This window comes from Gymnodinialimonas sp. 202GB13-11, assembly GCF_040932485.1.
GTDB lineage: Bacteria > Pseudomonadota > Alphaproteobacteria > Rhodobacterales > Rhodobacteraceae > Gymnodinialimonas > Gymnodinialimonas hymeniacidonis.
The window spans coordinates 57041-952152 of the sequence record NZ_JBFRBH010000001.1; the positions used below are offsets into that span (position 1 = coordinate 57041).

Below are 895112 nucleotides of genomic sequence, written 5' to 3' on the forward strand. Positions count from 1 at the left end.
AGATCCGCGATGTCATTGATTGCATGCAGAAAGATACAGGGATCGAGCTTGCTGACCTGAAAGTGGATGGCGGCGCGGCGATGAATGATTTCGTGCTGCAATTCCAGGCCGACCAGTTGAATGTCAGCGTTCTGCGCCCGACGATTGTAGACTCCACGGCGCGCGGCGCGGCGTTCCTGGCTGGATTGGCTGTTGGGTTTTGGCAAGACAAAAGTGCGCTGCGCGAGACGTTTACGCTCGACGAGCAATTCGACCCCAAAGTCGATCGTGCAACAGCGGACAAGCTCTATGCCGGGTGGTTGAAGGCCACTGATCGCGCCCGTGATTGGGAGGAGCATGCGTGATGGATCTGCAACCCGCGACGCAACCGACGATGTATTTCTTCGGGGTAACGACGACCAAATCTTCGATCATGAAGGTTTTCCCTGCCTGGGCGGAGCACCTTGGCCTCGACGCTGTCCTGCAGGGAATAGACTTCCCCCTGAACGATGCACACGCCAATTACCGCGCGGCCGTCGAATTTGTGAAGTCCGATCCGCATTCGCTTGGGGGATTGGTGACGTCGCACAAGGTCAATTTGCTCAAGGCGTCGAAGACTCTTTTCGACGAGTTGGACCCTTACGCGAAAACCCTCCACGAGATCAGTTCGATCTCTAAGCGCGGCTCACGGTTGGTTGGCCACGCGAAGGACCCGATTAGCGTCGGTGTCGCATTGGAAGCAATCGTGGCCGATGGCTATTGGACTGAAAGCGGCGGTACACTGTGCATTCTGGGCTCTGGCGGGTCGTCTCTGGCCCTGACACTCTATCTGCACAACAAGAAGGCCGCCGGGGATGATGTGCCGTCGCGGATCGTCGTGACCGCGCGACGGGACTCAAGCCTTGAAGAGATGCGCAACGTCCACGCCCAGATCGGGTTCTCGATCCCTATCGACTACGTGCTGACGGCAACGCCGGAGCGCGCTGACGCGGTTGTCGCGGCCCTTCCTCCAAAATCCATGGTCGCCAATGCGACAGGGCTGGGCAAGGACCGCCCCGGTTCGCCACTGACCAATTCCGTTGTCTATCCCGAAGGCGCAATCGTCTGGGAATTCAACTACCGCGGCGACCTGATCTTTCTTGATCAGGCCAATGCTCAAAAAGAGGCCCGTGGCCTCACCGTCCAAGATGGCTGGGTGTATTTCATCCACGGCTGGACCCGCGTCATCGCTGAAGTCTTCGACATCGACATTCCAATGTCCGGTCCCGAATTCGATAAATTGAGCCGGATCGCGAAAAACGCCACTTCCTGACAGGAGAAACCAGATATGTCAGATATGAGCCCTACCACAATTGACTTTGACACAGTGACCGGCGCTTCGGAGGCAGCGGATCCGTTGACCCGAACCCTGAAATCGCTGGATGGATACTTTTACGACGCAGACGCGTTCAGCGCTGCAATGGCCGAAGATGACGCACTGATCTACGAGTATTTCGACATGGGTGTGCCCGAGACCAGCGGCAACGTCGCTTACGGCACAACGTCGATCAAACCTGGCAAGGTTGGTGATGAGTACTTCATGACCAAAGGCCATTTTCACACGGTTCTGGACACGGCAGAGGTCTACTACTGCCTCTCCGGCCATGGCGGCATGATGATGGAAACGCCGGAGGGTAAAGTTGAATGGCGTGAAATGAAGAAAGGCGATGTCGTCTACGTCCCCGGACGTTGGGCGCACCGTTCGATCAACATTTCTGCCACTGAGCCTTTCGTTATGTTCTTCGCTTTCCCCGGCCATGCCGGCCACGACTACGGCACCATCGCCACCAAGGGCTTCCGCAAGCTGATGGTCGAGCGGGATGGAAAACCCACGATGGTCGACAATCCGCGCTGGAATGGATGATCCTCTAATTAGCTGAGGTTATTATGAAAATTGCGATCACGCCGCGTTCGTTATCGAGCGCGGGGCATCCCGCTTTGTCTGCACTGACGGACCGGGGGTATGAACTTGTGTATCCCGCGCCGGGTCGAACGCCGTCCGAGGCTGAGCTGTTGGCCAGTGTACCGGGCTGTGTCGGATGGTTGGCGGGTGTCGAACCTGTTGGAAAATCCGTGCTTGAAGCTGCGCGGGACCTCAAGGTCATCAGTCGCAATGGGGTCGGTGTGGACAACATTGATCTTGGCGTTGCGGATGCCCGTGGCATCCGGATTGAGCGGGCGGTCGGTGCAAACGCACGTGGCGTGGCGGAGCTCGCCATCACCCTGATGATGTCAGCATTTCGCCATGTGTCCTGGTCCGACGCACGGCTGCACAATGGGGAATGGGCAAGACGGCGCGGGGTGGAAGCTGAGGGGCGCACGCTCGGTGTCATCGGTTGCGGGGCCATTGGCCGTACAGTGACGGAAATTGCGCTTGGGCTTGGCATGCATGTGATCGGCAATGATCCCAATCCGCCACAGGGTTTTGCGCCAAAGGGATTTCGGCTCGGCAATTTGGAGGAGTTGTTTGCGGAATCCGACGTGGTCACCTTGCATTGCCCGCCGTCCGAGGCACCCTTAATTGACGCAGCTGCCTTGGCCCGGATGAGACCCGGCGGCGTGATTGTGAATACCGCTCGGGCAGACCTGATTGATGATATTGCGGTGCTTGACGCATTGGAGGCGGATCATCTGGCGGTATTGGCCACCGATGTCTTCCATACCGAACCGCCCGAGCCATCTGCCCTGCTATCCCATGATCGCGTTATTCTGACCCCCCATGCTGGCGGTTTCACCGAGGAAAGCGTGCGCCGGGCGACAGAAGTGGCAGTTGCCAACATACTGAAAGTTTTGGCACCGTGAGGCCGAGCCTTGAAAAGCGCCCACTTACATCACCCAATGATTTGGCCGTGCCGCAAGGCTGCGTTGCCTTGATCTGGCTCGGGCAAGCGGGTTTTTTGATTGAGGGAGCGGGTCAGCGCATCATAATTGATCCCTATCTGTCGAATTCCTTGGCCGAAAAGTACTTCGGGAAGAAGTTCCCCCACATCAGAATGACGCCAGCGCCCTTTGTGCCTGCGGAGTTGACGGACATCGACTGGCTCCTCTGCACCCACGCGCACACGGATCACATGGATCCTGGAACAATCCCGGATCTGGTCGCCACGAACCCAGACATGCGAGTTCTTGTCCCAAGAGCGACCCGCACAACGGCGTTGGAGCGAGGCGTGCCGCCAGATCGACTGTTTATGATCGACGCTGGAGAAAGCATGGACATGGGCGATGTGGCTGTCACAGCAACGCCTGCGGCCCATGAGACTCTTTCCCTGACAACCGACGGGTTGCACCCATTTCTGGGGTTCGTTCTTACCATTGGACGCCTAACCATTTGGCATTCAGGTGACACGATTCCCTTCGATGGGCTCGTTCCTGCCGTGCGGAACCTCGGTGTCGACCTTGCGCTACTGCCCATCAACGGGCGCGACGCACTGCGGGCATCAAATGGAATTCCAGGCAACCTGACTGTGGAAGAGGCGGTGCATCTGACCAACGCAATCGGCGCGTCTCATATGCTCGGGCACCATTTTAATCTGTTTGAGTTCAATACAGTAGACCCGTCGGACGCACGGATGCGAATATCGAACATCGACACCGACGTAGACGTTTCCATCGCTGAACGTGGGCAGCTATTCACGCTAAGAAAATAATTCTCTCCCTGCCAAATAAAAAGAAATTCCTTTACATACAGCGAGTGTCGAATTTATTGTTTTTTGGAGGGCGGGGATTTTTTGACTTGCCCGCGATATCCAATGGGTAAGGAGGAGACCCCAATGAAACGACCAGCAGGGTTACTTACAAGCGTTGCACTGATCGTCTTGGCGAGCGCTGCGGGTGCGCAAGAGTGCACATACGCGGAGCCGGCAGCGCTGAACGAAGGCGCGCAGGCTGAGCTATCGACGATCGTAAACGACGTCGATGGGATCACGATCGCCTATTTGCCGATGGGCACCGAATTTAACTACCACATCGCCTTGGGTGAAGGGATTGCCGACATCGCTGAGACGCGTGATGACGTCGATTGGTTCACCTTGTCGCCCTATTCTGGATCCGACCTGGCGGGTCAGATGGGGATGCTACAAGATGTGACGTCGCGCCCTGACGTGGATGCCATTATCTTGATTTCCTTCGATGAAAGTGCCTTGGCGCCTTTGGTTGAAGAAGCAGTTAATGCTGGCAAAGCGGTCATCATCATCAATTCCGACATTCCCGATTTCCCGACCCCAGTCCATGGCGTTGTAGGTGTGAACCAGCGCGCCGTGAACCATGCGCTGGCGGATTGGGCCATCGAACAGGCCGGTGGCGATGCGCGCAATGTCGGCATCCTCGACGGTGAGCCAGGCTATCTCGCGACTGAGCGGGCAGGCGGTTTTGTTGACGGCATCGAAGGCACCAATTGGGAAATTGTCAGCCGGATCAATGGCGGTTGGAGTGTCGAGCGTGGCAACACCGCCGCGATGGATTTGATGCAAGCCCATCCTGACGTCGATGTGATCTATGCCTCCAACGATTACATGGCACTAGGCGCCGTGTTGGCCGCAAGGGCGCTGGGGCGTAATGATCTCACGATCTTGGGCTATGACGGCGACACGGGCGCGCTGGAAGACATCGCGGCCGGTGGCATGACTGCAACATCCGATACGGCACCGGTCATCATGGGCCGTACGGCGGCATGCTTTGTCCTTTCGCTACTCGATGGTGATACAGAAGGTGGCTACGTCAACACACAGACCCGCATCGTTCACGCGGGTAACGCGGTCGAGGTGCTGCAAGCGCCGGAGGATCTGTTCCCAGCCCCGTCCCGGGAATACTAATCTCTCACTCTCGGCCAGCGGGGCGGTTCGCTCCCGTCCCGCTTCTTTCCTTGGAGACGTGATATGGACAGTCGATCCCCCATCTGGGAGCTCGACGGGATCACCAAAGTGTTTCCCGGAGTGCGCGCCAATGACGAAATTTCGATCCGGCTCTTTTCCGGCGAAATCCACGGCCTTCTGGGCGAAAACGGATGCGGGAAATCGACCCTCATCAAGATATTGTCAGGGGTTCATCAACCCGATGCGGGATCCCTGAAACTGCGCGGTGAAGCCGTTTACTTGAACACTCCTATTCATGCTCGTTCCATGGGTGTGGCAACCGTGTTTCAGGAGTTTTCATTGGCCCAGACGTTGACCGTCGCCGAAAACATCTTTCTTGGCCGGTATTTGCACCGCGGTCCGTTTGTTGATTGGGCAGGTATGAGGCGCGAAGCGGCGCGGGTTCTGCATTCTCTAGACATCGAGATCGATCCAACGCGCCTAGTTTCAAACCTCTCGGTTGCGGAACAGCAATTGGTCGAAATCGCCAAGGCCATTTCGATGGACGCGACTCTTCTTATTCTCGACGAGCCGTCAACAGCGCTGGGCGAACAGGAAATCATTGCCCTCCACGGCCTTCTGCGGCGAATGAAAGAGCGTGGCGTTGCCATCCTCTATATCTCTCATCGTTTGGACGAAGTGGTTGATCTCGTGGATACGGCGACCATTTTGAAGGACGGCAAGGTTGTGTCAACGGCGGGGGGGACCGCGTTGAACGTCCACGAGATTGTCTCAAAGATGGTCGGCGAGGACATCGACGAGCATTACCCAAAAGACCGGAATGCGACAGGCGAGACGTTGCTGGATGTTCGGAACCTACGGTCCGAAAAGGGCGCAAACGGGGCCAGCTTCCAGGTCCGGAAGGGCGAGGTTTTTGGCCTCGGCGGTGTCATCGGCTCCGGGCGCACAGAGATCGCGCGCGCTATCTTTGGCGCGGACCCGGCTAGCGCAGGTGAGATTGAGGTCGATGGAAAGTCGTTCCGGCCAAGGCATACGCGTGATGCCATCGCAGCCGGGTTGGCCCTAGTGCCAGAGAACCGCAAATTTGACGGCCTGTTTTTCAATTTTAATGGCGGCCCCAACATGACCTCCGCGGCATTGGACAAGATCCGAAGCAAATTTCTGTTGAGCCATCGTCACGAAGCCACGGTCGCACAGGACTTCATTCGTGATCTGGAGATTTCGCCCGCCGCAGCCCAGAAATTCGTCAACTTGTTGTCCGGCGGCAATCAGCAAAAGATCGTCATCGCGCGGTGGCTGTTTGCCCAGTCTCGCGTGCTCTTGTTGGATGAGCCGACGCAAGGCATCGATATCGGGGCCAAAGTTGCCGTCTACAAATTGATCAATGAGCTCACTGCGCGCGGTTGCGCCGTGGTTCTGATCAGCTCTGACCATAATGAACTGATCGCGATGAGCGATCGGATCGGCATCGTTCGTGATGGTGCCGTCGTTGAAACGCTGCCCGCCGGAGAGGTCACACCGGCCCATCTGGTGCAGGCGTCGGCCCATGTCGATGCCGCAGCCTACGCCGCCGCTTGAGGAGGAAAGACCATGCCGCAATCCAGTTTCGTTCGGCGCATTGCAGCACAGGAGTATTTTGGACCGTTGGTCGCGCTCCTTATCATTGTGGCGTTTGTCGCCCTAACCACCCCCAATTTCCTTGAGCCGCAAAACTTCCGCAATATTGCACTCCAGGTTTCGATCCTCTCAATCGTCGCCATTGGGTCGACGATTGTGATCATCACGGGCGGCATCGATCTGTCCCCCGGATCGATGATTGCGTTCCTATCGATGTGTTTGGCCGTGTTTATCAAAAATCAGGGCCTTGATCTTTGGTTGGCGATCCCGCTGACGTTGCTGATCGGTTGCGGCCTCGGCGTCGTGAACGGCATCTTGGTGGCCTATGTCGGCATCCCAGCCTTCATTGTAACGCTCGCGGGCTTATCAGCTTTCAAAGGTCTTGCGCTAACCCTCAATGGGGGCACCCCGGCCTTTTCCTTGTCTCCTCAATTGGGCGAGATCTTCTACGGCACATTCTTGGGGCTGCCGTTGCCATTCTTCTATGTGATTGGCGCCTATTTCTTGTTCACCATCATAATGGAGCACACGCGATTGGGGCGCGAGATCTACGCGGTGGGCGGCAATGAATCTGCGGCACGCCTCTCGGGGATTAATGTCGCCAAAGTGCGTCTGATTGCATTCCTGTTTGCGGGCCTCTGCGCGGCGATTGGCGCGGTTCTTCTTTCCGCTCGCCTGAATTCCGGCTCTCCCAACTACGGTTCGCTGATTGAGTTACAGGCTATTGCCGCAGCCGTTGTCGGTGGGGCGAGCCTCGCCGGGGGGAGAGGGCGCGTGATCTCTACTTTGATCGGGGCTCTTATCATCGTCGTCGTGCAAAACGGTCTGAATCTGAATGCAGTGACAACGTCGATGCAAAGCCTCACCATCGGACTGATTATCCTGATTGCTGTTGGCCTCGATGTATGGCGTGCGCGCATCGGATCCGCCTTGGGCGGTTTCTTCACCAAACAACCAGCAGGGAGCTGACCATTGGATTTCGGAATCAAGGGAAAAGTCGCCATTGTGACAGGCGGAGGCAGCGGGATTGGCAAAGCCATCGCGCAGGCTTTTCACGATGAAGGGGCTATCGTTATCATCAACGGGCGCACCCAATCGAAACTGGACACTGCGTGCCAGGACATTGGGCCCAATGCGCACGGGATCGTGGCGGATCTTCAGACGCCAGAGGGGGCAAAAGCGCTAGCGGATTTTGCCGCAGAGCGGGCGCCGGTCTCTTACTTAGTCAACAATATCGGGGTCTTCGATGTAAACGATTTCTTCGAAGTCACCGATGAACGCTGGCTTGAATACTTCGATGCGAACCTGATGACCGGCATTCGGATCACCCGACTGGTGATGAAAGACATGCTCGAACGTGGGGAGGGCAGTATCGTCTTTATCGCAAGCGAAGCCGCCGTGCGTTCCATCGGGAATATGGTGCCTTATTCCACCACCAAATCGGCGATGCTTGGCCTGTCGCGGGCTCTATCCGAAAACACGCGGGGAACCGGCGTACGTGTTACCACTTACATGCCAGGCACAACGGCCACTGAATCGGTTCAGGGATATTTTGAGGGGCTGGCAAAAGATCAGGGCAAGACCGTTGATGAGGCTCTGACGGATTTCTATCGTTACGTGCAGCCCGGAAATCTTTCACAGCAGTTGATCGATCCGGCCATGCATGGCCGCGGAGTTGTACAGCTTGCAACAAACACAGCGATGAATGGCGTCTGCCATCGAGCCGACGGTGGCACGATAAGGAGCATATTGTGATGGCAGATTTCGGTATTCATGCTCTGGTGTGGGAAACAGTCTGGACCCCCGACGCGATCAAACGGGCGATGGCTCAAACGGCTGAGACCGGGTTCGGTATGATCGAGGTTGTGATTTTTGATCCTAGCGAAGCCCGCGCCGATCTGACCGCGAAGGCGTTAGCGGATAATGGCCTTTCCGGAGTTGTTGGTATGGCTCTGAACGCCAACGCTGACATCTCTAGCGCCGATCCTGCCATTGCCGATGCTGGCGAAACACTGATCTCGGACGCATTGGCCGCAACACGCGACATGGGCCTGACCAAACTGGGCGGCGTAACCCATTCTGCCATGCAGCGCTATCTAAGCGCGTGCGATTCGGATGCTCCAAAACGAATCCGAGATACCTATGGGCGTTTGGCCGAACGGGCGCGTCAACTTGGCGTCCAGCTTGGGGTCGAAGCCGTGAACCGCTACGAGAGCAACGTTGTGAACACAGTTGAAGACGCAGCAAGCATCGTGCGCGAGGTCGATCCCGCGGCCCTTTTTGCTCATATCGATACCTATCATATGAATATCGAAGAGCATGACGTCTCGGACGCGATCCGTCGCAACATCGATGTCATCGGCCATGTCCATATCGGCGAAAGCCATCGTGGCTATCTTGGCTCAGGTTCCGTCGATTTTGCTCAAACTTTCCGGGCGCTTGCAGCAGCGAACTACGACGGCCCAATTGTGTTTGAGGCCTTTTCACCCGGAATCTTGAATGCTGACGTTTCCGACGCCCTTGCAGCCTGGACAACCCATTGGAGCGATAGTTCCAGTCTCGCGAAGAACGCGCTTGTCTTCATGCAAGGCCAGCACGCAGCGGCAGAGAAATCCCTGGTCAATCGATCCGTATTGGCGCGACGCACAGCGATCTGAAGGAGATACACATGAAAGACGCGAAACTTGGCGTTCATAATCTGGTCTTCGGTGACGCTTGGACGGCTGACATCGCAGCATCGGCCACTCGCGCCGCCGCGGATATCGGGTTTGACCTGCTTGAAGTCTTGATTTTCGATCCGTCCGAGATTGATGTCGCAATGACGAGGCAGGCGATGGCCGGAACGGGCCTGGAATTGCGATTGGGCATGGCTTTGGGTCCTGAAACGGATATTTCCAGTAGCAACCCCGACATCGCTGCTGCCGGCGAAGTGACGGTCGAGCGATGCCTTGAGATTTCGTCAGACCTTGGCGCGCCTTCGGTCAGCGGGATTACCTATGCTGCTTTCAACAACTATGATGTCGGCCCCACCACCGCTCAACGTGATCAAGTGCTCGCATCATTCAGCAGGCTAGATGACCGCGCGGGTGCGTTGGGGCTCCGTTTGGGTATAGAGCCGGTTAATCGGTATGAGTCCCACCTGATCAACACCATTGACCAGGCCACCGACGCGATCCGCGAAATCGGTGGCAAGAACCTGTTCGTGCATATGGACACGTTCCACATGAATATCGAAGAAGCGGATTTCACCGCTTCCATTGCGCGCGCGGGTTCCTTGCTTGGATACGCACATTTGGCAGACAATCATCGCGGATTGCTGGGCGCAGGTACATTTGACTTCAAGACGTATTTCCGTGCACTGGCGGCCGCCGGATATACTGGAGACTTCACGGTCGAGAGCTTTTCACCGGCTGTACTTGGTCCCGATCTCTCCGCGGCAGTCTCAATATGGCGCGAGCCTTGGAGCGATCCCACAAAAGCCGCGCGCCAAGCCTTGGCGTTCATGCGGTCGGGAATTGAGGCTGCCACAGCCGCGAACACCGCACGGTAAGGTCAATCAAAGAAAAAAATTCCTTCCACGCTTCATGCCGGGTACAACTGTTTCGAACCAATGCGACTTCTTCGAGTTATGGGCACATCGCAATGAATTTAGAAACACAGCAGGGTATACTCAGTCGCATCCGTTGGATGTCAGCGTACATGAACCCCGCACTGCGGCGGATCGCTGACCGCGTTCTAGAGGCACCAGAGGACGTTAAGTCAATCTCGATCAAGGACTTGGCCGCCCAGTGTAAGGTCTCTGAATCGACGGTGACGCGCTTTGTACGTGAGGTGAAAATTTCAAGCTTTCAGCAGCTCAAGATCCAAATCGCCGAGGAATTGTCGAAGTCGACCGCATCTGAAGGCGCCGCCTCATCAGATCGTCTGGTCTACGAAGACATCGCAGAAGGTGACAATTCGGTTGATGTTGTCTCGAAGATTGCTGGTCGCTACTCCCTTACTGTCGAAGACACCCGGGCCCGATTGAACATACTACAGGTAGAAGCCGCCGTGGAAGCAATCGAGGCATCAAATATGCTGGCCTTTTTTGCGATGGGTTCATCGTTAATCTGTGTGGAAAACGCGCTGATGCGTTTCATGCGTGTTGGCAAGACGTGTCAGTTTTTTCGTGACGTTGGCGTTCGACAGATTTCCACCGCGACGCTGGGTCCCGGGACACTCGCCATCGGCATAAGCAATTCCGGCCGGACAATCCCTACCGTCGACGCCTTGAAGGCCGCCAAGGAACAAGGGGCCATGACGCTAGGCATCACGTCATTTTCCGACAGCCCGATCGTTCGCCATTCTGACATCAAACTGTTTACGCCAACCGTGACGGGCGTGACCGGGGATGCTGATTATCACGAGTCGATGGTGTCAAAGATCGCACAGCTTCAAGTCGTGGATGTCCTTTATTCTCTGTACGCGCTCCGCAACTTCGGAAACGCGGTTGAGCAACTTGAAAGGACGGCAGCCGTCACTTCGCTTACAAGGTATTAGAGTAACCGGATGGCGTCATCACCAACGGGGCAGGCTAAGTCGGTTTGAAAGGCGAGAGTTTCTGGTACATCGTAACTACCAAGGAGTGGAGATGAGACAGTAACCCCGAACGGGAAAAGGCCACTGTGAGAGAGTCGCTAACGACATTCGCTGCGCGACGCAAACAGTATTCAGCCGATGAGAAGATCAGGATCGTCGTTTGCTAACCGGTTCGTCGTCAGAGTTTGTGGGTTCAGGATAGCAGAATTTGTCAAGAGTGTTCTTAGCTCATCGTAGTTTCCGAAAAGTAGGACCTGAGACAGACAACTGGGACGTAAAAGAGCATAGGCGAGAAGATCGTCAAGGAAATCAAGCGGACCTCTTTGTTTTCATTGGCATTGAGCTGCTGGAGCTAAGTCCGAAGCCGCTGCCAATCACGAGCGAGGCGTGCGTAGGTCGCTCCGTGCTTTCGAAAACCCACGATCCGTGGCCATGAAACGTGCGATCATGGGGGCGATCAGTCGCGAGGGTTCAAGTTTTTGGTCGGTTTGGTTGCCAAGGACTCGTGCGTAGTCGATCAGATCCCGATGAACGCCTGCGGGCAATTCCACAGTAAGCTTGACGGGTTTGTCGTCAGGAATGGCACTCAACTTCAGTTTCGTCATCGCACTTCTCCCAACGGTTCAAGGATCAGGTCTCTGGTGGTCATCACGCGTACCGGGAAACCGGGGCGGATCGTGAGGGCTGGCGGGACGGAGATTTGTTGGCGGACGATCTCTTCGCCAGTGCGCCCGATTGTACCCTGAGCAGCCTCGCGGATAGCCGTTGCGACGTCGTCCTCGCTTGCTGCTCCGCTTTCCAGACCGACGTTGAGGATCGTGGCGAGACCTGCGGCGAGGAGGACTCTACCCCAATGGTTGTTGACCCGATCCTGCAGGCCTGCGGTGCCTGCTCGGTCGGTGCCGGGTTCGCGATTGAGGTTCATGGACCGGCCATCGGGAAGGATGAGACGGGTCCAAACCAGAAGGAGGCGGTTCTGACCCATGACGATATCGCTGTCGTATTCGCCAAGAAGCCGCGCGCCTTGAGGGATGAGCAGGTAGCGTCCGGAGGGGGTGTCATAGACGTTGGAGGTGACTTGCGCGGCGATCTGGCCTGGCAGATCCGAGCGGAGCGCGGTGATGAGCGCGGCGGGAATTACTGTGCCGGCCTGAAGGATGTAGGGACTTGGTGGAGACACCAGCCGTTCTGAGCTAACGGGATCAGTAGCTGTTCCGCGTGTTAGGACGGTGTCCCGGCCTGCTGTAGTGTCTTGAGGCGCAGAAGAGCCCTGCGGCATGGGGAACATATTCGAACCCATGGGGGCAGGCCCAGGATCTGCACCGCTGCCTTGGAACCCGGTTTGCGTCTCTGCAAAAAGGGCGCTCAATCTGGCGGCCTCGATCTCTTGCAGTCGAAGCTGTTCCGCTGGATCAACCCCGGGCGCTGAAAGCCCTGTGATGGGAGGAATGGGAACCGGATCACCCCGTTCCTGCGCACTGAGGATGGGCCGACCAAGCTCGCCTGGCAGTGGTGGCCCAAGACGGGGAACATCGCCATAGTTCGTTGGCAATCGGGAGAGACCTTCGGCCGCCTGAATGGCTTCGATCGAATACAACTCGGAAGGTGTGTCTCTGGCCTGGCGGCCCTGCAAAGCAACAATAAGGATGGCACCAAGACCGAGACCGCCGATTGCCAAGAGCGCCGCGATGGCTTTTCGGGAAAGGCGCATGACGCGCGGTGGGTCGGGGCGGAGCCGGAGGTCCTGAGCGATGTCCTGCTCAATTCGCGGGCCTTTGGGATCGCTGGTTGGAGTTGTCATCTCAACTGACCCTCCGCAACGCCAGGGTGTGCGCGACGGTGCTCGATGCCGTCCATCCGCACGATCCGGACCACTTCCTGCCGGGTCTCACCCAATCTCAGTTCTGCGGCCCCAAAGAGCCGGTCAACGATCAGGACATTGCCCGTAACGCGGGTGTTGACGATCTGGCCCTGGCCGTCCGGTCCGAGCACGAACAGAGGCGGCATTTCCCCTTGGGCGATGCCGATCGGGAAAACGACAAATACCCGGCGACCATCGTCGAAGACCGCAACCGGACGCCAGGGTGGGCTGTCACCCTGCAGACCGTAGCGATAGTCCCGATCTGCCTCATGTGGGATGGTCGGGCGCAGCAAGGTTGGTAGTCGCGGGCGTGTCGGCTCTTCGGGATAGGCCCAGGCGACGGCGGGCATCCAGATCTCTTCGCTGGCGCGCAGCTCGATCAGGTAATTCCGCCGGTCGGTGCTAATGACGAGATTTGTGGTGATGTCCGGACGCGTCGGTTTGACGAGGACATGGACGCGGGCAGTGCGGCCTGCGCCGCTCACAGTGTCGCCGATGATCCAGCGCGCTGTATCGCCTGCCGCGATGGGCCCCGGGCCGGTCAGCTGTTCGCCCGCCTCCAGCGTGATCGTCGTGATCTGGCCGGGGGCGGCATAGACTTGGTAAAGCGCGCCTTCGCTCCAAGGGAAGACCTGCAGGGCGTTGTAAAAGCCCTCGGGGCGCGGCTCGATGCGTGCGGCTGCATTGGCGGCTGCGATCCGGGCCTCTGGCGTTTCGGCCTCGGGGTCGCCCCCTCGGGAAGGGGTCCATGACGGCGGGATGTGGACCGGGCGCAGAGGATCTTCCGCCGGTGGCGGTGACGGAGGAGGTGCGAGGGTCGGCACTATGTCGTCATAGGTGATCTGTGGCGGGGGCTCGTTGGCGCACGCCGTCAAGACGGCTGTTGCGAGAAGAAGGCAGGATAGGGTTCTGAGATGGGTCATTGGGCACTCTCCCTCGACCAGTTGATGGCATGGACATAGACACCGAGCGGGTTCTGACGCAGGCGCTCGGCATCGCGGGGCGGTTGGATCACGATGGTGAGGATGGCGGTCCAGCGTTCGGTGGCGGACAGCTGGCCGTTTTCGTAGCGCCGCTCCACCCAGGCGACGCGGAAGCTGGTGTCGGAAGCGCGAATGACGCTGGAAATCTCGATGGCGATCTGAGTCTCGCCGACGGCCGCGAACGGGTCGTTCACTCGTGCATGATCGTTGAGCGCAACAGCGCCGCGATTCGTGGTGAAATCGTAGGCGCGCAGCCAGCTTTGGCGCAGCACGATGGGGTCCGCGGGCACCTGCCGGACATTCTCGATGAAACGCGCCAGATGCCAAGCGATCTGCGGATCGGTGGGTTCGTAATCTGCGAGGGCGGGCGCAACTGCCTGAGCCGCGCCGAGATTGTCGACCTCGACCACATACGGAACGACCGAACTTTGCGTCGATTGCCAGACAAGCGTGACGCTCAGACCGGCGACCAGCGTTAGGCAACCGAAAGCCATGAGGCGCCAGTTGCGGGCCTGAACGCGGGCGGAACCGATGCGGTGATCCCAGGCTTGCGCCGCCCTCTGATAGGGCGTGACGGGTTCAGGAGTGGTGGAGTAGCGGACTGTTGGACGGCGGAACATGGTCAGGATCTCTCTGATAGGCTGACGGCTGATCCGCCACCGCCGTGATCGCCGGAGCGGATCACATGGGCAGCGGTACTTACGCCGTGATGGATGGATTGCTGCTGTTTCATGCGACGGGCCCAAGCGGGCGGGCCAGCGGTCGCGGTGGATGCGCGGGTATGCGCGGCATGGCTGCCGCCGGTGGCAGCGTAGGCGGGGCGCGCGCCAGATTGGGCGTTCTCTGCAATCGAGCGTTGCAGGGGGCTCGTGGCGGCCGCAACTCCGGCTTTGCCGATTGCGGCAATGCCTCCCGCAGCCTTTCCGGCCATTGTGGATCGCGATGCTGACCCGAGCTGGTAGGCCGTTGACACTCCACCGGCCATCGCGCTTGCGCCACGGACGCTAGCACCGGCCGCTCCCAGAGCCATGCGTCCGGCGGCGGCACCACCGAGGGCCAGACCGCCCGCGGCCACAGCGGTCCCGACGGCGGTGCCAGCGCCAAGTTGCGGTCCGCCCGAGACGATCCCGTTGGCGATGCCCGGTCCGAAGATGCCTAACGCCAAAAGCGCCAAGGCACCCAGAACGACCGACATGGCGTCTTCGATAGTAGGCTCCCCGGCAAAGCCGGAGGTGAAGTGCGCAAAGATGGTTGAGCCGATACCAACGATAACGGCGAGGACGAGAACCTTCACGCCTGACGAGATGACGAGGCCGAGGACGCGTTCCGCCATGAAGGCCGTCTTGTTAAACAAGCCGAAGGGGACGAGGATGAAACCTGCGAGGGTAGCGAGTTTGAATTCGATCAGCGTGACGAAGAGCTGGATCGCGAGAATGAAGAAAGACAGCAAGACCACGAGCCAGGCAAAAAACAGGATCGTGATCTGCAGGAAGTTCTCGAAAAACGACACGTAGCCCATGAGGTCGGAGATCGATGCGAGGATCGGACGACCAGCGTCCATACCGACCTGCGCGATGCGTCCCGGTTGCAGCAACTCGTCGGCGCTAATCGTCCCGCCGGTGGCCACCAGCCCGAGGCCTGCGAAGCTGTCGAAGACGGTCCGCGCGAGCGTGTTCCAGTTGCCGATCAGGTAGGCGAAGACGCCTACGAACAAGGTCTTCTTCACTAGTCGGGCGATGATGTCATCGTCGGCACCCCACGCCCAGAACAGCGCCGCGAGTGTTATGTCGATGACGATAAGGGTGGTCGCCAGAAAAGCGACATCGCCGCCCAAAAGGCCGAAGCCGGAATCGATGTAGGAAGCGAAGACCTCGAGAAATTGATCAATGACACCGACGCCGCCCATAGCCTCACTCCGTCCCGGCCGGATCGGACGGCAGACCGAAGAACCGGCGGCGCGACTGATCCCACGCAGTACGGCAATCCTCGTCGGTCGCGTAGTCTTCCGGCGAGAGGGCTCGGCATTGCTCGAGCGTCGACCAGCGCGGGCTTTCCGGCGCGACTTGCTCTACGCTTTCAGGGCGCACGGAGTGGCTCAACTCAAAGCCCGCAGTAAAGGCGGCCAAAACGCCCAAGCCAATGGCAATCCCGCGCAGGACGTGATGTGTGGCGAGCGGCATCTGCTCAATCCCGGAACAAACGGGTCGCACTCGGTGCATAGCCCGACCCGTAGTCCAGAAAGCGGGTAAGGTTCTCGCGGCCCTGCGCTTCGGCGGAGGCGACGCGCGCCGCCTCAAGTGACACCGCGCTGTTCTGGGCAGCAATGGCGGCGGTCAGATCCGCGAGTTGTGCCGCTTGTAGGGCCATGAGTTGGTTGCCGGCCTGAGCAACCTGCAATGCTCCCACCGCACCCTGACTTTCGCGCACAAGCGCGTCCATCTGGGTGCGAGCACCGTCGATGTTGCCGACGACGCCGGCCTGGATGCGCAGCGCATCCTCGAAACCGGTGACCGAGGCCTGCCACCGGTCGCGCGCGCCGCCGATCATCGCATCGAATTCACCTTGCGCTGCGGCTATGCCGTATTCCTCCGCGAAGGCTGCCTCGATAGCGGCGACGTCGAAGGCGAGGCTTTCGGCTTCGGACAGCAGACGCTGGGTCTCACCAATGGCGCTTTGCAACTGCCCAAGGGAGGAGTGCGGCAGGGTGGCGAGATTCAGCGCCTCGTTCATCAGCATCTGAGCTTGATTTTGGAGCTGGGTGATCTGGTTGTTGATCTGCTCCAGTGACCGCGCAGCCGAAAGGATGTTTTCGGCATGGTTTTGTGGATCGTAGACGATCCGCCCTCCGGCCCCGAACAGAAAGGCCTGGGCTTGTGTGGTGAGAATGGGTGTCACGGCCAAAGTAGTGGCGAACAATGCAGCCGCGAGCTTGCGGGCTTTCGCCTGAGGATTAGGTTTGGAGGTCATCATCCGTCTCCTTTGGGGTTGGGTTTGGTTCATGTTCGGCGGAAGAGGCGGCTGGGGAATCGAGCAGGTCAATGGCCCAGTCCAGACCGCGATGGTGCAGCCAGGCTTTTGCGAACCCGTGTCGTCCATGTTTCGCGAGAAGGTCGCTGATCGCGGCCTGATCGGTTTTCGAAGAGGCTGCCGTGAAGGCCAGTGCGACGTCGCCGAGACCAAGCGAGAAGAGCCGGTTCCCGCGTCGGGACTGGCAATAGTAATCACGTTTCGGGAAAGCCCGCGCGACGATCTCGATCTGGCGATCGTTCAGCCCAAAACGGCGATAGGTGTCGGCGATCTGTGGTTCGAAGGCGCGTCCGTTGGGCAGGAAGATGCGGGTGGGGCAGCTTTCGATGATTGCGGGGGCAATCGGTGATGCATCGATGTCGGCCAGGGATTGGGTTGCGAAAACGACAGACGCATTCTTCTTGCGAAGGGTCTTGAGCCATTCTCGCAGTTGGCCGCCAAAACTGGCATCGTCCAGCGCGAGCCAGCCTTCGTCGATGATGAGCAGTGTGGGCCGCCCGTCGAGGCGGTCGCCAATGCGATGGAAGAGATAGGAGAGGACAGTGGGCGCCGCTGCAGCTCCGACCAGCCCCTCGATCTCGAAGGCCTGAATAGGTGCCGCGCCTAGGTCCTCAATCTCGGCGTCGAGCAGCCGCCCATGGGGCCCGCCGAGGCAATAGGGCCTCAGGGCCTGTTTCAGATCGTTTGATTGCAGCAGGACAGCGAGGCCAGTGAAGGTGCGCTCCCCGATCGGGGCTGAAGCGAGCGAGGTCAGCGCGGCCCAGAGATGCTCCTTTACTTCCGGCGTGATTGCGATGCCTTCGCGAGCGAGGATCGCGCCGATCCAGTCCGCGGCCCAGGCCCTCTCTGCGGTCTCATCGACGCGCGAGAGTGGCTGGAGATTGACGGCCCCGTCATCGCTGTCAGAGAACACTGCGCCCAGATCATGCCAATCCCCGCCCATCGCGATTGTGGCGCAGCGAATGGAGCCGCCGAAATCGAAGGCGAAGACCTGTGCATCCGGATAGCGGCGGAACTGCAGCGCCATGAGAGCAAGCAGCACCGATTTGCCTGCGCCGGTCGGCCCGACAATCAGTGTGTGCCCGACATCGCCCACATGGGTTGAGAAGCGGAACGGCGTCGATCCGTCCGTGTCGGCGTAGAAGAGCGGTGGGCCGTCGAGATGGTCGGTGCGCTCGGGTCCCGCCCAGACCGCCGAGACCGGGATCACGTGTGCGAGGTTCAGCGTGGAGACAGGCGGTTGGCGGACGTTGGCATAGAGGTGACCCGGCAGGGATCCAAGCCATGCCTCAAGCGCGTTGAGCGTTTCCGGAATGCAGGTAAAATCGCGACCCTGCACGATTTTCTCGACGGCCTTGAGTTTCGCCTCTGCGGTGCGCGGATCCTCATCCCAAACCGTGATCGTGGCCGTAACATAGGCGGCGCCCGAGATATCGGCACCTAATTCCTGCAGCGCCTCGTCGGCGTCCGCAGCCTTGTTGGCTGCATCGCTGTCCAGCAGCGTCGAGGCCTCGTTGGTCATGACCTCCTTCAGGATCGCGGCGATGGATTTGCGTTTGGCGAACCATTGGCGGCGGATGCGGGTGAAGATTTTCGTGGCGTCGGGTTTGTCGAGGCAGATCGCCCGTGTGCACCAGCGATACTCCAGTGGCTGGCTGTTCAACTCGTCGAGCAGGCCAGGCCATGTCGCACTTGGGAGGCCAATGATGGTGAGCGTTCTCAGGTATTGGGAGCCGAGGCGCGGGGTCAGACCGCCGACAAGGGGTTCGTCCGCGAGCAAAGCGTCCAGATGCATCGGGGTGTCCGGGACACGCACCCGCTGCCTCCGGGTCGAAATCGTCGAGTGGAAGTAAGTCAGCGTTTCCTCGTCCGAGAGCCATGCGACCTCCGGCATGAAGCCATCAAGAAGATCGAGTAGACGATCTGTTCGGAGGACGAAGGCTTTAACCTGCTCGAGGAGATCGGCACCTCTGTCAGGCGCGTTCTCGAAAAGCCAACCGCCAACACGGCTGGCCTCTTCGGAAGGCGGCATCCAAACAAACGTCAGGAAATAAGCGTTTTCAAAATGCGTTCCCGCCTCTTCGAATTGCGCGCGACGTTCCGCGTCCACGAGGGCCGAGACGGGGTCGGGAAAGGTCGAGGCAGGGTAGTCTCGCGCCGGAATCCGTTGCGCTTCGACAAAGAGGGCCCACCCTGAGCCAAGCCGACGCAGCGTGCTGTTGAGCCGGGCCGATATGGCGACCAGCTCGGCCGGTGTGGCGGAATCGAGATCGGGGCCCCGAAACCGGGCGCTGCGTTGGAGGCTGCCATCCTTGTTGAGCACGACCCCTTGGGCGACGAGCGCGGCCCACGGCAGGAAATCAGCCAGAAGGGATGATTTGGAGCGATATTCGGCGAGGCGCATCATCAGATCACACCCCGAACCAGGAGGGATAGCGCAGGTGCCGCCGCGCGACCTCGGCGATTTGAGCGTCCCGCTTTGCAAGCCAGACCGCGAGGAGGTGTCCCACGAGCCAGAACAGCAGGCCGACGATCCAAAGGCGAAGCCCAAGGCCAACGGCTGCCGCGAGCGTGCCGTTTGCAATGGCGACAGCACGGGGCGCTCCTGCTAGCAAGATCGGCTCGGACAGAGCGCGATGCACGGGTGCGTAGAAGCCAAGAATGTCAGTGGAGGGGTCCTGCATCAGATCAACGCCCCGCCGCCAAAGGAGAAGAACGACAGAAAGAAGCTTGAAGCGGCGAAGGCGATGGTGAGCCCAAAGACGATCTGTATCAGTCGCCGAAACCCGCCGCCTGCATCGCCGAAGGCCAGAGTCAGTCCCGTTACGATAATGATGATCACGGCCACGATCTTGGCGACGGGCCCCTCGATCGACTCGAGGATCGATTGGAGCGGGGCCTCCCACGGCATGCCGGATCCGGCAGCCATAGCGGGGTCGGAGAGTGTAAGGGCGACGGTCGCCGTGAGAGCAATCAAGAGTTGGCGGGACACTGGCGAGATGGTCATGGACGATCTCCATGAGGTTGGGCAAGAAGCTGTTCGACGGAGTAGTCCCCTGCGGCGGTCAAGCCGGTGACACGGGCGAGTTCAGACAAGCGCCGATCTACACCTCGACCTGTGAGCACCGCGATGAGATCAATGGTTTCCGCAATGAGTGCGCGGGGGACGGTAACGACCGCTTCTTGGATCAGCTGTTCGAGACGGCGGATTGCGCCCAAGGCAGATCCAGCGTGGATCGTTCCGATGCCCCCGGGATGCCCGGTGCCCCACGCCTTGAGAAGATCAAGGGCTTCAGCGCCGCGCACCTCCCCGATGGGAATGCGGTCGGGGCGAAGGCGAAGGGACGAACGCACGAGGTCGGACAGGGATGCGACGCCGTCCTTGGTGCGGAGGGCGACCAGATTGGGGGTGAGGCACTGAAGTTCTCGGGTGTCTTCGATCAAGACCACGCGATCTGTACTTTTGGCGACCTCGGCCAGCAACGCATTGGTCAGAGTTGTTTTTCCGGTCGACGTTCCACCGGCGACAAGAATGTTGGCGCGACCAACCACACCGTCTCGCAGCGATTGTGCTGCGTGCGATGTCATGATCCTGCTGACGACGTAGTCCTCAAGCGTGAACACCACAACGGCAGGCTTTCGGATCGCGAATGTCGGGGCCGCGACGACGGGTGCCAGGAGTCCTTCGAACCGTTCTCCCGTCCCGGGCAGTTCAGCGGATATCCGGGGGGACGCGCCGTGGATCTCGGCGCCTACATGATGCGCAACGAGCCGAATAATCCGTTCGCCATCGGTCGGAGAAATTTGGGTGCCTGAGTCAGTCAGCCCATCCGAAAGGCGATCGAGCCAAATTCGACCGTCCGGGTTCAGCATCACCTCGACGACGGACGGGTCCTCAAGCCAAGTCGCGATATCCACGCCGAGCGCGGTTCGCAGCATCCGGGCACCACGAGTAGAGAATTCGGGTTTGATGGGTGTCACAGTCATCGGCGTTCCCGTGTTGGATTACGGGATCGATCAAGAAGACTGTTCTTTGCTTACGGGCAACAGTCGAGAGGGCGTAGTAGTAGTGCGGCGTACAGCGGCAGGCGAGAGTGTGAGTGCGCTGCCTTCACTTTAGTGTCGATGAGGTAGCGTGAACGGCCCATAGCGGACATTAGCCGCAGGAACTAATTGCTGTGCTGCAACCCTTCAAAGCCGACATTGAGCAAAGTCCGGCAGTCTTGCGATCATAGCCTGCGACCTCGTCGTTCGCTCCACGCGCAACCCGAGACGTTTTGTTTCTAAAGAATTAGGCCTAGTATCGGAAAGAACCTGAGGTGCTCACGGGTCGACCTCAGGAGAAGAAATTTCTTCGAAGAACTTGAACATGCTTTGGCTCTCGACACGCTGCGTCTGTGCCTTAGCTTCCGGATTAATGATAAAGGATGACCGGTGCCGCGCCGTTACGAAGAGATCTATCCGTCTCTGCCGCTGCTCAACAGCGATGGGTTGGAGCATACGTCGGCGGCGAGTTTGTTGTCGGTTCGCTATTTCCAGGCAGAGCCCGACAGCATGCCGACGGAAGCTTTTGCGGAACACCATGTCCTTCTGAACCTGAAGGACGAACCCCACCGCGTGCAAAACACGCGCGATGGCGAGCTGCGCGATTTTACCTTCTCCAAGCACGACATCATCGTGACCACTGCAGGCATGCGTTCTGGCTGGCGGTGGTTCGCACAATCTGACGTGATCGTTGTGACGCTTGATCCCGCGCGGGTGCAGCGCTTTGCTGAAACGGAACTGGGCCTGCTTCTGGATTCGCGACAATTCAAGGACCTGCCTCTATTCTCCGACGCAGATCTCTGTGCTGCAGGGGTGATGTTGCGGGATGCGTTGGAAGCCGACGACATGACGTCGGCCGTGATGTTTGAGGCGCTCAGCCGGGTGTTTCTAGTCAAATTGCTACAACGCTATGGCAAACGCCGTCCTGAACAGGTGGCGCTTTCCGCGCGCTTTACATCCGCCCATTACAATCGCGTTCTTGCTTTCATCCGTGCCAATCTGGACCAGACCATCACTCTTGATGAACTGGCAAGTGAAGCTGGGATGAGCCCGTCGCATTTCAGCCGTCTGTTCAAGGAAACGGTTGGCACCCCGCCGATGCAATATGTCATGGCCTACCGGATTGAGCAGTCGCTTGAGATGATGACAGAGCAGGGTCGGGCGCTTGGCGACATCGCCCTGGCCTGTGGCTTCGCCGATCAGGCGCATTTCAGCCGCAGCTTCAAGCAACTGATGGGTACCACTCCGCGGCAGTACCGGGCCAGCCTGAGCTAGTCGTTCAAAAAGCAAGATCATACAAAAGCAGATCAAGCCGCTTCAATTAATTCGGGCCGGGGCGACGTATCTCCAATGTCATCAGGCAAACAGCCCACGACATTACAAACCGGAGTTACCAAGATGAAACGCGCAACCCTGTCCACTGCCGCCACCTTTCTGACTACCTCGGCCATGGCCGATATCACGACCCGCACCGTGACCTTTGAAAACGAAGGTGCCACGCTGAGCGGTACGCTTTACCTGCCAGCGGACCACGATGGGTCTGCGCTGCCGATCGTTGTCGTGACCGGTGCCTGGACCACCGTCCAGCAGCAGATGCCCGCCACTTATGCCGCCCAGATGGTGGAACGCGGCTTCGCCGCCTTCACCTTCGATTTCCGCGGCTGGGGCGCGTCGGGCGATCTTCCGCAGAATGTTCGCTTCGTGGAAAGCCCGGAGGCCAAAACCTCGGACATCCGCGCTGCCTTTGAGTTTGTTGCCACGCTGCCAGAGGTCGACGCAGGCCAGATCTACGGCCTCGGGATCTGTGCATCGGCGGGCTACATGGTAGATGCCGCTTCCGGGAACGATCTGGTGCATCGCGTGGGCCTTGTCGCCCCTTGGCTGCAAAACGAAGAGCTCGTGAACGCCGTCTACGGCGGTGAAGAGGGCGTAAGCGGCCTGATCGAGATGGGCCGCGCCGCGCACGCTGCTGGCGGCCAGATCATTTCAGCGGCCGGTCCTGAAGGGGCCGAAGGTGTGCTGATGCCCATCGGCGGCTATTACTTCGAGGCCGACCGTGGCGCGATCCCTGAGTACGACAACCAGTGGAACAACGCGTCGTGGGAAGGCTGGCTGACCTATCACCCGGCCGATAATCCGCAGCGTCTGACACAGCCCTTGGCCATCGTCCATTCAGAGGCCGCCGCGATCCCGGATGGCGTGCGCGCCTTCCTCGATGGCTTCACCGGCGACGCGACGCAGCAATGGCTCGAAGATGTCACGCAGTTCGACTTCTACGACAATCCCGCCGACGTGACCCGCGCCGCCGATACCGTGGCCGATCATTTCCGCACAGGCGCTGACGCCTGATCCAACAAACTTCGCGCGGCGAGACGCATATCGCTGCGCATCCCTGCACCTCTCAATCACCCACAACATCAGACCAAAGGAATACACCATGATCCGCTCAACCCTGACCGCAGCCAGCCTTCTCGCAACTCCTGCTTCGGCTGACATCGCAGGCGACCCTGTCACTGCAGAAACCTTACTGGACCGGGCCGAAATGATCCGCATTGCGGACGCCATCGACGCCGCTGTCGATGCACAGGACTGGCTCGCCGCCCGCGCTCTGTTCACTGACGAAATCTACGTCGACTTCACGTCGTTGGTGGGCGGGGAGCCCGCGACAATCCCTGCCGATGGCTTGATCGCCGGCTGGTCAGCAAATCTGACGGGTGAGAAGTCGAGCTTCCACCTGCGCGGCAACCATCGCATTACGTTTGACGGCCCCGACGCAGCTCTGATGCAAAGCCACGGCTATGCCTGGAACCAGATGCCGTCAGGCGCGCTGGAGGAGAACGGCAGCAATCCGATTTGGGAAGTCTGGGGCACCTATACCCACAGTTTCACGCGCACGTCAGAGGGCTGGCTTGTCTCCGGCATGAGCTTCACCGCCACGGCTGAGCGCGGAAATGACTACGTCCGCAACACGCCAGGCAGCTGATCGGCACAGGACGCGGGCGCGCCAGCCGCGCCCGCCTCTTTCCAACTAAATTCAAGATGAAGGAACAGACACATGGCACACACATGGTTCATAACTGGCGCGTCCTCCGGCTTCGGAGCCGCCTTCGCCCACCACGCGCTGTCCCAAGGCCACAACGTCGTGGTCACGGCTCGCCGCCTCGGCAAGCTTCAGCAGATCGCGGCCCTCGCGCCTGACAGGGTCTTGGCGCACACAATGGACGTCACGGACACCGCGCAGATCATTAAAGCGATCAAGGCTGCGGAAGACAGGTTTGGCGGTATCGATGTGCTGGTCAACAATGCGGGCTACGGCATTGTCGGCGCAGTCGAGGAAACGCCGAAGGCCGAGCTGCGCGCGATGATGGAGACAAACTTCTTCGGCGCGGTCGCAGTCACACAAGCCGCATTACCAATGATGCGAAAGCGGCGCAAAGGCGCCATTGTGATGATGTCGTCGCTTGGTGGGCAATTGTCCTTCGGTGGCTTCGGGCCTAACTCTGCAACCAAGTTTGCGCTGGAAGGCATGACTGAGGCTCTGTCCCAGGAAATCGCGCCCTTCGGTCTGAAGGCGATGATCGTTGAGCCGGGCGCGTTCCGGACCGAATTCGCCGATACCGCTCTGCGCCACATGCCCAAGATCGACGCCTATGACGAGATCGTCGGCGGCACGCGGGACTTCGCCCGCGGCATGCACGGCACCCAGGCCGGTGATCCCGCGAAAGCCGCCGCCGCGATTGAGACGGCACTCAACAGCCAGACCACGCCGATGCGCCTGGCCCTGGGCGACGATGCGGTGGACGCAATCCGCGACCATGGTGAAGCCCTGCTGGCTGAGTTGACCCAGTGGGAGCCGTCGCCCGTGCGGTCAACCACGCCGATGCCGTGCAAAGCGCCGCGTAAACTGTCCGGGTGGCCCCATTTTGGGGGCCACCCATCACTCGATACTCAAAGGAGATGACCATGACCCGTCCCCGTCTCGCCCTGATCACCGGCGCAAATCGTGGCATTGGCCGCGAAGTGGCTCGGCAATTGTCTCAGGATCACGGCCTGCACGTTCTGCTCGGCTCGCGTGACCTCAACAAAGGAACGAAGGCTGCGCGCGGGCTTTCCAACGCCAGCGCCATCGAATTGGACGTGGCCGACCCCACATCCGTGGCGCGTGCATTCGAGCAGATCCGACAAGATTTCGGGCATCTCGATGTGTTGGTGAACAACGCAGGCGTCGACTACGACACCAATCAACGCGCCAGCACCGCCGATCTTGCCCGCGTTCGGCGCGCCTTCGACACTAACCTCTTCGGCGCGTGGGAGGTGGCGATTGCCGCCGCACCTCTGCTGAAAAAGGGCACGTCTCCCCGTATTGTCAATGTGTCCTCCGGCGCAGGGGCGCTGACCGGCATGGGTGGGGGAATGCCTGGCTACGGCATCTCAAAGGCGGCGCTCAACGCGCTGACGATCAAGCTGGCCGCAGAGTTGCAAAGCGACGGCGTCCTTGTGAACGCCGTCTGCCCCGGTTGGGTCGCCACAGACATGGGCGGCGGAGGAAGACCGATCCCGGAAGGCGCGGCTGGCGTGACATGGGCGGCAACCCTGCCTGATAACGGCCCGACGGGTGGATTTTTCCGAGACGCGCGTCCAATCGACTGGTGAGAAAACGGCAGAGTATTGGATCGCCGAATGTGTGAATATTCGAGGCCGGACAAAAACTTTTACCAGCAGGTCAGCCTAAAGCGACGGTTCGGGAGATCACGGTTAAGCCGCCGCTTAAGCTCGCAAAAAAGTATCTTTGCTGTGAATACTCAACAGCAGATTTCTTTCAGAACACTCTACCAATGATGAGCCCTAATCAAGGTAGCGCTGCGCTAAACTACCTTGCCAATTTTTCACACTCTTTTGGCTTTTTCTTTTCGAGAAGATATTATTGACTCTTGGGTCAATAAAGAGTTAGGAGTTCGTATTACTGTTCCATGGAGCACCCATGCCAACTGTCAGAAAACGCAGAAAAGACCACAGGCCGGCTGAGATTACGCGTGCTGCGATAGAAGCCTTCGCCGACAAGGGATACATCGGCACCAAAGTGACGGATGTGGCCCATCGCGCTAACGTTTCAAAAGGGACAGTCTATCATTACTTCGGCGACAAAAATGCCCTATTCCGAGCGGCATTTCACACCTGTTTCGTCGACAGCCTCCAACCTGTCACGCTGCCTCCCATTGACGGTAGTGCCAACATGACATCCTTGCTGGAATACCTTCTGCGGGAGGCCTTTCTTGGCCTGCAAGGGTCTGAAGCTTCTAGCCTGCTCAAGGTAATCCTGATTGAGGGTGATCGGTTTCCTGACCTTGTCTTGCAATGTCAGAGCGATCTTCTCAACAAGATCGAAGCCCCTCTCATGCAACTGATAGATGCGGGCATTTTGTCGGGCGAGTTTGGACCAGGTGCCTATCGTGACATGCCGTCGATCATGCTGCTGCCGGGGGTTATGTTGTCCTTGCTCGGTCATTTCTTCTCGGACGACCGAGACATCGATGTCTTCGACGCGTTCCTGGATTTGATCATAAACGGCCTCTTAAAACGACCCTAGTAGCTGGGTCCCGAAAACGGAGCACTTGAAATGACTGTTTTGAAACACCGCCCCAGGGCGCTGGTCCTTTGCTGCCTCATGGCTACGACGACCGCGATCGCCGAAAGCCCTGCTAGTCAGCTTGTCACTGGTGAATTCTGGAGCGCAACGCTCAATCGAGGTCAGCAGGTCCGGTTAAAGTTCAATGCGGACGGCACAATTGATGTTCGCGCGTTGTTTGCGCCGCGCCTGACTTGGACTGCGACCGATGATGGACTTTGCCTGACGGGCGGGCCGGGTGGGACAATGTGTGCAACGCTCTTTCCAACCGAGACCGGTTTTATTGGTCTGGATGGCGAAACCCTGATCTTACGACTCGATAGATAGGAGCCCAACATGTTGGACGTCCTCGCGCTTTTCGCGCAAAGTTACATAACCGCCATCATGACGACGGGGCTTGCATGTGTCCTTGCGTACTTACTGTTTTGGAAGGCCCTGTCTCAAAGGCTGGTTCATTGGCGCATCCAATTGAACCGGCGAGCCGACAGCAAGCAAATCAAACGAGAGCTGAAGAATTCGCTCTTTGTCTTCGCGGTTTCAGCATGCTTCAGCGTTTTTGTAATATCATTGGGCAGCCTTGGTCTAACCAACATATATTTCAATTTGAACGACTATCCGATTTGGGTCGGCTTGCTCGGGTTCCCGCTGCTGCTTATCATAGATGATACATGGTTTTACTGGGTTCATCGCGCTTTGCACCATCCCAAAATCTACCGCCATGTTCACCATGAGCATCACCGCAGCCTCGATGTAAATCCGATCACATCAATCTCGTTTCACTGGATTGAGCCGCTTTTGTTGACGGCTTGGGTCCTGCCAGCCGCGATGTTTCTTCCGCTTTGGGCACCCGCACTTCTTCTTCTTCAGTTGTACGGGTTGTTAGACAATATCAAATCACATCTGGGGTATGAGATATTCCCGGCGTGGTGGAACAAATCGCCATTGGGGCTTCTCACGTCAAGCACATACCACAATCTTCACCATACGAAGTTCAAAGGCAACTACGGTGTCCACTTCCGCTTCTGGGACAGGCTGATGGGCACAGAGCTCAAGGTTTACGATGAAGTTTTCGATGAAATCCAGAGCCGCAAGGCAGCGGGCGGCATGACCCAAGCAAAAAAGGATCAAATCACGTAAAGCCGTTGAGCCGTCGAGCGATTGCTTTCTCCTTCCCGCAGCTCTTGCGCTCCCCCCGCACTAATGACATTAATGTCATTAGTGCGGGGGGAGCGCCAATTGATTGGCTGGAACTGGAGACATGAACTGTGAACTACAAACCGATCAATCTGGTCCTACTAGCAGGTTTTCTTGTGTCCGGATGTGCTGTTGTTGGCCCCAACTATGAACCTCCCACAATAGATCTTGCGGCGGAATTCGTCGAAGGATCGTCCGCCTCCGCTGATCAAACTGCCCACCTTGAATGGTGGTTGCAATTCAACGACCCGTTGCTTACCGAGCTTGTTGAGCGAGGCTTGCAGCAAAACCTCGACATTCAGGCTGCGATCGAACGCATAAACGCGGCCGCGGCACAGCTTGGTTCGACAGGATTAGCCTCTCAGGCATCCGGCTCACTCACCTCTCAAACGCAACGCACCGGAGTCGAAGGATTTGAAGCCGACACGGCGTCCTCAACATCGGTCAATTCCAGCTTTGTAATTGATCTATTTGGAGGTATTGCGCGTGAGCAGGAACAGGCGCTGGCCAATGCAGATGCTGCGCACCTTGATGTGGGGGCGGCGCAACTTGCGTATTTGTCCAGCATGGTCGATCACTATATTTCGGCGCGCTACTATCAGGAAGCGTTGGAACTAACGCGTCAGAATGTCGCCAGCCAAGCACGCACCCTGTCTATTGTGGAAAGCCAACGAGAACTTGGTGTTACAACTGATCTGAACGTGGCCCAAGCGCGTGCGCAACTAGACCAGGCCCGCGCGTCGATCCCGGGTCTAGAGATTGGGTTCCATACTTCGGTTTACCGAATCGCTACCCTTCTCGCAGAGCCGGCTGCGCCCCTTCTCGGCTCCATGCAATCCGGTGCGCCGCAACCCCACAGCCGGTCAAATACGGGCGCTGGAATTCCCGCAAATCTTCTGCGCAACCGACCGGATTTGTGGGCCGCTGAGCGGCGGTATGCCTCTGCATTGGCCGCTGTTGGAGTGGCGGAAGCCGCGCTCTACCCTTCGCTTACACTTTCAGGTTCGGTGACTATTGCGTCGCCAGACAGTTGGTCCTTTGGGCCGTCTATTCAATTGCCCATACTGGGACGTGGGGCTCTGGCGTCTCAACGTGACGTCCAGATTTCGAACGCGCAACAGGCCGAGATTGAATGGCGAACCCTCGTTCTCGAAGCTGTCGAGGACGTTCAAATCGCTCAAGCAAGCTATCTGCGCCGCCAGCGCGAGGTGAGCAGCCTTCGCAACGCTGTCGCGTCCAATCGAGTCGTTCTAGACTTGACGCGATCCAGCTTTGAAAGTGGCGATCAGGACGTTCTCGATTTGCTCGACACGGAGCGAAACTACGCTGATAGCCGTTTATCACTCGCTGCTGCGGTGCGTGACCTGAGCTCAGCCTGGGTGACGTTGCAGATCGCGTCCGGTAGGGGCTGGAATACACGTAGACCTGTTTCGGCCGAACCTTCCAATTGACTGGCCTATATCTGCCACAGTGCCTCACTGACCGCTCTGTCATACCCATGCCTGAACAAAGCCTGCATATAGCTTTGAGAGAACCGCTCGGTTGGATCAAAAATTATGCCGGAGTCCGGATCGACGGCAGTGTAGGACAACGTCAGCCGACTTGTCCTTGCAAAGAGTTGCGCAGTTGCAAGGCCGTTTGCAGCACTTGATCTGACCATCGTGGTCAGCGCCTGTTGTGAGATGCCAAGCACAGTGCGTGGGACAGCTTGCGGCCGTGGATCAATAGTGTTGTTGATTACGATATACAAATGACCATTGCCGTCGGTAATCGTAGACCGGTCAAATGCAGCCTCTGGAACCGCCAGAAACTGCATATGCAGTCCGCCATCCACATGGGTTTCCGAAACCGTTTGACCGCCATGCTGATACCGGAGCGTAACCGGGGGAAAGAGACCTGGCAATGCGGACGATGCCGCCATGATTGCGCGAAACAACGTGGTATTTCCTGCCACAGCGATCCGGCCCATATTCCAGACAATCGCTCTGCCCTGATCCAGATTTGATGTAACAATGAAAAGCCGGGCGCCAGAGCGATGGCGTTCGGCAATAGCTGAAAGAAGCTGGGGTGTCACGTAGATGTCGAGCAACGCCAGAAATCCATCGGTGTTGAATAGTGAATTGCCAAGCAATCCACGTAGCCCGCGCAGAGTAAGCACGTCGTCGCCGTCGAATTGAGTGAATACCTCCTCCAGATCACGGTCATATGCAGAACCAGCGAAGGCAAATGGCGCGATCAACGCCCCGGCCGATATCCCGGTAACAAGGTCAAATTCGGGCCGTGAGCCGAATTGTGTCCAACCCACCAGTGCGCCCGCGCCGAAAGCGCCATCCTCGCCACCGCTCGACAACGCCAGAATTTTCGGACGGGCCGACATGTGCGCGACGGATAGATGATGTCGCCAAACGTCCGCCTCGGCATCCGCACGAAATCTGATCTGTCCAAGCGCAGTGCTGTTCGGAGGATCAATTAGCAGAAGATCGTCCGGCACAGCTCCGGAGCATCCGGTTACGCAAAGGCATGCGGTAACTCCCGTCAAGAACCGTCGACGGTTCGAGCTGTCGGCGGCAGAATATACCACGGCGACTTACCTCACCAAAGTCAGCACGCCCCCGTCGGAAGTCCGATATCTTCCACCTCCGATGCTCTCGATCGTAAGACATTCGCGTCCTGCTCGTGGGCCGGATAGCATAGTGACGCACAAGGCATCGCCCTCGGTTTCCCAGCTACCTTCTCCATTCATCAAGGCTGACTCGAAGCGAACAAGTCCGGACGCCATGTACGTCACTCGGACATTCATTCCCATCCTGCGGATTTGAAACGTTTCATTGCTGAAGGCAGCGTGAATTTCGTCACCCGAAAGGGTGCCTGCTTGTGCAGACAGATTGCAGCCCAATACAATACAGACCGCCAATGTGGTTGATTTGATGGCATCTTTCATCTCAAGTCTCCTGTTGTTTGACAACACGCAGCGGCTCGGGGGTTGGTGTGACGTCTTTGATCACCCGCCCTTCTTCGAGAGTGATGATCCGATCTGCGAGTTCAAGAATACGGTTGTCGTGGGTTACCATTACGGTCGTCGTGCCCCGACTCGTTCCAAGCGCTTTCAGCATCTCGACGACAGTCTTCCCGGAGTCCTTGTCGAGGGCAGCTGTTGGCTCATCCGCAAAGATAACCTCCGGGTTGGAAACGAGCGCTCTCGCGACCGCTACACGTTGCTTCTGGCCGCCTGATAGGGATCCCGGCAAATAATCCAGACGATCCGCAAGGCCAAGTGTTCCTAAAAGGTGATGGGCCGCTGCCTTTTGCTTTTTCGGATCGCCCTTGCCGTGGACTTGCAACCCCATCAGAACATTCTGTGTCGCTGTTAGACTTTCGTGCAAGTTGTGCGCCTGAAAAATGAAGCCCAACCTGCGCCGTGCAGCGACCTGTTGAGCATTGCTCGCTCCGTTCAATTCGGTGTCCAACAAGCGAACACTGCCTTCTTGGACGTCCCTGAGACACCCCATCAGTGTCAGCACGGTTGTCTTTCCAGATCCTGACGGCCCCATCAGGATCGTTAGCTTGCCGCGCTCGATCTCAAGACTCACATCCCAGATCGCCTGTTTGCGCGCCTCACCTGTTCCAAAAAAGTGATTGAGGCCTTGAACGCTGATCGCAATACTCTCGGCCATTAGAACAAATCCGCTGGATCAGCGCTGGTTAAGCGCCGCGTCGCGATTGCGCCCGAAACAGAACAGGCAAACAGCGTTCCGACGAAAACGAGAATGATACGCTCTGCGTTCATTTCGACCGGGAGACCAGTCGCGGCACTCATACCTAGATACAATCCAAGCGAAACAACTAGGCCAGGTATGAACCCACAGACCGCAAGGATCGTCGACTCTTCAAAGACGATACCAAGGAAGAACCGCGGTCCGTAGCCCATAGCTTTGAAGGTTGCATATTCACGCAGATGGTTTGCCACATCGGTTGAAAGGACCTGATAGACGATCACGATGCCGACGATCACACCGATCACAACCCCAAACCCAAAGATTACGCCGGTTGGGCGCTCCGTTGTCTGATAAGCCAAGTCGGCCGCGGCTGCGGCAGCAAGTGTCTGGACCTTCACAGCATCTTCGGGAAGCAGCGCTTGCAATCGCATAACGACGGTAGTCACGTCAGCCCCCTCGACAACATGGATCAGAATATGGTTAGGCGCCCCGCTGCTCCGGCTGCCGAAAAAGCGAAGAAAGGTTTGGTCGGACACAAACATTGTTCCGTCTGCTGTGAAGCCGCCCCCGGCTTGAATAGTGCCGACAGCGTTCAAAGTTCGCCCGTTGACTTCGAATGAGAATGAAGTGCCACCTGCCAACTGCTCAAATACTTCGGGCGAAATACCGCGCGTTGCCGTGTCAATAAGAGCGGCGTTTTCCTCGCGCAATAAGTCCAGTTGGCTTGCAACCGATGCTGTCACAAACTGCGCATCTTCGACATTCACGCCAAAGGTCTGCAGAGTAGCGGTATCACCGTTTGCCAGTTGCAACGACATATTACCAATGTAGAGCGGCGTTGCCTCGGCCACGTCTGGATCGCCTAACGCCTGAAACATCCGTACTCTAGCCACATTGCTGCCATCGGCGAGAGTGTGGGCATCTTGGGCCGATATGATGATATCCGCTTCGAAGAAGTCATAAGGCGCAACCGTCGATGCGTTCAGGGCGCCCAGAATGCCAAGTTGAAGAAAAACGAGAAGATTCGCGAAAGATACACCAGCCAGCGCGGCAAAAAACCGCCCTCTGCTGTGCGTGAGTTGCAACCATCCTATCGGCAGGCGCCCCAACACCCGGGTCAGAAAAGGCGTCATTGATAATCCTCGCCTTCAATGCGGACGATAACTTCCAGGTTGGTGAAACCGGATGCTAATGCAGCCGATTCAGGATCTAGTTCGATGACGACGTTCACGACACGAGCGTCGGTATTGGCGGCAGGGTCGTCCGACGTAATAGACTGTCTATTGATTTCCAGGCCGATAGAGACAACGGTTCCATTTAATGTCTGTTCTATTGCTTGTGTGGTAATCGTCACGGGATCGCCCAAAGCGACGCGTCGAACCATCGTTTGGTAGACTTCAGCCTCGACCTTCATTTGGCTCGTATCGCCCATATCGAGGATACCTTCAGATCCTGGTTGCTCGCCTTCGCGACTATGAATTTCAAAAATTGTTCCTGAGGTCGGTGCCGCAACGATGGACTGCTCAAGGTTGCGTTCCGCCCGTTCTACAGAGATACGCGCTGCTTCTAGGTTTGCTTGCGCGACCGCAATATCAGCTTGCACCTCGCCTTCTGACACGCGGTAGCGGGAAAGCGTTGCGAGATCGCGCTGTACGTCGAGCGCGGCCTCTTCGGCGCGCGCGACCGCACTGTCAAAATCTGCACGCGCTGCGATCCCGCGGTCGAGCAATGATTGTGAACGGACGCGCTCTGAAGTCGCCTCAATTAAAGTGGCTTGCGATCGTTCATACGCTGCTTCCGCTTCCGCCCGACTGGCATTTATCGTGATGATTGTCTGTTCAAGCGTCGCTTCAGAAATCGCAAGATCAGCTAGCGATGACGCAAGGGCGCTTTCAAGATCGGTCCGATTGTCCAAGACTGCCAATATGTCGCCCGCCTCAACCTGATCTCCGACGTTGACTCTTAACTCTGCGATCCTTGCGTCACCGGCGCCGTAGGGGGTCGCGATGCTGATAACGTCGTCCATTGGGAGAATACGTCCTAACGCGACAACATCACCTTCGCTGACAACGGCGACCTGTTGCTGCGACATGACTTGTTCAGTTGCGACGGCGATAGGGGTATCCGTGCCCGCGCCGGGTTCAAGTCCAGTCACTCCGAAAAAGGCTTGCAGGCCAGGAGGCTGGAAATAGAGCCCTGCGACCGCTCCAGTGAACGAAGAGACCAGAATGATGAGCGGAAGCCGTAGGCGCGACGACCGAGCCGCGAAACTCGACTTCACAGTATCGCCTGACGACGACGACGCGCCGTTGTCTTCCAATGGCAAAGCAGGGGCTTGGGCTTGAGCACTCTCGGGCATAAACTCTCCATAGATCACTACTAATGACATAGATGTCATTAACGTCGAAACAATCAAGTGGGAATCGCTGATGGCACCTCGAAAAAGGCAACGACGAAAGGACGCCCGACCAGAGGAGATTGTCAGCGCCGCATTGGAACTATTTGGAAATAAAGGATATTCGAACACTACACTGAGCACCATCGCCGATGCGGCCGATATATCCCGCACAACCATTTATCTCTACTTCGAAGACAAGGAGGCAATCCTTCGCCAAGCATTTGAGGATCGCGTTGCCCCGATTTTTCAGGATGGACATGCGCAAGTCGCACAAGTTGAAATGCCGTTCGAGCAGCTCTTTAGGATGGTCATTGGCAGGATGTATGACCGGTTGACCGACAAGACGACGCTGATCCTACTCAAGATTATCATCGCGGAAGGGCACCAAATACCAGATCTCGTGCGGTTCCATCATGAGAACATATTGAGCATCGCCGAGCGTCTCGTCGAAGGCCTTCTCAAAACCGGCATTGCTGAAGGAGCCGTGCGCCCTTCGATTGCTGACATGGATCCAAAGCTCTTGATTGCACCGATCATTGTCGCCGCAATGTGGCGTCTGACCTTTGAACACCTTTCCCCGATCGACATCGACGAATACATCGCGGGGCATCTAGACATCCTGATGAAGGGTATTCTGGTGAAAAACTAGGAGTAAGACTTGGTCGCGATGTTGGCGCAAAGGGACGCCGCTGATGCTTTCCAAAACTATCTTGACGTCCCATGAGATCATAGCCCACAGGCACTTTTCGACCTGTGCTGTACGCCGTGTACCATGCGCGCTGGCGTTCAATTTTGGTGAACTTCTTTGGAGCGGCTATGTCTAGTTATACAGTTCATTCGGCCAAAAATGCCTGAGCCATTGCGTCAAAGACGACTCTTACGCGGCTAATCTTTGATAGGTCTTCATGCATCGCAACCCAGATAGGCGCGGCGAACCGCCAATCAGGGGCCAATCTTCGCAAGCCTAGCTTGTTTGCAATCTTAATTTGACAAAACCCTGCACCGACACCGGCCTGGATGCAGGCGATTTGTGCCGTCTGATCGTCGGTTCTCATGGCTATGTTTGTTGGCACAGAAAGTTTGGATTGGCGTGCGCCTCGACCCAGCATGTCGTCGCGGTCTTCCCAGACAAAAGGCGTTGCGTTTAGATGGTCTGTAATCGGTGCGTCATCCGACACAGGGCTTTTAAGGCCAGTGGCCGCAAAAAGCCCTAACTGCCGAGGCAAGAGTTTCTTCACGACAAGCGCGTTCTGATCAGGTGCACTGAATCGAATGCCGATGTCCGCTTCCCGCTGCAGCAAGTTGACCACACGATCTTCTGGCGCAAGCTCCACGCAAAGGTCTGGATAAGCTACAACAAGAGTTTTTATGACGTCCGGCATCAAAAAATTTGCGAATACCCTACTACATGACAGGCGCACCCGTCCTGTAAGAGCTTTCGCCTCAGTTATTGCCGTGCGGTTGAAAACATGCACGCCAGAGACGATGCTTTGGGCCTGCGGTAGCAGCGATGCGGCAAGTTCAGTTGGGTCAAGACGATTGCCACTGCGCGTAAACAACACAACGCCCAGCTCGGCCTCGAGAGACTCAATCTGGCGGCGTACGGTCGGTTGTGACCGTGTGAGCTGGCGCGCAGCTGCAGACAGACTACCAGTGACCATAACCGACTCGAATGCAGCAATAAGGTCAATTGAAGAAATCGCTTTACTCATAAAATATGTATAGGTGAGTTGGCAAGGTTAGACAATTTTTTTTCAGGTCTGACGAAGATATGAGGGTGCTACGAATGGATGGAGACTACAATGCACGCACTATCTTCGACCCCCACCGACCCTGTGATTTTCCTTTTGCGGCTAGAAGGTCTGGCAGTAGGCCTTGCAGCAATCGGAATTTTTAAAATCTCGGGCGCAAGTTGGCTGCTTTTTGCTCTTTTGATCCTGGTGCCTGATCTTGCGATGGTGGGTTATCTGTGGGGCAGCCGGATCGGTGCCATCTGTTACAACTTCACGCACACCTACATAACACCAATTGTCTTGGCAGGTGCGGGGTGGTCGTTTGGAGCACCGTTGCTCGTTCACATTGCTGTTATTTGGGTGATCCACATTGGACTAGATCGCGCTATTGGATACGGCCTCAAGAGGAAATCGGGTTTCATGTCGACGCATCTAGCAAGCAAAGAAGTTGCTTAATCTGCGCATGGCGCTTCAGAAGCGTGTGCATGTACTCCTCACAGGCTGAATTGTCACAGATGTGGTTGCTCAATTAATACTTAGCCCTGCTCAAAAATAATTTTAGTGAAGAAGAAGCGAATTAGAACTTGAACTAGTGTATTGGTACAATCAAGGGCATCGTCAACATTTCGTCCTAGGGACCGTTTTTGTAAGAAGGTGGAAACGGTTCAGCGCAAATAGTCTTGCTGGACTTAGCATACCCTCAAAGAAGGTTTTCAAAGACATTCTCCCAATTTTGCCATCCCCGAAATCCACGTCAGCTTTGCTGACATTTTCATTAACTCGGAGTTGTGGACGCTGATGCAATCTATTTCTACGTCTGATGATCCGCGAAGCGAAGTAGATCAGATAGGGTGTAACTGAGCGACCACATGCCACTAAATGGCCCAAATTGCGCTTGAGGCATTCAAGGACGAGTGCAGGGTTCCGGGCATGCCGAGTTGGTTTTGCGTTCATCCGACAATAGTTCACAAATGGCAGAGAGACTTACTGGAAGGCTCAACCGGATTGTTCAAACTCGGCGGAAAGAGAGCCTCTAGAGTTCGCGAAGTCCAGATCACGGAGCCTCTTGCCAAGACGGGAGTGCTTGATCGTCGCTAATTTCTTTGGTCACCGAGGCCAACGCCTCTGATAGGCACTTGATGCGAATCATGGTGAAATGTCTGGCCCGACCAGTGCAAATCGGCCAGTTGGCGTTCTGTGCATGGCTCCATCGATCTGTAGGTCACCGCACTGCTATCGACTTAAGGGTCAAATCGCGCCGAACTTGATATCGATGCGCAAGATTGACAGGCAGCTTTCAAAGCCCCGCTATTCGGTGTCCTGCAGATGAACATACATGCGCGCAAGGAAGGACGTCTCCCGGACGGAATCGTATCCGTCGGTTGGTGCGCGCGATGGTTCTCATGCCAACCGTGACGTAAATAAAAGCGGCTGCTTCGCTCAGGCGCTTCACATTTTGGAATAATGTGCTGTTTGGCCATAAGGCAACATGAGCTACGCCGTTTGGCAATGCAAAACAGTTGATCACGATGATCCAACCTAGGACACATTGATCATTAACACGCGACTTCCCGCGCGTCTTCGAACCGCAGATCATGCTCGCACTTAGAAATTGAGTGGACGTGTAGCACAGGGTGCTTGGCCTCTTGAATTGTTCCGGCCCTATACTTAGCGATAAATGTGTAGATCTCACTTTACATCTGCTCACATAGCCCGGACGTTGTGCTGTGTGTAAACAAGAAGCTGTAGGTGCTTGGCGATTTTGGAACGGCGAAGACATGACGGGTAAGTCATTTTTGACCCAAATGGCCTCTAAGGATTGACGGGGCTTTCGTGACTAGCCAAATTCCGAAAGAGGCCGGTACGAGGAGGAGGACAAACATTGGACATGATTGAACATAGGGTCGCCCAGTACTTAGAAGAGGAAAAAATCCGTGGCCTCGCATCTTTGTTTGCCGATGCAGCCAATCGGGTTGACGCAGATCAATTTGCATCTTTGTGGTTAGAGGACTCTGTTTGGCAGATCGGGCCTCCTATAGACAAGACTTTTGAAGGTCGCTCGGAAATTGTCCAGGCATTTAAGGGCCTCTTATTGAAGCAGTGGGAATTTTTCGTACAGATGCCAAATGCCCACGTCATCAATATTGAGGCAAACCAAGCGACGGCGCGTAGCTACGTAAACGAGATCGCACGGGCGAAAGATGGTACGACAAATTTCAATCTGGCAGTGTATTTTGACGAACTTGTTCGAGATGAAGAGAAATGGAAATTCAAGCGAAGAGACTACAGGGTTCTCTACCAAGACAGCTCCCCGATAAAGGGTATCGCGTATCAGCGTGACGTTCTTCCCCCTCTATCATCCTTAACAGAATAGTACCCCTAATGTGATAGTCGCCGTTGATCAAGTTCGGCGCAGATTAGTTCGCCGTAATTTGTCTTAGTCGGTTTCCCTGATCCATCCGGTGTTTAGAGTTGGCATTTTGACCCAAAAAGAGACAGAGGATTTGGGGCAGCTCGTCGAGTAATAGCAATTAAATAGGATGCGGAAAGAAACTCAACTAGATCTATTCTGAAGAATTTGGCCGTCAGAGCTGACTCAAGGACGCTATTTTTTGCTTCTATGGATTTCTCTTCAGTTGCAATCATCCATGGTTAGGGCTCGTTCTTATTGATTGCCCGAATATGACGTTCGTAGCTACGCGATGGCTGAGAGAAATGCCTTCGGACAACGGTTCTCTCGCGTTTTATCGCGGGGCCAATCCTTAGGCCCGCCGAACATGGTTTTGATGTGACTGCGAACTATTTTTTACCTACCGTGCGTAGCGCACAGCTGCCTTGTGTTGCTTGGGACCGGGGACGCATACCCCTATCATTTGTTCTTTCAACGCTCCCCGGAACCAAACGGCATCAAAACCACGACCCTCAAGGAGCCACTCCACTTTTGGTAAGCTGCTTAGGGCCAACCGCGCTCCGCTGTAGTTACTGACTTGTACAGCGGTCGCGAAGAGATCGCGCAGTTGTCCTTGGAAATGGCAGTTAGCGTTCGACTTAGTAGTCGTTCCGCCCTTCGCTTGGCCCAGCAGGTGTACAGGCCGCTGTCTGTCCCCAAAACCTGAAAGCCTTGCGGTTTATCTTGATATAGCCTGCGTCGATCACTACAGATTGCTCCTCACCGTGCTAGGTGGCGAGCGCCGCTTTCATCTCTCGAACACACTCCTGTCGCTCCAGCGCTGCCAGCGATTGTAGTTCGTTTTGTTCGAAACAATTCCTTTGGGTGCATCGATCAACCGCAGGCCGTCACGATCAATGAAGACAATGCACCCAAAAAACGCCGATCATGGACGCGGTGATTTCAGTGGGCATTCGCAAATAGGACTCAAGCCGCGTTACCTGCGCAACGATCAATCTGAAAAATATCACAAAAGTCACCCTTTAGTTTTTTTAGCGCCACCGATCACACCCTAACCGTAAATCAATGGGTCTTGAATCCAGAGCCCGGTAATACGACCCATTGAGCACGCAGACCAACGTTGCGCATAACAGAAATACTGCGACAGATCCGACAGGGTCTCCGGCGTATTTCCACATCGCAAAGCTTGCAGCGTAAGGCGCGAAAGCGCACAGAAGAATTTTGTATAGCATCATGTTGCCTTTCATGAAATGAATTTTCATTATCTTTCTCTTCCTATATAGATCAATTTAAATTTTTCTATTTCAGAAAAACATGAATCCGTTTTCAGTTTCGCGGAAAATGGAGCTCAATCGGCAATGTTGAAACGCAGAACTGAATGCCGATGCTGACGACATGTGCTGACCGAGTGTGTAGTCCCTCATTTTCTAGAATAACATCCACCAATTTCAAAATACGCGAGCGTAGCTGTCTGTCACTCAGTGCTCAGCAAAGCAAGCTGCGCAGCATATAGAAACACGTGCCGCAAAGCCCGGACTGAGAGAGACAGATGTATATTGACTCACTGAACACATGGACAGACAGCACGCGGCCCGTCGATCGGCGAGCGATTTCCGAGGCCGGGGATTGCATCGAGTTCTTGTCGATGAACCATCGTTACTCGACGTTTCTGACTGTGCTGCTTACCGGCGGCTTCGAGTCTGATTTGTCAGGTTTTCGTGACGTGACCGTGTTCGCTTTGGACAATGACGCATGCATCCAAGCGTTGGAAGCGTGTGGCTTCAATGAAGCACGGGAACTGACTGCAGAGGCCGCTTCGAAGTTTGCGGCACCATTTGTCGTGCCGGGGCGCTGGTTTCCACGCGAATTGGCAAGGCAAGACATCATCCTGACGGATGCGAGCGGAGAGCTTCAGATCCTCGAAGCAGGACCTGACTGTCGGTACCTCGGCTGGTCGATCACTAAAAATGGAACCAGCGTCAAGAATTCGGTCGTGCACTTGCTTTGAGAGCAAGCGACGTACCCCACCTTCAAGTCCAGAAAAAGAAGAAATCTCATGGCTGACATCAACGGAACCAATGGCAACGACAGCATCAATGGCACTGTCGATGACGACATCATCAACGGGAATGGCGGGGATGATATGATCATCGCCAGCTCCGGCAATGACGTCATTGACGGCGGCGCTTCACGCAATGACGTGTTGGATTATTCTGGTTCAACCACTGGAGTGACGGTAACGATACCAAGCAGTGGTCAGACGGGTTACGTAGTTGGCGGCGACACAGGCTCAGACAGTTTCACAAACGTGGAAATCCTCGAGTTATCGGATCAAGATGACGTATTCAAGTCTCTTTCGGGCGTCACGGTTTACCGTCCTTACGTCAACCTAGGTGCCGGTGATGACGAGGTAATTCTGAATAACAATGCCGGGGACTACGACGGTGGGGACGGTATAGATACGCTGATCAGCCAAGCTGAACTGAACCAGGTCATTGATCTTGAGTCTGGCACAATAGCCAGTTATTTCGGCGCAGGATCGATCTCGAACATCGAAAATGTTGTGGCATCAAATGGTGATGTCGAGATCATCGGTTCCTCTGTGGACAATGTTCTCCAAGGTGTCGGCCCAAATAACTTCACTATAGGTGGCGGCGACGGCAACGACACGCTCGAAACTCAGACCGGGCGCGATCATTTGGATGGCGGAGACGGGGATGATGTTCTGTCAGCCAACAGTGGAGATGACACCCTGATTGGTGGCAGTGGAAATGACTGGCTGCAAGGCGGTGCTGGTCAAGATACCATGTCAGGAGGTCTTGGAGATGATACGTTTTATTTCGTCGGAGGATCTGGGAACGATGTCATCCAAGATTTCGATCTGGGCGATCATGATGGCGACGGATTTACCAACGATCAACTGGATGTGTCCGGTCTGCTGGACGATCAAGGAGATCCCGTCGACGTCTGGGATGTGTCCGTTTCCGGCGCAAGCTCAGATCCTGATGCCGACGCGATCCTCACCTTCACCAATGGCGAGAGCATTCGTCTCGTCGGTGTCCACGTTGACGATGTGGACACAGTTCAAGAGCTGAACTCAATCGGCATCCCTTGCTATCTCCGCGGCACCTTCATTCTTACGGAGAGGGGAGAGGTTGCTGTTGAAGACCTGAAAATCGGTGACCGAGTTGTCGTCGAGAACGGCAACAGTGCTCCAATTCTCTGGCTGGAGTCCACGAAGCTGACGGACGATCAATTGGCAGAAAACTCCGATCTCAGGCCCATCAGGATCAAACCGATGGCATTGGGAAACACCAGACCTCTTTTGGTGTCCTCGCAGCATTGCATCGTTTTGGACTGCAACGGAGAACGTCACTTCGCACGCGCGAAGCATATCGCGCAGCAAAGCTCAATGGCGCATGTTGCATTTGGGAGGTCAGAAGTTGAGTACTTCCACCTGCTTCTTCCTGAGCACTCGATGATTTGGGCAAATGGGGTCTTGTCCGAGAGCTTTTACCCGGGCCCTTGCGCTCTGCAGATGATATCGGCCCAATCGAAACTGAGCTTGCTGGCAGCAACTGGCGCTCAATCGGAACGCGCATTGCAGGAGAGCTACGGTGAACGAGCTTTGCCAGTCATGAAGCGCGCGCAGATCGGCGCTCATGTGGGCGATAGTTATCAAGCCCACCAACCCCACCAGAGAGTCGCTTGAAGACCGTACATGCGGGGCTTCGAACTAGCACATATGGTGCGAAGCATACAAATTTCTGAAAGTTGTTCCAGATTTTTCACATTTGTGCCTTAAAGTTGAGCAATAGGCTCGTCCCAAATTAAGGGGCAGGCTTGTGGGTTACGTCATTAAAGGTAAGCAATTTGGACCACCACCACTGGAGCTTTCTGTTTCTAGTGGCGGCGCCACCTTGTTTTATTTGCCGCCGGGCAACATCGATGCTCAAATTGCGGTTGATGATGCGGTTGTGGATTTCAACCAGGCGCGTTGCGAAGCCGTCCGCGCCTGCAACTCCGATCGACCTTCGCGTATTGTCATGCCGACAGACTCGATGTCCTTTTATCCGGCGGGCACACAGCTATATCTAAATCTCAAAAACCCGCTTCCCGGTCTTATCATGTCGGTAAATGCAGAGACGCTAGCTAACTGGATTGAACCGCTCAACGTTGATGCGACCTGCGAAACATTTCATGAGTATCGACAAGACTTCGCGGCGGGGCGATTTGCTCAAGCGGCGATTGAGGAGATCTCGAACTGTTATCATTTCTCTTCAGCGGTAGACACCTTAACGCTGGAAGCTCTTTTGCTAGGGTTCTCTGCGCGGCTATTCTGTCATTTCAAGACTATAGCTACGACGAACACCAACGGTCGGGGCAGTATCACTGATCGAAAACGCGACCTGACAGACGAAAAGTTAAAGAAAGCCTGCGACTTCATTCGCGACAACGTTTCTGATCAAGAATTGAAGGTTGCCCGAGTTGCGGATGCTATTGGGTGGTCCCCGCCTCACTTTGCCGACGTTTTTCGCTCCAGGCTAGGAAAGTCTCCTTATAAGTTTATCCTGAGCGAGCGCGTAAACTATGCAAAGCAACTTTTGACGTCCACCAATTCATCGCTCAGCGAGGTGGCATATATGAGTGGCTTTTCAAATCAAGCGCATATGACGACGACGTTCTCGAAGGTTTTATCCTGTACCCCAGCGAAGATCAGAGCAGATTGCTAGCATCTTTTGTCTGGCCCAGTGGTGCGCGGCATAGAGGTCGTGACAAGTCCTTCTTGTGTGCCCTTTCTCATAGATGTCATTGACGTCGGCTTCACAGCTTTTTCATTTTTTCGAACCTATGTTGTCAAAATACAGTGGGATTGTGAGGCAACGGCGGATTTCAGCTGCCGGTTCGCGAGGCAAAGAATGACCAATCTGATCGTAAACGGGTCCTTTGAGGATACCACCGGACTCACGGAGACTGCCTACGGCTTCACAGGGCAACCGAATGGTTGGACTGACGCAAACGGCAGTGATTTCGAGATCGTGCGGTCCGGTCATGTCGGGCAAAACGCATCAGATGGTCAGTTCTGGCTGGATTCCGATCAGGTCGGTATGAACATGGACATCTCTCAGGTTGTTGCCGGTGTCCAAGATGGTCAAAGTTATGATCTCTCATATGATCTTTCTGAGTGGCGGGACAACGGGTCCAATCAGCTGAATGTTTACTGGAATAACACGCTTATTCACACGTATTCCGGAGGATCGGGCGATCAGAATTCCTTTGATAGCTTCGAATTCGTCGTTGTCGGCGAGCCCGGTGACAACGTGATCAGGTTCGAGGAGGTAGGCCCCGTAGACAGTGCTGGTATCGTAATAGACAACGTATCTCTGGTTGCGTCATCCGTTCCTTGCTTCTTGAAAGGTACATTGATCAACACGCCAAGCGGTCAGCGTTTAGTCGAAGATTTAAGGCCGGGTGATATGGTTTGTACGGCCGACAATGGGTTTCAGTCGATCCAATGGGTCGGTGCGAAGGTACTGAGCAGCCAGGTTTTGAGGGTTGCAAGCCACTTATTGCCAATAAGAGTCCGAAAAGGTGCAGTAGGAAATGAAGCTGACTTGTTCGTGTCACCTCAACACCGATTGCTAATGCCAACTTCGAGTTATGATGGCTCAGGAAGGGAGGTCTTGGTAAGCGCTAAGAACCTCTACAAGCAGTTCGGCGGACCGTTCCGCGTAGCGAGAGGGCGGCGAGAAGTGTCTTACCACCATATTCTTCTCGATAATCACGAAATTATTTGGGCTAATGGTGCAAGAGTTGAAACGATGCTTTTGGGGGAGTGGACAATGCGTAGTCTTTTTCACTTTGATATACGGCTAAACGGTCTCCTTAAACTACAAAAAAAACCGATGCATCCTTGTCGGCAGATAGTAAAGCGCCTCCCAATCTCATCATTTAGCGTAGCTGCCTAAAATCAGCGGCTACCAACTCGCGCGGTAGCGCATTGGTGCAGACTTGTATGGACGCGCAGGGCACCTACTGTAAATTTCAGAATTTGGGACAGCGGTAGAGTAGATGTCGAAAGATTGGCGCAAGATCCTACGCAAACAAAATGACCCTCAAAAGACACGATGGCTGGCGATGTACAAAAGGCATGTCGATGCTTTGGGTTTGGCAAATCCAATTTCCATCGCCGGCTCAGAGGTTTTCGAGAACATGGCGACGTCAGGCTAATCAATGCCAATACGGTTCCAAAAAAACCGGCAAATCAAATACCGGCTGAGTTCGTTGAGATGGTCCCATACCCTTCGCCGCAATTTCGCAAATGGGTTGATCAAGGTCGTTATATACCTGCTACGTTACCACAACCAAAATTTTGGAAATTGGATAATGCATTCTTACGCGCAATGGCTTCAACCGGCTCCCGAGGACCTGCGGATGCTCAAGCTTCAAACCAACCAGTCTCAGAAGCGGCTGCCAAGACACCACATTCCGGTCGACGTTAAGCAGCTGACATTGAAAGGCAGAGTTGGCCATCACGTGCGTTAGTTTAAGTGCACTGTGATTAACGACGCAACCAGAGTTCGCGCTCTTTAGGTTTGCAAAGCGATGCACTCACGCCAGCACGATTGACTTCATTAACCATTCATCCAAACATTCGTGAGATCCGAACCCATTGGACCGTGAGTTTCGGACGAAGTCCCATTTTCATGTCGAGGTTAAGGTCGTCAGGCATGCCCAAATGAGGCCCGGCAAGCCATAATTGAAGGGCGGGGTAGAGCGATCTGACCTGCTCCCCTCAGGGTCCGCGTTTATAAGTTGGCTCTGTTTAGGGTCTGGTCCTCTTCTGACCGATTAACATATTCGAATGGCGTCAGACCAGCGAGGCTGGAGTGAGGCCGGTGGCGCACAAATGGGAACAGGTGTTCGTTTAGGCATTCTTCGCGCATCCTGCCGTTGAAGCTTTCGACGAGGCCATTCTGCATGGGCTTTCCGGGCGCGAGATAATGCGAGCCGACTTTACGGTCTTCCTGCCATTTCAGCATCGCGTTGCTTGTCAGTTCGGTGCCCTTGTCCGAGACCACCAGGCAGGGATAGCCACGCAGTTTGCGATCCGATCTAGTTCGCGGGCGACACGCGCGCCACCAATGGATGTATCGACCACAGCGGCCAGACATTCTCGACTGAAGTCGTTGATGACGTTCAGCACACGGAACCGCCTTCCGTCTTCCAGCGCATCAGACATGAAGTCGAGCGACCATCGCTGGTTCGGTCCCTGCAGGATCGCCATAGGCGTCCTGGTGCCCACTGCGCACTTGCGTCCGCCTCGTTTACGAACGGTTAACCCTTCTTCGCGGTAGAGCTGGTACAGATTATTCCAGTTCACCTCCTAGCCTTCACGCTTCAGCAGCATGTGCAGGCGGCGATAACCGAACCGACGCCGCTCGGACGCTAGTTCCTTCATCCTGGCGCGCAGCTCCGTGTTCGCTGGACGCTTCGACCTGCGCCGGTAGACCCGCGGATCGATCCCGGCCAACGCACAGGCGCGGCGTTGATTGTAACCTTTGGTCTTCATGGCCCAGTTCACAGCATTCCTCCTTGAACCAGGTCTCAGAAGTTTTTCCGAGCATGTCTTTCAGTGTCGCCACATCCATCATCTGCTCGGCCAGCATTCTCTTCAGCTTGGCGTTCTCGCTTTCCAGCGTCTTCAACCGACGCGCGTCGGACACTTCCATGCCGCCATACTTCGACCGCCGCTTGTAGAAAGTCGCATTGCTGATCCCGCGCTTACGGCACAGCTCTTTCGCACCAAGCCCAGCCTGATACTCCTTCAGAATGCCAATGATCTGTTCTTCGCTGAAACGGCTTCTCTTCAATGTCTGTCTCCTTCGTTGGAGAACAGGCTAACTCTAAATGCCGGACTTTTCAGGGGAGCAGGTCACGATCACACCGCGCAGATAAACAGGAGTTCTACCGGCTGCCTGCATACAAAGACGACGTCGGTCTCGAAGCAAAACTGGAACAAGCAAGGGGAAGGCCTTTACCAATTCGACTGGCCAGAACGTTCACAACAGACTTACGCCTTACGAGGCCCTACGACAATGGACATCGTAATACCAAAGGTATCCTGCCGGTTTGTCTAAGGTGCATTTGAATAGTGTATTCGCGCCGAATGGATTATTAGCCTCGATCCATAGAGAAAAAAATTGTCACCGCGCTTAGGCAAGCCAATGCCACACCGACCCAAGCTGACAGTGCAAAACCCACGGCAAGATTATCGGCATATGCGATGAGGACCAGTCCAAGTAACGCAGTAGCGATCAGCCCCGCAATTCGTGAAATAGCATTGTTGATGCCAGACGCTACCCCCGAGTACCTATCACCAGCGCTTTCGAGGACGGCTGTTGTAAGTGGGGCAACCGATGCCGCCATCCCAAGTGCCAAGATGACGAGCGCGGGTAGAATGTCCCTCCAATAGCTGACAGTGTCGGCTGGAACCTGCGCGAACAGCAAGAAACCTGCTCCGACGAGCAGGGATCCTAAAACCAGAAGCGCTTTAGTGCCAAATCTCTCAGTCATTACACCGCCAACGCTGCGAGAGAGTAGCCCTAGGATCAGCGGAAATGGGAGGATCGCGGCACCCGCCGCCGTGGCGCTATACCCCAAGTCTTCGATCAGCACGTAGGGTAGCAAAACCATCAGCCCGCCCAAGGCAGCGTACAGGCAGAACGTCAAGACTGAGAGGCCTGAAAAGGTCGCATTGGCGAATAGCGCAAGTGGTGTCATGGCACGATCACCCTTGTCCGCTTCGACCTTTAAAAAGGTTAGAAGCGCTGTGATGCCGAAGCCAAGGGCCGCAATAACGCCAGTGGTCATGCCTCTTTCGGGAGCCGCGATCAGACCCCAGATCAGGGCAAACAGCCCTGCGCACGACAAGGCTGCCCCGAGCCAATCGAGGGGTGCGGTCTGGTTCTTGCTGGCCAAACTTTCCCTCACAGAACGGTGGGCGACAAGCATGGCATAGAGCGAGATCGGGAATACCGCGACAAATGCCCATCGCCAACCTGCGAGATCGACGATAACGCCGCCTGCCAAGGGGGCGACTGCTCCTGCTGCAGCCCCGGCAGCGGCCCAGGTTCCGACTGCCTGCCCGCGCTCTTTGCCTGAAAAGCCGTCCGCGATGATGGCCAGTGATGTGGGAGCTATCATCGCCGCCCCGATCCCTTCGAGTACGCGACCGGCAAGCAAAACCGGAAAAGACCACGCTACTGCGCAGAGCATACAAGCGATTGCAAAAACGCCCAGACCGAGCTGAAACACACGTTTTCGACCGTAGTGATCACCCAGAGCACCACCGATCAGAACGAATGCGCCGAGCGGCAGAAGATAGGCGTTTACGATCCACTGGGCTCCTGTCGGACCAACTTCGAAGTCTGCTTGCATCTGTGGCAAGGCGACGTTGATGATAGAGCCGACGATAAAGGCGAGACTGGAACCCAAAATTGTGGCGACTAGCGTGCCACGCTTGTCGATATTGTCGCTTACGTTTTCCGTGGCAATGCCCAGACCCGTGCAGGGTAAGGGAAGTGAACTGCTCATGTGCCTATTGCTTTCATCTCGTACGTCATCAGCGTGTCACGGTTCCTGCATTACCATCAAGACCATTCGGTAATTTCGCCAAAAGTCTTGTCAGCTCAAGTTGTTTATCTTTTGTGACGTCGGCCAGACGCCTCGCAAAGTTTTCGCTATGCGTCTCGCTATCAATTCGGTAAGGGCGAAGCCGTTGCGCGTCAGAGACCATTGTCTCGCGACGGTCTTTGGCGTCAAGCTCACGCAAAACAGCCCCGGAAATTTTGAGGCGATCAAGATGTGTTTTCATCCTGCGCGACACAATCTCTGTAACCAAATAGAAGACTGTGGGGTTCATTGTGCGGGGACCTTCGTAGCGACTCGGCGTTACCAGCGCGGCAGAGTGACCCCAAAAGTCCGTGACGTGCGCCGTTTTCTGGAGGTAGCCCAAATAAGACAGAGGCTGGGAGAACTTGCGGGTTGCCTCCGCTGGAGTTGCTGGCGCATCCAATTTTCCGTGTCGGAATTGTATTGTGGTAGATAGCGTCGGTACGGGGTGGGATATGGCCGATGATAGACCCGACGGTTCGCTATTCTTTTGTAGGGGTATTTATCACTGCGGCGGCTTCCAAGCTGATCGTTCTCTACACCGCCTAACGATTTGGTGCGTGCTTTCTCGTGCTGACAATCGCATTTCGTCCGTTTTCTGCCTAAGTGGAAGAGCTTCTCTTGGGAGTTAACGTTACGATGCCTTGTGGGCGAGTGAGGTAGCATCGACTTTGACTCGGACAGTTTTCTTAGCCGTGTTTCAGCTTTCTCTGCTGGACGTGTCGGAGTTCCAGATTCTTTTGTTGCACTGCGAGCCGGTATTATTGGCAATCGGCAACCTGTCTGAACCCTACACAGGTCTGAAGATCTCAGCCCTGACGCCCTTAAGCCTGGAGTATTCACGGCAGCGGCCATCGGCATGCTGGCCAGGATCTTATTTCCACAATTCTCACCTACAGTTCCATCGGGATCTGGCTCTTTCGCTCTGATCGTTGTTCGAAGTTCCGTCTGTGCGGGCCAACGGCTATTTTGTTCTTCTTGCAAGAGCAGCGCGGTCCTTTACTATCCAGTTTTCTCGGGTCTATTGGGCTTTTTCAGACGTACCGGTGGCGACTCTTCCGCTTGACGAAGGTGTGCACTTGGTAGGAAAATCGTGGTCGCATTCTTTATTACTAGGATCGCCCCTGCGGCCTGGAACGGTCTGCAGAGTGAGCACTGATCGCTGCACCCTTCACTATACCATTTAGTACGCGCCGGCCTGATGCATTAGCGTTACCTTTGAGGGAAATCCGGATGACAATGAGCACCTCGATACCCGATTCGAAACTGGAACTTCCTCGTTCGGATTGGCGACGCGGTAAAACGGCGCGGCGAAATTGAATTTCGCACGCGCTGCGCGAACGCTGCTACCTGGCAAATCTGTGGAACTCACGCCTTGCATGTCTACTGTGCAAGAAACCATGTTGGAGACTTAGCAGAATAAAACAGATAACACCAAGTGGCTCGCTTTTGGCAGTTTTGTCAGTGTCGTTTAGACTGACAGCGATGCCACAACAGAGTGCGGTCTTTGCATTGAGACCGAGACCATGGCGGACGAGACAGGTTACGACAACTGGCCGAATATGAAGACAGCAAAGTATGCTAGGATGGAAGATGGGTTTTTTGGCACCGGCTCATTCACTAACTCTGGCTGTCCGACGACGAAATTCGCGGTGACGCCATCCACTATGGGGCGGAATTGAAGGCCGATGACCACCAAAGATAGACATCTTCCAAAGCCCAAACAAAAGGAAAAAACGATGCCAACACTCTATACGATGCCGGGAACCTGTTCGCTTGCCCCGAACATCGCGGTGGCGTGGGAAGGGGCAGATATCAAAATCCATAATCTGAAGCGTGGAGAGCATAAAGAGGCTGACTACCTCGCCATTAATCCGCGCGGTCAGGTCCCGGCCGTCAAATTCAATGACGGTGATGTGCTGACCGAAGCGGTGGCCATCCTCCATTGGATCGGCGGTTTGAATGCCGACGATGGATTCGAGGCTGACTCGGCGTTGGCTCGAAAGGAACTGGAGGCGCTGTCTTACATGTCCAGCGAAGTGCATGCCACTTATGGCCCACATTTCGCACCGCAAGGATTTGCGGAAAGCGATCCTGCGCAGGATGAGGTGAAGGAAAAAACCTACGCGAAACTTGCCGATCATTACACCAGGATGGATGAGACATTGGCCGCCAGCGATGGTGACTGGTATCTGGGACACCGTAGTTTTGCGGATGCCTATCTCTATGTTCTGACCCGTTGGATCGACATGACGCCATTGTCGATCAGCAATTTTCCGTCGCTGGAAGCGCATCGCGACATGATGGACAGGGACGAAGGCGTTCAGACGGCGTTGAGCCGCCAGAACATGAAGCCGATCAACCCATAGGCTGATTTCACGCGAAGGCCGCCATCCTCATGTGTTGAAGATGGCGCGCAAGGCCGCGATTTCCTCCGCGACGATGCCATGGCCCTGACCGGGATAGATTTGAGTCGTGACATTCGCTCCGAGGCTGGCAAAAACTTTGTCAGTGGTTTTGACCCGCGCCAAAGGGATGTGGGGATCCTGTTCATGACATCCGAGCAGCACCGGCGTGCCGTTCATCGCCCCGTCATAGTCGAACGTTTTTTCGATCTGGTGATAAAGGTCCAGCTCCGGCTTCCCATTCCCATCGCCGGTTCCCATCAGTCCGCCAGACAATCCCGCGACGCAGGCGAAGGGTGTGCCCGCTCGGGCCGCATATTCCAGTGCGAGGCAGGCTCCCTGGCTGAACCCGAGGATGACAGTCTTTTCCGGTCCAAATCCTTCACTCTCTAGTTCGTTTGAAATTTTCTCGATCACATTTAGACCAGACGAGAGGCCCGGCTCATTGTAGGAAAGTGGCGCCAGAAAACTGTCTGGCCACCAGGAGTTTCCAGCCGCCGCGGGCGCGCGCACGGCAATATCGGGCAAGCTAAGGTGTTCGGCCAGCCCCAGCATGTCGCTTGGGCCAGCACCGCGACCGTGCAGCATGATCATCGCCAGACGCGCCCGGGTCAAAGGAGCGCCAGCGCTCAGCACCTGTCCACCGCCATGGGGATCATTGTTCATTGGGCCGCACCCTTCGGAATAGTGATCGGCGGCAGGACGCGCTCGATCTGGTCGCGCAGACGCTCGTGTTGGTCGGGGAGCTTCAACTCTTCACCCAGCTTGTCCATCGGTTCATCTGTGGCAAATCCTGGCGGATCGGTCGCAATCTCAAACAGAACGCCGCCGGGTTCGCGGAAGTAGATTGCGTTGAAGTATTGGCGATCAATCTGAGGTGTTACGTCGAAGCCCTTGCTGCGCAGTGTTTCCCGCCAGGCCATTTGCACGTCGTCGTTCTTTGCGCGAAACGCAACGTGATGGATTGATCCGGCGCCCTGTCTGCCTATGGATGCGACATTTGAAGTTATCAGATCCACGGCTGATCCACGACCATGGCCTTCGGCCAAAAAACGGTAACGGCTCTCGTCTCCACTTTTTTCCTCACCCGAAGCGCTGTAACCAAAAACATCCGTCAAGAGCGCTGCGGTTCGGTCGGGATTGTCCAGCCACAGCGTGACAGAATGGAACCCACTGTCGACGGGGCCGTCTTCGGGTATCTTGGTCTCGGCTGTCCCGCGTTCAGTTTCAATCAATTCGATCCGCAACCCGTCTGGGTCGGTCAGGGCGATCATTTGCTCACCGAACCGTTCTGCGGGTCCATCAAAGTCTATTGCGGCTTCGGCAAACGCCATCATCCAGGCGTTCAGGCCGCCCTTAGGGATGCTATAGGCGACGGCACTTGCCATGCCCGGACCGGCGCGTCCTGGACCGGCGTCTGCAAAGGGAAAGAACGTCAAGATACTTCCAGGTTCCGCCCGCTGATTTCCGTAGTAGAGGTGATAAGTGTCGGGCGCGTCGAAATTGACGGTTTTTTTGACCAGCCTCTGCAACAGCGTTCCGACATAGAAATCGACATTTGTCTGAGGTGGGCCAGAGATGGCAGTGACGTGGTGCAGTCCGGGGATGGTCTGTGTCATGGAAATGACCTTTCAAAGTCAGGGATAGACGACGCCGCCCGTGGCGCGGCGAGGGCGTTCGTTCTTGCTTTCTGGCAAGGGGATGAAGTCTTCTTCATCGCCTGGAACCGTATCAAATTGACCTTTGGCCCATTCTTCTTTGGCGGCCTCTATGCGTTCGGCACGTGAAGAGACGAAATTCCACCAGATATAACGGGGGCCGTCCATCGGTGCACCGCCAAAGAGCATGAACCGCGCTGTCGTATTTGCTTTCACCGTAATCGCATCGCTGGGTCGAAGGACGAGAAGCTGACCTTTCTCGAACGTATCACCTGCAATCTCGATTTCGCCGGAAATCGTATAAAGCGCCCGTTCCTCATAAGACGGATCAATAGGTATCTGGCTTCCGGCCTGAAGCTCCACATCGCCATAGAGCGTTTCGGATGCGGTTTTGAGTGCCGATGTCTCCCCGAACGCGGTGCCCGCGATGATGCGGGCCTTGATGCCGTCCCCGTCGAAAATTGGTAAATCGTTTTTGCTGTGATGTATGAACGCGGGGTCGGACTCTTCCTGATCTTCGGGCAAGGCCATCCAGGTCTGCAAACCAAACAACCGCTGGCCGTTGCGCTTCTTTTCTTCCGAGGTACGCTCGGAATGCACAATGCCCTTGCCAGCCTGCATCCAGTTGACCGCACCGGGCTTGATCGTCTTCTCGGTGCCCAGCGAATCCCGATGGAGGATTTCACCTTCGAAGAGATAGGTCAGGGTGGCGAGGTTGATATGTGGATGTGGACGCACGTCGATGCCCTGATCGGTCAGGAACTCCGCCGGCCCCATTTGGTCAAAAAAAATGAAAGGACCGATCATCTGACGTTTGGTCGAGGGGAGCGCGCGGCGGACCGTCATCTCTCCTAGATCGACGGCGCGCGGCACGATCAGCGTTTCGACAGCGTTCACGCTCTCGCGGTCGCCAAGTGTCGGGTCGGGGCAGGGGCTCCAACTCATATTGCCAGCATCCTTCTCTCGTCTCGCTTTTAATCCTAATGTAGCTCTTATTACTGAATTGGTAAGTCGTTACCTTTTGGATAGTGACTTACCAGATTTTTTCCGCCGTGGGGAAATCCATGACACCAGATGAATTAGCCAAGGCATGTCCAGCAGACCCCGTCCTAAGGGCAATCGCAGGACGTTGGAAAACCCATGTTCTCTACTTCCTAGGTGAAAACGGCCCTGCGCGCTTTACAATGCTTCAGCGCCGTCTCGCCCCAGTATCTCCCAAGGTTCTGTCGAGCCGACTCAAAGAGTTAGCGGAGGACGGCATGATCTGGCGCAAACAGGAAGCGACGATCCCGCCTAAGGTCACCTACGGCTTAACCGATCTTGGAGGTGAGGTTCATACCGTCCTGAAGTCATTTGACCCATTGGGAAAAAAGATTGAATCAGAGGCTGCAAAAGACCCATCATAGTCAACTCCTTTCAATTGCACGGGGAAAGCCTGGCTTTCCCAAATCACATTCCAACGCAGCGCGATCCCATTTGCCCGAGTTGGCGGCCGCCTCGTATGTAGTTTTCAGAAATTCCAACAAGGTCGCGTCCGGGTCGTCGCTGTCACTTACGGCTGCATAAGGAAGCAAAAATTCACCGAGCCTTCTGTCGAACCAAGCTTCTGCAGGCTTGATCTTTTGATCGGCGAAGCGGTCCGGCGTAGGATAGGCGTAGGAATAGAACATCGCTTCATTAACCCCGCCACCGCCCGGCCAGAATCCGGCGGAAGAGACTTCGTGGCTATAGGCCTCCCGGGCGACTTCATCTGGCAGATTAGGTATCCCTGCAGGATGCAGAGGGGCAGATCGCCCGGAAAACCGTGTCGTGGCGAGATCGAACGACCCCCAGAACAGATGGGAGGGCGAGACCTTGCCAAGAAATCCGGTACGGAAATGTGAAAATACCCGGTCGATTTGACACAAGGCACCATGGAAGCGTGCCGCCGCATCGGCATCATAAGGACGGGTCGTTGTATCCACAGCAAAAGGTGTCGCGTCGTCTAATTCGTTAGGCGCGCCGTGAATGTCGAATTCTCCACCCATACTTTCGATCAAGTCTTTGGTTTGCCTGTAGAAATCTGCAACGCTCATGTCTTTCAAAGCGAACTGCTTGCGCGCTCCATCATCCGAAAGCGCTTCCATCTTATGGTCGCAGAAATCGAAGGATAGCGTGTGGCAGCGGGTTCCGTCAGGGATCGGCCCCGTTGAGAGACCGCGTGGCGTCACATAGAGGGTCGCGTGCCAAGCGTGGTTGATCCAAGGAGCATGTGCTAGGCGGTACTTGCCGACGATCTGACAGCATCGATGCAACAGGTCCGAAGTGTCCCTCCAACTGTCATAGGGTATGTCGGGCCAGTTATTGTTCGTTGTACGCATCACGTCTTCTTTTCAATGTGTGCCACTCAGGAAGATCTTGCCACGCCCGGTTCGCGGTCATCGCCAGCCTGGGCGGCTTTACGTCGCAATCTCAGTTGCTCCATGACAAGAGGAGCCAGCATGCCGTGTATCAGGATAGATATAAGGACGGTCAGGATCGCTACGCGCCAGACCGATTCGATTTGCGGAAATTCGCCGTGGCCCTGCGCAAAGGCGATATAGAAAAAGCTGCCCATGCCGCGGATGCCGAACATGGCGATTGCACCTTTTTCGAGCAAGCTGCCGCGCGTGGGCCACAGGGTGATGATACCAATCAGCGGGCGAATGACAAAAATCAAGAGCACGGCAAGCATAACTTCTGCCCAAGTTGTCTCGTCCAGAATGCCGGAGACGGCATATATGCCCAGCCAGAGAAGCAGGATGGCTAATAGAATTTTCTCGATTTGATCCGAGAACCGGTGCGGTTGAGTCACATACTCGTCAGAGTCGTCGCCGCGCGACAGGCCTCGTGCCGTTCGCGCCGCGACAAAGACCGCCAGAAACCCGTAGCCCTCGAAGGCTTCGGTGAGACCATAGGCCATGAATGTGCTGGCGATCATGACCAGACCGGCATTCTCCCCACCGGTCGCTGAATCGCCCCAACGGCTCAGGACGATCTTTCCGAATGCCCAGCCTGCGGCCCACCCAACGGCCGCGCCCACAGTGAGCCTGTAGAAGACATCGAGCGTAAGCCAGCCTACGAACCAATCGCTCGTGATCCAGCGATCGGTCGTGACAGTAACCCCTGCTAGAACGACAGCGAGCCAGATCACCGGAAACGCCAATCCGTCATTGATGCCTGCCTCGGTGGTAAGCGACACGCGTACGTCGTCTTCTTCGCCTTCGTTGGGACCATCGACCTGCACAGACCGTGCGAGCACCGGATCGGTTGGTGCCAGACATCCGCCCAACAGTACGGCAGCTGCTAAAGACAGGCCGAGAAAGCTCATAGCGATCCAGGCAACGATGACGACAGTGATCGGCATTACAACGCCCAGCAAAACCCATGTATGCTGCCACTCGCTGCGTCCCGCCACCCGATCCACGGCCAACCCGGCTCCTGCGAGGGCCACGATCACGATCAGTTCGGTCATATGCTCCAGCAAAACCCGCGGACCTTCCCCTGCCATCGGATCAATGAAGTCCATGGCAGGGGCAAGCAGTCCGATCACCATCCCAACCGCCACATACAGAGTGGGTACGCTGATCAATCTGATCCCGCACATCATCGGCAGCACAGTAAGGCCGAAGAATGCCATGCCGGCAATGAGATAGAAGATGTCCTTAGGATCGAAAATCAGCATCACGTTCCCCTTGGCACGATCTGACGTGGCGCTTCATTTTCATTCTGTGCGGAAAAATTTCGTGGTTTGCACCAAAATTGACTATAAGAACACTGTCGGCGTGGCGCTCTACAACATTGAAAATCAAAACAACGAAACGGAATTATGGTATGAAACTGGAAGAAATACAGCGCGAATGGCAGGTCTTTGGTAAGGAAGGGGCAGTTGGCATCGGCGCCGTTCGAGAAACAGCCTCGGATCATATTACGATTTACATTGAGGGTTTCGGTGAACAGCGCATTACCGCGGAGCAGATAAAATCCGTTCATGACGGTAAAGTAGTGTTGAATTTGGCAGAAATTCCAAAAGATGTACAATCAGCGATTGCCCATGCACATGATGCGGAAGATCGGATTCCGCGAGACCACCCGCCGCTGCCATGATCGGGATTCTGCTCCATCAAAGCAGTTTCCTATAGCAATCCCTGCCTATCGCAGGGCTAGCTTTGCAGTCGGTATTTTCGAACTTTTGCGCGGACCTCTGGTTCTCCATCTGCTAGGTTTCCGACTTTCGCGGCGGAACAATCCCAAATGCTTCGATCTCAACCAGCATCTTTGGATCAGTGCCAAGCTGCTGGAGAGGCACGATGGTGCATGCAGGTGCCAGCCGATTTTTGAATACGGCTTTCACGGCTTTGATCAGAACGCGGTGTTTTTCCCTGTTGTGATCTACGATATACACGGTGATCTTCGCGACCCCATTGATGTCACCTCCTGCGGCCTGCATCGCTGTAGCTATGCTCGAGAGTGCCACGCGTGTCTGATCTGCAAAGTCACCTTTGTCGGCTCCACCACTTTGCCCTGCCACCCAGACTGCTTGTGCACCAGGAGGCGCGACGGCAAGGTGCGAGAAAGCCAGCGGTGCAGGATCGAACATGTCGCTGGGGTTATGGATGACGAGACCAGTTTTCGGATCGACACTCTTGCTCATTGCGTTGCCTTTTTGAGATCAGGAGTTTTCTTCTGGCTGGTGGCGACAAAGACGATGCCAAGGCCGATGAGGACAGAACCGATGATTAGACCGTCTGGTGGCTTCTCGCCCAGAAGTAGGATGGCAACTGGAACACCCACTACCGCACCGACGGCGCCTAGCAGGCTCAAAAGCACCGGCCCGCCGGCTTTTTGAAGAATAAACATCAGTTGAAATTGCGCGGCGAAGATGATGGCTTGGACCATGATCAAGAAAATCGGCCAAGCGGCAACAAGAGGAACCTTCGCTGAAAATCCCGGCAATAACGCTACGGCGAAAAGCATAGCCGCAGCGGCCAGTAACATGCCTGGGGCTAGCGCATCCGCACGTTCGCCATCCGGCCAACGTATAGTTCTATAGATGTTGCCGATCGCCAACAGGACAGGACCAAGGAGCGTAAGCATAACCCAGAAGACAGGTGCATTTGGGGTATTGAGTTGCTTTATGGCAAGGAAGCCGGCCCCTATTAGTGCTGCCACGACGCCGGCCGCTCGTCGCCAATCAAATGCTTCCATTCGCAAAAGCAAAGCACCAACGTAGGTCAGCAGCGGTGGTAGAGTGATTACTAGTGTCACGAAGCTAACACCGACCAGTGGAACCGCTGAGAAAAAGATCATGTTGGAACCTGCAACTGTGACGAACGCCGCAACGGTGAAATACTCTAAGGTCCTGAGATTAATCGCCGGCAAATGACCCTTCGCGGCGCCAACAGCGAAAAGAACTACAGCGGCACCAGATATCGACCATGTAAGAAACGCCAGTGGCGTTAGATCAGCTTCACCCGCCAATTTGGCCATGTTGGTGGACAGGCCAAGCAGTGCACCAGCGGCAAGAAGGCTTGCTATCGCAACAACCCAGTCGCGTTGTGCTCGTGAAGCTTTTGTCGCGATCATTGCCTTGCTCCAGATATCGATGGTAAGCGGCGCATTGTGTCAACACGTCAAATATTTCCATATCGAAATATAAAATATCGAGGTACAAATGAAAAAGCAAGGGGCGGACTTGAGTCAGATCCTGGGCCAGTGGAAGCGCGAGCGCCCGGACATTGATCCGAGTTGCATGGTTGTTTGCGGGGCTGTTTGGCGGGCTGGAAAACGGCTAAATGCAGGGGTCAGCGAAAACTTGAAGCAGTACGATCTTGATTTTGCGGCCATGGATGTGCTGCTGACCCTGCGGCGCAATGGTTGCAATAACCCCATGAAGCCGTCCCAAATGGCGCAGGACATGATGCTTTCAACAGCTGCAATGACGGCTAGACTAGACCGTTTGGAAGCGCGCGGATTGCTCATTAGAGAAAATCTAAAGACAGATCGGCGATCCGTTGCAATTTCGTTGTCAGATGAAGGACGGCATCTTGCTGATAAGATGGTTGTAACACATGTGGCGACCGAACAGAAAATGCTTGAGAAGTTAAACGAGGCGGATCAGAAGACACTTCTTTTACTGTTGGAGAAGTTAGCTGTCGATTAAGTCAGGGTAACTTTTATTGAAACTTCACAATCCGCGGCTTGAGTCGGTAGCTTGGCATTGCGAACTACGAGCTAGATCACTCGAAGCCGCCTACCGCCTGACCTGCCCTCCAAGACTCCCTCTTTCATAACGAGAGGCTTCGGGTTTTGTCGTCCTGTTCGCCGTCGTCGGTTTGGGCAAGCGTGTCGGGCTCGGCGCGCTCGAATTGCTCAAGCATACGGCGCGCTTGTGTCAGCGTTTGGAAGCCGAGCGCTGAATGCGGTCCGACCTTGTTGTAGTCGTATCGCCAAATTGCCAGCCTTCGCCGGGAGTCATCCAGACTGTCGAACAGCTGTTCGTTCACCAGCTTGTCCCGTAGGCTACCGTTGAATGACTCGATTAAGGCGTTCTGCTGTGGCTTGCCCGGATCAACGTGATGCCACTCAACGTCATACTCACTGGTCCATTTTAGGATTGCCCGGCTAGTGAACTCGGTGCCGTTGTCAGAGGCAATGCTAGCGGGCTCTCCATAGACCCGAACCAATGCGTTTAGCTCCCGCGCCACACGGGCACCCGAGATGCCGGTGTCAGCCATCAGGCAGAGGTTCTCTCGGCAGCAATCATCGTTCACCGCCAAAATGCGGAACTTGCGAGACGCGCCAAAGGTGTCAGACAGAAAGTCCAAAGACCAACGTTCACCCGGTTTTGGGGCCTCGGGCATTGGCGTCCGCGAAACTCGGGCTCGCTTGCGATCTCGTTGTTGCACGACGCTCAGCCTTTCGTCGGCGCACAGCCGATATAGCTACTTGTGGTTCAAGACGTACCCTTCGCGCTCCAAAACCACGCCGATCCGGTGGTAGTCAAACAGACGCTGCTTTGCAGCGATCTTCCTCATCTCCTTGCGTATGTCAGTGCTGTCCGGTGGACGATCATACCGTACAGTCTTCGGATCGACACTAACGAGCCCGCACGCCTCACGCTGTGAGATATCATGATCCCGCATCCTTCAGAGCGCTGCATTCCGTCGGTCTGTTGATGTCGACTGCTCTTTCCCAGCAAATCTTTCATACCATGTTATTTGGCGCTGATCAGCAAGCAGACGTTTGAGCTTATGCTGAATCATCGGATGAGCTAAGGGAGAAGTTGATGCCGCTGCTAGAGGTATTCGTATGCAAAAGGTTTAGAACCGAGGCAGGGCAGCCAATTGAAGACATCTTAGAAAGAAAGGAACGTGAGCGCCGTGCGAACGGCGGGCTGTTTCTTTCGGAGATAGGTAACAACATCGCTCCTTCGCTACCTACGCTCAGGGCGGACCCCAATGGTAGCGTTTAGCTTAATCGCATCGATGCCACGTGCAGTCGATCAAAGCCCTGAACCAGTCGCCGTTTCGCGTTGAGTGACCACTTCAACCGGAGATACTTTCGATCGGCCATCGGCGTCGGTGGTGACTAGCAGATATGCACGCGGAAAATCGTGGCACGTCGCCTTGGTTTGCAGGTTGGATCAACCTCTAACGCTTAGTTCTAAATTCGAAGCGTTTAACTTCGAAAGCTTGGTCAATGTGAAATCTGGGTCTAGCTTACGCTTCTCGCAAGTTACAGCAGTGATGAGGTTGGGCAGCAATTCAACCTAAAAACAACGCGGTTACGATGTTGCAATAAGGTGTGAACTTACCGCGCCTTTCGTTGCAACACTCCATGATCCGATCATCATTGCTAACCCTGAGCAAAAGAGGATTCACGACGCCCTTCAGTCCAGATAGTGCAATGAGGAGCCACACAGCCACACGGGTCAGCTTTCACTTCAACTAGGCTGAAAATTCTCGTCCAGACATTATAGGTTTGTGAGTGCAGCGAGCGGTTGCTTCGAGCCAATTCTTTGGAAAGACAACGTGTTGCGAGCGCAGAAAGCAGCGGCTTGAACTGAGCGCAAACAACTTTCTGATCAAGCTTTGCGCATTTGCTGCGATGCAGAAACGATCTTTGCTAGTTTGCGGAGGTTTTGGGCGGCGGCGGCGAGGAGGAATTCGTCGTTTACGCAACATCGTCCGCGTAATCGGAGGCGACCCAGTCCCAGAATGCGATTGAGGTGGGCGAAGATCATCTTGACCTTCTTGCGCAGCCCTGATGAGATCTTGTACGGGCGCGTTTATATGATGGCGCGGGCGACATCGCGAGCATCTTCATGCTCGTCGCGCGTCAACTTGCAGACATCTGCTTTGGAAGAGCACTTCATCTTTGATGGGCACGCTCGACAGGTGTGTTTGAAGGCCTCGTACTTGGCCACACCTTTGCCAGCAGGACTACGGTTGGGACCGGAGTAATGCCAGCGGAACTGCTTAAGGGCTCGACCTTGATGGTAGATATGCTGGCTTTCTCGGCATCCGATTCAAAGTCGGCGCAGGACCATGTTCCATCCGCTTGCGCTGCTTTGTCGACCACCGGGATGCGGGGCGCGATCTTACGATACAACGGCTAATCGTATGTCGGGCAAGATCCATAGGCAATATCGGCGGTCAGACGCCCGGGATCCAGATCAAGCTTGTCTTTGGCGCGCGTCTGCATGGTCTTGGTCTAGCCGAGTTCAGCCTGCCGCATCGATCTAGTCGCTTCGATGGCAACGATGACGCCGTAATCCGTATTGATCAGATAGCGGTCGGAACAGCTAAAGAATGCGGGCGCCTTACGCGCTGCCGTCCATTCACTGGCGGGGTCAGAAAAGTACATGAACTTACGCTTTACTTCACTCGTGATACCAAAGGCCGCTTCATCCAACGCGTCGAGATACACCCTAGTGGCACGCTTTGCAGCGTCGACATCAACCCATGCCGGATCCCATTCTTCTCAGGGAGCAGAATACTGGCTGTTTGCATCAGCCTCAATTAAGCAGGCATCAATTGCTATGCGTTGACGACTAACGAAGCCTTCCGTGTTGCAGCGCGCAACAGTTGTTTCGAGCAGATAGCGCAGCGGTTTGCTATTCTGGAGACGACCATGCCGGTTCCTTTGGACGTGAAATGGTCAGGCATACGGTCGCTTAAATCGAGCCGGCAAAACCAGCGGTGTGACTGATTCAGATGCGCTTTTTCGCAAATCCGCCGTTCGGATGTAATACTAAATCAATGGCCCACCAGAAGCCTTAGGAGCAGCAACTCCAGATCAATAGATGGGCGGCCTGTGTGCCTATAGAGATCGGCCGGATGACCACGAATGCTGCTCAGATCGAAAAACCCGATCAATGGATCGCTGAGGGTAATCTTGGCGATCGCGATCATCCAACGAGAACTCGCAAACCAAAGCCGCTTGCGCTTCTTATCTCGGCCCCAACATCACCAAACCCCGCACTCATAGGTCAAATTGAATCAGCAGTTCATACACTGATCAACAAAGACTTTTCCACAGTATACGATCTCGATTGACGCTCGTCGTCAGAGACCGCCCCCTGTAGTAGTCTTATTCCGTCTCACGTCGCGGCTCAGCTCCTTTGCCAGCGATGACCCCTTCGCCAACCTCCGCGCCAGTGTCTCTACAAATCCTGCATAGCGCTCCTTTCCTTGGGCCATTGCAGCCTCTCGAAGGTCGTCCTGGACGGGAGGTATGGCGGACAGCCAAAAGCGGATGAAGAGCGCCAGCGCCTCGCCTGCGATTTCCTGATCGCGCTCGAACCGTTCGATTGCCCTCGTCATTCGATCTAGGCGGCGGACGAGGGCCGCCTCGCGCTGATCTGCCTCATCGGGCGTCAGAAAGGAGGCCAGCGCCGTCTCGACAATGTGGGTCATTGGGACACGTCGGCTGGTCGCTGTGGCCTCAAGCTGGTCGAAGAGGTCGGGATCAAAGTAAACGTTAAGGCGGATTTTTGCCATCGGTTCTAATCCGACATGCCCAGGTCGTCACTCGGGTCCATCGCTGCCATCCGTGCTACAGAGCGATCACGTTCGAGAACTGTTTGGGCGGAAGCCGTTTTGTCTTGTGTGTCATCATCCAAGCCTTCGAATTCCGTCTCATGCGCAGGACGAACCGGCGCGTTTTTCTCCTTGCCAGACAGCTCGTGCGCTCGACCGATGCCGCCTTCCTCATCTTCGGCACTTGCGGCATCAGAGTCTTTCTCTGGGGAGGCTATCGGTGCCATCCCGCTCCATTCGTCCATCGGTGATTTGAGTGGGGACCGCGCAATGTCAATCGGCGGTGCAATCACGCGCGTCTTGAGTTGAGCATCAGCAAAGTATCTAACCTTTCGGGCGCGAACTGGCGGGGCGCCGGAGACCAAAACAATCTCATCGTCGGATGGCAGTTGCATGATCTCGCCGGGGGTCAGCAACGCACGCGCCGTTTCCTGCCGTGAAACCATCAGATGCCCGAGCCAAGGCGAAAGCCGATGACCTGCGTAGTTCTTCATGGCGCGCAATTCGGTCGTGGTTCCTAGAGCATCGGACAGACGTTTCGCGGTCCGTTCATCATTCGTCGCGAAGGCGACGCGGACGTGGCAATTGTCGAGGATGGCGTTGTTCTGTCCGTAAGCCTTCTCGATCTGGTTCAGGGATTGTGCGATCAGAAACGCCTTCAGACCATAGCCTGCCATGAACGCAAGTTGCGTCTCAAAAAAGTCGAGGCGGCCCAAGGCCGGGAATTCGTCGAGCATGATCAGGAGCCGGTGTTGCTGCCTGGTTGCTGCCAGCTGTTCGGTCAGTCGTCGGCCGATCTGGTTCAGGATCAGCCGGACCAGTGGTTTGGTGCGCGAGATATCGGAGGGCGGCACCACGATGTAGAGCGTCACCGGCCGCTCACTGGTGACCAGATCGGCAATCCGCCAATCGCAGCGCGACGTCACGGTTGCAACCACAGGGTCACGGTAGAGGCCGAGGAAGGACATCGCGGTTGAGAGAACACCCGAACACTCGTTCGGGGACTTGTTCAAAAGCTCGCGGGCTGCCTGGGCCACGACCGGATGCGACCGGTCTCCCAGATGCGGCGTATTAAGCATTGCGTTGAGCGTCGCCTTGATGCCGCGGGTTGGATCGGAGAGGAAGGTGGCAACCCCGGCCAGTGTCTTGTCTTCGCCGGCATAGAGGACATGCAGGATTGCGCCGACCAGTAGGGAGTGGCTGGTCTTCTCCCAATGACTGCGACGGTCGAGGTGCCCATCGGGATCGACGAGGATGTCGGCGATGTTCTGCACATCCCGCACCTCCCGGACGCCGCGTCGGACCTCGAGGAGGGGATTGTAGGCGGCACTGGCCTCGTTTGTCGGATCGAAACGTAGCACGGGTCCGATTCGTGCGCGCCATCCAGCGGTCAGCTGCCAGTTCTCACCCTTGATGTCGTGGACGATGGCAGACCCGGACCAGGTCAGCAGGCTGGGGATGACAAGGCCCACGCCCTTGCCGGACCGGGTCGGTGCGAAACACAGCACATGCTCGGGGCCGTCATGGCGGAGGTAGCGCCGGTCAAGCCTTCCGAGGACCACCCCATCCTCACCGAGCAGCCCGGCTGCAGCGGCATCCGCAGCAGTCGCCCATTTGGCCGAGCCGTAGGTGCTGACATCGCTCGCTTCGCGGGCGCGCAGCACCGACAGGAGGATAGCGACCAGGATCGCTGCGATCCCACCGGCGCCCGCAATCGCCGCGCCTTCGATGAAGACGCGGGGTGTGTAGGCGTCGTACCAATACCACCAGAGGAAGAAGTCCCACGGTCGGTAGATGGGCCAGCCAAAGAGATCGGTCAGGGGCGGACCGAGTGCCGCTTGATGTCCGAGGCGGAAGGCAACCCATTGCGTGGAGGCCCAAAGAAATGCGAGGACAACGAGGCTGACAATCACGACTTGTCCCCAGAGGATGGCGGTGGCAGGCGAAGTATCAGTGCGGCGCATGGGCGTTCCTTTCAATCAACGGCTGAGGCCTCGATTGCGACCGAGGGTCCAGTCGATGCCACCACCAGAGCAGACCATTCCAGAAACGGAGCGCCCGAGTTGCCGGTCCAGTTGCGGTGTCCAAGGCACGAGGGAGAACCCAAGTCCGTCATCGATCATGGCGAAGCGGCCTGAGGCGAGACAAAGGCGTTGGCGGTAGGTCCCTTCGACAGCGTCACCCTCGTGGGGCCGATAGCGGATCAGACCGGTCCCCGCTACGAGCTTGGCTGATTGCGCGTCCAGTTCGCGAGCGCGCAGCGTGGAGAGGAGATCGCGGGAGAATACCACCCGTTGGCCTTGCTTTTGGGCCAGCCCGATATCGACGAGGTGGTCTGCGCGCCGATCAAGGGCCGCCCGCACTTCCGCCCCGAAACCTGATCCACCGAGCGGCACGCGGTCACGGGCCAGCTGCAATCGGTCGAGCCAGGTCGCGCCCTCGGCCCCGATCTGAGCGGACAGGTCCAGATCGGACCTGCCAACCAGTGCCAGCCGCGCTCGACCGCCCGCTTTCGGGGTCCACAGCCGCGTCTCGGCGATGCCGCCATGGGCCGTGTCGCCGGTGGCCGCGATGTCTTGAAACCGCAGGTGATGAACGCGTCCGTCGACTCCGTCGATGATCGCATAGGCCGTGCCGTGATGCTCGTCTTGCAGGCCCCGCTCGACGAGACGACCGAGAATCGGGGCCGTGGGCGTGCCTTCGATAGCGATTTCGAAATCCGCGCGGTCGGGGCCATTGGCCAGCGCCCGATGCATGGTCTTGATGATGTCGCCGCGCAAGCCAAGTTCGCTAAGTGTTTTCTCCACACCCGGCTTCAACTCCCAGACAGCCGGCAGGATAGGCGTCGCCAATCCCAATCGTTCCAGTTTTTGCGTGCGCCCGATCATTAGGCGGCGCAGCTCCGGGTCGCGTGGTTCTGGAGTGCCCCGGCGCAGATCGACAATGCCTGCATGGTCGTCGGCTAAGGCGCGCAGGCCGCGGTCAAGGTCGGTCCAGCGCTCAGTGGTGACTTGGCGCTCCAAGTCGCTGGTGATCTCGCGCGCGCTTCGAGGACCGAGTTCGAGCTGCACTAGATCTTCGGCGCGCGCGCGTAGACCTTGGGAGATGTAGTCCCGCGAGATGACCAAATCGCGGCCGTCGTCTGCCTTGCCGCGCAGGAGGATGTGGACATGCGGGTTGTCGGTGTTCCAGTGATCGACCGCCACCCAGTCGAGTTTCGTGCCGAGGTCGCGCTCGGCGCAGGCCATCAGGTCACGGGAGAAGGCGCGCAGGTCTTCGAGTTGATGGGCATCCTCGGGCGATACGATGAAGCGGAAGTGGTGGCGATCTTCCTCCCAAGTCGCCGAGAGTGTACGACCTTCAAGCGTGTCGTTGTCTTGGCCAAAAAGATCGGCGCGTTGCCCGTCCTTGCCGACCCCGTCGCGCTGCAAATACCCGATGTGTTGGGTGAGCGGAGCCGAGCGGCGGCGCGCCCCAACGTGCCGAACCACGCGGGCATTGACGACGACGCGGCGCGAGGCACTGGTGAACTTTGCGGTGGTACGAGCAAAACGTCCTCGCCCTCCCGTGGCGCCGCTTCTATGTGACCGGTTGAAGGTTTGACCTGAGTGTCCTGCTTTGCGGGCGGCGCGCATGACTTCGCCGACGAAACGGGTCGCTCTGCGAGACGAGGGGTCGCTGCTACGGATGCGGCCAAGGCGCGGTCGGAAGTTGTCGTCCCGGCTCATAGTGCTGATCCTCGCCAAAAGGCGCAGGCACCACAAAAATGATTTTTGATCAGTTGCTTGTCGAAAAAGCCGGCACGGTTGGTGCTGAGCCGGCACGGTAAATTGGTCCAAGAAACAACCGCATGCCTGGCCCGTGTGCCAGGCCTTTTATCTTGCAATACTTTTGTTGTGATCCCGTGCTTCGGTCCATTCAGGCACAACTGCCCGACGGAGCAAGCGAGGCTACGCCACAATGCGAACTCTGTGCTCATGGCATTTCTTGCTCGGTAGGAGACACGAATATACCACGCGGACCCTCTTGGTCACTAGATTGGAGGTTGCTTTCACCTGCGTCCATTCTCCCAATCGGAGTTGCGGCAAACAGCGGTGCCTCTCGCCAGTCCTGCGATCGCAGCGGCAGTTCGTCAGCAAGGGAACCATCCTCCTGCGCACCAATGATCGGCTCTAGAACAGAAAGGTAATTGCGCGTTTCGGCGGGTAGGGGGCGTTCTGAAGTGAGGAAATCTTCGTATCGCGCAGGTCCTGCATTGTAAGCTGCAAGGAAGCCCGGCGACCCGAAGCGGTCGTACATAGCGCGCAGATAAGCCGTTCCGGCGAGGATATTTTCGCGCGGATCAAAAGGGTCATCTCCTAAGCCGTGGGCTCGGCGCAACCCGGCCCAGGTGGCGGGCATGATCTGCATCAGGCCCATGGCGCCTGCACTACTGATCGCGCGCGGATCGCCCGCACTTTCCACCTCGATAACGGCGCTGATCCAGGTGTCTGGAATGCCAAACCTGTTGGAGGCTTCTGCTATCTGGGCGTCAAACGACGGTCCTCCGTTCGCGCCAAGGAAGTGATCTTGGGCCACCACTATCGTCGGTGCCAATGCAAACGGAGCGCACATAGTTAGCACGAGCGCGACGGTACAAGCAGAGCGATTGATGTCGGATGAAGACGCAAAACGGGTCATGGGCTCACCCTCCTCGCGTCCAAATGGGGAGCGCTTGGCCAACAATCCGGCTTGCATTGATCGTGCCGAAATATCGCCCGTCTAGGCTGTCATCGACATCCGCATTGAGGAGGAAAAACTCGTCCGGGCCGAGTGTGACGCACCCCGCCCAACTGGGAAGAGCGCGTCCGTTCCGATCAGTCTCAGCAGCCGTTGTTACAATGGTGTTGTTGATCGACACGGAAAGGCCGTCTCGACAGACCGACATTTCGGCGGTCGCCGCAACACGTTTAATAAGCAGGGTTTCCGCGCCCAGGTAGCCACGCTCTATCGCCCATCCAGACAAGTCTGATGGCAGTTGGACGGCTGCAAGATTGCCAAGCGTTGGCGTGATCGACGGACGCAGGACGTAGAGGCCAACAGGCACGCTTTCGGACTGATTCCACACAAAAAGCGGTGTTTGGTCCATCTCCGAGGCTGCAATCAGACCGATAGAAAGACAGACCGCGATGAAAGGAAAAGCGGCGATGGTCATTGAAACACCTCGCGTCGCTTGACCCAGGCGGCGTGCCGAGCTGGTGTGTACGGTCGGGGCTCAAATCCTGCAGTCAGACGGTTATGAACGTGCCGCCAGTGGTCGGGGCACACTTCCTCCGGCGCGATGCCGTAGCTCTCCACGATGTCGACCGCGATCAATGCCGCCTCGACCTTCGGCCAGCCGGAGAGACGCAAGAGGACGTCTCCACCTGGCAAGACGTAGGGAATGGTTGAACAGCATTGGCCCGCATTGACGGCGCGCAGAATGTCGAACCGGCTTTCTACGGTGCCGTACTCATTCGACGACCAGCGCACCATTGCGAAGATTGCCCCCGGTTCGAAGGCTACCCGCTTGTCCGTGGCCGTCAGATTGCTTTTCTCGGCAATACGCCCAAAGCGGATCCACCGCTCAACGCGCCCTTCAATCCAGGTCAGATCGACGGTCGTCCGCATTGTCTCAGCGGTCCCGACGCAGATAGGCGGGCGAAATCGCGGCGTGGCGTTTGGCAGGAAGCACGCAGTCGCCAGTCTCATCGGAGGTCGAGGTTTTTTCGCCGCGGGTGACCCAGGCTTGCAGGTCATCGACCGCATAGACGACGCGCCCACCGATCTTGGAGTAGCGTGGCCCTGTCCCGTAAGTGCGGTGTTTTTCCAGAGTCCGTCCAGAGAGGCCGAGCAAGCGCGCGGCTTCCGGGGTTCTGAGGTAACGAGGAGGTATTCCTGGATCGGGATCGGGCATTTGGGCATCTCCGGTTGGTGCGCGCCGCAGTGGCGCGCCGCGAACTGTCGGAGGTCATCAAAGCGAAGAAGGGACCTTGAAGGGGATGACGAAGATGGCGCGAGAATTTCGTCACCCCGTCATTTGTCGTGAGGTAAGACTGCAAGGACGATCCTCATTGCTGTGATTTGGGATTTTGCAGGGCTCAAGACCGCCCGACAGTCGGGCTTTGACCGAGAAGAAGGGAGCGGTATCCGCTGTCGATCAAATGCGTTCCATGGGCGGAAAGGCGGGCAATTCGCGCCTTGATCGAACTGGTTTTCCAAGATTCTTGGTCGACGTGGGATTGCCCGAAGACATGTTGGGCAATTGTTCGGTAGCTGGCCTTTGACGCCCGCGCATCCAGCAATCGGCATGCCGATAGAATGCGCGCCCTTTGCTGTCGGGTCAGTGGGTTTTCCATTGGACGACGCCCGAGAAGGTGCTCCCGGACACGATGCGCGGCGGCGACGCGTGTCCGCCAATGCTCATCGAGAGGCAGCAGAATGCCGACGGCACGGTCCAGGATCTTCGCATCAAAGGTAAGTGAGGGGCCTGAATTGAGCCGGAGAACGACGACATTCTCATCGACGCGCAAAGCGCCCGAAGCAACGTGTTCAGGGTCGAGGCTGGGGGCAGTTTCTCCGGGCACTTCAGCAAGATAGCAGACTGCCGCTGGCGCAACATGGGGCAGCCAAAACACCGATGCCTCGGGCGCTTCAATATCTGGATCAACCGGGAAATCGCAACCCCCAGGATGCGGGAGACGAAAGGCCGTCTCGCATCAGAGGGTATTGCGCGCAGTATTCTGGGTTTCGGCGCAGGCATTCCCAAGCCAAGCCAGAGACATCGAGCGTTTCGATGTAGGCGTAGTCGGCTTCGTTCCGCCAGTTCCTGACCATCGACCTTCCCCCCGCAAGAAATCACATCTGGCGTTGGTTGTGGGGTGTCCGACTGCCGATGCCGAGTGTCAGATATGACACCTGACAAGGCGTTTTGACGTCAGGTTGAGGTCGAACGAACGAGACCAAAATAGCCATGATCCCGCAGCCAGTGCGCTTGTTTGAGTAATTTTTCAAATACTGCACGGGACCCTTGCGGGTCCCTATCGACGTCGAGGTCTAAGATGATTGCCGCAGCCTCTCGCCAATCGGCCTGGTCCCGGTCGGCGTCCAGAAGTCGGAGGTAGGTCTTCATCATATCGCAGTCCAGCGGGCCTGAACGCACTGTATGGGTGACGGCTTCGCCATTTTTCGTCAAGATGACACCCTTCAAGAAAACCGTAGTGCGGTGCCAAAGCATCACGCGATGACGAGTATACTCCGTGGTTAAATACTCTGCAACGCGGATGAAGTTGCCGCATGGAAAGCAGACGTATTCTTGCTCAAAACCTGAAGAAGTATCGGCTTGCGGGAGGGTTTTCTCAGGAGGATCTGGCGCATCGCGCCGAGTTGGACCGAACTTATATCAGCGCCCTCGAACGGTCGCGTTATTCAGCGAGTTTGGACGTCTTGGACAAACTGGCCAACGTGTTTGGGGTCACATCTAGCGATTTGCTGCGCATCGATGCACAGGTGCCTCGTGCGCAAGCCAAGGATCAGGACGGCTAGAAATACCCGTAATAGTCCGGATCGACATAAAACTGTTCCGGTTCGGGTTTTGAGAAATCCACCTCAGTCGTTGTTGGCGGAGATTTGTGCTCCACTGGCGAGGGTAGATCCCATTCCTCGCTTGGGTCGGGCTTGGGGTCGTAGCTGTCAAATGGCGCGAATTCGAAGTGATCTTCCTTCATGAAATACTCGAACGGGTCGTCTTTTGCCTCTGTTTGCAGCGACGAATTCTGCTGATCGTTATCGGTCTCCTCTTTATCCAACTTGGAGCCGGTGCGGTTCAGAATTGCAGGAGTGGCGTCGATTTCAGAACCTTTCGGCGACGGTGCTACATCAAATGCTTTCACGTCCGAGGTATCCAGTACAGGAGTTCCAAAATCCGCATCCTCAAGACCAACCCATTCCTGCTCAAACAATGGGTAGTCGCCGTTCGTCGGCGTCAGACCAAAGTCCGAGAATTCGACCATGGCAAGCTTGTCGACATAGACAACATCAGATGGGACATAGAACGGCTCGGTTGCAGGCTGAGTTTCGAGTTGCGCACTCGCGGTCGTTGGGACCCGCATCCAAACAAGAGACCCGTGCCGGTCTTCTGTGGCAAAGAGATCTCCAAACTCACCCGGATGCCCAGTTTGCGCGTAGAATTCGGCAACCAGATCCACGCAGGCTTCGGTCAAAAGGCTGTAGTTGTAAGTCTGATTTTCGAGCGCCCGCGCTTCGCTCAACAAGCGGTCATAGGTGACTTCGGGCAGCGGGACCGACGCCCAGGTGACCGTTTCCGCCACCAGTTCCGCAAGGTGGTAGGCACTTTCGTCCCGATAAATGCCGTCATCGGGGAGGAACGGCAAAGTCTGCGGAAACGCGAGTTTGGGTGTTTCATGGAGAATGTTTGCGCCGACCGTATACTGATGCTCCCCGTTTTCATAGAATGACACATTGGCGTGTCCGGGCAGGCTGTTGTTGTAGACGTTGACGCGCATCTCCCAAGTGGTCATGGCCGCTCTCCCGATATCGAATAGAACGAAAAACCGTCACAGACAGTCGGCTCGACGGTGACGGTGAGGCTTTCTAACAGGTCTTCAATGTCGCCCGCGATCGAAGCGTAACCATCGGCTTCTTCGGCTAGCCAAGCAGGATAAGGGGGGGTCATCTGTGACGACGTGAGAGCGGCGTCGCCGGTGTAGAAGGCGAATGCCTGAAAGCCGGACCCGTCCGCCGGAATACGGTCGCGCGGTACAAGCACAAGGCCCTGCAGATTCCGCGCAGGATCTGACGGTTCTGCAGCGACCGCCAAGCCGCAGGATGGTGTCCATCCGTCATGCAAGTCAGGAGCTGAGAGAGAGATAGTGGGGCTTGCGAATTCGGGCCGGACAACTTCGCCCAGAAGTGCATGACTGTGAGCACGATGTACAATCTCGGACAGAAGCCGGGTAAGGTCACGGTGACGCTGATCGGCGGCCTGGTCAGCCCGCAAGACCGATGACACACCCAAGGTGCCTACGGCGATGATGGCAGCCAAAACAACGGCCGTAGTTCTGGTGATTTCTCTGGTCATCGGTAAATCTGCCCCTGCAAAGTGGCGCGCATGACGGCCTGAAGGGTGTTCGTCACCCTCAGACGCTCGCGGGCTTCTCTCATATGTTTGACGATTGTGCTGCGATGCAGTCCCATGATTTCCGCGATGTCGTCGATGGTCTTGCCATCACCGACCCAGGCCAGGACTTCACGCTGCCGTGCAGTCAGTTCTTCTCCGTCTGGAACCTGCGGCAGCATCCTCGTGGATAGATCAAAGGCACTCAGAACACAAAGCAACAGCTTCCGGTGTTCCGTCCACACGTCGTCGACCTCTTTCTGATGCACGATATCATCCGCGCTCAACCCGAAGCCGGTAATCAGGCCAGAGCCGTAATTCCTTAGACTGATCGTGTATCCGTTGATTAGCCCCAGATCGAGGCAGCGTTCGTGAATTGCGATTTGATGTGCCGAAAGCTGTCCATCTGCTTTCAGGCGCCGGGTCAAATCCCAACTGACAGCACCTTGGCTGTCGATGGCCCATTGGGTGTTCACATCCGCCGTGAAGGCGGCGCCATCGACAAAGAAGCTGTCGAATTCCGCGCCGTAGCTGGACTTCACAATGGTATCGCGGGGGGACCGCGCGCTGTTCGCTTGCCGACGTTGCGACGCTGCATAGAAGACGCGCTTGAACCCTGCATTGCTGAGATCGCGATGAAGTCGATCCCACAGCGCGGTAGCATCCTGCGTCGTCAGATAGGGTTCAATATGATCAATGGGCGTAAAAAGCTGCATTGGGTAACCTCACGAGGTCACCCTTCCCAATCCTACGATATTCAGCGCGATCGTATTTTCAAGAACGCCGTCAGGGATGGCCTCTTTTCGGCAGAATTTCACTGGCGACGCCCAAGGGCGTTACCGGTGAAACTGCCCTGCCCACGAGGATCGGGGCAGGGAGTGTCGGTCTCAGTCGCCGTTGCGGCGGCTGCTGGGGCGCGACCAGATTAGGCTGTAGGTCTCTTCCCCGCCCTCGATGACCGTGTCATCGAAGAGGTTGGCGTAGATCGGCGCGGTGAAGCTCGGGTCGTCGAGCTTGAGGCTCAGGTAGCCACGGCCCTCGGTGGAGCGTTTGGACCAGGCGGCACCGATCTCCGCCCGACCGACGAAGACGCGGTGGGAGGGGGCGTTGCCGTTCGCCGTGCTGTCTTCGGGTACGACACGGACGCCTTTCGCCTGCACGCTGAGAGTGACGATTTCTCCGACGAATTCCACGCCGGTCTTCTTGAAGGTTCCGATGGTAGCCATGTCAGGTCTCCTTTTGGGTTGTCCGAGCCCGCGCCAATCGCGGCCTCGATGGCGATCGTCGGGACCGGGGCGATCCGCCGACGCAGCCTTTTGGCCCGCAGCGGCAGCGGAGGACGGCGAAAGCGGTCTTTCTTGTCCCGCGAGGAATGGCGGACATCCGCCAGGGGAAGAAAGACCACGTCAGCCGTTGCGTCCAAGGCGGTCGAGGCGTCAGCCGATCCCGGTCAGATCAGCCGTTTGAGAGGTCCGGGAGGGACGCGCGGCACAATCCATGGTAGAGACGGTGACTGGTTTCGGAAGACCTCGGCAAGACCCCGGCAGCGCGTGTCGCAGAAAGGCAGGCCGTGGCGTGCAGTCGGAAAGAGCGCGCGTCTGGTACTGACAGAAAAGGCGACCGGTGAGACGACATCGGCAGTCTCCTTCGGGCCCCGCTATCGGTGCAGTGCTCCAAACACCAATTCCCGCCAGCAGTGACATGCCTCAGGCGCAGCATCCCGTTTGGATAACCGCGATCACGGTAACTCGACCCACACATGATCGGGGTGGCGACCGTCAGTCGGCCCAGTCATCGGCGGCTCGCAGCTGAGTCGGTGCGTGACGGTCGAAGGGGCCTACCTCAGATCGACAGGACATACGAGCCCATGCCGTTCCGCCAATAATGAGTGCGCCTAGCCATGAAAGTAGCGTGATCGTGAGATCGCCAGTACCGCCAAAGCTTGAAAGGCCCTTCGCCGCGTGAAACCCGGTGATCCCGGCTGGAACTGCGTAAATGAGGCCAATCACTATGCGAAGGAATGGGAACCGGACGCGCTCAAAGGCGGCATCGCCGAGTACAACGGCGATGCCGCCGAACAGGACCCCTACGAGAATGGAAAGGAACACGCCATTGCCAGTCTCGTAGACGTAAAAGCCTGATGTCAGGCCAATGGCGAAAGGAAGGGCGTAGACTGCGAGATTGAAAGCAATCCAACCGAGAACACTAAGACCGAGCAGGGCAAGAAAGGTGGAAGCGAGCATGAGGCTCTCCTTTTGGAAGAAGGATTGCGCCACCACCACCACCATTGGCACGCAGGGATCATAGCAGATTGGTGCCCGCCCCGGGAGGTCCCAAGACGGGCGTCGGCGGAAATCCGATTAGGCCGTTGGAGCGGCTTTCGGGCGAAAGTCGAAGAGGGGGATGCCCATCGCACGGGCCTTGTCTGCGAGGTTCTCGGTGATCCCGGAGCCGGGAAACACAACAAGACCAATGGGCAGGAGTTCGATCAGCCGATCATTGCGTTTGAACGGCGCGGAATTACCGTGTCGAGTCCAGTCGGGCTTGAAGACGATCTGCGTTACGTCCCGATTGTCGGCCCAAGCGCTGGCGATCCGTTCCGCTCCACGCGGCGCGCCGCCGTGCAGAAGCACCATGTCGGCATGTTTGGCATGGACGCGATCGAGCGCTACCCAGATCGCGGGGTGATCATTGCAGTCGAGCCCACCGGTGAAGGCGATTTTCGTGCCCTGGGGCAAAAGTGGCTCCAGGTCGGCCCGGCGTTTCGCGGTGATGTGATCGCGGCTGTCGATCAGCGACGCTGTCAGGGCCTGGTGGGAGATATGGCTGCCCGTGCGCGGATGCCAAGTCGCGCCAAGATGGGTCTCGAAGAGATCGGCAGCGAGATCGCGCAGGGCCTCATAGGCGTTGCGTTGCTCCAGAAGGGTGAGACCTTCGACGATCAGCGCCTCCAGCTCCACAGAGCGGACTTCAGACCCATCCTGTTCGCGCTGGGACCGCTTCTGCGCCTGCTCATTGGCGTCCAGATCCCTCTCGACACGGACTGCCTTGCGATGGAAGAGGTTGGTGACGGACCAGAGGAGATCGTCGAGATCAGGCTCCAGCCGTGTGTCGGACAGCATGGCGACGAAGGCGTCGACGATGTCCGTGACAGCGGTGCGCAGTGCGTCGGGCTCTGGCAGGGGTCGCGGATCGGGCTCGTCGTTGAAAGGGCGCCAGCCGTAGAGTTGCAACTCGTCGAGAACTATTGCGGTTGAGGATCGGGTCTGAGGATTGGTGTCGGCCATGGAAATGTCTCCGGATATCGAGGTCCGCGCCTGTCGCGGCCTTCCCGGGCAACGGAAAAGCGGGGGCCGGGCGGGCTTGCATTCTCAGGGGTCCTCGTCGCGCCCGCGCGATGGGGTGGAACCGGAGCGCAGCGGAGGACGCCTTGCCGTTGCGGGCTTGCCCGGCCTCTGCTCCGTCTCGCCCGCTCTCAGAAGGCTTGCAGGCGCGGCTCTCTTGCCGGAAACGGAGCTGGCCGCGGCGTTGGACCTGATCAATCGGGGATCGGGTCGAGGAGGTTTGCAGCATCTTCAGGCGTCAGTTGCGGGCGGAGATGGGCGCGCAGATCGTTCAGCCCGAAGGCGCGCAGATCGTCGTTGAAATCACTGAGTCGCGGGGAGAGCTGAATGACCTCGATGCCTTGGTCGGTGGCCCGGGCTGCGAGGGACGTCGCTGCACTACGTCCTGCCGGGTCATTGTCGACGGCAATATAGAGGCGGCGCAGGGTTTTCGGTAGGTTGAGTGCCGAGAGGTGGTTTGCCGAGAGGGCGGCAACGACAGCCAGGTCAGGCAATGCCAGACGCAGCGAGAGCATCGTCTCCAGCCCTTCGCCTGCTGCCATGATACCGTCGGCATCACCCATATGGACCCCATTGCCGAGAAGGTTCCCCATAGCTTTGCGAGGCGGGACGACAGGGGCTTTCAGGGCCGTGGCTGGGTCCAGCCAAGTCCGGTGCAGACCGGTCAGGCGGCCGTCCGGACTGGTGACTTTCGCCAGAAGGGCGGGCCAGGTCTCCGGTGGCTCTAAAGGCGTATGGCCCTTGCGCCAGTAGAAACAGCTCGTATGGAACCGCAGAGAATTGGTTTGCGCCATACCGCCCAGTCCACGCTTCTGCAGATATCGGTCGGCCAAGGTGCCTTCGACCGGTTGCCCCATACCCCAGAGCCGCCGGGCGGCCGTCGCCGATCCGCGCTTGGCGGGAGCTTTTTGCGTTGCCTGAGTTAGGGGTCTTGGAAGCCCCAAAAACCGTCGCGCTTCTTTGAGTGTATCCTTCAACGTGACGATCTGCATGGTCGCCCCGATCAGATCGAGAAGGTCGCCATGCTCGCCCGTGGCGGCATCCGACCACTTGCCGGCCGCACCTGCGCCGGATGTCGGGCCGGTCAGCCGGACATAGAGGCTGCGACCCGGCGCGTTCTCCACATTGCCGACGACCCAGTATTGTCCCTGCCTGCGGCCGTTCGACAGGTAGTGGCGACAGACGGCCTCAGCATCTACGGCCAATCTGCAGGCGATCACTCTTGCAGGGCTTTCCATCGGTGGGTCCTCTCGTCAGTGCAGATGGAAAAAGGGCCCACCGTTTCCGATGGGCCCAAGGTGTCCGGTGGGCCGGGCCGCCTGGGGGACGGTTCAGGCCCGAACCACCGGATGTGTCACTCAGCAGCAGTCTTGGCGAAGGCGTCTATGGTGACGGGAACATCCTCGCCCGACACATCGGATTCTCCGATAGCCGGTTCGCCGCCGTCTTCCGCCGTTTGCCCTTCACCTGCGTCGGTATCGTCGTCCGAAGCTCGTTCATCGACCTTATCGATGAGCTCAAACGCATGAACATCGTTCTCGGGCAGAGGCGGCGTGCGCAGCGGTTCTGGCAGCCAGCCGGTGCCTACAAGCAGGTCCTCTGCGGCAGTGACCATCTCCGGCTTCTTGAGACCTGAGATTCGGTTGGCAGCGTCCTCGCCTTTCGCTTCATGAACAGCCTCAAGAATGCGCGCCTTGGTCACGCGACCGAGATAGCTGTCGCCAGTGACAACCCAGTCCGTCTTGGCCATGTCGAGCCCGACAGTTCCGGCCAGCACATCCGCATGCGCGATCGCGCGGGGGCGGCGCTGGTAGGGATCGTGCACAGCATTGACGCTCATCGCCACGCAATGGGCGAACAAGGTCTCCCGGCTGCAGCTGTCGAACTCGGTCAGCGCTTCCCATAGGTCTTCCGACCTCTTGGGGAGGTTGCTTGCCCAGGTCTCGTGCCGCTGATCGATGGCCTGTGCATAGGCCGTGTCGCCAAGGCCCGGCACCTGCGACCCGAAGGCCGCAGTGCTCGGTTCGATCTCGACGCAGCTGTCGAGGCCATAGCGATAGAACAGCCGAAGCGTCATCGCATGCAACGCCGCGAGGAAAGCGACCTGCGGGTTCTGCGCGAGTGCATTGCGCAGCGCCAGCGTGCGATGCGCCGTCAGTTCCATGACAAGGCGGTCGGAGAGCGGTTTGAGACCGTCGTCTTCCTCCTCGCCTTCGGTGGCGGGCACGACGATGTCGTCCGGATCGTCGACGGTTGTATCTTCGGGCGCAACGTCGCCCTCGTCATCCGCCTCTTCGACCGGTTCGTCCTCAGACCTTACATAGCCACGCTCAACGCGAAGCCGCCCGGAGCTGTCGATGCTGACAAAGGCACCTGCCAAGGCCAAGTCTTCCGCCTCGAACCGGATCGGGCGGTCCTGCAGTGCCTCCATCGCCGTTTCGATGTCGCCGAGACGCGCATCGACCTCTTCGGGCAACTCATCCGCTTCGGCATGTTCACCCTCCAGCGCGTCGTATTCGGCCTTCAGCGCCTGATAGTCTGCGGCCTCAACGTCACTCATCGGTTCCACTTCCTCATGAATCCGGCGCATGCCGAAGGTGTGGCCATAGGGAAAGTCGGTGTCGACCTCGACCCATTTCCAGCCCTCCACCTGGACCACTGCGGCCTCATTTGCCAGTTTCTCGCTCACCATGACGTCTAGCAAGCTGGCGTCCTGCAGCCAGCCGCCATCGTCCTGCTGGAACAGATCGCGCAGGATCTCGCCCCCGGCCTCGACATAGTTGTCGAGCCCAACGAACTGCGCCCGCTTGTCCGAAGCCCGCACCGCGCCCTCGGTCAGCATCCGGCGGATCTCATAGGGTTGCTTGGAGTAGTGCCGTTGCAACGCCTCCCAGACCTGCTCCTGCCGCTCATGATCGGGATTGACCGCGAACGCCATCAACTGGTCGAGGGTCAGGTCTTCCTCAGCATAAGCATCATGCAGCGCGGGCGCGACCGCGGCGAGCTTCAGCCGCTGCTTGACCACGCTGGCCGAGACGAAGAAGGCTGCTGCGATCTCCTCCTCCGTCCGGCCCTTGTCCCGCATCGCCTGAAAGGCGCGGAATTGGTCCAGCGGATGCAGTGGTGCGCGCTGGATATTCTCGGCAAGACTGTCTTCTTCCGCGAGGCCTTCCATGCGCACGACGCAGGGCACCAGCGCGGTCTTGTTCAGGCGCTTCTGCTTCACGAGCAACTCCAGCGCCCGGAACCGCCGCCCACCGGCCGGGATCGTGAACATGCCGGTCTCGGCACCGTTGTCGTCCAACACCGGACGCACGGTGATCGAGGCCAGCAAAGTCCGCCGAGCGATATCCTCGGCCAGCTCCTCGATCGACACGCCTGCCTTGACGTGGCGCACGTTGGACTGGCTGAGCATCAGCTTGTTGAAAGGAATATCGCGCGAGGCACTGAGGGTGATTTTCTGTTGCTTGGTCATCGGGATTACTCCGCGACGGGCCAGCCGGGAGCCACTCTCTCGACCTCCAAACCCGTCACGGAAAACCCGGCCCACCTCTCCCTCTAAGGAGCGACGGACCGAAAAGTCTCGCACCGGCAGTTGGCGGCTAGGACACTTTCTCCAACAACACCTTCGCCTTGCCTTCCATCACTAGCCGCGCATCCTGCTGCGGCTTCGACCGGGCTACGGCCGTTATCCCCTGCACGAAGTCGAAGACACTTTCGGGCGGGCGAGCTTCCTCAGCCAGCACCGTCTCCACGATCCGCCCCGTCTCCGCTTTTGAGAACCCGCGCTTGCGCAAAAATTCCTCCCGGTCCTCGTACGAGCGTGCCACGATCTTCTCGCGGGAGGCCCGGATGCCGTCGATGAAGGGTGCGGGCGAGGAGTTGGCAAAGCGGGTGAGCGCTGGGGCCGCCTCATGCGCAAAGCGAGACGCGGCATATTTCGAGTGGCGGATTTTAATCTCCTGAAAATCCTCGACGCCCCAGAGATTGCGGTTCTGGCAGACCGCGCGCAGGTAGAAGCTGGCGATGCCGAGCGTCTTCGCGCCGACTTCTGAGTTCCAGCAATAGAAGCCACGAAAGTAGAGGTCTGGCGAGCCGTCAGGCAGGAGCCCAGCCTCGATCGGATTCAGATCGTCGACCAGGAAGAGGAAGACGTCCCGGTCTGACGCGTAAAGCGTTGTGGTGCCCTTGGTAATATCGACCCGCGGATTGTAGATACCGGTCGACCAATCGAGCACCCCTGGGACCTTCCAGCGCGTATCGCCAGTGCCGTTGCCCGCGATGCGCTGGACGGCAGAGACCAACTCGTGATCGTAGATGCGGCCATAGTCAGGCCCGGTCACGGCACGTAGCTCCGTCCGCCCGTCGCCAGTTTCCAGTGTCTTGATCTGCTCGGCACGGTGGTTGGTCAGTCCATATTGCAGGTTGATCCCCGCCAATGGCGCGGGCAGCTGACGCAAATAGGCGGCAGGCGCGCCGCCGAGGCTCGAAAGCTGGCCAAAGCTCCAATGTGTCGGCGCAATCGGCTCATCAGCTCCGGGCAAGATCAACCCCAACTTCTCAGGGTTGTTGCGATGGGCCTCGACGCGGATCGCAGCGCTTTCCACGATGCGCGTCCGGCTCCGCTCCGCGCGACCCTTGACCGAGGCAAACAGATCGTCGAGCGACAGATACCGCTCGTCATCAGGTCGCGAGAACCATTCGGACGACACGCGATCCACATTCTCGCCGCGCGACACATCCACTCTGTAGCCGCCGCCGGCGTCACGCCCGGCATCGATAATTTCGGTAATCATGAGGAAACCTCCGCGACGGGCGGCCGAAAGCCACTCTCTCGATCTCCAAACCCGTCACAGGAACAGGCGGCACGCCTCTCACTTTTGACTCTCGATCCGGAGAGCCACAATACTTCCTCGAAATACGACCATCCGAATTGTACGCCGTCGGCACCCTTTGTGCGATCATGTGTCTGCAGTTCTTTACGCGGTCATTCTCCAAGCTCAGCTTGCCTCCATGGACGATCGCAGGTTCGCACCATCGAAAGGGATTCCCAAGTCAGACAGCTCGCCTAAGGCGGGATCGCTCGGCGGCGGACCGCCTACTTTTGACGAAGCTTCTGTAGAAATTATTCGTGCGCTTGCCAGGGCGGCTGCTCGAGAAGATCATCGAAAAAATATGCTGTCAGAGGAAAAGTCTCGGGGAGGAAGCGATGAAACGCACGGCGATCTACGCAAGGTTCTCTACAGAACTTCAAAATGATCGCTCAATTGAAGATCAGCTTCATCTTTGTACCACGCACGCAGTGCGTCGCGGGTTGGATGTAGTCGCGACGTACTTTGATCGTGCCCGATCTGGCGCTTCGGTTCACGGCCGGGATGGTTTGTTGGAGATGTTGCAGGAGGTTAAGTCCGGTGCTTTCGAAGTGATCTTAGTGGAGTCGCTTGATCGATTGTCGCGGGACCAAGAGGATCTTGCCGGCATTTGGAAACGGCTGACCTTCGCTGGTGTCGAATTGCGTGCCGTGCACGAGGGCAAGGCGGATCAAGTGCAGATCGGGGTTCGCGGGCTGTTGGGATCGCTTTACTTGACGGACCTTGCAAATAAGGTCCGCCGCGGCATGGACGGTGTCGTCAGGGATGGCCGGCATGCCGGAGGTCGCGCCTATGGATATCGACCCGTCGCCGGACGGCCCGGCGAGCTTCAAATCGTGGATCAAGAAGCAGCAATCATTCGGCGGATATTCGAGGAATATGTCGCGGGGCGGACGCCGCGGGAAATTTCACATGGTTTGAATGCTGACCAAATTGCTTCTCCAAGGGGACAGCGTTGGTCTGCTTCGACGATCAACGGCAACAAATCTAGGAACTACGGCATCCTTCTAAACGAGCTCTATGCCGGACGTTTGGTCTGGAACCGAGTACGTATGCTGAAGGATCCGGATACGGGCAAGCGCATTTCGCGGGTAAATTCCGTAGAGGAATGGAAGCGGGCGGAAGTCCCGCATCTCGCAATCGTAGACGCAGAAGTTTTTGACGCTGTGCAGGCTAGAAAGGCGGATCGAAGCCACAGTGCACCGCATCACTATCGAAAAGCGAAATATTTGCTTTCTGGGTTACTGAAATGTGGTCTCTGCGGCGGTGGCATGTCTGTTAAGGATCGGGATCACGGGCGCATTCGGGTGCAATGCAGTGTCAGGCGGGAATCTGGCACATGCGAAAACAGAAGGGTTCTGTATCTGGATGAGATCGAAGCTTCTGTGCTGTCGGGATTGAAGAGTCACCTTAAAGCGCCGCACCTCTTGAAGGAGTTTGCGCGGTCCTACCAAGAAGAGCGAGAGCGTCTTGTAGCAGACAAACGAAAATCGCGTGCCGGATTGGAGGCCAAGCGTTCAAAAATAAGGCGGCTTTTGGAACGGGCGTGGTCCGACTACGACGCCGAGCGCCTTCCAACGGAGCTAATTGGTGCCCGGATGAAGGAACTGCTTGCCGAACAAAAACAGATAGAGGCCGAACTTGAAGCAGCACCTCAGGATGAAAAGGTAATTGGCCTACATCCCGCGGCCCTTAGCCAGTTCGAAACGTACGTCCAGGATCTGGAGTCACTTTTCGGTAACGGCATAAGCCTTGAGACCGAGGACGCAGCAGAGCAAATTCGCAGATTGATCTCGCGCGTCGTTGCAACACCGAAAGATAAAGGGTTCGATCTACGAGTTGAGGGTAGACTGGCGGAGCTCATGGCAGCTCCTAGCGTCTATCCTAACATGCGAATATCCAAGTCGGGGGGATTGATGGTAGCGGAGGAGGGACTTGAACCCCCGACACGCGGATTATGATTCCGCTGCTCTAACCAACTGAGCTACTCCGCCACGATGGCGCGGTGGGTAAGTCACAGGGCGCGATGCGTCAACACGAAAATCGCGCTGATCGCGTCACAGATAGACGAGGCGCGCGTCTTCAACAGCCACCCGCAGGATTTGGCGCGCAATCACACGATCAGATGCGTCGAAGGCGGCGGTTCGCACCACAAGCAGGGCTGTGTGCCGGTCTGACGACAAGGCCACCGATTGCGACATATCTGTCACTTCGGCCCGCGCGTCCGCCCGCACCGCGGCGCAGGTGATACCGTGATGGTCCAGCAGGTCTGCAAGATTGGCTGGGGCGTCTTCATCGAGCTTTGGAATCAGGTCTACTGGAACGGCCACAGCCTCCAACGCCGCCCTTGCCCCCCGATACTTCAACGTTCGCTCAAGCACCGCGACACGCTCACAGCCCATGGACGTGGCCTCTGATGCAGTGGCTGCGCGTGTGGCAGTGCGTCCGCGGAAAGGCTCCAAAGCCAACGGTGCGCCATCGGCACCACACAAGACAGGCGTTTGCGCGGATACTTTCGTCGTGTCCTGCGCGGGGGCTTTTGCAGCCACCAATGTTCCACGCCCGGGTTTGCGGCTGAGATACCCTCGGCCCTCCAAGGTAATCAATGCGCGGCGCATCGTGCCCTGACTGACCCCGAATTCGTCGGCCAGAATGAACTCGTTCGGCAAACGCCGCCCAACTTCCCAATCACCCTTTTCGATCCGCGCAATCATCTCAGATTCGGCGGCTTTATATAGCGGCGTGCGGGCCATTCCCGAACCCTCCTTTGCGTGCGCAGCAATTATGCCGCATTGCAGCATCGCATACAACGGGCGTCTCGTCGCGGCTGCCATGCATGCAGATCATGGGCACGAAAAAGGCCGCCGGAACGCAATCAAACGGCCTCTTTCTACAAGTGGGGCTATCTGTTGGCGCGGTTCTCGATCAGGTCATCAACCACAGACGGGTCCGCCAAGGTCGACGTGTCGCCGAGCGAGCCGAAATCATCTTCCGCAATCTTGCGCAGGATGCGGCGCATGATCTTGCCCGAACGGGTCTTCGGCAGGCCGGGCGCCCATTGGATAACGTCGGGTTTGGCAATCGGCCCGATTTCGGACCGAACCCAGGTCTCCAATTCCTTGCGCAGATCATCGCTCGGCTCTTCGCCGGCCATCAGCGTCACGTAACAATAAATCCCCTGACCTTTGACGGGATGCGGATAGCCCACCACAGCCGCCTCGCTGACAGTCTTGTGGGCGACGAGCGCGCTTTCCACTTCAGCCGTGCCCATCCGGTGGCCCGACACGTTGATCACGTCATCGACGCGGCCGGTGATCCAGTAGTGCCCATCCTCATCCCGGCGACAGCCATCGCCCGTGAAGTAGTAACCTTTGTAGTCGCTGAAATAGGTTTTCACGAACCGCTCGTGATCACCCCAAACCGTCCGCATCTGCCCCGGCCAGCTATCGGCGATCACCAACACGCCTTCGACCCCATCCCCTTCGATGATCTCACCACTTGTCGGCTCAAGAACCAACGGCTGAATGCCAAAGAACGGATATTGCGCGGCCCCGGGCTTCAATTCATGGGCGCCGGGCAGGGCGGTCATCAAATGGCCACCGGTCTCGGTCTGCCACCACGTATCGACGATCGGGCAGCGGCCTTTGCCGATATTGTCGTTATACCAGGTCCAGGCCTCGGGGTTGATCGGCTCGCCAACTGTGCCAAGCACCTTCAGGTCGCTCAGGTCGTAGGGCTCCACGAACGACGTCCCTTGCCCCATCAACGCGCGGATCGCAGTAGGCGCGGTGTAGAACTGGTTCACCTTGTGCTTTTCGCACACGGCCCAGAACCGCCCGGCATCGGGGTAGGTCGGCACGCCTTCGAACATCAGAGTCGTCGCCCCGTTCGCCAGCGGGCCGTAGACGATGTAGCTGTGCCCTGTGACCCAACCGACATCCGCCGTACACCAGAAGATGTCACCATCCTGATAATCGAACGTGTATTGATGCGTCATGGAGGCATAGACGATGTAGCCGCCTGTCGTATGAACGACGCCCTTAGGCATGCCGGTCGAGCCGGAGGTGTAAAGGATGAACAGCGGGTCCTCCGCCCCCATCTCCTCTGGCGCGCAATCGGGCGAGGCGGCCTCGGCTAGTGGCTCATAGCGGTGGTCGCGGCCCTCGGTCATCGGAACACCACCGCCCGTCCGCGTCACAACCAGCGCCTGTGTGCCAATCGTGTTGCCCTCCAATGCCTTGTCGACATTGGTTTTCAGCGGCGTCGCGCGCCCCCCACGCGGGGCTTCGTCGGCAGTGATGACCAGCTTGGCTTCTGACCCCATGACGCGCGCGGCCAAGGCCTCGGGCGAAAAGCCCGCGAAGACGATAGAATGGATTGCGCCGATCCGTGTGCAGGCCAGCATGGCATAGGCCGCTTCCGGGATCATCGGCATATAGAGGACGACGCGGTCCCCTTTGCCCACACCAAGCCCTTTGAGAACGTTGGACATCCGCCCAACCCGATCAGACAGCTCGCTATAAGTGATGTGCAGCGTTTGATCGTCGGGGCTGTCAGGCTCCCAGATGATCGCGGTCTGGTCGCCCCGTGTCGCGAGATGCCGGTCGATGCAGTTCGCTGACACGTTCAGCGTTCCATCCTCGTACCAGCGGATATGCACATCCTCGTGCGCATATGAGACGTCCTTGACCTTGGTGTAAGGCTTGATCCAGTCGATCCGTTTGCCCTGTTCGCCCCAGAATGCCTCCGGATCCGCGATAGACGCCGCGTACATTTTCTCATACCCCGCCCCATCAATATGGGCGTTGTGCAATAGGGGCGGCATGGTGTCTTTGGGCATGGGCGCTGTCTCCTCCGTCAGGTCCATTTCGCGGGGCCTTTGATGCGCCCCGTTCTGATATGAATCGCGCGGAGTGTGCCGCCGGAGACCTGTCAGCACAATGGGGCAGACCGCCCCGCAATACCGGAGTATGTTGGCCCGCCTAAAGCCGAGCTGCGTCCGCGATCACATCCACCCCCATCTGCGACAGCAGGTTGATGTAATCCAACAGAACCCAGTTCTCTGCGATCAGCCCATCTTCGCACCGGTAGAAATCCATGACGCGCAAGGTCAGCGCCCTCTCTGTCGGCGGCACACCCAGATAGGTGCCATTATGGGTCATCGTCATCGACGGCCAGCCCGAGACGGCCGCGTAATTTCCGTCCCCGATGCGGCAATAATGATTTCCCCCTTTCCGGTCGGGGAAGGCTTGCAGAAACTGCGCGCGGTGATGGTCCACAAATCCCGGCCAAGTGGCAGTGGAGCCTATCCCACCCGGCCCATACCACGCGAAATCCGGGGCCCAGGTGCCGCCTGCGCCGACTTGCCCGTCCGAGCCGAAGCTTTCCGGATCATAAACATGCAGCGCCCCCAGCATCGCCTCCACCACATCAAGCGACGCGCCTCCTGCATCGCGGTTTGCAGGGCACAACCCGTCCTGCGTTGCCGGGGCGGGAAAGGTGATTGGCGCGCCGTAATGCGCCTCGGCCAACGGCCAGCGCCCGCATTGGTGCAACAGGTCGAGCAAGTCCACGATCACGCGCCCTTCGACGATCTTGTCGCCCTCAACCCGCCAGAACTCTCCAATGCGCAGATAGATCAGCTTTCCGCTGGGCTGGATGCCCCAAAGCGGCGCTGTGAAGAGGCCGGTAATGTGCGTCACACCCGCGACCCACTCGCCCCCATAGTCACGGCGATTCTGTCCGCCGAACACCATCAGGTCGCGCCGTCGCGGGGTCGAAAAGGCGCGGCGCAGCGGGTCAATGAAACGCTCAACGATGTGCGCGCACCCCTTAAGCGTTCCAACGGGATCGGAGAATTGGATCTCGGCGTCATCCGCGAAGATCGCGGCGGCTTGCGCCTCAAGCTCTTTGTTTTCAACGGTAAACAGCCCGGCCAACTGGCTTTGGACATGGTGGCGAATGTCAGTCATGGAAGGTCTCTTGTGCTTGCCTGCGCGACAGGATTGCCAGAACGCCGGGACTGGCACTAGCCAATTCTTGCAAACCTATGCAAATTCGGCAGAGTGAACCTCAATCGGGCCTTTTCATGGGCGCGAATTGGATGAAGACTGTCACGGTCACCGGAAAACCGGGGCCAGCTAGAACACAGGGAGAAACACATGTTCTTCAAACGCCTTGCCCTTGCGGGTGCGGTCAGCGTTGCAGCCACCGCCGCTTATGCGGACGGCCACGCAACCTGCGACTTCGAAAACACCACTGAAATCACCATGCTCTCGGCCGCGTTCGAAGCCTGGGTCGCCGTCACCGACGGCATGGCAGCTTGCGGCAACTTCTCGCCTGAGCTCGATCAGGAATTCCGCACCAAGCAGCCCGAAGGCTTCGCGGCCGATCCCTCGCTCTACCAGCTTGGCGGTGTGTCCAACGGCACCATCACGCCTTTGCTGAACCAGGGCACCATCCGCCCGCTGGATGATCTGATCGCTGCCCATGGCGACCAACTGACGCCAAACCAGCTGATCCAGATCGACGGTCAGACCATGGCCGTGGCCATGATGGTCAACGTCCAGCACTTGATGTTCCGCGAAGACATCCTCTCAGACCTCGGCATCGAGACACCGACGACGTGGGAGGAGGTTCTGACCGCCGCTGAAACCATCCAGGAAGCAGGCGTTGTCGACTATCCGCTCGGCGCCACCATGAAGGCCGGTTGGAACATCGCACAGGAATTCGTGAACATGTTTGGCGGCTTCGGCGGCACCATGGTCAACGATGACAACACGCCTGGCGTGAATTCCGAGGAAGGTCTGGCCGCCCTCGACATGATGATGCGCCTGACCGAGTACATGGACCCCGAATACCTCGTGTCCGACTCGACCTACGTGCAGCAGCAGTTCCAGCAGGGCTCCATCGCCATGGCGAACCTCTGGGCCTCGCGCGCCGGTGCGATGAACGATGAAGCCGAAAGCCAGGTCGTGGGCCTCGTGGCAACCGCCGCGGCCCCGCTCGCCATGGAAGGCGGCGCACCGGCAACCACACTGTGGTGGGACGGCATTGTGGTCGCTGCCAACATCTCGGATGAAGAAGCCGAAATGGCGTTCCGCACAGCAATGGCCGGGATCGACAGCGAAACCGTCGCCGCCGCCCCCGATGCCGCCATCTGGCTGATCGAAGGGTATGAGCCCAACGATATGTCCGCAGGTGCCATCGCTTCGGCCACCGCCAACCCGGCGCCTCCGGCTTACCCGTCGACCACGCAGATGGGCTTGATGCACACGGCTCTGGGCAACGAACTGCCTGCCTTCTTCACCGGCGACGTCACTGCCGAAGAAGCGCTGGCCGCCGTTGAGGCCGCCTACACGGTCGCCGCGCAGGAAGCGGGCCTGCTGGAGTAATCCCATAAGGCAAAACCAATCGGTCGGGGCGTCCGCGCCCCGGCCCACAAAATCGGCGGGGTCAGGCACGGGGGCCGGAGACCATGAAATTCAAGACCTTCATCTGGTTTGTCGGGCCATCTTTGTTCCTGATGCTCCTGTTCATCGCTTTACCGTTGTACGCGGTGCTGATGGGCTCTTTCCAGGTCACCCAACCCGTCATGCAAACGGTCGAGGTTGAAAGCTGCTCCGCTGGATTCCTCACGCAAAGCTGCACCACAGAAATTCGCACGATCCCTGTTCTCGACGAAGAAACAGGGGAAATGCTGACCACCACCGAATGGGTCGGCTGGCTATCCTACGAACGTGTGCTGGAACCCCAGCGCGCTTGGGATGCCATCACCTCGCTCAACTACGGCGCGCTGATGCAGATCGACTTCTGGGCCGCGCTACGCTTCACGCTGATGTTCACCTTCATCACGCTGCCGCTTGTGATCGGCGTGGGCCTCGCCATCGCGCTGGCCGTCAATAACGCCGCGAAAAGCATCCGCGGCCCGATCATCTTTATCTCGCTGCTGCCCTTCATCATCACACCGGTCATCGGCTCCCTTTCGATCTATTGGCTCTTCGTCGGTGACGGCATCTTGACCCGAGGGATCGAGAACCTGCTCGACCGCGACATCGCCATGTTCGCGCAGGCCTGGACGATCGAGCTCTTGATGCTGTTCTACCGCGTCTGGCACGTCGCACCCTTCGCCTTCGTGATCTTCTACGCGGGCCTTCAAACCGTGAACCAGGACACGCTGGAATCGGCCATCATCGACGGGGCCACCCGCTGGGATCGGCTCAAGTACGTGATCATCCCGCACCTGATGCCGTTGATCATCTTCATCGCCCTGATCCACCTGATGGACAGCTACCGCGTGTTCGACGAAATCGTCGGCTTCCGGGCCGAGGCGCACGTGATTTCGCTCCAGTACCTGACCTTCGATTTCCTCCAACCCGACGATGCCGGCAACCGTGCGTTCAGCCGTGCCTCTGCTTCGTCCATGCTGACGATGGTGGGGATCGTGATCCTGCTGATACCGCTGCTCCGCCGCACTTGGCGCGACCATAAAGGGAGCTCGCACTAACATGTCCGATACCCCCCGCGCCATGCGCCAGCCTTTCAGTCTGCGGTTCGGCTCCGCAGCCTTCCTCGCCTTCTGGTGCCTGTTGGCAGCCTTCCCGATCGTCTGGATCACCTTGATGAGCTTCAAGTCACCGGTGGATGCCTTCGCGGCCAATCCGTTTGACGTGATTTTCGGGCCCGTGACCCGCGACAGGGGCAATGGACTTTCGGTCCTCGACATCGTCCTCGGGCTGGTCGTCCTGTTCTTCGCAATCAAGCTCGCGTTCAGTTGGTTGCCCCGCAAGGTGAATGAGTGGAGCCCAAATGGCCATGTCTGGGCCGGTTGGATCATCGGGGCTATGGCCTACGGCGTGGCCTTCATCTTCGCCTTCTTCCTGATCCTGCCCGCCATTCTGGGCGTACTGAACCCGATCCTTGGCCCGCTCGGTAATCCTATCATTGGCCTCACGACCGAGCATTACCAGACCATCTGGGTTGAACGCGGCTTCTACAACAACTTCATCAACTCGCTCATCGTTGTCGGCGGCACGGTGACGATTTCGCTGACCATCGGCACGCTGGCAGGCTACGGCCTTGCGCGCTCCGGCTCCAACATCGCCTTCTGGATCCTGATCGTCGCACTGATCTTCCGGGCCCTGCCGCATTCGGTCCTGCTGGCGGGTTATCTGCCGGTTTTCGTGAATTCGGCTGAGATCCTGCGCCCATGGCTGGGGGACAACGCGCCAACGCTCTACGGACAGCCTTTGGCAGTGATCGCCGTGCTGGTGTCGATCAACCAGCCCTTCACCATCTGGATGCTGCGCAGCTTCTTCCAGAACATCCCCAACGAGTTGGACGAGGCCGCCCGCGTCGATGGATGCACCCATTTCCAGGCGTTCCGCTGGGTCATCATGCCGGTCATGTGGCCGGGTGTGATCACCACGGGCCTGTTCAGCTTCCTGCTTGCCTATAACGATTACCTGATCACCGCGCTGCTGCTCGACGGCACGAACCAGACAATGGTTCCGGCGATTGCCGGTTTCTTCAACCGCGAGACGACGACCACTGACCAGGTTGTGGCTGTGGCGGCGGCGGTGTCGATCATCGCGCCGCTGTTCCTGCTGGTGATGATTTTCCAACGGCAGATCGTCAGCGGCCTGACGGCAGGGGCGGTCAAGGGCTGAGGTAACGCACCGTGCACCCGAAGACTTTGGTTTTCGGGTGCAGCTTACGCCAGTATCCGAAAGCTCTCGCCCAGCCACGGCATCTGTTCCAGCCCCGGCTCCCAGAAATGCTGGCCAATCAGCTCCCGCGCCAGATCCGCAATCTGCTCCGGGATCCCGCCAGACCAATCGGAGGTCGCGTACAGCACGATTTGTCGCGCCATGGCGGTGCCGGGTAAGGGATGGGCATCGATCCCGCCCGCAAAACGCCCGGCCCGCAATAGCGACAGGGGCGTGGTAATCGTCCAGCCTTGCCCAGCTGCCACCAAGGCGCTGATGGACTGGTTGGAATCCATCTCGAACCGCTTCACCGGCGCCGCGCCCGTCCGTGACAGCCAGCCTTCGATCTGCTGACCCATGATCTGCTCCATATCGCGGCGTAAAAGGGGCAGGTCTTCCAGTGCGGACAATCCGCCGCTGGCGCTCCGGCCCTTCGGCACGGCAAGGATGTAGGGATCGTCCAGCAACGGCAGCGCAATCGTATCCGCAGGCTTGGCGGGCCCTGCCGCGGCAATCACGATATCCAGCTCGCGCGTCGCCACGCGCGCCTGCAACACGTGGCTTGGCCCGGTTTGCAGTGTGAACGCGCACTGGCTCATCGCGTCCGCCAGTTTCGTGGCCAGCAGAGGCGTCACTTCGTTTTCGAAATCCTCGATGACCCCAAGTGACAGCGTGGACAATTCGCTCAAGTCCAGCGCCGTCAGATCCCGCTGCCCTGCGCGTAACGCCTTCAGGGCCGCCTTGACCTGCCCTAGGAACAAACGCCCCGCCGGTGTCAGGACCATCGGCCTGCGCGAGGCATCTACCAGGTCCGCCCCCAAGGCGGCACTCAGGTTCTTCATTTGTTGGCTGACCGCAGGCGCACTCATACCCAGCTCGGACGCTGTCGCCGCGACTGACCCGGTGCGCGCCAGCGCTTCGAACACTTCCAGTCCGCGAAGCGTCAGTCCTTTGAGGAGCGGTGAGGCCATTGAGTTACGCGTTCACGATCTGCGCCAGGAGGTCAGGCGCCAGCGCTACGCCCGCCCGTGTGGGCGAGGCCTTTACGGTCGGAAGGCTGTTCAGCAAATCATGGCCCGCTGTCACATCCGGGTTCAGCGCTGCAATCCATCCAGAATGCGCAACCGGACCATCAAGAGGGGAGTCCGTCGGGGCCGGGGCCATCGACAAAAGCGAAGACAACATCGTGTCCGTGCGCGGTTCAAACGGGGTGACCGCCTGTGCGCCGGGCCGCACCGCAAAAGCAGCCCCGCTCGGGCGCAACGAAATCCCGACCAACCCGGCTGAGGCTAAACCAGTCATAGCGCCCGCCATGGCACCAGGATCACTGGAATTCGTAAGATGCAGCAGGGCCAGCCCCTCGCGCAACGCCATATCAATCAGATTTGGTAGGGCTGTCGACAGCGCAGACGCGGCAAATCCGTGCCGGGCGTCCACGGCCAAGACCGCCCCGGCCGGCATCGTCACCTCAGCAACAGCATCCAGATGCACTCGGCCGTACCGCAGCAACCTGATGTCTCGCAGCAGTGCTTCGAACCCGCTGTCCCGATCGCCGGATACCTCGGCCAAGGCAACGTCCCGTGCGACGGTCTGTGCATCACCTTCGGAAACACCCGCCCGCGTCAGACAATCCTTTGCCAGCATCTCAAGGTCGGACAGGTCGTATAACTCAGCCATGGGGGCAGTTTTTCCGCCCATCGCGCCGAACGTCAATGCCCGTTAATCAGTTGGCACAACTCCGGCGACCAAGCGCCTGACCGCCTAACCCTCAAGAACCAGCTCCGGGAAGCGGCCGGCCGTATCGCGTATGGCCTTCGCCAGCCGCTCAAACGCCGCCGTGGCGCCCGAGCTGGAGCGCCAGACCAACCCGATTGACCGTGAGAACTTACGCCCTCGGAATGGGCGGACGACGACATCCTGCGCCCGCCCCTCAATCTCGGACCGGACGTAAAGTGCTGGCAGAAAAGTCAGCCCCATATCCATTGCCACCATCTGCCTGAGCGCGTCGAGCGAGGTTCCCTCGTAATCGCGGCTCATCTGCGCGCCGGTCTCCTGACACAGGGCCGAGATCTGATCGTGCAGCGCATAGGCCGGCGACAGCGACAGGATCGTCTGATCGGCCAATTCAGGCCCTTCGATGTTCGACGCAGATTCAAGCTGATGGTCGATTGGCATGGCCACGCCCAACGGTTCCCGAAACAGCCGGGCCGAGGTCAGCCGCGCCCCGTGAACAGGCAGTTGCGTCAGGATCAGGTCGTGCACACCGTCGTTCAATTCCCGAAGCAGCGATTGCGGCGGACCTTCGCGGATATAAAGGCGCAAGTCCGGATGCGTGCGGTGCAGATCGCCCACCACATGGGGCATCAAGTAAGGCCCCAGCGTGGCTGACGTACCTAGACGCAGCGTTCCACCCATCCCCGATTGCAGGGTGGCCGACAGATCCACAATGCCCTGGCCGGCATCGAGTATGTCGCGCGCACGGGCGGTGATTTCGCGGCCAGCCTGCGTCAGGCGCACCGGCCCGCGCCCGCGTTCGACCAGCGTCAATTCCAGCGCGTCTTCCAGCGCCTTGATCTGCACCGAAAGGGAGGGCTGTGAAATGCCACACGCCTCCGCTGCCTCGCGGAAGTGGCGCGTATCTTCCAGCGCCGTGAGGTATCGCAGCTGGCGAAGGGTGAAGGGGAGGTTTTGTTTCTGCACGACGGTATAGTTTTTTCCAATTAAAATATCATGCCGGATAGGCTTTTACCTATGGCGCCTCTGGAATAGGTTAGGGCTGTTGGAATTGAAATCAATTGCGGTGGGGCACGCTGCCGCATTTGAGGGTGGTCTTGCTGTTCTGGTTGTTGTCCCTTCCAGTGTGCACGCACCAGCGGACCATCGCCACCGGGTGGCGCACGAAGACATCAGCCGTCAGTTTTTGTGCGTCACCCGATGGCCATTATCCTTGAGGCGAGCGCTTGTCCAACGCCTCAACTTGAACGTGAAAATAGCAAAAAACTATCAGAAAAAGAAAATCAGTAGTCTTGACCTATGTAAGGCGTAGACCTATCTGCCTCCGCGAACCCGGCCATTGCGCATAAAAATGCAACTTCGTCTGGACGTAGGCGTGCATTGCACCACCTTTCAGGCGTAGACCGGCCAAGGAATGACGACGCTGCCCCTGCGGCAGCCATCGGAAGGACGAGACGACGTGGCAAAAGGCGGCGCGGAGGTGCCACGGCTGGCGGGCGGTCCTGCGGGGTGGGTATCGGTATTGATCCCTGCCGCACTATTTGCGTGGTTCGCGCAATTCCTGCCAGCGGTTGCCGCAGGCCAAACGCCCCTCATCGGCTTCGATTGGGTTCCCTCGATGGGCATCCGGCTGGAAATGCTGATCGACGGCCTGTCGTTGACCTTCGCGCTCCTGATCACCGGCATCGGCACGTTGGTCACGCTCTACACCACTTCCTATCTCGGCAAGCACCCGGAATACCCGCGCTTTGTGCTTTACCTGATGACCTTCATGGTCGGCATGTTGGGCCTTGTCCTCGCCGATAACCTGATCGCGCTGTTCGTCTTCTGGGAAGTGACCACCATCTCCTCCTACCTGCTGATCGGCTTCACCTCCGACAGCGCTAAATCCCGCCGCTCGGCCCTTCAGGCGTTGCTTGTCACAGGCACCGGCGGCCTCGCGCTTCTGGCGGGCATGATCCTTCTGGGGCAGGCGGCAGGCACCTATTCGCTGGCTGAGATCCGCACGATGGGCGACGCGATCCGCAACCACGAACACTACGTGCCAATCCTGATCCTGTTCCTCGCAGGCGCCTTCACCAAATCGGCGCAATTCCCGTTCCATTTCTGGCTGCCCAACGCCATGGCAGCGCCCACGCCGGTCTCCGCCTATCTGCATTCCGCCACGATGGTGAAAGGCGGCGTCTACCTCATGGCGCGTATGAACCCGACGTTGGGAGGGACGGAGCCTTGGTTCTGGGCCCTTGTCATTGCGGGCGGCTTCACCACGGTCTTCGCGAGCCTGCTGGCCATCCGCCAAACCGACATCAAGCAGGTGCTGGCCTACACCACCCTCATGGCGCTCGGCGCGCTTACGCTTTTCATCGGCGCAGGCTCGTCGGACGCGATCAAGGCCGCGATGATCTTCCTTGTCGTACATTCGCTCTACAAAGCAGCACTCTTCCTGATGATCGGCATCGTCGACCACGAAACCGGCACCCGGGAGGTCGCCGACCTGCGCGGCCTCGCCCGCAAGATGCCCGTCACCTTCCTCGCCGGTGCGCTTGCCGCCATCTCCATGGCCGGCATCCCGCCCTTCTTCGGCTTCATCGGGAAAGAGTTCCTCTACAAGGCGGGGCTTGAGGCTGAAACAGCCCAACTCTGGATCACCGGCACCATCTTCGCCGCCTCCGTCCTGATGTTCGTCGCCGCAGGCATCGCCGTCGCGCGCCCCTTCCTCGGCAAGCTGCCCGAGCGGTTCAAGGACGTCCACGAAGGCCCCTTCCCGATGTGGATCGGCCCGTTCCTTTTGGGCGCACTGTCGCTGTTCATGGGTATCTATTCCGACATTCCCGAAATCTGGCTCGTCGGCCCCGCCACCGATGCGGTCTATGGCTCTGACGTGTCCGTTGACCTCTACCTGTTTGAAGAGGTCAACGCCGCCTTCATTCTCTCGATGATCACCTTCGCTGTCGGCTTCATCCTCTACCTCATGCACGCTCGCCTGCGCAGCGCGCTGGCTGCAATTATCCAGGCGAACCCCCTCAAGTTCGATCCCGGCTGGGACCGCACGCTGGACGGTGTGAAGGCGCTGGCCGAATTCCAGACCCGCTACCTGCAATCCGGCGTGCTGACCCGCTACGTTTTCATCATCTTCGCCACCTTTGCGGCCGCCACCGGCTTCACGCTTTGGGCGCAGGATGCGCTGAACTTCCAGCTTGATATCGCCGCCGAACTCGACGGTCTCCTCTTCAAGCACTGGGCCGTGCTGGTCTTCATCACTGCGGGCGCGATCCTGACGGCGCTGACCCGGTCGCGCATGACCGCCATCGCCGCGCTTGGCGTTGTCGGCATCGGTGTCGCGCTTTTGTTCATCATGTTCTCTGCCCCCGACGTCGCCATCACCCAGCTTCTGGTCGAAACCCTCGTTGTCGTCCTCGTCGCCGTCGCGATGCTGAAACTGCCCCACCTCGGCGTGCGCACGAATGAGCCCAACCGCCCCGTCCATGCGATGCTCGCCATTGCCGTGGGCACCGTCACCACGCTGGTCCTTGTCGCCGTCCTTCAATCCGACCTCGACCTGCGCCTGACCGAGTATTTCAACGCGACCTCCTACTACGAGGCCTTCGGATCCAACATCGTGAACGTCATCCTCGTCGACTTCCGCGCGCTCGATACCTTCGGTGAGATTGCCGTCGTCGTCATCGCCGCCCTTTCGGCCTACGCACTGCTGCGCGGCACGCGCTACGGCTCCATTCAGGAGGATGACAAATGATGAACTCGATCATCCTCAACGCGGCCACGCGCCTGCTTGTGGCACTGCTGCTGCTCTTCTCCGTCTACATGCTCCTGCGGGGTCACAACCTGCCCGGCGGCGGGTTTATCGGCGGGCTGATCGGCTCCACCGGTTTCATCCTCTACGCCATCGCCCAAGGTCCCACGGCTTGCCGCAAGGCCCTTCATTTTGAGCCTCAGAACATCGCCATGATCGGCCTCGGCACCGCACTGGCCGCGGGCGTCTACCCGGTCTTTTTCAACGACGCCTTCTTCACCGGCCAATGGTGGTTCATCGGGGATCGCGACAGCGGCGATTACATTCCGATCTCCTCGGTGCTTGTCTTCGACATCGGCGTCTACCTCGTCGTATTCGGCGCGATCCTCACGCTTGTCCTCGCGCTGGAGGACGAAGTCTGATGGAACTCCTCGTCGCCCTCATGGTCGGTGTCCTCGTCGCCGCCTCAGTCCACCTGATGCTGGCCCGCAATGTGCTGCGGTTCATCTTCGGCCTTGTGCTGATCTCGAACGCCGCCAACCTGACGATCTTCGTCTCCGGCCGCCTCACACCCGAAAGCCCGCCCCTGATCCCCGAAGGCGCCACCACCCCCGTGGCTGACGCCGCCAACGCCCTGCCGCAGGCCCTTGTGCTGACCGCCATCGTCATCGGATTCGGCCTCTTCGCCTTCGCCCTCACGCTGGTCTACCGAACCTACCAGAACCTGGGCACGCTCAACTCCGATGAGATGCGCCTGGCCGAACCGGTTGAAGGCAGGCCAAGCACCGCGAAACAGGTGGCCGAAAAGCAATACATCGCGCGGGATACCCAATCATGAGCTGGATCCTCGCCACCCCCATCATCATCCCCTTCGCTACGGCGGTGCTGGCCTTCCTTTTCCGCCACGGGCCGGAAGGGCGCTGGATTTCTGTCCTCGGCTCGGCGGGTCTGCTGATCGCCTCGGTCTTTCTGATGATCGAAGTCCTCGATCAGGGCGTTGTCGCCGCACAGATGGGCCAATGGGCCGCCCCCTTCGGCATCACGCTGGTCGCAGATCTGCTCAGCGCCGTGATGGTCGTCATCACCGGCATCACCGGGCTGGCCGTCGCGATCTACGCGCTAGCCGATGTCGATGACCGCAAGGAAAGTCTGGGCTACCACGCCCTCTACCAAGTGCTGCTCGCTGGCGTCTGCGGAGCGTTCCTGACCGGCGATCTCTTCAACCTCTACGTCTGGTTCGAGGTCATGCTGATCTCGTCCTTCGGCCTTTTGATCCTCGGTGGCACGCGCCAGCAGCTCGACGGCGGCATCAAGTATGTCACCCTCAACCTGATCTCCACGATCCTGTTCCTGTCGGGCGTGGGCCTCCTCTACGGCATGACCGGCACCCTCAACATGGCCGACCTCCATGGCGCGGTGCAGGAGGTTGAAAACCCAGGCCTGCTCGTCGTCGTGGCTGTCATGTTCATGATCGCGTTCGGCGTGAAGGCCGCCGTCTTCCCGCTCTTCTTCTGGCTGCCCGCCAGCTACCACACGCCCGCCATCTCGGTGTCGGCCATCTTCGCGGGCCTGCTCACCAAGGTCGGTGTCTACGCGCTGATCCGCATGTTCACGCTCGTCTTCACCACGGACGTGCCCTACACCCACACGATCCTTCTGTGGGTGGCGGGGTTCACCATGGTCACGGGCGTTCTGGGTGCTGCCGCGATGAACGATTTCCGCCGCATCCTGTCGTTCCACATCGTCAGCCAGATCGGCTACATGATCCTTGGTCTTGCGCTCTTCACACCTCTGGCCATCGTCGGTGCGGTCTTCTACCTCGTCCACCACATCATCGTGAAAGCGAACCTGTTCCTCGTGGCGGGCGTGGCGCGCCGCATCGCCGGCTCGACCGAGCTCAGCCAGATCGGCGGACTTTACAAAACCGCGCCTTTGTTGGCGCTTCTGTTCCTGATCCCGGCCTTCTCCCTTGCAGGTTTCCCGCCTTTGTCCGGGTTTTGGGCCAAGTTCGTTCTGATCAAGGCGGCGCTCGAAGATGGTGGGTATTTCATCGCTTTCGTGGCGCTGGCTGTGGGTCTTCTGACGATCTACTCGATGACGAAGATCTGGGGCAACGCCTTCTGGAAACCGCATCCCGCGGGCCTGAACCCCAGCCTGTCCAGCCTCGCTCCGAAAGATCGCGCGGCGCTCCTGACCCCCATCGCGACGCTGGCGATCCTGACCTGCATTATCGGCCTTTTCCCAGAGCCGTTCATCCAATTTGCTGAACGATCTGCCGATCAGCTCCTGAACCCCGAGGTCTATGTGCAGGCCGTCCTCGGTGCAGCGCCGGAGGTCTCCCAATGACACGCCGCCTTGCCCATCGTTGTTCAATGAAAATGCAAAGCGACATCGCCGCGCGCACGGAGAGTCGGTCATGAATATCTTCGCCCTCAACATTGCGCTGGCCGTCGCCTGGGCGGCCCTCACCGGGGAAATCACGCTCGTTAATCTGCTTGTCGGCTTCGGCCTCGGCTCTGCGGCGCTGTTCGTGACACGCCCCCTGTTCCCCGGCTGCGATCGCTATTTCAAACGCACTTTCCGATGGCTCCGTTTGGTCATAACCTTCTTGTGGGAACTCGTCGCCTCGTCGGTGCAGGTTGTTTTCGATGTTCTGACACCCCAGCACATGGCCCGCCCCGGCATCGTCTCCGTCCCGCTCGACGTGAAGGATGAAATGGCCGTTCTGGTTCTGACAAACTACATCTCGCTCACCCCCGGCACGCTCAGCCTTGACGTGACCGAGGATTGCAACACGCTCTATATCCACGCGATGTTTGCCGATGACCCCGATGAGATCCGCCGCCAGATCAAGGAAGGCGTCGAGCGTCGCGTGAAGGAGGCCATGGAATGAGCAACGTTCTGTCCACCGCAATCGACATATCCTTCATTCTCGTGATGCTGGGCGTTGTCGGGGCCTTCATCCGCCTCGCGAAAGGCCCCAGCCTTCCCGACCGCGTCGTCGCGCTCGACATGATGACGGTGCTCATCGTGTCCTTCTGCGGCCTCTACGCGATCCTCAGCGAACAAACCGCCTTCGTCGATGTCGCCATCGTCGTCGCAGTGATCGGCTTTCTGGCAACGGTCGCACTCGCCCGCTACGTCGAACGCCGCCAGCATCGCTATGACGGCGCCACCTCCGTCACAGCCCCTGGCCCAAAGAAGGAGCCTGAGACATGATCGCAGACTATATCATGGCGGGCTTCATCCTCCTCGGCGGCTTCTTCTGCTTCGTCGCGGGCCTTGGCGTGCTGCGCCTGCCCGACGTGCTGATCCGAATGCACGCCTCCACCAAGGCGGGCACGTTGGGTTCGGGTCTGATCCTGATTGCGGTCGCGATCTTCTTCGCCGACACCGGCACGATCACCCGCGCCGTGGCCACGATCCTCTTCCTGCTGATCACCGCACCGGTTGCTGCTCACATGATCGGCCGCGCCGCGTTCCGAAGCCGCGTTCCACTGTGGAACACGAAGCTCGAAGAGGGCGCGGAAGAGAAGCTTTCCCGATAGGGGGTAGACGCCCGTTCGCATCTGCGAAATCTTCTAGAAGATTTCGCGCAAACCCCTCCCGTTCGGGAGGAGTTCGCGCATCGGTCGACCCAAAAGTCCTCCCGTTTGGGAATAACTCGTCCCGTTCGGGACTATGTTTGCAGGAAATCGTGGCGCCCGTCCGTTCGGATGGCGCAGGCGGTCAGACGCCCGGTTTTCCAAGCGGCCGTATCTGTCGCAATCCGCCCTTCAACGGCCACAGGCGCGTCCATCTCCGTATGGCCATGGGCCACCCACAGCCCGTCACCCCGCGGCGCGCTGTCGAATTCCGGGTGTCCCCAAAGCAGAACACGCGCGGTTTGATCGTCCATCGCATGGCCCGGATCTGCGCCTGCGTGAACAACCCATAGATTGCCTGACGTGTAGCTGAGCGGCAGGCTTTCGATCCATTCCCGCAGCCCCTTTGGCAGCCTGCGCCGCAGCGAATGGGCGGCGGCTGGGAAGGCGTCATATTCGGGGCTGTCTTCCAGATCGGCGGTTGCCACGCCAAAGCTGCGTAGCGTTTCACCGGCCCCGGCGCGCATCCAACGTGGACCTCGCGTGGCCGGATCGTCGAGGAAATCCAATAGCATACGCTCATGGTTGCCCATCAGACAGACGACGTTCTCCGGGAACGTCTCCTGCAATTCGCGCATCCGTTGCAGCACTACGGCGCTGTCCGGTCCAAGGTCGATATAGTCACCTACGAACACGAGTTTCGGGTTTGTCGCTGAGGTCCCGCCGATATGAGCGTCGATCAGCTCCAGCATCAATTCAAGGAGGTCAGCGCGCCCGTGAATGTCACCGATCACGTAGGTCTGTTGCTCAGGGCAGGGCAAGTCGATGGCTTCGGCAATATCCGCCTGCGCCACTGGCTTTGCCTGATTTTTGCGCCCCAGGAGGGACTTTACCGACCTCAACATACCCTAACAGGTGCGACCTCGGGCCGGGTTTGGCAAGGGAAAAGCCCTCAATCCTGCGCGCGGAGGATGCGTGCGGGTCGCACACCCAGTGGACGCCATGCGAAGGCAAGGCCAGAAAGCAATGTCGCTAATGCCCCACCAACCACGATTGCCCCAGCAGAATAGGGCTCAAACACGTAACTGGTCTCCATAACGAAGGTCATCATCGCCCACCCGCCAAGCGCGCCCGCGAAGATCGCAACCAGCCCCGCCGCAGCCCCCATTAGCGCCGCCCGCAACGCGAAGGAACGCAGGATCATGCCCCGCGATGCGCCAAGCGTTTTCAGGACGGCGGCCTCGAATACGCGGCCTCGTTCCCCAACGGCCGCCGCACCGATCAGCACGATGAAGCCGGTCAGCAGTGTCGCCAAAGCAGCGTAAGACGTGGCAGAAGCGATAGACCGCAACGCCTCCGCCACCTGATCCAGCGCATCCCGCACGCGGATTGCTGTGATGTTGGGCGCGTCGCCCGCCACGTCGCGCAGGATCTGTGCCTCGGCCTCTTCCTCTGCGTAGACCGTTGCGATGTGGGTATGCGGCGCGCCCGTCAATGCCGCCTCGTTCATCGTCAGGATGAAGCCTATCCCCGCGTTTTCAAAGGAAACATCGCGCAGGGCGGCAATGGTTGCCGTGAAATCGCGGCCCAGAATGTTGACCGTGATCGTGTCGCCAATGTCGATCCCGATCTCCAGCGCTTCCTCGGCGGCGAAGGCCACAAGGGGCGGGCCGGTGTAATCCTCCGGCCACCATTCGCCCGCCACGATCTCCTCCGCAGGGGGCGGCCCGGCCATATAGGTCACGCCCCGGTCGCCCTGGATCACCCAGTGATCGCCCGCCACATCCTGCGCCCGTTCGCCGTTGATCTGAGTGATCACACCGCGCAGCATTGGTGCTGTTTCGACGCGGCTGACCTGCGGGTCGCCCTCAACGCGGGCCAGGAACGGATCAAGCTGATCCGGTTGAATATCCACGAAAAAATACGATGGCGCGACCTCGGGCAGGTCCCGCTGGATTGCACTGCGCAGGTTGGTGTCGATCTGCCCAATCGTAGCCAGAACAGACAGGCCAAGGCCGAGCGACAGCACGACCGATGTCGCCTCGGACCCCGGCCCGCCGATGGCCCCAAGCGTCGTGCGCAAGGTTGTGCGACCGCGGACGATCCGACTGCGCGCCAAGACGCGCGACAGAAGCCGGATGCCCAAAGCAGCGAGGGTCAGGATCAGCAGCGATCCAAGTATGCCGCCCGCCGTCCCAAGGGCAAGTGTCGGCACCCCGGAGAAGGCGACAGCAGCCCACACCAATGCGCCCGCGAGCGCCAAAATCACCAGTAAATAAGGGAGGCGCGGCCAGCCTTTGGTGGGCGCGGTGGCGTCGCGGAACAAGGCGGCGGCACGGACTCGTTCGGTTCGGGCGAGTGGCCAGAGTGTGAAGATCAAGGCAGTCAGGGTGCCGTAAAGCGCGGCCTCCGCCAGCGGGGCAGGGTAGACGCTGATCGCCACGGGCACGGGCAATTGCGCTTCAATAAGCGGGCCCACGGCGATGGGGGCGAGCGCGCCAAGGAAAAGGCCGATAGCGATACCCACAATTGTCAGTAGTCCGACTTGGATGAAATACGCAGCGAAGATCGTGCGGCTTTCCGCCCCCACGGTTTTCAGCGTGGCAATAGTGGCGGTCTTCCGATCCAGATAAGCGCGCACGGCGGCGGCGATGCCCACGCCGCCCACGGCCAATCCCGCAAGGCCGACCAGCACCAAAAACGCGCCGATGCGTTCGATGAATTCCGCGATCCCCGGTGCTCCGTTCCGCGCATCGCGCCAACGCGCGCCGGTCGCCTCAAATGCCTGTGCTTCAAGCTCCAACGCAGCAAGGTCCGCATCTTCCGGCAAGGCAAGCCGGTATTGGCTTTCGTAGAGCGTACCGGGTTGCAAAAGGCCCGAACCCTCCAGCCCCTCAAGCGATACAATTGTGCGGGGGCCTAGACCAAAGCCCGATGCCGCCCCGTCAGGTTCGTCCGCCAGGGCAGCGCGGAGTTCGAAATCCTGTGTCCCAAGGGTGAACGTATCGCCCACCTGCAAGGCCAAACGGTCCATCAAAAGCGGGGCCATTACCGCACCGGGCAGGTCCCGGACTGTCAGTGCGTCGGCCATGGCCATGGGCGGGTCAAGCCCGGCCTCGCCATAAAGCGGCCAAGCGTCGTCGACCCCGCGCACTTGGGTCAAGCCACGCTCCACCGGGTCACGGTCCACCACCACCATAGATCGGAAATCAACCGTCTCTGATACGTCCACCGCCACGCTTTCCATGAACGCGCGTTCTTCCGGCTCGGCGAAGCGATAGGTGAAGGACATCTCGGCATCACCACCCAGGATCACCGCGCCTTCGCGTGCCATGCCTTCTTCGATGGACACCCGGACAGAGCCCACAGCGGCAATCGCGCCTACGCCAACGGCGAGGCAGGCCAGAAACACGCGGAACCCCGAAAGCCCCCCACGCAATTCCCGTCGCGCGATGCGCCACGCGATCCTCACCGACGGATGCCCATATTCCAGGGCGGTTGGTCGATGGCGATCAGGCGTTGCGTTGTCTCGGCCGCGGCCAGTGGATCATTCTCCCACTGGTGGATGTAGACGCCTACATCAGCGCCCTCCAGCAACGCTTGCCGCGCCATGGGATGGGGGCGATCAAGCACGGCGCGCAGCCAGCCATGTTTGAGGTAGCGGATGGCCCCGGCGGCGCTGGAAAGGCGACCCTCCGCTATTCCACCGCGTTCGACAAAAGCGACGATCCCCTGCGGGTCGCCCGTTGAAGGTTGGTCGAGCGATACGCCCTGACCGTCCAGCACAAGGGTGCCAAGCCCCTGATATTTCCACCGTCTCATCATTCTGCCGCATCTTGTAACACCGGATCGAGGCGCCCGTCGCGCAGGCGCACCTCCCGGTCGCAGCGATTGGCGAGGTCTTGCGCATGGGTGACAAGGATGAGAGTGGCGCCATGGCTTTCACGGAGGCTCATAAGAAGCTCCATGATCTGCGCGCCAGTGGAGCCGTCGAGGTTGCCAGTAGGCTCATCAGCCAGAAGGATATCGGGGCGCGGGGCCACGGCACGGGCGAGGGCCACGCGCTGCTGCTCGCCGCCCGACATCTGGGCCGGGTAGTGGGTGAGGCGATGGCCGAGGCCCACGGCCTGCAATTCGGCTTCGGCCCGATCGAAGGCATCGGGATGGCCCGCCAGTTCCAGAGGTGTTGCGACGTTTTCCAACGCGGTCATGGTGGGGATCAGGTGGAAGGATTGGAAAACCACCCCCATATGGTCCCTGCGAAACCGGGCGAGTTGATCTTCGGTCATCGCGGTCAGATCATGGCCAAGTGCCGTGACGGAGCCGCCGGTGGCCCGTTCCAATCCGCCCATGAGCATGAGGAGTGAGCTTTTGCCCGACCCAGACGGCCCCGTCAGCGCCAGCGTTTCCCCCTTGGCCACGTCCAACGTTATCCCGTGCAGAATGTCGACCTTGCCGGCATTGCCATCCAGCGTCAGGCGCGCGTCGTTCAGCGAAAGGATGCGATCCATGGGGTGGGGCCTTCGGCGTTTGGGTTCAATGGCATATGGGGCCGTGGGCGCACGAAGCAAGCGGCCCCTTCTCGGGCTATCGGCCTTACTCGTAATCGCGATGCCGGTGGCGGCAGAGGAAGTGGTCATTGCAGCTTTGGGCGATAGCCTCACGCAAGGCTATGGACTGGTGCAGGAGGAGGGCTTTGTGCCCCAGTTGGAAGCTTGGTTGCAGGCGCGGGGCCATGACGTGCGGCTGATCAATGCAGGTGTTTCCGGTGATACAACGGCAGGTGGTTTAGCGCGGGCGGCCTGGACGCTGACCGATGAGGTCGACGGCATGATCGTGACGTTGGGTGGCAACGACCTTCTGCGCGCGATCCCACCAGAGGCCAGCCGCGCCAACCTGGCCGGCATTCTGGACGCCGCGCTGGACGCGAATGTTGAGGTTTTGCTGGTCGGGATGCAGGCGCCGGGCAATTACGGGCCGGATTACCAGCAGGCGTTTGATGCGATGTACCCAGACCTTGCGCGCCAATACGGCACGCTGTTTGCCGAAAGCTTCTTTGAGGGCCTGTTTGGAACGCCGGAAAGCGATCCGGGCAATGTTGTGGACCTGATGCAGGCCGATGGCATTCACCCCAACGCGAATGGTGTTGCGTTGATCGTCGATGCGCTGGGGCCGCAGGTTGAGGCGCTTATTTCGGCCGTTCAGGCAGATTGACGCGACAAACCGAACAAAAGCGAAAGCTGAACTTGACGAAGCGAACATGAAGTGAAACGACGCGTTTGATATTCGCGGAGACACGGACATGGCAGACACGTACGATCTTTTAGTCATTGGCGGCGGCATCAACGGCTGCGGTATCGCGCGCGATGCGCAGGGCCGGGGTCTAAAAGTGGCTTTGGCCGAGATGGAGGATCTTGCCGGGGCCACGTCGAGCGCGTCGACCAAGCTGTTCCATGGAGGTCTGCGTTATCTGGAGTACTTCGAATTCAAGCTGGTCCGCCACGCCCTGAAAGAACGTGAGGTCCTGCTGCAAGCGATGCCGCATATCTCTTGGCCGATGCGCTTTGTCCTTCCGCTGTCGAAGGATATGCGGTTTGACAATTCCACGCCGACCTCGCGCATCCTGACGATGGTGATGCCGTGGATGAAGGGCCGTCGCCCTAACTGGCTGATCCGGTTGGGGCTGTTCCTTTATGACAATCTTGGGGGGCGGAAGATCCTGCCTGGAACAGCGAGCGTGTCCCTGGATGGCACTACGGAAGGCGCACCGCTGCAGGATCGGTTCACGAAGGCTTATGAGTATTCGGATTGTTGGGTGGAGGACTCGCGACTTGTTGTGCTGAACGCCCGCGACGCGGAAGAGCGCGGTGCCAAGATAATGGTGCGCACCAAGGTGATCAGCGCCGAGCGTGAAGGGGACCTTTGGCGGATTGAACTCGAAGGCGAGGGAGCTGGCACTGTCTACGCCAAGGCGCTCGTGAATGCGGGCGGGCCGTGGGTGGCGGATGTCGTGCGTAACGTGGCGCGGCAGAATTCGAGTGAGGGCGTTCGTCTGGTGCGGGGATCGCACATCGTGACACGCAAGCTGTTTGACCATGAGAAATGCTATTTCTTCCAAGGTACTGACGGGCGGATCATCTTTGCCATCCCGTACGAGACGGATTTCACCCTGATCGGGACAACGGATGCTGAACATACCGACGATCCGCGAAAAGCGGAATGTACGCCTGAGGAACGGGATTACCTGCTGAACTTCGCCAACGAATACTTCAAGGAAAGCCTGACGGCCGATGATGTCGTCTGGACCTATTCCGGCGTCCGCCCGCTTTACGATGACGGAGCGAAATCGGCCACGGCCGCGACGCGGGATTATGTTCTGTCGCTCGACGACAATGGCGCGCCGATGCTGAACGTTTTTGGCGGCAAGATCACCACCTACCGCGTGCTGGCCGAAGATGCGTGGGCCAAGCTTGCGCGCTACTTCCCGCAGGCGAAGGGAAAATGGACGGCGGGCGTGCCGCTGCCCGGCGGGGATTTCCCGGTAGAAGGTGTGCAGGCGCAGATCGGTGCGCTGATGGTGGCCTATCCGTTCCTGACCGATCGCTGGGCGCGGCGTTTGGTGCGGGCCTATGGCACCGATGCCAAGGATCTGTTGGGCCTTGCCAAGACCGCGCAGGATCTGGGCCGCGACTTCGGCGCAACCCTGACCGAGGCCGAGGTCCGTTGGCTGATGACCCGCGAATATGCGCGCGAGGCGGCGGATGTTGTCTGGCGGCGGTCTAAGCTGGGGCTGTTGATGAGCGCAGATCAGATCGCGGCGCTGGATGCCTTCATGTCCGAGCAACGACTGGCGGCTTGAACGCCTTGACGTGGCCCACAAAGCCACGATCAATGCGGGCCGAACGACCTGGAAGGACAGCGCCTGATGACTGAATGGTACTATGCGGTAGGTGATGAACGGCAAGGCCCTGTCGATACGGCTGAGATTGAACGTCTGATCGAGGTTGGCACCGTCACGCCGGACACGTTGGTTTGGAAAGCGGAGCTTGCGAATTGGGAACCCGCGCGGTCTCATTTCACGTTCACGGGTGCCACACCGCCACCGCTTCAGCAGGCGGCCCCTGAGGCGGACACCAACCCGGAAATTGGACCCGATGGTCTTTATGTCGGCGCCCCATCGCGGGAGTTCATGGAGGCTGCCAAGGTCTGCATGTCGAAATATGCGACGTTTTCGGGCCGGGCCAGCCGGTCTGAGTTCTGGTTCTTCTACCTGTTCACCTACATCGTCGTTTTCGTCGCACAGATTGTGGATGTCGTTCTGATCATGGCGATCGCCGCGAGCGGCGTCCCCTTCTTCGTCCCAATCTTCTCGGTGATCGCAATATTTGGCCTTCTTCTGCCGCAACTGGCGGTGTCTTGGCGGCGCATCCACGACCTGGACCGAACGGGTTGGTGGCTGGGCGGCGGAATGCTGGTCAGCCTGGTCTTCTACATCGCGATCATTGTTGTCGCCATTGCTGGCGAGGCATCCGGTCAGTTTTCAAGCGAGCCGCCTCCAGCGTTCTTTGCCCTGATCGGCTTCTTCGTGCTGGGGATGCTGATCTACGGCATCGTGATCTTCATCTTCTACGTGACCAAGGGCACACTCGGCCCGAACCGCTTCGGATAAGGAGCTTCCATGACCCAAATCCTAGCCATCGACCAAGGCACAACCTCTTCCCGCGCGATTGTCTTTGACGGCGATCTGCGCCCCAAGGCCTCCGCCCAGAAGGAATTCACGCAGCACTTCCCGGCGTCGGGCTGGGTGGAACACGACCCCGAAGAGATTTGGGACAGCGTGGTCGAGGTCTGCAAAGGCGCGCTGGCCAAGGGTGGGGACGTTGCGGCCATCGGCATCACGAACCAGCGCGAGACGGTTGTGCTGTGGGATCGTGAGACCGGTGAGGCCGTTCATAATGCCATCGTCTGGCAGGACCGCCGCACGGCGGAGATGTGCGCGCAGCTGAAGGCCGAAGGCCATGAGGCCATGGTGCAGGAAAAGACGGGCCTGCTGCTTGATCCGTATTTCAGCGGCACCAAGCTGGCCTGGCTGCTGGATAACGTTGATGGTGTGCGGGCGCGGGCTGAAGCGGGAAAGCTCGCTTTTGGCACCATCGACAGCTTTCTGATCTGGCGTCTGACCGGCGGCGCGCGCCACGTGACCGACGCCACGAATGCCGCCCGCACGTTGCTTTACAATATCCGCGAGGGTCGGTGGGACGATGACATCCTGTCGATGCTCAACATCCCCGCCGCGATCCTGCCTGAAGTGCTCGACAGCGGGGCGGACTTTGGGGAAACGACGGAGTTTGGCGGTTCGATCCCAATCCTCGGCGTGGCGGGCGATCAGCAGGCCGCGACGGTCGGGCAGGCGTGCTTTGAACCGGGGATGCTGAAATCCACCTATGGCACAGGCTGCTTCGCGCTGCTGAACACGGGCGACACGCTGGTGACGTCGCAAAACCGGATGCTTGGCACGATTGCATATCAGTTTGATGGCAAACCGACCTATGCGCTTGAAGGCTCCATCTTCATCGCGGGCGCGGTTGTCCAATGGCTGCGCGATGGGTTGCAGATCATCAAGGATGCGCCGGAAAGCGCGCCCTTGGCCGAGCAGGCTGACCCGTCGCAAACCCTTTATATGGTGCCAGCTTTCACCGGCCTTGGAGCTCCGTATTGGGACCCGGATGCACGCGGTGCGATCTTTGGGCTGACCCGAAATTCCGGCCCCGCCGAGTTCGCGCGCGCCGCTTTGGAAAGCGTAGGTTTCCAGACCCGCGATCTGTTGGAAGCCATGGCCGCTGACTATCCCGGTGAGACAGGCACGGTCCGTGTCGATGGCGGCATGACGGCGTCCGATTGGACGATGCAGTTCCTGTCCGACATCCTTGGCGCGCCTGTGGACCGGCCCGAGGTGTTGGAGACGACTGCGCTTGGCGCTGCATGGATCGCGGGCAATCGCGCGGGCATCTACCCCGATCAAGAGGCATTCGCCGCCCGTTGGGCCGTGGACCGCACGTTCCAGCCGCAGATGGACGATGGCACCCGCAAGGCGCGCTATGCGGGGTGGAAAGACGCCATCGCACGCACGTTAAGTGATCATGGAAAATAACATCCGCATCGCCATCGCCCAGATGTGTTCGGCCGATAGCCACGCGCCGAATATCGAAACGATGCGCGCGCTGACGGTGGAGGCGAAAGGGCAGGGGGCGGATATGCTCGCCTTGCCAGAGGTCTCTGGCCTGATGAATGCCAACCGGGCGGTGTCGCAGACGCAAGTGGTCGCGGCTGAGGATGACCCGTTCATTGCCGCCTGCCGGGAAGAAGCGGCAAAGCAGGGCATCTGGATCCACTCCGGCTCAACCCCCGTGCTGGCCCCCGATGGGCGGTTCTTCAACCAATCCTCGCTGATCGACCCGAGCGGCGACATTCGCGCGACCTATAACAAGGTCCACCTCTTCGACGTTGACGTGCCGGGCGCAACGTTCAAGGAAAGCAAGGCTTTCGCGCCGGGTGACGCTGCCGTTCTGGCGGAGACGCCCTGGGGCCCGATGGGCCTGACCATCTGCTACGACATGCGCTTTCCGCATCTGCACCGCACACTGGCCGAAGGCGGTGCGCGCGTGATCTTCAGCCCTGCGGCCTTCACCGTGCCCACGGGTCGCGCCCATTGGCATGTTCTGCTGCGATCTCGCGCGATTGAAACGGGGGCCTATGTCATCGCACCGGCACAGGCGGGTCACCACGCCGACGGGCGCGAAACTTATGGCCATTCGCTCGCGGTGGATCCCTGGGGAAAGGTCATCGTCGATCTGGAACACGGTGCGCCGAAGCTGGAAGTGGTGGAGTTGGACCTAACGAGGGTTGAGAAAACCCGCGCCCAAATTCCCAATCTGGCGAACAAGCGCGACGCACCTCTGCGACGGGTCTAACCCAGCACCTCGTTCGAGATCAGCGCAGCTTCATGGGCCTTCAGGCTCAACCGGGCCGAGGTGTAGTGCGCCCGGCCTTCCTCGGTTTCGAGTTCGGGGAATTCCATCAGCAGATCGCCGAAAATCTCCCGCGCTTCCTGGTTTTGCACCATGTCGCCGGGCTGGAAACTCTCGGTCCAGGCTTTGTCGACGCAGATCACCTCATGCGCCTCGCACATCAAGTGGATGTAGGTCACGCGCTCACATGCGCTGACGACCTCAACGCCCGGCAAATGCGTCAGATGCTTCGCGCGCACGAGAACCTGATCGGCCCCGAACAATAGCTCGGCCTGCACGCCTTCGATCAGCATTCGGTGCTGGGGGGAGACCTCCATATCCCGGTTCGGCACACCATTGCCCAACGCACCCTTGCGGATTCGGATGGGGCGCAGGTGTGGGGCCTTTGACAGGTCGCTTTGGGTCAGCAATTTGCGGCCGATCCAGCGGATGGGTTGCAGGCCATTGTCGCGCGTCTCGATCAGGTCGCCAACACGCAGGTCTTCGACCTTGTATGTCCCGCGTTCGACCTTCACCCGGCTGCCCGGTGTGAAACAGGGAATAACTGTCTCGATATTGGTGAAGGTGAGCGTTGTGCCATCACTGAACGTGACCGTCCCGTTTTCCGGGTTGCCGCTGTCGTAGGTGATGACCGCGCCGTCATCACCAAGGAACAGCGTGTCGTTGTCATCGCCGCCCTCGCCGCCGTCGATCACATCGCCGGAGGAGCCGAAGATCCAGTCTGCGTCATCGCCCGAGTTGACGGTATCCGCGCCCTGACCGGTGATGATGCTGTCTTCGCCAGACCCGCCGAGGATGTTGTCCTCGCCCTCGCCGCCATCAATGGTGTCATTGCCCGCATCGCCCGAAAGCTGATCCGCGCCTTCCTCGCCCATGATGGAGTCGTTGCCATCGCCGCCTTCGATGGTGTCGTTGTTCGACGAACCGGCGGAGGTGAACGTGGTGGGATCAATCGACGTGTCGTTGGTCGAGACAATCGCGAAATTGTCGAGCGCATAGCTTTCGTCGGTGACGCTTTGGTTCAGGGTCGAGCCAAAGCCGAGCTCCAGCGTATCCGGTGCATCCTCCACTTCGATCCGCACGCGGAAGCTTTGGTCGTTGGTCCAGCTTTGCCCGTTTGTCCAATAACCATTGGCTGCTGCATCCCCGAGAGAGGTCAGCGTGACCGTGTAAGTAACACCGCCAACGGTGATGGTGTTCGATCCGCCTACGGCGGTGTTGGGGAAGAAGGCTTGGCTGAAGATCTCATCGCCATTGGCATAGATCTGGAATTCTTCGTTGTCCCAACTGTCGATGCGGTGGAAATCAAACTCGATGACCGCATCGTCGTAGCTGTCGTCCAGATCAAAGGTACGGCTGATCTCGATGTCATTTGCGTTCGCAGTGCCCTGAACCCGCCCAAGGACCGAGCCGAAGAAGGGATCGGTATTGTCAGTCGTCGCCGGGCTCCAACCCGCAGCGCCGTTGTCGAAGTCATCCTCGTAGATCAGTGTGCCGTTCGCCGCCGTTCCATCACCGCTATCGCCATAGAGCGTGTCGTTGCCCGAGCCGCCAACAAGACTGTCCGCACCACCGCCACCAATCAGCGTCTGGTCAGCCGTGGATGCGCCGGCATCAATCGTGTCGTCTTGGGCCGTACCCGTGACCTGCTCGATATTGGTAAATTCGACCGAGTCCGCGGACCCCGTGTCGTTCACATCACCTTGTTCATCGCCATCGAAAACGGCGTTGATACCCGTGGACATTGCGCTGAAATCGAGCGTGTCGAAATCATCACCGTCCTCGCCGCCATCCACGGTATCGGTGCCGAAGCCGTCGGAGAACTGGAACAGATCCTGTTCCGCGCCACCTGAAAGGCTGTCATCGCCCGCTCCACCGTCCAGCGTGTCGTTGCCAAAATCGCCCGATAGCGTGTCGTTGCCGAGCCCGCCGTCAAGGCTGTCGGCGCCGCTGCTGTCGAACACTTGCGTGGAGCTATCGGCAGGCGTCTCATAAACCTGAAGGATGTCACCGGTGGACGGATCACGCAGCACCCAGTTGGTTTGCGTGGTGGATGCTGCGGTGAAATCATTGCCCGCCGGGATTGTGATGACCGAAACGACTGCACCCGAGCTGTCGATCTGCGCCAACTCAACCGCGTAGGGGCTGTCGTTTTGGAAAGTAACCGACGTGGGCGTGCCGCCCGTGCCGGATGGGATCGTCGTGGGATCGATCGCCAGCTGATCCCCGAACAGAACGTCATCGCCCGCGCCACCTTCCAGCGTATCGCCGCCTTGGTCACCATGCAGGAGGTCGTCGTCAAATTCGCTGGCGGTGTAGTGCACATCGGTCAGGTAGACGAGTTGCCCACCGGTATCGCCGTTTTCGTAGATAACCTCGAACGACGTAATGGGCCCTGCAATCTCAACCAGAACAGACCCGTTGGCGAGGTCTGGATCATCTGCTGCTGTGCCTGCGGTCACGGTTTGGTCCGATACCGTGTCATCTCCAGCGGCAGTCAGTGTGACCGCGACCGGATTGCCATCGGCGTCGAAGGCGTTGACGGTGACGATGTCTTCCCAAGTGTTGCTGTCGACATCGTTGATACGGAAGGAAAGGTTGGTCAGCTCCACATCACTGTCGAACGTAACCGTGGCCACATCGGGGCCGCCATTCCCACCCAACGAGAGGCCGGAATTGGTGGCGAACGGTTCGGACCCACCAGCGGTGTATTGCGTAGCGCTGTTGACCTGCGACTGGTTCAGCGCACCGTCGTTCGTTATCGATACGGTTATATTGGCAAGGCCGGTGTCTTGTGTGAAACCGTCCGACAGATTGGTGCCGTTGGCACCTTCGGCAACCCAGCTTAGGTTTTCGACGCTGCCAGTGATCAATGGGTCGCTTGGACCACCGACGACCGAGTCATCGCCGTCACCGGCGTAGACGGTGTCGTCACCCATCCCGGCCTGGATCAGATCCTGATCTCCGGTCGTGCCGAGTGTCCCATCGTTATTGTCGACTTGTTCGAGGTTTTCATCGACGTAGTTCGCGTCGATGACATCGTTGCCGGCTGTGCCCGCGACGATCCCATCGGGGCCGCCATTTACGATCAGCTCTTCAATGCCGGTGAATGTCGCCGTGGAGCCATCATTGAAAACGACTGTTCCGTTTTCGCTGTTGGTTGGGTCGAAGATCACTTCGGCCACGTTGTCTACGATAAGCTGGTCCGCAGTGTCGGTCCCGCCTTCGCCGCCAATGACCACGTCACCGCCTGACGCAGTGATTGTGTCATTGCCGTTGCCGCCATCGAGTGTGTCGGCCCCTTCGCCACCGGCCAGGATGTCGAACCCGCTACCACCAAGAAGGCTGTCGTCACCGGCACCGCCTTCCAGCGTGTCGTTGCCACTGTCGCCCTCCAGCGTGTCGTCGCCGTCCCCGCCAACTAGGCTGTCGCGCCCGCTACCGCCTTCAAGGCTGTCCTGCCCGTCGCCGCCGAGCGCCGTGTCGTTGCCGGCGCCGCCAAGTAGCGTGTCATTGCCGCTGCCGCCATCGAGGCTGTCGTTGTTGTCGCCGCCGTCCAGCAAGTCATTGCCGAGCCCGCCGGAAATCGTATCGTTCCCGGCCTCGCCAAAAAGCTGATCTTCATCGGTGGGAACGGCTTCGAACTCGACATCTGTGATCCAGGCCAATTGGCCGACCGTGCCGCCGTTTGCATAAATGATCTCAAACGAGGCGACCGGACCCGCAATCTCCACAAGAACCGAGCCAAGGGGATCGTTTGCGGACGTGCTGCTGGCGCCTGCCGTGACGGTGTTGCCTGAGACAGAGTCGTCACCGGCAGGCGTCAGAACAACCGGTACCAAATTTCCGTTGGCGTCGTAGGCGTTTACCGTGAAGATGTCGGTCCAGCCGTTCGCGTCGACGTCTTGCAGGCGGAACGAGACGTTCTGGACTTCATCGGCAAATCCCGAGCCGGTGACAGACGAGAAATCGACATCGACTGTCCAGGCATCCGAGCCGCCATTGCCGCCCAATTGCAGGTTGGAATTTGCGTTGTAGGTCTCACCGCCCGCAACATAGGTCGAGGTCGTGCTGACCTGAGCCGTATTGCCCGCGCCATCGTTGGTGAAGCTGACACCGACGTTGATGCCGCCGGTATTCTGAGTGAACCCGCCGGCAAGGTTGGTTCCATTTCCGCCTTGCGACGTCCAGTTCAGATCAAGTGCTGTTGGAGTGATACTCGGCGCGCCGCCGTCAATGATATCGTCGTCGCCGCCACCGGTGATGGTGTCGTTGCCTTCGAAACCCGTAATGCTGTCGGCACTGCCTGTCCCAGTCAGATTATTGTCTGACGCGTTGCCGTTAATCGTTGCCATTTGGCCTGCTCACTTCGACCTTTTGCGGCCGTTACTGGTTATTGGGCGTCAATAAACCAGCTTTGCGTGACAGGAATTGGGCGAAACTCACGGCAAATGCGGCAAGAATGTGGCGGAGATCAGGGGCGCTCACGCCGCGGACAGGGCCGCTTTCGCATCTTCGAGGATCATGTCTGACGCTTTCTCTCCGATCATGATCGCAGGGGCATTGGTGTTGCCGGAGACGATTTCTGGCATGATCGAGCAATCAGCCACCCGTAGGCCGGAAATCCCGTGAACACGAAGCCGTTCATCAACCACCGCGTCCGCCCCCTGGCCCATTTTGCAGGTTCCTGTCGGGTGATAAATCGATGCCGTGTTCGACCGCGTCCAATCCAAAGTCGCGTCATAGTCGTCCATGTCCAGCGAAGGGTTGGGGCGGAATTCCTCCGAGATTTTCGAGGTTAGCGGCGCATGGCGGGCAATCGTGCGTGCGATGTTCACACCTGCAACCATTGTTCTGCAATCGGTCTCGGTCGACAGGTAGCGGGGGATGATCTTGGGATAATCGCGCGGCTGTGACGAATTCAGACGGATTTCGCCCTTGCTCTCGGGACGCAGCTGGCAAACCGACATCGTGAAAGCGCTGAACTTGTCCGCTCCTTTGCCAGGATTTTCGGCCGAAAGCGGCTGCACGTGAAATTGGATATCGGGTGTTTCAACGCTGTCATTTGTGCGCATGAACCCCGTGGCAAGACTTGCCGCCATTGTCATCGGGCCAGCGCGGAACATGAGATATTTCAGACCGATACGGGCCTGCCCCACAAGGCTAGAGACCTCGTCATTCAGGGTAGGCTCGTTGCACTTGTAGACCAGCCGCGCTTGTAGGTGATCTTGCAGATTTTTGCCCACGCCGGTCAGCTCTTGCACGGTATTGATCCCATGCTCCGCCAGTTGCGCGGCCTCGCCAATTCCGGACAGCATCAGAAGCTGGGGCGAATTGATGGAGCCGCCGCACAGGATCACTTCGCGGCCCGCATTGACCACCTGAACCTGTCCACTACGGTCGGTGTATTCGACACCAGTGACGCGCCTCCCGTCCAATTGCAGGCGGTCCACCTGTGCGTGGGTCACAATCTGGAGGTTCTCGCGACTGCGTGCGGGCTTCAGGTAGGCCACAGCGGAACTGCACCGCCGCCCGTTTTTGGCGGTCAGCTGGAAGTAGCCCACGCCCTCCTGTTCGGCACCGTTGTAATCGGGGTTGAACTTGTAGCCAGCCGACTGCGCCGCCGCGACCCAGGCATCTGTGATCGGGCGCTGGATGCGCATGTTTGAAACGGACAGGGGGCCTTGATCGCCGTGGAATTCGTCGGCGCCGCGTTCGTTATGCTCAGCGCGCTTGAACAGGGGCAGCACATCGTCCCATCCCCAGCCTGCATTCCCCATCTGCCGCCAACGGTCGTAGTCCTGCGGCTGCCCGCGTACGTAGAGCAATCCGTTGAGCGAAGATGACCCGCCTAGAACCTTACCGCGCGGCCATTCAATAGAGCGTCCATTAAGGCCGGGATCGGGCTCAGTTTTGTAGCACCAATCGACCGATGGATTGTGGATGGTTTTGAAATATCCAACCGGAATGTGGATCCACGGGTTCCAGTCGCGCCCTCCGGCTTCAAGCAGAATGACGCGATTCTTTGAGTCGGCCGACAAGCGATTGGCCAGCACACAGCCTGCCGAACCGGCGCCAACAATGACATAGTCCGCTGAAAGTTCCGTCATTTTCCCAGCCCCTCCGCACAGAATCGTTGCGAGAAGAAGATTTCTCTTGCCAGCACGACCATAAGTTGAGCAAGATTGAGACCACAAGTATCAATTTTGCGCATTATTGGGAGGTAATGGAAATGAAGGCTTCGAAAGTCCTCAGCCAGGTTTCGCGCAGAGACTTGATGAAACTGACAGGCACCTACGGTCTGTCGTCGGTCATGATGGGTGCTGCGACGCTGACAGGTGCGGTGACCCTACCGTCGCTGGCACGCGCTGTTGAGTCAACGTATGACCGCCGCTTGAACACGCCCGCTCGCTACGAACTCAAGATGGGCGCAGCCGGCTTCAACCAGCGCAACCTGCTCATCGAGCGGGCTGGTGTTCTGGAATTCGCCCGTGACCTGGAAGAGCGGACCGACGGCGAAATCCGCCTGGAGTTCATTGGTGACAACCAGATCTGTGGTCAGCTGAATTGCCTTGAGCGGGCACAGCTTGGCGTGGTGGACTTCTATTCCGCTTCGACACAGAACTCCGCTGGTTCCGCGCCGTATCTGAACGTGCTCGACTATGCGTACATGTTCCGCTCGCGCGCTGATCAGTACCACTTCCTGTATCACCCCGACTCGATGCGCCTTCTGCGCGAGCCGCTGGAAAGCCGTCACGGTGTGAAGTTCCTCTTCAGCCATGCGGAACTGCGCGGTATCCAGCTGGGTCAGTCCTTCGCAGACCGCGAAACCGTGACCACGCTGGAAGAGCTGTTCGGCACGCGTAACCGTGTGACGGGTACTCAACTTGGCCGGATCGCAATGGACCTGATGAACCTCAACCCGACGCCGATCGCGTGGGAAGAGACCCTCGACGGCCTGCGCCAGGGCTTGATCGACGGCGCCGAGACATGGGCATCGGCTGTGGCCTACGCCAACATGTCGCCAGTGGTCAGCCAGTCGGTCGACCTGAAGTTCTTCTGCGGCACCGAGCATACCGGTATGAACGCAGAACTCTTTGACAGCCTCGAAGGTCACCTGCAGGACGCCATCATGGAATCGGCGTACTTCACGCAGGTTCACGTGCAGGCAGCCAACGAAGCAGCGCTGGTCAACACTGTTGGCTTCACTGATCCGCCGATGCCGGGCACGATCTTTGCTGAAAACGACGTGCGCGTTGCACGCCTTGGCGAAGACCAGATCCAGATTGCACGCGAAATGTGCTCGCCTGAGTACAACCCTGAGCCCTGGGCCCAGTGGCGTGAGCGTCTCAACGGTTGGGCCGGCGGTGCCGACACCTATCAGGAGATCTTCGACATCGCGCGTGAGATCCCCGAAGACACGCTCGCCGAGAACGTCGAGCCTCGTCGTTGGTGGCGCGGCTGATCCGATAAATCGGATCACACTAGGCAAAACTAACGGCGGTCCCCAGCCAAAACCGGGGGCCGCCGCTTTCCCCTAAAATGGGATTGACGCCACGATGGGAGCGCGTGGTTAAATACCGAAATGATCTATGCGCCTTCTGAAAGGCCCCGCCTTGGGGGTTTTCAAAAGGCATACCAAGCAGGGCCGCAGAAACCCTGCACGTGACAACTTTCATACGCCGGGAGGGGCAAATGGGAGAGATTTTCAGTGGCATAGGCGAGATCATCGCAGCCTTTGCAGGTGGAAGCTCATGGGAGATCAGCCAAGCGCTTGACCTGCCTGCGGCTTGGATCCTGGGGCTGGTGATTTTGGTCGTTGGCGGTTTCCTGATCATGGGGCTCTACCGCGTGTCACCCTTCCTCGAAAAACACTTGGAAGGCTACGTGATGGTGGTCTCGTATCTTTCCATCGGCGGCATCATCTTCTTTGGGGTGATCCAGCGCTTCGTCCCGGGGATGTTGGGTATGGATTTCTCAAACACACCGGTTTGGCTCCGCCCCTGGCCTTGGACCACGACCCTGCCGCCGTTCCTGTTCCTTGTGATGACGTGGGTGGGGTGCAGCTATAACGTGAAGCTCCGCACGCACCTGGCGTTCAGCGAATTCCGCACGAACATGCCGCGTGCCGGGCAGATGTTCATGCTGACTGTCGATGCGGTGCTGTGGATCGGGTTTTCGTGGGTAGTGATCGTCACCGGCAGCCGCGTGGTGGCGAACGCCGCGGACAACTTCCAGATTGTTCCCGGCACTGACAACCTGATGCAGTGGTGGTTCATCCTGACTGTACCGGTTGCCTTCATTTTCCTAGTCGCGCGTGTCCTCGAAAACTGGTTCGAGGATTTGCGGAACTACCGTTCCGGCGACGCCATCATCAAGCAAGCTGTGATCGGAGGTGACGCATGAGCGACGGTACCCTCATTACGCTCCTGTCACTGGGCGTCACGTTCCTGTTCATGTTGGGCGTGCCCGTATTCCTTGTGATCGGCTACTGGGTCATCGGGATGTCTTTCGTCCTTGGCCTGCCGCTCGACAATATGAGCGCGGCGCTTTCCCGCGTGTTCACTGATGGCTTCGCGCTTCTCGCCATGCCGCTCTTCATCCTGACCGGGGACCTCATCAACCGTTCAGGTATCGCAAGGCGATTAACCGACTATGCCTATGCCTGTCTTGGTTGGGTCAGGGGCGGCCTCGCCATGGCAGCGCTTGGCGCATGTGGCCTTTTCGCCGCCATCTCGGGGTCCAACTCGGCCACGACGGCCACCATCGGCTCCATGCTTCACCCGGAAATGGTGAAAGGGGGCTATGATGAGCGCTTCTCGGCCGCGACCGCCGCGGCGGGCGGCACCGTGGGCATCATCATCCCGCCGTCGATCATCTTCATCGTCTATGGCTTCCTGATGAACCTGCCGATCTCGGACCTTTTCGTTGCGGGCATCATCCCCGGCACGTTGATGGTTCTGGCAATGATGACCGCCTGTTTCCTGGTCTGCTTCAAGAACAAGTGGGGTCACATCATCAACCTCTCAATCGTCCGTGTGATGAAGACTGGCGTTGGCGCATGGCTTGGTTTCTTCGCCATCGGCCTTGTGCTGTGGGGCATCTACACCGGTAAGTTTTCGCCCACCGAAGCGGCGGGTGTGACCGTTGGCTTCTGTGTCATCGTCGGCTTCCTCTGCCTCGCGATTACGAAGATCGTGTCGCGCACGAACCCAGCCTTCGCCACCCGCGAAGACCGTCCGGTGGATGAACGTAGCTTTGGCGGAATGTTGGTCGTGAACGGCTTCGGCCCGCTGGAACTGCCGTCGATCACGATGCGTTCGGCCCAGATCACCGGGATCCTTGCACCGCTGATCGCAATCTCGGTGGTGATGCAGCAGATCCTATCGGTGCTTGGTGCACAGGCCTTCCTGACCGAATTCGTGACCGGCATGGGCGGCTACTACGCAGTTCTCTTCACTGCGATGATCATCGTCTTCATCTCGGGCATGGTGCTGGAGTCCCTGCCAGTGACCATTATCCTTGCGCCCATTCTGGCACCAATTGCCCATGATATCGGCGTGGAACCTGTGCAGTTTGCGGTGATATTCCTCGTCGGTGCGTCCATCGGCTTTATCACGCCGCCCTATGGTCTAAACCTTTACGTCGCATCTGGCGTAACCGGGGTGCCATACTTCCGGCTGCTTCGTTATACGTGGCCGTACTTGATCGCACTGATCACGATCTGGATCATTGTGGCACTGGTACCGTCCCTCTCGACGATGCTGCTGCCGGATCTCTAAGGGACGGCTAAATGGACGGCGAGCGTGCACGCGAAACCATACCAACCAACCTCCGGCTCCTGATGGTGCTGGAGGAGGTGGCGCGGGCCGGCGTGCCTGTCACGCCGACAGAGGTCAACGCGACCCTCGAATTGCCCAAGCCCACAATTCACCGGTTGTTTTCCACGCTGGAGGATGAAGGGTTCTTGCAACGCGACATGGACGGGCGGACCTATTCTCCTGGTCCACGGATGCGGTCGCTGGCTGCCTCCACAATGTCCAGCCTCCGTATTCGAACGGCGCGACAAGCGATCCTCAAGCGGTTGAGCCGTGAAATTGGTGAAACCTGCAACATCGCGCTGCCGGACCGCGATGCGATGATCTACCTGGAACGGGTGGAGACGGAGTGGCCGCTTCGTATCCAGCTTCCGCAAGGCTCGCGCGTGCCGTTTCATTGCACGGCGTCTGGCAAGATGTACCTCAGCTCGCTCGCGCCGAACCACCTGCAACGCTATTTGAACGCCACGACCCTGACAGAACAGACGGACAATACGATAACCGGCCGCGAGCAATTGTTGGCAGAGCTGGGTGAGGTCAAACGCAATGGCTACGCTCTGGACCGCGAAGAGTTCATGCAAGACATGATTGCCATGGCTGTGCCCATTCTCGATCCGAACCGGCGCCTGATGGCGACCTTGTCCTTCCACGCGCCGACCCAACGCTTCGACACGGATCGCGCCGTTACCTACCTTGATGCGCTTCGCGAAGCCTCGTCCGAATTGTCGCTTCTGATTGAGGGCGACGTCTGACGCTTTTTGCGCGCCCGCGCCCTTTTCACCATCGTCATCACGCGCCCAACAAGCTGGGTGTTTCTGCAGGAATCGTTAGGCGGTTACAAAAAGCCGTGCCAAGCTTCTGGAAAACGAAGACCAAAAGGGAGATTGGAAATGGGTTTTCATCTGAAGACGGCGGCGGCTGTCGCAGCGATTGCCATGACGGCGACCAGTGTCGCAGCACAAGACATCACGATGAACGTGGGCTTCGGCGCGCCAGAGGATTCACTTTACGGGCGCTTTGGCGCAATCTTTGAGGAACTGGCCGAGGAATATACCGGCGGCTCCGTCGATGTGCGCCTGCGCTGCTGCAACCAGATTGCGACCGAGGATGAAGGCTTCCGCGCGATGCAGCTTGGAACCGTCGATGGCTTTTTCATCACCGCCAACAATGTCTCGCCCCATTGGCCGCTGATGGATGTGACGGTTCTGCCATACATCTTCCAGGACACGTCGCACATGGCCCGTGTGATCGACGGTGAAGTGGGTGATTTCATCCGCGCGCAACTGCTGGAAGATACGGGCGTGCACCTGCTGTCCTTCGGTCCGGCGCTTTACCGCGATTTCTACAATTCCGTCCGCCCGGTTGAGACGATGGCCGATATGGAAGGTCTGCGCATCCGTACGCCAAATAACGCGGTGATGCTGGCAACGTTTGAGGCATTCGGCGCGAACCCAGTGCCGCTAGCCTGGTCGGAAACACCCACGGCGCTGCAGACTGGCACGGTGGACGGTGGCGACAATGGTACGTCATTCATCCGAGACATGAGCTTCTATGAGTTTATGCCGAACCTCGTGATCCTCGAGCATTTCGTGGCCATGGCCCCCTTGTTTGCCTCGTCTTCGTTCATGGAGCGCCTCAGCGAAGAACAGCGCGAACAGATCATGCGTGCCGCTGTCGATGCCGGGAACCGCTTCAGTGAAGAAGTTCGGACAGAGACCGAGGAAGTGCGTACATGGCTGGTCGAAGAAGGCGGCATGACCCGCACCGACCCCGACCGCGCGGACTTCATCGCCGCCGCACAAGTCGTGCAGCAGGAAGTCGCCGCCGAGCGTGGGCAGGAGTTTGTTGATCTGGTCAACATGATCAACGCCGCCGCCGAATAATTCGCAGAACACGACACGGGGCCGCCCGCACCGGTGGCCCCGTTCTTTCTGACCTCACGCCGAAAGGGACAGGCGATGGTCGTTCTCAGATGGTTAGAAAAGCACTTCGAGGAGGCGATCTGCTGCATCGCCCTTGTCGTTATTGCATGCGCGGTGTTTGCGCAGGTGCTGGCCCGCTACGTCTTTGAAATCGCGCTGCATTGGACGGAGGAAACCGCCGCCATCGCAATGGTTTGGGCCGTCTACATGGGCGCATCGCTTTGTGTGCGCGAACGGTTCCACATCCGCATTCTGGTGGCCGTTCAGGCCCTGCCGACAGGTATGGGCAAGTTCGTGATCTTCATGGCCGACATCGCATGGGCCTTCTTCTGTGTGATCATGCTGAAAGTTTCGTGGGAATATCTGACGGTCCTATGGCAATTCCCGTCGCGCTCTCCATCCCTGCGTATCAACGAATTCTACCCTCAGACCATCCTCGTGATCGGCTATGCGTTCATGTTGGCGCGTTTGCTGCAGACCTACATCCTGTGGTTCCGGGATGGGGCGGAGGGTTTGCCGGGCATGTTGGCCGAAGACGGCGATGCCCCGGATGAGGAGCATCTGTTTTGAACGAGCTTCTGATCCTCGCGCTGGTCTTCACCGTCCTGGTGGTGATGGGCGTGCCGCTGTTCGCCGCCGTGGGTCTGACGACGGCGTTGGCCCTGTTCCTGATCGAAATCCCCTACACACTGCTGGCGCAGACAGGCTATTCCAGCCTTACGCCCTTTCCGCTGCTGACCATTCCACTCTTCGTGCTGGCGGGTCGATTGATGGAAACAGGCGGCATGGCGAACCGAATGATCGGGATCGCCACCAAATTGGTCGGTGCTTATCGCGGCTCAATGGGCCTGGTGACGGTTTTCGCCTGTATGCTTTTTGGCGCACTGTCAGGGTCCGGCCCTGCGACCACCGCCGCCATCGGCTCGGCCACCGTGCCCGCGATGAAGAAGGACGGCTATGATGTTCCCTTCGCCGCCGCCATCACGGCCAGCGCGGGTGCTTTGGGCAGTCTGATTCCGCCATCGAACCTGATGATTATCTACGGCCTCGTGTCGGAAACCTCGATCCCACGTCTATTCCTTGCAGGCATCTTGCCGGGCATTCTCGTCACAGGCTTGCTGATGCTGACCACCTACCTGATCGCACGCAAACGCGGCTATGGCGGCGGTGGCGATCCGTTCGTCTGGCGCCCGTTCCTTGAGGCCGCGTGGGAGGGCAAATGGTCCATCGGCGCGCCCGTCCTGATCCTGGGCGGCATCTATGGCGGCATCTTCACACCCACTGAAGCCGCCGGTGTGGCCGTCTTCTACGCGCTTTTCGTGGGCCTTTTCATCTATCGTGAGCTGACGCCGAAAAAGGTGCTTGAGGCGCTGCGCTTCACCGCCCTCCTCACCGGCATCCTGATCCTGCTAACGCCAACTTTGGCGTTCGGTCAGCTCACGGCTTTCTACGACGTACCGGCCGCCGTTCAGGCCGGGATCACCTCCATCACCACCAACCCGTTCCTCGTGCTGATGCTGATCGGCATCTTCTACATCTTCATCGGCACGTTCATGGAAAGCCTCGCGCAGATCGTGCTGTTCACGGCCGTCTTCCTGCCGCTTGTCACATCCCTTGGCATTGATCCCGTCCTCTTCGGCATCTTCACCGTCATCACCTGCGAAATCGGCTTTCTGACACCACCCCTGGGCGCGAACCTGACGATTGCTTCGCGTATCTCGGCCATCTCGCTGGAGCGCATCTCGGTCGCCGTCCTGCCCTTCATCGCGGCCTATATCGTTGGCATGATCATCATTATCCTGATCCCTGAATTGACATTGGCCTTGCCCAACTGGGTCTACGGCCCCGCATCGGTGAGGTGACGCCCATGTTCGACACGATCCTGAAAGGCGGCGAGGTTTACGACGGCACCGGTGCCGCGCCGCAGATTACGGATGTCGGCATCAAAGACGGCATGATCACTGAGGTGGGGCCGATCAATGCGGATGCAGGCGACGTGATCGACGTCTCGGGCCTCGCCGTATCCCCCGGCTTTGTCGACATGCACACCCATTCCGATTTCACGCTCATCGCTGATGGCCGCGCCGAAAGCCAGGTGCACCAGGGCGTGACGACCGAAGTGATTGGCCAATGCGGCATTTCCTGCGCGCCGGTCTGTTCGCACAAGGCGATCCGGCAGGTCAGCCCCTGGTTCACCGAAAAAGCCAAGCACCGCAAATGGCTGGGGTTTGGCGAATACCTCGACGTGCTGGACGACACCGATTTGGGCGTGAACGTGGTGGCCTTTGTGGGCCACGGCACGATCCACCGCGCAATCCTCGGGGATGAACTGCACGCGGGCGAGCCGGATGACGTGGCTGCAATGGCCAAGCTGGTCGATCAGTGCATGGAAGAAGGGGCAGGGGGTTTTTCCAGCGGGTTGGAATACTTCCCCGGCATCCTCGCCGCCCCCGATCACCTTGTGCCGATGGTGGAGGTTGCAGCGAAATACGGTCGCCTCTACGCCACCCATGTCCGCAACCGCGACACCGAATACGACCTGGGCTTTACTGAGGCTATGGGCACCGCGCGGCAGGCGGGTGCTCGCCTTCAGATCAGTCATATCCAACCCAAGTTCGGCGCACCGGGACATGCGATGGAACACACGCTGGAGATGATCGAACTGGCCCGCCAGCATGATGGTGACATTGCCTTCGACGTAATCCCGCACGATTGGAACCATACGCTGATGGCAGCCATCCTGCCGAAATGGGCGCAGGCGGGTGGAATCGACGATGTCCTCAAACGCCTTGCCGACCCGGCGGCGCGTGAACGCATAAAGGCGAACCCCAAACCCATGTGGCTCATCGTCAAGGCGCGACAGTGGAAGGATATCGTTCTGCTGAACGCGACCGAGAACAAGGATCTAGTCGGTGCCGATTTCGAGGAGATCGGACGAATGCGCGGGGTCGATCCCTATGACGCTGTCCTCGATATTCTGCTGGAAGAGGGCGACAACCTGATGGCCACGATGTGGTCGTCCAAGAGTTTCCGCAATTCCGATGTAGAGCTCTGCCTCAGCCAGCCGGAATGCGCTGTTATCTCCGACACCGTCGCTATCGCCAATGACGGCATTCTCAGCGACCATATCGGCTCGCTCAGCGGGTACGGTTGGGCCGCCCGCTTTCTGCAATACTACGTCCGTGATCGGGGCATCCTGAGTCTTGCGGAAGGTCTTGCGAAAATTACATCCGTGCCTGCAAAACGTCTTGGGCTGAAGGCGCGCGGGCAGCTCAAACCCGGCTATCACGCCGATATATGCGTCTTTGATCCGGCTGCGATCTCCAGCAACGCCACAGCCCGGCACCCGCGCCGCTATGCCTCGGGCATCGCCCATGTGCTGGTCAATGGCACACTGTCCATGCGCAATGGGCAGCGCATGCCGTCCAACAATGGTCAGGTCCTGCGGGAGTTTCAGGGGGCCGGCTGACGCGGCTTGACCGTGGTCAGCCGAATATGGCTTTGCGTTTCAGCCACTTCGGGCAAGGCACGGATCCGGTCGAGCACCTTGTCGAGTTTCGCCAAGGATGCCGCGCGCACTTCCACAACCAGATCGAACGTGCCGCTGAGCGTGTGAATGTCGAGGATTTCGGTTACGCGCTGCAGTGACCGGATTGCAGCCCGCCCATCATCGGCGTTGAGCCGGATCAATGTGAACGCGCTGACCTGCGTGTCGTCCTCCCCGGGTGCGAGATCAACGGTGAAACGGTTGATCACTTTTTTCTGCACCATCCGGTCGATCCGGTTCTGAACCGTCCCACGAGACACGCCAAGCTCTTTCGCCAAAAGCGTGGCTGAGGCCCGCGCATCCCGTGTCAGCAATTGCAGCAGGTGTTGGTCAAGATCATCCATACAGCAACCCTCGGGTACACCTGACAATTTGTCAAAAAACTAACGATATGCGCAAAGAAATCCCGTTCTGATTGGCGCCCCTTTACGGTCAAATGACCGAAAGAAACGGCGAGCAGGGGCAAAGACATGCAAAAGATCGCAGTGCTGGGGCTTGGTAAGGTGGGCACTCTGGCGGCAGAGCTGCTGCACGCCTCCGGCTTCATGGTGACAGGCATCGATGTCGCGCCACGCGGCCATCTGCCCTTTCCCGTTCAGTCCCTCGACCTCACCCACACAGACGCTGTCGAGACGCTCTTTGCCGACCAAGATGCCGTCCTGTCCTGCCTTCCCTTTCACCTCAACACACCTCTGGCCGAAGTCGCCCACCGCACCGGCATCGCCTATTTCGACCTGACCGAGGATGTGCCGACGACCAACCGCATCATCGAGCTTAGCAAAAGCGCCAAACGCCTGATGGCCCCGCAATGTGGGCTTGCTCCAGGGTTTAGCGGGATCGTTGGCGCCTCGCTGATTGCAAAGCTGGACAACTGCCGATCCTGCAAGATGCGTGTCGGGGCCCTGCCGCAGCACCCCACCGGCCTGATGGGCTATTCGTTCAACTGGTCGCCCGAAGGGGTGGTCAACGAATACCTCAACGATTGCGAGGTGATTGAGGAGGGAGAGCGGAAGATGATCTCCCCCATGGAGTGGATCGAAGACATCTATATTGACGGCATGAAGTTGGAGGCCTTCACGACCTCAGGCGGCCTCGGCACTATGTGCGACACCTACCACGGCACCGTCGCCAATATCGACTACAAGACCATGCGTTACCCCGGCCACGCGAAGCTTATGAATTTCTTCTTTCATGAGCTTTTGATGCGCGAACGGCGGGAAGAGGCCGGGGCCATCCTCGTTAATGCCAAGCCGCCCGTCGACGATGACATCGTCTATGTCCACGCTTCGGCAGAAGGCATGTTGGAAGGCGCGCTGCGGCGGTTCGAATTCGTGCGCGGCTATCGCCCGCTGAAGGTCGCTGGCAAACAGCGAACCGCGATTTCGTGGACCACGGCGGGTTCAGTCGTTGCGGTCATCGAAATGGTGCGTGACGGCAAATTGCCCGCGACCGGGTTTCTGAAACAGGAAGACATCGCGCTGGACGCTTTTCTTGCGACGCCAACGGGCGGCCTCTACGCCGCCTAGCGCCAATCATCGAGGTGATTTGAGAAGCGCCGTGGCATCAGGCCCGCCTGGAACCACGTAATCATTGAATGGATCGAGTAGACAGGCCGCCCAACATGGGCCCGGATGTCGGCGGCGAAGGGCACCATGTTGGTGCACTCCAACAGGATCGCTCCGGTCCGCGGATGCGCCTGAACCAACGCGTCCGCCCCCTGCAAAAGGTCTGTCCGGCAGGCGTCAAAGTCGATCTCCGCCTCATCCCCAAGGATCGCGCGTGTGAACTCAGCTCCACCATCCGTGCCCATAACCGGCGTGCCTTCGGGAACCTGCGCAGCCTTCAGATGCGCATCGGTCAGGGTCTCGGCTGATATGGTCAGAACCGAGACGTGCTGTTCCTTCGGCAAGGTCGCCGCCATCATCGGCGCCTGCATCAGCGAAGACGTGGCGACCGGCACCCCGAGAGCGTCTGCCAATTCATCCTGCAACAGGGCCAGAAACCCGCAATTGGTCGCGATCCCGTCGCACCCCATCGCGACCAATTCGCGCCCGGCTTCGATGAAATCCTCCACCCGTGCCGTCGCATCGCCGCGCACCACATTGTCCGGCGTTGCGCCACGCACCACACGGAACTGCACCGGGAACGGCCAGCTCAGCGCGTTTCCGATATCGCCGGGAATGCGGGGGAATTGCGTCTCAAGCATCAGAATGCCGACGCTGGCGCCGTATACCGTTTTTCCGCCGCGCGTCTTGGGATTGTTTGACTGCGTCATCTCAACCTGCCCGTACGTAGATCTGGGAAAAGGCGTGTCGCACCGCCTCTGTTGCATCCTCTTTCCGCATTTCGATATGCGCGCGCAAGGTCGCAAGGGCGCGATCGGCATCGCCCTCGCTGAGCGCCTCAAGTATGGCGCGGTGCTCGCTCATCCGATTGGGAGAGGCACCTTCTTGGCTCATGTTGAGCCCGATCATGCGGACATAACGAATGCGTCCGTTGATGTTGGTCAGCATCCGCTCAAGCTCTGCATTGCCGGACAGGCGGACAAGCGACAGGTGAAACGCCTCGTCCATTTCCAGCCGGGTCAGGCGATCGGACGTGCCCTCGTAAAGCGGTTCGGTTGCATCCAGTTCCGCCACCAGCGCGGCAATGTCCGATGCTTCCGCCCGTTGTAGCGCCAGCCTTACCCCCTCGCATTCAACGGCCGCCCGCGCCTCATACAGGTCGAGGATTTGCTCGGGCGTCAGCGCGCGGCAAAAGAAGCCCTGTCCGGCGGTGAAGGTCATATAACCCTCTGATACCAAACGGTTCAGCGCCTCCCGCAGTGGCGTGCGGCTGACCGCCAGCCTCTTGGCCATGGCCCCTTCGATGATGCGTTCTTCCGGCCTGATCTCAAAGTCAGCCGCCATCTGGCGCAATTGAGCTGTCAACCGATCCACGATGTTGTCGGACATGGTGCGTCTGTCCCTTTGCCAAAACACAGCTTGCACAACGATATGCATTCAGGGCTGTATACAGACTTGAATGCAATCAGCCAATCCGGAGATTCGGACATGTCGAACGCACTCAATGGGGCCGACGCGCTCGTCGGAATGCTTCGGGCGCACGGGGTCCGGCATATCTTCGGCTTGTGCGGTGACACCTCGCTTCCGTTCTACGATGCGATGCGCGCGCATGGGGGTGACATCCGCCATGTCCTGACCCGCGATGAACGCTCTGCCACCTACATGGCCGACGCTTACGCACGCGTCACAGGCCGGCCCGGCGTTGCCGAGGGGCCATCAGGCGGTGGCGCGACATACATCCTTCCCGGCCTGATCGAGGCAAGTGAGTCCAGCTACGCCGTCCTCGGCATCACCACGGACATCTCCGTCGGCACTTACGGAAAGTATCCGCTGACCGAAGTGGACCAGAATGCGCTGATGGCTCCGGTCACAAAGTGGAATCAGGTGATTGTGCAAGCCGCCCACATCCCGCGCATGGTCCGAACGGCGTTCCGTGCCATGACGACTGGCCGCTCTGGTGCGGCCCATCTGGGCCTGCCCTACGACATCCAATACGATCCCGTCGATCCGTCTGACATCTGGGCCGATCCCAAACATGCGCGCTTTCCGTCCTACCGCCAGGGCCCCGAACCCGGCGCAGCAGAAGCTGCGGTCGATGCGATCCTGTCGGCAAAATCCCCGCTAATCGTCTGCGGCGGCGGCGTCGTGATTGCCGGCGCGATGGAAGAACTGGCCCGCCTCGCCAACCGCCTCGATATCCCCGTCGCCACCTCCATCTCAGGCCAGGGCGCTTTGGCTGACAGCGACCCGCAATCTGTCGGTGTTGTGGGCTCAAACGGTGGCACGGATGAGACATGGGAGATGATGGAGGCCGCCGATCTGGTCATCTTCATGGGATGCCGCGCAGGCTCCACCACCACGGCGCGGTGGGAGGCCCCCAAACCCGGCGCGCGTATCGTGCATTTTGACAATGATCCAATGGTCATCGGTGCGAATTACCCAACGGAATTGGGCGTTGTGGGAGATCTGCGTTTGTCACTTGCCGCTGTGAACGCCGTCCTTGATGCGAAGGGGCAGGGGGCCGCGACGTTCGGTGGGGCAAAAGCCGTCGCCGATGTCAAAGCCCGCAAATTCGCGCGCTTCAACGAGCTGGCCGAAAGCGAAGAGGCCCCGATCCGCCCCGAACGCATCGTCGCCACGCTGAACCGCATCCTGCCGGAAGATGCCACCATCGTCTCGGACCCCGGCACAAGCTGCCCCTATTTCTCCGCCTACTATCAACAGGCCAGACCGGGCCGTTTCTTCATCACCAACCGGGCCCACGGCGCGCTTGGCTATTCGCTGTCTGCATCGCTTGGCGCGTGGTTCGGGCGTCCGACCTCCAAAACCGTCGCGCTAATGGGCGACGGGTCCTTCGGGTTCACGTGTGGCGAGCTTGAGACAATCACGCGCGCCGGGGCAGACATTACCTTCATCGTCTTCTCCAACTCGAATTTCGGATGGATCAAGGCAAGCCAGATGGCCGATAAAGGCGCGCGCTACTACAACGTGGATTTCAACCGCGTGGATCACGCGGCGGTCGCTGCGGCCTATGGCGTGAAATCGTGGCGAGTAGAGGACCCCGCTGATCTGCAGCGCACGCTGCAAGAGGCCATCACCACCGAAGGTCCAACCCTCGTCGATATCGTCACCCAACCGCTGGAAGAGGCTGCTGCGCCGGTGCGTCGCTGGATGGGTTAACCAACTGTTTCCTGGTGTGCGATTTCCTCAAGCAGCAGCTCCAGAAAGCTTTGCCCCAGCGCAGACATCGGCCGGTCGCGTGAGGTGATCACCATCATGTCCATGGTGATCTTTGGGGCGAACGGGCATGTCACGAACCCGCCGACCTCATCATATTTCAGCAAGAGCGGGTCCAGCAGGGCAACGCCCATACCTTCTTTCACAAAGCTCAGGATGTTCTTGAACAGGTGCGAATGCACCCGGACCGACCATGGAACGCCTGCCGAATGAAAGGCCTCGCGCGTGCGGCGATGGCTCATATGGTCGGGCCCCATGGCGATGAACGGCTCACCCGCCAGCAATTCCGGCGTCAAAACGGGATGTTGCGCTAACGGATTGTCGGCGCGCATCGCAACTTCCATCTCAAGGCTGAAGGGATGCACATCCAACGCATCATAAAGTAGCGGCGTCTCACACACGCCGATCTCGAACAAGCCCGCGACCACCCATTCCTGCACCTTGGGGGAGTATTGCGACTGGAAGGAGATCGACATGTCAGGCCGATCCTCCGCAAAACGCGCGATCAGGCGCGGCATGAACCCGAACGAAAGCGCGTGCTGCGAGGCGACCTGTAGCTGCCCGCCCTGCTTGTTCTGAAGATCGGTGATCGCTTGCCCCACATGATCAAGTCCGCGCACCACCGTATCAACCTCCTGATACAGCACGCCCGCCTCCGGCGTCGGGATAAGCCGCCCGCGCACCCGTTCAAACAGCTTGAACCGTGTCTCCCTTTCGAGCTGAGCAATTAGGTTCGATGTGCCCGGCTGCGATATGCCAAGAACCTGCGCAGCCCCTGTCACGGTGCCCGTCTCGTAGATCGCGTGGAACGCCTGAAGCTGTCTGAATCGAAGAGCCATGCTGCCGGTATATCACTTTTCCTTATGACTATGCCATAATCCGGTATTTGAAATGATGCGTGATCCCCTTCAACGTGTAGTTGCTTGGGGGAGCGTATGGCCGATCACCAACAGATTATTACAGGGTTCAAGCTGTGGCACCTCGCCCTGCCCGTGAACGCGCGCCGCGACCACGGGATCGGATCGGTTGAGCATGCGGTCGACATCGTCGTTTTGCGCCTTACCGCAGAGGGTGGCGAAACGGGCTATGGGGAGGCCTCGCCTTGGGTGGTGTTCACCGGCTCGGCTGAGGCGAGCTATGCCGCGCTGGATCGCTACCTGCGCCCGCTTGTCGTCGGGCGTCCCGTGTCTGACCACGTTTCGATTATGGATCAGGCCCAATGTGCAGTGGCCCATTGTACGGAGGCCAAGGCAGCGCTGGACACCGCGCTCTTTGACCTGCGCGCGCGCCTTGAGGGCCTTCCGGTCTGGGCGCTTCTGGGCGGGCGGTGCCGTGACCGCATCCCGCTGTCCTGCTCCATTGCTGACCCCGACTTCGCCAAGGACCTGATCCTGATGGAGCGCCTGCGCGAATACGGTGTCCGCATCATCAAGCTGAAGACCGGCTTCAAGGGCCATGCCTTCGACATGATGCGGCTCGAACGGCTGCGCGCGGATTTCCCCGAATTCGACATCCGGGTGGACTATAATCAGGGCCTGCACCACGACGCCGCGCTGGCCCGCGTGAGAGATGTGGCACAATTCGCTCCGACCTTCATCGAACAACCCGTTAAGGCCCACCTGCACGATCTGATGGCCCGCATCCGCGACAGTGTTGATGTACCGCTTCTGGCCGATGAAAGCATTTTTGGGCCGGAGGATATGGCGCGCCATGGCGACATCGCCGATGGCGTGTCGATCAAGATCATGAAGACCGGTGGCCTGACCCGCGCGCAGACCGTGGCTCGGATGGCCGCCGCCAAGGGACTGTCTGCTTATGGGGGCGACATGTTTGAGGCAGGGCTCGCCCATCTTGCTGGCACCCACATGATCGCCGCCACGCCAGAGATCACGCTAGGATGTGAGTTCTACCAGGCCAGCTATTTCCTGAAAGAAGACATCCTCGCCACGCCGTTCCCGGTCGAAGACGGCCATGTCATCGTGCCTGACGGTCCGGGCTTGGGGGCAGAGATCAACGAAGAGATATTGGCCAAATACGCGGTGAGGGTCAGCGGATGAACGCCCTAATACGTCGCCGCCGCCCGCGCCGCCTGATCATATTGCCCGGCCATCAGGCGCAAGATGCGGCTCAACCGGCTGACCTGATCCCGCTCGATCCCCAACTCATCCAGCGCTTCAAGCAGCAGGGAATTACGGATGTCGCGGTATTTCTCGCAAACCTCCGCACCGGTGTCCGTCGTTTGAACCGTCTTTTCCTTGCCCTGCCGACCCTCGGCCACCAGCCCTGCCTTGCGCAGCTTTTTGACCGAGTAATTCACGGTGTGCGTGTCCTCTATATTCAGCACCAGACAAATGTCCGCCAGTGTCTTGGGCCGTCCGCGATGGTGGGTGGAATGCAGCACCAGCACGTCCAGCCCCGACAGATCCGGATGCCCCGCCAGCGCAATGGCGCGCATCATCCAGCGGTGGAACCCATGGTTGGCCAGTGTCAGACCGAATTCGAACTCCGAGACTTCGGGAAACCCGCTATCGGCAAGATGCGCGGAGGAAACAACATGCTTGAGATCGGTATCGGACATGTTTTCGATCCTGAGCAACGCGAAGAAAATGTCAACAAAATGTTGACGAAATGTGATTCACGCCCAAAGATGCGAGTCGAAACAGGGGAGGGCGCAGATATGCGGCCAAGGATGGCAATGCCCGGAGTATGCGGATGAGCGCGCATCCTACCGTCGTGATCGGGGCTGGCATCGTGGGGGTTTCCACCGCGATCTGGCTGCGCCGCGCGGGGGTTGAGGTGACGCTGGTCGACCGCGGCGCGCCGGGACAGGGCACCTCCTATGGCAATGCGGGCGTGATCGCCAACTGCTCCATGGTTCCGGTCACGACACCCGGCCTGATCCGCAAAAGCCCAAAAATGGCGCTCGACCCGAACTTCCCGCTGTTCGTGCGCTGGTCCTATTTGCCGAAGATGCTGCCTTGGCTGATTAAGTACCTCGGCAATGCGAACGACGCCGACACGCGCCGCATCTCGCGGGGGCTGACGGAAATCGTGGGCGACGGGGCAGAGCAGCACCACGCCCTGTCCGACAACACGCAGGCATCTAAATGGGTGGTCGATAGCGACTATACCTTTGGCTACGCCGACCGCGCCGCGTTTGAGGCCGACGCCTATGTATGGGGCCTGCGCCGCGAAGCCGGGTTTGACCCCGAGATCATCGAAGGCCCCGCTGTTCGGGAGTATGAGCCCAACCTTGGCGACGACGTCCAATGCCTCGCCGTCATGCGCGACCACGGTCATATCCGAAACCCCGGCGGCTACGTCGCCGCGCTGGCTGAGGAGTTTCAGGCTCTTGGTGGCACGTGGCAGCAGGCAGATGTCTGGGATTTCCGGTTCGAAGGTGACAAGGTCACTGCCGTGGAAACCACGACCGGCCCAATCCTGTGCTCGGATGTCGTGCTGGCCACGGGCGTCTGGTCCAAGCCGCTGATGAAGCGCCTCGGTCTGACCATCCCACTGGAAACGGAACGCGGCTATCACATCGTCTTCGAAGGGGCTGAGAATGGCCCGTCGATGCCGATCATGCTGGCGTCCGGCAAGTTCGTTGCCACGCCGATGGAGGCCGGCCTGCGCTGCGCCGGTGTCGTGGAATTCGGCGGGCTGGAAGCCGGGCCATCGAAAGCCCCCTTCGCCCTTCTGCGTCGCCAAGTGGCGAAAGCGTTCCCACACCTGAAAGCCGCAAATGAAGTCGAATGGCAAGGCCACCGCCCCGCGCCGTCCGACAGCCTGCCGCTGATTGGGCAGGTTGGTCAAACCGGCGTCTATGTCGGCTTTGGACACCACCATATCGGTCTGACAGGCGGCCCTAAAACTGGCCGCCTTCTGGCGCAGATGATGACGGGCCAAACCCCCAACATGGATATGAGCCCCTACGATCCAGCGCGATTTGCGGGCTGAGAGATAACAACAAGAGCAACCAACATCAGACTTCAACAAGGAGAGAAGACAATGAAAACCACCCACATCGCGGTCTGCATGGCCGCAGCCATGGTCGCCTTCCCGGCCGCTGCCGAGACCTGGGATATGCCGATGGCTTACTCGGGCTCCAACTTCCACTCCGTCACCGGCGCAGAATTCGCCCAGTGCGTGACCACCGGCACAGGCGGCGAGATCGAGATCGTGACGCACCCCGGCGGCTCGCTGTTTGCGGGCGCGGACATCAAGCGCGCGATCCAGACCGGGCAGGTCCAGATCGGTGAGCGTCTGCTGTCCGGCCACCAGAACGAAGATGCGCTTTTCGGTTTCGACTCAATCCCATTCCTCGTCGGCTCCTTCGATGAGCATGCGCTTCTTTGGGAAGCCGCCGAAGGCCCGATCCGCGAGCTTCTGGAGGGTCAGAACCTGCACCTCCTCTATTCCGTGCCATGGCCGCCGCAGGGCCTCTACTTCAATCAGGAAGTGAACTCGGTCGCCGATATGGAAGGCATCCGCTTCCGCTCGTACAACAACGCGACGAACCGTCTGGCCGAGCTGACAGGCATGCTGCCCGTCACAATCGAAGCCGCTGAAATTAGCCAGGCCTTCGCAACCGGCGTGGCCTCCTCGATGGTGTCGTCCGGTGCCACTGGCTACGACCGCCGCGTTTGGGAAAGCCTGAGCCACTTCTACGAGGTCGATGCCTGGCTGCCACGCAACTACATCATGGTGAACGGTGATGTGTGGGAAGGCACGTCTGAGGCCAACCAGAACGTCATCAACGCCTGTGCTGAATTGGCAGAGTACGCCGGCACCTGGCGTGCGCGCGAATACACCGGCTTCACGCTGGCCGGCCTCGCCGCTGGCGGCATGACTGTGCAGCCCGCCGGCGAAGAGCTGATGGAAGAGCTTCGTGCGATTGGTGAAACCATGACCCAGGAATGGCTGGAAGCCGCCGGTGAGGAAGGTCAGGCGATCATCGACGCTTACCGCGAAGCGGCTGCGGCGGCTGCGTCCGAATAAGCAAACGCTTTGAAACACAGGGCAGGCCGGGGCAACTGGCCTGCCCACCACAGCATTCCTCAGACAGGATTACCTGCCATGGGCGCTCTCCGTTCCTCCCTCGACTGGCTTTACCGCATTTCCGGCGTGATGGCGGCTCTGTGCCTCATCGGCATCCTCGGCATGATCGTGGCCCAGATGATTGCCCGCTGGATTGGCGACATCTTTCCCGGCGCACCGCAATACGCGGGCTACCTGATGGCCGCAGCAAGCTTTCTGGCCTTTGCCAACGCCCTTAACGGTGGCGCACATATCCGCGTGTCGATCCTGCTGAACGCCGTTCCGGCCAAAATCAAATGGGTGTTGGAGGTTTGGTGTTTCGGCATCGCCACCGCCGTGACCGCCTATTTCGTCTACTACGCCTATTGGTTCGTTTATTGGTCATGGCGCTTCAACGAAGTGAGCCAAGCGCAAGACGCGAGCCCCCTATGGATCCCGCAATCGGTGATGGTGGTGGGCGGGGTGATCCTGCTGATCGCCTTCGTCGACAACCTTATCTCGGTCCTTTTCAAGGGTGACCACCGCCTCGGCAGCAATGTCGTCGATCAGAGCTTTGGGGAGTGATCAGATGACCGAACTCTACGCCATCATTCTTTTCCTCTTCGTCCTCTTCCTGCTTCTCGGCACCGGCGTCTGGGTCGGCATCGCGCTGATGGGCGTGGCCTGGGTCGGGATGGAGCTTTTCACCACCCGCCCCGTTGGCGACACGATGATCACGACGATCTGGGCGACGTCTTCCAGTTGGACGATCACGGCACTGCCGCTCTTCATATGGATGGGCGAAATCCTCTACCGAACGCGATTGTCCGAAGACATGTTCAAGGGACTATCACCCTGGCTCGCGCGCCTACCGGGCGGTCTCGTCCACACCAATATTGTAGGTTGCACGGTGTTTGCTGCTGTCTCCGGCTCCTCCGCCGCAACGCTTACCACGGTCGGCAAAATGTCGATCCCAGAGCTTCGCACCCGCAATTACCCTGAGCATATCGTCATCGGCACGCTGGCGGGTGCCGCCACCCTTGGCCTTATGATCCCACCGTCACTCGCGCTGATCGTGTACGGCGTAGCGGTGAACCAGTCCATCACCGAGCTGTTCTTCGCAGGCGTCTTCCCGGGCCTCGTGCTGGCGCTGATGTTCATGGGATATGTAGCGATCTATTCCGTCCTGTCACGCGGATGGGCGCCGACAATGGAAACGGCGATGAGCTTTGGCGAGAAGCTGAAGAACTCCCGGTTCCTGATCCCCGTCATGCTCCTGATCCTCGTGGTGATCGGTTCCATGTACACCGGCACGGCCACAGCAACGGAGGCCGCCGCCATCGGCGTTATCGGCTCTCTGGTCCTGGCGGCGTCTCAAGGCTCCCTAAATTGGGGCAGTTTCCGCGAAAGCCTAATGGGCGCCACGCGGACCTCGGCCATGATCATGCTGATCCTCGCGGGCGCGGCCTTCCTGAAACTCTCCATGGGCTTCACGGGCCTGCCGCGTGCGCTTGCCGACGGCATTGCCGCGATGGAACTGACGCGCTTCCAACTGCTTATGATGCTGCTGGTCTTCTACATCATCCTCGGCATGTTCCTCGACGGCATCTCTTCCGTGGTTCTCACCATGGCGGTGGTGGAGCCGATGGTGATCGAAGCGGGCATCGACCTGATCTGGTTCGGCATCTTCGTCATCGTCGTTGTGGAAATGGCGCAGATCACGCCGCCCATCGGCTTCAACCTGTTCGTGCTGCAAGGCATGACAGGGCATGAGATGGGCTATATCGCCAAAGCCGCGCTGCCGATGTTCCTGATCATGGTGCTGATGTGCTTCATCCTGATCTGGGTGCCGGACCTCGCCATGTGGTTGCCTGAAACCATGCGCTCCGGTCCGTCATGACGCCGCTCTACCGGGCGCTGGAATTCTGCGCCCGGCATGGCCGTTGGGGCTTGGTGGTAGGGCTGGTCTGCGGGCTGGCCCTTCCCGGTCTCGCCAGCGCGATGCGACCATGGCTGCCGCAGATGGTGGCGGGACTGTTGTTCATCACCGCCTTCCGCATCGGCTACCGGGCGTCAGTTGGGCAGTTGACCGACCTTCCGCGCGTTCTGTCCGAAGTTCTGGTCCTCCAACTCTGTCTACCGCTTCTGGCCTTTGCCCTATTCTGGATGTTCGGTCTGACCGGGGCGCTTGCAGCAATGGCCATCGTCCTTATGCTCGCCGCCCCCTCCATCAGCGGAAGCCCGAATTTCGCAATCCTCATGGGCCAAGACCCAGCCCCCGCCATGCAGGTCCTCGTTGTGGGCACCGCGCTATTTCCACTTACCAGCCTTCCGGTTCTGCTGTTGCTTGGCCCGGCCTTTGGCGGCATCGGCGGAGTCGTCACGACGGGCCTGAACTTGATTGTTATCATCACATTGGCAACCGGTGCGGGGTTCGCCCTGCGCGCATTCCTCCTGCCTCAACCCAACGCCGCGCAAATGCAGCGGCTCGATGGCCTCGGCGTGCTGGCGCTTGCCGTGATCGTTATCGGCCTCATGGCCGGGATCCGCCCCATCCTTGATCAATCACCGCTGGACCTCGCCTTCTGGGTTGCACTGGTCTTTGCCGCGAACTTCGGTCTGCAAATTCTGGCCTCTCGCCTGACCCGCTCCCTTGTGCCAGCACATCGCGCAGCCCCGCTCAGCATCATCGCTGGCAACCGGAATGTGGCCTTATTCCTTTTGGCCCTGCCAGTAGATGTGACCGATGCACTTCTGGTCTTCATCGGCTGCTACCAATTGCCGATGTACCTCACGCCCCTTCTCCTTCGGCGTCTCTCACCTTCTGCCTGAAGCAATACCATTTGGTATATTTCTTGAAGGCGTACCGAATAAATGGTCATATATTGGTATTCTTTGGGATTCGACCAATGACCATCACCGATTACCTGCGCAACACTCCACCATTCGCGCCCGGCAGGGGGCCCCGCTATGTGCAGCTGCGCGACCGCCTCAGCACCGCGATGGCCCAAGGCATCCTTGCCCCGGGCAGCGTGCTGCCATCGGAGCGTGAAATCGGAAACCTCACGGACCTCTCCCGTGTCACTGTCCGCAAGGCGATCCAAGACCTGGTCGCCCGTGGCGACGTGGTGCAAAAACAAGGCTCCGGCTCGTTCGTCACGGAAAAAGCCGAACGCTTCCAACAATCTCTGTCTCGCCTGACCTCCTTCTCGGAGGAGATGGGAAAACGTGGCCTGCAAACATCCGTGCGCATGTTGGAGCAGAGCATTTGCCTGCCCTCCGCTGAAGAAATCGCGGCCCTCAACCTGCCAGACGATGCTTCTGTCTCGCGGCTTGCACGTTTGCGCCTCGCCGATGATCGCCCTCTCGCGGTTGAGCGTTCCTCGCTACCAACCGACATCCTCGCTAACCCGATGCAGGTCACAGCTTCCCTCTACGAGGTGCTGGACCGCAACGGCACGCGCCCCATCCGGGCGACGCAACGGATATCAGCCGTCAACCTGAATGCGGCGGATGCCGGACTGCTTGGCGTTCCAGATGGTGCCGCAGGCCTTCACATCGAACGCCTTTCCTACCTGGCCTCGGGCCGGGTCGCCGAACTCACCAAATCCATTTTTCGCGGCGACGCCTATGATTTCGTCGTCGAGTTGAACCAATGAATAAAGACCGATGATCCATGGCAGATGACATGACCCAGATGCGACGTGAGGTGTTGGAGATCCCCGATGCTGTTGACCGCCTGCTGACCCACGGGGCACCGGCCATTGCGGCCATTGCAAAGGCGGCCGCGGACGCGAACCCGCGCTTCATAGTGACGGTGGCGCGTGGCTCCTCCGACCATGCCTGCACCTTTCTGAAGTACGCCTTTGAATTGGCCCTTGGCTTACCCGTCGCCTCGATCGGCCCATCCGTGGCCTCAATCTACGGCGCAGACTTACGGCTTGGCGGCTCCATGACGCTGTCGGTTTCCCAATCCGGTAAAAGCCCCGACATTATCGCCATGAGCCAGGCGGCGACTGAAGCGGGCAGTTTCACCATCGCCATCACCAATGATCCCCGCTCTCCGTTAACGCAGGCCAGCACGCACACAATCGACATTCACGCCGGCCCGGAATTGAGCGTTGCGGCCACGAAAACCTTCGTCACCTCCGCCATCTCGGGCTTGATCCTTTTGGCCGAATGGACTGGCGACGGCACACTGCGCACCGCCCTGCGCGCTTTGCCTGACCGGCTCGAAAAAGCTGCCCAACAGGATTGGCCGGACTTGCGCGCGGCCATCAGCTCGGCGTCCTCTCTATTCACCCTCGGGCGGGGGCCAGCTTGGGCAATCTCCAACGAGGCGGCTTTGAAGTTTAAAGAAACCTGCCAGATTCACGCCGAAAGCTATTCGTCTGCCGAGGTTTTGCACGGCCCCGTTTCGATTGTCGGCTCTGGCTTCCCAATTCTGTGTTTTGCCAGCGCGGATGCTGCGGAGCATTCGGTTGCCGAAGTGGCCGATCAACTGGCCGACAAAGGCGCGCGGGTTTTTGTGACGTCGGATAAGCCGAGCACAGCCACGGCCTTGCCCTGCATCCGCACGGGCCATCCGCTAACCGACCCCATTGCGTTGATCACCTCGTTCTACGCCATGATCGAACGGGTTGCAGGTGAACGCGGCGTGAACCCAGACGCCCCCCGCCACCTCAACAAAGTGACGGAGACACGATGACCGCGCGCCCAACAGCCCTCGCCGGCGCCGAGATTTTCGACGGCACTTCGCGTTATACGGCCAGCACACTGATCGTCGCCTCCGGACGTGTCATCGGGATCGTACCCGAAGACATGGTGCCGCCTGAAGCCGTGATTGAACGGCTTGACGGCGGCATTCTCTGCCCCGGTTTCGTTGATCTGCAGGTCAACGGTGGCGGCGGGGTGATGTTCAATGACGACCAAAGCGTCCAGACCCTGCGCACCATGGCCGAGGCGCATGCTCGTCTTGGCGCGACCTCCATCCTGCCGACACTCATCACCGACACACCAACCCACACATCGCGCGCGATTGAGGCCGTTGCCGCCGCCATGGCCAAAGGTGTTCCGGGCATAGTCGGATTGCATCTGGAAGGCCCGCATCTGTCGCAAGCTCGCAAAGGCGCACACGACCCCAGCCTGATCCGCCCAATGGAGGATGCTGATCTCACTCTGCTTCTGGAGGCCGCGCGCAAGCTCCCTGTCCTGAAAGTCACCCTCGCGCCCGAGACTGTCTCACCCGACCAGATCGCGCGCCTGTCCGATGCAGGCATCCTCGTCTCCCTTGGGCACAGCGATGCGTCCTTTGATACATGCCAATCCTTCGCCAATGCCGGAGCGCGCTGCGTTACACACCTGTTCAACGCCATGAGCCAGTTGGGCAGCCGCGAACCCGGACTTGTCGGCGCTGCTTTGACCAACGGCGCCTTGTCCGCGGGCCTGATCGCGGACGGCATCCACGTCCATCCCCAATCCGTGCGCGCCGCGATGGCCGCCAAACAAGGCCCGGGCGAGATCTTCCTCGTCAGCGATGCGATGGCGGTGGCCGGAACAGATTTGACTGAATTCCACTTAAACGGCCGCGTGATCCGCCGCGATAACAATCGGCTGACACTGGAAGACGGCACCCTGGCCGGTGCCGATCTCGATTTGGCCACGGCCGTTCGCAACATCGTCAAATGGGGAGCGGCGAGCGTGGATCACGCTCTCGCTATGGCCACATCCATCCCGGCCAAGCTGCACCCCGGCCTCGGGCCAATCGGCACACTTACGAAAGGTGCGCCCGCTGACATGGTGCATCTCTCCGCCAAAGACTACGCCCTCAATGCAGTATGGCGCGCTGGCGTTCGCGTCGCGCGTGCCTGAGCCCTGAACGGGGCGAACATCATGTCGGTTGGATTGGCTGGGGTGGTAGGATTCGAACCTACGGTACACGGTACCAAAAACCGCTGCCTTACCGCTTGGCTACACCCCAACCGTGCCGGAGCAGATACGACGGCAAAGCGGGGGGATCAAGCCCCCCGATGCGATTTCTGCATACGGATTTCCTCTACTCCTGCGGGGCCTCGCGGCGCAGCAGATCGTCGTCGGGCAGCGCCTCGCGTTCGGCCTCGATGATCTCCTCTAACGCCGTGACCTCATCGGTTCCGACATCCTGCGCCTCAACGGCCGCAGCCGCCGCAGCGGGGCGCTTCTGCGCGGCCCCTGCCACCGGCACATCAGCACCGGCCAGCCGGTAGGTCGGCTCGGGCAAGCTAATCCCGGCCGCTTCCAGCCGGGCCTTCACAACGCGGATCGCCTCACCCTTGGCCATCCCGATCCCGGTCTCATGCTGCTTGATCCAGCCCGCCGCCGTGATGTCGATGGTCGAGGCGCCAAGCCCCTCCACCCATACCGCAGGCCCCGGCGCCTCCAGCACGAAAGGCAGCTCGTTCAGCGCGGCCAGAATGATCCGCTGCGCCTCGGCAATATCGGCCTCAGGCTCCACGCCCAGAAGGAAGGTAAACCGCCGCTCATCATTGCGCGTGTAGTTGACGATCTTCGATTTGAAGACGGTCGAGTTCGGAATGCGGATATGGTTCCCGTCCAGGCTCAACAGGATCGTCGCCCGGCTGGTCAGGCGGATGACATGGCCTGTATTTCCTTCGATCTCCACCAGGTCCTTGGGGCGGAACGGCTGCCGGATCGACAACATGATGGACGAGATGAAGTTTTCCACCGTGTCGCGCACGGCAAAACCAATGGCGAGGCCGACGATACCAGCCGCACCCAAGATCGTACCCAACAGAGCTGTCGCGTTAAGTAGGTCCAGCGCTAGAACGATCCCAAGCACCACAAAGGCCAGCCGCACGACCTGCCGGTAAATGTCGGCAATAAAGGCGTTGGGCGCGATCCGATCCCACGGCCAGGATCTCCGAGCCAACCAGAACCCGAAAAGCCATGTCAAAAGCCCCGCAGTCAATGCCACAAGGATCAGGGGCGAGAAGGCCACGAATTGCTCGAACCGGTCGCGCATCCGGTCGAGCGCCGGGTTCAACCGCTCCACTACATCGGTGCTTTCAGTGACGACATTCTCAATCGCCACCACACCCTCAACCCGCGCGACCAGGGCGTTCAACGCCTCAATCCGGTTGCCATCAACCACCGTGCCGCGCAGCGTCACGATCCCGTTCGAAACCGTCGCGCGCACATCCTCATAGCCTTCAAGCTGGCCGAGAATATCCATGATCCGGTCGCGCACCGCGAAATCCTGTGCCCGATCGCTTTCGACGGAAATCTCGCCATCGGGCTGCGTCCCATCGGTCTGGGCCAGAACGGGATCATTCAGCCCAACTGCGAGGAGGGCTGCAAGCCCGAGGAGGAGTGCAAGAACGAGCCGCATCAGATCACCACCGGTGCCGCCTTTGCGACTTTGTCCAATGCCATCAACACGTCCAGCACGCCTGCCATATCCTCCAGACGGATCATGTTCGGCCCGTCACTGGGTGCATTGTCCGGGTCCTCATGGGTCTCAAGAAACACACCCGCCACACCAACAGCCACCGCTGCGCGCGCCAGAACGGGCGCGAATTCCCGCTGTCCGCCACTGGACCCACCCAATCCGCCGGGCTGCGCCACGGCGTGGGTCGCGTCCATGATCACTGGATAGCCAGTCTTGGCCATCTCTGGCAGCGACCGCATGTCCGCCACCAGCGCATTATACCCGAAAGAGACACCCCGTTCCGTCAGCAGCATCCGCTTGTTACCAGTGCTCGCGACCTTTTCGGCAACGTTCGCCATGTCCCATGGGGCGAGGAATTGCCCCTTCTTGATGTTGATAGCCGCGCCCGTTTCGCCGGCTGCCAACAACAAGTCGGTCTGGCGGCACAGGAACGCCGGGATTTGCAGAACATCGACAGCCTCGGCCACTGGCGTGCATTGCTCAGGCGCATGAACGTCCGTCAGCACCGGGCATCCGAACTCCTCTCGCATTTTGGACAGAATCCGAAGCCCTTCGTCCATGCCAAGTCCGCGCTTGCCCTTAAGCGAGGTCCGATTGGCCTTGTCGTAACTGCCCTTGAAGATGAATTGCGCGCCCACGGTGGCGCAGATCTCGGCCATTCGGCCCGCGATCCGACGCGCGTGGTCCAGGCTTTCCAGCTGGCAAGGCCCCGCGATAACGGTCAGCGGGGCCGTGTTCGACACATTCACTGTGCCGATATCTACATTTTTCATCGTCACCCTCCAGGGCACGTTGGCCCCGGCACGGCGCTGTGGTCAGGAACTGACCTGTTCGCGCAGGATCGAGGCTGTCATCGATACCAACAGGTAGATGCCAGAAAAGACGATGAAGGCAAGCAGCGTATTCTCGAACGCCTTTGGATAGGCCGCCTCATCGGGGGCCACGGGCAAAACACCCATCGAGATATAGAGCGTTTGGCGGTTCGCCTCCATTCGCGCAGCTTCACGCGCCTGCATGGCCTCGGTCAGCATCAGACGGCGTGTTTCCAAATCGGCCTGGGCCACCACAAGCTCCGATTGCACCCGCGCGAGGGAGACTTCGCCGCCTGTCAGCGTGCTGCGCAGCTCCTGAACTTGGGCCTCCAACCGCTCAATCTGGGCTTCGGTCGCGGCAACACGGCCCGCATTGGGGCGTGTCGCTGCGTTCATTTCCGCAAGGCGCAGGCGTTCCTCGGTCAGCCGGGCTTCAAGCGTTGAGATCTGGTTGAATACAAGGTTCAACTCCGCCTCGGGGGATACGACTTCAAGCTGCTGTTGGAGGTCAAGAACCCGCTCCTGCGCTTGCGCGGCGCGTTCTTCCGCCTCGGTAAAGGCATCTTGGGCGCCCGCCATGCCATCGGCGCGCAGGCGCGATGACATCTGGTCCACACGCTCTTCCGCGTAGCCGATCAATGCTTCGGAGAATTGCTGGCTCACGACGGGGTCCGCGGCCAGCATCTCCATTCGGATAATGCCTTCGACCGGGTCGTAGCTTGTGGTCAGGCTGCGCAGGTATGTGTCGTACATCTGTTCGTCTGAGCCACCATCATCCAGTCGTAGAAGCGGATCGATTTCATCGCTTGAGAAATGTTCCCGAAAGCCCAGTTCCTCGTCCAGCCGCAACATCGCTTCGCGGCTTTCCAGATAGCTTTGAACCGTGATCGATTCCTGCACTGTTGCGAATGAGCTTCCGCCAAGCAGGCCACCAAGGCCACCTGCACCGCCGACGGAGGCTTCGGCCTTCTGGATCACGAACTCCGTGTTGGTCGCGAAAAGCGGTGTCGCCACGGCGTAGAAATAGTAGCTGACAAGGATCGTCGGCAGAAAAACAAAGCAGGCCAGGCGCGAGGCCAGCTGGATCAGCTTGCGCCGACGGCGGGCTGCGATGTCGCGCTGTACGCGCATAATTTCCGCTGCCCGCTCCTCGGCTGAGAAGGCACCACCGCCGCCCGGGGGCGGGGCAGGGGCGTCCACTTGCGTTGCGGGCACCTGCGCAGTTGCAGCGCGCACGGGCAGTGTGTTGCCTGCGGCCGCGGCGCCGGCTGCAGCCGCCGCGCCGCCACCGGTCCCGGCGTCATTGACGACAAGTTCCAGCATGCTGGATTGGTTGAACGGATCGACGCCGCGCTTGCGGAGCTGTCGCACAGCGTCGAAGTCGGAGGCCGGTTGTAGCCCGTGTTTCTGTGCCAAACGCCGCGCCATGCGCAGCTGGCGGCCTGTCAGCCCCTCCGCGCGGATCGCGGCCAATTCTTCTTCCACGCTCCCGGCGCTGCCCTGCGCCGCGCCTGCTTGCGCACGCTCATAAGCTGCCGAACCCGGCATCGGCGCATCGCCGAACCCGTCTTCGGTGGTGTTGGGCAAGCTGTTGTCGACCTGGTCCTGCGAAGCATTTGCGCCAAGGGTGGGGGCGGCGTCAGCGGCCTGCGCCGCCCGCGTTTCACCGGCGGGCGCAACTGCATCGCTGCGGCGGATGCGGAATTTTCTAGCCTTGGGTTTGGTAGTCATAAAGCTGCTTCGCCTCTTCCAGCGTATCGAAGGTGTGCAGCTTGCCGTCCATCAGGACCGCCGCACGCCGTGCGAATTTTTCAAGCGTCTGGGCCTGGTGCGACACGATGATCACTGTCGCATTCTTCAGCCGTTCCGCCAGGATATTGCCCGCGCGCCGATTGAACTCGGCATCTGTCGAAGCAGGCATCCCCTCGTCAATCAGATAGATATCAAACTCCAGCGCCAAAAGGAGCGAGAAGTTGAACCGCGCCTTCATGCCGCTGGAATAGGTCCCAAGCGGCATATCGAAATATTCCTCGATCCCGCAGACCCACCGGCAAAACGCCTCCACATAATCGGGATCCAGCCCATAAAGCTGTGCGATGTAGCGGCTGTTTTCCATGGCGGACAGTTTGCTGATCAGCCCACCCATGAACCCCAGCGGGAATGAGATCCGGGCATCGCGCGTGATGATGCCTTCATCGGGTTTTTCCAGCCCGCACATCATCTTGATCAGGGTGGTCTTACCGGTTCCGTTCGGGGCCAGAATGCCCATCGAATAGCCAATGTCTACACGGAACGACGCGCGGTCGAGGATCACCTTTCGGCGCTCACCGGTCCAGAAGGATTTAGAAACCCCTGAAAACTCCAACATGCGTCTGCCGCCCAAAAATTGCCTACAGGTGCGCGCCATCTTAGGTGCGGCGTGTCACCATTTTGGAAACATAGTCCCCCATTAGGGCAGCATTATGTCGCAAATGCCGCCTTTTTCACAGGGAATTTTCCATCAATTGGAGCAGGTTTCAGGGTGTGTCGCCCGTCACAGCTCCTGCTTTTCCACGTGGAGCAGCCAGCCCATGACAATGGCAACCAATGCCGCCCCGAATGAGAACAACGCCCCCATCTTCGCTGCATCCTGCACCAGACCCGGTTCAAACGCCACTGAGGCCACAAACAGCGACACGGTGAAGCCGATGGCGGCCACTAAGCCGATTACGACCAGATCAACCATCCGCATACCCTGCGGGAGACCCAGCCTCAGGATCACCACCGCAACCCAACCAAACAGAAAGATGCCAACCGGTTTGCCCACCAGAAGACCCGCCAAAACCAGCCAGGTCGCATCCCCGATCGCACTGAAGGCCACACCCGCATTCATTAAGCCGAACAGGCCCAAAATGATCTCGACCGGATATTTCAGCGCATGCTCCATCTGGTTCAACAAATCGTGCAAATACTGCTCTGCGGCCGAAAAGATGCCGAATGCGCGGTCTGCGTGGGGGATTGTCGGCACAATTGGCAACAGGCCCAAGGCGGGATGCAAACCCGACATCATGAAGCCATACCAGCTGGCACACGCTGCGATCAGGTAGGGCCAATACGACAACCTCGTGCGCACCCAAGTCGATCTGCGGCGCACTTGGTCGCCTCGGTCCAGGCGGCGCGGCAACCAGTTGAACAGCACGAAAACCGCTACAGCTGCGCCAAGCGACAGCAGCAACCAGATTGGGGCGAGGTCGCCTGACGGATAGAAAATCGCGAGGATCACAAGGCCCGCTGCGTCATCCGCGATGGCCAGCAAAAGCAAAAAGCGCACCGCAGGGTGGCCCGCACCAAATACCAACCGTCCCACAAGATAGGAAAACGCGATGTCCGTCGCAGTTGGAATGGCCCACCCGTTGGCCACGGCGTCGTAAGTGTCGGACCCAAGATAATAGGCGAGGCCAAGGTAAATGGCGACCGGTCCCAACATGCCACCCGCCGTCGCAAACAATGGTGTGGCCGCCTTCTTGCCGCGCAACGCCCCGTTTTCCAGGATCACGGCCTCCCACACTTCCTTTGCGGCGATGGCAAAAAACAATGCCATCAGGACGTCGTTAACGAGGTAGTGCAGCGTCAGATCGCGCACCACATGGCCTTGCCCATCGTCGTGCAGATGCCCAATCGGAGCGTCGTGCCAGATCACGAATTCAACGAAGTTATGGTACAAATCGGCCCAGTAGTGGCTATTTCCAGCGACAGGCGCAATTAGGTCCAAATTGGCCCAGATCAGAGCGATAGCCGCGCCGCAAATCAGCAGGAGCGAGTAGCCGGTGATGAAATTCCAAACGCGGTACATGCCGTCCCTCCCGCTTTTCGTTATGGGCTGATTACCCAAACACAGAAGGGGCGTCCATGTACTAGGCGAGCACAGCGCCAGCTATTCGCGGAATAGGTGCATTTGGTGGGAAAGTCTCTTGTTCTCGAACGCCATCGAGCAGAGGTTTATTGGCCCGAAAAGGGCGTCATAGCTCACGCAAGGGCGCCCCATGCCAAGCCGGCAAGAACAGCCCCAATCAATGCAAAACCAAGGTAAGCGGCAAAGACCCGCGGCTTGACCAACGCCCAGACAGCCACAGCCGCCGGAATGCTGCTGACCCCGCCCGCGATCACGAACGACATGGCCGCGCCCGGGTTCATCCCTTGCTCCACCAGGCCGCCCATCAGACCCACGGCCATATAGCCGTTCAGGTAGGCGGGCATGCCAACCAGCGCCGCAAGGATGATGGTGAAAACACTCTCCCCGCCAAGGAACTGTGCGACGTACTGCGTCGTCTCATATTCGATCATCAGCGCCTCGAAGAGGTAGGCGATCATCAGCCACTTAGCGAGGAACAGGGCATTATCGACAAAGCTTTCGCGGAACGCCACGCGCCGTTCGCCTTCCCGCCAGAAGGCCCAGACTGGCGTGCCTTGGAACGGTGCCTTTACACCGCAACATCCACCAACCTTGGGCTTTTCGCGCAACGGGTCGGCAAAGACAGGCGATTTTGCGAAGGCCAAAGTCGCGAACCCTCCCAACATGCCAAGCCCTACGGCAGCCACCGTTTTGCCAATGGCAAAGGCGAGGCCCAATTCGCCGGAGGTCACAAAGAACATCGCCGGATCCATCAGGGGCGAGGCGAGCCAGAACGCCATAACGGCGGCCAAGGGCGCGCCCACGGCCAGCAAAGCCGCGATGAATGGGATTACTTCGCACGAACAAAAGGGCGATAGCCCGCCCAGAAGGGCCGCCATCATGATCATTCGCACAGGATTTCCGGTAAACGCTTTTGCGATCAGGGTCTCTGCCCCGCTCGCTTTCACGTAGGCGACTGCCGTAATCGCAAACAGGATGATGGGGACCGTGCCGCCGAACGCTTTCGCGGCTGTTGTGACCACCGGCTGAAACATCGGCGCGTCAAAGGTCAGGACGACCAATGGGATCAGAATGACAACCGCCCACGCCTTATCGAGCCGCTTCCACAAGGCGGGCAAGGTCCAAGGGTTAAGTGACTGGTCAGCCATGGAGGCGCTCCACCGATTGATCAAGACAGCATTCGGCCAGCATGAAATCCGATAGGTCGGCGATCAGCTTGGTATCTGCATGAAGGATGATTTGGCGGCCACGGCGCTCTTCAAAGACAAGGCCCGCAACCTTCAAATGCTTCAAGTGATGGGTCAGGACCGATCCGCTTAAGCCCACCGCGTCGCCCAATTTGCCCGTGGCCATGCCGTTTGGCTCTGCGCGGACCAGACGCATCACAATCGCCAGCCGCACTTCGGATCCGAGGGCAGCGAAGGCCGTTGAGACAACCGCCAGCTCCTCTTCCGGGCTGACGTCTAGTTCGTCTATTGGGGCGTTAACTACGTTTATCATGTTTCTATTATTCTAGAAAAATAGAAATAAAGCAAGTACCTTGTTTTGTGGGCGATTAACCGTATTTCGTGCCCCATGAACGACCTGATCACGCGTGCAACCGACCTCAGATCCTGCCGACTCTGCGCTGACAGATTCGCCGCAACCGCCACCGCGCACGAACCCCGCCCCGTCGCGTGGTTCGGCCCCGGTGCACGCATTCTGGTCGCCGGTCAGGCCCCTGGCATGAAGGTCCATCACTCCGGCAAACCCTTTACCGATCCCTCCGGCGACAGGCTGCGCAATTGGATGGGCGTCGACGAAGCTACTTTCTACGACCGCTCCCGCGTCGCCATCCTCCCCATGGCCTTTTGCTTCCCCGGCTACGACGAAAAGGGCAGCGATCTATCGCCCCCGAAAATCTGCGCTGAAACCTGGCGTGCGGATATATTGGCCGAGTTCACCAACATCCGCATCACCCTGCTCATCGGCGGCTACGCGCAGAAATGGCATCTCGGCACTAAAACCGGCGTCACCGAAACCGTCGCAGCCTGGCGCGACCATGCGCCAGACGTCTTCCCCTTGCCTCACCCCTCCTGGCGCAATACCGCGTGGCTGAAGAAAAACCCGTGGTTTGAGGCTGAGCTTCTACCTGTCCTACGTACCAGAATTTCCGAGGTTCTCAGCGAATGACCCCCCTCGATACCGCCTTCGCCGCCATGGCCGCGAACCCTGACGATACTGCCGCGCGTCTGGCATGGTTCGACCGCCTCGCCGCGTCGGAACTTGTTCTGCTTTTGGAGGAAGAGGCGCAAGGCGACCGCGTGAAACCGCGCATCTTCACCGTCGAAGGCGCTGACCTTGTTCTGGCATTCGACCGCGACGAACGGCTGGCTGAATTCGCGGGCTCAGGGGCCCCCTACGCTGCGATGTCAGGCCGCGCACTGGCCGGGATGCTGACTGATGCGGGCCTTGGACTGGGCGTCAATTTGGGTGCGCCTTCTGAAACGGTGCTGGAAAACGAAGCAATGGCTTGGCTTTCTGGCGTGCTTTCCGAACAGCCCGCCGAAGTCGAAGACCAACCCGAAGAGGTCCGTCCCCCCGCCAACTTGCCCGAGGCGTTATTGACAGCCCTCGACCTGCGCCTCGCCTCCGCCATTGGTCGCGCAAACATGGCCTACCTCGTGGCGACCACGTTTGCGGGCGGCCGCCAGAGCCACCTGCTTGCGTTCATCGACCCCGCCCCGGGCGCGGAAACGGCACTGGCGCAGCTGGTGGCGGAAGCGCTGACCTTCTCGGGATTGGAGGCCGCCAGCCTCGATGTGGGCTTCTTCCGCGCCTCCGATCCGTTCTGCGCACAACTCGCCAAAGTGGGCCTTCGGTTTGATTTGCCCCAGCCCGAGGAACCGCCGAAGCGCACGGCGCCCGGCACCGATCCGGAACAGCCACCGAAACTGCGTTAATAGCCCGCCTCCCGGTCCACGAGGTGCAGGAATGGCTCACCCGCTTCCCCGCGCCGGATGTTCTCGGCAATTACCTCTGATGCGGTATCAGCCCGCGTCTCGGATGCGATGTGGGGTGTCACCGTCACATTTGGATGCGCCCAGAACGGATCATCCGCAGGCAAAGGCTCCACCCGGAACACATCCAGCGTCGCATGGCCGATTTTCCCGGTATGTAGCGCGGCCAACAAAGCTGTATCGTCAATCAAAGGCCCGCGACCCGGGTTAACAATCACAGCGCCGTGCGGCATCTGCGCCAGCGTTTCCGCGTGAAACAGGTCAGTCGTCGCGGGCGTGTCGGGCAGCAACAAAACTGCGATCTCAGCCCGCTCGAGCGCTGCGGCCAAGCCATCGTCGCCGGCGAAGCAGCTTACACCGTCGATCCGTTTCTCAGACCGCGCCCAACCGCTCACGTTGAAACCCAGCCCGACCAAAGCCTCCGCAACAGCGCGGCCCAATGCCCCCAAGCCAAACACCACGACATTGCGGTCCCGCGCCAATGGAGGAACTTCGCCGTTCCGCCATATGCCGTCCTGCCCATGGATATGCACATCCATACCCAGATGGTGGCGCAGCACATGGCCCACGCACCATTCGACCATGCCGTCGGTCAGGCCGCTGTCGACCATACGGGCGAGGGGAACGCGCAAGGTCTCGTTGCCCACGACCTGCTCCACCCCGGCCCACAGGTTCAACACGGCTTTCAGCCGCGTGTAGGGGGTGAAGTCCTGAACTTCCGAATTCGGAGCATAGACAATGTAGTCCACTGTCTCGGGCGCGGCTTGTAACACCAAACCACTGTCCGACACACCGGCTTTTGCCAATGCAGTCCGCAAGGGGGCCTCGTAGGTGGCCCACCGCTCAGGCCGGGCGGCGAACAGAATTACAGGATCTGACATGGCTTTCCTATCGGGCGCGGTGGACGTGTGCCGATTGCACCAAACCAAAGGCCACCATCAAGACCAACATGGCCGATCCGCCATAACTGACCAGTGGAAGCGGCACACCCACAACCGGGGCAAGGCCCATGACCATTGCCATGTTCAGCGCGAAGTAGAGGAAGAAGGTCACGGCCACACCCATCACCACAAGTGAGGCGTAGCGTTCGCGCGCCATCAACGCGGTGGCAATGCAGAAGACAAGGATCAGCACGTAAAGCAGCAGCAAGGAAGCCGCGCCGACGAACCCAAACTCTTCCGCCAATGTGGGGAAGATAAAGTCAGTATGGCTTTCTGGCAGGAAGTCGCCCCGGATCTGCGTGCCCTGCATGAAGCCACGCCCCGTCCACCCGCCAGACCCAAGCGCGATCTGGCTTTGCGTGATGTGATAGCCCTCCCCCAATGGATCGCGGGTTGGGTCCAGAAACGTGTCGATACGCGAATACTGATAGTCCGCCAACAAGGCCCAATCCGTGCCGCGACTTGCAAACACGGCTGTCACCGCGCCGATCCCGAGCCCGATGACAGAAGCGAAGTAGAGCCAATGCACGCCGGCCAGAAAGATCACCGCACCGCCGCCCAACAGGATCAGAAGCGAGGTGCCGAGGTCGGGTTGGATGAATGTAAGGCCAACGGGCAAACCGATGATCAGAAGCGGGATGATGACGTAAAGCGGGTTGGAGACCTTCTCCAGATCCAGCCAATCATAGTAGGCGGCCAGCATCATTACGACCGTGATCTTGGCCACCTCGGACGGTTGCAACCGCATGAACCCAAGGTCGATCCAGCGTTGCGCGCCGCCGAAGGTGGAGCCGAAGAATTCCACATACAGCAGAAGCAAGATGGATATGATATAGGCCAGCACAGACATGTTGCGCCAGAACCAGATCGGCACCAACGCCACGATGATCATAGCGCAGAAGCCAAGGGCAAAGCGCTGCATCTGCGTCTCGGCCCAGGGGCTGAAGGAACCGCCCGCGACGGAGTAGAGCATCAGGAAACCGACACACGCCACCGAGATCAGCAATAGCGCCAGCGCCCAGTTCAGGTGCAGGATCTTCTGCCAGCCGGTCGGGGCTGATTTGACGTTGTATTCGAGAAAGCTCATGCGCCTTGCTCCTCCCGGCCCGGCGTGCGGCCTGATGGTTGCGGCGGGGCCTCAAAAATCGGCAGGGTGCGGTGCATCTCTTCAATGCCGCGTCGCTGGCTGACGGGGTAAAGCTCGGACGGTGGCACATCGCCCACCTGAGCGCGTAGTAGGATGTCACGCCCAATGGGGGCTGCCGCGACTGATCCGCCGCCGCCATGTTCCACGATAACGGCGGCCGCATAGCGCGGATTGTCGTAAGGCGCGAAGCCTACGTAAAGCGCATGGTCGCGCCGTTCCCACGGCAGGTCCTCATTGCGGATCACACCCGCCGCACGTTCAGCTGCGGTGATGTTGCGGACCTGGCTGGTGCCGGTCTTGCCCGCGATCGTGTATTCCTCACCCATCGTTCGGCTGCGGTAGGCCGTGCCCCGGCTGTGGTTGTTCACCCGCCACATGCCTTGGTGGATCAGCGCCAGATGTTCTGGATCAACGCCCAGATCCTCCGGGTCAGGCCGCGCCTCCGGCACGCCATCTACCGAACGGATGAGGTTCGGGATCAGGGTCTTGCCGCTCGCCAGTCGCGCGGTCATCACCGCCAGATGTAGCGGCGACGACAGGACAAAACCTTGCCCGATGGACGCATTCAGCGTGTCACCCACCACCCAATCCTGTTCGAACCGGCGGCGCTTCCATTCCATTGTGGGTGCCAGCCCCTCGGCAATGCCGCTCATGGGCAGGTCATGGCGGATGCCGCAACCAAGTCGCCGCGCCATGGCCGAGATATTCTCGATCCCCACGCGCTGCGCGAGTTCGTAGTAGTAGACGTCGCAGGATTGGCTGAGGCTCTCGATCAGATTCATCCGGCCATGCCCGCCGCGCCGCCAGCAGTGGAAGCGACGATTGCCGATTTCCATATGGCCAGGGCAGGCAACCGTCTCATCTGGCGTGATGAAGCCACCTTCCAGTGCGGCAAGGGCGACCACCATCTTGTAGGTCGAACCAGGCGGATAAAGACCCTGCGTCGCCTTGTTGGCCAGCGGCCGGTAGGGGTCTTCGTTCAGCCCCGTCCATTGCGTGGTGGAGATGCCGCGCACGAACAGGTTTGGATCGAAGGTAGGGGCGGAGGCCACGGCGAGCACATCGCCATTGGTGCAATCCATGATGACCGCACCGGCGCTTTCGCCATGCATCCGTGCTTCAACATAGTTCTGTAGACCCGCATCGACGGTTAGCTGAACATCGCTTCCGGGGGTTGCGGGATCACGATCCAACTCGCGCATCACCCGGCCAGAGGCGTTGACCTCCACCCTGCTGGTGCCTGCACTGCCCCGTAGCATGCCCTCGGCCTTGTCCTCGACGTTGTAGCGGCCAACCTGAAAGTCGGGGATCTGAAGGACCGGGTCGGTATCGCCGGTTTGTTCCAGATACCAATCGCTAACGGGCCCAACATAGCCCACGACATGGGCGAAGTCCGCGCCGAGCGGGTAGACACGGGAAAGGCCCACTTCGGGGTTCACGCCGGGTAGGGCAGGGGCGTTGACGGCCACAGCCGAAAGCTCCTCCCAACTCAAGCGGTCGGCAATGGTCACGGGTACGAAGGAAGGGCGGCGGCGGATTTCCTCGCGCGCGCGCTCCAGCGACACGAGGTCGAGGTTCACCAGACGCGCAACCTCATCCAGCACGGCATCCACATCGCCCGCGTCTTCGCGCACAATCGTAATGCGGTAATTCTGCTCATTGCCCGCGAGCAGCACCCCGCGCCTGTCAAAAATCAGGCCACGGGCGGGCGGCAAAAGGCGCAAGTTGATGCGGTTCTCTTCGGCCAGAAGGCGGAAGTCATCGGCGCGTTCCACCTGCAAATATCGCATCCGGCCCGCCAGCACGCCACCGGTGCCAATGAACAAGCCACCCACAATCAGGCTTCGCCGCGTGATTGTGCGGACGCTTTCCTCGATTTCACGTTGGGTGCGTTTCATGGGCGGCAGACAGGTTACAAGGCTTCAAGCTCGGTCGGGCCGAGCTTACGCAAGCCGAAGACAAATTTCGAGACGGCGACGACGATTGGATAGATCACAATCGTGACGATCCCCTGAAGCAACGTAAGCCCGAGCGGATCGAGATCCACCAGCAGGATCCATAAAACCAGCCGATTGAGCAAAACCATGCCCATGATCGCACCGGCCACGACCCCCCATTCTACAAGAAACGGAAATTCAGCCATCGTCAGCCGCCGCGTCCGGATGCTCTCGGATGCCAGAATTATCAGCAACGTCCATAGCCCAGGTGGCCGCTGGAAGAGAAAATCAGCCAAAAGAAACACGACGAGCAGCATTCCCAATGGAACGACCGCCGGTTGTCGGATCATCCAGGCGAAGGTCAATGCCAAGAGCAGGTCCGGCGGCGGGAGCGATCCGAAGAATCGACTGATCGAGATGCGAATGATGTCGCCGAATGAGGGGATAGCCGGTGCTTCCGGCGGGACATAACTTTGGTCGATCGGAATCAATCGCAGGGTTATGATGGTCAGTGCCAGCACCAGAAACATCAACCGATAGCGCCAAATATGGCGGGCGGACAGCGCGCTCATATCAGTTGTCCTCAGACGGCACAGCCTCGGCCCTGGCGGACGGGTCAGGAACCAGAATGCCCTCGTCGTCGAGCATCATGCCTGCGGGTGGCCATGGCGGACCAATCAGGTCAGCCGGATCATCCAGTGTTGTTCCGGGATGGCTGCGCATGACACGCAAGAAATTCAGCCGCTGCAAATCCGCCGAAAGGCGCGCGCGTAGCAATCTGTCTGACGTAAATACAACCTGCCCAACCAACAGGCCCGGCGGGAAAAGCCCGCCATCGCCGCTTGTCACGATCCGGTCGCCGGCCGCGATATCTTCTGGGTCTTCCACGAAATCCAGCACCGGATTAGCCGAATTGTCCCCCATCAACAGCGCTTGTTGCCCACTTGGCAGGATCGTCACAGGGATGCGGCTTGCGGCATCGGTCAGCAGCATCACGCGCGCGGTCGAGTCGCCCACGCCTGAGATGCGCCCAACCACGCCTAAGCCGTCCATCGTGGCCCATCCGTCCAAAATCCCGTCCCGCGCGCCCACATTCAGCAAGACTGAACGCCGGAAGGGCGACCCACTGTCAGCCAGCACGATGCCCGTCACAAATGTCAGCTCGGGGTCCAGTTGCACGCGGTTCAAATCCAGAAGGCGCGCGTTTTCCTGCTCCAACTGCAACGCCGCCTCGCGCCAGGCGCGCATCTGCTGCAATTCGCGTCGAAGCTCTTGATTTTGCTCGAACAACCGGGCGTAACTTTGGAAGTCTTCCGCCATCCGCGCGATGCCGGTGATTGGGGCCATGGCCCATTCCATGTTGGGAACATAGCGGTCCACGATGGCCGAGCGGATACGCTCCATCCGTGGGTTGTCGATCCGCCAGATCAGAACAAGCGAGACGAGCAACAGAACCAGCACCGCCAACAGCAAGCGCCGGACGGGTCGTGTAACGGAATCGTCGTAACTTTCCCGGGCCAATAGGTGCCTCTCGGGTCTGGACGCGGTTTAGCTGTCGTAATCTATCGCATGACGCAGGAGATTCTCATACTCCAACGCCTTGCCAGTGCCGAGAGCCACGCAGTTCAGGCTTTCGTCCGCCACGCTGATGGCAAGTCCGGTTTGTTCCCGCAGCGCCAGATCAAGCTCACCCAGCAGCGCGCCGCCGCCGGTCAGCATGACACCACGGTCCACGATGTCCGCCGCCAGATCGGGCGGAGTTGCCTCAAGCGCCCCCATCACGGCCTCGCAAATCTGCTGCACCGGTTCGGCCAGCGCTTCGGCGACCTGAGCCTGACTGATCTCGGTTTCCTTGGGCACACCGTTCAACAGGTCCCGCCCGCGAATGCGCATCGACGCGCCGCGTCCATCGTCGGGCATCCTTGCGGTGCCGATGGAGGTCTTAATCCGTTCTGCCGTTGCTTCTCCGATCAACAGGTTATGCTGCCGCCGCAGGTAAGAGATGATCGCCTCATCCATCCGGTCGCCACCCACGCGGACAGACCGCGCGTAGACGATATCGGCCAGCGACAGAACGGCCACCTCGGTTGTACCACCGCCGATGTCCACAACCATCGACCCCGTCGGATCGGTAATCGGCATGCCCGCCCCAATCGCCGCCGCGATTGGTTCCGCAATCAGGCCCGCCTTCCGTGCACCGGCTCCCAGCACCGACTGCCGAATGGCGCGCTTTTCGACGGGCGTAGCACCATGGGGCACACAAACAATGATCTTGGGCTTCGAGAACGTCGTGCGCTTGTGGACCTTGCGGATGAAGTGCTTGATCATCTCTTCGGCCACATCAAAGTCGGCAATCACACCGTCGCGCATCGGCCGGATTGCCTGAATGCTTCCGGGCGTCCGTCCCAGCATCAGTTTTGCGTCTTCTCCAAAGGCCAGCGCCTTCTTCACGCCGTCCTTGACCTGATAGGCCACCACCGACGGCTCATTCAGGATCACACCGCGGCCACGCACGTAGACCAGCGTATTCGCCGTGCCGAGGTCGATCGCCATGTCGGAGGAGAAAAGGTTGCCAAGAAATCCGGCCATATGGACGCGTCCGTTCGTCAATTCAAAAAGGGGCCTCCCCTTCACGAGGACGCCCACCAGAGACTCGGCATATAGACGTTAGGGGGGCTATGCGGCAAGGGGTGGGGGGTAAGGTGATCGGCGGAGGGGTGCCGGCAGTTCGGCACGCCTCCTCACTGTTTGAATTTAGCCGACGTCCTTGTAGCTCACTTCCTTCACATCCCCGCCGGTCTTTTCCCGCCGCACGATCAACCGGTTGAGCGCGTTCACATAGGCCTTTACGCTCGCCACCACCGTGTCGGTATCTGCCGACTGGCCCGTAGCGATGCGCCCGTCTTCCTCGACTCGCACGGTCACGGTGGCCTGTGCATCCATGCCCTCGGTCACGGCGCTCACCTGATAAAGCTGCAAGGACGCCTCGTTCGGGAACAGCGCTTTGACCGCGTTGAACGCCGCGTCGACCGGTCCGTCGCCCTGCGCGGTCGCCTGCATATCCTCATCGCCGACCCTCAACGTCAGATCCGCCGATTGCGGCGCTTCCGTCCCGCAGATCACGCGCAGGAACTTGACCTCCAGATGGCCCTCACCGTCCGAGCCCGCATCCGTCACCAGCGCGATCAGATCGTCGTCAAAAACCTCTTTCTTCCGATCCGCCAGCGCCTTGAACCGCACGAACAGATCATTCAGCTGATTGTCGGCCATGTCATAGCCCAGATCCTTCAGCTTGGACCGCAACGCCGCCCGCCCCGAATGCTTGCCCATGACGATATTCGTCTCGGTAAGGCCCACATCCTCGGGTCGCATGATCTCGAATGTATCGGCGCTTTTCAGCATGCCGTCCTGGTGGATGCCGCTCTCATGCGCGAAGGCGTTTTTGCCGACGATGGCCTTGTTGGGCTGCACGTTAAAGCCCGAGACGGTGGCGACCCGGCGGCTCAGATGCATGATCTTGGTCGAGTCGATGCCCGTCGTATACGGCATGATGTCGTGGCGGACCTTCATGGCCATCACGACCTCTTCCAACGCCGTATTGCCCGCCCGTTCGCCCAACCCGTTGATCGTGCATTCAATCTGTCGCGCACCACCGGCCACGGCGGCCAAAGAGTTTGCCGTCGCCATGCCCAGATCGTTGTGGCAATGGGTGGCGAAGATGATCTCATCGGCGCCGGGGACCTCTACGATCAAGCGCCGGATCAGGTCGGCGCTTTCCACAGGCGCCGTATAGCCGCAGGTGTCGGGGATGTTGATTGTGGTCGCACCGGCCTTGATCGCGATTTCCACGACCCGGGCCAGATAATCCCACTCGGTCCGCGTCGCATCCATCGGCGACCACTGGACGTTGTCACACAGGTTCCGCGCATGCGTGACCGTCTCGTGAATACGATCCGCCATCTCGTCCATCGTCAGGTTCGGGATCGCCCGGTGCTGGGGCGAGGTGCCGATGAACGTATGGATGCGGGGGGATTTCGCGTGTTTCACAGCTTCCCAAGCGCGGTCGATATCCTTGAAGTTCGCACGCGCCAGGCCGCAGATCGTGGAGTTCACGGCATTCTTGGCGATCTCGGAAACGGCGGCAAAGTCACCCTCCGAGGCAATCGGGAACCCCGCCTCGATAATATCCACGCCCATCTCGTCGAGCAGGCCGGCAATCTCCAGCTTCTCGTCATGGCTCATGGTGGCGCCGGGCGACTGCTCGCCGTCCCGCAAGGTGGTGTCAAAAATCAATACGCGATTGTCGGTCATCTCTTCATATCCTTAGGCTTGAGTGTGTCTCTCCGGCGCTGTCCTCCCCTGAGCGGTCGCGCCGAATGGCACGCTCAGAGGCGGCTAAGGAGAAGAAGGCCAAGCAGGGCGGCACGCGGACGATCCGCGGACAAAAGGATATGAGGCTGCTTGGTCAACATGCGCCGCACGATACACCGGAAATCGCAAATGAAAAGGGCAAAGCGTGCCCGGCAGGGTCACACCCACGTCCGCGCCTCTTCCCGCTCCGGCCCTTCCAGGTGCGGTACCGCATTGAAGCTGGTCAGGAACGTCCCACCCTCGACCACACGGAACCGATGCACGGAGGAGTTGAAGATCGGCAGCAGCACCTGCGCCAGCCGGTCCATGTCCAGCCCCAGCGCAATTCTCAGCGACATCGCGATCACCCCGCCAGAGGTCACGCACAACACCCGCCGCCCCGGCGTGGCAGCCTCCGCCAGAACCGTCGCGATCCGCGCCTCGAACTCCGCAAAGGGTTCAGACCCATTGATCTCCTGCGCGTGCCACGCCTTCAGCGTCTGCGGGATGTGATCCGCGAAATCCTGCTGCGTGGCTGGAATCGGCATCCCATGGGTGATCTCCATATCGCGGGCCAGTGCGAAGTAATCCAACTCGTTCAACCGCGCATCGGCCTGCGCTGCTGCGACGCCGATCCCCTCCGCCGTCTCACGATGCCGCCGCATCGTGCCGCGATAGACCTTATCGAACTGGGCTTCCTGTTTGGAAAACCATTCGCCCAACCAACGCGCCTGGTGATGCCCAAGCGGCGAGAGCCGATCATATTCTTCTTCCGTGGTCGCCCCGGAATTCGCTTGTCCATGACGGACAAGGATCAATTCACCCATTTCGCGTCTCCTTCAGTGCCCCGTCTAACGCGACAGGCGCTTGACGCAAGACGGGTCTGCCTTACCTGCACCCGCCATGATCAATGCACTTGTTATCGGAGCGTCCGGCGGGATCGGACAGGCCATGGTGGCCGAGATGCGCGCCCGCGGCGGGAACGTCACTGGGCTCTCCCGCTCCGTCGATGGGCTCGACATCACCAAAGCGGAAACGGTCGATGCAATCCTTGGCGCGCTCAACGGCCCGTTCCAGACTGTCTTCGTGGCAACGGGCATCCTCGCCGCAGCAGGGCATGCCCCCGAAAAACAACTCTCCGCCATCGATCCTCTGGCCATGGCCGAGGTCTTTGCCGTCAACACCATCGGCACCGCCAACATCCTGCGCCATCTGCCCCGCTTGCTGCCCAAGCAAGGCCGCTCGGTCAGCGCGGTTCTCACCGCCCGGGTGGGCTCCATCGGTGACAATCGCATCGGCGGTTGGCACAGCTACCGCGCGTCCAAAGCCGCGGCGAATATGCTCGTCCACGGCGCGGCCGTCGAACTGGGCCGGACCCACAAAGATGCCATCGCGGTCGCCTTGCATCCCGGCACCGTTGCCACGCCCTTCACCGCCGACTACGCCGGAACCCACAAAACCGTGCCGGCGGATGAGACCGCAAAGCTGCTCTGCGACGTGATGGAGCGCCTTCAGCCGTTCCAAACCGGCGGCTTCTACGACTATTCCGGTGCGGAGGTGCCCTGGTGAAACCCCGTATCGTCCTGATCCTCGGCGACCAACTGTCGCCCGATATTGCCGCGCTGCGCGAAGCGGACAAAGACCGTGACATCATCCTGATGGCGGAGGTGGCGGATGAGGCGGCTTACGTCCCCCACCACCCCAAGAAAATCGCGTTCATCTTCGCCGCCATGCGCAAATTCGCAGCCTCGCTTGAGGCCGACGGCTGGCAGGTCCGCTACACCAAGCTGGACGACCGTGAGAACGCCAACTCGATCCCCGGCGAAATCCTCCGCGCCTGCGAGGAGGCTTCAGCCGAGGAGTGCCTGACAACCGAACCCGGCGAATTCCGTCTGATCGAAGCGCTCGAAGAGATGCCGATCCCCGTCCACATTTTCCCCGACGACCGCTTCCTCTGTTCCCATGCCGAATTCGAAGCATGGGCCGAGGGCCGGAAAGAACTGCGGATGGAATGGTTCTACCGTGAAATGCGCCGCAAGACGGGCCTCTTGATGGATGGCGACAAACCCGAAGGTGGCAAATGGAACTACGACCACGACAACCGCAAACCGCCCCCCGGTGGTGTGGACGCGGCCCCGATGCAATTCACGCCCGATGAGACGGTGGAAGAGGTTTTGGCGCTGGTCAAATCCCGCTTCGACAACAACTTTGGCACGCTCAAACCCTTCTGGTTCGCCACCGACACCACCCAGGCCCGCCGCGCGCTGAGCCATTTCATCAAGACGGCCCTGCCGCAATTCGGCGACTTTCAGGACGCGATGATGGTGGGGGAACGGTTCCTCTACCACTCGATCCTGTCCATGTACCTCAACGCCGGCCTCCTTACTTGGCAGGAGATATGCGACGCCGCTGAGGACGCCTACACATTCGGCCACGCCCCTCTCAACGCCGTCGAAGGCTTCATCCGCCAGATCATCGGCTGGCGCGAATACATGCGCGGCATCTACTTCCGTGAAGGCCCCGACTACACGCGCCGCAACACGCTCAATCACCAGCGCAAACTGCCCGCCTTCTACTGGGACACGGACACGAAGATGACCTGCCTCAGCGAGGCCATTACCCAAACCCGCGACGAAGCCTACGCACACCACATCCAACGCCTCATGGTCACCGGCAATTTCGCCCTTCTGGCAGGGATCGACCCCCACGAGGTCCACGAATGGTATCTCGCCGTCTACGCCGACGCCTACGAATGGGTCGAAGCGCCCAATGTCATCGGGATGAGCCAGTTTGCCGATGGCGGTATCGTCGGCTCAAAACCTTACGTCTCGGGCGGCAATTACATCAACAAGATGTCCGATTACTGCAAAACTTGCCAATACGACGTGAAGGTCAAAACGGGGGAGGGGGCCTGCCCCTTCAACTACCTCTACTGGGCCTTCCTCGACCGCCACAAGGACCGCTTCGGCAAGAACCCCCGCATGGCGCAGATGTACCGGACCTGGATGCGCATGTCGGAGGAAAAACGCGCCGACACCCTGCAATCGGCCGAGGATTTTCTGGCAAGGCTTTCCGCAGGTGACCGGGTCTGAGTGGCAGGTTAGGCAGGGGCATGACCCGCTCCCTTCCATTGCGCCGTGCAGTCTTTCTTGGTCTTTTTGGCTTCGCGGCGGCGCCCGCTTACGCTCAGAACATCCGCCCTCTCGGTGATGATCTGATCTTGAATGTCCCCCCCGGCTTCGAAGCATTCGAACAGCCCGGTCGCATCGAGTTGGAGCAAACCAGAGCACTGCGTACACCGCTTTCGATCTGGATATCCGCAAGCGAGCCCGTCGCCCTGCATTCCCGGCTGATCCATGGGCGCTATGGCGACATACGCTACACGGTTGAGGCGCAGGAAATGGACGGCTCCGGCGGAGATTTCTACGAACTCCGCGCACGGCGCATCCTGCCCGACGGTCGCGAGGTCGGGCTGCTGGCCTATCGCCAAAGCGAAAGACGCCCTGATTTTTCCGTGGCGCTGGATGTGCTAGCCTCGGTCCAACTCCGCGATCCTTCATGAGGGTGCACCATGGCCAAAGCCGACAACAAAACGACCGCCACCGAGGCCGATGTCACCGCCTTCCTTGAGGCGGTCGAGCACCGCACACGCCGCGCCGATGCGCTGGCCCTCGACGCGCTTTTCCGGGAAGTTACCGGCTTCACGCCCCGCATGTGGGGGCCGACCATCGTGGGATACGGACGCTACGACTACGTCTATGACAGCGGGCGGGAGGGGTCATTCCTCGCCACAGGGTTCAGCCCACGCAAAGCAAATCTGTCAATCTACATCATGCCTGGCTATCAGGACTATTCCGAGATCCTCTCCCGCCTTGGCAAGCACAAGATGGGAAAATCCTGTTTGTACATTAACAAACTGGCCGACGTAGACACCGGCGTTCTGGAGGAATTGGTGCGCACCGGGTTAATCGACCTAGACGCCAAATGGGCGGTTAACCCTGCCTGAGCAGCACGGCCCTACCCTGGTGCACTCTCACGTCTCACAAGGGCTCAACTCGCCTCGGCCCATATCCCGGCATCGTCTTGACCCAAAGGCGATTGCGGGTTGCCCGATAAAACACGCCCGGGCACTTCCATGCGAAACCGTGCCCCCGGTAGGCCCTCTTGTTCCAATGCAGGGCGCACCTCCAAAGTGCCCCCACGGCTTTTCAGCAATTGGTACACGGACCGCAGGCCAAAGCCATGGTTTCCGTCACGGCGTTCCCCTTCGGCGCTAAGATCCCGCAGCTGCGTTCCTTTCGGAAGGCCAGGTCCGTCGTCGGCCACTTCAAGGATCAACAGGCCGCGCACGACATCCTCACTCAACCGTACGCAAATCCGTTCACCCGCGAACCGCGCTGCATTCGCCATCAGATTGCGAAGGCCCATCTGCACCACAACGGCGTCGCACTCGATGCTCGCGTCCGGCACGTCAATCTCCAGCGTCATTTCCGGGTCGACCATCGCCGCAATGTCATTGGCAAGGCGTCCCAACTCCACCTCGGTCGGGCGGGAGACATCGCCGCTGAACTCCCGGCTACGCGCAAGCGTGCTGCCGATCTGCTCAAGTGCCTCGTCCACGGTTTTGGAGATCAGATGGAGTAATTCCACCTTCCCGTCCCCCATGTCGTCGAACCCGTCCAGAACCAGATCAACAAGGCTCGACACCGTCGCCAGCGGACTGCGGGCATCATGGGCCGCCATGGTCGAGAACAATTGCAATTCGTCGAACCGCGCCGCCATCTCCGACACTGCTTCCGCGGCGGCGAATTCGCGTTCTTTCGCCTCCGTTGTCGGAACGGCAATCCCCAGCACAACACGGCCACCAAAGCCTGTGGGTTTTGACAAGGTCGTTTGCCACCAGGTCTCGCGACCCTCAATCATCAGGCATTCTTCGTACGATACTGGTTTGTCCCCATCCAGACAGGCGCGATAATTCCCGGTCAGCTGTGCCGCCATGCGTGCGGGAAAAATCTCTTCCGCTGAGCGCCCCGCAAAGATGGAGGATGGAACCCCAGCAACGCGCCCCAGCGTTTCATTCGCGCGCACGAATTCAAGCCGAGCATCATCATGCTCCACAAGGATAAACATCGGCAGATCAACGCCATCAATCCACTGAACAAGGCGCCTGAGGGCCGCTTCATCAGGAGTTGCGTCTTTAGGGGGCATGCCGTTTTCCTCAAGCGTAGACGACCAATCTACATGGCCGCTCTCGCCCTCGTGCTAGACAATCAAAATTAATAAGTGGTTTCTTTCTGGCCTATTCCCACCAGGGATCAACGCGGGCGATGTCATCGTCGGACCAGCCGAAATGATGTGCGAATTCGTGGATCAGAACGTGCGTCACCAACTCATTCAGCGTGACGTTCCCCCGGTCCACCCATTCATCCAAGATAGCGCGTCGGAACAGCCAGATCGTGTCCGGCCCCTCGGGTTGATCCATCACCGATTTCTGGGTTAGCGGGATGCCGTCATACAGGCCCGTCAGCTCTAACGGGTCTTCCATCTCCAACTCGGACAGCATAGCCGGATCGGCAACATCCTCGACCCGGATCACAACGCTTGCGGCAGGCCCCTTCCATGGCTCTGCCAACGCATCGCGCGCGGCATAAGCCATCTCTTCCATCTGGGCGAAGCTTGGGGCGGTCTGATCGGCATAGTCCATCCCCCCGATATGGACAAAACGCCCGCCCCGTGAAAGAGGAAGGGCCGCAATCCGCATCTGAGGCCGCCCATGTCCGTCACCACCCGTTTCGCCCCGTCGCCCACCGGATATCTCCATGTCGGCAACCTGCGCACGGCTCTGTTCAACTTCCTGATCGCGAAGAAGGCGGGCGGAACATTCATCCTGCGTCTCGACGACACGGACCCGGAGCGTTCGACCCAAGAATTCGCTGACGCTATCCAGCGCGATCTGGAATGGCTCGGGATCGAATGGGATCAGCTTGAAAAGCAGTCAGACAGGTTTGACCGCTACGCCGCGGCTGCCGATGAACTGCGCGAAAAGGGCCGGTTCTATGAGGCTTGGGAAACGCCAACGGAGCTCGACCTCAAGCGCAAGAAGCAGCTGAACATGGGTCAGCCGCCCGTCTATGACCGCGCGGCGCTGAACCTGTCGGACGACGAGAAGGCCGCCCTGCGCGCGGACCGTGGCGACGGTGTCTGGCGCTTCAAGCTGGACCATGAGCGTATCGAATGGACCGACGGCATCCTTGGGGATCTGAGCATCGATGCGGCCTCTGTCTCCGACCCCGTCCTGATCCGCGCCGATGGCCAGGTGCTTTATACGATTGCCTCTGTGGTCGACGACACCGACATGGGCGTGACCCATGTTGTCCGTGGCTCCGACCACGTCACCAACACGGCCACGCAGATCCAGATCATGGACGCTCTCGGCAAAACCGCGCCTTCATTTGCCCACCATTCCCTTCTGACCGGCCCGCAGGGCGAGGCGCTCTCCAAACGTCTCGGCACGCTTGCGCTGCGCGATCTGCGCGAACAGGGGATGGAGCCTATGGCGCTCCTCTCGCACATGGCGCGCATCGGCTCGTCGCAGCCAGTTGAACTGGTCGAGAGCATCGATGAACTGGCCGAAGGTTTCGACCTCAACCATTTCGGCTCCGCGCCGACCAAGTTCGACGTCGACGATCTCTGGCCGCTGACTGCCCGCATCCTGCACGAAACGCCATATGACGCCGTCGCCGATGACATCGCCGCCCTCGGCGTGCCATCCGACCTCGCACCGACCTTTTGGGATGTCGCCCGTGCCAACATCACCCGTAAGTCCGAGATGGCCGAGTGGTGGAGCCTTTTCCGCGATGGTGCCACGCCCCTCGTCGATGACGAAGACCGCGACTTCATCGCGCAAGCCTTCGCCATGCTACCGGACGCACCCTACGACGCCGACACTTGGTCGAACTGGACCGGCGCAGTGAAGGAAGCGACCGGCCGCAAAGGCAAGGGCCTCTTCATGCCGCTGCGTAAGGCCGTCACAGGGCGCGAGCGCGGGCCGGAGATGGCCGATGTAATGCGCCTGCTGCAGACCAAGCCAAGCCTCTGAGGGCGCAGCCCTGACAAAATCGTGAAATGCAGGAGAACCGGAAGGCGACAAATCCGGATGGCTGCCGTAGGGTCATGCGCGGAACGAACCCCTTCGGAGCCCCTTCAAATGAAACACCTTTTCCCTCTTCTTACCATTGCATGCCTCGCCGTCCCGTCCCTTGCCTCCGCCCAACAGGCGATTGAGGCCGGCCCGATCTGGAACCAGCAGCACGCTAATCAGGTCTGCCCGGCCATCGCAGCGTCCCAGGGCGGCACATGGACCGGCCATTGGTGGACGACCGTGCCGAACGAAATGTCAGTCTGCCAGATCAGCATCCCGCAACCTGCCCGCGCGGTCGAGGCGGGTCCGATCTGGAACCAGCAGCACGCCAATCAGGTCTGCCCGGCCATTGCGGCCTCCCAAGGCGGCGAGTGGACCGGCCATTGGTGGACAACCATCCCCAGCGAGATGTCGGTCTGCCAGATCCGCTAAGCCCCTAGAAAACCTCTGGCGATTGGAGCGCACCCGTGCCACCAATCGCCCATGGCCCAGTCGCAAGCCGTCTTCCTCGAAGGATCCCTCTTTCGCCACATCACGGTGATGTCGCTGACATCGTCGCTGGGGCTGATGGCCGTCTTCCTCGTCGATTTCGTCGACATGATCTTCATCTCTATGCTCGGGAAGGAAGAACTTGCCGCTGCCGTGGGTTACGCTGGCGCAATCCTGTTCTTCACCTCCTCCTTCGGCATCGGTATGGCGATCGCGGGCGGGGCCCTTGTGGCCCGAGCCCTTGGGGCAGGGGATGAGGCGCTGGCCAAACGCCGCGCGGGCACGACGCTCACCTACGGCGTGATCTTCGGGGCCATCTTTGCGGCAATCGTCTGGGTCTACGTCCCCACCTTCGTGGCGCTTCTTGGCGCATCCGAGACGACGCAGCCCCTCGCTACCTCCTATCTGCGCATCATCGTCCCCTCCCTACCGCTCCTGCTGGTGGGCATGGTCGGCGGCGCGATCCTGCGCGCCCATGGCGATGCGCGCCGCGCCATGATGGTCACGATCTGGGGCGGCGTGGTGAACGCGGTCCTCGATCCCATTTTGATCTTCGGCCTCGATCTCGAACTTACGGGGGCCGCTATCGCGTCGGTCTGCGCGCGCATCGCGATTTGTGTCATGGCCATTATCCCGATCATCCGCCACCACGGCGGCTTTGACCGCCCGGCATTGCCCGACCTCCGCCTGGACCTCACCCCGATCCTCGCGCTGGCTGGCCCCGCCGTCGCCACCCAACTCGCCACACCAGTGGGCCAGGCCTATGTCACCCGTGCCATGGCCGAATTTGGCGAGGAAGCCGTCGCGGGCATGGCCATCGTGGGTCGCCTGACACCGGTAGCCTTCGGCATCCTCTTCGCGCTCTCCGGTGCCGTCGGCCCCATCGTCGGCCAGAATTTCGGCGCGGGTCAGCACGACCGCGTCAAGCGCACCTATACCGAGGCGCTACTTTTCTGCGGCATCGTCGTTGTTCTGATCTCGGCCATCCTCTTCGGCCTGCGCGGCCCGATTGCGGCGCTTTTCGAGGCGACAGGCACCGCGCGCGAACTCGTTTTTCTGTTCTGCGGCCCGCTGGCGCTTCTATTCTTCTTCAACGGCATGATCTTCGTGTCCAACGCCAGCTTCAACAATCTTGGCCATCCCTACCAATCGACCGCTGTGAATTGGGGACGTCACACGCTTGGCACGATCCCATTCGTGATACTCTTCTCCATGTGGTTCGGCGCTGCGGGCGTGCTGATCGGACAGGCCGTGGGCGGGGTTCTCTTCGGCCTTCTATCCTTCATCCTCGTCCGCCGGATCATGGCGCAGGAAGCGGCTCCGCAACCGCGCGAGCCCTTTGCCCGCGAGGGTCGTCTCCACGCGCTCTTCCACATGCGCCGCTAAAAAACTTCGGAACCATTTCCACCCCCGGTTGTTCTCTCCCCAAGACACACAAACCGGAGGGAAGACCAATGGAATATGGCATTATCGGCTTGATCGTTCTGATCGCCAACATCTACGCACTGTTCAAAACCTGGACATCCGCTGCATCGACGGGCGCAAAACTCATCTGGACGCTCGTCATCCTGATCCTGCCGGTCCTGGGCTTCATCGCCTGGCTGATCGCAGGCCCCAAAGGCGGCAGCAGCGTCAACGTGTGACGCCAGCGAAGTCTAACTCACAGGGCCACCCCATGCGGGTGGCCTTTTTGTGTCACGGGGGGGGGCTACCCATACGCTCATCGGCAAAATCAGACCCCATTGCGTGTCCATCACCGGCCCATGCGCCTGAAACCCTGCCTTCTCATAGGCCCGGATCGCGCGGGTATTGCCTGGGTGCGGGTCGGTGGCTACGACCGGCACGCCATCCGAAAACATCCGCGCGACGCTCGACATGATGAACCCGCTGCCATGGCCTTTCCCAAGCCAGTCCGTTGGGCCGATGAACTGGTCGATCCCCCGCGCACCTTCGGGGAAGTGGCCGAAATGATGTTCGAACTCCCACCCTTTGACGGAATAGGTCTGCTGAAACGCGAACGGCGTGCCGTCGCATGACACCACGTTCAACGACAGGCGCGGGTCGTCCAAATCATCCGCATCGAAAACCGGCTCATCATCCCACCATTCCGCCACATGGGGGAGGGCTTGCCACGCGGTCAACATGGGCAGGTCGTCTAATGTGGCAGGGCGGAAACTGTAGTGCGCGGCGCTCACGCGTAGACCGTGCTCCAGCGTTCCACCAAAGCCTGCTGCAGGCGTTTGGCCGCACGGTTGTATGTGCGCGTCCCTTGCGGGCGCTCGCGTTGATCCTCGGGGATTGCGTCACGCCGGTCGAGATCGGCGCAGAAGATCGTGAAGGCCAAATCACGGCCCGACGGCGCGCGGGCATATCCCGCAAGTGTCGAGACGAAGTTGAGTGTGCCCGTCTTGGCGACAACCTCAACCGGATGATCCTCGATCACGTTCCCGTCGCCGTCGCGCATCGGGATATCTTTCATCAGATCTCGCAAGCGGCTGGTCGGCCCGGCGGCGATCAGCGCGCGGGTCATGTCCTGTGGCCGGATGCGGCTTCCGACACCGAGGCCGGAATGATCCACGAAATGGACATTCCGCGCGCCCATCCGGTCCGCCATCCACTGCGCCATGGCCGTACCCGATTCGGTCAGGCCAGCTGGTTGCGTGCCCCCAGCTTGCGTGGCCATCAGCCCCATCACTTCCGCCGTCAGGTTGGTCGACCAACGCATCATCCCGCGCAGAATATCCTCCAGGGGATCGGAGGAATGCTCGACCAGAACCAGCGCCGTATCGGGCGCGCTCCGTGCGTATTCGGGGGAGGGCAGGCGGACACCCTGTTCCGCCATCAGTGTCTGGAAAACTTCGGCCATGTAAGCGGCGGGTCGGCGCACCGGAAGCCAGCGCGCACCGGCATCACCCAAGGCACCGCGCGCGACGGTCCAGGCGTCGTGACTGTCGGCATCCGAATAGGTGTAAACGGGCGTCGTCCGCTCCGCGATCTGCATCCGCGCGACCTGCACAGCCGGGCGCAAACTGGCCGAACGCGCGTCCATCGAAATTGTGTAATCCTCACCCACCCGTTCCCACTCGAAATGGACGCGGTTGAAGTTCAGGTTCAGGGCCGAGATCGCCGGGTTATACCCCACATGCGGTAGCTGTGCAGGATCGATCTGCCAAATCTCGGGCAGGGCGCCGGTGGCCACCCGGAACCGCCCCGTCACCTCACGCACGCCCATTTCGGTCAGTTGGGCACACATTCCGGCCAGCGCATCGGTGTCGAAAATCGGGTCGCCCGAGCCCACAAGCCACAAGTCCCCATCCAGCCGTCCGTCCGCCAAAACCCCGTCCGAGACGATGCGCGTGCGGAACCGGTGCGCAGGCCCCACGCGGTCTAGCGCATAGGCGCACGTCACAGCCTTTGCGACCGAGGCAGGCGGCAGGGGATAGAGCGGATTGACCACCTCCAGCATCTCGCCCGTTGCGGCATCGGCCACGGCAAATCCCACGCGCCCGCCAAGGTTCGCATCGCGGATCAGATCGGCGGCTTCGGGGATCGTGCGGATCAGGAATCCGGTCGGGCGCAGCTGCGGTCTCAAGGACCTTTCAGGTGCGGCACCCCACGCGGCGGTCGCGGTGCTTGCAAGAAGCCCGCTGGCAAAGATCCGTCTGTTAATCATGGTTTCGTGTCGTTTGGCAGTTACTCACAGGATACCGCGCGGACGCAGCGGCGCTCAAGCCCCTGAAAGGACAGGTTATCGTGAATTCTCCGTTAGGGTTCCCTGCCTTGACCTTTGCGGATACCTCCCCATGCATGGACAAAAACACCCTCCGCGCATTGCCCCTCATGTTGCTCGCCATGGCGCTGATCCCGGCGGGTGATGCAGCCGGCAAGGTACTCACACAAGCGGGGGCTGCCCCGGTCTTTGTGGCGTGGAGTCGCTTTGCCCTTGGCGCGCTGATGATCGCGCCCTTCGCGCTCAACGCCCTCGCACCTCGACTCTTTCTCGACTGGCGCGTCTGGCTGCGCGCACTCTTCATCGTGGGCGGCATCACCTCGATCCTGACGGCACTCAGGACCGAGCCCATCGCCAACGTCTTCGGCGCATTCTTCGTAGGGCCCATCATCTCATGGCTCCTGTCTGTCTGGCTTTTGCGCGAACCGTTCTCGGCCCTCCGCCTTGGCCTGGTCTGCCTCGGGTTTGTTGGCGTCATCCTCGTCGTGAAACCGGGCTTCGGCATGACGCCCGGCCTCGGATTTGCGGTGCTCGCGGGGCTTTTCTATGGCGCCTACCTGGTGATGAGCCGCTGGATCGGCGGCATTGCACGTCCCCGCGCGTTACTCCTGTCGCAACTGGCCATTGGCGCGCTTGTCCTCGCGCCCCTCGGCCTCACCGCCATTCCGCCCCTAACACCAGAAATCGCGGGGCTGACCTTCGCCTCTGCCTTCTGCTCCATGGCCGGAAATTTCTTGCTCATCCTCGCCTATCGCCGGGCCGAGGCCAGCCGCATGGCGCCCTTTGTCTACACCCAACTGATCTGGGCGACGGTCTTCGGCGCGTTTTTCTTCGGCGACTTTCCAGACTCTATCGCCCTCGGAGGTCTCGCCATCCTGCTGATCTCCGGACTTGCGGGCCTGGTCGGCAAGCGGACCTAACCCCATTCCCCGCGCGCGCGGATCGCCGATGAGGAGACATCTCGCATCGGCACATTGAGGAAACACCAGGCTGGCGCCTCCGCCCGCCCCAACAGGCGCGCGGCACTCGCCGGTAGTTTCGCATCCCGATAACGTTGTGCGGCCACGCTGGTCCGTGCCGAAATCCGCTGCCCAGGCCGCGCCAGCACGCCAATCGGCACATGCTCCATGATCCAGTCCCAGTGCTGCCAGCGATGGAATTGCGCCAGATTATCCGCGCCCATCAGCCAGACAAATCGAACACCGGGGTAAAGCGCCTGCAAGGCGCCAAGCGTCTCCGCCGTATACCGTGTCCCGATCAGCGCCTCGATATCAGTCGCCATAACGCGGGGATGCCGGATCACCCCGCGTGCCGCCGCCATCCGCCGCTCCAACGGGGCAGGGCCATGCGCTTTCAACGGATTCCCAGGCGAAACCAACCACCAAACCCGATCCAGCCCGAACCGCTTCAACGCCTCTCGGCTGACATGCACATGCCCCTCGTGCGGCGGATCAAAAGACCCGCCGAACAGGCCAATCACCTGGCCGGGCATCGCAAAGGGCATCTCATGGCGCATCACGCGCGCTCTCCCACGAAAAACGCGCGCCTTGATGGGGCGGCAGGGCGGGCCTGTCAATCAACCACGCCCCACCGCCCCAAAGCTATAACAGCCTGAAGGGATCCCGCGTGGGCGGGTCACCGGTCCGCTGCTGCACCTTTCGATGATGCGGCGGCAGGCCGACATCACGCCGCAGATAATCGGGGATATCCGTATCCTTGGGCTTGATCTGCGTTTCGTCAAAGGGCCGGATCAGCCAACCTTGGAACCGGCGCAACAGGGTCAGGGGGTTGAAACGTGCTTTCGTCTGCATGGGTCTTTCCTTTTGTAGGGAAAGCCGCCGCACGAAGGGACAGACAGATTGCGATTTGGGTAGAGATACCGAAGCAAAAAGAAAGGCCGCGTCGCGGGCGGCCTGTGGGATGGATTGTCAGAACAACCCGTCTCTTGGCCGCGCCCTAGGGGGCGAGTGCTACGCCCACCGGGCGCATTCCAAAGAGACAAGAGATAGCCATGACAGGCTCCTTCCGGGTTTCGGTAACGCTCGCATAACAAGGCCCGGCAGAGTCGGTCCACAAAAAAATCGTGTCGGCTTGTGATCGGCGGATGCTCACCATCTCACGCGCGAATAGGGCTTAAGTAAAGTTCTAAGAAGAAATTCGGATGCTGCATCAACCTGTTAACCGTTGCTTGGCGCGACTGCGCTTACGGTGCCGAACAAGGTGTTAGAGCAGGTCGGAATCCGTGCAAGCGATTGAGAATTTTTTTGGCGGTTTCAACTTTGCGGAGTCCGTGGCCACCCAATGGCTCAGTGTGTTTGTCGCAGTGGAAAGCGCCCTGGTTGTTCTTTTATTGATTACCTTTGCACTCCTGCGCACCAAGATCACGGCCGCCCGAAGAGCGCAGATTGCGTTGGAGGAAATCGAAAAAGCACTTGATGATGTTGCAGCAGACGAAGCGATCTTTCGGGCCGTTGCACAGCACGCCAATGACGGCCTGCTTTATCAGGATATGGAAGCCCGCATTATCTGGGCCAACAGTTCGTATTGCCGAACCATGGGCTATGACCTTGAAGAGATTGTGGGCCGCAAGCCCCAGGAATTCTGTTTTCCCCCGCAACAAAAACCCTCACGAAAACAGATCGAAGCCTTTCGCTTTGACCCAAATGACGACACGTTCAAAACCTTTCATCGCCATCCCAATATTCGGAAGAACGGAGAGCGCTTCTGGCACGAATTCAGTCAGGCTGTTGTTGAGCCTAGGCCGGGCGAGCAACGTGTTGTTCTTGTGTCCCGAGATGTCACCCAGCAAGTCCAACGCGAGTCCGAGTTGGAAGATGCCAAGACCTTCCTGACCCATGCCGCCGACCACGATGCGCTGACAGGCTTGCTGAACCGCGCAGCGTTTTTGCGCCGTGCGGATGAGGTGTTGGGTCGCCCAAGCGCGCGGGATCGCCAAATGGGTCTCATTTGCATCGACCTCGATCACTTCAAGGCGATCAACGACAGCAATGGCCACGCCGTTGGTGACCAAATCCTCATCCACGTCGCTGAAGCCATGAAGGCTGCCGGGAGTGGCGACGCGATCAACTGTCGTATGGGTGGCGATGAATTTGTCATGGCCATTCCCGGCATCGCCGATTTTGACACACTTCAGGTGCTGGCGGACAATTTGCTGGAACGTATCCGCACCCCAATCGACGTTTATGAAACGACTCTGACATGCAACGCCTCCATCGGCCTCGCCTTGGGGGAGGGCGCCCCGATCACCGCCGAAGACCTGATACGCTCCGCCGATTTCGCCCTCTACGAGGCCAAAGTACCCGGCGCACCGTCCATTGCGCGTTATGACGCCGACCTGCACGAGCGTCAGGTGCACGAGAATGCGATGATGGAAGAGTTCGTCGATGCGCTCGACAATGATGGGATCACCTTCCAGCATCAGCCCATCCTCGACGGCCGCACTGGCAAGATCCGTTCCTTTGAGACCCTGGCCCGATGGACCCGCACCAATGGTGAAAGAGTGCCCCCGGACCGTTTCCTTCCCTTCGCCGCCCGCATCAATCGGATGACTGATGTCGATTTCGCCGCAGTCCGCGCCACCGCCTCGCTCGTGGCTGATCTCAGGGCCCGCGGCCACAAGATACTGGGCGCCTTCAACACCTCGTCCGAGGCTTTGGCCCACCCCGACTTCCTTACTCGGCTGGAGGAGGAGGCGCGGATCGCCAACCTCTCCCCCGACCACATGATCGCCGAGGTTCTGGAGACGACCTTCTTCGGCGCCGACACCACGGACAGCGTCGCCGCCGCCCGCATCAACCAACTGCGTGAGAAGGGCTACACCGTCTATCTCGACGATTTCGGCGTCGGCTATGCCGGCCTCGCCCATCTTGGCCAACTCAATGTCAGCGGCGTCAAACTCGACCGCAGCCTGATCGCCAACGTCACGTCCGAACGCTCCGCCCGCATCATCACCACATCCATTCTGCGCCTGTGCCACACCCTCGGCGTCGGCACGCTTGCCGAAGGCATAGAAACCCGCGAACAAGCCGAATTTCTCCTCAAACACGGCTGCTACCGCCTGCAAGGCTTCGGTATTGCCCGACCCATGTCACGCGCGGCGCTAATCGACTTCGTGGAACAAGGGGCCGAAATCACGATCCTGTCCGAGCATGACCGCTTCGCCCAAAGCGCCTGACGCCTCGCACCCCACCGCATTGCCCATCCCCGCGCGCCCTACTATGCAGGGCCAAACGAATTCCACACGCGGAGCGGACCCATGGCAGCCTATCAATACGTCTATCACATGGATGGTGTCTCAAAGACCTATCCCGGCGGCAAGAAATGCTTCGAAAACATCCGCCTGTCGTTCCTGCCCGGCGTGAAAATCGGCGTCGTCGGCGTGAACGGCGCGGGCAAATCAACGCTGATGAAAATCATGGCCGGCCTCGACAAGGACTTCACCGGCGAAGCATGGGCCGCCGAGGGCGCCAAGGTCGGCTACCTTCCACAGGAGCCGCAACTCGACGAAACCCTCTCCGTCCGCGATAACGTCATGCTCGGCGTCGCTGAAAAGAAAGCCAAGCTCGACCGCTTCAACGAACTGGCCATGAACTATTCCGACGAGACCGCCGATGAAATGGCCGCCCTCCAGGATGAGATCGACTCCCACAACCTCTGGGACCTCGACAGCCAGATCGATGTCGCCATGGAAGCCCTCCGCTGCCCCCCCGATGACGCACCGGTTGAGACCCTTTCCGGTGGCGAACGCCGCCGCGTCGCGCTCTGCAAACTCCTCCTCGAAGCGCCCGACATGCTGCTGCTCGACGAGCCCACCAACCACCTCGACGCCGAAACCATCGCATGGCTTCAGCAGCACCTGATCGACTACAAGGGTACCATCCTGATCGTCACCCACGACCGCTACTTCCTCGACGACATCACCGGCTGGATCCTCGAACTCGACCGCGGCCGCGGCATCCCTTACGAGGGCAACTACTCCGCCTGGCTCGAACAGAAGGCCAAGCGGCTTGAGCAAGAAGCGCGCGAAGACAAATCCCGCCAGAAGACCCTCGAACGCGAGCTCGAATGGATCCGCCAGGGCGCCAAGGCCCGTCAGGCCAAGCAAAAGGCCCGGATCAACGCCTATGAAGATCTGGCCGCACAGTCCGAGCGCGAAAAACTCACCCGCGCCCAGATCGTCATACCCAACGGCCCCCGCCTCGGCTCCAAGGTGATCGAGGTCAACAACCTCAAGAAGGGCTACGGCGACCGCCTCCTGATCGAAGACCTTACCTTCGCGCTGCCTCCCGGCGGCATCGTCGGCGTCATCGGCCCCAATGGCGCAGGCAAATCCACGCTCTTCCGCATGCTCACCGGGCAGGAACAGCCCGACGATGGCACGCTGGAATACGGCGACACGGTTGACCTCTCCTATGTCGACCAAAGCCGCGACGCCCTGAACCCCGACGCCACCGTGTGGGAGGAGATCACTGGCGGCGCCGAGATCATCGAACTGGGCGACGCCCAAATCAACTCCCGCGCCTATTGCTCCACCTTCAACTTCAAGGGCGGCGATCAGCAGAAGAAGGTCGGCCTGCTATCCGGCGGCGAACGCAACCGCGTCCACATGGCGAAACTGCTGAAATCGGGCGGTAACGTTCTGCTGCTCGACGAGCCCACCAACGACCTCGACGTCGAAACCCTCCGCGCCCTCGAAGACGCGCTCAGCGACTTCGCCGGCTGCGCCGTCATCATCTCCCACGACCGGTTTTTCCTCGACCGCCTGTGCACGCACATCCTCGCGTTCGAAGGCGAGGCCCATGTCGAATGGTTCGAAGGCGATTTCTCGGCTTACGAGGAAGACAAGAAGCGGCGGCTTGGCCCGGACGCGCTCGAGCCGAAGCGGTTGAAGCACAAGAAGTTTGTGCGGTGACAGTCGCCAACGGCGACTGTCACAGTGCGCTAAAGCGGGTTTGATCCTCAAACCCGCGGGCGGCACCCGGTTGATTTGAAGAGAATTTGCAATCGCAGCCGCCAATGTGGAATGCGACAGCCAAAGCGTGTTCGACTGAAAGAAAGTCAACTGGGAACAGCTGCTATGCAAAGCCTATTTGCCGATACACTGAATTGGATGGATGATCGCCTCTATTGGCTCGAAAAGCTCATTCCACAACCAACCAAGATACGGATTGAGGGGGCGGTCGCCTATCGGTACCCAGAAAAGACTCCGCAAATCGCATTGGTTCTGCGGCTTGCTCGCATCGTCAGCGGCCTTCGGGCATCTACTTACCTTTGGTCAGCCGGGTTGCTGCAAGAGCAGGCGGCGATATGCCGAATGGTCAACGAATTTCAGGACGACGTCACTTTCCTAACGTTGGCGCAACTCGAAGAGGAGCAACCACCGCTCTTGCATCGTTTCTTGGAAGCGTTTTTCGCAGAAGAAAATTCCGCTAAAAATTTCCGATCAGGGGTCCGAGTGAAGGGACACGATACGCCCAACCGGAAGAATATCTTAAACTATATCTCGCAACACCCGGCCAGTGGGGGCGACCCGTTTACAGGAAGCAATGCGAGTCTTGCTCTTAGTTTTGCGATTTCCGGTTATGTACATGGCAGTGCTGAGCACATTGTTGAAATGTTTGACCCCGCAAAAAGACGCCTCGTTACAAACGTGTGGCCTGAAAATCCTTTTTGCCCAGCTCATGAAAGGGATCTACGGAATTACTTTTATCGCGGGGTACTTGCGTTTGGATTTGCCGGAGTGGCCTTAAACGATGATAGCACAAAATCGAGTGTGCTAGACTTCAGAAAACTCTATGAGGATTCTGAAGGCAATCCCGTGGGTTTGTAGTCGCTTAGCTAGGGGTTCCCGCCATCGACGGGCCTGGGCGCGGCGATCCGAACCTCAGTTCATGGCACTTTATCCCAGCCACCCCACCACTCCCCATCAACGAAGCACCAAGCCCAACCAAATCGCCGGGCCCGGGGTAGGCCCGTCGATGGCGGGGCCGCTGCGCGGCTGTTAACCGGCCTTGGCGCGGCCAAATGAACGTTGCGATTGCACACCGAACTACATCAACTACGCTGACCGGATGCGCATCCTCACCCCATTCCTCCTCGCCCTGACCCTCACCCACCCGGCCCACGCCGAAACCCCCACCCTCGCCGACGACATCAACGCCCTCAACGAGGCGCTCCAGATCCTCTTCACCGACCCCGACGCCAGCATCACGGAACAGACCGGCGAGAACCCCGACCTCAGCATCTCCCTCCGCGCCCAGTCCGGCGCATGGAGCACCGACGATGCGCCCCTCACCGACGGCCGCCTCTCCCTCCCCGTCGATACCCTCATCGCCCTGCAAATCATGGCGATGGACCTGATCTACGACATGTCCTTCCCGCAACTGGCGCTGGAATTCGAGGCCATCCCCGGCCGGATGGAGGTCGTCTACATCCGCTTCACCCAGACCGGCCAATATGCCGGGAACTGTGCCCATACCTGCGGCTCCGCGGGCGCGCCTTTGGTGTTCGATGTGCACGATTGAGGCGCAACCCACCCGAAAAACGGCTGGCAAATCCTTACCAAACTCTTAGCAAAATCCCGTAATTATAATAAAAACAGCTACTTAACCCCAGGTTGCAACCTTGAAACCCCCTCGGCTCCATTCCGCCGATCGGTCTCATTTCCCTTGCTTTCCCGCCCGATCCGCCCCATATCAGCCTCGCGACCGTTACCGCATCTCGTCCGCTGTCTCCTCTACCAAGGCCTCAGTCTCGATCTGCTACCCAACTGACGCCATACCGCCGCATGCACGCGGGCGGGTTTAAACTTGAGGAGATACACAGATGGCCAACGGCACTGTGAAATGGTTCAACACCACCAAAGGCTTCGGCTTCATCGCACCGGAAGAAGGCGGCAAGGACGTGTTTGTGCACATCTCTGCTGTTGAGCGTTCCGGCCTGACCGGCCTCGCCGACAACCAGAAGGTCACCTACGACCTGGAAGCCGGCCGTGATGGCCGCGAGAGCGCGGTTAACCTGACGCTCGTCTAAGCCACAGGCTTTGAACCAAAAGCATGGCGCGCCCGATCCCGGACGCGCCTTTTTTTGTGCCTGAGCTTCAGTCTTCCAGCACAAACGTGACTTTCAGAGTCACCCGGTATTCGTCGATCTTGCCGTCCTTCACCGTCACCTTCTGGTCCTGAACCCACGCCCCCTGCACGCCTTTCAGCGTTTTGCAGGCACGGTCGATTCCTTTTTCGGTGGCATCCTCAAAGCTCTTCTTCGACGACGCGATGATTTCGGTCACTCGGGCTACGCTCATGTCTCTCTCCCTTGGTCATTTCCCGGGGGATTCGAGCCCCCAAGTGCGACTTTAGCATGCGTGCGCCAAATCCCGCGCAATCGTGCACGCATAGGCCATTCTTCGCCAAGCACCTGAAAATAGGGGAGGAAGCCGCACCGGATATCCAATATCAGCGCGCCGATATTGTGTGGCGGAAGCGGACGGGTCGATCCTGTGGGCATTCGAAACACAACCCATTGGATCAAAGATATGAAACGCCCCGCACAGCCCCGCCGCCCCGCCAATCCAATCCCTGGACGCCCCGCACCCATCCCGTTCAAATTCACGGACTGGGCCGCCATCTGAAGCCGCGTTCACGGACCTACACATGGCTGTCAAGTCAGTGGAACACCCACAGACTCTTTAACCTTTCGGACTTATATTGAAGGATGAAAGGAGCCGTGCCATGACACCGCGTCACACAACACCGAAGCAACAGCGCAAGCCGCGTCCAACCCCGTATCGCTTCACGGATTGGGCTGCGATCTAAAGCGGCTGAACGTCTTGCGGGTTCAAACGCTGGACTTTCCCAGCGAATAGCCGCGTGGTGGGCCGCATATTCAGGTTAGCGTTCCAAAGGCACGCTCAGAACCTGACGGAGATCACCAAGGCCACTGCTGAGATCATCGCCGCCCAGAGCGTGAAAATCATCGCCATGCGTCCGAAAAGGAGCCATTCGCGCACATCCTCGTCGTCGCTGATACGCTCAATCGATGTGCCCTGGATCATCTTATCCATGCGAGACTTCATCTTTTCTTCCATGCTGGCCATGCCACGTCTCCAAAATTCACTACTGAGGCAACCGTAGGGCATGTTCCCCCGGTTTCCAGCCCAAAGCCGCGATCTTTCGCGTTGCTTGCCCCCAGTTCTCCGCTAACCTTCTTTCAAATTACCCGCATAGGAGCCCCCTGAACCATGCGTAAGCTCTTTACCGCTCTGGCCGCGTTCGCCACTGTCGTGACCCTTGGCCCCGCCGCTCAGGCACAGGATGCCCGCGAAACGGAATTCGTGATGGGTTTGATGGAGCAGATGAACAGGCTTTCCGTTACCTTCAACCGGGAAGTCTGCGGGTTCATTCTGCAAGACAATGAAGGCAATTATTCCTCGACCAAGGCGTCGTGGGGCGGGGAGGCTAGCTGCGCGTCGATGCCGCTTGAACCTGGGATGCGCGCGGTTTCTTCCTGGCACACCCATGCGGCCTGGGGCCGTGGATATGATGGGGAAGTTCCGTCGATCCAGGACGTTGAAGGCGATATGCGATTTGGCGTGAACGGTTGGGTCGGCACGCCCGGCGGGCGCCTTTGGTACGTCAACGGCACGACCGGGACGATGACGCAGGTCTGTGGCCGTAGTTGTCTGCCTGAGGATCCAAATTTCTTCCCGGAAGAGCATGGGCCGGTGGCTGAGACCTACACGCTCGATGGCCTCTATACGCGGTTCGGGCGGTCGCGTTGAACGCGGATACGATGTCTGTGCAAGGTTGCACACGAGGGTTAAATATCTGATCGAAAACGAAGAAGCCGATCTTGTTTACTTTTCAATAACCAAGATCGGCCTCTCGGTGCCTACTCCGCCGCGTCGAGATATTCCTCCACCGGTGGGCAGGTGCAAACGAGGTTTCGGTCGCCGGCCACATTGTCCACGCGGTTGACCGGCGGCCAGTATTTGTCGACCCGGAATGCACCGGGCGGGAAACAGCCCTGTTCGCGGCTATAGGCGCGGTCCCAATCGCGGATCAGGTCCTCCATCGTGTGCGGTGCGTGGTGCAGAGGGCTGGCCTCTGCCGCCATATTCCCGCCCTCGATATCCGCAATCTCGGCGCGGATGGCCTGCATCGCCGTGATGAAGCGGTCCAACTCGGCCTTCGTTTCCGACTCCGTCGGTTCCACCATCAGCGTTCCGGCAACGGGCCAGCTCATCGTCGGAGCGTGGAAGCCATGGTCCATCAGGCGCTTGGCGATATCATCGACGGTCACGCCAGCCTCGGCAAAGGGGCGGGTGTCGAGGATGCACTCATGCGCCACGCGGCCCGTCCGGCCTTTGAACAGAACGTCATAGTCCCGCTCCAGCCGCTTCGCGATGTAGTTGCCATTCAGGATCGCAACCTTTGTGGCCTGCGTGATGCCTTCGCCGCCCATCAGATGGATGTAGGCGTAGGAAATCGGCAGGATCGAAGCCGAACCGTAAGGCGCGGCGCTCACTGGCCCTTCGGAGCCGCCGCTTTCCGGGTGGCCTGGAAGATGCGGGGCCAAATGCGCCTTCACACCGATGGGGCCCATGCCCGGCCCGCCGCCCCCGTGGGGGATGCAGAAGGTCTTGTGCAGGTTGAGGTGGCTGACGTCCGATCCCAGATCGCCCGGCTTCGACAGGCCGACCATAGCGTTCAAGTTGGCCCCGTCGAGGTAGACCTGCCCGCCGAATTCATGGGTGATGTCGCAGACTTCGCGCACTGTCTCTTCGAACACGCCATGGGTGGAGGGGTAGGTGATCATGCATGCGGCAAGGTTATCGCCCGCCGCCTCCGCCTTGGCACGGAAATCCTCTAGGTCGATATCGCCGTTCTCAGCGGCCTTCACCACGACAACCTGCATCCCCGCCATCTGCGCCGAAGCAGGGTTGGTGCCGTGGGCGCTAAGCGGGATCAGGCAGATATTGCGGTGCCCATCGTCATTGGCGCGGTGGTAGGCGGCAATGGTCAGAAGACCGGCATATTCGCCCTGTGCGCCCGAGTTCGGCTGCATCGACATGGCGTCATAGCCGGTGATGTCACACAGCTTTGCCGATAGATCCTCCAGCATCTCCGCATAGCCTTCGGCCTGATCGGCAGGGGCGAAGGGGTGCAGGCCGCCGAATTCAGGCCATGTGATCGGCATCATCTCGACTGCTGCATTGAGCTTCATGGTGCAGGAGCCGAGCGGGATCATCGCGCGGTCCAGCGCCAGATCGCGGTCCGACAGGCGGCGCATGTAGCGCATCATCTCGGACTCGGCGCGGTTCATGTGAAAGATCGGATGGGTGAGGTAGTCGGACGTGCGCAAAAGCGCATCCGGGATCGCAGGTGTGCGGGTGTCGGGCGCGACGAGCACGCCGAAGGCTCGACAGACGGCCTCGATATGGGCGTCCGTGGTGGTTTCATCCACGCTGATCCCGATCCGGTCGCTGCCCACGTCACGCAGGTTGATGCCCCGGGCCACGGCGGCGGCCATGATGCGCGATTGCTTGTGGCCGACATGCACGGTGAGCGTGTCGAAGAAGTTGTCATTCTCGGGCGCATAGCCACCCGCCTTCAGCGAGGCTGCCAGCCGCGTTGTGCGCAAGTGCACCTGTTCCGCAATCGCGCGCAGTCCCTTCGGCCCGTGGAAGACGGCATAGAAGCTGGCCATGACGGCCAGCAGGGCCTGCGCCGTACAGACGTTGGACGTCGCCTTTTCGCGGCGAATGTGCTGCTCGCGGGTTTGGAGCGACAGGCGGAAGGCTTTTTGGCCGTGGCTGTCGACGCTGACGCCGACGATCCGGCCCGGCATGTTGCGCTTATAGGCGTCGCGGCAGGCCATGAAAGCGGCATGGGGTCCGCCATAGCCAAGCGGCACGCCAAAACGTTGCGCGGACCCAACGGCGATATCTGCATCCATGGCGCCAGGTTCTTGTATAAGAGTGAGCGCCAGTAGATCGGTGGCGAGGATGGCCAGTGCCTTCGCGTCGTGCAGGGCCGCAATGGTCGCGCTCGGGTCGGTCAGTTGGCCATAGGTGCCGGGATATTGCAGGACCGCGCCGAAGACGGAGGTGGGGTCGAGCGTATCGACCTGCCCCACATCGACACGAATTCCCAAAGGTGCCGCGCGCGTTTCGATCACGGCGATGGTCTGCGGATGACAATTTTCATCCACGAAGAAGCCGTCCGCTTTCGATTTCGCAACCCGCTTGGCCATCACCATCGCCTCAGCCGCCGCTGTGGCCTCGTCCAGTAGGGAAGCGTTGGCAACGGGCAGGCCGGTCAGATCGGCTACCAAGGTCTGGAAGTTCAACAGCGCCTCAAGCCGCCCCTGCGCAATCTCGGGCTGGTAGGGGGTGTAGGCGGTGTACCAAGCGGGGTTTTCAAGCACGTTGCGCTGGATCGCAGGCGGGGTGTGGGTGTTGTAGTAGCCCTGCCCGATCATCGAGGTCATCGGTTTGTTCTTCGTCGCCAGTCCGCGCATGTGCTCAAGCAGCGCGGCCTCGGACAAGGCGGGCCAATCGAGCGGGGCCTCCTGACGGATCGCGGCTGGGACCGTCTCGTCGATTAGCGCATCAAGGCTTTCCGCCCCAACGGCTTGCAACATATCCTCCATCTCGGCAGGTGAAGGCCCGATATGGCGGCGGTTTGCGAAATCGGTCGGGTTGTAGTCGATTGTCGTCCAGGGCATAGGGTGCTCCAAAAATCTTGTATAAGATTTTGATCGGCGTCATTCGCCGATGTGATCCTTGTACTCATCCTCGGTCATGAACGCGTCGAGCGCGGAAGGATCCTCGACCTTGATCTTGAAGAACCAGGCCTCGCCGGTCGGGTCCTCGTTCACGAGAGCAGGGTTATCGACGAGGGCGTCGTTGACCTCCACAATCTCACCATCCAGCGGCGCGGTGATGTCGGAGGCTGCCTTGACGGATTCGATCACCACGATCTCGTCGCCTTTGGCGACCTGCGTCTCAAGCTCAGGCAGTTCCACAAAGACGACATCGCCGAGTTGTTCGGAGGCGTGGGGGGTGATTCCCACGGTGATTGTGTCGCCATCGGCCAGCAGCCATTCATGGTCTTCGGTGAATTTCATTTGGAACTCCGTTTGTAGCCATTCGGGGTAAAGGGCAGGGTGGTTTGAGTGACAGGCAGACGCTTGCCGCGCACCTCGCCCCACAGGGGGGCGTCGGGGGGCGTTGCGGCGTCGATCAGCGCAAGGGCAATCGGCGCGCCGAGCGTCGGGCCGAAACCGCCGGATGTGACGATGCCGATGGGGGTTGTGGCGTCCGGGCTGTCGAAAATCTCGACGCCGGTGCGCATGGGCGCGCGGCCTTCGGGTAATAGGCCGGCGCGGCGGCGAACCGGGCCGTTTGCAATCTGGTTCAGGATCGTATCGGCCCCGGGAAAACCGCCCGCACGGTCGCCACCAGCGCGGCGCACCTTGGTGATGGCCCAAGCCTGCCCCGCTTCGATTGGGCTTATCTCTTCGGACATCTCCTGCCCATAGAGGGGCAGCCCTGCCTCAAGCCGCAGACTGTCTCGGGCGCCAAGGCCGATGGGCTGCACGCGTTCATCGGCCAGAAGGGTGCGGGCAAAGTCTTCTGCCACTATATCAGGCACCGAAATCTCGAACCCATCCTCGCCGGTGTAACCTGACCGGCTGATCCAAAGCTCAACCCCGTTCCAATCATGGCGCTGACTGTCCATGAACCGCATATCTGCCACAGCCGGGATCAGCACCGACAATGCGCCTTCCGCCTTGGGGCCTTGCAGGGCCAAGAGCGCGCGGCCTTCAATTTCCTCCACACCGTCGATATGCGCCCGCAGATGGGCAATATCCGCATCGCGGCAGGCCGCATTGACCACCAGAAACAGCCCGTCGGGCACCCGGGCGATCATCAGATCGTCCAGAACGCCGCCTGAGGCATTGGTGAAGTACCCGTACCGCTGGCGGCCCTCGGCCAAACCAATCACATCGACGGGCACCAGCGCCTCCAACGCGGCGTCCGCTGTTGCAGGCAGCATGACCTGCCCCATGTGCGAGACGTCGAACAGGCCCGCATTTTCGCGAGTCCAGTTATGCTCGCCCATGACGCCCAGGCCATATTGCACCGGCATCGACCAGCCCGCGAAGGGCACGAACTTTGCGCCAAGCTCCTCATGCAGAGCGGCCAGCGGCAAAGCCTTCGGATTGCAAACCCCGTCCATTTTGTCCCTTCTCCGGGACGATATGCCCGGCATCACCTGCACACCGCGAACGGTGCGAAACGATGCCCCCTCTGTCCTTTGGCCTGAGATCGTTATCCCTTCGGCGGAGGGTGTGAGCCCTCACTCTCCAGAGTATGTGCGTGCCACCACAGGTCCTTTTGCCTGAGAGATTACCGGGGCGGTTGCTCCTTCGGCCCGAGGGTGCGCCAACGGCACGCCCAAGAGTCTCCCTATGGTTGCATGCGAAAGCATACATCCGGTTTGGCAAGGATCAAGAGGGATTGATAGAAGCCCTCAATTGCCCCATTGGAAGGGCATGAGCGATCCTTATTTCTTTGGCTATGGCAGCCTCGTAAACCGTCAAACCCATGCCTATCCGGACGCGGCGCAAGCGCGAGTGAAGGGCTGGCGCCGGGCCTGGCAGGGGACGCGATTGCGCGAGGTCGCGTTCCTCACGGCGGTGCCCGATTCGGAGAGTGAGATATCAGGGCTGATCGCCGCCGTACCGGGCGCGGATTGGGCGGCTTTAGATGAACGTGAGCGCGCCTATGCACGCCATCCGGTTGTACCGTTTGGCCACGGAAAACCGGTGGAGCCTTTGGTGCAAATCTACGCAGTCGAACCCACCCATGCCGATGTGGGTGAGCACCCGATCCTGTTGAGTTACCTCGACACTGTCATTCAGGGATATTTGAGCGAATTTGGCGAGGCCGGAGCGCTTAATTTCTTCGACACGACAACGGGTTGGCACCTGCCGATCGTTGATGATCGGGATGATCCAATCTATCCGCGCGCCACCGTTTTGACGATGGATGAGCGCGCCTTTGTGGACGAGAACCTGCGCCGTATTCGCTAGGAGTCCGGCCAGAAACCGGCCTCCTGCAATAGGCGCTCTGACAGGACGCGCCTTGCGTCCCGAATGGAAACCCACGTCGCGCCATTGAGGTAGAGCGCAAAGGCCAGGGGAGCCGCGTCCGTTCTTGTCAGAAAACCCACATACCACCCTTCGGCGCCGCCGCCCTCGTACCCAAATCCACCGCCGGTTTTGCCATGTAAGGTGACGTCGCCGCGTTGCTCGGTCCGTGCGGCCTCGACCAAGGCGATGCGTGCCGCGTCTGACAGGCCCAGATCGCCCCGAAGCAATGCGCTGAGGAAACCAACCTGTTCGGCAACAGAAATCTGGAGCGCGCCCGTCAGCCAGAAATCATCGCTTCCGTCCGGGACGTTTGCGTTCCCATAGGACCAATCGGAAAGCAGGTTACGATAGGTGGCATCCCCCACCTCCAACGCGATGTCGCGGAAGTACCAGACGACCGAGTCGCGGAAGGCGGTTCGCAAACTGTGGTCACGTTGCCATGTGTCTGGCCACCATCGCAGCGCCGGTCGCCGGGATTGGTCCCAAGCCCGTGTTGAGTCCAATGAGGCCTCAACCCCTGTTTCCAATGCAATCAGAAGGTTAGGGATCTTGAAGGTGGAATAGGGCGCGCGGCGGGTGTCGATGTCGCTGTCTTCCAACACCCAGTTTTGACCCGTCGCAAGATCAGTCGCCATAAAGGCCGTGCTAGCAGGAATGTCAGCCGCACGGGGCAGAACCATGGGTGATTGAGCGCGTATCGGAAGCGCCACGGATGCCCCCAAAGCGGAGGCTCCGATCAAGGTTGCGCGTCGCGTCAGGCGCGCAGTGGTCAAAGCGTCATGTGCCGCGCGCGCGCGCCCCGTTCGATGGCGGCGGCATGAAGGCGGTCGATGTCGAGGGCATGGCGCAGCTCTTCCAGAAACCGCAGTTCCGCTTGCGCAATTGCACCATCGGCGGCAGCCACGTCGCATGCCAGGGCATATGCCGTCTCGTATAGCGGTTCAGGCAGGTCCTCTTTCACAAGCCCGAACAGCGCGTCGAGGCCATCTTCCTCTTCGAACAGGTCGAAGACGATGTTCGCAATCCGTCGCATCCGGTCGGCGTCATAGCTGCCGAAGACGGGCAGGAAGTTCACGATCTGCTCGATCGACAAAAGCTCGGACGTGCGGATCGTCGCGTCAGACACCGAGATGCCGACCATCACGGCCACAAGGGAATCTTCGGGGGTGAAGGAATGATCAGTCATTTAGCGCGCTCCGTGTCCTGCCTTTGGCAACATTTATTGACGCCACCGGCGGTAAACAATAGGTGCCTGCCATCCCGCCGATTTCAGGACAGATGATATGAGCGATTTGCGTGACGTTGCGATGAATTCTAAGGCCTGGGCCTTTGAAGAGGCACGCCGCGTGCTGGAACGCTACAAGGATGGCCCGCCCGAGAAGGGTTATGTGCTGTTCGAGACGGGCTATGGGCCGTCGGGCTTGCCCCATATCGGGACGTTCGGCGAAGTGTTGCGGACTACAATGGTGCGCCGTGCGTTTGAGGTTCTGAGTGATATTCCCACGAAACTAATTTCCTTCTCGGACGATATGGACGGGATGCGGAAGGTGCCGGGTAATGTGCCGAACCAGGAGGCTTTGGCCGAGCATTTGCAAAAGCCGCTGACGTCTGTGCCCGACCCGTTTGGGACGCACGACAGCTTTGGTGAGCACAACAACGCTATGCTCCGGCGGTTCCTGGATACGTTCGGGTTCGAGTACGAATTCATAAGCGCGACCGAGTTCTACAAAACCGGCAAGTTCGACGACACGCTGAAGCGCGCGGTTGAGCGGTATGATGACATCATGAAGGTGATGCTGAAGTCCCTGCGCGAAGAACGTCAGCAGACCTATTCGATTTTCTTGCCGATCCACCCGGAAACGGGTCGGGTGATGTATGTGCCGATGAAGGAGGTCAATGCCACCGACTACACCGTCACTTTCGATGACGAAGACGGCCGCGAATGGACGCTGCCGGTGACGGGCGGCAATGTGAAGTTGCAGTGGAAGCCAGATTTCGGCGCGCGTTGGGCGGCGCTTGGCGTCGATTTCGAGATGTATGGTAAGGATCATTCGACCAACACGCCGATCTACAGTCGCATCTGCGAAATCCTGGGTCAGCCAGCACCGGTGACGTATAACTACGAGCTGTTCCTCGATGAGAACGGCCAGAAGATTTCGAAGTCATCGGGCAACGGGATCAGTATTGATGAATGGCTGTCTTATGCCTCGACCGAGAGCCTTAGCTATTTCATGTTCGGCAAGCCGAAGACGGCGAAGCGGCTGTATTTCGATGTGATCCCGAAGGCTGTGGACGAGTACCATCAGCAGCTACGGGCCTATGCGGGGCAAGATGATGCGCAACGCCTGGCCAATCCGGTGTTCCATATCCATGGGCACAATGTGCCGGCCTCCACCATGGTGGTGCCGTTTGCGATGCTTCTGAACCTGGTCAGTGTGTCGGCAGCTGAGGAGAAGGAGAAGCTATGGGGTTTCATCAACCGTTATGCGCCGGATGCGAGCCCTGAGAAGAACCCGGATCTGGATCAGGCCGCGGGCTTTGCCATTCGCTACTACAATGATTTCGTTAAACCGACGCGCACCTTCCGCGCACCGACGGATCAGGAACGCGGCGCGATGGAAGAGCTGATCGCCTGCCTTGGCGATGCGGACAAGGCGCTGGATGTGATCGCGCGTAAGAATGCGCAGGAGGGCAAGGATGCGCCCCTGCCGGAGGTCAACTGGCAGGACGATGAATTCCTGCAAAGCATCGTATTCGCGATCGGAAAGACCCACGGATTTGACCCGCTGCGCGCGTGGTTCTCTGGCCTTTATGAAGTGCTGATGGGCGCATCGCAGGGCCCGCGCTTCGGCGGGTTCATCGCGCTCTATGGCATTGATGAGACCAAGGCGCTGATCCGGGATGGATTGGTCGGCAAACTTTTGGGCTGAAACTTTTCCGGCGCGGGCTACGTGTCTTTGGGCAATGGAACCAGCTGCCCCTTTTGGGGCAGTGGAATGACATACCCAAAGGAGAAGCCCTATGCTCCGTGCCATCGCCCTTTCTGTTTTTCTCGCGCTCAGCCTTGCCGTTGTGGCCAATGCCCTCGCCCTGCGCCCGGCTCAGGCGCAAGAGGTTTTGTCGCCAAACCCGGATATTGAGGCTGTTATCGGCGGCCAGTTCGACGCTTTCCGGGCGGAGGATGTGCTAGAAGCATGGGAATTTGCGAGCCCCAATATTCAGGGCCTTTTCGGTAGCCCGGAGCGGTTTGGGACCATGGTGCGGCAAGGCTATCCGATGGTTTGGAACCCCGGCGAGGTCAATTTCATTGACCTGCAACAGCTTGGCGGATTGATCGTTCAGCGGGTCGAGGTCATCGACCAGAACGGCACTTTGCACTACCTTGGCTACGCCATGGTCGAGACGGAAAACGGCTGGCGGATCAATGGTGTGCAGGTGTTGGATGCACCGACCTTCGGGGCGTGAGGGCCTGACAAGAGAAGTTCGGCTGATGCCGTCGCCCCTCCCGCCGTCCCGCATTGCGCCCTGTGTGAACGCTCAATTTTTTGGGCCCTGTTAACACCCGCTTAACCCTTCGGGCGTAAAGATGGCGGGGCAATCCAAGGCATGTGGCTGTCCCAGTCAGCCGGTCTTGGGCCGTTTTACAGACATTGCAAACAACCGAGGTGACCGTAACAGGCGCCTCGGTTGCCCCTGTCCGGTCGATGGATGACACGCAAGGTGGGCCATGGCATGTGCCAGCCCCCGCGCGAATGAAGGGGTACGACATGAACCAGGTGATCACGGACGGCCTTATCCTGATGCCACCGCCATTTTCCGATGGCCTTGGCGTCTGGTCGCGCCAAGATGGCACGCCGGGCAGCGACACATGGGCCACTGCCCCCAACGCCGCCCTTGTCGCAGCAGACGCGGACTTCGGCGATTGCCTGGAGATCCTGAAGGCGGAGGCGACGACGCGCATCCGCTACATGTCACAAACCCCCATCATTCCCGGTACTTACTTGCGCGTTTCGGCGCGGGTGAAGGTGCTTTCGGGCAATCTGCCGGATGTGCGCATTGGCGCGTGGCCCGGCAATGCCTCAAACACTTACGTCTCGGGGCTGGAAGAGTTTGGGCCTTCCGTCGATATCTCTGCCTATGGCTCCATCGTAACTGTGACGGCCATTCTCGGCACTGGCGACCGGGGCGGGGTGGACATGGCTTGGGGCACTGGCCCGACCTACGCACATGTCGGGCTGGACCTGACCGGGCCCAACGGCGGACAGGTGCGCATTGAGTCCATTACCGTCGAGGATGTGACCTCTGCCTTCCACCGCAAGCTGATGGATTGGGTCGACATCCGCGACTACGGTGCCGTGGGTGACGGAACCACCGACGACCGCGCCGCCATTGCTGCCGCCGATGCGGCTGCGAATGGGCGCGAAGTGCTGGTGCCCGCGGGTGACTACTACATCGGCTCGAACGTCACGTTCACCAACCCTGCCCGGTTCGAGGGGCGCATTGTGGCGCCGGATACGGTCCGCGTCGCGCTGGATCAGAACTTCGATCTTGATGGCTACGCGGAGTGTTTCGGGGATGAGGTGCTGGGCCTGAAAAAGGGCCTGCAACAGCTCTTCAATCAATCCGAATTCGAGGCGTTTGATCTGTGCGGGCGCCGTATCACGCTGGATGAGCCGCTCGATATTCAAGCCATTGTCGGCAACCGAAACACCTATGCCAACCGGCGCGTCATTCGGAACGGGCAATTCGTGGCTGCATCGTCCAGCAACTGGCAGGATGAGGTGAACACGCGCTCGGGTGCCTGGTCCTCTTCCAACCCCTTTGAGATCACGGGCGTATCGAACGCCGACTCGATCCCTGTCGGCTCTCTCGTGACCGCCCCACAGGGTGTCGGGCGTGAGGTCTACGTATCGGCAACCAATGCGGCGCAAAACAAAATCACGATCTCGTCGCCGCTTTGCGCCGCACCTTCGAACCAGACCTATACGTTCACCCGGTTCAAATACATGCTGGACTTCATCGGCTGGCTGAACCTGCAACGCTTCATCATCTCGGATGTGGAGTTTCTTGGAGGTGGCCAATGCTCGGCCATCATGCTGCCGCTTGATGGATTGGTCTTCCAGATTCAGGATTGTTTCTTCACCGGCCCAAAGGATCGCGCGATCACGTCCGCCGACGAAGGCTGTCAGGGGATGCAGATCGACCGGTGCCAGTTCCTGTCGAACGAGCAGACGCTGAACGTTCCGGACCGAAAGTCGATTTGCTTCAACATCAACTCGTCCGACTGCAAGATCCGCGACAATCGCGCCAACAAGTTCCTGCATTTCGGGGTCATTTCGGGCTCGGGCAACATCATCACCGGCAACCACTTTTTCCAAGGTGATGGGATCGTCGAAGGCGTCCGCTCGCCCGGACTGGTGATTGCGGATGCGAATGCCAAGCTGACCTTCCACGGCAATTACGTCGACAATTGCTATGTGGAATGGACGAACGAAAAGGACCCGACGCCGGATTTCACGGGCGGCCTGTCGTTCCACGGCCTGTCGATTCAGGGCAACATCTTCTTCGCCACAAACACGGCGCCATGGATGCGGTTCATCGCGATCAAGCCTTTTGGCGATGATCATTTCATTAACGGCCTGTCGATCACCGGCAACCTGTTCAAGAAAACGAACGGCGCGCAGCTGGAGCAGGTCGAGGGTGTGGATGACAGTATTGCCCCGTTGGACTTGAACCGGACGGCGGATCTGCAATTCGACAGCAACACGTTCCACGGCATCGTCAAGCGGACCGAAAACCCATGCTACATTCGCGCGACGGAGAATACGGCGACCCAGACATGGGTGGTGGATATGTCGGGCTACACGCCTTTCGGTGCGCCGGTGAAATACGGTCTGTCTGTCATGCCCGATGGCCCGGTGCGCAATGGCTCTAACGTGGCCCAGTTTGAGGCGCCGTGGACCCAAGGCTTCCAAGGCACAGGCGGCACCAGCCTGCGGATCGGATGGTCGCAGCCCTTACGCGGATCGGTCTTTGTGACGGCGCGCTGCGATAACTGACGCGGCCAACTGACTGACAACATAGGGGCGGGCAAGCCCCCGGGCCACACGCTTCGGGTCCGGGGGCTTTTCCTTGTGGGCCCGTCGCGCTAGGTGGCGGCGAAAGGGAACACCATGCTGCCTGTCGAAGATGTCCAATCCTATCCGCGCCCTCCGGCGTTGGAACCTGCAGGGCAGAGGTTGCGCGCGATTTTCGCGGGACTGCCCGTTGCCGATACCGAGGCCGGCTTTCGCGTGTTGGAAACGCACCACGCGCCCACCTACTACATTCCGCCGTCAGATGTGGTGATGTCGGCGCTGGTTCCGTCCAACCGTGAGACGTTTTGCGAATGGAAGGGTAGGGCGGTCTATTTCGATCTGGTGGTCAACGGGCGGCGATCCAACAACGCAGCCTGGGCCTACCCCGCACCCACTGCTCGGTTTGATCCAATCCGCGACCATCTTGCCTTCTACGCCACCTCCCTTGACGAGGCTTTTGTTGGACAAATCAAGGTGCAACCGCAGCCCGGGGATTTCTACGGCGGATGGGTGACGCCCAACCTGACCGGCCGCATCAAGGGCGCGGTTGGAACGCTGCACTGGTGATCGGCCTTAGCTGGCGATGGTTTCCAGATAGAGGTCTGAGTTGATGTAGCGGGTCAGTTCCGTCCAGGTCTCAGGGTCCAGCAGGCTCAGCACATCGCCGCTGACGGAATAGCCGTAGCGCGCCGTTTCCCCACCGAAGAAATCGAACTCAAGATGTGCGCCGTCCGTCGTCACCACCGCGCGCTTTTCGCAATGCCACAGGCGACGTCCCTGATCACGCAGGGCCCAGATGCCCGAGATCAGCATTTCGTCGCCCGTCAGGATCGTAACGGCCTGATCATCGGTGAAATCCCATGCGTCCCCGGTGTCCTTCTCGATCCATGTTCCTATCAGACCGACGCCATGGTCCGAGGCGCGCTCAAACCGGCGCTCGCCCCACTTCATGGTGCGGCCGCCGTCTTCGAAGCACAGGGGCTCGTCCGGCTCACCAATCAGGTAGTCGCCGGTCTCCGAAATCTCGTAGGTTTGCGGCTGTCCGGGAAGAAGCCAGATGCCGACAAGACTGGGGTCGATGAAATCCTCACTCATGAAGCGAATCATGGCACGGATTTTTCGACCTGCCTACGCCGTGATGTGCGTTCAAAGTTGACGTGAGTCCCTCAGGCCACAATGTCGCCCGGCGTCAGCTTGAACGCCTTGCCGAACCCGCCATTCAAAAGCCCGCCCATGGGGGTAAATCGGGTCAGCTGGAAGTCACCGAAATCGTAGTAAAGCTGTGCCTTGGGGTAGAGCGAAAGGTAGTGTTCCTTCAGCGAGGCTTTGTCCGCGCGTTCGGAGATTGCCTGTAGTGTCAGCCGCGGATGGGTCAGCGGATCGCCCTTTGGGCCCGGCTCTCCGATCAGCAAAGAACACGCAGCGGAGGCCGCCAGCGCGTGCGTATGCGACGACAGCGTCGAGATCAGGCTAAGTGGAATGCCGTCTGACCCCGGCACCAGTGCGATCCGCGTGACCATGGGCGTGCCCGTCTCCGGGTCGGTCACGGCCAATGCGGCATAGCGGGCCTCGGCAATCAGGCTTCGGGCCAGTGCGCGGGCCTCGTCGTCTGTGGGGCGAATGGGGTCGATTTTTTTGTCAGGCATGGGGCCAGACTAGCAGCCCAACAGCCTGCATGCGAGGCCGTCAGAACGTGTGCCAAAGCGATAGGAACAGGCCCACGTTCGTGCTGCCCTCCAACGCGCCCCGCGCGCCAAGGCGCACGGTGGTGTCCGGTAGGATGTCAAACGCGAAGGACGGCGAGACGGTGACGATCATGTCCGCCCCCGGCCATTCCTCAGCCTTCAGCGAGACGATGGCGGTGGCGCGATCACTCAGCGAGAAGCCAAGCGTGCCTTCAGCCTGCCAGATCACATCTTCCAGCTCGACGTCGTAGATCAGTGCCGTATCCAGCGCGACCCAGCCGCCTTCATGGCGGATCGGGATGGGCCAGGCCCCGTCGCTTTCGCCAAAACCCCGGCCAACAGACGCGCCAAACCGGACCAATCCGTGCACCGGACCATCATCAATCCGCCGCGCGCCAAGGCCCGCATCCACTGCCCATTGCCAAGTCGCATCAGGCGGCGTCAGCGTGTAGCGCAGGAAGGCCACGCCCATCTGGCTGACCTCACCGCCGCCAAGATCGGCCCCGATGGTGAAGCTGCGCCCAAAGCCGTATTCGGCATAGAGGCTGGTGTAGGTCTCTGGCTCCCATAACCCTTCCATCAGGTGCGCGGGTTCCTCCTCTACCGAGATTTGGAGGGAGATGAACAGATCCCCCGCCTCGCGCGCCCACGGCCCGGCCATCGCGGGCGCACCCCAGAGGGTGGCCGCGGCGCAAAGACCCCAAACCGTGACGCTTGAGCAACGCATGGGGAGTTTTGGCCCGCACAGAGTTAACAAAACCCTAACGCGGCTTGCCCGGTCCGCGAGCCAGCCGTCATGTTGTTGTCACGCCACAAGAGATTCTGGGGGGAATCGCCGAAATGGCTTTGCTGCATTTCTGCATTTCAGATCAATCGCCGCCTTCGGGTGGATCCCCCTTATGCTGTTTTGTTTTTGGACTCTGATTTTGGGTGATGAGTGACTGAGTTAACCGGGTGGATCCGCGCTGCGATGGCAGATGCGGGCACAATCCAGATGAAACCGAGAGATTACGGGCTGCCCATGCGGCCTCTGACCGGTCCCTTGTCCGGGCACATCCTCACGGCCTATCGCGGTGGTCGCGATCTGGATGTGCAGGAAGCTTTGGCCCGCCGCCATGACGCCTATGTCGATTGCCTCCGCCTTGCCGGCATCCGGGTGCCAGACACGAAATTGCGCCTGATTGAAGAGGCTGGCGTTCAACGCCCCGTTATCGTGCAAACTGCCCTTCCCGAAGATGCCATGTTGCCCCGCCTCGTTCGCCAGGCCGGAACGCAAGCCGCGATTGGCCTTCTGGATCGTGTCGCTACAGACGTGGCGGAATTCTGGCGGCGCGTGGCCCAACGCCCTGAACGCATCGGGTTCCACACCCCGTTGGACCGGTTTGCCATGGACGAAGACGGGCCGATCTTTCTGGAAACCTTCCCACCGCTGATCTCCTACAACCGCGATGAGGTTGGCCAATTGATCCAACGTTTTGCGGACTCCGGGCTGATCCGGGGCCTTGGGAAAGTGCTGCCGGGTCGCATACGCGATATTCAGAACCGATGGTATACCCCAGCCGGGTCCATCACCACGCTTATTGATGGAGCCTTCAAGCTCCGCCCACAGGATGCGGACGCCATCTCAGAATGGGCCGAACGCTTTGCGAGCACGCGGCTGGAAGCACCTTGGCGTGACGATGTTAATGCTCATCTGATGCGCGCGGCTCAGCGCGAAGGTCAGGTCGCCCGCCGCTGGCCGGGCCTCGGAGGGCGCGACCGCCCCCATGCCTGAGAGTGCCACAGGTGGGGCCGACATGAAGGTCGTGCTCGTCCACCCTGAAATCCCCGGAAATACAGGCACGATCGGGCGCACTTGCGTTGCGTTGGATCTGGAATTGATCCTAATCCACCCGCTCGGTTTCGACCTGTCCGAAAAGTCGGTGCGCCGTGCAGGTCTGGATTATTGGAAACATGTGCGGCTGACCGAATATGACAGTTGGGCCGATTTCGTGACGGATCGTGCGCCGACGGAAGACCGGCTTTTCCTGTTTGAGGATGATGGGGCAGGCGGGTCGGTCTATGCGCCTGACTATCCGCCCGACGCCTATCTCGTCTTCGGGAAGGAGACCAAGGGATTGCCGCCTGAGGTTCTTGAAGGACGCGGGGACCGCACCTTCTTCCTGCCCATGACGTCGCCCCATATCCGATCCCTTAACCTCGCCAACGCCGCGACGGCTGTTATCTATCAGGCAATGCGGCGGTATCTGGAATGACCCGCACAGAGTGCTAGGGTGTCGGTGCAACAAAGGGGCAAGACGTGAGCAATACTGAAGACGCACCAAACAGCCAGGACGACGCACCGGATCTGGCAGGCGAAGTGCGCGAACTGCGCAAGGAGCTGACCTTTCTACGCGAAAGCCGGATGTTTGTGATCCACCAATCCATCCTGCGCATCCTGCTGTTCCGCTTTGCCGTAGGCATGGCGGTGGGCCTTGGAACGGTGGTCGGCGCCACGCTCTTGCTGTCTCTCGCGGTATGGGCGCTCAGCCAAATCGAATTCATTCCGATCATCGGCGAATGGTCTGCCCAAATCGCACAGCGCATCGAAGAGGCGATCAGCAACGGAAACTGACGCACTGGCATTGCGGGCGTGGGTTTGGTGCCTACATCTTTTGTAGTCCCCAAAGTCAAAGCGTAGGAGATGCCGATGCAATGCCCCGTCGATGGAACACAACTTGTGATGTCAGATCGGCAGGGGGTCGAGATCGACTATTGCCCGACCTGCCGGGGCGTCTGGCTTGATCGTGGTGAGCTCGACAAGATCATCGAACGCTCCGTGCCTGCCGCAGCACCTCAGGCGGCTCCGCGCGAGGACCATGACCGCGACTATGATCGCGGCAGGAAGAAGAAGCGGCGCGGATCCTTCCTTGACGATATCTTCGATTTTTGAGTGTTTCGGGGTGCTTGGGCGACCCGTTCGATAAGGTCAAAATACTGTGCCCCGATTTGGGACCACGCGTAGTGGTGTTGCGCCAATGTTTTCAGGCGCGGCCCCATGGCCGCGGGGGGTGACGTTTGCAGGATTTGCGCGAGGCCTTTGGCATCCGAGAAATACTCTGCTTCGTTGAAAGTGGTGTGGCGATTGAAAACGCAATCGAAGGCATAGATCGGCTTGCCCACATGCATCATCTCGACCAAGGACGGGTTGGTGCCACCTGCTGAATGCCCGTGCAGGTACAGATACGCCCGACGCCGTAAGGTTTGTAGCGTAGCGGGGGCGTATATTGGATCGAGCAGGTACAGGTCCGGATGGTGCACATACCTGGCCCGCAGCTCACGTCCGTAGCGGCTGTTGTCCCAATTTCCGACGCAGATCAGGGGCATTCTGGACCTCACACATGCCTGCAAGATCATCTCGATATTGTTCTCGGGCTCAATCCGGCAAACGGCCAGCGCATAGTCCTGCGGCAGACCTTTCGGCAATGGCGCGTCCGCGACGTTGACCGCCTGATCCCCACCATAGGTCAAAATATCGGCCCGCCGCCCGTAGCGCTTCCACAGGTCTTCAGCGACAGCCGGGTTGTCGGCTATGATCGCGTCGGCATGGCGCACTGCCAGCCCCTCACATAGCTTTAGAAACCGCCGCACGGGGGGAGACCATTTCTGTCGCCGCCATTCCTGACCATCCACATGCACGATGATCCGCATGTTCCCTTGGCCGAGAATTGGCAAGGCCAGCGCACCGGACACGCCAAGCATCAGCGCCACATCCGCACCGGCTTGTTTCGCCTGTATCAGGCTTGCGATGTCATACGGCACGCTGGCCGCGCCATTGGCATGAAGGGGCAGGTAGGAAAGTTCGGCACCCTCAAAGTGCGACGGGTGCGCCTCAAAAGCAGGCGCGCTGCACGCAACTGACAATCGCTCAGACCGCCCGGCAGAGGCATGGTAACGCACCAACTGTTCGGCCAACGTCTCAAAGCCGCCATAGCAAGCCGGCACACCGACCGTACCAAGGATGGCAATATGCTTCTGCTGGGTGGGCACCCCGGCGCCTCCGTCTCTCCGACCAACAGCAATTAAGCCGATCTTTATGAATAAGAGGTTGAATGCGTCTGCGCCGGATCGAAGTCCGGGTTCAGTGCCTTGGGGGCAGACATGACATTGGTTCCGGACTTTGATCGCCACACGGTGGTGCGTCATCCTTCATCGCGGACGCTACGCACCGGCGGCTCACCTCTGTTCTGGCGCTGCAAGGCAGTCGCGGACATTCTGGGTGCAGTCATGATGCTGCCACTAGTAGCTGTTCTGGCCGGGCTCCTCTTGCTGCTGAACCCTGTGTTCAACCCCGGCCCGCTCCTCTTCCAACAGGCTCGGATGGGCCGAAATGGCCAAATCTTCCACGCCATCAAATTCCGAACAATGCGCGCGATCGGGCCTCAACGCGGGCCGTTAGACCCAGTGGAATATGCGCGGGTCTCACGCCTCGGCCGCCTTCTGCGCCGCACGGGGTTGGACGAACTTCCCCAAGCCATCAACATCCTGCGCGGTGAGATGAGCTTGATTGGCCCACGCCCAGATTGCGCGGTGCACGCGCAAACTTACTTGCAAGACGTCCCCGAATATCGCGCACGCCTAACCGTTAAGCCTGGTATAAGCGGTTATGCGCAAATCACCCTTGGATATGCGGTTGGGATTGAGGCCACACGCGCCAAGGTGCGCGCGGATCTCGACTATATCGCGCGTGCCAATTTCGCTCTGGATCTGTGGATCACGTGGCGCACCATTCTATCCATCCTGCTCGCACGCGGCGATTAGGCGGTAATGAATGTGACCTCGCCCTCCGGGTCGATCCGTGCGGCTGTCAAATTGCCCCCATAAACCGCGCCTGTATCGCAAGCGATGCGCCCGTCCTGCGCGAATGGGGCCTCAAATGGCTGGTGACCAAACGCGACCCATTGCCCGTCGGACCGCTCCACCTTCAGGAAATCGCCATTGCCCCACAGCAACGATTTCGATGGCTGCGCATCCATCGGAACCACCGGGTCAGCGCCAGCATGAACCACCCACAGCGTGCCCGACGACCAACTCAGCGGGAGCGCACCCATCCAATCGACAAGATCGGATCCCATCGCTTCCATCAGATCCCCTGCAGCATCAAGCAAGCCGCCGGTGTTGCGTGTATCCGTGGTCAACCCGTTGCCCACGCCAAAGCTTGCCATTGTCTGCAACCCACCATAACGCAGCCACCGTTTGGCCGGCCCGGTCGGGTCAGCCAAAAAATCCAGTGCCATGCGTTCATGGTTTCCCATCAGCCCGTAAAGCTGGTCGGGATGGGCAGACGTGATCTGCGAAACGAATGCCAAAACCTCGGCATTACCCTCCCCACGGTCGATGTAATCGCCCACAAAAACGACCTTCCCAGGCCCCGTCCGGGCCATGTCATCGTCGACCTGCTCCAACAGAGCTTCCAGTTTGTCGACGCACCCATGCACATCGCCAATCACATAAACCAAACCCTCAGGTGCCGGAGCCTGCCACCGCGCCATGATTCGTCCTTCCCCACTCGTCGACCCCCTGCCTAACCCGTGCGTGACCGCTTTGCATCTGCCCAGAGTTTTTTCGCCGAAACCGCCTGCACCCTCGGCACTCGCTTTCGGATGCGGCTAAAATGCCGGAAACACCGAGTCGTTGGTGGGCCCGCTGCGGGCTGAAGGGGGTAATATGAACGTATCGTTGCGAAGTGTCGTTGCGGGGATTGCCATGCTGTCGCTGGCGGCATGTGGATCGGCCTATATCTCGTCCGATATTTCCGCGGCTGCCGGTGCGGATGGTGTGCAGGTTGTTGAACTGTCCCCCGCTACAATCGCGCATGCGAACCGCAGCCCATACACGCCACAAAGCCTGCCGCTCGCCTTTTCGCGTATTGCCGGCGGCGGTGGCGGACCACGTGGGGCAGAACGTTTGCCTGATCCCGTGTTCGATCCGCAATCGCGCCCCGGCGCGCTTGAAGTCCGTGTTCCACCCAGCGTGAACCCCGGCCCTTATCAAATTGGCGTTGGCGACGTGTTGCTGTTTGCCACACCGCGCGGCGAGTCCACGGCCGAAGAACTGGCCGGCTTGGTGGCGGCCCAAAACCAGCGCCAAGGCTATACGGTGCAAGACAATGGCGATATCGCCATTCCGGATGTGGGGCGCATCATGGTGGCTGGCCTGACCCTGGCCCAAGCCGAAGATGCGGTGTTTGAGCGCCTGCTTGAGGCGCGTATCGACCCCTCGTTCAGCCTTGAAGTGGCCGAGTTCAACTCCCAGCGCGTTTCCGTCGGCGGCGCAGTTCGCAACCCTGGCGTTGTGCCGGTTGGCATGACGCCGGTCTACCTTGATCAGGTTCTCGCCTCGGTTGGGGGCCTATCCCTCGACGCGGACGATTTTGCCGTCATTCGTATTTATCGCGACGGCACGCTCTACCAAATCCCGACCTCTGAGCTCTATTCCGATCAAGGTCTGCAGCGTTTGCGCCTTCAGGACGGAGACAGCTTGTTTGTCGACACCGCCTACGATTTTGAGCAGGCCCAAGCATACTTCGAGGAAGTCATCGCACGCGCCGAATTCAACCGGGCTGCTCGGGCCGACGCAATCAACCAGCTTGCGACCGAGGTTTCGATCCGCCGCGGCGCGTTGGAGGAAAGCCGCCAGAACTTCCGCGACCGGCTGGAGCTTGGGGCAGAGGGTCAGGAATACGTCTATATTGCCGGCGAAGTCGGGGAACCCGGACGCTTTGCCTTGCCTTTCGAAAACCGCGCCGTCTTGGCCGATGCCCTGTTCGACGCTGGCGGGTGGAGTGAAAGCACCGGCAACCCGTCGCAGATCTATCTACTGCGGGCCCAAGACAGCTCGGCCTATGTGAGCGCTGTGACGGCTTATCGCCTCGACGGATCGAACGCCGCCAACCTTGTTATGGCGACCCGCATGGAACTGCGGCCCGGTGACGTGATTTTTGTGGCGGAGCAGCCGGTAACGCGATGGAACCGCGTTATCGAACAGATCACCCCGTCGATCATCGGCCTAGGTGCAAATGCAGTGAACTGACATGCGGGCGGGGCTTCTTTTAAGCCCTGCCTGCGCAGCTATGCAGCCAGTAGTGGATAGTGTTTCGGCGTAGAGACAGCTTTTTCTTCACGCCTCTGTCTTACTCAAGCGCCAATGAAAAACCCGCGCGGATCTCTCCGAGCGGGTTTTGTTTTGATCTCATTACTTCCCGAAGGAAGCACCGATTAGTTTGTGCCGTCGCTCTCATCGCCGGATGCGATGATGGCGATTGCAACTGCCGCTGCAGCCACACCGACGATCGCTTCACACGGGATGCCGCTGTTCACAACATCGCACGAGGATTGGGATCCGACAGTCACCTCAAGATCGGTCTCAGGTGTGACCACAGGCTCGATGCCTTGTGCGAATGCCGATGTTGACAGGCCGACGATTGCGGCGATGGAAAGCATAATATTCTTCATGGGTTCCTCCATATGCCGGCGACAGAATGCCCCCACCGGCTGAAAACTTCCCAATAACGTTACCCCCGCGTGACGTGGGGATCAACGTTTGAACTTCGTTGGCGGGCGTTTATGGCGTCAAATCGCTACTTTTCCCACCTTAAGTCGCGTTTTCGGGCAACTGAGAATGCCAGACGAATGGGGCATTGTGGGGGTTAGAGGAGGGTGCAAACCAGATGGGCCGACTCGGGTAATGCGGCGTAAGCGACACCGGTGACATCTGCGCGCCCGGTTGCGCGGCTCCTCCTTACAATTGCATCTTCGAGCGCCGCGTCGCTCAAAAAAGGGCGCAAGGCCTCCAGATCGACCATCGATCGACAGATGGAGGCAGGCTGCAACGCCATATCGCCGATCTCGGCCGGTCCGTGCGGGACGAGCCCGATATGCGTATCGGACGGATGGGCGTGCAGCATGGCCTCCGACAATTCTGAACGCGCAGCGAGCAGCCTTTGTTCAGCGGATCGCAAAGGCATAGTGCTGGACTCCGCCAAACGACGTTCCTTAGCCAGCGCCTCCTGCATTTGCGCCAGATGCTCAAGCGCGCCTCGGGCCTCATCCTGTGTCAGGTGAGGGGAAGCTGAAAGGGTCTCTGCGCGGCGGACGTACCTATCGGCGCGACCCAAGAGCGCTTCGGGAGTGGTTTTGCGGGTGGGACTGGGGGACATGTCATTCGGCATGGATCAAACTCTGGCCCGGGTCAGGTTAACAATCAGTTACGGGATTGCCTTAAACTGACGGTGTTTCACCGCAGGCTCTGAACGCCTCAACTGCAGGTGCGGCGCCTTCAAGTGACATTGCTGCGACCGCTAGTCCGGTGAACCCAGTTGCCCCTTCATTGAATTGCAGCCCGTCGAGGACATTGCCGAAACCACGGTCTGATACCGTGATCGAACGCCTATCCTCGGACAATTCATGCGCATCGGTCATGATCATGTTGGGTTGCGGGCCGTAGAAGGCCATGCCGAACCGGCTTTCCTCGGGCCAGGGCTCCGGGGTTGTGAGGGTGATGGTGTAGAGCGGGCCGGACGGGTCGAACGTAAGTCGCACGTCGATGCCGTCTTCGGCGTGGGTCAGGGTACAGAGGGTGCCCTCAACGCCAGCCTCCCATGCCAAGGACGGTGTGGCGGCAAGCAACAGGGCGGCGGTCAGGACGATTTTCATGGAGCAGAAGATAGCGAGGATTGCGCCGCCGGCCAGTGGGAAGGCTTGCGGCGTAGGGCTGCCTGCGCGAGGGTTGAGGGATGACACGCGACGAATTCAATGCCTTTTGCGGCAGCATGAAAGCCACGTCCCATGTGGTTCAGTGGGGCAATGCGGATGTGTGGAAGGTTGGCGGCAAGGTCTTTGCGCTGTGTGGTTGGAACGACGGCGAAGACGCGTTCACGTTCAAGGTGGGCGATGTGGCGTTCGAGGTGCTGCCGGAACAACCCGGCATTCGGCCCGCGCCGTATCTGGCATCGCGGGGGATGAAGTGGGTTCAGGTCTATGAGGCTGGCGCGATGTCGGAGGCCTCGCTGAGGGAGCATATCGAGGCGAGCTACGATATGGCGGTGGGCAAGCTGACCAAGAAGCTGCGGGCCGAGTTGGGAGTGTGAGGGTGTGCAAGGTTGCACAAAGGGGTCAAGCATCTGAAAAGTATACACAATGACGTTTTTCTTAAGTCTTTTTTGACGGAATCTGCGCTAACAGAGCGCCGCTGAGGGTCAGCCATTACCCCGCCACGCTGGCCCACCGGAGCATGCCCATGGAGCCCCTTTCTGACAGTACCGTTCTCACCCTTTCCGGCCTCTGCATGGTTGGGCTACTGCTTGTCTTGCTACTCCGCCGACGCAGGCCCCGGGGTCGTCCTGTGGTCATCGACGGCTCGAACGTCATGCACTGGAACGGTGAGGTCGCAAGCCTGACCACCGTGAAAGAAGTCATCGCGCGGTTGCAGGCTGAGGGCTATGCGCCCGGCATTATCTTTGACGCGAATGCGGGCTATAAGCTGGCCGATCACTATCTCGACGACCGGCACTTTGCCAAACTGCTGAACCTCCCCACAGATCGCGTGCTTGTGGTGCCGAAGGGGCAACCAGCGGACCCGACGATCTTGGCTGCCGCGCGGGATATGGGAGGACAGGTTGTTACAAATGACCGGTTCCGCGATTGGGCGGAGCAGTTCCCCGAGGTGCGGGAGACGGGGCATTTGATGCGGGGCGGCTACCGGGATGGTGTGCTTTGGCTTGAGGGGGCGTGAGCCGGCCGCGGCCCGGCTTAGCCTTCGCATAAAGCTCTACCGCCGTTATCGCACGATCCGCACTTGTTCGAAGGTGTGGCCATAGGCGCTGAGCGGGCCTGTGACTTCGATGATCTCGCCGGGGCGCAAGTCGCGGACCAATGTACCCGAGACATTGCACACACTCACGGACGCATCAGGTGCATTTGTTGGGACCAGTGTGGCGCATCCGCGTGAGCGCCTTGAAGTGGAAATGCGTTCGACCTCATAGGTCAGCGTAGCCAGCGAAGTATCGACGACATAGTGAGCCGTGGAGGGAACGCCGTACCAAACGGCACCAAAATACACCGCAATTGCCATCGGAATACCAACGGCAAAGCGCACAACCGGATGGGGCGGCCTGCTGTCCGGGCGCATGAAATTGCGGACGGGTGCCCGGAAAATGCTGCCCAGAAGCATCGGAAGGATGACCACCACAAACACAACGGCAGATCCGGCAATCCAGTTACTTTGGCCAAACGCGTTCCAATCTGGCAGGCTGGCGGTCCGGCTGAACTTCATGCCGTATAGCGTGGCGATCAAGAGCGCCATGAACGGCAGCATCAACAGGACATCCAGAAAATCAGTCTTGCGCCATGCGATTGCATTTGGACCCGGATGAGCCGGTTGTTGCATCGCAGCCTCTGACTGGACTGCATACATGCGGCGGCTTTGTTCTGCCGCTGCTTGGATCGCCCGTTGCTCCATCCTCAACGCGTGCTCACGCCGCGGCTCGCGCCAGGCCAGCCCAAAGGGCGCAACCAGAAGGAGGTAGCCAAGGCAGAGCAGACCCGCTGCAGCCGCAATGACATAGGTGGTGAGCGGCGGTGCATCGAGCATTCGGGACAGCAGATATTGGTCACGCAGCCCGAAGACGGCAACGATCACCCACGCCAGTGCAACGATGACGATCAGGAACCTGAGGAGGCCCGGGCGCGTGATCCTGACGAACTTGTCGTGGACATTGGGCAACAGGAATAGAAGCGAAAGGATCACGAGGAAAGACGAAATCCCGATTGCGAAATTGGTCTCAACCGGCAGGCCAGAGAACTTCACTTGAGTGAAGCAATAGACGATCCACGGCATCGCGGCGACAAGTCCGACAATGCCGATAATGCGCGCGAAGATATCGCTGACGAAAAGGTCCCACTTCATGGAATTGGCCCTTAATTTACCCGTTCCCCTCAGGAAACGCGTGAATTCGGGCATGGGGATGGCAGCAAAAGGTAGATTTCTTGAAACCTACCGCTTCCGCCGCTTCACATTCCCGCCCCGCTGCCCCGGCCTTCCCGCCGTGGACCGCCCGGACGCCTTCTGCGAGTCCTCCACAGCAGCTTCCACCGCCGCCTGACGCGCCAAAGGATCGTCTGCCACGGCCAATTCCACCGTTTCCAGCCGCTTCACCTCGTCCCGCAACCGGGCGGCTTCTTCGAACTCGAGGTTCTCCGCCGCCTTCCGCATCTTCTCGCGCAAGCCGTCTAGATGTGCCTGAAGGTTCGCGCCGACCAAGGGCTTCTCAACCTTCGCCGTCACGCGATTCATGTCGACGTCGCCCTGATAGGTGCCGAGCAGGATGTCCTCGACGTTCTTTTTGACCGTCTCGGGCGTGATCCCGTGTTCCTCGTTATAGGCCATCTGCTTTTCGCGGCGGCGGTCGGTTTCGCGCATGGCGCGTTCCATGGAGCCGGTGATCTTGTCGGCATACATGATGACCTTGCCCTCGGCGTTGCGCGCGGCGCGGCCGATGGTTTGGATCAGCGAGGTCTCGGAGCGCAGGAAGCCCTCCTTATCGGCGTCGAGGATGGCCACCAGCCCGCATTCGGGGATGTCGAGGCCCTCGCGCAGGAGGTTGATGCCGACCAGCACATCGAAAGCGCCGAGGCGGAGGTCGCGGAGGATTTCGATGCGTTCCAGCGTGTCGATGTCGGAGTGCATGTAGCGCACGCGGATGCCCTGTTCGTGCAGGTATTCGGTCAGGTCTTCGGCCATGCGTTTGGTGAGCACGGTGGCCAGCACGCGGAAACCGTTGGCGGCGGTCTTGCGGATTTCGTCGAGGAGGTCGTCGACCTGCATCTCCACCGGGCGGATTTCGACCTGGGGGTCGAGAAGGCCCGTAGGGCGGATGACCTGTTCGGTGAAGACACCCCCCGCGCGCTCCAGCTCCCAATCGGCGGGGGTGGCGGAGACGAAGACGGATTGCGGGCGCATGGCGTCCCATTCCTCGAACTTGAGGGGGCGGTTGTCCATGCAGGAGGGCAGGCGGAAGCCGTGTTCGGCCAGCGTGAATTTGCGCCGGTAGTCGCCCCGGTACATGCCGCCGATCTGAGGGACGGAGACGTGGGATTCGTCGGCGAAGACGATGGCATTGTCGGGGATGTATTCGAAAAGGGTGGGGGGCGGCTCACCGGGAGCGCGGCCAGTGAGGTAGCGGGAATAGTTTTCGATGCCGTTGCAGACGCCGGTGGCCTCAAGCATTTCGAGATCGAAGTTGGTGCGTTGCTCAAGGCGTTGGGCCTCCAGCAGTTTGCCCTCGCCCACCAGTTGGTCGAGGCGCATCTGAAGCTCCGCTTTGATGCCCTTCATCGCCTGCTGCATCGTCGGGCGCGGGGTCACGTAGTGGGAGTTCGCGTAGATGCGGATTTTTTCGAACGTGTCGGTTTTTTCGCCGGTGAGGGGGTCCAGTTCGGTGATGGATTCGAGTTCCTCGCCGAAGAAGGAGAGCTTCCAAGCGCGGTCTTCGAGGTGGGCGGGCCAAATCTCAAGCGAGTCGCCGCGGACGCGGAAGGCGCCGCGTTGGAAGGCTTGGTCGTTGCGGCGGTATTGTTGAGCGACGAGATCGGCGATGACCTTGCGTTGGTTGTACTCGCGGCCAGCGAAGAGGTCTTGAGTCATAGCGCCGTAGGTTTCAACGCTGCCGATACCGTAGATACAGGAGACGGAGGCGACGATGATGACGTCGTCGCGTTCCAAAAGCGCCCGGGTGGCAGAATGGCGCATCCGGTCGATCTGTTCGTTAATCTGGCTTTCTTTCTCGATGTAGGTGTCGGAGCGGGCGACATAGGCCTCGGGCTGGTAGTAATCGTAGTAGGAAACGAAATACTCGACGGCGTTGTCGGGGAAGAAGCCTTTGAATTCGCCATACAACTGCGCGGCAAGCGTCTTGTTGGGGGCCAGGATGATGGCGGGGCGCTGGGTTTCCTCGATCACCTTGGCCATGGTGAAGGTCTTGCCGGTGCCGGTCGCCCCAAGCAACACCTGATCTTGCTCGCCGTCATTCACCCCCTGGCTGAGCTCCTTGATCGCCGTGGGCTGGTCGCCTGCGGGGCTAAACTCGGACTGCATGACGAATTTCTTGCCGCCCTCCATCTTCAGGCGGGCGCGGATGTCATCAACGGATGCCCCGGTATCGGGCATGGCTTCGGGTGAATTGTTGTGCATCGCAGGCCCCTTCGGTTGCACCATAGAATGGAGCCTGAAGCGCGCGCTGCAAGAGGGCACCCTGACACGTCCTGACAACGGTGTGTCAGGAGGGGAGGTGTTGTGTTAACCTTTCTTAAGGATAGATGCCTGAAAAGGTTAACAAAATAAGGGGCATTGTGGATTCTATTCCTTTGCGAAACGGGCGCGAAAGGCGTATCGAGATTGGGCAAGCAGCAGAAGCGGTTGCCGGCCCTCGGCCGATACCCACCCACCCCTCGCTCCCTCGGCCCGGGCTGGCAACCAACTCTTCCCGGACAATTCGAATGTCCGCAGCGAAGTGGTTCTGTGGTAAATACCAGCGCATGATTGATTTGCGCCTTTTCCTCCCGACCGTTCTTCTTGCCCTTCCAGCCTTTGCAGATGCCGACCCGCCGCGCGCCTATGCGCAGGACGGACCGGTTCAGATTGCGGGCGAGATTGAGACCGTTTTCGATTGGACGACGGATCGATGCGAGGATTACCAGATCCCCGATCTGCCGGTGCGGGCCTTCCGCAATGGGGCGGGGCAGGTCAGCCTGATCCTGAGCCATGACAGCGCGCGGCGGATGACCGGGCCGGATTTCGGTAATCTGACGCTGTCCTGTGACGTCCTCATGACCTCCGCCCACAACAGCGCGCCGGATATGTTTTCCAACATCGAATGGATTGCGGCGACGTGGATCGAAGGGGAGACGGTTCACGCGTTGCTGCACAATGAGCATCAGGGCAACCGCTACACGGACTGTCGGAGCGCGGAGTATTTCCAGTGCTGGTATAACTCGATCACCTATGCGCGGTCAGACGATGCGGGCGCGACGTTTGAGCGGGTGATCCCCGCGCCCGATCATCTGGTGGCCAATATCCCCGAGGTCTACCACCCCGACGAGGGCATTTTCGGCGCGTTCAGCCCGTCGAACATCATCGAACGGGAAGGATTCTACTACGCTTTCATCAAGGTGCAGGCGTATCCGTTCGGCGACCAGCACACCTGCCTGATGCGGACGGAGACGTTGGGCGACCCGGATTCATGGCGGTACTGGAACGGCTCCGCGTTCGAAGGGCGGTTCGGCGACCCGTACCGCGATGATCTGCAGGAGATGCGTGTGACGACCTGCACGCCCATCGCGTTGCCTGAGATTGCGCAGATGTACGAAGGGATCACTTGGAACACGGAGTTGGACCGGTTCATTTTGGTGGGTACCACGTCTGATCCGTCCCGCGATCCGAACCCGTTTGGTTTTTACTACGCACTGTCCGAGGATCTGGTGAATTGGGAGCCACGCGTGCCGTTGCTAGAGGTGCGTCTGCCATGGCGGGCGGGTGGGCCGGAGACGACCTACCTGTACCCCACGCTGATCGACCATGACGCGCCGGGACAGAATTTCGATACCAGCGGGGCGGAGGCATACTTGTATTTCACGCGGCTGAACTTTGGATCTGGCCATCTGGACCGAGATTTGATGCGCGTGCGGGTCGAGATCACGCCCTAGCGCAGATGCTCCATCAATGCGTGTACCCTAGGCGCAAAATCCTTTGCTGACAAATCCGCCCGCGTTTTGGCATTCATTGGCAGGTGCTGTGCTGCGAAGGTGGCAAGGGCAGGATAGCTTTCGACCTCGGCTAGAACGAGGCGGTGATAAGCCGCGACGTTGCCAAGGGCCTCCGAAAGGCTACCGCTGTCCAGCGACTCCAGAAGAGCTGCTTTAAAGGCCTCAAGAGGGAGATCCTGCGGGGGCTTCATGTCGGGTTCAACGAACTCGGCGCGCACTTGCAACAACGGCGCCAAGTAGTCCCCCAGCGGCGGTGGCGAAGACCCGAACAGCCAGCGTTTCTTCAAAGGAATCACAGTGCCTTCGTGCAATCGCCCCTCGATCGCCGTGATCCTCGCGGTGAATTGAGACGTTAGCGTAAAGCGCGGCGGCCTGCCGGGCGCGCCGCCGCTTCCAGAGAAACGGCAAATCTGGCCGATAGCCCCGATCTCTAGCGAGGCACCGATGAAGTACGGCATCCGGAAGGCGTCGAAGGCGCGCGCCTCCGGCGTGATGGACATCAAAAGGTTGCTTTCGCCTTCTGAGGTGAAGTGGCCGCGCGGCGGAACGACATTCTTGGACAGGCCAGCCGGGATCGGGCCCGAGATATCGGGGCGGTTGTCTTTGACCGTGACTGGCGCGGGCAACGCGTCGTGGGCCGTTTCATCCCGAAGGCAAATCAGGTCTGGCGGGCGTTGGGCGATTTGGGGTGTGGGCGCATCCTCGGCTGGGGCAAAGGCCACGACGTAGTTGGCAAATTTCTTCGATGCCTCGTCCTGTGGCAGATCGGAGGCCGTCCATTCGATGGCCGTCACGGTGACCTGCCAAAGCCCCTCGGGCAGGTCGATGGTAGCGGCCTCGTCCGCCGGGCGCGGCGCATTCTGGTCCGCGGGCAAGAGGTAGTCGCCGTCGGCGATGACCCGGCCGGTTGAGCGCAGCAGGAAAGTCCAAGACGGTCCGGCCAATGACTTTTCCACGTCGGTCAGCCCACCAGTTGTGAGCCGAAGTGCAAAACCGCCATCGCTTCCGGTGCACCACGCCGCCAAATGTCCCTTGGCGCTTTGGTCCTGCCACACGGCCGGTTCGGTGTACCACGCAATTGGCCATTCGCGGGCCTGTTCCACTAGGGTGGGGTCGAAAATCATCAGATGGGCGCTGTCCGTGCCAAGCCCTAGTCGGCGGTCGAATTCCATTGGGCGCGCTCCTTCTGCTGCTCGGCTGAGGTAGGAGCCGCGACAGCTTCGACAATTGCGAAATCCGGCGATCCTGTCCATAACGCCATCAACGACCATCCATGAGGTTCGCCCATGCGCGCACGCATCTACAAACCCGCAAAATCCGCCATGTCGTCGGGTCAGGCGAAGACGAAGCAATGGGTGCTGGAATATGCCCCGGCTGAGGCGCGTTCGATTGATCCGCTGATGGGGTGGACCTCCTCCGGGGATATGGACAGCCAGGTACGCCTGCGGTTCGACAGCCTTGAGGCGGCGCAGGATTACGCCAAGGACCACGGGATCGAGGCGGTTGTCACAAAGCCCAAAGTCCGCAAGCCGAACGTGCGCCCCGGCGGGTATGGTGACAATTTCGCCACCAGCCGGCGCGGTGCCTGGACGCACTGAGCGCTGTGCGCGTTGGGCCCGCCGATCCGTCCGATCCACAGGTTGCGGTGCTGATCCAGACCCATCATGAAACCGGGCGTCTTCATTACGACGAGGCCGATTGCCATTCGCTGGACACGGACGCCGTCGCCGAGATCGGTGTCGCTATGTATGCCGCGTGGTTGGACGGGCAGGTCGTGGCGATCGGTGGGTTGAAGGCATTGGGGCAGGGTGCGGTTGAGCTGAAAGCAATGCACACCTCCGAGGCGGCGCGAGGCAAGGGGGTCGCATCGGCGCTTCTGGCGCATTTGATGGAGGCGGCGCGGACGGCCGGGCATCACACCATGTTCCTCGAAGCAGGTCGGTCGGATGATTATGCGGCCCCCGCGCGGGCGCTTTATCGGCGGCACGGTTTCACCGAATGCGCGCCGTTCGGAGATTACGTTGCGCGCGACGCCAGCATCTTCATGTCGTGCAACCTGTGATCGGCGCACGCAGATGATGGACGCCCCCTGTACCAGCCGCTAAACGAGGGCGCAGCGGGCCCATAGCTCAACTGGATAGAGCAGCCGACTTCTAATCGGCAGGTTGAGGGTTCGAGTCCTTCTGGGCCCGCCAAGTGCACGCATTCAATGCCCGAATCGGATGGAGCGAAACCGGGTTTCGACGGCATGCGAGGGTGCACTTTACCGCATCAGGGGCGAAATCCCGCTTGGAAACAGGGATTTGGCGGCTTCTGACGGGCGAATTAGACTGCTTTAGAGTATTCACCGTCGCGTGATGTGCATATAGTGTCTGACTATCGGGCATGCCCGATGTCTGACGAAGATCAATGGGGATGATCTATGATACGCTCCGAGCTGATCCAAAAGCTGTCCGAGGAAAACCCGCATTTGTACCAGCGGGACGTGGAACGGATCGTCAACGCGATCTTCGAAGAAATCATCGACGCATTGGCCGAAGGCAATCGCGTCGAATTGCGTGGCTTCGGCGCGTTTTCGGTCAAGAAACGGGACGCCCGTGTGGGTCGGAACCCGCGGACGGGCGAAAGCGTTTCGGTGGAAGAAAAGCATGTGCCTTTCTTCAAGGCCGGGAAGCTGCTACGCGATCGGTTGAACGGTCACGACGGGTGATCGACCGACCTTGGGTCGGGTTCGGCTTAGGGGTGTGAGATGGCAATCTTTCGGTATCTGAAAATCCTGTTCTTGGTGATCGTGGCGGTCGCTCTGGTTCTGTTGTTTCTGGCGAACAACGAGCCGGTCACAGTGCGCTTGATGCCGGATGCGCTTGCCAATGCCATCGGAATTCCCAACGTCTACACAACGCAGCTGATCTTTGTTGTGGTCGGTGCGCTGCTGATCGGAATCATCGTCGGCTTCATTTGGGAATGGCTGCGCGAATACCGTTTCCGCGCCGAGGCCAAGACCCAGCGACGTGAGGCGCAGCGGCTGAACCAGGAAGTCGCGAAGATGAAGGGGCAGTCCTCGGACACGCAGGACGATGTTCTTGCCATCCTCGACCAAGCCGACGCTGCCCGCTGATCTATGGCTGACATTGCGATCAAGTTCTGCGGCCTGAGCCGCCCCTCTGACGTGTCCGCCGCTGTCGACGCGGGAGCGCGTTATGTCGGGTTTGTGTTTTTCGAGAAGTCGCCGCGCAATGTCTCGTTGGAGACGGCCCTAGCTTTGGCGCTCGACGTGCCGGCGGGGATCGCCAAGGTGGCGTTGACCGTGAATGCGGATGATGCATTTCTGGATGCCCTGACGGATCAGGTGCCGCTGGACATGCTGCAACTTCACGGGACCGAGGCGCCGGAACGCGTGGAGGAAGTGCGCGCGCGCTACGGCCTTCCAGTGATGAAGGCGATTGGTATTCGTGAGGCTGCGGATTTGGAGGCCATCGACCGCTATGCAGAGGTGGCCGACCAGCTATTGATAGATGCCAAACCGCCCAAGGACGCGGACCTGCCCGGCGGCAACGGGGCAGCGTTTGATTGGGACCTTCTTAAGGGGCGCAAATACTGGACGGTGCCGTGGATGCTGGCCGGGGGTCTGACGCCTGAGAATGTGGCGGAGGCCACCGCGCAGACCGGTGCGCGGCAAGTGGATTTGAGTTCTGGCGTCGAATCCGCGCCAGGCGTGAAAGATCCGGCCCTGATGCAGGCTTTCGCGGCAGCTTTGCAAAACTGAGGGATTTCGCCGCGCTTTGCGCGCCGACCGCCCGGGGGGCCTTGCCCCCCGGACCCCCCAGAGTATTTAAGACCAATGGAAGACGAGGCGCGTTTCGAGCGCAGGGAGTGACGACATGCCGGACGATCTTTTGAACAGCTTCATGACCGGCCCCGACGAAAAGGGCCGTTTTGGTGATTTCGGCGGGCGGTTCGTGTCCGAGACGCTGATGCCGCTGATCCTTGAGCTGGAAAAGCAGTATGAGTTCGCCAAGACGGACGACAGTTTCTGGGCCGAGATGCATGATCTGTGGACGCATTACGTTGGCCGCCCGTCGCCGCTCTACTTTGCCGAACGTCTGACGGAGCGGTTGGGCGGTGCGAAGATCTACCTCAAGCGAGATGAGCTGAACCATACTGGCGCCCACAAGATCAACAATGTGTTGGGGCAGATCATCCTCGCCCGGCGCATGGGCAAGACCCGCATCATCGCCGAGACCGGCGCGGGCCAGCATGGTGTGGCGACGGCGACGGTCTGCGCCAAGTTTGGCCTGAAATGCGTGGTCTACATGGGCGCCACGGATGTAGAGCGCCAGGCGCCCAACGTGTTCCGCATGAAGCTTCTCGGCGCCGAAGTTGTGCCGGTGACAAGCGGGCGCGGCACGCTGAAGGATGCGATGAACGATGCTTTGCGCGACTGGGTGACTAATGTGCGCGACACGTTCTACTGCATCGGCACGGTCGCAGGGCCGCACCCCTATCCGGCGATGGTGCGCGATTTTCAGGCGATCATCGGCAAGGAAACCCGCGAGCAGATGATGGCGGCGGAGGGCCGTTTGCCTGACACGATCATCGCGGCCATCGGCGGCGGATCGAACGCGATGGGTCTGTTCTTCCCGTTCCTTGACGACAAGGACGTCAACATCATCGGTGTTGAGGCCGGTGGCCATGGCGTGAACGAAAAGATGGAGCATTGCGCCAGCCTGACCGGCGGGCGCCCCGGGGTGTTGCATGGCAACCGTACATATCTGTTGCAGGATGAGGATGGCCAGATTCTGGAGGGCCACTCGATCAGCGCGGGTCTCGACTATCCCGGCATCGGCCCGGAACATGCCTGGCTGCACGAGATTGGCCGCGCGCAATATGTCTCCATCACTGACAAGGAAGCGCTGGAGGCGTTCCAGTTATCCTGTGAGACGGAGGGCATCATCCCCGCGCTGGAGCCGTCCCACGCGCTGGCCCATGTCTGCAAGATCGCGCCGGAGCTTCCCAAGGACCACCTGCTGGTAATGAACATGTGTGGGCGGGGGGATAAGGATATCTTCACAGTCGCGCGCGCGCTCGGCTGGGATATGAGCGAGGCGTGAGGCCCGAGGACCTCGACCCTGATCTGCGGCGCTGGCGGCGACATCTGCACCAGCACCCGGAGTTCGGGTTCGAGGAAGTCGAGACAGCCCGTTTTGTCGAAGCACGGCTGCGCGAGGCCGGTCTGACCGAAATCGAGACCGGTGTGGGCGGCACTGGCCTTGTCGCCACTTTGCGCGCCGGATCATCGGAGCGCGCCATTGCTTTGCGTGCAGACATGGATTGCCTGCGCATTCACGAGACGACGAACCTGTCCCATGCCTCCACCCGGCCCGGGTTGATGCATGCCTGCGGCCATGATGGTCATACCACGATGCTGTTGGGCGCGGCCGCTGTTCTGGCCCGTGAGGGCGGCTTTGACGGGGTGGTGCATTTCGTCTTTCAGCCGGCCGAGGAATGGGGGCAGGGCATGAAGGCGATGATCCGCGACGGGTTGGGATCGCGCATTAAGCTCGATGAAATCTACGGGCTGCACAACATGCCGGGCCTGCCGGTGGGGCGGTTTGAGACGCGCTCGGGCGCTTATATGGGGGCCGAGGATGGCTTTGTGATCGAGGTTCAGGGGACGGGGGGCCATGCTTCGCGCCCACACGAATGCCGCGACGCCATTGTGGCGGCTTGTGCCATTGTGGGGCAGCTGCAGACGATTGTAGCGCGCAGCCTTGATCCGGCGGATCTGGCGGTCGTCTCGGTCACAGGGATCGAGGGCGACAACATCAAGAATGCGATTGCGAGCACGGCGCGGATTGAGGGGGATTGTCGGCATTTCAACGCGGCGGTGAGCGCACGGATTGAAGATGCTATGCGCCGTATCGCGGAGGGCGTCACGGCTGCTCACGGATGCACGGCAGAGCTGCGCTATGAGCGGGTGTTTGTGCCGTTGATCAACGATGCGGAGGCCACGGGCCATGCCGTTGCTGCCGCTCGGGCCGTGTTCGGCGATGAGAATGTGGACGATAAGGCCGCACAGATGGGCGCGTCGGAGGATTTCGCGCAGGCCCTGGCGCTGGCACCGGGTGCGTTTGTGATGATCGGCAATGGCGACAGCGCGCCACTGCACAATCCGGGCTATGACTTCAACGACGACGCTCTGGTGCCCGGTGTTGCGTGGTTCGTGGAACTGGTGCGCCAGAGGCTGGCTGTGCCTTCAACGTGACAAAGCGGTCTGTCAGCCCGGCTGCATGGCATGGGCTTCGAGCATCTCCATCGGAATGACATCGAGCGCGCGTTTGTGGGTGGCGGCGAGGTTCACGGGAGGGGCGGCCCCTTCCTCGGCGGCTTGTAGCCAGCGGCTTGCACAGACGCACCACCCATCGCCTGGGTTGAGGCCCGCGAAATTGTATTCGGGGCGCGGCGTCGACAGGTCGTTACCGACATATTTCGAGAAGGCGAGGAATTCCGCCGTCATCACGCAGCACACTGTGTGCGATCCGCGATCTTCGGCGCAGGTGTCACAGCCACCATCGCGGAAAAAGCCCGTCATGGGGTCCGTTGAGCACGTCTCGAGCGCCTCACCAAATACATTGAGGGACTCGGCTTTCTTGAAGCCCATGGTCTGGTACCTCCTGCGGTATACAGGCGGCCGTTCAAGTCTTGGGTAGCGGAAAGCGGGGGTAAGGGGAAGCCACATCCCGCCAGTCGATCCATGCGCCATGGAAATCCACGCGGGCGAGGTCGTGTTGGATGGGCATGCCACCGGCCCAAAGCGTGGCGACAAGGCCTGCGCCGGGCGTGTCGTCGTCAGCTTCCATCGCCAGATGCAGCAGCGGGGATAGCGCGCTTGCTGTTTGTCCTGCTGCTTGGAGCGATGTGGCGATGGCGGCGCGGGTCGCGTCCGGAAAATACTGGGCGGCGATGGTGGTATAGACGGTGTGCAGGCCGGTCCAGGGGCGCGCCAGGCGGCGGGCGAGCCAGGGGGCGGCGTCGTCTTCGTCGACTTTCGTATCGGCCAGGTCTATCGCGGCATGGGTACGGGTCAGACGTTCGGGCTGGTCCGGCCAGAGATAGGCCAGAAGGCGTAGGCGATCTTCAGGATCGTGGGGATCGAGCGGCGTCAGATCGACTCCGGCGCGATCTGTGACGGCAAAGGGGACCGGCTTGCAAAAGGGCCGCTCCCATTTCGGCATGAGCCGTACCTTGCTGTGCACCTCGCCGTGCAGGCCGCGGCCCATCGACAGGGCAAAGCGGTCGAGCGACAGGTTGAGACCGGCGCTTGCCCCAAGTTCGGACAGGGTGACGGGCATGGGGCCGGTCTGGCCAAGTGCCCACCAGATGCCCGCGATGATGGTCGTCGCGCGCCGCACCTCGTTGGTTTGCGGGGGCCGGTCGAGCCAAGCCATGATCCATGCTTCATGGGTTTGGAACGCGGCCTCGACCGCGTGCCACAGCACGTCGTCAGAGACGTCGTTCGGCGGATAGGCGGCGGTCAGGCCGGCGTCACTTCCGTCGATCACCAACCCATGCAATGCACCGGCAAGGCGCAGGGGCACGGATTGGCCGGCGGCGCTGACATCGCCTTCCCACGCCAGACAGCGGGCTCCCACGGCGGTGGCACCGGTCAGACGCGCGCCGATCAGCGGCATGAGGCGGGCCATGAAAGGGGAGCCGAGGGCGGCTGTGACCTCTCCCTGGCGGGCGAAGGCTTCGCGCAGTCGGTTGCTCACCGGAACTTGTCCACCAGCTTTTGCAAGGGACTGCGGGCGTCGGGTTTGTCTTTCGGCCCCTCCTCGACCGCTTTGTCGGTCTCCACCGGGGCGCTTTTCTTTGGTTCGGATTTCGACGAGCGTGGCGGGGCGGTGCGTAAAGCCACCGCGTTGAGGAACTTGCCACCATCGCCCTCGGCCAGACGAGGGGCGCCGTCGCTGACACCGCGCAACACGTCATCGAGCCACTCTTGATCAGCCTTGGCAAAATCACTCAGCACATAGCCCGGCACGCGATCCTTGTGGCCGGGATGGCCCACGCCAAGGCGAACGCGATCGTAGTGGGGGCCGATATGTTGGTGGATGGAGCGCAGGCCATTGTGGCCCGCATGACCGCCGCCCGCTTTTCCGCGGACCTTGGCAGGGGCAAGGTCGATCTCATCATGGAAGACGGTCACATCGGTGCTGTCGAGTTTGTAGAAGCGCATGGCTTCGCCCACCGACTGGCCGGAGAGATTCATGAAGGTTTCGGGCTTGAGCAGCATGACCTTCTCAGACCCAAACTTCCCCTCGCTTAACGAGCCCTGAAACTTCGAGCGGAAGGGCGCAAAGCTGTGATCTTCGGCAATGCGGTCCAGCGCCATCCAACCGATGTTGTGGCGGTTCTTTGCGTATTTTGCGCCGGGGTTGCCCAGACCGACCCAGAGTTGCATGGCTGCGATCCTTTTGTTTCGGCCATGGTGATATTGGGCGTGGGGCGGTTTGCCAAGGCGCGGGCGGCGTGGCACGGTCTTGTGGAACACCGAACCGGAGCAGACTCTTGAGCGATATACCCAAACAGATGCGCGCGCTGGTTCTGCATGGAGCGGGTGAGGGCCTGAAGCTGGAAGAGGTGCCGGTGCCCGAGCCGAAACGCGGCGAGGTGCTGCTGCGGGTGGCGGCTTCGCCCATCAACCCGTCCGATCTGGCGATGTTGGAAGGCGAATATGGCCTCGGCTGGCCCTATCCGCTGATCCCCGGCCTGGAAGGTGCGGGGGAGGTTGTGGCCTCGGGCGGCAGGTATTTGGCGAACCGCATCCATGGGGAGCGGGTGGCTGCGGCGGCGAACGCTCAAGGATTGTGGGCGGAATATGCCGTAGTGCCAGCGACGCAATGCGTCGCGATGCCGGACAGTTTGAGCTTCGCAGCGGGAGCGAGCAGTTTCGTCAACCCGCTGACGGCGATTGCCTTGGTCGATGAGGTGCGTCGCGCCCGGCTAAATTGCGCGATTTCGACGGCGGCGGGGGGCGCGCTTGGCGGCATGATCCGGCGGCGGGCGAAAGAGAAGGGCGTGAAGATCATCAACATCGTGCGGAAGGAGGCGCAGGTTGAAGCGTTGAAGGCCGAGGGCGCTCAGTATGTGTTGAATGAGACAACGGAGGGGTTCGACGCCGAGCTTGCGGCCCTGTGCAAGGACTTGCGCTGCAAAATGGCGTTTGATGCCGTTGGCGGCGGGCTGACGTTCCGGCTGGCCGAGGCGCTGCGCGGGCAGGGGCAGATCCTGATTTATGGGGGGCTCAGCGGGAAGGCGGCGAGCCTGCATCCCGGAACGATGATTTTCAAAGGGCTGACCGTTCGGGGTTTTTGGCTGTCGAAATGGCTGGCGCAGAAGAACCTGCTGCAAATGCTGTCGCTGACCCGCGATGTGACGAAGAACCTTGATGGGGGCTTTGCCGAGACCAAGATCGCCCGTGTGGCCTCGCTGGAAGATGGCGTAGATGCGCCGGGGCTGTATGAGGCGGATATGAGCGCGGGCAAAACGCTGATCTCGACGGAGGCGTTTGATCTTGGTCTGTGATGCGCCCAGAATTCGCCAAACTTGCCCCTTATCGCGGCGGGTATGAAAGACGTGACGGACCAAGCATCCATGGATGAGACGATCTACGAGATCAACGGTTTGCGCCTTGGGCTACCCGGCGCACTGGCGACCGATGCGATTGCCGAGAAGTTGCGTGAGGGCAGCTATGAGGGCGACGAGGCGCGCGCGGTGGATCGCTGCGTGCGGCCCGGGTTCCGGGTGCTGGAGCTTGGCGCAGGGCTTGGCTATGTCGGCACGCTGGCGGCCAAGAAGACCGAGCCTGAGAATGTGCTGTCGGTGGAGGCGAACCCCGATTTGCTGCCGGTGATCGAGGCCAACCATGCCCGCAATGGTGTGGGGGAGGTTAGCCTGATGCATGGCGCCGTGGTGGGCCATGCGGCGGAAGGGGCGACGGCGAAGTTTCATCTGGCCGCGGGCTTCACGGGCTCGCGGCTGGGGGCCAAGGGCGGGCGTCAGGTGGAGGTGCCGCTGATTGGCTTTCACGAGCTGTTGCGGGCGCACCGGCCCCATGTCGTTTTGATGGACGTGGAAGGGGCCGAGGCGCAATTTTTTGACCGCCCTTGGAAATGCCCGCTGCGGTTCTGCGTGATGGAGATCCATCCCAAGCAATACGATGCGGCGGTTATCAAGAAGATCGTGGACCGGATGAGTTCGATGGACATGACCTACGACCCGGTCACCTCGCGCGGCAAGATCCTTGGGTTTCGGAAGGTCTGGTCCGAGGGCAGCTAGGCGCGCTCGATCAGGCCGGAGTAGCAGCCGTGGCCCGCGTTGTGGGCATGGATGTAGCGGATGGCCGGGTTTTCAAACATCTCGTTGATGGTTTCGGCGGCATCGCGGCCCTCGACCACACGCCCGTCCGCGATTTTGTGCGTTTCGTCGAACCCACGCAGTGAGAGCAGGCGATGGGCCATCACGGGTGGGATTTCGTCCACGGCCTCATAGGTTTCAGTCGCGCCTTCCTTCACAAAGATCGCATGGGTGCCAAAATAGGGTGACTTCGCCGTCTGGTAGGTGTGGTTGAGCAGGATCATCGCCTCCCCCGATTCTGCGTCGCGCATCGTTATGCGGTCAGGCAGGGCGTTCGGGCGGTCGGCGATGTAGCGTTCTGCGCCGTGCTCTGCGAGGGCCTCATCCGACAGGCCGTAGAGATGAGCGAAAGGGGCGGGGTCGAGGCCGCGGATGCGAAAGGACATGGGCGTTCTCCTGTTTTGAGATGCCTTGTGATGGCATCCATAAAGGGAAGGGCGCGACCCGGATGCTGCTGGTTCAGACAGCGGGCATTTGTTGCGTGGCGCAGTGAATGCCGCCACCAATCTCGCCTAGGGCATCGACATTAAGCGCGATGATCTCGCGGTCTGGGTAGAGCGCCTGAAGCGTGTCTTCGGCGGCGCGGTCGGCGGTGCGGTCGCCGAATTGGGCGGCGATCACCGCGCTATTGCAGACATAGTAGTTCACGTAAGATGCAACGAAATCGGCGCTGGTGATGCGCGTGGCCCATGGATCGGCGATTTCGGTTAGGCGCAGGCCCGCATTGCGCAGGATGTCGCGCGCCTGGAACGAGGCGGCGCTGAACGGGTCGTCAGGATCGACCTCCTCGGGCAGCTGGATCAGCGCATGGCCGGGGGCGACGAAGCGGGCCAGCGCGTCGATGTGGTAATCGGTGATGTCGTGGTCGGCGAGGCCGGGGGCCCAGATCATCCGCTCCGCACCGAGGCTTTCGACGATGCGCGCGCCGATCTGGTCGCGGCTGAGGCCCGGGTTGCGATTGTCGATCACCCAGGAACTCTCATGCGCCATTACAAGGCCAGCGCCGTCTTGTTCCAACCCACCAGCTTCGCCCACGACACCGCTGTCGATGAGGGGCAGGCCCATGCGTTCGGCCACACGCGCCGCGATCTGACCGTCTTGCACGTGGACCTGCTTGTTGCCCCAACCGTTGAAATTGAAGCTGAGCACGGCGCGTTCGCCTGCGTCGTTGGTCAGAAAGACTGGGCCAGAATCACGCGCCCAGAGGTCTTCGGTGGGGATGTCCCAGATCTCGATATCGCCCGACAGACGCCGCCCGGCCCCGGCAATGGCTTCAGTCGGCATCAGCAGAATGACCGGCTCAAACGCGGCTATCGTGTTGGCGATGTCTGCGATCGTGTCCTGCAGAATGCCAAGGAAATAACGGTCTGGGTGCACCTCTCGGCTGACCGGCCATTGCATGAACGTGGCCTCGTGCGGAGCCTCTTCCGCGGGCATGACCCAGCCGCCTGCCTGCGCCTGCGCGCGACCGCAAAACGCCAGACCTGCTGCCATTGCACCCATGCTGGCCCGTCGTGTCATGCGCATGCCTCACCCCCCATTCGCACGGCCAACTATCAACGGCACGGGGGCGTGTGCAAAGAAAAACGCCGCCCGGCGGATGCGCGGACGGCGTTCTTGGATTGATTGTCCGAAGGGAAGAGGTTGATTACTCTTCGCTGACCTCGGTGGCCGGAACTTCGTCGGCTGCGACCTCTTCTTCGCCCTCGTCCTCATCATCGGAGCCCCCGCCAAGGCCCTTGGGCGGCGAGATGTTGGCGATGACGAAGTCGCGGTCGATGGTGGCTTTTGCACCTTCCGGCAGCGTGACGGAGGAGATGGTGATCGTATCGCCGATCTCCAGCCCTTCGATGTCGATGGTGATCTGCTCAGGAATATCGCCTGCGGTCACGCGCAGTTCGACTTCTGGGCGCACCATGGTGAGCGAGCCACCCTTTTTGATGCCGGGGCACTTCTCTTCGCCGATGACTTCGACGGGGATAAAGAGGCTCACCTTCGAGGTGCGGCGCAGGCGCATCAGGTCGACATGCGTCGGCAGATCCTTGACGACGTCGCGCTGCACGTTGCGGCAGATCACGCGGACATCTTCCTGGCCTTCGACCTTGAGGTTGAAGAGCGTCGACAGGAAGCGGCCTGCCTTAAGGTTCTTCAAAAGGACGTTAAAGGGGATCTGGATCGGCAGCGGATCAGCGCCACCACCATAAACGATACCGGGCACTTTGCCTTCACGGCGTGCTTGACGAGCGGCCCCCTTGCCTGTCCCCGTCCGTGCCTCAGCGATAAGATCAGGAATCTCACCAGCCATTGCTATTCTCCTAAGAATGTGGACCGCCTCCAAGGGTGTCGGTCCGTGAATTGAAGTCGCGCGTATAGGGCAGGTGGCGGGCTTTGAAAAGACCCCTCTTGCGAGTCATGCAAGGCCCGTGCAACGGCTGGCGGCCATGAGCATTCTGTCCGCCCTCTTCGTCTCTCGCCGTCCGGTTGTCGCCTTCATGATCGTGGGCGTCTTTTGGGGATCGTTTGCGGCGCAGGTGCCGGTGTTGAAGGCGGGCATAGGGGCGGATGACACGTTGTTCGGGCTGGTGCTTTTGGGCACGTCGATTGGCCTCGTTTCAACCATGTGGCTCGCGCCGATATTTGACCGCGCGCTGGGGCGAAATGCGATGCCTGTCGCGGGGCTGATCTTTGCGCTGCTGGTGTTGGGGCCATCACTTGCGTCTGGGCCGCTATTGTTTTTTGTGGCGATGGTGGCTGCGGGCTACGCGTCGGGCATGTTGGACGTGGTAATGAATGCGCGCGTGTCGGAGCTTGAAGCGCGCCACGGGCGCTCGTTGATGAATGCAAATCACGCCATGTTTTCCGTGGCTTACGCGATTTCAGCCGTTTGCACTGGGTTTGCGCGCGAAGCCGGATTGGGGCCGGTGCAGATTTTCGGGACTATTGCCGTGCTGATCCTGTTCATGGCGCTCTGGTTGCGGATGGAAGTGGAGCCAATCGATGAAGAGGCCCGCCGGACAAACCGCTTTCCCTGGCCAACAGTGCTGATCTGCGGGGCCATCGTATTGGTTGCCTTCTTCGTGGAGGCGACGGTCGAGGCCTGGTCGGCGCTGCATATCGAACGCACGTTGGGCGGACGCGCTGCCGAAGGGGCGTTGGGGCCTGCCGTTTTGGGGCTGACGATGGCGGTCGGTCGCTTCTCAGGCCAGGCGCTGACGGAGCGGTTCAGCGAACATGCGATCATCGTGATCGGGACAGCTATGGCGAGCTGCGGCGCGTTGATTGCAGCGGCGGCGGCCACGCCACTGATTGCCTATTTGGGTTTTGGGGCCATGGGATTGGGAATCGCGGCGGTCGGGCCGGTTGGTCTGGCCATCGTGGGCCGTATGGTGCGGCCCGAGCACCGCACCGCGGCTGTCGCGCGGGCGGCGGTGATCGGTTTCATGGGCTTTGTTTTGGCACCATCGCTAATGGGATTCATCTCAGGCGCGTTCGGGTTGCGGATGGCGTTCGTTGTCGTTGCCTTTCTGGCCCTCCTCGCTCCGCTCCTCGCATTTTACCTGCGGTCCAACGCAGCGCGCTATTCCCACATGTCGTGAAAGCCCTTCGGGATCAGCAGATTGTGGCGGCCTAGGTCGGCGACATTGCGTTCGCCACATAGGCCCATCGACGTGTCGAGTTCCTTGTGGATCACCTCAAGCGCCTTCGTCACCCCGGCCTGGCCCATGGCACCGAGACCATAGACATAGGACCGCCCGATCATCGTGCCTTTCGCGCCGAGCGCGATAGCCTTCAGTACGTCCTGACCTGAGCGGATGCCGCTATCAAGATGCACCTCCATCTTGTCGCCGACCGCATCCATGATGCGGGGCAACATGCGGATGGAACTGAGCGCGCCGTCAAGCTGTCGGCCCCCGTGGTTTGAGACGACGATGGCGTCTGCGCCGACGTTCAGGGCCTGCTTCGCATCCTCTTCATCGAGAATACCCTTCAGGATCACGGGACCGTCCCACCAGCTGCGGAATTCTTTGATCCGTTCCCAGTCAAGGCTTTGGTCAAAGGCCTGCGCGGTCCACGAACTGAGCGAAGCGGGGTCGTCGATGCCGTCGATATGGCCCACGATATTGCCGAAGAAGCGCCGTTTGGTCCCCAGCATTTCCAGGCCCCACGGCACTTTCGTCATCATGTTGGCGATGGATTTCGGCGTCAGTTTGGGCGGAGCGGAGAGGCCGTTCTTGATGTCCTTATGGCGCTGGCCGAGCATTTGCAGATCGACCGTAATCACGAGGGCCGAGCACTTCGCGTCTTTGGCACGGGCAAAGAGGCGCTTCATGAAGTCGTCGTCTTTGAGCGTGTAGACTTGGAACCAGAATGGCTTCTGGGTGTGTTCGGCCACGTCTTCGATGGAGCAGATCGACATGGTCGAAAGCGTATAAGGCACACCGAACCGCTCAGCCGCGCGGGCGGCTTTTATCTCACCATCGGCGCATTGCATCCCGGTGAGGCCGACCGGAGCCAGCGCAACGGGCATGGAGACGTCTTGCCCCAGCATCTGTGTGGCGGTGGAGCGGCCTGCCATATCCTTGGCGATCCGTTGGCGCAGGCGTATCAGACTGAAATCACTGACATTCTCGCGGAAGGTTTGCTCCGTCCAGCTGCCCGATTCTGCGTAATCGTAGAACATCTTCGGCACGCGTCGCTTGTAGATGCGCTTGAGGTCTTCGATCTCGGTGATGACGGGCATGGCGGCTACTTTCAGAATTTGGTCAACTTTTCTTACCACTGCGATGGGGTGGAGTCCATTGGGATAGGGGCCGCGCGGTGCGTATGGGGATGGGCTTTGCGGCTTCGTTAAAACGGACTTGATAATAGTACGATATCGCACTAAGTAGTGCGATATCGTTATAAATACATTGCCCCGAGACACGTCTCTTTTGGTTGATGGGGTGCGCTGAACTGAAGGAGTTTGAGATGACGATGACACGCCGCAAAACCCTTGCCTTGATCGGGGGTGGGACAATCCTCGCTGCGACTGCCGCCGCTGGATATGACATCACCCGCTTGCCCAATGCCGCGGTCGCGCCTTGGGGTCAGGCGGGGCAATACGCCGATCCGCGCTTGCGGGCGCTGAGTTGGGCGATCCTTGCGCCGAACCCGCACAATCGGCAGCCGTGGATGGTGGACGTGTCGCTGCCCGATACGGTGATCCTCTACGTCGATCCGGAACGGATGTTGCCACACACCGACCCGTTCAATCGGCAGATCACGGTCGGCCTGGGCTGTTTTCTGGAAATCATGCGTATGGCCGCGTTGGAGGACGGACTGGCCGTTGAATTCGACCTGTTCCCGGATGGCAGTGACGCGGCCGTGCTGGACAATCGACCGGTGGCGATCTGCCATTTCAGCCCCACGGACGCGGCCCCCGACCCGTTGTTCGCGCACGTCCCGCATCGGCGTTCGAACAAGGAGCCATATGACATGACGCGCGACGTGCCGACCGAGGCTTTGGAGCGGATTGCGCAAGCGCCGATGCACTTTCCGATGGAGTTCACCAACGACGCCGTACGGGTCGAGCGGATGCGGGACCAATCCTTGCGCGCGCTGCGGGTCGAATTCGCGACCGAGCGCACGTTGCGCGAGTCGGTGGAGCTGTTCCGCATCGGTCACCGGGAGGTCAACGCCAACCCCGATGGCATCGATTTCAGCGGGCCGATGTTCGAGAGCCTGCGCATGACCGGCCTGTTTTCGCGCGAGGCCTCGATGGACATGGAGGGCTTTGTTGGGCAGCAAGCCGATGCAGCCTTTGCCGAAAACATGCTGAGTGCCATGGCGCATCTGTGGCAGGTCACGCCCGACAATAGCCGTCAAACGCAGATCCGGGCAGGGCAGGATTGGGTGCGGATCAATCTGGCCGCGACCGCTGAGGGCCTTGGCCTGCAACCACTGAGCCAAGCCTTGCAGGAATTCCCCGAGATGTCCGAGCTTTACGAAGAAGTGCACGGCGATCTGGCGCCAGCGGGCGGGACCGTGCAAATGTGGGCGCGCGTGGGGTATGGGCCGGAGGTGGGCGAAAGCCCGCGCTGGCCGTTGGAGGAGAAGATTGTCGGATAGCGACGGGGCAGGCGAAGGGCCGGGGCTTTACTTCCGGCTTTTCAACGAAATCGGGATCATCGAACAACTCAGCCGGGCCGCATTTCAGGCGCGGCTTCCCGATGGCGTTCTGGTGTCACATTTCGCGGTTCTAAACCACCTGGTGCGGGTCGCGGATGGGCGCACGCCGCTGGAGTTGTCTAACGCGTTCCAGCTGCCCAAGACGACGATGAGCCATACACTGATGCTGCTGGAAAAGCGCGACTGGATCGAGATGCGCCCGAACCCCGATGACAAGCGGTCAAAGCGGGTCTGGCTGACGGATGCGGGCCGCGCGTTTCGGGAGGAGGCGATCAAGTCGCTAGGAGGTGAGATAGGCTGGTTGGCTGAGGTATTCCCGCCGGAGGAGGCGCAGGCCCTGCTGCCGGGGCTGGAACGGCTGCGGGTTCTGCTGGACGCGCGGCGGGATTAGGGGGCTGGCTGCGCCGACACCGCTTCTGACCGTTGATAGGCCATGGACAGTGCGGTCGCGGTCAGCAGCGGCGTGACAAAGCCAAGCGTCCTGATAACCGAATAAATCAGGAGTTCTATTGCGACGGGTAGTTGTTCCCAAACACCTTCCAAGGTGGGTTCCAGTACTGCGATCAACAGGCCGATGACGGCAATTTGGTAGAGTATCGGTCCAAGGAAAAGCCGCAGGACCGTGCGCCAATATCCGTTTTTTGCGCGCCGGAATGCTGCCTTGAAACGCGCATCTCCTCCGATTGCAGCGGCAGGAAGCATTGTGCCTGCAGCTGCGAGCCAGAAGGGCGAGAGCAATGTCGTGACTATGAGTGCGAGGAGGAGCGCGCCGATTGCTTGCTCTGCCCCTACCGCAGGCAGGAACAGTGCAACCAATCCGCCGAAAACGAGAATGAGCGGCAGGAAGAGAAGCGCGAAGCGCCAAGAAAATGGGAGGAATGGCCATTTCTTTTGGTCTGCGTCTGTTGATGTGGGTGTCATCCAGATGCTGAGCTGTTCGTCCAGAAGGATGGCCCGGTGAAAGATCAACGCGAGCATCACAGTCACGACCAGAATGGCGCCGGTTCCGCTGCTTCCCCCGTCAAACGCGTAGGTTAGTCCCTCAAACAGGGCAGCCAGAAGGAAAAGAGACGGTAGAAACCGAAGGAAAAGACGACCTGCAATTAGGTACATCGCTTACGCCCGATGCGCGCCGTCGGCCAGTGACTTCACGAAAGCCACCACCTCGTCCACCGGTTTGCCAGCCGCGATTTCGGACACAATCGCGGAGCCGACCACGCAGCCATCCGCGACCGAGGCGATGGCCTGGCTTGCTTCCGGGGTGCGGATGCCGAAGCCCACGATGACGGGCAGGTCGGTTTTCGCCTTGATGCGGGCGACTTCGGGGGCGACGTCTGTGGCCTCGGCCGCCGCAGCCCCCGTGATGCCGGTGATCGAGACGTAGTAGACGAAGCCGGACGTGTTGGTCAGGACGGCGGGCAGGCGTGCGTCGTCGGTCGTTGGGGTGGCGAGGCGGATGAAGTTGAGGCCGGCGGCTTGGGCGGGGATGCAGAGTTCGTCATCCTCCTCGGGCGGCAGGTCCACGACGATGAGGCCGTCGATGCCTGCTTCTTTCGCATCCGTCAGGAACTGCTCCACCCCGCGCGAGTAGATGGGGTTGTAATAGCCCATCAGCACGATTGGGGTGGTGTCGTCGCCTGCGCGGAAATCGCGGGCCATTTGCAGGGTTTTCTCCAGCGTCATACCACCTTCGAGGGCGCGTTGACCGGCCAGCTGGATGGTGGCGCCGTCGGCCATGGGGTCGGTGAAGGGCAGGCCAAGCTCGATGATGTCGACGCCGGCATTTGGCAGGCCCTTCATGACGGCAAGGGCGGTGTCGTAGTCGGGATCACCGGCCATGATGTAGGAGACAAAGGCCTTCTTTCCCGAGGCTTGCAGGCGGGCAAAGGTATCGTCGATGCGGGTCATGGGCGGCTCCGTTTCGTGGTGCGCTCCGTTTGGGGCAAGGGGAGGCGGAAATCAAGCGGAGGGGGAAAAGAGCGCGGGTTTTCTCAGACGGTCTGGAACCAAAGGGGGGGTGAACCCATTTAATGGTCATGAATTATATCCTCGCCATATTGCTGCCGCCGCTTTCGATCTTTCTGGCCGGACGCGTGATCCTGGGTATCCTGATCGCGCCGATCTGGTTGCTTGCGATCATCTTTTCGGGCGGGCTGACCCACCCGATGTTCGTGCTACTGGCATGGTTCGTGATCTTTGAGCGCCGCAATGCGGGGCTTCGGGGTTAGGGCGCGGTAAGTCGCCAGAACCGCCACGGCAGAGCGATGGCCGCGACGGCCAGCCCCAGCATGTAGCCGATCCACACCCCCACTGCGCCGTAGTCCAGCACGAAGCCGAGCAGGTAGCTGGTGGGCAGGGCGACGGGCCAGTAGGCGATGAGCGTCACAACGGACGGCCATGTGTTGTCGGACATGCCGCGCAGGGCGCCAAGTGCCACGTCTTGGATGCCGCCTGAGATCTGCAGGAGCGCGAGGATCAGGAACAAGAGTGTGGCGAGTTCCACCACCGCCGGATCGCTGGACATGGTGGTGGCCATGAGACGACCACCGAAGATGAAGACCAAAGCGGCGAGGATTTGCCACAGCGTCACGAGCGCGAAAGAGGCTTTCAGGATCGGGCGCAGGCGTTGCGTCCGGGCACTGCCCACGGCCTGGCCCACGCGGATTGAGGCTGCACCCGCCATGCCGAGCGGGATCATGTAGGCCACGCCTGCAAGCGCATTGACGATCTGGTGGGCGGCCAAAGCCTCAGCCCCGAGCCAGCCCATCATAATGCCGACAATCGCGTAAGCTCCGCCTTCGCCCGCATAGCCGAGGCAGAGGGGCAGGGCCTGCTTGAGTTGGTCGATGACATCACTCCATGCGACGGCGACGCGCTGCCGGTAGGGCGCCATGGAGGGGGCTTTCCAAAGGACCAGCGCACCCACGAGCAGGGAGCAGCTTTGCGATAGGATGGAGGCGAGACCTGCGCCCAAAAGGCCCCATTCGAAGACGTGAATGAAGGTGTAGTTCGCAGGCACGTTCACCACGACGCCGATATAGCTGAGGCCAACGGCGACCCAGGGGCGGTCTATGGCGTCCCACAGGCTTTTCAAGCCGAAGAAAACCGTAAACGGCAAGATCCAGAGCGCCATGGACGCCCAGTAGGGCAGCAGGATAGCGAGAACCTCGGGTGGTTGGCCGAGCGGCCCAAGCAAAGGGAAGACCGCGAGCATGATGAGGGTGGAGCCCCCACCACCGAGCGCGCAGAGCAACAGCCCCGAACGCAGCGCCTTGGCCACGCGGGCGGGATCCTCGGCGCCGTCGCCTTGGCTGATCTGGACGGAGATCACGGTGATCAGGCCCCAGAGTGCGGAGATCAGGATGATCAGCACGGCGGTGGTGATGCCGGCTGCGGCCAGCGGAACGGTGCCAAGGGGTGAGATCATGGCGGTGTCGACAACGCCGATCAGCAGGGCTGCGGCAAGGCCTGCCATTAGGGGTACAGACAGGCGGATCAGCGGCCCGAATTCGGCGCGCGTGGCACCTTGGGTAGGTAGGGTTTGGTCAGTCATGGGTCACCTGCCGGGTGAAACCGGCAAAAAAGAAGGTCGCAATGCGCGGATGCGCTGGGTTCAAGGGGCGTTCAGGCCCGCGACGGGTGATCCATGGATTTGGTCCTTAATGGGACGTGATGTGTAAAGCCGTTTATGCCGATTGCGCGGCTGTGTCGAGAGAGCCGCTGCGATGACAGGCACAAAGGTGCCATGCCCTGACAGGACGGCCACATTGTTAATGGCCTATGCACCAAGGGGGACCTTCCGGGTTCCGGCGGTAATCTGAATAGTCCTCGACACATTCCGTGTTCAGTCGATGCCAGATGTCGCGCCAATCGCCGCCTGCGAAAAAGAACGAAAGTCCGATTTCTTCGGCTGTGCCTGCGGTCAGAGCGGCTGGCCCGATGCGACTGATCGGAAGGTTGGGAACGACGCCATACTGGTCTCGCTGCTCGAACCATCCTTGCAAAGTGGCCTCAATGCGGGAGGGACCTGGGTCTTCGTCTGTGATGGCGCGGGTAAGAGAGGTGATCCGATAGCCCGGCCCCAAGTGCATGGAGAGCGTGTCGGGCGCCACCGGGACAGCGTGCGTTGGAAAGTCGATGTTGGGCACAAGGATCATTTCGGGATAGCCCGTGGCCGGCGTGTAATCGTATGGGCCGGACAGGGCCTGAATGGCCGCGAAATAGGCGCGGCTGTGCCTGCGTTCGGTCAGCGCGCCGGCCTCACGCGCGAGCCGTGGCACCGCAGGGTACGCGCGGCCCGGCGAAATGAAGAGGTATGTGTCGGGTGTGAGCTGGAGGGCCAGCGCTTCTCCGGTCGCGTACCATGCGATAGCAGGCGATAGGGTGTTCGGTTCGGGAGCATATCCTGCGGAGTAGGTCAGGATGGTCGTATCCTCGACGATGCCGGTCGGAGTTTGAACCGTTGCCGTGAAAATCTCGTTCCAGTCGTAGTAGATGCGGTACGGCACGAAGGCGCGATAGATCCACCAGCCGAGTACGAGCGCGGCGATCATGACAAGGCCGCCGAAGATGACGATGCCTTTGAGAAAGAAATCGGTTTTGGTCGCCATAGTCGCCTGGTTTCTCGTTCCGTTGGGAAAAAACAAATGGACGGGGCTAAATCATGACAGCTTCGCGGTCATCCGAAGACGCATGACACGACCTTGGGACCCTTTGCTTAACACTCTGTAAACGCGCTAAGACTATGTTACCGTGCACCAACGGGCTTGGGGTCTTCAGCATGACGCCGGACTATCTTGAAATCGAGGACGATCAGCTACGGCGCGCGGCGGCGGCCTTGGAGGCTGCGCGCATTGGCGTTTGGGAGTTTGAGCCCAGAACCACGCGCGCCTTCTGGGATGACAGGGTTCGGGAATTGTGGGGCGCGGCCCCGGATCAGGTGATTGACTACGATTTCGTGGTCTCCCGGGTGCATCCGGATGATCGCGAGATGCATGACCGCGAGACAGCGAACGCGCTTGATCCGGCAGGCGCGGGCGAGATGGATATGGAATACCGGCTGATCCCGCGCGGCGATCTGCCGGAGACGTGGATCAAGGCAAAGGCGCGGACGCTGTTTGAGAATGGTGAGCCAGTACGTCTTGTGGGCACGGTCGAGGATATCACCACCCGCAAGCGGGCCGAAATCCGCAATGACATCCTGTTGCGTGAACTTCAGCACCGCCTGAAGAACACGCTCGCCTTGGTTGGATCAGTGATCCATCTGTCGAAGAAGCAACATGACACAGTCGAGGATTTCGCGGACATGTTGATGGGGCGCGTGCACGCGCTGGCCCATGCGCAGGAATTGCTGCGGTCCAATGATTGGCAGGATGTCTGGCTGTCGCAGGTGTGTGAGGTCGTACTGGACAGTGTTGTGGGTGATGCGGGGCGCATCGAGGCGCAATGGGACAATGATATTCTGATCCCTGAGCAATATGTGCTGACCTCGTCCATGGCGGTGTATGAGCTTGCCACGAACTCGGTCAAATATGGCGCGTTGAGTGACGCGGCGGGCACGGTGGTGCTGTCGGGCCAGGAAGACGGGACGACGAAGCGGTTTATATGGCGCGAACGTGGTGGCCCTGTGGTTGCGGACGGGGCGTTCGCGCAGACCGGATTTGGCAGCCTGCTGTTGGGCACGATCTGGCCGCAGGAGTTGCACGGATCCGCGAGTTATCGCGGTGAGGCAGGGAGCGCAGTTTACGCATTGGTCTTGGATGGAGCCATGCCATGAGTATGGATCGGCAAGGCATTTTGATCGTGGAAGACCAGATGCTTCTGGCGATGGATCTGTCCATGTCGCTGGAGCGCGAGGGGTTCCAGGCTTTAGGCCCCTGCGCGAGTGTCGATGCCGCGCTTGAGGTCTTGGCAGAGGCCACGCCCAAGGCTGCCATCCTTGACGTCAATCTGGGCTCTGGCACGACGAGTGAGCCAATTGCAGCGGAATTGGCGCGGCGCAAGGTGCCGTTTGCGTTTCTGACGGCCTATAGCCGCGACATTCCGATCATGGACACGTTCCCCGACGCCTTGTTCGAGGACAAGCCGGTCAACGACATGAAGCTGCGCAAATTGCTGGACGGTCTGGTGCCGTCCGAGGGTTAGCGCTACTCCGCCGCGATCTGTTCAACCTTTGGGTCATATCCGTCGCGGGTTTGCGGGGTTTTGATGCCCAATGCGGCCCCGGCGACCTGCGTGCGCAGGATCTGCGCAGTGCCGCCGCCGATGGTGAACATGCGGACATCGCGGTACATGCGTTCCAGCGGTTCGGCATCGGAATAGCCGCGCGCGCCGAACATTTGCAGGGAATTATTGACCACCTGAATGGCGATCTCGGACGCGAAGAGCTTGGCGCGGGCGGCGCTGGCGATGTCGGGGAACGGGTCGCTCGATTTGGCGGCTTCGCGCAGCATGAGGCGGGCGGCGTGGACTTGGATGTCTGCGTCCGCGATCATCCATTGCAGGCCCTGGAATTCGGCGAGCGGACGGCCGAATTGCTGACGCTCAAGGAGGTATGTTTTCGCACGATCCAGCGCACCTGCGGCAACCCCCATGGCGATGGTGCCCGCGCCGACGCGCTGGGAATTGTAGGCGTTCATGAGGTCGGCAAAGCCACGACGCAGGCCGGACGGCGGCTGGAGGAGCCACTTCTCGTGCACTTCGAGGTCTTTGAAATGCAGCGTGGCCTCGGGCATGCCGCAAAGGCCCATCGTGTGTTCGCGGCCCGCGATCTCGAACCCCTTGGGCGGGTTGGCCGGGTCGATATGGACGACGAAGCCGCCGATACCTTGCTCATGGCCTTGCTCATCAAGGACGCGGGCGAAGATGAGGTGGAGTTTCGACACACCGCCGCCGGTGATCCAGTGCTTGGTGCCGTTGAGGATGTAGGTGTCGCCCTGCTTGCGGGCGGTTGTCTGCATTTCGGTTGCGGCCGATCCGGCCTCGGGCTCGGTGATGCAGATGGCGGGTTTGTCGCCAGCCAGAACGATGGGCGCGCAATGGGATTTCTGCTCGTCGGTGCCGTAGGCCATGACGGCGGAGATGCCGCCCATGTTGGCCTCCACCACGATGCGGGCGGAGAGGGTGCAGGCCTTGGCGATTTCCTCGACCACTTCGACCACGGTGAGGTAATCCGCGCCTTGGCCGCCGTATTCGGTCGGGATCGTCATGCCCATCAGGCCCGCATCCGTCATGTCCTGCACGTTTGGCCATGGGTAGCTGCGCGTCTTGTCCCAATGGGCGGCGCGGTCTGCGAATTTCGGGGCGAGCGCCTTGGCTTCGGCGACGAGCGGATGGGTCATGTTTGGCCTCACGTTTCTGTGATGACTTGACCATACGGAAGCTGTGCTTCAAATCCATGGAATAAGATTGGATGTGAAATTCAGGGAAGTTGGATTTGCAGACGCGCGCATTGAAGACGTTGGTGAAGGTCGCGCAGGTGGGCAGCTTCCTCGGCGCGGCGGAGCAATTGAGCATGACGCTGAGCGCACTGTCGATGCAGATGAAAGCGCTGGAGGCGGAGCTGGGCGTGGCGTTGTTCGACCGCTCGGTCAGGCCGCCACGGCTGACGCCGGTGGGACGGTCGGTGGTGGACGAGGCTGAGGGCGTCTTGGCGCGGGAGGAGCGGTTGTGGGAAATCGTGCGGCCCGGCGCGGATCTGGTGGGGGCCTACAAGCTGGGCTTCGTGACGACGGCGGCGGTGCGGTTGCTGCCGGGGTTTCTGAAGGCGGCGCGGGGTGGACGGGCGACGTTTTCGGTTGAGACGGGGTTGAGCGCGGTCATCACCGAGAAGGTGCTGACCGGGCAGTTGGATGCGGGCGTGGTGACGAATGCGGACGGGTTGCCGGAGGGGCTTTCGGCACGGCTATTGAGGCGAGAGCCGTTTGTGTTTGCGGTGCACCGGGACATCGCCCCCGACATGGAGCGCCAGACCTTCTTTCACTTCATGCCGGGCACGGGGATCGGGAAGTTGATTGCGGGCGCAATGGGGGAGCCTGCGGATGTGGTGGTTCTGGATAACCTTGAGGCGATCATGGAATGCGTTTGCGCAGGGCTGGGGTACACGCTGATGCCGGTGCCGGATGTGGAGCGCTATCTGACCGAGGATGTCGTCGTGCTGCCGGGGCCGGAGGGGCTTCAACGGCGGCTTGAGCTGGTGGTGCGCAAAGGCAGTGCCTTGGCGCGACGCGAGGACGCTTTGGCTGGGTTGTTCGGAGTGGTTGCGGCGGATGGCGGCGCGCCGTAGAAGGCGGCGATATCTCGGAAAAGGACGCGGCGATGGGCTTCAAGATGGGCATTGTGGGCTTGCCGAATGTGGGCAAATCCACCCTCTTCAACGCGCTGACCAAGACGGCAGCAGCGCAGGCGGCGAACTTTCCGTTCTGCACGATTGAACCCAATGTGGGCGATGTGGCCGTGCCCGATGCGCGGCTGGATACACTGGCCGAGATTGCGGCGTCAAAATCCATCGTGCCGACGCGGATGACCTTTGTGGACATTGCGGGCCTGGTGAAGGGCGCGAGCAAAGGCGAGGGCTTGGGCAACCAGTTCCTCGCCAATATCCGCGAGACCGACGCGATTGCCCATGTGTTGCGCTGTTTTGAGGATGGCGACGTGACCCATGTGGACGGCCGCGTGGACCCGGTGGCCGACGCGGAGACCATCGAGACGGAGCTGATGCTGGCCGATCTGGAGAGCATCGAGAAGCGCCTGCAGAACATCATCCGCAAGGTGCGCGGCGGCGACAAGGAAGCGGTGCAGGCGCAGCGCCTGATGGAGGTCGCCAAGGAGGCGCTGGAAAACGGCAAGCCTGCGCGGACGGTGGACGTGGATGCCGAGGATGCGAAGGCGTGGAAGATGTTGCAGCTGCTGACTGCGAAGCCGGTGCTCTATGTCTGCAATGTCGAGGAAGAGAATGCCGGGACGGGGAATTCTCAGTCTGCGCGGGTGGCCGAGATGGCGGCTGCGCAGGGGAATTCTCACGTGGTGATCTCCGCCAAGATCGAGGAGGAGATTGCCCAGCTCGACGAGGACGAGGCGCAGATGTTCCTTGAGGAGTTGGGGCTGGAAGAGGCCGGCTTGGACCGGTTGATCCGCGCGGGCTACGAGTTGCTGAACCTGCAGACCTACTTCACTGTGGGCCCGAAGGAGGCGCGCGCCTGGACGATCAAGGAGGGCACTCTGGCCCCGCAGGCCGCCGGTGTGATCCACGGTGATTTCGAAAAGGGTTTCATCCGGGCAGAGACGATTGCCTATGATGATTTCGTGTCCTTGGGTGGCGAAAACGCGGCCAAGGACGCGGGCAAGATGCGCGCCGAGGGCAAGGGATATGTGGTGAAGGACGGGGACGTTCTGCATATTCTGCACAGCGGGTAGGGGGCTAGCCCCCGTCGCCTTTGGCGACTCCCCCAAGGTTATTTGGGCAAGATGAAAGGACAACGCTGGGATGGAGCATTTGGAGGCATTCCGGCACCGGCCTGTGCATGTCTTGCCGTTGGTCGAACGCGATGGTTGGCGGCTGAAGCGTTACGGGATCGTTGCGGACGGTCGTGCGCTGGACATGGGCGTGGCCGATGCGGCCAGCGCGGCGGCGGTGCGGGGATTGCCGGAACCCGGCGCAGTTGAGGAAGGTTCCGGGAACCATGGCGCCTGGTTCCAGATCGTTCACTTCGCGCAAACAGCGGTGGTTTCGCCGATCTTCTATTGGCAGTGGGGCAGCGTGCTGTCGCACGGGCCGCAAATGCGTGCGCCCTGGGAGGCGCCGACGGCGTTCGCGGAAGGCTTTTCGGAGATTGTCGGCTGCATCTGGGAGATGGAGCTTGTCGCCTTCGAGGTCGATCTTTGGAAGCGCGTGATGCTGGGGGATGGGGGCGATCCCGAGGCCCGATTGGCCCGGTATCTGGAAGGCGCGCCGGGGTGAGCGGCGCGCCTTTGGTTCGTTTTCAGCCTTAGCGACCGAAGGCTGTGACCACTGCCTGCGAACCGGGGTTCACGATGGTCTGATACTGGAACCGGATCTGGTCGATGTTGCGGACCGGGCCGCGCAGGTTGAACCAGCCGGTGCAATTGCCGGGGCGCACGATGCGGCGCACGCCGAGGTCCTGGCTGCCGCCGAGGGCGAAGCTGACATCGACATCACCGAAATGCACGGCACGGTTGGCGACGCAGAAGCGGACCTCGCGGAACAGCGCCGGGCCGGGGACGGAGATCACGTCGACATCGGAGGTGTCAGCGGCCACGCGGGCGCCGAGGAAGGTGTTGGCCGAGGCCGGTGCCGTTGAGGCGGCGAGGCCGGCCAGCACGATGAGGGAGAGGACCTTGGGGTTCAGGGCTTTGAGGGTCAGTTTCATAGTTCAATTCCTTTGGGTTCAAGTTTGGGTTCAAAAAGTGTTGGTGTCTGAAATGCTGTAGACATGAGGTATCACGGGGGCTGGCGGGATTTCCGTCGCCCTCTGCGCGATTTTTTTGCCAGAAATCGGCTAAGCGATTGATTTTGCGCGGGAAGAAAGTGCGTTTTTTACGGGTCTGGCTGGTCGCTGACCTGTTGGTGGACCTCGATCACATTGCCTTCGGGGTCGTGGAAGAAGACCTGATGCCATTCGGCGGAGAAGGCGGTGCCGTAGTCTGAATAGGGGATGCCGCGCGCGTCGAGCAGGGCGAGGAAGGCGGGCAGATCATCAGTGCGAAAGGCGATATGGCCACGCTCGATCGGGTTGATGACCTGCCCGTTGTGGAAAGCGACGGAGAGGTTCCTTTCGGCCAGGTGCATTTGCATGCCCCCGTCCGTGGCGAAGCGGATTTTTCCAGCGAAGCCTTTGCCGTCCTTCGCCTCGGTTCGGGGGAATTGGCTGGCGGGCATATCATCGAGGCCGAGGACCTGCGTGTAGAAGTCGTGCATCCGGTCGACATCTTCGGAGACGAAGTTGATGTGGTGGAATTCGAGTTTCATAGGCGCGGTCTCCGGCAGGGGCTTGAGGCATCCTGCCGGTTCTGCACGGAATGTCACGCGGCGAGCGTTTCCGCCAGTTTGTCGAAGGCCTGGTTCCAGCCGCCTTCGCCGGGCGAGCCTGCGGGGACGCCGATATGGCGCATGACCATGCGGGTGCCGGTGCCGTCTTCGCTGAGCTCGATATGAACCTCGGTCATCTCTGGCGTGCCTTCGGGCATGCCCATCGCGGCGGGGGAGAGGACGTTGCCGTCGGCGTCGCACATCGCCTCGGAATAGACGAGGCGGGTTTTGGGGGTGACCTCGGTATAGGTGCCGGTGAAATACATCGTCATCGTGCGGTCGGGACGATTCATCTGCATGGTGACGCGGCGAGTGCCGCCGACTTGTACGTCCATGCTGGCCTCGGGCACAGACATGCCCATGGGGCCGTACCATTGCATGAACAGCTCCGCCTCGGTCCAGAAACGCCAGACCATGTCGAGGGGAGCATCGAAGTGGCGTTCAATGCGTACGAAGCCTGCGAGTTCAGTCATTGTCATGGTCCTTCATGTTGGAAAGGGCGGTGTCGAGCGCGTCGAAACGAGCGCTCCAGATATGGCGGTATTGCTCGGTCCAGTCGGCGATCTGCTGGAGCGGCTGGGCGTTGAGCGTGCAGGGGCGGAATTGAGCGGTCTGCGTGCGTTCGATGAGGCCCGCCTTTTGCAGAACGCGGATGTGCTGGGAGATGGCGGGCAAGCTCATCTCGAACGGTTTGGCCAGATCGTTGACGGTGGCGGGGCCAGTGGCCAGCCGCGCCAGGATGGCGCGGCGGGTGGGGTTGGCGAGCGCGGCAAAGGTGGCGTCGAGTTGAGCATCATGTGTCATAGGGATGTATTATTAAGTGAGTCGCTTAATTAAGCAAGTGCTTTATTATTTGCGCGTGATGAAGCGGATCATCTTTGCTGAATTGCCAAGCCACTGGAATTGCAGTCACATGCGCCTCTGCCCGGACGTGCCGGGTCGGGGAGGGCATCCGTGAGCGCGCAATCTGAGGACAGTAAGGCCGGGTTCGGTTATGCGATCAGCGCCTACGTTCTGTGGGGCGGTTTGCCGCTTTATCTGAAGGCGTTGGAGCACTTGCCAGCGGCAGAGGTGGTGGCGCATCGCGTGGTCTGGTCGCTGCCTCTGATCGGTTTGCTGATCTGGGTAACGGGGCGCACGGCAGATCTGAAGGCGGCGTTGCGCTCGCCCCGGATGTTGGCGATGGCGGCGCTGACGAGTGCATTCATCTCGGTCAACTGGGGCGTCTACGTCTGGGCGATTGCCAATGAACGGGCTTTGGATGGTGCGCTGGGCTACTACATCAACCCGCTATTCAGCGTGTTTCTGGGCGCGGTGCTGCTGGGCGAGAAGTTGGACGCGTTGAAATGGGCGGCCGTGGCCTTGGCAGCGGCAGCGGTTGTGGTTTTGACGGTTGCGCAAGGCAGCTTGCCATGGCCCGCGCTGGCGCTGATGCTGAGCTGGGGCGGCTATGCGTTTTGCAAGCGGCGGTTGCCCATAGGGCCGAACCAGGGGTTCTTTCTGGAGGTCGCGATATTGAGCGTGCCAGCATTGGCATATCTGGTCTGGCTCGGCGGCGATGGCGCGTTTTTGGGGGAGACGCGCGATACATGGCTGCTGATGTGTGCAGGCGTTGTGACGGCGGTGCCGCTGATCCTTTACGTCAATGGTGCGAAGCTATTGCGGCTCAGCACGATTGGCATCCTGCAATACATCGCGCCAACGCTAATCATGTTGGTAGCCTTGTTCGTCTTTGGTGAGCCATTCGGGACGGCGCGTGCGATGGCATTCCCGATGATTTGGGGCGCATTGGCGCTTTATTCGGTGGCTTTGGTCCGTGAGGCAAGAGCTGCCGATTGAGCCTTGTTTTCCCTGTGCGGCGCTTATAGACCCAGCGGCGGAGACGTGGCCGAGTGGTCGAAGGCGCTCCCCTGCTAAGGGAGTAGGCGGGAAACCGTCTCGAGGGTTCGAATCCCTTCGTCTCCGCCACCCTAATCTTTTTCGTTGAATCGACACGGTCGGATTTTCGATCGGTGTCGCAAGGTTGAGCCTTAGACCAGCGAACGCGCTTGCGATTGGCTGTCTGGACGAAGACCAGAGCTGAGCATCAATTGGTGCAGCAAACCCTCAGTGGGGTGCGCAATGCTTCAAGGCAGCCAACGCGCCTTGAAGCTGCAACGCATGCCTTAGAAAGGCGCAAATCCGTCGCTTCGTGCCTCAGGCATTGACCATCGTTCTTGAGGGCTCGTGGCTTGCTCCGGTGCGCCTTCCATCGGAATTTGTCCGTGATCGCCGTAGAGCCAAAGCACGAAATTGAAGCGTTCGCCTTTGGTGATCGGTTCTGACGCATGGGGGATGCGGCCGTGGTGGATGAGCGCCGTGCCGGGCTCGAACGACAGCTTTTCAACGCGGCGTGTCGCGGGATCAATGAAGCTGACCGCTGATCCGTCATACGCCCCGCCCGGCAGGTTGAAGTTGATGTTGAGTGTCACTGCCGAGGCGTCGGTGTGCGGCCGCAGAGACGTGTCCTTGTTCGCTTGCCATTGGATTGAGAAGCCGAACGTTTGCGTGTCGTATCCCATCACATCCGGGAACAGCATCCGGGAGATTGGACGCATGTAGCGGTGCATGAGATCGTGGTAGACCGCCTGGAATGCGGGTGCGGCGAGGTAGCCTTCGGATCTGGGGTCCAACATGGCGCCGCCTCGGTTCAACGAGATGCCGTAAGGTGGGCGAAGCGGGATATCGGCCTCTGCCACAGCGCCCATGTAGGCGCGCAGGGTGGCAAGTTGTTCGACATCAAAGAATTGCGTGCGGTAGACGCCTGGAAACACCTCTTCCCAGAGGTCCTGAACCGCGCCTTCGGTGCTTGGGTCAACCCAAGCTGCGTCCACCGCGTTTTGCAGCTTTGAGTCGAAAATCGAACTGTCCAGCTTGGGGAGTTTTCCGTCGAGGCTGTCTTCCCACTCCGCCCAAGCCTTTTCGAACTGCTCTTTGTTGCCGTCCCAGAATTGCTGGACCGAAGGGTGCCTTCGCAACATGGCGTCCCGCGTGGGACGTTCTACGGTGCGGGCGTGTTGAAGCGATGTTTGAGTCATTCTTTTATTTCTCCTGATCGGCCGTTTCTTTGTGCCTTGAGATCCATGTATTTTCGTCGAAACGGCCAAGAAATAGGCCGAAATCGGAAATAGTATTCGGGTTTCGCTTATAATCGGAGCCGACGTGCTATGAGTCAGGCGGCCATGCCAGAACGCGACCGCGAGGGTGGCCTCCGCAACCTGAAAACTAGACTGATCGACAAAAGTGCATCAGGCGCTCGCGATGCTGTTCAACGCAGACATCACAGCCGCCACGTGATTGGCTTGGCTCGCCGCCCCGTGCGGCGGAGCGAAGCGCCCGCTGTCATTGTCAAAATACTTGCCGGAGGCATTGGCGAAATCGCTGCCGGTCGAAGCGGCAACCAAAATATCAGCCCCTATGCTCAGATCATTGCCCGCCACGCCGAAGCCTTCCTTCACCATCTTGGACGCAAGCAGAGAGCCCGGGTTGACCGAAACAACTACCGGCCCTTGCGGGAGGTCTTTGGCCATTTCAGCGCTCCAAATCGTGATGGCCAGCTTGCTTTGTGCGTAAGCCTCCATGTCGCCCATAGGTTGGAACACGGTCATGCCATCGACATCGACTGGGGCCTGGGCAGCCGATGACAGATTCACTACGCGGCCTGCCTTTGGAATGATCGGAAGGAGTGCCCGCGTCAAAATGTACGGCGCAATGGTGTTCACGTCGAAACGGATATCTCTGCCCGCCGCTGTCTTGGCGTGGGGCGTTTTCAGGACACCGGCATTGTTGATCAGCACGTCCAGCCTTTCATGGTCGGACAGGACCGCCTCAGCCATAGCCCGCACGTCGCCCATCTTTGAAAGATCGGCTTGATAGGTTGACGGTTTGCCGTGAACTTGCGCGGCGGCCTTCGCGAGCTTGTCCGCGCTGCGTCCGTGAAGAAGCACCTTATGGCCGAGTGCTCCAAGTTTTTGGGCGGTCAAAAGGCCGATGCCGTCCGTGGCACCTGTGATCAGAATGGTCTTTGTCATGTTGTTTCCTTGTCTCGATGCAGGCCGGGGGGCGACTTGGCTAGCCGTCATAGCGAATGAGGGTACGGCTCTCGATGCTGGTTCGGATGGTGTGGATTGTTGGGTCCTCGACCATGTCCACGGCGCTGTGGCCTACCGATGGCAAGCCCTGATTGTCGTAGATGTTGAAGTAGGCGATTTCGTCAGGGGTCATCTTTGACTGATAGACCCATTGGTGAGCCTCGTTTGCAGCTAATCCGAAGATTTGGCCACGCCGATCCGGGTAGATGAGGTCGATCAAGATCCAGTCATCTGGCGCAACAGAAGCGGGTTTCAGGAAAGCCAGGGGTGCAGAGTTGATCGGATTGCGTACGGGACGCCAGATGTTGATGAAAGCATAGTGGCCGGTCGCCCATTGCCTGGCGCGCTTTTCGCCAAGAATATCGACAAGACGTTTCTTTGCACCGTCGGCACTATAGTCACTGTGGACGTTCCGCGCTGGCTTGCGGTCTGAGTTGGGATCATCTTCGCGGACGGTGTGATCGAAAATCACGACTTCTTTTGCGCCCAGATTGCTTTCCAGGAAATCTGAGAGCTCCTCGTCATAGATTGATTGCCAGCCTTTCCAGTCGAAATCGGTCACTGAGGATGGAAGGCCAGCGAACGCAATACCGTCCCGTTCAAATGAAACGGACGCTTCACCAAGCCTAGTGTCGTGCAGTGGCACCTTGGTTGTGGCAAGTTCCGGCGAGACGAGCTTGCCCACGATACCACCGGCGTCGATTTCGAATGCCTGCCGCTCAGCCTTGTGGACGTGATAGTTTACGGTTCCAACGCGCGGCATCTTTTGTCCTCCGACTGCCTTTAAGCTTCTCCCGGAGGATATCGAGCATTGAGTATGTCGAATAAACGGGCAAAAACGGAGTTGTTAATTCGGATTTGGGATATAATTGCATGGATACCGACGCGCTGCGCCTTTTCGTGCTGGCAGCCGAAAAGTTGAACATCAGTGCTGCAGGTCGTGATCTTGGCCTTGCGCCGGCGGTATCGAGCGCGCGGCTTGCGAAACTGGAGCAGACCGTCGGAGCGGACCTTTTGCACCGGTCAACACGCAAGGTTTCACTGTCGCTGGAAGGCGCAGAGTTTCTACCATTTGCTCGCGAAATCCTTGCACAGGAAGAGGCCGCGTTTGCCGCTTTGGGCAAAGGCAATGCTAAGCCGTCAGGCACGTTGCGCTTCACCGCGCCCAGTACGTTTGCCCAGGTGTATATCGCGCCGCTTCTTCCGCAATTCATGGAACTCCATCCAGAAATCGCACTTGATCTGCGCCTGTCGGACACAGAGTTCGATCTGATCGAGGGAAGTTATGATTTGGCGCTTCGAAACATGGTGCTGGACGATTCCAGCTTGAAGGGACGCAAGTTGGCCGACGACATCCGCATCCTGTGCGCAGCCCCGTCGTATCTGGATACGCATGGATGGCCTGACGAGGTATCGGATCTAAGCGCTCATAGTCTGATCGGGTTCAAAGACCTATTGCCGCGCAATTTGATTGGTCCGGGTGGGCAGAAAGGTCTGTTCGATCCACGCAAGGCGCGTATGCGGGTTGTGATGGACGACGGCACAAGCCAGCGTATTGCAACCATCAATGGCGCTGGGATCTCTCTCAATTCGTACTGGAGTGTTCACGATGATCTGCAGGCTGGAACGCTCCAGCGCGTCCTGCCGGAATGGAGGGCAGAGGCCGCAAATGCACTATGGCTCGTTTACCCAAAGTCGAACGTCTTGTCGCCAAAAGTGCGCGTATTTCTCGACTTTCTGATTGCCCGTTGTAGCGCACATGCATGGACGATCAGCTAGTGGAAGCCGTGCGTTGACAACCCCATTGCGTAACGCGTCGCAATCTTGACGCAGTCACTGTTGGAGCCTCGGCGTCATATTTCGAGTGGAGGCGCGTGGCAGAATGGACGCGTCCAGCGAGACTGGCTTTGCCGATAGCCCGGACGTGATCCAATCAACGATTGCATCACCAGCGGCATCACCCATGGCTTCGGCTGGCAGGTGGATGCTTGTAATTGACGGTTGGCTGACCTCGGACCATTCGAGATCATCGAAACCCATCAAGGATATCTCCTCGGGCACTGATATTCCCTGGCGTTGCAATTCAAACAATGCGCCCAAAGCCTGAACATCTGACAGGCATAGCAGAGCTGTCGGGCTGGTCGCGGCGCCGGTCATCTGGCGCACCGCGTCTGCGCCGCCCGCCACATCCATTGATACGGCTGAAAAGCCGACTTCGATGCCGCGTGCGTTTTGAGCAATCGCCTCAATACGCGCGGCGATCCGGTCATTTGTGTCCGTCGGGCCATGAACGACAAGAATGCGGTGGTGTCCGAGCGATTTGAGAAAGTCGATGGCTTTTACGGCGATTGCACCGTTGTCGTACCCAACGGTTGGATAGCGCGCCGAAGGGTCATAGTAGGATGTGATCAGGGTCGGGATGTGAAACCGCTCGACCAAGGCATCGAACCCTTCAGTGTGGTTCTTACCCGAAACGATCAGCCCATCGACCCCCATGTCGATCAACCCCATCGCCTTGCGTTCCTCAACCTCGGGCTGTCCGCCCGTGACGGCTACCACGAGGGCATAGCCCCGCTCGGAAAGGCGGTTTTCGAGCGTGTCGAGATAGCGTGCGAAGATGGAATGATCCAGCGTCGGGACAAGGGCGCCGACGGTGCGGGACCGACCGGAGTTAAGGGTGCGCGCCGCTGCACTTGGCAAAAATCCAAGGGTGTCGATGGCTTGCGTCACACGGTTGCGCGTATCGCTCGTCACCAACTCCGACCCGTTCAAGACCCGTGACACGGTGGCCACCGAAACGCCGGCACTTCTTGCGACATCGCGCAGCGTTGCGCGCTTTGGAGGGAAGGACGAATTCACGGTCAATCTGTCTCAGATCAGATGCGATAAAGCAAACTATTGACTCAGAGGGGTGCCAACTTTACCCAATTGTAACCGGTTACAATGCTGGAGTGGACGCAATGGATGCGCTGCCCATCCATTTGATAGACAACCGCGGAGTGACGCCTGATGGGCGGTCTTTCCCCGGCCTTGCTGCGCCGATGGCGGGGCAGGGGAGCTTGGTCCACCCGCGCCAAGCGGTTCGGTTCACCCTTCGCACTGGCGACGTTCTTTGCATTGAAGGCCTGACCGACGCGCATGCCGCTTTTGTTTGTGTGCTAGATGATCACGGCGAGGGAGCCGCCGAAGCGCTTTCCCTAAACCCCGCCACGGGATTCCTGCCATCTGGCTTTGATCGCGCCGAGATCGACGGCTGGCTCCTGACACATGGACTTGATCCGAATGGATCGTTGCCGCTGGTAGCGCTTCAAGGCGGCAGTGGCGCCTTGTTCCTGAAAACGAAGTCGCCTGTAACACTTTGGGTGCTGAACTGCCTGGATCGCACCCTTCTGACGGATGGCCTTCTTCCTGACGCCCTGCGCATTTCCGTCCGGTCGAGGCCAGCAAACAGCCCCCTTTTGCCGCCGCCGCTTGGCGAGGTGCGCGAGGAATTCACGATTCATCGCGGCACAGCACAGGCATATGAGTTGCAGGCTGGCGAATACCTGCAGGTCATCGACGTTGAAGGGCAGCAATGCTCGGACTTCATGGCCTTTTCCGCGAAAGCGCTTCAGGCGGGCCAGGAGCGATTGATCGACAGCACTGCGACGCGGTCAATGTTGCGGCGGGCCTATCCGGGCCCCGGCCTGTTCGACAAGTTCTACGACGCCGAAATGGCACCCCTTCTGAATGTCGTGCAGGATACGTGCGGTCGGCATGACACGTTCGGCATGGCGTGCACGGCGCGTGGTTATGAAGAGGCGGGTTATCCGGGGCATTTGAATTGCTCTGACAATATCTCGGACGCGCTTGACCCTTTCGGCGTCGCGCGGCGCAAAGCCTGGCCCGCGATCAACTTTTTCTGGAACACGTGGATCGATGCGGGAACGCATCAGATCCAGACAGAGGAAAGCTGGTCCCGTCCTGGCGATTACGTGACGCTGCGCGCGATCCAACCTTTGGTGTGTGTCAGCACGGCCTGCCCTGATGACATTGATCCGATCAACGGGTGGAACCCGACCGACATCCATGTCCGCATTTATCGGCCCGATGCGCCGATCCGGCGAGCCGTCGCATATCGAGAGAAAGAGAACGCGCCCGTGACCCTGAGCCAGGAATCGGCCTTTCATCCGGCGACCAGAAAGCTCACTCGTGATTTTCATTCTGCTCGAAACCTATGGGTTCCAAACTCGTTTTCGACGGTTGGACCAATTGCGGAGTACTGGGCCTGCCGAAACGCCGCCACGCTGCAGGACATGAGCGGCCTGCGGAAATACGAGGTTGTGGGCCCGGATGCGGAACGTTTGCTGCAAAAAGCCATGACACGGGATGTGGCCAAATTGGCCGTTTGGCGCGGCACCTATGCGTTAATGTGCGACGCACAGGGCGAAGTCATCGACGACGGCACCTTGTTCCGCCTTGCCGACCAGCGCTTCCGTTGGTGCTGCGGGTCCGAGGAAAGTGCCCGCCATTTGTCGGCGCTGGCAACGGAACACCGGCTTCAGGTGCGCATCAACGCCTCAGGCGACGTGCTGCCGAACCTTGCGTTGCAGGGGCCGAAATCGCGCGACATCCTCCGCGAGTTTGTGTTCACGCAACCCCATGTCCCAGCGTTGGATGAGTTGAAGTGGTTTGGGGTGACGATGGCGCGCGTGGGTGACCGGGACGGCATCCCGTTCATGTTGGCGCGTTCTGGTTATACCGGAGAGTTGGGATACGAACTGTTTTGTTCGGCCAGCGATGCCCCGAAGCTGTGGGACATTGTGATGGCGGCTGGTGAGGGGCACGGCCTCAAACCGATGGGCGGAGCCGCGCTTGAGACCATACGCATTGAAGCTGGACTTGCTGCGGCTGGTGCTGAATTTGCGCCTGGTGTTGATGCGCTGGAGGCTGGGCTTGGCTTTGCAGTGGATTTCAACAAAAGCGAATTCGTGGGCAAGGACGCGCTGGAGCGGAACGCGAGCGCCCCGCGACGTGTCTTGAGGGGCTTGCTGATCGACGGCGATGATCTTGTCCATCACGGCGCACAGGTCTTTGCCGGAGAACGCCCCGTTGGCGTTGTCACTTCGGCAACCCATTCTCCAACCCTAGAGCGCGGAATTGCCATGGCGCGCCTGGCGATTGAGCACGCGGACCCCGGTGTTGAGCTGGAAATCGGGATGCTCGACGGCCGCATGAAACGTGTCGGAGCCACCGTTACCACCGTTCCCTTTATCGACCCGAGCCGATCCAGAGCTCGGGCTTAATCTGATCCAACAGGAGGAAAAACTGATGAAAAAACTGACACTTAGCGCCGCCGCGCTTGGTATGGCCGTCACGGCCGGTGCCGCCAGCGCGCAAGAAACCGTGATGATTGGCGAGCCGTCCTGGCCCGGCGCACGTATCATGGCAAACCTGATCGGCCAAGTGATTGAAACGCGCCTTGGCGGCGAGGTGGGCTATGCGCCCGGCGCCAATGCCGTGATCTTCGCCGCCATGGACGGCGGCCGTGGCGACATCGACGTCCACCCCGACGTGTGGTTGCCCAACCAGCAAAGCTTTGTGGACGAGTACACCGAGACGGTGACCCTATCCGAAGGCTCCTACGAGGGCAGCTCTGGCATCTGCGTGCCCACCTATATGGCGGAAGAGCACAACATCCGCACCATCTATGATCTGGCCACACCGGTCGCGCAGGAGCTATTCGACAGCGACGGCGACGGTATGGGTGAGGTCTGGGTTGGCGCATCTGGCTGGGCCTCCACCAACACTTTCTCGGTCCGTGTCCGCGACTACGGCATTAGCACCTTCCTGACGCCGACCACCGAAGACGAGACCGTGTTCTACAGCCGCCTGCGTGACCTGATCGAAGCGCGCGAAGGGGCCGCGTTCTATTGCTACGCTCCGCATTACGTGCATGCGCTTTATGATGTGACGATGTTGGAAGAGCCGCCCTACGACGAGTCGATGTACACTATGGTGGCAGCAGACCAGTCGGCCAACTGGTTCGAGGAAAGCTCGATCATGACGGGTGAGCCGGTGAAGACCATCCGCGTGGCATTCTCCAACTCGCTCTTTGACCGCAACCCTGCGGCCGCTGCCTTCCTGCAGGCCATCGACATGGAAGCGTCGGAACTGTCGGAGCTGACCTACCAAGTCGTTGAGAACGGTGTCGAAACCGAAGTCGCCGTTGCCGCATGGATGGAAGAAAACAGCGACATGATCGACGGCTGGCTCGGGCTTAACTGATCTCTCCCTGACTGAGCCAGACCCCGGCGGGCGTGCCCTCGCCGGGGTTCAAAAGAAAGAAACAACGACACGGGGGGCGATGCCTTGTCCAAGGAAATCGCAATTGACGCGCGGGGCGTTTGGAAGGTCTTCGGCGACCGTTCCAAAGAAGCCCTGGCCGCCATTCATGCTGAAGGCCTCGGCAAGGCCGAAGTGCTCAGCAAGTTCGGATGCGTGGTTGGCGTGGCTGATGCCAGTTTTGAGATCGAAGAAGGTGAGCTGTTTTGCATCATGGGCCTGTCGGGTTCAGGCAAATCGACCCTCGTGCGCCATGTGAACCGTCTCCTTGAACCCACGGCGGGTGAAATCCGCATCGATGGGCGTGACGTCATGGGGCTGAACGACGCGGAACTGCGTGAGTTGCGCAACCACAAGGTCGCGATGGTCTTCCAGAATTTCGGACTGATGCCGCACCGCACTGTGCGTGACAACGTAGCCATGCCGCTGGAAATCCGCGGCGCCGGAAAGGCGCGGCGTTGGGCGGAAGCGGATCGCGTGCTGGACTTGGTCGAGTTGACCGGGTGGGAAGACAAGTACGCCCATGAGCTGTCGGGCGGCATGCAACAGCGGGTTGGTCTGGCCCGCGCCATCGCCTCCGACCCCGATATTCTGCTGATGGACGAGCCATTTTCGGCCCTCGATCCGCTGATCCGTAAACAGTTGCAGGATCAGTTCATGGCGCTCTCCAAAGAGCTGAAGAAAACCACGATGTTCATCACCCACGACCTCGACGAGGCGATCCGCATCGGCAATCGCATCGCGATCATGAAGGACGGGCGCATCGTGCAGATCGGCACACCGGAGGAGATTATCCTCAACCCCGCCGACGATTATGTCAGCGATTTCGTTGCCGGCATTTCCAAGCTGAACATGATTTTCGCGCACTCGGTCATGACGCCCGTGGATCGGTTCCAGTCGGAGCACGGCGATGTGCCGAAAGACGCGAAAGAGGCCGCGCCTGATATGGATCTCAGCGCACTGATGGATCTGTGCATGGACGGCTCGGGCATCGTGAAGGTCGTGGCCGACGATAAGACGGTCGGCGTTATCAACCGCTCGGGCCTGATCCGGGCGATCAAGGAAAACCAGGGGTAAGGCCATGAGCACAGAAAACGACATCACCCGCCTTGAGCCGCTGATCAACGAATTCGTTGGGCAGTCGCAACCCTATTACCGCCGGGTCTTCGGCAGCATCCTGCAAGCGCCCGGCTACAAATTCACTTTAAACTGGGTGGCGGCCATTCTCGGCCCGATCTGGTTTGGCGCCCGGGGGCTCTGGAACTGGTTCCTGGGCTTCCTGATCCTTGAAACAGCAGCTTACATCCAGATCGGCATGGGTCTGTTCGGCGATCTGGGCTCGGGCCAGCGCGAGCGGGCGGAAAGCATTCAGGCCACGCTCGAACTGCGTTATCAGCAGATCGAAGCGGCGGAGAGTTCCGGTAATACCTCAACCGTTGAAAGCCTCAGGAACGCGGCGGAAGCCCTGGAGGGTGCGCTTGCCGATGCACAGGCCGCGGCAACGGCCGCGGACGCAACGGGGCTGTGGTTCATTGGTGGCGGTCTGGTCGCCCTTGGCATCGTCAAGTTCATCGAGGCCGCGCTGGCCAACGCGACGCTCGAAAACCAATTTGCGCGCTGGCGTTCCGACCGCTCGCTGGCCTCTGGCTGGTCCATGCCGCGTATGGCTTTGGCCGCCGTCATGTTTGTGGCCGCCGTGATCCTGTCGACGATGCAATTTGCGCAACCCACCGCCTTTGTGATGTTGGCCGAGTTCCCGACCGACGGGAACTGGCGGCTGGCAGTCGGCGACTGGATCCAGGATGGCTTTGATTGGCTCCGCAGGGCAGGGCGCGGCGTCTTCGACACGATCACTGCGGGGATGCGCAACCTGCTCGATGCAATCGAGGTGGTGCTTGTGGACACGCCATGGCCGGTTGTGGCCTTCGTGATCCTGATGCTCGCTTACCTGAGTGCGGGTCCGCGTCTTGCCATCTTCACTGCCGTTGCGTTGGCATATCTGGGCCTGCTGGACTTCTGGGAAAAGGCGATGACCACCGTGGCCCTTCTGGGCGCGGCTGCGCTGATCTCGATCACGCTTGGTATTCCGTTTGGGATTTATTGCACAAGGCGGCCCCGGGCCTACTCAATCGTTCGGCCGATCCTCGATTTCATGCAGTCGATGCCGTCCTTCGTGTATCTGATCCCGGTCGTGGCCTTCATCGGCTCGGGCAAGCCCGCGGGCGTTGTGGCGACGATGATCTTCGGCTCTCCGCCGGTGATCCGCTTCACGGTTCTGGGCCTGCAACAGGTGCCCGAGACGGTGCGCGAGGCCGCCTTGGCCTTTGGCGCGACGCCCCGCTACCTGCTGTGGCGAGTCGAGCTGCCGCTGGCGGCCAAGACGATCATGGCTGGGGTAAACCAGACCATTCTGATGTCGCTGGCCATGGTTGTGGTCGCTTCGCTTATCGGCGCGCAGGGTCTGGGCGAAGACGTGCTAGAGGCGCTGCAATTCGCTGCGGCGGGTCAAGGTTTGCTCGCGGGGCTTGCGATCCTGTTCTGTGCCATGATCCTCGACCGGATCGTTGCGGGGCGGGGAAAGTAGACCTTGGGTTAGCTCAACCGGGCTTGAAGGCAACGGAGTGGCCTGAAGCGGAAAAGCGATCCGGTCGCGGTGCCTTGGGTTGCTTTCTGGCCAAGTAATGAGGTGCATCGGCGCTGATCTCAGTACTGAGGTCGGGCTATTGCGCCGTCGGTGGCGCCCCTCATTCCTTTAAGAACAGTGGGTCGAGATCATCTTATTGGGCTGCCGTTCGCATCCGAAATCAATTCACTTGACAAGAATTGTAAACGTATACATCGTTTATGTAAACGTATTCATTATGACAGAACGGGAGGATGTCATGCGAGTAAGAACCTTCATTTGTACGTTGTCGGTTGCGACTGCCTTAGGCATGGCCACAGCTTCGGCACAGACAGAGATCGTCGTCTGGGTCGGCGGTGAGCCGGGGCAAACCACGGTCTATGACGACCTCGCCAGTGCATTCAACGAAAGCCAGGGCGATGTGAGCGTAACGGTCGTCACCAACACCTCTGACGTATTCAATCCCGCCCTGATCCCAGCGCTTTCCGCCGGTGAAGGGCCGGACCTTTTCACATTCGGCACCGGTCCCGGCCAGCCCGCTGCTTTGATCGCTGGCGGTCTCGTCGCCGATCTGACCGGCGCATATTATGAGCATGATTGGGCCTCGACGATCCCCGAGGGGATTGTGGTGCAGACTTCAAGCGAAGGCAGCCTGTGGGCGTTCGGCAACGAAGTCGAGACGACCGGCATGTTCTACAATTCTGCGATCTTCGAGGAGAACGGCATCTCCGTCCCCACCACATGGGCTGAGATGGAAGCTGCCGTCGCGACGCTGATGGAGGCCGGTTACGACACACCCATTGGCCTTGCCGGTGCAGATCGCTGGCCTGCGTCGCATTGGATGTCGATGATGATGGGCCGCTATGCCGGACCCGAAGGCATCGAAAACGTCCTTTTCGCCGATGGGGAATGGACCGACGCGCCCTTCGTCGCGGCCATGGCGCGGTTTGAGGAAATGGCCGAGAACGGCTGGTTCGGCCCCACGCCCATCGCCATCGGCTATGGCGAATTGATGGACAGCTTCTGGGCCGGCGACGTTCCCATGACCTTCACCGGGCCGTGGGTTATCAGCGGCGGGATTGAGGCTGCTGGCGATCGGATCTCCGACTACAGTGTATTTGCGGTGCCGCCGTTCGAGGATGGCCAGCAGATCCACCCGACGAACTCCATTGGCAGTGGCTGGTACATTCGCGGCAACTCCGAGAATGTCGATGCCGCGGTCGCGTTCCTCAACTATATGTTCCTGACCCAGGAAGGCCGTGTGGCGCTTCTGAACGCAGGCACGATCCCCGTGGGCCCGCTGGACGCGGCTTTGGCCGAAGCGGATATGCCAGCACTTGCCGTCGACATCTGGAACACGTCCGATGAATACGCCTCCAACGGCTCCGTCCCGGCGTTCCTCGATACCATTACACCCGCCAGCCTGACCGACGTCACCTATGACGGCCTTCAGGCAATCCTTCTGGATGTGATGAGCCCGGAGGAGTTCACCGCTGAGATGCAGGCCGCATGGCAAGTGGCGAAAGACGCGGGGGAGATCATGCTCCCAGGTGGTTTGAACCCGCAATAAGGGCCCGCCTCTCCCGGTCCCGCTGGTTCCGCCCGTGTCGATTGGCCCGGGCGGAGCTGCTCTCCTCTTTCCCAGAAGGCGTGCCAGATGTTTGATCCTGACAACCCATGGATGAAGCGGCTGAACCCGGTCCTCTTCCTGTTTCCGGCAATGGCGATCTACCTGGTTTTCGCCATCTACCCGACAATCTCGGTGGTCGAATATTCTTTCACCGATTGGGACGGCATCCAGCCTGAGCGAAACTTCGTTGGGTTCGAGAACTACCAACGCCTGTGGGGGGATCGCATCTTCTGGCAGGCCTTCCGCAACACGATGGTCTGGTCCGGCGTCATCATCGTTCTGAACGTGGGCCTCGGCCTCGTTCTGGCCGCGATGCTCGCGCGGGTCTGGAAAGCGCGGCTTTTGATCCAGACGCTGATCGTGCTGCCTGTCGTGATCTCACCCATGGCCGTGGCCACGATCTGGCGGTGGATGTATCAGCCCACGGGCGTCATCAACCAGATGTTGGAACAGGTGGGCCTCGGTGGCCTTGCGACCCCGTGGTTGGGTGATCCGAACGTCGTCCTATACGCGCTGGCCGTCGCGCATTCCTGGTCGACAATCGGTCTGTCGGTCATCATCTTTCTTGCCGGTCTGCAGGCGGTGGACGAAGACCTCTACGAGGCCGCCAAGATCGACGGCGCGAACCCGTTGCAATCCTTCCGCTATGTCACGCTTCCGGCCTTGCGTCCGGTGACGGCGGTGGTCTTCATCCTGACCCTCACCCAATCCTTCAAGGTCTTCGACATCGTCTGGGCCACAACCCAAGGCGGGCCGATCCGGTTTTCCGAGATCCTGTCGACTTACATGTACAAGCGCGGCGCGTTGGAAAATGACTATGGCTACGGCGCCGCCATCGGCGTGTCCCTGCTGGTGATCGTCAGCCTCGCCACCGCGATCTACATGAAAATCCAGACGCGGGAGGACAGCTGATGTTGGGCCGCTACCTTCTGATCTTTGTCCTCGGCATCATTGGCATCCTGATGGCAGCGCCTCTGGTGCTAACGCTATTCACCTCGCTCAAGCCCACGACCGAGCTGGTGAATCCCGCATGGTATCCGCCGCTGGACATCACCTTTGAGCATTACATCCGCGTGTGGACCGAAGGCGGGTTCAGCCGCTATTTCCTCAACACCCTGCTGATCTCGGTCGTCGATGCAGTCATCATGATCATCGTGGCCTCGCTTTCGGCCTATGCGCTGGTGTTCATGAAATTCCCGGGCAAGGCGCTGGTGCAATTGGTCTTCCTCATCGGCCTCATGATCCCGGTCACGGCGATCATCCTGCCGCTGTTTCAAGTGGTGCGAAGTGTCGGCCTAGTGAACACGCATCTGGGCGTGATCTTCGCCGACCTTGCACTGGCCGTGTCGATCTTCGTCTTCATGTTCCAGTCCTACTTCGTCGGCATCCCCAAGGCCCTGCATGAGGCCGCACGGATAGACGGCGCGACGGAGTTTCAAATCTACCGCCGCGTGGTCATGCCCATCGCGACGCCTGCCGTGCTGACAACCGCGCTGCTGGAATTTCTGTGGAGCTGGAACGACTTGCTGCTGCGCCTTTTGCTGCTGACGGAGGAACCAATGCGCACCCTTTCCGTCGGCCTACTCAACTTCCAAGGCGTCATGACGCGTGACGTCACCGGACTGTCCAGCGGCACGATCATCATGGCGGTCCCGGTAATTATCCTCTTCCTCTCCTTCCAGCGCCATTTCGTGCGCGGCATGACGCAAGGGGCGGTGAAATGAGCAACGCCAAGCCCATTCTGGTTATGGATCAGCACTTCCGTCAGGTGGAGGAGTTGTTCCGCCCGTCCACCTTTGATGCTTTGCAGGAGACATGTGATGTCGTCGGCGCGAAGAACTGGCCCATGCCGCGTGACGCTTTCTTGGAGGCGTTGCCGGAGGCCGACTATGTGGTCGCCGCGCAGCCGCAAATGGATCGCGCCGAATTGGACCAAGCCCCGAACCTGAAGGCTGTCATCGAGGTCTCTGGCACGTTCCAGATGGGCCTTGACTATGAGGCCTGCTTTGAACGCGGGATTGAGGTTCTGTCCTGCTCCCCTGGCTTCCAATTCTCTGTCGCGGAGATGGCGCTTGGCCTGATGTTGGCGGGCGCACGTGGCATCGTGGAGGAGCATGAGAGGTTCCGAAACGGGTCCGAGCGGTGGCTGGATGATCGCATCGGCTCGGATTTCACCCTGTTCCAGCAGACTATCGGTTTTGTCGGTTACGGGGCGATTGCCCGCGAAATCACCCGTCTTCTCGCGCCCTTCTCGCCCAACATCGTCGCCTATGATCCGTGGCTTGCGGCCAGCGGCCAGACCATCCCCGGCGTGAGGTTCGCCGAATTGGATGAGGTCGTCCAGACTTGCCGCACTGTCGTCGTGGCCGCCATGCCAACGGAAGAGAATTACCACCTGATCTCCGCCAAACACATCGCCTCGATGCAGGAAGGCGCACTTTTGCTGATCGTCAGCCGCGCGCATCTGGTGGACTTCGACGCTGCCGTCGCCGCTGCCGAGGCCGGAAAAATCCGCGTCGCCAGTGACGTCTTCCCGACTGAGCCGGTCCCCAAACGCGCCGCCTTCCGCACCTCCGACAACGTGATCTGGTCGCCACACCGCGCTGCAGCCGTCGAAGGTGGCCGCCACCCCATCGGTGACATGATCGTCGACGACATTGCCGCCATCCAAGACGGTCGGCCTGAGCGGCGGCTTTTGCCCGCCTCCCCCGACACCGTCCGCAAAATCATCCGCGCGCCTTTGGCCGCAAGTTAGAAAGAGGTCGCCCACATGGCCAATCTTGAACTGATTAACCTGCGCAAAGCTTACGGCGATGTGGAGGTTCTGCATGACATCAACCTGTCCATCGCGGATGGCGAATTCATCGTCTTTGTCGGCCCCTCAGGCTGCGGTAAGTCCACGCTCTTACGGATGATCGCAGGGCTGGAAGAGATCACCGGCGGTGACCTGATGATCGGCGACACGCGCGCCAATGATCTGTCACCTAAGAAGCGTAACATCGCGATGGTGTTCCAATCCTACGCGCTTTACCCGCAGATGACAGTGGCCGAGAACATGGCGTTCTCGCTGACGCTGGAAAAACGACCCAAGGCCGAAATCGCGGAAAAGGTGAACGCCGCCGCCGAAGCGCTGAAGCTAGAGGCATTGCTGGACCGCAAGCCCGGGCAGCTTTCAGGCGGTCAACGCCAGCGCGTCGCCATCGGCCGCTCCATCGTCCGCAACCCGCAGGTCTTCCTGCTGGATGAGCCGCTTTCAAACCTCGACGCCGCCCTGCGATCCGAGACGCGGGTGGAGATCAGCGAATTGCACCAGCGCATGGCCACCACGATGATCTACGTCACCCACGATCAGGTGGAGGCGATGACCATGGCCGACCGCATCGTCGTGCTGAATGGCGGCTATATCGAACAAGTTGGCAGCCCAATGGACCTCTACAACAACCCAGCCTCGGAATTCGTCGCGGGCTTCATCGGCTCGCCCAAAATGAACTTTATCAAGGGCCCGATTGCGCAGGCTGCGGGCGCCACAACCCTTGGCGTGCGGCCTGAACACTTCGAATTGGGCGAAGGCGAAGGCGCGTTGCAGGGCACCGTGACGCTTGTAGAGCGCTTGGGCCACGACACGATCCTATATGTCCGCGTCCCCGATATCGGCGTTTTGACCATCAGCCTCAGCGGCCAGCACACGCAGCAAGTGGGCGAGCGTGTTTCCCTTCGCCCGAACCCGCAATTTATGCATAAGTTTGACGCTGAAGGACGCCCGATTTCAGGATAACGCCATGAGCGACCAACCCACCCAGAAAAAGCGCCCAACGGTCAAGGACGTCGCCCGGGAAGCGGGACTTTCCATTGCCACTGTCTCGCGTGCGCTGTCACGTCCCGAGACGGTCAAGAAGGACACGCGCGCGCATGTCTATGAGGTCGTCAAACGGATCGGTTACCGCGCCAACAAGGCCGCCTCCGATCTGCGGCGCGGGCACTCCAAGACGCTTTTGGTGCTGGTCTCCGATATCACGAACGCCTTCTTCGCCGAGTTCTTCAAGGGCATCGAAGAGGAGGCCCGGTCCCGCGGATACGTGCTGCTCATCGGGGACACCTCCGAAGATGCTGAGAGTGAACGCGTCTTCTCGGACATGCTGTTGATGAATCAGGCGGGCGGTCTGATCCTGAACACCTACGGCTTTCCAAGTGACCTTTATCCTCCGGACGGTGGGAACGTCTATTCCGGTCCGCCCATCGTGTCCTGTTCGGGCCGACGTGAGTTTGATTTGCCCACAGTGCAAATCGACGATGTCTCCGGCGGGCGCCAAGTGGGCGAGCACCTGATCAACCTCGGCCATCGCAACATGATCCAGCTTTGTGGCCCGTTGCAGATCTACGGCTTTGAACGGCGGTTTTTTGGGTTCTGCCAAGCACTGAAGGCGGCGGGCATCCCGTTGCAAAACGACCGCAACTTTGTGGGGGAGATGTCTACGGATTTCGGCATCAGAGTTGCGGCCCAAATCGCTGAAATGGAAGACCGTCCGACGGCGATTTTCGTTCACAACGACGAAACGGCAATTGGGCTTCTACACGGCCTGTCAAAGGCAGGCATCCGCGTGCCGGAGGATATCTCGGTCGTGGGCTATGACGACATGCCCTATTCCGCTGTCTTCAATCCGGGCCTGACCACCGTGCACTTGCCGCGTCGCAAATGGGGCCAGATGGCCTGTGCCAAGCTCATCGAATTGCTCGAAGGCGAAGACCCGGACGCCGACAAACGCCGAGTCATCACGCCTGAACTGATCGCCCGCGCCAGCAGCCGAGCCTTGATCTGAGGAACCTGGGAAATGATCCGAGCCGTCGTCTGGGGCGAGAACGTCCATGAACGTGAAAACCCCATCGTAGCCGGGGTCTACCCCAAGGGTCTGCATGGTTGCATCGCCGACGCATTAAACGCGGCGGACGGGATAAGCGCGACAACCGCCACCCTTCAAGAGCCTGAACATGGGCTACCACAATCGCGACTGGACGAGACAGATGTGTTGCTTTGGTGGGGCCACGCCGCCCACGGGGATGTCAGTGATGAAGTGGTGGAGCGCGTGGTTGAAGCCGTCTGGGGCGGTATGGGTCTGATCCTTTTGCATTCTTCTCATTTCGCAAAGGTTTTCAAACGGCTGATGGGCACGCCCTGCAACCTCACTTGGCGCGAAGCGGGGGAACGTGAACGCCTATGGGTTTCTGCCCGTCAGCACCCCATTGCGCGTGGCCTGCCAGATCATTTTGAGCTGGAACATGAAGAGATGTACGGAGAGCCCTTCGCCGTGCCGGAGCCGCTGGAAACTGTCTTCATCAGCTGGTTTCAGGGCGGCGAAGTCTTCCGATCCGGTTTGACCTACCGTCGTGGCGCGGGCAAAGTCTTCTATTTCCGCCCCGGACACGAGACATATCCTACCTATTTCGACCCCAACATTCGCCGCGTTTTGGTCAACGCCACCCGATGGGCGCACAATCCCGAAGCCCGTCAGTCGTCTGATTGGGACGCACCCAACATTGACGTTAGTGATGCGTTGGAACCCCTCGAACATCGCGGTGCGAAGCTTCACAAAGAGGGTGACGCTGGATTCCAATAGCCACTTCGACCGATATCATTTGGAACTTTTGTTGGCTTGGAACTTTGCGACCTGCCAAAAGGTGAAATTTCATGCCACGGCAGCGTCGGCCACTTGGAGAAACACAGCTTACAAAGCGGGCCTTTGGCCAACGCCCCTGCTTCGCGCGGTTTCTTTGCTATTCTACGACACCTGTCGTGGTTCATTTGGGGCCATTTGCTTACACGGCATGGTCCGGTCGGTCTTCTCTTGAAGAGTGATCTGTTTGTGAAGAATTCTGTAAATGCAGATGACCCTAGCGGCGTTTCAGACGCCCCCGTGACTCAGCGGTGGAGGCAGGTGTCGTGGGATAGAAGCTGCAGCCCTCGCACGGGCGCTTGAATGGATGGAAGTGATGGGCTGAGCTAGCCCGCGCGCGGCATCTCGGTCGCCCCGATCTGGGCCAGTGTGATGCTGGTCTCTGATGTTAGAACGGACCAAAGCTGCTCCAAACCCTCTTCCCCACCAGCAGCGATTGCGAACTGCAAGACGCGCCCGAAAAAGGCGAAGTCTGCGCCCTGCATGTAGGCTTTGACCACATCCTCGCCGCTGCGCAAACCGGTATCGAAGAACAACGGGTAGTCGGGGCCAACGGCCTCGCGGATCGCTGGCAGGACAGAGATCGGGGCAGGGGCACTTTCCAATTGTCGAGCGCCGTGGCTGGATACCTGAATGGCATCGACGCCCTCTGACTTGAGGCGTCCGGCATCTTCCGGATCGAGCACGCCTTTCACCACCAGATTGCCCTTCCAGGCCTCCCGCAATTGCTTAAGCGTGTCCCAATCCGCCTTTGCTCGGCTCGCCTTCCGGTCAAAGGAAAAGCCATCCATCCGAAAATTTGCCATGTCAGGTTTGCCTGCAAGAAGCGAAGTTATGGACCAGCGCGGGTGCAAGGCGAAGTCGAGGAACTGCCACGGACCTATGCGGAAGGGCATGGTGAAGCCGTGGCGGAGTTCGCGGGGGCGGCGGCCAACCTCAGGGACATCGACGGTCAGAACAAGAGTCTCATAACCCGCGGCTTTGGCCCGCTCCACGAGCTTGAAGGTCTCCGTCCCATCGCCTGAGAAATAGAGCTGGAACCATGCATGGCCCTGAGCTTCTTCTATAATATCTTCTAGTGGCGTGGATGATACGGTGGACACGCCCAAAGGCACCTCCTCCCGTGCGGCCAGGCGCGCCAGCATCAGGTCGGCGCCGGGGCCGGAAAGGTTGCACATGCCCATCGGCGAGATGCCGAAAGGGGCTTTTGTTTTCCGTCCAAAAACCGTGGAAGACAAATCCCGCTGGCTCACATCGCGCAGGATCCGGGGGCGCAAGGTCAGCGCATCGAAGGCGGAGCGGTTTCGGTCTGCGCCCGTTTCTGCCCCTGCGGCCCCGTCGATATAGTCGAATACCATCCAGGGCAGACGTCGCTTCGCGATGCGCCGCGCGTCCGCGCTGGAATGGATCGCCGGGGCCATTTTAGCTGGCCACGGCTTTCATGAAACGGTCACGGATGATGACCGGGTCCATCGTGATGACAGGGTTCTTCGCATTGCCGCTGTCGCATTTCACGATCATCACAGTGCCTTTGCCGCTGTCGAGCGCGGCTTGCAGGGCCTTGCCAGTATCGACGTCTTGAACCTCGACCACATTGTCACAGCCCGCTGCACGCGCCATGCCGGCAAGGTCCGTCTTGCGACCTGTATAGGTCGGTTGATCTCCGGTGGACCCATAGGAGCCATTGTCGATGATCATCAGGATGTAGTTGTCGGGACAGTTGTTACCGATGGTCGGCAGCGTGCCGAGGTTCGTCAGCACCGAGCCATCGCCGTCAATCACCACGACCGGCTTGGGCTGCGACAGGGCGAGGCCCAGACCGATGGAAGAGGCCAGACCCATTGTGCCGAGCATGTAGAAATTCGTCGGCTGGTCATCGATGGCGTGCAGTTCCTGGGACGGAATACCGATATTGCAGACGACAAGTTGGTCACGGAGGATGGGCGCGATCTCGCGCAGTATTTCAGAACGGATCATTGGTCGCCATAGCCTCCCCAAAAGGATGCGTCCGTCAGGATCGCGACGGGTTTGTTTGCCATAAAGGTATATTTCAGGATCTCGTCGAACTCATCCGCGTCCGATTCCTTGTGGAAATGGTAGGTCGGAATCAGCATCTGGTTCAGCAGCGCTTTCGTGTGCACGGCCATCTCCACCTGACAGGCCACCGGTTCGCGCAACTCACCCCGGTACGAGATCAGGATCGGCAGAGGCATCCGGTAATACTGTGTTAGCGTCGCCAGCGTGTTGATCGTCACGCCAATCGCGGTGTTCTGCATGATGATAGCGGGGCGTTTGCCGCCCATCCATGCACCCGCGCACAGGCCCATGCCCTCGTCTTCTTTGTTCGACGGGATATGGAATATCTCGGGGCGCGCTTCGACCTCGTCGATCACGCCGGCCAGTTGCTTGCACGGCACGGTGGTGATGAAGGACACGTCGTTGGCGACGAAATCGTCAACGAGCTTCTTGGAAATGCTCACGTTTCTCGGTGCTCCTGATGGGTTTTGCGATGCGTGTATCGCGCGTTGGAAAAGGAAAGGGGTTCAGACGGTGTCGCGTAAAACGTGCACCGCGCAGGGGGCATGGCGCACGACGCGAGCCGCCGTAGACCCAAGCAGAAAATCGGCAAGATCAGGCTTGTGCGAGCCCATGATGATCAGATCAGCACTTTCCGCTTGGGCTACATCCACGATGGTGCGCCCGCCATGGCCTTTCACGGCGACACCGCGCGCGTTGGGCACATCAGCCATGCGGTCGGCCATCTTTGCCTTGGCCGCCGCAAAGGCCCGTTCGGGCACGTCGGCATCGATGAAGGCATTCACGCTTCCAGCGGGTTCTTCGAATACATGCAAGGCGGTGATCTGCCCGCCGTTGTTCAACAAAGTCTGGGCGAGTTTCATGGCCTGCGGACCGTAGCCATGATCCAGCGCCATCGCGATAATGATGTGGTTATACATGGCGGCTCAACTCCAGTTGGGAAAAGGGGGCGTCAGTCATGAGGGTGCAATACGATCTTGGGTGCAGCAACGCGTCCCGCGCGAATATCCGCGAACGCTTGCGCCCCTTCAGATAGTGGGCGTGCTTCCGTCCAATCAAGGGGGCCAAGCAGCCCGTCGAACAGGGCCTTTGCGCAATCGCGGAAGTCTTGCGCGGTGTAAGTATAGGTGCCGATAAAGGTGATTTCCTGCAAAGTCATGCGCCGGGCGTCGAGGCCCCCGGTGTCCTCGCCAAGGCCCACATGGGCAATGACGCCGCCCGGTGCGGTGTGGGCCGAGGCCGTCGCGCGGGTTGCGGCGAAGCCCACAGCGTCAATCACGAGCGAATACAGCCCCTCAGGTTCCGATCGCGCGTTTTGCGCACACACATCCACTAGGTAGGCACGGCGTGTATCGTTGGGCTCCGTGATTGTAATGTCTTCAACGTCCATCGCGCGAAGCGCAAGCGCTGCCGCAAGGCCAATCGCACCGCCGCCGATCACAAGCGCGCGGATGGGCATTTTCGGATCAAGGACGGCAAGCGCAAGCTGCACTGCATGCCAACTAACGGCCAAAGGCTCCGCCAATGCCGCTTTTGCAAGCGGCACGTCATCAGGGACCATGATCAGATTGCTTTCCGGCATCGCCACATATTGCGCAAACGCGCCCTCACGCGGCGGCATGGAGATGATCTGACGCTCTGGGCACAGATTCTCGCGGCCAGATGCACAGGCCAGGCAGGTACCACACGTGACCAACGGATTGATCGTTACCCGCTCGCCGTCACGGGGGCCGCCTTCGATCACACCAGCGGCCTCATGGCCCAGGATCAGTGGCGCAGGGCGGCGGGCATCGTGGCCAAGGTAGGCGTGCATGTCGGACCCGCAGACGCCGACCGCTTCGACACGGATCAGATGCTCGCCCGGGCGCGGCACGGCCAAGTCGGTGTCACGGAAACCAAGGGTTTCAACGCCATCATAGATCAGGGCTTTCATTTCGCCGTGAACCCTCCGTCCACCATCAAAACCTGCCCAGTGACATAGGCGCTGGCCTCGGAACACAGGAACAGAAGCGGGCCGTCGATGTCATCCAACAGGCCGTTGCGCCCCACGCAAGTCTGCGCCGCATTGCGGGCGGCGCGCTCGGGGTCAGCGAAGACAGGACCGGTCAACTCGGTCGGGAAGAAGCCCGGCCCGATGGCGTTGGCGTTGATGCCGAACTGCGACCACGCCTCAGCCATGGCGCGGGTAAGCTGGCCGATACCCGCCTTGGACGCGCCGTAGGCGACCCCGCCCGGAAACGCGCGGGAGGTCTGGAGCGAGGCGAAATTCACCACGCGGCCCCAGCCTTTGTCTTTCATCGCGGGCACGAAAGCCTGCGTCAGAAAGAAGGGAGCTGCGAGGTTGAGGTTCAGGGTCAGATCCCACCCCTCTGGTGTGACGTCATCCGCCGCCTGCCGAGTATTCACACCCGCCGCATGGACGACGATGTCGGGCGGGCCGAACGGGGCGGTCACACGGGCCGCGACGTCCTGCAACGCGCTGCGATCCGCCAAATCAGCCGAGACAATCGCGGCGGGTGGGCCTGTGCGGTCCGCCCAATCCTGTAATTCCTCTTCCCGTCGCGCCACCGCAACAACCCGCGCCCCTGCATCGGCCAGCGCGCTGGCGGCCTGCTGCCCCAGCCCGGCGCTGGCGCCGGTCACACAAGCCACCCGGCCCGTCAGATCGAAGAGGCGCGAGGTGTCCGACATCAGCCGTCGGCGCTCAGATCGAAATTCTCACCCGGGAAGTATTTCGCCAAACGCACATCTGCGGCGCGGGCATGGCCCTCCATCCCCTCAAGGCGAGAGATGCGCGCCGTCGCCTCGGCCACCCCACGCGATCCTTCGCGCGTGGCCTGCTGCCAGGTGACGATCTTCATGTATTTGTGCACGGAAAGGCCGCCCGTGTAGGACGCAGCGCCTGAGGTCGGCAGAACGTGGTTCGTCCCCGTCGCCTTGTCGCCATAGGACACGGTCGTCTCTTCGCCAACGAAGAGTGAGCCGTAGCAGGTCAGACGATCCTTCCACCAATCCAGATCTTCGGCCTGAACGGTCAGATGCTCCGGCGCATATTCGTCGGAACAGGCGGCCATGTCTTCGCGATCTTCGCAGATGATGACCTCCGCGTAATCACGCCACGCGGCGGTCGCGTTTTCGCGGTTGGTCTCGGGCAGATCGTCGATCAGGCCTGGCACCAGCGCCATGACCTTCTCCGCCAACTCGCGATTATCCGTCACCAGCCAAACCGGAGAGTTATAGCCATGCTCGGCCTGGCTCACCAAATCGGTGGCCACGATATGCGCGTCGGCCGTTTTGTCGGCGAGGATCAGGCTGTCGGTTGGCCCCGCAATCATGTCGATGCCCACACGGCCAAAGAGGATGCGCTTGGCTTCGGCCACGAATTGGTTGCCGGGGCCGACAAGGATATTCGCTTTCGGCAGGCCAAACAGGCCAAAGCTCATCGCCGCGACGCCCTGCACACCGCCAAGCGCCATGATGGTATCCGCGCCGCAGATATGGGCGGCGTAGATGATGGCGGGCGCTACACCAACGCCGGGGCGGGGTGGGGAGGTGGCGACGATATGGTTGCAACCCGCGACTTTTGCCGTTGTCACGGTCATAATAGCGCTGGCGATGTGGCTGTAGCGGCCACCCGGCACATAGCAGCCAGCCGTATCGACCGGGATCGCCTTTTGGCCTGCGACGAAGCCCGGCACAATCTCGACTTCAACATCGCTCAACGTCGATTTTTGCGCCTCCGCAAAGCGGCGCACATTGTCGTGGGCAAAGCGAATATCCGCTTTCAGCTTCTCAGGGACCTGTGCTGCCGCGGCCTCGATCTCTTCGGCGGTCAGGATGATGTTGCCGTCGTATTTGTCGAACTTGGCTGCGTATTCTAGCGCCTTCGCGTCACCGCCCGTCTCGATATCAGCAAGGATGTTCTGCACAGTTTCGTGGACGTCCGAGGCATCCGATTTTGAGGTGAGTTGCGCTTTCTTCAAGTATTCGCGGGTCATCGGCGGCCTTGTCCTATCGGTCGGAAATCTGATGCGGTGGGGCTGTTCTATGGCTTAAAACAGCGAATCTGTCATCGACATGTAAGCCCTTGCAGTACGATCATGCAAGCGCTTACATTTTGGGCTAACGATGTTTGGCAATCGCTCGATTGCGAACGCCAATCAGGACTGAGAATTCAGGTCAGTTGGGCGCTAGAGCGTCTCGCCACGTCGAACAGCGGCCTCGACTGCTGCGATATCCTCTGCCGACATGCCGTAGTCTCGCGCCGCAGCCTCCGCGCCGATATAGCCCCGCGCGAGATCTCGAATGACCGCCTCGCGCGACCGCTCCGCCGGATCGCCGTAACCTGCACCACCGGGGAAGGCCATCTGAACGCGCCGCCCGTGTGGCACGAATTGCTTGCCTTTGCCCTGCATCGGTGTGCCGTCATCTTGCGCAATCGTAGTGCGCGCACCATCCGCGCCGCCGCGCCGTCCCCGGGCCGGATGCTCGCCCCGGTCGAACATGGCCTGAATGTCGAATTCATGCCCCTCCCGCGCGCCGACTTCCATATATTGGCCCAAGCCTCCGCGCATCTTTCCTGCACCGCCGCTATCCGGGCGCAGCTCCTTCCGCCAGATGATCACAGGTCCCGCATGTTCCGTGGCCTCAATCGGCATGGTCATAACACCCGAGGGGAAGGCGGTTGCATTCATCCCGTCGAGGTCTGGCCGCGCCCCCGACCCGCCGGAGTTAAACGTCAAAACCTCGGAGCGTCGGGCATCCGGCGGGGCAGGGGCGTCTGTGCGCGGCCGCAGCGACACCTGGAAGTTGCACAAACAGCCCGCTCCTTCCGCTGGCACCAAACCCGGCACGATCTTGTCAAAGGCGTCAAACACTGCATCCGGGACGAAATGCCCGACGATATGGCGCAAGGCAACAGGCGCCGGGTGTAGCGCATTTACGATTGTGCCTTCCGGGGCTGTGACCTCAAACGGTGCAAGCGAAGCCGCATTGTTCGGGATCTCCGGCGCGATGGCGACTTTCAGGGCGTAGCAGGCATAGGCCTTGGTGTAGACCATCGGGCAGTTGATGCCCTTCTTGTCGACGCCGCTGGTGCCTGCGAAATCCGTGAGGATCCTGTCCTGTTCGACGCTCACTTTTACCTTCAGCGCGATCGGCGTGTCGAACCCGTCCATCGTCATCGACCCCTCCGCCGAGGTGCGAGGCAGCGCGTTGATCGCCTCCAGCGTCGCGCGTCGTGAGTTGTCGAGGATAAAGGCCGCGATCCCGTCCAAATCGTCGAGCCCGAACTCTTCCATCATATCGACCAGCCGCCGGTGGCCGATCTCGTTACACGTCGCCAGCGCGTAGATGTCGCCAATCAACTGATCCGGCTCCCGCACGTTGCCGCGAATGATGCGCGTCAGTGTCTCGTCCACCTCACCACCATCTGCGAATTTCATGATCGGGATATAGAGCCCTTCCTCATAAACGCTCTGCGCATCCGCTCCAAACCCGCGCCCGCCGATGTCGACGATATGCGCAGTGCAGGCGAAGAACCCGACCAGCTTGCCTTGGTAGAAGGACGGTGTGACCATGGTGATGTCATGCAAATGGCCCGTGCCTTCCCACGGGTCGTTCGTGATGTAAACATCGCCCTCGAACATGTTCTGCCGCCCGATCCGGCGGATGAAATGCGCCACCGCATCGGCCATGGCATTTACATGGCCCGGCGTGCCGGTCACGGCCTGGGCCAGCATCTGCCCCTCGCGGTCATAGACTCCAGCCGACAGGTCCCCGGCCTCGCGGACAGAGGTCGAAAAGGCCGTACGCACCAGCGCCTGTGCCTGTTCTTCGACAACCGAGATCAGGCGGTTCCACATGATCTGATAGGCAACACTAGATTGGGTCATGCGGCACCTCCGGCATGGGCGGGTTTCGTCATCACGTCGATGCAGCCATCGCTTTTGCACATCGCATCGCGGCTGGAGGGGACAATGATGGTCGTCTCATCCTCGACAATCACAGCGGGGCCTTGCGCGATTTGGCCGGTTTGGAAGCCACCACGCCCCACAATCTGTGCATCCGTGAACGCCGCCTTGGCCGGATCAAACAGACGGCGTGTACCACTGGTAACTGCTGTGCCGATCACGTCCGTCTGTTGTATGGTATCCGGCGCAATCGGCGGCGTCGTGGCGTTCACGGCCCAAACCGTGATCTCGATATCCATGCCTTTCACGGTCCGCGCAAACAGCTTGGTATATTCCTCCTCGAACCGCCGCTGGAATGTCTCTGCGTCCGGGGCCATCGCCTGCGCCTCGGACAACGGGATCGGAATTTCCCAGCCCTGCCCAGAATAGCGCATATAAACCTTGAACTCCAAGAGGATCGGGCTCTCGGCATCGCAGCTGCGCACGAAACCAGTCGCCTCCTGCTGCAGTTCCGCCAAAAGCATCCGGATCACCTCCGCATCGAAATCCGCCAGCCGCATATAGACGGACCGATTGGCCTCAAAACTGAACGGCGCACGCAGGAAGCCAATGGCACTGCCCACCCCAGCCCCCGGCGGGACCAGGCACCGCTCAATCCCCAATTTCTCGCACAACCGCCCGGCATGCAGCGGCGCCGCGCCGCCAAAGGCGATCATTGTATATTCACTCAGGTCCTCACCGTTCTCGACGGCATGAACCCTTGCGGCATTGGCCATATTCTCATCTACCACCTCAGCCACACCAAAGGCCGCTTCCTCGGCATCCATGTCTAACACTTCCGCGAAGACGCCCGTCAGCGCGGAGGAGGAGGCGTCCGGCGACAGCCGGATCGACCCGCCCGCGAAATTCTCGGGGTCCAGCTTGCCCAGAACCAGATCGGCATCCGTCACCGCCGGGCGTTCTCCGCCCCGCCCGTAACAGGCCGGCCCCGGCTCAGACCCCGCACTTTCGGGGCCCACCCGGATCTGGCGCATCGCGTCCACATGGGCCAGTGATCCGCCGCCCGCGCCGATCTCCACCATGTCGATCACCGGGATCGAAATCGGCATGCCCGACCCCTTCTTGAAGCGATAGGTCCGCGCCACTTCAAACACGCGGCTGGTCTTCGGCGTCTGATCCTTGATCAGGCAAATCTTCGCCGTGGTCCCGCCCATGTCGAAGCTGAGCACCTTGTCCAACCCATGGCGCGCCGCGATATGTGCGGCAAACACCGCGCCTCCAGCGGGTCCGGATTCCACCAGCCGCACCGGAAACTCCGCCGCATCCGCGATCGAGATGATCCCACCGCCCGAATGCATCAGAAACACTTGGCAGGCAGCGCCCTCGTCGCGTAGCCGCCCCTCAAGCCGCCCCAGATAGGACGCCATCAGCGGCTTGATATAGGCGTTGGCGACCACGGTATTGAACCGCTCATATTCCCGCATCTGGGGCGAGACCTCGGATGAGATGGAGACGGAAACCTCCGGCAAACGCTCTGCCAGCACCTCCCGCACCAAGCGCTCATGGTTCGGGTTAAGGTAGGAATGGATCAGGCCCACCGCCACGCTCTCAAAGCCACCGTCCGCGATGCGCTCGACTACGTTTTCGACGGCCTCGCGCTCCAGACCAACCAAAACGTTCCCCGTCGCATCAACACGCCCCGGCACCGTGAACCGACGCTCCCGGGGCAGTAGCGGCTCTGGCAAAGTGAGGTTCAGGTCGTATTGCTCAAATCGCGATTCCGTCCGCATTTCGATCACATCACGGAAGCCCTCTGTCGTGATCAAGGCGGTCTTTGCGCCGCGCCGCTCGATCAGTGCATTGGTGGCAAGCGTCGTGCCATGGATGATCTGACCGATCTCATCCGGTGCAATCCCGGCCTTCGTGCAGACCTGCTTCATTCCGTCGATGATTGCGTCTTCCGGTGCGGCATATGTCGTCAGCACTTTGGTAGAATGCAGGCCGCTGGCCGTTTCCAGGACCACGTCCGTGAACGTCCCACCGATGTCAACGCCAAGCCGGTTTACGGTCTTTGCCATGAAGGCCCCCAGTGCTTTCTCGAATATCTCGGTTAAAGCGCAAATCGGGATTCGCGCAAAATTCATTTTTTGCGCTGGATTGATAAAGAAACTTTATTCTAAATCGGTCGCGGCCTGATCCGCCGCCATCCGGGCGGCTCTTTTAACGAACCTCGCCGAAGTATTGGCATCATAAAGCGCCGCGAACCGCAGGCTGTCGGGCACCCATAGACCCTCCGCTGCGCGCAAGTGCTCCAAGCCGGCAGAAAGGCGCTTGGGCAACAACGCAATCCCCATCCCGTCTGCCGCCATTTGCAGGGTCGAGGTAAGACTGCTCGAATGCGTTATGCGGGCAGGGTCAAGTCCGTTGGCCGTCAGGTGCGCGCGCAGCGCCTGGCTTGCACCGGTCGACTTGCCATGGGTCAGAATGCCAATTTCGAATAGGTCTTTCAGGTCCGGGTTTGGATCCAAACTCCCGACAAGGTCGGCATCCCCGACCCAACCATAGGCATAATCCGCCAAGTCAACGCTATCTACCGGCCCTCCTCTAAAGGGACCATTGGCGAGGATCAGGTCAAGCTGACCCTCGCTCAGCATACGTTCCAGTTCCGAGGATAGATCGACCGTCAACTCGACCCGCACAGCAGGATAGGCGGCTTTGAGCGTGCGGAGGAAGTCATGCAACCAAGTCGCCGCAATCAACTCCCCCACACCTAGACGCAGGCGATCTTCTACAAGATCATGGCGACCTGCCGTCTCCAACAGCCGCTCCCCTGCGCGTAGAACATCACGGGCCACCGACAGGACTTCGCGCCCAGGCTCCGTGAAGCGGACCGAACCGGCATCTCGGTGCATAAGCTTCACACCAAGAGCCTCTTCAAGGGTTGAGATGCGCACAGACACATTGGGTTGTGTCGTCCCAAGCATCTCCGCAGCTTTGCGAAACGTGCCGGTGTCCGCGACCTGCACGAGGGCTTCGAGCTGTTTGAATGTGATCCGGTTTTTTATCATCAGGCAGGCTTAGGATCACCAAATTGAATGATCAAGCCTGCCCAACGATCCTTACGCACCGGCGATCTGCTTCGCCTTTTCCACCAGAACTTCTGCCTGCCGAATGGAAGCATAGTCGATCAGCCGACCGTCGAGGCTGACGGCACCTTTCCCGGCGGCCTCGGCCTCGGCCATGGCTTCAAGAATGCGATGCGCCTTGGTGACTTCCGCTTCCGAGGGGCTCATCACTTCATTGGCCAGCGCAATCTGGCTGGGGTGGATCGCCCATTTGCCTTCGCAGCCCAAAACGGCGGCGCGATGGGCGGCGGCCTTGTAACCGTCCGGATCCTGAAAATCGCCAAACGGGCCATCAATGGGCCGCAATCCATTGGCGCGCGCAGCCACCACCATCCGCGCCAGGGCGTAGTGCCACATATCGCCCCAATGCGTCTCCCGCACCCCATTCATATCGTCGGTCAGGACCGAATAGGCCGGGTTCACACCCCCGATATTCGTCGTCCGCGCGCGGGTATAGGCGGCATAGTCCGCGACCCCGAAATGCAGGCTCTCGTTCCGCTTCGACGCGCCCGCGATTTCGGTGATGTTCTGCATCCCCAAAGCGGTCTCGATGATGTGCTCAAACCCGATGCGGTCCTTCAGGCCGACCGCATCTTCAATCTGCGTCACCATCATGTCGACGGCATAAACGTCCGCCGCCGTGCCGACCTTCGGGATCATGATCAGATCGAGCCGTTCGCCGGCCTGCTCCACCACGTCCACCACGTCGCGGTACATGTAATGTGTGTCCAGCCCGTTGATTCGAACCGACATCGTCTTGGTGTTCCAGTCGATCTCATTCAGAGCCTTGATGATGTTCTTGCGGGCCTGTGCTTTCTCGTCCGGGGCGACCGCATCCTCCAGGTCCAGGAAGATTACGTCCACGTCGGATTGTGCCGCTTTTTCAAACATTTGCGGCTGGCTGCCGGGCACGGCCAGTTCAGAGCGGTTGAGCCGGGCGGGGGCCTGTTCGATGGGATGGAAGGACATGGGGTGCCGCCTTTCGTTTGCGTAACAAAGTTGCGGCAGAAAGGGTAGTGGCGAACAAAAAGGTCAAGCGCTATCTGGGTCTACTTTTGTATACCGTCGCTCTTGCGCTCCAGCGCAAGCCGGGATGAGTAGTAGAACGCAATCGCCTGTGCGCGGTTTTTGACGGCCAGTTTGTCGTACAGGTTCGAGAGGTGAAATTTCACCGTATTGGTCGAGATCCCGAGTTTCGTGGATAGCTCCCGATTGGTCAGTCCCTCGGACAAGGCCTCCAGCATCGCACGCTCCTTGCGTGACAGGCTCTGGATGGGATCGGCCTGCAATTCGCGCACATCGACGAACGGGAAAACCATCTTACCCGCAGCAACGTCCACGCAGATATCCAGCAGCTTTTCGGCGGACGAAGATCGCGGCGCGTACCCCGCAGCGCCCGCTGCCATAGCAAGGCGAGGCAACTCGCTCGTGCCTTCCGCGTAAACGACGATACGCGGCGCATTCGCCTGATCCCGTAATACTTCTATAAGCTTCGCGCCCCCTAAAGCGGGAAGGGACCAATCAATCACACCGATCTGCACCGGCACGCGCATGACCGTACCCAGAAACCCCTCTGCTGTGGCCGCTGTGGCTACCAGCGAGAATCGTGGATCGCGGTCAATCAGCTCGGACAGTGCCGACAAGACCAGTGGATTGCCGTCGGCCAGCATGATGTCGATTGGAGAGTTAACCATCTGTTACTATTCCCAAAATCAGAAAAAACTACCCATATAGGTGGGCAATTTTTCGGTATACTTTGGCATATTTACCTAGATGGGTGGGTAATTCCCCACCCATATTTCTACCCAAAAGCAGGTATTCCGTCCGTTGTCCAGATGCCGCTGCGTCATATGTTGCCCCCAACGACCACGATACTGCTTGGCCGAGCGCCGCACTGGATGGAGAGACCATGACCGACGCTACCATTTTCCCGCAGCTGGAAATCCCCGAAACCATCGCCGCCGGCCCCGGGCCTGGGAACACCGACGGGCGCGTTCTGGCACGCTTTGCGGGCGCGGGCCTTGCGGACCACATGCACGGCGACGTTTTAAGAGGCATGGTCGAATGCAAGCACATGCTGCGTGCGGTCATGGGCACCGACAACGTTCATACCTACGGCGTTACGGGCACCGGCTGGTCCGGCCTCGACGTCATGTTCAGCGCGGTGCAGCCGGGCGACAAGGTGGTGATGTTCGTCAACGGCACCTTCTCGGGCATCGACGGTCTGACTGTTCGCATGCGGGCCGCCACAGCGGGAGAGCTTGCCGCCAATCCGATGGACCCGCAGCCAGCGTCCGTCACCATCGTCAACGTGCCGCACGGCCAGTCCGTGACGGGTGAGATCGTCGAAGCCGCCCTGGCCGCGCACAAGCCGAAATGGGCCGCCATGGCACATTGGGAAACCGGATCGGGCCGCGTGAATGACATCCGTGGCTTCTCCGACGCCTGCGGAAAGCATGGTGCGATGGGGCTGGTTGATGCCGTCTCGTCCCTCGGGGTCGAAGATTTCCGCATCGATGATTTCCCCGGTGTCCACGGTTGGGCCTCCTGCCCGCAGAAAGGCATTTGCTGCCTGCCGCTCACCTACGCGCCCGTCAGCTTCACGGACCACTACATCGCCGAGCTGCTGAAAACCGGCACCCGCACCTTCGCCCATCACCCGATCCTTGAGGCCCGCCATTGGGGCATCATCGACGGCAAGGATGTGGAGAAGGGCACCTACCACCGCACCCACTCCGCCTATGCGGTTTCAGCCTTCCACGAAGCACTCCGCATCCTGCTGCAAGAGGGCGTCGCGCGCCGCGCTAAGGATTACACCTTCCACGAAGGTGCCCTGAAATCCGCCGTTGCCGCGATGGGCTGCGAAGTGACCTCCAATATGACCTCGCTCGTCGTTCTGAACCTGCCGCCTGCCATGGCTGGTCGTGAGATGGAGCTGGTTCAGCATTGCCGCGCGCAGAACTTCGGCATCTGGCCGACGCTCAGCGAACCCGTGCAGGTCCGCATCGGCATCCTCAATCTTCTGCAAGAACATGTCATCCGCGACATCGTTGCCCGCTTCGGGCAGGCGGTCCGCGAACTTGGTGGAACCTTCGACTCCCAGGCCGTCGAAGCCGCACTGGCCGCCCATTATGGGCAGGCCATCGCAGCCGAATAGGCCGCACCTTTAGGGAGGAGAGACCATGGACATCCATGAATATCAGGCCAAGGAAATCCTGGCGAACTTCGGTGTCACCGTGCCGGACGGCGCGCTGGCCTATAGCCCAGAACAAGCCGCCTACCGCGCCCGCGAGCTGGGCGGGGAGCGTTGGGTCGTCAAAAGCCAGATCCACGCCGGTGGCCGTGGCAAGGCCGGAGGCGTGAAAGTCTGCGACAGCGACGTGGAAATCCACGATGCGGCTGATGCGATGTTCGGTCAGAAGCTGGTCACGCATCAGACCGGGCCCGAAGGCAAAGGCGTTTACCGCGTCTATGTGGAGGCCGCCGTGCCGATCGCACGTGAAATCTACCTCGGCTTCGTGCTCGATCGCACCAGCCAGCGTGTGATGATCGTGGCCTCGGGTGAGGGCGGGATGGAGATCGAAGACATCTCCGCCGAAAAGCCCGACTCCATCGTGCGTGCCACGGTGGAACCCGCCGTGGGCCTGCGTGAATTCCAGTGTCGTCAGATGGCGTTCAAATTGGGCATCGAAGCGGGGCAGGTGCAGCAATTCACCCGCACGCTTCAGGGCTGCTACCGCGCCTTCACCGAGCTTGACGCGACAATGGTCGAGATCAACCCGCTCGTCCTGACCTCCGACAACCGCGTCATCGCGCTCGACGCAAAAATGACCTTTGATGACAACGCCCTGTTCCGCCACCCGCACGTGGCTGAGCTGCGCGACAAAAGCCAGGAAGACCCGCGCGAAAGCCGTGCCGCCGACCGCGGCCTCAGCTATGTGGGCCTCGATGGCAATATCGGCTGCATCGTGAACGGGGCCGGTCTGGCTATGGCCACGATGGACACGATCAAACTCGCCGGAGGGGAGCCTGCGAACTTCCTCGACATCGGTGGCGGGGCCACGCCCGAACGCGTCGCCAAGGCGTTTCGCCTCGTGCTGTCCGACAAGAACGTTCAGGCGATCCTTGTAAACATCTTCGCGGGCATCAACCGCTGTGACTGGGTGGCCGAGGGCGTGGTGCAAGCCATGCAGGAAGTTGGCGTTGAAGTCCCCGTCATCGTGCGCCTCGCGGGCACAAACGTGGAAGAAGGGCAGAAAATCCTCGCCCGCTCCGGCCTGCCGATCATCCGGGCGGCCACCCTGAACGAAGCCGCCGAACGTGCAGTGGGGGCTTGGAGAAACGACCTCTCTCAAGGCGTCAACATGAGGGCCGTATCATGAGCATTCTTCTCGACGAAAAGACCCCCGTCATCGTGCAGGGCATCACCGGCAAGATGGCGCGCTTCCACACCAAGGAAATGATCGAATACGGCACCAATGTCGTGGGCGGCGTTGTGCCCGGCAAGGGCGGCGAAACCTGCGAAGGCGTGCCAGTTTTTGACACCGTGGAAGATGCGGTTGCCGCCACCGGTGCCGAGGCGTCGCTGGTCTTCGTGCCGCCCCCCTTTGCCGCCGACAGCATCATGGAAGCCGCCGATGCGGGCATCCGCTACTGTGTCTGCATCACCGATGGCATCCCGGCGCAGGACATGATCCGTGTGAAGCGCTACATGTACCGCTACCCCAAGGATCGCCGCATGGTCCTGACCGGGCCGAATTGCGCCGGCACGATCAGCCCGGGCAAAGCGATGTTGGGCATCATGCCCGGCCACATCTACCTCAAGGGCAATGTGGGCATCGTGGGCCGGTCCGGCACGCTCGGATATGAGGCTGCGGCGCAGCTGAAAGAGCTTGGGCTTGGCGTCTCAACCTCCGTGGGCATCGGCGGCGATCCGATCAACGGCTCGTCTTTCCGCGATATTCTCGAACGGTTCGAGGCCGACCCTGACACCCATGTCGTCGCCATGATCGGCGAGATCGGTGGCCCGCAAGAGGCCGAGGCGGCGGAGTATATCCAGACCCACATGACCAAGCCGGTCGTGGCATATGTCGCGGGCCTGACCGCGCCCAAGGGGCGTACCATGGGCCATGCCGGCGCGATCATCTCAGCCTTCGGCGAAAGCGCGTCGGAGAAGGTGGAAATCCTGTCCGCCGCCGGCGTGACCGTGGCTGAAAGCCCGTCGACCATCGGGGCGACCGTTGCGGGCATCCTCACGCCTGAGGCCGCCTGAGATGGGGCCGGTCGACAAGACCATCGATCTGATCCTGCGGCTCGCCCGCCGCAGGGTTTGCGCCTTGCCGGGGAGTAAGATCCCCGGCCTGACCGCGCCGGAATTGGCGGGGCAGACCATCGGCATCATCGGCTTTGGCCGTGTGGGGCAAGCCGTTGCCCGCCGCGCCCGGTTCGAGCTTGGGATGCAGGTTGTCATCCACACGCGGCGCCCGGTCCCTGTGGCCACGCTCGCCCGTCTTGGCGCGCGGCAGGTGGCCCGGATCGAGGATGTGCTTGAGGTCGCCGACGTCGTCTCTCTCCATTGCAACGCCGGGCCGGGCAACCGCCACATCATCGACGCCCCTCGCTTGGACCTGATGAAGGAAGAGGCCGTCTTGGTGAACACCGCGTGCGCGCGGCTCGTTGATCAAACCGCACTCGCACAATCGCTCATGTTCGACATGATCGGCGGTGTCGCAATGGATCACTTCGATGGTACACGCATCGACTCTGTGCTGGCCCATTGCGACGGCCTTTTGCGAGCCGACGCTCCCACACGCCCGACGCTCACGTTGGTCGCCTAGTCGTTACCCTTAGCCGCGGCGGCAGCCCCGCCTTTGCCAAGCGGCACGGTGCCGAACGGCCCGCCATGCACCATCTGCGCCAGATCGGTTGGGTCGCCCGCTCCCTCGGCGGCCAAAATCTCCTCCGCGAACTGCTCCGCATTGTCCTTCGGGCGATAGCCGAGGAAGGACGCCCTGGAATTGTCCACCGGCGCGCGGTCATTGTCCGACACGCCGTAGATCACCGCAAAGCCCGTGGTCGGCGTGTCAATCGCGCGCTCCACCAGATGCACCAGATCGCCATCGCTCAGCCACGTCCCCAAGGCGCGCGCATTCTTCACCGGCGCGCAGGACAAGATCCGCAGATGCACCGATTCCAGCCCGCGTTTTTCCCAGTACATCCGGCCCAAATCCTCGGTGAAGCATTTCGCCAGCCCATAGAACGTGTCGGGCCGGTGCTCCGCGTCTATCCCGATAAACGACGCGCGGGGATGCATCCCAACAGCATGGATCGACGACGCATACACAATCCGCCGCGCACCTGCCTTCTGGGCGCTTTCCCACACGTTGTAGGATCCCACGAAGTTCGGCCCCAGCAACTCCTCGAACGGCGCCTCATCCACAATGGCCCCGAAATGGCACACCATCTCGACCCCATCCATCAAGGCTTCAATCGCCGCATAGTCGGCCAGATCGGCCTTCACATAGGTCTCGTTCGCGGCCAGCCCGTCGATGCTGTCCACAATGTCCGAGGTCACAAGTTCCTCACATATGGCCGCCAGCGCAGGCCGCAGGATCATGCCGCAGCGCCCCGCAGCTCCCGTCAAAACGATCTTCTTCAGCATTTGCACATCCCCATCAAATCACAGCCGTCTCAAGGATCGGCTTATTCTCCACCACCCGCTCGTAGGCAAACGGGGTCATATCCAACGCGCGGTATTCCCTGTGGATCAACCATTCCGCCGTCGCCCGGCCCATCGCCGGGCTCTGCTGCAAGCCATGGCCGGAAAACCCGTTGAGGAAAATGAAATTCGGCACATCCGGGTGCGGCCCCAGGATCGCGTTGTGATCAAGCGTGTTGACCGCATAGTGCCCGGCCCATTCGGCCTGCACCTTCACCGACTCAAACGCCGGAATGCGCGTGGCCAAAACTGGCCAGACGTGGTTCTCCCACAGGCTGTGATCCATGGCGAAATCGTCGAAATCGACCGCCGGGTCCACATCGGCGTGGCCGCCAGCCTGATACGTGCCGCCACCGTTTTCACGACAATGCACTCCCGAGGGGTCGATGGTCAGTGGCAGGTCACGGTCAAGCGGTTGCTCTGCCTTGAACACCCAGGAATAGCGTTTGCGCGGTTCCACCGGCACGTCGATGCCAGCCATTTTGGCCGTCCGCGCGGCCCGTGGGCCTGACGCGTTCACCACCTGCCCGCAGGCCACCACATCGCCCGAGCCGAGCGTCACACTCTCCACCCCGCGGGCTGAACGCGCCATTTCCACCACTTCGCCGGAGATATACTCCACACCCCGCTCGCGTGCCTGCCGCTTCCACCAGTCGAACACAGCCGCGCCGTCCCAGTAGCCCTCGTTCACCGTGTTGATGGAGCCCAGAACGATGTCATCCACATTGTAGAACGGATACCGCGCAAGGATTTCGTCAGGGCTCAGCAACTCCGTCGCCGCGCCCGCCGCGTGCTGCACCTTGATGTTCTGCCGCAGGACGTCCGCAAACCCTTCGTTGTCAGAAAGATACAAATACCCAAAGGACCGAACAGACAGCTCAGGGATGCGATCATCGCCGCCCATCCGTTCACGGATGTTGTTCACGAAATCGGCGGCGAACTGGCTGATCCGCACGTTCAACTCGGTGGAGAATTGCTGTCGCATGCAGCTGTTCGTATGCGCGGTCGAGCATTTCTCGTACGACGGATCGCGCTCCACCACCAAGACGGTGCCATCGAACCCCATCTCCGTCAGCCACCACGCGGTCGACGACCCCATAATCGCGCCCCCCACGATCAACACATCATAGGACGCGCGCGACGGTTTCGTGTCGAATGTCGGACTTACCATATCTCTCCCCACCCGGTCCTTTCGCCGGTTTTCCGCACGCTGTCTCAGGCCGCGAAAAATGGCAAGCTCTGTGATCAGGACAGTCCGTTTTCGTCCTTCACCGCTTCCATCGAGACATGGGTGGAAGTCGCGGCCACATGGGGCAGGCGGCTGATCACCTCGCCCAACACGCGGCGGTAATCATTGATGTCGGTGGACCGCACCTTCAGCAGATAGTCGAACGCGCCCGCGATCATGTGGCATTGTTCGATCTCTGGCACCGCGCGGGCGGCCTCGTTGAACGCACGCAGGGCAGGCTCGCGCGTATCCTCCAGCTTCACCTCCACAAACGCCACATGGGCCAGGCCGAGACGCGCGGGGTCCAGCACCGCGCGGAATCCCTGAATATAGCCGTCTTCCTGAAGCCGCTTCATTCGCGTCTGGCACGGTGTCTTTGACAGGCCAACCCGGTTGGCGAGTTCCGTGACGGGGATTCTACCTTCGGCTGCGAGAACCGCGAGAATCCTCAAATCGGCTGCGTCTAATCGACTATCAGTATTCGGTTTCAGGCGCATTTTGATCTGTCCATCCGGGAAATTTGGCCAAATTATACATCACACTCCACACAAACAGGCAATCCGACTTCTGCGCGTATGCTAAACTGACACCGTCCCAGTCAGGAGTGCACCCCCATGTCCGACCTCTCAGCGTTCCGCCAACCCATCCGTGCCGCCTATCTTGAGCCGCAAGATGCCGCGCTCGCCCGCCTGACTGAAGCGCATCCCATCTCGCTGGCCACGCGCCAAGCTGCTTCTGCCCGCGCCGCGCGCATGGTGGCCGACATCAGGGCCGAAGATCGCAGTGGGTTGATGGAGGTCTTTCTCGCTGAATACGGCCTCTCCTCCGCCGAGGGGCTCGCCCTGATGCGTCTTGCCGAAGCTCTCCTGCGCGTGCCCGACGACGCCACCGTCGATGCCCTGATCGAAGACAAGATCGTCCCCGCCGAATGGTCGTCGCACCGGGGCCAGTCGAAGTCCGGCCTCGTCAATGTCTCCACGTTGGCACTCATGCTCACCGGCCGCGTTCTGTCTGATGAAGACGGGCAGGGGATTGCTGGCACCCTCAAAGGCGCGGTCAAGCGGTTGGGCGAACCCGTCATCCGCGCTGCAACGCGCCGCGCGATGAAGGAAATGGGCAACCAGTTCGTGCTGGGGGAGACCATTTCCGAGGCGGTCAAGCGCGGCTCCGACATGGCCGCGAAAGGCTACACCTACAGCTACGACATGCTCGGCGAAGCGGCAGTCACGGCGGGCGAGGCCGAGGCCTTCCGCAAGGCCTACGCGGACGCCATCGCCCACCTCGCCAAACATGCGCACAGCGACGACATCTGCGAAAACCCGGGTATCTCCGTCAAACTCTCCGCGCTCCATCCTCGCTACGAGACCGCCAAGCGTGACCGCGTCATGGCCGAGCTTGTCCCCACCGTCCTGACCCTCGCCCAACAGGCCAAAGCCGCCCAAATGGGCTTCAACATCGACGCGGAAGAGGCCAACCGCCTCGACATCTCGCTCGACGTGATCGAAGCGGTCCTGTCCGATCCTTCGCTGGCCGGTTGGGACGGCTTCGGCGTCGTCGTGCAGGCCTACGGCAAGCGGGCCGCCCCCATGATCGACTGGCTCCACGCGCTGGCCGAAACCAATGACCGCAAGATCATGGTCCGCCTCGTCAAAGGCGCTTACTGGGATACCGAGATCAAACGCGCTCAGGTCGCGGGCCTGCCCGGCTTCCCGGTCTTCACCGACAAGGCCGCAACCGATGTCAGCTACCTCAGCTGTGCGCGCCAACTGCTGGACAAGACCGACCGCCTCTACCCGCAATTCGCCACCCATAACGCCCACACTGTCGCCGCGGTGATGGAGATGGCCGACGACCCGTCCGTCTTCGAATTCCAACGCCTACACGGCATGGGCGAGGCGCTGCACGAACAGGTCCGGCGCGGGAACATGACCCGCTGCCGCATCTACGCCCCCGTCGGCGCGCACCGCGACCTACTGGCCTATCTCGTGCGCCGCCTGCTGGAAAACGGCGCGAATTCCTCCTTCGTGCACCAGATCATGGATGAGGATGTGCCCCCGGCAGATGTCGCCGCCGACCCGTTCGAAACCCTCTCCAACGCCAGCACAGACGTCACCAAACCGCGCGACCTCTACACACCCGAACGCCCTAATTCCCAAGGCTTCGACATCACCGACCCCGCTGCCTTGGCCGAAATCACAAACGCCCGTGAAGCGTTCGCCCGAACCCAGTGGCAGGCGGGCACGGGCACCGGCCCGACCCTCGACATCACCAACCCTGCCGACCCGTCCGATATCGTCGGCCAGGTCCGCCTCTCCACCCGCGAAGATGCCGAGCAGGCCATCGCGAAGGCAACGCCATGGGATGCGCCCAACCGTGCCGATATCCTCAACCACGCCGCTGATCTTTACGAGGCCAACGCCCCCGAACTCTTCGCCATCCTCGCCCGCGAGGCCGGAAAGACCCTCCTCGATGCCGAGGCGGAACTGCGCGAAGCCGTCGACTTCCTCCGCTACTACGCCGCCCACATCCCCGACCTGACCGACTCAGCCTTGGGCCGCGTCAGCTGCATCAGCCCGTGGAACTTCCCGCTTGCAATCTTCACCGGCCAGATCGCGGCAGCCCTCGCCGCAGGCAATGCCGTACTCGCCAAGCCCGCGGAGACCACACCGCTTGTCGCAGCCCGCGCCGTTGAACTCCTCCACGAGGCCGGCGTCCCGCAAACCGCCCTCAAACTCCTTCCCGGCGAAGGGGCGGAGGTCGGTGCCGCTCTCACCTCCCACCCCGACATTAACGGCGTGGCGTTCACCGGCTCCACCGCCACCGCGCAAACGATCAACCGCGCCATGGCCGCGAATCTCACGCCCTCCGCGCCGCTCATCGCCGAAACCGGTGGCCTGAACGCCATGATCGTCGACAGCACCGCCCTGCCCGAACAGGCCGTGAAAGACGTCGTCCAATCCGCCTTCCAGTCCGCAGGCCAACGCTGCTCCGCCCTGCGCTGCCTCTACGTGCAGGAAGAAATCGCCGACACCTTCCTGACCGCGCTGACTGGCGCGATGGACGAACTCCAACTCGGCCAGCCCTGGAACATCGCAACTGATATCGGCCCCGTCATCGACGCCACCGCCAAGGCCAAGATCGACGCCCATATCGCGCTGGCCCGCACCGAAGGCCGTCTCATCAAGCAACTCGATACGCCGGGGCAGGGCACCTTCGTCGCCCCCGCCGCAATCCGCGTCGCCTCGATCAATGATCTTGTAGAAGAAATCTTCGGCCCCGTTCTCCATGTCGCCACCTTCAAGGCCCGGGATCTGGACAAGGTGATCGACCAGATCAACGCCACGGGCTACGGCCTGACCTTCGGCATTCATTCCCGCATCGACGATCGTATCGCTGATGTGACCAGACGCATCGAGGCCGGAAATCTCTACGTCAATCGCAACCAAATCGGGGCAATCGTCGGCTCCCAACCCTTTGGCGGTCAGGGCCTGTCTGGTACCGGACCCAAGGCGGGCGGCCCCCACTACGTCGCCCGCTTCACGACACCCCAGCAGGGCACCAGCACCTCCGGCACACCCTCTGAAGCCGCCGCAGCCGCCCATGACCTCCGCGTCGCCGTTCCCGCCGACCGCACGCTTACCGAAACACTGCTCCCCGGCCCAACCGGCGAAACCAACCGCCTCACCACGCATCCTAGGGGGCGCATCCTGTGTATCGGCCCCGGGCTTGAAGCCGCGCGCGCGCAGGCCAAAGCCGCCACACAAACCGGCAACGCCCCCGTCCTTGCGCCGGACCTTCCCCCGGAGGCTCTGGCAACCCTCCCCCCATTCGATGCCGTGGTCTTCTGGGGCGACAATGCCCGCCCGTACCGGCAGGCCCTCGCGGCGCTCGATGGTCCAATCCTGCCGCTGATCACGGACGCGGATCCAACCCCGCGCCTCATCATCGAACGCCATACCTGTATCGACACAACGGCGGCTGGCGGCAACGCGGCGCTACTGGCCTCAGTCGCCTGAAAACCACGCGATGGCGGCATCGGCAGCCTCCGAATGCCCCACCGCGTCCATCACCAACGTGCCTTCCAGCACAGTCAACAGCGCCCGTGCTGTTGCTTCGCCTTCCCCCTCCGGCAGGCGCTTCATGACCCACGCCGTAAAGCCCGTGATGATTGCGCCGCCAGTCTGCCCATAGGCCAGTTCGCCCCGCGCTGACGCCGCCACGATATCAAGCCAGACCCGCGCATACCCACTCGCCATGGGCGAGCGCATGACGCCCACCACCGCGTGCAAAACCGCGCCGGGACTCTCAAACCGCGCCTCGGGAATGGCCGCATCCAATCCTTGCGTGAACCGCTCCGCCAGATACTCCAGCAATGCGCCGATCACGCCGTCCTTGTCGCTGAAATGATAAATCAGCATCCGATCCGACGTGCCGGCCGCCTTCGCCAATGGCCGTAAAGAGGCCGTCGTCAGCCCATGTTCCACCACATGGGCCGCCATCGCCGCCAACCATTTTTCTTTCTTCGCGTTGATTTCGCTCATTTCTTTTCGATTGTAGCAAGTGCTACAAAGCCATAGTGTAGCAATCGCTACAAATCTTCAACCAAGGCGAGTCCCATGACCCTGTTTCACATCCTCGCTGCCGCCGCTTTCGCCAGCGCAGCGCTCTACGTCCTGAAACGTCCCTTTCAATCTCAAACCTCCCCAGCCACAGGCCGGTGGCGCATACCTGCACTCATTTGCGCCGCGTTCACGGCTTGGACGGTCTACACCCTCAGTGTCGACCCGCCGCTGACATTTTGGACTAACCACACCACCAACGCGACAGGCAATCAGGTCTGGTTCGATCTGCTGATGTCCGTGTCGATGGCCTTTGTTGTTTTGATGCCGCGCGCGCGCGCTTTGAACATGGCGCTCCTGCCTTGGGCGATCTTCGTCGTCGTGACGGCCTCAATTGGCCTTTTCGCAATGTGGGCCCGTGTTCTGTTTCTTGAGGAAAAGCAAAGCGGATCCCAGTCCGCCTAAGTCGCTCATTGCTCCATCGCAGCATCCCAAGCTTCCAGAAAGCTCTCACGGTTCAGGCGATCGAGATACACCATCAAGGCCGGTCCCAAGCGGATCGGCCCGAAGGTTGACGCCGCCGCCTCTCCACGCGCTTGCAGCGGCGGCAGGACAGGGTCTGCACCGTCGCCCATTCCTTCGCTCAACAGCGCGTCCAGCATCAGACCCGCATCATCCACCCGCTCTGCCGTGGCCGGGATCAACGCCGTGCGTAGCATGACATTGGCGAAATCCTCCAAGGGTAAAATTGCCAGCCCTTCATCCGTGCCCAACCGCCCTTCGGCGTAGGAGCCAAGCACATTGTAAGCCAGTGCCAGGTCTCCTGAGGCAACATCGTCGATCATCTGCGACGAACAGCAGTAGAGCCGCGCCTCCAGCCGCCCCATCACCTCCGTCAGGCGCCAATAAGCATCCGTTGAGCGCGCCTCCTGCGTGGCGAACAGATAACCAAGTCCACTGGCGCGTAGGTCGTACGTTCCGACACCCCCGGCAAATCGCTCCGGATAATCGCGCAGCAGTGTAACCAGATCGGCCCGAGTGCGTGGCAGGGCAAGGCCCTCGAACCGGGCCTCGTTGATCACGATCACTGCAGGCTCTGCCGTGAAGGCGAATAGCCGGTCATTCCAACGCGCCCAATCCGGTAGGGCTTGTGTGATCGCGCTGGAATAGCTCTGTGCAAAGCCGTCATTGGCAAGCGCAAATTGCAGATCCATGGCGGAAGACAAGGCGAGATCGAACGTCGCACCTCCCCGGATTGCACGGTGCAATTCGGCAGAGGATGCGGTGACATAGTCGATGCCGAGTTCCGGGTTGGCCTCTTGGAACCGCAGCAAGAACGGCTCAAACACATCCAGATCAGCGGTCGAGATCACCCGCAGAACATCCGCGCCCGTACCCGGATAGGTCCGCCGATCCTCAATCTCGAAACCCTGCGCCCCCGCGACCGCTGCGAGGAGGGACGCAAACAGCGACCCGAGGAGGGGCGCAAAGAACCACCTCACGCGGCGGGCAAGATGAGCGACACACATGCGCCCGTTCCTTCCTCATTGCTGGTCAGGTCGAGGCGTCCGCCATGGGCACGCAGCACTTCATCAGCGATGGTCAACCCAAGGCCTGACCCGACGACACCCTCCACCTGATCGCCACGGCGGAACCGTTCGGTCAATTGCGTGGCCGACGCCTGTCCAAAGCCCGGGCCCTGATCGCGCACCATCACTTGAGTTTCGCCGGCGCCATTGCGGACAGACAGGGTCACGACCGTTTCGGCGGGCGAGTATTTGATGGCATTATCCAGCACATTACGCAGCGCGTTCTGGATTAGGATTTCATCACCCTCGGCATGGGCCGGGGACACATCCAGCGCAATATCGATATCTTTCATCTGCGCTGTGGGCCGCAGCGCCTCGGCCACATCCCCGACCAGCGCAGGCAGATCAAGCCGCTCCCGCGTCAGATCATCCGCCCGGAACGAGACCATGGCGTGATCCAGCAATTGCGAAGCGGAGCGAGAGCTTTCGTCCACCGCACGGATCACCCTGCGCAACGTCCGCTTCTGGCCTTCTTCCTCCACCGAATGGAGAGCAATTTCCGCCTGTGTGCGCACAACCGCCAGTGGTGTGCGCACCCGATGCGCGGCCTCCGCGATGAAATCCTCTGACCGCCGCAGCGAACCGCCAAGTCGTTCCATCAACCTGTTGAGCGCGTGCACCAGTGGCATCAATTCCGGCGGTCCCTGCCGCCTGAGCGGGCGCAAATCCGACGGCCCCCGCGTCGCCAGATGCTGTGCCATCGTGTTCAGCGGCCTAAGCGAAGCGCGCACAGCAAACGCCGCAATCCCTACCGCCAAGACAAAAACCATCCCCGACAGGAACGCCGCCTGCCGCGAAAGCCCCGCCGCAATCGCCTGCACCCCATCGCGCGTCTGCGCAAGAGTCACCGTCACCGGCACTGCCGCCCCGTCGCGCTGGATGATACGCTGCAAACTGACCGCCCGCACGGTCACGTCGCGGTAGGGCACGGTGGCAAACCGCGCCTCGCCTGAGGTAGCGTCCGGCCCCACCAGATCGCCGTATCCCGTAAGCACCTCATCCCCCACCGCCACGCGGTAGAACACCCGATCCTCGCTCAAAGCGCCCAACATCGAAAAGGCGGAATAAGGCAGTTCCAACCGGATCTCCCCCCCTTCGGAGCGCAGTGTCTCAGCAATGGAAGTGGCCGAGGCCGCAAGGATATTGTCCTGTGTCCGCCCCGCAGCCTCGCGCGCGAACGATGTCACCATGTACCAGCTAACAAGCGCCAGGATCGCCACCATTGCCGCCAGAAACAGCGTCAGCCGCCGTGCAATCGACCAGCGTTCGGAGAACCCGCCGCTCATGTATCCATCCGGTAGCCAAGCCCGCGCACCGTCTCGATCCGCACGCCCACCCCGTCCAGCTTCTTGCGTAATCGACCCACGTAAACCTCGATGGCATTCTCGGTCACATCGGCGTCCATGCTGAACAACCGATCCAGAAGCTGCCCTTTCGACAGGATCTGCCCCTGCGCACGCGCAAAAACCTCCAGCAACCGCAATTCCCGGTTCCGCAAATCCAGCACCTGCGCGCCATGCCGCAAGGTACCCGCCATCGGGTCGAACACTGCCTCGCCCAATGTGATCTCGTTCTTCGCAGCCCCACCGCGCCTGCGCAACACCGCCCGGCAACGTGCCTCCAACTCGCTGAAATCAAATGGTTTCGTGATGTAGTCATCCGCTCCCTGATCTAGGGCACCCACCCGGTCACTGATCTGGCTGCGCGCCGTCAAAACGATCACGGGTGTCTCCAGATGGTCGCGGTGGCGGCTCAGGAAATCGCGCCCATCGCCATCGGGCAGCATCACGTCCAGCAGGATCAGGTCATATTCGGCCACTGCCAGGCAATCCTCGGCCGCCGCCAACGTGCCGGCATGGTCCACCGCATGGCCGTCCAGCCCAAGGCGCTGCACCACCGCATCGGCCAATTCCGCATTGTCTTCGACTAATAGAAACCGCATCCGGCCCTCCCTCACGCGCGAGAGTGCCGCTGCCATTCGCCTCGTGCAACCGCTCAGATGTCAGACCAGACCGGCCAAAGAAGCGAACGGGTCGTGGTTTGGATCATCGTTCCAGATATACTCGCATTCCTCGGCCATCTTCTCGGCGGCTGCGCGCCCGAAAAGGTCTGCCGCCGCCGCCAGCGCCATGTCCATCCCCGCCGACACACCGGACGACGTGAAGAACTTCCCATCCTGCACCCAACGCGCCTGTTTCACCCACTCCACCTTCGGGGCCAGATGCACCGTGTCGTTGAAGTCGAGCTTATTGGTCGTTGCGCACTTGCCATCCAGCACGCCCGTGATGCCCAACAGGATCGTTCCCGTGCAAACCGCCATCACCCGATCCGCCTTGCCCGCAACCTCCCGCACCCAATGAACCAGGACTTCATCCTTGATCGCGTCCAAAGCCGAGTCCCCACCCGGCACAAACAGCAGCTTGTAATCGCTGCTCTCTGCCAACGTCCTATCCGGCATGATCCGCTGCCCATGTCGGCTTGGCACTGGGTCCAGCGTGCTGGCCACAGTCACAACCTCGATCTCATCGCGAAACCCGCCCAACATCTCGATCGGCCCGAAATAGTCGAGCGTTTGAAAACCAGGAAAGACAAGGGCTGCCATTTTTTGCATGAAATCACCTCCGACTGCACGGGTGGCAGTTGCCATCCCCGGCACCGACCCCAACGCGAACCTAGCCCGGCCTGCGCCCATGTCAGGCTTCTGTCAGCTTCACGTGCAACGAATCTCCGCAAGGACGGTGGAGGACCGTCCATCTATGGGAGGAAAACCAAATGAAATTTACGCGTCGCGTCATGATGACAGCGGCCGCCGCGATGGTGGCATTCTCTGGTGCAGCTCAAGCTGACGGGCACCAGGTTCTCGAAGAACTGCACTTCCTGATCCCCGGCGGGGCAGGCGGCGGCTGGGACGGCACCGCACGCGGAACCGGTGAGGCGCTGACAGGCGCTGGCATCGTCGGCACCGCATCCTACGAAAACATGTCCGGTGGCGGCGGCGGTGTGGCGATTGCCCACCTGATCGAAAACGCCGACAGCATGGGCAACACGATGATGGTGAACTCCACCCCCATCGTGATCCGCTCGCTGACGGGTGTGTTCCCGCAGAGCTTCCGTGACCTCACGCTCGTCGCCGGCACGATCGGTGACTATGCTGCGCTGGTCGTCGGCGCAGACAGCGAAATTCAGGATATGGCCGGCCTTGTCGCGGCCTATGAAGCCGATGCGAGCGCGTTCGCCATTGGCGGCGGCTCCGTGCCCGGCGGCATGGACCACCTCGTCGCAGCCATGGCCATGCAGGCCGCAGATCAGGATCCGACCGGCTTCAGCTACGTGGCCTATGATGCAGGTGGTGCCGCCATGGCCGCGCTTCTGTCGGGTGAGATCCAAGCGCTCTCTACCGGGTTCTCTGAAGCCGTGGCGCTGGCACAGCAGGGCGAGGTTCGCATCATCGGTGTGACCTCGGCTGAGCGTGTCGACACCTTCGCTGATGCTCCCACGATGATGGAGCAGGGCCTCGACGTGGAATTCGTCAACTGGCGCGGTTTCTTCGCGGCTCCGGGTCTGGACGAGGAAACGGTCGGCAACATGCGCGCCGCCATCGCTGCGATGTACGACACCCCAGAATGGGAAGAGGTCCGTGCCCGCAACGGTTGGGTGAACATCCACAACCCCGGCGACGATTTCGAGGCGTTCCTCGAAGCGCAGGAACAGCAGATCGGTGATCTGATGCGGACATTGGGCTTCCTGTAAATCCAATAGGGCGCGCGGGGCTCACTCGCGCGCCACTTCCCGGGCTGAATCCCCGTTTGCCTCACGTCGTAGGCGCGGCCTTGGCCCGGGATCACCAAAACAATTTAAATCGAAAGGGAGGCACCCCATGGCGCTCGATCGCTGGATCGCGTTGGTCTTCGTGGCACTCTGTGTGCTCTACGGCTATGCCGCGTTCTTCACCATGGACCACCTGTTGCCGCCCTTCATGCAGCGCAATCCGGTCTGGCCCTCGACCTTCCCGAAAATCCTGTCAATCTGCGGCGTCATTGTCGGCCTCGTCGTCCTGCTCGGCATCGAAAAGCAGAACACCGTGAAAGAGCCTTCGGCCACCGACATCAACTACCGCAATCTGGGCCAGTATCACATCGGCCAGGCGCTCGCCCTTCTGGGCCTCATGGTGGCCTACGCCCTGTGCCTGCGTCCTTTGGGGTTCATCGCCTCAACCATCCTGTTTCTCAGCCTTGGCGCCACGGTTTTGGGGGAGCGTAAGTTCCATTACCTCATCCCCATCGCCGCCGTAGCGACCTTCTTTGTGTGGTATCTGGTGCAAGAGGTGCTCGGCATCTTCCTGCGGCCCTGGCCCACCTTTCTGGTGAATTGAGGGAGGTCCGCCATGCTTGAAGGACTCATGATCGGCCTGTCCACGGCCATCAACCCGTTCAACCTGATGATGGTCGTCTTCGGCTGCATTATCGGCACATTCATCGGCATGTTGCCCGGCCTGGGCCCGATGTCGATCATCGCAATCATGATCCCCGTGGCGATCACGCTGGGGGATCCCACCGCCGCACTGATCCTGCTGGCAGGTGTCTATTACGGGGCCATCTTCGGCGGCTCGACCTCTTCCATCCTGCTGAACGCGCCGGGGGTCGCGGGCACAGTTGCGACCAGCTTCGACGGCTACCCGATGGCGCAAAAGGGCATGGCGGGCAAAGCGCTCACCATCGCCGCTGTCTCGTCCTTCGCGGGCGGCACGATCGGCGCGATCCTCCTGATGGTCTTCGCGCCGATGCTCAGCTCCGTGGCACTCCTCTTCCACTCCGCCGAATACTTCGCGCTTATGGTGGTGGGCCTCTCGGCCATCGCCGCCTTTGCGGGCACGGGCCAAGTCGGCAAGGCGCTGATGATGACGCTACTGGGCTTGATCATGGCCACCGTCGGCGAAGGCGCACAATTCAACATGCCGCGCTTCACCATGGGCCTGATGGACCTGCAATCGGGCTTCTCGTTCATCACGCTGGCTATGGCGATGTTCGCCCTGCCAGAGGCGATCTTCCTTGTGATGAACCCGGCCCGCTCGGCCCAAGGCTCAGACGGGGCGTCGGGCGGCAAGATCACCAACCTCCGCTTCAGCCGTGAGGAAGGCCGCAAGATGGTTCCCGTCATAGGGCGGCAATCGGTGCAGGGCTTCTTCATTGGCGTCCTGCCGGGGGCAGGGGCCACCATCGCCTCTTTCCTGGGCTACGCCGTCGAACGCAACATCGCGCCGAAGGGCGAGCAGGAGGAGTTCGGCAAAGGCTCCATCAAGGGCCTTGCGGCCCCTGAGACGGCCAACAACGCCGCCTGCACGGGCTCGTTCGTGCCCCTGCTGACGCTCGGCATTCCCGGCTCCGGCACCACGGCAATCCTTCTGGGCGCGCTCATCGCGCTCAACGTCACGCCCGGGCCTCGCCTGATGACGGACGAGCCGCAGGTGTTCTGGGCCGTGATCATCTCGATGTATATCGGCAATCTGGTTCTGCTGATCCTGAACCTGCCGCTGATCCCCTACATCGCCAAGATCCTCGCGATCCCGCGCAACTACCTGATCCCGTTCATTTTGTTCTTCACCTTGATGGGGGCCTATATCGGCCAGAACAATTCGACTGAACTTCTGATCCTCGTGGGCTTCGGTGTGATCGCCACGATCCTGCGCTTTGCCGACTACCCGCTGGCGCCGCTTCTTATCGGCTTCATCCTCGGCACGATGCTGGAGGATAACCTGTCACGCTCCATGCAGCTGGCGCAGGGCTTCGGCTTCATCTTCGACCGGCCCATGGCGCTGGGTCTGCTGATCCTCGCCGCGGTGCTGGTGCTGCTGCCGAGCTTCCGCGCTCGGCGGGCACGCAAGCGGGCCGAAGGCGTGGCGGATGGCGATTGAAGCGATTTCACCTGCACCCCTGTCTGGGGTGCGGGTGCTCGACCTGACTAACGTCCTCGCAGGTCCCTTCGCCTGCCACCAACTGGCCCATCTGGGCGCTGAGGTCATCAAAGTCGAAACGCCGGGGCGGGGGGATCTTGCCCGCAACCTAGGGGCCTCACCTGATCTCTCGGCGCATGGCATGGGCATCTCCTTCCTCGCCCAGAACGCGGGCAAACGATCCCTCACGCTCAACCTCAAACACCCCTTCGGCAAAGAGGCCCTCGAACGCCTCGTTGCCAGTGCAGATGTCCTTGTCGAGAACTTCCGCCCCGGCGTCATGAATCGCTTGGACCTGGGCTACGAAACCCTCCGCCAGACCAACCCGGTACTGATCTACTGCGCCATTTCCGGTTTCGGCCAAGACGGCCCGATGGCCAAACAACCCGCCTACGATCAGATCATCCAAGGCGCATCCGGTGTCATGTCGATCACGGGCCACGGCGCACCGACCCGCGTCGGCTACCCGCTCAGTGACACCATCGGCGGCCTGACCGCCGCCATGGCGATCACCGCCGCCCTCAACGGGCCGAAACGCGGCACCTTCATCGACGTCTCCATGCTAGAGGCCACGCTCGCCACCATGGGCTGGGTCGTCTCCAACCACCTGATCGGCGGGGCCACGCCGCAGGCCCATGGCAACGAAAACCCCACCTCCGCGCCATCGGGAACGTTCCAAGCGCAGGATGCGCCGCTCAACATTGCCGCCAACAAGGATGAACAATGGCAGGCGCTCGCATCCCTCCTCGGTCGTTCCGACCTCCTCGCAGATGCGCGGTTTGCGACGCGGGAAGACCGCAAGGCCAACCGCCATGCCCTGCGCGCTGAACTGGAGACGGTGCTTACGGGCAAACCCGCCGCCCATTGGGTCGCGGCGCTCAACGCAAACGGTATTCCGGCGGGCCCGGTCCTGAGTGTGCCGGAAATCCTTGCTCACCCGCAGGTGGCCGACCGGGGGCTCATTGCCCGGTTCGAGCCGGATGGCCTCGGACGCAGCATCGACGTCATGACCACAGGCTTTCGCATGGATGATGTGCGCCCGCAGGTCGCAACACCACCGCCCGAACTGGGAGAGCACACCCACGACATTCTGCGCGATCTGGGCTACTCCGAGGACGATGTCCAAAGGATGAGTGAGGAGGGGGCGATATGAGCGATGTGTCCGACTGGTGGCGCACCAAGATCATCGACATGGAGCCGGGTCGGATCGACTTACGCGGTACTCCTGTGCAGGAGCATATCGGCAACCGGTCCTTTGCGCAGATGATCTGGTTAATGGTCTTGGGTGAAGAGATCATGGGCCCGCGCGCGGCTTTGTTCGAGGCCGCCTTGGTCGCTGCCGTCGACCATGGCCCACAAGCACCCTCCATCGCCGCCGCGCGGATGGCCGCGACCTGTGGCGTGGGTCTGAACAACGCCATGGCGACGGGGTTGAATATGCTCGGCGACGTCCATGGCGGGGCAGGCGAGCAGGCGGTGGCGCTCTACCACCATGTCGAACGCGCAGGCCCCGAAAACATCGCTTCGACCCTCGGCACATGGCGGGCACAGAACGGCCCTTACTTGCCGGGCTTTGGCCACCGCTTTCACAAACCCACCGACCCGCGCGCCCCGCGCCTGCTGCAACTTGTCGATGAATGCGCCGAAACGGGGTCCGTTCCCGGGGCCTATGCCATGATCGGTCGCGCGATCGAGGCGCATCTGGCCGAAGAGAAGGGCAAGCCGGTGCCCATGAACATCGACGGGGCCACGGCGGTGATATTCGCCGAACTCGGCTGCCCCGCACCGCTGGCGCGCGGGTTCTTCTGCCTGTCGCGATCGGTCGGCATCCTTGCCCATGCCTGGGAGCAGGTCGAGCAGGGGGGCCGCAACAAGGGCCCCACACCGCCCGGGTATCGCTGGACGTTTGACGGGTAGGGGGGCGCTGCCCCCCGTCCTGCGGACTCCCCCCGGGATATTTCTGGCACATGGAAGACGGGGGCCGAGTTTTGCCGGGTGCCGGATAGCACCGCTAGACACCACCGCCGCGCCTGCTACCTTCCGCGCTAATCAAATTGGCGGAGGCTCCCATGGCGAAACTGGCATTTCTTGGACTTGGCGTGATGGGCTACCCCATGGCCGCGCATCTGTTGGGCGCGGGGCAATCGGTGACGGTTTATAACCGCACCGCTGAGAAAGCTGCGAAATGGGCCTCGGAGATTGGCGGGTCACACGCCGCCACCCCTCGTGAAGCGGCTGAGGGCGCGGATTTCGTGATGGCCTGCGTCGGCAACGACGATGATTTGCGCTCGGTTGTGTTGGGCGAGGATGGTGCGCTGGCGGGCATGAAAGAGGGTGCGATCTTTGTGGATCACACCACCGTTTCCGCCATCGTCACAAAGGAGCTTGCCGCAATGGCGGCTGATCGAGGCGTGGGATGGGTCGATGCGCCAGTCTCTGGCGGGCAGGCGGGGGCCGAGAACGGGCAATTGGCGATCATGTGCGGCGGGGACGCGGCGCATTTCGACGCTGCGAAGCCCGTGATCGCCGCCTATTCCAAGGCGTCCGTGCATTTCGGCCCCGTGGGTTCCGGCCAGCTCGTTAAGATGATCAACCAGGTCTGCATCGCTGGCGCGATTCAATCGGTGTCCGAGGGGCTCTATATGGCGATGAAGGCCGGGCTTGATGCTAAGCAGGTCGCCGATCTCGTGAGCCAGGGCGCGGGCGGGTCGTGGCAGCTGGCCAACCGCGCGGGCACCATGGTCGACAATGAATTCAACCATGGCTTTGCGGTCGATTGGATGCGCAAGGATCTTGGCATCGCACTGGCGCAGGGCAAGGATATGGGGCTGAGCCTGCCAGTGACGGCAATGGTCGACCAATTCTACGCCGAGGTGCAGCAATTGGGCGGCGGGCGGTGGGACACCTCCTCCCTCATCCAGCGGTTCCGCAAGATGAACGACGAGATCTGAGCCCGTGACCGACTTCACCATCGCCTGCTTCAACGTCAAGAACCTTATCGGAGCGGACCGCGAATACTACCGGTTCCAATCCTACACGCCCGAGGAATACGCTTGGAAAGTGGATTGGCTGGCCGATCAGCTTCTGACCATGAACGCCGATATCGTGGGCTTTCAGGAGATATTTGAGGAAGACGCCTTACAATCGGTCATCGCCGAAACCTCCCGCCGCGCGCATGAGCTGAACGCAGCCACCATTCCCGACCCCTCCAAGCGCTATCATCGCAAGGCGATATTCAGGAAGCTGGCGGTGGAGCCCTATGACGACGCGGCCCTCGCCTTTGCCCCCAACGCGGCCGATACGGGAGAGGCGGGCAAACGCCGCCCTGGCGTCGCTATCCTGTCACGCCTCGGCTTTGCGGAGCCGCCCCAAATCATTCAAGACCTTCCCGGCCCGCTTGACATCCCTTTCGCTCCTTTGCGCGGGTTCGAGAATGATGACGCAGGCTTTTTCCGTATACGCCGCCTATCCCGCCCAATCCTGATGGCGCGCATCCCTGTCGGCGACACCATCATCACGGTCTTCAACTGCCACCTGAAATCCAAACTGGGCGAACAGATCACCCCACCCGGTGCCGCCTTTGCCCCTGAAAACGATCTTACCAACTACGACCCCACAGGCCGCGCCCTCGGCTCCCTGCGCGCAGGGCTGCGGCGGATGGCCGAAGCCTGGGTGCTCCGCCGCGCCATCGTGGATGAGCTGAACCAGGGCCACCCCGTCATGGTGCTTGGCGATTTCAACGACAGCGAACATGCCGTCAGCTCCGAAATCATTACCGGCGAGGCACCCTTCAAGAATTACCAATGGATGCTCCGCCACGATGCACAAACCCCGCGCGACCGTTACAGCGAAGAGGAACACGAACAGATCACCGAGGATATAGAGGTCGTGCGCCTGCATTCCGCCGAAAGCCTCTTCGCGCGCAAATCCCGCCGTGACATGGTCTTCACCTCGGCCTTTGGCGGCGTCTATGAGAGCATTGACCAGATCTTCATGTCCCGCCACTTCCTGCCCGAAAACCCCGACCGCATCGGCGAGATGGAGTATTTTTCCGTCCTCAACGACCACATGACTGACGGCTCGCACCCCGAAGCGCCTTACAACAAACTCGCCTCGGACCACGGACAGATCATGGCGCATATGCGACTGCGGTCTTAGGCTTGCCCGATGCGAAGGACGGCGGTGGACCTCGGCCGCGAACTCACCTAACGCAGGGTCCATGCCTTACACGCTTACCGATCTGACCGCCCTGCAGGATACCGGTTTTGACACGATCATCGACGTTCGGTCCCCGGCTGAATACGCCGAGGATCATGTCCCCGGCGCGGTGAACATGCCCGTCCTGTCGAACGAGGAACGCGCTCAGGTCGGTACGATCTACGTGCAGGACAGCCCCTTCAAAGCGCGCAAGATCGGCGCAGCGCTTGTCGCCCGCAACGCCGCCACTGCGATTGAGCGGCACATGATGCACCATGACGGCGGCTGGCGACCGCTCGTCTATTGCTGGCGCGGCGGGCAGCGCTCCGGCAGTTTCACATCGATCCTACAACAGATCGGTTGGAGGGCCGAAGTTCTGGACGGCGGCTACCAAAGCTGGCGTCGCCATGTCGTGGCGCGGCTCTATGATGCTGTCCTGCCCTTCAACGTCATTCGACTCGACGGCCTCACCGGCACTGCAAAGACGTATGTCCTGAACGCCGCCGCAACCCACGGTGCGCAAGTCCTCGACCTCGAAGGCATCGCCAAACATCGCGGCTCCATCTTGGGCGACATCGACGGCGAACAACCGGCGCAGAAGGGCTTCGAATCCCGTATCCTCGAAGCGCTCGCGCCGCTCGACCGCAACCGTCGGCTGCTGATCGAAGCCGAAAGCGCCCGCATCGGCACGCTCCGTTTGCCGCCCGCGCTTTGGGGCGCAATGAAAGCCAGCCCCCGTATCGTGCTGGAAGCCGCGTCAGAGGTCCGCGCGCGCTACCTCGCCGCGCAATACGCAGCGCTGGTCGCGCAGCCTGCCGCCTTAACCGACCGGCTCAACGGCCTCCGCGCCATCGCTGGCCACGCCACGGTGGACCGTTGGCTGGCCCTCCTTCGGGACGGCCAGACCGAGGCGCTCGCCCACGCGCTCATCACCGACCATTACGACCCCGCCTACCGCCGCCTGCGCCGGGATGATGAGACCCCGGTTGCGGCGGTTCTCGATGCGGGCGATCTGAGTGCGGAGGCCATCGACCAGACCGCCCGCCGCCTGGTTCGCGACCTTGGTTAATTTCGGCTTGAATTGGTTAATGACTCAGATTTTCTGACTCAGTTTTCCTGACAGAGCTACTGCGGCCCGGTCGCCCCTTGGCCTTCGCGCCCGCTTCCGCTACCTCACGCTTCACACCCGTGAATTGGACGAGACGCATGGAAAAGTCATTCAACGCAGCTGAGGCCGAGGCCCGTATCTCCCAGATGTGGCAGGCCCGCAATTGCTTTGCCGCTGGCGCGAATTGGGACGGTAAATCAGACGCTTACTCGATCATGATCCCGCCGCCCAACGTGACGGGCGTCCTTCACGTCGGCCATGCCTTCAACAACACGCTGCAAGACGTCCTGATCCGCTGGCACCGCATGCGCGGCTTCGACACGCTCTGGCAACCCGGCACCGACCATGCGGGCATTGCGACGCAGATGGTTGTCGAGCGAGAGCTGGCTAAGTCCCAGATTCAAAGGCGAAATCTCAGCCGTGAGGAATTTCTCGATCACGTCTGGGCGTGGAAGAAACAGTCCGGCGGCACCATCATCGAACAGCTCAAACGCCTCGGCGCGTCCTGCGATTGGTCCCGCGAAGCCTTCACCATGTCCGGCGCCCCGAATGCGCCCGAAGGTGAAGAGGGCAATTTCCACGACGCCGTCATTCGCGTCTTCGTCGACATGTACAATAAGGGCCTGATTTACCGGGGAAAAAGGCTGGTTAACTGGGACCCGCACTTTGAGACCGCAATCTCGGATCTTGAGGTCGAAAACAACGACGTCGCGGGCCACATGTGGCATTTCAAATACCCGCTCGCCGGTGGCCAAACCTATGAATATGTTGAGAAAGATGAAGACGGCAACGTCACCCTTCGCGAGACGCGCGACTACATCTCCATCGCCACAACGCGGCCGGAAACTATGCTCGGGGACGGTGCGGTTGCGGTCCATCCCGATGACGAACGCTACGCGCCAATCGTCGGAAAACTCTGCGAAATTCCGGTTGGGCCGAAGAAACACCGCCGCCTGATCCCGATCATTACCGATGAATATCCGGACATGACTTTCGGCTCCGGTGCCGTGAAAATCACCGGCGCCCACGACTTCAACGACTACGAGGTCGCCAAGCGCGGCGGCATTCCCTGCTACCGTCTGCTCGACACGAAAGGCGCATTACGCGAAGACGGCGCGCCCTATGCCGAGGCCGCGGAAATCGCGCAAGCCGTTGCAAATGGTGAGAAAACCCTCGGTGAGATGGAGGTCGATGCCCTCAACCTCGTCCCCGATCACCTGCGCGGGCTGGACCGGTTCGAGGCCCGCGAAAAGGTCGTGGCCGAGATCACCGAAGAAGGCCTCGCCGTCATGACCACCTCCGACGATCCGCGTCTTGGGGGCAAGAAAAAGAAGGGTGAGGACGAGGAAATCACCGCTGTCCCGCTGGTCGAGGCCAAGCCCATCACACAGCCTTTCGGCGACCGCTCCAAGGTTGTGATCGAGCCGATGCTGACCGACCAATGGTTTGTAGATACTGCAAAAATCGTCGGCCCCGCCCTCGACGCCGTCCGCGACGGCCGCGTTCGCATCATGCCCGAACAGCACCGGAAGGTGTATTTCCACTGGCTGGAGAATATCGAGCCATGGACGATCTCGCGCCAGCTGTGGTGGGGGCACCAGATCCCAGTTTGGTATGGGCCTTCGTTCGTCCGCACATCAGCCGACGATGGATCGGCGAAACTTGCATATGATTTCGAAAATCCCCAATCCTTCTGCGCGCCAAACTTTGAAGCGGCGAGCGAATTGGCCCGAACATACTATGCCGGGTCAGGTTTCGAACCCGAGGATATTCGCGAGATTCCAGTCGATGCAGTTGGCGACGAACTCGTAGCGCTAATGCCCCGGACTGTTCCGCTCTATCGCGATCCGGACGTCCTCGACACCTGGTTCTCCTCCGGTCTCTGGCCCATCGGCACCCTTCGTTGGCCCGAGCAAACGCCTGAACTGAAACGCTATTTCCCGACCTCGACGCTGATCTCCGGCTTCGACATCATCTTCTTCTGGGTCGCCCGGATGATGATGATGCAGCTCGCCGTCGTCGACGACATCCCCTTCAAGGACGTCTACGTCCACGCCCTCGTCCGCGACGAGAAGGGCAAGAAGATGTCGAAGAGCACCGGCAACGTCCTCGACCCGCTGGAACTGATCGACGAGTACGGCGCAGATGCCGTCCGCTTTACGCTGACCTCCATGGCCGCCATGGGGCGCGACCTGAAGCTCAGCAAAGACCGCATCGCGGGCTACCGCAACTTCGGCACCAAGCTCTGGAACGCCGCGCGCTTTGCGGAGATGAATGAATGCAAACCGTCCGCCGATTTCGACCCGGCGAACGTCACCCAAACCGTCAATCGCTGGATCGTCGGTGAGACCGCGCGCGCACGTCTGGCCCATGACGAAGCGCTGGAAGCCTACCGCTTCAACGATGCCGCGAACGGTCTTTATCAATTCGTCTGGGGCAAGGTCTGCGACTGGTATCTGGAATTCGCCAAACCGCTTTTCGCGTCAGGCGACGAGGCCGTGATCGCGGAAACCCGTGCCACGATGGCCTGGGTCATCGACCAGTGCCTGATCCTGCTGCACCCCACCATGCCCTTCATCACCGAAGAGTTGTGGGGAGAAATCGCGGATCGCGAGAAGCCCCTCGTCCACGCCGACTGGCCCGCCTATGGCGCTGATCTGATTGACGAAAGCGCTGAGCAGGAGATGCGCTGGGTAATTTCTCTGATCGAGGAAATTCGCTCCGTTCGCGCTCAGATGCACGTACCAGCGGGCCTCAAATGCCAGCTCTTGCAGGCAGATCTGGATGAAGCCGGGCAGGGGGCCTTCGCACGCAACGCTGCGATGATCGAACGTCTTGCGCGGCTTTCCGAAGTCACCCCAACCGACAGCCTACCCAAGGGTGCCGTGACGATTGCGGTCGAGGGTGGAACCTTCGCGCTGCCGATTGCCGACCTGATCGACGTGGCCGAAGAAAAGGCGCGGCTGGAGAAGACGTTGGGCAAGCTGGCTAAAGAACTCGGCGGTCTGCGTGGACGGGTGAACAACCCGAAATTTGCCGAAAGCGCGCCGCCGGAAGTGGTAGAGGAAACGAAAGAAAACCTCGCCGCCCGGGAAGAGGAGGAGGCGCGCCTGAAAGAGGCTTTGGCGCGGTTGGCCGAAGTCGGTTGAGCAGAACAGCAAACGATGCCTGCCCCGTCTAACGCTAAGGCCACGGGGCAGGAATCCCTCCATTGAGGGCGTAACCAGAAAAAGAGGATAGTGGCGGCATAGATTTAAACACAAGGACCCCTTCCATGCGTTTTGTTAAAGCCACTGCTCTCGCCCTCGTCGCCGCATTGTCGGTCAACGCCACTGCTGCCTCAGCCACCGGTTACGGTCAGCAAACCTACCCCCAATACGGCTACGGCCAAACCCATACCGTGAATTACCACGGCCACGGCGGCGGTTACGGCCATTCCAACTGGGGCCATTACAACAACTACTCCTGGTACCACGTCTCGGGCGTCAGCTATTACGACCACCTGAACGTGCGCAGTGGCCCCGGTGTCCGCAACCATGTTGTCTACGCCCTGGCGCACAACGCTTATGGCGTTCAGTTGCAGGATTGCACCGTGATCTCGACGAGCCGCGGCCCCTCGCGCTGGTGCCTTGTAGCGCATAACGGCCATGTGCGCGGCTGGGTGAATGCCCGCTTCCTCGCGCAATCTCACTAACTCACAAAAGGATGGCCCGGCCTCAGCCGGGCCGTTTTGCCCATGCAAACGCTCGACACACTGATGATCCGCCACCTTCTGCTGCCCGCCAAGCGGCGGGGGCTTTTGGGTTTGGTGGTGATGATTGCGGCCGCCATTGCCGCCTGTGAAGTGCGGACGATGGGCATGGGCCTGCAACGCTCGGACGGCCGTAATGCCGGCATTGCCGACGCGCTGATCGTGCAACTGGCGCAGGTGCTTTTACCGGTTCTTTGAGGGGCTGAGCCGAACCAGCCATTGAGCGGCTGCGCCCATTTCCGCTAGGCTTTTCAAAGCGTCACCCCCTTCAAGGACGAAAACGATGAAAGCTCTGTTTGCCCGCCTCACTTTGGTTGCCACGCTTTTGGCTGCTTTGACCCCGATGGCAAATGCCACCGCCGATGGACCCGATGCATGGCGCGTCCACAACGTTGCATCCAACGATGTGCTAAATGTCCGCGTTGGGCCGGGCACCAACTATTTCCAAATCGACGCGCTGCCTTTCAATGCGCGGGGGGTACAAATCGAGTACTGCGTGCCAACCGTCACGCAGCAGCAATTCTTCGCGCTGACCGCGCAACAGCAGTCACAATTGAACAATTACCCGACATGGTGCCTGATTTTCTGGAATGGAACTCAGCGTGGCTGGGTCAACCGCCGGTTTTTGACGGAAGACAGCTACTAAGGGATCAGCCGGTCAACCGCCCGCAGCATGCCCAACCCTTTGTCATAAACGAGCGTCAACACGCGCCGTCCGCCGGTGCGCGTGACAATGGCTGGACCGAGCCGCGCAGCGGTGGCTGCGGCAGTTCCAAGGATGATGAATTGGCGTCTGTTTGGCGTCATGCCTTCCATATGGGGCCGCGTCCTACTTGCCGGGCGGGGAAAAATCGGCAAACGAGGACGTATGACCAAGCCGCGTTACACCCCGCTCGTCCAATCCTTGCCCTCTACCGTGCCATTCGTCGGCCCTGAAACGCAGGAGCGTGCGCGAGGTGCGTCCTTTTCCGCAAGGCTCGGCGCGAATGAGAGTGTCTTCGGCCCCAGCCCGCGCGCGCTTGCGGCCATGGCTGACGCCGCAAGCGGTGCGTGGATGTATGGCGACCCGGAGGTGCACGATCTGCGCCACGCGCTAGCCGTCCATCACGGCGTCTCCCCCGGCAATGTGCTGGTGGGGGAGGGGATCGATGGCTTGCTCGGCTATCTCGTCCGGTTGCTGATTGGACAGGGTGACGCGGTGGTGACGTCCGATGGCGCCTATCCGACGTTCAACTACCATGTCGCGGGCTTTGGCGGGACGCTCCACAAAGTGCCTTACGCCGATGATCAGGAAGACCCTGAGGCGCTAATTGCAAAGGCGCATGAGGTCGGCGCAAAACTGATCTACTTCGCTAACCCCGACAATCCGATGGGAAGCTGGCATGATACCGGCACGGTGCAACGGATGATCGACGCCTTGCCTGAGGGCTGCGTTCTGGCGTTGGATGAGGCCTATGCCGACACAGCCCCGGCGGATGCTATTCTACCGCTGGACATGACGCATCCGCGCGTGATCCGGTTTCGTACCTTCTCGAAAGCTTACGGCCTTGCTGGGATGCGCGTGGGGTACGCGCTGGGGGAGGAGGCGTTCATCACGGCCTTCGGCAAGATCCGCAATCATTTCGGCATGGGCCGCGTGGCGCAGGCTGCCGCATTGGCTGCATTGGAGGATCAAACCTATCTTGGTGAAACCGTCACCCGGATTGCCACAGCTCGTGACCGCATCGCTTCGATTGCGCGAGAAAACGGGCTGACGCCCCTGCCGTCTGCGACCAATTTCGTGACGATAGACTGCGGTGGCGATGGTGACTTCGCCCGGGCTGTGCTGGCCGCTCTCGTTGAACAGGGCATCTTTGTTCGTATGCCGTTCACCGCCCCACAAGACCGCTGCATTCGCGTCTCCTGCGCCCCGGATGACACGCTCGACGCCTTCGCTAAAGCCTTGCCTATCGCGTTGGACCGCGTCCGTTAAGCGGCTTCGGCGATCACCTTCATCGCGGCTTCCAACCCGGTCGGCCCATGCGGGATCTGTAGCGCGGACATGCCGGCCTGAAGGCCTGCGAGCACTCCCAGCACCATATGCCCGTTCACGTGGCCCATATGGCCGATCCGCAAATAGTCATCCGGCGCGTCCAGACCATCGAGCGGCACGCCAAGCGTGACGCCGTAATTTGCCTCCATCCACTCGCGCAGCCGCAGGCCGTTGCCGGGGCCGAAATTGACCAGAGTAACGGCATTGCTGCGCTTGTCACGTTCGGTGATGTTGGCGCGCACCGGGCCCGCCTGGCCCCAGATATCCAGCGCTGACCAGATGGCTTCTGCCAGCACACCATGCCGCCGCCAGACCTGTGTCAGCCCCTCCTCATGGACGATCATGTCGAGTGCCGTGCGCAGGCCATAAAGATGATGCGTCGGAGCCGTGCCGCAGAAGTAGCGATAGAAATAATCCGGGTCGATGCGCGGGCGCCAATCCCAATAGGGCGTGACCATATTGGCCCGATCGCGGGCCTTGTCCGCCTTGTCGTTGAAATAGACGAACGCCATGCCGGGTGGGGTCATCAGGCCCTTCTGGCTACCTGTGACCATTACGTCGACTCCCCAGTCATCCATGTGGAATTCGTCGCAGCCCAGACAGGCAATATTGTCCGAGAACAACAGCGCCGGGTGGACTGCCGCATCGAGCGCTCTTCGCAAGCCAAGGATGTTGTTCTTGACGGAGGTCGCGGTATCGACCTGCACCGCTAGCACGGCCTTGATTTTGTGGTCACTGTCAGCCGCCAGCGCCTGCGCCACACGCTCCATGTCGATGTCGGATTGCATCCCGAAATCCAGCACTTCGCATTCGGCGCCCAAATCCCGGGCCATCTCGCCCCAGCCGATGCCAAAGCGACCCGTTGCCAGAACCAGCACCTTGTCCCCGCGCGACAGGGTGTTGACGAGGGCGGCTTCCCACGCGCCGTGGCCATTGCTGATATACATGGCCACATGATGCGACGTGCCAGCGACGGCCTTCAGGTCGGGCACTATCGTCTCAACCATGTCAACGAGCGCACCACGGTAAATGTTGGGCGCGGCCCGGTGCATCGCCTGCAAGACCCGGTCAGGCATCACGGAGGGTCCGGGGATGGCAAGGTAATGGCGACCGTTGGACAGGGACATTGCGGGTACTCCGGGGGGATTGCGTGCGTTGCTTTGAGAGGTATAGCGGCCCCAATAGCCGGTCAATGTTGCGCGGGACCCTGCGCATGATTAGCTGTGATGCGAAAGATCACGGGGGATGAACAGATGATCGGAGAACGGGCAGAGGATCGAACGGTTTTGCGCCTGAGTGGGGCCGACGCGCATAGCTTTCTGAAAGGTCTGGTGACGCGCGATCCCGGTGACGGGTTGACCTATGCGGCGCTCCTGACACCGCAGGGGAAGTACTTGGCGGACTTCTTCTTGTTGGATCGAGGCGACGACATTCTGGTCGATGTCAAAACAGACCTCGCCCCCGGGCTGGCACAGCGGCTTTCCATGTACCGCCTGCGCGCTGATGTTGTGATTGAAGAGGCCGGTTTGCCGGTGACACGTGGGCTTGGCGATGCGCCGGTAGGAGCTTTCCCCGACCCCCGAGATGCGTCGCTTGGTTGGCGCGCCTACGGGATGGAGGGAGGCGACCCGTCTATTGATTGGGACGCACTTCGTGTTGCGGCTTGTGTGCCTGAGACCGGCGTCGAGTTGGTTCCGAATGACACCTACATTCTGGAAGCTGGCTTTGATCGCTTGTCCGGCGTGGATCACCGGAAGGGGTGTTATGTCGGGCAGGAAGTTACCGCGCGGATGAAGCATAAGACGGAGCTGAAGAAGGGTTTCGTCACCGTGTCGATCGAGGGTGAGGCCTCAGTAGGAACCGAGATTGTCGCGGACGGCAAACCCGCCGGAACGCTCTTCACGCAAGCGGGCGGGCAGGGCATTGCCTACCTTCGATTTGACCGCGCGAAGAGGCCAATGCAGGCCGGAGCGGCCAAGGTGAAGTGGCAATCCAGCCCTGAATAGGTGGTGTGGATAAATCGAGGATAGATTGGGATTGTGTGATCTTTACCTCATAGCAGTAGCCCTGCCGCTCCCTCATGTCGCAAAAGCCATACTTTCGTCTCGACACCACCGGGGGCAGAGAACCCGCCCAAGCCGCTCGCACCCAAAATGCGATGACAAGGGATCAGGATTGGAATTCGGTTCGCGCCGCAGGCTTGACCGACCGCCTGTGCGGGTAGCCCGACCTCCTGCGCAACATCTCCGTAGCTGCGCGTCTTACCCATTGGGATCGCGCGCATCGCGTCCAAGACACGGCCCGTTGCATCATCCCGCCCATGTCGGATCGGCACTGTGAAATCCGTCAGGCGACCGCTGAAATAGGCGTCCAATTCTGCCGCAGCCTCACACAGTAAATCGCTTTCCATGGGCGTATCAATCCGGCTCCAACCGGCGCGCACAATCGCGCCGTCCGCCTCCTCGACATAGACCGGGCCAACTGGCGTCTCTACGCTAATACGATTTCCGTCCATGACCTGAGCCTGTCTGGACTGCCGCGAAATCTCAACCCGGATCCTGCGCCAACCGAATTGGTCCGCGCGCTGTCAGCGGGTCGACTTCAACGCCCCGCTGCGTTGCACGTAGGCCCAGTTCAGCAGCCACACGCCGGACATCTGGCATCAGGGGCCGCCAATCCTCCGCCACTGCGCGCGCGGCCTCTGATGGGCAAAAGGTTTTTCCCGCCCGCTCTGTCGCCAGCCGCAGCAGAACCTCGGCAATCAGCGCATCATCCGCCAATCTTGTCCTGCGTCTTGGTCTCGAAGTCTTCCGCCGAATGCCGTTCCCACAATTGTTCATGGGGCTCGCCCGAGGTGCGGTTTACCATCCGCCCGCGCTGCACACCCGGCCGCATGAGGATGGCCTCGGCCCATCGCGTCAAATGGGTGTAATCATGCACCGACAGGAATTCGCTCGCGTTGTAGCCGCCTTCCGTCACCATCCGCCCGTACCACGGCCAGATGGCCATATCGGCAATGGTGTATTCGCCGCCCGCCATCCACTCATTCTCGGCCAGATGCTTGTCGAGCACATCCATCTGCCGCTTGCTTTCCATCGCATAGCGATTGATCGGGTATTCCATCGGGTAGGGGGCATAGGCGTAGAAATGGCCAAAGCCGCCGCCCAGAAACGGCGCGCTACCCATCTGCCACATTAGCCACGACAGCAATTCCGGCCGCGCCTTGTCCGGTCCCATGAAAGCTCCGAATTTCTCGGCCAGATGCATCATGATTGCGACGGATTCAAACACCCGAACGGGCTCCGGCCCGGAATGGTCCATCAGGGCCGGTATCTTGGAATTCGGGTTCACCTCTACGAAGCCCGACCCAAATTGGTCGCCATCCCCGATGCGGATCAGCCATGCATCGTATTCGGCGTCCGAAAAGCCCGCCTCCAGCAATTCCTCGAACAGCACGGTGACTTTCACGCCATTGGGCGTGCCTAGCGAATACAGCTGGAAGGGATGCTCCCCTACGGGAAGCTCTTTGTCATGGGTCGCGCCTGCGATGGGCCGGTTCAGAGACGCCCATTCGCCCCCGTTCTCCTTGTCCCACGTCCAAACCTTGGGGGGCGTATATTCTTCCTGACGTGCCATGGCGCGGCCTCCTGCGTTTCCCGTTCAACGCAACTTAGGTCGCGCCCCGCAGAAACCCAAGGCGCAGAGGGCTGTGCGGGTGCGCACTCCGCCCACCTTTGCTTCAAAAAATAGGCATAATCCGGCACCTGAAAAGCAAAGCCGCGCCCAGAGACTGAGCGCGGCTTTTCATCTAAACAGCGGGTGGGTCAGGCCGAAAGCGCCTCATCACAACGACCGCAGACGCCTTCGTGGGAATGTGTGCCTACATCAGGCAGGATCTTCCAGCATCGCATGCATTTCTCGCCCTCGGCCTTCTCGAAAACCGCCGCGACGCCTTCGACTTCTGGCAGGCGGAAAGCTTCCGCCGGGGCCGGATCTGCCGTCAGCGTGATGTCGGACGTGATCGCCATATCTTCGAACGCGACCGATTTCAGGGCCACCAGGGTGCCAGCATCGTCCACATGGACGACCGGCGCGGCCTCCAGCGACGCTCCGATGACCTTGTCACGACGCTGCACTTCCAGCGCCGCCGTCACCACCCGGCGCGCGGCCCGCACCTTGGACCATTTCGCGGCCAGTGCCTCGTCCCGCCAAGCGGCAGGCGTTTCGGGGATGTCGACCAGATGTACCGAGCTATCTTCGCCCGGGAACCGTTCCAGCCAGACTTCTTCCATCGTGAAGACGAGGATCGGCGCAAGCCAAGTGGTCAAACGGTGGAACAGGATGTCCAGCACCGTCCGGGCCGCCCGCCGACGCGCGGTGTCGCCGTCGCAGTAAAGCGCGTCCTTGCGGATGTCGAAGTAAAAGGCCGACAGGTCGGTCGTCGCAAAGGTGAAAACGGCCTGGAACACGCCCTGGAAATCGAATTTGGCATAACCCTCTCGGACCACCTGATCCAGCTCAGCTAAGCGATGCAGTACCCAACGCTCCAACTCCGGCATATCCGCAGGCTCAATCCGGTCGGCTTCGGAAAAGTCTGCCAAAGACCCCAACATGAACCGCATCGTGTTGCGTAGGCGGCGATAGCTATCCGCTGTGCCTTTCAGGATCTCCGGCCCGATGCGCTGGTCGGCGGTGTAGTCCGTCTGAGCCACCCACAGGCGCAGGATATCGGCGCCGTACTGCTTGATGACCTCCTCCGGCACGATGGTGTTGCCGATGGATTTGGACATCTTCATGCCCTTCTCATCCAGCGTGAAGCCGTGCGTTACCACGTTGCGGTAGGGCGCGTGACCTTGCGTGCCGACCGATTGCAGAAGCGAAGAATGGAACCAGCCGCGATGCTGGTCGGTGCCCTCCATGTAAACGTCGGCGATGCCGTCATCGGTGCCATCTTCCCGGTCGCGCAATACGAAAGCGTGGGTGGAGCCGCTGTCAAACCACACATCGAGAATGTCGAAGACCTGATCGTAGTCCTCGGCGTTCACGTCATTGCCAAGGAACCGTTCCTTCGCGCCGGGCTTGTACCAGGCATCCGCGCCCTCCGCCTCGAACGCCTCAAGGATGCGCGCATTCACGGCCTCATTGCGCAGCAGGTAGTCGGAGTCCGTTGGCAATGCGCCTTTCTTGGTGAAACAGGTCAGCGGCACACCCCAGGCCCGCTGGCGGCTCAACACCCAATCTGGCCGCGCTTCCATCATCGAATGCAGGCGGTTGCGCCCCGATTGCGGGGTCCATCTGACCTTGTCGATCTCTTCCAGCGCACGGCCACGGATGGTGAACGTATCGTCCCCAACCGACATGTCTTTGTCGATAGCTGCAAACCATTGCGGCGTGTTGCGGTAGATCACCGGCGCTTTCGAGCGCCACGAATGCGGATAGGAATGGTGGATCTTGCCACGCGCCAGCAGCCCGCCAACCTCGACCAGCTTGTCGATGACGGCTTTGTTTGCCGTGCCTTCCCCGCCCTTGCGGCTGAGGATGTAGTGGCCGCCGAAGAAGGGCAGATCGGGCCGGAAGGATCCGTCGTCCATCACGTTGTAAGTGATGACCTGTTCCAACATGCCGAGGTCGCGGTAGAGTTCATATTCTTCCATCCCGTGGGAGGGCGCGCAATGGACGAAGCCGGTGCCTTCCTCGTCGCTAACGAAATCGCCATGGCGGAAGTCGCGCGGGTCATCCCATTCGCCGTCAGCGCCATCGGCATTTGCGAGGGGATGCAACAAGTAAAGACTCTGTAGTTCTTCTGTAGTTACGTCGCGCACACGCGCCCACATGCCGTCTTCCAGACGGGCACGGGCCATAACGTCCGCGGCCCGTGTATCGGCGAGAAGGTATTTGTCACCGACCTTGGCCCAGGATTCGTCGGGTGTGCCGGTGACTTCATAGAGGCCGTAAGAGATGTCACGCCCGAACGCGACGGCCTTGTTCGACGGTATCGTCCAGGGCGTGGTCGTCCAGATGACGACGAAAGCGCCCTCGAGATCATTGGCTCCGCCATGGGCTTCGAACTTCACCCAGATCGTGAAGCTGTCCTTGTCGTGGTACTCCACCTCCGCCTCGGCCAAGGCTGTCTGCTCTATGGGCGACCACATCACAGGCTTGGAGCCTTGATAGAGCGTCCCGTTCATCAGGAACTTCTGGAATTCCTCCGCAATCACACGCTCGGCACGGAAATCCATCGTCAGGTATGGCTTTTCCCAGGTCCCCGTCACGCCAAGGCGTTTGAATTCCTCGCGCTGCACGCCGACCCAATGGTCCGCGAAGTCGCGGCATTCCTGCCGGAACTCGACGATATCGACGTCGTCCTTGTTCTTGCCCTTCTTGCGGTACTGCTCCTCGATCTTCCATTCGATGGGCAGGCCGTGGCAATCCCAGCCGGGGATATAGCGGCTGTCATAGCCCATCATCTGATGGGAGCGGACGATGATATCCTTGATCGTCTTGTTCAGCGCGTGGCCGATGTGCAGGTGGCCGTTGGCATAGGGCGGGCCGTCGTGCAGGGTGAAGGGCTGGCGGCCCTCCTTCTCGCGCAAGCGATCGTAGACGCCAATCTTTTCCCACCGGGCCAGCCATTCGGGCTCGCGCTTGGGCAGGCCCGCGCGCATGGGGAAGTCGGTTTTCGGCAGGTTCAACGTGTCTTTATAATCCACGGATGTGGTGTCGGCGCACATGGGGGCGCTCCTCGTCATCGGAATTTGCAATGGGGTTTAGCAGGGCGGTGCGAATGCTCAAGCACCTTCTCCCGGCGGCCTGAATGGATCAGAGCGCCGGGCTGCTAATTCGAATGACGATGGCGAAAAGCTTGGTCATGGCGCGCGGTATAAGCCCGCGCGCCGGGAAGGTCAAAGCCTCAGCACGGCCCGCCAATAAGGCCAAGACCCACCAGAGCGCTGAAAACACCCACAAGGGCCGCGATGCCGGGAACCACCATGTTCATGGTGCGGGCCGAAGACAGATCCTTGCGCGCGCTCATCACGCCCCCCAGACCGACGAGAACGGCGAGAACGCCAAAGCCCAGTTTGGCGACGTCGAAATAGCTGCAATTCACCACGCCATTGAGGTTCGAGGTGGAGCTGAAATTGATGCTGATCAGAAGGCTCAGAATGGCAAGCACGGCCGCACCTTTGGCGCTGCCTGAAAGATCGGAAAATGTCATAAGAAGGGGTCCTTAATTTGAAGGCCCCCACCGTGCGAATGCATGGCCTATGGGGCAAGTCAGGGAATCCGCCACAACCTGCCGCATGGTCGTGGGCGCAGGGGCAGCTATCGTTCGGATCATGAAACAGAATATCGCGATTGCCGGCGCCGGGATCGGCGGGCTTGCCGCCGCTGCCCTATTGGCCGGGGACGGCCACAAGGTCACTGTCTTCGATCAATTCGACATGCCCCGACCGGTCGGCTCCGGGCTGGTCATCCAGCCCGTTGGCATGGAGGTTCTGCGCGCCTGTGGTGCCGCGGATGAGGCACTAGCGCGTGGCACAAGGATTGCCACCATGTTCGGTGACGAGGTCGATCAAAACCGCACGGTTCTCTCCGTCTCTTACGGAAAATCCATCGAGCGTCAGGGGCTTGGCATTCACCGCGCGGCCTTGTTTGAGGCGCTCTACGCGGCTGCGGATTCCGCGGGTACGACCATCATCGCAGACAGTCCCGTTCGCGCGCGCGATGGGCAGTTCCTTGTGATCGAACACGAATGGGACGGTCCCTATGATCTGATCGTCGATGCGCTTGGCGCGGGCTCTCCTCTGTCGCCGCTCAAATCTCGTCCGCTGCCTTACGGCGCAGTTTGGGCGACCGTTCCCTGGCCCGACAACGCCCCGTTCCCCGAAGACCGCCTGACCCAGCGCTATCGTCGCGCCGACCGCATGTTGGGCGTTCTGCCGGTTGGTATCATGAGACCGACGGCGGACACACGCCTCGCCGCAATCTTCTATTCCCTCAAGGCCTATGCAATAGACGGGCATTTCGCGCGCCCTTTCTCCGAGTGGCGCGCCGAGGCCGAGGCGCTTTGGCCTGAATTCGCGGCGTTCCTACCCGACACGCTCGACCATTCTGACTTTACCCGCGCCACCTACACCCACGGCACCTTGCGGCGGCCCTACGATGACGGCCTCGTCCATATCGGCGATGCTGCCCATCGCGCCTCGCCGCAACTGGGGCAGGGGGCAAATATGGCACTGCTCGATGCGCGCGCTTTGCAATTGGCTTTGCGGCAGGCAACGGTGGAGGAGGCCCTGCGCCGCTACGCGATGGCACGGCGCTGGCATGTCTGGCTTTATCAGATGATGTCGGCTTCGTTCACGCCGCAATATCAAAGCGATAGCCGGGCCTTGCCGGTCCTGCGCGACCGCGTACTTGCCCCGCTTAGCCGTACATTTCCGGTGCCTGCGATCCTGACAAAGCTGGTCTGCGGCGACCTTGTGCCGCCTATGGCGTCCCTGACGCCGCGTTCCGACTGACGGCGCGTTCCCGCATCACGATGTAAAGGCCCGAGGCAATCGTCACCGCGATCCCGGCGGCGGCCAACCCGTTGGGCAGGTCGCTGAACATTACGAAGCCCACCAGGGTCGCCATCGGGATCTCAAGATATTGCATCGGGGCCAGCGTGGCCGACGGCGCGAAGCGCAGGGACCATGTCATCAGCAAATGCCCGATGGACCCGAATACTCCCAAGGCCACGAACAACCAGATCTCCGCGCCCATCGGCGGCAACCACCCGACCAACGGTGCGGTCTCGGCCATCGGCAAAAAGACCAGCGGCGTCACGAACGGCAACGCCAGCAACCCAGATGAGGCTTGGAGCGCCAGCGGGTCGATCTCCTTCGCCATCGCGCGGGTGACCAGCATGAAAAAGGCAAACACGATGGCCACGCCAATCGGCAGCAACGCCGCCCAACCGACCGCTGCAAAACTGGGTTGGACAACCATGAGCGTACCCACAAACCCCACCGCACAAGCGATCAGGCGGCGCGGTCCGACCTCTTCATCCAGGAAAAAACGCCCGAGCAAGAGCATGAGGAAGGGCATGACGAACGCAATTGCCACCGCATCCGCCAAAGGCAGGAAGCGCAAGGCAGAGAACATCATCAACAGGCCTGAGATTTGTAGCGCTGCACGAAGGGCTGTCAGGCCGGCCACCCTGGCCGAAGGGAAAAGCGCCGCCCCTGCCATCAGGGCCATCGGTGTGAACAGCAAGGCCTGCGTGACAAAGCGCACGACAATTAGCTGGAATAGCGGAAATTCCTCACCCAACAGCTTCGCCAAGGCATCCGCAAAAGGGATGACCGCACAGAAGCCGAACATCAGCAAGATGCCCAAAAGGGGGCGGTCAGTGGAGGTGTCGCGGGCCATGGTGACTGAATGGCACGGGGCGCGCCGGCCCGCTAGTCCGCGTTCAGATATTCCCAGACGCGGCTGATCACGACCGATCCTTCGCCCACTGCACTAGCGACCCGTTTCACACTCCCCGCCCGAACATCGCCCACTGCGTATATGCCAGGGCACGAGGTAGAATAGGCGCTCGACTGCCCCACATCGGCGCCGGTCTTCACAAAGCCTTGTGGGTTCAACTCAACCAAACCGGACAGCCATTCTGTATTCGGCGCCGCACCCACCATCACAAAGACGGCGCGAGTCTTGATTTGCCAATCCTGCCCGTCACCCGTGTTGCGGATGGTGATCGCGTCGAGCTCAGCTTCGCCATGGCAGCAGGTCATTTGGGTGCGATAATGAATGGTGATGCGTGGATGAGCCTCCAGCCGATCGGTCAGGTAGCGCGACATGGAAGCGGCAAGGCTGTCGCCCCGCACCAGAACGTGTACATGTTTGGCCGTACGGCTCAGGAACATCGCTGCCTGACCGGCCGAGTTCCCGCCGCCAATGACGACCACTTCCGTATTGCGGCAGAACCGCGCTTCAACATCAGTTGCGGCGTAGTAAATGCCAGCGCTCTCAAACTCTTCGAGCCGTTCAATCGGCAGTTTGCGATACTGTACGCCGGTCGCCACAACCAAGGCGCGCGCGCAGGTTTCGGCCCCGTCATCAAGCGTGACATGAAATGTACCATCATCCTTGCGCTGCAACTCGGCGGCTCGGCGCGGCACAGCGAAGCGTGTGCCGAACTTCATCGCCTGCACTTCGCCGCGCCAGCACAGGTCTGCGCCAGAGATACCGGTGGGAAAGCCCATGTAATTCTCAATCCGACTTGACGTTCCGGCCTGTCCGCCAATCGCAAGATCCTCGACCACCAGCGCCTTGAGGCCTTCCGATCCCGCATAAACCGCCGCTGCCACGCCCGCCGGGCCCCCGCCGACGATGAGCACATCATGGAGTTCATCTTCCTCGAAACTCAGGTCCAAGCCCATGCGCGCCGCGATCTTGCGCGGGGTTGGGTCTGCGATTACCTCGCCTTTGCCAAAAATCACCGCAGGTGCGTTCGGCGCGATGGAGCAGGCATGGGCGACCGCTTCGGCTTCCGCCTCATCCAGTGTCAGGGACCGTACGGGGATGCGATTGCGCCCGGCAAAGGCGGCGATCCGGCGAATGTTGCGATCCACTTCTGCGCCGATCAAAGTCAGGGCTGAGGCTTCGCGCTCCAACTGCCCCCGTCTGCGGGCTGCGAAGACCGATATGATGATGTCCGACATCTCAGGGATGCGCGACATGAGGTCGAGCATGGTATGCCGTTCAACACATAGCAGTGTTGTGTCCTGGACCGCCCGCAACGCCATGGAATAGGCCCCGCCATGCAGGAACGCGATGTCACCCGCAAACTGCGTCGGACCGAGCGTCGCGCCATCTCCGTAACGCCCGCCGGTGGCGGGATCGACCGCCTCCATTTCGCCCGCCAGAAGGTAGCAAAACTCATCCACAAGATCGCCTGCGTGGTGCAGAACTTCGCCAGCCTTAAGCGTGCGCTCAGAGCCGACCTTGCGCATCGCGGCGACATGGGCCTCCTCCAGGGGCGTGCGCACCATGGTCCGCAGATCAGCCGCAAGCGTTTCCATCGCTTATCCTTCCCGTCCGTTGAACAGGCCCGTCAGGGCGCGTTTGATCAAACCGGTCACACTTGGCCTGCGCCCGGTGCCGAAGGGCAGGGGGCGACAGACTTCCATCGCGGCCACGCCAACGCGCGCGGTCAGCGCGCCGTTGACCAAGCCTTCGCCAAAGCGGCGCGATAGCTTGGACAGGACCGAGCCGCCAACGGCAGAGCCCAACAGATCGTCCCCCACGGCAACCGCGCCTGTGGCAACAAGATGGGTCAAAACCGCCCGAGTCAAACGCCAGGCCCCCAAAGTACCCGCCCGGCCGCCATAGATTTCTGCGATCTTTCGGATCATCCGCAGGTTGGAGGTGAGCGCTGCGATGATGTCCGCGAAGGCCAGCGGCACCAGCGCCGTAACTGTCGCCACCTGCCGCGCCGCTGCCTCAACCTCCCGCTCGGCCATGGCGTCCAGAGGGGCCATCACCTCCGCCTCGGCCAAGGCAAACAGGCTGGCCGGATCGAACAATTCCTCGCGCTGGCGGTCGAGCGTCTCGCGCCCCAACCGTACCTCCGCGCGTCCAGCATAAAGCGTCGAAATGCGCCGTGCCACGTCCCGTGCGGCCTTAACATCGCCAGAGGCCAACGCCGCTTCTGCCGCGCGATGCACTTTGTCGAGGCGACCAAGGCGCGAAAATGCGGCCAGCTCTCGAAGACAGATCAGCAAAAGCGCCAACACGACTGCGCCGATCAGCGCAAACGCCACCCAGCCCAAGACAGGATTCGACGCCAGCAAGCCAGTCACGAAATTCCACGCCGTGAGGGACGCCACAAACCCGATCAACGCCACAAGAGCCGACCAGAAGAACCGCGCGAGCCAAGACGGCCTGCGTGCGCCCAACGTTGCCACAACCTGCATGGCTTTGCCTTCCGGCAGCGGCATCCCCACATCCGGCACTGGGGCAGCCAGTTCAGGCCCGGCCTCCGGCGCGTCATCCAATTCGATCAGCACGGGGCCTTTTCGCTCACTCACAGCGCGCCCCCTGCTTCCTGGTTTCAAAAATACCTCGGCGGTTTGGGGGCTGGCCCCCAAGATGCAGGCTGGAAAACGGCTTTGTCATCGCAACTTGTCCCCGATCAGAAACTCCGCTGCACGGTCCAGCCGGATATGGGGCGGCCCTTCCCCGGCCCTCAGCGAAAGCGGCGCGGGCGCAAATTTCATCACCCCATATTCCGCATCCAGCCACGCCTCTGCACCCTCGCGCGCCGGGGCCAGCAACACCTGCGGATCCGCCGGCAAATCGCCGGGATGCATGGCCGCCTGTTTGCCACCTTCCAGCAATGCGCCGCGTACCACGCCCAGATCCGCGCCATTCACGCGCCGGGTCTCTTCCACCGTAGCGCGCAGGGCCGCAATCGCCATCGCACCGGTCTCTGCACCCGAGAAATCCGCCTTACGCCGGGCGTCCGACACCAACGCCTCCATGATGCTCTGCAGCTTTCCGTGCTGGTCATGATGCAGATGGTCCGCCTTCGTCGCCGCAAACAGGATCCTGTCCACCCGCTTGCCGAGGATCGAGGTCAGGAACGTATTCCGCCCGGGCCGGAAGCTGCCCAGAATACCGCTTAGCGCCTGCCGCAAATCCTCCACCGCGCGCGGCCCATTGTGGATCGCGCCAAGGGCGTCGACCAACACGACCTGCCTGTCGATCCGCGAGAAATGCGCCCGGAAGAAGGGCTTCACGACCTGCGACTTATACGCCTCGAACCGCCGCGCGAACTCCCGCGCCAATGATCCGCGTGGCGACGCTCCCGGCGGCAGCGGCGCAAAGGTCAGCGCAGGCGAGCCTTCCAGATCACCGGGCAACAGGAAACGCCCCGGCGTGCAATCCGAATAGCCTGCCATCCGCGCCGCGTTCAGATACCCCGTCCATCCATCCGCCAAGGCCTTCGCCGCGCTCTCATCCAGCTTGGCGGTCGCATCCAGCCCTTCAAGCTGCGCCACGAACCCAGCACCCTCTGCGCGAGCCTGTGCCTTTGCCAATGCCTCGGCCGACCACCCGGCGAAACCCATGTCCAGCAGGGCCAGATCCAGCAGCCATTCGCCGGGATAGTCCACGATATCCAGATGCACCGTCCGTGGGCCGGAGAACCCCGATAACAAGCCCTTCGGCCTGACCCGCAGGGACAGGCGCAACTCACTGACCGAGCGCGTGCTTTCCGGCCAGAACGGCTCCGGCCCCGTCATCGCTGCTAGATGGCTCTCAAACTCGAACCTCGGCACAGTATCGTCGGGTTGCGGTTGCAGGAACGCGGCCTCGATCCGGCCACCTGCTGCTGCCTCAAGCCCCGCCATCCGGCCTCGGTCCATCAGGTTCGCGACAAGCGAGGTGATAAACACCGTCTTGCCCGACCGTGCGAGGCCGGTGACGCCCAAGCGGATCACCGGCTCAAACAACATCTCCGAGACACCGTCAGTCACGGTCTCGATCCCCCGGCCCAGGGTGTCTGCAATGGCTCCGATCACCAAGGGGGGCATCCTCTCGCGCTTGTGACCCCACAAGGATAGTCATTCGCTTCAAAGGTTTCGAGGGGCGATGGACGGGGAAGATCAACTGGGGTAGCCCCGTGCCATGCCCCGCTACGCCTTCCGCATAGAATATGACGGCCGCCCCTTCGCGGGCTGGCAGCGTCAGGCCAATGTGCCAAGCGTCCAGCAGACGCTGGAAGAGGCGTTGGCCAAGCTGCAATCGGTTGAGCCTCGCACAACGACCGCTGGCCGCACCGATGCCGGGGTTCACGCCACGGGGCAGGTGGCTTCGGTTGATCTGGAAAAGCCGTGGGATCCTTTCCGTCTGGCCGAGGCGCTGAACTGGCACCTCAAGCCTGCGCCGGTTGCGATCACCGCCTGCACTGAGGTGCCAGAGGATTTCAGTGCGCGTTTCTCGGCCCTGTCACGCAGCTACACGTACCGCTTAGTCTGCCGCCGCGCGCCGGTTGTCCATGACGCGGGCTTCGTTTGGCAAGTGCGCGGCGATCTGGATGTCGCGGCCATGGCCGAGGGCGCGCGCCATCTGATCGGCAAGCATGACTTCACCACCTTCCGCGCGGTTCATTGTCAGGCGCAATCCCCGGTCAAAACACTCGACACGATCGAGGTGGAAGAGGCCCCGGCCCTGGGCGGCGGGCGCGAAATCCGCTTCCACCTTAAGGCGCGCTCTTTCCTGCACAATCAGGTCCGCTCCATCGTCGGCACGCTCGAACGGGTCGGTGCCGGTTCGTGGGAGCCGGACGATGTCCGCACAGCGCTTGAAGCTGTCGACCGCGCCGCCTGCGGCCCCGTCGCCCCGCCCGATGGCCTTTACATGACCGCTGTTGGCTATACCGATGATCCGTTTCAATCCGGCTGGCGCGAAACGCAAGTGGAGGCCCCGTGATGGAGCAACAAGTTCCTATCGTGAAAGATCTGGTCTTCGTCGGCGGCGGTCACACCCATGCGCTCGTGTTGCGCAAATGGGGCATGAAACCGGTGCCGGGCGTCCGCGTCACCCTCATCAACCCTGGCGCTACCGCGCCTTATTCCGGCATGCTGCCCGGCCATATCGCAGGCCATTACACGCGCGACGAGTTGGACATTGATCTCGTCCGCCTCGCCCGTTTCGCGGGCGCGCGTCTGATTGTGGATCGCGCCGTTGCATTGGACCCCGAGGCCAAGATCGTGCGCCTCGGGTCCGGGCGAGAGGTGCGCTATGACCTCGTCTCTCTCGACGTCGGGATCACCGCCGAAATGCCTGTTCTGCCTGGCTTTGCCGAACATGGCGTTCCGGCCAAACCCCTCGGGCGCTTTGCGGACATCTGGGCCGAGCGCTGCGCAGGCAAAGGCCCGATCCGCATCGCGATCCTTGGCGGCGGTGTCGCCGGCTGCGAAGTGGCCATGGCCGCTGTCCACCGCATGAATGGCCTGAACCGAGAGGTCAGCGTTTCCGTCATCGACCGGGGCAAGGTGCTCTCGAGCGTGGTTCCCGCTGCCCGCACCCGCCTGATGGGCGCGCTCATTGAACATGGCGTAGATGTCATCGAGAACGCCGTCCCCGCCTCTGTTGAGGCTGACGCCGTGGTGCTGGAAGATGGCCGCCACATCCCCTCCGACCTGACCATCGGCACCGCCGGAGCCACGCCGCAGGCTTGGGTGGCCGAGACGGGCCTGCCGTGCCGCGATGGATTTCTGGAGGTGGACAAATACCTCCGCTCAACCGCCGACAAAACCATCTACGCCGCAGGTGATTGCGCCCATATCGTCCACGATCCGCGCCCTAAGGCGGGCGTCTACGCTGTGCGCGCCGCACCGATCCTGACGCACAACCTGCGTGCTGATCTGACCGGATCACAGCGCAAGCCGTTCCACCCTCAGAAGGATTTCCTCAAGCTCATCTCGATGGGCGACAAGGTTGCCGTGGCTGAGAAAGCGGGCCTCGCCCGTGCCGGTCGCCCCCTCTGGCGCTGGAAGAACAGCATCGACCAGAAGTTTATGGACCAGTTCCGCCATCTGCCTGAAATGCCTGCGCCTGCCGTGCCGAAGGACGCGGCCAAAGGCGTCGCGGCTGAGCTGTCAGGCCCGGCCCCCTGCGGTGGCTGCGGCGCGAAACTGGGCGCACTGGCGCTTGATGGCGTCCTTGGTGGAGCCCCCGGCGATGACGCCGCCGTCCTGACCATCGGTGGCACGCGCCAGGTCCTCAGTCACGACCACTTGCGTGCCATTGCCCTCGACCCCGTCCTCGTCGCCCGCGTCGCCGCCATCCACGCGCTTGGCGACATCTGGGCCATGGGCGCGACACCGCAAGCCGCACTCGCCCAAGTTATCCTGCCCCGCGCCACGGCCCGGCTTCAGGGTCGCGCCTTGGATGAAGTCATGGACGCCGCCCGCGCGGTGTTTGAGGAAGCTGGAGCCGAGATCATTGGCGGCCATTCCACCGAAGGCGCGGAGCTGACGGTCGGCTTCACCGTCACCGGCCTGCTCGACCGTGACCCCATCACGCTGTCCGGCGCGAAACCCGGCGATGCCCTGATCCTCACCAAACCGCTTGGAACTGGCGTGATCCTTGCTGCTGAGATGCAGGGCAAGGCGCCCGGTGAAGACGTGTTGACCTGCTGGAAGGCCATGCAACAGCCCTCCGCTGACGCCGCCAAAGCCCTCACCCCCCACTCCCATGCCATGACCGACGTCACCGGCTTCGGTCTTTCGGGCCACCTGCAAAACATCTGCACCGCCTCCAATGTCGGTGCTGAGATCGACCTCAACGCCCTGCCGCTGCTGCCTGGAGCCGAGGCCCTCGCCGCCCAAGGTATCCGCTCCTCCCTCTATCCGCAGAACTTGGCGGCGGCCCCCGTCAACGCGGCCACCGGCGCCCGCGCCGAGCTGCTGCACGACCCGCAAACCGCGGGCGGTCTGCTCGCCGCCGTGCCCGCCAAAACCGCCACCGACCTGCCCGGCACGATCATCGGCACCATCACCGAAACGCCCGGCCTCACGGCCACTGGACACGGCGCGCAACAGGCTTAGTCTCCGCCTCAACAAACCCTTCCAAAAAAGGCGCGCGCATCATGTCGAAATTCGGCTCCAGCCAATCCGTCACTCGTGTCGAAGATCAGCGCTTCCTCACCGGCGCAGGCCGCTACACTGATGATATCGCGCCGGAAAACGCGCTCCACGCCTTTGTCCTGCGCTCGCCCGTGGCCCATGCGACCTTCACGCTCGACACCGAAGACGCCCGCCAAGCCCCCGGCGTCCACGCCGTTATCACCGCTGAAGACCTCGCCACCGCCGGTCTTGAGAACAAGATGCGCGCCCATGTCATCAAGAACCGCGACGGCGAGCGCGGCGATGCCTCCCCCCGGACGATCCTTGCCGAAGGCCGGGTGCGGTTCGTGGGCGATGCCGTGGCCTTCATCGTGGCCGAAACGCTGGCCCAAGCCAAAGACGCGGCTGAGCTGATCGAGCTCGACTTCGACGACCTGCCCGTCAAACTCGACCTCGCCCCCGGCGGCCCCGTCATTCACGAAACGGCCCCCGACAACATCGTTTATGATTTTCACCTCGGGGATGAGGCCGCAACCGACGCCGCGCTTGCCCAAGCCAACCGCACCGTCACCCTCACAACCTACGATAACCGCATCATCGTCAATTCGATGGAGCCGCGCAGCGCCTTCGCCGAAACCGAAGGCGACAAGCTCCACGTCGCGGTCACCGGCCAAGGCGTCTGGGGCACCAAGAATGACCTCATCAAATGGTTTGGCCTGTCTGACACCCAAGTGCGCGTGACGAACCCCGACATCGGTGGCGGGTTCGGCATGAAGGCGATGGAGTATCCGGAATACCGCCTTGTGGCGCTCGCTGCCCGCCAAACGGGCCACCCCGTCCGCTGGATCGGCGAACGCACGGAATCCATGCTGTCGGACAATGCGGGCCGCGACCTGAACGTCACCTGCACGCTTGGCTTCGATGCGAACAACAAGATCACCGCCTACAAGGTCGACAGCCTGTCGAACATGGGCGCTTACAACTCGGAATTCGCCCAAGCCATCCAATCGAACCTCTTTGCTCGCGTCCTTTGCGGCCCCTACGACATCCAAACCATGTACTTCCGCAATCGCGGCATCTTCACCAACACCACGCAAGTCGATGCCTATCGCGGGGCAGGGCGGCCCGAGGCGATCTATGCCCTTGAACGCGTGATGGACTTCGCCGCACGGGAACTTGGCGTCGACCCACTCGACCTGCGCCGCACGAACTTCATCGCTGACGAGGCCTTCCCCTACAAGACGGCCACAGATGAGCTTTACGATGTTGGCGAATTCAACCGCGTCCTGACCCGCGCGGCGACTGAGGGCGACGTCGCAGGCTTCGCCGCCCGCCGCGCCACGTCTGAGGCAAACGGCAAATATCGCGGCCTTGGCGTCGCCTACTACATCGAAAGCATCCTCGGCGACCCCTCCGAGACCGCAAAGATCGAACTGCACGACGGCGGCGCGCGCCTTTACGTCGGCACCCAATCGAACGGGCAGGGACATGAGACCGTCTACCGCCAGATCCTGCATGACCAGACCGGCCTGCCGTTTGACCAGATCGAGGTCGTCCAAGGCGACAGCGACCTGATCGCCAAAGGCGGTGGCACCGGCGGATCACGCTCTGTCACAACGCAGGGAGTGGCGATGCGCAAGACGGCGGATGTGCTAATCTCTAACCTGACGGCGTTCTTGGATAAGAATATGGACACCACCGACATGACATTCGACGCAGAGGAGGGCGTGTTCCGCGCCCCGGGCTCGAATGTCGTCGTCACCTTGCTGGAGGCCGCTGAAAAGGCGCATCAGGCGGGCGAAGGCCACCTTGCCACGTCCGAGGAAACCACCAAGCTGCCCGGACGCTCCTTCCCCAACGGCTGCCATATCGCCGAGGTCGAGATTGACGCCGACACCGGCGAGACCCGCGTCGACCGCTACACCGTCGTCGATGATTTGGGCGTGCTGATGAACCCGATGCTTGCCGAAGGGCAGGTGCACGGCGGCGTCGTGCAAGGCATCGGACAGGCGATCACTGAACAGGTGGTCTATGACGAAGACGGCCAGCTTCTGACCGCCACCTTCATGGACTACGGCATGCCGCGAGCCGATGACGTGCCCTATGTCGCCTTCTACACCGAGGAAATCCCCTCCACCGCCAATCCGCTTGGCATGAAGGGCTGTGGCGAGGCCGGGACGGTTGGCGCGCTTGGCGCTGTCGCCAACGCTGTGCAAGACGCACTCTGGCCGCTCGGCCTGCGGCAGGTGGACATGCCGTTCACGCCATCGCGCGTGTGGCACATGTTGCAGGAGGCGAAGGGCCAAGTTGCGGCTGAGTGAGCGGATATCTGGCTGGCTGCGCGGCCTGCGCAGTGCCGCGCCCCCCGCGCCGGTAGATGCGCCGCGCAGTTGCACCCATGTCATCCTGCTCGACGGCACGATGTCATCCCTCACACCGGGCTGCGAAACCAATATCGGCCTCACCTTCTGCCTCTTGCAGGACCTTCCCACTGATAGCACCGTGCGCCTCTATTACGAGCCGGGCATCCAATGGCGTGGCGTCCTGCGTGCGCATGAGGTGATGGCGGGCATCGGCATCAACCGCCAGATCAAACGCGCCTATGCATGGCTCGCCACCGGGTACAAACCGGGCGACCGCATTTTTCTGATGGGGTATTCGCGTGGCGCCTATGCCGTCCGCTCGCTCGGCGGGCTGATCGACCGCATGGGCCTTCTGCGCCGCGAACTCGTCGCCCAAGGCATGGTTGAAGAGATCTACAGCCTCTACCGCGAAGACCCGGAGGGCGCGGCCGCGCAGGCGCTGAGTGGGCGCGTTTGTTTCCGGGAGGTGCCGATCCGCTTTCTGGGTGCTTACGACACTGTCCGCGCCCTTGGCATCCGCTATCCGCTGGTCTGGCGCTTCTTGCCCCTGCCGCACCCCTACCACAGCCACACCCTTGGCGATCATGTCGAGGTGGCGCGCCAGGCGCTCGCCCTTGATGAAACCCGCGTGGCCTATGCGCCGGTTCTTTGGGATACGACAGCGCCCAACCGCAGCGGGCGCGATGTGCGACAGGTTTGGTTCAAGGGCAACCACGGCGACATCGGCGGCCAGTTGAATGGCAGGGCGACGGCGCGTCCCCGCTCCAACATCTCACTCGTCTGGATGCTGGAAGAGGTGGCGGAAGCGGGCCTTTCCCTACCGGTCGGATGGCAGGGCCGCTTTCAAACGGATCACGACGCGCCCTCGATTGGCAATTTCGCGGGCTTCGGCAAACTCTTCTGGGCCCGCAGGCGGCGCGTTGTGGGCGTTGACCCGTCCGAGCGCCTCCACCCCAGCGCCAAGGGCCATTCCGGCGTTCCAACGCTCGACACCAATGATACAGACGGACAGCCCGCGCCCGGCTGATCGGCCCGCCTCAACCTCCCTTTCGCTTCTTTGCCCGCAACGTCGGGTCGGCCTCCCGCGGGTCCTCCGGCCAGGGATGTTTCGGGTACTTCGCCCGCATCTCCTTGCGCACCTCGGCATAAGACCCGTCCCAAAACCCCGGCAAGTCGGTCGTGACCTGAACCGGCCTCTGCGCCGGGCTCAGCAGGGTCAATTTCAGTGGCAGCCGATCCGGTCCGATCCGAGGATGCTCCCGCGTGCCGAATACCTCCTGCAGGCGCAGCGCGACCTCTGGCACGTCGCCCGAATAATCAATCGCCACCGAGCGCCCGAGCGGCGACACCCAGCTCTCCGGCGCCAGCCGCGCGACCTCCTGCATGGCGTCCCACCCGAGCCACGCCTCCAGCGCCTGCGCCGGGTCGAAACGCTTCAAATCATCAGCGCTTTTCAGGCCCGACAGAAACGGAAGCGCCCAATCCTCCAGCCCCGCCATCAAACCCGCGTCTGACACGTCCGCCACGCCGGAAAACGCGACCCGTGCCCGCAACAGCTTCGCCCGTTTCGACCATCCCAATGCGCCCAGGCCAAGATCACGCACCCCGTCCAGCAGGGCCTCGGCCACCGCTTCTGGCGCTGCGTCCTTCCAGACCCGATCCTCCAGCACCAGCGCACCCAACCGCTCCTGCCGCCGCGCCTCTACCCGCCGCGTCCGTTTGGACCATTCGCACACGTCTACCCAAGCGATCCGATCCCCATAGAGCGCCCGGACTTCAGCCTCCGACACCTCAACAGCCGCGCGGATCCGCGCCTCCCTCGGATTGCCATCCAGATCGGTCGCCACGATCAGCCGCGCTCCAGCCAACCCGTCGCCCTCCGGCATCACCGCGCCCTTACCGCCAGACAGCACGAACCGAGGCTGCTCCCCCGCGCGCCGCAGCCCGATCCGGTCCGGGTACGCCAAAGCCGCCTGCGCGCCCGGCCCCAGTGTCGGACCCGCCTCAAACCGCTTCAGCCGCTTAGCCTCCTGTCGGATGCGCGCAATGGCACCGGGATCGGCATTGAACTCTTTGGGCTTGTCCAAAGCCCGCAACCGCCGCTTCAGGTCCACGCCTTGCCCCCGCAACGGATCACGTTCAGCCAAAAGCGCCGCCAGACGGGCGGAGCCCTCGCCGCCAAGCGCCAACATATGCGCCAGCCTCGGATGCAGCGGCATCCGGGCAAGCTCCTTGCCATGGGGTGTGATCGCGTCGCCAGCGTTCAGAGCCCCCAGCTCGCGCAGCAACGCTCGCGCTTCCGCCATCGCGCCCTCCGGCGGCTCGGTCAGAAACGCCAAGCCCTCGGCCCCGCCCCACAGCGCCAGTTCCAAGGCCAAACCGGTCAAATCCGCCGCCTCGATCTCGGCAGGCGGGTAGGCGGGCAAGGCCCCCTCGGCCCCTTTCGTCCACATCCGGTAGCAGACCCCGGGCGCAACCCGACCCGCGCGGCCCCGCCTTTGATCCGCCTCCGCCCGGCTAACAGGTTCCGTCACCAGCCGTGCCATCCCGCTGCCGGGATCAAACCGCGCCCGGCGCGACCGGCCTGCGTCCACGACAATGCGCACGTCTTCGATGGTCAGGGAGGTCTCGGCAATCGACGTGGCCAGCACCAGTTTTCGACCATTGGCCTCTGGCCTGACCGCCGCCCGTTGCTCCGCCAGCTTCATCGCGCCAAACAGAGGGCGTAGCACCACATCGCGCCGCAGACTCCCCTCCAACAACGCGGCCACCCGCCGGATTTCCCCCTCACCCGGAAGGAAGACCAGACAGCCTCCTTCCGCTTCACGCATAGCCTGCAATACCAAATCGGCCACCGCCGCCTCAAACCGCAATTCCTTGCGCGGCGGCACGTCCAGCCACTTGGTCTCGACCGGAAAGGCCCGTCCTTTGGACGAGATCATCGGCGCGTCGTCTAGCATCGCCGCGACTGGCCCCGCATCCAGCGTGGCTGACATCACCACCAGCCAAAGGTCCTCGCGCAGGGCCCTGCGCACTTCCCATGTCAGCGCCAGCCCAAGGTCGGCGTTCAACGACCGCTCGTGGAACTCGTCGAAGATGACGGCGCCCACACCCGGCAGTTCTGGATCGTTCTGCAGCATCCGCGTCAGGATGCCCTCGGTCACCACTTCGATACGAGTGTCCGGTCCAACGGCATTGTCACCGCGCACGCGGTAGCCCACGGTCTGCCCAACCGCTTCGCCCAACGTGTCCGCCATCCGCTCCGCCGCCGCGCGCGCGGCCAGCCTGCGCGGCTCCAGCATAATGATCTTGCCCGTGACCTCAGGCAGCAAGGCCAGTGGTACACGCGTGGTCTTGCCCGCACCGGGTGGGGCCTGCAGAACGGCACGCCCTTCGGCCCGCAAGGCGGCAACAAGCTCGGGCAGGATGGTGTCGATGGGCAGCTCCATGGACATCGGCCTAGGCAAGCGCGCGAGGTGCGTCAACGGCTGGACTTGGCCCGCCGGATTGCGTCATGTGGCAGGGAACGGAGGCGGAGCGCATGGACGATCTGGCAGAGAGGGTGGCAGCAGGCGATAGACGGGCCTTGGCCCGTGCCGTGACGCTGGTGGAAAGCACGCGGCTCGATCATCAGGAACAGGCGCTCGCATTGCTCGATCAATTGCGCGGGCTGGATCGTCAGGCTCTGCGCATCGGCCTGTCAGGCACGCCCGGTGTAGGCAAATCCACGTTCATCGAGGCGTTTGGCATGATGCTGGTCAAAGCGGGCCTGCGTGTTGCTGTGCTGGCCGTGGACCCGTCCTCGGCCCGCTCCGGCGGCTCCATTCTTGGTGATAAGACCCGAATGGATCGCTTGAGTCGCGAGAAGGGCGCGTTCATCCGCCCCTCCCCATCCTCCGCCGCGCTCGGTGGCGTTGCCCGCCGCACGCGAGAGGCAATCAGCTTGTGTGAGGCCGCTGCCTTCGACGTCGTGCTGATCGAGACCGTCGGCGTGGGCCAGTCCGAGACGATGGTGGCACAGATGTGCGACCTATTCGTCCTGCTCCTCGCGCCAGGTGGGGGGGACGACCTGCAGGGCGTGAAGCGCGGCATCATGGAAATGGCCGACATTATCCTAGTGAACAAGGCGGATGGAGACCTCAAAACCACCGCGATCCGCACCGTCTCCGACTATGCCAGCGCCTTGATGCTGCTGCGCAAACGCCCGCAAGATCCGGACGATTTCCCGAAGGCGCTTGCCGTGTCTGCCGTGGAAGGGGGCGGGCTCGACCAAGCCTGGGCCGAGATGCAGGCACTGGCCGATTGGCGCAAGGCAGAGGGGCATTGGGACCGCACCCGCGCGGCGCAGGCCGCGCATTGGTTCGAGCAGGAAGTGCGTGAGGGACTATTGGCGCGGCTCACGCAAGATGCGGAAATCAAGGCCCAGATGCGCAACAGCGCAGAGGCCGTGGCGCGGGGCGAGGCCACAGCGACGGCAGCTGCACGGGCCATTCTCAAGCAGTTGCGTTAGCGGCCTGTAAACCGCGTCATCTCACCCTGATAGCGGATGATCAGCCCGAGGCCCTTCACCTTGGCATGAACGTCAAATGTGATTGCCCCATCCGAACCGACACCTTCCACGCCCTCACAACTGACCACCAAGCCCTTCGGCACCGGAAGGCCAAAGCCGGTGATCTTCGTGATCGGAATATGCAGCCCGCCGTCCAGCACCTTCGGCTCCATCAGGAACACGCTGGTCCCCACCTGCTCGGCCACGATGCCAGGTGCTTCCAGCCATTGTTTGGAGCGGGTCATATGACCGTCAAAATTCCGCTCCCAGATCTCCACGTCACGGTCGCGGGTCATTCGGAAGGTGAACGGCATCTCACCAGACGTGCCCGGCATGCCGCCCGCCTGCGCGACCATGCGGGCCATTGCATTGCCGTGGGTCACGGTCACGCGGCCTTTGTAGAAATCTGAGCCATCAACCGAATGAAACCGCTGCAACGCCTCGGGTAGGTCGTCAAAGGCGGCACCCATGGCCGTGGGGTAGAGCATTATGTCGCCTCGTCGTCTCGGTCGATGAACCGCGCCATCACGCCCGGCTCCGGTATCATGCACGTCTCGTAGCGGCCGAAAAGGGCATAGCGGTTCCGGGCGATGCGATTGTAGAGGAAGGTTTTCAGCGGGCGGGGCAAAAACCGGACGATGGAAAGCGCCCGCCAAGGCCAGCCGACGGCGCGCATCGCGGCGGCGAAACTGTCGAGGTGGGTGTAGGTGACACCGTTGACGAGGATCAGGTTGGTCTCGAAATCATCGGGTGGCAGACCGAGCGCGTTGTATAGGTCTGCTCCCAGATCTGACTGGGCGTGGGCGAAGCGGAAGCGTTCCGCACGGTCTACTCGGGTGATGAAGCGGAAGAAGCCGGAGCACAGCACGCATTCGCCGTCGAAAACGATCAGGTCGCGGTTGGCGAGGCGCGTTTGCAGCGCTTGGGGCAGGTCGGAGACGAGGGCGTTCAGCGGAAGATCGCCTCGCCCTGTTCGTCGATCAGGCGCTTGGCTTTGAGGGTCGACGAGGTCACTGCTTCGTCGCGCGACTGGCACATATCGGCGCGGACCATAGTGTGGGTCTTGGTGTCGCCATCGATCTCTTTCTCGATCAACGCGCAGATCCGGTGGCCGCCTGCATCGGCTTGGGGTTGGGCGATGATGCGGAAACCTTCGTAGTCCTCCGCGGGTTCGCTGGCTGACTTGCCGCCACCGCCGCCGCCGAAGAGTTTGGAGAGGAAAGACATGGGGGTCTCCCGGGTCGGTTCATGGGTCGCCCAGTAACGTAGTGCGATGGGGGGAGGAGGGGAAGGCGCGTGTTTACTCACGCGTGAGCAGCGAGGTTATGATTTTGAAAAATAATGATAAAGTGGATTTCGTTTACGCTTTGTTAACCCGAATTCTGTCGCTTTTTGCGTTTTATCCACGCAACGGGTCGATGTGGTCGAGGTAGTGGGTGACGCAATCCTGCACCCTCCGGAAACGGTCGCCGCCCAGATGCGTGCCACCGAACCAGCGGGTGACGATAATGAGGTGGTTGTGCAACTCAGCCCGCTCCAGCATGCGGACGATCACCATGCCTGCGCCGGCCTCTCCATCATCGTTCTTCAGCGGGCCGTCGGTGGTCAGAAGCGCCCAAGTGTTGTGGGTGGCTTTGGCGAATTTCTTCTGACGTTTGAGGGTTTTGAGGAGGGCGAGCGCCTCGGCCTTGGACGTCGCAGGGCCACCGGAGACGGCGTATTTCGAGCCGCGGTCTGTGAGGATGTTGTCGTGGGTGATGAGCATGGAGTGGGTTTAGGGAGCGGGGTAGGATGTGGCAACGGGGCACCCCGGGCCAAGGCCCGGTCTACGCGTGCAGATTTTCTGCGCGGCTGAGATGGTGCAACACAACCGTGCATCCGACGAGGCGGTGCAGATATGTGTTAAACGCCACGCGACGCGTTCAACCATTCCTTTGGATTGAACCTTGCCGCGCGCCCGCCAAGCGTGTCGGTTGAAAACAATGGATCGTTCGCCTGAAACAACCCGAGCATCAATCCACCGAACAGCAGTGCGTCGCGGGCTTGATATTCGAAGATGTCCAGAAAGCCCGATGTGAAGCGTTCGTTTTCCTGTTTCAAACGATCAATGCCACGGCCCACGACTGCGAGGCGTTTGGATGTGGGGAACGGCGGGGTGCGCAAACCATCGTTGATTGCGTCCAGATTCGGCCTCGAGAGCTGGTAGCCGAATTGGTTTTGCCAATCGAAACCAACCGATACTGAATACAGAAACGTGTCCATCGTTTCACAATTCACTTCGAGAATTGCGTAGTCCAAAGCCTTGAGATCCGCGATCGCCTCGTCGAGGACGGTTTCGCGGAAGAAGAGGTTGGTCGCGCCGTTTTGGGCGAGCGGCCAGTCGGGCCTTTCGCTCCAATCTTCTTCCGAGAAAGGCCCGCTCACTGATCCAGGAACGACCGCAGCTTCCGGCTCCGGCTCGGGTGCTTCAGCTTGCGCAGCGCCTTCGCCTCGATCTGGCGAATACGCTCCCGCGTCACGCTGAACTGCTGGCCAACTTCTTCCAGCGTGTGGTCGGTGTTCATGCCGATGCCGAAACGCATCCGTAAGACGCGTTCTTCGCGGGGCGTCAAAGACGCCAGAACCCGCGTCGTCGTCTCTTTCAGGTTCTCCTGAATGGCGGAGTCGAGCGGCAGGACGGCGTTCTTGTCTTCGATGAAATCGCCAAGCTGGCTGTCTTCCTCATCGCCAATCGGCGTCTCCAAGGAAATCGGCTCCTTGGCGATCTTCATCACCTTGCGGACCTTCTCCAGCGGCATTTGCAGCTTTTCGGCCAGTTCCTCGGGCGTCGGCTCGCGGCCGATTTCGTGCAGCATCTGGCGACCCGTGCGGACCAGTTTGTTGATCGTTTCGATCATATGGACCGGGATGCGGATCGTGCGGGCCTGATCCGCGATACTCCGCGTGATCGCCTGTCGGATCCACCATGTCGCGTAGGTCGAGAACTTGTAGCCGCGGCGATATTCGAACTTATCCACGGCCTTCATCAGGCCGATATTGCCTTCCTGGATCAGGTCGAGGAATTGCAGGCCGCGATTGGTGTATTTCTTGGCGATGGAAATCACGAGGCGCAGGTTGGCTTCGACCATTTCCTTCTTCGCCTGACGCGCTTCTTTCTCGCCCTTCTGCACCTGGTTCACGATTCGGCGGAATTCGGGGATGTCGAGGCCGACATATTGGCCGACCTGAGCCATGTCACCGCGCAGCTCTTCGATCTTGTCGGTGGAGCGTTCGAACAGAGCCGTCCAGCCACGGCCGGACTTGCCCTGCATCCGTTCCATCCAGGTCGGGTCAAGCTCCTGCCCGCGATATTCCTCAATGAATTCGCGGCGGTTGATACGGGCCTGGTCGGCGAGTTTCACCATGGCGCTGTCGATCGACATGATGCGGCGGTTGATGCCGTAAAGCTGATCGACGAGGGCCTCGATACGGTTGTTGTGCAGGTGCAGTTCGTTGACCAGTTCGACGATCTCGGCGCGGAGTTTCTGATACTCGGTCTCCTGCTTGGCGGAGAAGCTGCCGTCTTCGTTCAGGGTCGCGGAAATGCGGCTGTCCTGCATCTCGGAAAGCTGGATGTAATCGGCGGCGATGCGGTCGAGCGTGGCGAGGACCTGCGGCTTGAGCGTGGCCTCCATCGCGGCGAGCGACATGTTGGCTTGGTCGTCGTCGTCCTCGTCGTCATCCTTTTGGATCGGGTTGCCGTCGGCGTCGAGTTCCTGCTCAGGCTCCGGCTTCGGCTTGGGGGCCTCGGCGCCGGGCGGGGTGGAGCCCGTGGCGGTTGGGGCCACGACGGGCGCGTCATCGTCATCGCCCATGGCGGTGCCGAACGTGGCATCAAGGTCGATCACGTCGCGCAGCAGAATGTCTTCGTCGAGAAGTTCGTCGCGCCAGATTGTGATGGCCTGAAAGGTCAGCGGGCTTTCGCACAGGCCCGCGATCATCGTGTTGCGGCCGGCCTCGATCCGTTTGGCGATGGCGATTTCGCCTTCGCGGGACAGCAGCTCGACCGAGCCCATTTCACGCAGGTACATGCGGACGGGGTCATCGGTGCGGTCGAGTTTTTCGGTCTCGGTCGCAGAGACGGCCACTTCGCGGGAGCCGGAGGTTTCGACGACTTCGGTGGAGCCTTCGGACTTCTCTTCGCCTTCCTCGGCCTCTTCATCCTCGATGATGTTGATGCCCATTTCCGACAGCATCGACATCACGTCTTCAATCTGTTCGGAGGACACCTGCTCGGGCGGCAGAACGGTGTTGAGTTGGTCGTAGGTGATGTAGCCTTTGGCGCGCGCGTCCGCGATCATCTTCTTGACGGCGGTTTGGCTCATATCAAGGCCAAGTTCCTGTTCGTCGCCCTCCTGTTTGCGGTCGTCGGTGTCTTTGGCCATTGGCATCTATCCCTTGGGCTTGGGTCGATTCGGGTGAGTCGAACCCTTGCTTCTGAAAACAAACCTTAGACCGAATCACTGATTCGGAAAGGTCTATTTCCTTGTTTTCTTGCCTTGTCCTGCGGTCGAGAGCAACCGGTGGAACTCGGCCCGTGCGTCTGCCGTTTCGCCGAATTGTTCGGCATCGTCTTCGCCCTTTGGGCTGAGCGCGGCATGTTTTCCACGGACCGCCTCGTTCAGGCGGTAGGCAAGGGTGGCATCTTCATCATTCGTAATCTCGCCAAGGTCCTGCGTGGCCTCGGCCATCTCGTCCTCGATCGCGCGGGCGGCGGCTTGTTTGGCGAACTCCTCGGCCAGACATTCGGCCGTACGGGAGGGATCGCCGTCGCCGATCAGGAACGGAGTTATCGCCAGATGGGAAAGCGAGAGCAGTCTTTCAAGGGCAGGCGCGCAGGGGGAGGCGTTTATTTCATCCAGCAGCGTGGCGGGGTCGCGGGTGTTGGTGCGCAGGATGAAGGTCGCAAGCTCTGCATGGTCGGTGTCGCGGGGGTTGAGGCGGTCGAGCTGGTCTTCGAAAACGTCGATCAGATCGGGAAAGCGGATGCAGCTGGCCACGATCAGGCCGGTGCGCAGGGTTTCGCCATTGAGCGCGGTGGCCTTCACGCGGGTGGTGGCCAATGGGGCCTGCGCCTCGGCAAAACCACGACCCTTCCATTGGCCACGCCCCTTGCCGTTACTGCGCGGTTGCCAGGCGGGCCGGAACAGCGCGCGGCGCAGATCGGCGATGGCATCGCCGTAATGGCGTTTGAGGCTGGGGTCGGTGATGCGGCCAATGGCCTGACGTAGACGTCCGTCGAGGGCGGCCTTGCGTTCGGGGCTGTCGAACACTTGCCCCTCCGTCTCGCGCCGCCAGAGGAGGTTGACCATAGGCTCTGCCTTGTCGAGGAGCGCCTGCATCGCGCCCGCCCCTTGCGCCTTGATCAGATCGTCGGGGTCCATGCCTTCGGGCATCACTACGAAGCGCAGGCCCTTGCCGCCCTCCAACATCGGCAGGGCCAGATCAATCAGGCGCATCGCGGCGCGTTGACCGGCTGTGTCGCCGTCGAGCGTAATGATCGGCTCGTCCGTGATGCGCCACATGAGGCGCAGTTGGTCTTCCGTCACAGCCGTGCCCAGAGGGGCGACTGCGGCACCGAACCCGGCCTTCGCCAGCGCGATCACGTCCATATAGCCTTCGGCCACGATCAGCGGCTGGCCCTTGCCCGCCGCCTCCCGCGCGGGGCCGTGGTGGTAGAGGGAGCGGCCCTTGTCGAACAGCACCGTCTCGGGTGAATTCAGGTATTTCGCGTTGTCATTCGGGTCCATCGCCCGCCCGCCAAAGCCCACACAGCGCCCGCGCGGATCGCGGATGGGAAAGATGATGCGGCCCCGGAACGTGTCATAGGGCTTGCCGCCCTTTTGCGACGGCTTGGCGAGACCGGTTTCCAGTAGGTCCTTGTCCTTGAAGCCTTTGCCGATCAGCGCGTCCCACAGGCCCTGCCAGCTATCGGGTGCAAAGCCGATTTCGAACCGTTCCAGCGTCGCCTCGTCCATCCCGCGCCGCTGAAGATATTCGCGCGCCTCGGACGCCGCACCGGTCTTGAGTTGCAAGCGGAACCACGAGACGGCGGCTTCTGTCACTTTGGCCAGTTCCGTGTTCCGGTCGGCCTTTTCCTGTGCCTTCGGATCGCGGGCGGGCATGGTCATGCCGGCCTCTCGCGCCAGAAGCTCCACCGCTTCCATGAAGCCCACATTCTCCGTCTCCTGGACGAATTTGAACATGTCGCCTTTGGCGTGGCAGCCGAAGCAATAGTAATAGCCCTTGCGATCCTCGACATGGAACGAGGCGGTCTTTTCCTGATGGAATGGGCAGGGCGCCCACATGTCGCCCTTGGCCTGATTGGATTTGCGGTTGTCCCAGATCACCTTGCGCCCCACGACCTGCGCGATCGAGGTGCGGTTGCGAAGCTCGTCAAGGAATCCGGGGGGCAAGGACATGAGGCTAATATCGGGGCGCCGTGGGGGAGTGTCCAGATGCCGAAAGGGTCGATTGGTTAACGTGCCGTGGTGGCAGGAAACTTTGCTTAACCAGTTAGCTCGGCACGTGCTGCGACCATCTTCATGGCGCGCTCAACCTCATGGACCAGCGATGCGGCCATGGAACGGAAGACCATGACCTCATAGCGCTCCGCGCCTGTCCGCATCAGCACGCAATTCATATGGCCCAGAAGCGTACGAGCCGCAGACCCCACGCCGAACGCGCTATCGCGCAGGTCGATGGGCACGAGGCGGGCCAACACCAATGCGGCGTCTGCCCCTTCCAGCGCGCAACAGGCCCAGGCGCTGCTTTGGTCCACCATGGCCGCGCCTGCGACGGGCTTAAGCGGTTTGCCAAGCGCCAGCGCCTGATCCGGCCCGAACCAGACCAGACCTTTGGCATGCGTGTTGGGAGAGGGGAAATCCGCGCCCATCTGTTTGTCGAGCGCGCGGGAGAGTTTGGCCATCTGCCCCTTGTTCGGCGCGATCCATGTGATGCCGTCGTGCGTGATTTCGGTAAGATGTACATCGCCTGCCTCAATCGGGAGCAGGCCGTCGAACGGGGTCTTGGCGGTCAGGTTAGCCACGGGCGCGCCCTCCATCCTTGTCGAAGAAGACGGGGTCGCAGATTTCAACCTCCGCCGTAATGCCGCGCAGGGTGTCGACCATCTTGATGTGGTGGCCGATCCGCTCGCGCCCGCTTTTCAGAAAACCAAGCGCGATGAAATGGCCAAGCGTGGGGGAGAAGCCGACGGAGGTTACGTAGCCCTGATCGTTCACACGCGTCGTGTCTGCGTCACTGTCGAACAGATGCGCACCGGCGGTCAGTTCTTTCACCGCGCCGACCGGTTTGAGACCCACAAGCTGTTCGCGGTTGTCGTCCAACAGGCCGGGGCGGGTGGCGGCGGCCTTGCCGATGAAGTCCTTCTTCTTCGACATCATGCCCTGCATGCCGATATCAAACGCCGTGACGCGGCCGTGGATTTCGGAATGGGTGATGAAACCTTTCTCAAGCCGCAGGACATTGAGCGCCTCCATCCCGTAGGCCCCGCCGCCGAGCGCTTCGGCCCGGGCGACCAGATCGCGGTAGAGGGCATCGCCATAGGCGGCGGGCACAGCGACCTCGTAGGCGTGTTCGCCAGAGAAGGAGATGCGGAAGAGGCGGCCTTCGATGCCGTGGATGCGGGCGGGGCCGCATTGCATGAAGGGGAAGGTCGCGTCGTCGATCGGGTCGTCGAGGATGCCGTTGAGCAGATCGCGGGCGTGCGGCCCGGCGACGGAGAACTGTGCCCATTGCTCGGTCACGGAAGTGAAGCGCACGTCGAGATCGGGGCGCAGACCTTGGGCCACGAATTCCATATGCGTCATGACGGGGCCCGCAAAGGCGGTGGTTGTGGTCATGACGTAATGGTTCTCCGCCAGACAGGCGGTGGTGCCGTCGTCCATCACATGCCCGTCTTCACGCAGCATGAGGCCGTAGCGGACGCGCCCCGGCTTCAGGGTCGAGAAGGTGTTCGTATATAAGAAGTCGAGGAACTTGCCCGCGTCAGGCCCCATGATCTCGATCTTGCCGAGGGTGGAGACATCGACCACGCCTACGGCATTGCGGACCATGTTGACTTCGCGGTCGCAGGATTGCCGCCAATGCGTCTCCCCCGGCAGCGGCACATAGGAGGGGCGATACCAGAGGCCCGCTTCAATCATCGGCGCGCCGCGGGATGTAACGGCCTTGTGGGACGTCGTGAAGCGTTCAGGGGCAAAGCCTTTGCCCTGTGCGCCTGCGCCCATTGTGGCGAGGGCCACGGGCGTGAAGGGGGGGCGGTAGGTGGTGGTGCCGGTTTCCGGTATGCCGCGACCGGTGGCGTCGGCCAGCACGGCCAGTGCGCCGATGTTGCTGGACTTGCCCTGATCCGGGGCCATGCCCTGCGTGGTGTAGCGCTTCATGTGCTCGACCGACTGGAAACCCTCAGCCGCCGATTGCTTGACGTCCTTCGTGGTCACATCATTGGCGAAGTCGAGCCACGCGCGGCCTTTGCCTTCGACCGCCCAGAGGGTGGTTTGACCACCGGTCTGATCCTCGGCCACGGGCAGGTCGGGCTTGCGCAGGCGTTTGCCGAGCGCCTTTAGCGCACGCTCAGCGGCGGAGATGCCGTCTTGCAGACAGCCCGAGGTGTCGTAGGTGCCTTGGCAGGCACCGGCGGTGTGCAGGCCCTTGATTGCGCCATCGACCGGGACGAAAGCCGCAATCTCGGGGTTCCAGACGGGGCGCGCGCCTTGGTGGCAGGTCAGGTGGAGCGTGGGGTTCCAGCCGCCGGAGACGCCGAGGCAATCGGCCTCCACCCGGAATTCATTGTTGCCGTGGCGCACTTTTATTTCGCGCAGGCCCTGCCGCCCCTTGGAGCCGATGACCTGCGCGCCGCGATGGAGACGGTAGTCGCCGATCGCTTCTGCATCCTCGCGCGGGTCGATGACGGCGGCGACGTCGACGCCGGCCTCCAATAAGTCCAGCGCGGTGCGGTGGGCATCATCGTTGGTGGCGAAAAGCGCGACCTTCTCGCCCGGTGTGACGCCGTAGCGGTTCACGTAGGTCCGGATGGCCGACGCCATCATGATGCCGGGGCGATCGTTGTCGGGGAAGGCGATGGGCCGTTCCAACGCGCCTGCGGCCAGCACGGCTTGACCGGCGCGGATACGCCAGAAGCACTCTCGGGGCAGGGCGGGATTGTGGGGCAGGTGGCTGCTGACACGCTCGACCGCGCCGAAGGTCAGACCGTCATAGACGCCGGTTGCGGTGGTGCGGGTCATGATGCGCACGCGGCCCGTGTCGCGCAGGGCGGTTTCGGTTTCCTCGACCCAGGTGTCGGCAGGCAGGCCGTCGATCATCTCGCCATCTGACAAGAGCCGACCGCCAAGCGTGGTGGATTCCTCTACAAGAATAACCTCCGCGCCGGAGCGGGCGGCCGTGAGCGCGGCCATGAGGCCGGTCGGCCCGCCTCCGATGACCAGTACATCGCAGAAGGCAAAGGCGCGTTCGTTTTCCTCCGGGCTGGCCTCGCGCGTCATCCGGCCCAGACCGGCGGCGCGGCGGATTGTGGGCTCGTAGACCTTTTCCCAAAAGGCGCGGGGCCACATGAAGGTTTTGTAGTAGAAGCCCGCGCCGAGCCATGGCGACAGCAGATCATTGACGCTGAGCAGATCCTTGTCGAGCGGGCCGATGTGGTTCTGGCTGCGCGTCTCCAACCCGGCGTACACCTCCTGCACCGTAGCGCGGACGTTGGGCAGCATCGCATTGCCCGCACCGACCTGGATGAGGGCGTTGGGCTCTTCCGAGCCTGCGGTCATCACACCACGGGGGCGGTGATATTTGAACGAGCGGCCCATCAGCTTCACGCCATTGGCCATCAGGGCGGAGGCAACGGTGTCGCCCTTGAAGCCACTATACGGCGTGCCGTTGAAGTGGAACCGAACGGGCGTGTCGCGGTCGATCAGACCCTTGCCATCGAGCCTCATGCCTTCGCCTCCGATGCCAGCCGCGCGCCGTAGACCTCGTGGGTTGCTGTGTTGCGCTCCACCACAAGCCATGCGCCGCACCCGCCGCCATGATGCCAGAGTTCCTCCGTCCGACCAGCCGGGTTTTCGCGCAGGTGGATGAAGGCGTTCCATTCATCGGACCAAACCTCGCCCGCTGGGCGCTCTAGGCCGACAGCATGACCGCGGATGCTGAATTCGCGCTGGTCGCGATCTCCGCAAAGGGGGCAGGGGATGTGCATCAGTTGGCCTCACAGGCGGAAGGATGGGCGCGGTAGAGGAGGTAACGGGTGGCTTCACCTCGGATTTCAGCCAGCGATGTGGATTGATTGATCTCCCCCCCGCAGCCTTCGAGGGCAACGCGCACATACTCGGTTTCGATCAGGAGGCTCTCGCCGTCATAACGGACCACGTCGAAACTGCCGCCATCGCATTCCACGCCGAATTGCAGCGGTCCTGCAAAATTTCCGCCGATCTCCGTCATACGCAGGCCTGCGAACCCGCCGGTCAAAGCGCGGCCCTGACTGGCCATATCCGCGATGATCACGACTTCGGTGATCCTTGAAGTGGCGTGTGGTTCGGGGTCGAAATTCAAGGCGAGGCGTTCGACAAACTGGTTGGGATGCGCCGCCAGATGGGCCGCGTCATATTCGCGGACGAAGCAGCCTTCTGGCACTGTCTGTGCTGCCGCAGGTCCTAGGGAAAGGCCGCAAACCAACGACATAATCAAAGTGTTAGTGAAGGTTGTGCTGCGCACCGGTCGCCTCCTCATCCAGAATGCCTTGGCCGGTGTTGAAACGATCCAATCGGAACTTTTCGGCGACTTCGTGTGGTCGGTCGGTGGCCAGAAGATGCGCAAAGCAATGGCCAGAGGCGGGCACGGCCTTGAACCCGCCATAGCACCAGCCACAATTGACGTAGAGCCCCTCGATATGCGTCCTGTCGATGATCGGCGAGCCATCTGGAGACATGTCCATGATCCCGCCCCAGGACCGCAGCATCTTCGACTTCCCGATCATGGGCATAAGGGTCATTCCGGCCTCGACCACGTGTTCGGCCATGGGCAGGTTGCCCCGTGCTGCATAGCTTGAGTAGAAATCCAGATCACCGCCAAAGACCAGCCCGCCCTTGTCGGATTGGCTGATGTAGAAATGGCCCATGCCGTAGGTGATGACATGGTCAATCACCGGCTTCAGCCCCTCGGTCACGAAGGCTTGCAGGACGTGGCTTTCGATGGGCAGGCGCATCCCTGCCATGGCCGCCACCTGGCTAGAGCGGCCCGCGACGACGATGCCGACCTTTTTGGCCCGGATCGCCCCGCGTGAGGTTTGCACGCCTTTGACCACGCCATTTTCAATGTCGATGCCAGTGACTTCGCAATTCTGGATCAGATCGACGCCACGGCTATCGGCGCCGCGCGCGTAGCCCCAGGCGACCGCGTCGTGCCGGGCCGAGCCGCCGCGCGGATGATAGAGGCCGCCGTAGATTGGAAAGCGGGTTTGTTCGAAATCGAGATAGGGCAGTTTTTCTCGTACACCTTCGCGATCGAGCAGAATCGCATCGTCATCGCCCTGCGCATGCATGGCGTTGCCGCGCCGCACGAAAGCGTCACGCTGCCCGTCGGAATGGAACAGATTAATGATGCCGCGCTGGCTGTGCATCACGTTGTAATTGAGTGCGGGTTCCAAACCTTCCCACAGTTTCAGCGAATGGCTGTAGAACTGCGAGTTGCCATCGAGCATGTAATTGGCGCGCACAATCGTGGTGTTGCGCCCAACATTGCCGCCGCCCAGATGGCCCTTTTCGAGCACGGCGACATCGGTCAGCCCATGCTCGGACGCAAGGTAATGGGCAGTCGATAGGCCGTGACCACCGCCGCCAATGATAATGATATCGTAATCTGGCTTGGGATCCGGGTTACGCCAGGCGGGTTTCCAGCCCTTGTTGCCGGTCAAACCCTGCCACAGCACGTTCAGGCCGGAATAACGCATGCTCGCCCCTTAACTCATTGCGGCATTGCGCCGACATCCGAGTTCGGACCTTAGCGGGGCTATGGGACGGGCGAAAGACTTGCCTGCGACACACGCCGGTCAGGGACCGACGCAGTCTTTAGGCGCACTGATCGCCGCCATAGGGGATGCGGCCTGCATAGCGGGGGCGGGTGACCGTGAAATTCTCAAAATCGAGGTCATTGACGCCCATGTTGAAGGCCGGATCATAGTTCACGAAGCTTTCAAGGATCACGAAGCGTTCGCCGATGGCGACTTCAGGAAGGCGGTCTGCGTAGGAGTCGAGGCTGGCGCCACAAAGCTGTGCAAGGGTGCCGGTGGCGTGGCTCCAAACCGTGGTGAACGAGCCGTCATTGGCGCGGTGCACCTCGGTTGCGCGCATCTGCACCCCGTCATGATCGCGGATCATCGCGGCAAGCATGTTGGCGTAACCGTCCATCGACGATTCCGGGATCTCAAACTCCTGACGCGAGATCAGGTCGGCGATGGTGTAGGTCGCTTTGATCGAGGTATTGTAGACACGGTAGGCGTCGAAGAACGAAAACGTGCCGACCCACGCCCAAACGAGGATTGGGAAAATGATCACGCTTTCAAAGGCCACTGCGGCCTTTTCGTTCCGTAGAAAGTTGGTGAGAAGTCGGTTCATCTGATCTGCTCCTCAGCTCGGCTCGTTGACGAAGATGCTGCTTGCCATCATGTGCATGCCGCCGGATTCGTCCGTTGCAAGGTTCAGGCCAAAGCCCGAGAAAGGCAGGATGCGATCCACCACCAGGCAGGTGCGGATCAGAACAAATTCGTTGTTGCCGCCCTGATTGAATTCGTTGTCGGGCGTAATCACGATGTCATTTCCGCGCCCTGCACAGATCTGGTCATTCGACGGCATGGTGAATGTGTCGTCGATCACCTGCAGGTCGATGGTCAGAAGCGTTTCGCAGTTCGGCAGCAGGCTGGTATTGGCGCACATCGTGTCGCGCACTGCATCCGCGTCGGTCACAACGCCCTGCGCCAGACGCAGAACGCGCACGGACATATCCAGCGTACGCTCCAGCATGATCTGCCGGGTCAGGATGGCCGCCGTCTCAAACGCGGCCATGAACAGGAGCATCATCAGCGGGAACATGATGACCATCTCAAGGGTGGCCGTTCCGCCCTCATCCCGCCAGAAGCGTTTTACGTGCAGAGGCATTTTCATGGATGGCTCCGTCACTGGATCAGGCGAAGCTGGTTGATCGAGCGGGCGATGTTTTCAAACGCTTCGCTGATTTCCAGACCTTCGACGTTGTAATAGGTCGCGTCCGTCGTGGCGCAGTAGCGCATCACGGACTGACCGCCGCTTGGAGCCTCGAACGCAATGGCGTAGACGATGATCCCGGCCGCATTTGCCGCGTCACAGATGGCGCGTAGGTTGCGGTCGGCCTCGTTTCTGCCGGCATAAAGGTAGCTTGCGTTGTCATCGACGAGGTTGAAGAAATCCCACTGGCCCGAGGCGTTGGCGGGTTGCCAGAACCATTCGTGCGCGATGCTGTCGGCGGTGATCTGGCCGAACAGGGCTGACCAGGTCATCAACGCCCCATCGGCGTTGCCGTTGCCATCCGCGTCTCGGTTGGCGGTTGGGTCGTACGCATTGGCGCGGTGCGCTTGCCATTCGGGCACCACGGTGACGCCATCAGCTTGTGCCAGGCCGTAGGCGGCCCATCCGCCAAACGGCGTATCCGACCAGGTGCCCCCGCCGTTGGTGCGCGGATCGCCCGAAGGGATCCAGAAGCGCCCATCAGTGCCTTGATCTTCCCACCAGATCGAGAACCGGTCATCGCCAAAGCGCCAACGGTTGTCCTCGAAATAACCGGTCGACAAGACGCCATCGGCGCCCGCATGGCGGAAGATCGGGGCATAGCCGGTGCGGAACCCGATGTAGCGGGCCGCAGCAATGTTGGGCGCGTTGTCGAAGTAGAACGTGCCATTGTGTTCCCAGACATCACGCAAGTCATACTGGTTGGTGTTTGCCCCGTCCGTCATCATCACAACGACCTTGATCGTCTCGTCATCGAGGGTTGTGGATGGATCGTTATCTACGAAGGGCGCGGGGCGGTCGTCGAAATCGGAATGCACCTGGCCAGATGCGATTAAACCGTTCACGGCAGGGTTTGCGGTCGGGTCCAGAAGCGCCACAGCCCAGTTCACGCCGAGGTCGATGGCCGTCCAGCCGCCGGTGCCGAGGCTGTTGATGTGGTTATGCAGGATGGTCTCGTCGTGCTGCCAAGGCAGGATGGCGCCGTATTGGTCTGTCTGACAATGGGGCGTGCCCATAAGCGCCTGGTTCGCACCCTCGTTGCCACGGTCCCAGTGCCCGAGGCGCTGGATCGGGACGGTTGGGTCAATGGCAGTTGTCAGAAAGTCAGACGCACCCCACGATGCGGCGCTCCACGAGGCCCATCCGTTTGACGGGTCGAAAGAATAGCTCGAGTCAACCGGCGTGAACCGGGCGCAATTCGATGCGGTATGGAGATCGTCGAACGTAAACACGCTGTCGATCATGTCGCCGCCGTTTACCCGGCCATTGTAGGGAACGATTGATACCGACACGAGGTTGTCGGCGTTCAATGTCTCGTTCGCTGTGAGAACTTCGGTCACGAAGTCGCGCGCGGCGGGGCGCATGTTGGTCATGCGGTTGTTCGAGCCCATCGAGCCCGAAATATCGAGGACCATCGACACTTCGATGTTGCGCACACGCTCTTCCGCGGCGCCGATTGCGGGCGATGTCATCACGCGCACGCCAAACAGGCTCATGAACATCGAGCGGACTTCAAGCTCCGCGTAGGCGTGCACGCGGCGGAAGTTCAGGCCCTCGTCCACGCGGACATCGAGACGATAATCCTCGATCCCGGAAATTTCGAAATAGTTGCGAACCACGCCCTCTGGGTCATAGGGCTGGGTCAGCGAGGCGGCGGCGAGAATGGCGCGGTCGAGCGTATATTGCAGCTGCGTGCGCTGTGTTTCATAGCGCATCACGTCAATCGCAATGCCGCTGGCGCCGACCATCAAAATGAACATCAAAACGGCGAAGGCCGTAACTGTGCCCTCTTCCTTCTTTGCAAAACGCACCGGCGACAACCGTGCCGCCCAGGCGTTCGCAGACGTCGCCATCTTACTGACAAGGCCCATCATGGCCTGCCCTCCAAAATCATGTACCCAACGGCAACAGTGCGAATTACGCACGTCGCCATTGATTTGTGTCACCGCAAAGCAAGGCAAAAATGGGGCGCAGTCGTGATGGATTGTGGCCATTCGCAGAAGACACCGAACCCGGATTGCTTGAATTTTGTGCAACGCATGGTTGCAAGGCGAGGCGTGCTGTGCCCTTGTTGTGGAGGGCGCACGCGGCCCCGAGGGCGCCTGTCAGCACGCGCCGGATGAACGCCAAAACGGCGCATCCGGGCCGGGGCGAACGCGAAGGGAGACGCGCCATGACGACCAACCGGGCAGAGCCCAGTTTCCGGGAATCCGTAGATCTGATGTTCAACCGCGCAGCCGCGCTTTTGGACCTGCCGCCTGGCTTGGAAGAGAAGATCCGCGTCTGCAATTCGACCTATACGGTGCGCTTTGGTGTGAAGCTGCGCGGCAAGGTGCACACATTCACGGGCTACCGCTCGGTCCATTCCGAACATACGGAGCCGGTCAAGGGCGGGATCCGCTATGCGCTTGGCGTCAATCAGGATGAGGTTGAGGCGCTGGCGGCGTTGATGACCTACAAATGCGCGCTGGTGGAGGCGCCGTTTGGCGGTTCAAAAGGCGGGCTGTGCATCGACCCGCGCGAATATGACAGCGACGAAATCGAAAAGATCACCCGCCGCTTCGCCTATGAACTCATCAAGCGCGACCTGATTGATCCGGCGCAAAACGTCCCCGCCCCGGATATGGGAACGGGTGAGCGTGAGATGGCGATCATGGCCGACCAGTACGCGCGGATGAACACGACCGACATCAACGCACGCGCCTGCGTGACGGGCAAGCCGCCCCATGCCGGCGGCATTCAGGGCCGGGTCGAGGCGACGGGGCGCGGCGTGCAGTACGCCTTGCAGGAATTCTTCCGCCACCCTGAAGATATCGCGAAGGCGGGTCTCTCGGGCAGCCTCGATGGCAAACGAGTGATTGTGCAAGGCCTCGGCAATGTGGGCTACCACGCCGCCAAGTTCCTGTCCGAAGAAGACGGCAGCATCGTCACCCATGTGATCGAGCGCGACGGCGCAATCCATGACGCGGGCGGCATCGATATCGACGATCTGCGCCATTGGATTGCGGATCATGGCGGGGTGAAGGGCTTCCCGAACGGCGAATATGTTGAGGATGGCTCGGCCTGTTTGACCGCCGAGTGCGACATCCTGATCCCGGCGGCGCTGGAGGGCGTGATCAACCTGTCGAACGCCGTGGATGTGAAGGCCCCGCTCATCATCGAGGCCGCGAATGGCCCAATCACGGCGGGCGCCAATGACGTGCTGATGGAAAAGGGGACCGTTATCATCCCCGACCTCTACGCCAATGCGGGCGGTGTGACGGTGTCCTATTTCGAATGGGTCAAGAACCTCAGCCACATCCGCTTTGGCCGGATGCAGCGCCGCCAGGAAGAGGCGCGCCACCAGCTGATCGTGGATGAGTTGGAGCGGCTCGACCAGCATCTGGGCGGGGCCTGGTCCATGACGCCGGACTTCAAGCAGAAGTACCTGCGTGGCGCCGGAGAGTTAGAGCTTGTCCGGTCCGGCCTCGACGACACGATGCGCGGGGCCTACGCCGCGATGCGCGAGGTCTGGCATACCCGCGACGATGTGCATGATCTGCGCACAGCCGGGTTCCTGGTGTCGATCGAACGGGTCGCGTCCAGCTATCAGGCGAAAGGGATCTGAGGACGGCTCAGGTGGCGTTGCGCTTGGCCAGCATCACGCTGATCAAGTCCGCCACCTCTTTCGCCTCGGCCCGTTTCGTCACACCACCGACAGCCAAAGTGCGCCCTGCCCGCCACCACAGGCCGGGCGCGTAAACACGGCCCACGGGGGCTTTCAGCTTCACAAGAAACCCACCGGCGGGTTTGAACGCGAAAATGCCTCGGTCGACCCGCTCAATATTCTCGACTGTGGTCAGCACGCGCCCATCCACTTCGCGAAGTTCGGTGCGGGTCAATGCGATCACGCGGGACGAAGCGCGCCACATCGCAACGGCCAGCCATAGGCACAACGCGCCGAAGACAACCAGAAACGCCAGCCATCCCAGGTCGGCAGGGGGGCGCATTCCGGCGATCAACAGCAGCAGAGTCCCGAGCAACCCGGCCATACCCACCGCCGCCACACGGCGGCTGGTGTTCGGCGTGATCTCGGCCAACACCTCGTTCGGGTCTTCTTTCGTCTTCCGCGCCATCGCACACCTTCCGTGCCTCCTCGCAGAATGGACGCGAGGCCTGCGACGGCATACTTGCCCCACATCCACCCCGCAAGGAGGCTTCTCCCATGTCGATCCGTCCAATCCTCGAAACGCGCGCCGCCCAACCCACGATGGAAGGTGCAGGCGTGCACCTGCACCGCGCCTTCGGCTTTCAGGACCCGTCCGAGTTGGACCCGTTCCTGCTGTTCGACGATTTCCGCAACGATAACCCGGCCTTCTACGCGAAGGGCTTTCCGTGGCACCCGCACCGCGGGATCGAGACGATCACCTATGTGCTGGAAGGCACGGTTGAGCATTCCGACAGCTTGGGAAATACCGGCGCGCTGGGGCCAGGGTCGGTCCAATGGATGACGGCAGGATCCGGTATCCTCCATCAGGAAATGCCGCTTGGGAACGCGAACGGGCAGATGCACGGCTTCCAGCTTTGGGGCAATCTGCCGTCCGATCAGAAGATGACCGCGCCGCGCTATCAGGACATTCAGGGTGCCGATATTCCCGAAGTCGTGGACGACGATGGCACGTGCGTTCGCGTGATCACGGGCGAGTTCTGGGGGCAGCGCGGGCCGGTTGATGGCATTGCCGCCGACCCGCAATACCTGGACGTGACGGTACCGGCGGGCGTGCGCAAGACGTTTCGGATCGACACCTACAGACGTGCCTTCGCCTATGTATTCCAAGGCTCGGCCGCATTCGCCGATGCCTCCGCCCCGTCAGGCGTCTTGCTTGAGAAAGAGGTGATGGGCCAGGAGGTCAATATCCGCGACCTTTCCGGCGACCGCACGTTGATCCGGTTCGGGACCGGTGATGAAGTGACGGTTCAGGCGGGCGAAGAGGGCGTTCGCTTCCTGCTGATCTCAGGCGCGCCGATTGAAGAGCCGGTGGCTTGGCACGGCCCTATCGTGATGAATACGCAGGAAGAATTGCAGCAGGCCATGCGGGATCTGCGCAACGGGACGTTTATCCAGCCTGCGCACTAAGTGCGTTCAGACGGGCGATTGCCATTGCAGGAACATCAGACCTGCGGCGATCACAACCAGCGCCCGGAAGCCAATCTCGGCAGCCAGCAGACTGCGCCTTTGTGCGGCCCGCGCGCCGGGTCTATGCCGTGACAGCGCGTCGCTGATCGTATCTGCGGCGGCCTGAAGGCTGGCCGGGTCGGTGCGAGCCGCGAGCTTTGGATGAGTGAGGCGCGTCTCCGCGGCCACCAATTCTTGCGCCGCTGAACGGGCGGAGGGTGGCAGCAAACGCCCGGCCTTCTGCACGGCACGTGGGAAGCTGCGGGCGCGGATATTCAGACGCTCCGCCATCTGCTGACGCAGGCCCTCAGTCATTTCCGTGTAACGCGCATGATCCATAGAATCGGCCCCCTCCGCCGCAACCCGTTGAATTTACGCAGTCCCGGCGCGTCACTCAAGGATTGCTTGGCTCTGGCGTGACCCGCGAATTCGCCTTATCGAAAGAGCATGCTGGCAACGTATTCCATTGGTGAGCCCAACGGCCGCCCCCCCATCCTGATCGCACACGGCCTTTACGGCTCTGCCCGGAATTGGGGCGTGATCGCAAAACGGCTGTCGGATACGCGACAAGTTGTGACTGTGGATATGCGCAACCATGGGCAATCGGATCATGTGGCGCCTCACGATTATCCCGCGATGGCGGGGGATTTGGCAGAAGTGATTGAAGGCCTTGGTGGGCCGGTTGACGTGGTAGGGCATTCCATGGGCGGAAAAGCGGCCATGGTATTGGCGCTAGAACACGTTGATCTTGTTCGGAAATTGATCGTCGCCGATATTGCGCCGGTGACGTATTCGCATACGCAGCAGGGTATGATTGATGCGATGCGGGCGGTTGATCTGTCGGTCGTCGAGACGCGGGGCGATGCGGATCGGCAGCTTGCGAATTTCGTGGAAGATCAAGGCGTTCGGGCGTTTTTGCTGCAGTCTTTGGACGTGCGAGGAAAGGTTTGGCGGCTGAACTTGGATCAGTTGGAGGCCGATATGGACGCGATCATCGGCTTTCCGGAGGTCTCTGGCGTGTTTGACGGGCCGGTTTTCATGCTGTCCGGCGCGGAGTCGGATTACGTGACGCACGAGCATCGGCCTGAAATCAAACGACTTTTCCCTGCCGCACGCTTCGTAAAAATCCCGGGGGCGGGGCATTGGGTGCATGCGGAGAAGCCTCGGGAGTTCGAGGCGGCGTGTCGGGCGTTTTTGGATGCTTAGCGCTATGGGTTGTGTGCCAGAGCGTGGTGTTGCGGAAATGTTGCGGAGTGGCCGAGATGTTGCGGGGCGGGTTGATCGGCCCGGCGGAGCGGGGTAGCCACGCCCCACAGGTGCTTTGGACGCGGATTGCATTCCTGATGCGAGGGCTCGGGCCGTTAATGGTTCCGGGCCCTTTTTCATGTGTGAGAAATAGATGAAGGCGCCAGGTGCTCGGACGCGGTCCATGCATTGGGGTTGCCCCCACCCTGACGCCTTCGAATGGATTAAGTCCGCTTGCGCTTCCTTTCTCCCTCCGCGGGTTTCCTTGCGGTCCCCCACTTGACGCTTGGTCCCCTTGCGGTTTCCTATACGCCCCACCACTGCCCTCTGCTTCGAAAACGCCTTGCCCGTCAATGACTTGCCAGCCGCTTCCCAAGCCCTCAATCTTCCACGTGCTGGTTTGAACCGAAGCTCCACCTAGCGCGCATTCAACCTCGGAGGCCTTGGCGCCCACAGCAACGGACAGGTCCTTCGCTGCGGTGAAGCCACTGTTCCCGAATGGCGCGCAGCGGGCAATGAAATAGCAGTGCAGCATGGATATTTCTTGTGGATGAAAGTGTTGAGAACCCTGTGGGAGAGGGGTGTATCCGCTCGCCAATGGGTTGAGCGTCAACGCTTTTCTTCTGCTGTGGAGAGAGGGGCGCGGGAGGGTGCGGTTTCTGCACCTGCGAAGGCGATTTTCGAGGTGTCGACGTGAGAATCGGAGCGCACAAGATGTTGCGGTGTTTGGGCCGAAATCGGTGGGAAATGCGGCCAAACCGGCGCAGATTCGGCAAAATCGGGGAATTTGGGGCCAAATTCGCCGGGTGAGTGATCCTGTAGTGAAGCTGTAGTTATTCTGTAGTTACACCTGTCGTGTTCACGCTTCCTTAACCACCCCACAGGACAGTCAGGACCCGTTTTCGAAACTCCGAGGTCCAAACATGCCCGACCCGAAACCCCTGACCAAGACCGCCCGCGCGCATCACTTCTACATGGCGGAGGCGATGCGGCGGCTGGAATGGGACCTGCAAAACCACTTGATGAAGGAACGCCGGATCCCCGAGGCGTGGCACGAGATCGCCAGCCGCAAGACCAGTGCGAAGAAACAGCTGACGGTGCGGTTCGACGAGGACGTGGTGAAGTTCTTCAAGTCTGCCGGGCCGGGCTATCAGGGCCGAATGAACGATGTGCTGCGGTCATTCATGCATATGAAGCTGGGCGGGTTCCTGCATGGGGAGGAGACGATCGATGCGTTCCGCGACGGGGACTGGGCCGGGAAGGACCGACCGTCCTGGGGCGAAACGGAGGAGATGCGGCGCAAGCTGGAAGAGGACATGGCGGATATGAAGTGGAAGGCGGAGCAGATGTGAGGGAACCAACCGACGGGGCGGCGCGTTCTACGACCATCCAACCAACGGAGATGACCCATGTTTCGCCTATTCGCGATGATCGCCGCCCTTCTCGCCCTGACAGCTTGCGAGACCGTGGGGGGCTTCGGAGAAGACGTCCAGACCGCCGGCCAAGGCATCTCGGCCACGGCGCAGGCGGTTGAGGAAGAGATTGAGGATTGATCACTGCGACAGCGGTGACGGAGGTGCACCCCTCGGCTGATGGCCGGGGGGTGTTTTTGGTTTGGGGGGCTCAGTTGGAATGGACCATGGCGATGACAGTGGCGCGCTCGACCCAATCGGGGGGCGGGGCGGCGGAGATTTCGGCCAGGTCGCGGAGGACGGCGGGCTGGCTGGCCGGGGGGATCTGGGCGGTCTGGTAGAGGGCTGAGAGGGCGGGGCCGGGTTGGCTGAGCGCCTCGGCCATGATGGCGGGCTGGTTAGCGGCGAGGAGGTTGGAGACGCGGGCGCGGCGGGAATTGTAGGAGGCGTTCTCGACGGCGGTGGCGAGGCCGGTCACGGGCAGGAGGAGCGGGTTGCCGAGATGGCCCGCGTCGCAGGCGGGTAGGAGGAGGAGGAGCGGGAGGGCGGGGAGGGGGCGCATGGGGGGAGGATGCGCGGGTTGGAGGTGGTTGGGCAAGGTTGTGTTGAGTGCGGCGGGCAGCGACCGGACCGAGGGGTGGGCGAGAAGCGCCCGCCCCGTGGGGGCGGTTCGGGCGCTGCCCGGCCTGAGGGCCGGGTGGGAGTTCAAAAGGAAACAGTGCGATTAGGCTTTGTTTGGCATTACCGAAAGGAATTGGGCGTTTGCGGGGGGTGCTGCGAATGTAGGGACGGAGTGTTTGTTTTCGGAAAGTGCGCACGTCTAGAGTGAATTCAGACAATGCGCCCAATTTACGAGTGGAGTTAACTTAGAGGTTTTCAATTATTTGAGGAGTCTAAGTGTGATAAAAGCTCGTTTTTCCAATCCTCGAGCTTATCAATAAAATCTTGAATAAGCATTCGAACACATGTCATGAATATAAGGAAGTTGAACCATAACGGTGTTCCTAAATCATCGTACGTTGCCGGGGTTACAAGTATTAATAAGGTTGTAATCGATAACGAGAGGGATATTCCAACGCTAGATGCGTTCATAAAGGATCGAAAGCTACGAAAAGTTGATCTCCTGCCAAAAATCCAAAATAAAAATGGTGAAAGAAAAAAGAGAAAACCTAAAACTATTTGCCAGTTTGACACAAGGAATATTGGGTCAATAATAAATGATAAAGACGAAATTCCAGATACGAGTTCTGGGCTAGAAGTGATACCGACATAAATAGTAACAATGGCAGCGGTTACCAATAAAACGTCTCTCAAAAAGGATAATAGTTTTTTCATGTATGCTCCGAATCGTTCGCTTTCGCTGCCTCTCAGGGAAGAACCTCAATTGGGTTGAAAATAGTCAGGACGAGCCGGCTTGCAATAGCCTAGCGAAGCCACTCTTGGCGGCGCAATCATCAACAGTGTTTTGCAGCCAGTAGGTTGGAAGTCAAACCCTGCGGGTGGTTAATTCGGTTGCATTTACGTTCTTTGTTCTCGAGGAATCCGCTCTAGACATTGCCTGCCTCACCACCAGTGAGCCCTTCCAGGCCTTTCTCGGCATCTCTTGCTGAGTGAGGGTGCTAAAGAGCAAGTTGGCAGCGGGAGGTCTGTTGAGGCCGTGGGCTCCCATAGTTAGGTAGGCCTTCGAGGCCAACAAGAAACGCCGAAGCGGCAGCGGAGGAACACCGAAGCGAGGCCCGTCGATGGCGGAGCTTTGGCGGTATTGGATTGCCGGGCCGAGGCCCGGTCTACGGCGGGACAAGTCCCGCCCTACGGGGGCGTCCGGACTGGTGAGGGGGTGGGGCCGCAGACTTTTGCGGTGCAAAAGTCTGTGGCCCCACTGGCCGAAACTTCCTGCTGTGCGTCTAAGGCTCGAAGCGCCTAGCCATCCATCTTCAGCGCTGAAATGAACGCCGACTGCGGAATTTCGACCTTCCCAAACTGCCTCATCTTCTTCTTACCGGCCTTCTGCTTATCCAGCAGCTTCCGCTTCCGTGTGGCGTCGCCGCCGTAACATTTTGCGGTCACGTCTTTGCGCATGGCCGATAGGGTCTCGCGGGCAATCACACGCCCGCCAATCGCCGCCTGGATCGGGATCTTGAACATGTGGCGGGGGATGAGCTCTTTGAGTTTCTCGCACATGGCGCGGCCGCGGCCCTCGGCGCGGTCTCGGTGGACCATCATCGACAGGGCGTCGACGGGCTCTTCATTCACCAGCACCTGCATTTTGACGAGCGCATCCTCGCGGTAGCCGATCATCTGGTAGTCGAAGGACGCGTAGCCCTTGGTGACGGATTTCAGGCGGTCGTAGAAGTCGAAGACGACCTCGTTGAGGGGCAGGTCGTAGACGACCATGGCGCGGGAGCCAGCGTAGGTGAGGTCGAGTTGGATGCCGCGGCGGTCCTGGCAGAGTTTGAGGACGTCGCCGAGGTATTCGTCAGGCACGAGGATGGTGGCCTTGATGCGCGGCTCTTCGATGTGGTCGACGAGGGTCATGTCGGGCATGTCGGCGGGGTTGTGGAGTTCCATCATCGAGCCGTCGCGCATGTGGACGTGGTAGATGACGGAGGGCGCGGTGGTGATGAGGTCGATGTCGTATTCGCGTTCGAGCCGGTCGCGGATCACTTCGAGGTGCAGGAGGCCGAGGAAGCCGCAGCGGAAGCCGAAGCCGAGGGCGGCGGACGTCTCCATCTCGGACGTGAAGGAGGCGTCGTTGAGGGCGAGTTTCTCGATGGCGTCGCGCATGTCCTCGAAGTCGTTCGCGTCAACGGGGAAGAGGCCGCAGAAGACCACGGGTTGGGAGGGTTTGAAGCCCGGAAGCGCCTCGGTCGTGCCGCCCTTCTCATGGGTGATCGTGTCGCCGACGCGAGTGTCGCGGACCTGTTTGATGGAAGCGGTGAGGAAGCCCATCTCGCCGGGGCCGAGGACGTCGATATCCTGCATCTTGGGGCGGAAGACGCCGAGCTTGTCGATGCCGTATTTGCCGCCCGTGGCCATCATCTGGATCTTGTCACCCTTGCGGATCTTGCCGTCGATCACGCGGATCAGGACGACGACGCCGAGATAGGGGTCGTAGTAGCTGTCGACAAGCATGGCCTTGAGGGGCGCATCGGGGTCGCCCTTGGGGGCGGGGAGGCGGGTGACGATGGCCTCCAGCACGTCCGGAATGCCCACGCCGGTCTTGGCGGAGATTTCGACGGCGTCATGGGCCTCGATCCCGATGACATCTTCGATCTGTTCGCGGACGCGGTCGGGTTCCGCGGCAGGGAGGTCGACCTTGTTGAGGACCGGCACGATTTCGTGGTCGGCATCGATGGCCTGGTAGACATTGGCGAGCGTCTGCGCCTCGACGCCCTGGGAGGCGTCGACGACCAGCAGCGAGCCTTCGACGGCCTGCATGGAGCGGGAGACCTCATAGGCGAAGTCGACGTGGCCGGGGGTGTCGATGAGGTTGAGGATGTAGGTGTGGCCGTCCTTGGCGGGGTATTCAATGCGGACGGTGTTGGCCTTGATGGTGATCCCACGCTCGCGCTCGATATCCATCGAGTCGAGGAGTTGTTCCTGCATGTCGCGTTCGGCCACGGTGCCGGTCAGCTGGATCAGCCGGTCAGCGAGCGTGGATTTCCCGTGGTCGATATGGGCGACGATGGAGAAATTGCGGATGCGGTTGAGGTCGGTCATGTGCGTGTGCGTCCTATGCGTTGCAGGAGGATGTAGCTTACGGACGCGATTTGGGAAAGGGGGCGGTGATGGTTGTGGTTGTGCATAATTTTGTGTATGTAGATGTGCAATCGAAAGGGTGCGCTATGACACGTTTGCTGACCAACGAGATCGCCTCGATTACCGAATTGCGCGAGCCGCAGAAGGTTCTGGCGCGGGCGAACGGCAAGCCGGTGGCGATTTTGAAGAACTCGAAACCGGTGGCGTATCTGGTGCCGGCAGAGGCCGTGCAGGACCCGGGCGAGAACCGGATCGCGACGATAGACGAGGTGATGGCCGCTTTGGAGGCCACGCGCGCCGAGGCGCAGCCGGTGCTTGATTACCTGAAAGACAAATGAGCTGGACGCTTTTCACGGTCGAACAGGTCGTGGCCGTGCATGATGCGGTTCTGAACCCCGGCGAATTGCAGGGCTTGGCCTTGGACAAGTCGCTGGAGGGTGCGCTGGCGCGGGTGGATCACCGGTTGGCCTATGGGATGATCGGGGATGTGTTCGATCTGGCCGGAGCCTATGGCGAAGCGCTTTCGCAGGGGCATTGCTTCAACGATGCGAACAAGCGGACGGCGTTCCGGGTCATGCATCTGTGCTGTCATTTGCACGGGGTGAGGATCCCGTTGGACGAAGAGGTGATTGGTCCGAAGGTGATCGCGCTGGCGCAAGGGGCGATGAGCGCGGAGGAGATGGCGGGGTGGTTGCGGGAGGTGGCGGTGTAGGTGGCTAATTTCGCAACAAGATGTCGCGAAGCTGTATCTTCTCCCGCGCGATTTTTATTTCGGGCGGTAGCCCATCGTGCCGGACGATAAAGCTATCGACGACGTCAACCACTTGCGAAAATCGCGCTTCTGCGAGTGGCTCTGGAAAGCTGCAACCAATTCTGGCAAGTCCATCGAAGCGCTTTTTCATGAAGCGTTGATGTCCAAAGTCCCTGTCCCAACTGATAAGAATGCGGCTATCTTCCATTGCGACTTTTGCGACTACCGGGTCTTTGGCTTCTTCGCCAACGACGTCCCGTGATCGTAGCACGTCTTGACCCGCGCCCTCCAGAAACTTGCACAATGGTTCGGGCACGTTTTGATCGACAAGAAATCTCCAAGCTGAGGAAAACACTAAGCGGCACTACCCTTCGTCTTGGCTCTAATTGCGTCAATGTCTGCTTGGACGAGGTCAGGGTAGTCTTCGAGAATTCGACTGTCGGAGAGACCAAGTTCAAAGTAGGAAAGGACACTTCGCACAGGGATACGTGTGCCAGCTACCACTTCCTCGCCGTTCATAACATGCCGCTGTGCGTGGGTTTTGCCTTCCAAATTCTTCGGGCGGCTAAAGAGCGCTTGCACATCGGCCTCAACGTCCGCTGTCGCGACTTTGAGAGGTATGCGGAATACCCGCTGCCCTCCGACTACCTCCTGAAGTCTGCCGCTTTTTGGCTCTTCGAAAACAACGCGCTTATTCAGGACATAAAGCGTTGTTTTGCTCCAAGCATCTTCGCCAAGCCCGCGAAGCTCGAAGGCGACTTGCTTTAAATGCTGCGTAGACACTCCATGATCGTTTTTCAGGCCTGCAATTACTCGCAGGGAAACGATGTCACGGAAGGAATAAATACGGCTAAAAGGTAGTCGACGATTCTCGTCTGCAAAACTTGGTGAGATTAAGCCAGAGCGATCCCAAGCACGCAACTGTCCAACACTAAGGCCAGTTAGTCGCGACGCCATTTCGTCTGTAAACGCTCCGACAACGGACATTCGGGATCCTCTCGTTTCAGACATGTCATGCTTTTCCGGGAGGGATCAAGCGCGCTGAGCCAAAAAATGGCACACTCCTAGGTATCCAAGCGGGTAACAGCGGTGGAGCCGCCCCGCCATCGACGGGCCTGTCCGGGGCCCGGCGATTTGGTGAGGCTGGGTGCCCCGCTCACTAGGTGGGATGTTTGGGCCACCATAAATTGCGACGGGGGTTCTGTTGGATCGCCGAACCCAGGCCCGTCGATGGCGGGGCTTTGTGCTTTTGGGAAATTGTCTGCGCGCGGCGCGAACCCCGTGCTACGCTCCCCCTACACCCAAGGAGCGTGCCCCATGCCCAACGCCATCCCTCTGCGCATCGACGACATCTACGTGCCTGCTAAGCGGAAGAAGACGTTGGAGGCGGAGAAGGTCGACGCTCTGGCCAATGACATCCTTGAGAACGGGCAGACCACGCCGATCCGCGTACGGGAGGGGAAGGGGCGGTATGTGCTGTTAGAGGGGTATCACCGGCTGGAAGCTATGCGCGCGCTGGGTGAGGAGCGGGTGACGGTGTTCGTGACGCAGGCTCGGTTGCACTGACTACGCGTAGACCAACTGCGTGACGTGGTAGAAGATCGGGGCGGCGAAGATGACGCTGTCGAGTTGGTCGAGCAGGCCTCCCTGACCCGGGATCAGGTGGGACCAGTCTTTCACGCCTTTGTCGCGTTTGATCGCGGCGAAGACGAGGCTGCCGAACATGCCGGTGATGCTGGCCAGCGCTGCCATGGCGGCGGCGCCGACGAGGCCGAAGGGGGTGACCCAGCTGAGCACGGCGCCAATGAGGGCGGCGGCGACGACGCCTGCGATCATGCCTTCAACGGTTTTGGGGGAGATATTGGGGGCGATGCGGGTGCGGCCGAAGCGGCGGCCAGCGTAGTATTCGAAGACGTCGCCCAGTTGCACGACCATGGCGAAGAAGACGATCAGCAGGATCGAGCGGTCGGAGCCGTCGGGCATGTCGTAGGTCAGGAGCGCGGGGACGTGGGAAATGCAGAAGACGCAGATCATCAGGCCCCATTGCGTCTCGGCCACGCGGCCGACGAAGCCGGTCGGGTCGCCTCGGAGGGCGGAGACGATGGGGAGCAGCAGGAAGGCGTAGACGGGGATGAAGACGGTGAAGAGTGCTGTCCAGTCGAGGGCGACGAAGAGGTATTGGAGCGGCAGGATCACGAAGCAGGCAAGGGCGAGCGACAGGTGATCGGCGCGGCGTTTGCGGGCGAAGGTTAGGAATTCGCGGAGCGCGGCGAAGGAGGCGAAGGCGAACAGCAGGATGATGCCAATGCGGCCCAGAAGGACGGCGAGGGTCAGCAGGATGGCGAGGCCCCACCAGGTGTGCACGCGCATGTTGAAGGCTTCAACCACCGGGTCGGATTGGCCGGGGGGCAGTCGCAGGCGAAGGCTCTCGCCGATGATGGTGAAGGCAATGAGGATGCCCACGACGGCGAGGCCAAGGATGGCGACGTCGGTTGTGGTTTCGGGCGTCATTGCGGAGCCTCCGGGCGGAGATCCACCAGCGCATCGGCGGCGCGTTTGAGGAAATCGTCTTTGCTTTCGTCTTCTTCTACATGAATGGGCGCGCCGAAGGTGACGGTGCAGATCAGCGGTAGAGGGATAATCTCACCCTTGGGCATTATCTCGTTTAGATTGGCGACCCAGGTGGGGACGAGATCCACGTGGGGTCGGGCTTTTCCCATGTTGTAGAGGCCGGATTTGAACGGCAGGAGGGGATCGTCGGTCATGTTGCGATTGCCCTCGGGGAAAATGATCAGCGAGGAGCCTTCGTCGAGCGCTTCGATGATCTTGTCGAGGGGTTTGTCATCGACCTCGGGCCGGCGGTCGATGAGGACGCAGTTGAAGACCTCAGGGCCCACGAACGCGCGGATCTTGTTTTTCAGCCAATAGTCGGCGGCGGCGACGGGGCGGGTCTGGCGGCGCATGTGGCCGGGCAGGACCGTCCAGATCATCGGCATGTCGCCGTTGGAGACATGGTTGGCGAAGTAGACGCGCTGCTTGGCCACGGGCTCGATCCCCCGCCAATCGGCGCGCACGGCGGTGATGAAGCGAGCGACAAAGGCCAGGCCATGGCCCACGGCGCGGGCCGCGATGCGGCGAGGAAGTGACGCAAGGTCAGTCATTTAGCTGTTGTGGCAGAGGTTTCGTTTGAAAGGAAGGGCGATCAGGCGCGGGGTGCGGGCAGGGCAGGCGCGGTGAGCGCGCCGTAGCTGGCCCCGCCGAGGGCGCCGCAGAGGCTTGCAAGGGCGAGGCCCGCCCAGAGCGGCCATGCGGCCGCCCCCTCGACGGGTAAGAGGCATTGCCGCGTGATGATTTGCGCGCCGGCGGCGACGGAGATCAGGAGGAGGCTCCACCCCGCAACGCTAAGCGGGATCCATCGGCGTGGGTCCGTGCGAGGGTGTGACAGCACCCATTGCGCGGTGCCGCAGGCCAGCCCGAAGAAGAGGGCGCTGGGCAGGATGTGGAAAAGAGTGCGCGGCTCGGAAGAGGGGCTGTATGAGGGGAGGAGTTCGGGCAGCACAAAACCAAGCGCGATGCCGAGGGCCGTGGCCAGACCCCATCGGCGGCCCGACACTCCCAGCCTGGTCACAAGGCGGGCCTGTGTGAACGCCACGAGGGCAGCCATGACGATCAGGTAAAGCACCATCGCCTCCACCGGCGTCGCCCATCCGTAGAAGATAGCGATGCTGGCCAATCCAAAGATCAGTCCGATAACGGCGTGGCTGACGGCGGAGGTCACAATCCAGGGGCGCATGATGGCAACGCTATCAGCCGCATTTCAAAGCGCAAATCCGTGATTTGATCGGACCGGGCATTTCTGGCATAGACAGGCACAGAGCAGTGACGGGCAAAAAGACCCGCAAATTTCGTTAACGAGGCACAAATGACAATTTCAACGAAGTGGGCCAAACCGCTGGCCCTGGCCGTATTTATGGCCATCCCCACAGCCCTTTCGGCAAATCCAATTGAGCGCGCCTGCAATGCGTCGGACCGTGATGCGTCGCGGTCCTTGTGTTCGTGCATTGGGGACGTGGCCGGTGATCTGTTGACCCGTGCGCAGATGCGTGAGGGCGCGCGATGGTTCGATGATCCGCAGCGCGCACAGGACACCCGCCAATCGGATCGCGCCCGCGATGAGGAGATGTGGCAGGCTTGGCGAACCTTCTCGACCGCAGCCCAACAGCGCTGCGGCTAAGCGAATGCGGAAGACGCGCGTTCTCCGATCTACCTAGCTGAGACGTTGTGCCCAGGCTTGCGAGGCTTCCTCGATCAGATCGAGCGCACCGTCGAAATCACCGGTGAAATAGGGGTCGGGCACGGCCCCGCCGCCGACTGGCTCGCGGAAGAGCGTGATATTGTCTGCCTCCGGGGCCAGTTCGCGCAGGTCGGACAGGTTTTCGGCATCCATCGCAAGCACCAGATCGAATGCCTCAAAATCACGGGCGGTCACTTGCCGCGCGCGAAGCGTCGTGAGGTCATATCCGCGCGCCTCGGCCGCCTCAATCGCGGGCGGGTAGGGTGGCTTTCCGATATGCCAGTTCCCCGTGCCGGCGCTGTCGATCTGCACATCGGGCAAATGCGCGCGCAAGACCGCTTCGGCGGTCGGCGACCGGCAGATGTTGCCCAGACAGACGACAAGGATAGATTGAACCAAGGGGCTTCTCCCACACGGAGGTCGGAATGCGGTTTCTTCTTTGCGGGCTTTTCGCCCTGATGCCAAGCCTTGCCACGGCACAGACGGAGCAGCTTCTGGCGCCAATCCCACCGGGCTATACGCTGGTCTTTTCCACCCAATCGGAGGACGGCTCTGCGACGATGCAGGAATGGGTGCCCGATGGTGAGAGCACCGGAAACTGGTCGCAAATGCTGACGGTCCAGATCTTTCACGGCCTGACGGATGTGCCGCCGGGTGTCTTCCATGGCCGTTTGCGCACCCTGTTTCAGGAGCAATGCGCAAGCGGAGAGCATTTGCCGATCACAGACGGGGTAGAGCTTGGCACGCCGTTCGACCTGATGCTGGCGACCTGCCCCGATGCGCCCAATGCAAACGGGCGGGAGACGTTTGTTTCCAAAGCGATGGCCGGACAGGACGCGCTTTATCTGGTGCAAGGCGCGTGGCGGGGGGAGTTGTCAGAGGCGCTGATGACGGAATGGACGCAATACTTGGCCACGGTCACGGTCTGTGACTCGCGCCGGGTCGAGGCGCCATGCCCGCAATAGACCGGATCGTTGTGCTGACGGGCGCAGGTGTGTCGGCGGAGTCGGGCCTTGGCACGTTCCGTGACAAGGACGGGCTTTGGACGAAATACGATCTGGCGGAGGTCGCTACGCCGGAAGGCTTCGCGGCGGACCCGGCAAAGGTGCACGCCTTCTACAATGCACGCCGCAAGAATGCGTTGGAGGCGGAGGTGAACGCGGCACACGAAGCGCTGGCGCGGCTGGAGGCGGCTGGGGCGCTGATCGTCACGCAGAATGTCGACAACCTGCATGAGCGCGCGGGCGCCAAGGGCGTGATCCACATGCATGGCGAATTGATGCGGGTATTATGCGCGGCTTGTGGTGCGACGTGGGATGCGCCGCGCGAGATGGCCGTGGGTGAAGCCTGCCCGAACTGCGACGGAGGGCCGACCCGCCCCGACATCGTCTGGTTCGGGGAAATTCCCTATCACATGGAGCGGATCGTGGACGCGCTGGAGGCGTGCGAATTGTTCGTGGCCATTGGCACCTCGGGCGAAGTCTATCCGGCAGCCGGTTTCGTGGAAGAGGCGCGGCGCGCAGGGGCCCAGACACTTGAGATCAACCTGGAGGCCACGGGCGGGCGGTTCGACCGGCGCATCCTCGGCCCGGCCTCAGCGGTGGTGCCGCAATGGGTGGATGAGGTGTTGGGCGCTTAGGCCAGTTTGTCGGCATAGCCCATGTAGATCACGGTTTTCAGGGGCAGCGGCCCGAAAGTGAAATCGCCACGACGGTTGATGCCGTGCGGGCCAAGGCCGGTTTGCGGGCCGGGCGTGAGGCCCGCTTTTCGCAGGCCATCGGTCAGTTCGGCGGGGGTGATGAACATCGCCGGGTCGTGTGTGCCCTTGGGCAGAAGGCGCAGGATATCCTCAGCCACGGTGATCGTGGCAAGCCGCGCAACAGGGTTGCGGTTGATCGTGTCGTAGAGGAACCGACCACCGGGTTTGAGGACGCGGGCGATCTCGGACAGGACCTTTTCCAGATCCTGCACATGTTCCAACACATCGACGCAGACGACGGAGTCAAAGCTGGCTTTGGGATAGGGCAGGTTCTCCCCCACGCCGACGGCATAACGGATGTCCTTGCCAGTTTGGGCGGCGTGCTGGCGCGCGGCCTCAATGGCTTGGGCGGCGGGGTCGATGCCGGTGACCCGTGCGCCTTTGTCGTGCAGCGCCTCGGCCATGAAGCCGCCCGCGCAGCCCAGATCGAGCACGGTTTTGCCCTGCCAATCGATGTGGCGATCGAACCATTTCAGTCGACCGGGGACAAGGTTTTTGAGGGTGCGCACCCAGCGGATGTCATCGGACCACCATTGGGCGGCCACGTCATCGTAGATGTCGAGGTTATTGCGCTGTGTTTGAGGCATTGTCGTTCAGCTTTCGCGTGAGGCCGGGAAGCGCGTAGGGCACGTGGCGCTTGTAGGTTTCGAATTCGGCTCCGTAGCGGGCCTTGAAGCGGCTTTCCTTCAGGATCGGGGCCAGCAGGCAGTAGGCGGTGAGGGTCACGGCGAGCGCCAGTTGATCGGGCGTCCAGACCGGCACGGTCCAGAGGGTCAGGGCGAAGGCCACGTAGATCGGTTGCCGGATCACGCGGAAGAGGCCGGTGGTGGGCATCGGCGGGAAGATGGGTTTGCGGTTGGCGGCCAGCGACATCCAGCCAAGCGCGCCCGATTGCACCTCGGCCCCTGCATCAAAACTGGCCTTCATCAGCAGGGCCCATGAGGCGGCGTAGGCGGTACAGATCGCCGCGAAGGCCAGGCCTTCGGCCCGCCACCAGATGATGCCTGAAGGGGTCCAGAGGGCGAAGAGGGCGAGCAGCTGGATCGAGGCGATGATCGCGTAGGTGGTGGTGGACAACGTGCCCGCGTGGCGTGCGGGGGCGAGTTTGCCGAGGATCCTGCCGCCGCGCTTCGACAGCAAAAGCGAGTGCATGAGCGGGAATTGCAGGATCAGGGCTGCGTTCGCGAGGATGTGCCAAGGGGCGGAGACCTGGCCAAGGCTTTCGGACATGCCGAAGAACATCGCAGTGATCATCGCCAGCACGGCTGCGGTGAAAATCGCGTGGCAGGCAATGCCATAGGCGTAGGCGAGCGCGATGCGGCCCGCGCCTGCGGGCGGTCGCAGCGCGCCGGTGATCAGGGTGATCAGACGTTGGATATGTGAGGGCGCCTTGGCTGTCATGCAGGGCGACATAGCGCGCTCATGCAGTCGCCAAGGGAGGTGGGCGAGAGGTCGCAGGGGGCTGCCCTGCGACCCATATAATCAGTCGTGATCGTGCCCGGAATGGTCATCGCCATGCCCGGAATGATCGCCATGGCCGCCATGCGCCCCTGCCTCAGGCTGGCGTTCGTTGTCGATGGTGATCGTTTGCGTCACCGGGTCGGCGTGTTCGAAGGTGAATGTGATCTCGATCTCTTCGCCCTGGACCAAGGGTTCGGTCAGGCCAAGCAACATGACGTGCATCCCGCCACGCTCGAGCGCGATGGTTTCACCGGCGGCCATGGCGAAGCCTTCCTCCACTTCGACCATGCGCATGACGCCAGCATCATCCTGGATGTGGGTGTGAAGCTCCAACCGCTCTGCGGCCTCGGAGGTCACGCCGATCAAGCGGTCATCCATGTCGGAATGGTTGAAGATCGTCATGAACGCTGCGCCGGATTGGGCCACGGGGCTGGAGGCGCGGGCATAGGCATCTTCGATAACCATGTGGGCGGAGGCAAAGGCGGGGAGCACGGCGATGGCCGCGCCAAGAAGCGTTGTTTTGAAAGTCATGTCTCGTCTCTTTGATTTCGGTTGGAGTGGATTGGCTCAGACCGCGTGCGGGGGCGCGCGGGCGTGGCTGTCCAACCGAAGAGACAGGATAGGGGGCGGGGACGGTGCGGGCAGAGAGGCTGCCTGAAGGATCGACAGTGCCGGGTCGGTCGCGGGCGATTGTGGCCCGAGGCTCATGGCGAGGTGGCAGATCTCACACTCAACCGGCGTAATGGCGGTACCGTCAGCGTCGAGGATCGGCAGACCTGCACTATCCAGCAGGATCTGCGGCGCGCCCGTGCCGCAATAGCCGCCAGCGGCTGCCATGCGCGTTTCGGCCACAACAGCGGCGAGGCTGGTGAGCACGAGGCACAGCGCGAGAAGCGTGGAGGTGGCGAGGCGATGCAGCATTAATGTAAGAGATACATGAGCCCGTTGCAGGCGTCATGCGGCAAATTGAGCGATGGTTTCACGTTGTGGCGATCTCTGGTTTTTCAAACCCGATGGCCAGTCGGTTCCACGCATTCATCTGGGCAATGATGAGCGTGAGGTCCACGACCTCTTTTTCCGAGAAATGCGCAAGGAGGGCGTCATAAAGCACATCCGGCGCGCCGTCGGTCTCAACCCTTGTCAGGCTTTCGGCCCAAGCGAGTGCCGCCTGTTCGCGCGCCGAGAAGAGTGTGTTCCCCCGCCATTCCGGCAGAGCACCGAGGCGCGCGGGCGCCTCACCTGAGGCTTTGGCTTCCTTAGTGTGAAGGTCGATGCAGTAGGTGCAGCCGTTGATCTGCGAGACGCGTAGCTCCAGCAAGGCGCGAAATCCAACGTCAATCGAGGGCATGTGCCGTTTGGCGGCGAGCATGGATTGGATGGCGGGGCCGTTGATGGCCACATAGTCGAGGCGATGGGTCATGCGCGAAGTGTGGCAGGTGCCGTCCACGCAGAAAAGAAAAAGTCCCGCGCGGTCGGAGGACCGGCGGGACTTTGAACACGAAATGCGTTGGGCTTAGGCCTGAGCGGCTTGGGCCTTCGCGATCTCTTTCTTGATCTTGAGCGCCTTGGGCGACAGCTCGGCGTCTTTGGCCTTCGCCATGAACGCGTCGAGGCCACCACGATGATCGACCGTGCGCAGCGCGGCATTGGAGATGCGCAGCTTGAAGCGACGGTCCAGAATGTCGGAGCCGAGGGTCACTTCGGTCAGGTTCGGCAGGAAGCGACGCTTGGTCTTGTTGTTGGCGTGGCTTACGTTGTTGCCCGTCATCGGGCCTTTGCCGGTCAGTTCGCAAACGCGCGACATGGGTTCATCCTCTCGTTCATCAACGGCGCTGGCGGCGAGGGCCTGCCGGGGCCGAAACCAAAAGGGCGCGGAGAAGGCTCCACGCCCGGAAATCTGTGCGGTGCATTACGAAGGCGGGGGGGAGGTGTCAACCCGGGAATCGGGCCGCGGAGGGGGATTCACGGCGGCGATTTTGGCGCGTAGGCTGCACTGTAATGAAAGAGAGCGATCTATATCCGCCCGTGAAGGCCTTTCTGGAGGCGCAGGGCTATGAGGTGAAGGGCGAGATTGGCCCGGCGGACGTGATGGGCGTCCGCGGGGAAGACATCGTCGTTGTGGAGCTTAAGACGCGGTTTTCATTGGCTTTGTTCCATCAGGGGATTGCCCGGCTGGCCGTTTGCGACTGCGTTTATGTTTGCGTGGCGTGCGGCAAGGGGCGGCCCTGGATGAAGGCGGTGAAAGAGAACAAGCGGCTGGCGCGACGGCTGGGGTTGGGACTGTTGTCTGTGCGGATGGAGACGGGTGTGGTGGAGGTGCATTGCGACCCGGGGCCTTACGCACCGCGCAAGGTCGCGCGCAAGAAACGCGCGATGCTGAGTGAGTTCGAGCGGCGGGAGGGGGACCCGAATCTGGGTGGTCTGGCGGGCGCACGGGTGACGGCTTATCGGCAGGAGGCGACCCTGTGTGCTGAGTTTCTGGCAATGGCGGGGGAGGCGCGCGGAATGGAGGTTGCGAAATCGACCGGTGTGGCGCGGGCCACGACGATCATGCGGGACAATCATTATGGCTGGTTCGAGAAGGTCGAGACGGGTGTGTATCGGTTGAGTGACGCGGGCCGCGACGTCGCGCAGGTTGGTTGAGGGAAGCGGGACGAGATGCAGACGGAATTTGAGATCACGACTCGCGGTGCGGGCCTCTATGAATTCACTCGCGAAGTGGCGCGATGGCTGGCTGGGTCGAGTGACGGGGTTTTGACGCTGATGGTGCGGCACACCTCAGCCTCATTGGTCATACAGGAAAACGCAGACCCGGATGTGCAGGTGGATTTAAGGCGGTTCTTCGAGCGGTTCGTTCCGCGCGGCGATGACCCGAGTATGGCCTGGCTGACCCATGTGGCGGAGGGGCCGGATGATATGCCGGCGCATCTCAAGGCGTCGGTTCTGCCGGTGTCGCTGCAAATCCCTGTGGCCGATGGGCGGATGCGACTGGGTACTTGGCAGGGGATCTACCTGTTCGAGCATCGGGATGCCCCGCATTTGCGGCGGGTGGCGGCGGCTTTTCAGGCGTTTTGAGGCGCCGGGGCGTCTGTGCAACACCTAGATGCTGTGGGGCGCGATTGCCTCTACCCAAGCGACAGGGGCCTCCGTATAGTGCCTGTGGATAAGAGGGCATCAGCCCCAAGGTTCACGAGGCAGGCGCAAGGCACCCCCTTCGCGCGACAAGGACAGGAGGGCGCGGCCATGCGCTGCCCATTTTGCGGAAATGTAGACACTCAGGTGAAGGATTCACGGCCTGCGGAGGATCATGTCGCGATCCGGCGGCGGCGGTTTTGTCCGTCCTGCGCGGGGCGCTTCACGACCTATGAGCGCGTGCAACTGCGCGATCTGGTGGTGATCAAGACGAATGGCAAACGCGAGGATTTCGACCGCGACAAGCTGGAGCGTTCGATCCGCATCGCGTTGCAGAAGCGCCCGGTGGAGCCAGAGCGCGTGGATCAGATGATCTCGGGCATCGTGCGGCGGCTGGAAAGCATGGGTGAGACGGACATCAACTCCAAGATCATCGGTGAGATCGTGATGGAGCGTCTAGCGGCGATTGATACGGTCGCCTACGTGCGATTTGCCAGCGTTTACAAGAACTTCCAAGCGACGGGCGATTTCGAGGACTTCTTGTCCGAGCTGCGCCCGCCAACCTCGGTTTCCGATAACTGACATGGATGACACGCGCTGGATGCGTCTGGCGCTGTCATTGGGCGCACGGGGATTGGGCCGGGTTTGGCCCAATCCGGCAGTGGGCTGCGTTTTGGTGCGCGATGGCCGCGTCGTTGGGCGGGGTTGGACGGCGCCGGGCGGGCGACCCCATGCGGAAGTCGTGGCCTTGGCGCAGGCGGGTGACGCGGCGCAGGGGGCTACGGCGTATGTGACGTTGGAGCCGTGTAATCATCAGGGCACGACGGGCCCTTGTGCTGAGGCGTTGATTGCGTCGGGCGTCGCGCGGGTGGTGATTGCCGCGCGCGATCCCAACAGGATTGCGGCCGGCGGTGCGGCGCGGCTGCGGGCGGCTGGCGTTGAAGTGGTTGAGGGCGTGTTGGAGCGCGAGGCGGCCGACGCGCATCGTGGCTTCTTCAAGGTGCAGCGTGATCTGTTGCCGATGGTGACACTGAAACTTGCGACGTCGATTGACGGGCGGATTGCCACGGCCAGCGGCGAGAGCCAGTGGATCACCGGGCCGGAGGCGCGGCGGTGGGTACATGGAATGCGGATGCGGCATGACGCGGTGATGGTCGGTGCAGGCACAGCGCGTGCGGATGATCCGGGGCTGACGGTGCGCGGGCTGGGTGCGGTGCATCAGCCGGTGCGCGTGGTGCTGTCGCGGCGGCTGGACGTACCAGTGGACGGGCAGCTGGGCCGCACGGCGCGGGATGTTCCAGTGTGGATGGTCCATGGGCCTGATGCACCGGGTTCTGCGCAGGAAGCCTGGTCCAAGACGGGAGCGCGTTTGGTTAAAACGCAGACCGGCCCTGGTGGGCAGATTGATGTTCATGCCGCCATGATGGAACTGGCGAAGGCTGGTCTTACGCGGGTCTTTTGCGAAGGTGGGGGCACCCTTGCGGCTGCGCTGTTGAGCGTGGATGTCGTGGACGATCTGGCCCTGTTCGGGGGCGGGCTGGCGCTTGGTGCAGAGGGCGTGCCTGCCATTGGAGCGATGGGTATTGCGGCGCTGGGTGAGGCACCTCGGTTCACTTTGGAGAGTGTGTCGCCGGTGGGGCTGGACAGTTTGGTAATTTGGCGCCGCCCAGCAGCGGACGTTGACTAAGCGCACATATTCTGTGGATAAGGCTGTGTATGAAGTCAAAGTGTGTTGGCTATGTGCAATTTACCTGCGCCAGATCCAACTTTGACCCGCAAACCACCCCTGTAATTTTGCCAAGGCCCGAAGGCTCGGTTTTTGTGGCACGCCTTCGCCGGAGGCCAAGCGATCCACCGCTACTTCGACCGGGCAGGGCATGCCTGTAACCGGGTCCAGATACCGCGGATAGGTGATGAGGGCGGCGTGTACCAGCGCGGCCAGGGAGGGCCGGGCGACACGCCGATCCGGCACATTGCCGAGGTCAGAGGTCAGCCCCCAGCCCGCATAGAAGGGCGCGCCAAGCGTCGTGACCGGGATACCCCGGATCAAGGCTTCAAACCCCATGGCGGAGGTCATGGTGATGACCCGATCCGCGATGCTCAAAAGCGCCTCGGCCCCGGTATTGTCTGCGATATGGTCGGCCAGCGCGCGTGCAGCCTCGGGCAATGCTCCGGGGCGTAATCCAGCCTCCACATCCGGGTGGGGCTTGTAGATCAGGTAGGCCTGCGGGTTCAGGCGGCGGGCGGTGCGCAAAAGCTCTTCATTGGTGTTCACGTCACCCGCACCGAGCCGGATTGAGGCATCATCTTCGACCTGTCCGGGCACGAGGATGACCTGCGCGCCCTCCGGGACATTGGGGGCCTCGGCCCCGTTGAGATTGTATTTCGTGACCCCTGCCCGTCGCAGCGACGCAATCAGACGTTCAGCACGGTCGAGCCGGGCCGCAGGCAGGTCAGCGGCCTCGGCAATCCGGTGCTCAAGCGCGCTTTCGCGGGTCGGGTCGTAGTAGATGCCGAGATGGTCTTTGACCAAGGACAGCGGCGGAACCAGCTCGGCTCCCAACCCGCGCGAGCGCAGAAATCCATCCTCGACCCGGTAAATCACGCTCTCCGTGGCGCGGCATTCATCCCTTAGGTCTTGGGTTTCGCGCCCGGCCCAGACCAGAACATTGCGCCGGTCCTGCGCGGCCTTGAAGGGATCGTCCTCGAAATCGACCTTCCCGTGTTGGCCGAAAAATTGGCGTAAATGCCCCTTCTTCCAACTGCGCATTCCGACGGCGACATAGCCTCTGCGATCCTGATGCCAGGCCTGAACCTGCGCCTCCAGCGCGCCGAGGACATCTTCGACCTCGCACAGGCGATCGCGGTAAGGGTCATACCAAGTGGGGTAGAGGATCAGCGCGGCGGCAACCAACTGGGCGCGGGTCAGCGTGCGCTGGCGGCGGGCAGGGACGGGGCGGCGATCATCGGTCAGGCCCCAGCCTGAGTAGAAGGGCACGCCGAAGACGACCGGTTTATGGCCGGCCAAAATGGCCTCAAACCCTGCGCCGGACGTAACGCAGTAGACCGCACGGGCCCCTTCAAACATGCGCCAGAGCGAAACGGGGCGATCATCCAGCACGACATTGGGTGGAAGTTTTTCGGGGTCGAAATGGCCCGGGCGATGCCCGTCGCGCGTTTCAGGATGGGTCTTGATGACGATCTGCGCGTCCGGGTGATCTTCCCGCGCCCAAGTGAGCGCCTCGGCAAAGCTATCGGGCGTGGCCTGCCCCAGTTCGATCGAGGCGTCGCCCCGTGTCTGGTCGATCAGCAGCACGTAGCCCGCCTTGTCGGGCGCGGGCAGGCTGACATCCACCGCGCTGTATTTCGACAGATCGCCCGCAATCATGCGTGCCACGACGTCGCGAGCCCGGTTCAAAAGGGCCGTGTCATCAAGGGGATGCGTTGCCAGCAAGGTTTCCAGATCAGACGGGCCTGATGCGTCGAAGTACATGCCCAGACGGTCGATCACCAACCCCAACGGAGGCTCGCCCGAGCGGCCGGGAAAGAGCGAGCGCAGGAAGGCATCCTCGACCCGCACAAGTGACGCGCCTGTCGCCTCAGCCACGGCCTCACCACGTGGGGCATAGGGCGAATGGCCCCAGACGATCACATCATCCTCGGCTGTGGGCTTGCCCAGTTTCAGGTCATGGCCCGCCAGCGTCAGGATACGGCGCACGCGCCGGTTGGTCAGGAATCCGGTATTGAAGTGGAACGCCCGGCGCGAAAGGGATCGCTCAGGCGTTTCCATTTGCGTCAGTTCGTGGTGCCGTTCACGGCGTCCGTCACACCGCCGACGGAGGTCAGCGTACCGGTCAGCGCCGAGATGGCGTTGTTGAACTGCGTGATCGGGGCGGAGGTGACGTAAACCGTGTCGCCATCGCGGATCACGAAATCGCGGGCTTCGAACATGCCGGTTGGTGCCGTCAGGTCCAGGACATAGATCATGCGCTGGGTGCCCGTCAGATCGTCACGGCCCAGAACCAGTTCGGCCAGCTCCTCCGGCTCATTGCGCAGAACGAACACGCCGGTCGGGTCTGCAAGCGACGGGTTCAGACCGCCGACAGAGGCAATCGCGTCGATGGCGGAGATGACCTGCGATTCAAACGGTACGATGGTCTGTGCGCCCGTAGCGCCTAGGGCAGTGAACTGGCGGCTGTCTTCCTCGACCAGGATCCGGTCGTCACCGCGGAGCGCGATGTCGACAGACGGATCGCGGAAAATGTCTTCGTACCAGACCGTGCCGGTATGCCCGCCGCGCACAAGTGTTACGCGGGCAATCTCGGTCGAGACGGTTGCGCCACCGGCGGCGGCCAACATGCCTGACAACGTGCGCGTTGGTTGTTCGATGGGGAAGATGCCGGTGGTTCCGACATCGCCCGTGACAACGACGGTGGAGCCATTGCCCGCCTCGCGCTGGACGATGACCTGCGGATCTGGCGTTTGCTCGTCGAGGTTACGGGTGATCACCTCGCGCAATTGCTCCGGCGTATTGCCAGCGGCGCGGATGCGGCCCGCATAGGGGATGAAGATGAAGCCGGAATTGTCCACCTGAAGGGTGGTCAATTGGCTGGCATTCTGACCTTCACCGGCCAGCAGGCCGTCCGAAACATTCTCAAAGATCGTCAGGGTGATCTGGTCGCCGGGGCGGATCACGTCGGTATTCGAGACACCGGCATTGGTGAGCGACGAGGGGAAGCCAAGCGCAGGCACAAGCGAGGTGGCGGCGGTCACGCGTTGGTTGACCTCGACCACGAATGCATCGCCTTCACGTTGGACGGAGCCTGCGAAGATCTGGTTGCGGGTGGGTCCTGCGGACGGAAGAACGCGGGAAAGAACATCACATGCGCCGACTGCCACAACACAGGTGACGAGCGCGCCGATGCGCGCGATCCGGGAAGCCGAAAGGGTCACGGGGATGGCTCCTTTAGCCTGAAACTGCCTCAGTATCTTGTTATCGCACGTGCTTTTTGCCGCGCTTTGCAGAGACATTAGCGAAAAGGAGGAATCCGGGAAAGCCCCTTGATCACTTCACAAGTGACAAGTGTTGCCTTGGTGCCGGTCTGCCCGCGTCGAGCGCATCATAGGGGTCTTCCGGGGACAGCATCATGTCGACGACCTGGCGCAGCAATTGGCGACGGCCCTTGGTGGAATAGTAGCTACCGGAGATCTGGGAGGTTTCCAGCAAATAATGGCGATACGCGCGGTAGGCGCGGCTGTCGGGCCGGGTGGGGTTCTGGAAGAATGCGCCCATTGGCTGATCCGAAACGAACTCTGGCTTGAGGTAGACGGCCTGGCCGAAGGCTTTGAGCGGAAGTCCGCGCCAGAGCGCCTGTTGGGCGGCGGTGGAATTCACAGTGACGGCAGAGCGCGCATCGTTGAGAAGGCGGGCCAGTTTGCCGCCACGCACATAATGGACGCGGTCGGCGACGCCGTGCTGCGCCGCGATCCGGCGGATGTCAGCGCGGATCGGCGTGCGGCCATCTTCCAGCGGGTGGGCCTTGAAGACGAGGTGGTGATGGGACGGTGCGCCATCGGCAAAGCCAGCGATCAGGACTTCGAGGAAGTCTGCCATCGTCTCGAACGGCCCATGGTCGCGGAAGCTGGCGTCATGGGCCAGTTGCAGAAGCGCCAGGTGATAAGGGAAGCCTCCGGTCTTGATGCGGTAAGTCGCCTGCACACGGTCGAGCCAGAGAAGCGGCATGAGAGCAAGGCGGCGCAGGTAGAGGCGGAATTCATCGCGCACGGTCAGCGCGCGGTGGGGGCGAAAGTTGGCATATGCGCGGTTCGCGAGCAGGACAAAGCCGTGATAGGCCGCGCCATAGAAAACATGCTGGCGCATGTCGCCCCACTTGGACGGCGTATCGGGCAGGTCCAGATCGAGGTTCTTGAGCGCCGTGCGCATCTGCTCAACGGACGTGTCCATCAGGCGGGAATGGCCATTGGCCCCGCCGCGTTCATACGTCACCCAATAGGGGCGCAGATAGCCTTCTTCAAAGACATGCACAGTGATGCCACGGGCTTTGGCGTGAGCGATGGCCTGGGCATGAATGGGCCGCGTGTCGCCGTAGAGGACAAGATCGGTGACGCCCTTTTCATCCATCAGCGCCGCCGCGCGGGCATCCCAGCTTTCCGCAATGTCCTGAAAGGAAATGTAGGTGTCTGTGTCGGGCCAGAAGGCCTGATCGCCCCGGTTGAAGCCCACGCGCCAGACGGAAGCCCCGGCGGCCGCCAGCATTTGGGCAAGCCTGTGGAAGAAGGGCCCGTGGGGGCCCTGCAGGAACAGGAACGTCCGATGCGCGTGACTGGGCGCCATGGGGGGACTCGATCTTCTCATTACCGGCAGATAGCCGCACTTCGTTAACAAGATCAAAAGGATTGGGCGGGGAAACGGCGCAACTTGGGCGCTGATGTGACGTCACTTGCGCTGGACCAAGCGCGCGCGGCGGGCGATAGAGGGGGCAAGCGAAGGAGAACCTGTATGTTTACCGGCATCATCACTGACCTTGGCACTGTCCGAACACTTGAGAACCGCGGTGATCTGAGGGCTCGGATTGGCACGGCTTATGACATGTCGACGGTCGATCTGGGGGCCTCGATTGCGTGCAACGGCGTGTGCCTGACAGTGGTGTCGATTGGCGAGGATTGGTTTGACGTCGACATTTCGGCTGAGAGCGTCTCGAAGACCAATATCGGTGATTGGGTGGAAGGCGGTCGCCTGAACCTGGAGCGGGCCTTGAAGGTAGGGGACGAGCTGGGCGGGCATCTGGTCTCGGGTCATGTGGATGGTGTGGCTGAGATTGTCCGGATGGAGAATGAGGGTGACTCGACGCGGTTCACGTTTGAAGCGCCGGAAGTTTTGGCGAAGTTCATCGCGCCGAAGGGATCGGTGGCGCTGGATGGCACGTCGTTGACGGTGAACGAGGTGGATGGGGCGACATTTGGCGTGAACATCATTCCGCACACCAAGGCCGTGACATCGTGGGGGACGGCGAAGGTCGGGGATCGGGTGAACCTGGAGATTGATACCTTGGCCCGCTACGTAGCGCGCTTGCAGGAGTGGCAGTGAAGGCCGGTGGGAAACGCTCGTGCCAGGGCACATCGCCCCTCCCACCGTCCCGTTGGATGCTTTACCGGCGGGAGTTCGTGGGTGAGGTGTGTTGGAGTTTGAGTATTTGAAACCAGTGGAAGCCAGGCCCGCGCGAATGCCGGTTGTGACGCAATCTGTTGAAGATTGGTCCGGGCAGCGCTGCGTGGATGTGCGCAGACATCAAGATGGGCTGTTTTCCTGGGCAGAATGCAGACGGGACCCGGAAGACAGTCATGGCTGGCGCTATCTGGGGCTTGGCGCGGAGGGCTTTGTATCGGAAGGTGCGGCGCTGGGTGATGCGAAGGCCAAGGTGGACTGGATGGAGGACGGGACATGATCGGACATAATGGCGGGCCGTCGATGGACGCAGGCGCTGGGTTTCGCCGGGTCGCTTGGACAAAGGCGCGCACCGCTTTGTTGCCTAGTCTGCCGTTGGAGGTGGTCCGTCTGCGGGTGAAGCGGGCGGAGCGTTTGGGTCTGCCCTACAAGACCTACGCCACGATCCGCGCGGTCTCGGGCCGCGACATCGTGGGCTTTCTGTTTTCTGACAATGCTTTGGGTATGGGACGTGGGCCGGCGGTGCCGCAAGTGGCGCAGGCACGATTGAATGCGCTGGAGGGGAAGGCGGTGCGTCTGGCTGCGGTTCATTTGCCCAAGGATCTAACGGCAGTGTTGGCGCAAGGCGGGTTCGAGACTGTGGGCCGCGCGCCCGGTCTGTCCGCCCCGTGGCGTGCCGCACGTGAGGCCCTGCGCGGCTTGGCGCGGGAGGCAGACGTCCCGCTCGACGGTCTGGTCGTGGTGGCCGCGACGGCGTTAGAGCGCGAATGGTCGGCCACGGCCGGTTTCGCGGGCACGATCCCGCATCATTTGATCCTGCCCGAGGCGGCGTGACGCTGCGCCTCTCTGGCCATTCCGGGGGCGTTGGATTATCTGCCCTCTGACGACGCGCGAGAGGATGCATTCATGAGCCAGACCTTCGAAGAACCGGGCCCTGTTGAGCGGGATTGGTCTGACGCGATTTCGTCGGTTGATGAGATCCTTGAGGATGCCGCCAATGGAAAGATGTTCATTCTTGTGGACCATGAAGACCGCGAGAATGAAGGCGATCTGGTGATCCCCGCGCAATGGGCGACGCCCGATGTGATCAACTTCATGGCGACCCATGGGCGGGGCCTGATCTGCCTGTCGATGACGAGCGATCGGATCGACCAGTTGGGCCTTGGCCTGATGAGCACCAACAATTCTTCACGCCACGAGACGGCGTTCACGACTTCGATCGAGGCGCGAGAGGGCGTGACGACAGGTATTTCCGCAGCGGATCGCGCGCGCACCGTGCAGGTGGCGATTGATGCCTCCAAGGGGGCCGCAGACATTGCAACGCCAGGCCATGTTTTCCCGCTGCGTGCGAAAGATGGCGGTGTCCTAGTTCGGGCAGGGCATACGGAAGCCGCCGTTGATATCTCGCGCCTCGCGGGCCTGACACCGGCGGGCGTGATCTGTGAGATCATGAATGAAGATGGCTCCATGGCGCGGTTGCCCGATCTGGTTGCCTTCGCACAGCGTCACAACCTTAAGATTGGAACGATCAGCGACCTGATTGCCTATCGCCGTCGCCACGACAACCTTGTGAATGTGCGCCAGGAAGAGGTGATTACGTCCGAGTTCGGCGGCGAGTGGACGATGCGGATTTACACCGATGAGACGCAGGGCGCCGAGCATATCGTTCTGATCAAGGGTGATATCTCGGGGGATGAGCCGGTTCTGGTGCGGATGCATGCGATGGACCCGCTGCTGGATGTGATCGGTGTTGGCCCCCGGGGTCGCGCGGACGAATTCAACGACGCAATGCAGCTGATTGCCGATGAGGGACGCGGCGTGCTGGTCTTGCTGCGCGACCTGACGATGAAGCTGGTCCTGGATGACGAGGTCTCTCCCCAGACGTTGCGACAATACGGGCTTGGCGCGCAGATCCTGTCGTCGCTGGGGCTGAGCGACATGATCCTTCTGACCAATTCGCCCCAACCCAAGGTGGTCGGTCTTGATGCCTATGGACTGCAGATCGTGGGAACGCGCAAAATTTCGGAGCTTGGATAATGGCCGGACATTCCGACAATGACCTTGGGCTGCCAGAGTTCGACCGGCCTGTGAAAGTGGGCATCGTGATTGCGCCCTACTATACAGCGATTTCCGAGGCGCAGATCGAGGCGGCAACGGCAGTTCTGGACCGCGCAGGCGTTGCCCATGAAGTGATTGAAGTGCCGGGATCGCTGGAGGTGCCGACGGCGATTTCGATTGTGCACCGGATGAGCAATTTCGATGGCTTCGTGGCCCTTGGCTGCGTGATCCGTGGGGCGACCTCGCATTACGATGTGGTGGTCAACGAAAGTTCCCGCGCGCTGACTATGCTGGGCCTGCAGGGCGTGTGTATCGGTAATGGGATCATCACCGTGGAGAACCGCGAACAGGCCGAGGAACGCGCCGATGGCGCGCGGCTGAATACGGCGGGCGGCGCGGCTGAGGCGGCATTGCATCTCATCGCGCTGACCCGGAAGTATGGCCAGCCCAAAGGCAATTTGGGCTTCAAACCCCGCGGCACCATTGAGATCGCAGAAGACGGATCGGCCAAGGCATGAGCGACGACAAACCCAAAGGCCCGAGCCGGGAAGAGAAGAAGCAGATGCGATCGGCCGCGCGGCTCTATGCGGTGCAGGCGCTGTTCCAGATGGAGCATTCGGATCAGACGCTGGATGCCGTGCGGGGCGAGTTCGAGACGCACCGCTTTGGCGCGACTTATGATGGCGAGGAAATGGCCGATGGCGATGTGGATCTGTTCCGCAAGACGCTTGAGGATGCCGTGGAACGGCAGGCCAAGATCGACCAGATGACGGATCGTGCGCTGGTGGCGAAATGGCCGATTGACCGGATCGACCCGACGCTGCGGGCGCTTTTCCGCGCCGCAGGGGCAGAACTGGTAGAGGGCAAAGCCCCGCCAAAGGTCGTGATCACAGAGTTCGTGGATGTTGCGCGAGCGTTTTTTCCTGAGGGGAAGGAAGCGAAGTTCGTGAACGCGGTGCTCGACCACATGGCACGTGAGGCCAAGCCGGAGGCGTTTTGACGTCACTCACTCGTGGCGTCTTCCTCACTGGGGTCGTAGACCATCCGGTACTCAACCAATTCTTCAGGCAGCAGCACGTAGATCGCTTCCGGCGGCGTGCTAAGGGCGTGCTGCATCACGCGGACGTCCACACCCATCGCGTCCAGATGCGCCATCACGTCGGCTTGGCCGCGCTGGATGTCCTCGACGGCCAGAAAGGCAGGCAGCGCGGTGCTTTCGCCGAAATAGTGTTGATGGACGCCAACCATGGCCTCGTCGGGGACAGTGCGCATCACGCCGCCCGCCAGAATGTAGGGGCAGGCGGACAGACAGATGTCGCCATCCTCCATCACCGTATTCAGATCCGCCTCGCGCAGCGCAGCGCCGATGATCAGCGCATCCGTAACCGACCCACCGGGCGAATGCAGGCGGATCGTGGTGACGTTTTCTGCGCCGGTGAGCCATTCGGTGAACCGGTCCGCATCACCGGGGGAGATGTCGCCGGTGACCAAAGCCGTCTCACCCTCGGCGCTGAACCGCAGGCGGCTGGGCATGTCGCCTGGGTCGGGGATGGGGGTTTGCCGATCAGGGCTTAGCCGCTCGCGCCCGGGAAGGTCGCCGGGGCGGAAGCGGCGGACCTGATCGCCGGGGGCCACCGGCGCGTCCAAAGCAGGGGCGTTTGGCCCGCTCAGAAGCTGGGGAATTGCACCGATCAGGTCTGAGCCTGCCAGCACCACCGCCATGCCGACCTGAAAGCCCAGGATCGCCAATATCGCGCGGCGAACGGTGAAGCCGCGCGGGGTGTCCGGCGTATCAGTCATTGGACCGCGCAGGCGGATTGGGCAGAGGGCTGATATTCTCGCCCTGAGCCTCGCGCGGTAGCACTGGAGCGCCGGCCTGTTCGACCTGCACCTGATCGGCGCGGTCGAGCGCCTCCATCTCACGCATGGCATGCAGGGCCGAGCGTAATTCGGCCAATGTGAGCGTGTCTTCGGCTGGCAAGTCCCCGCGGCCTGCGCGGATCGCGCCCTGTGTCACCATCAGGATAAGGACCAAAACAGCGGGCAGCAGGTCGATGGCGATGGCCCCGGCCCAGGACGGCACGAAGTTGCGGGCATAAAGGATCACCGCGTCAGCGCTGGAGATCGGCGTGTAGGTCACTTCCGGCGGGGCAGGGCGGGCCAGGACCTGCTCGGCGGCTTCCTCCAGCGATTCCGCGCGCAGGGCGAGCACTTGCAACACGCTGGTAATGGTCGAGGCCTGCGCGTCCTGTCCGGCAGCACCCGATGCGTCGAGTTCGGGCAAGACGACAGATGCGGAGAGATCCTCCGCCGCACGGTCCACCAATGGGGCGACCGAAAGCTGGCGCAGGGTTGTGACCAACCCGGCCAGACGCACTGCGTCTTCGGAAAACGCCACGGACCGTGCCTCAACCGCGCCCGGCTCTACGATCAGCGCGCGCATTCGGGACAGGATCACGTTGCCCTCGTCAAAGGCGCTTTCGATCAACTCCGTCTGCGCGGCGATCTGCGCTTCCAACGCGGCCAGTTCCTCCGCCTTCTGGCGCAACACACGGAAGACCGCGCCGCGACCGGCAAGGCCGGAAAGGTCTCCTGCGGCTTCTTGTTCCGACAAATCCTCGAACGATTGCCGGACGCGGGCCACGTCGCGTTGCAAGGCTTGGGCGCTGACCGCCGTGTCGTGGGCCTGTTCGAGCGCTTCCTGATAGTCCTGAACCGTGCGCGCGAGGTGTTGTTCCACCGCCGCTGCGCCCGCCAAGGCGGCTGCGTTCAGCCAAGATGACATCGCAATGATCGCAAAGGATCCCAGCACCATCGCACCCATCAGCTTCAGTTTCGCCGCCGCGGTGCGCATCGCGGGCAGAAGCCGCATCAGGTAGGACCAGAAGACAAAAATGCCGACGGAAACCGCTATCGAATAGGCCGCCGCCGCGAAGAAGGACAAAGCGCCTGTGTCATCGAGCAGGGAGGATACGCCAAGATACGTGTAGATGCCCGAAGCCGTTGCCAGCACCGCCAGTGCCGCACCTGAGAAACTGTCGAGCCAGCTGAGATGCCCTTGCAACTCGCGGGCATGGGCAAGCCCGTGAGGGTTTGTGTTGGGGCGATGGGAATCGGGCATGGTCGGGCTTTCTGAAGCTGCAATTCGCTCAATATAGCCGGAAGCGGCGAACACCCAAGCAGCCTGCACAAAAGCACCTTATCCTCTGCACAAATCTGCGTGACCTGGCCGATCCGCGCGAGTGCTCTCGACGTAGTGGGTGTGCCGCGCTACCCTTTGTACATCCCCAAAAGGTGCCCCATGCCCAAACACATCGCTTTCCTGCTGCGCCATGCCGCGATTGGTTCGCTCGTCGCGGCTGTTTTCGTGGCGATGCTGCTGTGGATGAACGTCGCAAACCTCTGGCATCTGGTCACACACACCAGCGAAGGGCCGTTGGCGGTGCTTGTGCTGTGGGTGCTTTGCGCGATCACATTCGGCTCGGTTCAGATGGGCATCCGCATCATGATGCTGGCCGACCAGGCCGAGGATTAGGTGACGGGGACCACCACAACCGTAGAGGCGTTCATTCCCGAGGACCTGTATATACAGGTGGGCGCCAGGTAACCGGACCACGGCCCGGCCAGAGCCAGCTCCCTCGGAATTGCTTAAGGCCACCGGAATATTGCCACAGGTACGAAGAAGGGCAGACCCGTCACAACGCGATGTAGGGGGGATGACCCGGCGGGGCAAGGGCAGCGGGCGCTTGAAAATGTTCCACTAATGTTCCAATCTGGCGAAATGGATACGGCACTTGATCCGCTCGCAAATGCAAAACCCGGCCAGCTTCTGGCGCGTGGCGTCTGCCGTCATCTGCGGGCCCATGATTTCGTGACGCTTGAAGAATTCACGCCAGAGCGCGGCAAACGGCTGGACGTGATGGCTCTTGGCCCGAAAGGGGAGCTTTGGGTGATCGAATGCAAATCCTCCCGCGTGGATTTCACTTCGGACGCTAAATGGGAGGGGTATCTGGAATGGGGAGACCGTTATTTCTGGGCGGTCGACGAGAATTTCCCCACGGAGCTTTTGCCCGATGACACCGGGCTGATCATTGCAGATGGGTACGACGCTGAAATCCTGCGGTTTGGTCCAGAGACCAAGCTTGCTGGCGCGCGGCGCAAAGCCGTGACGCAGAAATTCGCCCGCCACGCGGCGCTTCGGCTGCACCTTCTGCGCGATCCGGAACAAGTTCTTTAACCAAATATAACACGCGAGCGGCCCGGTTTATTCGGTGCGAAAATGAAGGCCATTCTGCGCATCCGCGCGCAACACAAACGCCTGAAAATTATAATAAAAACCCACACGCCAAGGTGATTTCCACGTGATGATCTTTCGCCGCTAGGACGGGGACGAGATCATTCGCAATTGGGAAACACACAATGAAACTCTCTCCGCTCGTTATCGCCGCGTTCATCGCTGTCGGCACAGGCGCATCGGCGCAATCCTTGCAAGACCGGTATGGCTTTGTGTTTGGCGGCGTCACGTTTGAAGGTCAGTCGGATTTCGACGGCGTCATTACACCGCCAGGCGGGTTGCAGTCAGTCGACACAGACTATGACAGCGGTTTTAACTTCGGCATTGGCGTGGGGGCGACGATAGCACCTTCCGTCCGTGCAGAAGTTGAACTCAGCTACACCCAATCCGACGCCGACCAGATTTTCTTCTCGGGCAATGGATCGGCGGCAGAGGTCAACGTAGACGGCGGCATTCGTGCCACAACGCTGTTCGCAAATGCGCTCTACGATTTTGATACGGGTGGGCCATTCACGCCCTATCTCGGCGCAGGCCTCGGCGCAGCATTTATCGAGCAGGACCTTGTGTACGGTCCGGGTGTCGCGGTGAACGAAGACGATACCGTCTTTGCAGCACAATTGATTGCCGGGGCGTCTTACGACCTCAGTGATGCGCTCGCCCTGACAGCAGACCTGCGCTACCGGCGGTTCTTTGACGTCGAGTCGAACCGGTTCAATCCGGCGGGCGTCAGCACCGGCATTGTCAGCGGCGACTACAACGATTTGTCTTTGAATGTGGGGCTGCGGTTTCGTTTCTGACCACTAGGCAAGGTGCGAGGCGGCGGGTTCGGATCAAGGTGTCCGGACCCGTCTGCAAATTAGCGTTTCTTGCCCGCTTTGCGCGCAGCAGCGGCCGCAGCGCGCAATTCATCGGCGATCTCTTCGGCTTCTTCCGGGTCGAAATCCATCGGAAGGTCGATGCCATCGCCGACAATGTAGATGCGCACCATGCCAAGCGTGGTCGGCCCGATCTGCAAGTCAGCCGCCATTTCGTTTTCGCTGTTGATGCCCATTGCGCGCGTCTCCAAGGTTGCGAAGACGGGGTAGCGCACCGCGCCGCCCGAGCGCAAGGGAGGGGCCATGGCAGAGATTGAGTTTCGCGACCTCGCCCCCGGTGACGCCGGGTGGCTGATTGAACAACACGCGATGCTTTATGCTGCGGATGAGGGCTTCGATGCCAGTTTTGAAGCGCTGGTGGCCCGCATTCTGGCCGATTTCATCGACCATCGCCGCGTGCCGGTCGAACGGGCGTGGATTGCATGGGACGGTAACACACGGCTTGGCTCGATCTTTTGTGTCCACGGACCCGATATAAACACCGCCAAACTAAGACTGTTCCTGCTTGTGCCCGAGGCTCGGGGCAGGGGGCTTGGCCGCCAAATGTTGACCCTATGCCTCAACCACGCCCGTTCCCACGGGTTCAAACGCCTGACTCTATGGACCCACGAAAGCCACCGTGCCGCCTGCGCGCTCTATGAAAAAGCGGGCTTCACCTGCAACTCGTCCAAGCCCGTCCGTTCGTTCGGAGTGGACCTTATCGAACAGGAATGGACTAAGGATTTGACCGCCTGACACCCCTTGCAATCGACAAACCTCGGCGCTATTCCCGCGCCAGTGCATGAGTATGCCGGCGTAGCTCAGTTGGTTAGAGCGCCTGATTGTGGATCAGGAGGTCCCCCGTTCGAGCCGGGGCGCTGGTACCATCCCCACCTTCATTCATTCAGATCGAGCGTGTCGACCAATTCGCGCGTGTCAGACGCGTAGACCCGGATCACGCCGTCATCGCCCACCAACACGGTGTAGCCGTTGATGACACTGTACCCGACCGTTTCCACATCTATCGGGAACTCGAACACGTCCGGGTGCACCAGCACTGGGCCTCGATTGTCGCTCAGGCGGACCAGCATAAGCAAGATCACCGCGCCGACCCCCAGCACCATCATGATCGTCAGTCCTGTCACCAATACCTTGAGGAACCGCAGCGACGGCGGTAGGGGAGGCTCTTGTTCTTCGACAGGCTCAGTCATGTCCGCATCCACGCGCATCGTTTCGGTTACAATCGGCCCCAACCCGGAGCCGCGCCTTGATAAGGCAGTCGCGCGCGCCGTGCCAGAGGGCGAGGCGATCAGCCGCTCACGCCTTGCGAAGTTGATCCCGGCCGGGGCTGTTGCCGTGAATGGCGCAGCGGTCATTGATCCCAAGGCCAAGGTGGCCGAAGGTGATGTGGTCGAGATCACAGTGGAAGAGGCGGCAGATGTTGACACGTTGCCTGAAGACATCCCGCTCGACATCCTGTTCGAAGATGATGACCTGATCGTCGTAAACAAGCCCGCAGGCATGGTCGTGCACCCCGCGCCCGGCTCCCCGTCCGGCACGTTGGTGAACGCGCTTCTGCATCATTTTGGCGGCGACCTGTCCGGTGTGGGCGGCGAAAAGCGCCCCGGCATCGTGCATCGGATCGATAAGGATACGTCGGGTATTCTGGTGGTGGCCAAGTCCGACCGCGCCCATCACGGGTTGGCCGCGCAATTCGCCGATCACTCGATGGAGCGGGAATATTTCGCCGTGTGTCACGGTGTGCCTGACGGGTCCGACCCGCGCCTGCGTGGCGTAAAAGGGGTGAGCTTCGAGGGCGCGGTGCTCAAGATCACCACGCAGCTTGCCCGCCACAAAACCGACCGCCAGCGCCAAGCGGTGCTGTTTTCCGGCGGTCGCCATGCCGTGACGCGGGTGCGTGTGTTGGAAGCCCATGGGCCCGTCGCGCTTGTGGCCTGCCGTCTGGAAACCGGTCGCACACACCAAATCCGCGTTCATATGGCCCATGCGGGCCACGCCCTTGTGGGTGACCAGACCTATGGCGGGCGGCGCAAAGTGTCCGAGAAAACGCCAGGTTCCGCTGCAATCAATGGCTTCCCCCGTCAGGCGCTCCACGCTGCCGTCTTGGGGTTCACCCACCCGGTCACGCAGAAGACACTGCGGTTCGAGGCGCCCATCCCGGCTGATTTCAGAGTCCTTTTGGCGGAAATCGCGCCGTCCTGAAGCTATCTGTGCGCATTTGCACGATATTGTGAGTGCATGAGGCTTGTTGTTCGCATGCGCAGTGCGCTATACCTCCCTTCCGATTTTTGAATTTAACCTCTTGTAAAGAAGTTAATCGTATTTACATGCACCCTAACCGGGCCAAAGCGCCCGTCCCGTGAACAGGGGGACCAGATATGGCCAACTATGCAAATCTACCCGCACCCACTCCGGAAGGTGGTCTGAACCGCTACCTGCAGGAGATCCGTAAGTTCCCGATGCTGGAGCCGGAAGAGGAATTCATGCTCGCCAAACGCTGGGTTGAGCAGGAAGATACCGACGCCGCCCACAAGATGGTCACGTCGCACCTGCGCCTCGCCGCGAAAATCGCGATGGGCTATCGAGGCTATGGCCTGCCGCAAGCCGAAGTGATTGCTGAGGCGAATGTGGGCCTTATGCAGGCGGTCAAGAAATTCGACCCGGACAAGGGCTTCCGTCTGGCCACTTACGCTATGTGGTGGATCCGCGCCGCGATCCAGGAATATGTCCTGCGCTCGTGGTCGCTGGTGAAGCTTGGCACAACGTCCGCGCAAAAGAAGTTGTTCTTCAACCTGCGCAAAGCCAAGGCCCGTATCGGTGCGCTAGAAGAAGGCGATCTGCGTCCTGAGAACGTGGAGCGTATCGCGAATGATCTTGGCGTGACCGAGACCGAAGTGATCTCTATGAACCGGCGTCTGTCGGGCGGTGATGCCTCGCTCAACGCGACAGTCGGGTCCGACGATGAAGGCTCCGCCCAGTGGCAGGATTGGCTGGAAGATGAGGATGCTGACCAGGCCACCGACTATGCAGAACGTGATGAGTATCAGGCCCGCATGGCCCTGATGGAAGAGGCGATGGAAGTCCTGAACGATCGTGAAAAGGACATCCTGACCCAGCGCCGCCTGCAGGAAAACCCGGTGACGCTGGAAGACCTGTCGGGCGTCTACGATGTCAGCCGCGAGCGTATCCGCCAGATCGAAGTGCGCGCCTTTGAGAAGCTGCAAAAGCGCATGCGTGAAATGGCGCGCGAGCAAGGCATGCTTGCCACCGCATAACTCTCGTCCTCCAAGACGAACCAGACGGCCCGTGCGACCTCCCCGCGCGAGCCGTTTTTCGTTTCACGGCTCGTTAACCAAGTTGCCGTAGGTCTGTGTGCACTGGCATTCGAGGGGTGGGGGATACCTGACCTTTCGCCAGTCTGCCGCCGCGCCCATACTGTCTGCACCCCTTCAAAGCCGAAAGGCATGCCAGCCATGACGATCCAAACGCTTCGCCCCCTGTCCCCCACGGCCCTTGTCCGCGCAACCGCCCCGCTCCTCGACGCGATGCACGAACAGGGCGTTTTGGTCTTTGCGTCTCGCCTGGCACATTACGCCCCGGCCTTGGCGTCTTCGGACATGCTGGTTCGCACTGTTTTCGCATCGCTGACCGCCGCAGCCCCCGCAGCTGACCGCCCGGACCTTTCCCGCGAAGTCCTTGTTGGCCTCGCCCTGCATCTGCGCGACGCCGGCATGGCCCCGCGCGGCTACATTGCGATCCACGCGGCCTTTCTCGACGCGGTCGCTGACCGGCTTGGCACCGATCCCGCGTTGACCAGCGCATGGGAAACAGCCACCGGCACGATGCTCGCCACCATGATGGCCGCCGCCCACGGACCGCGCAGCCACACGACCCCTCTGGCAGCCTAAGGCGCACCGCGCTACCAAGGCCCCATGACCAACCATCTGACATGGGGCATCCTTGGCACTGCCCGTTTCGCGCTTGGCACCATGGCCCCCGCCATCCACGCCGCCGCCCGCACCCGCCTGAAATCCATCGCCACACGCTCCCCTGACCGCGCCGCGCCGTTCGTTGAGCGCTTCCCTGGCCTTCAGGTCGAACCCAGCTATGACGCGATCCTCAACGATCCCGAGATCGACGCCGTCTACATCCCCCTGCCCAACGCGCTGCACACGGAATGGAGCATCAAGGCGGCGGAGGCTGGCAAACACGTCCTCTGCGAAAAGCCCATTGGCCTTTCGACCGACGACATCGACCTCCTGATTTCCACTCGCGACGCCACCGGAAAACTGATCGCTGAGGCCTGGATGCCTGCCCATCATCCGCAATGGGCCCGCACCCGCGACCTGATCGCTAACGGCGCTATCGGCACCCTGAAAACCGTTACGGGCAGTTTCTGCTTCGGCGGCCTCGACCCTTCAAACATCCGCCTCAGCCAGGACATGGGCGGCGGCGCGCTCTATGATATCGGTGTCTACCCCATCGGCGGCTTCCGCTTTGCCACTGGTCTCGAACCCACGCCGACCCATGTCGATTGGCTGCTGGAAAGCGGAGTTGATACAACCACATGGGTCGCCATGCGCGCCGGCGACGTCCGGTTCAGCTTCCACCTCTCGATGCGCACAACCAAACATCAGCACATGGCCTTCCACGGCGACAAAGGCACGCTGACCCTGCAAACACCCTTCAATGCGTATTATTGGGGTGAGGCGCAAATTCACCTGACCAAGCCGGAAAGTGAAACGCAGGTGATCCGCTTCCCGCAGGTCGATCAATACGTGGCCCAAGTCGAAAACGTCGCGGCCCACGCCCTCGATGGCACGCCCTTCGGCAACCCGCTCGAATTCACCCGCGGCACGCAGTCCGCCCTCGATGCGATCTTTGCCATGGGGCGCGCTGCGGGTTAAACTGTGCTCGAGCCACCCAGAGGAATGCGAGAATGTCCCGGAACGACGATGAAAGCCTCGACGGTCGCATGAACGGTGAGCAACCCTTGGCCGAGAAAGACAGCCTCATCCAGCGGCTGCTCTACATGATCATCATCGCCTTCATGCTAAGCTTCGCCAGCACAATTCTGACCGCCGTGACCGTGATCCAGTTCATCGTCATGCTGGCGTCCAAGGGCGAGCCAAACGAACGGCTGGCCGATTTCGGCACCGATCTGGGCATCTGGATCGCAAAGGCCGCGCGCTACCAAGTGGCCGCGTCCGAGGTGAAGCCCTGGCCGTGGACGGATCTGGACTAATAGACATCGACTGAGCGCTGACGCACATTAACTGCGCGCCCAAGCCGGTTGACGCAACGCGGCCCACTGCTCCTTCTAACGCACCAACACCAGCAAGCACGGAGCCAGCACCCATGTCCGACGCCCCAAAGATCGCGCAACTCGCCCCCTATGCCGTCGATGTCGAAGCCGGAAAAAACTACTTCTGGTGCTCCTGCGGGGAGTCGTCGAACCAGCCGTTCTGCGATGGCTCCCATAAGGGCAGCGATTTCACACCCGTTAAGTACACGGCGGAAAAGGACGGCAAAGCCTTCTTCTGCGGCTGCAAGGCCACGGGCAACCCACCGCTTTGCGACGGATCGCACAGCAAACTCTGAAAGCTGCGAGGAGAGCCGTCAGGCTCGAGGAGGGGCGGCTTAATTCAGCCGCGCCCTCAGTACCCGCATCAGGTTCCCGCCCATCACGGCGCGCACCTCATCTTCTGTGGCCCCGGCGCGCAGAAGCGCGTCGGTCAAAGCGGCCAATTCCGACGTGTCAAAGCCCACGGTGACTGAGCCGTCGTAGTCCGACCCCAGCGACACGTGATCGACGCCAAGCACGTCAATCGCCGCCATGATCACCCGCGCCACGCCTTCGGGGCTGTCATCGCAAGTCACATCGGCCCAATAGCCGATCCCGATGACGCCGCCGCCCTGATCCATGCCGTTCTGCACGATCTGACGCATCAGGTTGTCGGGGAAATTCCGGTGCGCGTCGCAGACCGACCGCAGGCCGGTATGGCTCACCACCAGCGGAATATCGGTCAACTCGACCACTTCCCGCGCCACCGCCTCCGACGAATGGGCAAGGTCCAGCACCATGCCACGCGCGACCACTTCGGCCACGACCTCGCGGCCAAAATCCGTCAGCCCGCCGTCGCCGACGCCATGGAGTGACGTGCCGACCTCGTTGTCAAAAAAGTGGTGCAACCCGATCAGGCGAAAGCCCGCCTCCTCCAACCGGTCGAGGTTCGCCATATCCCCTTCCAGCGCGTGCGCCCCTTCGATCCCCAGCATGCCGCCGACAACCGCCTCACCTGCCGCGCGATCCGCCAGCAAAGCCTCCAGCCCCGCTTCATCCGTGATTACACGCAACGCCCCGTCCGAGGCCTCGGCAAATCCATACAACCGCTCCGCCTGATAGAGCGCGCGTTCCACAAGGCTGGTCCACGTGCGCACTGGCCACATCTGCCCCATAGCCAGCAGCGTGATGCTGTCCGTCCCATCGCCTGTATTTTCATGGTAATTCTGCCCCGCTGGGCTTTTTGTGACCGCCGTGAACACCTGAAACGCCACATTGCCTTCCAGCAGGCGCGGCACGTCCACATGCCCCCGATCTCCGCGCTCAGTCAGGTCACGGTTCCACAACAGGCTGTCGGCATGCCAATCGCCGATAATCAATGTGTCATGTAATGCGCGTGCCTCATCCGAGACGGGGTAGGGGCCTTGCCAGTTGATCCCGTTGCGCTCGGCCTCAACATAGCCCGGCGCGAAGGTCAGGAAGGCTACCAAGGCCAAAACCACCAACAGCAATCCGCGCCCCAACCATTTCCCGAAAGTCCGCATTCTTGATCCCTCCCGCGTTTGCACCCACGTTACGGAGAGGCGCGATAGGCGCAAGCACGACGTTGCGGGAGTGAAGCCATGGCAGGCGGATGGGCAAAAGACGGCGCGGTCAGCGAACAGATCGAAGCCTCGATCTCCGATGAACTGGCCCGGATGCGTGCTCGCAAAGGCCCGCAAGGCGAAAGCCTGACCCATTGTGCCGATTGCGAAGAGACGATCCCCGAGGCGCGGCGCAAAGCTATCCCGGGTGTAAAGCTCTGCATTGAATGCGCGACTGATCGTGATGCGAGGCCAGAGGCACGCGGCGGCATCAATCGGCGCGGATCAAAAGACTCTCAGCTCAAATAGGCTCTGAAAGCCCGCAATAGCGGGCCACCCCCGCAATCACCATGCGCGTGGCCTGCTGCAACCGGCCGAAGTCGAGCACATCCGGAATATCCCGGCTCGTCCCATATCGCGGGTCGTCTACGCCCCCGTCATAGAGCCCCATCGCGGGGAAGCCCGTCGCCTCAAACGGCATGTAGTCACTGGCCCAGATGTCGGTGTGCGACGTGTTCAGCGTCGTATAGTCCGCCGCAACCTCCGCCATCATCTGCCCAAACGACGCCGAGGCCGCATCGTTGCCCGCCACGGCATTGCCCATGTCGTATTCCACAATCATCGGCATCGCCGGGTTCGGTGGCCGCCACCCCAACATGTCGAGGTTGATCATCATCTCGATGGGCCACCCTTCGGCCCGCGCGAATTCCGCAATCGCGGCGGAGCCATAGAACCCCTGTTCCTCGCCTGCGAAAGCCATCGCCACGACGCTCTTGTTCAGCCCCGCACCTGACAGGATGCGATAGGCCTCCAGCATCGCGGCCATGCCCGTCGCATTGTCGTTCGCGCCCGGCGCGTTGTTCATCGAATCCTCAGAGGCACTGTCATAATGCGCCCCGATCAGGATCACGCCCCGCGTGTCACTGGCGTCGCCCAGAATGAAATTGTGCCGCGTTTTGCCCGACGGCATCTGGAAGCCAAAGCGCGTTACGTCGCCCTGCAGCGCCATCACGTCGTGCACCCATTCTTCCACCACAGGAAACTGAGGATGGTCCGTGAAGCGGGTCGGAAAGGAGGTCAGCCCGTAGACCGTATTGACCAACACCTCTTGGGAGACCTGATCGACCAAAGCCGCAATCGGATCGCCCTGCGCCCACCCGGGCCGAGCGGCCAACGCAGCCGCCCCCGCCAAAACCATCCGCCGATCCATCATCGCAAAACCATCCTCAGCAAATCCTGCGGCCCCGCGCGGCCTTCCAGCCAATCCTCGCCTGTATCGACAAAACCACCCTTCAGGTAGCACGCAATGGCCACCTTGTTCACATGGTTCACGGTCAAATCCACACAAGGCCGGTCCGGATACTCCGCTGCCAAATGCGCCTTCATCGCCCGGACCGCCGCCGTCGCAATCCCGCGCCCCTGATGCGCGGCCCCGATCATGAACGCCCGCAGGCCCAATGCGCCCTCGGCACAAACGGGAATATCGTAGTGGTACGCCCGGTCGATCTTGAACAACCCAACCGGCGCGCCATCTGCGACGACCCCATGCAGATCAAACCGCGCGGGATCCTCCGCAAAGGCCTCCGCCGGCGTGCCGGAAAACACTTCCTGCTCCGGCAAAACCCGAACGCCAGAAAACCGCGCCTGATCCTCCGGCCCAAGCCGGGCCAGAGTAACCTTCAGGCTCACTCCATCGCTTCCAATTCGTCGATAAACCCTTCGATCATGCTCAGCCCTTTGTCCCAGAACGCTGGGTCGCTGGCATCCAGCCCGAACGGCGCGAGAAGCTCCTTATGGTGCTTCGATCCACCCGCCTTGAGCATGTCGAAATACTTCTCCTCAAAGCCCTCGGCCCCCTCGGCATAGACCGCGTAGAGGGCATTCACGAGGCCATCACCAAACGCATAGGCGTAGACGTAAAAGGGCGAGTGCACGAAATGCGGGATATAGGCCCAGAAGGTCTCATACCCGTCCATGAAGTTGAACACCGGGCCGAGGCTCTCGCCCTGCACCGACATCCACAGCGCGTTGATGTCATCGACCGTCAACTCACCCGCGCGCCGTGCGTCATGCAACTTGCATTCGAAATCGTAGAACGCGATCTGGCGCACGACCGTGTTGATCATGTCCTCGACCTTGCCCGCCAGCATCACCTTGCGCGCGGCATCATCCTTGGCCTCCGACAGCATCTTGCGGAAGGTCAGCATCTCGCCAAATACCGACGCCGTCTCAGCCAGGGTCAGCGGCGTAGACGACAGCATCTCACCCTGACCCGCCGCCAAGCGCTGGTGAACGCCATGACCTAATTCATGGGCCAATGTCATCACATCGCGTGGTTTGCCGAGGTAGTTCAGCATCACATACGGATGCACATCCACAACCGTCGGATGCGCAAATGCGCCGGGCGCTTTGCCCTCCTTCACGCCCGCATCAATCCAGCCATCAGTGAAGAACGGCCGCGCTAGTTCCTCCATCCGTGGGTCAAACGCGGCATAAGCCTCTGACACGACGCGCCGCGCCTCGTCCCAGCCGACCAGCCGGTCCTCTTCCATCGGCAAGGGCGCGTTGCGGTCCCAGACCTCCAGCGTCTCCAGCCCCATCCATTTGGCCTTCAGCTTGTAATAGCGGTGGCTCAGGCGCGGATAGGCGGCCACAACTGCATTGCGGAGCGCCTCGACCACCTCCGGTTCCACATGGTTTGACAGGTGCCGCCCCATCTGAGGTGAGGGCAGCCCGCGCCACCGGTCATGGATTTCCTTCTCCTTGGCCAGCGTGTTGTGCACCCGTGCAAACAAAGGAGCGGTCTCACCAAACTTCGCCGCAAGCGCCTTCGCGCCTGCTTCCCGCCGCTGTCGATCGCTGTCGGTCAACAGGTTCAGTGTCGCCTCGATCCCCATCGCTTCGCCATCCACATCAAAGGACAGCCCCGCAATCTGCTCATCAAACAGCTTGTTCCAGGCCGAGGCCCCCACAACCGACTTGTCGTGCAGGAACTTCTCCAACTCGTCCGACAGCTGGTAAGGCTTCATCGCCCGCATCCGGTCGAACACCGGCTTGTAGCGACCCAACTCGGCACTCTCCGCCATCATCGCGTCGTAATGCGCATCCTCGATCCGGTTGAATTCCAAGGAGAAAAACACCAGCGGCGTGGTAAACGCCGTGATCTTGTCCTGCATGTCCGACATGAACTTGGCACGCTCGCCGTCAGTGGTCTTCTGGTAATAGCGCAGGCCAGCAAACGACATGATCCGCCCCGCGATCACGTCAATCTTCTCATAGCGCAACGTACACTCAAGCAAGCCTGGAGCGTCCAGATCCGCCAGCTTGCCCTCATAGTCCTCCGCAAAGGATCGGCACGCCTCTTCCAACCAATCCAGATCCCGCTTCAACTCGGCGGCATCCTGCCCGGCATAGAGATCGCTCAGATCCCATTCCGGCAAATCCCCCAACGGCATCCCCCCGGCTTCGGTTGCAGCATCAAGAACGGGTGCAGGGAAAGTCAGGCGCATCGGAAATCCTCGAGTCATTTGGTGTGACCACAGATATGCGCCCGGGGCGCGCCACTCTCAACCCGCCCTGTCTTCCATGTGCCAAAAATATCCCGGGGGAGGGCGCCAACGGCGACCGGGGGCTGCGCCCCCATCGCGGGCCTTGGCCCCGCGCCACCCGCGATTTGGTTCAAGCCAAAGCGCAAACTCTCATTCGGCTCAAAGCTCGACGTCGCCGTTTTCACCCACTTCCGGCTCAAACGGAGGCGCGTCGGGAGAGCGGCGAATGATGATATCGCCATTGGGCAACCGTTCGGGCAGTTCGTAGGACGTCACATCATCCATCAACTCGCCCATACGGTTCAGGAACGGCAATACCTCTTCTTCGAAATAGGGCCGGGCCTCTTCCAGCATCGGCCGCATTTCCTCCATCAGACCTTCCAGGATCATCTGCGCGCCTTCGCCCAAAAGGCCCAGACCCTCGCTCAGATCGCTGTCGTCCTGCGCCGCCGCAGGCGTCGCTAACGCCAACGCCCCGGCGGTCAAACTCACTGCTATTGCGTGTTTCATACCCTCAAAGATGGGGGTCACAGGGCCTCAAGATCAAGGCTGACGGGGAAATGGTCAGAAGCGGTCAGGAGGGCATCGCGCACCTCTGGCTGGCCCCAACAGGCCGGATCATCAAACGGATGCCAGATATGCCAGCCCTTTGCGCGCGTCCGCAAATCGGGTGAGACCATCACGTAATCCAAAAGCGCCTGCAGATACCGCCCCTCATGGCGTAGGAAGAACCGCGCCGTCGTGGGCGCGGCGGAAATCCTCGACTGCAAGGCCTGTGCCGCATGGGGGTCGTACATCTGCTGCGAAGCCTCCGCCTCCCGACCCAGAACAATCTCAAGGCCCGAGCGCCCGAACAGCGCCTCGTATTCATCAAGCCCGGGACCGTCATTCAGATCACCGGCCACGATCAGCGCCTCGCCGCGCTTGAGATGTGCCTCCACGCGCCGCCGTAGCCAGATACACTGCGCCAACTGCTTGCGCCTGTTGGCAATCGCCAGCCGCATGACATCGGCCTCGTTGCGCGCGCCGTGGGGCGCTTTCGATTTCACATGCGCCCCGATCAGGCGCAGAGGGCCCACAGGCGTCTCCAGCGCCACTTCCAGCGGCGGCTTGGAGAACTGCACGACATCTTCGGACGCATCAATATCCAGATCGATCCGAAACTCGGTTTCGAACCCCGGCGCGCCGAGGTCCACCGGGTCATGCCGCGCGGTGATCACGTCCGGATCGTACAACAGCATCAACTCCTGCTGGGTGTCGTTGGCAAAGCCCATGCAAACCGCGCGCGCTCTTATGCCGGCTTCTTCCGCGAAATTGCGCAGCGCGGCAACGCCGTCGCGCCCCCGCGAGCAATCCGGCGCCTCCACCACTAAAACCGCGTCGGCGTCGAGCGCGCGAAACACCGTGATTAGCGCTTCCGTCTGCTTCGCCTTGGTCACATCCCGCCGACCCGACCAGCTATCGTCGCGGATCAACCCGCCCGCGCCATCGAACAGCGTGTGGAACCATTCCACGTTATAGGTTGCGATCCGCATGGCTGTCTCGCGCGCCTCTGTCTTCCACTGGTTTCAAGTACTCAATAAAACCGACCAACCTCACGCGGCCCGGCCCGCCTGTATTTCTTCCCAGGCCCGGTTGATCGCCTGCATCCGCCGCTCGGCCAGCCGCACAGCCTCCTCCGGCACGCCGCGTGCAATCATCCGGTCGGGATGCGTCTCTCGCACCTCGGCCCGCCAGGCGTCACGAATCTCATCAAGACCGGCGTCCGGTGAGACTCCCAGCACCGTATAAGGATCAGGCCCATAATCCGGCGCATGGCGGGCGCGCAGGCGCTCGAATGCAGGCCGTTCCATCCCGAATATCTCGGCTACACGCGCCAAAAAGGCATCCTCGGCCGGGTGGTATTCGCCATCCGCCGCCGCGATGTGAAACAGCCCCTCCATCAGGTCACACAAAACGCTGTCGACGCCACAGGGCTGGCCCTCGACCCGAAACATCCGCGCAATGCGTTCGGCATAGGTCTCAAACCCCGCCACATCCTCGCGGGCCATGTTGAACACGCGAGCAGCGGCAGGCTCATCGGCGGGGGGTATGTGGAAGACCTCGCGGAACGCCGTCACCTCATCGCGCGTCACCAAACCATCGGCCTTCGCCATCTTCGCCGACAACGCGATCACGGCGATGGTGAAGGCAACCGTCCGCTCCGGTGGTGAGCGCAGGCGTGAAAAGACCTCTGACAGGCCTTCCCCCTGGCGCAGCGCTTCCAGCGCGTCTGATATGCGAGACCAAAGCGACATATCAGGACTTTAGCGCGGTCTTTTGGGAAACGTCAGGCCGAAAACGCTCACAGCATCTTCTGCATCAGCACAAGGTCCAGATATCGCCCGAACTTGTGTCCGGCTTCCGGTACACGGCCGACCTCAACAAAGCCCATCGCCGCGTGAAAGGCCAAGCCGCCCGCATTCTCACCTGAGATGCCGCCGATCAGCGATTGCGCCCCGTCCTCGCGGGCGCTGTCTTTCAGCGCTTCCAGTAGAGCACGTCCAAGCCCGCGTCCCCGCGCCGCGTCGTTCAGGTAGATCGCGTGCTCCATCGTGCGCGCATATCCGTCGCCGCCCCGGAATTGCCCATAGGTCCCAAACCCGCAGCAAACCCCGTCGATCTCCGGCACGAACACCGGCTGGTCGGCCAGGACCTTGGCGATCTGATCTTCGGTTTTCGGGGCAGAAGTGAACGTGATCGTCGTCTCACGGATCACCTCATTCCACAGCGCCAGAACGGCGGGCAAATCTTCAGAAGTTGCGCGTCGGATCACAACGTCACCACACCGCCGCTTGTACGCAAAACCGCTTCGATCCGGGGCGTTTCCGCGTAGTCAATCATGATCCACTCGTCCGTCAGGATGGGCTCCAGCGCCGCCCGCAGCGCGTCTGGCTCAGGCGTCAGCAGCCGCAGATCCGCCAATCGCACCCCTGTATCCTTCAAAACTGGCGGCGGCGTATCCCATTGGATTAACGCGGGAAACAGCCCGTCAAATGGCGTCTGCCCCGTCTCGGGCACCGCCATGCGCCACCGCAAATCGCCGCGCTCCAGCGACCACGGAACACCACAGCCCTCCGGCGCGGCGGCCAAAGCGGCCTCCAGATCATCACACCGCGCCGCCCAATGGGTCAGCCCCGTGCCCGGCCCGCGCGCATCCAGATTGTACCAGCGCGGCTGAACCGGCGAAGTCCCTTCAGGGTCCACCGCGATCACCTCGAAATAGGCATCCGACCCCAGTGAGAGCAGCCGATTATGCGTGCCCATCGCCGCGTGCTGCCCGCCGGGCAGAAGCTCTTGCCCCAGACGCGCCTCAACATCTGCCACGCCTTCAGCCAAATCGCTGGTTGTGACGACGATATGATCCAATGTCAGCATGGCCCTGTCGTAACCGATGCCCCGCAGGTCGGAAAGCCCGTTGCACGCCGATAGACCTCGTGTCCAATGCAACTCATGACCGATGATCCCAAAGCCGCCGCTCGCAAAACCGCTTTCGCCGCTCGCAAGGTCGCCCATGCCACCGTGCAGGCCACCCCGGCGACCGAGCACCTGCTGGCCACCATCGGCCCCGCCAAGGGCAGCATCATCGCGGGCTACATGCCGATCCGCACCGAAATCTCACCCCTGCCAGCGATGACCGCCCTCCACGCCGCAGGCGCGCGCCTCTGTGTGCCGGTCATCGAAGCCGCAGGCCACCCCCTCGACTTCCGCGAATGGACGCCCGATTGCGCCATGGAAAGCGGCCCGTTCGGTGCACAAGTTCCGGCAAAGGGCGACTGGCTCACCCCCGATACCCTCATTGTTCCGCTTGTGGCCTTTGACGCGCGCCTCAAACGCCTCGGCTATGGCGGCGGATTCTACGACCGCACGTTAGAGCGCCTGCGCAACGCCGCCCCCACCCGCGCCATCGGCTTCGCCTACGCCGCGCAGGAGCTGCCAGATGTCCCGCAAGAACCCACCGACCAGCCCCTCGATGCGCTGGTCACAGAAAACGGCAGGCTTGCCCCGCCGCCCACAGCGGAATAACTCCGGCAAATGCGTATTCTCTTCCTCGGCGATGTCATGGGCCGCGCGGGCCGCGCCGCCATCACCAACCGCCTCGCCCAACTCAAAACCGACTGGCGCGTCGACTTCGCCGTGGTGAATGGCGAAAACGCGACCTCGGGCTCGGGCCTTTCCGGCGCCCATGCCAAGACCTTGCTCGACGGCGGGGCCGATTGCATCACCCTCGGCGATCATGCCTTCGACCAGAAGGATATGCTCCAGTTCATCGAGACTGAGCCGCGCATCATCCGCCCGCTCAACTTCTCCGCCCAGGCCCCGGGCAAAGGCGCGCGCCTCTTCGACGTGAAAGGCCGTAAAATCCTCGTGGCCCAAGCCCTCGGCCAGGTCTTTATGAAGCGCCCCTTTGCGGACCCGTTCTCGGCCCTTGAGGCTGCGCTGAAGCAACTCGGTGGCCAAGCCGCCGCGCGCATCGTCGATTTCCATGCGGAGGCGACGTCAGAGAAGATGGCCATGGGCCACTTCCTCGATGGCCGCGCCTCGCTTGTCGTGGGCACCCACACGCATGTCCCCACCGCCGACGCGATGATCCTGCCCGGCGGCACCGGCTACCTGACCGACGCTGGCATGTGCGGCGACTACAATTCCGTCATCGGGATGGAGAAAAGGGAACCACTCCGCCGCTTCCTGACCGGCATGCCGAAGGAACGCTTCACCCCCGCCGCAGGTGATGCGACCCTTTCGGGCGCCCTGATCGAGACCGGCGCAGACGGCAAAGCCACCAGCATCACCCCGATCCGAGAGGGCGGGCGGCTGCAAACCTCCACTCCATGAGCTACAGCCGAACGACCCTGATCGCAATCCTGATCGGCATGGGCGCGGCCTGGGGCATCACGCAACCGCTGTCCAAGATCGCGGTGTCCGAAGGCTACCGCGACATCGGCATCATCTTCTGGCAATTCGCCATCGGGGCGGGGCTTCTGGGCGCGCTCCTCTTGTTCCGCCGTAAACCCCTGCCGATGCAGCCCGTCCACCTGCGTTTCTACCTGTTCATCGCCCTGATCGGCACGGTTCTCCCTAACTGGGCCAGCTTCACCGCCGCCGTGCATCTGCCCGCTGGCATCCTCTCCATCGTGATCGCTACCGTGCCGATGATGGCGCTACCCATCGCCGTGGGCCTCGGCATGGACCGGTTCTCGCCGGCGCGGATAACCGGCCTGGCCCTTGGCCTCGTCGCCATCGTGCTGATCGCGCTGCCCGACACGAGCTTGCCCGAGGCCGGCATGGCCGTCTGGCTTCCCATCGCGCTGATCGCACCGTTCCTTTACGCCTGCGAAGGCAACATCGTGGGCAAATGGGGCACCTATGGCCTCGATGCGATGCAGGTGTTGGCCGGGGCATCCATCGTGGGGATGATCATCTCCGCCCCGCTTGCGTTTCTGACGGGCGAATGGATTAACCCCCTCGGCCCGTGGGGCGCGCCGGATTGGGCGATCCTCGGCTCCTCCATCGCCCATGTGGCGGCCTACGTCACCTATGTCTGGCTGGTGGGCGCAGCAGGCGCGGTCTTCACGGCGCAAGTCGGCTATCTCGTGACAGGCTTCGGCATCCTCTGGGCGAAACTGATCCTCGGCGAAAGCTACAGCCCATGGGTCTGGGCCGCTCTGGCGCTGATGATGGTGGGCCTCTTCCTCGTCACCCCGCGCCCAGGCGCGGCGCAGCCCGCGCAATAACGCGCCTTGCCGCCGCCACCTGCCTCCGCCACACTCGCCCCAACGCTTCCAAGCTGACGGCCTGACATGCTTGACCTGCCCCTCTCTCAGACCAGCGAAGGCCTGCTCGCGCTAGCGGTCCTGCTGACCATGTTCGCCCTCTTCATGTGGGAGAAATGGCCAACCGAGGTCGTCGCCATCGGCGGCACGGCCACACTGCTGGTGCTGGGCCTTCTGCCATACGAGGACGCGATAGCCGTCCTGTCGAACCCCGCGCCGTGGACCATCGCGGCCATGTTCATCGTCATGGGCGCGCTCGTGCGCACCGGCGCGCTTGACCGCCTGACCAAGTTCGCCGAAGCCAATGCGAAGGCCAAACCCGCCGTCGCCGTGGTCAGCCTGCTGGCCTTTGTCGCCGTGGCCTCCGCCTTCATGAACAACACGCCCATCGTTGTCATCATGATCCCGGTCTTCGTCCAGATCGCCAAGATCCTCGGCCAGTCGCCCTCCAAGTTCCTGATCCCGCTCAGCTATGCGGCCATCATGGGCGGCACGCTCACGCTGATCGGCACCTCCACCAACCTTCTCGTCGACGGCGTCGCCCGCGCTGAGGGCCTAGAACCATTTACGATCTTCGAAGTCACCCCCATTGGCCTCGTCGTCGTGACCTGGGGGATGCTGTACCTAACCCTCATCGGCCGCCGTCTCCTGCCCGACCGCACCTCCATGGCGGCCCTCCTGGGCGGGGGCCGTTCCCGCCCGAAATTCTTCACCGAAGTCGCCGTCCCCGAAGGCTCCGCCTTGATCGGGCAAGCCGTGCAAGAGGTTGACCTTTTCAAACGCGAGGGCGTGCGTCTGATCGACGTCCTGCGCGGTGATGCCTCCCTCCGCCGAGATCTAAAGGGCGTGGAGCTGCAAGAAGGTGACCGCGTCGTCTTGCGCACGGAGATGTCCGAAGTCCTCAGCCTGCAAGAGTCGAAAGACCTCAAGACTGTCGACAAGCTATCCCAAGTCGCCACCGCCACCGTCGAAGTCCTCATCACCCCCGGCTGCCGCATGATCGGCCGTTCCCTCGGCGCACTGCGCCTGCGCCGCCGCTACGGCGTCTACCCGTTGGCCGTGCACCGCCGAAACCAGAACATCGGCTCGCAACTCGACGACCTGATCGTCCGCGTCGGCGACACGCTCCTACTGGAGGGCGACCCCGCCGACATCCAGCGCCTCGCCGCAGATATGGACCTGGTGGACGTGAGCCAACCGTCCGAGCGCGCCTACCGTCGGGGCAAAAGCCCCATCGCCATCGCCTGCATGATCGGCATCGTGGTGCTTGCGGCCTTCAACGTGGCCCCCATCCTCGCGCTCGCCATCACCGCCGTGGCCATCGTCCTGCTGACCGGTTGCATCGACGCGGAAGAGGCGTTTTCCTTCATCGACGGACGCCTTCTTGCTCTGATCTTCGCCATGCTAGCCGTGGGCGCCGCGCTGTCGCACACCGGCGCCGTGGACGTCATCGTGGATCAGGTTGCGCCCTTCCTCTCCACCGCGCCCACATGGGTCCTGCTGATCGCCGTCTACTACCTCACGATGGTCCTGACCGAGCTCGTCTCCAACAATGCCGTCGCCGTCATCATGGCCCCCATCGCCATAGCCCTCGCCGCCGCCGTGGGCATCGACCCGCGCCCTCTGGTCATTGCCGTGATGATCGCCGCCTCCGCCAGCTTCGCCACCCCCATCGGCTACCAGACCAATATGCTGGTCTACGGACCCGGCGGCTACGCCTTCAGCGATTTCGTGCGCGTGGGCCTGCCTTTGAACCTGAGCCTTGGCATTGTCGTCTGTTTGGCGATACCGCTGATCTGGCCCCTTTGAGAAAGTGATTTCATGACCCGCTTGCTTCTGATCCTCCCCGCCGTCCTCTTGGCCGGCTGTCTGAACACCACACCACGGCCCCAAACGGTCACGGTCTCCGCCACGGGGATTGAGGTCCAAATGTCCAACCGCCAAACCTGCATCGGCCCCGCACCTGTGCCGGGGGCCAGCTGGTCCGGCACCCTGCAAGGCTGCGACGCGCCCTATCCCTACCGCGTGACGCTGGACGACAGCGGCAACCCGCTGCGCGCGGCGCTGGAGACGGGAGCCAGCGCGATTGGGGTCACGCTTGCGCCTATCGCCGATGTGGAAATCGACGGGCCAGCTGGAAATACCTGGCGGTTCGAGTCTCCCGAACCCAGCCGTTTCGAAAACGACTAGCGGCTCTCGACTTCGCTATGCGCCTTCGGCGGTTGCGCTTTGGCTCCGCCAAATCGCCCGTCGCGCGCGCTCGCCTTCGGCTCGCGCGCGGCAACCCGGCCTCTGGCCGTGCTGCGGTACTCTACCGGTGCAGGGATTTGTAGAAAGAAAGCGAGAGAAGCCACCCGGGCTAGCCGCAGCCATTCCTCCCGGGCGCCTTCCACTGGTACGGCCATCGGCTCTCCAGCCTGTACCGCATCGTTAAAGTGCCGCGATTCTGGTTAAAGCAATGTGAATATGGGCTTCCACTGGTCCAACAATACTCCCGCCGGAGGCATCTCACGCCCGCCACCAAGTGCTACTGTTTGGGATCATCGGAAACGCTTCTACCAGCGGTTATGGGAGTCCTTTTTTGAGTATTTGAAACCAGTGGAAGACAGGGTCGCGCGCCGCCGTCAGGCCGAGCGCGCCCGGCGATTTGGCGCAGCCAAAGCGCAAACCCTTATAGCGGCCAGACCAGCAGGATTGTCGGGATCGACACAGCGATCACAAGCACCTCCAGCGGCAAGCCCATCCGCCAATAGTCGCCGAAGCGGTATCCGCCCGGCCCAAGGATCAGCGTGTTGTTTTTGTGCCCAATGGGCGTGAGAAACGCCGCCGAGGCCGCCACGGCCACGGCCATCAGGAACGGGTCAGGGGAGACGCCAAGGGACTGCGCCATCGTGATGCCGACTGGGGCCGCAACGATCGCGGTGGCCGTATTATTCAGCACATCCGACATGGTCATTGTCACGACCATCAGCACGGTCAGGATCGCCCAAGCGGGCAGGCCCTCGGTCAGGCCGACCAATGCACCCGCGATCAGCTCGGTGCCGCCGCTCGTTTCAAGCGCCGCCCCCAGCGGGATCATCGACCCAAGCAAAACCACAACGGGCCATTCGATATGATCGTAGATTTCGCTGAGCGGAAGGATCTTCAAAAGCACGTAGCTGACCGCGACAATCCCCAGGGCGATGGGCAGGTATAAAAGACCAACTGAGGCCAGCGCCACGGCCGCTGCGAACAAACCAATCGCGGCCCAGGTCTTGGTGTCATTCGTCACTGTCAGGCCACGGTCCGCCAGCGGCAGCCCACCAAGCCAGCTCACCACATCTTCGGCTCGGTCGGACGGCGTCAGCAGAAGCAGGATATCGCCCGGCTCCACCACCGTTTTGCGCAACCGTTTGGTGATCCGCGTGCCTTTGCGGGCGATCCCCATCAGCGTGGTGCCCTGCCGCCAGCTCAGGCCCACGGCTTCTGCCGTCTTGCCCGCGATCCGGCTGTCGCCTTGCACGACCATCTCGACGAAACTGACACCGTCACCCGTCACCCCTTCGGTCCCGCCACCACCTGCAGGCTCAAGGTTTTGGCCTACGCGGAATTCGTCCAGCGCTTCGGGCTCAGCTTCCAGAACCAGAATATCGCCCTCGCGCAGCTTCAGATTGCGCCCCATTCCAAAGCGGCGCTTTCCGTCCCGTAAGATCCCTAACAGCGCCACGTCCGCCTCAGCTGCAGCCCCCTCCAGATCGCGCAGACGCGTATCAGCGAGCTTCGATCCCTCCGGCAGGCGAAGCTCTGCGATGTACGGTTCCAGCTTGCTCAGTTGTTCGCCCACCCCGGAATCCCGAGCGGGGATCAGGCGCCAGCCGAAGAAGGCCACAAAGGCGAGGCCGACAATGGCGGCCACCCCGCCTACCGGCGCGAAGTCGAACATCTTGAACGGTTCGCCCAAGCTGTCTTCACGGATCGTGGCGATGATGATGTTGGGCGGTGTCCCGATCAGGGTGACCATGCCGCCGAGGATCGTGGCAAATGACAAGGGCATCAACGACACCCCAGGCGACCGCCCCGCTTTGCGCGCCGTGGCGATGTCCACCGGCATCAGAAGCGCCAGCGCCGCCACGTTGTTCATGAACGCGCTGAGCACCCCGCCGATCCCACCCATGATCGCGATATGCGCGCCCAAAGATCGGCTCGCATCGACCAGCGTCCGCGTGATCAGGAACACCGCGCCAGACCGCACCAACCCGGCAGAGACCACCAGCACCAAAGCCACAACCAGCGTGGCGGGGTGCCCGAAACCCGCAAATGCCTCGGATGGCTCTACGACACCCAGAACGGTGCCCGCCATCAGCGCGCCAAAGGCCACCATGTCATACCGGAACCGTCCCCAAAGGAGCAGGCCGAACACGATACCGAAGAGGGAGAAGAGGATGATTTGGTCTTGCGTCATGGCCAAAGCCTATCCGCCAACACGCGGAGCGGGAACCGGGAAAACAGAGCGCCGACGGATCCACGCAACCCACCCGTGTAACAGCCATCCAACCGGAATCGGAGGCCCCATGATCAAACTCACCATTATTCTCATCGCAGGGGCACTCAGCCTCTCAACCCTGCCGTTTTTCTGCTGATATTTCACCGGTGTCACATCCCTGTCAGCGATCCTCACGCGCCTGTGTTCCGAAGGTAAGGCCAGCCTCCATGCCGCGCCTCAAGCGGGTCTGCCATAACACTCCCATCGAAACACAACACACCCCGCAAGGAGACACCAATTGACCCGCAAGACCACACTCACCGCCCTGGCAACCCTCGCTCTCATCGCCATCTCTGCCGACGCCGCGCTGGCCGATTGCTACTGGCCCGTCTACCGCTCCTGGTAAGTCCTCCTCTCCCAAGTCGCGTTCCACGCTCTCTCCCTCCCTGTCCTTGTCGAACGCGCAGCAAACGCGGGCCGTCCCCCTCCGGCCCGCGTTTTCTTTTGCCGAAATCCCTCCGCCCATTGCCCCACTCTCGCCCCTTGGGTATGACACCCGCCAAACCGCAGTCCGAACGAAGGATCAACGCCATGGCCGGCCACTCAAAATGGGCGAATATCCAGCACCGCAAGGGGCGTCAGGACAAGATCCGCGCCAAGCTCTTCTCCAAGATGGCGAAGGAGATCACCGTCGCCGCCAAGATGGGCGACCCCGACCCCGAAAAGAACCCGCGCCTGCGCCTCGCCGTGAAAGAGGCCAAATCCCAATCCGTCCCCAAGGACGTGATCGAACGCGCCATCAACAAGGCCACCGGCGGGGATGCCGAGAATTATGATGAGATCCGGTATGAGGGCTACGGCCCTAACGGCGTCGCGGTGATTGTCGAGGCGATGACCGACAACAAGAACCGCACCGCATCCACGGTCCGTTCCACATTCTCCAAGAACGGCGGTAATCTGGGCGAGACCGGCTCGGTCGGCTTCATGTTCGAACGCAAAGGGCAGGTGACCTACCCGCTCTCCGCCGGCGACGCCGACACCATCATGATGGCCGCGATCGAGGCCGGCGCCGAAGATGTCGAAACCAATGAGGGCGACGGCGACGAGGATCCCGGCAACCACATCGTCTGGTGCGCCGACACGGACCTGAACGAGGTCTCAAGTGCTTTGGAGGCCGAATTAGGCGAGTCCGAGTCCACCAAACTCGTCTGGCGCCCCACCACCACGACCGAGCTTCAGCTGGAAGACGCGCAAAAGCTGATGAAACTCATCGAAGCGCTGGAAGACGACGACGACGTGCAGAACGTCACGACGAACTTCGAAGTATCCGACGAGGTCATGGCACAGCTCGGGGCGGAGTAGAGCCACCCACTTTGACAGCGAACAAGCGGGTGCACAACGGCGCACCCGCCTCGCGATCGACGGGCCCAAGTCTGTTTCTGGCTGGCAAATGATTGTGGGTGGGTAGCATGCGTGCGCTGCCAATACACAGCCTACTTCGTTACCTCGTCAAAGCTGACAATCCATTTCATACAAGCCTAAGTGGCTTAAGGACGCCAATATAGCTTCTTATTGGAGCTAAACGATGCGTGCATGCAGATTTTAGCATTTCAATCAAGAAAAGAGGGTGAAGGACGAAAATAGTCTTCTTCCTGCGCTGTCGAAGACACCGAAACAAAGGTGTCGCATACGCTGACCAAAGGCTTCTGCTCAGCGTAAGCAAAAAACAATTCTTACCTACGCCTGCCATCGCATGAACAGGCAAGGGAAATGAAGAGTTGACACTAAATTCGCAGGCGCACACCATCTCGGTCTAAATAATTGTTGATATTCAGAGAATTTGGGTTGCGCAGTGCCAGTTGAAGTTGCCCAGCTGTTTGGGGCTGTTGTTTCGAGCGTTGGGTTATTGGCAGGGCGTTTGCCGGGTCTGAAGCGTCATGTAGAGAACCGGTTAACCCTTTCGCGCGCCCTTGGGAAATATCGAACCCCTGCAAATGATCACCTACGCCGCGCGTTACGTCTCAGTTGGCTTAGGGCAGCGACCGCGTTGATGCATGACCGGCTTAGTTGGGCCCAAATCTATCCAAATGCTGAGGGTGCTCCACAGCTCGTCGAGTTTGCGCCAATTTTTGAGGCCTTGCAGTCAGAGATCGTGAACAAAAATTTACGGCTTCGTGACGGAAGCTCAATTGGACCGAGTGCAATTGATGAGCATCTGGACCTGCTGATCGACAACATCTCTGCGCCCCTCGCGGGTCACGAACTCGGCATTGATCCAGAGAGACTGTTTTCGAATACTCTGGCCGAGCTTTGCGGCATCAAAGAAAGCGAGATCCCGGTTGTTTTGCGCCGTGCCGCTAGTGAGGGGTTGCATACGCTTCACGGCGAACCACGAGACTTTTCTCATCTTTTCGCCGATGAATTCGCATTGGTTCTCCAAGACAAAACACATTATCCTGAGGCGGCAGAGTCTTTTCGGGTCATTCAGACCAACGCCATCGCTGAACTTCTGGGTGAACTAAAGGCTGACTTGGCTAACCAAGCTCGCGAACAGACTTCGCTCGACCCTGTTTTCGTCGAACAAGTGTTTCATGACACACCGCCTGACTGGTTTGCGCAGGAGCTTCAAGTCGAGTTTGAGAAACTCGACCGCTCACTTCGCGAGATCAAGACCGGCGTTAAGGGGCTCCATGGTGAAATCCAGGAGTTTCGAAGCGAAATGAAGGCGCGCCTGCCCCTGAAACAGGATTATAGCACGCTCGCTAGTCATACGCCGACTGAGACAAGATCTGTGATGTTTGCAGGGTCATTGGAGACGGATATCAGGTTCGAAGATGCGGTCACGCGCATCAAGGATAAGGTCTCACGTCGAGCGTCTCGGATCTCTGATAGCTCTAGCGTAGTGCCCGTCTCATGGGATTTCGGTCGGTCTGAACGAGAAGAGGCCCATGACGGGGATTATGCAAAGTCTGAAGCTTGGACGACGTTGAATGACGAGGTAGTCGGCGCTGTCCTGTTTCTGGGCGCGGAACTCTCGCGCGTTATCTCGCCAGATAGCCGACTCTTGGATCAGCTAGATACAGAGGGTTGGCTTGCAAGTCGCGACGCCGGCGCTGATGTTCATGGGAAATTCGATGACACGTTGGGCATGTCGGAACGGGACCGGCGCGAGTTCGTTCGCACGCGAGGCGGGATAGAATTCTCCTACGAAACCCGATTTGCCGCTGAGTGTATGCTGCGAAGTATTCCGCTGATCGTTGTCCAGCTGACCTCGTGCACGGACGAAGAAAACGCGACAGCAGGTTTCCGAAAGTTCCTCACTGAAAACGGGATCGAGATTATCGATTTCATTCGCCTCGGTCGGGACATGGACTGGGTCGGCGACTTTGTTTTGAGTTTACCTGGTATCAACGAGGCCAATCTACCAAACCCCTATCGTGGGCTTGATTACTATCAAGTCGATGATGCGGACGCGTTCACCGGGCGGGCGCGGGAAGCGGCGTTTGCCATGGCCGATATCAGCCTGGCAGTGAACGATGGAAAGCCAATGATGCTCGGCGTAACGGGCCCAAGTGGTTGCGGCAAATCCAGCTTTATGCGGGCGCGAGTGGCAGCCGAAGCGCTCGAAGTACATAACCTGTCGCCGCTCGAAATGCGCCCCACAGATTTCCAATGGGGGGAAAACGCTCGGGTGAATTGTCTTCCCGTGTTGCTGGCCAAAATTGGGTCGCTCATCGGCGTCGCGCCACCAAGGCAGTTCACAGGGCCGACTGCGCCTTCGCCGCTTTTGCTGCAGCCGGTGGCAATCAAATGGCTGGATGGACTGATGAATAGCAGCACGCCGCCACCGAAGCTGTTGATCTGTATTGATCAGTTCGAAGAGATTCTCGACGATCTCAGCGAAGGGGTGAATGAGAACGATTGGCGCGCACTTATCCGGATTTTGCGTCATCTGTCACAGAAGTTCGCATGGCCGTTAGTTTTCACGCTCGAGGATAGCCGGAAAGAACGCTTTGCAGACCTAAAGGAAGACTTGGGTTTTCAAGACTCGCACATGCTGGAGTTACCGGACACGGACGAGCGGTTTTACCGTACACTAATTGAAGAACCCTTCCGAAAGTCCGGCATCGACCTCGATTTGGAGATTGTCGATGAGTTGATCGGCGAGATCAGAGCGTTGCAAGACGATACTTCGATTTCGGCTTCGCCGCTGCCATTGCTGTCGCTTCGGCTTTATAGCCTGTTCCACGACCTTTCACCGCGCGCGCCCAAAAGTGCGCAAGACGGACGTCTTGGCGAGACCTTCAATCGATTGCGAGTGACTAAATCGGACCTCGGAGCGTCATCGCTTGCGCTTGGTGACATGATGGCAGATTTAGCAGAAACTGCTTGGATCAAAGGGGAGGGCGGCGATGACGAGGAAGACGTCGGATCATTCTTACGCCCCTTGGTGCGCATTTCGATCGTTCCAGACCAACCCGAACAGGGCAAACTCGTGCTCAGGTCAATCCTGGCGCGCGGCTACCGTAGTGAACAGAAGCTGCACGACGCTTTTCGAAGACTGCGTTTATTGGTGCCCGCTGCAGGTGGGCATAGGTTGGTACATGAGGCTGTTATCCGGCGTTGGCCCAAGGCTAGGGCGTGGTTTGACGCCGATCGCGAGGACCTTGCGCGCGAGGCGAACATGCGGCGCGCTGCACTCAACTGGGATGAAGTCGACAGACCCGGAGAAATCGACCCCGATGAAAAGCAAATCGAAGATGCAGCCAGTGTCCTTAAGCTTCATGCACGCGATTGGTCGTGGGGAGAGGTATCCCACCTAAACGAAGAACTCCGCTTGATACGCGAGTATGCGCTTGCAACGTTTCAGTACTCTAAAGCCCCGCAAAAACTGGTGCATAAGGATAAGCCAAGGGGCGCACATGTACATGTCGCCGCCAGCTACGGTTTAGATGATTTGCTGAAACGCTTCATAGAGATTGAGCCGGACTGCGTGCACAACACTCAAACGAAGACAGGCACAAGCCCTCTAGCCTCGGCTGGTTGGTCTCACGGCTCAACCGTAGAATTGCTTCTTGAGAACAACGCCAATCCAGCAAATGTCGACATCTACGGGTTCACAGACCTTGATAGCGCGGTATGGGGTGAGCAAGATGACATTCTCGATCTGCTTCTCCGGCATGTTGACCCGAGCGAATGGGATGAGAAGCGCGCTAATCCACTTGGTGGCGCCGCGCGCCGCGGGCGCACTGACATCGCAGAAAGATTGGTGCGGGCGGGCTTTTGTTTCAATCAGCGCTGCTATGGCGGCTGGGCTCCGATCCACCAAGCATCATTGTGTGATGACGTCGAAAGCTTCCGCTACTTTTGGGATAAAAGCGACCCCAGCCGCAAAACCGATGGAGGGTTCACGCCACTACACATCGCAGCGGCGAACGGGCACGTCGATCTCGTGGAAGAGATCTTGCGCCACGACATCGGGGCCGAAATGATGTACGCAAAAGATGTTTACGGACGCACACCAGTGATCTTGGCAGCATGGTTCACGGAAGCGGAAATGCTTGCTTATTTGCTTCCGTTCGTAACCAAAGACGCACTTGCTGTTGACGGACCGACCTTCGAAGGTTTCACCCCGCTTCATGCTGCGCTGTTCGAGTATTATCAAAACCCGGAATCCAAGCCGGAGCATTTCCGTCGCCGCATTTTCAGCGTAGTGAAAGCACTATTGGAAGACCCAGACCTCGACGTTTCCGCAAAGGCCAAAATTCAATCCAACGTATTGAACGATGCGGGTGAGGTTACTGCTTGGGAAATGGCGCACGGGCTTCCAGAGGTGCAGCGTGCCATCGCCTTGCATCGGAACTTCCCGATGGAACTCTTGAAGGAGCTGCGAAAGGCCGATCGGATCAAACAGCAAGAGCGGTTCTGCAAAGAATTGTTCGACGCCGCGAAAGCCAAGAACCAATCACTCTTTCAACGGCTCTTAAACCGAGAAACTATCGAAAGACAAAATCTCGATCAGAAAATCGAGGGCGACTCAGAAAACATCTCTACTGGCCAGCTGCTGCTGCGGAACGGCTGGGACAAGCTGTTCCTCCAAATGGTCGCGAAAAACCATATTGATCCTTGGGAAGCGTCTACGAAATTCCCGGGGCTTTACCTTGATGCGCTGCGAAACGGACGTCCGGACGTCATCAGGGCCATCGAAGACCTAGTCCCAGATAGCATGCCGTTTGCAGCGGCGTACTCCGTCCTCGTGGGCACGCGCCATGATACGAAGGACAGGGTGAAGGACCCTGACGATCGGGTCCTCAAATTCGTGCTCCACCATCTTGACGAAGAGACCGCGACACAACTCATTCTCAGCATGTCGCATTTCGGTGATCTAGACCTTATCGCCAAACTCAAGAGTGTCGGCGGTGACAGCGAAGGCCGTGATCATTGGGATCGCGCTTATACTGATCTCTTGCCGGATGTGGCCCGCGCCGAGTTCGGGCTCGAACCGGCAGAAACAACAGGCTCGCCCCGCGGTGATAGCCTTTTCTACCCAGATGCGGAGGGCTGGGAACCGTTAGGCAATCCCGGTATCGTTGCCAAGTTGGAAATCTTGGACAACCAAGCGCCAGCAGACCAAGTTACGTGGCATCAGCGCCAACTGCCCTTCTATCCCGGCGCAGAAAAACTGCTGCTGCGTGCCACGCATCCGGAGTGGCCAGACGGGGCCTATATTTATTACCTCAGCCACGGCCGAAATCTATACTGGCTAAATGGAACATCGCCGCCCATTCATGAATTCAACGCGAAAAGTGAAATCGCTTTGACCGTCGAGAACGCGCTCGAGTACCTCCGGTTTTTTTGCTTCTTTGTGCGAGGGGAAGAAGGCCCGTTCTACGTGTTGGATGGTCGTGAAGCGATGTATATTCCGACTTCGCTGGACCGCCAAGAAGCGGATAGCATTCACAACAGGTACAAAGCACCCCGTCTTTATGGAGTTATGGACAACGGCCACATCAAGGCCAGCTCGCTGATTTACTACTCCAACGCCGTTTTTGTCGGAGACTTCGTCATCCATCAATCTGGAATGATTGAGCTTATCGAAGATGAGCCGGTTGTGTCGGATCTGTCTCAGAAAGTGCACGCGCCACTAGCGCTACATTCCGACTAAGTCGCTAAAACCAATAGTGTTTTGTTTGGCCGTTGCTTTAACTTTCCGCCCCTCAAGACTTCAACTTGAAGTTAAAATACTGTTGAGTCCGTATGTGCAGGTATTCTTGGTTTAACGAAGACACTTTTTTGGATCGCTTTATCACGAGGTATCCGTCTTCTCGGAAATACAGCTTGGAACTCTTTGTCTCCATTGTTCCCTTGGGGCGGTCCAAAGCGGTCAAGGTCCAAGCGCAGGCGGCGCTTTTATGTTGCACAGGGTAAGGCCCGATCTTGGTTCGGTGGCAATGTCCAGAACGCAGGCTCGGACAGCAGCACTCGAAAGCCGTGCTCAAGGACCTTTGGAGGCCGTTCGCTACAGCCTTCGTTCCGGAGTGTGCGTGAAACTCAGCAAGCCTCTCAACTCATGGTTAACACTTGCCTAAAAAGAGTTTTTCATACACTTTTCAATACCTTAACCTCCTTGCTCACGCGTGAGTAGCGCGCCCATCACCCCTCGACACCATCGCCCCTTCCGGTTAGGCAAGCCCCTCCCGACCCACCCATAGACGCGCCCCCCATGCTCCCCATTTTCACCGCAGGCTTCGCGCTCTCCTTCTCGCTGATCCTCGCTATCGGCGCGCAGAATGCCTTCGTCCTGCGCCAAGGCATCCGCCGCCTCCACGTCGCGCCGGTCGTGCTGGTCTGCTGCCTTTCCGAGGCCATTCTGATCTTCGCAGGCGTCGCAGGTTTCGGCGTCATCGCCGAGGCGGCGCCGTGGGCGTTGGAGGCCATGCGCTGGGGTGGTGCGGCCTTCCTTGTCGCCTACGGCCTGCGCAGTCTCTACGGCGCCTTCACCGCCGATGATGCCCTCAAGGCCGAGGGCACTGCCGAGCAAAGCCTCACCGCAGCGCTGACCACTACGCTTTTGCTCACTTGGGCCAACCCCCATGTCTACCTCGACACCGTGGGCCTGATCGGAGCGGTCGCGGCCACTTACGGCGAGGGTCGTTGGATATTCGGCACCGGAGCCCTCACCGCCTCCTGCGTCTTCTTCCTCATCCTCGGCTACGGCGCCCGCGCGCTTGCTCCGGTTTTTGCGAAGCCCAAGGCGTGGATGTGGCTCGACGTGATCGTGGGCGTCACGATGCTGGCGCTGGCGGTGAAACTGGCGTTGAACCTCTGATCGAAGGGTGGTCTTGTGCCCCGCAATGGACACGCCCGCCACCCCTGACATTCCGGCCCAACCCATAGCCCGCCCGGGCTGGGGCCTGTTCTGGATGTTCGTGACCGGCCTGTGTTTTGTAACCGTCACCGCCTCCGTCAAGATGGTAGGGGACACTGTGCCCTCCACCCAGGCTGGGTTCCTGCGCTACGCCCTGGGCCTCATCTTCCTCGCTCCAATGATCCCCTCGGTACGGCGCGCGAGCATTGACCGGCGCACAGGTGGGATGCTGTTCGCGCGCGGCGCCTGCCACGCGCTCGCCGTTTCGATGTGGTTCTTCGCCATGACCCGCATCCCGATCGCGGATGTTACCGCGCTCAACTACCTCAACCCGGTTTATGTCATCCTTCTGGCGGTTGTGTTTCTGGGCGAGCGTTTGGGCCCATGGCGCATCGCGGCGGTTTGTGTAGCCTTTCTGGGTACGCTCATCATCATCCGCCCCGGTTTTCGCGAGATCGATACTGGCCACATCGTGATGCTGTTCGCGGCTGTCGCCATGGCGGGCAGCTACTTTCTGGCAAAGATCTTGTCACAGAAGCTCGCCCCGGAAGTTGTGGTCTTCTACTTGTCCGTCCTTGTGCCCATCCTTCTCGCTCCGGTGGCCTGGGCAGTCTGGGTTCCCATCGGGTGGGTCGATCTGGGCTGGCTGTTCGTCTGCGCGCTTTTCGCGACGCTTGGCCATTACACGATGACATTGGCTTTCCGCGCAGCGCCGCTGACCGTCACTCAGCCCATCACCTTCCTCCAACTGCTTTGGGCCACGCTTCTGGGTGTCCTTGTCTTCGGCGAGCCAGTGGACGCTTTCGTGGTTCTTGGTGGCACGATGATCATCGCTGCGGTCACGTTCATCACGTGGCGGGAAGCGATGCGGGCAAAGCGTTAACCTTTTGTGGTCGCCTTAAAATTGTGCAGGGCGCCGGTATACCGCCCATGTTTGCCCTAACTTCAATGCTGCACCGCCGCATCATCCGCCCATAGGTTGTCCGACCCCGGCCGGTTTCTTTCGTGTGAAAGAACACGGGAGAACGACATGACTTTGGAAGGCATCATTTTTGGCGGCATGGGCTCCATCGCGGAATGCGCCGAGATGGATCGCGAAGCTTGGAACGCGGCGTTTCGGGCCCATGGGCTCGACTGGGATTGGTCGTGGAGCACCTATGCGGGCCTGATGCGGGCAGGCGGTGACCGCCAGCTTGTGTCAAGTTACGCGGCGGAGCGTAGCGAACTCTGCCCGGTTCAGCCTGAGATTCTGGATGACACGCACCAGAAGCACTTCGCCTCTATGCTAACCGGAAGCCTGCCTTTGCGGCCGGGGGTTGCGCGGACGATGGGCTGGCTTGCGCGCGCTGGTGTGAGCATTGGGCTGGTGAGCCGGTCGGGGATTGGACCGGTTCGGGCACTCTTGACCGCGACGGCGCGTGCGCGGGCGGGCATTGGGTTTGACGTCGCCGTTTTGCGCGATGATGTCAGCCGCTTGGCTCCGGATCCAGAGGCCATGACGCGCGCGACACAGGCACTGGGTGTGGGCCGATCACGCGTCTTGGTCGTGGCCGACACGCCTGCGAGCGCGCAGGCGGCGCAAGATGCAGGGCTCGCCGTGCTGGCCTTTCCGGGCTCGTTGGCCGCAGAGATGCCAGAGGATTTTGGCACATTGCCGTCAGCCAAGGTGCTGAGCCCAGAAGTGCTAACGGCCGCTTGGCGCGGGGCGCTGGATACGGCGGCGGAATAATTCGCCTCAAAGGCGTTGATTTGACCCAGCGCAAAGCGGAGTGATGCGTGCGCTGGCACCATTATGGCAACCAAAACAGACGGAGGTTGCCTGACATGTCGCACACGCCCCACGAACTGGCCGACGATTTTCCGGATAAGGTCGATACTATCCATGCTCTGAAGCAGTCGGATGCGCATTTTGCCAAATTGGCCGAGGCCTATCACGACGTGAACCGGGCGGTTCACAGGGCGGAAACGGGGGTGGAGCCGGTGAGCGATGTTGCAGAACAGGACATGCGGCGCCAGCGGATGGCCCTAAAAGACGAGATCGCGGGGATGTTGGCCAAGGCCTGAGCCGCTTTGTCAAAAGGAACGGCTGCGCCGTACGATCCTTGTTTCGGTTCAGCGCTTGCGCGCTGAACCTTTTAGGTTGGGGACGCTGTCCCCGTCCGGCGGACGCCCCCTGAGGTATTTTTGACCAGTGGAAGGCGGGATGGGTTCAGGCGGTTTCCGAAGGGCCTTCGACATGGGCCTGGAAGCGTTCAAAAAACTGATCGGCCATCTTGGTGGCGAAGCTGTCGACAAGGCGGGAGCCCAGTTGCGCCAGCTTGCCGCCGACCTTTGCGTCGACATCGTAGGTGAGTTCGGTTCCGCCTTCGGGATGGTCGGCCAGAGCCACTTGTGCCGCGCCCTTGGCAAAGCCCGCAACGCCACCCTTGCCTTCGCCCGAGATAGTATAGCTGGTATTCGGGACGACATCGGAAAGCGTCACCTCGCCTTTGAAGGTCGCTTTGACCGGGCCGACCTTTTGTTTGACGACGGCAGAGAAGCCCTCCTCCGGGGAGCCGGTCAGCTCCTCACAGCCGGGGATGCACGCCTTGAGGGTTTCGGCATCATTGAGCGCGGCCCAGACCGTTTCGCGGTCGGCGGCGATGTGGCGGCTGGCGTGCATTTCCATGGGGCGGCGTCCTTTTTCGATCTGGTTTCAGGACGGTAGCGGGCGCGGGTTTATGGGGCAACCTCGTAGGGCAGAGTGCCGCGTCGGTTAGGATCGACGGTGAGTTGCCGTTCGAGCGGTGGAACCGCGCGTTGGTGGCAGCCCTGGCGCTCACAGATGCGGCAGGAAATGCCGATGGGCTGTGGGGCGGCTGTCAGATCGAGGTCGTCCGCATAGACGAGGCTTTGAGCGTGGCGCACCTCACACCCTAGCGAAATGGCGTAGCGCCGTGTGGGGCGACCCCAGGCACCGCCGGATTTGGAGACATCGCGGGCAAGGATGACGTAGCGCGCGCCGTCCGGCGTTTCGGCCAATTGGCGCAGGAAGCGACCCGGAGTCTCAAACGCCTGATGCACGTTCCAAAGCGGGCAGGCCCCTCCAAAGCGCGCGAATTGCAGGCGGGTGGCGGAGTGTCGTTTGGTGACGGTTCCGGCCTGATCGACTCGGGCGAAGAAAAAAGGAATGCCCTTCGCGCCGGGGCGCTGGAGGGTGGAGAGGCGGTGTGCGATCTGCTCGATCGAGGCGGAAAAGGTGATCGACATACGCTCAAGATCATGGCGGGTATCCTGTGCGGCCTCGGCGAAGCGGGTATAGGGCATCAGGCAGGCCCCGGCGAAGTAATTCGCCATACCGATGCGGGCGATTTCGCGGGCGGTGTCGGATTGGAAGCGGGCGAAGTCGAGCGTGGCTTCAATCAAGTCGTGTTGGCCCAGAAGCGCGTATTGGTGCAGCAGTTGGAAACGTTGAGTTTCGGGGGCGGCCTGGGGGCTGAGGGTAAGGGTTTTGGTTGCGGGGTCATAATGGCGTACGCCCTGGCCTGCTGCATGGCGGATGGTGAGGCCGCGATCTTCGAGGACCGCGGCCGTATGGGCGGCCAGATCGCCGGTGGCACGGGTCGCGAAGCGTTCGGCAGCGCGGTCGACGGCGTCGATGTAATTGTCGGTGTAATGGAAGAAGTCGCGCACCTCCTCCCACGGCGAAGCGGTCGTGGAAGGGGCTTGGCCGAGGGCTTCGTCGAGGGAGGCAAGGCGTTCATGGGTCTGGCGGTAGGCGCGGTGAAGGGCGAGGAAGGCGTGGGCCAAGGTGGGCGCGTTGGCGGCGGTCAGGCGCAGGTCGGCGAGGTTGGGCTGATCGTCTGTAAAGAGCGGATCGGCCAGCGCCTCACGCATGTCGGAGACGAGGCGGTCGGTGTCGGACGCGCTGAGTTCCGTCACGTCGACGCCGAAATCCTGTGCAAGGCCCATCAGTACGGCGGTGGAGAGGGGGCGGTTGTTGTTCTCCATCTGGTTCAGGTACGGCAGCGATATGCCAAGCTTGGCAGCGAAGTCCTTTTGGGTGAGGCCAAGGCGGGTGCGAACCGAGCGGAGCTTTGCGCCGACATAGAGCTTTTGCGTGGGCATTGGGTTGTTCCTGACTTTGCAGCGTCAGGTTTGCGGATTTGCAGGCTGTTTGGCAAGGGATGGGGTGACGCTCGCCGATGGCTTCGCCCCACCCGCCATCCCGCGCTCAAGTCTGTATGACCTGCGCCTCGCGCCGGATCGTGTAAAGGATTGCGACCACGCCAAGCACCGAGGTCGTGAGCATCATGATCAGCAGGGGATACGCGCTGTCGCCACCGGTGAGCGCGACGCCTGCAAGTGCAGACAAGCTGGCGCCACCGGCCAACATGATTGCGCCGCCAAGACCTGAGGCCGTGCCCGCCAGGTGGGGGCGGACCGACAGCATTCCCGAGGTCGCGTTGGGCAGGACCATTCCGTTGCCCAGGCCCACAAAGGTCGTGAAGCCAAAGAACACATAGGCATTATGGTAGCCCGCGAAGAACAGCAGAAGCGCGGCGCCGAGGCCAATCACTGTTATGAGGGCGCCGTAGAGGATCATGCGGTTAATGCCTAGGGCCGTTGAATAGCGCCCTGAAATGCCGTTTCCGAAAAAATAACCCAGGGCGGGCGCGCCGAAGAAAAGGCCAACTTGCGCGGCGGAAAGACCGAACACTTCGGACCCGACAAACGGTGCGCCGCCGAGGTAAGAGAAGAAGGCGCCGGAGGCAAACGCGGCGCAGGCGCAATAGCCCCAGAAACGGCGCGAGGCGAGCAGTTCAGGATATTCACGGAATTGCGCGGCGAAGCTGGAAGAGGTGGTTTGCGCAGTTTCCCCCAGATCGCGGTGGATCAGGCCAAGGACCAACACGCCAAGCACCAGCAGCAACCAGAAGTTCGCTTGCCAACCCAGGGTCTGGTCAAGGAAGCCGCCGATTGCAGGGCCTATCATGGGCACAATCGCCATACCCATGGTCACGTAGCCTATTTGAGAGGCGGCGTTTTCGGCGTCGTTCATATCGCGGACGACGGCGCGGCCGAGCACAAGGCCAACCACGACGACCGCCTGCATCATGCGAAACAGAAGAAAGGTTTCGATATTTGGTGCGAGCAGGCAGCCAAGCGTCGCCAGAAGAAAGAGGACAAAGCCGCCAAGCAGAACGGGACGGCGGCCGAAGCGGTCTGAGATGGGGCCAATCAGCACTTGCAGCACCGCGTTCACCCCGAGGTAGAGCGAGACGGACAACTGCATCACGCGATATTCAGTGTCGAAGAACGTGGTCATTGCGGGCAGCGATGGCAGGAAGATGTTCATCGACAGCGCGCCAAGGCCCGTGATCACGATCAGCGTGAAAATGTGCGGAGGGGTGGTGCGATCCAGAAACCGAACCGGTCTGTGTGTGCTCATGCAGGCAGGGGTAGGGGAGGCGTGGAGAGAGGTCCAGTGCCGAGAAAGGTGTATACCGGTTTGCGAGTTTGCAAAACATGATCATCTGGCGCAAGAAAATTTGCAAATATTCAGGATAGTGCTGGCCGATGCTGCGGCGCAGCTTTAGGTTCCGTCCCAATTCAAAGGGAGTTGGGACATGAAAGATATCGTCGAACAGCTGGAAGACCGTCGCGGCCAAGCCCGATTGGGGGGTGGCGAAAAGCGAGTTGCCGCTCAGCACGCAAAGGGCAAGCTGACGGCACGTGAACGCATCGAACTGCTGCTCGATGAGGGCTCGTTCGAAGAATACGATATGTTCGTCGCCCACCGTGCGACTGAGTTCGGGATGCAGGCCAATAGACCGCCCGGCGATGGTGTCGTCACAGGCTGGGGCACGGTGAACGGGCGCCAGGTTTACGTGTTCAGCCAGGATTTTACGGTCCTCGGTGGCTCCGTCTCCGAAACCCATGGTCAAAAAATCTGCAAAATCATGGATATGGCGATGCAGAACGGCGCGCCGGTGGTGGGGATCAACGATTCCGGCGGCGCGCGCATTCAGGAAGGCGTCGACAGCCTCGCGGCTTACGGTGAAGTGTTCCAGCGCAACATCGAGGCCTCGGGCGTGGTGCCGCAGATTTCGATGATCATGGGGCCCTGTGCGGGTGGTGCGGTTTATTCACCTGCCATGACGGACTTCATCTTTATGGTGAAGGACTCCTCTTACATGTTCGTGACAGGCCCCGATGTGGTGAAAACGGTCACGAACGAAGTTGTGACGGCTGAAGAACTTGGCGGTGCATCGACGCACACCAAGAAATCCTCCGTCGCAGATGGTGCCTTTGAGAATGACGTTGAAGCCTTGTCCGAGGTGCGCCGTCTCATCGACTTTCTGCCGCTGTCCAACCGCGAAAAGCCCCCCGTCCGCCCATTCTTCGACAGCCCGGACCGTATCGAGGAAAGCCTGGATACGCTGGTGCCCGCAAACCCAAACCAGCCTTACGACATGAAGGAATTGATCGAGAAGATCGCGGATGAGGGCGATTTCTATGAAATCCAGCGCGATTTCGCGGGCAACATCATCACCGGGTTCATCCGACTTGAGGGTCAGACCGTTGGTGTGGTGGCAAACCAGCCGATGGTGTTGGCAGGAGTTCTCGACATCGACAGCGCCAGGAAAGGCGCGCGGTTTGTGAGGTTCTGCGACTGCTTTGAAATCCCGATTCTGTCACTGGTGGATGTGCCCGGCTTCCTCCCCGGGACGGCGCAGGAATATGACGGTGTGATCAAGCACGGTGCGAAGCTGCTGTTCGCATATGGTGAGGCGACGGTGCCGAAGGTCACGGTCATCACGCGTAAAGCCTATGGCGGCGCGTATGTGGTGATGGCGTCCAAGCATCTGAAAGCAGATGTGAATTACGCTTGGCCCACCTCTGAGATTGCGGTGATGGGGGCCAAGGGTGCAGTGGAGATCCTGCATCGCGCGGATTTGGGGGATGCCGATAAAATCGCGGCCCATACGGCGGAATATGAGGATCGTTTCGCAAATCCGTTCGTCGCCGCAGAACGGGGGCATATCGATGAAGTCATCCAGCCCCATTCGACGCGCCGCCGCGTTTGCCGCGCGTTCGCCGCTCTGCGCCGCAAGAAGCAGGATCGGCCCTGGAAGAAACACGACAACATTCCGCTCTGAGGGGAGGCAAAATGGCTCGAATTCTCCTTCTGATCGCAGGTCTTGGCTTGATCGGTGCTGCCGCCTACTGGTTCCTTGCGGCGCCGAGTGCAGCGGAGATTTGTCCGCTTGATGACAGCCGCACTGCCCCGTCGGGGCGGACTTTGGACCTGTGTGACGTGGTTTACGAGATACAGCCCAACAATGATGTGTGGGCGGTGGTGCGTGTGTTAGATGCCGGATTGCAGGCCAATGCGGGCCAAGATGACCATGATTGGGTCTGCGAAACCTGGGGTCTTGCGGCGATGGAAAAAGAGCCGCGGCCGACACGGGTTGTGGTGCAGATCATGGCCGAGCCGTTTGTGCGCGGTGAGCCTGCGCCGGGGATAACTCAGGCGATCGAGGCGTACTCTGCCCCGGGTGACACTTGCCAGTGGGAGCTTTTGTGATGCGCTCTCAGTTCTTTAGTCTGCGAAGCTCAACCACCCCGTCTGGTGATGCAGTTGAGTCACAGACGCCATTCCTTTGTGGAAAGGTCTGTGGAGAACTTCGCAGTCGATGTATCGTCCCTGCTAGCTGCACACATGCAGCTGTACCTCGGATCGTGGCCGGGACATCCGGCCAACAGCCAGCTGGCCCGGTCACACCGCGAGGCAAAAAGAAGAAGAAAACGGCACGGGCGGAATTGCAGACGCCACCCATGTCGCTACGGCAGGTCGTAAGGCACTATCCCCCAGTGTGCCTGAGCAGACCGTTTCCCCTAACCGGGCGAGGCGTGAGCCTTGCCCGGTTTTTCCATGGGGGCGTTCGCCCATGTTGAAGCACCGAGGCTTTCCCGGGCGGCTTCCGGGGACGGATTACCAGTTCACGATTCGGCGCGACAACAAAGCGGGTGCGACCAAGCTGGTTGCCCGCGAACGCTTCGCGGATCGCAAACCTGCGGACCGTCGCGCGGATGCAGGGTTCATGGAAGCGCTGTGGATGTATTTTGGAGATGAGCCGTTCGAGCGCGGCAATCTGGACGCTGGCCGGTTGAGTTGGTTGTTTGGCCGTGAGGTCATTGCGGCTGAAGACCCGTTTGATCCTGAAAGCTACGACGCGCTTCTACGCATCGACGAGGGCCGCGCCCGTGCTTCGTTTCCCGAAGCCTTCGATGGCACCGGCATTTGGGAGGGGTGATCGGCATGTTTTCGCCATCGGTTAACCAATTTGAGCGGGGCGTCGCGCACACCGCAACGCGGGCGTCTGCCCCTCTTTCGCGCACTGCGAATCCTGTCATGGTCATCGTGCCGACCACTGTCCCCAGTTGTTTTTACCCGGTCGGCACCCACAAGACGTGTTACCCTTCCCCTTTAAGGCGGTCGGCTGGTTTCCCCAACCGACCGCCTTTTTTTGCCCAAAAGCGCCCGGAGGAAATCCGGACTTATCCACAGGGCAATCCGGGTGTAAAAGCGGTTACACGAGGTAATTCGACAGGAGACGCATCAAAATGCGCACCAAACTCACCATTACTGCAGTCTTCACGGCCATGCTTGCCGTTTCGGGCTGTGTCGCATCGGATCTCGAACGGGCGGGCGTTGGCGCCGTTGTCGGCGGCGTCGGAACGGCCGTTGTCGGCGGATCGGTCGCCACGGGCGTTGTTGTGGGCGCAGCCGCGGGCGCGCTGTGCGACGACGTCAACCTGTGCTGAATTAAACGCCGGGGCCACGCGCCCCACCACATCTGAATTCGAAGGCCATCAGGGTGCTGCCAGCACCCCGGTGGCCTTTTTCGTTTGCGCGGGCGGCAAGACCCGCAAGGAAGGGACGTAAGATATGTTCAAGAAGCTGCTGATCGCAAACCGGGGCGAGATTGCCTGCCGTGTTATCAAAACTGCAAAGCGAATGGGGATCCCCACCGTTGCCGTTTATTCCGACGCTGACGCGCAGGCGCTGCACGTAAAGATGGCCGACGAGGCCGTGCATATCGGCCCGCCGCCCGCCGCGGAAAGCTATATCGTGATCGACAAGATCATGCAGGCCATCCGCGACACGGGCGCCGATGCGGTGCACCCGGGCTACGGCTTCCTGTCCGAGAACAAGGTCTTTGCTGAAGCGTTGGAGGCCGAGGGCGTCGCGTTCGTTGGCCCGCCCGCCAGCGCGATTGAAAGCATGGGCGACAAGATCACCTCCAAGAAAATCGCGGCGGAGGCCGGGGTGTCCACGGTGCCGGGCCATATGGGCCTGATCGAGGACGCGGCCGAGGCCATAAAGATCTCGGGCGAGATCGGCTATCCGGTGATGCTCAAAGCATCTGCTGGCGGTGGCGGAAAGGGTATGCGGATCGCATGGAACGAAGGCGAAGTGGCCGAGGGTTTTCAGGCGTCAAAAAACGAAGCGGCGTCCAGCTTTGGCGATGACCGCATGTTCATCGAAAAGTTCGTGACCCAACCGCGCCATATCGAAATTCAGGTTCTGGCCGACAAGCATGGCAATGCGATTTATCTTGGCGAACGCGAATGCTCGATCCAGCGTCGCAACCAGAAAGTCATCGAAGAGGCCCCGTCACCGTTCCTCGATGAGGCCACCCGCAAAGCCATGGGGGAGGAGGCTGTCGCGCTCGCCAAGGCCGTTGGCTATACCAGTGCGGGCACGGTGGAATTCATCGTCGATGGCGAACGGAATTTCTACTTCCTTGAGATGAACACCCGCCTTCAGGTGGAACATCCGGTGACGGAGCTGATCACCGGCGTCGATCTTGTTGAGCAGATGATCCGCGTCGCGGCAGGGGAAACGCTCCCGATGGCCCAGGAAGATGTCACGCTGACGGGGTGGGCGATTGAAAGCCGCCTTTATGCCGAGGACCCTTATCGGAACTTCCTGCCCTCCATAGGGCGCCTGACGCGCTATCGTCCGCCGGTCGAGGTCGCCGCAGGCCCGATGCTGACCAACGGCAAATGGCTGGAAGACGGCCCCCAGGGCGAGACGGCGGTTCGTAACGATACCGGCGTTTATGAGGGCGGTGAGATCAGCATGTACTACGACCCTATGATCGCTAAGCTGTGCTCGTGGGGCAAAGACCGCGACGCGGCGCTTGAGGCGATGCGCGTGGCGCTCGATGGGTTCGAGGTGGAAGGGATCGGCCACAACCTGCCCTTCCTGAGCGCCGTGATGGACCATCCGAAATTCGCCAGCGGTGACATGACCACAGCCTTCATCGCCGAGGAGTATCCCGATGGCTTTGAGGGCGTCGACCTGCCTGATGACGCTAAGCGCCGGGTGGCGGCGGCAGCGGCTGCGATGCACCGGGTTGCTGAGATCCGCCGCACTCGCGTTTCGGGGCGCATGGACAACCATGAACGCCATGTGGGCGATGAATGGGTTGTGAAGTTTGGTGGCGAAATCCCGTGGCCGCTTGTCGTTAAGGGCGATCACGATGGAAGCACGATCACCTTTGCCGATGGCGCCCAGATGCGGGTCGAAGGCGATTGGGTGCCGGGACAAAGCCTTGCACGGATGACGGTCGACGCCGCTCCTCTGGTTTTGAAAGTCGACAAGATCCCCTCCGGCTTCCGGCTGCGGACCCGCGGCGCGGACCTGAAGGTGACGGTTCGTACCCCGCGTCAAGCTGAGTTGGCCGAGAAGATGCCTGAAAAACTGCCGCCCGATACTTCGAAGATGCTGCTCTGCCCAATGCCCGGCCTTGTCGTGAAGGTCGATGTAGAAGAGGGGCAGGAGGTGCAGGAAGGCCAAGCGCTTTGCACTGTTGAGGCCATGAAGATGGAGAACATCCTGCGCGCTGAGAAGAAGGGCGTGGTCAGCAAGATCAATGCAGGCGCGGGCGACAGCCTTGCCGTGGATGACGTGATTATGGAGTTCGAATGATCCAGTGACCGACTGGGACGCACGCATATGGCAGGCGGTCATTGCCGGCGTATTCATCGGATCAGGATGGTTCGTGAATGGCTGGCTGGATCGCCGTGCAGCGTCTGCGCTCAGGCGCGAAAAGCTGCGCGATATGCATCGTGCGATCTATGCGGAGATCGGGAACTATTTGGCGAACCTGTGGGATGAGGACCGGCTTCAGGCCTATGCCGACGCTATGCTAGACCGGATGCGGGCGGACGCGGAATTCATCCCCTTCATCCCGCGTGAGAAAAGCGACACCTTGTTTGAGGCGTTCACGACCGAAATCCATGTTCTGCCGCGATATACGATTGACCCGATCGTGGCCTATTACAGCCAAGTAAGGGCGATTTCATCGCTGATCGACGACATGCGAGGGGATGGCTTCAAGGCCATGACGCAGGATCGCCGGATGGCGATGTACGCCGATTACATTGAGATGAAAAAGCAGGCGCTTCAGTTCGGTCGCTACGCGAACGCAATGATCACTGCCTATGCCGAGGGCGGCGCAGATCGTGCGAAAGCCGAAGCCAAACGTTTCAGTAACCCGGTTGCGGACCCGTCCGACCGGTCACAGGGATAGGTGTGTAGGTGTTCTTGTCCATGACACATCCATTCGTTGCTGATGCTTTGAACATAGAGCGTCGTGGCCATTCTCACAAGGATTGCCGGATTTATCCGCCTTGCCGAAGCTCTTCCTGCCGTAGCTGGAAGTTGTCGATGGCACGGATGATCTCACGCACGTCGCGCGGGGCGGGACGGCGCAAACCGACTGTGCCGTCCTTTGAGATCACGACAATGGAAAAACCGCGCGGCCGGAGGGCCGTGCGAATGTCCGACCGTGCTGATGGGTCAGTGTCGACAATGATGACGACGTCCCGCTCCAGCAGGGCATCGCCGCGTTCGGTCAGCAATTCCATTTGCTCGACAAAGCGAGGATCGGCGGGTGTATCGGCAAAAACGACGATCGGCCGCGCGACCCACTGGAATTCCTCCAGCGTCAGGCCTGCTGCATCGCGCGGGGCCAATGGGTCGACTTCGGCCACGACACCTTCGTCCGGGGCGTCGTCGGCCATGGCGATGGTCGCATCGCTTGCTTCCTGCGCCGCCACAGGCAACGGGGAAAGGGCCAGAAGGGCCAAGAGAAACAGGCTGTTGGGTCGCATGGGTCCTCCAGTTGCAACAGATATAGGCAGGCGCGCGTGGATTTCGAAGGGATTAACGCACCAGAATGTGACGTTGACCGGATATTCATGGATTTGGCGGAATTTGGGCTGGAGCACGCCCCGGATTCAGCCAAAGGCCCATGCGATGGATGTGATCCTTCATGTCGGCGCACACCGCACCGCCACGACAACCTTCCAGCACCATCTTGCCGCAAATCGCGGGGCTTTGCGTGCTGCGCGGGCGACCTATTGGGGGCCAAAGGTTGTGCGCGGTGGCCTGTTTCGCACGATGTCTGGCGGCACCGATCCAATCCTGCCATGGCAAGCCAAACGCGCGGCGAAACGGGCGGCCTTGCGGAGCGAAGCCTTGCGGCAGGATGGCATAAAGCGCTTGATCATCAGTGATGAGAACATGTTGGGCAGCCTGCGCAACGTGTTGGAGGATACGCTGCTCTACCCCGGCGCCGGGCGGAGGATTGCTGAATTTGCGCAGGGGTTTCAGAAGCATAACCTCACGATTGGCTTAGGCGTGCGGTGTTATTCGCATTGGTGGACCTCGGCCCTGGCATTTCGCCTGATGCGGGGCGGGCCCTTGCCCCGGGCCGATTTGCGCGAACGGATGGTTACGCAACCGCGCCGCTGGCGGCACATTGTCGAAGAGATCGCGCGTGCGGTTCCGGATGCGCGGTTGGTGGTTTGGACACATGAGGCGCTGTCGTCGGCGCCGCACCTCCAACTGCACGCCTTGGCCGATATCGCGACAATCCCGGCAAGCCTGCCGATCCTGAATGCGGCCCCGCGTGGGACTGAAGTCCGACGGTTCATGACCGATTGCGGCCTGAATGCGGAAGAATTCACCTGGCCCGACAACCGTTTCATGCCGTTTGAGATGCATGAGGCCGACGCATTGCGCGCCCAATACCAAGACGACCTGACCTGGCTGGCCGAAGGGGCTGGCGGGTCGGCCGATTATATCGATGCGATGTCGGCACAGACCGACGCGCAGACAGTTGAAGGAAGAGGATCATCCGATGACGGAGAACACCGATACTTGGCGTGAGCTGGCCGAAAAGGAACTGCGTGGGCGTCCCCTCGATGACCTGACCTGGAACACGTTGGAAGGCATCGACGTGAAGCCGCTCTACACTGCGGCGGATGTCGAAGGTCTTGGCCATGTCGGCACTTTGCCCGGCTCTGCGCCGTTTACGCGGGGTGTGAAGGCCACGATGTACGCGGGTCGTCCGTGGACGATCCGGCAATATGCGGGCTTTTCGACAGCGGAGGAATCCAACGCCTTCTACCGGCAGGGTCTGGCAGCAGGCCAGCAGGGGGTCTCGGTCGCCTTCGATCTGGCAACGCACCGCGGCTATGACAGCGATCATGAGCGCGTGGTTGGCGATGTCGGCAAGGCCGGTGTGGCGATCGACAGCGTCGAGGATATGAAGATCCTGTTCGACGGTATCCCCCTCGATAAGGTCTCCGTCTCGATGACGATGAACGGCGCGGTGATCCCGGTTCTGGCGTCTTTCATCGTGGCGGGGGAAGAGCAGGGGCACGACAAGGCGCTTTTGGCCGGAACGATCCAGAACGACATCCTGAAAGAGTTCATGGTGCGGAACACCTATATCTATCCGCCCGAACCTTCGATGCGCATAATCTCGGACATCATCAGCTACACCTCTGATAACATGCCGAAATTCAACTCTATCTCGATCTCCGGCTATCACATGCAGGAGGCCGGCGCGAACCTGGTGCAGGAGCTCGCCTATACCATTGCCGATGGCCGCGAATACGTCCGAGCCGCGATGGAGGCGGGCATGGATGTTGATAAATTCGCCGGCCGACTGAGCTTCTTCTTCGCCATCGGCATGAACTTCTTCATGGAAATCGCGAAGCTGCGCGCCGCGCGAACGCTCTGGCACCGCGTCATGACTGACTTCGGGGCGAAGTCTGAACGTTCCAAGATGCTCCGCACCCATTGCCAGACCTCTGGCGTGAGCTTGCAGGAGCAAGACCCCTACAACAACGTCGTGCGCACCGCGTTCGAGGCGATGAGCGCGGTTCTGGGCGGCACACAGTCGCTGCACACGAACAGCTTTGATGAGGCCATCGCGCTCCCCACGGAATTCTCAGCCCGGATCGCCCGCAATACGCAGCTGATTTTGCAGGAAGAAACTGGTGTCACAAAGGTCGTCGACCCGCTGGCAGGCTCCTACTACATCGAAAGCCTCACCAATGAGCTGATCGAAAAGGCCACCGTTCTGATGGACGAGGTCGAAGAGATGGGCGGCATGACCAAGGCCGTCGCCTCGGGCCTGCCCAAATTGCGGATCGAGGAAAGTGCCGCCCGCCGTCAGGCCATGATCGACCGGGGCGACGAAGTGATCGTCGGCGTCAACAAGTACCGCAAGGACAGCGAGGACCCGATCGATATTCGCGAGATCGACAACAGTGCCGTCCGCGAAGCACAGGTGGCGCGCCTTGAACGGATCCGGGCAGAGCGGGACAGCGCGGCCTGCGATGCTGCATTGGCGGAACTGGAACGTGTGGCGAAGGAAGGCGGCAACCTGCTTGCTGCCGCAGTTGAGGCTGCGCGGGCACGCGCAAGCGTGGGGGAAATCAGCATGGCGATGGAAAAGGTGTTCGGACGTCACCGCGCCGAGGTGAAGACATTGGCGGGTGTCTATGGCTCGGCCTATGAGGGCGACGAGGATTTCGCGGCCATTCAGGGTGAGGTTGAAACTTTCGCCGAAGCCGAGGGCCGTCGCCCCCGGATGCTGGTCGTGAAGATGGGTCAGGATGGCCACGACCGGGGCGCGAAAGTGATCGCCACCGCCTTTGCCGATATCGGTTTCGACGTAGATGTCGGCCCATTGTTCCAGACACCGGAGGAAGCCGCGCAAGATGCCATCGACAATGATGTGCACGTGATCGGGATTTCGTCACAGGCGGCGGGCCACAAGACCCTCGCGCCGAAATTGATCGAGGCGCTGAAGGCCGAAGGGGCGGGGGACATCATCGTCATCTGCGGCGGGGTCATCCCGCAGCAAGACTACGACTTCCTGATGGAGGCAGGTGTGGCGGCGATCTTCGGGCCGGGCACGCATATTCCATCGGCGGCGCGCGATATTCTGCGGCTGATCGGAGAGACGCGAAGTTAGGATGGCGGGAGCGAGGGGCCAGCCCCTCGCACTCCCCGAGGTATTTTCAAAACAAGGAAGCAGCGGCCTCTAGCCTAGGTGCCCGGTTCCTCAATGATGTAGTCTTCCCACTCTTCTTCGGGGATCTCGAATTCCGGCACTGTTATGCCGCGTACTGAAACCCCGGCTTTGTGGACGGAGTCCGGATCGCCTGAGATCAGCGGGTGCCAGTGGTAGAGTGGCTTGCCCTCGTGCAGCAACCGGTAGGCGCAGGTCTCGGGCATGAAATAGGCGACATCGCCCATCGTCTGCGGCGTCAGTTGGATGCATTCCGGCACCAGCGTCTTGCGGATCTCGTATTGCCCGCACCGGCATGTCTCGTCATCCAGCAAGCGGCAGGCCACGCGGGTCAGTGCCACCTCTTGCGTGTCTTCGTCCTCCAGCTTGTTCAGGCAACACTTGCCGCAGCCATCGCACAGCGCCTCCCATTCCTCGGAGGTCATCTTGTCCATGGGTATGCGCGTCCAGAATTCTTTCCTCATGCGCGCAGGGCCGCACGTGCGGCGGCTGAGTCCGCGTCCATCTGGACGATCAGCGCATCAAGGCTATCAAAATTGGCCTCTCCACGCAGGTAAGAGACCAGGCCAACAGACAGATGCGTCCCGTAGAGGTCGCCCTTAAAGTCGAACAGGAAAGTCTCAAGGTTTGGCGTTTCCAATTCGAACATCGGACGGAAGCCGAGGTTGGCCACACCACCATAGGTGCCTGCATGGGGACCGTCTCGCACCTCGACGGTGACTGCATAGACGCCGGGTTTCGGCACGTGCAGCCCATCTAGATTCATGTTCGCGGTCGGATAACCCAACTCACGCCCACGCTTTTCGCCGTGCAGAACGGGGCCTTCGATCCTATGCCAATGGCCGAGCATTTCGGCGGCGTCTGCGGGGCGCCCATCGCTCAGGGCTTGTCGGATTGCGGTGGACGAAACGGCCCCCGTGTCGCCTTCCAGCAAAGTGGCGATGGTCACGTCGAAGCCATGTTGCTTGCCCAGGTCTTGCAGCATCTCCGCATCGCCGCCGCGCTCTTTTCCAAACCGGAAGTCCGCGCCGACAACGGCGTGGCTGATGCCCAGACCTTCCACCAGAACCGTCGCAACGAAATCCTCTGCCGAAAGGCTCATCAGCCTCGTGTCGAATGGCAATTCAGCCAGCAGGTCAACGCCCAGTTTTTCCAACCGATTGGCGCGGGCGGCGGCATTCATCAGGCGAAAGGGCGGGGCATCGGGCGCGAAAACCTCGCGGGGATGGGGTTCGAACGTCACCACACCCAGCGGCGCATCGAGGCGTTTGGCCAGCCCGAGCACGTGCTGATGGCCCCGGTGCACGCCGTCGAAATTGCCGATTGCGACAGAGGCACCCCGATCCCGGGCTTGGGCATATTGATAATCACGCAGGACTCGCATGGGCGGCAGTTAGGCCAGAGGCCCGCGAAAGTGCAAGGCGCGGCTTAGTCGAATTTGCCGGACGGGGCGAGGACGGTCGCTTCACCCTTCAGCACCACGGTTTCGCCAACCCGCGCTTCGGTCTGCAACTGCACGCGGCGGCGGGCATAGTCGATGGACAGGACCGTCACAATCGCTTCCACGGCGTCGCCGGGCCGGACGGGGGCCATGAATTTCAGCGTCTGGCCAAGGTAGACGGTGCCATGACCCGGAAGCTGCTCCCCAATCACGGCAGAGATCAGACCTGCCGTCAGCATCCCATGGGCAATCCGCCCCTCGAAAATCGTGTCCCGGGCGTAGCTGTCATCCAGGTGCACAGGGTTCCGGTCGGTCGAGACCTCTGCAAACATCTCGATATCCTGATCGGTCACGATCTTCGTCAGCGAGCGGGTCATCCCCACTTCAAGGTCTTCGACGACGATGGTGCCGGTGTTGATATTGTCGAGCATGTGCAGGCCCTCCTCGACCGCTACATAGGGCGATTCAGGGGTATTCTGCAATGCAGAAAGTAACAAAGTGTGAATTTTGTCGCGCCTGTCGCAACTTTGTTGCGTGTTGAATTATCGCAGGTAACCGATGGAATAGGTTGGCTCCAGCTGCGCATCGGTCAGAAAACGTGCCAGTTTCGATGGGTCAGGCTGCACGTCCGTGCCGGTTTCTTCGCGCGCTAGACCACCCGTGATAAAAAGCGTGTCTATGTTTTCGCCAATTCCGCCGGGGATATCGGTGACGATCCCATCACCAATCGCGAGGATGCGATCATCGGACGTGCCTTTGCCCATCTGTGTCAGGCGACGGCGCGCAAGGTCGTAGATCGGGGGATGGGGCTTGCCGAAGTAAAGGCTCTCGCCGCCCATCTCGGTGTAAAGCTGAGCCAAAGCCCCTGCACACCATTCGCGGCTTTCGCCCCTATCAACCACGATATCCGGGTTCGCACAGAGCAATTTCAACCTCTTCGTCTTGGCGAGCAAGAACTGCGGGCGCATGACGGACGGATCGGCATGGGGATCGAACGGACCAGTGCAGACAATCCCTTCGGCCTGATCCAATTCGACACGCTCGATGTCGACGGCATCCTCGATCAGCTCCATCTTTTCGAAGAAGGGCGCGTCGTGCGGTTCACCGATATGCCAGACCTTTTCGCCCACCGCACCGGTCAGCATCGCAGCCCGCGCGCTGTCACCGGACGTCGCAATAACATCCCAGCAATCGCGTGGCACGCCGATCCGGTCAAGCTGAGTGGCAACGGAAGCGCGGGGGCGGGGGGCGTTTGTCAGCAAAAGGACCGTGCCGCCTTGGGTTTTGAACGCCCGCAAGGCTTCCACCGCTTCGGCGAAGGGTTCGACACCATTGTGGACGCAGCCCCAAAGGTCGCAGAAGACCGCATCATACATGCCTGAGATTTCGGCGAGATTTTCAATGATACGTGTCATGTCCGTGCTCCGCTATGATGGGCGGAGACTTAGGGCATAGGTCGGGCGGCTTCTAGCGGAAGATGCAGTTGACGCCCGTCCAGATCGCTTCAACGCGCGCGCCGTCCTCGGTCAATAGCCCATAAAGACCTGCGCTGTCAAACTCCGTGCCCAGACCACTTTCGAAAAAGCTGACGCCGCCCGGCGTGGTCAGATTGCTTGTGGGCGCGCCGTGCCAAAGGCCGGAGTCGGTCGAAAGCAGGTCGCCGGTTCCCAGAAACCAGCCGGCGAAACGATCATTCTCGAACATCAGGGTGATGTCGCGCGGCCAATCTGCCGAAACCATCGGTCCGGCACCGCATTCCTGTGGGAACGTGACATCGACTTCCCACCCGAAAATGCCGATCAGCCCGTGCATCGTATCCTGAAAGCCCGTGCCGAACGGAATCTCCGCGCGCGCGGTTCCATCCTCGCTTGCCACCGACAGACCGCGTGCCGTGGGCGTGACGATATCACTTTCGCTCGGCCAATAGGTATCGGCGGCGGCGGGCAGGGTGAGGGTGGCGATCAGGGCGCCGATCAAGGGAATGCGCATAGGAACCTCCGGGGTGCTGGCAATAGCCTGCGCCCCGAAGCTGCTTTTTGGCAAGGCGGGTTTCCCCGCCTTCACCATCACACGGCGAGGTTCGGGATGATCTGTTTCTTGCGGCTGACGATTCCAGGCAGGACAACCTGATCTGCGTCGCCGACGACGGTTGCAAAGCTTTTCTCCGCCACGCCCTTCGTCAGGTCATTGGGCACCAGCATCGTGGCTTCTTCTTTGAGAATGTCGACCACGAACAGCAAAACCTGATCGGCACCGTCTTCTTCGGCTACCTTCGGCATGGTCTGCATCAGCGATGCTTTGCGGTCCAGAACGGTGCCGGGCGACGTCGTTTCTAAGACGCTCACGCGGAAGGTCTTACCGCCGACCTCGTAGGTCTTGCTGTCCATCCGCAGAAGTTCCGCGTCCGAGAATGCAGACACATCGGACTTTGCTGCGAACATCTCGGCCGCGTAGTCAGGGATGTCGATGCCCAGATCCTTGGCCAGATCCTCCGCAATCGCACGATCTTCCTGCGTCGTGGTGGGTGAGCGGAATTCGAGCGTGTCGGACAAGATGCAGCTCAGCATCGCACCTTTGATGTTTTCGGGGGCCTGCGCCATGTGCTTGCCGATCATCTTCCACATGATCGTGGCCGTGCAGGCCAGCGGTTCAATGCGGATGTCGATTGGGCCTTTGGTTTCCAGCCCGCCAACCAGCTTGTGATGGTCGATGATGCCTTGAATGTCGGCTGCGTTGATGTCTTCGGGCAATTCGCCGGGGTTATTGGTGTCCACGATCACCACAGGCGTATCGGCGGCAACGCTGTCGATGATGCGCGGCTTGTCCAGCTTCCAACGCTCCAGCACGAAGGCGGCCTCGGTGTTGGGCTCGCCCAGTAGAACAGCTTCGGCAGCGGTGTTTTTGATTTGGTTGAGGTACCAGGCCCAGATGATGGGCGATCCTGTGGAATCGGTGTCGGGGGATTTGTGGCCAAAAACCAAGGTGGTCATGATCGGAAACCTTCGCGTCAGGGGCGGAATTTTGCGCCCTTCTAGCGGCGAGCCTTGCGGATGTCACGGGGCGCGCACGGCGTCGCGGAAGACGCAATGCGCGCGGCTGGAAAAATGCAGCGAAACTATTGGTGGATGCTGTGGTGCCGGGCCTTGACTCACTTTTTTCATCTCCCTATCTCTCCGTCGTTGTCACTCTCCATAGGCGAGTGACAACACACAACAGAGAGACATTCCGATTTCGGAAAAGAGGAGAGGCCGAAAATGGCATTCAAACCGCTTCATGACCGCGTTCTGGTCCGCCGTGTTGAATCGGACGAAAAGACCGCTGGCGGTCTGATCATCCCCGATAGCGCAAAAGAAAAGCCGTCTGAGGGCGAAGTCGTCGCAACCGGCGAAGGCGCCCGCAAGGACAGCGGCGAACTGATCGCAATGGCCGTTAAAGCAGGCGACCGTATCCTGTTCGGCAAGTGGTCCGGAACCGAAGTCACCGTCGAAGGTGAAGAGCTTCTGATCATGAAGGAATCGGACATCCTCGGCGTTATGGCCTGAGCGTTCGATCCCCACGACACGAAGACAAATCCAGATTAAGGAGCCAGCATCATGGCAAAAGACGTCCGTTTTGATACCGACGCGCGCAATCGCATGCTCAAGGGTGTGAACACCCTGGCCGATGCCGTCAAAGTCACCCTCGGCCCCAAAGGCCGCAACGTTGTGATCGAGAAATCCTTCGGCGCCCCGCGCATCACGAAGGACGGTGTCTCTGTCGCTAAAGAGATCGAGCTTGAAGATAAGTTCGAAAACATGGGCGCGCAGATGGTGAAGGAAGTCGCTTCCCGCACCAACGATGAAGCCGGTGACGGCACCACCACCGCGACCGTTCTGGCTCAGGCCATCGTCCGCGAAGGCATGAAATCGGTTGCCGCCGGCATGAACCCGATGGACCTCAAGCGCGGTATCGACCTCGCCGTGTCCAAGGTGATCGAAAACATCAAAGGCGCCGCCCGCGAAGTTGCAGACAGCGATGAAGTCGCCCAGGTCGGCACCATCTCCGCCAACGGCGAAGCTGAAATCGGTCGTCAGATCGCGGACGCGATGCAGAAAGTCGGCAATGACGGCGTCATCACCGTGGAAGAGAACAAAGGTCTTGAGACCGAGACCGAAGTTGTCGAAGGCATGCAGTTCGACCGTGGCTACCTGTCGCCCTACTTCGTGACCAACCCCGACAAGATGATTGCAGAGCTCGAAGACTGCATGATCCTGCTGCACGAGAAAAAGCTCTCGTCTCTGCAACCGATGGTTCCGCTGCTGGAAACTGTCATCCAGTCGGGCAAGCCGCTTTTGATCATCGCAGAAGACGTCGAAGGCGAAGCGCTGGCGACCCTCGTGGTCAACAAGCTGCGCGGTGGCCTGAAGATCGCAGCCGTCAAGGCACCGGGCTTCGGTGATCGTCGCAAGGCGATGCTGCAGGACATCGGCATTCTGACCGGCGGTCAGGTGATTTCCGAAGACCTCGGCATGAAGCTGGAAAACGTCACGATGGACATGCTCGGCACCGCCAAGCGCATCACCATCACCAAGGACGAGACCACTGTCATCGACGGCAACGGCAACAAAGCCGAGATCGAAGCGCGCGTCGCCCAGATCCGTGGCCAGATCGAAGACACGACCTCCGACTACGACCGTGAGAAGCTGCAGGAACGTGTGGCCAAGCTCGCCGGTGGTGTGGCTGTCATCCGCGTGGGCGGCATGACCGAAGTCGAAGTGAAAGAGCGTAAGGACCGCGTCGACGACGCCCTGAACGCAACGCGTGCTGCCGTTCAGGAAGGCATCGTAGTGGGCGGTGGTGTTGCTCTGGTTCAGGGTGCCAAGGCGCTTGAAGGCGTTTCGGGTGAGAACGCTGACCAGAACGCTGGCGTCGCCATTGTGCGCCGCGCGCTGGAAGCACCGCTGCGCCAGATCGCCGAAAACTCCGGCGTCGACGGCTCGGTTGTGGCTGGAAAAATCCGTGAATCGGACGACAGCAGCTTCGGCTTCAACGCTCAGACCGAGGAATATGGCGACCTGTTCAAGTTCGGCGTCATCGACCCGGCCAAGGTGGTCCGCACCGCTCTGGAAGACGCAGCATCTGTTGCGGGCCTCCTGATCACGACGGAAGCCATGGTTGCCGACAAGCCAGCCAAAGAAGGCGCAGGCGCTGCTGGCGGCGGCATGCCCGACATGGGCGGCATGGGCGGCATGATGTAAGAAACGAATTCGCGTTCGCGAATTCGGTCGCACCCTGAGAAGGGAACGCCTCAGAAAATACGAAAGGCCCGCCTCGGCGGGCCTTTTGCTGTTCAAAAACAAACCGCTTCCCCGTCAACACCGGTTTTGCGCACTTGCTCCTATCCTCTCTGCTAAAGTGAGGTGTCATTGGATTTTACGGGAGCTCTCATGCCTATTTCATCGAAAAGCCTTTTCCTCGCGATCGCGGTTCTGGGCGTCACCGCATTCCCCGCGTTCGCCTGTCCAACCGGCAAAGCCGTGGAAATTGAATGGAACGGCAGCCAATTCGCGGGCCAGGTCCTCGATGGCCCGGACGCGCAGGGCCATTGCCTTGTCAGCTATGACGGCTGGGACGAAAGCTGGAACGAATGGGTCGCCGTCAGTCGGATCACGAACCTCGATGTCGCGCCATCTACGCCTGCCGCATGTCCCGCCGGGGCCTCACGCCAGATCGAATGGAATGGCAGCCTGTGGGATGGCACGATCCTTGAAGGGCCGAATGCAACGGGCGAATGCTATGTCACCTATGAAGGCTGGGATGACAGCTGGAACGAATGGGTCGGTCCCGACCGCATCCAGGCCGCCACCGCCCCCGCGGGTGCGTCCTGCCCAGTCGGCCAGACTCTCGAGATCGAATGGAACGACACCTGGTGGGACGGCTCTGTGCTGGAAGGTCCGGACGCCCAAGGCCACTGCCTTGTCACTTACGATGGCTGGGACGCGACGTGGAACGAATGGGTTTCCACCGACCGGTTGCGCGGGGCGGAATAGCCCTCACTACACGAGCAGTTTAACGGGGCGCAGTTATGCGCCCCTTTTCTTTTGCACGCCCCCCTGCCAGACCTCGGGCATGACACGAGCCCTTTCCCTTCGCCTGACCGGTGCACAGGTCCTTCGCCCTGACGGATTGGGCGAAGGCCCGGTTGCCATAGCAGATGGCGTGATCGTCGATGCCGGATCGCGCGAAGTGGATGCCAGTGGCTACATGATCCTGCCCGGCATCATCGACCTGCACGGCGACGGGTTCGAACATCACATGGCCCCGCGCCGTGGCGCGCAAACCAACCCGCAACTGGGCCTGCGTGCGGTGGAGGCGGAATTGGCCGCTAACGGGATCACGACTGCCGTCCTCGCACAATTCTTTTCATGGGAAGGGGGGATGCGTGGCCCTGATTTCGCAGAGGCTCTGATCGCCGCCGTCGGAGCCTACAGCGCAGCCCTTGATCTACGCATTCAGTTGCGGTTCGAACTGTCGCTTCTGGAAGAATTCGACCGCGTCAAAGCCCTGATCGAACGTGAAAAGATTGGCTATGTTGTCCTTAACGACCACCTCAACCACACAGCCCTTGCGGCGGGAAAGCGTCCGCCCCGTTTGGTCGGGCAGGCCCTCAAGTCGGGCCGGTCGCCCGAAGACCATATGGCGCTTCTGACCCGGTTACACGAACAAACCCCGGCGGCGCTTCAGGCTCTTCCAGATCTCACAGCATGGATGGCTGAACGCGGCATCAAGATCGGAAGCCACGACGATGCGACGCCTGAGGGCCGCGCAGAGTTTCGGGCCATGGGGGCAACCATTGCCGAATTTCCCGAAACCCGCGCGGCGGCAGTTGCCGCAAAGGCCGCTGGTGACGCAGTTATCATGGGCGCGCCCAACGTCGTGCGGGGCGGCTCGCATGACGGCAAAATCGCCGCAACCGAACTGATCGCAGACGGCCTCGTCGATGCGCTCGTCTCAGACTACCACTACCCAGCCCCCCACCGCGCTGCACTGGCGCTTTGGGGCAAGGGAATGGCACTGCACGACGCTTGGGCGCTGATCTCCGGCGGTCCGGCGCAAGTTATGGGCTGGACGGATCGCGGAACGATTGAAGCGGGCAAACGCGCCGATCTGATCGTGATGGAGGCCAAGACGCACCGCATTGAGGGCGTGTTCTGCGCCGGGCGTGCCGCCCACCTCAGCGGCGCATTCGCCGCCAGGCTGATCGGGGGCTGACATGCGGCTTGTGTTGCTTACTTGTGTGGTTCTGATTGCTTTCGCCTCGAACTCGATCCTCAATCGCATGGCCGTAGGCAATGGCGAGATCGACGCCATAGCCTTCGCCGTCATCCGCGCGATTGCAGGCGCGGTGATGCTGGCGGCATTGGTTCTGGTCCAACGCCGGGGCCTGCCGGTCTTCCACCGCGCGCGGTGGGTGGGCGCGGGCAGTCTGACGCTCTACCTGATCGGCTTTTCCATCGCCTATATCCAGATCGACGCGGGCCTCGGCGCGCTGCTGCTGTTCGGTGGTGTGCAAGTCACGATGTTCGCGGGCGCATTGGCGGGCGGAGAGCGCCCTCCGGTCCGCCGCTGGGTCGGGGCGGCCATGGCGCTGGGTGGGCTGGCTTGGCTCAGCTGGCCGTCTGGGGAGGCTGCGGTACCGGGCATCGCCGTGATCGCCATGCTGGCGGCAGCAGTCGGCTGGGGCATCTACAGCCTTGCCGGGCGCACAGCCACAGACCCGATGGCCGAGACCGGAGCGAATTTCATATGGTCAGTGCCACCGCTGATCCTCCTCACCCTTCTGCGCCCTGCACAAATTGACGGGGTGGAGACCACGACCAATGGCATCCTGCTCGCCATCGTCGCGGGCGCGATCACCTCGGGCCTCGGCTACGCTTTGTGGTACAGTGTTCTGCCGAAACTCGGCGGCACGGTCTCAGCGCTCTTGCAACTGGCAGTCCCTATCATCGCCATGGCGGCGGGCTTCGTGATTCTGGGTGAGGGCTTGACGTGGCGCATGGTTGGGGCGGCGGCGGTCACTCTGGGCGGCGTTGCCTACGGCCTTGGCGCGTTTCAGCGCAGGATCGGCTCCAAACGGTCGTAGAAGACCGTATCGCCCCACGCGATCTCCGGCAGACTGTCGGGCTTGTAACGCAGGCCCGCCAATTCTTCCCGCGTCACCAGATGCCGTTTGGTCACGACACCCTCAGGGTCTGTCCAAGGCTGCAACGGCTCCCCGGCTAATAGAGACACTCGGAAATAGACGTCCACCTGATGAAAGTCGCGGCCCGGATCGTGGAATTCGTTTATTAGACACGGCGCACCGACCGAAATCTCCAGCCCTGTCTCCTCATGAAATTCTCGCTTTAGATTGTCCTCGAGCGAGGCATGGGGTTCAGCCCCGCCTCCGGGTGCGCAAAGCAAATCGGATGTGCCCCCCGGCCATGCGTTCACAAGCATGAGGCGGTTTTCGATCAGCAATAGGCCGCGGACAGCAAGGCGAATGGGGCGAGACATGAGCGCCACAGTTACGTTACGGCGCGGTAAGGGCAAGGCCCCTCGGAATTTCGCGAAGATCGCTTATGTTGGAGATATGCGCAAAGCCGTCCTCGCTACGTTCCTCGCACTTGCCCCGATGCCGGCTTTGGCCGAGTGCGTGGTCTTGCTGCACGGGTTGGGGCGCAGTGAGACGTCGCTGTTTTTACTGGAAGAAAGCCTCGAGGCCGAAGGGTTTACCGTTGTGAACGCCGGCTATCCCTCTACCCGCGCGGCGATTGCGGAATTGGCGGAGCAAACTATACCCCCTGCGCTTGCCCAATGCGGTCTGCAACCGGTGCATTTCGTGACGCACTCCATGGGCGGCATCCTTGTGCGGTATTGGTTGGGTGAGCACGAGTTGGACCATCTAGGGCGCGTCGTCATGCTGGCCCCGCCCAACGGCGGATCGGAATTGGTCGATGTGTTGGGACCACTCGAGCCGTTCGAATGGTTGAACGGTCCGGCGGGGCAACAACTTGGCACGGGCGAAGGGGATCTGGTGAACCGGCTGGGCGACGTGAATTTCGAGCTTGGCGTGATTGCAGGCAATCGCAGCCTGAACCCGATCTATTCGGCGCTGATCCCTGGCCCGGATGATGGGAAGGTGGCCGTGGACAACACCGAAGTGGATGGCATGGCCGATCACATCGTTTTGCCGGTCACACACACCTTTATGATGAATAGCCCGCTAGTCTTGGCGCAGGTTGAGGCGTTCTTGGAGACCGGCAGTTTCGACCACGATCTGGGGGTGATCGAGGCGATTGGGGATCTGATCGAATAGCGGGCTCTGCCCCCGACGCGCTTTGTGCGCCTCCCCCGGAGTTTTCTGGCAAGATGAACGGGCAGATCAGGCGGCGCCCGTCACCCTGTTGATATGGCCCATCTTGCGACCGGGGCGTGTTTCCGCCTTGCCGTAGAGGTGAACCTGCACGCCGGGCTCCGCCGCCAGCGTAGCCGCACGCGCAACATCATCGCCGATCAGGTTCTCCATCACTACATTTGCATGGCGGCTTCCGTCACCGAGGGGCCAGCCGGTCACTGCGCGGATATGCTGTTCAAACTGGTCCACCGCGCAGCCCGCTTGCGTCCAATGGCCCGAATTGTGCACGCGTGGCGCGATTTCGTTCACGACAAGGCCCGCAGGGGTCACGAATAGCTCCACTCCCAGCACGCCCACATAGTCGAGCGCATTCAGGATCTGTGAGGCGATGAGGACTGCATCGGTTCGAAGGGGGGGCGCGATTTGGGCAGGCAGGGTGGTCGTCGACAGAATACCATTCTCATGCACGTTTTCGCCCGGATCATAGGCCGCGATGGCCCCATCTTGCCCACGTGCTGCGATAACGCTGATTTCTTTCGAGAAATCCACAAAACCTTCGGCAATGGCGGGCGCTCCTTCAAGGCTCGTGACGGCGGTTTCGGCCTCTTCCGCGGCCATCACGCGGGCCTGCCCCTTGCCATCATACCCAAAGCGGCGGGTCTTCAGGATTGCGGGCACGCCCGTCATTTTGAGATCGGCGTGGATGTCAGAGGTCACAGGCGCGAAAGGGGCGGTTTCCAAGCCCAGATCCCTCAGGAAACTTTTTTCGATCAGCCGGTCCTGGCTGACCTCCAGCGCACGGCGGTCGGGGAAAAGCGGCGTGGTCTCCGACAAAACGTCAAGTGCGTCGGCGGGGATGTTCTCGAACTCGAACGTGATGACGTCGCAGGCCTCGGCAAAGGTGCGCAAAGCATCGAGGTCATCATAGCCCGCTTTCGTCCAGGCATGGGCCACGTCGGCGGCGGGTGCGGCGCCGGGTTCAAAAATGTGGGTCTTGTAGCCAAGGCGGGCGGCCGCCATGGCCAGCATCCGGCCAAGCTGCCCACCGCCCAGAATACCGACCACGCTGCCGGAGGCGAGGGGTTCAGTCATCTTGCGGCTCCTCCGGGATCGACGCGCTCAGGTCGGCGCGCCATTGGTCCAGCCGGTCAGCCAGAGCCGGGTCTTCGTTGGCGAGGATTGCAGCCGCCATCAGGCCAGCGTTTGCGGCGCCGGCAGCCCCGATAGCCATGGTCGCCACCGGAAAACCGCGCGGCATCTGAAGGATGGAGTAAAGGCTGTCGACGCCCGAAAGCGCCTTGGTCTGCACAGGCACGCCGATCACCGGCACACGGGTTTTGGAGGCCACCATGCCAGGCAGATGCGCCGCCCCGCCCGCGCCCGCGATGATCGCTTTCAGGCCGCGATCGGCGGCATTCTTGCCAAAGTCCCACAGCCGGTCCGGGGTGCGGTGGGCTGAGACGATCTTTTTCTCGTAAGGCACGCCTAGCACGTCCAGCATCTCAGCCGCTTCGCGCATGGTGGGCCAATCCGATTGTGAGCCCATGATGATGGCGACCTGAACCATGGCCTATCCCTCTGACATCGTGAACTTTGGGGTATAGCGCAAAGGGGCGGCGGCGCAATTAGGCAATAATATCCGGCGTCAGTTCATCCTCGATCCGGGCAATCCGGTCTTTAAGGCGCAACTTTTGGGATTTGAGGCGCTTCAGAGTCAATTGATCAACTGTCACACGCTCACCAAGGGCATCGATGGCCTCATCAAGATCGCGGTGCTCGCGACGCAAAGCCTCAAGCTTCACGCGCAACACGTCTTCGTGGCTCATCTCAGATGGTGCAACCATAGCTGGTCCCTCGTTCCCCACAGCAAAGATAGGGGCATTCCACGTGCGCTCCAAGCCTTGATACCCTTGTTTTGCGATGGTCAGGCTCCCATATTTCAGTCATGGCCGTTGCCGAATGCGGGACGGGCTGAATTTGCAGATCGCTTGATCAAGGATGTGCGCGACATGACGAAACTGACCCTTGCCTCTCACCCCTACCTGCTGGGGTTTGATCAGTTGGAACGACTGGTCGAACGCACCGCGAAGTCGGGCAATGAAGGCTACCCCCCATACAATATCGAGCAACGCGGCGAGAATGCGTATCGCATCACGCTGGCTGTTGCGGGCTTTGCCGAAGATGATCTTTCGATCACTGTTGAAGATCGCCAGTTGGTCATCAGGGGCAAGCAAGCGCCGGTGGATGAGGAGCAGCTTTTCCTGCATCGCGGGATCGCCACGCGCCAATTCCAGCGCAGTTTCGTGCTGGCCGACGGGGTCGATGTGGCGGGCGCAGCGATGGAACACGGGCTGCTGCACGTGGATCTGACCCGGGCCGTACCCGACAGCGTGGTTCAGACAATCAAGATCGAAACCGGAGGTGCATCGTGATGACCGAAGACCAGATCAAATCAGGCGAGCGGCCCATCGTATATATCCGCGAGGTCTCGGTTTCTGACCTGCCGGACGAGGTGCAGGAGCGCGCGCAAGGCCTCGACACGCTCTACGCCATTGGCGGCGAGAATGGAGAGCAGATTGCACTGGTCAAGGACCGTGATCTCGCGTTCATCGTGGCCCGACAAAACGACATGAGCCCTGTCAGCGTGCATTAGGCCACGTAGGGCAGGGCCACCTTACCCGCCCGCTGAGCGGATATTCGCGATCCGCTCGGCCAAGGCTTCCTCCCAACCTCCGCGCATCTCATTGACCTTCGCGACATAAGCCTCGTTCTCATGAGGGGGCACGCCCGGCTCATGGACCTCCGCAATTGCAAGCATCGCTTCACGGTCATGATCGTTGAAGGCCGCGATCATCTGCTCCGCCGTCTCCCGGCTTTCGCCCATGGCCTCAAAGGCCGACCGCCCCATGCGAAGTGAGCTGTCGTAAGTCTCGCGGATAATATCCCGGCAGCCTCGGTACCAGAGGTCATAAACATGGTCGCGATCAACGGCGCGACCGATCACATGCAGGTTCGGGTAGGTGGTTGTCGCGTATTCCACGATCTGGTCGATCCCCTCGCGGTCATCAATCGCGACAATCAGAATATGCGCTTCCGCAATTCCCGCTGCGTTCAGCAGATCCGGACGGCGTGCATCGCCAAAATAAGTCTTGATCCCGAACCGTTCCATGATTTGCAGACGGCGCGAATTATAGTCGATCACGGTCGTCTTGTGCCCTGCGGCCCGCAAAATGCGGTCAATTAGTCCACCGACACGACCCGCGCCTGCGATGATGATCTTGCCGTCGCCGGGCATCTCATCCGCTTCACGTTCCTCACTCGCCACAAAGCGCGGCGCGATCACGCGATCGTAGAGGATAAACAACCCGGGTGTCAGCAGCATCGACAGGGCCACCACCAACAACAAGATGTCCGACACGGCTTGCGGCATGATCCCACCCGCCACGGTGAACGACAGCAACACAAAGCCAAATTCGCCCGCCTGCGCCAACCCCAGCGCCATCAGGTATTTGTCCGAACCTCGGATCCTGAACACGAATGCCAAGACCATCAGGATCACGGCCTTCAGCACGATCAGCCCCAACGTCATGCCCAGAACCATCCCGATATTCTCTGCCAGTAGGCTAAAGTTGATCGAGGCGCCGACGGTCATGAAAAACAGGCCCAGCAGCAGCCCCCGGAACGGGTCGATGTCCGACTCCAGTTCGTGCCGGTAGGGCGAATTCGCCAAGACCACGCCCGCAAGGAAGGTGCCAAGCGCCGGGGACAGGCCCACAAGGCTCATCAGCAGGGCAATCCCGATCACCAGCATAAGCGCAGCGGCAGTGAACAGCTCGCGCAGGTTTGCGGCAGAGATGAAGCGGAAGATCGGGCCGGTCAGGACCGAGCCAATTCCTAACACCGCAGCAATCGCCGCGAGGTTCACCAAGGCCGTCTGCCAGCCGTTCAGCCCGTCAACTAAGCTCATGCTCGGCCCATGATCATCCCCGTGATGCTCATCGCCATGGGCGTCCCCATGCCCTGCATCGCTATGCCCGGCCTCGGCTCCATGGCCTGCGGCATCTGTGCCCAGATCCATCAACTCCGGCATCGCCAGCAGCGGAAGAAAGGCCAACATCGGGATTACCGCGATGTCTTGCATCAGCAGAACTGAGAAGCTGCCTTGCCCCCCGTCTGACCGCATCAGCCCCTTTTCGTTCAACGTTTGCAACACAATCGCGGTGGATGACAAAGCCAGCACCATGCCGATCGCAAGGCTCACCTGCCATGGCTGGCCGAACACCATCGCCACACCCATCACCGCCAGAGTCGTCAGCACAACCTGCCCGCCGCCAAGCCCAAATAGCTGCCCGCGCATTTCCCATAGCGACTTTGGTTGTAGCTCCAGCCCCACAAGAAACAGCATCATCACGACACCGAATTCCGCGAAATGCTGGATCGAGATCACATCGACCCCCAGCACCGCCAGAAGCGGCGAAATCGTAATGCCCGCAATGAGATAGCCAAGTACGGAGCCAAGGCCGAGGCGGCTGGCAATCGGCACGGCAACAACGCCCGCGACAAGGAAAATCGTGGCGAGGAGGAGGAAGTCAGTCATGGGAAGGGCACTCCGGTCTGTTAATTGCATACAGACGCGGGAGACCCCAGAAGGTCAAGGTGGTGCGATTAGCAGACGATCACCGCCGGTTCTTCAAGATCTACGGTCACACCGCGCGCGCGCAATTGTGCGATGACATCTCCATGGCGCTCCGGGTCGAAGGTCAGCATCGAAAACCGGCGCAGGTTGGGCAGATCCAACAGCGGCGACAGGTCGGCTACGGTGTCATTGTCTAGATGCAGCGCGCGCAGGCCCCGGTGGCGGCCGAGCCCGCTCAGGTCCATCTCGGCGCCGACATTGGCAAGGTAAAGCTGCTCCAGCCGTGGCAAGTTGGCGACGAACGACACATCGCTCATCCCATAAAAGCCAACGGCCAGCTCGCGCAGGCCAGATACCTGCGTCAGCGGCTCCCACGATGTTGGCGCGATGCCCTGCATGTGGATCAGGCGCAGGTTGCCGAGTTGTGACAGCCCCGACAGATCACGCACCTGCGTGTCGCCCATATGCAGCTCCCGCAACTGCGCCATCGCGGCGATGTCGGACAGATTGGCAAGGTCGGTGTGCGAGACCATCAGGGCGGTAACATGGCTCAGCGCATTGAGCTGCGTGTAGTCGGCCAATGGCGCGTAATCGAGGCCGAGAGTCCCGCACGCCTCCGCCGCGCAGGTCTCAACCAGCCCTTGCCCGTATTCGTAATGCGACACGGTCGGTGTGGTTTGACACGCGGCCAAAGCGGTCACGGCTGCGGACGCCAAAAGAGCGGGGCGGACAAGGGCGGCAAGGGTCATGGGGCTCTCCGATCTGGTTGGCGGCTGATTAGCACATAAGCCCGCACAGATCAGGACAGGAAAACCTGCCCCTTGTGGCGACAGGCACCACACCGACTTTCCTTTTCATATCAGTTTTTCAGAGCCAGGAATTTCAACACCTGCATCCGCCACGTTTTCATGCAACGCGGTAAGCACCCACGCGACACTCGTTTCATGCTGCCGGACGTCGATCGGATGCACCGTGGATTTGACGCCTGCAGCTTTTGCGGTCTCGCGGTCCAACTCAATCTCGATCACACCGACATGATCGTCGCGTTTGGACTGTTGGTCTTTGACGCGGACCGCCCGGACAGCGGTCCAAGGTAGCATAATCCTGCGCCCAATTTGGAGCCCTTGGGGCCTTATCACGACGCCCGGTGACCCAAACGCTAGCAATGCTTGTCGGGCCCCGAAAAACAGACCAATTGGCAGCGCCGCGTAGAGAACGTTGACGGGATCGTCATATAGAGTGAGATTCAGTGGCGGCCCATTCACCCAAACGAATGCTCCGGCAATGGCGGCACCGAAACAAAAAGCGGCCTCGGCCAAATAGCGCCTGCGAGGTCGCAAAAGGTTGGCGAAATGCCCCAATCCTATCCTCCATCCCGCCACCGGTTGACCACTGGATAGCGCCGGTCGAGCCAGAACGCGCGTTCCGTCAGCCGCGCCCCCGGAGCACTCTGGAACCGCTTGTATTCGCTGAGGTAAATGAGCCGCTCCACCTTGCGCACCCACTCCGCGTCATAGCCTGCGGCCACGACCTCTGCGACCGATCGTTCCTGATCAATCAGCATCTCCAGCATCACGTCCAGATCAGAGTAGGGCGGCAGAGAATCCTCGTCTTTCTGATCCTCCCGCAGTTCCGCCGTGGGCGGCTTGTCGATCACCCGCGGCGGAATCACCTCGCCCTCGGGCCCCTTCATCCAGTCGCGATGCGTCTTGTTGCGCCAGCGGCACGTCTCGAACACCCGCGTTTTGTAGAGGTCTTTGATCGGGTTATACCCCCCCGCCATGTCGCCGTAGATCGTGGCATAACCCACCGCGACCTCGGATTTGTTGCCCGTGGTCAGCAGCATGGAGCCAAACTTGTTCGACAAGGCCATCAGCATGACCCCGCGCAGGCGCGACTGGATATTCTCCTCCGTCACGTCCGGCTCCAGTCCCTCAAACAAAGGCGCAAGGCTCTCCGTCACCGCCTCGCGTGCAGGCGTGATGGGGATCGTATCCAACCGACACCCGAGCCGCCCCGCCACATCGCGCGCATCCTCAAGCGAGGTCTCGGACGTGTAGCGTGAGGGCAGCATCACGCAGTGCACATTCTCCGGCCCGATCGCATCCGCCGCGATTGTCGCCACGATCGCGCTGTCGATCCCGCCCGACAGACCCAGCACCACTTTCTTGAAGCCCGTCTTCCGCAGGTAATCGCCCAGGGCCATTACCATCACCCGGTAGTCGGCCTCGTACTCATCTGGCAGGGCCACCTTTTCCCCCTCGACCGCGCGCCAACCTTCAGCGCCACGCTCGAAGTCCACGAAATGCAGCCCCGTCTCGAACTGCGGGCATTGCACCGCCAACGCCCCGCCGGGGTTCAGCACAAATGACCCGCCGTCAAACACCTGATCATCCTGCCCACCAACCATGTTCACATAAGCCATCGGTAGACCCGTCTCGACCACGCGGGAGACGATCACCTGATGACGCACCGCCATCTTCCCGCGATGATAGGGAGAGCCATTGGGAGAGATCAAAATCTCAGCCCCCGACTCCTGCAATGTCTCGCAAACATCCTCGAACCAGGCATCTTCACAGACGGGTATCCCGATCCGAATGCCGCCAATCGAAAGCGGCCCTTGGAGATCACCCGGATGGTAATACCGCACCTCGTCGAACACGGCATAATTCGGCAATTCGTGCTTCAACACTTTCGCCTTCACCGCGCCGTCTTCGCACACGTAGTAGGCGTTGTAGGGCGAACCTGCCCCCCACATCGGCCCACCCCGCGCATCGCCGTCGCCCCACCACGGCCCGCCAATGCCAAAGGCCGGACCATCCGCACAGCGCGCCGCCAGATCGCCAATGACCTTCTCCACGTCCTGCGCGAAGGCGGGCTTCATCACCAAATCCAGAAGCTGGTAACCCGTCGCAAACATCTCCGGAAACGCCACGAAATCCGCGCCTTCGGCCTTGGCCTTCTCCCACGCCGCAGACGCTTTTTCAGCATTGCCCGCAAGGTCGCCCACAGTGGCATTCAACTGTGCCATGCACAAACGGAACGTATCGGCCATCACGCCCTCCAGAGCCTTGTTGCCCCTGACATATCAACTCTGCGCCCGAGGCCAAGCGCCAACCTGCCGACCCGAATGGTTAAAGCCGTTGCCAGAAAGCCGACGCTCCCCTAGCTTTGCGGGCGAAAATGAACATCTCCGATCAAGGGAGGGTGCGGGAATGAAACAGGCAATCGCGGCGGCAGCACTCGTGGCACTGACCAGCGCAGCACATGCGCAGGACACGGGCGAAACTACGACCGACATCCAGCAATATGACAATGGCGGCATCTACGAAGGTGAATTCCGCAACGGCGTCCAGCACGGCACCGGCACCTACCGCCTACCGAACGGCTACACCTATACCGGCAATTGGGTCGATGGAGAGATCCGCGGGGCGGGCACGGCGACCTTCCCCGACCAATCCGTCTACGTTGGCAATTTCGTTGCCGGACGCCCGCAAGGCGAAGGTACGATCACCTTCGCAGATGGCTCCACCTATGAAGGTGAATGGAACGAGGGCCGCATCGAAGGCACCGGAACAGCCACCTATTCCAATGGCGTCACCTATACCGGCCAATTCCGGAATGCGTTGCACCACGGCAATGGGGTGATGACCGGCCCGAACGGCTACCGGTATGAGGGCCAATGGGCAGATGGGCTGAAACAAGGCACGGGCTCCATCACCTATCCCGACGGCGCGACCTATACTGGCCAGTTCGCAGCTGGCGTGCGTTCCGGTACAGGCCGCCTCGAAATGGCCGATGGCGTTGTCTATGAAGGCCAATGGGCTGAGGGTCAGATCAACGGCTCCGGCACGCTGACGCAGCCCAACGGCGACGTCTATGTCGGCGCGCTGGTCAACGGCCAGCGGCAGGGGCAGGGGCGTGTGACCTACGAGAATGGCGACGTCTATGAAGGCGCATTCGCGAATGATCGCCGCCATGGGCAGGGCACGTTCACCGGCGCGGATGGCTACATATACGTAGGCGCATGGGTTGAGGGCTCCATCCAAGGCGATGGGCGTGTCACCTATCCCGACGGCTCGGTCTACGAGGGCACGTTCCGCAACGACCTTGCCCATGGCACCGGCACCATCACCTATCCCAACGGCTCCAGCTATACCGGCGGCTGGGTCGACGGCGTCATTCAAGGCTCAGGCACTGCGCGCTATGCCAACGGCCTCGTCTACGAGGGCAATTTCCTCAACGCCCGCCAGCACGGCCAAGGCACGATGAGCCACCCCGACGGCTATCGCTATCAAGGCCAATGGGAAGAAGGGCTGCGCCACGGACAGGGAGTCGCCACTTATGCCGACGGCACCGTCTATGAAGGCACGTTTGAGGCCGGGCAGCGCGAAGGCCAAGGCACGCTGACCATGCCCGATGGTTTCACTTATACCGGCGCCTGGGATGATGGAGAGATCAATGGCCGTGGCACCGCCACTTATTCCAACGGCGATGTCTATACAGGCACTTTCGTCAACGGACGCCGCCAAGGGGCGGGCACGATGACCTACGCCACAGGCGAAGTGTTGGAGACGCAGTGGGAAAACGGCCTGCCAACCAACGCGGATGCCCCCGCGGTCGCTGCTGAGCCTGATACCGGCGAAGTCGGCCCGGGTGAAGCAGGCGCGGACGAGGCCGACGCCGAAACAGAATGATCTCTACGATGCTGAAGAGGCATTCCGACGCAGCGCGTGACCTTACGGCATGGAAACGACATCTGCTGTCGACGCTTGTCTTCGCGATCGGCCTTGGTTTGGGCCCCGTGAAGGCGCAGGACCGTTACCTGGCCGTCATTCTCGGCTCGGCTCATATCGGCGTCGACCTCAACGACTTTAATCCGGGCCTTCTTCTGGGCCATCGCTGGCAAGCTCCGCGCGATGGTGTTGAATACCATCTAGAGGCCGGGATCTTCTACAATAGCTATGAAGAAGTTGCGCCGCTTGTCATGGGCGGGGTGTCTTTTCGTTTGGCCGAACTTGGGTCATTCGACCTGCGTGGTGGGGTCAGTGCAGGCACGGGATATTACGGCACGCTCGCCCCGATCCTTGAACGCGACTATGGCATCCCGAATATCGAAGGGTTCATCCCACTTGTCGCGGCTTCGATCGCATTGCGCGACACGCAACGTCCGGTGGAATATCGTTTGACGGCCTTGCCGGGAGATGCTGGCGTCGGAGTGGTCAATCTGTCCGTCGCCTTCGATTTTTGACTCCGCGCAGACGACGCGGCCCACCAAACCCTGCTTGCCTAAACGGACGTTGCGCTTACTCAGCTTCGCATCCCAAAGCCCATTCAGATGAGCGGTTTTTGCGCAAAGCATCGGCGGCGCGCAGGGCCCCGCCGATGTTCGATGTCGAGAAGGATTAGGCCGCGATCAGGCCCATGCTTTCTAGCTTCAGGAGTACCTGCTGCGCGCAGTAATCGACGTCCACGGCCTCAGTGTCGACGACCAATTCCGCGGCGGTCGGGGCCTCATAGGGGTCAGAGATACCGGTGAATTCCTTAATCTTCCCCTCACGCGCCAGCTTATACAGCCCCTTGCGGTCGCGGCGTTCGCATTCCTCAATCGAGGTGGCGACATGGATCTCGACGAACGCACCAAACTGCTCGATCTCTTCACGAACCGCACGGCGCGTGGCCGTGTATGGCGCAATCGGCGCGCAGATGGCGATGCCGCCGTTCTTCGTGATCTCCGAGGCCACATAACCGATACGCCGAATATTCAGATCGCGGTGTTCTTTCGAGAAGCCCAGTTCTGACGACAGGTTTTTCCGCACCACATCCCCATCGAGCAGGGTCACTGGACGCCCGCCTTGTTCCATCAACTTGACCATGATTGCGTTCGCGATGGTCGACTTTCCCGACCCGGACAGGCCGGTGAAGAACACGGTGAAGCCCTGCTGCGACCGTGGAGGGGAGGTGCGGCGAAGCTCCTGCACCACTTCAGGGAAGCTGAACCATTCTGGAATATCCAGACCTTCCCGCAAACGGCGGCGCAATTCCGTGCCCGAGATGTTCAGGATTGTGACATCGTCCTTATCCTTGATCTCATCGGCTGGCTCGTACTGTGCCCGCTCCTGCACGTAGACCATGTGTTTGAAATCGACCATCTCGATGCCGATTTCCTCCTGATGTTCGCGGAACAAATCTTGTGCGTCGTAGGGGCCGTAAAAATCCTCACCGGCGGAGTTCTTGCCCGGCCCCGCATGGTCGCGGCCCACGATCATATGCGTACAGCCGTGATTTTTGCGGATGATTCCGTGCCAAACCGCTTCGCGCGGTCCGGCCATGCGCATCGCAAGGTTCAGCAATGACATAGTCGTTGTCGCCGCCGGATACTTGTCCAGGACCGCCTCATAACAGCGCACGCGCGTGAAATGATCGACGTCGCCGGGCTTGGTCATGCCGACAACCGGATGGATCAAGAGGTTCGCCTGCGCCTCTTTCGCGGCGCGGAAGGTTAGCTCCTGGTGCGCGCGGTGCAGCGGGTTGCGCGTCTGGAACGCCACCACGCGCCGCCAGCCGAGCTTACGGAAATAGGCGCGTAGTTCGTTCGGCGTGTCGCGACGGGCGCGGAAATCGTAGTGGACGGGTTGCTGGATGCCGGTGATGGCCCCGCCCAGATAGATCGGACCCGCGACGTTGTGCAGGTAGTTCACTGCCGGGTGCGCTATGTCGTCAGCGCCGTAGACCTTCTCCGCTTCACGCGCTTTGTCTGGGGACCACTTGTCCGAGATGGACAGGATCGCGAGGATTACACCTTCCGCATCGCGCAGAGCGATGTCCTGCCCCTCTTCAATCGTTTCAGCAAAGGCTTCAGACACATCCAGCGTGATGGGCATGGGCCACAGAGCGCCATCTGCGGTGCGCATATTCTCGACCACGCCGTCATAATCCTCGCGGCCCATAAAGCCTTTGAGCGGATTGAAGCCGCCGTTCATCAACAATTCCAGGTCGCAGACCTGCCGCGGGGTCAGGTCCCAGCTGGGAAGTTCTGCCGCCTCCAGCTTCAGTTTCTGGGCGCTGTCATAGGAGACATAGAGTTCCGGGATCGGAGCGTGGAGCGGCATGGCCATGGTTGCGGTCCTTTTTGCGGGAGAGAGTGTGGCGCCGGTGCCGGTCAATTCGGCATGGAGCGCGTTATATTCAGCGCGTTTGCGCGCGAGGAAATCATCAACAAGGCGTGCCTTTTCAGCAGCGCCCTTTTGGGTGAGGGCATAGCCAACTTTCTGACGGCGGTCCGTGCTGTTGCGGTCGACGATCTGCACCAATCCATCCTGTGTGGCCGCACGCAAAGCCGTGTTCAGACCTCCTAGGCTGATGCCAAGCGCCTGCGCCGTTGCACGCTGGGAGGCCTGCGGCGCGACATCAATCTGGCGCAACAAGCGGAACAGCAGGTCTGTGTCAGTCATGGACATCGCAAAGGGTCCGGAAGGTGGTCGACGGTTTGTTCATGGGTGAACGCATATGCGAAGCTCGTTACATTGGGAAGATGTTTGTTCAACTCTGAACGATTTGTTTTCAATTTGAGAACATCCGCAAAAATTCGTGGCGAATTTGCCTCAAGTCCGGAGGCTTTGAGGGCGTTTTCGGGTGATCTCGCACGATTTCTTAACGTCCATCGACCATTTCGGGTCATATGTTCGAAGAGCTGATCCTGCATATCGGGATGCCCAAGACGGGCACGACCTCCATACAACGCGCGTTGAATTCGGCTCGCGGTGGGGCAGATTGGACTTATCTGGACTTGAATCCACCGCACTCTGCCAACCCGGTGATCCTGCGCGCCCATGGCGGGATCTCACCTGTCGGTACCCATCCCGGGCCGCGCGGTGTGCAAACGTCGGACGCGGCGCGCGCTCATCTGGACAACATGCTTGCGTCGGTGCGAACACCCCGCGCGATCCTTTCCGCTGAAGTCATGGTGCGGCTTCCGCCGGCAGCCATCGCCAATCTGCTAGCACATCTCTCAGCACACACGCGGAAAATCACGGCTATCGCATATATACGTCCGCCCTATTCCTTCGTCACATCTTACACCCAACAGTTCTACAAGACAGGTTACGGGCCTCTGGCCGACGTCATCCGGCGCGCCCAACGCCCTATACCTGCGGACATTTCAATTTGGGATCACGCTCTGGGCCACGGCAATGTGCGCCTTTTCCCGTTCGTGCCAGACACTTTCGCGGAAGGATCGGTGGTTCAACACTTCGCGGAAGTCTTGGCACTCGGCCCGCTTGTCGAACGTTCAGGCAATGCAAATGTCAGTCTTGGGGGCGAGGGCACCCGCCTTTTGGCGCTGTTTCGACGGCACAATCCGGCCCGTCACCCGCACGATGGACGCATTCTGCATCGTCTTGCAAAGCTTGGAGGGCAGCCGTTTCGGCTGCACCCGGCTTGTTTGACGGATATGGCTGAGATGGCGGAGGCGACGCGGACATGGGCCTCGGACCGGATGGGGTGGGCGATCAGTGAAGTCCCGCCTGAAGCGGATGAGCGTTCCATCAGGCAAGATGCAGATTTTGAGGATATTTTGCTGGAAAGCCTCGACTGGCTCGCAGAGAAAGCTGGTCTTCCTGCAAATCACCTGTACACGGATTCTTTGGCCATCGCTGATGCCGTGCGCAGTTTGCGGGACCACCCAACCGGGCAAAGCAGGATTGGCCGTATCGCCAAGCGGCTCAGATTGGCGTGAGGCGCCTGGCGACTTAGCTTATCGGGGTGAGTTCGTCGCCGGTCGTCTGATCCTCGAAGAACTGCACTTCGGTCACACCGGGATGACCGGGATCGGTCCGGTCAAAGCCACCGCGATTGCGGGCAACACTTGTCGTGCCGCCAGCGATCGTACCGGCATTGCCGCCGGCAAGGCTTGGTGCGGTGAACGAGGATTGGTCAACCAGATCACCGTTCACATATAGGGCCAGACCGCCATCCGCGTTCATTGAGCCTTCGATGGTGTGCGTCCCTTCGGTGACTTGCCAAGCGGCCTCACCACGGGAGGCCGTTTCGCCAAATCCGTTGCCAGTTCCGGCCTGCAAGTAAAGCGTGCCGTCATGCTGATACATGATAAAGCCGCGACCCGTGCCGCCCGCTTCAAAGATGATGCCTTCATCTCCTGCACCGAAGGTTACCTCGGTGGAGAACGACAGCTGGTCAACATTCGCAAATTCGGTGGAGGTCTGGCCGGGCGTATCCCAAAGCGACGTCTGCGTCATCGCTGCCGTTGCTGCGACGAAACCAAAGGTAGTTGAGATTTGCAGGTTGGCTAGGGAGTTCGCGACATCGGTGGATAGATTTTCCACCCCGCTTGAGACGACCGAAGCAGTGGCGAGCCCAAGGCCCACAAGGCCGCCCGTCAGAACGACCCAATCCACGGCGACGGCGCCGTCTTCAGATGCCAGAAAACTCTGGATACCCATAACTCAACTCCACTTGGTGTTCGCGTGCTGAGTTAAGGTTATCGTTACGTAAAGCGGCGCAATTGCGGAGACAATCGGCTGATTTCTGTGAAAAGAATGTGGCAGGCGCAAAAGCGCCATTTCTTACGGCCTTATTCGGCCGCGTCCACGGGGGCGGCGTAGGCGCCCGCATCAGCGGTTTCCTCGCCCTCCATTTCGGCAAGGAATTTCTCCGCATCCAAGGCCGCCATGCATCCCATGCCGGCGCTAGTCACTGCCTGGCGATAGACATGGTCGGTCAGGTCGCCCGCTGCGAACACACCGGGAATGGATGTCTTTGTCGTGCCCGCCTGCACTTTGACATAGCCGCCATTGTGCATCTCAAGCTGATCTTTGACCAACTCGGTCGCCGGAGCGTGGCCGATGGCCACGAAGAACCCCTTGCAAGGGATTTCGGTAATCTCGCCAGTCTCCACATGTTTGGCGCGAATGCCTTCGACCCCGCGCGGCTCGTGCGCGCCCACGACCTCTTCAACCTCGTGGTTCCATAGCACTTCGACCTTGGGGTTCTTGAACAGGCGGTCCTGCATGATCTTCTCGGCCCTCAGGCTGTCGCGGCGATGGATCAGCGTGACCTTGGAGGCGAAATTCGTCAGAAAGAGCGCTTCTTCCACTGCCGTGTTGCCGCCACCCACAACGACGATCTCCTGCCCGCGATAGAAGAACCCGTCGCAGGTTGCGCAGGCGCTGACGCCGAAGCCTTTGAAATGCTCTTCACTGGGCAGACCAAGCCATTTCGCCTGAGCGCCCGTTGCCAAAACCACCGCGTCTGCAGTGTAGGTGGTGCCGCTGTCGCCCATTGCCGTGAATGGGCGGGCGCTGAGGTCGAGGGAATTGATATGGTCGCCGATAATCTCGGTCCCCATCTCCTTTGCATGGGCTTCCATGCGGACCATCAGATCGGGCCCCATGACCGAATTGTCGCCGGGCCAGTTCTCCACATCTGTGGTGATGGTCAACTGACCACCTGGCTGGATGCCTTGCACAAGGATCGGCTCCAACATGGCGCGGCTGGCATAGACACCGGCAGTGTAGCCAGCGGGCCCAGAGCCGATGATCAAAAGGCGGGTATGGCGTGTGTCGGTCATAGCAGAGGTCCCCCGGGCAGCATCCGTTCAAGTGGATATACGCGCGGCGATGAAGGGATGAAAGCCCCACCGATGCACGGTTCCGCGAGCCAATTGGAAGGCGCAGGTTTTGTAATTCGTTTCACATGTCACCTATTCCATTTCTTGCGCGCGTGTGAAATAAAGTTGCGCAACAGACGCAAAATGCGGTTCATCTGAAAATAACCGCTACGGAGCACGGCCCAATATGCAAAGCGCGAAACTCGACCCCATCGACCGCAAGATCCTTGCCGAATTGCAGGAAGACGGGCGGATGACAAATGTGGAACTCGCCAAACGCGTTGGCATCTCAGCACCTCCTTGCTTGCGCCGCGTGCGCACTTTGGAAGAGGCAGGCTTTATCAAGGGCTACCACGCGGAGGTCGACGCGCGCCAATTGGGGTTCGAGGTGCAGGTCTTCGCCATGGTCGGCCTTGTAAGCCAGGCCGAAGCCGATCTGGTCGCGTTTGAGGAACGCTGCAATGCCTGGCCGCTGGTCCGCGAATGCCACATGCTGAACGGCGAGATTGATTTCATCCTGAAATGCGTCGCGCCGGACCTCTCGTCATTCCAATCCTTCCTGACGGCTGAGCTGACATCCGCGCCGAACGTCGCCTCGGTCCGGACGTCACTGGTGATCCGGGGCGCGAAGGACACGCCCGGCGTGCCGTTTGATGTGATGGAAGATCGCCTCGCACAAACGGCTTGAACCCGTGCCCGCTGTAGATCTTACCGCGCTTTACCGGGACGGTTTGGCGCATCAGCAAGCTGGCCGCGTTGCTGAGGCTTTGGTGGTCTATGATCGTATTCTTGCGCTCAAATCTGACATTCCTGAGGTTCTCTTTCAAAAGGCGCGCTGTCTGTCTGATCAGCCTGCCGTGGCGGAGGCGCTGTTTCGCAAGGCCTTGCAATTGAAACCCAAAGAGCCTGCAATCTGGCAAGGTCTGCATTCGGTTCTGTTTGGAAAGGCGCGCACGAAGCTGGAGGCGCAGGCGCACAAAGCCGGCATTGTCGTTGGGTCCGAGAAGGATATGGCAAAGGCGCAAAAGCTCTGGCGAAATGGCGATGACACCGCCGCAGAGGTGGAGGCCGTGCGCCTTACGAAGGCAGCACCACAGGCGTTTTGGCCTGTCTATACGCTTGGACTGATCCGCGAAGGGGCCGCTGCGGTGCCGGCACTGGAAGCGGCCCACGCCCGCGATCCGTCCCATATGGGCGCGCGGATGGCCCTGGCGCGCGCGGCACTTGCGGCTGGCCAGATTGCGCGGGTGGAGATGCTTTTGTCCACCGAAGGCCTGCCACCAGAGGCCACTTTGATCCGCGCCCAAATGCTGCGTGAGACGGCGCAGCCGGATGGTGCAGCAGACCTTCTGGCTGAAGCTCCCGCGAAGGACAGGGCTTGGCAGGTGGAGTTGGCCTTGAGTTCTGCGGCAGCCTCGCGGGGTAACGAGGCGGCGCAAGCTCTGGAACGTGCCATTGCAGCGGGCGCGCCGCGCATCGCAACGACCCGGCGTGTGGCGATGTTGGCCGAAGCAGCAGGCGACATCGCGACGGCTGAGTCCATGATCGACGAAGCCGCCAATCACGCGCCCAATGCACTTATCCTCACGCATCGCGCGCAATTGCGCCAATCGGCGGGCGATATCGCTGGGGCAGAGGCCGATCTGGACGCGGCACTGCAACACGACGCAACACATGGAGAGGCTTTTCGCGCTCTCTCCAATGGACGAAAGGTCATGCCCAATGCGCCATTGGTTGGCCGTTTGGAGCAGGCTCTGGCCGCACCCCATGTTGCGGCTGGCGACCGCGCGGGCCTGTTGTTTGCGGCGGCCAAGTGCGCAGCAGACCTAGGCCAGCATGATAAGGTTATGGACCATCTCCATCGCGCCAACAGGTTGATGGCAAAGGCGTTTCCATATGGACTTGATGCAGACATCGCCGCAGCAAAGGCGCTTGTCACCGATTGGACGGCCCTTGATCCGGTGGCACAAGATGGTCCCACAGCCCCCGTGATTTTCGTGACCGGTTTGCCGCGTTCGGGCACCACGCTAGTGGAAACCATTCTCGCTTCGCATCCGCAGGTCGGCGCCGGGGGAGAGATGGCCTTTCTGGGCCAAGCCCTCACCCCCACCATGGATCTACTGCGCCGCGAGGGGCGGGCCGAGCCTGAAATGCTTCGCAACGCGGGTGAAAGATATCTGACATTGGCTGCACGCTGCTCAGGTCAGCCACCCGTCATCGTTGACAAGGCGATCTCAACCTTCTCGCGCATGGGCCATGCAGTTAGGGCGCTGCCGGGCGCTCGCATCGTTCACGTTACACGAGACCCGCGGGATGTTGGATTTTCCCTTTATCGCAATCGGTTCCCGAATGGACTGCACCGCTATGCCTACGATCTGACGGCGATGGGGCGCTACATCCGCCTACACGACGCGATTTCCGAGTATTGGCACAACGCCTTACCTGACCGTGTTCACAGGATTTCTTATGAGGCACTTACTGCTGAGCCCGAGGTGCAAATCCGCGCGCTTCTGCAGGCCGTGGATTTGCCGTGGGATCCCGCCTGCCTTGCACCGCAAAACAGCGACCGTCGTATTCAAACACTCAGTTTCGCACAGGCCCGTGAACCGATTGGTCGCGCCGCTGTTGCAGGATGGGAACGCCACGCGGATGCGCTTGGCCCGCTGATTAAGGCCCTGGAAGAGCCGGTCACCCTGGATTGAGGGCGCCCCATAACTGTTTCTCGATTGACCAGACGAACTAAAGGCGGCCGTTCTGGCCGCCTTTGCAAGCGTTCTGAAATGGGGTCCTCGGGGTCTTTTTCCGGGGTCTTCCGCTCTATTCAGCGGCCATGAGCTGACGCGGTTTCTCCGCGCGCCGGGCTGCGCGTACCTTGCGCGACCACGGCATTTCAATTTGCTCTTTTTTTGCTTCGTTCAGGACTGTTTTCATCCAGCGTTGCGTTTTCATTTGCCTCGTCCTTCGTGCCATGCCCGCGTTGATGGGGCGTTGTTCTCGATTGGCACCAAGATGCCGGGGCTTTCGGGCAGTCTTGCGGCAAAAACGCTAAGGCGCGGTAAATCTTCTGGGCCATTTTTGGGCAAGGTACCGACTGCGATGGGCTTGTTTCACAGGCTTTTGCAGAAAACTCGATATGAATTGTGCCCAAGCCGGGGCGCGTCTTGCCCCGATTGTGTCCAATTTCGCATCAATCGGAGCGCTTGCGTGCGTTCAAAGTCGAATCGCAGAGATCAGGCGCCCATAGTCGGCCTCTCCCTGATGGGTGGCGCGACGATAGGAATAGAAGCGTGCCGGGTCGGAATAAGTGCAGTGACCGGTCCATTCTGCCTCCGCCACACCTGCTGCCCGCAGGCGCGACAAGCCAAAGCCCGTCAGGTCGAACTGATATTTCCCTTCCGCACCATTCACGAAGAAACGGCTGTGGTTCGGGTCTTCGTCCATGAAGCGTTCGAGAAATTCTTGCCCCACCTCATAGGCGCGCTGGCTGATTGACGGCCCGATCACGGCATGGGTACGACCACGATCTGCTCCCAATCCCTCCATCGCGTCGATCGTCGCTTCCAGCACGCCGTCCAGCGCCCCACGCCATCCAGCATGGGCGGCCCCGACGACCCCGGCTTGTGGGTCCGCGAATAGCACGGGCTGGCAATCCGCAGTCAACACCCCAAGCGCTACACCGGGCACCGCCGTCACCACAGCATCCGCCTTGGGCCGCGCATCTGTCGGGCCTTCGACAACCACAACATCGGAGGAATGGATTTGATGCACGCCAACCAAGGCCGCTGGCGCAACCTCCATTTCAGCGGCGACACGGGCCCGGTTCATGGCCACAACTTCAGCCTGATCGCTCGACCCACCACCGCAGTTCAGGCCCGCGAAGATCCCCGTCGAGGCCCCGCCGACCCGCGTGAAGAACCCATGTTTCACTCCGTCCAGGAGTGGAGATGTCACGGGGTCCAAGCGCGTTGCGGTCATTGTCACGGGGCAGGCTCCACGGCAGGGGGCGACGGCGCGTCCTCAGGGGTCAGTGCCATAACCTTGAACAGCGTCCCCATTTCATCGGGATGCGTCAACCGCCTGTGCGCTGCGACATGTGCGTCCAGCGCGGCACCGCTGAGGCCTTCGGCCAACGCCTGCGCCCGAGCCGTGATCCCAAGGCGTTCGAGAAACACGCCCTGCGGCACAACGGGGCTTGCCCGGGTATGCGCGGCGCGAGCCAATGGCCCGAACGCCACGTGCGCTGTCAAGTCGGCTTGTCCCGGTGCATCGAGGGGATCTGCAAATGCATGCCCGGACAGCGCCTGAAACGTATCGCCGGTGCTGTTGATGTCTCCGTAGTCCACGATCAACGCAGCGCCCCCATGCGCATTGATGCGCCTCCCGACCTCTTCCGTGATGGCCTCACCCGGCGCACAGGTCTCCACGATCATGCCAGGAGCGAACCCCTCCCGAACCGACAATGGGGCAGGCGGTGCAAGGCCCCAGATCAACGCGTCGTCCGAGGTGCCGATCTGCCGTTCCTGCCAATCTCCCGCATCGTTCATCTGGAATTGCCGGATCGGCAGGGCATCGAAGAACTCGTTTGCGATTAGGAAAAGCGGGCCTTCGGGTAAATCCGCCACGCTGTCGTGAAATACGGCACCCGGCACAGCCTCAGCCTGCGCAGCGCGCAGCGCCGGCGACGCCTCAACCAGATGGACCTGAAGTGCACCGTGAAAGCCGGGCACAGCCCGTGTGGCGCGGAGAACGTCGGTCATCAAAGTCCCGCGCCCAGGCCCAAGTTCGGCCAACACGCCCCTTGGCTGCCCCTGATCCATCCAGACCTGCGCCATCCACAACCCAAGAAGCTCCCCAAACATCTGGCTGATCTCAGGCGCGGTAATGAAATCGCCGGATTGGCCGAAAGGGTCGCGCGTCGCGTAGTACCCGAATTCCGGGTCGTGCAGGCATTCGGCCATGTAGTCGGCTACCGACATCGGCCCCAGCCGCGCAATGCGGGCGATCAACCGCTTCTTAAGCGACACGCCGTGCCCGCAAGACAAAGAAGGTGCCAAGTAGCAGCATCGGGATTGTCAGGATCTGTCCCATGGTCAGGCCAACCTCGGGCGACAATGTCAGCGCGAAACCAATCGGATTGTCCGGCCCGGCAAACTGTGCGTCCGGCTGGCGAAAGAATTCCACGAAAAAGCGCGAGGCCCCGTAGATCACGAAGAACATGCCGGTCAGCGCACCGGGACGCTTCAGCCATCCGGCGCGCCACGCCAATATCAAAAGAAGCGCGCCCATGAACAGGCCTTCTAGCAGCGCCTCGTAAAGCTGCGACGGGTGCCGCGCGCAGACCGTCGCACCCAGATAGTCTGTGATGCCAACCGGCCCATCGCAGTCTTGCGCCGCAGCACCGGGAAAGATGAACGCCCAAGGCGCGTCCGAGGGGCGGCCCCAAAGCTCAGCATTCACGAAGTTCGCCAAGCGCCCCAGCAGCAGGCCAATCCCGATCACCATCGACATCGCATCGGCGATCTGAAGCGGCGGCGCACCGGTGCGCCTGCAAAAGATGTAACCCGCAATCGCGACTCCTGCGAGGCCGCCGTGGAACGACATCCCGCCCTCCCAGATACGCAGCGCGGCCAGCGGATCGCTTGCATAAATGCCCGGCTGGTAGAACAGCACATAGCCAATCCGCCCGCCGAGGATGACGCCAAGCACCACAGCCGTCAGCAAGCCCTCAACCTGATCGGGGCGAAGGGGCGGCGTATCATTTGGCCACAAAGCGGGACGTGCCATCGCTTTCCAGATCACCCACCAGCCCAGGCCAAGGCCGAAAAGGTAGGCCAGCGCATACCAGCGCAGGGCGAAGCTGAAGCTGCCGATCTCTATCGAAAACAGCTCTGGCGATAGCGGTGGAAACGGGATGGCGAACAAAGGGTGGGCCTCGATGCGCGGGATTTTCCCCGTGGTTGGGGCGCTGGTGCGACGAAGTCAACCTTGATCAAAGGCCCGCGCCTGCCCATATGCATCACAACATGAACAGGAGTGCAGCCGATGCAGACCCGTAACAAGATCATGGATGATCTCAGCCAGTTGATGACCAACGCCATGGGCGTGGCTCAAGGTGCAAAGGATGAGGCCGAAACGGCCATGAATTCCATGATGGACCGCTGGCTGGCAAACCGGAACCTTGTCACCCGGGAGGAGTTCGACGCCGTCCGCGCGATGGCACAAAAGGCCCGTGAAGAGAACGAAGCGCTCAAGGCCCGTATCGCCGCGCTGGAGGAAAAATCCGGCGACTGAAGCCCGATTTTACTGACAATGCACAAGCCGCCAAAAAAGTTTTGGCGGCTTTTTTGTGGGTAAGTGACTCTCCCTTGTGGGGCGTTTTGGCATAACCCCTATATGTTGTGGGCAACTCATGGAAATGCCCATCACCCCCATTTGCACCGCAAAAATAGTTCTTTACAGCGACTCCCCAAGACCGCACCATATTTCGTAGGAACTGAGGCCGAGCAGCCCATTCCTAGGAAAGACACCCAGCTTTTGTGGGCGTCTTGGGATTGAACCACCAAGGCCCCGCTGGCTGCCAACCAGGACTGGGACCATGTCGCACACAGAAGAATACTTCGACATCGAAGAGCTGCACCCGATCGATATTGTCGAGACGCTGGCCGCCCATCACGAGTGGGATTTCGACCGCATCGCCGACGATCAGATCGCCATGGCGATCGAGGGGCAATGGCGCACATACTCGATCACACTCGCCTGGTCGTCCTACGATGAAACCCTGCGGATGATCTGCACATTCGAGATGGAACCGCCGCAGGAAACGATGAACAAACTTTACGAGGCGCTCAACCTCGTAAACGATCGCTGTTGGGCGGGCGCGTTCACCTACTGGGCCGCGCAAAAACTCATGGTCTACCGCTACGGCCTTGTGCTGGCGGGCGATCAACTGGCCTCCCCCGATCAAATCGCGTGCATGGTGGAAACCGCCGTGCTCGCGGCCGAGCGTTACTATCCTGCATTCCAACTGGCCATGTGGTCGGACAAAACGCCCGAAGAGGCGATGGATGTGGCGATTTCCGAAGGCTACGGGCGGGCCTGAGGCGATGAACGGCCTCTCCCTTCTGGTGGCGGTCGGTGCGGTGCTGTTTCTGGGAACGCTGGTTGTTATTGTACTCAGCTACACAAGTCCCGAGACGTTGCCGGACATGCTGACCCGAACCGGGCGGGGTGTTTCGCAAACCTACACTTGGATGGCGGGCGGGGCCGCTCTTGGCCTCGCAATCGGATGGGCGATCAAACGTCTGAGATAAACCGAGGGGCAACGACCTTTCATACAGGCAAAAAGGGTCGCGCTTGGCGCGGCCCTTTCGCGTTCTTAGTAGCACAGGCATGTCACAGAGTGTTGCATCCGTGTCAGTGCCTCGGGCTTGCGGGATTCCGCGGGCTGGTCTTCCAAGCCTGTGGATGTTTTTTTGCCCGTCTAGCTGTTGCCGGGGGGAGGCAGAGATGGATCTATCTCAGATCAACGCGCGCGGGCTGGTGATGCTCGGTTGCGGCAAGATGGGCTCGGCCATGCTGCAAGGCTGGCTTGCGGGCGGTCTGCGCGCCGATGCGGTTTATGTGATCGACCCAAACCCGTCAGACTGGGTGCAGAGTTCTGGCGTGCAGATCAACGCGGACCTTCCCGAAAACCCAGCTGTTCTGATGATCGCCGTGAAGCCCCAGATGATGGAAGAAGCGTTGCCGCAAGCCGCCCGCTTTGGCGGTGGCGAAACGCTGATCCTGTCGGTTGCGGCGGGCACTCCGATCCAGACCTATGAACGCGCCTTTGGCGAGAGCACGCGCGTTGTGCGGTCGATGCCCAATACGCCTGCGGCAGTGGGCAAAGGGATCACAGCGATTGTCGGCAATGCAGATGCTACGGCAGAGGATCTGGATCTGGCCGAGAATATGCTGTCGACCATTGGTCAGGTTGTCCGTCTGACGACAGAGGCGCAGATTGACGCTGTTACCGGCATCTCTGGCTCTGGTCCCGCCTATATTTTCTACATGATCGATACACTGGCGGCCGCTGCGCGGGCCGAGGGCTTGCCGGAAGACATGGCCATGCAACTGGCGAAGGCGACCGTAGCAGGCGCAGGCGTTCTGGCGGAAGAGGCCGACGAAACGCCGGAACAACTCCGCATCAACGTCACTTCACCAAACGGCACAACGCAAGCCGGGCTTGAAGTCCTAATGGGCGAAAACGGATTAGCCCCTTTGATGCGCCGCACCGTCGCCGCCGCGACCGCGCGCAGCCGGGAGTTGCGGAAATGAGCGACCAGATCGAATTCGACCAGTTCATGGCCGTCGATATTCGTGTGGGCACAATCACGCGAGCCGAGGATTTCCCCGAGGCCCGCAAACCGGCGATCAAGCTGTGGGTCGATTTCGGAGGGGAGATCGGTGAGCGCAAATCCTCGGCCCAGATCAAAGTGCACTACACGCCCGAGGCTTTGGTCGGCAAACAGGTTATCGGTGTGGTGAATTTTCCGCCCCGGCAAATTGGCCCCGTGATGTCCGAGGTGCTTGTCCTAGGTTTGCATGATGAGGGTGGCGGCGTCGTCTTGCTGTCCCCTGACAAACCGGTCCCGAACGGAGAGCGCATGTGCTGAAACTTCTCGTATCCCGCCGCCTGCCCGAAAGTGTGATGGAGGCCGCAGAGGCGCGCTTTGACGTGACGTGCCGCACAACCACCCAGCCGATGGACCACGCGGAGTGCGTGGCGGCTTTGCGTGACTACGACCTGATCCTGCCCACCCTCGGTGATGCCTTCCGCGCACCCGCCTTTGAGGAGGCGGGTGAGATCCGTGCAAAGCTGCTGGCGAATTTCGGCGTGGGCTACAACCATATCGACGTAGACGCCGCGCGCGCTGCAGGGCTTGAGGTCTCAAACACACCGGGCGCCGTGACCGACGCAACCGCCGATACGGCTCTGACGCTGATCCTGATGACCGCACGCCGTGCAGGCGAAGGCGAACGGATGGTCCGTGCGGGCCAGTGGGAGGGATGGCACCCGACCCAGATGTTGGGCATGCATGTCTCGGGCAAGACCGTATGCGTCATCGGGATGGGCCGGATCGGCCAAGCCATCGCGCGGCGTTGCCACTTCGGGTTCGGTTGCCGGATCGTTTACGTGAATCGATCGCCCAAGCAGGTCGATTTCCCGGCGGAACAGCTTCCGATGGAAACCGCGCTCGCTGGGGCCGATATCGTTGTGCTGGCCACGCCGGGTGGGGCGGAGACGTATCACCTGATGGGTTCAGATCAGTTTGCGATGATGCAACGCCACGCGATCTTCGCGAATATCGCACGCGGCGATGTGGTGGATGAGGCCGCTTTGGTCGCTGCCCTGACCGTCAAGCGCATCGCGGGAGCGGGGTTGGACGTTTACGAGTTCGAGCCTGCGATCCCCGACGAATTGATGGCGATGGAGAACGTCACGCTGCTCCCGCACTTGGGCACCGCAGCGCTGGAAGTGCGGGAGGATATGGGGCGGATGGCGTTAGATAACGTGATCGCGTTTTCCGAGGGCAAACCGGCGCCAAACGCTGTTTGAGCGCTCTTAGCGGCGCATGCAGCACTGCACTGGTTTAGTGGTCCGGGCAGGTGCTGCCTTCGCCGCTTCCGTACTCCCAACGGGCCATGCATCCGTTTTCATCGAACGCGATAAAGGCTGCGTTTTCATCTTCGGTGGAGAAGGGCAGGGGTGGGGAAATTTCCACATGCACCCAATCCGTCAGTCCAGTCGGAGCATGGCACCAATGCAGAGGTTCATCCATGATCCGGACCGGCCAGTTGCGCGCTTCTGCTGTTGCGATGACCGCGTCTTGGCTCACACAACCTTCAAACGCGAGTTCAGCATAATAACTCGACCTGGCCGCGCTGTGGGCCGCGCTGGACGTGTCCCACCAAACCGACAAATTTCGTTCAAGCAGCAGGTAACTCAGGAACAACACCCCGAGCCATGGAAGCAGTACAAGACCGATCCTAAACGCGCGATGCATCGCCGGTTTCCTCCCGGAAATGCTTCCGACAAAGGCTGACATAGCGGTCGTTGCCGCCAACCTCGATCTGCGCGCCTTCGCGCACCGCTTTGCCGTCTTCACCCACGCGGATCACCATGGTTGCCTTCTTTCCGCAATGACAGATCGTGCGGACCTCCCGCATTTCGTCGGCCAGCGCCAGAAGGGCGGCGGAGCCGGGAAAGAGCTCCCCCCGGAAATCCACGCGCAGGCCGTAGGCCATGACGGGCACGCCCAGATCATCGACAGCGCGGGCCAGTTGCCAGACCTGCTCGCGGGTCATCCACTGCGCCTCATCCACCAGCACGCAGGCGCAGGGGCCCGCATCTAGTCGCGTCTTGATCTTGGCGAAGAGGTCATCGGCCTGCGTGTAGGTGTCGGCTTCGGCCTCGATTCCAATGCGAGAGCCGATTTTGCCCACACCCGCGCGGTCGTCGAAATTGGCGGTCAGCAGGTAGGTTTGCATGCCCCGTTCGATATAGTTGTAGGAGGCTTGCAACAGCAGGGTCGATTTGCCCGCATTCATGGTGGAATAATGGAAATAGAGCTTTGCCATGCGGCATGGTTTGGCCCATGAGGGGCGGACTGACAAGACTGAGGCTATGGGCGTTGACGAATAGGGGCGGAAGCGGCTTTGCTGGAGTGAGCAAGGGGATAGGACGATGACCGAGACGGCCAAGGGCTATTTGAAGCGCCACACGGAGCGCCTGATCAAGGATGTGGGATATGCTGCGGCCTGTGATCTGACGGGGCGATCCAAGGCGACGCTGGGGCGCTATTTCTCGGAAAGTGATGAGCATGCGGACCGGTTCATGCCGGTGGATGCAGTGGCGGCATTGGAGGCGGAGGCCTCATTCCCGCATGTGACGGCGGCTTTGGCGGAATTAAATGGCGGCTCGCTCAGCTATGGTGCCGAGAAACGCAATGCGATGCGGGGCGACAACCATGGCAATGTGAATGCCAACGTCATTGCGTTGAGCCAGCGGTTTGCGACGCTGATGGGGGAATACCAGATCTCGATCGAGGATGGCGTGATCTCGGTGAATGAAGCGCGTCGCTTGCTGGAAGAGACGTTGGAGCTGCAGAAGGTGTTGATCGAGATGAAGCTGCGGCTGGAGGCCGATAGCCGGTCTTGAGCCACTGGTGCTCACGCGTGAGCAGCAGGGTTAGGCGGCTGAAAAGAAAAGAGAAACGCGATTTTGTTTACTCTTTCTTTACCTTTTGATCGGCCCACCATTGGCGTCAATGGGAGGGCGGGCATGGCCTGAGGGCGGCTGGAAATGTCGCTAATGTCTTAGCGACGGGGCATCGCGCGCGTAGGGTCCGGGGGGAAAGGAGCCGACGAATGCGCGAAGATTTCCTCTCTCACCTCAGCGAAACGCTTGGCCAGATCCGCGACGATGGCCTTTACAAGGTTGAACGTCCGATTGGATCGGCCCAAGCGACACGGATCGATGTGGCGGGGCGAGACGTCCTGAACCTGTGTGCGAACAATTACCTGGGGCTGGCGGATCACCCGGCCTTGGCCGAGGCCGCGAAAGAGGCGCTGGACGAAGCGGGATATGGCATGGCGTCCGTGCGCTTCATCTGCGGCACCCACAGGCTGAACCGCGCGTTGGAAACGCGCCTGGCGGCCTTTCTTGGCAAGGACGATGCAATCCTGTTCGCGGCCTGCTTCGACGCGAATGGTGGCCTGTTCGAGCCACTGCTTGGCCCTGAGGATGCGATTGTCTCGGACGCGCTGAACCATGCGTCGATCATTGACGGCATCCGCCTGTGCAAGGCGCAGCGGTATCGCTACGCGAATTCCGACATGGCCGACCTGGAGGCGCAGTTGAAGGCGGCGCGTGCCGCCGGGGCGCGCCACATCATGATCGCAACCGATGGCGTGTTTTCAATGGACGGCACCTTGGCTGATCTGCCTGCGCTGACCGCGTTGGCAGACCGCTACGGGGCGGTAGTGATGGTCGATGATTGCCATGCGACGGGCTTCATGGGGCCGGGTGGGCGCGGCACCCCGCATCATTTCGGCGTGGAGGCACAGGTCGATATCCTGACCGGCACCTTGGGCAAGGCGCTTGGCGGGGCCATCGGCGGCTATATCGCCGGGCCGCAGCCGGTGATCGACATGTTGCGCCAGCGGGCGCGGCCCTACCTGTTTTCGAATGCGTTGCCGCCGTCGGTCTGTGCTGCGTCGCTGGTGGCGCTGGATCTGGTCGAGAAAGGCGTTGATCTGCGAGCGCGCTTGTTCGAGAACGCTGCCTATTGGCGCTCGGGCCTGACCGATCTGGGGTTCGATTTGTTGCCCGGATCACATCCGATCATCCCGGTCATGTTGGGCGACGCGAAACTGGCGCAGGATATGGCGGCACGGTTGTTCGAGCTTGGGGTCTACGTTTCGGGCTTTTTCTTTCCGGTTGTGCCCAAAGGCCTCGCGCGCATCCGCACGCAGATGAACGCGGCACTCACGCGCGATGATCTGGATCGAGGGCTTGAGGCGTTCGCCGAAGCCGGTCGGACGGTAGGAGCGATAAGATGAAGGCGTTGGTCAAGGCAGAGGCCGCCGAAGGCCTGAGACTTCAGGATGTTCCGGTGCCCGAGATCGGACCGGATGAGGTTCTGATCCGCATCAACAAGACCGGCATCTGTGGCACCGACATCCACATCTGGAATTGGGATGACTGGGCCAGCCGCACGGTGCCGGTGCCGATGATTGTGGGCCACGAATTTGCGGGCGAAATCGTGGAGCTTGGCGGCGCGGTGAAGGATCTGAAGATCGGTCAACGCTGTTCGGGGGAGGGGCATCTGATCGGGCAGGACTCGCGGCAGGTAAGGGCCGGGAAATTCCACCTCGATCCCGGCACGCGGGGCGTGGGTGTGAATGCGCCGGGGGCGTTTGCCGAATTCCTGGCCCTGCCTGCCTTCAATGTCGTGAAGCTACCCGATGCGATCCCCGATGATATCGGCGCGATCCTCGACCCGCTTGGGAACGCGGTTCACACGGCGCTGAGCTTTGATCTGGTGGGAGAAGATGTGTTGATCACGGGCGCGGGGCCGATCGGGATCATGGCGGCCGCGGTGGCGCGCCATGTGGGTGCGCGGCGCGTTGTGGTGACCGACATAAACCCCGACCGCTTGGCCCTTGCGGCGCAGGTCGCAGACGTTCGCACCGTGAACGTCGCGGAAGAGGATTTGCGGGATGTGATGGCCGAGATCGGCCTGAAGGAAGGCTTCGACGTGGGCCTTGAGATGTCGGGCAATGCGCGCGCGTTCGATCAGATGGTTGAAGCGCTGGTGATGGGGGGACGGATTGCGATGTTGGGAATCCCGCCCGGCCAATCGCCGGTGGATTGGAGCCGGATCGTTTTCAAAGCGATCACAATCAAGGGCGTCTACGGGCGCGAAATTTTCGAGACCTGGTACAAGATGATCGCGATGCTTGAGAACGGGTTGGACGTGTCGCGCGTGATTACCCACCGGTTTCCCGCTGCCGCCTATCAAGATGGCTTTGCCGCGATGCTGAGCGGGTCGAGCGGAAAGGTCGTGCTTGATTGGACCGCGGTTTAGCCCGCGCGTTCCACGATCACCGAGCCCACGGAATAGCCCGCGCCGAACGAGCAGATGATGCCGGTGTCGCCGGGGGCGAGGTCGTCGGAGTATTTTGCGAAGGCGATGATGGAGCCTGCGGAGGAGGTGTTGGCGTAGTCTTGCAGGATGTTGGGTTGCTCGCCGTCTTCCGGTGTGCGGCCCAAGACCTTTTTGCCGATGTAGTCGTTCATCGTTTTGTTGGCCTGATGCAGCCAGAGGCGTTTGAGGTCGAGGGCGGTGACGCCCGTGTCGGCCATGTGGTCTGCGATATGTTTGGAGACGAGCGGCAGCACCTCTTTGAAGACCTTACGGCCGTTTTGCATGAAGAGCATGTCGCGCCGGTCGTCCATGTGGCCGTCGCGGGTGCGGCGCAGGAAGCCGTTGTTGTTGCGGATGTTGTTGGAGAATTGCGTCGCGCAGCGGGTGGATTTGATCGCGAAATGCGCGCCTTTGGCGTCGTCTGCGCGCTCGATCAGGACGGCGGTTGCGACATCACCGAAGATGAAGTGGCAATCGCGGTCGCGCCATTCGAGGTGGGCAGAACAGATTTCGGGGTTCACGACCAGCGCTTTGCGGATGGAGCCAGAGCGGATCATGTCGGCGGCGGCCTGAATGCCGAAGGTGGCCGAGGAGCAGGCGACGTTCATGTCGAACCCGAAACCGCCGGTGCCGAGCGCCTGCTGGATTTCGATGGCGATGGCGGGGTAGGCGCGTTCGTGGTTGGAGGCGGCGCATAGGACCGCGTCGACGTCGCTTGCGTCCACGCCGGCCATGTCGAGCGCCTTGCGGCAGGCATCGACGCCCATTTCGGCCATGACGCTGATCTCATCCATGGCGCGTTCGGGGAGCCAGGGGTGCATCGCGTCGGGGTCGAGGATACCATCCTTGTTCAGCACGAAGCGGCTTTCGATGCCGGAGGCGGCGTGGATGAAATCGGAGGAGGAATGGGCCATGGGTTCGGCCTCACCTGCCGCGATCTCGGCGGCGTGGTCGGCGTTCCATTTATCGGCATAGGCGTTGAAGGCCACGACAAGTTCGTCGTTGGAGATGCTGAGTTCGGGGGTGAAAACGCCCGATCCGGTAATGGCTGGTTCAAACATGGCTTTCGTCCTTTGGCGGGCCTTCACTTGCGCGCGAAAGCAATGCGCCGTCAAGGCGGCTGACGTTACGTCGTGTCGGTGGGGGCGTGGCAGACGGCCTCGATGTTGTTGCCGTCGGGGTCGCGGACGAAGGCGCCGTAGTAGTTGTCGTGGTAATGCGGGCGCAGGCCGGGCGCGCCGTTGTCCGTGCCGCCCGCATTGAGGGCGGCGGCGTGGAAGGCGTCGACGTCTGCGCGGGTTTCGGCGGTGAAGGCGAAGTGAACGGGAGGGCTCTGCGCATCACCTTCGTTGATCCAGAATTGCGGGCGGTCGCGGCCGTAGCCGCCGACCTGTTCACCGCCAGTATGCTCCGGCGGCACAGTGAAGAGGTAGGTAATGGCGAGGGGCGCGAGGGCTGCGTCATAGAAGGCGCGGGCCTGCGCGAAGTCTGAGACGGACAGGCCAGAATGGTCGATCATGTATTGTCCTTGATTTTCGTCAGTCGCTTTGCTGCGCTAAGCGGGTCATCGCTTCGATCATGTGGAGCGGCAGCCTGTCAGGTTCGCCGGAATATCCGTTTCCGGCAATGCACCAAAGGCCATCGGAACAGGCCAGCGTGTTGCTGACCTGGTAGCTTTCGACGATCGTGTGGTCATCCGTGACGAGCCAGGTGATGTGATGCCCCTCGATCGTGGTGGCATCTTTGAACGTAGCAGAGGCGCAGTGTCGGGAACGCCGCGCGATATTGCGCAGGGTCATGCGGTGACGCATGTCGTCGAATCCTGCGCGCAACTGAGATCGGTCTTCAACATGGTGCGTCGTCTCGTGTGTCTGAACGCGGTAAGGTAGAATGATGCGTGCAGCGAAGGCGTCGAACGCGCCGTTCTCGATATGTGCGTCCATCGTGTCGAGCACATCTTGGTAAATCGCCTTGGCGTCTTTCTGGGGCCTTAAGGTCGTCATTCAGCGATGTTGGTCGATCAGGATGATGTTGCCGTCAGGGTCACGTGTGACGAAGCTGGCCGGACCATCGGCCTCGCCCTGTTCCTGTTCCACTGGGTAGCCCGCCTTGGCGACGACCTCCTTGATGGCGCGCACGTCATCGAAATCGTCAAGGTTTTGCGCGTTCTGATCCCAGCCAGGATTGAAGGTCAACATGTTGCCCTCGAACATCCCGTGAAAAAGGCCGATCAGCGTGTCGCCGTTTTTCATGATGAGAAAGCCATGGTCCGGATCGCCGCCCATCGCGGAAAAGCCAAGCGTCTCATAAAAGGCGCGAGAAGCGGCGAGGTCCTTGACGGACAATGACATGGAAGACGCGCCGAGCTTCATGGCCAATACTCCTGAACACCAATAATCCGGTTACGATACGCCGATCCGCTTGTATCACAAGGGTTTCGGTTGACTTGGCCACAGGAATGGCGAGGTTGCGCTTAAGACCAACAAAGGCACGAGCACATGGCATCCCCAGCCCCGTTTTCGAAATACGAGTTCCTGATTGCCTGGCGCTACCTGCGCGCCCGCAAGACCGAGGGCGGGGTCAGTGTGATGACCTGGATCAGTTTCATCGGCATTGCGCTGGCGGTGATGGCATTGATCGCGACTTTGGCGGTGCGGTCAGGGTTTCGCTACGAATTTGTCGGCATCATCCTGGGCGCGAACCCTCATGTGGCGGTCTATGACATCGTAGAGCGCGACGCGGCGGGCAATCTGGACCGTACTATGGAGGATTTCGACGCTGTGGCAGAGGCCGTGCGTGGCGTCGACGGAGTGGAACATGCCGCCGCGGTGATCCGCGGGCAGGTTCTATCGGCCTATCAGGGACGCAATGCAGGCGTGGAGGTGATTGGCATCTCGCCCGAGGATCTGGCCACAATTCCGCTGGTTGCTGATCCGGAATGGAGCCAGGGCGCGCTGTCGGAATTCGGAGAGCCGCAGGGTGAGGCCATGGGGCCGGGCATTGCCATCGGGTCAGGCGTAGCGCGTGACCTAGGGGCGAATGTGGGGGATTCCATCCGCCTGATCTCGCCCGACGGGGCGCGGACGGCGTTTGGCACCAGTCCGCGCGTGTCGACCTTTCAGATAGCGTACATCTTCCAGGTGGGGCGTTTCGACATTGACCGAACCCGCGTCTACATCCCGTTTGACGAAGCGCAAGTCTATTTTAACCGCGATGGTGTCGCGGACGAGGTGCAAGTCACCGTCGCCGAGCCGGAGCGGATCAACCAGTACGTGCTGCCCCTGCTGCAAGCGGCCGGCGATGTGCAAATCTGGACGTGGGAGGACAGTTCTGGCGCCTATCTGAGGGCGCTGCAGATGGAGGACAACATTATGTTCATCATCCTGTCGATCCTCGTGCTGATCGCGACGATGAACATCGTGTCGGGTCTGATCATGCTGGTGAAGAACAAGAGCCGCGACATTGGCATTCTGCGCACCATCGGGCTGAGCGAGGGGGCAATCCTGCGGGTCTTCTTCATCTGCGGTTCGGCCATTGGGGTCGCAGGCACGTTGATGGGTGTGATCCTAGGCTGCGCCTTTGCGATCTGGATCGACCCGATCTTCAGCTTCGTGAACTACATTGCCGGGGGCGGGGTCTGGGACCCGTCGGTGCGGCTGATCTCTGCCCTGCCGGCGCGGTTGGAGCTGGGGGATGTTGTCACGTCGATGTCGCTGGCTTTGGGACTGAGCTTCGTTGTGACGATCTTCCCGGCCCGGCGCGCGGCGCGGATGAACCCGGTGGAGGCGCTGCGGTATGAGTGAGTTGGCGCTTAAACTGGATGGGATCGAGAAAGCGTATAACCACGGGAAGCCGAACGAGATTGCGGTCTTGCGCGGCGCTTCCGTGGACATCCCGAAGGGTGAGATCGTCGGGCTGATCGCACCTTCGGGTGCTGGAAAATCCACGCTGCTTCACATCGCGGGGCTCTTGGACGTGGCAGACAGCGGCACAGTTGAGATCGGTGGTCAGGCTGTGACCGGGGCCTCTGACCGGGCGCGCACGGCGGCGCGGCGCGAGGGGGTGGGGTTTGTCTATCAATTCCACCATCTGCTGCCGGAGTTCTCGGCGGCTGAGAATATCATCCTGCCACAGCTGGCCAATGGGGTGGCGCGCGGTGCGGCGGAGCAAAGAGCGGCGGATTTGCTGGGGCGTGTGGGTCTGGGGCCACGGGCAGCCCATCGCCCGGCGGAATTGTCTGGTGGAGAACAGCAGCGGGTTGCGTTTTGCCGGGCGTTGGCGAACCAACCTGCGCTGATGCTGGCCGATGAGCCGACAGGCAATCTGGACCCGGCGACCTCGGACACCGTATTCGATGTGTTGATGGAGCTGGTGCGGGGAACGGGTCTGTCGGCGCTGATCGCGACACACAATCATGAGCTGGCCGCGCGGATGGACCGCGTGATCCGTCTGGAAGATGGCGTGCTAGTGGCGGCCTGATTTGACCTGATCTAAAGGAGCGGCGAGCGCCGCACGCTTTTCGCCTCGTTTGTCCGCTTGCAGGGCAGGGGGGGCAGACCCCTGACGCGCCTTTTCCAGGAGAAGAGACGCTGACCCCCGAGGTATTCTCGAAACAAGGAAGGGGTTAGGTTGGCGCGCCGGGATGGGCATCGAAATGCGCGAGGATCGCGTTGAGCGTCTGGCCTCGGCGTTCGGGGTTTTCCATCAGCACTTCGTGGCGACCGCCGTCGACAAGGATGAACTCCCCGTCCGGCCAGTTTTCCATGCGCTGCTCTGCATTGGTGATGGAAACGCGCGTCTCATCAGAGCCGACGATCGTGACGACGGGCAGGTCGAGGGGCGGCATGGCCATAAGCGCCTCGGCCTCTTCCTCGGCGGCGGCGACCCAGCGGAAGGAGGGGCCACCGAGTGTCAGTTCCGGATGCGCTGCCATCTGGCGGTTCATATACGCGTATTGGTCGGGGTCTGTGGTGAGGATGTTGCCTTCGAACGGTTCTTCCTTCCACGGGCCGGTGGTGGTGGCGAAGCGGTTGTCGCGGCGCAGAAGTGCGCTGCCGCCGATCAGGATCGGGGAGATGAAGCGCAGGAGCGGGGTGAGTTGGATGCCCCACATCGGGCCAGTGAAAGCTGCTGCCGTTACAGGCAAGTCATCGTAAAGCGCGCGCAGGCCGATGCAGCCACCCATGGAATGGCCGATCAGGTACCACGGTTTGGGCAGATCCAGCGCCTCCATCGCGGCCCGGAAGGCGGTGACGTCCTGGCGATATTCGTCGAAGCTGAGGACGTGGCCCACGCCCGGTTCGTGTTGTGGGCGGTCTGCCAGGCCTTGCCCGCGCCAGTCGAAGCTGACCATGCCGTAGCCCGCATCGGCGAGGTCCTGCGCGACGCGGCCGTATTTCTCGACATACTCGGTGCGGCCGCAAAACATCAGGACGGTGCCTTTTGTCCCTGAGGGCCAGACGCCGAACCTGAGCCGCGTGCCATCTTCGGCGTGCACCCACCACGCTTCCGCACCGGAAGGTCCTTCGGCGATGTCGGCGAAGAACGGTGCGGTTTCCAGACCGGTGGGTGCAGTGCCTGTCAACATCAGCTGAGAACACCGCCCAGTTTCATGGCTGTGCCCATATCGCCATCCAGCGTCAGCTTGCCCGACATGAAGGCGGCGGTGGGGTTCAGCTCACCCGACATGATTTCCTGAAAGGTTTCGGTGTCGGCGGACATGGTGACGTCGGCGGCTTCGCCGTCTTCGGCGGCACGTGCGCCAGTGCCGTCGACGATTACGGCGCCTTCGCCTTCGATTTCGAACTTGGCGGAGCCGTCGAACGTCTCGTCACCCAGCTTATCGTTAATCGCAGCCACTGCAGCGTCGATGATTGCATTGCCCATTTTTTTGGTCCCTTGATATCCCTTGGAGGCATCACCCTCTCGCAGACTTGATCTAGCATTGTGTGCGAGGAATGCTACGTTCCGGACCATGACGTTTCCATCACGCATCATCAACTTTGCCGTTACGTCCGTCATCTGCGGGTTTCCCGTAGTTGCGCAGGCGCAATCGACGGTCGACGACTTTCTGGACCGGCTGGCGAATCCGGAGCTTCGGAATTGGGAAGTGGTCGAGCAGGAAGTCTATCAGCGTTGGCAAATCTCGGGTTCAGCCTCGGCGGACTATCTGCTGCGGCGCGGGATCGAGGCAATCGAGGCGCAGGATTATGACGCGGCGTATGACCACTTGACTGCGCTGACAGACCATGCGCCGGATTTTGCCGAAGGGTGGAACGCGCGGGCGCGGCTGTTTGTGGAGCAACAGATGTATGGGCCTGCGATTGCCGATTTGCAGCGGGTTCTGGCACTTGAGCCCCGGCATTTTGGGGCCTTGGTCTCCATGGGGTTGATGCTGGAGGATATGGGTGATTTTGACCGTGCGCGTGAGGCGTATGAGCTGGCCCATGATTTGCACCCCAACCAGCCCGATATTCTGCGCTTGCTGAACAACCTGAATGTGCAGGAAGAGGGCGAGGCGTTGTAGTCTTTCGGCTTGCGGAGGACGGCAGAGACCCTCAGATAGAGCAATGATGATGGATTTGGGCGCGGGCCGCGCCCAGATTGCGACAAACGGTGGCGCATACACATGAAACGCATAGCTGCCGTTCTGGGGCCGACCAATACCGGCAAGACCCACTACGCCATCGAACGGATGCTGGCGCACCGCACTGGTGTGATCGGCCTGCCGCTGCGCCTGCTGGCGCGAGAGGTCTATGACAAGATTGTTGCTATTCGCGGGCCATCCGTTGTGGCGTTGGTCACGGGCGAAGAGCGGATCGTGCCGGAGCGGACGCAATATTGGGTCTGCACGGTGGAGGCCATGCCCACGGGCAATGGTGCGGATTTCGTCGCGATTGACGAGATCCAACTGTGCGCGGACCCGGAGCGGGGGCATGTGTTTACGGACAGGTTGCTGCACGCGCGCGGCCTGCATGAGACGCTGTTTCTGGGGGCCGAGACGATGCGGCCCGCAATCTCAGCGCTTGTGCCAGGGGCAGAATTCATCCGTCGGGACCGTTTCTCACAGCTTGTGTATGCAGGTTCGAAAAAGGTCAGCCGGATGCCGCCTCGGTCCGCGATTGTCGGGTTTTCGGTTGAGAACTTGTATGCCATGGCCGAATTGCTGCGCCGTCAGAAGGGTGGTGCGGCGGTTGTGATGGGTGCGCTTTCGCCCCGGACGCGCAACGCGCAGGTGGAGTTGTATCAGAACGGCGATGTGGATGTGCTGGTGGCGACAGATGCCATCGGGATGGGTCTGAACCTCGATATTCGGCATGTGGCCTTCTCGGGTCTGCGCAAGTTTGACGGGCGCAAGATGCGCGACCTTTGGCCGAATGAACTGGCGCAGATTGCCGGGCGGGCGGGGCGGCATACTTCGGACGGCTCTTTTGGGGTGACGGGTGAGGCGCCTACGTTGGACGATCAGGTGGCCGAGGCCATCGTCGAGCATCGCTTCGCGCCGGTGCGCAAGCTGATGTGGCGGAATTCCGCCCTTGAGTTTGGAACGGCGGAGCGGCTGATCGCCTCGCTCGAAGAACGCACGGACGATGAATGGCTGGCACGGGCACGGGAAGCGGACGACGTTCAGGCGCTCAAAGCGTTGGTGGCCCGGCCTGAGATTGCAGCGCGCCTTGGCGATGCGCGGGCCGTACGGCTGCTTTGGGATGTTTGCAATATTCCAGATTTCCGGGGGATTTCGCACGCGGAGCATGCCGATCTTTTGGGGCGCATCTTCGAATTCCTGCATGAGACGCGCCGCGTGCCTGACGACTGGCTCGCGCGGCAGGTCAAGCGCATTGATCGGGTGCAGGGCGACATCGACACGCTGTCGAAACGTCTGGCCTATATTCGGACGTGGACATACGTCGCACAGCGCAAAGGCTGGGTTGATGATGAAAGCCATTGGCGCGGCGCGACCCGTGCCGTAGAAGACCGACTGTCAGACGCACTTCACACTGCGTTGACACAAAGATTTGTCGATCGGCGGACGAGTATGCTCCTTCGCCGGTTGAAGCAGAGGGAGAGCCTTGTGGCTGAAGTGAACGACCAGGGCGAAGTGACGGTGGAGGGCCAGGTGCTTGGCCGCATCGAGGGCTTCCGCTTTCGCATGGATGAAACCGCGACCCCGGATGAGGCGAAGACGCTGCAGCAGGCAGCGATGGCGGCACTGCGCCCCGAATTCCACCTGCGCGCGGACCGGATGTACAACGCGCCCGATACGGAATTCGACCTGACCGAGCAGGGCGGGTTGATGTGGGGCGATCAGGCGGTCGGCAAGTTGGTGAAGGGCGACGACCCGATGAAGCCGGTGGCCGAGGCGTTCGTGGATGAAGAGGCGGCGGGGGGCGAGGTGGTCCAGAAGGTGCAGCGCCGCTTGCAGCATTTCATCGACCGCCGCGTGGCCGCGCAATTCGAGCCGCTTCTGGCGATGAGCCGAGACGAGGCGATCACTGGGCTGGCGCGCGGTGTGGCGTTCCAACTGCTGGAGAATTTCGGCGTCGTCCCGCGGGGCGAGATTGCCGATGATATCAAGGCGCTGGATCAGGACGCGCGCGCGCTTCTTCGCAAACATGGCGTGCGGTTCGGGCAATACACGATCTTCCTGCCGCTTCTGCTGAAGCCTGCGCCGACTCGACTGCGTCTGGTGATGTGGGGGTTGTGGCAGGGGCTCGATTCCTTCCCCGACAGCCCGCCGCCGGGTCTGGTGACGATCCCGACGGTTGAGGGCGCGCCTGCGGGCCACGCGACGATGGCGGGGTACCGCGTATCGGGGGCACGCTCGATCCGTATTGATATGCTGGAACGGCTGGCGGACCTGCTACGTGGCGAGGATAGCCGGGGTGGGTTTGAAGCCAACCCCGATATGCTGAGCATTTCGGGCCTGACACTGGAGCAATTCGCCGATCTGATGGGCGGGTTGGGCTACAAGGCTGAGCCGGGCGAGCGAGTGAAAGTGAAGGCCGCGCCTGAGGCTGCAAAGACCGAGGAGGTCGCCACGGAAGAAGCTGCTCAGGGAGAGTCCACGCCGACCGAAGTAGCTGTTGAGCCAGCCGACACCAAAGAGGCACAAAGCGCTGAAGAGGTGTCGGTACGGCCGGATTCCGAAGCCGAAGCAGCGGAGCCGGAAATGGAGGTCTTCTACACCTTCACATGGGCCCCGCGCGGCCGTGGGGCACAGCGCCCGCGCCGTGCCGATGGCCCGCCACAGGGCAAGCGCGGCAAGCCGCAGGGCGGCAAACCCAAAAGCAAGGGTGGCAAGCGCCCGCCACGGGATGACAAGCCCAAGACCTACTCCGCCAAGCCGGAGAAGTCGGGCAAGGTTGATCCGGACAATCCGTTCGCGGTTCTGGCCGCGCTCAAGGACAAGTCCTGAGCGAAGCGGTTCAAAAGGACCGGCTGGATCGCTGGCTGTGGCAGGCGCGGTTCTTCAAGACCCGCAGCCTCGCTGCGCGCGCAGTGTCCGATGGTGCCGTGCGCGTGGATGGGGACAAGGTCTCGAAGTCATCCACGCAAGTCAGCCCCGGTCATGTGCTGACCTTCCCCCAAGGCCGCCAGATTCGTGTTGTGCGGATATTGGCTTTGGCTAAGCGGCGTGGCCCCGCGGCGGAGGCGCAGGCGCTCTATGAGGACCTGACCCCGCGGGCTGAGCCTGTGCCGCCACGGGTTGGGCCGCGCCCAACCAAGAAGGACCGGCGCGATCTGGAAGCCTTTCGAGACACAGAGTAAATCCACGTCACTTGGCAAAGTGTAAACTTTGACTTACACATCCCTGACATGTGCGTGACGCGGCCATTTCGCCGTATTGCATCCCCCAGCGCCCTGCCGTAGCAGGCATCTAGATCGACCGACCAGGACCGCCTGCCCATGACCTACATCGTCAACGACGCCTGCATTGCCTGCAAGTACACCGACTGCGTGGAAGTCTGCCCCGTGGATTGCTTCTATGAGGGCGAGAACATGTTGGTGATCCACCCTGACGAATGCATTGATTGCGGTGTGTGCGAACCCGAATGCCCCGCCGATGCCATCCGCCCGGACACTGAGCCGGATATGGAGAAGTGGGTGGAGTTCAACCGCAAGTATTCTGAGCTTTGGCCCGTTATCATCACCAAGAAAGACCCGCTGCCCACGGCGGAAGAGATGGACGGTAAAGAAGGAAAGATGGAGCTCTTCTCGGAAGCGGCGGGTGAGGGCGGCTGACCACCCGATTCGGTGCTGCAGTGCCGAAGGGTGAGCAATATTGACCCAAGAATTCCCCCTATTTTTAGGGGCTTCGGTAACGCTGCGCAGCGGAAACCTAGGAATCAGGGGTGATTCGTGCTATGTATGCGGGACGAAACGCACTGTCTGTACCACTCAGGGGTCGCTTGATCGGCCCGGAAACTCTGCAGTTCTGAACCAACGCAAACGGAAAGCTCGCGCTTGCCGGGTGCGTTTTTGACGCCTGCATCCCGCGCCGCCCAAAAGGCCGCGGCGCCACAAAAAGGAAATGAAACGCATGAGTAAAGCCCGCAAGCCCCAGCTGTTCAGCCCCAATGATTTTGTTGTCTATCCCGCGCACGGCGTGGGCAAGATCGTGTCGATCGAGGAGCAGGAAGTTGCGGGCCTTGAGCTGGAATTGTTCGTTATTTCGTTCGAGAAGGACAAGATGACGTTGCGCGTTCCGACCGCTAAGGCAACTGAAGTGGGCATGCGTCCGCTGAGCGATCCGACTGTTGTGTCCAAGGCGATGGACACGCTGAAAGGCAAGGCACGGGTGAAGCGGGCTATGTGGTCGCGCCGCGCTCAAGAATATGAGCAGAAGATCAATTCGGGCGATCTGATTTCCATCGCGGAGGTCGTGCGCGATCTGCACCGCGCCGACGATCAGCGTGAGCAGAGCTATTCCGAACGGCAGCTTTACGAAGCAGCGCTTGAGCGCCTGACCCGCGAATTGGCCGCCGTCAAAGGTATGGACGAAGCCGGCGCGCAAACCCAGGTGGTTGAGGTTCTGTCCAAGCGGGCGGCTTAACGCCCAAGCGCTGAAAAGGGCGGGCAACATCCCGCGCTCACAGCTTTGTTACCGGTTTTCCTGACCTGCCGCGGCCTCGCGGCAGGTTTTTTTCTGTGCTAACAAGGAACTCAGGGAAACGTGGAACGTATTACCAAAGGGCGCACCACGCCCATCACTGAAAGGAAGACCCCTTATGAAAAAAGTTATCGCACCCGTGCTGCTGATTGCAGCTGTTGCCGTCAGCGCGTGTCAGCCGCTTTCGCCGCAAGACCGCTCGAACCTCGGCCTGCTTGGCGGTGCCGGTGCCGGCCTGCTTCTGGCTGATGCGTTCAACGCCAACCCGCAGTGGACGATCCTGGCCACCGTCGCCGGTGCAGCCGTGGGCACGCAGGTTGCGCGCAACACGCAGACCGGTCAGTGCGCCTATTCGAACGGTGACGGCACTTACTACGTGTCGGCCTGCCGCTAATCAGGCAAGGGCTGCGGCAAGCGTCAGCAACGCGGCAATTTCGCCGATGACCTGCGCCGCGCCCAACACATCCCCCGTTTGCCCGCCGATCTTCGCGCGGGCAAGCGACCCCACCAAAATGGCAGCTATGCCGACAATCACAGCGGCCAGCAAGCCGGGCCAAAAGCCCGCATAGATCATCCCCCCTACAACAGCGATTGCGACCGCCAACCCGGCTGAGGCCAAGGGCGGACGACCTACATGGTTCGCCAATCCACCTTCGCGTGCGAACGGCATTCGGGCCATCAGCAGTGCCATGGGCGCACGGCTGAGCATGGCGGCGGCAATCAGGGCCAAGGGCGCAACTGGCAAAAGGCTGGCTAGCAAGCCCCAGCGCAGGCCGACGGCGAAGACCATGGCCAGTACACCGTAGCTTCCCACGCGGCTGTCCTTCAGGATTTCCAACCGCCGGTCGCGGTCAAAGCCGCCCCAGAAGCCATCGGCGCAATCGGCCAAGCCATCCTCGTGCAGGCCACCCGTCAGAACGACACCCAAGGCCACTGCCAGACCGGCAGCCGCCCAGACCGGAACGCCAAGGGCCATCAGACCGCATCCCAGCCCGACCTGTAGCGCTGCGATGGTCGCGCCAACCAATGGCCAGGCCCAGGCTGAGGCCGCTGCACGTTCCGCATCACCTCCCGGCAGCGGCAGGCGCGACAATAGGTGGAAGGCGCGGATCACATCGCGGGGTTGCGGAAAGAAGGCGTCGGTATCAGACATCAGTTTGACCTTTTTGCCGCCCTTGGGCGGTGTGCCCTCCGCTAAACACGATTTCGAACCTGCAACGCAAGGGATGCCCTCAGATGACCGCACTGCAAAGCCTTTCCGACATCCGTTCCCGGCTGCAAGAGGCGACCTCGCCCGATACGGCCGCACGCGAAGCTGCAGAGGCGCGGAATTCGGTTTTGACCAAGCCCCCCGAGGCCTTGGGGCGGTTGGAAGAGATCGCGATCTGGTATGCCGCGTGGCGAAGGGATGCGCGGCCCCGGATTGAGGCGCCGCAAGTGCTTGTCTTTGCAGGCAATCATGGCGTTGCCGCGCGCGGTGTGTCGGCTTTCCCGCCGGAAGTGACGGTTCAGATGGTCGCCAATTTCGAGGCAGGCGGGGCGGCAATCAACCAGCTGTCGGACCTGGCGGGCGCTAAGATGTCGGTCCATGCGATTGAGTTGGACCGTCCAACGGCAGACTTCACTCAAGGACCAGCGATGAGCGAGGCCGAGGTCATGGCCGCGTTCAATACCGGCTGGAACGCTGTAGATGCGGGGGCGGACCTGTTGGTGGTTGGCGAAATGGGGATCGGGAATACGACCTCTGCTGCGGCCATTGCCCATGCGCTTTATGGTGGCGATCCGGCGGATTGGACCGGGCGCGGGACCGGTGTGGATGAAGCGGGCGTTGCCCTGAAAGCGGATGTCGTGGCGAAGGGGCTGGCGGCTAACCCCAGCGCTGCGTCTGACCCGTTGGAAGCCCTGCGTTGCCTTGGCGGGCGCGAGGTTGCGGGCATGGTTGGCGCCATGGCGCGGGCGCGCGCGGAAGGGATACCGATGATCCTGGACGGGTTCATCTGCACAGCAGCGGCGGCAGTATTGCATCGCACGGCAGAAGGCGCGCTGGATCATGCAATTGCGGGCCATGCCTCTGCCGAGCAGGCCCATATCCGCATGTTGGAGCATCTGGGCAAGTCGCCGCTTTTGTCGCTGGACCTGCGCCTCGGAGAAGGCTCGGGCGCGGCCTTGGCCATTCAGGTGCTAAAGGGCGCGCTCGCCTGCCATTCCGGCATGGCGAGCTTTGCAGAGGCCGGTGTATCTGACGGTTAACGCCGTTTGGTGCCACCGGGCCTGCGTGCCATATCAACGCCGGACAGCGCACTGACATCGCCCGAAGCCCGCACCGTTGGATCGGCGCTTTCGTCACCCATCTCGCTAAAGACCTGAGCCATCGCGCTTTCGAGATTGTCGGTCAGCTCACGTGCGCGGGTCATGTAGGCCTTGTTTTCGGTCACCGGCACGCCGGGTTTCCAAACCTCGGCCAGTTCGCGGAGATTGTGGCGGTCATGGCGGTAGAAGGCGATTTCCGTCTCGTGAGCCTCATAATCGCTTAGGCCCATATCTTCTAGGACGTAGCGGCCCGCACGCAGGGCGCTGTCGAAAATCTCACGTACGATATGGTCGGCCCCGGCCTCATAAAGCTCATAGACATGCAGCTGATCATGGGCGCGGGCCACGACGGAGATGTCGGGATTGTGCCGCTTCGCATAGCGCACAAGGCTGACGGCGGAGGCCTTGCCGTCGACCGCGACAACGAGAACCTTTGCCGTGTTGATCCCGGCGGCCTTGAGCAATTCGGGGCGGGTCGGGTCGCCAAAGAAACTCTTTAACCCAAAGCGCCGCATCAGGCGGATGGTCTCAAGGTTTGAATCGAGGACAACGGCCTTGAAGCCTGCGGCCCGGACCATACGGTTGACGACCTGGCCAAAACGCCCAATGCCCGCGATGATAATGGGCGCCTCATCATCAATTTCATCATGGCCGGGCGCATCTTCGCCGCCTTCGTTCAAGCGCGCACTGATTTTCTCGTACAGGATGAAGCTGAGCGGCGTGAACAGCATCGAGAGCGCCACGATCAGCAGCAGGATCTCCGCGATGCGGTCCGGAAAGACGGCCTGCTGAACCCCGAAAGCAACAAGAACGAAGCCGAATTCACCGGCCTGCGCAAGGCTGAGCGTGAACAGCCACCGATCCCGCCCGTGCAGGCGGCTGACCCGCGCGATGGCGTAAAGGATTAGGCCCTTCAGCGCCATGACCGCAATCGTGAGGCCAAGGATCAGGAAGGGCATGCTGAAGAACGTGCCGAAGTTGATGCCCGCGCCCACGGTTATGAAGAACAGCCCAAGGAGCAGGCCCTTGAACGGTTCGATGTCTGCCTCAAGCTCATGCTTGAACTCGGAATTCGCGAGCACGACGCCTGCCAGAAACGCACCGAGGGCGGGGGAGAGGCCGACCAGCAGCATAAGAACGGCAATACCCACAACGATAACGAGGGCGGCGACCGTGAACAGTTCGCGCAGACGGGTGGCGTGGATGATGCGAAAGATCAGGGGCGACAGGTAGCGGCCCGCAAGGATCACGCCCACGACGGCGGCAAGCGTGACAAGGGTCACACCCCAGGCGGGCAGACCTTCGACCAGTGACATGGAATGGTGATCATCCTCCGCCAGACGCGCGATAGAGCCGTCTTCATTGAAGCGCACCGCTGAGGCCGTAGCGAGGAGCGGCAGAAAAGCCAGTGCGGGGATCACGGCGATGTCCTGTGTGAGCAAAACAGAGAAGGCCCCACGGCCACCCGGCGTGCGCATGAGGTCTTTTTCGGTAAGTGTTGTCAGCACAATCGCGGTTGAGCTGAGCGCGAGTGTGATCCCGATGGCAAAGGCCAAAGGTGTTGCGAGGTTCAGAAGCGCCGCACCTCCGGCGAGCACCAGAATGGACAAGGCGATCTGGCTTCCACCCAAACCAAGCAAGCGTTTGCGCATTTCCCATAGGGCGCGAGGGTCAAGCTCAAGCCCAATTAGGAACAGCATCAGGACAACGCCAAATTCTGCGTAGTGTTGGAGGTGCTCGGTCTCCGATCCGCCAACTAGGCCAAGCACGGGCCCGATGGCGATGCCCGCCAGTAAGTAGCCAAGGACCGATCCAAGGCCGAAGCGTACGGAGATCGGCACCGCAATCAGCATTGCACCAAGGTAAATCGTCGCCTGAAGGAGGGTTTCTTCCATTACGCACCCTGTTTTGACGTGTTGGTCACCAGCCTAGCGGCTCAGGTGCTGTGCGGCGAGGACCGATTGCGCAGGTTTAGAGATGCTTCGGTTTCGGCAAGTTTCGGCGTTCTGCCCTTGTGTGCAGCGTGCGATTGTGAGGAAAAGAGAGCGCGCGACCATGGGGTGAGACAATGAAACGATCCGAGATCAACGAGATTATGGCCGAGGCTGATGCGTTCATGCGGTCCTTCGGCTTTGTCATGCCGCCATTTGCGTATTGGACACCCGGCGAGTTTGTCGACCGGAAAGACAGCGCGCGCGCGGTGATCGACGGGCGCATGGGCTGGGACATCACCGATTACGGACAGGGGAAATTCGACGAATTGGGCCTGTTCCTGTTCACCCTGCGCAACGGACGGCTGAGCGATCTGCAGAAGGGCGGCGGCATGTGTTATGCCGAGAAGCTGTTGATCTCAAAGACGGATCAGATCAGCCCGATGCACCGGCACTACCTGAAGGCTGAAGACATCATCAACCGTGGCGGGGCAACTTTGGCGATTGAGCTGTTCGGCTCGGCTGAGGATGGGTCATGTGACCCGAATGCGGGCGGCGTCGTGATGTGTGACGGGATTGAACGGACCTTTGCACCCGGCGAAGTGCTGCGGTTCGCGCCGGGTGAATCCGTGACGCTGATGCCTGGGGATTGGCACGCCTTCTGGGGCGAAGGTGGGGATGTTCTGATTGGCGAGGTCTCGACCGTTAATGATGATGAGACGGACAATTGGTTCCGTGAGCCATTGGGACGTTTTGCGGAGATCGAGGAAGATGTCGATCCGACGCACCTGCTGGTGTCGGACTATGGGAAATGGCTCGCCTAAAGCGCGCGCCAGCCGATGTCTTTCCGATAGAAGCCTTCGGGCCAGTCGATCTGCTCGGCCATCGCGTAGGCCTGATCGCGCGCCTCTTGCAGGCTTGCGCCTCGCGCCGTGACGTTCAGAACCCGTCCGCCCGTGGCAGTGATCGCACCTTTCTGCGCAGTTGTGCCAGCGTGGAAGACCATTTGCGATGAGGTCTCTGGCGAAGCCTCCAGCCCCTTTATCACGCTGCCCTTTTCGTAACTGCCCGGATAACCCTCCGCGGCCATGACGACCGTCAACGCGTGATCGTCGGCCCAGTTCACCTGCGCTTGGGAAAGCCTGCCTTCCGCACAGGCCAACATCAAATCGAGGGCCTGCCCCCCAAGTCGCATCATCAGCACTTGGCATTCGGGGTCGCCGAAACGCACATTGTATTCGACAAGACGCGGCTGGCCGTCTTTGATCATCAGACCTGCATAAAGAACGCCTGCATAAGGCGTCCCGCGCTTGGCCATCTCAGCCACGGTGGGGCGAATGATCTCAGCCAGTGCCTTTTCCTGCAGCGCTTCGGTCAGCACAGGGGCAGGGGAATATGCGCCCATGCCGCCTGTATTGGGGCCTTCGTCACCGTCATAAGCGCGCTTGTGGTCTTGGGCAGTGCCGATGGGCAGAACGTTTTCGCCATCGGAGAGGATGAAAAAAGAGGCCTCTTCACCGTCCATGAATTCTTCAATCACTACCTCCGCGCCTGCCGCGCCAAAGGTTCCGCCGAACATGTCGTCGATGGCGGACAGAGCCTCTGCCTCGTCCATAGCAACGACCACGCCTTTGCCAGCCGCCAGACCGTCAGCCTTCACGACAATGGGCGCCCCTTGCTGGTGGATATAGTCCTTTGCAGGGGCGGCTTCGCTGAAGCGGGCCCAAGCGGCTGTCGGTGCGCCGGAGGCATCGCAAATCTGCTTGGTGAAGGTTTTGGAGGCCTCAAGTTCAGCAGCCGCTTTGGATGGCCCAAATGTCAGGAATCCGGCATCCGTCAACATATCCACAACGCCCGCCGCCAATGGCGCCTCGGGCCCGACGATGATGAAATCAATGGATTCCTCGGCGCAGAACTCGCACACGGCGGCTGGGTTGTTCACATCTAGGCTTGCACAATCCGCGATTTGCGCAATTCCGGCGTTTCCCGGTGCCACGATCAGGCGGTCGCATTTCGGGTTCTGCAACACGGCCCAGGCCAAGGCATGTTCGCGGCCACCAGAGCCAAGGATCAGGATGTTCATGGTGTCTGGCCCCTTCTTGGCGCGGGTCTTTCAAGTGCAGGATTCTTGAGCCGAGGGTTTAGGCGGGGCGAGCCTGACACGCAAGGAACCGGGTAAATGGTGCGGTTTGGCGGGGCGGATGCATTGTCATGAAACCGTCATAAAGCACATTTATCTTGCAGGCATGAAAAGTGAAACCATAGGAGGCTCCGATGACCTCTCGTAAAGATCAGCTATGGGAGCTGATTTCAAACCACCCAATGCCCGCCGATGCGACGGGCCGATCCTTTGCCGAACAGCTGATGGCTGAACACCGGATCAAGCGCGAAACGGCGGGGACCGCGATCGAGGAATATCGAAAATTCCTCTACCTCTGTGCCACGCGAGACGACCGCAACGTGCCGTCGAAGGCCGTTGATCTGGTCTGGCATCAGCATATGCAGCACAGCCGGGACTATTGGGACGGCTTGTGTGCCAAGATTGGCAAGCCCATCCACCATAGCCCCGGTGGGGAAGGCACCGCACACCTGGAGGATTACAAGGCAACGGTCGAGGCTTATCGCCTGAAGTTCGGCACCCCGCCGCGCGGTATCTGGCGACAGCAAACGCGCGCTGGCAGCATCGGCGCACTGCTCTTCACCAGCCTCTTTCTGGCGTATGGGCTGAATATGCTCTCAAGCGGAGATGCTCCACCACTCTTCGCGTTGGCGTTCACTGCGATCCCGCTTCTTGCCATTGCCAAAATCCTCTACGGCATGACGCCGGGCGGCGAGTACTCGCTAACTTTCGAAGCCGGTGACCCATTCGCCGACAACGACGCAGGCGATTGCGGGTCTGGCGATGGTGGCGGCTGTGGCGACTGACGCACCTGCATTCGTCGTGGACGCGCAAGGCTGCCTATCGCTATCATCAACCCAGGCATAACGAGCAGAAAAGGGACGCAGACCATGCGGAACCCGGAGCTTTGGGCGCGGCTGAGCGCCTTTGAATTCGACAAGGGGCCGGGAAGCGCGCCTTATTCCGTCAAACTGGCACGCGCCGAAGGGTGGAGCGCGCACTTCACCGCCCGCGTGATCGAGGAATATCGCCGGTTCCTTTACCTGACCCAAGTCAGCGACCGGCAGGTGACACCTAGCCAGATTGTGGACGCGGCCTGGCATATGCACCTGACCTTCACACGCGATTACTGGGAAGACCTTTGCCCCAATGTCATCGGCAAGCCAGTGCATCACCAACCCTGCGCTGGCGAAGAAGTGATGCCGCGCTACCGCGACCAATTCGCCGCGACCAAAGCGCTCTATGAGGCTGAGTTCGGAGAAGAGCCACCCGCCGATATCTGGGCGCGCAACCATGTGCGCACGGCGCGTGGTTTCGCTGTGGAAGAAAGCGGATCGATCACGAGTTCACCGGCCTTCATCGCGTTTTGGCCCTTCGCCATTTCGCTGGTCCTGACGATTGTAGACTACAGCCACTTGATCGCCTTGATCGCGCTTGGAACGGGGATCATCTTCTTCATGGTGCTTCTCAACCCCCGACGCCGCCGCAAGCAGCGCACGCGCACTGAGCGAGACGGTGACCTGTGGATTGAGGACGATTACGACAGTTCGGATCCCAGTGACCGACGGGATGGCGGCTCCTCAAGCAGCGGAAGTGGGCGCAGTTCCAGCAGCAAACACAGCCGCGATGACAACGATAAATCGAGCAGCGGCGGCTTTTGGGCTATGTTCGGTGGTGATGGCGACAGCGATGGTGGCGGTGGCGGTGGCTGTGGTGGCTGCGGGGGTGGCGATTGAATGGATGACCTGATCGACGACGACGCACCGGGCGGCAACGCGCCGGAATTCACGGTGTCCGAGATTTCAGGGGCGGTGAAGCGCACCGTTGAAGGGGCCTTTTCGCATGTGCGGGTGCGGGGTGAGGTCGGACGGTTATCACGGCCCCGGTCTGGGCATATCTACCTTGACCTGAAAGATGACCGCTCCGTTCTGGCGAGTGTCGTCTGGAAGGGCGTTTCGGCGCGGCTTGCCCACCAACCGGAAGAAGGGATGGAAGTGATCGCCTCGGGTCGCCTCACAACCTTTCCCGGCCAATCGAAATACCAATTGGTGATCGACGATATTCGCCCGGCGGGTGCTGGTGCTTTGATGGCGATGCTGGAGAAGCGCAAACAGGCGCTCGCCGCCGAGGGGCTGTTTGACGAGGCACGCAAGAAGCCGTTGCCGTTTCTGCCGGAAGTGATCGGCGTTGTGACCTCTCCCTCAGGTGCCGTGATACGCGACATCCTGCACCGACTGCGCGATCGCTTCCCCCGCAAGGTTCTGATCTGGCCTGTGGCCGTTCAGGGTGAACGTTGCGCTCCAGAAGTGGCGCGGGCGATCCGTGGCTTCAATGCAATGACGCCCGGAGGAGCCTTGCCCCGGCCCGACCTGCTGATCGTGGCACGCGGTGGCGGCTCGCTCGAGGATCTGTGGGGCTTCAATGAAGAGGCGGTCGTGCGAGCCGCGGCGGAGTCCGTCATTCCTTTGATCTCGGCGGTTGGCCACGAAACCGATACGACGCTGATCGACTTTGCGTCTGATTACCGCGCGCCGACGCCCACGGGAGCGGCGGAAAAGGCGGTGCCGGTGCGCATGGATATGCTCAACTGGCTGCGGCAGCAGGAAGGTATCCTGACCCGCGCCATGACAGGCGGGCTGGCAGCGCGCACGCAGAGGGTGCGGGATGTGGGCCGTGCGCTTCCACGCCCCGATGCGCTGTTGGAAGCGCCGAGGCAGCGGCTTGACCTTGCAGCGCTGCGCCTTGCCCCGGCCCTCAAAGGACGCACGCAGGAAGCCCGCGCGCGGCTGGACCGTTTGGCCGCACGGCTGGACCCGGCACTGGAGCGGGCGGTCGCCTCAAAACGGTTGGAGCTTGGGCGCAGCGCAGGTCGGCTCAGCCCGGCCCGGCTGGAGGCGCTGGTGCGCGAAGGGCGGCGTACGCTGGCGCGCTGGCAGCTTGATCCGCAACGCCTGGCTGCGAGGACGTTGAGGATGGAGGAAGGGTTGCGCACGACCTCCGCCCGCTTCGCGCAGGTCGCTGAAGTGTCAGTCGCACGGCGCAGGGAAAAGATGGAAAGCCTTGAACGGCTGCGCACGACCTTGGGCTATAAGCAGACGCTCGCGCGCGGATATGCCGTGATCCGGTCGGGCGAGGCGGTGTTAACCCAAAAGGCTGAGGCTGAAGCGCACCCGGCGCTTGAGATTGAGTTCTCGGACGGTCGCTTGGGCGTGACGCCAACTGGGGCCGCCCCCAAAGCTGCGCCTCGGAAAACGCCTAAGAAGCCTGAGCCCGGGGGCGGGCAGGGCAGCCTTTTTTAGGCAGCCCCGTCCAAGTGTTCAGCGGCCACGAATGCGCGGGTCCAACGCGTCCCGCAGGCCGTCTCCGATATAGTTCACTGACAGCACGGTCAGCGAGATGAAGACGCCGGGCCAAATCACCCGTTCGGGGTAAGAGCTAAGCCAATCGGTGCCATCAAACAGGATGCGGCCCCATGTCGGGAAATCCGAAGGGAAGCCGAGGCCCAAGAAGGACAGGGCGGATTCAGTGATGATCGCGTTGGCAATGCCAAGCGTGGCCGAGACCATGATCGCCGACATAACGTTGGGCAGGATGTGCCGCCCAATCATGTTCGACGATTTGGTGCCGATGGACCGCGCGGCCAGAACGAACTCCCGCTCCTTCAGGGCAAGCACGTCCCCGCGCACCACGCGGGCCGTTTGCATCCAGGACGTCAGGCCGATCACCACGACGATCAGCACGAATATCCCGCCCTCCGGACCGAAGGCATTTCGAAGCTGATCACGGAACAGCATGATGATAACCAGCAGCAATGGCAATAGCGGGATGGCGAGGAACAGGTCGGTCAGGCGCATCAGAATCCCGTCGAGCGACCGGAAATATCCCGCCAATACGCCGATCATCGTGCCGAAGAACAGGGCCAGCAACATAGCCGTTAGCCCCACAGCGATGGAGGTCTGCCCACCGGTCATCAGGCGCGCAAGCATGTCGCGGCCCAACTGATCGGTGCCAAGCGGATGCGCCCAGGAGACTTTCAGGAACAGCCCCGGATTGGCACGGCTGAACTCCTCTGGTGCTGCAAAACAGCTCGTCATCAAGCGGAACCAATCCCCCCACGTCTCGGCCCCGGGGCGAAGGCAGACGAGAATGTGGTTCGAGTTGCGGGCGCGGATATCGGCGTATTGCGGATCGACCGTCCAGATCAGCGGGCCGATCAGGATGAAGGCCAAAGCGAAGATGAAGAAGCCCAGTCCGAAGAGCGCGCCCTTGTGGGTTTTGAATTGATCCCAGACGTCGAACCATTGGTTGCGGGGGGGGCGTTCCTGAATGGTGCGGGAGACGCCGGCATCTGCTTGGGGGGGGACAGCTTCAGTCATAGCGAATCCTCGGGTCCAGCACGCCGTAGAGTATGTCGGCGATCAGATTGAACAGAACGATCAGCACGGCGAAGATGAAGCTGACAGTCTGCACGACGGGCACATCGCCCGCCTGAATAGCAACGATCAGAAGTTGTCCGATGCCGTTCACCTTGAAGACCTGCTCGGTGATGATTGCGCCGCCAAAGACGGCGGGCACGTTCAGCGCAATTACAGTGACCACCGGGATCATCGAGTTCCGCAGCACATGGACCAGCACCACTGTTTTCTCGCCCAACCCTTTGGCGCGGGCTGTGCGCACGTAATCCTGATTGAGATTGTCGAGCATGGAGGCCCGCATGTAACGGCTGATCTGGGCGGCGTTGAACAATCCCAGAACCATCACCGGCATGATCATTTGCCGGAACTGGGTTTTGAACGTCTCCCAATCCACGACCTCAAGTGTCGTGTCGTAGACCGAGGGCAGCCAGAAGATACTGTCCTGATCGATCCAAACCGAGAAGATCACGATGAACAGAACGCCCGTGAAGAAGGTCGGAACCGAGAAGCCGAGCATCGAGATGAACGTGCCTAGCTGGTCGAAGACCGAGTATTGCTTGTAGGCCGAGATGATGCCGAGGGGCAGGGCGATGACAACGCCCACGATGTAAGACGTGCCCACGACCCACAGGGTCTGCGGCATCCGCTCTCCCACCCATTCAAAGACGGGCGCGCGGGTCTGGTACGAGATGATGCGCGGCCCATCGGGTGCCCATGCCGTGCCGAACCAGCCGTCGATGGCGTGTAACGGTTCGTCCCACACCATCAGCTTCAGCCATTTCAAGTATTGGATCAGAAGCGGGTCGTTCACGCCAAGGCTTTCGCGGATCTGTTCGCGCACCTCTGGCGGGATGGTCAGCGGCAGGCCTGCGGTTGGGTCCGACGGGCTGAGCTTCACGATGATGAAGATGATGAAGCTTATGAACAGCAACGTCGGGACAGCAAGGATCAGGCGGCGGATGGTGTAGGTTAGCATCTCAGGCGGCCTCTCGTGCAGAACATGCAGCGATGTGGCTGATGCCGTCGCTGGAATAGAGCGTCATCTCGATGCCTTGTGCGTCGAATTCGAGGATCATGCCCGCATTGTCCGTGTTGATGTAGGTCAGAGCGCCCGAAGACATATCAGCGCTCAGGTCGTTCATGGCGAGGTCGAGGCGGGTGGTTTCTCCGGCCATCTCGACGGTCGCGGATTGCGCGGTCCAGTCGAAGGTGATGCCGAGAACCATGAAGGATTGGGTGCATCCGTCTGTCCTGCAGTAATCAGACCCGACACAATCCATCGCGCCAAATGCGCTCGCGGTCTGCGCGAGGGCGGTCAGGCCAAGGGCCAACGGGAGGACGGCTAAAGTCATGGGGTTCTGGTGCAGAGATTGGCCCGCGCGAGGAACCCCGCGCGGGCCGTGATCACATCACTCGGGGATGCGGTGCCATTCGGCGATGTTCCACAGCTCCGAATCCCAGTCGGACATGCGGATGCCGCCGAGGGAGTTGGCGTGTGCGGACACGCCGCCACGGTGGATCAGCGGAATGATCGAGCCGGACTGAACGAGCATGTCGTTCATCGCCATGGCCAGTTCACCGCGACGCGCGAGGTCAGCCGTGCCGGCCATTTCGTCGATCAGGGCATCATAGTCTTCGGAGCAGAAGCGCTGGATGTTGGAACCCTGCCACTGCGTTGCAGGCGACGGGATTTCGTCACAGGCCCAGTTGGCCATATAGGCCTGCGGGTCCACACCAGCGAAGTTGTTGGTGTACATCTCAACGTCTGCATAGAACTTCTGGAACGTGTCCGGGGATGCCGGATCGCCGCCGAAGAAGACGGACGCGTCGATGTTGCGCAGCTCGGCGTCGATGCCGATTTCTGCCCACCACTGCTTAACCAGCGCCTGCGTGTCCTGACGGACGGCGTTGGTCGAAGTCTGGTAGAGAACGCGCAGCGGCGTGCCTTCGTATTCCCGAACGCCGTCGCCATCGGTGTCGAGAATGCCAGCTTCATCGAGCAGCGCGTTTGCACCGGCGATGTCCTGCACGAGGCAGCCATCATTGGCGGTCGAAGCATAAAGCTCGGGCGCCGGAAGGACGTTACAGGTGGGCTGTCCGCCTGCGCCGTAGCCGACTTCCACCAGCAGGGCACGGTCGATGGCCATCGACATGGCCTGCGTGATCACCGGGTTGGTCAGGAACGGGTGCGCGCCTGCCTCAGCGGTGGAGCGGATGTCGCCCAGGGCTGGGTCGGGGTTGAGCTGGTTCATGTGCAGACGCTCAACGGACGTACCGAATGCGGTCACAACCGTGCCGTTTCCTTGCGCTTCCATCTGCGCGAGGATCGTCGGGTCGATCTGCAGGTTCCAGGCGTAGTCAAACTCGCCCGTTTCCAGAACCGAACGTGCGGCTGCCGTCGCATCGCCGCCACCTTTGAAGGTCACGGTTGCGAAGTGCGGCTGATCCGGCACGCGGTAATTGTCGTTTGCCGCGAATTCGATCACGTCGTTCGGGCGGAAGTCCGTCACCACAAACGGGCCGGTGCCGATGGGGCCAAAGTTGGCCTCGGTGCATTCCGGTGCACGCGCGCCAAGGCAGTCAGCGAACTGAGCGGCCTGAATGATCGGGCTCTCCGAGCCGACAAGCGCGGTGTAGGGGAACGGCGTCGGTGCTGCGAAGTTGATTTCGATCGTCAGATCATCAACGGCCACGATGCTTTCTACACCATCAAAGTAGCTGGCCTGCGCGCAGCCGCCTTCGGGGTGGGTGCAGTATTCCCAGGTGAACACGGCGTCTGCCGCGGTCAGCGGTGTGCCATCCGACCAGGTCACGCCTTCCTGAAGCTGCCAAGTGATCTGCGTCAGATCCTCGGACACGCCGCCATTCTCGACGGTCGGAATGTCCGCGGCGAGCCACGGAACCATCGTGCCGGTGTCATCGAAGCGCGCGAGCGATTCCAGCACCAGCGAGGCCGACTCGACCTCTTTCGTGCCGCCCGAAAGGTACGGGTTCAGCGTCGAAGGCGCTTGCCAATAGATGATGTTTAGGTGGCCCGACCCGCCGCGGGCGAGGTGCCCGTCGGCCCAGGCGGCCATCGGAGCCATGGCCAGTGCGGCCGCTCCGAGCATAAGAATTTTGCGTGTCATTGGTGTCATTCTCTCCTTGTTGGACGCTCTTGCCTCTGATGGGCATATCGCCTTACCGGCGCATACTCGTCTTTCTGGTGGCTGGTGTTTTCCGCCGCAAGCGATGGACAACACACCCTGCCAATTCCTGCATCGTTTGCTTAACGCCGCGAAAAAGCAAGCCTTCTGCCGTGGCGTCATGCTCAATCAATGGGCAATCGTAGAATTTGACAGCATTCCGGCGCGGTCCTACCGTCACTGCATCATCCCTTCAGGAGAGAGCCGCCCCATGCTGGATCAGCCCATTGCCCAAGTGCGCAACCTGCGGGTGGAGTTCGAGACAAAGAACGGCACGGTCGTGGGGGTTGAGGATGTCTCGTTCGACGTTCAGCCCGGCGAAACTGTCTGCATTGTGGGCGAATCCGGGTCGGGCAAATCGGTCTCGTCCCTGTCGCTGATGCGTCTTGTGGAATTTGGCGGTGGTGAAATAGCAGGCGGGGAGTTGCTGTTTGACCGCGGCGGGAAAGAGCCTGTGGACCTTGCCAAGCAAGGCACAGGCGCGATGCGCACGATCCGTGGCAATGACATCGGCATGATCTTTCAGGAGCCGATGACGGCCCTGAATCCAGTCTTCACAATCGAGCGGCAACTGACCGAAGGCCTGCGCAAGCATCTGAACATGAGCGGTGAGAAGGCCCGGGCGCGTGCGCTGGAGCTGATGAATCTTGTCCGCATCCCCGAGCCTGAGCGCCGCCTGCAACAATATCCCCATGAGCTGTCCGGGGGTATGCGCCAGCGCATCGTGATTGCCATGGCACTCGCCTGCGAGCCGCGCATTCTTATAGCAGATGAGCCGACGACGGCGCTTGATGTGACCATCCAGGCTGAGATTCTGGCGCTCATTAACCGGCTCAAGAACGAGACGGGCACCAGCGTTCTGTTCATCACCCACGATATGGCCGTGGTCGCGCAAATGGCCGACCGCGTGATCGTCATGTACCGGGGGCGAAAGGTCGAAGAGGGGCCGGTTGAGCAAATCTTCAACGACCCGCAGCACGAATACACCAAGGCGCTTTTGGCGGCAGTGCCAAAGCTTGGCGAAATGCGCGGCAAGGATTTGCCTGAGCCGATGAAGCTATTGGGGCGGGAGGGGCAGCCCACGAAACCGATCGAGGGCACCGAAAAGCTGCTTTTGAAGGTCGATAACCTCGTGACCCGCTTTCCTGTACGCGGCGGCCTGTTGCGGCGCACAGTTGCGCAGGTTCACGCGGTCGAGGATGTTTCCCTTCGCCTGAATGCCGGGCGCACCCTGTCGCTTGTGGGCGAATCCGGTTGCGGAAAATCCACCTGCGGGCGCTCCATCTTGCGGCTGGTGGAACCTGAATCCGGCACGATTGAACTGGACGGCGCCGATGTGCGTGCCATGACGCCAAGCCAGCTGCGGCGCGCGCGCCAAGACATGCAGATGATCTTCCAGGATCCGTTTGCCTCGCTGAACCCGCAAATGCGCCTTGGCATTCAGGTGGCAGAGCCTTTGGTCAACTACGGCCAGTTCAGCGCGCAGGAACGCACCGACAAGGTCGCCGCCCTGTTCGACCGGGTGCAATTGCCGCGTGACTACATGCAACGCTACCCGCACGAGCTGTCGGGCGGTCAGCGCCAACGCGTGGCGATTGCCCGCGCACTGGCCCTGCAACCCAAGCTTATCATCGCGGATGAGGCCGTCTCGGCCCTCGACGTGTCAGTGCAGGCCGAAGTGCTGAACTTGATGATGGAGTTGCAGCAGGAAATGGGCCTGAGCTACCTGTTCATTTCTCACGATATGGCCGTGGTCGAACGGGTCAGCCATGATGTGGGCGTTATGTATCTGGGCCGGATCGTGGAGCTTGGGCCGCGGCAGGCGATTTTCGAAAACCCACAACATCCTTATACGCAGGCGCTTCTGAGCGCCGTTCCGGTTGCAGACCCCGCGCAGCGGAAAACCGATAAGGATTTGAATTTCAAACCGATCCCGTCGCCGGTCCACCCGCTTGATTACGTTCCGGCGCCTTCCGAATACCGCGAAGTTGGCCCGGGCCACATGATCCTGACCACCGATAGCGGGTACTGATCCGATGGCCGAAACACTCTCGCCACGCGCGCTGATGGAAAAGCTCGTCAGCTTCCCGACCGTCAGCCGGGATAGTAATCTGGGCCTTGTCGATTGGGTCGAGGGATACTTGGATGATCACGGCATTTCGGCAGCCCGCGACTATGACGAGACGGGGCAAAAGGCCTCCCTATTCGCACATATCGGGCCGGAGGAAGACGGCGGCGTGATCCTGTCGGGCCATACGGATGTAGTGCCGGTCGATGGCCAGGCTTGGGACACCGACCCGTTCACCGTGACCGAGAAGGGCGGAAAGCTCTACGGACGCGGCACCTGTGACATGAAGGGCTTTGACGCGCTCGCGATCTGGGCCGTGGTTGAGGCGAAACGGCGCGGCGTGACGCGGCCCGTACAGCTGGCACTCAGCCGCGATGAAGAGGTGGGCTGCGTCGGTGCGCCCCCGATGATCGAAGCGATGCAGGGCGTGGTGCCCAAGGCGTCGATGGCCATTATCGGTGAGCCGACCGAAATGGGCATCATCAATGGTCATAAGGGCGGCACCGGGTTCGACCTGCATTTCCACGGATTCGAGATCCATTCGTCCCTCCAACCCGACGGCGTGTCGGCCATCATGGAGGCCGCGCGCCTGATCCAATGGGCCAATGAACAGAATGAGGCGAGCGCCGCCGCCGCTGATCCCGACAGCCCCTATTATCCGAATTTCTCCACGCTCCATGTTGGCATGATCGAAGGCGGCACCGCCCACAACATAACCGCCAAGGATTGCAAGTTCATGTTCGGTCTGCGCGCTTTGCCCACGGACGATGTGGCGGAGTGGAAAGCGAAGATCCTTGGCAAGATCGCTGAAATCGAAGCTGGCATGAAAGCCGTCCGGCCCGAGACTGGGATCACCGTCACCCCGCGTTGGGATGTGCCGGGCCTGTGTGCCGAGGATGAGGGCGAGGCCGAGGCTATGGTCCGCCGCCTGACCGGGCGCAATGGCACGGGCGTCGTGAGCTTTGGCACTGAAGCCGGGCAGTTTCAGGCTGGCGGCTATTCCGCCGTCGTGTGTGGCCCCGGCAATATCGACCAGGCGCATCAGCCGAATGAATTCATCACGCTGGACCAGTTCCGGCAGGGTGAAGCGTTCATGGAAAACCTTCTAACCGAATTGGCATGACGGCCCTTTTTCGGCGTCCGCCACCCAAGCCCTTCCGTGGCGAATTGCCTGCGTCGGTAGACCTTGCCGTCATTGGCGGCGGGGTCATCGGCGTCTCAACCGCGCTTTTTGCGGCCCGCGCCGGCCTGCGCGTCGTGGTCCTCGAAAAGGGATATGTCGCAGGCGAGCAATCCAGTCGCAACTGGGGCTGGATCCGCGTGCAAGGCCGTGACATGGCCGAAATCCCGATCGCGCAAGAGGCACAAGAGCTGTGGAAGGCCCTTGATGCTGAAACAAAAGGCCGGATGGGAGTGCGGCAGGTCGGCGTCAGCTATCTTGCCCGCAGGGACGCTGAAATGGCCGGGTACGCGGCATGGCTCGATCAAGCTCGTCCGTTGGGCGTGACCAGCCATTTGATGACCCGCGCAAAAATGCGCGAGATTTTGGGGGATCCTATCGGCCCTTGGATCGGCGGATTGCACACTCCCACGGACATGAAGGCCGAACCATGGGTTGCCGTGCCGGAGTTGGCTCGGCTGGCAACAGAGAGCGGTGCGCAGGTATTCGAAGGCTGTGCCGTGCGCGCGTTAGAAAGGACGAATGGCGCCGTTTCAGGCGTGATTACCGAAGCTGGGACAATCGCTTGTGAACAGGTGGTGCTGGCGGGCGGAGCTTGGTCCTCCCTGTTTCTCAATCGTCACGGCGTCGACATCCCCCAGCTTTCCGTGCGCTCCACTGCGCTTGCGACGGGGCCGTTGCCTCAGATCATGCCATCTGCGGCAGCTGACGACCGCATGGCCATGCGCCCGCGCGAGGATGGCGGCTATACCCTTGCGCCGTCCGGCTTTTCAGAGCTGTTCCTGGGCAAAGACGTGTTTCGGCATCTGAAGCACTACCTGCCTTTGGCCATAAAGGGCGAGTTTGACGTGCATCTGCGTGGCCCCCAGCCAAAAGGGTTCCCCGACGCGCCCGGCACGCCGCGCTTATGGCGCCACGATGAGCTCAGCCCGTTCGAGCGGATGCGTGTCCTGAACCCTGAGCCGAACCGCGAAAAGGTCAGCGAGGTGAAAAGGCGGTTCGCGCAGGCCTATCCCGACATGGGCCACGTCACCCATGCGGATGTCTGGGCCGGGATGATCGACGTGCTTCCCGATGTCGTGCCCGTGGTCGATCATGTTGCAAAAATCCCTGGCTTGATCGTCGCGTCGGGCATGTGCGGCCATGGCTTTGGCATCGGCCCCGCCTTTGGCCGCATTCTGGCTGACATGGCGCGGGGGAAAGATCCGGGCCACGACCTGTCCCGTTTTTCCATGGTACGCTTCAGCGACGGCTCGCGCCTTGTGCCGGGCCCTAACATTTGAATTGCAGCCCGTGGGGTGCGGTGGCACTCTCCAGCTCTCACGCAACACCGGAGGATATCCCATGCCCGTCAAGAACCGTTTCGCCGAGCTTCTGCCCGAAATCACCGAATGGCGCCGGGATATCCACATGCACCCCGAGATCCTTTTTGAGACCCATCGAACAAGTGCGTTGGTCGAAGAAAAGCTAAAGGCGTTCGGCTGTGATGAGGTTGTGGGCGGCATCGGGCGCACGGGTGTAGTTGGGATCATCAAGGGGAAGTCAGATACAAAAGGCCGCGTGATCGGATTGCGCGCGGATATGGATGCCTTGCCGATCTTTGAGGCGACGGGCCTGGAATACGCGTCGAAGACCGAAGGCGCGATGCATGCATGTGGCCATGACGGGCATACCGCGATGCTTTTGGGCGCCGCGAAATATCTGGCCGAGACACGCAATTTCGACGGTACGGTCGCGGTGATCTTCCAGCCCGCCGAAGAAGGCGGCGGCGGCGGCAAGGAGATGTGCGACGACGGGATGATGGAACGCTTCGGCATCGACGAGGTCTACGGGATGCACAACTGGCCGGGCCGCCCGGTAGGGTCATTTGCCATCCGCTCGGGTGCATTCTTCGCGGCGACGGATACGTTTGAGGTGAAGTTCAAAGGCCTCGGTGGCCACGCCGCCAAACCGCAGGAGACGATTGATACGACCGTGATGGCGGCTCATGCAGTGACGGCGTTGCAGACGATTGCCGCGCGGAACGCTGATCCGGTGAGCCAGATTGTGGTGTCGGTCACATCGTTTGAAACGGAGTCGAAGGCGTTCAACGTGATCCCGGAAACGGTCACGATGAAAGGCACTGTGCGGACCATGTCGGCGGAGAACAGGGATCTCGCCAACAAGCGCGTTCCCGAGATCTGCGAAGGGATTGCGGCCACGTTCGGTGGACGGGCTGAGGTCGACTATGTGCGCGGCTATCCGGTGATGGTGAACTCCGAGGAACAGACGGAATTCGCAGCCGAAGTCGCGCGCGAAGTCTCGGGTGAATGCATCGACGCGCCGCTTGTGATGGGGGGTGAGGATTTTGCCTTCATGCTGGAAGAGCGCCCGGGGGCCTATATCCTGGTCGGCAACGGCGACACGGCAATGGTTCATCACCCGGAATACAACTTCAACGATGAGGCCATTCCGGCGGGCTGTTCCTGGTGGGCGGAGATCGTAGAGCGGCGGATGCCGGCGGCCTGAGAGGGGCTGCTCACGCGTGAGCAGAGGGGCTAAGTATCGGATTTAGAAATGAAAAAACGGTTTAGTTAACGAAGCGTTTACTATGAAATCTGTTCCACAGGCGCGCGCGGGCGTCGCCCACCCACCCACCCCGACGCCCCGCGCGCGTGGTTGCGCTTCATTGCTGGATGTCGGTGCTTTATAAGGGGGTTGGATTTCCGCTGAGAAGCGGTTCAGGGACAAGTCTGCCCTGAACGCGCCTTATCGAGTGTCCTGCCCACCGCTCCCGCATCAAGGACAAGCGGCCTTTGGCCGTCGGCTTTGCCGATCCTTGACCCGGGATCAGAGGGCGGTCGGCGGCTCGTGTGCCAGGCGGTTCAGAAGGCGGTCAAGGGCGAACAGAAGGGCGAGGCCTGCTACCATTAATGCGAGCGTCAGGGCCGGGTGCCAGAGCAGCTCTGTAAACGGTTCCCACCAGGCCCAGGTAGTGCCGAAATGGATGCGATAGCCCGACGCCATGCCGACCAGAGACCAGAGGTATTGCAAGCTGAACGCGACGGTGGCGACGGCGATGCGCGTGCGTCCGGAGATCCAGACCGCGCCGATGATGCCGAACAGAAACGCCGCGCCGATGGCTTTCGCGATATGGGCGACCACGATCATGCCGGTTGTTGGGCAGGCGATGTCGGGGCAGATGGAGCGGTCGGCATTGATCAGGCCATGACCGGGCGCGCCGAAGGTCAGGATTTCGTGAGCCAGCAAGACCGCCAAAAGGGATGTGGCCCCGGCCAATGCAAGCGCGAACGCGGCGCGCATGCGCCCGGGAGGTTGGTGTGGGGACATCAGATGTCTGCGTCAGAAATCGCTAAAGGTCTGAAACCGCGCACCACGGTTTTCTGCACGCGCCAAGACCCGTTCGAAGGGTTCAAGCACCTCTTTCACATGCGCGACCATGTCGGGCCACAGATCGAAGTCCTCAGGTCTGGTGTCCATGGCGCGGCGAAGATTGCGACACATGGCAAGGCCAGTGGTGGCTTCTGTCCAGGGGCTGTCAGAAGGCTGCCAGGGACGTCGCATATGCGCCGGCATCGCTTCGTTGAGTATCTCGTGCTCTTGCCGGGTTGATCCGAACAGGTCCAGCAGGGGCTTTTGCCCATGGGCCACAAACAGGGAATCGAACGGCTCACCAGTCAGCATCATCAGCTCGACATAATCGTCGCCCTTAATGGCCGCGTCTGTCTTGTCGAAGCGTATCCAAAGCTCTGGCATTCAGCCGCCTGTATGGCTCATGTGGCGGCTCATCTGGCCATCCACAGCCTGCCGGGAATAATCGAAGTCGTGGCCTTTGGGCTTGAGACTGATGGCCTTGCGAATAGCGTCTTCCAGAAGCGCATCGCCTTCGGATGCGCGTAAGGGCGCGCGGAGGTCGGCCATGTCTTCCTGGCCAAGGCACATGTAAAGCTCTCCGGTGCAGGTCAGGCGCACGCGGTTGCAGGATTCACAGAAATTGTGGGTGAGCGGCGTGATGAAGCCGATTTTCTGTCCGGTTTGTGCAAGCTCCACATATCGCGCCGGGCCACCCGTGCGCAGGGGCAGGTCGGTCAGCGTGAACTTTTCGGCCAGACGCGCGCGCAGATCCTTGAGCGACCAGTACTGGTCGAGCCGGTCTTCATTGCCGAGATCGCCCATCGGCATGACCTCGATAAAGGTCAGGTCCATGTCGCGGCTGGCACACCATTCCTGCAGGGTAAACAGTTCGTCTTCGTTGAAGTCCTTCAAAGCGACTGCATTGATCTTTACGCGTAGGCCAGCAGCTTGTGCCGCGTCGATGCCATCGAGCACCTGTTTCAGGCGGCCCCAGCGAGTGATAGCGGCGAATTTGTCGGCGTCGAGAGTGTCGAGGGACACGTTGATGCGTTTGACACCAGCTTTTGCCAGGGGCTCGGCAAAGCGCGCCAGTTGGCTGCCGTTTGTGGTAAGCGTGAGTTCATCCAGCGTACCCGCATCGAGGTGGCGTTTCATGCCCTCGAAGAAGGTCATGATATCGCGGCGCACCAGCGGTTCCCCCCCGGTGATGCGCAGTTTGCGCACGCCAAGCCGGATAAAGGTGGAGCACATGCGATCAAGCTCCTCCAACGTCAGAAGCTCTTTCTTCGGCAGGAACTGCATGTTCTCGGACATGCAATAGACGCAGCGGAAATCGCAGCGGTCCGTGACGCTAACGCGCAGGTAGGTGATGGCGCGCGCAAACGGGTCGATGAGGGGGGCAGCTTGATCCATGGGCGGAAGGTATGCGTGGGCGCGGGCCGGGGCAAGTCACGGTTGCGGGGGCGGGTGGTGGCCCTTAGCATCTGGCGCAACAGGCTTTGACGAGGTGCGAGATGAAACATTTGGTTCTGGGTGCGGCCATTTTGGGCTTGGCCGGATGCGCTGGTGGTTTGGGCGGGATGTTCGAGGGCGGCTCAGCCAGCTCCGGCCCGTTTGCGCGAGATGCGCCGGATGTGCCGGAAGCGAGTGGCGAGGTGATCACCGAGGCAGTTGTGGGTGAGGCTGCGGCAGAAGATATCGCGCCTGCGGAGTCGAGCGTGCGCGCGGCGGCGGTGGCCGAGGGTGATACGGCGGCTGGCGATGCGGTGCGCGGGTTCACGGTGGCGAGTCTCGGCGACGCGACGGTGCCGGGCTTGTGGATCGAGACGCCGCTGGTCGACCGGGAGCGGGTGGTCACGGTGGTTGCCCCAAATGGCACGACGGTTGAAGTGACGGGGCGGCCTTCGGGCGGCGAACGCGGCTCAGGCTCCCGCTTGTCGTTGGCGGCGTTCCAGGCCTTGGGGCTGGATTTGACTGGTCTGCCCACGGTGACGGTTATTGCCGAATAGGCCGCTGATCCCGGAGCTTGGCGATTGGCCCACGATGCGGGCCCGTTTCCGGTGGGATATTCCAGACGCCCTGAATCTGGCGGAGATTTGCTGTGACCGGTGGGCACGTGAGGCGCCGGATCAGGTCGCTGTGCGCCATATCGGGCCGCCCGATGAGGTCTGGACCTACGGGCAGCTAAAGCAGGCGACAGACAGTTTGGCGGCGTTTTTGGCGACGCAGGGTGTCGGGCGCGGGGACCGCGTGGCGATTGCCATGGCGCAGAACCCGCGGGTGCTGGTGGCGCATCTGGCGGCGTGGAAACTGGGCGCTGTGTCGCTGCCGCTGTTCACCTTGTTCGGGGAAGATGCGCTGCGCTACCGGCTGAGTGACAGCGGAGCGGCGGTGGTGATCGTCGATGGTGCGTTCGAGGATAAGGTGCGCGCCGTGGCAGGTGATGTGGTGGTCGTATCGACCACGGCACGCAGCGGTGAGTTGGGGTTGGACGCGGCCATGTCACAGACGGCGGTAGGGTTCCGGCCCGTTGCGACATCTGCCGAAGACCCAGCTGTTATGATCTATACGTCCGGCACCACGGGTGATCCGAAGGGCGTGTTGCACGCGCATCGGTTCCTTTATGGGCACCTGCCCTGTCTGGAACTGGCCTATGGCGGCTTTCCACAGGCCGGTGACGTGGGATGGACGCCTGCGGATTGGGCATGGATCGGAGGGCTGATGGATATGGCGATGCCGTGCTTGTTCTACGGCGTGCCGCTGATGTCGCACCGGTTTGCGAAATTTGAGCCGGAACTTGCGTTTGACCTGATGCGGCGTGAGGGGGTGACGGCGGCGTTTTTGCCGCCAACCGCTCTGCGTTTGATGCAGCAGTCGGATGCGCCGGGTGGCTTGATGCTACGGGCGATTGGCTCGGGCGGAGAGGCATTGGGCGCGGACTTGCTGGGTTGGGGGCGAGAGGCGCTGGGGAGTCCGATCAACGAGTTTTATGGGCAGACGGAGGCGAACTTGGTGGTTTCGGCCTGCGACGGCGTGATGTCGCGGGTGCCCGGTGCCATGGGGTTGCCGGTGCCAGGGCATGAGGTGGCCGTGCTGGGGGCAGGGGACGTGCCGGCCAGAGAAGGCGAAGTCGGCGAGGTTTGCGTGCGCGCACCGGATCCGGTGATGATGCTGCGCTATTGGAACAAGCCGGAGGCGACGGCAAAGAAGGTGGTGAACGGCTGGTTGCGGACGGGTGATCTGGCGACGCTACGGGGTGATGGGCAGATGGAGTTCCATGCGCGGGATGATGATGTGATCACGTCGGCGGGCTACCGGATCGGGCCGGTGGAGATCGAACAGGCGCTTTGCGCACACCCGGACGTGGCACTGGCTGCTGTCGTCGGCGAACCTGATCCGGTGCGGACCGAGATTGTCGTCGCCCATGTGGTGCTGCGCGAGGGCGCGGAGGTCACGGACGATGCGCTGAAGGCCTTGGTGCGCGACAAGGTGTCGGCCCATGTTGTGCCGCGCCGGATTGTTAGAGCCGAGAGCCTGCCGATGACGGCGACGGGAAAGATACTACGCCGCGCTTTGCGGGATCGCTAACTATTTCTCGATACTGCGCCGGATGGAGCGGACGATTAGCCAGACGACAAACACAACCGGCAGGACGGCCGCTGCGGTCAGTACCGTCTCGGTCGTGCCAAGCGGTTCGGCGAGCGGCTTCAACAGATAGACGACGAGGTTCAGCGCATAGTAGCTGATCGCGACAATCGACAGCCCCTCAACCGTCTTTTGCAGCCGCAGTTGCAGGTCTGAACGCGCGTCCATCGACTCCAGCAATTGCTGGTTCTGCGCGGAGCGGTCCACATCGACGCGCGTTCTGAGGAGATCGCCCGCCCGGATGGCGCGGTCTGTCATGCTTCCCAGCCGTGCTTCGGTGGATTTCACCGTCCGCATGGCCGGATCAAACCGGCGCATCATGAATTCGCCAAAGGTCTGGCGGCCTTCAAACCGTTCTTCCCGCAGGACCTTGATGCGCTGGTTAACCAGCGCCTCATATGCGCCGGTCGCCCCGAACCGGAAGGCGCTTTCGGATTGCAGCTTTTCCAATTCGGCTGCGGCCAGAAGTAGGTCATTCAATGTCTCGTCTGGCTTCCGAATGTCGCCGGTCAGATCGCCGACCAAAGTGGACAGGCTCGCATCAATCTCACCCATGCGGCGTGAGATTTCGTGGGCGCGCGGGAAGCCCAGCATGGACATCGATTTGTAGGTCTCGATCTCGCAAATGCGCTGCACGATACGCCCGATGCGCCGGTTGCCGGTATCGGGTTTGGTGAAGACGGCGAACCGCATATGACCGGCGCTGTCGATACGGAAATCGCCGGCGATGATCGCGCTGTCATCCAGCACGCGCGCGGCCGTCAGGCTCTCGGGGACAAACCATTCTGTCAGGTTTTCGGCAATCTCAGCTTCATCCTTCGGCGCTTCCACGTACCGAATATGGGCCGAGGTGATCCGCGCGCCTGGCGCTTCGGCCAACCAATCCTCCGGGAAGACCTCCCACGCGGCGGGGTCAAAGGGGCGGTCGGCTCCGTTTTCAAGAAACGCCGTGTAGGTCACGAACTCGGTATGGCTTTCCCATTTCAGGTGAAAGCGACCCAGTCGTGCGAAGAAGTGGGTCGCGTCCGGGCTGGGGTGCTGCGCGCCGAAGCGATCGAGCAACGCAAGCAAATGCGCCCGATCCACGGCCCTGTCGCGCTTGGCGGCCTCTTTCGGCTGCTTGATGGCGAGATAGACGGCTTGGCCGGGGCAGGTAACGGACGGGAAGGGGCGCGCATGCAGTTCATTGGCGAGCTGATAGCGCAGCGGATGGTCTTCGATGGGCATGGGCCTTTGGGCTTTCCTGCCAAGTGCGTGTGAGTGCACACATAGGCGCTTTGACAGTAGTGTAAACCGGAAAATCTAATGTTTATAACGGGTTAATTGGGTGCAATGGTATACCAAACCGGCCAAGCCCCCGAAAAGTCAGGGAAAACCGGTTCAGGTCACGTGACCGCCCGCGATCTGGATGGATTGGCCGTTCACAGAGCGCGCAGCATCTGAGCAGAGCCAGAGCGCGGTTGCCGTGATTTCCTCCGTTTCGAGAAGGCGCTTGTGGCGATTGCCGCGCGCCAGGTAGCCGCGTGCTTCTTCCTCGGAAATGCCTTGGTATTCAGCGATCTGGGCGGCGTTGCGATCCACGATGGGCGTGTCGACATAGCCGGGGCAGATCGCGTTGAAGGTGAGGTTGGAGCCCATGTATTCTTCGCTTAGCCCCCGGATCATGCCGATGACCCCGTGTTTGGACGCGGTGTAGGCGATGGCGCCTTTGAGGCCACGCAAACCGGCGATGGAGGAGATTGCGATCATGCGGCCCCAATCTTCGCGGCCAAGGGTGGCCATGGCGGCCTGAAAGGTGAAGAAGACACCATCTAGGTTGGTCGCCATGATGGCGCGCCAATGATCCGGCGTTTCCTTGGCGAAGCGGGCGGGTTCGGCAATACCGGCATTCGCTACACAGATGGCGATGGGGCCGCGTGCCTTGGCCGCGGAGGCGATGCCGTCTTGTACGCTTGCCACATCGTCGACGTTCATCTGCAGCGCGTGCAGGCGCGCATGCTGAGACGCGACGTTTTCGAGACGCTCCAGATTGCGGCCCGTAATCGTAACCTCGGCCCCGGCTTTGGCCAGCCCCATAGCGATGCCAAGCCCAATGCCCGTGCCGCCACCCGTGACCAGTGCGTGTTTTCCGCTGTGTTCCATGTTGGTGCCTCCCTTTCCGATGCAGCCTAGCGACCCCGCCGTTAGCGGCAACAGCGAAACGAATGACAAGTGTATACATCTGTGCACGCAACAAATGTGCGCTAAACTGCGTTGTGGACCGACGCAGCCCTTGCTATGGGGCCTCGGTATGCAAGGTGAATGACCACCACCAAGACGGGGGAATGCCAGTGAAAATAGGGGCTCCTAAAGAAGTTGAAGCGGGTGAAGCGCGGGTGGCAATGACGCCGGATTCTGCGCTGCAGCTTCAGAAACTTGGATATGAATGCGTGATCGAGGCCGGTGCCGGTAAGGCCGCGGGCTTTGAGGATGCGGCCTATAAAGAGGCTGGCGTCGAGGTCGTGAAGACCGGAGCCGCCCTGTGGAAGGCAGCTGACATCGTCGCGAAAGTGCGCCCGCCCACCACGGCGGAGGCGAAAAAGCTGCGCGAAGGGCAGACGCTGATCTCGTTCTTCTACCCTGGTCAAAACGAAAAGCTGATGGAAGCGGCGAAGTCCAAAGGCGCGAATGTTATCGCGATGGACATGGTGCCGCGGATTTCCCGCGCCCAGAAGATGGACGCCCTGTCGTCCATGGCCAACATTGCCGGGTATCGCGCGGTGATCGAGGCGGGCAACAACTTTGGCCGGTTCTTCACGGGTCAGGTGACGGCCGCCGGTAAAGTGCCGCCTGCGAAGGTTCTGGTTGTGGGCGCCGGTGTGGCCGGTCTGGCCGCGATTGGTACGTCCACCAGCCTCGGCGCGATCACCTATGCGTTCGACGTGCGCCCGGAAGTGGCCGAGCAGATTGAATCGATGGGGGCGGAGTTCGTCTTCCTTGAATTCAGCGACGATGAGCTGCCCGATGGCGCGGCGACGGGCGGCTATGCCCCACCGCAAAGCCCGGAATTCCAGGCCAAGCAGCTTGAGAAGTTCCGCGAAATCGCGCCGGACATGGACATCGTCATCACGACGGCCCTGATCCCGAACCGCGATGCGCCGATCCTCTGGACCAAGGACATGGTCGAGATGATGAAGCCGGGCTCGGTCGTGGTGGACCTTGCCGCCGAGAAGGGTGGCAACTGTGAGCTGACGGTGAAGGACGAAAAGATCGTCACCGACAATGGCGTGACGATCATCGGCTACACCGACTTCCCCAGCCGGATGGCGGCACAAAGTTCCACGCTTTATGCCACCAACATTCGCCACATGATGACCGACCTGACGCCTGAGAAGGACGGTCACGTCAACCATGACATGGAAGATGACGTGATCCGGGGGGCCACGGCGGTCTTCGAGAATGAGATCACCTTCCCGCCGCCACCGCCCAAGGTGGCCGCCATCGCGGCGCAGCCTAAAGCGGCCCCGCCGCCAGAGCTGACGCCCGAGGAAAAGCGGGCACAGGAAGTGGCCGCGTTCAAGGCGCAGACCAAGAACCAGGTCACGCTGATCGGCATTGGTGCCGCACTGATCCTGGCCGTGGGGCTGATCGCACCCGCCAGCTTCATGCAGCATTTCATCGTCTTCGTGCTGTCGGTCTTCATCGGCTTCCAGGTGATCTGGAACGTGGCGCATTCGCTGCACACGCCGCTGATGGCCGTCACAAACGCAATTTCGTCGATCATCATTCTGGGGGCGCTGATGCAGATCGGATCCTCAAGCGTGATCGTCACGATATTGGCCGCGCTTGGCATCTTCATGGCCGCCGTGAATATCTTCGGTGGCTTCCTCGTGACACGGCGCATGCTCGCCATGTTCCAAAAATCGTAAGCGGGGAGAGAGCACATGGACTTCGGATTTACCATTGCCGCCTATGCAGTGGCGGCTGTTCTTTTCATTCTCTCGCTGGGTGGCCTTTCGGGGCAGGAGAGCGCGAAGCGAGCCGTCTGGTACGGCATCGTGGGCATGGCCATTGCGGTTGTGGCAACGCTGATCGGGCCGGGATCCGGCCTGTGGATCATGTCGCTGATCCTGATCGCCGGGGGCGCTTCGGTGGGGTATCAACTCGCCACCAAGGTGCAGATGACGCAGATGCCCGAGCTTGTGGCGATCATGCACTCCCTTGTGGGTCTGGCGGCGGTCTTCGTCGGCTTCAACGCCCATATCGAGATCGGGCGCGTGGCGGCAGAGTTTGCCGCAAATGACTTGCCGTTCCCGCAGCCGGAAGGCCCCTTAAGTGATGCGGCCTATGCGCTTCTGGGAACGCTGTCGAACTTCGGTGAGTTGATCGGCAAGAAAACGGGCGTCGAGATTGGCATTCTGCGCGTTGAGCTCGCGCTTGGCATCTGGATCGGCGCGGTGACCTTTACCGGTTCGGTCGTGGCCTATGGCAAGCTAAGCGGTTCGTCCTCCATGCTGCCGTTTAAGATCGACACTGGCGCGATCCAGCTTCCCGGCGGCCACATGCTGAACGCGGCTGCGGCTGGTTTGTCGGTGATCCTGCTGATCATGTACCTGAGCGGGTCGGGCGGCTGGACGCTGATCCTGCTGACGCTGCTGGCGCTGTTCATCGGCTATCACCTGATCATGGGGATCGGCGGCGCGGATATGCCTGTGGTCGTCTCGATGCTGAACTCCTATTCGGGGTGGGCGGCAGCGGCCATCGGCTTCTCGCTTGGCAATGATCTTCTGATCGTTGTGGGCGCACTTGTCGGCTCTTCCGGTGCGATTCTGTCGTACATCATGTGTAAGGCGATGAACCGCAGCTTCGTGTCGGTCATCCTCGGCGGCTTCGGCGGCGCGCAGGGTGAGCAGATGGCCGTGGAAGGCGAACAGGTCGCCATCGACGCGGACGGCGTGGCAAATGCGCTCAACGAAGCCGATAGCATCGTCATCATCCCAGGCTACGGCATGGCCGTGGCACAGGCACAGCAGGGCGTGGCGGAGCTGACCCGCAAGCTGCGCGCAGCAGGCAAGGAGGTTCGCTTTGCGATCCACCCCGTTGCCGGTCGCTTGCCGGGCCACATGAACGTGCTGCTGGCTGAGGCCAAGGTGCCCTACGACATCGTGCTTGAGATGGACGAGATCAACGACGACTTCCCCGATACGGACGTTGCCATCGTGATCGGGTCGAACGACATCGTGAACCCGGCCGCACAGGACGATCCAAACAGCCCCATCGCCGGTATGCCGGTGCTGGAATGCTGGAAAGCCAAGCAGGTCTTCGTCTCGAAGCGGGGCCAAGGCACGGGCTATTCCGGCATCGAGAACCCGCTGTTCTACAAGGACAACACGCGGATGTTCTACGGGGATGCGAAGGCGTCGATTGATACGCTGCTGCCGAAAATCGACTGAGCGTCCGACCAGCAAACGCAAGAAGGCCCCGGCATTGACCGGGGCCTTTTTCGTTCGGGGGCAGCGACTAGGCCGCGAGGCGGATCACGCCGCTATCACCCACGTCCGGTGTCTTTTCGCCGAGCGTGCCGCGCAGCATCTCCATCCCGAATTGCAGCGCATTTGCTTCTACAGTCCAGACTTGCGCCTCTTCTAGCGCGAGGCTCAGCAAAAGAACCTGTGGGTCGTCGATGCCGCCGTCGAACCACATGCCAGCGGCTGGCGACCAAAGCTCTTCCAGTTTCGCGCGATCGTCGTTCGGTGCGATCTTGCCGCTCATACAGGCGTAGAAGCCGCCGTTGGAGCCCATGAGGCAAAAATGCGCTTCTGTGCCTGCGCCAATTTCTTGCGCAAGGTCGGTGTCCCGCCCGGTTATGAAATGCAGTGTACGACCATCCCGGTCAAAAAAATGGGTCATCGGCTGCATATGCGAAGGCATACCGGCAACGCCGAGCATGCCAACACGTTCGTTTTCAAGACCATCGAAAAGGGTTGTGCGCAGGGCGTCTGTTTTGGCATCGGATTGGTGGTGGCTCATCGTGTCCTCCGTTCAGAATGGGTCTGTTTGAGGAACGTGCGAAACGCCCGATCTGTTCCGCCGCGCTTGGAGAGAATCGGAAAAGCGGTTTAGCGTTGGCGCATTCAACCTGAAGCTGTTTTGCATGAGGCCCCCATGTTTCGTTCTTTTCTGACCGCTGCCGCGCTTGCGCTTTCCACAGCCTCCGCCACCCTTGCGCCCATGCCTGTTCAGGCGACAGGCCATGGCTGCCAGACCGTTCAATTCCCACGCGGCGCCTACGCCCATGCAGTGCACGGCCAGGCCAATCCCCACCAATCGCAGTGCTACTATCTGGCGGTGCGGCCCGGCCAACAGGCGCGTGTGCGCATCCTCTACGGCAACGTGTTCCTGTCCACGACCCACACGCAAGGCACGTATCAGGACGTGCGCTTTCACACGATCAATGGGCAGCTTTATGTCTACGTCCACACCGATTGGAACGGTCCGCAGCCCTACACGATCGAGTTTGTCTTTGTCTGAGAACACCGTCCGGTGAACACTCCGGCCCACTTGATCTTTGGTGCAGCCGCCTTTGGGCGGCCTGAGCAGCGCTGGACGCTGACTGCGGCGCTTGTCGGTGCGATGGTGCCCGATTTGTCGCTTTACCTGATGGTGGGCTGGCACTTGTTGGTGCTGGGAACCGAGCCGCGCATTGTGTTCGATGAGCTCTATTTTTCGGACACATGGCAAACCGTCTTCGCCATCGACAATTCGCTGATCCTGTGGGGCGCGCTTTTGGGCGTTGCCATGTGGCGGCGCTGGCCCATCGTGGTTGCCTTTGCCGGGGCCGCTTTGCTTCATATCGTGTTCGACCTTCCGCTTCATGCAGGCGATGGGCGGCCCCATTTCTGGCCTGTCAGCGACTGGGTGTTCGACAGCCGGTTCAGCTACTGGGACAGCCGTCACGGGGCAGGGTGGATCGGCCCGTTGGAACTCGCTGCCTGCATCGCCCTCGTCATCCTACTTTGGCGACGTGTGCAATCTTGGCCCTGGCGGATCGCATTTGCCCTTTTACTGTTGGCCGAAGCGGGCACCAACAACGTCTGGCGGCTGGTGTTTTGAGGCCTTGTATTTGTCGTGGGATGTGATTACCTGAGTATAACACTCAGGATATCGTGTCCCATGCAAGTTCTTGCGCAATCCAACCTTTTTGCCCGAGCCATTGAGACAGTGGACCGCCCGGCGCTTGCCTTTTTGCGCGTGATGGCGGCGCGAAACCGGTGCCTTGGGCGAAGCGATCTGTTCGAAGCCTGCGCCGCCCTGTCTATCGACCCCGCGCAGGAGGCAGAGGCTTTGGCGCAAGCTCTGTTCAGTGGGTTTTCGGGACAGGGGGATATGCCGCGCCTGCGCTTGTACCAGCCCGCAGCGGATGAGCTGAGTTTTGATGAACGTTGGCTGATGTCTGCGCTCGACGCGGCACAGCGTGGCGACACAGATAGTCTGACCTTCCTTCTGGCACGGCGCGTGCCGAACCACGCACGGCGCAACATCGCGTTTTTGCTGAACGCGCTTGGCAAATGCCTTGCACAGCAAGCGGTGCAGCAGGCGGCCTGAAATGTTTTTAGAACGAGTCTAGACAAGCGGGGTGCGCGGCTTATGTTCCTACGGGACAGCCAGCCGCCGTTGTAGGTATGCCAGCCATCTGACGCAAAACTTCAGGAGGGACATCCATGCAACCAGCCGCCGATCTCAGCCCCAATGCACAAACCGCAATTTGCGAGGCGCTGAACCAAGCCGTCGCGGAAACGGCCGTGACAACCATGCTTGCGCAAAACTTCCACTGGAATGTGAAAGGCATGGCATTTGGACCGCTGCATGCGCTGTTTCAGGAGATCTACGAAGATCACTTCGTGGCGCAGGACGATCTGGCCGAAAGGATCAAGGCGCTGGACGGTCATGCGGAAGGTATGCTGGCAGCCATGGTCGCACGGTCCAAAGTGGGCGAGCATGACGGCCACGCCGACGACAAGACCATGATTGAAGCACTAAAGGTGGCACAGGAAACGCTTGCCGCGACAGTCGGTGCCGCGGGTGCATTGGCGGCTGAGCATGGCGATACGTTGACCGAGGATCTGTGCATCGCCCGTGGTCAGACGCACGAGAAATTCGCCTGGATGCTCCGCGCCCATCTACGCTGAAATGGGTCCACTGCGAGGAGGGTTTGCGCCCAAACGGGCGCTGACCCGAGGGCGGGCCGTCAGCCCGCTTTCGCCAAATCCTCAAACGGGGGTTTGGCGCCTTTTTTCAAGCATCTCCGGGCATATTCCGGGGCCCAATGGTTGTATTTGCCCATGCTCGTCTGTTGCGTTCTGAGCATTTCAACGAAGGCCGAACGGTGTTCAGGCTTTTTCAGCTGCTTGAACAGCGATTTCTGCGCCTTTGTCATCGAACAGCCAATGCAATGGCCGGCCCTGCGAAATTTGCAGACGTCGATGCACGGACTGGGAACTTTGGCGTTGGAGCGTTTCTTGGACATGCCTGGCCCTTGGGTGGCTGGGAGTTCAAAAGTTCACTTCGTCAGGATCAACTTGCCTGCGCGCGTGATGCGAAGGGTGTAGGTCTTGTCGTCGAGCACGATCATTGCGGTCTGATCCTCCCCCACCAAACGATGCGCATCATAAAGCGGCGCGGACGGGCGGTTCTGGATCGGTGGTGTCGTGTCGGGTTCGGTCATTCTGGCCTGATAGGTCACTGGCGATCTCCCTGGTGGATCATCTCCTGCACCCATTTCTGAGTAAATCAGTCGGACTTGTCAATCCTGATAAATTCTATCGGAAATAATCTGCTGGTCGATGCGTGCCGTCAGGGTCTCCAGCCCTAGTCGAACCTGGTCGCTAATGGGTCCTGGCCGGGGTTCGTCCTGAAGGGTGGTGAACCAATGCTCCGGCGGATTGCGCCCGGCTTGCGCCTTGTCCCACCGCAAGGTGCGCAGGACGGATTCGGCGTCAGGTGTGATGCGCTCGGGGATGTCGTGTCCGTTGAGTGTCGCCCAAATGCCCGTCCAGAGCCGCCCGACCGACCAAGGGTTATAGCCGCCGCCACCCAGAACCAGCAGGCGCTCCGCTCCAAGCGCCATCAGGCCCTGCAACACGGCCCAATGCGCATTGTTCGACAGGGTCAGGCGGCTGAGCGGATCTTCTGTCACGGCATCCGCCCCGCATTGCAGCACGATCGCATCAGGCGCAAAACGCGTAACCGCAGGCAGGATCAAGCGGTCGCGGATCAGGGCCATCTCACTGTCATTGAACCCGCGTGGCACGGGGAAGTTCAGGCAATTCCCGCCGCCATCGTCGGCCAGCTTACCGGTAAAGGGCCAACGCTTGTCCTCGTGCACCGATATCAGAAGCGTATCGGCACCGCCCGCAAAGGCATGTTCGACCCCATCACAATGGTGGGCGTCGATGTCGATATAGGCGATCCGGCGGGCCCCGTTGCGGCGCAGGGACAGCATGGCAAGCACAGGATCGTTAAGGTAGCAAAACCCGCCCGCGCGGTCCGGAAAGCCGTGATGCGTGCCCCCGCCGGGATGATAGATCACGCCGCCATGGCGCAACATCTCCCCCGCCAGCAGGGAGGCCCCGGCGGCGGTGGCCGGGCGGCGAAACATCTCAGGATAGATGGGGTTTGAAACCGTTCCCAATCCATGGCGGTTGCGCACAGCATCGCTGACCGCTTGTTCAGCTTCGGCCGTTTGCAACGCGTCGATATAGTCTGGCGTGTGCCAGACATGCAGGGCCGCGGGCTTGGCCCGTGGCGAATTGCGATACTGCTCCGGCGGCAGCCATCCCATGGCGCGGGACAGGTCCATCACAGTCGAAACTCGTGGAACGCGCAGCGGGTGCCATTCCCCATAGCTGGAGCCACGATAGATTTCTGATCCCAGAAACAGCGGGCGTGATCGGGGTGGCGCGGTCATCTGGCCACAGAGCTACGCCAATATGCGCCCCGGTCAAGCGCCGGGTTCCTTGTGCGATTGCAAGCGCGCGCGGCCCATGTAAACAGGCGCTATGGCCGAGAAAACCTTCACCGCCGATCAGCCGCCCCTGCGGCTGCGCTCCGGGTCCAAACGCGACCCGCGCACCCAATTTGCGGGCTTGCCTTATCGCACCGTAAAGAAGGGCGGCGAAAAGGTGGTTGAGGTGCTTCTGGTCACCTCGCGCTATTCGCAGCGCTGGATCCTGCCAAAGGGCTGGCCAATGGACGGGATGACCCCGGCGGAGGCTGCGGCGCAGGAGGTCTGGGAAGAAGCGGGCGCACGCGGCGATGTGCACGACATTTGCTTAGGCCTTTACACCTACGACAAATGGATGAGCGAGGCTGAGACGCTGCCGATCATAGTCGCCGTCTTTCCCATCCGCGTGCGCGAACTGGCAGAAGATTATCCCGAGGTCGGCCAACGCCGTCGCAAGTGGATGAGCCTTAAAAAGGCGGCGAACAAGGTGGAAGAGCGCGACCTGAAGCAGTTGATTCGCTCCTTCTCGCTGGAACGGCTGCGCTGAACTGGCCGCTTGAAGCCGTGTTGGAAACGCATAAGTCTGATCCACGATGATACGCTACACTCTCAAATGCGCCGAGGGGCACCGGTTTGAAAGCTGGTTTCAGTCCGCCGATGCGTTCGACACCCTCCATGGCAAGGGCATGGTGTCGTGCGCTGTGTGTGGGATTGAGGATGTGCAAAAGGCGATGATGGCCCCGCCGGTGCCGAAGAAGGGCAAAGCCGAGGCGGAACCAACTGCACCTGAGCGCCCATTGTCCGAGCCCGCCCATCCGGCTGAGGCGATGCTGCGCCAGATGCGCGAGCATGTTGAAAAGAACTCTACCTATGTGGGCGGGTCTTTCGCCAAAGAGGCGCGTGCGATGCATCTGGGCGATACGCCGGAGCGTGCGATCCATGGGGAGGCCAACGCGCAAGAGGCGAAATCGCTGATCGAAGATGGCGTCCCGATCCTGCCCTTGCCCGGCCCCCCGCCTGAAAAGGCGAATTGACCGGCGGGGAGACGCTTGTGCCAAGGCACATCGCCCCTCCGGCCGTCCCGTATATCACTCAGGTCCAGTTGCCGTAATCCGGCTCGATCCCTTGTGCGTGCAGCTCGGCTGCATCGGCGGCGTCCCTTTGCGCTTCGATCTTTGAGACCGCCTGCGCCACTGTGCGAGCGATCTGGACGTCTGGCGTGCCTTGGGCTTTCAGCCGCGCCACGAGCTGTTTGCCTGCCGGTGCGAGAGGTTGTGTAAAGAGCACATCATCGAGGGCGTCGAACGGAATTTCGCTGGCTTGCTTTAGCGCAGAGAGTTGCGCCGGGTGGTCTGTTTTGTCGCGCAAAGCCGCGCGCGCGCTGCGGTGCCATGCATCCGCACGATCCTTCAGATCAGCCAGTGCAGTGTCAGCCAAATAACTCGCCACCCTTTCCTGGGTCGCTTCCGTATAACGTAGCAACCCGGTCTGATCGGTTTCATTGCGATCGAAGATGCCGAAATAGGTGGCGTCGTATTTGTTCGGCTTCGCGTTCACGTTGCCCCGCGTGGCGCGGCGCAGAAAGGCTTCCTGTGCTTGCGTGGCGAAATGGGCGATCTCTGCATGGTCATAACCGAGCGTGGCAAGCGAAGACCGCCACATGCCCTGCTTGAAGCCGTTGGTCATCGGCTTGCCGGAGCCATTGACCCAGCGCTGCTGCGAAAGAGCAGACTTGTCTTTGCCCTTCACCGTAGGTCGGTGAATGCCAAGCTTCATTTTGTCGAACGGCCGGAACAGCGTCTTCACGCCCCATCCCTTGCGGAACAGGTCCGGGGCGCCGCGCGTATAAGCCTCCGTCACTGGAATGTCCGTCCAATCGACCAGCCCGTTCGAGCCCATCATCCGCCATGTGATTGCAAAGCCATCGGCGTCGGGTGCGGTGTCGAACAGATCGTTGAGCGTGCCGGAGCCAGGTTTGATCAAAAGGTATTCATCGACGTCGAGCGTGATAATCCAATCGCTGCCCGCCACCGCATCCAGCTTGTCGGCCCGGCGCAGCGCGAGGGGCTGGGGTTTGCCACCATCTGGCACGGGGTTGGGGTGGTGTTCGACCTCTCCCAGCTCCTGCAGGCGCTCTAACATGGCGTCCGTGCCGTCGCCGCAATCGTTGGTGAAGACGATGATGCGATCAAAGCCGATCAGGCGATGATGTGCGATCCAATGCAGCAGGAAGGGCGCTTCGTCCTTCATCATGGTGACGATGGTGCGCGCGCCCATGGCCTAGACCTTCGGGCCGTTGCGCAAAAGGCCGCCTTCGGCCTCCAACCTGTCTGCGGTGTCTGGCGTCAGGCGGTGCAGTATGTCGAACAGAGCGCGGTATCCGGGTTCGGGGTCAGGCTGTTCAGCAATCTCATCCAGCCGTTCTTTCACCGGTTTGGAGAAACCATGCGCCCCGCGCCGCCATCCCACCTTGGCGCGCCACCTTTCGTAGTCGGGGGCGGCGTAGTGGATCAGGTGCGCCTTTTCCTGCGGGCCCCAGACAGGCCCCGGTGTGCGTTCCCCCGATGCATCCTCGGCCCAATGCAGTTTCATGTTCAGTCCTGTCTGCCCCGCGCGATGAAAGCTTTTGCCTTCCGGGTGGTAGACAAGCCCAAACCGGATACGCAGCAAATCGGCATCTGCGCCGTAGACGCGGTTCACGGCCTTGCGCTCAATCGGCATCCGAAAGCCATCTGACTCGTCGGGCAGGATCACCTGCTCGGCGCTGCGCACGCGCAGGCTTTGGGCATCATCCGGCAAGGTCTTTAGCGCCTCAGGGATTGTGCGACCCTGAAACCAGACAAGCTCATCCGCGTCGAGGACAAGCAGCCATCCGGCTTCCGTTTGCGCATAAGCTTGCCCCAAGACATGGCGCTGGCGGCGGGTGAACCTTGCGTCAGGCGCAAGACCTAGCGAGGACCATAAAGACGATGTGCAAGGGCGGGGGTCGATCCTTGGATCGCCCTGTAGACGGGGCAGGGAAGGGTCGTCGGGGTCATCGAGGTAGAGGGTGATCCTTTCAGCGCCTTGATCCAGATGCCAATTCAGAAACCGCTCAAGAACGGGCCAGGGTTCCTTGGCTATAGTGGCGACGGTGAAGCCCATCGCCCTAAAGTAGCCCGTGGAACCGCTCAGGGATCTGAACGGGCAGGCCCTGTTCGCGGTTGCGAGGGTCACGTGACGGACGCGGGCGTGGGGCGGGTTCGCCCGTTTTCGGCTCTATCGGGAACTCTGCCAGCCCGATTTTGCGCGCCTCAGCCCAGTCAATCGCCTCGGTCAGCCCCTCATCGCCGATGGCGTTCAGCCGGTCAGTCTGGTGGCCCACAAAACTGCGATGCTGGGTTGTGCCGCCGCGGGCGTCCATCCGCTCTTGCGCCAAGGTCTCATCGGACAAGGCTAGGTGGAACAGCACGAAGTGTTCGGACATCTTCACGTTGCGGTTCAATAGGCGGTGCGCGCCACCGGCCCAGTTTGACCAGCGGCTGATCACGAAAGGCTTGGAGTAGCGGTCCGCAATGAAGCCCGCCTGACGCTGGCCAAGGATCGGCTTGGTCCGATCAACCCGTGTTGTTTCCGAGGGCGCCTGTACCACATCGCAGCCAAGCGCAAATATATAGCCGTCTTCACCCAGCTCAAACATCGCTTCGGGCCAGTCGAGGCCGCTATCTGGGTCAATGGCGACGTATTCATCCACATCGCCACGGATCACGTGCTCATACCGTTTGCGCAGCCGGTTGGCGCGGCCCGACATCGCCTTGGCCATGAACTGATCGTTCTTGATCCGCCGGCGCGGGGCGTCGAGGATCACCTCGGTCGTGATGCCGGTCAGATCAACCTGAGGCTCCCAATCATCGCCGTCAATGACGACGTACAGATTCTCGCGGCCGCCAACGATCGGGCCGTAATAGTCGATCCATTTCTCAAGGAAATAATGCTCGTGCCGCACATGGGTCAGGGCGCAGGCGAAGTGTTTCGACATCGGCTACCCCTTTCCCGCCACGAATCTGAGCGGGGTTTCCATCCGCGCGGACATGTCTGAGACAGCCTTTTCAAGCTGTGTCTTGGTCGGTGGCTTCCAGGTGGTGCCTTTGGGCAGGAAGCCATCGGCGGCCAGCGCTTTGCCTACCGCCGGCAGGTCCAAGGTCGCATGGGTTTCGCGCTTTTTCATCCGGCGGCCTTCCGGGAACCAGACGCCTTCAACCGCTTCGATACGGGTGGGTGCGTGGCCCTGCCACCGGGTGAATTGCGCGATGTAGTCGTCAATATTGTTGGTCGGGCCGCGGTTCAGGATTGCGACTTTCGCATCAGGTGAGACGAGCATTGCCGCCAGATGCAGGGCGGAGGCATCAAGCGATACGATCCGTTTGGCCGCTTTGTAGATCGCGATTTGCGTATCGAGATCATGGTTTTGCGGATGCACGACAGTATAGCCCGCCGCCTCCATCCGTGTCTCGATCAGCGTCTCAAGCAGGACCGAGCCGCGTTTTGACGGTAATTGCGAGCGTGAGATGTAGACGTCTTCCGGCCCGTCGGGGGCGATGTCGCGCCCCAGCTTGGCTTGCATATAGGCGCGGTATTCTGGGCGTCCTTCGATCATGCCCTCGATCCCGAAGCCGGGCTCTGCAAGGGCGAGGTGTTCCACCGTCACGGGCTGCTGCGGCACGCGGATGCGGACCTTGTCTTCGGTCAGCCCCATCGCCGCGAAAAAGGGCAGTTGGTGGCGATAATGGCGGCGCTCATGGGTCATTTGGTTCTTCGGGTAGAAGATGATCCCGTCGATATCGTCGAGCTGATCCAGTGCCCAAAGGCGAGATGTCGTTTCACACAGGAAATGGCCGAAATGGCCATAGAAAAGCCCACCAAAGAGCCAGCGACCTTCCAACTGTTCAGGGGGCTCTTCCAGTTTCGGGAGATCAGGCTCAATGGTGATCGGCCCGGCGGCGTAACGCCAGCAATGGCCTTCCGGGATGAACGATCCGCCTGCGTCGAACAGCCCGGCCGCTCGCCGCGCGCCGCGGTCGCCCTCTGCGGCCCATGGGAGCAACGTCACATCTTTGCGCCAGATTGGCGCTTTGCCGATCGGGCGGTCCGGGTCGAAGTCGAGGGCCGGGTCGATTGGCGCGGCGGCGTTCATTATTCCAGCGCGTCCTCAGGCGTAATGCCAACCTCCTGGCACATGCGCCAGGCATAGGAATTCTCGAGTGGGGCGTTTTTGCGCCACCAAGGCTTGGTGCCGTTGGTGTAGAGGTGCACGGAGACCGTCTTGTCGGTGAACCAGCCTTCCACGCGCCCGTGGGGGTCATAGAAGATATCATTCAGCTGGAACGGCACGGGGTAGAGAACTTCGGACCCCATCGCCTTCTCGATATCACCGGTTTGGCGGGCGAAATGGGTGAAGGCTTGCGGGCCGAACGCCGTGCGCTCGGTTTTGTAGATGCGGACGGGATGCGGGAGTTTGTCATCCTGCCGGTCCATCCGCTTGCGCTGGCGCGGGTTCCACCAGGGCGGATAGTCGGGGAGGTTCTCGTAGTAATCGAGAAGCTGGTCCATCAGCTCGCCCTTCTGCGGGATGCCGACGACCCCACAATTCAGCGCGCCGCGCATGCCGTGGCCGGCGTAGATATGCTCCCACTCATCGGGAAAAGGAGCGTGGCAGAAGGCGTCGCAGTCGATCCAGATCGCGCCGGTCTTCTGGATCATCTTGTAGCGGAAGACGTTCGACAGGAAGCTGGCGGAGGTCTGTTCGACGATATCCATAGGGATATCCATGATCTCGGTGGCCTTGCGGACCTCAACGCCTTCGGGGGCGTTCGTGACCTCATCGGTGCAGTAGAGCGTCACCGGATGGCCGTGGCGCAGGTGCGATTTCAGGCAAAGCTGGTTGAGATACTGCAAGCGCTCGCCAATCCAGAGGGAGGCGACGGGGCGGCGGGTGAGGTCCATGTTCGCTGGCCTTTATGTCTGCTCAGGGTCGGTGGGTTGTCCCACGCTGGTTGGGTCCTGTTTTGGACTGTTTTTGGCCGTGAAGCTAGGGGGAAAGGCGCGGCAGGGTTAAGCTGTGGCGGGTCTGCATGGGGGGCGGGTTGGGGTAGGGTTGCAAGGTTGCAACCTGGGGTTAAGGTGTTGGTTTTGTTGGGGAAGGGGGATTTTCTTAGGGTTTTGTTAAGGGTATTTGTGCAAGCTGGGACCGGAGAATTGGCACTGCGGCGAATGTAGGTGTTGCATCAATCAACGCTTCTCCGAAAGACCAAATCCTCTTCGATGAACAGATCAGTCCTTGGAGCTCGACCAGCTGCGTTTCCGGCCACTAACCATTCCGGAGCACTCGTTTTTTGTGGTGTCTCGTGGCTCTCGAAGTACGGCGGGCAATAAAGCTCTTGCGATATAGAGCGGCGGTCTCGAGCACGCTGAACGACACGCTCAACAATCCGTGCTTCGCGCTGCATACCCTTGGGCAGATCAGAACCTTGCTCAGCTAGAACGTCCACACCGGACAAGCGGTTAAACATGAGGCAAAGGGTTCCGCCGTCGCAATGAGACTGCTCCACAATCCACTCAAGCGCAGCAAGTGTCTCTTCTAAATCGTAATTCGCGTCACTGACGAAATTGTGCCAAAACTCCGGGTCGTTGGACTTTCTCAGAAAATCGACGAGATCTTCCTTCGTTTCGATCACATGGGCGAGTTGGCTATTTTGCGGCACTCTTATCGGCTTGGGGCGACCGCTTCTGCGCCTTTCCAGTTCCTCTTGCTCCCCGTTCACCCAGGTTCCTAGCCACATATACTCTGTCCCGCTTCGGCCGTTCCAAAGCTCCTTGCGTGACAATCCGTGCGGGAAAAGTTCAGACGAAACTACCCTCCGTGGAACGCCAGATTGGGCGATATCAGGAAGTTGAAGAAGCGTCTCCGACATCGCGACCTTCTCCTTCTTGGCAGCACGTCGCAATGCAGCTTCCCAGGAATTCAACCCTTTTTGTTTGGAAAGCAACCTATCTGGTGCCATCCGGGCTAGAGTTCCGGCCAATGAAGTGCGCGCAATACCATCTACCTCTTCCCAAGGTAAAATCAGCAGATTGGTCTGTTCGTCTTTCCATGCAACTTCACGCGCGACCAACAATGGCAAGACGAAATAGAGCCGCGTTTTGCCTCCCCCCAAGACATCCTTGTCACTATCGAGGTCTTGCAATCCAAGACGATAAGCCGTTTTGAGAGATGCTCGTTGACGTTCGCGTCCTCCAGTTGACGTGCTCTTTTTCATTAGGCTCCGGGCCTTTTAAATGTCCTGCGCAGCGAGCTTAGCGTTGTTTTGTGGCAGGAATTTGATACCAGCCGGAAAGACTAGCCGCACGTTCTGCCGAACGCCGAAGCGCAACCGAAGTTCCCATTCCAGCGGGTTAACAGCGGCGGGGCCGCCCCGCTATCGTTGACCCGTTGCACCGGGTTGGCGATTTGGCTGCGGTTTGCGCTTCACTCGTTCTGGACGATGACTTGGTTGCCATAGAGTGCCAGAGAACCGCCGTTGGATCGCCATCCCGCCGGGTCGGCGATAGCGGGGTTTTGTGGACAATGGTGGGCGTTGGTTAGCCGGGCCAAGGCCCGGTCTACGAGCGGCGGGGTGAACCCCGCTCTACGGTTTGGTCAAATCATGCGAGTTGGCGGGTGATGTCGGTGCCCTCCGGTGCGCCGGTGATCTCGACGATGGAGAGGCCGCAGCGGAGGCGGATGGTGTCTCCGGTCTGCGTGATGGTCGGCGCGGTTGGCCATGCGCTGAGGTCGTAGGTTTGCTCGGCCGTCCAGCCGTGGATCACTGTCACGCCGCCATAGGCGGGTTTGAATACCTTGGCTCCGGCCTCGGGGGTGATGACCGATACACCTGAGCCAGTGCTGACCACGTGGTCGCCTTCGCCAAGCACCAGAGTATTGCGTCCCGGGCCTGCGTCGATGGTGGAGGCGCCTTCGCCGTCCTCGATCACGTCGTTCCCGTGGCCACCGTAGATGTGGTTGCGGCCCTTGTTGCCGTAGATGACGTCGTCGCCCGTGCCGCCGTCCAAAGTGTCGCGGCCCGGACCGCCGTGGAGCGTGTCGTTCCCGGCCTCGCCGTAGAAGGCGTGGCGGCGGTTGCCCTGTTTGGCCTTGGCGATCATCGTGTCGTTGCCCGCGCCGCCGTAGAAGGTGGCGGAGCCGTGCTTGGGGCCGATCATGATGTCGTCGCCGTCGGATCCGGTGACGTCGACCTCGACGCGCTCTGACGTTTCGAACTCGATGGGGCTGTCGGGGTGGGCGACGATGCGGATGCGCTTTCCCTCGGGCTGGGGGCCTGTGCCTGCGCCTTCCTCTTTGCGGGAGACGACGGTGGCGATGCGGATTTTCTCAATGTTTGCCGGGACATGGAGGACGTAATCGTCGGGGCCTGCCATGTACCACAGCGTATCGGTGCCGCCGTCCTTCTCTTCCACGATCTTTTCGGCATCCGCGCCATAGGCCCAGTAGTCGTTGTCGGCACGGCCACCGGCGAGGACGACGGAGCCGTCGACGGCCATCATGGCGTTGACGCCGTCGGCGGGGTTTTCGAACCCGCGCAGGTCGAGGCCGAGGTCGAGGGCGCCTTTGGTGAGCTCATCACGGAGGGCTTGCAGGGGGGCGGTATCGGCGATGTTTTCGGTCTCGCCGGGGTCGTTGACGAGGTCGTAGACGTGTTCTTCGCCGTTGGGGTAGCGAAAGTAGCGGTATTGCTCGAGCCCTTCGACGGAGGGGCGGACAGAGAGCGTGCCGAAGACGCAGGTGATGGGGGATTTGGAGCGGTCATAGTCGCCGCCTTCGATGAGGGGGAGCAGCGATTGGCCGGAGGTCCAGTCGGGGCGCGGGGGGAGACCCGCGAGGTCCATGATCGTCTTGGGGACATTATGGAGCGAAACGGGAAGGTCGATTTCCTGCGGCGCGAGGTCGGCGTGCCAGATGCCGAGGGGGACGTGGGCGGCGCTGTCCCATTGGGACATCTTGTGGAAGCTGTCGTGGTTGCCGAGGTTGAAGCCATTGTCTGATAGGAAAATGACGGTGGTGTTGTCCGCGAGCGGGGAGGCGCGGAGGGCGTCCATGAAGCGGCCGATCTCGTAATCGACATGGCTGATGCAGGCGAAATAGGCACGCACGACTTGCCGCCAGGCCTCATCACCGGCCTTTTCGGGGGTCCATTGGCCGTTGGCGATATAGGCGGCCTCGTAGACAGCGAAGCCGGGTTGGGGGCCAAAGTAATCCTCAGGGCTGGCGATGGAGGGCCAGACGATCTCGGCGGGGTCGTACTGGGCGTAGAAGCGGTCGGGGGCGACGAGGTTGTAGTGGGGATGCTTGAAGCCCAGTTGGATCAGGTGGCGTTTGGACGGGTCGGCGCGTTCGAGGTGATCGATGGCGTTCTGGGCGACCTGATGGTCGAAGAAGGTGTGGTCGTATTCGCCTTGGTCGTTGGGGTGGTTCACGCCTTTGATGCCGGGGCCACGGTCGAGGTAGGCATGAACGTTGCGGCGGCGACCTTCGTCCTTTGCCTCGGGTTCTTCATGGAAGAGGATGCGGCGGTATTCCTCGGGCATGGGCTTGTAATTGCTGTCCACTTTGCCGGTGGTGAAGTTGTAGAAGCCCGCGCGGCGGAGGTCGTATTGCCACGCTTTTTCAGGGGGATAGACGTCACGCCAGAAGCGGTTGAGGTCGACGAGGCCGGTGCGGAAGGGGGAGAGGCCGGTGGCCAGTTCGGCGCGGCAGGGGGCGCAGAGGGGCACGGTGGCATAGGCATTGGTGAAGCGCACGCCCTCCGCCATCAGGCGGTCGAGATGGGGGGTCTGAATGCGGAGGCCAAAGGTGTCGCGCCATGTGAAGACGTCGATCATGTCATCGACCCAGATGACGCAGATATTGCCGTCGCGCGGGATCATGCGGCGGCCCAGAGGTGGTGGCGTTTGAGGGCTTTGAGCTCGGGCGCTGCTTGTTCGTGCAGGAGCGCGCGGTTCGGGAAGAACCAGACGTCGAGGATCAGCGCGGAGCCGAGAGTTTTCAGGAGGCGCGGGCGCTGGTTGCGGCAGCCGATGAAGAGGGAGGCTTCGCCCTTGAGGATGCCGGTGCCTGCTTTGCCGTCGGCGCGGTTGGGGCCGAGGGAGAGGGCCAGTTGGTCGCCGAACAGCGAGACAATGGCCATGCGCGGCGCGTCCTGGGGCGGGCAGGGCAGGTCGATTGAGATGAGATCCTGATCGTCCTTGGCGGTGAGGGTTCCGGCCGTCTCGGACAAGAAGATGTAATTGTCGCCGGTGTTGAGCGTCAAAAGCGTGCGCGCGTCCTCGCCGGGGGGCGTATAGAAGCGAACGGCGAGTGTGGCAGTGGCGGCGTCTGGGGTGACGGCCTCGGCCACCATGCCGCAATGGGTTTGGGCCTTGCATTGCAAGCCGATGAGGTCGTCGACCTCACCGATCTGGCCGTTGCCTTCGTTGGGCTCTGTTGGCTCTGCCGGGGGACCCGCGCCTTGGGAGCGCCAGAGGGTAGCGGCACCTGATTTTGGGTCGACCTCCATTGCGTCCGTGCTGCCATGCCACCAGAAGGCGGATCGTAGGGCTTTGCCGGTGGCGGCAGGCGTGGCGGCACAAAGCGCGCCGGGGGGGAGGGCGTCTGGCAGTTCAAGCATTGCGGCCCCCGGTGACGGGGAGATGCGCGGGCAGGGCGTAGCGGCGCAAGGTGGCGCCGGTTGCGCTTTGCTCGGCCCAATCGTCGCGCAGATGACCGCGTGGCTGGCCAGCGCAGGCATAGGCGAGGCGGAGGTCTGGCCCGGTTGGCGATTTATCGAGGGTGAGCAGGACGGCCTGCGGATCATCATCTGCGATCGCGATGGACTTGATCTGCGCGCCGTTCTCGCAGCCGGTCAGCGCGAAGCCGTCGGTGCTGTCGAGGGTCAGCGGGCCAGCCGCACGGGCCGTGACGCGGATAGTTTTGCCCTCAAGTTCCGCCAGGTGCAGGGTGGGGCATTTCCATGTGTCGGCTTGCGAAATGGCGTGGGCGCTCATCTCGGCCTGCTGGATGCGGGCGGCCTCGGTCGGGCGGTCGTAGGCGTCCAGATCGAACATATAGGCGGGGGCGGAGTGGATCAGGCGGTGGTCGCCATGGTTCCACGAAAGCTCCCACTGGCCGTCGAGCGTGGGTTGGGGGGCGACGTCCGGCAGGCCGGATTCGAGGCGGGAGACGAAGAGGGGGCGGTCGAATCCGAGTTTCCAGAGCCCGGAGGAGATCGCCTCCATCACGTTCAGCATTCCGTCGCGGTATTCAGTTGCGGTTTTGGAATGATCCTCCAACGCGAAGTCGAGAGAAACCGACAGGATCTTCGCCTTTTTGCCCATCAATGCGGCTGCATCTTTCAGATTTGCAGCATTGATCAACAGATTTTCCACAGCCTTGCCGTCAGCCAGTTCAGCGGCGGTAGCGGAACTATCCGTCTCGACCCGGGCCATGAAAAGGGGCAGGGGGCCGTAATCCTCCATCCGCCAAGAGAGAACGGTTTGGGCGACGAGGGCCTCGTGCGTCATCTCGCGGATATGTTCGAACCGGTCTAGTTTTGCGGCTGTCTCAACCCCGGCATGGCCGACTGCGCCGATGTCATCGGCGGGCGCGACGATGTGGTGCGGAAAGGCAGCGCCCCCCGCATTTGCGAGGGCGGCGCGGGCGCCACCGATGCCGAGAATGCCGAGGACGGGGCCGTTGGTGTCGGCGATGATGTCACCACCTTCGACGTGTTTACGAAAGTCGCGGATGCCCTGCGCGCCTTTGAGACGCCCGGTAAAGCGGATCCAGTCGCCGTCGCGGCGGGCATTCCAACCGTCCACACCTTCAGGCGGGTCAGTGGCTTCGATCGTTTGGGCTTGCGCGGGGGGCGCGTGACCGCGATCGGGCAAGCGAAGTGCAAGGTCTTCCACCACGCGGTCGCTCAGCCGCATGACAAGGCCGGACGGGTCATAGCGGATCACGTCGCCATTTTTGGCGCGCAGAACGACGCCGTGCGTTGCCGTCAGCTCTTCATCTTCGGGAGTGTCTGCCACTGCCTGCCTCGCCCCTTGTCACCCGCGCCACGTTAGGCCGGGCCATGGCCCCTCGCCAAGCCCCGTTTCGCGTGCCCGTCGCTCACGCCGCGCCACTTTCTTCGCTACGGTCAAACTGCAGGGAACCGGAACTGGCGCGGTCCGGGTCCTCCTTGAACCCTTTTGCCTCCAGAACCGGGCCGTAATCGGCGCGGTACTGGTTCGCCTGATCCTCAGAAATGATCGGGATCAGGACGCGGCGCACGTTCGGCATGTCGATGTCCGCGAGGTTGTCAGCGGGCACATCCGCCGCGCGGGACAGGCGCAGGGCGGTTGGGTTGAAATCGGAGATATAGGCCTGAAGGCCCGTCGGCGCGCCGTCGATCATCAGTGGGCCATCGGTGAATTTCAGGCGGCTGGTGTCATCAAGGCCTGCGCGTTTGGCGAGATCGCGGCCATAGACAATCAGCGCGCTGCGGCCGTCCTGCACCATGTAGGTCAGGCCCTCGCTGATCTTGATCGTGCGCATCCCGATAAAGCCGATGCCCGCCCCGATATCGAGCACGCGCGGGCAATCTTCGAGATAACCCGCGATGTTGCGCGCATGGCGTCGTTCGAACCGGCCGAGGATGATGACATCAAGGCTTTCAGGCGAGAAGACGCGCGGGTCGGCGGGCAGTTCGATATCGTGGTTGGGCACCCATTCAAGACCGATTTCGCCTGAGACGTCGATATTCTCAACATAGGGGTCCCCATCGGCGGCGGCCCATCCGGCAACGGTTTCGTTGCGGCGTTCTTCCTTGGGTTTGTCGTTGGCCTGCTTTTCCACCCGGCTCATCAGGGCGGCAATCTTGGCGGGGTCGCGGGCTTGGGGCGGCTTGGCTTCGACTTGGGTGATCGGGACTTTGCCGGCCTCAATCAGACTATCGCGAAGCTGCGTATAGGCCTCCGTCTGGCGGTATTCATCGAGGCGGGCTTCGACCCGTTCGAGGGCGGCGAAGTGAAGCTCATTCAGGACGGGGTCTTTGAGAAGCTCTTCCATGATCTCGGCGCGCCTTTCGGCGTGGATCAGGGCGGTGCGGTCTTCGACCTCGTTTCGGTCCTGAAGCGACCAGTAATCGGCGTTGTACTTGTCTTTCTTGTTGTTCACGTTGCCGCGGAATTTGCGCACCGCGTAGCTGTCGACCGATTTTACCGCATAGTGGTTCATCTGGCACCAATCGTAGCCGAGCGTGCGGCGGATCGAGCGCCAGCCGCGGAACTTGAAGTAATCCTCCATCGGGCGGCCGGAGCCGTTGAGCCATTTGATGGAGTCGGGGTAGTCCGTCTCAAGCCATTTGTTTTTGATCTTGGGTCGGTGGATGCCGAGGTTCCAGTGGGTTGGCTCGAATTTGAACAGCGTCTTAACGCCCCAGCCTTTGTTCCAGAGCGGGGGGGCTGCGCGAGTGTATTGCTCCGTCACCGGATCGCGGGACCAGTCGATCACCCCGCCTGAGCCGTAGATGCGCCAGGTGATGACGATGCCGTTGGCGTTTTGGGCAACCGCGTCGTCGATCATGCCTTCGACCGTGCCGGAGGGATGGCGGATGCAGAGGAATTCATCGGCATCGAACACAAGGACCCAGTCCGCTTGGCGCACGATGGGTTCGTGTTGCGCATGTTTTAGGGCGGAAGGCTGGGGCTTGATGCCTTCGGCGATGTCGTTGATGCGGTGATGGCCAAGGCCCAATTCCTCAAGCCGCATCAGCATCGTGTCGGTGCCGTCGGAGCAGTCGTTGGTGTAGACGAGGATGTTGGTGAAGCCCACGGCGAGATGGTGGGCGAACCATTCCAGCAGGAACGGCGCTTCGTCCTTCATCATCGACACGGCGAGGACTTCACCGTGTTTGGAGTGGTTTTTCAGGTGCTGCACGTTTGCCCTTTGGTTCCCGGGTTGGCCGGTGTTTGGGCAGGGATAGCATGGGCAAAGGGGGCTTGGGAACGGACCGATTGGATTTGAGTGATACCCCCACGCAAACGCCTAGCGAGGGGGGATGAATATCAGAGCAGGCTGTCGGGCAGTTTCTGTTCTGCGGCGGTGTTGGCGCGGCGGAAAAAGAGGGTGACGCCCGTTGAGACGATCACGATGAAAAGCGAGTAGAGCGCAGGCACGGCCATGATCGCCTGTTGCTGGTCGGGCGGGAAGGTGAAGACGATGATCGCGATGGCTAGGGGGCCGTTCTGGATGCCCGTCTCAAGCGCCACAGTCCGTGCGTTGCGGGGGTGCAGGCGGATCAGGCGGGCGAAGGCGTAGCCCAATGAAATGCCGATGATGCCCAACCCGATGGCCGCAATGTAGATGGCCGCCTGCGTATCGAGCAGGAATTGCCAGTTTGCGGGCACCCAGGTGGCCGCGATCAGGATGATGAACAGAACGCCCAGGATTGAGCCGGTGAACTCCATCACGGCCCCGATATTCGCGTTGAGCTTGCGCAGGCCCATCCCCAGCAGCACCGGGACGATCAAGACGACCAACGTGGGGATGAACTCGCGCGCCGGGATTTCGATGTCGAGGGTCGATGCATAAAGCAGCAAGATCACCGGGATCAGGACGATGCCCGTCACGGTCGATGTCACCGTCATCAGCAGACTGAGGGAGAGATTGCCCTTGGAGAAATAGGTGAAGATGTTCGACGTCGTACCGCCGGGCATACAGGCCATCAGCAGGATGCCGATCACGATCGGATCGGGCACGACGAGGATCGACACAAAGAGGAACCCGAGAAACGGCATGAAGCCGAACTGGCAGAAAAGCCCGATCAGCAGGCCATAGGGACGTTTGAGGGCAAGATAGAAATCGCGCGGCGTGAGCGAAGCGCCCATGCCGAGCATGATGACTGCGACCATGATGCCGAGGAGCGCTTGGGTGGTTTCATCGACCATTGGCTCAGGCCCCCTTCATTTCTTCGGCGCGCAGATCTTTGCGGAGGATCTTGCCGACATTGGATTTTGGCAGATCGTCGCGGATTTCCACCCGTTTGGGTACCTTGTAGGCCGTGAGATGCTCCTTGCAGTAGGCGCGGATCGCGTCGGTGGTGACGCTGGTGTCCTGGAGCACGACGAAGGCCTTCACCGCTTCGCCGCTGGCCTCGTCCGGCACGCCGATCACGGCGGCCTCGGTCACGGCGGGGTGGGCGGCGAGGACGTCTTCGATCTCGTTGGGATAGACGTTGAAGCCGGACACGACGACCATGTCCTTCTTTCGGTCGACGATGCGGATATAGCCGTCCGGGTCCATGATCCCGATGTCACCGGTGAGGAAATAATCGCCGGACATGACCTTGGCGGTCTCGTCGGGTTTGTCGAGATAACCCTTCATGATCTGCGGGCCTTTGGCGGCGATCTCTCCGGTCTCGCCGATAGGCAGGCGATTGCCCTCTTCATCGAGGATCGCGATGTCGGTGGAGGGCACGGGGATGCCGATGGTGCCGGGGCGCGATTTGCCCAAAGGCTCAAAGGTGAGGACCGGTGAGGTTTCCGTCAGGCCGTAGCCTTGAAGCACGGGCTTGCCGGTGATCTTTTCCCATTTCTCGGCGACGGAGGCTTGCAGCGCCATGCCACCTGCGCCCGCAAACTTTAGGTGTTTAGGTGGACTGTCGGTGAACCAGATCTCGTTCGTGAGCCCGTTAAAGAGCGTGTTCACGCCGGTCATGAAGGTGATCTTGTAGTTCTCGAACGCGCGTTTGAGATTGCCCAAGGGGCGCGGGTTCGGGATGAGGATGTTGCGCGAGCCCATCCAGTAGAAGGCCAGCATGTTCACGGTAAACGCGAAGATGTGGTAGAGCGGCAAGGCCGTCAGGATCGTTTCCTTGCCGCGATCCAGCCCGCTAAGCAGGTCCATCGATTGCTCCATATTATGGAGCAGATTGGAATGGGTCAGCATCGCGCCTTTGGACACGCCGGTGGTGCCACCGGTATATTGAAGGACAGCGACATCATCGGCATCGACGCCCTGGTGATAGGCCTCAACCTCAATGCGTTCACTGTCACGATGCGCGCGGCCTGCGGCGAGGGCGGCAGGCAGGCGGATATGGGCGATCTCAATCGGTTTGACCGAGCGATCCCAGTATTTCTGGACTAGCCCTGCGATCCCGCGCGGCAAGACGGGGAGGAATTCGGCCACGCGAGTGACGATGATATTAGGGATCGGGTGGCCTTTGGTGGCGGCCGGGATCTTGTCGGCGAACATGTCGACGATGACCAGAGCGTGGGGCTGGGCATCTTCGAACTGTTTAGCCATCTCTTCCGCGGTGTAGAGGGGGTTCACGTTGACGAGCACGCAGCCCGCCTTGAGCACACCGAAGGCCGCGACGGGGAAGCTGAGGGAGTTTGGCATCTGCACGGCGACACGGTCGCCTGCGTTCAGGCCCGCGACTTCGCGCAGGTAGACCGCGAAGGCATCCGACATCTCATCGACTTGCGCAAAGCTGAGCGTGCCGTTCATGCCGTTGGGCAGGCAGCAAGTGAAGGCGGGGGCTTTGCCATAGGTCTCGGCCACCGAGCCGATCAGATCGCCCAGGTTGCGATAGGCCGGTGCCTCGATCTCTGTCCGTGCGCCAGGCTGGTAGAACGCGGTCCAGGGGCGGTCAGTCATGGTCAGAATCCTCCCAAATTCTCCCGCCGCGAACGATACCGGGTTTCGGGGCGGTGGGAAGCGGGAACCTACGTAAACCTGTCTGGCGCAACTTGGGCGTGTGTTTTGGTGGTTGCGCCGGCGGAGTTTCCCGCTTGGGGAGAGTGGCGCGCGCGGGGTCGGGCGGGTTTGCGCCTAATCTCGGCGATTTCGCGGGGCAAGCGGACTCTTGTCTCGCTGCGAATTTTTGAAATTATATTTCAGAAGTGGTATAAGCGTATTTAGCTACGTGAAAACAGGGCCTTGGATTTTTTCACAATGCAAAACGTGCTTTCAAATCTGTGAGTTTACCGATGAGTGATGGCGAAAGCTCCCCCGCCCGGCGCGCAAGGGGCCGTCCGAGGGGATGGAACGATAAAACCGAACAGAACACTATCAAGTCGCTCGACCGGGCGATGGAGGTGTTTGAGCATCTATCGACCCTGCCGGGCGCGACCCTGACAGAATTGTCCGAGGAATTGAGCCAATCGCCCGCCACCGTCTACCGCATCATGGTGACGTTGGAGGGGCGCGGCTTGGTCGAATTCGATCAGACCACGCAGATGTGGCATGTCGGCGCGCGGGCCTTTGTGATTGGGGCGCGGTACTTGCGGCGCACTTCGCTGGTGGAACGCGCGCGGCCCGTATTGCGGCAATTGATGGAGGATACTGGCGAGACCGCGAACCTTGGCATTGCACGGGACACACATGTGCTGTTCGTGGGGCAGGTCGAAACCCATGCGACGATCCGAGCCTTCTTTCCGCCCGGAACGCTATCGCCCATGCATGCGTCCGGTATTGGCAAGGCGCTGCTGGCGCAAATGAGTGATGACCGCCTGTCACGACTTTTCGCGACGGCGCCGTTGGACCAGTTCACCGCGAAGACATTGATTGAGCCTTCGACCCTTCGCGCTGATCTGGAGGCCACACGAGAGCGTGGGTATGCGATTGATGATGAAGAGAAAAATGAAGGGATGCGCTGCATTGCGGCGCCGATCTTTGATTTCAGTGGAGGGGCGATTGCCGGCCTGTCCGTGTCTGGCCCCGTGAGCCGGGTGAGCCTAGCCAAGACCGAGGATTTGGCCGCGTCCGTTGTGCGGGCGGCGCAGGACTTGTCGCAAGCGATGGGGGCGGAGGGCTAGCGCGTGTTGCGAAGTGGGGGCGGAATCGGTTACACTCGCAACTGAGCAGATGCTCCCCGCGGGCCGGGATCTTGTTTGTCGCGTGAAGGGCACGTCACACGCGGCGTCAAAAGCAGGAGGTGGGCCATGGGACCTTTCCCGCATGATGCCCCGAAAGCCGTTATCGACGCGACCAATGTGGCCGGAACCGATGGGTTCGAATTCGTGGAATTTGCGCACCTCGATCCCGTGGCGCTTGAGACGCTGTTCTCTGCGATGGGGTACGTCGAGGTGGCGCGGCATAAGACACGCGACATCTCGCTCTACCGGCAGGGCGACCTCAACTATGTCATCAACCGCGAACGCGACAGCCATGCGGGCCGCTTTGTCGATGCACATGGGCCTTGCGCGCCCGCGATGGCCTGGCGGGTCGTTGATGCGCAACACGCGCTGAAGTGCGCGGTCGATTACGGGGCAGAGGAATATACCGGTGCCGACAAGTCGCTGGATGTGCCTGCGGTTGTGGGGATTGGTGGCTCGCTTCTGTATTTCGTCGAAACCTATGGCGAGGCCGGGTCGCCCTATGCGGCGGAGTTCGACTGGATTGGTGAGGTTGACCCGAAGCCCGAGGGCGCGGGCTTCTATTACCTCGATCACCTGACGCACAACGTTGCGCGGGGAAATATGAGCACGTGGTATGATTTCTATGCCAAGGCGTTCAATTTCCGCGAGATCAAGTTCTTCGACATCGAGGGCAAGCAGACGGGCCTGTTCTCCCGTGCGCTCACATCGCCTTGCGGAAAGATCCGTATCCCGATCAACGAGAGCAAGGATGAGACCAGCCAGATCGAGGAATACCTGAACGAATACAAGGGCGAAGGCATTCAGCACATCGCAGTGGCGACGGAGGATATCTACGGGGCTGTGGACCGGATCGCGGCGGCCGGGATCGAGTTCATGCCCGCCCCGCCCGACACCTATTACGAGATGAGCCAAGCCCGTGTGCATGGCCATGAAGAGCCGATTGACCGGATGAAGGCCCATGGCATCCTGATTGATGGTGAGGGTGTGGTGGATGGCGGGGTCACGCGCATCCTGCTTCAGATTTTCTCGAAAACTGTGATCGGCCCGATCTTCTTCGAGTTCATTCAGCGCAAAGGGGATGACGGGTTCGGCGAGGGCAACTTCAAGGCCCTGTTCGAGTCGATTGAGGCCGACCAGATCGAGCGAGGCGTTTTGTAGGGCCGTTGGGTCAGGTTTGCGTGGGCGGAAAACTCAAGTTTTCCGGCGCGCTAGCCGAGCGCAGTGTTTACTGATTTCAGGGCAGGATAGAGGGCTCGGTAGCCCTTGAGGCGGCGGGACATAGCCTCCGCCGCTGCCGGATTAGGGGTGAACCAGCGCGAGACTTCGGGTTTTGTGGCGACCTCTTCGACAGAAGCGCCGGTCGCTATCTGCGCGAGGCGGGCTGCGCCGAGGGCCGGGCCGACCTCGGCGGCGTCCGATCGGCCAAGCTCCACCCCCATGACGTCTGCGATCATCTGCAACAAGAAGTCGCTGCGGGTGCCGCCGCCAATGGCCAACAGGCGGTCTGGCTTGGTGCCCGCGTCTGCCATGGCCGCCTGCGCATCGGCGAAGGAAAAGGCGATCGCCTCGACCACCGCGCGCATCATGGCGCCGTGGGTGGTGCCTTCGCTGAGGCCCCAGAAGCCTGCGCGAATCTCCGCATCGCCGTGCGGCGTGCGTTCGCCTGTGAGGTAAGGCAGGAAGAGGGGGCCGGGATCGGCGGCCTCGGCCTCTGCCAGAAGGTCGGGGATCGGACGACCAAGAAGATCTGCGAGCCAGGCCATGGGGCGCGCCCCGTTGAGCATGGCCGCCATCTGGAACCACAGATCCGGCAATGTGTGGGCATAAGCATGGATGCGGCTGGCCGGATTGGGGCGATAGCTGTCCGTAGTTACGAAAAGCTGGCCAGATGTGCCGAGCGAGATAAAACCATCGCCCGCCGCAACGGCCCCGATGCCGACGGCACCGGCTGCGCCATCGCCCGCTCCGGCGGCGACGGGGATGCCCTCGGGCAGACCCAACGCCTCAGCCGCCACTGGCCGCAAGGCGCCTGCAATATCTGTGCCATGCAGGACCGGCGGAAGCCATTCCGACTTGGTCGCAGACGCCGCGCACGCCTTGTCTGACCAGATTCGGGCCTGTTGGTCGAACCAGCAGGTCCCGGCGGCATCGGACGGATCGGTCGCCAGATTGCCATGGAGGAACAGGCCCACATAGTCCTTGGGTAACATGATATGGGCGATCCGGACGTGGTCCTTGGGCGCGTGTTCGGCCAGCCACATTAGCTTTGGCGCAGTAAAGCCCGGCATCGGCGGAACCCCCGCAATCTGCCCGATCTCGGGCAGCGCGGCCTCCAACGCCTCGCATTCGTGCGCGGCCCGGCTGTCATTCCACAGGATAGCAGGACGGATCGGCGCGTGCGACGCATCCAACAAGACCGCGCCGTGCATCTGGCCGGACAGGCCGATGGCCGTGACCTGCGCGCGTAGGTTTTCATCCAACCGATGTGCGGCGCTTTGCGTGGCGGCAATCCAAGCGTCAGGCTCCTGCTCACTGGCACCGGGGAACGGCGTTTGCAGGCTGAGTGGTGCATCGACTGAGGTCACAACGCCACCGCTCGCATCTGAAAGACAGAGCTTCACGGCGGAGGTGCCAATATCGATCCCAAGGAGAAGGGTCACGTTCAAATCCTGTTCATGCGCCGGTCTATTGCGATCATCTGATAGGGCGAACGCCTGCATGAGACAATCTGCGGTGCAGGTTTCGCGCAATAACGCTGGCTCTTGACCTTCCAGTTAGTGGAAGGTGCATATATGCTGCTCATCCTGCCGAAACTGGAAGTTTGAAACAGCCATGGCCTATGCGCTCCAGATCTCGGGCATGAATTGCGCGTCCTGCGTCGGGCGCGTTGAGCGGGCTTTAGCGGACTTACCTTCGATCCGCGATGTTCAGGTGAACCTTGCCACCGAACGTGCGCAGTTTGAGGCTGATGATCCAGCCGCACTGCAAGCGGCGGCTGAGACACTGGAAAAGATGGGCTATTTCGCAAAAACCACAGAGGTGCGGCTGACGCTTCAGGGTTTGTCCTGCGCGGGCTGTGTGGGTCGGGCGGAGCGCGCCTTGGCTGCTGTGCCGGGCGTGGTGAGCGCGGCGGTTAATCTGGCCACGAACACGGCAAATGTAACGCTGTTGGACGGCGTGACGCCTCCGAAGGCGCTGGCCGAAGCCGTCACAAAAGCGGGATATCCGGGCGAATTTGTGGGGGACACGGCCGCCGCAAACCCAACCGACGAAAGGGCGGCAGAGGCTATGGTTGCCCGGCGGCGTATGATCCTGGCCGCTGTCCTGACATTGCCTGTCTTCGTGATGGAGATGGGCGGGCATCTGTTCCCCGAGCTGCACCATTTCATCGGGTCAACGATCGGACATCAGACCAATTGGCTGATCCAATGGGCCCTAACCAGCCTGGTCCTGATTGGGCCGGGCCGCGTGTTCTATACCAAGGGCCTGCCTGCGTTGGTGCGCGGAGCGCCTGACATGAACAGCCTTGTCGCGGTCGGCACGTTGGCGGCCTATGGCTTTTCGGTGGTGGCGACCTTCGCGCCGGGGCTTTTGCCAGACATCGCACGGGCCGTGTATTTCGAAGCGGCCGCCGTGATTGTGACCCTGATCCTTGTGGGCCGCTTCCTTGAAGCGCGCGCCAAGGGTCGGACGGGGGCGGCGATTTCCCGGCTGGTGGGCCTACAGGTGCAAACGGCGCGAGTGATGCGAGCCGGCGCAGCGGTCGATGTGGTGCTGGATGACATCCGGGTTGGGGATATCCTGATCGTGCGGCCGGGTGAACGGATCGCGGTGGATGGTGAGGTTGTGGAGGGCACCTCCCATGTCGATGAAAGCATGATCACGGGGGAGCCGATTCCAGTGGACAAAGGGGTTGGCGATGCGGTCACAGGCGGCACGGTAAATGGCGCGGGCGGCTTCACCTTCCGCGCCACGCGCGTGGGCGCCGACACGGCCCTGTCGCAGATCATCCGCATGGTGCAGGACGCGCAGGGTGCGAAGCTGCCCATTCAAACCTTGGTGGATCGGGTGACGTATTGGTTCGTTCCAGCCGTCATGATTCTGGCGGCTCTGACCGTGTTGGCATGGCTGCTGCTCGGGCCGGATCCGGCGCTGACATTTGCGTTGGTGGCGGGGGTCTCTGTCCTGATCATCGCGTGCCCTTGTGCGATGGGTCTGGCCACGCCCACGTCGATCATGGTGGGGACGGGGCGCGCGGCGGAGATGGGTGTGCTGTTCCGAAAGGGCGAGGCGTTGCAGCGCCTGGCAGATGTGGACGTGGTGGCGTTCGACAAAACGGGGACGCTGACTCAAGGCCGACCCGAGTTGACCGACATGGTTTTGGCAGACGGATTTGATCGGGCGCAGGTGCTGACGCTGGCGGCGTCGGTCGAGGTGCGTGCAGAACATCCGGTGGCGGAGGCTATTATACGTGCCGCGCGGGCGGAAGGTTTGGCAATTGATCGGACTCTGACGGGGTTTGAGGCGATTGCGGGCCAAGGCGTCCGCGCTGAGGTGGCGGGACAGAGGGTTGCGATTGGCGCAGGTCGCTTGATGCAGTCCGAAGGGGTCGTAATCGGCGCCTTTGGCACCGAGGAAGTGACGCTTGAGGCGCAGGGGAAGACGCTGCTCTACGTTGCAGTGGACGGAAAGCTTGCGGCGCTGTTTGGGGTGGCCGATACGATCAAACCGTCCGCTTTGAGTGCGGTCGAAGCCCTGCATGAACGCGGCCTGAAGGTCGCTATGATCACGGGGGATCGCCAAGCTACGGCGCGGGCGATTGCCGACGCGCTTGGCATTGATGATGTGGCGGCAGATGTGCTGCCTGACGGCAAGGTCGCAGCCATTGACCGTCTGGCAGGCGACGGGCGCAAGGTGGCCTTCGTGGGCGACGGCATCAACGATGCGCCCGCGTTGGCCCATGCGGATATCGGGTTGGCCATCGGGACCGGGACGGATGTGGCGGTGGAGGCCGCAGATGTGGTGTTAATGTCGGGCGATCTGACCGCCGTGATCAACGCCGTCGAGATCTCGCAAAAGACGATGCGCAACATCCGCCAGAACCTCGGTTGGGCCTTTGCCTACAATGCGGCACTTATTCCGGTTGCGGCAGGCGTTCTGTATCCGGCCTTCGGTCTGTTGCTGTCGCCCATGTTCGCCGCCGGGGCCATGGCCTTGTCGTCTGTGTCGGTCCTGAGCAACGCGCTGCGACTTCGGCGTGTGAGGCCTGCACTGGCGCCAGTTACCGTCCGCCCGGAAGCGGATGTGAGTGCTGCGCGCACAATGGCGGCAGAATGAGCGTGGAGGGGCAGGGCAGATGAATATCGGTGAAGTTGCAAAAGCCGCAGGCGTGCCGGCCAAGACGATCCGCTACTATGAGGATATCGGCCTGATCCGCCCGCAAAGGGGCGAAAACGGATACCGGTCCTTCCGCCAATCCGACCTGCACAAACTGGCCTTTCTGGGTCGCGCCCGGGCGCTGGGATTCTCAATCGCCGATTGCCGCGTTTTGTTGGAGCTTTACGAGGATGAGCGGCGCAGCAGTTCTGAGGTGAAGAACATCGCGCAAAAGCATCTTGATGAGATCGATCGTAAGATCGCGGACCTGTCCGATATGCGGGCCACATTAAGTGAGTTGGTTCGAAGCTGTGCAGGCGACAACCGACCAGACTGTCCGATCCTGTCATCCCTCGCGCAAGAGGCGGAATAGGTTTTGAAGTGAAGGTGGAGGCGAGTACCGGAATCGAACCGGTGTACACGGATTTGCAATCCGCTGCGTCACCACTCCGCCAACTCGCCGTCCGTGGTGGTGCGCCTCTAGTAGGAGAACGCAGAAATCGCGGCAAGCCCTAATCGCCGGAAGCTGGCGTTGGCAAGCCGCCTTTGATCTCGACCACGCGCTGAGGGTAGGGGATTTCGATGTCGTGCTCCTTGAGCGCATTCCAGATCAGGAATAGCACGTCGGACGTGTATTTGTTTGCCCCGTCGTCGATGCCGTTGACCCAGAATTCGACGGCGAAATCAATGCCGCTGTCGCCGAAGCCGCGCAACTCGCAATCGGGCGGGAATGGGGCGTCCAGCACTTCGGCATGGGTAGCGACCGCGGCCTCAACGATGGCAGGGACCTTGTTGATGTCCGTGTCGTAGCTGACCGAGAACGGGGCCTCGTATCGGTTGGCTGAGCCACTGTCGGAATAGTTCACGACGCGGGTGATGATGAAATCTTCGTTCGGCACCACGATCCAGCGGCCGTCATAAGTCTCCAAAATCACGGCGCGGGCTGTCATACGGATGATCGTGCCTTCCTCGCCGCCATCCAGAGCCACGAAGTCGCCTACTGTGGCCTGGCCTTCCAGCAGAAGGATCACGCCAGAGATGAAGTTTGACGCGATCTTCTGCAGGCCAAAACCCAAACCCACACCAATCGCACCAGTCAGCACCGCGAGGGAGGTGAGCGGAATGCCCATGATGTTCATAAAGATAAGAAAGGCGGCGCCGAAGATCGCGATTTCCGCCGCTTTCACGGCCAGTTGCCGCGTGGCGGGGCGCATCTCGGCCTGTTTCTCGATCAGGCTGGCGGATTGATCATTCGACCAGCGCCCAAGCCAGAAGATGACCCCGCCCACCACGACGAAACGAATAAGGTCGAGGAGGTCGAACGACAGATTGCCGAGCGGGATGACCACTGCCTCCAACCGGGCCATAACCGGGTCGAGCAGGCCGATGGCGTAAAGCGCGGCCATCGGTAAGAGGATGAACTTGCCGAGGAGTTTTAGGAACCCGTCCGTCAGGATATCGCGCACAAGCGCGCGCACGGCGAGGAACAGGAAAATGCCCTTGCCCAACGCGATCACGCTGCCTGCCGCAAAGATCGACCGTGTGGCCTGTTCGCCCAATGCGGTCAGGGCGAAGGCCAGCAGCGGCATGGTCAGGGGCAGGAACTGGCGGAGAAACAGCCGCGCCTTGTCGAACAGCCGCTCCGAACCTTCCTCGGGCGAGAGCCATTGCGTGAGTTTCGGGCGCAGGCGTTTGGTCAGGTAGCGCGCCAGCAGGAAGGCGACGATCAGCAGTGCAAACTGCGACCAGGCAGCGGGGCTGAGCAGCCAGGCCTTGGCAATGGTCAGCCCTTGCTGACCGAATTCGATGGCCTGTTGTGCAAAGGGGGGCATCCCCTCTGCCCATTCCGGCAGGGGCGGGGGCGGCGGAACCTCAACGGCTTCCATTGCAGGCTCGACCGCGTCGGCGGCACCTTCGGTTTCGGTCTCGTTTTCCATCGTGGGCCCCCATGGTCCGGTACCAACGTGAAGCTGGACCCTCTTAATCGGACGGTCAGTCGAAAAGGGCAAGCCGTGGAGACGCTCGGATCGGTGCCTTTCGTCGCATCTTGAGGGGCTTGGGGACAGGGCGGTTGCCAGCCACAAGCGCTTGTGCCACAAGAAATCCGAAAACTAGACGGAGTGGTTCAGTTTCATGGCGGACTTCACGCAGCGCAGGGTCACGATGGTCGACACGCAGGTGCGGCCCTCGGACGTCACCAAGTTTCCCATTCTTGAGGCAATGCTGAGCATTCCGCGTGAGGTTTACGTGCCGGATGCCAAGCGCGATTTGGCCTATGTGGACACGCCCATTGATCTGGGCGAGGGGCGGCAGCTTCTGGATGCGCGGGCGATTGCCAAGCTGTTGGAGGCACTGACGCCTGCTCCGGCGGATCTGGTGCTCGAAATCGGAGCCTCGACCGGTTACACCACCGCGCTTTTGGCACGCATGGCCGAAGCGGTTGTCGCGGTCGAGGAAGACGAAGACCTTGCCCGCGATGCCGAGGCGAACCTTTCGGACGAAGGGGTCGATAACGCTGCAGTTGTTGCTGGATCGTTGGCCGAGGGCAGCGCGAAGCACGGACCGTTCGACATGGTGATGATCTTTGGCGGGGTACAGATGGTGCCGAATGCGATCATCGACCAGCTGAAAGAGGGCGGCCACATCGCGGCGATCTTCATGGATGGGCCGTTGGGCGAGGCCCGTGTCGGCGTAAAATCCGGCGGCCGGATGAGCTGGCGCATGGCATTTAATGCAACGGCACCGCTCTTGCCCGGCTTCACAAAAGAACCAAGTTTCGCATTCTGAATGACTTTGCATCCGTCAAAGGGTGCATCGGACAAACAAGACAAAGACGACACAGGCAAGGCAACAGGCAAAACCAGATCTAGCGGGGGATCAGATGGCAGTTCAATGGATCGGGCGGACGAAGACCGCGTTATGGGCCTTGGGCCTGTCATTAGCAGCCGCGCTGCCTGTTCAGGCGGATGGATTGCGGCAGGTCATGGCGGATGCGTATCGCCATTCGAACCTTTTGGAGCAAAATCGCTATCTGTTGCGGGTTCAGGATGAGGGCGTGGCCCAGGCCGTCGCGCAACTTCGTCCGGTTTTGACATTCGTGGCCACGATGAACCGCGACGTCATCAACAACACTTCGAACGCCTCGGCATCTTTGGTGATGGAATACCTGCTGTACGACGGCGGCGCGCGCCAGTTTGCGATTGAAGCTGCGGAGGAGACGGTTCTGGCCACGCGCGAGCAGCTGATCTCCCTCGAACAGCAGGTGCTGCTGGATGCGGTGACGGCCTATATGAACGTGTGGCGCGACATGCAGATCGTGGGCGTGCGGGAACGCAATGTGCGCGTGATCACACAACAGCTGCGCGCAGCACAGGACCGGTTTGAGGTGGGCGAGGATACGCGCACTGACGTGGCGCAGGCCGAAGCGCAGCTGGCAACGGCCCGGTCGCAACTGGCGGCTGCGCAAGGCGCGCTTGATATCAGCCGCGAATTGTTCAATCTGGCTGTGGGCCGCTACCCGAATGGCCTGTCTGGCCCCGGAAGCTTGCCAAACGTACCGCGCACGGAGGCTGCCGCGCAGGCTCTGGCGCGGCAAGAACATCCCTCCGTCCGTGCGCTTCAGCATGAGGTGACGGCGGCTGAGTTGGGCATCGAACAGGCCCGCGCCGGGGTGCGTCCTCAGCTAAGCCTTGAGGGACGGTTAAGCGAAAATTTCACCGACCCGGTTCAAATCCCCGGTGCCGATAACTGGAATTCGTCCGGCACCATCGGCCTGACCTTGACCCAACCTATCTATCGCGGCGGTCAGCTTCTGTCGCTGGAACGCCAGTCGCGTGCGCAGGCCGCAGCCGTGCGGTCGAGCTTGAACCAACAGGTACGGCTGAACCTGCAGGCGGTGGGCAATGCCTGGGCCGGTATGGAAATCGCCAACGCGCAGATTCAGGCGGCAGATCAACGAATTGAAGCGGCAGAGCTCGCCTTCCGGGGTGTGCAGGAAGAAGCCTCGCTTGGTGCGCGGACGACGTTGGATGTGCTTGATGCTGAACAGGATGTGCTGGATGCCCGCATCAGCCGCATTCAGGCGCAAACGGACCTTTATCTGTCCTGCTATCAACTGCTGGCCGCTGCCGGTTTGATGACGGTTGAGAATCTGCATCTGAACGTTCCCGAATATGATCCTGCGGCCTATGCCGATCTGTTTTCAAACGCGCCATCGCGGGTCAACAGCCCGCAGGGCGAGCAATTGGACTCGATGCTGGAGCGGATTGGTCGCGACTGACCGCAGCATTGGCCACGGGCGTCCGGGCCAGACACAACATCTGCATTTTAAGCAATTCCCGTGCAGCCAATGTGCGGGAATTGTTGTGTGAAAAGCCCATTCTGGGTATCTTGCGCGCGAGTTGAGGTTCAGAACGGCCCGCAAAAGGGCTGCAATTGGCGTACCAATCGGCCTTGAAACCGGGGTGCGCCAGAGGAGAGCAGAGATGTCCGATCCCGCGAAGACGCCGGAAGAAATCGAGGATGTATTGGCATCCATTCGCAGGCTTGTGTCCGATCACACGCCCGGCCCTGACGGATCTATGCAGCCCGCGGAAGAGGATGAGGTCGCGCCTGCCGCAGCTGCACCCGTTTCCGACGATCGCCTTGTTCTCACACCCTCTTTCCGCGTCACCGAACCGGATGATCCGTGGCTGACGGTGGCCGAAGCAGAGGCTGAGCCCGAAGATGAGGCCGCAACCGAAAGCTCGATCCTCGACGTGCTTGCTCAAGATGACGCCGCGGCGCCTGAACAGGCAACGGATGCGGATGACAGCGAATGGCAACCCGACGACCGCCTTGCGCAATACGACAGTGTTGGCCCTGACGAGGATGGGGGCAGCCCCGATCTGCACTTTGAGGCGGACGCGGTAGAAGGCAGCGTTGAAGTAGATGCGATGCTGGATGAAGACGGCACTTCTGATGCCGATGATGTTGCAGACCTGATCCGTTTGGATGGCTCCACGCCCGAGATTGCGGATTTTGAGTCTGAGACCGGCGATGACAATTGGCCGAGCGATGGGGCAGAAGCTGCCTTGCTGACCCTTGTGGCCCGCCGTGACAATGCCGCGCCCGAGGCAGAAGCCGACGTGCCGCATGACGGGGTATCAAAGGTGGAAGAGGAAGTGGAGGCCTCGTTGGAGGAGGGTGAAACCGCTGAAATGGTTGAGCCGAACTCCGAAACGACCGAGCAACCCGTCCGGAGCGACGCTGAAGTTGCGGAGCCCGAGGTTGTCGACGTCGTGGAGGCCGACGAGGCCGAGACATTGGCAGATGAAGCCGCGCCTGTCGATGAAGAGGCAGCGAGCACGCCGATCTTCTCCCGGCAGCGTCCTTTCGACGAAGTGGTTGAGCCTGAACTAGAGCCGGAGCCGGAACCGGTTGAGGCGGTTGAGGCCGAAGATCTTGGCGAAGAGCCGTCGCCCTTCACCTTCCCGGATGCCGATGAAGGCATTCTCGATGAAGAAACCCTGCGTGAGATCATCGTGGAAGTGGTGCGCGAGGAATTGCAGGGCGTTCTTGGCCAACGCATCACGCGCAATGTCCGCAAGATGGTAAGGCGTGAAATCCGGTTGGCTTTGGCGGCCGAAGACCTCGACTAAGCCTTTATTCCAGCGTTACAGCTTAGGCATGTTATCGCAAACGCGCGCACAAGGCGCGGTTGCGTGTTTGCCTGCGTGCGGGCTACACCGGGGTAACGGCGACAGAACCGTGGCCGAGGTGCGGGACAGATGACAAAAACACCCGAGACAGAAAGCCGAAAGCTGCTTTCCCGTCTGCAGGCTGTCATGGCCGAGGCCGATGCGGGACAGGAGCGTCTGGACCGGATCACACATCTGATCGCGGACTCGATGGGCACCGAGGTGTGCTCGATCTACCTGCTCCGCGACGCCGAAACGCTTGAGCTTTGCGCAACCGAGGGTCTGGCCGCCGAGGCCGTTCACGTCACGCGCATGCGTCTGGGCGAGGGCCTTGTGGGCCGTGTCGCGCGGAAAGCGCGCCCGATCAACACCCCCAACGCGCCCGATGAACGCGGCTTCCGCTACATGCCCGAGACGGGTGAAGAACGGTTTTCCTCTTTCCTCGGCGTGCCCATCCAGCGGCTGGGGGAGCGCCTTGGCGTGCTTGTCGTGCAGTCCCGCGATGCGCGTATCTTCTCGGAAGACGAGGTCTACGCCTTGGAAGTTGTTGCCATGGTGCTGGCCGAGATGACCGAATTGGGCGCATTTGTCGGAGAAGGGGCGGCGCTATCGGCGCGCCACACCAGTCAGGTCATGTTCAAAGGCTCCTGCGCACAAGAGGGTGCAGCCATGGGCCATGTTTGGCTGCATGAGCCGCGTGTTGTGGTGTCGAAACCTGTGGCCGACGACCCGGACGCAGAACGGACCCGGCTGGTAGAGGCCGTTGATCAATTACGCACAGACATTGACCAAATGCTGACCCGCGCGCCGACCGGAGACGCCGAGCAGCGCGAGGTCATGGAATCCTACCGCATGTTCGCGCGCTCGCGCGGTTGGTTGCGGCGGATGGAAGAAGACATCGCCCTGGGCCTGAGCGCCGAGGCGGCGGTCGAAAAGGAACAATCCAGCGCCCGCGCCCGGATGGAGACTGTCCCGGACGCATATCTACGGGACCGATTGCACGACCTGGATGATCTGTCGAACCGCCTGCTGCGGCTGCTGACGGGGCAGGGCAAGGATACGGGCGCCGAATTGCCGGCTGACCCGGTGCTTGTGGCCCGCAATATCGGCCCTGCGGAACTGCTGGATTACGGGCGCAGTTTGAAAGGCGTGGTGTTGGAGGAGGGCTCCGTCGGGTCGCACGCCGCGATCGTTGCGCGGGCTCTGGCCATCCCTCTGGTGATCCACGCCAAACGCATCTCGACTGAGGCACTGAACGGTGATCCGGTGCTGGTGGACGGGGATCAGGGCATTGTGCATTTGCGGCCCGAGGATACGGTCGCCAGCGCCTTCCGCGATAAGCTGGCCATGCAGGCCGAGGCGCAGGAGCGTTATGCCTCCATCCGCGACAAGCCTGCCGAAAGCAAATGCGGCACTGTGGTCAGCCTGCAGATGAATGCGGGCCTTATGGCTGATCTACCCTCCCTGCCCACATCGGGTGCGGAAGGGGTGGGCCTGTTTCGAACCGAGCTGCAATTCCTGACCCGCGCCCGCGTGCCGCGCCGGGGGGAGTTGGCCAATCTTTACGCACGGGTCATGGATGCGGCGGGCGGCAAACGGGTGGTGTTCCGCACGCTCGATATCGGGTCGGACAAGGTTTTGCCCTACATGAAGCCGCAGGATGAGCCGAACCCTGCTTTGGGTTGGCGGGCGATCCGTGTGGGCCTCGACAAGCCCGGCGTCATGCGGATGCAGTTGCAAGCGCTGATCCGTGCGGCGAATGGGCGGCCTTTGTCGGTGATGTTCCCGTTCATCGCGCAGTTCGATGAGTTTACGCAGGCGCGCGATCATCTGATGCGAGAGATCGACCGGGAAGGGAAACTGGGACATACCTTGCCCGAAAGCCTTGAGGTGGGCGCGATGCTGGAGACGCCGAGCCTTGCTTTTGCGCCGCGCCAGTTCTTCGAGATGGCAGATTTCATCTCCATCGGTGGCAATGACCTCAAGCAGTTTTTCTTCGCCGCCGATCGAGAGAATGAGCGGGTGCGGCGGCGCTATGATACGCTAAACGTGAGTTTCCTAACCTTCCTCGAACAGGTCGTGCATCGCTGCGGGGATACCGATACGCCGCTGAGTTTCTGCGGCGAGGATGCGGGTCGGCCTGTGGATGCCGTCTGCTTCGCGGCGATGGGGTTGAGGTCGCTGTCGATGCGCCCGGCCTCTATTGGGCCGGTGAAATCCCTGTTGCGGCGGGTGGACTTGCAGGAGGCGCGTGCAGTGATCACCGAGGCGCGCGCGTCCGGCGCGCAATCGGTGCGGGGCGCGGTGATGGATTGGCTGAAAAGCCAGGGATGAGCCCCAAAAGGCCATGGTTGCAAGGTTGCAACCATACACTAAGCCAATAAAAAGAAACGAAAAAGCGTTTTTCGTTTACCCTTTCTTAACCCCTTAACTGCCCCTGCGAAGCGTCGCCGTCAGCACGCCCATCGCGATGAGCGTGCCGCCACCCGCGCGTGTCAGCCAGGCGATCACGCCGGGGCGCGACAGGCGATTGCGGAGCGAGCCGGCCAAGAGCGCATAGGCCAGCGCGTTGAGTGTTGCGATGGCGACGAAGGTTCCGATCAGAATGGCGAATTGCGGCAGCAGCGCCGCCTCGGGTGCGATGAACTGCGGCACGAAGGCGATGAAGAAGGCGATGCTCTTGGGGTTCAGCGCAGTCACGGCGGCGGCATGGCCGAAGGTGCGGCGGGCGGAGATCGCCTCGGCCTCCGGCAACGCGAAGGCGGCTGAGCGTGCGCCGAGGATCATCTTAACGCCGAGATAAACCAGATAGACCGCGCCGATCCATTTGAGCGCCGTGAACAGCGTGGCCGAGGCCAGAACCAGCGCGCCGAGGCCCGCGAGGGACGCGGTCATCGCAACGAGGTCACCCACCGCCACCCCGGCGGCGGTCGATACGGCCACGCGGCGGCCTTGGCTTATGGCATAGCTGAGCACCAGCAAGACCGTGGGGCCGGGGATCAGAACCAGAAGTGTGGAGGCGGCGACAAAGGCGAGCCAGGTTTCAAATGCCATCAGGGGATTCCTTTCGCTCTAGGCAGTCAGCCCCAAAGCGGCGGCTTTGTCACCATCAACCAGTAGATGATTGTGAGAGCAAGGAATGCGGGCCAGCCGAGGGCAAACCAGATGCGGTAGAGGCGGCGGGCTTCGAGTGGCGTCGGGCCTGTGACGTCGGCGGTCAGGTCACGGATTCGGATTTGCAAATGGACAACCGGCGCCCAACAAAGAAACGCGAGGACGTAAAGCGCGTAGGTGAGGATCAACCACGGCTCGGTCCAACCGTAACCGGCCATCCAGACCAGCGCGAGCCCGGTCGCGGGCTGAACAAGCCCCGCTGGTGTGGTGAAGAGCCAATCGGCCAGCACCACGCCGCGCGCGACCCCGTGGATATGGGCCGCGTCGCTGCGATGCATCGCGAAGACCATCTGGAAGGCGGTTCCGATGCCTGTGCCGAAGAGGACCGTGCTGGACAGGATGTGGAGCCATTTGAGGGTGAGGTACGGGTCCATCAGCGCTCATCCTCCAGCATCATCCAGAGCGCGATCAGCATTAGGATAGGGATGTTCTTGAGCAATCCGCCGAGCGGAAGGAGCCAGAGTGCGGGCGCGATGAGGGTGAAGGCGAGGGTGTAGGAGCCCACGAGGCCCAGTTGCAGCCAGCCGGTCAGGCGCGGGCGCCAGTTGCGGATCAGCGCGGCGGCCAGCGCGAGGTCGGCGAGGCCGCCGAGCCGTGCCATGGCGATCCAGAGCGCGTCTGGCAGGCCGGTATGGGCGGCGATGGGCAGGAACGTGGCAGACGGCAGGAAGAGGCCAAGGAGGCCCGAGGCGAGCCAGAGGAAGGCCAGCGACAGTCGCAGCGCGGGGCGCATGAGGAACAGCCGCGCGTGCCAGAGGTCTTGGGTGCCGGCGGGGCGCGCGGCGAGGAATTGGTCGACGCCGCGCGGTTTGGTTTCGAGTTGCGCGGTCAGCGGGGCTTCATCGGTTTCGATCCCGTGTGTGATCTGGGCCACTGCGGTGCGCGAGATCGGGGCCATGGCGAGCGCGTCGCCCACACCGCCAAGCGCCATGGCAGCGCGATCCGGGATCGGCAGGGGCCGGGCCGGAGGCAGGCCGAACCAGCCGCGCAGATCGGCGGTGAGTTGGGCTTGCGTGATGCGGGTTGGACCGCCGATGTCCCAAGGCTGGCCGGGTTTGGGATTGTCGAGGCAGTCGGCGACGACGCGGGCGAGGTCTTCGGCGTGGATCGGGTTGAATACCTGTTGGCCGTCGCCCACGGTGGGGGATACAAGCGGCAGGGCGGCGAGGCCCCGGATCAGGGATGTCCCGCCGTAGGAGGTGTCGGCCATCACAAGGCCGGGGCGCAGGATGGTAAGGCCCGCGTCCTGGGCCACGGCCTCGCCTTTGCGGCGCCAGCGGGCGAAGGGGGTGTCGGCCTCAATCCCCACGGCGGAGATCAGGACGCCGCCACTTGCGCGGGCATAGGCGGCGGCGGGGGCTTTGACGTGGACGGCTTCGAACAATGTGTCGGAGGCGGTCAGGAGGCCTGCGGCGTTGACGATGTGGCGGTCCTGGGCTGCGTCCCAAAAGGCGGGGCTATGGGTTGCGGGGTTTGCCAGGTCGGCCTTGAGGGTGTCGAACCCCATGCGAGCGAGCCGCGTAGTGCGGCGGGCTGAGGCCAGGACGTCCCAGCCTTCAGCGCGCAAATGGAAGGCGATGTGGCGGCCGATGAAGCCGTCCGCCCCGAGGATCAGGACTCGTTTCAGAGCACCCGCCCCGCAATAGCGTCGAGCCGCGCGATGACATCCGGGTCGCGGGCATCGGGTGCGGTCATGATGGCGTGTTCCAGAGCGCGGTCACATTCGTCGGGGCAGGGCGGTTTGCTGGCCGACAGCGCTTTGGCCACGCCGGCCACCATGGCGCGGGCAGCGGCGGCGTTTCCGTGGAGCGTGTCGATGATCTGCGTGATGTCGACGGCGCCGTGGTCAGGGTGCCAGCTGTCGTAATCGGTGATCATGGCGACGGAGGCGTAGCAAAGCTCGGCCTCGCGGGCGAGTTTGGCCTCCGGCATGTTGGTCATGCCGATCACGTCGCAGCCCCATTGGCGGTAGAGGTGGGATTCGGCCATGGAGGAAAATTGCGGGCCTTCCATGGCGAGGTATGTGCCGCCGTCATGGGTGGTGACGCCCGCGGCTTTGGCGGCGTCGCGGGCGGTGGCGGAAAGGTGAGAGCAGGTGGGGTGGGCGACGGAGACATGGGCGACGCATCCGGTACCGAAGAAGGATTTTTCACGGGCGAAAGTGCGGTCGATGAACTGGTCGACGATGACGAAATCGCCGGGGGCCATTTCTTCGCGGAAGGACCCGCAGGCGGAGACGGAGAGCACATCCGTCACGCCAAGGCGTTTGAGCGCGTCGATATTGGCGCGGTAGGGCACGGTTGTGGGCGAGTGGACATGGCCGCGTCCGTGTCGGGGCAGGAAGGCCATGGGCAGGCCGTGGAGCTGGCCCGTCAGGATCGCGTCGGAGGGGAGGCCGAAGGGGCTTTCCACCTCGACCCATTCGGGGTTTTCCAGCCCGTCGATCTGGTAAAGGCCCGAGCCGCCGATGATGCCGAGATGTCTGTCCATATGGGCCCCCGTTCGTTCTAGGCGACGTTAGGGGGCGTGCGGGCATGGATCAATGCCGTGCGGGCCTAGTCGGTGCGCAGGGAGATAGTGGGGCCATAGCCGCCATCGCTGAATTGGATGCGGATTGTCATGTCTGCGGCTACGAAAACGGTCGTGTCCGGGTTGAGGCCGCGGCGCACGCCTGAGCGTCGCTCGAACCCCAATGGTGCGAGGGCATTGGAAACGGTGCTCAGCAAGCTGCTGGAATCACGAAGAAAAGTGGTTGGGCCGCTCAGCGAACAGGATGTGCGGACGGAGGAAAATCTAAAGCGGTCGCGCAGGCGGCGGTCGGGTGTTTCAAACGCAACGTTGTTGCGGTTCAGCGATCCTGCGGGAACAAGGCCTGCCGCGGCCAGGGCGGCTGCGTCGATTTCCTCGCCACGGAAATACCGTACGCAGACGGGCGCAATTGCGCGGATGTAGGACAGAGTTACCGCTGACCCTTCCGCGGTTCGGACGTCACGCCGTTCAGAGGACGACAGGCCATCGTCGGATGCTGTTGGTGCGCAGGCTGCAAGTACGCCACATGCAAGCACGGCTGCCTTGAGAGAGAAGTGTGTCATAGAGCGCCTCGCAAAATTGCCTCGTCCAGCATGAGTGCAAGAGTGTGTGCCAGCGGACAACCGGACCGGCACGGAAGGCGTCAACAGGTGGCTCTTATAACCTATCGATTGGCAGGTCTGACCGCCTGCTGTGCTTCTGCCGCAACGTGCCATGGCGGGTATGCGCAGGAATACCGTGACTTTCCGGACCCAAGCGCATAGGCAGCGCCTCAAACAGCCGGTGGCCGTGCCACGCCACCCGCAACAGCGCGAACAATCCTTCGAGGTTTCCCATGAGCCGCATTCTTGCGGCGGTCACGTCTGGCCGCTTCTCCCCTGATTTGTCGAATATGGGCGGGGGCATGACGCCGGGCCGCATCCGGATCGAGATCCTTGCGGGCCTCACGGTTGCGCTGGCTCTGGTGCCAGAAGCCGTCGCGTTCGCCTTTGTTGCGGGTGTCCACCCGCTCGTGGGCCTTTACGCAGCCTTCCTCGTTGGCCTCATCACAGCTGTGATCGGCGGACGGCCGGGCATGATCTCGGGCGCGACGGGAGCGTTGGCGGTTGTCATGGTCAGCCTCGTGGCGGTGCACGGCGTGGAATATCTGTTTGCCACGGTGATCTTGATGGGCCTGATCCAGATCTTCGTGGGCATCATGCGCTGGGGTAAGTTTATCCGACTTGTGCCGCATCCAGTGATGCTTGGCTTTGTCAACGGCCTCGCCATCGTGATTTTTCTGGCACAACTCACGCAATTCCAGGTCCCGGGCACGGCGGAAGTCTCGGGCCATGGCATGGCGGGCGGCGAATGGCTCAGCGGTGGACCTTTGGCGTGGATGCTGGGCCTTGTAGCGCTGACCATGGCGATCATCTGGCTGCTGCCGAAAGTAACGAGCATCGTTCCGGCCCCGCTGGCGGGAATAGGCATCACGGCTGCGATCGTGCTGATCTTCAACATCGACGTGCCGCGCGTGGGTGATATGGCGGAAATCGCGGGTGGTTTCCCGCAATTCCACATCCCCTTCAGCGCCGCGATGGACAAGGGGCCGGGCATCTATGGCGATTTGCTGGCACCGTTCACGTTGCAGACCCTTTGGATCATCCTGCCTTACGCCCTGATCCTCGCGGCCATCGGTCTGATCGAGAGCCTTCTAACCCTGAACCTTGTCGGTGAGATCACCGGCGAGAAGGGCGGCGCGTCGCAAGAATGCGTGGCCCAAGGTGTGGCCAACACCGTCACCGGCTTTTTCGGCGGCATGGGCGGCTGCGCGATGATCGGCCAGTCGATGATCAACGTGAAATCCGGCGCACGCACCCGCATTGCAGGCATCGCAGCCGCGCTTTTCCTTCTGTCGTTCATCCTGTTCGCGGCCCCGCTGATTGAGCAGATCCCGCTGGCCGCTCTGGTCGGTGTCATGTTCATGGTGGTGATCGGCACCTTTGCCTGGAACAGCCTGAAAATCCTGTTCAAGGTGCCGCGCACGGACGCTATCGTCATCATTCTCGTGACGGTTGTGACGGTCGCCACGGACCTCGCCACGGCTGTTGTGGTGGGCGTCATCGTCTCCGCACTGGCTTACAGCTGGCAGAACGCCAAACGCATCCATGCCATCACGCGGGAAAGCGCGACCGAGAAGGGCGCGAAAGTCTATGAAATCCAAGGCCCGTTGTTCTTCGGTTCGTCTGACGGCTTCATGGAACTCTTCGAGGTGGAAAACGACCCCGACACCGTGATCGTGGACTTCAACAACAGCCGTGTTGCGGACCAATCGGCCTTGCAGGCGATCGAAGCGATTGCCCTGAAATACGAGGCTGCAGGCAAGCGGATCATGCTGCGCCATCTCACGCGGGATTGCCATAAGCTGCTGTCGAAGGCCGGGCACCTTGTGGTCGATAGCGACGATGATCCGGACTATGAGATCGCCACTGATTACTCGGTGCGCACAGGGATTTTGGGCGGGCACTGATCCCGCCTCACGTCGCAGCGGACGCGGGTGCTAGTCACCAAGCGCCAGAAGCTCCGCTGGGGTGCCCTCGGAGATCGTTTTCCAATGGGTGGCGATGCGAGCGGCTGGCCAATTCCACCAGGCCAGATCAACCAGGGCCGTGGTCTCATCCGGGGTGAAGCGGGGTCGGATTGTCGCCCGGTTGCCAGTAACAAGCGAATAGGGTGGCACGGTCCCGCCAACAACGGCCCCGGCCCCGATGATGGTGCCCGGCCCAATCTGCGCACCCGGCAGGATCATGGCGCGAGTTCCGATCCAGACATCGGCCCCGATCCGCGTATCGCGCGTGTCGGGTTGATAACCGACACGAGCCTCAGCATCGAAAATCGGAAACGGAAAACTCGAAACACCTTTGGTTTCGTGGTTTGCGCCCGCCGTGATGATACGCGCGCCATCGGCGATCTGACAAAACGGGCCGATTTCGACGAGGCCTGCGCTGAACGGGAAATGGTAGGGTAGAAGCGCGGTCAGGATATCTGTGGGCTGATCGAGCGCGCTGAACGTACTCGCATAGGTGTAGGGGCCGATACGCAGATTGTCCGGCAGGTCCAGCGCACCCAGTTGCACGGTGCCGGTCAGCGGGGTGCCGTCGTCCAGCCGTACGGGGTGCACATCCTGTGGGTCCGGAAGCGGGGTCATTCGCCCGGACGCGCCAGCGAGAACTTTTCGCGAATTACAGAGTAATCCTTGTAACCTAGGCGCGTGAGCGGGTTGTAGGTAGTCACATCGAATATGCCGTCCACCAGGCAATCGTCGCGCAAATGGACCCCCACAACTTCGCCGAAGACCGCGAAGTTGGCCTCCCCTTCCAGTTTCAGGATTTGTGTCACGCGGCATTCCAGGCTGGCTGGCGCATTGGCCACGCGGGAACAGGCGATCTCTGCGCAATCGGCGCGTTCGATCCCGGCATCCGTGAATTCGTCCGTCTCCTTCGGCCACATGCCGGAGGTCTGGTTCATCACGTCGCGCGCGGCATATTCCACGATATTCACGCAGAACACGCCCGTGTCCCGGATATTGGCGACGCTGTCCTTTGTATCGCCGCGATCCTCCTTGGCGGAGGTTGAGGCGAACATCACCTGTGGCGGCACGTAAGCGACTGCGTTGAAGAACGAATAGGGCGCAAGGTTTTCCGAGCCGTCTGATCCGCGCGTTGAAATCCAGCCAATCGGGCGGGGAGAGACAACGGCATTGAACGGATTATGCGGCAGGCCGTGACCATCGGCAGGGCGGTAGTACATGCGTGTATTCCTCTTGGTTTGGCAAAGACCTAGCCCCGTGCTACGCCGCTGACCAGAGGCGGCGATGGGCAGATGTATCGGATTATTCAGGAAAGTGCCGATGATAGCGCTGAGGTAGAGGCGCTTTACGACACCTGCTTTGCGCCGGGGCGTGAGGCTTTGTCGTCTTACCGTCTGCGTGACGGCGTGCCGCCGGTCGCCAACCTTTGCCGTGTCGCGCGTGATGATCTGGATATCGTGGCCGGTGCGATCCGATTCTGGCCCGTGCGCGTGGGCCGGTTTGAGGCGCTTTTACTAGGGCCCATCGCGGTCCACCCCACGCGGCAAGGCGAAGGCTTGGGTGCGTTGTTGATCCGCGAAGGGCTCGCGGCGGCTGCGACCGATCATTGGCGGCGCACGATGCTGGTGGGGGATGCGCCGTTTTACGCACGGTTCGGATTTGCCAAGTTGGATGGGGTGATGATGCCGCTGCCGACCAACCCCGACCGTGTTCTGGGCCGCGGTGATTGGGACCGTATCACGGGTCAGGTCACACGGTGGGGCGGCTAGACTTTTGCGCGCGCGCAACAGGTTGCACGCTTTGTGAACCGCCCGCTTGATCCAAGGCGCGGCCCGCGCCATCACAGGCGTCATGTGGCGTGTTGTGACCCTCATTCTGCTGACCGTTGTGATTGGTCCACGCCCCGTGCACGCGCAGGAATTCATCGCCGTTCCTGACATCATCTCAGATGATGCGTTCTACCGGCTTGTGGCCTGTGGCGCCGCGCCGGGCGGGGACTGCGCGAAGCCGTTCATCTACTGGCCGGAAGATCGCCGCTTGGCGCTGCGCGTGGGGATTGCTGCGACGGGCGAGAGCTTTGCCGATTACCGGTATGATTTGGTCGATGCAGCGATTGATGCAGCGATTGACGAGATCAACGGCGCAGGTGCGCATCTGTTTCTGGAGCGGGTTTACGAGGGCGATATGGACATCCCGATCTTCCTCGTTGATGCCCCGCAAGGCGGCGTGATTGAAGGCACCGGGCTCAGCGAGTTGGACGGTTCCTCTATTGCCATCGGGCGCGTCGCCATCCGTTCCCGCGGCGAAGACATCGTTGCCGCCTCCATCGCGATCAGTCACGATATTCGGCGGCGTGAGATTGCCTCCGTCATTCTTGAGGAACTCGTGCAATCGCTTGGCCTTGTCACCGACATCGCCTCACCCGCCTATGAACGCTCCATTTTTGCTGAGAACGGCAATTCCATGACCCGCTTGCAGGGTCAGGATGCAGCGGCCCTCAGACGCCATTACCCGCGCCCGGGCGTTCCGGTGCGGGGGTCCGAATGAAAGGCTGAGAACATGATCGCTGACAAGCAGGTGCGGGATTACATCCGCACGATCCCCGATTTTCCCCATGAGGGCATTCTGTTCCGCGATGTGACGACGCTGTTCCAGGACCCGCGCGGGTTCCGGTTGGCGGTGGATCAGCTTTTGTCCCCCTTCGTGGGCCAGCATATCGACGCGGTCGCTGGGCTAGAGGCACGCGGGTTCATTCTGGGTGGTGCCGTGGCGCATCAGCTTTCCAAGGGCTTCGTGCCGGTCCGCAAGAAGGGTAAGCTGCCCGCCGCCACGATCGAACAGGCCTACCAGCTGGAATATGGCGAGGCGGTGGTCGAGATCCACGATGATGCCGTCTCGGCAGGGGACAAGGTCCTGATCGTGGACGACCTTCTGGCCACTGGCGGCACGGCGGAGGCCGGGATCAAACTGATCGAGCGACTGGGGGCCGAGGTTTTGGGATGCGCCTTCGTGGTCGATCTGCCCGATCTGGGCGGTCGCAAACGGTTGGAGCAGATGGGCGTGCCCGTTCACGCGATCTGCGCCTATGAGGGGCTGTAGCCGTAGCCGTGCACTTTTTTGGTAAGGTGACTGCGGCGTTAACCCTGCATTAACCAAGGGCTTTTATCCCTTTCGACATCCACAGTGTTGTTTGTGGACTTCTCTGCTTGTCGTACCCAGACGCTGCACGTTCCGACCCCAATCCGGGACGTGCAGCACTTGCAGGGCTTCCCACCGGATTGTCATTTCCGCCGCGCCCGGATACGCCTTTGTCCGAAGCGGGCGTGATGGAATTGGTAGACATATCGGACTTAAAATCCGTGGGCCTTTGTGCCGTGTGGGTTCGAGTCCCACCGCCCGCACCATTTCTCAAGATATTCCCTCAGTGCGCTATCAAAGCCTTGGAGAGTATGGACTTTTTGGGAGTTCAAGTTTCTGCAATTCGACCATAGGCGTTCACCGCGATCCGGCGCGAAAAGCATCGGAGGTTAGGAAAGCTCGGGAAGAATCGAAGCGCCGCTGTAATCCGCTTGATGCCGATACCGCTTTTTTCAGAATTTCAGACGTCGAAAAATCATCCAGGGAAGATGACGCAAGACCGGGGCGATCACAGCCCAATAACCTGGCAGAAAACGCGTTCCAAAGTCCTGAGATGCGTGGTCGAGTATGCGTGCTGCCGCATGCTCCGGTTCGATTGCCGGCAAGATAGACTTGTGTCCGTGCAGTTGTTGCGTGCGAATATATCCCATCTGGTAGAATTGAACCGCGACTGGCTGAGCGCTCAAATCATGCCTCAGGCTTTCGAAGTAACTGCTGAGGGCTCGTTTCGCGGCTGCGTATGCCACATTTCGGCTGCGTCCGCGGATTGTCGCAATCGACCCAAAGCCGACGATGCGAGCATCCCGGCCATCGGACAACAAAGGAAGGACTGTTTGGATAGTTGCTACAACGCATTTGTAGTTCACTGACCAGATCACTTCGGTTGTATCTGTGTCTGTGAGGATTTCATCATCGGACTTGGACAATCCAATAGGCAGGTACAACTCCGTCGGGGGGGCACCTGAGTGCAAAGCGTCGCGCAGAGCGTTCTGCATGGCTTCGATGTTCGTTGCGTCGGCGCTGACGGTTCGCACCGACACCCCGTAGTTAAGTTGCAGATGCGCGCCGAGCGAGTTCAAATCCCTGAGGTCACTCGCAAACAAGATCAGGTCGCTTCCCCTTTTGGCAAGCGCTTCGCTTAGGGCACGACCCAAGCCTGCAGATGCTCCAATAACAATCGCGGTCACAGAGCAAGTCTTTCTGAAAGCTCAGATCGAAAGACGCGATCCGGGTCAAAGTCTTTCAGACGTTGTCGGAAAACCCCGATGTCCGGACAACTGTCTTCAACAACTTTTGCCGAAAGGCGTCCGTCTTTGATCAGATTGGGGCGTCCTCCTATCGTGAGCATAAGTCGGTCAAGATCCGCGAGCGCCCTGCTGGAATTGGGGCTGCGCGGCAGATTGATGGCCAAGCTGATCCCCTTGCCCGAGTAGCGAAGCAGTGAAACATCGTCATCGAAAACCTTTGCGGACGCCAATGCGATCGCTAAACGATTATTGCGCACCGCCCCTTCAAGATGGGCAATTACGGCGTCCAGATTTTCCTTCGGGAAGAGCCACTGGGCTTCGTGAAAACCACGCATTCCGAAAAGTGCGAAGTACCGTTCCGAGCCGTGGATTGGGAAAACCGCATCATAATGGGGGATAAGGGGGCTGTCGTCGGCGCGACGCGTCTTTGCCCGATAGATCTTGGCAAGAAGTGCGGTCGTTCGATACCCCACCAACCCTCGTACTGGCCACCGCGACACTATGCTGGATCGATTTTCGCGCCCAATCGGCTTGCCATCACCCCCCTTGTCGTTCGGCACAATGCGCCCCCAGTGCACAATCCCGGCGCCAAAGCCGTCCCCCGGGCGGGACATGTCGTGCCAGCTGTAAGCGAAATCACTCGTCTTTTGAACATGTTCAAGTTGTTCAATGGTTTGGAAAAAGGTCTCACACTCTTTGCTCGACCGTTCGACCATATCAGCATTAAGAGGCTCTGTACGAAGCCGTACGGTCATGATGTGACCGGTCAATCCAAAACCACCACAGGTCAGCTCAAACAAATCCGGCAGTTTGTCGCGCGCCAAGTCGAGCAGGCCGTGTGATGGGTGGAACAAGGAAAGCCCAACAACCTGCCGCACGAATGTGCCATCTCGCACGTGGTTCTTACCATGCACATCCGCAGCAACACAGCCGCCGACCGTTATCGCCCCATAGCCCGGATGGCAGGGTAAATGCCGACCGCGCGGCGCCAAGAAACGGTACAATGTGCCAAGATCGATCCCGGCTTCGACCTCGACCTCTCCGGTTTCACTGTCGAAATCCAAAACCCGATTGAAGGCGCCATGCGAGATCGTGTTGCCGCCACTTAGGAATGATGCAGCGCAATAGGACAGACCGGCACCACGGGCGATCCGTGGTGTGGCAGCTTTGGTGTCGTCAAAGAACCGAATGCGGTCCGGTGCATACAGGTGAACGTCCGCGCTTTCGCCCCCATCGAAGCTTTTCAGCGTTTCTCGGGCGGCTCGAAAAGAACCGATGCTTGGCGGCTCTGGTCTGTCCTTGGTCTCAGCCATGTCGCGCTTCGGGCAGAACGCTCAACCGTTGATGGATCGTCGCATTCGGTCGCCCGAGCGTGTTTTTGTAGCTTCGGGCGAGATAGAGGGCGATGAACATCAAGCAGAACCCGACATAGGCGCTAAAGAGCATGAAGGCACACAGAAACCACCAAGCGCTGCCGGTTACGATCCCTGCGGCTCCGCAAGCAAACAAAAGCACAAGCCAAAACGGAAACGTGTAGATCGGTAGCCGCAGGGGAAGCGTGGTGGTTGTCAAGATGCCTGCGATCGCAAACACCATCATCCCTGAGAAGTTGTAGTTGGTTTCACCGGCTATTCGGTGATGACGCGTATATTCGACTCCCTTTCTACGGAAGCCTACCCGCGCGATGTTCGAGCGAATGAACGGAAAAGAGTTCGTTTCGTTGATGATGGCGTCCCGAACCTCACGGCAAAACAACGAAAACTCTGCCATCAGGAGGATAGAGTCTTCGTCTGCCAGCGCCCGCACCACCCGATAAAAACCGCGCCGCATGAAAAGCAAAAGCTCACTTTCAGGACGGCTTTTTCGGATCCCGTAGACGATGTCATACCCTTCATTGTACTGCTCGACGAAGTCTTTCAGCATTTCCGGTGGATCTTCGCAATCCACGTCGATGAACGCGTAGACGTCGCTTTCAATGGTGACGAGACCGCATTGCAGGGACTTTTGATACCCAACATTTGCGCTTAGTCGCAGTAGGAAAATGTTGTCGTGATCTGCACGAAGTGCCTGAATGACATCGTACGTCGCGTCGGTCGAACAATTGTCCAGAAAGACCAGATGCACCTCGAACTGCGCGGACAGATCTTTGATGACAGGTGCGATGCGACCCCAAAACAAGGGGACAACGTTTTCCTCGTTATAGACGGGGCACAGGATGGAAAGCCGTGGCTTACCCTCGGTGTTGCGGGTTGGGGTCGACAACTTAGCCCTCATATCTCAACTGCTGCCGTCCGCACGATGCACAACTGCGAAAGACGTAAGTGTGTTGTACTAGACCATGAAGAGCGTGCAAAGCACTCCACGGTCACGACCCATCAGCCTGCGGCCAGATTTGAGTCCGTGTCACGGTGATCCATGCGCCAGGAAGGCCGATGATCAATTGCGTCAACCCATGGAAAACGGAGATCGCGATCGCCTCATGCCCCGCAACTCCGACGAGGGCAAGACCCGTTACCATCGCGCCTTCCCTCAATCCCCACCCGGCAAACGAGAAGGGCAGAATTGAGACGAACAAGATCATCGGAATCAGGATTACGGCAATAGGCGGAAGGTGAATGTTCAGCGCAGAGGACGCCAGAAAGATGCTCAGGGCGATGAGACCCTGTACCGTGGCACTCGACACGACAATGTAGACTGTGGTGGGCCAGTTCAGCGCCAGACTGTTTGATGTCACTGCGGTGGCCTGTAGGGCCGGCCAATTTGTCCATCGCGCGTCGGACCGAGCGATCCACGGAAAAAGAAACAGCACAATGCTTGCGCAAACGATGACGGCTGCAACAAGAATACCGGTCAGCCACACGCTGCCCGCGACTGCGTCGGGCCGTATCGTGATGAAGAATAGCCATCCAAACACTGCGAGGCAAAGTAGGACCGACACGCCTACCAAACGATCCATGACGACACTGAGTGTCGCCGTCTTGAACGGCAATCCGTGCCCGCGAACCAAAACGCCGATTTTGATCGCGTCCCCGCCGACCGAGGTTGGGAGGCATTGGTTGAAGAACTGACCAACACACATCAGTCGAAGGCACACAGATCGATGCAATTGGATGTTCAGGGCGTCATTAACGAGGCTCCACCGGATCGCTGTCAGAAGCAATTGCGCCAACATAAGTGCGATAGACAATGCGGCCATGACGGGATTGGCATTAACGAAAAGGGCCCAAACCTCGGCGACATCGATATCGACGAGGACGATGACCAATGTCAGCACAACGAGCGAGAGACCAATTCGAAGCATGGTCTTGGATGCATTGCGAAAGCTCATATCAGAGCCAAACGGTAAAAAACGGCCTGAATACACGCCGCGGGAAACCCGTGAGAACCAGCGCGTCTACTCATGGAGTTTGCGCCGGTTCAATGCAGCTTCGCACATCAAGATTGCCCAAGGTCATCGTGGGCTCGCACGTCGCGAGATACTCGTCCAAAATTGTGACACCGCTGGAGATCGAACTCTGGTTGTTCTCATCGTTTTCAAAGGCCGGTTGGATCAGAACAACGGCGCGACCGTTGGTAGAAATGTACTCTCCCAACTCGGCGATTATTTCGGTTTGAACCTCGCGCGTCGTTTGAATTCCGGGCTCCAGATGGCCCCAACGGGTCAATGGCAAACGATTGAGCATGAAGTAGAATGTCAAATCTGCCGCAAAGATACGGTCGTGTCGATCAGTTGCTACAAAGAGCCGCTCGTCAGGGGCCAAAAAACCATCGAGGTCTGCCATATGTGCTTGTCTGTCGCGCCAAAAGTCGGCGCGGCCGACGCGCAGGCAGCTCATCGGGCTCTGACCGATGTCTTGTGGTGAGCATTCTGTCGCGAGAGTGTTGTGATCGCCAAGGCGGTTGAAAGCGTAGTTGGTCCACAAAAGTGCAGAAAGCAGACAGATGGACAACGGCAACATCCGCCACTTTGCGCGTTCAAGGATCGGCGTCAGCATCAGAAGAAGCGCGGCCCAGGCAAATATATTTGCTGGGAGCAGATGTGGCTCGTCCGTGCGCACAAAACCCGAAGGGTAGAGCGCTGCACAGAAGAAAAGAAGCCACAGCAGGCGCGTCTGGAAAGCCGCCGATGTTCGATCCGGTCGCACCAAACCAGACAGGTATACGATAGCTCCAAGTACCGAGGCGAACGCAGGCACGTAAAAGGGGACCAGCAGATCTTGATTTTGGGAAAACGTTGGGATCGGTAAATTCCGGTGCGTTGCGTAGACAGGAATCTGCTCCGATATCAGGAAGTCGACCGTCGCCCGTAGCGATCCACCAGTGGCAGCTTCATACGCGAGAAGCAAAGCGCCTGACAAAAGGCACGCCAAGATCAATCGGCTTGATGCCCGCGCAGCGTTGGACAGAGACAGCTCGCCGGTGTTCTGCAAGTGAAACGGCATTGCGAAGAAAAGCATTAGAACAATCACAAAGCCACGCATCGGAGACAGAAGAACCAACAAGCTTATGAAAATTGTCAGGCCAGCAACGACTTGCGCGGTGTTTGCGTTTTGAAACCGGGCTACCACAAAAACGAACGCAGCTCCGAAAAGGGCCAACAAGTAGGAAGGGTAAAGGGGGAAAGAGAGCTCAGAAAAAGCGTAGGCCCCCAAAAGTAGGAAAAACACGGATACAGCATACGACGTCGCGGAACCCGGCCGTATCAAGGCGGCGCCAAGGCACAGGAGGGTAATGCAAACAGTCGCGGCGTAGTACATCCTTAGGGCGAAAAGGTTGCCATCGAATACGGATAATAATCCGGCAGCGACGAAGGGCTGTAACGGGCCGTAAACGCTAAAGAAGTCAGTCCCCGGGAACATCCCGTTCTGAACCTGCAAGGCCGACATTAGTACAACCGCTTCATCGTATATGCCGACCCGAGCGGATTGGAACAAAACCACCAACACGCACATGAGAACGACCACCGCGCCCCAAGCCCTGCCGTACACTTTGACGTGCATGTTTCGTCCTCGATTCCCGCGTGGTCGCAGCCTAGCTAAAGGCTCCGTTAGGGCCTGTCTACTAACTCCATTTTTTCGAAGTGTTGGGCGATTGCCTCCACTAGCGGACCACGATACACCAACGCCAGCGGGCCATGCTGCTTGATGATTTTGGGCCAACCGCGATCTGAAGGAGTCAATGTGAAAGCTGTGATCTTAGCGGGAGGTTTGGGAACGCGGATCAGCGAAGAATCCCATCTGAAACCGAAGCCGATGATTGAAATCGGTGGCCTTCCGATGCTCTGGCACATCATGAAAATCTACGGCCAGCACGGTATTACAGACTTCATCATTTGTTGCGGCTACAAGGGTTACGTAATCAAGGAGTACTTCGCGAATTACTTCTTGCATCGTTCTAACGTCACCTTCGATCTGGCGAACAATCAAATGGAGGTGCACGAGCGTTATGCTGAGCCATGGCGTGTTACCCTCGTCGACACCGGCCATGACACGCAAACGGGCGGTCGCCTGAAAAGGGTCCGCGAATACCTCGATGGGCCCTTTTGCTTGACCTACGGCGACGGCGTGAGCGACGTCGATGTCACCGCAGCCATCGCGCAGCATAAGGCCTCTGGTGCGACGGCGACCGTGACGGCCATTCAACCGGCAGGCCGCTTCGGCGCGCTTGAGATCGCGGATGCTCGCGTGCAGCGTTTCACAGAAAAGCCCGATGGAGATGGTCGTTGGATCAACGGAGGGTACTTCGTGTGCGAGATGGGCATCTTCGATTACATCGAAGATGATCAAACGGTTCTGGAAGAAGCTCCGCTGGAACGCCTCGCGGAAGAAAAGCAGTTGGCGGTTTGGACCCATAAAGGTTTCTGGGCCGCGATGGATACGTTGAGAGACAAGCGCCAGCTGGAGCAGCTTTGGTCTGAAGGAAAGGCGCCGTGGAAGACCTGGACATGACCGCGTTTTGGCGCGGAAAACGTGTTCTGGTCACCGGCCACACCGGGTTCAAGGGCAGTTGGTTGTCGCTGTGGCTCAGCAGTGTGGGTGCCGAGGTTTTTGGCCTCGCTCTCGCCCCCGATACGGAGCCAGCTCTTTTCGAGCAATTCGGACTTGCCGATAACCTGGACCACGCTCTCATTGATATCCGCGATCAAGACGCTGTTGATAAGCGCGTTCGATCAGTTTCGCCCGACATCATCCTCCATCTCGCGGCCCAACCCCTTGTGTTGCAGTCCTATGAAGATCCGTTGGCAACTTGGCAGACGAACGTGATGGGATCGTGCCATGTAATGGAAGCTGCCCGTCATCTTTCCGGCCTGTGCGCGCTGGTGATGATTACAACTGACAAAGTGTATGAGAACCGGGAGTGGTGCTACCCGTACCGCGAGGTAGATCCGTTGGGGGGACATGATCCCTATAGTGCCAGCAAGGCAGCCATGGAGATTGCGGTGGCCTCATGGCGCAGGTCATTTCTGACGGAAGACGGATCGTTACGTATGGCCTCGGCCCGGGCGGGTAACGTCATAGGAGGCGGGGACTGGGCCAGTGATCGCATCGTTCCGGATTTGGTCAGAGCGCTCGAAGAAGGTCGTGCGTTGGAGGTTCGAAACCCTAAGGCGACGCGACCCTGGCAACATGTCTTGGAACCGCTCGCTGGCTACCTTCGTCTGGCGCAATACCTTTATGAAAGTGGTGCCCCGGCCTATCAAAGCAGCTTTAATTTCGGTCCCGAGGCTCGGGATGTTCGGCCCGTCCACGACCTCGTTGAGGCAGCCTCGGTGCATTGGCCCGGGACTTGGACGGACACCTCCGACCCGACCCAACGCCACGAGGCGCAATCCCTCAGCCTGAGCATTGAAAAGGCCCGTGGGACAATTGGATACCACCCTCGCACAGGCTTTGAGGAGGCAGTCGAACTGACGATGCGTTGGTACCGCGACGTGGCGGACGGGGCAGATGCAAAGACGACCAGCTTGGCCCAGATCGAGGCGTTTGGTTCACCATGAAAATCCTCCCCCTGTCGATCGAAGGTGCCTTTGAGGTTAGACTGGATCGGCTAGGCGATCGGCGCGGTTATTTTGGTCGCGTGTATTGCGAAGACACCTTCGCAGCCCACCGCCTCAATACACGATGGGTACAGGCGAACATTTCCTACACTCAGGCGAAGGGGACCGTCCGGGGCCTTCATTTCCAGCGCCCGCCCGCCGCAGAGGTCAAGATGGTCCGCGCGATACGTGGCCGCGCCCACGATGTTCTTGTCGATCTGAGGGCAGGGTCATCCACGTTCGGCCAGTGCTGTACCGTCGATCTTGATGCGGACGCCAAGAACGCCGTCTATATACCAACCGGGTGCGCGCACGGCTTTCAGACTCTTTGCGATGACGTAGAGCTGCATTACAGCCACTCTCACGTTTATGCGCCCGAATACGAAGGCGGCGTTCATCCGCAAGATACCGCGCTCCGACACCAATGGCCGCTTCCGGTCGTCCAACTGTCGGACCGCGATCAAGCACTTCCACTTTTGGCCGATTGTGAACCGATCCAATGACGATGTTATGCCGCCACTGCGAAACACCACTGCAACAAACATTCTTGGACCTTGGCTACGCGCCGCCGTCGAATGCTTATCTGGTCGCCGAAGACCTAAATGCGCCCGAACTTAGCTACCCATTACGGCTAAAGGTCTGCGACACGTGTCGGTTGGTTCAAACCGAAGACTTTGCGCGCGCAGACGAGCTTTTCACATCCGATTATGCGTATTTCTCCTCTACGTCATCCGGTTGGCTGGCACATGCGGCCCGTTACGCCGAGAAAATTACGCAAATGCTGAACCTTGGACCGGACAGCTTCGTCATCGAAGTCGCGTCAAACGACGGCTACCTTCTGAAGAACTTTGTCGCGTCTGGTATTCCGTGTCTTGGGATTGAGCCAACAGCAAGCACGGCGCAAGCCGCACGGGAGTTAGATGTCCCGGTCGAAGAAGAATTCTTCGGCGAGGCGTTTGCATCTTCATTGCCAAGTGCAGATCTGATTATCGGCAATAATGTTTATGCGCATGTGCCCGATCTCAACGATTTCACCAAGGGCCTATATAAGGCGTTAAAGCCTGACGGTGTGATAACGTTGGAGTTTCCCCATTTGATGCGTTTGGTGGAGTTCTGCCAGTTCGACACCGTCTATCACGAACACTTTTCATACCTGTCCCTGCTGACCGTCGAGCGGGTCTTTAACGCGTGCGGCCTGCGCGTTTTCAATGTGGAAGAGCTCGCGACACATGGCGGGTCCCTGCGCATCTATGGATGCAGGGCCGACAGTGCATGGGAAGAACACCAAAGCGTGGATGATATGCGCCAAGCCGAAGCGGACCAGGGACTGGATACGGACAAGTATTACCAGGGCTTTCAGGCGCGAGCGAATAAGGCCAAGGACAGCTTCGTAGCGTTTCTGTTGGATGCGAAGGCCCGTGGCAAAACCGTCGCTGGGTACGGCGCTGCTGCGAAAGGCAACACCTTGATGAATTATGCCGGTGTGAAGCCGGATCTTCTGCCATTCATCGCTGATGCGGCGAGTGCGAAGATCGGGAAGTTCATGCCGGGAAGCCACATTCCCATCCTTGCCCCTGAAGCTCTACGTTCATCGCGACCCGACTACTTGATCATTTTCCCTTGGAACATTGCAGCAGAAGTCAGGTCTCAATGTGCTGACCTCGCTGCACTCGGGACGCAGTTCGTGACCGTGATACCCGATCTGACGATCTCCAAATGACAATTCTTATCACGGGCGCTACGGGTTTTTTCGGTCAGGCCATCTTACGTCAGCTACCTACGTCGAGTGGACCGGTTCGTTGCGTGATCCGTACTGGAACGAAGAAGCGTCTCGGACCCCATGAACATGATGTCGAGGTTGTCGAAGTTGACGACCTTTTTGCCCAAACCGCTGCATGGTGGGCGGACATATTATCGGGTGTGGACACTGTCATTCATGCCGCATGGTATGCAGAGCCGGGGAAATACCTGACCTCGCATCGAAACCTGTCGTGTCTAACCGGAACGCTCGCATTGGCTGAAGGCGCTTTTTCGGCCCAGGTGAGCCGCTTTGTCGGCATCGGCACTTGTTTCGAGTATGATTTCCGCCACGGATATTTGTCGGTTGACACACCTTGTGGCCCAGAAACACTTTACGCCGCTGCGAAAGCATCGGCGTTCTTGACGTTGTCGAACCTTTTCCGGGGCACAGATACCGCGTTCTTGTGGGCGAGATTGTTCTTTCTTTTCGGAGCGGGCGAGCACCCCGACCGTCTGGTGCCATATCTGCACCGGACCCTAAGCGCAGGCGAAGCGGCGGAGTTGTCTTCAGGGCAGCAGGTCCGGGACTATATGGACGTTGATGCGGCCGCATCCCTCCTGGTGCAGGATGTTCGGGACAATGTCGTCGGTCCGACCAATATCTGTAGCGGCAAGGCGCAGACGGTGGCCGAAATAGCCACTGAAATTGCCGAATCTTATGGACGCAAGGATTTGCTGGTCTTTGGTGCGCGTCCGGACAACCTGGTCGATCCGCCCGTCATCGTCGGCGTCCGTCCGTAACAAGCCTTCTGGAGCAGTAGTGTTTCTACGTCACGCACCGGCCGACGATGCTTGCTGCTGTCGACAGGGACGATGTCCTAATCGTCCGCCCATGGCCCATGCTGTCCGGTCTTGCCGTTGTCCAACCGCTCAAACCCGTGCAGGCCGAAGAAATCGCGTTGCCCTTGGATCATGTTGGCCGTGCCGCGCGCCATCCGCATGGTGTCGAAATACCCCAAAGCAGCCGCCATCACGGGCACCGGTAGGCCCGAGGCGCTGGCCTTGACCACCACTTCGCGCAATGCACCAACGGTCTCTGACAGGATGTCCGCGAAATAGGGCGCTTCCATCAGCGTTTTACCGGGGGCGATCTCGAAGGCTTCCGCCATATCATCCAGCATTGCGGATCGGATGATGCAACCCGCCCGCCAGTTGCGCGCCACATCTTCACGCATCAACGTCCAGTCGAACGCCTGCGCTGCGGCGCGCAGCATGTCGAAGCCCTGCGTGTAGCACAGCACTTTGCCGCAGGTCAGCGCGGCTTCCAGCGCCTCCTCCGTCAGCTCCAGCTTGCCCGAGCCACCGAATGCGTCGGCCAATGTGGCACGCAAATCGCGCTTAGCCGACATGTTGCGGGCCGACACAGCGGCCTCAATCACCGGTATCGGTGTGCCAAGATGCTGCGCCTCGATCGCTGTCCACCGGCCCGTACCCTTCTGCCCCGCCGCATCCACGATCACGTCGAGCAGCGGGCCATCTGTGGCCTCATCATGGGCGGCAGCCACCTTGGCCGAAATCTCGATCAGGTAGGAAGACAGCCGTCCGCCATTCCACCGCTCAAAGACAGGTGCGATGTCAGGGGCGGCCATGGCCATCCCGTCACGCATCAGGCCATAGGTCTCGGCAATTAGCTGCATATCGGCATATTCGATGCCGTTATGGACCGCCTTTACAAAATGACCCGCGCCCGTCTCGCCTAGAAGGGCGGCACAAGGCGCACCTTCGAACTTGGCGGAGATTGCTGTCAGCACCGGCTCCACCCGCGCCCAATGGTCGGGGTCACCGCCACCCATGATGGCGGGGCCATGGCGCGCACCGTCTTCGCCGCCCGAAACACCGACGCCAAGGAAGGGGCGCTCCAGCGCCTCCATCCGCCGCATCGTGTCGCGGAAATTGGCATTGCCTGCGTCAATGATCAGGTCATCAGCATCAAGGTACGGGTCCAACGCTTCAATCTGTTGGTCCACCGGATCGCCAGCAGGCACCATCAGGATGATCGCGCGTGGGCCTTTGAGCGCTGCGGCCAAATCCTCAAGGCTTTCGCATCCGACAACGCGATCGGCCAAATCACCGGCCTCTTCCATGAAGGCGTGCATCTTCTCCGTCGTGCGGTTGAACACTGCGACGGTGAACCCGTTTTCCGCGATGTTGAGCGCCAAAGCTGAGCCCATCGTGCCCAAACCGATCAATCCGATATCCGCTGTCGCCATCATGCCCTCCGTGGTGTTTGCCCCAACCTGTGCATCTCTCGGGCATAAAGCCACCCCCAGAAACGAAAAACGCGCCCTGCAGAGGGGCGCGTCTTCGAAGCTGGCAGCTTGTATTGCGTGCGATCAGGCGGCTTCGGCCTGATTGCGCCGTTCACTTTCCTCACGGCTGAGCGCGACAGAGGTGCGTACACCATTGCCCACGAACGCCATCAGGCCGTTCACAACCCGCTCGTTCGGGTCGATACCGGCGCAAGACAGAACTTCGCGCCCGTCGCGCGAACGTGCCCACCGGGCGATCTGCTCTGGCCCGTTGCCGTATTTCTTGTCGTCAGCGATTGCATCGTCCAACGCCGCCAGAACCACGGCCGCAAACAGCTTGCGAGCGCGTGTGCCCTGTTCGAAGTTGAAGGCCGTGCCATCAACGAAATCCCGCATTTCGTATCCTTTTTTTGCTCTTGCATTTTCGGCGTGCCGCTCGGTATGCCCGGATTCTGTGCACTTGTGGGATGCGATTATCACATATGTGGTATTCGCCTGGCGCATGGCTCAGCAACAATTCGCACTTTTTCCGGTGTATGGACACCCCTCCAACGCCCAGATATAGGTCGCGTCAACAAATTCTCAAGGTTTTGCCAAGGTTTTGCCACATGCCAAAAATTAACGGAAACGAGATTCGGCCAGGCAACGTCCTCGAACACAATGACGGTCTCTGGGCCGCCGTTAAGGTGGATCATGTGAAGCCCGGGAAGGGCGGTGCATTTGCGCAGGTCGAACTGCGCAACCTTCGTAACGGGTCAAAACTTAACGAAAGGTTTAGATCCGCGGACAAAGTGGAGCGCGTCCGGCTGGAGCAAAAAGACCAGCAATTCCTGTATGAAAACGATGAAATGCTCGTTTTCATGGATGCCGAGACCTATGAACAGATCGAATTGCCCGCAGATTTGCTTGGCGAACGCCGCCCGTTTCTGCAGGACGGCATGACCATCGTGGTCGAATTCTACGAGGAAGAGGCGCTGAACGCGACGCTGCCCCAGAAGGTCGTCTGCAAGGTTGTGGAAACGGAGCCGGTGGTTAAAGGCCAGACGGCTGCCAATTCCTTCAAGCCTGCGATCCTCGACAATGGCGTCAAGGTCTCCGTCCCGCCCTTCGTGGGTCAGGACGAGGATATCGTCGTGAACACCGAGACGATGGAATACTCCGAACGCGCTTAAGCGGCCCGTCCATCGCCTACGCCTATCGCCCGCCCGACCAAGGCCCCCTCGGCCCGCGCCGCTGACCTGCGCGCGGCACCCGCCCTAGATCGGACAGGGGCCGGTCCATGCCTTGCGCGCTGCGTACCCGGCGAATGCGCGGGATGCCGGATTGCCGCCGCTCCACCCGATATTCAACCTCTTCATGTGGTGGCTTGCCGCCAAAGGCATTCCAAAACGAACGCCCCCCTCGGCGCAGGAACAGGGGAAGCGTCAGGACCACACCCACGATGAACCCGCCGGCATGGGCCCAGTAGGCGACCCCGCCGCCAAGCACATCCATCTGCAACCCACTGACAAGTTGCAGTGCAAACCACAGCCCCAGCATCAGCCAAGCCGGGATCGTGAAGATCTTGATGAACACCACCAGCAGGACAAGCACGTCGATCCGCGCCCTCGGGAACATCAGCAGATATCCCCCCATCACGGCAGCAATCGCCCCCGATGCGCCCACCATCGGAATGGAGGAGCCCGGATCGGCCATCATTTGCCCGAACGCGGCCCCTAGTCCGCCCAACAGGTAGAAGATCGCAAAGCCAACATGGCCCATCAGATCTTCCAGATTGTCGCCAAAGATATAGAGGAACAGCATGTTCCCGATCAGGTGCATCCACCCGCCGTGTAGGAACATGTGGGTCAGCAAACCACCGCGATTGATCCCCTCGGCCACATTGCCGGGCACCAGACCCCACTCGCGGTAGAAGGCGGCCAGCTCAGTCTCGCTGCCCGAAAGGGACGGAAAGTAGCTGAGGAAGATGACGACGTTCACCACGATCAGGGTCCAGGTCACGAAGGGCGTGCGATTGGAGGGGTTGTGGTCGCGGATCGGAAACATGCGTGCAACGTCGGGTCTGGGGCAGGCGGGGTCAAGAGGGCAGGGGCGGAGCCGTCACCCCACCCGCCCACCCGTGCCGCCTCCGCCCCTGCCAGTACTGTCATGGTCAACCTCGTCTCCTTGCGCAGTGGGTGGATTTTTTGAGTATTTGAGACCAGTGGAAGATCGGGACACGGCCCTTTGATCGGCGGGGTCCTTTCCGGCCGTCCCGCTTTGGGGTAGGCCCGCTTGGACAGCTATTGGAGGCCCGGCATGGCAGAATTCAGAGCAGCAGATTTGGTCGCACGCAGGCTTTACGAGGCCGGATGCCGCCACGCCTTTGGGATGCCGGGCGGCGAGGTGCTGACCATCGTCGATGCGCTGGAAAAGGCGGGCATCGCGTTCCATCTCGTCAAGCACGAGAATGCGGGCGGCTTCATGGCCGAGGCAGTGCATCATGTCGACGGTGCGCCTGCCGTGCTGGTGGCCACCGTTGGCCCCGGGCTAATGAATGCGGTCAATGTCGTGGCCAATGCAGAGCAGGACCGTGTGCCGATGGTTGTGCTGACCGGCTGTCTCGATGCCGATGAAGCGCTGACTTACACCCACCAGGTGCTGGACCATCGCGCCGTGCTCGACCCGATCACCAAAGCGACGTTCACGCTGACTGCTGGAGAGGCCGAAACCATCGCCGATAAGGCCGTGTCCATTGCATTGGAACGGCGGCAGGGTCCGGTCCTGATCGACGTGCCGATTGCCGTCGCCGATGCCCCCGCCACGCCCAAGCGTCGGCGCCGCGTGCCGCCGAGCACCGTGGCTCCGGCAGGAGAAAAGTTCAAACTGGTCCGCGATTGGCTCTCCGGGGCCGAGCGCCCCTTGATCGTTGCCGGCCTGGACGTTTTGGCCGATGACGCTGCCCCGGCGCTGCAGGCCTTCGCCGAGCAGTTCGAGATTCCCGTCGTCACAACCTACAAGGCCAAGGGGGTCCTGCCCGAAGATCACCCGCTGGCCCTTGGCGGCGCGGGCCTGTCTCCGCTGGCCGATCAGCATCTGCTGCCGCTGGTCAAGCAGGCCGATGTGATATTCCTCGTGGGTTATGACCCAATTGAGATGCGCCCCGGCTGGCGCGAGGTCTGGGACGTCACCAAGCAATGCGTGGTGGATTTTCAGGCTGTTGAGAACACCCACTACATGCATCAGGCGGGGATCAGCTTCACCTGCCATATTGGGGCCGCGCTTGAGGCGATAATGGATGTGAAACAGGCCGCAACACGTTGGCGGGGCGGGGAGCCTGCCGCCGTCAAAGCCGCACTCGCTCAAGCCTTCCCAAAGGACGACGATTGGGGTCCCGCCGGCGTGATCGCCGAGGCGCGTGCAGCCCTGCCGCCAGAAACCCGCATCAGCATCGACAGCGGCGCCCACCGGATCCTGTTAAGCCAGATGTGGGAGGCGCCGTATCCCAAAGCTGTCATCCAATCCTCTGGCCTTTGTACCATGGGCTGCGCGGTTCCGATGGCCATTGGCCTCGCCCTCGCCGAACCCGACCGCCCCGCCGTGGCCTTTGTCGGCGACGGCGGGTTCCTGATGAGCCCCGGCGATCTGACCACCGCCGCCGAGCTTGGCCTGAAGCCCATCATCATCACCTTCGTCGATGCCTCCCTCGCGCTGATCGAGAAGAAACAGCGCGAGCGGCAGCTCACCAATGCGGGCGTCGACTATGAACATCGCCACAACTTTGCCGCCTTGGGCCGCGCCATGGGCGGGGCGGGCGTGAATGTGACCAACCGCGCTGAATTGCGCGCGGCTATTGAACAGGCGCTCACCGCCGATACCTTTACGGTCATCGCCGCCCAGATTGACCGTGGAGGATATGATGGCCGCATCTAAAGGCCCCCCGACCAAAGGGCCCCTTGATGGCCTAATCGTCCTCGACCTCTCGCGCATCCTTGCCGGACCGACCTGCACGCAGGCGCTTGGCGATCTGGGTGCCACGATCATCAAGATCGAACATCCTGACCGCGGCGATGACACGCGCGGCTGGGGCCCGCCCTTTGCCAACGATCCGCAGGGCGATCCTACCGACCTTTCCAGCTACTTCATGTGCGCGAACCGCAATAAGCTTTCCGTTGGCGTCGACATCGCCACGCCCGAGGGGCAGGAGACCATCCACCAAATCGCCGCCCGCGCTGACGTGGTGATCGAAAACTTCAAACCCGGCGGCCTCGACAAGTATGGTTTGGATTTCAACAGCTTGCTCACGGCTTACCCACAGCTTGTCTATTGCTCCATCTCCGGCTTCGGCCAAACCGGCCCGAACCGCGAAAAGCCCGGCTATGATCTTATGGCGCAAGGCTATTCCGGGATCATGGCGCTGACCGGCGCGAAAGATGGCCCTCCTGCCAAGGTCGCCGTGGGCATCGCCGATGTGATGACCGGCATGTATGCCGCCACAGGTATCCTCGCCGCCCTCCGCCACCGGGACCAGACGGGGCAGGGGCAGCATATCGACCTTAGCCTCGTGGATGCGACAGTGGCCTGGATGATCAACGAAGGCGTCGCACACCTGACCACCAATGCCCCGCGCCCGCGCCGGGGCGACCAACACGCCACGATCGTGCCCTACCAGACCTTCGCCTGCGCCGATGGCCATGTCCTCGTCGCCGTGGGCAACGATACGCAGTATATCCGCTTTTGCGATTTCCTCGGGCGGCCTGACCTCGCCGATGACCCGCGCTTTGCGACCAATTCCAATCGTGTCATCAACCGTGAAGCGCTGATCCCCACGCTGGAACAGCTGATGCGACAGCACAAACAGGCTGATATCGTCGAAGCTTTGGAGGCCCGCAAAGTCCCCGTAGGCCCCGTCTACACGGTCGAACAGACTTTTGCCTCCGACCAGGTGGCAGCGCGCGAAATGCGCATCGACATGCCCAAGCAGGGCGTGGATCGTGGTGGGGTGGAGCTGATCGGCAACCCGCTGAAATTCTCGGCCACTCCGGTCACATACCGCCATGCGCCGCCCAATCTGGGTGAGCATACGCAAGCCGTGCTCGACTGGCTCGCAGACCGCCGCGAGACGCCCGAAGGTTAACCGCGCCTGCCGCAATTTCGGGCGCGCCGTGAACGATTACACCTGAAATCAAAGCAAAAACCCGCCGATCTGCCGGTGAATTGGCGGGTTTTCGTTCACACATTGCCCTGTCCGGCTCACATGTCCGTCATCTGGGCGCAACGAGGCTTCGCGTGGGCGGGGCCATAGTCTACCTCGGATGCAAAGGGACTATCAGAATCGGACAGGCGCATGACGCAATTCGACGGATTCGGTCAGCCGACCACCATTTCGGCGGGGCCCGGCCTCGACCATTGGACCGAAACGCAGATGGCGTTTCTTGCCCACGGGGCGACAACACCTGAACATCTCGCCAAGACGCTGGAAGCAGACCCGCAGTTTGCACTCGCCCATGCGGTGAAGGGCCTGTTCATGCTGCTTCTGGGCCGGCGTGAGCTTGTTCAGACAGCGCAAGAGGCCGCCGATAGCGCCCGCGCTGCCGATCAGGCGCGCCCCGTCACGCCCCGTGAACGCGCCTTCCTCGACGCGCTCGACGCTTGGCTGGGTGGGCATCCGTCGAAATCCGTGGCGCATCTCGATCAGGTCCTGCTGACCAATCCCGGCGATCCGCTGGCGATGAAGATCAGCCACGCAATCCGCTTTGTGCTGGGCGATGCGCAAGGGATGCGCCGCTCCATCGAACAGGTCATGCCGGCCTATGGCGAAGACCATGCCGCGCGCGGATATCTGATGGGCTGCCACGCCTTCGCCTTGGAAGAAACCGGAGACTATGGCCGGGCCGCCGCGTCCGGTTCCGCCGCCTTGGAAATCTCGCCCGACGATGCGTGGGGCCTGCACGCCGTGGCCCATGTCTACGATATGCTGGCTGAACCCACCAAAGGCCTCAACTGGCTACAGGGCCGCGAAGCTGCGTGGGCGCATTGCAACAACTTCCGGTACCATGTCTGGTGGCACAAGGCGCTGATGCACCTCGACCTCGGGCAAACAGATGTGGTGCTCGACCTCTACGATACCCTTATCCGCGCCGACAAAACCGACGATTACCGTGACATCTCCAATGCCACATCGCTTCTGATGCGGTTGGAGCTGGAAGGGATTGACGTGGGCAACCGCTGGGAAGAACTGGCCGACACGTCCGCAACGCGCACCGAAGATGGCTCGCTGATCTTCGCTGACCTCCATTACTTGCTGGCGCTGATCGGCGGCAGACGTGAGGACGCGACCGCCAAACTCGTCGCCCGCATCGCGGAGGACGGGACCACCGGACAGGGCGAGGCCGCCATGCGCATGGCCAATCCCGGCACAGCGGCGGCCCTTGGACTGGAGGCCTTTGGTGAAGGCGACTACGCCACCGCCTTTCAGGGCCTCAGCAAAGCCCGCAAACACATGCAGCTTGCCGGCGGCTCCCACGCGCAACGCGACGTGTTTGAGCGTCTGACCATCGACGCGGGCCTCCGCGCAGGGCGCTTGGATGATGCGAAAGCGATCCTGAATGAACGCTCCGCCAAGCGAGCAGGGCGCGATGATACGTTCGCAAGAACCCGCCGCGAGATGATCGGGAACCAAGCCTCCCCCTTGCGCGTTCCTGCGGAATAAGGGAAACGCCCCGTGGCCATGGTGAGCACGACACCTTCATTTCAACCGACCCCCTCCGCCGCAGCGCAAGCCGCGACACCTGCTAGCGCGCGCGATATCCGCCTCGATTTCTTCCGGGGCATGGCGATGTTCATCATCTTGTTTGCCCACACACCTGGCAATTTTCTGACTTCGTGGATCCCTGCGCGCTGGGGCTTTTCCGACGCGACAGAAATGTTTGTCTTCTGCTCGGGCATGGCGTCCGCCATCGCGTTCGGGCGCACGTTTGACCGCGCCGGCCTTGCCCTCGGATCTGTCCGCGTCGGCTACCGCATCTGGCAAGTCTACTGGGCGCATGTGGGCCTCTTCTTCGCCACCGCTGCATTGCTGGTGTTCCTCACCGACCTCCCCTTCACTGACCGCAATTATTGGGGGCAGATGAACCTGTGGATGCTGTTCGTGGAGCATTCCGAAGACCTCTGGGCCAACCCCAACATTCTTTTCAGTTTCATGACCCTGCAATGGGTGCCGAACCTGTTCGACATCCTGCCGATGTATATGGTGATCCTCGCCATGATGCCGGTCTTCTACGCACTCGCCCGCGTGCACCTTGGCCTTGTGGCGGCTGTTTCCATTGCTCTGTGGTTCATGGGCCAACGCGCCTTCACCGAGGCGCTCGGCCTGCCGTATTTCAACTTCACCGCCGAGCCTTGGGTGGGTGACGACGACTGGCAACGCCGCTGGTTCCTCAACCCATTCGGCTGGCAATTGGCCTTCTTCACCGGCTTTGCGTTTATGCGCGGCTGGATCCCCAAGCCGCCTGTCAAAGCGCTCCTGATCGGCCTCGCAGCGTTCATCGTGATCGCCAATATCCCACTGTCGAACATCGGCGTGCGGGAGTTCGGGTTTGAATGGGCCCGTGAGTGGCGCGTGGAAAACCGGCAACTGATCTCCAAGACCGATTTCGGCATCCTGCGCTACGTCCAATTCCTGTCGCTCGCCTACCTCGCCTGGGTCATCGCAGGCGATGGCGGTGACCGCATCCGCGCCGGTGCTGGGTGGACCGGGCGCAACATCTGGGCGCCGCTGTTGACTGTGTTTCTCAAGGTCGGCCAGCAGTCGCTCGCCGTCTTTGTCGTCTCCATCTTCATCGCGCGGTTCAACGGCTTCGCGATGGACATGCTGGGCCGCGACGTCGCCATGACGCTTATGGTCAACGGTTTCGGCTGCGCGGTTCTGATCGCCACAGCCTATGGGGCCAGCTACTTCAAGACCCAGCCGTGGCGGGTGAAGCCGAAATGATGAATCGCCGCGAAACCCTCGCCATGCTCGCCGCATTGGCCGCCAGCCCCGCCATGGGCCTGCCGATGTTCCGCGAGGGCACCGCGCATCCGTTCGACCGCGCCTGGCTGGAGGCCGAGGCTGCGCGGCTTGCCCAAGCCCCCTATGAGCCGCTCCCCGAAGTCCCGCAAGGCTGGCAGGACCTGACCTACGACGAATACCGCTGGATGTGGTTCAACCCGCAGCGTGGCCTCTGGATGGATGAAGATCGCCCCTTCAAGGTCGATTTCTTCCACCCCGGCCTCTACTTCCCGCGGCCCGTTGAGGTGAATGTCGTGCAAGGCGGTGAGGCCCAAACCCTCGCCTTCGACCTAAGCCTTTTCGACCGCACCGACCAGTTCCCCGATCTGCCGATAACCGAGGAAATGGGCTATTCCGGCCTCCGCCTGCGAGCAGCCCTTGAACGCCCCGACATTTTCACCGAATTCGCTGTGTTTCAGGGGGCATCCTACTTCCGCGCCATCGGCACCGGCATGAATTACGGCCTCTCCGCCCGGGGCCTCGCCATCGGTACAGCATCTGAGGCAGGCGAAGAATTCCCTGAGTTCACCCGCTTCTGGCTGGAAGCGCCAATGCCCGGCGACACAACTCAAATTCTCCACGCGCTGCTCGACGGCGATAGCTGCACCGGCGCCTACACGTTCCGCATCACGCCCGGCCCGGTCACGCATATGGAGGTGGAGGCGACACTCTACCCCCGCGTGGACCTGCCCAATGTCGGCCTCGCGCCGCTCACCTCCATGTTCCTCTATGATCAGACGAACCGCGCGGGCCATGATGATTTCCGCCCCGCCGTGCACGACAGTGACGGTCTGATGGTCCACAACGGCAATGGCGAGCTTCTCCTCCGCCCGCTCAAGAATCCCGACACGCTGCAAGTCTCTTCCTTCGTCGATACCGACCCGCAGGGCTTCGGCCTGGTCCAACGCGCCCGCGACCTTGCCGATTTCGAGGATTTTGAGGCTCATTACGAACGCCGCCCCGCGCTTTGGATCACGCCGGGCGAAGGCTGGGGCGACGGCTCAGTCCAATTGGTCGAAATCCCGTCCGAGCTTGAGATCTACGACAACATCGTCGCCTATTGGCGCCCGCGCGGTGGCCTGACGGCGGGCGAGCCTTACCACTTCACCTACAACATGGACTGGTGCTCGGAACCCGAACGCCCCCGCGACGTGGCCCGCGTGATGAACACGGCCATCGGCGGCAACTGGAACCGCACGCAAACCCTCGTCGCCATCGACTTTGCGGATCACGAGTCCATCGACGGTGCGCCCGAGGACTTCACCAAGGTCGTCCAGTCCAATCGCGGGACTGTCACCGAAGGTGTGCTAGAACGTAACCCGGGCACCGGCGGTCTGCGTCTGACCTTTGCCGTCGATCCGGGGGAAGAAACCTACATGGAACTGCGCGCGCAACTGCTGAAAGAGGGGGAGCCTGTGACGGAAGTCTGGCTCTACCGGTTCTCGGCATGAAGCTTGCGAACACGATTCCCGCGCACTCCCCGTGCGACCCCTATATGCCCCCCGAGGCCCCGCTGGCGCGCCCGATCCAGAACCTCAGCGCGCCCTATACGGACAAGACCGCGCCGGGTGTCGCCAAGACTCGCTCCTGGCTCTGGCGTCTGGCCACGTTCATTCCCGCCTTCGCCACCACATTCGCGCTGGTCGCGGCCTTCACCGACTGGTTCGCCATGGGCGGGCTAACGGGTTTCGAGATTGCGCTGATCACCCTGATCGCGCTCACCTTCTTCTGGATTTCGCTCTCGGTCTCCACGGTTACTGTCGGCGTCGCCCGCCTGTTCCTGACACGCCCCGCCGCCGCGCCCGCCAGCGGCCCCAGCATGGATGTGGCCCTTCTGGTGCCTTGCTATAATGAGGTTCCATGGGACGTCTTCGGCAATGCCTGCGCGATGCTCGAACAGCTCGATGCGCACCCGACCGACCACCGCTATACGCTGTTCATCCTGTCCGACACCCGGGATGAGGCGACCGCCGAGCAAGAGCTTCGCGCCTTTGCCACGCTGCGCACGCGCCTGCCGGATCACATTCGCCTCCACTACCGTCGCCGCGCGATGAACACCGATCGCAAGGTCGGCAACCTCGCCGATTGGGTCGAACGCTGGGGCGGCGCGCACGACGCGATGCTGGTGCTGGACGCCGACAGCCTGATGTCGGGCGAGGCCATTGTGGCGCTCACCGATGAGCTATCCGCAGACCCCTCCGCCGGCCTAATCCAATCGTTCCCTCAACTCTTTGGGGCCGAGACGGTCTTCGCCCGCGTGCAGCAATTTGCCTCCACGATCTATGGTGCTGTTCTGGCCGAGGGACTCGCCACCTGGTCGGACCGCGAGGGCAATTACTGGGGCCATAACGCCATCATCCGCACGGCTGCTTTTGCCTCCTGCGCGGGCTTGCCGAAGATCAAAACGATTACCGGCAAGGGCGCGCTGATCCTGTCGCATGACTTTGTCGAAGCGGGCCTTCTGCGCCGGGCGGGGTGGGGCGTCCGTTTCTCCCCCCGCATCAAGGGCAGTTACGAGGAAGTCCCCGCCACACTGATCGACTACGTGATCCGTGATCAGCGCTGGTGCCAGGGCAACCTGCAACATCTCAAATTGCTGGCCTCTCGTGGCTTCCACGGCGTTTCTCGCTTCCACCTCTTTCACGGTGCGGTCAGCTATCTGCTGTCGCCGATGTGGTTCCTGCTGCTGATGGTCTGGGCGCTGATCGGCACGGGCGCGGAGCAAAACGTGATCCGCTATTTCTCGGGCCTGAACCCGCAAGTGCAATGGCCCGAGATGACGGTCGTGCATTCCTCGGCGCTTCTGATCTTTATGTACGGCATGTTGCTCGCCCCCAAAGCGCTCGGCGCGGCGGCGATTGGCGGCATCGGCCTGCGCGTGGCGGAACTGGGCGGCCCGGTTCGCTTTGCGGCGTCATTTGTCGCCGAATTGATCCTGTCCATCCTCTACGCGCCGATCCTGATGGTGCAGCAGACCCTGGCCGTTGCTCGCTCCATCCTCGGCCTCAAGGTCGACTGGAAACCACAGGCGCGGGCCGGCGGGCACTATTCGCTCTGGTCCATGCTAAAATTCCACTGGTTGGAGACGCTGGCGGGTGCGGGCCTTTTGGCCGGTATGGCGGGCGGCATCGTCTCGTTCTGGCTGCTGCCCATCGCGGTTTCGTTGGCACTGGCGGTGCCGCTCTCGGCGCTTTCCGGTCTTAACCTCACCCGTTTCCGCGCCACCGCCCGCGCGCTCGGAACGCCTGAGGTCTACGCAGCCCCCGCCATCATCCGTGCCGCCAAAGCGCATAGGGCTGAACTGCGGGAAACGCTTGGTGATCTGCCTGAAGCAGCGGAGTAACGGGCCTATTCCACCGGTAAGCCTTCGTACCAATCCAGCGCCAGATCAGCCCATCCGCGCGGCACCGCATGACCGCCGGGGAAGAGCGCAAAGGTCAGAGATCCGGCCTCGCACGACGTCCAGAACCGCTGCCAATAGAAGCCCTCATTGGTGATCTCGTCGGGCGCGGAGCGGTCACATCCGTTGGTCTCCCGCCAAATCTCCATGCCCGCAAACACGTCCCCTTGCCGCACCGCCCCATCGCGGAACACCCGGCCTTCAATGGGCACGGTTCCATCCGTCCAGCCATGGGTGTGCAACACGTCCACCGGTCCCGCGCAGGCGTCGAGCGCAGGGTGCGGTCGCCAGAACGACCCGGCTACGGGCGCATAGGCGCGCGCAATGTCCGGCGCGTCGCAGGCCAGGTAAGACGTCATCGACCCGCCGATGGAAAAGCCTGCAACAAGCACGTCATCGCGGTCGATCCCGTGGACCTCTGCGGCATGGCTCAGCACTTCTTCGAAATAGGCGGCCTCATCCCGCACCGGCTCAAACTCTGGATGGAACGACCAGGTTGAGCCAAACCGCGAGCCTTCGCGCTGCAAACCTTGCGGTCCTATCAACGCATAGCCCCGCGCGGTCACGGCCTCGCGCAGCATGTTCACCATGCCCTCGCCACGCCCGCCCGCACCATGCAGCATCATTAGCGCCGGAAAGGGACCGTCCCCCTCTGGCAGCGCGATGTGATACTGACCCATCGGCACTTCACAGGCACCTTCAACGCCAGCGCAATCGGCAAGCGCAGGGGAAGCCGTCAGCAGCAAGCCAAGGGCCGTCACGGTTCTACGAACGATCAAGTGGCAATCCTTCCCTAATCCAGCCCGGCCCCGCGCCAGAGCCCAGCATGCCCTCCGGCACGTCGATAATATTGGTGAACCCGGCCTCCGTTAGCCGGTTGGTCAGCCGCGAAGACCGCACACCGCGCGCGCAGATCAGGGCAACCCGCGCATCCTGCGCACCGCCGGTCAGTTCCAGAAGAGCCTCTGTGAAATCATCGCGCCGCATGTCTAGCCGGTGCCCTGAGGCAGGCGAACCCGTCGCCTCCCATTCATCGGGCCGGCGAATGTCGATCAGCAGGATGTCCCGGGCATCGGCCAGCGCATGGGCCTCGCCCACGCTGATCTGCTCGTCCACGCCTTCCGACAGGGCCGCGTAGAACAGGTTGCGCCCCTCGGTCGCGGCAAAGCCCACCCCGACCAGCGCCAGCGCGCCTGCGCCGATCAAAAACCGTCTGCGTGACAATTCAGGAGGCCTCCAGATACCCGCCGACGATCTCGGCCATCATCTCAGGCCCCAGTACGGGCGGGAGCAGGGTCAACACCTCGCCTTCACCATCCAGCAGGTAGATGAACGAGCCGTGGGAGAAGACGGTGCCATAGAACGGATCAACGAAAAGCTCTTCGAACTCAACGGAATAGGCGTCATACGCCACCTGCAATTCCGCCTCTGTGCCCGTCAGCCCCACGAACTCCGGGTGATGCACGTGCAATGCGTCGCCCATCGTCTCGACCGTGTCCCTTTCCGGGTCGACCGTGACCATTACGGGCCGCAGGGCCATGCCTTGCTCGTCCAGAATATCCACGATCGACGCCATCGTCGGGAACACCGCCGAACAGATTTCCTGACAATTCGCATAGCCGAAAAACAGCAACTGATGGTGGCCGTCCGGGTCAACTTCCGTCCGCACCGAACCGGTATGATCGACCAGCTCGAACGCACCACCCAAGCCATCCTCCAGCGACTGTGCCGAGGCCATCCCTGCGCAGAGGGTCAATGCAACAGCAAGCGCTCTCATCTGGTGACGTCCCACGCCTCTTGCCAAGTCTCACCAGTGCCTAGGTAGCCTTCGCCCTCGATCTCGGCCAAGACGCGCGGGTCATTGCGATACCAGCGTCCGTCCATCGCGGCCGCCTCGGGCTGCTGTTCGGCCCAGGCATCGGTCCAGCCATTGGCGGTGGTCCATTCCTCGGTTCCGACCTCGCGGATGCGCTGCACGAGGTAGACATTCGTCGCCCCGACAAACTCATCCTCGATCATTAGACCATCAACCTCGACCTGCATGCCGCAGAACGGCTCAAGATCCACGGCCGCTCCTGTGAAGATGCCCTGGTTGTTCTTGTTCGGATAGGTCAGCACGCCGTCCGCCGCGCGCAGCAGGCCCAATTGCCGACCCGTTGCGCAAGCATTGTCGCATTCACCCGCGACCTCGCACAGCATATCGACCACTTCTGCCTCGAAAAACGCAGGCTCTTCCCAGGCGAGGTTCCACGACCGCGCCTCGGACCCTTCGGAGAATGGGCCTTCCTGTGCCGCGACCGGAGCGGCCACAAAGGCCAGTGGTAACAGATATTTCCACATCGCTTCAGCCCTCCGGATTGGGGATTGCGAAGCCGGGAACGACGCCGAAATCCGTGTGGTTGATGTTGGTGATCCCATGGTCCTCGACCACTTCGTCAACCAGCAGGTAATTCAACCCGTCGCGCGCGAAATGCCGCCCCGCGACCGTGATGTCGTGCGACGCCAGTTCCAATTGCGTCTGCCCCGACGCGCTCTGATCGTCGCCGTTGATCGACAGGATCATGTAGACCGTCCCGTCCTCGGCCAGCAGACCCACCGGAATCCCGCCCGCCGAACACCAGATCGCGCAGGTGTGGTGCGCCGTGCCTTGCACAGCGTCAGGTCCGCCCATCACGCCCGAGAAATAGCACCAGGTGTCGATCACCTCGCCCCTCAACTGCACCTCTTCGCCATTGGCGAAGGCAGGTGCCGCCGCGCAGATCAGCGCAGCCGCCAAAGTGTATCGCATGAGAATTGCCCTCCGATGATGTCCCTTTGGGCCGAAGCCTAGCAAAGACCCATCGGATCGCGTCATCACATTTTCGGGGGAGGGTTAAACTTTGCGAGTCACTGCAAAGAACAGATGAGCCATCAGACAAACCATCACGAAGGAAATCAGTCCGAGTAGCCGTTCATACACGCCGTCAATTGCTGTGGGCAGGAAGAAAAAGAGCGGCGCGGCAAGGATCCAAACGACCGCAGTTGCCCGCAGTAGCCAAGGGTAGATGCGGCTGACGCGCGCCGCCCCCTGCGCCAGCAACAGCGGGGTCGCCGCCATCACCGCCCCCAGCCCGTAAACAAGGTAAACGTGGATCACCACACCATCCTGATCCGCATCGCCGTATTCGTTCCGGGCGCCGATCAGAAAGACGAGCAAGGCCATGGCGATCAGCCCGAGGATGCCCGCGCTCCAATCCCAATCGCCCAAGTGCACATGTGCCGCCAGCACGGCCAAGGCGATCAGGGCCGCCGAAAACGTGTAAAGGCCGATATCGACGATGAACTCGTAGTCTCCGGCGCCAAGGTCGCTGATCGTGTCGGCGATCCAGTCATGATCGGGCACAACGAAATCGGCCACAAGGATACTCAGGCTCAGGATCACACAGCCCGCTACCGCAAAAATCGACAATCCACGGACCAAAGTCGGTCGAAAGTCTCCGGTCAGTGGTTTCCCGTCATCACGCATGCGAAGCCAACCCCGGGGCGCAGCGGATAGTTCCCGGTGCGATTGCGCGGCCAACCTATCCCCGCTAAGCCGCGCCGATGACCCGCGCGCGTGAAAGAACTGTTGCCACCCTTATCGTCGTAGCCATCGGCGTGCTCTACGGCCTCTACTGGTTGCCCGTGCGCCAGATTGCTGAGATGGGCCTGCCCGGTGCGTGGGGCACTGCGGCCATCACTTTGGCCGGAACCGCTCTTCTAATCCCCCGCATCCTGCGCCGCCCGGAAGAGCTCTGGCAGGCCGACCCGCTTGCGCTTGCCTCCGTGGCACTCGGGGGCGCGGCCTTTGCGCTCTACTCCATCGGATTCGTGTACGGCCATGTCGCCATGATCATCCTGCTGTGGTTCCTCACCCCGGTCTGGAGCACGCTGATCACCCGCTTCATTCTCGGCTGGCCAACCACCAAGCTGCGGCTTTGGGCCATTTTTACGGGTCTGGCCGGGCTATTCGTGATGCTGGGGGCAGGGGGGCAAGTGCCCTTGCCCGGGAATATCGGGGAATGGATGGCGCTACTTGCGGGTATGGTCTGGGCCGTGGCGACGACTGGCATCCGGACACGGCCCGAAATGCCCCCCATTGCGGCTGGCTTCGTGTTCACCGCAGGCGCCGCGCTCTGCAGCTTGGCTATCGCGCCGTTCCTTGCCTCTTGGCCGGATTTTTCCGCCATCAACAACCCTGCCGCTATGATCCCCGTTGCCATAGGCACGGGCGGGCTGTGGTGGGGCTTTGCCATGGCCGCGTTGGTATGGGCGGCCGCACGGCTTGATCCCGCTCGCGTCGGCATCCTGCTGATGGCCGAGGTGCTGATCGGATCGGCGACAGCGGCTGTCTGGGCGGGGGAAACACTCTCCTCGACGCAGGTCGTCGGTGGCGCATTGGTGCTTGTGGCGGGTGTTCTGGAGGTCTGGCCAACGCGCCGAAACGCCGTGACCTGACCCCATATCCTGTGCGTCCGTTGACGTCATACGCACGATAAAGTGACGACAGCATGGAACTTTTCCCCGCCGCCGGGTGTTGAAGAGTTATCCACAGCAACAAATCTGTCTGTGGATAACTACGAAAACACATTGAGCGCGTCACATATGCAGGAGCACGCCATGACCATCCTTCCCCCAAAGGCCGTTGCCACCACAATAGGGCTGTCCACCGGCGGCATCATGGTTCTTGAGGCCAATGTCATCTGGGCAAAGCGCAACCGATACGACTACGTGATTGAGGCTTTGATCGATGTTGAGATCGCCTACAAAACCGACCAAGGCTACGTCATCGCGCGGCGCGAGGCGTTGGTGAACGCCCCCATAACCCGGGTCGGCGGCACGCGCGCACGCCTTATCCGCGCCGCTGCGTTGCTAACAGCCGTCACCACCGCCAATGTTCCGGCACAAAACGAACCCGTTGCCGCGCCGCTGGCTGCGTGAGTGTCTGATTGGTCTGATGGGGGAGCGGGTGCCTTCCCGCTCCATCGGCAGGCGCGGGCCTACTTGTCTGGCCATTTCCATGCGATGGCCGCCAGATAATTCCCGCTTTCCTCTGCAATCACGGACGATCGTTTCGGTCCGTAAGCATCCGCGCGGCGGGCCCGCCTGACCGAATTTCGATTATGTGCAAGCCGGACCAATCCCGAAACGGTTAGCACAAGAAAAACGCCTTCCCCGCGCAACGGCATCGTGTCGATGGTTTCCCAACCATCCTCAAGGGCCTCTTGCAGCATCTGGTTGGGATCCCGTTTTCGGATAATCGTGTGCTTCATGGCAAAGGTCTTCCGGCGTGTTAGGAAAATCCTATCGCGTCCGTAAAGGAATACCTAGCCACTAAATGCACTGTGGGACCGGCGTTTCAGAGCCATTGGCGTACGAGCTCAAGCGACACGATTATCCGACCGCAAACCGCCGATTAGGCCGCTTTCTCCAACCCAAATGCATCATGGAGCGCCTGCACCGCCAGCTCCATGTATTTGCGGTCGATCAGGACGGAGACCTTGATCTCGGACGTCGTGATCACCTTGATGTTCACACCCTCGTCCCGCAGCGTCTGGAACATCTTCGCCGCCACACCAGCATGCGACCGCATCCCGATGCCCACGATCGACACCTTCGCCACGTCTGTGTCAGCCACCAGCCCGGCAAACCCGATGTCACCCGCCGCCTTTGCATCCGCCATCGCCTTCTCGGCGCGCGCCACTTCGCCTACGGGGCAGGAGAACGTCATATCCGTCATCCCCCCGTCCGAGATGTTCTGAACGATCATGTCCACGTTCACGCCTGCCTCGGCCAAAGGCCCGAAGATCGCAGCGGCGATGCCCGGCCGGTCTTCGACCGACTGCAACGTCATCTTCGCCTCTTCGCGGGAATAGGCCACACCGGCCACGACATTGGATTCCATGATATCCTCCTCCGCGCACACGAGCGTGCCCGCATTGTCACTCATTTCCTCGAACGAGGACAGCACCCGCAGGCGCACATTATATCGCATCGCCAATTCGACGGATCGCGTCTGAAGGACCTTCGCCCCGAGCGAGGCCAGCTCCAGCATCTCCTCGAACGAGATTTTCTCCAGCTTCCGCGCCTTCGACGTGATCCGCGGGTCGGTCGTGTAGACGCCATCGACGTCCGTATAGATGTCACACCGCTCCGCTCCGAACGCTGCCGCGAATGCCACTGCTGTGGTGTCCGACCCGCCGCGCCCCAGTGTGGTGATCCGCCCCTCGGGCGAAATCCCCTGGAAACCGGCGACGACCGCGACCCGCATGCCTTCTTCGAACTTCCCGTTGATATTCTCGGTCGGGATCTCCTCGATCCGCGCGCTGGCGTGGGCCGAGGTCGTCAGAAGCGGCACTTGCCAGCCCTGCCAGGACCGCGCGGGCACGTCCATCTCCTGCAAGGTCAGCGCCATCAGGCCCGCCGTCACGTTTTCTCCGCTCGATACCACGGCGTCATATTCGCGCGCATCGTAGAAAGACCCCGTCTCTTCGACGAAGCCCACCAGCTTGTTGGTCTCCCCGCTCATGGCAGAGACAATGACGATCACGTCATAGCCATTGGCCACTTCGCGCCCCACGCGCTTGGCGGCGCGGCGAATGCGGTCCAGCGTGGCGACAGAAGTGCCGCCGAATTTCATCACAAGCGTGGGCATATCTCGGGTCCCGTTAAGCGTTGGGCCGCGTCTTACGCAGCAGGGCAGGGGGAGGCAAGGCCCCGCCCTAGATGGCGTGCGGCCGCCCGTCCCAATTCTCGAAGCAGCCGGTGTTCTCCAGCCCCAGCGCTGCAAACCGCGCGCTCAGGCCTGCAACGCTCTCGTCCACCGTAATCCCGGCCTCCGCGCCGCCCATATCCGTCTGAACCCAACCCGGGTGATAGATGCCCACAGCGATCCCCTCGGGCTTCAGCGCATTCGACAGGTTGATCCCCAGATTCAACGCCGCGGCCTTCGACGTGCGGTAGATCAGCGAATTGCCCGGTGCCTTGGTGCTTGACCCCATCTGGCTGGAGATGATGGCGATCTTCGCCCCCTCCGCTGCCCGCAAATGCGGCAGCATCACCTGCACCGTCAGGAACACACCGGTCACGTTCGCCGCGAAGGTCTTGGCCCACAGCTCCGGCGCGTAACCGCCCTCCAGATCCTCGCACTTGTCCAGATACACGCCCGCATTGCACACCAGCAGATCGACCGGCTCGCTCACCGCCCCAGCAAGCGCCCGAACGGACTCCGCATCCGTCACATCCAGCGCCACCCCAGTCGACCCATCCCGCGACGTCGCCGTCACCGTATGTCCTGCCGCGCGATACTGCTCGGCCAGCCCCAGCCCAATGCCACGATTGCCGCCGGTGATGAGGATATGCATGGAGAACGATCCTTTATTGGTGCGCATCGGAGGTAGCCTTGTGCGGCGCACCCGGCAAGCCTTGCCCCCGGCCTTACCATCCGACAACGTCGCGCAATGCGCTGTCTCCTCGCCCTTCTCCTCCTGCTCGCCACTCCGCTACGCGCCGATCCTATCATCGGAATTGCTTTCCCGCCCGTCTCCACGCCAGAACACCGCGCCTTCACAACCGCCGCGCTCGCCGACCTGAATGTCCAACACATCCGCATTGCCGAGGCCTGGTCGCGCCGCCCTCTCAATCCAACGCCGGAGGATTTTGCCCCCCTCGCGCGCCGCATCGCCGATCTTCGCGCTGCCGGGCTTTCCGTCCTACTCACGGTCGAACTCTCCGCCCCCGCTGCCGCCTGCGGCGAAACAAACGAACATGCCTGCGTCATCCGAGACGATGCTCCGTTCGAGGCCTACGTGAGCACGCTCCTGCAAACCGTGGGCGATGATCTCGACGCCATTCAGATCGGCAATGAATGGGATTTTCGCTTCCCCGGCTCTACCCGCGAGTTCCTTGCCCTGCACGCCCGCGCCGCCGCCGTTATCCGCGCCGAGCGCCCCGACCTCACTCTCGTCTTGGGCGGTGTCACAGGCCGCGCGGGCCTCTCCCACGCGCTGTGCTTCGAGGGCGACCCCCACGGCGTCCCCGGCCTGCGTGACGAGGAAGCCCGCCAGTATTTCTGCAACCGCGGCATGGCCTTCAATGAGGCCGCCCAAGCCGCCGTTTCCGCCGCGTTGGCCATTGCCGATTACGATGTCGTCGACATCCACCTCTACGACGCGCCCGGCCTCTGGGCCGGTGCCGTGGCGTGGATGCAGGCCCACACCAACCGCCCCGTCTGGGTCACCGAATTCGGTGGGCCTTGGCCGTGGAATGAACCCTCAGACCCCGCCTATCAGGCCGAACGCCTTGCTGTGTATCTCGACACAATCGCCGCACTGCCCATCGACCGCGCCTATTACTTCAAGCTGAACGACGACCCCGGCAGCTACCACGCGCTCTCGGGCCTTTACGATGTGGAGGGCCAGCCGAAACCGGCACTGTCGGTCTTCGCGGAGTGGATGGCGGCGCGGTAGAAGACGCACAGCAAGGAAGGTGCTCCCGTCCTTCTCGGTCCTACAAGCGCTCTGTAAGGCAGGACGAAGTTACCGTTGAAACAGTCGTGCGGCTACCACAGCCATTCCCAGCAAACTCCCGGCGATTAGGGCAGAAATGGTTACCGAAAGCGACCCCACACAACCACCTAAGACACCGAGGTAAAGGTCATCATCTAGTTCGTACATCGCTACCCAGTTTGCGAGCAGAGCAAGGGAGCACAATGTCATGATGGCCCCGGCGAAGGCATTTCTTTTCCACAAAAATAAAGCACATACTGCTATCCAGACGTAGCCTAGCGGCGTGTTCAGCAGAATGAGAAACTCGAGAAACGAAGATGCCACTCCGTCTTCTGGCATCCAATTCGGACGCACACGATTGCAGTCTTCCAAGTAGTATAAGTCGATGCTCATTCGTGTTGTCCGGGCAAGGGCCTCCCAAATTAGCAATATTGCCGCAGCCTACTAGGCGCTCCAAGAAGCCATTCGCCGCAACTGCGCCATCGAGCGCTACAATTGAACCTTTGAAATCCTTAACGAAAACTGGAAAGCAATATAATTTCAGAGGCTTAACCCGTGGTTGCAACCTTGCAACCTCTACCTTGCGCGCCCTGCATGCTCCCCGTAGCTTTCCCCCATGCACTTCACCGCCGAAGACCTCCGCCAAGCCGCCCAACTGGTCTACACCCAGATGGCCCCCACCCCCCAATATGCCTGGCCGCAACTGGCCGAGCGGACGGGTTGCGAGGTCTGGGTCAAGCACGAGAACCACACCGCCACCGGCGCCTTCAAGCTACGCGGGGCGATCACCTTCATGGATTGGCTGACCCGCACCCACCCCGATTGCCCCGGCATCTGCACCGCCACCCGCGGCAACCACGGGCAGGGACAGGCCCGCGCCGCTGTTGCCGCGGGCCTCACCGCCAAGGTTTACGTCCCGCGTGGCAATTCCATTGAGAAGAACGAGGCCATGCGCGCCTTCGGGGCAGAGCTGATCGAGTTCGGCGATGACTTCGACGAGTCGCGCGCCGAGGCGATCCGCGTGGCCGAGGCCGAGGGCCTGTTTCTGGTCCCACCCTTTCACGAAGAGCTCGTCCGTGGCGTCGCCACCTACGCGTTTGAGCTGCTGACAGCCGTCCCCGACCTCGATGCGATCTACGTCCCCATCGGCTGCGGCTCCGGCATCTGCGGCACGATCCTCGCCCGCGACGCGCTGGGGCTGTCAACGAAGGTGGTCGGAGTCGTCAGCGAAAACGCCCAGACCGCCAAGCTGTCTGTGGAGGCTGGTGAGCAAATCGAAACGGACAGCGCCAAAACCTTCGCCGACGGCATGGCCGTGCGCATGCCGGTGCAGGACGCTCTCGACATCTACGGCCCGGGCGCGGAGCGGATCATCACCGTCTCCGACGACGAAGTAGCCGAGGCCATCCGCATCTACTACCGCGACATCCACAATCTGGCAGAAGGGGCAGGGGCCGCACCGCTTGCGGGCCTGATGCAAGAGAGGGCGCAGATGCGTGGCAAGAAGGTCGGCGTGATCCTGTGTGGCGGCAATATCGACACCGATTGGTTCCTGACGGTAATGTCCGGCGGCGTACCGCAGGCTTAGCGCAGATAGCGCGACGCCTCTTTCCGTGCGAAGGGCTTCAACCGTTCGCCATGGGCGTCCAGCCACCCGCGCACCGCCTCCGCATCCCGCTTGGACAGATCGCGCAGCCACCAGCCAATGGCCTTCTGGATGAACCATTCATGGTCGTCGGCCAGCCGCTCTGCCCACTCAAAGACCCGCGCCCTCGCCGCCCGTTCCACCGCCGACGGGTGCCGCGCTTTGCAGAAGGGGAGGGCGAACACAAACGCCGCGCGGCGGGTCCAAAGATGCTCGGACCGCGTCCACTCCACCAGCACGTCCATCCGCTCCGGCACTTGCGCGACGCGTTTCTGCCCACCTTGGGCCACGGCGTCTGCAATCGCCCAGGAATCGAACGCTGGCACGACGCTTTCGATCCAGCCCCACGCGAGTGCATCATCGGGCCGCATCCGCGCCTGCACGAACAGCTTGCCGGCCGCCACGCGCGCCTCGAAAACATCGCTGTCCCAAAGACCCCGCGCCAATTCCACCAGCGCCGCCTGATCCGCCGCCGCCTTGCGCCACTCAGTCGCCAAGGCCCCCGTCACCGCATTCGACAGGCCCAGATATTCGCGATCCGCCTTGTGATAGGCCGCCATCTCCGCCGCCCGGGCCGGATCTCCCTGCGCACGCAAAGCGGCCAGAGCATCCTCAGCCCTCATCGTGGCTTCTCGATCTGCCAATCCAGATGCACCCGCACCGTCGGCCATTCGTCCTTGATGATCGAATAACAGGCCGTGTCGCGCATGGTCCCATCTGCCATCCGCATATGAGCGCGCAGGATACCGTCGAACTGCGCCCCGAGCCGTTCGATCGCGCGGCGCGATTGCAGGTTCAGGCGGTGGGTGCGGAATTCGACCGCCTCACACCCCCAGACCTCAAACGCATGGCCGAGAAGCAACCGCTTGGCCTCCGTATTCAGTGGCCCGCGCTGCGCAGTTGGCCCGATCCATGTTGAGCCGATCTCAACCCGGGGCAGGGAGTGGTCGATGTGCATATAGGTCGTCATGCCCACCGGCGTGCCCGTCGCATCGACCTGCGTGAACGGGATCATCTCGCCTGCTTCACGCAGGGCAATCCGGCGGTCGATCTCCGCCGCCATGCCCGCGGCATCGGGGACAGTCGTGTACCAAAGCCGGTGCAATTGCCCGGCCTCGGACGCGGTCGCCAACGCTTCACAATGATCCTGACTGAGTGGCACAAGCGAGACATGCTGCCCGCGCAGTTCCAGATCGACGGGTCCAATTACGCTCATACCGGGATACCCGTCGGCAGCCCGTCGATGGTTTCGACATTGTCGCGCGCCCAGGTTGCGCGAATCTCATCATCGCTTTTGGCGTCGGCCCATTGCTGCATCGTCGGCCGCTCGCCTGCATAGTCCATGAACGGCACGGCATAGCCGCAAGAAGTCTGCACCAGATCAAGCGTCACATCGAAAATCTGTCGGGCAGAGCGGTGTGCAGGGAAACCCTCGGCCAACGCATCCCAATCCGCGTCATCGCGGTGCACCGTCCGCGCGCTTCCATAACAGCGCATGATGAGCGGGCGTTTCGTGAAGGAACACCACATCAGCGTCATCCGGTTGATCCGCTGCAAATGCCCCGCAGTCTCGTTGCCCGACCCGCTGAGGTTCACCCACAAAATGCGGTTTGGCCCCATTACACGCAGGCTATCCATCCCCTTTGGCGAGACATTCACGCGGCCCTCATCGGCGGCCGTGCCCACGAAGAACATATGCTGGTCTTCAATGAATTTGACGTGGTCGTCCGTCAGTTCCGGGAATTGCTTGGCCATGGAAGCCTCCGTTTTTCGGCACGCTACTCCACAGTCACCGACTTCGCCAGATTGCGCGGCTGGTCCACATCCGTGCCCTTGTGCAGCGCCGTATGGTAGGCGATCAGCTGCGCCGGAATGGCGTAGAGCATCGGAGCCAGAACCGGATCGACACGCGGCATGACAAGAGTGGCCCATGTGCCGTCGCCTGCTTCCGCCGCGCCTTCGGCATCGGTTATCAACCAGACCCGCCCATCGCGCGCCATGACCTCCTGCATGTTCGACACGGTCTTGTCGAAGAGCGGATCGGTCGGGGCCAACACGATCACCGGAACGGTCTTGTCGATCAGGGCAATCGGCCCGTGCTTCAGCTCCCCACTGGCATACCCTTCAGCATGGATGTAGCTTATTTCCTTGAGTTTCAGCGCCCCTTCCATAGCCAGCGGGAACATCGGACCCCGCCCGAGGAACAGGACAGATCGCGCCTCGGCCAGCTTGGCAGTGCGCTTCACGATCTTCTCTTCCAGCGCCAGCGCCTGATTGATCAGGCCCGGCATCCCGCGCAGCGTGGTGAGCAATTCACGCTCCCGCTCCGCATCGATCCGGCGCCTCTGTCGCGCCGCCATGATCGCCAGATGCGCCAACACACCCAACTGGTTCATAAACGCCTTGGTAGAGGCCACGCCGACCTCAACCCCCGCAAGGATCGGCACGATTACGTCCGATTCCCGCGCGATGGAGCTTTCCGGCACGTTCACCACGGCCACGACTTTTGCGGCCTTCTCCTGCACGTAACGAAGGGCCGCCAAGGTATCGGCGGTCTCGCCGGACTGGCTGACGAAGATCGCGGTCGAGGCGGGCGAAACCGGCCCTTCGCGGTAACGGTATTCGGAGGCGATATCGACATCGCAGGGCAGGCCCCCGATCTGCTCGAACCAGTACTTCGCCACTGCGCAGGCGTAATGCGCCGTGCCGCAGGCCACCATCGTCACGCGGTCGGTTTCCGTGAAATCTAGGCCCTCAGGCAGCGTCACCTGACCATCATCGGAATATTGGCTGAGGCAATCGGACAGCACCACGGGCTGTTCGAAAATCTCCTTCGCCATGAAGTGTTTATGCCCGCCCTTGTCCAGCGACGCCGCCTGCATCGGGATCGTGCGCATCTCGCGATTAGCGAGTCGGCCTTCGGCATCGCGGATTTCGACACCCGCGCGGGTCACGAAGGCATAATCGCCCTCTCCAAGATAGGTGATCTGGTCCGTCATTGGTCCAAGCGCGATCGCGTCGGAGCCCACGAACATCTCACCATCCCCGTGGCCGATGGCCAAGGGCGATCCTTTGCGCGCCGCGACGATCAGGTCTTCCTCGCCATGGAACAGAAACGCCAACGCATAGGCGCCCTCAAGATGCTTCAACGTCTCTGCCGCCGCATCGCGTGGGCTCATGCCCTGATCCATGAAATCCTCGCAAAGTTGCGCGACGGTTTCGGTATCGGTCTGGGTGACGAATTCGCGGTGGCTCAGCCGGTCGCGCAATTCGCGGTAGTTTTCGATGATCCCGTTGTGCACCACCGCCACGCGCCCCGCCTTATGCGGATGCGCGTTCGTTACTGATGGGGCACCGTGCGTCGCCCAACGTGTATGGCCGATGCCGGATTTGCCGGGCAGGGGATCATGGACCAAAGCGTCCGACAGGTTCACCAACTTGCCCACGGCGCGGCGGCGATCCAGCACGCCATTCTGCACCGTCGCAATCCCCGCACTGTCATAGCCGCGATATTCCAGCCGTTTCAGGGCTTCAACGAGGATGGGCGCAACCTCATGGTTGCCCAGAACACCTACGATCCCACACATACTCTAGCCCCTCTTGGCCTTGATCGCGCGCAGGCGATCCATCAGTTTCACGGCAAGCCCCGGCTTGTTCACCTGTTTCGCCCGCCCCAGCGCCAGCGCGCCGTCCGGCACATCCTCGGTCACGACCGAGCCACTGGCCGTCATCGCCTTCGCGCCGATTTTCACGGGCGCGACCAGCATCGAATCCGAGCCGATGAAGGCGTCTTCGCCAATCTCCGTCCGGTGCTTCATCACGCCGTCATAGTTGCAAGTGACTGTTCCCGCACCGATATTTGCCCGCGCGCCGACGCTGGCATCGCCCACATAAGACAGGTGGTTCACCATCGCGCCTTCGCCGATCTCAGCCGTTTTCACTTCAACGAAGTTCCCGATCTTGGCGTTATTCCCGACCTCGGTCCCGGGCCGTAACCGGGCGTAGGGTCCGACAATCGCGCCCGCGCTCACGTGACAGCCCTCCAGATGGCTGAACGCCCGGATGCGCGCACCGGATTCCACGGTCACATCCGCGCCGAAATAGACATTCGGCTCAATATCCGCATCGCGGCCCACATAGGTATCAAGCGCGAAAAAGACGGTATCAGGGGCCTGCATTGTGACGCCGTTTTCCAGCATCTCCGCCCGGCGCAGCGCCTGAAAATTCGCCTCCGCCTGCGCCAGTTCCGTGCGGGAGTTGATGCCGAGCGTTTCCATCTCGTCACAGACAACCACAGTCGCGGATTTACCATCGGCCGAAGCAATCTCCGGCACATCCGTCAGGTAGTATTCCCCATTTGCATTGTCGTTCCCGACCTTGCGCAGCGTGTCCATCAGCACGCCCGCATCGGCGCACAGAAGCCCGGAATTACAAAGGCTTATCTTGCGAATATCGTCGGAGGCATCCTTATGCTCCACGATCCGCATCAGCCGGTCGCCGTCCATCACCAAGCGCCCGTAGCCGGTCGGGTCAGCCGCCTCGAACCCCAGCATCACAATGTCATGGCTCGCCCGCGCCGCGCGCATCGAGTCGAGCGTCTCGGGCCGGATGAACGGCGTGTCGGCGTAAAGCACCACCGCGTCGCCCTCGAACCCCTCCAACGCATCCGCTGCCTGCAAAACCGCGTGGCCCGTCCCAAGCTGTTCCGCCTGCCGCACGGCCACGGCCTCCGGCACGATATCCTCCAGCGCGGCTTCGACCTGATCCGCGCCGTGTCCTGTCACCACGATGATCCGGGAAGGCTCCAAAGGAGCGGCAGAGGCCAGCGCATGGGCCAGCAATGGCGCGCAGCCTAAAGGGTGCAACGGCTTGGGCAGATCGGACATCATCCGCGTGCCCGCGCCAGCGGCCAGCACCACCAACGCCAATGGTTTTGAATTCGCCTGCATGTAACGCCTTTCCTTCGCGTTTTGTGCCTATTAACCAACGGGTGCGGCGTGGCAAAGCCCCGAGCCGTTCAATTTGGCCGTCACGTTGTAACAGCGTTGGGCGGAAACTTGCCGAAAGGGGCATCATGCGCACGATTGTTTTCGATCTGGACGGCACGCTTGCGGACACGGCGGGCGATCTTCTGGCCGCCGCAAATGCCGCGCTGATCCGACTGGGTCACCCGCCGCAACTTGTGATGGGTCAGGACGATGCGACCGCGTTTGCGGGCGGGCGCGCGATGCTGCGTTTGGCGGCAGAGCGTCTTGGCATCGAAGATCGTGAGGGCCTGGCCGATGCGGGCTATCTGGCGCTGCTCGATGCCTATGGCAATGACATCGACACTCACACGACGCTCTATCCGGGTACAGTCGCGGCTGTCGATCGCCAGCGCGCTGCGGGCCATGCAACGGGCATTTGCACCAACAAACCCGAAGGGTTGGCCGTAACTCTAATCGACCGCCTCAAGCTGACGGACCGTTTCCCGGTTCTGATCGGGGCCGACACTTTGCCCACCCGCAAGCCGGACCCGACCCCGTTATTTGAGACCATCAAACGCCTTGGCGGCACGCCCGACAACGCCGTCCTGATCGGCGACACGATCACCGACCGCAAAACCGCCGCCGCCGCTAGCATTCCGTGCGTTCTGGTCACATTCGGCCCCACAGGCCGCGCCGTGGCCGACCTCCAGCCCGAGGCGCTTTTGGACCATTACGACCAATTGGACGCAGTGCTCGACCAACTCCTCGGTTGACCTGTGCCGCCCGGCGCATGATCTTCCGGCCCATGAGCAAACAGATTTTCACTGGGAACTTTACCCAGCAGGAACCCATCCCCGAAGCCGCTATCGCTGCCGCCGTCGACGTCATGCGCTCGGGCCGGCTGCACCGTTACAACACCGCCCCCGGTGAGGCTGGCGAAACCGCTCAATTGGAGCGGGAGTTCGCGGATTACACGGGCGCGAAATACTGCCTCGCCGTGGCCTCGGGTGGCTATGCCATGGGCGCGGCCTTGCGCGCGTTGGGCGTTCAACCTGGCGACAAAGTGTTGACCAACGGTTTCACTCTGGCCCCCGTTCCCGGTGCGATTGCGTCGGTGAATGCCGAGCCGGTCTTTGTCGAAGTGACCGACAGCCTTGTTATCGACCTCGATGACCTTTCGGCCAAGATCGCATCGTCCGGCTCCACGGTCTTGCTGCTCAGCCATATGCGCGGCCATCTGTGCGATATGGATCGCCTCATGGAAATCTGCGACGCGGCCGGCGTAAAAGTGATCGAGGATTGCGCCCACACGATGGGCGGGGCGTGGAACGGCGTGCCATCCGGGCGGCACGGGTTGGTCGGATGTTACTCCACGCAAACCTATAAACACATCAACTCCGGTGAGGGTGGATTGCTGATTTCCGACGATGAGGAGGTCATGGCAACAGCCGTGATGTTGTCGGGTTCCTACATGCTTTTCGGCAAGAACGGCGCTGCGCCCCCTGTGGATACGTTTGAAAATGTAAAGTACGTCACGCCGAATGTCTCTGGTCGCATGGACAATCTGCGCGCTGCCATCCTGCGCCCGCAGCTTGCCGACCTGCCCGCGCAGATCGCGCGGTGGAACGCGCTCTACCGTGCGGTGGAGGAAGGCGTACGCAACACGCCCGGCCTGCAAGTGATCGAGCGCCCGGACGCTGAAGACATCGTCGGTTCCTCCATCCAGGTGCTTTTGCCCAACGCATCGCCCGATGCTGTCCAAGCTGTTGTCGCAGGTTGCGGCGCGCGAGGTGTGGAGCTGAAATGGTTTGGCGCGGCGGAGCCCGTAGCCTTCACGTCTCGTTACGACAGCTGGCGTTATGCCCCCGCCCAGAGCCTGCCCAAAACAGATCGCATTCTTGCGGGCCTTTTGGACATGCGCCTACCGCTGACCTTCTCGGTTGAAGATGCCAAGTTGATTGCCGAGATCATCCGGGACGAAGTGATGTCTGCCCTGCCTCAGGCGGCGGAATAGGCAAGCCGAAACGAAAAAGGCGGCCCAACGAGGCCGCCAATCACGAAATCAGATGCGCAACGTTTAGAAGTGCAGCGCAACACCAAGGCCGACGGCATTAGCGTCGATCTGCTCACCGCCAACTGCGCCGGTAAGCGTGCCCGCGTCAGGCGTCATGTGGGTCGACGTGTAGTCCAGCCGGACAGAGACATTGTCCACCAACAGCATTTCCAAGCCGATACCGTAGACCAGCCCGTCTGCCGTTCCCTCGGTCGAAATGCCCGCTGCGGCACCGTATTCCACCGTCTGGTAGCCGAGCGTGCCGTAAACCAGTGCATTTCCAAGGGCATAGCCACCGCGCACACGTGCGTTCAGCATGCGATCAAATTCGAAATCCGGTCCGGCCAAGGTGGTCTGGAACGCGGCCGGGCCCGAAAAGCCAACCTCTGCACCGACGACGAAGTTGTCACCAATTGCGTAGTTGTAACCACCATAGGCACCAAACCCCGTGCCTTCTTGCAGCGGCGTTGCGATGTTGGAGTTGTCGAACTCAGGCGAGATGATGTTCGTCGCAAAACCTGCGTAAAAACCTGTCCACTGGCTCGCATCCTGTGCGGAGGCACCGGAAGCGGCGAGAGCGGCAGCAAGGGTCAAGGCGGTTAGGCGCATGGCATGTCCTTCGAAACTCAGTCGGACGATCATCCCCCGACGTCGTTAACATAGCCTTTCCAAAACGGACGGGAAAGGGCGGGAATTCAACAGTTTGACGAAACTGCACCATTTAGGTGACAGTATCGGCAGCTTCACGCTGATTTGATCGGAGACCTGTTTTGAAACGTCTTGTTTTCATGGCCTTTTTCGCCGTAGCCGCCACGCAACCTGCCCATGCCGAATGGCGCTACGATCCGTCCATGCCACCCGCGGGTGCAGCCTCTGGCGGAGGGGCGAATACGGTCATGGTCGTGTCGTGCGGAAACGGCGGAATACCGGCCTTTGAGCTGACCGCCTTCAACTGGCCGAATCCGCAGGAAGACTTCGTTCTGCAGATCGACGGCAACCCAGAAGACCTTTACTTCGCAGACTGCCAAGGTGCGCGCTGCATGTTGGACATGGACACGATGGCCCGTGCGCAATCGTTCATGGCGCAGCTGCGGTCAGGCTCGACGCTCAGCGTCGGCCTGTACCGTCGTGGATCGCTGGATACGATCCCGCTTACTGGATCCTCTGCGGCGCTTGACCAATTGGAAGCAGGCGGCTGCGAATTCTAAACAAGGCGGGAATTATCTTTCGCCGCACGAACGAAATCACGGAAAAGCGGGTGTGGGTCAAACGGCTTCGACTTCAGCTCGGGGTGGAATTGCACCCCGATGAACCACGGGTGATCCTTCACTTCGACAATCTCGGGAAGGCGGCCGTCCGGCGACATGCCCGAGAAGATCAGGCCCTTCTCTTCCAGCGCCTCACGGTACTTGATGTCGACTTCATAGCGGTGGCGGTGGCGTTCTTCGATGGACGTCCCGCCATAGGCTTCGGCCACTTTTGACCCGTCCGCCAGCACCGCGTCATAGGCCCCAAGCCGCATCGTGCCGCCCTTATCGTCGGTCACTTTGCGCTCAACCTTGTGGTTGCCCTGCACCCATTCCTTTAGGTGGTAAACCACGGGGGTGAAACGCTTTTTCCCGGCCTCATGGTCGAATTCCTCCGACCCGGCATCGCCCAGATCCGCCAGGTTCCGCGCGGCCTCGATCACCGCCATCTGCATCCCCAGACAGATGCCAAGATAGGGCACGCCGCGCGTGCGTGCGAACTCCGCCGCCTTGATCTTGCCCTCCGTCCCGCGCTCTCCGAACCCGCCGGGTACAAGGATCGCGTGGAAACCTTCCAGATGCGGGGCGGGGTCTTCGCGGTCGAACACTTCGGCATCGACCCATTCGACCTTCACTTTCACCCGGTTGGCCATACCACCATGGGTCAGCGCCTCGGCAATCGATTTATAGGCATCCTCAAGCTGCGTGTATTTGCCGACGATGGCGACCTTCACTTCCCCCTCGGGGTTGTTGATCCGGTCCGCCACGTCTTCCCAAACGCGCAGGTCTGGTTTGGGGGCAGGGCTGATGCCGAATGCATCCAGAACCGCCTGATCCAGCCCTTCGCGGTGATAGGCCAGCGGTGCCTCGTAGATCGACTTGAGGTCTTGCGCCGCGATCACGCTGTCCGGGCGCACGTTGCAGAACAAGGCGAGCTTTTCGCGCTCTTTCTCGGGGATTGGCCCCTCGGACCGGCACACCAGAATATCAGGGGCGAGGCCAATCGAACGAAGTTCCTTGACCGAGTGCTGCGTCGGCTTGGTCTTCAATTCGCCTGACGCGGCAATAAAGGGCAACAGCGTCAGGTGCATGAACACGCACTGCCCACGCGGGCGTTCCTGGCCGAATTGGCGGATCGCCTCGAAGAACGGAAGGCCCTCAATATCGCCCACGGTGCCGCCGATTTCGCACAGCATGAAATCGACCTCATCCTCACCAATTGCGATGAAGTCTTTGATTTCGTTGGTCACATGGGGGATCACCTGGATCGTTTTGCCCAGATAGTCACCGCGCCGCTCTTTCTCCAGCACATTGGTGTAGATCCGGCCTGACGAGACGGAGTCGGTCTTGCGCGCAGGCACACCCGTGAAACGTTCGTAATGCCCAAGGTCGAGGTCGGTTTCAGCGCCATCGTCGGTGACGAAAACCTCACCATGCTCAAACGGGCTCATCGTGCCGGGATCAACGTTCAGATAAGGGTCGAGCTTACGCAGCCGCACGGAAAAGCCCCGCGCCTGCAACAGTGCGCCGAGGGCGGCTGAGGCCAAACCCTTGCCGAGCGACGAAACAACGCCGCCGGTAATAAAGATAAATCGCGCCATGCCCGAAAGTCCCCCGTGCGGATGGTTACGCGCCCGGTTGGCGGCCCATCCATGTCTCTTTCCACGGGATTTGAGAATACTCGGATTCGCACCCGTTAGACAAGGCGGCAGGCCGCCAAAAATCCAAGATCATGTAGATAATGAAAAAAGCCACCCCAAATCGGGTGGCCTTCTCGGGCTTACTCGACGGGCGGAAGCGCCGGGCTGTCGCCGTCGATGGGCGGCAACATCGTCTCGACCGGTGGCAGAGAGCTGTCGCCCGCATCCCCTTCGGTGGCCGGGGGCAAGCCGCCCAGTTCGTCCAGCAGCGAAGAGTTGGAGGAATTCTGCGCGGCAATCACCGTCAACGTGATGGAGGTTGCAAGGAACGCCACAGCAAAGAACCACGTCAGCTTGCCAAGGGCCGTTGCTGCCTGGCGCCCGGTCATCACGCCGCCGCCGCCACCACCGCCCATTCCGAGACCGCCCCCTTCGGAGCGCTGCAACAGCACAACCCCGATCAGGCAGACCGCGAGGATCAAATGGATGACGAGGATGATGTTTTCCATGGTCGCGCTTTCTCTCAACCGGACGATGTTCCGATCCGCGCCTCACTTATGAGATGCGACAGGGGGCCGCAAGGGCCTCGCTGGTATCAGGTCCGTGATTCCCGTTCTGCGTGTGTGAGGATCGTTTCACATGAAGCGATCATTTTCAATTCTGCCACTCGATACGCAATTCCCTAACAATCGGTTAACCAACGCATGGCCAAGTTTCCGGTTCCCCCGCGTGGCCAGTGCCGCTATAGCGCCCCGGGGTTTTCACGATCCGGAGGATTTCATGGCCAACGTCGTGGTTGTCGGCGCCCAATGGGGTGACGAAGGCAAGGGTAAGATCGTTGATTGGTTGAGCGAACGCGCCGATGTGATCGCGCGATTCCAAGGTGGCCACAACGCGGGCCACACGCTTGTGATCGATGGAAAGGTCTACAAGTTGAATGCCTTGCCGTCCGGTGTCGTCCGGGGCGGAAAGCTTTCCGTCATCGGCAACGGCGTCGTTCTGGACCCTTGGCATCTGGTCGAGGAGATCCGCGCCATTCAGGAACAGGGTGTCGATATCAGCCCCGATGTTCTGATGATTGCCGAAAACACGCCGCTGATTCTTCCGATCCACGGAGAGCTCGACCGCGCCAGAGAGGAAGCGGCTTCCAAAGGTACCAAGATCGGCACAACCGGCCGCGGCATCGGCCCGGCCTATGAGGACAAGGTCGGTCGCCGTTCGGTCCGCGTTGCGGATCTGGCCGACCCCGCAACGCTTGAGGCTCGGGTGGACCGCGCTCTGCAACACCATGATCCGCTCCGCAAAGGTCTGGGCATTGAGCCGGTGGACCGCGATGCATTGCTGGCCAAACTGCAGGAGATTGCGCCGGAAATCCTACGCTATGCGGCCCCCGTCTGGAAGGTGCTGAACGAAAAGCGCCGCGCTGGCAAACGCATCCTGTTCGAAGGGGCTCAAGGCGCGCTTCTCGACATCGATTTCGGCACCTATCCTTTTGTGACCTCCTCGAACGTGATCGCCGGTCAGGCGGCAACCGGTGTGGGCATCGGCCCGGGTGCCATCGACTATGTGCTGGGTCTGGTGAAGGCCTACACAACCCGCGTGGGCGAGGGCCCTTTCCCGGCGGAACTGCATGACGCCGATGGCCAGCGCCTTGGCGAGCGCGGCCATGAATGGGGCACGACTACGGGCCGCAAGCGCCGGTGCGGATGGTTCGACGCCTGCCTTGTGCGCCAGACCTGCGTGACCTCGGGCGTCACGGGCATAGCCCTGACCAAGATCGACGTGCTCGACGGGTTTGAGACGTTGAAGATCTGCGTGGGTTACGAATTGGACGGCGAACAGCTCGACTATCTGCCGACCGCTGCCGATCAACAGGCCCGCTGCACGCCGATCTATGAGGAGATGCCGGGCTGGTCGGAATCGACCGAAGGCGCGCGATCTTGGGCGCAACTGCCGGGCAATGCGGTGAAATATGTGCGCCGGATCGAAGAGTTGATCCAATGCCCCGTGGCCCTACTTTCCACCTCGCCCGAACGTGACGACACGATCCTCGTGACCGATCCGTTCGCTGATTGAGGGGGCTGTCCCATGGCGCTCAGCTACAAGGCCCGCAAGCGCTGGTCGCTGTTCATTCTTCTGGTTGGGCTGCCCGTCTACATCGCGGCGGTCTGGTTCATTCTGAGCTTGCTGGAGGGGTGGAGCATCTGGGTGCAGATGGGCATCTGCCTTGCGTTCAGCATCGTCTGGGCCTTCCCGTTGAAGGCCGTCTTTCTGGGCGTTGGCAAAGCCGACCCGGACGCACCGCAAGACGAATGAAAAAGGGGCGCCGCAGCGCCCCTTTGCAATTCTTTGATTGTGCTCGAAGTTAGAGCGAGCGAGCCAGGCGATACTGATTGCCACCCAATTCTTCCAGCACGCCGTCTTGCTTGAGGCTTTCGACCGCTGAGATCGCTTCATCGCGCGAGATGGAGCCATCGGTTGCGATCCGCACCAAGCGCAACAGCTGCATGCGCTTGAATTCCACAAGGCCGGCTTCCTCGCTCAGATAGGTTGCCCCCATCTCAACGACCTCTTCGATTTCTGTCGCAGTTGAGTCTTCCAGGCGCTGCGCGAACACGGCGAAATGGTCGATCTCGTCTCCGGCATCCTGACCAGTGGCGGGTTCGGACGAGATGCTGTCGCGAACTTCGTCAATTTCCTGGGCCAGCTGGGCTTCCAGTGCGGCGATCGGATCTTCGAATTCAGCCTCGTCTTCGGCCTGTGTTATTGGCTCCTCGGCAATCATCGGTTGGGCGATCTCAACACCCTGAGCGATGTCAGCCTCAGCTTCGACTGCAACATCTGCTTCGACTTCGGTCTCAACTGGCGCCTCTGCTGGTGCCGAACGGCCCAAACCCGACGCAATCAAACCAGCGCGCTGCGCGAGGTTGGCCAGCGAATTTGCCATCTTGCGCGGGGCGGGCCGGGCCTCTTCAACCGCTGCAACGTCGATCTCATCTGCGACGGCGACATCCTGCTCCAGCACCAGCGGCGCTTCGGCGGCCGGAGCGAGCGTAGCGGTTCCAGGGCGTTGCGCGGCCTCAGCTTCTGCGGCGGATACCCGGCGCGGTGCGACCGGTGCGGCGGGGGCCGCAGGGGCGTCATCCTCGACACGCTGTTCTGAGACCAGCACCAGCGGGGCCGGGCGTTCTTCTGCAGCCTGCTGGCGGCGCGAGACGTCGACGCGCACACGGCGGGGGCGCATCACGCGAGCCAAATCCTCACGGTATTCGGCGGCGTCATCCTCAAGGCCCGTCATATCCGCGACCGAGGCACCATCGGCGGCCAGTTGCGTTTCGGCGGCGCGTGCGGCTACGGCTGCTTTCAAATGCTCGATATTGGCCCGGCGGCGTGTCGTCTCAACCGTCGACATCCGGCCTTCGGTGGCCTCGAACAGGCGGTCCATGTCACCACCGTCATCACCATCCGCATCGGCAAATGCCGTACGGTCCGCGCTGGGTGGAGTGGGGACGTCGGGTGTTTCATCTGCAACCGCCTCGGCGATGTCTTCTGCGACGGCTTCGGGTGCGGTTTCGATGGCTTCCGCGATCTCTTCCGCAGGCTCTTCGACCACGGGGGCGGTCACGGCGGCGATTGCGGCCAGCGTATCGTCGTCGCCGTCCGTTTCCTCAGGCGCGTCGTCCGCGTCTTCTTCCAGTGCTTCCGACGCGGCGGCCATGGTGGAGGCCCCTGTTGCGAACGCGGCAGCAAGGGCTGCAACGGCGGCATCATCATCGGCTTCGATCACAGGCTCAGGGGCTGCGCCCTCGCCACCTGCGGCGATCAGCTCATCGTCGGGCTGAACGGTTGCAGGTGCGTCACCGCTTTCTGCCAGAGCGGCACGGCGGATACGGGCCAGACGTGCGGCGACCGATGCGCCGTCAAAGGCGGCTTCTTCATCATTCTCGTCGGCAAAGATCGAGTCGATGTCGCCATCATCCTCTTCGTCGTCCAGATCGGCCATGATGCTGTCGGCGTCGGCTTCGGCGTTGTCCGCATCGTCTGCGTCTGCGTCTGCGTCTGCGTCGGTGGAGGCACCTTCGGCGGCCAAAGCGGCGGCGACAGCGATCAGAGTATCGGCCCCGGCAACGCCGTCTGCGTCTTCCTCGGCTTCAATATGGTCGTCACCAGCCAGATCGGCAGGCGCATCAGCGTCGTCGGCGGTTTCCGCTTCGGCTTCTACTTCCTCGGGGTCTGCCTCGGCAGCGTCCTCCTCCATCGCAGCGGCGATCCCGGCGAGGGTGTCGTCGTCCGACGCCTCATCAGCGGCTTCGGCAACGGACGCCTCTTCGGCGATTTCAGCGACCTCTTCGGCGATTTCATCGGAAGCAGCTTCGACCTCTTCCACCACCTCGTCAGCGGCTTCTTCAGCAGCTTCCACCACCGCATCGGCCGCCTCTTCGCTGGCTTCTGCAACCTCTTCGATTGCCTCGTCCGCGGTTTCCACGGCCTCTTCGATCTGCTCTTCGGCAGCGTCTTCAGCTGCTTCCGCAACGTCATCGCTTTCCTCGGCAGGCGCTTCTTCTGTATTGGCGTCAGCGGCTTCAGCAACATCCTCAGCGGCGTCGTCTTCATCTTCTGCAAGCGCAGCGTCACCGGTCACGGCAGCAACAGCCGCCGTCGCGACAACGGCCTCAGCCACTGGCGCTTCGGGGGCCACGCTCTCAACGGCGTCTTCCACCTGCGGGTCGCGGGCGAAGGAGCGCTCGGCGGCGCTTTCGAATGCAGGTGTATCTTCAGCAGGCGCGCCTTCGGGGCGCATGATCAGGCCATTTTCAACCATGCGCGATTCAACGCGGCGCTGGATGGCTTCTTCTGTAATGCGGTGCAGGGTTTCGGCATCAGGCGTGGGCGGTTCCGCGCCGAAATAGCGGTCTTCCGCCGCCAGATCGCGGAAATACTCGGCCACAGCCTTCATGGCCTCAAACGGGCGATCGAAGCCCTCAAGGGTACAGGAAAACGTGCCGTAAGAGACCGTCAGGATTTTGTTTTCATCACTCATTGCTCTGCCACTCTGCTCGTCCGGCCCGTCCTGGTCTTCAGAATTCACCGGAATTTATCATCCTCGCAAAAGGTGTAACAAACTGTTTCCAGTAAAAAGCGACGCGAATTGGACCTTTTGGTGATCAATGCTCCAGACCATGGCAACAATGTGGACAATGAACCGGAGGGATGCGGATTGTCCTTGAATTTCAACGCGCCAGTTGCGCTTGTGGGCGGCGGTTTCGTGGGCGATCCCGCCTTTGAATTGTCAAAAACGCACGCGAAAATTTTTGTGGGCGTTGATGGCGGGGGCGATGAAATCTTGCGTCGTGGGGCGGATCCGGTGGCCGTGATCGGCGATTTAGATTCGTTTTCCGCCGCAGGGCGCGCGGCGATTCCCTCTGAAAACCTGATCCATGTGGCCGAGCAGGACAGCACGGATTTCGAGAAAGCGCTGTCCCGCCTCAGCGCGCCGCTGATCCTCGCCATAGGCTTTACCGGCGCGCGGCTGGATCATGAACTGGCCGCGATGCACGCATTGGTGCGGTTCCCTCAGCAGCCGGTCGTTTTGATCGGGGCGGAGGATGTGGTTCTGCATCTGCCGGCGCAGATGACGCTTGATCTGCCGGAGGGCACACGGGTGTCGCTGTTTCCAATGGACGGCGTGACGGTGGGCTTGCAGGGGCTGGAATGGTCCTTCGAGGCGCTTGATTTGCATCCAGCGCGCAAGATCGGCACGTCGAACCGGGCCAGCGGCGGCGCTGTGCACCTGCGCGCGGATCGCCCGGGCTGTTTGTTGCTGCTTCCGCTCGATACGCTGGAGGCGGTGATCGCGGCACTCGCTGCGGCGGATTTCCACTCGCCCCCCGCGTGAGCAGACGCTATGGGTGTTGCGTAGCTGCCATTAACGAACGAGATCCGCCCATGACGGCCGAGCTTTCCCCGATCGACAAAGCCAAATACGTGGCCGCCCGCCGGGCGGTGGAATTCGTGGAGGACGGGATGCGCGTGGGCCTTGGCACAGGCTCGACCGCCGCGTGGATGGTCCGTTGCCTGGGTGAACTGGTCCGCGAAGAGGGGATGCAGATCACCGGCGTTGCGACCTCAACCCGCACGGCTGATCTGGCGCGCGAAGTGGGCGTGACAATCAAGACGCTGGATGAGGTGCGCTGGCTGGATCTGACGATTGATGGGGCGGACGAATACGACCCGAACCTGAACCTGATCAAAGGTGGGGGCGGGGCGTTGCTCCATGAAAAGATCGTGGCGACGGCGAGCGACCAGATGGTGGTGATTGCGGACCTGACGAAACAGGTGGATACGCTTGGTGCGTTTCCTCTGCCGGTGGAAATCATTCCCTTCGGCTGGCAAACCACGAAGGCGCTGATTGAAGAGATGCTGTCGAACGTGGATGTGTTGGGGCGCTCGGCTTCCCTGCGGTTGAGCGGGACGGAGCCGTTCAAGACCGATGAGGGCAATTACATCCTTGATCTGCATCTGCGCCGCATCGCGCAGCCCGCGCAGGTCTCTCTGGTGCTCAACCAGATCCCCGGCGTGGTGGAGAATGGCCTGTTCCTCGACATCTGTGACGTGCTGGTGATCGGCAATGCCGATGGCACGGTGGAAGTGCGCGACATCAACAACGGCACGGTCGAGCATGAGCGTGTGGACGTGTCGGATACTGAAAACCTGTTCGACGAAGTGCGCGATTAAGGACCCGTCCGCGCGCTGATCTAAAGGAGCGGCTGCGCCGCATGTCTTTCGTCTCGTTGCTCGGCTTGCGCCGCGCGGCCTCGGCCTCGCGGACCTTGCCCGCTTGGGGGCTCTGACCCCAAACCCCCGGAGTATTTTTGACCAATGGAAGACGCGCACGCCTGCGAGGACGGCCGAAAGGCCGGAGGAGGGCGTGACCGCGGTCGCTGGTTCGCTTGATGGCTCGGGTCCTGTTCTGTTCGATTGGCTTTTGAGCCAAAGAAAGCGGCGCCGCTTGAATGCGGTCACGAGGCCTGCCGTGTGAAAGACGACAGGTCGGAAAAGATGCGCAGGTCCGATGCCGGACACCCTGCACCCGATTTGCCGATGGTTCGGCTTGGGTGGTCTGGGGGCGTCCGGCTTGTGACCGACAGCCTTGGGTCGATGATCATCGGTGCGCAGTATAGAGTGGCCGCAGGGGTGTTGCGCATTTTGGCACAGATGCGTGCGGTGCCCCCTCTGGCGTTAATGCATTGTTCATGGAATAGACTGATAGGCCCCCTCACCTGCGCAGGAGAAAAGCGATGTCCGACTTCGATTATGACCTCTTTGTCATTGGCGGAGGGTCCGGCGGTGTCCGGGCCGCGCGCGTTGCTGCTGCCGGTGGTGCGAAGGTTGCGCTGGCCGAGGATAACCGGATGGGCGGGACCTGTGTGATCCGGGGCTGCGTGCCCAAGAAACTGATGGTCTTTGCGTCCAGCTACCGCGAGGGGTTTTCCGAGGCGCGCGCCTATGGGTGGGACGTGCAGGACGGCGAATTCAAGTGGCCGGTCTTTCGCGATCACCTGAACAAGGAATTGGACCGGCTGGAGGGTGTGTATCGCAAGCTCCTGGATGGATCGGGCGTGGAGATTTTTGATGCCCGCGCGAAGCTGGCGGACGCTCATACTGTTGAGGTGGGCGGTGAGAAAAAGACCGCCAAACACATCCTGGTGGCGACCGGTGGCCATCCGGTGCGGCCCGACATGGCGAATGCGCATCTGGGCATTGTGTCCGATGACATCTTCAGCCTCGACAAGTTGCCCGAGAAGCTGCTGATCGTGGGCGGCGGTTACATCGCCTGTGAATTCGCCTGCATCATGGCGGGCCTCGGCGTGGAGGTGACGCAGTACTACCGCGGGGCGCAAATCCTGCGGGGCTTTGATGACGAGGCACGCGGTCTTATTGCGGAGATGATGCGCGAGCAGGGGATCAACCTGCATCTGGGCACCAACATCGTTGAGATGGGCGCGGCCGATGCCGATCACACAGCCTCTTGGACCGGCACTGACAGTGACGCAGCGATGGGGGCTTCGGCCCGGTCTGCAGGCGATCTTGTGCCCGAAGGCGGCAAGGGCGGGTTGATTTGGGTGAAATCCACCAACGGGCAGGAAGGCGTCTACGATCAGGTCCTTTTTGCCACCGGGCGCAGCCCGAATACCCGGGATATGGGTCTGGAAGAGATTGGCATCGAGGTGGGGCGTCGCGGCGAGATTATGGTGGATGAATACAGCCAGACTGCTGTGCCCTCGGTCTATGCCATTGGCGATGTGACCAACCGCGTGAACCTGACACCCGTGGCAATCCGCGAGGGCATGGCCTTTGTGGAAACCGTCTTCAACGGCAATCCGACGCCGGTTGATCACGACCTGATCCCGTCAGCTGTTTTCACGACGCCGGAATACGGCACTGTGGGCCTGACCGAGGAAGAGGCGCGTGAGCAGGAAGAGATCGAGGTTTACTGTACCTCGTTCCGGCCCATGCAGACGGCGTTTGCCGGCAAGCCCTGGCGCGTCTTGATGAAGCTTGTCGTGTCAAAGGCCAATCGGAAGGTGCTGGGCTGCCATATCGTGGCGCCGGGCGCGGGGGAGATGATCCAGTTGGCGGGAATCGCGGTGAAAATGGGCGCAACCAAGGAAGATTTCGACCGAACGGTTGCAGTCCACCCCACGATGTCGGAAGAGATCGTGACGATGCGCGAACCCATGAGGACTGCCTGAACCCGCTTTTTCGCGGCGAAAGCGCACATCTACGGGTGCAAAGCGGATTTTCTGCCCCATATAGGGCATCAACAGATGACGCATCCAAGAGGTGAGACGACAGATGGCGGGTAACAGTGGCGGACCTTGGGGTGGCGGAGGCGGTGGCAACCGCGGCAACCAAGGCAGCAATGGCAGCGGCGATGATGGACGGCGGCCCTCCGGCCCCGGACGTGACGGCGGTGGCCAGAACATCCCCGAAATCGACGATATCGTGCGCAAGGGCCAGGAACAGCTGCGCGTCCTGATGGGCGGTCGCGGCGGTGGCACTGGCGGCGGACAGGGTGGTGGCGAAAGCCCGATCAGCCCGCGCACCATGTGGATCGGCGGTATCGTGGCGGCAGCAGCGGCCTATCTGTTCGCCTCGTTCTACACGGTTCAGCCCGGTGAGCAGGGGGTGGAGCTGTTCCTCGGCTCCGAATACCGCATCACCGATGATGGCCCGCACTTTGCGTGGTGGCCTGTTGTAACAGCCGAAGTTATCGCCACCGATCAGGAGCGGACGGAGTCCATCGGTAACAACCGCGCCGGTGCCTCCGATCGCGGCCTGATGCTGACCACGGACGAAAACATCGTCGACATCGACTTCGACGTGGTCTGGAACATCTCAAACCCCGCCGATTTCCTGTTCAACTTGCGCGACCCCGAGGCCACCATCCGCGCCGTGGCGGAATCGGCCATGCGCGAGATCATCGCGCAGTCGGAACTCGCGCCGATCCTCAACCGCGACCGTCAGTTGATTGCCGACCAGGCCGAGGTGCTGATCCAGCAAACGCTCGATGTCTACGAATCCGGCATCAACGTTCTGCGTGTGAACCTTGACCGCGCGGACCCGCCGCAAGACGTGATCGAGGCCTTCCTGGACGTGCAAGCCGCAGAACAGGAACGGGACCGTCTGGAACGGACGGCTGACGCCTATTCGAACCGTGTGACGGCAGGGGCGCGTGGTGAAGCCGCGCAGATCCTTGAAGAAGCGGAAGGTTATCGCGCCCGCGTGGTGAACGAAGCCTTGGGTGAAGCCAGCCGTTTCCTCGCCGTTCTGGAAGAATATGAGGCCGCGCCGGACGTGACCCGCCGCCGCCTTTACCTAGAAACGCTGGAGCGCGTGTTGGGTGAGACCGATCTGGTCATCATCGACGGCGACACCGGTGGCGGACAAGGCGTTGTGCCGTACCTGCCGCTGAACGAACTGCGCCGCCCCTCTGGCAATGCAACAACGACCGGGAGCTCGAACTAATATGTCTCGGATTACTTACCTTATCCCCGTCATCGTTCTGGGCATCGTTGTCATCTCGTCCTCGATCTTCGTGGTTGATGAACGCCAGCGTGCCCTCGTTCTTCAGTTCGGTCAGATCCGTCAGGTCATCAACGAGCCCGGCCTGAACTTCAAAATCCCGTTCATTCAGAACGTTGAGTATTTTGAGGACCGCATCCTGTCGCTGGATACGGAGCCGACGCAGGTGACGCCTTCGGACGATCGCCGTCTTGTGGTCAGCGCATTCGCGCGCTACCGGATCGACGATGTGGAAGAATTCGTGCAGGCCGTTCCGGGCGGTGTGCGTCAGGCCGAAGACTTGCTGGACGGTATTCTGCGCGCCCAGATCCGTTCGGTTCTGGGTGCAGATGGTGTGACGTCCAACACGATCCTGTCGCAGGACCGCGCGGGTCTGATGCGTCAGATCACGACCCAGGCGCGCAGTGATGCCGACGGCTTTGGCATCACGGTGCTGGACGTGCGTCTGCAACAGACCGACCTGCCGGAACAGAACCTCGACGCCACCTTCGCCCGGATGCGGGCCGAACGGGAACGCGAAGCGGCTGACGAGATCGCACGTGGTGAGGAAGCTGCGCAGCGCATCCGCGCCCAAGCCGACCGTACGGTGGTTGAGCTTGTGTCGGAAGCCAACCGTGAGGCTGAGATCACCCGTGGTGAGGCCGATGCGGAACGCACGCGCATCTTCGCTGAAGCCTTCGGGCAAGACGCGGAGTTCTACGATTTCACCCGCTCGCTGGCGGCCTACGAGACGGCTCTGCGGGAGAATTCGACCTTCGTGATCAGCCCCGACAGCGAGTTCTTCGAGTATTTCGACGGCTCGGCACTGGGTGGCGGCAACTCACTGGCGGCTCCGTCCGAGTAAGCGCCCATGTGGATCGCTATTGTCATGGGCCTTGGTATGGTTCTTGTGATTGAGGGGCTGGTGTTCGCACTGGCCCCTTCGCGTATGGAAGACCTGCTGAAAGCGCTCACGGCGATCCCGCCGGAGACGCGCCGCCTTATCGGGTTCGGCGCGGTTGCGTTGGGCGCAGTGCTGACCTCTTGGGGGATCAGCCTGCTATAGGCCGCTTTCCCGCCCCGATCATGCGATTTGCATTTGGTTTGCCGCGCCCTCCGTGCCACTCTGATAGCAAGACGGGCGGTGTATTCTCACGCCTATGTGACGGATTGCGTGCAACGGGTTGGGTTTCCCGAACTTGATCTGCGCGGATTTCGCCCAAATATCCTTGCCAGGGACAGGTGCGCCTGTCCGACGGTATTTCAGGAGGCTTAGCAGTCGTGACGATCCCCCAAAGACCCCCTCATTTCGAAGACAGAGAGCCGCGTGTTGTGGCGCAAACACAAAGTCGCAGCATCGACATGCGCCTCGTGCTTGGCGCAGTCATGGCGGCCCTGACCGCCTTGGCCTTTGCCCTTGCGGCCACGCCCGCGCGTGCGCAGTCCGGCGCTTTGCCGAACTTTGCTGATCTGGTGGATCAGGTGGGGGACTCGGTGGTTAACATCACGACCTCCTCCGTTGTGGCGGGCCGGGCCGGGGGCGAACAGCCGCAAGTGCCCGACGGATCACCGCTTGAGGATTTCTTCAACGATTTCCTCGATCGCCAAGGCCCTGACGGCGCCCCGCGCCGCAGTCAGGCGCTGGGATCCGGCTTTGTGATTTCCGAGGATGGCTATCTGGTCACGAACAACCACGTCATTGAGGGCGCGGACGAAATCATGATCGAATTCCGCAACGGGACCGAGCTTCCGGCGGAATTGATCGGCACCGACCCCACCACCGACATTGCGCTGTTGAAGGTCGAAAGCGATGAGCCGCTTCCCTTTGTGGAATTCGGCGTGTCAGCCGATCACCGCGTTGGTGAATGGGTCATGGTGATGGGTAATCCGCTGGGGCAGGGCTTTTCCGTCTCGGTCGGCGTGATTTCCGCCTTTGGGCGCTCGCTTCAGGGCAGCTACGATGACTTCATCCAGACCGATGCAGCGATCAACCAGGGGAATTCGGGCGGTCCGCTCTTCAACCTTGAAGGTGAAGTGATCGGCGTGAACACCGCGATCCTGTCGCCCACGGGCGGCTCCATCGGGATCGGCTTTGCCATGTCGTCGGACGTTGTGACTAACGTGGTCGCGCAGTTGCGTGAGTTCGGTGAAACCCGCCGCGGCTGGCTGGGTGTGCGCATTCAAGACGTGGATGCCAGCATGGCCGAGGCGATGGGCCTGGAAGAGGCGCGCGGTGCGATGGTCACGGACGTGCCGACTGGCCCCGCACTCGACGGCGGCGTTGAGGTTGGCGATGTGATCCTGTCCTTCGACGGGCAGGAGATCGAGGATACACGCGAACTTGTCCGTATTGTCGGGGAGTCGAATGTTGGCGAAACCGTCCGCGTTCTGGTCTTCCGCGATGGGGCGACCGAAACCCTGCGTGTGACCCTTGGACGTCGTGAGACGGCGGAAGGGCTTGGCGGCACCACCGCGCCGAATGGCAATGAGCCGACTCCCGATGTCGCGCCCACAAGCGAAATCCTAGGGATGACTCTGGCCCCGCTGACCGATGAGATGCGCCAGGAACTGGGCGCGCAGACCATCACGGGCGGTCTGGTGATCCAGCAGCTTGATCCGGTCTCGGATGCGGCCGAGATGGGCCTGCGCGTGGGGGACATCATCACGGAAGTCACCCAACAGCCGGTCACAACGGTTGAGGAGTTTCAGACGCTTCTGCAATCGGCCCGCGATGCAGGCCAGCAGTCCATCCTTCTGCTGATCCGGCGCGACGGCAACCCGCGCTTCATGGCGCTTGCGATTGGCGACGACAACTAACGACAAGTCGACCTTTACTGGTCTGACCTTGACCCCCGGCGCGTGCGTCGGGGGTTTTTCGTGGCCTTTGTCCTAGCCCGCATCGCCCCCGGCGGCGAGACTGGGATCCCAAACCGACAGGCCAAGCTGTCGCGCAGCGGCAAGGCTGAGGACCCCGGAATCAAGGCCTTGAGGGGCCTGATAGGCGCGCACGGCACGTACAGTGGCGCGGTCCAGCACGCCAGTGATGGGGCCAGTATAATGGCCACGGGCCTCCAACGCGCGTTGCAGGGTTGCGATATATTCAGGATCGGCGATCTGCATGGCGCAGGGGGTTTCAAACCATGTCTCCGTGCGATCCTCGACGATGCGTTGCTCGGTCGAGGTAACGAACACGGCGGGGCGGCGGACGTTGCCGTCGCGATCCAGCTGTTCGGGTTCAACCATGATCTGCTCGGTCACGGTTTCGATCACCGCAGGCTCAATCTCGCGGCCATAGCAACTGGACGGGTTGGCATCGGGCGGTCCGATCCCGCGCATGACCTGTACGCCCGCAGCGCCGGAATGGGTCGAAGGTTCGATCACCGACGTAAAGCCAGTGTCATCCGGCGCGCTTGTTTGGCACGCCGAGAGACCGCCCAAGGCGGCAAGTAGGATCAGTTTACGCATGGGCCTGCTCGGGTCCTGCCTTTTGTTATCCGATCAGTTTAGCGCAAATGGCGCAGTCTGGAAAGGATCACGGTTGATCGCCAGCCTTAGCGCCCTGATGCAGACGCACCAGATCATCAAGCATGGGTGAGATATCTTCGACATGCTCCGCGATCACATGGGTCACACCAGATTCGCGCTGCACCCGGCCCGTGATGCGCAGAAGTCGCCCCGCAATCACCGCGCGGCGGTATTTGAGGTACATTTTCTGCCAGACGATGACGTTGCAGACGCCAAATTCATCCTCCAGCGTGATGAAGATCACGCCCTTTGCCGTGCCGGGGCGTTGGCGCACCAACACCAGCCCGGCCACACAAATCCGCGCATTCTCCGGCGGGAGATGCAGCAGGTGATGGGGCAGGCAATCGGGTGGCCTGGGCCAATCAGGGGCGCGTAGGGCGGGTTCAACCATGAAGAACAAAAATAGAACAAAAACCCGTAAATGCAAGGTGTCGCATTCAGGCTGGAAAGCGGGGCATAGGCGTATTACCTAGCGTTGGACTGAAAATACGCGCTTGGGGGCGGACAATGGCAAAGATCACTTACATCGAACACAATGGCACCGAGCATGTCGTGGACGTGGCCAATGGCCTGACGGTCATGGAAGGCGCCCGCGACAACGGTATTCCGGGGATCGAGGCCGATTGCGGCGGCGCCTGTGCCTGTTCGACCTGCCATGTCTACGTCGCGCCCGATTGGGTGGAAAAACTGCCCGCCATCGACCCGATGGAAGAGGACATGCTGGAATTCGCCTACGAGCCCGACACGACCCGCTCACGCCTGACCTGCCAGTTGAAGGTGACTGACGCGCTGGATGGTCTTGTGGTGCAGATGCCCGAAAAGCAGATTTGAGCGGCGCTCGCGGACTCCTTGGGGCTGCGCTGCTGGCAGCGCACGCTCTGCTCGTGGCGGCCCCGGTGCAGGCCTGCCTGCTGCCGCCGCACCAGACGACCGAAATGCCAGAGAGCGTCTCGGATCCGTGGCCAAGAAACCCGCCGGTCCTCGCTTGGTATGACGGGCCGACGCGGCGATACGCGCACGGCGTTCTTGGCGATGACATTGAAGGCACGCGGCTGCATGTCTATGCCGAGACATCGATCAGTTCGTGTCTGGATCAGTCGCTGACTTTACCCGAAGAGCTTGTGTTTGAAGATACCGCCCCGCGTCTGGCCGATCTGGACGGAGACGGGACTCCAGAAATCATCGCGGTGCAAAGCCACCAGCGCCTTGGCGCGCAACTGGCTGTATATCGCGCGTCTGAAGAAGGCGTTGGGATGGATTTACTGGCGGCGACCCCGTTTATCGGACGATCCAACCGCTGGCTCGCGCCCATCGGCGCGGCAGACTTCGACGGTGATGGTGTGATGGACATCGCCTATATCGACCGCCCGCATCTGGCGCGGACCTTGCGCATCTGGCGGTTTGAGGGCGACGCCCTCACCGAAATCGCCACATTGGAAGGGCTGACCAACCACCGCATCGGCGAGCCGTTCATCACCGGCGGTGTGCGCGACTGCGGAGATGGGCCGGAGATGGTGACGGCCAACCGCGAATGGACACAAGTGATGGTGACGCGGTTTGAGGGCGGGCGCCTAACGGCCCGCGGAATTGCGCCTTTTAGCGCCGGGAATATTGAGGCAGCACTGGCCTGCGCGCTTTGAAATCGCGTTAATTCCCAGCCTCCGCCCAAAACTCGCCCCTTTCGGGAACAATCCTCGGACTTGAACCTTGCTGTTTCCGAGGAAGATCAAATGAGCTTTATCAGCCGTATCCTGCCCACCCGCACCCCGCGTCCACCGCTTCTGCTGGATGAGGCTTTGGTGCAGTCCACCGGCGATTACGCGGACTATGATTGCGTGCAGGCGGTGGTGAACTACGTCAACACCGCGCAGGAGACGGCTTTGTTGTCGTTTGATGAACTGTCCATAGCGGCAGCCGAGATTTACGAGGTCGATCGCTATCTTGCGCAGGTCAACAACGGCGGCCATGGCCAGTACTGGCACAATTGTGGACGCGCTTTGGCGCAGGTGGCCCCGTTGGTCGAAGGCGGTTTGCGGGCGTGTAAGGCAAAGCGGCACCTGAAGATCTTCCGCCATTTCGCCAAAGAGATGCGGGGGCAGGAACCCTCTGCAAACCATGAAGAGTCGTTCAATGCCTCAACTCATTTCAGCATTCTGGATGACGAATTCTACCGCGTCGAGAAATCGAGCCCCGTCACGCCCGCTCAAGCGAAGCGGATCAGGTCGTTGAAGGATGTGGTGCTGCTAACAGCCGATGCTCTGCCCGGTGCGTTCGAAGCTTTGGCAGAGGCCAATCCCAACTTTATCGCGCGCCGGGACGCGGTGGCCGTGTCGGATACCAGCCGCTGGTTCACCAACGCGCAGCTTTTCACTGCTGGCCTTGCACTGGCGCAGGCCGACCCACCGGATTTGTTCGGAAGCCTAGGGCACGGTGGCAAGATGATCGATATTGCCGGACAGCCGGGATTCGTCTTCAAAGCCGAAACTTTGAACGGGTCGGCCATCGTCATTTTCAACGAACTGGTCTGCTTTGCCCATGAACAGCTGACGCCCGAAGCGATTGCTGTGGAGGCCAAGCGTCGCAAGGACGGCGACATGCCTGTGAAGGGGGATCCGGATTTCCGCGATCGGTTGTGGGCCTTGGACGGGGCAGGGCGGCGGTTGTCGACTGTGCCGACCAATGAGGTTGAGGCGATCCTGCGCGTTATGGCGGATCTAAACATGGGGCTGGGGGCACATATGCTTTTGGCTGAGGCGGGATTGCAGGAGCCGATCACCCATGCGGGTTGCCTGACGGATTTCCAGACCGTGGATGCGGAGGGTGAGGTCGCGGTGCTGATCAAGGTTGCCGAGCAATTGGTGATGGTCGTGGCCAATGCCGACGGAGCGCGGCTTTTGACGCAAGATACCACGCAGGTGCTGGCCGAATTCTCGGCCGCCGAGATCACCGAACGGGCTGAGGCGCTGCGCAAGGCTTGACACTTTGGCGTGTGAAAGGTCTATCCGGGCCGAATGCAAAGTTGCACCCCGGAGAGCCCCATGCACGCCTATCGCAGCCATACCTGCGCCGCCCTGACTGCCGCCAATGTCGGCGATACCGTTCGCCTGTCGGGCTGGGTGCATCGCCGCCGGGACCATGGCGGAGTGATCTTTATCGATCTGCGAGACCATTACGGCATCACGCAGGTGCTCTGTGACCCTGACAGCCCGGTCTTTTCCGAGGTTGAAAAGCTGCGCAGCGAGTATTGCGTGCGCATCGACGGCACGGTGAAGGCCCGCGATCCCGAATTGGTGAACCCGAAGTTGCCCACGGGTGAGATCGAGGTTTTCATCCGCGATATGGAAGTGCTGGGTGGTGTGAACGGTGATCTGCCGCTGCAGGTGTTCGGCGATCAGGAATACCCAGAGGAAACGCGGCTGTCGTACCGCTACCTCGACCTGCGGCGCGAGAAGATGCAGGCCAACATGGCGCTGCGCTCGGACGTGGTGGCCTCGATCCGCAAGCGGATGTGGGACATCGACTTCCGTGAATATCAGACGCCGATCATCACGGCCTCCAGCCCTGAAGGCGCGCGTGATTTTCTGGTGCCCTCGCGCCTGCATCCGGGCAAGTTTTACGCCCTGCCGCAGGCCCCGCAGCAGTTCAAGCAGCTGTTGATGGTCTCGGGCTTCGACAAATATTTCCAGATCGCGCCGTGTTTCCGCGATGAAGACCCGCGCGCGGACCGCTCACCCACCGATTTCTACCAGCTCGACATGGAGATGTCGTTTGTGGAGCAGCAGGACGTGTTCGACACCGTCGAGCCGGTTCTGCGCGGTGTGTTTGAGGAGTTTGGCGAGGGGGCGTCGGTCGATCAGGATTGGCCACAGATCTCCTATGCGGATGCGGCTTTGTGGTACGGCACGGACAAGCCCGACCTGCGCAACCCGATCAAGATGCAGATCGTGAGTGACCATTTCCGCGGCTCAGGCTTCGCGATCTTTGCGAACCTGCTGGAGAAAGAGGGCACCCAAGTGCGCGCGATCCCTGCGCCGACCGGTGGGTCGCGCAAGTTCTGCGACCGGATGAACAAGTTCGCGCAGGAACAGGGGCTGCCCGGTATGGGCTACATCTTCTGGCGCGATCAGGGTGAGGGAATGGAAGCGGCCGGACCGCTCGCCAAGAATATCGGCCCGGAGCGGACGGAAGCGATCCGCGAGCAGCTTGGTCTGGGCGTCGGCGACGCGGCCTTTTTCCTTGCTGGTAAACCGGCTGAGTTTGAGGGCGTTGCCGGCCGTGCCCGCGTTGTGATCGGCGATGAGCTTGGCCTGACCGAGCAGAACCGCTTTGCCTTTGCCTGGATCGTCGATTTCCCGATGTACGAGGCCGATGACGATGGCAAGATCGACTTCTCGCACAACCCGTTCTCGATGCCGCAAGGCGGACTTGAGGCGTTGGATGGTGATCCGCTTTCGGTGCTCGGCTACCAGTATGACCTAGCCTGCAACGGGTATGAGCTGGTCTCCGGCGCGATCCGGAACCACAAGCCTGAGATCATGTTCAAAGCGTTTGAGCTTGCTGGTTACGGTGAGGATGAGGTGCGCAAGCGCTTTGGTGGGATGGTCAACGCGTTCCAATACGGCGCGCCACCCCACGGTGGTTGCGCGGCGGGGATCGACCGGATCGTGATGCTGCTGGCCGATACGGCCAATATCCGGGAAGTGATCCTTTTCCCGATGAACCAACGCGCCGAAGACTTGATGATGGCGGCCCCGTCCGAGCCGATGCCGGACCAGCTGATGGAGTTGGGCCTGCGGGTGATCCCGCAGGATTGAGTGCAAGCGGGTTAAACGCCCTCAGGCATGGCCTGAATACGGCCTGACAACAGCTTGCGCAGCGCCGCTCGATCCGGCGGCGCGAGCGTATCTTTCATGCCGAGCGCCATGGCCTCCAACGCGGTGTCTTTGATGCCGCGGGCCAATCCGATCAAAAAACGCTTGAGGTAGCTGACCGGCGGCGCATCCAGCGCCAGCAGGTCCATCGCATGGCTGAGGTCTTCCCGCAGCGCCAGTGGGTCAGGGTCGACGCCGGTAACAGTGGCCTCGCGCGGCCCTTTCGGGTGCAGGGTTTCCGGCAAGTGGGTCAGGATGGCAGCTTGGAATGCGGCGATGCTGGAGACTGGTTTCGCGATGAACCCATCGGCGCCGGCATGCATGACCTGCCGTTCCGCCTCTTCCCGTTCCGCACCGGATGTACCAAGGATCACTTGCCCGGTTGTGCGGTTTTCGGCCATGGATTGGATCAGATCGAGGCCAGACCCGTCCGGCAGGCCAAGATCCACAATTGCAACGGTCGGTGCGTAAACATTGAGGTGCCGTTCAGCCGATCCCAGACAATCTGCACGGCGCAGACGCGCACCCGAACGCAAACTCATCAAACGGATGGCCTCGGACGCGTAGCGGCTGTCTTCCACCACCAGAATGGTCAGGCCAAGCAGCGGACGTTCAGCCGTTGGCTGAGGTCGCAGGTCAAATTCGGATAGCAGGTCGTCCATCGTTTCGCCCCCTATGATCGGGAATGATTCCCTTCGGTTGCCCCGACACTCGCAGTTCTCGGTTTATGAATCGTAAATGCGACACTGGCCCGGCTTGCCTCCCCCACGCGTGCGCGCCATATCGTGAAACAACGTCACAAACCTCGGATGAGCCCCATGATCGGACGCCTGAACCACGTAGCCATTGCCGTGCCGGACCTTGAAGCGGCGGCTGCCCAATACCGCGACACCCTTGGCGCGCAAGTCGGCGCCCCGCAGGACGAGCCCGATCACGGCGTGACGGTGGTTTTCATCGAATTGCCGAACACCAAGATCGAGCTTCTGTACCCCCTTGGGGATAACTCCCCCATTGCTGCGTTTTTGGAAAACAATCCGTCCGGCGGGATGCATCACGTCTGTTATGAGGTTGAGAATATCCTAGAAGCGCGTGACCGTTTGAAGGCCCAAGGCGCCCGTGTGCTTGGCGATGGGGAGCCAAAGATCGGCGCGCACGGCAAACCGGTTTTGTTTCTGCATCCCAAGGATTTCACAGGCACTCTGGTTGAGTTGGAGCAGGTCTGATGGGCATCGTCACGGGCATCGTCCTTTACGCGATCATCTGGTTCATGACGCTGTTGGTCGCACTTCAGGTCCGCGTGACCAGCCAGGATGAGGCGGGAGAACGGGTCGCGGGCACGCACGGCTCCGCCCCGGCGGATGCGCAGCTGAAGACGCGGATCATCTGGACGAGCGCTATCGCCGCTGCGATCTGGGTCGTCGTGGCCGCGATCATCATCTTCCAGCTTGTGACTCTGGAGGATATTGACCTGTTTACGCGGTTTGGGATGGGCTCGACGGGCGACCGCTGAGCATATGGTAGAGGTGCGTGAACGTTGCTGCGCCGAGGATTGGCACGAGTATGTTCACGACCGGGATGGTCAGGGGCACGGCCATCAACACGCCTGCAAGGAATAGCGTCGGGCGATTGCGCTTCCGAAATTCCGCCGCGCCGCGTGCATCGTGGCGGCGTAGGGCAACCATTTGCCCGTATTCGCGGCCGATGAGAATACCGTTCACGACCCAGAACACGATTGGCGCAAACGGGCCGGAGATCAGGTAAAAGATCAGGCCGATCAGGTTCACAACCGTCAGGATGCCAAGGAATTTCGCAACGTCCACAAGGGCTTCGCCAATGCCAAGGCCACGCGCTTCGGGCAGGCCGGGATAATGGCGGTCTTCCACGGCGTCCGACACACGGTCGAGGAAAATGCCCATGAAAGCGGCCGAGACGGGCACCATCAAGAAGATCGACAGAACCAACATCAGCGGGATGCCCGCGATGGTCAGGGCGTTGTCGATCCAATTGACCTCTCCAATCCACGGCAGGGAGAATGTGTCGGGCACGAACCATCCGACGACACCCGCAAAAACGGCGTAAAAGCCGACAAGAAGTCCGACGGTCAGCAGCAGCCCAAGGCCAAGTACACCCAGAAACCGGCTGTCGGTGAGTTGGCCGAGGGCCTTGAAAAAGGCGTTCAGAATCATTCGTCTACCCAAGTTGTCAGGCCCTCGACATCGGGGCGGGGGCGGTCAGGCGGCGTGCGCGTCTCATTTCCTATGTGGATAAAGCCCGCGACCGTTTCATGGGGGAAAAGGTTGAGGCCTTGCGTCAGAAACGGGCGATCCGTGGCACGCCAACCGGTGAGCCAGACCGCCCCCCAGCCACTCGCAAGCGTCGCGTTCAGCAGGCTGAGGCAAACGGCGGCGGCGGAGGCATATTGTTCAGCCTCCGGCACCTTATCGGACGCCTTTGGTGCGAAGCTGACCACAACGATCAGATGGGCGGTATCGAAACCGCTGGCGTCCTTCTCGATCCGTTCCGGGGCGATGCCAAGCTCCGCACCCCGAGCGCGGGTCAATGTGGCAAGGCGTTCAATCGCGGGGCGGCGCAGAACGATCAGCCGCCATGGCTCCAATTTACCATGATCGGGAACGCGCAAGGCGGCGGTCAGCAGGGTCTGGAGCGTTTCATCGTCCGGCGTGTCCGGCCCCATCATGCGCGGCGGGCGCGAACGCCGGGTCAGCAGAAACTCCAGAGCTTCCGGGTTTGGGGAAAGGGCGCGCGGGTCCGTCATGGCATGGATGTCGGGCACGGGACGCGCCAGATCAAGTCTGCGCGCCCCGAAATCCCTGATTACCCGGCCTTTTTGGCGGGTTTCTTCTTGGGCGCGGCCTTCTTTTTCTTGGCGGCGGGCTTCTTCTTGCCCGACTTGGCGGCGCGTTCTGCGATCAATTCGACGGCCTGCTCCATAGTGATGGCCTCAGGCTCAATCGTGTCGGGGATCGTGGCGTTGATCTTTTCCCATTTCACGTAGGGTCCGTATTTGCCCTTCATCACATTGACCGGGCCACCGGCCTCAGGATGTTCGCCGAGCTCCCGCAACGGCTTCGCGGCCTGACCGCGCCCGCCGCGCGAGGCGACCTTTTCGGCCAGAAGCTGCACCGCGCGGTTCATACCGACGGTGAAGACCTCATCCAGGCTTTCGAGGTTGGCATTGGTGCCACCGCGATCCGAGGTGCTGTCGGCATGTTTGATATAAGGACCGTAACGTCCGATATTCGACCAGACCATGACGCCATCTTCAGGGTGCGGCCCGATCTGACGCGGCAGGGACAGAAGCATCAGGGCGCGTTCCATCTCCAACTCTTCGGGCGGCCAATCCTTGGGGATCGACTGACGCGGGGGCTTCTTGTTGTCTTCCGTGACCGCGCCGCGCTGCACGTAGGGGCCGAAGCGACCCTTGAAGATGCGGATTTCATCGCCGTCATCGGTGCCGAGCAGCTTGCCGTCGGGTGGGATGGCGGAAGCCTCCGCCTCAGGATCCGGCGGGCCGAAGGGGCGGGTGTAGCGGCATTCGGGGTAGTTCGAGCAGCCGATGAATGCGCCCCCTGAGCGCGCGGTGCGCATCGACAGGCGGCCAAGGCCGCAGTTGGGGCATTGGCGCGGGGGCGAGCCGTCTTCGTTTGGCGGGAACAGGTGCGGCTCTAGCACCTCGTTAATCTTTTCCAGCACATCGGTGATGCGCAATTCAGACGTTTCTTCGACGGCGGCGTGAAAGTCCTTCCAGAACCGGTCGAGCACATCCTTGTAGTGGCGGTCGCCTGCACTGACTTCATCGAGCTGGTTTTCCAGATCGGCGGTGAAGTCATAGCCCACATATTTGCGGAAATAGTTGGACAGGAACACGGTCACGAGCCGGCCCTTATCCTCCGGGATCAGACGGCCACGATCTTTCACGACATAGCCGCGGTTCTGGATCGTATCCATGATGGAGGCGTAGGTGGAGGGGCGGCCGATGCCCAGTTCTTCCATGCGCTTGACCAACGTCGCCTCGGTGTAGCGGGGCGGGGGTTGCGTGTGGTGCTGCTGGCCGAGCACAGCGCCGTTGGCGGACAAGAGCGCGGCCTTGGAGCGGCGCAGATCACCGTCTTCTTCTATAACATCATCGCCCGCGAGCTTGGTGTATTCGGAGGCCAGACCTTCGGAGGCCAGCGCCATGGCGTCGCCTTGCGTCACCTGCGGCAGGCGGCGGCTGTCGTCGTCGTCGCTTTGGACGTCATCGCGGCCCTCTTCGTAGACCTTGAGGAAACCGTCGAACAGCACCACGGTTCCTGTTGCGCGCAGTTCAACCTCACCGGCCTTGTCGCCGATTGTGACGGTCGTGCGCTCCATCCGGGCGGCTTCCATCTGCGAGGCAATCGTGCGCTTCCAGATCAGGTCGTAGAGCTTGCGTTGATCATCTTCTGACAGCTTCAGATCAGCGGCGGCCTTGGACATATCCGTTGGGCGGATACATTCATGGGCTTCCTGCGCGTTCTTGGCTTTGTTCTTGTAAATCCGGGGCTTGCCGGGAACGTAAGCGTCACCGTAGCGGTCTTTGACGGCCTTGCGCGCATCGTCCACGGCCTCGGGTGCCATGTCGATGCCGTCGGTCCGCATGTAGGTGATGTGCCCGGCCTCGTAGAGGCGCTGCGCGGTGGACATGCAGGCGCGGGCGCCCATGCCGAATTTGCGCGACGCCTCCTGCTGGAGGGTTGAGGTCATGAAGGGCGGCGAGGGGTTGCGGGTTTGCGGCTTGGCCTCAACCTCGCCCACTTCCAGCGCGCGGGAGGCGACGGCTTGCACGGCAAGGCCGGCCTCAGCCGCGGTGGGCAGGTCATAGCGGTCGAGCTTCTTGCCGCCCAGAACGGTCAGGCGCGCCTCAAGCTGTTGGCCGCGCGGCGTCTCAAGGGTGGCTCGGACCGACCAGTATTCGCGGGGATTGAACGCCTCGATCTCCATCTCGCGTTCGACGACAAGGCGGAGGCAGACCGACTGCACGCGGCCTGCGGATTTCGCGCCGGGAAGTTTGCGCCAGAGGACGGGGGAGAGGGTGAAGCCCACAAGATAGTCGAGTGCCCGGCGGGCGAGGTAGGCCTCCACCAGCTCCATATCGACTTCGCGCGGCTCGGCCATGGCCTTGGTTACGGCATCCTTGGTGATGGCGTTGAAGGTCACGCGTTTAACGGGCGTGTCCTTCTTGATGGCCTTGCGGGATGTCAGCGCCTCTTGCAGGTGCCAGCTGATTGCCTCGCCCTCACGATCGGGGTCGGTTGCGAGGATCAGGGAGGGGTCATCTTTCAGCGCATCGACGATGGCTTTGACGTGTTTTTTGGAATCAGAAGCGACCTCCCACTTCATCTCGAAGCCTTCCTCCGGGTCCACTGAGCCGTCCTTGGAGGGCAGGTCGCGGACATGGCCGTAGGAGGCGAGAACCGTGTAATCCTTGCCCAGATACTTGTTGATTGTCTTGGCCTTGGCCGGGGATTCGACAACAACAACGGGCATGGATGGAGCACCTTTCAAGGAGGGTTCGGTTGGCGGCGGAACATGTGGGGCCTTGGGGGCAGATGTCAATGCGGGGTGTGTGAAGAGGGCGGCCCGGGTCGCCGAACGACCCATTCGCCCACCCCCGCCCGCCGGCCAGGGCTTTGTTGCTGGGACTTGCGGGAAAGCACAGGCGGCGCACACGGGGCCGGTGTCGCATTTGCATTTTCATGAAACAAGGATGGGCGGGTGCTTCATTCACCGGTGAGGTGCACCATCCCGCCGGGGGCGCGACGCAGACGCCCGGACAGTTCCAGAATAGCCAGCGCCTGTGCGAGGTCACGTGGGGTCGTTTCGAGGTCGCGGACCAGTTGGTCTTCGGCGACGGGCACGGGGCCAAGGGTTGCTAGGATGCGGGCCTCCAAAGGATCGGAACGCGTGTCTTGCTTTTCGGTCTTGGGCTGCGGTTCGGGCCGCGCGGTTTCGCGCAACGGCGTCGCTGGTGTTCCGAGCGCTTCCATCACATCGTCGGCGTTGCGCACAAGCGTTGCACCGTCGCGCAGAAGGATATTCCCGCCCGAGGCTCGGCTGTCCATCGGGTGGCCGGGCACGGCCATGACCTCGCGGCCTTGATCGGCGGCCATGCGCGCAGTGATGAGAGAGCCGGAGCGCGCGGCGGCCTCAATCACGATCACGCCCTGGGCGAGCCCCGAGACGATGCGGTTGCGGCGGGGGAAGTGGCGGGCTTGCGGTTGCAGGCCGAGTGGTTGTTCCGACAAGCGCAGGCCGGATTGCGTGATTTTCGTGGCCAGATCGGCGTTCTCGCTCGGGTAGGCGACGTCCACGCCGCCGGCCATTACGGCGATAGTTCCGGTGGGTAGACTGGCTGTGTGGGCAAGCGCGTCGATGCCGCGTGCAAGGCCGGAGACCACAGTGAACCCGGCCTCCCCCAACTCAGCGGCCAGTTTGCGGACCATGCGCGCGCCGAGGCTGGAGGCATTGCGGGTGCCGACTATGGCCACGCAGGGGCGCGCCATCAGGCTTGTTCGGCCAATGGCCCAAAGGATTGGTGGGGCGTCTGATATTTCAGCCAGATGCTCAGGGTATTCGGGATCGCCTAGGCAGATCATACGGGCCCCGGCCCGCGCGGCGGCGCGTAGTTCTGCTTTGACGACAGGTTCGGGGCAGGGCTGATAGCCCTTCACGCCAGCGGCGGCGGCGACCTCGGGCAGGGCGGCCAGTGCAGCCTTGGCCGAGCCATGTTCGGCCAGCAAGCGCAGGTAGGTGGCGGGCCCAACGCGGCGGGAGCGGATCAGGCGCAGCCGAGTGGCGCGGTCATCATCGCTAGCCGATGGAGGCGGTACGAAGCCAGCTGGAGCCTCGTAAAAACCGGGGTCGGGTGCGTAGTGCAGTTGAGAATCGGGTGCGGTCCACATGGGGACAGGCTTGGCGGGAATTGGTTAACGGTTCGTTACCGGGCCGGGGCAATGAGGGTGTCAGGTGCGATCCAACGCGTGGCGCACCACAAGGCCATTGCGTGCAGTGCCACGACGGGTGACAGAATCAGCATCGCCCCTATTGCGGCGGCGGTGGGGTCTAGCAGTTGGTAAATCACGCCGATGCCGAGTGGCAGTATCACAGACGCAAGAAGCGCCACGCCCCGTCCCGCAAGGCCTATCCGCATGGCCCATGCCCCGATTAGCAGTGCGAGGGGCACGGCGTAAAGGCCGACAAACGGGGCCATCACGGCCAGACCGGCAAAGGAGCCTAGTACCTGTAGGGCAGGATTCTCCAACTGAGCGCTGAGCAGCAGAAAAGGAAGACCGAGTGCCAGCATGACGGCAGCGGGGCCGAGCAAGGTGATCAGGCTAATTTTCACCAAGGCACCTGCCGTCAATTGCCGGTGACCATGGCGGCGTGATCGAAAAGCTGGCGAGAAAAATCTTGGTTCGGTCATGGCGCAGAGTGCAGAGGCTTGGTCATGATCTGGACGTGAAGGGTAAATGTGCCCGGACCCTCAGTCGTATCGAGGGCCATGTCAGCGCGGCGCCCGAGGCGCCAGCCTTCGCGTTGGTAGAAACGGATTGCGCGGGCATTCTCGATCACGACGTCCAGCCATGCCTCGGTCACACCACTCGCCGCAAGTCGCGCCTCCGCGTCGTGCAGTAAGGCCGCGGCAAGACCCGTCCCACGTGCGGCGGGGGCTACGAACAATTGCTGCATTTCATCGTCCCGGATCACGCATAGGCCCAGAGGTGCGCTGGGTGCACCTGCCGTGCGCAGGTCGGGCAGCATAAGGGGCAGACGCGCCCGGAAGTCTGCGAGTGTGCGCAGATCGACCAATTCTTGCGGAACATGGGCCGCGTGAGCCTCATGCCAGGCGTCGTGCCAGACCTGGGCCAGCGGATCGAGATCAGCCCCGGTGGCTTCGCGGATCGCGTGGGTCACGCCGCCGAGCCGCCGACCGTGAGCCCGCCAATCAGCAGGGTCGGCTGACCCACGCCCACGGGCACCCACTGGCCGTTCTTGCCGCAATTGCCCATGCCCGGATCAAGCGCCATGTCGTTGCCGATGGCGCGCACTTGCGTCATGGCAGTGGCGCCGTCACCGATCAGGGTCGCTCCTTTCACAGGCGCGCCGACGACACCGTTCTTCACGCGGTAAGCTTCGGTGCAGCTGAAGACGAACTTGCCGTTGGTGATGTCGACCTGTCCGCCGCCGAAGCCCACAGCGTAGATGCCGTCCTTCACATCGCCAACGATGTCCGCTGGGTCGGTGTCACCGCCGAGCATGTAGGTGTTCGTCATCCGCGTCATGGGGGCATGGTCGAAGCCTTGGCGGCGTCCATTGCCCGTAGGCTCCACACCCATCAGGCGCGCCGATTGCCGGTCCTGCATGTAGCCCACGAGGATGCCGTCCTCAATCAGTGTCGTCGCGTGGGACGGCGTGCCTTCGTCATCGACAGAGATGGAGCCACGCCGGTCGGGGATCGTTCCGTCGTCCAGCACAGTCACACCTTCTGCGGCCACGCGCTGACCCATCAGCCCCGCGAAGGCGCTTTGTTTCTTGCGGTTGAAATCACCCTCCAGACCGTGACCCACCGCTTCGTGCAGCAAGATACCGGGCCAGCCGGAGCCGAGCGCCACGTCCATCACGCCGGCAGGCGCGGGTTCAGCGGAGAGGTTCACGACTGCAATGCGCAGGGCTTCCTTGGCGACAGATTCCCAATGCGGACGCTCCATCAGGCCGACCAGCCCGACACGCCCGCCACCGCCAGCGGAGCCGGACTCGCGTCGGCCATTTTCCTCGACGATGATCGACACGTTCAGACGCACCATAGGGCGCACGTCGCTGACGCGAGTGCCCTCGGGGCGGAGGATTTCAACCTCCTGATGGGAAGCTGCCATCGACGCGCTGACCTGTACAACGCGCGGGTCCAATGCCCGCGCGAAAGCGTCGATTTCAGCCAGGGTTTCCAGTTTCACGCCGAATTCGGCCCCCGCCATCGGGTCTTCGTCTGTGTAGAGTTTTTCGTTGGTGCCACGCGGCGCGTCGGCAAGCGTGCCCCCACCATCGCCTACAGCCAGGCGCGCGGTCTCGGCGGCGCGCAGGAGCGCGGCCTCAGACATTTCGGTGGAATGGGCGTAGCCCGCAACTTCGCCTTTCACCGCCCGCAGACCAAAGCCTTGCGCAGCGTCGTAGGAGGCGTTCTTGACGCGGCCATCGTCGAAGACCAGCACTTCTGATCGGCGGCGTTCTAGGAAAAGCTCCCCATCCTCAGCCCCATCTGTCGCGGCACGCAGGATGCGCAGGGCCGCGGCTTCATCGAGATGAGTCTCAAACGGGCGGAAGGGGCTTGTATCGGCCATGGGCGGGTCTCCTTGTTCCTGCCTTCTACATATGTCGTTTTGGGCCGGGTGCGACACCCCGTCTCGCTTGGGCGAGGGATTTCTTGGCAGGAGCGCGCAGGCCCCAAATAAAATAAGCTATTTCAATGGCTAGGGCCCCTGCGCGGCTCGCTTTGCGATACGCTTTCGGAGACGCGCGTACCGCGTCGCGGTGCGCTTGCCTGAGACAATTTACGCCACTGCCTTGCGCGTTCGCACGCGATATGGTCTGGCCAAATCGGAACAGGACCGGCTGCGACCGGTGGGCATTCCCCCGCCGTGAACGACCGAACGGACAACAGGACAGACCACATGGCACTTCGCACGAAGCTCAGCGGCCTTTGGGCCGCGCTTGGCGCAACCCTTACCGCGACCGCCGTCTCCGCACAGACGGTTGGAATGCGGGAAGGACTAGACATCATTGGCGCTCCGGTGCCCGGCGGCACAGGGTTTCAGCCCGGTGTGACCGAAGGCGCGCTCGACATCCGCGCGCTCGATGGGTTCCTGCATATCATCGCGATCATCATCACGCTGTTTGTGCTGGCCCTGATGGTTTGGGTTGCGGTGAAGCATAACGCCAAGGCCAATCCTGAGCCTGCTACCTTCTCTCACAATACCCCGATCGAGGTGACATGGACGCTCGTGCCTCTGTTGATCCTCGTCGTGATCGGCGCCTTCTCTCTGCCCGTTCTGTTCAAGCAGCAGACCATTCCAGAGGCTGATGTCGTTGTGCGCGCCACGGGCTATCAGTGGTACTGGGGTTACGAGTATCCGGAGGAAGGCATCTCCTATGACAGCTTCATGCTGAACGAGGATGAGCTTGCCGATTACGGTTACAGCCGCGATGAATATCTGCTGGCCACCGACACGGCAGTCGTCGTCCCAACCGGCCAGACGGTTGTGGTGCAGGTGACGGCCGCAGACGTGATCCATTCCTGGACGATCCCGGCCTTCGGCGTGAAGCAGGACGGCGTGCCGGGCCGCCTGGCGGAGCTGCACTTCAACGTGGAGCCGGGTCAGGAAGGTATCTACTTCGGCCAATGTTCGGAGCTTTGCGGCGCGGCCCATGCTTACATGCCGATCACCGTTTTTGCCGTGACACCGGAAGAGTATGATGCGTGGCTGGCCGGTGAAGCGGCTGAATTCGCCTCCCTCGAAGGGGCGCGTGCGCCGCGTTACATTGAACTGGCCTCGGCCGAGTAAGCCCGTCAGATGAGCGATCTCACCGCACAGACCGGAACCGAAACCCGCACCGCAGAAGGCGAGGCGGGTTTTGGCGATTACCTGGCGCTTCTTAAGCCGCGGGTGATGTCGCTAGTTGTGTTCACAGCCCTGGTTGGCTTGCTGGTCGCGCCCGGCGGCGTGTCACCCATGATCGGCTTCACCGCGATCCTGTTCATCGCATTGGGGGCAGGGGCCTCTGGCGCGCTAAACATGTGGTATGACGCCGATATTGACGCGGTCATGAAGCGGACGGCGAAACGGCCCGTGCCTGCGGGTAAGGTTCCTGCCGGTGAGGCGCTGACGCTGGGGCTTTGGCTTTCCGCGATTTCGGTGGTGATGCTTGGGCTGGCAACGAATTGGGTCGCTGCCGGGCTGCTGGCCTTCACCATCTTCTTCTACGCGGTTGTTTACACGATGTGGCTGAAGCGCGCGACGCCGCAGAACATCGTAATTGGTGGTGCGGCCGGGGCCTTCCCACCGGTCATCGGTTGGGCGGCTGTTACAGGTGATGTCTCCATCGCATCTGTCCTGATGTTTGGCCTGATCTTCATGTGGACGCCGCCGCATTTCTGGGCGCTCGCGCTGTTCATGAAGTCGGATTATCACAAGGCCGACGTGCCGATGCTGACGGTGACCCATGGCCGGAAGGAAACGCGCAAGCAAATCCTGATCTACACGGTCCTTCTGGTGCCGGTTGCCCTTGGCTTAGCCTTCACCGCCGTGGCCGGGCCGGTTTATCTGGCCGCTGCCGTGGTGCTGAATGCGATCTTCCTGAAAGGCGCATGGGACATCTGGCGACGCGATGAAGAGACTGCCGAGGCGGACGGCTATGCTGTTGAGAAGAAAGTCTTCAAATTCTCGCTGCTCTACCTGTTCCTGCACTTCGGCGCTCTGCTGATCGATGCGATCTGGAGGCTCATCTGATGCCCTTGGCTGAAACGCACGAAATCCACAAACGCCGCTTTGGCCGCAACTTTGGCACGGCTCTGTGCCTGGTCGGTTTCTGCGCTGTCGTGTTCGGCCTGACGATCGCGAAAGTGCGCGAAGGCTCGATGCTGGAAGCGCACGATCACCAGCCGCGTGCCTCGGTCCTTCCGATTTCGGAGGAGCTGAGCCAGTGAGTGAACGCCGCGCCATGGATCCCAAGGCCAAGACCGTCCTGCAATTGTTGGGCGTGATCTGCTTTATGGGCGCTCTGACGGTTGCCGCCGTGCCGTTCTACGACTGGTTCTGCCGTGTGACGGGCTTTGGCGGGGCGACGGTGCAGGCTGATGCAGGCAGCGACGTGATCCTGGATCAGGAAATCCGCATCCGCTTTGCCGCCAACACCGCGCGCGACATGCCGTGGGAGTTCCGCCCAATGGAGCCGCATGTGGACATCCGCATCGGGGAGACCGGGCTGGCTTTCTACGAGGCTTACAACCCGACCAGTGAGCCGATTGCTGGCACAGCCAGCTTCAACGTGGCCCCATTCGATGTGGGCGGCTATTTCGTGAAGATCGCCTGCTTCTGTTTCGAGTTGCAGGTGCTTCAGCCCGGCGAGCGGGTGGAGATGCCCGTAACCTTCTTTGTCGACCCCGAGATCCTTGATGATCCCACGGTGCGCGACACACCCGCCATAACCCTGTCCTACACATTCCATGTGACGGACATGCCCGAAAACGACGACTACGCCGCGCTCGACGCAGGCAACTGAACGACAGACCGGAGAGACCGAAATGGCCCACGTCAAAAAGCACGACTATCACATTTTGCAGCCATCAATCTGGCCGCTGGTGGCCGCAGTGGGCGCCTTTGCGATGCTGTTCGGGGCAGTGAACTGGATGCATTCGGGCAGCCCGTGGCTGTTCCTCGCCGGGTTCGTCGCCGTGCTTTACGTTATGTTCGCCTGGTGGTCGGATGTCGTCAGCGAAAGCCATGATGGCGATCACACGCCGGTTGTGCGCCTTGGCCTGCGCTACGGCTTCATCATGTTCATCATGTCCGAAGTCATGTTCTTCGTGGCGTGGTTCTGGGCGTTCTTCAAGCACGCCATCTTCCCGATGAACGAGTATGAGGCGAGCACCTACGTGCCGCCAGAAATCTACATTGTTGATCCGTTCCACCTGCCGCTGATCAACACGCTAATTCTGCTTCTGTCGGGCTGTCTTGTGACATGGTCGCACCACGCGCTTGTCCATGGCGGGGCGCGCAAGGATGTGGCCACCGGCCTGATCGGGGCGGTTGTTCTGGGGGTCCTGTTCACGGCACTGCAGGCCTACGAATACTATGAGCTGATCGTTCACCACGGTTGGGAATTCATCAACGGTGACAAGTTCTACTCGACCTTCTTCATGGCCACAGGCTTTCACGGCTTCCACGTCGTGGTGGGCACGATCTTCCTGTTCATCTGCTGGCTGCGGGTCCGCTCCGGCCACTTCACGGCGGAGAAGCATGTCGGCTTTGAAGCTGCGGCTTGGTACTGGCACTTCGTTGACGTTGTCTGGCTGTTCCTGTTCCTGGCTGTCTACATCTGGGGCCAAGGCTAAGGCTGGGACCGGGCGGGGCAGGCGGAGCGCCCACCCGCCCACCCCGCTCCACCTCCCCCGCCCTGTGCGGGTCGAGCGGTTCGAAACATCGGATGTCCGATTGGGATGGAACGGATCGGTTTTGAGTATTTGAAACCAGTGGAAGAGGCCTGCCGCATGGCGGGCCTTTCGATTTCAGGGAGAGGCCAGTGCGCGCGCGGTTGATCACAGTAGGTTTGTTCGGGCTGATCGGAGCGGCCATCCTCGTCAGTCTCGGTGTGTGGCAATTGCAACGCCTCGCCTGGAAAGAGGGTGTATTGGCGGAGATCGATGCCCGCATCTCAGCTGCACCCGTTGCCGTGCCAGCCACGCCTGACCCGGTGGCGGATCGCTATTTGCCAGTCACGGCCGAAGGCGTCTTTGCCGGTGATCCCCTGCGCGTCTTGGTCTCCGTACAGGGGAGCGGTCCGGGCTATCGTCTGATCTCTCCGTTTGAGGCGGACGGGCGGCGCGTGTTGTTGGACCGCGGCTTTCTAGCGGAAGGGGTTGCCCTACCGGAGCCGCATGAAGGCCCCATCACCGTGACAGGCAACCTGCATTGGCCGGACGAAGTGGATGGCTTCACGCCAGAGCCAGACATCGCTCGCAACCAATGGTTCGCCCGCAACGTCGACGCGATGGCCGCGCATCTTGGGACGGAGCCTGTCTTCATTGTGCTGCGCGAGATGTCGGTCTCTGACGCGCCGGTGACGCCTTTGCCGGTGACGTCCGAGGGCATACCGAACAACCATCTGGGCTATGCAGTGCAATGGTTCGGGCTGGCGTTGGTGTGGTTGGGGATGACAGCGTTCCTGGCTTGGCGTATCACGCGGCGAACGGCTTAGAGGAATTCCGATGCGATATGTCTCGACCCGGGGGAAGGCCCCTGATCTGAGCTTTGAAGAGGCGATGCTGACCGGTCTGGCGCGGGACGGCGGGCTCTATGTGCCTGCCGAGATCCCAACGCTCAGCCAGGGTGAGATCGCCGCCATGGCGGGGCTGCCATATGAGGAGATCGCCTTTCGTGTGATGCGGCCCTTTATTGGCGATACCTTCGCGGATGCCGAGTTCGCAGAGTTGATCGAAAAGGCATATGCGGGCTTCGGCCACGCCGCCCGCGCGCCGCTGAAGCAGTTGCAGGAAAACCATTTCCTGCTCGAGCTTTTCCACGGCCCCACGCTAGCGTTCAAAGATTTCGCGATGCAGTTGATCGGCCAGATGTTTCAGAAGGCCTTGGGCCGTCGCGGCGATCGCGTAACGATTGTGGGCGCGACTTCGGGCGATACAGGTTCCGCCGCGATGGAGGCGTTCCGCGGCCTCGACAATGTCGACGTTTTCATCATGTACCCCCACGGCCGCGTGTCCGAGGTGCAGCGCCGTCAGATGACGACTGTGGCCGAGGGCAATGCCCACGCGCTGGCCGTGACGGGTGATTTCGACACCTGCCAGGCGCGGCTGAAGGACATGTTCAACCATTTTGAGTTCCGCGACCGGGTGAAGCTGGCCGGTGTGAATTCGATCAACTGGGGCCGGGTTCTGGCGCAGGTCGTTTACTACTTCAGCGCCGCCGTGTCCCTTGGTGCGCCGCACCGGCCCGTGTCTTTCTGTGTGCCGACCGGCAATTTCGGTGACATCTTTGCGGGCTACATCGCCAAGCGCATGGGCCTGCCCATCGAGAAGCTGGTCATTGCGACGAACCAGAACGACATCCTGCACCGCGCGATGGTTTCGGGCGGATATGAGACGGAGGGCGTGACCCCTTCCATCAGTCCGTCGATGGATATTCAGGTCTCGTCCAATTTCGAACGTGCGTTGTTTGACGCTTATGGCCGAGATGGCGCGGCTGTGGCTCAGTTGATGGACGAGCTGAAATCCGGCGGCTTCAAGATCAGCCAGGGGGCCATCGGCGCGCTGCGCGATCACTTCGCCTCAGGCCGCGCGTCAGAGACGGAAACCTCCGCCATGATCAAGCGTGCCTTGCCGGAAATGGGAGAGCTTATGTGCCCCCATTCCGCCGTCGGCGTGCATGTGGCGCAAGACTTCCTCGGCGCGACACCAATGGTCACGCTGGCGACCGCACATCCCGCGAAATTCCCCGATGCGGTTGAGGCCGCGTCTGGCATTCGCCCACCTTTGCCCGCACGGATGGCTGACCTGTTTGACCGGTCGGAGCGGATCACGCGGGTTGAGGATGATCTTGCCGCAATTGAGGCGATCATCGAAGGGGGTGTCTTCGCGTGACAGTCGAAATTCATACGCTGTCCAACGGCATGCGCATCGTGACCGAGCATATGCCCGGGCTGGAATCAGCTGCACTTGGCGTCTGGGTCTCCGCTGGCGGGCGGCACGAAACGGTCGAACAGAACGGCATCGCGCATTTCCTTGAGCATATGGCGTTCAAAGGCACACAACGACGCTCCTCCCTGCAAATTGCCGAGGAAATTGAAGACGTTGGCGGATACATCAACGCCTATACCAGCCGCGAGGTCACGGCCTACTACGCACGCGTGCTGCGTGATGATGTGCCTTTGGCGCTCGACCTGATTTCCGACATTGTCCTCAACCCCATCTTCGACCCGCGCGAGATTGAGGTGGAGCGCGGCGTGATCCTGCAAGAGATCGGGCAAGCAGCGGATACACCGGACGACATCATCTTCGACTGGCTGCAAGAACAGGCGTTTCCAGAACAACCCCTTGGCCGCACAATTCTTGGCCCTGCAGAACGCGTGCGGGCCTTTGACCGCGCTGATTTCGACGCCTTTATCGGACAGCACTACGGACCTGAGCAGTTGATCCTGTCCGCTGCTGGCGCTGTGGATCACGATGAAATCGTGCGACTGGCCGAGGCTGCGTTTGGCCATCTGAAGCCGGTCGCGGGTGGTGTCCCCTTGCCTGGCCAGTTCGCTGGCGGCGAGGCGCGGGTGGTGAAAGGTTTGGAACAGGCTCATTTCACCCTGGCGCTTGAGGCCCCTGGCTATCGCTCAGACGAAATCTATGCCGCGCAGATCTTTGCGACCGCACTCGGCGGCGGCATGTCCTCGCGCTTGTTCCAGGAGATCCGGGAAAAGCGCGGCCTGTGCTACACGATCTATTCTCAGGTCGGCAGCTACGACGATACCGGCCTGCTGACGATCTACGCGGGAACGTCTGGTGAGGATGTGGCAGAGTTGGTGGGGCTGACGATTGATGAGCTGAAACGCTCCGCCGATACGATGACCGAAGCGGAGCTCGCCCGCGCGCGGGCGCAGATGAAAGCGGGGCTTCTGATGGGGCTGGAATCGCCTTCATCGCGCGCAGAACGTTTGGCGCGTCTTGTGGCGATCTGGAACCGCGTGCCGGGGCTGGAAGAAACCGTAGCGAAAATCGACGCCGTCACCTTGGACGCGTTGCAAGCGCAAGCCGGTGCCCTTGGGGCGACAGGCCGTGCGGCCATGGCGCTTTATGGTCCCGTGGAAAAGGCCCCATCCCTTGATCAAGTCAGGGAGCGTCTGGCCGCCTGATGATCGCGCGCAAACGCAATCTGCGCCTTGAGACAGAGCGTCTGACGCTGCGCTTACCGCGTCATGCGGATTTCCGGCTATGGTCTGCGTTGCGCCAGCAAAGCCGCGATTTTCTAACTCCGTGGGAGCCGACCTGGGCGGACGACCACCTGACACGGAAAAGCTTCACGGCCCGCGTTTACTGGGCACAGCGTTCCGTTAATCAGGGCTCGGCTGTGCCGTTGTTTATATTGCGCCGCTCGGATGACGCCCTGCTTGGGGCGATCACGCTGGACAATTTGCGTCGAGGTCCGGCGCAGTCGGCAACGCTTGGCTATTGGATCGGCCTGCCATTTGTGCGCCAAGGCTATATGCGAGAGGCTATTGGGGCAGTGTCGCACTATGCGTTCCGTGCGCTGGATCTGTCGCGGTTGGAGGCGGCTTGCCTACCCGAGAATGCCGCGTCACGCGGTGTGCTGGAAAAGTCGGGCTTCAAGTATGAAGGCGTCGCGCAGAGTTATTTGCAGATCAACGGCCGCTGGCGGAACCATGTGCTCTACGCCAATCTGCGCCACGACCGGCGCGGAAAGACGGATGTTGGGTGACGGCTCAACGGTCTTGGACTAAGTCTGGGACATGGATTTTCTGGATCAATTGAAACGAACGCTCCCTGCGGAGACATTCCGCGAGGTTGGTGCGCAATACCTCGAGGAACCGCGCGGCCGCTGGCAGGGTAAGGCCTTGGCGGTTTGCGCGCCTGGTTCGACCGAAGAAGTCTCCAAGCTGTTGGGTTTATGTAATGAATCGCGGGTGCCCGTGGTTCCCTATTCCGGTGGAACTGGGCTTGTCGGTGGGCAGATCAAGGGGGATGGCCCGGCGCCTGTCTTGCTATCGCTGGAGCGCATGAAAGCGGTTCGTGCCTTTGATGCAGAGGCCGGAACGCTGACGGTGGAGGCGGGCGCGATTTTGCAGGATGTGCACGGGATTGCGGAGGATGAGGGCTGGATCTTTCCGCTGACCTTGGCGAGCCAAGGCTCCGCGCGCATTGGCGGGTTGCTGGCCACAAATGCGGGCGGCGTGAATGTGATCCGCTACGGTAATGCACGCGATCTGGTGCTTGGGGTCGAGGCGGTTCTGGCGGACGGTACGATCGTTAACACCCTGTCACCGCTTAGAAAAAACAACACGGGTTATGATTTGCGGCATTTGCTGATCGGCTCGGAAGGGACGCTTGGGGTGATCACGGCGGCATCGCTGCGGCTTTTCGCGAAACCGTCTCAGACCGGTGCGGCGATGATAGCTGTAGCGTCACCGGAGGCTGCACTGGCGCTGCTAAGGCTGGCGCAGAAGGAGGTCGGAGAGGGGATTTCCGCCTTCGAATTGATCGGGAAGATGGGCTTCGAATTTCTATCCGAGGTGGGGCCTGAAATCCGCCAACCCTTTGAAAACGCGCCGGAATGGTGTTGTCTGATCGATCTGGGTCTGGCCCATGGCAGCTGTGAGGAGGCGCTTTCCGGGATCTTCGAAAAAGCCGCCGAGGCGGGGCTGGTCAGTGATGGCGCCATTGCTCAGTCCGAACAGCAGCGCGCGGATTTCTGGGCAATCCGTGAAAGCATTCCTGAGGCCAACCGGCGGATCGGGTCGGTCTCATCACACGATATCTCCGTTCCCGTTGGGCGCATCCCTGAATTCATTGAGAAGGCGCCTGCGCGGTTGGCGCAGGTAAATACGTTCAGAATCAATTGCTTCGGGCATATGGGCGACGGAAATCTGCACTACAACGTGTTCCCGATGCCCGGAAAGTCCCGCGCGGATCATGAGCATGAACGTGCGGCTGTGAAGGAATGTGTGCATGATCTGGCGCATGAATTGGGCGGCTCCGTTTCAGCGGAGCACGGGATCGGGCGGCTGAAAGTGGGCGATCTGGAGCGCTATGGCGATCCGGGCAAACTGGCTGCGATGCGGGCGATCAAGGCCGCGCTCGACCCGAACGGAATTCTGAATCCGGGCGCCGTTTTGCGGGCCGAGCGCGTGTAATGATCCTGTAGTTATCATGTAGTTTTTTTATAACTACACGATTTTCGCACAGAAAGCGGGCGTGTGCCCCGCTTAGGTGCGTACGCCTGAGAACTTCTCGGCCCATTCCTCACGCTGTTCATCCGCAATCTTGGCGAAAAGGACGTCTGGCACCGTGAACGCATGTCCGGCGGGCAGGGCGTTCATGGCGGCATCCGTTGGCCAGGCCAGGTCCGCACCCATTGCGTCGGCCATCGCCTGCGCGGCATCCGGGATGAACGGCGCGGAAAGGCCCGCGTAGAAGGGGATCAGGTTCAGGGCGAAGCGGGTGATGGCGGCGGCGCGGTCGGGGTCTTCCTTGAAAGCTGACCAGGGAGCCGCGGATTGGAGATATTCGTTGCCGGCGACCCAGATCGCGCGCAGCTCAGCGGATGCTTTGCGGATGTCGATGGCGTCCATGTGCGCCTGATAGGCTTTGAGGCGCTTTTCGAGATCGGCGATCAGGGCCGTTTCCTGATCACTGTATTCCCCGCCCTCTGGCACGGCCTCCCCAAACTTGGAACGGCAGAATTTGGTGATGCGGCTGACGAAATTCCCAAGAACATCGGCGAGGTCTTTGTTCACATCTTGCTGGAACGCTTCCCACGTGAACTCGGAGTCGGAGGTTTCTGGCGCGTGGGACAGGAGCCACCAGCGCCAATAGTCGCTCGGCAGGATCTCCAACGCCTGATCCATGAAGACACCCCGGCCCTGCGAGGTCGAGAATTGGCCACCGTCATAGTTCAGGTAGTTGAACGATTTGATGTAATCGACAAGCTTCCACGGCTGCCCCGATCCGAGGATCGTTGCAGGGAAGGAGAGCGTGTGAAACGGCACGTTGTCCTTGCCCATGAATTGCACATACCGGACGTCATCTGCACCCTTATCCACACGCCACCAGCGTTCCCAATCAGAAATCGTACCTTCCTCCACAGCCTCGGCGGCACAGGCGATATATTCGATCGGGGCGTCGAACCAGACGTAGAAAACCTTGCCTTCCATGCCTGGCCAGGGCTCTTCTCCGCGTTTGACGGGGATGCCCCAGTCCAGATCGCGGGTGATCCCACGGTCTTGCAGGCCGTCGCCATCGTTGAGCCATTTCTTGGCGATGGAGGTGGTCAGAATTGGCCAATCTTTCTTGCTGTCGATCCAGTCATTCAACTGATCGCGCATGGAGGATTGGCGCAGGTAGAGGTGCTTGGTCTCGCGCACTTCGAGATCGGTGGAACCGGAAATCGCGCTGCGCGGCTCGATCAGGTCAGTCGGATCAAGCTGCTTTGTGCAATTCTCACACTGGTCGCCCCGGGCTTTGTCGTAGCCGCAGTTCGGGCAGGTGCCCTCGATATAGCGATCGGGCAGGAAGCGGCCATCGGCGTTGGAATAGACCTGTTTCTCGGACACTTCCGAGATCAGGCCAGCCTCGGCCAGACGGCCCGCGAAATGCTGGGTCAGCTTGTGGTTCTGCGGGCTGGAGGAGCGCCCGAAATGGTCGAAGGACAGGCGGAAGCCTTTTGCCAGTTCGGCCTGCACGGCCCACATCTCGGCGCAATACTCTGCTACGGGCTTTCCCGCCTTGGCCGCCGCAAGCTCAGCCGGGGTGCCGTGTTCATCGGTGGCGCAGAGAAACAGCACCTCTTGCCCGCGGGCACGCAGATAGCGGGCGTAGAGGTCGGCAGGCAGTTGCGAGCCAACCAAATTCCCGAGGTGCTTGATCCCGTTGATATAGGGGATCGCCGAGGTGATGAGCGTGCGCGACATGGGCGGGCCTCTGCCAAGTGGATTGGCGTTAGCCTTTAGCGCGCAGCGATGGGGGTTGCCAGACCCTAGAGAAGTTCAAGCAACTGGTCGATCAGCACGCGGCGCACGGCCGGTTGTGTGCAAGCGTCCCAATTGATCGAAATCGTCGTGCCGTTGAGGTCATGGATGAACAGGGAGCTGACCCCGCCGGTGGGGTGCGAGGATCGGCAGAACCGTCCGGTATGGCGAATGCTTTCCCCATTGTCATAGTAGCCGATGGAATAGCCATCTGCGTCCATGCGCGGGTTGACCATGTGCGGTTGATCGGGCGCAAACCAGTGCCGGGCAAGGCGCGCATAATCCATCGCCGAGATTTCCCATCCGGCATAGGACGAGAGGGAGCCGAAGCGACCCTGGATCACTGCATCCGTTATGCCAACGGGCGTGACGATGCGGTCCATACAGGCCTGGGCATAGCTTTGGCCCGACAGGGCCTCGACCACGACGCCGAGGACCGCGTAATTGGTATTGTTGTAGAAATACGTGCCGGGTGTGCCGGTGATCGCGTCTTCTTGCAGCGCGGCGGCGGCCCAACGGCGGTGCAAGCCAAGCGCGCCGTGGGTATCCCGGGCCATGTTGGATTGCGTCAGGTCAGGGGCAAGGCCGGATGTATGCGTCGCCAGCGAAAGCAGCGTGATATGCTCGTTCCATGGGCGTGGGGTCAGCCCGGCGGCGGACATCTGTGAGGCAATGTCGCCGAGGGTCGTGTCCCAGCCCAGGCCGGTTTCGATCAACAATTGATCCACGCAGAGGCCGGTGATGGTCTTTGACATGCTCATAACGGGGCGGACATCGTCGGCGGTGCGGCCCATGCCGGTGCCGTATTCCGTGCCATCTGGCAAGATCACGGCCATGGCGCCGGTCTCAATTTCGTTGGCTTGCATCCAGCCGCGCCAGGCCTCGGCCATTGCATCGTAATCCGCGCTTGCCGCGACGGCGCGCGCCACTTCGCCGCGCGGGCCGCCAGCTGATGGGGGTGCGATTGTGGGAGGTGTGCCGATGCCCGCGACCTGGCCGAGCGGTTGGCTTTGCACCTGACCGGGAGCGATGGCGACTTGGGTCGGCGCCGCACCATTTTCCGGGCCCATGACGGCAAAAAACAATTGTGACAGAACCATCCCGATGCCTGGCGCGTCCTCAGACGGGGCGGGCGCGCTGGGGAAATCTGTGAGTGTTTCTGGCGCGGGGGCCGTCTCGGGTGCAATTGCGGCGAGTTCGAACCCGTTCATTTCCGTTTCCGGCACGCCGGAGACGTACAGATTCGCCACCAAAAAGATGAAGACGGCTGCGATCAGCGCCACGATACCACGGGAAAGAAAGGTCATTGCTCTGCTGCGATTTGTTACTTTGCCCGCAGATGAGTGCGGAATCGCGTCAGAAATTGGGCCGGAGCGGGGAATTTAGGGGGAGGGGCCGTCCTTGTCGGAGCGGCGGAACAGGCGCCCGACGCTGAAAGACGTGCGCGGGATCCAGATATAGGGCTGGCGTGTGTCCGACGGCGCACGGCGGCGCATTCGCACGACACCAAAGACGATCAGGCCGATATGGGCGGTCGAGACAAAGTAGAAAAGAGCCGCCGGGCCATAGGCCGTGATCAGGGCAGATGTGGCCAGAGGGGCGACAATAGCACCGGCTGCGAAACAGAACATCAGCGCGGCTGAGAGCTCGATCCGCTGATCATCGCTGGCCCAGTCATGGGCGTGGGCGGCTGAGATCGAATAGATCGGGAAGGTAGTGGCACCGAAGAGGGCGGCGGCGGAGAAAATGCCGATGGGGCCAAGGGTTGGCACGGCGATGGTCACGGCGCAGGCGAGGATCGAAGCGGCGGAGAACCAGATCAGCACCCAGCGCCTGTCATAGCGGTCTGCAAGCCAGCCTGCAGGCCATTGGGCCAGCGCCCCGCCAAGCACGACCGAGGCTAGGAAGAGACCAATCGCATCGGGTTGCAGGCCAACTTGCGCGCCGTAAAGCGGGCCGGTCATGCGGAAGCTGGCGCTCGACAGGCCAGCAACCACTACGCCAAGCGCGGCCAGCGGTGAAAGCTGCCAGGCGAGGCGGGGGCGCAGGCGAGGCGCGCCTTGTGCCTCGGGCTGTTTCAGGCGCGTGAGCGTGAGCGGCAGGAGGGCGGCGCAGCACAGAAGTGCCAGCAGGTTGTAGGAGACGTAGGAGGCCGGGGCGAGCAGGCCGATCATCAGCTGTGCCACGACCTGACTGCCGGTATCGACCATCCGGTAGATGCCCAGGGTCCGGCCTCGGTTTTCGTTGTTGGCCTTTGCCTGCAGCCAAGCCTCGATCACCGTATAGGCCCCGGCGATGCAAAGCCCGGTGAGGACGCGCATTGCGGCCCAGGCATAGGGATTGATGATCAGCATGTGCGCGAGAAGGCCAATCGCGCCCAGGGCGGTGCATACCGCAAAGCCACGGGAATGCCCGACGGCCCCGATGAGGCGCGGGGCCCACCAGCATCCGATGAAGAAACCCAGGAAATGCGCCGAGCCCAGAAGGCCGATCTGCCCGTTGCTGAAGCCGAGGACGGTGCCAGACAACACATCGAGCGGCCCCACGCCCGAAGACGAAAGCTGCAACAGGATCACCGACAGGAAGAGGGCGGCGAATGAGATGAGGAGGCGCATGGGAGCGGTCCGGCTGGCTATGGCTCCGGCTTAGGAGGGTGTTGGCGGCGGTGCAAGGGAATTGGGGCGGGAGTTGCCGCGCGCGCGGGCGTCGCCCACCCACCCACCCCGACGCCCCCCCCCCGCGCTCGCATGGTTTGCGGCGCGCGATGGGTCTTTGCGGCCAAAGCGTTGAGACCTGCTTAGAAGCGGTTCAGGGCGAGGTCTGCCCTGAACGCGCCCTTTCGAGGGTTTTGCCCTTGGATCACGCGTCAAGGACAAGCGGCCCCTGGGCCGACGGCTGGCGCCGATCCTTGACCCGCGATCCAAGGGCGGTGTGGGCGTCGCTGGGTTTGGGTCAGGCCAGGTGGAGCGTGCGCGCCTGCGCCTGCGACGGTTCCGGTCTGGGTTCAGCGGTGATGGCTACTTTGCCCTGTGTGCCCCGTTCCACCATCCATTCCCCCGGCGCGGCGTCGCGGGCGCGCAGGCGGGCGAGGGTCCAGCTTTCGGCGTCAGTGCGGTGGGTTGGGGTGAGGCTCCACCTTGTCTCAATGCCCGCAGACCCGCCTTCGCCGGGGGTCAGCAAAAGACCTAGCGGCGCGCGGCCTGTCTGTTCGGCCCCGGCCTCAGCCGCCAGATGCAGGCGGCGCACGGGCGTCAGGCCCGGTGGCTCGGGCAGGTCACAAACCACCAGATCCGAGAGGCCTGTGCGCAACGCCTCTTCCATGCACCACAGAAGATCGGCGGGGCGGCAGCATTCCACGAAGATCAGGCGGGCGGGATCAATCTCGGCCCGGACACCGGCCATATGCAGCCGGTCGGGGTGCCAATCGGGGCGGATCCACAGCACCTCACGCGGGGTCGTCTGCGCCAGCCAAAGGGCAAGGCGGCGGCGGGCAGGACCGCAGGCTTCGTGAGCGCGGGCGCCTTGCAGGTTGAACCGGTCGAGCAGGCGCAGGCCCGGGCGCGTCTTGCGGTGGGATTGGCGGGTGATGCGGGGCAGGTCCATGGAGGAGGAGTATAGATGTTCTTGATATGTTCTCAAGTCTTGCGTTCGGGACGTGGCCCGCTACTTTGCCCTTTCACGAGACGCGAAAAGGACAGTCCATGCGCCAAATCCCCCTCGGCAACACAGACGAGACGATCACCGATTACTGCCTGGGCACGATGACCTGGGGCACGCAGACGCCGGAGGCCGATGCCCATCGCCAGATGGACATGGCGTTGGAGGCGGGCATGTATGTGGTCGACACCGCCGAGATGTATCCCGTAAACCCGATCAGCGCCGAGACCGTTGGCGTGACCGAAGAGATCGTGGGACGCTGGAACGCAGCCAATCCGAGTCGGCGGGGTGAGTATACGCTGGCGACCAAGCATTCCGGGCTGAACGACCGCTTTGTACGCTTCGGACAGCCCATCAGCGGGGCCACGTTTACCGAGGCGTTAGAGGGATCGCTGCGGCGGCTACAGACGGATTGCATCGACATCTATCAGCTGCATTGGCCGAACCGGGGCAGCTACATGTTCCGCCAGAACTGGACCTATACGCCGAAGGGCGACAAGGCGGAGATCCTGGCCAACATGCACGATGTCCTGGAGGCAGCGGGTGCGGCCGTGAAAGCGGGCAAGATGCGCCACTTCGCGCTTTCGAACGAAAGCGCGTGGGGGACGGCGAACTGGATCCGTCTGGCCGATGAGCATGGGCTGCCGCGCGTGCAAACCGTGCAGAACGAATACTCGCTGATGTGCCGGATGTATGACACGGACATGGGCGAGTTGAGCGTGCACGAGCAGGTGACGTTGCTGGCCTTTTCGCCTTTGGCAACGGGCTTGCTGACGGGCAAATATCAGGGCGGCGCCGTGCCGGAGGGCAGTCGCATGACGTTGCAGCCTGAGATGGGTGGGCGGAAGACCGATCGCGCGTTTGAGGCGGCGGGGGCCTATCTGGACGTGGCGCGCAAGCATGGGATTGATCCGGTGCATATGGCGTTGGCCTTTACGGTGCAGCGGCCCTTTGCGGTCTCGACCATTTTCGGGGCGACGACTTGTGACCAGCTTCAGCACATCATCGACGGCAAGGATACCGTCCTGAGTGATGAGGTGATGGCGGATTTGGATGACGTCCACCGGGCGCATCCGATGCCATACTAAGGGGCTGCCATGGCGCTGTTGCGGGCTGCATTCTTGTCGCCGGTGATTGTGCCGCAATTGGTGTGGGTGCGGCTGAGAGCGTCGCGCTTGCCGGAAGCGGCTGGGCCGCGGGAGGGGCAGACCGGGGCGGGGCGCGCGCTGAGGGTGTTGGTGATCGGCGACAGCACGGCGGCGGGTGTCGGAGTTGAGACGCAGGCCGAAGCGCTGGCGGGCCAGCTTTCGAGCGATCTTGCACGTGATCATAGCGTCACCTGGAAGCTGGTGGCGCGGTCGGGGGCCATTGTGCCGGACCTGTTGGAAATGCTGGCGGGCGTCGAGGGCAGCTTTGACTGTGCCTTGATCTGCCAGGGTGTGAATGACGCGAAGAATGGCCGGTTGCAGCCGAATTTCGAGCGTGAATATGCCTCGCTTCTGCGGACATTGTCGGACCGGTTCGGGGTGCGAACGATCGTCTGCTCGGGCCTGCCGCCGATGCAGTTTTTCACATTGCTGCCGCGCCCGTTGCGGGATGTGCTGGGAGCGCGGGCGGCGCGGTTTGACCGGGCGATTGCAGGCTTGGCAGACGCCCATCCCGGCGCGCAGTTTCTGCCGATGAATTTCACCGATGATGTGTCGCTGATGGCCTCTGACGGGTTTCATCCCGGTCCGCGTATCTATGCGATGTGGGCGGAACGGGCGGCTGAGATGATGCGGGCGGGCTAAGGGGGCGCTGCCCCTGCGCTACGCGCTCCCCCGACATATTTGCGGAACAAAGATGGGGCGGGTTGCGTGGAGGATTTGACAGCGTCAGGGTGCGGGGAGGGGAGATTTCCATGGCCAATATCCTGATCTACGGGGACAGTAATTCGCACGGGACCAAGCCGTTGAAGGTGTTGGGGGCGTTTGATCGTTACGGCGAGGCGGACAGGTGGCCGGATGTGATGGCGGCGGCCCTTGGTCCGGGGCACGGGGTGATTTGTGAGGGGCTGCCGGGGCGCACGACGGTGCATCACGATCCGGTCGATGGTGGCAATCGCAACGGGGCAGAGGTTCTGCCTGCGGTGTTGTTGAGCCACTTGCCGCTCGATCTGGTGATCGTGATGTTGGGCACGAATGACCTGAAGCCGCGCTTTGCGACCTCGGCCTTTGATATCGGCAAGTCGGTGGAGCGGCTTTTGCGGGAAACGCGCACGCTTTTGCCGGATGTTGCCATGATGGCTGTGGCCCCGGCGCCTGTGCGAGAGACGGGCGTATTGACGGAGGCCTTTGCGGGTGCGGAGGCGCGGCAGGTGGGATTGGCCGACCACATTCGCGGTGCGGCGGAGCGGATCGGCGCGGGCTTTGTGGATGCGGGCGCGCATGTAGCGATCTCGGATGTGGATGGTGTCCATTGGGAGGCGGAGGCGCATCGCCGTTTCGGCGCGGTGATGGCGGAGGCCGTGACGGGGCTGGTGGACATTGCTGTGCCGAAGGCCGCGGGCCGCTTGCCTGCACCGGACCCGAGCGCGCCGGAGCCGCCCGTGACACTCGCCATGGAAGTGCCGCGGGATTGGGTCGACTACAACGGGCACATGAACGAGGCGCATTACCTGCGCGCTTTCTCGGACGCGACCGACCAGATGCTGGACTGGGCCCGGATGGATGCGGCCTGCGTTGCGGCGGGGCATTCGGTGTTCACGGTCGAGACACATATTCGGCATTTGGGAGAGGTCGATATTGGCGACCGGATCGAGGTGCGCACGCGAGTGCTGGAGGGGGGCGGAAAGAAGCTTCACGTCTGGCACGAAATGTGTGTGGGCGATCAGCTCTGCGCGACGGGGGAGCAATTGCTGCTGCATATGGACATGGCAACGCGCCGTTCGGCCTTGCCGCGAGAGGATGTGGGCGACTGGCTGGGGGCCGCATATGCGGCGCATGCCGGGCTGCCCGCGCCCGACGGGTTGGGGCGGTTCGTCGGGCAGCGCTAGAAGCTAAAAGTGCAGCAGTACGAGCCAATCGGCGATTAGGGCCGGTGTCTCCTCCCCCTCAATTTCCATGCGAACTGCGAGCGTTAGGAGGACGCGGTTCGGGGCTTTCTCAGTTACGCTATTCAGCGTGAAATGCGCCCGAAGGCGTGCATCTGACGGCACGGCGGCGAGAAACCGCAGCCGGTCGAAACCATAGTTGATCGAGCTTTCGTAGGGGCCAAGCGCGGGCACGACATCGTAGGCTAGAGTGGAGAGCAGGGACAGCGTCAGGAAACCGTGTGCCACAGTGATTCCGTATGGGCCCTGAGCTGCGGCGTCGGGGTCGATATGGATGAATTGGCGATCTTCGGTAACATCGGCGAAGGTGTCTATGCGAGGCTGATCCACCTTGATCCAGCGCGAGGTGCCGAGGGATTTTCCAATCATGTGGCCGAAACGGGTCATTGGATGCCGTCCCGAAGCTGCTTGAGCGTTTGCGGAATATCGCGGGCCGAAATCGTGGCCTCCCGCACCAGATAGTCGAAATGGCGGGTGATGGCGCGCACACGGTCGCGGTCGCGGAAGGCGAGGTAATGCTGGCCCATATAGATCACCGCCATTTTCGGGCCGAAAACCGTGACTGGGGCGGAAAAGACGGCGCGGGCATCGAATAGGAACAGGCGCAGGCCGGGGTAAAGGCGGTCGTAGATCTCAGCCATCCAGTCGAGTTGCTCGATACGGATCGTGGGGTCGAGGCCCGCATAATACCCTTCGGCCCGCGCGAAGCTTTCGAGTTCGTGGATCGGCAGGGCCATCTCGTAATCGCTTTCAGTGAGGCGCAACCAGTCCAGCCGTTCGGCGGCGGCGTCAATCGCGGCCTCGGGGCGCTTGTGCGTGACGGGCGCATATTCCCATTGCAGCATGGCGTTGGTTTTCAGCACATCGGGCAAAGTCGCGGGCACATGGCGGATCTTGTAGCCCTCAGCCTCGCGCTGCCATTCGAAGATCTGATCGTCGAGCGTGGTCGCCCGCCCGGTTTCCGAGATCGACAGCGAGCTTTCCAGCAATTTGCCCGCCTGTTCCGGGCGGTCGGTGAGGCCCAGAAGCCAGTCGGCGGAGACATCGAGCGCCTGCGCACAGGCGGCCACAACATGGCCACCGGGCACGCGCGCCGTCTCCCCCGACAGGATCTGCGTGATGGTGGACCGGTCCACGCGCACGGCCCGGGCCAAGGCCGCGCGGCTGAGGCCAGAAGCGGCCAAAGCGGCACTCAGCCGATCCGTGAACAGGCGTGCGCGATCTCGTTTGTCGATTTCTTGCAGCATTGTTGGGTTTATCAAACGATGTTGGTTTCATGTGGAGCAAACACTGACTGCTCCTGACAATCAAGTCCCGCTAAAGTTGAGGCACGGCGCAGGGGACGCGCCGCCCTTGAACATTGTCAGGAGACTTCATGCGGATCGAGTGGCCGACACTCGGGCTTATCGCCTTGTGCTATTGCGTCTGGACGGGCGCCCTGTTCCTGCCAATCTGGGCGGCGTTCCCGGTTCTGGCATTGGCCATCGCGCTACAATCCTCGCTGCAACATGAAGTGCTGCACGGGCATCCGTTCGGCGACCGGCGGTTGGGGGAGCCGTTGGTTTTTGCCAGCCTCAACCTCGCCATTCCATATCTTCGTTTCCGCGAGACGCATCTGGCGCACCATATGGATGCGAACCTGACAGACCCATATGATGATCCGGAAAGCAATTACATGGACCCGGCGGTTTGGGCAAAATTTAAAGCCCCAGTGCGTGCTCTTCTGGCTTGGAACAACACTTTGTTGGGGCGGATGCTCTTGGGGCCATTGCTGGGCCAGATCGCCTTCATGGCGGCAGATGCGCGTTTGATCCGGGCCGGAGATCGTGCGGTCGCATGGGCCTGGCTTGCACATATCGCGGCAAGCGCGGCCGTTGTTTGGATCGTTATGCTGTCACCGTTTCCTATATGGGCCTACCTGATTGCCTGCTATCTGGGTCTTGGCATCCTGAAAATCCGTACATTTCTGGAGCATCAGGCCCATGAACGCGCGCGGGGGCGGACCGTGATTATCGAAGATCGCGGGCCATTGGCGTTCCTGTTCCTCAACAACAACTTGCATGTCGTGCACCACATGCACCCCAAGCTGCCCTGGTATCGCCTGCCGCAGATCTACTTCAACAATCGCGAACGGTATCTGCGCCGCAATGACGGCTACCGGTATGCCAGTTACGGCCAGATCTTCCGGCGGCATCTGCTGCGCGCCAAGGATCCTGTGCCGCACCCGCTTTATTCGCAGAAATAGCTTGGCAATCCGGGCGGGCGCTTCCATGGCTTAGGCCATGCCGTTTTGGATCATCGCCTCTGTCTTTGCAGCGTTCATGCAGAACCTGCGTTTCATTCTGCAGCGGCAGTTGAAGGTCACGACGCTATCGACGGGCGGCGCGACATGGGCGCGCTTTGCCTTCGCGGTGCCGTTCGTGGCCTTGGCTTTGGTCGCTTACAAGACCGTCAGCGGGCAAGGCTGGCCAAGTATCGGCTCGGGCTATTTGCAGTACATCGTGGCGGGCGCATTGGCGCAGATGCTCGCGACGGCCTGTGTTGTGGCCCTGTTCGCGCGGCGCAATTTCTATGTTGGCATCACGCTGAAGAAGTCCGAGGTGATCCTGACGGCCCTTGTGGGTTTTGTGGTGCTTGGGGAAGCTGTATCGGCACCAGTTCTGCTGGCAATCGCAGTGGGCTTTGCGGGTGTGCTTGCCCTTTCCGACCCGCCACAGGAAACCGGCCTGCCTTGGACGGCGCGAGTGTTTAACTCGGCCTCAGGGTATGGCTTGGCGTCAGGCTTGCTCTTCGGGGTGTCGGCGGTCTGCTACAGGGGGGCGACTCTGGCGTTGGAGGGCGGCGATGCACCGCTGCGCGCGGCGTTCGCGCTGCTGGCGGCGACGATTGTGCAAACACTAGTGCTGGGCCTTTACCTCGCGTCGCGCGAACGGGGCGAGATCATGCGCGTTCTGGCATCGTGGCGAATTTCGGGGCTGACGGGGCTGACCTCCATGCTGGGATCGCTTGGTTGGTTCACCGCCTTCGCCTTGCAGACAGCGGCCTATGTCAAGGCGGTCGGCCAGATTGAGTTGGTCTTCACCTTCCTGTTCTCGGCCTTTTGGCTGCGCGAGAAGACGTCACGCAATGAGGTGATCGGAATAGCGTTGATCCTGATCTCAATCTGCCTTGTTTTCTGGGCGGCCTGGCCCGGTTGATTGCCCTTACAGACGCCGGAACCGGCTTTCGGCGGTGGAATTGTCGAAAAAGGGCACACCCGGTACGGCGCGGCCTTCGACGCGGGCGGTCAGTTCGGACAGGACAACTTCGGTGATGAACGGCATGTCGAAGCCACGCACTTCATCTAGCGCGACCCATTGCAGGTGGCTCAACTCATCCTCCGCGCCCGAGAAATCATCGGGGTCGGAAGCCAGAGCTGCTGCGTTCACTAGAAAGAACCGCGCATCGAAGCGGCGTGGTCGGCCGGGCGGCGTGATGGCGCGGAACACGTATTCCAGTGCCGCACCGTCGGGCAGATGGCCGGTCGCCAGATAGCCGCGCCAACCTCGCGGCGCGTCTAGGGCTGCAGCGCGCGTGTCTTTCGCGCCGAGAAGCAGGCCGGTTTCCTCCCACAACTCTCGTACAGCGGCATTGATTAGGGCATCGGCGCCGTCCTCTAACCGGGTCGCGCAGTCCTGCTTTGGCGGGCGGGCGAGCGGGATCGTGGCATCCACGGCATCCACCGCGCCACCGGGGAAGACAAATTTGGAGGGCATGAAAACGGCCGATTTCCCGCGTTGGCCCATCAACACGCGTGGCCGCGTTTCCGCGTCGCGCAGCACGATCACCGTCGCGGCGTCGCGGATGGGCACCGCTTCGGTCAAAAGCCGTGCATCCGCTTCGCCCATTGGATGCCGACGATCATGCCCTTGAACCTCGGCAACAGCGCCAGTGCCATGACCGTTACGCCAATGCAGAAGGTCAGCGCCAGCAACCACGGCTCTGGCTGCCAGGTTTCATAGACCAGCAATTGCAGCGTCCCCATGACCTTGGCCGTCAGCAGGATCGACAGATAGGCCGGGCCGTCATCGGCGCGCGCGTGGGACAGATCCTCGCCGCAGCTTGGGCATTCTGCCCGCAGCTTGAGGTATTTGCTGTAAAGCCCGCCTTCGCCGCACTTCGGGCAGCGATGGCGCAGGCCGTTGCGAACGGCGGGCCATGTTGGCCGTTCGGGCAGGGCGGGGCGGTAGATGTCGGCGGTTTCTGTGTCCATGGCCCTTAAATGCGCCTCTTGCTTGCGTGGGTAAAGCCCTTGCCCCGCGACCTGCGCGCGCGGGCCGGGAAATATTTTCATCTTTTTTGCGACGGAACCCGCCGGATGCCCCGTGGAACCTATCAGACAGGCACGAAACAAAGGAGAATTCGCATGTCGATGATGAAAGCTGGCCTACTGGCCCTGATGATCCCCACGGCCCTTGCCGCACCCGCCTTCGCACAAGAAGCCGGTGGTGAGCCGCCGCGCATGATCTTTCAGGAGCTGGACGCCGACGGCAACGGCGCTGTGACGCTGGAAGAGCTGCAGGCCGCTGGTGAGGCTCGCTTTGCGCGCGCCGATACGGATGGCGATGGCGCGTTGAGCCGGGAGGAGTTGATCGCCCGGGGCGAGGCGCGCATCGAGGCGCGTGTGGACCGGATGTTGGAGCGTCTGGACGCCAATGGCGACGGCCAGTTGACTGAGGCCGAAATGGAAGAGGCCCGCGAGGGTCGCGGACATCGCCATGGCCGCGGTGGCCCCAGCCCTGAGCGTATGTTCGAGCGTCTCGATGCGGACGGGGATGGCAGTGTGACCGAGGCTGAGTTCGACGAAGGTGTTGCCCGGTTCCTGGAACGGATGGGCCGCCGCCACGGCAATAACTGAGGCAGGGCCAAACCGGAGGGGGCGGTCGTTCAGGTCCGCCCCCTCCCCAAGACCGGCGGGGCAGGGTAGACAAGGTGCATGGCAGGGCAAACTGGCTCAGATCTGGACGCGCTGGATGATGGCGCCTTGATGGTGCTGTTCGCCAATGGCGATCCCGGGGCGGCGCGGCTGTTGACCGAGCGCCTTTTGCCGCGCGCCTTTCGCCATGCGGCCCGCGTGTTGGGGGACCGGGCCGAAGCCGAAGATCTGGCGCAGGAAGCGATGCTGCGTTTGTGGAAAGCTGCTGCAGACTGGCGCACCGACGGCACGGCAAAGCCCGCCACATGGCTGCATAAAGTGGTCGCGAACCTCGCCATTGACCGGCTTAGACGGTCTGGCCGTTCGGTGGAGTTGGGCGATGATGATTTCGCTGATGCCACACCGAGCGTCGAGGCGCAGATGCAGGACGGTGCGCGGGCAAGCGCGCTGGACCAAGCGCTGCGAACCTTGCCGGAACGGCAAAGGCAGGCGGTTGTGTTGCGGCACATCGAGGGGCTTTCGAACCCCGAGATCGCCGAGATTTTGGAAATAGGCGTCGAAGCGGTTGAAAGCTTGACGGCACGGGGAAAACGGGCGTTGAAGGCAGCGCTGGAAGGTCAGAAGGAGGCCTTGGGTTATGGCACGTGAACCAGATACGGATGCTGCGCTGGACGCACTGTTTGCCGAGGCGAAGGCCGAGGTGCCGGATGACGCGCTGATGGCACGGGTGCTAGCCGATGCCCATGCGGTGCAAGCCGAGCGAGAGCGCCCTGTTACGACCCCCGTCGCCCCGCAACGGGGTTGGTTGGCGCGGATTGCGGAGGGCTTGGGCGGCTGGGGTGCGTTTGGCGGCGTTACCGCGGCCGGTGTGATGGGATTGGCCATTGGCCTTTTCTCGCCCGATGCCGTCAGCGATCTGGTCGGCACTGAGGTCTTTGGGCTGGAGGCCGTATCCTACGAGATTACCCCGGATATGGGCGCGCTGTGGTTGGAGGTGGATGATGTCTGAACAAACACCCGCACCGACGCGCACGGGGCGTGGATTGAAAATCGCCTTGGCGCTTTCGCTTGCGCTTAACCTTGCCGTGGTGGGGTTGATCGGCGGCGCTGTTTTGGGCGGACGCAACCAAGGTGGCGAACAGGGCTCAGGAGGCCCGGCGCTCCGCACGCTTGGGTTGGGGCCATTTGCTGTTGCCCTGTCGCGCGACGACCGTGAGGAATTGCGGGCCCGGATCAGCGAGCAGGGCACACCCGTGCGGGATGAGCGGCGCGCCATCGGGCAGGCGTTGCGCGAAGTGCAGGCGGCGCTTTTGGCCGAACCCTTTGACCGTGCTGCGGCAGAAGCCGCTTTTGAGCGCTCCCGAGACCGGGTGATCGGGCTGCAGGAGCTTGGTCACGGCGCGTTGCTGGATCAGATAGAGACGATGAGCGCCGAGGAACGCGCTGATCTTGCAGAAAGCCTCAATCGCGTCATGCGCAGGTTCGGCGGTAGGCGATAGGCACAATGGTCAGGCGGCGGTGTCGGAGATCATGCTGACCTGATTGCGCCCATGGGATTTGGCGGAATAAAGCGCCATGTCGGCTTCATGGATCAGCATTTCCGGTGTCGCAAACCCGCCTAGATCGACAGGATAGGTCAGACCGACACTTGCCGTTACCTGAACTGGGGGCGTGCCGCCTTCGATATCGAATGGTGACTCGCCGATGGAGCGACACAGGCGCTCGGCGCATTCGACGGCGTCGGCATGGTTGATGGGCGACAGGCAAATCAGGAATTCTTCCCCGCCAATGCGGGCCAGCAGATCACCGTTGCGCAATTGTGTGCGCAGACGTGCGGCGACTTGCTTCAAGATCGCGTCGCCCGCCCTGTGGCCAAAAGTGTCGTTCACATGCTTGAAATGATCGAGGTCGAGCATCATCACGGCTGGTCCCGGACCGGGGCGCGACATCATCAATTCCAGTTGCGGAATGGCGTAGCGTCGGTTGTGCAGGCCAGTCAGCGGGTCGCAAACTGCCGCCTCCAGCCCCGCGCGGACACTGGCGCGCATCCGGTCTGACTGCCGCTTGCGATCCAGTTGGGCTGAGATCCGGATCGCCAGTTCTTTGGCGTCAAACGGGTCGTGGAGCACGTCATTCGCACCAAGGTCCAGCGCAATTGCTGCCCGTTCGGTATCCCCTTCGGGCAAGATCATGAGTGTCGCGGCATGGCGTGTTCCGGCGCGCGAGCGCAGGTCAGACAGCAAGCGCAGGCCCTCATTGCGCTGCGCCAAATCGACTGAAATCACGAAAACGTCCGTGGACGCGCCGCTATCTGTGCTGGCCTCGGTCAACGCCGCTTCACGCGGGATGATGGCGACCGTTCCACCCAAGCGATCTTCAATGGCTGTTTTCCACAAGATCGCGCCGCGGGGACCGGGGGCCACAAGCGCCACCTTGCCGGGGGCCGCTTTTGCGCTGAAGCCTGCGGCATCCTCCGCAAAGCCGAATGCGGCGACAGTGTCGTTGCCGCCTTGGATTTCACGCACGGCATCGCGGGCCCTGAGCAATGATCGCACACGGGCGAGCAATGTGACTTCTTCAACAGGTTTGGTCAGGAAATCGTTGGCTCCCGCCTCCAAACCTTCCATTTTTGCATCTTGGTCGCTGAGCGCAGTGATCAACACAACTGGAATGCCGGATGTCTCGGGGTTAGCCTTCAGGGCGCGGCAGACGTCCACGCCGCTCATGTCAGGCATCATGATGTCGAGCAGGATCAGGTCAGGCTTCGTTTCGCGCGCCACACGCAATGCATCGTGCCCGTTATCGGCCTGCTCCACACTGTAACAGGCAGCCGCCAGTTTGACCTTCATGACGATGCGATTGGTCGCCACGTCATCAACGATCAGAATTCGCCCGGCCATGGCACCCTCTCACTCAACGGATCATACTGGGCAGGCGCAAGCCATGCCTGTAACACTGGACCAAACCTGACCTGCAAAGGTTAACAAACCCTTTAAGGTGAAATGGATCGACAAGCATGCAGCAAGAAATTGCCGAGACGCAGGCACTCACCATTTTGGCGTGGCTAACGGGCGATGAAGAGCTGTTGCCGCTGTTCATGGGTGCCACGGGAACAGGTGAAGACGACATCCGGGCTAGAGCCGACGAACCTGAGTTCCTCGCCTCCGTCCTCGATTTCCTGTTGATGGATGATCAATGGGTTCTGAAAGCCTCGGAAGGCACTGACATTCCAGCACAAAACTTCCAAATGATCCGGGCGGGGCTGCCTGGCGGCGCTGTGCCGGATTGGACCTGAGCCATGGCTGAAATCGCAGGTATCTTGTTCGACAAGGACGGCGTGCTGTTTGATTTCCAGAAAACCTGGGGCGGATGGGCGGCGGATATGATCGCCGGTATTTCGCGTGGTGACAGCCTGCTGGCGCAGCGTCTGGCCGATGCTTTGGGCTACGATCTTCAGGCGCGCGTATTCCGCCCTGACAGTTTTGTGATCGCAGGAACGGCACAGCAGGTGGCCGATGCACTGGCCGCTGAGCTGTCTGAATGGGAGCCGTCGGCACTTTTTTCGCATCTGAAGGAAGAAACGGCCCGCGCCAAGCAAGCCGAGTCTGTTCCCTTGCGGACTGTGCTGACTGATCTGAAGCGCCGCGACCTGCGCCTTGGCGTGGCGACAAACGACACGGTGGACGCGGCGAAATCGAACATCGCCAGCGTCGGCGCCCTGGACCTGTTCGACTTCGTATCCGGCTCAGATAGCGGATACGGCGCAAAGCCCGAACCGGGGATGCTTTTCGGTTTTGCCGAAGCCATGGGCCTTTTGCCCGAAACTCTGGTCATGGTCGGAGACAGCACGCACGATATGCACGCGGCCAAAGCGGCTGGATTTACGCGGGTTGCTGTTTTGACAGGCGTGGCAACGGCTGCCGACCTTGCCCCGCACGCGGACGTGGTCTTGCCTGACATTGGTGCGCTCGGGGATTGGCTGGACAGCTGACCGGGTCAAATACGACGCTCTGCCGTCGCATTCCGTCCATACACATGCGCAGAGGTTGGGGATGATGCCCCTGAACCAGCCAAACTGTCAGCGTGTCCTTATGAATGAAGCCTCTCCTACCCCCCGCCGTCGCCGTGCCGGAGGCCGCGCCGCCGGAGCCGCCCGCGCCGCCGCCCATGTGATTGACCAGACGCCGTGGCGGGTGCCCGTCAACAATGACCGCCCGACCGAGCCGCTGGATGAAGAAGGCGTGCGCGCGATCCACAATGGTGCGATGCGCATTCTTTCAGAGCTTGGGATCGAATTCCTGAATGACGAGGCCATCGGCCACCTGAAAGAAGCTGGCTGCAAGGTCGAAGGGCAGACGGTCTTCTTCGAGCGAGATTTTGTAGAAGAAATGGTCGCCAAGGCGCCCGAGACTTTCACCATCACGCCGCGCAATCCGGACCGGACTCTAACCATGGGCGGCAAGCATATGGTGTTCGGCAATGTCTCAAGCCCGCCCAATGCTTGGGATATGGAGCGTGGGAAGCGGCCGGGCGACATGGAAAGCTATGTCGAGTTCATCAAGCTCACGCAGTATTTCAACTGTATCCACTTCGCAGGCGGTTACCCGGTGGAGCCGATTGATGTACATGCCTCTGTTCGTCACCTCGATTGCCTGTTTGAGAAGCTAACGCTGACCGACAAGGTGGCCCATGCCTACTCGTTGGGGGCAGAGCGCGTCGATGACGTGATGGAGATGGTGCGGATCGCCGGTGGCCTGACGCACGAGGAGTTCGGCGCCACGCCGCGGATGTACACCAACATCAACTCGGTCAGCCCGCTGAAGCACGATTTCCCGATGCTGGACGGCGCAATGCGTCTGGCGCGGCGCGGGCAGCCGACTGTGGTGACACCCTTCACACTGGCAGGAGCCATGGCGCCGGTGACGCTATCGGGCGCGGTGACGCTGAGCATTGCCGAAGGCTTGGCCGCGATTGCGCTTCTGCAATGGATCGCGCCGGGATGCCCGGTTGCGATTGGCACCTTCACCTCTAACGTCGACATGAAATCCGGCGCACCCGCTTTCGGCACGCCGGAATATATGCGGGCCACGCAGATGACCGGCCAGATGGCGCGGTTCTACAAGCTGCCGATGCGCGCCTCGGGCGTCTGTGCAGCCAACGTTCCGGATGGCCAAGCGATGTGGGAAACGGCGAATTCGCTGTGGTCAGCCGTACAATCGGGCGCAAACATGGTCTACCACGCCGCCGGTTGGCTGGAGGGCGGTTTGATCGCCAGCCCCGAAAAGTTCGTGATGGACTGCGAGTTGCTGCAGCAGATCCAGCGCTATTTCGAGCCGATGCTGCTTGGCACTGCGGAAGAGGACATCGCGATTGACGCGATCCGCGAAGTGGGGCCGGGCGGGCATTACTTTGGCTGTCAGCACACGCAGGATCGGTATCAGGAGGCATTCTATGGCCCATTCCTGTCAGATTGGCGCAATTTTGAGGCTTGGCGACTGGATGGTGCGGTCTGGACGGCGGAACGGGCCCACAAAACCTACAAGGACATCCTGAACGAGTTTGAGGCCCCGCCGATGGACATTGCGATCCGTGATGAGCTCGCGGACTTCGTGGCCCGTCGCAAATCTGAAGGTGGTGCGCCAACAGATTTCTGATTCCCAAGGCTGCAAAGGGTTTCTTTACTTCTGCCCTCTACCGTCCCGGTGAGCAGTGGTTTCAATAAGAGGCAGCTAGCCAAATGCATGGCATGATCAACGGTGCGTTCCAGGGGTTTCTTGTTGAAACCTATGGACGCGATACGTGGGACGAGGTGCGCAGCGTCGCACAGCTCAGGTTCACGGATTTTGAGGCGATGCTGCGTTACGAAGACAAGGTGACGCTGGATTGCTTCCAGGCCGCCACCGATGTGCTTCATAAACACCCCAATGCCCTTCTCGAAGATCTTGGCACCTTTTTGATCACGCATGAACCCTACGCCCCGTTGAAGCGTCTGTTGCGTTTCGGCGGAGCGACCTTGTCAGAGTTCATTCTTTCCCTGGATGAGCTGGCGGATCGCGGTCGTATGGCAATGCCGGATATCGAGATGCCAGAAATCGAGGTGTCACCTGGCGCGGAGGCGTCCTTTCGGATCAAGGCGGCATGGTCTTTGCCCGGTGTGGGGCCCATCCTTTTGGGTGCGCTGCGGGCGATGGCGGATGATTATGGCGCGCTTGCCACGCTTAGCTTGGACGGGTTCGACGGCAACAAGGAGTGTATCCGGATCGACGTGTTCGACATGGCGCATTCCGAAGGCAATGCCTTCGTTTTGGGGGCGGTGCCGACATGAATATGCAAACCTTGCCGCCCGAGACTTTTGTTGCGATGCCAAGCGGTGTGGTGGATGCCTTGCTGCCGATGCATGTCCAGGTCGACGCGGGCGGCAAGATTTCCCATATCGGGCCTACGCTGTCGAAAATGATCGGCGACGGTCCCGTATTTGATCGGCCGCTGCTGGATCTATTCTCCATTCGCCGCCCTAGTGGCATCGAGACGTTTGACGCCTTGATGAATGCGGCGGACCAACGCCTGAGCCTTTGCTTGACGCGGGCGGATCATTTGCCGTTCCGGGGGGTAATCTTGCCGCTGCAAGGGGAGGGCGGCGCGATATTAAACCTGTCTTTCGGTCTGTCTTTTGCGCGGGCGGTCGCCGAATTCTCGCTCACGCTTTCAGACTTTGCGGCAACTGACCAAACTATTGAATTGCTTTACCTTAATGAGGCCAAGGCATCGACCACGCGACTGTCTGAGCATCTGACTAATCGGCTCCAAAATGCCAACGCCATCGCACAGGAACAGGCCCGAACGGATGTTTTGACGGGTCTGTCGAACCGCCGGGCCATGGACGATGAACTTGAGCATCTTATGGCTTGCCGCGGCCAGAATTTCACGCTGATGCACCTGGACCTCGACCTGTTCAAGCAGGTCAATGACACTCACGGCCATGCTGCAGGCGATGCGGTTCTGGTGGAAATCGGGCGCATTCTGGATCGTGAATTGCGGCGCAACGATTTTCCTGCCCGGATTGGTGGTGACGAATTTCTCATCGTGCTGCGTCCCGCGCAAAGCAACGACATTGCCGCCCGGATTGCCAAGCGCATTATTGAGCGCATAGAAGAGCCGATAGATTTGGGGGATGTCACTGTCCAAATCTCGGCCAGCATTGGTATCGCCTCAACGGCTGCCTATGCGACCCGTCCGTCGATCGAACAGTTGATGAACGATGTTGATGAAGCCCTTTACGACGCAAAACGCAACGGGCGCGGGCGGTTTTGCATCTTCATGCCGGGCCAAGACGAAAGTGCCATCCTCACAGACTTGGAATGAATGCAGCCGCTGCACTGCGGTCTCCCATTCAGCACATTGGCGGTGACTGCACCTGTTCGCGTCCAGACCGCGCGCTAAATGCGATCACAATGGACAATGATCTTTAGAGCAGTCGGTGCATGTCTGAAACGCCAATGAACCCAGGGCTGCGCCCGCGTGCCGTCCCGACCGGGCGCGTCGCACGGTTTGCGCGCATGGGTGGTCTTGCGACCGGGTTGGCGGGCCAGGCCGCGATGGCGCGGGCGCGGGCGGCTGTAACCGGCGCAAAGCCAGATATGGCCTCAGCTCTGATGACCCCGCGCAACCTGACCCGCATTACGGACCGCCTTTCGGAAATGCGCGGCGCAGCGATGAAGCTGGGTCAGCTCCTTTCGATGGAAACCGGAGACGTCCTGCCGCCGGAATTGGCCGGCATTCTTGCGCGCCTACGGGCCGAAGGCGACGCGATGACGCCAAAGCAGCTGAAAGCCGTGTTGGAGGCGGCCTATGGTACTGATTTCAGACAGAATTTCAAAAGCTTCTCAACCGCCCCCTTGGCTGCTGCCTCAATCGGGCAGGTGCACCGCGCAGTCGCGCGCGATGGCATGCGGCTGGCCCTCAAACTGCAATATCCGGGTGTGAAGGAGGCCATCGACAGCGACCTCGACAATGCGGCGGGCCTGATCCGATGGTCTGGTCTCTGGCCCAAAGAGCTCGACCTTGCCCCCTTGATCGAAGAGGCGCGCAAGCAATTGCGTGAAGAGGCCGACTATTCGCGCGAAGGCCGGTACCTGACGCAATTCGGCACCCTATTGGCCGACGATGCGCGCTTCGCCGTTCCGGAGTTCCGGGAAGATTTGTCCACGGATGTCGCGCTTGCCATGTCGTTCGAAGACGCGGCCCCCATCGAGGCTTTAGCTGAGGCCGACCCAAAAGACCGCGACACAGCTGTCACCGCGTTGATCGAGCTTTGCTTGCGCGAACTGTTTGACTTCCGCGTCATGCAAACCGACCCCAACTTCGCCAATTACCGCTGGCGTGCGGAGACGGGCCAGATCGTCTTGCTGGACTTCGGTGCCACGCGCGACATTCCCGATGCGCTTGCCGAGGGCCATCTGACGCTGCTCAGGGCCGGAGTGGAGGGGCAGCGCAGCGATGTCCTCGCGGCCCTTGAGGGCATCGGCTTCGTGAAGCCGGGTCTCAGCGCCGTCCACCGTGAGGCCATTCTGGACATGGCGGACCTTGGCTTTTCGGCGCTTCGGCAGCGTGACGCTTTTGATTTCGGTGTCACCGATCTGGCAAACGAGCTGCGTCAAAAGGGGCAGGTCATCGGTCAGGAGCGGGAGCTTTGGCATCTCCCGCCCGCCGATACGCTTTTTTTGCAGCGTAAAATTGGCGGGCTTTACCTGTTGGCCACCCGGTTGGGCGCGCGGGTTGATTTGCACCACATGCTCAAACGCTGGCTCATCTGACCCACTGCACCCCTTGCGCGGTCCACCGATCTGGGGTCGATTGTAAAAGAGCATGGGAGACGTGAGGGAGACCCCGATGGCCAGCGACCCCCCGCAGGGCGGATACATGGCGCGCGACCGCGTTTGGCAACCCGATGCGCTGACACCCGCCTACAAAACCAGCGTGAAGCGCAGCCCGCAGGCGCCGCTGATCTCGTTCCCCTCGACGTTGAGCGAAGAAACCTCGCCCGTTTTCGGGCACGATTTGATCGGACCGCTCGACAATGACTTGATCCTGAATTTCGCACAGCCCGGCGAAAGCGCGATTGGCCCGCGCATCATCGTGCATGGGCGTGTGTCGGATGAAACAGGACGGCCCGTGCCGGGGGCCTTGGTCGAGTTCTGGCAGGCCAATGCAGGCGGGCGCTACCGCCACAAGAAGGAGGGGTATATCGCCCCGCTTGATCCGAACTTTGGCGGCTGTGGGCGAACCATCACGGCGGCGGACGGAACGTACGAATTCCGCACCGTCATGCCCGGGCCCTATCCTTGGCCCAATGGCGCGAACGATTGGCGACCGGCCCATATCCACTTTTCGCTGTTTGGCCATGGATTTGCGCAGCGGCTGATCACCCAGATGTATTTCGAAGGCGATCCCCTGATCCCGCTATGTCCGATCGTCGGCGCGCTCAAAAGCCAAGCGGCGGTGGGTGCGTTGACAGCACCGCTCGACATGGCGCGGACCGTGCCGATGGATGCGCGCGCTTACCGGTTTGACATGGTGCTGCGTGGACGCAGGCAGACCTATTTCGAAAATCGCGCGGAGGGGCTGTGATGGCGCGTGCAGGCGAGCTGAAGGAAAGCCCAAGCCAGACGGCGGGGCCGTATGTGCATATTGGCTGCACCCCGAATTTCGCCGGGCTTGCCATGTTTGGAGGGGATATTGGCGCAGTGATGAAGACCGGCCCGGTTCAGGGTCAGGAAATCACGATCAAGGGCACGGTTTTCGATGGTGCCGGCACACCACTGAAAGACGCGATGGTCGAGATTTGGCAGGCCGATGCGGCGGGTTTGTTCAACGCGGTCAATGAGGCGCGCGGGCGGGCGGATCCGAACTTCACTGGCTTTGGCCGTTCGCCCGGAGACATGGAAACCGGTGAGTTCGTGTTCGAGACGGTCAAACCCGGCTCCGTTCCCTTTCCTGATGGCCGGGTGCAGGCCCCCCATATCAGCGTCTGGATCGTGGCACGCGGCATCAACATCGGGCTTCAAACGCGCCTCTATTTCGAGGATGAGGAGGAGGCGAATGCGGCCGATCCGTTGTTGACGCGGATCGAGCATCAGAACCGGGTGCCGACCTTGCTGGCCAAATCCGAGGGAGATGGCGTCTACCGCTTCGACATTCACCTGCAGGGTCCGAACGAGACGATCTTTCTGGATATCTAGTCGGTAGCGATGCGGTTGCGCGCTATTTCTCGGCAACGGCTCCGCTGATCAGGTTGGCCTCTCTCAGCTTCTCAACCAGCGTCTGGCGCGGCGCAGCAAGCGTATCCAGCGCGGCCTTCCGGGCGTCGGCATGAGCACGCGTGATGGCGACAGCCTCCGTCGCGCTGACGGCTTGGAATTTGAGCGGCTCTCCGGCCCTTAATTGGGTGGCGCGATCCACATCTGCCGAGATCATCGTTGCGATCTTGGGATAACCGCCGGTGGTTTGATGATCGGCCAGAAGCAGCGTGGGCACGCCGTCACCGGCAACCTGGATGGAGCCGCGCACAATCGGCTCAGAGGGGATCGACAGCGCATCGCCCAGTTCCAGGGTGGGACCGTCGAGGCGCATCCCCATTCGGTTGTAGGCATCCGTCACCCGGTAGGGCGTCTCACACAGCAAATCTGTGGTGCCATCCACAAAGCGGGCATCTTGCGGCCCGATCACGACCCGCCCCACTCCATCCGGGTGCGCTATGTCGGGCACGTCGTACAGGCCATTCCGCCCCGGACGGAGCGACGCATCGTCGATAGTGATGATGTCGCCGCTCTGTACAGCGCCGCCGCCGAGGCCGGACAGTGTGTGCGTTGCTTTGGACGACAACCATTCCGGTGCTGCAACGTCCCCTGCGAAAGCCAGGTAACACCAACTGCCCCATGCTCCGCCGTTAATGCTTATCCGCGCGCCTTGGGTCAGCGAGTGCACCATCCATCCCTCGCTGACGGCCCCGTTCAATCCAATACGAAAAGACCCTCCGGCGACGGCGACGCTCACCGCGCCTTCAATGCATTCCAGGACCAACCCGCCGAGTGATACTTCGATAGATGTGCCGCCTTGCAAGTTGCCGAGCATCGCATGGGCGGCGTCAAAGGCGAAGCGGTCCATCGGTCCGGAGGCTGGTACGCCATAGCGCATCAGGCCGGGGCGGCCCGCATCCTGAAAGGACACAAGCGGGCCCGCCGCAATGACTTTGAGGCGCGCGATACTCATACCGCCAGCAGTTCCGATGGAAGGTCTGAGCGTCCAATAGCCCGGTAACGGATCGTATCGCCAACTTGGAAGCGGAAGCTGGTTTCGCCTTGTGTTTGCATAACCTCAAACGCCGACCGCCCGATGATCGACCAGCCGGTTGGCATCGTCAGCGGCGTAATGATGCTTTGCGCACCGGCCATCAAAATGCTGCCCTTCGGTACGTCCGGTTTCGGCGTCTGTTTGCGGGGAACGCGCAGGCGTTCTGGTACGCCGGTCAGATAGGCGTAGCCGGGTGCGAAACCGTACATGGCTACTTTGAGGTGCGTTTGGGTGATGACATCCACCACCTCATCGATCCGCATGTTGCACGCCTTCGCCACGTCTTGCAGGTCAGGCGTCAGCTCCGGGTCGAAGCAAACGGGTACGTCGTGGTGCGTGGCTTGATCCTGCGCGGCGTCCGGCAGAGGGAGCAGGCCCTGAATCGCCGCTTCAATCTCGACATGGTCTGTCTCAACCGGGTCGAAAACCACAAGCAGGTTCACGAGGGCTGGAACGGTCTCACGCACGCCAGGGATACCGGCCTCTGAGATCACACGGTCGAGCGTTATGATAAGCCGGTTCAGGGCCTCATCTTCCTGCGAGCCGAATTCGACAAGAAGGGCACAATCACCCACAGCTTTGAAAACCGCGGCGATCATGGTGCTGGCAGGAACCCCGTGATCTTGATCCCCTGCGCGTCCAGCTTTGATCGGATCGCTTGCGCCATGCCCACTGCATGGGGGCTGTCGCCGTGCACGCAGATCGAATGCGCCTCAAGCGGGATCGGGTCGCCATCGATAACAGGCATCAGGCCGGTTTCCAGCATTTCCAGCAGGCGGTCGGCTGCTTCGTCAGCATCTTCAATCATCGCGCCGGGTTGCCCGCGCGGCACAAGTTGGCCCGAAGACAGGTACCCACGATCCGCGAAGATCTCGGAAAACACGCGGACGCCCGCAGCTTTGGCCTGAACCTCAACGCGGGTGCCGGAAATTGCCAAAAGAGCGAGGTCTGGGAAGGCTGTTTGCGCGGCTTTGACAATGGCCGTTGCGACCGCATCGTCACGCGCTGCAAGATTGGCCAAGGCCCCGTGGGGCTTGATGTAGGAAACCTCGGTCCCGGCCAGTCTCGCCATGGCATGCAACGCGCCGATCTGCGCTGTGACCATGCGCCCGATCTGCTCCGGCTCCATCGGAATGACCCGGCGGCCGAACCCTTCGCGATCATTATAGCCCGGATGCGCCCCGACGGTGACGCCATTGGCCTTCGCGGCAACAAGCGTGTTGAACATGGTCTCAGGGTCGCTCGCATGGCCGCCGCACGCGATGTTGGCGCTGGTGACAACGGACAACATCGTTGCGTCGTCGCCCATCGGCCAAGGACCAAAGCCTTCACCAAGGTCCGAGTTCAGGTCGATCTGCTTCACCAAAACATGTCCTCCAATGGAGCGAGAGCGGTCCGCTTACCCGGTGATATAAGACGTGGCCGGGTATGCAAGGAACGCGGCGGCTTCACCGGCAGATATTGTGCGTCTTTGGGCGGCCGAAACGCTTGCTCGAATCCGCATTTTGCAGCAAAGAGCGTGCACGGAGCGGCGATGGCGTCGCCACCGCGCAAGCGGGCCTCCGTTTCCCAAATCCTGAACGCCGGGATCTTGCTTGACCGTTGACGCGGCTGAGGGAGAGAACGCCCGCATTCCGCGTCGACCTGATGAGAAGGATCATGTCGATGGCCCAATCCAATACGCGTCCCGAATTTTATCGTTTCCACCAGGGTGTGCGCATCCTGCCCTTTGAAGGCGCGGAATATGATGCCCGCCTTGCTGACTTGCGTGCGCGCATGGACGACGCAGGCGTTGAGGCCTGCGTTTTCACCTCCATGCACAATGTCGCCTACTATTCGGGCTTCCTCTATTGCGCCTTCGGTCGCCCTTACGCGCTGGTTGTGACTCCGACCGAAAGCGTGACGATCAGTGCAGGTATCGACGCGGCACAGCCTTGGCGGCGCAGCCATGGCGACAGCATCACCTACACCGATTGGCAGCGGAACAACTATTGGCGTGCGATCCTGTCGGTCACTGGCACCGGCAAGTCCATTGGCTTCGAAGGCGACCATATCTCGGTCGCGCAAAAGGCGCTGTTGGAGGAATTCCTGGCCCCGTCCCGCACCGTCGATGTCGCCCCCACCACCATGGTTCAGCGCATGCACAAATCCCCTGCCGAGATCGAGATGATCCGCGCAGGCGCCGCCACGGCGGATGTGGGCGGCTATGCCATCCGCGACGCCATCAAGGTCGGCGCGCGCGAGATCGACGTTGCCATGGCAGGCCGCGATGCGATGGAGCTGGAGATCGCCCGCCGCTTCCCCGACTCTGAGATCCGCGACACCTGGGTCTGGTTCCAGTCCGGCATCAACACCGACGGCGCCCACAACCCCGTCACCTGCCGCCAGTTGCAGCGCGGCGATATCCTGTCGCTGAATACCTTCCCGATGATTTCGGGCTACTACACGGCGCTGGAGCGGACGATGTTCGTGCAGGAGGTCGATGATGCCTCGCTCAAGATTTGGGAGGCCAATGTCGCCGCCCATGAACTGGGGATCAGCCTGCTGAAGGCTGGCACGACCTGCGCGGAAGTCACCCACAAGATCAACGAGTTCTTCGCCGAACGTGACCTTCTGCAGTACCGCACCTTCGGCTACGGCCACTCCTTCGGGGTCCTGTCGCACTACTATGGCCGCGAGGCGGGCCTTGAGCTGCGCGAAGACATCGATACGGTGCTGGAGCCGGGTCACGTGATCTCGATGGAGCCGATGCTGACGATCCCTGAGGGTCAGCCCGGTGCCGGTGGCTATCGTGAGCATGATATCCTGATCATCACCGAAGACGGCAACGAGAACATCACGGGCTATCCCTACGGCCCCGAGTTCAACGTGGTGGGGTAATCGAACTGGCCTGCGCCTGCTCTTTGCGGGCGCACGCCAATTAACAGATTAGTTCGAAGACCGCGTCACATCCCGGTACCAGGCCACAATCGTCGCGCGGCTTTCGGTATCCATGGTCGAGATCGCATTGGGCGGTGGCATCGCGTGGCTGACACCGGCGTGGTAGTAAATTTGCTCGGCATGACGCGCGATGTCGCCATCCGTCTCCAGATAGACTCCGCGTGGGGCCCACATCAGGCCTGGCCAAACAGGCTCACGCGCATGACACATCGAACAATTGCCCATCACGATGCTGGCGGCGTCAGCAAAATGCTCGGATGAGGCGAACCGCTCCTCATAGGGCGTCAGCTCGCGGGCATTGGCCTCATCCCATGTTTCGGTATCCGTCGCGGTCGAAAGCCAGGCGATGGCGATCATCAGAAGAACCGTCACACCCCAGGTCCAGTGCGGGCCTTTGCCGGTCGAATGCATCGTGTTGAAATAGTGCCGGATCGTGACGCCGGTTAGGAAGATCAGCGACGCGATGATCCACGAATACTCCGTCGCAAAGGCCAAGGGGTAGTGGTTCGACAGCATCAGGAAGACGACCGGCAGCGTCAGGTAATTGTTGTGGGTCGAACGGACCTTAGCGATCTTGCCATACTTCGCATCCGGCGTGCGACCTGCCTTGAGGTCTTCCACGACAATCCGCTGGTTCGGCATGATCTGGAAGAAAACATTGGCCGTCATGATCGTGGCCGTGAATGCGCCCAGATGCAAAAGGGCGGCGCGGCCGGTGAAGATCTGATGATATCCCCATGACATCACGACCAGAATGACAAAAAGCAGCAGCATGAGAACGGTCGGATAGTCGGCCAGTTTCGATTTGCACATCTGATCGTACAATAGCCAGCCAATGGTCAGCGACGCGCCGGAGATTAGGATGCCCTGAAACAACGTCAGATCGGCCTTTGTGGGATCGAGCAGGTATAACTCGCCACTGACCCAATAGATGATCATCAACAGCGCCGCACCCGACAGCCAGGTCGCGTAGCTTTGCCATTTATGCCAGGTCAGATGCTCTGGCATCCGGGCCGGGGCGACCATGTATTTGACGGTATGGTAGAAGCCCCCGCCGTGCACTTCCCATTCTTCGCCATGGGCGCCTTCGGGCAAGTCATCGTTGGGTTTCAGCATCAAATCGAGGGCGATGAAGTAGAACGACGCCCCGATCCACGCCATCGCGGTGACGACATGTAGCCAGCGGACCGAAAAGGCGATCCAGTCCCAAATTACGAGCAAATCGAACATGCCCTACCTCTCTATGGTCGAACGTGCGGGCAGACTAGGCGAATGTGAACTATTCCGGTATCTTGGATGAAAGCCAAGCAGCATCAAAAAAAGCCGAATAATGTCCTATTTTGATAACATCCGCACTTTTGTCCGCGTCTATGAGCTTGGCAGCATGTCGGCGGCTGGCCGTGACCTGCGCATTTCGCCGGCCGTGACCTCGTCCCGCATTTCGCAGTTGGAGGAGCATCTGAGCGTCAGGCTGTTCCAGCGTACGACCCGCAGTTTGACACCAACTGAACAGGGCAAAGCGTTCTACAATGGCGCGAAAGAGGTGCTGGAGGCGGTGGACAATGCCGAGGCGCAAGTCGTCAACATCACCGAGAATCCGAAAGGCGCGCTGTATGTCGCGGCACCCCTCGGGGTCGGGCGGCGGCTGATTGCGCCGCAAGTCCCTGAGTTCCTAAAGGTTTACCCAGAGGTCAGCCTGCGTTTGCGTTTGACCGACAGAAAGGTCGATCTGACCACCGAAGGCCTGGACCTTGCCTTCTTCCTTGGCCAGCCGGAGGACAGCAACCTCCGCATCCGCAAGATCGCGGATGTGGAGCGCGTGCTGTGTGCATCGCCCGACTATATCGCCAAACACGGCCACCCAACCTCCGGTGAGGATCTTCTGACTGGCCAGCACGAATGCCTGAACCTGCGCTTTCCGGGAGCGTCAGAATTCCAATGGCGGCTGATGACGGATGGAGGTGCCAAACGCTTCCGGGTCAAAGGCCGTTACGAATGCGATGATGGGGACGTCTTGACCGATTGGGCGCTCGGCGGGCACGGGATCGCAATGAAGCCGGTCTTTGAGGTGGCCCATCATCTGAGGGCCAAACGGCTAATCGCAGTTGCGCGGCAAACCCCGCCAGAACCGATCCAGATGGCGTGCCTGTTTACGCATCGCCGGATGCAGGACCCAAAGACACGGCTGTTTATGGAGTTCGTGATCGACCGGGTTAGCTCAACCATCCACGACGCAGAACAGGACGCTCAGCTGCCGCGATAGGTCGAATAGCTGAACGGCGACAGCAGAAGCGGCACGTGATAGTGCGCGGCCTCCGACATACCAAAGCGGATCGGAATGATGTTCAGAAAGCGCGGGCTTTCCGGCGGTGTGCCGGTTGCGTCGAGATAGTCGCCCGCGTGGAAAACAAGCTCATATTCACCGATCTGAAAGTCAGACGCAGGCAGGATCTGCTCATCCGTGCGGCCGTCATCGTTTGTTTTCAACGTCTTGAGGTGCGTGCGCGTCTCGCCCTCAATCAGGAAAAGGTCGATCTGCATCCCCTCGGCGGGGCAACCGCGCGCGGTATCAAGGACATGGGTCGTCAGATAGCCGGTCATCGCGGGCTCCTTTCATTCGGTATACGTCTATAGCCACGGCGACGGGCTTGCCACAAAGGACGATGGACAGAAGGCTGTTTAAAGAATTTTTTGAAAAACATATCCATTGCCTTGCCCTATTAACAATTAACTGTGAGAGGAACCTGCTTTGCACCGCTATCCCCGCGACATGTCCGGCTATGGGGCCGAGCCACCGGCGGCCAATTGGCCGAACGATGCGAAGATCGCAGTTCAATTCGTGCTTAACTACGAAGAGGGCGGCGAGAACTGTGTCCTGCACGGCGATGCCGCGTCCGAGGCTTTCCTGTCCGAGATCACGGGCGCGCAGCCTTGGCCCGGGCAGCGGCACTGGAACATGGAATCCCTTTACGAATATGGATCACGCGCCGGGTTCTGGCGCGTGCATCGCATTCTGGGTGATCTGCCGGTCACGGTCTACGGCGTGGCCACAGCGCTCGCGCGCGCACCCGAGCAGGTTGCCGCCATGAAAGCGTCAGGGTGGGAGATCGCAAGCCACGGCCTGAAATGGGTCGAGCACAAGGATATGCCCGCCGACGAAGAACGCGCGCAGATCCGCGAGGCGATCCGTCTGCATAAGGAAGTCACCGGCTCCGCGCCGCGTGGCTGGTACACGGGCCGCTGTTCCATGAACACAGTCGATCTGGCCGCGGAAGAGGGCGACCTGGCCTATATCGCCGACAGCTACGCCGATGATCTGCCCTATTGGGTGAAGGCGGGCGGCAAGGATCAGCTGATCGTGCCCTACACGATGGATTGCAACGATATGCGGTTCTCCATCCAGGCGGGCTTCACCACCGGCGCGGATTTCGAACAGATGCTGCGTGATGCCTTTGATGTGCTTTACGCCGAAGGGCAGGCGGGTGCGCCCAAGATGTTGTCGATCGGCCTGCATTGCCGCCTGATCGGCCGCCCCAGCCGTGCTGCCGCGCTGCAACGGGCTTTGGCCTACATGCAAGGCCATGACGGCGTCTGGTTCGCCACCCGCGAACAGATTGCCGATCACTGGACCCGCGAACATCCCATTACTGACACGCTTCGCCCATCGCAGATGGACCGTGACACGTTCGTCGCTGAATTTGGCGGCATTTTCGAGCACTCGCCCTGGATTGCCGAGGGCGCCCATGGCCTTGAACTTGGCCCGATGCATGACAGCGCGGCCGGAGTGCACAACGCACTCGCCCGCATCTTCCGCAGCGCCTCGGAAGAGCAGCGCCTTGCTGTGCTGACGGCGCATCCCGATCTGGCAGGCAAACTGGCCGCCGCCGGTAAGCTGACCGCCGAATCCACGGCAGAGCAGGCCGGTGCTGGCCTTGACCTACTGACCGATGAGGAACGCGCGACGTTCCAGCGCCTGAATGCCGAATATGTTGAACGGCACGGCTTCCCCTTCATCATTGCGGTCAAGGACAACACCAAAGCGTCCATTCTTGAGGCATTCCACAATCGGATCGCCAATGATCGCAGCACCGAATTCGTCGAGGCCTGCAAACAGGTCGAACGCATTGCAGAGCTGCGCCTGCAAGAGAAACTAGGGCGATGATCCAGCGTCTGACCGCCACACCCCTGACTTCCGACGCGTTTTGCGAGTTCGGGGATGTGTTGGAGGCTGTCGGATCGGCTGACAAGATCATCAACCAAGGCCTGTGTGGGCGTTTCCATGATCGCGCGCAGCTCGATTTTGGCCCGGACGGGCGCGCCGGGATCAGCGTTTTCCAAAGCGAGACCGTGACATGGCCGATCAACGTAGACCTTGTGGAGCGACACCCTGAAGGCTCCCAAGCCTTCATCTGCATGAGCGGCGACCCGTTCCTGGTCTTCGTGGCCGAAGATGACAACGGCACGCCCGCAAACCCCCGCGCTTTCGTGGCTGCGCCGGGGCAAGGCATCAATTTTCACCGCAACACCTGGCACGGGGTGCTCACACCCCTCCACGCGCCGGGCCTGTTTGCCGTGATCGACAGGATCGGCACCACGCCGAACCTGCAAGAACACCGGTTCGACACCCCGTATACGGTCGAGCCGGATCAAACGTGCACCAGCGCGGGGCTGATCTAGGGCTATCTTGGGAGGGACAAAGAATGGCCGATACATCCATCGGAACGCCGGAGCAGCTCCGCGATCCAAATTATACACCACCGCTTTACAAGGCGATCCCACTGGGCATCCAGCACGTGCTGGCCATGTTCGTATCGAACGTGACACCCGCGATCATCGTGGCCGGGGCGGCAGGCTTTGGCTTTGGGTCGAACAGCCCCGATTTCCCGCAGCTTCTGTACCTTATCCAGATGTCGATGCTGTTCGCCGGGCTGGCGACACTTCTGCAAACCGTCTCCATCGGGCCGATCGGGGCCAAACTTCCCATCGTGCAGGGTACCTCGTTCGCGTTTCTGCCAATCATGATCCCACTTGTGGCGGGCCAAGGTGTTGATGCGCTGGCGGCTTTGTTCACCGGTGTGATCGTCGGCGGCATCTTCCACGGCTTCCTGGGCCTCTTCATCGGCAAGATTCGCTTCGCGCTTCCGCCGCTGGTGACTGGCCTGATCGTAACGATGATCGGCCTGGCGCTCGTGAAAGTGGGCATCCAGTACGCGGCTGGCGGTGTGCCTGCCATCGGGACCGAGGAATATGGCTCGCTTGGTAACTGGATCGTCGCGTTGATCGTGGTCTTCGTGACGCTCGCGCTGAAGTTCTTCGCACGTGGCATGTTGTCGATCTCGGCGGTTCTGATCGGCCTGATGGTCGGCTACTTCTACTGCCTGTTCTTCACCGACATGCTGTCGTTTGAGGCCATCGCGACTTCCTGGGATCGGGCCGCAGCTTTCGCACTGCCGCGTCCGTTCGCGTATGGGTTCGAGTTCTCGGTCGCAGCCATCCTGGGCTTCTGCCTGATGTCCTTCGTCTCTGCCGTTGAAACGGTGGGCGACGTGTCGGGCATCACCAAGGGTGGTGCAGGTCGTGAAGCAACGGACGAGGAAATCCGTGGCGCAACCTTCGCCGACGGTTTCGGCACCGCAATTGCCGGCTTCTTCGGCGGCTTCCCCAACACCTCGTTCTCCCAGAATGTGGGTCTGATCGCCATGACCGGCGTGATGAGCCGCCACGTCGTGACCTGCGGCGCGATCTTCCTGATCATCTGCGGCCTGATCCCGAAAGTGGGTGGCCTGATCCGCACGATCCCGATTGAGGTTCTAGGCGGCGGCGTGATCGTGATGTTCGGTATGGTCGTGGCCGCCGGTATCTCCATGCTGTCGGACGTGAATTGGAACCGGCGCAACATGGTGATCTTCGCGGTCGCCCTGTCGGTGGGCCTTGGCCTGCAGTTGGAGCCCGGCGCGGTTCAGTACCTGCCTGACTCCATTCGCGTGCTGATGGTCTCGGGCCTGCTGCCTGCCGCCTTCATCGCGATTGTGCTGAACCTGGTCCTGCCGGAGGAGCTCTCGGGTGAATCGACCGAGGAAGTCTCGGGCGGGCTTGCGGGCCATGGCTCAGGTAGTCTGCCAGGTTCCGACACCTAAGTTTCAGACTTAGATAAACGAAAGGGCGCGGCATGGAGACATGCCGCGCCCTTTTTTCGTTTCGGCGATCGATGAATCTTCTGCCAGCTAGAAATCGACCTCTATGGCGATGCCCTTCTCAACAGCCAGATCAACGACGGACGCCGCCACCGCCAGATCCTGAAGGCCAACACCGGTGCCATCGAACAGAGTGATTTCCTCGTCCGAAGTCCGCCCCGGATGCGTGCCGTTGATGACCGCCCCCACCTGATGCACGTCCGCCTCAGCGATCAGTCCTTCGGCCACGGCATGTTGCGCTTCGCCGATGGAGATGGATTGCGCGACTTCATCGGTGAAGACCGTCGCGCGCGCCAGAAGCGCCGCCTCGACCTCCTGCTTGCCCTTCGTGTCGGTTCCCATGCAGGCAATATGCGTGCCCGGGCTGACATGGTCGGCCATGAGCGAGGGCGCGAAGGCCGAGGTGATGGAAATGATGACATCGGCCTCAGCCATGCCGGGCAAGTCCACCGCCTCGAAAGGAACACCGGCCTCTGTCGCCACCTTCTCGATATTCGGCAGCATCTCGGGGTGATAATTCCACCCGATGACTTTCTCGAACTGGCGCTGCTCCAACGCAGCGCGCAGCTGGAACGTGGCCTGATGGCCCGCGCCGATCATGCCGATCACCTTGGCGTCCTCCCGCGCGAGGTGCTTGATCGACACCGAAGACGCCGCCGCCGTCCGCAAAGCGGTCAACAGGTTACCGCCCACCATGGCCCTGGCCTTGCCGGTATCGGGGTCGAACAGGAACACCGTGGATTGGTGATTGATCAGGTTTCGCTTGTCGAGGTTGTTCGGCCAATAGCCACCGGCTTTCAGCCCCAGCGTCAGGCCCGCGCGGTCAAATCCGCCCTTGAAGCCGTAGAGCGCGTCTTCGTGGCCAATCGCCTCGCGCACCACGGGAAAATTGTAGGCATCGCCAGCGGCCATGGCGGCAAACACCTTCTCGACGGCGTCAAACGCGGCCTCCCGCGTCATGAGGTCTGCGATTTCGCGTTCGGGAACGATGATCATGGAAGTTGTCCTTGGAATGAAAGTGAAAAGACGCCCACCTGGTCGGGAAGGCGCTTTTTTCATGCGTCCGCGTGCATACCCAAGGGTGGCCACCGCACGCGGACGTCTTGGCCCGACCTCCCGCCGGACCCCCTAGGCACTCGGCTTAGTAGGCCTTGCCGCGGGCCGAAACGGGCCAGAGCGTCTCGACCTTGCCGCCGCGCACGCCCACATACCAATCGTGGACGTTGCATGTGGGGTCACAATGGCCGGGCACCAGCCGCAGCTTGTCATTCACGCTCAGCACACCGTCCGGGTCCATCACGACGCCATGCTCGTCCGAGCACTTCACATATTCCACGTCATCGCGCCCATAGACCGTGGGCAGGCCGCTATCGACCGATTGCGCCTTAAGGCCCGCATCCACGATCGCCTTGTCGGCCTTTGCGTGGCTCATCACGGTGGTCAGGATGAACAGCGCGTTCTCCCACTCGCCCTCGTCAATGCGCTTGCCATCTTTGTCGAGGATACGCCCGTAATCGGCATCCATGAACGCGTAGGATCCGCACTGAAGCTCGTTGAACGCGCCCGAGTTGCTCTCGAAGTAGTAGGAACCCGTGCCGCCGCCGCCAACGATATCGCACTCCAGCCCCTCGGCCTTCAAAGCGGCCACAGCCTCCTTGACCATGTCGATGGCGATCTGGGTCTTGCCCATCCGCTCTTCATAGCTATCGAGGTGCTGCATCGCGCCCTGATAGGCCTGGATGCCCGCGAACTTCAGGCCCTCGGCCGCGTCGATCATCTTGGCGATCTCCACCACTGCCTCGGTCGTGGTCACGCCACACCGTCCCGCGCCGCAGTCGATCTCGACCAGCGCCTCGATCTGTGTGCCGTGCCGCACAGCAGCCGCCGACAGATCCGCCACATTCGCCGGATCATCCACGCAGCACAACACGCGTGCGCCAAACTTGGGCATACGCGCCAAACGGTCGATCTTGGCCGGGTCCGTCACCTGGTTGGAGACCATCACATCCTTGATGCCGCCGCGCGCGAAGACCTCGGCCTCCGACACCTTTTGGCAGCAGACACCGCAGGCACCGCCAAGCTGTTCCTGCAACTTCGCCACATCCACGGACTTGTGCATCTTGCCATGGACCCGGTGCCGCATCCCGTGGGCCTTGGCGTAATCGCCCATCTTCTTGATGTTGCGCTCCAGCGCGTCCAGATCCAGCACAAGGCAGGGGGTCTGAATGTCCGCTTCATCCATGCCGGGCAGGGCGGGGACGTCGAAGCCCACTTCCAATTCGTCGAAATTCACTTGCTTGTTCATGGTTTTCGCTCCGTTCAGAGGGTCCAGGGCAGACGATCAAGATCGACATTGCCCCCGGTGATGATGACGCCCACGCGCTTGCCCGCGAAGCGTTCCTTGTTCTTGAGGATGGTCGCCAGCGGCACGGCCGAGGATGGCTCCATCACGATGCGCAGATGCTTCCACGTCAGTTTCATTGCGTCGATGATCTCCTCCTCCGAGGCGGTGAGGATATCGGTGACGTGGTTGCTGACGAAATGCCATGTGCGCTCTTTCAGCGGCACCAACAGGCCGTCGGCGATGGTCTTGGGCGCATCGTCGGCAATGATATAGCCCGCCTTGAAGCTGCGCATCGCATCATCGGCCTGTTCTGGCTCGGCGGCGATGATCTGCACCTCGGGCGCAAGCGTGGATAACGTCAGGCAGGTGCCTGAGACCATGCCACCGCCGCCGATGGGGGCCATAGCGATGTCCACGCCGTCCGTCTGCTCCATCATCTCCCGCGCGCAGGTGCCTTGGCCCGCGATCACGCGGGGGTCGTTATAGGGGTGGACGAAATCGCCCCCCGTCTTTGCCTGCACCTCGGCGAATGTCGCCTCACGCGACGTGGTTGACGGCTCACATTCCGTGATGTTGCCACCATAGCGGCGCACCGTGTCCTTCTTGGCCTGCGGCGCGGTCGAAGGCATCACCACGTTGCACGGGATCCCGCGCAGCATTGCCGCATAGCTGAGGCAGGAGGCGTGGTTTCCCGAGGAATGCGTCGCCACACCCTTCTCGGCCTGCTCTTCATCCAGCCCGAAAACCGCATTGGTCGCACCACGCACCTTGAAAGCACCAGGTTCCTGAAAGTTCTCGCACTTGAAGAACAGTTCCGCGCCCGTCAGTTCGTTCAGATAGGCCGACGTGCGGATCGGCGTGCGTCGGATGTGCGGCTTGATCCGCTCATGGGCGTCAAGCATGTCCTGATAGGTGGGGATGTACATTTGTCCGTCCATATCATGCTGCTTTCAAAGTGGAGGCTGCGGGATGCGAGCGGTAGAAATCCTGTGCCGCCGCAACACCGGAACCAAGTTTGATGTCCAACCCGAGATCGGCCATGACCATTTCAGCCGTTGCGATACCCGATAGGGTCATGACATCCGTCAGGCTGCCCAAATGGCCGATGCGGAACACTTTTCCGGCCACCTCGCCCAAGCCCACGCCGAAGGCGACGCCGTACTGGCTGGCCGCATGGGTCACGATGTCAGTCGCGTTGAAGCCGTCCGGTGTACGGATCGCGCTGACGGTATCGGAATAGACGTCTGGCGAGGCGGCGCAGAGCTCCAGCCCCCAAGCGCCGACGGCCAGACGCACACCTTCCGCAATGCGATGGTGGCGGGCGAAGACGTTCTCCAACCCCTCATCCAGCAGCATATCCGTGGCTAGCTTCAGACCATTCATCAGGCCCACGGGCGGAGTGTAAGGGAAGGCATTCGCGGCGTAACCATTGTCCATATCTTTGATATCAAAGAAGGTTCGCGGCAGTTTGGCCGTGGCTGCGGCGTCAATCGCCTTATCCGAAAACCCAAGGATCGCCAGCCCGGCAGGCAGCATGAAACCCTTCTGGGAGCCGGTCACGGCAACGTCCACGCCCCATTCATCGAACCGGAAATCCATCGACGCGATGGAGCTTACGCCATCCACAAACAGCAGCGCCGGATGGCCCGCCGCATCCAGAGCACGGCGCACGGCGGCGATGTCGGATTTCACGCCGGTGGCCGTCTCGTTGTGGGTGGCCAGCACCACCTTGATCTCGTGGTTTGTGTCCGCCGTCAGGATCTCTTCATACCGGTCGGCCGGCAGGCCGTGACCCCAAGGTGTCTCCACGATCTGCACATCCAGATTATGGCGCTGGCACATATCGATCCAGCGGTGCGAGAACATGCCATTGCGCGCCGCCAGAACCTTGTCGCCGCGCGACAGCGTGTTGGTCAGCGCCGTTTCCCATCCGCCGGTACCGGTCGATGGATAGATGTAGATATGCGCACTGTCGGATTTGAGGATCTTGCGCACATTCTCAAGACAGGGGTTCAGAATGCCGCCGAAGACCGGTGAACGATGGTCGATGGTGGCCATGTCACAGGCTTTGCGAATGTCCTCGGGCATGTTGGTCGGGCCGGGGATGAAAACCGGATTCTGAAAGCTCATGGCCGTCTCCTTGTTCCACGTTGGGGCAACATAGGCCCAAGGGCGGGGGAGTGATATATTTGCAGAAATGGGTGATATCAGCGGAGTGGGTGCGAAAAATAAACTAAAAACAGTAAGTTATATTTTCCATGGTATGAAATAATATTCCACAATGAGAAAGGCTGATCCAAGCGATTGGCTCTAAAGCGGTCCTTCCGTCGCCCGGTCCACTACAGAGTCGCGGGCAAGTCTGTCCCTATTCCGCAGCGCTCCGAAAGCCCGAAGATGCCGGCGTCGTGCGCCCGAACGCTGGCCTAAGCGCCATGTGACGGTTCACATCCTTGTAGAGCAGGTACCGGAACCGCCCCGGCCCGCCCGCATAGCAAGCCTGCGGGCAGAAGGCGCGCAGCCACATGTAATCGCCAGCCTCAACCTCAACCCAATCCTGGTTCAAACGGTAAACCGCTTTGCCCTCCAGCACATACAGCCCGTGTTCCATCACATGCGTCTCGGCAAAGGGAATGACCGCACCCGGCTCAAAGGTCACTAGGGTCACATGCATGTCGTGCCGCAGATCGGACGGGTCCACAAATCGCGTCGTGGCCCATTTCCCGTCCGTTCCCGGCATCGGGTTCGGCTCAACGTCGTCCTCATGCAGAATGATCGGGTCCGGATGGGCCAAGCCCTCCACCGGCTCATAGGCCTTGCGGATCCAGTGGAACCGCACAGGCTCGTCGCTCCTGTTAGCAAAAGCCCAGTTGCTCGCAGGTGGAAGGTAGACATAGTGCCCGGGCCGCAAGTCTGTCGACGCCCCGTCGATGGTGATCGTTCCCGTGCCCTCAACGACGAACAACACGCCCTCAGCCGATGCATCCGTCTCGGGCCGCTCCGACCCGCCGCCGGGCGAGACTTCCATGATGTATTGCGAAAATGTCTCTGCAAACCCGCTCAGGGGCCGGGACAGAACCCACAGCCGCGTCTCCGTCCAGAAGGGCAAAAAGCTCGTCACGATGTCGCGCATCGTCCCGCGTGGGATCACCGCATAAGCATCGGTAAAAACCGCCCGGTCCGTCAAAAGCTGCTCTTGCGGCGGGTGTCCACCGGTTGGCGCGAAATAGCGTGCGGTCATGAATGCTCCGGGGTTTGGGTTCCCCCGATACTAGGCTGAACGCCGTGGGGGCGACCATGACGGATTGCCAACAGGACTTTTCGGGAAAATCAAACAATTGGCCGGATTGGAAAAAATGACAGAAGATGCCACGCAGCCTTTTCATGCCAAAGCCGCAGCATGCGACGAAGCGCATGAACATAAGACTGGAACGGAAGAAGTGGCAGCCCGTAGGGGAATCGAACCCCTCTTTCCAGGTTGAAAACCTGGCGTCCTAACCGATAGACGAACGGGCCACGTTTGGCAGTGAGGTGGCTTCTAGAAAAAGCCAAGCGCAGGTTCAAGCGGATTCTTTGCGCGATTGGTGCGAAAATTCATTCCGCCCAGGCGGCGTCCTCCAACCTCAGCTGCACGCTTGTACGGCCCTGCCAATGGTTCAGTTCCACCCGGCCCGCAACATGCACTGGTCTGCCGTTATGGGCCTGCAATTCATCAAGGCCCGAGGTCACGGCATCAAAGCAGATCGCGTCAATCGTCTTGGGGCCACCATCGCCAAGGGTCAGCTTCAAATGCGTCTCACCCACGGGGCGCGTGTGCCGGATGCGTAGTGCGGGCAGGGCAAAGCGGGGGGCAGGCGCGCCTGCACCAAATGGGCCCGCCGTCTCGATCTGTTCGATCAACTCAGGCGTCGCAGCCGATGGCATCAGCGTGGCGTCCAACCGCAGGTCCGCCGGTCCACCTCGCCCCGCGCCCTGCTTTGCCAAAAGCTCGGAAAGCCGCTCCATCGCAGGCTCCAACTGAGCCCGGGACAGGGACAGCCCCGCCGCCATCTTGTGCCCGCCGCCCTTCTGGATCAGCCCCTCAGCCGCAAGCCGCTGGATCGAGGCCCCCAAATCCACTCCGGCCACCGATCGGCCCGAGCCTTTACCCTCATCCCCGTCGAAGCCGATCACAACCGACGGGCGGCGCGTGCGATCCTTCAGGCGCGAGGCCACAATGCCGACAACGCCCGGATGCCAGCCATCCTCCGCCGCCCAGATCAGCGGTGCATCCAGCCCGCGCCCCTCAGCTTGGGCAAGGGCCGCTTCCCGCACTCTCATCTCAATCTCGCGCCGGTCCGTGTTCAGCGTATCAAGCCGCGCGGCGAGTTTCTCTGCCTCAGACACATTGTCCGTCGACAATAGCCGCGCACCAAGGTCCGCCGCGCCGATCCGCCCGCCTGCATTCACGCGCGGGCCAAGGACAAAGCCCAAGTGGTAGGAGGTCGGCGCACGGTCCAGCCGCCCCACATCCGACAGCGCCACAAGGCCGGGCCGTTGCCGCCGCGCCATGACTTTCAGGCCTTGCCGCACCAGCGCCCGGTTCACGCCGATCAGCGGTGCGACGTCAGCCACGGTGGCCAACGCCACGAGGTCAAGCATCGCCATTAAATCAGGGCCCTGCACACCCTCAGCGCGCAGGCGGCGGTTCGCCTCCACGAGCACCATGAACACCACGCCAGCCGCACAAAGGTGGCCCAGATCGCCGCTTTCATCCTGCCGGTTCGGGTTCACGACGGCCACGCATTCAGGCAACTCGGCGCTGGCAAGGTGGTGGTCCAGCACGATCACATCCGCCCCCTGCGCCGCCGCAATCGGCCCGTGCGACAGGGTTCCGCAATCCACGCAAATGATCAGGTCATGGTCCGCCGCCAGCGCCGCCATAGCCTCATCATTCGGGCCATAGCCCTCATCGATCCGGTCCGGGACGTAGAGCGTGGCACCTCGGTTCAACCCGCGCAGCCACCAGATCAGCAGCGCGGCGGAGGAGCCCCCGTCCACATCGTAATCTGCGAAAATCGCGATCCGTTCCCCTGCCCTGGCCGCTGCAACGATGCGGTCCGCTGCAGGTCCCATGTCGCGCAGCACCATCGGGTCGGGCAGCAGGTCTCGCAGAGCGGGGGCAAGGAAACCCGGCGCATCCTCAGGGCTAACGCCGCGCTGTGCCAGAATGGCAGCGACGGCAGGCGGCAGGTCAGCGCGTTGTACCAACGCCTCCGCGTGGCGCGCGATCTCGTCAGAGGGGCCAACCCAGCGCCGCCCCGTCAGGGAGCTTTCGACACCGAGGTAGCTCATGGCCCCTCGGCCAGGATCGCGTCGGTTGTCACGGCGGTGCAGAACTCACCATGCAGATGGCTGATTGCCGTGTCATGGATCACCTGAGGGTCCAGCGCGGCCATGTCCGGCGCCCAGTCTGTTGAGGCATTGGAGGCAAAGGAAGCGCAAGCGTCATGGGCCAGCCGCACATTGAAGCCAAGGTTCGCCGCCATCCGCGTGGTGGTTGAGACGCAATGCGGCGTGGTCAGGCCGCAAATCACAAGATCGCCGACACTGGAATGGTTCAGATGATCTTCCAACTCGGTGCCGATGAACGCGGAATTCACGTGCTTCTCAAAGATCGGCTCGCCGTCGCGCGGCGTGACCTCGTGTTTGAAGATCGTCCCTTCCGAGACCAGAGGGCTCGCAAACTCGGTACTGACATGGCGGATGTGGCAGACGGGGGCCGCCCATTTGCGCCACTCCGCCAGCAGGCGGCCCGCATTGGCTTCCGCCTGCGGGTTGTTGCGCGCGCCCCAGCAAGGCTCGTCAAACCCCATTTGGATGTCGATCAGGATCAGGGCAGAGGTCATGCCGCCCCTTCAGTGCCGCGGGTTACGGTAGCTCATCCGCCGGACGGACCCGGTTTTGGAGCGCATCAGGATCGTCTCGGTCGTCAGATGCGTGGGCTCACGGACGATGCCGGGCAGAATGGAGCCGTCTGTGACGCCGGTGGCCGCAAAGATCACGTCCGCCGTGACCATGTCATCGCGGCTGTAGATGCGGTCGAGATCGGTGATGCCTGCCTTGGCTGCACGGCCTTTCTCGTCATCATTGCGGAAGGTCAGCCGCCCCCACATCTGCCCGCCCATGCATTTCAGCGCTGCGGCGGCCAGAACGCCCTCTGGCGCGCCGCCCAGACCCATATACATGTCAATGCCGGTCTTCTCGGCCTCGGCGCAGTGGATCACACCGGCCACGTCCCCATCGGTGATCAGGCGGATCGCGGCGCCGGTGTCGCGCAGCTCGGCGATCATCGCTTCGTGGCGAGGTCGGTCGAGGACACAAACGGTGATATCCTTAGTCGTGCATTGCTTGGCAGCCGCCAGAAGGCGGACGCGTTCGCCGGGGGTCTGGTCAAGGCTCACGATGTTTTCCGGGTAGCCGGGGCCGATGGCGAGCTTCTCCATATAGACGTCCGGGGCGTGCAGCATGGAGCCGCGCGGACCCATGGCGATGACAGTCAGCGCGTTTGGCATATCTTTGGCAGTAAGCGTTGTGCCTTCGAGTGGGTCGAGCGCAATGTCCACATCCGGACCGGTGCCTGAGCCGACTTCCTCACCAATGTAGAGCATCGGAGCCTCGTCGCGTTCACCTTCACCGATCACCACGACGCCTTTGATGTCGAGGCGGTTGAGCTGCTCACGCATCGCGTTGACGGCGGCCTGATCGGCGGCTTTCTCATCCCCGCGGCCGATCCATTCGGCGGAGGCAATTGCAGCGGCCTCTGAGACGCGGGCGAGGCCGAGTGAAAGCGTGCGGTCGTTGAAATCTTTCTTGGCCATGTGTGTCCCTGCGCGATGTGAGCCTGTGTTGGATGTGGCTTATCTTGCGGAGGCTGGAGCGACAAGGCTGGGGGCGCTAACGCAAGGCAAACGGGTGGCGACGTCTCACGGTTGATACGCCAAAAGTGAATAGAAACGTCCCAAAAATACCACTCAGCTATTCATTCTTGAATGAGCAACCTGCACACCGGATCGCGCAACGCGCCCGTCAGATCGCCAAAGCCGGGGAGGGGCCGTGGGTTTCGAAATGCCAGACGGCGTGCCACTCCGCTCCCCGCCGCTCCAACACCAGCGCGTTGCGGTCAGCCACATAGCGCAGGCTTTGCCCCGGTATCCGGCGGATGCGGATGGGGTGGCCTTGCAAAGGGCTTTCGCCTAACCGCGAGAGTGCGCCAAGGAAACGCGCCCAAGCCTTGGGCGGCGGACGGTGGGTGATGCCGGAGGCCACAAGCTGGTGCAGCGGCTGGCCATTGCGCGCGGCCATCTCAGCGCGCGTGGCGAGGTGGATTTCGCCTGACAGGATGGTCACGTCTTGGCCGTCCATCTCCTGCATCTGCATCATCAAGGTAAGCATCCGACGCCAGCTGTCGCGATGGGCGCGGGATTGCCATTGGTCGCGCAAGTCATCTTCGTATTTCTGCATTTTTGGGGTCAGGACCATGAGCGCCTCGAGGATCGAAAGGCGCGGCCCCAGCAGCGGCACCGACGACATGACAAACGTATGGCCTGTGAAATCCACAGCCGCCTGCGCCTCCACCGCGCGCCAGCCACCATCGTCCATTACCTGCCGCCGTGTACGCTCACCCCGTAGATCGGGGCCGAGCAGGCGCAAGCCGGGCGCGCTGACCTGCCAACCGAGGTGATAGCCCTCAGGGTCGTCGAAGCGGGCGGGCAGATCACCTGCAATGGTGCCATGCTGGAAGGCCAGAGTGGCCTCTTTCGCGACCTCGAACAGGCATTGGCCCACGGGGGAATAGGTGCGCGAGCGCGGCAGGGAGCCCCAGCCATCGCAAATATCGTGATCGTCCCATTGCGCAAGCGCAGGGACGCGGGCCACGAGCCAGGCATAATTGGGGTGCTTGAGTTGGGCGATATAGCGCTCGGCAAAACGTTCACGCAGGTGGGCGCGCAGATCGTCGATGTCGTGGGGCAAGGGATCGCGCGGGATCTTGTCGGGCCAGTCTTCGCTGAGGGGATGCCCGTGCGTCGCCTCGTCCGCGTAAACCTGATCGCCGCCGTGCAGCAGCAACGCAAAGGGCGCGCGGCGGTGTTCGTCGGCCAGATGCGCCCACATGACGTTCCGCTCTTCCTCGTCGCGGTCCATATCGCCATGTTCCTCACCATTGCAGGAGGCATAGGCGAGGCGCAGATCGCCCGTCAGGTCAGAGGCGAGGGCGTAGGTTTCGCCGTTCCAACTGTAGGAGGACGGCGCATCGGCGGGCACGGAGAAGCGCGCGCGGTAGAGGATTGCGCTGTCGTAGTGGAGGAGTTCGGTCGGCGCGACAGTCTCGTCAGTGGTGCTGACGGGGCCGGGGCTTTGGCCTGGTGGCGCCACGAAGATTGCGGCCAGATGCATCCGCCCGTTGGCGATATCGTCAAGGATCAGGAGGGGGCCGAGGATCCGGTCCAGCATGTGCGCTTAGACGTCCTCGATCCTGAGCGCCACCGGATCGCCTGCGACGACGGACGTGGCGGGCAAGGCGGCCAGGGCGGCATCCAGATCGGGGCGCGCGGCTTTGTGGGTGATGATGAGGACGGGCGCATTGCCGCCTTCGTGGTCATACTGGCGCATCCGGTCGATGGAGATACCGTTTTCGCCAAGCGCCGTGGCGACTTTGGCCAGCGCGCCGGGCTTATCCAGCAGGTCCATACGCAGGTAGAAGCAGGCGGGGCTTTCGGCATTGGCGGGCGTAGCCTCAACGAGAGTATCGGCGGGCTGGCCGAAGACCGGCAGGCGTAGGCCACGGGCAATATCGCAGATGTCGCCCATGACGGCGGAGGCTGTGGGCCCTTCGCCCGCGCCCGGGCCGCGTAGCACGATCTGTTCCACGGCGTCGCCTTCGATGACGACCATGTTGGTGCCGCCGACAAGCTGGCCCAAGGGCGAGGTAGCAGGGACAAGGCAAGGGGTCATGCGCTGTTCCAGCCCTCGGCCGGTCATTTGTGCGACGCCCAAGAGTTTGATCTTGTAGCCCAGATCGCCCGCGCGGCGGATATCGTCGATGGAGACGTTTCCGATCCCTTCAAGGCGCATGTTGTGGAAGGCAACCTTCGTGCCGAACGCGATGGACGCGAGGATGGAGAGCTTGTGGCCTGCGTCGATGCCGCCCACGTCGAGGTTCGGGTCGGCTTCGAGATAGCCCAGGCCGTCTGCCTCATCGAAGGCCTCCTGATAGCTGAGGTTGGCCTCGTCCATGCGGGTCAGGATGTAGTTACAGGTGCCGTTCATCACGCCCATGACGCGGTCGATGCGGTTGCCCGCGAGCCCTTCGGTCAGGGATTTGATAACGGGGATGCCGCCCGCGACGGCGGCTTCATAACGAAGCGCCGCGCCGTGGCCTTCAGCCAATTCGGCAAGCGCCTGCCCATGGTGAGCCAGCATGGCCTTGTTGGCGGTGACGACATCCTTTCCTGCCTTCAGCGCGGCTTCGGTGGCGTCCTTGGCGGGGCCTTCATCGCCGCCCATCAGTTCGACGAAGAGGTCGACATCATCGCGAGTAGCGAGCGCTACGGGGTTGTCTTCCCATGCGTAGGAATCGAGGTTCACACCGCGATCCTTGTCCTTGGAGCGGGCGGAAACGGCGGAGATGGTGATGTCGCGGCCGGTGCGCGCCGACAGCAGGCGCGCCTGCCGCTGTACGATCTTCACGACGCCGACGCCAACGGTGCCAAGCCCGGCGATGCCAAGACGAATGGGGTCAGTCATTGCGGGATCTCCGGGCGTGGTTGGTAATGCGAGGCCCGTTTAACGGCAATGCTGGAGGGCTGCAACGCGGCTGAGATCAGAGCTGTAAACTCCGCAGCCAGTTTGCGCGGCGGCGCAGGTCGGCTGCGCGAGCCTCAAGGCTAAGCCCCTCGGTTGCGGCGACGCGCGGGGCGTCGGCATCGGCCTGCGCCAGCAGTGGACCGATTGGAACAAGTTCCGGGAAGCCGGAGGCCTGAGATTGCGCCGTCAGACGATGGTCGAGATCAGGCATGCCCGGCCCGCAGGCGGCAGGTATGAGGCAGAGGAGGAGGGCGGCAGCTCGCATAGGCCGGACGGTAACGCGGGGCTGCATGGCAAGTCCAGATGCCTTGAATTGAACAGGCGTTCAGATAATGTCGAAGGATGGCTAGAACCCAAGGCTCCCACGCTGGCACGACCGGCCCCAAGGTCCGCGACGCAGCCCTGCGGCTGTTCGCGCGGCATGGGTTTGCGGCGGTTTCCATGCGCCAGATCGCGCGGGAGGTCGGGGTGCAGGCGGGGGCGTTGTACCTTTATACGCCCGATAAGCAGACGCTGTTGTTCGAGCTTATGCGCGACCATCTGGAGGATTTGCTGGCCGATTGGCAGGCGCCCGAGGGTGGGGCGGCGGCGCAGTTGGAGCATTTCGCGCGCCATCACATCGCCTATCACCTCGACCGGCCCGATCTGGTCTTCATCGCCTATATGGAGCTGAGGAACCTGAGCCCGGAGAATTTCGCGATGATCGAGGGGTTGCGCGGCGACTACGAGGACCGGTTGGAGGCGATCTTGCAGGCGGGTGTGGCCGAAGGTGCGTTCGATGTGCCTGATACGAAGTTGGCGACGATGGCGGTGATCTCGATGCTCACAGGCGTCACAACTTGGTTCCGCGACGGCGGGCGGCTGTCGCGGGGGGATGTCGAAAACATATACTGGGACATGGTGCGCAAGGCGGTGATGTCCGGCGGGGCGTGATTACTCCGCCGGGACAACGGGTTGCGTGGCCGTGTCTTTCGGGAAGGGCACGAGCCGTCCCTGATCCTCATCCCAGAGCTTCAGGGTGAACGACCGGAACGCCTCCATCCAGCCGATGGTCTGGACTTCATACTTCTCACGCAGGGCCAGATGGCAGACGCGCAGACGGTAGGAGGGGATGTTAGCGTTGAAATGGTGGATGTCGTGGTAGGTGATATTGGCGACCGCGAAGTCGAAGAGCCAGCCGAGATTCAGCGCCGATGAGCCCTGCAACGCGGCGCGGGCCGGGTTGAGGTCGGGCTTTCGATCCCACCATGTGTCCTCGAAATTGTGCTGCAGATAGACGAGGAACACGCCGATACAGCCCGCCGCGAAGACAGTGCCTGCATAGATGATGAGGCCCGGTGTCCCCGCCAGCGCCCAGATCAATGCGACCCATGCGACCAAGGCCGCATTATGGGCAAGCACCTGCAACGGTGCAATGCGGGCGGCGTTTTTTGGCCAGCGATAGGCGAACACATACGTGAACAGCCCGCCCACAGGGATCATCAAAAGCGGGTTGCGATAAAGGCGGTATTGCAGCCGCTTCCAGAACCCGGCTTCATTCCATTCCTGCACGGTCATGGTGAAAATCTCGGTCGTCTCGCGCTCATCAAGATTTCCGAGATGGCTGTGGTGCTGATTGTGATTGTACCGCATCACGGCGAACGGTGTCAGCGTAAAGACACTGCTGGCATGGCCCGCCAGCGCATTCAGGCGGTTGGTCGAGAAAAACGAGTTATGGCCCAGATCGTGCTGGATCACGTATAGCCGCACGCCGGCGAACGCGTTGATGATGATCAGCGGCACAACCAGCCACCATACTGGCCAGGCCTGAACGGCCAACCAAAGTGTCAGAATATACGCCGCAAATGTGCCAAAATAGCTGAGCGACGCGAGGCGATCATCGCGCTTTGTCCAGTCACGGGTAAAGCGCCGAATCTCGCGTTCAGCCTCTTTGCGGTAGTTCGGTGTGATCTCGGGAAGGGACGAAGGTGCGTGCATTGGTCCGGTCCAGGTCGTGAAAAGGTGTTCTTTCTCAGGCGTTTGCTCGATGGGTGTCGTTTGTCTGATCTTTGAAATCTTGTATTGATCGGATTTAGTATGCTTTTTCGGTTTCGCAATCTGACATTCCTGTCTTTTTTCGACAATAAGCTTCACGCGCAAACATCTAAACCGGTGGAAAACCGCAGTCTTTCCCCACTTGAAAGCCCATGGTAAGCGGTTGAACGGCGTTCAGAGGGGATTGTGATGGCAGGCAAAGTAGAGGCGCGCAAAGCGGCCTTGCGAGAAAAACTGGTGGACCTTGCCGAGGCACAGATCGAGGCGGAGGGCCTTGCGTCGCTGCGCGCGCGCGATCTGGCGAAAGAGGCGGGATGCGCCGTCGGCGCGATCTACAGCCACTTTGATGATCTTCATGCCCTGACCTTGGAGGTGAATGGCCGGACGTTCATTCGCTTGGGCGCGGTTGTGGGCGCGGCCGTGGAGGAGGCGGAGGGCAAAGCCCCGAACGAACGCCTGATTGCGATGTCCCACGCCTATCTGGGATTCGCGGCGGACCATCCCAAGCTTTGGCGCGCATTGTTTGACGTGCAGATGAGCAGCGATGGGCCAGTGCCCGAATGGTACAGTGCCGCGATGATGCGGCTGTTTCGGTTCATCTCGGAGCCGCTGGCCGAGATTTTCCCGGATTTCGATGGGCGTGAATTGGATCTTATGACACGCACCTTGTTCTCAAGCGTGCACGGAATCACGCTTTTGGGCCTTGAGAACCGCATTTCGGGTGTGCCGGGTGAACAGTTGCGCACCATGATCCGCTTGCTTTTGGAGCAGGTCGGGCAAAAAAACTGAACATCGTTCAAAAAAGTTCTTGAACATCGTTCACGAATCTCCTACATCCAATTTGTGAACGTTGTTCAATTTTGGAGAAGACGATGTTGAGAACCCTGACCACGCTGTTCGATGGAGCGAATGCCCGCGCTGAAGAGCGTCTGCGCGATCACTTCTGCATTGAATTGATTGACCAAAAAATCCGTGAGGCCGAGGCGAGCCTGAAGGCTGCCAAATTTTCGCTGGCCTCGCTTATTCAACGCGAACGCTCGGAAAGCCGCCAGGTTGTGGCGCTGGAAAACCGGATCAGCGACCTTACGGGGCGCGCAACTGCGGCCTTGGCCGATGGGCGGGAAGACCTCGCGACGGAAGCTGCAGGTGCCATTGCGCAGCTTGAGAATGAGCTGACCCTGCGGCGTGAAACGGTGCGCCGGTTGGAAACCCGTATCCTGCAATTGCGGCAGTCCGTTGAGGCGGCCAATCGCCGGATCATTGATCTGAAACAGGGTGCCATCGCCGCCCGTGCAGCCAAGAAAGAGGCCGATATTCAGAAGCGTCTGGGCCGCCATGTGGCGCAGGACACGGCCTTTGAAGAGGCTGAGGCGATGATCCAACGCGTGTTGAACCGTGATGATCCCTTCGAGCAGAGCCAGATCCTGAAAGAGATCGACCACGGGCTCGACCGCGCCGACATGGCCGATCGCCTTGGCGAAGCGGGCTATGGCGACCCGACGAAATCCACCGCTGCAGACGTGTTGAGCCGTCTGCGTGCACAAACCGACAGCAAGTAATCAAACGACCTGAACGAGGAGATCTGAACCATGTTTGAGAAGCATCACAACCAACTGATCCTGAACGTTAACTTTCTGGGCGTCGCCATGTCCTACGGCCTGCTTGGCTTGTCGCTGTGGCTGTCGACGGATATCCCTCTTGCCACGAAAGGATATTGGGCGATGGGTATCTTCCTGCTGACGCTGAGCCTTGTGAATGTGGTCAAGTACCGCTTCGACATGCGGCTTGATGAGGACCGGTTGAAGCGAATCGAGGATGCCCGGAACGAGAAGATGCTGGAAGAGGCGATCAAAGAGGCCGCCTGATCCGAGAGCCCCACAAAAAGAAACCGCCCCGGCAGATGTCCGGGGCGGTTTTCATTTATTTCAGTGTGTCGCTGGGAAAGCGGCTTAGAGGTCCGGGTAGATCGGGAACTTGTCGCAGAGCGCCTTCACCTCGGCGCGGACCTTGGCCTCAACCTCACCATTTCCGTCCTCGCCATTGGCGGCCAGACCATCGACCACTTCGACAATCCAATCCGCGATCTGACGGAACTCTGGCTCGCCAAAGCCGCGGGTCGTGCCAGCCGGGGAGCCGAGGCGGATGCCCGAGGTAATCATCGGCTTTTCGGTGTCGAACGGGATGCCGTTCTTGTTGCAGGTGATGTGCGCGCGGCCGAGAGCTTTCTCGGTGGCGTTGCCCTTTACGCCCTTGGGGCGGAGATCGACCAGCATCAGGTGCGTATCGGTGCCGCCGGTGACGATGTCGAGGCCACCTTTCATCAGCTGATCGGCCAAAGCCTGCGCGTTGGCGATGACCTGGGTCTGGTACTCCTTGAAGCCGGGGCGCAGCGCTTCGCCGAAGGCCACGGCCTTACCGGCGATCACATGCATCAGCGGGCCGCCCTGAATGCCGGGGAAGATGGCGGAGTTGCACTTTTTCGCAATCGCCTCATCATCCGTGAGGATCATGCCGCCACGGGGCCCGCGCAGGGTTTTGTGCGTGGTGGTGGTGGCGACATGGGCGTGCGGGAAGGGCGAGGGGTAGTGGCCCGAGGCTACTAGGCCCGCAAAGTGGGCCATGTCGACGAGGAGGTAGGCACCAACACTGTCGGCGATTTCGCGCATCTTGGCGAAGTCGATGACGCGCGGGATGGCGGAGCCGCCGGCGATGATCATCTTGGGCTGGTGTTCAGCGGCGAGTTCGGCAACCTGATCGTAATCAAGCTCAAGGTCCTGCTGGCGAACGCCGTATTGGATGGCGTTGAACCATTTGCCCGACTGGTTCGGCTTGGCGCCGTGGGTCAGGTGGCCGCCTGCGTCGAGCGACATGCCAAGGATCGTATCGCCAGGCTGCAGAAGCGCCTGGAAGACACCCTGATTGGCTTGGGAGCCGGAATTGGGCTGCACGTTGGCAAAGCCCACGTTGAAAAGCTGCTTGGCGCGGTCGATGGCCAGATCTTCGGCAATGTCGACATATTGGCAGCCACCGTAGTAGCGGCGGCCCGGATAACCTTCCGCGTATTTGTTCGTCATCACGCCGCCTTGGGCTTCCATAACGGCGGCGGAGACGATGTTTTCGGACGCGATCAGTTCGATCTCATCACGCTGGCGGCCAAGCTCCTGCCTCGTGGCGGCAAAGATCTCTGGATCGCGGGATTCGAGGCTTTCGGTGAAGAAACCATCGTCTCGGTGCGGGGCGTTCATGGGCGGCTCCTCCTGCCATGATGATCTGGTCGTTGGGGAGCGATGTAGGGCAAATGCCGGTTTGGGGAAAGAGTATAAAGCGGCGCTGCGCCCTTGTTTTGCGGCATGTTTTGGTATGCCACGGGATGCCGATTGCCGATCGGAACTTGTGTTTCCGATAGGTGCGCGCGATGGTCCGGGCACGGTTTGACGGAAGGGACGGGGCCATGCCAGCCGCGCGCAACATCGCCTTTTTGGCCTCGGACACGGCGCTAGCACAGCAGGCCAAGGCGACGCTTGAGGCGCGCTATGGCGCCTATGCACCGGACGAGGCAGATGTGATCGTGGCGCTTGGCGGGGATGGTTTCATGCTGTCGACCCTGCACGGCACGCAAGCCTTGCCCGCACCGGTTTACGGAATGAACCGAGGCACCGTCGGCTTCTTGATGAACGAATATTCCGAAGATGGGCTGATCGCGCGACTGGAAGAGTCCGAAGAGGCGGTGATCAACCCCCTGAAGATGCGCGCCGAATGTGTGGATGGCAGCACGGTTGAGGCGCTGGCGATCAACGAGGTGAGCCTGCTTCGGGCCGGGCCGCAGGCAGCGAAGCTTCGGATATATGTCGATGGCAGGCTGCGCATGGATGAGCTTGTCTGCGACGGCGCGTTGGTAAGCACGCCTGCGGGATCGACAGCGTACAATTACTCCGCCCACGGTCCAATCCTGCCGATTGGCGCGGATGTGCTGGCGATGACGGCAGTTGCCGCGTTCCGCCCACGGCGCTGGAGAGGAGCGTTGTTGCCGAAAAAGGCATTGGTGCGCATCGAGGTGGTGGAGGCCGCGAAACGCCCGGTGATGGCCGATGCAGACAGCCGGTCGGTCAAAGCGGTGGCAGCGGTTGAGATCCAGTCTGAGCCGGAGATCGAGCATCGCATCCTGTTTGATCCCGGGCACGGGTTGGAAGAACGCCTGCTACGCGAACAGTTCCAGTAGGGGCGAAGGTGTCGCAGGGCAGGGTACATAAAGCGGCGCTATAGACCGTTTAACGTTAAACTATCTTGGGAGGGATGGCGCATGAGCGAAGACAAACGGGACGGTTTGCGCGACGCAGCGCTGCACTACCACGAAAACCCGCGGCCCGGGAAACTTGAAATCCGTGCCACCAAACCGCTGGCCAATGGCCGCGATCTGGCGCGTGCCTATAGCCCGGGTGTGGCTGAAGCCAGCCTTGAAATCAAAGCCGATGCGGCCAATGCAGCGCGCTACACGGCACGCGGGAACCTTGTGGCGGTTGTCTCAAACGGGACGGCCGTTTTGGGCCTTGGCAATATTGGGGCGCTGGCCAGCAAGCCGGTGATGGAAGGCAAGGCGGTCCTGTTCAAGAAATTCGCTAACATTGATTGCTTCGACATCGAGGTGAATGAGTCGGACCCGGAAAAGCTGGCCGATATCGTCTGCGCGCTGGAGCCAACTTTTGGCGCGATCAACCTCGAAGACATCAAAGCGCCAGATTGTTTTATCGTTGAACAAATATGCCGGGAGCGAATGGGTATTCCGGTCTTCCATGATGATCAGCACGGCACGGCGATTGTGGTGGGTGCGGCAGCGACCAATGCGTTGCATGTGGCGGGCAAACGGTTCGAGGACATTAAGGTTGTTTCGACCGGTGGCGGCGCGGCGGGGATTGCCTGCCTCAACATGCTGCTGAAGCTGGGTGTGCGGCGTGAGAATGTCTGGCTGTGTGATATTGACGGTTTGGTTTACGAGGGGCGTGGAAATTCGACACCGCAGAAGGATGCTTATGCGCAGGGCTCAGATGCAAAGGGCTTGGGCGATGTGATCGAAGGGGCGGATCTGTTCCTCGGCCTTAGCGGGCCAGGGGTTCTGACGCCTGAGATGGTGGGCAAGATGGCAGAACGCCCGATCATTTTTGCGCTTGCCAACCCAACACCTGAGATCTTGCCAGACGATGCGCGCGCGGTGGCGCCCGACGCAATCATCGCCACGGGGCGCAGCGATTTTCCCAATCAGGTCAACAATGTGCTGTGCTTCCCGTTCATCTTCCGTGGCGCGCTGGATGTGGGCGCGACCGAGATCAATGACGAGATGCAACTAGCCTGTATCGACGGGATCGCGGCGCTGGCGCGGGCCACGACCAGCGCAGAGGCGGCGGCGGCTTATAAGGGGGAGCAGCTGACGTTCGGGGTCGATTACCTGATCCCGAAGCCGTTTGATCCGCGCCTCATGGCAGTGGTGGCGGGCGCTGTGGCGGAGGCTGCAATGACCTCGGGCGTGGCGACGCGGCCGTTGGAGGACGTGGGGGCGTATCGCGCGAAGCTGAACGAGTCAGTCTTCAAATCGGCGCTGATCATGCGGCCTGTGTTTGAGGCCGCAGCGACGGCGAAACGCAAGATCGTCTTTGCTGAGGGCGAGGATGAACGCGTGCTGCGCGCAGCGCAGGCGATGGTGCAGGAAACGACCGATGCCCCGATCCTGATTGGGCGTCCGGAAGTCATCGACGCTAGGATTGAGCGGGCGGGCCTTGTGATCCGGCCGGGGCAGGACTTTGAGTTGGTGAACCCTGAAAATGATCCCCGCTATCGGGATTATTGGGAGACGTATCACCGGCTTATGGCGCGTAAGGGGGTGTCGCCAGATCTGGCGCGCGCAATCATGCGCACGAACACGACTGCGATTGGGGCGGTCATGGTGCAACGTAGTGAGGCTGACAGCCTGATATGCGGGACGTTCGGACAATACCTCTGGCACTTGAACTATGTCTGCCAAGTCCTTGGTACGGAAGAATATCATCCGGTCGCGGCGCTGAGCCTTGTGATCTTGGAAGATGGCCCGCTTTTCATCGCTGACAGCCAGATACACCCCACGCCCACACCGCAGCAAATCGCGGAAACAGTAGTGGGGTGCGCGCGCCACATCCGGCGTTTCGGGGTGGAGCCTAAGATCGCGCTGTGTTCGGGCAGTCAGTTCGGCAACCTCGACAGTGACAGCGGGCAGCGGATGCGGGCGGCGTTGGATCTGCTCGACAGCGAATTGCGTGATTTCGTCTATGAGGGTGAGATGCATGTCGACAGCGCGCTGGACCCAGAATTGCGGGCGCGCGTCTTCCCGAATTGCCGCCTTGAGGGTAGCGCCAATGCGTTGGTCTTCGCCTCGACTGACGCGGCGGGGGCGACGCGCAATATCCTAAAGACTAAAGCCAACGGGCTGGAGGTTGGGCCAATCCTGATGGGGATGGGCAATCGGGCACATATCGTGACGCCTTCGATCACGGCGCGGGGCCTGCTCAATATCTCCGCCTTGGCGGGCACACCTGTCAGTCTCTATGGCTGAGCGGACTCAGACGCGCGGTAAAGTGCGTGCCTGCCCGCTTTTTCCTTAGCTCGGCTGTGGGCACGGGCGCATACTGGGCCCATGAAACCACCTTTGAACGATCCTGATGCAGGGGCAGACGGGGGTGAGACGGCAGGTGACGCCGCCTTGCCGCGCACGATCAGGCACCTGTCCCACGATATTCGCGCCGCCATGTCGGACGTGATTGGGGGCCTGCGCCTGGTGGATCTGCGGCGGCTTGATCCGCAGACGCAAACCCAGTTGCAGCGTGTGCGGGCGGCGGCGGATATTTTGGCCTCGCTCGTGGATGATGCCTTGTTTGCGGCGTCTGGCGAAAGCCCGATGACGCGTGATGCTGGGCCCGTTGAATTGGAGCCTTGGCTGGCCAGTCTGTTGCATCGCTGGCAGGGGCAGGCGGCGGAACAGGGGCGGGCTTTGCATCTGGTGCGACATGGAGAACTGCCGGATTGGCTGGATGTGCAGCCTGTTGCTCTGACGCGGGTGGTGGGAAACCTGGTCAGTAACGCGCTGCGTCATGTGTCGGATGGTGGCGTTAGCGTGCATGTCCGCGCGGAAGAGGATGGCGGGGTGTCGATCAGCGTGCGCGATGAAGGGCCTGGCCTTCCAGATGTGGTTCTGGATTGCGGCGTGGTTCAGGGGGCGAGTGAGGGTTCGGGCCTTGGGCTGAAGATTGCGAGGGAACTGAGTAGTTCAATCGGTGGAGTGGTGCGCCTTGAGAATATGGATATTGGCGCGTGTGCGACCTTGGTTTTGGGCCCGGAACTGGTGCTGGGGCCGGGTGCGGCCGGGCATGATCGACTGATGCCGGACCTGAGTGCGCTGGATATCCTGGTGGCTGAGGACAATCAGACAAATCAGGCGATCCTGCGCCATATGCTAGATAGAATGGGCGCGCGGACGCGGTTTGTGGGGGACGGGCGCGCGGCGCTGACTGCGTTGCAACAGACGGTATACGATATAGCCTTGCTAGATATCGAGATGCCCGAATTGTCGGGCCTTGAGGTCATGGAAGCGGTGCGCGCGATGGATGGGCCGGTGGCCGCTATGCCTTTGGTTGCGATCACGGCCTATGTGCTACGCGACAACCGAGAAGCGATTTATGCCGCCGGAGCCGATGGAATTATTGGCAAGCCCGTGGCCTCAGCCGAAGATCTGGGCCATGCCATCCTGCGCCATGTCGGCAATGCGGCGCAGGACATTCTGGAAAGCGCCCCGGGCCTGACCGGGTCTGCGTTGCTGGACAATGATCGGATGGACCGCCTGTTGAAAGCTGCAGGGCCGGATGAAAGTGCAGAGTTGTTGGCCCGGCTGGAGGAAGACTTGGGCGTGACGCTGGCCACAATGACAGAGGCGTTCGCTGCGCAGGATGCCAATGAGCTGCGCGCGCAGACCCATATCCTGATCGCGATTTCGGGCGCTGTGGGCGCCGACAGGCTTTGCCACAACGCCGAGGCCCTGAATATTGCGGCCAAGCGGAAGTCATTTGATCGGTTTGAGGCGCTGTTTCACCCCATCAAGGCCGATCTGAATGCCCTGATCGCAGAAGTGGTGCGCTTGCGCACGGAGCACCCTGCACAGGCGTGATGGCTTGCGCTTCATGGGATGGGGCCGCAAGGTGCGCGTGTAATTCATGCCCCAAACCGAGGTGCAGATTTGGCTGACCCGCTTCTTTCACAGGCCGCGCAGGTGCGCGAGAATGCCCATGCCCCCTATTCCAACTTCAAGGTGGGCGCGGCCCTGCGATCGGTCGAAGGGCGGGTTCATCTGGGCTGTAATGTAGAAAACGTGGCCTACCCTGAGGGGACCTGCGCGGAGGCTGGCGCAATAGCCGCAATGATCGCCTCAGGCGATATGCGAATTGCCGAGATTGCGGTTATTGCTGACAGCCCCACGCCGGTGCCGCCCTGTGGTGGGTGCCGGCAGAAGTTAGCGGAATTTGCCGAAGGCGATGTGAAGGTGACGATGGGGACCACGGGCGGCGCGTCTAAGACGGTAACGGTGGCCGATCTGCTGCCAGGCCAGTTCACGGCCGGGCACATGTCCGGGGCATGAGCGACGCGCGCTCCATCCTTCTGAAATTGCGCGGTGGTGCGCGGCTGACCGAGGCGGAGCTGTTCTGGTTCGCCGAAGGCTTGGCCACGGGCGCGGTCAGCGATGCGCAGGCGGGCGCCTTTGCCATGGCCGTCTGTCAGCAGGGGCTGGGCGAAGAGGGCCGGGTGCAGCTGACGAATGCGATGCGTGAGAGCGGGCGCAAACTGAAATGGCGACTGGATGGACCGGTGCTGGATAAGCATTCCACCGGCGGCGTGGGCGATTGCGTGTCGCTGATCCTGGCCCCTGCCTTGGCGGCCTGCGGGGCGTTTGTGCCCATGATCTCGGGCCGGGGGCTGGGACATACGGGTGGGACGCTGGACAAGTTGGAGTCGATCCCGGGCTATAACGTCGACGTCTCCCCCGATGATTTGCAGGACATCGTGGCCGATGTGGGCTGCGCGATTGTGGGGGCGTCGGCAGACATCGCGCCGGCAGACAAGCGGCTTTATGCCGTGCGGGATGTGACGGGCACAGTAGCGTCGATCGACCTGATCACCGCCTCGATCTTGTCGAAGAAGTTAGCTGCCGGGTTGGAGGCTTTGATCCTTGACGTGAAGGTCGGCACTGGCGCTTTCATGGGCGCGGAGGCGGAGGCGATTGCTTTGGCGCAAGCGCTGGTGGCGACCGCGCAGGGGGCTGGGTGCATGACCGCGGCCCTGGTCACCGACATGAACCAGCCGCTGGCCGAGAGTGCTGGCAACGCGCTGGAGATCATCAAGGTGATGGAGGTTCTGACCGGCGTCGGCGCTGAGACGGACCTGCACCGGCTGACCACGGCGTTGGGCGGTGAGGTTCTGGCATTGGGCGGGTTGGCGGATGATGCCGCCGACGGCGAGGCGCGGATTGATACGGCGATTGCCAGCGGCGAGGCGGCGGATGTGTTCGGTGAGATGGTCGCAGAACTGGGCGGTCCTGCGGATTTCGTGGAGCGGTGGCCGGACAGGCTGCCAGCGTCGCGGGTGATGATGGATATTCATGCGGGTGATGCGGGCTTCGTGGCCGGTGTGGATACACAGGCCTTGGGTGAGGTGGTCGTGGCCTTGGGCGGCGGGCGGATGACGGAAGGCGACCGGATCGACCCTGCGGTCGGCCTGAGTGACATTGCGCGGATCGGTATGGAGGTCGATGACGCGGTGCCCTTGGCGCGCATCCACTGCGCCACGGAAGAAGAGGGGCGCGCGGTGGCGGCAAAGCTGCGAGGCGCGTTTCGGTTGGCGGACCGGGCGGTCGATGCGCCGCCGTTGATCCATGAAAGGATTGCCTGATGGGGCGTGCGTTTCTGGTGGTGATGGATTCGGCCGGGATTGGTGGCGCGCCCGATGCGGGCGATTTCTTCAACGACGGAGTGCCGGATACAGGCGCGAACACGCTTGGCCATATCGCGCAGGCCTGTGCTGAGGGGCGCGCGGAAGAGGGGCGTTCGGGCCTGTTGAAGATGCCGGTGCTGGATGGGCTGGGTCTGGGCGCGGCGCTGCGGTTGGCCTCTGGTGCGCGAGGCGAGGGGTTGGATGCGCTGCCTGAGGGGCTTTGGGGGGCGGCCGAAGAGGTCTCTCCGGGCAAGGACACGCCCACGGGGCATTGGGAATTGGCCGGGCTGCCGGTGCCGTGGGATTGGCACTACTTCACGGAAAAGGTTGGGTCGTTCCCGCCGGATGTGGTGGCCGAAGTTTGCCGGTTGGCGGGCACGGAGGGTATCCACGGCAACATGCATTCCAACGGCGTGAAGGTGATCGACGATTTCGGCGAACAGCATCAGAAGGATGGCTGGCCGATCTGCTACACCTCTGCCGACAGCGTGTTCCAGATCGCGGCCCATGAGGAGAGTTTCGGGTTGGAGCGGTTGCTGGCGCTCTGTGAGGGGCTGGCACCGATGCTGCACGCGATGAAGGTCGGGCGGGTGATCGCGCGTCCCTTCGTGGGGGAGCCGGGTGCCTATACGCGCACGCCGAACCGACGGGATTACGCGATTGAGCCGCCGGGGCCGACGCTGCTGGATCTTGCGCAGGCTGATGGGCGGGAGACCTACACGATTGGCAAGATCCGCGACATCTTTGCGGGGCGTGGCGTGAGCCATGTGGCGAAGGGGCCGGATGCGGAGTTGATGGGGCATCTGGCCGACGCGGTGGCGGGGGCCGAGGATGGATCGCTGACCTTCGCCAACTTCGTGGAATTCGACAGCATGTACGGGCACAGGCGCGATATCTCGGGCTATGCGCGGCATCTGGAATGGTTCGACGCGGCCATTGCGCCGGTGCTGGCGGCGCTGCGGCCGGATGATCTGATGATCTTCACGGCAGACCACGGCAACGACCCAAGCTGGACCGGCACGGACCATACGCGCGAGCGGGTTCCGGTGCTTGCGGCTGGCCCTTATTCGGGGCAGGTCGGCGTCAGAGGGTTCGTGGATGTTGGCGCGTCGGTCGCGGCGCATCTGGGGCTGAGCGCACGGGGCGCGGGGGAGAGTTTTCTTTGAAGGACATGCCGAAGATCGAGCTGCACCTGCACCATGAGGGCGGCGCGCCGCCTGCGTTCATTCGCGGGTTGGCGGCGGAGAAGAAGGTCGATCTGAGCGGGATCTTTCGGGAAGACGGCAGCTATGCCTACCGCGATTTCAATCACTTCCTCTCGGTTTATGAGGCGGCGACGTCTGTACTGACCGGCCCGGAAGACTTCGCGCGGTTAACCCGTGCGGTGCTGGAAGAAAGTGCCGCGCATGGCGTCGTCTACACCGAAAGCTTCCTGAGCCCTGATTTCTGCGGTGGCGGCGATGTGGGCGCGTGGCGCGACTATCTGGCGGCAATCCGGGAGGTCGCTGATGAGACCGAGCGCGATATGGGGATCACCTTGCGCGGTGTGGTCACGTGCATCCGCCACTTCGGGCCAGAAAAGGCGAAGCCGGCTGCGATCTGTGCGGCTGAGACGGCGGGCGATTTCATCGTGGGCTTCGGCATGGCGGGGGATGAATTGGTGGGCGAGCCTGCCGATTACTTGTGGTCCTTCGACTGCGCCCGCGAGGCTGGTCTGCAGATTACCGTCCATGCGGGCGAATGGGGCGGGCCGCAATCGGTGCGTGCCGCGTTGGAGGATCTGAACCCCGCGCGGATCGGGCATGGCGTGCAGGCCATCGAGGATGATGCGCTGGTCGATACGCTGGCCGAACGTGGCACCGTTTTGGAAGTGTGTCCGGGATCGAACGTGTTCCTTGGCGTTTATCCCAACCTGCGGATGCACCCGATCCAGCGGCTGCGCGAACGTGGAGTGAAGGTGACGGTCTCAACCGACGACCCGCCGTTCTTCCACACCACCATGACCCGTGAGTACGAAGCCTTGGAGGCGACGTTCGGCTGGGGCGAAGAGGATTTTGCAGAGGTGACGGAGACTGCCCTGGCCGCGGCCTTTTGCGATGACAGCACAAAAGACAAAATTCGGGAGCGCCTGACATGAGTGATCACCTGACCGTCGTTGACCACCCCCTGGTGCAGCACAAGCTGACGCTGATGCGGGACAAGGAATGCTCGACCAAGAGCTTCCGGCAGCTTCTGCGCGAGATCAGCCACTTGCTGGCTTACGAGGTCACGCGCGAATTGCCGATGACGACGATGACGGTCGATACGCCGCTGGAGCCGATGGAGGCGCCGACCATTGCGGGCAAGAAGCTGGCTTTGGTGTCGATCCTGCGGGCGGGCAACGGATTGCTGGATGGCATACTGGAGTTGATCCCCAATGCGCGGGTGGGGTTCGTGGGCCTCTACCGCGACCCGGAGACGCTTCAGCCGGTGCAGTATTACTACAAGGTGCCAGAGGCGATTGATCAGCGTCTGACGATTGTAGTCGACCCGATGCTGGCCACGGGCAATTCATCAGCCGCAGCGATTGACCTGTTGAAAGAAGGCGGTGCGAAGAACATCCGCTTCCTGTGTCTGCTGGCCGCGCCCGAGGGTGTTGCGCGAATGAAAGAGGCGCATCCGGACGTGCCGATTGTCACCGCTGCGCTCGACAGCCACCTCAACGACCATGGCTACATCGTGCCGGGACTAGGGGATGCGGGTGATCGCATGTTCGGCACGAAATAAGCGTTTGAACGCCTTTACTTAACGGCACGACTCCGCCAGACTATCTACAAGCGATTTCTGTGGGGGAGTTTCGCATGGCGAAGACGCTATGTCTGCGCGCCGCCGTATTGGGCCTTTCTGTTGGGCTCGCATCGGGTGGTGCTGCATTTGCACAACAAGGTTTTCCGGCGGAGATTCCGCCGTCGAGTTATTCGGGCGACCAATATGTCGACAGCCGGGGCTGCGTGTTTGTGCGCGTCGGGTTCGGCGCGGCGACCGAATGGGTTCCGCGCGTCGGGCGTGACCGTCAGCCGGTTTGCGGCCAACGCCCGTCAGGCGGTGGTGGTGTTGCGGCGGCAGATCCGTTTTCCAACGACAGCGTTGTTGTGATCGGTGAACAGCCCGCGGCGGCTGCACCGGCCCCTGCGCCCGCCCCACAGGCGCCAGCGCCAGTGATTGCGGCGGCTCCCGCCCCGGCACCCGCGCCTGCGGCACCTCAAATCCGTGTGCAGACGCCTGCTCCGGTAACCATCACGGCCCCTGCAGCCAGTGGCAACTGCGCGAACCTTCCGGCGGCGCATCGGCCCTACTTCACGGGCGAAGACGTGCGTTGCGGCCCGCAAGCCGTGCATCCGGGCGATGGCCGCGCGATTGGCGATCAATCGCTTCTGGCCCCGGCAGTTACGGACGGTGTGACGGGCATCCCGCGCAGCTTCGTGCTGACAGCGCCACCGCCGGGTTATGAATTCGCTTGGGACGATGGTCGACTGAACCCCTATCGCGGGCTTGGCACCGCAGAGGGTGAACAGCAGATGCGCATGGTCTGGACCGACACGGTGCCGCGCCGTTTGGTAGCTGTGCCTATCAACTCAGGCCAAGTGGCGGTTATCCGTCGCTAAACCCTTCAAGGCTTGCGGTCAGCCTGCGCAGATCTCCTGCAGGCTGACCCAATCGCTGTCGCTGAGCACTGGATCGGTTTGCCGCCCGCGCATTGGGTCGGCCTCGATCAATGCCAGCACGCTTTCTCCAGAGACATCTTGCGCAAAGGCGTAGGGCTGAGAAGACAGCCCGGCTGCGCTGAAATGGCCAAGAAGGGCTGAGTCGTCGGCGCGCATCGTGTCGTGCGATAATAGATGGGCGGCATGGGCGTGAATAGGCTCGGGCGCGACTTCGCCCGTTGTCAGAAGCCGGAAGGTCACGCCAAGGCCCGCATCGCGCAGGAAGGCCTCAACCGGATCAATCGCCTCCGACCGGGTGCGTTCGGCCAGAAGATAGCCTGCAAATACCTCGGGCGTTTCGTGGTCTTCGGCAAGCGCTGCGGAGGCGATCACGATATTGCCAGGCAGGGTGAGCGTATCGGGGATGGTGGCGGGAAAGACGACGATCTGGGGTGGGTTGTCGGCTCCATAGGTGCGGGTCGCAAGGCGCACCAAGGCTGCGCGCCCGCCGGACCCGCCGCAAGGGCGGCCTGCGATGGCAGCGATCTCCCCCAACAGATCATGGCCGATTTCCAGCCGTTTGGCAGGCGGCAGGAGAGACACGGTTTGCCGTATCAGCGCGTCAGGCAGCCAGAAAACCCCAAGCAGGATGGCGGCGAGGGCAGTTCCGCCCGCAAGGTAAAGGCGCAGGCGGCCCGGACGTGGGCGGGATTTGGCGATGGCCGTGCGGATGCGTTCGACGGCGTCGATCATCTCGGGGTCGGACAGCTCCAACTCCTCCTCGCTATCGCGGGCTGGAGAGAAGAGGGCGGGCAATTTGCCGGGGTTGAGCCGTTCGACGGCGGGCAGGGACCAATGGCCGACCGCATCGCCGGAGGCCGAGGACATGACAAGCGAGGCATCGCCAAGCGACACGATGACCTCACGCCGCTGATCCTCGGCATGTTCGCGCCAAAGGCCGATGGCCTCGAGCCGCCTGTATTCCTGAAGCGCTGTCATTGCCTGTTTGCGGTGCCCGGTGTCGTCTCACGCCTTAATGGCGTGGGCTTTGTAAGGCAGATGGTACACCAGAGTGCGTGTTGCAACAACGAGGGCCGCACTGGCGTTGCGCAACGCCCGTGCTTGATCTGCAGGAATCCCGTGGGCCTAGAGGTCGGCGGCGCGCTTGCGAAGCTCGAATTTCTGGATTTTGCCGGTGGAGGTCTTAGGCAATTCCTCGAAGACGATGCGTTTCGGCGTCTCGAACCCTGCTAGCTGTTTGCGGGCAAACGCGATGATCTCATCCGCATCACCGGTCGCGCCCTCTTTCAGCTCCACATAAGCGCAAGGCACTTCGCCCCATTTGTCATCGGCCTTGGCGACCACGGCGCAGAGCGAGACAGCGGGGTGCCGCATCAACACGCCTTCAACCTTGACGGAGCTTACATTTTCGCCGCCTGAAATGATGATGTCCTTCGCCCGATCCGCGATCTGGATGTAGCTGTCGGGATGCTGCACGGCGATGTCGCCGGTGTGGAAATAGCCGCCCGCAAAGGCCTCTGCGGTGGCCTCCGGGTTCTTGTAATAGCCCTTCATGGTGGAATTGCCGCGCATCATGATTTCGCCCTGCGTGGCCCCGTCGCGGGCAACAGGGGCCATGTCGTCGGGCGTCATCACGGCGATGTCGTCCATATTGGGCAGCGGCACGCCCTGACGCGCCTTGATTGTGGCGCGGTCATCGGGGGCGAGCGCGTTCCAATCGTCATCCTGCCAGAGGCATTCGGTGGCGTGGCCGTAGGTTTCGGTGAGGCCGTAAACTTGCGTGACGTTGAAGCCCATCGTCTCGATTGCCGCCAGCGTCGCGGCGGCGGGGGGCGCGCCGGCGGTGAAGACCTCAACAATGTGGTCGAACGTGCGGCGGTCTTCGTCCTTGGCGTTGACGATCATGTTCAGAACAATCGGCGCGCCGCCCATGTGGCTGACACCCTGATCGGCGATGGCGTCGTAAATCGCCTTGGCAGTGATGTCGCGGCAGCAGACGATGGTGCCGCCCACAGCGGGCATGGTCCAAGTGTGGCACCAGTTGTTGCAGTGGAAAAGCGGAACGATGGCGAGGATCGTAGGGTAGAGCGTCATCCGCCAGGCAATCGGCGTGCCCATGGTGATCAGATACGCACCGCGATGGTGGTAGACGACGCCCTTGGGGCGCCCGGTGGTGCCGGAAGTGTAGTTGAGCGCGATGCTTTCCCATTCATCCTCGGGCATCTTCCACGGTGCGTCCGTGTCGCCCTCGGTCAGCAGATCCTCGTAGGTGGTGTGGCGGCCGGAAGCAGGGTGGCCTGCATCGGCGTCGGGGCATTCGATGATAATAGGGGCAGGGCCTTCCATCGCCGCCATGGCCTGTTCGACGAGGGGGAGGAATTGCGTATCGGCCAGCACCATCTTCGCCTCGCCGTGGTCGAAGATATAGGCGACGGTCGCGACGTCGAGGCGGATGTTGATCGCGTTGAGGACTGCCCCGGCTGCGGGGACGCCAAAGTGTGCCTCCACATGCGGATAGGTGTTGGGCAGGACGGTGGCGACAACATCGCCCGGTTCGATCCCGCGCGCGGAAAGCGCCGACGCGAGGCGTGAGACGCGGGCATGGTATTCGGCGTATGTTTTCCGGTGCGCTCCGTCCACAACTGCCGTGCGGTTGGGAAACACGCGGGCCGCGCGCGCGAGATGGCTGAGCGGGGTCAGCGGCACATAGTTTGCCGCGTTCTTCCCAAGCCCGGTTTCGTCCTTCATCCACCCCATGGCCGTGCCTCCCTAACGCGAAACCAAAGTGTTCCGGGTGTGATGGCGGATCATGCAGGAAAAGGGAAGTGGTAAGGCGCGCCGCCCGCGGGGATTGTGGGACAGGGCGGGCGGCGCGACGCGCGGAGGGACAGATCCGCGCAAGGGACGTAATGTATATGTCACGGGTGAAGCATTTGGTTCCGTCGCGGGCGCAGATTTTTTGCTTTGTCGTGTGCAGTTTCTTGCCCACGTCCAGAAGTTATCCACAGAAACCCTTTGCACTCGGGACGCCCGATGCTGTAGCCATGCAGGCAAAACACACAAAATATGAGGCAAGCATGGACTATTCACGCGTTTTCGCGGCCTGTGCCGCAATGATGATCGGAACCGGCGCACAGGCGCAGGATGCGGATTGGACGGGGCTGTACGGTGGCATCCAACTCGATATGGCGACCGTTGACCTTTCGGTGCCGAACGGCGGTGCGACCACGAATGACGGCAACGGGCTGATGTATGGCCTGAACGGCGGATATCGTCGCGATCTTGGCCAAGTGGTTCTGGGTGCTGCGGCCACGCTGAGCTTTGGCAATTTTGATACGCCGCCGGTGGGTGGGGGCAGCGATGCCTCGTCCTTCGGGTCGCTCGCCACGGTTGGTGTCGAGGTCGGCTATGATCTGGGCGAGGTGCTGGTGTATGGCGAGTTGGGCCACACATGGGCCACGCGCACCGATGCGGGCAATACGCGCCGGTTCGAGGGCGGGCTGCAATACGGGATTGGTGCCGATTTCATGCTGAATGACCAGATCATGATTGGCGGCACGGTTTCACGCACGGATCTGGACAATTTCGGTGGCAGCGATGCGACTGTCACAACCTTCGGCGCACGGGCGGCTTTGCGTTTCTGAGCACCACTCCTGAAATGCGAAAGGGCGCCCCGCGAGGCGCCCTTTTTTGTTTCTGGAGAGAGGCTTAGGCTACTTTCGCGTCAACCCCGGTGCCGAAGCGTCCGTAGAAGCTTTGGCCTTTTTCAGCCATCTCCCGTAGGAGCGGCGGGCAGGCGAAGCGGTCGCCGTAGGCCTCAGTCAGTTGGTCGCAACGCTCGGCCGCATAGGCGGTACCGAGGATGTCGAGCCAGCCGAATGGACCGCCTGACCACGGCGCGAATCCCCAGCCGAGGATTGCGCCGACATCGCCTTCGCGGATGTCCATGAGGACGCCCGCTTCCAGCGCGCGGACAGCCTCAAGCACTTGCGCGAAAAGCAGGCGATGCTGGACTTCGATAAGCTCGGGCTGTGCGTCGGCAGCGGCATAGCGGGCGGTCAGACCGTCCCAAAGGCCGGTGCGTTTGCCCTTTTCGTCGTAGCTGTAGAAGCCCGCATTGGCCTTGCGCCCGAGGCGGCCTTCCTCTTCCATCCAGAAGATCAGCTCATCCGTGGTGTCGTCGTAGTTCGGATCGCCCGCCTTGGTGGCGCGCGCGATCTTTGCGCCGAGGTCGATGGAGGTTTCATCGGTCAGCTGTAGGGGCCCCAGCGGCATACCAACCAGCTTAGCGGCATTCTCGATCAGCGCGGGCGCGACGCCTTCCTGCACCATGCGGACACCTTCGTTGACGTAGGGCAGGATGCAGCGGTTGGCGTAGAAGAAGCGCTCGTCATTGACGACGATGGGCGTCTTGCGGATCTGGCGGACGAAATCGAGGGCTTTGGCGACCGCGATGTCGCCCGTCTCTTTGCCCTTGATGATTTCAACCAGAAGCATCTTGTCGACGGGGCTGAAGAAGTGGATGCCGATGAATTGCTCAGGCCGCGTGGAGGCCTTGGCGAGCATGGTGATCGGCAGGGTGGAGGTGTTGGTGGCGAAGATGCCGTCTTGGTTCATCACGGCTTCGGTCTTGGCAGTGACTTCGGCCTTCACCTTCGGGTCTTCGAACACGGCCTCAACGATCAGATCGCAGCCTTGCAGAGCTTCGTAATCGGTGGTGGCGGTGATCTGGCCCAGAACCTTGGCCTTCTTCTCTTCCGTGACCTTGCCGCGCTTCATGCCCTTGTCGAGCAGGCCCTCGGAATAGGCTTTGCCCTTGTCGGCGCTCTCTTGGGCGGCGTCGATCAGGACCACTTCGATCCCCGCCAGCGCAGAGACATAGGCGATGCCGGCACCCATCATGCCCGCGCCAAGGATGCCGACTTTCTTGACGGTCTGGTCAGCGACGTCGGGGCGGTTCGCGCCTTTCTCCAACGCTTCCTTGTTGAGGAAGAGGGAGCGGATCATCGCGGAAGACGAGGGGTTCAACAGGACTTGCGTGAAGTAGCGCGCCTCGATCTTCAGCGCGGTGTCGAAATCGACGAGCGCCCCTTCGTAGATGGAGGACAGAAGCGCCTTGGCCGCCGGGTAGACGCCCTTGGTCTTGCCGTGGATCATCGCCGAGGCGCCCACGAAGGTCATGAAGCCCGCGGGGTGGTAGGGGGCGCCGCCGGGCATTTTGTAGCCCTTGGCGTCCCAGGGTTTGACGATGTCGGCGGGGGGCGCGTTCAGAACCCATTCTTTCGCTTTGGCGAGCAGCTCATCCGCCGGGACAACTTCATCAACCAGGGACGCAGACTTGGCTTTCTTGGGGTCCAGCATCCGGCCTTCGAGCAACACGGGGGCCGCGGCCATCGCGCCGACCATGCGGGAATAGCGGGTCGTGCCGCCCGCGCCGGGGAAGAGGCCCACGAGGATTTCAGGCAGGCCGATCTTGGCCTTGGGATTGTCGGCCATCACGCGGTGGTGGCAGGCCAGCGCGATCTCCGTCCCGATGCCCGCGCAGGTACCGGGCAGGGCGCAGGCGATGGGCTTGCCGCCTTTGTTCGTCTTCGGCTCCATCCCGGCGCGTTCGATTTTGCGCAGGATGCGGTGGCCGTTCATGATGAAGTCAAACAGGCCCTGGGCCGGGTTGTCGCCGGACTCTTCGCGGATCGAAGCCAAGACGTTGAGGTCCATGCCACCGGCGAAATCCTTCTTGCCGGAGGTAATCACGATGCCCTTCACTGCGTCGTCGGCCAAAGCCTGATCAATCAGGTCTTCGCAGGTCGAAAAAGCCTCACGATTGAGAACATTCATGGACTTTCCGGGAACGTCCCAGGTGACAACCGCGACGCCATCGTCGTGCACTTCCATGGTGAAATCGGTCATGGCTTGTTCATCCTCTTCTGAATTTCGGACATTGTCGGCAGGTGCGACGACGGTTTGAATTCCGCCTCTGGCGGCGCGTCATCGCTAGACAATGAATTGGTGACTGAACTGCATTTCCAACGGCCCTCGGTCAGGGTCAGGATCATGCGGCTTTTGACGGGGCCGAAGGCGGGCGCATCGCTGCCTTCGAAGGTTGTTTCGTGGTATCCGCAGATGCGGTCGGCCGAGATGAAATCGGCAGAAGTGATTGCCCGGTGCACGCCACCTTTTTCACCAATTGGCAGATCGAGCATGGCGTCGAAGAAAGCGCGCATGTCAGCCGGTTCGTTGAAAACCCTGTCGGTTGCGTCGTAGTGCGCCTCGAGCGGGTATTGGAACTGGCTCGACCAGCCGTCGAAGTTCGCCGCGTTCTGGTGTTTGTTCAACACATCCAGAAACGCACGATAAAGGGGTTCGGCGTTAGAATGGGCCACGCGGATGTCACCTTGTGTGCCTTGCCACGTTTCGGCGAAACTGCCGGGCTTGGATTTCACGGACCCCAGCGGGAAGCGCAAATTCTCAAGCTCGTGCTCTGCCTCGATCACTTTCCATACGCCGTCGCCCGTATCGCGCAGAAACATGTGACTTTGGTAGCTCGGTAGGATCGAGGTGGCGTCCCGCAGGACGTATGTTTCGTGCCATCCTTCGATAAGCGTTTCGGACAGCTGGCGCGCCTGTTTTACCAGCCGGATGTAGTTGGTGACGCCATGGCCGTTGAGGCTTTCGGAGTGCTGGCGGGTGTCGTTCAGCATGTCCTGCCGTGTTTCGATCAGCGTCTCACCTGTGCGGGTACGGATCAACAGAGGCAACGCGAAGTAGTTGATACATTCCTCGATATTGCCGACGAACAGCAGGTCCGACACGCAATCAAGGTGATCTTGATAGATACTTGCGGCCCGGTCGAGCGCGCCATCATTGGCGAAGGCCGCGCTCATTGCGCGGGCCCGGCGAACCGGGCTCCCTGCCAGATATGAAGCGTAGACCGGACCATTGGTTTATACGCGTTCGAGGATCGTGGCCGACCCCATACCAGCAGCGACGCAAAGCGTGGCGAGACCGATTTCCTTGTCCGCGCGCTCCATCTCATCAAGCAGTGTGCCGAGGATCATCGCGCCGGTGGCCCCAAGCGGGTGGCCCATCGCGATGGCACCGCCATTGACGTTGACCTTGTCGTGGTCGGCATCAAAGGCCTGCATGAAGCGTAGCACGACGGAGGCGAAGGCCTCGTTGACCTCGAACAGGTCGATGTCGCTGAAGCTCATGCCCGTCTCGGCCAGGATCTTCTCGGTCACGGGCACGGGGCCGGTGAGGTTGATGGTAGGATCGGTGCCGATCTTGGTGTTGGCCTTGATGCGCGCGCGGGGCGTGAGGCCCCATTTCTCGCCAAAGTCCTTGTTGCCGATCAGGATCGCGGCGGAGCCGTCCACGATGCCCGAGGAGTTTCCGGCGTGGTGGATGTGGTTGATCGCCTCAAGATGGGGGTATTTCATCAGCGCCACGGTGTCGAAGCCGGGCATGATCTCGCCCATTTCCTTGAAGGCGGGCTTAAGGGAGCCGAGCGACTGCATGTCAGTCTGCGGGCGCATGTATTCGTCGTGGTCCAGAATGGTCAGGCCGTTTTGGTCTTTCACGGCGATGACAGAGCGGTCGAAGCGATTGTCATCCCAAGCGGCCTTGGCGCGGCGCTGGCTTTCCACGGCATATTCATCGGCCTGATCCCGGTTGAAACCGTACTCGGTGGCGATGATGTCGGCGGAGATGCCCTGGGGCACAAAGTAGCTGTCCATGGCAAGCTGAGGGTCCACGGCCATCGCCGCCCCGTCCGAGCCCATGGCGACGCGGCCCATCATCTCGACCCCGCCTGCGATATAGCCGTCGCCCGCGCCGCCCTTCACCTGGTTGGCGGCAAGGTTCACGGCCTCTAGCCCGGAGGCGCAGAAGCGGTTGATGGCGAGGCCGGGGATCGACTCGTCGAGGTCGGATGCCAGAACCGCCGCGCGGGCAAGGCAGCCGCCTTGTTCCATGACCTGGGTGACGTTGCCCCAGATCACGTCCTCAACTGCGTGGCCTTCGAGACCGTTGCGCTCTTTCAGCGTGTTTAGCGTGAAAGCCGAGAGGCGCGCGGCAGTGACTTCGTGAAGGGAGCCGTCCTTGCGGCCTTTGCCACGGGGGGTACGGATGGCGTCGTAGATATATGCGTCGGTCATGAGAGTCCTCCGAGTGTCACCGCCGCGCGGGACGCGGTGTTATCCTAGACATGGGCGTTTTGGGCCCTACAGCGCAAGCGCCTGAGCGACCCCGTGACGTGACGTTTTGGTAAACTTGCGCGTTACCCGCAGGAGGGGGCGCAATCACACCCGCCGCATCCGCCATCGCAGGATGGCGCCGAGCAATCCAACCCGCCGAGGTCACAGCCGCCGCCATCGGGCGCGCCGTCGGGGGCAGGGGTCGCAAATTTATCCGGTGTTGGCGCAGGCTGTGCGTCTGGACTGGAGGAGGACGCACAGAAAGCGGGCAAGGCGAGGGCCGGCAAGCACCCGGGCGCCGCGCAGTCGCAGGCATCACACGCCGCGTCCTGTCGGTTCTGCTTGCGGCGCTTACGACCCCACGGGCCACGGTTGGGGCGTCCATCCTCGCCGGAGCCGTCCTCAGGATCACGTTCGTTGCACACGGCACAATTCGCATGAAGGGTAAGTGAGGCTTGCTTGCAATCTCGCAGGCGTTGGCGGATCAGTGGTATCGCGGCCCAAAGACCATGGTCGCGGATTGCGAATTTCGCATGGCCGGAACAGCCCGTCCCGCCGTGCAGGACGGAATGCGCGCAGCGCCAGCCTTTGCGCGGCGAGATCCAGCGTTGATAGCCCCAGATGGCTCCTAGTGCGATTTGGCTGACCATTATGCCCGTTCCCCATTTTCCCTACTTTGCAAAGGGATGGCCGGGGAAACCAGCAAAAATATGGCGCCTGCGGGGATCACGCCAAGGCGCGTTGCATCAGATCGTAGGGGTGTTTCCAGCCCGGTGTGTCGCTGATCCGCGTCAGCCAAGCGTCGATGGCGGGATAGTCTGCACGAGCGAAGGTGAAGGGTTCTTCATAGAACAGGTAGCCTGCGCAGGAGATGTCGGCGCAGGTGAGCGCATCGCCGACCAGCCAGTCGCGCTCGCTGAGTTCACCTTCAAGCACGGCCAAGGCAGCCTTTAGGCGACCGGCCATGAAACCATTGACGTCGGCGTTGCGCTTTTCTTCGGGCAGGAAGTTCATCATGAAGCGCAGCGGCCCGGCCATGCCGGAGACCTTTTGATTGTCAAAGATCGTCCAACGGAGGATTTCGCGCCGAAGCTCTGGGTGTCCGCCGCCCAGTTTGCCGGTCGTCTCCATGACCCAATCCTGAATAACGCCAGATTGGGTCAGGATGGTGCCATCCGCATCAAGAACCGGAACCTCGCCCATCGGGTTGATCGCTTTGAATTCGGCCGAGCGGGCCTCGCCCTTGAAGAAGTCGACGAACCGCGGCGTCCAATGGACCCCGGCCAATTCCAGAGCGAGCGCCGCCTTGTAGGCATTTCCGGACTCACCAAAGCAGTAAAGTGTGTTGGTCATGTTCCCCCCTTGAGATGGCTCCGTGAGGGCCAAACGTTTCGACGGCTTTTTCGCGGTAACCTTTTGTTAAGGTTAACGAACGAGAATTGCCGTGCGGCGTCAGTTGCAGAGCTGGCGACCCAAAAGGTGAAGGCGTCGCATTGGCTATGTTCCCCCGATGGACCCCGGGGGCGGGTAGTGAATGCGGCGCCGATCCGCTTGGGCCTTAGCGTTTGCGCGCGTCGATCTCGGAATTGAACAGGCGCAGGCGCGCGATGAATTTCTCTTCGTTGATGACGCTGCCCCAGTGCTCGAACAGGAAGCTGAGGAATTCGCCCTCGTCCAGGCCCGCCTCCTTTGCAAGGCTCCGCAATTTGCGAAAGCCGTCTTCGGACATGGCGATGTTTGGGCGGCGCGTCAGGCGCAGGCGTTTGGGCATCAGTCGAGAACCTCCATCGAGCCAAAGGGGAAGTCGACACTGCCGAATTCCGGGTAGGCTTGGCGCAGGATGCTTGTCTGTTGCGTGCTGTCAACGCGGATTAGATACCAAGCCTCATCCTCGTTCAGCAGAAGGGTGGTGGTGTTTGATCGGATGCGGCCAGATCCGGGCTGGGTCATGACGGTCTGCGTTGGTACGAGCGCGTAGGTCAAACCGGTAGACGTCTCGCCCCATGTCGCGCCCTGCAAATCCATGCCGAAGCTTTCGAATGTCATTTGAGACATCATCGCCGTCATCTGGGTTTCCAATTGGGCGACCAGAGTGTCTGCCGGAATACCCGATTGCGTGGCGATGGTGTTCAGAATGCGTGGGGGCATCGCTGTGAGCAGGGCAGAATACTCGCCCGCCTGAAAAGCCGCCTCGAACTGTTCGATAGCAACACGGGCTTCGGCAATGTCTTGTCCGGTTTGCGCTGTCACCGGAAGGGTGGGTGTGATGCCGATTGCGAAGGCGAGAAGCAGGCCCCGGATCGGGCGGAGGCGTTTGTGCATCTTATTCCTTTCGGACGAAGCGAGAGGCGATGATGATCAATATCCCGATAACACACAAGGCAAGTGCCGGCTCAAGCGGGCCAGTGCTGCGTTCACTTGAGGAAACGGCGATTTCGCTCAGTTGATCCATTAAGCGGCTTGCGGACCAAAAAAGGCCCGCGACGAGTGTCGCGAGCCCTATCCAAAGACATGTGCGGCGCACGTTCATCAGAAGTTGGCGGCTTCCAGTGCCATGACATCTTCGCCGCCAGCCTGAATGCGGGCAAGGTGCGTCGCCGTCATCGGAAGGGTGCGGTTCATGTAGAACCGGCCCGTGGCCAGCTTGGTGTTGTGGAAGTCGGGGTCGGTCGTGCCGCCTGCTAATGCTTCCAACGAGGCCTTTGCCATCATGCCCCACATAAGACCCAGGCAAGTGTGCCCGAACAGGTGCATGAAGTCGTAGCTGCCCGAAAGCGCGTTGTTGGGGTTCTTCATGCCTTCCTGCATGAAGTACATGCCCGCGGCCTGCAGATCCTTCGACGCGCGCTTGAGCGGCTCGATGAACTCGGCCATGCCCTCAATCTCAGCCTTCTCTTTGCAGAAGCTTTTGACCAGATCGAAGAACGCCATGACGTGCTTGCCGCCATCCTGCGCGAGCTTGCGACCCACCAGATCCAGCGCCTGAACGCCGTTTGCGCCTTCATAGATCATCGCGATACGGGCATCGCGGGTGAACTGCGACATGCCCCATTCTTCGATATAGCCGTGCCCGCCATAGACCTGCTGCGCCTGCACGGTCATGTCGTAGCCCTTGTCGGTCAGGAAGCCCTTGATCACGGGCGTTAGCAGCGACACGAGGCCATCGGCATCCGCATCTTCCGAACGGTGTGCGCGGTCGATGAGCGTGGAGCCCCACAGAAGGAAGGCGCGGCCCCCTTCGGCAAAGCTTTTCTGCTCCATCAGGTTTCGCCGGATGTCGGGGTGCACGATCAGCGGATCAGCGGGGCCATCAGGGTTCTTCACGCCGGTTACGTCGCGGCCTTGAAGGCGGTCCTTCGCGTATTCGAGTGCGTTCTGGAACGCGATCTCGGCCTGTGCGAGGCCCTGCATGCCGACGCCAAGGCGAGCTTCATTCATCATCGTGAACATGGCGCGCATGCCTTTATGCTCTTCGCCGAGCAGGTAGCCGGTCGCCTCGTCATAGTTCATCACGCAGGTGGAGTTGCCGTGAATGCCCATCTTTTCTTCGATCTTGCCACAGCTGACGCCGTTGCGCGCGCCAAGCGAGCCGTCCTCGTTCACAAGGAACTTCGGTACGATGAAGAGCGACACGCCTTTGATGCCCTCAGGCCCGCCCACGATTTTGCCAAGCACGAGGTGGACAATGTTGTCGGACATGTCGTGCTCACCGGCGGAAATGAAGATTTTCTGGCCGGAAATCTTGTAGCTGCCGTCGCCCTGCGGTTCCGCCTTGGTGCGCATTAGGCCCAGATCGGTGCCGCAGTGGGGCTCCGTCAGGTTCATGGTGCCGGTCCATTCGCACGAGATCATCTTTGGAAGGTAGGTGTCTTTCTGTTGATCGGTGCCGTGGGCCAGGATTGCGGAGGCCGCGCCGTGGGTCAGACCGTGATACATTGTGAACGCCTGGTTGGCGGACGAGAACATCTCACCCGTTGCCGTGTTCATCACGTAAGGCAGGCCCATGCCGCCATACTGCTCGGGCATGTCGATGCCGGGCCAACCGCCTTCGCGGGTCTCGTCAAAGGCCGCTTTAAAGCCCGTTGGCGTACGAACCACGCCGTTTTCCATCGTGCAACCTTCGGTGTCGCCCACAACGTTCAGCGGTGCCAGAACTTCGGAGGCAATCTTGCCGGCCTCGCCAAGGATCGCGGTCGTGAAATCTCGGTCTAGATCACTGTAGCCGGGGATGTTGTCCTGCTCGATCTTGAGAACGTCGTGGAGGATAAACTCCATGTCTTTCGTGGGGGCGGTGTAGCTCGGCATGTTTTTATCCTCCCGAAGGGTGGTCTTTGGTGTTGTCAGGCGGCGGGTTTGTTGCTGGAGAGCATATCGCCCACCAACTGCATCTGGTTGCGCAACTCGTCGATCGCTTCGTCGAGTTCGGCGCGCTGGCGTTCCATATCGGACAGACGCTCCTGCGCTATGTCGAGGGTCTGGCTCAGCTGTGTCTGCTGACTGTCATCGACGTAGTAGAGGTCGAGGAGCTGGCGGATCTCCTCCAAGCTGAAGCCAAAGCGCTTGCCGCGCAGGATCAGCTTGAGACGCGCGCGGTCACGGCGTGTGAACAGACGGCGCTGGCCGTCACGGATGGGGAACAGCAGTTCCTTGGATTCGTAGAAACGCAAGGTCCGTGGGGTCACGTCAAATGCATCACACATCTGGCGGATCGTCATAGTATCCTGGGTCATGATCAGGGTTTCCGATACATCAAACATTTCGTGTCTGGTGCCCAATTGCGAGTCGATGCCTCACACTACAAGCGTAGATGACGTTTACGTAATTCAGACGTTGCGTCATTCCGCGTTTGACGAAAGGTCACGCAAAGTGACGTAGGGGCACTTGGAATTATGCTGCCCGGTGATGGGCCGCACTTAACGTCGTGAGAGGCGCAAATCGGTGCTCAGATGCCAAGCTTGGCCATCGGGCGTGTCAAAGCGCCAGCCATTTTCGGACCACGTATACGAGGTGATCCATACGTAGTGTGAAACGGTCCGCTCCATATCGCGCGGATCAATCAGGGCGCGCAGCGGCACGGTCGCAATCTCTTCCCCGCCCGGTGCCTGATAGAGCCACAGCACCGACTCGTCGGGGTCGCCACTCCATCCTAACAGGTTGCCTCCTGCTGGCGAAATCAGAACGTATTCCCCGTTGGGCGAGGGGTGGACCGCAAAGCTGCGGGTCCAAAAATCAATCGACCAGGTTTCGCCGTCGGGCGGGCCGATGAATACACGGGCCGGATCGAGGGAACCTGTCACGGCAAGACCGGGAAAGGGCGTCATGGTCCAGCTTTCTGCCGGCGGCAGCGGCGTGTCCGCCTGCGTGGCCTGCGTCAGGGTCAACAACAGGAGCGCTGCGCGGATCACAGGTTGGACGCGGTTTCGTCGCGGAGGGTTTTCAACTCGGCAATAACCTCATCCAGTTCGACGCGCCGTTTGTGCAACTCATCCAGCTGCTTGTCTGCATACTGGATCCAAATCTCTTTCTGAGCTTCCCAACCTTCGCCTTTGTCATAAATTTCAAGCCATTGGCGAATTTCTTCTAGGCTGAAGCCAAAACGACGTCCGCGAAGGATCAGGGTCATGCGGGCCACTTCGCGGGGGCCGTAAAACCGGGCACGCCCTTCGCGTTCCGGGGCCAGCAATTCGATGTATTCGTAATGGCGCAATGTGCGCGGCGTCACGTCGAACTTCGCGCACATCTCTTTGAAATCTAGGCGTTCTTCGGACATGATTTGGTGTCTCTCGTCTCCCCGTTTTGTCAGTATGCCGCGTGGTTGCGGGTTTGTTAAGACACTTCCCTCTTGCGCCTGCCGCGCGTGCGACCATGATCCGGGATGAAGGGACAGACATACCATGAGCAAGACAAGCCCCCCGCCCGCCCCTGACAAAGCGAAGATCGCGAGACAGTTCATTGAGGCTATCCCGTTTTCAAAGGCTTTGCAGATGAGCTTGGACGAAATTGGCGATGGATTGGCCGTGATTTCAATGCCTTATGACGAAGCGTTGGTGGGCGATCCGCGCACAGGTGTGATCCACGGCGGTGCGGTCTCGGCGCTTATGGACACGTGCGGTGGGGCAGCGGTGATGAGCCACCCGGAGGCTTTGGCAGCCACTGCAACGATTGATCTGAGGATCGACTATATGCGGCCCGCCACGCCGGGCGACCGGATCACCGCGAAAGCCCATTGCTATCATGTGACCCGCTCGGTCGCGTTTATTCGGGCCGAGGCGTTTGACCATGATGAAAGCCGTCCTGTTGCCGCAGCAACCGGCGCTTTCACTGTGACGAGGGGCTGAGTTATCCACATGAGAAAAGCACCAGAACCCGTTCACATCATTAAGGAAAGGCGCGATAAAGCGCTGGCGGCGCTAGTTGATGGTGTGCCGTATATCCGGACGCTTGGTGTGAGTTTCGACCGCCGTGGGGACGAGCTGACCGCCGTGCTGAATTACGATGACAAGTTGATCGGAAACCCACTTCTGCCCGCACTACACGGTGGTGCAACGGCTTCTTTCCTTGAGGTGTCTGCAATCATGGAATTGTCGTTCGCCATTCTTTGGGACGAGATCGAAAGCGGAAGGTTGGATGCGGATAGCTTGTCGCCAGAAACACTGCCTCGGCTGCCAAAAACGATCGATTTCACAGTGGATTACCTTCGGTCCGGCCTGCCTCGCGATGCCTATGCGCGTGCAAGGGTCAACCGCTCAGGTCGACGTTATGCAAGCGTGCATGTTGAGGCGTGGCAGGACAATCGCGACCGCCTGTTTGCACAGGCAACAGGGCATTTCCTGATGCCGGAGCGCAGTTAGACGAAATGAACGTGCCAGCAGACGCCAGCACCCCGCCAAAGCCGCTGACGCACAAAAGGGTCCTCAAAATCGCGGGTCCCATTGTGCTGTCGAATGCAACGGTCCCGCTATTGGGCATCGTAGATGTAGGCGTGGTCGGACAGATGGGCGAGGCCGCGCCGATTGGGGCTGTGGGCATCGGGGCGATCATTTTATCCAGTGTTTTCTGGATCTTCGGCTTTCTGCGCATGGGGACGGTGGGCCTTGTCGGGCAGGCCGAAGGGGCTGGCGACAGGGCAGAGGTTTCGGCCATTTTGACGCGCGCGTTGATGATTGCCGGTGTGGGCGGGCTTTTACTAATCTCGCTCTACCCGGTGATCGTTTGGGCGGCCTTTTCCTGGGACCCGACCAGTGAGGAGGTTGAAGTTCTCGCGCGGGAATACCTGTTCATCCGTATCTGGACCGCGCCCTTTGCGATTGCCGTTTACGCACTGACGGGCTGGCTTATCGCGCAGGAGCGCACGGGCGCTGTCTTCTGGGTGCAGCTGCTGATGAATGGTCTCAATATAAGCCTTAACTTCTTGTTTGTATTGGGTTTTGAGTGGGGCGTCGCAGGGGTCGCCCTGTCCACGGCCATTGCCGAGGTGGTCGGGGCCGCAGTGGGATTCTGGTTTTGCCGCAATGCCTTCGACCGCCCGGATTGGCGCGATTGGGGCCGGGTGTTCGACCGCGCGCGGATGATCAAGATGGCGCTGTTGAACGTGGACATCCTGATCCGGTCTGCGTTGCTGGTGGCGATGTTCACCTCGTTCACCTTTCTGGGCGCGCAGTTCGGTGATGTGACGCTGGCTGCGAATGAAGTTCTCATACAATTCATGTACTTAACGGCCTATGCGATGGACGGCTTCGCCTTCGCGGCAGAGACATTGATCGCACGCGCCTATGGCCGAAAGGACCCGGCGCGGGTCAGGCGCTCTGCCGGGCTGACTTCGATCTGGGGGCTGGGAATTTGTACGGGTTTTGCCGTGCTTTTCTTCGTCTTGGGCCCTGTTTTCATTGATGTATTAGCCAAGGATGCAGAAGTGCAGGCGGCGGGGCGTGTCTACCTACCGTGGATGATCGCGGCCCCCGTTGTGGGCTGCGCGGCTTGGATGCTGGATGGCATTTTTATCGGCGCGGCGCGCGGGCGCGACATGAGAAACATGATGATTATCAGCGCTTTGATCTACGTTGTTGCAGTTATTGTGCTGATCCCGATCTTCGAAAATCACGGGGTCTGGCTTGCCCTGCTGGTGAGTTTCGCAGCCCGTGGCATCACCCTTGGGGTAAAGTATCCGGCCCTTGAGCGGGCAGCGGGCGACTGAAACTGGCGCTTATTGAATCCTCCCGTTTGGGAGGAGTTGTGCCCGTTCGGGACGACTTTTGTGGTTAATGGCGCCCAAACTGTTCCCGTTCGGGAAGACTTTAGACCAGGGTGAGCACGCGTTCCGGCGGGCGACCGATGATGGCGGTTTCCGCCGTCAGAAGGATCGGGCGTTCTATCAGGATCGGGTGGGTGGCCATCGCGATGATCAGCGCCGGATCATCGGCATCTTTCAAACCGAGATCTTTGTAGATCTTCTCGCCAGTCCGCATCATGGCGCGCGGTTCGACCTTCAGGCGTGCCAGCAGATCGGAGATTTCGTCTTCGGTCGGCGCATTGGTCAGATAGAGGCGCACCGAAGGCGCATGACCACCATCCTCCAGAAGGGCCAGCGCTTGGCGTGATTTGGAGCAGCGCGGGTTGTGCCACAGGGTCAGGTCCATTCCGATACTCCGGTTCCGACGGCGTCGGCGACATTTGCGTGGCCGTCGCGTTCCAAGAGCGCGTCGAGGCCCTGGGCGATCTCGGTCACCAGCGACAGGCCGCCGTAAACAAGGCCGGTGTAAAGCTGCACTGCTGACGCGCCCGCGCGGATCTTGGCATAGGCTTGTTCGGGCGAGGCCACGCCGCCGACGCCGATCAGGGGGATCGTGCCGCGCGTATGGGCGTGAAGTTGCGCCAGAACGCGGGTCGATTTCTCAAACACCGGCTGGCCGGAGAGGCCGCCTTTTTCGCCGGCGTGCGGGCTTTGCAGGCCATCACGGTCGAGCGTTGTGTTGGTCGCGATAATGCCGGAGATGCGGCCGGGCGCGTCGAGGATGACTTCGACGATATCCTCGATGTCTTGTTGGGTCAGATCGGGGGCGATCTTGAGGAACAGCGCGACAGGCTCAGCCTCGATCAGGCGGACGGCGTCGACGCGGGAGATGATCTCAGCCAGTGCCTCTTTCCCCTGCAAATCCCGCAGCTTTTCGGTGTTGGGGGAGGAGACGTTGATCGTCGCAAAGTCGATATGGGGCGCGCAGCGGCGGTAGACGGCGGCGAAATCCTCTAACCGGTCGGCGCTGTCCTTGTTGGCGCCGAGGTTCAGGCCGATGGGGATTTCGCGGGGCGTTTTTTCGAGCCGCTCGGCAATCGCCTCCATCCCGTCATTGTTGAAGCCGAAGCGGTTGATGGCTGCTTGATCTTCGCTGAGTCGGAAAAGGCGGGGCTTTGGGTTGCCGGGTTGGGGTTTGGGGGTGGCCGCACCGACTTCGATAAAGCCGAAGCCTGCGCGTTGCAGCGGGCCAGCCGCCTCCGCGTTCTTGTCGAAACCAGCGGCGAGCCCAATGGGATTGAGCAGATCAAGGCCCGCCACCCGCGTTTTCAGACGGTCGGTGGTGAAGGGGCCGGTGAGCGGGCCGAGCCCCATGCGCAACGCCAGAAGCGCTGCGCCGTGGGCGCGTTCCGGATCCATCGAGCGGAGGAGTTTAAGGCCGATATTTTCCAGCATCTACATGTCTTTCGGGAAGATATGCGTGCCGTCGATCAGGGGCAGAGGCCCGTGCCAGATTACGTCCGCCAGCCGCAGCGGGGCGTAGAGGTGGGGAAATTTGTCGCCGCCGCGCGAGACCTCCCACTTCAGGGCATCGCCCAAGACGTCGGCCTCAAGTGCTGCGAGGATCAGCCCCTCTTCACCCGAAAAGTGTTTTGCGGCGGTTTCCTGTGCCTGTGCAGCGGTCGAGAAATGGACAAAGCCATCGGCCACGTCGATGGGGGCACCGGGCGTCTCACCCTTGGCTTGCAGATCGGCCCATTCTGAGGCCCGCAGGATCTTGTAAATGCGCATGGGGGGCGTTTGGCCCGCCCCTCCCGTGGCGTCAAGTGTCACGGGGTTGTGACTTGGGCGCTTTACTTGGGGCAGGGGTGACGCCAAGCTGGCAACAGTCCAACAAAAAACCTGGGAGTATTTCAATGATCGCACGCATTTTGGGATCAACCGCGATTCTGGCGGGCCTTGGCCTCGCGGCCCCTGCCGCCGCCGACACGACCCTGCACCTGCTGCACATCAACGACCTGCACAGCCGCATTCAGCCGATCAACCGCTTTGACAGCACGTGTAACGCCGAAGACGACGCGGCGGGCGAATGCTTTGGCGGCGTGGCGCGGATCGCGACCGCCATCAACACGCTGCGCGGCGAGTTGGAGGGCGAGAACGTTCTGGTGCTGGACGCGGGCGACCAGTTTCAGGGCTCGGCCATGTTCACCACGTATCAGGGTGAGGCGGCAGCCGAATTCATGAACGCCATCGGCTTTGATGTGATGGCCTCGGGCAACCATGAATGGAACCTTGGCCCGTCGGGCTTTGCACGGTTCATCGAGATGGTGAATTTCCCCGTGATCGCGGGCAATCTGGATGTGAGCCAGGAGCCTGAGATCAACGAGTTGTTGCAGGACCATGTGGTGCTGGATGTGAACGGCGTGCAGGTTGGTGTGATTTCCGCGCTGGCCACCGACACGGCCGAGACGTCTTCGCCCGGTGACAACGTGATCTTCACCGACGAGATCGAAGCATTGCAGGCCGATGTGGATGCGCTGACCGAGGCTGGTGTGGGCATCATCATCGCGTTGACCCATGTGGGCACGCCAGATGACATTCGGATTGCTGAGGCCGTGACCGGCATCGACGTGATCGTGGGCGGCCATTCGCACACGCTGTTCAGCGCCAGTGATCCGGGCCGCGAGCAGCCCTATCCGCTGTGGATTTCGAACCCGGAGGGCACGATGGTGCCGATCGTGCAGGCCTATGCCTATTCGAAATATGTCGGCCATCTTGAGGTGACCTTCGACGATGCGGGCGATGTGATCTTCGCACAGGGTGACACGATGCTGTTGGACGCGTCGGTGACGCCGGATCCGGACATCGCGGCCCGTGTGGGTGAATTGGCGGAGCCCATTGAAGAAGCGATGAGCGAGATCGTGGGGGAGACCGCCGATTTCATCGAGGGTGACCGTTCGGTCTGCCGGGTTGAGGAATGCCCAATGGGCAACCTTGTGGCCGATGCCATGCTGGAGCGTGTGGCCGACCAGGGTGTGACGATCGCGATCCAGAACGGCGGCGGTTTGCGCGCCTCCATCGACGGGGGTGAGGTCAGCATGGGTGAAGTGCTGACGGTTCTGCCGTTCCAGAACACGCTGGCGACGTTCCAGTTGACCGGTGCCGGTGTCATCGCGGCGCTTGAGAATGGTGTGAGCGAGGTCGAGGAAGTGGCGGGTCGTTTCCCGCAAGTCTCGGGCATGCGCTATACGTGGGACCCCGCCGGTGAGCCGGGCAGCCGCATCGTTTCGGTGGAAGTCGCCGATGGTGATGGCTTCGTCGAGATCGATCCGGAGGCCGTCTACAGTGTCGTGTCCAACAATTACATGCGCGGTGGCGGGGACGGCTACGATGTCTTCGAGAACGAGGCCACGAACGTCTATGATTTCGGCCCCGGTCTGGAAGAGGTCGTGGCGACGTATCTAGGTGAGAATTCGCCCTATGCGCCGTACACGGATGGGCGCATCACCCAAGCGGAGTAATTCGCTAACCGCCTGAATTTTAGGCAAATTGAGCCGGCCTCGTGTGAACGGGGCCGGTTTTTTGCTGCTATGCAGAAACTGCAAGGCGGGTTTCGAAAAAGGGCGTCTGGTGCATTTCGTTAGCGCTCACATATTGGGGTCACGAGAGACGAAATTCACACGAGCCAATAAGGAGCTGTACCATGGCCTCGATCCTCAACACGATCCGCACTGCCGCCCAAAAGCGTGCAGCCTACAACCGCACCGTTTCCGAGATTTCGGCCATGCCGACGGAACTGGCTGTCGAAGACCTGGGCATCTTCCCGGGTGACGCACACAAGATCGCTTACGCCACCGTTTACGGGCGCTAAGCCAAGGGGTTAGGCTCGGCCCATGTGCGGCCGTATGACCATGACCCATCCCACAGACGCCATGGCGCAGCTGTTTGAGGCTGCGCCAGCGAATGATCTACCCGAACCGCCCACGTATAATCTGTGCCCGACACAGAGCGTGGGCGTTGTCGTATCTGGGGACGGGCGTAGTTACAGGCCGATGCGGTGGGGGTTCTTGCCGCATTGGTACAAGGCGATGAATGGCGGGCCGCTTTTGATCAACGCGCGGGCCGAGACGATTGCCGAGAAGCCTGCCTTCAAAGCGGCGGTGCGCGAACGGCGCTGTTTGATTGCCGCGACGGGCTTTTATGAATGGACCAAGGATGAAGAGGGAAACCGGCTGCCGTGGTATTTCTCACGCCCCGGCGGCGAGCCGATGGTCTTCGCGGGTATCTGGCAGATGTGGGGGAAGGACGACCCGGTGCCGACCTGCGCGATTGTGACGACTGGTGCGGGTGAGTGGATGGCCGAGACGCATCATCGGGAGCCGGTGGTTTTGGCGGAAGACGATTGGGCGACCTGGCTGGGAGAGAGTGGCGAGAAGGCCGCGCCTCTGATGCGGTCTTCGCCCGGGGGTTATTACCAGCGCTGGCGTGTGGACCGGGCGGTGAACTCGAACCGGGCGAGCGGGCCGGACTTGATCGAACCGATTTGAGTCCATTATTGCGCCCCTTTGGGGCGCGATGGGGGCGCTGCCCCCAAACCCCTGAGATATTTTTGGCACATGGAAGACAGGGCGCGAGTTGGACGTGTCAGCGCGCGGTGGCGAAGAGGGCCTCTGTGTCCAGGTGTTGGCGCAAGTGGTCGGCGAGCGCGTCGAGGGTGGATTCGACGGATTGATCGTAGTTTGCCGTGCTGGAGGTGTTGAATTGGGCCAGCCAGGCGGCGCGGAACGTGTCGTCGCGGAAGAGGCCGTGGAGGTAGCTGGCGGTGATCTGGCCGGAGGGGCTGCGCGCGCCTTCCGGCTGGCCGGAGATATGGGCGAAGGGGCGTGCGCGGTCGGGGCCTTTGGTTTCGCCGATATGAATCTCGTAGCCGCGGACGGGCAGGTTGGTGCCGGCGTAGGTGGCGGTGACCTCGGTGAGGGTTTTCTTCGGCGTCATGGTTGTTGTGACGTCGAGGAGGCCGAGGCCGAGGTCTGTGCCGGGGGTGCCTTCGATGCCGTCGGGGTCGGAGATGGACGTCCCGAGCATCTGGTAGCCGCCGCAGATGCCAAGGACATAGCCGCCGCGCCGGATATGGGCCTGTAGGTCGGTGTCCCAGCCTTGGGCGCGGAGGAAGGCGAGATCGCCGCGCGTGGATTTGGAGCCGGGGATTATGACGACGTCGGCATCGCCGGGGATAGCGTGGCCTGCGTTGAGCATGGTCAGGCGGACATTTGGTTCCTGCGCGAGCGGGTCCATATCGTCGAAATTTGCGATGCGGCTGAGGCGCAGGCAGACGATGTGCAGGCCCTCGGTGCGGTTCGGTGTGGCGATGTCGAGCGCGTCTTCGGCGGGGAGTTTGTGGGCTTGCGCGAACCACGGGATGACGCCGAAGCCGGGCCAACCGGTGTGGGATTTGATAAGGTCGTATCCGTCGTCGAAAAGGCTCGGGTCGCCGCGGAACTTGTTGATCATGAAGCCTTTGATCAGGGCCGCGTCAGCGGGGTCGATCACGGTCTGGGTTCCGACGATCTGGGCGATGACGCCACCGCGGTCGATGTCGCCGCAGAGGATCACGGGTGTGTCGGTGGCGCGCGCGAAACCCATGTTGGCGATGTCGCCGGGGCGCAGGTTGACCTCGGCGGGCGAGCCTGCGCCCTCGACGAGGATCAGGTCGTGGTGCGATTTGAGGCGTTGGAAGCTGTCGGTGACGGCCTCTAGCAGTTGCGGTTTGAGTTTGGCGTAGTCGCGGGCGCGGACGGTGGTCAGGCGCTTGCCTTGCACGACGACTTGGGAGCCTGTGTCGGTTTCGGGCTTGAGCAGGACCGGGTTCATGTCGGTGTGGGGCGCGACGCCGGAGGCCAGCGCTTGCAGGGCCTGGGCGCGGCCGATCTCGCCGCCGTCCGAGGTCACGGCGGCGTTGTTGGACATGTTTTGCGGTTTGAAGGGGGCGACCGACAGGCCGTTCTGGCGGGCGATGCGGCAGAGGCCCGCGACGAGCATGGACTTGCCGACATTGGAGCCGGTGCCCTGGATCATAAGCGCGCGGGTCAAGCGAGGGCCTTTGGCAGTTCGTCCCGCGTGGCGTCGGTGAAGTGGAAGGTGCGCCAGCCAAGTGCGCGGGCGGCGTCGCAATTGCGGGCGAGGTCATCGACCAGCAGGGTGGCTTGGGGGGCGACGCCGGACCAGTCGGTGATGGTCTGGAAATAAGCGGGGTCGGGTTTGGCGCGTTTCATGCGGCCCGAGGCGAAGACGTGTTCGACAAGGGCGGAGAAGCCCATTTCAGTCTCAATGTAGTCCGCGCGGCTTGCGGGGTTGTTGGTGCCGATGACGTGGCGGGCCGGGTGGGTTTTCAGGTGCGATATGACCTGCGTGTCGGGGCGCGCGTCTTTGGCGTACCAATAGGTGATGAAGGTGTCGGGGGTTATGTCGGTGTCTTGGGTGGCGAGCCAGTCCGCGGCGACATCATGCAGCTCTTCCTCGCCGCGGATCACGGACCGGATGCGGCCTGATTTGAAAACGTAGTCCTGAAGGCTAGAGAGGCTGAGACCCAGATCAGCCTCCAGATCATCGGCCCAGACGAACCGCCCCTCCACGATATTGCGGTTCAGGACGCCGTCGAAATCCCAGACGATCAGCTCAGGTGCCATGGTAGGGTTCGACCTTCGTGATGTTGCCCTCCGCATCGCGATAGACCTTTTCGTCAGCGATGATCGTGACGGTCTCACCGGTCTTGGAATAGGTCACGGTATCGTCGTGGGAGCGGGTGCCGATGACGAGATAACGGCAGGGGGCTTGGGTGCGGTTCTCTAGGTGGTGGCCCACGGGTACGCCTGCCTTGAAGGTGGCCGTGTCGCCCTGGATCAGGTCGGTCTCAGCGTCGCCTTCGATCAGCGTGACGGTGCCGGAGAGGACGTGGATCATCTCATCCTCGTTGGCGTGCCAATGGGTTTTGGAGGCGGCGGAGCCGGGCCAGAGCGTTTCGATGAACGCGCCGAATTGGGTCAGGCCACCGGCATCGGAGAGAAGTTCGGCGCGGCAGCGGCCGATTTCATCTTCGCCTTCGTCGATCTTGGGATTTTCGACCTTGGGCATTAGAACTCCACGCCTTTCTGGGCCTTCACGCCGTCGCGGAAGGGATGTTTGACGAGGGTCATTTCGGTGACGAGGTCTGCGGCTTCGATCAGTTCGGGCTTTGCGTTGCGGCCTGTGAGGCAGACATGGGTCATCTGTGGTTTCTCGTGCAGGAGGAAATCGACGACCTCGTCGATATCGAGGTAATCGTAGCGGAGCGCGATGTTGATCTCGTCCAGCATAACGAAGTCGATTTCGGGGTCGAGGATCTGCTCCTGCGCGATCTTCCAGCCGTTCTGGGCGGCGGCGATGTCGCGCTCGCGGTCTTGCGTTTCCCAGGTGAAGCCCTCGCCGGAGACGAAGAAGCGGCATTCATCGGCGAAGCGTTCGCGCAGGAAGCTCTTCTCGCCCGTGTCCCAATTGCCCTTGATGAATTGCACGACGGCGGTGCCCATCCCGTGCTGGATGGAACGCATGACCATGCCAAACCCGGACGAGGATTTGCCCTTGCCGGGGCCAGTGTGGACCATGATCAGGCCCTTCTCCTCAGTCTTGGTCTCCATCATCTTGTCGCGCGCCGCCTTGATCTTTTTCATCTTCTCGTTGTGGCGGGCGTTTTCGTCTTGCGTCTCGGTCATGGGATCCTCCGTGGCGTCATGGGAAGGGGTGACATTGCCGGGGCCGATTGACAAGCGGGTCAGCGCGTGAGCAGTGTTTTCGACGATGGTGCGCCGGTTTGGCGCTGAAGAGGGAATGGGGTGAGATGCCCCGGCTGCCCCCGCAACTGTGAGTGGTTTGCGTCGTGTCAAAAGGCCACTGGGCTTGTCCCGGGAAGGCGACACGATGCGTGGGCCACAAGCCAGGAGACCTGCCATCGCAACTGGAACTTATGTGCCGGGCGGGGTGCCTCGGGCTTGGGGGAATGATGGATACCGAAAAGGCTCCGGTCGAGCTTCTGGTCTGCGTGAAGTGTTTGCGCGGAGGCGAGGCGACCGAGGATGGCGAACGGCCCGGCACGCGGTTGTACGAAGATTTGCGCGCGGCGGGGATGCCCGAGGGCGTGACGCTGACACCGGTGGAATGCCTGCAGAATTGCGATCATGGATGCTCTGCAGTGATGCGGGGCGGCGCGGCGCGTTGGACCTATGTGTACGGAAACCTTGATGAGGCGTCGCATACGGACCTGCTGCGCGACGGCATGGAATTATACCGGGACGCGAGCGATGGGGTGATCCCGTGGCGGCAGCGGCCCGAACACTTCAAACGCAACTGCATTGCGCGCATTCCGCCGGTCGCCCCGGCTGCGCCGAAACTGGGAGGCTAAAGGTATGGCTGATTTGGCGAAACTGCCGGTGACGATCGTGACGGGGTTTCTGGGGTCGGGGAAGACGACGCTGATCTCGCAGCTGATGCAGAACCCGGGCGGCAAGCGGTTGGCGATTGTGGTCAACGAGTTTGGTGATGTGGGTGTGGATGGTGAGATCCTGAAGGGGTGCGCCATTCCCGATTGCCCGGCGGAGAATATCATGGAGCTGGCGAATGGCTGCATCTGCTGCACGGTGGCCGATGATTTCATCCCGACGATTGAAGCGCTGATGCAGTTGGAGCCGCGCCCGGAGCATATCGTGATTGAAACGTCCGGGCTGGCGCTGCCGAAGCCGCTTTTGAAGGCGTTTGACTGGCCGGATATCCGTTCGAAAATCACGGTGGATGGCGTGATCGCGCTGGCCGATGCGGAAGCCGTGGCCGATGGCCGGTTCGCGCCGGACGTGGCGCGCGTGGATGCGCAGCGCTTGGCGGATGAGTCGATTGATCACGAGACGCCGTTGAGCGAAGTGTTCGAGGATCAGATTTCCTGCGCCGATATCGTTTTGCTGACCAAGCCGGATCTGGCGGGGCCGGAGGGCGTTGCTAAGGCCAAAGCGGTGATCGAGGCGGAAGCGCCGCGGGCTTTGCCTATTGTGGAAGTAGCCGAGGGGCGGGTTGATCCGCGCGTGATCCTGGGGCTGGAAGCGGCGGCAGAGGATGACATGGACGCGCGGCCTTCGCATCACGACGGGCATGACGACCATGAGCATGATGATTTCGAGAGCATCGTTGTGAACATCGCACCCGTTGCGGACCCGGCGGATTTGGTGGCGCGGATCGAGCGGCTTGCGACTGAGCAGAACATCCTGCGCGTGAAGGGCTATGCAGATGTGGCGGGCAAACCGATGCGCCTTCTGGTGCAGGCTGTGGGTGCGCGGGTGCGGCATCAGTATGACCAGCCTTGGGGCGACCGGCCTCGCGCGGGCCGTCTGGTGGTGATCGCCGAGCATGACGATGTCGACCCGGCGGCGATCCGCGCGGTGCTGGCCCCGGAAACGGTGGCCGCCGAGTGACATGGTGCGGCCGGTGGATCATGGCGAACGGCGAGGCCCTGCAAGCGGGGTCTTGCAGGAGGCGTTCCAGATCACCGGGCGCGGCTGTGTCGGCGTCTTTGCCGAACTTGAGGGGATCGTCCGTGTCGGAGATACGGCGCGGTTTCCAGATGGCGAGCTGAAGGTCACCGGCATTGAGATAATTCGCTACACCGATCCGACAAAGCGGCCCGAAGGGGAGATTGGCGTACTGCTAGAGGGGGCGGAGAAAGAGGCGCTTTTGGCCTTTAAGGGCAAACGGATTGTCTTTGAGGCGGGAGAGGACTGATGCACGTCATCTTCCGCGAAAGCCACGGGTTGGAGGAGACGGAGACCCCGCAGGATCTGGCGCAGACGCCTGCCGATCTTGTGGTTTTGTCGCTGTCAGACTCGGACCTTGGCGCCTTTGCGGAGGGCTGGCGACGGTCGGACGGGGCTTTGCCGAGCTTGCGGCTGGCGAATATCGTCGCGCTGAAACATCCTTTGTCTGTCGACACTTACGTGGAGCAGACGTTGGAGGGGTCGAAGGGCATCCTGATCCGCCTGATCGGCGGCGTGCCCTATTGGCCTTATGGCTTGCAGCAGATCGAGGCGCTTTGTCGGGCCAAGGGGATCGCGCTGGCCGTGCTGCCTGCCGATGGGCGGGAGGATAAGCGGCTCGATGACATCTCGACCTTGCCGGTCAGCACGCTGCGGCGGTTGCAGCATCTTTGTGATGCGGGCGGGGCTGTGGCCGCGCAGGCGGCGTTGCAACAGATGGCCTTGGCCTCGGGCCTTTATGCGGGGCCGGTGAAAGGTGCGAAGGGCGTGGCGCAAGTGGGCGGCTGGACGCCGGAGCACGGGGTGTGTTGCCCGGTTTTGGCGTGCGGTGAAAAGCTGGTGCTGGTGACGTTCTACCGGTCGTACCTTGTGGCCGCCGATCTGGCGCCGATTGAGGCCCTGTTTGACGCGTTACGAGCGCAAGGGTTCGCGGTCATGGGCCTGTTTGCGCCGTCGCTGAAGGCACCCGGAGCGGCGGAGTGGATGGCCCGGATGGTTGCGCATCTGGCCCCGGTGGCCGTGGTGAATGCGACGTCGTTTTCGGGGAAGGGGGCGTCTGGCACGTCGCCGCTCGATGCGGGCGAGGTGCCGGTGTTCCAGGTGGCTTTGGCAACTTCGACCGAAGAAGCCTGGGCCGAGGCCGAGCGCGGGTTGTCACCCGCCGATCTGGCGATGCATGTGGTCTTGCCCGAGGTGGACGGGCGGATCTTTGGCGGCGCGGTCAGTTTCAAGGAACCGCAGGCGCGCGACGAGGCTTTGCAATTCGCGCGGTTTGTGCACCGGGCCAATGCGGGGCGCGTTGAAGCGGTGGCAAAACGGGTGGCCGCGTGGCACAAGCTGGCCGAGTCTGAGGAGCGACGCGTGGCCTTGGTGCTGAGCACCTATCCTGGGCGGGAGTGGAACCTGGCGCATGCCGTAGGCCTGGATGCCATCGCCTCCGCCGGGGCGATTTTGGAGGATCTGGGCGAGGCAAGCGGGCTCAGCGCCGACGATCTGCGCGCGGCGCGCCTGGTCTGGCCCTTCGCCGCGTATAAGGCGGCTTTGTCACGCCTTCCCAAAGCGTTGCGCGACGATCTGGAAGCGAGCTGGGGCAGCTGCGAGGAGGATGCGGATGCATCCGAGGAGGGGCTGGCCCTGCCGATCCTGCGGCGCGGGCAGACCTGGGTGGCGTTGCAGCCTGAGCGGGGCAATCCCAAGCTGCGGGACGCAGAATATCACGACCTCGCCCGCGTGCCGCGCCATGGCTACGTGGCGTTCTACCTTTGGATGCAGGAGCACGCCGATGCGCTGATTCATATCGGCGCGCACGGGACGTTGGAATGGCTGCCGGGCAAATCAGTGGCCTTGTCTGAGGCATGCTGGCCCGAGGCGCTGACCGGCGATCTGCCGGTGATCTATCCGTTTATTGTGAACGATCCGGGCGAGGCCGCGCAGGCAAAACGGCGGATCGGGGCGATTACGCTGGGTCACATTCCGCCACCTCTGAAGCCGTCCGAGACTCCCACACGGCTGGTGCGGCTTGAGGCATTGCTGGACGAGTTTTCCAATGCGGATGGGTTGGACCCGAAGCGGCGTGACCGGTTGCAAGAAGATATCCGGGCCGAGGCGCAGGCATTGGGCGTGGAGGCCGATCTGGGTCTTGAGGCGGCGTCGTGCAGCGCCGAGGCGATCACGCGGATCGACCGGTTCGTGTGCGATGTGAAGGACAGCCAGTTCGGCGATGGGTTGCATGTGTGGGGCCGGGCGGGGCCGGAGGTTGAGGCGTTTGACAGCACCTCATCGGCTGTCGCGGAACGCTCCAGCCTCCTCGCAGCCTTGGCGGGCCAGCGGATCGATGCGGGGCCGAGCGGATCACCCTATCGCGGGCGGACCGATGTGCTGCCGACGGGGCGGAATCTGTACACCACTGACCCGCGTTCGGTGCCGTCCCGGGCAGCTTATGCACAGGGCGAGGTCTTGGCGGATGAGTTGATCCGGCGGCATTTGCAGGAGGAGGGCGATTATCCGAAAGGGTTGATCGTGGACCTGTGGGGGTCAGCTACGATGCGCACGGCGGGTGAAGAGTTCGCCATGGCGTTGGCGCTGCTGGGCGTGCGGCCGGTTTGGGACGACGGCAGCGAACGGGTGAGCGGCATCGAAGTGCTGCCGATTGCGGAGTTGGACCGGCCCCGGATCGACGTGACTTTGCGGGTGTCGGGCCTGTTCCGCGATGTGTTCCCGACGCTGTCGGCTTTGTTCCAGCAGGCCGTGCGGGCCCTGGCGGGCCGCGATGAGGCGGCGGATTGGAACCCCTATGTCGGCCGGGAGGGCGCGCGGGTCTATGGGCCGGCGCCAGGGGCGTTCGGCGTGGGGATGGGCGCGCATTTGGGCGACTACAGCGAGGATGCCAAGCGCGCGGCGGGCGAGGCTTGGCTCGCCGCATCGGCCTATGCGCTGGACGGCGACAAGATCGCGAAGGATGCGGAGGGGATTGCGGCGCGGGTCGCGGGCGCGGATGCGTTTGTGCATCTGCAGGACTTGCCTGAGACGGACATTCTGCTGGCCGAGGATTACGCGACGCATGAGGCGGGCTTTGCCGCCGCGCAGGGTGTCACGGGCGGGCAGGCGGCGCTTTATCATCTGGATGTCACCGACCCAGAGCGGCCAAGGGCGCGCGCATTGACCGAGGAAGTGGCGCGCGTCGTCCATGCCCGCGCGGCGCATCCGGGCTGGATCGCGGGGATGCAGCGGCACGGGTTTCGGGGGGCGGCGGAAATTGCGGCGACCTTGGAAAACATGGCGGTCTTCGCGCAATTGGCCCATGTTGTCCCATCACACCTGTTCGATTTGTACTATGAGGCGACGTTGGGGGACGATGCGGTTGAGGCGTTTTTGGCCGATGCCAACCCCGAAGCGCTGGCCGCGATGCGGGACCGGTTTGCAGCGCTCCATGCGGCAGGGCTTTGGGTGTCGCGGCGGAACTCGATCCGGGCGGCGCTGGAGGCGGCGGAGTGAGTGTAGACCGCAAGACCTGGGGCTGGTGCCCGAGCGTGGTGCGGCCGATGCCGCTCGATGACGGCCTGATGGTGCGCATTCGGCTTTGGATGGACACCATGACGGCGGAGCAGGCTTTGGGCCTTGCCAACCTTGCGGAACGCCATGGCGCAGGTGTGATCGAGTTGACCAATCGCGCCAACCTCCAGCTGCGTGGCTTGACCGAGGCAGAGCACGCAGCCCTTGTGCCGGAGCTTGAAGCCCTCGGCCTCACACGCATCGACCGGACGGCCAGCGGTCGGGTAAACGTCACGCTGAACCCGTTTCGGCGGTTGGACGGTCAGGATGCCGATGGGCGGGCGGCGGAATATCTGTCGCACATGACGGCCGCGCGAGACTATATCGCTTTGCCGCAGAAATTCGGTTTCGTCGTCGACACCGGACCGCAGCGCAGGTTGGCGGATGTGCCGGGTGATATTCGGATCGAGGCGCATGGCGCAGGTTTGATCGTGCGGGCCGATGGTTGCACGCACGGGATGCCGGCCACCTGCGAGAAATCCGCCGTGAACCAGGCGCTGGAATTGGCGAATTGGTTTCGAGTGAGCGGCGGCATCGGTGCGGATGGACGCGGGCGCATGGCCGACTTGACGGCGCGGGAGACACTGCCCGACGGGTTGCGCGGAACGCTTTTGCCGAATGAGCCCGCGCGCACGTCCGCGCGGGGGCCGGAATGGATCACGGCCCGAGACGGCAGGCTGTCGCCACAGGCGTTGAGGGCAGCGCTTTCGGATGCCGTGACCTGCGTGCGGGTGACGCCATTTCGCGCGCTTTACCTGCCGGAGCTTGCACCGGACGGGGCGCAGGACAATAAGGCCGAAACGGCCAGCAAGGGGGACGGCGTGGATGCCGTATGAATACGAGAAAAACGGGCAGGCGATCTATGATGAGAGCTTTGCCACGATCCGGGCGGAGGCCGATCTGGCCCGCTTTGATGCCGATAGCGAGCAGGTTGTCGTCCGCATGATTCACGCCGCTGGCATGGTGGGTTTGGAAGCCCATGTGAAGGTGTCGGACGGCATGGTGGCGGCGGCGCGGGCGGCGTTGCAGGCGGGCGCGCCGATCTTTTGCGATGCCTATATGGTCAGCGAGGGCGTGACGCGGAAGCGGTTGCCTGCGGGCAATGACGTGATCTGCACGTTGCGCGACGACCGCGTGCCGGGGATGGCGGCAGAGATGGGCACGACACGCTCGGCGGCGGCGCTGGAGCTGTGGCGCGACCGGCTTGAAGGATCGCTGGTGGCGATTGGAAACGCTCCGACGGCCCTGTTTCACCTGCTGGAGATGTTGGAAGACCCGGCCTGCCCTCGGCCCGCGGCGATCATCGGCTGCCCGGTGGGCTTTGTCGGCGCGCGCGAGAGCAAGGACGCCCTGTGGGAGGCGCTGCCGGTGCCGTCGATCATCGTGGAGGGGCGCTTGGGCGGCTCGGCCATCACGGTGGCTGCGATCAACGCAATTGCGAGCCGCGCGGAATGAGTGGCGCCATTTACGGGGTGGGCCTTGGGCCGGGTGATCCCGACCTGATGAGCGTCAAGGCGGATCGCCTGTTGCGCTCGGCCAAGCATGTGGCGTTCTTCCGCAAGGCGGGGCGCGCGGGGCGCGCGCGGAAGATCGTGGAGGGGATGCTGCGCGCGGATGTTGTTGAATTCGCGATGGAATATCCCGTCACAACGGAAATCCCGCTCAGCGATCCGCGCTACAATGAGATCCTGTCGGGCTTCTACGCGGAGGTCACGGCGCATCTGTGCAGCCTTGCCTCGGGCGGGGAAGACGTGGTGGTTCTGTGTGAGGGCGACCCGTTTTTCTACGGCTCGTTCATGCATCTCTACGAGCGTTTGAAGGATACTTGCGACGTGCAGGTTGTGCCCGCGATCACCGGCATGTCGGCGGCCTGGACCGCGACGGGCGCGCCGATCACCTGGGGCGATGATATCCTGACCGTGGTGATGGGCACGTTGGGCGAAGACGCCCTGGCGGATGCCATGGCGCGGGCTGATGCGCTTGTGGTGATGAAGATTGGGCGCAACCTGTCGAAAGTGCGCCGGGCGTTGGAGACTGCCGGGAAGGCGGATCGCGCCGTGTTGGTGCAATATGCGGCGATGGAGGGGGAAAGCGTCTGCGCGTTGTCGGAGTATGATGGTGAGACGTTGCCCTATTTCTCGATCATCGTGGTGCATGGGCAGGGGCGCAGGCCGTGAGCGGCTGGGTTGTCGTGGCGGGCCTTGGGCCGGGGGATGAGGCGCTGGTGACGCCCGAGGTCTCGGACGTGTTGGCGCAGGCGACCGATGTGGTGGGCTACATTCCTTACGTGCGGCGGGTGGCGGCGCGCGATGGCCTGACGCTGCATGAAAGCGACAATCGGGTGGAGCTGGACCGCGCGGCACATGCCTTGGGCATGGCGGCGGAGGGCAAGCGCGTTGTCGTGGTGTCCTCGGGCGATCCGGGCGTGTTCGCGATGGCGAGTGCGGTGTTCGAGGCGCTGGAGGCGGGGCCTGCAGAATGGCTTTCGCTGGATGTGCGGGTCTTGCCGGGCATTTCCGCGATGTTCGCGGCGAGTGCCAAGGCAGGTGCGATCCTTGGCCATGATTTATGCGCGATCAACCTCAGCGACAATCTCAAGCCTTGGGATCTTATAGAAAAACGCCTGCGGCTTGCGGCGGAGGCGGATTTCGCCATGGCGTTCTACAACCCACGCTCCAAGGCGCGGCCCGAAGGGTTCGGGCGGGTATTGGAGGTGTTGCGGGAAGCGTGTGAGCCGGAGCGGATCATTGTGTTCGCGCGCGCGGTCTCCACTGGGGAAGAGGCGCTGCGCTTGGTGACGTTGGACGAGGCGACGCCAGAGATGGCCGATATGCGGACGGTGGTTCTGGTTGGATCATCGCGGACCCGGCGGGTGGGCGATTGGGTTTATACGCCGAGGTTTGTAGAATGAATCCACGTGAGCACATCGCCGGGGGTCGCCAGTTCGTGTCGCTTGGGTTGGGGCGGACGGTCGATCATGAGGACCGGCAGGCCAAGGGCGCGGGCGGCGGCGAGTTTGGCGGAGGCGCCTGTGCCGCCGGAATTTTTGGAGACGACGAGGTCGATTTGATGGGTTTCCATCAGGGTGCGGTCGGAGGCCTCGGAGAACGGGCCGCGATCAACGATGATCTCGGTCTTCGGCAAGGGCAGCGGCGCTTTGGGCGGATCGACGAGACGCAGAAGATAGGTGTGCTGCGGATTGGGCGCGAACTCGGCCAGATGCATCCGGCCCACGGCGAGCATGACGTTGCAGGCGGGGCGGTCGAGGGCTGCGACGGCGGCGGGGATGTCGGGGACGTTGGTCCAGTTGTCGCCGGGTTGCGCGCTCCAAGGGGGGCGTGTGAGGGCGACCATCGGGATATCCGCTTGGGCCGAAGCCGCGACGGCATTGTGGCTCATCGCCGAGGCGAAGGGATGCGTGGCGTCGATCAGGTGGGTGATTTTGTGTGCGCGCAGGTAGGTGGCGAGGCCATCGACCCCGCCGAAACCGCCGACCCGTTGCGGCAGGGGCTGACGCACCGGGCGGTCGACACGGCCCGCGAAGCTGACGGTGCCGGTCAGGCCCGCCTCAGACACGGCGCGGGCGAGCGCAGTCGCCTCGGTCGTGCCGCCAAGGATCAGGAGGTTGGGGTGCATGGCTGAGCCTTGGATCACGATCATCGGTCTGGGCGAAGATGGACCGGAGGGGCTGTCGGCTGCAAGCCGTGACGCGCTGGAAACGGCGGATGTGGTGATGGGCCCGCCGCGTCATCTGGCGATGGTGGATGCGGCGGAAAAGGTGGAATGGCCAGTGCCGTTTGCGGATGGCTACGCGGTGCTGGAAGGGCTGCGGGGCAGCCGCGTGGTGGTCTTGGCCTCGGGCGATCCGTTCTGGTTCGGGGCCGGGCGCGGGATTGCGGCGCATTTTCCGGGGCAATGGCGGGCCTTTCCGGGCGTGTCGATCTTCGGGCTGGTGGCCGCACGGTTGGGATGGTCGTTGGAGGATGTGACCTGCGTTGGGCTGCACGCCGCCCCGTTTGCGCAAATGCGCCGCGCGCTGGCTCCGGGCGCGCGGGTGATTGCGACGCTGCGCGATGGTGCAGCGGTCTCGGACGTGGCGCGGTATCTGCGCGATCTGGGCTTTGGCGGGTCTGAGCTGTTCGTTTGCGAGGCGATGGGCGGGCCGCGCGAAAGGGTCAGCCGGGTTAGCGTGGCCGAGGCGATGAAGGGCGGGTTTTCGCACCCTGTGGCAGTTGGGCTGTCGATTGCAGGGGACGGCGCGGCTGTGCCGAAGACCTCTGGCCTTCCGGATGACCTGTTCGAGACCGACGGCGTCATGACAAAGCGACCCCTGCGCGCGATGACGCTGTCGGCCCTGGCCCCGCGCCATGGGGAGCATCTATGGGACATCGGCGGCGGGTCGGGCAGCATCGCGGTAGAGTGGCTGCTGGCCGATGCATCGTGTTGGGCCACAATTGTGGAGCCGCGCGAAGACCGCTGCGCCTTGATCCGGGCCAACGCAGGTGCACTTGGAGTGGAGCATCGGCTGGAGATCGTCCAAGGGACGGCACCCGAGGTTTTCACTGGGTTGGACGCGCCGGACGTGGTGTTTGTGGGCGGCGGCACAAGTCCCGCCCTACGGACAGCGCTTTGGGCAAGCGTGGCCGAGGGCACGCGGATCCTATTCAACGCGGTGACGCTGGAAACTGAGGCGCTTTTGGTCGGCTGGCAGGCGCAATTTGGCGGTGAGTTGATGAAGGTCGAAATCTCCACAGCTGCACCGATGGGCGGCAAACGCGGTTGGAAGGCGGCCTATCCGGTCGTGCAATGGAGCGTGGTGCGATGATTGTGGCCGGGTTCGGATTTCGCGGTGCTGCAACAGCTGAGAGCCTGGCCAACGCTTATGCGAAGGCCGGGGAAGCAGCGTTCGCGGCGACCGTCAGCGACAAAGTGTCGGGCGTCTTCTCCGACTTCGCAGCGAGCAATGGGTTGACGGTGCTGGATATCCTGCCTGAGCAATTGGTTCTGCAGGAAACAGCGACACAATCTTTCACGTCGCTGGCTGAGCGTGGCACAGGCTCGGTCGCGGAGGCGGCGGCCTTGGCTGGGGCGGGCGAGGGGTCTCATTTGATCCGGACGCGCGTAATCTCTGACGATGGCTGCGCCACTTGCGCGTTGGCGGAGAAGACAGAATGACGGTGCATTTCATAGGTGCAGGCCCGGGCGCGGCGGATCTTCTGACGCTACGCGGGCGAGACTTGATCGCTGCGTGCCCGGTCTGCCTCTATGCAGGCTCCTTGGTGCCGGAGGCCGTGCTCGACCATTGCCCGGACGGCGCGCAGGTGGTCAACACCGCGCCGATGTCGCTGGACGAGATTATCGGCACGATTGCGGTGGCCCACGACGCGGGAAAGGACGTGGCGCGTCTGCACTCGGGCGATCTGTCGGTCTGGTCCGCGATGGGAGAGCAGATCCGGCGGTTGGACGAGTTGCGCATCCCCTACACAGTGACCCCCGGCGTGCCATCCTTCGCGGCGGCGGCGGCAACGCTTGGGCAGGAATTGACGCTGCCGGGCGTCGGGCAGTCACTGGTCCTGACGCGGACGCAAGGCAAGGCGACCTCGATGCCCGAGGGCGAGAGCCTTGGGAATTTCGGGCGCACTGGGGCGACGCTGGCCCTGCACCTGTCAATTGGGCAAATGGCAAAGGTCGTCGCGGAGTTGGTGCCCCACTACGGGACAGATTGCCCCGTTGCTGTGGTCTATCGTGCATCTTGGCCAGACGAGCGCGTGATCCGGGCCACGCTTGGAACGCTTGAGGCATCGGTGGACGAGGGGATCGCGCGGACAGCCCTGATCTTCGTTGGCCCTGCAATTGGGGCGTCGGACTTCACGGAAAGCCGCCTTTATGCCGCGGACTATGACCGCCGATATCGACCGCAGAGCGCGGACAGCCCGTGGAGCGAATGGCAGCATGGTGATGACTGATATGCGTGGTTTGATGGTGTCTGCTCCGGCCTCTGGAACGGGTAAGACCACAGTGATGCTGGGTCTTCTGCGCGCGCTCCGAGAGGATGGGCTGGAGGTGCAGCCGTTCAAAAGCGGGCCGGATTATATCGACCCGGCTTTCCATCTGGCGGCGGCAGGGAGGGCGTCGTTCAACCTCGATACCTGGGCGATGCATGGCGGGCTGCTGGACGGTATCGCGGCGCAGGCTGAAGGGGCAGAAATCTGCGTCGCCGAAGGCTCCATGGGGCTTTACGATGGGGTCGCGACGGAGGGGCAATCGGGTTTTGGGAGCAGCGCCGAGACAGCGCGGCGCATGGGTTGGCCGGTGGTTCTGGTGATCGACGCGGGCGGGCAGGCGCAATCGGCGGCGGCCACGGCGTTGGGGTTTCAGGCCTACGCGCCCGAGGTGCCTTTTGCCGGTGTGATCGTGAACCGCGTGGCCTCCCCCCGGCATGAGCGGTTGATCCGGCGCGGCATGGATGCGGCGGGGCTGACGGTTCTGGGCGTGTTGCCCCGGCGCGGCGATCTGGCCTTGCCCGAGCGGCATTTGGGCCTGATCCAGGCGGTGGAGCACCCGGACCTTGAGGCCGCAATTGCCGGCTATGCGACCTTCCTGCGCGAGAATGTAGACCTTGATGCAATCAAGGCGGCAGCGCGGGGCGGGGCCTTGCCCTCGGGCGCTTTGCCCAAGCCGCCTGCGCAGCGGATTGCATTGGCCCGCGATGCGGCGTTTTCCTTCACCTACCCGCATTTGCTGGAAGGCTGGCGGGCAGGCGGTGCGGAGATCTTGCCATTCTCGCCCTTAGCCGATGAGGCCCCGCCCGAAGCGGATCTGGTCTGGCTGCCGGGCGGCTACCCAGAGCTGCACGCAGGGCGGTTGGCGGCAGCCTCGACCTTCATGGAGGGGCTGCGGCGGCACGCTGAGACAAGGCCGGTGCATGGCGAGTGCGGTGGTTACATGGCCCTGGGCGAAGGACTGATCGACAAGGAGGGTGCTCGGCACCAGATGGCGGGTCTTTTGGGTGTGTCGACCTCATTCGAGAAGCGCAAGTTTCACCTTGGCTATCGGCGGGCGGTTCTGAAGGCAGGGATGATGGGCTTTGCGCCGGGCGCGGTTCTGCGCGGACACGAATTTCATTACACGGTGGTGCTGGACGAACCGGATCAGCCACTGGCCGAGGTGGCCGATGCCGATGGCAACCCGGTGCCCGAGACGGGCGCGATCCGGGGCAACGTGACGGGCACGTTCTTTCACATGATCGCGGAGGAGGCATGACCGGCTTCGTCTCGTTCGTCGGCTCTGGCCCGGGCGACCCGGAGCTTCTGACGTTGAAGGCCGTCGACCGGCTCAAGCGCGCCGACGCGGTTCTGTTCGACGACTTGTCGAGCGGGCCGATCCTGACGCACGCACGGGCCGGGGCCGATCTGGTGGGCGTGGGCAAGCGCGCGGGGCGGCCTTCGCCAAAGCAGCGCCACGTCTCGCAGTTGTTGGTGGATTATGCGCAGCAGGGCGGGCGCGTGGTGCGGCTCAAATCCGGTGATAGCGGGTTGTTCGGGCGGCTGGAGGAGGAGCTCGTCGCATTGCGCGAGGCGGGGATCGAATATGAGATCATCCCCGGTGTCCCGAGTGCAATCGCGGCCGCCGCGGCGCACGGCATTCCCCTTACCCGTCGCCTGACGGCGCGGCGGGTGCAGTTTGTTACTGGCCACGATGCCTCGGGTGAGTTGCCAGATGACATTTCGTTGGACGCATTGGCCGACCCAAGTGCGTCAACGGTCGTCTTCATGGGAAAACGGACGTTTCCGAAGCTTGCAGCGGCCCTGATCGAGCGAGGCCTGCCTGCCGACACGCCCGCCGTTTTGGCCGAGGGCGTCAGCACGCCTGAACAAGCCATGCACAGGACGACGGTGGCGGGGTTAGTGGAGCGTCTGTCCGGCGAGTTGGGAAGCGCACCGGCGCTGATCCTTTACGGCCCGCTCGCGGAGCCGGAGTGATGGACCTGTGGCTCATCGGGATTGGCACGGGCAATCCGGCCCATGTCACGCTTGAGGCACAAGAGGCGTTGCGCGAGGCCGAGGTGATCCTTGTGCCCCGAAAGGGCGTGGGGAAGGACGATCTGGCCGCGCTGCGCCACCGGATCTTGGAAGATGCGGGCGCAACAGGAAAGGTGGTCGAATTCGACTACCCGGTGCGGGATGAGGCGTTGCCATATCGTGAGCGGGTGATCGCGTGGCATGACGAGATCGCCCGGCGCTGGGTCACTGCGGTTGGCGATACGACAGGTTCAGTTGCATTGCTGGTCTGGGGCGACCCGTCGCTATACGATTCGACGCTGCGCATCGCCAAGCGGCTTAACCCGAAGCCCCGCATCAAAGTGTTACCGGGCATTACAGCGTTGAGCGCCCTGACGGCGGCCCATGGGATCTCGTTCAATACGCTGGCGGGAGCAGTGGTTGTCACGACAGGGCGGCGTTTGCGGGACTATGGCTGGCCCGAAGGGGCTGAAACGGTCGTGGTCATGCTGGACGGTGAGTGCAGCTTTGCGGCGCTGGATCGCGACGATCTGCATATTTGGTGGGGCGCGTATCTGGGCATGAAGGAACAGGTGCTTGATGCAGGGCCGCTGGCGGAAATCGGTCCCCGTATCATTCAGACGCGCGCAGCTGAACGGGCGCGGCATGGCTGGATTATGGACACCTACTTGTTGCGTCCAGAAGGGTTGGAATGAGTGTTGCGCTTCGGCTGTGCGTGAGGTGTAGCGGCGATGATATCGCCGCTTTGGGCTCAAGAGGCCGCGCCTAAGGATGGATTGAGGACGCGAGCGTCATCCACTTTCTTTCCGACAAACGCCCTTAAAGAGGGTCTAACCCGAAGGAAGCCGTTTCAAGGGATCTTTGCGTTGTCGGAAAGGGTAATCGGCTGGCCATGCGGCGTGCGCGCGGCTGCGTGTTTCCATGCCTCAGCGGTCGACGCCAGATTTTGAGGTGTTGTAATGCCCTTTGCGGCAATCAATGCCTCCAGCGCACACAGCCAGTAGTTGTAATAGGTTCGTTCTGCGCCCGAATGGATTTGAGCAGACAGCGCATCGGCCCATTCATTCCAATTGAAATGCCCTTGGTCGTGCAGGTGTACCGTCAGTGCGAACGCCTGCGCCTGCCATGGCTCCTCGAATGGTTGCTCTGGCTTCGTCATTTCAAGCCCTTCAGATAGGGCTCCCACAGATCAAGCGTGACCTTGTCGCCTGGGGCGGCGCGCTCGCCCCAAAGCGTGCACGCCTCGAAGCTGACTTTGTAGAGCCAAGTGGGCTGCTCACCTTCGCCGCGCGCATTGGTGTCGGGAAAGACGTGGTGGCCATGGACCCGTTCGATCACACCAAGCTTGTCGCGGGCATAGCGGGGCAGGCGGGTGTGGCTGTCCGGGTGGATGTTGATGGTATGTACGCGGTCGCCGGGGGCGAAGGCGGGCTGCGTTTCCGCCGGGCGATCCACAGGGCCACCTTTCGCCAAAGCGGAAGGAACGTCGGTACTCCAAAGAGTGCGTTTGACAGGCACGGGGTCGGTGATCGCGTGGCCATTGGCCAGCTCACCTTCGGTGATCATGCCACGTTCCAGCATCAGCTTCGTCGCGGCCTTGAGCCAGATCTCATAGTAGCTATCGCTGATGTACTCGGCGGGCGGCAGGCTTTCGCGAGCGAAGCGGGATTGGTCGAGGTTCCATTGCCCTGCGGCACCTAGGGCCACGACCATGCCCATCACGCGGGCTTCCCAATCGGCATGGAAATTGGGCTCGTTTTCCTCAGGCACAATTGGGCCAAAGCCCATCATTCCGCCCAGGTCCGCCCCGCCGTTCATGGCGCGTCCGCCAGGGCTGTGCCGATCATGCTGTCGCGGTTCACCAACTTGGCGAGTTCGCCCTCGGACCAGCCCTCAGTGCCTTTGGGGCGTTCCGGGATCACCAGGTAACGCATCTCAGCCGTCGAGTCGTGAACGGTGATGGCGGTTCCATCCGGCAAGGTCAGCCCGAAATCTGCGAGCACCCCTCCCGGGTCGATCACAGCGCGGGAGCGGAAGGGCGGAGATTTGTACCAGACGGGCGGCAGGCCAAGCACCGACCACGGGTAGCAGGAGCACAGGGTGCAGACGACGAGGTGATGCTGACCCGGCCCATTGAACACCGCCTGCATATGTTCGCCTTGGCGGGACATGAAGCCAAGCGAGTGGATCGCGGCCGTCGCATCCTTTTCAAGCCATGAACGGAACGCGGGATCAGACCACGCCTTCGCCACGACATGGGCGCCGTTGCGCGGCCCAATCTCCGTCTCGTAGGTCTGGATGATCGCGTCGACGGCCTCCGGGTCGATATAACCCTTCTCGGTCAGCACGGTTTCCAGCGCGCGAACGCGGGCCTCGATATCCGTCATGTGGGAATGGTCAGCATGGTCGTGCATTGCGAGCCTATGGGGACGTTGCTTTGCGGATACACTGCCCCGGATTGCACTAGAGGGCCAGCCATTCGCGCCGTGCCTGTATGGCCGGGTGCTGTTAACACGAGCGCTCGATTCGAGAGGAGCCTTCCCATGTCCGATTGGTGGCGCAACGCCGTGATCTATCAGGTCTACCCGCGGTCCTATCAGGACGATAACGGCGATGGTGTGGGCGACCTGCCCGGCATCACACGACGGCTGCCTCATATCGCCTCGCTTGGGGTGGATTGCATCTGGATCAGCCCGGTTTTCACCTCGCCGCAGAAGGACATGGGCTACGATGTTAGCGACTATTGCGACGTGGACCCGCTGTTCGGAACGCTCGCTGATTTCGATACGCTGATCGAAACCGCCCATGGGCTTGGCCTGAAGGTCATAACGGACCAGGTGCTCTCGCACACCTCGGACCAGCACCCATGGTTCAAGGAAAGCCGGGTCAGTCGCGATAACAAGCGCGCCGATTGGTATGTCTGGGCCGACCCGTTGCCCGATGGCTCGCCGCCCACCAACTGGCACAGCCATTTTGGTGGACCAGCTTGGGAGTTCGACCCTCAACGCGGCCAATACTACCTGCACAACTTCCTCGCTGAGCAGCCGGATTTGAACTTCCACAACCCTGATGTGCAGGACGCCATTCTCGAGACCTGCCGCTTCTGGCTGGACCGGGGGCTCGACGGCTTCCGCCTCGATACCGTGAACTACTACGTCCACGACCAGAAGCTGCGCTCCAACCCGCCTGCGCAGAAGGGGCCGCAGGTGATGGCGACCGACCTCTACGGGATGCAGGACAACATCTACAATAAGAATCGGCCAGAGAACCTTGAATTCATTGAGCGTTTGCGCGCCCTGACCGATGAATACGCCGACATCATGATGGTGGGCGAAGTGGGCGATATGGGCGACCGGTCCATCAAGCTGATGGGCGAATATACCCAAGGAAAGCATCGCCTGCACATGGCCTATTCCTTTGCCATGCTCAGCCCCGAATTCAGCGCTGATCACTTCCGGTCCTGCATCGAAGGCTTCCAGCAGGGCGCACCGGAAGGACATCCGAAATGGTCTTTCTCGAACCACGACGTCGAACGGCATGTATCCCGGTGGGCTGATCATTCCGTGTCCGACGATGATATGGCACGGCTGGCTTGCGCCATGCTGATGTCGTTCGAGGGTGCAATCGGAATTTACCAGGGCGAAGAGCTTGGTCAGACTGAGACCGAGCTTGTCTATGAGGAACTGACGGACCCGCCCGCATTGCGGTTTTGGCCCGCCGTGAAGGGCCGCGATGGCTGCCGTACGCCGATGGTTTGGGAGTCCGCTGCCGACAATGCGGGATTCTCGACCGGCACGCCATGGTTGCCCGTGAAAGCGCCGCAAGCTGCACGCGCTGTTGATATTCAGGGCGCAGCAGGGACCATTCTTGCCTTCTACCGTGATGCGATTGCTTTTCGGATATCGAACCCTGCCCTGCAAAAAGGGCGGACAACGTTCCTCAATCTACCGGAACCTTTGCTGGCTTTTCAGCGCGAGGCAGAGGGGCAGATGATTACCTGCATATTCAACCTTTCTGCGGAGCCTCAGAGCCTCACCATCAATGGCGAGGCCTCACTCATTGGGCCAAAGAATAGTGAACTGGCGGGGCACGGTTTGACACTGCCCGGCAACGGCTTTGCATACCTGCACCATTCGGGAGAGCTGCGTCTGTCGGCTTGACGGCACGGCGATCATTCCATAGGTCAAGCGATGCAACGCGGGCGTTGTGTAATGGTAAGACCTCAGCCTTCCAAGCTGATGATACGGGTTCGATTCCCGTCGCCCGCTCCATCCTACCAACTGTTAACGTGACACCACGCGCCCTTGCGGCGGGCACGGGCTGGTTGTACCCCTTTGAAATCTTGAAGCGACCTCAGTGACATGGCTAGCGATCAGACCACGCCAAATGCACCGCCGCCCTCCGCCAATGAGGAGCGTGAGCGGTCAAAACGCATCGGCAGCCTGAAGGGGCTTTTGCCGTTCATGGCGCCTTACAAATTGATGCTACTCGGGGCCGGTGCCGCACTGGTGCTGACGGCGATTGTATCGCTGACTTTGCCCTTGGCCGTGCGCCGCGTTGTGGACGGGTTTGAGACGGAAAGTGTCGAGCTTCTGGATCAATACTTCCTTGCAGCGCTTGGCATTGCAGGGCTATTGGCGCTTGGCACAGGACTGCGCTACTACCTTGTGACGCGCTTGGGTGAGCGGGTGATCGCGGACATTCGCAAGGCCGTTTTCGACCGAATGATCGGGATGAGCCCTGCGTTCTACGAGCGCATCATGACGGGCGAAGTGCTGAGCCGGATCACCACCGATACAACGCTACTGTTGAGCGTGATCTCTTCAAGTGTCTCGGTCGCTTTGCGCAATCTGCTGATCCTGATCGGCGGCATTGGCCTGATGCTTTGGACTTCGCCCAAACTGACCGGGGCAGTCTTGCTGATCGTGCCCGCTGTCATCGTACCCATTGTCGTACTGGGCCGCCGTGTTCGCAAACTGAGCCGTGAGAACCAGGACTGGATCGCGGAAAGCTCAGGCAATGCGTCTGAAGCTCTATTGGCTGCGCAGACTGTGCAGGCCTTTACCCACGAACGCCCCTCTGCCGCACGGTTCGATGATGTGACGGAAAAGTCCTTTGGGTCCGCCAAGCAGCGCATCGGGGTGCGCGCGGTGATGACCGTGATCGTCATCTCGCTGGTCTTCACCGGTATAGTCGGAGTTCTGTGGGTCGGCGCGCGTGATGTGCGGGCCGAAGAGATGTCCATCGGCGCCCTCATCCAGTTTCTGATCTACGCAATCATGGTTGCTGGATCGGTTGGAGCGCTATCGGAAATCTGGGGTGAGTTGCAGCGTGCGTCCGGTGCGACGGAGCGATTGATCGAGCTGCTCGATACCGAAGATAGCGTCGATGATCCAGTTAACGGGGCGCGCCTTCCAAAGGATGGCCGCGGGGAGATCGCTTTCGAAAATGTCGAGTTCCGGTATCCGACACGACCTGAAACGGCGGCGCTGGATGGCGTGAGCTTTACGATTGCCCCAGGCGAGACAGTGGCACTGGTTGGCCCGTCGGGTGCCGGGAAGTCGACGGTATTTCAGCTTCTTATGCGATTCTACGATCCAGGCTCCGGCCAGGTCACAATGGACGGAATGGCGTTGCCGTTCATGGCGCGCGAAACCTTCCGCGCGGCCATGGCGCTCGTGCCCCAGGATCCCGTCATCTTCGCCGCATCTGCCCGCGAGAATATCCGCTTTGGCCGCCCCGATGCATCGGATGCCGAGGTTGAAGCCGCAGCAAAAGCGGCCGCCGCACATGAATTCCTTAGCGTCTTGCCGCAGGGGTATGACACCTATGTCGGCGAACGTGGCCTGATGTTGTCCGGCGGACAGAAACAGCGCATCGCCATTGCCCGCGCGATCCTGCGCGACGCTCCGATCCTGCTGTTGGACGAAGCGACAAGTGCGTTGGATGCGGAATCTGAACGCGCAGTGCAAGACGCCGTGGGCGAGCTTTCCAAGACCCGCACCACCCTGATCGTGGCCCACCGTCTTGCCACGGTAAAACAGGCAGACCGCATCCTGGTCTTCGATCAGGGCCGCATCGTCGCCGAAGGCACGCACGATGAGCTTGTGGCCCAAGGTGGCCTCTATGCGCGTCTGGCGCAGTTGCAGTTCACGGCAGGTTTGGCAGCAGAATAGCGCTTCAACGCCGCGTCATAGTTGCACGCGACACGACTTTCCCCGATGCTTCCCGGACGAGGCGCTGACCAACGGCGCCCGCAGGGAGAGAAGGGGAGGAAGCGATGGGCCAGTTTGCCACGCTCGAAGACATCAAGGCGATTGAGCGGGAACAGCCTTGGCCACAAAGCCAGCCAGCGACCACGCTCTACGAGTTGTTGACCAAGACCAAGGACGCCCACGGGCCCCTGAATGCGATCACCTTTCAGCTTCTGTCAGGCCCTACCGATCACGCTGAAACGCTTACCTGGAATGAATTCCATGGCCGCGTGACGCAAGCCGCAAACCTGTTCCGGTCCCTCGGCGTCGGCCCGAATGACACGATCGCCTACATCCTTCCCAATTGTAACGAAACGGCGGTGACGCTGTTGGGCGGTGCGGTGGCTGGGATCGTGAACCCAATCAATCCGCTGCTGGAGGCCGAGCAGATCGGCTCCATCCTGCGCGAGACGAACGCCAAGGTCGTTGTCACTCTCAAAGCGTTCCCCAAGACGGATGTTGCGCAAAAGGTAGCTGAGGCCCTGACCCATGCGCCCAATGTCCAGACGGTACTGGAAGTCGATCTTCTGCGTTACCTGACCGGCTTGAAAAAGTTCATCGTGCCACTGATCCGGCCCAAGAATCCGGTCTCCCACAGCGCCCGCGTGCTCGGCTTTAATGCTGAATGTGCCAAGCAACCCAAAACGCTTTCGTTCGACGACCCGAAGGAAGATCGTGTTGCCTGCTATTTCCACACGGGCGGCACGACTGGGATGCCAAAGGTCGCGCAGCACAAATACTCGGGCATGATCTACAACGGCTGGATCGGTCACACGCTCCTGTTCACCGAGCAGGATAATATCATCTGCCCCCTGCCGTTGTTCCACGTTTTTGCCTGCCACGTCATCCTGATGGCCTCTGTCGCGTCTGGCGCGCATGTGGTTTTCCCCACACCTCAAGGCTACCGCGGCGACGGCGTGTTCGACAATTTCTGGAAGCTTGTCGAGCGTTGGAAGATCAGTTTCATCATCACCGTGCCCACGGCCATTTCGGCGATGATGCAGCGCCCGGTTGATGCCGACGTTTCATCGGTGAAGACCGCCTTCTCTGGCTCCGCGCCGCTGCCGGTTGAGTTGTTTAACCGGTTTGAGAAAGCCACTGGTGTTACGCTGATCGAAGGCTACGGCCTGACTGAGGCCACATGCCTTGTGTCCTGTAACCCCGTTGATGGCGAGAAAAAGATCGGCTCCATCGGTTTTCCATTCCCGCACACGGACGTGAAAATCGTTTGCGACACGCCCGAAGGGCCGACCGAATGCGGGCCGGACGCAGTTGGGGAAATCTGTATTTCAAATCCGGGCGTCTTTGCCGGCCAGACCTACACCGAGGTCGAAAAGAACAAAGACTTATTCTATTATGACAACTACCTACGCACCGGTGATCTTGGCCGCATGGATCCGGACGGCTACCTCTGGATCACAGGCCGCGCGAAGGACCTGATCATTCGCGGTGGGCACAATATAGACCCCGCCGAGATTGAAGAGGCGCTGGCCGGTCACGACGCTGTTGCTTTCGCTGGGGCGATTGGCCAGCCCGACTCTTTTGCGGGCGAATTGCCATGTGTGTATGTGGAGCTTGTGGATGGCGCGAACGTGACCGAAGCCGACCTGATGGCCCACGCCGCCGAGCATATCCATGAGCGTGCTGCGATCCCCAAGCATCTGGAAGTGCTGGAGGAACTGCCGAAAACTGCTGTGGGCAAAGTCTTCAAGCCCGACTTGCGCAAGATGGCCATCACCCGCGTCTATAACGGCGCGTTGGAAAAAGCCGGTCACGCCGCGCGCGTCGTCTCTGTTACCGAGGATAAGAAGCGTGGGCTAGTGGCCCATATTGCCCGCAATGGCGAGGCAGATGAAGGTGGGGTTAAGGCTGTACTTGGTGAGTTCACGCGACCGTGGGATTGGCACGACGCCGCCTAATGGTTCTGACACTTTCCAACAATCAAGCGCGGCGGCTTTTCTTGGACCGGCACGCTTTGATGGAAGCGCCTTCCGGTCCTGCAAAGGGGGCCGCTCTGGCCGATCTGGTCCATCGCTTGGGCTTCGTGCAGGTCGACAGCGTGAATACCTTTGCGCGCGCCCACGATTTGATCCTGTGGTCGCGACGGCAAAGCTACCGACCCGAAAGTCTGCGTTGGATCAACGATCGGGGCCGTGCCACATTTGAGCATTGGACACACGACGCTTCAAAAATCCCGATGGCGTTCTATCCGATGTGGCGGATGAGGTTTGACCGCGACCGCGCGCGGCTGCACGCGAAATGGAAGGATTGGCACGGGCAGGGCTTTCATGCCGAGATTGACAAGGTTCTTGCGCATGTGCGCGACCATGGCGCGTGTTGCACCACTGACCTGGCTGAGGATGAAGCGGAAAAATCAACAGGTTGGTGGGATTGGCGGCCCTCAAAGGTTGCCCTCGAATACCTGTGGCGGGCCGGGGATTTGGCCGTGACCAAACGGCAGGGCTTTCGCAAGTTCTACGATCTGTCCGAACGGGTTATTCCGCCCGAATACCTCAACGCGCGCATGACCGATGAGGAGATCGTAGATTGGGGCTGTTCGGCGGCGCTTGACCGTTTGGGTTTTGCGACAAGCGGCGAATTGGCTGCTTTCTTTGATTTGGTTCGCCCGCAGGATGCAAAGGCATGGGCCGCGCAAGCCTTGGCCGATGGGCGGTTGGTCGAGGTGGATGTGACGTGCGTGGATGGCCGTGTGCGGCGGTCCTTGGCTTGGCCGGATGTTGGGGATCGCATGGCGGATCTTCCTGATCCCAGCCCGCGCGTTCGGATTTTGTCGCCGTTCGATCCGGCTCTGCGTGACCGCAATCGGGCTGAGCGATTGTTCGGTTTCCATTACCGGATCGAGATTTTCGTGCCCGCCCCCAAAAGGCGCTATGGCTATTACGTATTCCCGGTGATGGAAGGCGCACGGCTGATCGGGCGCATCGACATGGCGAGAGAGGGCGAGGTGCTGGCCGTGCGTGCGTTCTGGCCGGAAAACAAGGTGCGCATGGGGCAGGGCAGAGTAGCACGGCTGACTGCTGAGCTTGAGCGGGCAGCCCGGTTCGGCGGGTGCGGCGCGTTGCGTTTCAGCGACGGCTGGCTGAAGGATACATTGCCGGCCAATTGACAGAAGAACCGATGTGCCGCTTCTGTAGTGAAGTTATCCACAAGAAGGCAATTGGTTTTGTTGTTGCAAAACAAATGGTTTTGGCGCGGTGTTCAAGTTCTCTTGGCGCTATTGCTCGTGTCCTGTACCCCCGCTGGGCCAAGCGGGGGTTCGTGTGCGCGGCCCGACTTGGCCTTTGCTGGCGACGTGTTGCTGCATTCCTTGATCCAAACCGATGCCGCCGGACGACCTGAGGGTTTTGCACCCGCTTTTGCCCCGATCACGGCCGCTTTGTCCCGGGCAGAGGTGACCGTCCTTAACCTTGAAGGGCCTGCTGCGCGCAATATTGGCCTTGGAAACAGCGAAATTGCTGATCCCGGCACGCTCTACGACAACCGTGCTTATACCGGGTTTCCTCGGTTCAACTACCACCCCTCCATCGCCGGTGTGCTGCGCAATGTGGGTGTGGATGTGGTGCAGACCGCAAACAATCACGCCTTGGATCGCGGCGGTCTCGGCGTTGATCTGACGCTTCAGGCGCTTGCGGAGGCCGGTTTGCCGGCCACCGGTACGATCCAGCGCGGGTCGGAGCCTGTTTGGCACGTGACTCGGTCGGTTGCGGGCAGAACTGTTGCCTTCGTGGCTTGCACATATTCAACGAATGGACTGACAAATGGGCGCAGTCAGGTGCTCAATTGTTATGGAAATCGCCCGTCTATTCCCTTCCTCATCCAAACTCTGTCAGCAACACAAGGAATTGACGCCGTTTTCCTGCTTCCCCATTGGGGGGCGGAGTATTCGGCGCGCCCAACCGCCCGCCAGCGCCGTTTGGCCCAAGCCGCAGCCGATGCAGGTGCAACAGCGGTTGTCGGCGCACACCCCCATGTCTTGCAGCCCATCGAAACGCTCACCTCTAGGGACGGGCGGCAGGTTCCCGTGGCGTATTCGCTTGGAAACCTGATATCAAGCCAGTGGGCGTTGCCCCGTCGGACCGGGGCGATCCTTTACCTCGATCTTGCACAGGATGAGGCCGGGCGAACGATTGCCGCCAATGCGCGGTATTTGCCGACCCGTGTGGAACGCTTCGCACAGAGCGGTGTTGCGGTCTCGCCCGCTGCTCTTTTGCCAGCCGGTGGCCCTAGCCTCGCCCATGCACGTGCTGTTCTCGGTCCACGCGCGGTTGGCCCGGATGGGTGTCTGATTGACTAGCGAAACTGGGCGGGAAGATCTGTCAGCCGACCACCGATCAGCACGGCTTGGCGCCAGACATGCTCAGCCCGCTGTAACGGCGTCTCTATCGCACGCGTCCCGTCGGGCAAGACCGCGACCGGCCACATTGGGCCCGGCAAATCACGCCATTCGACGTCTAGATGGATGGCTGAGTGGTGGAATAGCCCACGCAAGGCCCGCGCCGGGAGGCTTGTGACGTCTTTTGCCACACGCACAGGCTCTGCGGGTGCCCCGGTGCGCACGCTGGCCAGGCCCACTGCAAGTGCACGTGCGTGGTACCCAACCTCAGCGACCGCTTTCGCAGGCCCCTTTTGCATCAGGGCCTCATCCGTTAACCCGTTCAAAACACGCGCGAAGTAGGCCGTGCCGCGCCGCGCGAGCAGCAACTCCTTAGCAGGGGCCTGCGGCGCGTCGTACCGCGCGCCCATCCCCTGCCGCGCCATAAGTGCGGCACGGTCAGCCTCCGTCGACATGGGTGCGCATGAAGGCCAACCGTTCCATGATCGGGGCGTCGGAGAACCGGAACAGGTCGAATTGCGTCTCGGCCTGTAGTCGCCACGGGACCCAAGACGGGATCGTGAACAAGTCGCCTTTCTCCAGCCGATGTTCCACGCCTGCCATCACTACCACACCGCGCCCCTCGAAGACTTGGAACACGGTTGATCCAACCTCGCGCCGTTCCGGCGTTTCGCACCCCTCCCGCAACCGGTGGAACTCGCAACGGATCGTTGGCATCACATCTCCGCCCGTGGTCGGGTTCGAGTAGCGGATCGCAGCGTGGCCCTGTTCGACGGTTGCGGGCTGCCCCTCGTCCTCCAGCAGCAATTGCTCGGTCAGGGCGCGGTCGGTGTGTTCCCACCGGAACGCGCAAAGCGGCGAGGAAACGGTGTCTTGCAGACCCGAGAGGGGGCGCAGACCGGGATGCGCCCAAAGCCGCTCGCCGCGCGAGAAGTTCGGTGTGGCGTAGTCGGTCACCCGTTCGGAGCCGAATTCGAAGAAGCCGACATCCATCTGTTGCGAGAAGGGAATATCGAGCCCGTCGATCCACGCCATAGGCGCGTCGCGGTCATTGTGGTGGCCGTGAAAGCGCCAGCCGGGGGTCAGCAGCAGATCACCACGCGACATGCGCACCGGGTCACCGTCCACCACGGTCCAGACGCCATCGCCTTCGACCACAAAGCGGAACGCGTTCTGCGCGTGGCGATGTTCGGGCGCGGTTTCGCGGGGGCCAAGGTACTGGATCGCGCACCACAGGGTGGGGGAGATATAGGCGTTGGGTGCAAGGCCAGGATTGGCGAGGCCGATGGCCCGGCGCTCGCCGCCGCGCCCCACTGGAACCAACTCGCCGGAGGCCTCGGCCAAAGGCAGCAGGTCGGACCATTTCCAGACATGGGGCACGGCCTTCGGCGCGGGCGTCATGGGCATCAGATCGCCCAGTTGCGTCCAGAGCGGGATTAGGGATTGCGCGGCGAAGCCCTCGTAAAGCGCGCGCAATTCCGGGCTGTCTTCGGGTTGCATCCCGTGGGCTACGGTCTCGTGGGTCTCTTCCGTCATGTTGCGATCCCTCCTTGATCCGGTGGCAGCCCGTTGGAGCGGTAAATCCACGTCAGTTGATCATACCAGTCTTGCGGGCTCATGGCTTGCATCACCTCGTTTCGCACAGCGGCTTTCGCGTCGTTGGGGTGGTAGATGTAGTCGCCGATCAGGCGGGAGTTCATCTGCACTCGCGCGGTGCGGGTCGCGCGGAAGGCCTGGTACCGCTTCAACGCAGCTTCGATATCGTCAGCGCCGTCCAAAGCGACGGCGAGCGCGACACCGTCCTCCATCGCCATGCAGGCCCCTTGCGCGAAGTATTGCAGCATTGGATGGGCTGCATCGCCAAGCAAGGCCACGCGGCCATCGGTCCAACGGCTGACCGGCTCACGGTCACACAAGACCCACAGCTTCCAGTCGCGCCCGTGTTCAATAACGGCACGGGCGGTTGGGTGGACATGTTCAAAGCCCACCGCGACCTCTTCGTGGGTGACGGGGCGGCCCGAGACGGCCTCCTCCACATCCCGGTGATAGGTGACGACAAGGTTGAAGACGGTGCCGCCTTTCAATGGGTAGTGCACGATATGGCATTTCGGCCCGGCCCAGAGCGTTGCGGCATTCATTCGCAAATCCTCAGGCATCACCTCACGCGGGATGACCGAGCGATAGGTCGTGTGGCCCGAGACCACCGGTTCACCATCCGCCAGCATTTGCGCCCGGATTGGGGATCGCAATCCCTCGGCCCCAATCAATGCGCGACCTTTGATGTCCGGCTGATCGCGGCACTGGAGGGTGACGTCGCCCCCGTTCTGGGAATAGCCGATTGCCGCGTGTTTCGTTCGGATTTCCACCAAGCCGCTGTCTTGGCAGCGCTCCAGCAAAAGCTGGTGCAGTTGAGCTCGGTGCACAACCGCATAGGGATTGCCGAAATGTTTGCGGAAATCCTCTTCCAGTGGAATGCGTGTGATCTCTTCTGCCGTTTGGGCATCCATGAGGCGTAAAGCGTCGATGAACACCGCTGTTTCGCGCATTTGTGGACCAATGCCGAGTGCATCGAAGCAGTGAAACCCGTTCGGCCCGATCTGAATACCGGCACCGATCTCACCCAGCTGGCTCGATTGCTCCAACACAATCGACGGCAGGCCCTTGCCAGCAAGCGCCGCCGCTGCGGCCAGACCTCCAATGCCGCCCCCGGCAATAAGGATGGGGTCTTTCATCTTTCCTCCTGTTCGTAAGTATACATACTAACGGGAGGTACGTTTCGGTCAAGGGAGCCTGTGGGGCGCACTCGAAACCTGAAATACGAATCTAAATCAGAACGTTAGGAAGCGAACGACTTAAGCGTTTGACGCGTGCCTTTTGCCCAGATCATCGTCAACCAGCCATCAAATGCCTTGGCGAAGTCAGCATTATTCGCCAATTCTCCATAGATGTGGTCCTGCGCCAGCCAAGCCGAAGGCTCGTCCTTGGCAGCAACGGCAGCCGCGTTGAGTGCATCCCAAGCCGGATCATTTGCCTCGATCACCGAGCCATCGTCGCGCGTCCCAAAACACATCCGCGCCCATAGTGCCTCGACAAGCGCAAGCGCCTCAACCGATTGCCCGGCGCCAATCGCTTCTCGCAGGATCGGCAACACGAAACCTGTATGACGGGATGATCCGTCGAAGGCCACACGCCGTGTCGTGTCCTTGATCGCGGGATTGGCAAAACGCCGCTCGATCAACGCCACATAGGCTGTAGGGGTCATGCCGGGGACAGGCTCCACGTAAGGCGCAATACCGTCGGCTTCGACCTTGCGCCAGAACGGCGCGATGTCGGCGTCGTTCATACACTCGGCAATTGTATCGCAGCCAAGAAGTTCACCGGCATTCGCCAAAACCTGATGACCGGCGTTCAGGATGCGGATTTTCATGGCCTCATAGGCATGCACATCCGGCGTAATGGTTGCGCCCACGTCCTCCCAACGGGGGCGCCCCGCGCAGAAATCATCTTCGATGACCCACTGGCGGTAATTTTCATGGGTGACGGGCGCGGCATCATCCACCCCGAATCTGCGCGCTAGCGCCAATTCATCAGGGCCAGTGGCAGGTACGATGGAGTCCACCATGGAATTGGGGAAGCTGACATTGGCGTCAATCCAATCGGCCAAGTCGGGATCCGACAAGCGGGCAAGCCCTACAATGGTCTGGCGAAGGATCGCACCATTGCCCTGCAAGTTGTCACAACTCTGGCCGGTAAAGGGGCCGTGCCCTTCATCGCGACGCAGGCGCAGCGCCTCGACCATCGCGCCGAAGGCTGTCACTGGCTCCTGTGGAACGGCAGCGTCGTGGGCCATGTCAGGGTGTGCCGCATCAAAACCGCCTGTCACTGGGTTCAGGTAATAGCCGCCCTCGGTCACGGTGAGCGACACGATGCGGATCGCGGGATTGGCCATCTGCGCAATCAATGCGCCATTGCCCTCTTCGATCGGCAGATAGTCGATCATTGCCCCGGTCACTTCAGCTTTTGAGGATGTCGGAGACAGCTCAATCAGGGTCGTCAGGCAATCCTGCCCCAACAGACGCTCACGCATCGCGGCATCGTATGGCCGGACACCGGCACCGATGATCGCCCAATCCAGCGCCTGCCCCTGCTGCATCAAACGGTGCAGATACCAAGCCTGGTGAGCGCGGTGAAAATTGCCCAATCCGATATGCACGATGCCCGGCGACAGGTCCGCGCGGGTATAGTTTGGCACCTCAACGTCCGAGGGCAAAGACCCAAGCGAAGCGCGGGCTAGCGGAAGGGCAGGGGTCAAGTCTTTCATCAGCTCATCCATTGTCCGCCGTCCACGTTGAAACACTGACTGACGATATAGTCTGCCTCGCGGGTTGCGAGGAACACGGCCATACCGGTCAGATCCTCAGCCACGCCCATACGCCCGAAGGGCACGGCTTCGCCCACTTCGCGCTTTTTCTGTCCAGGTTTCTTGTTCTCATACTTGGCGAAGAATGCATCCACGCCGTCCCAATGCTCGCCATCCACCACACCGGGCGCGATTGCGTTCACATTGATCCCATGCTTGATCAGGTTCAGGCCGGCCGATTGAGTGAGGCTGATCACGGCAGCTTTGGTGGCGCAGTAAACGCCGACAAGCGGTTCGCCACGACGCCCTGCCTGACTGGCCATGTTGATGATCTTTCCGCCTTCACCGCGCTCAACCATGTGCTTGGCGACGGCCTGCATGGTAAAGAGCGTGCCTTTGACATTGATGTCAAAGCAGCGGGCGTAGTCTGCCTCGGAAATCTCAACGATCGGGGCGGCCGTAAAGATGGCCGCGTTGTTGATCAGGATATCGATCTGCCCCAATTGCCCAACGGCTTCGGCAACGCCCGCCTCGATGCTGGCCACATCAGAGACATCCATTTGAACCGCGCGCGCGCCGATCTCTGTAGCGGTCTTACGCGCGCGCTCGAGGTCTATATCGGCAATGACCACCTGCGCCCCTTCGCGCAGATAGGTCTCGGCAAATGCCCGCCCGATGCCGCGTGCGGCACCGGTGATCAATGCGCATTTGCCAACCAATCGGGTCATGCGATGCGCAGGCCTTCCGCGTCGAAGCGGTGCAGATGCTCGGCCTGCGGTGTCAGGTAGATCGTGTCGCCATGGCGCACGTCGACGTCACCACCTGCACGAACCGTCATCGGATCACAGCCTTCGATGCCGTGAATGTGGATGAACGTGTCCGAGCCGAGGTGTTCGGCCACACCAACCGTGCCCTGCCATTTGCCTTCGGTTTTCGACACGTCGAGATGCTCTGGCCGGATGCCGATGGTCTGTGCGTTATATTCTGCAGCAGCCGCACCTTCGATCAGGTTCATCTTTGGCGACCCGATGAAGCCCGCAACAAATGTATTGCGTGGCGCCTTGTACAGTTCCAGTGGCGATCCGACCTGCTCGATATGGCCTGCCCGTAGAACCACGATCTTGTCGGCCATGGTCATGGCTTCGACCTGGTCGTGGGTCACGTAAATCATTGTTGTGTCGAGCTTTTTGTGCAGCTCACCGATTTCCATGCGCATCCCAACCCGCAAGGCGGCGTCGAGGTTCGACAAGGGCTCGTCAAACAAGAACGCCGCCGGTTCACGTACAATCGCGCGGCCAATGGCAACACGCTGACGTTGACCACCGGACAGCTGGCCCGGACGACGATCAAGGTAGTCGGTCAGGTTCAGCGCGGCCGCGGCATTCTCGATGCGCCTGTTCTGCTCGGCTGGGTCCATTTTCGCCATCCGCATGGGGAAGGCGATGTTCTTGCGTACCGTCATATGCGGGTAGAGCGCGTAAGACTGGAACACCATCGCCAACTTGCGCTTGGCAGGCGGCACCATTGTGGCGTCTTCGTCGTCGATGTTGATCTGCCCGCCGGTCACATCCTCCAGCCCTGCAATCAGGCGGAGCAGGGTGGATTTGCCGCAACCCGAGGGGCCGACAAAGACCACGAACTCACCGTCGTTGATCTCAAGGTCCAGCGGAGGAATGACTTCAACGTCGCCGAACTTCTTTTGTACTTTCTCAAGTGTGATACGTCCCATGGGTCGTCTCCTTACTTAACGGCGCCGAAGGTCAGGCCTCGGACAAGTTGTTTCTGGCTGAACCAGCCAAGGATTAGGATTGGCGCAATGGCCATGGTCGAGGCCGCCGATAGTTTGGCGAAGAACAGACCCTCGGGTGAGGAATAGCTGGCGATAAAGGCTGTCAGCGGTGCGGCATCCACAGAGGTCAGGTTCAGGGTCCAGAACGCTTCGTTCCAGGCCAGGATGAAGTTCAGCAGAAGCGTGGACGCGATGCCGGGAACAGCCATTGGCGTCAGCACGTAAAGCAGCTCGTCCTTCAGCGACGCGCCATCCATGCGCGCAGCTTCCAGGATCTCCCCCGGAATTTCGCGGAAGTAGGTGTAAAGCATCCAGACAATGATCGGCAGGTTGATCAGCATCAGGATCACAACCAGCGCATAGCGATTGTCCAGAACACCCAACTCGATGCACAGCAGGTAGATTGGGTAAAGCACACCCACCGCAGGCAGCATCTTCGTCGACAGCATCCACAAAAGGATGTCTTTGGTCCGGCGCGAGGGCACAAAGGCCATGGACCACGCGGCAGGCACCGCGATGATAATGCCCAGAATGGTGGAGCCACCGGCGATGATGACCGAGTTCCACAAGAACCGCATGTAGTTCGAGCGTTCTTGCACGACCCCGTAGTTCTCTAGTGTCCAGTCGAAGAACAGGAAGACCGGTGGGTTGGCGATCGCCTCGGCCTCGGTCTTGAACGAGGTCAGGACGGTCCACAGGATCGGGAAGAAGATAAGGATCCCGATCGTCCAGGCGATAGCCGTGTTCAGGGCCTTGCGTTGTGTCGTGACAGCACGTGCCATGGTCAGTCCCTCCTCAGCGGTCCAGGTTCTTGCCGACGATGCGCATCAGGAAGATGGCAACGATGTTGGCAAGGATGATGGCGTAGACACCGCCTGCAGACCCCAGACCGATGTTCTGGCTTTCCAGAACCCGTTGGTAAATCAGGTAGGTGAGCGTCCGTGTCCCGAAGGCGCCGCCGGTGGTGACAAAGATTTCCGCAAACACAGCCAGCAGGAAGATCGTCTGGATCAGGATCACGATGGTGATCGCGCGGCTCAGGTGCGGAAGGGCGATAAAGAAGAAGCGGGCAAATGGGCCTGCGCCGTCCATCTCGGCGGCCTCAAGCTGCTCGCTGTCGAGCGATTGGAAGGCCGTCAGAAGGATCAGCGTCGCAAAGGGCAGCCACTGCCACGAGATAATCAGGATCAACGATGTCATCGGCACGTCGCTGAGCCAGACCACGGGGTCGGCCCCGAATGCGCGCCACAGATGCGAGAACAATCCGTTGGTGGGATCCATGAACATGTTCTTCCAGACCAGCGCCGAAACGGTGGGCATTACAAAGAACGGTGCAATGACGAGGATACGAACAACGCCCTGACCCCACATCGGCTGGTCCAAGAGCATCGCCAGCAGGATGCCGAAGATGACCGATACCGCAAGGACACCACCGACAATCACGAGCGTCGTTACAACCGCGTCGGTGAATGCGCCTGATGATGCGAATGAGGCGAAGTTCTGAAAGCCAACCCAGTCGAGGGTCGGGAAGCCGGTGATGTAGTCCAGTAGAAAATCACCGAAGCCATCACCGCGTTCGCCGATCCGGTCCCCACGAAGGGGAAGGAACCGCTTGAACGACAGGATCAACGTGAGCGAGAGGGGCACCAGCATCCAGACCAAGAGCAGGAAGACTGCCGGGGCCATCATGATGCGTGCCGCTGATCGGGAACTCTGGGTTGCCATGACGCAATTCCTCATCGTTCAGGCGCAAGGCCCGTTGAAACGCTGGGTGAACATTTATTGGAGTTTTTTGGGGTTGGAAGGCGGCGGCGACCGCCGCCTTCCGATATGTGTCGCCGAGGGCTTACTGGTAACCAGCTGCCGACAGGGCTTCGTTTACGATGTTCTGACCATTCGCGAGCGCTTCTTCGATGGTCTGCTGACCAGCGTAGGCGTTCGAGAATTCCTGGCTCACTTCGGTCCAGAAACCTGCGAATTCAGGGATCGCCATGAACTGAACGCCGGTGTAGGGCACAGGGTCAACTGTAGGCTCGGTCGGGTTGGCCGACAGGATCGAGTCCAGCGTCATCTGTGCGAACGGAACGTCCGCGTAGTTCGGGTTGTCATAGAGCGACTGACGTGCGCCGGGAGGGACGTTGGCCCAACCTTCGTTTTCAGCAACCAGCTCGATGTACCCGGTGGACGTTGCCCACTCGATGAACGCCATAGCTTCGTCCTGCTGCTGAGTGCCGGCAGGAACTGCCAGTGCCCAGGCCCAGAGCCAGTTCGAACGCGGGCCGAGGCCGTTGTCGGGTGCCAGCGCGAAGCCAACCGAGTCAGCAACCTCCGAGTCATCGGGGTTGGTCACGAACGATGCTGCCACCGTTGCGTCGATCCACATGCCGCAGAGACCTTGGTTGAACAGCGAGAGGTTCTCGTTGAAGCCATTGGTCGCGAAGCCGGCGGGGCCGGATTCCTGCATCATGTCGTTGAAGAAGTTGAGCGTGTTGGCCCATGCTTCGCTGTCGAGCTGTGCGTTCCACTCTTCGTCAACAACGCGTGCGCCGAAGGAGTTGGCCATTGCGTTGATGAACGCGCCGCCTTCGCCCCAGCCCGGCTTGCCGCGCAGGCAGATGCCGTTGATGTCGTTGTCACGGTCGGTCATGGCCGCCGCTGCTTCACGAATGAATTCCCAGGTGGGGGCAGCAGGCATTTCCAGGCCAGCAGCTTCCATCAGGTCGGTGCGATACATCACCATCGACGATTCGCCGTAGAACGGTGCTGCATAGAGCGTGCCGTCGTGGGACAGGCCGCCGCGCATTGCGGGCAGGATGTCTTCGACGTTGTACTCGTCCGACAGGCCGTCAAGCGGGACGAGCCAGCCGTTGGAGCCCCAGATCGGAGCTTCGTACATACCGATGGTCATGATGTCGAACTGGCCACCTTCGGTGGTGATGTCCGTCGTAACGCGCTGACGCAGCACGTTTTCTTCCAAGGTCACCCACTCGACGGCAATGCCGGTCTCTTCGGTGAACTGGTCGGTGTAGCCCTGCATGCGGATCATGTCGCCGTTATTGACGGTCGCGATCGTGATGGTGGCTGAATGGCCGTCAGCAAACGCTGCGCCGGCCGAAACACACAACGCAAGTGCGCTGGTGGTGCGAAGAACAGTCTTCGTAAACATCCGGATCCTCCCTGATTGGATGTGATGTTCACAACGTGCTGCAAAAATGTGCGCCGCGTCAAGAAAAAACTTTACGCGCGTAAATTTTCTAGACCTACGCCGAGTCCCGCAAAATCAGCCTTGCGGGATAAAGTGTTTCTTCGCGGGCGTTTAAGTGGCCGCCATTCTCGATCAGCTCAAACATGGACCTGACAGAATGTTCGGCAACGGCATCATAATCATGTGCTGCTGTGGTCAATGAAGGGCATGTGAATCGCGAAAACGGGTGGTCATCGTGGCTGGCGACTCGCAGATCGCAGTTTTTCGCCCGACCCACACGAAGGCCCCGTTCGTATGCGGCGGCCAAAAAACCGATGGCGAGGCGATCGTTGCTGCACAACACCGTACCGCTGGTCAGCTCGCCCGCATCGAAGGCCGCATGAGCCCCGGCGCGCCCGATTTCCTCAAATCCCCAACCGTGCCCGTTGACCTTATGAACAACCGGCTCGTGCCCCTCGCGCTCCATCGCCGCAATGTAAGCCGCCCGCCGTTTGTTGGCGTTCGGGTTTGCAGGCGTGCGCATCTCGAAAAAGCAAGGCGGCGTGCCGCTGCGGCACAGATACTCAACGGTCTGATTAACGAAACTGGCGTTGTCCGAGCCAATAAACGCCTCGCCCATCCCATCTAGGTTGCTGTCAAACAAAACGGTCGGGACATGAGCGCAGAACGTCTCAATCGTGGATTTATCCGATGCCCGACCAAGCGGCGCGAACAAAACGCCTGCCGGTTTCACCGACCGCAGCGTCTCAAGATTGTCGTTTTCCTGCTCGGACGTGCCATGGGAACTCAGGAGGATAGGGCGAAAACCGGCCTCGATGACCAGCGTTTCAATGGTGCGCGCGATTTCTGAGAAGAACGGGTCAGACAGGAACGGTACGACGATGCCGATATTCTTCGTCTGCTGCCGGTTCTGGTTTACGGCATAGATGTTGGGACGATAATCGTAGCGGTCCAGAGCAGCTTCGATGCGCTCACGGGTCTTTGGGCGTACAGAATCGGGATCATTGAAATACTTCGATACGGTCGGACGGGAAATCCCGCTGACCGCTGCAAAGTCTTCCATATTCCTGATCGTCTCGCCCGGCATAACCTTGCTCGATGGTTTTGTTGGAAAGAGCGTAGGGCAGGGCGCAGGTTGTGAGAAGCAAAAAATCTTTGCGCGCGTAAAGTTTTCGTGCGTGACACGGGAATTCCGCGAACAATTTTTGCGGCTTCGCTGGGGATTTCCTGGTGCTGCTGCGGAGATTTGAACTCCGGACCTCTCCCTTACCAAGGGAGTGCTCTACCCCTGAGCTACAGCAGCGTTCAGGTGGCGGCGGTTTAGTGTCTTCGCCCCAACCTTGCAAGCGCAATCTGGACCCTTCCGGCGCGGCGGGTTAAAGCCATGTTCCATGGCGTCCGACCAAGGCAAGAAACAACCCGGCAAGCCCGCCCCAAAGACCCGTGAAGATCGGCTCAAGGCGGCGCTCAAGGCAAATATGGCCCGGCGCAAGGCACAGACAAAAGCCCGGGCGCGCGCGCAGACGCAGCCCGAAGACGGGCAGAGCAACGAGTAGAGGCAGGCATATGGATAGAATAGTCGTCAAAGGCTCCGGCCCGCTTTCTGGCCAGATCCCAATCGCAGGGGCGAAGAACACCTGCCTCAAACTGATGTGCGCGGCCCTTCTCAGCGACGAACCGCTCACGTTGACCAACGTACCCCGCCTCTCGGATGTGGCCACACTTAGCGAGCTTTTGGAATCGCTCGGCGTCGAAGTGGGTCGCCTGAATGAAGGCCAGACGCTTGCGCTGTCGGCCACCAATCTCACCTCTCACCTCGCGCACTACGACATCGTTCGCAAACTGCGCGCCTCCTTCAACGTGCTCGGCCCGCTTATTGGCCGCACGGGCGAGGCCATCGTCAGCCTGCCCGGCGGTTGCGCCATCGGTGCGCGCGCCGTCGATTTCCATATCACCGGTCTGGAAAAGATGGGCGCGAAGGTCGAGCTGAAGGACGGCTACGTCTATGCCTCAGGCGATCTGAAGGGGACAGAGGTCGAATTCCCGTTCCCTTCCGTCGGCGCGACTGAGAACATCATGTGTGCCGCTGTGCGCGCGAAGGGCACAACCGTCATCAAGAACGCCGCGCGCGAGCCCGATACCAAAGCGCTGGCGGATTGCCTTATAGACATGGGCGCCGACATCGAAGGCGCGGGCACTGAGCAGATTGTAGTGCGGGGTGTCAACAAGCTGCACGGCGCGACCCATCGCGTCATTACCGACCGGATTGAACTCGGCACGTACATGGTCGCCCCCGGTATCGCGGGCGGCGAAGTCGAATGCCTCGGCGGTGAACGCCATCTGGTTGAGGCACTCTGCGTCAAGATGGAAGAGGCCGGGCTTGAGATCACGCAGACTGAAGCGGGCCTAAAGGTCCGCCACCCCGGTGGGCGACTGAAGGCCACCGATGTAACCACCGCACCATTTCCCGGCTTCGCCACCGACCATCAGGCGCAATTCATGGCGATGATGTGCTTCGCCGAAGGCACCAGCCAGCTGGAAGAGACGATCTTCGAAAACCGCTTCATGCATGCCCCCGAACTGATCCGCATGGGGGCCAATATCGAAGTCCATGGCAACACTGCCCGCGTCACCGGCGTTGAAAGTCTGCGCGGCGCGCCGGTCATGGCGACCGATCTGCGCGCCTCCGTCAGCCTGATCCTCGCCGGCATGGCGGCAGAGGGGGAGACGGTCGTGAACCGCGTCTATCACCTTGACCGCGGCTATGAGCATCTCGTCCGCAAGTTGCGCGGCGTAGGCGCGAATGTGGAAAGGCTCTCCGATGGCTGAAGATGCACGGTTCGAAGATGGCGGCGAACAGCCTGTCGCTTTGCGCGCCCTCGAAGCCGCGGATGTTCCCGTCCTCTCGGCCCTCGTGCAAGATGCGGTCTTCCCGATCACCGAGATGACATGGGATCGGACCCGCCGTCGCTTTGCCATCCTACTCAATCGTTTCCGTTGGGAAGACCGCGGCAGCAAGGATGGTCCCCAGCGCACCCAAGCGGTGCTGGCAATCGAAGATGCGATGAAAGTGTCCAGCCAAGGCATTGACCGCTCCGATAAGGATACGATCCTGTCGGCCCTCGCGCTGGAATGGGAGCCGGGCGAAGACGGCACAGGCCGTCTGACCCTGACCCTTGCAGGGGATGGTGCCATCGCCATCGACGTTGAGGCGCTCGAGATCACGCTCAAAGACGTCACCCGGCCCTATCACGCCCCCTCCGGCAAAACCCCGGACCACGGACAATGAAGGCCCGGGCGCTTGAGGCGGAAGACCTGAGCGCCCTGGCAGAGCTTCGCCTCGACGGCATCCGACGCTTCCCACAAGCGTTCCTCCTGACCGAGGCCGAGGCCCGTGAAAGCGATGCTAACCTTCTGGGCTGGATCACCTCAGGCAACGCGCTGGGGTTGTACGATGGCAAACGCCTGATCGGCTTTGCGGGCCTGCGCGCCATGGGTTTTTCCATGGCCGAACACCGCGCCCATCTGGGGCCGTTCTACGTCGCACCGGATCATCACGGCACCGGGGCCGCCGACACGCTCCTGACCTTTGCCTGTAACCTCGCCCGAACACGTGGTGCGCAGCAGGTGGAACTTTACGTCGCAACGCCGAACACTCGCGCGCGGAATTTCTATGCCCGCCACGGCTTTGCGGTCATGGGCCAAGTTCCCCGTGCCGTGATCCAGAACGACGAAACCGTCGACGACCTCTTTATGGTCCGCGACCTGACAAAGGACCTGCCGTCACCCGGCCCGGACGGTCTGCGCCGCCTTGGCCCCGGCGATTGGCGCGCCTTCCGTACGGTCCGGCTGGAGATGCTGGAAGAGGCCCCCGAATTCTTCGGCTCCACCTATGCCGAATGGGCGGCGAAGGCCCCGGATCAGATCATGGCGTGGCTCGACACGATCCACCTCTTTGCACAGGTCAGCGGCGGCCGCGCGCTGGCGACGGCCGGTTGGTATCGCAAGCCCGGTGCGGTGCAGGCCCACCGTGCTGGGGTCATTGCGGTTTACACAACACCAGAGGCGCGGGGCAGGGGGCTGGCGTCAGCGTTGCTATCCGCGTTGGAAAAGGATGCCTGCGAAAACGGCGTCTCTCAGTTTGAGCTGAGCGTCGGCGACAACAACCCCGCAGCCCGCGCCGCCTACAGCGCGTCGGGCTACAAGCTCATCGGCACAATCCCCCGAGCGCTGAACTATTCCGGCACGCTCGTTGATCAGCACGAGATGGTAAAACCGCTCACGGCTTGAGGCCCCGGCCCCCCCGCGCTATCTGCCGGGGACGGATCGCCGGAGGGGCCCATGCCAATTTTTCTGAACACCCAAGACGCAGATTTCGACACCCGTTTTGAGGCCCTCCTGCACATGAAGCGTGAGGACGCGCCCGAGGTCGATGATGTCGTTGCAGGCATTATTGCCGATGTTCGCGCCCGTGGCGACGACGCGGTGATCGAGCTGACGTCAAAGTTCGACCGCCTCGACCTTACGCCGGAAACGCTCGCCTTCACGCCGGACGAAATCGCGCAAGCCGTGGCTCAGGTGCCTGCTGAAGAACGCGCGGCTCTTGAACTCGCCGCCGAGCGTATTCGCGCATATCACGTCCGCCAACTGCCCGAAGATGCCCGCTGGACAGACCCTGACGGCGCAACGCTCGGCTGGCGTTGGGGCGCGGTCTCTGCCGCCGGCCTCTATGTTCCGGGCGGTCTTGCCTCGTACCCCTCAAGCGTCCTGATGAACGCCATCCCGGCCCAAGTCGCTGGTGTCGAGCGCCTCGTCATTTGCGCGCCCACACCCGATGGCGTGGCCAATCCGCTCGTCCTGCTGGCCGCACAGCTCTCGGGCGTTGACACGATCTACCGCATCGGTGGCGCGCAGGCCGTGGCTGCTATGGCCTACGGGACGGCAACAATTCAGCCCGTCGACAAGATCACTGGCCCCGGCAACGCCTTCGTGGCTGCCGCCAAGCGCCGCGTGTTCGGCAAGGTTGGCATCGACATGATCGCTGGGCCGTCCGAGATTCTCGTCATTGCGGACAAAGACAACGACCCCGACTGGATCGCCACCGACCTGCTCAGCCAAGCCGAACACGACGAAAGCGCGCAAAGCATCCTGATCACCGATGATGCTGACTTCGCCGAGGCCGTGGCCCAAGCGGTTGAGACCCAGCTCGAAACGCTCCCTCGTGCCGATATCGCAGGCCCAAGCTGGCGCGACTACGGCGCGATCGTCGTGACAGAAACCCTCGACCAGGCTGCCGCCCTCAGCGACCGCATAGCCCCCGAACACCTGGAGCTTTGCGTGACCGATCCCGAAGCCCTCTTCGCCAAGATCACCCATGCGGGCGCCGTCTTCCTTGGCCAATGGACGCCCGAGGCCATCGGTGATTACATCGGTGGGCCGAACCACGTGCTGCCCACCGCCCGTTCGGCGCGGTTCTCCAGTGGGCTGAATGTGCTCGATTTCATGAAACGCACCACGCTTGCCCAAATGTCCCCCGAAGCCCTCAAGGCCATCGGCCCCGCGGCCGTTACTTTGGCCACATCCGAGGGGCTCGGCGCCCACGGCGCATCGGTGCAGGCCCGGCTCGATCGCCTCAACCGGGGGGAGGGGGAGTGACCATGCACATCTGCCACATCGAAATCGACACCCAAGGGATGCCCGCCCCAACCCCCGAGATCGAGCAGGAGCGTAAGGTCGCCATCTTCGACCTGCTGGAAGAGAACACCTTCTCCATCCCCCGCCACGACGCCCCCGAAGGTCCCTATCGCGTGACGCTGGCAATCCGCGATAAGCGGCTGGTGTTCGACATCGACACCGAAGAGGGCGCGGATGCGACGGAATTCCACCTCTCGCTTTCGCCGTTTCGTCAAACTGTCAAAGACTACTGGCAGATATGCGAGTCGTATTTCAACGCGGTCAAAACCCTGCCGCCCAACCAGATCGAGACGATCGACATGGCCCGTCGCGGCATCCACAACGAAGGTGCGCGGCTGCTGCAAGAACGTCTCGAGGGCAAGGCCGAGGTCGACAATGACACCGCCCGCCGCCTCTTCACCCTGATCTGCGTGCTGCATTTCGGGGGCTGAGAAGGTGGCGGACGACTTCCCCCAATCCGTCCTGTTCTGCTGCGACCACAATTCCACGCGGTCGCCGATGGCAGAGGGCCTGATGAAGAAGTTCTATGGCCACCGCGCTTATGTGCAATCGGCTGGCGTGAAACACGAGCTTGAGATTGATGGATTCGCGGTTGCCGTCTGCGCGGAGCTAGGCGTCGAGTTAGAACGCCACCGCGTCCGCTCCTTCGATGAGATGGAGGAATGGGGCGATGACCTGACCGGCTTTGATCTCATCGTGGCCCTTAGCCCCGCCAGCCAGCGCCGTGCCCTCGACATGACACGCACCTTCCATATCGACGTGGAATACTGGCCGATCCTCGACCCAACCGGGCTGGGTGAAACACGAGAGGCGAAACTGGCCTCCTACCGCCAGGCCCGCGATCAGATCGTGGGCCGCATGCAGGATCGGTTTGGCCCTGCTTCTGAGGCTTGAGCGCCCATAAAGGGCCGCAAACGTCCCATTAATCTGGCCTAACGCATTTCTCACAAATTTCTCACGCGCTGAATTGCGGGCGCCTGTGATACTTTCCCTAGCGTCACTTTGATATTGGGGAATGTCATGGACACTCATTTGATTGTTGCCGTTCACGGTATTGGTGAACAACGACCCGGCGAAACTGTTAATGCCATTGTCGGCGCCGCGACCACGCAATTTGAAAAAGACGACCCTTTGTTTTTGCCGGTCACGATTGAAGGTGACGTGGTGGACCTTGCAGACAACCGTCTGCAGGAACAGCCGCGAAACGGCACCTTCTTTCCGTCGCACCTGCGCACGATCAAGGCCGCGCAGGCCCACACGCCTGAAGAACGGGCCGTCTTTGCCGAGGTCTTTTGGGCCGACAAAAGCCCCGCACCCCATGGCGCGTTCTGGACCATTTTCGACCTGCTGAAAATCGTTCTGGGCCTTGGATATCTGGCGATGGAAAACGCAGAAAGCAATCGCGGCCGCTACAGCGTCTGGCTGGTGCGTTTCTTTATCTGGACGTTCTTTTGCTTCGTCGCCCCCATCAATGCGACGCTCCTGATTTCCGCGTTGTTTCTGCTGCTGGAAGCAACGCCTCTATGGTCGGAGTCCGTCTACAAATACTTCCCGATCCTCTTCCTCGGCCATGCCCTTCTGACAATCGGCATTGGGCTTTATATCCGGTTTTCTGCGGCCAAAACGCATCTAATGCGATTGTTCGGGTCGGGCCTGATCAGCGTTGGTATCGTATTCTTGCTGGTTTTGTGGCTCTCGATCTTTTTTGACGGCGTCAATACGCTCCTGTGCAATGGAACTGATACCCAATCCATTGCCATTGCGAACAACATCGATTGCTATTTCAGCTTCATCCTGTGGCTGATGGAAATCAGCTGGCTTGGCATTATTTTGCTTGCCTTGGCCATCAGTGTTATTGGCATGGTGGGGGCGATGTTCGGCCTTTCCAGCGCAGACGCCAATCATGAAGAAAGCGTCGCCGCGCGGATCCGAGATGCCGTGACAGGCGTGCGGATCATCTACCCGTCCATCTGCGCGGCCATGGTCATTTTCTGGAGTGTCATCGCCTCAAGCCTCTGGCTGTTTCTGTTCAATGTTGCCCGGGGTCTCAGTCATGAGGTCGAGGCCCGCTCGTCCGAGGCATCCCAGAATGACCAAAGCGGAGATGCGCCAGCGGAGTCCGCTGCGCCGACCCCGGACTCGGTGCTACTTGATCCCGTCACCACTGGACAGCCCGTCGAGGATCCCAACAAAGTCACGGGGCTATTGTTTGCGCTGCTGGAAGAGAAGTTCCTGCTCGTGAACCTGTCGTCCAGCTTTGCGCTCGTGGCGGCGGTAATCCTGGTGATTGTCCTCGCGGCCCTGATCGTGATCCGAAAGACCCGGGCGAAGCTTTTGTTCCAAAAGGCCGAATGGCGCAGCCGACTGATTTTGAACCCAATCATTCGCTATTTGTTGGTGGTTGGTCTCGCCATCGTGGCGCTGGGTCTGGCTTTGCCCTTCTTTGAAAATACCGAGGACAGTTGTGCGGACAGTGCCCTCCAAGCCATCAGCACTTGTTGGATGAACAGCCAAAAGCCCTTCTTCGCAGCCTTCCTTCTGCTTCTCGGGATCGTACTCTTCCGCTTTTCACACCAGATTTCGGGTGGGTTGGGCATCTTCCGCGATATCGTGACCTATTCCGTTCAGGAAAGCTGCGCCTGGACACAGGATCCGGAGAAACGAGCCAAGAACTTCACCCAGCGCGATCAAATCAACGCCCGCTTCCGCCGCACGCTGCATTACGGGTTGGAGGCGTTTCAGCCCACGCGCGTGACCATCATCGCCCATTCGCTTGGCTCCATAATCGCTACCCGCATGTTGCACGACCGCGACGTCAAAGCATTGCTCGCAAAAAACGGCAATCCCGAAGTGGTTTTGATCACTATGGGCTCCCCCGCCACACACATTTACCGCCGCTATTTCAAAGAGTTCTTTCAGATCTCCACGGATGACATGCCGCTGGCGGAAACCCCGGGCGCGCCCGTCAACAAGGCGTGGTACAACATCCACCGCGAGGATGATTTCGTGGGTACCCGTATCGGAGATGATATCGAAAAGGACACACCGGATCTGGCGCAGAACTTCTCAGTGCAAGCCGGTGGCCATACCGGTTACTTCACCGATGGTCATGTCTGGAAGGTTTTGCGCGACCAAATCGGCTTTCGCCTGTTCCCATCGCAATTCATGACGGAGCGCCGTGAAGCGGCGGAGTGATCCGCCGCCTATGACTTCATGATCGCCACCGGACCCGCAAGAACTCAGCGTTGTATGGACGAAGCCATGCATCCGCTCCACGACCGTCCTTCGCTCAGCCACACTCCGCCAGGGTGGTCGCCATGTTGTGAATAAGCTGCGGGTAGAGCGTCGCGCCCAGTGCCAGCTCTGCGCCAATCGGGTCGATCACCGCTGTGCCAGCTTCGGTGCCATCCAGAACCGTTTCGATCAGGCCGGGGTTGAATTGCGGCTCCGCCAGGACGCAGTCGATGCCTTCATCCCGAATGCGCCCTTGAATCTCAGCCAGACGTGCCGGGCTTGGGTCCGTCGCGTCACCGAGTGAGATCGCGCCCGCAGCGCTCAGGCCAAAATCGTTCTCGAAGTACTGATAGGCGTCATGGAAGACGATGAATTGCTTGTCCTGCACCGGCTCAAGAATGCCCGAGACGTCTGCGATCAGCGCCGCAAGCTCCGCCTGTCCTTCGACCGCATTCGCAAAGTAGGTGCTGGCATTCTCCGGATCAGCCGCCGAAAGCTGTGCTGCGATGATCGGCAGCCACGCGCTGGCGTTTTGTGGCGAGAGCCATGCATGGGGATCAAACGCGCCATGGTCGTGGCCTTCATGGCCATGCGCATCTGCGTGCTCTTCATGGTCATGATCTTCGTGCCCATGCTCATCGTGCCCGTGCTCCTCGTGCTCGTGGCCGTCTTCTTCGCCATGCTCTTCGTGCTCGTGTTCCTCGTGGTCATGATCGCCGTCCTCGGCATGCTCCTCATGATCATGCTCCTCGTGATCATGGTCATGGTCGCCATGCCCATCTTCCTCGGCATGTTCTTCATGATCATGGTCCTCATGATCGCCATGATCGCCTTGATCGTCCTCGTCCCCATGAACATGCGCTTCAAACAGCGCGCCTTCACGGAACTCCAACGCGACCGTGCCTTCCGCCCCCAAAAGCTCCGTCACCGCAGCCCCCTCGGCCAACGTCTCCACCGCATCTTCCATCCATGGCGTCAGCCCCTCACCGATCCAGAACACCAGATCAGCCTCCTGCAGTGCGCGCGCCTCCGATGGGCGAAGGTTGTATTCATGGGGCGAAGCGCCCGCCGGAATCACCAGTTCAGGCTCCCCCACACCTTCCATCACGCGGGCCACCAGCGAATGCACCGGCGCAATATCGACGGCAACGTTCGGCACATCAGCCATCGCCGTGCCCCCCATCAACATGGCCCCGACCGACAGTGAAACGCGCATTCTGGACATAGGACACCTCATGTGATTGTATAACATTTCACACCGGATAAACGATACACTATAACATGACAAGCCCATCCTCCGCCCCCATCGGTTTCGAACAGCACGACCATGGTGCCTGCGTCAGCGACGCATTGGCCGCCGCTGATGCGCGCTGTGCGGCTGAGGGACTGCGGCTAACGCCCGTGCGCCGTAAGGTGCTGGAATTGCTTCTGAAGGAGCATCGAGCCCTTGGCGCCTACGCGATCCTTGATCTGCTGCGTGATGCAGGGTTTGGCTCACAACCACCCGTCGCCTACCGCGCGCTCGATTTCCTGTCTGAACACGGCTTCGTTCACAAAATCGAACGCCTCAACGCTTTCGTCGCCTGCGCCCACCCCAACGACGCCCATTCCCCCGCCTTCATGATCTGCCGCGCCTGTGACGCCGTGGCGGAGGCGCAATCAACGCCCGCCAAAGGCACTCTGGGGGAGGCCGCCAAAGCCGCTGGCTTCCAAATCGAAAAGACGGTGGTGGAAGCCGAAGGCCTGTGCCCCGCATGTGTCGAGAAGCCCGACGAATGAGCCTTCTGACCGCCAACAACGTCACCGTCGCCTACGGCGCGAATACCGTGCTCTCGCGCGTCGATCTGCATGTGGATGCCGGCGAAATCGTGACTATCGTCGGCCCCAATGGCTCGGGCAAGACCAGCCTTTTGCGCGCCGTCATCGGCGCAGTACAACCCGCATCAGGCACCATCACGCGGCAAAAGGGCCTGAAAATCGGCTATGTCCCGCAAAAGCTGCACATTGACCCGACGCTTCCCATCACGGTCGAGCGCTTCATGCGACTGACCGATCGCGCGACGCGCGCGACCTGCCAGAAAGCGCTCGACAGGGCAGGGGCGCCCGACCTGCTGCACCGGCAGATGTCACGCCTTTCTGGCGGGCAGTTCCAGCGTGTTCTGCTGGCCCGCGCCCTTATCAATTCGCCCGACCTTCTGCTGCTCGATGAAGCCACCCAAGGCCTCGACCAACCCGGATCCGCTGCGTTCTATCAACAGATCGAGGCCGTCCGGCAGGAAACCGGCTGTGCCATCATCATGATCAGTCACGAACTTCATGTGGTGATGAGCGCGTCTGACCGTGTCATCTGCCTCAACGGACATGTCTGCTGCGAAGGGACGCCCGCTGTTGTGGCCTCCGCTCCCGAATACCGTGCCCTCTTTGGCACCGGAACCGGCGGGGCCTTCGCGCTATACCAGCACGATCATGATCACCACCACCATGATCACGATCACGACCATACCAACGAGGCGGCCGAGTAATGCTTGACGATTTCATGGCCCGCGCGACGATCGCGGGCATCGGCGTTGCCTTGGCTGCGGCCCCGCTGGGCTGCTTTGTCGTATGGCGGCGCATGGCCTATTTTGGCGATGCCACCGCCCACGCCGCCATCCTTGGCGTGGCCTTGGCGCTGGCGTTGGAAATCTCGGTCTTTGCCGGATCGGCTGCCGTGGCCCTCGCCATGGCGCTGACCGTGACGCTGCTCACCCGACGCGGCTACGCGATGGACACGCTTCTCGGCGTTCTCGCCCATTCCGCTTTGGCCTTCGGGCTGGTGGCCGTGTCGTTCCTGCAAGGAGTGCGCATCGACCTGATGGCCTATCTGTTTGGCGACATCCTCGCCGTATCCCATTGTGATCGTGAGGATTTTCGTGAGATTGGCCTTCAGGCCCTCGGGCGCTGCGACCTCGGCATCATCTGGGCGGGCGGCGCCCTTGTTGTGGCCCTGCTGGTCTGGCGCTGGCGCCCGCTTCTGACCGCCACGCTGAACGAAGAACTCGCCTATGCCAGCGGCATCGCCCCTCGGCGGGAGCAGTTGATCCTAACCCTCGCGCTGGCCATCACCGTCGCCGTTGCGATCAAGGTTGTGGGCGCGCTTCTTATCGCCGCCATGCTGATCATCCCCGCCGCCGCCGCACGCGGCTTGGCACGCACGCCCGAGGCTATGGCGTTGATTGCGGCAGCCATTGGCACGCTGTCTGTGGTGGCTGGCCTGCAAGGCGCATTGGTTTTCGATACCCCCGCAGGCCCATCCATCGTATGTGTCGCCGCGCTCCTCTTCGCGCTTCTCAGCCTGTTCAATTGGCGTGGGCAGGGCAGGGCGTAGGTCTCCGCCAAAGACCCGTTCGAAGGGTCTTCCCCCCGCCCACTAGCGCGCCTATCGTCTCGCCCATGCAAGATACCATCGCCCTCATCACCCGCTACTACGCCGCGTTCAATGCCTCCGACACCGAGGCCATGATCGCCTGTCTCGCCCCGGACGTCGCCCATCACGTCAACGAAGGCGCAATCCGCGTGGGCCACGACGCCTTCCGCGCCTTCTGTGCCCATATGGACCACTGCTACTCGGAAAACCTGACCGACATCGTCGTTATGGCGTCCGAAGATGGCTTCCGTGCAGCGGCGGAGTTCATGGTGAACGGCACCTATCTGCAGACCGACGAGGGTCTGCCCGAGGCGCGCGGCCAAACCTACTGCCTGCCTGCCGGCGGCTTCTTCAGCGTCGAAAACGGCCAGATCACCCGTGTTGTGACGTACTACAACCTCGCCGACTGGACTGCCCAGGTCAGCGCATGACCCTCACGCTGCGCACCTTTCGCGGGGCGGACACGGCAGAGGTCATCGAAGATCTTGCGCGCCTGCGGATCGAGGTCTTCCGCGACTGGCCTTACCTCTACGACGGCGATCTGGATTATGAGCGCCGCTATCTCGCCGACTATACCACCGGAAAAGCCCTCGTCGTGGCGGCTTTTGAGGGCGAAACCATGGTTGGGGCATCTACAGGTATGCCACTTATGGAACACGCCGACGACTTATCCACAGCATTCACGGGAACGTCGTTCGATCCCGATACCTTGTTTTATTGTGCGGAATCCGTGCTTCTGGGAAAGGCTAGAGGGCAGGGCATCTACCACCAATTCTTTGCGGCGCGCGAAGCCCACGCCCAAGCGGCAGGTTTCACATATGCCACTTTCTGCGGCGTAACCCGTCCTGATACACATCCCGCTCGTCCAAATGGCAACAAACCGCTCGATCCCGTCTGGAAACACTTCGGATACACCCCCGTGCAAGGCGCAATCGGCCATCTCAGCTGGCGCGATATCGGAGATACGCGGGAAACCACCAAACCCCTCCAATTCTGGATCAAAAAGCTATGCGCATAGCCACCGCCGCCTATTCCTTGGATCCCTTTCAGAAGTGGGAGGATTACGCCGCCAAGCAGATCCATTGGGTCCGCGAAGCCGCAGGGGCAGGGGCTGACCTTCTGGTCTTCCCTGAATACGCCCGCATGGAGCTCGCAACCCTCCAAAACGCCGCCGGTGAACTGGAGCCCTCTCTCCACGCCGCCTCCGACCTCGCACAGGACGCCGACCACCTCATGGCCGATCTGGCCCAAGGTTACGGCGTCCACATCCTCTGCCCCTCGGGTCCCGTATTCGACGAAGACCGCGACCGCCCCGTCAACCGCGCGTGGTTCGTCGGGCCGGACGGGTTCATCGACTACACCGACAAGCAGGTCATGACCCGGTTCGAGCGCGAGCAATGGAACGTTGTCCCTGGAGATCCTTTGCAGGTCATCGAGACCCCCCTCGGCAAGATCGGCGTCCTGGTCTGCTACGACGCTGAATTCCCCCTCCTCGGCCGCCGTCTCACCGAACAGGGCGCCGAAATTCTGCTCTGCCCCTCCTGCACCGACAGCGAAGCAGGCTACAACCGCGTCCGTATCGGGGCCCAGGCCCGCGCGCTCGAAGGGCAATGCGTCACCGTCCAATCCCCCACCGTGGGCGACGCCAAATGGTCTCCCGCAGTCGATGAAAATGTAGGGGCCGCAGGCATTTACGGCCCGCCCGACCTCGGCTTTCCCGACGATGGCATTCTCGCCCAAGGCGCGCTCAACGAACCCGGCTGGGTCCTCGCCGACATCGACCTCGCCGCCATCCACAAGGTCCGCACCGAAGGCCACGTCTTCAACCACGCCCACTGGCCCGAATCCCACATCGCAGCGTCACAAAGCGACTAAACCCCGATTTCCCTTGAAACCCTGCACCTTTAGGCGCATTTACCCGGCATCAAGCCCCACCTACGGGGCGCAACTTATGGAGTGACCATGGCCAAGGAAGAGATGCTCGAATTTCCTGGTGTCGTGAAGGAACTCCTGCCAAACGCGACATTCCGGGTCGAGCTCGAAAACGGCCATGAAATCATCGCACATACGGCAGGCAAGATGCGCAAAAACCGCATCCGGGTTCTGGCAGGCGACAAAGTTCAGGTGGAAATGACCCCCTACGACCTGACGAAGGGTCGTATCAACTACCGCTTCAAGTGACCGAACGCACGATCACGACCCCCGCCGAGATCTCGGACGGGGTGCGTGCCTTTGCGGCGACCCTGGGCGATGGGGAGGCGCAGTTCGTCCCCGTCCAACCCGCTGAGAACGCAATAGAAGATCAGCCCTTCTACAACGTCATCGTCGCAGGTGACGGCGCAAAGCCCGTCTTCGGTTGGCTGATTTGGGAGCTCACCGGCTACTGGCTGGAAGCCCAACGCCACGCGGTCCTCGAAACCGCCGAGGGCCTCAAAGACATCACGCCCCCCATCGACAACGAGGCCCAAATCCTCTTCGTCCGCGATAGCGGCTGGGAATTCGACTACCTCAACCCCCAACCGCTCAGAAAACCCGCGCGCCACCTGCTGACCGAGGATCGCGACGTCCGCCAATGGGCGAAGCTGGCCGATGATTTCGACATGTTCAAATTCCGCCACACCGTCTTCAAAGGCGACAAGTCGGAATTCGTGATCCCCGAAGGCAAAGACCACCGCCGCATGGAACGCCTCCAGCGCGACTACAACGCTGCCGCCCGCGTGGCACTCGCGAAATGAAGCTGATCCTCGGCTCCGGCAGCCCGCGTCGCCTTGAACTCCTCGCCGTCCTCGGCCTTGAACCGGCCGAGATCCGCCCCCCGGACATCAACGAAGACCCGCGCCCGCAGGAACTCCCGCGCCCTTACGTCGAACGCATGGCCCGCGAAAAGGCGCAAGCCATTCCCTGCGCAGAAGACGAAGTCGTCCTCGCCGCTGACACCACCGTCGCCGTCGGCCGCCGCATCCTCGGCAAACCCGAAAACGTGGAGGAGGCCCGCGCGTTCCTCGACCTGCTTGGCGGCCGTCGCCACCGCGTCTACACTGCCATCGCCGTGAAATCCGCCGATCACCTCCGCACCCGCGTCGTTGAATCCCGCGTCCAGATGAAGCGCCTCTCCAACACGGAACGCGAAGGCTACATCGCTACCGACGATTGGCAGGGCAAGGCGGGCGGCTATTCCATCCAAGGCCCCGCTGGCGCGTTTATCCCGTGGATCAGCGGCTCACACTCCGCCATCGTGGGCCTGCCGCTCGCCGAAACCGCAAACCTCCTGCAAAGCGCAGGCATAAAGGTGTGGACGCCATGAAAGGCAGAACCGTCCTCCTCGACCATATCGCAGGCCGCGAAGCCGCTGCCCTGATGGTCGATGGCAAACTCCACGATCTCCTGATTGACCCGCCCGAGGATGCGGCCCCAGGGGTTGGCGCGATCTTCTTCGCCGTAGCCGACAGACCGCTGAAAGGGCAGGGCGGCATCACCCTGCAACTGGGCGATGGACTGATCGGCTACCTCCGCCGCGCGAAAGATATCTCGCCGGGTGATGCGTTTTTTGTGCAGGTCTCCGGCATGGCAGAGCCGGGCAAGGCGATCCCCGTCACGCCGGATCTGATCTTCAAATCCCGTTACGCCATCGTCACGCCGCACAAACCCGGCATCAACGTCTCCCGCGCGATCCGCGACGATGATGAACGCGACCGCCTTCTCGAAATTGCCCATGATGTGATGGCGGGTGACTACGGCCTGATCCTCCGCTCCGCCGCCACAGGGGCCGACGCGCAGGCCGTGGCCGACGACATCGCCACGATGCAGGACCTCGCCGCTCAGGTTCTTGGTCACGACGAAAAAGACCCCGCCCTTCTGTGGGCGTCGGAATCTGCCCATCACCTCGCATGGCGCGATTGGGTAAACCCCGATGAAGTCGTAACCGAGGACGGCTGTTTCGAGACCCACGGCGCGCTTGAGGCGATTGATGCGGCCCTCTCTCCGTCCCAACCGCTCTCAGGCGGTGGCCACGCCTATGTTGAGGCGACCCGCGCCCTGATCGCCGTGGATGTGAACACCGGCAAAGATCATTCCCTTGCCGCCGGGCTAAAGGCCAACCTCGCGGTGGCCCGCGACCTGCCGCGCCTTCTCCGCCTCAAGGGGCTGGGGGGGCAGATCACGCTCGACCTCGCGCCGATGCCGAAACGCGATCGCAAGCAGATCGAGGATGCCGTGAAGAAGAGCTTCCGTCAGGACGGCTCGGACGTGGTGGTCGCGGGTTGGACGCCCCTTGGCCATCTCGAGCTTACGCGCAAGCGGGATCGCCTGCCGCTGTCTCAGGTCTGGCCAAAGCAGTAGGGCGGGCCTTGGCCTGCCGCGCACCAAACGCCATCAAATGCCCTGGTTCTGTGCGTAAATCGTGTAGTTACAAAACAACTACAGAAAAACTACAGGTTCACTACAGCGCAAATCGTCATCTCAGCCGCCTCAGCAGCGCAAGCGACGGCTCGCCGTTCACCGGCAATCCATTGGCCGCCTGATAGGCCTCAATCGCGGCTTCCGTGCCCGGTCCGATCACCCCATCGGGCGTGCCCGCATCAAAGCCGGCGGCATTCAGAAGCTCCTGCAACTCGCGCCGCTGCGCCTGCGTCAACCCACTGGTATCCGCACCAAAGGATTGCCTGAGAGGCCCGCCGCCAGCGAGCCGATCCGACATATAGCCCACGCCGATCCCGTAGTTGGTGGAGTTGTTGTAACGCAGTATCACATTGAAATTGTGATATAAAATCCAGGCGGGCGCACCGGCGCCACCCGGCGCGTGGATCGCCGCCGACCCATGATCGGGCAAGCTTCCGCCCCCGGCGCGCCGCACGCCCAGATCACGCCAGGCGCTGACCGACCGACGGTTGTCCCGCCCGGTCGAGGCGCTAAACCCTTGAGGAAGCTGCACTTCCAAGCCCCAGGGCTCGCCGCGCCGCCACCCGAACCGGTTGAAGTATGAGGCCGTGGAGGCCAGTGAATCCGTCGGATCATTAGACCAGATATCGCGTCGTCCATCACCCCTGAAGTCGACCGCATATTCCTCGTAAGTCGTTGGAATAAATTGCGTATGTCCCATCGCACCTGCCCATGATCCAAGCATCTGCTCAGGCGTCGTGTCGCCATTCTGGATGATCTTCAGGGCGGAGACCAACTGCGCCTCGAAGAACCGCCCACGCCGCCCTTCCCATGCCAGCGTTGCAACAGCGGAAATCACCGGAATATCCCCCAGCCGGGTCCCAAACCGGCTTTCCACACCCCAAACGGCGGCGGTTACCTCCGGCGGAACGCCATATGTGGCCTCTATGTCATTGAGAACACTGCGTTGTTGCGAAAATCGTCCGCGCCCGACCGACAGATCATCATCGCCAGCCACAAGCGCAAGATAATCCTCGGTCGACCGCCGGAACTCCGTCTGGTTGCGGTCCCGCTCCACCACTCCCGGCAGGAAGCCCACGCCCCGCAGGCCCCGATTGAGCGCATCTTCACTGATCCCAGCCGCCCGCCCGCGTGGCCTAAATGCTTGAATCCAAGCGTCAAATTCAGCATTCGGCTGCGGCATGAAGTCAGGGTCGGTCGATGGCCCACCCGCACCCGCCGCGCCAATCTCAGGCAGGCCCAAACCGCCGCCTCGGACACAACCCGCGAGTGCAAGCGCACCTGTTCCCGCCAATACCGTCCGTCGTGATACACCCATCTCACTGCTCCACCCGTGTTTTCCCCCAGCTAACGGCCCAAAGGCCGTTCACGCAATCCCCAAGCGCATACGGGCCCCTTGCAGGCAGGTTCGGGCTGCCCCAAATTGTGCCAACCACACTATTTCCCGAGGCCCTATGACCTGTCCCATCTGCGAAAAAGAGTCAGCCCAAGCCTACCGTCCTTTCTGCTCGCGCCGCTGTGCGGACGTCGATTTGGGGCGGTGGTTGAACGGTAGCTATGCCGTCCCGTCGACTGATCCTGAAGATATCGAGCAGGCCCTTGAAGAGGCCGCGAAATCTGAGCCAAAACTGCACTGAAACGTCGCGCTGAAAAATCCACTTCCCCCTATGGACAGCGCCCTCCGATCCCCCTAGAACGCCGCTACCCACAGCGGAGGTTGTCCCTCGCTGATCCCGTGCCCGGGTAGCTCAGGGGTAGAGCAGTGGATTGAAAATCCTCGTGTCGGTGGTTCGATTCCGCCCCCGGGCACCACTCAAACTCCTAAATTATGTGCCGTATGCTCCGCTCATTGCTGGAAGCGATGACTGAGGTATTGGCCAAGTTTACGCAAGCCAGCCCGCAACACTTCCGGATCGTTCGCGAAGCCTACGCGCACGTAGCCCTCCATATCAAACGCGTCACCGGGGGTGAGCATCACTCCCGTCTGCTGAACTAGGTCGACGCAAAACTCCCGCGTTGGGATCGGAATATCCAGACGTATCATTGCGGTCGTACCTGCACGCGGTCTAACCCAGCTTGCCAATGGCTCCGCTTCCACCCATGCATCCAGAACTGCGAGGTTGCCACGTGTGATGTCGCGGCTGCGTTGAAGAAGGTTTGCTCTATTTTCCAAGGCGATAGCAGCAAAGTGATCATTGATCATTCCGACTGAAATCGTGTCGTGATCCCGGTGGAGCAGGACCTGCTCCGTCACCTCTGCCGGGGCAACGATCCAGCCAACGCGCAAGCCCGCCAGTGAAAAAGCTTTTGAAACGCTCGCGGTCGCAATGCCCTTTTCATAAACATCGACGATAGACGGGCTCATTCCGTCGCCGCTTTGCCCTGTGCCGCGATAAACTTCGTCGCACAGAATGTACGCCCCGACACGTCTTGCGATTTCGGCGATGTCTTCGAGCATGGGGCGCTCAATCAGAGCACCTGTCGGGTTGTTCGGGTTGGTCAGGACGATCAGCTTCGTGTCGTCTCGGACCAGTTCGCGTAACCGCTCGATGTCTGGCAGAAATCCGTTCTCCGCCTCCAGATCAAGCGTTTGAACTTCGGCACCAATGCTCTCGGGTATCGAGTGATGCTGTTGATATGTCGGCACGACAGAGATCACATGGTCGCCGCGAGAAACCAGGGATTTGTGGACCAACATGTTGGCGGCGATTGTGCCGTGAGTGACTGTAATTCGGTCGCGGGCGGCGTCGTGGTAAAGCGTCGCGATCGCCTCTCGCAATCGATCGGAGCCTTCGATGGCCCCGTAGGTCATCTTCATGGAAAGTAATTCTGACAGGTCCGCATTGTTGCGCCCAGCCATCTGCAAAAGCTCTTCAATGGTAATGCTCGCGACGCAGGTTTCGGCAAGATTGTATGTGCAGCGCGTCTCCCACTCATTCATCCAGATCTCGACCTTGAACGGTTCGATGTACATTGGCGCGCTCCGGCTGCTGGAAGAAGTTGCATGACCATAGCCCAATGGGGTGTGGTCAGACCAGCCGGTCAGCTTTCGCGCATCGCGTGTTCGAAATAAGCAAAGAAGGGCTCAATCAGGTAAATCAATGGCGGGCGGGCCTCTGTCTGGATGAAAGCATCCACCGGCATGCCGGGTATGAGGTCTCGGTCGCCCAACAGGGCAATTTGATCAACAGGCAGCGTGATTTCGATTTGGTAGAAGGCGTTACCGGTTCCATCCTCCGTGAAGGCGTCGGCCGAAATCAAACCAACTTCTCCAAGGATTTCCGGGAGTTCGAGTTGATTAAATGACGAAAAGACAAGCCGGACCTCCTGTCCGGGGAAGATCTGATCAATGTGTTGGGCTGCGACGCGGGCGGAGATCACATGGGGCCGACCCTCAGGCACAAGATACGCAAACGGATCGGCTGGGCGCAGAACTGCACCTTCGCCAAAAATTGTGAGCCCGTGGATTCGGCCAGCGATTGGTGCGCGCAGTTCATGCCGGGAGATGCGTGTCTCCAGCCCATCTAAGCGTTCAATGAGCTCCTGCTCAGCTGCGCGAACCTCACGCAATTCAGTGATGGCTTGTTCCCGTCGTTCTGTTTCCAGTTGCAGAATGGCCAACTCGCCTTCGATGATGCGCTCGGCGGCCTCGGCCTCGTTGGCCGCAACTTCTCCGATCGCACCGCGGAGTTGAGCCAATTCCTGCTGCAAGCGGACCACGGGATCCTGGGTGCCGGCGCCTCGCGCAAGCAGGTCTTGGCGGCGGATCAATTCTGACTCAATGAGTGAAATCTGCGCGGCAATGGCTTCGTTTTGCGCTTGCAGGGCCCGAAGCTGCGCATTGATTTGAGTAATCCGCCCTTGCTGCTGCGCAATCGCGCGCTCGTGGGCCTCAATGCGGATCGAAAATAGGTTTAGTTGACCGGAGAGGAGATCAGCAACTGCAGGATCGCGCTCGGCGCGCTGCAACAGATCTGGAGGAAATAGGACTTCTGGAAACCCATTATGTTCGGCCGCCAACCGGGCTCGTCGTGCTTGAATTTCCGCCAGATTTGCGAGCGCAACGTTCCGCTCGGTCAGCATTGCAGACGCATCAAGCCGCATAAGTACATCAGATGCGTCAACCCGGTCGCCTTCTTCAACCAGCAATTCCGTCACGCGCCCGCCATCGGGATGCTGAATCGTTTGCAGGTTTCGTTCGACGACGATCTGCCCCGGCGCGATAATGGCGCCCGAAAGGGTCGTCATGACGGACCAAGACCCGAACCCGGCCACCAATGTCACTATACCGAGCACCCCAATCCACATGGGGCGTGCGACCGACCAGTTCGTTGACGTGCCGGTCATGCGAGCGCGCCCTTTGCCTGGTTTTCGGCCACGAGGCGTACGGTGTTGGAGTTTTTCACCACTTTCGACAGAACTTCGTCACGGGGCCCGAAGGCAATGGCCACCCCGTCTTTGAGCGCCAGCAGCTTATCGCAATGCCGGATTGCAGCAGGGCGGTGGGCCATAATGACAACCGCCAAGCCATCATGTTTCATGGCTTGGATGGCTTTGTTCAGTGCGTCTGACCCTGTTTGATCTAGGGCGGCGTTTGGTTCATCGAGTACAAGAAGGACCGGCTGGCGATAAAGGGCACGGGCGAGACCAACGCGTTGGATTTGTCCGCCAGAAAGCTGAGTACCGGCACCGGTAATCTGAGTGTCATAACCGTTCGACAGGGCCCGGATCATTGTGTCCGCATCGGCAGCCTTTGCGGCGGCTGAGATCGCGCCTGCGTCGGGAGCTGGGTCAAGGCGCGCGATGTTTTCTGCAATTGTACCCTGGAACAATGAGACGTTTTGGGGAAGGTATCCGATCAGCCGACCCAAACGGTCCGGCTCGTATTGGTCGAGCGTTGCGCGGTCCAGCCGGACGGATCCACCGGAGGGTGACCAAATCCCGGTCAAGGCGCGCGCCAGGCTGGTTTTTCCAGCGCCGGAAGGGCCGATCACGCCCACTGTTTCGCCGGGTTCCACGCGAAAGGACACGCCGCGCAATGTTGGTTTCGCCGCGCCCGGCGGGACAACAGACAGATTTGAAACGCTCAACGCGGCTGCCGGATGCGGCAGTGCCAATCGGTTCATGGCCTCGCGCTCGCCGGCCAACAGGTCGCTTAGTCGGTTCCAGCCGCGTAAAGCCTCTGCAATCGTAGACCATTGTCCGATAGCCAAATCGATGGGGGCCAGTGCGCGCCCGAGCAATACCGCCCCCGCGATCATTGCGCCTGCCTGTAGCTCACCCCACAGGACCAACAAGGCTGCCAGCCCCAGAATTGCGGATTGCAGGAACAATCGGAGTGTTTTTGAGAGTGTGGCATAGCCCCCAACGCGATCCGCTGCCTGCATGGAGACGGAAAGGGCCTCTCCCCTTCGGCCAATCCAACGTGCCAAGGCGGCATCGCCCATTCCGAGGGCGCGAATAGCCTCTGCTTGCGACTGCATGTCGCCTGCCAATCGATCAGCCAAATGGGCGTTTTCCGCGGCTTCCGACAAAAGATCTTTTGTTGTTCTGCGGTTCAGCAGTGTGACCATGATCAACACGGCCATACCAATCAACGCCATCCAGCCAAGCAAGGGATGGAAGATGAATAGCGCAATGATGAAGAGGGGCGTGAACGGTAGGTCAAATACCGCCATGAAGACGGGTGAGGCGGTCAAACGTTGGACCGCAGCAAGATCTGACAATGCCGTTTGGGCCTGTGCAGTGCGCTGTGCGCGGGCCAGAGCAGCACGGAAAACGCGGGCATCGAACGCCTCCTGAAGTCTCGCGCCGTACCGCGCAGCCACACGCGCCCTCGCAAAGTCGAGAATGCCCATCATTGCGAACAGGAACGCCACAAGTATCGTCAATGCCAGCAGGGTCTCGGCGCTTCCAGATCCAAGCACGCGCTCGTAGACCTGCAGCATATACAGCGGCCCTGTAAGCATCAGGACGTTCACAAAAAGACTGAACAGGAGGACAGACCGCAAAATCCATGCGTTCTGGCGGCGAAATGTGCTCAGTTCAATGGAGTTAGATGGTCGGTCGGTGCGCAAACGGGACTCCGGAGGCTCGGTTATGCCGCGCACCCTGCGCCAAGAGTGTTAATTCCATCCCAACAGGCTGCATGAATTCACGTCAGGCAATGGGCTGTTTGCTGCCCCATCTGCGCCAAGCTGTCCGCTCAGTGTCAAATTCAGTCACCACGTTCCAGCGTGTGCTTCGCTTGGGCCGTGCGGCTTCATGCACTTACCGAACAAAATCAAGCGAGCCGCCCAGTTCCGATGCCTGTCATGCTTACGAGAAGACCACCGTCCTTCGTCCGAGCCGAGATGCTGCTGGTGCATTCACTCCTATACTCGCGACCGAAAACGGAGCAGGCCAACACGCAAATATGCTTTCGATGATGGCCGTCGCCTGTCACGGAAGGTCTCGTCACCAAAAGTGGGACCTTTATGGTTTGGGCCTGGATCTGGGTCGCAGAAATGGCAGCACAAACTGGTACTGGACCCCGCGCACAAAACACGGCATCGGGGGCGCATGGATTTTGGAACAGTAGTTCAGACACTTGTCGATTGGGTCGTTAGTATCGGATCAGGCGTTAATGAGCTTCCGGGCACGGTCGCCTTTGGCCTTGGCCTGTTCACTTGGTTTGCGGTTGAGCAAATCCTCCAGCGGATTTTCAACGGCTTGAAATGGGCAATATTGATCGGCGTCGTGGTCGCACTTGGGCTCTCGTTGCCGTATCTTGTGAACACGGTTTTTGGATCGGGCGGACCCTAGGCCGAACCAGCCGGATAATAGGTCAGTCAACCAGTTTCATATCGCGCATATGGGCCGCAATGATTTCGTCGATGCTCTCGTCCACCGGAAAACCCAGTTCGGTTGCCAACGTGCAAGCGAACGCTTTCGGCCAGCCGCCGACAATAGCGGCGACGACAGGGTCAGGCTTGGAGATCACCCGTGCGCGCATCTCAGGCCCCACTGCACGTTCCAGTGCCTCCAACATCTCATTGACGGACACGCTGATCCCACGCCCTGAGACGACGGCGCCCGGTCCCAATGCGCCGCCAGGCAGGCTGGCTGCGTGAAGCAGGGTCTCAACGGCGCAATCGGGTGAGGCGATCCAGACCTTCAAGGCACCATCGACGGGCAGTGCGGCCTCTTCCCCGGCAAGGGGCTCACGGATGATGCCGGAGATAAAGCTGGACGCCGCAGCATTCGGGCGGCCGGGCCTCACGGAGATTGTGGGCAACCGGACGCAGCGCCCGTCCATGTGGCCGCGTCGGGTATGGTCGGCCAGCAAAAGCTCCCCAATCGCCTTCTGGGTGCCGTAGGAATTCTGCGGCGTCAGACAGAAGCTGTCGGGGACGATGTCGGGCAAGTCACCGCCAAACGCCGCGACAGAAGACGTCGCAACGACTTTAGGGTTGGATCGCAAGTGCCTGATGTCGTTAAAAAAGGCGGCGGTTGCTTCCAGGTTGACCCTGTAGCCCAAATCAAAGTCCGCCTCCGCCGCGCCAGAGACGATTGCAGCAAGATTGAAGATCAGGTCAGGAGCGCCTGCAAGGCAGGTCTCGCGCCCTTCGCCTGTGCCCAGATCGGCGGCGATTGTCGTTATGGGGAACGCGGCGTCCGGCGCAGGTGGTTCAATTAAATCAGCGAGCACAAGCTGCGTAAGGGGCTGGCCTACAATTTTGCCAGATCGTGCCAGTCGGTTTGCCAGACGCGCGCCGATCATGCCGCCTCCACCAGTGATCAGAACGCGCATTACGCAGCACCGGCTTGCGTGGGCAAGGCATCGAAGGATCGCAGGATGTGCGAGAAAGCGGCGTCGTCAATGTCACGGTGCAGGACCATCCGGCAGGCAGGCTCAGGCGCCGACATGGCGATGCCTGCATTTGAAAGGTGGTCGAGGCTGACCCCACGGCGTGGTGTCAGGAACACCATATTGGTGGCATGGCTGACATCACCAATGTCGAGGCCGCGCAAGTGTGATGCAAGCGATTCCGCCCGTTGATGGTCTTCGGCCAGTCTTTCAACATTGCGTTCCAGGGCGAAAAGGCCCGCTGCCGCCAGGATACCAGCCTGACGCATTCCGCCCCCGAGCATCTTTCGCATACGCCGCGCCTTTGCGATCAGGTCTTTTGGCCCAACCAGCACGGAGCCCACCGGCGCACCAAGTCCTTTTGAGAGGCAGACGGAAACAGTATCGAATGGATCGGCAAGGTCGGTCTCTGAACATCCGAGAGCCGTGATGGCGTTGAAAAACCGCGCACCATCGAGGTGTGTGGACAACCCGGAGGCGGGTCCGGCATCGGTGGCCTCCTTGATCTTCTGCAATGGGACTGCGCGTCCGTAATTTGTGTTCTCCAGTGACAGCAGACGGCTGATGGGGTGATGACTGTCATCTTCCTTGACCGCACCCGTGATCGCGTCCGCGTCCAACCCGCCATCGTTCGAAACTGGCAAAGCATGCAGAGCCACACCACCAAGAACCGAGGCACCCGCCGCCTCATACCTGATCACGTGGTAGCTTTCGCCAGAGATGACCTCTTCCCCACGCCCGCAATGCGCCAACATGCCAAGCAGGTTTGATTGCGTGCCGGATGGAACGAAAAGCCCGGCCTCTTTTCCAAGCCGTTCGGCGAGGCTGGCCTCCAACCGATTGATAAGAGGGTCCTCGCCGTAGACGTCGTCACCCACTTCTGCCTCGGCCATGGCCGCGCGCATTGCGGCACAAGGCTTGGTCACTGTGTCAGAGCGCAGATCGGCTACGAAAGGCCCGGGCGAGTTGGAAAGGGGGCTGTATTGCGACATCTCGAACGCTCCTTTGCTGCGATTTGCACCGCATCACGCGGCGCCGAAATCTGCAACCCCAGCCCATCCCTGGCCTTGTCGTTCGCCGAAATGCGGTTCATTCTGGCCTTATCAGTGTTTATGAGCGACCATGGCCATCATCTCCGAACACCACATCTTTCTGTCGGAAGACGCCAATGTGGGCCTCCAAACCAGATTGAAAGATGCCATCACCCGCGCCATCTGGGACGGCCGCTTCGCGCCCGGAGATCGGTTGCCCGCCACTCGGGCCTTGGCGAAACATCTTGGCATCAGCCGGATCACCGTTAGCCTTGCCTATGACAGCCTGTTGGCGACAGGCTATATCGTCTCGCTCGCGCGGTCGGGATACTTCGTCGCCCCCGATGCGCCGACGCGGATTGAAACCGTTGGAACGGCTGGCAACGGCACGGTCGAACAGATGGATTGGGCCGCGCGACTTGGCGATCCGCCCAAGGCACTTGGCGCGCAGGCCAACCCGCCCGATTGGCGGCGCTACAAATATCCATTCATCTTTGGTGAGCCGGACGTTGCGCGCTTTCCGGTCGATGATTGGCGGGATTGTGTGCGCCGAGCGTTGGGAAAGCGCCATTTCGAACAGATCGCCTTTGATGCGCGCGACCGAGATGATCCATTTCTGTTGGAGCAGATTGTTCGGCGATCGGTGTCAGGGCGCGGAGTGGCCGCGTCGGTGGAGGAGGTCTTGGTCACAGCCGGGGCGCAAAACGCGCTTTGGTTGATGGTTCAAGTCCTGTTTCCCAAGAGGGAAGGTGTGGTCGCGATTGAGGATCCCGGCTACCCCGAGTTGCGCAACCTCTTGTACCAGCAAGGGCTGACGGTCCGCCCCATCCCGGTTGATCAGGATGGCCTGAGGGTCAGCGAGATTCCGTCTGATGTGCAGGCCGTCTTTGTGACGCCGTCCCATCAAGCGCCCACCGGGGCAACGATGTCCATGGCTCGTCGCAATGAGTTGCTGGAGCGCGCCGAGCAGGATGATTTCATCGTCATCGAGGACGATTACGACTATGAAATGGCCTATGCGTCCCCGGCGCTTCCAGCCCTCAAGTCGCTGGATCGGCGGGGGCGCGTTGTCTATGTCGGCAGCTTCTCAAAATCTATCTTTCCGGGCCTGCGCCTCGGCTATCTGACGGCAGATGCTGCTTTGGTGGAACATGCCCGTGCCATTCGCACGCTCAGCGGTCGCCACCTGCCAGGACTGACACAAAAGACCGTCGCCTATTTCCTTTCCGAGGGGCATTACAATAGCCATTCCCGGCGGATGCGTATGCGCATGTCGCGGCGCAACGAGGTGCTGCGAGAGGCGTTGGGTGCGCAAGGGCTTACACCCGCATTGGAGCGCGTCACAGGCGGCACCACGCTTTGGCTGCGTGGGCCAGATGGCATGATTGACACGGAAATCGTGGCCGCTTTGCGCGAGAAGTCTGTATTGGTCGAGGCCGGATCAGCCTTCTACGCTGACCCCAATCCACCGATGAACCGATTGCGCCTTGGCTTTGCGACAATCGAAACGGCGTTGATCGAAGACGGGGTAGCCCTGATCGCGGAGGCAATCAGGGCGCAAGTCTAGTTTTGCAACGCCTCCCCGGGCCTCCGGCTCACGTCTCAGCCGCCCTCAGGCGCGGGCGCGCTCGGATTTAGGATCGTACATCGGCTTGAGGCTGGCTTCGGCCAAGAAGCGCGTACCGGCGACTTCGATCTCGTAGGTCGATGCCAGCACCTCGTCAGGTTTCTCGCCGGGGCAGGGGACATAGCCCAGGCCAATCGCGCCGCCCAACGTGTGACCATAATTGCCGGAGGTGATGTAGCTGACGACCTCACCATTCCGCACAATCGGCTCTGCATGGAACAGCATCGCCTCCGGGTCGGTCAGCTTGAACTGCACCATGCGCATTTGCAGGCCCTCATCCCGCTTGCGCGCCACAGCGTCTGCGCCGATGAAGTTGTTTTTCTGCTTGCTGACGGCAAAGCCCAGGCCCGCCTCAAGCACGTGATCTTCGCCGGTGATGTCGTGGCCGAAATGGCGGAAGGCCTTTTCGATCCGGGCGCTGTCCATCATGTGCAACCCGCACAGGCGCAGGCCATGGTCCGTGCCGGCCTCTTGCAGCGTCTCGAACACATGGGCGGCCTGATCGGCGCTCACATAAAGCTCCCATCCCAACTCGCCCACATAGGTCACGCGGTGCGCGCGGGCGAGACCCAGGCCGATTTCCACCGTTTGTGCAACGCCGAAGGGGAAGGCCTCGTTCGACCAATCGTGCGGGCTGACCGATTGCATCAGGGCGCGAGCATTGGGGCCCATGACGCAGATCACCGCCTCGGACGCACTGGCATCCGAGATGACCACAACCTCATCACGACGGTTGGTCTTGAGCCACGCCATGTCGCGGATCAGTGTCGCCGCCGGGGTCACGATGAAATAGCTATCCTGCGCCAGGCGTGTGATCGTGACGTCGGCCTCGATCCCCGCACGTTCGTTTAGGAACTGCGTATAGACGATCTTGCCCGCCGGCACCGACATATTGCCGCCCGCCATGCGGTTCAGGAACGCTTCTGCGTCGGGGCCATCCACGCGGATTTTGCCGAACGAGGACATGTCGTACATGCCCACAGTGTTGCGCACCGCGTCATGTTCCTGGCGCTGGTTCCAGAACCAGTTCTGCCCCTTCCAGTCATAGCGGTACTCGGTCTCCTGGCCCGGATTGGCGAACCAATTGGCCCGTTCCCAGCCAGCCAATTCACCGAAGACGGCGTTGTTAGCCTTCAGATGCTCATGCAAGGGTGAGCGGCGCACACCCCGCGCGGTCTCTTTCTGGCGGTTGGGATAGTGGTCTGCATAGAGCAGGCCGAGCGTTTCCGAGGCGCGTTCCTTGAGGTAGCGGCGGTTCTTCTGGAACGGCTGCATCCGGCGAATGTCGACCTCGCCCACATCGAAGGGGGGAATGCCGTTCTCCATCCACTCGGCCAGCGCCCATCCGGCGCCACCAGCCGACTGAATGCCGATGGAGTTGAAGCCCGCGCAAACCCAATAGCCGTCGACCTCAGGCGCGGGGCCCATGTGGTAGGCATCATCGGGCGTAAAGCTTTCGGGGCCGTTGAAGAAGGTGTGAATGCCCGCCTCAGCCAGCATGGGGAGGCGTTCGCACGCGGCCTCCAAGATCGGCTCGAAATGGTCGAAATCCTCGGGCAGTTGGTCGAATTCGAAATCCTCGGGGATCGGACCCCATGGCTTGGCCTTAGGCTCGAACGCGCCAAGCAGCATCTTGCCCGCATCTTCCTTGTAATAGGCGCACTCGTCCGGCACCCGCAGGACCGGCAATTGCTTCAGCTCGGGGATGTTCTCGGTGACGATGTAGAAATGCTCGCACGCTTGCAGAGGTACATTCACGCCCGCCATCGCGCCGAAATCGCGCGCCCACATGCCGGCGCAGTTCACAACCAGATCGGCCTGAACGGTGCCTTCCTCACCATCAGCCTCCCAGCTGACGCCGTTGACCTTGCCGCCTTCGGTGTCGATCCCGGTGACTTTCACCCCCTCCAGAACCTTGGCACCTCCCATCCGCGCGCCCTTGGCCATGGCCAGCGCGATATTGGCCGGGTCGCCTTGACCGTCCAGCGGCAGCCACACGGCGGCGGTCATGCCCTCGGTGTTGACGTGCGGATAATGCTTAAGAACCTCGGCGGCGTCGATTTCCTCGACCTCAACGCCAAAGCTGCGCGCCATGGAGGCCTGGCGGCGGATTTCCTCGGCCCTGTGCTCGGTCAGCGCCATGGTGATGGAGCCGCAACGTCGGAAGCCCGTGGCCACGCCGGTCTCGGCTTCGAGGTTGCCGTAAAGCTCCTGACTGTAGCGGGCGAGGCGGGTCATGTTCTTCGTCGCCCGCAACTGCGCGATCAGACCCGCCGCGTGCCACGTCGTGCCAGACGTCAGCTTTTTGCGCTCCAGAAGGACCACATCCGTCCAGCTAAGTTTCGTCAGGTGATACGCAACCGAACAACCGATAACGCCGCCACCGACGATGACAACGCGCGCGTGGGAGGGGACTTTGGACATGTGAGCAAACCCGGTCGGAGAGAGGATGAAAAAAGGGCGGGCCTTTCGCAAAGCCCGCCCGGATCAGATCAGCCGTTGTCGCGCATATCGTCAAGCGTTGCGCGGAAGCGATCCACGATCTCGTCGACATTTTCGCGCGTTGCGATGAACTGCGGCGCAATGATTGCATTATCGCCAGTGAACTTCACCGACAGACCTTGCCAGAACATGCGCTTCTGCAACTCGGTGCCGCGCATACCCGGCCCGCCATCTGCATGAACTTCGACACCAGCCATCAGGCCTGCAACGCGGATGTCGTTGATCAGCTCGTGATCCTTCAGGCCATCCATCAAGGCACTCTCGAAATAGGGGATCAGGTCGGCGGAACGCTGAATCAGATCCTCTTCTTCGATGATGTCCATCATCGCGTTACCAGCCGCACAGGCGGCGGGGTGGCCGGAATAGGTGTAGCCGTGGAAGAACTCCGTCAGGCCACGCTTGGAGGAGCCGACAACTGTCTCGTAGATATCATCGCGGCAGGCCACAGCACCCATCGGGATGGAGCCGTTGGTCAGGGCCTTGGCCATAGTGATGATGTCGGGCTCTACGCCGTACCGCTGTGCGGCGAACGCGGTGCCCATGCGGCCAAAGCCGGTGATGACTTCATCAAAGACCAACAGGATGCCGTACTGGTCGCAGATCGCGCGCAGACGCTCCAGATAGCCTTTCGGGGGCGGCAGGGCGCCGGTGGAACCGGCAACCGGCTCAACGAAGACGGCCGCGATATTGCCACCGCCATAGGTCTGGGCCATCCGCTCCAGATCATTGGCCAGCTCTACACCGTTATGCTCGGAATGGCCGCCGGGGATGAACTTCTCGGACGGGTCATAGGTGTGACGCAGCATCATGACGCCGGGCACCGTGGCGTGGAAGATATCGCGGTTTTTGACCATACCCGACAGGGACACGCCACCGATGTTCACGCCGTGATAGGCGCGCTCACGGGACACGAACCGAGGCCGGCTTTCGCCGCGCGCGTTCCAGTAGGCCATGACGATCTTCATCGCCGTGTCGACGCTCTCGGAGCCGGAGTTGGTGAAGAAGACGTGGTTCATCTGCTCGGGCAACATGCGGCTGATCTTCTCGGCCAGCGCGAAAGAGCCGGGGTGACCTGCCTGGAAGGGCATGACGTAGGTGTATTCCGTCATCTGCTTGGCGACCGCTTCGGCGATCTTGGGGTGGCAGTGACCGGCGGGCGAACAGAACAGGCCCGACGAGCCGTCGATCAGCTGACCGCCTTTGTGGTCATAGAGGTGCACACCCTCAGCGCGGACGACGAGGCGCGGGTCCTCTTTGAAACCGCGATTGTCTGAAAACGGCATCCAGTGCGCTTCGAGCGAGTTGTTAGCAGCATCATAGGCCATGGGGTGTTTCCTCCCAAAGGGCGCGCCATTGCGCGCGAAAACGATGCGCGAAAATCGCGCCACTCAGAGAGTCGGAGTAGGGCCAGAGTTGACGTTGATTAAGGCCACGTTCGGCGCGCAGAATCGACAAGCAACAAAGGCGCAAATCCGCCAAGGATTGCGCAATGATCGTGCGTACAAACTGGGGAGTTAGTCGAGCGCCTGGGCCTGAACAGCCGTTACAGCGATGATGTCCACGATGTCACGGGCCGTCGCACCCCGGCTGAGGTCATTTGCGGGCTTGGCGAGGCCCTGCAAAACCGGGCCAATTGCCGTAGCCCCCCCAATGCGTTGGGCAATCTTGTAGCCAATGTTACCCGCGTCGAGGTTAGGGAAGACGAATACGTTTGCTGCCCCCGCAACGGCGGATCCCTCCGCTTTGCGTGCCGCCACCGAAGGAACGAAGGCCGCGTCAAATTGCAGCTCACCGTCAATCGCCAACTCTGGTGCCGCAGCCCGTGCCAGCGCCAGAGCATCTGTCACCTTGGTGACCGCCGCATGTTTTGCACTGCCCATCGTCGAGAAGGACAGCATTGCGACCCTCGCAGTCTCGCCCAAAAGGGCCTCCGCCGACCCGGCGGCCTGTTGTGCGATGCCTGCCAGTTCCTCGGCTGACGGATCAATCACCAAGCCACAATCCGAGAAGACCATGCCTCGCGGTCCTGCTGGGTGGTCCGCTGCCAGGGTCATAAGGAAAAAGCTTGATACCAGTGGAGCGGTCTTGGCCTTGCCGATCACCTGAAGCGCCGCGCGGACCACATCTGATGTCGTGCGCACACAGCCGCTGACCGTGCCATCGGCTAGTCCGGCCTCCACCATCAAGGCGGCGAAGATCAGAGGGTCGCGCACGGCCTCCGCTGCTTTGGCCTCCGTCATGCCTTTGTGGCCGCGAAGCTTCACCAATCGGGCAACGAATGCATCGTGGTGGGGTGAACTATCCGGGTTCAGTACCTGCACACCGGTCGCGATGGCGGCCTGCACCTCGGTCGGTCCTAGGATCGTGACATCTGCCAGACCCTGCTCAACGGCAATCCGCGCGGCATCCTGCACGCGCGGATCGTCGCCTTCGCTGAGCACAATGTGCTTTTTGTCTGCCGCCGCACGGGCGGCAATGGCGGCAAGCGGATCACCTGCCGCCACGCTCATCTCAAGCGACCTGCTGAGGAACCATGTCCTCTTTCGAGATACCAGCCACGGAAACAGGCTTCTTCATCGCGTCGCGGCGGAAGGGCTCACCCAGTTCCTGGTTTAGGAGGACTTCGATCAGCGTCGTCTTGCCGTTCTCCATCTGATCCTTGATGGCTTTGTTCAGTACATCGGTCAGCTCTTCCATGCCACGCACGGCCACGCCTTCCAGACCACAGGCCTTGGCGATCCCGGCGTAGGAGACCTCTTCGTCCAGCTCGGTGCCCACGAAGTTGTCGTCAAACCAGAGCGTGGAGTTCCGCTTTTCCGCACCCCACTGGTAATTGCGGAAGACAATCTGAGTGATGGCAGGCCAGTCACCGCGGCCGATGGCCGTCAGCTCGTTGACCGCGATCCCGAAGGCGCCGTCACCGGCAAACCCTACAACGGGGACGTCTGGCTGGCCGATTTTCGCGCCGACGATCGCGGGCAGGCCATAGCCGCAGGGGCCAAAGAGGCCTGGGGCGAGGTATTTTCGGCCCTCATCGAAATCCGGATAAGCGTTGCCGATGGCGCAGTTGTTGCCGATGTCCGACGAAATGATCGCCTCACGCGGCAGGGCGGCGGTGATCGCGCGCCACGCCATGCGAGGGCTCATCCAATCGGGCTTGGCCTGACGCGCACGCTCGTTCCAGGTGGTGCCCGGATCGTCATCCTCGTGCGTCATTTCAGTCAATTGCTGTGCCCAAGCCGACTTCTTCTGGGCGATGTTTGCTTTGCGCTCTGCGCGTCCTGCGTCGCCTGCGGTGTCTGACAGGCCATTCAGGATGCCAGTTGCAACTTTCGCCGCGTCACCCACAATGCCAACAGTGACTTTTTTAGTCAGGCCGATGCGGTCGGGGTTAATGTCGACCTGAATGATAGTTGCATCCGACGGCCAGTAATCCATGCCGTAGCCGGGCAGGGTGGAGAAGGGGTTCAGGCGGGTGCCAAGGCACAGAACAACGTCCGCTTCTTTGATCAACTCCATCCCCGCTTTCGAGCCGTTGTAGCCAAGCGGACCGGCGAACAGCGGGTGATTGCCCGGGAACGCATCATTGTGCTGGTATCCCACGCAAACTGGCGCATCGAGGCGTTCAGCCAGCGCCTTGGAGGCTTCGATGCCACCCTCGGACAGAACCACGCCCGCGCCGTTCAGGATGACAGGGTTTTTCGCGTTCGACAGAATGTCTGCTGCTTTGGCGACGGAGTTCTCTCCACCAGGGGAGCGTTCGAACTCAATGGGCTCTGGAATTTCGATGTCGACCACTTGGGTCCAGAAATCACGCGGAATGTTGAGCTGTGCCGGACCGGACAAGCGCTTGGCCTGGCTGATCACGCGGGTCAGAACCTCGGCCACGCGCGACGGGTCACGAACCTCTTCCTGATAGGCGACCATGTCTTGGAACAGAGCCATTTGCTCCACTTCCTGGAAGCCGCCTTGTCCGATGGTCTTATTGGCCGCTTGCGGTGTGACCAGCAACAGGGGCGTATGGTTCCAATAAGCGGTCTTTACGGCGGTCACGAAGTTGGTGATGCCGGGACCGTTTTGCGCGATCATCATCGACATTTTACCAGTGGCGCGTGTGTAGCCGTCGGACATGAAGCCAGCCGAACCTTCGTGCGCACAATCCCAGAACTTGATCCCAGCGGCCGGGAACAGATCAGAGATCGGCATCATGGCCGAGCCGATAATGCCGAAGGCGTGCTCAATGCCGTGGCGCTGCAACGTTTTGACGAAGGCTTCTTCGGTTGTCATTTTCATGGCGAATCTCCCGAGAGCGGACTCCCCCGTGGGTCCGCAATTGCGCGTTATTGAGCCTAGAAGTCTCGATTTCGGTAGGGCCAGACTTTCGAAATGGATAGGTCCAAAGCGGGCCAGACTGGCGATTCATCGCGCAAGACTGCTTGGCATCATCTTCCTCTGCACAACAGACGCGCCGAAGGCAAGGGGCGGACACGCGCCTGTGGGCCACGAAGAACCTGAAGCGGTCAGATGGAGTCTTTTGCCGATTCCTCGCTCAACGGTTCGTTTAAGTCGCCATCGCTTGCCTGAACTCCAACGCGGCCAATGTGTTTCAGCACCGGACGAACATCTGTCGCGCGCCCCGTTGCGAGCATGACCTCTGACATGAGGACGCGCAGTGCTCGGTCCGTAGGGTTCGTTTCAATCGCTGCGACAAGGATTGCATGTGCGGCCGCCCCATCACCGGATTTAACTGCGATGCGCGCCTTTGCTGCAGCGACGCGGGCGCGCGCCCCGGCGGCCTCAACCCGGTCCATATCTTCTAGGCGACCCTCTTCTTCCGCGACCAGATTGCGGGCGCGCTTAAGGTCGGCGTCAGAGAGCGCGGATTGCAGTTGCGCAAGAAAACCGCTGACCGTTTCCGATTCCGCCATTTCCCTTCGCGTCAACCCAGACGCGCCTTTCGTTGGCGCTAACGGACGATTGTTTAATGCACCCCTAATTTTGCTGCCCATGGCAACTCCCCCAATTGGCCCCACACATTTTCTGGTAATGGCGTCAACCCACACGACGCGAACCACCCACAAACGATAACCCATAGGGCGGTTAATTGTTGGTTAATGTATACACGAATAATCGATGTACCAGAAAATTCGCAGGAAACCGCCTTCCGACACGCTCGTTCTGCACCGATTTCAGGCCAGTTTTGTCGTGCCGCAAGTGATGACGAAAACTATCCGTTGTGCCGTTGCGTCACTTGGGCGATTGCTGCAAGACTATGCCCTGCACCTTTCTGTCCGCGTGCATTTTTGAGCACGTGCCTTCATTTATTTGACCGGAGCTTGACCGTTGCCGCCTAAAAATCTTGTTGCCCTACTTTTCACCACCACCGCCACATTTCTCGCCGCAAGTGCAACCTTGGCTCAAGGCATTGATTTGCCAGCGCAAACCGTAGTTGATGAACAGCTTGCCCAACTGAACCAGAACGTGCCTGGCACGATCTTTGCCATGCAGCCCTATCGCAATGCGCAGACGTTGACCGGTGAGGATGGCACCACCTACACCCTGACCTCGCTGAACCCCCGGGTGAACTCGTGGTTCGTCTTGGAAATCGCTCCGGAAGGGGGGCGGTCGCGCTTCGCTCACTTTGAAAACGGGGCGCCGGACACCTGGGACATCTCCCTGATTGATGAAGATGGCCCAACCCTTCTGATCGAAGGGGAGGGCGACAGTTTTGCCTGTGCCCCATGGGATGATGGTGAATTGGAAGAGGCGCAAACAAGTGCTTTGCCATTCGCGCCCGTTTGCGATTGGAGCCTTTTTGTTCGCAATCCCGTCTCAGGCAATCGCACGACCCGCGAAGCCGTTGCAGAATTCCTGCGCGACAATATCGTTTTTGGCGAATCGATTGTGAATCTAATCAAAGGCGCGTTCTTTGAAGATGCATTCATGGTGTCGTCCGAGGGCGAGGAGGAAGTCGAGGAAATTGACGGTGTCGAGTTGTTGGGAACGGCCTTGCTCGACAGCACGCCCAATATGCGCCCCTACATGGGATTTGAGCTAAGCGGCACCGACGCTGGCGCGATGACAGCTGGATCGTGGTACGAAGTAGAAAGTAGCCCCGGTATCTACGCCTCTGTTATGCAGCCTTCGATGATCGCCAACGAGGTGTTCCAAGTGCCGGGTGCGAACGGATTGGACAGCATCGAGCGGCGCGCGGATGTCTACCTTGTTGCCTTTGACATGGCGCGGTTTGAAATTGGCTATGAATTGGGGACGGAGCATCCCCGGCTTGGCTGGTCGTCTCGTCCTTCCAACCGACACGGGCAAGGACGCGGGCCGGACGGATTTGACCAGCCCGATCCATTGGTCCGGACCGGTATGCTGAGCCCGGCTTTCGTCGAACGTGTTGCGGCGACCTTTACCGGCGGGTTTAAGCGCGACCACGGCGCGTGGCGGTTTGGCGATTACGCGACTTTCAACTACGGCCATCATTACGGCTTCATGCAGAATGGCGTCCTGATTTCCCGCCTGTGGCCAAACCTTGCGACCATGTACCTCACGCAGGATGGTGAGGTCGATATGCGCACCTGGTCGGAAGAAGATGATGCACTTCTGTCCGATCTGGTCTTCGCCCGCCAGAACGGCGTGCCAATTATCGAAGACGGTGTTCCGGGCGGGCGCGTTACCTCTTGGGGCGGCGGCAACTGGTCCGGTGATGCGAATGCGACGCTGCGCACCCTGCGCGGTGGGGCCTGCATGCGAACCGTGGAAGGGCGGCAATTCCTGATATACGCCTACTTCTCTTCGGCCACCCCGTCGGCCATGGCGCGCACATTCCAGGCCTACCAATGCGACTACGCCATGCTGCTCGACATGAATTCGCAGGAGCACACTTACATGGCGCTCTACGTCCATGATGAAGAGGGTGAGGAAGAGATGCAGTGGCAGCACCTCGTCTCGGGCATGGCGGAAGCGGATCCGGACAATGGCCGCATCGCGCGCTTCATCGGTGCGCCGGACAATCGTGATTTCTTTTACCTTTTGCGGAGGCAGTGATGGCTATTCAAACGACCTTGAAGGCGGCCTGTGCGGTGATTGCACTGGTATTGTCAGGCGGCGCGGCGGATGCCCAATCGCTTGCCGAACGCAATGAGCTTCTGTTCCAACAATTGCAGGAAATCCGGGGGCTTTCGAACTCAGAAATCAATCGGGTGCGAGAGATTTTCGCAGGCTCCCCTAATGGCTGGATGGGGCAAGGCAACCCTGCCGTGACGCAGCATCCGCTGACGCCGGAAGAAGCCGCTGCACGTCTTGGCGGCACTGTGGAGCAAGTGCAGGCAAGCTATCGGAACCGCGAATACGAACGCATCTGCGGCGGTCCGTACATGGTGCCGCTCTACGACCCTGAAACGCAAACGCCTCGCGATGCAACGGTTTGTGCGGATATGTTTGAATACCCAAACATCCCAATGGTTTATCCCGTAGTATGGGTGCGCGCCAATGAGGCCGCGCAGCTTTGTGCTGCTGAAGGTGGGCGGATCGGTGATGCGCATGAATGGGAGGGGGCAGCGGCCGGCCAATTGCTGCCGCCGGATTACCCGTTCGACATGATCAGGGGTATGGGCCTTTCCGCCGCTGTGAACACCATGCGGAATTGGCACAATAACCATTACGCCAGCACCTCCGGCACCTATTCCATCGGCGCATGGCAATCCGGCGTGTGTGCGACCGGCTCGTTCAAAAATGCCTCATGCAACGGCGGCTCGTTCCAAGGCTGTGGGTCCAACACCTATCCAGCGGGCAGCTTCCCTTCGTGTCAGTCACCACTTGGGGTCTATGACATCGACGGCAACGCAGCCGAGCATATGAACCTGCCGTTGGCCGAAGATCAGATGGCGTCTGCTGGTTCGACGACGCTCGGCGTGACCGAGATGAAAGGGTCGTGGTTCATTTGGGATACCATCCGCGCACATGAGCATTGGGCCCGGTGGCGCGCACCCTTCTGGCACGGCACCCGCGTGATGAGCGAGGGGAGCCACCGGAATTACCACTTAGGGTTCCGCTGTTTCCGAGACGTGCGGTAAAGCAAATTCGACATATGAAAGCGGCGCCCGATGAGGCGCCGTTTTTCGTTTTAGATGGGGTCGTGTCAGAGAGACGCCAACCGAACCGTCGCGCCCGTCAGCGCGCCGTCCGAATTCAGGAAGCCAGCGTAGCGTTCGTCGGTCAGCAATTCGCGCAGATCGACGGCTTCGCCATTTACATAGGCCGTCCGGCTGACGAGACGGATGCCGTGGGAATAATCCGCGTAATACTCACCATGCACGGTCGACAGTGGCTGGATGGCGTTGCCGTTCGTGCGGTGCCAGCCATAGATCGCCACGCGACCGGGGTTGCGTGACAGGCGGTTGGCGATGACGAGGTCCTTCTTGTGACCGGCCACCAACATGCCCTGCTGCGCCCCGGCGCGAGCGAATTGGGCGTCAATCGTCTGGTCATGGGTCACGAAATAGCTGGTCGACGACATGGACGAGCCGGGTGTCATCGGCGAGGGCGCCACGCGCACATCGGCCTGCCGGTAGATCGCATCCACCATCGAGGTGGTCGGCAGCATCATGTCAAAAGCATCGGCGACGCGCAGGGCGGCGGGCAGGCCAAGCGGCACACGCACATGATCGCTGTCTGATCCGATGGCCAGATAGTCGGGCGTTACGCAGATCGTCACGGTTACGGAGCGGCCGCCGACGGTTCCGTCAAATGTCACGGGATGCAGGTCGCGCATATAACTTGGCATGTTGCCGTTCAGCGCTTCTTGCACCAGCCGGTTGTCGCGGCTTGAGCCGGAACCATTGCCAACCGACGCCATAACGGCGGAGCCCGCCGCAGCGGAGCCGGGGCGGCGTGGCATTTCACGGGCGAGGCGGGGCGAGCAATCACCACCGCTGCCGCCAAACAGGCTGCCGCGCGGGATTTCACCAACCTCGCCACGCGCCACTTCGATCTCCAGATCATCGGGGCGCGCGGCGACGCGGGTCACGAGGCTTTCAGGGCGCAGCGACGGGCGGGGGCTTGCCGCAGCGAGAAGTTCAGAGGTTTGCGGCCCAGTTTCGGGGTCGGGCCATGCTGGCGTTGTAGTGCCATTGGGGCGCGCAATCGGCTCCGGGAAGGTCCGTGCGCGGGCGATTGTGATATTGCGGGCCACGGTCAGAATGTCGGGGCCCTGCGATGGGCGTGGCAAAGGCTCCACACTGGGGCGTCCTTCAACAACAGTGTAGGGCGCGGGTCCGGTCGCACCGGGTTCAACTGCTGCGGGTGCATTCGTTGGTGCAAGGCCCGGTGCCGTGCGTGTGCGTGGCCCCATGTCGATGGCGACAGACACAGTCGTGTCAAAGACTTCGGGGAGCGGATAGGCGTGATCCGGCTGCACGTTTGGGGCGGGTGCACTAGCAACCTCACGCGCCATATCCACGCGCCGCGCATCCAAGGCATTGGAATAGACGACATAACCACAGGTGGAGGTCATAACGGTCGACGCCAGAACCAGCCCCAGAACGCCATTGGGGCGTTCAAAGAAGCCGGGCTTGCGACTTGCTACCTGCACCTTGTCGGCCCGCGCGCGTCCGCGCACGATTTTGGCCGTTACTGTCCCATTCATCTTGAGGCTCTGCCCCTTTGTTATGCCGTCGCGGTGCCTGCCCGCGTCTTGCTGTCCCGTCGATTTGTTCGTCCCTATGACGGAAGTGTTAAATTAGCAACAAGGCCAATTCAGATTGTACATACCGCTTGAATTTTGCGCGGAATCTTGCCAGCCGGGCGTTTTCCCGCTCAGAGCGAGGTTTTCTTGAAGACCGGCTCAGGGATGTTGCGGATCACGGCCATCACGACGCCCCAGATGGGGCGGGTGTAGATGACGTTTTTCTGTTTCTCGACCGCTTTCAGAACGGCTGCCCCAACCTCGGCAGGTTCCGCTGTCAGCGGGCCGGGCGTGTCCATACCATCCAGCATCGCGGTGCGCACGAAGCCGGGCAGGACGGTCACGACATGAACGCCCTTTTTGGCCAAGCGGTTGCGCAGACCCGACAGGAAGGCGGTGAAGCCGGCCTTGGCGGAGCCGTAGACGTAGTTCGACGCGCGCCCCCGGTCGCCTGCAACCGACGAAATGCCGACGATGCTACCAGAGCCCCGTGCCTCCATCGCGTTTGCCAGATGCGCCAGAACGCTGGCCGGGCCCTCAAAGTTGGATCGCATGACATGGGCGGCGGCTTGAGGGTCGGCTTCACTTTGAGCTTGTTCGCCCATTGCGCCGACCGCGCAAACGGCGACCTCTGGCAAAACAGGGAGGCCTTCTACGAATGCCGCGTGACTGTCCAAGGTCAGGGCGTCGAAATCGTGCAGCGTGACCTCTACGCCGTAGCGTGTGCGTAGGTCGGCGGCATCCTCTTCCAGCCTGGCGGAATTACGTGCTGCAAGCTGGATCGGATGCCCTGCCTCGGCAAAGCTGCGGGCGACGGCACGCGCAATGCCCGAGGCCGCGCCAAGGATCAGGACCGGGCCGCTCATAGCCCCAGCCTTTCCGATTGCATGGACGTGAAGCGGTCGGTCAGGCCAGCCTGTTTGCGCATGGCCGCGTAGGCCTTAGCCCGCGGGTCGGCTTTGGCCACTGCCTCCGGCATACGCGCATCTTTCGCAAGGTAGAAGCGCCCGCCATGGGCGAGGGTGATTTCATCCAGTCTGCTCATCAACTCAAGGCTCCGTTCTGACGCGGGGAAGTCCAGGGCCAGCGTATAACCGGGCATTGGGAAGGAAAAATGGCCGGATTGCGACCCGAACCGTTTCAGGACTGACAAGACCGATCCGGTTTGCGAAGCGGCGATTGTGTCCATCAATTCGGCCAGCCCGGCGGCGGATGCCTCTTCCGGGAGCGCGCATTGGAATTGGAGGAAACCGTTCCGCCCATATAGGCGGTTCCAATTCGATAATGCGTCGAGAGGGTAGAAGTAACTGTCCCAATCCACCAGTGCGTGACCGGCGCGCTTGGCCCCGCGCCGCCAGTAGATGCCGGTCAGGGCGCGGAGCCAAAGGCCGCGAAACAGGAAGGGCGGCGCGCCGAACGGGACAGGGAGTTTGCGTTTCTGTCTGACGTCGAAGGGGCGCCAACGGCTTGGCAAATCCTCCAGCGTAGCGTGTCGGCCCAGGAGTAGCAGGGTATGCCCGTGGTGCGGCCCGTCGGAACAGTCGATCCACGCAACGGAATAGGGGGCATCCTGTGTCTCTGCGAAGGCATCGAGCGTGTCTTGAAGCGACGTTAAGGCACGGGTTTCCTGCGCTATATACATCGTCTCTACTTTGCGCAGGCGGATCTGGGCGCGCAGGATCACGCCGGTCAGCCCCATGCCGCCAAGCGTCCAGTCGAACAGGTCATCGCCGGGCGTTGCGCGCGTGACGGTGCCGTCGGGCCCCATAACATCAACCCAGTCCACGCAAGAGCGGAATGAGCCGTCGAGGTGATGGTTCTTGCCATGGACATCCGCCGCAATCGCCCCGCCGAGGCTGACATATTTGGTGCCGGGCGTGACCATGGGAAACCAGCCGCGTGGCAGGAGGGTGTGAATGATATCGGCCAGAAGAACGCCCGCCTCGGCGACCAGAACGCCGTCTTCAAACGACAGCATCCGGTCCATGCCAGTCATGGCCAGCGTTTGCCCCCGGTTCATCGCGGCATCGCCATAGGCGCGGCCATTCCCTCGCGCAATCAGGGCGGCGGTGGCAATGGCGGCCTCTACATCCGCCTGCGTGCGGGCGGATACGATTTTGCACTCCGCTTTCGGGAACCGGCCCCAGCCGCTGATCAAACTCATGCCGCGCCCTCGCGGAAGACGAACCGGCGGTCGAGTTGGTACTTGGTCACATAGCCGATGGTCAGGCCGATAACCGCGCCAAGTTCGCGGGCTAAGTCTGTGCCCCAGATCAGCCAGAATCCGGTCTCCATCGCCCAGAAAATCACGGTCGTGGCCACACCCATCAGCGAATAGAGGCCAAACTGCTTGCCCTGCGCGGCAGCGCCCGCGGTGCGGTCAAAGAAAATCCAGCGCTTGTCCAAGACATATTTCACCACCAGCCCCGCCAGCGTTCCGGCGCCGAGGGCCAGCGTGAACCAAACACCGCTTTCTCCGCCAAGCAGAACTAAGCGCTGAACGGCCAGGTTCACGATCACGGCCACCATGGCGAAGGCTGTGTACCGGATGACCAACGTGGTCCGGCTCATAGGAAAACCGCGCCTAGGGTCAGCACAGCGCAGAATGCGACGACCAGACGCGAGGTGGAGTTTGTCATGGCAAAGATCATCGGATCGTCGTGCATCTCACCCCTGTCTGCGACCAAAACCAATCGGCTGATCCAAAAGATCAAAAGCGGGCAAATGCCCCAAAGCAGCCACGGCGCGCCGAATTTTGCCTGTGTCGCGGGCTCATCCACATAAAGCGCGAGGACCAGCACAGCGAGATAGCCCGATGTGATTGCCATCTGGCTGACCACGCGCCGATCCTCAGGCTGGTAGCCACGGCGCGATGCCTCGCGGCCTGCGGTTTCGCTATCGGTCAGCTCGGCCAACCGCTTCACCGCCGCGAGGGCGAAGAAGATGAACATCGAAAAGGCCAGGATCCATGCCGAAAGCGGTGATCCCATCGCGACGCCGCCTGCAATGATCCTGAGTGTGAATAGGAACGCCAGAACGCAAATGTCGATCAACGTGTGCTGCTTGAGCCGGACGGAATAGGCCACCGTTGCCACGAAATAGAGAGCCACAACCGCCAGCAAAGCAGGCGATACCAGCAGTGCCAGCACAAGGGCTGCAACCAATAATATGGGTATGGCGACCGTCCCGAGCGCTGTGGACAAGGCCCCGGATGCAAATGGCCGGGAGCGCTTGCGCGGGTGGCTGCGATCATCCGTCAGGTCCAAAAGATCGTTGATCAGATAACCCGCAGACGCTGCGAGGCTAAGCGACAGGAACGCCGCCAATACCGGCAAGAGGGCCGGTGCCCCGTAACTCGGGTCGGCAACGAGCGGAACAAGAACCAGCAGGTTCTTCAGCCATTGCTGCGGGCGCATGGCGCGGCTTAGCGCCTCGATAGGCGCTTCGCGTTCCAGATGCTCGGCCGGGGTCGATCCGCTATCCAGTGCCGCGCGCACCCTCGACGATGCGCCGACGGAGATGGCACGCTCTGCCTGCTCCCAAACCACGAGGTCAGCCGCACTGTCACCGATATAAGTGTAGCCGCCCGGGAACCGGTCGATCAGGAATGACGCTTTGTCCACACCCTTCAGGTTGCGCACACCGTCCGAGCCGTGGACCTCGTCAAAAATATCCAGATGCTCCGCGACAGCCTCAGCCATGTCTTGATCGGTGGCTGTAACAAGCGCTGCACGTCCGCCTTCGACCCGCCACGCTTTTACCTTGTCAACCACCTCCGCGTCGTAGGGCAGGGTAGTGACATCAACCTCGGCAAGGTCCGCAATTGCGCGTTTGAACGGCGCCCGCCCGTCGCGCAGTTTCCCCGCCGCCCGCACGGTCGCCCAAAGATCGCGGCCCATCGCGGACCAGAGGCCTTCAAACAGCATGTCGGACCGCAGCAGGGTTCCGTCCAGATCGACCGCAAGAACGGCTGCGTTTGCGTCGGTATCGGGGGTTGCGGAGGGTGGATTTTCGGGCGGCTGTGTCAGTGTTTTCAATCCTTTGAAGCAATGCATCGAAGGTGCCTCACTCCTTCTGGCTTGGCTAGCGGATTCTACGCCGCGCATGGCCCAAATCTATCGACAGCTTTGAACCCGGCGGCTATCGTCGGCCGTGTTGATTTTACTTGGGGAATTGCCTGCCATGAAGCTGCCTTTTGCACTGCGTTCACTCTCTTTGGTTTCTGCCATTGCCTTGATGAGCGGCGCCGCAATAGCCCAGGACGAGACCGCAGCCGAGCGCGCTGCTGCCGTTGAAGATGCCCTTGCCGCGTTCGAGGCGCTGGCAGCCGGTAACACAACGGAAGGGGTGGCCCAAACCGATGCGGAAGAAGACAGCGCAGTCGCGGTTGAAGAGGCGCTTTCCGCCTTCGCTGCACTAGCTGCAGAAACGGCCGCTCGTGCGGAGGAAGAAGCGGCGGAGGCACGGCAGGAGGCTGTCAGTCAGGCGCAGGACGCCTTTGCCGCCTTGGCGGCCGAAACTGCGGCGCGGGCGGAGGAAGAATCTGCCGCAGAGAGGGACGCTGCCGTTGGTGCGGCGCAAGATGCGTTTGCGGCTTTGGCCGCAGAAAGTGCCGCGCGTGCAGAAGAAGAGGCGGCGCAGGAAAGGGCTTCGGCGGTGGAGGCCGCGCAATCCGCCTTTGCTGCAATGGCCGCTGAAGCCGAGGCCGCCGCCTCACGTGAGGCCGCGATTGCCGACGCGCAAGCTGCATTCGAAGCCCTGGCTGCCGAAAGTGCTGCTCGTGCCGAGGCGCAATTGGCGTTGGAAACCTGTATTTCGGTCGCTGGTGAGCCGTCTGCCGAGAATTTCCCGACCGAAGAGGCGCAAGCCGCTGCCCTGAATGCCTTGCGTGAGGCCATGCCCGCCTGTCGTGCCGCCGCCGAAGCTTTGCCGGAGGAGGGCGCACCGTTCTTCCACTTGGCGACGGCCGCGCAAGCATCAGGTCGGCATCGTCGCGCGGTGCCGCTTTATGAGCAGGCTGCCGAAAACGGCGTGATCGCGGCCCTGACCCGGTTGGGCGACTACCATAATTTTGGCCTCCGCCCCGTGCGTGAGGACGCGGCCCAAGCCGTGGAATACTATCGCAGCGCAGCAGAGGCAGGTGATCCTGCAGGCACCGCCACGTTGGCCTTCATGTACCGGCTTGGCCGTGGCGTGGATCAAAGCGGAGCGGAATATCTGCGTCTGATGGAGGAGGCGGCAGCATCGGGATACCCGTTTGCGCAACAAAACCTTGCCGAAACCTACCTCTCCGGCGAAGGCGTCCCGCGTGACGAACTGGAAACTCTCGGGCTTCCAAACGCGCGTGCGGCGGTTCCGTTGCTGGTCTCGCTTGCCAATGAGGGCAGCGTTGAGGCTGTCCAGTCGCTGATTGAGCTTTACTCAGATGGCGCGGAAGGCGTTGCGCCTAGCGATTTCCTGCGCGGTGGATGGGTTGAGACGCTGGCAGAAACTGGCGATCCGGTCGGCATTGCCGAACGCGGTTTCCTTTACGAGCAAGGCATTGGTCGCGCCGCAAACCCCGAACTTGCCGCAGCCGACTATGTGGCTGCACTGGAAACCGGTGAAGTTGATATCGACACAATGCGCGGCACGATTGACGGCCAGACCCCACCATGGGACCGCGACACAGCAATTGCGTTTCAGACCATCCTGGCCGAGCGCGGCGTCTACACCATGCGGATCGACGGGGATGTTGGCCCTGGCACGCGCCGGGCTGCTGACGCGCTGGCAGAAGCCGCTGAGGAATAGCGCCTAGCGGTCCATCGCGTGGTATTCCGCGTTCGGCATCATGTCGGACGCGATGGCAAAGCGATTGGACATGTTGAAAAAGCCGACAACGTCAGCGAGGTCAAAGATGTCTTGCTGGCTGAGGCCCGCGTCGCGGAGCGCCTGACGGTCGGGCTCATCAACTTCCCATGGGGCGGTGGTCAGTTTCCACGCGAAATCGAGCATGGCGCGTTGGCGGGGTTCAATCTGGGCGACGCGGTAGTTCATCACCAGCATCTCACCCAGGTGCGGATCGCCCGACAGATTGCGCACCGCCTGACCGTGCGCCACGAGGCAGTAGAAACAACGGTTGGCGGAGGACACGACCACCGCAACCATTTCTCGTTCCAGCTTGGTCAGGCCGGACGGCGCAAGCATCAGCGTGTTGTAGTATTGCGCAAAGGCCCGCAGCTTGTCCTGATTGGCAGAGAAAGTGCGCAGGACATTGGGGACCATGCCCAGTTTTTCCTGACAAATCTCGAAATACCGCTTCATGTCGTCGTCAAGCGTCTCGGGGTCGGGCAGGTCGTAGATCGAGATATGGTCAGGCTGTGGCATGGCGTCCTCCGGCGTTTTGGAGACCCTGACCGCATCCGCAAAGCCTGTCCAGACGGCTAGAATGGCGTATCGGGTAGTTCCGCTTTTGTGTGGCGCTGCCTGTAGCCGCGTGGCGTGGTGCCGTATTGCTCCCGGAACAGGCGGTGGAAATAGCTCAGGTTCTCAAACCCGCAATCCTGCGCGATGTTTGCGATGGGGTGGGCGGTTCCTGAAAGGATCATGGCGGCGTGTTGGATGCGGATGCGGTTCACGTATTGCGTCGGGCTCAGGCCAAGATGACGCCGCGTTTCACGGCAGACATGGGCCTGTGACCGGCCCGCGGCCTCGATCATCCCCTCAGCCCCGCGCCGAAAAACACGCGGGTCCTGCGCCGCATGCGCCGCCTGGATCAGCCAAGCAGGGGCGCGGTCTTGGGCGTGGGCGGTGGCGTCGAGGACGTGGGTCATGATCGAAAGTAGAAAGTGCTCAATCTTCGCAAGGGACCGGTGCGTCGATTGCAGGGTCAGCATGGCATTCACAGCGCGTTCCCTTTGTGGGCCGTCTAGCCGGATCGACATAGGAAACTCCGTACGCGCCCAGAAGAACTTGCCGGACATTTCGGCGACGTAACGATCTATCAGATGCGCGGCTGTGTCTTGTCGAAACATCACATTCAGGATGCGCCCGCCTGTTCCCGGAGCAGCTTGCAGCGCGTGGCGGTCTGAAGGCCGGATGAAAGTGAGTTGCCCGGTTTCAAGCCGCTCTTCCAACCCATTGATCCAGTGAAAGACCTGCCCCTGTTCAACCAGAAACAGCTCGAAATAGTCGTGGCTATGTTCGATCACCGGGGGCGTCTCGGGCAAATCCTTGCGCACAAAATGATAGGCCTCGCTTACAGCGAGGTATGTATCAATCTTGAACACCTTCTGGGGCAATCGCATGGTTTTAAGCTGTTTTCTGCACCTGCAACATCATGCACAATATCAAAATGCTACATATTTTTGTCAAGATCGGGTCTGCCACGACGAAGCCAACTTCGCTTAGCCTTTACCCAACGGGGAGGATGGAAGCATGGCTCATGCGGGCACGTCGCTTGACCTGCGCTTCAAACCCGCCGAGGCAGCACGCGCCCGGCGGCTGAGCGCATCGGAGATCGAACACTATAACGCGGAAGGCTTTGTCCAGCCGTTTGACGTGTTCGGCACCGATGAAATCACGCGCATCCGGGGCTATTTCGATAAGCTAATGTCCGACCTTGGGCCGGATGGCGCCTATGGCATCAACTGCTATCAGGCGCGCATGGCAGGGATTTGGGATATCGCCACAGATGCGCGTATTCTGGATCTGGTGCAGGACATCATCGGGCCAGACATCATCTGCTGGGCGAGCGCAATTCTTTCAAAGAAGCCAGACGGTTCGCGGCAAGTGCCTTGGCATCAGGACGCGTCGTTCTGGAAATTATCACCGGCCCGAACCGTCACGGTCTGGCTCGCCATCGACGATGCGGACGCGGAGAATGCGGCGATGCGGTTTATTCCCGGCACGCATAATCGTGGGGTGATCGAAACGTCGGAAATGGGCGCCGATAGCGTGTTTCATAAGGGCATTGCGGACGCCGAGCAGTATGGCGCGCCTTTCGTGAATGCGCTGAAGGCGGGGCAGGCATCGTTGCATGCCGACATGCTGGTGCATGGATCAGACATAAACCGCTCGAACCGGCGTCGGTGCGGTTTGACGCTGCGCTACTGTAGCCCCGAAAGCCAGATCACGGACCCGGAGTGGGCGCGTGGCGTTGAGGCGATCATAGCGCGCGGTGCAGACCCGAGCGGGCGTTGGAAACATCATCCGCGGCCTGAGAATGACGATATCCTCGCCACCTCCAGCCCGCATGTTGTGGGGAACAACTGATGTTGAGAATTAGCAATTCGACACACAAACCGGTGCATCTAGAACCGGTCTATTTTCCGTCTAGAACCTGTCTAGACGCGGGAGAGACGGTTTGAAGATCACCTGGTTCGGACATGCCGCCTTCAAGCTGACCGACAGCTCGGGCTTTTCGGTCATCACTGATCCGTACACGCCCGACGGCGTCGGTTACGCGCCGATCAACGAGAGCGCGGATGTTGTCCTGATCTCGTCCGATGATGACAGCGCCCATTGCCGGGCTGATCTTATCCCGGGAAATCCATTGGTTCTGAACGCGCTTGATGTGGCGAAGGCGGGTGGCGCGGGGGAGGCCGGTGGCTTGGCGGTCCACGCGATTGAAGCGATGGAATGGGAGCTGCATCCCGAGCACGACATTCCCGGACAAAACGGAATGTACCGGTTCGAGATGGACGGGCTGAAGATTGCCCACATGGGCGACGTCGGGAACCCGTTGACCGAGGCGCAGCAAGACTTCTTTGCCGATTGTGACGTGCTTCTGGCGCTGGCCGGTGGCTACCTGACGATTGAGCTGCCCGACCTGATGGAGATGATCCACCGGGTGAAGCCCAAGATCATCATTCCGATGCACTTCCGCACGCTCACCTACAAGCCCCGCAACACGATGTGGATCGAAAGCTTTCTGGCGAACTTCCGCGATAACCATGTGGATTTCGCCTCAGCCCATACCATCGACCTGACACCCGCAGATCTGCCCGATCATACGCGCGTTATGGTGATGGATTACGTCCGATAAACCAAAGCCCTCCGGGACGCCGGGGGGAAATACCAAGACCCTAGGGAGGAAACTTGATGAAGAAGACAACTCAAATGCTGCTTGGCACGGCTGCGATGGCGTTGGCCCTTGCCAGCGGTGCGCACGCGCAGGATGTGGCGCGCGAAGATACGGTGATCTTCGATCTGGACCGCACGATCAGCGACCCTGAAAACTTCAACTGGATGACGGACGGGTCCGGCATTCGGCGGATGCACGGCGCGCACCAAACGATGTGGGAGCCGCTGTTCATCCTCAACTACAACACCGGTGAGATGGACCCGTGGCTGGCCTTGGAGGCGAACTCTGACGAGGATGGCGCTGTCTGGACCATTGCGCTGCGCGAGGGTGTCACGTGGTCGGATGGCGAAGCGTTTGACGCGGACGACGTGGTGTTCACCGTCAACATGGCTTTGGAGAATGAGGAACTGACAGCGCGCGAAGTGGCGACGTTGCGCGGGCAGGTGGCCTCGGTCGAGGCGCTGGACAGCCACACGGTGCAATTCACGTTGAACGCCCCGAACCCGCGTTTCGCGGTTGAGAACTTTGGCGTGCGCATCTTCGGCAGCTTCCTGATCATGCCTGAGCATGTTTGGAGCGCGGCAGAAGATCCCGCCACCTTCACTTTCTTCCCACCGATTGGCACTGGCCCCTATGAGTACGAGAGCAGCGCCTCGAACCGTGCAATCTGGGACCGCCGCGAAAGCTGGTGGGGCGCCGAGACCGGCTTCATGGATATGCCTGAGCCCGACCGCGTGATCTTCCTTGAATCGGGCGGTGAGGAAAGCCGCGCGCAGTTGATGATCGCCGGCGATCTGGATGCCTCGCAAAACGTGTCTGTCGGCACCTTTGAGGCCATTCAGGCCCAGAACCCGGCTGTAATCGCTTGGTACGAGGGCTATCCCTATGCCGCCGCCGATCCGTGCCCGCGCCAGTTGGAGATCAACACGACCATCGCGCCGTGGGACAACGCCAACATGCGTCGCGCGGTAAACCACATCATCGACCGCAGCCAGATCGCCAATATCGCGGTGGAAGGGGCGACCACCCCGAGCCAGACGATGTTTGCGGCCTACGGTTCCATGAGCCCGTTCATCGACGCGGTGCTTGAGGCTGGCCATGGCCTGTCTGCTTCGGCGGATGTAGAGGCGGGTCAGGCGCTGATTGAGGCCGAAGGCTGGACCCGCGACGGGGATTACTACACCCGCGATGGTGAGACGCTGTCGGTTGAGATCCATGTGAACTCGGCCTCGACCGAGTACACCCGGACCATTGACCTGATCGTCGAACAGCTTCAGCGGGCGGGCATTGATGCGCGCTCCGTTCCGGTCGAAAACGGCGTGTTCTGGGGTGAGGTCCTGCCGTTCGGCGCCTACGAGATGAGCTATTCGTGGCTGTCGTGCGGATCGGTGAACGAGCCGTGGGCCTCGATGGGTCGTTACACGGTGGCTGATGTGGTGCCGGTGGGCGAGCGTTCGCCCGGCTTCAACAACACGTCCCGCTGGACCGGGGAATCGGCTGAGGCCTATTCCGCCATCGTCGACGAGATGGAAGGCATGGCCGTGGGCGACCCCGCGATCCCGGGCATGGTGGCTGAAGCCTATGGTCATCTGGCTGAAGGCATGCCGTTCATCCCGCTGGTTCAGTCGTTCAAGCTGCTACCCATGAACACGACCTACTGGGAAGGCTGGCCGACCGATGCAAACTACTACAACCATCCGTTCCACTGGTGGAACTCGGGCCATCAGATCATTCACAATCTGACGCGCGCCGAGTGATTTGGCCAAGGGGCGGGGCGTTTTGCGCCTCGCCCACCGGCCCTCAGACGGGGCGTACTCCCTCGCCCCGCCTCACCGAGACACAAAGGTTCAGGCAGATGTCTGACGTTAAGGAATTTTTCGACGAACACGGGTTCTACCACGCGAGGGGCTTGTTTCAGCCCGACGAAGTGGCCGCGCTGGAGCGCGATTTCGATGGGATTGTGCGGCAGCTGACCGCCAGCGGCGAGGTCGTGGATGCCACATGGGATGGCGGAGAGACCGACAAGATCGCAGCCAAGGGTGACGTGATCCTGCATACGCATAACGTGCAGAAGTATTCGCGGACGTGGCTGAACGCCTTTCTCAACCCGCGCTTTCTGGATGTGGCCGAGGCGATTTTGGGCGAGGATATCATCCTGCACCATTCCAAGCTGTTTCAGAAGCCGTCCGAGAACGGCTCCCCCTTTCCGATGCATCAGGATTGGCCGTATTTCCCGACACTTCAGGACAGCATGATCGCGGGCATTATTCATGTGAGCGAAGCGACTGATCAGATGGGGTGCCTGCGGGTTTACCCCGGTTCTCACAAGTTGGGGCGGATCGAAGGGGCCAATGGTCGGCAGCAGAACGACGTGCTGGACCAGTACCCGATTGCCGACGCCACCCCGGTGGAATGCGCGCCCGGTGATGTGGTGTTTTTCCATTACTTCACGTTGCACGGGTCGATGCCGAACCGGGCTGACAAGACCCGCAAGACGGTGCTTTGCCAGCTTTACGATGGACGCGACGCGGTCGAGCCCGGCTGCCCGCACCCCGACGAGCGCATGGTTCTGCGCGGCTGGAACCACACGATTTCCCGCACCGCTGCGGGGCAGGCGGCCTAACGGCGCCGGGACATATTCGGGGACGGCCCGGCAAGAGGCCGCCCCATTAACCAAACGGGAGGAAAGCGCATGGCGACGGGACTGGCACGGTATCTGTTGAACCGCGTCTTCACGCTGTTTCTGACGGTGTTCATTGCCGCCACGCTGATCTGGATCATCCCGCGGCTTTCGCCGGTGAACCCGATTGACGCAATGCTGGGGCGCATGGCTTCGGGCGGCGGGACGATCGAAAATTCGGGCGCGATCATGGAGCAGTTGATGGAGCGCTTCGGCTTCAACGATCCATGGTACGTGCAGTACTGGCTTTATATCAAGAACACGCTGACCTTCGATTTCGGCCTGTCCACCAACTCCTTCCCGACACCAGTGGCGCAGATGATCGGCGATGCGCTGCCGTGGACCATTGGCCTGATGATGGTGGCGCTGATCATTACCTTCATCATCGGCAATCTGTTGGGCGCTTTGATGGTCTGGGAACACACGCCGCGCCCGTGGAAAGCGGTGATCCCCGCGATGATGGTCTTCACCTCCATGCCGCCGATCCTGTCGGGGCTGCTGTTGATGTACATCTTCTCCAGCACCTTGCCGTGGTTCCCGTTGAATGGGGCATATGGCATCCGGGTGGAGCCGGAATGGAGCCTGTCGTTCATCGGGTCGGTCATCCACCACGGCGTCTTGCCGGCCATGTCTATCGTTGTCGTAACGTTCGGGTTTTGGGCACTTGGCATGCGCGGTCTGATGATCACGGTGCAGGGCGAGGATTACACGGTTCTGGCCAAGGCCAAGGGCCTGAAAAAGCGCTACATTCTGTACAAATACATGATCCGCAATGCGATCCTGCCGCAGATCACGGCCTTCGCTCTGAAGATCGGGATGCTGGTGGCGGGGCAGGTTCTGGTGGAGCGTATCTTTGCCTATCCGGGGATGGGCAAGCTGCTCTACGACGCGATCCTCACGCAGGATTACCCGGTCATACAAGGGGTCAGCTTCGTCATTATCCTGATGACGGCCTTGGCGGTGTTCCTTGTCGATTTGCTTTACCCGCTGATCGATCCACGCATTCGGTTGGGAGGGTAAAGAGATGTCTGATCCTACAAACGCAGCCGCACCGGAGACTGCCGCGCCCGACATGGCGGGTCTGACGAAGCGTCAGCTCAAGCGCATGAAGCGGTTCGACAATCCGTGGAACAATCCGAAACTGATCTGGGGCATCACCCTTTTGATGGGGATCGTGGCCCTTGGGATTTTCGGGCGCATCTTCTGGGACACCGACCTTGTGTTCACCGGCGCGGTCATGCCGAGCCAAGCGCCCGTGGGCTTTGAGAACCTGCGCGGGCAGGTTGGTCTGGCCTCCAGCCCGCTAGGCACCGATGTGGCAGGCAAGGACCTGCTCGCGCTGTTGATCGTGGGCGCGCCGAACTCGCTGTATGTCGGTGTGCTGGCTTCGCTGATCGGCATGTCGCTTGGCATCTTTCTGGGTTTCACAGCGGGTTACACCGGGGGACGCGTCGATGACGTGATCCGGGTGGGGTCGGATGTGATGATCACTATTCCGCCGCTGCTGATCCTTGTCGTGGTTCAAGCCAGCTTCGGGGACATCACGCTGACAATGATGTCACTCTTGATCGCAGCCTTCGTCTGGCAATCGCCCACGCGCCTGATCCGGGCGCAGGTCCTGTCGATGCGCGAGAGTGGGTATGTGCAGATGGCGCGGCTGTCGGGCGCGTCGGACCGGCACATCATGTTTCGAGAGATGCTGCCCAATCTGGTGCCGTACCTTTTTGGCTCATTCATCGCGAACGTCACCACGTCGATTGTGACGGCGGTGGGGTTGGAGGTTCTGGGCCTTGGCCCGCAACGTGTGCCGACGCTAGGCCGGGTGATCTATGACGCCATCGACAGTGCCGCGTTGACGCGGGACATGTGGTGGTGGTGGGGCTTTCCGACTGTCCTTCTGATGGTGATGTTCATCGGGCTCTTGTTGATCAATCTGGGGCTCGATGAGGTGTCGAACCCGCGCCTGAGGAGGTTGTGAGATGAGCGTCCTCGACATCAAGAACATCCATATCGACTTCCCGACCTCCAAGGGCGTTGTTCATGCCGTCACCGATGTGACGCTGTCCGTCGAGAAGGGGCGCCGGATCGGGTTCATCGGTGAAAGCGGGTCGGGCAAGACCACGACCGCGCTGGCCGCGATGCGGATGCTGGCCAATCCGGGATTCGTTGCGAGTGGCGAGGTGCATCTGAATTCGTTGGAGGGTGACACAAACGTTCTGCACCTCGACGAGGAAGGGATGCGGCGGGTCCGTCTGCGCAAGATCAGCTACATCCCGCAGGGGGCGATGAACTCGCTTAACCCGGTCATGCGGGTGGAGGCGCAGATCTGGGATGCCGTTGTCGCCCATGAAGGGGCGTTGGAGCAGACGGCGCTGCAGGAGCGGTCCAATACGGCGCTTGAGGGTGTTGGGCTGGATCCAAAGGTCGTGGGGCGGCTGTATCCGCATGAGTTGAGCGGTGGCATGAAACAGCGTGTCTGTATCGCCATTGGCACCTGCCTGACACCGGACCTGATCATTGCGGATGAGCCGACCTCGGCGCTCGATGTCATCACGCAACGCCATGTCATGCAGACCTTGCGGGAGATGCAGGCGAAGATCGGTGCGGGCCTGATCCTGATCGGTCACGACATGGGGCTGATGGCGCAATCGGTCGATGACATCGCGGTGCTGAAAAAGGGCGTGCTGGTGGAATTCGGCCCGGTCCGAAAGATCATCGAGAATGCCGAACATCCCTACACGCGTGAGCTGATTTCATCGGTCCCGCTGGTCGGCGGAGACAGCTTTCTAAACGCGCAGGCTGCACCGCCCAAGGGTGAGGCGCTGGATGTGCCGCTGTTGGAGTTGGACGGTGTCAGCAAGGTCTACGGCGCGGTCACGGCGCTGCATCCGATGAGCTTCGCTCTGGACGGGGAGGAGCCAAAGATCATCTCCATCGTCGGGCAATCGGGGTCGGGCAAATCGACCATGGGCTCGCTCATGTTGGGGTTCAATGACCCGACGGCGGGTGCTGTGCGGTTCAAGGGCGACGACATCAACCGGATGAACGCGGGTGAGCGGCTGGAGTTTCGCAAGCAGGTGCAGGCGGTGTTCCAAGACCCCTATGCCTGTTTCAACCCGTTCTACCGGGTCAATCACGCTCTGAAATTCCCGTTTGAGAACTTTGGGATGCAGGGCGATGTTGACGCGGAAATGCACAAGGCCTGCGAAGCGGTGGGTCTTGATCCGTCGCTGGTTCTGGGTCGCTATCCGCACCAGCTTTCCGGCGGGCAGCGTCAGCGCCTGATCGTGGCGCGGGCCCTGATGCTATCGCCCAAGCTGTTGATCGCGGATGAGCCTGTGTCGATGGTGGATGCCAGCCTGCGGGCCACGATCCTCGCCAATATCCACGACCTCAAGGACAAGCACGGGATTTCGATCATCTACATCACCCATGACCTGGCGACGGCCTATCATGTGAGTGACTACGTGATGGTTCTCTACCACGGTCATGTGGTCGAAGCCGGGCCGCCTAAAGAAGTGATCGGCGATCCGCAGCATGCCTACACGCGGCTTTTGATCGACTCGATCCCATGGCCCGACCTGGATCGCGACTGGGGCGATGCGGGCGATGCGCGCGCGGCCTTAGACGCGCTGGCTGAGATCGGCGGCACGCCCGAGACGGTCTATCGCGGGGATATCCCCGGTTTCACGTTGAGGCAGGGCTGAGCGATGCCGTCGCACCGGATGCGACTGACGGCGGAGAAAGTGGCCCAACGCCTGCGGCTGATCGCACCCATGGTGGCGGCGCGTCGGGCGCCCATTGACCTATTTGTGTTGGAAGAATTGCCGGATGCGACGGCGCGCCCCGATCTAAGCCTGTTTGCCTGCAACGCCTCTGGCCCACGGTTGGACTGGAATGCCTATTGGGGCGGACAGGATATGCATTTCGTCCTGCGGTCGCGCTTTACAGTGCCCAAAGGCTGGCGGCATCCCGCGCTGCACCTGCCTTTGGGCGTGGCGGGGGATATTTTCACCCATCCCGAGGGCTTGCTCCATATCGACGGCGAAGCGATTGCCTCCGCTGACCGGTATCATCACACGATCGAAATCCCCGCTCGCTTCGCCGATGGTCTGCCCCACGATTTGCTGATCCACGGCTGGACAGGTCTGTCGGGCTGGCCGCCGGATCCGAACAATCGCACGCAGCTTCTGATGAAGGAATGCTCCGTGATCGAGATCGACAGGGCGCTGGAAGGGTTCCAGACGATGGCGGAGGTGGCGCTCGATCTGTGTTCAGAACTGAACGACAACCGCCCCGAAAAACACGCGATCCTGACGGCGCTCGATCAGGCGTTCCTGACCCTCGATACACGCGATCCGATGGGCGAGGACTTCCGCCGCTCGGTCGCGCCGGCCACGGCCAAGCTATTGGAGGGACTCGAAAAAGCGGGGCCGTCGCTGGACATTCACCTGCACGCGGCGGGCCATGCACATATGGATGTGGCCTATCTCTGGCCCATCGCACAGATCCGGCAGAAGAACGCGCGGACCTATTCCAACGTGCTGCGGCTGATGGAGAAGCACCCGGAATTCCAATTCAGCCATTCGCAACCGCAACTCTACGATTGGACGGCAGAGGATTTCCCCGAGATCTTTGAGGGCATCAAGACCCGCGTGGCCCAAGGCCGGTGGGAGGTTCTGGGGGGTATGTGGGTAGAACCCGACGCGAACATGCCGGGGCCAGAGGCGCTAGTGCGCCAGATCGCACTGGCCCGGCGCTATTGTGACGAGACGTTCGGCGAAGGGGCCGAGACACCCGTTTTATGGTTGCCCGATACCTTCGGGTTTCCTGGCTGTCTGCCGCAATTGATGAAACAGGCCGGGCTGCGTTGGTTCGTGACCAACAAAGTGAACTGGAACCAATACAACCAGATGCCCGCCTCAACCACTTGGTGGGAGGGGATCGACGGCTCCCGCGTGATGGCGCAATTCCTTACGACCCCGCGCGAAGTTCAGCACCTACCGTTTCCAACCAACTACAAATCCGACCTGACGGCGGAGGAGGTTGTGGGAACTTGGTCTCGCTCTACCGTGAAGGATCGCGTGCGCGATTTGCTGATCTGTTACGGCTATGGCGATGGCGGCGGTGGGCCAACGGATGAATTGATCCGCAAGGCCAAGGTCTGGTCGGCCATGCCGGGTGCCCCACAACTCAAGCCCTCAACGGTGCGGGCGTTCTTTGAGGCGCTGGAGGACAAGGCGCAGAACCTGCCGGTCTGGCAGGGGGAGTTCTATCTGGAAGGCCATCGCGGGGTTCTGACCAGCCAGGGCTGGATCAAACGGGCCAACCGCAAGGCTGAAGTCGCGCTGCACGACGCGGAGCTGGCCATGGCGCTGGCGATGGTGCGCGGACGCGCGCCCGAGGATCTGAGGGCTGCGTGGCAGCGGCTTTGCACCAACCAGTTCCATGACATCCTGACCGGTACCTCAATAGGTGCGGTGTTCGAGGATGCGCGCGCCGATTTCGACTGGATCATGCAGCAGGTTGAAGGGGTGCTTGCGCGCGCCGGGGCGGCGTTGGTCCCGGAGGGTGCGGATTGGCTCGTGCTGGACGGCGCCCCGTTGCCGGGACCGCGGCAGGTTGTGCTTGACGCGCCAGCCGCCGAGAACGGCAGGGCCTTACCTGCCCAAACCGTTGCAGATGGCGTGCTGGTTGAAATGCCGGAAGGAGCGTCGCTTTCGGCCCGCGCCCTGCAAAGGGCCGAGACCGGCGCGCAGGTGGATGGTGCGCGCGCCTCTATGGCGGAGAATGGCGGGGCGGTTCTGGAAAACGACCTGCTGCGCGTCGAGATCGGTGATCACGGCATGATCGCGCGGCTCTACGACAAACGCGCCGGGCGCGATGTTCTGAAACCCGAGGCGCTCGGCAACCGTTTGGAACTGTTCGAAGACCGCCCTGTCAGCTGGGATGCTTGGGACATCGATATCTTCTTTGAAGATCGCGGTGAATTGGTCGGCGGGTTGACCCGGATCGACGTGCTAGAGACAGGCCCCTTGCGCGCGATCGTTGAGGTCGAGCGCGCGTTTCGTCAGAGCCGGATCACGCAGCGGATTGTGCTGCGGCGTGGCTCCGCCCGGGTCGATTTCGAAACGGACGTGGATTGGCACGAGACGCACTTGCTGCTGAAAGCGGCCTTCCCCGTCGATATTCGGGCGAGCCGCGCGACCTTTGACATTCAATGGGGTCAGATCGACCGGCCCACCCATCGCAATACCTCCTGGGATGCCGCTCAGTTTGAGGTGCCAGCGCAAAAATGGGCGGACCTGAGCGAGGGCGACTACGGCGTCGCGCTGCTCAACGATTGCAAATACGGCTACGATGTGCGCGACGATGTGTTGCGCCTGTCACTGATCAAATCTGCCACGATGCCAGATGCCGGAGCTGACCAGGGCGCGCACCGCTTCACCTACGCATTGCTGCCGCATCTGGGTAACACGCGCGTGGATGTGCGGGCCGAATCCTATGCGCTGAACTATCCGCCGCGTGTTCTGCGCGGGCCCGGGCAGGGGAGCTTGGCCGCGCCCTTGGTGCGCAGCCTGTCAGACCGCGCAGTGATCGAGACGGTGAAACCGGCCGAGGATGGCGATGGCGTGATTGTGCGCTTGTTCGAGGCCCATGCAACGCGCGGGCCGGTGGATTTGGCAGTCTCGGATGCGGTCACTGCCGTCGAACAGGTTGGCCTGCTTGAAGACGGCGGCACCCCCCTTGCGCTTACGGACGGAACGTTATCCTTCCCGCTCTCGCCCTACGAGATCGTGACCTTGCGCCTGAGATTGCACTGACGCGTCCCGCAACGAGCGGCATGTCTTCCTTGTTTCAAAAATGCCTCGGGGGTCAGCGCCCGCTGCTTGGTCGGCCGCGCCAGCGGGTCAAACCAACAGGCTTACGCCACCGCCAAACCTTCGTCACTCAGACCATCCAGACGTGGCATCAGCGACAGCAGGCTTTGCGTATAGGGATGCTGCGGGTTGGCGAAGAGCCTTTCGGTCTCGGCCACTTCAACCAGCTCGCCGTTTTTCATCACACCCACCCGGTCGCACATCTGGCGCACCACGGGCAGGTCATGGCTGATGAACAGCATCGTCAGGCCCAGATGTTCCTGCAAATCCTTTAGGATGTTCAGGATCTGCGCCTGGATCGACACGTCCAGCGCTGAGGTCGGCTCATCACAGATCAGGAAGCGCGGCTGCGTGGCGAGAGCGCGCGCGATGGAAATGCGCTGCCGCTGCCCGCCGGAGAATTCGTGCGGGTATTTCAGGCCCGCTTCCGCGCCAAGGCCCACGCGGTCAAGCAGTTCCGCCACACGATCCTTCAGCGCTTGGCCTGCCAATAGCCCATGATGGCGCGCTGGTTCGGCCACGATCTCATCCACGCGCATCCGCGGATTGAGCGACGAATAAGGATCCTGAAAGATCATCTGGATCTGCTTGCGGAAATCATCCGGCACGCCGCCGGGCATGGGTGCGACTTGCTTGCCGTCGAACCAGACCTCGCCGCCATCGACGGGGTAGAGCCCCGCAATCATCCGCGCGATGGTGGATTTTCCGGAACCGCTTTCGCCCACCAACCCAAAAACTTCGCCTTCTTTGATGTCGAACCGCACCTGATCGACGGCGGTGAAGTATTCGCGGTTGCGCGGCAGGATGGCGCGCTTTTGCAGGAAGGTCTTTGTCAGCCCTTTGGCCTCTACCAGTGGCTTGGAACGGTCCACGTCCATCGACGGCCAGTTACGCTTCAGGTCTTCGATCGCGAATTCTGTTACGCGCCCACCGTAGGAGATCAGCGGAAAGCGGTGCAGCTTGACCGTAGGGCGGGGGACGGCGGCGATGAGGCTTTTGGTGTAGGGATGGTTGGGCTGGCCGAGGACCTGTTCGGTTGAGCCCGACTCCACCACCTCGCCCATATACATGACCGTTACCTTGTCAGTCGTATCGGCAATCACACCCATGTCGTGGGTGATCAGGATCACACCCACTTGCCGCTCGCGGGTGAGGTCCTTGATCAGCTCCAAGATCTGCGCCTGGATCGAGACGTCGAGCGCGGTTGTGGGCTCATCGGCGATGATGACGTCGGGCTCGGAACAGAGCGCGAGTGCTATGACCACGCGCTGCCGCATGCCGCCGGAGAATTGGTGCGGATATTGGTCGAGGCGCGTCTCAGGGTCGGGAATGCCGACGCGGTCGATCAGGTCGCGGGCGCGTTGGTTGGCCTCATCATCGGTGACGTCGAGATGCTCAGATATCGTCTCCACCAACTGCTGCCGCACGGTGAAGAGCGGGTTGAGCGAGGTCAACGGGTCCTGGAAGATCATGGAGATCTTCTTGCCGCGCAGGGACCGCATGGCGTCCGCGTCGAGGCCGGAGATTTCCTCACCCTTATACCGGATGATCCCGCCCGCGATGCGACCGGGGCGGTCGAGCAGGCCCATGACGGCCGCGCCGATGGTGGATTTGCCCGCACCGGACTCGCCGACAAGGCCGTGGATTTCGCCGGGTTCAACGGAGAGGTGGGCATTCTTCACAGCAGTAAAGACCTGACGGCGGGTCGGGAATTCGACGGTGAGGTTTTCGATTTCGAGGAGGCTCATCCGGGCGCAAACCTTAGGCATGGGAATTGGTTGTAACTGAATTCCTGTTCGCCACTCAGAACGCTTTCAGCGGTTTCAATCAGTCGACCAGGCTCGGAGACCAATCCGGCATGGTAATGGGCCCTCCATTCGGACGTGCAGTCAACTTCATCAGGAAGGGGCGAAGATCGGTAGTGTGCGACTTCAGCTTCGACGATCGAAGCAGGATGACCAAATGATTGAACGAAGAAATCCACATAGAGGCTGATAGTGCTATCAAGCTCCGTCGATAATGGCGAAACGGGTGCGGCGCAGACCCGGTCGTATTGCTCGAGGACTAGCAGACTTCGCAGTGCGCAGTAGGGATCAACGGGTATAGGCTGCCCGGTCGCGGGGACTGTCCAAAGAAACGCGAGGAAGAGAGCCGGCCCACGCATCACCGCAACCTCGGATTAAGCGCATCGCGGAGCCAGTCTCCGAGCAGGTTCACGCTCAGCGCCAGCACCAACAGAGTGGCCGCCGGGAAGACCAGAATCCACCAATTGCCAGAGAACAGGAACGTCTGGCCGATACGGATCAGGGTACCGAGGGAGGGCTCGGTGGGCGGCGCGCCGACGCCGAGGAAGCTGAGAGTTGCTTCGGCGATGATGGCGAGCGCGAGAGAGATCGTGGCGATGACGAGGACCGGTGAAAGCACATTGGGCAGGATGTGGCGGGCCATGATGACGAACGGTGAACGTCCGATGAGCCGCGCCGCCTGCACGTACTCCTTGTTTTTCTCGACCAGCGTGGCCCCTCGCACAACGCGGGCGAACTGCACCCAATCGGAAAGCCCGATGGCGAGGATCAGCACCGCAATCGCCACCTGATCGCGGTATTCGATCGGCGTGATCCCCTTGGCGATGCCGAAGATCAGCATGGCGACAAGGATCGATGGGAAGGTCAGTTGGATATCGGCGATGCGCATGATGATCGTCTCGGTCCAGCCACCCACATAGGCCGCGATCAGGCCGAGTGTTACGCCAAGCACCAGCGCAAATGTGACGGCCGCGAAACCCACGAAAAGCGAGACGCGCATGCCGTAGAGGATGGTCGAGAAGACATCGCGGCCCTGATCGTCGGTGCCGAGGATGAAGGTCTCTCCGGTGAAGGCCGAGGGCACACCGGGGGCGGTCAGGCCGTTCAGCAGGTTTAGCGTGGCCGGGTTGAACGGGTCATGGGGTGCAATGAGCGGCGCGAAGACAGCGGCGAGGATCAGCACAAGCGTCACGATGGCCGAGATCATGGCAACGGGTGAGTGGCGGAAGGCATAGCCCACGTCGCTGTCCCATGCGCGGACGAACCGGCTCTGCGCGCGGGCCTCGGGGATGGCTGGAATATCGTCTGGCGTGTCGGTCATCAACTTACCCTCAGCCGCGGATCAATGAGCACGTACAGCAAATCCACGATCAGGTTGATCGCCACGAACATGACCGAGATCAGCATCAGGTACGCGGCCATGACAGGGATATCGACGAACTGGATCGCATTGATGAAGAGCAGGCCGACGCCGGGCCATTGGAACACCGTCTCGGTGATGATGGCGAAGGCGATGATGGAGCCAAGCTGCAGACCCGTCACCGTGATCACCGGCACCATGGTGTTCTTGAGCGCGTGGCGGAAGTTGATCGCGCGGTCGCCTAGGCCACGGGCGCGCGCAAAGCGGATGTAGTCGGCGCGGAGCACCTCCAGCATCTCGGCCCGCACCAGCCGCATAATCAGCGTCATCTGGTACAGGCCAAGCGTGATCGCAGGAAGGATGATGCTTTGCACCCCGTCCCATGTGGCAAAGCCTGTCGTCCACCAGCCAAGATCAACCGTATCGCCACGCCCGAAGGTGGGCATGCCGCCGGTATTGATCACTGTGTCGGTGAACGGGATGCGGATGTCGATGCCCACCCCGAAACCGTAGATCAGCAAGACCCCGATCAGGAAGGTTGGCAGCGACACGCCAATAAGGCTGACGCTCATGACGAAGTTCGCAGTGATCCCATCGCGGCGGATCGCGGTGAAAATGCCCAAAACGATCCCGAAAAACAGCGCCAGCGCGCCGGAAACCAATGCAAGCTCAAGTGTAGCAGGCAGCCGTTCGACGATGATCTCGGCCACCGGGCGGCCTTGCCGGTAGGAAATCCCCAGATCACCCTGCACGGCGCGCACGAGGAAATCCCAGTATTGCAAGAAGAAGGGCTTGTTTAGGCCAAGCTGTTCTCGAAGCCGCTCAATATCCTGCAGCGTGCGCTCTTGCCCCAGCATCGTGTCGATCGGGTCGCCCACGAACCGGAACATGGCGAATGCGACAAGCCCCACAACCAAGAGGACCAGCACGGATTGAAAGACGCGTCGAAGGATGAAGCTGAGCATTGATCGGTTGTGCGGTGAAGGGTGGGGGGCGTCAAGTCTGGACCGGTAGAATTAACGGCGGGGAACCCGAACCGAACAAGCTTTGGGCATTGCGTGCGCTCCCCGGGTGCATGGGCCCCGGCACAGGCCGGGGCGCCATCCCTTAGTTCTCGGCGCCGACCGTCACCCAGCGCAGGATGAAGAAGTTGTCGGGTCGCTGGGTCAATTCGATCCCGTCACGCACACCCCACAGAAGCGGCTGCACGTACATGGTGTTGTAGACCGCATCGTCCTGGATGATCTGCGCGGCTTCATCCAGCATCGCCTGACGGGCGCTGTCGTCGATCTCTGACTGGATCAACGGCAGCAGCTCATCAATGCGGGGATTGGAGTAGCCACCGAAGTTCCAAGTGCCCAAACGCTCGCCATTGGTGTGGACAAGGAAGCGGATCGGATGCTCGGCGTCAAAGGTGCCGGGCGACCAGCCAAGCAGGTACATGTCGAAATTGTCTTCACGCAGTTCCGGCCAGTAGTTCGATACCGGCATCGCATCGAGCGTTGCGTTCAGCCCGACCTGCGCCAGCATCGCGACGATGGCCTGACACACGGCTTCATCATTCAGGTAGCGGTCATTGGGGCAGGAAAGCGTGAAGTTCGCGCCGTCAGCGCCGGCCTCGGCAATCAGCGAACGGGCAAGGTCCGGGTCATAGGCCGGACGCTCGGACGCGGCCTCGGAATAGCCGCGCATGGCAGGGCTGACGAGCTGGCTCGCCTCTTCCGCCACGCCGCCCATGATGGCCTGCAAGATCGCGGGCACGTTCACAGCGTGGCCCACGGCCTGACGTACGCGGACATCGGCGAAGATGTTCGGATCACCGTTCAGCAGCGTCTCATGGTCATGGGCATAGCCCAACATGATGACGCGGGCCTCGATGCCATCCAGCACGTAGACTCCATCTGCATCGTTGACTCGTGCGGCGTCCTGCACCGGCACCGGGTCGATTAGGTCGATGTCACCGGACAGAAGCGCGGCCACGGCGGTGGCGGAGTTCTGGATCGGTGTGAAGATGGCTTCGGTCACATTATGCTCGACCTCACCCCACCAGCCGTCAAACGGCACAAGGACTGTCTCTAGATCAGGCTGGCGCGATTGGACCATGAAGGCACCGGTGCCATTCACGTTGCGGGTCGCAAAGTTCTCTGCGTCGCGGGCCGGGCGATCTGCACCGTTTTCAGCCGCCCAACCGCTGTCCATGATCATCCAATTGGCGATGCTGTCGGGAAAAATTGGTTGCGGAGAGGAGGTCAGGATATCGACTGTGAACTCGTCCACCACAACAACGTCCGACACTGGGGCGAACCAGCTGCTGACGTCGCTGTCCTCAGAGCTTGCACGCTCATAGCTGAAGAGCACGTCTTCGGCCGAGAACGCTTCGCCGCCGTGGAACGTCACACCTTCGCGCAGGTTGAACCGCCAGCCTGCGCCGTCGGGCAGAGGCTCCCAGCTTTCTGCCAGAGCGCCTTCGATGGACATGTCGCGGCCTCTGCGGACGAGGCCTTCATAGACGTTGTTCAGAAAACCAAGAACAGGCGCAGATGAGACCGCGTGCGGGTCCATTGTCTGCGGGTCGGTTGTTGCCGCCCAACGGAAGGTTTCGGACTGCGCCGGAAGGGCAGTGGCAAGCGCCAAGGCGCTGGCGACGAGATAGCGGTTCATGAAGTCTCTCCCCAGAGTGTATCGTTGCGCGCGACCCGGTCCGCCGCTTGGGGCCGAAGGGTGGCCCATCCCGGACTTTAGCACGAGGGGGGGAGATGTCACGAAGCCGTGAGGTGGCATCTTGTGTGCCCCGCCGCGGTCCTGCGATAACGCCACCAAAGAGGTAAAGCAGTTCGAGGCAGGCAGATGTTGGAGTTTTTCTGGGGCATGGTCGGTAGCCGGCCGGTTGAATGGATCGCCGTGGCGTGCGGGATCCTGAATGTCAGCCTCATCATTCGACGCTCGATCTGGAACTATCCGTTCGGTTTTGCAGTGGTGACGCTCTACTTCTTCATTTTCTGGGAATATCGCCTCTACAGCGATGCGTTGCTACAGGTCTATTTCTTCGTGATCCAGATCTATGGACTCTACTACTGGCTTAACGGACGCGCCTCAGATGGGCGGATCAGCGTCGCGCCACTGTCTGCCGGTGTGTTCGCAGGCTATCTTGCCGCAACAGCTGTAGTCTGGGTCATCGTGGCAAGTTTGATGTCGACTTACACGGACGCGGCAGCACCGTATTGGGACGCAGCCGTGGCGGCTCTCAGTGTGACGGCGCAGTTCTTGCTGTCCCGGCGGCACCTGCAAAGCTGGTACCTTTGGATTGCAGTCGATGTACTGGCCATTGGCCTTTTCTACACACGGGGGTTGGAGCCCACGGCGGCACTTTACGTTGTTTTCCTTGGCCTCGCGATTACCGGCCTGATCCAGTGGCGGCGGGCCGCGGCCTTGCAGGCATGACGGTACACGGTTTCCTTTTGGGGAAATTCATGCCGCCCCATGCGGGCCACCTGCTGTGCGCGCAAGTCGGGCGTGCTCGGGTGGACGTGATGACGGTTCTGGTTTGCAGCCATGATGCAGAAGCTATCGACGGGTATCTGCGGGCTGATCTGATGCGCAGCTGTCTGCCGGAGCGCGGGTTTCGCGTGATCCACATGCACCGCGACATACCGCAAGCGCCCGAAGATCACCCCGACTTCTGGCCGATCTGGCGCGCGGCCATCGCCGAACATCATCCGGAGCCGATCGACTGGGTCTTCGGCTCGGATACCTACATCCATCGCCTCGCGCAGGAGGTTGGCGCACGGGCTTTTCCGGTTGATCCCGACCGCCGCGTGGTCCCGGTGTCAGGCACGGCCATCCGCAGCGATCCGGCTGCCCATTGGTCCTATGTGCCCGGCCCCGTTCGGCCGCTCTACCAGAAACGTTTGACCATGCTGGGGGCGGAGAGCACCGGGAAAACAACGCTCTCTGAGGACTTGGCCGCCCGTACAGGTACGGTGCCAATCCCAGAATACGGCCGGGATTACGATGCGCTGTATCGGCATGGGCAGGCATGGATTGCATCGGATTTTGAGGCGATCATGGCCGGGCACAATGCGCTTGCGAGCTGTATGGCGGAGCGGAGTGGGCCGTTAATCGTAGAAGACACCGATGAAGTGCAGACGCTCGTCTGGGCCGAGGCCCTAACAGGCGAGGCCCCGGATCAGTTGGTGGCCTGTGCCCGAGCGGCGAGCTGCGGCAAGCGTTACGTGCTTTTGGGCCATGATTTGCCGTGGATAGATGACGGGACCCGGCATTTTCCGGATCCGGAGCGCCGCGCCTGGTTCACCCAAAAGCTAGCGCATTGGTTAGACGCGTTTGATGCGGATTGGGTAGCGGTGGAAGGCCCCGACAGAGCCGCAGCCGTCCATGCCGAGTTCGACGCGCTTAGTGCACGGTCAGCACCGAACATTCCGCGCCATGGCCGACCTTCTGACTGACTGACCCCAGAAACAGGCTGGCCACGGACCCAAGCCCACGACGGCCCATGACGATAAGGTCCGCGTCGTTGAGTTTTGCTATTTTCAGAATCGTCTCGGTTGGATCGCCTGCCAGAACGTGGGTGCTGGCGGGTGTGACGCCAGCCTCAGTCGCTTGCGCCAACGCGCTGTCCATCACCGCTTTCCCAGCCTCTTCGATCTTTTCAGCGGTTAGGGGCAATTCCACGACGGAATAACCTACGGCGACCATAGTTGTGTCGATCTGCGGCGTGTGGACCAAGTGCAGTTCGGCGTCGAAGGTCTTGGCCAATTCGCACGCCGTTGAAAGCGCGTGTTTGGCCGGGTCGGAGCCGTCGACGGGCGCAATAATGGTCTTGAACATGGGGTGTCCTCTCCAGTCTGTCCGCGCAATGAGCTGCGCCTATAAGTTTGGCAGATGGGTGAGGGGCGCGCCTTGAGGTGGATCAAGCCGCGCGTGACTGTGCAAGGTTGCTCACGCGTGCAACGCGGCAATTTGAGAGCCCGGACTTAATGAAATCAATAGGTTAGGAGATATTATATTTCTATAATTGTAGAAGTGTTTTAGTCGGATTTTTGCTGTCCCCGACACGGTGAAAGGTAAGTTGCGCCGGGGTGAACCGGGCGCATACTCCCCGACGGCTCAATTGCGTTTGGACGGTTTGCGGAACGGCTTCGCGTCGCCGCTATGGGCCCTGCGTGGCTTTCCAGTTGCCGGTTTTGAACCCTTGTTCTTCGAATTTTGACGCGGTTTGCGAACGCCCAGGGGCTCGCCGGGATTGGTAGCGCCCTTGCCGTGCTTGTGGGGCGTCTTTTCGCCCGCAGCCGCTCGCGGTTTACCCTTGGCTCCGTCGCGTTTGGGTTGGCCGGACTTCGGCTTGCCCTGATTAGGCTTGCCTTGATCCGGTTTGCCCTTTGGGCCTTTCCCGTGACGCGCCTTCTCGGCCACGTCGGTCTCTGCCGCTGCGTGCGCCGCGGGCTTGCCCTTGGTTTTGTGGCGCTTTTTCGGGGGCTGCTCACTGGGCTCGGGGGCGCTGGATTTTGGCGCTGGTTTTGCCGGTTTGTTGGTGCGCGGCTTGCGATCCGGCTTGGGCGGCTCGGGCGCATGGGCGGCGGCGGGTGGTCCCTTGGGCGACGCGTTGAAATCGGGCAGACCCGGCAATTGGGTCAGCTTCGCGCCTTGCTCCATCTCCATGCCGCGGCCCAATTCCTGCAGCATGGCGGGGACAGCATCATTGGCTATCTCAACGAAAGTTTCCTGAAACTGCACGCGAATGGCCCCGATGGCATCTTTCGACAGGCCGGTGTTGCGGCAGAGCATGGGCAACAGCCAACGCGGTTCTGCCCGGTGTTTGCGACCCAAAGAGAGCGAGAACCACGTGCTTGGCCCGAAGTCGGCATGTTCACGACCCTTGCGCGCGGGGCGCTCACCTGGGGCGGGGACCTTGCTGAGCAGTTCAGGGGCTGAGTGACGCTCGCGGTACAGGCGCAGGTAGGCGGCGGCGATCTGTTCGGCGGAGTGGAGGTTGAGCAGTTTCTCGGCAAAGGCGCGTTCTTCGCCGCTTGGCGCATCGCTCCAGGACGGGTCCGCCAACATGCGTTCCTCATCACGTGCGCGCACATCCTCGGGGGAGGGAGGCGTGCCCCATGTGGCCTCCAGCTTGCCGCCTTTCAGCAGGCGTTGTGCCTTGGCGCGTTGCCGACCCGGGACGATCAGGACGGACGTACCCTTACGCCCGGCGCGGCCTGTGCGGCCCGAGCGGTGCAGGAGCGACTCCGAATTGGACGGAAGGTCGGCATGGATCACCAGCTCCAACCCAGGCAGGTCGATGCCGCGCGCGGCGACGTCCGTGGCCACGCAGACCCGCGCGCGCCCATCGCGCAGCGCTTGCAGGGCATTCGTGCGCTCAGCCTGACTAAGCTCACCCGACAGTGAGACGACGGAGAAGCCGCGGTTGGAAAACTTCGCGGCCAGTCGTGCAACCATCGAGCGTGTGTTGGCGAAGACGATGGCGGTTTGCGCCTCGTGAAAGCGCAGCAGGTTGATGATGGCCTTTTCGATGTCGGACGGGGCTACCTCCAGCGCGCTGTAGGCAATGTCAGCGTGCTGCGCATCGGCGCTGCCGATCTTGAGGCGCTTGGCGTTTTCCTTCTGATGGGTTTGCGCCAGTTTGGTGATGCCATTGGGAACCGTGGCCGAAAACAGCAACGTGCGGCGGTCTTCCGACGTTTGGTTGAGGATGAATTCAAGATCCTCGGCAAAGCCCATATCCAGCATCTCATCGGCTTCATCGAGCACGACAGTTCGCAGATCGGACAGGTCGATGATGCCACGCATGGCGTGGTCGCGCAGCCGCCCGGGGGTGGCGACAACGACATGGGCACCGCGTTCGAGCGCGCGGCGTTCCGTGCGCGCGTCCATGCCGCCCACGGCCGATGCGGTCACGATCCCGGCCTCGGCAAACAGCCAGTCGAATTCCTGGCGCACCTGCATAGCCAGTTCGCGGGTGGGGGTGATGACCAGCGCCTGCGGTGTGGCTGCCGGGCCGAAGCGTCCGTCGCCGTCTAGAATGTCACCCGCCATTGCCAGCCCGAAGCCCACGGTTTTGCCAGAGCCGGTTTGGGCGGAGACAAGTAGGTCGATGCCCGCCAGATCGGGGTCAGAGACCGCCTCCTGCACAGGGGTAAGGCTTTCGTAGCCTTTGTTTTTCAGCGCTGTCGATAACGTCTTCGGAACGCCCGAGAAGTCTTGCATGGGTCACCAGATGCCAGGGAAGCCGTGGCCCTAGTGGGTTTTGCAGGCGGTGTATAGCCCGCGTCGTGTATCGCTGCGGACTTTGACGCGGCGCAGACGGGGTCGAGCAAAGAAAAGGCCCGGCGAATTGCGTCGCCGGGCCTTCCTGTTAGCTGAGATTTAACGGGATCAGTTCAGTTCGAAATACTTGAACAAAACCTGATCGTCGGCATCCACCAGCGAGGACCAGGCATCCGAGATGCCCCAGTTCAGCACCTGATTGTGGATCGGCAGATAGATCAGCTCTTCCTCGGCCATGGCGAAGAGATCGGCAATGGTGCCATTGCGCGCCTCAAGGTCCGTCTCGGACGACAGTGAGACGATCATCTCGTTCATCTCAGGGTTGTCGAAACGCGTGCCGTTCCACGAACCGCGGCCTTCGGCGCGACCGTGATAGAGGAAGTTGAAGATATACTCCGCGTCATAGGTCGGGACGCCCCAGCCGAGCAGGTAGAAGTCTGTCTCCAGATTAGCGATCAGCGGGAAGTGCTGCGCACGGGGCAGGGCCGAGAGGTTCACGGTGATACCAAGCTGCGCGAACATGCCCACGGCGGCCTGACAGATCGCCTCGTCATTGACGTAGCGGTCGTTGGGGCAGTCGAGCTGAATGGTGAAGCCATCAGGATAGCCGGCCTCAGCCATAAGGGCCTGTGCGGCCTCGATATCATAGGCGGGGTATTCGTCCAGTTCAGCCGTCCATCCATTGACCGGCGGGGGCGAAAGCACACCGGCAGGTGCCGATTGGCCGCGCATCACGATTTGCTGGATTGCTTCGCGGTTGATGGCGATGTTCATCGCTTGGCGGACCAGCGGGTTCGCCAGCGGGTTTTCCCCTTCGACATCATCCAGCGTCAGGTCGTCGTCGCCCACGTTCATTCCGAAGAAGATCACCCGGTTCTGCGGGCCAGACAGAAGGCCGATGCCATCGGCGGCTTCCACACGCTCAAGGTCCTGCACCGGAACATCCTGGATGAAGTCGACCTCACCACCGAGGAATGCGGCCAAGCGCGTTGCGGGGTTCTGGATCGGCGTGAAGACGATCTGGGTGATGTCCATCGGATATTCATCCGCGCCCCAATAGCCTTCATTGCGGTTGAGCACGGTTTCGGTGTCGGGCGTACGGCTTTCCAGTACGAAAGGCCCTGTGCCATTGACGTTGCGCGCCGCGAAAGTGTCTTCGCCGCCCGCATAGTCTTGCACGTTTTCTGAGCCATTCTCGGTCGTCCAGCCCTCATCCATCATCATGATGTTGGTCAGGTTGTTGGGCAAAAGCGGGTTGGGGCCATCGGTTTCGATCTCAACGGTGTAGTCACCGGTGGCCCGCACCTCGACGACGCCCGAGAGGAGTTCCTTGAAGTTCGAGGTTTCCTGCATGGCACGGTTGAGGCTGAACACCACGTCGGAAGCATCAAACGTCTCCCCGCCATGGAAGGTCACGCCTTCACGGATCTGGAAGACCCAGACATTGGGGTTGTCGGCAGACGGCTCCCACGAAGTGGCAAGCGTCGGCACCATCGCGCCGGTCATGTCGTTGAGGACAAGCGGCTCATAGATCTGGTGCATGAGGGTCGTGGTCGGACCCTCGTTCTGCGAATGCGGATCAAGCGTGAGGGCTTCGGCGGCGCGTGCCCACCGAAGCGTTTCGGCGTTGAGCGTTGTGGCCGTGAGGGCAGTTGTGGCCAGAAGGGCCGCGCCAAAGGCGGCGATACGTTTTGTCATTGTCTTCTCCCGGTTGGTCCCCGTGTCGGGGTCAGTCGTTGCTGATGGGCAGGAGAGTATTGGCGGATTTCGAAATGTCCAGCGGGCTTGGCGGGCCATGGGTGGGTGATTACATCGGGGTTGGGACAATAGGGGACATGTTATGGAAACGGACTTTACGCCTTGGGCGTCGCTAGCGGGCGGTGCGATGATCGGATTGGCGGCGGTGCTGTTAATGGTTGTGGCGGGCCGCGTGATGGGAGCGACGGGCATTCTGGCCGGGGCTTTGCTGCCCACATCGCGGGACGATGGCGCGTGGCGCTGGGTGATGATTGCGGGGATGGTGACGGCACCTGCGCTTTACCTGCTGGCGACGGGCGGCTGGCCTGAGATCACGGTGCCGGTCAGCACGCCGATGTTGTTGGTCGGCGGTTTTCTGGTGGGCATTGGCGTAACCTTTGGTGGCGGCTGCACCAGCGGGCATGGCGTTTGCGGGATCGCGCGCTTCTCGGTCCGGTCGATCGTGGCGACCGGCGTGTTCATGGTGGCGTGTTTTGCGACGGTTTACGTCGTCCGGCACGTGGTAGGGGTGTAGGTCATGCGGTTGGTTTTGATCTTCCCTATCGGCGCGCTGTTCGGCCTTGGCATTGTGATCTCCGGCATGGGAAACCCGGCCAAAGTCGTGAATTTCTTCGATATCGCAGGCACATGGGACCCGAGCCTGATCTTTGTGATGGGCGGCGCGCTGGCGGTCACACTGGTGGGTTATCGCGTCGCCGTCCCGCGCGAACGGCCGTTGTTTGATTCGAGCTTCCACCTGCCGATTGCGAAAAAGGTGGACCGGCGATTGATCCTCGGCGCGACCACCTTCGGTGTAGGCTGGGGCATTGCCGGGTTCTGCCCCGGTGGCGCCCTGCCGGTCCTCGGTGCGTTCGATGCGTCGGTGTGGCTGTTCACGGGCGCGCTGATTGCGGGTATTCTTGTGGCGAGGTTGGGTCCGGGCCTGCTGGCGCGGCGTGCATCTGCTTGAGGAGGGTGAGATGGGTTATCCGGATGATATGAAAGTGCATCCCAAGGTGACGGGGTTTTTCGACGAGGCGACGAACACCATTTCTTACGTCGTGCAGGAGCCTGACGGCCCGGCCTGCGCTGTGATCGATACGGTCCTCGACATCGACTACGCGGCGGGACGGATCAGCTATGACAGCGCCGATGAGATCATCGCCTTCGTGCAAGAGAACGGGTTGCAGGTTGAATGGCTGATCGAGACCCATGTCCACGCCGATCACCTTTCGGCTGCGCCCTATTTGCAGGAGAAACTGGGCGGCAAGATCGGCATCGGTGAGAAGATCACCGAGGTGCAGGAGGTCTTTGGCAAGGTCTTCAATGAGGGCACCGAATTTCAACGCGACGGCTCGCAATTCGATGCGCTGTTCAAGGACGGTGATACCTACGAAGTGGGCGCGATGACCTGTTTCGCCATGGCCACGCCCGGCCACACGCCCGCGTGCATGGTGCACGTGGCGGGTGATGCGGCGTTTGTCGGCGACACGTTGTTCATGCCGGATGGAGGTTCCGCCCGCTGCGATTTCCCGGGCGGCGATGCGGGGGAATTGTATGATTCCATTCAGAAAGTCCTCAGCATGCCCGATGCGATGCGACTGTTCATTTGCCACGATTACGGGCCAGGCGGACGTGCGATTGCCTGGGAAACGACGGTGGCTGAGGAGCGTGAGCGCAACATCCACCTCGCGGGTGGCACGTCGCGAGAAGAGTTCATCCGGGTGAGAGAAGAGCGGGATGCGACGCTGGCGATGCCCAAGCTGATTATCCCGTCGCTACAGGTGAATATGCGCGCAGGCGATATTCCGACGGATGGTGAAGGCCGCCCGGTTCTGAAGGTTCCGCTGAACGGATTGTGAGGGATGTCCGGGAGACGCTCGGCTGACGCCTTCGCCCCTCCCACCATCCCGTAGGCCGTGTCACGCGGCCAGATCAATCCAAACCGGAACGTGATCGGAGGGCTTTTCGCGCCCCCGAACGTCCTTTTCGATCCAGCAATCCTGCAGCAGGTCAGCGGCCTCAGGCGAGAGCAGGTGGTGATCGATGCGGATCCCATCGTTCCGGTCCCACGCCCCGGCTTGATAGTCCCAAAAGGAATACATGCCCGGTGCCTGATTTCGCGCGCGGAAGGCTTCGGTCAGCCCAAGGCTGAGCAGGCGGCGAAAGGCGGCGCGGCTTTCGGGGCGGGCAAGAGCATCTTCCTGCCAGACTTCAGGGCGGGCGGCATCTTCATCCTGAGGGATGATGTTGTAGTCACCTGCCATGACGAAGGGGATTTCCTGGGTCATCATGTCGGCTGCATGGGCGTGGAGCCGATCCATCCATGTCAGCTTATAGTCGTATTTCGGGCCGGGGACGGGATTTCCGTTGGGCAAATAAAGGCCGCAGAGGCGGACGGCATGGGTGTCCCCCATGACGGTGGCCTCGATCCAGCGGGCCTGTTCGTCGCTATCGTCGCCGGGCAGACCGCGCGAAACATCTTCGAGGGGAAGTTTGGATAGGATGGCCACACCATTGAAGCCCTTTTGCCCATGGGTTTCGACGTTGTAGCCCTTGTCCTCAAACATCTCGCGGGGGAAGCCCTCGTCCACCGATTTGATCTCTTGCAGCAGGGCTACATCCGGCTGCGCCTCATCTAGCCAATCGGTGAGCGCGCCGATGCGCGCCTTTACGCCATTGATGTTGAAGGTTGCGATCTTCATGGGCCCCTCCCGGTTTGGGGCCTTTGTGCCTGCTTGGCCGGGCAATGCCAAGCGGGGCCTTGCCGATCAATATTCCCCGCCCCATCTGGGTTTTGCTGCACTGCCGCATCAGGTAGGCAGGTGGAAACGATCAATGACGAGGTAAGAGATGTTCAAGTTCCTGTTTGGTGGAAAGAAAGTTGCGGAAGAAGCTGTGCCGGAATCGGATCGGGAGCAGTTCAAGCGGCTGACCACGGACCTCAACGCCTTGATTGAGACGCTGCCGATCAAGCCGAAAATCACCTTCGATCCGGCGACCGGCCAAATTGATTTGGAAGAGCCCGAGCAATTTGCGGACGAAGCGCTTGCCTTGCCCGCGCCCGACGCGGAAGCGGCAGAGGCGGCGGCGAAAGTGACGGCGGCCGAGAAGATTTCGGAAGGTGACGCTGTTGCGTCTGCGCCGACGGCACCTGTGGGCGCACCTGTTGGGGCGACTTCCCCGCAAACGACCGCGTCGGACGCGCGTTAAGCGGCCTCAGGCGCTGTGCTGAGCCATTCTCGTGCGCTTGCTTCGGTGTTGAAGCTCCGGATTTCGTAACCGGGGATCAGGGCGGATTCCAAGGCAGCTGCGTTGCGGAAGAACTGGTTATGGCTGACCAATGCGGCACGGTCGAGTTGATGGAGCATGGCCATCATCTGCGGCCAGTGGCGCAGTTCCACCCCGATGGCGCCAAGGGTCGGCCATTCCGCGCCTTCGTCGATCATCAGGACATCGCCATGGGCCATGCCCTCCATCTCGGTCGACATCTGTTGCAGGGCAACTTCCATCAGGGCCGCGTCGATCTGTCCGGCGATAGCGATGCGCAGGCTGTTGGGGCCTTCGCGGGTGACTTCGAATTTCGGGTCTGACATCTGCTTTCCTCCTCTTATGATTGAAGATAAGGGTAGCAGGTCTGCAGATCCGTTGCCTTGATGCGGGTCAAATGGCGATCAGAAGAATGCCTGAAGCCCGGTTTGCGCCCGGCCCAGGATCAGGGCGTGCACGTCATGGGTGCCTTCGTAGGTATTGACCGTCTCAAGGTTCTGCGCGTGGCGCATGACGTGGTATTCGGCCATGATCCCGTTGCCGCCATGCATGTCGCGGGCGGCCCGCGCGATGTCGAGCGCCTTGCCGCAATTGTTGCGTTTGATCAGGCTGATCATCTCAGGGGCGGCGGCGCCATCATCCATCAGACGACCGACGCGCAGGGCGGCTTGCAGGCCGAGGGTGATCTCGGTTTGCATATCGGCGAGCTTCTTCTGGAACAGCTGGGTCTGGGCCAGAGGACGACCGAACTGCGTGCGGTCGAGGCCGTATTGACGGGAGCGGTGCCAGCAGTCTTCGGCCGCGCCCATGGTACCCCAGGCGATGCCGTAGCGGGCACGGTTGAGGCAGCCGAAGGGGCCTTTGAGCCCTTCGACACCGGGTAGCAGTGCTTCTTCTCCGACCTCGACATTCTCCATGACGATCTCGCCGGTGACAGAGGCGCGCAGCGAGAGTTTGCCGCCGATTTTGGGGGCGGAGAGACCTTTCATACCTTTTTCGAGGATGAAGCCACGGATCTTGCCGCCATGCGCCTCGGACTTGGCCCAGACTACAAACACATCGGCAATGGGGGCATTGGAGATCCACATCTTGGCGCCATTGAGGACATAGCCGCCGTCGGTCCTTTTCGCGGTGGTCTTCATGCCGGCGGGGTCGGAGCCCGCGTCGGGTTCCGTCAGGCCGAAACAGCCGATGAGCGTGCCCGCGGCGAGGCCAGGCAGGTATTTCTGGCGCTGTTCCTCGGACCCATAGGCGTGGATGGGATACATCACGAGAGACGATTGCACCGACATCATGGAGCGATAACCACTGTCGACCCGTTCCACCTCGCGCGCGACGAGGCCATAGGTAACATAGCCCGCACCAAGACCGCCATATTCCTCGGGAATGGTGGTGCCCAAGAGGCCCATTTCGCCCATCTCGGCGAAGACTTCCGGCGTGACATGTTCGTCGAGATAGGCGTCGGTTACACGCGGCAACAGCTTTTCGGCCGCGAAGGTCGCAGCACTTTCCGCGACCATGCGCTCGTCTTCGGCCAGCTGTGCGTGCAGATGGAACGGGTCGGCCCAATCGAACGGGGCAAGCGAAGGTCCGGTGTGGCGCGTTTGACCGTCGGGCATCTGGTGTCTCTCCTCGTGTCTCTGTGGACGGGAGTCTGGGGCTGGGGCGTGCGATTGGCAAGGGTGGTGCCTTGCCGCGCCCCCTTGGCCGGGCTAGCGTTTGCCACCCAGAGGGAGGCGGTCGTGGCTGGCAGAGAATTACCCAAGGTTTTGAGCGGTTTGCGTCTGCCGGTAGTGGGCAGCCCAATGTTCATCGTGTCCGGGCCGGAGTTGGTGATTGCGCAATGCTGCGCGGGAATCGTGGGGTCGTTTCCCGCTTTGAATGCCCGCGAAGCCGACGGAGAGCCCGTGATGCTGGAGGCCTGGCTGCAGCGGATCACCGAAACACTCGACGCCTGGAACCAAGCAAACCCCGACACGCCAGCGGCCCCCTATGCGGTCAATCAAATCGTGCACCGGTCCAATACGCGGCTGGAGCGGGACCTGGAGATTTGCGCGAAGTGGAAGGTACCGATCTGGATCACATCGCTTGGCGCGAGGGTCGAGGTGAACGAGGCCGCGCATTCGTGTGGCGGGATCGCGTTGCACGACGTCATAAACAACACCTTTGCCAAGAAGGCGATCGCCAAAGGCGCGGACGGTTTAATCGCCGTGGCGGCAGGGGCAGGGGGCCATGCCGGGCCACAATCGCCCTTTGCACTGGTACAGGAAATCCGGGAATGGTTCGACGGGCCACTCTTACTGAGCGGATCGATTGCCACCGGTGGCGCGGTTCTGGCCGCCCGCGCCATGGGGGCCGATCTGGCCTATATCGGCTCGCCCTTCATCGCGACGGAAGAGGCCAATGCGGTCACGGATTACAAGCAGATGATCGTCGATGGCGGGGCGGAAGACATCGTGACATCTTCTTTGTTTACAGGGGTTTCGGGAAATTACCTCAAGCCGTCGATTGCGGCGGCGGGGATGGACCCGGACGCCTTGCCCAGTGCCGATGCCACGTCGATGAACTTTGGCGGTGGCTCGGCGAAACCGAAAGCCTGGAGCCAAATCTGGGGCTCGGGCCAAGGGATTGGCGCGGTGAAATCTGTGGAGCTGGTTGGCACACTGGTAGACCGGTTGGAGCGCGAATATCTGGCCGCACGGGAGGCATTATAGATGGATTTGGGTGTTTCAGAACGGGTGAAACCGCTGGTGGAAGCGGTCCGGCGCATGGTGCGTGACGAGATTGCGCCGCTGGATGCGGAATACCACGCGGAGGTGGGCAAACACCCCTCGGGCGACCGGTTCGCCATGACGGACCGGCAGGTGGAAATCCTTGCGTCGTTGAAGGAAAAGGCGCGCGCGGAGGGGCTTTGGAACTTCTGGCTGACCGATAGCGAGAAGGGCTTCGGGCTTTCGACGGTTGAATACGCCTATCTGGCCGAAGAGATGGGCGCGGTGTCGATTGCGCCGGAAATCTTCAACTGCAACGCGCCCGATACGGGCAATATGGAGGTGCTGGAGCGCTACGGCACGCAGGCGCAACGGGCCCGGTGGTTGCCGGATCTGATGGAGGGGCAAACCCGGTCGGCGTACTTGATGACAGAGCCGCAGGTGGCCTCATCCGACGCCACGCAAATTTCGCTTAAATGCGAAAAGCAGGGTGAAGATTACGTCCTAAACGGCGAGAAATACTGGGCAACCGGGGCAGGGGATCCGCGCTGTTCTCTTTATATCGTCATGGCCTGCACGGATCCCGACGGTCCGAAACATGCGCGCCATACGATGCTTTTGGTGCCGGCGGACAGCGCAGGGATCGAGAAACTGCGCCCGATGGAGGTGTTCGGCCACGATGACGCGCCGCACGGGCATATGCATATCCGCTTCACCGACGTCCGCGTGCCGGCCGATGCGGTGGTTCTGGGCGAAGGACGAGGGTTCGAAGTGGCGCAAGGGCGGCTGGGGCCGGGGCGCATCCATCATTGCATGCGCGCCATCGGGCGGGCGGAATATGCCCTTGAATTGATGGTGAAACGCGGCCTGTCACGCGAGGCGTTCGGCAAGCGATTGGTCGATCTGGGTGCGAATTACGACATCATCGCCAATGCCCGGATGGAGATCGAGATGTGCCGTCTTCTGTGCCTGAAAGCGGCGTGGATGATGGACCATGCGGGCGTGCGGGCGGCGCAGCCATGGATTTCCAAGGTTAAGGTTGTGGCGCCTTTGATGGCGTTGAAGGTCGTGGATGAGGCGATGCAGATGTTCGGGGCCACGGGGTTGAGCCAGGACACGCCCTTGGCGCGCCTTTACTGCGACTTGCGCACGTTGCGGTTGGCGGATGGCCCCGACGCGGTGCACCGGCGGCAGGTTGCGCGGGCGGAGTTGCGCAAATATTCGAACGATGCGCCATGAGCCTCGATCTTGCGCGGTTGGGGCCATGGCTGAACCTGAACCTCGGGCTGTACGGCCCTTTTGAGGCAACGAAATTTTCCGGTGGGCAGTCGAACCCGACCTATTTGATCGAGGGCGTGGACCGGGCGGTTGTCCTGCGTCGCAAGCCACCGGGAAAGCTTCTGAAATCGGCCCATGCAGTGGACCGGGAATTCCGCGTACAGAAGGCGTTGGCGGGCACGGACGTGCCGGTGGCACAGGTCTACACGCTCTGCGAGGACGACGCGGTTATTGGCTCGGCCTTCTACGTGATGGAACGGGTGGACGGGCGCGTGTTCGACGACCCGCGCCTGGGCGATGTGGATAAGTCCGAAAGGGCGCGCTTTATCAATGAGATGGGGCGCGTTCTTGCAGCTATTCATAGCGTCGATCTTGAAGCCGCCGGGTTGGCGGATTACGGACCAAGCGGCAATTATTTTCGCCGTCAGATCGACCGTTGGACGGGGCAATACCGGGCCAGCGAGACCTACAGCATCAAGGCGATGGACGCGCTGATCGCGGCGCTGGATGCGGCCTGCCCGGACGACGATGGGCGGGTGACGTTGGTGCATGGCGACTACCGGATCGACAATCTGATGTTTGACGCCCGAACCCCGGATGTGCGGGCAGTTCTGGATTGGGAACTCTCGACCCTGGGGCATCCGTTTGCGGATCTGGCCGCGGTCATCATGCAATGGCAGATGCCGCCCGGCGAACAGGGGCGTGGCCTGCGCGGTGTGGACCGCGCGGCGCAAGGACTTGTTTCCGATGAAGAATTCATTGCCGCCTATTGCGAGCGGATGGGGATCAAAGGGATCAGGGATTTCGGGTTTTACGTCGCCTTTTGCTTCTTCCGCATGGGCGCAATCCTGCAAGGCGTGGCGAAACGGGCGTTGGACGGCAACGCGTCTGACCCCGAGCGGGGGCTGCGGTTGGGGGCATTTGTGCCGCTTTATGCGGAAGCGGGTTTGGAGGCGTTGGGATGAGTGTGCCGCCGGAATTGAAAGAGCGATCCTATCCGCTCCAGCGACATTTGGGCTATCGCTTGATGTCTTGGTCCGAGGGGGAAGCAACAGTCGAACAGCCGATGTTGACGCATTTGGAGAATAGACAAGGTTTGCCCCATGGCGGTGTCCACGCCACGCTACTGGACACGGCGATGGGATATGCCGGCTGCTTTACCGGTGATCCGGACGCCAAGCAGATGGCGCTGACGCTTTCGCTCAACGTCAACTACCTGTCCCGGCCCTCAGAGGCATGCACACGGCTGATCGCCACGGCGCGCATGACGGGCGGCGGACGGTCGACATTCTTCGCGGAGGGCGAGGTGCGCGAGGAAACGGGCGAATTGATCGCCACAGGAACCGGCGTCTTTCGCTATCGCAAGGGGTAGGTGGCGTCGGCCAGGTCTCAACCGGGTGTCGGAAGAGGAGGTGGCGTAGGTGAGTTGTGCGCCAAAACCCTCTGAACAGGCGTGATTTTGTAGGCCTTCATGCCGCCTTGCGGGCAAGGTTCGAGACGAGATCGGGGATCGCCTTCTTGAACCGAAAAAACCCGTGGGTTGCGTGGGGCCAGGCGGCGATGTCCCAGTCGCGGCAGATCTCCACCAGTGTTATCCCCGCACCGTCCAGCTGCTTGCGCAGGGACCGCAAGCTCGAAGCGGCAGGGCCGACCGGGGCGTAGGGGGCGACCACCTGCTCCAAACCTTCTGCCCGCGCCCAATCGACAATCTGCTCTGCCGACGCGGTGACGGGGCCCCTTGGTCCTAGACGATCTTGCCACCGGGTCATCGCGTCTTCGGTGGCCTGGGTCACGAAATGGCTGACCTTTTCGCTGACCGGTCCGGGCGACCGACGATCAGGTGACAGAAGTGCAGCCGCCCCAACGGTCGGGTCGGTTACCGCGTCCAGCAAAAAGCCTGGCGCCAAGTCATCTTCGTGCAGGAGGAGGCCGGTGCGCAGACCGGCCTGCACCTCGCCGGACGGGCGCAGGGGGCGGCGTTCGGGGTGGGGCGGACCGGAGAGTGGCTCGGCCTGCGTATTGAGGCGCCATTCGGGGTTGTGACGGCCTTCCGTGTATTTCGAAATGTTCGAGGACCGGGCGATGTAATGCTTGCCGGGCGTTTGTAGTCCCGCCACCCAGCGCCAGCTCAGCGTGTTGGAAGCCGGATCGCCGTCCAGCAAATGCCGCATGAAGAAATCCGCGCCCGCCTGCCACGGCAGACCAAGCGTGAAAATCCAGATGGAGGCGAACCACATCCGGGCGTGGTTGTGGAGATATCCCGTTTCGACCAGTTCCAGCGCCCAGGCATTGAATGCCTCGATCTCTGTCTCGCCCGCTTCGGCTGAGATGATTTTGGGGTCGTGTTCCAACCCACTGACGAAATTCGCATAATCCGCCCAGACGCTTGGACGCATTTCCAACCAGCCTTTCCAGTATGTGCGCCAGCAGACCTCCTGAATGAACTTCTCAGCAGTGCTGAGTGAATACCGTCCCAGCACCGCTTCACAGACTTCTTCCTCGGTCAGCAGTCGGTGTCGCAGGTAGGGCGATAATTGGCTGACATGGGGATGGCCCTGATCTGGAAGGTCGTAATTGCGGCCCGCCGCGTAGTCGCGACCCGATTTGGGCACGAAGGCAGACAGGCGGGACAACGCCTCAAGGCGCTTTGGTGGGAACAGTTCACTCATGCCGAGGCGACATATTCCTAAGGCCGGGATAATCAACCGAGACGAATTCGACGGGACCTGCCCTTGCAGGCCCCCATGGGCAGACATAAGACTCAAGGACCGTACCGCGATGAATTCGAGAGGCAGGCGCGATGCAAGATCCCATTGAGACGTATAACAACCTTGTTCCCATGGTCGTGGAACAGACCAGCCGCGGCGAACGCGCCTATGATATTTTCAGCCGTCTGCTGAAAGAACGTATCATTTTCGTCAACGGCCCGATCCATGACGGCATGAGCCATCTGATTGTGGCGCAGCTTTTGCACCTTGAGGCGGAAAATCCGTCCAAGGAAATTAGCATGTATATCAACTCGCCCGGCGGCGTGGTGACGTCCGGCCTGTCGATCTACGACACGATGCAATACATCAAACCGGCCGTGTCGACGCTGGTGGTCGGTCAGGCGGCGTCGATGGGCTCGATCCTGTCGGTCGGTGGCGCAAAAGACATGCGTTTCAGCCTGCCCAACAGCCGGATCATGGTCCACCAACCTTCCGGCGGTTACCAGGGCCAGGCGACCGACATCATGATCCACGCGCAAGAAACGCAGAAGATCAAAGATAAATTGATCGGTATTTACGAAAAACACACCGGTCAGAAGTCAGAAGATATCTTTGAGGCGTTGGAGCGTGACAACTTCATGTCGCCGGAAGAAGCAAAGGCATGGGGTCATATCGACGAGATCGTTGAAAACCGGTCATCTGACGAAGGCTGAGGCCCTCGCGCACCCGTGACAAACGGGGCGTGATTGTTCCGGAATTTGCGATTGTGGCCCGGGCAGCGCTGTTCTAGGCTGGCGCAAACTCGGGTCCAGCACCGAACCTGAGGGGGCCATTCTGCCCCCGACGGACCGCACAAGGTAGACGAGATGGCAAGTAATTCCGGTAACGACTCCAAGAACACGCTGTACTGTTCGTTCTGTGGAAAAAGCCAGCACGAGGTCCGCAAATTGATTGCCGGCCCGACCGTATTCATCTGCGATGAATGCGTTGAATTGTGCATGGACATCATCCGCGAAGAAACGAAATCCGCGGGTCTGAAATCTGAAGACGGTGTGCCATCGCCGAAAGAGATTTGTGGCGTGTTGGACGACTACGTCATCGGGCAGGCGCACGCGAAACGTGTTCTGTCGGTTGCCGTGCACAACCACTACAAGCGCCTGAACCATTCCGGCAAATCCGAGATCGAGCTGGCGAAATCAAACATCCTGCTGATCGGCCCGACCGGCTGCGGCAAAACGCTGCTGGCCCAAACGCTGGCGCGCATTCTGGACGTGCCATTCACGATGGCCGACGCCACCACGCTGACCGAAGCGGGATATGTGGGTGAGGATGTTGAAAACATCATCCTCAAGCTGTTGCAGGCCTCGGAATACAACGTCGATCGCGCGCAGCGCGGCATCGTTTATATCGACGAGGTCGACAAGATCACACGCAAGTCGGACAACCCGTCGATCACCCGCGATGTGTCGGGTGAGGGTGTGCAGCAGGCGCTGTTGAAGATCATGGAAGGCACCGTGGCCTCCGTTCCGCCGCAGGGTGGGCGCAAGCATCCGCAGCAGGAATTCCTGCAAGTCGATACGACGAACATTCTGTTCATCTGCGGCGGCGCATTCGCGGGTCTCGATAAGATCATCGCGCAGCGCGGCAAGGGCTCGGCCATGGGTTTTGGTGCCGACGTACGTGACCCGGAAAGCAAATCGGTCGGCGAGTACTTCAAGGACCTTGAGCCTGAGGATCTGCTGAAGTTCGGCCTGATCCCGGAATTCGTGGGCCGCTTGCCGGTCATTGCGACGCTGGAAGATCTGGACGAAGATGCGCTTGTCACGATCCTGACTCAGCCGAAGAACGCTCTGGTCAAGCAATACCAGCGCTTGTTCGAGCTGGAAGACGTTCAGCTGACCTTCACCGATGATGCGTTGAGCGCGATTGCCAAACGCGCCATCGAGCGCAAGACGGGCGCACGCGGCCTTCGGTCGATCATGGAAGATATCCTGCTGGACACGATGTTCGATCTGCCCGGTGCGGAAGGTGTGGAAGAGGTTGTCGTTAACGATGATGCCGTCACCTCAGACACCCAGCCAATGATGGTTTATTCCGACAAGGCCAAGGAAGAACCGGCGAGCGCGGGGTAAATGCGCGGGCCGCTGTCCGACACCTTCGAGGCGCTTATTAAGATACCGGCCACCCTGATCCTACTGGGTGGTCTTTTCTATGGCGTCTATTGGTATCTGGCCATTCACCTGCCTGACGAGCGTCGCGCGCGCGATGATCCGGTCTACGCAGATCAGGTCTTCGCCGGCGTGCTGGATTACGATGCGGTTCTTGCGAGCAGGGCCTGGCATAGGCGTGGGGCAGAGGCATGGGATTGCACTTATGCGGTTGTTTCATTGCCCGAAGATGCGTCTTCGGAACCACCAACCTCCGATGCAGAGGCGTGGTTTCTGCGCTACGGAGGGTCCTGGCTGGAAACGCCCATGCCGCCATTGGCGGACCGGACCCGAGATGCCGTTGCGTTCTGCGCGCGCTATTTCGACGATGTATTGAACACCCGACTGGCGTACGCCCTGACGGAAGGCGGGTCATGGCACATTATCGGCTCGGTCGGGGAAACCGTTCACATCTATTCTGCCCCACAGCGCATAGCGGCACGCATCCGCTACGGAGATTAACGCAGCCAGAGCTTCTCGCGCTTGAGCGTGTTGCGGATCGCCTGTTCCCGCCGCGGCAGGTTGGCGCGATCAAACAGCGCGCGGGCTTTCTGGCCTTTGCCTTGGTAGATCATCCGCTTCATCGGATCGTAATTCTTGAGCACCTTCTTTATCTTGTTAGGGGCCGAGACCTCTTCCAGCACATCGACAACGCGCTGTTCTTCTCGGGCATAGAGAAGCGGCAAAACGCGATAATGGCAGGTGGTTTGACCATCGAGCCAGCCACGCTCCAACGCGTCACGCCCCCCTCCGAGCGAATGGATCACTAGGGGCAGGGCGACCTGATCCAGCCACGGATCAAGGACCTGGCACACGATCTCTTCAGGGCCATTGTCACGGATCGTCGTCGCGTATTCTGTGAAGCGCTGACCGAAGGCGTGCGGGCATTTGTAGTAGAAGAAGCCTGCGTTGAAGTAGAGGTAACGGCGCCAGTATTCCTCAGGCTGACTTGTGTCGAGCGAGCTTTCGAAATCGAGGCCGAATTTGTCGTATAGCGACTTCCAGGTCTGTGTGTAGCCCGGCCCATAGAGTTCGATCTTGGGCCATGTCCCTTCGACCCGCAGGCTGGCGGATGGTTTGTCGAAGTCGAAGGGCACTTTCGTTAGATCGTCCATGACCAAAGTGTCAGTATCAAAGAACACGAACGGCGCGCCCTTTGGCAGCGCGCTGAGCGCTTCGATCTTGTTTCCATACGGATAATATTCGCCGAAGTACTTGTTCTCGAACGAGATAATCTCGGCCCCCAGTTCTTCGAGCAATGCGCGAACGCTGTTGTCGCCCATGCGTGGGTCTTTTGACCAGCGCTCGTTGGGTTCCGGTTCAGCGACAAAAAGACGGCCCGGAAACTTGGCATTGGCTGCGCGGAACGATGCGGCGAACAACGCTGCCTCATACTGAAGCCGGCCGTTCTGACCAACGATCATGACATTGAATGGGGGCGTCTTTGGCTTTTTCGCCATTTGGCTCGTCCGCTGCTCGTTATTTTTCCCGACTATAGCGGTATCGCGGGCAGCGTTCCAATGGGTTTACTCGGCCAAAGCGGGCGCGACGTCCCGTAAACGATGGCCAGAGGGATCAAATGGCGCTTCTGGCAGAATCCGCGCCTCGTGCGGTTGGCCCAGAATGGCGACGTGAAGCGTATCGCCGGGCGCAGCACTTTCGGCCTTGATGTAGGCCAGTGCAAGCGACTGGTTCGCGCTGTATCCGTATGCCCCGGATGACACCTGACCAATGGGCGTGCCATCGGGCAGAAAGATCGGCTCTCCGCCACTCGCGTCCGCTGTCTTTGCGTCGATTGAGAGCAGCACCATCGTTTCGCGCGGAACGTTGTCTTTGATCTTTATCCAGCTGTCTTTGTTCAGGAATTCCTTGTCGGCTTTGATCAGGCCATCCAACCCGCTTTCCTGTGGCCAGTATTCGGGCGAGTAGTCGCGTCCCCAGGAGCCATAGCCTTTCTCAAGCCGCAACGACATCAGCGCGCGGCTTCCGACGGGGCCTGCACCTACGCCTTTCCCTGCGTCCAGAAGGGCGGTGTAAAGGGCAACTTGATCGACCTCCGCACAGTGCAACTCCCACCCCAGATCGCCGGTGAAGGACACGCGGATCGCTAGGCAGTCGACGCCGGCAACGGTGATGCGTTGCGAGCGAAAGAACGGAAAGGCCTCATTCGATAGGTCGGCGTTTGTCAGGCGCGACAGGAGGGCGCGCGATTGCGGTCCTGCGACGTTGAAGCCGCAGGTGGCCTCCGTCAGGCTCTCGAATATAGTGCCATCGGGCAGGGGGATCGCCTTGAAGAACCGTTGGTGGAACCGCTCCGCTGCTCCGCCGCCGAGGATCCAGAACTCATCGTCTGCCGTACGTGTAACCGTGAAATCTCCTGCCACGCCGCCACGTTTACCGATCAGCGGCGTAAGGCAGGACCGGCCCACCGTCTTTGGCATCTTGTTCGGTAACAGCGCGTTCAGCCAATCCTCGGCGCCTGCGCCGTTCACGCGGTATTTCGCGAAGTTTGAAATGTCGATGATACCGGCCATGTCGCGCAACATCCGGGCTTCGCGACCCACAACATCCCACCACGGCTGACGGGCGAAACCGGCGCTGTCCTCCACGTTTTCATCAAAGAAAGCAGGATGTTCCCAGCCGTAGTTCAAGCCGAATTTCGCGCCCATATCGGCCTGGATCCGGTAGGCGGGGCGGGTGCGAACGGGGCGACCGGCTTCGCGCTCTTCGCCGGGGAAATGGATTTTGAAGCGGTGGGCATATTGGTCTTCGACACGGGCTTTGGTGAAGGCTTTGCCGGCCCAGTGGCCGTACCGCGCGAGGTCCCAGCCGAACAAATCGAGCGATGGTTCGCCTTCGACCATCCATTCGGCGGCCAGTTTGCCAAGGCCTCCGTTCTGGGAAAAGCCCGGGATGATCCCATTGCAGCAGAAATAGCCCGTCAGCTCCGGCACGGGGCCGAACAAGGCCGATGAGTCCGGCGACCAGATCATAGGGCCGTTGATGACACGCTTGATGCCTGCAGTGCCGACCACCGGCACGCGGTCAATGGCGCGCATCATGTTGTCTTCGATGCGCTCCAGATCGTCGGCAAACAGCTCGTGCCCAAAGCCCTGCGGTGTGCCGTCTTCTGCCCAGAACCGCATGTCGCGCTCATATGCACCGACCAGCAGGCCCTGACCCTCTTGCCGGAGATAGTATTCTCCGTCCCGGTCGGCGACGGATGGCAGGCGCCGATCCATCGACGCGATTTCGGCGATAGTCTCGGTGACGAAATATTGGTGCTCGGTGGGGATGAGAGGCAGTTCGATCCCGGCCATGGCAGCGACTTCACGTCCCCACAGGCCCGCGGCGTTCACCACCCAAGGGGTGCGGATGTCGCCCTTCTCTGTGCGGACAATCCATGTACCGTCTGGCTGTGCCTCGGTTCCGGTGACGGGACAGAAGCGGACAATCTCCGCCCCGCGCTGTCGTGCACCCAGCGCATAGGCGTTGGTGACACCAGACGGGTCTACGTTACCGCCGTCGGGTTCGAACATGATGCAGCGAATGCCATCGTAGTCGACCAGCGGATGCAGACGCTCGGCCTCATCCCGGCTGACCTCGTGGAAGTTCATTCCATAGCGGCGCGCCTTGGCCTCTTGCAGGCGAAGCTGATGCTCACGGTCCTCAGACTGCGCCAAGTACAGCGAGCCCGGCTGAAACACCCCACAGCTTTGCCCGGTTTCCTTCTCCAACTCCTTGTAAAGGTTCATGGTATAGTGCTGGAGTCGCGAGATATTCGTGCTGTCGTGCAGCCCATGGATGTTGGCCGCCGCATGCCAGGTGGAGCCGGACGTCAACTCATCCCGTTCCAAGAGGACAACATCGGTCCAGCCTGCCTTTGCCAGATGATAAAGGATCGAGCAGCCGACTACGCCGCCTCCGATGACAACGGCTTGGGCGTGGGTTCGCATGGTTTCAGTCCTTTCCGATCCAGTGCGGAAAGCGTGCGATGGCCTTGTGCGCGATTCTGGTCAGAGGGCGACAGCAGGAGGGTGGTTTTCGTCGGGGGTGCGCATGTGCTGCGGCGTTTGCCTCTCGGGGCCGATTTCTCTGAAATCGACCCTGTCGGCCGCACATCTTTTTCCAAGATGTGCGTTGGTGGGTGACCCTGGAATCGAACCAGGCGTGAGTCGCCTCGAGGGAGTTACAGTCCCCTGCCACACCTTGCGGCCTGTCACCCATTCCGACGCAAAGCGCGAAACGTGGAGGCGAAATATCCACGCCCGCGCGGGGGGTCAAGCGGGAATGCGGCTTTGCACCCGCCGTTGCGCCCGGTATGGGAGGGTCATGGCAAAAAAACCGACATGGGTGATCGAGAAAGAGCGTGGCAAGCGCGCGGCCGCGGCGGAAACGCTTTGGTTGTTCGGCCTGCACGCGGTGCGCGATGCGTTGGCGAATCCCGAACGTGAGGTGCTGCGGCTCGTCGTCAGCAAAAATGCGGGCGACAAGCTGGCGGAGACAATTGCCGCGCGCGGGATCACGCCCGAAATCGCCGATCCGCGAAAGTTCCCGGTTCCGCTTGATCCGGGCTCGGTCCATCAGGGTGCCGCGGTGGAGGTGAAGCCGCTGGATTGGGGCGATTGGCGCGCACTGGCGCGTGGGCAGGGGGAGCGTGCGGTTGTCGTCATGCTCGACCGTGTCAGCGATCCGCATAATGTAGGCGCTATTCTGCGTTCAGCCGAGGTGTTCGGGGCTACTGCTGTCTTGGCTCCCGCGCGGCACTCAGCCCCTGAAACTGGCGCCTTGGCCAAGACGGCCAGTGGTGCATTGGAGCGCATGCCATACGCGCGGATCGGTAATCTGGGCGACGCGATGGAGGCCCTTAAAGCCGACGGATTCTGGATGGTTGGCCTTGCGGAAGAGGGCGCGCAGGACATCAACGAGGTTGCCAAGACCCATGCAGACGGCCATGTGGCGCTAGTGATGGGGGCGGAAGGCCCCGGTCTGCGGGAGCGCACACGAGATTTGTGCGACGTATTGGCCAAAATTCCCTTCGCCCGCGATTTTGGATCGCTCAACGTCTCAAACGCGGCTGCAGTTGCCCTATATGCCCTGACAAAGGGGTAACGGATGCCACAGAACACGAAGATCGCGACCTGTTCGTATTGCGGACGGCGTCAGACGCTGAATTTCACCGCGCGCGAAGGGCATGAGCTCGCGTGCGGTGCCTGCGGTGCGCCATTGCACGAGATGAAATGGCTCAAGCCGCGTGAGAAGCGCGGCGACGTGAAACGCTCACCACAACGGCCAGCACCGCACGGGTTTGGCCTGCCGGAGCGGGAGTTGAAGAGCCGCCGGAAGAAAAAGCGGAAGCCCAAGTGGAAGCGCATGGTGAAGGATGTCTTCGAGGAAGCCTTTGACGTCATCGAAGATATTTTCGACTGACAAGACTTCACGAACGCGCCAACCCGGGTTCCTTTTCGCGCCGCCATGGGCATGTTGCCAAGCGAACGACATCGACCACGGAAACAAGCACATGATTACACGCCGAACGACCCTTTCGCTGCTGGCCGCATCGACCGCGGTCCTTGCCACACGCCCTGCTTTCGCGATGGAGCCGCCGGTTTACGCCGAGGACGGGATTGCCATTGATGGGGCTGATCCGGTCGCCTTCTTTTCCCTGGCGGAGGATGACGACCCGGTGATTGGCTCAGCCGAACATGCACTGGAGTGGAACGGCGCGACCTGGCATTTCGCGAGCGCCGAAAACCGTGCGCTGTTCGAAGCAGATCCGGAGGCCTATGCGCCCGCCTTTGGCGGCTACTGCGCCTTTGCCGCTGCGCGGGGCTATGTGGCCAGCACGGTGCCCGAGGCTTGGTCAGTTGTGGATGGGCGCCTCTTCTTGAATTACAGCCTGCGAATCCGCCGCCGCTGGTTGCGCGAAATCCCCGATGCGATTGCGCAAGGGGATGCGAATTGGCCAGCGTTGCTTGGCTAAAACGGGCGTGTTCACGTTTTTGTAGTGCCCCTTTTCCGGGCATGTTTGCGACCCCATATCATTAACAGGCGTCGCGGGTCGGAACCCCGCGCGCCCATCACTGTCCCTCGTTCCGAAACTGCGCCCGCCGGTTCTCCGATGCGGGCGCCTTTTTTGTTTGGTATGAGGGTCGTATGACGACGACTCCTTCAGATGATCTGCTGCGCGAAGTGCTGCGAAACTCAAAGAGTTTTGCGTGTGTCGGCGTGTCGCCAAACCCGGTGCGCCCTTCGCATTACGTGGCGCGATACCTGAATTTGAAGGGCTACAAAGTGGTCCCGGTCAATCCGGGCCATACAGAAAAAACGCTTTTCGGTCAGCAGGTTCGGGCAAGCCTTTCGGACATTCCTGACCCTTTCGACGTTGTCGACATCTTCCGGCGTCCGGAGGCTGTGCCAGACATCGTGGATGAGGCTTTGGCCTTGCCCGTGCGCCCGAAAGTAATCTGGATGCAGATCGGTGTGACCCATGCGGAGGCTGCGGCCAAAGCGGAAGCCGAAGGGCTGGTCGTGATCCAGAACCGGTGCCCCAAGATCGAATATCAGCGCCTGTTTGGAGAGCTTCGGATGGGCGGGTTCGCCACCGGTATCATTTCATCAAAGCTGTGAGCGCTACGCCGAAATGCGTGTAACGATCCTGTAGTGATTGCGTAGTTATTCTGTAGTTACCGTTTTCTGCACGGTTGGGGGTGAAGGGCGTCCTTCTGGTGCGCAAACGAACAGACAGTCACATACCGCGCAGCTCAGCGCGGACCCGCATCAGGATCTCACCCAAGCGGTTCAGACCGGTCCCATCCTGCCCACCGCCCCAATAGTAATCCATCGGTGCATTCTCGACGATACGCGCGTCACCGGTGCTGAACAAAAGTGCGCGCGGTTCAGCATGGGTGCGAAATTTGCGGGAGACGGCGGCGTACATGATTTCATCCTTAACCTCCTCCCAATCCGGCCTGAGCGGGATCGCACGCGTCATGCCGAGCGACTTGGCGTCCTTTGGTTTGGAAGCGGAACGAATGCGTTCGCGGTAATCGGCGTCGTGGAATTTCATGGCCTGAAAGTAGTGTTCGACCGTGCGCCAATAGACGCCCTCCATCTCTACGCCGTATGGCGCAAAGTTGGAGAATTCCGCGTATGGATCGGTCTGGGCGTAGAAGTAGATTGTGCCGGGCTCAGCCACGGCTGGCCTTTTCCGCGAGGCCGGATTGGGCGGTGCGGCGGGCGAGCTCGGCTTCGATGTCGGCCAGGCTCACGTCGCGGGCGGCGCACATGACGAGTAGGTGGTAGAGCGCATCCGCCGCCTCACCCGTTAATGCGGCCTTGTCGCCTTTCACGGCCTCGATAATCGCCTCAACCGCCTCTTCGCCAAACTTCTCGGCGCATTTTTCCGGGCCTTTGGCCAGCAGCTTGGCGGTCCAAGAACTGTCTGGGTCAGCGGATTTGCGGGCCTCAATCGTGGCGGCGAGATCGCGAATGCTCATGTCAGCCTCATGGGGATACCGGCGGCGGCCATGTGGGCCTTGGCCTCACCGATTGTGTAGGTGCCGAAGTGGAAGATGGAGGCGGCGAGCACGGCGGAGGCGCCGCCTTCGGTGACGCCCTCGACAAGGTGGTCGAGGGTGCCGACGCCGCCCGAGGCGATAACGGGGACGTTGACCGCATCAGAGACCGCGCGCGTCAGCGGCAGGTTGAAGCCCGATTTGGTGCCGTCGCGGTCCATGGAGGTCAGAAGGATTTCGCCTGCGCCTTTGGCGACGACTGTTTTGGCGAATTCCACGGCGTCGATGCCGGTGGGCTTGCGCCCGCCGTGGGTGAAGATCTCCCACTTTCCGGGCGCTACAGTCTTCGCGTCGATGGCGCAGACGATGCATTGGGAGCCGAACTTGTCGGCGGCGCGCGCAATGCAATCGGGATCGGCCACGGCGGCGGAGTTGAACGACACCTTGTCGGCTCCAGCGAGCAACAGGTTGCGCACATCGTCCACGGTGCGCACGCCGCCGCCGATCGTCAGCGGCATGAAACACTGCTCAGCCGTGCGGGTGGCGAGGTCGTACATCGTGCCACGGTTTTCGTGCGTCGCTTTGATGTCGAGGAAACACAGCTCATCCGCGCCGGCGGCATCATAGGCGCGGGCCTGTTCCACCGGGTCGCCTGCGTCGATCAAGTCGACGAAGTTGACGCCCTTGACGGTGCGGCCTTCGGCCACGTCGAGGCAGGGGATGATGCGGGTTTTCAACATGGTGGCGGGTTTAGGCCGAAAGTGCTGCGCACGAAAGGGTGAATGGGCTTTTGCGCATTCGCGGTGGAAAGTGGCCCGACGATTTCCTTAGAAGAAGAGACAACCATGAAACGCATGATGAGCCTGATGGGTGCCCTTGTGATCGCAACTTCCCCCGCCTTTGCCGACGATTATGCCGAACGCAGCAGCCCCGATGATGTGGCCACGACGATGGACCGTTTGGTGGCAGCCGTCGAAGGGGCAGGGGCCACGGTGTTTGCGCGGGTGAACCATGGTGGTGGCGCAGCCTCCGTCGATATGGAGTTGGTCGATGCGGAGTTGCTGGTCTTCGGCAACCCGATGCTCGGGACGCCCGCCTTGCAGGATGACATTCGCGCGGGGCTACATCTGCCGTTGCGGGTGTTGGTCTACGGCGATGGCGACGGTAGCGTGATCACTTGGGAGACGCCCGAGTCGATGTTCGACGATCTGGAGGTTGCGGACGACGCGCCGTATCTGGAGCGGATGAACGGCGCGCTTGGCAATCTGACGGCGGCGGCGGCGGGCGAATGACCTAGCTGTCGTCCCCGCCTCGGTCGAAAAAACGAACCAGAAGCCAGGTCAGGCCAACAAGGCAGGTCAGCCCGCCGAGGCCAAGCAGGATTTGAGACAAGATGTAGTTGGCGATGCCGCGACCGATATTGGGGTCGTTGCTCGGGCCTTGTGCCATCCATGCGATGCAGAAGATCGCGATGCCTGCGATGATCGTAATGATTGGGCCGCTGAGTTTCATATGACGCTCCGCTTGATTGCGATGGATTGGCAAGCTGCATGAGCCTACCGCGTTAGGGTCGTTTTTGTAGTCTTGCCGCCGCCAGCCGATAGCGCCTGTGCTGTGTTTGGGGTCGTAATGCCACTATTTGGCCGGGGAGCGTCGTCGCGTTAGCACCTCCCATACTCCGGCCACGATCAGCAAAAGTGCTCCGTATAGGATGCCGAGCCCGTAGGTCAGCAAAGACAGCGAAGTAAGCGTTGTGGCGGCTGATCCGGTCATCGGGAGGCAGTCACATTGCCCGAATCCATAGAGGACATTTCCTGAGCAGTCTGCGGTGATGGCGACGATGACGGCGAAGCAAAGGGTTAGTACGGCGGCGCAAAGTAGCCCGCTGATCCTCAGGATTGTTGCAAGCAAGGATGAGGCGCTGTTGCCTGCCCAAGCGACAAACATGGTGCAGGCGGCCCATGTGGGCACCAGGATTACCAGCACCGCCATCAGGAGATCACTCATATCTGGCACAGCCGGTCCCTGAGACCGGAGACAGACCTGACAGGAAAATAGGAAGAAATTCGACCATTTAACCCTCCGCCCACATCCTTTTCAGATCGGGGCAGAGGCGCGTTATTGCGACCTACGGGATTCCTTACCGTCGGCTTTGGGGCTGTTCAGGCGAGGGCGGCCAGAGCCTCGGCCAGATCAAGGGCGCCGTCATAGAGCGCGCGGCCGGAGATTGCGCCGGAGATAACGCCCGTTTCCTTCAGAGCGTGCAAATCAGACAGGGACGAGACGCCGCCCGAGGCAATTACGGGGATAGAGGTCGCGCGGGCGAGGTCCGCGGTGGCTTGCACGTTGGGCCCGCCCATGGCGCCGTCGCGGTCGATATCGGTGTAGATGATGGCAGCGACGCCCGCATCCTCAAAGGCTTGGGCGAGGTCGGTGACCATCACGTCGGTCTCCTCCGCCCATCCTTTGGTTGCCACACGGCCTTTGCGGGCGTCGATGCCCACGGCGATCTTGCCGGGGAAGGCCTTCGCGGCCTCGCGGACGAGGTCTGGGTTTTCCACCGCCACTGTGCCGAGGATCACACGCGCGATGCCTTTGGTCAGCCACATCTCGATCGTGGCCATGTCGCGTATGCCGCCGCCAAGCTGCGTGGGAACGTCCGTCGCGGCCAAGATGGCTTCAACCGCCGCGCCGTTGACCGGCTCCCCCGCGAAGGCGCCATTCAGATCTACCAGATGCAGCCATTCACATCCTGCGTCCTGAAACGCCTTCGCCTGTGCGGCGGGATCGGTGTTGAAAACGGTCGCTTCCGACATCTCGCCCCGCAAAAGGCGCACGGCGTTGCCGTCTTTCAAGTCGATGGCGGGGTAGAGGATCATGGGCTTTGTCCAGTTGGTGGCGTCGACCGGCTTTTGTCGCAGAGACGGCGTACCTGCAAGCCCGCATGGCCGCAACGTCATGCTTGCCACCTGCGGTTGCAGTCGAAATGATCGCGCGCAGAGGAGACAAGGGAGACAATGGATATGAAAAAGACGCTTCTAGGCGCCGTTCTGGCGCTTGTCGGCATGGCGGGCGCGGCGGCGGCGGACCCGGCGCATGGGGTCTGGCAGACCGAGGTGGATGACGGGGCCTATGCCTACGTCACGCTTGGGGCTTGCGGTGGTGCTGTGTGCGGCACGATCAGCCGGACGTTCGACAATACTGGCGAATATCAGAGCCCGAACCTGGGCCGTCAGATCGTGATCGACATGGTTCCGCAGGGCGGGGGTGAATATGAGGGCTCCGTCTGGCGCCCGTCGAATGACCGCATCTACATCGGACGCATGAATGTCAGCGGCAACCAGCTGACGCTGCGTGGCTGTGTGGCCGGTGGCCTCATCTGTGCCCGCCAGACCTGGGTGCGCATCCAGTAAGCAGCTGATTTAGAAATGAAAAGGGGCGTGCCAGTGGCGCGCCCCTTTCGTGTTGATATGCAGCAGATCTATGATCCGCCGAAGGGTTGCCAACGGGTCAGCTGGATCGTACCGCCGGAGCGCACGGCATTGCGGACTTGGGACTGCGACGCGCAGGACAGGACATGGCCTGCATTCTGCGTGCGAGCCGAAACGCAGATGCCGTCGCGGCCATTATCCACTTCGCCTGAATAGATCGGATATCCGAAGCCGGGGATCGGGTTCGGTTCAGGCACCAGACGGCAGACAGTGCGCAAGCCGTTCGAATCGTTCGAGAATTGGGTCATGGCAAGGATGCGACCATATTCATCAGGCACGTAGACTTCCAAATCGAAGACGTAGTTGCCGGTAAAGCAGTTCGCCGCCGTGTAGTTCTCTGGATAGACGGTGGTGGTTGTGGGGGTACAGGCCGACAGGCCAACAAGCGCCAGAACGGCGACGAGCATACGGATCAAAGGATTCTCCTCCGGGGTTAAGCGTGATCACGGATGCGTGAAGGATACGCATTCCCTTGGGTAAGGCCACATGATTCAACAGCTTTTTCGCCGGACGCTGCGGGTGTTGCAGGCGCTACCTAGCGGAAAAGACAAGTGTCAGGGTCGCCATTGCAGGAAATTTGCGATCATCCGCAGGCCTGCGCTTTGGCTTTTTTCCGGGTGGAACTGCGTGCCGACCATGGTGTCGCGGCCCACGATGGCGGTGACATCGCCGCCGTAATCGACATGGGCGAGCAAGTGTGATGGCGTCGAGACGCGCATGGCGTAGGAGTGCACGAAATAGGCGTGATCGCCCGTGGAAATGCCTTCCAGAACAGGGTGTTGCTGGTCGATGTTCAAGTCGTTCCAGCCCATATGCGGAATCTTCAGGGAGGGGTCCGAGGGCGTGATCCGGTCAACGACGCCGTCGATCCAGCCGAAACCTGCGACTTCCTCGTATTCAAGGCCAAGACGGGCCATCATTTGCATACCGACACAGATGCCAAAGAACGGCACACCGCGCGCCTCGACCGCTTCAAGTAGGGCGGCCTCAAGCCCATCAATCTCTCTAAGCCCCTGACGGCAGGCTGGAAAAGCGCCGTCACCGGGCAGAACGATGCGGTCTGCACGGGCCACGACGTCCGGGTCGGCGGTCACGATCAGATCGCCTGCACCAACCTCGGCTGCCATGCGCTGAAAGGCTTTTTCAGCGGAGTGCAGATTGCCTGCGTCGTAGTCGATCAGAACGGTGGTCACAGGCTGCCCTTGGTGGAAGGGATAGCGTCCGCCTTGCGCGGGTCGGTTTCCAGCGCATCACGCAAGCTGCGGGCGACCGCTTTGAAGGCGGCCTCGGCAATGTGGTGGCTGTTGAAGCCCGCCGCTTGGGTGATGTGGAGCGTGATGCCGCCGTGCGTCGCAAACGCCTGGAAGAATTCGCGCACAAGTTCGGTGTCGAACGTGCCGATCTTCTGGGTGGGCATTTCAACCTCCCACATCAGATAGGGGCGGCCCGACAAATCCAGCGCACAGGCGACGCGGGCGTCGTCCATCGGCAGGGTGCATTCGCCGTAGCGGCGGATACCACGTTTGTCGCCCATGGCTTGCGTCAGGGCCTGACCCAGAGCGATGCCCACATCTTCCACGCTGTGGTGGTCGTCGATGTGCAAATCGCCCGAGCAGCGCACGACCATGTCGATCAGCGCGTGACGTGCCAGTTGGTCGAGCATGTGGTCAAAGAACCCGACGCCAGTCTGGTTGTCATAAGTGCCGGTACCGTCGAGGTTGATCTCGACCGAGATGTCGGTTTCCGCAGTTTTGCGGCTGATTTGGGCGGTGCGCATGGTTTTGGTCCTTTAACCGTCGCCCGCCTTATAAAAAGGGACCGTGGCATCGCCAAGGCACAGTGGGCCCTTTTCCAGAAAACGCGGCCCAATGGACGCAAAACGCCCAAACACAGCGACCCCAAAAGGGGATAACCAGTTGATTTTATGAGAAGACTTTGGAGCGGGTGATGAGATTCGAACTCACGACCCTTACCTTGGCAAGGTAATGCTCTACCCCTGAGCTACACCCGCTCACTAAGTGTGCGGGCGTCTTATAAACGTTTTCCGGGGGGCGCAAGGGGGAATTTCCTACCATTGTGCGAAGAGGGCGATCACGCCAGAGTGAGCGCAGCGCGAGGTCTGTTTTTGCCGCCGCATACTCGATGTTTGTTTAAGGACTTAGAATGAAATCCCCTTTGTTTTGCGGCGCGGCGGTATTGCTGTGCCTTGGTGCCGCCCTTCCCGGGCTGGCACAGACCGATCCCCTTGTCATTACCGATAGCCGCGGTGTTGAAGTGACTTTCCCGCTTGGTGCGGCATCCTTTGCGGATCGCGTCGAAGGATATGCGCCGGGTGGCACCATACCCGAGGCCTCCGCGACGGATCCGCGATCTGCCCTGGGCCTGCCCGATTTTGTGCGCAACGATGGCACGACGCATACCACGCTTGGCTGCGGCGGCGTTGCGACATGGAGCTTCAGCGACAACGCGCTGGTTGATGTTGACGGGCCTGACTTGTGGATTTTCGAAGTGGGCCCGGATGTGGAAGGGACTGAAGTGGAGGTCAGCGCCGATGGCGTGACCTGGATTTCGCTCGGCCGGATCGAGGGTGCGACCTCGGGTCTGGACCTTGCCGGGCGGGTCGCGCCACAGCAACAGTTGCGGTTTGTGCGGCTGACCGATGACGGTGTTCAATGCTCGGGGCGTACCCCGGGGGCCGATATTGATGCGATTGGCGCGATCGGAGCAGTTGAGCGGATTGATACCGGTTTGCCCTCTGGCGGGGCGGGTGGCAGCGTCGCCTACGACGATACGCGTGGCGGGCAGGTGCAGTTCCCGGCAGGCGATATCTCCTTCGCTGACGCGGTGGTCAGCTACGCGCCAGGCGGTGGAATCGAGCCGGGCTGGGATGATCCGAGCCTAGGCCTGCACGCGCCTGATTACATCGATACTGGCGTGGCACGGGCCACGACCCTGGGCTGTGGTGGGCAGGTTGTGTACCAATTCATCGACAACACACTGCTGGATGTTCCGGGACCTGACCTTTTCATTTTCGAGGTTGGACCCGATGTGGAAGGCACTTCGCTCGCGATTTCCGGTGATGGAACGAACTGGGTCGAGATCGGAGCCATCCAAGGCGCGACTGCGGCCATCGACATCGCGCCATTTATCCGGCCCGGGGACACGTTCCAGTTTGTGCGGCTCGTGGATGATGGCGTGCAGTGTTCGGGCCGTTACCCGGGGGCGGATATTGATGCGGTTGGCGCGATTGGTTCGGCCACGCGGCTGGTACTGGATGCGAACCTGCTGTTCGATTTTGACAGCGCAACCCTGCGCCCGGCCGCCACGCAAGCGGTCGCAGAGATTGCCGCGGCGATCCGCGCAGGCGGTATCACGCGGGTGATCGTGGACGGCCACACCGATGCTCAGGGTACAGATGCCTACAACGTTGATCTGAGCCGCGCGCGTGCCGAGGCGGTGATGCAGGCGCTGCTGGCCGCCGGTGTCTCACCTCAAATCGCGACAGCCCGCGCGTTCGGTGAAGCGCGTCCCGTGGCCGACAACACGACGGAGAGCGGTCGGCAGGCCAATCGCCGCGTGGAGGTCTTGTTGATCGGGCGATGAGGTGTCGGGGGCTTTTGAGCTGTTCGCGACATTGCCGTCGGGATTGACCGCGCCCCCATCTTCGAAAATCATTTTGTCACTAACGGAAAGGAATTCCCTTCATGACTCTTCTAAGGACTGCTGGTTTCGCCGCGTGCGTTACCCTTTTGTCTGGCCCTGCTTTCGCGCAGACCGATGCGCTGACGCTGTCGAGCCTGACGGTTACGCGCTACGACACGATGCCCAATATTGATCCTGATCTGGCCTCGCCCTGCTGTGCTTTGCACACCTATGAATCAGGCGAGGCGGAGGATTTCATCTACATCGACGCGAACTTCGCCGTTGCATGGAGCGACGAATTGGAGCGCGTTCAGGTCCGCGCGAGTGATATTGGCCTGCAATTGGACAACGAGACCGAGGCGCGCAGCGCATGGGGTCGGTTCAATTTCTTCCCTGAGGTTGAGCGTGGCGGCAACAGCCTGAATGCGCGGCGCCCGCGGGATTGGCCGGAAGAGAATGCCGGTGGACATCTGGACCTGGTGTTCAGCGTGCCCACAGGTGCCACAAGCGCCACGCTGGTGATCGGCGAAGGCGAAGAAACGATGCGCATCCCGGTCGATCTAAACGTGCCGGTCTCGGAAGTGCCCGAACCGTCCAGCTTCTTTGATGTTGCCATCAGCGGTATTTCGGCCTCACCCGAACTGGTGACGGAAGACCGTATTGGCCGCACGAATATTCCCGGCCGGATCGTGCCGCGACTGGGCGAAATTGTGCGGGTCGATATCTCGGTCACGGCGCTGCAGAACATCAACGTGGATGCAGAGCCGGGCGAAAATGCCTCGTTCTTCACCAACACGGACTTCGCTTTGATCGGCCCCGCTGGCTACCCGCTTTTGCCGCTTGGGCGGTCGGTGTCGGGTTCGGTCCGCAATCGCTATTCCAACTCGATCAGCTGGGATGGAGAAGGCGCGTCGAACCCTGTTTCCGTCACCCTGTTCTTCCTCGGTGCTGGGACGGCAGGGGATTACGAGTTGTTCTTCTTCAACGAGACGGTTGGGAAAGTGACTTTGGCAGAATAACGCCTCGGTCGACCTAGAATGAACGGGCCCTCGGCGATGCTGGGGGCCTTTTTCGTGTATGGCGGCGCTAGCGTTCGTAGGTCAGCACGGATCCGTCGGAGAGCGCGAAATCCTCGGTATGGACCACGACCGTGTTCTTGAGCGCCAAGAGGATGCCGTAGGCGCCGGGCTCATCAACGCTGTCTGCGAAGGTGCCTTGGCCAAGGATCATCGGGATTTGGTGGCACGGGCTTTTGAGGATCGAGACGGGCAGGCCATCGGCCGAGGCGTGAATCGTGCGGTGGATATGGCCGCAGATCAGGTGTTTGACATGCGGGGCCGCGTGCAGGCGCGACAGCAGGTCATCGGCATTGGCCAGACCAATCGCATCCATTGCCCAGAAGCCCACGGGGCAGGGTGGGTGGTGGCACATGACAACGACGCTTTTGCCGTCTGACGCGGCGCGGGCCAATTCCCCGTCAAGCCAGGCCAGCCGTGTGGCGCAGAGATAGCCGTCATGCTCTAACGGGGCCTGCCCGTCGTAATCATGGGTGTCGAGGATCAGCAGTCGCAGGGGGCCGAGGTCGAGCGCGGATTGCACGAAGCCATTTCGGTCCAGCGCATCGGGAAAGACTGCATGCAGATTGTCGCGCAGGTCGTGGTTGCCCATGGTCACGGTGATCGGAATGGGACAATCAGCCAAGGCGGGCGCGAGGCGGGCATATTCCGCGGGCGTGCCGTTATGGGTCAGGTCCCCCAACAAGATCAGGTGCCGGGCATCGGGGTGCCGCGCGAGCGCATGAGCCAGCCCTTCGCGGAACCGGTCGAGGGGGTCGAGGTCGATGATCGTCTCGCCCTCGGGGACGATGTGCAGATCGGTGAAGATCAGGGCTTTGTCGAAATGCTCTCCCATATCGGGACGGTGCCGCAAGGGGCGCGGCGGGGCAAGACCCGAGCTTTAGCCCGCGCTGATGTCCACGTCGTCGATCGCGTAGAATTCATCGGATGTAGGCTCGGTCGAGTTGGAGCCGACGCCAAAGGTGATCGTCTCGCCGGGGTCTTCGACCGTGATTGTGTAAGTCGCGCGGCTGTCATGGCCGTGGGAGCCGGAACCCATGGGATCGTTGGTATATTGCTGATCCACGGTCACGGAAATGCCGGGCACTGCGGGGGCAGAGGTGGTGATGTTGCCGTGGTTGTCGGCATAGATCGCAACCGCTTGGCCGTTCACGAAAACGGTCGCAGGCGCGCCGGAGAGGTCATCAACGCCAATCAGGTCGAATGTGATGGTCGCGTTGGTGGCCCCGGAGGGTATGGCGGCGGACGTTGTGGCCAGCACGCCCGGCCCCAGTTGCAGAACATTTCCAAAGCCTGCGAGGTTGACCATCTGGCCGCCGGACCAACCGGCGGAGCCTGAAGAAAAGGTGTCAGAGAAGATGGAGCTGAGATTGCTGAAGGGCGAAGCGCCGACCTGCACATTGGCGAGGCTGTTGGCGATGTCACCTGTCAGGTTCTCAATCCCGCTGGACAGCACCGCCATGGTGGCAAGGCCAAGCCCGACAAGTCCACCGGTCAGGAGAACCCAATCGACGGTGACAGCACCGCTTTCATCCGTGGCAAATTCCGCAAACATCGTCCGCGCGCTTAGCTCCGCAACACGCCCCTGCAACATAGTAAACAGGGAGAGTTGGGCGGAAATATGACCGTCTTTACGGCCAGTTGGCCGGTATCGGGTTGGATGTGAGGCTTTGCCACAGGTATTCGTTGCCGGGCTGGGCCGCGATCACACGGGTGGTGAAATTGCCGTAGAGGCCTTCGGGCGCGGGCAGGGACCAATCGCGGATCGCCCCGCGCGGGAAGGTAACACGGTCGCCTTGGCTCCAATTGCCGAGGTTGAAGGGCTGGTTGTTTAGGAAGCCTTCAAAACTGCCATCGGGCAATTGGCGGAAATTGCCGACCCAGATGATCTCGTTACCGAGGTCTTCGGGGAAGGTCTGGAAGGCGACCTTGAGGGAGCCGGTCTGCGCGATGCCGTTTTCATCGAGGACTTCGGTCAGAAAGCCGGGCAGGGAGCGCTGCGCCTCCAAGATCGCGGCGTTCATGGTCGGATCGGTTCCTTCGAAGAATTCGAGGCCGTCTGGGGCGGCAACGGGAGGATCGACCTTTTGGGCAGTTGCGGGGCTGGCGAGGAGGAGGAGCGCAAGGGCGAGGCGGAGAAGCGGCATTATTTCCAATCCGGTGGCAGGATGTCGGGCATCAGGGTGGCGAGGAATTCGGGATTATCTTGGGCAATCGCCTGCGCGCGGGCGCTTATGTAGCCCCAATGGCGGCCATCGGGCGCGACAAAGCCCCAATCGGCTAGGGCCACCTCGCTGACCGTGATGGGCGTGCCTGCGGGCAGGTTGGGGTTGGTGGCGGAGCCGGTAATGAGGAGGCCGCGGAATTGGCCATCGGCGTCGCGGCTGATCTGGTTCACCCAGAGGAATTCGGCGTTGGGGGAATTGGGTGGGGAGCGGACGGCAAACAAAAGCTGCGCGTTCGGGTGGCCGGTGCCGTCCGTGTCGAAGGCTTGATCCATGAAGGTTGGAAGAGTGGCGTCCAGCAGACGGTAGATCATGTCTATGGGGGTTTCGCCGGGCAGAAGTTCAGCCGCTTGCGAGTGGGCCTGCACGGTCGCGTTGAACAGGAGAAGGGCAAGAAGCAGCGCGCGCATGGGGTCAGTTCCAGTCAGCCGGGATGGGGTCTGGCATCAAGGATATCATAACGCCGCCGCCATCGGGGGCGGTTTCTGCGAAGCGTCGGCTTTGGAATGCGCCGTAGAAGCGGCCTTCGGTCTGCGGGGTGACAAGTTGCCAATCCCAGATTTGGTCGGTGGTGAAGGAGTAGGTTTCCCCGAAGAGGTGGGAGTGGTGGGAGAGGGAGTTGTGGACGACGGTGCCTTCGTAACGCCCGTCGCCGAGGTCGCGGATGCCACGCATCGGCTCGATGGAGCCGTTGGGGCAGTCGGGGGTGAGGGTTCCGGGGAGATGGACGGAGAGGGTGAGGTGCTCGGGGGCGGTGCCGTCGGTGAAGGCGTTGCGGACGACGGCAGGGAAGGTCTCGCGGGCCGGGCCGGGGTCGTAGAGGGAGATGGCGGGTGGGGAAGATTGGCAACGGGGCTGTGCCGAGAGCGGTGCTGCTGCGAGGAGGGCCTGCGCGGCGAACAGCGCAGATCCGAGGAGGAGGGCGAGACGCACCCCTAGCGCTCCAACCTCGCGATGTGACCAGCGGCGGCAAGCATGGCGGTGCCGCCGAGGCGGTCGACCCAGCGGCTGGCGGTGTCGCCCTGCATCCGCTCAGCCCCGAGGGCGGCGAGTGCGCCATAGGCCCATATGATGCAGAAATCGAGAAACGCGCATGTTGCGGCGAGCAGGAGGAATTGCGGCAGCACGTCCATCGTCGGGTCGATGAACTGCGGAAAGAGCGCACCGTAGAACAAGATTGCCTTGGGCGAGGTCCCGGCCACTACGAAGCCTTGACGGAGTTGGCCGAACGGAGTCAGGCCGCGTGTAGCGGGCAGGTCATGGCTGGGCGCGGTGCCGTTGAAAGAGCGGCGGATCATGGAAAAGCCGAGCCAGGCCAAATAGGCTACGCCTGCGACCTTGATGATTGAGAACAGGATCGCCGATTGCGACAGGATCAGGCCGAGGCCTGCAACGGCGGCGATCATCTGGATCATGTTGGCCGAGATGTCGCCTAGTGCGGTCAGCCCCGCGCGGCCCGCGCCGTATTTCGCGCCGTGGACAAGGCTGAGCGTGACGGAGGGGCCGGGCGTGACCAGCACGACGGCCACGAGGGCGAGGAAAGCGAGGTAGGTTTGCGTTTCCATGGGGTTACTCCAGCTCCACCAGTAGATCCTTCGCGTCGATCTGGCCACCCGGGGTGACGTGAACCGCCTTGATCACGGCGTCCTTTTCGGCGTGCAGACCCGTCTCCATCTTCATCGCTTCGATGGTCAGCAGCAGCGTGCCTGCGGCGACCTTTTGGCCCGCTTGGACGCCGACGCTGGCCACCACGCCCGGCATCGGTGCGCCGATATGGTTGGCGTTTCCGGCCTCGGCCTTTGGCCGCGCGGCCTTGCCGCCGCCTGCGATGCGGTTGGGGACGCGGACGGTGCGGGGTTGGCCGTTGAGCTCGAAGAACACGCGGACCTCGCCTTCGTCGTTGGTCTCGCCCACAGCGACGAGGCGGATGACGAGGGTGACGCCGGGGTCGATCTCGGCCTCGATTTCTTCGCCCTGGTCCATGCCGTAGAAGAAGGTCTTGGTGGGCAGGGTGCGGACGGGGCCGTATTCGGCGTGGCGGGTGGCGTAGTCGGTGAAGACCTTAGGATACATCAGGTATCCGTTGAGGTCTTCGTCGTCGATGTCGACGCCAAGCTGCGCGGCGAGGTCCTTGCGCGTGGCCTCGATATCCACGGGGTCGAGGTGCTTGCCGGGGCGCTCGAGGTTGGGCTTCTCGCCCTTCAGCGCCTTCTTGACGATGGCCTTGGGGAAGCCGTTGGGGGGCTGACCCAGATCACCCTTGAGCATCCCGATGACGGAGTCAGGGAAGGAGACTTCGGTGTTCGGGTCTTCGACCTGTGCGCGGTCGAGGCCTTGGGAGACCATCATCAGGGCCATGTCGCCCACGACCTTGGACGATGGCGTGACCTTCACGATATCGCCGAACATCTGGTTCACGTCGGCGTACATCTGCGCCACTTCGTGCCAGCGTTCCTCCAGCCCCATGGAGCGGGCCTGCGCCTTGAGGTTGGTGAACTGGCCGCCGGGCATTTCGTGCAGGTAGACCTCTGAGGCAGGGGCCTGCATGCCGGATTCAAACGCCGCGTAGTGGAAGCGGACTGCTTCCCAATAGTCCGAGATCTGGCGGATCGCGCCGATGTCGAGGCCGGTGTCACGCTCGGTGAAGCGGAGGGATTCAACGATGGTGCCGAGGGTAGCCTGAGACGTGTTGCCCGAGAGCGCGTCCATCGCGCAATCGACGGCGTCCACGCCGGCCTCGGACGCGCGCAGGATGGTGCCGCAGGCGGAGCCAGCGGTGTCGTGGGTGTGGAAGTGGATCGGCAGGTCCACGGCATCTTTGAGGGCGGGGATCAGGACCTCCGCCGCGGCGGGGCGCAGGAGGCCTGCCATGTCTTTCAGGCCGAGGACGTGGGCGCCTGCCTTTTCCAGCTCCTTCGCCATGTCGACGTAATATTTCACGTCATACTTGGCGCGGTCGGGGTCGAGGATGTTGCCGGTGTAGCAGATCGTGCCTTCGACGATCTTGCCGGTCTCGCCCACGGCATCCATGGCGACGCGCATGTTTTCGACCCAGTTGAGGCTGTCGAAGATGCGGAAGACGTCGACGCCGCTTTCGGCCGCCTGTTTGGCGAAGCCTTGGACGACGTTGTCGGGGTAGTTCGTGTAGCCCACGCCGTTCGAGGCGCGCAGAAGCATCTGCGTCATGATGTTGGGCATCTTCGCGCGGATGTCGCGCAGGCGCTGCCAGGGGCATTCCTGCAGGAAGCGGTAGGCCACGTCGAAGGTGGCCCCGCCCCAGCATTCGACGGAGAAAAGCTGGCTCAGGTTTTCAGCGTAGGCGGGCGCGACCTTGATCATGTCGAGGGACCGCATGCGGGTCGCGAGGAGGCTTTGGTGCCCGTCGCGCATGGTGGTGTCGGTGATGAGCAGTTGTTTCTGCGCCTTCATCCACTTGGCGACAGCCTCGGGGCCTTTTTCGTCCAGCAGGTTGCGCGTGCCGGGGGGCGGTGCGTCGTAGGAGACCTGTGGCGCGCGGGCGGGCTTGATGTCGGCGGGCGGCATCGGGCGGCCTTGGGTTTCGGGGTGGCCGTTGACGGTGATGTCGGCGACGTAGCGCAGGATCTTGGTGGCCCGGTCACGGCGGGGGCGGAAATCGAAAAGCTCCGGCGTCTCGTCGATGAACTTGGTGTGGTACTGGTAATTCAGGAACGTCGGGTGCTTCAGGAGGTTTTCCACGAAGGCGATATTGGTCGACACGCCGCGGATACGGAATTCGCGCAAGGCGCGGTCCATGCGCGCGATGGCAGCGTCGGGGGTGGGGGCCCAAGCGGTGACCTTTTCCAGCAGGCTGTCGTAATAGCGCGTGATGACCGCGCCGGAATAAGCGGTGCCGCCATCAAGCCGGATGCCCATGCCCGTGGCGCCGCGATAGGCGGTGATGCGGCCATAGTCGGGGATGAAATTGTTGGCGGGGTCCTCGGTCGTCACACGGCACTGGATCGCGTGGCCGTCGAGTTTCACGTCGTATTGCGAGGCGACGCCGGTGGCGCCCGCGAGCATCTTGCCCTCGGCAATGAGGATCTGCGCGCGGACGATGTCGATGCCGGTGACTTCCTCGGTCACGGTGTGTTCGACCTGTACGCGGGGGTTCACTTCGATGAAGTAGAAATTGCCCGTGTCCATATCCATCAGGAATTCGACGGTGCCCGCGCATTCGTAGTTCACATGTTCGCAGATCTTCTTGCCCAAGAGGCAGATCTCGTTGCGTTGCATGTCCGTGAGGTAGGGGGCGGGCGCGCGTTCCACGACCTTCTGGTTGCGGCGCTGGACCGAGCAGTCGCGTTCATAAAGGTGGTAGATATTGCCGTGGCTGTCGCCGAGGATTTGAACCTCCACATGGCGGGCGCGGAGGATCATCTTTTCGAGATAGCCCTCGCCGTTGCCAAAGGCGGCTTCAGCCTCGCGGCGGCCCTCCAGCACCTTTTCCTCAAGCTCGTCCTCGCTGGCGATGGGCCGCATCCCGCGCCCGCCGCCGCCCCAGGAGGCTTTGAGCATCAAGGGATAACCGATCTCAGCCGCTTCCTTCTTGATCGCGGCCATATCGTCGCCAAGCACTTCGGTCGCCGGGATGACCGGCACGCCCGCCTCAATCGCCACACGGCGGGCTGAGGCCTTGTCGCCCAAGGCGCGCATCGTCTCGGCCTTTGGGCCGATGAAAGTGATGCCGTTTTCAAAGCAGGCATCGACGAAATCGGGGTTCTCAGACAGCAGACCATAGCCCGGATGGATGGCATCTGCGCCGCATTGCTTGGCGACGCGGATGATTTCCTCGATGGAGAGGTAGGCCGCGACCGGGCCGAGGCCCTCGCCGATCTTGTAGGCTTCGTCGGCCTTGAAGCGATGCAGGCTGAGTTTGTCTTCCTCCGCGTAGACAGCGACGGTGCGTTTGCCCAATTCATTGGCGGCGCGCATCACGCGGATCGCGATTTCACCGCGGTTTGCAACGAGGATTTTCTGGAATTCAGCCATGGGTGCACGTCCCTCAAGTAGCGAAGCGATAGGGCGGTCGGTGTGCCCCTTCGCAGTTGCAGCAAATCTGTAAGGGGCGTGTGACCCGAGGGCAAGCGAGACGGTGCTGTTAGCGTTCGCAACAGCACAGCGTGAAACGAATTTCTAACGATTTGACGTTACTTCACACCGATAGCCACAAAGGCGAGGAGCTTTGCGCATGCATCGCGTCATCTACCGAAGCCGCGCCACGCGGTACTTTTCAGCGCAAGGCATCGAGGCGTTGAGCGCAACATGCCGACGCAACAATGCCGGGCTTGAGCTGACGGGCATTCTTGTGTTCCACGAAGGGCGCTTCTTTCAGGTATTGGAAGGGGAAGATACCGCGCTGTTGTCCGTGATGCAGGCTATCACGAAAGACGCGCGGCATACGCAGCTGGAATTGCTGGAACATGGCCCGGTTGAGCGGCGCGCGTTTCAGAGCTGGCGGATGGGTTACGCCATGCCAGAGGGGCTTGAAAGGCCGCCACTTGCTGCCTTTTCAATCAGGGATCTGCTGTCGCCGGACAGCCAGTATCGGGGGCGGGATGCCAGCGTCCGCGATCACGTGCGGCTTTTCTTGTCCAGTTTGCAGAAGCTTCCCAGCCGAGCAACCGGTTAGGGGCGTGCCGCGCGCAATCGGAAAGGTTGCGTCATTTGCCAGCGGATCAGGTAGTTTTCGTCAAACACGTGATATGCCACGCCGTGATGGCGGCTGACGGTTTCGATCTGGTATTCGTACTGGCTCTCGATTCCGTCTGTATCGACCAAGACCACCATCGGCTCTAACCCGGCCTCAATTGCATTGAAGGTCGCTTGATGGACGCTGTCATAGGCGCCACGGGTCTGATCCAAGCCAACCTCGATGGCATGCGTATCCGTTATGCAATCCACCCTAACGTGGGAGGAGATGGCATGCAGATCGTAGGGGACCCGCTGTTCGGGTTCGCCCCCCAATAGGGCGCATAGGATCAGAATGGCATCGGCCTCGGTCATGAGAACGATATAGGAACATTCTGTTAGGATGTTAACCCTTCGTTAAGACATTGGTTAACGGATCCTGGCGCACTCTGCTGTTTTCCAATCAGCGCTCCGTAACCAACCGGTCCTGCAAATCAGCGAGGCTGCGGGCCCCGATCTGCGCCATGTTGCTTTCCATGTCCTTAACCAGAATATCATGCCAATGGGCAGGCCCTTCGCGCCCCAGCGCGCCAAGCGCATAGTGCCAGGCGCGGCCCATCATCACGAAATCCGCGCCTAGTGCGATGGCCCGGATCACGTCGAGCCCGCCTTCAATGCCAGAGTCGAAGATCAGGGGGAGTGTGGTGGCCGATCGCATCTCTGGCAGAGCATCGGCCGCGCCGGGAGCGCCATCAAATTGGCGGCCTGCATGGTTGGACACCCAGATCGCATCGATGCCCTCGGCCTCTGCCCGTTTGGCAACCTCCGGCTCTGTCACGCCTTTCAGGATGAACGCACCATCCCACCGGTCGCGTAATGCGGCGACATAGTCCCAGTCCGGCGCCGCCCGCAGAAGGTAGCCGACATGTGCGGTTGAGGGCAGGGGGCCCTTTTCCAGCAGGTCTTCGGCATAACTGTCCATCAGGCGCATGCGCGGCATGCCGCTGGCCTGAATGCCAAGGGCCCAGGCCGGGCATAGCGCCACTTGCGCCAGCAGACGCGGCGTTAGGCGGGGCGGTTGCACCAGTCCGCCGCGTGTTTGCCGTTCGCGGCGTGAGGCGGCAGGGACATCCACAGTGAGCACAAGCGTATGAAACCCGGCTGCCTTGGCGCGGCTCAGCATATCATCGCGGATCTCGGGCGCTTTCGGGGGATACATTTGGAACCAACCCTGATCGGCGACCTTGGGGCCAATGGTTTCCGGCACAACCGTCGCAACCGTGGACAGACCATAGGGGATGCCAGCGCGCGCGGCATGGCGGGCCAAAAGTAGCTCGGCCTCCGGCCATATCAGGCCGGACATGCCAACAGGTGCTATACCAAAGGGAACGGGGTAATCGCGGCCCAGAAAACGCGTAGAAAGTGAGGGCGCTACCTCCCCCAGAAGCGCTGCGGGCTGCAGCAGGATCGCATCCAATGCGGTCCGATTGCGCCGCGCCGTGGCCTCAGCACCCGTTGCAGAATCCAGATATTCCCACACGAAATGCGGGATGCGACGGCGCCCGCGCGCCTTAAGGTCGCTGAGCGCGGGGTATCGGCTGTGCAGATCCATCCCGTCTGAATACCGCCAAACCCCTGCAACTCAATCGAATTTGTCTCAAATTGCGCGCGCGCCCTCTTTGTTCCCCGAAAATGCCAGGGGAGCGTGAGGGGGCTGGCCCCCTCGCACCGGGCATCGGCCCTGGACGCGGACAGAACAATCTGCGAACAAACCTTTAAAATCATGTCCGCCCGCTTTATCCTTCCGCCCATGAGCAGTTTTGACGATTCCGACGCGTTCGAGGCCGCCGCTGGCGCCTCGCTTGCCGCCCGCGCCATGGCCGCGCGCCCGATGCCTTATATGGATGGGCTGAACCCCGCGCAGCGGGAGGCTGTCGAGCAACTCGACGGTCCGGTTTTGATGCTGGCTGGCGCCGGTACAGGTAAGACCCGTGCCCTGACGGCGCGGATCGCGCATCTGTTGAGCACCGGCAACGCGCGCCCAAATGATATTCTGGCGGTGACATTCACCAACAAAGCCGCGCGCGAGATGAAGAACCGTGTGGGGCAGCTGTTGGGTCAACCGGCGGAAGGGATGCCTTGGCTGGGCACGTTTCACGCGATCTGTGTGAAGTTACTACGTCGGCATGCGGAATTGGTGGATCTGAAATCGAACTTCACGATCCTCGACACCGATGATCAGAACCGACTGCTGAAACAACTCATCATTGCCGCCGAGATTGACGAGAAGCGCTGGCCGGCGCGCGCTTTGGGCAGCATCATCGACGGTTGGAAAAACCGCGCGCTGCTACCCGAAAAGGTGCCGGCGGCGGATCATGGCGCGTTCAACCACCGGGGCGTGGAGCTCTATGAGCAATACCAGACCCGCCTACGCGAGTTGAATGCCTGCGATTTCGGCGATCTGCTGTTGCACATGATCCGGATTTTCCAGGAGAACGAAGATCTGCTTCAGCAATATCAGCGCTGGTTCCGCTACATTCTGGTGGACGAGTATCAGGATACCAACGTCGCGCAGTATTTGTGGCTGCGCCTTCTGGCGGCAGGGCATCAGAACATCTGCTGTGTCGGCGATGATGACCAGTCAATCTACGGCTGGCGCGGGGCCGAGGTGGGCAACATCCTGCGGTTCGAGAAGGATTTTCCGGGTGCCAAGGTCGTGCGGCTGGAGCAGAATTACCGCTCGACGGGGCATATTCTGGCGGCGGCTTCGGGTGTGATCGAAGGCAATAAGGGGCGTCTCGGCAAGACGCTTTGGACCGATGGCGAGGACGGCGAAAAGGTTCGTCTGATCGGTCATTGGGACGGTGATGAAGAAGCCCGCTGGGTGGGCGAAGAGATCGAGGCGATGGGGCAGGGCACGCGGGGGATGGACCCGATTGGGCCGAACTCGATAGCCATTCTCGTTCGCGCCTCGCATCAGATGCGGGCGTTTGAGGATCGCTTCCTGACCATCGGCTTGCCCTACCGTGTGATCGGTGGGCCGCGTTTTTATGAGCGGATGGAGATCCGCGATGCGATGGCCTATTTCCGCGTGGTCGTGAGCCCTGATGATGATCTGGCGTTCGAGCGGATTGTGAACACGCCCAAGCGGGGGTTGGGCGACAAGGCGCAGCAGACCATTCAGAAGATGGCACGCTCCAACGGGGTGAGCCTGCTGGAGGGCGCGCGGCTGTGTGTTGAGACAAAGGCGATTGGCGGCAAGGGTGGCAAGGCCTTGGGCGAGTTGGTCGAGGGGATCGGGCGCTGGCGGCAAATGCTGACCGGGCCTTTGCGGCAGGTGGGGCCTGCCGACGATCTGATTCAGGAAGAGAATGCCCCAAGCGGGGTCAGCCATATCGAGCTGGCCGAGATCATCCTCGACGAGAGCGGCTACACTGCCCATTGGCAGAACGACAAGACGCCGGAAGCGCCGGGGCGGTTGGAAAACCTCAAGGAATTGGTCAAGGCGCTGGAATCGTTTGATAACCTGCAAGGGTTTCTGGAGCATGTCAGCCTGATCATGGACAACGAATCCGACGATCGGGAGCCGAAGGTCACGATCATGACGCTGCACGCAGCCAAGGGTCTGGAGTTTCCAGCGGTGTTCCTGCCGGGCTGGGAAGACGGGCTATTCCCCAGCCAGCGGAGCATGGATGAGAGCGGGTTGACCGGCCTCGAAGAAGAGCGGCGGTTGGCTTACGTGGGGATTACGCGCGCGGAAGAGGTCTGCACGATCAGTTTCGCGGGCAACCGGCGGGTCTATGGGCAATGGCAGAGCCAGTTGCCCTCGCGCTTCATCGACGAATTGCCGGAAGAGCATGTGGAGGTTCTGACGCCGCCGGGGCTTTACGGGCATCAGGGGTCGGTTTCGGCCAGTGCGTCGCCGATTGAACAGACGATGGCGGGCAGCAACCTGCATGACCGGGCCTCAAAGGCGGATGTCTATAACTCCCCGGGCTGGCGGCGTTTGCAGGCCAATCAAGGGCAACGCCCGATGCGGCAGCCGTCTGAGGCCAAGAACATGACGATTGACGCGGATGCGGTCAGCGCGTTCACCATCGGCGACCGGGTGTTTCACCAGAAATTTGGCTATGGCGAAGTGATGAGTGTGGAGGGCGACAAGCTGGGGATCGAGTTTGACAAGGCGGGCTCCAAGCACGTCGTGGGCCGGTTCCTTGTGGCCGCTGGCAGCGAAGGCGGTGGGGACGTACCGTTTTGAGGTGCGTCTGACTGCGGGATAACCCGCTATCGACATTTTGCCCTCAACCCTTAGGTTTTCGCGGAACCGCCCCTTCGCGAAAAAGGATGACGTCATGCCGGCCCGCTTCATTGCCCCCTCCCTCTTGGCCATTGGCCTATGCGCTACACCTGCCGCCGCGCAGGAGTTTCTGAGCCGGGCGGAGGTTGAGGCCGTGATGCAGGATTTCGCGTTCTGCTATCATCCGAGCGACCGGTTCTCCTGTGCCTGGGCAGAGGTGTATTCGGAATTCGGCGAGGATCATGTGATCCTGCATACGGCGTCCGCGGTGTGGGAAGAGCCGCTGGAGGTGCAGCGCTATCGCTTGAACTGGGTCGATAACGCCTTGTGCATTCCCTATGAAGATCAGGGGCTTGAGGCGGCTTGGGAGGCCGAGGGCTATCGGTTTGCCTTCGATCTGTCGGGGCTGACGGCCTTGGATGATGAGGTTTTGCCAGAGCGGATCGAACGCCTGCGCGAAGCTTCGCCGCGTGAATTCTGCTTCCGCTACACGGTTGATGATGCCGGGCCGGATGCTCTGTTCCAGCACGTGTTCCGCGACGGTGTGGTTGATGAAGCTCTTGATCCAATTGCGCTGATCCCGCTGTTTTCCAGCGGTGTGGCGATTGCGCCGTCTGGTTAACCTTCGGACGGCAGCAGCATCGGGTAGAGCGACAGGACCAACAGGGCGGCCATTGTCCAGTTGAATGCTTGCAGACGGCCCGGGCCGTCCAGCCAGCGGCGGATTTGCGTGCCGCCCCATGCCCACGTGAAGACGGAGGGCAGGTTCACCAATCCGAAGACCAAAGCCACCAGTACGGCACCGATCCATCCACCATCGTCGGGCGCATAAGTCGTCTGCGCATAGATCGACATGTAGATCGCCTTCGGGTTCACCCATTGAAAACCCGCCGCTTGCAGAAAGGTAAGCGGCTTGGCGTCGTGATCGGCGTCTTTGGGCGGGGCGGCGTTGGCGACTTTCCACGCCAGCCAAAGCAGATAGGCGACGGAGATGACGGTAAGGGCAGTGCGCAACCACGGGATGACCTCAAACACCTGCACTAACCCAAGGCCGAGGATCAGGGTCATGGCCGCGTGGCCCATCGAGACGCCCAACATATGCGGCAGCGTGCGGGACAGGCCGAAATTCACGCCCGAGGCCATCAACATGATGTTGTTGGGCCCCGGTGTGATGGAGGAGGCGAAGGCAAACAGGACGAGGCCGTAGAGAAGTTCGTATGACATGGCGCAACATTAGGTGCGTGTGGGGGCAATGAAATTGCGAAGTTGTCGACCTTGCGGTATAGTTTGCAACAAATGGCGAAGATTGATGAAAAAGACCACCAGATATTGCGAGAGCTTGCGCGCGACGGCCGGATCTCGAATCTCGATCTGGCGGAGCGCGTGGCGCTTTCACCATCGGCCACCTTGCGCCGGGTACAGGCGCTTGAGGCGGCGGGCGTGATCAGCGGTTATCGCGCCGTGCTGGACCAATCCAAGCTGGGGATCGGTTTTATCGCTTACATTACAGTAGGTTTGGGGACGCACACCAAGGCGTCACAGGCCGCGTTCGAGGCCGCGATTGCCCGCTCTGACGAGGTGCGGGAGTGTCACAACATTACCGGCACGGTCGAATATCTGCTGCGGGTCGAGGTGGCCGACCTGCCCACCTACAAGCAATTTCATACCGATGTGTTGGGGGCGCTGCCGCAGGTGGCGACGATCACGACTTTTGTGGTGATGGGGTCGCCAAAAGACACTCGGGCATAAAGCTCAGGGCATAAAAAAACGGCGATGATCCAAGGGAGGAGAGGATCATCGCCGCATATCTTGGCCCCTTCCAAGGGAGGAGAGGAAGGCGCCTATGGCATCGCTCCAAAGGGAGGAGGAGGAGCTTTGCCGGTCGTCACGGTCCCGATTTGGGAGGAGAGGGACCGATCTTCAAGACCCGTTGCCGAGCCTTTTGTTGGTGCGGACATGCCCAAGGGAGGAGAGGGCTGCCCGCCATTCCATGCACCAAGGGAGGAGCGGCGCATGGTATTCTGTGAGTGCCTCAGGCGTTCTTGCCGTAGGCGGCTTCCAGCGCGATGCGACGGACCATCGAAGGGTTGATGCCCAGGTCAGCCATTTCGCGTGCCGAAAGCTCATTCAGTTCGTTGAGCGTGTTGCGGTACACGCGCCAGTTGCGATAGGCCTCAACCGCATCGGTGCGGAGGGCTGCAAAGCGGGCGGCCAGCGATTCAGATGCTGCGCGGTTGCTCGTTACATATGCCATTTTACTACTCTCTCATCGGTCTACTGCGGTCCGGACCCCTTGTCCTTGGACCGCGTTGGTGATTGGGTCGTTGCCCTGTCCCGATTGAATTTAGGCCAATGCTGCGATTGCACAATAACCGATGCGGAAATGCTGCTATGCAGCAGGCGCATGACACATTTCTGTTACATTACGTATGGTTAACAGCATGGTAATTGCAGGCGGAGCCTTCGCAGACCGGCAGTTTCGATTGTTCTTCGGCGGTGTTTTCTTTGCCGTTCAGGCGATCTGGATCCAGCGTGTCACGTTGGGCTGGCTGGCTTGGGAGCGCACGGGCTCGGCCAGGGTGGTTGGATTGGTCGCGGCGCTGAGCCTGCTTCCCACGTTGTTTGCGGGGCCATTCTTCGGAGTGCTTGCGGACCGGGTCGAAATCAAGCGTGCAGCACTCGTGACCAACGGTTTGATGGCGCTGGTGTTGGCGGTGCTGGCGATGATTGCAGGGCAGGTGGGCCCGGTGGGCCTTGGGGCGGCGGCCTTGGCGATTGGGATCATCTCTGCCGCGCACCATCCGATCCGTATGTCCCTGGGGCCACGCCTTGTTGAGGCCGAGATGGTGCAACATGTCGTCTCGGCCACCGCGTTGAACTTCAACATCGCGCGTCTGGTCGCGCCGGTGTTCGCCGGTTGGATCATCGCCACGGCGGGCGGGGGAACGGCCCTTTGGATTGCAGCGGTCTGTTATCTGCCGATGTTGGCGGTTCTTCCTGTTCTGCGGCCAAGGGCATTGCAGCCGCGCGCGCCGTCGCCGTTCCTGACGGATCTGCGCGACGGGATTGGCTATGCCGTCAGGACTCCGCTCATCCGGCAGGCTTTGTTGATCACGTTGGTCTTTGCCACGGTCGCACGCGGCGCTTTGGAGGTTTTGCCCGTGCTGGCCGATGGCGGGTTCGGGCGTGGGGCGGCGGGCCTTGGCTTTCTGACAGGCGCGGCGGGGGCGGGGGCGTTGGCCTCGGCTGTGATGAAGGCGGCAGGCGTAGGGGCCGTTGGCGCGCGTATTCCGTTGGCGGTGTGGGCGGCCGCGATGGCCGGGCAGGGGGCGGTGATCGCCATGGGGCTGGCGCCGAGCTGGCCCTTGGCCTTGGCGGCGACCGCGCTGACTGGGTTCTGCGCGACGTGGTGCGGGGTCAGCCTGCAATCCGCCATTCAAACGGACTTGCCCGACGGGTTGAGGGGCCGTGTGATGAGCCTTTGGGTTGTCGTGGGCTTCGGCACGGTAGCTATCGGCTCACTCGGGATCGGCGCGTTGGCCGACGCCACGGATGTGGGCAACGCGCTGGCCGTCGCAGGGGCCTTGGGGGCTGCGGCAATGGGGGCCGTCGCCGTGGGGGTGCGCGCCCGGGCAAATCACCCTATGTGAAGGGAAACGCCTCTGCCCGGAGTCCCCTGACATGTCCCAGACCCGCGAAACGATCCTTGATGCCTTGCGCGCAGTGGCCCTGCCCGATGGTGGTGACCTTGTCAGCCGCGATATGGTGCGTGCCGTGCAGGTGCAGGGGGCAAAGGTCAGTTTCATCATCGAGGCCGCCACGCCAGAGGCCGCGCAGGCCATGGGCCCGGTGCGCGATGCAGCCCAGGCGCTGGTGGAGCGGATGGATGGCGTTGAGAGTGCGATGGTTGCCCTGACAGCGCCAGCACCGGCCAAGGCCGCGGAACCAAGCACGCCCCCGCCAAGCCTGAAGGTGGGCGGGCATATGAAACCGCAGGAAGGGCCGATGAAGCCATCCGGTGTAAAGCGGATCATCGGGATCGGCTCGGGCAAGGGCGGAGTTGGCAAATCCACGGTCTCCACGAACCTGGCGGTGGCTTTGGCGCGGCAGGGGCGCAAGGTCGGGCTGCTGGACGCGGATATCTACGGGCCGAGCGTGCCGCGCATGATGGGTGTAAACAAGCGCCCGGCCTCGCCCGATGGCAAAACGATCATTCCGTTGCAGGGGCATGGCGTGACGCTGATGTCCATCGGCTTCATGCTGCCCGAAGAGAAGGCCGTGGTGTGGCGGGGCCCGATGTTGATGGGCGCATTGCAACAGATGCTGACGCAGGTGGAATGGGGCGAGTTGGATGTCCTGTTGGTCGACCTGCCGCCCGGTACCGGTGATGTCGCGATGACGCTGTGCCAGAAGTCAGACGTGACAGGGGCCATCATCGTATCGACCCCGCAGGATGTGGCGCTTTTGGACGCGAAGAAGGCGCTCGACATGTTCAACACGCTCAAGACGCCCATTCTGGGCCTGATCGAGAATATGGGCGCGTTCCATTGCCCCAATTGCGGGCATGAAGCGCATATCTTCGGGCAGGGTGGGGTGATGAGTGCGGCGGCTGAGGCCGGGTTGCCCTTCCTCGGCACGTTGCCGATTGATCTGGAGACCCGCGTGGCGGGCGATGCCGGTGTGCCGATTGCGTCGGGTGATAGCCCGATGGCGGAGGCCTATGCCGCCCTCGCGCGGCGCTTCATTGACGGTGGGATGGCCTGACACCGGGTCACCCACAGGTGAAACGAATCACCTGAAACCAGAACAAACCGGGACCATTTGAATGGCCCCGGGATTTTCTGGGAAAAAACTTCCACATTCCTCCACTTTCTTCCGTCACCGCCCGTGGGCCCCATATCGTGGGATTGTCCTCCATTTGGACACAATATGGGGCGTCTAGAGGTGTGCGCTCGACACAAGATGCAGTGCTGGAGTGGGGTCAAAATCAATAGATTGGGGCAAAGTGGAGTAAAAAGGTGTTGATTGGGAGAGTGTCCCATGAGACAAACAGTCATCGGCAGAACGAGACAACAACGGGTCGCAAAGACCTGAACCAAAAACAAAAATAGGCAGGTTCATACAGGCATCTCATTACGCCGAACAAAGAGATCCGGCGCGCAGGCGAGCAGACATCCCCCCAGGTAGTTTGCGCAGTCGGACACCCCAGAAATGGGACGAGGGCGGCGGTTGAGGAGTGGCAGCTTCCTCAACCGCCGTTTCCATTTCCGGGCAACGAAATACGGCCAGACTTTGGCCAAATTGTGGCGCGAAGACGCGCCCGGGACATGAGGCAGCAAGCACGTGGACGCGCGCTTTACAGGAACAAGCACCGTCAAGGTTGACGGGAAGGGCCGGGTCTCGCTCCCGGCCAAGTTCCGTCGCGCGTTGCAGGCCGCGGATGCCGCCTGCGGCCCCGGCGATGCGCCGCGCCTCTACATTGCTTACGGCAATCCCGCTTATGATTATGTCGAGTGCCTCTCGGGCGATGCATACGACGATCTCGATGCACGTATTCAGGCCATGCCCGAGGGCGAGGCTGAGCGCGAAGTCCTTGAAATCCTCTTCTATTCGCTCTGCGATGAGATCGTGGTCGACGATGCGGGCCGCTTCGTGCTTCCCGGTGCGGCGCGCGAAAAGCTGGCGCTGGACGGCGAGGCCGTGTTCCAGGGTAAGGGCACCAAGTTCCACATCCTCAAGCCTGCCGACAGCGAGGCATCGAAGGACAAGCTGGCGGCGATGCTGTCCAAGCTTGGTGAGGGCAAGGAGTTCTTCAACCCCGTCTCCCTTGCGAACCCGCCCAAATCCACCCCGGTGAATGACGATGACGCATGACCGACGCCCCACATATTCCCGTTCTTCTTGGCGCAATCCTGGAGCACGTGGGCCCGATTACTGGCGTTTGGTTGGACGGAACCTTCGGCGCTGGTGGATACGCCCGTGGATTGCTGGATAGGGGGGCGGATCTGGTGATTGGGGTGGATCGCGATCCTTTGGCCTTCGAAATGGCAGGTGTTTGGGCCGGGACCTACGGGGACCGGCTTCGGCTTGTCCAAGGCACCTTCTCTGATCTCGATGAATTGGCGGGTGAGCCGCTGGACGGTGTGACGCTTGATCTGGGCGTATCGTCGATGCAGCTGGACTTGGCTGAGCGTGGCTTTTCCTTTATGCGCGACGGTCCGCTGGACATGCGGATGGGGCAGACGGGTGTGTCTGCTGAGGATGTTGTGAATGAGGCGTCCGAGGCGCTGCTGGCCGATATCCTGTTCCACTACGGCGAAGAACGCGCGGCGCGCCGGATCGCCAAGGCGATTGTGGCAGAGCGGTTAAAGCATCGCATTAGCTCCACCCTGCAACTTTCTGAGATTGTTGAGAAGTGTCTACCGCGCAAGAAGCCTGGTCAGAGCCATCCGGCGACGCGTAGTTTTCAGGCCATCCGCATTGCGGTGAACGATGAATACGGACAATTGGCGCAAGGCCTGATGGCCGCTGAGCGTGCGTTGAAGCCCGGTGGCAAGCTGGCCGTTGTGACGTTCCATTCCTCAGAAGATCGGATCGTGAAGCGTTTCATGACAGAGCGCTCCAGCACCGGTGGCGGCGGCTCTCGCTATGCGCCTGAGGCCGATGCCAAGGTGCCGGCCTTCACGCTAACGCCGCGCAAGGCGATCCCGCCGAGCGATGCGGAAATCGCGCAGAACCCACGCGCTCGCTCGGCCAAGTTGCGCATCGCCACGCGCACTGATGCGCCTGCTCAAGACATCGACCCAAGCCAGCTTGGCCTGCCCGACGTGAGGTTGAACTGATGCGCCTGACCACCCTCATCGCTGCGATTGTCGTGATTGGCCTGGGCTATTGGGCTTACCACCAGACAATCCAGACCCAGATGGCGGACCGCCAAGTGGACCGTTTGCAGCGCCAGATTGCGGCGGAGCACGAGCGTTTGGGCGTTCTGCGCGCCGAATGGGCCTACCTGAACCGGCCCGACCGCTTGCGCGAGCTTGCTATGTTCAATTTTGAGCGCCTTGGCCTGCTGCCACTGGCGCCCGACCAGTTCGGCGATGTGGCGCAAATCCCGTTCCCGCCGCCGGAGCCGGAAGAGGTCGCCCCGGAGCTTCTGCAAGGAACATCTTCGCTACCGGAAGGGGAGATTGAGCCACTATGAGCCTTCGTATCCCTCTGCGCCCATTGACCCGCATCCTCGATGCCCGTGCGCGCGGCGAAAACCCAGATAACGTTGAAAAAGAGAACCTGCGCCTGCGCCACGAGGCGCAGCGTGATAAATTGCGGGTAAGGGCCGAAAGCCGCCTGTTGCTGGTGGCGGCCTGCTTCGTGATGGCGTTTGGAGCGGTGGGTTACAAGATGGCCGCGCTCGCCACCGCTGTGCCGACTGAGCCGCGCATCATCAGCCAGGGTCCGACAATCCTGAACACACGCGCCGACATCACGGACCGCCATGGGCGTCTGTTGGCTACGAACTTTGCCACCAATGCGCTTTATGCGCATCCGCAGGATATCATCTATCCGCGTCGCGCTGCGGACGGTCTGGCCGAAATCTTCCCTGAGATGGATGCAGAAGATCTGTATCGCCGCTTCACGGGCGAAAGCCGCTTCATCTGGCTGCGACGTTATATTTCACCCGAGCAAGAGCAGCAGGTGCATGACATCGGCTCGCCCGGTTTGCTGTTTGGACCGCGTGAAATGCGGCTTTACCCCAACGGCTCCATTGCGGCGCACGTACTGGGCGGCGCAAGCTTTGGCGAAGAGGCTGTCAACGCCGCTGAGGTGATCGGGATCGCCGGGGTCGAGGCTCATTTCGATGAGGAATTGCGTGACCCGAGCCGGGTTGATCCGCTGATGCTGTCGCTCGATCTGACGGTGCAGGCGACGGTCGAGGAAGTGTTGGCCGGCGGCATGGCCCTGATGAACGCGCGCGGTGCTGCTGCGGTGCTGATGGATGTGCACACCGGTGAAGTTATCTCGATGGCCAGCCTGCCTGATTTCGACCCCAACGCGCGGCCCCGCCCGCTGTTGGAAGGCGACCAGGCGGATAGCCCGTTGTTCAATCGTGCCGTGCAAGGCGTTTACGAATTGGGAAGCGTTTTCAAGACGTTCACCATCGCGCAAGCACTGGAGCTGAACCTGTTCAGCCCCTATGACATGATCGACACGACCGGCCCGCTCCGGATGGCCGGTTTTGCGATCCGCGACTTCTCGAATTACGGGCCTGAGCAATCGGTGGCCGATGTTCTGATCCATTCGTCCAACATTGGCACGGCCCGCATCGCACGGGTGATTGGCGCGTCCCGGCAGGAGAACTTCCTCGCCTCGCTGAACCTGTTGGAGCCGACGACCGTGGAGCTTGTCGAGGCACCGTCCGGCCGTCCGCTGACGCCGCCGCGTTGGGGCGAATTGGCAACCATGACCATCAGCTATGGTCACGGGATTTCGACCAGTCCGTTGCATCTGGCGGCCGCCTATTCCACCATCGTGAATGGCGGGACGGAAATCATCCCGACATTAGAACGCCGAGAGGAGCCGCAGAACGGCGAACGCATCATCTCGGAGGCGACGAGCGTTGCGATGAACGCACTGTTGCGCGCGATCGTGACGGACGGCACGGCCAGCTTCGGCGAGGTTGAAGGGTATCATGTGGGCGGCAAGACGGGCACGGCCGACATGCCACGCCCCAATGGCGGCTATTACGAGGACCGCAACCTGAACACCTTCGCCAGCGCCTTCCCGATGAATGACCCGCAATATGTGCTGATCGTGACCTTGCAGGAGGCCGCGGAACTGAGCGGCCCGCAACCGCGCCGCACCGCCGGATGGACGGCAGTTCCCGTCGCCGCAGAAATCATCCGCCGCACCGCCCCGCTTCTGGGTTTGCGGCCTGACATTGAACATCCCCTTGGTTTGCAGCTATCCAACTCCTCAAACTGAGGGGGGCTGAGCAGGTGGCCGCAAAACGACTTTCTGATTTGGGCCTGACACCGCGTGGTGACGATGTTGCCGTTACGGGTGTTGCTCTTGACTCCCGCAATGTCGAAAAAGGCAATCTTTTCGCGGCTTTGCCCGGCACACGTGTCCACGGTGGCGAATTTATCCAATATGCGCTGCGCATGGGCGCGGGCGCAGTTCTGACCGACCGGGCTGGGGCTGAGATTGCCAAGGCAGAACTAGACGCGTCTGATGCGGCCCTGGTTGTGGTGGAAGACCCGGCAGGTGCCTTGGCCCATGCGGCAGCCTTGTATTTCGGTGGTCAGCCGGACTGCATGGTTGCGGTGACGGGAACCAACGGAAAGACGTCTGTCGCGAGCTTCACGCGCCAGATCTGGGAAGCGCTGGGGCGTGAGGCTGTGAATATTGGAACCACTGGCGTTGAGGGCGCATTTGCGGCGCCCGGTATCCACACCACGCCGGAGCCAGTGACCCTGCATAAGGTTTTGGCAGACATGGCGGCTGGCGGTGTGACCCATGCGGCGATGGAGGCGTCTTCCCATGGGCTCGACCAAAGGCGCATGGATGGCGTGCGGCTGGCGGCGGCGGCGTTCACGAACCTGACGCAGGATCACCTCGACTATCACGGCGATATGGAGACGTATTTCCAAGCCAAGCTGCGGTTGTTCAACGATCTTTTGCCCGAGGATGGCGTGGCGGTTGTGAACATGGACGACACATACGGCCCGCGCGTGGCTGAGGCCTGCGCAGCGCGTGGCGTCGAGGTTCTGGGTGTTGGCCAATACTCGGAGGCTGCGCTGAAGATCACCGGGCGTCGGATTGATGAGACCGGGCAGGATGTGCTGTTCCGCTGGCAGGGGGAGGCGCGGCAGACAAGGCTGGACCTGATCGGTGCGTTCCAAGCGATGAATGTGTTGACGGCGGCGGGGCTGGTTATTGCTGGCGGCGAGGCCCCGGATGATGTGTTCGCTGTGCTGCCGAAGTTGGAAGGTGTCCGGGGCCGGATGCAATTGGCCGCGCGGCGCAGCCATGGTGCGCCGATCTACGTCGATTACTCCCACACGCCGGATTCGCTTGAGGTCGCTTTGAAGGCCTTGCGCCCGCATGTTCTGGGCCGCCTGATCGTTGTGTTTGGGGCCGGTGGGGATCGCGACAAGGGCAAGCGCCCGTTGATGGGTAAGGCCGCGGCGGAGAATGCGGATGTGTGCATCGTGACGGATGACAATCCGCGCAGCGAAGAGCCGGGGATCATTCGCATGGAAGTGCTTTCGGGCTGCCCCGAGGCAAATGAAGTCGGTGACCGCGCGGAGGCGATCTTGCGCGGGGTGGATATGTTGGAGCCGGGCGACGCGCTTCTGATCGCGGGCAAGGGGCATGAAACCGGCCAACAGGTGGGCGATGTGGTCTATCCTTTTGATGATGTTGAACAAGCCTCGGTCGCAGTGGCTGCGCTGGAGGGGTTGGTATGAGCCTTTGGACGGCAGCTGAGGCCGCAGCGGCAACCGGCGGCGCGGTCGCCTCGGACTGGGTGGCGGACGGCGTTTCCATCGACACGCGCACATTGCAGCCGGGGGATCTGTTCGTCGCATTGGAGGCGGCGCGTGATGGGCACGAATTTGTCATGCAGGCGCTCGAGAACGGCGCGGCGGCGGCGATGGTTTCCCATGTGCCGAACGGTGTGGACCCGGAAAAGTGCCTGATCGTCGGCGAGGTGCTGCCAGCATTGGAACGGCTCGGCATCGCCGCGCGCGCGCGGACAGAGGCGAAGGTGATCGCCATCACCGGTTCGGTTGGCAAGACCACGGCCAAGGAGATGCTGCGCAAGGCTTTGGAAGGGCAGGGAAATATCCACGCCGCCGTGGCCAGCTACAATAACCATTGGGGTGTGCCGCTGACGCTAGCGCGGATGCCGGTGGACACGGATTATGCGATCATCGAGATCGGCATGAACCATGCCGGTGAGATTGCGCCGCTGACCAAGATGGCGCGGCCGCACGTGGCGATGATCACGACAATTGCGCCTGCACATTTGGAGAACCTCGGCTCGATGGAGGCGATTGCAGCAGAGAAGGGCGCGATATTCGAAGGGTTGGAGCCGGGTGGGATTGCGGTGGTGCCGCTTGATGCGGACACCCGCGACATTCTTTTGGCCGCGGGGCAGGCCCACGCGGCGGAGGTTGTCACCTTCGGTGAGACGGACGGCGCAGACCTGCAACTGAGCGACGTGATTGTCTCGGACGAGTCCACGATCATGCGGGTGGCCACGCCGGACGGTGCGCGATTGGCGAAGCTGTCGGTGGCTGGTCGGCACTATGCCAGTAACGCGGTCGGCGTCATGCTGACGGTTGCGGCAGCAGGGGCGGATTTGACGCAAGCCACCATGGCCTTGTCGCAATGGCAGCCCGTGGAGGGGCGCGGGCAGCGCGAGCGCATCACGTTGAGCCGCACGGACGACATTGCAATCGAGCTGATAGACGATGCATTCAACGCCAACCCAACGTCGCTTGCGGCAGGGCTAGAGGTTTTGGCCGGGATCGAGCCGACGCGTGGTGGACGGCGCATTGCTGTTTTGGGCGATATGCTGGAACTGGGCGATGACGCAGTGTCGATGCACGCCGAGGTGGCCGAACTGCCCGCGATTGAAGACGTGGAGCAAGTTCATACATGCGGGCCGCTGATGTCACATCTGCACGGCGCATTGCCGGGCGCAAAACAAGGCCTGCACACGGAAACAGCAGACGAGATGTGCCAACAGATCGTGCGCGAATTGCGCCCTGGAGACGTGGTTCTGGTTAAGGGATCCAAGGGATCGAAGGTGTCCCGCGTGGTTGACGCGCTGCGCAAACTCGGGCAATCGGTTGAGGCGTGAGAGGTGAGGAACCGCTAGATGTTGTATTGGCTGAGTGACCTTTCGGACGGCGGTGGTTTCTTCAACCTGTTTCGCTACATCACCTTCCGCGCGGGCGGTGCTTTCTTCACCGCATTGGTCTTCGGCTTCATTTTCGGGCGTCCGCTGATCAACATGCTACGCCGCAAATATCAGCACGGCCAGCCGATCCGTGAAGACGGCCCTGCCAGCCATCTTGAGACGAAGGCCGGGACGCCGACGATGGGCGGGCTATTGATCTTGGCGGCTTTGACCCTGTCGACGCTGCTTTGGGCGCGGATGGATAATCCCTATGTCTGGCTGGTTTTGGGCGTTACGGTGTGTTTCGGTCTGATTGGCTTTGCGGACGATTGGGCGAAGGTCAGCCGGAATACGACCGCCGGTGTGTCGGGCAAAATCCGCCTGGCTGCGGGCTTTGCGGTGGCTTGTGCTGCGGCTTTGGTTGCCGCGCAGCTGCACCCGGTGGAGCTTTCCAACCATCTCGCCTTTCCAGTGTTCAAGGATGTGCTTCTGAACATGGGGTGGCTGTTCATCCCGTTCGCGATGATCGTGATTGTCGGCTCCGCCAATGCGGTGAACCTGACCGATGGGCTTGACGGCCTGGCAATCATGCCGGTGATGATCGCGGCAGGCACGCTTGGGGTCATTGCCTATGCCGTGGGTCGAGTCGATTTCACTGAGTATCTAGATGTGCATTACGTGCCGGGAACCGGGGAATTACTGATTTTCACCGCTGGTCTAATCGGCGGCGGCCTTGGTTTCCTTTGGTACAACGCGCCACCTGCGGCCGTGTTCATGGGTGATACTGGCTCGCTCGCTTTGGGCGGGGCCTTGGGCGCCATTGCAGTAGCCACGAAGCATGAGATCGTGTTGGCCATCGTCGGCGGATTGTTCGTGGCCGAAGCTGTATCAGTCATCATTCAGGTGGCCTATTTCAAAGCCACCGGAAAGCGCGTGTTCCTGATGGCGCCGATCCACCATCACTATGAAAAGCGCGGATGGGCCGAGCCGCAGATCGTGATCCGGTTTTGGATCATCTCGCTGATCCTGGCGCTGATTGGCTTGGCGACGCTGAAATTGCGGTGAGCGCGGCATCTTCGGCGAATGCACGGCACTGAAGGGCGAAGGTCGCATGGCGCTTTTCGATAAATGGGTGCGGGCCGAGGTTCAGGGTCGCCGCGTAGAATGCCTGAACACTTGGTTCAATGGAGCGGCTATTTTTGTTGATGGCGTTGAGGTCGCGCGCAACATGGGCAAGCTGGCTTTAGACGAAACGCAGCCCTTTGTAGAGGCGCAGGTGGATGATTTGCACATCGAAATGCATATCCTGTCGATCCTCTTCACCCAGATAGAGGTGCGCGTGAACGGGCAGTACGTGGCGGGTGACCGCCTGATCAAGGAGAGCGGCCAATGATCCCTGTTTTGGGCTTTGATGGGACCAAGGTTCTGGTTCTGGGATTGGGCCGCTCGGGCTTGGCAGCGGCGCGCGCCTTGCGGGCCGGCGGGGCAGAGGCCCTGTGTTGGGATGATGGTGAAGCGGGCCGGGCCCGTGCCGAGGAAGAGGGGTTTGTGCTGCGCGACCCGATGAAGGGCGGCGCGTTTGAAGATGTTGCCTGTTTGATAACGTCTCCTGGCATCCCGCATCTCTACCCCGCACCACACCGCGCGATTGCGGCGGCTTATGCGGCGGGAGTGCCTGTCGACAATGACATCGGGCTTTTCTTTCGCTCTCTCGCGACACCGGAATGGGACCGGATGGAAAGCCCCCCGAAGGTTGTGGCCGTCACTGGATCGAACGGGAAATCCACGACGTCCGCATTGATTGCGCATGTGCTCGACGCTGCAGGGACGGAGGTGCAACTGGCCGGGAATATCGGGCGCGGAGTGTTGGATATTGATCCGCCGGCGGATGGCGGGGTGGTGGTTTTAGAACTCTCTTCCTACCAGACTGAGCTTGCTCGTGCGCTGACCCCGGACATCGCTGTGTTCACCAATCTCAGTCCCGATCATCTGGATCGCCATGGCGGGATGGGCGGCTACTTTGCGGCCAAGCGGAGGTTGTTCGCAGAAGGCGGTCCGGAACGCGCGATTATCGGTGTGGACGAGGCAGAGGGGGCTTATCTGGCCGGGCAATTGAGCGAAGGGCCAAGCGACCCGCGCGTGATCCGGGTGCGTTCGGGCAAGATCGGTGATGCGTCGGGTTGGGAGCTTTCGACGCGCAAGGGCTGGCTGAGCGAAGTGCGCAAAGGGAGGCAGGTCGCGTCGCTTGATCTGCGCGGTGTGCCGGGGCTCCCGGGCGCACACAACCACCAGAATGCCGCCTGCGCCTACGGCGTGGCGCGCGCCTTGGGCATTGCGCCGCGCGTGATCGAGGATGCGTTCCAGACGTTCGAGGGCTTGCCGCATCGGTCGCAGCGGGTGGCAGAGATCGGCGGCGTTGCCTTCGTGAACGACAGCAAGGCCACGAACGTGGATGCGGCGGCGAAAGCCTTGGGTGCGTTCAAACGCATTCGCTGGATCTGCGGCGGCTTGGAGAAGGAAGGCGGCCTTGATGGGCTATGGGAAGCGGCAAACGCAGTGACCAAAGCTTATGTGATCGGGCGCGAGGCAGAGGCCTTTGCCATGCGTCTTGGGGACATCCCGAGCGAAGTTTGCGGGGATATGGCCACGGCCGTGGCGCGGGCGGCGGAAGAGGCGGAAGAAGGCGAGACCGTTCTCCTGGCTCCAGCAGCCGCAAGTTTCGATCAATACGATAGCTTTGAGGCGCGGGGCACAGATTTCATCGCACAGGTTGAGGCGCTGAAGCGTTAAGGGCGCGAAATTGCCAGCCTGCGAGAAGCGTCACCAGAAGCGCGTCAGCGGCGAGTAAGACACTGCCTGTAACTGTGGCGGTTGCGCCGAGCGCGAGCACCCCCAGCAGCGCGACCACATAGGCGGCAAGGCCCACTAGGTTCACGCGTGTCCACCACGCGATGGTCGCACGTCCGGCGGCCCACATCAGCATGAGCATGTGCACGATCAGCGCCCCACCGAGGACCTGATACGTTGTGCCGTGGATCAGCCCAATGGTTTCGGCCAACGGCGCAGACATCAATACACCCGCAAGCCCTGTCACCAGAGAGGCCAGTGCATTTGCGCGGAGCGCGCGGGGCAGGGTGGGTGGTCGTGTCATTGCATCAAGGTGCCGGGCGGCGTGTTCGGTTGCAAGGGGCGGGCGCCTTGATGCGCGCAACACGAGACAATCAACGTCACATCAATATGGGGGTTTGTCCCTATGTCGCGCACGGCGCTGCTTGGGCGATACCCTTCCCAAGCCGGCTGCGCCCCTTCACCCCTTGCTACCCGGCATTGATCTTTAACCCTCCTGAAAGGAGGCCCATTATGAAAACGATCTTCTCTGTCCTGGCTCTTTCTCTTTTGCCCATTGCAGCGCCTGTCGCTGCCGAAAGCCCACCGGTTCCGGGTATTCCGGTGCAAGGTTTGTTCAACGATCCGTTCAATCCATTGCCGTTTTTCGAGCCGATCAGCCGTACCCGGATCGAGGTCTATGTGACCGACGAGGCGACGACATGCCCTCGTATTTGGAACGCCCTCGATTGTCCTGTGGTGGTTCACGCCGATGGCACGCGTGAGGGTATGGTGATCCGCAACTACACGCATAATGGTGCCGGGCCGGTGATTGTGGAGCGGATCGAGTACCCCAGCAGCGTGTTGGCCACAGACGCTTGGCCATTGCACTTCGTGGTCGTGAGGGAGTGATCCGATGAAACATGTGTTCCTTATCGCGGCTCTCGTTGCGTCCGGTCCGGCGCTTGCAAATACGTACCTCGATACCATCGTTGACGGCTTGCCGCCGGTGGTCGCCGAGACCCCCATGGTTGTTGAGGTTTTGGCGGAACCCGGCGGCTGCATGGTTCACCCATTGGCTGATCTGGCTGAATGCTACCGCGTGCGTATGCCGGACGGCAGCACTCAGGATCATTTTATCGAAGGCTTTGATGGAAACGGCCCCGCTCGGCTTCATGTGAACCGCCTCACCTATGATTGGTCGCAAAACACGCTCAGCCATCCGGTTGTGCCGGGGTTTTCACTGATTGAAAGACTCGACTGACGCCAAAGCCGCGCCGAATTTTTTCAGCGGCGCGGTCAACCAAATACTTTTTTTTGAAAGATATCTCCAATGACCAAAGCATTTTCCATTCTCGCCCTGACCTTTGCCGTGCCGCTGTGCACAGCGGTACCAGCCATTGCCTGCTTCTCAGATCATTGTCCGACCCAAGAGGTTCAGTCCCAAGACGCAAATCGGTCCGGGTTATTCCCAGGCGGCGCAACCGCCCGTTGGGTGCAGGAATATTGGACGCTTGAGGAAGGCCATTTGTCTGCGGCCTCGGCACCTGGCGACGTTCCGGCAGGGTCACAGCAGGTGGTCAATCCGTCCACTGGCGTCATCCAGAGCACGATCGGAGACCCGCTTCATATCAGCCACTCCCCGAATGCTGTGCATGCCGTGATGCTTACCCGGTAAGCCTGTCACACTTTCCCTAGCCAGCCCTGCAATTTCAGGCTAAACTAAGCGGATAGACCCGGGAAAACCCGGGCTTGAGCAGAACACGCGGTGGCAAACATCGCATCGGCAAGGCAGGCGATCCATGACTGAAATGGCGCACGGCACGGTTATCGTGCACACGGGCGACGCGGTTATTCCGCGGTGGTGGAGCACGATTGATCGGGTGACACTCGGTTGTATCTTCGGGCTTTTCGCGATTGGCATACTGTTGGGCTTTGCAGCCTCGCCGCCTCTGGCTGAACGCAATGGGCACGAGCCATTTTACTACGTCATCCGCCAAGCTATGTTCGGCGGCCTCGCGCTAAGCGTGATGGTGCTGGTGTCCATGATGACGCCAACAACCGTGCGGCGTTGGGGTGTCGTGGGATTTTTTGCAGCAATCGCTGCGGTCGCTTTGCTTCCGGTATTCGGCACCGACTACGGAATGGGCGCAACCCGTTGGTATTCGTTGGGCTTTGCGTCCTTGCAGCCTTCCGAATTCCTCAAGCCGATGTTTGTGGTCTTCACCGCGTGGATGATGGCGGCCAGCCAGGAAGTTGCGGGGCCGCCGGGCAAAAGCGTTTCGCTTTTTGTGACCATAATGATCGTCGGCTTCCTTGCGCTGCAGCCCGATTTCGGGCAGGCGGCGCTGATCATCTTTGCCTGGGGCGTGATCTACTTCGTTGCTGGCGCGCCCATGCTAATCCTTATGATCCTTGCCGGTGTCGTCGTCGGCGTGGGCGTGTTGGCCTATAACTCATCTGAGCACTTCCAACGCCGCATTGACGGATTCCTGAGCGATGAAGTGGGTGAGAACACGCAGCTTGGCTTTGCCACCGACGCGATCCGCGAGGGTGGGCTGTTTGGCACCGGTCTTGGCGAAGGCTCCGTCAAATGGACCCTTCCGGATGCACATACCGACTTCATCATTGCCGTGGCGGCCGAAGAATACGGTTTCGTGCTCGTCGCTGTGATCATAGCCCTGTTCCTGACGATTGCGCTGCGCAGCTATTTCCGCCTGATGAAAGAACGTGATCCTTTCGCGCGCCTTGCAGGCACCGGGCTTGTCAGCCTTCTGGCCTTGCAGGCCTTCATCAACATGGGCGTGGCCGTACGGCTTTTGCCCGCGAAAGGCATGACCCTGCCGTTCGTCAGCTACGGCGGCTCGTCCCTGATTGCGACAGGCATCGCGGTCGGTATGCTGCTGGTGTTCACGCGGACACGTCCGCAGGGCGATATTGCAGATCATCTTCTGACACGATCAGGACGGGCATGACGCAAAAGCACCTCATCATCGCTGCGGGCGGTACTGGCGGGCATATGTTCCCGGCTCAGGCCTTGTCTGAAGTGATGCTGAGGAAGGGCTGGCGCGTGACGCTTTCTACGGATGCGCGCGGGGCGCGCTATGTCGGCGGGTTTTCCCACGCGGTCGAGGTCCGTCAGGTGGCAAGCGCTACATTTGCACGGGGCGGTGTGCTGGCCAAGCTGGCTGTTCCCTTTCGTATCTTCGGTGGCGTGCTCGGCGCGACGTTCCGGATGTGGCGCGAAAAGCCCGATGTTGTGGTGGGATTTGGCGGCTATCCCACGATCCCGGCGATGGCGGCGGCGGTTTTGACGCGGCGACCCCGAATGTTGCATGAGCAAAACGGTGTCCTCGGACGCGTGAACCGCATTTTCGCCAAACGCGTGGCCCATGTGGCCTGTGGCACTTGGCCAACCGAAATGCCCGAAGGCGCAGATGCGCGCGACACGGGAAACCCGGTGCGAGCGGCGATTGTAGAGCGGGCAGGGGCGCCTTACACGCCCCCCGGTGATTGGCCGATGAGCCTGCTTGTATTTGGCGGAAGCCAGGGCGCGCGCATCCTGTCCGATGTTGTCCCCGCCGCGGTCGCGCTTTTGCCTGAGGATATTCGCCATCACCTGCGCGTCAGCCAGCAGGCCCGCGAAGAAGATGTGGAGCGTGTGCGCACCGCCTATGATGAGATGGGCTTGCGCGCCGAGGTTGAGACATTCCTGCACGATATGCCGACCCGCCTTGCCGAGGCGCAGCTGGTGATTTGCCGCTCCGGCGCGTCGTCTGTTGCCGATATTTGCGTTGTCGGTCGCCCGGCGATCTATGTGCCGCTGGCCATCGCCGTTCGCGATGAACAGACCGCCAATGCCCGTGGCCCTGTCGATGCCGGTGCCGCCGTGCTGATGCCCGAAAGCCAAATGACGCCTGAAGCCCTGGCCGAAGTTATCAAATCCATTTTGACCCAGCCTGAGGCCGCCACCCAAATGGCTATTGCGGCCCTTTCGGTTGGGAAGCCTGATGCCACCGAAAGGCTGGTTGCACTCGTAGAAAATCTGGTCGAAGAGCGCGCCTGAGCAACAAGGAATATCCCAATGAACGCCGCCGCCACGAAACTGCCCACACAACTTGGCCCGATCCACTTTGTCGGTATTGGCGGGATCGGCATGTCGGGGATTGCCGAAGTTCTTTTGAACCATGGCTACCAGGTGCAGGGCAGCGACCTGAAGCCATCGAAGATCACGGAGCGACTGCGGGACCTGGGTGCGCAGATCTTTATCGGGCAAAAGGCCGAAAACCTTGAAAACGCAGAGGTCGTCGTGATCTCCAGCGCGATTAAACCAGGCAATCCGGAGCTTGATGCGGCGCGCTTGGCTGGCCTGCCAGTGGTGCGGCGGGCCGAGATGCTGGCCGAGTTGATGCGCCTGCGGTCGAACATTGCTGTCGCAGGGACGCACGGGAAAACCACCACGACAACCCTTGTGGCAACGCTGCTGGACCACGGCGGAGTTGACCCGACGGTGATCAACGGCGGCATCATCCATGCCTATGGCTCCAACGCGCGGGTGGGGCAGGGCGACTGGATGGTGGTTGAGGCCGACGAAAGCGACGGCACCTTCAATCGCTTGCCCGCGACGATTGCCATCGTCACCAACATCGACCCCGAACACATGGAACACTGGGGGACGGAGGAGAATCTTCATCAGGGATTCCTCGATTTCGTCTCTAACATCCCCTTCTACGGCGTGGCCGTCTGCTGCACCGATGACCCCGACGTGCAAACGCTGGTAGGCCGCATCACCGACCGCCGCGTTGTAACCTTCGGCTTCAACGCACAGGCCGACGTGCGTGCCATGAACCTGACCTATCAGGGCGGCGTAGCGCATTTCGACATTTCGCTGGCCGCAGATGACATGGTGATTGAGAATTGCCGCTTGCCGATGCCGGGAAATCACAATGTCTCCAACGCCTTGGCTGCCGTTGCTGTTGCACGTCATCTGGGCATGAAAGCCGATGAAATCCGTGAGGCTTTGGCAGGCTTCAAAGGCGTGAACCGACGCTTTACGAAAGTGGGCGAGGTTGGTGGGGTCACCGTGATCGACGATTACGGCCATCACCCGGTTGAGATTGCCGCGGTGCTGAAAGCCGCCCGCCAAGCGAGCGAAGGCCGCGTAATCGCTGTTCACCAACCGCACCGCTACAGCCGTCTGCATTCGCTGTTCGAGGATTTTTGCGGTTGCTTCAGCGAAGCAGACGTAGTGGCCATCGCCGAAGTCTATGCCGCTGGAGAGGACCCGATTGAGGGCGCCAGCCGTGACGATCTTGTCGCCGGCATGATCCGCCACGGGCATCGCCATGCTCGTGCCATAATCGACGAAGATGATCTGGAACGACTCGTGCGCGAGCAGGCACGCCCCGGTGACATGGTGGTGTGTCTTGGTGCGGGCACCATTTCGGCCTGGGCCAATGGCCTGCCGGAGCGGTTGAAGGACTTGGATAAGAAAGTGGTTGGCGTATGACAGCGAACGCGTCCGTTTGCGGAGGTTTGATGTGATGCCCGGTGTCGGCTGGATCACAATTCTGACCGTGCTTCCGGGCCTTCTGGCTTTCGGACTGTCGCGCAGGTTCGGCGCGCGCGCCGGCTGGATTGTTGTCGGGTGCGTCGCCCTTCTGAATTTGCCCAACGTCATCGGCCATGTTTCGCTGCTGATCGGAACGCCGGAAACGTCTGGATCGGCGTTCGAAATGCCCGGCGATGCCACCATCGGGGCAGGTGGCTACCTGATGCTAGGGACGTTCTTGTTCGTCTTTGCAACACTGGTCTCGGCCATCCTCGGAGCCGTTTTCGGCGCCCGGGGCAGGCAGGAGGCCGTAGAATGAGCCTCGCGTTAATCCTCGCCAGCTTCTGGATCGTCGCTTCTGCGTTCACAGCGATGCTGCCTTATCGAATGCAGTTTCCGCCCGGTATCGCGCTGCTGATCCTGTCCGTTCCACTGCTTGTCTTCATTGGTATCAGCCACGGCTTTATCTGGGTGGCGCTGTTTTTGTTCGCCGTGGGTTCGATGTTCCGCAATCCGCTGATTTACTTCGCAAAACGTCTGACAAGGCGGACAGTTTGATGCCCGTTTCGCTGATCCTTGCATGCATCTGGGCGTTGATCGCTTGTGCCGCCGGCATGGGGCCGCGTCGCTTTCATATCCCGGCGGCCTGGGTCCTTATCCTGACAGGCATCCCGCTTCTGGGATTCGTCACCTATCAGACAGGTCCATTCTGGGGCATCGTCTTGCTCCTGGCGGGTGCCTCGGTCCTCCGCTGGCCGCTGATCCGGCACGGTCAGCGCATCCGCCGTGCTTTGTACGCTGCGCAGGCGGAGGACGAAGCAGGCTGATGGATACCCTTGTTCTCTACATTGGATTCGCAATCCTTGCAGGCATGGCAGCTGGTTACATGACCGCGCGACTTGGCACACGGCGCATGGTTCTGGCTTTATGGTCTGCCAGTGCGTTGACGATTGCGGCCGCGATCCTTTGGTCCGATGCTCATGGCGGCAATGTGGATGCTATCCTGGTGGTTTACGGGATGTTGGTTCCGTTTGCCGGTTGCGCAATTGTTGCAGGGGCCTTGGGCTTGGCAGTGCGATCTGTCGTGACGCGGGCTGGCACGGAATGAGCCACGACATTCCGGACGTGCGCGGCCGCCTGACGCCGAATCGTGATCTGTCTGGCTTGACCTGGCTCCGCGTGGGCGGTCCAGCCGAATGGTTATTTCAACCCGCAGATGTCGAAGATCTCGCCGACTTCCTTGCGGCGCTTCCCCCTGAAATGCCTGTGTTTCCAATGGGGGTTGGGTCAAACCTCATCGTGCGCGATGGCGGATTGCCCGGCGTGACGATCAAGCTGGGGCGACCGTTCATGGATGTCGCAGTCGATGGCAACAAAGTCACGTCGGGGGCAGCGGCCCTTGACGCGCGGGTTGCGAAGGCCGCGGCTGATGCGGGCGTTGACCTGACGTTTCTCCGCACCATTCCGGGCTCGCTTGGCGGCGCACTCAAGATGAATGCGGGCTGTTATGGCAGCTACGTCGCCGATCACTTCGTCTCGGCCGAAGCGGTTCTGCGGGATGGATCACGGGTCACGCTCAAAAGCAGCGATATTGCCTTCGACTACCGTCAAACGGACATACCGGACGGGGCCGTTGTGACCTCAGTCACACTTGAGGGTCCAATGGCTGAACCCGAAGCGCTTCATGCACGCATGGATGAACAACTCGCAAAGCGCGACGCGACCCAACCCACAAAGGAGCTGACGGCAGGCTCCACGTTCCGAAACCCGGCAGGTTTCAGCTCAACCGGCAAGGCCGATGATACACACGAGCTCAAGGCGTGGAAGGTCATCGACAACGCCGGAATGCGCGGTGCGACGCGGGGCGGGGCCGAAATGTCTGAAATGCATTCCAACTTCCTGATCAACAAGGGTGGCGCAACTGCCGCAGATTTGGAGGGATTGGGCGAAGAAGTCAGAAAAAGGGTTTCCGAAACCCAAGGCATCGATTTACAGTGGGAGATCATGCGGGTGGGGGTTCCTACCGGCAATTCATAATAGCAAGGGTCCGCGAAAATCGCGGGCATAACCGACCCGGCAGGCACGTATCTGACGGGCAGTTTGAGGACCAGGCGGTGGCAGGGCAGAGCAGCCTCCCCTCCCGCGTCGTCGTTTTGATGGGTGGCCCCTCCGCTGAACGCGAGGTGTCGCTGAGCACCGGACAAGGGTGCGCCGAAGCGCTACGCGGCGAAGGTTTTGACGTGATCGAACTCGATCCCGGTGCCTTTGGCTCGGGTGAAGACCTGTGCGCATCGCTTCGGGCGGCCAAGCCCGATGTTGTTTTCAACGCGCTGCATGGTCGCTGGGGCGAAGATGGCAGCGTGCAGGGCCTGCTCGAATGGATGCGCCTGCCTTACACGCATTCCGGTGTGTTGGCCTCGGCTCTCGCCATGGACAAGACCCGCGCCAAGGACGTCTACCGCCGCCACGGCCTTCCCGTCGCGAATTCCGTGATCGCACCGCGTGACCGCGTGCGCACCGAGCATGTGATGGATGCGCCTTACGTGGTGAAGCCCAACAATGAAGGCTCCTCTGTTGGCGTCTATCTGGTGCATGAGGCTGCAAACGGCCCGCCGCAACTGGATGACCAAATGCCCGAAGAGGTGCTGGTAGAGCAGTTCGCCCCGGGCCGTGAGCTGACCTGTTCCGTCCTCGGCGATGGCCCGAACGATCCCGGCGCGCTGACCGTGACCGATATTATCACGGACGGTTGGTACGACTACGACGCGAAGTACAAACCCGGCGGCTCCCGCCACGAAGTGCCCGCGAATGTGCCGTCACAGATTTTCGATGCCTGCATGGATATGGCAGCCCGCGCCCACACTGCGCTTGGCTGTCGCGGTGTTAGCCGCACGGATTTCCGTTGGGATGAGACCAAAGGCCTCGATGGCCTGATCGTCTTGGAAACGAACACACAGCCCGGCATGACGCCCACCTCGCTGACGCCGGAGCAGGCCGAGGCGAAAGGCATGTCGTTCGGCGCGCTGTGCCGTTGGTTGGTGGAGGATGCGTCATGCGATCGTTGATTGCCCGCAAATCGTCTGTTCCCGCACAGCCTGTGGCACCGCATGATCCGGCCCCGTCGCGGCTCAGCTACCGGGTGCAGCGCCTTTGGCTGACGCCCGTTTTCCGCAAGGCGTTGAATATCGGTGTTCCGCTGTTCCTGCTGTTCGCCGCGATCAGCTGGTATCTGAGCGATGAAGAGCGTGTCGCAAGCCTGTTCGACGCCGCCTATGAGATCCGGCGCGAGGTCGAAAACCGCCCCGAATTTCGCGTTAACGTTCTGGGCATTGATGGCGCCAGTGAGGACGTCACCGAAGAGGTACGCGCAGCTCTTGCGATTGATTTGCCGATCTCTTCTTTCGATCTCGACCTTGAGGAACTGCGCGGACGGCTTGAGGCTCTGCCCGCCGTGCGTACAGCGGATCTGCGCATTCAGACCGGTGGCTATCTAGCCGTCCGTATTGATGAACGCCGCCCTGCCGCACTTTGGTTGACCCATGAAGGCCTGTCGATCATCGACCATGAGGGCCATTTTATCGCCGGGTTCGGCCAGCGCGAACTGGATGGGCCTTTGCCTTTGCTGGCAGGTGAGGGCGCGGACCTCGCTGTCCCCGAAGCATTGGAACTGATCGAAGCGGCCCTTCCGCTCGGCGACCGTGTGCACGGATTGGTGCGCATGGGCGAGCGGCGGTGGGACGTTGTTCTAACAAATGACACCCGCATCATGCTGCCTGAAACTGGCGCACGCGGGGCGTTCGACCGGGTGCTGGCCCTGCATGACGTGGGTGAGATCCTCTCACGCGATCTGACGGCTGTTGATTTGCGCAATCCAGGCCGCCTGACGGTGCGCCTGACCGATGGTGCTATGGAAGAGTTTCGCCGCATCCGTGCGTTGGTGGCGAATGGGACGAGTGGAGAGAACCAGGGATGACGTTGCTCTATCAGACGCAGCGGGCCATGCGGGCCAAGCGGACGGAAGCCATGCGGCGCGGTGTGATTGCCGTTCTAGACATCGGCACCTTCAAGGTTGCTTGCCTTGTGCTGCGCTTTGATGGCGCGCAGGTCGAAGATGACGGCATTGGTGCTATGGCAGGGCAGTCCTCGTTCAGGGTGATCGGGGCCGCGACCACCCGTTCACGTGGCGTGAAATTCGGTGAAATCGACACGGTCCACGAGACGGAGCGCGCGATCCGCACCGCCGTACAGGCCGCCCAGAAGATGGCGAATGCTCGCGTGGATCATGTGATCGTGTCGCTCAGCGGGGCGCGTCCACGCAGTTATGGCCTAACTGGTGAGGTCGAGATTCAGACGGGCGCTGTTGAGGATCACGATATTGGCCGCGTTCTGGCGATGTGCGATATGCCGGAAATCGGGCAGGGCCGCGAAGTTCTGCACGCGCAGCCTGTGAATTTCTCCCTCGATCATCGCACGGGCCTCGGCGATCCGCGCGGACATGTCGGGAACCGTTTGTCTTGCGACATGCATCTACTGACGGTGGATGCAGCCGCGATCGAAACACTTCTGCACTGCGTGAAGCGCTGCGATCTGGAGCTGGCCGGTGTCGCCAGCGCGCCATACGTTGCGGCCATGTCCTCGCTCGTGGAAGACGAGCAGGAACTCGGCGCAGCCTGCATCGACCTTGGGGCCGGGGCAACGTCGCTTTCTATCTTCATGAAAAAGCACATGATTTTTGCTGATACTGTTCGTATGGGCGGCGCCCATGTGACGCGCGACATCAGCCAGGGCCTGCAAATCCCCGTCGATGATGCGGAGCGGATCAAGACCAAGTTCGGCGGATTGATGGCCACGGGCCTCGATGATCGTGAAATCATCGAGCTCGAAGGGCAGACTGGCGACTGGCACCACGACAGGCGCACTGTCAGCCGTGCGGAATTGATCGGCGTGATGCGCCCCCGCGTTGAGGAAATCCTTGAAGAAGTGCGCGCGCGTTTGGATGCCGCCGGTTTCGAGCATCTTCCGTCCCAACGGATCGTTTTGACAGGCGGAAGCGCGCAAATCCCCGGCCTCGATGGCTTGGCCAGCCGCATCCTCGGCAATCAGGTGCGTCTTGGGCGCCCGATGCGCGTCGCTGGCCTTCCGCAGTCCGCTTATGGTTCAGCCTTTTCGGCCTGTGTCGGCCTTTCGCTGTTTGCGGCCAGCCCGCAGGATGAATGGTGGGACTTCGACTTGCCAGCCGACCGACTGCCTGCACGGTCCATCCGGCGTGCCGTTAAGTGGTTCCGCGACAACTGGTAGGCCCTTCATCTGGGGTGCAGACGCTAAATCGCCGGTTTTCCCGTCACATTGTGGCCACATTTCGCCCATTGGGGGTATTTTCCGCGTGACGCGCCGGAAACGAGTCGGTAGGCTTGCCCCCAATAAATGAGGCAGAACGGCAATCCGGCAAAAGACTGGAGGCCAGGACAGAAACAGGCGGACAGTATCCATGACTCTTAATCTTACCATGACCGACGCTCAGCCTGAGCTGAAGCCACGTATCACAGTGTTCGGCGTCGGCGGGGCCGGCGGCAATGCGGTCAATAACATGATTGACCAGCAGCTGGACGGTTGTGAATTCGTCGTCGCCAACACCGACGCGCAGGCGCTACAGCAAAGCCGCGCCCATAGCCGCATCCAAATGGGTGCGCGCGTGACCGAAGGCCTTGGCGCTGGCGCGCGTCCTGCAGTCGGCGCAAGTGCTGCCGAAGAAAGCATCGAAGACATCGTTGATCATCTGGCGGGCGCCCACATGGCGTTCATCACCGCAGGCATGGGTGGCGGCACCGGTACCGGCGCTGCTCCGATCATCGCGCAGGCCGCCCGTGAACTGGGCGTGCTGACGGTTGGTGTCGTGACCAAGCCGTTCCAGTTCGAAGGCAACAAGCGGATGAAGCAGGCCGATGAGGGGATTGAAGCCCTTCAGAAGGTTGTCGACACGCTGATCATCATTCCGAACCAAAACCTGTTCCGGCTCGCCAACGAAAAAACCACCTTCACCGAAGCCTTCGCCCTCGCGGATGACGTGCTTTATCAGGGTGTTAAGGGTGTGACGGACCTGATGGTGCGTCCGGGCCTGATCAACCTCGACTTTGCAGATGTTCGCGCTGTGATGAACGAGATGGGCAAGGCAATGATGGGCACGGGCGAGGCCGACGGTGAGAACCGCGCGCTGGCTGCTGCCGAGAAGGCGATTGCGAACCCCCTTCTGGACGAGATCAGCCTGAAGGGCGCCAAGGGCGTTTTGATCAACGTCACCGGCGGTTACGATCTGACCCTGTTCGAACTGGACGAAGCGGCCAACCGCATCCGCGAGGAGGTGGATCAGGAAGCCAATATCATCGTCGGTTCGACGCTCGACACCGATATGGAAGGCCAGATGCGCGTCAGCGTTGTTGCCACAGGCATCGACGCGGCCGAACGTCAGGCTGAGGCGCCGATGCCTGCGCGCCAACTGGCGGCAGCTGCTGCGGCCATGACCGAAGCTGAAGCCCCTGCAGAGCAGCCAGCGCCCGCCGAAGTTGCAGTGCCGGAAGCGGCTGAAGCGACCGGGACGGAGCCTTCGCTGTTCGAAGGTTTTGACGCAGCTGCGGCATCCGCTGAAACGGCAGATGTTGTTGCATCGGACGACGTGCCACCGCCAGCTTACCAGCCTGCACCAGCACCCGCCGCGGAAGCACCAGCCCCGGTCCTCGATCAGACGCCGACACGCGCGCCGATCGCCGCCGTGGCCGAGCAACCCCAGCAGGGTTACGTGGCACCCAAGCCAGCTGCCGCTGGCTCGCCCACGCCGGAAGCCCTGGCCCGTCTGCGCGCCGCCATTCAGCGCGACACACCTCGGGCAGAGGTCGAACCTGCACAAGCGCAGGAGCCCAAGCGCGGCTTTGGTATCAATTCGCTGATCAATCGGATGACCGGCAGTGCAGATGATGGTCCTGCTCCGGTTGAGCGTCGGCAGCCCACCATGGGTGCAACACCGGCGCCAGCACCCGCCCCCGCGCAACCCACCTCTGCGGACGACGGCATTGTCGATCCGGATCAGGAACGCATCGAAATTCCAGCATTTCTGCGTCGCCAGGCGAACTAAAGCCAGTCACAAACATCTGGAAAAGGCCAGCCTAGCGCTGGCCTTTTTTGCATTAATAACAATCGCTTGAAGAGTTATCCCCAGAAAACCGGCAAGAAACTGCCGACGCTTTTCAGCATTGTTGCAGCGAGTCACAAAGGTTGAGTTGCCCATGGCGCGCGCCCCCGATAGGCCATTCTCAGCAGCAAAGGCACAGAGCTTAGGTTGCGATGCCGCAGAGCGCCCGAGGTCAATGGGCGCCGCGATACGGGTGGGACAGTTAGTGCAGGCGAAATGATGCAGGCGACAATCCGCAAGATGGTAACGTTCGACGGCGTTGGCCTCCATTCGGGCCAAGGCGCGTCCGTCAGCATTCTGCCGCAAGCCATCAATGTCGGCATCTGGTTTCGTCGTACGGACCTGGATGATGCCCAGATGATCCCGGCACGCTACAACCTGGTTCCCGAAAGCCGCCTGTGCACTCGCCTTGTCGCGGAAGACGGCACAGAAGTTTCGACTATTGAACATATCATGGCCGCCCTTGTCGGCTGCGGCATTCACAATGCCCTTGTCGAAGTGAATGGTCCGGAGCTTCCAATTCTCGATGGCTCCGCCGCGCCTTTCGTGCGGGGTATTCTGGATGCAGGCATCCAGCGCCAGACAGCCCCGATCCATGCATTCGAGGTGCTCAAACCAGTCCGCGTTGAAGATGGCGATGCCTGGGCTGAGCTTGAACCGGCCCCCGGCCTTGAAATGGATTACACGATTAGCTTTGTGGACGAAGCGATCGGCTACCAGCGCCGGATTGAGAAGCTGGCTAACGGTAAATTCGTGCGTGAACTGTGTGACAGCCGCACCTTCTGCCGCCGGGCGGATGTCGACATGATGCAGGAAGCCGGGCTTGCCCTTGGTGGAACTTACGAAAACGCCGTGGTTGTCGATGGCGATGAAGTGCTGAGCCCGGGCGGCTTCCGCCATGCGGATGAAGCTGTGCGTCACAAGATGCTGGATGCGCTAGGCGATTTGGCACTGGCCGGTGCTCCGATCCTTGGGCGCTATATCGGTGTCCGCTCAGGCCACATGTTGACGAACAAGTTGCTTCGGGCACTTTTCGCGACGCCGGGCGCTGTTCGCTTAGTCGAATGCAGCCCCGAACAGGCGGCACGACTGCCCGGTGTCGGGGTCAAAACCGGTGATTTGGCCGAAGTGGCCTAGCCTTTGCCGGGCGATCCACCGCTTTATGCGTGGAACAGGGATTTTGCCCGCAAAAGGAATGTGCTAGATGATGTGCAATCAGCCTCGAATGGGGCGAAACTGATTATCTGCGCCATTGGCTGGCGCTTGGATTTGGGGCCGTTTGCATGAGTACCACCCGCTTCCGTCTTTCTGGTGCTGCGCTTGCGCTGACACTCGTTCTGGCGGGCTGCGGCGGTGGCGGCGGATTGTTCGGTGGTGGCGGTGGCCTCTTTGGCGGCGGCGGTGGCGGTCTGTTTGCCAGCCGCGGTTCCAACCTTCCGCTGGAAGAGCTCGACGCCCAAACAATCTACCAACAAGCCGAATACGAGCTCGAGCGCGGTCAGGCAGACAATGCCGCTGAGCTGTTCATCGAGGTTGAGCGCCTGCATCCCTATTCGGAATGGGCCGAACGCGCGCTGATCATGGCGGCTTTCGCCTACCATGAGGACGGCGATTACGAGGCGGCCCGAGTCGCCGCACAGCGCTACCTCGATTTCTATCCCGGCAACGAAGATGCGGCTTATGCGCAATACCTTCTTGCGCTCAGCTACTACGATCAAATCGACCAGGTCGGCCGCGACCAGGGCGTGACCTATCAGGCGCTGCAAGCGCTTCGCGTTGTGATCGAGCGCTATCCGGACAGCGAATACACGCAAGACGCCATCCTGCGCTTCGACCTCGCTTTTGATCACCTCGCAGGCAAGGAAATGGAAGTCGGGCGCTACTATCTGCGTCGTCAGCATTATACTTCTGCAATCAACCGCTTCCGGGTCGTTGTTGAAGAATTCCAGACCACATCGCACACCCCCGAAGCGCTGTTGCGTCTTGTAGAAAGCTATCTTGCACTTGGCCTGACCGAAGAGGCGCAGACCGCTGGCGCGATCCTTGGCTACAACTTCCGGTCTTCGCCCTTCTACGACGACGCCTATCGGCAGCTGACGGGGCAGGGGCTGTCGTTGGAAGCAGCGGGAGAGAACTGGCTGCGCGAAGTCTGGCAGCAGACCGTTCGGGGCGATTGGCTGTAAGCGGCTTGACGCCCCCAACAGCTTAGGGAACACCCATCCCATGCTGCGCCATCTCGATATACGCGACATGCTGATCATCGACCGGCTGGAATTGGCGTTCCAGCCCGGGTTGAACGTGCTGACTGGCGAAACAGGCGCGGGCAAATCGATCTTGCTGGACTCACTTGGGTTCGTCCTTGGCTGGCGGGGCAGGGCTGATCTGGTCCGCGCAGGTGCCGAGCAGGGGGAGGTTCTGGCGGAGTTTGAACTGGCCGATGGGCACCCCGCCCGCGCCGTTCTGGAAGACGCCGGGTTGCCAGTTTCCGATGAATTGATTCTGCGCCGCATCAACACGCCTGAAGGGCGCAAAACGGCTTGGGTGAATGACCGGCGTGTGTCTGGCGACGTCCTGCGCGCTCTGTCCGACTGTCTGGTGGAACTGCACGGCCAGCAAGATGACAAAGGGCTGCTCGACCCCAAGAACCATCGGAAAATGTTGGATGATTTCGGCGGGCTCGACGGGCTGCGCGACAAAGTTGCCTTAGCTTGGCGCAACAAAGCGGCTGCGGCCAAGGCCTTGCAGGCCGCCGAGGCCCGATTGGCCGATATGCGCGCAGAGGAGGAGTTTCTGCGCCACTCTGTAGCTGAGCTTGAAAAACTCGCCCCTTTGGAGGGCGAAGAGGCCGAACTCGACACACGCCGCCGCCTGATGCAAGGGGCAGAGAAGATGCGTGAGGACGTGGCGCGCGCGATCGAAGAGCTTGGCCTGAACGGTGCCGAGGGCGCAATCGTCGATGCGCAACGTTGGCTTGATGGCGTTGTTGATCAGGCGGAGGGCAAGTTGGAGACCCCGCTTGCCGCCCTGGAACGCGCGATGGTGGAACTGGGTGAGGCGCAGGCAGGCGTTGCAGCGTTTGCCGAACGGCTGGAATTCAACCCGGCTGAGCTTGAGATGGTTGAAGAACGCCTCTTCGCGCTGCGCGGCCTTGCGCGGAAACACAACATTCTGGCGGATGATCTGGCGGGGTTAGCCAGCGAACTATCGGGCCGTTTGGCAGCCTTGGACGGTGGCGAGGCGGAGCTGGCGGAATTGCAGGCGCAGCTTGCAGCGGCGGAACGCGCCTACAGCGATGTGGCAGAGCAGCTGAGCGCCAAGCGCAGGACAGCCGCCAAGAAGCTCGACAAAGCCATGGCTTCGGAACTCGCGCCCCTCAAGATGGAGCGCGCGGTGTTCGAGACGCGCTGCGAGCCGTCCGCGCCGGGCCCCGATGGAACAGACGCTGTCACCTTCACTGTCGCCACGAACCCCGGTGCCCCCGCCGGCGCGCTTAACAAGATTGCATCCGGTGGCGAGCTTTCGCGGTTCCTTCTGGCGCTTAAGGTGTGCCTTACGGCGGAAGCCTCTGGTTTGACTATGATTTTTGATGAAATCGACCGCGGCGTTGGCGGTGCCACAGCCGACGCGGTCGGGCGCAGATTGGCGTCGCTTGCGGACGGCGGTCAGGTGCTTGTCGTGACCCACTCTCCCCAAGTCGCGGCCCTGGGCGCGCATCATTGGCAGGTTGCGAAATCGGTCGAAAAGGGCGTGACCTTCAGTCGTGTGGTGCGCCTGTCGAAAGACGAACGCATAGACGAAGTCGCACGCATGGTGGCAGGCGATACCATCACCGATGCAGCGCGAGAGGCCGCGAAGGCCCTCTTGGGTGGCGGCACCTAAGCCCCGCAAGGAAACGCTGAATTGAAGAGGTGCCGGGTTTTCAAAGCCTTGGCCCTCGTCTACCACTGAAATCAGGCCACCTGACTGGCCGGTGCGCGCGGTGCCGGGGCAGGGATGGCCAAGCATGCCACTTACCGCGCCAAGCAGAAAGAGAGCCCGCCGTGGCCGTACCACCTCGCGGATATGTCCAGACCCAAGCCCATAGGCTGGTGATGGGCGCGCGCGGGGCATGGGCCTTATTGCTGGAAAAGGGGCCAAGCCAGTTCCAATTCTGGCTGATTGCCTTGCTAATAGGTGTACTCGCAGGCTTCGCGGCCCTCCTCTTCCGCAAAGGAATTTCCTGGCTGCAAACCACGCTCTACGGGGTGGAGGATGTGCGCATGTTGCATTCCTTTGCCGAAAGCCTGCCCTGGTGGGTGATCCTGATCATTCCCGTGGGCGGTGGCCTGATCGTGGGCGCGATCCTGCATCATTTCACACCCGATGGCCGGGTGCGCTCGGTCGCAGATGTGATTGAGGGTGCTGCCCTGAACGAAGGCCGGGTCGAGGGCCGGGCTGGCCTCGCCTCCGCTGCTGCATCGTTGATCACACTCGGCTCCGGCGGATCGAGCGGTCGGGAAGGGCCGGTCGTGCATTTGGCCGCCGTCATCTCCTCCAAGATCTCTCGTTGGATCAATGCCGACGGAATTACCGGTCGCGATCTTCTGGGCTGCGCGGTGGCTGCCGCCGTCTCCGCTAGCTTCAATGCCCCAATCGCGGGCGCGATTTTCGCGCTGGAGGTTGTCCTTCGCCACTTCGCCGTGCACGCCTTCGCGCCCATCGTGATCGCCAGTGCTGCGGGCACAATCATCAACCGCCTGGAATTCGGGAATGTGACCGAATTTATGCTCAGCAGCGACAGCATGTTGCAGTTCTACGTGGAACTGCCCGCCTTCCTTTTGCTCGGCATTCTCAGCGGTTTTGTCGCCGTCCTCTTCATGCGCGGTACCTTTTGGGCCGAAGACATGGGCACGGCCCTGCAAAACCGCATCAATTTGCCCCGCTGGCTGCGGCCCGCCATTGCGGGTCTCATGCTTGGTGGAATAGCCATCTGGTTCCCGCACATCATTGGGGTCGGCTACGAGACCACCTCGGCCGCATTGACCGGAGAGCTTCTGCTTTGGGAAGCTGTGGTGCTGGCGATCCTCAAGGCGATCGCGGCTGCAATCACAATCGCCGGGCGCATGGGGGGCGGCGTCTTCTCACCCTCCCTGATGATCGGTGCAATCATGGGCCTCGCTTTTGGCTTGGTGGCCACGGGCATTTTCCCGGATGTCTCTGGGTCCGAGACGCTCTATGCGCTGGCCGGGATGGGGGCCGTTGCGGCCGCTGTGCTCGGTGCGCCGATCTCCACCACGCTGATCGTGTTTGAGCTGACAGGCGACTGGCAGACAGGTTTGGCCGTGATGGTGGCAGTCTCTATGTCGACAGCGATTTCGACGAAACTGGTGCATCGTTCGTTCTTCCTGACCCAGTTGGAGCGTCGCAACATTCACCTCGCCGCCGGGCCGCAAGCCTATCTTCTGTCGATGTTCCGTGTCGGCAACGTCATGCGCCCAATGGCCCACGAAAACGCAGCTCCGCAGGAACGGCTTTTCACTCTGATCGAACAGGGCATTTTTACGGATACCCAAGCGACACTCGAAAGCGCGTTGCCGATCTTTGAACGCACCGGTCTGGACTTCGTGCCTGTGGTGCAGCTGTCGCCGCAGGGTGGACCACCAGCGCTGGAAGGGGCGCTGTTCCATGTGGACGCGCTGAAGGCCTATAACCGCGCCTTGGCAGCGACGGCGGCGGAAGAGCATTCCTGACCAAGCTGGAAACAGAATTTTTCTTTGGAGAACGCCGCAAGGCGCGGCATGGTTAATGCCATGTTCAAACGGATTCTCATTCTAGCATTTTCGATAGCTCTCCTTGCAAACACGGCCAGTGCCCAGGGCGCAGCTGATCGTCTGCAAACCATTCTGGGACGCGTGCCCGTGGCGGCATTGGAGGCGGGGGAGGGCGCGATTGTCGCCGGTTTCGGTAACGGCGATGCGGTGCGCTGGATCGCCGTGCGCGGCGCGCAAGCAGGGCGTAACCCCAATACACCCAACCGGTTCGCGGCGCTTCGGTCTGCCGCACCCAACCAGCAAGCCATCATCGCGGCCAATGCCGATGCCGCCCTGCGGGCCGCGGTCGGATTGCAGGCCAGCGACTGGGTGAACACGTGGGAGGTTGCGCAGGGTGCCGCCCGTGTCGGCGCGCTCGACATCTTCCCAGACAGCGAAATGCGGCTGCGCGGCGCGCTTTATGTACGGGGATTGACCGAGGAAGATCGCGGCGGCACGCCCTTCATGTGGTCGGGTGGCGATGATTTCCAGCCGTCAGAGGACCTGATCGACCCGGCCAATCCATTCGGCGGCGATATGGGCCTGCCCCTTCGCATCGCCTTCCTTGGCGACCGCGCCGTTTGGGCCACGGGATGGAGCGCGCTTGATCTGGCGCTGTCTCCCAATGGCGAGACTTTGGCCTCGCGCGCTGATGCGCAAGCCGTCATTTCCGGGCTACGGCGCGTTGGCAATCTGGGCGCGTTGGTCTCTGTCCGGTGCTGGTTGCGCAATGATGCAACACTTCCCGTGACCGGCGCGGAAGCCGGACCGCTGGAAGGGCTTGCTCTTGCCGATTACGCCAACCGTGAGACCGAAGGCGCCGCGATGGTCCTGCTCGTTGAAGAGGGGCGCGATACCGAGGCGCTCGCCACCAGCCTGCGGGAGGCCTGGCCCATTCTGTCTGAACTCCCGTCTCCGGCGGAGCCTGAGATCAGCTCAGGCGGGCAAACGATCACCATCACCATGCGCAGCGATTGGGGCGAGAATGGCGCGGAAATCAACGACCCCTACGCCGTTTTCCTGAGCGTTTTGGAAGGTGGTCGGCTTGGATTCCTCCTGTCGCGATAGGGTGATGGCGCTTGCGCCGCGCTCCACAAATCGGCCAGAGTTCAGCATGATCAACACGCTCTCAAAGGGCATCGGTGCCGCTCTGGCAGTCTGTGCGCTAGCAGCCCCACCTGTAGCCGCCCAATCAACGTCGTCGTTCCGGCAGGCGCTATCGTCTGTTCCCATCGGGTCTGTCGCCTTCGACCGGCCCTATGTTGAGCTAGAATTCGGCGATCCCGAGGCCGCGTTGAACATCGTAGATCTACGGAACGAAGCGGGGCTTCCGGCGCAAGATCCGTATGTCGCGCATCTCAGTGCGCTTCCCCTGATGTTCCAGCAATCGCTTGTCTTGGTTGAGCGCGACGCGATCATCGCGGCGCTCGGCATAACTCCATTCGATTTGGGTGCATCCTTAACGCTTTCAGCCCCGCCGAACCGGCTGGCGACCGTTGAACTGGCAGCCGAGCCATTGGCGGCACTGCACGCGGCGATGGACGCATCCGACAGTGTCACCATGGAGCAAAGGGGCGGGGCCGATGTTGCATGGGTCGGATCGCAGGATTACGCGATCAATCTCGACCTTCGGGATACGACCAACCCATTCGGCGGAATGCTTGGCCTGTCGGGGCGGTACCTGTTCACTGAAACCGGCATCGCCTGGTCCCCCGGCTGGCCCGCGATTGAGGCCGTGGCGTCCGGGGGCGCGCCGCTCGCGACCGATCCACGTCTTGCGGCGATCGTCGATGTTCTGGACGCGGCGAATGCAGATATGGGCTCCGTGCTCCGCTACGCCAACGGAGTTGTCGCGGATCCGTCGCAAATTCCGGCTTTCGCGCAAGCTAACTTGGGAACGGCAGCGATCGCTTTGAACGCATTGATGACATTCGATCTCGCAACGCCAGAGTCAAACATCGGCCTGATGGTGCTGACTTTTGAGCCTGAAACAGATGTCACTGCGCTTACAGCCACTGCCCAAAGTGTCTTCGCTGAGGGCCTAAGCGTCAGCGCTCGCAGACCTTATTCGGTTATCTTCCCAGATGGGACAACAGTTACCGCCCATCCTGGCGATGTCCCTGCCATCAGCATCATGTCATCCGCAGCAGCTGAAGAAGACATGCTGCCCAACCGTCCGGCCAACAGGCTGACGACTCTACTAATTAGCGGTGACTTGCAATATATCTTGAACCCTTGAGGGTTCAGAGCTTTTCGACGGCAACCCGGTCCGAATAAAAGGCGATATGCCCGGCAATCTCGCTCACCTGGTCGAGCGGGTTTTCATAGCTCCACGCCGCATCCACAATCTCGCCATCGGGGCCCGAAACCGTGAAATAAGTCGCTGTCCCCTTATGCGGGCAGCGCGTGGTCGAGCTTGTCTGTTCCAGAAAGCTCATCCCGATATCTTCGCGCGGGAAGTAGATCACGGGTGGATAGGACCCTTCGGTCAGCTCCAGCGCATTGGCGCTTTCGCCCAGAACCGCACCGCTGGCGCGCACAACCCATGTGCCGGATACCTTACGGATCTTGATATGGTCTGCCATGGTGTCTTTCCCCCCGAAAGTTGAACGCCGCTTTTACCGCGCCCGATTGGGTTTGCACAGGGCACAAGCGCGTTTCGGTCTAGATTGGCGCACACGCGTCCCGTAGCCACGTGGCCGTCGCGCTAAACCCGCCGTCTTCAAGGCGCGGGCCGATCTTTTTCAGGACCTCTGCGTGGTAGGCATTCAGCCAATCCCGTTCTTCCGGGGCCAGCATCTCTGCCACGATCAGGCGCCGGTCAATCGGGGCAAATGTCAGGGTCTCGAACCCCAGCATATCCCGATGCGTATCTGCGCCTTCGGGTGCCTCGACCACGTAAATGAGGTTCTCGATCCGAATCCCAAACGCGCCCTCGCGGTAATAGCCCGGTTCATTGGACAGGATCATACCCGGCTCAAATGGCACTTGCCCGGTCCGCGCAAGCCTTTGCGGCCCTTCATGTACGCTCAGGTAGACACCAACGCCGTGCCCCGTGCCGTGGTCATAGTCGCGCCCAGTCGCCCAAAGCGGCGCGCGGGCCAAGGCATCAAGATGCGCACCGCTGACGCCTTTAGGGAAACGCGCACGGTGGATCGCTATCATGCCTTTCAACACAAGCGTGAAGCAGGTTTTCTCTTCCGTGCCCACCTCTCCCACAGGCAGGGTCCGTGTGATGTCCGTTGTGCCATCCTCGTATTGCCCGCCACTGTCGATAAGGAACAGTTGCCCCATCAGGACCGGAGCATTTGTCTCCTCCGTCACCCGGTAATGGACAATCGCCCCATTCGGCCCCGCGCCGGCAATCGTGTCGAAGGAGATATCCCGCAACGCCCCGCTGTCTGCCCGGAACGCCTCCAACCGCTTGACCACGTCGATTTCGGTAAGCGTGCCGCCCGTGGCTGTTTCATCGAACCAATGCAGGAACCGCGCCATGGCGACCCCGTCGCGCAAGTGTGCCTCTGCGCTACCGGCCAGCTCTGCGGGACTTTTGCGCGCCTTGGGCAGCAGGCAAGGGTCTGCTCCCTTCACGATCTGTGTTCCGGCCCCGTCCAAAGCCCAGCGAACCGCGTCTGGACAGGTGGCAGGATCGACGCGCACGGGGCCTTTGAGTTCGGCAAGTGCGGGCTCAAACGCATCCCACGGGACGATCTTCACATCCGGGCCAAGGTCGAGCCCTTGAAATTTCTCCGGATCCGAGAACACGGCCATTGCGCCGGACGCATCAAGGATCGCAAAGGCCTGCACCACCGGCAAATGCGCCAGATCTGCACCCCGAATGTTGAGCAACCAGTTGATCGAATCCGGCAAGGTCAAAACGACCGCCCCCTGCCCATTCTCCCGCAAGACAGACAATACCTCCGCCCGCTTGTCGGCGCTTGAAACACCGGCAAGCGCCTCCGGGTAGGGCGAAGCGGCACCCTCTGGTCGGCCCGGCCGGACCTCGCCCCAGATGGTATCAACCGCGTTGTCGACCGGGGCAAGGCTGATCTGATGCGGCCCAACTTTGGCCTCCAATCGCGCAATCTCGTCGATGGTGTGGAGCCATGGATCAAAGCCAATCTCGCCGCCGCCTGGCATGTGCTCAATCAGCCAATCCCCCAGCTTCACTTCAGGCCAGTCCACCGGCGTAAATGCGTCTGCTACCTGCGCCTTGACCTGCACGCGGTAACGTCCGTCCACGAAAACGCCCGCAATGTCCGGCAAGATGGCTGCAAACCCCGCCGACCCAGTAAAGCCCGTCAGCCAGGCCAAACGCTCATCACAAGGGGCCACATACTCCCCCTGATGCGCGTCTGCCCGAGGCACCAGAAACCCGTCCAATCCCTGCGAGCCAAGATGAGCGCGCAGGTCAGCCAGGCGTCCAATCCCATCTTCGGGCCGCGTCGTCGCGCTGAAGCTCTGAAACATTTCCGCTCTCCCCCACGGGTCAGGACAGGGAACAAACACCCCATCTTTGTTCCAAAAATATGCAAGAACGCCCCCTCAACCGAAGGCAATCCATGCAATAATGGTGGCACCCTTCGCCCTCCGAGCCGCAATTTTCCCTTGGAAAATTTCCACCGGCGACGGCGTAGCCGGCGCAATCCCTAGCTCGCCTTGCGCATCCCCATCACACGCGCGCGCGCCCGCGGATCGGTGTCGAACAGGCTGGCCAATTGCTCAGTGATCGCACCGGCGAGTTGTTCGGCGTCCGTAATCGTCACCGCGCGCTCATAATAGCGCGTCACATCATGGCCGATGCCAATGGCAAGCAACTCAACCGCGCGGCGTTTTTCGACCATTGCGATCACATCACGCAGGTGCTTCTCAAGATAGTTGGCCGGGTTCACTGATAGCGTGCTGTCGTCCACCGGTGCCCCGTCCGAGATCACCATCAGGATCTTGCGCGCCTCAGGCCGTCCTGCCATGCGCCGGTGGGCCCATTCCAGCGCCTCGCCGTCGATGTTTTCCTTCAGCAGGCCCTCTTTCATCATGAGGCCGAGATTGTCGCGTACGCGCCGCCACGGCGCATCGGCACTCTTGTAGATGATGTGGCGCAGATCATTAAGGCGACCGGGCTGCTGCGGGCGACCTTGGCCAAGCCATTCCTCGCGCGCCTTGCCGCCTTTCCAGGCCCGCGTGGTGAAGCCCAGGATTTCAACCTTCACGCCGCATCTCTCCAGCGTCCGCGCCAGAACATCGGCACAAATCGCGGCAATCGAAATGGGCCGCCCGCGCATGGAGCCGGAGTTATCCAACAGGAGCGTCACGCAGGTGTCGCGGAACTCGGTGTCATGCTCGATCTTGAAGCTCAGCGGCGTGGTCGGGTTCGCTACAACGCGCGCTAGACGTCCGGCATCTAGAATGCCCTCTTCCTTGTCGAACTCCCACGAGCGATTTTGCTGTGCCTGCAAGCGGCGCTGCAACTTGTTGGCCAACCGCGAAACAGCACCCTTCAAAGGCTCCAACTGTTGGTCGAGATATGCGCGCAAACGCTCCAGCTCCTGCGCTTCGGCCAAATCCTCGGCAGCGATCTCTTCGTCATTATCGGTCGAGAACACCACGTAATCGGGATCAGCCTCGGAATGCGGGGCAGGGGGCGGCGGGTCGAGCGGGGCTTCGCCATCGGGCAGCTCCTGCTCCTCCATATCCTCGGTCTCGCCATTGTCGTCCATTTCGACCTGCGCCTGGGAGGCATCCTGCTGCTCTTCCTGGCTGCGCTCGGGCGAGGCTTCGGCCTCTTCTTCCTGATTGTCGTCTTCGCCGGTGGAGTCGGGCTGATCATCTTCCTGATCCTCACCCGCATCCTCATCGGACTCGTCGTCGATATCGTCAGGGTCGTCGCCCAACTGGTCGCCATAACCCAGATCGTCGATCAACTGCCGCGCAAATTTCGCGAACGAGGTCTGGTCTGACAGCACTTCCTGCAGGTCTTCTAGCGTTCCATCGCAGCGATCCTCGATGAACCCACGCCACAACTCCATCACATTGGCCGCCTCGGCCGGCATGTCACGGCCTGTCGCCAGATGGCGGATCAAGTAGCCCGCGGCGGTGGCCAATGGCGCATCGGCCGCATCACGGATTTCGCCATACCCCTTGCGCCGCGCGTCCGAGCCGATCTTGGCATCGATATTGCCAGCGGTGCCGGGCATGTCGCGCGCGCCCATCGCCTCGCACCGAGCCGTTTCCATCGCTTCCATAAGGTCGCGCGCCATAGCACCCTGCGGCGCATAGCGCGCGGCGGTGCCTTGATCATGGTACTTGTGCCGCAACGCAAGCGCATCCGCCGTGCCGCGCGCCAGCAGGACCTCTTCGCGGGTCATGCGGCGGCTAACCTGTGGCAGTCGCACGCTATCGCCCGACAGGCCCGGAGGGTCCACGGTGTATGTGACCGCCAGATCAGGGTCGTCTGCCATCACGCGGGTTGCCTCGGCCAGGGCCTTCTTGAACGGGTCCGCAGGGTTGTCGGATGGGTTGAACTTGCTCATGCCCGATATGTGGACCGCAGACGCGGTGAGGGCAAGGGGAACAGGCCCGTCTAGGGTGCGTACTCCCACCATTCCGTAAGCGTCGCGGAACAGGGCTCCGGCATTGGGGTGTTCCAATCCCAAGCCACTAGGGCGATCGTCTCAGGCTCGATGTTTCCGGTCTCTTCTGATTGGTAAAGCAAAGGCCCCTCAGGGTCCTCGCCGGATCGTTCTGCGAACACCTCCCATGCGCCTGTCAGGATATTCACGTCGCATCGAAAAACACTGGCGTCGAGCCGGTCATAGGTTGCGTGGGTGAAGCCCGCGATCAACAAAGCATCGTCCCGAAACGCGATGGTCAGGGTCCGAGACCAGGGATTGCGGCCTATGCCGATCTGCTCGGATTGCAAAAGCAGTGAGCCATTCTCGGCCGCCTCCAACCAAGGCGCCTGACCGAACATGGGGCCGTTGAACGCGATGTTGCGCACCACGGCCAAAATACTTTGCGGATCGTGGGCCCGTCGATCCGAGAAGATGACCAGATCAGCGGCGTCTGGTTCTTCCTCCGAAGCCAAAAGAACTGCCGTTTCACAGCCATTGCGGGCGTCGATCAGGTCAATGCACAGGCTGTCGATCAGGCGCGGGAGCACCTGCGCCTCGGCCTCTGTCAGCTCTTGGCTAAGGGCAGGGGCCGCTGCGAGCAAGACCGCCGCGAGTGCCAGATACCTCATAAATCGTCTCCAATCTCACCAGATGGCGTCACTGTTCTAAGGTGCGTGGTCAAACCAGCTCGCAAGGATTTCATCGCAATGCGGCGGCGGTTCCCGAAAAGACCACCAGCGCACGTCCGTTTCATCGGGAAAGTCCTGACCGACTGTATCCCAGTCTATCGTATCTTCCATTGACTCCGGATCCACTCGAACGCCAACGGCGCGCCATGTCCCGGCGACCAGATCGACATCGCAGCTGAAATCGCCACCCATCGGGCGATCATAGGTGCTGTACATGTAACCAACGACCTGAAATGCATCGTCGTGATAGGCGATTTCGAGCGTTTCGAACCAAGGATAGCGGCCATGGCTGGACTGTTGCGAATGCACCAGAAAGCTGCCGTTCTCGCCATTGGCCAACCGGGCGCGCTGCCCATCCAGATCGCGGTGCAATGCGAAATCGCGCGCAACCAAAGGCGCCATGGCCTCGTTCGAGGGGACGATCAGCAGATCGACCATGCCTTCCAACGTTTCCGAGGTCAGAAGAAGGACACGGTCGCAGGCCGCGCCACCTGGCGCCACATCAAAGCAGGCCGCATCCACCAACCGTGCGGCGATGGCAGCTTCCATTGCCGTGGGGGCAGGGGCGTCGGCCAAAGCAGGGGCCGACACGATCAGGGCCAACACAGGGCCTGTTATGCGGGATTTGGACAGCATAATCACTCCGCTCAATGCGAAGACAGTGCCCTCAAGCCCGCCGCCCCGTCGAGTGCGGGAAACCCTTACAGCGCGTAGCGATCCACGCAAGATTGTACGGCCATCACTAACTCCCGCCCGTCGTCGGCAAGATACGGCGTGCCATCCCCGACCAATCGTGGGTAAAAGTTCGTCCGCGCGACGCTTTCGGCATGGCTGAAATAGCCTGCCGCCAGCTCTTCAATGGCGCTGAGGCTAGCATCGCCGCCTGCCTCCTGTACCAAAGTCGCAGGCGGGCCGCCGAACGGCAGCGCCTCGACCTGCGCAAGATCGTTGGCGAATTCATAGGCATGGCCGTAAGCCGACAAGACCGCTGCGCAATGCAACGCCATCGCTTCGCCTTCGTCGGGCCAGTTCAGTGGTGAGGCCCCCGCGTGGGCGGCGGACAGGCACACGGCAACAGCCGCGGCCCAAAGCCGTGATTGACGCATTATCTTCCCCTTCACGTGATTGCAGTCGGATCGTTTTTCCGTCCGACCGTCGCGGGCACAGAATAGCAGACGGCGGAAATCCGCCCAAATCACAAATGCAGGTGCCGTTGCGTTATGTTGCTGCCTTGCATGATCTTTAGGCGGTTACGAACCAATCTGGTTCGGCATTGGCACCACACAGCAGGACACAGACACGCTCATCGGCAGCTGGCACATAGGCACGCGATGTGAGCGCGGCCAACGCGACCGCACTGCCGGGCTCGCCCACCAGCCGGGTGCCTTCCCATAGCCTCTGTGCCGCCTCGTAGGTTGCCGCATCGTCCACGATAACGGCCTCATCCACATGGTTGCGGATCGCCTCAAAACTGTCGACGCCAAGACGCGGCCCACCAAGTGAGCCAGCCGCGACGCCGCTGGCAGAGACATCTATCTCCGGCCCCTCACGCAGCGACCGCTCCAACGTGTTCGTGCCTTCGGTCTCGACCGAGACGATCTTGACCCGATCCCGCAACCAAGAGGCTACGCCGCCAATCAAGCCACCGCCGCCTGTGGAGACAAGGATCGTGTCGATCCCGCCGGTCTGCTCTTCGATCTCTCTAGCCACCGTGCCCTGGCCGGTTAGCGTCGGCACCGTGTCATAGGGATGAACCGACAGCGCACCGCTGTCCTCAGCAAATGCCGCATATTCCTCCATGCAGTCCGCGACGGAGCCATCCGTCAGCACAACTTCGCCTCCAAACGCGCGCATCCGGCGCAGTTTTTCTTCCTTCGCGATGGCTTTGGGCACGTAGATGCGGCTCTTGTGCCCCAGCTTAGTGGCCGCGTAAGCCACGGCCGCGCCGTGATTGCCGCCTGATGCGGCGACGATCCCAACCTCAGGCACCTCCCGCGTCAGCATGTTGAAGAATGCCCCGCGCACCTTGAAGGAACCGGTCACTTGCGTGTGCTCAAGCTTCAGCGTGATTGGGCCGGATAGGCCAAGCGCGTCCGCAGGAACGGACAGGATCGGCGTTTTGCGGATGTAAGGCGCGATCAAAGGCGCGGCGTCGGCAATCTCTTGGGGGGTAGGGTAGGGCATGGCCGGACGATGGACCGAGGGGGCAGGGGCGTCAATCCGCTCTCAAAGGTCCGCGCACGGGTCCGATGGCGCAGGGGCCGCCGGTCGCCCCTCGATTCGGCGCGCAATCTCCTGACTCCGCCGCCAAATCCCGAGCGTGTTGCCGGGTAGCCCCACAGCATCGAGAACGGCGCCCTCAACAGCGCCTCGCACACGGCCCTGGACATGCTGGCCTGCACGACATTCCGCCTCCGCCCTGCTTTGCGGAATGACGGGGATGTTTGGCACACCTGGAATGTCGCTGAGGTTCACGCCCGGCGCGAGTTCGGGGTTCAGTTGCGCGTTGATATCAGGCGTTTGAATGTCCGCGACGATCGTACCGCGCGTGGCGCATTGCAGGCGCGTGCCCTGCGGGTCAGGCCCCAAGACTTGGCACACTTCGCCGTCCGCCAAGGTGATGGTCTGGCCCGGCGAATATGCTGGCTGGCAGGCCAGCAGGACCCCCAAACAGGGCAAAATGAAGATGGTGCGGTGCATGACAGAACGCATGAAGTCGCATATCAGGGCCCTGCGTCGAGGGGAAAACCCGTGGCAACGGCCCCCTCATGCGCTTGTTCAGGGCGAAGGGCACAACAATGCAGCACTTCCAGCGATGTTGTGACACGTTCGGGGCGGATAGGTCGTCTCGCTGACTTCGCCCGTTGCACCTGTGTCGCGATCCCGGAACATCATGACGAACGCTTCGTCAAGCTGGTTTACGTTTACTAGGACCAAACCAAGATAGTAGCGGCCGAACGGATCTTGCGAATTGGTCTCCATCCGCTCCACGAGGTGTGCGACTTCGTCCGCTGTAAGGTCGGCGAACTGGGTCGGGGTTGGCAAAAGCAGATCGGTGGCAAGGGCCTCAGCAGGATCGATATTAGGCAGCAACGAGTAGATTCCCAAGCCGTGCCGAACATCTTCAAGCGTCAACCCGGCCCGTCCGCTGACCGCTTGCAACAAGCCCTCAAGATCCGCCGCGAAATCCCCTGCCGCTAAAGCCTCGTCGATCCCTCGAATGACCGCCGTCAGCCGCTGACGACGCTCAAAATCGAAGGGCCGGGGATCAATATCATCACGCAGGGCCGTCACGCGTGGCGGTGAAACATCTGGTAGCCGGTCCGCAGAAAGCTCCCGCTCCAACACCCGCCGCGACCGGTCCCAATCCTGGCAATCGGCTTGCGCCTGCCGCAGGATCGTCAGGAACGGTTCAGGTGGGTCACGCAACGGCTCTCCGCCACGACGCAGGACATCCACCGCGATATCATGCTCCGCCGCCCGCGCCTCTGACAGCGCCCGGATTCGATCCACTGATACTCCGGAATCTTCTGCTACATCCTCGATACGGATAATATTGCCGTAAAGGTCGACCTCAGAAGCCCCAAGCAGGCAGGCTGCCCCATACCAGGCAATTGCAAATCGTGCCTCTTCAACGGATTGGGGCGGGGAGAAGGGCTGGTCTCCCGGCGGGCTCGCCTGCGCAGCCCCAACACTCAAGACAGCTCCCAGCAAAAGCGCCGCTGCCCTCATACCTGACCTGCCGC

895 protein-coding genes, 13 tRNA genes, 3 pseudogenes and 2 riboswitches (2 of these 913 running past the window's edge) are annotated in these 895112 nt (G+C 61.1%); of the genes and pseudogenes, 469 read left to right on the forward strand and 442 right to left on the reverse strand.

From position 1 onward, the window contains the following. From glpK (V8J81_RS00290) to V8J81_RS00345, 12 genes are all read left to right on the forward strand, one after another. A protein-coding gene (glpK, locus tag V8J81_RS00290) for a glycerol kinase GlpK (RefSeq protein WP_368473757.1) crosses the window boundary here: on the forward strand, nt 1-344 show its end. 1162 nt of this gene lie to the left of the window's left edge; only the last 344 of its 1506 coding nucleotides appear in the window; its start codon lies off the left edge, out of view; the stop codon is at nt 342-344. Beyond that, nucleotides 344-1291: a shikimate dehydrogenase family protein gene (locus V8J81_RS00295; protein WP_368473758.1), complete on the forward strand. Its 948-nt coding sequence runs from the start codon at nt 344-346 to the stop codon at nt 1289-1291. The genes glpK (V8J81_RS00290) and V8J81_RS00295 overlap by 1 nt, the downstream gene beginning before the upstream one ends. Nucleotides 1292-1306: 15 nt before the next feature. Beyond that, entirely contained in the window at nt 1307-1882 is a 576-nt protein-coding gene (locus tag V8J81_RS00300) for a glucose-6-phosphate isomerase (protein ID WP_368473759.1), read from the forward strand. A 23-nt stretch (nt 1883-1905) separates the two neighbouring features. Further along, entirely contained in the window at nt 1906-2820 is a 915-nt protein-coding gene (locus V8J81_RS00305) for a phosphoglycerate dehydrogenase (RefSeq protein WP_368473760.1), read from the forward strand. A 47-nt stretch (nt 2821-2867) separates the two neighbouring features. Beyond that, a complete protein-coding gene (locus tag V8J81_RS00310) occupies nt 2868-3665 on the forward strand; it encodes an MBL fold metallo-hydrolase (RefSeq protein WP_368477569.1) in 798 nt (265 codons plus the stop codon). A gap of 123 nt (nt 3666-3788) precedes the next feature. Next, nucleotides 3789-4829, forward strand: coding sequence for a sugar ABC transporter substrate-binding protein (locus V8J81_RS00315; protein ID WP_368473761.1), 1041 nt, complete (start codon nt 3789-3791; stop codon nt 4827-4829). Nucleotides 4830-4892: 63 nt separating this feature from the next. Beyond that, a complete protein-coding gene (locus V8J81_RS00320; protein WP_368473762.1) occupies nt 4893-6407 on the forward strand; it encodes a sugar ABC transporter ATP-binding protein in 1515 nt (504 codons plus the stop codon). A gap of 12 nt (nt 6408-6419) precedes the next feature. Beyond that, the gene (locus tag V8J81_RS00325) at nt 6420-7415 is read left to right on the forward strand and encodes an ABC transporter permease (protein ID WP_368473763.1); all 996 of its coding nucleotides are present in this window, start codon (nt 6420-6422) and stop codon (nt 7413-7415) included. A 3-nt stretch (nt 7416-7418) separates the two neighbouring features. Next, a complete protein-coding gene (locus tag V8J81_RS00330; RefSeq protein WP_368473764.1) occupies nt 7419-8201 on the forward strand; it encodes an SDR family NAD(P)-dependent oxidoreductase in 783 nt (260 codons plus the stop codon). Next, on the forward strand, nt 8201-9103 hold the full coding sequence (locus tag V8J81_RS00335) for a sugar phosphate isomerase/epimerase family protein (protein WP_368473765.1): 903 nt from the start codon (nt 8201-8203) through the stop codon (nt 9101-9103). The genes V8J81_RS00330 and V8J81_RS00335 overlap by 1 nt, the downstream gene beginning before the upstream one ends. A gap of 11 nt (nt 9104-9114) precedes the next feature. After that, entirely contained in the window at nt 9115-9996 is an 882-nt protein-coding gene (locus V8J81_RS00340; protein ID WP_368473766.1) for a sugar phosphate isomerase/epimerase family protein, read from the forward strand. A 92-nt stretch (nt 9997-10088) separates the two neighbouring features. Further along, entirely contained in the window at nt 10089-10985 is an 897-nt protein-coding gene (locus V8J81_RS00345) for a MurR/RpiR family transcriptional regulator (RefSeq protein WP_368473767.1), read from the forward strand. Between the two features lie 413 nt (nt 10986-11398). On the opposite strand, the gene V8J81_RS00350 is transcribed toward V8J81_RS00345, so the two are convergent. Genes V8J81_RS00350 through trbB form a run of 11 tightly spaced genes read right to left on the reverse strand, consistent with a single transcriptional unit; the run spans nt 11399 to nt 20834 of the window. Continuing rightward, complete coding sequence (locus V8J81_RS00350; protein ID WP_368473768.1) at nt 11399-11629, reverse strand: DUF2274 domain-containing protein; 231 nt, start codon at nt 11627-11629, stop codon at nt 11399-11401. After that, nucleotides 11626-12825, reverse strand: coding sequence for a TraB/TrbI/VirB10 family type IV secretion system protein (locus tag V8J81_RS00355; RefSeq protein ID WP_368473769.1), 1200 nt, complete (start codon nt 12823-12825; stop codon nt 11626-11628). Before V8J81_RS00355 ends, V8J81_RS00350 begins: the two co-directional genes overlap by 4 nt. Then, nucleotides 12822-13808, reverse strand: a complete 987-nt coding sequence (trbG, locus tag V8J81_RS00360; protein ID WP_368473770.1) for a P-type conjugative transfer protein TrbG — start codon at nt 13806-13808, stop codon at nt 12822-12824. Before trbG ends, V8J81_RS00355 begins: the two co-directional genes overlap by 4 nt. Further along, a complete protein-coding gene (gene trbF / locus V8J81_RS00365; RefSeq protein ID WP_368477570.1) occupies nt 13805-14494 on the reverse strand; it encodes a conjugal transfer protein TrbF in 690 nt (229 codons plus the stop codon). The genes trbG and trbF overlap by 4 nt, the downstream gene beginning before the upstream one ends. Beyond that, a complete protein-coding gene (trbL, locus tag V8J81_RS00370; protein ID WP_368473771.1) occupies nt 14491-15774 on the reverse strand; it encodes a P-type conjugative transfer protein TrbL in 1284 nt (427 codons plus the stop codon). Before trbL ends, trbF begins: the two co-directional genes overlap by 4 nt. Before the next feature lie 4 nt (nt 15775-15778). After that, nucleotides 15779-16048: a putative entry exclusion protein TrbK-alt gene (trbK-alt, locus tag V8J81_RS00375; protein WP_368473772.1), complete on the reverse strand. Its 270-nt coding sequence runs from the start codon at nt 16046-16048 to the stop codon at nt 15779-15781. A 4-nt stretch (nt 16049-16052) separates the two neighbouring features. Further along, entirely contained in the window at nt 16053-16835 is a 783-nt protein-coding gene (trbJ, locus tag V8J81_RS00380; protein ID WP_368473773.1) for a P-type conjugative transfer protein TrbJ, read from the reverse strand. Continuing rightward, the gene (gene trbE, locus V8J81_RS00385; protein WP_368473774.1) at nt 16819-19302 is read right to left on the reverse strand and encodes a conjugal transfer protein TrbE; all 2484 of its coding nucleotides are present in this window, start codon (nt 19300-19302) and stop codon (nt 16819-16821) included. Before trbE ends, trbJ begins: the two co-directional genes overlap by 17 nt. A 4-nt stretch (nt 19303-19306) precedes the next feature. Further along, nucleotides 19307-19579 carry a VirB3 family type IV secretion system protein gene (locus V8J81_RS00390; RefSeq protein ID WP_368473775.1) on the reverse strand — a complete coding sequence of 91 codons (273 nt, stop codon included), beginning with the start codon at nt 19577-19579 and terminating at the stop codon, nt 19307-19309. Then, nucleotides 19579-19902, reverse strand: a complete 324-nt coding sequence (locus V8J81_RS00395; protein ID WP_368473776.1) for a TrbC/VirB2 family type IV secretion system protein — start codon at nt 19900-19902, stop codon at nt 19579-19581. The genes V8J81_RS00390 and V8J81_RS00395 overlap by 1 nt, the downstream gene beginning before the upstream one ends. Next, nucleotides 19899-20834, reverse strand: coding sequence for a P-type conjugative transfer ATPase TrbB (gene trbB, locus V8J81_RS00400; protein ID WP_439649916.1), 936 nt, complete (start codon nt 20832-20834; stop codon nt 19899-19901). Before trbB ends, V8J81_RS00395 begins: the two co-directional genes overlap by 4 nt. Nucleotides 20835-21329: 495 nt before the next feature. Between trbB and V8J81_RS00405 the strand changes: the two genes are divergently transcribed. The 9 genes from V8J81_RS00405 (at nt 21330) to V8J81_RS00445 (ending at nt 29210) form a co-directional block, all read left to right on the forward strand. Continuing rightward, nucleotides 21330-22214, forward strand: coding sequence for a helix-turn-helix transcriptional regulator (locus tag V8J81_RS00405; protein WP_368473778.1), 885 nt, complete (start codon nt 21330-21332; stop codon nt 22212-22214). A 123-nt stretch (nt 22215-22337) separates the two neighbouring features. Next, nucleotides 22338-23288, forward strand: coding sequence for an alpha/beta hydrolase (locus V8J81_RS00410; RefSeq protein ID WP_368473779.1), 951 nt, complete (start codon nt 22338-22340; stop codon nt 23286-23288). Nucleotides 23289-23376: 88 nt separating this feature from the next. Next, the gene (locus V8J81_RS00415; RefSeq protein WP_368473780.1) at nt 23377-23922 is read left to right on the forward strand and encodes a nuclear transport factor 2 family protein; all 546 of its coding nucleotides are present in this window, start codon (nt 23377-23379) and stop codon (nt 23920-23922) included. A gap of 72 nt (nt 23923-23994) precedes the next feature. Beyond that, nucleotides 23995-24900 carry an oxidoreductase gene (locus tag V8J81_RS00420; RefSeq protein ID WP_368473781.1) on the forward strand — a complete coding sequence of 302 codons (906 nt, stop codon included), beginning with the start codon at nt 23995-23997 and terminating at the stop codon, nt 24898-24900. A 2-nt stretch (nt 24901-24902) separates the two neighbouring features. Then, the gene (locus V8J81_RS00425; RefSeq protein WP_368473782.1) at nt 24903-25592 is read left to right on the forward strand and encodes an SDR family NAD(P)-dependent oxidoreductase; all 690 of its coding nucleotides are present in this window, start codon (nt 24903-24905) and stop codon (nt 25590-25592) included. Between the two features lie 328 nt (nt 25593-25920). Next, nucleotides 25921-26526, forward strand: coding sequence for a TetR/AcrR family transcriptional regulator (locus V8J81_RS00430; protein ID WP_368473783.1), 606 nt, complete (start codon nt 25921-25923; stop codon nt 26524-26526). Nucleotides 26527-26604: 78 nt separating this feature from the next. Beyond that, entirely contained in the window at nt 26605-26892 is a 288-nt protein-coding gene (locus tag V8J81_RS00435) for a hypothetical protein (RefSeq protein WP_368473784.1), read from the forward strand. 9 nt (nt 26893-26901) lie between these two features. Continuing rightward, a complete protein-coding gene (locus V8J81_RS00440; protein WP_368473785.1) occupies nt 26902-27702 on the forward strand; it encodes a sterol desaturase family protein in 801 nt (266 codons plus the stop codon). 128 nt (nt 27703-27830) lie between these two features. Next, nucleotides 27831-29210, forward strand: coding sequence for an efflux transporter outer membrane subunit (locus tag V8J81_RS00445; RefSeq protein ID WP_368473786.1), 1380 nt, complete (start codon nt 27831-27833; stop codon nt 29208-29210). Between the two features lie 5 nt (nt 29211-29215). Here V8J81_RS00445 and V8J81_RS00450 read toward each other — a convergent pair whose 3' ends face one another. From V8J81_RS00450 to V8J81_RS00470, 5 genes are all read right to left on the reverse strand, one after another. Beyond that, nucleotides 29216-30250, reverse strand: coding sequence for a patatin-like phospholipase family protein (locus V8J81_RS00450; protein ID WP_368473787.1), 1035 nt, complete (start codon nt 30248-30250; stop codon nt 29216-29218). 96 nt (nt 30251-30346) lie between these two features. After that, complete coding sequence (locus tag V8J81_RS00455; RefSeq protein WP_368473788.1) at nt 30347-30700, reverse strand: hypothetical protein; 354 nt, start codon at nt 30698-30700, stop codon at nt 30347-30349. A gap of 1 nt (nt 30701) precedes the next feature. After that, nucleotides 30702-31433 carry an ATP-binding cassette domain-containing protein gene (locus V8J81_RS00460; RefSeq protein WP_368473789.1) on the reverse strand — a complete coding sequence of 244 codons (732 nt, stop codon included), beginning with the start codon at nt 31431-31433 and terminating at the stop codon, nt 30702-30704. After that, nucleotides 31433-32608, reverse strand: coding sequence for an ABC transporter permease DevC (gene devC / locus V8J81_RS00465; RefSeq protein WP_368473790.1), 1176 nt, complete (start codon nt 32606-32608; stop codon nt 31433-31435). Before devC ends, V8J81_RS00460 begins: the two co-directional genes overlap by 1 nt. Beyond that, entirely contained in the window at nt 32605-33834 is a 1230-nt protein-coding gene (locus tag V8J81_RS00470) for an efflux RND transporter periplasmic adaptor subunit (protein WP_368473791.1), read from the reverse strand. The genes devC and V8J81_RS00470 overlap by 4 nt, the downstream gene beginning before the upstream one ends. Nucleotides 33835-33904: 70 nt before the next feature. Between V8J81_RS00470 and V8J81_RS00475 the strand changes: the two genes are divergently transcribed. Beyond that, on the forward strand, nt 33905-34522 hold the full coding sequence (locus V8J81_RS00475; RefSeq protein ID WP_368473792.1) for a TetR/AcrR family transcriptional regulator: 618 nt from the start codon (nt 33905-33907) through the stop codon (nt 34520-34522). A 184-nt stretch (nt 34523-34706) separates the two neighbouring features. Here V8J81_RS00475 and V8J81_RS00480 read toward each other — a convergent pair whose 3' ends face one another. Beyond that, a complete protein-coding gene (locus V8J81_RS00480; protein WP_368473793.1) occupies nt 34707-35585 on the reverse strand; it encodes a LysR family transcriptional regulator in 879 nt (292 codons plus the stop codon). A 90-nt stretch (nt 35586-35675) separates the two neighbouring features. Here V8J81_RS00480 and V8J81_RS00485 point away from each other — a divergent pair, with 90 nt between their 5' ends. From V8J81_RS00485 to V8J81_RS00510, 6 genes are all read left to right on the forward strand, one after another. Then, the gene (locus tag V8J81_RS00485) at nt 35676-36062 is read left to right on the forward strand and encodes a DUF4260 domain-containing protein (RefSeq protein WP_368473794.1); all 387 of its coding nucleotides are present in this window, start codon (nt 35676-35678) and stop codon (nt 36060-36062) included. Between the two features lie 1432 nt (nt 36063-37494). Continuing rightward, entirely contained in the window at nt 37495-37980 is a 486-nt protein-coding gene (locus V8J81_RS00490) for a nuclear transport factor 2 family protein (RefSeq protein ID WP_368477571.1), read from the forward strand. A gap of 1681 nt (nt 37981-39661) precedes the next feature. Beyond that, the gene (locus V8J81_RS00495) at nt 39662-40024 is read left to right on the forward strand and encodes a fasciclin domain-containing protein (protein WP_368473795.1); all 363 of its coding nucleotides are present in this window, start codon (nt 39662-39664) and stop codon (nt 40022-40024) included. 48 nt (nt 40025-40072) lie between these two features. Then, a complete protein-coding gene (locus tag V8J81_RS00500) occupies nt 40073-41728 on the forward strand; it encodes a Hint domain-containing protein (protein ID WP_368473796.1) in 1656 nt (551 codons plus the stop codon). Between the two features lie 133 nt (nt 41729-41861). Then, the gene (locus tag V8J81_RS00505) at nt 41862-42749 is read left to right on the forward strand and encodes a helix-turn-helix domain-containing protein (RefSeq protein ID WP_368473797.1); all 888 of its coding nucleotides are present in this window, start codon (nt 41862-41864) and stop codon (nt 42747-42749) included. A 186-nt stretch (nt 42750-42935) separates the two neighbouring features. Further along, entirely contained in the window at nt 42936-43985 is a 1050-nt protein-coding gene (locus tag V8J81_RS00510; RefSeq protein WP_368473798.1) for a Hint domain-containing protein, read from the forward strand. 840 nt (nt 43986-44825) lie between these two features. Here V8J81_RS00510 and V8J81_RS00515 read toward each other — a convergent pair. From V8J81_RS00515 to V8J81_RS00525, 3 genes and pseudogenes are all read right to left on the reverse strand, one after another. Further along, nucleotides 44826-45890, reverse strand: a pseudogene (locus tag V8J81_RS00515) (IS3 family transposase). Between the two features lie 304 nt (nt 45891-46194). Further along, entirely contained in the window at nt 46195-47613 is a 1419-nt protein-coding gene (locus tag V8J81_RS00520) for an MFS transporter (protein ID WP_368473799.1), read from the reverse strand. A 28-nt stretch (nt 47614-47641) separates the two neighbouring features. Next, entirely contained in the window at nt 47642-47941 is a 300-nt protein-coding gene (locus V8J81_RS00525) for a hypothetical protein (RefSeq protein WP_368473800.1), read from the reverse strand. 1489 nt (nt 47942-49430) lie between these two features. On the opposite strand from V8J81_RS00525, the gene V8J81_RS00530 reads away from it, so the two are divergent. After that, on the forward strand, nt 49431-50060 hold the full coding sequence (locus tag V8J81_RS00530; protein WP_368473801.1) for a glutathione S-transferase N-terminal domain-containing protein: 630 nt from the start codon (nt 49431-49433) through the stop codon (nt 50058-50060). Between the two features lie 27 nt (nt 50061-50087). Here the strand turns inward: V8J81_RS00530 and V8J81_RS00535 are convergent, their stop codons facing one another. Genes V8J81_RS00535 through V8J81_RS00545 form a run of 3 tightly spaced genes read right to left on the reverse strand, consistent with a single transcriptional unit; the run spans nt 50088 to nt 52699 of the window. Continuing rightward, entirely contained in the window at nt 50088-50762 is a 675-nt protein-coding gene (locus V8J81_RS00535; protein ID WP_368473802.1) for an alpha/beta hydrolase, read from the reverse strand. Beyond that, nucleotides 50759-51715, reverse strand: a complete 957-nt coding sequence (locus V8J81_RS00540; RefSeq protein ID WP_368473803.1) for a ring-cleaving dioxygenase — start codon at nt 51713-51715, stop codon at nt 50759-50761. Before V8J81_RS00540 ends, V8J81_RS00535 begins: the two co-directional genes overlap by 4 nt. Before the next feature lie 18 nt (nt 51716-51733). Further along, nucleotides 51734-52699, reverse strand: a complete 966-nt coding sequence (locus V8J81_RS00545) for a pirin family protein (RefSeq protein WP_368473804.1) — start codon at nt 52697-52699, stop codon at nt 51734-51736. Nucleotides 52700-52818: 119 nt separating this feature from the next. Here V8J81_RS00545 and V8J81_RS00550 point away from each other — a divergent pair, with 119 nt between their 5' ends. Then, nucleotides 52819-53160, forward strand: a complete 342-nt coding sequence (locus V8J81_RS00550) for a winged helix-turn-helix transcriptional regulator (RefSeq protein ID WP_368473805.1) — start codon at nt 52819-52821, stop codon at nt 53158-53160. Here V8J81_RS00550 and V8J81_RS00555 read toward each other — a convergent pair whose 3' ends face one another. Both V8J81_RS00555 and V8J81_RS00560 read right to left on the reverse strand, forming a co-directional pair. Next, nucleotides 53161-54114, reverse strand: coding sequence for a DUF5996 family protein (locus V8J81_RS00555; RefSeq protein WP_368473806.1), 954 nt, complete (start codon nt 54112-54114; stop codon nt 53161-53163). A 26-nt stretch (nt 54115-54140) separates the two neighbouring features. Then, nucleotides 54141-55457, reverse strand: coding sequence for a cation:proton antiporter domain-containing protein (locus tag V8J81_RS00560; protein WP_368473807.1), 1317 nt, complete (start codon nt 55455-55457; stop codon nt 54141-54143). 149 nt (nt 55458-55606) lie between these two features. On the opposite strand from V8J81_RS00560, the gene V8J81_RS00565 reads away from it, so the two are divergent. Continuing rightward, nucleotides 55607-55879 carry a hypothetical protein gene (locus tag V8J81_RS00565; protein ID WP_368473808.1) on the forward strand — a complete coding sequence of 91 codons (273 nt, stop codon included), beginning with the start codon at nt 55607-55609 and terminating at the stop codon, nt 55877-55879. Between the two features lie 112 nt (nt 55880-55991). Here the strand turns inward: V8J81_RS00565 and V8J81_RS00570 are convergent, their stop codons facing one another. Continuing rightward, entirely contained in the window at nt 55992-56426 is a 435-nt protein-coding gene (locus V8J81_RS00570) for a RidA family protein (protein ID WP_368473809.1), read from the reverse strand. Beyond that, nucleotides 56423-57358, reverse strand: coding sequence for a DMT family transporter (locus tag V8J81_RS00575; RefSeq protein ID WP_368473810.1), 936 nt, complete (start codon nt 57356-57358; stop codon nt 56423-56425). The genes V8J81_RS00570 and V8J81_RS00575 overlap by 4 nt, the downstream gene beginning before the upstream one ends. Nucleotides 57359-57446: 88 nt before the next feature. On the opposite strand from V8J81_RS00575, the gene V8J81_RS00580 reads away from it, so the two are divergent. After that, nucleotides 57447-57935 carry a MarR family winged helix-turn-helix transcriptional regulator gene (locus V8J81_RS00580; protein WP_368473811.1) on the forward strand — a complete coding sequence of 163 codons (489 nt, stop codon included), beginning with the start codon at nt 57447-57449 and terminating at the stop codon, nt 57933-57935. A gap of 124 nt (nt 57936-58059) precedes the next feature. Here the strand turns inward: V8J81_RS00580 and V8J81_RS00585 are convergent. The 12 genes and pseudogenes from V8J81_RS00585 to V8J81_RS00640 all read right to left on the reverse strand — a co-directional run. Beyond that, nucleotides 58060-59025: pseudogene (locus tag V8J81_RS00585) on the reverse strand (IS3 family transposase); the annotation flags it as partial. An 833-nt stretch (nt 59026-59858) separates the two neighbouring features. Beyond that, nucleotides 59859-61210: pseudogene (locus V8J81_RS00590) on the reverse strand (transposase). A gap of 131 nt (nt 61211-61341) precedes the next feature. Further along, the gene (locus V8J81_RS00595) at nt 61342-61776 is read right to left on the reverse strand and encodes a CopG family transcriptional regulator (RefSeq protein WP_368473812.1); all 435 of its coding nucleotides are present in this window, start codon (nt 61774-61776) and stop codon (nt 61342-61344) included. A gap of 5 nt (nt 61777-61781) precedes the next feature. Beyond that, nucleotides 61782-63779, reverse strand: a complete 1998-nt coding sequence (locus V8J81_RS00600) for a conjugal transfer protein TraG (protein WP_368473813.1) — start codon at nt 63777-63779, stop codon at nt 61782-61784. A gap of 15 nt (nt 63780-63794) precedes the next feature. Beyond that, nucleotides 63795-65306, reverse strand: a complete 1512-nt coding sequence (locus tag V8J81_RS00605; RefSeq protein ID WP_368473814.1) for a relaxase/mobilization nuclease domain-containing protein — start codon at nt 65304-65306, stop codon at nt 63795-63797. A 484-nt stretch (nt 65307-65790) separates the two neighbouring features. Continuing rightward, nucleotides 65791-66495, reverse strand: coding sequence for a lytic transglycosylase domain-containing protein (locus V8J81_RS00610; RefSeq protein WP_368473815.1), 705 nt, complete (start codon nt 66493-66495; stop codon nt 65791-65793). A gap of 4 nt (nt 66496-66499) precedes the next feature. After that, a complete protein-coding gene (locus V8J81_RS00615) occupies nt 66500-67009 on the reverse strand; it encodes a S26 family signal peptidase (RefSeq protein WP_368473816.1) in 510 nt (169 codons plus the stop codon). Then, a complete protein-coding gene (locus V8J81_RS00620; protein WP_368473817.1) occupies nt 67006-67464 on the reverse strand; it encodes a DUF2840 domain-containing protein in 459 nt (152 codons plus the stop codon). The genes V8J81_RS00615 and V8J81_RS00620 overlap by 4 nt, the downstream gene beginning before the upstream one ends. Nucleotides 67465-67468: 4 nt before the next feature. Then, nucleotides 67469-67750, reverse strand: a complete 282-nt coding sequence (locus V8J81_RS00625; RefSeq protein WP_368473818.1) for a helix-turn-helix transcriptional regulator — start codon at nt 67748-67750, stop codon at nt 67469-67471. Between the two features lie 184 nt (nt 67751-67934). Continuing rightward, nucleotides 67935-68420: a DUF2285 domain-containing protein gene (locus V8J81_RS00630; RefSeq protein ID WP_368473819.1), complete on the reverse strand. Its 486-nt coding sequence runs from the start codon at nt 68418-68420 to the stop codon at nt 67935-67937. A 79-nt stretch (nt 68421-68499) separates the two neighbouring features. Then, a complete protein-coding gene (locus V8J81_RS00635) occupies nt 68500-68670 on the reverse strand; it encodes a transcriptional regulator domain-containing protein (protein ID WP_368473820.1) in 171 nt (56 codons plus the stop codon). Nucleotides 68671-68770: 100 nt separating this feature from the next. Further along, nucleotides 68771-69028 carry a hypothetical protein gene (locus V8J81_RS00640; protein WP_368473821.1) on the reverse strand — a complete coding sequence of 86 codons (258 nt, stop codon included), beginning with the start codon at nt 69026-69028 and terminating at the stop codon, nt 68771-68773. Between the two features lie 101 nt (nt 69029-69129). Here V8J81_RS00640 and V8J81_RS00645 point away from each other — a divergent pair, with 101 nt between their 5' ends. Then, a complete protein-coding gene (locus V8J81_RS00645; RefSeq protein WP_368473822.1) occupies nt 69130-69378 on the forward strand; it encodes a helix-turn-helix transcriptional regulator in 249 nt (82 codons plus the stop codon). Here the strand turns inward: V8J81_RS00645 and V8J81_RS00650 are convergent. The 9 genes from V8J81_RS00650 to V8J81_RS00690 all read right to left on the reverse strand — a co-directional run bounded on the left by V8J81_RS00650 (nt 69375) and on the right by V8J81_RS00690 (nt 79109). Continuing rightward, nucleotides 69375-70358, reverse strand: a complete 984-nt coding sequence (locus V8J81_RS00650; RefSeq protein ID WP_368473823.1) for a hypothetical protein — start codon at nt 70356-70358, stop codon at nt 69375-69377. The two genes, V8J81_RS00645 and V8J81_RS00650, sit on opposite strands and share 4 nt — an antisense overlap. Nucleotides 70359-70369: 11 nt before the next feature. Next, nucleotides 70370-70672: a hypothetical protein gene (locus V8J81_RS00655; protein WP_368473824.1), complete on the reverse strand. Its 303-nt coding sequence runs from the start codon at nt 70670-70672 to the stop codon at nt 70370-70372. Nucleotides 70673-70929: 257 nt separating this feature from the next. Next, nucleotides 70930-71685, reverse strand: a complete 756-nt coding sequence (locus tag V8J81_RS00660; protein ID WP_368473825.1) for a helix-turn-helix transcriptional regulator — start codon at nt 71683-71685, stop codon at nt 70930-70932. A gap of 171 nt (nt 71686-71856) precedes the next feature. Beyond that, nucleotides 71857-72195 carry a DUF736 domain-containing protein gene (locus V8J81_RS00665; protein WP_368473826.1) on the reverse strand — a complete coding sequence of 113 codons (339 nt, stop codon included), beginning with the start codon at nt 72193-72195 and terminating at the stop codon, nt 71857-71859. A gap of 552 nt (nt 72196-72747) precedes the next feature. Beyond that, nucleotides 72748-73212, reverse strand: coding sequence for a hypothetical protein (locus V8J81_RS00670; protein WP_368473827.1), 465 nt, complete (start codon nt 73210-73212; stop codon nt 72748-72750). A 117-nt stretch (nt 73213-73329) separates the two neighbouring features. Beyond that, on the reverse strand, nt 73330-74256 hold the full coding sequence (locus V8J81_RS00675; RefSeq protein ID WP_368473828.1) for a DUF2493 domain-containing protein: 927 nt from the start codon (nt 74254-74256) through the stop codon (nt 73330-73332). A 251-nt stretch (nt 74257-74507) separates the two neighbouring features. After that, nucleotides 74508-75551 (reverse strand): DUF7146 domain-containing protein, encoded by a 1044-nt coding sequence (locus tag V8J81_RS00680; RefSeq protein WP_368473829.1) that lies wholly within the window; start codon nt 75549-75551, stop codon nt 74508-74510. Nucleotides 75552-75667: 116 nt separating this feature from the next. Beyond that, a complete protein-coding gene (locus V8J81_RS00685; RefSeq protein WP_368473830.1) occupies nt 75668-77788 on the reverse strand; it encodes a ParB/RepB/Spo0J family partition protein in 2121 nt (706 codons plus the stop codon). A 127-nt stretch (nt 77789-77915) separates the two neighbouring features. Beyond that, nucleotides 77916-79109, reverse strand: a complete 1194-nt coding sequence (locus tag V8J81_RS00690) for a DUF932 domain-containing protein (RefSeq protein WP_368473831.1) — start codon at nt 79107-79109, stop codon at nt 77916-77918. A 217-nt stretch (nt 79110-79326) separates the two neighbouring features. Here V8J81_RS00690 and V8J81_RS00695 point away from each other — a divergent pair, with 217 nt between their 5' ends. Beyond that, nucleotides 79327-79572: a hypothetical protein gene (locus tag V8J81_RS00695; protein ID WP_368473832.1), complete on the forward strand. Its 246-nt coding sequence runs from the start codon at nt 79327-79329 to the stop codon at nt 79570-79572. Continuing rightward, on the forward strand, nt 79523-81145 hold the full coding sequence (locus V8J81_RS00700) for a recombinase family protein (protein ID WP_368477572.1): 1623 nt from the start codon (nt 79523-79525) through the stop codon (nt 81143-81145). The genes V8J81_RS00695 and V8J81_RS00700 overlap by 50 nt, the downstream gene beginning before the upstream one ends. Here the strand turns inward: V8J81_RS00700 and V8J81_RS00705 are convergent. The 4 genes from V8J81_RS00705 to V8J81_RS00720 all read right to left on the reverse strand — a co-directional run bounded on the left by V8J81_RS00705 (nt 81102) and on the right by V8J81_RS00720 (nt 85156). Then, a tRNA-Met gene (locus tag V8J81_RS00705) sits at nt 81102-81178 on the reverse strand. The two genes, V8J81_RS00700 and V8J81_RS00705, sit on opposite strands and share 44 nt — an antisense overlap. Nucleotides 81179-81241: 63 nt before the next feature. Continuing rightward, entirely contained in the window at nt 81242-81937 is a 696-nt protein-coding gene (locus V8J81_RS00710) for a GntR family transcriptional regulator (protein ID WP_368473833.1), read from the reverse strand. Nucleotides 81938-82086: 149 nt separating this feature from the next. After that, the gene (gene acs / locus V8J81_RS00715; protein WP_368473834.1) at nt 82087-84024 is read right to left on the reverse strand and encodes an acetate--CoA ligase; all 1938 of its coding nucleotides are present in this window, start codon (nt 84022-84024) and stop codon (nt 82087-82089) included. Between the two features lie 142 nt (nt 84025-84166). Continuing rightward, nucleotides 84167-85156: an ester cyclase gene (locus tag V8J81_RS00720; RefSeq protein ID WP_368473835.1), complete on the reverse strand. Its 990-nt coding sequence runs from the start codon at nt 85154-85156 to the stop codon at nt 84167-84169. 189 nt (nt 85157-85345) lie between these two features. On the opposite strand from V8J81_RS00720, the gene V8J81_RS00725 reads away from it, so the two are divergent. The 3 genes from V8J81_RS00725 (at nt 85346) to V8J81_RS00735 (ending at nt 88852) form a co-directional block, all read left to right on the forward strand. Beyond that, nucleotides 85346-86578: an ABC transporter substrate-binding protein gene (locus V8J81_RS00725; RefSeq protein ID WP_368473836.1), complete on the forward strand. Its 1233-nt coding sequence runs from the start codon at nt 85346-85348 to the stop codon at nt 86576-86578. Between the two features lie 83 nt (nt 86579-86661). Then, complete coding sequence (locus V8J81_RS00730; RefSeq protein ID WP_368473837.1) at nt 86662-87690, forward strand: carbohydrate ABC transporter permease; 1029 nt, start codon at nt 86662-86664, stop codon at nt 87688-87690. Between the two features lies 1 nt (nt 87691). Next, nucleotides 87692-88852, forward strand: a complete 1161-nt coding sequence (locus V8J81_RS00735; protein ID WP_368473838.1) for a carbohydrate ABC transporter permease — start codon at nt 87692-87694, stop codon at nt 88850-88852. Nucleotides 88853-88896: 44 nt separating this feature from the next. Here V8J81_RS00735 and V8J81_RS00740 read toward each other — a convergent pair whose 3' ends face one another. From V8J81_RS00740 to V8J81_RS00750, 3 genes are all read right to left on the reverse strand, one after another. Beyond that, nucleotides 88897-89862, reverse strand: coding sequence for a LysR family transcriptional regulator (locus V8J81_RS00740; RefSeq protein ID WP_368473839.1), 966 nt, complete (start codon nt 89860-89862; stop codon nt 88897-88899). Between the two features lie 4 nt (nt 89863-89866). Then, a complete protein-coding gene (locus V8J81_RS00745) occupies nt 89867-90568 on the reverse strand; it encodes an Ldh family oxidoreductase (RefSeq protein ID WP_368473840.1) in 702 nt (233 codons plus the stop codon). Between the two features lie 84 nt (nt 90569-90652). Further along, nucleotides 90653-91591, reverse strand: coding sequence for a hydrogen peroxide-inducible genes activator (locus V8J81_RS00750; protein WP_368473841.1), 939 nt, complete (start codon nt 91589-91591; stop codon nt 90653-90655). A 448-nt stretch (nt 91592-92039) separates the two neighbouring features. On the opposite strand from V8J81_RS00750, the gene V8J81_RS00755 reads away from it, so the two are divergent. The 7 genes from V8J81_RS00755 (at nt 92040) to mnhG (ending at nt 97924) form a co-directional block, all read left to right on the forward strand. Beyond that, nucleotides 92040-94379 (forward strand): putative monovalent cation/H+ antiporter subunit A, encoded by a 2340-nt coding sequence (locus V8J81_RS00755; RefSeq protein WP_368473842.1) that lies wholly within the window; start codon nt 92040-92042, stop codon nt 94377-94379. Next, entirely contained in the window at nt 94376-94798 is a 423-nt protein-coding gene (locus tag V8J81_RS00760; protein ID WP_368473843.1) for a Na+/H+ antiporter subunit B, read from the forward strand. Before V8J81_RS00755 ends, V8J81_RS00760 begins: the two co-directional genes overlap by 4 nt. Continuing rightward, a complete protein-coding gene (locus V8J81_RS00765) occupies nt 94798-95214 on the forward strand; it encodes a Na+/H+ antiporter subunit C (RefSeq protein WP_368473844.1) in 417 nt (138 codons plus the stop codon). The genes V8J81_RS00760 and V8J81_RS00765 overlap by 1 nt, the downstream gene beginning before the upstream one ends. After that, nucleotides 95211-96722 carry a Na+/H+ antiporter subunit D gene (locus V8J81_RS00770; protein WP_368473845.1) on the forward strand — a complete coding sequence of 504 codons (1512 nt, stop codon included), beginning with the start codon at nt 95211-95213 and terminating at the stop codon, nt 96720-96722. Before V8J81_RS00765 ends, V8J81_RS00770 begins: the two co-directional genes overlap by 4 nt. 70 nt (nt 96723-96792) lie before the next feature. Further along, complete coding sequence (locus V8J81_RS00775) at nt 96793-97269, forward strand: Na+/H+ antiporter subunit E (RefSeq protein WP_368473846.1); 477 nt, start codon at nt 96793-96795, stop codon at nt 97267-97269. Next, entirely contained in the window at nt 97266-97595 is a 330-nt protein-coding gene (locus V8J81_RS00780) for an MrpF/PhaF family protein (RefSeq protein WP_368473847.1), read from the forward strand. Before V8J81_RS00775 ends, V8J81_RS00780 begins: the two co-directional genes overlap by 4 nt. Further along, the gene (gene mnhG / locus V8J81_RS00785; RefSeq protein ID WP_368473848.1) at nt 97592-97924 is read left to right on the forward strand and encodes a monovalent cation/H(+) antiporter subunit G; all 333 of its coding nucleotides are present in this window, start codon (nt 97592-97594) and stop codon (nt 97922-97924) included. The genes V8J81_RS00780 and mnhG overlap by 4 nt, the downstream gene beginning before the upstream one ends. Nucleotides 97925-98055: 131 nt before the next feature. Here mnhG and V8J81_RS00790 read toward each other — a convergent pair whose 3' ends face one another. Genes V8J81_RS00790 through V8J81_RS00805 form a run of 4 tightly spaced genes read right to left on the reverse strand, consistent with a single transcriptional unit; the run spans nt 98056 to nt 102471 of the window. Further along, nucleotides 98056-98865: a metallophosphoesterase family protein gene (locus tag V8J81_RS00790; RefSeq protein ID WP_368473849.1), complete on the reverse strand. Its 810-nt coding sequence runs from the start codon at nt 98863-98865 to the stop codon at nt 98056-98058. A 47-nt stretch (nt 98866-98912) separates the two neighbouring features. Further along, nucleotides 98913-101432, reverse strand: a complete 2520-nt coding sequence (locus tag V8J81_RS00795; protein WP_368473850.1) for an ABC transporter permease — start codon at nt 101430-101432, stop codon at nt 98913-98915. Beyond that, a complete protein-coding gene (locus tag V8J81_RS00800; protein WP_368473851.1) occupies nt 101429-101782 on the reverse strand; it encodes a hypothetical protein in 354 nt (117 codons plus the stop codon). The genes V8J81_RS00795 and V8J81_RS00800 overlap by 4 nt, the downstream gene beginning before the upstream one ends. Next, nucleotides 101782-102471: an ABC transporter ATP-binding protein gene (locus tag V8J81_RS00805; RefSeq protein ID WP_368473852.1), complete on the reverse strand. Its 690-nt coding sequence runs from the start codon at nt 102469-102471 to the stop codon at nt 101782-101784. Before V8J81_RS00805 ends, V8J81_RS00800 begins: the two co-directional genes overlap by 1 nt. A 28-nt stretch (nt 102472-102499) precedes the next feature. On the opposite strand from V8J81_RS00805, the gene V8J81_RS00810 reads away from it, so the two are divergent. The 5 genes from V8J81_RS00810 to V8J81_RS00830 all read left to right on the forward strand — a co-directional run bounded on the left by V8J81_RS00810 (nt 102500) and on the right by V8J81_RS00830 (nt 107931). Further along, complete coding sequence (locus V8J81_RS00810) at nt 102500-103174, forward strand: arylesterase (RefSeq protein WP_439649917.1); 675 nt, start codon at nt 102500-102502, stop codon at nt 103172-103174. 88 nt (nt 103175-103262) lie between these two features. After that, nucleotides 103263-104819 (forward strand): glycerol-3-phosphate dehydrogenase, encoded by a 1557-nt coding sequence (gene glpD / locus V8J81_RS00815; protein ID WP_368473853.1) that lies wholly within the window; start codon nt 103263-103265, stop codon nt 104817-104819. A 66-nt stretch (nt 104820-104885) separates the two neighbouring features. Then, nucleotides 104886-105629 (forward strand): DUF805 domain-containing protein, encoded by a 744-nt coding sequence (locus tag V8J81_RS00820; RefSeq protein ID WP_368473854.1) that lies wholly within the window; start codon nt 104886-104888, stop codon nt 105627-105629. 9 nt (nt 105630-105638) lie between these two features. Next, nucleotides 105639-107111 carry a glycerol kinase GlpK gene (gene glpK / locus V8J81_RS00825; protein WP_368473855.1) on the forward strand — a complete coding sequence of 491 codons (1473 nt, stop codon included), beginning with the start codon at nt 105639-105641 and terminating at the stop codon, nt 107109-107111. Then, nucleotides 107101-107931: a carbon-nitrogen hydrolase family protein gene (locus V8J81_RS00830; RefSeq protein ID WP_368473856.1), complete on the forward strand. Its 831-nt coding sequence runs from the start codon at nt 107101-107103 to the stop codon at nt 107929-107931. Before glpK (V8J81_RS00825) ends, V8J81_RS00830 begins: the two co-directional genes overlap by 11 nt. Here V8J81_RS00830 and V8J81_RS00835 read toward each other — a convergent pair. Both V8J81_RS00835 and V8J81_RS00840 read right to left on the reverse strand, forming a co-directional pair. After that, nucleotides 107928-112343: a Hint domain-containing protein gene (locus V8J81_RS00835; RefSeq protein WP_368473857.1), complete on the reverse strand. Its 4416-nt coding sequence runs from the start codon at nt 112341-112343 to the stop codon at nt 107928-107930. The two genes, V8J81_RS00830 and V8J81_RS00835, sit on opposite strands and share 4 nt — an antisense overlap. Nucleotides 112344-112472: 129 nt before the next feature. Further along, nucleotides 112473-114098, reverse strand: a complete 1626-nt coding sequence (locus V8J81_RS00840; RefSeq protein ID WP_368473858.1) for a GMC family oxidoreductase — start codon at nt 114096-114098, stop codon at nt 112473-112475. Nucleotides 114099-114220: 122 nt separating this feature from the next. Between V8J81_RS00840 and V8J81_RS00845 the strand changes: the two genes are divergently transcribed. The 8 genes from V8J81_RS00845 to V8J81_RS00880 all read left to right on the forward strand — a co-directional run bounded on the left by V8J81_RS00845 (nt 114221) and on the right by V8J81_RS00880 (nt 123197). Continuing rightward, nucleotides 114221-115453 carry a TRAP transporter substrate-binding protein gene (locus V8J81_RS00845; RefSeq protein WP_368473859.1) on the forward strand — a complete coding sequence of 411 codons (1233 nt, stop codon included), beginning with the start codon at nt 114221-114223 and terminating at the stop codon, nt 115451-115453. Between the two features lie 230 nt (nt 115454-115683). Then, on the forward strand, nt 115684-116394 hold the full coding sequence (locus V8J81_RS00850) for a TRAP transporter small permease (protein ID WP_368473860.1): 711 nt from the start codon (nt 115684-115686) through the stop codon (nt 116392-116394). Next, nucleotides 116391-117770: a TRAP transporter large permease gene (locus V8J81_RS00855; RefSeq protein WP_368473861.1), complete on the forward strand. Its 1380-nt coding sequence runs from the start codon at nt 116391-116393 to the stop codon at nt 117768-117770. The genes V8J81_RS00850 and V8J81_RS00855 overlap by 4 nt, the downstream gene beginning before the upstream one ends. 11 nt (nt 117771-117781) lie before the next feature. Then, nucleotides 117782-118558: an IclR family transcriptional regulator gene (locus V8J81_RS00860; RefSeq protein ID WP_368473862.1), complete on the forward strand. Its 777-nt coding sequence runs from the start codon at nt 117782-117784 to the stop codon at nt 118556-118558. A 138-nt stretch (nt 118559-118696) separates the two neighbouring features. Continuing rightward, the gene (locus V8J81_RS00865) at nt 118697-119689 is read left to right on the forward strand and encodes a TRAP transporter substrate-binding protein (protein WP_368473863.1); all 993 of its coding nucleotides are present in this window, start codon (nt 118697-118699) and stop codon (nt 119687-119689) included. A 75-nt stretch (nt 119690-119764) separates the two neighbouring features. Next, the gene (locus V8J81_RS00870) at nt 119765-120298 is read left to right on the forward strand and encodes a TRAP transporter small permease (RefSeq protein WP_368473864.1); all 534 of its coding nucleotides are present in this window, start codon (nt 119765-119767) and stop codon (nt 120296-120298) included. Next, a complete protein-coding gene (locus V8J81_RS00875) occupies nt 120295-121590 on the forward strand; it encodes a TRAP transporter large permease (RefSeq protein ID WP_368473865.1) in 1296 nt (431 codons plus the stop codon). Before V8J81_RS00870 ends, V8J81_RS00875 begins: the two co-directional genes overlap by 4 nt. 5 nt (nt 121591-121595) lie before the next feature. Beyond that, a complete protein-coding gene (locus V8J81_RS00880; protein ID WP_368473866.1) occupies nt 121596-123197 on the forward strand; it encodes an N-acyl-D-amino-acid deacylase family protein in 1602 nt (533 codons plus the stop codon). On the opposite strand, the gene V8J81_RS00885 is transcribed toward V8J81_RS00880, so the two are convergent. After that, nucleotides 123182-123619 (reverse strand): Lrp/AsnC family transcriptional regulator, encoded by a 438-nt coding sequence (locus V8J81_RS00885; protein ID WP_368473867.1) that lies wholly within the window; start codon nt 123617-123619, stop codon nt 123182-123184. The two genes, V8J81_RS00880 and V8J81_RS00885, sit on opposite strands and share 16 nt — an antisense overlap. 126 nt (nt 123620-123745) lie before the next feature. Here V8J81_RS00885 and V8J81_RS00890 point away from each other — a divergent pair, with 126 nt between their 5' ends. Further along, complete coding sequence (locus V8J81_RS00890; RefSeq protein WP_368473868.1) at nt 123746-124801, forward strand: saccharopine dehydrogenase family protein; 1056 nt, start codon at nt 123746-123748, stop codon at nt 124799-124801. On the opposite strand, the gene V8J81_RS00895 is transcribed toward V8J81_RS00890, so the two are convergent. Together V8J81_RS00895 and V8J81_RS00900 are read right to left on the reverse strand one after the other, a co-directional pair. Next, nucleotides 124798-125550: an aspartate/glutamate racemase family protein gene (locus V8J81_RS00895; protein ID WP_368473869.1), complete on the reverse strand. Its 753-nt coding sequence runs from the start codon at nt 125548-125550 to the stop codon at nt 124798-124800. The genes V8J81_RS00890 and V8J81_RS00895 overlap by 4 nt on opposite strands. A gap of 1 nt (nt 125551) precedes the next feature. Continuing rightward, complete coding sequence (locus V8J81_RS00900) at nt 125552-126229, reverse strand: GntR family transcriptional regulator (RefSeq protein WP_368473870.1); 678 nt, start codon at nt 126227-126229, stop codon at nt 125552-125554. A 99-nt stretch (nt 126230-126328) separates the two neighbouring features. On the opposite strand from V8J81_RS00900, the gene V8J81_RS00905 reads away from it, so the two are divergent. Beyond that, nucleotides 126329-128020, forward strand: coding sequence for a thiamine pyrophosphate-binding protein (locus V8J81_RS00905; RefSeq protein ID WP_368473871.1), 1692 nt, complete (start codon nt 126329-126331; stop codon nt 128018-128020). Here V8J81_RS00905 and V8J81_RS00910 read toward each other — a convergent pair. Next, nucleotides 128017-128916, reverse strand: a complete 900-nt coding sequence (locus V8J81_RS00910; protein WP_368473872.1) for a LysR family transcriptional regulator — start codon at nt 128914-128916, stop codon at nt 128017-128019. The genes V8J81_RS00905 and V8J81_RS00910 overlap by 4 nt on opposite strands. Nucleotides 128917-129012: 96 nt before the next feature. Between V8J81_RS00910 and V8J81_RS00915 the strand changes: the two genes are divergently transcribed. Further along, entirely contained in the window at nt 129013-130134 is a 1122-nt protein-coding gene (locus V8J81_RS00915) for an enolase C-terminal domain-like protein (protein ID WP_368473873.1), read from the forward strand. A 5-nt stretch (nt 130135-130139) separates the two neighbouring features. Here the strand turns inward: V8J81_RS00915 and V8J81_RS00920 are convergent, their stop codons facing one another. Beyond that, nucleotides 130140-130655 (reverse strand): winged helix DNA-binding protein, encoded by a 516-nt coding sequence (locus V8J81_RS00920; RefSeq protein ID WP_368473874.1) that lies wholly within the window; start codon nt 130653-130655, stop codon nt 130140-130142. Nucleotides 130656-130789: 134 nt separating this feature from the next. Here V8J81_RS00920 and V8J81_RS00925 point away from each other — a divergent pair, with 134 nt between their 5' ends. From V8J81_RS00925 to nagA, 8 genes are all read left to right on the forward strand, one after another. After that, complete coding sequence (locus V8J81_RS00925; RefSeq protein WP_368473875.1) at nt 130790-132034, forward strand: NAD(P)/FAD-dependent oxidoreductase; 1245 nt, start codon at nt 130790-130792, stop codon at nt 132032-132034. A gap of 51 nt (nt 132035-132085) precedes the next feature. Next, complete coding sequence (locus V8J81_RS00930) at nt 132086-133075, forward strand: TRAP transporter substrate-binding protein (protein ID WP_368473876.1); 990 nt, start codon at nt 132086-132088, stop codon at nt 133073-133075. A gap of 78 nt (nt 133076-133153) precedes the next feature. Further along, nucleotides 133154-133678: a TRAP transporter small permease gene (locus V8J81_RS00935; protein ID WP_368473877.1), complete on the forward strand. Its 525-nt coding sequence runs from the start codon at nt 133154-133156 to the stop codon at nt 133676-133678. Nucleotides 133679-133682: 4 nt separating this feature from the next. Continuing rightward, nucleotides 133683-134993: a TRAP transporter large permease gene (locus tag V8J81_RS00940; RefSeq protein ID WP_368473878.1), complete on the forward strand. Its 1311-nt coding sequence runs from the start codon at nt 133683-133685 to the stop codon at nt 134991-134993. Next, nucleotides 134990-135925, forward strand: a complete 936-nt coding sequence (locus V8J81_RS00945) for a hypothetical protein (RefSeq protein ID WP_368473879.1) — start codon at nt 134990-134992, stop codon at nt 135923-135925. The genes V8J81_RS00940 and V8J81_RS00945 overlap by 4 nt, the downstream gene beginning before the upstream one ends. A 77-nt stretch (nt 135926-136002) precedes the next feature. Continuing rightward, complete coding sequence (locus V8J81_RS00950; protein ID WP_368473880.1) at nt 136003-136752, forward strand: GntR family transcriptional regulator; 750 nt, start codon at nt 136003-136005, stop codon at nt 136750-136752. Nucleotides 136753-136769: 17 nt separating this feature from the next. Continuing rightward, nucleotides 136770-137801: an SIS domain-containing protein gene (locus V8J81_RS00955; protein WP_368473881.1), complete on the forward strand. Its 1032-nt coding sequence runs from the start codon at nt 136770-136772 to the stop codon at nt 137799-137801. Beyond that, the gene (gene nagA / locus V8J81_RS00960; RefSeq protein ID WP_368473882.1) at nt 137798-138964 is read left to right on the forward strand and encodes an N-acetylglucosamine-6-phosphate deacetylase; all 1167 of its coding nucleotides are present in this window, start codon (nt 137798-137800) and stop codon (nt 138962-138964) included. The genes V8J81_RS00955 and nagA overlap by 4 nt, the downstream gene beginning before the upstream one ends. Before the next feature lie 34 nt (nt 138965-138998). On the opposite strand, the gene V8J81_RS00965 is transcribed toward nagA, so the two are convergent. The 8 genes from V8J81_RS00965 to V8J81_RS01000 form a co-directional block, all read right to left on the reverse strand. Beyond that, nucleotides 138999-139073 (reverse strand) — tRNA-Gln (locus tag V8J81_RS00965). 75 nt (nt 139074-139148) lie between these two features. Next, the gene (locus V8J81_RS00970; RefSeq protein WP_368473883.1) at nt 139149-140480 is read right to left on the reverse strand and encodes a mechanosensitive ion channel domain-containing protein; all 1332 of its coding nucleotides are present in this window, start codon (nt 140478-140480) and stop codon (nt 139149-139151) included. Then, nucleotides 140480-141313, reverse strand: coding sequence for a 3-deoxy-8-phosphooctulonate synthase (gene kdsA / locus V8J81_RS00975; protein ID WP_368473884.1), 834 nt, complete (start codon nt 141311-141313; stop codon nt 140480-140482). Before kdsA ends, V8J81_RS00970 begins: the two co-directional genes overlap by 1 nt. Before the next feature lie 42 nt (nt 141314-141355). Further along, a complete protein-coding gene (locus tag V8J81_RS00980) occupies nt 141356-143083 on the reverse strand; it encodes a KpsE/RkpR family capsule polysaccharide export protein (protein ID WP_368473885.1) in 1728 nt (575 codons plus the stop codon). Continuing rightward, complete coding sequence (locus V8J81_RS00985) at nt 143061-143720, reverse strand: ABC transporter ATP-binding protein (protein ID WP_368473886.1); 660 nt, start codon at nt 143718-143720, stop codon at nt 143061-143063. The genes V8J81_RS00980 and V8J81_RS00985 overlap by 23 nt, the downstream gene beginning before the upstream one ends. Before the next feature lie 165 nt (nt 143721-143885). Next, the gene (locus tag V8J81_RS00990) at nt 143886-145184 is read right to left on the reverse strand and encodes a Na+/H+ antiporter NhaA (protein ID WP_368473887.1); all 1299 of its coding nucleotides are present in this window, start codon (nt 145182-145184) and stop codon (nt 143886-143888) included. A 173-nt stretch (nt 145185-145357) separates the two neighbouring features. After that, the gene (locus V8J81_RS00995) at nt 145358-146392 is read right to left on the reverse strand and encodes a permease (RefSeq protein ID WP_368473888.1); all 1035 of its coding nucleotides are present in this window, start codon (nt 146390-146392) and stop codon (nt 145358-145360) included. Beyond that, entirely contained in the window at nt 146385-146744 is a 360-nt protein-coding gene (locus V8J81_RS01000) for an ArsR/SmtB family transcription factor (protein WP_368473889.1), read from the reverse strand. The genes V8J81_RS00995 and V8J81_RS01000 overlap by 8 nt, the downstream gene beginning before the upstream one ends. 75 nt (nt 146745-146819) lie before the next feature. Here V8J81_RS01000 and V8J81_RS01005 point away from each other — a divergent pair, with 75 nt between their 5' ends. After that, nucleotides 146820-147416 (forward strand): uracil-DNA glycosylase family protein, encoded by a 597-nt coding sequence (locus V8J81_RS01005; RefSeq protein ID WP_368473890.1) that lies wholly within the window; start codon nt 146820-146822, stop codon nt 147414-147416. Beyond that, a complete protein-coding gene (locus V8J81_RS01010) occupies nt 147413-148186 on the forward strand; it encodes an SseB family protein (RefSeq protein WP_368473891.1) in 774 nt (257 codons plus the stop codon). The genes V8J81_RS01005 and V8J81_RS01010 overlap by 4 nt, the downstream gene beginning before the upstream one ends. On the opposite strand, the gene V8J81_RS01015 is transcribed toward V8J81_RS01010, so the two are convergent. From V8J81_RS01015 to V8J81_RS01050, 8 genes are all read right to left on the reverse strand, one after another. Next, complete coding sequence (locus V8J81_RS01015) at nt 148183-149124, reverse strand: 2-hydroxyacid dehydrogenase (protein WP_368473892.1); 942 nt, start codon at nt 149122-149124, stop codon at nt 148183-148185. The genes V8J81_RS01010 and V8J81_RS01015 overlap by 4 nt on opposite strands. Before the next feature lie 7 nt (nt 149125-149131). After that, on the reverse strand, nt 149132-150271 hold the full coding sequence (gene rodA / locus V8J81_RS01020; RefSeq protein WP_368473893.1) for a rod shape-determining protein RodA: 1140 nt from the start codon (nt 150269-150271) through the stop codon (nt 149132-149134). Beyond that, on the reverse strand, nt 150268-152229 hold the full coding sequence (mrdA, locus tag V8J81_RS01025; protein ID WP_368473894.1) for a penicillin-binding protein 2: 1962 nt from the start codon (nt 152227-152229) through the stop codon (nt 150268-150270). Before mrdA ends, rodA begins: the two co-directional genes overlap by 4 nt. Before the next feature lie 14 nt (nt 152230-152243). Continuing rightward, complete coding sequence (locus tag V8J81_RS01030; protein ID WP_368473895.1) at nt 152244-152840, reverse strand: rod shape-determining protein MreD; 597 nt, start codon at nt 152838-152840, stop codon at nt 152244-152246. Nucleotide 152841: 1 nt separating this feature from the next. Then, the gene (gene mreC / locus V8J81_RS01035; RefSeq protein ID WP_368473896.1) at nt 152842-153789 is read right to left on the reverse strand and encodes a rod shape-determining protein MreC; all 948 of its coding nucleotides are present in this window, start codon (nt 153787-153789) and stop codon (nt 152842-152844) included. 27 nt (nt 153790-153816) lie between these two features. After that, nucleotides 153817-154857, reverse strand: a complete 1041-nt coding sequence (locus tag V8J81_RS01040) for a rod shape-determining protein (RefSeq protein WP_224816026.1) — start codon at nt 154855-154857, stop codon at nt 153817-153819. A gap of 165 nt (nt 154858-155022) precedes the next feature. Beyond that, on the reverse strand, nt 155023-156579 hold the full coding sequence (locus V8J81_RS01045; protein ID WP_368473897.1) for a 2-isopropylmalate synthase: 1557 nt from the start codon (nt 156577-156579) through the stop codon (nt 155023-155025). 218 nt (nt 156580-156797) lie between these two features. Then, entirely contained in the window at nt 156798-157445 is a 648-nt protein-coding gene (locus V8J81_RS01050; protein ID WP_368473898.1) for a histidine phosphatase family protein, read from the reverse strand. A 76-nt stretch (nt 157446-157521) separates the two neighbouring features. On the opposite strand from V8J81_RS01050, the gene V8J81_RS01055 reads away from it, so the two are divergent. From V8J81_RS01055 to V8J81_RS01070, 4 genes are read left to right on the forward strand one after another with little or no spacing between them, the layout of a single operon-like run. Then, complete coding sequence (locus V8J81_RS01055; protein ID WP_368473899.1) at nt 157522-158187, forward strand: SDR family NAD(P)-dependent oxidoreductase; 666 nt, start codon at nt 157522-157524, stop codon at nt 158185-158187. Then, a complete protein-coding gene (locus V8J81_RS01060; RefSeq protein ID WP_368473900.1) occupies nt 158184-159710 on the forward strand; it encodes a cryptochrome/photolyase family protein in 1527 nt (508 codons plus the stop codon). Before V8J81_RS01055 ends, V8J81_RS01060 begins: the two co-directional genes overlap by 4 nt. A gap of 20 nt (nt 159711-159730) precedes the next feature. Beyond that, nucleotides 159731-160180 carry a Tsi3 family protein gene (locus V8J81_RS01065; protein WP_368473901.1) on the forward strand — a complete coding sequence of 150 codons (450 nt, stop codon included), beginning with the start codon at nt 159731-159733 and terminating at the stop codon, nt 160178-160180. 9 nt (nt 160181-160189) lie between these two features. Further along, nucleotides 160190-160624 (forward strand): DUF1801 domain-containing protein, encoded by a 435-nt coding sequence (locus V8J81_RS01070; RefSeq protein WP_368473902.1) that lies wholly within the window; start codon nt 160190-160192, stop codon nt 160622-160624. A 44-nt stretch (nt 160625-160668) separates the two neighbouring features. Here the strand turns inward: V8J81_RS01070 and V8J81_RS01075 are convergent, their stop codons facing one another. Both V8J81_RS01075 and V8J81_RS01080 read right to left on the reverse strand, forming a co-directional pair. Further along, a complete protein-coding gene (locus V8J81_RS01075; RefSeq protein ID WP_368473903.1) occupies nt 160669-161826 on the reverse strand; it encodes a PAS domain-containing sensor histidine kinase in 1158 nt (385 codons plus the stop codon). Nucleotides 161827-161917: 91 nt separating this feature from the next. Further along, on the reverse strand, nt 161918-162322 hold the full coding sequence (locus tag V8J81_RS01080) for a metallopeptidase family protein (protein WP_368473904.1): 405 nt from the start codon (nt 162320-162322) through the stop codon (nt 161918-161920). Nucleotides 162323-162391: 69 nt separating this feature from the next. Here V8J81_RS01080 and gltX point away from each other — a divergent pair, with 69 nt between their 5' ends. The 4 genes from gltX to V8J81_RS01100 all read left to right on the forward strand — a co-directional run bounded on the left by gltX (nt 162392) and on the right by V8J81_RS01100 (nt 165891). Beyond that, the gene (gene gltX, locus V8J81_RS01085) at nt 162392-163717 is read left to right on the forward strand and encodes a glutamate--tRNA ligase (RefSeq protein ID WP_368473905.1); all 1326 of its coding nucleotides are present in this window, start codon (nt 162392-162394) and stop codon (nt 163715-163717) included. Between the two features lie 108 nt (nt 163718-163825). Further along, complete coding sequence (locus tag V8J81_RS01090; RefSeq protein ID WP_368473906.1) at nt 163826-164191, forward strand: mannan-binding lectin; 366 nt, start codon at nt 163826-163828, stop codon at nt 164189-164191. A gap of 51 nt (nt 164192-164242) precedes the next feature. Beyond that, the gene (locus V8J81_RS01095) at nt 164243-165634 is read left to right on the forward strand and encodes an MATE family efflux transporter (protein WP_368473907.1); all 1392 of its coding nucleotides are present in this window, start codon (nt 164243-164245) and stop codon (nt 165632-165634) included. A gap of 68 nt (nt 165635-165702) precedes the next feature. Then, nucleotides 165703-165891, forward strand: a complete 189-nt coding sequence (locus V8J81_RS01100; RefSeq protein ID WP_368473908.1) for a PLD nuclease N-terminal domain-containing protein — start codon at nt 165703-165705, stop codon at nt 165889-165891. A 12-nt stretch (nt 165892-165903) separates the two neighbouring features. On the opposite strand, the gene V8J81_RS01105 is transcribed toward V8J81_RS01100, so the two are convergent. Both V8J81_RS01105 and dacB read right to left on the reverse strand, forming a co-directional pair. Continuing rightward, entirely contained in the window at nt 165904-166392 is a 489-nt protein-coding gene (locus tag V8J81_RS01105) for a GNAT family N-acetyltransferase (RefSeq protein WP_368473909.1), read from the reverse strand. Nucleotides 166393-166439: 47 nt separating this feature from the next. Continuing rightward, complete coding sequence (dacB, locus tag V8J81_RS01110) at nt 166440-167840, reverse strand: D-alanyl-D-alanine carboxypeptidase/D-alanyl-D-alanine endopeptidase (protein ID WP_368473910.1); 1401 nt, start codon at nt 167838-167840, stop codon at nt 166440-166442. 215 nt (nt 167841-168055) lie between these two features. On the opposite strand from dacB, the gene V8J81_RS01115 reads away from it, so the two are divergent. Further along, nucleotides 168056-168898 (forward strand): DMT family transporter, encoded by an 843-nt coding sequence (locus V8J81_RS01115; protein ID WP_368473911.1) that lies wholly within the window; start codon nt 168056-168058, stop codon nt 168896-168898. On the opposite strand, the gene V8J81_RS01120 is transcribed toward V8J81_RS01115, so the two are convergent. Further along, on the reverse strand, nt 168895-169494 hold the full coding sequence (locus V8J81_RS01120; RefSeq protein ID WP_368473912.1) for a nicotinate-nucleotide adenylyltransferase: 600 nt from the start codon (nt 169492-169494) through the stop codon (nt 168895-168897). The genes V8J81_RS01115 and V8J81_RS01120 overlap by 4 nt on opposite strands. An 85-nt stretch (nt 169495-169579) precedes the next feature. Continuing rightward, the gene (locus tag V8J81_RS01125; RefSeq protein ID WP_368473913.1) at nt 169580-169789 is read right to left on the reverse strand and encodes a hypothetical protein; all 210 of its coding nucleotides are present in this window, start codon (nt 169787-169789) and stop codon (nt 169580-169582) included. 539 nt (nt 169790-170328) lie between these two features. Between V8J81_RS01125 and V8J81_RS01130 the strand changes: the two genes are divergently transcribed. The 5 genes from V8J81_RS01130 (at nt 170329) to V8J81_RS01150 (ending at nt 176030) form a co-directional block, all read left to right on the forward strand. Then, nucleotides 170329-172173: a putative bifunctional diguanylate cyclase/phosphodiesterase gene (locus tag V8J81_RS01130; protein WP_368473914.1), complete on the forward strand. Its 1845-nt coding sequence runs from the start codon at nt 170329-170331 to the stop codon at nt 172171-172173. An 81-nt stretch (nt 172174-172254) separates the two neighbouring features. Beyond that, entirely contained in the window at nt 172255-173910 is a 1656-nt protein-coding gene (ettA, locus tag V8J81_RS01135) for an energy-dependent translational throttle protein EttA (protein WP_368473915.1), read from the forward strand. A 111-nt stretch (nt 173911-174021) separates the two neighbouring features. Beyond that, nucleotides 174022-174828 (forward strand): hypothetical protein, encoded by an 807-nt coding sequence (locus tag V8J81_RS01140; RefSeq protein ID WP_368473916.1) that lies wholly within the window; start codon nt 174022-174024, stop codon nt 174826-174828. 241 nt (nt 174829-175069) lie between these two features. Further along, on the forward strand, nt 175070-175522 hold the full coding sequence (locus V8J81_RS01145; protein ID WP_368473917.1) for a hypothetical protein: 453 nt from the start codon (nt 175070-175072) through the stop codon (nt 175520-175522). Between the two features lie 301 nt (nt 175523-175823). Continuing rightward, nucleotides 175824-176030, forward strand: a complete 207-nt coding sequence (locus tag V8J81_RS01150) for a cold-shock protein (RefSeq protein ID WP_368473918.1) — start codon at nt 175824-175826, stop codon at nt 176028-176030. 67 nt (nt 176031-176097) lie between these two features. On the opposite strand, the gene V8J81_RS01155 is transcribed toward V8J81_RS01150, so the two are convergent. Both V8J81_RS01155 and V8J81_RS01160 read right to left on the reverse strand, forming a co-directional pair. After that, nucleotides 176098-176301, reverse strand: coding sequence for a dodecin family protein (locus tag V8J81_RS01155; protein ID WP_368473919.1), 204 nt, complete (start codon nt 176299-176301; stop codon nt 176098-176100). Nucleotides 176302-176907: 606 nt separating this feature from the next. Next, nucleotides 176908-177093, reverse strand: coding sequence for a hypothetical protein (locus tag V8J81_RS01160; protein WP_368473920.1), 186 nt, complete (start codon nt 177091-177093; stop codon nt 176908-176910). A gap of 144 nt (nt 177094-177237) precedes the next feature. On the opposite strand from V8J81_RS01160, the gene V8J81_RS01165 reads away from it, so the two are divergent. Further along, nucleotides 177238-177777 (forward strand): DUF4329 domain-containing protein, encoded by a 540-nt coding sequence (locus tag V8J81_RS01165; protein ID WP_368473921.1) that lies wholly within the window; start codon nt 177238-177240, stop codon nt 177775-177777. 110 nt (nt 177778-177887) lie between these two features. Here V8J81_RS01165 and gcvP read toward each other — a convergent pair whose 3' ends face one another. The 3 genes from gcvP to gcvT are packed head-to-tail and all read right to left on the reverse strand — an operon-like array spanning nt 177888 to nt 182242. After that, entirely contained in the window at nt 177888-180725 is a 2838-nt protein-coding gene (gene gcvP, locus V8J81_RS01170; RefSeq protein WP_368473922.1) for an aminomethyl-transferring glycine dehydrogenase, read from the reverse strand. A gap of 39 nt (nt 180726-180764) precedes the next feature. Beyond that, nucleotides 180765-181127 carry a glycine cleavage system protein GcvH gene (gcvH, locus tag V8J81_RS01175; protein ID WP_368473923.1) on the reverse strand — a complete coding sequence of 121 codons (363 nt, stop codon included), beginning with the start codon at nt 181125-181127 and terminating at the stop codon, nt 180765-180767. Next, the gene (gene gcvT / locus V8J81_RS01180; protein WP_368473924.1) at nt 181124-182242 is read right to left on the reverse strand and encodes a glycine cleavage system aminomethyltransferase GcvT; all 1119 of its coding nucleotides are present in this window, start codon (nt 182240-182242) and stop codon (nt 181124-181126) included. The genes gcvH and gcvT overlap by 4 nt, the downstream gene beginning before the upstream one ends. Nucleotides 182243-182382: 140 nt before the next feature. Beyond that, a riboswitch (glycine riboswitch) is annotated at nt 182383-182484 on the reverse strand. Between the two features lie 74 nt (nt 182485-182558). Between gcvT and V8J81_RS01185 the strand changes: the two genes are divergently transcribed. Further along, nucleotides 182559-183098: a gamma-glutamylcyclotransferase family protein gene (locus tag V8J81_RS01185; protein ID WP_368473925.1), complete on the forward strand. Its 540-nt coding sequence runs from the start codon at nt 182559-182561 to the stop codon at nt 183096-183098. Here V8J81_RS01185 and V8J81_RS01190 read toward each other — a convergent pair. Both V8J81_RS01190 and V8J81_RS01195 read right to left on the reverse strand, forming a co-directional pair. Next, on the reverse strand, nt 183095-183793 hold the full coding sequence (locus tag V8J81_RS01190; protein WP_368473926.1) for a penicillin-binding transpeptidase domain-containing protein: 699 nt from the start codon (nt 183791-183793) through the stop codon (nt 183095-183097). The two genes, V8J81_RS01185 and V8J81_RS01190, sit on opposite strands and share 4 nt — an antisense overlap. Before the next feature lie 134 nt (nt 183794-183927). Further along, nucleotides 183928-184344: a tellurite resistance TerB family protein gene (locus V8J81_RS01195; protein WP_368473927.1), complete on the reverse strand. Its 417-nt coding sequence runs from the start codon at nt 184342-184344 to the stop codon at nt 183928-183930. Nucleotides 184345-184441: 97 nt separating this feature from the next. On the opposite strand from V8J81_RS01195, the gene V8J81_RS01200 reads away from it, so the two are divergent. From V8J81_RS01200 to V8J81_RS01215, 4 genes are all read left to right on the forward strand, one after another. Continuing rightward, a complete protein-coding gene (locus V8J81_RS01200; protein WP_368473928.1) occupies nt 184442-186088 on the forward strand; it encodes a lysine--tRNA ligase in 1647 nt (548 codons plus the stop codon). Between the two features lie 91 nt (nt 186089-186179). Further along, nucleotides 186180-186623, forward strand: a complete 444-nt coding sequence (locus V8J81_RS01205) for a DUF4864 domain-containing protein (protein ID WP_368473929.1) — start codon at nt 186180-186182, stop codon at nt 186621-186623. A 200-nt stretch (nt 186624-186823) separates the two neighbouring features. Beyond that, nucleotides 186824-189217 (forward strand): glycosyl hydrolase family 28-related protein, encoded by a 2394-nt coding sequence (locus tag V8J81_RS01210; protein ID WP_368473930.1) that lies wholly within the window; start codon nt 186824-186826, stop codon nt 189215-189217. A 114-nt stretch (nt 189218-189331) separates the two neighbouring features. After that, the gene (locus V8J81_RS01215; RefSeq protein ID WP_368473931.1) at nt 189332-189802 is read left to right on the forward strand and encodes a DUF427 domain-containing protein; all 471 of its coding nucleotides are present in this window, start codon (nt 189332-189334) and stop codon (nt 189800-189802) included. Nucleotides 189803-189808: 6 nt separating this feature from the next. On the opposite strand, the gene V8J81_RS01220 is transcribed toward V8J81_RS01215, so the two are convergent. The 3 genes from V8J81_RS01220 to V8J81_RS01230 form a co-directional block, all read right to left on the reverse strand. After that, nucleotides 189809-190330, reverse strand: a complete 522-nt coding sequence (locus V8J81_RS01220) for a hypothetical protein (protein WP_368473932.1) — start codon at nt 190328-190330, stop codon at nt 189809-189811. A gap of 71 nt (nt 190331-190401) precedes the next feature. Further along, on the reverse strand, nt 190402-190881 hold the full coding sequence (locus V8J81_RS01225; protein WP_368473933.1) for a pyridoxamine 5'-phosphate oxidase family protein: 480 nt from the start codon (nt 190879-190881) through the stop codon (nt 190402-190404). Nucleotides 190882-190921: 40 nt separating this feature from the next. Then, a complete protein-coding gene (locus V8J81_RS01230) occupies nt 190922-191647 on the reverse strand; it encodes a hypothetical protein (RefSeq protein ID WP_368473934.1) in 726 nt (241 codons plus the stop codon). Between the two features lie 210 nt (nt 191648-191857). Here V8J81_RS01230 and V8J81_RS01235 point away from each other — a divergent pair, with 210 nt between their 5' ends. The 4 genes from V8J81_RS01235 (at nt 191858) to V8J81_RS01250 (ending at nt 193852) form a co-directional block, all read left to right on the forward strand. Continuing rightward, entirely contained in the window at nt 191858-192694 is an 837-nt protein-coding gene (locus V8J81_RS01235) for a DUF6206 family protein (protein ID WP_368473935.1), read from the forward strand. Continuing rightward, nucleotides 192687-193175 carry a tRNA (cytidine(34)-2'-O)-methyltransferase gene (locus V8J81_RS01240; RefSeq protein WP_368473936.1) on the forward strand — a complete coding sequence of 163 codons (489 nt, stop codon included), beginning with the start codon at nt 192687-192689 and terminating at the stop codon, nt 193173-193175. The genes V8J81_RS01235 and V8J81_RS01240 overlap by 8 nt, the downstream gene beginning before the upstream one ends. 44 nt (nt 193176-193219) lie before the next feature. Beyond that, on the forward strand, nt 193220-193534 hold the full coding sequence (locus tag V8J81_RS01245) for a DUF5665 domain-containing protein (RefSeq protein ID WP_368473937.1): 315 nt from the start codon (nt 193220-193222) through the stop codon (nt 193532-193534). 75 nt (nt 193535-193609) lie between these two features. Next, nucleotides 193610-193852, forward strand: coding sequence for a TFIIB-type zinc ribbon-containing protein (locus tag V8J81_RS01250; protein WP_368473938.1), 243 nt, complete (start codon nt 193610-193612; stop codon nt 193850-193852). Here the strand turns inward: V8J81_RS01250 and V8J81_RS01255 are convergent. Further along, nucleotides 193789-194949, reverse strand: a complete 1161-nt coding sequence (locus tag V8J81_RS01255) for a DUF1972 domain-containing protein (protein ID WP_368473939.1) — start codon at nt 194947-194949, stop codon at nt 193789-193791. The genes V8J81_RS01250 and V8J81_RS01255 overlap by 64 nt on opposite strands. 111 nt (nt 194950-195060) lie before the next feature. Here V8J81_RS01255 and V8J81_RS01260 point away from each other — a divergent pair, with 111 nt between their 5' ends. Continuing rightward, nucleotides 195061-195720 (forward strand): sugar transferase, encoded by a 660-nt coding sequence (locus tag V8J81_RS01260; protein ID WP_368473940.1) that lies wholly within the window; start codon nt 195061-195063, stop codon nt 195718-195720. Here the strand turns inward: V8J81_RS01260 and V8J81_RS01265 are convergent. Beyond that, entirely contained in the window at nt 195717-196451 is a 735-nt protein-coding gene (locus V8J81_RS01265) for a metallophosphoesterase (RefSeq protein ID WP_368473941.1), read from the reverse strand. The genes V8J81_RS01260 and V8J81_RS01265 overlap by 4 nt on opposite strands. A gap of 175 nt (nt 196452-196626) precedes the next feature. On the opposite strand from V8J81_RS01265, the gene V8J81_RS01270 reads away from it, so the two are divergent. Further along, nucleotides 196627-197991 (forward strand): polysaccharide biosynthesis/export family protein, encoded by a 1365-nt coding sequence (locus V8J81_RS01270; RefSeq protein ID WP_368473942.1) that lies wholly within the window; start codon nt 196627-196629, stop codon nt 197989-197991. A gap of 185 nt (nt 197992-198176) precedes the next feature. On the opposite strand, the gene V8J81_RS01275 is transcribed toward V8J81_RS01270, so the two are convergent. From V8J81_RS01275 to V8J81_RS01285, 3 genes are all read right to left on the reverse strand, one after another. Next, complete coding sequence (locus V8J81_RS01275; RefSeq protein ID WP_368473943.1) at nt 198177-198413, reverse strand: hypothetical protein; 237 nt, start codon at nt 198411-198413, stop codon at nt 198177-198179. A 194-nt stretch (nt 198414-198607) separates the two neighbouring features. After that, nucleotides 198608-199117: a hypothetical protein gene (locus tag V8J81_RS01280; RefSeq protein ID WP_368473944.1), complete on the reverse strand. Its 510-nt coding sequence runs from the start codon at nt 199115-199117 to the stop codon at nt 198608-198610. Nucleotides 199118-199178: 61 nt separating this feature from the next. After that, nucleotides 199179-199613, reverse strand: a complete 435-nt coding sequence (locus V8J81_RS01285; RefSeq protein WP_368473945.1) for a hypothetical protein — start codon at nt 199611-199613, stop codon at nt 199179-199181. An 80-nt stretch (nt 199614-199693) separates the two neighbouring features. Here V8J81_RS01285 and V8J81_RS01290 point away from each other — a divergent pair, with 80 nt between their 5' ends. Next, nucleotides 199694-200047: an MmcQ/YjbR family DNA-binding protein gene (locus V8J81_RS01290; protein WP_368473946.1), complete on the forward strand. Its 354-nt coding sequence runs from the start codon at nt 199694-199696 to the stop codon at nt 200045-200047. 149 nt (nt 200048-200196) lie between these two features. Then, nucleotides 200197-200691: an NYN domain-containing protein gene (locus tag V8J81_RS01295; RefSeq protein ID WP_368473947.1), complete on the forward strand. Its 495-nt coding sequence runs from the start codon at nt 200197-200199 to the stop codon at nt 200689-200691. Between the two features lie 45 nt (nt 200692-200736). Here the strand turns inward: V8J81_RS01295 and V8J81_RS01300 are convergent, their stop codons facing one another. Together V8J81_RS01300 and uvrB are read right to left on the reverse strand one after the other, a co-directional pair. After that, a complete protein-coding gene (locus tag V8J81_RS01300; protein ID WP_368473948.1) occupies nt 200737-201864 on the reverse strand; it encodes a hypothetical protein in 1128 nt (375 codons plus the stop codon). A gap of 87 nt (nt 201865-201951) precedes the next feature. Then, a complete protein-coding gene (uvrB, locus tag V8J81_RS01305; RefSeq protein ID WP_368473949.1) occupies nt 201952-204147 on the reverse strand; it encodes an excinuclease ABC subunit UvrB in 2196 nt (731 codons plus the stop codon). A gap of 305 nt (nt 204148-204452) precedes the next feature. Between uvrB and V8J81_RS01310 the strand changes: the two genes are divergently transcribed. Then, nucleotides 204453-205658 (forward strand): hypothetical protein, encoded by a 1206-nt coding sequence (locus V8J81_RS01310; protein ID WP_368473950.1) that lies wholly within the window; start codon nt 204453-204455, stop codon nt 205656-205658. Here the strand turns inward: V8J81_RS01310 and V8J81_RS01315 are convergent. Next, on the reverse strand, nt 205655-206890 hold the full coding sequence (locus V8J81_RS01315) for a hypothetical protein (protein WP_368473951.1): 1236 nt from the start codon (nt 206888-206890) through the stop codon (nt 205655-205657). The two genes, V8J81_RS01310 and V8J81_RS01315, sit on opposite strands and share 4 nt — an antisense overlap. 114 nt (nt 206891-207004) lie before the next feature. Here V8J81_RS01315 and V8J81_RS01320 point away from each other — a divergent pair, with 114 nt between their 5' ends. The 8 genes from V8J81_RS01320 to V8J81_RS01355 all read left to right on the forward strand — a co-directional run bounded on the left by V8J81_RS01320 (nt 207005) and on the right by V8J81_RS01355 (nt 211983). Further along, a complete protein-coding gene (locus tag V8J81_RS01320) occupies nt 207005-207316 on the forward strand; it encodes an ETC complex I subunit (protein WP_368473952.1) in 312 nt (103 codons plus the stop codon). A 5-nt stretch (nt 207317-207321) separates the two neighbouring features. Beyond that, nucleotides 207322-207780 (forward strand): GNAT family N-acetyltransferase, encoded by a 459-nt coding sequence (locus V8J81_RS01325; protein ID WP_368473953.1) that lies wholly within the window; start codon nt 207322-207324, stop codon nt 207778-207780. 56 nt (nt 207781-207836) lie between these two features. After that, nucleotides 207837-207913 (forward strand) — tRNA-Arg (locus V8J81_RS01330). Between the two features lie 227 nt (nt 207914-208140). Further along, nucleotides 208141-208428 (forward strand): integration host factor subunit beta, encoded by a 288-nt coding sequence (gene ihfB, locus V8J81_RS01335; RefSeq protein ID WP_368473954.1) that lies wholly within the window; start codon nt 208141-208143, stop codon nt 208426-208428. 39 nt (nt 208429-208467) lie between these two features. Beyond that, the gene (locus tag V8J81_RS01340; protein WP_368473955.1) at nt 208468-208836 is read left to right on the forward strand and encodes a LapA family protein; all 369 of its coding nucleotides are present in this window, start codon (nt 208468-208470) and stop codon (nt 208834-208836) included. Nucleotides 208837-208839: 3 nt separating this feature from the next. Beyond that, complete coding sequence (locus V8J81_RS01345; RefSeq protein WP_368473956.1) at nt 208840-209484, forward strand: phosphoribosylanthranilate isomerase; 645 nt, start codon at nt 208840-208842, stop codon at nt 209482-209484. Between the two features lie 115 nt (nt 209485-209599). Continuing rightward, a complete protein-coding gene (gene trpB / locus V8J81_RS01350) occupies nt 209600-210829 on the forward strand; it encodes a tryptophan synthase subunit beta (protein ID WP_368473957.1) in 1230 nt (409 codons plus the stop codon). Then, nucleotides 210826-211983, forward strand: a complete 1158-nt coding sequence (locus tag V8J81_RS01355; RefSeq protein ID WP_368473958.1) for a M20 aminoacylase family protein — start codon at nt 210826-210828, stop codon at nt 211981-211983. Before trpB ends, V8J81_RS01355 begins: the two co-directional genes overlap by 4 nt. 12 nt (nt 211984-211995) lie before the next feature. Here the strand turns inward: V8J81_RS01355 and V8J81_RS01360 are convergent, their stop codons facing one another. From V8J81_RS01360 to pth, 3 genes are read right to left on the reverse strand one after another with little or no spacing between them, the layout of a single operon-like run. Continuing rightward, nucleotides 211996-212379, reverse strand: coding sequence for a DUF2237 family protein (locus V8J81_RS01360; protein WP_368473959.1), 384 nt, complete (start codon nt 212377-212379; stop codon nt 211996-211998). Between the two features lie 34 nt (nt 212380-212413). Further along, on the reverse strand, nt 212414-213490 hold the full coding sequence (locus tag V8J81_RS01365; protein ID WP_368473960.1) for a DUF2332 domain-containing protein: 1077 nt from the start codon (nt 213488-213490) through the stop codon (nt 212414-212416). Next, entirely contained in the window at nt 213487-214182 is a 696-nt protein-coding gene (gene pth / locus V8J81_RS01370) for an aminoacyl-tRNA hydrolase (protein ID WP_368473961.1), read from the reverse strand. Before pth ends, V8J81_RS01365 begins: the two co-directional genes overlap by 4 nt. A gap of 107 nt (nt 214183-214289) precedes the next feature. On the opposite strand from pth, the gene V8J81_RS01375 reads away from it, so the two are divergent. Together V8J81_RS01375 and V8J81_RS01380 are read left to right on the forward strand one after the other, a co-directional pair. After that, the gene (locus V8J81_RS01375) at nt 214290-215306 is read left to right on the forward strand and encodes a zinc-binding dehydrogenase (RefSeq protein WP_368473962.1); all 1017 of its coding nucleotides are present in this window, start codon (nt 214290-214292) and stop codon (nt 215304-215306) included. A 42-nt stretch (nt 215307-215348) separates the two neighbouring features. Then, a complete protein-coding gene (locus V8J81_RS01380) occupies nt 215349-216059 on the forward strand; it encodes an FkbM family methyltransferase (RefSeq protein ID WP_368473963.1) in 711 nt (236 codons plus the stop codon). Here the strand turns inward: V8J81_RS01380 and V8J81_RS01385 are convergent. From V8J81_RS01385 to V8J81_RS01395, 3 genes are all read right to left on the reverse strand, one after another. Next, complete coding sequence (locus tag V8J81_RS01385) at nt 216056-216523, reverse strand: DUF1203 domain-containing protein (RefSeq protein WP_368473964.1); 468 nt, start codon at nt 216521-216523, stop codon at nt 216056-216058. The genes V8J81_RS01380 and V8J81_RS01385 overlap by 4 nt on opposite strands. 73 nt (nt 216524-216596) lie before the next feature. Further along, complete coding sequence (locus V8J81_RS01390) at nt 216597-217664, reverse strand: agmatine deiminase family protein (protein ID WP_368473965.1); 1068 nt, start codon at nt 217662-217664, stop codon at nt 216597-216599. Nucleotides 217665-217785: 121 nt separating this feature from the next. Next, complete coding sequence (locus tag V8J81_RS01395) at nt 217786-218442, reverse strand: 50S ribosomal protein L25/general stress protein Ctc (RefSeq protein ID WP_368473966.1); 657 nt, start codon at nt 218440-218442, stop codon at nt 217786-217788. A gap of 136 nt (nt 218443-218578) precedes the next feature. On the opposite strand from V8J81_RS01395, the gene V8J81_RS01400 reads away from it, so the two are divergent. Next, nucleotides 218579-219733: an MFS transporter gene (locus V8J81_RS01400; protein WP_368473967.1), complete on the forward strand. Its 1155-nt coding sequence runs from the start codon at nt 218579-218581 to the stop codon at nt 219731-219733. Here V8J81_RS01400 and V8J81_RS01405 read toward each other — a convergent pair. Continuing rightward, nucleotides 219715-220878, reverse strand: coding sequence for an alpha-hydroxy acid oxidase (locus V8J81_RS01405; protein WP_368473968.1), 1164 nt, complete (start codon nt 220876-220878; stop codon nt 219715-219717). The genes V8J81_RS01400 and V8J81_RS01405 overlap by 19 nt on opposite strands. Before the next feature lie 227 nt (nt 220879-221105). On the opposite strand from V8J81_RS01405, the gene V8J81_RS01410 reads away from it, so the two are divergent. Both V8J81_RS01410 and V8J81_RS01415 read left to right on the forward strand, forming a co-directional pair. Beyond that, nucleotides 221106-222245 carry an Acg family FMN-binding oxidoreductase gene (locus V8J81_RS01410; RefSeq protein ID WP_368473969.1) on the forward strand — a complete coding sequence of 380 codons (1140 nt, stop codon included), beginning with the start codon at nt 221106-221108 and terminating at the stop codon, nt 222243-222245. Beyond that, nucleotides 222235-222696, forward strand: coding sequence for a MarR family winged helix-turn-helix transcriptional regulator (locus V8J81_RS01415; protein WP_368473970.1), 462 nt, complete (start codon nt 222235-222237; stop codon nt 222694-222696). Before V8J81_RS01410 ends, V8J81_RS01415 begins: the two co-directional genes overlap by 11 nt. Here the strand turns inward: V8J81_RS01415 and V8J81_RS01420 are convergent. Both V8J81_RS01420 and trpA read right to left on the reverse strand, forming a co-directional pair. Continuing rightward, on the reverse strand, nt 222693-223283 hold the full coding sequence (locus tag V8J81_RS01420; protein ID WP_368473971.1) for a hypothetical protein: 591 nt from the start codon (nt 223281-223283) through the stop codon (nt 222693-222695). The two genes, V8J81_RS01415 and V8J81_RS01420, sit on opposite strands and share 4 nt — an antisense overlap. A 138-nt stretch (nt 223284-223421) precedes the next feature. Next, nucleotides 223422-224213 (reverse strand): tryptophan synthase subunit alpha, encoded by a 792-nt coding sequence (gene trpA, locus V8J81_RS01425; RefSeq protein WP_368473972.1) that lies wholly within the window; start codon nt 224211-224213, stop codon nt 223422-223424. Nucleotides 224214-224341: 128 nt separating this feature from the next. Here trpA and V8J81_RS01430 point away from each other — a divergent pair, with 128 nt between their 5' ends. Further along, nucleotides 224342-224533 (forward strand): hypothetical protein, encoded by a 192-nt coding sequence (locus V8J81_RS01430; protein ID WP_368473973.1) that lies wholly within the window; start codon nt 224342-224344, stop codon nt 224531-224533. Here V8J81_RS01430 and V8J81_RS01435 read toward each other — a convergent pair. Next, nucleotides 224530-225858, reverse strand: a complete 1329-nt coding sequence (locus V8J81_RS01435) for an MATE family efflux transporter (RefSeq protein ID WP_368473974.1) — start codon at nt 225856-225858, stop codon at nt 224530-224532. The genes V8J81_RS01430 and V8J81_RS01435 overlap by 4 nt on opposite strands. A gap of 217 nt (nt 225859-226075) precedes the next feature. After that, entirely contained in the window at nt 226076-226915 is an 840-nt protein-coding gene (locus V8J81_RS01440; RefSeq protein WP_368473975.1) for a hypothetical protein, read from the reverse strand. A 170-nt stretch (nt 226916-227085) separates the two neighbouring features. Between V8J81_RS01440 and V8J81_RS01445 the strand changes: the two genes are divergently transcribed. Together V8J81_RS01445 and V8J81_RS01450 are read left to right on the forward strand one after the other, a co-directional pair. Further along, nucleotides 227086-228081 carry a sensor histidine kinase gene (locus V8J81_RS01445; RefSeq protein ID WP_368473976.1) on the forward strand — a complete coding sequence of 332 codons (996 nt, stop codon included), beginning with the start codon at nt 227086-227088 and terminating at the stop codon, nt 228079-228081. After that, on the forward strand, nt 228078-228449 hold the full coding sequence (locus V8J81_RS01450; RefSeq protein WP_368473977.1) for a response regulator: 372 nt from the start codon (nt 228078-228080) through the stop codon (nt 228447-228449). The genes V8J81_RS01445 and V8J81_RS01450 overlap by 4 nt, the downstream gene beginning before the upstream one ends. A gap of 2 nt (nt 228450-228451) precedes the next feature. Here the strand turns inward: V8J81_RS01450 and acdA are convergent, their stop codons facing one another. Next, nucleotides 228452-229645 carry a 3-sulfinopropanoyl-CoA desulfinase gene (gene acdA / locus V8J81_RS01455; protein ID WP_368473978.1) on the reverse strand — a complete coding sequence of 398 codons (1194 nt, stop codon included), beginning with the start codon at nt 229643-229645 and terminating at the stop codon, nt 228452-228454. A 95-nt stretch (nt 229646-229740) separates the two neighbouring features. Here acdA and V8J81_RS01460 point away from each other — a divergent pair, with 95 nt between their 5' ends. From V8J81_RS01460 to V8J81_RS01470, 3 genes are all read left to right on the forward strand, one after another. Next, entirely contained in the window at nt 229741-230589 is an 849-nt protein-coding gene (locus V8J81_RS01460) for a LysR family transcriptional regulator (RefSeq protein WP_368473979.1), read from the forward strand. A 32-nt stretch (nt 230590-230621) separates the two neighbouring features. Next, the gene (gene ychF / locus V8J81_RS01465) at nt 230622-231719 is read left to right on the forward strand and encodes a redox-regulated ATPase YchF (RefSeq protein WP_368473980.1); all 1098 of its coding nucleotides are present in this window, start codon (nt 230622-230624) and stop codon (nt 231717-231719) included. A 70-nt stretch (nt 231720-231789) separates the two neighbouring features. After that, nucleotides 231790-232263: a hypothetical protein gene (locus V8J81_RS01470; RefSeq protein ID WP_368473981.1), complete on the forward strand. Its 474-nt coding sequence runs from the start codon at nt 231790-231792 to the stop codon at nt 232261-232263. A gap of 28 nt (nt 232264-232291) precedes the next feature. On the opposite strand, the gene V8J81_RS01475 is transcribed toward V8J81_RS01470, so the two are convergent. The 4 genes from V8J81_RS01475 to V8J81_RS01490 form a co-directional block, all read right to left on the reverse strand. Next, a complete protein-coding gene (locus tag V8J81_RS01475; protein ID WP_368473982.1) occupies nt 232292-232693 on the reverse strand; it encodes a DUF2541 family protein in 402 nt (133 codons plus the stop codon). A 167-nt stretch (nt 232694-232860) separates the two neighbouring features. Then, nucleotides 232861-233292 (reverse strand): VOC family protein, encoded by a 432-nt coding sequence (locus V8J81_RS01480; RefSeq protein ID WP_368473983.1) that lies wholly within the window; start codon nt 233290-233292, stop codon nt 232861-232863. Between the two features lie 53 nt (nt 233293-233345). Further along, entirely contained in the window at nt 233346-233825 is a 480-nt protein-coding gene (locus tag V8J81_RS01485; RefSeq protein ID WP_368473984.1) for an SRPBCC family protein, read from the reverse strand. Further along, a complete protein-coding gene (locus V8J81_RS01490) occupies nt 233818-234156 on the reverse strand; it encodes an ArsR/SmtB family transcription factor (protein ID WP_368473985.1) in 339 nt (112 codons plus the stop codon). Before V8J81_RS01490 ends, V8J81_RS01485 begins: the two co-directional genes overlap by 8 nt. Nucleotides 234157-234306: 150 nt before the next feature. On the opposite strand from V8J81_RS01490, the gene rarD reads away from it, so the two are divergent. Beyond that, nucleotides 234307-235191 (forward strand): EamA family transporter RarD, encoded by an 885-nt coding sequence (gene rarD / locus V8J81_RS01495; protein WP_368473986.1) that lies wholly within the window; start codon nt 234307-234309, stop codon nt 235189-235191. Nucleotides 235192-235230: 39 nt separating this feature from the next. Continuing rightward, a tRNA-Ser gene (locus tag V8J81_RS01500) sits at nt 235231-235320 on the forward strand. Nucleotides 235321-235517: 197 nt separating this feature from the next. Here V8J81_RS01500 and V8J81_RS01505 read toward each other — a convergent pair. From V8J81_RS01505 to V8J81_RS01515, 3 genes are all read right to left on the reverse strand, one after another. Beyond that, on the reverse strand, nt 235518-236429 hold the full coding sequence (locus tag V8J81_RS01505; RefSeq protein WP_368473987.1) for a 2OG-Fe(II) oxygenase family protein: 912 nt from the start codon (nt 236427-236429) through the stop codon (nt 235518-235520). A 210-nt stretch (nt 236430-236639) separates the two neighbouring features. Further along, nucleotides 236640-237422 (reverse strand): SDR family NAD(P)-dependent oxidoreductase, encoded by a 783-nt coding sequence (locus V8J81_RS01510; RefSeq protein WP_368473988.1) that lies wholly within the window; start codon nt 237420-237422, stop codon nt 236640-236642. A gap of 40 nt (nt 237423-237462) precedes the next feature. Continuing rightward, entirely contained in the window at nt 237463-238245 is a 783-nt protein-coding gene (locus V8J81_RS01515) for a CmcJ/NvfI family oxidoreductase (RefSeq protein WP_368473989.1), read from the reverse strand. A 110-nt stretch (nt 238246-238355) separates the two neighbouring features. Between V8J81_RS01515 and V8J81_RS01520 the strand changes: the two genes are divergently transcribed. Beyond that, the gene (locus tag V8J81_RS01520) at nt 238356-239261 is read left to right on the forward strand and encodes a LysR family transcriptional regulator (RefSeq protein WP_368473990.1); all 906 of its coding nucleotides are present in this window, start codon (nt 238356-238358) and stop codon (nt 239259-239261) included. 54 nt (nt 239262-239315) lie between these two features. On the opposite strand, the gene V8J81_RS01525 is transcribed toward V8J81_RS01520, so the two are convergent. Further along, entirely contained in the window at nt 239316-240341 is a 1026-nt protein-coding gene (locus V8J81_RS01525) for a LacI family DNA-binding transcriptional regulator (protein ID WP_368477574.1), read from the reverse strand. Between the two features lie 101 nt (nt 240342-240442). On the opposite strand from V8J81_RS01525, the gene V8J81_RS01530 reads away from it, so the two are divergent. The 11 genes from V8J81_RS01530 (at nt 240443) to V8J81_RS01580 (ending at nt 253671) form a co-directional block, all read left to right on the forward strand. Further along, complete coding sequence (locus V8J81_RS01530; protein WP_368473991.1) at nt 240443-242767, forward strand: DUF1989 domain-containing protein; 2325 nt, start codon at nt 240443-240445, stop codon at nt 242765-242767. A gap of 25 nt (nt 242768-242792) precedes the next feature. Beyond that, on the forward strand, nt 242793-243749 hold the full coding sequence (locus V8J81_RS01535; protein ID WP_368473992.1) for an ABC transporter substrate-binding protein: 957 nt from the start codon (nt 242793-242795) through the stop codon (nt 243747-243749). An 84-nt stretch (nt 243750-243833) separates the two neighbouring features. Further along, entirely contained in the window at nt 243834-244883 is a 1050-nt protein-coding gene (locus tag V8J81_RS01540; protein WP_368473993.1) for a quaternary amine ABC transporter ATP-binding protein, read from the forward strand. Between the two features lie 4 nt (nt 244884-244887). Beyond that, complete coding sequence (locus tag V8J81_RS01545) at nt 244888-246390, forward strand: ABC transporter permease (RefSeq protein ID WP_368473994.1); 1503 nt, start codon at nt 244888-244890, stop codon at nt 246388-246390. Between the two features lie 349 nt (nt 246391-246739). Beyond that, nucleotides 246740-247999 (forward strand): ABC transporter substrate-binding protein, encoded by a 1260-nt coding sequence (locus V8J81_RS01550; RefSeq protein WP_368473995.1) that lies wholly within the window; start codon nt 246740-246742, stop codon nt 247997-247999. 87 nt (nt 248000-248086) lie between these two features. Further along, nucleotides 248087-248971 (forward strand): carbohydrate ABC transporter permease, encoded by an 885-nt coding sequence (locus tag V8J81_RS01555; RefSeq protein ID WP_368473996.1) that lies wholly within the window; start codon nt 248087-248089, stop codon nt 248969-248971. Then, nucleotides 248971-249783 carry a carbohydrate ABC transporter permease gene (locus V8J81_RS01560; RefSeq protein ID WP_368473997.1) on the forward strand — a complete coding sequence of 271 codons (813 nt, stop codon included), beginning with the start codon at nt 248971-248973 and terminating at the stop codon, nt 249781-249783. The genes V8J81_RS01555 and V8J81_RS01560 overlap by 1 nt, the downstream gene beginning before the upstream one ends. Then, nucleotides 249780-250814, forward strand: coding sequence for an NAD(P)-dependent oxidoreductase (locus tag V8J81_RS01565; RefSeq protein ID WP_368473998.1), 1035 nt, complete (start codon nt 249780-249782; stop codon nt 250812-250814). Before V8J81_RS01560 ends, V8J81_RS01565 begins: the two co-directional genes overlap by 4 nt. A 15-nt stretch (nt 250815-250829) precedes the next feature. Next, the gene (locus V8J81_RS01570; RefSeq protein ID WP_368473999.1) at nt 250830-251834 is read left to right on the forward strand and encodes an ABC transporter ATP-binding protein; all 1005 of its coding nucleotides are present in this window, start codon (nt 250830-250832) and stop codon (nt 251832-251834) included. A gap of 4 nt (nt 251835-251838) precedes the next feature. Next, nucleotides 251839-252876, forward strand: coding sequence for a LacI family DNA-binding transcriptional regulator (locus V8J81_RS01575; RefSeq protein WP_368474000.1), 1038 nt, complete (start codon nt 251839-251841; stop codon nt 252874-252876). Between the two features lie 12 nt (nt 252877-252888). Then, the gene (locus V8J81_RS01580) at nt 252889-253671 is read left to right on the forward strand and encodes a ThuA domain-containing protein (protein WP_368474001.1); all 783 of its coding nucleotides are present in this window, start codon (nt 252889-252891) and stop codon (nt 253669-253671) included. Between the two features lie 383 nt (nt 253672-254054). Here V8J81_RS01580 and V8J81_RS01585 read toward each other — a convergent pair whose 3' ends face one another. The 12 genes from V8J81_RS01585 to V8J81_RS01640 all read right to left on the reverse strand — a co-directional run bounded on the left by V8J81_RS01585 (nt 254055) and on the right by V8J81_RS01640 (nt 266496). After that, complete coding sequence (locus V8J81_RS01585; protein ID WP_368474002.1) at nt 254055-255149, reverse strand: alpha-hydroxy acid oxidase; 1095 nt, start codon at nt 255147-255149, stop codon at nt 254055-254057. Between the two features lies 1 nt (nt 255150). Next, entirely contained in the window at nt 255151-255705 is a 555-nt protein-coding gene (gene comE / locus V8J81_RS01590) for a sulfopyruvate decarboxylase subunit beta (RefSeq protein ID WP_368474003.1), read from the reverse strand. Beyond that, a complete protein-coding gene (locus tag V8J81_RS01595) occupies nt 255702-256208 on the reverse strand; it encodes a sulfopyruvate decarboxylase subunit alpha (protein WP_368474004.1) in 507 nt (168 codons plus the stop codon). The genes comE and V8J81_RS01595 overlap by 4 nt, the downstream gene beginning before the upstream one ends. A 63-nt stretch (nt 256209-256271) precedes the next feature. Next, a complete protein-coding gene (locus V8J81_RS01600) occupies nt 256272-256685 on the reverse strand; it encodes a universal stress protein (protein ID WP_368474005.1) in 414 nt (137 codons plus the stop codon). 32 nt (nt 256686-256717) lie between these two features. Continuing rightward, nucleotides 256718-257698: an alcohol dehydrogenase catalytic domain-containing protein gene (locus tag V8J81_RS01605; RefSeq protein ID WP_368474006.1), complete on the reverse strand. Its 981-nt coding sequence runs from the start codon at nt 257696-257698 to the stop codon at nt 256718-256720. Further along, nucleotides 257695-258456 carry an SDR family NAD(P)-dependent oxidoreductase gene (locus V8J81_RS01610; protein ID WP_368474007.1) on the reverse strand — a complete coding sequence of 254 codons (762 nt, stop codon included), beginning with the start codon at nt 258454-258456 and terminating at the stop codon, nt 257695-257697. The genes V8J81_RS01605 and V8J81_RS01610 overlap by 4 nt, the downstream gene beginning before the upstream one ends. Continuing rightward, nucleotides 258456-259763, reverse strand: coding sequence for a histidinol dehydrogenase (gene hisD, locus V8J81_RS01615; protein ID WP_368474008.1), 1308 nt, complete (start codon nt 259761-259763; stop codon nt 258456-258458). Before hisD (V8J81_RS01615) ends, V8J81_RS01610 begins: the two co-directional genes overlap by 1 nt. 192 nt (nt 259764-259955) lie before the next feature. After that, the gene (locus V8J81_RS01620) at nt 259956-261659 is read right to left on the reverse strand and encodes a hydantoinase B/oxoprolinase family protein (RefSeq protein WP_368474009.1); all 1704 of its coding nucleotides are present in this window, start codon (nt 261657-261659) and stop codon (nt 259956-259958) included. Beyond that, the gene (locus V8J81_RS01625) at nt 261656-263755 is read right to left on the reverse strand and encodes a hydantoinase/oxoprolinase family protein (protein WP_368474010.1); all 2100 of its coding nucleotides are present in this window, start codon (nt 263753-263755) and stop codon (nt 261656-261658) included. The genes V8J81_RS01620 and V8J81_RS01625 overlap by 4 nt, the downstream gene beginning before the upstream one ends. 93 nt (nt 263756-263848) lie before the next feature. Beyond that, entirely contained in the window at nt 263849-264745 is an 897-nt protein-coding gene (locus V8J81_RS01630) for a LysR family transcriptional regulator (protein WP_368474011.1), read from the reverse strand. Between the two features lie 51 nt (nt 264746-264796). Continuing rightward, complete coding sequence (locus V8J81_RS01635; protein ID WP_368474012.1) at nt 264797-265771, reverse strand: HpcH/HpaI aldolase/citrate lyase family protein; 975 nt, start codon at nt 265769-265771, stop codon at nt 264797-264799. An 80-nt stretch (nt 265772-265851) separates the two neighbouring features. Further along, complete coding sequence (locus V8J81_RS01640; protein WP_368474013.1) at nt 265852-266496, reverse strand: response regulator transcription factor; 645 nt, start codon at nt 266494-266496, stop codon at nt 265852-265854. Between the two features lie 215 nt (nt 266497-266711). Between V8J81_RS01640 and V8J81_RS01645 the strand changes: the two genes are divergently transcribed. From V8J81_RS01645 to V8J81_RS01660, 4 genes are read left to right on the forward strand one after another with little or no spacing between them, the layout of a single operon-like run. Continuing rightward, complete coding sequence (locus tag V8J81_RS01645) at nt 266712-267959, forward strand: pyridoxal-phosphate-dependent aminotransferase family protein (protein WP_368474014.1); 1248 nt, start codon at nt 266712-266714, stop codon at nt 267957-267959. 25 nt (nt 267960-267984) lie between these two features. Continuing rightward, on the forward strand, nt 267985-269184 hold the full coding sequence (locus V8J81_RS01650; RefSeq protein WP_368474015.1) for a malate--CoA ligase subunit beta: 1200 nt from the start codon (nt 267985-267987) through the stop codon (nt 269182-269184). Further along, the gene (sucD, locus tag V8J81_RS01655) at nt 269181-270074 is read left to right on the forward strand and encodes a succinate--CoA ligase subunit alpha (RefSeq protein WP_368474016.1); all 894 of its coding nucleotides are present in this window, start codon (nt 269181-269183) and stop codon (nt 270072-270074) included. Before V8J81_RS01650 ends, sucD begins: the two co-directional genes overlap by 4 nt. Before the next feature lies 1 nt (nt 270075). Beyond that, the gene (locus V8J81_RS01660; protein ID WP_368474017.1) at nt 270076-270639 is read left to right on the forward strand and encodes a 2-hydroxyacid dehydrogenase; all 564 of its coding nucleotides are present in this window, start codon (nt 270076-270078) and stop codon (nt 270637-270639) included. Here V8J81_RS01660 and V8J81_RS01665 read toward each other — a convergent pair. The 3 genes from V8J81_RS01665 to V8J81_RS01675 form a co-directional block, all read right to left on the reverse strand. Further along, on the reverse strand, nt 270636-271463 hold the full coding sequence (locus tag V8J81_RS01665) for an NAD-dependent epimerase/dehydratase family protein (protein ID WP_368474018.1): 828 nt from the start codon (nt 271461-271463) through the stop codon (nt 270636-270638). The two genes, V8J81_RS01660 and V8J81_RS01665, sit on opposite strands and share 4 nt — an antisense overlap. Nucleotides 271464-271476: 13 nt before the next feature. After that, nucleotides 271477-272691: an NAD(P)/FAD-dependent oxidoreductase gene (locus tag V8J81_RS01670; protein WP_368474019.1), complete on the reverse strand. Its 1215-nt coding sequence runs from the start codon at nt 272689-272691 to the stop codon at nt 271477-271479. A gap of 74 nt (nt 272692-272765) precedes the next feature. Beyond that, nucleotides 272766-273245: an Lrp/AsnC family transcriptional regulator gene (locus V8J81_RS01675; protein ID WP_368474020.1), complete on the reverse strand. Its 480-nt coding sequence runs from the start codon at nt 273243-273245 to the stop codon at nt 272766-272768. Nucleotides 273246-273362: 117 nt separating this feature from the next. Here V8J81_RS01675 and putA point away from each other — a divergent pair, with 117 nt between their 5' ends. Further along, a complete protein-coding gene (gene putA, locus V8J81_RS01680) occupies nt 273363-276764 on the forward strand; it encodes a bifunctional proline dehydrogenase/L-glutamate gamma-semialdehyde dehydrogenase PutA (RefSeq protein ID WP_368474021.1) in 3402 nt (1133 codons plus the stop codon). Here putA and V8J81_RS01685 read toward each other — a convergent pair. Beyond that, a complete protein-coding gene (locus V8J81_RS01685; RefSeq protein WP_368474022.1) occupies nt 276753-277289 on the reverse strand; it encodes a TetR/AcrR family transcriptional regulator in 537 nt (178 codons plus the stop codon). The genes putA and V8J81_RS01685 overlap by 12 nt on opposite strands. Before the next feature lie 75 nt (nt 277290-277364). Between V8J81_RS01685 and V8J81_RS01690 the strand changes: the two genes are divergently transcribed. Continuing rightward, nucleotides 277365-277772 (forward strand): hypothetical protein, encoded by a 408-nt coding sequence (locus V8J81_RS01690; RefSeq protein ID WP_368474023.1) that lies wholly within the window; start codon nt 277365-277367, stop codon nt 277770-277772. Nucleotides 277773-277777: 5 nt separating this feature from the next. On the opposite strand, the gene V8J81_RS01695 is transcribed toward V8J81_RS01690, so the two are convergent. From V8J81_RS01695 to V8J81_RS01710, 4 genes are read right to left on the reverse strand one after another with little or no spacing between them, the layout of a single operon-like run. Further along, on the reverse strand, nt 277778-278809 hold the full coding sequence (locus V8J81_RS01695) for an extracellular solute-binding protein (protein WP_368474024.1): 1032 nt from the start codon (nt 278807-278809) through the stop codon (nt 277778-277780). Continuing rightward, on the reverse strand, nt 278806-280182 hold the full coding sequence (locus V8J81_RS01700; RefSeq protein WP_368474025.1) for a sensor histidine kinase N-terminal domain-containing protein: 1377 nt from the start codon (nt 280180-280182) through the stop codon (nt 278806-278808). The genes V8J81_RS01695 and V8J81_RS01700 overlap by 4 nt, the downstream gene beginning before the upstream one ends. Then, on the reverse strand, nt 280179-280838 hold the full coding sequence (locus V8J81_RS01705) for a response regulator transcription factor (RefSeq protein WP_368474026.1): 660 nt from the start codon (nt 280836-280838) through the stop codon (nt 280179-280181). Before V8J81_RS01705 ends, V8J81_RS01700 begins: the two co-directional genes overlap by 4 nt. A gap of 60 nt (nt 280839-280898) precedes the next feature. Then, nucleotides 280899-281507, reverse strand: a complete 609-nt coding sequence (locus tag V8J81_RS01710; protein WP_368474027.1) for a DJ-1/PfpI family protein — start codon at nt 281505-281507, stop codon at nt 280899-280901. A gap of 161 nt (nt 281508-281668) precedes the next feature. On the opposite strand from V8J81_RS01710, the gene V8J81_RS01715 reads away from it, so the two are divergent. The 12 genes from V8J81_RS01715 (at nt 281669) to V8J81_RS01770 (ending at nt 294548) form a co-directional block, all read left to right on the forward strand. Further along, entirely contained in the window at nt 281669-282646 is a 978-nt protein-coding gene (locus V8J81_RS01715; RefSeq protein WP_368474028.1) for a tripartite tricarboxylate transporter substrate binding protein, read from the forward strand. Between the two features lie 127 nt (nt 282647-282773). Beyond that, nucleotides 282774-283268, forward strand: a complete 495-nt coding sequence (locus V8J81_RS01720) for a tripartite tricarboxylate transporter TctB family protein (RefSeq protein ID WP_368474029.1) — start codon at nt 282774-282776, stop codon at nt 283266-283268. Nucleotides 283269-283280: 12 nt separating this feature from the next. Next, nucleotides 283281-284807 carry a tripartite tricarboxylate transporter permease gene (locus V8J81_RS01725; protein ID WP_368474030.1) on the forward strand — a complete coding sequence of 509 codons (1527 nt, stop codon included), beginning with the start codon at nt 283281-283283 and terminating at the stop codon, nt 284805-284807. Further along, complete coding sequence (locus V8J81_RS01730; RefSeq protein ID WP_368474031.1) at nt 284797-285999, forward strand: CaiB/BaiF CoA transferase family protein; 1203 nt, start codon at nt 284797-284799, stop codon at nt 285997-285999. The genes V8J81_RS01725 and V8J81_RS01730 overlap by 11 nt, the downstream gene beginning before the upstream one ends. Further along, a complete protein-coding gene (locus V8J81_RS01735; protein WP_368474032.1) occupies nt 285996-286763 on the forward strand; it encodes a citryl-CoA lyase in 768 nt (255 codons plus the stop codon). The genes V8J81_RS01730 and V8J81_RS01735 overlap by 4 nt, the downstream gene beginning before the upstream one ends. Nucleotides 286764-286915: 152 nt before the next feature. Then, nucleotides 286916-287797, forward strand: coding sequence for an NAD(P)-dependent oxidoreductase (locus tag V8J81_RS01740; RefSeq protein ID WP_368474033.1), 882 nt, complete (start codon nt 286916-286918; stop codon nt 287795-287797). Nucleotides 287798-287801: 4 nt separating this feature from the next. Further along, nucleotides 287802-289004, forward strand: coding sequence for an endonuclease/exonuclease/phosphatase family protein (locus V8J81_RS01745; RefSeq protein ID WP_368474034.1), 1203 nt, complete (start codon nt 287802-287804; stop codon nt 289002-289004). 61 nt (nt 289005-289065) lie between these two features. Then, nucleotides 289066-290112, forward strand: a complete 1047-nt coding sequence (mnmH, locus tag V8J81_RS01750; protein ID WP_368474035.1) for a tRNA 2-selenouridine(34) synthase MnmH — start codon at nt 289066-289068, stop codon at nt 290110-290112. 137 nt (nt 290113-290249) lie between these two features. Further along, entirely contained in the window at nt 290250-293300 is a 3051-nt protein-coding gene (locus V8J81_RS01755; protein ID WP_368474036.1) for a valine--tRNA ligase, read from the forward strand. 125 nt (nt 293301-293425) lie between these two features. After that, entirely contained in the window at nt 293426-293845 is a 420-nt protein-coding gene (locus tag V8J81_RS01760) for an SH3 domain-containing protein (RefSeq protein ID WP_368474037.1), read from the forward strand. A 42-nt stretch (nt 293846-293887) separates the two neighbouring features. Beyond that, the gene (locus V8J81_RS01765; RefSeq protein WP_368474038.1) at nt 293888-294100 is read left to right on the forward strand and encodes a hypothetical protein; all 213 of its coding nucleotides are present in this window, start codon (nt 293888-293890) and stop codon (nt 294098-294100) included. Between the two features lie 85 nt (nt 294101-294185). Then, nucleotides 294186-294548 carry an SH3 domain-containing protein gene (locus V8J81_RS01770; protein WP_368474039.1) on the forward strand — a complete coding sequence of 121 codons (363 nt, stop codon included), beginning with the start codon at nt 294186-294188 and terminating at the stop codon, nt 294546-294548. Here the strand turns inward: V8J81_RS01770 and V8J81_RS01775 are convergent. Continuing rightward, a complete protein-coding gene (locus tag V8J81_RS01775; RefSeq protein ID WP_368474040.1) occupies nt 294545-294718 on the reverse strand; it encodes a Tat pathway signal protein in 174 nt (57 codons plus the stop codon). The genes V8J81_RS01770 and V8J81_RS01775 overlap by 4 nt on opposite strands. 52 nt (nt 294719-294770) lie before the next feature. Between V8J81_RS01775 and V8J81_RS01780 the strand changes: the two genes are divergently transcribed. After that, nucleotides 294771-295874 carry a pyridoxal phosphate-dependent aminotransferase gene (locus tag V8J81_RS01780; protein WP_368474041.1) on the forward strand — a complete coding sequence of 368 codons (1104 nt, stop codon included), beginning with the start codon at nt 294771-294773 and terminating at the stop codon, nt 295872-295874. Here V8J81_RS01780 and V8J81_RS01785 read toward each other — a convergent pair. Next, nucleotides 295871-297061 carry a pyridoxal-phosphate-dependent aminotransferase family protein gene (locus V8J81_RS01785; protein ID WP_368474042.1) on the reverse strand — a complete coding sequence of 397 codons (1191 nt, stop codon included), beginning with the start codon at nt 297059-297061 and terminating at the stop codon, nt 295871-295873. The genes V8J81_RS01780 and V8J81_RS01785 overlap by 4 nt on opposite strands. Before the next feature lie 126 nt (nt 297062-297187). Here V8J81_RS01785 and ygfZ point away from each other — a divergent pair, with 126 nt between their 5' ends. Beyond that, a complete protein-coding gene (ygfZ, locus tag V8J81_RS01790; RefSeq protein WP_368477575.1) occupies nt 297188-297940 on the forward strand; it encodes a CAF17-like 4Fe-4S cluster assembly/insertion protein YgfZ in 753 nt (250 codons plus the stop codon). 47 nt (nt 297941-297987) lie between these two features. Here ygfZ and V8J81_RS01795 read toward each other — a convergent pair whose 3' ends face one another. The 5 genes from V8J81_RS01795 to V8J81_RS01815 form a co-directional block, all read right to left on the reverse strand. After that, the gene (locus tag V8J81_RS01795) at nt 297988-298449 is read right to left on the reverse strand and encodes a methylated-DNA--[protein]-cysteine S-methyltransferase (RefSeq protein ID WP_368474043.1); all 462 of its coding nucleotides are present in this window, start codon (nt 298447-298449) and stop codon (nt 297988-297990) included. A gap of 31 nt (nt 298450-298480) precedes the next feature. After that, nucleotides 298481-298714 (reverse strand): DUF3253 domain-containing protein, encoded by a 234-nt coding sequence (locus V8J81_RS01800; protein ID WP_368474044.1) that lies wholly within the window; start codon nt 298712-298714, stop codon nt 298481-298483. Then, a complete protein-coding gene (gene yghU, locus V8J81_RS01805; RefSeq protein WP_368474045.1) occupies nt 298704-299570 on the reverse strand; it encodes a glutathione-dependent disulfide-bond oxidoreductase in 867 nt (288 codons plus the stop codon). Before yghU ends, V8J81_RS01800 begins: the two co-directional genes overlap by 11 nt. A gap of 188 nt (nt 299571-299758) precedes the next feature. Beyond that, nucleotides 299759-302665 carry an isoleucine--tRNA ligase gene (gene ileS / locus V8J81_RS01810; RefSeq protein WP_368474046.1) on the reverse strand — a complete coding sequence of 969 codons (2907 nt, stop codon included), beginning with the start codon at nt 302663-302665 and terminating at the stop codon, nt 299759-299761. A 179-nt stretch (nt 302666-302844) separates the two neighbouring features. After that, nucleotides 302845-303150 (reverse strand): hypothetical protein, encoded by a 306-nt coding sequence (locus tag V8J81_RS01815; protein WP_368474047.1) that lies wholly within the window; start codon nt 303148-303150, stop codon nt 302845-302847. Between the two features lie 121 nt (nt 303151-303271). Between V8J81_RS01815 and V8J81_RS01820 the strand changes: the two genes are divergently transcribed. Next, complete coding sequence (locus V8J81_RS01820; protein WP_368474048.1) at nt 303272-304453, forward strand: FAD-dependent oxidoreductase; 1182 nt, start codon at nt 303272-303274, stop codon at nt 304451-304453. Here V8J81_RS01820 and V8J81_RS01825 read toward each other — a convergent pair. The 4 genes from V8J81_RS01825 to V8J81_RS01840 form a co-directional block, all read right to left on the reverse strand. Further along, the gene (locus V8J81_RS01825; protein ID WP_368474049.1) at nt 304422-305345 is read right to left on the reverse strand and encodes a DMT family transporter; all 924 of its coding nucleotides are present in this window, start codon (nt 305343-305345) and stop codon (nt 304422-304424) included. The two genes, V8J81_RS01820 and V8J81_RS01825, sit on opposite strands and share 32 nt — an antisense overlap. 32 nt (nt 305346-305377) lie before the next feature. Next, nucleotides 305378-307000, reverse strand: a complete 1623-nt coding sequence (locus tag V8J81_RS01830) for an FAD-dependent oxidoreductase (protein ID WP_368474050.1) — start codon at nt 306998-307000, stop codon at nt 305378-305380. 3 nt (nt 307001-307003) lie between these two features. Beyond that, nucleotides 307004-308008: a YcjF family protein gene (locus V8J81_RS01835; protein ID WP_368474051.1), complete on the reverse strand. Its 1005-nt coding sequence runs from the start codon at nt 308006-308008 to the stop codon at nt 307004-307006. 84 nt (nt 308009-308092) lie between these two features. Further along, nucleotides 308093-309505, reverse strand: a complete 1413-nt coding sequence (locus V8J81_RS01840) for a YcjX family GTP-binding protein (protein ID WP_368474052.1) — start codon at nt 309503-309505, stop codon at nt 308093-308095. A 103-nt stretch (nt 309506-309608) separates the two neighbouring features. On the opposite strand from V8J81_RS01840, the gene truA reads away from it, so the two are divergent. Genes truA through V8J81_RS01860 form a run of 4 tightly spaced genes read left to right on the forward strand, consistent with a single transcriptional unit; the run spans nt 309609 to nt 315943 of the window. Beyond that, nucleotides 309609-310412, forward strand: a complete 804-nt coding sequence (gene truA, locus V8J81_RS01845; protein ID WP_368474053.1) for a tRNA pseudouridine(38-40) synthase TruA — start codon at nt 309609-309611, stop codon at nt 310410-310412. Beyond that, nucleotides 310412-312535 (forward strand): selenide, water dikinase SelD, encoded by a 2124-nt coding sequence (gene selD, locus V8J81_RS01850; protein ID WP_368474054.1) that lies wholly within the window; start codon nt 310412-310414, stop codon nt 312533-312535. Before truA ends, selD begins: the two co-directional genes overlap by 1 nt. A gap of 41 nt (nt 312536-312576) precedes the next feature. Next, entirely contained in the window at nt 312577-314874 is a 2298-nt protein-coding gene (locus tag V8J81_RS01855; RefSeq protein WP_368474055.1) for a xanthine dehydrogenase family protein molybdopterin-binding subunit, read from the forward strand. Then, entirely contained in the window at nt 314861-315943 is a 1083-nt protein-coding gene (locus tag V8J81_RS01860) for a T6SS phospholipase effector Tle1-like catalytic domain-containing protein (RefSeq protein ID WP_368474056.1), read from the forward strand. The genes V8J81_RS01855 and V8J81_RS01860 overlap by 14 nt, the downstream gene beginning before the upstream one ends. A gap of 10 nt (nt 315944-315953) precedes the next feature. On the opposite strand, the gene hrpB is transcribed toward V8J81_RS01860, so the two are convergent. Next, nucleotides 315954-318371 (reverse strand): ATP-dependent helicase HrpB, encoded by a 2418-nt coding sequence (hrpB, locus tag V8J81_RS01865; protein WP_439649859.1) that lies wholly within the window; start codon nt 318369-318371, stop codon nt 315954-315956. 86 nt (nt 318372-318457) lie between these two features. On the opposite strand from hrpB, the gene meaB reads away from it, so the two are divergent. Further along, entirely contained in the window at nt 318458-319426 is a 969-nt protein-coding gene (meaB, locus tag V8J81_RS01870) for a methylmalonyl Co-A mutase-associated GTPase MeaB (RefSeq protein ID WP_368477576.1), read from the forward strand. Here meaB and V8J81_RS01875 read toward each other — a convergent pair. From V8J81_RS01875 to V8J81_RS01945, 15 genes are all read right to left on the reverse strand, one after another. Further along, nucleotides 319423-319953 (reverse strand): DUF4166 domain-containing protein, encoded by a 531-nt coding sequence (locus V8J81_RS01875; protein ID WP_368474058.1) that lies wholly within the window; start codon nt 319951-319953, stop codon nt 319423-319425. The genes meaB and V8J81_RS01875 overlap by 4 nt on opposite strands. Continuing rightward, nucleotides 319953-320501: a thiol-disulfide oxidoreductase DCC family protein gene (locus V8J81_RS01880; protein WP_368474059.1), complete on the reverse strand. Its 549-nt coding sequence runs from the start codon at nt 320499-320501 to the stop codon at nt 319953-319955. Before V8J81_RS01880 ends, V8J81_RS01875 begins: the two co-directional genes overlap by 1 nt. Continuing rightward, nucleotides 320414-320692, reverse strand: coding sequence for an HlyU family transcriptional regulator (locus V8J81_RS01885; protein WP_368474060.1), 279 nt, complete (start codon nt 320690-320692; stop codon nt 320414-320416). The genes V8J81_RS01880 and V8J81_RS01885 overlap by 88 nt, the downstream gene beginning before the upstream one ends. A gap of 172 nt (nt 320693-320864) precedes the next feature. Continuing rightward, entirely contained in the window at nt 320865-321230 is a 366-nt protein-coding gene (locus tag V8J81_RS01890) for a YigZ family protein (RefSeq protein WP_368474061.1), read from the reverse strand. 137 nt (nt 321231-321367) lie between these two features. After that, complete coding sequence (locus V8J81_RS01895) at nt 321368-321889, reverse strand: hypothetical protein (RefSeq protein WP_368474062.1); 522 nt, start codon at nt 321887-321889, stop codon at nt 321368-321370. Next, the gene (gene rpoD / locus V8J81_RS01900) at nt 321886-323889 is read right to left on the reverse strand and encodes an RNA polymerase sigma factor RpoD (protein ID WP_368474063.1); all 2004 of its coding nucleotides are present in this window, start codon (nt 323887-323889) and stop codon (nt 321886-321888) included. The genes V8J81_RS01895 and rpoD overlap by 4 nt, the downstream gene beginning before the upstream one ends. Nucleotides 323890-323982: 93 nt before the next feature. Further along, complete coding sequence (gene dnaG, locus V8J81_RS01905) at nt 323983-325926, reverse strand: DNA primase (RefSeq protein WP_368474064.1); 1944 nt, start codon at nt 325924-325926, stop codon at nt 323983-323985. Between the two features lie 86 nt (nt 325927-326012). Continuing rightward, the gene (locus V8J81_RS01910) at nt 326013-326552 is read right to left on the reverse strand and encodes a sarcosine oxidase subunit gamma (RefSeq protein WP_368474065.1); all 540 of its coding nucleotides are present in this window, start codon (nt 326550-326552) and stop codon (nt 326013-326015) included. Continuing rightward, nucleotides 326545-329475: a sarcosine oxidase subunit alpha family protein gene (locus V8J81_RS01915; protein WP_368474066.1), complete on the reverse strand. Its 2931-nt coding sequence runs from the start codon at nt 329473-329475 to the stop codon at nt 326545-326547. The genes V8J81_RS01910 and V8J81_RS01915 overlap by 8 nt, the downstream gene beginning before the upstream one ends. Then, the gene (locus V8J81_RS01920) at nt 329472-329735 is read right to left on the reverse strand and encodes a sarcosine oxidase subunit delta (protein ID WP_368474067.1); all 264 of its coding nucleotides are present in this window, start codon (nt 329733-329735) and stop codon (nt 329472-329474) included. Before V8J81_RS01920 ends, V8J81_RS01915 begins: the two co-directional genes overlap by 4 nt. Then, a complete protein-coding gene (locus V8J81_RS01925; protein WP_368474068.1) occupies nt 329735-330250 on the reverse strand; it encodes a hypothetical protein in 516 nt (171 codons plus the stop codon). The genes V8J81_RS01920 and V8J81_RS01925 overlap by 1 nt, the downstream gene beginning before the upstream one ends. After that, nucleotides 330228-331484 carry a sarcosine oxidase subunit beta family protein gene (locus tag V8J81_RS01930; protein WP_368474069.1) on the reverse strand — a complete coding sequence of 419 codons (1257 nt, stop codon included), beginning with the start codon at nt 331482-331484 and terminating at the stop codon, nt 330228-330230. The genes V8J81_RS01925 and V8J81_RS01930 overlap by 23 nt, the downstream gene beginning before the upstream one ends. 118 nt (nt 331485-331602) lie before the next feature. Continuing rightward, nucleotides 331603-332148: a TadE/TadG family type IV pilus assembly protein gene (locus tag V8J81_RS01935; RefSeq protein ID WP_368474070.1), complete on the reverse strand. Its 546-nt coding sequence runs from the start codon at nt 332146-332148 to the stop codon at nt 331603-331605. Between the two features lie 12 nt (nt 332149-332160). Further along, complete coding sequence (locus tag V8J81_RS01940; RefSeq protein ID WP_368474071.1) at nt 332161-332694, reverse strand: TadE/TadG family type IV pilus assembly protein; 534 nt, start codon at nt 332692-332694, stop codon at nt 332161-332163. 11 nt (nt 332695-332705) lie between these two features. Continuing rightward, the gene (locus V8J81_RS01945; protein ID WP_368474072.1) at nt 332706-334667 is read right to left on the reverse strand and encodes a pilus assembly protein TadG-related protein; all 1962 of its coding nucleotides are present in this window, start codon (nt 334665-334667) and stop codon (nt 332706-332708) included. A gap of 299 nt (nt 334668-334966) precedes the next feature. Here V8J81_RS01945 and V8J81_RS01950 point away from each other — a divergent pair, with 299 nt between their 5' ends. Further along, the gene (locus V8J81_RS01950) at nt 334967-336400 is read left to right on the forward strand and encodes a Glu/Leu/Phe/Val family dehydrogenase (protein WP_368474073.1); all 1434 of its coding nucleotides are present in this window, start codon (nt 334967-334969) and stop codon (nt 336398-336400) included. Nucleotides 336401-336407: 7 nt separating this feature from the next. Here the strand turns inward: V8J81_RS01950 and V8J81_RS01955 are convergent, their stop codons facing one another. Beyond that, the gene (locus V8J81_RS01955; RefSeq protein WP_368474074.1) at nt 336408-336908 is read right to left on the reverse strand and encodes a hypothetical protein; all 501 of its coding nucleotides are present in this window, start codon (nt 336906-336908) and stop codon (nt 336408-336410) included. Nucleotides 336909-336997: 89 nt separating this feature from the next. Between V8J81_RS01955 and V8J81_RS01960 the strand changes: the two genes are divergently transcribed. Further along, nucleotides 336998-337909: a pirin family protein gene (locus V8J81_RS01960; RefSeq protein WP_368474075.1), complete on the forward strand. Its 912-nt coding sequence runs from the start codon at nt 336998-337000 to the stop codon at nt 337907-337909. A 6-nt stretch (nt 337910-337915) separates the two neighbouring features. Here V8J81_RS01960 and V8J81_RS01965 read toward each other — a convergent pair whose 3' ends face one another. Then, nucleotides 337916-338287, reverse strand: coding sequence for a hypothetical protein (locus V8J81_RS01965; RefSeq protein ID WP_368474076.1), 372 nt, complete (start codon nt 338285-338287; stop codon nt 337916-337918). A gap of 108 nt (nt 338288-338395) precedes the next feature. Here V8J81_RS01965 and V8J81_RS01970 point away from each other — a divergent pair, with 108 nt between their 5' ends. The 3 genes from V8J81_RS01970 to V8J81_RS01980 all read left to right on the forward strand — a co-directional run bounded on the left by V8J81_RS01970 (nt 338396) and on the right by V8J81_RS01980 (nt 340746). Then, nucleotides 338396-339154, forward strand: a complete 759-nt coding sequence (locus V8J81_RS01970) for an alpha/beta fold hydrolase (protein WP_368474077.1) — start codon at nt 338396-338398, stop codon at nt 339152-339154. Nucleotides 339155-340116: 962 nt separating this feature from the next. Beyond that, the gene (locus V8J81_RS01975; RefSeq protein ID WP_368474078.1) at nt 340117-340545 is read left to right on the forward strand and encodes a BrnA antitoxin family protein; all 429 of its coding nucleotides are present in this window, start codon (nt 340117-340119) and stop codon (nt 340543-340545) included. A 57-nt stretch (nt 340546-340602) separates the two neighbouring features. Beyond that, the gene (locus V8J81_RS01980; protein WP_368474079.1) at nt 340603-340746 is read left to right on the forward strand and encodes an entericidin A/B family lipoprotein; all 144 of its coding nucleotides are present in this window, start codon (nt 340603-340605) and stop codon (nt 340744-340746) included. Between the two features lie 70 nt (nt 340747-340816). On the opposite strand, the gene V8J81_RS01985 is transcribed toward V8J81_RS01980, so the two are convergent. Together V8J81_RS01985 and lepA are read right to left on the reverse strand one after the other, a co-directional pair. Further along, nucleotides 340817-341167: a hypothetical protein gene (locus tag V8J81_RS01985; protein WP_368474080.1), complete on the reverse strand. Its 351-nt coding sequence runs from the start codon at nt 341165-341167 to the stop codon at nt 340817-340819. Between the two features lie 1358 nt (nt 341168-342525). Continuing rightward, entirely contained in the window at nt 342526-344325 is a 1800-nt protein-coding gene (lepA, locus tag V8J81_RS01990) for a translation elongation factor 4 (protein WP_368474081.1), read from the reverse strand. 125 nt (nt 344326-344450) lie between these two features. Here lepA and V8J81_RS01995 point away from each other — a divergent pair, with 125 nt between their 5' ends. Continuing rightward, entirely contained in the window at nt 344451-344702 is a 252-nt protein-coding gene (locus V8J81_RS01995) for a hypothetical protein (protein WP_368474082.1), read from the forward strand. After that, the gene (locus tag V8J81_RS02000) at nt 344699-345076 is read left to right on the forward strand and encodes a type II toxin-antitoxin system death-on-curing family toxin (protein WP_368474083.1); all 378 of its coding nucleotides are present in this window, start codon (nt 344699-344701) and stop codon (nt 345074-345076) included. Before V8J81_RS01995 ends, V8J81_RS02000 begins: the two co-directional genes overlap by 4 nt. Nucleotides 345077-345080: 4 nt before the next feature. Here V8J81_RS02000 and V8J81_RS02005 read toward each other — a convergent pair whose 3' ends face one another. Both V8J81_RS02005 and V8J81_RS02010 read right to left on the reverse strand, forming a co-directional pair. Then, nucleotides 345081-345470 carry a DUF5615 family PIN-like protein gene (locus V8J81_RS02005; protein ID WP_368474084.1) on the reverse strand — a complete coding sequence of 130 codons (390 nt, stop codon included), beginning with the start codon at nt 345468-345470 and terminating at the stop codon, nt 345081-345083. Next, a complete protein-coding gene (locus V8J81_RS02010; RefSeq protein WP_368474085.1) occupies nt 345470-346102 on the reverse strand; it encodes a DUF433 domain-containing protein in 633 nt (210 codons plus the stop codon). The genes V8J81_RS02005 and V8J81_RS02010 overlap by 1 nt, the downstream gene beginning before the upstream one ends. A gap of 330 nt (nt 346103-346432) precedes the next feature. Between V8J81_RS02010 and V8J81_RS02015 the strand changes: the two genes are divergently transcribed. After that, nucleotides 346433-346681: a ParB/RepB/Spo0J family partition protein gene (locus tag V8J81_RS02015; RefSeq protein WP_368474086.1), complete on the forward strand. Its 249-nt coding sequence runs from the start codon at nt 346433-346435 to the stop codon at nt 346679-346681. On the opposite strand, the gene V8J81_RS02020 is transcribed toward V8J81_RS02015, so the two are convergent. The 3 genes from V8J81_RS02020 to V8J81_RS02030 are packed head-to-tail and all read right to left on the reverse strand — an operon-like array spanning nt 346682 to nt 348908. After that, nucleotides 346682-347626, reverse strand: coding sequence for a phosphatidate cytidylyltransferase (locus tag V8J81_RS02020; RefSeq protein WP_368474087.1), 945 nt, complete (start codon nt 347624-347626; stop codon nt 346682-346684). Beyond that, nucleotides 347623-348276, reverse strand: coding sequence for a lysophospholipid acyltransferase family protein (locus tag V8J81_RS02025; protein WP_368474088.1), 654 nt, complete (start codon nt 348274-348276; stop codon nt 347623-347625). The genes V8J81_RS02020 and V8J81_RS02025 overlap by 4 nt, the downstream gene beginning before the upstream one ends. A 41-nt stretch (nt 348277-348317) precedes the next feature. Next, on the reverse strand, nt 348318-348908 hold the full coding sequence (locus tag V8J81_RS02030; RefSeq protein ID WP_368474089.1) for a hypothetical protein: 591 nt from the start codon (nt 348906-348908) through the stop codon (nt 348318-348320). Between the two features lie 129 nt (nt 348909-349037). Between V8J81_RS02030 and V8J81_RS02035 the strand changes: the two genes are divergently transcribed. Then, nucleotides 349038-349349 carry a hypothetical protein gene (locus V8J81_RS02035; protein ID WP_368474090.1) on the forward strand — a complete coding sequence of 104 codons (312 nt, stop codon included), beginning with the start codon at nt 349038-349040 and terminating at the stop codon, nt 349347-349349. A 33-nt stretch (nt 349350-349382) separates the two neighbouring features. Here the strand turns inward: V8J81_RS02035 and V8J81_RS02040 are convergent, their stop codons facing one another. Beyond that, nucleotides 349383-349808, reverse strand: a complete 426-nt coding sequence (locus tag V8J81_RS02040) for a low molecular weight protein-tyrosine-phosphatase (RefSeq protein WP_368474091.1) — start codon at nt 349806-349808, stop codon at nt 349383-349385. A gap of 26 nt (nt 349809-349834) precedes the next feature. On the opposite strand from V8J81_RS02040, the gene V8J81_RS02045 reads away from it, so the two are divergent. Beyond that, nucleotides 349835-350374: a hypothetical protein gene (locus tag V8J81_RS02045; protein WP_368474092.1), complete on the forward strand. Its 540-nt coding sequence runs from the start codon at nt 349835-349837 to the stop codon at nt 350372-350374. Beyond that, on the forward strand, nt 350371-351048 hold the full coding sequence (locus tag V8J81_RS02050; RefSeq protein WP_368477577.1) for an NAD-dependent deacylase: 678 nt from the start codon (nt 350371-350373) through the stop codon (nt 351046-351048). The genes V8J81_RS02045 and V8J81_RS02050 overlap by 4 nt, the downstream gene beginning before the upstream one ends. Here the strand turns inward: V8J81_RS02050 and ubiG are convergent. From ubiG to rpmB, 6 genes are all read right to left on the reverse strand, one after another. Continuing rightward, complete coding sequence (ubiG, locus tag V8J81_RS02055; RefSeq protein WP_368474093.1) at nt 351045-351755, reverse strand: bifunctional 2-polyprenyl-6-hydroxyphenol methylase/3-demethylubiquinol 3-O-methyltransferase UbiG; 711 nt, start codon at nt 351753-351755, stop codon at nt 351045-351047. The genes V8J81_RS02050 and ubiG overlap by 4 nt on opposite strands. Then, nucleotides 351733-352569, reverse strand: coding sequence for a methyltransferase family protein (locus tag V8J81_RS02060; protein WP_368474094.1), 837 nt, complete (start codon nt 352567-352569; stop codon nt 351733-351735). Before V8J81_RS02060 ends, ubiG begins: the two co-directional genes overlap by 23 nt. An 81-nt stretch (nt 352570-352650) precedes the next feature. Further along, nucleotides 352651-353160, reverse strand: a complete 510-nt coding sequence (locus V8J81_RS02065; protein ID WP_368474095.1) for a copper chaperone PCu(A)C — start codon at nt 353158-353160, stop codon at nt 352651-352653. A 36-nt stretch (nt 353161-353196) separates the two neighbouring features. Continuing rightward, entirely contained in the window at nt 353197-353550 is a 354-nt protein-coding gene (locus tag V8J81_RS02070; RefSeq protein ID WP_368474096.1) for a hypothetical protein, read from the reverse strand. Between the two features lie 58 nt (nt 353551-353608). After that, entirely contained in the window at nt 353609-354049 is a 441-nt protein-coding gene (locus V8J81_RS02075; protein WP_368474097.1) for a carboxymuconolactone decarboxylase family protein, read from the reverse strand. A 93-nt stretch (nt 354050-354142) separates the two neighbouring features. Beyond that, the gene (gene rpmB / locus V8J81_RS02080) at nt 354143-354433 is read right to left on the reverse strand and encodes a 50S ribosomal protein L28 (RefSeq protein ID WP_368474098.1); all 291 of its coding nucleotides are present in this window, start codon (nt 354431-354433) and stop codon (nt 354143-354145) included. A gap of 194 nt (nt 354434-354627) precedes the next feature. Here rpmB and V8J81_RS02085 point away from each other — a divergent pair, with 194 nt between their 5' ends. The 4 genes from V8J81_RS02085 to ribD all read left to right on the forward strand — a co-directional run bounded on the left by V8J81_RS02085 (nt 354628) and on the right by ribD (nt 357448). Further along, complete coding sequence (locus V8J81_RS02085) at nt 354628-355272, forward strand: DUF2161 family putative PD-(D/E)XK-type phosphodiesterase (RefSeq protein WP_368474099.1); 645 nt, start codon at nt 354628-354630, stop codon at nt 355270-355272. A gap of 15 nt (nt 355273-355287) precedes the next feature. After that, nucleotides 355288-355704, forward strand: a complete 417-nt coding sequence (locus tag V8J81_RS02090; RefSeq protein WP_368474100.1) for a secondary thiamine-phosphate synthase enzyme YjbQ — start codon at nt 355288-355290, stop codon at nt 355702-355704. Nucleotides 355705-355872: 168 nt separating this feature from the next. Next, nucleotides 355873-356343, forward strand: coding sequence for a transcriptional regulator NrdR (gene nrdR, locus V8J81_RS02095; protein WP_368474101.1), 471 nt, complete (start codon nt 355873-355875; stop codon nt 356341-356343). Between the two features lies 1 nt (nt 356344). Beyond that, a complete protein-coding gene (ribD, locus tag V8J81_RS02100; protein ID WP_368474102.1) occupies nt 356345-357448 on the forward strand; it encodes a bifunctional diaminohydroxyphosphoribosylaminopyrimidine deaminase/5-amino-6-(5-phosphoribosylamino)uracil reductase RibD in 1104 nt (367 codons plus the stop codon). Between the two features lie 60 nt (nt 357449-357508). Here ribD and V8J81_RS02105 read toward each other — a convergent pair whose 3' ends face one another. The 3 genes from V8J81_RS02105 to V8J81_RS02115 all read right to left on the reverse strand — a co-directional run bounded on the left by V8J81_RS02105 (nt 357509) and on the right by V8J81_RS02115 (nt 362116). Beyond that, nucleotides 357509-359551, reverse strand: a complete 2043-nt coding sequence (locus V8J81_RS02105; RefSeq protein ID WP_368474103.1) for a capsule polysaccharide biogenesis protein — start codon at nt 359549-359551, stop codon at nt 357509-357511. Between the two features lie 5 nt (nt 359552-359556). Next, complete coding sequence (locus V8J81_RS02110; RefSeq protein ID WP_368474104.1) at nt 359557-360714, reverse strand: polysaccharide biosynthesis/export family protein; 1158 nt, start codon at nt 360712-360714, stop codon at nt 359557-359559. Nucleotides 360715-360826: 112 nt separating this feature from the next. Beyond that, nucleotides 360827-362116, reverse strand: a complete 1290-nt coding sequence (locus V8J81_RS02115; RefSeq protein WP_368474105.1) for a capsule polysaccharide biogenesis protein — start codon at nt 362114-362116, stop codon at nt 360827-360829. 165 nt (nt 362117-362281) lie between these two features. Between V8J81_RS02115 and V8J81_RS02120 the strand changes: the two genes are divergently transcribed. The 6 genes from V8J81_RS02120 (at nt 362282) to nusB (ending at nt 366005) form a co-directional block, all read left to right on the forward strand. Continuing rightward, nucleotides 362282-362869 (forward strand): riboflavin synthase, encoded by a 588-nt coding sequence (locus V8J81_RS02120; RefSeq protein WP_368474106.1) that lies wholly within the window; start codon nt 362282-362284, stop codon nt 362867-362869. Nucleotides 362870-363005: 136 nt separating this feature from the next. Then, nucleotides 363006-363227: a hypothetical protein gene (locus V8J81_RS02125; protein ID WP_368474107.1), complete on the forward strand. Its 222-nt coding sequence runs from the start codon at nt 363006-363008 to the stop codon at nt 363225-363227. Next, nucleotides 363224-363781, forward strand: a complete 558-nt coding sequence (locus tag V8J81_RS02130) for a hypothetical protein (RefSeq protein ID WP_368474108.1) — start codon at nt 363224-363226, stop codon at nt 363779-363781. Before V8J81_RS02125 ends, V8J81_RS02130 begins: the two co-directional genes overlap by 4 nt. A 72-nt stretch (nt 363782-363853) precedes the next feature. Continuing rightward, nucleotides 363854-364984 carry a 3,4-dihydroxy-2-butanone-4-phosphate synthase gene (gene ribB / locus V8J81_RS02135; RefSeq protein ID WP_368474109.1) on the forward strand — a complete coding sequence of 377 codons (1131 nt, stop codon included), beginning with the start codon at nt 363854-363856 and terminating at the stop codon, nt 364982-364984. Next, nucleotides 364984-365523: a 6,7-dimethyl-8-ribityllumazine synthase gene (locus V8J81_RS02140; RefSeq protein WP_368474110.1), complete on the forward strand. Its 540-nt coding sequence runs from the start codon at nt 364984-364986 to the stop codon at nt 365521-365523. The genes ribB and V8J81_RS02140 overlap by 1 nt, the downstream gene beginning before the upstream one ends. Then, nucleotides 365520-366005, forward strand: a complete 486-nt coding sequence (nusB, locus tag V8J81_RS02145) for a transcription antitermination factor NusB (RefSeq protein ID WP_368474111.1) — start codon at nt 365520-365522, stop codon at nt 366003-366005. The genes V8J81_RS02140 and nusB overlap by 4 nt, the downstream gene beginning before the upstream one ends. 2 nt (nt 366006-366007) lie before the next feature. Here the strand turns inward: nusB and V8J81_RS02150 are convergent, their stop codons facing one another. Beyond that, a complete protein-coding gene (locus V8J81_RS02150) occupies nt 366008-366805 on the reverse strand; it encodes a COG3904 family protein (protein WP_368474112.1) in 798 nt (265 codons plus the stop codon). Next, a complete protein-coding gene (locus V8J81_RS02155; protein WP_368474113.1) occupies nt 366798-368126 on the reverse strand; it encodes an AAA family ATPase in 1329 nt (442 codons plus the stop codon). Before V8J81_RS02155 ends, V8J81_RS02150 begins: the two co-directional genes overlap by 8 nt. A 180-nt stretch (nt 368127-368306) precedes the next feature. On the opposite strand from V8J81_RS02155, the gene V8J81_RS02160 reads away from it, so the two are divergent. The 3 genes from V8J81_RS02160 (at nt 368307) to V8J81_RS02170 (ending at nt 370096) form a co-directional block, all read left to right on the forward strand. Continuing rightward, nucleotides 368307-368540, forward strand: a complete 234-nt coding sequence (locus tag V8J81_RS02160) for a hypothetical protein (RefSeq protein ID WP_368474114.1) — start codon at nt 368307-368309, stop codon at nt 368538-368540. Nucleotides 368541-368786: 246 nt separating this feature from the next. Beyond that, entirely contained in the window at nt 368787-369242 is a 456-nt protein-coding gene (locus tag V8J81_RS02165) for an MmcB family DNA repair protein (protein WP_368474115.1), read from the forward strand. Nucleotides 369243-369424: 182 nt separating this feature from the next. Next, nucleotides 369425-370096: an outer membrane protein gene (locus tag V8J81_RS02170; RefSeq protein WP_368474116.1), complete on the forward strand. Its 672-nt coding sequence runs from the start codon at nt 369425-369427 to the stop codon at nt 370094-370096. A gap of 59 nt (nt 370097-370155) precedes the next feature. On the opposite strand, the gene V8J81_RS02175 is transcribed toward V8J81_RS02170, so the two are convergent. After that, nucleotides 370156-370350, reverse strand: a complete 195-nt coding sequence (locus V8J81_RS02175; RefSeq protein ID WP_368477578.1) for a DUF6324 family protein — start codon at nt 370348-370350, stop codon at nt 370156-370158. A gap of 67 nt (nt 370351-370417) precedes the next feature. Between V8J81_RS02175 and V8J81_RS02180 the strand changes: the two genes are divergently transcribed. Both V8J81_RS02180 and V8J81_RS02185 read left to right on the forward strand, forming a co-directional pair. Continuing rightward, nucleotides 370418-370909 carry a GNAT family N-acetyltransferase gene (locus V8J81_RS02180; RefSeq protein WP_368474117.1) on the forward strand — a complete coding sequence of 164 codons (492 nt, stop codon included), beginning with the start codon at nt 370418-370420 and terminating at the stop codon, nt 370907-370909. A 54-nt stretch (nt 370910-370963) separates the two neighbouring features. Beyond that, nucleotides 370964-371040, forward strand: a tRNA-His gene (locus tag V8J81_RS02185). A 9-nt stretch (nt 371041-371049) separates the two neighbouring features. Here V8J81_RS02185 and V8J81_RS02190 read toward each other — a convergent pair. Then, nucleotides 371050-371364, reverse strand: a complete 315-nt coding sequence (locus V8J81_RS02190; RefSeq protein WP_368474118.1) for a DUF6476 family protein — start codon at nt 371362-371364, stop codon at nt 371050-371052. On the opposite strand from V8J81_RS02190, the gene V8J81_RS02195 reads away from it, so the two are divergent. The 6 genes from V8J81_RS02195 (at nt 371363) to V8J81_RS02220 (ending at nt 375775) form a co-directional block, all read left to right on the forward strand. Further along, nucleotides 371363-372376 carry an RluA family pseudouridine synthase gene (locus V8J81_RS02195; RefSeq protein ID WP_368474119.1) on the forward strand — a complete coding sequence of 338 codons (1014 nt, stop codon included), beginning with the start codon at nt 371363-371365 and terminating at the stop codon, nt 372374-372376. The two genes, V8J81_RS02190 and V8J81_RS02195, sit on opposite strands and share 2 nt — an antisense overlap. A gap of 176 nt (nt 372377-372552) precedes the next feature. Next, nucleotides 372553-373449 carry an RNA polymerase sigma factor RpoH gene (gene rpoH, locus V8J81_RS02200; RefSeq protein ID WP_368474120.1) on the forward strand — a complete coding sequence of 299 codons (897 nt, stop codon included), beginning with the start codon at nt 372553-372555 and terminating at the stop codon, nt 373447-373449. 198 nt (nt 373450-373647) lie between these two features. Further along, a complete protein-coding gene (locus tag V8J81_RS02205; RefSeq protein WP_368474121.1) occupies nt 373648-374082 on the forward strand; it encodes a hypothetical protein in 435 nt (144 codons plus the stop codon). A gap of 24 nt (nt 374083-374106) precedes the next feature. Next, nucleotides 374107-375081 carry a Gfo/Idh/MocA family protein gene (locus V8J81_RS02210; RefSeq protein ID WP_368474122.1) on the forward strand — a complete coding sequence of 325 codons (975 nt, stop codon included), beginning with the start codon at nt 374107-374109 and terminating at the stop codon, nt 375079-375081. A gap of 32 nt (nt 375082-375113) precedes the next feature. Next, the gene (locus tag V8J81_RS02215; protein WP_368474123.1) at nt 375114-375419 is read left to right on the forward strand and encodes a DUF4389 domain-containing protein; all 306 of its coding nucleotides are present in this window, start codon (nt 375114-375116) and stop codon (nt 375417-375419) included. 113 nt (nt 375420-375532) lie between these two features. Further along, nucleotides 375533-375775 (forward strand): CDGSH iron-sulfur domain-containing protein, encoded by a 243-nt coding sequence (locus V8J81_RS02220; RefSeq protein ID WP_368474124.1) that lies wholly within the window; start codon nt 375533-375535, stop codon nt 375773-375775. Nucleotides 375776-375814: 39 nt separating this feature from the next. Here V8J81_RS02220 and V8J81_RS02225 read toward each other — a convergent pair whose 3' ends face one another. Next, nucleotides 375815-377002, reverse strand: a complete 1188-nt coding sequence (locus V8J81_RS02225; RefSeq protein ID WP_368474125.1) for a dipeptidase — start codon at nt 377000-377002, stop codon at nt 375815-375817. Between the two features lie 78 nt (nt 377003-377080). Between V8J81_RS02225 and V8J81_RS02230 the strand changes: the two genes are divergently transcribed. Next, on the forward strand, nt 377081-377350 hold the full coding sequence (locus tag V8J81_RS02230) for a DksA/TraR family C4-type zinc finger protein (RefSeq protein ID WP_368474126.1): 270 nt from the start codon (nt 377081-377083) through the stop codon (nt 377348-377350). On the opposite strand, the gene V8J81_RS02235 is transcribed toward V8J81_RS02230, so the two are convergent. The 8 genes from V8J81_RS02235 to V8J81_RS02270 form a co-directional block, all read right to left on the reverse strand. Next, nucleotides 377343-378254 (reverse strand): M28 family metallopeptidase, encoded by a 912-nt coding sequence (locus tag V8J81_RS02235; RefSeq protein WP_368474127.1) that lies wholly within the window; start codon nt 378252-378254, stop codon nt 377343-377345. The two genes, V8J81_RS02230 and V8J81_RS02235, sit on opposite strands and share 8 nt — an antisense overlap. Next, nucleotides 378251-378730, reverse strand: a complete 480-nt coding sequence (locus V8J81_RS02240) for a GNAT family N-acetyltransferase (protein ID WP_368474128.1) — start codon at nt 378728-378730, stop codon at nt 378251-378253. The genes V8J81_RS02235 and V8J81_RS02240 overlap by 4 nt, the downstream gene beginning before the upstream one ends. After that, nucleotides 378727-380550, reverse strand: a complete 1824-nt coding sequence (locus tag V8J81_RS02245; protein ID WP_368477579.1) for a M3 family oligoendopeptidase — start codon at nt 380548-380550, stop codon at nt 378727-378729. Before V8J81_RS02245 ends, V8J81_RS02240 begins: the two co-directional genes overlap by 4 nt. Before the next feature lie 198 nt (nt 380551-380748). Next, nucleotides 380749-381099: an AAA+ family ATPase gene (locus V8J81_RS02250; protein WP_368474129.1), complete on the reverse strand. Its 351-nt coding sequence runs from the start codon at nt 381097-381099 to the stop codon at nt 380749-380751. A 17-nt stretch (nt 381100-381116) separates the two neighbouring features. Beyond that, nucleotides 381117-382124 (reverse strand): endonuclease/exonuclease/phosphatase family protein, encoded by a 1008-nt coding sequence (locus V8J81_RS02255; RefSeq protein WP_368474130.1) that lies wholly within the window; start codon nt 382122-382124, stop codon nt 381117-381119. Nucleotides 382125-382184: 60 nt separating this feature from the next. Continuing rightward, on the reverse strand, nt 382185-382886 hold the full coding sequence (locus V8J81_RS02260) for a TerB family tellurite resistance protein (protein WP_368474131.1): 702 nt from the start codon (nt 382884-382886) through the stop codon (nt 382185-382187). Between the two features lie 47 nt (nt 382887-382933). Next, nucleotides 382934-383404: a GNAT family N-acetyltransferase gene (locus tag V8J81_RS02265; protein WP_368474132.1), complete on the reverse strand. Its 471-nt coding sequence runs from the start codon at nt 383402-383404 to the stop codon at nt 382934-382936. Next, nucleotides 383401-384078 carry a VOC family protein gene (locus V8J81_RS02270; RefSeq protein ID WP_368474133.1) on the reverse strand — a complete coding sequence of 226 codons (678 nt, stop codon included), beginning with the start codon at nt 384076-384078 and terminating at the stop codon, nt 383401-383403. The genes V8J81_RS02265 and V8J81_RS02270 overlap by 4 nt, the downstream gene beginning before the upstream one ends. 3 nt (nt 384079-384081) lie before the next feature. Here V8J81_RS02270 and V8J81_RS02275 point away from each other — a divergent pair, with 3 nt between their 5' ends. The 5 genes from V8J81_RS02275 to V8J81_RS02295 all read left to right on the forward strand — a co-directional run bounded on the left by V8J81_RS02275 (nt 384082) and on the right by V8J81_RS02295 (nt 388592). Next, complete coding sequence (locus tag V8J81_RS02275) at nt 384082-384654, forward strand: 5-formyltetrahydrofolate cyclo-ligase (RefSeq protein WP_368474134.1); 573 nt, start codon at nt 384082-384084, stop codon at nt 384652-384654. Nucleotides 384655-384663: 9 nt separating this feature from the next. After that, nucleotides 384664-385464 (forward strand): TIGR00282 family metallophosphoesterase, encoded by an 801-nt coding sequence (locus V8J81_RS02280; RefSeq protein WP_368474135.1) that lies wholly within the window; start codon nt 384664-384666, stop codon nt 385462-385464. Beyond that, entirely contained in the window at nt 385461-386363 is a 903-nt protein-coding gene (locus V8J81_RS02285; RefSeq protein WP_368474136.1) for a DMT family transporter, read from the forward strand. Before V8J81_RS02280 ends, V8J81_RS02285 begins: the two co-directional genes overlap by 4 nt. Nucleotides 386364-386429: 66 nt before the next feature. After that, a complete protein-coding gene (locus V8J81_RS02290; protein WP_368474137.1) occupies nt 386430-388211 on the forward strand; it encodes an SLC13 family permease in 1782 nt (593 codons plus the stop codon). 12 nt (nt 388212-388223) lie between these two features. After that, a complete protein-coding gene (locus V8J81_RS02295; RefSeq protein WP_368474138.1) occupies nt 388224-388592 on the forward strand; it encodes a hypothetical protein in 369 nt (122 codons plus the stop codon). A 481-nt stretch (nt 388593-389073) separates the two neighbouring features. Here V8J81_RS02295 and V8J81_RS02300 read toward each other — a convergent pair whose 3' ends face one another. Then, nucleotides 389074-390843: an SLC13 family permease gene (locus V8J81_RS02300; protein ID WP_368474139.1), complete on the reverse strand. Its 1770-nt coding sequence runs from the start codon at nt 390841-390843 to the stop codon at nt 389074-389076. Between the two features lie 612 nt (nt 390844-391455). On the opposite strand from V8J81_RS02300, the gene V8J81_RS02305 reads away from it, so the two are divergent. From V8J81_RS02305 to V8J81_RS02330, 6 genes are all read left to right on the forward strand, one after another. Beyond that, complete coding sequence (locus tag V8J81_RS02305; RefSeq protein ID WP_368474140.1) at nt 391456-392226, forward strand: YebC/PmpR family DNA-binding transcriptional regulator; 771 nt, start codon at nt 391456-391458, stop codon at nt 392224-392226. Between the two features lie 490 nt (nt 392227-392716). After that, nucleotides 392717-398029 carry an nSTAND1 domain-containing NTPase gene (locus V8J81_RS02310; protein ID WP_368474141.1) on the forward strand — a complete coding sequence of 1771 codons (5313 nt, stop codon included), beginning with the start codon at nt 392717-392719 and terminating at the stop codon, nt 398027-398029. A 558-nt stretch (nt 398030-398587) separates the two neighbouring features. Continuing rightward, entirely contained in the window at nt 398588-399193 is a 606-nt protein-coding gene (locus V8J81_RS02315; protein WP_368474142.1) for a LysE/ArgO family amino acid transporter, read from the forward strand. A gap of 25 nt (nt 399194-399218) precedes the next feature. Further along, entirely contained in the window at nt 399219-400115 is an 897-nt protein-coding gene (locus V8J81_RS02320; protein ID WP_368474143.1) for a DMT family transporter, read from the forward strand. 147 nt (nt 400116-400262) lie between these two features. After that, nucleotides 400263-400961, forward strand: coding sequence for an HAD family hydrolase (locus V8J81_RS02325; protein ID WP_368474144.1), 699 nt, complete (start codon nt 400263-400265; stop codon nt 400959-400961). A gap of 95 nt (nt 400962-401056) precedes the next feature. Beyond that, the gene (locus tag V8J81_RS02330) at nt 401057-401296 is read left to right on the forward strand and encodes an HP1242/YdcH family protein (RefSeq protein WP_368474145.1); all 240 of its coding nucleotides are present in this window, start codon (nt 401057-401059) and stop codon (nt 401294-401296) included. A 145-nt stretch (nt 401297-401441) separates the two neighbouring features. On the opposite strand, the gene V8J81_RS02335 is transcribed toward V8J81_RS02330, so the two are convergent. From V8J81_RS02335 to V8J81_RS02345, 3 genes are all read right to left on the reverse strand, one after another. After that, nucleotides 401442-401900, reverse strand: coding sequence for an SRPBCC family protein (locus V8J81_RS02335; RefSeq protein ID WP_368474146.1), 459 nt, complete (start codon nt 401898-401900; stop codon nt 401442-401444). 50 nt (nt 401901-401950) lie between these two features. Further along, on the reverse strand, nt 401951-403339 hold the full coding sequence (locus V8J81_RS02340) for a helix-turn-helix domain-containing protein (RefSeq protein WP_368474147.1): 1389 nt from the start codon (nt 403337-403339) through the stop codon (nt 401951-401953). 106 nt (nt 403340-403445) lie between these two features. After that, nucleotides 403446-404663 (reverse strand): multidrug effflux MFS transporter, encoded by a 1218-nt coding sequence (locus tag V8J81_RS02345; protein WP_368474148.1) that lies wholly within the window; start codon nt 404661-404663, stop codon nt 403446-403448. 178 nt (nt 404664-404841) lie between these two features. Here V8J81_RS02345 and V8J81_RS02350 point away from each other — a divergent pair, with 178 nt between their 5' ends. The 6 genes from V8J81_RS02350 (at nt 404842) to V8J81_RS02375 (ending at nt 410820) form a co-directional block, all read left to right on the forward strand. After that, on the forward strand, nt 404842-406374 hold the full coding sequence (locus V8J81_RS02350) for an acyl-CoA carboxylase subunit beta (protein WP_368474149.1): 1533 nt from the start codon (nt 404842-404844) through the stop codon (nt 406372-406374). 11 nt (nt 406375-406385) lie between these two features. Continuing rightward, the gene (locus V8J81_RS02355; RefSeq protein ID WP_368474150.1) at nt 406386-406802 is read left to right on the forward strand and encodes a DUF6497 family protein; all 417 of its coding nucleotides are present in this window, start codon (nt 406386-406388) and stop codon (nt 406800-406802) included. Nucleotides 406803-407166: 364 nt separating this feature from the next. Then, complete coding sequence (locus V8J81_RS02360) at nt 407167-407532, forward strand: hypothetical protein (protein WP_368474151.1); 366 nt, start codon at nt 407167-407169, stop codon at nt 407530-407532. A 310-nt stretch (nt 407533-407842) separates the two neighbouring features. Then, nucleotides 407843-408043, forward strand: coding sequence for a hypothetical protein (locus tag V8J81_RS02365; protein WP_368474152.1), 201 nt, complete (start codon nt 407843-407845; stop codon nt 408041-408043). Nucleotides 408044-408167: 124 nt separating this feature from the next. Next, the gene (locus V8J81_RS02370; RefSeq protein ID WP_368474153.1) at nt 408168-410216 is read left to right on the forward strand and encodes an acetyl-CoA carboxylase biotin carboxylase subunit; all 2049 of its coding nucleotides are present in this window, start codon (nt 408168-408170) and stop codon (nt 410214-410216) included. A gap of 4 nt (nt 410217-410220) precedes the next feature. Continuing rightward, entirely contained in the window at nt 410221-410820 is a 600-nt protein-coding gene (locus V8J81_RS02375) for a hypothetical protein (RefSeq protein ID WP_368474154.1), read from the forward strand. 91 nt (nt 410821-410911) lie between these two features. Here the strand turns inward: V8J81_RS02375 and V8J81_RS02380 are convergent, their stop codons facing one another. Next, entirely contained in the window at nt 410912-411403 is a 492-nt protein-coding gene (locus tag V8J81_RS02380) for a DUF4174 domain-containing protein (RefSeq protein ID WP_368474155.1), read from the reverse strand. Nucleotides 411404-411548: 145 nt separating this feature from the next. On the opposite strand from V8J81_RS02380, the gene V8J81_RS02385 reads away from it, so the two are divergent. Then, nucleotides 411549-412463 carry a hypothetical protein gene (locus V8J81_RS02385; protein WP_368474156.1) on the forward strand — a complete coding sequence of 305 codons (915 nt, stop codon included), beginning with the start codon at nt 411549-411551 and terminating at the stop codon, nt 412461-412463. After that, a complete protein-coding gene (gene scpA / locus V8J81_RS02390) occupies nt 412435-414564 on the forward strand; it encodes a methylmalonyl-CoA mutase (protein WP_368474157.1) in 2130 nt (709 codons plus the stop codon). Before V8J81_RS02385 ends, scpA begins: the two co-directional genes overlap by 29 nt. A gap of 74 nt (nt 414565-414638) precedes the next feature. Here the strand turns inward: scpA and V8J81_RS02395 are convergent, their stop codons facing one another. From V8J81_RS02395 to V8J81_RS02420, 6 genes are all read right to left on the reverse strand, one after another. Next, a complete protein-coding gene (locus V8J81_RS02395; protein ID WP_368474158.1) occupies nt 414639-415085 on the reverse strand; it encodes a YcgN family cysteine cluster protein in 447 nt (148 codons plus the stop codon). After that, complete coding sequence (locus tag V8J81_RS02400) at nt 415082-416005, reverse strand: bifunctional riboflavin kinase/FAD synthetase (RefSeq protein WP_368474159.1); 924 nt, start codon at nt 416003-416005, stop codon at nt 415082-415084. Before V8J81_RS02400 ends, V8J81_RS02395 begins: the two co-directional genes overlap by 4 nt. 44 nt (nt 416006-416049) lie before the next feature. Then, the gene (locus V8J81_RS02405) at nt 416050-416493 is read right to left on the reverse strand and encodes a MaoC family dehydratase (RefSeq protein WP_368474160.1); all 444 of its coding nucleotides are present in this window, start codon (nt 416491-416493) and stop codon (nt 416050-416052) included. A gap of 111 nt (nt 416494-416604) precedes the next feature. Next, on the reverse strand, nt 416605-417477 hold the full coding sequence (locus tag V8J81_RS02410; protein ID WP_368474161.1) for a TIGR01459 family HAD-type hydrolase: 873 nt from the start codon (nt 417475-417477) through the stop codon (nt 416605-416607). A 52-nt stretch (nt 417478-417529) separates the two neighbouring features. Next, a complete protein-coding gene (locus V8J81_RS02415) occupies nt 417530-418039 on the reverse strand; it encodes a hypothetical protein (protein ID WP_368474162.1) in 510 nt (169 codons plus the stop codon). An 89-nt stretch (nt 418040-418128) separates the two neighbouring features. Continuing rightward, nucleotides 418129-419052: a manganese-dependent inorganic pyrophosphatase gene (locus tag V8J81_RS02420; RefSeq protein WP_368474163.1), complete on the reverse strand. Its 924-nt coding sequence runs from the start codon at nt 419050-419052 to the stop codon at nt 418129-418131. Nucleotides 419053-419316: 264 nt separating this feature from the next. Here V8J81_RS02420 and V8J81_RS02425 point away from each other — a divergent pair, with 264 nt between their 5' ends. The 5 genes from V8J81_RS02425 to V8J81_RS02445 all read left to right on the forward strand — a co-directional run bounded on the left by V8J81_RS02425 (nt 419317) and on the right by V8J81_RS02445 (nt 424184). Then, nucleotides 419317-419604, forward strand: coding sequence for a co-chaperone GroES (locus V8J81_RS02425; RefSeq protein ID WP_368474164.1), 288 nt, complete (start codon nt 419317-419319; stop codon nt 419602-419604). Nucleotides 419605-419652: 48 nt separating this feature from the next. Beyond that, entirely contained in the window at nt 419653-421299 is a 1647-nt protein-coding gene (gene groL, locus V8J81_RS02430) for a chaperonin GroEL (protein ID WP_368477580.1), read from the forward strand. A 189-nt stretch (nt 421300-421488) separates the two neighbouring features. Next, nucleotides 421489-422091, forward strand: a complete 603-nt coding sequence (locus V8J81_RS02435) for an MBT domain-containing protein (RefSeq protein WP_368474165.1) — start codon at nt 421489-421491, stop codon at nt 422089-422091. A gap of 79 nt (nt 422092-422170) precedes the next feature. After that, complete coding sequence (locus tag V8J81_RS02440; RefSeq protein ID WP_368474166.1) at nt 422171-423313, forward strand: alpha-D-ribose 1-methylphosphonate 5-triphosphate diphosphatase; 1143 nt, start codon at nt 422171-422173, stop codon at nt 423311-423313. Nucleotide 423314: 1 nt separating this feature from the next. After that, nucleotides 423315-424184 carry a DMT family transporter gene (locus tag V8J81_RS02445; protein ID WP_368474167.1) on the forward strand — a complete coding sequence of 290 codons (870 nt, stop codon included), beginning with the start codon at nt 423315-423317 and terminating at the stop codon, nt 424182-424184. Here V8J81_RS02445 and V8J81_RS02450 read toward each other — a convergent pair. Continuing rightward, a complete protein-coding gene (locus V8J81_RS02450; RefSeq protein WP_368474168.1) occupies nt 424154-424597 on the reverse strand; it encodes an NUDIX domain-containing protein in 444 nt (147 codons plus the stop codon). The genes V8J81_RS02445 and V8J81_RS02450 overlap by 31 nt on opposite strands. Before the next feature lie 76 nt (nt 424598-424673). Between V8J81_RS02450 and V8J81_RS02455 the strand changes: the two genes are divergently transcribed. Next, the gene (locus tag V8J81_RS02455; protein WP_368477581.1) at nt 424674-425399 is read left to right on the forward strand and encodes an esterase/lipase family protein; all 726 of its coding nucleotides are present in this window, start codon (nt 424674-424676) and stop codon (nt 425397-425399) included. Between the two features lie 66 nt (nt 425400-425465). Here V8J81_RS02455 and V8J81_RS02460 read toward each other — a convergent pair whose 3' ends face one another. Genes V8J81_RS02460 through V8J81_RS02470 form a run of 3 tightly spaced genes read right to left on the reverse strand, consistent with a single transcriptional unit; the run spans nt 425466 to nt 427282 of the window. Next, entirely contained in the window at nt 425466-426530 is a 1065-nt protein-coding gene (locus tag V8J81_RS02460) for a 5-(carboxyamino)imidazole ribonucleotide synthase (RefSeq protein WP_368474169.1), read from the reverse strand. Then, a complete protein-coding gene (gene purE / locus V8J81_RS02465) occupies nt 426523-427005 on the reverse strand; it encodes a 5-(carboxyamino)imidazole ribonucleotide mutase (protein WP_368474170.1) in 483 nt (160 codons plus the stop codon). The genes V8J81_RS02460 and purE overlap by 8 nt, the downstream gene beginning before the upstream one ends. Before the next feature lie 58 nt (nt 427006-427063). Beyond that, entirely contained in the window at nt 427064-427282 is a 219-nt protein-coding gene (locus tag V8J81_RS02470) for a YdcH family protein (protein ID WP_368474171.1), read from the reverse strand. A gap of 165 nt (nt 427283-427447) precedes the next feature. Here V8J81_RS02470 and V8J81_RS02475 point away from each other — a divergent pair, with 165 nt between their 5' ends. Beyond that, nucleotides 427448-427870, forward strand: a complete 423-nt coding sequence (locus tag V8J81_RS02475) for an Hsp20 family protein (protein WP_368474172.1) — start codon at nt 427448-427450, stop codon at nt 427868-427870. Continuing rightward, a complete protein-coding gene (locus V8J81_RS02480) occupies nt 427870-428091 on the forward strand; it encodes a DUF1150 family protein (protein ID WP_368474173.1) in 222 nt (73 codons plus the stop codon). The genes V8J81_RS02475 and V8J81_RS02480 overlap by 1 nt, the downstream gene beginning before the upstream one ends. A 21-nt stretch (nt 428092-428112) precedes the next feature. On the opposite strand, the gene V8J81_RS02485 is transcribed toward V8J81_RS02480, so the two are convergent. From V8J81_RS02485 to V8J81_RS02500, 4 genes are all read right to left on the reverse strand, one after another. Then, nucleotides 428113-430035, reverse strand: coding sequence for a cation:proton antiporter domain-containing protein (locus tag V8J81_RS02485; protein ID WP_368474174.1), 1923 nt, complete (start codon nt 430033-430035; stop codon nt 428113-428115). Nucleotides 430036-430103: 68 nt separating this feature from the next. Further along, the gene (locus V8J81_RS02490) at nt 430104-430823 is read right to left on the reverse strand and encodes a leucine-rich repeat domain-containing protein (RefSeq protein ID WP_368474175.1); all 720 of its coding nucleotides are present in this window, start codon (nt 430821-430823) and stop codon (nt 430104-430106) included. A gap of 105 nt (nt 430824-430928) precedes the next feature. Then, nucleotides 430929-431435, reverse strand: coding sequence for a hypothetical protein (locus tag V8J81_RS02495; RefSeq protein ID WP_368474176.1), 507 nt, complete (start codon nt 431433-431435; stop codon nt 430929-430931). Between the two features lie 2 nt (nt 431436-431437). After that, a complete protein-coding gene (locus V8J81_RS02500; protein WP_368474177.1) occupies nt 431438-433129 on the reverse strand; it encodes an NAD+ synthase in 1692 nt (563 codons plus the stop codon). A 160-nt stretch (nt 433130-433289) separates the two neighbouring features. On the opposite strand from V8J81_RS02500, the gene V8J81_RS02505 reads away from it, so the two are divergent. Together V8J81_RS02505 and V8J81_RS02510 are read left to right on the forward strand one after the other, a co-directional pair. Continuing rightward, a complete protein-coding gene (locus V8J81_RS02505) occupies nt 433290-434771 on the forward strand; it encodes an MORN repeat-containing protein (RefSeq protein WP_368474178.1) in 1482 nt (493 codons plus the stop codon). Nucleotides 434772-434779: 8 nt separating this feature from the next. Beyond that, nucleotides 434780-435325, forward strand: a complete 546-nt coding sequence (locus V8J81_RS02510) for a hypothetical protein (RefSeq protein WP_368474179.1) — start codon at nt 434780-434782, stop codon at nt 435323-435325. A gap of 154 nt (nt 435326-435479) precedes the next feature. Here V8J81_RS02510 and V8J81_RS02515 read toward each other — a convergent pair whose 3' ends face one another. After that, nucleotides 435480-437534 (reverse strand): bifunctional sulfate adenylyltransferase/adenylylsulfate kinase, encoded by a 2055-nt coding sequence (locus V8J81_RS02515; protein ID WP_368474180.1) that lies wholly within the window; start codon nt 437532-437534, stop codon nt 435480-435482. 221 nt (nt 437535-437755) lie between these two features. Here V8J81_RS02515 and V8J81_RS02520 point away from each other — a divergent pair, with 221 nt between their 5' ends. After that, a complete protein-coding gene (locus V8J81_RS02520) occupies nt 437756-438811 on the forward strand; it encodes a hypothetical protein (RefSeq protein WP_368474181.1) in 1056 nt (351 codons plus the stop codon). 13 nt (nt 438812-438824) lie between these two features. Here the strand turns inward: V8J81_RS02520 and V8J81_RS02525 are convergent, their stop codons facing one another. Both V8J81_RS02525 and trxB read right to left on the reverse strand, forming a co-directional pair. Further along, nucleotides 438825-439535 (reverse strand): hypothetical protein, encoded by a 711-nt coding sequence (locus V8J81_RS02525; protein WP_368474182.1) that lies wholly within the window; start codon nt 439533-439535, stop codon nt 438825-438827. A gap of 131 nt (nt 439536-439666) precedes the next feature. Beyond that, nucleotides 439667-440662 carry a thioredoxin-disulfide reductase gene (gene trxB / locus V8J81_RS02530; RefSeq protein ID WP_368474183.1) on the reverse strand — a complete coding sequence of 332 codons (996 nt, stop codon included), beginning with the start codon at nt 440660-440662 and terminating at the stop codon, nt 439667-439669. 226 nt (nt 440663-440888) lie between these two features. On the opposite strand from trxB, the gene V8J81_RS02535 reads away from it, so the two are divergent. Further along, a complete protein-coding gene (locus tag V8J81_RS02535; RefSeq protein ID WP_368474184.1) occupies nt 440889-441389 on the forward strand; it encodes an Lrp/AsnC family transcriptional regulator in 501 nt (166 codons plus the stop codon). 4 nt (nt 441390-441393) lie between these two features. Further along, nucleotides 441394-443403 (forward strand): tetratricopeptide repeat-containing sulfotransferase family protein, encoded by a 2010-nt coding sequence (locus V8J81_RS02540; RefSeq protein ID WP_368474185.1) that lies wholly within the window; start codon nt 441394-441396, stop codon nt 443401-443403. 115 nt (nt 443404-443518) lie between these two features. Here V8J81_RS02540 and V8J81_RS02545 read toward each other — a convergent pair whose 3' ends face one another. The 4 genes from V8J81_RS02545 to lgt form a co-directional block, all read right to left on the reverse strand. Next, nucleotides 443519-443650, reverse strand: a complete 132-nt coding sequence (locus V8J81_RS02545; protein ID WP_368474186.1) for a hypothetical protein — start codon at nt 443648-443650, stop codon at nt 443519-443521. 261 nt (nt 443651-443911) lie between these two features. Then, nucleotides 443912-444676, reverse strand: a complete 765-nt coding sequence (pgeF, locus tag V8J81_RS02550; protein ID WP_368477582.1) for a peptidoglycan editing factor PgeF — start codon at nt 444674-444676, stop codon at nt 443912-443914. Between the two features lie 2 nt (nt 444677-444678). Then, entirely contained in the window at nt 444679-445725 is a 1047-nt protein-coding gene (locus V8J81_RS02555) for a class I SAM-dependent methyltransferase (protein WP_368474187.1), read from the reverse strand. Beyond that, a complete protein-coding gene (gene lgt, locus V8J81_RS02560) occupies nt 445715-446623 on the reverse strand; it encodes a prolipoprotein diacylglyceryl transferase (protein ID WP_368474188.1) in 909 nt (302 codons plus the stop codon). Before lgt ends, V8J81_RS02555 begins: the two co-directional genes overlap by 11 nt. A 120-nt stretch (nt 446624-446743) precedes the next feature. On the opposite strand from lgt, the gene V8J81_RS02565 reads away from it, so the two are divergent. The 6 genes from V8J81_RS02565 (at nt 446744) to V8J81_RS02590 (ending at nt 450299) form a co-directional block, all read left to right on the forward strand. Then, nucleotides 446744-446992: an accessory factor UbiK family protein gene (locus tag V8J81_RS02565; RefSeq protein ID WP_368474189.1), complete on the forward strand. Its 249-nt coding sequence runs from the start codon at nt 446744-446746 to the stop codon at nt 446990-446992. Nucleotides 446993-447296: 304 nt separating this feature from the next. Further along, nucleotides 447297-447800 carry a type III secretion system chaperone family protein gene (locus V8J81_RS02570; protein ID WP_368474190.1) on the forward strand — a complete coding sequence of 168 codons (504 nt, stop codon included), beginning with the start codon at nt 447297-447299 and terminating at the stop codon, nt 447798-447800. A gap of 4 nt (nt 447801-447804) precedes the next feature. Further along, nucleotides 447805-448011 carry a hypothetical protein gene (locus tag V8J81_RS02575; protein WP_368474191.1) on the forward strand — a complete coding sequence of 69 codons (207 nt, stop codon included), beginning with the start codon at nt 447805-447807 and terminating at the stop codon, nt 448009-448011. 196 nt (nt 448012-448207) lie between these two features. Further along, nucleotides 448208-449017, forward strand: coding sequence for a pyrroline-5-carboxylate reductase (proC, locus tag V8J81_RS02580; protein WP_368474192.1), 810 nt, complete (start codon nt 448208-448210; stop codon nt 449015-449017). After that, entirely contained in the window at nt 449014-449355 is a 342-nt protein-coding gene (locus tag V8J81_RS02585; RefSeq protein ID WP_368474193.1) for a tRNA-binding protein, read from the forward strand. Before proC ends, V8J81_RS02585 begins: the two co-directional genes overlap by 4 nt. After that, complete coding sequence (locus tag V8J81_RS02590) at nt 449352-450299, forward strand: 2-hydroxyacid dehydrogenase (protein ID WP_368477583.1); 948 nt, start codon at nt 449352-449354, stop codon at nt 450297-450299. Before V8J81_RS02585 ends, V8J81_RS02590 begins: the two co-directional genes overlap by 4 nt. 34 nt (nt 450300-450333) lie before the next feature. On the opposite strand, the gene V8J81_RS02595 is transcribed toward V8J81_RS02590, so the two are convergent. Continuing rightward, on the reverse strand, nt 450334-450747 hold the full coding sequence (locus V8J81_RS02595; protein ID WP_368474194.1) for a hypothetical protein: 414 nt from the start codon (nt 450745-450747) through the stop codon (nt 450334-450336). Continuing rightward, the gene (locus tag V8J81_RS02600) at nt 450731-451321 is read right to left on the reverse strand and encodes a thymidine kinase (RefSeq protein ID WP_368474195.1); all 591 of its coding nucleotides are present in this window, start codon (nt 451319-451321) and stop codon (nt 450731-450733) included. Before V8J81_RS02600 ends, V8J81_RS02595 begins: the two co-directional genes overlap by 17 nt. 106 nt (nt 451322-451427) lie before the next feature. On the opposite strand from V8J81_RS02600, the gene V8J81_RS02605 reads away from it, so the two are divergent. From V8J81_RS02605 to tdh, 3 genes are all read left to right on the forward strand, one after another. Further along, on the forward strand, nt 451428-451901 hold the full coding sequence (locus V8J81_RS02605; RefSeq protein WP_368474196.1) for a hypothetical protein: 474 nt from the start codon (nt 451428-451430) through the stop codon (nt 451899-451901). Nucleotides 451902-452110: 209 nt separating this feature from the next. After that, the gene (locus V8J81_RS02610; RefSeq protein WP_368474197.1) at nt 452111-453304 is read left to right on the forward strand and encodes a glycine C-acetyltransferase; all 1194 of its coding nucleotides are present in this window, start codon (nt 452111-452113) and stop codon (nt 453302-453304) included. Continuing rightward, nucleotides 453301-454332 carry an L-threonine 3-dehydrogenase gene (gene tdh, locus V8J81_RS02615; RefSeq protein ID WP_368474198.1) on the forward strand — a complete coding sequence of 344 codons (1032 nt, stop codon included), beginning with the start codon at nt 453301-453303 and terminating at the stop codon, nt 454330-454332. The genes V8J81_RS02610 and tdh overlap by 4 nt, the downstream gene beginning before the upstream one ends. Here the strand turns inward: tdh and V8J81_RS02620 are convergent. The 4 genes from V8J81_RS02620 to V8J81_RS02635 all read right to left on the reverse strand — a co-directional run bounded on the left by V8J81_RS02620 (nt 454329) and on the right by V8J81_RS02635 (nt 456764). Further along, nucleotides 454329-455453, reverse strand: coding sequence for a beta-ketoacyl-ACP synthase III (locus V8J81_RS02620; protein WP_368474199.1), 1125 nt, complete (start codon nt 455451-455453; stop codon nt 454329-454331). The genes tdh and V8J81_RS02620 overlap by 4 nt on opposite strands. A 65-nt stretch (nt 455454-455518) precedes the next feature. Next, on the reverse strand, nt 455519-455911 hold the full coding sequence (locus V8J81_RS02625; protein ID WP_368474200.1) for a VOC family protein: 393 nt from the start codon (nt 455909-455911) through the stop codon (nt 455519-455521). 19 nt (nt 455912-455930) lie between these two features. After that, entirely contained in the window at nt 455931-456395 is a 465-nt protein-coding gene (locus tag V8J81_RS02630) for a hypothetical protein (RefSeq protein ID WP_368474201.1), read from the reverse strand. Further along, nucleotides 456396-456764 carry a VOC family protein gene (locus V8J81_RS02635; protein WP_368474202.1) on the reverse strand — a complete coding sequence of 123 codons (369 nt, stop codon included), beginning with the start codon at nt 456762-456764 and terminating at the stop codon, nt 456396-456398. A 126-nt stretch (nt 456765-456890) separates the two neighbouring features. Here V8J81_RS02635 and V8J81_RS02640 point away from each other — a divergent pair, with 126 nt between their 5' ends. Further along, nucleotides 456891-458195: a lipoprotein-releasing ABC transporter permease subunit gene (locus V8J81_RS02640; RefSeq protein ID WP_368474203.1), complete on the forward strand. Its 1305-nt coding sequence runs from the start codon at nt 456891-456893 to the stop codon at nt 458193-458195. Further along, nucleotides 458188-458871 (forward strand): ABC transporter ATP-binding protein, encoded by a 684-nt coding sequence (locus tag V8J81_RS02645; RefSeq protein WP_368474204.1) that lies wholly within the window; start codon nt 458188-458190, stop codon nt 458869-458871. Before V8J81_RS02640 ends, V8J81_RS02645 begins: the two co-directional genes overlap by 8 nt. Nucleotides 458872-459016: 145 nt before the next feature. On the opposite strand, the gene V8J81_RS02650 is transcribed toward V8J81_RS02645, so the two are convergent. Together V8J81_RS02650 and V8J81_RS02655 are read right to left on the reverse strand one after the other, a co-directional pair. Further along, nucleotides 459017-459979: an alpha/beta fold hydrolase gene (locus tag V8J81_RS02650; RefSeq protein ID WP_368474205.1), complete on the reverse strand. Its 963-nt coding sequence runs from the start codon at nt 459977-459979 to the stop codon at nt 459017-459019. Beyond that, nucleotides 459979-460278: an SCP2 sterol-binding domain-containing protein gene (locus V8J81_RS02655; protein ID WP_368474206.1), complete on the reverse strand. Its 300-nt coding sequence runs from the start codon at nt 460276-460278 to the stop codon at nt 459979-459981. Before V8J81_RS02655 ends, V8J81_RS02650 begins: the two co-directional genes overlap by 1 nt. A gap of 88 nt (nt 460279-460366) precedes the next feature. On the opposite strand from V8J81_RS02655, the gene V8J81_RS02660 reads away from it, so the two are divergent. From V8J81_RS02660 to V8J81_RS02685, 6 genes are all read left to right on the forward strand, one after another. Then, nucleotides 460367-460918: a tetratricopeptide repeat protein gene (locus V8J81_RS02660; protein WP_368474207.1), complete on the forward strand. Its 552-nt coding sequence runs from the start codon at nt 460367-460369 to the stop codon at nt 460916-460918. Between the two features lie 102 nt (nt 460919-461020). After that, nucleotides 461021-463807: a helicase-related protein gene (locus V8J81_RS02665; protein WP_368474208.1), complete on the forward strand. Its 2787-nt coding sequence runs from the start codon at nt 461021-461023 to the stop codon at nt 463805-463807. Beyond that, entirely contained in the window at nt 463804-464160 is a 357-nt protein-coding gene (locus V8J81_RS02670) for an RNA-binding S4 domain-containing protein (RefSeq protein ID WP_368477584.1), read from the forward strand. Before V8J81_RS02665 ends, V8J81_RS02670 begins: the two co-directional genes overlap by 4 nt. Nucleotides 464161-464298: 138 nt before the next feature. Then, on the forward strand, nt 464299-464634 hold the full coding sequence (fdxA, locus tag V8J81_RS02675) for a ferredoxin FdxA (protein WP_368474209.1): 336 nt from the start codon (nt 464299-464301) through the stop codon (nt 464632-464634). 298 nt (nt 464635-464932) lie between these two features. Beyond that, nucleotides 464933-465445, forward strand: coding sequence for a CarD family transcriptional regulator (locus V8J81_RS02680; RefSeq protein WP_368474210.1), 513 nt, complete (start codon nt 464933-464935; stop codon nt 465443-465445). Between the two features lie 175 nt (nt 465446-465620). Beyond that, on the forward strand, nt 465621-465896 hold the full coding sequence (locus tag V8J81_RS02685) for a glycine zipper 2TM domain-containing protein (RefSeq protein ID WP_368474211.1): 276 nt from the start codon (nt 465621-465623) through the stop codon (nt 465894-465896). Here the strand turns inward: V8J81_RS02685 and cobS are convergent, their stop codons facing one another. Continuing rightward, nucleotides 465897-466655: an adenosylcobinamide-GDP ribazoletransferase gene (cobS, locus tag V8J81_RS02690; RefSeq protein ID WP_368474212.1), complete on the reverse strand. Its 759-nt coding sequence runs from the start codon at nt 466653-466655 to the stop codon at nt 465897-465899. It abuts the gene before it with no gap. 83 nt (nt 466656-466738) lie between these two features. Between cobS and cobT (V8J81_RS02695) the strand changes: the two genes are divergently transcribed. Then, nucleotides 466739-467752 carry a nicotinate-nucleotide--dimethylbenzimidazole phosphoribosyltransferase gene (cobT, locus tag V8J81_RS02695; protein ID WP_368474213.1) on the forward strand — a complete coding sequence of 338 codons (1014 nt, stop codon included), beginning with the start codon at nt 466739-466741 and terminating at the stop codon, nt 467750-467752. Here the strand turns inward: cobT (V8J81_RS02695) and V8J81_RS02700 are convergent. Then, nucleotides 467749-469707: a monovalent cation:proton antiporter-2 (CPA2) family protein gene (locus V8J81_RS02700; protein WP_368474214.1), complete on the reverse strand. Its 1959-nt coding sequence runs from the start codon at nt 469705-469707 to the stop codon at nt 467749-467751. The two genes, cobT (V8J81_RS02695) and V8J81_RS02700, sit on opposite strands and share 4 nt — an antisense overlap. 173 nt (nt 469708-469880) lie before the next feature. Between V8J81_RS02700 and V8J81_RS02705 the strand changes: the two genes are divergently transcribed. Next, complete coding sequence (locus tag V8J81_RS02705) at nt 469881-470567, forward strand: D-lyxose/D-mannose family sugar isomerase (RefSeq protein WP_368474215.1); 687 nt, start codon at nt 469881-469883, stop codon at nt 470565-470567. Here the strand turns inward: V8J81_RS02705 and purD are convergent. Beyond that, the gene (gene purD / locus V8J81_RS02710) at nt 470564-471826 is read right to left on the reverse strand and encodes a phosphoribosylamine--glycine ligase (RefSeq protein ID WP_368474216.1); all 1263 of its coding nucleotides are present in this window, start codon (nt 471824-471826) and stop codon (nt 470564-470566) included. The genes V8J81_RS02705 and purD overlap by 4 nt on opposite strands. A 191-nt stretch (nt 471827-472017) precedes the next feature. Between purD and V8J81_RS02715 the strand changes: the two genes are divergently transcribed. From V8J81_RS02715 to xseA, 3 genes are all read left to right on the forward strand, one after another. Then, nucleotides 472018-472668: a glycine-rich domain-containing protein gene (locus tag V8J81_RS02715; protein ID WP_368474217.1), complete on the forward strand. Its 651-nt coding sequence runs from the start codon at nt 472018-472020 to the stop codon at nt 472666-472668. A gap of 84 nt (nt 472669-472752) precedes the next feature. Then, entirely contained in the window at nt 472753-473598 is an 846-nt protein-coding gene (locus V8J81_RS02720) for a glycine-rich domain-containing protein (RefSeq protein ID WP_368474218.1), read from the forward strand. Then, a complete protein-coding gene (gene xseA / locus V8J81_RS02725) occupies nt 473599-475161 on the forward strand; it encodes an exodeoxyribonuclease VII large subunit (protein ID WP_368474219.1) in 1563 nt (520 codons plus the stop codon). 18 nt (nt 475162-475179) lie between these two features. Here xseA and V8J81_RS02730 read toward each other — a convergent pair whose 3' ends face one another. Genes V8J81_RS02730 through V8J81_RS02745 form a run of 4 tightly spaced genes read right to left on the reverse strand, consistent with a single transcriptional unit; the run spans nt 475180 to nt 479405 of the window. After that, nucleotides 475180-476238 carry an ABC transporter permease gene (locus V8J81_RS02730; RefSeq protein ID WP_368474220.1) on the reverse strand — a complete coding sequence of 353 codons (1059 nt, stop codon included), beginning with the start codon at nt 476236-476238 and terminating at the stop codon, nt 475180-475182. After that, nucleotides 476231-477253, reverse strand: a complete 1023-nt coding sequence (locus V8J81_RS02735; RefSeq protein WP_368474221.1) for an ABC transporter permease — start codon at nt 477251-477253, stop codon at nt 476231-476233. The genes V8J81_RS02730 and V8J81_RS02735 overlap by 8 nt, the downstream gene beginning before the upstream one ends. Before the next feature lies 1 nt (nt 477254). Beyond that, entirely contained in the window at nt 477255-477629 is a 375-nt protein-coding gene (locus V8J81_RS02740) for a hypothetical protein (RefSeq protein WP_368474222.1), read from the reverse strand. A 57-nt stretch (nt 477630-477686) separates the two neighbouring features. Next, nucleotides 477687-479405, reverse strand: coding sequence for a peptide ABC transporter substrate-binding protein (locus tag V8J81_RS02745; RefSeq protein WP_368474223.1), 1719 nt, complete (start codon nt 479403-479405; stop codon nt 477687-477689). Between the two features lie 268 nt (nt 479406-479673). On the opposite strand from V8J81_RS02745, the gene V8J81_RS02750 reads away from it, so the two are divergent. From V8J81_RS02750 to V8J81_RS02765, 4 genes are all read left to right on the forward strand, one after another. Beyond that, nucleotides 479674-481494 carry an ABC transporter ATP-binding protein gene (locus tag V8J81_RS02750; RefSeq protein WP_368474224.1) on the forward strand — a complete coding sequence of 607 codons (1821 nt, stop codon included), beginning with the start codon at nt 479674-479676 and terminating at the stop codon, nt 481492-481494. Nucleotides 481495-481498: 4 nt separating this feature from the next. Then, complete coding sequence (gene argE / locus V8J81_RS02755; protein WP_368474225.1) at nt 481499-482653, forward strand: acetylornithine deacetylase; 1155 nt, start codon at nt 481499-481501, stop codon at nt 482651-482653. Then, complete coding sequence (locus V8J81_RS02760; protein WP_368474226.1) at nt 482650-483993, forward strand: NAD(P)/FAD-dependent oxidoreductase; 1344 nt, start codon at nt 482650-482652, stop codon at nt 483991-483993. Before argE ends, V8J81_RS02760 begins: the two co-directional genes overlap by 4 nt. Before the next feature lie 61 nt (nt 483994-484054). After that, nucleotides 484055-485218: a M20 aminoacylase family protein gene (locus tag V8J81_RS02765; RefSeq protein ID WP_368474227.1), complete on the forward strand. Its 1164-nt coding sequence runs from the start codon at nt 484055-484057 to the stop codon at nt 485216-485218. 321 nt (nt 485219-485539) lie between these two features. Here the strand turns inward: V8J81_RS02765 and V8J81_RS02770 are convergent, their stop codons facing one another. The 3 genes from V8J81_RS02770 to moaA are packed head-to-tail and all read right to left on the reverse strand — an operon-like array spanning nt 485540 to nt 487477. Then, nucleotides 485540-486013: a hypothetical protein gene (locus V8J81_RS02770; protein WP_368474228.1), complete on the reverse strand. Its 474-nt coding sequence runs from the start codon at nt 486011-486013 to the stop codon at nt 485540-485542. A gap of 39 nt (nt 486014-486052) precedes the next feature. Next, a complete protein-coding gene (locus V8J81_RS02775; RefSeq protein WP_368474229.1) occupies nt 486053-486466 on the reverse strand; it encodes a hypothetical protein in 414 nt (137 codons plus the stop codon). Continuing rightward, a complete protein-coding gene (gene moaA / locus V8J81_RS02780) occupies nt 486467-487477 on the reverse strand; it encodes a GTP 3',8-cyclase MoaA (RefSeq protein WP_368474230.1) in 1011 nt (336 codons plus the stop codon). Between the two features lie 101 nt (nt 487478-487578). Here moaA and V8J81_RS02785 point away from each other — a divergent pair, with 101 nt between their 5' ends. Both V8J81_RS02785 and V8J81_RS02790 read left to right on the forward strand, forming a co-directional pair. Beyond that, nucleotides 487579-488073, forward strand: coding sequence for a hypothetical protein (locus V8J81_RS02785; protein WP_368474231.1), 495 nt, complete (start codon nt 487579-487581; stop codon nt 488071-488073). Beyond that, nucleotides 488063-489652, forward strand: coding sequence for an AMP-binding protein (locus tag V8J81_RS02790; RefSeq protein WP_439649860.1), 1590 nt, complete (start codon nt 488063-488065; stop codon nt 489650-489652). The genes V8J81_RS02785 and V8J81_RS02790 overlap by 11 nt, the downstream gene beginning before the upstream one ends. Here V8J81_RS02790 and V8J81_RS02795 read toward each other — a convergent pair whose 3' ends face one another. Together V8J81_RS02795 and V8J81_RS02800 are read right to left on the reverse strand one after the other, a co-directional pair. Beyond that, nucleotides 489653-490936 carry a DUF3422 family protein gene (locus V8J81_RS02795; RefSeq protein ID WP_368474232.1) on the reverse strand — a complete coding sequence of 428 codons (1284 nt, stop codon included), beginning with the start codon at nt 490934-490936 and terminating at the stop codon, nt 489653-489655. Between the two features lie 153 nt (nt 490937-491089). Next, nucleotides 491090-491851, reverse strand: coding sequence for an SDR family NAD(P)-dependent oxidoreductase (locus tag V8J81_RS02800; RefSeq protein ID WP_368474233.1), 762 nt, complete (start codon nt 491849-491851; stop codon nt 491090-491092). 188 nt (nt 491852-492039) lie between these two features. Between V8J81_RS02800 and V8J81_RS02805 the strand changes: the two genes are divergently transcribed. Together V8J81_RS02805 and V8J81_RS02810 are read left to right on the forward strand one after the other, a co-directional pair. Further along, nucleotides 492040-493617 (forward strand): Re/Si-specific NAD(P)(+) transhydrogenase subunit alpha, encoded by a 1578-nt coding sequence (locus V8J81_RS02805; protein WP_368474234.1) that lies wholly within the window; start codon nt 492040-492042, stop codon nt 493615-493617. 15 nt (nt 493618-493632) lie between these two features. Beyond that, nucleotides 493633-495141: an NAD(P)(+) transhydrogenase (Re/Si-specific) subunit beta gene (locus V8J81_RS02810; protein ID WP_368474235.1), complete on the forward strand. Its 1509-nt coding sequence runs from the start codon at nt 493633-493635 to the stop codon at nt 495139-495141. A 67-nt stretch (nt 495142-495208) separates the two neighbouring features. On the opposite strand, the gene V8J81_RS02815 is transcribed toward V8J81_RS02810, so the two are convergent. Further along, a complete protein-coding gene (locus tag V8J81_RS02815) occupies nt 495209-495718 on the reverse strand; it encodes a pyridoxamine 5'-phosphate oxidase family protein (protein ID WP_368474236.1) in 510 nt (169 codons plus the stop codon). 135 nt (nt 495719-495853) lie between these two features. On the opposite strand from V8J81_RS02815, the gene V8J81_RS02820 reads away from it, so the two are divergent. From V8J81_RS02820 to V8J81_RS02835, 4 genes are all read left to right on the forward strand, one after another. Next, entirely contained in the window at nt 495854-496219 is a 366-nt protein-coding gene (locus V8J81_RS02820) for a hypothetical protein (RefSeq protein ID WP_368474237.1), read from the forward strand. A gap of 12 nt (nt 496220-496231) precedes the next feature. After that, entirely contained in the window at nt 496232-496801 is a 570-nt protein-coding gene (locus V8J81_RS02825) for a cobalamin biosynthesis protein CobQ (protein ID WP_368474238.1), read from the forward strand. Nucleotides 496802-496861: 60 nt separating this feature from the next. Beyond that, nucleotides 496862-497293 (forward strand): hypothetical protein, encoded by a 432-nt coding sequence (locus V8J81_RS02830; protein WP_368474239.1) that lies wholly within the window; start codon nt 496862-496864, stop codon nt 497291-497293. Nucleotides 497294-497409: 116 nt separating this feature from the next. Then, the gene (locus V8J81_RS02835) at nt 497410-497877 is read left to right on the forward strand and encodes a Dps family protein (protein ID WP_368474240.1); all 468 of its coding nucleotides are present in this window, start codon (nt 497410-497412) and stop codon (nt 497875-497877) included. Nucleotides 497878-497936: 59 nt separating this feature from the next. Here the strand turns inward: V8J81_RS02835 and V8J81_RS02840 are convergent, their stop codons facing one another. From V8J81_RS02840 to V8J81_RS02850, 3 genes are read right to left on the reverse strand one after another with little or no spacing between them, the layout of a single operon-like run. Next, on the reverse strand, nt 497937-498215 hold the full coding sequence (locus V8J81_RS02840) for a DUF1289 domain-containing protein (protein WP_368474241.1): 279 nt from the start codon (nt 498213-498215) through the stop codon (nt 497937-497939). Between the two features lie 33 nt (nt 498216-498248). Next, on the reverse strand, nt 498249-498431 hold the full coding sequence (hemP, locus tag V8J81_RS02845) for a hemin uptake protein HemP (protein ID WP_368474242.1): 183 nt from the start codon (nt 498429-498431) through the stop codon (nt 498249-498251). Between the two features lie 60 nt (nt 498432-498491). Continuing rightward, nucleotides 498492-499655 carry an acetoin utilization protein AcuC gene (locus V8J81_RS02850; protein ID WP_368474243.1) on the reverse strand — a complete coding sequence of 388 codons (1164 nt, stop codon included), beginning with the start codon at nt 499653-499655 and terminating at the stop codon, nt 498492-498494. A gap of 91 nt (nt 499656-499746) precedes the next feature. Here V8J81_RS02850 and V8J81_RS02855 point away from each other — a divergent pair, with 91 nt between their 5' ends. After that, a complete protein-coding gene (locus V8J81_RS02855; RefSeq protein ID WP_368474244.1) occupies nt 499747-500238 on the forward strand; it encodes an NUDIX hydrolase in 492 nt (163 codons plus the stop codon). A 46-nt stretch (nt 500239-500284) separates the two neighbouring features. After that, nucleotides 500285-500725, forward strand: a complete 441-nt coding sequence (locus V8J81_RS02860; RefSeq protein WP_368474245.1) for a DUF1178 family protein — start codon at nt 500285-500287, stop codon at nt 500723-500725. 58 nt (nt 500726-500783) lie between these two features. Here V8J81_RS02860 and V8J81_RS02865 read toward each other — a convergent pair whose 3' ends face one another. The 12 genes from V8J81_RS02865 to V8J81_RS02920 all read right to left on the reverse strand — a co-directional run bounded on the left by V8J81_RS02865 (nt 500784) and on the right by V8J81_RS02920 (nt 516405). Beyond that, entirely contained in the window at nt 500784-501968 is a 1185-nt protein-coding gene (locus V8J81_RS02865; RefSeq protein WP_368474246.1) for a glycosyltransferase family 2 protein, read from the reverse strand. Nucleotides 501969-501971: 3 nt separating this feature from the next. After that, nucleotides 501972-502835: a glycosyltransferase family 2 protein gene (locus V8J81_RS02870; protein ID WP_368474247.1), complete on the reverse strand. Its 864-nt coding sequence runs from the start codon at nt 502833-502835 to the stop codon at nt 501972-501974. A 4-nt stretch (nt 502836-502839) separates the two neighbouring features. Next, entirely contained in the window at nt 502840-503709 is an 870-nt protein-coding gene (locus V8J81_RS02875) for a hypothetical protein (protein WP_368474248.1), read from the reverse strand. A 3-nt stretch (nt 503710-503712) separates the two neighbouring features. Beyond that, on the reverse strand, nt 503713-504864 hold the full coding sequence (locus tag V8J81_RS02880) for a glycosyltransferase family 61 protein (RefSeq protein WP_368474249.1): 1152 nt from the start codon (nt 504862-504864) through the stop codon (nt 503713-503715). Continuing rightward, the gene (locus tag V8J81_RS02885) at nt 504864-505673 is read right to left on the reverse strand and encodes a hypothetical protein (RefSeq protein WP_368474250.1); all 810 of its coding nucleotides are present in this window, start codon (nt 505671-505673) and stop codon (nt 504864-504866) included. Before V8J81_RS02885 ends, V8J81_RS02880 begins: the two co-directional genes overlap by 1 nt. A gap of 281 nt (nt 505674-505954) precedes the next feature. Continuing rightward, complete coding sequence (locus tag V8J81_RS02890) at nt 505955-506986, reverse strand: DUF4274 domain-containing protein (RefSeq protein ID WP_368474251.1); 1032 nt, start codon at nt 506984-506986, stop codon at nt 505955-505957. Nucleotides 506987-507371: 385 nt separating this feature from the next. Beyond that, on the reverse strand, nt 507372-509651 hold the full coding sequence (locus V8J81_RS02895) for a sulfatase-like hydrolase/transferase (protein WP_368474252.1): 2280 nt from the start codon (nt 509649-509651) through the stop codon (nt 507372-507374). Then, nucleotides 509648-510391 carry a hypothetical protein gene (locus tag V8J81_RS02900; RefSeq protein WP_368474253.1) on the reverse strand — a complete coding sequence of 248 codons (744 nt, stop codon included), beginning with the start codon at nt 510389-510391 and terminating at the stop codon, nt 509648-509650. The genes V8J81_RS02895 and V8J81_RS02900 overlap by 4 nt, the downstream gene beginning before the upstream one ends. Beyond that, complete coding sequence (locus tag V8J81_RS02905; protein ID WP_368474254.1) at nt 510384-511793, reverse strand: hypothetical protein; 1410 nt, start codon at nt 511791-511793, stop codon at nt 510384-510386. Before V8J81_RS02905 ends, V8J81_RS02900 begins: the two co-directional genes overlap by 8 nt. A gap of 82 nt (nt 511794-511875) precedes the next feature. Continuing rightward, on the reverse strand, nt 511876-513684 hold the full coding sequence (locus V8J81_RS02910) for a glycosyltransferase family 2 protein (protein ID WP_368474255.1): 1809 nt from the start codon (nt 513682-513684) through the stop codon (nt 511876-511878). Nucleotides 513685-513812: 128 nt separating this feature from the next. Continuing rightward, nucleotides 513813-514694, reverse strand: a complete 882-nt coding sequence (locus tag V8J81_RS02915; protein WP_368474256.1) for a bile acid:sodium symporter family protein — start codon at nt 514692-514694, stop codon at nt 513813-513815. A gap of 4 nt (nt 514695-514698) precedes the next feature. Beyond that, nucleotides 514699-516405 carry an AMP-binding protein gene (locus V8J81_RS02920; RefSeq protein ID WP_368474257.1) on the reverse strand — a complete coding sequence of 569 codons (1707 nt, stop codon included), beginning with the start codon at nt 516403-516405 and terminating at the stop codon, nt 514699-514701. 332 nt (nt 516406-516737) lie between these two features. On the opposite strand from V8J81_RS02920, the gene bhcR reads away from it, so the two are divergent. Beyond that, entirely contained in the window at nt 516738-517565 is an 828-nt protein-coding gene (bhcR, locus tag V8J81_RS02925; protein WP_368474258.1) for an HTH-type transcriptional regulator BhcR, read from the forward strand. A gap of 126 nt (nt 517566-517691) precedes the next feature. Further along, entirely contained in the window at nt 517692-518786 is a 1095-nt protein-coding gene (hppD, locus tag V8J81_RS02930; protein ID WP_368474259.1) for a 4-hydroxyphenylpyruvate dioxygenase, read from the forward strand. A gap of 50 nt (nt 518787-518836) precedes the next feature. Here the strand turns inward: hppD and xylB are convergent, their stop codons facing one another. Continuing rightward, nucleotides 518837-520288: a xylulokinase gene (gene xylB / locus V8J81_RS02935; RefSeq protein ID WP_368474260.1), complete on the reverse strand. Its 1452-nt coding sequence runs from the start codon at nt 520286-520288 to the stop codon at nt 518837-518839. A gap of 172 nt (nt 520289-520460) precedes the next feature. Between xylB and V8J81_RS02940 the strand changes: the two genes are divergently transcribed. Next, the gene (locus tag V8J81_RS02940; RefSeq protein WP_368474261.1) at nt 520461-522965 is read left to right on the forward strand and encodes a heavy metal translocating P-type ATPase; all 2505 of its coding nucleotides are present in this window, start codon (nt 520461-520463) and stop codon (nt 522963-522965) included. Between the two features lie 19 nt (nt 522966-522984). Further along, nucleotides 522985-523377: a Cu(I)-responsive transcriptional regulator gene (gene cueR / locus V8J81_RS02945; protein ID WP_368474262.1), complete on the forward strand. Its 393-nt coding sequence runs from the start codon at nt 522985-522987 to the stop codon at nt 523375-523377. Between the two features lie 15 nt (nt 523378-523392). Here cueR and V8J81_RS02950 read toward each other — a convergent pair. Beyond that, nucleotides 523393-523466 (reverse strand) — tRNA-Cys (locus V8J81_RS02950). A 50-nt stretch (nt 523467-523516) separates the two neighbouring features. Continuing rightward, complete coding sequence (locus V8J81_RS02955) at nt 523517-524836, reverse strand: mechanosensitive ion channel family protein (protein WP_368477586.1); 1320 nt, start codon at nt 524834-524836, stop codon at nt 523517-523519. Nucleotides 524837-525137: 301 nt separating this feature from the next. Here V8J81_RS02955 and V8J81_RS02960 point away from each other — a divergent pair, with 301 nt between their 5' ends. From V8J81_RS02960 to ptsP, 4 genes are all read left to right on the forward strand, one after another. After that, complete coding sequence (locus V8J81_RS02960) at nt 525138-525791, forward strand: protein-L-isoaspartate O-methyltransferase family protein (protein ID WP_368474263.1); 654 nt, start codon at nt 525138-525140, stop codon at nt 525789-525791. 94 nt (nt 525792-525885) lie between these two features. After that, a complete protein-coding gene (locus V8J81_RS02965; RefSeq protein WP_368474264.1) occupies nt 525886-527283 on the forward strand; it encodes a TolC family outer membrane protein in 1398 nt (465 codons plus the stop codon). Nucleotides 527284-527488: 205 nt separating this feature from the next. Continuing rightward, nucleotides 527489-528643, forward strand: a complete 1155-nt coding sequence (locus V8J81_RS02970; protein ID WP_368474265.1) for a hypothetical protein — start codon at nt 527489-527491, stop codon at nt 528641-528643. A gap of 129 nt (nt 528644-528772) precedes the next feature. Further along, nucleotides 528773-531016 (forward strand): phosphoenolpyruvate--protein phosphotransferase, encoded by a 2244-nt coding sequence (gene ptsP, locus V8J81_RS02975; protein ID WP_368474266.1) that lies wholly within the window; start codon nt 528773-528775, stop codon nt 531014-531016. A 93-nt stretch (nt 531017-531109) separates the two neighbouring features. On the opposite strand, the gene V8J81_RS02980 is transcribed toward ptsP, so the two are convergent. The 5 genes from V8J81_RS02980 to V8J81_RS03000 form a co-directional block, all read right to left on the reverse strand. Then, entirely contained in the window at nt 531110-531736 is a 627-nt protein-coding gene (locus V8J81_RS02980) for a LysE family translocator (RefSeq protein ID WP_368474267.1), read from the reverse strand. Nucleotides 531737-531762: 26 nt separating this feature from the next. Continuing rightward, nucleotides 531763-532230, reverse strand: coding sequence for a DUF2269 family protein (locus V8J81_RS02985; protein WP_368474268.1), 468 nt, complete (start codon nt 532228-532230; stop codon nt 531763-531765). After that, nucleotides 532230-533483, reverse strand: coding sequence for a DoxX-like family protein (locus V8J81_RS02990; RefSeq protein ID WP_368477587.1), 1254 nt, complete (start codon nt 533481-533483; stop codon nt 532230-532232). The genes V8J81_RS02985 and V8J81_RS02990 overlap by 1 nt, the downstream gene beginning before the upstream one ends. After that, a complete protein-coding gene (locus V8J81_RS02995) occupies nt 533480-534346 on the reverse strand; it encodes an S-methyl-5'-thioadenosine phosphorylase (protein ID WP_368474269.1) in 867 nt (288 codons plus the stop codon). Before V8J81_RS02995 ends, V8J81_RS02990 begins: the two co-directional genes overlap by 4 nt. A gap of 65 nt (nt 534347-534411) precedes the next feature. Further along, nucleotides 534412-534948 (reverse strand): hypothetical protein, encoded by a 537-nt coding sequence (locus V8J81_RS03000; protein WP_368474270.1) that lies wholly within the window; start codon nt 534946-534948, stop codon nt 534412-534414. 329 nt (nt 534949-535277) lie between these two features. On the opposite strand from V8J81_RS03000, the gene V8J81_RS03005 reads away from it, so the two are divergent. Continuing rightward, nucleotides 535278-536894: a SulP family inorganic anion transporter gene (locus V8J81_RS03005; RefSeq protein WP_368477588.1), complete on the forward strand. Its 1617-nt coding sequence runs from the start codon at nt 535278-535280 to the stop codon at nt 536892-536894. Nucleotides 536895-536924: 30 nt separating this feature from the next. Here V8J81_RS03005 and V8J81_RS03010 read toward each other — a convergent pair whose 3' ends face one another. Both V8J81_RS03010 and V8J81_RS03015 read right to left on the reverse strand, forming a co-directional pair. Continuing rightward, entirely contained in the window at nt 536925-537572 is a 648-nt protein-coding gene (locus tag V8J81_RS03010; RefSeq protein ID WP_368474271.1) for a CatB-related O-acetyltransferase, read from the reverse strand. Continuing rightward, entirely contained in the window at nt 537569-538174 is a 606-nt protein-coding gene (locus V8J81_RS03015; RefSeq protein WP_368474272.1) for a flavin reductase family protein, read from the reverse strand. The genes V8J81_RS03010 and V8J81_RS03015 overlap by 4 nt, the downstream gene beginning before the upstream one ends. 72 nt (nt 538175-538246) lie before the next feature. Between V8J81_RS03015 and V8J81_RS03020 the strand changes: the two genes are divergently transcribed. The 4 genes from V8J81_RS03020 to V8J81_RS03035 all read left to right on the forward strand — a co-directional run bounded on the left by V8J81_RS03020 (nt 538247) and on the right by V8J81_RS03035 (nt 540358). After that, nucleotides 538247-538723 carry a GNAT family N-acetyltransferase gene (locus tag V8J81_RS03020; RefSeq protein ID WP_368474273.1) on the forward strand — a complete coding sequence of 159 codons (477 nt, stop codon included), beginning with the start codon at nt 538247-538249 and terminating at the stop codon, nt 538721-538723. 82 nt (nt 538724-538805) lie between these two features. Then, nucleotides 538806-539501, forward strand: coding sequence for a DUF2927 domain-containing protein (locus V8J81_RS03025; protein WP_368474274.1), 696 nt, complete (start codon nt 538806-538808; stop codon nt 539499-539501). A gap of 15 nt (nt 539502-539516) precedes the next feature. After that, on the forward strand, nt 539517-540053 hold the full coding sequence (locus tag V8J81_RS03030; RefSeq protein ID WP_368477589.1) for an adenine phosphoribosyltransferase: 537 nt from the start codon (nt 539517-539519) through the stop codon (nt 540051-540053). A gap of 218 nt (nt 540054-540271) precedes the next feature. Beyond that, a tRNA-Leu gene (locus tag V8J81_RS03035) sits at nt 540272-540358 on the forward strand. A gap of 186 nt (nt 540359-540544) precedes the next feature. Here the strand turns inward: V8J81_RS03035 and V8J81_RS03040 are convergent. From V8J81_RS03040 to V8J81_RS03060, 5 genes are all read right to left on the reverse strand, one after another. Next, a complete protein-coding gene (locus V8J81_RS03040; RefSeq protein WP_368474275.1) occupies nt 540545-541279 on the reverse strand; it encodes an SDR family NAD(P)-dependent oxidoreductase in 735 nt (244 codons plus the stop codon). Then, on the reverse strand, nt 541276-542652 hold the full coding sequence (locus V8J81_RS03045; RefSeq protein ID WP_368474276.1) for an FAD-binding oxidoreductase: 1377 nt from the start codon (nt 542650-542652) through the stop codon (nt 541276-541278). The genes V8J81_RS03040 and V8J81_RS03045 overlap by 4 nt, the downstream gene beginning before the upstream one ends. Continuing rightward, nucleotides 542645-543601 (reverse strand): glycosyltransferase family 2 protein, encoded by a 957-nt coding sequence (locus V8J81_RS03050; protein WP_368474277.1) that lies wholly within the window; start codon nt 543599-543601, stop codon nt 542645-542647. Before V8J81_RS03050 ends, V8J81_RS03045 begins: the two co-directional genes overlap by 8 nt. A 103-nt stretch (nt 543602-543704) precedes the next feature. Continuing rightward, a complete protein-coding gene (locus V8J81_RS03055; RefSeq protein WP_368474278.1) occupies nt 543705-544640 on the reverse strand; it encodes a lysylphosphatidylglycerol synthase transmembrane domain-containing protein in 936 nt (311 codons plus the stop codon). Between the two features lie 97 nt (nt 544641-544737). Next, nucleotides 544738-546339, reverse strand: a complete 1602-nt coding sequence (locus V8J81_RS03060; protein ID WP_368474279.1) for a hypothetical protein — start codon at nt 546337-546339, stop codon at nt 544738-544740. Between the two features lie 180 nt (nt 546340-546519). On the opposite strand from V8J81_RS03060, the gene rfbF reads away from it, so the two are divergent. The 5 genes from rfbF to V8J81_RS03085 are packed head-to-tail and all read left to right on the forward strand — an operon-like array spanning nt 546520 to nt 550916. Continuing rightward, nucleotides 546520-547287, forward strand: coding sequence for a glucose-1-phosphate cytidylyltransferase (gene rfbF, locus V8J81_RS03065; RefSeq protein ID WP_368474280.1), 768 nt, complete (start codon nt 546520-546522; stop codon nt 547285-547287). After that, nucleotides 547269-548336, forward strand: coding sequence for a CDP-glucose 4,6-dehydratase (gene rfbG / locus V8J81_RS03070; RefSeq protein WP_368474281.1), 1068 nt, complete (start codon nt 547269-547271; stop codon nt 548334-548336). Before rfbF ends, rfbG begins: the two co-directional genes overlap by 19 nt. Next, nucleotides 548333-548878, forward strand: coding sequence for a dTDP-4-dehydrorhamnose 3,5-epimerase family protein (locus tag V8J81_RS03075; protein ID WP_368474282.1), 546 nt, complete (start codon nt 548333-548335; stop codon nt 548876-548878). The genes rfbG and V8J81_RS03075 overlap by 4 nt, the downstream gene beginning before the upstream one ends. A 2-nt stretch (nt 548879-548880) precedes the next feature. Next, nucleotides 548881-550095 carry a methyltransferase domain-containing protein gene (locus V8J81_RS03080; protein WP_368477590.1) on the forward strand — a complete coding sequence of 405 codons (1215 nt, stop codon included), beginning with the start codon at nt 548881-548883 and terminating at the stop codon, nt 550093-550095. After that, nucleotides 550092-550916, forward strand: coding sequence for an NAD-dependent epimerase/dehydratase family protein (locus V8J81_RS03085; protein ID WP_368474283.1), 825 nt, complete (start codon nt 550092-550094; stop codon nt 550914-550916). Before V8J81_RS03080 ends, V8J81_RS03085 begins: the two co-directional genes overlap by 4 nt. Nucleotides 550917-550993: 77 nt before the next feature. Here the strand turns inward: V8J81_RS03085 and gnd are convergent, their stop codons facing one another. Together gnd and V8J81_RS03095 are read right to left on the reverse strand one after the other, a co-directional pair. Next, nucleotides 550994-552385: an NADP-dependent phosphogluconate dehydrogenase gene (gnd, locus tag V8J81_RS03090; RefSeq protein WP_368474284.1), complete on the reverse strand. Its 1392-nt coding sequence runs from the start codon at nt 552383-552385 to the stop codon at nt 550994-550996. Nucleotides 552386-552508: 123 nt separating this feature from the next. Beyond that, nucleotides 552509-552820, reverse strand: a complete 312-nt coding sequence (locus V8J81_RS03095; protein ID WP_011456372.1) for a DUF6280 family protein — start codon at nt 552818-552820, stop codon at nt 552509-552511. Nucleotides 552821-553032: 212 nt separating this feature from the next. Here V8J81_RS03095 and efp point away from each other — a divergent pair, with 212 nt between their 5' ends. Beyond that, on the forward strand, nt 553033-553596 hold the full coding sequence (gene efp / locus V8J81_RS03100; RefSeq protein WP_368474285.1) for an elongation factor P: 564 nt from the start codon (nt 553033-553035) through the stop codon (nt 553594-553596). A 22-nt stretch (nt 553597-553618) separates the two neighbouring features. Here efp and V8J81_RS03105 read toward each other — a convergent pair whose 3' ends face one another. Continuing rightward, complete coding sequence (locus tag V8J81_RS03105; protein ID WP_368474286.1) at nt 553619-554470, reverse strand: rhomboid family intramembrane serine protease; 852 nt, start codon at nt 554468-554470, stop codon at nt 553619-553621. Nucleotides 554471-554722: 252 nt separating this feature from the next. Here V8J81_RS03105 and V8J81_RS03110 point away from each other — a divergent pair, with 252 nt between their 5' ends. The 6 genes from V8J81_RS03110 (at nt 554723) to mdoH (ending at nt 563799) form a co-directional block, all read left to right on the forward strand. Next, complete coding sequence (locus V8J81_RS03110; protein WP_368474287.1) at nt 554723-556336, forward strand: thiamine pyrophosphate-binding protein; 1614 nt, start codon at nt 554723-554725, stop codon at nt 556334-556336. Further along, nucleotides 556323-557540, forward strand: a complete 1218-nt coding sequence (locus tag V8J81_RS03115) for a CaiB/BaiF CoA transferase family protein (protein ID WP_368474288.1) — start codon at nt 556323-556325, stop codon at nt 557538-557540. Before V8J81_RS03110 ends, V8J81_RS03115 begins: the two co-directional genes overlap by 14 nt. A 210-nt stretch (nt 557541-557750) precedes the next feature. Then, a complete protein-coding gene (locus V8J81_RS03120) occupies nt 557751-559115 on the forward strand; it encodes a tetratricopeptide repeat protein (RefSeq protein ID WP_368474289.1) in 1365 nt (454 codons plus the stop codon). An 18-nt stretch (nt 559116-559133) separates the two neighbouring features. Next, nucleotides 559134-560396, forward strand: coding sequence for an OpgC family protein (locus V8J81_RS03125; RefSeq protein ID WP_368474290.1), 1263 nt, complete (start codon nt 559134-559136; stop codon nt 560394-560396). Beyond that, entirely contained in the window at nt 560393-561907 is a 1515-nt protein-coding gene (locus tag V8J81_RS03130) for an OpgD/OpgG family glucan biosynthesis protein (RefSeq protein WP_368474291.1), read from the forward strand. The genes V8J81_RS03125 and V8J81_RS03130 overlap by 4 nt, the downstream gene beginning before the upstream one ends. A gap of 44 nt (nt 561908-561951) precedes the next feature. Beyond that, nucleotides 561952-563799, forward strand: coding sequence for a glucans biosynthesis glucosyltransferase MdoH (mdoH, locus tag V8J81_RS03135; protein WP_368474292.1), 1848 nt, complete (start codon nt 561952-561954; stop codon nt 563797-563799). Nucleotides 563800-563804: 5 nt separating this feature from the next. Here mdoH and V8J81_RS03140 read toward each other — a convergent pair whose 3' ends face one another. The 6 genes from V8J81_RS03140 to V8J81_RS03165 all read right to left on the reverse strand — a co-directional run bounded on the left by V8J81_RS03140 (nt 563805) and on the right by V8J81_RS03165 (nt 567361). Continuing rightward, entirely contained in the window at nt 563805-564635 is an 831-nt protein-coding gene (locus V8J81_RS03140) for a CE1 family esterase (protein ID WP_368474293.1), read from the reverse strand. Continuing rightward, a complete protein-coding gene (locus tag V8J81_RS03145) occupies nt 564622-565080 on the reverse strand; it encodes a rhodanese-like domain-containing protein (protein WP_368474294.1) in 459 nt (152 codons plus the stop codon). Before V8J81_RS03145 ends, V8J81_RS03140 begins: the two co-directional genes overlap by 14 nt. A gap of 1 nt (nt 565081) precedes the next feature. Next, on the reverse strand, nt 565082-565633 hold the full coding sequence (locus V8J81_RS03150; protein WP_368474295.1) for an SCO family protein: 552 nt from the start codon (nt 565631-565633) through the stop codon (nt 565082-565084). Further along, nucleotides 565630-566196 carry a hypothetical protein gene (locus tag V8J81_RS03155; RefSeq protein WP_368474296.1) on the reverse strand — a complete coding sequence of 189 codons (567 nt, stop codon included), beginning with the start codon at nt 566194-566196 and terminating at the stop codon, nt 565630-565632. Before V8J81_RS03155 ends, V8J81_RS03150 begins: the two co-directional genes overlap by 4 nt. A 4-nt stretch (nt 566197-566200) precedes the next feature. Then, complete coding sequence (locus V8J81_RS03160; protein WP_368474297.1) at nt 566201-566644, reverse strand: hypothetical protein; 444 nt, start codon at nt 566642-566644, stop codon at nt 566201-566203. Nucleotides 566645-566728: 84 nt separating this feature from the next. Next, on the reverse strand, nt 566729-567361 hold the full coding sequence (locus V8J81_RS03165) for a DUF998 domain-containing protein (RefSeq protein WP_368474298.1): 633 nt from the start codon (nt 567359-567361) through the stop codon (nt 566729-566731). Nucleotides 567362-567438: 77 nt separating this feature from the next. On the opposite strand from V8J81_RS03165, the gene V8J81_RS03170 reads away from it, so the two are divergent. Further along, the gene (locus V8J81_RS03170) at nt 567439-568332 is read left to right on the forward strand and encodes a DMT family transporter (protein WP_368474299.1); all 894 of its coding nucleotides are present in this window, start codon (nt 567439-567441) and stop codon (nt 568330-568332) included. Between the two features lie 162 nt (nt 568333-568494). Continuing rightward, on the forward strand, nt 568495-568815 hold the full coding sequence (locus tag V8J81_RS03175) for a hypothetical protein (RefSeq protein WP_368474300.1): 321 nt from the start codon (nt 568495-568497) through the stop codon (nt 568813-568815). Nucleotides 568816-568874: 59 nt separating this feature from the next. Here V8J81_RS03175 and V8J81_RS03180 read toward each other — a convergent pair whose 3' ends face one another. The 3 genes from V8J81_RS03180 to V8J81_RS03190 all read right to left on the reverse strand — a co-directional run bounded on the left by V8J81_RS03180 (nt 568875) and on the right by V8J81_RS03190 (nt 571238). After that, nucleotides 568875-569147 (reverse strand): hypothetical protein, encoded by a 273-nt coding sequence (locus V8J81_RS03180; protein ID WP_368474301.1) that lies wholly within the window; start codon nt 569145-569147, stop codon nt 568875-568877. Nucleotides 569148-569290: 143 nt separating this feature from the next. Continuing rightward, nucleotides 569291-570529 carry an aspartate kinase gene (locus V8J81_RS03185; protein ID WP_368474302.1) on the reverse strand — a complete coding sequence of 413 codons (1239 nt, stop codon included), beginning with the start codon at nt 570527-570529 and terminating at the stop codon, nt 569291-569293. Nucleotides 570530-570596: 67 nt separating this feature from the next. Continuing rightward, nucleotides 570597-571238, reverse strand: coding sequence for an SDR family NAD(P)-dependent oxidoreductase (locus V8J81_RS03190; protein ID WP_368474303.1), 642 nt, complete (start codon nt 571236-571238; stop codon nt 570597-570599). Nucleotides 571239-571334: 96 nt separating this feature from the next. Between V8J81_RS03190 and V8J81_RS03195 the strand changes: the two genes are divergently transcribed. Next, a complete protein-coding gene (locus tag V8J81_RS03195) occupies nt 571335-572342 on the forward strand; it encodes a glycoside hydrolase 5 family protein (RefSeq protein WP_368474304.1) in 1008 nt (335 codons plus the stop codon). 69 nt (nt 572343-572411) lie between these two features. Here V8J81_RS03195 and V8J81_RS03200 read toward each other — a convergent pair whose 3' ends face one another. After that, nucleotides 572412-572774, reverse strand: a complete 363-nt coding sequence (locus tag V8J81_RS03200) for a hypothetical protein (protein ID WP_368474305.1) — start codon at nt 572772-572774, stop codon at nt 572412-572414. A gap of 223 nt (nt 572775-572997) precedes the next feature. On the opposite strand from V8J81_RS03200, the gene V8J81_RS03205 reads away from it, so the two are divergent. After that, the gene (locus V8J81_RS03205) at nt 572998-573969 is read left to right on the forward strand and encodes a threonine dehydratase (RefSeq protein WP_368474306.1); all 972 of its coding nucleotides are present in this window, start codon (nt 572998-573000) and stop codon (nt 573967-573969) included. On the opposite strand, the gene V8J81_RS03210 is transcribed toward V8J81_RS03205, so the two are convergent. From V8J81_RS03210 to glmU, 5 genes are read right to left on the reverse strand one after another with little or no spacing between them, the layout of a single operon-like run. Next, nucleotides 573966-574697 carry a DNA alkylation repair protein gene (locus V8J81_RS03210; protein WP_368474307.1) on the reverse strand — a complete coding sequence of 244 codons (732 nt, stop codon included), beginning with the start codon at nt 574695-574697 and terminating at the stop codon, nt 573966-573968. The genes V8J81_RS03205 and V8J81_RS03210 overlap by 4 nt on opposite strands. After that, entirely contained in the window at nt 574646-575242 is a 597-nt protein-coding gene (locus V8J81_RS03215) for a GNAT family N-acetyltransferase (protein ID WP_368474308.1), read from the reverse strand. Before V8J81_RS03215 ends, V8J81_RS03210 begins: the two co-directional genes overlap by 52 nt. Further along, complete coding sequence (locus V8J81_RS03220; RefSeq protein ID WP_368474309.1) at nt 575239-575781, reverse strand: pyridoxamine 5'-phosphate oxidase family protein; 543 nt, start codon at nt 575779-575781, stop codon at nt 575239-575241. The genes V8J81_RS03215 and V8J81_RS03220 overlap by 4 nt, the downstream gene beginning before the upstream one ends. 23 nt (nt 575782-575804) lie before the next feature. Next, nucleotides 575805-577613 carry a glutamine--fructose-6-phosphate transaminase (isomerizing) gene (gene glmS / locus V8J81_RS03225; RefSeq protein ID WP_368474310.1) on the reverse strand — a complete coding sequence of 603 codons (1809 nt, stop codon included), beginning with the start codon at nt 577611-577613 and terminating at the stop codon, nt 575805-575807. 3 nt (nt 577614-577616) lie between these two features. Further along, nucleotides 577617-578975, reverse strand: a complete 1359-nt coding sequence (glmU, locus tag V8J81_RS03230; protein WP_368474311.1) for a bifunctional UDP-N-acetylglucosamine diphosphorylase/glucosamine-1-phosphate N-acetyltransferase GlmU — start codon at nt 578973-578975, stop codon at nt 577617-577619. Between the two features lie 125 nt (nt 578976-579100). On the opposite strand from glmU, the gene V8J81_RS03235 reads away from it, so the two are divergent. Both V8J81_RS03235 and V8J81_RS03240 read left to right on the forward strand, forming a co-directional pair. Continuing rightward, on the forward strand, nt 579101-579766 hold the full coding sequence (locus V8J81_RS03235) for an HAD-IA family hydrolase (protein ID WP_368474312.1): 666 nt from the start codon (nt 579101-579103) through the stop codon (nt 579764-579766). A gap of 32 nt (nt 579767-579798) precedes the next feature. Further along, nucleotides 579799-581007, forward strand: coding sequence for a DegT/DnrJ/EryC1/StrS family aminotransferase (locus tag V8J81_RS03240; RefSeq protein ID WP_368474313.1), 1209 nt, complete (start codon nt 579799-579801; stop codon nt 581005-581007). A 63-nt stretch (nt 581008-581070) separates the two neighbouring features. On the opposite strand, the gene V8J81_RS03245 is transcribed toward V8J81_RS03240, so the two are convergent. After that, a complete protein-coding gene (locus V8J81_RS03245; RefSeq protein WP_368474314.1) occupies nt 581071-581655 on the reverse strand; it encodes an outer membrane protein in 585 nt (194 codons plus the stop codon). Between the two features lie 179 nt (nt 581656-581834). Between V8J81_RS03245 and V8J81_RS03250 the strand changes: the two genes are divergently transcribed. Continuing rightward, nucleotides 581835-582254, forward strand: a complete 420-nt coding sequence (locus V8J81_RS03250; RefSeq protein WP_368474315.1) for an invasion associated locus B family protein — start codon at nt 581835-581837, stop codon at nt 582252-582254. Here the strand turns inward: V8J81_RS03250 and pyrG are convergent. Both pyrG and secG read right to left on the reverse strand, forming a co-directional pair. After that, nucleotides 582251-583894 (reverse strand): CTP synthase, encoded by a 1644-nt coding sequence (pyrG, locus tag V8J81_RS03255; RefSeq protein WP_368474316.1) that lies wholly within the window; start codon nt 583892-583894, stop codon nt 582251-582253. The two genes, V8J81_RS03250 and pyrG, sit on opposite strands and share 4 nt — an antisense overlap. Nucleotides 583895-584073: 179 nt before the next feature. Then, the gene (gene secG, locus V8J81_RS03260) at nt 584074-584442 is read right to left on the reverse strand and encodes a preprotein translocase subunit SecG (RefSeq protein WP_368474317.1); all 369 of its coding nucleotides are present in this window, start codon (nt 584440-584442) and stop codon (nt 584074-584076) included. A gap of 271 nt (nt 584443-584713) precedes the next feature. Here secG and V8J81_RS03265 point away from each other — a divergent pair, with 271 nt between their 5' ends. Beyond that, entirely contained in the window at nt 584714-586009 is a 1296-nt protein-coding gene (locus tag V8J81_RS03265; protein WP_368474318.1) for an adenylosuccinate synthase, read from the forward strand. A gap of 12 nt (nt 586010-586021) precedes the next feature. Further along, nucleotides 586022-586249, forward strand: a complete 228-nt coding sequence (locus tag V8J81_RS03270; RefSeq protein WP_368474319.1) for a DUF2842 domain-containing protein — start codon at nt 586022-586024, stop codon at nt 586247-586249. Nucleotides 586250-586298: 49 nt separating this feature from the next. Here V8J81_RS03270 and V8J81_RS03275 read toward each other — a convergent pair whose 3' ends face one another. After that, nucleotides 586299-588974, reverse strand: a complete 2676-nt coding sequence (locus V8J81_RS03275) for a hypothetical protein (RefSeq protein ID WP_368474320.1) — start codon at nt 588972-588974, stop codon at nt 586299-586301. 120 nt (nt 588975-589094) lie between these two features. On the opposite strand from V8J81_RS03275, the gene V8J81_RS03280 reads away from it, so the two are divergent. The 7 genes from V8J81_RS03280 to V8J81_RS03310 all read left to right on the forward strand — a co-directional run bounded on the left by V8J81_RS03280 (nt 589095) and on the right by V8J81_RS03310 (nt 596815). Next, nucleotides 589095-589829 (forward strand): thiamine diphosphokinase, encoded by a 735-nt coding sequence (locus V8J81_RS03280; RefSeq protein ID WP_368474321.1) that lies wholly within the window; start codon nt 589095-589097, stop codon nt 589827-589829. A gap of 50 nt (nt 589830-589879) precedes the next feature. Further along, nucleotides 589880-590668, forward strand: coding sequence for a ribose-5-phosphate isomerase RpiA (gene rpiA / locus V8J81_RS03285; protein WP_368474322.1), 789 nt, complete (start codon nt 589880-589882; stop codon nt 590666-590668). 563 nt (nt 590669-591231) lie between these two features. Continuing rightward, entirely contained in the window at nt 591232-592686 is a 1455-nt protein-coding gene (locus V8J81_RS03290; RefSeq protein ID WP_368474323.1) for an FAD-dependent oxidoreductase, read from the forward strand. A 103-nt stretch (nt 592687-592789) separates the two neighbouring features. Continuing rightward, nucleotides 592790-593962, forward strand: coding sequence for an FtsH protease activity modulator HflK (gene hflK, locus V8J81_RS03295; protein WP_368474324.1), 1173 nt, complete (start codon nt 592790-592792; stop codon nt 593960-593962). A gap of 1 nt (nt 593963) precedes the next feature. After that, nucleotides 593964-594863 (forward strand): protease modulator HflC, encoded by a 900-nt coding sequence (gene hflC, locus V8J81_RS03300; protein WP_368474325.1) that lies wholly within the window; start codon nt 593964-593966, stop codon nt 594861-594863. A 6-nt stretch (nt 594864-594869) separates the two neighbouring features. Then, nucleotides 594870-595064, forward strand: coding sequence for a DUF2065 domain-containing protein (locus tag V8J81_RS03305; protein ID WP_368474326.1), 195 nt, complete (start codon nt 594870-594872; stop codon nt 595062-595064). Between the two features lie 296 nt (nt 595065-595360). Further along, the gene (locus V8J81_RS03310; RefSeq protein WP_368474327.1) at nt 595361-596815 is read left to right on the forward strand and encodes a Do family serine endopeptidase; all 1455 of its coding nucleotides are present in this window, start codon (nt 595361-595363) and stop codon (nt 596813-596815) included. Nucleotides 596816-596887: 72 nt separating this feature from the next. On the opposite strand, the gene V8J81_RS03315 is transcribed toward V8J81_RS03310, so the two are convergent. Both V8J81_RS03315 and V8J81_RS03320 read right to left on the reverse strand, forming a co-directional pair. Beyond that, on the reverse strand, nt 596888-597463 hold the full coding sequence (locus V8J81_RS03315; RefSeq protein WP_368474328.1) for a peptidoglycan-binding domain-containing protein: 576 nt from the start codon (nt 597461-597463) through the stop codon (nt 596888-596890). Between the two features lie 67 nt (nt 597464-597530). Further along, on the reverse strand, nt 597531-597914 hold the full coding sequence (locus V8J81_RS03320) for an OB-fold nucleic acid binding domain-containing protein (RefSeq protein WP_368474329.1): 384 nt from the start codon (nt 597912-597914) through the stop codon (nt 597531-597533). 116 nt (nt 597915-598030) lie between these two features. Here V8J81_RS03320 and V8J81_RS03325 point away from each other — a divergent pair, with 116 nt between their 5' ends. The 4 genes from V8J81_RS03325 (at nt 598031) to aspS (ending at nt 602337) form a co-directional block, all read left to right on the forward strand. Next, entirely contained in the window at nt 598031-598354 is a 324-nt protein-coding gene (locus tag V8J81_RS03325; protein ID WP_368474330.1) for a 2Fe-2S iron-sulfur cluster-binding protein, read from the forward strand. Beyond that, entirely contained in the window at nt 598351-599163 is an 813-nt protein-coding gene (locus V8J81_RS03330; RefSeq protein WP_368474331.1) for an FG-GAP repeat domain-containing protein, read from the forward strand. Before V8J81_RS03325 ends, V8J81_RS03330 begins: the two co-directional genes overlap by 4 nt. A 90-nt stretch (nt 599164-599253) precedes the next feature. After that, the gene (locus V8J81_RS03335; RefSeq protein WP_368474332.1) at nt 599254-600501 is read left to right on the forward strand and encodes a DMP19 family protein; all 1248 of its coding nucleotides are present in this window, start codon (nt 599254-599256) and stop codon (nt 600499-600501) included. A gap of 60 nt (nt 600502-600561) precedes the next feature. Next, a complete protein-coding gene (gene aspS, locus V8J81_RS03340; RefSeq protein ID WP_368474333.1) occupies nt 600562-602337 on the forward strand; it encodes an aspartate--tRNA ligase in 1776 nt (591 codons plus the stop codon). An 11-nt stretch (nt 602338-602348) separates the two neighbouring features. On the opposite strand, the gene V8J81_RS03345 is transcribed toward aspS, so the two are convergent. After that, a complete protein-coding gene (locus tag V8J81_RS03345; RefSeq protein WP_368474334.1) occupies nt 602349-603056 on the reverse strand; it encodes a response regulator in 708 nt (235 codons plus the stop codon). Between the two features lie 156 nt (nt 603057-603212). On the opposite strand from V8J81_RS03345, the gene mce reads away from it, so the two are divergent. Together mce and V8J81_RS03355 are read left to right on the forward strand one after the other, a co-directional pair. Further along, nucleotides 603213-603617 carry a methylmalonyl-CoA epimerase gene (mce, locus tag V8J81_RS03350; RefSeq protein ID WP_368474335.1) on the forward strand — a complete coding sequence of 135 codons (405 nt, stop codon included), beginning with the start codon at nt 603213-603215 and terminating at the stop codon, nt 603615-603617. Further along, a complete protein-coding gene (locus V8J81_RS03355) occupies nt 603617-603904 on the forward strand; it encodes a DUF1467 family protein (protein ID WP_368474336.1) in 288 nt (95 codons plus the stop codon). The genes mce and V8J81_RS03355 overlap by 1 nt, the downstream gene beginning before the upstream one ends. On the opposite strand, the gene V8J81_RS03360 is transcribed toward V8J81_RS03355, so the two are convergent. The 7 genes from V8J81_RS03360 to tldD form a co-directional block, all read right to left on the reverse strand. Then, entirely contained in the window at nt 603867-604580 is a 714-nt protein-coding gene (locus V8J81_RS03360) for an EI24 domain-containing protein (protein ID WP_368474337.1), read from the reverse strand. The genes V8J81_RS03355 and V8J81_RS03360 overlap by 38 nt on opposite strands. Beyond that, nucleotides 604577-605170 (reverse strand): nitroreductase family protein, encoded by a 594-nt coding sequence (locus V8J81_RS03365; RefSeq protein WP_368474338.1) that lies wholly within the window; start codon nt 605168-605170, stop codon nt 604577-604579. Before V8J81_RS03365 ends, V8J81_RS03360 begins: the two co-directional genes overlap by 4 nt. Before the next feature lie 59 nt (nt 605171-605229). Continuing rightward, nucleotides 605230-607923 carry a type I DNA topoisomerase gene (topA, locus tag V8J81_RS03370; protein WP_368474339.1) on the reverse strand — a complete coding sequence of 898 codons (2694 nt, stop codon included), beginning with the start codon at nt 607921-607923 and terminating at the stop codon, nt 605230-605232. A gap of 233 nt (nt 607924-608156) precedes the next feature. Next, a complete protein-coding gene (gene dprA, locus V8J81_RS03375; protein WP_368474340.1) occupies nt 608157-609338 on the reverse strand; it encodes a DNA-processing protein DprA in 1182 nt (393 codons plus the stop codon). 35 nt (nt 609339-609373) lie between these two features. Beyond that, entirely contained in the window at nt 609374-609781 is a 408-nt protein-coding gene (locus V8J81_RS03380; RefSeq protein ID WP_368474341.1) for a hypothetical protein, read from the reverse strand. A 74-nt stretch (nt 609782-609855) separates the two neighbouring features. Beyond that, complete coding sequence (locus V8J81_RS03385; RefSeq protein ID WP_368474342.1) at nt 609856-610350, reverse strand: GNAT family N-acetyltransferase; 495 nt, start codon at nt 610348-610350, stop codon at nt 609856-609858. Then, complete coding sequence (tldD, locus tag V8J81_RS03390) at nt 610347-611771, reverse strand: metalloprotease TldD (protein ID WP_368474343.1); 1425 nt, start codon at nt 611769-611771, stop codon at nt 610347-610349. The genes V8J81_RS03385 and tldD overlap by 4 nt, the downstream gene beginning before the upstream one ends. Nucleotides 611772-612101: 330 nt before the next feature. On the opposite strand from tldD, the gene coxB reads away from it, so the two are divergent. The 10 genes from coxB to V8J81_RS03440 all read left to right on the forward strand — a co-directional run bounded on the left by coxB (nt 612102) and on the right by V8J81_RS03440 (nt 621075). Then, the gene (gene coxB, locus V8J81_RS03395) at nt 612102-612992 is read left to right on the forward strand and encodes a cytochrome c oxidase subunit II (protein ID WP_368474344.1); all 891 of its coding nucleotides are present in this window, start codon (nt 612102-612104) and stop codon (nt 612990-612992) included. 9 nt (nt 612993-613001) lie between these two features. Beyond that, a complete protein-coding gene (gene cyoE / locus V8J81_RS03400) occupies nt 613002-613937 on the forward strand; it encodes a heme o synthase (protein WP_368474345.1) in 936 nt (311 codons plus the stop codon). Beyond that, a complete protein-coding gene (locus V8J81_RS03405) occupies nt 613937-614134 on the forward strand; it encodes a cytochrome c oxidase system small membrane protein (RefSeq protein ID WP_368474346.1) in 198 nt (65 codons plus the stop codon). Before cyoE ends, V8J81_RS03405 begins: the two co-directional genes overlap by 1 nt. Nucleotides 614135-614148: 14 nt before the next feature. After that, the gene (locus V8J81_RS03410; protein ID WP_368477591.1) at nt 614149-614709 is read left to right on the forward strand and encodes a cytochrome c oxidase assembly protein; all 561 of its coding nucleotides are present in this window, start codon (nt 614149-614151) and stop codon (nt 614707-614709) included. 22 nt (nt 614710-614731) lie between these two features. After that, nucleotides 614732-615541 (forward strand): cytochrome c oxidase subunit 3, encoded by an 810-nt coding sequence (locus V8J81_RS03415; protein WP_368474347.1) that lies wholly within the window; start codon nt 614732-614734, stop codon nt 615539-615541. A 188-nt stretch (nt 615542-615729) separates the two neighbouring features. After that, the gene (locus V8J81_RS03420; RefSeq protein ID WP_368474348.1) at nt 615730-616404 is read left to right on the forward strand and encodes an SURF1 family protein; all 675 of its coding nucleotides are present in this window, start codon (nt 615730-615732) and stop codon (nt 616402-616404) included. 10 nt (nt 616405-616414) lie between these two features. Further along, complete coding sequence (gene thrC, locus V8J81_RS03425; RefSeq protein ID WP_368474349.1) at nt 616415-617800, forward strand: threonine synthase; 1386 nt, start codon at nt 616415-616417, stop codon at nt 617798-617800. Then, entirely contained in the window at nt 617797-619059 is a 1263-nt protein-coding gene (locus V8J81_RS03430; RefSeq protein WP_368474350.1) for a M16 family metallopeptidase, read from the forward strand. Before thrC ends, V8J81_RS03430 begins: the two co-directional genes overlap by 4 nt. After that, complete coding sequence (locus V8J81_RS03435; protein ID WP_368474351.1) at nt 619059-619643, forward strand: GNAT family N-acetyltransferase; 585 nt, start codon at nt 619059-619061, stop codon at nt 619641-619643. The genes V8J81_RS03430 and V8J81_RS03435 overlap by 1 nt, the downstream gene beginning before the upstream one ends. 31 nt (nt 619644-619674) lie before the next feature. Beyond that, nucleotides 619675-621075 carry an FAD-binding oxidoreductase gene (locus V8J81_RS03440; RefSeq protein WP_368474352.1) on the forward strand — a complete coding sequence of 467 codons (1401 nt, stop codon included), beginning with the start codon at nt 619675-619677 and terminating at the stop codon, nt 621073-621075. 72 nt (nt 621076-621147) lie between these two features. Here the strand turns inward: V8J81_RS03440 and metG are convergent, their stop codons facing one another. From metG to V8J81_RS03460, 4 genes are all read right to left on the reverse strand, one after another. After that, on the reverse strand, nt 621148-622851 hold the full coding sequence (metG, locus tag V8J81_RS03445) for a methionine--tRNA ligase (protein ID WP_368474353.1): 1704 nt from the start codon (nt 622849-622851) through the stop codon (nt 621148-621150). Between the two features lie 65 nt (nt 622852-622916). Next, the gene (locus V8J81_RS03450) at nt 622917-624215 is read right to left on the reverse strand and encodes a serine hydrolase (protein ID WP_368474354.1); all 1299 of its coding nucleotides are present in this window, start codon (nt 624213-624215) and stop codon (nt 622917-622919) included. A gap of 75 nt (nt 624216-624290) precedes the next feature. Next, nucleotides 624291-625523, reverse strand: coding sequence for an MFS transporter (locus tag V8J81_RS03455; protein WP_368474355.1), 1233 nt, complete (start codon nt 625521-625523; stop codon nt 624291-624293). A 337-nt stretch (nt 625524-625860) separates the two neighbouring features. Next, nucleotides 625861-626511: an ImuA family protein gene (locus V8J81_RS03460; RefSeq protein WP_368474356.1), complete on the reverse strand. Its 651-nt coding sequence runs from the start codon at nt 626509-626511 to the stop codon at nt 625861-625863. A 98-nt stretch (nt 626512-626609) separates the two neighbouring features. Here V8J81_RS03460 and V8J81_RS03465 point away from each other — a divergent pair, with 98 nt between their 5' ends. The 3 genes from V8J81_RS03465 (at nt 626610) to V8J81_RS03475 (ending at nt 629599) form a co-directional block, all read left to right on the forward strand. Then, nucleotides 626610-627653 carry an aldo/keto reductase gene (locus V8J81_RS03465; protein ID WP_368474357.1) on the forward strand — a complete coding sequence of 348 codons (1044 nt, stop codon included), beginning with the start codon at nt 626610-626612 and terminating at the stop codon, nt 627651-627653. A 9-nt stretch (nt 627654-627662) separates the two neighbouring features. Further along, nucleotides 627663-628355: an SGNH/GDSL hydrolase family protein gene (locus tag V8J81_RS03470; RefSeq protein ID WP_368474358.1), complete on the forward strand. Its 693-nt coding sequence runs from the start codon at nt 627663-627665 to the stop codon at nt 628353-628355. 110 nt (nt 628356-628465) lie between these two features. Next, entirely contained in the window at nt 628466-629599 is a 1134-nt protein-coding gene (locus V8J81_RS03475) for a thioesterase family protein (RefSeq protein ID WP_368474359.1), read from the forward strand. 3 nt (nt 629600-629602) lie between these two features. Here V8J81_RS03475 and V8J81_RS03480 read toward each other — a convergent pair whose 3' ends face one another. Both V8J81_RS03480 and V8J81_RS03485 read right to left on the reverse strand, forming a co-directional pair. After that, a complete protein-coding gene (locus V8J81_RS03480; protein ID WP_368474360.1) occupies nt 629603-630043 on the reverse strand; it encodes a MaoC family dehydratase in 441 nt (146 codons plus the stop codon). Further along, nucleotides 630040-630903 carry a helix-turn-helix domain-containing protein gene (locus V8J81_RS03485; protein WP_368474361.1) on the reverse strand — a complete coding sequence of 288 codons (864 nt, stop codon included), beginning with the start codon at nt 630901-630903 and terminating at the stop codon, nt 630040-630042. Before V8J81_RS03485 ends, V8J81_RS03480 begins: the two co-directional genes overlap by 4 nt. 128 nt (nt 630904-631031) lie before the next feature. Between V8J81_RS03485 and V8J81_RS03490 the strand changes: the two genes are divergently transcribed. Next, nucleotides 631032-631901, forward strand: coding sequence for a fatty acid desaturase (locus V8J81_RS03490; RefSeq protein ID WP_368474362.1), 870 nt, complete (start codon nt 631032-631034; stop codon nt 631899-631901). A gap of 37 nt (nt 631902-631938) precedes the next feature. Beyond that, the gene (locus tag V8J81_RS03495; protein ID WP_368474363.1) at nt 631939-632853 is read left to right on the forward strand and encodes an EamA family transporter; all 915 of its coding nucleotides are present in this window, start codon (nt 631939-631941) and stop codon (nt 632851-632853) included. Nucleotides 632854-632859: 6 nt separating this feature from the next. Here V8J81_RS03495 and V8J81_RS03500 read toward each other — a convergent pair whose 3' ends face one another. Further along, nucleotides 632860-633543, reverse strand: a complete 684-nt coding sequence (locus V8J81_RS03500; protein WP_368474364.1) for an NUDIX hydrolase — start codon at nt 633541-633543, stop codon at nt 632860-632862. Then, nucleotides 633516-633908: a DUF983 domain-containing protein gene (locus tag V8J81_RS03505; protein WP_368474365.1), complete on the reverse strand. Its 393-nt coding sequence runs from the start codon at nt 633906-633908 to the stop codon at nt 633516-633518. The genes V8J81_RS03500 and V8J81_RS03505 overlap by 28 nt, the downstream gene beginning before the upstream one ends. Before the next feature lie 153 nt (nt 633909-634061). Between V8J81_RS03505 and V8J81_RS03510 the strand changes: the two genes are divergently transcribed. The 4 genes from V8J81_RS03510 (at nt 634062) to V8J81_RS03525 (ending at nt 636070) form a co-directional block, all read left to right on the forward strand. Then, nucleotides 634062-634553, forward strand: coding sequence for an EF-hand domain-containing protein (locus tag V8J81_RS03510; RefSeq protein ID WP_368474366.1), 492 nt, complete (start codon nt 634062-634064; stop codon nt 634551-634553). Between the two features lie 78 nt (nt 634554-634631). Continuing rightward, on the forward strand, nt 634632-635219 hold the full coding sequence (locus tag V8J81_RS03515) for an RNA polymerase sigma factor (RefSeq protein WP_368474367.1): 588 nt from the start codon (nt 634632-634634) through the stop codon (nt 635217-635219). Further along, on the forward strand, nt 635209-635580 hold the full coding sequence (locus V8J81_RS03520) for a hypothetical protein (protein ID WP_368474368.1): 372 nt from the start codon (nt 635209-635211) through the stop codon (nt 635578-635580). The genes V8J81_RS03515 and V8J81_RS03520 overlap by 11 nt, the downstream gene beginning before the upstream one ends. Then, a complete protein-coding gene (locus V8J81_RS03525) occupies nt 635573-636070 on the forward strand; it encodes a periplasmic heavy metal sensor (protein ID WP_368474369.1) in 498 nt (165 codons plus the stop codon). Before V8J81_RS03520 ends, V8J81_RS03525 begins: the two co-directional genes overlap by 8 nt. Before the next feature lie 9 nt (nt 636071-636079). On the opposite strand, the gene V8J81_RS03530 is transcribed toward V8J81_RS03525, so the two are convergent. After that, nucleotides 636080-637471, reverse strand: coding sequence for a diguanylate cyclase domain-containing protein (locus V8J81_RS03530; RefSeq protein WP_368474370.1), 1392 nt, complete (start codon nt 637469-637471; stop codon nt 636080-636082). Nucleotides 637472-637587: 116 nt separating this feature from the next. Here V8J81_RS03530 and V8J81_RS03535 point away from each other — a divergent pair, with 116 nt between their 5' ends. From V8J81_RS03535 to pcaG, 8 genes are all read left to right on the forward strand, one after another. After that, nucleotides 637588-637866 (forward strand): DUF3572 domain-containing protein, encoded by a 279-nt coding sequence (locus V8J81_RS03535; RefSeq protein ID WP_368474371.1) that lies wholly within the window; start codon nt 637588-637590, stop codon nt 637864-637866. 3 nt (nt 637867-637869) lie between these two features. Beyond that, on the forward strand, nt 637870-638562 hold the full coding sequence (locus V8J81_RS03540; RefSeq protein ID WP_368474372.1) for an HAD family hydrolase: 693 nt from the start codon (nt 637870-637872) through the stop codon (nt 638560-638562). A 100-nt stretch (nt 638563-638662) separates the two neighbouring features. Continuing rightward, the gene (locus V8J81_RS03545) at nt 638663-640225 is read left to right on the forward strand and encodes a trimethylamine methyltransferase family protein (protein WP_368477592.1); all 1563 of its coding nucleotides are present in this window, start codon (nt 638663-638665) and stop codon (nt 640223-640225) included. Nucleotides 640226-640308: 83 nt separating this feature from the next. Beyond that, on the forward strand, nt 640309-640896 hold the full coding sequence (locus V8J81_RS03550; RefSeq protein ID WP_368474373.1) for a heme NO-binding domain-containing protein: 588 nt from the start codon (nt 640309-640311) through the stop codon (nt 640894-640896). After that, nucleotides 640893-641933: a diguanylate cyclase domain-containing protein gene (locus tag V8J81_RS03555; RefSeq protein WP_368474374.1), complete on the forward strand. Its 1041-nt coding sequence runs from the start codon at nt 640893-640895 to the stop codon at nt 641931-641933. The genes V8J81_RS03550 and V8J81_RS03555 overlap by 4 nt, the downstream gene beginning before the upstream one ends. 119 nt (nt 641934-642052) lie before the next feature. After that, the gene (locus tag V8J81_RS03560; protein ID WP_368474375.1) at nt 642053-643384 is read left to right on the forward strand and encodes an ABC1 kinase family protein; all 1332 of its coding nucleotides are present in this window, start codon (nt 642053-642055) and stop codon (nt 643382-643384) included. A 76-nt stretch (nt 643385-643460) separates the two neighbouring features. After that, nucleotides 643461-644198 (forward strand): protocatechuate 3,4-dioxygenase subunit beta, encoded by a 738-nt coding sequence (gene pcaH, locus V8J81_RS03565; protein WP_368474376.1) that lies wholly within the window; start codon nt 643461-643463, stop codon nt 644196-644198. Then, nucleotides 644198-644809 (forward strand): protocatechuate 3,4-dioxygenase subunit alpha, encoded by a 612-nt coding sequence (gene pcaG, locus V8J81_RS03570; protein WP_368474377.1) that lies wholly within the window; start codon nt 644198-644200, stop codon nt 644807-644809. Before pcaH ends, pcaG begins: the two co-directional genes overlap by 1 nt. A 22-nt stretch (nt 644810-644831) precedes the next feature. On the opposite strand, the gene V8J81_RS03575 is transcribed toward pcaG, so the two are convergent. Genes V8J81_RS03575 through V8J81_RS03585 form a run of 3 tightly spaced genes read right to left on the reverse strand, consistent with a single transcriptional unit; the run spans nt 644832 to nt 647283 of the window. Further along, nucleotides 644832-645839 (reverse strand): 5-oxoprolinase subunit C family protein, encoded by a 1008-nt coding sequence (locus tag V8J81_RS03575; RefSeq protein ID WP_368474378.1) that lies wholly within the window; start codon nt 645837-645839, stop codon nt 644832-644834. Continuing rightward, complete coding sequence (locus tag V8J81_RS03580; RefSeq protein ID WP_368474379.1) at nt 645836-646519, reverse strand: 5-oxoprolinase subunit B family protein; 684 nt, start codon at nt 646517-646519, stop codon at nt 645836-645838. Before V8J81_RS03580 ends, V8J81_RS03575 begins: the two co-directional genes overlap by 4 nt. Then, nucleotides 646516-647283: a LamB/YcsF family protein gene (locus V8J81_RS03585; RefSeq protein ID WP_368474380.1), complete on the reverse strand. Its 768-nt coding sequence runs from the start codon at nt 647281-647283 to the stop codon at nt 646516-646518. The genes V8J81_RS03580 and V8J81_RS03585 overlap by 4 nt, the downstream gene beginning before the upstream one ends. 302 nt (nt 647284-647585) lie before the next feature. Here V8J81_RS03585 and V8J81_RS03590 point away from each other — a divergent pair, with 302 nt between their 5' ends. Next, nucleotides 647586-648800, forward strand: coding sequence for an aminopeptidase P family protein (locus tag V8J81_RS03590; protein ID WP_368474381.1), 1215 nt, complete (start codon nt 647586-647588; stop codon nt 648798-648800). Nucleotides 648801-648848: 48 nt separating this feature from the next. On the opposite strand, the gene V8J81_RS03595 is transcribed toward V8J81_RS03590, so the two are convergent. Further along, the gene (locus V8J81_RS03595) at nt 648849-650090 is read right to left on the reverse strand and encodes a urate hydroxylase PuuD (RefSeq protein ID WP_368474382.1); all 1242 of its coding nucleotides are present in this window, start codon (nt 650088-650090) and stop codon (nt 648849-648851) included. A gap of 100 nt (nt 650091-650190) precedes the next feature. Between V8J81_RS03595 and V8J81_RS03600 the strand changes: the two genes are divergently transcribed. After that, complete coding sequence (locus V8J81_RS03600; protein WP_368474383.1) at nt 650191-651123, forward strand: LysR family transcriptional regulator; 933 nt, start codon at nt 650191-650193, stop codon at nt 651121-651123. On the opposite strand, the gene uraH is transcribed toward V8J81_RS03600, so the two are convergent. After that, nucleotides 651108-651461, reverse strand: a complete 354-nt coding sequence (gene uraH / locus V8J81_RS03605; RefSeq protein ID WP_368474384.1) for a hydroxyisourate hydrolase — start codon at nt 651459-651461, stop codon at nt 651108-651110. The genes V8J81_RS03600 and uraH overlap by 16 nt on opposite strands. Nucleotides 651462-651609: 148 nt before the next feature. On the opposite strand from uraH, the gene puuE reads away from it, so the two are divergent. From puuE to V8J81_RS03620, 3 genes are read left to right on the forward strand one after another with little or no spacing between them, the layout of a single operon-like run. Next, on the forward strand, nt 651610-653022 hold the full coding sequence (puuE, locus tag V8J81_RS03610) for an allantoinase PuuE (protein ID WP_368474385.1): 1413 nt from the start codon (nt 651610-651612) through the stop codon (nt 653020-653022). Then, a complete protein-coding gene (locus V8J81_RS03615; protein ID WP_368474386.1) occupies nt 653019-653537 on the forward strand; it encodes an ureidoglycolate lyase in 519 nt (172 codons plus the stop codon). The genes puuE and V8J81_RS03615 overlap by 4 nt, the downstream gene beginning before the upstream one ends. Nucleotides 653538-653560: 23 nt before the next feature. Then, nucleotides 653561-654997, forward strand: a complete 1437-nt coding sequence (locus V8J81_RS03620; protein WP_368474387.1) for a uracil-xanthine permease family protein — start codon at nt 653561-653563, stop codon at nt 654995-654997. An 87-nt stretch (nt 654998-655084) separates the two neighbouring features. Here V8J81_RS03620 and bhcD read toward each other — a convergent pair whose 3' ends face one another. The 12 genes from bhcD to V8J81_RS03680 all read right to left on the reverse strand — a co-directional run bounded on the left by bhcD (nt 655085) and on the right by V8J81_RS03680 (nt 667506). Then, nucleotides 655085-656050, reverse strand: coding sequence for an iminosuccinate reductase BhcD (gene bhcD, locus V8J81_RS03625; RefSeq protein ID WP_368474388.1), 966 nt, complete (start codon nt 656048-656050; stop codon nt 655085-655087). Between the two features lie 145 nt (nt 656051-656195). Further along, on the reverse strand, nt 656196-657359 hold the full coding sequence (gene bhcC, locus V8J81_RS03630; RefSeq protein ID WP_368474389.1) for a 3-hydroxy-D-aspartate aldolase BhcC: 1164 nt from the start codon (nt 657357-657359) through the stop codon (nt 656196-656198). A gap of 14 nt (nt 657360-657373) precedes the next feature. Then, a complete protein-coding gene (bhcB, locus tag V8J81_RS03635) occupies nt 657374-658324 on the reverse strand; it encodes a beta-hydroxyaspartate dehydratase BhcB (protein WP_368477593.1) in 951 nt (316 codons plus the stop codon). Nucleotides 658325-658337: 13 nt separating this feature from the next. Next, nucleotides 658338-659528, reverse strand: a complete 1191-nt coding sequence (gene bhcA, locus V8J81_RS03640) for an L-aspartate--glyoxylate aminotransferase BhcA (RefSeq protein WP_368474390.1) — start codon at nt 659526-659528, stop codon at nt 658338-658340. A 235-nt stretch (nt 659529-659763) separates the two neighbouring features. Continuing rightward, nucleotides 659764-660636, reverse strand: a complete 873-nt coding sequence (locus V8J81_RS03645) for a bifunctional allantoicase/(S)-ureidoglycine aminohydrolase (RefSeq protein WP_368474391.1) — start codon at nt 660634-660636, stop codon at nt 659764-659766. 200 nt (nt 660637-660836) lie between these two features. Further along, nucleotides 660837-660911 (reverse strand) — tRNA-Glu (locus tag V8J81_RS03650). A gap of 78 nt (nt 660912-660989) precedes the next feature. Beyond that, entirely contained in the window at nt 660990-662729 is a 1740-nt protein-coding gene (gene recJ, locus V8J81_RS03655; RefSeq protein ID WP_368474392.1) for a single-stranded-DNA-specific exonuclease RecJ, read from the reverse strand. Beyond that, nucleotides 662726-663283: a cysteine hydrolase family protein gene (locus V8J81_RS03660; RefSeq protein ID WP_368474393.1), complete on the reverse strand. Its 558-nt coding sequence runs from the start codon at nt 663281-663283 to the stop codon at nt 662726-662728. Before V8J81_RS03660 ends, recJ begins: the two co-directional genes overlap by 4 nt. A gap of 9 nt (nt 663284-663292) precedes the next feature. Continuing rightward, nucleotides 663293-664255, reverse strand: a complete 963-nt coding sequence (gene glpX, locus V8J81_RS03665) for a class II fructose-bisphosphatase (protein ID WP_368474394.1) — start codon at nt 664253-664255, stop codon at nt 663293-663295. A gap of 208 nt (nt 664256-664463) precedes the next feature. Then, the gene (locus V8J81_RS03670; protein ID WP_368474395.1) at nt 664464-665888 is read right to left on the reverse strand and encodes an alkaline phosphatase D family protein; all 1425 of its coding nucleotides are present in this window, start codon (nt 665886-665888) and stop codon (nt 664464-664466) included. A 6-nt stretch (nt 665889-665894) separates the two neighbouring features. Further along, nucleotides 665895-667181, reverse strand: coding sequence for a homoserine dehydrogenase (locus V8J81_RS03675; protein WP_368474396.1), 1287 nt, complete (start codon nt 667179-667181; stop codon nt 665895-665897). A gap of 76 nt (nt 667182-667257) precedes the next feature. Continuing rightward, nucleotides 667258-667506 carry a hypothetical protein gene (locus V8J81_RS03680; protein ID WP_368474397.1) on the reverse strand — a complete coding sequence of 83 codons (249 nt, stop codon included), beginning with the start codon at nt 667504-667506 and terminating at the stop codon, nt 667258-667260. 77 nt (nt 667507-667583) lie between these two features. On the opposite strand from V8J81_RS03680, the gene V8J81_RS03685 reads away from it, so the two are divergent. Continuing rightward, entirely contained in the window at nt 667584-668174 is a 591-nt protein-coding gene (locus V8J81_RS03685; protein ID WP_368474398.1) for a TetR/AcrR family transcriptional regulator, read from the forward strand. Here V8J81_RS03685 and V8J81_RS03690 read toward each other — a convergent pair whose 3' ends face one another. Next, on the reverse strand, nt 668175-669218 hold the full coding sequence (locus V8J81_RS03690; RefSeq protein ID WP_368474399.1) for a fatty acid desaturase: 1044 nt from the start codon (nt 669216-669218) through the stop codon (nt 668175-668177). A gap of 246 nt (nt 669219-669464) precedes the next feature. Here V8J81_RS03690 and V8J81_RS03695 point away from each other — a divergent pair, with 246 nt between their 5' ends. The 3 genes from V8J81_RS03695 to V8J81_RS03705 all read left to right on the forward strand — a co-directional run bounded on the left by V8J81_RS03695 (nt 669465) and on the right by V8J81_RS03705 (nt 671140). After that, nucleotides 669465-670064: a TetR/AcrR family transcriptional regulator gene (locus V8J81_RS03695; protein WP_368474400.1), complete on the forward strand. Its 600-nt coding sequence runs from the start codon at nt 669465-669467 to the stop codon at nt 670062-670064. An 83-nt stretch (nt 670065-670147) separates the two neighbouring features. After that, nucleotides 670148-670834 carry a PspA/IM30 family protein gene (locus V8J81_RS03700; RefSeq protein ID WP_368474401.1) on the forward strand — a complete coding sequence of 229 codons (687 nt, stop codon included), beginning with the start codon at nt 670148-670150 and terminating at the stop codon, nt 670832-670834. A gap of 30 nt (nt 670835-670864) precedes the next feature. Further along, the gene (locus V8J81_RS03705) at nt 670865-671140 is read left to right on the forward strand and encodes a hypothetical protein (protein WP_368474402.1); all 276 of its coding nucleotides are present in this window, start codon (nt 670865-670867) and stop codon (nt 671138-671140) included. Between the two features lie 84 nt (nt 671141-671224). On the opposite strand, the gene glyA is transcribed toward V8J81_RS03705, so the two are convergent. Next, the gene (glyA, locus tag V8J81_RS03710) at nt 671225-672520 is read right to left on the reverse strand and encodes a serine hydroxymethyltransferase (protein WP_368474403.1); all 1296 of its coding nucleotides are present in this window, start codon (nt 672518-672520) and stop codon (nt 671225-671227) included. Between the two features lie 206 nt (nt 672521-672726). On the opposite strand from glyA, the gene V8J81_RS03715 reads away from it, so the two are divergent. The 9 genes from V8J81_RS03715 (at nt 672727) to V8J81_RS03755 (ending at nt 682918) form a co-directional block, all read left to right on the forward strand. Continuing rightward, entirely contained in the window at nt 672727-673494 is a 768-nt protein-coding gene (locus V8J81_RS03715) for an NAD kinase (protein WP_368474404.1), read from the forward strand. A gap of 81 nt (nt 673495-673575) precedes the next feature. After that, on the forward strand, nt 673576-675852 hold the full coding sequence (locus tag V8J81_RS03720) for an NADP-dependent malic enzyme (protein ID WP_368474405.1): 2277 nt from the start codon (nt 673576-673578) through the stop codon (nt 675850-675852). Nucleotides 675853-675933: 81 nt separating this feature from the next. Beyond that, on the forward strand, nt 675934-677457 hold the full coding sequence (locus V8J81_RS03725; protein ID WP_368474406.1) for a response regulator: 1524 nt from the start codon (nt 675934-675936) through the stop codon (nt 677455-677457). Nucleotides 677458-677526: 69 nt separating this feature from the next. After that, nucleotides 677527-677925: a cytidine deaminase gene (locus V8J81_RS03730; protein ID WP_368474407.1), complete on the forward strand. Its 399-nt coding sequence runs from the start codon at nt 677527-677529 to the stop codon at nt 677923-677925. Beyond that, the gene (locus V8J81_RS03735) at nt 677922-679232 is read left to right on the forward strand and encodes a thymidine phosphorylase (protein ID WP_368474408.1); all 1311 of its coding nucleotides are present in this window, start codon (nt 677922-677924) and stop codon (nt 679230-679232) included. Before V8J81_RS03730 ends, V8J81_RS03735 begins: the two co-directional genes overlap by 4 nt. Beyond that, nucleotides 679232-680440, forward strand: a complete 1209-nt coding sequence (locus V8J81_RS03740) for a phosphopentomutase (RefSeq protein ID WP_368474409.1) — start codon at nt 679232-679234, stop codon at nt 680438-680440. The genes V8J81_RS03735 and V8J81_RS03740 overlap by 1 nt, the downstream gene beginning before the upstream one ends. A gap of 5 nt (nt 680441-680445) precedes the next feature. Continuing rightward, nucleotides 680446-681411 (forward strand): adenosine deaminase, encoded by a 966-nt coding sequence (locus tag V8J81_RS03745; protein WP_368477594.1) that lies wholly within the window; start codon nt 680446-680448, stop codon nt 681409-681411. Beyond that, on the forward strand, nt 681408-682040 hold the full coding sequence (gene upp, locus V8J81_RS03750; RefSeq protein ID WP_368474410.1) for a uracil phosphoribosyltransferase: 633 nt from the start codon (nt 681408-681410) through the stop codon (nt 682038-682040). The genes V8J81_RS03745 and upp overlap by 4 nt, the downstream gene beginning before the upstream one ends. Before the next feature lie 74 nt (nt 682041-682114). Continuing rightward, nucleotides 682115-682918, forward strand: coding sequence for a hypothetical protein (locus V8J81_RS03755; RefSeq protein WP_368474411.1), 804 nt, complete (start codon nt 682115-682117; stop codon nt 682916-682918). Nucleotides 682919-682936: 18 nt separating this feature from the next. On the opposite strand, the gene V8J81_RS03760 is transcribed toward V8J81_RS03755, so the two are convergent. After that, nucleotides 682937-683956, reverse strand: coding sequence for a hypothetical protein (locus V8J81_RS03760; RefSeq protein ID WP_368474412.1), 1020 nt, complete (start codon nt 683954-683956; stop codon nt 682937-682939). Between the two features lie 147 nt (nt 683957-684103). Beyond that, entirely contained in the window at nt 684104-685735 is a 1632-nt protein-coding gene (locus V8J81_RS03765) for an AMP-binding protein (protein ID WP_368474413.1), read from the reverse strand. Nucleotides 685736-686055: 320 nt separating this feature from the next. On the opposite strand from V8J81_RS03765, the gene V8J81_RS03770 reads away from it, so the two are divergent. Continuing rightward, nucleotides 686056-686622, forward strand: a complete 567-nt coding sequence (locus tag V8J81_RS03770) for an outer membrane beta-barrel protein (RefSeq protein ID WP_368474414.1) — start codon at nt 686056-686058, stop codon at nt 686620-686622. Between the two features lie 64 nt (nt 686623-686686). Here V8J81_RS03770 and V8J81_RS03775 read toward each other — a convergent pair whose 3' ends face one another. From V8J81_RS03775 to V8J81_RS03825, 11 genes are all read right to left on the reverse strand, one after another. Continuing rightward, nucleotides 686687-688888 (reverse strand): 3-hydroxyacyl-CoA dehydrogenase NAD-binding domain-containing protein, encoded by a 2202-nt coding sequence (locus V8J81_RS03775; RefSeq protein ID WP_368474415.1) that lies wholly within the window; start codon nt 688886-688888, stop codon nt 686687-686689. Then, entirely contained in the window at nt 688885-689862 is a 978-nt protein-coding gene (locus tag V8J81_RS03780; RefSeq protein ID WP_368474416.1) for a hypothetical protein, read from the reverse strand. Before V8J81_RS03780 ends, V8J81_RS03775 begins: the two co-directional genes overlap by 4 nt. Before the next feature lie 60 nt (nt 689863-689922). Further along, nucleotides 689923-691134: an acetyl-CoA C-acetyltransferase gene (locus tag V8J81_RS03785; protein ID WP_368474417.1), complete on the reverse strand. Its 1212-nt coding sequence runs from the start codon at nt 691132-691134 to the stop codon at nt 689923-689925. 122 nt (nt 691135-691256) lie between these two features. Next, complete coding sequence (gene yidD / locus V8J81_RS03790) at nt 691257-691823, reverse strand: membrane protein insertion efficiency factor YidD (protein ID WP_368474418.1); 567 nt, start codon at nt 691821-691823, stop codon at nt 691257-691259. A gap of 76 nt (nt 691824-691899) precedes the next feature. Further along, a complete protein-coding gene (locus V8J81_RS03795) occupies nt 691900-692526 on the reverse strand; it encodes a glutathione S-transferase family protein (protein ID WP_368474419.1) in 627 nt (208 codons plus the stop codon). Between the two features lie 205 nt (nt 692527-692731). Further along, nucleotides 692732-692944, reverse strand: coding sequence for a hypothetical protein (locus tag V8J81_RS03800; protein WP_368474420.1), 213 nt, complete (start codon nt 692942-692944; stop codon nt 692732-692734). Further along, entirely contained in the window at nt 692944-693495 is a 552-nt protein-coding gene (locus tag V8J81_RS03805; RefSeq protein ID WP_368474421.1) for a hypothetical protein, read from the reverse strand. The genes V8J81_RS03800 and V8J81_RS03805 overlap by 1 nt, the downstream gene beginning before the upstream one ends. A gap of 207 nt (nt 693496-693702) precedes the next feature. Then, entirely contained in the window at nt 693703-695478 is a 1776-nt protein-coding gene (locus tag V8J81_RS03810; RefSeq protein ID WP_368474422.1) for an acyl-CoA dehydrogenase C-terminal domain-containing protein, read from the reverse strand. Nucleotides 695479-695513: 35 nt separating this feature from the next. Beyond that, nucleotides 695514-695903 (reverse strand): MerR family transcriptional regulator, encoded by a 390-nt coding sequence (locus V8J81_RS03815; RefSeq protein ID WP_368474423.1) that lies wholly within the window; start codon nt 695901-695903, stop codon nt 695514-695516. 183 nt (nt 695904-696086) lie between these two features. Continuing rightward, nucleotides 696087-696578 carry a hypothetical protein gene (locus V8J81_RS03820; RefSeq protein ID WP_368474424.1) on the reverse strand — a complete coding sequence of 164 codons (492 nt, stop codon included), beginning with the start codon at nt 696576-696578 and terminating at the stop codon, nt 696087-696089. After that, a complete protein-coding gene (locus V8J81_RS03825) occupies nt 696575-696943 on the reverse strand; it encodes a MerR family transcriptional regulator (protein WP_368474425.1) in 369 nt (122 codons plus the stop codon). The genes V8J81_RS03820 and V8J81_RS03825 overlap by 4 nt, the downstream gene beginning before the upstream one ends. Nucleotides 696944-697067: 124 nt before the next feature. Here V8J81_RS03825 and V8J81_RS03830 point away from each other — a divergent pair, with 124 nt between their 5' ends. The 3 genes from V8J81_RS03830 to V8J81_RS03840 are packed head-to-tail and all read left to right on the forward strand — an operon-like array spanning nt 697068 to nt 699367. Then, on the forward strand, nt 697068-697511 hold the full coding sequence (locus V8J81_RS03830; protein ID WP_368474426.1) for a PaaI family thioesterase: 444 nt from the start codon (nt 697068-697070) through the stop codon (nt 697509-697511). Nucleotides 697512-697520: 9 nt separating this feature from the next. Next, complete coding sequence (locus V8J81_RS03835) at nt 697521-698024, forward strand: PaaI family thioesterase (protein ID WP_368474427.1); 504 nt, start codon at nt 697521-697523, stop codon at nt 698022-698024. A 5-nt stretch (nt 698025-698029) separates the two neighbouring features. Further along, complete coding sequence (locus tag V8J81_RS03840; protein WP_368474428.1) at nt 698030-699367, forward strand: MATE family efflux transporter; 1338 nt, start codon at nt 698030-698032, stop codon at nt 699365-699367. A gap of 100 nt (nt 699368-699467) precedes the next feature. Here the strand turns inward: V8J81_RS03840 and arsC are convergent, their stop codons facing one another. The 3 genes from arsC to V8J81_RS03855 are packed head-to-tail and all read right to left on the reverse strand — an operon-like array spanning nt 699468 to nt 701194. Next, nucleotides 699468-699809 carry an arsenate reductase (glutaredoxin) gene (gene arsC, locus V8J81_RS03845; RefSeq protein ID WP_368474429.1) on the reverse strand — a complete coding sequence of 114 codons (342 nt, stop codon included), beginning with the start codon at nt 699807-699809 and terminating at the stop codon, nt 699468-699470. Continuing rightward, the gene (locus V8J81_RS03850; protein WP_368474430.1) at nt 699800-700858 is read right to left on the reverse strand and encodes a quinone-dependent dihydroorotate dehydrogenase; all 1059 of its coding nucleotides are present in this window, start codon (nt 700856-700858) and stop codon (nt 699800-699802) included. Before V8J81_RS03850 ends, arsC begins: the two co-directional genes overlap by 10 nt. Then, entirely contained in the window at nt 700859-701194 is a 336-nt protein-coding gene (locus V8J81_RS03855; RefSeq protein WP_368474431.1) for a DUF952 domain-containing protein, read from the reverse strand. Nucleotides 701195-701319: 125 nt separating this feature from the next. On the opposite strand from V8J81_RS03855, the gene V8J81_RS03860 reads away from it, so the two are divergent. The 3 genes from V8J81_RS03860 (at nt 701320) to V8J81_RS03870 (ending at nt 703950) form a co-directional block, all read left to right on the forward strand. Then, nucleotides 701320-702924, forward strand: a complete 1605-nt coding sequence (locus V8J81_RS03860; RefSeq protein WP_368474432.1) for a bifunctional metallophosphatase/5'-nucleotidase — start codon at nt 701320-701322, stop codon at nt 702922-702924. A gap of 182 nt (nt 702925-703106) precedes the next feature. Continuing rightward, the gene (locus V8J81_RS03865; protein ID WP_368474433.1) at nt 703107-703274 is read left to right on the forward strand and encodes a hypothetical protein; all 168 of its coding nucleotides are present in this window, start codon (nt 703107-703109) and stop codon (nt 703272-703274) included. A 22-nt stretch (nt 703275-703296) separates the two neighbouring features. Next, entirely contained in the window at nt 703297-703950 is a 654-nt protein-coding gene (locus V8J81_RS03870) for an SOS response-associated peptidase (RefSeq protein ID WP_368474434.1), read from the forward strand. Between the two features lie 97 nt (nt 703951-704047). Here V8J81_RS03870 and V8J81_RS03875 read toward each other — a convergent pair whose 3' ends face one another. The 4 genes from V8J81_RS03875 to cobO are packed head-to-tail and all read right to left on the reverse strand — an operon-like array spanning nt 704048 to nt 707151. Continuing rightward, nucleotides 704048-705493: a cobyric acid synthase gene (locus V8J81_RS03875; RefSeq protein WP_368474435.1), complete on the reverse strand. Its 1446-nt coding sequence runs from the start codon at nt 705491-705493 to the stop codon at nt 704048-704050. Then, nucleotides 705490-706089: an HAD-IA family hydrolase gene (locus V8J81_RS03880; protein ID WP_368474436.1), complete on the reverse strand. Its 600-nt coding sequence runs from the start codon at nt 706087-706089 to the stop codon at nt 705490-705492. The genes V8J81_RS03875 and V8J81_RS03880 overlap by 4 nt, the downstream gene beginning before the upstream one ends. Further along, nucleotides 706079-706534 (reverse strand): cupin domain-containing protein, encoded by a 456-nt coding sequence (locus V8J81_RS03885; protein WP_368474437.1) that lies wholly within the window; start codon nt 706532-706534, stop codon nt 706079-706081. Before V8J81_RS03885 ends, V8J81_RS03880 begins: the two co-directional genes overlap by 11 nt. Next, entirely contained in the window at nt 706534-707151 is a 618-nt protein-coding gene (gene cobO / locus V8J81_RS03890; protein WP_368474438.1) for a cob(I)yrinic acid a,c-diamide adenosyltransferase, read from the reverse strand. The genes V8J81_RS03885 and cobO overlap by 1 nt, the downstream gene beginning before the upstream one ends. A gap of 69 nt (nt 707152-707220) precedes the next feature. After that, a riboswitch (cobalamin riboswitch) is annotated at nt 707221-707403 on the forward strand. 32 nt (nt 707404-707435) lie between these two features. Here cobO and V8J81_RS03895 point away from each other — a divergent pair. From V8J81_RS03895 to cobJ, 8 genes are read left to right on the forward strand one after another with little or no spacing between them, the layout of a single operon-like run. Next, nucleotides 707436-707837 carry a DUF1636 family protein gene (locus tag V8J81_RS03895; protein ID WP_368474439.1) on the forward strand — a complete coding sequence of 134 codons (402 nt, stop codon included), beginning with the start codon at nt 707436-707438 and terminating at the stop codon, nt 707835-707837. Nucleotides 707838-707841: 4 nt separating this feature from the next. Continuing rightward, the gene (cobW, locus tag V8J81_RS03900) at nt 707842-708894 is read left to right on the forward strand and encodes a cobalamin biosynthesis protein CobW (RefSeq protein ID WP_368474440.1); all 1053 of its coding nucleotides are present in this window, start codon (nt 707842-707844) and stop codon (nt 708892-708894) included. Between the two features lies 1 nt (nt 708895). After that, complete coding sequence (locus V8J81_RS03905) at nt 708896-709201, forward strand: hypothetical protein (RefSeq protein WP_368474441.1); 306 nt, start codon at nt 708896-708898, stop codon at nt 709199-709201. Next, nucleotides 709201-712446 carry a cobaltochelatase subunit CobN gene (cobN, locus tag V8J81_RS03910; protein WP_368474442.1) on the forward strand — a complete coding sequence of 1082 codons (3246 nt, stop codon included), beginning with the start codon at nt 709201-709203 and terminating at the stop codon, nt 712444-712446. Before V8J81_RS03905 ends, cobN begins: the two co-directional genes overlap by 1 nt. Beyond that, complete coding sequence (locus tag V8J81_RS03915; protein WP_368474443.1) at nt 712443-713339, forward strand: ferredoxin-like domain-containing protein; 897 nt, start codon at nt 712443-712445, stop codon at nt 713337-713339. Before cobN ends, V8J81_RS03915 begins: the two co-directional genes overlap by 4 nt. Continuing rightward, nucleotides 713329-713958, forward strand: coding sequence for a precorrin-8X methylmutase (locus V8J81_RS03920; protein ID WP_368474444.1), 630 nt, complete (start codon nt 713329-713331; stop codon nt 713956-713958). Before V8J81_RS03915 ends, V8J81_RS03920 begins: the two co-directional genes overlap by 11 nt. Continuing rightward, on the forward strand, nt 713955-714680 hold the full coding sequence (cobI, locus tag V8J81_RS03925; RefSeq protein ID WP_368474445.1) for a precorrin-2 C(20)-methyltransferase: 726 nt from the start codon (nt 713955-713957) through the stop codon (nt 714678-714680). The genes V8J81_RS03920 and cobI overlap by 4 nt, the downstream gene beginning before the upstream one ends. Further along, nucleotides 714677-715414 carry a precorrin-3B C(17)-methyltransferase gene (gene cobJ / locus V8J81_RS03930; protein WP_368474446.1) on the forward strand — a complete coding sequence of 246 codons (738 nt, stop codon included), beginning with the start codon at nt 714677-714679 and terminating at the stop codon, nt 715412-715414. Before cobI ends, cobJ begins: the two co-directional genes overlap by 4 nt. Here cobJ and V8J81_RS03935 read toward each other — a convergent pair. Beyond that, on the reverse strand, nt 715390-716139 hold the full coding sequence (locus tag V8J81_RS03935; RefSeq protein ID WP_368474447.1) for a cobalt-precorrin-6A reductase: 750 nt from the start codon (nt 716137-716139) through the stop codon (nt 715390-715392). The two genes, cobJ and V8J81_RS03935, sit on opposite strands and share 25 nt — an antisense overlap. On the opposite strand from V8J81_RS03935, the gene cbiE reads away from it, so the two are divergent. From cbiE to cobF, 6 genes are read left to right on the forward strand one after another with little or no spacing between them, the layout of a single operon-like run. Continuing rightward, nucleotides 716138-717328, forward strand: coding sequence for a precorrin-6y C5,15-methyltransferase (decarboxylating) subunit CbiE (gene cbiE, locus V8J81_RS03940; protein ID WP_368474448.1), 1191 nt, complete (start codon nt 716138-716140; stop codon nt 717326-717328). The genes V8J81_RS03935 and cbiE overlap by 2 nt on opposite strands. Further along, complete coding sequence (locus V8J81_RS03945) at nt 717310-717678, forward strand: cobalamin biosynthesis protein (protein WP_368474449.1); 369 nt, start codon at nt 717310-717312, stop codon at nt 717676-717678. The genes cbiE and V8J81_RS03945 overlap by 19 nt, the downstream gene beginning before the upstream one ends. Then, complete coding sequence (cobM, locus tag V8J81_RS03950; protein ID WP_368474450.1) at nt 717675-718469, forward strand: precorrin-4 C(11)-methyltransferase; 795 nt, start codon at nt 717675-717677, stop codon at nt 718467-718469. Before V8J81_RS03945 ends, cobM begins: the two co-directional genes overlap by 4 nt. Further along, nucleotides 718462-719766, forward strand: a complete 1305-nt coding sequence (locus V8J81_RS03955; RefSeq protein WP_368477595.1) for a cobyrinic acid a,c-diamide synthase CobB — start codon at nt 718462-718464, stop codon at nt 719764-719766. The genes cobM and V8J81_RS03955 overlap by 8 nt, the downstream gene beginning before the upstream one ends. Further along, the gene (cobA, locus tag V8J81_RS03960; protein WP_368474451.1) at nt 719763-720485 is read left to right on the forward strand and encodes a uroporphyrinogen-III C-methyltransferase; all 723 of its coding nucleotides are present in this window, start codon (nt 719763-719765) and stop codon (nt 720483-720485) included. The genes V8J81_RS03955 and cobA overlap by 4 nt, the downstream gene beginning before the upstream one ends. After that, nucleotides 720485-721219, forward strand: a complete 735-nt coding sequence (cobF, locus tag V8J81_RS03965) for a precorrin-6A synthase (deacetylating) (protein ID WP_368474452.1) — start codon at nt 720485-720487, stop codon at nt 721217-721219. Before cobA ends, cobF begins: the two co-directional genes overlap by 1 nt. Before the next feature lie 155 nt (nt 721220-721374). On the opposite strand, the gene V8J81_RS03970 is transcribed toward cobF, so the two are convergent. Genes V8J81_RS03970 through nthA form a run of 3 tightly spaced genes read right to left on the reverse strand, consistent with a single transcriptional unit; the run spans nt 721375 to nt 722938 of the window. Next, on the reverse strand, nt 721375-721683 hold the full coding sequence (locus V8J81_RS03970; protein ID WP_368474453.1) for a nitrile hydratase accessory protein: 309 nt from the start codon (nt 721681-721683) through the stop codon (nt 721375-721377). Then, nucleotides 721680-722342, reverse strand: a complete 663-nt coding sequence (gene nthB / locus V8J81_RS03975) for a nitrile hydratase subunit beta (RefSeq protein ID WP_368474454.1) — start codon at nt 722340-722342, stop codon at nt 721680-721682. Before nthB ends, V8J81_RS03970 begins: the two co-directional genes overlap by 4 nt. Further along, nucleotides 722339-722938, reverse strand: a complete 600-nt coding sequence (gene nthA, locus V8J81_RS03980) for a nitrile hydratase subunit alpha (protein ID WP_368474455.1) — start codon at nt 722936-722938, stop codon at nt 722339-722341. Before nthA ends, nthB begins: the two co-directional genes overlap by 4 nt. A 129-nt stretch (nt 722939-723067) precedes the next feature. Here nthA and V8J81_RS03985 point away from each other — a divergent pair, with 129 nt between their 5' ends. From V8J81_RS03985 to V8J81_RS04010, 6 genes are all read left to right on the forward strand, one after another. Further along, complete coding sequence (locus V8J81_RS03985; RefSeq protein ID WP_368474456.1) at nt 723068-724684, forward strand: alpha-glucosidase; 1617 nt, start codon at nt 723068-723070, stop codon at nt 724682-724684. Between the two features lie 37 nt (nt 724685-724721). Continuing rightward, nucleotides 724722-724795, forward strand: a tRNA-Gly gene (locus V8J81_RS03990). 90 nt (nt 724796-724885) lie between these two features. Continuing rightward, nucleotides 724886-726700, forward strand: a complete 1815-nt coding sequence (locus V8J81_RS03995; protein WP_368474457.1) for an ABC transporter transmembrane domain-containing protein — start codon at nt 724886-724888, stop codon at nt 726698-726700. A 104-nt stretch (nt 726701-726804) separates the two neighbouring features. After that, on the forward strand, nt 726805-728697 hold the full coding sequence (locus V8J81_RS04000) for an acyl-CoA synthetase (protein WP_368474458.1): 1893 nt from the start codon (nt 726805-726807) through the stop codon (nt 728695-728697). Then, complete coding sequence (locus V8J81_RS04005; protein ID WP_368474459.1) at nt 728697-729905, forward strand: winged helix-turn-helix domain-containing protein; 1209 nt, start codon at nt 728697-728699, stop codon at nt 729903-729905. The genes V8J81_RS04000 and V8J81_RS04005 overlap by 1 nt, the downstream gene beginning before the upstream one ends. A 117-nt stretch (nt 729906-730022) precedes the next feature. Then, complete coding sequence (locus tag V8J81_RS04010; RefSeq protein WP_368474460.1) at nt 730023-731093, forward strand: CapA family protein; 1071 nt, start codon at nt 730023-730025, stop codon at nt 731091-731093. On the opposite strand, the gene V8J81_RS04015 is transcribed toward V8J81_RS04010, so the two are convergent. The 11 genes from V8J81_RS04015 to V8J81_RS04065 all read right to left on the reverse strand — a co-directional run bounded on the left by V8J81_RS04015 (nt 731090) and on the right by V8J81_RS04065 (nt 741789). Continuing rightward, nucleotides 731090-731587 (reverse strand): DinB family protein, encoded by a 498-nt coding sequence (locus V8J81_RS04015; protein ID WP_368474461.1) that lies wholly within the window; start codon nt 731585-731587, stop codon nt 731090-731092. The two genes, V8J81_RS04010 and V8J81_RS04015, sit on opposite strands and share 4 nt — an antisense overlap. Further along, nucleotides 731571-732668 carry a cupin domain-containing protein gene (locus tag V8J81_RS04020; RefSeq protein WP_368474462.1) on the reverse strand — a complete coding sequence of 366 codons (1098 nt, stop codon included), beginning with the start codon at nt 732666-732668 and terminating at the stop codon, nt 731571-731573. Before V8J81_RS04020 ends, V8J81_RS04015 begins: the two co-directional genes overlap by 17 nt. Then, nucleotides 732665-733864 (reverse strand): 3-hydroxybenzoate 6-monooxygenase, encoded by a 1200-nt coding sequence (locus V8J81_RS04025; protein WP_368474463.1) that lies wholly within the window; start codon nt 733862-733864, stop codon nt 732665-732667. Before V8J81_RS04025 ends, V8J81_RS04020 begins: the two co-directional genes overlap by 4 nt. A gap of 104 nt (nt 733865-733968) precedes the next feature. After that, entirely contained in the window at nt 733969-735453 is a 1485-nt protein-coding gene (locus V8J81_RS04030) for a mannitol dehydrogenase family protein (protein WP_368474464.1), read from the reverse strand. Next, entirely contained in the window at nt 735453-736220 is a 768-nt protein-coding gene (locus V8J81_RS04035) for an L-iditol 2-dehydrogenase (protein WP_368474465.1), read from the reverse strand. Before V8J81_RS04035 ends, V8J81_RS04030 begins: the two co-directional genes overlap by 1 nt. Beyond that, on the reverse strand, nt 736217-737221 hold the full coding sequence (locus V8J81_RS04040; RefSeq protein WP_368474466.1) for an ABC transporter ATP-binding protein: 1005 nt from the start codon (nt 737219-737221) through the stop codon (nt 736217-736219). Before V8J81_RS04040 ends, V8J81_RS04035 begins: the two co-directional genes overlap by 4 nt. An 11-nt stretch (nt 737222-737232) precedes the next feature. Beyond that, nucleotides 737233-738063, reverse strand: a complete 831-nt coding sequence (locus tag V8J81_RS04045) for a carbohydrate ABC transporter permease (RefSeq protein ID WP_368474467.1) — start codon at nt 738061-738063, stop codon at nt 737233-737235. A gap of 13 nt (nt 738064-738076) precedes the next feature. Further along, complete coding sequence (locus V8J81_RS04050; RefSeq protein WP_368474468.1) at nt 738077-739006, reverse strand: carbohydrate ABC transporter permease; 930 nt, start codon at nt 739004-739006, stop codon at nt 738077-738079. Between the two features lie 121 nt (nt 739007-739127). After that, entirely contained in the window at nt 739128-740447 is a 1320-nt protein-coding gene (locus V8J81_RS04055) for an ABC transporter substrate-binding protein (RefSeq protein ID WP_368474469.1), read from the reverse strand. A gap of 94 nt (nt 740448-740541) precedes the next feature. Then, nucleotides 740542-741573 (reverse strand): LacI family DNA-binding transcriptional regulator, encoded by a 1032-nt coding sequence (locus V8J81_RS04060; protein ID WP_368474470.1) that lies wholly within the window; start codon nt 741571-741573, stop codon nt 740542-740544. A 141-nt stretch (nt 741574-741714) separates the two neighbouring features. Further along, nucleotides 741715-741789: transfer RNA gene (locus V8J81_RS04065), tRNA-Thr, on the reverse strand. Nucleotides 741790-741877: 88 nt separating this feature from the next. On the opposite strand from V8J81_RS04065, the gene V8J81_RS04070 reads away from it, so the two are divergent. From V8J81_RS04070 to V8J81_RS04105, 8 genes are all read left to right on the forward strand, one after another. Beyond that, complete coding sequence (locus tag V8J81_RS04070) at nt 741878-742042, forward strand: hypothetical protein (protein ID WP_368474471.1); 165 nt, start codon at nt 741878-741880, stop codon at nt 742040-742042. Between the two features lie 10 nt (nt 742043-742052). Beyond that, on the forward strand, nt 742053-743315 hold the full coding sequence (gene murA, locus V8J81_RS04075; protein WP_368474472.1) for a UDP-N-acetylglucosamine 1-carboxyvinyltransferase: 1263 nt from the start codon (nt 742053-742055) through the stop codon (nt 743313-743315). Continuing rightward, entirely contained in the window at nt 743308-743775 is a 468-nt protein-coding gene (locus tag V8J81_RS04080) for a DUF2948 family protein (protein WP_368474473.1), read from the forward strand. Before murA ends, V8J81_RS04080 begins: the two co-directional genes overlap by 8 nt. Further along, on the forward strand, nt 743772-744776 hold the full coding sequence (locus tag V8J81_RS04085) for a GNAT family N-acetyltransferase (protein ID WP_368474474.1): 1005 nt from the start codon (nt 743772-743774) through the stop codon (nt 744774-744776). The genes V8J81_RS04080 and V8J81_RS04085 overlap by 4 nt, the downstream gene beginning before the upstream one ends. A gap of 51 nt (nt 744777-744827) precedes the next feature. Further along, entirely contained in the window at nt 744828-746141 is a 1314-nt protein-coding gene (hisD, locus tag V8J81_RS04090; RefSeq protein ID WP_368474475.1) for a histidinol dehydrogenase, read from the forward strand. A gap of 2 nt (nt 746142-746143) precedes the next feature. After that, nucleotides 746144-746611: a UPF0262 family protein gene (locus V8J81_RS04095; protein WP_368477596.1), complete on the forward strand. Its 468-nt coding sequence runs from the start codon at nt 746144-746146 to the stop codon at nt 746609-746611. A 4-nt stretch (nt 746612-746615) separates the two neighbouring features. Further along, nucleotides 746616-747074: an arsenate-mycothiol transferase ArsC gene (locus V8J81_RS04100; protein ID WP_368474476.1), complete on the forward strand. Its 459-nt coding sequence runs from the start codon at nt 746616-746618 to the stop codon at nt 747072-747074. 126 nt (nt 747075-747200) lie between these two features. Further along, a complete protein-coding gene (locus V8J81_RS04105; protein ID WP_368474477.1) occupies nt 747201-749375 on the forward strand; it encodes a hypothetical protein in 2175 nt (724 codons plus the stop codon). Between the two features lie 94 nt (nt 749376-749469). On the opposite strand, the gene V8J81_RS04110 is transcribed toward V8J81_RS04105, so the two are convergent. Beyond that, nucleotides 749470-750639: a zinc ABC transporter substrate-binding protein gene (locus V8J81_RS04110; protein WP_368474478.1), complete on the reverse strand. Its 1170-nt coding sequence runs from the start codon at nt 750637-750639 to the stop codon at nt 749470-749472. Nucleotides 750640-750695: 56 nt separating this feature from the next. Between V8J81_RS04110 and V8J81_RS04115 the strand changes: the two genes are divergently transcribed. From V8J81_RS04115 to V8J81_RS04160, 10 genes are all read left to right on the forward strand, one after another. Then, complete coding sequence (locus V8J81_RS04115) at nt 750696-751193, forward strand: transcriptional repressor (RefSeq protein ID WP_368474479.1); 498 nt, start codon at nt 750696-750698, stop codon at nt 751191-751193. Next, nucleotides 751190-751936 (forward strand): ATP-binding cassette domain-containing protein, encoded by a 747-nt coding sequence (locus tag V8J81_RS04120; RefSeq protein WP_368474480.1) that lies wholly within the window; start codon nt 751190-751192, stop codon nt 751934-751936. Before V8J81_RS04115 ends, V8J81_RS04120 begins: the two co-directional genes overlap by 4 nt. Further along, nucleotides 751936-752781, forward strand: coding sequence for a metal ABC transporter permease (locus tag V8J81_RS04125; protein ID WP_368474481.1), 846 nt, complete (start codon nt 751936-751938; stop codon nt 752779-752781). The genes V8J81_RS04120 and V8J81_RS04125 overlap by 1 nt, the downstream gene beginning before the upstream one ends. 65 nt (nt 752782-752846) lie before the next feature. Then, the gene (locus tag V8J81_RS04130; RefSeq protein WP_368474482.1) at nt 752847-753251 is read left to right on the forward strand and encodes a ketosteroid isomerase-related protein; all 405 of its coding nucleotides are present in this window, start codon (nt 752847-752849) and stop codon (nt 753249-753251) included. Then, nucleotides 753248-753838: a GNAT family N-acetyltransferase gene (locus V8J81_RS04135; RefSeq protein WP_368474483.1), complete on the forward strand. Its 591-nt coding sequence runs from the start codon at nt 753248-753250 to the stop codon at nt 753836-753838. Before V8J81_RS04130 ends, V8J81_RS04135 begins: the two co-directional genes overlap by 4 nt. Continuing rightward, a complete protein-coding gene (locus V8J81_RS04140) occupies nt 753829-754695 on the forward strand; it encodes a carbon-nitrogen hydrolase family protein (protein ID WP_368474484.1) in 867 nt (288 codons plus the stop codon). Before V8J81_RS04135 ends, V8J81_RS04140 begins: the two co-directional genes overlap by 10 nt. A gap of 87 nt (nt 754696-754782) precedes the next feature. Next, nucleotides 754783-755001 (forward strand): translation initiation factor IF-1, encoded by a 219-nt coding sequence (infA, locus tag V8J81_RS04145; RefSeq protein ID WP_011455993.1) that lies wholly within the window; start codon nt 754783-754785, stop codon nt 754999-755001. Then, nucleotides 754998-755555 (forward strand): hypothetical protein, encoded by a 558-nt coding sequence (locus V8J81_RS04150; protein WP_368474485.1) that lies wholly within the window; start codon nt 754998-755000, stop codon nt 755553-755555. The genes infA and V8J81_RS04150 overlap by 4 nt, the downstream gene beginning before the upstream one ends. Further along, nucleotides 755552-756124 (forward strand): Maf family protein, encoded by a 573-nt coding sequence (locus V8J81_RS04155; protein ID WP_368474486.1) that lies wholly within the window; start codon nt 755552-755554, stop codon nt 756122-756124. Before V8J81_RS04150 ends, V8J81_RS04155 begins: the two co-directional genes overlap by 4 nt. Continuing rightward, a complete protein-coding gene (locus V8J81_RS04160) occupies nt 756121-757158 on the forward strand; it encodes a ribonuclease E/G (RefSeq protein ID WP_368474487.1) in 1038 nt (345 codons plus the stop codon). The genes V8J81_RS04155 and V8J81_RS04160 overlap by 4 nt, the downstream gene beginning before the upstream one ends. A gap of 115 nt (nt 757159-757273) precedes the next feature. Here the strand turns inward: V8J81_RS04160 and V8J81_RS04165 are convergent, their stop codons facing one another. After that, nucleotides 757274-758536 carry a lytic murein transglycosylase gene (locus V8J81_RS04165; protein ID WP_368474488.1) on the reverse strand — a complete coding sequence of 421 codons (1263 nt, stop codon included), beginning with the start codon at nt 758534-758536 and terminating at the stop codon, nt 757274-757276. A 136-nt stretch (nt 758537-758672) separates the two neighbouring features. Between V8J81_RS04165 and V8J81_RS04170 the strand changes: the two genes are divergently transcribed. Together V8J81_RS04170 and V8J81_RS04175 are read left to right on the forward strand one after the other, a co-directional pair. Then, nucleotides 758673-758855: a DNA gyrase inhibitor YacG gene (locus tag V8J81_RS04170; protein WP_368474489.1), complete on the forward strand. Its 183-nt coding sequence runs from the start codon at nt 758673-758675 to the stop codon at nt 758853-758855. A 100-nt stretch (nt 758856-758955) separates the two neighbouring features. Beyond that, nucleotides 758956-759030 (forward strand) — tRNA-Phe (locus tag V8J81_RS04175). Nucleotides 759031-759064: 34 nt separating this feature from the next. Here the strand turns inward: V8J81_RS04175 and V8J81_RS04180 are convergent. From V8J81_RS04180 to V8J81_RS04190, 3 genes are read right to left on the reverse strand one after another with little or no spacing between them, the layout of a single operon-like run. Then, nucleotides 759065-760237 (reverse strand): aminotransferase, encoded by a 1173-nt coding sequence (locus tag V8J81_RS04180; protein ID WP_368474490.1) that lies wholly within the window; start codon nt 760235-760237, stop codon nt 759065-759067. Nucleotides 760238-760260: 23 nt separating this feature from the next. Next, complete coding sequence (locus V8J81_RS04185) at nt 760261-761565, reverse strand: HlyD family type I secretion periplasmic adaptor subunit (RefSeq protein ID WP_368474491.1); 1305 nt, start codon at nt 761563-761565, stop codon at nt 760261-760263. Beyond that, a complete protein-coding gene (locus V8J81_RS04190; RefSeq protein WP_368474492.1) occupies nt 761562-763295 on the reverse strand; it encodes a type I secretion system permease/ATPase in 1734 nt (577 codons plus the stop codon). Before V8J81_RS04190 ends, V8J81_RS04185 begins: the two co-directional genes overlap by 4 nt. A 484-nt stretch (nt 763296-763779) precedes the next feature. On the opposite strand from V8J81_RS04190, the gene V8J81_RS04195 reads away from it, so the two are divergent. Further along, a complete protein-coding gene (locus V8J81_RS04195; protein ID WP_368474493.1) occupies nt 763780-764022 on the forward strand; it encodes a hypothetical protein in 243 nt (80 codons plus the stop codon). 22 nt (nt 764023-764044) lie between these two features. Here the strand turns inward: V8J81_RS04195 and denD are convergent, their stop codons facing one another. Both denD and ltaE read right to left on the reverse strand, forming a co-directional pair. Then, nucleotides 764045-765010 carry a D-erythronate dehydrogenase gene (gene denD / locus V8J81_RS04200; RefSeq protein WP_368474494.1) on the reverse strand — a complete coding sequence of 322 codons (966 nt, stop codon included), beginning with the start codon at nt 765008-765010 and terminating at the stop codon, nt 764045-764047. Next, nucleotides 765010-766059, reverse strand: a complete 1050-nt coding sequence (gene ltaE, locus V8J81_RS04205) for a low-specificity L-threonine aldolase (RefSeq protein WP_368474495.1) — start codon at nt 766057-766059, stop codon at nt 765010-765012. The genes denD and ltaE overlap by 1 nt, the downstream gene beginning before the upstream one ends. 130 nt (nt 766060-766189) lie before the next feature. Between ltaE and pdxR the strand changes: the two genes are divergently transcribed. Next, on the forward strand, nt 766190-767665 hold the full coding sequence (gene pdxR / locus V8J81_RS04210; RefSeq protein WP_368474496.1) for a MocR-like pyridoxine biosynthesis transcription factor PdxR: 1476 nt from the start codon (nt 766190-766192) through the stop codon (nt 767663-767665). 45 nt (nt 767666-767710) lie between these two features. Here pdxR and V8J81_RS04215 read toward each other — a convergent pair whose 3' ends face one another. The 5 genes from V8J81_RS04215 to V8J81_RS04235 all read right to left on the reverse strand — a co-directional run bounded on the left by V8J81_RS04215 (nt 767711) and on the right by V8J81_RS04235 (nt 775155). Further along, nucleotides 767711-770149 (reverse strand): GcvT family protein, encoded by a 2439-nt coding sequence (locus V8J81_RS04215; RefSeq protein ID WP_368474497.1) that lies wholly within the window; start codon nt 770147-770149, stop codon nt 767711-767713. Between the two features lie 68 nt (nt 770150-770217). After that, entirely contained in the window at nt 770218-771552 is a 1335-nt protein-coding gene (aptA, locus tag V8J81_RS04220; RefSeq protein WP_368474498.1) for an omega-aminotransferase AptA, read from the reverse strand. 189 nt (nt 771553-771741) lie between these two features. Beyond that, on the reverse strand, nt 771742-772737 hold the full coding sequence (pta, locus tag V8J81_RS04225; RefSeq protein WP_368474499.1) for a phosphate acetyltransferase: 996 nt from the start codon (nt 772735-772737) through the stop codon (nt 771742-771744). 1 nt (nt 772738) lies between these two features. Then, complete coding sequence (gene xsc, locus V8J81_RS04230; protein WP_368474500.1) at nt 772739-774520, reverse strand: sulfoacetaldehyde acetyltransferase; 1782 nt, start codon at nt 774518-774520, stop codon at nt 772739-772741. Nucleotides 774521-774747: 227 nt separating this feature from the next. Continuing rightward, complete coding sequence (locus tag V8J81_RS04235; RefSeq protein ID WP_368474501.1) at nt 774748-775155, reverse strand: tetratricopeptide repeat protein; 408 nt, start codon at nt 775153-775155, stop codon at nt 774748-774750. A 502-nt stretch (nt 775156-775657) separates the two neighbouring features. Between V8J81_RS04235 and V8J81_RS04240 the strand changes: the two genes are divergently transcribed. Then, a complete protein-coding gene (locus tag V8J81_RS04240) occupies nt 775658-777280 on the forward strand; it encodes a hypothetical protein (RefSeq protein WP_368474502.1) in 1623 nt (540 codons plus the stop codon). After that, the gene (locus tag V8J81_RS04245) at nt 777280-778308 is read left to right on the forward strand and encodes an SUMF1/EgtB/PvdO family nonheme iron enzyme (protein ID WP_368474503.1); all 1029 of its coding nucleotides are present in this window, start codon (nt 777280-777282) and stop codon (nt 778306-778308) included. The genes V8J81_RS04240 and V8J81_RS04245 overlap by 1 nt, the downstream gene beginning before the upstream one ends. 65 nt (nt 778309-778373) lie before the next feature. Here V8J81_RS04245 and V8J81_RS04250 read toward each other — a convergent pair whose 3' ends face one another. From V8J81_RS04250 to V8J81_RS04270, 5 genes are all read right to left on the reverse strand, one after another. After that, entirely contained in the window at nt 778374-779879 is a 1506-nt protein-coding gene (locus V8J81_RS04250) for a hypothetical protein (RefSeq protein WP_368474504.1), read from the reverse strand. A 170-nt stretch (nt 779880-780049) separates the two neighbouring features. After that, on the reverse strand, nt 780050-780784 hold the full coding sequence (locus tag V8J81_RS04255) for an SDR family oxidoreductase (RefSeq protein ID WP_368474505.1): 735 nt from the start codon (nt 780782-780784) through the stop codon (nt 780050-780052). Then, on the reverse strand, nt 780781-782082 hold the full coding sequence (locus tag V8J81_RS04260) for an FAD-binding oxidoreductase (protein WP_368474506.1): 1302 nt from the start codon (nt 782080-782082) through the stop codon (nt 780781-780783). Before V8J81_RS04260 ends, V8J81_RS04255 begins: the two co-directional genes overlap by 4 nt. Beyond that, complete coding sequence (locus V8J81_RS04265; RefSeq protein ID WP_368474507.1) at nt 782079-782489, reverse strand: GtrA family protein; 411 nt, start codon at nt 782487-782489, stop codon at nt 782079-782081. Before V8J81_RS04265 ends, V8J81_RS04260 begins: the two co-directional genes overlap by 4 nt. Then, a complete protein-coding gene (locus tag V8J81_RS04270) occupies nt 782486-783955 on the reverse strand; it encodes a UbiA family prenyltransferase (RefSeq protein ID WP_368474508.1) in 1470 nt (489 codons plus the stop codon). The genes V8J81_RS04265 and V8J81_RS04270 overlap by 4 nt, the downstream gene beginning before the upstream one ends. Nucleotides 783956-784154: 199 nt before the next feature. On the opposite strand from V8J81_RS04270, the gene V8J81_RS04275 reads away from it, so the two are divergent. Then, nucleotides 784155-785708: a tetratricopeptide repeat protein gene (locus V8J81_RS04275; protein ID WP_368474509.1), complete on the forward strand. Its 1554-nt coding sequence runs from the start codon at nt 784155-784157 to the stop codon at nt 785706-785708. 3 nt (nt 785709-785711) lie between these two features. Here the strand turns inward: V8J81_RS04275 and V8J81_RS04280 are convergent, their stop codons facing one another. Both V8J81_RS04280 and V8J81_RS04285 read right to left on the reverse strand, forming a co-directional pair. Beyond that, nucleotides 785712-786284 carry a peroxidase-related enzyme gene (locus V8J81_RS04280; RefSeq protein ID WP_368474510.1) on the reverse strand — a complete coding sequence of 191 codons (573 nt, stop codon included), beginning with the start codon at nt 786282-786284 and terminating at the stop codon, nt 785712-785714. A gap of 56 nt (nt 786285-786340) precedes the next feature. Further along, nucleotides 786341-787204 (reverse strand): helix-turn-helix transcriptional regulator, encoded by an 864-nt coding sequence (locus V8J81_RS04285; protein WP_368474511.1) that lies wholly within the window; start codon nt 787202-787204, stop codon nt 786341-786343. 130 nt (nt 787205-787334) lie between these two features. On the opposite strand from V8J81_RS04285, the gene V8J81_RS04290 reads away from it, so the two are divergent. The 8 genes from V8J81_RS04290 (at nt 787335) to V8J81_RS04325 (ending at nt 798486) form a co-directional block, all read left to right on the forward strand. Next, complete coding sequence (locus tag V8J81_RS04290; protein WP_368474512.1) at nt 787335-788171, forward strand: phytanoyl-CoA dioxygenase family protein; 837 nt, start codon at nt 787335-787337, stop codon at nt 788169-788171. A gap of 91 nt (nt 788172-788262) precedes the next feature. Beyond that, on the forward strand, nt 788263-788943 hold the full coding sequence (locus tag V8J81_RS04295) for an MBL fold metallo-hydrolase (RefSeq protein WP_368474513.1): 681 nt from the start codon (nt 788263-788265) through the stop codon (nt 788941-788943). Nucleotides 788944-788999: 56 nt separating this feature from the next. Next, entirely contained in the window at nt 789000-790739 is a 1740-nt protein-coding gene (locus V8J81_RS04300; protein ID WP_368474514.1) for an ABC transporter substrate-binding protein, read from the forward strand. A gap of 98 nt (nt 790740-790837) precedes the next feature. Further along, entirely contained in the window at nt 790838-791605 is a 768-nt protein-coding gene (locus tag V8J81_RS04305) for a phytanoyl-CoA dioxygenase family protein (RefSeq protein ID WP_368474515.1), read from the forward strand. A gap of 69 nt (nt 791606-791674) precedes the next feature. Next, entirely contained in the window at nt 791675-792682 is a 1008-nt protein-coding gene (locus tag V8J81_RS04310) for an ABC transporter permease (protein WP_368474516.1), read from the forward strand. A 4-nt stretch (nt 792683-792686) separates the two neighbouring features. Further along, nucleotides 792687-793640 carry an ABC transporter permease gene (locus V8J81_RS04315; RefSeq protein WP_368474517.1) on the forward strand — a complete coding sequence of 318 codons (954 nt, stop codon included), beginning with the start codon at nt 792687-792689 and terminating at the stop codon, nt 793638-793640. Nucleotide 793641: 1 nt separating this feature from the next. Further along, nucleotides 793642-795369, forward strand: a complete 1728-nt coding sequence (locus tag V8J81_RS04320) for an ABC transporter ATP-binding protein (RefSeq protein WP_368474518.1) — start codon at nt 793642-793644, stop codon at nt 795367-795369. Between the two features lie 18 nt (nt 795370-795387). Next, nucleotides 795388-798486 carry an alpha-mannosidase gene (locus tag V8J81_RS04325; protein WP_368474519.1) on the forward strand — a complete coding sequence of 1033 codons (3099 nt, stop codon included), beginning with the start codon at nt 795388-795390 and terminating at the stop codon, nt 798484-798486. Nucleotides 798487-798587: 101 nt separating this feature from the next. Here the strand turns inward: V8J81_RS04325 and V8J81_RS04330 are convergent, their stop codons facing one another. The 4 genes from V8J81_RS04330 to V8J81_RS04345 form a co-directional block, all read right to left on the reverse strand. Next, nucleotides 798588-800291, reverse strand: a complete 1704-nt coding sequence (locus tag V8J81_RS04330; RefSeq protein WP_368474520.1) for an ABC transporter ATP-binding protein — start codon at nt 800289-800291, stop codon at nt 798588-798590. A 415-nt stretch (nt 800292-800706) separates the two neighbouring features. Then, nucleotides 800707-801669 carry an ABC transporter permease gene (locus V8J81_RS04335; protein ID WP_368474521.1) on the reverse strand — a complete coding sequence of 321 codons (963 nt, stop codon included), beginning with the start codon at nt 801667-801669 and terminating at the stop codon, nt 800707-800709. Next, on the reverse strand, nt 801669-802673 hold the full coding sequence (locus tag V8J81_RS04340; protein WP_368474522.1) for an ABC transporter permease: 1005 nt from the start codon (nt 802671-802673) through the stop codon (nt 801669-801671). Before V8J81_RS04340 ends, V8J81_RS04335 begins: the two co-directional genes overlap by 1 nt. Before the next feature lie 142 nt (nt 802674-802815). Further along, nucleotides 802816-804369 (reverse strand): ABC transporter substrate-binding protein, encoded by a 1554-nt coding sequence (locus V8J81_RS04345; RefSeq protein WP_368474523.1) that lies wholly within the window; start codon nt 804367-804369, stop codon nt 802816-802818. A 186-nt stretch (nt 804370-804555) separates the two neighbouring features. Between V8J81_RS04345 and pnuC the strand changes: the two genes are divergently transcribed. Both pnuC and V8J81_RS04355 read left to right on the forward strand, forming a co-directional pair. Then, nucleotides 804556-805149, forward strand: a complete 594-nt coding sequence (gene pnuC, locus V8J81_RS04350) for a nicotinamide riboside transporter PnuC (RefSeq protein WP_368474524.1) — start codon at nt 804556-804558, stop codon at nt 805147-805149. Then, complete coding sequence (locus V8J81_RS04355; protein ID WP_368474525.1) at nt 805146-806171, forward strand: AAA family ATPase; 1026 nt, start codon at nt 805146-805148, stop codon at nt 806169-806171. The genes pnuC and V8J81_RS04355 overlap by 4 nt, the downstream gene beginning before the upstream one ends. On the opposite strand, the gene V8J81_RS04360 is transcribed toward V8J81_RS04355, so the two are convergent. From V8J81_RS04360 to V8J81_RS04370, 3 genes are all read right to left on the reverse strand, one after another. Then, nucleotides 806119-806553, reverse strand: coding sequence for a universal stress protein (locus tag V8J81_RS04360; RefSeq protein WP_368474526.1), 435 nt, complete (start codon nt 806551-806553; stop codon nt 806119-806121). The two genes, V8J81_RS04355 and V8J81_RS04360, sit on opposite strands and share 53 nt — an antisense overlap. Nucleotides 806554-806832: 279 nt before the next feature. After that, nucleotides 806833-808944 carry a DEAD/DEAH box helicase gene (locus V8J81_RS04365; RefSeq protein ID WP_368474527.1) on the reverse strand — a complete coding sequence of 704 codons (2112 nt, stop codon included), beginning with the start codon at nt 808942-808944 and terminating at the stop codon, nt 806833-806835. 168 nt (nt 808945-809112) lie between these two features. After that, the gene (locus tag V8J81_RS04370; protein ID WP_368474528.1) at nt 809113-810702 is read right to left on the reverse strand and encodes an ABC transporter substrate-binding protein; all 1590 of its coding nucleotides are present in this window, start codon (nt 810700-810702) and stop codon (nt 809113-809115) included. 142 nt (nt 810703-810844) lie between these two features. Here V8J81_RS04370 and V8J81_RS04375 point away from each other — a divergent pair, with 142 nt between their 5' ends. Genes V8J81_RS04375 through V8J81_RS04385 form a run of 3 tightly spaced genes read left to right on the forward strand, consistent with a single transcriptional unit; the run spans nt 810845 to nt 812603 of the window. After that, on the forward strand, nt 810845-811276 hold the full coding sequence (locus V8J81_RS04375; protein ID WP_368474529.1) for a YeeE/YedE family protein: 432 nt from the start codon (nt 810845-810847) through the stop codon (nt 811274-811276). A 3-nt stretch (nt 811277-811279) separates the two neighbouring features. After that, the gene (locus V8J81_RS04380) at nt 811280-811711 is read left to right on the forward strand and encodes a DUF6691 family protein (protein ID WP_368474530.1); all 432 of its coding nucleotides are present in this window, start codon (nt 811280-811282) and stop codon (nt 811709-811711) included. A gap of 10 nt (nt 811712-811721) precedes the next feature. After that, nucleotides 811722-812603 (forward strand): MBL fold metallo-hydrolase, encoded by an 882-nt coding sequence (locus tag V8J81_RS04385; RefSeq protein WP_368474531.1) that lies wholly within the window; start codon nt 811722-811724, stop codon nt 812601-812603. Between the two features lie 60 nt (nt 812604-812663). On the opposite strand, the gene xth is transcribed toward V8J81_RS04385, so the two are convergent. Next, nucleotides 812664-813446 carry an exodeoxyribonuclease III gene (gene xth, locus V8J81_RS04390; RefSeq protein WP_368474532.1) on the reverse strand — a complete coding sequence of 261 codons (783 nt, stop codon included), beginning with the start codon at nt 813444-813446 and terminating at the stop codon, nt 812664-812666. A gap of 148 nt (nt 813447-813594) precedes the next feature. Here xth and V8J81_RS04395 point away from each other — a divergent pair, with 148 nt between their 5' ends. After that, nucleotides 813595-813954, forward strand: coding sequence for a hypothetical protein (locus tag V8J81_RS04395; protein WP_368474533.1), 360 nt, complete (start codon nt 813595-813597; stop codon nt 813952-813954). Here V8J81_RS04395 and V8J81_RS04400 read toward each other — a convergent pair. Next, nucleotides 813951-814337 carry a SpoIIAA family protein gene (locus V8J81_RS04400; protein ID WP_368474534.1) on the reverse strand — a complete coding sequence of 129 codons (387 nt, stop codon included), beginning with the start codon at nt 814335-814337 and terminating at the stop codon, nt 813951-813953. The genes V8J81_RS04395 and V8J81_RS04400 overlap by 4 nt on opposite strands. A gap of 78 nt (nt 814338-814415) precedes the next feature. After that, entirely contained in the window at nt 814416-815630 is a 1215-nt protein-coding gene (locus V8J81_RS04405) for an acyl-CoA dehydrogenase (protein WP_368474535.1), read from the reverse strand. A 186-nt stretch (nt 815631-815816) separates the two neighbouring features. Here V8J81_RS04405 and V8J81_RS04410 point away from each other — a divergent pair, with 186 nt between their 5' ends. The 4 genes from V8J81_RS04410 to V8J81_RS04425 are packed head-to-tail and all read left to right on the forward strand — an operon-like array spanning nt 815817 to nt 819372. Further along, on the forward strand, nt 815817-816725 hold the full coding sequence (locus tag V8J81_RS04410; RefSeq protein ID WP_368477597.1) for an NAD(P)H-dependent flavin oxidoreductase: 909 nt from the start codon (nt 815817-815819) through the stop codon (nt 816723-816725). Next, entirely contained in the window at nt 816726-817961 is a 1236-nt protein-coding gene (locus V8J81_RS04415) for an acyl-CoA dehydrogenase family protein (RefSeq protein WP_368474536.1), read from the forward strand. Next, the gene (locus V8J81_RS04420; protein WP_368474537.1) at nt 817958-818965 is read left to right on the forward strand and encodes a phosphotransferase family protein; all 1008 of its coding nucleotides are present in this window, start codon (nt 817958-817960) and stop codon (nt 818963-818965) included. Before V8J81_RS04415 ends, V8J81_RS04420 begins: the two co-directional genes overlap by 4 nt. Continuing rightward, a complete protein-coding gene (locus V8J81_RS04425; protein ID WP_368474538.1) occupies nt 818962-819372 on the forward strand; it encodes a PaaI family thioesterase in 411 nt (136 codons plus the stop codon). The genes V8J81_RS04420 and V8J81_RS04425 overlap by 4 nt, the downstream gene beginning before the upstream one ends. A gap of 97 nt (nt 819373-819469) precedes the next feature. On the opposite strand, the gene V8J81_RS04430 is transcribed toward V8J81_RS04425, so the two are convergent. Further along, a complete protein-coding gene (locus V8J81_RS04430) occupies nt 819470-820669 on the reverse strand; it encodes an FAD-binding domain-containing protein (protein ID WP_368474539.1) in 1200 nt (399 codons plus the stop codon). Nucleotides 820670-820800: 131 nt separating this feature from the next. Between V8J81_RS04430 and V8J81_RS04435 the strand changes: the two genes are divergently transcribed. The 3 genes from V8J81_RS04435 (at nt 820801) to V8J81_RS04445 (ending at nt 823377) form a co-directional block, all read left to right on the forward strand. After that, on the forward strand, nt 820801-821421 hold the full coding sequence (locus V8J81_RS04435; protein WP_368474540.1) for an ATP-dependent Clp protease proteolytic subunit: 621 nt from the start codon (nt 820801-820803) through the stop codon (nt 821419-821421). Between the two features lie 153 nt (nt 821422-821574). Then, nucleotides 821575-822840: an ATP-dependent Clp protease ATP-binding subunit ClpX gene (clpX, locus tag V8J81_RS04440; RefSeq protein ID WP_368474541.1), complete on the forward strand. Its 1266-nt coding sequence runs from the start codon at nt 821575-821577 to the stop codon at nt 822838-822840. Then, nucleotides 822841-823377 carry a hypothetical protein gene (locus tag V8J81_RS04445; RefSeq protein WP_368474542.1) on the forward strand — a complete coding sequence of 179 codons (537 nt, stop codon included), beginning with the start codon at nt 822841-822843 and terminating at the stop codon, nt 823375-823377. It abuts the gene before it with no gap. Here the strand turns inward: V8J81_RS04445 and V8J81_RS04450 are convergent. From V8J81_RS04450 to V8J81_RS04460, 3 genes are all read right to left on the reverse strand, one after another. Continuing rightward, entirely contained in the window at nt 823374-824375 is a 1002-nt protein-coding gene (locus V8J81_RS04450; RefSeq protein ID WP_368474543.1) for a GT-B fold glycosyltransferase domain-containing protein, read from the reverse strand. The two genes, V8J81_RS04445 and V8J81_RS04450, sit on opposite strands and share 4 nt — an antisense overlap. A 66-nt stretch (nt 824376-824441) precedes the next feature. Continuing rightward, nucleotides 824442-826871, reverse strand: a complete 2430-nt coding sequence (locus V8J81_RS04455) for a GcvT family protein (protein WP_368474544.1) — start codon at nt 826869-826871, stop codon at nt 824442-824444. Between the two features lie 185 nt (nt 826872-827056). Beyond that, nucleotides 827057-827140 (reverse strand) — tRNA-Tyr (locus V8J81_RS04460). A gap of 107 nt (nt 827141-827247) precedes the next feature. Between V8J81_RS04460 and rlmB the strand changes: the two genes are divergently transcribed. The 4 genes from rlmB (at nt 827248) to V8J81_RS04480 (ending at nt 829545) form a co-directional block, all read left to right on the forward strand. Beyond that, nucleotides 827248-828027, forward strand: coding sequence for a 23S rRNA (guanosine(2251)-2'-O)-methyltransferase RlmB (gene rlmB, locus V8J81_RS04465; protein ID WP_368474545.1), 780 nt, complete (start codon nt 827248-827250; stop codon nt 828025-828027). Nucleotides 828028-828030: 3 nt separating this feature from the next. Further along, on the forward strand, nt 828031-828345 hold the full coding sequence (locus V8J81_RS04470; protein ID WP_368474546.1) for a hypothetical protein: 315 nt from the start codon (nt 828031-828033) through the stop codon (nt 828343-828345). A 91-nt stretch (nt 828346-828436) separates the two neighbouring features. After that, a complete protein-coding gene (locus V8J81_RS04475) occupies nt 828437-828898 on the forward strand; it encodes a YHS domain-containing (seleno)protein (protein WP_368474547.1) in 462 nt (153 codons plus the stop codon). 173 nt (nt 828899-829071) lie between these two features. Then, nucleotides 829072-829545, forward strand: a complete 474-nt coding sequence (locus tag V8J81_RS04480; protein ID WP_368474548.1) for a CoA-binding protein — start codon at nt 829072-829074, stop codon at nt 829543-829545. 118 nt (nt 829546-829663) lie between these two features. Here the strand turns inward: V8J81_RS04480 and ybiA are convergent, their stop codons facing one another. Genes ybiA through hisF form a run of 3 tightly spaced genes read right to left on the reverse strand, consistent with a single transcriptional unit; the run spans nt 829664 to nt 831172 of the window. Then, on the reverse strand, nt 829664-830113 hold the full coding sequence (gene ybiA, locus V8J81_RS04485; RefSeq protein WP_368474549.1) for a riboflavin biosynthesis intermediates N-glycosidase: 450 nt from the start codon (nt 830111-830113) through the stop codon (nt 829664-829666). Further along, the gene (locus tag V8J81_RS04490; protein ID WP_368474550.1) at nt 830106-830414 is read right to left on the reverse strand and encodes a phosphoribosyl-ATP diphosphatase; all 309 of its coding nucleotides are present in this window, start codon (nt 830412-830414) and stop codon (nt 830106-830108) included. The genes ybiA and V8J81_RS04490 overlap by 8 nt, the downstream gene beginning before the upstream one ends. Continuing rightward, nucleotides 830411-831172 (reverse strand): imidazole glycerol phosphate synthase subunit HisF, encoded by a 762-nt coding sequence (hisF, locus tag V8J81_RS04495; RefSeq protein ID WP_368474551.1) that lies wholly within the window; start codon nt 831170-831172, stop codon nt 830411-830413. The genes V8J81_RS04490 and hisF overlap by 4 nt, the downstream gene beginning before the upstream one ends. A gap of 105 nt (nt 831173-831277) precedes the next feature. Between hisF and V8J81_RS04500 the strand changes: the two genes are divergently transcribed. After that, a complete protein-coding gene (locus V8J81_RS04500) occupies nt 831278-831724 on the forward strand; it encodes a DUF302 domain-containing protein (protein ID WP_368474552.1) in 447 nt (148 codons plus the stop codon). 1 nt (nt 831725) lies between these two features. Here V8J81_RS04500 and V8J81_RS04505 read toward each other — a convergent pair whose 3' ends face one another. The 3 genes from V8J81_RS04505 to hisA form a co-directional block, all read right to left on the reverse strand. Next, nucleotides 831726-831944, reverse strand: a complete 219-nt coding sequence (locus V8J81_RS04505) for a hypothetical protein (RefSeq protein WP_368474553.1) — start codon at nt 831942-831944, stop codon at nt 831726-831728. 123 nt (nt 831945-832067) lie between these two features. Continuing rightward, nucleotides 832068-832439 carry a hypothetical protein gene (locus V8J81_RS04510; protein ID WP_368474554.1) on the reverse strand — a complete coding sequence of 124 codons (372 nt, stop codon included), beginning with the start codon at nt 832437-832439 and terminating at the stop codon, nt 832068-832070. Nucleotides 832440-832594: 155 nt separating this feature from the next. Continuing rightward, nucleotides 832595-833311, reverse strand: coding sequence for a 1-(5-phosphoribosyl)-5-[(5-phosphoribosylamino)methylideneamino]imidazole-4-carboxamide isomerase (gene hisA, locus V8J81_RS04515; protein ID WP_368477598.1), 717 nt, complete (start codon nt 833309-833311; stop codon nt 832595-832597). 144 nt (nt 833312-833455) lie between these two features. Here hisA and V8J81_RS04520 point away from each other — a divergent pair, with 144 nt between their 5' ends. After that, a complete protein-coding gene (locus tag V8J81_RS04520) occupies nt 833456-833845 on the forward strand; it encodes a DUF2147 domain-containing protein (RefSeq protein ID WP_368474555.1) in 390 nt (129 codons plus the stop codon). Between the two features lie 68 nt (nt 833846-833913). Here V8J81_RS04520 and V8J81_RS04525 read toward each other — a convergent pair whose 3' ends face one another. The 4 genes from V8J81_RS04525 to V8J81_RS04540 all read right to left on the reverse strand — a co-directional run bounded on the left by V8J81_RS04525 (nt 833914) and on the right by V8J81_RS04540 (nt 835934). Then, nucleotides 833914-834339: a hypothetical protein gene (locus tag V8J81_RS04525; protein ID WP_368474556.1), complete on the reverse strand. Its 426-nt coding sequence runs from the start codon at nt 834337-834339 to the stop codon at nt 833914-833916. Nucleotides 834340-834477: 138 nt separating this feature from the next. Next, entirely contained in the window at nt 834478-835116 is a 639-nt protein-coding gene (gene hisH, locus V8J81_RS04530) for an imidazole glycerol phosphate synthase subunit HisH (RefSeq protein WP_368474557.1), read from the reverse strand. Next, nucleotides 835113-835700, reverse strand: coding sequence for an imidazoleglycerol-phosphate dehydratase HisB (hisB, locus tag V8J81_RS04535; RefSeq protein ID WP_368474558.1), 588 nt, complete (start codon nt 835698-835700; stop codon nt 835113-835115). Before hisB ends, hisH begins: the two co-directional genes overlap by 4 nt. Before the next feature lie 159 nt (nt 835701-835859). Further along, a tRNA-Gly gene (locus tag V8J81_RS04540) sits at nt 835860-835934 on the reverse strand. A 152-nt stretch (nt 835935-836086) separates the two neighbouring features. Between V8J81_RS04540 and V8J81_RS04545 the strand changes: the two genes are divergently transcribed. After that, nucleotides 836087-837526: an OmpA family protein gene (locus tag V8J81_RS04545; RefSeq protein ID WP_368474559.1), complete on the forward strand. Its 1440-nt coding sequence runs from the start codon at nt 836087-836089 to the stop codon at nt 837524-837526. A 101-nt stretch (nt 837527-837627) separates the two neighbouring features. Further along, entirely contained in the window at nt 837628-838584 is a 957-nt protein-coding gene (locus V8J81_RS04550) for a hypothetical protein (RefSeq protein WP_368474560.1), read from the forward strand. A 67-nt stretch (nt 838585-838651) separates the two neighbouring features. On the opposite strand, the gene V8J81_RS04555 is transcribed toward V8J81_RS04550, so the two are convergent. The 7 genes from V8J81_RS04555 to V8J81_RS04585 form a co-directional block, all read right to left on the reverse strand. Next, nucleotides 838652-839476 (reverse strand): metallophosphoesterase, encoded by an 825-nt coding sequence (locus V8J81_RS04555; protein WP_368474561.1) that lies wholly within the window; start codon nt 839474-839476, stop codon nt 838652-838654. A 45-nt stretch (nt 839477-839521) separates the two neighbouring features. Next, nucleotides 839522-840196, reverse strand: a complete 675-nt coding sequence (locus V8J81_RS04560) for a hypothetical protein (RefSeq protein WP_368474562.1) — start codon at nt 840194-840196, stop codon at nt 839522-839524. 76 nt (nt 840197-840272) lie between these two features. After that, a complete protein-coding gene (locus tag V8J81_RS04565) occupies nt 840273-840788 on the reverse strand; it encodes a DUF2314 domain-containing protein (RefSeq protein ID WP_368474563.1) in 516 nt (171 codons plus the stop codon). Further along, nucleotides 840788-841276, reverse strand: a complete 489-nt coding sequence (locus V8J81_RS04570; protein ID WP_368474564.1) for a DUF2314 domain-containing protein — start codon at nt 841274-841276, stop codon at nt 840788-840790. The genes V8J81_RS04565 and V8J81_RS04570 overlap by 1 nt, the downstream gene beginning before the upstream one ends. Before the next feature lie 4 nt (nt 841277-841280). Next, nucleotides 841281-841799 (reverse strand): hypothetical protein, encoded by a 519-nt coding sequence (locus tag V8J81_RS04575; RefSeq protein WP_368474565.1) that lies wholly within the window; start codon nt 841797-841799, stop codon nt 841281-841283. 2 nt (nt 841800-841801) lie between these two features. Next, nucleotides 841802-842431 carry a LysE family translocator gene (locus V8J81_RS04580; protein ID WP_368474566.1) on the reverse strand — a complete coding sequence of 210 codons (630 nt, stop codon included), beginning with the start codon at nt 842429-842431 and terminating at the stop codon, nt 841802-841804. A 4-nt stretch (nt 842432-842435) separates the two neighbouring features. Then, nucleotides 842436-845876 carry a pyruvate carboxylase gene (locus V8J81_RS04585; RefSeq protein ID WP_368474567.1) on the reverse strand — a complete coding sequence of 1147 codons (3441 nt, stop codon included), beginning with the start codon at nt 845874-845876 and terminating at the stop codon, nt 842436-842438. A 199-nt stretch (nt 845877-846075) separates the two neighbouring features. Here V8J81_RS04585 and V8J81_RS04590 point away from each other — a divergent pair, with 199 nt between their 5' ends. Then, the gene (locus V8J81_RS04590; protein WP_368474568.1) at nt 846076-846516 is read left to right on the forward strand and encodes a BLUF domain-containing protein; all 441 of its coding nucleotides are present in this window, start codon (nt 846076-846078) and stop codon (nt 846514-846516) included. Here the strand turns inward: V8J81_RS04590 and V8J81_RS04595 are convergent. Together V8J81_RS04595 and V8J81_RS04600 are read right to left on the reverse strand one after the other, a co-directional pair. Continuing rightward, complete coding sequence (locus V8J81_RS04595) at nt 846513-846890, reverse strand: hypothetical protein (protein ID WP_368474569.1); 378 nt, start codon at nt 846888-846890, stop codon at nt 846513-846515. The genes V8J81_RS04590 and V8J81_RS04595 overlap by 4 nt on opposite strands. 88 nt (nt 846891-846978) lie before the next feature. Next, nucleotides 846979-848127, reverse strand: a complete 1149-nt coding sequence (locus V8J81_RS04600; RefSeq protein WP_368474570.1) for an alpha-hydroxy acid oxidase — start codon at nt 848125-848127, stop codon at nt 846979-846981. 198 nt (nt 848128-848325) lie between these two features. Here V8J81_RS04600 and V8J81_RS04605 point away from each other — a divergent pair, with 198 nt between their 5' ends. Together V8J81_RS04605 and V8J81_RS04610 are read left to right on the forward strand one after the other, a co-directional pair. Beyond that, complete coding sequence (locus V8J81_RS04605) at nt 848326-850773, forward strand: ATP-dependent helicase (protein WP_368474571.1); 2448 nt, start codon at nt 848326-848328, stop codon at nt 850771-850773. Between the two features lie 94 nt (nt 850774-850867). Then, nucleotides 850868-851434 carry a hypothetical protein gene (locus V8J81_RS04610; RefSeq protein WP_368474572.1) on the forward strand — a complete coding sequence of 189 codons (567 nt, stop codon included), beginning with the start codon at nt 850868-850870 and terminating at the stop codon, nt 851432-851434. Here V8J81_RS04610 and V8J81_RS04615 read toward each other — a convergent pair. Continuing rightward, on the reverse strand, nt 851431-852036 hold the full coding sequence (locus tag V8J81_RS04615; RefSeq protein ID WP_368474573.1) for a LysE family translocator: 606 nt from the start codon (nt 852034-852036) through the stop codon (nt 851431-851433). The genes V8J81_RS04610 and V8J81_RS04615 overlap by 4 nt on opposite strands. Nucleotides 852037-852108: 72 nt before the next feature. Between V8J81_RS04615 and V8J81_RS04620 the strand changes: the two genes are divergently transcribed. After that, entirely contained in the window at nt 852109-852561 is a 453-nt protein-coding gene (locus V8J81_RS04620; protein WP_368474574.1) for an Lrp/AsnC family transcriptional regulator, read from the forward strand. 283 nt (nt 852562-852844) lie between these two features. Here V8J81_RS04620 and V8J81_RS04625 read toward each other — a convergent pair whose 3' ends face one another. Further along, nucleotides 852845-853066, reverse strand: a complete 222-nt coding sequence (locus tag V8J81_RS04625) for a DUF1127 domain-containing protein (RefSeq protein ID WP_368474575.1) — start codon at nt 853064-853066, stop codon at nt 852845-852847. Between the two features lie 187 nt (nt 853067-853253). On the opposite strand from V8J81_RS04625, the gene V8J81_RS04630 reads away from it, so the two are divergent. The 11 genes from V8J81_RS04630 (at nt 853254) to murD (ending at nt 865507) form a co-directional block, all read left to right on the forward strand. Next, nucleotides 853254-854462, forward strand: a complete 1209-nt coding sequence (locus tag V8J81_RS04630; RefSeq protein WP_368474576.1) for an MFS transporter — start codon at nt 853254-853256, stop codon at nt 854460-854462. A gap of 31 nt (nt 854463-854493) precedes the next feature. After that, nucleotides 854494-855576, forward strand: a complete 1083-nt coding sequence (locus V8J81_RS04635) for an Mrp/NBP35 family ATP-binding protein (RefSeq protein WP_368474577.1) — start codon at nt 854494-854496, stop codon at nt 855574-855576. A 579-nt stretch (nt 855577-856155) separates the two neighbouring features. After that, nucleotides 856156-856686 (forward strand): division/cell wall cluster transcriptional repressor MraZ, encoded by a 531-nt coding sequence (locus V8J81_RS04640; RefSeq protein ID WP_368474578.1) that lies wholly within the window; start codon nt 856156-856158, stop codon nt 856684-856686. Beyond that, nucleotides 856683-857654 carry a 16S rRNA (cytosine(1402)-N(4))-methyltransferase RsmH gene (gene rsmH / locus V8J81_RS04645; protein WP_368474579.1) on the forward strand — a complete coding sequence of 324 codons (972 nt, stop codon included), beginning with the start codon at nt 856683-856685 and terminating at the stop codon, nt 857652-857654. The genes V8J81_RS04640 and rsmH overlap by 4 nt, the downstream gene beginning before the upstream one ends. Further along, entirely contained in the window at nt 857654-858013 is a 360-nt protein-coding gene (ftsL, locus tag V8J81_RS04650) for a cell division protein FtsL (RefSeq protein WP_368474580.1), read from the forward strand. Before rsmH ends, ftsL begins: the two co-directional genes overlap by 1 nt. Further along, entirely contained in the window at nt 858010-859791 is a 1782-nt protein-coding gene (locus tag V8J81_RS04655; protein WP_368474581.1) for a peptidoglycan D,D-transpeptidase FtsI family protein, read from the forward strand. The genes ftsL and V8J81_RS04655 overlap by 4 nt, the downstream gene beginning before the upstream one ends. A 14-nt stretch (nt 859792-859805) precedes the next feature. Beyond that, nucleotides 859806-861278 (forward strand): UDP-N-acetylmuramoyl-L-alanyl-D-glutamate--2,6-diaminopimelate ligase, encoded by a 1473-nt coding sequence (locus V8J81_RS04660; protein WP_368474582.1) that lies wholly within the window; start codon nt 859806-859808, stop codon nt 861276-861278. After that, a complete protein-coding gene (locus tag V8J81_RS04665) occupies nt 861275-862678 on the forward strand; it encodes a UDP-N-acetylmuramoyl-tripeptide--D-alanyl-D-alanine ligase (protein WP_368474583.1) in 1404 nt (467 codons plus the stop codon). The genes V8J81_RS04660 and V8J81_RS04665 overlap by 4 nt, the downstream gene beginning before the upstream one ends. A gap of 18 nt (nt 862679-862696) precedes the next feature. Continuing rightward, nucleotides 862697-863782: a phospho-N-acetylmuramoyl-pentapeptide-transferase gene (mraY, locus tag V8J81_RS04670; protein WP_368474584.1), complete on the forward strand. Its 1086-nt coding sequence runs from the start codon at nt 862697-862699 to the stop codon at nt 863780-863782. 46 nt (nt 863783-863828) lie between these two features. Next, nucleotides 863829-864110 (forward strand): hypothetical protein, encoded by a 282-nt coding sequence (locus V8J81_RS04675; RefSeq protein WP_368474585.1) that lies wholly within the window; start codon nt 863829-863831, stop codon nt 864108-864110. Continuing rightward, nucleotides 864107-865507: a UDP-N-acetylmuramoyl-L-alanine--D-glutamate ligase gene (murD, locus tag V8J81_RS04680; protein WP_368474586.1), complete on the forward strand. Its 1401-nt coding sequence runs from the start codon at nt 864107-864109 to the stop codon at nt 865505-865507. The genes V8J81_RS04675 and murD overlap by 4 nt, the downstream gene beginning before the upstream one ends. Here the strand turns inward: murD and V8J81_RS04685 are convergent. After that, nucleotides 865476-865868, reverse strand: coding sequence for a hypothetical protein (locus V8J81_RS04685; protein WP_368474587.1), 393 nt, complete (start codon nt 865866-865868; stop codon nt 865476-865478). The two genes, murD and V8J81_RS04685, sit on opposite strands and share 32 nt — an antisense overlap. A 209-nt stretch (nt 865869-866077) precedes the next feature. Here V8J81_RS04685 and V8J81_RS04690 point away from each other — a divergent pair, with 209 nt between their 5' ends. The 21 genes from V8J81_RS04690 (at nt 866078) to V8J81_RS04790 (ending at nt 886305) form a co-directional block, all read left to right on the forward strand. Beyond that, on the forward strand, nt 866078-866455 hold the full coding sequence (locus V8J81_RS04690; RefSeq protein ID WP_368474588.1) for a hypothetical protein: 378 nt from the start codon (nt 866078-866080) through the stop codon (nt 866453-866455). Nucleotides 866456-866459: 4 nt separating this feature from the next. Then, a complete protein-coding gene (locus tag V8J81_RS04695; protein WP_368474589.1) occupies nt 866460-866807 on the forward strand; it encodes a hypothetical protein in 348 nt (115 codons plus the stop codon). Nucleotides 866808-866876: 69 nt separating this feature from the next. Next, nucleotides 866877-867221, forward strand: a complete 345-nt coding sequence (locus V8J81_RS04700) for a hypothetical protein (RefSeq protein WP_368474590.1) — start codon at nt 866877-866879, stop codon at nt 867219-867221. Between the two features lie 124 nt (nt 867222-867345). After that, nucleotides 867346-868518, forward strand: a complete 1173-nt coding sequence (gene ftsW / locus V8J81_RS04705) for a putative lipid II flippase FtsW (RefSeq protein ID WP_368474591.1) — start codon at nt 867346-867348, stop codon at nt 868516-868518. After that, entirely contained in the window at nt 868515-869609 is a 1095-nt protein-coding gene (locus V8J81_RS04710) for a UDP-N-acetylglucosamine--N-acetylmuramyl-(pentapeptide) pyrophosphoryl-undecaprenol N-acetylglucosamine transferase (protein ID WP_368474592.1), read from the forward strand. The genes ftsW and V8J81_RS04710 overlap by 4 nt, the downstream gene beginning before the upstream one ends. A gap of 18 nt (nt 869610-869627) precedes the next feature. Next, nucleotides 869628-871052: a UDP-N-acetylmuramate--L-alanine ligase gene (gene murC / locus V8J81_RS04715; RefSeq protein ID WP_368474593.1), complete on the forward strand. Its 1425-nt coding sequence runs from the start codon at nt 869628-869630 to the stop codon at nt 871050-871052. A gap of 34 nt (nt 871053-871086) precedes the next feature. Further along, complete coding sequence (locus V8J81_RS04720; RefSeq protein WP_368474594.1) at nt 871087-871413, forward strand: hypothetical protein; 327 nt, start codon at nt 871087-871089, stop codon at nt 871411-871413. Beyond that, nucleotides 871410-871652, forward strand: coding sequence for a DUF2484 family protein (locus V8J81_RS04725; RefSeq protein WP_368474595.1), 243 nt, complete (start codon nt 871410-871412; stop codon nt 871650-871652). Before V8J81_RS04720 ends, V8J81_RS04725 begins: the two co-directional genes overlap by 4 nt. Continuing rightward, entirely contained in the window at nt 871652-871921 is a 270-nt protein-coding gene (locus tag V8J81_RS04730; RefSeq protein WP_368474596.1) for a DUF2484 family protein, read from the forward strand. The genes V8J81_RS04725 and V8J81_RS04730 overlap by 1 nt, the downstream gene beginning before the upstream one ends. Further along, a complete protein-coding gene (locus V8J81_RS04735) occupies nt 871921-872202 on the forward strand; it encodes a hypothetical protein (protein ID WP_368474597.1) in 282 nt (93 codons plus the stop codon). Before V8J81_RS04730 ends, V8J81_RS04735 begins: the two co-directional genes overlap by 1 nt. After that, complete coding sequence (gene murB / locus V8J81_RS04740; protein WP_368474598.1) at nt 872199-873131, forward strand: UDP-N-acetylmuramate dehydrogenase; 933 nt, start codon at nt 872199-872201, stop codon at nt 873129-873131. The genes V8J81_RS04735 and murB overlap by 4 nt, the downstream gene beginning before the upstream one ends. 77 nt (nt 873132-873208) lie before the next feature. Next, nucleotides 873209-874159 carry a D-alanine--D-alanine ligase gene (locus V8J81_RS04745; protein WP_368474599.1) on the forward strand — a complete coding sequence of 317 codons (951 nt, stop codon included), beginning with the start codon at nt 873209-873211 and terminating at the stop codon, nt 874157-874159. Beyond that, nucleotides 874147-875067, forward strand: a complete 921-nt coding sequence (locus V8J81_RS04750; RefSeq protein WP_368474600.1) for a cell division protein FtsQ/DivIB — start codon at nt 874147-874149, stop codon at nt 875065-875067. The genes V8J81_RS04745 and V8J81_RS04750 overlap by 13 nt, the downstream gene beginning before the upstream one ends. Further along, nucleotides 875064-876392, forward strand: coding sequence for a cell division protein FtsA (gene ftsA, locus V8J81_RS04755; protein ID WP_368474601.1), 1329 nt, complete (start codon nt 875064-875066; stop codon nt 876390-876392). The genes V8J81_RS04750 and ftsA overlap by 4 nt, the downstream gene beginning before the upstream one ends. Before the next feature lie 190 nt (nt 876393-876582). Further along, complete coding sequence (gene ftsZ / locus V8J81_RS04760; RefSeq protein ID WP_368474602.1) at nt 876583-878220, forward strand: cell division protein FtsZ; 1638 nt, start codon at nt 876583-876585, stop codon at nt 878218-878220. Nucleotides 878221-878496: 276 nt separating this feature from the next. Continuing rightward, nucleotides 878497-879414, forward strand: coding sequence for a UDP-3-O-acyl-N-acetylglucosamine deacetylase (lpxC, locus tag V8J81_RS04765; RefSeq protein WP_368474603.1), 918 nt, complete (start codon nt 878497-878499; stop codon nt 879412-879414). A 146-nt stretch (nt 879415-879560) separates the two neighbouring features. After that, a complete protein-coding gene (locus V8J81_RS04770) occupies nt 879561-880460 on the forward strand; it encodes an outer membrane protein assembly factor BamD (RefSeq protein WP_368474604.1) in 900 nt (299 codons plus the stop codon). Nucleotides 880461-880500: 40 nt separating this feature from the next. Beyond that, nucleotides 880501-882156 carry a DNA repair protein RecN gene (gene recN / locus V8J81_RS04775; protein WP_368474605.1) on the forward strand — a complete coding sequence of 552 codons (1656 nt, stop codon included), beginning with the start codon at nt 880501-880503 and terminating at the stop codon, nt 882154-882156. A gap of 161 nt (nt 882157-882317) precedes the next feature. Then, nucleotides 882318-884006: a chloride channel protein gene (locus V8J81_RS04780; protein WP_439649866.1), complete on the forward strand. Its 1689-nt coding sequence runs from the start codon at nt 882318-882320 to the stop codon at nt 884004-884006. Nucleotides 884007-884066: 60 nt separating this feature from the next. Next, on the forward strand, nt 884067-885134 hold the full coding sequence (locus tag V8J81_RS04785) for a hypothetical protein (protein WP_368474606.1): 1068 nt from the start codon (nt 884067-884069) through the stop codon (nt 885132-885134). Nucleotides 885135-885180: 46 nt separating this feature from the next. After that, nucleotides 885181-886305 (forward strand): hypothetical protein, encoded by a 1125-nt coding sequence (locus tag V8J81_RS04790; protein WP_368474607.1) that lies wholly within the window; start codon nt 885181-885183, stop codon nt 886303-886305. Between the two features lie 4 nt (nt 886306-886309). On the opposite strand, the gene V8J81_RS04795 is transcribed toward V8J81_RS04790, so the two are convergent. The 10 genes from V8J81_RS04795 to V8J81_RS04840 form a co-directional block, all read right to left on the reverse strand. Further along, nucleotides 886310-886651, reverse strand: a complete 342-nt coding sequence (locus V8J81_RS04795; protein ID WP_368474608.1) for a DUF427 domain-containing protein — start codon at nt 886649-886651, stop codon at nt 886310-886312. Between the two features lie 79 nt (nt 886652-886730). Beyond that, complete coding sequence (locus tag V8J81_RS04800; RefSeq protein ID WP_368474609.1) at nt 886731-888536, reverse strand: aminopeptidase P family protein; 1806 nt, start codon at nt 888534-888536, stop codon at nt 886731-886733. A 179-nt stretch (nt 888537-888715) separates the two neighbouring features. Then, on the reverse strand, nt 888716-890596 hold the full coding sequence (cobT, locus tag V8J81_RS04805; protein WP_368474610.1) for a cobaltochelatase subunit CobT: 1881 nt from the start codon (nt 890594-890596) through the stop codon (nt 888716-888718). Between the two features lie 50 nt (nt 890597-890646). Next, a complete protein-coding gene (locus tag V8J81_RS04810) occupies nt 890647-891306 on the reverse strand; it encodes a hypothetical protein (RefSeq protein ID WP_368474611.1) in 660 nt (219 codons plus the stop codon). A 36-nt stretch (nt 891307-891342) separates the two neighbouring features. Beyond that, the gene (locus tag V8J81_RS04815) at nt 891343-892002 is read right to left on the reverse strand and encodes a hypothetical protein (RefSeq protein WP_368474612.1); all 660 of its coding nucleotides are present in this window, start codon (nt 892000-892002) and stop codon (nt 891343-891345) included. Nucleotides 892003-892067: 65 nt separating this feature from the next. Then, on the reverse strand, nt 892068-892472 hold the full coding sequence (locus V8J81_RS04820) for a hypothetical protein (RefSeq protein WP_368474613.1): 405 nt from the start codon (nt 892470-892472) through the stop codon (nt 892068-892070). Between the two features lie 136 nt (nt 892473-892608). After that, complete coding sequence (locus V8J81_RS04825; RefSeq protein WP_368474614.1) at nt 892609-893550, reverse strand: threonine/serine dehydratase; 942 nt, start codon at nt 893548-893550, stop codon at nt 892609-892611. Nucleotides 893551-893592: 42 nt separating this feature from the next. Beyond that, nucleotides 893593-894078: a hypothetical protein gene (locus tag V8J81_RS04830; protein ID WP_368474615.1), complete on the reverse strand. Its 486-nt coding sequence runs from the start codon at nt 894076-894078 to the stop codon at nt 893593-893595. A gap of 66 nt (nt 894079-894144) precedes the next feature. Continuing rightward, the gene (locus tag V8J81_RS04835; RefSeq protein WP_368474616.1) at nt 894145-895065 is read right to left on the reverse strand and encodes a hypothetical protein; all 921 of its coding nucleotides are present in this window, start codon (nt 895063-895065) and stop codon (nt 894145-894147) included. A gap of 29 nt (nt 895066-895094) precedes the next feature. Continuing rightward, a protein-coding gene (locus V8J81_RS04840; protein ID WP_368474617.1) for a hypothetical protein crosses the window boundary here: on the reverse strand, nt 895095-895112 show its 3' end. The gene runs 294 nt beyond the window's last position; only the last 18 of its 312 coding nucleotides appear in the window; its start codon lies beyond the right edge, outside the window — the gene reads right to left on this strand; it ends in the stop codon at nt 895095-895097.

Excerpts from the sequence above, each read along its gene's own strand:
- bhcB (WP_368477593.1), bottom strand. The coding sequence starts at position 658,324 with ATGTACATCCCCACCTATCAGGACATGCTTGACGCCCATGAGCGGATC.
- V8J81_RS04810 (WP_368474611.1), bottom strand. The coding sequence starts at position 891,306 with ATGAGGTATCTGGCACTCGCGGCGGTCTTGCTCGCAGCGGCCCCTGCC.
- V8J81_RS02450 (WP_368474168.1), bottom strand. The coding sequence starts at position 424,597 with ATGTCTCGCCCCATTCGCCTTGCTGTCCGCGGCCTATTGCTGATCGAA.
- V8J81_RS02405 (WP_368474160.1), bottom strand. The coding sequence starts at position 416,493 with ATGCTCGACAATATCAACACCGGCACCATCGTCGTCGAAGACCTTGAA.
- V8J81_RS01575 (WP_368474000.1), top strand. The coding sequence starts at position 251,839 with ATGAGCGACCAACCCACCCAGAAAAAGCGCCCAACGGTCAAGGACGTC.
- V8J81_RS02525 (WP_368474182.1), bottom strand. The coding sequence starts at position 439,535 with ATGGGTATCCAGAGTTTTCTGGCATCTGAAGACGGCGCCGTCGCCGTG.
- V8J81_RS03955 (WP_368477595.1), top strand. The coding sequence starts at position 718,462 with ATGACTGATATGCGTGGTTTGATGGTGTCTGCTCCGGCCTCTGGAACG.
- V8J81_RS03095 (WP_011456372.1), bottom strand. The coding sequence starts at position 552,820 with ATGCGGGATTTCGTTGATGGCACGGCCTTCAACTTCGAACAGGGCACA.
- lpxC (WP_368474603.1), top strand. The coding sequence starts at position 878,497 with ATGCAGGCGACAATCCGCAAGATGGTAACGTTCGACGGCGTTGGCCTC.
- V8J81_RS03500 (WP_368474364.1), bottom strand. The coding sequence starts at position 633,543 with ATGGGCGAAGCGGATGCACGGCTTTTGACCGAAGCGGTGCCCATCCGC.
- V8J81_RS01310 (WP_368473950.1), top strand. The coding sequence starts at position 204,453 with ATGTCCGCAGCGAAGTGGTTCTGTGGTAAATACCAGCGCATGATTGAT.
- V8J81_RS01765 (WP_368474038.1), top strand. The coding sequence starts at position 293,888 with ATGCAAACGCTCGACACACTGATGATCCGCCACCTTCTGCTGCCCGCC.
- V8J81_RS04710 (WP_368474592.1), top strand. The coding sequence starts at position 868,515 with ATGACGCAAAAGCACCTCATCATCGCTGCGGGCGGTACTGGCGGGCAT.
- V8J81_RS04815 (WP_368474612.1), bottom strand. The coding sequence starts at position 892,002 with ATGCTGTCCAAATCCCGCATAACAGGCCCTGTGTTGGCCCTGATCGTG.
- V8J81_RS01885 (WP_368474060.1), bottom strand. The coding sequence starts at position 320,692 with ATGTCTTTCCTCTCCAAACTCTTCGGCGGCGGCGGTGGCGGCAAGTCA.
- V8J81_RS01045 (WP_368473897.1), bottom strand. The coding sequence starts at position 156,579 with ATGACCGACAATCGCGTATTGATTTTTGACACCACCTTGCGGGACGGC.
- V8J81_RS02835 (WP_368474240.1), top strand. The coding sequence starts at position 497,410 with ATGCAACCAGCCGCCGATCTCAGCCCCAATGCACAAACCGCAATTTGC.
- cobF (WP_368474452.1), top strand. The coding sequence starts at position 720,485 with ATGGACCTGTGGCTCATCGGGATTGGCACGGGCAATCCGGCCCATGTC.
- V8J81_RS03310 (WP_368474327.1), top strand. The coding sequence starts at position 595,361 with ATGCGCCTCGTGCTTGGCGCAGTCATGGCGGCCCTGACCGCCTTGGCC.
- V8J81_RS02955 (WP_368477586.1), bottom strand. The coding sequence starts at position 524,836 with ATGCCCCCCTTTGCACAACAGGCCATCGAATTCGGTCAGCAAGGGCTG.
- V8J81_RS03235 (WP_368474312.1), top strand. The coding sequence starts at position 579,101 with ATGCGCACGATTGTTTTCGATCTGGACGGCACGCTTGCGGACACGGCG.
- V8J81_RS00540 (WP_368473803.1), bottom strand. The coding sequence starts at position 51,715 with ATGACACAGACCATCCCCGGACTGCACCACGTCACTGCCATCTCTGGC.
- rpoD (WP_368474063.1), bottom strand. The coding sequence starts at position 323,889 with ATGGCCAAAGACACCGACGACCGCAAACAGGAGGGCGACGAACAGGAA.
- V8J81_RS04700 (WP_368474590.1), top strand. The coding sequence starts at position 866,877 with ATGACCAAAGCATTTTCCATTCTCGCCCTGACCTTTGCCGTGCCGCTG.
- V8J81_RS02120 (WP_368474106.1), top strand. The coding sequence starts at position 362,282 with ATGTTTACCGGCATCATCACTGACCTTGGCACTGTCCGAACACTTGAG.
- V8J81_RS00995 (WP_368473888.1), bottom strand. The coding sequence starts at position 146,392 with ATGGCTGACCAGTCACTTAACCCTTGGACCTTGCCCGCCTTGTGGAAG.
- V8J81_RS02565 (WP_368474189.1), top strand. The coding sequence starts at position 446,744 with ATGCAGACCCGTAACAAGATCATGGATGATCTCAGCCAGTTGATGACC.
- V8J81_RS00470 (WP_368473791.1), bottom strand. The coding sequence starts at position 33,834 with ATGCCCGAGAGTGCTCAAGCCCAAGCCCCTGCTTTGCCATTGGAAGAC.
- cueR (WP_368474262.1), top strand. The coding sequence starts at position 522,985 with ATGAATATCGGTGAAGTTGCAAAAGCCGCAGGCGTGCCGGCCAAGACG.
- V8J81_RS03000 (WP_368474270.1), bottom strand. The coding sequence starts at position 534,948 with ATGACACACTTCTCTCTCAAGGCAGCCGTGCTTGCATGTGGCGTACTT.
- V8J81_RS02485 (WP_368474174.1), bottom strand. The coding sequence starts at position 430,035 with ATGACTGACTTCCTCCTCCTCGCCACGATTTTCCTTGTCGCGGGCGTT.
- ychF (WP_368473980.1), top strand. The coding sequence starts at position 230,622 with ATGGGCTTCAAGATGGGCATTGTGGGCTTGCCGAATGTGGGCAAATCC.
- V8J81_RS04160 (WP_368474487.1), top strand. The coding sequence starts at position 756,121 with ATGAAAGGCAGAACCGTCCTCCTCGACCATATCGCAGGCCGCGAAGCC.
- V8J81_RS00780 (WP_368473847.1), top strand. The coding sequence starts at position 97,266 with ATGAGCAACGTTCTGTCCACCGCAATCGACATATCCTTCATTCTCGTG.
- upp (WP_368474410.1), top strand. The coding sequence starts at position 681,408 with ATGAGTGATCACCTGACCGTCGTTGACCACCCCCTGGTGCAGCACAAG.
- V8J81_RS04070 (WP_368474471.1), top strand. The coding sequence starts at position 741,878 with ATGGCGTCCGACCAAGGCAAGAAACAACCCGGCAAGCCCGCCCCAAAG.
- V8J81_RS02065 (WP_368474095.1), bottom strand. The coding sequence starts at position 353,160 with ATGACTTTCAAAACAACGCTTCTTGGCGCGGCCATCGCCGTGCTCCCC.
- V8J81_RS01185 (WP_368473925.1), top strand. The coding sequence starts at position 182,559 with ATGAGCGATCCTTATTTCTTTGGCTATGGCAGCCTCGTAAACCGTCAA.
- V8J81_RS00455 (WP_368473788.1), bottom strand. The coding sequence starts at position 30,700 with ATGAAAGATGCCATCAAATCAACCACATTGGCGGTCTGTATTGTATTG.
- V8J81_RS04675 (WP_368474585.1), top strand. The coding sequence starts at position 863,829 with ATGGCGCTTTTCGATAAATGGGTGCGGGCCGAGGTTCAGGGTCGCCGC.
- V8J81_RS02665 (WP_368474208.1), top strand. The coding sequence starts at position 461,021 with ATGAAACGCATAGCTGCCGTTCTGGGGCCGACCAATACCGGCAAGACC.
- V8J81_RS04185 (WP_368474491.1), bottom strand. The coding sequence starts at position 761,565 with ATGACCGGCACGTCAACGAACTGGTCGGTCGCACGCCCCATGTGGATT.
- V8J81_RS04040 (WP_368474466.1), bottom strand. The coding sequence starts at position 737,221 with ATGGGACGTATCACACTTGAGAAAGTACAAAAGAAGTTCGGCGACGTT.
- V8J81_RS04300 (WP_368474514.1), top strand. The coding sequence starts at position 789,000 with ATGAAGAAGACAACTCAAATGCTGCTTGGCACGGCTGCGATGGCGTTG.
- V8J81_RS02340 (WP_368474147.1), bottom strand. The coding sequence starts at position 403,339 with ATGCCCACGCAAAAGCTCTATGTCGGCGCAAAGCTCCGCTCGGTTCGC.
- trbJ (WP_368473773.1), bottom strand. The coding sequence starts at position 16,835 with ATGACCTCCAAACCTAATCCTCAGGCGAAAGCCCGCAAGCTCGCGGCT.
- V8J81_RS01555 (WP_368473996.1), top strand. The coding sequence starts at position 248,087 with ATGTTTGATCCTGACAACCCATGGATGAAGCGGCTGAACCCGGTCCTC.
- V8J81_RS02360 (WP_368474151.1), top strand. The coding sequence starts at position 407,167 with ATGTTGAAGCACCGAGGCTTTCCCGGGCGGCTTCCGGGGACGGATTAC.
- V8J81_RS02880 (WP_368474249.1), bottom strand. The coding sequence starts at position 504,864 with ATGAACGCCGCCGCGCCAATCGACCCGGCCCTCGACTTCGACCCGGAC.
- V8J81_RS02205 (WP_368474121.1), top strand. The coding sequence starts at position 373,648 with ATGACGATCCAAACGCTTCGCCCCCTGTCCCCCACGGCCCTTGTCCGC.
- V8J81_RS03130 (WP_368474291.1), top strand. The coding sequence starts at position 560,393 with ATGATGAATCGCCGCGAAACCCTCGCCATGCTCGCCGCATTGGCCGCC.
- V8J81_RS00315 (WP_368473761.1), top strand. The coding sequence starts at position 3,789 with ATGAAACGACCAGCAGGGTTACTTACAAGCGTTGCACTGATCGTCTTG.
- V8J81_RS03015 (WP_368474272.1), bottom strand. The coding sequence starts at position 538,174 with ATGTACTACCGCCCTGCCGATGGTCACGGCCTGCCGCATAATCCGTTC.
- V8J81_RS03410 (WP_368477591.1), top strand. The coding sequence starts at position 614,149 with ATGGATCCCAAGGCCAAGACCGTCCTGCAATTGTTGGGCGTGATCTGC.
- V8J81_RS04250 (WP_368474504.1), bottom strand. The coding sequence starts at position 779,879 with ATGAATGGGACAGTAACGGCCAAAATCGTGCGCGGACGCGCGCGGGCC.
- V8J81_RS02175 (WP_368477578.1), bottom strand. The coding sequence starts at position 370,350 with ATGGGCATCAACAGCGAAAACGAAATGGCGGCTGACTTGCAGATCGGG.
- V8J81_RS03835 (WP_368474427.1), top strand. The coding sequence starts at position 697,521 with ATGAGAAAAGCACCAGAACCCGTTCACATCATTAAGGAAAGGCGCGAT.
- V8J81_RS03055 (WP_368474278.1), bottom strand. The coding sequence starts at position 544,640 with ATGCTTCGAATTGGTCTCTCGCTCGTTGTGCTGACATTGGTCATCGTC.
- V8J81_RS04380 (WP_368474530.1), top strand. The coding sequence starts at position 811,280 with ATGCGGTTGGTTTTGATCTTCCCTATCGGCGCGCTGTTCGGCCTTGGC.
- uraH (WP_368474384.1), bottom strand. The coding sequence starts at position 651,461 with ATGACCGGCTATCTGACGACCCATGTCCTTGATACCGCGCGCGGTTGC.
- V8J81_RS03480 (WP_368474360.1), bottom strand. The coding sequence starts at position 630,043 with ATGACCCGTTTCGGCCACATGATTGGAAAATCCCTCGGCACCTCGCGC.
- gcvP (WP_368473922.1), bottom strand. The coding sequence starts at position 180,725 with ATGCCCTGGACGACAATCGACTACAACCCGACCGATTTCGCAAACCGC.
- V8J81_RS03220 (WP_368474309.1), bottom strand. The coding sequence starts at position 575,781 with ATGGCCAAGCAATTCCCGGAACTGACGGACGACCACGTCAAATTCATT.
- comE (WP_368474003.1), bottom strand. The coding sequence starts at position 255,705 with ATGATCCGTTCTGAAATACTGCGCGAGATCGCGCCCATCCTCCGTGAC.
- V8J81_RS04560 (WP_368474562.1), bottom strand. The coding sequence starts at position 840,196 with ATGTTTGCGGAATTTGCCACGGATGAAAGCGGTGCTGTCACCGTCGAT.
- V8J81_RS03770 (WP_368474414.1), top strand. The coding sequence starts at position 686,056 with ATGGACTATTCACGCGTTTTCGCGGCCTGTGCCGCAATGATGATCGGA.
- V8J81_RS00885 (WP_368473867.1), bottom strand. The coding sequence starts at position 123,619 with ATGGATGATCTTGACCAACACCTGCTGCAATTGCTGACACGGGATGCG.
- V8J81_RS04290 (WP_368474512.1), top strand. The coding sequence starts at position 787,335 with ATGGCTCATGCGGGCACGTCGCTTGACCTGCGCTTCAAACCCGCCGAG.
- dnaG (WP_368474064.1), bottom strand. The coding sequence starts at position 325,926 with ATGTCCTTGCCCCCCGGATTCCTTGACGAGCTTCGCAACCGCACCTCG.
- V8J81_RS01265 (WP_368473941.1), bottom strand. The coding sequence starts at position 196,451 with ATGGCGCGGTGGCAGGCTCCGGCACCTGAGGGTTTGGTTTATGTGATT.
- V8J81_RS01855 (WP_368474055.1), top strand. The coding sequence starts at position 312,577 with ATGTCGAAATTCGGCTCCAGCCAATCCGTCACTCGTGTCGAAGATCAG.
- V8J81_RS03795 (WP_368474419.1), bottom strand. The coding sequence starts at position 692,526 with ATGACCAACACACTTTACTGCTTTGGTGAGTCCGGAAATGCCTACAAG.
- V8J81_RS04785 (WP_368474606.1), top strand. The coding sequence starts at position 884,067 with ATGTTCAAACGGATTCTCATTCTAGCATTTTCGATAGCTCTCCTTGCA.
- V8J81_RS00850 (WP_368473860.1), top strand. The coding sequence starts at position 115,684 with ATGGGAGAGATTTTCAGTGGCATAGGCGAGATCATCGCAGCCTTTGCA.
- V8J81_RS04470 (WP_368474546.1), top strand. The coding sequence starts at position 828,031 with ATGCCACAGAACACGAAGATCGCGACCTGTTCGTATTGCGGACGGCGT.
- V8J81_RS03985 (WP_368474456.1), top strand. The coding sequence starts at position 723,068 with ATGTCCGATTGGTGGCGCAACGCCGTGATCTATCAGGTCTACCCGCGG.
- V8J81_RS02730 (WP_368474220.1), bottom strand. The coding sequence starts at position 476,238 with ATGACTGAAGCTGTCCCCCCCCAAGCAGATGCCGGCGTCTCCCGCACC.
- V8J81_RS00575 (WP_368473810.1), bottom strand. The coding sequence starts at position 57,358 with ATGATCGCGACAAAAGCTTCACGAGCACAACGCGACTGGGTTGTTGCG.
- V8J81_RS02070 (WP_368474096.1), bottom strand. The coding sequence starts at position 353,550 with ATGCTGCATCGCCTCGCCACCTCCACGCTTCTCGCGCTGTGCCTCGTG.
- V8J81_RS02000 (WP_368474083.1), top strand. The coding sequence starts at position 344,699 with ATGAGCTGGACGCTTTTCACGGTCGAACAGGTCGTGGCCGTGCATGAT.
- V8J81_RS03680 (WP_368474397.1), bottom strand. The coding sequence starts at position 667,506 with ATGCGAGCTGCCGCCCTCCTCCTCTGCCTCATACCTGCCGCCTGCGGG.
- V8J81_RS01435 (WP_368473974.1), bottom strand. The coding sequence starts at position 225,858 with ATGACTGACCAAACCCTACCTACCCAAGGTGCCACGCGCGCCGAATTC.
- V8J81_RS01225 (WP_368473933.1), bottom strand. The coding sequence starts at position 190,881 with ATGCCTGACAAAAAAATCGACCCCATTCGCCCCACAGACGACGAGGCC.
- V8J81_RS03725 (WP_368474406.1), top strand. The coding sequence starts at position 675,934 with ATGAAACCACCTTTGAACGATCCTGATGCAGGGGCAGACGGGGGTGAG.
- V8J81_RS01190 (WP_368473926.1), bottom strand. The coding sequence starts at position 183,793 with ATGGCGACTGATCTTGCGACGGGTCAAAACTGGGTGTTGGAAGACAGC.
- V8J81_RS02985 (WP_368474268.1), bottom strand. The coding sequence starts at position 532,230 with ATGGACCCGTACCTCACCCTCAAATGGCTCCACATCCTGTCCAGCACG.
- V8J81_RS01515 (WP_368473989.1), bottom strand. The coding sequence starts at position 238,245 with ATGCCGCGCGTTGGAACCGTAAACTATCACGTCCACAAGGCTGAGCGG.
- V8J81_RS00985 (WP_368473886.1), bottom strand. The coding sequence starts at position 143,720 with ATGTTGGAGTTTTCAGGGGTTTCTAAATCCTTCTGGACCGGTGAGCGC.
- V8J81_RS04135 (WP_368474483.1), top strand. The coding sequence starts at position 753,248 with ATGACCCTCACGCTGCGCACCTTTCGCGGGGCGGACACGGCAGAGGTC.
- V8J81_RS01755 (WP_368474036.1), top strand. The coding sequence starts at position 290,250 with ATGGAAAAGTCATTCAACGCAGCTGAGGCCGAGGCCCGTATCTCCCAG.
- murB (WP_368474598.1), top strand. The coding sequence starts at position 872,199 with ATGAGCCACGACATTCCGGACGTGCGCGGCCGCCTGACGCCGAATCGT.
- V8J81_RS01545 (WP_368473994.1), top strand. The coding sequence starts at position 244,888 with ATGAGCACAGAAAACGACATCACCCGCCTTGAGCCGCTGATCAACGAA.
- cobW (WP_368474440.1), top strand. The coding sequence starts at position 707,842 with ATGGCTGATTTGGCGAAACTGCCGGTGACGATCGTGACGGGGTTTCTG.
- V8J81_RS03935 (WP_368474447.1), bottom strand. The coding sequence starts at position 716,139 with ATGCACCCCAACCTCCTGATCCTTGGCGGCACGACCGAGGCGACTGCG.
- V8J81_RS02260 (WP_368474131.1), bottom strand. The coding sequence starts at position 382,886 with ATGTCGCTTTGGTCTCGCATATCAGACGCGCTGGAAGCGCTGCGCCAG.
- V8J81_RS00805 (WP_368473852.1), bottom strand. The coding sequence starts at position 102,471 with ATGGATCGCATCCTTTCGCTGAACGACGCGCGCCTGACGCTGGATGGC.
- V8J81_RS04335 (WP_368474521.1), bottom strand. The coding sequence starts at position 801,669 with ATGACCGACACGCCAGACGATATTCCAGCCATCCCCGAGGCCCGCGCG.
- V8J81_RS02915 (WP_368474256.1), bottom strand. The coding sequence starts at position 514,694 with ATGGTCGATGAAACCACCCAAGCGCTCCTCGGCATCATGGTCGCAGTC.
- V8J81_RS03415 (WP_368474347.1), top strand. The coding sequence starts at position 614,732 with ATGGCCCACGTCAAAAAGCACGACTATCACATTTTGCAGCCATCAATC.
- hisA (WP_368477598.1), bottom strand. The coding sequence starts at position 833,311 with ATGATCCTCTACCCCGCCATCGACTTGAAAGACGGCAACGCCGTGCGC.
- V8J81_RS02980 (WP_368474267.1), bottom strand. The coding sequence starts at position 531,736 with ATGGCATTTGAAACCTGGCTCGCCTTTGTCGCCGCCTCCACACTTCTG.
- V8J81_RS02460 (WP_368474169.1), bottom strand. The coding sequence starts at position 426,530 with ATGACTGAACCCCTCGCCTCCGGCAGCGTGGTCGGTATTCTGGGCGGT.
- V8J81_RS03580 (WP_368474379.1), bottom strand. The coding sequence starts at position 646,519 with ATGATCGCCGCGGTTTTCAAAGCTGTGGGTGATTGTGCCCTTCTTGTC.
- V8J81_RS04015 (WP_368474461.1), bottom strand. The coding sequence starts at position 731,587 with ATGTCGACGGAGGCTGACCGTGCCGCACTTATGGCGCGGCAGGGGATG.
- V8J81_RS00830 (WP_368473856.1), top strand. The coding sequence starts at position 107,101 with ATGGAAAATAACATCCGCATCGCCATCGCCCAGATGTGTTCGGCCGAT.
- V8J81_RS02155 (WP_368474113.1), bottom strand. The coding sequence starts at position 368,126 with ATGCCCGATTCCCATCGCCCCAACACAAACCCTCACGGGCTTGCCCAT.
- V8J81_RS03705 (WP_368474402.1), top strand. The coding sequence starts at position 670,865 with ATGTTTGAGAAGCATCACAACCAACTGATCCTGAACGTTAACTTTCTG.
- purE (WP_368474170.1), bottom strand. The coding sequence starts at position 427,005 with ATGGTTCAGGTCGCCATCATCATGGGCTCACAATCGGATTGGCCCACC.
- V8J81_RS00425 (WP_368473782.1), top strand. The coding sequence starts at position 24,903 with ATGACCCGTCCCCGTCTCGCCCTGATCACCGGCGCAAATCGTGGCATT.
- V8J81_RS02795 (WP_368474232.1), bottom strand. The coding sequence starts at position 490,936 with ATGCCCATCGAAGACCATCCGCTGCGCTATCAGCTCGCCAATGAACTG.
- pdxR (WP_368474496.1), top strand. The coding sequence starts at position 766,190 with ATGGCCATCATCTCCGAACACCACATCTTTCTGTCGGAAGACGCCAAT.
- V8J81_RS02605 (WP_368474196.1), top strand. The coding sequence starts at position 451,428 with ATGACCGAGACGGCCAAGGGCTATTTGAAGCGCCACACGGAGCGCCTG.
- V8J81_RS03885 (WP_368474437.1), bottom strand. The coding sequence starts at position 706,534 with ATGCCCAAGGTCGAAAATCCCAAGATCGACGAAGGCGAAGATGAAATC.
- cobA (WP_368474451.1), top strand. The coding sequence starts at position 719,763 with ATGACCGGCTTCGTCTCGTTCGTCGGCTCTGGCCCGGGCGACCCGGAG.
- nagA (WP_368473882.1), top strand. The coding sequence starts at position 137,798 with ATGACCGCGCGCCCAACAGCCCTCGCCGGCGCCGAGATTTTCGACGGC.
- cyoE (WP_368474345.1), top strand. The coding sequence starts at position 613,002 with ATGAGCGATCTCACCGCACAGACCGGAACCGAAACCCGCACCGCAGAA.
- V8J81_RS01510 (WP_368473988.1), bottom strand. The coding sequence starts at position 237,422 with ATGACAAAGACCATTCTGATCACAGGTGCCACGGACGGCATCGGCCTT.
- V8J81_RS00920 (WP_368473874.1), bottom strand. The coding sequence starts at position 130,655 with ATGTCCGATACCGATCTCAAGCATGTTGTTTCCTCCGCGCATCTTGCC.
- V8J81_RS01960 (WP_368474075.1), top strand. The coding sequence starts at position 336,998 with ATGTCGATCCGTCCAATCCTCGAAACGCGCGCCGCCCAACCCACGATG.
- V8J81_RS03800 (WP_368474420.1), bottom strand. The coding sequence starts at position 692,944 with ATGCCCAAACGCCTGCGCCTGACGCGCCGCCCAAACATCGCCATGTCC.
- V8J81_RS01890 (WP_368474061.1), bottom strand. The coding sequence starts at position 321,230 with ATGCTCATCACCCACGACAACATCCTCACAGACCGCGGCTCGAAATAC.
- V8J81_RS01550 (WP_368473995.1), top strand. The coding sequence starts at position 246,740 with ATGGCCACAGCTTCGGCACAGACAGAGATCGTCGTCTGGGTCGGCGGT.
- V8J81_RS04655 (WP_368474581.1), top strand. The coding sequence starts at position 858,010 with ATGAGCCTTCGTATCCCTCTGCGCCCATTGACCCGCATCCTCGATGCC.
- tdh (WP_368474198.1), top strand. The coding sequence starts at position 453,301 with ATGAAGGCGTTGGTCAAGGCAGAGGCCGCCGAAGGCCTGAGACTTCAG.
- dprA (WP_368474340.1), bottom strand. The coding sequence starts at position 609,338 with ATGTGGACCGCACCCGATTCTCAACTGCACTACGCACCCGACCCCGGT.
- V8J81_RS01395 (WP_368473966.1), bottom strand. The coding sequence starts at position 218,442 with ATGGCTGGTGAGATTCCTGATCTTATCGCTGAGGCACGGACGGGGACA.
- V8J81_RS02890 (WP_368474251.1), bottom strand. The coding sequence starts at position 506,986 with ATGAAAAAGAGCACGTCAACTGGAGGACGCGAACGTCAACGAGCATCT.
- secG (WP_368474317.1), bottom strand. The coding sequence starts at position 584,442 with ATGGAAAACATCATCCTCGTCATCCATTTGATCCTCGCGGTCTGCCTG.
- V8J81_RS03075 (WP_368474282.1), top strand. The coding sequence starts at position 548,333 with ATGAAAATCCTCCCCCTGTCGATCGAAGGTGCCTTTGAGGTTAGACTG.
- V8J81_RS03125 (WP_368474290.1), top strand. The coding sequence starts at position 559,134 with ATGGTGAGCACGACACCTTCATTTCAACCGACCCCCTCCGCCGCAGCG.
- V8J81_RS00500 (WP_368473796.1), top strand. The coding sequence starts at position 40,073 with ATGGCTGACATCAACGGAACCAATGGCAACGACAGCATCAATGGCACT.
- V8J81_RS00600 (WP_368473813.1), bottom strand. The coding sequence starts at position 63,779 with ATGCGCCGCACTGATACTTCGCCTGCCACCGCCATCCTCTGGGGACAA.
- V8J81_RS00390 (WP_368473775.1), bottom strand. The coding sequence starts at position 19,579 with ATGCAGGACCCCTCCACTGACATTCTTGGCTTCTACGCACCCGTGCAT.
- V8J81_RS01230 (WP_368473934.1), bottom strand. The coding sequence starts at position 191,647 with ATGCGTTGCTCAAGCGTCACGGTTTGGGGTCTTTGCGCCGCGGCCACC.
- V8J81_RS02740 (WP_368474222.1), bottom strand. The coding sequence starts at position 477,629 with ATGACTTTAGCCGTCCTCCCGTTGGCCCTTGGCCTGACCGCCCTCGCG.
- V8J81_RS01625 (WP_368474010.1), bottom strand. The coding sequence starts at position 263,755 with ATGGCAAAGACCGTAAACCGGCTTGGCGTTGACATCGGTGGGACGTTC.
- V8J81_RS04555 (WP_368474561.1), bottom strand. The coding sequence starts at position 839,476 with ATGGGAGAGCATTTCGACAAAGCCCTGATCTTCACCGATCTGCACATC.
- V8J81_RS00550 (WP_368473805.1), top strand. The coding sequence starts at position 52,819 with ATGACACCAGATGAATTAGCCAAGGCATGTCCAGCAGACCCCGTCCTA.
- V8J81_RS00840 (WP_368473858.1), bottom strand. The coding sequence starts at position 114,098 with ATGACGGAACTTTCAGCGGACTATGTCATTGTTGGCGCCGGTTCGGCA.
- V8J81_RS00810 (WP_439649917.1), top strand. The coding sequence starts at position 102,500 with ATGGCATATGGGGCCGTGGGCGCACGAAGCAAGCGGCCCCTTCTCGGG.
- V8J81_RS04275 (WP_368474509.1), top strand. The coding sequence starts at position 784,155 with ATGAGCGGCGCCGCAATAGCCCAGGACGAGACCGCAGCCGAGCGCGCT.
- V8J81_RS03150 (WP_368474295.1), bottom strand. The coding sequence starts at position 565,633 with ATGAGAGCGCTTGCTGTTGCATTGACCCTCTGCGCAGGGATGGCCTCG.
- V8J81_RS03155 (WP_368474296.1), bottom strand. The coding sequence starts at position 566,196 with ATGTGGAAATATCTGTTACCACTGGCCTTTGTGGCCGCTCCGGTCGCG.
- V8J81_RS02045 (WP_368474092.1), top strand. The coding sequence starts at position 349,835 with ATGCGGTTTCTTCTTTGCGGGCTTTTCGCCCTGATGCCAAGCCTTGCC.
- cobI (WP_368474445.1), top strand. The coding sequence starts at position 713,955 with ATGAGTGGCGCCATTTACGGGGTGGGCCTTGGGCCGGGTGATCCCGAC.
- V8J81_RS00945 (WP_368473879.1), top strand. The coding sequence starts at position 134,990 with ATGACGCCGCTCTACCGGGCGCTGGAATTCTGCGCCCGGCATGGCCGT.
- V8J81_RS04370 (WP_368474528.1), bottom strand. The coding sequence starts at position 810,702 with ATGACAAAACGTATCGCCGCCTTTGGCGCGGCCCTTCTGGCCACAACT.
- trpA (WP_368473972.1), bottom strand. The coding sequence starts at position 224,213 with ATGACCCGCATCGACGATACCTTTGCCCGCCTGCAAGCCTCGGGAAAG.
- V8J81_RS00355 (WP_368473769.1), bottom strand. The coding sequence starts at position 12,825 with ATGACAACTCCAACCAGCGATCCCAAAGGCCCGCGAATTGAGCAGGAC.
- V8J81_RS04375 (WP_368474529.1), top strand. The coding sequence starts at position 810,845 with ATGGAAACGGACTTTACGCCTTGGGCGTCGCTAGCGGGCGGTGCGATG.
- V8J81_RS00650 (WP_368473823.1), bottom strand. The coding sequence starts at position 70,358 with ATGCGCGTCAACGTCTACAACAACAGCCTGCCCGGACACGCCAATGTG.
- V8J81_RS03905 (WP_368474441.1), top strand. The coding sequence starts at position 708,896 with ATGGTGCGGCCGGTGGATCATGGCGAACGGCGAGGCCCTGCAAGCGGG.
- V8J81_RS03895 (WP_368474439.1), top strand. The coding sequence starts at position 707,436 with ATGATGGATACCGAAAAGGCTCCGGTCGAGCTTCTGGTCTGCGTGAAG.
- V8J81_RS04450 (WP_368474543.1), bottom strand. The coding sequence starts at position 824,375 with ATGGCGAAAAAGCCAAAGACGCCCCCATTCAATGTCATGATCGTTGGT.
- V8J81_RS00530 (WP_368473801.1), top strand. The coding sequence starts at position 49,431 with ATGCCAACACTCTATACGATGCCGGGAACCTGTTCGCTTGCCCCGAAC.
- V8J81_RS02215 (WP_368474123.1), top strand. The coding sequence starts at position 375,114 with ATGTCCCGGAACGACGATGAAAGCCTCGACGGTCGCATGAACGGTGAG.
- V8J81_RS03785 (WP_368474417.1), bottom strand. The coding sequence starts at position 691,134 with ATGACCGACGCATATATCTACGACGCCATCCGTACCCCCCGTGGCAAA.
- V8J81_RS04330 (WP_368474520.1), bottom strand. The coding sequence starts at position 800,291 with ATGAGCCTCCTCGAAATCGAAAACCTCACCGTCGAATTCCCGACCCGC.
- V8J81_RS02230 (WP_368474126.1), top strand. The coding sequence starts at position 377,081 with ATGGCAGGCGGATGGGCAAAAGACGGCGCGGTCAGCGAACAGATCGAA.
- V8J81_RS00545 (WP_368473804.1), bottom strand. The coding sequence starts at position 52,699 with ATGAGTTGGAGCCCCTGCCCCGACCCGACACTTGGCGACCGCGAGAGC.
- V8J81_RS01820 (WP_368474048.1), top strand. The coding sequence starts at position 303,272 with ATGAAACAGAATATCGCGATTGCCGGCGCCGGGATCGGCGGGCTTGCC.
- V8J81_RS02750 (WP_368474224.1), top strand. The coding sequence starts at position 479,674 with ATGCTGGATCAGCCCATTGCCCAAGTGCGCAACCTGCGGGTGGAGTTC.
- V8J81_RS00395 (WP_368473776.1), bottom strand. The coding sequence starts at position 19,902 with ATGACCATCTCGCCAGTGTCCCGCCAACTCTTGATTGCTCTCACGGCG.
- V8J81_RS04395 (WP_368474533.1), top strand. The coding sequence starts at position 813,595 with ATGTTCAAGTTCCTGTTTGGTGGAAAGAAAGTTGCGGAAGAAGCTGTG.
- V8J81_RS03290 (WP_368474323.1), top strand. The coding sequence starts at position 591,232 with ATGTCCGACTTCGATTATGACCTCTTTGTCATTGGCGGAGGGTCCGGC.
- glmU (WP_368474311.1), bottom strand. The coding sequence starts at position 578,975 with ATGCAGGCGAATTCAAAACCATTGGCGTTGGTGGTGCTGGCCGCTGGC.
- V8J81_RS02870 (WP_368474247.1), bottom strand. The coding sequence starts at position 502,835 with ATGGGCTTCACCGTCGCCACTATAGCCAAGGAACCCTGGCCCGTTCTT.
- V8J81_RS04245 (WP_368474503.1), top strand. The coding sequence starts at position 777,280 with ATGGCTATTCAAACGACCTTGAAGGCGGCCTGTGCGGTGATTGCACTG.
- pyrG (WP_368474316.1), bottom strand. The coding sequence starts at position 583,894 with ATGGCGCGATTTATCTTTATTACCGGCGGCGTTGTTTCGTCGCTCGGC.
- V8J81_RS00735 (WP_368473838.1), top strand. The coding sequence starts at position 87,692 with ATGTCCGATACCCCCCGCGCCATGCGCCAGCCTTTCAGTCTGCGGTTC.
- V8J81_RS03305 (WP_368474326.1), top strand. The coding sequence starts at position 594,870 with ATGTGGATCGCTATTGTCATGGGCCTTGGTATGGTTCTTGTGATTGAG.
- V8J81_RS01665 (WP_368474018.1), bottom strand. The coding sequence starts at position 271,463 with ATGCTGAAGAAGATCGTTTTGACGGGAGCTGCGGGGCGCTGCGGCATG.
- V8J81_RS04125 (WP_368474481.1), top strand. The coding sequence starts at position 751,936 with ATGCTTGACGATTTCATGGCCCGCGCGACGATCGCGGGCATCGGCGTT.
- V8J81_RS01975 (WP_368474078.1), top strand. The coding sequence starts at position 340,117 with ATGCCCGACCCGAAACCCCTGACCAAGACCGCCCGCGCGCATCACTTC.
- V8J81_RS03690 (WP_368474399.1), bottom strand. The coding sequence starts at position 669,218 with ATGCACGCACCTTCGTCCCTTCCCGAGATCACACCGAACTACCGCAAA.
- mnmH (WP_368474035.1), top strand. The coding sequence starts at position 289,066 with ATGCCTTACACGCTTACCGATCTGACCGCCCTGCAGGATACCGGTTTT.
- V8J81_RS02355 (WP_368474150.1), top strand. The coding sequence starts at position 406,386 with ATGGCTCGAATTCTCCTTCTGATCGCAGGTCTTGGCTTGATCGGTGCT.
- bhcR (WP_368474258.1), top strand. The coding sequence starts at position 516,738 with ATGAGTGATGGCGAAAGCTCCCCCGCCCGGCGCGCAAGGGGCCGTCCG.
- V8J81_RS00300 (WP_368473759.1), top strand. The coding sequence starts at position 1,307 with ATGTCAGATATGAGCCCTACCACAATTGACTTTGACACAGTGACCGGC.
- V8J81_RS04315 (WP_368474517.1), top strand. The coding sequence starts at position 792,687 with ATGTCTGATCCTACAAACGCAGCCGCACCGGAGACTGCCGCGCCCGAC.
- V8J81_RS01275 (WP_368473943.1), bottom strand. The coding sequence starts at position 198,413 with ATGAAGAATATTATGCTTTCCATCGCCGCAATCGTCGGCCTGTCAACA.
- V8J81_RS04480 (WP_368474548.1), top strand. The coding sequence starts at position 829,072 with ATGACGACGACTCCTTCAGATGATCTGCTGCGCGAAGTGCTGCGAAAC.
- V8J81_RS03270 (WP_368474319.1), top strand. The coding sequence starts at position 586,022 with ATGGCGCTCAGCTACAAGGCCCGCAAGCGCTGGTCGCTGTTCATTCTT.
- V8J81_RS02660 (WP_368474207.1), top strand. The coding sequence starts at position 460,367 with ATGACGTTTCCATCACGCATCATCAACTTTGCCGTTACGTCCGTCATC.
- xsc (WP_368474500.1), bottom strand. The coding sequence starts at position 774,520 with ATGAAAATGACAACCGAAGAAGCCTTCGTCAAAACGTTGCAGCGCCAC.
- V8J81_RS00820 (WP_368473854.1), top strand. The coding sequence starts at position 104,886 with ATGACTGAATGGTACTATGCGGTAGGTGATGAACGGCAAGGCCCTGTC.
- ileS (WP_368474046.1), bottom strand. The coding sequence starts at position 302,665 with ATGTGCGCCGACACCACATCCGTGGATTATAAAGACACGTTGAACCTG.
- V8J81_RS02965 (WP_368474264.1), top strand. The coding sequence starts at position 525,886 with ATGGCAGTTCAATGGATCGGGCGGACGAAGACCGCGTTATGGGCCTTG.
- V8J81_RS01150 (WP_368473918.1), top strand. The coding sequence starts at position 175,824 with ATGGCCAACGGCACTGTGAAATGGTTCAACACCACCAAAGGCTTCGGC.
- V8J81_RS00570 (WP_368473809.1), bottom strand. The coding sequence starts at position 56,426 with ATGAGCAAGAGTGTCGATCCGAAAACTGGTCTCGTCATCCATAACCCC.
- V8J81_RS01055 (WP_368473899.1), top strand. The coding sequence starts at position 157,522 with ATGATCAATGCACTTGTTATCGGAGCGTCCGGCGGGATCGGACAGGCC.
- V8J81_RS02325 (WP_368474144.1), top strand. The coding sequence starts at position 400,263 with ATGACTTTGGAAGGCATCATTTTTGGCGGCATGGGCTCCATCGCGGAA.
- V8J81_RS04325 (WP_368474519.1), top strand. The coding sequence starts at position 795,388 with ATGCGACTGACGGCGGAGAAAGTGGCCCAACGCCTGCGGCTGATCGCA.
- V8J81_RS01200 (WP_368473928.1), top strand. The coding sequence starts at position 184,442 with ATGAGCGATTTGCGTGACGTTGCGATGAATTCTAAGGCCTGGGCCTTT.
- nthB (WP_368474454.1), bottom strand. The coding sequence starts at position 722,342 with ATGAACGGCGGGGCGGACCTGGGCGGAATGATGGGCTTTGGCCCAATT.
- V8J81_RS00755 (WP_368473842.1), top strand. The coding sequence starts at position 92,040 with ATGACGACGCTGCCCCTGCGGCAGCCATCGGAAGGACGAGACGACGTG.
- V8J81_RS04130 (WP_368474482.1), top strand. The coding sequence starts at position 752,847 with ATGCAAGATACCATCGCCCTCATCACCCGCTACTACGCCGCGTTCAAT.
- V8J81_RS04410 (WP_368477597.1), top strand. The coding sequence starts at position 815,817 with ATGTTCATCGTGTCCGGGCCGGAGTTGGTGATTGCGCAATGCTGCGCG.
- V8J81_RS03970 (WP_368474453.1), bottom strand. The coding sequence starts at position 721,683 with ATGACGAAGCCAGAGCAACCATTCGAGGAGCCATGGCAGGCGCAGGCG.
- V8J81_RS02060 (WP_368474094.1), bottom strand. The coding sequence starts at position 352,569 with ATGACAGCCAAGGCGCCCTCACATATCCAACGTCTGATCACCCTGATC.
- V8J81_RS00950 (WP_368473880.1), top strand. The coding sequence starts at position 136,003 with ATGACCATCACCGATTACCTGCGCAACACTCCACCATTCGCGCCCGGC.
- V8J81_RS01115 (WP_368473911.1), top strand. The coding sequence starts at position 168,056 with ATGGACAAAAACACCCTCCGCGCATTGCCCCTCATGTTGCTCGCCATG.
- ubiG (WP_368474093.1), bottom strand. The coding sequence starts at position 351,755 with ATGCCTCAAACACAGCGCAATAACCTCGACATCTACGATGACGTGGCC.
- V8J81_RS01785 (WP_368474042.1), bottom strand. The coding sequence starts at position 297,061 with ATGTCCCTGTCCAACGGTCGCCATTACCTTGCCATCCCCGGACCCTCC.
- V8J81_RS00720 (WP_368473835.1), bottom strand. The coding sequence starts at position 85,156 with ATGACTGACATTCGCCACCATGTCCAAAGCCAGTTGGCCGGGCTGTTT.
- V8J81_RS01165 (WP_368473921.1), top strand. The coding sequence starts at position 177,238 with ATGCGTAAGCTCTTTACCGCTCTGGCCGCGTTCGCCACTGTCGTGACC.
- rpoH (WP_368474120.1), top strand. The coding sequence starts at position 372,553 with ATGGCCAACTATGCAAATCTACCCGCACCCACTCCGGAAGGTGGTCTG.
- cobT (WP_368474610.1), bottom strand. The coding sequence starts at position 890,596 with ATGAGCAAGTTCAACCCATCCGACAACCCTGCGGACCCGTTCAAGAAG.
- V8J81_RS00765 (WP_368473844.1), top strand. The coding sequence starts at position 94,798 with ATGGAACTCCTCGTCGCCCTCATGGTCGGTGTCCTCGTCGCCGCCTCA.
- V8J81_RS02470 (WP_368474171.1), bottom strand. The coding sequence starts at position 427,282 with ATGGTTGCACCATCTGAGATGAGCCACGAAGACGTGTTGCGCGTGAAG.
- V8J81_RS03760 (WP_368474412.1), bottom strand. The coding sequence starts at position 683,956 with ATGACAGCGCTTCAGGAATACAGGCGGCTCGAGGCCATCGGCCTTTGG.
- V8J81_RS00625 (WP_368473818.1), bottom strand. The coding sequence starts at position 67,750 with ATGCCCGATCCCGATCCAGGAATACCTCCTCGTTACCTCAGAACCCCG.
- V8J81_RS02920 (WP_368474257.1), bottom strand. The coding sequence starts at position 516,405 with ATGACTGACCGCCCCTGGACCGCGTTCTACCAGCCTGGCGCACGGACA.
- V8J81_RS01445 (WP_368473976.1), top strand. The coding sequence starts at position 227,086 with ATGACGCCGGACTATCTTGAAATCGAGGACGATCAGCTACGGCGCGCG.
- V8J81_RS00535 (WP_368473802.1), bottom strand. The coding sequence starts at position 50,762 with ATGAACAATGATCCCCATGGCGGTGGACAGGTGCTGAGCGCTGGCGCT.
- V8J81_RS03840 (WP_368474428.1), top strand. The coding sequence starts at position 698,030 with ATGAACGTGCCAGCAGACGCCAGCACCCCGCCAAAGCCGCTGACGCAC.
- V8J81_RS01450 (WP_368473977.1), top strand. The coding sequence starts at position 228,078 with ATGAGTATGGATCGGCAAGGCATTTTGATCGTGGAAGACCAGATGCTT.
- V8J81_RS04630 (WP_368474576.1), top strand. The coding sequence starts at position 853,254 with ATGGTAATTGCAGGCGGAGCCTTCGCAGACCGGCAGTTTCGATTGTTC.
- V8J81_RS03735 (WP_368474408.1), top strand. The coding sequence starts at position 677,922 with ATGAGCGACGCGCGCTCCATCCTTCTGAAATTGCGCGGTGGTGCGCGG.
- V8J81_RS01760 (WP_368474037.1), top strand. The coding sequence starts at position 293,426 with ATGCGTTTTGTTAAAGCCACTGCTCTCGCCCTCGTCGCCGCATTGTCG.
- mce (WP_368474335.1), top strand. The coding sequence starts at position 603,213 with ATGATCGGACGCCTGAACCACGTAGCCATTGCCGTGCCGGACCTTGAA.
- infA (WP_011455993.1), top strand. The coding sequence starts at position 754,783 with ATGGCCAAGGAAGAGATGCTCGAATTTCCTGGTGTCGTGAAGGAACTC.
- V8J81_RS00770 (WP_368473845.1), top strand. The coding sequence starts at position 95,211 with ATGAGCTGGATCCTCGCCACCCCCATCATCATCCCCTTCGCTACGGCG.
- V8J81_RS03365 (WP_368474338.1), bottom strand. The coding sequence starts at position 605,170 with ATGACGGACCCGCGCGCCCTTTCCCCAAACCCGGAAGCTCTGGAGTTT.
- V8J81_RS00595 (WP_368473812.1), bottom strand. The coding sequence starts at position 61,776 with ATGGCAAAAATCCGCCTTAACGTTTACTTTGATCCCGACCTCTTCGAC.
- murC (WP_368474593.1), top strand. The coding sequence starts at position 869,628 with ATGAACGCCGCCGCCACGAAACTGCCCACACAACTTGGCCCGATCCAC.
- V8J81_RS04025 (WP_368474463.1), bottom strand. The coding sequence starts at position 733,864 with ATGAAAGACCCCATCCTTATTGCCGGGGGCGGCATTGGAGGTCTGGCC.
- V8J81_RS02170 (WP_368474116.1), top strand. The coding sequence starts at position 369,425 with ATGAAACTCTCTCCGCTCGTTATCGCCGCGTTCATCGCTGTCGGCACA.
- V8J81_RS01705 (WP_368474026.1), bottom strand. The coding sequence starts at position 280,838 with ATGCGGTTTCTATTAGTCGAAGACAATGCGGAATTGGCCGATGCGGTG.
- V8J81_RS00980 (WP_368473885.1), bottom strand. The coding sequence starts at position 143,083 with ATGACTACCAAACCCAAGGCTAGAAAATTCCGCATCCGCCGCAGCGAT.
- V8J81_RS04800 (WP_368474609.1), bottom strand. The coding sequence starts at position 888,536 with ATGTTTCAGAGCTTCAGCGCGACGACGCGGCCCGAAGATGGGATTGGA.
- V8J81_RS02760 (WP_368474226.1), top strand. The coding sequence starts at position 482,650 with ATGACGGCCCTTTTTCGGCGTCCGCCACCCAAGCCCTTCCGTGGCGAA.
- V8J81_RS03540 (WP_368474372.1), top strand. The coding sequence starts at position 637,870 with ATGGCTGAAATCGCAGGTATCTTGTTCGACAAGGACGGCGTGCTGTTT.
- V8J81_RS00675 (WP_368473828.1), bottom strand. The coding sequence starts at position 74,256 with ATGGCCGACACCAATCCTCAGACCCGATCCTCAACCGCAATAGTTCTC.
- V8J81_RS02685 (WP_368474211.1), top strand. The coding sequence starts at position 465,621 with ATGAAAAAAGTTATCGCACCCGTGCTGCTGATTGCAGCTGTTGCCGTC.
- glpK (WP_368473855.1), top strand. The coding sequence starts at position 105,639 with ATGACCCAAATCCTAGCCATCGACCAAGGCACAACCTCTTCCCGCGCG.
- V8J81_RS04060 (WP_368474470.1), bottom strand. The coding sequence starts at position 741,573 with ATGCCGGGCGAGACGATCAGGAATATGGAAGACTTTGCAGCGGTCAGC.
- V8J81_RS02190 (WP_368474118.1), bottom strand. The coding sequence starts at position 371,364 with ATGACTGAGCCTGTCGAAGAACAAGAGCCTCCCCTACCGCCGTCGCTG.
- V8J81_RS02255 (WP_368474130.1), bottom strand. The coding sequence starts at position 382,124 with ATGCGGATCGCAACCTATAACGTGGAATGGTTCCACACGCTGTTCGAT.
- V8J81_RS02250 (WP_368474129.1), bottom strand. The coding sequence starts at position 381,099 with ATGAAACACGCAATAGCAGTGAGTTTGACCGCCGGGGCGTTGGCGTTA.
- V8J81_RS00520 (WP_368473799.1), bottom strand. The coding sequence starts at position 47,613 with ATGAGCAGTTCACTTCCCTTACCCTGCACGGGTCTGGGCATTGCCACG.
- V8J81_RS03085 (WP_368474283.1), top strand. The coding sequence starts at position 550,092 with ATGACAATTCTTATCACGGGCGCTACGGGTTTTTTCGGTCAGGCCATC.
- V8J81_RS03740 (WP_368474409.1), top strand. The coding sequence starts at position 679,232 with ATGGGGCGTGCGTTTCTGGTGGTGATGGATTCGGCCGGGATTGGTGGC.
- V8J81_RS01215 (WP_368473931.1), top strand. The coding sequence starts at position 189,332 with ATGCTGCCTGTCGAAGATGTCCAATCCTATCCGCGCCCTCCGGCGTTG.
- V8J81_RS00700 (WP_368477572.1), top strand. The coding sequence starts at position 79,523 with ATGAAACGCACGGCGATCTACGCAAGGTTCTCTACAGAACTTCAAAAT.
- V8J81_RS02490 (WP_368474175.1), bottom strand. The coding sequence starts at position 430,823 with ATGACCCTTGCCGCCCTTGTCCGCCCCGCTCTTTTGGCGTCCGCAGCC.
- pta (WP_368474499.1), bottom strand. The coding sequence starts at position 772,737 with ATGAGCGTGGCGGCAGGTGATCCGCTTGCCGCCATTGCCGCCCGTGCG.
- mdoH (WP_368474292.1), top strand. The coding sequence starts at position 561,952 with ATGCCCCCCGAGGCCCCGCTGGCGCGCCCGATCCAGAACCTCAGCGCG.
- V8J81_RS03190 (WP_368474303.1), bottom strand. The coding sequence starts at position 571,238 with ATGCATATCCTCATCACCGGCGGCAATCGTGGCATTGGGCTGGGGCTG.
- V8J81_RS03470 (WP_368474358.1), top strand. The coding sequence starts at position 627,663 with ATGGCGCTGTTGCGGGCTGCATTCTTGTCGCCGGTGATTGTGCCGCAA.
- V8J81_RS00775 (WP_368473846.1), top strand. The coding sequence starts at position 96,793 with ATGAATATCTTCGCCCTCAACATTGCGCTGGCCGTCGCCTGGGCGGCC.
- V8J81_RS03170 (WP_368474299.1), top strand. The coding sequence starts at position 567,439 with ATGACCCGCGCGCGTGAAAGAACTGTTGCCACCCTTATCGTCGTAGCC.
- V8J81_RS01065 (WP_368473901.1), top strand. The coding sequence starts at position 159,731 with ATGACCCGCTCCCTTCCATTGCGCCGTGCAGTCTTTCTTGGTCTTTTT.
- V8J81_RS04510 (WP_368474554.1), bottom strand. The coding sequence starts at position 832,439 with ATGAGTGATCTCCTGATGGCGGTGCTGGTAATCCTGGTGCCCACATGG.
- V8J81_RS03600 (WP_368474383.1), top strand. The coding sequence starts at position 650,191 with ATGTCCTATTTTGATAACATCCGCACTTTTGTCCGCGTCTATGAGCTT.
- V8J81_RS02650 (WP_368474205.1), bottom strand. The coding sequence starts at position 459,979 with ATGTTGACAGGCACTGCACCCACCGGTCTGGAAACCGCACCGTTCTTC.
- V8J81_RS02320 (WP_368474143.1), top strand. The coding sequence starts at position 399,219 with ATGGACACGCCCGCCACCCCTGACATTCCGGCCCAACCCATAGCCCGC.
- V8J81_RS01995 (WP_368474082.1), top strand. The coding sequence starts at position 344,451 with ATGACACGTTTGCTGACCAACGAGATCGCCTCGATTACCGAATTGCGC.
- V8J81_RS00990 (WP_368473887.1), bottom strand. The coding sequence starts at position 145,184 with ATGTACCGCGTTTGGAATTTCATCACCGGCTACTCGCTCCTGCTGATT.
- V8J81_RS02815 (WP_368474236.1), bottom strand. The coding sequence starts at position 495,718 with ATGAGCCACCACCAATCCGATGCCAAAACAGACGCCCTGCGCACAACC.
- V8J81_RS04030 (WP_368474464.1), bottom strand. The coding sequence starts at position 735,453 with ATGAAAGACTTGACCCCTGCCCTTCCGCTAGCCCGCGCTTCGCTTGGG.
- V8J81_RS01675 (WP_368474020.1), bottom strand. The coding sequence starts at position 273,245 with ATGCGCCTGAAACCGAATACTGATAGTCGATTAGACGCAGCCGATTTG.
- V8J81_RS03615 (WP_368474386.1), top strand. The coding sequence starts at position 653,019 with ATGATCCAGCGTCTGACCGCCACACCCCTGACTTCCGACGCGTTTTGC.
- V8J81_RS00560 (WP_368473807.1), bottom strand. The coding sequence starts at position 55,457 with ATGCTGATTTTCGATCCTAAGGACATCTTCTATCTCATTGCCGGCATG.
- V8J81_RS02595 (WP_368474194.1), bottom strand. The coding sequence starts at position 450,747 with ATGCATCGCGCGTTTAGGATCGGTCTTGTACTGCTTCCATGGCTCGGG.
- V8J81_RS00910 (WP_368473872.1), bottom strand. The coding sequence starts at position 128,916 with ATGGCTCTTCGATTCAGACAGCTTCAGGCGTTCCACGCGATCTACGAG.
- ygfZ (WP_368477575.1), top strand. The coding sequence starts at position 297,188 with ATGATCGGAGAACGGGCAGAGGATCGAACGGTTTTGCGCCTGAGTGGG.
- nthA (WP_368474455.1), bottom strand. The coding sequence starts at position 722,938 with ATGCACGACCATGCTGACCATTCCCACATGACGGATATCGAGGCCCGC.
- V8J81_RS02830 (WP_368474239.1), top strand. The coding sequence starts at position 496,862 with ATGCAAGTTCTTGCGCAATCCAACCTTTTTGCCCGAGCCATTGAGACA.
- clpX (WP_368474541.1), top strand. The coding sequence starts at position 821,575 with ATGGCAAGTAATTCCGGTAACGACTCCAAGAACACGCTGTACTGTTCG.
- V8J81_RS00565 (WP_368473808.1), top strand. The coding sequence starts at position 55,607 with ATGAAACTGGAAGAAATACAGCGCGAATGGCAGGTCTTTGGTAAGGAA.
- acs (WP_368473834.1), bottom strand. The coding sequence starts at position 84,024 with ATGCCCAAAGACACCATGCCGCCCCTATTGCACAACGCCCATATTGAT.
- V8J81_RS03080 (WP_368477590.1), top strand. The coding sequence starts at position 548,881 with ATGTTATGCCGCCACTGCGAAACACCACTGCAACAAACATTCTTGGAC.
- V8J81_RS01030 (WP_368473895.1), bottom strand. The coding sequence starts at position 152,840 with ATGAGCGCGCTGTCCGCCCGCCATATTTGGCGCTATCGGTTGATGTTT.
- V8J81_RS02400 (WP_368474159.1), bottom strand. The coding sequence starts at position 416,005 with ATGCGAGTCCTGCGTGATTATCAATATGCCCAAGCCCGGGATCGGGGT.
- V8J81_RS03315 (WP_368474328.1), bottom strand. The coding sequence starts at position 597,463 with ATGCGTAAACTGATCCTACTTGCCGCCTTGGGCGGTCTCTCGGCGTGC.
- V8J81_RS02090 (WP_368474100.1), top strand. The coding sequence starts at position 355,288 with ATGCAGACGGAATTTGAGATCACGACTCGCGGTGCGGGCCTCTATGAA.
- V8J81_RS01405 (WP_368473968.1), bottom strand. The coding sequence starts at position 220,878 with ATGCCCGTCATCACCGAGATCGAAGACCTCAAGCGCATCTACAAGCGA.
- V8J81_RS01635 (WP_368474012.1), bottom strand. The coding sequence starts at position 265,771 with ATGTCCTTCCATCCCATCGAACAGGCCCCCGCCCGGCTCAACCGCTCT.
- V8J81_RS04720 (WP_368474594.1), top strand. The coding sequence starts at position 871,087 with ATGCCCGGTGTCGGCTGGATCACAATTCTGACCGTGCTTCCGGGCCTT.
- V8J81_RS03850 (WP_368474430.1), bottom strand. The coding sequence starts at position 700,858 with ATGCTGGAAAATATCGGCCTTAAACTCCTCCGCTCGATGGATCCGGAA.
- V8J81_RS02625 (WP_368474200.1), bottom strand. The coding sequence starts at position 455,911 with ATGATCGACCATTCTGGCCTGTCCGTCTCAGACTTCGCGCAGGCCCGC.
- V8J81_RS01490 (WP_368473985.1), bottom strand. The coding sequence starts at position 234,156 with ATGACACATGATGCTCAACTCGACGCCACCTTTGCCGCGCTCGCCAAC.
- metG (WP_368474353.1), bottom strand. The coding sequence starts at position 622,851 with ATGTCGCGCACGCTCATCACCTCGGCGATCCCCTATATCAACGGGATC.
- hppD (WP_368474259.1), top strand. The coding sequence starts at position 517,692 with ATGGGACCTTTCCCGCATGATGCCCCGAAAGCCGTTATCGACGCGACC.
- V8J81_RS02075 (WP_368474097.1), bottom strand. The coding sequence starts at position 354,049 with ATGACCCATCGCCTCGACTATGTGGCCATCAACGGCCCCGCCATCCAA.
- denD (WP_368474494.1), bottom strand. The coding sequence starts at position 765,010 with ATGCGCGTTCTGATCACTGGTGGAGGCGGCATGATCGGCGCGCGTCTG.
- V8J81_RS01385 (WP_368473964.1), bottom strand. The coding sequence starts at position 216,523 with ATGTCCTTTCGCATCCGCGGCCTCGACCCCGCCCCTTTCGCTCATCTC.
- pcaH (WP_368474376.1), top strand. The coding sequence starts at position 643,461 with ATGGCCAGCGACCCCCCGCAGGGCGGATACATGGCGCGCGACCGCGTT.
- V8J81_RS03105 (WP_368474286.1), bottom strand. The coding sequence starts at position 554,470 with ATGTTTCCGATCCGCGACCACAACCCCTCCAATCGCACGCCCTTCGTG.
- V8J81_RS01280 (WP_368473944.1), bottom strand. The coding sequence starts at position 199,117 with ATGTCCCCCAGTCCCACCCGCAAAACCACTCCCGAAGCGCTCTTGGGT.
- V8J81_RS01930 (WP_368474069.1), bottom strand. The coding sequence starts at position 331,484 with ATGCGTTATTCCGGCCTGAACGTGCTGTGGCAGGGTTTGACCGGCAAC.
- V8J81_RS02970 (WP_368474265.1), top strand. The coding sequence starts at position 527,489 with ATGTCCGATCCCGCGAAGACGCCGGAAGAAATCGAGGATGTATTGGCA.
- V8J81_RS02600 (WP_368474195.1), bottom strand. The coding sequence starts at position 451,321 with ATGGCAAAGCTCTATTTCCATTATTCCACCATGAATGCGGGCAAATCG.
- V8J81_RS02860 (WP_368474245.1), top strand. The coding sequence starts at position 500,285 with ATGATACGCTACACTCTCAAATGCGCCGAGGGGCACCGGTTTGAAAGC.
- yghU (WP_368474045.1), bottom strand. The coding sequence starts at position 299,570 with ATGGCACGTCAGGAAGAATATACGCCCCCCAAGGTTTGGACGTGGGAC.
- V8J81_RS00915 (WP_368473873.1), top strand. The coding sequence starts at position 129,013 with ATGGCCGATCACCAACAGATTATTACAGGGTTCAAGCTGTGGCACCTC.
- V8J81_RS00760 (WP_368473843.1), top strand. The coding sequence starts at position 94,376 with ATGATGAACTCGATCATCCTCAACGCGGCCACGCGCCTGCTTGTGGCA.
- V8J81_RS01100 (WP_368473908.1), top strand. The coding sequence starts at position 165,703 with ATGGAATATGGCATTATCGGCTTGATCGTTCTGATCGCCAACATCTAC.
- V8J81_RS01080 (WP_368473904.1), bottom strand. The coding sequence starts at position 162,322 with ATGGACTATGCCGATCAGACCGCCCCAAGCTTCGCCCAGATGGAAGAG.
- V8J81_RS00320 (WP_368473762.1), top strand. The coding sequence starts at position 4,893 with ATGGACAGTCGATCCCCCATCTGGGAGCTCGACGGGATCACCAAAGTG.
- V8J81_RS03490 (WP_368474362.1), top strand. The coding sequence starts at position 631,032 with ATGCGGATCGAGTGGCCGACACTCGGGCTTATCGCCTTGTGCTATTGC.
- V8J81_RS04385 (WP_368474531.1), top strand. The coding sequence starts at position 811,722 with ATGGGTTATCCGGATGATATGAAAGTGCATCCCAAGGTGACGGGGTTT.
- V8J81_RS02655 (WP_368474206.1), bottom strand. The coding sequence starts at position 460,278 with ATGGGCAATGCAATCATCGACGCTGCAGTGGCTGCGATTAACGATAAG.
- efp (WP_368474285.1), top strand. The coding sequence starts at position 553,033 with ATGCCAAAAATTAACGGAAACGAGATTCGGCCAGGCAACGTCCTCGAA.
- V8J81_RS00620 (WP_368473817.1), bottom strand. The coding sequence starts at position 67,464 with ATGCGGACGACCGTCGATCTGACCTGGATTGAAGGGCGCGTTGAGCGG.
- V8J81_RS04770 (WP_368474604.1), top strand. The coding sequence starts at position 879,561 with ATGAGTACCACCCGCTTCCGTCTTTCTGGTGCTGCGCTTGCGCTGACA.
- ftsZ (WP_368474602.1), top strand. The coding sequence starts at position 876,583 with ATGACTCTTAATCTTACCATGACCGACGCTCAGCCTGAGCTGAAGCCA.
- V8J81_RS02150 (WP_368474112.1), bottom strand. The coding sequence starts at position 366,805 with ATGACTGATACGCCGGACACCCCGCGCGGCTTCACCGTTCGCCGCGCG.
- V8J81_RS02940 (WP_368474261.1), top strand. The coding sequence starts at position 520,461 with ATGGCCTATGCGCTCCAGATCTCGGGCATGAATTGCGCGTCCTGCGTC.
- V8J81_RS02015 (WP_368474086.1), top strand. The coding sequence starts at position 346,433 with ATGCCCAACGCCATCCCTCTGCGCATCGACGACATCTACGTGCCTGCT.
- bhcA (WP_368474390.1), bottom strand. The coding sequence starts at position 659,528 with ATGAGCTTTCAGAATCCGGTTTTCATCCCCGGCCCGACCAACATGCCC.
- V8J81_RS03995 (WP_368474457.1), top strand. The coding sequence starts at position 724,886 with ATGGCTAGCGATCAGACCACGCCAAATGCACCGCCGCCCTCCGCCAAT.
- pnuC (WP_368474524.1), top strand. The coding sequence starts at position 804,556 with ATGTTGGAGTTTTTCTGGGGCATGGTCGGTAGCCGGCCGGTTGAATGG.
- V8J81_RS02180 (WP_368474117.1), top strand. The coding sequence starts at position 370,418 with ATGGCAGAGATTGAGTTTCGCGACCTCGCCCCCGGTGACGCCGGGTGG.
- V8J81_RS01795 (WP_368474043.1), bottom strand. The coding sequence starts at position 298,449 with ATGGACGGAAATCGTATTAGCGTAGAGACGCCAGTTGGCCCGGTCTAT.
- V8J81_RS02130 (WP_368474108.1), top strand. The coding sequence starts at position 363,224 with ATGATCGGACATAATGGCGGGCCGTCGATGGACGCAGGCGCTGGGTTT.
- V8J81_RS01565 (WP_368473998.1), top strand. The coding sequence starts at position 249,780 with ATGAGCAACGCCAAGCCCATTCTGGTTATGGATCAGCACTTCCGTCAG.
- V8J81_RS01220 (WP_368473932.1), bottom strand. The coding sequence starts at position 190,330 with ATGAGTGAGGATTTCATCGACCCCAGTCTTGTCGGCATCTGGCTTCTT.
- V8J81_RS04435 (WP_368474540.1), top strand. The coding sequence starts at position 820,801 with ATGCAAGATCCCATTGAGACGTATAACAACCTTGTTCCCATGGTCGTG.
- trpB (WP_368473957.1), top strand. The coding sequence starts at position 209,600 with ATGCCGGACGATCTTTTGAACAGCTTCATGACCGGCCCCGACGAAAAG.
- V8J81_RS02735 (WP_368474221.1), bottom strand. The coding sequence starts at position 477,253 with ATGCTAACCTACACCATCCGCCGCCTGATCCTTGCTGTCCCGACGTTG.
- V8J81_RS01300 (WP_368473948.1), bottom strand. The coding sequence starts at position 201,864 with ATGAAGTGGGACCTTTTCGTCAGCGATATCTTCGCGCGCATTATCGGC.
- V8J81_RS01830 (WP_368474050.1), bottom strand. The coding sequence starts at position 307,000 with ATGGAAACGCTTGCGGCTGATCTGCGGACCATGGTGCGCACGCCCCTG.
- V8J81_RS02020 (WP_368474087.1), bottom strand. The coding sequence starts at position 347,626 with ATGACGCCCGAAACCACAACCGACGTCGCCATCCTTGGCCTCGCCGTC.
- V8J81_RS03405 (WP_368474346.1), top strand. The coding sequence starts at position 613,937 with ATGCCCTTGGCTGAAACGCACGAAATCCACAAACGCCGCTTTGGCCGC.
- V8J81_RS01475 (WP_368473982.1), bottom strand. The coding sequence starts at position 232,693 with ATGAAACTGACCCTCAAAGCCCTGAACCCCAAGGTCCTCTCCCTCATC.
- sucD (WP_368474016.1), top strand. The coding sequence starts at position 269,181 with ATGAGCATTCTTCTCGACGAAAAGACCCCCGTCATCGTGCAGGGCATC.
- V8J81_RS03185 (WP_368474302.1), bottom strand. The coding sequence starts at position 570,529 with ATGCCCACGCTTGTGATGAAATTCGGCGGCACTTCTGTCGCCACGCTG.
- V8J81_RS02875 (WP_368474248.1), bottom strand. The coding sequence starts at position 503,709 with ATGTCGAAACACTTCGCCTGCGCCCTGACCCATGTGCGGCACGAGCAT.
- V8J81_RS04665 (WP_368474583.1), top strand. The coding sequence starts at position 861,275 with ATGAGCCTTTGGACGGCAGCTGAGGCCGCAGCGGCAACCGGCGGCGCG.
- V8J81_RS01935 (WP_368474070.1), bottom strand. The coding sequence starts at position 332,148 with ATGAACCGACTTCTCACCAACTTTCTACGGAACGAAAAGGCCGCAGTG.
- V8J81_RS03675 (WP_368474396.1), bottom strand. The coding sequence starts at position 667,181 with ATGACTGACCCCATTCGTCTTGGCATCGCCGGGCTTGGCACCGTTGGC.
- V8J81_RS04615 (WP_368474573.1), bottom strand. The coding sequence starts at position 852,036 with ATGTCATACGAACTTCTCTACGGCCTCGTCCTGTTTGCCTTCGCCTCC.
- V8J81_RS02895 (WP_368474252.1), bottom strand. The coding sequence starts at position 509,651 with ATGATCCCGCGCGACGGCAATATCTGCGTCATCTGGGTCGATGACATG.
- kdsA (WP_368473884.1), bottom strand. The coding sequence starts at position 141,313 with ATGAAAAATGTAGATATCGGCACAGTGAATGTGTCGAACACGGCCCCG.
- V8J81_RS00485 (WP_368473794.1), top strand. The coding sequence starts at position 35,676 with ATGCACGCACTATCTTCGACCCCCACCGACCCTGTGATTTTCCTTTTG.
- V8J81_RS01125 (WP_368473913.1), bottom strand. The coding sequence starts at position 169,789 with ATGCAGACGAAAGCACGTTTCAACCCCCTGACCCTGTTGCGCCGGTTC.
- V8J81_RS01070 (WP_368473902.1), top strand. The coding sequence starts at position 160,190 with ATGGCCAAAGCCGACAACAAAACGACCGCCACCGAGGCCGATGTCACC.
- V8J81_RS00670 (WP_368473827.1), bottom strand. The coding sequence starts at position 73,212 with ATGCTCGCTTCCACCTTTCTTGCCCTGCTCGGTCTTAGTGTTCTCGGT.
- cobN (WP_368474442.1), top strand. The coding sequence starts at position 709,201 with ATGCACGTCATCTTCCGCGAAAGCCACGGGTTGGAGGAGACGGAGACC.
- murA (WP_368474472.1), top strand. The coding sequence starts at position 742,053 with ATGGATAGAATAGTCGTCAAAGGCTCCGGCCCGCTTTCTGGCCAGATC.
- V8J81_RS00835 (WP_368473857.1), bottom strand. The coding sequence starts at position 112,343 with ATGGCAACGATTAACGGCAACGCGTCAGACAATAATCTGACTGGGACA.
- V8J81_RS02810 (WP_368474235.1), top strand. The coding sequence starts at position 493,633 with ATGGACTTCGGATTTACCATTGCCGCCTATGCAGTGGCGGCTGTTCTT.
- V8J81_RS01005 (WP_368473890.1), top strand. The coding sequence starts at position 146,820 with ATGAACGACCTGATCACGCGTGCAACCGACCTCAGATCCTGCCGACTC.
- hisB (WP_368474558.1), bottom strand. The coding sequence starts at position 835,700 with ATGCGCACCGCCCAAATCAGCCGCAAAACTGCGGAAACCGACATCTCG.
- V8J81_RS01645 (WP_368474014.1), top strand. The coding sequence starts at position 266,712 with ATGACCGACGCTACCATTTTCCCGCAGCTGGAAATCCCCGAAACCATC.
- ftsA (WP_368474601.1), top strand. The coding sequence starts at position 875,064 with ATGACGTTGCTCTATCAGACGCAGCGGGCCATGCGGGCCAAGCGGACG.
- V8J81_RS02030 (WP_368474089.1), bottom strand. The coding sequence starts at position 348,908 with ATGCGCCCCTGGATTGTGACCTCCGCCGTCAGCCACGCCGTTATCGGA.
- V8J81_RS02645 (WP_368474204.1), top strand. The coding sequence starts at position 458,188 with ATGAGTGAGTTGGCGCTTAAACTGGATGGGATCGAGAAAGCGTATAAC.
- V8J81_RS01600 (WP_368474005.1), bottom strand. The coding sequence starts at position 256,685 with ATGTATAACCACATCATTATCGCGATGGCGCTGGATCATGGCTACGGT.
- cobM (WP_368474450.1), top strand. The coding sequence starts at position 717,675 with ATGACGGTGCATTTCATAGGTGCAGGCCCGGGCGCGGCGGATCTTCTG.
- V8J81_RS04685 (WP_368474587.1), bottom strand. The coding sequence starts at position 865,868 with ATGACACGACCACCCACCCTGCCCCGCGCGCTCCGCGCAAATGCACTG.
- V8J81_RS01535 (WP_368473992.1), top strand. The coding sequence starts at position 242,793 with ATGAAAAAACTGACACTTAGCGCCGCCGCGCTTGGTATGGCCGTCACG.
- purD (WP_368474216.1), bottom strand. The coding sequence starts at position 471,826 with ATGAACATCCTGATCCTTGGCTCTGGTGGCCGCGAACATGCCTTGGCC.
- V8J81_RS03695 (WP_368474400.1), top strand. The coding sequence starts at position 669,465 with ATGGCAGGCAAAGTAGAGGCGCGCAAAGCGGCCTTGCGAGAAAAACTG.
- V8J81_RS02385 (WP_368474156.1), top strand. The coding sequence starts at position 411,549 with ATGGATGTGATCCTTCATGTCGGCGCACACCGCACCGCCACGACAACC.
- mrdA (WP_368473894.1), bottom strand. The coding sequence starts at position 152,229 with ATGAAACGCACCCAACGTGAAATCGAGGAAAGCGTCCGCACAATCACG.
- V8J81_RS04140 (WP_368474484.1), top strand. The coding sequence starts at position 753,829 with ATGCGCATAGCCACCGCCGCCTATTCCTTGGATCCCTTTCAGAAGTGG.
- V8J81_RS04400 (WP_368474534.1), bottom strand. The coding sequence starts at position 814,337 with ATGTCAGACCCGAAATTCGAAGTCACCCGCGAAGGCCCCAACAGCCTG.
- V8J81_RS04215 (WP_368474497.1), bottom strand. The coding sequence starts at position 770,149 with ATGTCCAAAGTCCCCTCCCACGCGCGCGTTGTCATCGTCGGTGGCGGC.
- V8J81_RS03245 (WP_368474314.1), bottom strand. The coding sequence starts at position 581,655 with ATGCGCCTAACCGCCTTGACCCTTGCTGCCGCTCTCGCCGCTTCCGGT.
- V8J81_RS01620 (WP_368474009.1), bottom strand. The coding sequence starts at position 261,659 with ATGACCCAATCTAGTGTTGCCTATCAGATCATGTGGAACCGCCTGATC.
- V8J81_RS04235 (WP_368474501.1), bottom strand. The coding sequence starts at position 775,155 with ATGGCGGAATCGGAAACGGTCAGCGGTTTTCTTGCGCAACTGCAATCC.
- V8J81_RS03060 (WP_368474279.1), bottom strand. The coding sequence starts at position 546,339 with ATGCACGTCAAAGTGTACGGCAGGGCTTGGGGCGCGGTGGTCGTTCTC.
- V8J81_RS03515 (WP_368474367.1), top strand. The coding sequence starts at position 634,632 with ATGGCAGGGCAAACTGGCTCAGATCTGGACGCGCTGGATGATGGCGCC.
- rsmH (WP_368474579.1), top strand. The coding sequence starts at position 856,683 with ATGACCGACGCCCCACATATTCCCGTTCTTCTTGGCGCAATCCTGGAG.
- V8J81_RS04195 (WP_368474493.1), top strand. The coding sequence starts at position 763,780 with ATGGATTTTGGAACAGTAGTTCAGACACTTGTCGATTGGGTCGTTAGT.
- V8J81_RS02855 (WP_368474244.1), top strand. The coding sequence starts at position 499,747 with ATGGCCGAGAAAACCTTCACCGCCGATCAGCCGCCCCTGCGGCTGCGC.
- V8J81_RS00510 (WP_368473798.1), top strand. The coding sequence starts at position 42,936 with ATGACCAATCTGATCGTAAACGGGTCCTTTGAGGATACCACCGGACTC.
- V8J81_RS02515 (WP_368474180.1), bottom strand. The coding sequence starts at position 437,534 with ATGTCCATGACTGACACAGACCTGCTGTTCCGCTTGTTGCGCCAGATT.
- V8J81_RS00410 (WP_368473779.1), top strand. The coding sequence starts at position 22,338 with ATGAAACGCGCAACCCTGTCCACTGCCGCCACCTTTCTGACTACCTCG.
- V8J81_RS04580 (WP_368474566.1), bottom strand. The coding sequence starts at position 842,431 with ATGGAAACGCAAACCTACCTCGCTTTCCTCGCCCTCGTGGCCGTCGTG.
- V8J81_RS04080 (WP_368474473.1), top strand. The coding sequence starts at position 743,308 with ATGGCTGAAGATGCACGGTTCGAAGATGGCGGCGAACAGCCTGTCGCT.
- V8J81_RS01945 (WP_368474072.1), bottom strand. The coding sequence starts at position 334,667 with ATGATGGGCCTTGTCAGTAAGATGGCGACGTCTGCGAACGCCTGGGCG.
- V8J81_RS03435 (WP_368474351.1), top strand. The coding sequence starts at position 619,059 with ATGATCGCGCGCAAACGCAATCTGCGCCTTGAGACAGAGCGTCTGACG.
- V8J81_RS02995 (WP_368474269.1), bottom strand. The coding sequence starts at position 534,346 with ATGGACAGACATCTCGGCATCATCGGCGGCTCGGGCCTTTACCAGATC.
- trbE (WP_368473774.1), bottom strand. The coding sequence starts at position 19,302 with ATGATGCGCCTCGCCGAATATCGCTCCAAATCATCCCTTCTGGCTGAT.
- V8J81_RS01780 (WP_368474041.1), top strand. The coding sequence starts at position 294,771 with ATGACCAAGCCGCGTTACACCCCGCTCGTCCAATCCTTGCCCTCTACC.
- glmS (WP_368474310.1), bottom strand. The coding sequence starts at position 577,613 with ATGTGTGGGATCGTAGGTGTTCTGGGCAACCATGAGGTTGCGCCCATC.
- V8J81_RS00435 (WP_368473784.1), top strand. The coding sequence starts at position 26,605 with ATGGCTACGACGACCGCGATCGCCGAAAGCCCTGCTAGTCAGCTTGTC.
- V8J81_RS02770 (WP_368474228.1), bottom strand. The coding sequence starts at position 486,013 with ATGCGCGCCGCGTTCGCGCTTGCATTGGCCGGGGCCACATCCCTTTTG.
- V8J81_RS02640 (WP_368474203.1), top strand. The coding sequence starts at position 456,891 with ATGGCATCCCCAGCCCCGTTTTCGAAATACGAGTTCCTGATTGCCTGG.
- V8J81_RS01700 (WP_368474025.1), bottom strand. The coding sequence starts at position 280,182 with ATGAGCGGCGGGTTCTCCGAACGCTGGTCGATTGCACGGCGGCTGACG.
- V8J81_RS00860 (WP_368473862.1), top strand. The coding sequence starts at position 117,782 with ATGGACGGCGAGCGTGCACGCGAAACCATACCAACCAACCTCCGGCTC.
- V8J81_RS03240 (WP_368474313.1), top strand. The coding sequence starts at position 579,799 with ATGAGCAAACAGATTTTCACTGGGAACTTTACCCAGCAGGAACCCATC.
- hflC (WP_368474325.1), top strand. The coding sequence starts at position 593,964 with ATGTCTCGGATTACTTACCTTATCCCCGTCATCGTTCTGGGCATCGTT.
- V8J81_RS03460 (WP_368474356.1), bottom strand. The coding sequence starts at position 626,511 with ATGGACCTGCCCCGCATCACCCGCCAATCCCACCGCAAGACGCGCCCG.
- V8J81_RS04570 (WP_368474564.1), bottom strand. The coding sequence starts at position 841,276 with ATGCGCGCGCTGCTTCTTGCCCTTCTCCTGTTCAACGCGACCGTGCAG.
- V8J81_RS03250 (WP_368474315.1), top strand. The coding sequence starts at position 581,835 with ATGGCCTTTTTCGCCGTAGCCGCCACGCAACCTGCCCATGCCGAATGG.
- V8J81_RS02425 (WP_368474164.1), top strand. The coding sequence starts at position 419,317 with ATGGCATTCAAACCGCTTCATGACCGCGTTCTGGTCCGCCGTGTTGAA.
- V8J81_RS04595 (WP_368474569.1), bottom strand. The coding sequence starts at position 846,890 with ATGACCGAGGCCGATGCCATTCTGATCCTATGCGCCCTATTGGGGGGC.
- V8J81_RS01295 (WP_368473947.1), top strand. The coding sequence starts at position 200,197 with ATGGAGCCCCTTTCTGACAGTACCGTTCTCACCCTTTCCGGCCTCTGC.
- V8J81_RS01240 (WP_368473936.1), top strand. The coding sequence starts at position 192,687 with ATGCCTGAGAGTGCCACAGGTGGGGCCGACATGAAGGTCGTGCTCGTC.
- V8J81_RS01985 (WP_368474080.1), bottom strand. The coding sequence starts at position 341,167 with ATGCGCCCCCTCCCCGCCCTCCCGCTCCTCCTCCTCCTACCCGCCTGC.
- V8J81_RS04050 (WP_368474468.1), bottom strand. The coding sequence starts at position 739,006 with ATGGCAACCCAGAGTTCCCGATCAGCGGCACGCATCATGATGGCCCCG.
- V8J81_RS00740 (WP_368473839.1), bottom strand. The coding sequence starts at position 89,862 with ATGGCCTCACCGCTCCTCAAAGGACTGACGCTTCGCGGACTGGAAGTG.
- gcvH (WP_368473923.1), bottom strand. The coding sequence starts at position 181,127 with ATGAAATTCACCGAAGACCATGAATGGCTGCTGGCCGATGGCGACACA.
- V8J81_RS01480 (WP_368473983.1), bottom strand. The coding sequence starts at position 233,292 with ATGAAACTCGAATTCCACCACATCAACTTCGTCTCCGAAGATGTCGAC.
- V8J81_RS03590 (WP_368474381.1), top strand. The coding sequence starts at position 647,586 with ATGGCCCAATCCAATACGCGTCCCGAATTTTATCGTTTCCACCAGGGT.
- V8J81_RS03450 (WP_368474354.1), bottom strand. The coding sequence starts at position 624,215 with ATGACCTTTCTTTCCCGTGGTATCGTGGCGCTGATCGCAGCCGTCTTC.
- V8J81_RS03110 (WP_368474287.1), top strand. The coding sequence starts at position 554,723 with ATGGCAGAATTCAGAGCAGCAGATTTGGTCGCACGCAGGCTTTACGAG.
- V8J81_RS03775 (WP_368474415.1), bottom strand. The coding sequence starts at position 688,888 with ATGACCGATTTCACCATGGAAGTGCACGACGATGGCGTCGCGGTTGTC.
- V8J81_RS01095 (WP_368473907.1), top strand. The coding sequence starts at position 164,243 with ATGGCCCAGTCGCAAGCCGTCTTCCTCGAAGGATCCCTCTTTCGCCAC.
- V8J81_RS02705 (WP_368474215.1), top strand. The coding sequence starts at position 469,881 with ATGAAACGATCCGAGATCAACGAGATTATGGCCGAGGCTGATGCGTTC.
- V8J81_RS03180 (WP_368474301.1), bottom strand. The coding sequence starts at position 569,147 with ATGAAGCACACGATTATCCGAAAACGGGATCCCAACCAGATGCTGCAA.
- V8J81_RS02610 (WP_368474197.1), top strand. The coding sequence starts at position 452,111 with ATGCGCGAAGATTTCCTCTCTCACCTCAGCGAAACGCTTGGCCAGATC.
- V8J81_RS04445 (WP_368474542.1), top strand. The coding sequence starts at position 822,841 with ATGCGCGGGCCGCTGTCCGACACCTTCGAGGCGCTTATTAAGATACCG.
- V8J81_RS00935 (WP_368473877.1), top strand. The coding sequence starts at position 133,154 with ATGGGCGCTCTCCGTTCCTCCCTCGACTGGCTTTACCGCATTTCCGGC.
- V8J81_RS01270 (WP_368473942.1), top strand. The coding sequence starts at position 196,627 with ATGAACGTATCGTTGCGAAGTGTCGTTGCGGGGATTGCCATGCTGTCG.
- V8J81_RS03045 (WP_368474276.1), bottom strand. The coding sequence starts at position 542,652 with ATGGCTGAGACCAAGGACAGACCAGAGCCGCCAAGCATCGGTTCTTTT.
- V8J81_RS03525 (WP_368474369.1), top strand. The coding sequence starts at position 635,573 with ATGTCTGAACAAACACCCGCACCGACGCGCACGGGGCGTGGATTGAAA.
- V8J81_RS00580 (WP_368473811.1), top strand. The coding sequence starts at position 57,447 with ATGAAAAAGCAAGGGGCGGACTTGAGTCAGATCCTGGGCCAGTGGAAG.
- trbK-alt (WP_368473772.1), bottom strand. The coding sequence starts at position 16,048 with ATGCCGCTCGCCACACATCACGTCCTGCGCGGGATTGCCATTGGCTTG.
- V8J81_RS03020 (WP_368474273.1), top strand. The coding sequence starts at position 538,247 with ATGTATCGGATTATTCAGGAAAGTGCCGATGATAGCGCTGAGGTAGAG.
- V8J81_RS04320 (WP_368474518.1), top strand. The coding sequence starts at position 793,642 with ATGAGCGTCCTCGACATCAAGAACATCCATATCGACTTCCCGACCTCC.
- V8J81_RS01205 (WP_368473929.1), top strand. The coding sequence starts at position 186,180 with ATGCTCCGTGCCATCGCCCTTTCTGTTTTTCTCGCGCTCAGCCTTGCC.
- V8J81_RS03475 (WP_368474359.1), top strand. The coding sequence starts at position 628,466 with ATGGCCAATATCCTGATCTACGGGGACAGTAATTCGCACGGGACCAAG.
- V8J81_RS04265 (WP_368474507.1), bottom strand. The coding sequence starts at position 782,489 with ATGAGCCGGACCACGTTGGTCATCCGGTACACAGCCTTCGCCATGGTG.
- V8J81_RS00430 (WP_368473783.1), top strand. The coding sequence starts at position 25,921 with ATGCCAACTGTCAGAAAACGCAGAAAAGACCACAGGCCGGCTGAGATT.
- V8J81_RS01250 (WP_368473938.1), top strand. The coding sequence starts at position 193,610 with ATGCAATGCCCCGTCGATGGAACACAACTTGTGATGTCAGATCGGCAG.
- V8J81_RS00900 (WP_368473870.1), bottom strand. The coding sequence starts at position 126,229 with ATGTCCGACAACATCGTGGATCGGTTGACAGCTCAATTGCGCCAGATG.
- scpA (WP_368474157.1), top strand. The coding sequence starts at position 412,435 with ATGACGGAGAACACCGATACTTGGCGTGAGCTGGCCGAAAAGGAACTG.
- V8J81_RS03325 (WP_368474330.1), top strand. The coding sequence starts at position 598,031 with ATGGCAAAGATCACTTACATCGAACACAATGGCACCGAGCATGTCGTG.
- V8J81_RS01690 (WP_368474023.1), top strand. The coding sequence starts at position 277,365 with ATGACCCTGTTTCACATCCTCGCTGCCGCCGCTTTCGCCAGCGCAGCG.
- V8J81_RS02720 (WP_368474218.1), top strand. The coding sequence starts at position 472,753 with ATGCGGAACCCGGAGCTTTGGGCGCGGCTGAGCGCCTTTGAATTCGAC.
- V8J81_RS03595 (WP_368474382.1), bottom strand. The coding sequence starts at position 650,090 with ATGTTCGATTTGCTCGTAATTTGGGACTGGATCGCCTTTTCGGTCCGC.
- V8J81_RS04120 (WP_368474480.1), top strand. The coding sequence starts at position 751,190 with ATGAGCCTTCTGACCGCCAACAACGTCACCGTCGCCTACGGCGCGAAT.
- V8J81_RS00420 (WP_368473781.1), top strand. The coding sequence starts at position 23,995 with ATGGCACACACATGGTTCATAACTGGCGCGTCCTCCGGCTTCGGAGCC.
- aspS (WP_368474333.1), top strand. The coding sequence starts at position 600,562 with ATGCACGCCTATCGCAGCCATACCTGCGCCGCCCTGACTGCCGCCAAT.
- V8J81_RS03815 (WP_368474423.1), bottom strand. The coding sequence starts at position 695,903 with ATGACCCAGGATACTATGACGATCCGCCAGATGTGTGATGCATTTGAC.
- V8J81_RS04425 (WP_368474538.1), top strand. The coding sequence starts at position 818,962 with ATGAGTGTGCCGCCGGAATTGAAAGAGCGATCCTATCCGCTCCAGCGA.
- V8J81_RS02210 (WP_368474122.1), top strand. The coding sequence starts at position 374,107 with ATGACCAACCATCTGACATGGGGCATCCTTGGCACTGCCCGTTTCGCG.
- V8J81_RS01730 (WP_368474031.1), top strand. The coding sequence starts at position 284,797 with ATGGCGATTGAAGCGATTTCACCTGCACCCCTGTCTGGGGTGCGGGTG.
- V8J81_RS02315 (WP_368474142.1), top strand. The coding sequence starts at position 398,588 with ATGCTCCCCATTTTCACCGCAGGCTTCGCGCTCTCCTTCTCGCTGATC.
- V8J81_RS04625 (WP_368474575.1), bottom strand. The coding sequence starts at position 853,066 with ATGGCATATGTAACGAGCAACCGCGCAGCATCTGAATCGCTGGCCGCC.
- V8J81_RS01260 (WP_368473940.1), top strand. The coding sequence starts at position 195,061 with ATGACATTGGTTCCGGACTTTGATCGCCACACGGTGGTGCGTCATCCT.
- V8J81_RS01875 (WP_368474058.1), bottom strand. The coding sequence starts at position 319,953 with ATGCTCTACCCCACGGCCATGGGTGCCGCCTTTGACGACCTACCCGAG.
- V8J81_RS04730 (WP_368474596.1), top strand. The coding sequence starts at position 871,652 with ATGCCCGTTTCGCTGATCCTTGCATGCATCTGGGCGTTGATCGCTTGT.
- V8J81_RS04430 (WP_368474539.1), bottom strand. The coding sequence starts at position 820,669 with ATGAGTGAACTGTTCCCACCAAAGCGCCTTGAGGCGTTGTCCCGCCTG.
- V8J81_RS02570 (WP_368474190.1), top strand. The coding sequence starts at position 447,297 with ATGTCGCACACAGAAGAATACTTCGACATCGAAGAGCTGCACCCGATC.
- V8J81_RS01400 (WP_368473967.1), top strand. The coding sequence starts at position 218,579 with ATGAGCATTCTGTCCGCCCTCTTCGTCTCTCGCCGTCCGGTTGTCGCC.
- V8J81_RS04565 (WP_368474563.1), bottom strand. The coding sequence starts at position 840,788 with ATGCCGCTTCTCCGCCTCGCCCTTGCGCTCCTCCTCCTCGCCAGCCCC.
- V8J81_RS04590 (WP_368474568.1), top strand. The coding sequence starts at position 846,076 with ATGCATCGCGTCATCTACCGAAGCCGCGCCACGCGGTACTTTTCAGCG.
- V8J81_RS01560 (WP_368473997.1), top strand. The coding sequence starts at position 248,971 with ATGTTGGGCCGCTACCTTCTGATCTTTGTCCTCGGCATCATTGGCATC.
- V8J81_RS03530 (WP_368474370.1), bottom strand. The coding sequence starts at position 637,471 with ATGGCCGGGCGAATTCTGATCGTTGATGACGTGGCGACCAATCGCATC.
- V8J81_RS01670 (WP_368474019.1), bottom strand. The coding sequence starts at position 272,691 with ATGGTAAGTCCGACATTCGACACGAAACCGTCGCGCGCGTCCTATGAT.
- V8J81_RS00350 (WP_368473768.1), bottom strand. The coding sequence starts at position 11,629 with ATGACGAAACTGAAGTTGAGTGCCATTCCTGACGACAAACCCGTCAAG.
- V8J81_RS00610 (WP_368473815.1), bottom strand. The coding sequence starts at position 66,495 with ATGACCCGTTTTGCGTCTTCATCCGACATCAATCGCTCTGCTTGTACC.
- V8J81_RS01505 (WP_368473987.1), bottom strand. The coding sequence starts at position 236,429 with ATGACTCAAACATCGCTTCAACACGCCCGCACCGTAGAACGTCCCACG.
- V8J81_RS04500 (WP_368474552.1), top strand. The coding sequence starts at position 831,278 with ATGAAACGCATGATGAGCCTGATGGGTGCCCTTGTGATCGCAACTTCC.
- V8J81_RS04115 (WP_368474479.1), top strand. The coding sequence starts at position 750,696 with ATGACAAGCCCATCCTCCGCCCCCATCGGTTTCGAACAGCACGACCAT.
- V8J81_RS00710 (WP_368473833.1), bottom strand. The coding sequence starts at position 81,937 with ATGGCCCGCACGCCGCTATATAAAGCCGCCGAATCTGAGATGATTGCG.
- V8J81_RS01605 (WP_368474006.1), bottom strand. The coding sequence starts at position 257,698 with ATGAAAGCCCTGATCTATGATGGCGTTGAAACCCTTGGTTTCCGTGAC.
- V8J81_RS00460 (WP_368473789.1), bottom strand. The coding sequence starts at position 31,433 with ATGGCCGAGAGTATTGCGATCAGCGTTCAAGGCCTCAATCACTTTTTT.
- V8J81_RS01360 (WP_368473959.1), bottom strand. The coding sequence starts at position 212,379 with ATGGGCTTCAAGAAAGCCGAGTCCCTCAATGTATTTGGTGAGGCGCTC.
- V8J81_RS01320 (WP_368473952.1), top strand. The coding sequence starts at position 207,005 with ATGCGCGCACGCATCTACAAACCCGCAAAATCCGCCATGTCGTCGGGT.
- selD (WP_368474054.1), top strand. The coding sequence starts at position 310,412 with ATGGAGCAACAAGTTCCTATCGTGAAAGATCTGGTCTTCGTCGGCGGC.
- V8J81_RS04550 (WP_368474560.1), top strand. The coding sequence starts at position 837,628 with ATGACTCTTCTAAGGACTGCTGGTTTCGCCGCGTGCGTTACCCTTTTG.
- V8J81_RS04000 (WP_368474458.1), top strand. The coding sequence starts at position 726,805 with ATGGGCCAGTTTGCCACGCTCGAAGACATCAAGGCGATTGAGCGGGAA.
- V8J81_RS04095 (WP_368477596.1), top strand. The coding sequence starts at position 746,144 with ATGCACATCTGCCACATCGAAATCGACACCCAAGGGATGCCCGCCCCA.
- putA (WP_368474021.1), top strand. The coding sequence starts at position 273,363 with ATGTCCGACCTCTCAGCGTTCCGCCAACCCATCCGTGCCGCCTATCTT.
- V8J81_RS01485 (WP_368473984.1), bottom strand. The coding sequence starts at position 233,825 with ATGACTGAACTCGCAGGCTTCGTACGCATTGAACGCCACTTCGATGCT.
- V8J81_RS02850 (WP_368474243.1), bottom strand. The coding sequence starts at position 499,655 with ATGACCGCGCCACCCCGATCACGCCCGCTGTTTCTGGGATCAGAAATC.
- V8J81_RS01105 (WP_368473909.1), bottom strand. The coding sequence starts at position 166,392 with ATGTTGACCGCGTGGCAAGCCCTCCCCCATGTGGCGGAATGGTGGGAT.
- V8J81_RS03010 (WP_368474271.1), bottom strand. The coding sequence starts at position 537,572 with ATGACCCCGCTTCCGGACCCACAGGATGTGCACCCCGTACGGCTGGAC.
- V8J81_RS01715 (WP_368474028.1), top strand. The coding sequence starts at position 281,669 with ATGAAATTTACGCGTCGCGTCATGATGACAGCGGCCGCCGCGATGGTG.
- V8J81_RS01440 (WP_368473975.1), bottom strand. The coding sequence starts at position 226,915 with ATGGCGACCAAAACCGATTTCTTTCTCAAAGGCATCGTCATCTTCGGC.
- V8J81_RS01980 (WP_368474079.1), top strand. The coding sequence starts at position 340,603 with ATGTTTCGCCTATTCGCGATGATCGCCGCCCTTCTCGCCCTGACAGCT.
- xseA (WP_368474219.1), top strand. The coding sequence starts at position 473,599 with ATGGATGACCTGATCGACGACGACGCACCGGGCGGCAACGCGCCGGAA.
- V8J81_RS02300 (WP_368474139.1), bottom strand. The coding sequence starts at position 390,843 with ATGACGCAAGACCAAATCATCCTCTTCTCCCTCTTCGGTATCGTGTTC.
- V8J81_RS03855 (WP_368474431.1), bottom strand. The coding sequence starts at position 701,194 with ATGCGCATTTACAAGATCCTGCGGGCCTCAGAATGGGCCGATCTGCAA.
- V8J81_RS00495 (WP_368473795.1), top strand. The coding sequence starts at position 39,662 with ATGAACCATCGTTACTCGACGTTTCTGACTGTGCTGCTTACCGGCGGC.
- V8J81_RS04455 (WP_368474544.1), bottom strand. The coding sequence starts at position 826,871 with ATGCGAACCCACGCCCAAGCCGTTGTCATCGGAGGCGGCGTAGTCGGC.
- V8J81_RS01390 (WP_368473965.1), bottom strand. The coding sequence starts at position 217,664 with ATGCGCATGACACGACGGGCCAGCATGGGTGCAATGGCAGCAGGTCTG.
- V8J81_RS01010 (WP_368473891.1), top strand. The coding sequence starts at position 147,413 with ATGACCCCCCTCGATACCGCCTTCGCCGCCATGGCCGCGAACCCTGAC.
- V8J81_RS01660 (WP_368474017.1), top strand. The coding sequence starts at position 270,076 with ATGGGGCCGGTCGACAAGACCATCGATCTGATCCTGCGGCTCGCCCGC.
- ettA (WP_368473915.1), top strand. The coding sequence starts at position 172,255 with ATGGCAGCCTATCAATACGTCTATCACATGGATGGTGTCTCAAAGACC.
- V8J81_RS03555 (WP_368474374.1), top strand. The coding sequence starts at position 640,893 with ATGAATATGCAAACCTTGCCGCCCGAGACTTTTGTTGCGATGCCAAGC.
- V8J81_RS02885 (WP_368474250.1), bottom strand. The coding sequence starts at position 505,673 with ATGGACCTCACCCGCCGCCCCGTCGCCTCCCTCTGGATTGGCGAGCGC.
- V8J81_RS02380 (WP_368474155.1), bottom strand. The coding sequence starts at position 411,403 with ATGCGACCCAACAGCCTGTTTCTCTTGGCCCTTCTGGCCCTTTCCCCG.
- thrC (WP_368474349.1), top strand. The coding sequence starts at position 616,415 with ATGCGATATGTCTCGACCCGGGGGAAGGCCCCTGATCTGAGCTTTGAA.
- V8J81_RS03200 (WP_368474305.1), bottom strand. The coding sequence starts at position 572,774 with ATGAGCATCGACTTATACTACTTGGAAGACTGCAATCGTGTGCGTCCG.
- V8J81_RS03505 (WP_368474365.1), bottom strand. The coding sequence starts at position 633,908 with ATGGACACAGAAACCGCCGACATCTACCGCCCCGCCCTGCCCGAACGG.
- V8J81_RS01420 (WP_368473971.1), bottom strand. The coding sequence starts at position 223,283 with ATGCTCGCGTTGATCTTTCACCGGGCCATCCTTCTGGACGAACAGCTC.
- argE (WP_368474225.1), top strand. The coding sequence starts at position 481,499 with ATGGCCGAAACACTCTCGCCACGCGCGCTGATGGAAAAGCTCGTCAGC.
- bhcC (WP_368474389.1), bottom strand. The coding sequence starts at position 657,359 with ATGAACAAGCAAGTGAATTTCGACGAATTGGAAGTGGGCTTCGACGTC.
- V8J81_RS02295 (WP_368474138.1), top strand. The coding sequence starts at position 388,224 with ATGACCCGCTTGCTTCTGATCCTCCCCGCCGTCCTCTTGGCCGGCTGT.
- V8J81_RS01315 (WP_368473951.1), bottom strand. The coding sequence starts at position 206,890 with ATGGAATTCGACCGCCGACTAGGGCTTGGCACGGACAGCGCCCATCTG.
- V8J81_RS04610 (WP_368474572.1), top strand. The coding sequence starts at position 850,868 with ATGCCGGCCCGCTTCATTGCCCCCTCCCTCTTGGCCATTGGCCTATGC.
- V8J81_RS03535 (WP_368474371.1), top strand. The coding sequence starts at position 637,588 with ATGCAGCAAGAAATTGCCGAGACGCAGGCACTCACCATTTTGGCGTGG.
- V8J81_RS02105 (WP_368474103.1), bottom strand. The coding sequence starts at position 359,551 with ATGGAAACGCCTGAGCGATCCCTTTCGCGCCGGGCGTTCCACTTCAAT.
- V8J81_RS04690 (WP_368474588.1), top strand. The coding sequence starts at position 866,078 with ATGAAAACGATCTTCTCTGTCCTGGCTCTTTCTCTTTTGCCCATTGCA.
- V8J81_RS04020 (WP_368474462.1), bottom strand. The coding sequence starts at position 732,668 with ATGACGGAAGAGACCCACGAGACCGTAGCCCACGGGATGCAACCCGAA.
- V8J81_RS04620 (WP_368474574.1), top strand. The coding sequence starts at position 852,109 with ATGGCGAAGATTGATGAAAAAGACCACCAGATATTGCGAGAGCTTGCG.
- V8J81_RS02160 (WP_368474114.1), top strand. The coding sequence starts at position 368,307 with ATGCCCAAACACATCGCTTTCCTGCTGCGCCATGCCGCGATTGGTTCG.
- V8J81_RS02680 (WP_368474210.1), top strand. The coding sequence starts at position 464,933 with ATGAGTAAAGCCCGCAAGCCCCAGCTGTTCAGCCCCAATGATTTTGTT.
- V8J81_RS04305 (WP_368474515.1), top strand. The coding sequence starts at position 790,838 with ATGTCTGACGTTAAGGAATTTTTCGACGAACACGGGTTCTACCACGCG.
- V8J81_RS03215 (WP_368474308.1), bottom strand. The coding sequence starts at position 575,242 with ATGAGCGTAATTGGACCCGTCGATCTGGAACTGCGCGGGCAGCATGTC.
- V8J81_RS00695 (WP_368473832.1), top strand. The coding sequence starts at position 79,327 with ATGGACGATCGCAGGTTCGCACCATCGAAAGGGATTCCCAAGTCAGAC.
- V8J81_RS03870 (WP_368474434.1), top strand. The coding sequence starts at position 703,297 with ATGTGCGGCCGTATGACCATGACCCATCCCACAGACGCCATGGCGCAG.
- V8J81_RS04490 (WP_368474550.1), bottom strand. The coding sequence starts at position 830,414 with ATGAGCATTCGCGATCTCGCCGCCACGATTGAGGCCCGCAAATCCGCT.
- V8J81_RS03510 (WP_368474366.1), top strand. The coding sequence starts at position 634,062 with ATGTCGATGATGAAAGCTGGCCTACTGGCCCTGATGATCCCCACGGCC.
- V8J81_RS02420 (WP_368474163.1), bottom strand. The coding sequence starts at position 419,052 with ATGACCACCTTGGTTTTTGGCCACAAATCCCCCGACACCGATTCCACA.
- V8J81_RS03320 (WP_368474329.1), bottom strand. The coding sequence starts at position 597,914 with ATGGTTGAACCCGCCCTACGCGCCCCTGATTGGCCCAGGCCACCCGAT.
- V8J81_RS02475 (WP_368474172.1), top strand. The coding sequence starts at position 427,448 with ATGACGAAACTGACCCTTGCCTCTCACCCCTACCTGCTGGGGTTTGAT.
- V8J81_RS01380 (WP_368473963.1), top strand. The coding sequence starts at position 215,349 with ATGAAAGACGTGACGGACCAAGCATCCATGGATGAGACGATCTACGAG.
- V8J81_RS03275 (WP_368474320.1), bottom strand. The coding sequence starts at position 588,974 with ATGAGTGATGAAAACAAAATCCTGACGGTCTCTTACGGCACGTTTTCC.
- V8J81_RS01920 (WP_368474067.1), bottom strand. The coding sequence starts at position 329,735 with ATGCACATCCCCTGCCCCCTTTGCGGAGATCGCGACCAGCGCGAATTC.
- V8J81_RS02620 (WP_368474199.1), bottom strand. The coding sequence starts at position 455,453 with ATGTTTGAACCAGCCATTACCGGATCGGGCGTTTTCACCCCCGAACTC.
- V8J81_RS01915 (WP_368474066.1), bottom strand. The coding sequence starts at position 329,475 with ATGAGGCTCGATGGCAAGGGTCTGATCGACCGCGACACGCCCGTTCGG.
- V8J81_RS00340 (WP_368473766.1), top strand. The coding sequence starts at position 9,115 with ATGAAAGACGCGAAACTTGGCGTTCATAATCTGGTCTTCGGTGACGCT.
- yidD (WP_368474418.1), bottom strand. The coding sequence starts at position 691,823 with ATGGTCAGCCAAATCGCACTAGGAGCCATCTGGGGCTATCAACGCTGG.
- V8J81_RS03440 (WP_368474352.1), top strand. The coding sequence starts at position 619,675 with ATGGATTTTCTGGATCAATTGAAACGAACGCTCCCTGCGGAGACATTC.
- ftsL (WP_368474580.1), top strand. The coding sequence starts at position 857,654 with ATGCGCCTGACCACCCTCATCGCTGCGATTGTCGTGATTGGCCTGGGC.
- V8J81_RS04795 (WP_368474608.1), bottom strand. The coding sequence starts at position 886,651 with ATGGCAGACCATATCAAGATCCGTAAGGTATCCGGCACATGGGTTGTG.
- gltX (WP_368473905.1), top strand. The coding sequence starts at position 162,392 with ATGTCCGTCACCACCCGTTTCGCCCCGTCGCCCACCGGATATCTCCAT.
- ihfB (WP_368473954.1), top strand. The coding sequence starts at position 208,141 with ATGATACGCTCCGAGCTGATCCAAAAGCTGTCCGAGGAAAACCCGCAT.
- V8J81_RS02575 (WP_368474191.1), top strand. The coding sequence starts at position 447,805 with ATGAACGGCCTCTCCCTTCTGGTGGCGGTCGGTGCGGTGCTGTTTCTG.
- V8J81_RS00925 (WP_368473875.1), top strand. The coding sequence starts at position 130,790 with ATGAGCGCGCATCCTACCGTCGTGATCGGGGCTGGCATCGTGGGGGTT.
- V8J81_RS04635 (WP_368474577.1), top strand. The coding sequence starts at position 854,494 with ATGTCCCAGACCCGCGAAACGATCCTTGATGCCTTGCGCGCAGTGGCC.
- V8J81_RS03700 (WP_368474401.1), top strand. The coding sequence starts at position 670,148 with ATGTTGAGAACCCTGACCACGCTGTTCGATGGAGCGAATGCCCGCGCT.
- V8J81_RS02585 (WP_368474193.1), top strand. The coding sequence starts at position 449,014 with ATGAGCGACCAGATCGAATTCGACCAGTTCATGGCCGTCGATATTCGT.
- V8J81_RS01040 (WP_224816026.1), bottom strand. The coding sequence starts at position 154,857 with ATGGCCGGATTTCTTGGCAACCTTTTCTCCTCCGACATGGCGATCGAC.
- cobT (WP_368474213.1), top strand. The coding sequence starts at position 466,739 with ATGACCGCACTGCAAAGCCTTTCCGACATCCGTTCCCGGCTGCAAGAG.
- pgeF (WP_368477582.1), bottom strand. The coding sequence starts at position 444,676 with ATGACCGCAACGCGCTTGGACCCCGTGACATCTCCACTCCTGGACGGA.
- ribB (WP_368474109.1), top strand. The coding sequence starts at position 363,854 with ATGAGCCAGACCTTCGAAGAACCGGGCCCTGTTGAGCGGGATTGGTCT.
- V8J81_RS01155 (WP_368473919.1), bottom strand. The coding sequence starts at position 176,301 with ATGAGCGTAGCCCGAGTGACCGAAATCATCGCGTCGTCGAAGAAGAGC.
- V8J81_RS03825 (WP_368474425.1), bottom strand. The coding sequence starts at position 696,943 with ATGTCCGAAGAACGCCTAGATTTCAAAGAGATGTGCGCGAAGTTCGAC.
- V8J81_RS00325 (WP_368473763.1), top strand. The coding sequence starts at position 6,420 with ATGCCGCAATCCAGTTTCGTTCGGCGCATTGCAGCACAGGAGTATTTT.
- V8J81_RS02085 (WP_368474099.1), top strand. The coding sequence starts at position 354,628 with ATGAAAGAGAGCGATCTATATCCGCCCGTGAAGGCCTTTCTGGAGGCG.
- V8J81_RS02700 (WP_368474214.1), bottom strand. The coding sequence starts at position 469,707 with ATGGAAGAAACCCTCCTTCAGGCGACGATTTACCTTGGTGCAATGCTG.
- V8J81_RS02960 (WP_368474263.1), top strand. The coding sequence starts at position 525,138 with ATGGCGGACTTCACGCAGCGCAGGGTCACGATGGTCGACACGCAGGTG.
- V8J81_RS04475 (WP_368474547.1), top strand. The coding sequence starts at position 828,437 with ATGATTACACGCCGAACGACCCTTTCGCTGCTGGCCGCATCGACCGCG.
- V8J81_RS03830 (WP_368474426.1), top strand. The coding sequence starts at position 697,068 with ATGAGCAAGACAAGCCCCCCGCCCGCCCCTGACAAAGCGAAGATCGCG.
- V8J81_RS04505 (WP_368474553.1), bottom strand. The coding sequence starts at position 831,944 with ATGAAACTCAGCGGCCCAATCATTACGATCATCGCAGGCATCGCGATC.
- hrpB (WP_439649859.1), bottom strand. The coding sequence starts at position 318,371 with ATGTCCATGGAGCTGCCCATCGACACCATCCTGCCCGAGCTTGTTGCC.
- V8J81_RS04255 (WP_368474505.1), bottom strand. The coding sequence starts at position 780,784 with ATGAGCGGCCCGGTCCTGATCCTTGGCGCGGCCTCGGGCATTGCGCGT.
- V8J81_RS01140 (WP_368473916.1), top strand. The coding sequence starts at position 174,022 with ATGCGACAGCCAAAGCGTGTTCGACTGAAAGAAAGTCAACTGGGAACA.
- V8J81_RS04165 (WP_368474488.1), bottom strand. The coding sequence starts at position 758,536 with ATGGGTGTATCACGACGGACGGTATTGGCGGGAACAGGTGCGCTTGCA.
- trbL (WP_368473771.1), bottom strand. The coding sequence starts at position 15,774 with ATGGGCGGCGTCGGTGTCATTGATCAATTTCTCGAGGTCTTCGCTTCC.
- V8J81_RS04825 (WP_368474614.1), bottom strand. The coding sequence starts at position 893,550 with ATGCCCTACCCTACCCCCCAAGAGATTGCCGACGCCGCGCCTTTGATC.
- V8J81_RS02195 (WP_368474119.1), top strand. The coding sequence starts at position 371,363 with ATGTCCGCATCCACGCGCATCGTTTCGGTTACAATCGGCCCCAACCCG.
- V8J81_RS03575 (WP_368474378.1), bottom strand. The coding sequence starts at position 645,839 with ATGAGTATCGCGCGCCTCAAAGTCATTGCGGCGGGCCCGCTTGTGTCC.
- V8J81_RS00905 (WP_368473871.1), top strand. The coding sequence starts at position 126,329 with ATGTCGAACGCACTCAATGGGGCCGACGCGCTCGTCGGAATGCTTCGG.
- V8J81_RS00930 (WP_368473876.1), top strand. The coding sequence starts at position 132,086 with ATGAAAACCACCCACATCGCGGTCTGCATGGCCGCAGCCATGGTCGCC.
- V8J81_RS01050 (WP_368473898.1), bottom strand. The coding sequence starts at position 157,445 with ATGGGTGAATTGATCCTTGTCCGTCATGGACAAGCGAATTCCGGGGCG.
- V8J81_RS02365 (WP_368474152.1), top strand. The coding sequence starts at position 407,843 with ATGCGCACCAAACTCACCATTACTGCAGTCTTCACGGCCATGCTTGCC.
- V8J81_RS00680 (WP_368473829.1), bottom strand. The coding sequence starts at position 75,551 with ATGGAAAGCCCTGCAAGAGTGATCGCCTGCAGATTGGCCGTAGATGCT.
- V8J81_RS00415 (WP_368473780.1), top strand. The coding sequence starts at position 23,377 with ATGATCCGCTCAACCCTGACCGCAGCCAGCCTTCTCGCAACTCCTGCT.
- V8J81_RS02445 (WP_368474167.1), top strand. The coding sequence starts at position 423,315 with ATGCGGCTTGTGTTGCTTACTTGTGTGGTTCTGATTGCTTTCGCCTCG.
- V8J81_RS00745 (WP_368473840.1), bottom strand. The coding sequence starts at position 90,568 with ATGGCTGAGTTATACGACCTGTCCGACCTTGAGATGCTGGCAAAGGAT.
- V8J81_RS01965 (WP_368474076.1), bottom strand. The coding sequence starts at position 338,287 with ATGGATCATGCGCGTTACACGGAAATGACTGAGGGCCTGCGTCAGCAG.
- V8J81_RS00865 (WP_368473863.1), top strand. The coding sequence starts at position 118,697 with ATGGGTTTTCATCTGAAGACGGCGGCGGCTGTCGCAGCGATTGCCATG.
- V8J81_RS00615 (WP_368473816.1), bottom strand. The coding sequence starts at position 67,009 with ATGACCATCGCCGCTTTTCCTTTCATCGCGGTCTGTCTTTCTATCGGT.
- trbB (WP_439649916.1), bottom strand. The coding sequence starts at position 20,834 with ATGCTGCGAACCGCGCTCGGCGTGGATATCGCGACTTGGCTTGAGGAC.
- rodA (WP_368473893.1), bottom strand. The coding sequence starts at position 150,271 with ATGAGCTTTCTCGAATACAACGTCAAATCAGCCCCGACCGGCTGGCAG.
- V8J81_RS02280 (WP_368474135.1), top strand. The coding sequence starts at position 384,664 with ATGCGTATTCTCTTCCTCGGCGATGTCATGGGCCGCGCGGGCCGCGCC.
- V8J81_RS00685 (WP_368473830.1), bottom strand. The coding sequence starts at position 77,788 with ATGACCAAGCAACAGAAAATCACCCTCAGTGCCTCGCGCGATATTCCT.
- V8J81_RS01685 (WP_368474022.1), bottom strand. The coding sequence starts at position 277,289 with ATGAGCGAAATCAACGCGAAGAAAGAAAAATGGTTGGCGGCGATGGCG.
- hisD (WP_368474008.1), bottom strand. The coding sequence starts at position 259,763 with ATGACCCGCGAATACTTGAAGAAAGCGCAACTCACCTCAAAATCGGAT.
- V8J81_RS04005 (WP_368474459.1), top strand. The coding sequence starts at position 728,697 with ATGGTTCTGACACTTTCCAACAATCAAGCGCGGCGGCTTTTCTTGGAC.
- pcaG (WP_368474377.1), top strand. The coding sequence starts at position 644,198 with ATGGCGCGTGCAGGCGAGCTGAAGGAAAGCCCAAGCCAGACGGCGGGG.
- V8J81_RS04790 (WP_368474607.1), top strand. The coding sequence starts at position 885,181 with ATGATCAACACGCTCTCAAAGGGCATCGGTGCCGCTCTGGCAGTCTGT.
- V8J81_RS00635 (WP_368473820.1), bottom strand. The coding sequence starts at position 68,670 with ATGGTCAGGAACTGGCGGAACGAAGCCGACTACGCCTACATCGAAACG.
- V8J81_RS02480 (WP_368474173.1), top strand. The coding sequence starts at position 427,870 with ATGACCGAAGACCAGATCAAATCAGGCGAGCGGCCCATCGTATATATC.
- gnd (WP_368474284.1), bottom strand. The coding sequence starts at position 552,385 with ATGGCGACAGCGGATATCGGATTGATCGGTTTGGGCACGATGGGCTCA.
- V8J81_RS00870 (WP_368473864.1), top strand. The coding sequence starts at position 119,765 with ATGGTCGTTCTCAGATGGTTAGAAAAGCACTTCGAGGAGGCGATCTGC.
- V8J81_RS03175 (WP_368474300.1), top strand. The coding sequence starts at position 568,495 with ATGACCATCCTTCCCCCAAAGGCCGTTGCCACCACAATAGGGCTGTCC.
- V8J81_RS01580 (WP_368474001.1), top strand. The coding sequence starts at position 252,889 with ATGATCCGAGCCGTCGTCTGGGGCGAGAACGTCCATGAACGTGAAAAC.
- V8J81_RS01940 (WP_368474071.1), bottom strand. The coding sequence starts at position 332,694 with ATGAAAATGCCTCTGCACGTAAAACGCTTCTGGCGGGATGAGGGCGGA.
- V8J81_RS04310 (WP_368474516.1), top strand. The coding sequence starts at position 791,675 with ATGGCGACGGGACTGGCACGGTATCTGTTGAACCGCGTCTTCACGCTG.
- V8J81_RS01090 (WP_368473906.1), top strand. The coding sequence starts at position 163,826 with ATGAAACACCTTTTCCCTCTTCTTACCATTGCATGCCTCGCCGTCCCG.
- meaB (WP_368477576.1), top strand. The coding sequence starts at position 318,458 with ATGGACGATCTGGCAGAGAGGGTGGCAGCAGGCGATAGACGGGCCTTG.
- V8J81_RS02865 (WP_368474246.1), bottom strand. The coding sequence starts at position 501,968 with ATGGGCGCGCGCACCATCGTCACCATGATGAAGGACGAAGCGCCCTTC.
- V8J81_RS03880 (WP_368474436.1), bottom strand. The coding sequence starts at position 706,089 with ATGGCACCTGAGCTGATCGTCTGGGATTTCGACGGCGTCCTGAACCGC.
- V8J81_RS00475 (WP_368473792.1), top strand. The coding sequence starts at position 33,905 with ATGGCACCTCGAAAAAGGCAACGACGAAAGGACGCCCGACCAGAGGAG.
- V8J81_RS00790 (WP_368473849.1), bottom strand. The coding sequence starts at position 98,865 with ATGTTGAGGTCGGTAAAGTCCCTCCTGGGGCGCAAAAATCAGGCAAAG.
- V8J81_RS04405 (WP_368474535.1), bottom strand. The coding sequence starts at position 815,630 with ATGCCCGACGGTCAAACGCGCCACACCGGACCTTCGCTTGCCCCGTTC.
- V8J81_RS04585 (WP_368474567.1), bottom strand. The coding sequence starts at position 845,876 with ATGGCTGAATTCCAGAAAATCCTCGTTGCAAACCGCGGTGAAATCGCG.
- V8J81_RS03345 (WP_368474334.1), bottom strand. The coding sequence starts at position 603,056 with ATGGACGACCTGCTATCCGAATTTGACCTGCGACCTCAGCCAACGGCT.
- V8J81_RS02220 (WP_368474124.1), top strand. The coding sequence starts at position 375,533 with ATGTCCGACGCCCCAAAGATCGCGCAACTCGCCCCCTATGCCGTCGAT.
- mraY (WP_368474584.1), top strand. The coding sequence starts at position 862,697 with ATGTTGTATTGGCTGAGTGACCTTTCGGACGGCGGTGGTTTCTTCAAC.
- V8J81_RS00880 (WP_368473866.1), top strand. The coding sequence starts at position 121,596 with ATGTTCGACACGATCCTGAAAGGCGGCGAGGTTTACGACGGCACCGGT.
- V8J81_RS00890 (WP_368473868.1), top strand. The coding sequence starts at position 123,746 with ATGCAAAAGATCGCAGTGCTGGGGCTTGGTAAGGTGGGCACTCTGGCG.
- V8J81_RS02395 (WP_368474158.1), bottom strand. The coding sequence starts at position 415,085 with ATGAGGAAAGAATTCTGGACGCGCATACCCATGGACAAGATGACCTCC.
- V8J81_RS02840 (WP_368474241.1), bottom strand. The coding sequence starts at position 498,215 with ATGTCCAAGAAACGCTCCAACGCCAAAGTTCCCAGTCCGTGCATCGAC.
- V8J81_RS03360 (WP_368474337.1), bottom strand. The coding sequence starts at position 604,580 with ATGATTCTGAACGCCTTTTTCAAGGCCCTCGGCCAACTCACCGACAGC.
- V8J81_RS03205 (WP_368474306.1), top strand. The coding sequence starts at position 572,998 with ATGCACTTCACCGCCGAAGACCTCCGCCAAGCCGCCCAACTGGTCTAC.
- V8J81_RS01015 (WP_368473892.1), bottom strand. The coding sequence starts at position 149,124 with ATGTCAGATCCTGTAATTCTGTTCGCCGCCCGGCCTGAGCGGTGGGCC.
- V8J81_RS03335 (WP_368474332.1), top strand. The coding sequence starts at position 599,254 with ATGAGCTTTATCAGCCGTATCCTGCCCACCCGCACCCCGCGTCCACCG.
- V8J81_RS02745 (WP_368474223.1), bottom strand. The coding sequence starts at position 479,405 with ATGACACGCAAAATTCTTATGCTCGGAGCGGCCGCACTGGCCATGGCT.
- V8J81_RS03550 (WP_368474373.1), top strand. The coding sequence starts at position 640,309 with ATGCATGGCATGATCAACGGTGCGTTCCAGGGGTTTCTTGTTGAAACC.
- V8J81_RS02635 (WP_368474202.1), bottom strand. The coding sequence starts at position 456,764 with ATGAAGCTCGGCGCGTCTTCCATGTCATTGTCCGTCAAGGACCTCGCC.
- ribD (WP_368474102.1), top strand. The coding sequence starts at position 356,345 with ATGGATGACACGCGCTGGATGCGTCTGGCGCTGTCATTGGGCGCACGG.
- V8J81_RS03865 (WP_368474433.1), top strand. The coding sequence starts at position 703,107 with ATGGCCTCGATCCTCAACACGATCCGCACTGCCGCCCAAAAGCGTGCA.
- V8J81_RS03545 (WP_368477592.1), top strand. The coding sequence starts at position 638,663 with ATGAATGAAGCCTCTCCTACCCCCCGCCGTCGCCGTGCCGGAGGCCGC.
- V8J81_RS00970 (WP_368473883.1), bottom strand. The coding sequence starts at position 140,480 with ATGCGGCTCGTTCTTGCACTCCTCCTCGGGCTTGCAGCCCTCCTCGCA.
- V8J81_RS02800 (WP_368474233.1), bottom strand. The coding sequence starts at position 491,851 with ATGGAACACAGCGGAAAACACGCACTGGTCACGGGTGGCGGCACGGGC.
- V8J81_RS02225 (WP_368474125.1), bottom strand. The coding sequence starts at position 377,002 with ATGCGGACTTTCGGGAAATGGTTGGGGCGCGGATTGCTGTTGGTGGTT.
- xth (WP_368474532.1), bottom strand. The coding sequence starts at position 813,446 with ATGAAGATCGCAACCTTCAACATCAATGGCGTAAAGGCGCGCATCGGC.
- V8J81_RS04520 (WP_368474555.1), top strand. The coding sequence starts at position 833,456 with ATGAAAAAGACGCTTCTAGGCGCCGTTCTGGCGCTTGTCGGCATGGCG.
- V8J81_RS03660 (WP_368474393.1), bottom strand. The coding sequence starts at position 663,283 with ATGACCTCTGCCCTGATCCTGATCGACATCCAAATGGGGTTTGACGAG.
- V8J81_RS03265 (WP_368474318.1), top strand. The coding sequence starts at position 584,714 with ATGGCCAACGTCGTGGTTGTCGGCGCCCAATGGGGTGACGAAGGCAAG.
- V8J81_RS04420 (WP_368474537.1), top strand. The coding sequence starts at position 817,958 with ATGAGCCTCGATCTTGCGCGGTTGGGGCCATGGCTGAACCTGAACCTC.
- V8J81_RS00490 (WP_368477571.1), top strand. The coding sequence starts at position 37,495 with ATGATTGAACATAGGGTCGCCCAGTACTTAGAAGAGGAAAAAATCCGT.
- V8J81_RS01340 (WP_368473955.1), top strand. The coding sequence starts at position 208,468 with ATGGCAATCTTTCGGTATCTGAAAATCCTGTTCTTGGTGATCGTGGCG.
- recN (WP_368474605.1), top strand. The coding sequence starts at position 880,501 with ATGCTGCGCCATCTCGATATACGCGACATGCTGATCATCGACCGGCTG.
- V8J81_RS03465 (WP_368474357.1), top strand. The coding sequence starts at position 626,610 with ATGCGCCAAATCCCCCTCGGCAACACAGACGAGACGATCACCGATTAC.
- V8J81_RS02435 (WP_368474165.1), top strand. The coding sequence starts at position 421,489 with ATGCCTATTTCATCGAAAAGCCTTTTCCTCGCGATCGCGGTTCTGGGC.
- V8J81_RS00345 (WP_368473767.1), top strand. The coding sequence starts at position 10,089 with ATGAATTTAGAAACACAGCAGGGTATACTCAGTCGCATCCGTTGGATG.
- V8J81_RS04750 (WP_368474600.1), top strand. The coding sequence starts at position 874,147 with ATGCGATCGTTGATTGCCCGCAAATCGTCTGTTCCCGCACAGCCTGTG.
- V8J81_RS01000 (WP_368473889.1), bottom strand. The coding sequence starts at position 146,744 with ATGATAAACGTAGTTAACGCCCCAATAGACGAACTAGACGTCAGCCCG.
- V8J81_RS03455 (WP_368474355.1), bottom strand. The coding sequence starts at position 625,523 with ATGCGCCTCCTCATCTCATTCGCCGCCCTCTTCCTGTCGGTGATCCTG.
- V8J81_RS03355 (WP_368474336.1), top strand. The coding sequence starts at position 603,617 with ATGGGCATCGTCACGGGCATCGTCCTTTACGCGATCATCTGGTTCATG.
- ltaE (WP_368474495.1), bottom strand. The coding sequence starts at position 766,059 with ATGTCGCAATACAGCCCCCTTTCCAACTCGCCCGGGCCTTTCGTAGCC.
- V8J81_RS00800 (WP_368473851.1), bottom strand. The coding sequence starts at position 101,782 with ATGAGACGGTGGAAATATCAGGGGCTTGGCACCCTTGTGCTGGACGGT.
- rlmB (WP_368474545.1), top strand. The coding sequence starts at position 827,248 with ATGGCAAAAAAACCGACATGGGTGATCGAGAAAGAGCGTGGCAAGCGC.
- V8J81_RS02345 (WP_368474148.1), bottom strand. The coding sequence starts at position 404,663 with ATGAGCACACACAGACCGGTTCGGTTTCTGGATCGCACCACCCCTCCG.
- V8J81_RS04830 (WP_368474615.1), bottom strand. The coding sequence starts at position 894,078 with ATGCGTTCTGTCATGCACCGCACCATCTTCATTTTGCCCTGTTTGGGG.
- V8J81_RS02455 (WP_368477581.1), top strand. The coding sequence starts at position 424,674 with ATGCGCAAAGCCGTCCTCGCTACGTTCCTCGCACTTGCCCCGATGCCG.
- V8J81_RS02305 (WP_368474140.1), top strand. The coding sequence starts at position 391,456 with ATGGCCGGCCACTCAAAATGGGCGAATATCCAGCACCGCAAGGGGCGT.
- V8J81_RS04110 (WP_368474478.1), bottom strand. The coding sequence starts at position 750,639 with ATGTCCAGAATGCGCGTTTCACTGTCGGTCGGGGCCATGTTGATGGGG.
- coxB (WP_368474344.1), top strand. The coding sequence starts at position 612,102 with ATGGCACTTCGCACGAAGCTCAGCGGCCTTTGGGCCGCGCTTGGCGCA.
- V8J81_RS02165 (WP_368474115.1), top strand. The coding sequence starts at position 368,787 with ATGGATACGGCACTTGATCCGCTCGCAAATGCAAAACCCGGCCAGCTT.
- lepA (WP_368474081.1), bottom strand. The coding sequence starts at position 344,325 with ATGACCGACCTCAACCGCATCCGCAATTTCTCCATCGTCGCCCATATC.
- V8J81_RS04085 (WP_368474474.1), top strand. The coding sequence starts at position 743,772 with ATGAAGGCCCGGGCGCTTGAGGCGGAAGACCTGAGCGCCCTGGCAGAG.
- V8J81_RS04155 (WP_368474486.1), top strand. The coding sequence starts at position 755,552 with ATGAAGCTGATCCTCGGCTCCGGCAGCCCGCGTCGCCTTGAACTCCTC.
- V8J81_RS02545 (WP_368474186.1), bottom strand. The coding sequence starts at position 443,650 with ATGAAAACGCAACGCTGGATGAAAACAGTCCTGAACGAAGCAAAAAAA.
- V8J81_RS03720 (WP_368474405.1), top strand. The coding sequence starts at position 673,576 with ATGAGCGAAGACAAACGGGACGGTTTGCGCGACGCAGCGCTGCACTAC.
- V8J81_RS02335 (WP_368474146.1), bottom strand. The coding sequence starts at position 401,900 with ATGGAAATGCACGCCAGCCGCCACATCGCCGCCGACCGCGAAACGGTC.
- V8J81_RS03860 (WP_368474432.1), top strand. The coding sequence starts at position 701,320 with ATGATCGCACGCATTTTGGGATCAACCGCGATTCTGGCGGGCCTTGGC.
- V8J81_RS00855 (WP_368473861.1), top strand. The coding sequence starts at position 116,391 with ATGAGCGACGGTACCCTCATTACGCTCCTGTCACTGGGCGTCACGTTC.
- V8J81_RS00895 (WP_368473869.1), bottom strand. The coding sequence starts at position 125,550 with ATGACGCAGTCAAACAATCCCAAGACGCGCGGCGGAAAAACGGTATAC.
- V8J81_RS04545 (WP_368474559.1), top strand. The coding sequence starts at position 836,087 with ATGAAATCCCCTTTGTTTTGCGGCGCGGCGGTATTGCTGTGCCTTGGT.
- V8J81_RS01530 (WP_368473991.1), top strand. The coding sequence starts at position 240,443 with ATGGATGCGCTGCCCATCCATTTGATAGACAACCGCGGAGTGACGCCT.
- mnhG (WP_368473848.1), top strand. The coding sequence starts at position 97,592 with ATGATCGCAGACTATATCATGGCGGGCTTCATCCTCCTCGGCGGCTTC.
- rpiA (WP_368474322.1), top strand. The coding sequence starts at position 589,880 with ATGACGGCCGAGCTTTCCCCGATCGACAAAGCCAAATACGTGGCCGCC.
- V8J81_RS03195 (WP_368474304.1), top strand. The coding sequence starts at position 571,335 with ATGCGCTGTCTCCTCGCCCTTCTCCTCCTGCTCGCCACTCCGCTACGC.
- bhcD (WP_368474388.1), bottom strand. The coding sequence starts at position 656,050 with ATGATCATCGTTCCCGAACGCGAAATCGCAGACCTCATGACGCGGGAG.
- murD (WP_368474586.1), top strand. The coding sequence starts at position 864,107 with ATGATCCCTGTTTTGGGCTTTGATGGGACCAAGGTTCTGGTTCTGGGA.
- V8J81_RS00690 (WP_368473831.1), bottom strand. The coding sequence starts at position 79,109 with ATGATTACCGAAATTATCGATGCCGGGCGTGACGCCGGCGGCGGCTAC.
- nrdR (WP_368474101.1), top strand. The coding sequence starts at position 355,873 with ATGCGCTGCCCATTTTGCGGAAATGTAGACACTCAGGTGAAGGATTCA.
- V8J81_RS03810 (WP_368474422.1), bottom strand. The coding sequence starts at position 695,478 with ATGCCGAGCTACACCGCCCCCACGAAAGACATGGAGTTTATCCTCCAC.
- V8J81_RS01120 (WP_368473912.1), bottom strand. The coding sequence starts at position 169,494 with ATGCGCCATGAGATGCCCTTTGCGATGCCCGGCCAGGTGATTGGCCTG.
- V8J81_RS04035 (WP_368474465.1), bottom strand. The coding sequence starts at position 736,220 with ATGACCCGATTGGTTGGCAAATGCGCATTGATCACCGGTGCCGCACGC.
- fdxA (WP_368474209.1), top strand. The coding sequence starts at position 464,299 with ATGACCTACATCGTCAACGACGCCTGCATTGCCTGCAAGTACACCGAC.
- V8J81_RS00295 (WP_368473758.1), top strand. The coding sequence starts at position 344 with ATGGATCTGCAACCCGCGACGCAACCGACGATGTATTTCTTCGGGGTA.
- V8J81_RS04695 (WP_368474589.1), top strand. The coding sequence starts at position 866,460 with ATGAAACATGTGTTCCTTATCGCGGCTCTCGTTGCGTCCGGTCCGGCG.
- V8J81_RS04360 (WP_368474526.1), bottom strand. The coding sequence starts at position 806,553 with ATGTTCAAGACCATTATTGCGCCCGTCGACGGCTCCGACCCGGCCAAA.
- V8J81_RS01640 (WP_368474013.1), bottom strand. The coding sequence starts at position 266,496 with ATGGTTAACTCTCCAATCGACATCATGCTGGCCGACGGCAATCCACTG.
- uvrB (WP_368473949.1), bottom strand. The coding sequence starts at position 204,147 with ATGCACAACAATTCACCCGAAGCCATGCCCGATACCGGGGCATCCGTT.
- V8J81_RS02275 (WP_368474134.1), top strand. The coding sequence starts at position 384,082 with ATGACCGATGATCCCAAAGCCGCCGCTCGCAAAACCGCTTTCGCCGCT.
- V8J81_RS00440 (WP_368473785.1), top strand. The coding sequence starts at position 26,902 with ATGTTGGACGTCCTCGCGCTTTTCGCGCAAAGTTACATAACCGCCATC.
- V8J81_RS00645 (WP_368473822.1), top strand. The coding sequence starts at position 69,130 with ATGGAAAGCAGACGTATTCTTGCTCAAAACCTGAAGAAGTATCGGCTT.
- V8J81_RS01195 (WP_368473927.1), bottom strand. The coding sequence starts at position 184,344 with ATGACTGATCATTCCTTCACCCCCGAAGATTCCCTTGTGGCCGTGATG.
- V8J81_RS01710 (WP_368474027.1), bottom strand. The coding sequence starts at position 281,507 with ATGCAAAAAATGGCAGCCCTTGTCTTTCCTGGTTTTCAAACGCTCGAC.
- V8J81_RS01770 (WP_368474039.1), top strand. The coding sequence starts at position 294,186 with ATGAAAGCTCTGTTTGCCCGCCTCACTTTGGTTGCCACGCTTTTGGCT.
- V8J81_RS02370 (WP_368474153.1), top strand. The coding sequence starts at position 408,168 with ATGTTCAAGAAGCTGCTGATCGCAAACCGGGGCGAGATTGCCTGCCGT.
- V8J81_RS00480 (WP_368473793.1), bottom strand. The coding sequence starts at position 35,585 with ATGAGTAAAGCGATTTCTTCAATTGACCTTATTGCTGCATTCGAGTCG.
- V8J81_RS00555 (WP_368473806.1), bottom strand. The coding sequence starts at position 54,114 with ATGCGTACAACGAACAATAACTGGCCCGACATACCCTATGACAGTTGG.
- V8J81_RS01825 (WP_368474049.1), bottom strand. The coding sequence starts at position 305,345 with ATGGCCCGCGACACCTCCACTGACCGCCCCCTTTTGGGCATCTTGCTG.
- V8J81_RS03755 (WP_368474411.1), top strand. The coding sequence starts at position 682,115 with ATGGCGAAGACGCTATGTCTGCGCGCCGCCGTATTGGGCCTTTCTGTT.
- V8J81_RS04170 (WP_368474489.1), top strand. The coding sequence starts at position 758,673 with ATGACCTGTCCCATCTGCGAAAAAGAGTCAGCCCAAGCCTACCGTCCT.
- gcvT (WP_368473924.1), bottom strand. The coding sequence starts at position 182,242 with ATGGACGGGGTTTGCAATCCGAAGGCTTTGCCGCTGGCCGCTCTGCAT.
- V8J81_RS04045 (WP_368474467.1), bottom strand. The coding sequence starts at position 738,063 with ATGGCACGTGCTGTCACGACACAACGCAAGGCCCTGAACACGGCTATC.
- V8J81_RS01815 (WP_368474047.1), bottom strand. The coding sequence starts at position 303,150 with ATGACATTTTCCGATCTTTCAGGCAGCGCCAAAGGTGCGGCCGTGCTT.
- V8J81_RS04415 (WP_368474536.1), top strand. The coding sequence starts at position 816,726 with ATGGATTTGGGTGTTTCAGAACGGGTGAAACCGCTGGTGGAAGCGGTC.
- V8J81_RS00845 (WP_368473859.1), top strand. The coding sequence starts at position 114,221 with ATGAAGGCTTCGAAAGTCCTCAGCCAGGTTTCGCGCAGAGACTTGATG.
- glpD (WP_368473853.1), top strand. The coding sequence starts at position 103,263 with ATGGCAGACACGTACGATCTTTTAGTCATTGGCGGCGGCATCAACGGC.
- nusB (WP_368474111.1), top strand. The coding sequence starts at position 365,520 with ATGAGCGACGACAAACCCAAAGGCCCGAGCCGGGAAGAGAAGAAGCAG.
- V8J81_RS04260 (WP_368474506.1), bottom strand. The coding sequence starts at position 782,082 with ATGAGTTTGATCAGCGGCTGGGGCCGGTTCCCGAAAGCGGAGTGCAAA.
- ftsW (WP_368474591.1), top strand. The coding sequence starts at position 867,346 with ATGACTGAAATGGCGCACGGCACGGTTATCGTGCACACGGGCGACGCG.
- V8J81_RS02010 (WP_368474085.1), bottom strand. The coding sequence starts at position 346,102 with ATGTCCGTTGTCGGAGCGTTTACAGACGAAATGGCGTCGCGACTAACT.
- V8J81_RS02500 (WP_368474177.1), bottom strand. The coding sequence starts at position 433,129 with ATGGCCGATACGTTCCGTTTGTGCATGGCACAGTTGAATGCCACTGTG.
- V8J81_RS02245 (WP_368477579.1), bottom strand. The coding sequence starts at position 380,550 with ATGCGCCTGACTTTCCCTGCACCCGTTCTTGATGCTGCAACCGAAGCC.
- V8J81_RS00940 (WP_368473878.1), top strand. The coding sequence starts at position 133,683 with ATGACCGAACTCTACGCCATCATTCTTTTCCTCTTCGTCCTCTTCCTG.
- V8J81_RS01520 (WP_368473990.1), top strand. The coding sequence starts at position 238,356 with ATGGATACCGACGCGCTGCGCCTTTTCGTGCTGGCAGCCGAAAAGTTG.
- pth (WP_368473961.1), bottom strand. The coding sequence starts at position 214,182 with ATGCAACTCTGGGTCGGTCTGGGCAACCCCGGCGCAAAATACGCAAAG.
- V8J81_RS03805 (WP_368474421.1), bottom strand. The coding sequence starts at position 693,495 with ATGCACAAACGCCTCCGCCCGATCCGGGGCCTGCTTCTCGCCTTCGCA.
- topA (WP_368474339.1), bottom strand. The coding sequence starts at position 607,923 with ATGCCCGTTGTTGTTGTCGAATCCCCGGCCAAGGCCAAGACAATCAAC.
- V8J81_RS03210 (WP_368474307.1), bottom strand. The coding sequence starts at position 574,697 with ATGGCCGACGGTGCGGGTGCATCTGGATTGGCAGATCGAGAAGCCACG.
- glpX (WP_368474394.1), bottom strand. The coding sequence starts at position 664,255 with ATGGCCAAGAAAGATTTCAACGACCGCACGCTTTCACTCGGCCTCGCC.
- truA (WP_368474053.1), top strand. The coding sequence starts at position 309,609 with ATGCCCCGCTACGCCTTCCGCATAGAATATGACGGCCGCCCCTTCGCG.
- V8J81_RS01950 (WP_368474073.1), top strand. The coding sequence starts at position 334,967 with ATGACGACCAACCGGGCAGAGCCCAGTTTCCGGGAATCCGTAGATCTG.
- hflK (WP_368474324.1), top strand. The coding sequence starts at position 592,790 with ATGGCGGGTAACAGTGGCGGACCTTGGGGTGGCGGAGGCGGTGGCAAC.
- V8J81_RS01630 (WP_368474011.1), bottom strand. The coding sequence starts at position 264,745 with ATGATAAAAAACCGGATCACATTCAAACAGCTCGAAGCCCTCGTGCAG.
- V8J81_RS04735 (WP_368474597.1), top strand. The coding sequence starts at position 871,921 with ATGGATACCCTTGTTCTCTACATTGGATTCGCAATCCTTGCAGGCATG.
- V8J81_RS02510 (WP_368474179.1), top strand. The coding sequence starts at position 434,780 with ATGCTGAAGAGGCATTCCGACGCAGCGCGTGACCTTACGGCATGGAAA.
- V8J81_RS01160 (WP_368473920.1), bottom strand. The coding sequence starts at position 177,093 with ATGGCCAGCATGGAAGAAAAGATGAAGTCTCGCATGGATAAGATGATC.
- V8J81_RS03560 (WP_368474375.1), top strand. The coding sequence starts at position 642,053 with ATGTCTGAAACGCCAATGAACCCAGGGCTGCGCCCGCGTGCCGTCCCG.
- V8J81_RS01775 (WP_368474040.1), bottom strand. The coding sequence starts at position 294,718 with ATGGAAGGCATGACGCCAAACAGACGCCAATTCATCATCCTTGGAACT.
- V8J81_RS01585 (WP_368474002.1), bottom strand. The coding sequence starts at position 255,149 with ATGGCCCCGGCGATCCATTCCAGCGCGGACGCGCGGCGCATCGCGAAG.
- V8J81_RS03485 (WP_368474361.1), bottom strand. The coding sequence starts at position 630,903 with ATGCTGCAAGAAATCGACAAACGAGATCGCGCACGCCTGTTCACGGAT.
- V8J81_RS01430 (WP_368473973.1), top strand. The coding sequence starts at position 224,342 with ATGAATTATATCCTCGCCATATTGCTGCCGCCGCTTTCGATCTTTCTG.
- hisF (WP_368474551.1), bottom strand. The coding sequence starts at position 831,172 with ATGTTGAAAACCCGCATCATCCCCTGCCTCGACGTGGCCGAAGGCCGC.
- V8J81_RS02125 (WP_368474107.1), top strand. The coding sequence starts at position 363,006 with ATGCCGGTTGTGACGCAATCTGTTGAAGATTGGTCCGGGCAGCGCTGC.
- V8J81_RS03520 (WP_368474368.1), top strand. The coding sequence starts at position 635,209 with ATGGCACGTGAACCAGATACGGATGCTGCGCTGGACGCACTGTTTGCC.
- V8J81_RS04355 (WP_368474525.1), top strand. The coding sequence starts at position 805,146 with ATGACGGTACACGGTTTCCTTTTGGGGAAATTCATGCCGCCCCATGCG.
- V8J81_RS04820 (WP_368474613.1), bottom strand. The coding sequence starts at position 892,472 with ATGCGTCAATCACGGCTTTGGGCCGCGGCTGTTGCCGTGTGCCTGTCC.
- V8J81_RS01075 (WP_368473903.1), bottom strand. The coding sequence starts at position 161,826 with ATGCCCCCTAAAGACGCAACTCCTGATGAAGCGGCCCTCAGGCGCCTT.
- hisD (WP_368474475.1), top strand. The coding sequence starts at position 744,828 with ATGCCAATTTTTCTGAACACCCAAGACGCAGATTTCGACACCCGTTTT.
- V8J81_RS02410 (WP_368474161.1), bottom strand. The coding sequence starts at position 417,477 with ATGACACGTATCATTGAAAATCTCGCCGAAATCTCAGGCATGTATGAT.
- V8J81_RS01285 (WP_368473945.1), bottom strand. The coding sequence starts at position 199,613 with ATGAAAATCGTCCTGACCGCCGCCCTGTTGCTTGCCGCCACACCGTCC.
- V8J81_RS03715 (WP_368474404.1), top strand. The coding sequence starts at position 672,727 with ATGCCAGCCGCGCGCAACATCGCCTTTTTGGCCTCGGACACGGCGCTA.
- V8J81_RS02520 (WP_368474181.1), top strand. The coding sequence starts at position 437,756 with ATGTTCGAAGAGCTGATCCTGCATATCGGGATGCCCAAGACGGGCACG.
- V8J81_RS00730 (WP_368473837.1), top strand. The coding sequence starts at position 86,662 with ATGAAATTCAAGACCTTCATCTGGTTTGTCGGGCCATCTTTGTTCCTG.
- V8J81_RS01955 (WP_368474074.1), bottom strand. The coding sequence starts at position 336,908 with ATGGCGCGGAAGACGAAAGAAGACCCGAACGAGGTGTTGGCCGAGATC.
- trbG (WP_368473770.1), bottom strand. The coding sequence starts at position 13,808 with ATGACCCATCTCAGAACCCTATCCTGCCTTCTTCTCGCAACAGCCGTC.
- cbiE (WP_368474448.1), top strand. The coding sequence starts at position 716,138 with ATGGCTGAGCCTTGGATCACGATCATCGGTCTGGGCGAAGATGGACCG.
- V8J81_RS02900 (WP_368474253.1), bottom strand. The coding sequence starts at position 510,391 with ATGCTTGAACTGCCAGACGCCCTCCCCCCCGGCGCGCTTTGTGCCGCC.
- V8J81_RS01650 (WP_368474015.1), top strand. The coding sequence starts at position 267,985 with ATGGACATCCATGAATATCAGGCCAAGGAAATCCTGGCGAACTTCGGT.
- V8J81_RS03745 (WP_368477594.1), top strand. The coding sequence starts at position 680,446 with ATGCCGAAGATCGAGCTGCACCTGCACCATGAGGGCGGCGCGCCGCCT.
- V8J81_RS03165 (WP_368474298.1), bottom strand. The coding sequence starts at position 567,361 with ATGCGTGATGACGGGAAACCACTGACCGGAGACTTTCGACCGACTTTG.
- V8J81_RS01290 (WP_368473946.1), top strand. The coding sequence starts at position 199,694 with ATGACACGCGACGAATTCAATGCCTTTTGCGGCAGCATGAAAGCCACG.
- V8J81_RS02290 (WP_368474137.1), top strand. The coding sequence starts at position 386,430 with ATGCTTGACCTGCCCCTCTCTCAGACCAGCGAAGGCCTGCTCGCGCTA.
- V8J81_RS02785 (WP_368474231.1), top strand. The coding sequence starts at position 487,579 with ATGAAACATTTGGTTCTGGGTGCGGCCATTTTGGGCTTGGCCGGATGC.
- V8J81_RS03120 (WP_368474289.1), top strand. The coding sequence starts at position 557,751 with ATGACGCAATTCGACGGATTCGGTCAGCCGACCACCATTTCGGCGGGG.
- ptsP (WP_368474266.1), top strand. The coding sequence starts at position 528,773 with ATGACAAAAACACCCGAGACAGAAAGCCGAAAGCTGCTTTCCCGTCTG.
- V8J81_RS03670 (WP_368474395.1), bottom strand. The coding sequence starts at position 665,888 with ATGCTGGACCGGATCCTCGGCCCCCTCCTGATCCTTGACGATATCGCC.
- V8J81_RS03115 (WP_368474288.1), top strand. The coding sequence starts at position 556,323 with ATGGCCGCATCTAAAGGCCCCCCGACCAAAGGGCCCCTTGATGGCCTA.
- V8J81_RS04725 (WP_368474595.1), top strand. The coding sequence starts at position 871,410 with ATGAGCCTCGCGTTAATCCTCGCCAGCTTCTGGATCGTCGCTTCTGCG.
- V8J81_RS00665 (WP_368473826.1), bottom strand. The coding sequence starts at position 72,195 with ATGGCTACCATCGGAACCTTCAAGAAGACCGGCGTGGAATTCGTCGGA.
- tldD (WP_368474343.1), bottom strand. The coding sequence starts at position 611,771 with ATGGCCGATACAAGCCCCTTCCGCCCGTTTGAGACTCATCTCGATGAA.
- V8J81_RS03160 (WP_368474297.1), bottom strand. The coding sequence starts at position 566,644 with ATGCGATACACTTTGGCGGCTGCGCTGATCTGCGCGGCGGCACCTGCC.
- aptA (WP_368474498.1), bottom strand. The coding sequence starts at position 771,552 with ATGGCCTATGATGCTGCTAACAACTCGCTCGAAGCGCACTGGATGCCG.
- devC (WP_368473790.1), bottom strand. The coding sequence starts at position 32,608 with ATGACGCCTTTTCTGACCCGGGTGTTGGGGCGCCTGCCGATAGGATGG.
- V8J81_RS01970 (WP_368474077.1), top strand. The coding sequence starts at position 338,396 with ATGCTGGCAACGTATTCCATTGGTGAGCCCAACGGCCGCCCCCCCATC.
- V8J81_RS02715 (WP_368474217.1), top strand. The coding sequence starts at position 472,018 with ATGACCTCTCGTAAAGATCAGCTATGGGAGCTGATTTCAAACCACCCA.
- V8J81_RS00725 (WP_368473836.1), top strand. The coding sequence starts at position 85,346 with ATGTTCTTCAAACGCCTTGCCCTTGCGGGTGCGGTCAGCGTTGCAGCC.
- V8J81_RS01720 (WP_368474029.1), top strand. The coding sequence starts at position 282,774 with ATGGCGCTCGATCGCTGGATCGCGTTGGTCTTCGTGGCACTCTGTGTG.
- V8J81_RS03620 (WP_368474387.1), top strand. The coding sequence starts at position 653,561 with ATGGCCGATACATCCATCGGAACGCCGGAGCAGCTCCGCGATCCAAAT.
- cobS (WP_368474212.1), bottom strand. The coding sequence starts at position 466,655 with ATGTCTGATACCGACGCCTTCTTTCCGCAACCCCGCGATGTGATCCGC.
- V8J81_RS03495 (WP_368474363.1), top strand. The coding sequence starts at position 631,939 with ATGCCGTTTTGGATCATCGCCTCTGTCTTTGCAGCGTTCATGCAGAAC.
- trxB (WP_368474183.1), bottom strand. The coding sequence starts at position 440,662 with ATGACCGACACACGCCATACCCGCCTTTTGATCATCGGCTCTGGGCCC.
- V8J81_RS02440 (WP_368474166.1), top strand. The coding sequence starts at position 422,171 with ATGACACGAGCCCTTTCCCTTCGCCTGACCGGTGCACAGGTCCTTCGC.
- rpmB (WP_368474098.1), bottom strand. The coding sequence starts at position 354,433 with ATGTCGCGCGTTTGCGAACTGACCGGCAAAGGCCCGATGACGGGCAAC.
- V8J81_RS02350 (WP_368474149.1), top strand. The coding sequence starts at position 404,842 with ATGAAAGATATCGTCGAACAGCTGGAAGACCGTCGCGGCCAAGCCCGA.
- V8J81_RS02765 (WP_368474227.1), top strand. The coding sequence starts at position 484,055 with ATGCCCGTCAAGAACCGTTTCGCCGAGCTTCTGCCCGAAATCACCGAA.
- V8J81_RS02505 (WP_368474178.1), top strand. The coding sequence starts at position 433,290 with ATGAAACAGGCAATCGCGGCGGCAGCACTCGTGGCACTGACCAGCGCA.
- V8J81_RS02115 (WP_368474105.1), bottom strand. The coding sequence starts at position 362,116 with ATGGCGCCCAGTCACGCGCATCGGACGTTCCTGTTCCTGCAGGGCCCC.
- V8J81_RS00335 (WP_368473765.1), top strand. The coding sequence starts at position 8,201 with ATGGCAGATTTCGGTATTCATGCTCTGGTGTGGGAAACAGTCTGGACC.
- V8J81_RS01410 (WP_368473969.1), top strand. The coding sequence starts at position 221,106 with ATGACGATGACACGCCGCAAAACCCTTGCCTTGATCGGGGGTGGGACA.
- V8J81_RS04605 (WP_368474571.1), top strand. The coding sequence starts at position 848,326 with ATGAGCAGTTTTGACGATTCCGACGCGTTCGAGGCCGCCGCTGGCGCC.
- V8J81_RS01610 (WP_368474007.1), bottom strand. The coding sequence starts at position 258,456 with ATGTCGGACACCTCGCGCCTCTTCGATCTGACGGGCCGGGTGGCTTGT.
- V8J81_RS03025 (WP_368474274.1), top strand. The coding sequence starts at position 538,806 with ATGTGGCGTGTTGTGACCCTCATTCTGCTGACCGTTGTGATTGGTCCA.
- V8J81_RS02775 (WP_368474229.1), bottom strand. The coding sequence starts at position 486,466 with ATGCCAGAGCTTTGGATACGCTTCGACAAGACAGACGCGGCCATTAAG.
- V8J81_RS01740 (WP_368474033.1), top strand. The coding sequence starts at position 286,916 with ATGGCGAAACTGGCATTTCTTGGACTTGGCGTGATGGGCTACCCCATG.
- V8J81_RS04345 (WP_368474523.1), bottom strand. The coding sequence starts at position 804,369 with ATGAACCGCTATCTCGTCGCCAGCGCCTTGGCGCTTGCCACTGCCCTT.
- V8J81_RS01470 (WP_368473981.1), top strand. The coding sequence starts at position 231,790 with ATGGAGCATTTGGAGGCATTCCGGCACCGGCCTGTGCATGTCTTGCCG.
- V8J81_RS02820 (WP_368474237.1), top strand. The coding sequence starts at position 495,854 with ATGTTTCGTTCTTTTCTGACCGCTGCCGCGCTTGCGCTTTCCACAGCC.
- recJ (WP_368474392.1), bottom strand. The coding sequence starts at position 662,729 with ATGAGCTACCTCGGTGTCGAAAGCTCCCTGACGGGGCGGCGCTGGGTT.
- V8J81_RS04365 (WP_368474527.1), bottom strand. The coding sequence starts at position 808,944 with ATGCAAGACTTCTCGGGCGTTCCGAAGACGTTATCGACAGCGCTGAAA.
- V8J81_RS03945 (WP_368474449.1), top strand. The coding sequence starts at position 717,310 with ATGGAGCGTGGTGCGATGATTGTGGCCGGGTTCGGATTTCGCGGTGCT.
- V8J81_RS02035 (WP_368474090.1), top strand. The coding sequence starts at position 349,038 with ATGACAATTTCAACGAAGTGGGCCAAACCGCTGGCCCTGGCCGTATTT.
- V8J81_RS04600 (WP_368474570.1), bottom strand. The coding sequence starts at position 848,127 with ATGGATCTGCACAGCCGATACCCCGCGCTCAGCGACCTTAAGGCGCGC.
- acdA (WP_368473978.1), bottom strand. The coding sequence starts at position 229,645 with ATGACCCATCCGCTCGTCGCCGAAGCCAAGGCGCTCGCCCCGAAATTC.
- V8J81_RS03920 (WP_368474444.1), top strand. The coding sequence starts at position 713,329 with ATGCCGTATGAATACGAGAAAAACGGGCAGGCGATCTATGATGAGAGC.
- V8J81_RS04055 (WP_368474469.1), bottom strand. The coding sequence starts at position 740,447 with ATGTTTACGAAGACTGTTCTTCGCACCACCAGCGCACTTGCGTTGTGT.
- V8J81_RS04280 (WP_368474510.1), bottom strand. The coding sequence starts at position 786,284 with ATGCCACAGCCTGACCATATCTCGATCTACGACCTGCCCGACCCCGAG.
- glyA (WP_368474403.1), bottom strand. The coding sequence starts at position 672,520 with ATGAACGCCCCGCACCGAGACGATGGTTTCTTCACCGAAAGCCTCGAA.
- V8J81_RS00305 (WP_368473760.1), top strand. The coding sequence starts at position 1,906 with ATGAAAATTGCGATCACGCCGCGTTCGTTATCGAGCGCGGGGCATCCC.
- V8J81_RS04105 (WP_368474477.1), top strand. The coding sequence starts at position 747,201 with ATGGACACTCATTTGATTGTTGCCGTTCACGGTATTGGTGAACAACGA.
- V8J81_RS02025 (WP_368474088.1), bottom strand. The coding sequence starts at position 348,276 with ATGACTGACCTTGCGTCACTTCCTCGCCGCATCGCGGCCCGCGCCGTG.
- moaA (WP_368474230.1), bottom strand. The coding sequence starts at position 487,477 with ATGGATCAAGCTGCCCCCCTCATCGACCCGTTTGCGCGCGCCATCACC.
- V8J81_RS03645 (WP_368474391.1), bottom strand. The coding sequence starts at position 660,636 with ATGACCGCACGCTATTTCGCGCCAACCGGTGGACACCCGCCGCAAGAG.
- V8J81_RS03780 (WP_368474416.1), bottom strand. The coding sequence starts at position 689,862 with ATGAGCGCGGCCTTCGCCAATGATGGCGCGCTCGACCGGGCCGCAAGT.
- V8J81_RS00525 (WP_368473800.1), bottom strand. The coding sequence starts at position 47,941 with ATGAACCCCACAGTCTTCTATTTGGTTACAGAGATTGTGTCGCGCAGG.
- V8J81_RS03765 (WP_368474413.1), bottom strand. The coding sequence starts at position 685,735 with ATGGGGTGGATGAAGGACGAAACCGGGCTTGGGAAGAACGCGGCAAAC.
- V8J81_RS01735 (WP_368474032.1), top strand. The coding sequence starts at position 285,996 with ATGAGCGATGTGTCCGACTGGTGGCGCACCAAGATCATCGACATGGAG.
- V8J81_RS04285 (WP_368474511.1), bottom strand. The coding sequence starts at position 787,204 with ATGCGATTGCCCCAGAAGGTGTTCAAGATTGATACATACCTCGCTGTA.
- V8J81_RS01145 (WP_368473917.1), top strand. The coding sequence starts at position 175,070 with ATGCGCATCCTCACCCCATTCCTCCTCGCCCTGACCCTCACCCACCCG.
- V8J81_RS01725 (WP_368474030.1), top strand. The coding sequence starts at position 283,281 with ATGCTTGAAGGACTCATGATCGGCCTGTCCACGGCCATCAACCCGTTC.
- V8J81_RS02330 (WP_368474145.1), top strand. The coding sequence starts at position 401,057 with ATGTCGCACACGCCCCACGAACTGGCCGACGATTTTCCGGATAAGGTC.
- V8J81_RS02235 (WP_368474127.1), bottom strand. The coding sequence starts at position 378,254 with ATGATGGATCGGCGGATGGTTTTGGCGGGGGCGGCTGCGTTGGCCGCT.
- V8J81_RS03685 (WP_368474398.1), top strand. The coding sequence starts at position 667,584 with ATGGCTAGAACCCAAGGCTCCCACGCTGGCACGACCGGCCCCAAGGTC.
- V8J81_RS02140 (WP_368474110.1), top strand. The coding sequence starts at position 364,984 with ATGGCCGGACATTCCGACAATGACCTTGGGCTGCCAGAGTTCGACCGG.
- V8J81_RS04340 (WP_368474522.1), bottom strand. The coding sequence starts at position 802,673 with ATGCTCAGCTTCATCCTTCGACGCGTCTTTCAATCCGTGCTGGTCCTC.
- V8J81_RS01345 (WP_368473956.1), top strand. The coding sequence starts at position 208,840 with ATGGCTGACATTGCGATCAAGTTCTGCGGCCTGAGCCGCCCCTCTGAC.
- V8J81_RS02285 (WP_368474136.1), top strand. The coding sequence starts at position 385,461 with ATGAGCTACAGCCGAACGACCCTGATCGCAATCCTGATCGGCATGGGC.
- V8J81_RS00660 (WP_368473825.1), bottom strand. The coding sequence starts at position 71,685 with ATGCAGCTTTTTACGCCCATTGATCATATTGAACCCTATCTGACGACG.
- V8J81_RS03005 (WP_368477588.1), top strand. The coding sequence starts at position 535,278 with ATGGGCGGGGGCATGACGCCGGGCCGCATCCGGATCGAGATCCTTGCG.
- arsC (WP_368474429.1), bottom strand. The coding sequence starts at position 699,809 with ATGGACCTGACCCTGTGGCACAACCCGCGCTGCTCCAAATCACGCCAA.
- V8J81_RS02630 (WP_368474201.1), bottom strand. The coding sequence starts at position 456,395 with ATGACGACCTTAAGGCCCCAGAAAGACGCCAAGGCGATTTACCAAGAT.
- V8J81_RS02535 (WP_368474184.1), top strand. The coding sequence starts at position 440,889 with ATGCAAAGCGCGAAACTCGACCCCATCGACCGCAAGATCCTTGCCGAA.
- cobO (WP_368474438.1), bottom strand. The coding sequence starts at position 707,151 with ATGACCGAGACGCAAGACGAAAACGCCCGCCACAACGAGAAGATGAAA.
- V8J81_RS01570 (WP_368473999.1), top strand. The coding sequence starts at position 250,830 with ATGGCCAATCTTGAACTGATTAACCTGCGCAAAGCTTACGGCGATGTG.
- V8J81_RS00955 (WP_368473881.1), top strand. The coding sequence starts at position 136,770 with ATGGCAGATGACATGACCCAGATGCGACGTGAGGTGTTGGAGATCCCC.
- proC (WP_368474192.1), top strand. The coding sequence starts at position 448,208 with ATGGATCTATCTCAGATCAACGCGCGCGGGCTGGTGATGCTCGGTTGC.